The organism is Clostridium cadaveris (assembly GCF_020911725.1).
GTDB classification, from domain to species: Bacteria; Bacillota; Clostridia; order Clostridiales; family Clostridiaceae; genus Clostridium_X; species Clostridium_X cadaveris.
Genome location: NZ_CP076620.1, coordinates 1,485,247 through 2,407,992, shown reverse-complemented (window position 1 = coordinate 2,407,992; position 922,746 = coordinate 1,485,247). Strand labels below are relative to the sequence as shown.

Below are 922,746 nucleotides of genomic sequence, written 5' to 3'. Positions count from 1 at the left end.
GAGTTTGTGTTATGGATTTTGATGATTTTAAACTTGTAAACGATACTTATGGTCATCAGGCAGGAGACAAGCTACTTAAGGAGGCAGCTTGTTTTTGGAAGCAGAACTTTAATTCTCGAAAAAAAGATGAAGAGAGGTTAGTTATACGTTTTGGTGGAGATGAGATGCTTATTATTGTATGCGGAATGAGTTTACATAATTTTAAGATAGAAATTGAAGAATGTTACAGAAAAATGCACAAGATTTGCTACTATAATAATGACATACAAATTCCATTTAACATTTCATTCGGTATCGCATCAAGTGAAGAATTTGGGAATGATTGGACATGGGATAAGCTTTTTTTATATGCTGATAGACGTTTATATGAAGCTAAGGCTAAGAAAAACCTATAATATATAATTAATTTATTGACTATACGAACATGGGAAAATTAATTAGTGATACTATGAGTGGTATAGGAGAAAAAGAAGCTAAAGAGAAGTACCCTGAATTATTTAAAGAAAATTATGCTGTTTTAAAACTTGAATAATAACTAAAAGTTTAAAAGACTAGAATTTCTAGTCTTTATTTTTATGCAAATTATTATTTAGAAAATACCAAATAATATAAACCCAATTGTATTTATGGAAAAGTTAGCACACATATGAACTAACCAAGATGTATATATATTTTCATTTTTATCATTTAGCCAATTAAATAATATTCCAGCAATAAATAATCCAACAACCAGAAGTATAAATAAAAGAGGTGTAAACCAATCAAGCATAAATGCTACATGATATAATGCGAAAGCACTAGAGCTAAATATATATGCCAAATTTTTATTAGAAACCTTTTTTAGATTTAAAAAGGCAAATCCTCGAAAGAAAAACTCCTCTAGCAGTGAGTTTATAAATGAGATATATAAGGCTACAAAAATAAAATTACCTTTATTCACACCTATATTATTTTGTAATGAGGAAGTCACATTAGAAAGGTTAAAATATGGACTGAGTATAAAGTAAGCCGATAATATAAATATATATACGGATACTCCTAAACCTAAGGAAAATAAAAAGCCTTTTTTATTAAAATTGAAAAGAGATTTAAAGGAAACTTGCTTATCTAAAATAGAATAAATAAATGGTATCACAAGAAATAAAATAATTTTAATTAAAGATTTAATATAGTAGGGAGGAGATATTACACCATCTATAAATGCCATAATAGTACATCCTATCACTACTAAAGTGATTATTGATATTGTTTCTTTTTTATTCATAAACAGTTTGTCCCCTTATTTAAATTAATAACTTAAAAGTTTTAACATTGAGGTGTAGAAATTTCAATCATTTTTAGCTTAAAGTTAGGTATAAAAAAAGACAAATAAGATTTAGTCTTATTTGTCTCGTTTTGGTGCCGGTGGCCGGATTTGAACCGGCACGGTATTGCTACCGGAGGATTTTGAGTCCTCTACGTCTGCCAATTCCATCACACCGGCAAGATTACATTCATTATAATAACACATCTTAGCAAAGATTTCAATAAATTTTTTACATAAAATTATTCTTTAAACGAAAAAAATTCTAATGTATTTAGTCTTTAGATTTATAATGCATTAGGATTTTTATATTTAGTTTATTCAAAATATATATCAAAAATGAGACTATATTCTCAAAAATGACACTAGATTTTAAAAATATGTTCTCAAAAATGAGACGAAAATAATATCTTGAAAGCTATATTGGAAAAAATTTCTTTAGTGATATAGGATTTCGATTAATTCTAAAGTTAGAAATTATTTAAAACATTATTAAATTTCATATAAAGTGCAAATATTTTACTGAAAATAAAATTTTAATCATAAAAAATAAATTTAATAAGAATTGGCACAAGATTTGCTTTTATATATTAAAAATAAATGTTAAAAAAATAACATTAAATAATGGAGGGAATCTAATGGAAACTTTAGTGGAAAGCTTAAAAAATCTTAGGGTGGAAGTTAAAGAGAAAGTCTGTATTATTACTATGAACAGACCTAAAGCTTTAAACGCTCTTAACAATGACACTCTTAAGGAATTATCTCAAATCATTGATATAGTATCAGAAAAGGAAGAAATATTAGGAATTATTATTACTGGAGAAGGCAAAGCTTTTGTAGCTGGAGCTGATATACGCCAGATGCAAAACTATAAAAGCGAGGAAGGTAGAAAATATGCAGGTTATGCTCAAAGCGTTTTTAATAAAATTGAAGAGCTTGAGAAACCAGTAATAGCAGCAGTTAACGGATATGCACTAGGTGGTGGATGTGAACTTGCTATGAGTTGTGATATTAGAATTGCATCAGAAAAAGCTGTATTTGGTCAACCTGAAGTTAATTTAGGGGTTATTCCATGTTTTGGCGGGACTCAAAGATTATCAAGACTTGTTGGAACAGGAGTAGCTAAAGAGTTAATTTTCACAGGAAGACAAGTAAAAGCAGAAGAAGCTAAGGAAATTGGTCTTATAAATAAAGTAGTTCTTTGTGATGTGCTTTTAGAAGAGTCATTGAAGATGATGAATGAAATAATTAAGAAGGCACCAATAGCAGTAAGATATGCAAAGGTTGTCATCAATAAAGGAATGGATATGGATTTAAAAAATGCTCTTGAACTTGAAAAAGATATTGCAGGTTTAACTTTTGCCACAAGAGATAAGCAAGAAGGAATGGATGCATTTATAGAAAAAAGAAAACCTATTTTTAAAAATAAATAAACTATCAATTTTGAAAGGGGTCAATTTATGAACACAGAAGTAATTGTAAGTTTAGTAGGTATTATTATAGCATTATCCCTTTTGGTTGTAATGGTAATGAGGGGAGTAAATATTTTTATAATAGCAATTGTATGTTCAGTAATAGTTGCTATAACAGGAAATTTAAATGTATATGATGCACTCAAAGTGGATTATATGGCAGGGTTTGTAGGATTCCTTCAGGCAAATTTCTTTATATTTTTGACTGGTACATTAATGGGGAAAATGATGGAGATTACTGGTGGAGCAAGATCTATTGCTAAGATGATTGTAAGATGGATCGGGAAGGATAAGGCGTTACTATCTATTCCAATAGCTTGTGGAATATTAGCATATGGTGGAGTAAGTGTTTTTGTCGTAAGTTTTGCCGTATTTCCAATAGCTTTAGAAATTTTTAAAGAGGCTGATTTGCCACGAAGATTTATACCAGCAGCATTAACTTTTGGGTGTTCAACATTTGCAATGGTAGCACCTGGAGCACCACAGATTCATAATATTGTTCCATCTACAACATTAGGGACAGATATTATGGCTGGAGCAGTAAATGGGTTTATGTCATGTGCAGTAATGTTTATAATTGGAAGCATTATTTTATATAAGATGGTTTCAAAAGAAAAGGCAAATGGTGGACATTTTATAGCTCATGAATCAGATGTATTTGACGAGGTAGCAGCATCTGATTTTAAGGGAGAGAATGGCCCTAATGGTTTAATGGCATTAATCCCGTTAATAGTATCAATTTTAATAATTAATGTGAAAATTAATGGAAAGCCAATAGTACCAATTGAAGTAGGAGTATTTATTGGAGCTTTATTAGTATATTTGCTGTTAAACAAATATCAAGATAATAAAAAAATAGTTGGACATATTGGAGATACGTGTAAGACCACAGTAGTAGCAATAAGTAATACTTGTGCTGTAGTTGCTTTTGGTTCGGTTGTAAAATCAGCAGTGGGATTTGGATTTATAGTTAATGCAATGACAAATATTCCTGGACCTCCTATTGCGGGGGCAGCACTTGGAACTACAGTTATAGCAGGAATCTGTGGATCGGCTTCAGGGGGACTTGGAATTGCAGCTCCACTTCTTGGACCAGCATTTTTAGCTAAAGGTGTGTCTGCGGCAGCATTAACTAGAACTATGGCAATTTCATCAGCAGCGTTAGATTCACTTCCACACAATGGATATATTGTTACTGTAACAAATGGTTTATGTAAAGAATCACATAAAGATGCTTACATGCCAATATTTTGGGTAACTGTTATAACTCCGCTTATTGGAACTGTGGTTGCAGTTATTCTGTTTACAATGTTCCCAGGATTACCATAATAAAAATAAATTATTTTTTAATACTATATTTAAAATCAAAATTGACAGTATAAGGAGGAAATAAAATGTTGAATAAACCATTAGAAGGAGTTAAAGTTATTGATTTAACGTATTTTGTAGCAGGTCCTGGAACCGCTAAAATATTAGCTGATTGGGGTGCCGATGTTATTAAGGTAGAGCCAAGCTTTGGAGATCCAGGTAGAAAGACAGGGGCAACAATGACAATGCCTATAGAAGATTTTAATAATCCGTTTTATAGTACATATAACTCAAATAAAAGAGGATTATCTATAAATCTTAAGAGTGAAGTTGGAATTGAAATTATGGATAAGCTTTTAAGCGAAGCAAATGTATTTGTTTCAAGCTATAGAACAGGTGCTTTAAAAAGATTAGGACTTGATTATGAAACCTTAAGTAAAAAACACCCACATCTTATTTGGGCTCAAATAAATGGATTTGGTGATTTTGGACCAGCTAAAGATAATGCCGGTTTTGATACAGTTGCCTTTTGGGCAAGAAGTGGAGCCATGCTTGATATTGCAGAGAAAGACACAAATCCTATAAATCCACCAATAGGATTTGGAGATGCTACAACTTCTTGTAGTTTATCTGGAGGTATATGTGCAGCTTTGTATAGACAAGCTAAAACAGGCAAGGGAGAAAAAGTAATGGCATCATTATTTGGACAAGCAATATGGAATGCATCATCATTATTGGCATCTACTCAGTTCAGTGATGAGTATCCTAAAACTAGAAAAAATGCTATTTCTCCAGTTATAAACTCTTATCGTTGCAAGGATGGGAAATGGATATTTTTAAGTATTTTAGAGCATGAAAGATATTTTGAGTCATTATGCAGATTGTTTGGAAGAGAAGATTTGATAAACAACGAGAAGTTTGCTTCTTCAACAGAAAGTAAGAAAAATGCAGCAGAACTTATTTATATTTTAGATAGTGAATTCGCAAAATTCACTCAAGATGAGATGGTTGAAAAACTTACTGCTGCTGATATAGCACATGAAAAGATTCAACATGTTAAGGATGTAGTAACTGATGAACAGGCTATAGCTAATCAATATATCTATGAACATACAAGTAAAAATGGAAATAAGACTATGCTTGCAGCTACTCCAATTAAGTTTGGAAATATTGAAGTTAATATGACTTGTGACGCTCCACTTATAGGAGAACATTCAGATGAAATATTGAGAGAGCTAGGATATAGCGATAGTGATATAGAAGATTTGATTGAATCTGGAATAGTAACGATGAATAAAGAAAAATGTGAAGTATGCTAATAAATAGGAGGAAATTTTATGGATTTTAGATTAACAGAAGCTCAATTAATGCTTCAAAGAGTAGCAAGAGAATTTGCAGAGAATGAAATATTACCAATAGCTGCTGAAACGGATAGAACAGGAATTTTCCCAAAAGAGCTTTTTAATAAAATGGCTAAGATTGGTTTTAATGGTATTGGAACACCTGTGGAATATGGAGGATCTGGTGGATCAGACATAGAAAAGGTAATTGTTGTTAATGAGATTGCTAAAAAGTGTGCGGCATCTGCAGCTATATTATCAATTCATACGATATATGCACAAGCTATTTTAAAGTTTGGTACAGAGGTACAAAAGAAAAAGTATCTGCCAATGATGGCTGAAGGTGGTTGTCTAGGAGCATTTGCTTTAACAGAGCCTAATGCAGGTTCAGATGCTGCAAGAGCTACAACAACTGCAATATTTGATGAAGCAACTGATGAATATGTTTTAAATGGAACAAAGTGTTTTATCTCTGGCGGTGGTCAAGCAGAATCATTAATAATATTTGCTTTAACAGATCCATCAAAGGGAATAAAGGGAATGTCTGCTATCATTGTTGATAAAGGTACTCCGGGTTTCTCAATAGGAAAAATTGAAGAGAAAATGGGTATTCATGGTTCTGAAACTGCAGAATTAATATTTGATAATTGTAGGGTTCCAAAGGCTAATCTATTAGGGAAAGAAGGAAAAGGATTTAATATAGCTATGACTTGTCTAGACGGAGCAAGAATTGGAGTTGGAGCTCAAGCTGTAGGAATTGCTGAGGGAGCTTTAGAAGAGAGTATCAAATATTCAAAAGAAAGAGTACAATTTGGAAAATCAATTTCCTCTTTACAAGGAATCCAGTGGTATATAGCAGATATGGCTACTATGGTTGAATCAGCAAAGCTTTTAGTTTATTATGCTGCAGATTTGAAGGCTAGAGGTGAAAAACACACTAAAGAAGCTGCTATGGCAAAATATAATGCATCACGTACTGCGAGAAAAGTTACAAATTTAGCACTTCAAGTTCACGGTGGATATGGCTATATGAAAGATTATCCATTAGAAAGAATGTATAGAGATGCTAAGATTACAGAAATTTATGAAGGTACTTCAGAAATACACAAAGTTGTTATTTCAAGAGCAGTACTAGGATAGGAGGAAAACAATGAATATAGTTGTTTGCTTAAAGCAAGTTCCAAATACTAATGAGGTTAAAATAAATCAAGAAACAGGTACTCTAATAAGAGATGGTGTGCCAAGTATAATCAATCCAGACGATAGAAATGCTTTAGAAGAAGCTTTAAAAATAAAAAATGAAGTAGGTGCAATAGTTAAGGTTGTAAGCATGGGACCTCCTCAAGCTAAGAATGCTTTAAAAGAAGCTTTGGCAATGGGAGCTGATGAGGCATATCTAATTTCAGACAGAGCTTTTGGCGGTTCAGATACTTGGGCCACATCTACAATTATTGCTTCTGCCATAGAGAAGGTAGGAAATTATGATGTAATATTTTGTGGAAGACAAGCTATAGATGGTGATACAGCGCAGGTTGGGCCAGAGGTTGCAGAATTTTTAGGAGTTCCACAGGTTACTTATGCAAAAGAAGTAAAGATTGAAGGCAATAAATTATTAGTAACTCGTTATACAGAGACTGGAGATTATCTAATAGAAGTAAAGATGCCTGTTTTAATAACTGCTATAAAAGAGTTAAATAACCCTAGATATCCAAATGTTAAAGGGATTTTAGAAAATTATAATAATGGAGATGAAAAGATTACGGTATTGACGCTTGCAGACTTAAATGTTGATACAACTCAAATTGGATTAAAAGGTTCGCCTACAAATGTTTATAAATCTTTTGTTCCAGTTAAAGAAAAGCATAATGAAATAATTGAAGGTATAAGTAAAACTGAAAAAGCTAAGAAGTTAATGGCAATACTATCTGATTTGAAACTAGTATAGGAGTGTTAATGTGATGAGAGCAAAAGTTAATCAAGATATAAATTTGAATGATCATAATGGAGTTTGGGTAATAGGAGAACAAAGAGAGGGAAAAATCAATCCTGTTACTATCGAACTTATTGGAGAGGGGAGAAAGCTTGCCGACCAATTAGGAAAAGAACTTTCAGTTGTAATAGCTGGATATGGTATAGAGAAAGAAGCAAGAGAACTGCTTCATTACGGTGTTGATAAAGCATATTATATTAACGACCATCTTCTTGAAAATTTCTCAACTGATGGATATGCAATTTCAATTGCTAATTTAATTCAAGATAAAAAACCAGAGGTTGTACTAGTTGGAGCGACTTCCATAGGAAGAGATATAGCGCCTAGAATTGCAGGTAAGATTGGAACGGGCTTAACTGCCGATTGTACAAAGCTAGAAATAGATCCAACAGATAATAAATTATTGCAAACAAGACCAGCTTTTGGTGGAAATTTAATGGCGACTATTGTTTGCCCAAAGAATAGACCACAAATGTCAACAGTTCGTCCAGGGGTTATGGAAAAAGCTAAAAGGACTGAAACCTCAACTGGAATTTTAGAGGTTATCAACCCAGTGCTTACCGAAGAGATGATTAGAACTAGATTGATAAAAGTTCTTCCACAGGAAAAAACTTGTAAATTTAATTGATGCTAAAATAATAGTATCAGCAGGAAGAGGATTAAAAAAAGCCGAAGGATTTGAACTTATAAAAAAATTAGCTGATAAATTAGGCGCTGAGATTGGAGCTTCAAGAGCTGCAGTAGATTCAGGATGGATAGAGAGTTCTCACCAAGTAGGTCAAACAGGAACTACTGTTAGACCTGAATTATATATTGCTTGTGGAATATCTGGAGCAATACAGCATTTAGCAGGTATGAGTGATTCTAAATATATAGTTGCTATAAATAAAGATCCAAAGGCTCCTATTTTTAGCATATGTGATTATGGAATTGTAGGGGACTTGTATGAAATTATCCCTGAAATGATAGAATCATTAAGTGAGTAACTTTTAGAAAATATTAAATATACAGAATAGTAAGTCTTATAATATAATATTATAGGACTTATTATTTTACTAAAGGTTATAGTGAGGGGATGAAACAATGAAAGAACAATGGTATAAGGATATCTTTTCAAGAGTATTATCCATGACTGATGATGGTTTTATTGTAGTAAATAAGGAAGGTATAATCATAGATATTAATGATAAATATTGTGATTTTTTGGGGACAGAAAGAGAATATATAATAGGACAACACATACAAAGTATTATACCAAACACAAAAATGTTAGACATTATGAGAGATAAATACTGTGAAGAAGGAGCCATACACCATTACTTAGGAGGAAAAACGAAAGAAAAAAGTGTAATAGTAAGCAGATCTTATGTAGAAAATGATAGTGGTGAAGTAGTTGCAGGAGTAGCTCAAGTTAAATTCAGATTACAATCATTTGATGTAGCTAAAAAGTTAATGTCAGAATATATGGAACTACAGTATTATAAAGAACAGTTTAAAGATAAATGTAGCTTTGATAAGCTTATAGGTGAAAACAGAGCTTTTATTGAACTTAAAAAAACTGGAATGAAAGCTTCTAAAACAAACTTTTCAGTACTTTTAACTGGTGAAACAGGTACAGGAAAAGAAGTTTTTGCTAGAGCAATTCATAATAACAGCAGTAGATCAGATAAACCTATGGTTAGTATAAACTGTGCAGCTATACCAGAAGAACTATTAGAATCAGAATTATTTGGGTATGATGAAGGTGCTTTTACAGGAGCAAAAAAAGGAGGAAAGAAAGGAAAGTTTTTGGTTGCAAATAATGGGACAATCTTTTTAGATGAAATAGGAGATATGCCTTTAACTATGCAGGCAAAACTTTTAAGAGTTCTTCAAGAAAGAGAAATAGAGCCGGTTGGAGGTCTTAAAACTATCAAAATAGATGTAAGAGTGATTTCTGCTACAAGAAAGAATCTAAGTAAAATGGTTGAAGAGGGATTATTTAGAGAGGACTTATATTATAGATTAAATGTAATAAATATTCATATGATAGAATTAAAGGATAGAAAAGATGATATTTTGTTATTAGCAAATTATATATTAAATAAATTAAATGTTGAATATAAAGAGTTAAAAGTTTTAAGTGATGATGTTAAAAACTGTTTTACTAACTATACTTGGCCAGGAAATATAAGAGAGTTGCAGAATGTAATAAAAAGTGCTTATGCCGTAAGTGACGACATGGTTATCAAGATGTGTGATCTTCCATCGAAGATGGATAATATCAGTAGAGTAGCTCAATGCAATAGTGATAGTAATTGCTCAATTCATAAAATGGTTGAGAATTATGAAAAGAGTTTAATCATTGTGATATATTAAAAAAGTATAATTGGAAATGTTCAAAGGCAGCAGAAGTTATGGGAATACATAAAAGTCTTTTATATAAAAAAATTAAAAAATATGAAATTGAATTAAATAATTAATATTACGGTATATGAGATTCATTATTATGTTTTTGGTATTTACTGAAAGAAAAAAACTCTTTAGAAAAACTAAAGAGTTAAATTTTTATATAAAATTATTCTTTAAAGGTTGGAGATGTCATAGAGCTAAAATTTGAAATATCATTTTTATAGGCACCAGGGGCTTTCCCAAAGCGTTTTTTAAACTGTCTCATAAAATTAGAATAATCATTGAAATTTAAAAAAGTGCATATATCTTGAATGGATTTTCCCTCAATAAGCAAATCTTTAGACTTTGACAGCTTCTTTTCAAGTATGTAGCTGTAAAGAGTGTAGCCAGTCTCTACTTTAAATTTGTGCATTAGATAATATCTGCTTATAAAGAATTTTGAAGCTAGTGCATCTATAGACAGCTCCTTATCTAGATTTTCATTTATATATCGAATTACAGACCATATAAATTTGTCATAGCTTACTTCAGAGGGCTCTAAGAAATCTCTCCTTCTGTACATACGATTTATAGTTACTATAAATTGAAGGAATAATGAGCTGCAAAATAAATTACTTCCAAAATCGTTGCTTTTGAATTCATGAATTATTTCCCCTAAAAGCTTCTTCAAGCTGTCAGAATTTCTATCTGGCAACCTTAATAGATGAAGTCCTTCATTAATACAGGTATGAAAAGGTAACAGAAGTTCGCTATCTATTGACTTTATAAAGCTGGAATTAACCCAAAATATCATTCTTTCATAGTCATTAGTTGAAGTAACCTGTGGTTTATGTACCTCATGTGCTGCAACTAAAAGTATGTCATATGGTTTAAGTTTGTAGGATTTACCCTCTATATAGTAAGTTATTTCTCCCCCTAAGAGAACAACTATTTTATTAAAGTCATGATGATGAAAGTCTATATTCATATCAATTTTGTCCTTTAAATGAAAAACTCTAAAATTATCATTGAGATAACCTCTTTTTATAGAATTTTTATTCATGGCACACCTCCATTTTTTATATTATAGCACTTTTTACAATAATATAAGCATTAATAACAATAATTATTGCTAAAGATTTTTAATATAATAGTGTTAATAGATGATAAACATATAAAGAAGATATTGTAGGGCACTAGAGATAGAGTATATAATATGAATTAAATATATTGGAGGAGTTGTATAATATGGAAAAGAAATTGAGGGTTGGAATTTTAGGAGCCACTGGTTTTGTTGGTCAAAAGCTTGTAACTTTGCTTGAAAATCACCCATATTTTGATGTAGCGCTATTAGCTGCCAGTGAAAGATCAAAGGGTATGACATATGAAAAAGCCATAGATGGAAGATGGAAAATGGATATTTCTGTGCCAGAGTACGCAAAAAAGTTTATAGTAGAAGATCTAAAAGACATAGAAGAGATTAAAAAGCATGTTGATTTTGTATTTTGTGCTGTAAATATGAAAAAAGAAGAGATTAAGGAAATAGAAGAAGCTTATGCAAAGGCTGAAATTCCTGTAGTTTCAAATAATTCAGCCCATAGAATGACAGAGGATGTACCTGTTATAATTCCTGAGATTAATTCAAATCATTTAGAGCTTATTGAAAGTCAAAGAAAGAGACTTGGAATTAAAAAAGGTTTCATAGTTGCAAAACCTAATTGTTCAATTCAAAGCTACGTTCCAGCAATAACTCCTCTTATGGATTTTGAACCTAGCCAGCTTGTTGTGAGCACTTATCAAGCAATATCAGGAGCTGGAAAGTTGCCAGAGGATTGGCCTGAGATGACAGACAATGTTATCCCTTATATCGGAGGGGAAGAGGAAAAGAGCGAAGTAGAACCTCTAAAAGTGTGGGGAACAGTAGAAGACGGAAAAGTGCAATTCAATAAAGATATAAAGATAAGCGCTCAATGTATAAGGGTTCCAGTTACAAATGGACACCTAGCTACAGTTAGTGTAAGTTTTAAAAATAAGCCATCTATGGAAGAGATAAAAGAAAGATGGAGAACATTTAAAGGTATTCCTCAAGAACTTGAACTTCCTATGGCACCAAAACAATTTATACACTATTTTGAAGAAGATAACAGACCTCAAACTAAGGTTGACAGGGATTTAGAAAAAGGTATGGCTGTTTCTGTTGGAAGACTAAGAGAAGATAATATCTTCCAATATAAATTTGTGTGTCTTTCTCATAATATATTGAGGGGAGCTGCCGGTGGTGCACTTCTTACAGCTGAGCTTCTTTATAAAAAGGGATATTTAGAGTAAATTAATAAATGTTATTTTAGTTTAAAAGGCGTTCTTTTAAGAGCGCCTTTTTATATTATATTTAATCATTGATATAGATAGAAAAAACTATATAATATAATGTGTAAAGATATATTTAAACTATTATGAAATGGATGTGTAGCTATGGAAAAATTATTGGAAAGTATTATAGAGAGCAACTTAAAATATACAGATGATGGTAAGGTAGCATCTTATATTCCTGAATTATCAAAAGCAAACCCAAAGGACTTAGGGATTTGTGTAATAAGTCTTGATGGAAAGCAATATTCAGCTGGAGACTACAATAAAAAATTTACTTTACAAAGTATAACTAAAGTGGTATCACTTATAATTGCACTATTAGATAATGGTAAGAAAAATGTATTTTCTAAAGTTGGAATGGAGCCTACAGGGGATTCATTTAACAGCATAGTTTCTCTTGAGGTTAAGACGCCTAATAAGCCATTTAATCCAATGATAAATGCTGGTGCTATAGCTACAACAGCTCTTATAACTGGCAATTCAGTAGAAGAAAAGATGGAAAAGATACTTGAATTCACAAGAAAAGTTACAGAAAATCCTGATATAAACTACAATGAAGAAGTATATTTATCTGAAAAAGCTACAGGTGATAGGAACAGGGCATTAGCTTATTTTATGAAAAGCAACAAACTTATAGATGGTGATGTAGAGGAGATTCTAGACCTTTATTTCAGACAATGCTCATTAGAAGGGACATGTGTTGATATTGCAAAGATAGCTGCCATGCTTGCTAATGACGGAATATTACCTTGGAGTGGTGAAAGAATAATTTCAAGAGAAGTTAGTAGAATAGTTAAAACTATAATGGTTACTTGTGGTATGTATGATGAATCTGGAGAGGTAGCTGTACATATTGGAATTCCTGCAAAATCAGGTGTAGGGGGAGGTATTATGGCTGCCGTTCCAAGAAGAATAGGAATAGGAGTTTATGGACCTTCTCTAGATGAAAAAGGCAACTCAGTTGCAGGTATGAGAGTCCTTACGGATTTATCCGATGAACTAGACTTGAGTATCTTTTAGTGGGATAATATTTATGTACATGGGAAAAATACAAAGTATAACTCTTAATTTGGAGGATTAATATGGAAAAATTACTTATACTAGATAGCAACAGTTTGATGAATAGAGCTTTCTATGCCCTTCCACCTTTGACGAATAAAGATGGTATTCATACTAATGCAATTTATGGTTTTACAAACATGCTTCTAAAATTAGAAGATGAACTTAAACCAGACTACGTGGTAGCTGCTTTTGACAGAAAAGCTCCTACTTTTAGACATAAAGAATACGGTGATTATAAAGCTGGAAGAAAGAAAATGCCTCCAGAGCTTGCTGAGCAATTTCCTATTATGAAGGAACTTCTTAATCGCCTTGCCATAAATATATTTGAAATAGATGGTTTTGAGGCTGATGACCTTATTGGAACTTTGGCAAAATACACAGAAAATGAAGGAATGGAAGTTTTTATAGTTACTGGAGATAGAGATGCACTTCAATTAGCATCTAAGAACATAAAAGTAATTATAACTAAAAAAGGAATCACAGAAAAAGAAATTTATGATGAGCAGAGAATGATAGATGATTATGGAGTGACTCCTACTCAATTTATAGATGTAAAGGGACTTATGGGAGACAGTTCTGACAATATTCCAGGAGTTCCTGGTGTAGGAGAAAAAACTGCATATAAGCTTATAAAGCAGTATGGAAGTATTGAAGAAGTTTTAAACCATATAGACGATATAAAAGGGAAAAAAGTAAAAGAAAACCTTATGGAATACAGAGAACAAGCTATGTTTTCTAAAAAGCTTGCAACTATAATAACAGAAGTACCTATAGAAATAGATTTAGAAGATATAAAGTCGAAGAAGAATTACGATGCTGCTGGTGTACGTGATATGTTCTTTGATCTTCAGTTTAAAACTCTTTTAGACAGGGTTAAAGACGAGAATGAGGCACCTGAAGAAGAAGTGGCTTTTGAAATGATTGATTCTTTAGATAAACTTCAAAGTTTTATATCTGAGCTTAAAGAAGATAAAAAAGCTTATATGACTTTTACAATAAATGATGCCTCAAGACAATCAACCATATATATAAGTACTTTAAATGTTATGGTTAAAAACAAAGTTTATATAGTAGATTTAGAAAAACTTAAAACTTACGATAATTCAATTGTTATTTTAAAGGAAGTTCTTGAGGATGAAAGTATAAAGAAGATAACTTTTGATGTTAAGAATGCTTATACTGCATTTAAAAAGATTGGCATAGAGCTAAATGGAGTGTCTGATGATATAAAGATTTCAGCTTATCTTATAGATGCTGCTAAAAGTGAGTATGATATAAAAACTTTAGTAAATGAATATTTACATAAGGATTTTAATGGAGAGGGTTTAGAGCTTACAGCAAAAGAGGTATGGAGTTTGAAACCCTTGTATGAAAAATTAAATTCTATGATAAATGATTACAAAATGGAGGATCTTCTATATAATATAGAGCTTCCATTAACTAAAGTGTTATCATCCATGGAAACTTTGGGATTTAAAGTAAATGGTGATATCTTAGAAACTTTAGGCATAAAGTTTAATGGAGAGCTTGTAAGATTAGAATCTGAGATATATGAGCTTTCAGAGGAGAAATTTAATATAAATTCTCCAAAACAGCTTGGAAAAATATTATTTGAAAAACTTGATTTGCCTGTGATAAAGAAAACTAAGACAGGATATTCCACTAATGCTGAAGTTTTAGAAGCACTTTATGATAAGCATCCTATAATAGAAAAGATTTTATCTTATAGGCAGCTGTCAAAATTATATTCAACTTATATAGAAGGATTAAAAAATGTCATTGATGATGATTCAAAGATACATTCATCTTTTAACCAAACAGTGACTACTACTGGAAGATTATCAAGTACAGAGCCTAATCTTCAAAATATTCCTATAAAGTATGAAATGGGAAGAGAAATAAGAAAAGTATTTATACCTGATAATGAAAACTGTGTTATATTATCAGCAGACTATTCTCAAATAGAGCTTAGAGTTTTGGCACATATAGCAGGAGATGAAAATTTGATAGATGCGTTTAAACATCATAGTGACATACACACTAAAACTGCATCAGAAGTTTTTAAAACAGCTATAGAAGATGTAACTCCACTTATGAGAAGCAGAGCTAAGGCAGTAAACTTTGGAATAGTTTATGGAATAGGTGATTTTAGTCTTGCAAAAGACTTAAAAATATCTAGAAAAGAAGCTAAAGAGTATATAGACACTTATTTTGAGAGATATCCAAAAGTTAAAGATTTTATAGAAAATATAATATCTGAAGGAAAAGAAAATGGATATGTTGAAACTATTGTAAATAGAAGAAGATATATTCCGGAGATTAATTCTTCAAACAAGATAGTAAAATCTTTAGGTGAAAGATTAGCCATGAATACTCCTATACAAGGAAGTGCTGCTGACATAATAAAGCTTGCTATGGTTAAAGTTTATAATGAACTTCAAAAGAGAAATCTTAAGAGCACACTTATACTTCAAGTTCACGACGAACTTATACTGAATGTTTATAAGGATGAGCTTGAAGAAGTTAAAGAATTAGTAAAGACTCAAATGGAAAATGTTATGGACTTAGAAGTACCTTTAGAAGTTAGTATGAGCATAGGAGATAATTGGTACGAAGCAAAGTAGGAGATGAGTTTTAAGATGTTTAAGATAGGATTAACTGGAGGAATAGGTACAGGAAAAAGCACTGTATCTAAGCTTTTTAAAGACTACGGGATTCCTATTATAGATGCAGATATAATTTCCAGAGAGGTTTTAAAGAAATATCCCGAAATTTTAGAGGATATAAAAAATACCTTTAATGATGGATTTTTTGATGAAAATGGGGAACTAAAAAGAAGGGAATTTGGAAATTATATTTTCAAATTCCCTAATGAGAGAATTGCTTATGAAAATATAATAATACCATATATAAAAAAAGACATAGAAGAAACGTTCAAATATTATGAAGATAAAGGAGAGAAAGCTGTAATACTAGATGCTCCTACTCTAATAGAAAATAATCTTCATAGCGAAATGGATTTTAATATATTGGTTTATGCAAATCATGATATTCAAATTTTCAGAGTTATGGAAAGAGACAGTCTGAATAGAGAAGAAGTTTTAAATAGAATAAATGCACAGATGTCAATTGATGAAAAGAAAAGTCTTGTAAATTTCATCATAGATAATGGGGGGAACTTTGAAAATACAGAAGAACAGGTAGAAGAGATAGTTCAGTTTATAAGAGGGATTTAAATAATAATTAATTAAAACAGAGGTAAAACATGAAGCTTATAAAAAGAATAATAATACCCCTAGTTTCATTTTTGCTGATTATATTATTAGCAAAAACTTTCATAACAGCACTATATCCTTTTAAATATAAGGATATCATCATTGAGGAAGCAAAAAAATATGATATAAGTCCTTATTTGGTGGCATCAGTAATTAAAGCTGAGAGTAGCTTTAATTCAGATGCGAGATCACATAAAAATGCAAAGGGTCTTATGCAGATTACGGAAGAAACAGCTTATGATATAGCGACCCAAATGGGAATAGAAGGTTACGATGTATCTATGCTCCATGAACCAGAAGTAAACATAGCTATGGGCTGCTGGTATTTAAATGATTTAAGCAAAGAGTTTAATGGTAATATGGATTTAGTTCTTGCAGCGTATAATGCAGGAAGAGGAAATGTCCAAAAGTGGCTTAAAGACAACAGATACTCTAGTGATGGAGAGACTTTAAGTTATATACCTTTTGCTGAGACTGATAAATACGTAAAAAAAGTAAAAGTTAATTTTGATGTATATAGATTCCTATATTGTAGAAAGAAATAATCTTAGGAGGGAAAAATGAAGAATTTGAAGAGCGTAGAAGTGGCAAAATGTGCTATACAAATGGCCACTTCTGAACGTGAAGAAGAGGAATATCTAATAAAAAAACTTAGAGAAAGCGATATTTATGCTGTTGCGGTAGATATCGGAGGTAACCTCATTTCTTCTATACCAAAAATAATAGAAAGAGCTTTAGTAGCTTCCAAAAGAACTGGTATAATAAAGGATTGCCATGTTCATGATGGAGCTATAGCTGGAGCAACTAGAGATGCTTTAATGCAGATATCTTTAAAAGCAAATGGACTAAATGTTGGCGGTAAAATAGGCATTGCAAGACAAGGTGAGCATATAAGCGTATGCATATTCTTAAGTATAGGTCTTCTTCACCTTAATGAAGTTGTTATAGGACTTGGACATAGAGCAATTCCAAACATAGATTAGGATATTATAATAAGTTCGGATCAAATTTAGAATAACGAATCGTAATAAGATATATTTACAGAATAATCATAAGACAGTCCAACTTTAGGTTGACTTTTTATATGAAATTTTTGTATAATAAATAATGATATTTGTATAAATATTGATCACATTTAAAGATGTGACATATTATAAAATATGCTTGTATCTATTATAAGCGAGTGTGCTGGAATAGGCAGACAGGCACGTTTGAGGGGCGTGTGTCCATGACGTACGGGTTCAAGTCCCGTCACTCGCACCAAATTATAAGCTACATTTTGTTGGTAATAAACTAACAAAAACGTAGCTTTTTTATATAACAGATAATATTTAAATTTTTGGTCTTATATTTTTATAATTAATTACACATACAACTACTTATATAATACGTTAACAATCTTCTTTGAATAATTTCTCGGAGTTTGTATACTTATTTTTTCCTGTATTTTTTGAGTGATATAATGCTATATCAGCTCTCTTCAGTGCCTGCAAATAATCGGTGTCTTCATCATGAAAGTAAGAACTTCCGATTGAAACAGAAACATTAAAAAATTCTTTGTTTCCCTTGAATGATATATCACTTATACATTTCAATATTTTCTGACCAACTTGAAAATGATATTCTCCATTTACATCATTGCACAATAAAATAAATTCTTCTCCTCCCCAGCGAAACAGATAATCCCCTTCTTTAATATTAGACAAAACAACTTGAGAGACTTTCTTCAAAACAATATCTCCTACATCGTGTCCAAATGAATCATTGATTTTTTTAAAGTCATCTATATCGAAAATCATTATAAGTGAGGAAAATGAATTATGCTTTGATGCTTTAAAAGCATCTAGCAAAATAGTTTCTGCGACCTTTCTGCTGAAAGCACCAGTTAATGGATCAAGTTCAGTTTCAGTTCTTATATATTTATCTATTTTTTTACGATATCTCTTATGAACTTTTATTATAATGAGTATACCGATAAAGAAAATTATAATCATAAAGATTAAACAAACAATCATTGTTTTATTAACAACTTGTGAATCATAATTTATTAATTCATTTGTATATCCGAATATATCATTTAATGGTTTTCCTGTAGCAATAACCCAATTAAAGGGCTTGTACAATTTGGCATATGAAATTTTTTCAGTGATGTCATCATTAGTTTTGTTCTTAAAGTAATAAATATGTACAACCTCACCCTTTTGATTTATCCCATTTAGTTCATTTAAATATGAAAGATTTCCTTTAATATCTTCTTTGTTTGTAGATAGGTATGTACCTTCGCTATCTTTAAGGTTTGGATGTATACGGCGAATTGCATAATTATCTCCACCAGAAAAATCTATGATCTCATTGACCCAAATATATTCATTTTCATCATATATTGAGCTATGAATTTCATCATAGATAGATTTTTTCGCTATTGCATCAATATCACTTTGTTCTGCAAATAAATATAACGTAACATCATTAACTACAATTGTTTTATGTAGGATACATGATTCAATATAATCTTTAATTTTTGGGATATTGGATTGATCTGTAATATTCATTACTCTATTATTTTCAAAAAAAGTGGTCTTTTGATTTTGAGAGTTATGAATAATACCCTTAATAGGCTGTCCATATTCCATACCATATAGTTTTTTCATGGAACTTTCAAGTTGTTCATATATTTTGCTCTCGTCAGTTAGGGAAAGAGAGTTAGAAGTAAAATCTATAATATTTTTGGCTTCTTCAACTGCTTTCTTTCTCTTTAAATCAATACGAATAATCGTATTATCAACCATTTCTCTCATGCAATCTTCTGTATTTTTTACTGCTGAAATTTGTAAAATAGTATTGTTATGAGAAGAAATATCCTTTGACAAAAATATTAAAACAGATGCAACAACAATACAAATTAATATCTGCGTAGTTATCAGCATGTAAAGGTACTTTTTGTACTGCTTATCCAAATAAAGTAGCCTCCCCGATTCTAGTTTATATTTTGTGCCTAACACAAAAAATGACTTAACTATCCACGGGGCATCTATATTGATGATTCTAAAAGCCGCAAGAATCTAATAGTATCAAATTAAGTGGATAAACACATTTTGTGATCTTGTAAAGATAAATTGACTCCAAAATATTCCTTTAATTTAGTTACATTATATCTTTCCATTGTAATGAAATCAATAAAAACAAAAATATAAATAGCATAGATATCTTAAAATTTATGAATTACAACAATATATTTATGTATTCAGTTAAATACTAAAGGAAAGGTTGCGCACTCTTTATATGGGTGATAAAATAGGAAAGTAAGTAAACCTAATGATGACGTAGGTTTAAAACTATAAATGGCGTAAAAAAACACTCGCATCTCATATGTGAGTGTTTTTTATTTGGTAAAGTTTATAATTATAATTCTTGTTTCTTAAATATAAAACAGCTTAATAAAAGAAAAAATAAAATCAATAAGACAGTTATAGTAATGGCATAATAAATATTTTTTATATCAGCTTTTCCTACAAGCAGGTTTATATTTTCTTGAGAAAGAAGTGCAGGGGAGTAGTCCTTAAATTTTGGAATATAAGTTGTCAAATTTAGTGAAAGCCAACCTGCAAAACTTCCTATCATGGCCGAATATTGACTATTTGAAAATAAAGTGCTGAAAAATATACTAATAGCTAATATCAAAATTACAAATAGCCACAAAGAACTAAAGGAAAGATATATATTTTCTACATTGTCATAAGGAAATAAATGTTTAGTGTAGTATATAGTTGTGACAACAGAAAGTATATAAGATATTGTCCACAATAATGCCATGGAGAAAAATTTACTAAGTATAAAGGAGCTGCGGGAAAGTCTCTTTGTAAGCATCAATATGCAGGAGCCTTTTATTCTTTCATGGCACACAGAGGTAGAAAATAATAATACTACAGCTATAAGCCCCATTTGAGTAATGTTTTTAAAAAACTGACTGAATGAATCTATATGAGTTGGATCAAGAATAGATATTTCTATTCCAGCTAAATTCATTGAAGATAATAAATCTGGAGTTATCTTTGCAAATATAGGACTCATAATCCCGAGAATCACCATAACTATTATAAGTATAAATACTTTATAAGTACGCATGGATTCTATTAATTCTTTTTTAGTAAAAGTCAAAAAGCTACTCATTTTTTATTACCTCCATAAATACGTCTTCAAGATTGCATTCATAAATTTCAAGATGCTTTAAGGTGAGACCTTTATTATTCAAGAAAGAACATATATTTCTAGAACATAAGGCTATATTATTACTATAAATCATAAGAGTGTCATCTGTTAACCTTATATTCTTTACAGTATCAAAGGCAGAGAAAGCTTTCAATATTTCTTTTAGATGATCCTTTTCCAAAATCTGAACCTTTAGATTTTGAGAGGAATAAATTTGCTTTATATCTTCTATAGAACCCTCAAGAGACAAAGAGCCTTCATTTAGAACTCCAATGGTGTCACAGATTCTTTCTACGTCAGATAGTATATGAGTTGAAAATATAACTGTGTGTTTGTGATTTAAAGAACTTATTATATCAAGTATTTCACGTCTGCCTACAGGATCTAAAGCAGAAGTTGGTTCATCTAACAATATTAATTCAGGATTGTGAATTAGAGCTTGAGCAATTCCCAGCCTTTGTTTCATGCCTTTGGAAAATCCTCCTATTCTTCGATTGCTGTTTACTCCGTCAAGACCTACTAGATTCAATAAATCCTGCGATCTTTCATTTATATGACGGCTATTCATTCCATAAAGTTCTCCTGAAAGTTTAAGGTATTCTCTAGGTGTCATATAACCATAAAATTCAGGCACATCAGGAAGAAAGCCAATGTGACAGTTTGTAGTGCCTCCGCCTAAAATAACCTTTTTATCTTTTATGAAAATATCTCCAGATGTAGGCTTGATAAGTCCTGTTATCATCTTTAAAGTTGTTGTTTTTCCAGCTCCATTTTTACCTAAAAATCCAAAGATGTTTCCTGTCTTCACACTTAGATTTAAATTTTTTATAGGAGTCACTTTGTCAAAAACTTTGGTGAGATTTTTTATTTCTAAGGCATTCATTAATCTTGACTCCTTCCAAAGACAAAATAAAGTATAGGACCGATTATTGCGATGCAGATTATTATGATAGCCCATATAGGAATGTTTAAACACTTAACTCTTTTGGCTTTAAAGAGATTAACTAGTCCAAGAACTATAAGTGATATCTGTAATATTAATAAAGGCAAAATTAAAGCGAAATTCTGTTGTAGAGAATCCATTGTGAAAAACTCCTTTCATTATGGTTTTTTCTTTTTTTTATCTTTCCTTATTACGAATATATAATAAAATATTATTGGCAGTGGTGCTTGAATAAGCCCCCATAATCCCCAAAGCCAAGGAAATATGCCGCGCTTTTGAGCATCTCTAAATATCCATGTGCCTTGAATTAAAACTATAGAAAATAATATTATCAATAGCAGTATATTAGTATTTATGTTTTCTGAAAATGGAGATGACATACTCATTTTATAGTCTCCTTTGAATTCAATAATAGTCTTAAAAGTAAAAATAGCAAAGGAATTGATAAGAAAATAAGATGAAGTTTCATGAATACTTCTGTATAGTATAGAAACATGGATATAGATATAGAAGCAATTACAATAGCGCATATTAAGAACAATGCAAACTGCTTATTATTAACTTTTTCTATTTTTACTTTTTCCTCTCTTACGAGAGATGAGAAGTATTCTAAATTTGGAGTATCTATGTTTAGATCATCTATTTCTGAAAAGCTGTTTGTAAGCTGATTTTTAAAATCTTTATTATTACTCTTCTTCATATTCACAAAGCTCCTTTCTTAAAGCTTTTACACCATTAGATATTCTAGATTTTACAGTGCCTATAGGAATTCTTAAATGCTTTGCAATTTCATCATAGCTATAACCTAAGTTATATTGCATTATTATAGGAATTCTTAATTTGTCACTTAAGTTTTTTAATGCGCTTAAAACTTCTTCACTTTCTATAAAACTGTCTACTTGATTGGTGGAGGTTTCAAACCTATTCTGTGATTTTCTAAAAAACTTTTCTCTCACATTATTTTTTCGGACTGAATCAAGCCATAGATTTTTTGCTATAGTTATGAGCCAAGTTGAAAATGATGCCTTAGAACTATCAAAGGAATTAATGTTTTTTATAGCCTTTACTATGACATCCTGTGTCAAATCCTCGGCATCATGCTCATTTAATGTAAGCTTTATCAAATATTTAAGCACAATAGAATAATTAGCCTGTAAAAGTTGTGATAAAGCATATCTCATCTTCAAATAGTTAATACTAAATTAAAAATTAGTGCAAGGTGAATATGTTTATGAAAAAAAGGAAAATTTTTATTACAGTATTAGTTGTAGCTTTAAGTTTAAGTATATATATAATTTTTAATATGATAAGTGGAGTTGAAAAAGTAAAGTTATCTAAAGATGAAAAATTAATCTTAGCGATACCCGTAATAAGTGATATTCATATAGGTGGTATAGGTGCTGATATGAAATTTGAAGAGGCATTAAGAGATTACGAAGAATTATACGGAAACTATGATGCTATTGCTATAGTTGGAGATGTAGTGGATACATGCAAAAAGGTAAATTATGAAAATTTCAAAAAGATATTAAGGAATGGTACACCTCCAAATGCTGATAAAATAATAGCTATGGGAAATCATGAGTATTATTTTGATGATACTTCTAAAGAGGATTATGAAAAAAGATTTATGGAAGAATTGAAACTTAAAAGTTTGTATTATGATAAATGGATAAAAGGATATCATTTCATAGTTTTAGCTCCTGAGCATGAAGAGAGTGCCAAGCCATCTAAGAAACAACTTTTTTGGCTTGAAACAAAATTAAAAGAAACTAGGGATTCTAAGCCTATATTTATATTTTTGCATCAACCATTTAAAGATACTGTTTTTGGAAGTGAAGACAGTTGTGGCATTGAAAATGATCAAGAGCTTTACGACATACTAAAAAAGTATCCTCAAATAATATTTTTTAGTGGCCATTCTCATTATGATCTTGCAAATGAGAAAACCATTGTAAAAAAGGAGTTTACTATGATAAACACTTCAGCTATTTATTATGTCATGAATTATAATGATTCTAATGAACCTATATATAAAACCCAGGGATTAGCCTTAGAAGTATACGATTCTAAAGTTATCATAAGAAGACGTGAAGTCATTACAAAACAATGGATTGGAGAGCCATATATAATAGAATATAAAGATGATCATTACAAAAGTGTAAGATAACTGTAATGTTAAAACCTAGATTTAAACCTTATAATATAATAAAATAGATATATCAGGGGAGGGAATTTGATGAAGAAGAAATTCACCGTTATTATAATATTACTTCTTATGATATTATTGGGTAATATAACAGCTACAAATTTAATTTCTAAAAAATATAATGTAAATAGTGATATTAAAAATAAAATAGAAAAAAGCATGAAGACTTATGTAAAACTGGATAAAATGCCAAAAGCGCTTACTGAGGGTGTTGTTCATTCGGAAGATAGAAGGTTCTATAACCATGGGGCCTTTGATGTTAAAGCTATATTAAGAGCAACAGTTGAAAATATAAAATTTAGAAGGATTGTGCAAGGTGGAAGTACTATAACCCAGCAGCTTGCCAAAAATCTTTATTTAAGTTTTGACCAAAATCTTTCAAGAAAAATAGAAGAGATTTTTATAGCTCAAAAGTTGGAAAAGCTATTTACCAAAGAAGAAATATTAGAGATGTATCTTAACGTCATATATTATGGAGAAGGTGCTTATGGAGTTCAGGAGGCAAGTAAAAAGTACTTTAATAAGAATGTTTGGGAACTAAATGAAGAGGAATGTTCAGATCTTGTTGTTATTCCTCAAGCACCAAGTTTGAACAACCCTATCAAAAATCCAGAGGGTTTTAAGAATAGTGAAAACAAAAATTTAGTGTTTAATTAAAATATAAAAGGAAGAGCAAATCATAATTATAATGACTAGCTCTTCCTTTTATTAAGTTTGAAAAGGGGAGTGTAAAATAATATTCTCGAAATCTATTTTATTAAACCTTGTTCCTTTAAATAATCATTTGCTACTTTTTCTGGACTTTCATTTAATTTATCCACCTTATAATTTAGCTCCATCATAGTAGTTTCATCTAATTTTCCGCTTAACATATTTATTACATCTTTGACTTCAGGATATTTTTCTAAAGTATCCATTCTTATAACTGGAGCTGCGTGATAAGGAGGAAAGAAATTCTTATCATCTTTTAATACGGTCAAACCAAATGCTTTTAGAAGTCCATCAGTAGAAAATGCATCTATGACCTGACATTCATTATTGTCTATGGCAGTATATCTTAAACTTCCATCCATAGCTTTTATATTTCCAAATTCAAGACCATAAACTTCTTTCATGCCTTTAAGACCATCATCTCTATTTTCAAATTCCATGGTAGGGCTTATAGTAAAGTTTTTACTGAACTTTGTGAGGTCAGAGATTGATTTTATATTATATTTACTAGCTACTTCAGGATTCATTGCTAAAGTATAGGTGTTGTTGAATCCTAGAGGATCAAGCATTGTGAGTCCAAATTTATTTTCTATTGAAGTTTTAACGTGGCTATATGCTTTATCAGCATCATTTATCATAGGTTCGTCCAATACACTTATTAAAAGAGTACCTATATAATCAACGTAAACATCAACTTCTTTAGAATTTATGGCTGAAAGCATTACAGAACTTCCGTTCAAATTAAGCTTTCTATCTACATTAAGGTCAGTATTGGCTTCTAAAAGATCGGCAACCATATTGCCTAATATAAGCTGTTCCGTAAAACTTTTTGAACCAACTACTATAGTATCTTTTTTTGGTGCAAATAATTTTGAAGCACTTGTAATTATCATTGTTGAAGCTAGGATTACAAGTACAACTTTAAAACCTATGGAAACTTTCTTTTTCTTTCCGTCAGGAGAAGCTATTCCTTTAGGAGAAACTAATACTTCTATTTTTCCAAAAATGTAGTCAACCAAAAGTGCTAATATACATGAAGGAATAGCACCTGCTAGTATCATATTATTATTTACAGTTTGTATTCCGGAAAATACAAGGTATCCTAACCCTCCAGCACCTATAAATGCTGCAAGTGTCATAAGACCTACTGCAGTAACAGCTGATATCCTTACACCAGCCATGATTATAGGAAGAGCAAGAGGAATCTGAATTAGCCTTAAAATTTGATTTCTAGTAAGTCCTATGCCTCTAGCAGATTCAATTAATGTAGGATCTATATTTGTTAATCCTGTATATGTGTTTTTTACTATAGGCAATAGGGAATAGATAACAACCATAATTATGGCAGGCTTACTTCCTATACCTAAGAAAGGTATTAAAAGTCCTAAAAGAGCCATTGAAGGTACAGCCTGAATTATATTTATAAAACCTATTATAGGTTTTCTTATAGATTTCACTTTTGTTATAAGTATTCCAAGAGGGACACCTATAAGTATTGCAGCTATTATAGCCCAAAATGTCAACGTTGCATGTTGAAATAAAAGACTTAATATCTGTTCTTTTTTAGATACTATAAATTCTAAAAAACTACTCAAGGAAGGTCACCCCCGTTTCTAAAAATTGTTCACTTAATACTGATATAAGTGAACTTCGTGTAACGAGTCCTACCAATTTCCCAGCATTATCTGTAACTGGGACATATCCTATGGAGTTCTCCTTCATTATTGTAAGGATGTCCAATAAGTTATCATCAGCTTTAACTGACAATACAGTATGTTCCATTATATCTTGAAGCATCAGGTTACGATCAGTCTGTTTAGTTATATCTTTTAAAGTTACCATTCCTATAAGTATATTCTCTTTATCTACAATAAGAAGGCTATCAACCTTAGTGGAACGCATTATATTTATTCCTTGGAATATGGTTCTTTGAGATCTTATAGATATAGGATCTTTTATCATAATATCCATAGCTTTTATAAATTCGGGTTTATCCCAAACTCTATTGTCACCAATGAAATTTTTAACAAATTCATTTGCAGGTTTTCTAAGAATATTTTCAGGTTTGTCTACTTGAGCTATAACTCCATTATGCATTATGCATATTTTGTCTCCAAGTTTTATTGCTTCGTCCATATCATGAGTTACGAAGATAATAGTTTTCTTTAGTTCTTGCTGAAGAGAAAAAAGTTCCTCTTGTAGTGAATTTCTTGTAATTGGATCTAATGCACTGAATGGTTCGTCCATCAGTATTATTTCGGCATCTGTTGCAAAAGCTCTAGCAACACCTACACGTTGCTGCTGACCTCCACTTAATTCTCTTGGATATTTATCCATATATTTTTCAGGATCTAAACCAACTAAATTTAAGAGATCATGAGTTTTTTTAGATATATAGTTCTTGTCCTCTTTTTTTAATTTAGGAATAAGCTCTATATTTTCCTTAATAGTAAGATGTGGAAAAAGACCTGTACTTTGGATTACATATCCTATACGACGTCTGAGACTTATAGTATCCTCCTTTGAGATGTCTTTTCCATCAATGAGGATAGTTCCAGAACTAGATGATATAAGTTTATTTATCATTTTAAGTGTAGTAGTTTTGCCGCAGCCACTAGGGCCTATAAGTACCATTAAAGTACCTCTTTCTATAGTTAAATTAATATTTTTCAATATAACATTAGATCCAATAGTTTTAGATACATTCTTAAATTCTATCAAAGTATCAACTCCTATCTTTACCAAGTGACAACTTAAAAAGAGATGATTAAGTTGTTATTAACCAATATAGCACATGTTTCAAAATATTGCAAATGCATTTGTGGGATTTTACAAAATAGACACATATTAATTGTCATTTTTACAGCCTATGTTTTAAAAAAAAAATAAGTGTTATAATATAAAGTATATTAATAACACTGGGGGGTAAAAAATGAATATATCTATTAATAAAGAATATGTTTTAAAAACTGCAGAAGAAATACTTAAATTCAATAGTCCTACAGGTTTTTGCTTTGAAATAATGGATATTATTAAGGAAAAAGCAGAAGGATTCGGTTATGCTTTTGAAACTAATAATAAAGGATGTGGAATTATAACGGTTCCAGGAAAGAGCAATGATAAGGTTATAGCTCTTTCAGCCCATGTAGATACTTTAGGCGCTATGGTTAGATCTGTGACAGCTGATGGAACATTAAAGTTTACACTACTTGGAGGACCTATAGTTCCAACTTTAGATGCAGAGTACTGCAGTATAAGAACAAGAGAGGGAAAATTATATTCGGGAACGTTTTTAAGCACAAGTCCAGCAGCTCATGTTTTTAAGGATAGTGCTAGTAAAACTCGTGATGCTGAAAACATGGAAATAAGAATAGATGAAGTTGTTCATTCTAAAGAAGATGTAAATAATCTTGGTATATATCCAGGAGATTTCATCTTTATCGATCCTAAGACAACTATAACAGAAAGTGGATTTATAAAATCAAGATTCATTGATGACAAGGGAAGTGTTTCTTGTCTTATGGGATTATTAGAACTTTTAAAGAGAGAAAATATAGTTCCAGAATATACAGTAAAGGTGTTTATATCTGTATATGAAGAAGTAGGTCATGGAGCATCATATATACCAAAGGATGTTACTGAAATGATAGCAGTTGATATGGGATGTATAGGCGATGACCTTACATGTACAGAATATGATGTGTCAATTTGTGCAAAGGACTCCAGCGGACCTTATGATTATAATATGACAACCAAACTTGTAAACCTAGCAAAAGAAGCAGAGCTTAAGTATGCTGTAGATATTTATCCATACTATGGTTCAGATGTAGGGGCTGCACTAAGAGGCGGTAATGACATAAGAGGAGCCCTTATAGGACCTGGTGTTCACGCTTCTCACGGCATGGAAAGATCTCACTATACAGCATTTGAAAATACTATAAAACTTTTATACTTATATATAATGAGCAAATAGTTTTGTATTAAATTTTTGATAACAAAATGCTTTCGTCAAAAATTTCGTCAAAAATAATTTCTAAAAAATTTTTGACTTTCAAAAAGACAGCAGAAGAAATTCTGTTGTCTTTTTGATTGTAACAAATGTTAATAAATTTTACAAAATATTGAAAAATTATAAATTATATGTTAATATCTTATTATAATTTCTATTAAGGGGGAAAGATAATGAAAAGTAAACATTCAAAGGCGCTACTTATAAGTGCTATTTTAGGGGCCTTATATTCAATTTATCTAATTTGTTATTTTACTGGTGCTATAGGTGGCAGTGAAGGAGCAGAACAAGTAGGAGCAGCAATGGCTACAGCATTAGTAACACCTCATATGGTCTTAGTAGTTTTAGCTACTATATTTAACTGGGTCGGATATTTCACAAATAAGAGAGGATTTGCACTAACAGGTGGAATTTTATATAGTGTTAGTGGAGTTATGTTTTTAATTTACATTATGTTTGTGATTCCAAGTATAGTATTAAGCTTCGTTGGATACGCAAATCTTAAAAAGATAAATAATGAAAGTGACAAAGTCTCTAATAACTAACGATATAAATATTAAAACAGAGGTTTAAATCAAATATAGATATAGGATGGTAAGTATAAATTATTAAATCCTATATCTTTTTTTTATATTACAATTTGCAAATATAGTTGTGTAGTTCACAATTGCATTGTAGTGCGAATCATATTTATTGGAGACTAATATAGTTTAGAATTTCTATAAAGTAGATAAAGGTTCAAGTAGTGTTTGTGTAAAATATTGATGACAACTATTATTAATAGAAAAATATTATCAATATTATTGACAAATTAGATGATAAAGGTTATCATTATCATTAAGAAAACCAAAATTCATAGTTTACATATAGAATTAATAAGATAGGAGAAAATAAATATGATTAATAGAAATAAAAAATTAGTTACAGGAATAGTTGCAGCAGTAATGACTATGGGATTATTAGTAGGATGTAGCCCAAAGAGGAATGCTGAGGGGAATGTAGATAATAGTGCTAAAGGTGAAAATGTAGTAAATGTCTATTCAGCAAGACATTATGATGTTGATAAGAAATTATTCCAAAAGTTCGAAGAGGAGACTGGAATAAAAGTTAATTTAGTTGAAGGTAAGGCGGATGAATTAATAGAGAGAATGACAAGAGAAGGAGAAAATTCATCAGCAGATGTATTTTTAACTGTAGGAGCTGAAAATATATATACATTAAAGGAAAAAAATTTAATTAAGAAATACTCTTCAGATGTTATTGACTCAAATATTCCAAAAGATTATAGAGGAGAAGACTGGGTTGGATTAACTTCAAGAGCTAGAGTTATAGCTTATGATAAGACTAGAGTTAAAGCAGAAGAGATAGATAGTTATGATGATTTATTAGATGACAAATATAAAGGAAAAGTTTTGAGTAGAAGTTCAAATTCTTCATATAATGTAGCAATGTTATCTGCATTTATTCAAGAAGAAGGAGAAGATGCAGCTAAAAAATGGGCAGAAGGAATTGTTAAGAATCTTGCAAGAACTCCAGAAGGAAATGATAGAGATCAAGTTAAGGCTATTTCAGCTGGAGTTGGTGATGTTGCTATAATTAACTCATATTATTTAGCTAAGATGGTAACTTCATCAGACCAAGAGGAGGTAAAGGCGGCTGAAAATATAGGATTAATATTCCCAAAAGATACACATGTTAATTTGAGTTTTGCAGCTGTTACAAATAGTTCTAAAAATGAAAAAAATGCAGTTAAATTAATTGAATTCTTAACACAAGAAGAAGCACAAAGTGCTTATGCATCAGAAAATGGCGAATTCCCATTGAATCAAAATGCTAAATTACCAGAATTATTGAAGTCATGGGGAGATTTTGATGGTAAAAATATAGATTTTGAAAAGTTAGGAGCATATAAACAAAAAGCTGTATTAATATTTGACCAAATAGGGTGGAAATAATGAGAAAGCTAAAATTTAATGGATGGGCTATTTTAAGTACAATCATCGCTTTGATGGTTGTACTTCCTAATTTAGATATAATTATTCATTTGTTTCAAAAACCAAATGCAACATGGTTCCATATTAAAGAATATTTATTGAAAGACTATGTTATAACATCAGCTATTATAGTGATATTTACAATAATATTTGCAGTAATAATAGGGGTAACATTAGCTTGGTTAATATCAGCTTATGATTTTCCTCTTAGGAAGTTTTTAAGATGGGCACTAATATTACCATTAGCTATACCACCATACATAGGGGCATATACTTATGCCGGAATGGTAAGTTATACGGGGGTTGTTCAAAGATTTTTTAGAAATGTATTGAACATGCAGGTGGATCAAAAGTACTTTGATATTATGTCTATAGAAGGAACAATATTTATATTTATAATATTTTTGTTTCCATATGTATATATGATAACTAGAACATTTTTAGAAAAACAATCATCTGGATTGATTGAAAGTGCTAGGCTTTTAGGTAGCAATTCTTTAGGAGTATTTTTTAGAGTGATAATGCCAATATGTAGAGGCGTTATAGTATCTGGAGGTACATTAGTTGCTTTAGAGGTTCTAAGTGATTATGGAGTGGTATCATATTTTGGTGTTCAAACATTTAGTACAGCTATATTTAAGAGTTGGATTTCATTAGGTGATGTAGATTCTGCTATAAGATTAGCAGGAATACTTATGGTTGCGGTATTTGCTTTATTATCAGGAGAAAAAGTTTTAAGAGGCAGGAAGAAATTTAGTTTTACTAATACAAAAGTTAGACCAATTAAAAGAAAGAGACTTAAGGGAATTTATGGAGTGTTAGCTTCAGCTTATGCTTTAACAATATTTGCTTTAGGATTTTTAATTCCAGTCATTCAAATGATTTCATGGGGTATTATGAGTTACAAAAATATTTATTATGGTGACTTTTTAACTATGATAATGAACTCAGTATTACTTGCTGGTGGATGTAGTTTATTAATTGTAGTAATGGCTCTTATAATAGCAAACTATTGTAGAATGAATTCAAATATATTATCAAAAATATATTCAAAGGTAACCTTAATAGGATATTCAATACCAGGAGCTGTTATAGCTATAACTATGATACTTTTCTTTGTTGATATAGATAAAAAGATTAAAGGATTAGCTCTTAGTACAAGCATAATAATGTTGGTATTTGCATATATAGTTAGGTTTTTAGCTATTGGATTCCAAAATGTTGAAGGTGGATTTGAAAAGGTAGGTAATAAGTTTACTGAAGCATCAAGAACATTAGGGTATGGAGTTACCAAGACGTTCTTTAAAATTGATATACATATGTTAAAGCCAGCTATACTTGGAGCATTTGCCCTTACTTTTGTAGATATAATAAAAGAGCTGCCATTAGTATTGAATTTAAGACCGTTTAACTTTTATACATTATCAACTAAGGTTTTTGAATATGCTAATGATGAAATGATACCAGAATCAGCAATACCATCATTAGTAATTGTTTTAGTTAGCTTTGTAGCAATATTTATATTATATAAAGTTGCTGATAAGGAGGAAAGTTAATGTTTATTGAAGGAAAAAATATATACTTTAAATATCCAAATAGTAAAGAGGACACAATTAAGGATTTTAATATAGAATTAGAAAAAGGAGAAATACTTGCAATTCTAGGGGAGAGCGGCAGTGGTAAAAGTACTATGCTTAGAATAATTGCAGGACTTGAAGAAGCTTATACGGGAAATATAAAAATTGAAGATAAAACTATATTTTCAAAGAATCAATTTACTGAACCTGAAAATAGAGGAATAGGAATGGTATTTCAAGATTATGCTTTATTTCCTCATATGACTGTTAAGAAAAATATACAGTATGGGTTAAAGAAGAAAAGTAAAGAGGAAAAAGAGAAAATAGCTATGGATATGTTAAGACTTGTAAATTTAGTTGAGCATAAAGACAAATATCCATATGAATTAAGTGGAGGTCAACAGCAAAGAGTTGCTATAGCTAGGGCAATAGCGCCAAAGCCCTCAGTACTACTATTAGATGAGCCGTTTTCAAATTTAGATGCAAATCTTCAAGAAAAGATAAGAGATGAAATTAAAGATATATTAAAGAAGGCAGGAATAACATCTATTTTTGTAACTCATGATAAAAATGATGCTAAAGTTCTTGCAGATAAAGTAATAATACTAAGAGACGGTATAACAATAGAAAAAGGGTCATCAAAAGATATATTATAGCAGTATATCAAGGAATCACATTTAGCTTATATACGAATTAAAATTAAACAATGATCTTACAAGATTCTTGAATAAAAAACTCTTAAAGTTTGACACTTTAAGAGTTTTTTGCTTAGTATTACATAAACTTTTTCCATTTACAAATTATGAGTTCAATAACTATTATTAAGAATATTATAAATGAAAGAATGTAAAAACCATTTTCACTATCTATTAGAGGCATAGCATCAAAGTTCATGCCAAAAGCTCCTGTTATTATTGTGACAGGAAGAGTTATTATAGTTATAATGGTAAAAAGCTCCATCGTCTTATTCATCTTATTAGAATAGATGGAGTTGAATATTTCTATGCATGAGTATATAGAGGATTCAACGTCATCTACCATTTGGAGTGTGTAATTAAAGGAAAAGAAAAGTTTGTTATATAAACTTTCATCTTTAAATGTTTCCTCTAAATAAGTAATCATGGCTTTGTAATAATTAACAAACCGTTTTATTATTGAAGAAGTCTTTTTATCTTTTAATATTCTTTCCATTTGAATTTGATTTTTTGTTACAGCCTCTTCAAATAAATCGTCTACCATTTCATCCATTTTGATGAGTCTTTTATCGTAAATCATGCATAAGTATTCAAATACACTTAAGAGAGCGTATTTACTGCTAATATTTTTTTCTAAAGATAATTTTTCTATGAGAAAGGAAGTAAAGTCTTTATCCTTTATGTAAAGAAGCAATTTATCCTTTTCTAAGATTCCTTGTATTTTATACTTATGAGGTCCTGTAATATAAGGAATATTCATTATTATGGTGTCCTTATCTATTATGTCTATATCCTTATCTACATTTTGATAAGCAGGTCTGTTAGAAAATATATCTTCCATTTTATCAGATATGTATACTAAGGCAGTGCTGTCTTCCATAAATTCTTCTATAGATAAATTATCTTTTACAGTTTTGTCTAAATAAATAGATATAGCCATATACTATGAAACTTCACCTACCTTTCATAGTATAGTGTACATTATTGTATAGAAAAAAATTCGTCAGATATTTTTCCATTTAAGGAAGGTGACAAAGAGTTCAATTTATTTAGAAGCTGAACCTTATTATCTCCAGTCATTGGAGTAGGGGCATAGTCATTTTTATAGTCAACAGAAGATATAGATGCTGGAATAACTTTGTAATTAATTGCATCTAAAGCTCCGTTTAAAGTTTTTATGTTTGTTTGAAGTATAAATGTACGTTTGTCGGATGGATTAAAGTTTCCTCCAAAACTAAAATTACCTAAAGAATATACTATAAGTTTATTGTTATAGTTTTCTAAGGATTGTATTACGTGAGGATGAGATCCGATAACCATATCTGCGCCTTCATCAATTGAAAAATGAGCTAAATTGATTTGGACGTCATAAGGCTGATATTGCTTTTCTATTCCCCAGTGGAAATAAGGGATAACAATAGATCCATTGTTCTTTCCTTCTTTTATATCATTTGAAATTTGATTTTTTAATTCATTATTAAAGGACCAACCTTCATATCCTAAAAATAGAAATTTTGTTCCCTTGATTTCTTTCTCAATTTTATAATTTTTACCGCAAAAATCAACTTTATTAGAAGAAAGTGTTTCTACAGTGTCTGTGAGACCTTGCTTACCATAGTCGTTCATATGATTATTTGCAATACTAACTCCATCTATACTTGAAGACGTAAGTATATTTATATAATCTTTAGGCCCCTTAAAATGATAAACTGTACCTGAACCTTTATCCGCTTTTACAGTGGCATCTGTTAGAGGTGTTTCAAGATTCACCAAGGTATAATCGTCGTTAGAAAAAATATCGTATACATTTTTGAAGAAGTAAGAGTAGTTTTTATTTTGGTTTTCGAACATGGCAGGAAGACTTCCGGCATATCCAAATTTAGTATCAGTACCTAAAGTACAATCTCCTGCAAAGGTTAGAAGGATTTCTTCTCGAACTTCCTTCATTTCAGGTTCCTCTTTTACGGGCTCTTGAGATTCTTTATTTTCATCTACTGCCACTTTAGACTCATCAGAAATTTCTTCGTTTTTAGAGTGATTTGAAGAGAGTTTTAAGGCAGCAAGTGTGCATCCTAAAATAAAACATAAAGCCAGTATTAGAACTGCAATTTTTCTTCTTCGTAATTTTTTGCGTCGAAGTTGTCTTGTATTGTTATTATCTGTTCTTTTACCCATAGTAACCTCCATAGAATATGAAAAATAATTAAAATTTTATTAAACTATATGAAAATTATATTATATATCTGATATTAAAATATTAAATTTTGGTATCAATATATTAATGATTAGAACAATAAAAAAGAGTATGCAGCCGAATCTAAAAAACTTTCGCTGAATACTCATTTTTATAGCATTTTATTTTATATTATTATTTAAATATAAATGCATTCGGCTGCTCCATAAAAAGTAAAGATTTTGGTCATATTCTTTTACGCAGGATAAAAAAAACTCTAGATATCCTTTTTTGTGAAGTCCTTTCATAAGATGGCGCGGATATGGTACTTTCTTTTTATAATTTTGTTTTGGATCTATAACCATTAAAGTCATATCATCCTGTACATATAAATCTTTGCATCGTATATCAAGTTTTTTAAAACCAAGAGTTTTAAACTCTTTTATAAGTAAAATTAGGTTTAAGGCAAGCTCTTTATTTAAAGGGTGATTTTTTAGATATTTATCTAATCTATGTCCGCCGACAAATTCTCTAACTATATAATTATCGCTGTATTGATAAACTTTAGGAAAATGCTTTGATTTTTTACTAGCTTTATTCAGTATATAATATTCGTCATGGCATACTTTGCTTTCGCTAAATACTTTAAGTACTTTATTATCGGGGAGCATGTAAACTATCCCGTTATTGCCTATACCTAAAACTTCACTTGACTGAAGAAGCTTTTCTATATCTTTATCCCACTTAATGAGGTATCCATTGCGTCTAGTCATAAATCCTCTCTATTTATATAGTGATTTAATTTAGTATATTCTAAAGAAGAGAATAGTGTTACAAAATATGGAATATATAATGTTGCAAGGAAGAATAGGTATGATTTTTATTATTGCATTTTGCATTTAATGTGCTATAATCAAATTAAGAAATGAAGCAAGATTTCTGAAATACACGACAAGCTCTTATTTTGAACCTACAGTACTTAAAAGGGAGTCTTATATTTTGATGCTGATTTGTAGACCTGTAAGTCCTAATGAGGCATGGAGAGATTGAAACATTAATGCGGACACCCACCTATCTAATGGATAGGTGTCAAAATCAGGGCAACGGTATTTTGGAGCTAACTTTAAAAGTTAAGGGAGAGCAATCTCCCTTATTTATTTTTTTGAAAACTCCTATAAAAATTTTTAAATAATAATGATTATTATAGAATTTTCTTTATTGACATGGTATAATATAGTCAATAAATATTTCGGAGGATTATAAAAATGGATATAAAAGAAAAAGTATTAGAAGTTTTAAAGAATTCAGGAGAACCAATGAAAGCTGGAGAAATAGCTGAAAATGCAGGAGTTGACAAGAAAGAAGTAGATAAGGCTATAAAAGCTTTAAAAGCAGAAGAAAAGATAGCGTCTCCAAAGAGATGCTTCTACAGTGCAAACTAAAAACATAGGATATAAAAAATAATTTAATGAAGAGTAAACGCCTTGGTACCATTCCGTTAAATCTTAAGTGAGTGGAACTTAGGTGTTTTATTTTTTTTTGTTATTTTTATATAGAAAGCAAAAAGTGCTTAGGATTTAAGGAAAATATAATTGTTATATATTTATTTACAAGATATAATATATTGGTGTGTTATAAAAAAATGAATTATGAATAGTATATTTTATAGAATAGATTAGGAGAAATCATCAGTGAACAATTACAAATTAAAAACAATATTAAAGATTTTGACTCTAATATTAATAATAGCAGTAGCTTCATTTATTTTTTCAAATAGACATATGCTACATAGACTGAAGAATTTGCCTGAACTTATTGAGTTTTTAAGGAGCAAAAATAAAAGCTCTAGCTGTATATTTTTGGTTGCATTTTCGTTGAAGCCATTTTTGCTTGTATTTCCATCAGCTGTTATGTCAGTAGCAGCAGGAATACTATTTGGACCCGTAAAAGGTTTTTTGATAAATATGCTTGGTTTTTTTATATCGGGAACAATAGCATTTTTCTTATCTAGAATTTTGGGGAAAGATGTTGTAGACAAAATTTTAAAGAGCAGAGCTATAAAGCATAAGTTTAATTTAAAGGAAAGAGGATTCCTGATTTTGCTTCTATTAAGACTTCCACCAATACTTCCTTATGACCCATTAAGCTATGCCTGCGGTCTTACGGACATAAAGTATACAAGCTTTATAGCGGCATCTCTTATAGGTGTTGTTCCGGAAACTTTATGTTATTCAATAATGGGAGAAAGTGTATTAAATCCATTGTCACCAAGTTTTATTGTACCTATAATAATACTTGTAATATCTACATCTATCTCAGGGATATTATTTAAGAAAGCAATACATATGGACACGCATTAAAGTTTTTTTATGCAGTGAAGGGATATAGAATTTTTTATAGAATATTTATATGGGGAGATGTTATGCTTCATATTAAATTTTTTAAAAGAAGAATTTTAAGCTTAAAAGCTATTGAAAAAAATTGTTTATATACTTAGGAATAATGGGGGGAAACTATTATGAAACGACTTGTAAAATTTATAGTACCTTTGTGCCTTTTTATAGTACTAGGATATCAGGGAGCAAAGGCAGACACCACGGCAAAAGATGAAAAGGGAGTAGTTATAAGGGCAACAAATTTATCTACCGACAAGGTGATAAAAGTTCCTAAAGCAGAGGATAGAGAAAGTTCTTATAATACTATAGTGGGATCTAAGGTTCTTTCGCGAGGTGGAAGTGGCACAGGAGCTTCAGTTGTAGCTTATTCGAAAAATTTTTTGGGACGTCCTTATGTATGGGGTGGTTCAGGTCCTAGAGTTTTTGATTGCTCAGGTTTTACTGCTTATGTATATGCTAAATTTGGAGTGAGCCTTCCTCATTACACAGGATCTCAGTACTCAATGGGAAAGAGTGTATCAAGAGAAAATTTGAGAGCAGGAGATTTAATATTCTTTAATACCGAGGGACCAATATCTCATGTTGGAATGTATATAGGTGGTGGAGAATTTATTCACGCATCTAGCGGTGGAGGAAGAATAACTATAAGTGATTTATCTCAAAGCTATTATAGCACTAGATATGCAGGTGCTAGAAGATATCTTAATTAGAAAGATTTATTTTAAGCAATTTAAAATTATTTTGAGACCGGCGTAAAAAATGTCGGTCTTTTTTTAGTATAAAAATCAAACTTCTCTAATAAATATTTTATATATAGGTAATTAGATACTTATATGAAATCTTAATATACATTTCTATTAGGATTCAGTATTTTAGAAAGAGAGGGATGGAAAATGAAATACACAAGATATAATAATAAAAAGAAAAACAACTCATTTCTTAATATATTATTTATGGGGATTATAATTATTTTTGCTGCCTTTTTGATAGGAACTATGATGTCAAGGCTTTTATTCAAAGACAAAATGCCTAAAGATGAAGGAAATAATAATGGAAGCAATATTGTAACTGAAGAGAAAGAAAATACAGGTGAGGAAAAGAAGAATGAGGAAAATGTTCAGAAGGGCGTTAAGCTCTATTCAGTTCAATGTGGATTTTTTAAGGAAAAGGCAAACGCTGAACAGCTTAAGAATAAGCTTAATGGAAAATATCCTGTATTTTTATATGGAGAAAATGATGGTTTTAGAGTGGTAGTTGGAATTTACGAAGAAGAAAAGTGTAATGAAGTTGTAAAAAAACTTACAGAGGAAGGGCTTTCGCCTGTAAAGGTAAGTTTTGATTTTGGAAATGATAATTTATATAATGCAGAAATCGGAGAGATTTGCGATGCAAATAGAAAAATATATAATAAATTAGAAGATGAAGGTGTAAAATCAATATCAGCAACAACTATAAAAGAATGGACAAAGGACCTTAAGGAAGCAGAAGGAGATGGAAGTAATAAGGAGCTTTTGCAGGAACTTAAGGATTATACATTAAAACTTCCAGATGAAATATTAAAGTCAGATATTGAAAAATATTATACTGAATTATTTGGAATAATGAAAAAATTTAAGAAATAAAGTGAAACCATAGAAGGAACTTTTTGATAAGTTTTTCTATGGTTTTCTATTTTCGTGTAGAGTATTTTAATAAACTTTAAAATTTCTTAAAAACATCCTAAGATACTTGTTTAAGAAAATATTAAATGGTAAACTATATAAGATGAAGTATAATGAGTTTATATTGCTTGGACCATTACAATGGTATGAGAAGTAAGCTCTGAGTAATAAGCTAGGAAGTGGTCAGGATGAATATAATTTTAGCCTCATCTTCTCCAAGAAGAAGAGAACTTTTAAGTAGGATAACACAAAATTTTGATGTTAAAATTAGTGATTTTGACGAAAATAGTATCAACTTTCAAGGAGATTTTGGAGGGTATGTTAAGGAACTTTCCTATAACAAAGCTATGGATATTGCAAAAAATATTTCAGAGGAAGCTTTGGTTATAGGTGCTGACACAATTGTATCATTAGACCATAAGGTGTTAGGTAAGCCTTCTGACGAAGAAGAAGCTATTAACATGATAAAAGCACTGAGTGGAAGAACTCATGAGGTTTACTCGGGCATTACTGTAATAAAAACTCCAGAACTCACTACTCTAAGTGATTTCGCAATGACGAGCATAAAGTTTTCTCAGCTTAGTGATGAGGAGATTTTAAACTATGTTAAGACAAAGGAACCTTTGGATAAGGCAGGAGCTTATGGTATTCAAGGTCTTGCTGGAGTATTTGTAGAAGAAATACATGGCTGTTACTACAATGTTGTAGGACTTCCGTTAAATAAGCTTAAGAAACTAATAGATACATTAACTTTAAAGTAGTTTTAGCGAATTATATAGGTAATATTGGGATGGGTTATAGAAAAGGAGAATTGTAATGAAATCTAATTTAAAGATTACAGATTTACCTGAGAATGAACGTCCCAGAGAAAGACTATTTAGATATGGACCATCAAGTATATCAAATGCAGAACTTTTAGCCATTATTTTAGGAAGCGGATTCAAAGGTGAAAATGTGTTGGAATTATGTAATGTAATTTTAGACGAGATGGGCGGACTTAATAAGCTTTTTCATGCCTCAAAAGATGAACTTACATCCTTAAATGGCATTAAAGATGCAAAGGCTGCAAAGATTATAGCATTAGGAGAACTTGCAAAACGGTTTGAAACTTTTTCATCAGGAGATGATTACAGAATAACATGTCCTAAGGATGTAGCTGGTTTAATGATGAAAGAGATGATGGTTTTAAAAAAAGAGATTTTAAAACTTATAATGGTAAATACTAAGAATGTAGTTATCGCTATAAAAACTGTATCTATAGGAAGTTTAAACTCTTCTATAGTACATCCGAGAGAGATTTTTAAGGAAGCTATAAGAGAAAGTTCAGCTTCCATTATTATATGTCACAATCATCCATCTGGGGATCCATCACCAAGTAATGAGGACATAAATATAACTTCGAGATTAAAGGAATGCGGTAATATTTTGGGGATAGAGCTTTTAGATCACATAATAATTGGAAATAGGAAATATGTAAGTCTTAAGGAAAAGAACTTACTTTAACTTTGAAAGGAGAAAAAATATGGGATTTTTCGGTATTACTAAAGATATGGGAATAGATTTAGGAACTGCAAACACATTAGTATATGTAAAGGGTAAAGGGATAGTTCTTAGAGAACCATCCGTTGTAGCTATAAATAACACTACAAAAAAGCCTCTAGCTGTTGGAGCAGAAGCTAAGAGAATGATAGGAAGAACTCCAGGAAACATAGTTGCTATAAGACCTATGAAAGATGGGGTTATAGCTGACTTTGATGTAACACAAATAATGCTTAAAAAGTTTATAGATAAAGTAATAACAAAATCAGCCTTTTCAAGCCCAAGAATAATAGTATGTTTCCCATCAGGTGTTACAGAAGTAGAGAGAAGAGCAATACTTGAAGCAACTAAACAGGCTGGAGCAAGAGACGTAGTACTTATGGAAGAACCTATGGCAGCAGCAATCGGAGCAGGACTTCCTGTAGATGAGCCTACTGGAAGTATGATAGTAGATATCGGAGGCGGTACTACAGAAGTTGCTATAATATCATTGGGTGGTATAGTAACAAGCAGATCATTAAGAGTAGCTGGAGATGAACTTGACCACGCTATAATAAACTATATCAAAAAAGAATACAATCTTATGATTGGTGAGAGAACAGCTGAAACTATAAAGATGGAATTAGGTTCTGCATTTAAAGTTGAAGATGAAGAAGAAAAAGTTATGGATATAAAGGGAAGAGACCTTATATCTGGTCTTCCAAAAACTATAGAAATTTCGGAAGAACAAATAAGAGAAGCTTTAAGTGAGCCAGTATCTTCTATTATAGAAGCTATAAAGATAACTTTAGAAAAAACACCACCAGAACTTTCTGCAGATATAATGGATAAAGGAATAATGCTTGCAGGTGGAGGCGCACTTTTAAGAGGCCTTGATCTATTAATAAACCATGAAACTCATATGCCTGTTCATATTGCAGAATCTCCTCTTGACTGCGTAGCTTTAGGTGCAGGAAAAGCTTTGGAAAATATAGACAGTATAATTAAACAACAAAGAGGCTAATTATGAAGTTCTTTAAAAACAAACTGGCAGTTACTGTAGTGGTACTGTCAGTTGCATTTTTAGGATTAATTGGAATTAGTATTAAGAGGGATAGTAGGAGTTTCGTAGAAGATGGAGTTACCGGTGCATTAAATCCGGTGCAGAAAGTTTTTTATAATATAAGCAATTCTATAAAAAATTTTGGTGAGTTTGCCGTTAATTTTTCAGATGTAAAAAAGGAAAATGAAGAACTTAAAAAGAAAAATAATGAACTTGAAAGTATGGCAATAGAATATAGATCTTTAAAAAATGAAAATGAAAGATTAAGAGATTTAGTAAATTTCAAGGATCAAAAGTCAGAGTACGAATATTTGACATGTAACATAATAGGGAATGCTGGAAACAGCTTTTTAGATGGTTATACAATAGACAGAGGAAAAAATGATGGACTAGAAAAAGGTATGGTTGTTGTAGCAGCTAAAGGATTAGTTGGACAGGTAACTTCTGTGGCTTTGAATTGGGCAATAGTACAGTCACTTACCAATGAAAATATAGCAGTTGCTGCCTTAGTAGAGAGCACTAGGGAAACTGTAGGAATAGTTACTGGATACAGAGATTCAAATGGTAGACTTTTAGCAAAAGTATATAACCTCCCTCTAACTTCGGAAGTAAAAGAAGGAGACGTAATACTAACCTCAGGAAGCGGAAATATATATCCTAAAGATATAAAGATTGGAGAGGTTATAGGTGTTACTGAGGATAAGGTTAAGCTTATGAAAGTAGCCATTGTAGAACCATATGTGGACTATAATAAGTTAGAAGAACTTATGGTAATAGTGCCAAAAGATAAGAGAGAAATAAAGTATTAATATGAACTATGCAAAGAAATTAACCCTAATAGCTCTCTGTATTCTATTTTTAATATTAGACAATACTGTTGTGCCATTTTTTAGTATAGGTGGAAATTATGGAAGTTTACTATTTGTATTTGTGTTAAGCTATTCATTTATAAATGATTACAAAGATGCAGTTATAATTGGAGTGTTTTCTGGACTTCTTCAAGACTTATATATGTTTAATGGTATGGGACTAAATGCTCTTACAAACATGCTTTTATGCATTTTAGCTTGCAAAATAGGAGAAAACATCTTCAAGGAAAAAAGACTGATACCAGTTATAGGTACATTTGTTTTGTGCTTATTAAAAGGATTTGCTATTTTTACCATCTTATATGTTTTAAAAATAAAGATGGATATAAGTTCAATCCTTATAAGCAGTGTATATTCCATAGTTCTAAGCTTTTTCATGTATAAAAGAGTATATAGACTTTGTGAAAAACCTTTTATGAAAAAGCAATGGAAATTTTAAAGCATAGGTGATGAGATGAAAAAGAAGAAAAGTTTTAATAGATACAATTTTATGATTGTTGTTATGGTACTTATATTTTCGGCCATAGTCACTAGGCTTATTTATATTCAAATTATAAACCATGAGAATTACAAAGAAGAAGCTAATAGCAGTTCTGTAAGACAAATTGTTGATACAGCACCGAGAGGAATGATACTAGACAAAAATGGGGCTGTTCTTGCAAAATCTGAACAGAGCTATATGGTAGTATTTAATGAAACAGAAGAAAATAATAAGTTTATATTTGACACGCTGAGAGACACATTCAAACTTCTTGATGAGACAGGAGAGACACTTGTAGATGACCTTGCTGTAAAAATAAATCCATATAGGTTTGAATTTAACTCTTCTGATCCAGATACAAGAAAAGCTATGGAAAGAAGATTTAAGATTGACAGAGGTTTGGACGATGTTATAAAGAAAAAACTTTATCCTAATCAAAAGGATGAACTTACTGATGATCAAAAGACAGCCATAAATGAAGCTATGATGGAAATAACTCCAGAGGAAGTATTTGATAAACTCATAATAGATTATGAACTTTATAGAATGGTTGGATTAACATCTGATGATATAAAGAAGCAGAAGATTACTGGAGCAGATGTAAAAGAAATGCTTCTTAAAAAGTATTCTCTAGAAGAAGTTAGAAAGTATATAGTTGTTAGAGATGCTATGAAGATGCAGAGATTTACAGGATATAAGCCTGTTGTTATAGCAAGTGATATAAAAAAAGAATCATCTTTGATTTTCATGCAGAAAGCAAGTGTACTTCCAGGAATAGATGTTGTTATGCAGCCTACAAGAGTTTATCCATATAAGGATTTAGCTTCAGCTGTAATAGGATATTTAGGTTCCATAAGTACAGATCAGAAAGATAAGTATGAGGAAAGAGGCTATGATGTATCTACGGATATGATAGGCAAAAACGGAATAGAATCTGCATTTGAAGATAGACTTCGTGGTAGAAAAGGTGGGAATGTAGTAAAAGTAAACAGTCAAGGTAAGAAAACTGAGGAGCTATTTAGTTTAGCTGCATCACCAGGACAAAATGTACAGCTTACAATAGATAAAGATGTTCAGTATACTGCAGAGCAATCCTTAAAGGAAGTAATGTCAAGCCTTCAAAGTAGAGGGAGACTTGGAGATGGGCTGAATGTAAAAAATGCCAATAGGGGAGCTGTTGTGGTAGAGAATGTTAACACTGGTGAGATTATCTCCATGGTATCACTGCCAAGTTATGATCCTAACCTATTTGCTACTTCAGGAAAGCTTACAACTGAGCAGGTTGAAACTTATTTTAGCCCTAACTTAGAGAAGTTTGGAAAAGAGTATATTAAGAAAATGGGACTTCCTGAAAACACTGTTATTTCAGAGGCTGGTGTAAATGAAAATACTTTAGACTATATCTTCCCTGTGGATGATAACTTTAAAGATGGGAGTGTAAGAAAAGATCCGTTTGACGTGTATCCTAAGTATACATTTAATTACGCTACCCAAGGATTGGTTGCACCAGGATCTACATTTAAGATTTTAACTGCAATAGCAGGTCTTGAAGAAGGTGTAGTTGATGAGAATACAATAGTAAATGACGTGGGTATATTTAATAAATATGATGATATAAAGACTTTTAAGGGTGCAGATGATATATATAATAGTAGTGGACAGACACATGGACCTACAGATATGAGAAAAGCAATAGCTGTTTCTTGTAACTATTATTTCTTTGAAGTTGGTTATAGATTACAACAGCAATTCGGATTAGACATAATAGCTAGGTATGCTTGGAAATTTGGACTTGGAAGTAAGGAAGGAACAGACTCTACAACTGGAATTGAGATTACAGAAAATCCAATGGGGCAGACTTTCAGTTATGACAAGATAAAGAGGGCCGTTGCTGCAACTTCAAAGTATGATGTAGTAAGAATTCTTAATGACGGATATTATGCGGGCTACAGATTTACTTCATTGGATATAGGAAAGAAAGACGGAGACAGCAAAGATATAGCAAATGGGAAAGAAGCTATAAAGTCTGCTGTTAGAGAGAAGCTTTTAAGTGATATAGATGACAAGAGAAAGGGAGAAGAACACAAAGTCTTCACTCAAGACCTTCAAGGTTTAATAAGCAACTATATAAACTTACTTTCAGATGAAGAAAAATCAAAGTATAGCAAAAAGGATATAGAATCTATGAGTTTCGCATTAGGACAATATGTAGTTTTTGATAAACGTACAGAAATAATTACTCCGGCGAATATACTTAATACAGCTATAGGACAGGGTATAAATGAATATACTCCACTTCAAATGGTAAACTTTATGTCTACTGTTGCTAATGGTGGAAAGAGATATGAAACGCATCTTGTAGATAAGATTTTAAACTCTAATGGAGAAGTTGTTGAAGATATAAAGCCAAGACTTATTGAGGACGTTGGGATAAGCCAAAAGACATTACAGATAGTAAAAGATGGTATGTCAGCTACAACTAATGATGGTACAGCAAGATATGCGTTCCAAGGGTTTCCTATGAGAACTGCAGGTAAAACAGGTAGTGCTACCTTCAGAGAAGGTGGAGTACAGGAAGCAGTTGGAAGAACTTCTTACGCTGTATATACTGGTTTTGCACCAGTTGATAACCCGGAAATAGCTATAACAGTAGTTATTTATGATGGTGGTCACGGAGGAGAAGCTGCGAACGTTGCTAGAGCTGTATATGAGTCTTACTTTAAAGAAAGACTTCAAAAAGAATATCCAGGATATACTCCAAGATTTAATTATGAATTGCCAGCAGCACAATAAAAATTTTGATCCAGTAAAGAGCTTGATTAAAAGTTCTTTACTGGATTTTTATATTTAATTAGAATTTTTGAAGGAATTTACTAAATTAATGTTGAAATATATAGATTAGGTTATTTTGTTGGAGGTATTTCTATGAAAGATGACGGAATAATGATAAAAGGAAATAAAGATGGGTTAATTGCTGTGATAAATACAGATAAGTTCCAAGATTTTGATTCTATAGTAGAAGCCTTGGTAGCAAAACTCCAAAGGGGAAAAGGCTTTTATAAGGGCTTTACTATAAAATTAAGTATGGATACAAGCAATGTTACTCATAGAGAGCAATCAAACTTAAAGAATCTTCTTTTTGATGAGTTCAAAATCATGGATTGTATTTTTGAAAATAAGCAGGATAAAAAGGACAAAGTCTTTCAAGGAATATATGAAGGAAGAACTAAATTTATAAGAAAGACAGTTAGAGGGGGACAGTGTATAAAGTACGTAGGAAATGTAGTTATAGTTGGGGATGTAAATGCAGGAGCTGAGATTTACGCTGGTGGAAATATAATGGTTTTAGGAACTATCAGAGGACACGTTCATGCAGGATATACCGGAAACGAAAAATCTATAATAGGGGCTTTTTGTATGCAGCCAGAAATAATACAAATAGGCAGTATAATAACAAGAGCACCTGAGGGAGGAGAAAAGCCACCCTACCCGGAAATAGCGAAGATAAAAGATGGTGCAATAGTAGTTGAACCATATATACTTAATAAATACATATAAATTGAATTTTGGAGGTAAGAAAATGGGAGAGTCAATTGTAATAACATCAGGTAAAGGTGGAGTTGGAAAGACAACAACCACTGCAAATATAGGAACAGCTTTAGCAGCGTTAGGAAAATCTGTTGTTGTTGTAGATGGAGATACAGGGCTAAGAAATTTAGATGTGTTGATGGGATTAGAAAATAGAATAGTTTATACTATCATGGATGTCATGGAAAATAGATGCAGACTTAAACAAGCTCTTATAAAAGATAAGAGACTGCCTAACCTATTTATGCTTCCTACAGCTCAGACTAGGGATAAAAATGATATATCCACATCACAAATGCTATCATTAGTTACAGAACTAAAAAAGGAATTTGATTATGTTATAATTGATTGTCCAGCAGGTATAGAGCAGGGATTTGAAAATGCTATAGTTGGAGCAGATAGAGCTATATTAGTAGTAAATCCAGAAATCACTTCAGTAAGAGATGCTGACAGAGTTATTGGAAAACTTGAAGCAAAAGGCTTAGAAGATTATGAGGTAATAGTAAATAGATTAAATTATGATATGACTAAAAAAGGCGATATGCTGGATGTAAGTGATATCGTAGAAATACTTTCTGTAAAACTTATAGGAGTAGTTCCTGATGATAGAAATATAACAGTATCTACAAATAAAGGAGAGCCTATTGTTTTAGATGATAAAGCTTTAGCTGGAAAGGCCTTCAATAATATAGCCCGTAGGATTTTAGGAGAACAAGTTCAATTATTAGACCTAAAACAAACATCGGAAAGTGGTTTTATGGGAGTATTTAAAAAACTATTTAAGAAATAGATTGGAGGCGTAGAACCGTGGATTTTATGAAAATGTTTGGGAGACAAAAGTCTAAAGATGTAGCAAAAGATAGATTAAAACTTATACTTATAAATGATAAGGGAGATTTGCCTAAAGACGTCCTAGAAAAGATGAAAAATGAGATACTTTTAGTAATATCAAAGTATGTAGAGTTTGATAGTGATGATGTTGAAATATCTCTAAGCAGAATGGATAGTGAGCAAGAGTCCTCACCGGCTTTAGTTGCAAATATACCTATTAAACACCTTAGATAAAGTTAAGATTAATTGCCTATTAAGTTTGTAAAATATCATAGAATTTTAAGATTTATGTGATATACTAAGATATGAAATCTTAAGATTTGGAGGAATTTTGCTATGTTTAATAATTTTAAGCTAGATTCAAAGCTAATCAGAGAGTTAGATTTTGGCATACTTATAGCCTCCATAATGATAATGCTCTATGGTATTTTAAACATATATACTGCAACAGGAGTTAGAGACGCAGAAAAGCAGTTTATATGGCTGATTTTAGGGCTTATAGCTATTTACTTTATTCTTCTTGTGGATTATAAAATAATAGAGAATTACGTTCCTATTATTTATTGGATTTCTGTACTTCTTCTTGTGTATACTGAGTTTAAAGGAGTAACCATAAATGGAGCTACAGGATGGATAAAGTTTGGACCTATAGGTTTTCAGCCTGCAGAGCTTGCAAAGATATCTATAACCCTTATGCTTGCTAAAAAGCTTGATGATATGGACTGTAAAATAAATGATGTACGAAACTTTCTTATATTGTGTGTTTATGCATTAGTCCCAATGCTTCTTATAGTCAAGCAGCCAGACATGGGTATGACCATGGTGTGTTTCTTTACTGTTTTGGGTATAGTATTTTTAGCTGGTCTCAACATAAAAATTATAATTGGAGGACTTATGTCATTAACTATAGTTGTAGCTTTAGTGTGGAATTCTCCTATTATGAAAAATTATTGGAAGAATAGACTTACTCTATTTTTAAATCCAGCAGCAGATCCTCTTGGAGGAGGAAGACAGTTGATTCAATCTATGATAGCTATAGGTTCTGGTGGAGTCCTTGGAAGCGGACTTTCTCACGGAACAAGCTATTCCGCACAGTTTGTGCCTGAAAAACAGACTGACTTCATATTTGCTGTTTTAGGAGAGCAGTGGGGACTTATAGGGGCATTATTATTATTGGTTTTGTATGGCATATTTATATATAAGGCCATCAATATAGGAAAGACTTCTAAGGACATATTTGGAAGAATAGTATGTGGTGGAATAATTGCTTCATGGCTATTTTCTATACTACAGAATATAGGAATGACTATAGGTATTATGCCTATTACAGGAATAACCCTTCCTCTTATGAGCTATGGAGGAAGTTCCGCTCTGATAAATTTCATATCTATAGGACTGATACTGAATATAGGTATGAGACGAAAGAAAATTAATTTTTAGCGGTGAAGGGGGAGAATGTTATGAGAATTGCTCTTATAGCACATGACAAGAAAAAAGATGACATAATAGAATTGGCAAAAAGATACAAAAACCTATTAGAGGAACATGAGCTCTTTGCAACCGGTACTACTGGTAAGCTTATATCAGAGATAGTTGGGCTTGATGTTCAAAGATTTTTATCAGGACCACTTGGAGGCGACCAACAGATAGGGGCAAAGATAGCTGAAGGAGAAATGGATTTGGTAATCTTTTTAAGAGATCCGCTTACAGCTCAGCCTCATGAACCTGATGTATCGGCTTTAATCAGATTATGTGATGTTCATTGCATTCCAGTAGCCACTAATTTGGGAAGTGCAGAGATATTTATGTCAGCACTTAAAAAAACTAGATAATAAGTTTTTAGATATAAGAAATCCTAAGATTTCTTATATTTTTTTGCATAAAAATCTATTTCCTTCAATATATATTATAGTGATTTATTTTACGGATAAAAGAAAAGTTTCGTGAAATCCATTAGTTTATCATTAACACATAGCAATCTATTGATTTGTTAGGGGGAAGAGTAAATGGGAAAATACAATGATGCCTACAAGAGTTATTATAATGAGATAGTATCAAAGGAAGGACGAGGAAGTGTTAGATACAATAATGGCAAAAATACAGGAGGCTTTAGTTATAGAGAAAATGCTAAAAATATAAAAGGTAAAAAAATTACACCTCAGCGTCTTATAAATATCTTAATATTTCAATTGGCAGGCACGGCAGCTTTGTTTGTTGTTATACTATTTTGTAAGACTTTCACTACTGCCCAGACAGAAAAAATATATGACTATGCTAAGGATACAGTAAAAACATCCTTTGACTACAATGGTGCTATAGCTCAAATAAAATCTTTTGATTATAAAGCAGCTTATGACAGTGCAGAAACCTATATAGAAAATATAAAATCAAAATATTTAGGTGGGGATAATGTTATAGAGACAACCAGCAAAAATTTTAAGGCGCCTATAAAAGGGGAGGTAATTGGGAAATATGGAAGTGCTCAAGATTTAGGATGGGTAGGATACAAAAATGGAATAGTAATAAAATCATCAGAAAATTCGAAGGTTACAATTGCGTCGAAAGGCACGGTTAGAGAAGTTGGGAACAGTGAAGCTTTAGGAAACTATATAATAGTTGATCATGGTGAAGGATTAGAAACGGAGTACGGAAATTTAAAAGATGTGAATGTAAAAAGAGGAGATGAACTTGAAGAAAATGCGGAGATAGGCACAAGCGGAGGAAAAGGAAATCTTTCCTCAGAACATTTATACTTTGGTTTGTTATATATGGGAGCGCCTAAAGATCCGGAAAAGTATATCAAGTTCTATGACCAATCTATATAGTGGGAGATATGAATGGTAAAAATAAATAAATTATTTATACCCTATGTAATAATATTAATTTTTGCAGGGTTTGGATATAGTTTTTTGGTGGCCTTTTTTTGGATAGTACTTCATGAAACAGCCCATATTATAGTAGCTAGATATTTAGGAATAGATAATATAAAAATGCACTTTATACCTATGGGCACATATATAGAATCAAAAATGTTTGATGAAACTAAGCCTAAAGAAGATATAATAATATCTTTAGCAGGGCCACTTACTAATATAATTATGGCTGCTTTTTTATATAATGTTTATAAATATTTTCCGAGTAATATAATAAAGGTGAGTTTTGACACAAATCTTGTGTTTGGGATTTTTAATCTGATGCCAGCTTTCCCATTAGATGGAGCTAGAATATTGAGAGCAGTATTAAGCAGAAAGATAATGTATAAGAGGGCAAATAAAATTACTGTAAAATGTAGTTTGATAACAGGATTTTTATTACTTGGATATTTTATTTTTTTGCTAATTTTAGGTAAAGTAAATTTAAGCATAGGACTCATAGCATTTCTTATAATAGCCATATCCTATAAAGAACGAGAAAGGATAATGTATATAATAATGGGAGATATAATAAGGAAGAAAAGAAGATTTCTAAAGGACAGCTATATAGAAAATAAAACTATATCTGTATATTATAAAAAAGATCTTATAACAGTTTTAGGATTAGTGGACAAGAATAAATACAATTTATTCACTCTGCTAGATGAAGAGATGAAAGTTGTAGATATACTTACAGAATACGATGTTTTAGAAGGACTTAAACTCTACGGAAATATCACTATAGAAGAGTTTTTGAAGATAAGGGATGAAAAATAGAGGTGGCACTTTTATATCACAAGTAATGTGTGTGGTGTATCATGTGTCACCTTAATTACTTTACAAGTTAACTATTCATTTTTATAATAATATGATAGAATATAATATATTCGGGAAGCATTAAAATTATGCTTCCTTCTTTAATGAATGGGATTAAAATTTTTCCAAGGAGGAAATCTAATGATTAAAAACTTAGATGACATTTTATTTAGAGTTGAAAAACCTGCTAGATATATAGGAGGAGAAATAAACTCTGTATATAAAGATAAAGAAAAAGTAGATATAAGATTTGCTTTCTGCTTTCCAGATGTATACGAAGTTGGAATGTCTCACTTAGGAAGTAAAATTCTTTATCATACTATAAACGAAAGAGAAGACACTTATTGCGAGAGATCTTATGCTCCATGGCCAGATATGGAAAAACTTATGAGAGAGAATAATATCCCTCTTTATACTTTGGAGACTAAAGATTCTTTAAAAGAATTTGATATTTTAGGATTCAGTCTTCAATATGAAATGAGTTATACAAACATATTGAATATGTTAAATATGAGCGGAATAACAATAAGAGCTTCTGAAAGAGGAGAGGATGAGCCTATAGTAATGGCTGGAGGACCTTGTGCTTACAATCCAGAACCTCTTCATGATGTTATAGACTTCTTTGAACTGGGCGAAGGTGAAGAAGTTATGAATGATGTACTTGATGTGTACAAAGAGTTCAAGGAGCAAAAGAAAAGCAAAAAAGAATTTTTAAGAGAGATATCAAAGATAAGAGGAGTATATGTTCCTTCACTATATGAAGTTACTTACAATGAAGACGGAACTATAAAGGAATTTAAACCTAAATATGATGATGTTCCTAAAACTGTCAAAAAGAGATTCATAACTAATTTTGATAGAGTGAGTTTTCCAGATAAGTTTTTAGTTCCATATACTGAAATAGTTCACGATAGAATAATACTTGAAACTTTCAGGGGATGTACAAACGGATGCAGATTCTGTCAGGCAGGAATGATATATAGACCTATAAGAGAAAAGAGCTGCAATACTTTAATGGAAGATGCAGCAAAGCTTTTAAAAACTACGGGTTATGATGAAATATCTCTTAGCTCTTTAAGTATATGTGACTATTCTGATATACAAAAGCTTATAAACGGCCTAATAGAAAAGTATGCAGAGGAAAAGGTAGGAGTATCACTTCCATCTATAAGAATAGATGCATTTTCGGTAGATCTTATAAAGGAAATACAAAAGGTTAGAAAGACAGGGCTTACCTTTGCTCCAGAGGCAGGAAGTCAGAGAATGAGAGATATCATAAATAAAGGTGTAACAGAAGAGAGAGTTCTCGAAGCATCAAAATCAGCTTTTGAATCAGGATGGTCTGCAATAAAGCTATACTTTATGATAGGACTTCCTTATGAGACAATGGAGGATGTAGCTGGTATAGCTCACCTTTCCGATAAGGTTACTGAGGAATACTTTAAGGTTCCAAAGACAGTTAGGAACAAAGGCCTTAGGGTTACAGCAAGTACATCTATATTTGTACCAAAGCCATTTACTCCATTTCAATGGGCACCACAAGATAAAATGGAAGATGTAGGAGAAAAAATTAAGACAGTAAAGACTTCTATAAAGAGCAGAGCTGTTTCTTACAACTATCATGAATCTATAGTTTCTTACATGGAAGCTGTGGTAGCAAGAGGTGATAGAAGGATTTGTGATGTCATAATCAAAGCTTATGAAAAAGGTGCTAAGTTTGACGGATGGTCTGAATACTTTAACTATGACTACTGGAAAGAAGCTATGGATGAGTGTAATGTTTCAGGAGAATTCTATGCTTATAGAGAGAGAAGCTACGAAGAAATACTTCCTTGGGACTTCATAGATATAGGGGTAAATAAATCTTACCTAGTTAAAGAAAATGAAAAGGCAAAGAATGCAGCACTTACTCAAAACTGCAGATTAGGATGTACAGGATGCGGAGTAAATGTAAACTTTAAAGAAGGGAAGTGTTTTGAAGGTGCGTTACTTGATCAAGTTTTCTAAAGAAGACAGCATAAAATTCATATCACATCTAGATTTGATGAGAACTATACAAAAAATTATAAGAAGGGCAGACCTTCCTGTTGAGTATTCAAAGGGATTTAATCCTCATATGTCATTATCTTTAGCTCAACCGCTATCAGTTGGAATGAGCTCAAAGGGAGAATACATGGACTTAGTACTTGTAGAGGAATTAAACGAGGAATTCATCAAGGAAAAATTAAATGAAAGTGCTCCTATGACAATAAGAATAATTGAGGTTACTAAGGTTATTCAGCTTACAGAGAAAAAAGTTCCACCTTCAATGGCGATTATAGACAGAGCAAATTATAGTATGAAACTTCCTGTGGAAGATGGTAAAGCGGCAGAAAAAGCTCTTACAGCTATTTTAGAAAAACCATCATGGGTTACTATAAAGAAAAGCAAAAAAGGTGAAAGAGAAATAGATATAAGACCTCTTATAAAAGAGATAAAGTATTGGCTTAAAGATGACTATTTAGTTATGAACTGCACTTTAGCTTGCGGAAGCAGAGAGCATTTGTCACCAGATCTTCTAAGCACTTATATAAAAAATAACTGTGAAGGATTTAATGGCGAAAGATTTACTTATATAGAAAGAAATGAATTGTATGCAGATAAAAATGGAAACTTTGTGCCACTATACAAATATGTTTAAAGCTTTAAAGGCGTTAGAAAGGGTACTTCTATGAGAGAAATTTTTATAGAAAAGAATGAGGCGCTAAGGCGTGTAGCTATAAAAGAAAATGGCAGACTCCTAGAATGTCGTATAGAAGAGGAAACTAATGAGCCTTCTGTAGGTGAAATTTACAGAGGAGTAGTAAAAAATATAGTTCCAGCCATAAAAAGTGCCTTTGTTGATATAGGCTATGAAAAAAATGCTTATATGTACTTAGGAGAAGAGATAAATGGATACGTGAAAAAAGGTCAGGAAGTCTTGGTAGAGATTATAAAGGAAGAGCTGAACTCTAAAGGAGCAAAGGTCTTTCCTTTTATAAACATACCAGGGAGATATGTTGTTTTATGCAATAAAGATGCTGAAATAAGTTTTTCTCAAAAGATAAAGAATAAGGAGTTCAAAATCAACACTGCAAAAGAACTTCAGGGGTTAATTCCTATAGGTGTAAAGATTAGGACTCAAGGTGAAAATGTATCTTTAGACCTTGTAAAGCAGGAGATATTAGATTTATATAAAGAATATGAAGCCATAGAAAAAGAGTTTAAATTCTCTATAAAGCCTAAAAAGCTTTACGGTGATAGTTCTATAGTAAGTAAGATACTTAGAGATTGTGTCAATGATAATACTTCAACTATATTTGTTGATAGTGAAGAGGATTATAATACAGTAGAAAAGTACATGAACAGAAAAGAAGATATGAAAGCTAAACTTCAACTTTATGATGGTCATAGAAATTTATTTGATTACTATGGAATAGAAAGAGAGATTTTAGCCTTAAGAAATCCAAATGTTCATCTTCAATGTGGAGGATCACTAGTGATTGAGCATACAGAAGCTATGTATGTGATAGATGTGAACTCTGGAAAGAATACAAAGGCTTCTAATATGGAAAATACGGCTTTCATAACAAATAGCGAGGCGGCTTCTGAGATAGCAAGGCAGATACGTCTTCGAAATTTAAGCGGCATAATTATAATAGACTTTATAGATATGATACATGAAAATCACAAAGAAAAAATTATTGAGCTTTTGGAAAAAGGTTTTAGAGGAGATAAAAATAAGACGGTCATATATAAACTTACGGAGCTTAATCTTGTACAAATAGCTAGAAAGAGAAATGGAAAAACCATATATGAGTATATGGAAGAGCCATGCAAGGTATGCGGTGGCCATGGAAAGAAGCTTAAAATGTCCTATATAACTCTTTTGATCCATAATGAAATATTAAAAAAGGATGCAGAAAGTGTAGTTAAAGACATTTATATAGAGATCAATAGTCTCTATAAGGAAGCTATAGAAGAAGATTTATTTACTTTCTTAAAAGATATTGAAGCTTTAGATAAAAACATATATTTAAACTTCGTGCAGGAAGTAGAGTACTTTAAAGTAGAACCGCTTATATTTCATAGTCAAATAGAAAATCTAAAAGGTTACAAAGTAACCTTAGATAATTTATAAAAAAACTTTACAACACTAGTTAAATGTGTTAAAATGGCTTTTGTAGACCGCACGCGAAGGGTTTTTTATTTAAACATTCCATTAGGGGATGTACCTCAGTTGGCGAGACTGGATTGAGGAGGTGTTTTAGAATGTACGCAGTATTAAAGACAGGTGGAAAGCAATACAGAGTTCAAGAAGGAGACGTAATATTCGTTGAAAAATTGAATGCTGAGGTTGATTCAACAGTTGAATTAACAGAAGTTCTTGCAGTTACTAAGGAAAACGGAGAATTCGTAGTTGGAAACCCAGTTGTAGCTGGAGCTAAGGTTGTAGCAAAGGTTGCTTCTCAAGGTAAGGCTAAGAAGGTTATAGTTTTCAAGTATAAGCCTAAGAAGGACTATAGAAGAAAACAAGGACATAGACAACCATTCACTAAACTAGTAATTGAGAAAATAGAAGCATAATTATGATAAAGATAGTTTTGCAGAAAAAAGGCGATAATATTATTGCTTTTGATATTTCAGGTCATGGTGTGAGTCAAGCGGAATTAGACAGCGCCATAGGCGATGCTTATGATTTAGTTTGCAACACAGTATCTGTACTTTCTCAAAGTATTATAATAGGAATGGAAGAGGTTTTACATATAGAGCCTCAATATTCAATAAAAGATGGTTACTTGAGTTTAAGCCCATTAGAAGGCAAAAGTATTGAGTTATCTCAGGTGCTTTTAAAAACCTTTGAAAAGAGCTTAGAGAGTACCATAAAAAGCTTAGATATAAGTTTTGGATGTAAAAAACGTAAAGAATATATAAACCTTATTGAGAAGGAGGTGTAGTGATATGCTAATAATGAACCTTCAGTTATTCGCTCACAAAAAGGGAGTAGGTAGCTCAAAGAATGGTAGAGACAGTGAATCAAAGAGACTTGGAGTAAAGTGCTCTGATGGACAATTTGTACTTGCTGGACACATATTAGTGAGACAAAGAGGAACAAAAATCCACCCAGGAACAAATGTTGGAATAGGTAAGGATGACACTCTTTTCGCTAAAGTTGATGGACTAGTTAAATACGAAAGAGTTGGAAAAGACAAGAAGAAGGCTAGCGTTTATCCTATAAACGTAGAGGAAGCTTTAGCTGAATAATAAATCAAAAGCACCCTTGTGAGAGGGTGCTTTTTTAAAATTACAAAACTAAAAATTAATATTGAACCATATGAATTTTATATTAAAGAATAAGAGAAATGGTTATATTAAATAATGAAACTAATGTAGAAAAGAAGGTGAATTATATTATGTTTATAGATAGAGCGAAAATATTTGTGAAATCTGGAGATGGTGGTCATGGATCTATATCTTTTAGAAGAGAAAAGTATGTACCTCTAGGAGGTCCAGACGGCGGAGACGGCGGACGAGGCGGAGACGTTATACTAGTTGCGGATAGAAATATGACAACCTTATTAGACTTTACATATAAGAGAAAGTACGTAGCAGAAAAGGGCGGTAATGGAGAAGGCTCTAAGTGTTACGGTAAAGATGGAGAAAAGCTTATAATAAAGGTACCTATGGGAACCATTGTAAAGGACCAAGAAAGCGGAAAAATAATGGCTGACCTTTCTCATGAAGGTGATACTTATGTTGTTTGTAGAGGTGGAAAAGGCGGAAAAGGAAATGCTAAATATGCAACTCCTACAAGACAGGCACCTCAATTTGCAGAGCCTGGAATGCCTGGAGAAGAGAGATTCATAGTACTAGAATTAAAGCTTTTAGCTGACGTAGGATTATTAGGATTCCCTAACGTTGGGAAGTCTACTTTATTATCAATGGTATCTAAAGCTAGACCAAAGATAGCAAACTATCACTTTACAACTTTAAAGCCAAATCTAGGTGTTGTAAGTATGCCAGGAATACAAAACTTTGTAATAGCTGATATACCAGGAATTATAGAGGGAGCAGCAGAAGGTGTAGGACTTGGTCTTGATTTCTTAAGACACGTAGAAAGAACAAGAGTTTTAATCCACGTGGTAGATATATCAGGAGTTGAGGGACGTGACCCAATAGAAGACTTCTTAAAGATAAATGAGGAGCTTAAAAAGTACAGCATAAAACTTTGGGATAGACCACAGATAGTTGCGGCAAATAAGAGCGATATGTTGTTTGATGAAGAAGTATATGAAAACTTCAAGAAAAAAGTAAATGAACTTGGATATGATAAAGTATTTAAGATTTCTGCAGCTACAAATGAAGGTGTATCAGACCTTATGAAGGAAGCAGCAAGACTTCTAAGTGAAATTCCAGTTAAGGATCTAGAGATAGATGAAACTGAAAAGTTCATGCCAGAAGAAAAGAAATTTACTTATGAAATCAATGTAGAAGATGGAGTATACGTGATAACAGGTACCTTTGTTGATAGGCTTTTACTAGCTGTCAATGTAAATGATCCTGATTCATTAAGATATTTCCATAAGGTTCTCAGAAATAAGGGAATAATTGATGAACTTGTTTCAATGGGAATAGAAGACGGCGATTATGTAAGACTTAATGATTTTGAATTTGAATTTTTATTGTAGTTTGTAGGAGGATATATGATAACAAGTAAACAAAGAGCTTATTTAAGAGGGCTTGCACAAGAGATAACTCCAATATTCCAGCTTGGAAAAAACGGAATAGAAGATAGCTTTGTAAAGCAGATAGATGATGCCTTAGAAGCTAGGGAACTTATAAAGCTTACAGTACTTAAAACTAGCGGATATACTGCTAGAGAAGCGTCAGATGCTATATGTGAAGAGCTTAATTGTGAGGGCGTTCAGGCTATCGGAAGCAAAGTTGTTCTTTATAGAAAATCTCAAAAGAAACCTAAAATAGAATTACCAAAGGCACCAAAGAGCGAGTAATGAGAAAGATAGGAATATTAGGCGGAACTTTTAATCCTATCCATAATGGACACATTCATATAGGTAAAGAAGCCTTAAAAGCTTTAGCTTTAGATGAGGTTATATTTGTACCAACAGGAAGACCGCGTCATAAACTTAATGACGCGGCTCTTCTAAATGGAAATTTAAGATATCGTATGGTGAGTCTTGCCATACAGGGACATAATAATTTTGATTTAAGTGATTATGAGATAAATAAAGAAGGATTTTCCTTTACCTATGAAACCTTAAAATATTTCAATGAGATTTATAAAGATAGCCAACTTTATTTTATATCCGGGGCAGACTGCCTTATAAATATATACAAATGGAAAAACGTAGCTGATATATTTAAAAGAGCCACTCTTGTGGTATTTAATAGGCCAGGGTTTTCTAAAGATGATATTATTGCACAGAAAAAAAAGGTGGAAGAAGAGTTTAATACAAAAATTATATTTTTAGATATAAAACCACTAGAGATATCTTCTACAGATATAAGGAAAGCTATAAAGGATCATGATGAAATACAAGATATAATTCCAATGTCGGTTATGAAGTTTATAAAAGAAAATAATCTCTACGAGTCTCAGGAGTGATAATTATGTGGAATGAAGAAATGATAAAAGATTATTTAAAGAAGCATTTGAAAGAATCTAGATATAAGCATGTTTTAGGTGTTGTAGAAACTTCTGAAAAGTTAGCAGAAATTTATGGAGCAGATAAAAATAAAGCAAGGTTTGCTGCGCTTATTCATGATCTGGCTAAAGGAAGAAGTGATGAAGATCTCATAAAAATAACTGGTGAAAACGGTTATGATATATGTTATGAAGAGAGAAGATCACCTCAACTTTTACATGGGCTTGTTGCTGCTATAATAGCTAAAAATGAAATGGGTATAGAAGATAATGAAATTTTAAATGCTGCATCTTTTCATACAACAGGAAAAGCTAATATGACACTGCTTGAAAAGATAGTGTACATAGCCGATTATATAGAGCCAAATAGGGACTTTCCGGGAGTTGAAAAGCTTAGAGAAATAACTTTTCATAATTTAGATAAAGGAGTACTTCAAGGCTTTGACAATACTATAAAGTTTGTAATAGACAGGAAAGAAATACTTCATCTAAAGACTATTGAGGCAAGGAATTATTTATTACAGGAAGTCATTAAAGGAGACACAGGTGAATAAAGTAGTTGAAACAGTACCTAAGGAATATGATGAAAAGAAAATAAGAGAATTTTTAAAAGAAAAACTTCAAATGTCTACTAGATTTATAAGAAAAGCAGCTATAGATAAGAGGATTTTAGTTGACAGACAAAAGGTTAAGCTTGATTATGTTTTAAAGGAAGGACAGACCATAGAGATAATCCTTGATAAGAAGGAAACTCAAGATATTCTTCCTGAGAATATGGACCTTGAAGTTGTATATGAAGATGATAATATATTAGTGGTGAATAAACCTCCTTTTATGGTAGTTCATCCTACTAAAAGTCATCCAACAGGAACTTTAGCCAATGGAGTCATAGGATACTTTCGTGAAAAAGGTGATGATTCTATAGTGAGACTTGTAAGCAGACTTGATATGAATACTTCGGGTCTTATAATAATAGCTAAAAATCAATTTTCTCATATGGCTTTGTCAAGAGATATGAAGGAAGATACTTTCAAGAAAATCTATCTTGCTATAGTTCATGGAAAGATGTCAGAAGAAAGTGGTACTATAGACCTTCCAATATATAGACCTACAGAAGATGCTATAAAAAGAGTAGTAGATGAAAGAGGGCAAGAGAGTATTACTCACTATAAGGTTATAGAAACTTATGATAATGCTCAGCTTCTTCTTCTTGAATTAGAGACTGGAAGAACTCATCAGATAAGAGTTCATTTAAGTCATTTAGGATGTCCTATATTTGGAGATACCTTATATGGTACTGAAGATGAAAATTTCATAGGAAGACAGGCACTTCATGCTCACAAACTTGAGATACCTCATCCTAAGGATGGAAAGGTAATAGGTTTTAAGTGTGATATGCCCGAAGATATGAAAAATCTTATAGAGAAACTAAAGAAAAATTAAAGAGAAATTACATCCCATCAATGTGGATATAACCACAAGATGGGATTATTTTTTTAAAACAAAAAGATATGCTCTATAAATAATTTTACAAAACATATCAATACATTTAAGTTATCTTTTCTTTTTAAATTTTTTCTGTAATTGCCTTAAGCGCTTACGCTTTTTAAAGTTGTGTTTCAATAATATCAAAATTATAGAAATTACTATACATATACCTAGAAGTCCATATATACCAAAACTTAAACTATCTTTCAACTTTGAGGATATAGCTTTTACCTCTTCTCTATCACCGCCGCTTATAACAGCTAAATTTCCGATGTTTTCACCATTTAAACTTATATTAGCTGTGGTAATTTCATCACCACGCTTAAAAGACATAGTAGAAAGTTTTGACTCATCTATATTTATAGAAGGCTTTATAACTTTATCATCCTTAGAAGTAACATAGTAAAAGTCTTCGCTGGCCAAAAGAGGTATACTATTTTTTTCATCGCTAAAGTCCTTTATTTTGTCACCTTTAGAGAAAAGCTTAACTAATTCAAAATTATTAAAACCATATTCAAAGAGACTCTTGGAATCATCAAAGTATCTGTCCTTATTATCAGTATGAAGTATGGAAACAATCAATGTCATGTCGTCTTTTTTGGCTGCTGACACAAAGCTATGCTTTGCTTGAATTGTATACCCAGTCTTACCACTTATAATAGGCTCATAGTATATAGAAGAGTCTTTTAAAAGAGGTCTTATTCTATTATTTACCCATCTTTCTGAAGAAACCTTATCTGTATTTTTTATAACATAATGGGGCTTTTGAGTTATGCTCAGGAATTCAGGATATTTTATTGCTTCAGCCATTATAAGACTCATATCTTTTGCTGATATGTAATGGTCATCTTCATACAATCCACTTGGATTTTTAAAATTTGTATTGGTAGCTCCAAGCTCTTTAGCCCTTTTGTTCATAAGAACTGTAAAGTTTTTAACTGAACCGCTTACATATTCTGCAAGAGCCACAGCTGCATCATTGCAAGAACCAATAAGAAGAGTGTTTAAAAGATCCTCAACAGTCATTGTCTCTCCTTCTATAAGTCCAAGAGCAGTACCATCTGTATTTGGAGGGTTTTTTCCTATAGTAACCTTGTCTGATAAATTCCCATTTTCTAATACAATTAAGGCTGTCATAATCTTTGTAGTAGATGCTGGTGGCAATGGTTTATCCATATTTTTTTCATAAAGTATTTCATGAGTCTTTGCATCCATAAGCACTACACCTTCACCTAATACCTCAGGAGGAGCTGCTTTTGCACTGCATGGAATGTTTATATTAAGTAACATAAATAACGTTAAGATAAAAATACTAAGTTGTCTCATTCTATTCACTCCAAATTAATTTAATTTTAAACCATAGTAAAAGTATACCAAAAATTAAGGAAAACTGCGATAAATTTTTTTGGCTTTTGTCAATAATATTAAGATAGACTTAAGAAAGGGGAAAAGTTATGAAAAAGAAGGACAAATATATAGGAGGCATTGTTATAGCTTCACTAATCGTTATAGGTATAATAATAGGATATTTCAAATCTCAGCCTAAGGTTTACAAAGATGAAGATATATTTGTTGATGTGCCTGTTTCAAATGAAAATAAAAGCACTGCAGTATCTGCATCTAAAGATAAAGTAGTAGTTGAGGTAAAGGGTGAGGTAAAGAATCCTGATGTTTATATAATGGGTACAGATTCCATAGTAAAGGATCTTATTTTAGAAGCTGGAGGAATTACAGAGAAGGGAGATCTGTCTCATGTAAATCAAGCAATGACATTAAAAAAGGGAGATTGTATAACTATACCTTCAAAGGCAGAGGATAATGGAGAAGCATCTGGAACACAAGGTACACCATCTAACAATGTAGCTTCATCTCAAAGTGCTAAAACTCCTAGTGGGAAGATTGATGTGAATAGAGCCTCAAAGGAAGAATTAAAGTCAGTTCCAGGTATAGGTGACGTTACTGCGGGGAAAATAATAGACTATAGGGAAAAGAACGGCCCTTTTGGATCTTTAGATGATCTTAAAAAAGTTGGCAGAATAGGCGACACAACTCTTAAAAAATTTCAGGATTATTTGGAAGTCAGGTAGTAATTTGCCCTTTCACCCGTTCACAAGGATTACAAAATAATATATAATTGTGTATGAGATTAAAAGTAAAGGGGTGCTACTGATGAATAAAAGATTAACAGAACTTACAAAAACCTCTGGATGAGCAGCTAAAATAGGGCCGGAGACCCTTTCAAAGATACTTGACAAATTACCAAAGATGAAAGATGACAATTTAATAGTAGGCATTGAAACTAGTGATGATGCCGCAGTATATAAATTAAGTGACGATATAGCAACAATTCAAACATTAGACTTCTTCACACCTGTTGTTGATGATCCATATACTTTTGGACAGATAGCAGCAGCAAACTCTTTAAGCGATGTATATGCTATGGGAGGAAAACCTATAGTTGCACTTAATATAGTATGTTTTCCGAACTGTTTAAATATAGAAATCCTTGGAGAAATTTTAAAAGGTGGAGCAGATAAAGTTATAGAATCTGGTGCTGTAGTTGTTGGAGGACATACAGTACAAGATGATGAGCCTAAATTTGGTCTATCTGTTACAGGAGTTGTACATCCAAAGAAGGTATTAAAGAATTATGGATGCCAAGAAGGTGATGTTTTAATAATTACAAAACCTCTAGGTGTTGGAATAGTAAATACAGCTATAAAGGGAGAAATAGCTTCAAAAAAGGTATATGACGAAGCTGTAAAATGGATGTCTACTTTAAACAAATATGCGGGAGAAATCATAGTGAATTATGATATTCATGCATGTACGGACATAACAGGCTTTGGGATAATGGGACATGGATATGAAATGGCTGAAGGATCTAATATGACTTTAAAGCTAAACAAATCATCCATACCATATATAGAAGAAGCAAAGGAATATGCTGAGATGGGACTTGTGCCAGAAGGCTCATACAATAATAGAGCTTATCTTGAAGGTAAATATGACCTTAAAGATATAGAGCCTTGGATGGAAGATATAATATTTGACCCACAGACCTCAGGTGGACTTTTAGTGAGTCTTTCCAAAGAGGAAAGTGCAAAGCTTATGAAAGAGTTTGAAGAAAAGAATATTCCAGCATGGATTATAGGAGAAGCTGCAAAGAAAGAAGATAAATATATAGTTGTTCAGTAATTAGGAGGATAATATGAATAAAGGATTACTTAGAAAATTACCGAAGATAGATGAGCTTCTTTTAAATGAAGAGGTAAACAAGAACATAGAAGAGTATGGAAGAAATTTAGTGTTAGATACCTTAAGGGAATCCATAGATGCTGTGAGAAAACAGATATTAAATGGAGAAATAGAGGATTTTCAGCTTGAGGAAGTCGTAAGTCTATACAAGAGTCTTCTAAACAGAAAGTTGAGACCTCACCTTACTAAAGTTATAAATGGAGCAGGAATTGTAATACATACAAACTTAGGTCGTTCACTTTTATGCGAAGATGCAGTAAAGGCTGTAGAGATGGTATCAAAGAGCTACAACAACTTAGAGTATGATTTAGAAAAGGGAGCTAGAGGATCTAGATATAGCCACATAGAGGACTTGTTAAAGAAGATAACAGGGGCTGAAGGTGCCCTTGTAGTAAACAACAATGCTGCAGCCGTAATGCTAGTATTAAATACACTATGTGAAAATAAAGAAGCCATAGTTTCTAGAGGACAGCTTGTAGAAATAGGTGGTTCATTTAGAATACCAGAGGTTATGAAATTTTCAAGAGCTGAGTTGGTAGAAGTGGGAACTACAAATAGAACGCATCTTTATGATTATGAAAATAATATAACAGAAAACACAGGGGTACTTTTAAAGGTTCATACTTCAAACTTTAAGGTTCTTGGATTCACAGAAGAAGTACCTTTAGAGGAATTAGTAGAGCTTGGACATAAAAACTCCATTCCTGTAATAGAAGATATAGGCAGCGGAGTATTGGTGGATTTATCCAAGTATGGATTTATATATGAGCCAACAGTTCAACACAGTATAAAAAAGGGGGCAGATGTTGTTACCTTTAGTGGAGACAAGATGCTTGGAGGCCCACAAGCTGGGATAATAGTAGGTAAAAAAGAATATATAGAAAAGATAAAAAAGAACCAAATCACAAGAGCACTTAGAATAGACAAAATGACACTAGCTGCATTAGAAGCTACTTTGAGATGTTACCTAGATGAAGAAGAAGCAATAAAGAAGGTTCCAACTTTAAATATGATGCTGAAACCATCAGAGGAAATTAAAAGAGATGCTGATAGGCTTAGAAGAAAGCTTCAAAATGCATCAAAGGCTTTCACTTTTAAGGTAGGCGAAGACCGCTCAATGGTAGGAGGGGGATCTATGCCTACAGAAACCATGGGAACTTATGTAGTGAAGGTTACAAGCTCTAAGTACAGTGATAAAGAAATAGAAAATTATCTAAGAGGATATGAAACCCCTATAATAGTTAGAGTTTACAATGGAGAAGTGCTTATAGATGTAAGAACACTTCAAAAGGGTGATGATAGCGTTATAGCTAGTGCATTTAAAAACATGGGAGAGGAATAAATATGAAGCACATAATAATAGGTACAGCAGGACATATAGACCATGGTAAGACTACACTTATAAAAGCACTTACAGGAAGAGAAACTGATACAACAAGAGAGGAAAAGGAAAGAGGAATATCTATAAATTTAGGATTCACCTTTTTTGACCTGCCATCAGGAAGAAGAGCTGGAATAATAGACGTACCAGGCCATGAAAAGTTTATAAAGAACATGCTTGCTGGTGTGTCCAGTGTTGATGTGGTGGTACTTGTTATAGCAGCAGATGAAGGAATAATGCCTCAAACAGAAGAGCATTTAGAGATATTACAGCTTTTAAACGTGAAGAAAGGTATTGTTGCTCTTACAAAGTGTGATTTAGTAGATGAAGAATGGCTTGAGATGATAACAGAAGATATAAAGGAAAAGTTCAAAGGAACTTTCTTAGAAGGAAGCAAAATAATTCCTGTATCATCTAAGACTAAAAAAGGAATAGATGAGCTTATAGCTGAACTTGATAGAGCCACTGAAGAAGTAGAATCTAAAGATACAGAAGGTCATTTTAGACTTCCTATAGATAGAGTATTCTCTATAAGCGGTTTTGGAACAGTAATAACAGGAACAGTCATAAGTGGAAGAATAAAAGAAGGGGATTCTGTATGCATCTATCCATCTATGGTAGAAGGAAAGATAAGAAATATACAGGTTCATGATACTGACGTGGAGATGGCAGAGGCAGGACAAAGATGTGCCTTAAATATAGCTGGCGTAAAGAAAGACCAGATAGACCGAGGAAATGTGGTTTCACTTTCTCATATGATGGAACCTTCTATGATAATAGATTGCAAATTATATCATATAAAGAGTGCAGAAAAACCAATAGAAAATCGTCAAAGAGTAAGACTATATCATGGTACTTCTGAGATATTGTGCAGAGTTATAATCTTAGACAAAGAAGAGATAAAGCCTGGAGAAAGTGCTTATGTACAGCTTAGACTGGAAGAACCTCTTACATGTCAGAGAAACGACAGATATGTAATAAGGTCCTATTCTCCAATGCATACTATAGCAGGAGGCAGTATAATAGAGCCTGTAGCTAAAAAGGCAAAGAGATTTAGCGAATCATATATAGAAGAACTTAAGATAAAAGAAAGTGGAAAAGCAGAAAGTATCATAGAAAAGACTGTTGAAAATCTATCTTCCTCCTATCCTACGGCGGCAGATATAGTAAAAGCTTTAGGAAAGAATGAAGAAAATATAGAGGAAAAACTTGCTGATCTAAAGGAAGATGGCGCTATAATTGAGCTTAATTCTTTAGATAAGGCTGTCTATATACACAAGAATTTCTTTAAGAAAAAGATAGAAGAAATCGAGGCTATGCTTACAAAGTTCCACAAAGAAAATCCTCTAAAAGGTGGTATGTCTAAAGAGGAGATTAAAACTAAGATTTTCTCAAAGAATTTAAAACAGAAAAATTATGATGAGATATTAGATTTATATGAAGATAGAAGATCTATAAAACAGATAAACAATCTTTTAAGCCTTTATGATTTCGAGATCGTCTATTCCGAGCCACAGAAAATAATGAAGGATTTAATTTTAAAATCATTTAAAGAAGGTGCTTTTGCTCCTCCGAAGTTTGAAGATCTTTCAGCAAAAGAAAAAGACAAAAAAGCCTTTAAGATGGTGTTTGATTCATTAATAGATAGCGGAGACCTTGTACGAATCGGAGATGATTTGATTTTCTTAAAAGAGCATTATGAAAATGCAAAGAATTTAGTGAGAGAGCACATCATTAAAAACGGGGGAATAACTCCAGCTGATGGAAGAGAAATACTGAATTCCTCAAGAAAGTATGTGGTAGGTCTTTTAGAACACTTTGATACAATCAAATTAACTAAGAGACTTGAAGATAAGAGAGTGCTTTACTAGATTTAGTGAAGAGTGAATAGATAAAAGTTAAGAGTTAAGAGTTGGGGGCATGGCCCCCTTTTTTATTTGGATAGATAAGATTTAAGAGTGAATAGTTAAAAGTTAAGAGTGAATAGTGAAGAGTTGGGGGGAATTTCTCCATTTTGGGTAGGTAAAAAGACAGGGGTTAATGGAGGCGTGGACAACTTTTGATTAAGGTAAGTTAATGAGGAGGATATTACAACACTGCTTAAATATTCGGAATTTTTAGAAAAGAATAAGAGGAATTAGTTGGAATCATATAGAATATAAATATAAGAATAAAACTAATCTTATATTTAGAATGGGGGAAAAGGTATGGATAAACTTTATTACTGCGTTGATTGTAGAAGAGTTTTTAGAGAGGATATTTGTCCTTATTGTGGAAGCACAAAAATTAAGGAATTAGTTGTTAATGCTCCTGTAAATATCTTAGGAACCAAACTAAAGGGGAAAATCATGAAGATAGGCAAAGACGAAGTGAAGGTCATACATGTGAATGCTGAAACTAAAGAGAAGTATATAAAGAGTTATTCAATAGAAAAATTAAAGAAGGTGCTATAAAAAGCAGCTTGCACTTAAAACCTCTCTATAATATATATTATAAAGGGGTTTTTTTATTGAAAAGGGGAAAAATATTTATAAAGAATAAAAAAACTAAAATTGTTACAAAAAATTTTTTTTATGGCATCTATAACCATATTGTAGGGGATAAAGCTAGCTATTATAATGGTCATAAAATATTATGTATTTGTAAACAAAACCTAATAAAATCAAGGGGTCATTAGGTGTGTTTACATCAAAGTTAAAATATAGTATAGTTATAAAAGTGATGTATAAATAATTTATCATAAAAGTATTTATTTTTATTAATGTTATATCATATAAATTAGGAGGCTTTATAGAATATGAGTGAAAAAGATATGAATAAGGATGAAATCCAAAAAGAAGAGACTAAGGAAACAGAAGAAGTTATTGAAAACGAAAGTGAAGAGATACTTGTAGAGGAAACTTTTGTGTCTGGAGAAGAAATAAAAGAAGAACCTAAAAAGAATAAAAAGGGATTTATGGCAAGATTAGAAGCTATTATAGTGGATGAACTTATTATAGGAGCATCTGCATATATACTACTTTTAATTTTTGATTTAATAATAAGATTTGGATTAGGATACTATGTATCAAATATGGTATCTATGTATCTAGTATTCTTTATACTAGTTTCAATTGTTTACCCATTAATAATGGAATGCAGCAAGTTTGGCAATACTATTGGAAGAAAAATATCAGGTTTCGAAGTAGTAGAAGCTAAGGAAGTAGAAGAAAACAACAATTAAGGAGAAACCAATGAAAAAAGGACAAGAAATTGAAGTATTAATAGACAAAACGGAATTTGGAGCTATAGGCGTAGGCTCTTTAGAAGATAAAACTATCTATGTGAAGGGAGCATTTCCCGGGCAAAGAGTGAAGATGAGAATAAGCAAAAAGAAGAAGGATTATGCTGAAGGAAAGCTTGTAGAAGTTATAGAAAAAGCTCCTTATGAAATAGATGCACCATGTCCACATTTTGGACCATGCGGCGGTTGTGTAAGCCAAAACCTTCCTTATGAAAAGCAGTTAGAGCTTAAAGTTGAGGAAGTAAAAGAGCTTTTCAATAAAGCAGGAGTCTCCTTTGGAGATTTTCAAGGCATAGAAAAAAGCCCAAATGACTTTGGTTACAGAAACAAGATGGAATACTCCTTTGGAGATATGAAAAAGGATGGACCTCTAGAACTTGGAATGCATGCAAAAGGAAGTCCATTCTCAGTAATTACAGTAGATAAATGTCTGCTTGTAGATGAGGACTTTAGAACAATTTTTAGCTATACTCTAAATTACTTTAGAGAGAGAAATCTTCCTCACTACAAGATAAGAAACCACGAAGGTTATCTAAGACATTTTATCATAAGAAAAGGAATCAACACTAATGAATTACTAGTAAACCTAGTTACTTCATCTCAAATAGAAGAGGATCTAACTCCTTATGTGGAAGGACTTAAAAAGCTAGAACTTAAAGGCACCCTAAAGTCTATAATACATACTACAAATGATTCATTATCAGATGCAGTAATTCCAGAAAAGGTAGATATACTTTTTGGAGAAGACCACATAAATGATGAGCTTTTAGGTCTAAAGTTTAAAATATCACCATTTTCTTTCTTCCAAACAAACACTAAAGGAGCAGAGAAGCTTTATTCCATAGTGAAAGATTTCATGGAAGATGCAAAGGATAAGGTAGTATTTGACCTTTACTGCGGTACAGGAACCATAGGCCAAATAGTAGCCGGCAATGCAGAGAAGGTAATAGGTATAGAACTTATAGAAGAAGCAGTAGCTGCAGCTAACGAAAATGCAAAGCTAAACGGTCTAAACAACTGTACCTTCATAGCAGGTGACGTTGCAAAGGTCATCACAGAAGTAAAAGAAAAACCAGACCTAATAATCCTAGACCCACCAAGAAGTGGAGTACACCCAAAAGCCCTAGAATACGTAGTGAAATTCAACGCTAAAGATATCATCTACGTATCCTGCAACCCAAAGACTTTGGTAAGTGATCTGAACTACTTGACTAACCATGGCTATGAAGTGGTGGCGACTAGATTAATGGATATGTTTGCCAATACACCACATGTAGAAACTGTGGTGAAGCTAATCAAGAGATAGCAAGGGTTTAAGATATGAAATAGATGTGAAAATATATGATTTGTTGCCTAATTGTTGCCCTGATTTTTATCTGGGCAACAATTATTTTTTTGCAGCTTTCTCAAATATGTTAACAGATTCGTTAGACATTTGTTCTGTATCATGTGTATAGGTATCTAATGTAGTCTCAATTTTAGCATGGCCCAGTCTAGTCTGAACATCTTTGATGTTAGCACCATTTTCAATTAATATTGTTGCGTGAGTGTGTCGCAATGAGTGAAAGTTAAATACTATTCCTAGTTCATGATGAATAATTCTAGACGCATACTTAAATGATTCAGATGTTATAAATTCACCATTTTCTTTAGTATTAACAAAATTAACTTTTTCAAGAGGCATATTAAGAGAAAGTGGAGATGAATAAATTCTAGTGATCTCAGTATTATCTATTACCTCTGTTTTTTTGTATTGCTGTATAAAATGTTCTCCGTATTTTAATCTGTTTTCTAGTTGCCATTTTTTCTGTAATCTTAAAGCGTTAACCAGTGTTTCACCAATTTTAATTGTTCTTACTGATGAAGAAGTTTTGGTACTACCAAAGCACATAGAAGATTCTCTTTTATATAGAATTTTATTTATATTTACAGTTGAATCTTCGAAATTAATATCATCCCATGTTAGCCCCATAACTTCACCGATTCTGCATCCTGTATAGTATCCTAGCATGAGAGAAATATAAAAAGACGATCCTAGTGGAAATCTATTAAGTATTCTTTTAAAATCATCAGCTGATATAATTTTATGATTAGTTTCTAATTTTGAATATTCATATTTAGGTGGTCTAATATATTGCATTGGATTATCTTTTATAAACTTATAAGGGTGTACTGAATATTTTAATGAACTACTTAAAACATTTATTAAATTTGAAAGATAGTTCTTTGAATATCCATCTTTAAACTTGCTATTTACGAATTCTTGTAATATTGAAGGTGTAAGAGATTTAAGTGCATAAATACCAAGAGTAGGTTTAATATGAGTTTCTATAATCATTTTATAATTTTTTTGAGTATTGTATTTACAGTTAAGTAATACATAATGTTCGTACCAATAATCCATATAATCAGAAACTGATATATTTTTGGGCTCAAAATGTAAACCAGCATTGTTATATTTAGCTAATGCAGCAGTACCAGCTTCTAGTGCCTCTTTCTTAGTTCTAAATCCACTCTTACTTATTCTATTTCGCTTACCTTCGATTTTAGCTCCTTCAAAGCTATATTGCCATTTTGAACCACGTTTTGTAACATTGACAGTAGCCATAAAATCACTCCTTTTTTTTAATAATTATAAAAAATGTAAAATAGTCACATAAAATCACCTCCTTTGTGAACATATGTTCTTTTGGAAGTTAAAAAAATTTATATATTGGTTAATTGTGATAATGGTTCATAAGGAACTTCAATGTAACTAGCAATTTGTTCTAAAGTCATTCCTTCTATTTCAGTTGATATCAAATCAAAGCGTATCCCCTTTAAGGCTAATGCAAAATAGTTAGCCTGTCGCTCTAATTTACCTATATTTATATATTTAGAACTAGGAATACTAGTATGTAAAATAGCATGTCCTAGTTCATGCCGCAACTTAAATTCTTCATCATATCCATATAAATCATTTCGGATAAAGATAACCTCATATCCATAATAATTACGATAATAAATAGAATCATTGCCACTTAGCAAATAAGAATTTTTTTCGAGTTTTTCAATTTTAATGTTGAGATATCTACATAGTTCATATGGACTATTAGTGTTATACATATCTACAATTCCATCTACAATATTATTAATCCATATCATATAATCCCCACCCTTGTTGCTATTTCTTTTGTTTTCTACTGTATTTATACCCCAATAATTCAGCTTGTTCTAGCATTTCATTTGCAAAATTCAATATATCTTCATCACTCATAATATGTGGATTAAATCCCCCATATCCAAAAATTTGATGTTTAGTAACATATGTTCTCGCTTCTTCTGGATTAGTAAACTTTTTAGGAATAGTAGGAAAAGTGTTTTCAACATTTGAAGTAGAAGTTTCATCTTCTAATAATTCACTTATAATTACATTTAAAGCAGTAGCAATTGCTTTTAAAGTATCAACACTAGCATTATATCTATCTTTCTCAATATCTGCTAAGTAAGAACGTGATATATTAGCTTTTTCTGCAAGCTCTTTTTGAGTTAAGCCCCTCAATTTTCTTAAATCTCTAATTTTACTACCAATACTCATTTTAATACCTCCATGTCGAATATACCGACTTGATAAGTATATTATAGTGCATTAAAGTCGGTAATACAATATATAAAATGACGGAAATACAAGTATAAAAGAGCGATATAGAGATTTAACTAGCTAATTTTAATAAATGCTCAATTATGGTTGGAAATACTAGGAATTTCATCTTTACAATATGACGGAAATACAATACAATAAGTTTGAAAGGAGGGGGTGAATATGAAAGCTGAAATATCAAAGTCATTAGGAATTATGATTAAAGAAGCGAGAGAAAAGCTGTCATTAACTCAACAAGATCTGTCAGATAAGACGGATATATCAAGAAATTATATTTCTGATATTGAATGTGGCAGATATGTGCCAAGTGTTGAAAAGTTATTATTATTAGCTTCATGTTTAAATTTAGACTTAAATTCACTCAAAAATGACGGAAATACAATATAAGGAGGAGTAATATGGAGGATATTCTTTACACAGTTCCAGAAGTTGCAAAGCTTATTAAAACAAACACATCATATGTTTATTCTCTTATTAGAGAAGGTTTGCTACCGGTACTCAAACTTGGTAGCTATAAGGTTAGGAAAGTATCATTAACAGAGTTTCTAGCCAAATATGAGGGAAAGGATTTAACAGATCCTAAGGATATTAAAGATTTATAAGGAGGAATAGTATGAAAGAATTAATCAGCATTAAAACTCATGAAGGAGAAATGGTAGTTACAAGCAGAGAAGTAGCAGAGAATTTTGAAAAGAGACATGCAGATGTAATAGAAAAGATTGAGGAATTTATCAAAACGGAAAATTCCGTTATGACAAAAATGTTTATAGAAAGTAGTTATAAGGCTGGTACTGGGAAAAGATATAAAGAATATTTGCTTACCAGGGATGGATTCACATTACTTGCTATGGGGTTCACCGGATCTAAAGCAATAGAGTGGAAGTTAAAGTACATTGATGCATTCAATAAAATGGAACAAGCTTTAAAAGAACAGTCCAAGCCTACATGCATAGAAGATTTAATAATAATGCAGGCACAAAGTTTGAAGAATATAAGACAACAACTTAATCAAGTTACTAACAATGCATTAGAAGCTAAGGCAGAAGCAGAGAAGTCTAGAGAAGAGATACAGGCTATGAGAGATGCAATTACATTAGATAGTAATGGGTGGAGAAAAGAAACTACAGCAATAATAAATAAAATAGCAACTAAGCTAGGTGGATTTTCAGAAGTAAATCTTTTAAAAAGGGAAATTTATAAATTGCTAGACACTAGACTTGGTGTGGATGTGAATAGAAGATTACTTGAAAAGAAAAAGAGAATGGCATTAGAAGGTGTATGCAAAAGCAAGATAGATAAAGTTAATGTTCTAGATGTAATAGCAGAAGATAAAAAGTTAATAGATGGATATGTAAATATAATAAGGCAATATGCTTTAAAGCATAATGTAGCTTAGGAGGGATAAGGATGAATAAAAAGATTAAAACAACAGATACAGATGTAAGAGTAGCTACATCAACTATAGATGTGGTTGAAATAGGCGGTTTAAGCTTTGAACATGATGAAAGATATCCATGGGTAGATGTATATCACATAGGGAATGAAAATAAGGAGTTTGTAGAACAGATTGATGGTGCAGATATGCCGACAATAGTTGATATAGAAGATTTGAAGATATTATCTTCGAATTGGTATTCCAATAATGTTGAGGTAGTGAAAAATATAGAAACTGCTCCAGAAGTACCAGTTCAAGAGCAGTATGTAACTTTGAAAATTGATTCTATAGAGATTGCTAGGGTTGTTATTGATGAAATAAACAGGCAACAAAAGCAATCTCATAGGATATTAATTGTTTAACCAGTTATGATATTTTTCAAGAAGCCTCATTGTAAGAGAAAGGTTAAACGAACGGTTATATTCAATAACATCTAACTGAGGTTCAATTTTATTAAGATTATCAGTTATCTCATTAGAGATCTTTAATAAATCTTCTTGGGATATAGTTGATTTAAAATCAGAGAAATTTTTCATAGAAACACCCCCTTTCAACAATATTTTACTATTTGTTGAGAGAGGAATAAAGAAGGAGGGTTAAAGATGTACACATGGGGGATTAAAGCAGCAAGTTTATATTGCTTGATAGTTGTACTTTATATCATAGCTAGAAACATTTATAAAGCTATAAAAGGTAAGGATGATCTTCACACACTTTTTCAAGTAGCTTTGCTTGTACCAGCGTCAATTTTCTTATTTGATTTGTGGTACATGCTATAGGAGGTGAAGGTATGAAGAAGAGATTAAACATCAATGGAGAGATAGTAGAAAATAGTAAATCCACAGCTACACACAGAAGTGCTAAAGCTATTGGATCACAACAAAGAAGTAAGACATATAAGAGGTGGAATAACCACCCAAAAAAGATATAAAAAAAAGATGGCATAAGCCACCAAAAATTTAATAAAACATTCAAATTTAGTATAACACATGAAAGGGGAAATTCAAATGGTTAATATTAATGAAATAGTTGCAGAGTTAAATGATAACATCAAACAGTTGCAAGAATTAGATATAAAGATATGGGATGATGAAAATCCAGAATGGAGATTGTCAAGTTTTGAATATAATCCTGTTTTAGATAAAGTATTTTTTAAATGTATTGAGGAGGGTGTTAATGAATAATTTAGATTGGCTTAAGGAACGTCAAAAAGGTATTGGGGGTTCAGACGTTGGAGCTATTTTAGGCGTTAACAAGTGGAAAACTCCATTTCAAGTTTATCTTGAAAAAACAGAAGAGATTACAGAAATAAATGACCAAAGCGAAGCAGCTTATTGGGGAGACCAGTTTGAGGAAGTAGTTGCTAAAGAATTTGAGAAGAGAACTGGTAAAAAGGTTAGAAGGGATAGAAGGCATTTTCAACATATAGATTATCCTTTTATGGTAGCCAATATTGATAGAAGAGTAGTGGGAGAGAATGCAATATTAGAGTGTAAAACAGCTAATCAATTTTTGGCTAAAGAATGGGATAGTGAAGAAATACCAGATAGTTATTTATTACAGGTTCAACATTACCTAGCTGTTACAGGTGCAGAAAAAGGCTATATAGCAGTTCTCATAGGTGGGCAAAAGTTTATTTGGAAAGAAATAGAGCGGGATGAAGAGCTCATTGGCATAATGATTGAAAAAGAAAAAGAATTTTGGAATTTGGTACAGAATAAAATTCCACCTGCTTTAGATGGATCTAGTGCGGCTGAGAAATACTTAAATGAAAAATTTGCAAAGGCTGAAAAAGGCAGTGAAAAACCACTTGAGTCTAAATATAAGGAGCTCATTGAAGATTATTTCTCTTATAAAGCTACGGCTAAGACTTTTGAAGAAAAAGCTAATGAAATTGAAAATAATATAAAGTTAGAACTTGGTAAAAGTGAAATAGGAAGTATTGATAAATATCAAGTAAATTGGAAACGAGTAGTTAGCAAAAGAGTGGATAATAAGATTTTAAAGGCTGAGTATCCAGAAATTTATGAGAAGGTATGCAAAGAAAGTATATCAAGAAGGTTTAATATCAAGGAGGTAATTTAATATGGCAACAAATTCAAGTTTAAAAAATCAACTTTCAAAGAAGGAAAATGTAACGATAGGAAATACAATGCAGGGACTTCTTAATAACCCTAAAATGAAAAAGCGTTTTGAAGAAATACTTGACAAGAAAGCTCCTCAATATATGAGTAGCATACTTAATCTTTATAACGGAGATACAAGCTTACAAAAATGCGAGCCAATGAGTGTATTATCTAGCAGTATGATAGCAGCAACTATGGATCTTCCAGTTGATAAAAACTTAGGGTATGCATGGATTGTTCCATATAAGAATAAAGCACAGTTTCAAATGGGATATAAGGGGTATATTCAACTAGCTTTAAGAACAGGTCAATATAAGCACATAAATGCCATCGAAATACATGAAGGGGAACTTGTTAACTGGAATCCATTAACTGAGGAATTAGAGATAGATTTTACAAAGAAAGAAAGCGATAAAATTATAGGTTATGCTGGATATTTTGAATTATTAAATGGATTCAAGAAGTCAACATACTGGACCAAAACTCAAATTGAAAATCATAGGAAGAAATTTAGCAAGAGCGATTATGGATGGAACAAAGATTTTGATGCTATGGCTATTAAGACAGTAATTAGAAATATGCTTAGTAAGTGGGGAATATTAAGTATTGAGATGCAGAATGCTTATACAGCTGATGAAAACATAATGAAGGATAGTTTCATAGATGATTCTGAAAATGTATCAGCAAATATAGAAGATTTAGTTGAAGCTGACTACACAGTAAATCAAGATTCATTAGAATCAAAAGAAGAGTTTGAAGGAACGCCTTTAGAATAGAGGTATAAAAGATGGCAGGAGAAGGAAAAGGCTGGATAAGTCTTTATAGAAGCATACAGGATCATTGGTTATGGCAAGAGAGACCCTTTAGCAAGGGACAGGCATGGCTAGACCTTCTCTTGCTTGCCAACCATAAAGACAATAAATTTCTATTAGGAAATGAACTTATTAAAGTAAAAAAAGGTAGCTTTATAACTTCACAAAAGAAACTAATGGAAAGATGGGGATGGGGTTCTGAAAAAACAAGAACATTTTTGAAACTCTTAGATTCTGATGGAATGATAAGATTTGAAGCAAATAAGAAAAGAACTACCATAACAATAGTACACTATGATAGCTATCAAAATCAGAACGGTTCAAATCCATATAGCTCAAGGGGTAGCGAGGAATGCCAGAATGAAAACAGAACGTCAGCAGAACGTCAGCAGAATGATACCAGAACGTCAGCAGAAACAAACAATAATGATAATAATGTTAATAATGATAATAAATATATAAATAATAATATAACTCCAATAGAAGTATATCAGAATAATATATTTCCTATGCCTGGAGCAATAGAGATTCAAGGTATTAATAATTGGAGTAATGATTTAGGAAATGAGTTAGTTATATATGCAATAGAAATAGCAGCTGAAAATAATGCGAGAAGTTGGAAGTATATAGAGCATACTCTTATGGATTGGAATGATAACAACATTAAAACATTAGACCAAGCAAAAGCATATTCTCAACATAGAAAAAGGAAAGGAGGACAAAAACAAAATGGTGGAGATAGAAAAGATAATTCAAAGAATAAGGGAGAATACAATTTCAATAGACCATACACCGGACCAAGTCACAATGGAGAAATCGACTTCTAAGTGTGAATGTGGTGGAACTGGATGGATAGTTGATAAAGAAACTAATACTTATACAAGATGTAAGTGTTATGAAGTAGAGAGAATGAATAATCTTTGGAAGCAATATGGTGTGGATCCTAAGGAAATAAAAAAATTAAATGAGTATAGGCCTATGGATTATGTACAAGAATCTGCAAGGGACAAAGCTATAAATTATATAACTGGTTTTGAGAAAATTAAAAAGACTAGAGAAAATGGTTTTGGATTGTTTGGCCAACCAGGGGCGGGAAAAACACACATTATAAACTCAATAGGAGCCGCTTTAATTAACAAAGGTATAGAAACTATATACATGCCTTATCTTGAAGCTATGAGAGAGCTTAAGGCTAATGCTATGGATGATGAATACTATATCAAATTGTCCTCAAGATACCAGATGGCAAAAGTCTTAATAATAGATGATTTGTTTAAAGATAAATTTAAAAGCGGTAGATTATTGGGACAACTTACTGAGGCTGATATGAAACATCTTTATCAAATAATTAATTATAGGTATTTAAACTATCTTCCTACGTTAATTAGTACCGAGGCAACACCTGAAAGCTTAGCTAATTTAGATGAAGCATTAGCAGGAAGAATACTAGAAACTTGTGGTGAGAACATAACGGTGTTTGAAGGCAGTAAATACAATTATAGAATGAGAAAATTTTTAAAATAGAACTAGGAAGGAGATAAGGAATGAATAAAGTAGTTTTAATCGGAAGGTTAACAAAAGATCCAGACTTAAAGTATACTCCAGGGAATGGAACAGCAGTTACTACTATAACTTTAGCAGTAGACAAGTATAATCCACAAACTAAGAAGAATGAAGCTGATTTTATATCAGTTGTAATCTGGGGAAAACAAGCTGAGAATACTGCAAGCTATATGAGTAAAGGTAGTCAAATGGCTATCAGTGGCAGAATCCAAACTAGGTCTTATGATGCTAAAGATGGTACTAAAAGATATATTACTGAGGTTGTGGCTCAAGAAGTTTCATTTTTGAGTAAAGGCAAAGATAATAATTTATCAACTCAAAATTTTGGAGAACAAAGCTTTGATGAAGATATAATGCCAGTTGATGATGGGGACATACCTTTTTAATATTAGAAAGGAAGTGACAGGATGAAGCTAAAACATTTAAGTAATATAAAATGGATAGGTGGGAAACATGGAAAGGAAGAAATTTATTTAGATTTAATGCCTAAACATGATATTTTTGTGGATTGTTTCCTTGGATCTGGAGCAGTACCTTTTTATAAAGAAACAGTAAATCCAGCTAAAATAACTGTAGTTAATGATATTAATGATAGACTTGTAAATTACATGATGGTACTTAAAGATAATCCGGAACAACTATATAAAGAATGTTCTTCATTACCCTATAGTGAAAGTTTATATGAAAAGTGGAAATGGGAACCATGGCCGGAGAATAATTTGGAATCAGCAGTTAGATTTTATTACTTAATGAGAGTTTGTTTTGGTGGGGGAGGTCATAAATACCGAAATGGAATTGGATTATCTAAAACTCAAAATAAGGCCAAGCAATTAATAAGTGCAACAGAGCTTATACCCGGAATGGCCGAACTAATTAAAACATGGAATATATTAAATCGAGATTTTGAAGAAGTAATAAAGTTTTATGATACAGAAGATACATTATTCTTTTTAGATCCACCATATCATGATCATGAAAATATGTACTTTGGAGGTTTTGAAGAGAAGGATCATATTAGGTTAAAAGAAAGGCTAGATAGAATAAAAGGGAAAGCTATGGTTTGTTATTATAGTAGTTCACTGATTGATGATTTATACAAGGATTGGTATGTAGTTAAATATAGTACAGCCAGTCAAATTAAAAATAGAGCTGCAGGTGATAAGATGCCAGTTAGAAATGAATTGATTTTAATGAATTATGAACCAATAAATCAACAATTAAAATTAATATAGATAAAAAGTCATATGAGGATACTAATCTATTCACCTATTCTTATATGACTATCAATATCATAAGTGTAAAGGAGGTGAAAAGATGTATATACAAGATATAGATCTGAAGCTCAAAGATTGGGCATTTAGCCAAAGAAAAGGATTGCCTTATAATCTTAAACTTAGATTATCAGAGAAACGTATAAGAGAATGGTATGAATATTATGGTGGTCAAGTATATGTGAGCTTCAGCGGTGGGCTAGATAGCACAGTACTTTTAGACATGGTAAGAAAGATATATCCAGATGTAGAAGCAGTATTTTGTGATACTGGATTAGAATATCCAGAGCTTAGAGAGTTTATTAAAAGCTTTGATAATGTAACTATTATTAAGCCAAATATGAGTTTCAGACAAGTTATTAAGCAGTATGGATATCCACTAGTTAGCAAAGAAACAGCAGCTAAGATAAGAAAGCTTAGACATGGGAATCTATCTGAAAAATATAGGAACTATTTAATGAACGGCGATGAAAGAGGAAAACTTGGTATGTTAGCAAAGAAGTGGAGAATACTTTTAGATGCTCCATTCGATACAAGTGAGAAGTGCTGCGATGTGATGAAAAAGAAACCATTTAGAGATTACCAAAAACAAAGTGAAAAATATCCGTTCATTGGTATTACTCAAGATGAAGGTTTTCAAAGGCAAAGGCAATATGAAAAGACAGGATGTAATGTTTTTGACTCTGATAAACCTAAAAGTCAACCTATGGGATTTTGGACTAAACAAGATGTATTGAGATATGCATATGAGAATAAGCTTGAAATATGTAGCGTATACGGAGAGATACAATGTAAAGATGGTGTTTATAGCAATACTGGTGTAGAGAGAACTGGATGCATGTTCTGTGCTTTTGGATGCCATTTAGAAACTTGCCCTAATAGGTTTCAAAGAATGGAGCATACACATCCACAATTATGGGACTACTGTATGAAAGATTGGGATAAGGGTGGACTTGGAATGGCTAAAGTATTGGACTATATAAATGTTCCGTATTTAGCAGAAGTAGATCCGATTGTTTTAAACGGCAATGAGTGCCAGCAATATAAGATATTATAGCTTGGAGGTATACAATGACTAACAGTAAGCAGAAAGGAGCTAGGGGGGAGCGAGAGCTTTCTTCTAAGCTTAAAGAATATGGATATAACACAAGACGAGGACAGCAGTACTGCGGAGCTAATGGAGATGCAGATGTGATTGGATTGGCAGGTATTCATATAGAGTGCAAGAGAGTTGAGAGACTTAATATTTATGATGCTATAAGCCAAGCTAAGGCAGATGCAAAAGAAGGGGAATTACCTACTGTATTTCATAGGAAAGATAGATGTGAATGGCTAGTAACAATGACTTTTGATGATTGGATGAAGCTATATAAGGAATATGAGGTGCAACTTAAAGGTTGATATGTAGAAATTTAAAGATGTTCTTTGAAAATTGAATAGTAAGGTATTGAAGAAAATGTTATTATATAAATAAATAGATTAATATTGGTTTGAATCTATAAAGTAAAAGGAGATAAATATGAAGTTATTATTTACTAAGGGGATTAAGGGGTGTGTTGATAAATCTAAAATAAAGTTAATTGCTGGAAATAAAGTGATTGAAACTAGCTACTCTTATACAGACAAAGATTTGATAAATTTAGAAAATGAATATAATATAAAATTGCTTGGAGAAATTATTAAAGATAATAGTTTAATACAGATGACAGGTGATTTTAACTTTATGGTATCAAAAAACAATAAAGAAATAATATATATAACATCTTTATTATACAAAATAGATGCGTCATTCGTAGAAATTTATGAATTAATTAAAAAAAAAATTTTTATTAACATAGACGAATATTATAAAATAATTAGTTATGTACCTATATTTATTACTACAGAAGGTCTAGTTACTGAATTGTTTTTTTCACGTAAAGAATTTCAGCAAGCGCTTGTTGAATCAGACGTATTAAAATTAATAGATAATGAGACTAAGAATAAAATAATATATATGAATGATTTGTATGCAATGATAGGAGATATCCAGAATTATGTATTAAATGTTCATAATAATTTAATTGAAGCGCAAAAAGAATTATGCAAAATTCTAGATGGAGTTCAAGAGGAATTTTGCATAAAATGGTACGGAGAAGAAGAAAAGGAGTATAAGCTTTGCGGATATAATTCACAGATTATATCTTCTATGTATATGGATGTTATTGTTAAATTATCTTCTTGTTTAGACATTATTACAAAATTATTTTGTGAAATATTAGATTTTCCTAAGGTATATGATAAACCTATAAGATTTAAAAGCGGAAATATATATTTTAGAAATATAAAAAGATTTAAAGAAAAATTTAAAAATTATAGAAACTATAATCAATCTATTTTAGCTAATTTTAAGGATTATGACGATATAATTTTAAGTAGAAATTTAATTGTTCATAATAGCTTTTTTTCATCTGATCCAGCTGTTTTTTGGGGATTTGGAACACCAGTAGTAAATAAGAAAAGAATTCCTTATGCTTTAATGTATATATGGGATATAGATGAAGATGGCAAACCAGATAGATGGCTGAACAGATGTAAATTTTATGGTCAAAACAGACCTATAGATGAGTATATAATAAATAACCTAATAAAATTTTATGAACAACTTGATAATACATTAGAAATAATAAAAGAGTATCTAGGTAAAGAGGATATATGAAATATATTCTATTTAACTATAGAAAAATACAATAAGTATCTAAAATGCCGTATATTCCATCGAATATATGGTGTTTTTATTTTAAAGAAAGGATGATTAATATAGATAAAGAACTCTTTAGAAAGACAGAAGGAAAGCTATACAGATATTATGGCCATACAAGGCTTATAGAAAAACTTAGAGATAAAGTGATGTTATTAACTCAACAGAAAGAAGCTATTCGCAGAGAAATGCAAGAACTCAAACATATACAGTTAGAGTCGGATCTTAACATGGGAATAGATTATAGTATGGAGAAGATTCAAAGTAGTGGGACCAGTACAAGTGTAGCTGAAAATCAAATGGTCAAGTATATAGAAAGACTAGAAAAAGATTATAAACATACGATAAGGTCCATAGGGAAAATCAACTCAAGGATAAGAGAAATTGAGTTAGAGATGCAGAGCATAGGATATAATATAAGCCTATTGGGTGAAGAAGATAAACGATTTCTAGAGTTAAAGTATGGGGATAAGAAAAACATACTTCAAATATCATTAAAGCTTAATATAGCTCAAGCGACTGCATATAGAAAGCGAGAAGAATTAATACAAGCTATATCAGAATATGATAACATGCTACTAAAGTGATAAAAAAGTGATAAAAAGTTGAGAAAAAACATGATGCAATATATGATAACATGATAGTAGTTAATAAAATATATGAGCTTTCCCCCTTTATATTAAAAAAGCATTTATGGTTTAGGCTGTAGATGCTTTTTTAGAAGGATTTTATAACTGTTTGTAGAATTATGAGGAGGGGGGATGACAAAATGGACATCATAAAGAATGCGATTATATATACAAAAGAAAATATTTCTTGGATAAAAGATATTTTTACTATTATTCTAACTTTTTCAGCTACAATAATATCATATTTTACATATCAGAAGGCGAAGAAGAGTCTACTTCAACCTATGAAATCAGAAGTTATTCATATTCAAACTAACATGATGATTGATTTAATAAACTATATTAATGATGAATTTAATAATAAACTATATAATATTTATTTAGATATAGTATGTATTAATTTGTTTAATACATTAATTGATTGTGGATATATTTTTAACAATCAGGAAAAAATAAAAGCAATAATAAAAGAAAAGAAGGTTGGGGCGATACCAATTGCTGATGAAAATGGGATAATTAAATCGATAGAGGTTATTTCTACTTTTAAAAATGAAAGTGAAACATGTGATGAAGATGTAAAAAAGGAAAATTATGAAAATTTACAAAATGGCAATTTGCATATTGATATGATATTTTTTACTAAGGAATATCTAGAGTGTAATCAAATTATATCAAAATATATTAGTAATCCATTAATGCCACAAAAAATTTCTGATATACTAGAGCAGTTATTAGATATAATAAATAATAATTTAAAATTAATAATAAAGAAGACAATAGAGGAGTCGGTTATAGAATATTATAAATTACAAGAAAAAAAATCAATTTCTCATACTGGGGTTTATAATGAGTTTAATCATAATAGAATTGAGCATGAACATCTAGTTAAAGAAATTAGAAGGGAAATTAGAAAATTTTTAAAAGTAGATGAAGAATGGCAATAAAAGTATATTAGAACTCTAGAAATAGGGTTCTTTTTATTTTACATAAAAGGAAGTGAGAACATGTTAAGTATCTATACAAGTTATAAATGTAATAGTTGTGGTAGAGAGTTTGTATTACTATCAGAAGAAGTAGAAAAGCAGAAAGGATACTTAGTGTGTCCTTATTGCAGCAGTAAAAGAGTTAAGAAAGAAACCATATCGGATAATCTAAAAGAATGTATGCAGGAAAGAAGTTATAAGAGAGTTAAAGGAGCCTTAAGGCAGAGATAGAATTGTCAACATAATTTTTATAACTTAGATGTGTGCTATTTTTTTTAAAGAATTAATAAATTGAATTATGATTATTAGATTGACAATAATCATCGTTAAAGATTCCATGAAATCAAAAAAGTCTTTAATATTCATAATAGCACCTCATATCTTTTGAATTATTTATATTATTAACTAATTGTATTTATAATATACAGAAAGGAAGTGGCATTATGGCCAGAATACAAACAGTAATAAATAAAGTATCTAAGGCATTAAAAGCTAAAGGCTTGATGCCACTTATTAATCATGAACAGTTTTATGGAGATGAAGGTCAGCCTATTACAAAGTATATTATTCATTATGGTAGACCTAGAGGAAAAGAAAATGATGTTTATGATATAGTTTTTAACAAAGTAGACCTGTTAAAAGATTTAATAGAAATATTAAAGGCAGGTGATAACAATGGATAAAAAGCTTACACCTAAACAGAAAGCATTTGCAGATTATTATATAGAAACTGGCAATGCTACAGAAGCAGCAAGGAGAGCAGGATATAAAAAACCTAATGTACAAGGAAGTCAGAACTTAGAAAAACTTAGTATTAAATCATATATAGAAGAAAGAATGAAGGTTTTAGACGAAAAGCGAATAGCAAAGGGTGAAGAAGTTCTCCAATATCTCACTAAGGTAATGCGAGGAGAAGAAAAGGACCAGTTTGGGTTAGATGCTTCACTCCAGGACAGAACAAAAGCAGCTGAACTATTAGGTAAGAGATATAGACTGTTTGTGGAAAAGGTAGAACAGGATGTAAATGCAAATATAAATTCTACCCAAAAGCTTGATTCTATACTTAATCAGTTAGGTAAGAAGAATGAGTAATGAAGAAAATAAAGAGCTTTACCCATTATCAGAAAAATACTTAGACTTTTTAGAACATAATGCACCAGTTGAGTTCTTGGAAGGTACAACAGCGGCAGGAAAGACTACAGTTGGTCTTGTTAAGTTTATGCTTAAAGTTGCCAAGTCAAATAAAAAAATGCATATAATAGCATCTAAGACAACAGGCGTAGCAGAAAAGAACTTAATCCAGAAAGAATATGGTATATGTGATGTATTTGGAGATTTAGTTAAGTATAACGGTAACGGTGATAAAGATAATAAAATACCACATATCAGATATCAAACACCTAATGGTGAAAAAATAATATATGTTTTAGGCTATGATAATAAAGATAAATGGAAAATGGCCCTAGGTTCTCAATTTGGATGCGTACTTATAGATGAAATTAATACAGCAGATATAGATTTTGTACGAGAGATATGTACAAGAAATGATTATCTTATGGCCACACTTAATCCAGATGATCCTAATTTGCCAGTATATAGTGAATTTATAAATTGCAGTAGACCTTTAGAAAAGTATAAAAAAGATGTACCAAGTGAAATACTTGAACAGCTAAATAGTGAAGAGAAGAAGAACTGGACTTACTGGTTCTTTTCTTTTTATGATAACGCATCTTTAAGTGAAGCTGATATTGAGAAGAAAAAGCTATCAGCTCCGAAAGGTACTAAGCTATATAAGAATAAGATATTAGGTTTAAGAGGAAGGGCAACAGGATTAATATTTTGCAATTTTGATAGAACTAGAAACTTAACAACTAAAGCTAAAATAAAGAAACAGATACAAGATAAAAAAATAAGATTTATACAATTTACAGCTGGGTTAGACACTTCTTATTCAAGTCAATCCAATGATACTATAGCAATGACTTTTATGGGAATTACAGCTGATAAAAAGTTATTTTATTTAAGCGAAGAAACCTACAACAATAAGGACAATAAAGAAAAGCCATTAGCTCCAAGTGATACAGCAGTAAAATTTGTTGAGTTTTTAGAGAAGAACAGAAAAGAATGGGGATTTGCTAGAGATGTCTTTGTTGATAGTGCAGACCAAGCAACTATTACTGAACTTAAGAAACTAAAAAGGCAAAAGCCTAATTTATATAACTTTATTAATTCATATAAGAAAGTAGAGATAATAGATAGAATTAACTTCTTATTAAGTTGGATGGGAAGTGATGAAACACAGGTATTCTATTATGTGGTTGATACTTGCAAAGAACATATAAGGGAGTTGGAAACTTATTCATGGAAAGAGGATAAAGATGAGCCAGAAGATGCTAATGACCATACGATTAACTCTTGTCAGTATGCATGGATACCTTTTAGAAAGATGATAGGAGATTATAAGGAGGAGTAAAAGTGGGGTGGTTTAAAGGGATGTTAACTAAAGCAGCAATTAAATATTTAAATGTTCAGCCAGCGATATCTAACCCTATAACTATACAAGAAGCTTACACTTATGAATCTAATTTAGTTAGAAATAAGTTATGGTATAGAGGGGAAGCTTATGAGCTAGAACAATTCTTTAAGAATATAAGCAGTGATCCAGTAAATAAAGCTAGATTTTGGAGTGCGGTACCAAGCGAGGACTTAAATATAAGAAAAATACACAGTGGTATGCCAGCAATGATAGCTGATAGATTAAGCGATATAGTAGTTTCTGATATAGATAGTATAGAAGTTACTGGAGATGAGTTTAATAACATATGGGAAGAAATAAGGAAAGATAATAAGTTTGATGATAATATAGGTGATATGATTGCTAGTACTTTAGTATCTGGTGATGGAGCTTTTAAAATATCTATTGATACAGATATATCTAAATACCCAATCATAGAGTTTTGTGAGGGTGATAAGGTAGAATATGTGACTAAAAGAGGAAGGTTACAGGAAATTAAATTCAATACTTACTATGCCAAGAAAAATAAACAATACAAATTAGTAGAGATTTATGGTATAGGATATGTTAACTATAAATTATATGATGATATGAATAATGAAGTACCCCTAAATACTTTAGAGGAAACAGCAGAGTTACTGGACGTAACCTTTAGTGGTGATTTTATTATGTCAGTTCCTTTGATGTTTTTTAAATCTCCTAAGTGGGAAGGTAGAGGAAAGAGTATATTTGATAGTAAATCAGATTCATTTGATGCACTTGATGAAGTTATAAGTCAATGGATAGATGCAATTCGTGATGGTAGGGTACAAAAGTATATTCCAGAAGATTTAATACCTAAGAATCCTATTACAGGTGAATTGATAAAGCCTAATAGTTTTGACAATAAATTTATTAAGATAGGTTCAAGTCTTGCAGAAGATACAAGTAATCAAATAGATATGAAACAAGCAGATATTAATTATTTGGCTTATGTAGAGAGTTACGCTAATGCAGTTGATATGTGTCTACAAGGTATTATAAGTCCTTCTACATTAGGAATAGACCTTAAGAAAACGGATAATGCAGAAGCACAAAGAGAAAAGGAAAAGACTACTTTATACACTAGGAATAAGATGGTAGATATACTAACGGAGGTTATACCTCAATTAGTCAATATAGTACTCAAGACATATGATACAATGAATAGTAAAACACTAGGAGAATATGAGGTGGCAATAGTATTTGGTGAGTATGCTTCACCTAGCTTTGATGCAGTAGTAGAAACTGTTGGCAAAGCTAAAAGCTACGGAGTAATGTCTATAGAGCAATGTGTAGAAGAGATGTATGGAGATACATGGAGTGATGAAGATAAGGCTATAGAGGTCCAAAGAATAAAAGAACAAAATGGAATGATTGAAGCAGAAGAACCTAAAGTTGTTGACGAAGAAGATTTAAATAATCCGAATGATACAGAAAATGAGGATGATTTAGATGGACAAGAAGAATAAGCCTACTCAAATAGGAGAGATACTTAAAAATGTTACTAAAAAGTATGCACAAGATGAAGCTAAGAAGGAAAGAGATAAGTCTTATGACGTAAGAAAGATATTTGAACAGATGGAACTGGATCTAATATCTTCTATGCATAAGGCTTTTTATTTTCATCAAAGAGAAGAAGAAAAAGAAGGATTCCGTTTTGAGCAATGGCAGTTAGTTAAACTTAGAGAGATGGAGAAGTATAGAAAAAGGAATAAGGATATTCTAGGTGAGTATAAGGTTCCAATCGAGAAAGTAATCCAGGAAACATTGCAACAAAGTTTTGATAAAGGACAACAAAATGTTGAAACACATAAAGGTTATATTACTGGAGAGATAAAGTTTCCACAAGATGAGATAAAAGAAGAAGTTAAAAAATCAAATAATAGTGTATCAGAGCATCAAGAAATAGAGGGTGATGCATATAATAAAGCTACTGATATAGAAGAACTTCCTAAAGCACCAAGGGAAGAAGGTTTCTTTGATGTCAATGAGAAGAAACTTAAGGTTTTAATGGAATCAGTTAATAATGATTTAAATAAGGCTGAATATGCAGTCCTTAGAAAGATGGATGATGTATATAGGCAAACTATATTTAAAACTCATATGTATTTGCAAAATGGTGTTAAGACATTAAATCAAGCTATAGATATGTCTACTAAAGATTTCTTAGATAAGGGTATCAACTCTATACAGTATAAAAATGGTGCTAATGTTAATATAGCAAGTTATGCAGAAATGGCATTAAGAACAGCCAATCATAGAGCCATGCTTTTAGGAGAAGGCAGTAAGAGAGATGAATATGGTATACATTTAGTAGTTGTCAGTGCTCATGCTAATACTTGTCCTAAGTGTGAACCATGGCAAGGGAAAATACTTATAGATGATGTATTTAGTCATCCTAATAAAGAGTATATAGAGAAATATAGAGATAAGTATAAATTGGTAAGTGAAGCTATAGAAAAAGGACTACTACATCCTAATTGTAGACATTCCTTAATTACTTATTTTGAAGGAGTAACAAGAATTCCAACAGTTCCAGATGGCAAGGAAGCCATAAAAGTATACGAGGCAGAACAAAAGCAGAGAGCACTTGAAAGAAAAATTAGAAAGTGGAAAAGGTTTGAAGCTGGAACTTTAGATGAAGAAAACAAATTAATATCAAATAATAAAGTGAAGAAACTACAAAGCTCATTAAGAAAACATTTAAAGAATAATAAAGAACTTAGAAAAAAATATGATAGAGAAAAGGCTAGAGCAGGCTTAAATATTAATGATAGTAGTATAGAAGCAGAAGTATTGAAAGAAAAAGTTTTAAATGCTAAAATTAAAGAAATAAGGGAATATATAAGAAGCAAGCAGCCTTTAAAAATAGAGATAGGAAAACAAGGGAAACATATTTTGGGTCATAATAACTATATTGAAGGTAGAAGTTATTTAACTATATCTCTAGAAGAGGCTCAAGAGCTTATCAATAAATATGCTGGTACTGGTGAAATAAAGTTTACTTTAAAAGGTGAATGGGATAAAAAAGAAACTATTACTATAGATAAAGAAATTGGTGTTAATGTTAGTATGCTAGATGGTCTGGAAACAAAAACTAATAGTTTTAAAATCCATTATTCTAAAAAAGGAACACATATAGTTCCTAATTAAAGAGGTGATTTTATGTTTAATTTAGTAGATACCTTAAGAACTATAATGAAAACTCATAAACTTAATAATGAGCTTAGGTTGAAAGTAACTTCTATTGATGGAACTGTAGTTACCGGTCCTTATGGTGGTTTTACACAAGCGTTAGATAATGAGCCTGAAATAGCTAGTATTTCAATAACAAAACAAGGTTATGGAATAGAGATATATGAAAATGAAATAAAGTCTATAGAAGTAATATAGAGCATTTACTAAGTTAAAGAGTAGGTGCTTTTATATTGCTTAAAATTAAGGAGGAATAAATTATGAGGGAATTAAGTACTATTCAAAAAAGAGAAAAGTTAAATGTAGTAGTAGCTACGGATGAAAAAGGTAATGGAGGTGCTAATCATAGATATGCGGTTATTGCACATCAACCTAATGTTAATGGTGTTGTAAATATGGCAATAATACAATTTCAAGATGGGGCAAGAAAAGAAGAAGGTTCAACTCCAGGGGTTTTAGATACTGACTTATTAGAAATAGTAAGGGATAGATATAAGGCGTTCCAAGATGGACCATTTGCTAGTGAATATAATGCTAAAGCATTAGAGCATATTGAAATTGCTTTGATGTATGCTAACAGAAGAGTTGAAGATAGAATTGAAAGAAATGTTTTAGGAACTAATAATAAGTGATTTAAAGTCTTAGGAAACTAAGGCTTTTTATTATGCCCAAAACATGCTTAAGGCTTAAAACTATGCAAGGAGATAACAGCCGACAGGCTATAAATGGAGGTATTTATGTTTTTAGAAAATTTAAGAATGAGTAGATTAATGGAAGCTGATACAGGAGCCAATGGTGGAGCAGATACCGGTAAGGCAGACACCGCAGAAACTGGAGCAGATACACAAGAAACTACTCAAGAAGAAAAGACTTTTACACAAGCGGAGGTTGATAATCTTTTAAAAGAAAGGGTTGCTAGATTAAAGAAAGAGCAACCAAGCAAAGAGGAATTAAAAGCTTATAACGATTGGAAGGAAAGTCAAAAGACAGAAGAAGAGAAGAAAGATGAAGCTTTAACTAATGCTGAAAAGGCTAAGCTTGCAGCAGAAGAAAGAGCTTTATTAGCAGAAACAAAAGTAACTTGTTTATCTAAAGGAGTTATAGCAACATCTGTAGATGATGTAGTTACACTTGCTAAAGCTATGGTTACTGAGGAGGTGACTATAGAGCAGGCTATTGATAAGGTGCTAGAAAAGTATCCGAATTTCAAAGGAAAACAGCAACAAGAAGAGCAAAAAGGATTCATCAAAATTGGTGCAGAAAATCAAAGACAAAAAGAAAACTCAAATGATGCCCTAGCAAGAGCATTTGGAAATAAATAAAATTTAGGAGATGATTATTAATGGCAGTATATAGTTATGCTGAACAATTTGAAAGAGAATTACAACAAAAATATGCAAGGGAACAAACTTCAAATGATTTAGAAAATTCTAATCCACAAGTTAAGTTTATCAATGCACAAACTATTAAACTACCTAGTATTACAGTTAGTGGTTATAAAGACCATAATAGAGGTAATATGGGCTTTAATACGGGAACAATAACAAATGAATGGGAGCCAAAGAAATTAGCTCATGATAGAGATATAGAATTTGCTTTAGATCCAATGGATATAGATGAAACTAATTTAACTTTAGAGGTAGCAAATGTTCAAAATACATTTGAAACAGAGCAGGCTATTCCAGAAAGGGACTCTTATAGGTATTCTAAATTATATTCAGAGGCTAAGACTTATACTTCAAATGGTGCAGTAGTAGACACTACTACAAAATTAACTACTGCTAACATTTTAGATTGGTTTGATACTCAGATGGAAAAAATGGATGATACAGGAGTACCATCAGAAGGAAGAATACTTTATGTTATTCCATCAGTCCATAAAATGCTTAAGCAAGCAGAAGGGTTAACAAGAAATATTGATGTTAGCAGTAATAATGGCAACATTGATAGAAGAGTTTATTCTTTAGATGATGTAAAAATAAAGAAAGTACCATCTAGCAGAATGAAAACTAAGTATAACTTTACTAATGGATGTGTTGCTGCTGAAGATGCAAAGCAAATATACATGATTCTTATCCATCCTTCTTGCCAAGTTACTAGAAGAAAATATGCTTACATGAAGTTATTTACTCCTGGTACTGATTCAAGAACAGCAGATAAGTATGTATATCAAACTAGAGAGTATGGAGACACGTTCTTAATTAAAAATAAAGCTTGTGGTATTGCAATAAATGCTGAGGCAGAAGCATAGGGGGAGATTTTAATTGAAAGCTACAATGGAAAATAAAGTTTACACAATAGATGAAACTCAAAAAGCTATGTATAAAGCACTAGGATATGATATTACAGAAGATGATGGAACTGTAATAGAGTATGGAGCTAGAAAGTCAGTTTCATATGAGGAATACAAGGCTTTAGAAGAAAAGGCTTTAAAGTTAGAAAAAGAAAATAAGAAATTAAAAGAAGAAATTAAGGAATTGAAGAAGGGTGCTAATTAGTGACCTTCTTTTAGTTTAAGGATGTGATTAAATGTCTTATGTAGACAGCACATATTATAAAGATACCTTTGGAGGGACTATCCTTCCAGAGGATCACATAAAACAAAAACTAGAAAGAGCATCAGATCAAATTGATACACTCACTTATAACAGGATAGTAGGCAAAGGCTTTGAAAATCTTGCTAACTTCCAACAAGATAAAATTAAAAAGGCTGTATGCATCCACGCTGAGTTTATAGAACAGTATGGGGAATATATTAATATGCCTTTAAGTGGCTTTTCTGCAGGTAGTACATCTGTTAGTTTTAATGCTAATAAGGTTAATGGGATTACTACTACACAAGAAGTATTAAATTATCTTAGTCAAACCGGGTTAACTTGTAGGAGGATTTGAGTATGGGATTAAAATTACCGTTTCCTAAATGGTTAGCTAATACTCCAATAGAAGTATGGTTTGAAGGAACTAATACAGATGGAGACTATGAGGAAAAGAAGCTATTCGAAGGTAAATGTATCTATACTGATAAGTCTAGACAGGTTCTTAATGCAGAAAGACAGTTGATTCTATTAAGCGGCAAAGCTGTTATTGAAGGATCTATTTATGATGGTCCATTTGAAGGCTATGTAATAGTAAATAAAATAAAGAAAAAGATTTATTCTATTGAAAGACCTTTAAATCCAGATGGTACTATCTTCAGTACGGAACTGAATTTACAGTAATGAGTGTGAAAGTAACAGTTAAGCTAAACACTAGCAAAATAAACACACTAATTGAGGCTCATAAAAAAGCATTAGAAATGACAGCAGATGCAGTTTTTAGTGATATTAAGACTAGTGCTGTAGTTCCTAAAGATACAAGTACATTAGAAGATAGTGCCTTTGTAGATAAATCCGAATTAATGAACTGCATTATGAAAATAGTCTTTGACACTCCTTATGCACGTAGATTATATTGGCATCCAGAGTATAATTTTAGAAAGGATAAAAATCCTAATGCTCAAGGGAAATGGATGGATAGCTATTTATACGGAGACAATAAGCAATTCATAATAGATACCTATTCTAAATTTCTAAAAATGCTTAGCGAAGGATTGATTAAATAATGTTATTAAGTGAGATAAGAGAATTTTTAAAAAAGAAAATAGAATGTCCTCAATGGTATTTAAATAAGATTGGAGATAAGGAAAAGAGTATAACGATTTATAATACTGTAGGACCTAAACCCATAATAGCTATTGGAGGCTTAGCTAACACAAGTTATACCACTAAGGCTATTTCTATTTTAGTGCATTGGGGAAAAAATTCTGATGAAGCAGAGAAAAAAGCACAAGAGATATATAATGCTTTCTTTGGTCAAGATGGGCTTATAGGGGGTAAGAGAGTAATACAATTTGATATGAAAACAGCTAACCCTATAAGTGTAGGTACTGATAGTGAAGGTATTATTGAATATGTAATTGAAACAATAATTTATTACGAAAGGTAGGTAAGGAAAAATGGCAGGATTTAGTGGAGTATTTCCAGTATATAATATTAAATTTAAAGTTGGAACTAAAGGAAAAGAAAGTACATCACCATCAGATATGGCAGTTATAGCTGATATGGAGTCATTCTCTATCAGCATAGATGGAAAAGTAGAAGAATGGACTCCAATGGATACAGATGGATGGGCCAGAGCTTTAATGACAGGTAAGAAGTTCAGTATAGGTTTAAAAGGGAAAAGAAATGTTGGCGATAAGGGCAATGATTATGTCGCAGCTACAGCTTGGAAAGACGGATTAGGATGCAGTACAAAAGGGGAAATAGAATTTCCGGATGGCGGTAAATTAGCCTTTGATTGTGTAATTAATGTTAAGAATGTAGGCGGTGGAGATTCAACAAATGTTGCACCACTTGAATTCGATATGCAAGGTGATGGTAAACCAACATATACACCAGCAAGTTTACCAGCATAAATTTTAGGTGCTATTAGTAAAACTAGTAGCACTATTTTATTATTGAAAGGATGATATGAATGGCAAGAGTATATGATATTATAAGTAGATTAGAGAATGGTAATCAAAAGCCAGTGATAAAGTTAGATGCAGAACATGAATTTAAAATTAATAATAGCAAAGCTGCAGCTTTTAAAATAATGGCTTTAGCTGATGATGAAAATGTAAAAGAAGATGAAAGACTAGAAAAGATTATTAAAGTAGGATTGGGAGAAGAAGCTTTTAAGTATATAGAAAGCTTAAAGTTAAGTATGCCTAATTATACTTTAGTTATAAATACAATAATGGCAGCAATAGGGGATGTAGAGCTAGAAGAAATTGAGAAAGAGGCAAAAAAGGAAAGAAAAAATCCCAGAAAATAAATGGTATGACATAGTAGAGGACTTTGATTTAATAGAAGCCTCCTTTGCTATGCAATACGGAATTCGCTTAAGAAATGATGATATGACATGGAATGAGTTTTGTACTTTATTAACTGGAATAATGCCAAAGACTCCATTAGGAGAAATAGTAAGCATTAGATGTGAAGAAAATAAAGATGTATTAAAGAATTTTACTCAAGAACAACATAAGATACGTAATGATTGGAGAAATAGAGTAAATCCAATTAGAGACATGTCAGATGAAGAGAAAGAAGAAGAAATAAAGAAAGTACAAGAAATATTTGCAAAAGCCTTTGGATAATAAGAGTGCATAACTATTTTGCACTCTTATTATATTTAAGTAAAAAATCTTTACGAGTAAGTATTACATTATATTTATGAGAATTTTTATCATGAACTAATATTTCTAAATCAACCATTTTAGATATTAAATAGTCTGCATAGTTATATTTAACTCTAAATTTTCGTTGAATATCTGATACTGATATATTCTTTTGATCTAAAGAGTAGTTTATAGCATCTAGTAAATATATGTCGTCACAATCAAATGACAATTCAACTTTAGTTAAAGGATTTACAACAGAAACAGTACTTTCTTTAAAATTCTTGAATTTTCCGGATTGCTTAATTAATTGTTGTAAAACACTCCTATCCCAAAGTTCAACTCCAGTTGCATAAGCTAATTTTTGAGCTGCAGAAGTGAAATAATTATTTGTAATCACTACAGCTTTGTCACAATTGTAATATATTTTGCCACTTACAATTTCTTGAACAGCTTTATTGCCAACTGAAGAAGAATATAGTTTACATTGAATTGCATAAGTTACTCCTGACTTTGAAGCCAATACATCAACTCCATAATCTCCAGAGCCGCTAGTTACTATTACTTTAGAATATCCTATTTTTTTTAGAAGATTTGCTGTGTAATTCTCAAATTGCCAACCATCTGACAAGTTATCGATTAAACTTAATTCTTTTTTTACGTTTTTCTTTCTAAAAGAATTAAATATTTTATATAGATAAGAAAAAAAATTTTTTATCATAATAAATGCCTCCTATAAAATACTAATAACTAAATTATATAAAATATTCCATATTAGTACTAGGTAAAATTTGTATAAAGAGAGGTGAAAAGATGAGTGATAGTGTAGGAAAGATTAGTCTTGATTTAGAAGTTCAATCAGACTTAGGAAATCAGATTGGCAATGTATCTAATCAAATTGGCAAGGATATAGAAGCAACATTTAAAAATAGTACAAAAGGTATATTTGATGTGCTACAAAATAGTATAGATGCAAGTATGAAAGCTATAAATGATACTGTAAAAGCATCTCTTGACGAAATGAAAGCAACAGTTAAATCTACAATAGATTCAATACTTGCAATTACTAAAAATGTTAAAGTTCCTAAGCCTAATATTCCAGAAAATCAAGCTTCACCTAACGGAACAGTTGTTGTACCTACATCAGTTCCGAGAGCTCCACCAATGCCTAGAGTATATCCAATTAAACCATCTATTGATAATGCAAATGTTGATGAGCTAAAAGCTGAAATAGATAATACTGCTGCAGTGCTAGATAATATAAATGCAAAAATAGAACAACAAAAATTAAAATTAAATCAACTTAAAGAAGCTTATAATAATTGCTTTAATCAAAATCAAAGAAATACATTGGAAGACCAAATATTAAAAACTGAGGCTAACATAAATAAATTAATTGGTCAATCAGATAAGTTAGGGTTTAAATTATCTGATTTAGATAATAAGATGGCTAATTTAGGCAATAGCTCAAATAAAGCAAGTGGAGGTGCTAGCAAACTTAAATCAACTTTAAGTAATATCTATGGGGTTTTTAATAAATCTGGTAAAGGAGCAAAGATACTAGGTGATAGTACTAAAACTGCTAATAAAGGCATAGGCAGAATGAACACAGGAATTGGTTTTACACTTAAACAAATGTTTAAATGGATGATAATACTTCCTATGATAGCAAAAGGAATAAACAGCATGGCATTAGGAATGTTAAATAATTTAAAGACTAATGAACAATTTTCTAATTCATTAGCTCAAATTAAGTCTAATTTAATGATTGCATTTACTCCTATTTATAACGCTATACTACCAGCTATGAATGCTTTAATGAGTGCATTGAGTGTAGCAACTCAGTATATAGCTAGTTTTATAAGTGCTATATTTGGTAAAACATTTGAACAAAGTAAACAAGCTACACAAGGACTTATAGATGCAAAAACTGCTATGGGCGTTTATGGAGATAGTGCTAAAAAAGCAGGTAAAGCCGCTAAAGATGCACTAGGTTTAGCAAGTTTTGATGAAATAAATTCTCTTAACGCTAATAAATCTGATGATAGTGGCGGAGGTAGTGGAGGTGCTTCTAAAGTACCAAAACTAGTTACACCAGCACTTGATACAACAAGTGTTGACAGTGCTATGCAAAAGCTTACAGATAAGATTAAGGCTTACTTTGGTACGTTTGACTTTAACCCATTGATACAATCTTTTAATAAAATTAAAGAAGCAGTAGAGCCTATATTAAATAATATAGGTAAAGTTATAAAGTGGTTCTTAACAGAGATATTAGACCCATTAGCACATTGGACTATAGAAGATGCACTTCCAGCTTTTCTGAATGTAGTAGCTGGAGCATTAGAAGTATTAAATCCAATTTTAGAAGTGTTTATGGATGCAGGTAAATGGTTATGGGATAACATTCTACAACCAATAGCAGAATGGACAGGTGGAATAATAGTAGATGTATTAAATGGGCTTGCAGATGTATTAAGCAAAATAGGTGCTTGGATTAATGAGCATAAGGAAACATTATCTAAGATTGCAAAAGTTATAGGAATTATAGGAATTGCTTTAGGAGCTGTTAAAATTGCAATTGCTGGAGTAGCAATTGTTATGGGTATTTTAACTAGTCCAATTACATTAATAATTGGAATTATAGTTGGTTTAATTGCTATCTTTACACAGTTGTATGATTCTTGCGAAGGATTTAGAAACTTTGTGGATACTGTGGTTGAATTCGGAAAGAATTTGATATTCGGGTTGTTTGAAGGAATAAGCAGTGTAATGTCTACTATAGGAAGTTGGCTTAAAGATAATATTGTAGATCCAATTCTTAATGCAATAAAAAGCTTTTTCGGAATACATTCTCCAAGTACGGTTTTCGCTGAAATAGGTACTTATTTAATGCAAGGACTACTTAATGGTATTAAATCTTTAAAAGAAAGCATAATTGATTTCTTTGGTAACTTCTGTACTAATTTAAAAGAGATTTTTACTAATATACCTAAATGGTTTGGAGAAAAGTTTGTTGAAGCTAAGAATGCTATAATTGAAAAATTCAGTCCTATAGGTAGGTTTTTTAGCAATTTATTTGGTAGCATAAAAGATATTTTTACTAACATAGGTGGCGCAGTCAGTGATGCAGTAAGCGGAGCGTTTAGAAAAGCAATAAATGGCGTTTTAAGATTTGCAGCAAATACTATTAATGGATTTATACGTGCTATAAATGGTGCAATAGGATTAATAAACAAAATACCAGGTGTAGATATAGGACGAATTAATTATATGGATGTTCCTCAATTAGCTAAAGGAGGAATTTTAGATAGTCCAACTCTTGCAATGGTAGGTGAAGCAGGTAAAGAGGCAGTAGTACCATTAGAAAATAATACTGGTGGTTTAGATTTACTAGCTAGTAAACTCCTTGAAAGAATGCCACATGGAGGTTCTAATGATAATTCTAATGGGGATTTAGTTCTTATGATAGATGGTAGTGTAATAGGTAAAGTAGCATTAAATCAATTAAGAAAGATGCAAAGACAAGGTGGAATAACCTTAATACCAACATAAAAGGAGTGGTAATATGCTTAAAATTAATGGAGTGGCTATTGCTACTCCTAAAGTCTATGAGGTTACAGTACAGGACCTAGATGGAGAAACAAATAGAAATGCTAATGGTGACATGATAAGAGATAGAATTGCAGTAAAAAGAAAGCTTAATTTAGAATGGCCACCATTAACCCAAGCAGAAATATCAACATTACTTACAGCAGTAAGTGGTGTTTTTTTTACGGTTACTTTTCCAGATCCTCAACTTGGATTAATAACTAAAACTATGTATGTAGGGGATAGGACTTCACCAGCTTATCAATTTAAGAATGGGGAAGTTAAATGGAGTGGTCTTAAAATGAATTTTATTGAGAAATAGAAATCAAGGAGTGATAAAATGTTAGAAAGTAAAGAAAGTATAAGTATTACAGGTGAAAGCAAGATTGAAGGAAAGACAGTAGTTAGTTTAATAGCAAACATAACTACTGAGGAAGGCACTTATCCATCAGTATCTACTACAGTATTGGATAGAGAACTTTATTCAGCAAACTTAGAAGCGTGTCAAGCTGATATAACAGCATTTAACACTAGAGTATTTGAAAAGCAAAAACAAGTATTAGGGGGTATAAAGTAATGGAAGATAAGAAAGAAATAATAGACGTTGAATCTACACCAGTAGAAGAAAATAAGCCAGTCTTAGAGAAAGGTAACTATATCATAGAGGTTATAAGTAATGGCGAGGTTATTAAGAAGTTTGTTGCTGCTAATGCAGAGATTAATATATCAAAACTAGCAGATGGAGGTCTAACTGTAGACCTTAAATAGGTGAGGAGGTTAGGCTATGCAGAATACAAGTGCATTATTCAAGACTAAAATAAAAGAAGCAAGCAGGCAGTTTCAATGCAAGATAACTATAGGCGATAGGATATTTACTAATGAGGATATAGTGGATGTTAAAATAGATGGTAATATACAACCTCAAGATGGATTTATGATAGGTTCTACATCCTCAACTACGCTTGATTTAACGCTTTTAAATAAGGGGGATACCATTTACTCTACTAACCAAATTAAGGTTGAAATAGGTCTTAATATAGGCTCTACAATAGAATATATATTAATGGGATATTACAATATAGATGATATAGTTAAAACCGACTACACTATTAAGTTTACTGCATTTGATAATATGATAAAATTTGAAACTCCATACTTTTCAGACCTTGGAGAAAATGCAACATTACAGCAAATAGTTAACGAATTAGCAAGTAAAACAGGAGTGCAATTCACAGGAAGCCTTCCATCTTACACAGTTAAGAAATTGGAAGGCTTTACTTGTAGAGAAGTACTTGGCTATGTCGCTAGTTTATGTGGAGGGAATGCTTTAATAAATAGAGAAGGTAAGTTTACTATCGTAGTACCAAAGGATATAAACTATTCTATAGATACCAGTAACTATTTTGACTATAAGAGAGAAGAAGTCACATATAAGATAGGTAAAATTAGTTGTACACCTAGAGAAAATGAATTAGTAAAAGGTTCTCTAGGTGTAGATTCTATGGAACTTCAATTTGAAAATCCATGGGTTACAGAGAGCATATTAAACGATATATATAATAAGCTAAATGGTTTTAAGTATCTAGGATATTCTATGAAGTGGCAAGGAGATATATCTTTAGATCTCGGAGATATAGTAACTATTATAGATAAAAAAGGAGTGGTTAGAAAACATCCTATCCTAAGCCAAAAGTTTAATTATACTGGTGGTCTTACTGTAGAAATGGGAGCAAAAGGAGAATCTAAAAACAAGAATTCTTTTAACTCTAGTGGAAGTAATAGCAATAAGGTTAATAGGGTGGTTACAGAACTTCTTATAGTTAATGAAGCTTTAATTAATAAGGCAAATATAAGTGATTTGAAAGCTACTAATGCTGAAATAGCTACATTAAAAGCTCAAGATGCAGAGATACAAAATGCATTAATAGGCAAAGCAACTATAGAACAATTAAATGCAGTGAATGCCAACATTAAAAATCTTGTAGCGGAAGATGCTAAGATAAATAATGCTCTTATAAATAAAGCAGATATAGTTCAATTAAATGCAGTAAGTGCAAAGATTAATGTACTAGAAGCAGATAGTGCAACTATAAAAACTTTAGTAGCAGGAAATATTACAGCTGAAAATATACAATCTAATTTCTTGCAAACTCTTCAAGGTTGGATGTTAGAAGGAAGTATCGGTAATGCACAGATAAGTGATTTGAACGCTAACAAGATTAGAAGCGGTACCGTAGATACTTCTTTAGTAACTGTAGCTGGACCAGGGGGAAGGCTACAGATAAGCGGTAATAAACTCCAGGTATTTGATAGTAAGAGTGGTACTCTTTACGAGAGAATAATGCTTGGTATAGATAGCAATAATAACAGTTCTTTAACTCTTAGAGGTGCAGATGGTACTACTGTTTTATTAACTCAAGATGGACTTACTAAAGCAGGATTTACAGATGGTTATAATAAGATAGATAATGGGAGTCTTGATGGTGTTAAGCTAGATATAAACAGTGTTATTCGTAGTGTTAATGGAGCTACAGAGAAGATAGAGAGTACTGTAGTGAATGTAGGAAATAAAACTCTTAATGTATTACTACAAGAACAAATTAATACTATTACAGAGCATGGGAAGAGTTTAAGTACGCAGGAGGCTAGAATAACCGCAAATGAAAAAGCTATTAATTTAAAAGTAGATACACAGACTTACACTACAGATAAAACTACTATAAATAATAGTATAGCAACTACTCTTAGAGACAGTAAAGCTTATGCAGATACAAAGAAAAGTGAAGCAATATCTACGGCTGCTACAGATGCAACAACTAAGGCAAATGCAGCAAAAGATACAGCTATAGCAGAAGCACAGAAGAAAGCAGATAAAGCTTTAGCAGATAGCAAACTCTATATAAATCAAGAGATTAAAACAGTTAATAGCAACTTAAGCAAAGCTACTTCGGATATAAGTGTACTTAAAGGGCAAATAGCTTTAAAAGTAGAGCAGGCTAACATAGATAAGACAGTTACTACAGTTAAAAATGAATTGGTTACGAAGATAGATGGGATAGAAATTGGTGGTAGGAATTTAATAAAAGATTCAAAAGGAGATTTTGATTTAACAATAAATGCTTCTGGGCTAAAACTATGGGCACTGTGTGATACAAGTATATTTCTAGGTAAAATAATAACATTATCGTTTTACGCTAAGTCTAGTAATGGAAGTAACAAGGTTTATATGTCATTAGCGACAGGAAGTAGCACAAGAACAAATATAACTAACAATATTACTATACCTTCTAATTATAAAAAATTTACTTTTACTTTCACTGCAACAACAGATTCGTCAATCGATAGTTTTATGATAGTATACGGTACTAATTGGCACTCAGGCAATTCAGGTGCAGTATCATTTAAAAATTTCAAGCTTGAACTAGGCAACAAAGCTACAGACTGGACACCCGCACCAGAAGATGTAGACCAAGCAATAGCAGATGTAATAACTACAACAGATACTAAAATATCGAAAGCTAAGTCAGATATAAAAATAGAGACTGATAAAATAGCTTTAAATGTATCTAATCTAACAGCTAAAACTAGTACTATAGAAACACAGTTGGGAGATAAGGCTACTAAAGCAGAAGTTAAGACAGTAAGTGATAAAGCAGCATCTATAGAAGCTAATCTTAATGGGATAACTCAAAGAGTTTCTTCAACTGAAAGTACCGTTAGAAGTCACACTACACAAATAGGTGCAGTAGATGGGAAAATAAATACTGCTAAAACAGATGCTATAAGTACAGCAAGTGCAGATGCCACAACTAAGGCTAATAATGCGTTAAAAGATGGGAAAGCATATACAGACAATGGATTAGCACCAGTAAATAAAACATTAGCTACACATACAATAGAGATAAGTACAACTAAGCAGCAAGTGTCTACTATAGAAACTAATCTCGGCTCTATAACTAGCAGAGTAAGTACTGTAGAGAATAAAACCACTACTATAGATGGTAAGGTTAAAGCACAGGAAACTAGAATAAGTACTGCAGAACAGAAAATAACACCTAGTTCTATTGTAAACAGTGTTTCTAGTGGAATAAGTAATGGAACAACTTTAGACATTACATCAATTAAATTAGAGAAGAATCTATTTACAGTTAAAAATTCTATGTTTAGGTTATATGACACTTATGGGGATTTGGCTTTAAGTTCTGGAGGAGGATGGACATATGCACAAGGCGGATTACAAGCTGCAGTTGCTCCACATAATAAACCAAATGTAAGAGGTATAACTTTATCTAGCGGTAATGCAGGAATAAAGCCATATGGAATCACCCATGAGAGTTTTAATAACCTACCATTTACTATAGGAAGTAATACTCATAAAGTAGAGATACGTAACATGATAGATACTGAATGGGGGAACATAGAAGCTAAATCTATATTTGGTAATGATGTGTACTCTAACCATGCTGAAGGTAACTACTCACAGTTAATCAGAAACGAACTTAACTCAAGAAATGGCGACGGAATATTGTGGCTCAATTATTTAACAGATTCAGTTTCAACTAGCCAAGTAGTTATTGGTGCTGGAGATATGGGTAATTGGGGTAAGATTAGTGCAAACTCCTTATATGTTAAGGGTTCAAAGAACTGTATTCAAGAAACTGAGAACTATGGCTATCGTGCTATTAATGCATATGAGACTGCAAGTTACTACTTCGGAGATATTGGGGAAGGGACTATAGGAGAAGATGGGCTTTGTTATATAAGCATAGATGATGTATTTATGGAAGTTATTAATACTAAGTGCAAATATGAAGTGTTTTTACAGAAGTATGGTCCAGGAGATGTTTGGGTAAAAGAACGTAAAGAAAACTATTTTATAATAGAAGGTACTCCAGGGTTACTTTTTGGATGGGAGCTTAAAGCAAAGAGAAAAGGCTTTGAAACAGATAGACTAGAAACAGTAGAAATTACACCAAAAGTATCTATGGATTTTAGATTGAATAAGGAAGATGAATCAACTCTTAATTTAGATAAGCGTTCAGAGGAAACTCTGGCAATAATGAATAATAGTGTAAAGGAAGATAATAAGGAACAGAGGGCTATACTGCTAAGTATGGATGAGGAAGTCAGACAAAAAGAAATGGAAAGAGAACAAATTTTAGAGGAGTGGTAATATGTTAAGAACTATAACGGGTATAAGTGTTTTAAACGTTGGTGGTGGAAAAAGAATAAATGTGACAAGTGACATCATAGATAACAATGGAATTTTAAAAGAGAATAATCATAAAGACAGCTTTTTTGTAATAGACCAAGACATGAAAACAAAAGTCGAAGAACTTGAAAAATTAGTAAGTGCAAAATTAAATGTTATTAACCCCATAGAGTAGGCCTAGAAGGTCTTTTTTTATTGTATGCTAGATCTAAATTATGATATAACTTAGCATTAATATATATGATATAATCATCTTAAAAGATGGGGGTAAATATGAGTATGCTAAATTATATATTGAAAGAAATTTTTCCGTACATTTATTTATTGATATTTTCATTATTTATAGAATTTAATGTTAAATATACTAAAAATTTAAATATAAAATTCTTTTACACAAGAGGTATAAGAATTGTTATTCTTATAATAGTTACTATGAAGCTCAATTATTACGGAGGCTTATTAACATATTTAAGTTTTATATTAACATATATGATTTGTGTAATATTAGATAATAGATATAGGTTGAAAATTGAAAGTTGTTGGAACAATGGAACAGTAGAAATTAATAGGATTCTTAAAAAATATGGAAGGGTGAAAATGAACGAGTGGTTCAAGATAAGAATAAAGTATTTTAAAAAAAATTATAATGAATCGTATACTATATTAAGAGATAAAATTTATATACTACTAAATTTTATACTATCTATATTACTAATTGGTATTTCAATGTATCAGTTAGTAAAATAAGGGATTAGAGAAATCTAGTCTCTTTTTTATTTTTTATTTTAAGAGAGGTGCTAGATGGATGAACTATTAAAAGCAAGTATAAATCAAGGGTTAGGCTATGGTATGTTTGTGTTTTTATTGCTCTATGTTCTTAAAACCACAGGTGACAGAGAGAAAAGATATCAAGATTTATTAGATAAACTAACCGCTAAATTTAATATAGTAGAAAATGTACAGGATGATGTTAAAGAAATTAAAAGTCATTTGTTTAATAAATAAAATGGAGGGATTTAGATGAAAGAAAGAATTATAACAAAGGTTACAAGTGCAAAATGGCTAATAGCTGTAATACTTACTATAGTATTTAGTTATTGTATCGTTTCTGGGAGAGATGTAAAAGAGTTTCTTCCAATCTATAGCGGAGTAGTTATGTTCTATTTCGGAAATTCAGTTTCAAAGAAAACCAATCAAGGAGCTTAAGGGCTCCTTTTTAATTTTTAAATTTGGAGGGATGAATATGAAGATATTATTAGATATGGGACACACTTTAAGTGGAGCTGACACAGGAGCAGAAGGTTGTGGAAGAAGAGAGCAAGACTGTACAAGAGAAATAGGATATAAGGTTAAGGAAAAGTTAGAAGCATTAGGGCATACAGTTGTAGTATGTAGTAAAGATAGTTGCAGCAGCTTAATGGATTCTTTATCTTATAGAGCTAATACAGCCAATAATGCTGGTGGAGATTTATACCTAGCAATACATCTAAATGCGTTCAATGGTGCTGCATACGGAACTGAGGTTTATACTTATGGAGGGAAAAAATTTGATAAGGCAGAGGCTATACTTAATAATATAGTTGCACTGGGATACTATAATAGAGGAATTAAAGATGGTTCAAGCCTATATGTAATAAGACATACAAATATGAGTGCAATGCTTATAGAATGTTGCTTTATAGACAATGGGTGTGATATGAATATATACAATCCTGAAGCTTTAGCAGATGCTATAGTAAAAGGAATTACAGGAACTACAGTTGAATCATATACCCCATCAGAGGAAATTAAAAATAAACCATATGAATATGGAGTCGTTACAGCAAAGAGTGGCCTAAAAATTAGAAAAGGTCCAGGTACAGGATATGATGAATTAGGAATTTTGAAATACGGAGAAAAGGTTCATATAGACTTTGAAGAGGATGGATGGTTTTCTGTATTTTGGGGTAATCATGGTGGATTCATTAGTTCAGAATTTGTTGAAGAATATAAAGAAGTGGATAACTGGATTGCAAGACTACAAACTGCTTGCAATGAACAAGGTTTTAGTTCGCAAACTGTAGACGGAATACCAGGAAGTAATACTTTAGCAGGATGTCCATTGTTAAGATATGGGGCAGTAGGAGACATAACTAAGCTACTTCAAGAAAAGTTAGGTGTAACAGCAGACGGTATCTTCGGAAATGATACAAGAGCAGCTGTTGTTGCATTTCAAAGAAAACATAATTTATCTGCAGATGGTATTGTTGGAAGAAATACATGGAGAGCACTTTTAGGACTATAAATATAAAAGGGTGCAGTTTCGGCAACTACACCCTAATAAAATAGTATAAAATAGCATGTTTCCATGCATTTTAGATACTATCCAGTTTTATATAATTTATTCAAGGCAGGGAGAGAAAACTTTCTGCCTTTTTTATTTTGCATAAAATATGGTAAAATATTTATATTAAAATTTTAAGGATAGGGGATATTGGAATTGGAAGAAATGTTATATATATATATATTATCATTATCATTTCAAGTAGCAGGAGCCTTGATATTATTAAGAAAGAGCCTAAAAGAAAAAGTTTTAGATAAAGCTAAAGAAATTTATGTTTCAGAATTTAAAGGTCCTTTAATGTGTGAAGATAATAAAATTGTCTTATATAAAGAAAGGATTCAAGAAATTGCTATGGATATTTATATAGATAGAATTGCATTTTTATATTTGACTATAGGATATAGTATTTCTATATTTGGTAAATATGATACAGATACTTCTAAAGGTAAGATAGTGATACTTGAAATATTAGTTTCAATAGCATTAATTGCAGCTGGGACTAAAATTAGTAAGATTATAACTAAAAAGCGCTTTAATAAGAATATTGAAGAGGACATCAATAATTTGAAATTTTCAAAGGGTACGGCAATTATAGGGGGAGTGAATGACGAGACAAAATAATACTAAGTTTTAGTAATTAATTATAGATATACTGCAGAGAAAAATCTTCCTACTTTTTTATTTTAGCTGAGAGGTTGTCCTATAAAAGAGAATAGTTTACAATATAAGTATAAATATGACGAAAAATAAAAAGAAACCACTGAATGATTGGTAGTCAGTGTGGTTTCTTAAACACAAAATATATCTCAAAGAATATACCTCTATTATAGCATAAATTCATTGAGATATAAATAATGGAGGGAGAATTTTATGAGCAACAAAAAATTGTATTGTTATACATTTGATATAATGAAAAACGGTAAAATAGGGGAGAATAAAAGAAATATTATATATTATAAATTCATTGTTTGATTCGGAGAATGATAATGTTGTTACATTTGAAAATGGTAATAAAGCATTAAAAATGGATAATAAAGAAGAAAACTATATTTCTTTAGAACTATTAAAAATAGTATCTAATGAGGTTGTTCCAGATAAATATCTTTTCTTTAGAATAGGTAGACAAAAAGAACTCGAGGGAGCTTTAAAACGAGAAAAATCAACATTTATGGGGAAAGAAATTTTAGATAAAGAACAGCAGGAAAAATATGAATTGGAAATTTGCACATATATATTAATTGATGTAGATGAAGGTATAGTAATAGAACTATATGGTCAGTTTGCACCTGGAGCAAAAGGCTTCTTTAGTATAATAAACACTTATTTATGTAAATCATATAGTAGTGATAATATTTTAATAAGTTCAAATAAAATATTGACTGATAAAATGATTGAAACATATAAAAAAGGTGGAGTATCTTTAAATGAGATATCATATAAATACAATATACCAGATGCATCTAGACTTCTAGAACTAGGATTAGATCCAAAGCAGATTAAGGCGCTTAAAGAACTAGATATGTTCCAAATAAAGATACTAATTAAAAACAAACCTCATGTTCCATTGACTAAAGTATCTGCGAAAATAGGGTATGTAATAAATGCATTTCAAGAATGTACTAAGGATATCAAAGATACTTTGAAATTTAAGGGGAATATTACTGGGGGATCTGCAGCACAAGAGTATAAATTTGATAAAGATGAAGTTACATATACCATTAATTTAAGTAGCTATAAGCAGGAGGATTCCCAAAAAATAAAACTTTCTTTGGAAGAGATGGCAGAACAAGCGTATAATAAAATAAAAGATATATATGAAAAAAATAAAGAAAATATAAAAACATACATTCTCCAAGAGTAACTATAAATTTAAATAGGAGGTGAAGTAATGAAAAAAATAAAAAGAATATTTTTAATACTAATAATATCAGGGATTGTTTCACTAATATGCAACGTAGATTTTGTAAAAGATAATCATTTTAATTTGATAACAATAAATGCAGTATTAATAGGATTTTTATTTACTTCACTGTCTATTATGCTTGGATTTCTCAAAGAGGAAATAATTCAATTATTTGAAAAAGCAGGAGCCTTAAAGAAAGTATATGAGTCTATAGAATATGGTATAGAATATGGTGTATATTCTATAATAGTTTCATTATTTAATATGTTAATGATTGAAAAATATTTACATCAAGGTTATTTACTAAATTATTTATATTCTATAGAAATTGTTTTATTATTAGTATCAATATATAGATTTTTAATTACGTTGAGTAATATAAAAATTGTAGTAGAGAGCATAAGATTTGATAATTTGAATAAAAAAGAGAAAAAGAAAGTAGACGAAGAAATAGAGGATGTTTTTAAATATAGAAATTTAAAATAGGAGGCCTAAGCCTCCTTTTGTTTTGCCGTCAAAAATCAAATTCATATTATTAGAATTTATTATTACTTTAAATAAAAGGGAGGATTATCAATGGATCCAGTTTTGATTACAAGACAAATGTTATCTGAGCGTTGGTGTGTATCTACACAAGCTATAATAAACTATGAACAAGAAGGAATAATAACTAGAAATCCACATATACCAACTCCTAGATATAGTCTAGAGGAAATTATGAAAATAGAGGGTTGTGAATTAAGTCCAATGTCACCATTAGAAAGAAGAAAATTAGAATCTAGGATTAGGGAGCTTGAAGAGATTATTAGATTACAGCAAGAAAAGCTTACAAAAATGATTATTTTAGGCAATGAAAGTATGTTATTAATGCAGCATCTGGATAAGTAAAAAAGGAGGAATGATAAATCCTTTGATTTTTAGTTGGGCAACAATGTTGACTATTTGTTGCCCTTGCAGATATTTTAATAAATTATAATAGATTTTAATAAATTCAGCTATGTTATTTAGGTTCAAACATAGCTGAAATTTTGAATTGTTTTAGGTTACTTTAAAATTTTATAGGCTATCACAAGCATTTCAAATCTTACAAACACCACATGTGGAGACGGTAGTACTGCTTTCCCACAAAAAGCCAGACGGATATATCAACGTAAAAGTTGAGTTTGGCGAGGGTGAGGGAAAAGTTCCGCTTGATAATATTGCTAAAAGAGCGGAAAGCTACAAGCCCAAAGAGCGAGTGACCTACAAAATGATAAAGGAGTATATAGAAGCTAAATACGGCTTCAAAGTACATACCGCATATATCGCAGAGGTGAAGAGAGATTTAGGCTTGCCGATGTACGATGCTCCAAATGCGGTGGAAGAATTGAAACAGCCGAGGAAGCATCCGACAGCGGAGAAAGTGGAAGCGATAAAGGATGCATTGAAGCATTTTGAAATGATTATGATTTAATGCAATTAATTGAAGGCGTCATATTAGGAAAAATGATTATTTATTGAAGGTGACCTTTTTCAAATTTCATAGACGTAATTTTCAAAATGTGCTATATTGAATACATATTAAAGTAGGGAGGAAATGCTATGGGATCATCAGTTAGAAAAACTACCGCAAAAATAAAGAAGTTATTAAAAGATACAGTAGAGTCAAATCCGTCAGTTGAATGTAAGGAAGTAATACCGCAAGTTGCGGTTGAAACATTACGTTCTAAAAAAACAAAGGGATATTTCGCAGATAAAGATTTTGCAGTACTTGCCGGAGGAGGTTTTGCCTGTTTTAAAAAAGTAAAAGAAGTCGGCATTGATGGATTTTTAAAAGAGTATGATATCCAAAGCGAAAAGCTTACGGTTATAGAGGTTCAAAAAATAATAGAGTGCATTCTTGATAAGATTGAAGAGGAAAATGGAGAAATTGATTCAGTATTGATTTTATCAGCATTTCAAAGTGCAATGGCAAATATGCTAATGAATAAGTTGACTGAACCTTCAGAATTTTTAATAGTATTTTGTGAAACGTTTATTACTATGATAATACGAGAGGATGCCAATGAGGCTTTGACAACTTATTTTAAGGATACATCAGCAGAGACTTTTAATAAAAATATTGAGGTATTCGCAAAGAATTATGTTGAAGATAATTTCTCTGAACTGATATCGAGATGTAACAATGGAGAAATAGAAATAAAGGAATTGATACAAAAATTGCAGGATACATTAAATAAAAAGTAAGGAGTGATAAATATGATTATTGCTCATACTGAAAATGGGGATGTTGAACTTAGGTGTAATCAGTTAATATCGGATGGTTCTTATGTTGTAACAGATAACACAAGAGTGATAGATCTGCTGAATATATTTTTAGAGATTTATGTGGCAGATATTTCAGTCAGAAGTAGCGGAACATATCCACGTCACTTGCAAGTAGAGGCATATGTTGATTTAAAAAACATAGAGGTTTGGAAAGAAAACATAAGTTTGATAGAAAAGTTGGCGGAGTTTGTTACTGAAGGAGACGGAGATCAGTGGAAATTAATTTTAAAACCTGCTGAATATGAATTTGAAGCTCAACAGTTATCTTTTGCAGAGGTAAAGGCTGATAATATATCGCTATTGTCTGGAGGACTAGATTCATTTTGTGGAGCATATCGAAATGAAAAAGAAAATAGGAATACTTTATATTGCGGTTATAAAACTAGCAATGTAGATACGTCTGCAATAAATGGTGTCTCGAGTTTTTTAAATGGACGAAGAGGAAACTTAGGTATCCGTACATATTCAAAGGTTATAAAAAAGAAAGAAACCTTGACACAAAGAACAAGATCATTACTTTTCTTTTCGTTAGCAGTTATGACCGCTGTAAGAGAGGGAATTGAAGTTGTTAATATTAATGAAAATGGAATCATGACTTTAAATCCATCATTTCAGTCACGAGGAACTACTAAGACAACTCATCCAAAAACTATATATATGTATCAAACTATATTGGATAATGTTGGAATTAGGGTAAAGTTGAACCATCCTTTTTTGTTTATGACAAAAGGAGAAATGGTTAATGGACTTAGTGTTGAGTATAAAGAGCATATTGCGGATACGCGATCATGTAGTAGATCAATGCATGATAGACGTTATGATGTGAGTACTAGAAAATCATGTGGTACATGTGTTCCATGTTTATTACGAAAGATTTCAATGGCAGCATATGATTTGGAACAGTATGATAATGAATATGATGTACCATATGAGGGGAATATGGAAGATGATGAATATAGATCTGCCTTAAATTATTATACTACTTTTTATCAATATATTAAATCTGGGGAAATATTTTCAGAGTTGGTAATAAAAAGAAGATACTATCATGTAGAAGATTATTATGAAAAGACATTTGAAATGTTGAAAAAATTTTCAGCAGAATTTGAGGTGTTTATTAAAAAGTATGGAGGGTGATGCTGATGATGATAGATGCACATATCCATATTGATTTTTATGACAAACCCACGAAAATTATCAGAGAAGTTATGCGTGAAGATATTTCTGCAATTTTTGTAACACACTTGCCAGAGCTTTACGAAAAACAAAAAGTGGCAATTGAGAGTTTACCACAGGTATTTTTAGCAGTCGGTTTTCATCCGATATTAGTTAGCGAATATGAATTTCAAAAAGAATTATTTGTCAATGCGTTAAAAAGTACTAGATTTGTTGGCGAAGTAGGTTTAGATTTTTCAGTGGCTAGAACTGAAAAAAGTCGGAACAAGCAAAGAAGAATTTTTGAACAGATATGTGCCTCTGTAGATAGCCACATATTATCAGTCCATAGCAGGCAAGCGGAAAAAGAAGTGTTAGATATTTTGTTAAAATATAGAGTGAGGAATGCTATTTTTCACTGGTATACTGGATCGAAAGAACTAATAAATTATATTGTGGAGTCAGGATATTATTTCTCTTTGAATCCAGCGATGTTAAGAACAAGCAAAGGTAGGGGAATATTAAAATCAATACCGCTCAATAGAATATTAATCGAAACTGACGGACCATTTTCAAAATTTAATGGTGAACTTGTCGAGCCAATATATTTGCAACAAATTTATAAGGCGTTTGGAGATTTCTATAGTGTTAATGATATGGAAAGCATTGTTTTTGAAAATATGCTTTCTCTCATAGGATAAGCGTATCATTAGAAATAGTGGTATGCTTATTTTTTTGTTCCTTTTTGCAGATTGTCCTTTCCCCTGCTTTCAAATATAATAAAGCTAAAGAAATGGAGGTGTGCTTATGAGAGAGAATCTTAATCATCTGTATTTGGATAGCCACGAAAGAAAACTTTTGATACATAGCCTTGTAGAGTTAAAAAATCAACTTATTCAGCAAGGCAGATATACGGATTGTATTGACGAGCTTATTTTTAAGGTCATAAATGCACCGACCAAGAGAATGAAAATTGAATATGTCTAAGGCAGATTACAAAGCCGCTTATTCTTATTGATTTTAAGAGTAGGCGGCTTTTTTGCGTTCTCTGGTACTGTTTACATAGCCACCTTGACAAAGTGGCTAAATCTATGTGAAAGGAGGACGCATCTATGTCAAATTGCAAAGTAATTGCTCTGACTAACCAGAAAGGTGGTGTCGGAAAAACAACCACAGCGGTCAATCTGGGTGTAAGTCTGGTGCAGCAGGGTAAAAAAGTCCTGCTGATTGATGCCGATGCACAGGCAAAACTCACGATGGCTCTGGGTTATAACAGACCAGACGATATTCCCATAACGCTCTCTACTGTGATGCAGAACATCATAGACGATAAAACGCTTGATGCTTCACAGGGTATTATCCATCACAGAGAGGGCGTTGACCTGCTTCCGTCAAACATTGAGCTGTCGGGCTTTGAGGTAAGGCTAATCAATGCAATGAGCCGTGAGCGTGTGCTGAAAACCTATGTCAATGAGGTTAAAAAGAATTACGATTATGTGCTTATTGATTGTATGCCGAGCTTAGGCATGATAACCATCAATGCTCTGGCGGCGGCTGACAGCGTGATTATCCCGACACAGCCCCACTATCTCTCGGCTAAAGGTCTGGAGCTTTTGCTTCGCTCCGTATCAATGGTCAAGCGGCAAATCAACCCAAAGCTGCGGATAGACGGTATCTTAATGACTATGGTAATGCCCCGTACCAACATTTCTAAGGAAATTACGGCAACGGTCAAAAGTGCATACGGTAAGAAAATCAAGGTATTTGATACCGAGATACCTCATTCTATCCGTGCGGTGGAAGCTACCGCAGAAGGCAAAAGTATTTTTGCTTACGACAAAAGCGGCAAGGTTGCCGCAGCCTATGAGCAGTTAGGAAAGGAGGTGGCAGAGATTGGCGAGAAGCAGAGAAACCAAAATCGAGCTGACCGCATACGATGACCTTTTTCAGACGGACGAAAGCCGTGAGGAAGCAAAGCTAAGCAAGATACGGGATATTCCCATATCGGAGATTGACGAGTTTCCAGACCACCCGTTCAAGGTTTTGATGGACGAAGATATGGAACAACTTGTTGAGAGTATCAAGCGAAACGGTGTAATGACCCCTGCGACAGTTCGCTTAAAAGAGGACGGACGGTATGAGCTTATCAGTGGTCACAGGCGAAAAAAGGCTTGTGAACTTGCAGGACTTGAAACGCTGAAATGCGAGGTCAAAGAGCTTACCCGTGATGAAGCCATTATTGTTATGGTGGAAAGTAATCTCCAACGCTCTGTTATTTTGCCGAGTGAGAAAGCGTTTGCGTATAAAATGCGGTTGGAAGCTATGAAACGACAGGCAGGCAGACCCCCAAAAGAAAATGCGTCGCCATTGGCGACTAATTTATCAAAAGGGCGTTCTGATGAGGAATTAGGAGAACTTGTTGGAGAAAGCAAAGACCAGATACGCCGCTATATCCGTCTAACGGAGCTTGTTCCCGAAATCCTGCAAATGGTAGATGAAAGGCAGATTGCTTTTCGTCCTGCGGTTGAGGTTTCTTATCTGACCGAGGAACAGCAATACACCCTGCTTGAAGCAATGGAGTACAACGATGCTACCCCGTCATTGGCACAGGCTATCAAAATGAAGAAGTATAACCAAGATGGCAAGCTCACTTCCGAGGTTATCCAGTCCATTATGGAGGAAGAAAAGCCCAATCAGAAGGAAAAACCTGCTTTCCGTGACGAGAGGATAACCAAGCTCATTCCAAAGACTGTTCCCAGAGGGCAGGAAACGGATTTTGTTGTCAAGGCGTTGGAGTTTTATAACCGACACTTGCAGCGGAACAAGGCTCACGAGAGATAGCCACACACCGAGGGCGAGGTCTGCCCATTTGAGTGGATAGCCATTATTTTGGATTCCCCCTCTCCACACCTCACCCCCTAACTACTGCCAGTAACTATCCGAGAAAAGAAATACTTTAAGCTGTCCATAACGGGCAGCTTTTTTCGGTCAGTAAGGCAAAATATTCAATCCAAATTACAGGAGGTAACTATGAAAATCCCTAAATTGTTCAAAAAGGCTGCGGCTTTTGTAATGGCTACGGTCACGGCATTATCTATAATGCCTGCGACAGCGTTTGCTGCGGGTGACATCGGGACAATTTCCTTTTCTCACACCTATGACAGCAAAGGTAATGCGATGAGGTACAATTCCAGTGCGAATATCGGTGGTTATACCGCAGGCGGAACAGGAAATTACAAGTACCGTATGTTTGTGGATGGCGAGAATGCGTTTTGTATTCAGCCGGGAGTACCGCTGAAAACAGGAAACACCTTGAAAAAGGCTTCCTCTGATACTTGGAACGCACTTTCAGCCAACCAGAAAAAGGCGGTTGGGCTTGCCCTGCTCTATGGGTATCAGGGCAACCGAAATAATCTGTCGGGAAGTGATGATGAAAAATGGCTTGCCACGCAGACTCTCGTATGGGAGTTTGTCACAGGCTGCCGTGAAGCCACAGGCTCATATAACCAGACAAGCACCACCGTTTACAGCCTGCACTTCGGTTCAAATTATGCCAACAGCGGAGCAAGGGCAGTGTATGACCAGATTGTTGCAATGCTGCGTGAGCATAACACCATTCCGAGCTTTATGTCGGGCGGTAAGAATGACATCACAAAGGAGCTTGCCTACAAGGACGGAAAGTACAGCATCACATTGACGGACAGCAACGGCGTCCTTTCCGATTACAGCTTTTCAAGCTCTGACAGCAATGTGAGTGTATCGAAGTCTGGAAATAAGCTGACAATCAGCTCCACCGTAGCTATCAGCGGTTCTGTCCGCATTACGGCAAAGAGGAACAATGTGCCGACTGTCAGCAGCAGTGCAAAGCTCATTGCCTATGGCGACCCGAACTTGCAGGATTTGGTAACAGGTGTGGAGAATGCTGATACCGTGTCTGCATATATCAATATCGAAACGCCGACAGGCACGATTGCCCTCAAAAAGACTTCTGAGGACGGAGTTGTGGAGGGCATCTCTTTTACAATCAAAGGTGATAACTTCAATAAAACAGTTAAGACAGGAAAGGACGGCTCTGTCTCCGTGGAGGGATTATTCCCTGGCACTTATACGGTCACAGAACAGTCTATTGACCGTTATGAGCCGCAGAAAACCCAGACCGTCACACTTATCGGAGGAAAAACCTCTACTGTGACCTTCAGCAATACTTTGAAGCGTGGCAGTCTGGAAATCGTCAAGACTTCCGAGGACAATCTGGTGGAGGGAATGAAATTCCACCTTTATGGCACATCTTTAAGCGGCTTGCCTGTTGACGAGTATGCCGTGACTGATAAAAACGGACTGGCTAAGTTTGAAAATGTCCTTATCAGTGGCGATACCCCGTATGTGGTTGAGGAAGTGGATACCGCAGTCCGCTATGTCGTTCCTGCTTCCCAGACAGCTCCGATTGAATGGAACAAGGTCACAAAACGCAGCTTCGACAATGTGTTGAAGAAATTCCAAGTGACTGTGACAAAGACCGATGCAGAAACAGGTTCTCCGCAGGGCGACGCTTCCCTTGCAGGTGCGGTTTACGGCATCTATAAAGGTGAGGAACTGATTGACACCTACACGACTGATGAAAACGGTCAGTTTACGACCAAGTATTATATCTGTGATAATGATTGGACTGTCCGTGAAATCAGCCCGTCCGAGGGGTATCTTCTGGATACCGCAATCCACAAGGTAGGTGCAGAACCAGAGCTATACACGGTAGAGCTGAACAGTACCGCAAACGATGTGAATGAACAGGTCATCAAAGGCAATATCGCACTCATCAAGCATACGGATAACGGGGAAACCCAGATTGAAACACCCGAAGAAGGTGCGGTATTTGAAGTGTTCCTCAAATCCGCAGGCAGCTATGAAAATGCAAAGGAAACCGAGCGTGATGTGCTGACATGTGACGAGAACGGTTTTGCCCAGACAAAGGATATGCCGTATGGCATTTATACCGTCCGCCAGACCTCTGGTTGGGAGGGGCGTGAACTGATGAAAGACTTTGATGTGTTTATCAGCAAGGACGGTCAGACCTACCGCTACCTTATCAACAACGCTAACTTTGAGAGCTATATCAAAATCGTAAAGAAAGATGCAGAAACAGGCAATACAATCCCGTATGCAGGTGCAGGCTTCCAGATTTACGACCCGAATGGAAATCTTGTGACTATGACTTTCACTTATCCCGAAGTGACGACCATTGACACCTTCTATACTACGGCAGACGGCGACCTTATCACACCGCAGACATTGGAATACGGCAAAGGCTATTCCCTTGTGGAAGTACAAGCCCCGTATGGGTATGTCTTAAATTCCGAGCCTGTTTATTTTGATGTGGTGCAGGAAAATTCCGAGGAAGAAAGCGGCATTACCGTTATTGAGGTAGTACGTTCCAATATGGCACAGAAAGGTACAATTACAGTAGAAAAGTCTGGCGAAGTATTCAGCTCCGTGGCAGGCGATAAGGGATTGTATCAGCCGATTTTCTCTGTCAGCGGTCTTGAGGGTGCAGTCTATGAGATTACCGCAGCCGAGGATATTGTCACTCTGGACGGAACGGTCAGAGCAAACAAGGGCGAGGTTGTGGATACCGTTACGACAGGAAAGGACGGTACAGCAAAATCCAAAGAACTGTATCTCGGAAAATATGAGGTTAAGGAAATCACAGCTCCGTATGGAATGGTGCTGAATGAGGAAGTTCGTTCTGTTGAGCTTGTGTATGCAGGACAGAATGTTGATGTAACGGAAACGGCTACTTCTTTCTATAATGAAAGACAGCGTGTTGAAATCGACCTCATCAAGAGCCTTGCCATTGATGAAGCCTACGGCATTGGCAAGAATGGAGAAATCTTTGATGTGACCTTTGGCTTGTATGCGGCGGAGGAACTCACAGCCGCAGATGGAAAGACCATTCCTGCGGACGGTCTGATTGAGGTCATTTCCCTTGATGAAAGCGGTCACGGGAAAGCTATCAGCGACCTGCCGATGGGCAGCTATTATGTGCAGGAAACCTCGACCAACTCCGCATATATTGTCAGCGATGCAAAATACCCTGTTATTTTTGAATACGCAGGACAGGATACCGAAACTGTCCGCATCATAGCCAATGAGGGCGAAGCTATCACAAATGACATTATTTACGGCTCTGTAAGCGGTAAGAAATCTGATGAGGATGGAAAAGCTCTGGGCAGTGCAGTTATCGGTATCTTTAAGACAGGAACTACCGAGTTTACAAAGGAAAATGCGATTGCAGCTACCACATCAAAAGATGATGGTAGTTTTTCTTTTGCCAAAGTACCGTATGGAACTTGGATAATCCGTGAAATCGAAAGCCCGAAGGGATATGTACTCTCCGAGGAAGAAATCGCCGTGACTATCGGCAAGGTGGACGAAGTTGTGGAAATCGAACTTGTCAACTACTTCATTAAGGGCAATATCGCTTTGACAAAGGTTGATGAGGATTATCCCGACAACAAGCTGTCTGGTGCGGTATTTGAGGTTTACTCCGATACCAATGGCGATGGGAAACTGGATAAAGACGATACGTTGCTTGGCGAAATGAAAGAACTTGACGGCGGCGTTTACCAGATGAGTGAACTCCGCTACGGCAAATATCTGGTAAAGGAAACCAAAGCTCCGACAGGCTTTGTGCTTGATGAAAATGTGTATTCCGTATCCGTTGAGGAGAACGGCAAGACCTACACCGTGGAAAATAAGGCGGGTGTAGGATTTATCAATGCAGCACAGAAAGGCTCTCTTAAAATCGTAAAGACTTCCTCTGACGGTAAGGTGGAGGGCTTCTCTTTCCGTGTGACAGGCGTGGACTATGACCAGACCTTTAAGACAGATAAGAACGGAGAAATCGTGATTGAGGGCTTGCGGATTGGCGACTATACCGTATCCGAAGTAAGCGACAAGGCTTCCGCAGGATATATCCTGCCTGCCGATAAACAGGCAACGGTCAAGGTGGACGCTACGGCTATCGTGCAGATGCACAATGAGTTCAGGGATACCCCGAAAACAGGCGATGACTTCAATCTGGGCTTATGGGTAAGCCTTGCAGCTCTGTCTGTTGTCGGTGCGGGCGTTCTCGGATTTGTCGGCTATAAGAACAGAAAGAAGAAAAAGGAGGACTAATTGATGGACGCTAAAACCATTATCGCAATCGTGCTTGTCGTGTTCATTGTGGGTGCGGCGGTATGGCTGAATATCCGTAACAGAAAGAAAAAGTAAGTGGTCTGGGCGGCTGAAAGATGCCGCCCTTTCCTTTATGGAGGTAACAATGAAAAACCTTAAAACCATTGAAAAGAAAGTCAGGGCTGTTCTGGAAAAGAATGAAGATGCCAGAAATGACGATATGGTGCTATATCTTGCACTTTGTAATGCCTGTCTGAAGGATGCAGGGGCAATGCCGCTTGCAGAGATAATGACGCAGCACAAATATCTCGGTCTGCCGAGCTTTGAGAGCGTCAGCAGGACACGCCGCAAGCTGCAGGCACGGTATCCAGAGCTTGCAGGGAGCCGCCCTGTTCAGAAAATGAGAGCCACGGGCGAGAAAGCCTATCGGCGTTATGCCAAAGAATAGAGAGGTGCTTATGGACGAAGAAAAACGCTCCAATCAGAACTATGAAATCATTGAGAGCTGTACTATCGGGAGTACAGAGCTTGTCATCGGTCACAATCCCAACGCACCCAACCCTTATGTGTGTTGGTACTGCAAGGGCGGCTCAAATTATTTCTGGGGTTATTACACGAATGAGCTTGATGATGCACGGCAAAAGCTGAATGAACGATACCAGTCAGAGTGCCGTATGCCCTATAATCAGCCTTCCCAGAAGCAGAAAAACGGTGATGACCGTGAGCGATAAAATAAAATATGACTGCACGACCTGTCCTTATCCCCGATATAAGGATGGGTCAGTTATTTTCTGCGATGTCTGTATTCGCAAGATTTTAGACGAGCAGAAAGAGAAAAAGGAAAGAAAGGAGCAGCCGAATGAGTAAAGAAAAAAGAATGCTCGGTAATTACGAGATTACCCAGAGCATCTATATCGGAGATAAAGAGGTCGTGTTCGGTGTTGATACAAAAGACCCGCATCCCTTTATGGTCTGCTATTGCGACTACAACAACCCTCTGTCAGCAGCGTGGCCGACAGAGGGTGTTGCTTCGGACGATTATCTGGAAGCAATGCAGATTTTTGTTGACCGAGTGCAGTCGCAGATTGACCGCACCAAAGAGGAATTATCCAAGTTCCCCTTTGATAAGACCGTGTTTACAAAAGAGCATTGTATCCCCGATGACGGTATGCGTAACATCGTGGGTAAAGTGGTGGTTATCAATTCCGAGCCGAAGCGGTATGAATATCAGCACCCCGCCTATCAGCTCATATTGGCAGACGGTGGACACGGAGCAACAGGCGGCAGAGGTCAGGCGGTATTCGGAACTTGTCTTGCCACAGGCGAAAGAGCCAGATGGGAAAGGTATGATGTGCTTGGCGAGATTAAGCCCGAATGTATGCCCGATTGGGCAAAGGAAGCTCTTGCAAAAATGAAACAGCATGAAAAAGAGAAAAAGCAACGAAATCGGGAGGAACGCTGATATGGATATACGACCTTTAACCCCGACAGAACAGAAATACACCTATGCCCAAAGTATGCAGCTTGAGGGGCAGACAGGCACTATCGGGCATCTGCGTGGTGACTTTGCCACGACGGGCTATGGCTTTTACACCACTTGGTTTGATACCAGACCACAATGGAAATCTGACGAATTTAAGGCAGACCTTGATACGGTCATCAATGCTTTACGGGAGGATAAAGGGCTTTTGCATAACCGCTATGATATGAGTGCGTTTGCAAGGCATTTTCCCGAAAGTGCTATCAAGGGTAACTATTGTACGGAGTACGGTTTCCGTGTGGATACGGAGAAACACGCTTTTCTGCTTCGGTGCAATCCCACCAAAGGCGACTATAATTTCTACTGCTATTGCTATGTGAAGGAATGGCTTGATAAGCATATCCAGAAAGCAGAACAAGGTATCCGATTTATTGATCCTCAATATAAAGAACTGTTCCGTATCCCCGACGGCGGAAAGGTCATTGTCACGACTTCTTGGGAAGAGAAACGGGAGTATCCCTGCCGCTTCATTGATGAATACCATACCGAAGTCGGCAGCAATCTGTACCACATCTGCGAGTTTGCCGAGCGTATGCAGAAAAACGGGGCGACCTATGAGCCGAAACCTGCGGAACAAACGCCGCAGAAAACACCGAAGCACAAGGATTTAGAACGATAAGGAGGATTTAGAATATGGCTGTTAATCAGAAAGCCGTCAAGGTCTTGAATAAGGTCTTGGAAGCAGGCTTTACCGATGAAAAAGCGATTGCCGCTATGACTATGGACGATATTCTTTCTATGCAGGGCATCACGGTTGGGGATATTACTCTCATCAATGACCTGCAAAAGAGCATTAAATCGAACAAGGTCATTTCTTTTCTTGGCGGTGGTGCTGAGTGAGTAAACAGAAATATTTGAAACAGAAACGATAAGGAGGTGTAGGTTGAATGGCTGCGAAGTATCAGCTAATCACAGAGCTGTATCGGCGTACAGGCGTTGCGGTTGCAAAAAATCCGCAGGCGTGGCAGGGCTTTCTGTCCTCTGCCTGCCGCAACTATAAATGCCGTTTTGACGAACAGCTTTTAATATACGCCCAACGCCCCGATGCTGTCGCCGTTGCGAAGCTCGAAACTTGGAACAGGCAGTTCAAGCGTTGGGTCAATAAGGACAGCAAGGGTATTGCCGTATTTGACCCGAAAGGTCGCAGGAATACGCTGAAATACTATTTTGATGTGTCCGACACCCACGAGGGCTATTATGGCAGCCTCCCTGTTCCGATATGGCAGATGGATGAGCGATACGAGCAGGCTGTTATGGAAAGGCTCTCGGACAGGTTTGGAGATGTGGAAAGCACTGACCTTGCTTCTGCCTTAATGGAAACGGCAAAGAACGCCGTGGAGGACAATCTGCAAGACTATTTTTCTCAGTTAAAGGACTGCACGAAAGACAGCTTTTTGGAAGAACTGGACGACTTTAATATAGAAGTCATTTACAGGCGGCTGGCAGCAAACAGCGTTGCTTTTATGCTGATCAGCCGCTGCGGTCTGGATACGAATGAGTTTTTTGACCGAGAGGATTTTGCGGATATTGTAAATTTCAATACCCCTGCAACGATAAACGCCATCGGCGTTGCCACGAGCGATATTGCGGAAATGGCGTTACGGGAAATCTCACAGTCTATCCGAAATGTGCAAATGGCGGAAAAAGACCAGAATCGCACCTTTGAACAAAGAGCGCAGGCTCAGTATGATAAAGGCAGACAACAACCCGAAAGGAGCGAATACAATGAGCGAAATCACTTACAGCAGACAGAGGGATTATCTTATTCCCGACCTAACATTACCGACAGAGCCAGAGCTTCCGCTTGGCAGGTACGCTTTGATGCACAGGGATTATCTGGAGAAGCACAAGCGAGTGACCTATCTCAACCTGCTGACATCGGGCAGGCTGAACGGGCATCTGCACGAGGTAGAGCAGACAGCACTCCAGAGGTTGGAGCTTCTGACGAAGCAGCTCTCAGCCGAGCAGGGCGTAACAGAGGAACTGAAAGAGAAAGCTCCGATGCAGTGGGTCGGACTGATGAACAACATCCGCAGCCAAGCGGAGGAAGTGATACTGACCGAACTGATTTACAGGTAAGCGTTGCCAAAGATGATGAGGTCAGGGTCAATCTTCCAACCGTAGATGAACAAATCGAAATGATAGCAAAAGCAGAGGACGAAAATGCCTCTGCTTTTGCTATTTCCAAAGAAGATATTGACTCCGTGCTTCAGAAAGGCAGTGGCGTTGCGGACGGAAAATACCGTATCTACCGCCAATTCCAAAAGGGCGAGGACAGACAGAAAAATATTGAGTTCCTTAAAAATGAGTATGGAACGGGCGGCGGTACGCACATCTTCCCCGATGGTTTCAGCGGTCATTCTTGGCATGACAGCAAAGGTCTTGCCATTGACCGAAACGGCACTTATACCAATCACGACCTTGTGTTGAAATGGTCACAGGTTGAAAAGCGTCTGCGTGAGCTGATTAAGGATAACCGCTATCTCAATCCGAAAGAAAAAGACCATTATGCCGATTATCTGGAGAGCGTGTCAGCTCCTCAATATGAGATTGACACCCAGAGGAAAATAGCAAGGCAGCGTTTTATTGACGCCCACCGTGACCTGCCGCCTGCCGACAAACGGGATACCCTTGCTTTGCGGCTATCTGACTTTATCCGTGACTTGGACAGGTACGAAAAAGACCTGTTATCTGTTGTGGGACGAAGCGACCTTGCTGATATTACCGCCGAGCAAATGGAACAGCACCTGTCCGCCCCCTCAACTGTTCAACAGCTCATAGACTTTCTTGCACAGGTACAATGGAAAACGACCTCAGTTTTCAGCCGCAGTAATGGGTGGAAGTTTACCGAGGAATTAAGGGAGCTGCACCCACTCCGCTACCTCTACAATGAGGGCGATGTGGTGTATATCGGTGCGGATAAATATGAGATTGCAACACTTACCGAGGAAAAGGTCTATCTGCAAAATGCCGAGTTCCCTATCTTGGGGCAGGAATACAGCCGAGCCGACTTTGAAGAAAAGCTAACGGAAAATCCTGCAAATGACCATCTGAAAGTGGTCGTAACCGAGAAACAGAGGACAGAAACACCGTCCGAGAAAAAGCAGGACGGAATACAGTTTTCTATCGGTTTTTCCGAACACCCTGCCTTTTATGACAGACAGCTTAATGACCGCTATACGGATTTGAGCTTTGCTCTGGGTAATAAGCTGCTTGGTATTTTGGACGAGAAACAGCACCGTGAGCGTGAGGGCGATAAAAATATCGGGTGGTATCACAAGACAGATTTTGTTATCAAGGCTGTTATCGGCGGCGAGGAATTTAACTATGAAGGGCGGTTTGATATTGGCGATGGTGAGGGCGATTTAATTGCCCACATTAAGAATTTCTACGATTATGCCTTATCGCCAAAGGGTGAACAGCTATATGGAGATGACCGAGAAAGCCTACTCCGTGGCAGAGATGAATTTATCCCATTCTTGGAACAGCACACCGAGCTGACCCAAGAGGACGAAAAGCTCCTTGATGAGATTATGGCTACCGAAAGTGATTGGTACAGGACAGCCGAGGAAGTCGAAGAAAAACCACAGGCGTATGCCGATAAACTGAATGGCTCAGAAGCTCCTGCCATTGAAGTGGAGCAATCCACAGACGACCTCATAGGAAGGGAAATCATCATAGATAACCGTAAATATCTCATTGAGAGCATCGGGGAAATCAGCGGCGATGTGTCCTTGCGTGACATCACATTCCAGAACAATGTGGGTTTTCCGATAAACCGAGTGGAGAAAATCGGTTATATCCAAAAGCTATTGGAACAGGAAAAATCCGAATTACCACCCGAAGAAAAAACGGAAGCTCTTGCCGTTCCTATTAATGACCGTCATAATTTCCGTATTACCGATGACACCATCGGTGTCGGCGGAGCAAAAGAAAAGTTCCGTAACAATATGGCGGCAATCAACCTGCTGCACGAGCTTGAAATCGAAAACCGCCTTGCCACACCCGAAGAACAGGAAGTCCTATCTCGGTATGTCGGTTGGGGCGGTCTTTCTATGGCATTTGATGAACACAATGCGGCGTGGGCGGAGGAATTTAAGGAGCTATATGCCAGCCTATCCCCAGAGGAATACCGTGCCGCTATGGAGTCAACGCTGACCGCTTTTTATACGCCGCCTGTTGTTATCAAGGCGATGTATGACGCACTTGACCGCCTGGGCTTTTCACAGGGAAATATCTTGGAGCCGTCCTGCGGGACAGGCAATTTCTTTGGTCTGCTTCCCGAAAGTATGCAAAACAGCAAGCTCCACGGCGTGGAAATCGACTCTCTCACAGGCAGGATTGCAAAGCAGCTCTACCAAAAAGCGAACATTGCTATTGAGGGCTTTGAGAAAACAAATCTCCCAGACGACCATTTTGATGTAGTCCTCGGCAATGTGCCTTTTGGGGAGATAAGGGTCAATGACAGCCGATACAACGCCCAGAAATTTCTCATACACGACTACTTTTTTGCAAAGGCTCTGGATAAAGTCCGTGCCGGCGGCGTTGTGATGTTCATTACCTCAAAGGGTACGATGGATAAAGCAAGTCCAGAGGTACGCAAGTATATTGCTCAGAGAGCCGAGCTTTTAGGTGCTATCCGTCTGCCAGACAACACCTTTAAGGCAAACGCTGGCACGGAGGTCACGAGCGATATTCTTATCTTGCAAAAGCGTGACCGAGTGATGGATATAGAGCCAGACTGGGTACACCTTGATACGGACGGAAACGGTGTTACGATGAACAGATATTTTGTCGAACACCCCGAAATGGTGTTGGGTGAAATAAAGATGGAAAGCACACGCTTTGGTACTTTTGAGCCTGTTTGTAAAGCACGTAAGGATATACCACTTTCCGAGCTTCTGTCCAATGTAGTTCAGAGGATAAACGGCGAAATCCCAGAGCTTGATAATGGGGTTGATGAAATCTCCGATGAGCAGGAGCTTTCCGTTCCTGCTGACCCGAATGTGCGTAATTTCTCTTTTACTCTGGTGGACGGCAAGGTTTATTTCCGAGAGAACGACCGTATGCAACCTGCTTCTGTGTCGATGACCGCAGAAAACCGTATCAAAGGGCTTATCCAAATCCGTGACTGTGTGCGTAAGCTCATTGAGTATCAGACCGAGGATTACCCAGAGGAAATGATATGCACCGAGCAGGAAAACCTCAACCGTCTGTATGATGCCTATACCGCAAAATACGGTCTAATCAACAGCCGAGGAAATTATCTTGCTTTTGCTTCAGACGAGAGCTACTTCCTTTTATGTTCTCTGGAGGTGCTTGATGATGAGGGCAACTTCAAACGGAAAGCGGATATGTTCACGAAGCGGACTATTAAGCCCCATCGAGAAGTAACTTCGGTTGAAACAGCAAGTGAAGCCCTTGCCCTCTCTATCGGGGAGAAAGCCCGTGTTGATTTGCCTTATATGGAGCTGCTCACAGGCAAAACGCAGGCTGAGCTTGTGCAGGATTTACAAGGTGTTATCTTCAAAGTACCGAACTGTGAGCCTGTTTCCTATGTAGCCGCAGACGAGTATCTGTCGGGAAATGTCCGCAACAAGCTGACGGTTGCGGAGCTTGCTGCGAAGAATGACCCAGAGCTTGCAGTCAATGTGGATGCCTTGAAAAAGGTCATTCCCAAAGACCTCTCGGCGGCGGAAATCTCTGTCCGTCTGGGTGCGACTTGGATACTGCAGGAAGATATACAGCGGTTTGTGATGGAGCTTTTAACTCCGTCAAGCTATGCCGCAGGAAGATTAAAGGTACGATACACCCCGATAAACGGAGACTGGTTCATAGAGAATAAAAGCTCCGATATGGGGAATGTAAAGGCGGACAGCACCTATGGTACGAAAAGGGCTTCCGCCTATCGTATTATTGAGGACACCTTAAACCTGCGTGACACCCGTATCTTTGATTATGTGTATGACGAACACAGCAATAAAAAAGCGGTGTTCAATGCAAAGGAAACCACGGCGGCACAGGCGAAGCAGGAAGTCATCAAGCAGGCGTTTCAGGATTGGATATGGAAAGACCCAGAACGGCGAAACCGCCTTGTCCGTTATTACAACGACACTTTTAACTCTGTGCGACCCCGTGAGTATGACGGAAGCCATATCACTTTTGGAGGTATCAGCCCAGAAATCACACTAAGACCCCATCAAGTCAACGCCATCGCCCATATCCTTTATGGCGGTAATACACTCCTTGCCCATAAGGTGGGAGCAGGAAAAACCTTTGAAATGGTAGCCGCTGCACAGGAAAGCAAACGGCTCGGCTTATGCCAGAAGTCAATGTTTGTTGTGCCAAATCATCTTGTCGGTCAGTGGGCTTCTGAGTATCTGCGGCTTTATCCGAGTGCGAATATCCTTGTCACGACCAAACAGGATTTTGAAACGGGAAACCGCAAGAAGTTCTGCGGCAGGATTGCCACAGGCGACTATGACGCAGTCATTATCGGGCATTCGCAGTTTGAAAAAATCCCGATGAGCATAGAACGCCAGAGGGAGCAGTTGGAAAAGCAGCTTGATGATATTGAGCGTGGCATTGACGATGTGCAGGCTTCCAAAGGCGAGCAGTTCACGGTCAAACAGTTAATGAAAACCCGAAAGGCAATCAAGACAAAACTCGAAAAGCTCAACGACACTAAGCGTAAGGATACGGTCATCGACTTTGAACAGCTCGGCGTTGACAGGCTTTTCATTGATGAGAGCCATTTTTACAAGAATTTGTACCTCTACACCAAGATGCGGAATGTGGGCGGTATCGCCCAGACCGAAGCCCAGAAATCAAGCGACCTCTTTATGAAATGCCGCTATCTGGACGAAATCACGGGCAACCGTGGCACGGTTTTCGCAACGGGTACGCCTGTCAGCAATTCAATGGTTGAGCTGTACTCTGTTCAGAGGTACTTGCAGTATGATACCCTTGCACAGAACGGTTTACAGCATTTTGATAGTTGGGCTTCCACCTTTGGAGAAACGGTTACAGCTCTGGAATTAGCACCCGAAGGCACAAATTACCGAGCCAAGACGAGGTTTGCCAAGTTCTATAACCTGCCAGAGCTGATGCAGATGTTCCGTGAGGTGGCGGATATTCAGACCGCCGATATGCTAAAACTCCCCGTGCCAAAGGTCAATTACCACAATATTAAGACCAAGCCGAGCGAGATACAGACCGAAATGGTAGCTTCCCTTGCGAAGCGGGCTGAGAAAGTCAGGGCAAGGCTTGTCGAGCCGAACATCGACAATATGCTCAAGATAACCAATGACGGGCGGAAACTGGCTCTTGACCAGAGAATGATTGACCCGATGCTGCCAGATGACCCAGACAGTAAAGTCAATGCCTGCGTGGATAATGTGTACCGTATCTGGGAGGAACACGCCGATACCAAAGCGACACAGCTTGTGTTCTGCGACCTGTCCACCCCGAAAAATGACGGTACTTTCAATGTCTATGACGATATGAGGGAGAAACTGATAGCCCGTGGTATCCCTGCGGAGCAGATATGCTTTATTCACGAAGCGACCACCGATGCACAGAAAAAAGAGTTGTTCGGCAAGGTCAGAAGCGGCGAAGTCCGTGTGCTGTTCGGCTCTACTCCTAAGATGGGAGCAGGTACGAATGTGCAGGACAGGCTCATAGCAATCCATAACCTTGATTGTCCGTGGCGTCCTTCCGACCTTGAACAAAGGCAGGGGCGTATTGAAAGGCAGGGCAATATGTTCCCAGAGGTGGAGGTTTACCGCTATGTGACTGAGCAAACTTTTGATGCCTACCTCTATCAGTTGGTGGAGAGCAAGCAGAAATTTATCAGCCAGATAATGACGAGCAAAAGCCCTGTCCGTTCTGCTGAAGATGTGGACGAGGTTGCCCTGTCCTTTGCGGAGGTTAAAATGCTTGCCACAGGCGATGCCCGTTTTAAGGAAAAGATGGATTTGGATATACAGGTATCAAAGCTTCGAGTGTTAAAGCAGAGTTATCTTTCCGAACATTACGACCTTGAGGACAGGGTGCTGAAATACTATCCCCAGACCATTAAGGAGTATGAGGAACGCATTGCAGGCTATGAAAATGATGCAGCTCTTGCCGAGCAGCACAAGCCGCAGGGTGAGGATAAGTTCTGCCCGATGACCCTAAAAGGTATGACCTACACCGAAAAGGCAGACGCAGGCGAGATGCTCCTTGCAATCTGCAAGGATTATCCGATGTCTGCACCCACAGAAATTGGAAGCTACCGAGGTTTCCGAATGGAGATTTATTATGATACGGTCAACGCCCATTATTGTATGAATCTTTGCGGAAAGGCAAAGCACAAGGTTGATTTAGGTGCTGATGCCCTCGGAAATCTGACCCGAATTGAGAACGAGCTGTCAAAGCTCTCTGCCAGACTGGAAGCTGCCAAGACCAAAAAGGCGGAAACTATCGCACAGCTTGAAACCGCAAAGGAGGAAATCAAGAAGCCTTTTGCCTTTGAAGATGAGTTGAAAGAAAAAGCGGAACGGCTGAACGCTCTTAACATTGAGCTGAATCTAAATGAAAAAGATACTTCCGTTATGGATACCGAGCCAGAGCAGACAGAAGAACAGCCCGAAAGAAAATGTGCAAGTCGGGAGAGATAATGCGGTTTGCATATTTGTATTGCTGATTTCTGGGAAGTATAATAGGTGTAGATTAGTAAATGTCGGAGGTGAAAGGTGTGCTTGATAATTTCAGATTTGAAACCTTTGTTGATGTGCATAGCAACATCTTTGCTGAATATCTAAGCTCCGTTATCGCAAAGCTGCCCAAAGAAAATCCAGAATACCGTTCCATAGAGGAAAGGATAGAGGAACTCTACAAGGAGTATCCAAAAGTGATGGAGGCTCTGGATACGGAAAAGCCGAGCGATTTATCCGAGCAGGAGTGTAAGGCTTTGATAAAAGTTTTGGAGCTTCGGAACAGGCTCAGCGATATGCAGCAGGAAGCAATCTATTTCAGAGGGTGCTATGACAGCGTTGGGTATCTCAAAAAGGCAGGAATTTTATAACCGAGAATGGGCGGCATTGGCGTTAAGCTGATGCCGTCTTTTCATATGGGTATTATATGGAGTTTTCCGTAGGAAACTGATATAATTATAAAAACGAGAGGAGATAAAATATGGTCAATAATGTGTTTGTTCAGTGTAATGCTTGTAAAATGAAGATAAATCTTCGTGCTCAAATTGGATTATTTGATATTCCTTTTCATGTCCGTTGCCCCAAGTGTCATTCTACTATATATGGAAAAGTTTTTGTAGAAGATAATAATATCAATGTTGAAAATGCTGATATTGTACAATGTGATGATGAGGAATTTTACTCAGTTGAATTATCAGCCGAATTCCCTACCAGAAAAGCCACCCACAAAAAACTAAATGAAATTGAGCTTTCTCCATATATGCGAAATCTTTTACTTTACGGGAGTAATGAAAAGGCAATAGAGGAAACGCAAAAAACCATATATTTTGCTAATTTTGTTAAGTCTGGATTGAGTGAGATGAAACAAAATTTTGAGTTATTTTGGAATAACCAAGATAGGATACTCTTTGCAAGGGTTACGGACATGATTAAACAGTACCCGTATATTCCTTTTTCAGAAGTAAAAAACAACTTTGATGCGGCAGTAGCTTTACACCAACTTTTGCTCACCACAACAGGCATTTCAATCATTATTGGCAAAGATACTTTAGGAGAGTATACGAAAATAGGACAATTAGTAATTGAGGATAGAAATTATCTTACCCAGATTAGCGAATTTATTGCTAACAGCAAGATTGATTTCAATAGCATTGAAACAAAAGGATTCAAACTAATTGAGTTATTTGCTAAGGTATATGAGCAATTAATTCCCGTAATAGCTCTAAAAAATGGAGATTGTCTTGAAAATGTTGATAAAAATCAATTTGGCATTATGACCGCTAATTTTGATGAGCTGACAGACTTTTATGCCAAAAGTTATGAGTGGATATTTGATAATCTTAAAGTGATTTTGGGACTTAATAACATTTTTGTTCGGAATGATTCAACAAAGTGTGTTAATGGCAAGACCTATCAAGATTTTATTAGGGAATCTAACGGAAATAAAATGAAAAATGGATATGTAGACGAAAAAGAACCATTTGGCAAACCTATTAGTAGTTTGAACAACCGAGTTAGAAACGCCATCCAGCATTTTGATAGTGATATTGATTATGAAACACAATTGATTACTTTCAAAGATAGAAATAAGTCCGTTGATTTGTATTTAATAGATTTTGCGGATTTATGTATAGAAAATTTCCGCATTATATTTTATGTATTAGAGTTAGTATATAACTTGAGAAAAATAGATTTTATACAAAAGGGGATTGCTCCGAGTTTTGTTGCCAGTAAAATAAGAGTGGATAAGCAACAGCAAAAGAAAAAGAAAATCGGAAGAAACGAACCTTGTCCGTGTGGTAGTGGAAAAAAATATAAGCGATGCTGCGGGAAATGATTAGTTTATGTTATAAGTTTAAAAATAGTTAAAAGCACGAATTTTGTGAAAATGACTAATAAAATTGGCAGGAGGATACTACATGCAAGAAAAAGATTTCAAAAAGTTGCTTATTGACACTGTTAAGATTAGCGACCACCCAGACAAAGAAAAAATTATTAATTTACTTAGATTAGTAACGATACACTATGAGCAGACAGGAGAATTTACATATCACCTATGGAATCATTATAAGGAATATATTTACCTTTGCATTATTCCAGATAAACTCATTGAACTTAAATCATATAGCGACTATTTATGTGATATCTGTTATGAAATATATCCGCCCAATGATGATTATGAACTTTTTGGTGTGGAGATAAAGCCAGGAGCATTGCCTAACGATGAAGAAATAAGCCAAGAGATATTATTTGAAGATATACAGCACCAGATAATTGATGAGATTAAGGCGGCAAAATATCTTATTTGGATTGCAATGGCTTGGTTTACCGACCCAGCCATTTTCAATGAGCTTAAGAAGAAAAAACGGCAAGGGCTAAATATCCAGATTGTTATAGATGATAATGATAAAAATAGGAATGCTTCATTTAATTTAGATGAAAATTTTGAAGTATACTGGGTGTCTATTGAATCACTTTACAAAAATATAATGCACGATAAGTTTTGTATTATTGATTTACAAACAGTTATTCATGGGACTTTTAATTGGACACGGGCAGCACAATATAATAAAGAAACAATTAGTATTGATAAGAACCGTGAAACAGCTGAAAAATTTGCAGATGAATTTATGAAGCTCAAGAAGAAAGAAAAATTTAATTGGTAACTTACATAGCCGAGAGGTTTTCATTTAACGAAAGCCCCTCGGCTTTTTCTATTTCTGGAGGTGATTTTATCCATTGAGAACTAACCGACCCTATGTGCAGATTGACCCAGATGTGCTTGAACGGGTACGGCAGATTGATTTGTTATCCTATCTGCGTGAGTTTGAGCCGAGCAATCTCGTTAAGGTCAAAGGCACAAGCAATGTGTACTGTACAGCAGAACACGACAGCTTAAAGATTTCCAACGGCAAATGGTATTGGTGGTCGAGAGGTTTCGGCGGCTATTCTGCCCTCGACTATCTCATCAAGGTCGAGGAATATGACTTCGTAGAAGCCGTGGAAATTCTCACGGGACAGACGATGGCGGAATGGAAGCCACCCCCTGCTCCCAAGAAAGATAAACCGAAAGTCCTGCTCCAGCCGCCAAAAAATAAGGATTGTAACAGAGTGATACAGTATCTTTTCGGGCGTGGTATTGACTATCAGCTCATACAGGAGTGTATCTCAGACGGCACGCTTTATGAGAGTGCCGACTATCACAACGCCGTTTTTATTGGCAAAGATGAAAGCGGAACGCCCAAGTATGCGGCTCTTAGAAGTACGCTCGGCAGCACTTTCAAACAGGACGCATCGGGCAGCGACAAGCGGTATTCGTTCCGACTTCTGGCAAGAGAGCCGACAGATACCGTGCATTTATTTGAAGCCGCCATTGATTTATTGTCCTACGCCACCTACCTCAAGTGCGAGGGGAAGGACTACCGTGCGGAAAACCTGCTCTCCCTGTCGGGCGTGTATCAGCCAAAAAAGGAGATTTCCGAGAGCAAAATCCCTGTTGCCCTCTCCACCTACCTGCGGGAAAACCCGCCAATCAAGACCATTATCCTGCACTTGGACAATGACAAGACAGGCAGGCTATGTACTGCCGCCTTAACAGAATTACTGAAAAAGGACTACCAAATCGTTGACGCCCCGCCGCCTGTCGGAAAAGATGTCAACGATTTTTTAATGTCCTATCTGGGGCTTGCAAGGCAGAAGCCCGCCCGTGAAAGGAGGGATGCCCGTTGATTGTATAGCAGATTTTCAAGAAGAAAGACAGCCAGACCAACAAAAATTTAAGAATGAAAGCGAGGAATTAACCATTGAAAAAGTATGATGTGACGCTCACAGGACACTATGAAAAGACCATTTCCGTCTATGCCGACAGCCCCGAACAGGCGGCGGAGAAAGTCAAAATCGTTCTCTTTGATACCGACCTTATCGAGTTTTCTGATGAGGATTTTGTATGCGGCGAAGCCGATATTCAGGACGCTGACGAGTATGATGAGGACGGTTGTGAAGAAAATGCAGACGAGGATGGAGATATGGAGGACGCCTGCTGTTCGGACTGTCCGTACTACTGCCCGATGTGTGGAGAATGTATGTATGAGGACGAGGATTAAGCAATGTCTTACCAAGCACTGAATTTGGTTAGCCAAATTCGCTTGTTAGGGGGCAGCCCCTAATACCCCGTGAGAACAGAAAGGAGTTCAAGAATGAGTGAGTTCTTATTATTCATTATCGGCACAATGCTCGGCGGTCTGTTCGGCGTTGTGTGTATGTGCTGCTTGCAGATAAACAGACTTTCCGAGAGAAAGGAAGAGGACAATGCGAAAAAGAAATGTGCAGATACTTTTCCGTCTGACTGAGGAGGAAGCCGAACACCTTAATGAGCTTGTGCGGAAATCGGGTCGCTCAAAAGAAGCCTTTTTAAGAGAAATGGTAAGGGGCTATCAGCTCTGCGAAAAGCCCGACCCAGAGTTCTATAAAATGATGCGTGAGCTGTCCGCTATTGGCAACCGTATCAATCAGCTTGCGGTTAAGGCAAACGCCCTCGGCTTTGTGGATACCCCGATGCTCCGTGAGGAAGCAAGGAAGTGGCACGAATTTCAGATTGACATTCGCAAAAGGTATCTGCTTCCACGCAGGTCATCGTAATGGCGGTCTGCGAGATATGGGATGTGCGTGGCAGGCTCGACCATCCAATCGACTATGCCGAAAATCCTGCAAAGACCGCCAATCCCAAATACACCGAAGCCGACCTGCAGGCGATGGTCGATGTAATGGAGTACGCTACTAATAAGAATAAGACCGAGCAGCGTTTCTTTGTCACAGGTGTAAATTGTGACCCGACCACCGCCAGAGATGAAATGATGATTACCAAAGCGGGATGGAGCGACACGAGTGAGATTGTCTGCTATCACGGCTTCCAGAGCTTCAAGCACGGTGAGGTTACGCCAGAGCAGGCACACGAGGTCGGCGTTAAACTTGCCGAGCGAATGTGGGGCGACAGGTTTCAGGTCATTGTCGCCACCCACCTAAATACCGACTGCCTGCATAATCACTTTGTCGTGAACTCTGTTTCTTTTGCGGACGGTATGCACTACCACGACAACAAAGCAAATCTGCGGCTGCTCCGCCAGCGTTCCGATGAGCTTTGCCGTGAGTATGCCTTGTCTGTCATCGAACACCCAAGCGGCAAGAAAAAGCCCTACGCCCTTTACCAAGCCGAAAAGCAGGGGCGACCCACGAGGGATAATGTTGCCAGACAAGCGGTGGATGAAGCTATCAGCAAATCATTTACGCTGAAAGACTTTGACCGCCAGTTGGCAGAAATGGGCTACCGCATAAACTTTGACCCCGACCGCAAGTATTGGACGATTATCGGCAAGGGCTGGCAAAGACCCAAGCGGCTTTATAAGCTTGGAGAGGAATACACCAATGACAGGATTATGGAGCGTATCAGCGAAAATTCCTATGCGGTCAAATTCCAGAGCTTCTCAGAGCCACAGCCGCAGGTCAAGGTCTATCGGGTCAAAGGCTCATTGAAGAATGCCAAGAAAATGGGCGGCTTGCGTGGGCTGTATCTCCATTACTGCTACAAGCTCGGTATCCTGCCAAAAGGCAGAAAACAAAATTATGCACGGCTTCATTATCTCCTAAAGGACGACCTTATGAAGATGGAAGCCATCACACTGGAAACAAGGTTGCTTTGCCGCAATCACATTGATACGGCGGAGCAGCTTTGTTCATATAAAGGCTCTCTGGAAACGGAGATGTCTGCCCTGCTTCAGAAGCGAAAGGAGCTTTACTCCAAATCCCGCAGGATAAGCGGTGAAGAAAAGGAAGCGGTCAAGGCGGAGCTTTCCGATATTTCGGGACGGCTGAAAATTATCCGAAAGGAGGTCAGAATGTGCGAGGGCATCGCCGCCCGTAGTGATACCCTCAAAGAAAAATTGCAGACGATACGGGCAGACGAAAACGAACAGCAAAGAAAGGAGCTGATGAAGAATGAACACAGGCGGCGAAGCGGCAGAACAAATCGTCCGAATCAGCTTGGAGGGCTTTGAGGTCGCTGCCAAAATCACAGGTGCAGGTGCGAAGAACATCGCTATCCTGTTGTATTCCATTCTCAAAGAAGAAAAGAAAACCAAGGGCAAAGCAAGGCTGACGTGCATGCTCCGTTCTGGTAAGGAGTTGAAAGTCTTTACCGTCAAAAGCGGCGACTTAAAGAAGTTCACGCAGGAAGCAAAAAAATACGGTGTGCTTTACTGCGTTCTCACAGACAGGAAAAACAAAGACCCCAATGCGGAGGTCGATGTCATCGCCCGTGCCGAGGACGCATCGAAAATTAGCCGTATCGTGGAACGCTTTAATCTTGCTTCGGTGGATACCGCTTCTATTGTGACGGAAGCCGAGAAATCCAAAGATGCAAAGGACGGTCAGCCAGAGCCAGATATTGGTGTGCAGGAAAAGGCGGAGAAAGATAAGCTGCTTGACGAGCTTCTGGGCAAGCCTGTCCAGAAGGAGGAAAACGCCCCAAACCCCTCGGTGGCAAAGACAGAAAAATCCCCTCAGTCCGAGCCTACCTCAGAGCAGCCAAAGAAGTCCGCAGAGGGGGCTACTATGACTAAGGAGAAACCTTCTGTCAGAGAGGAACTGTGGAAAATCAAGGAGAGCCGCAAGGAGCAGGAAGCAGAGATTGGCACTTCCGCCCTGGACAAAAGCGGAGCTTACGACAGGGCGAAAAGTGCTAACAGGAAAACGGAGCATAAACAGCCCCAGAGAAAGAAAAAGAAACCAAAATCCAAAGAAACGAGGTAAACAGCTATGAGTATTTACGATGTATTCAGCGGCGGCAACAGACCTTTTGATAAAGAGGAATGGGTTGCCGCAAAGCAGGCACAGCGGAAAGAAGCCTATGAGCTGATTGACAATACCTGCTCTGAAATGATGGCAAGCGGCGACAGCTTCCGCCAGTATCTTGATGTGCAGGGTCGCTTTGACCGCTACTCCGTGGCTAACGCTATTCTGGTGTCAGCACAGATGCCCGAAGCAACGCAGCTTAAAGAGTACAGCAAATGGAAAGCGAACCGTGTCTATGTGAACAAGGACGCACAGAAAATCATTATCCTTGAGCCGAGCAAGGAATACACCCGTGAGAACGGGACAAAGGGCGTCTCCTACAATGCCAAAGTGGTTTATGACATTTCTGAAACCTCGGCAAAGGACAGGCGGCAGGAACAGGAGCCGAAATCCATGCGTGAGCTTGTGTCAGCTCTGATTGATGCAAGCCCTGTACCCTGTGTTCCTGTCGATGAGCTTGAACTGCCTGCCTATTATGACAGCTCTCAGCAGACTATTTTTGTCAAGAAAGGGCTTTCCGAGGAAGTGCTGTTCGTGAGTATGGCAAAAGAAGTGTCGGCGGCGGTCTATGACTTTAAGTACAACGAGAGCCGTGATGCTTCCGATTTCAAATCCTTCTGTGTTGCCTATATGGTAAGCTCCCGTTACGGTGTGGATACCAGAGGTTTTGACTTTTCCAGACTTCCCAGGGAGTATGCGGAAATGGATACGCAGGCGTTCAAAGGAGAGCTTGGCACGATGCGTGATGTTCTGGGCGAAATCCAGAGCGATATGTATAAGAGTATGGAGAAGAACAAGCCTGCAAAGAACAAAGAGCAGGAACGCTAATTGGAGGTGCAGACTATGAGAGAGGAACGATACCATATCGCACTTGATAAGTACGATAAGAATATCGTCATCAACGCCTTAAACACCCTGCGTACAAGGCAGTTACAGGAGGAACGCCCCACCGAGCCTGTTGACGAGCTGATAAGCAAGGTGGCACACGCTCCGACAAAAAAGGTTAAGGTCGTGCATTGCAGGTGCAATGAGGAACGATGACCAGAAAATGAGCCTAATCCTTTCTGTCTGCGGCATACTTCCTGTCGTATGGCTTGCCCTGCTGACAGCACCCTATGTCAGCGGTGGTCTTGTAGAGATTATCCGAGGTCTGCCTGTGGCGATGGGCAATCCGTTTGAAATAATGGTATGTGAGGACAGTGCAAAGACTGTCCTTATTTTTTTACTTGCCTACGCTATGGGCATCGGCGTTTATTTCTCTACACGCAGGAATTACCGCAGGCGTGAGGAACACGGCTCTGCGAAATGGGGCAACGCAGGTGCTTTGAATAAGAAGTACCGAGATAAAGACCCGTCAGCCAATAAGCTCTTGACCCAGAATGTCCGTATCGGGTTGGACGGGAAAAAGCACCGCAGGAATCTGAACATTTTAGTATGCGGTGGCTCTGGTGCGGGTAAAACAAGATTTTTCTGCAAGCCAAATGCTATGCAGTGCAACACATCTCTTGTAATACTCGACCCAAAGGGCGAAATCGTCCGTGATATTGGCGGTCTGTTGGAAAATAAAGGCTATGAGGTGCGTGTGCTTGACCTTATCAATATGCACCGCAGCCATTGTTACAATCCCTTTGTCTATCTGCGGAACGATAACGATGTTCAGAGGTTGGTAACAAACTTGTTTAAGGCGACCACGCCGAAAGGCTCACAGTCGCAAGACCCGTTCTGGGATACGGCGGCAAGTATGCTGCTTCTGGCTCTGGTATTTTATCTGAAATATGAAGCACCGCCAGACGAGCAGAATTTCCCGATGGTTATGGAGCTGCTCCGTGCAGGCGAAGCCCGAGAGGACGATGACAGCTATGTAAGCCCTCTGGATGAGCTGTTTGACCGTTTGGAAATGGTAAACCCAGAGCATATCGCCCTAAAGTATTACAGGGATTATCACAGTGGTAGTGCAAAGACCTTAAAGAGTATCCAGATAACCCTTGCCGCAAGGCTTGAAAAATTCAATCTGGAGAGCCTTGCAGGGCTTACCGCCACCGATGAGCTTGACCTGCCAAGTCTGGGAGAAAAGAAGGTCGCTCTGTTCGCTCTGATACCAGACAACGACACAAGCTTTAATTTCCTTGTCAGTATCCTTTATACCCAGCTCTTTCAGCAGCTTTTTTATCTGGCAGACCACAAGTACGGCGGAAGCCTGCCTGTGCATTGCCATTTCATAATGGACGAATTTGCGAATGTTTCATTGCCTGATGACTTTGATAAAATCCTGTCCGTTATGCGTTCCAGAGGGGTATCGGTATCCATTATCCTGCAAAATCTGGCACAGCTCAAAGCTCTTTTTGAAAAGCAATGGGAAAGCATTGTCGGCAACTGCGTGCGCCCAGAAGTCGCCAGCGCATTATAAATTCGGCGGCGTGGTATTTATGGAATACTGCCTTTAGCAAGCAGTAGGTAAAAGTATCAAGTGATGAAAAATCACAGCCTATTATTCTACAACTTATCCGAGAGGGGAAACCCGAAGGGGAGTGTAGCATGTTGTCGCTTTTGTCAATGGATAAAAGCCTGAATGATAAGATACTAATCCTGTGTATCTGAAAATTCAAGAATAAAAATTCGTGTATGAGGTACAAAGCTAAACTGCCTGAACGATAGCCAGAGTGGGGGAATCCGCACTCCGCATACGAAAAGGATTGAAACGTATGCTATTCCATGTTGGTTTCATTTCGCAGTTATGAAAGCAAGCGATACTCATGGAAGGACAACCGCAAGACAGCGGGTAAATGGCGAAAGTCGGTGCCGACAACACGAAACGCTAATTCCATAAATACTAACTGGGGATGACCTAAACCTGGTAACGGGCATGGTCACACAGCTCCCATAGTAGTCTGAGACGTTAATGACGTTCACATGGCGAAGGGGAGCAGCTTATTTACTAATACGATATGAAAGGACGGTGCGAGAGGCATTGAGAAATCCAATCCAAGTATTAAGTAGTTTGACGGAAAAGTCAAAGAATGAATCTTACAGGTTTCAAAGATTATATCGGAATCTGTACAATCCAGAGTTCTATTGGCTTGCATATAAAAACATATATGCAAACACAGGCAGTATGACTGCCGGTGCAGATGGAACTACTATTGATGGCATGAGTGACGAAAGAATCCAAAGGATTATTGAATCCATGCGAGATAAAAGTTACCTGCCAAAACCTGCACGCAGAGAATATATTGCTAAGAAAAACAGTAATAAAAAGCGTCCGTTGGGAATCCAGTCGGGCAATGACAAACTGGTGCAGGAAGTAGTGAAGATGATTTTAGAAAGCATTTATGAGCCTGTGTTTAAGAAAACATCTCATGGGTTCAGACCAAACAAAAGCTGTCAGACAGCATTATACCAGATACAGAAAACCTTTACGGGAACGAACTGGTTTGTTGAGGGCGATATACACGCCTGCTTCGACAGTTTTAATCACCACACAATCATCAGATTGCTGAGAAAACGTATTGATGATGAAATGTTTCTACAACTCATCTGGAAATTTCTAAAAGCAGGCTATATGGAGCAATGGACGTACAATCGGACATACAGCGGAGTACCGCAGGGTTCAGGTGTCAGTCCAGTGCTTGCAAATGTGTACCTTCACGAATTAGATAAATTTATGGAGGAATATGCACAGAAATATAACCGAGGAAAGAAGAAACAAATGAACTCCGACTACAAGAAAGTTGTCAAAAAGGCATCCTATTATAGATGTATGGGCAAAAAGAAGTGGGCGGATTTATCTCCAGAAGAACGCTGGGAACGCAATAAACATTTGAAAATGCTTGAAAAGCAAACACGACAGCTAACTCCGACCGAACCTTTGGATGAGACGTATAAACGGATTCAGTACACCCGATACGCTGATGATTTCATCATTGGAGTAATTGGGAGCAAAGCGGACGCAGAACAGATGAAAGCTGACGTCGGCAGATTTCTCAGGGAAGAACTGGATTTGGAAATGTCCGAAACCAAAACCAAAGTTACGCATACAGGAGACAGAGCCAGATTTTTAGGCTATGACATTACGGTATCCAGAAGTCAGGATTTAAAGAAATCCGCAGGAGGATACAAAATCAGAAGCAATGCAGGAGTGGTGAAATTACTTGTACCCAGAGAAAAATGGGTGGGAAAGTTACTGGAATATCATGCAATCAAAATCAAGATTAACGAAAACGGAAAAGAAAGATTTGTAGCCCTACACAGAGGAAAACTGGTAAATCAAAGCGATATAGAGATTCTGGCAAGATATAATGCGGAAGTTCGTGGACTTTACAACTATTATGCCATAGCAAATGATTCCTTCAAGATAGGAAGATTTGCCAATCTTATGAAGTACAGTATGTACAAGACATTTGCCTGTAAGTATAAAACAAATGTTCACGAAATCAAGCGCAGATATTGTGTTGGAGGTCTGTTTACAATCGCATACGATACCAGAGCAGGAAGGAAAATCACGACCTTTTACAGAGACGGGTTTAAGCGAAAAGAATCAGCTACGAAGTTTGACAATGTGAGCGAGCTTCCGCAGTTCTCAAAATACGCTAAAACCAACACTCTGAAACAGAGAGTGGAACGCCATACCTGTGAACTTTGTGGAAAGGATTGCAGAAATCTGGAAATCCATCAAGTAAAGAAACTAAAAGACTTAAAGGGCAATGCGGAGTGGGTACTCCTTATGCGCAAAAGGAGACGGAAAACTCTTGTGGTATGCCCTGAATGTCATAAACTGATTCATTCTTAATACCGTAAATATAATAAGCGGAAAGCCGTATACATCGAGAGGTGTACGTGCGGTTTGGGAGGGAGGGGACGCAAGTCCTGCAAAGGATGAGCTGAACCTTACCTCATGATGAGTTTCTGTATCTGGGCGGCAACGAGCAAAGCACCCACAAATATGTGTCAGAGCTTTTGGGCAAGGAAACCATTGATACCAACACCTACGGCAAGAGTGAGGGGCGGAGTGGCAGTTACTCTACCAACTATCAAATATCGGGACGTGAGCTGATGACCCCAGACGAAGTGCGTATGCTTGATAACCGTTACGCACTTCTTTTTGTGCGTGGGGAACGCCCCGTTATGGACTTCAAGTATGACATCTTGAAGCACCCGAATGTGAAGCTGACGGCTGACGGAGGGCAACCGCCGTATATCCACGGAGAGCCTACGCAGGCTGTCGCAACTCTTGTGTTTGACAGTGATATTCCAGATAACGCCGTGAGCGTGAAAGCTGTCAGCACTTCCTATGAGCTTCTGTCCGATGAGGACTTGGAAGAAATATTCAATTTATAAGGAGGATTTACCCTATGAAACTTTTTAAGAAGAATGAGAACAAGAAAACCACGAAGCTGCCGATGGCTGGAAAGGTTAAGAAAGGCTTCCGCTATTACTGTATGGCTGTTATGGCAATGACCTTTGTGCTTGGTACTTCCGTAACCGCCTTTGCTGCCAATGACCCTATTCAGGTAGTCAACAATCTGTCCGATTTCATTTTCGGTCTGGTGAGGGCTGTCGGTATGATTATGCTCGGCTTTGGTATCGTGCAGATTGGTCTTTCCCTCAAATCCCACGACCCGTCCCAGAGAGCTAACGGATTTTTGACCCTTGCAGGCGGCGTTGTCATTACCTTCGCAAAGGAAATCTTGACTCTTATCACAGGCTAAGATAACAGACTGACACAAAAAGATAACGGGAGCAGATCCGCCGAGTGCGGAACTCGCTCCCGTTATCTAATATCATCAAGGAGGTGGTCAAATGTCTGATAACTGGGTGGTACAGAATTTAGAGAACGCCCTAAACACTTGGAATGAGAAATTAGCCGAGATATGGCAGCTCATTACCCAATCCCCAGAGAACTTTAAGGGCGGCACGATATGGAATGTCATCGTGGATATTCACGGTGCGATGCAGGCTATCGGACTTGCCCTGCTCGTGCTGTTCTTTGTTGTGGGTGTAATGAGAACCTGTGGAAATTTTGCAGAAGTCAAGCGACCAGAGCAGGCATTAAAATTGTTTATCCGCTTTGCCATTGCCAAAGGTGCAGTGACCTACGGATTAGAACTGATGATGGCTCTGTTTAAGATTGTGCAGGGTATGATTTCCACGATTATGAATGCCGCAGGCTTTGGCTCGGCACAGCAGACAGTGTTGCCGCAGGAAATCGTGACAGCCGTTGAAGATTGCGGATTTTTTGAGAGTATCCCGCTATGGGCGGTCACGCTGATAGGCGGACTGTTTATTACGGTGCTGTCATTCATAATGATTATGTCGGTATACGGCAGGTTTTTCAAGCTGTATATCTATACTGCCATAGCACCCGTACCCCTTTCCGCTTTTGCGGGAGAGCCGAGCCAGAGCGTCGGCAAGAGCTTCATTAAGAGCTATGCCGCTGTATGCCTTGAAGGTGCGGTTATCGTGCTTGCCGGCATTATCTTTTCCCTGTTTGCTTCTTCTCCGCCCGTAGTCAATCCCGATGCGGCTGCGGTATCTATGGTGTGGAGCTATATCGGGGAGCTTGTGTTCAATATGCTCGTCCTTGTCGGTGCGGTCAAAATGGCAGACCGTGTTGTAAGAGAAATGATGGGCTTGTAAGGGAGGTGCTATGATTGGAAGTCAAGATAAATAAGGAAATCCGTAATTATACGGAGAGTATGTTTTTTGGACTGTCCCTCAGACAGTTCATTTTTTCTGTCCTTGCCTGCGGCGTGGCGGTGGGTTTGTATTTCCTTCTCCGTCCACGGTTTGGTACGGAAACCCTCAGTTGGGTTTGTATCTTAGGTGCGTTCCCCTTTGCGGCTATGGGATTTATCAAATACAACGGTATGACCGCAGAGCAGTTTGTCTGGGCGTGGATTAAATCAGAATTTCTGATGCCGAAAAAGCTGATGTTCCTGCCAGATAATCTCTATTATGAAACGATGAAGCCGACCATTGAAGCCCACGAAAAAGGGGTGCCGACAGTACGGAAAAAGCAGAAAGGCAGGACACCGAAACCAAAGAAAACGAAAAAGAAAAATGCGAAACGCAGCAAGGAGGTAAACAATGCTGAGAACTCTTAAAAATCTGTTCAAGCAGGACAGGGAAAAGTTTGTTGTGCCGAAGTCGGTACAGAATGTTATTCCGATTAAGACAATCTGGGAGGACGGCATATTCCTTGTCGGCAGGAACAAGTACGCAAAGACCTTTAAATTTGAGGATATAAACTATGCCGTGGCAAGCCGTGAGGATAAGGAAGCGATGTTTCTTGAATACTCGGAGCTTCTTAATTCCCTCGACAGCGGTGCGACCACGAAAATCACTATCAACAACCGTCGCTTGAACAAAGCTGATTTTGAACAGACCATCTTAATTCCGATGGCTGATGACGGTCTGGATAAGTACCGTAAGGAATACAACAAAATGCTTCTGGATAAGGCGACAGGGGCTAATTCCATTGTGCAGGATAAGTATGTAACCGTATCCGTCTGCAAGAAGAATATCGAGGAAGCCCGAAACTACTTCGCCCGTGTGGGTGCTGACCTTATCGCCCACTTTAACCGTCTGGGGTCGAAGTGTATGGAACTGGACGCAGGCGACAAGCTGCGTATCTTCCACGACTTCTACCGTACAGGAGAAGAAACAGCGTTCCACTTCGATATTACCCAGACGATGCGGAAAGGTCACGATTTCAAGGATTTTATCTGCCCTGATACCTTTGAATTTGAGAGCGACTGCTTCAGAATAGGTGACAGATATGGGCGTGTGATTTTCCTAAGAGAGTATGCAGCATATATCAAGGATAATATGGTGGCGGAGCTTTGTGAGCTGAACAGGAATATGATGCTGTCCGTTGACATTATCCCTGTTCCCACGGATGAAGCCGTGCGGGAGGTGGAAAACCGTCTGCTTGGTGTGGAAACCAATATCACGAATTGGCAGAGGAAGCAGAACCAGAACAACAATTTTTCAGCCGTTATCCCCTATGATTTGGAACAGCAGCGAAAGGAAAGCAAGGAATTTCTGGACGATTTGACGACCCGTGACCAGAGAATGATGTTTGCTGTGCTGACGATGGTGCATACGGCAGATACCAAAGAGCAGCTCGACAATGATACAGAAGCTCTCTTGACTACCGCAAGAAAGCATTTGTGCCAGTTTGCGGTGCTGAAATATCAGCAGATGGACGGATTAAATACAGCCCTGCCATTTGGTGTACGGAAGATAGATGCCCTGCGTACCCTCACAACAGAGAGCCTTGCAGTGTTTATCCCGTTCCGAGTGCAGGAAATCTACCACGAAAATGGTGTGTATTACGGTCAGAATGTCATCAGCAAAAATATGATTATCGCCAACCGCAGGCAGCTCCTTAACGGCAATTCCTTTATTCTCGGTGTGTCGGGTGCAGGAAAATCCTTTACCGCAAAGGAAGAAATGACGAATATCATTCTGACCGACCCTAATGCCGATATAATCATCATTGACCCAGAGCGTGAATATTCCCCGCTTGTGAAAGCAATGCAGGGAGAGGTTATTCATATCTCTGCGACAAGTGAAAATCACATCAATGCTATGGATATAAATTCCGATTACGGTGATGGTGCAAACCCTGTCATTCTGAAATCGGAGTTTATTTTATCCCTTTGCGAACAGCTCATAGGCGGCACGAACTTGGGAGCAAAGCAGAAATCCATTATTGACCGATGTACGGCAAGCGTGTACCGCTACTATCAGCAGGGCAACTATATGGGAACGCCGCCCACCTTGCAGGACTTCCGTGAGGAACTTCTTAAACAGAACGAACCAGAAGCACAGGAAATCGCCCTTGCTATCGAATTATTTACAGATGGCTCTCTCAACACCTTTGCCAAGCACACGAATGTGGATACCCACAGCCGCCTTATCTGCTATGACATTCTGGATTTGGGTAAGCAGTTACAGCCTATCGGTATGCTTGTGGTGCTTGACAGTATCTTAAACCGTATCACTCAGAACAGAGCCAAAGGCAGAAATACCTTTATTTTCATTGACGAAATTTATCTGCTCTTTCAGCACGAATACTCTGCAAACTTTCTCTTTACCCTCTGGAAGCGTGTGCGTAAATACGGTGCGTACTGTACGGGTATTACGCAGAATGTGGACGACCTTTTGCAGAGCCATACGGCAAGGACGATGCTTGCTAACAGCGAATTTATCATTATGCTTAACCAAGCGTCTACGGACAGACTTGAGCTTGCCAAGCTCCTTAATATCTCCGACCTTCAGATGAGTTATATCACGAATGTCGGTGCAGGACAGGGATTACTCAAAGTAGGCAGCTCCCTTGTACCGTTTGTAAACAAGTTCCCACGAAATACCGAGCTTTACAAGTTGATGACGACTAAGTTCGGTGAGGTCTAAGAAAGGAGGTCTTTTATGGCTGATATTAAATTCCGTGATACGGCTCACCGTGATTTCTTTCTGGAAAATATGATGAAATGCAGAGTGAACGACTGTTATCACAGGGCGTTTTTCTATGTGATGGGTATCGCTTCGGAAACGAGGGCGAACATCAACCAGATGTTCAATTTCAAGGAGGACTGCATCGAGCCAGAGGGTATGCACGGCGGCTGGCAGACAAGTGGAACAGTCAAGGTCTGCCATCTTGCTTTTAACCTTTGGAACGGGTATGCAGAGGAAGGGCGGGAACGGTATTTCACGCCAGAGGAGTTGTTCTGCTGTGAGTTTGCTCCCTACTTTATGGAGGGTATCAAGGTCAGATACCCTGAATATTGCAGGGAGCTTCCTGCTCCCAGAAAATAGACGGAAATTTCAAGATAAGAAAGGAAAAGCCTATGAAGAATTATAAATCTATTATCTGTGTTGTAGCCGCCGTGTGCCTGTTAGGTACGGCGGCTTTTTGCGGCTTCCGCATTTATCATTACTATGCAGAGGTGGACGAGCAGACGGAAGCCTTTGAGGAGATTGCCGAGATGGTAGAGCAGGCTCCCACGGATGAAACCGTGCCAGACGATGCCCCTGTCAGCGAGGGAGAAGATGTGCTTGCCAAGTATCAGAAATTGTATTTACAGAATGAGGATATGGTGGGTTGGATTTCCATTGCCGGCACGACAATCAATTATCCTGTGATGCAGAGCAGGAACAATCCGAATTTTTATCTGAAGCACAATTTTGAAAAAGAGTACAGCGACTTAGGTACGCCTTATGTGCAGGAGAATTGTGATATTGCCGAAAGTGACAATCTGGTTATCTACGGTCATCACATCAAGGGTGGCAAGATGTTTGGAGCGTTGGAGGATTACAAGTCCAAGAGCTTCTATGAGGAACACAAGACTATTCAGTTTGATACCCTCACAGAGCAGGCAGAGTATGAAATCGTCGCCGTATTTAAGACTGTGGCGTACAGTTCTGAGGGCTTCCGATACTACGACTTTGTTGATGCGGAGAATGAGGAAGAATTTAATTCCTATGTCGGGAAGTGCAAGGAGCTTGCTTTGTATGATACAGGTGTGACCGCTGAATACGGCGACAGGCTCATTACCCTTTCCACCTGCGAATACTCCGCACAGAACGGCAGACTCGTTGTAGTGGCAAAAAAGGTTGGCTGATTTGAACGCAAATCCTCTGGGAAAGGAGGTTTTCTATGGCTGATATTAAAACCAGAGATGCGGTTAAAGGCACGATAAAGACCATAGATAAAGCCACCATAGCCAGTGAGCGTATGAAATCTGCCTATGTGGGGATAAAGGAAAAAGCGGAACAGGGATATTACGCTGATGAAAGCTCTGCCACAGAATATGCTACGGACAGGATTTCTTTTGCGGCAGACCGTGTAAAGGACGAAGGTATCCACCAGTTCAATAAGCAGGGGCAAAAGGCAGTCAAGACAACGCAGGATAATATCGGTAAGGCAAAAGATAAAATAACCGATTTCAAGCAAAGTCGGGCTGTCAAAGCAGCAGAACAGAAAGCAGCACAGAATATGTCAGAACAACACGGCTTGCAGATCCGTCATGGGGCTGCAAGCCGTTCCGCTGCCCCCGATGTTTCCCAGACAGCAAAATCGCAGTTGATAAAGACCCGACAGCAGGGGCAAAAAATGATTAAGACCACAGCCCGAAATACAGAAAAAGCGGTGAAAGCAACTGCTAAGGGAACGGTCAAGACAACCGAAAAGGGAATTAAAACCGCACAGGCAACTTCTAAGGCGGCAATCAAAACGACGGAAACCTCAGTAAAAACAGCACAGGTAGCGGCAAAGGCTTCTGCGAAAAACTGCCCAAAAGGCGGCACAGGCGGCAAAAGTCACCGCAAAGGCAACCGCCGAAGCAACGAAAGCGACGGTCAGAGCCACCATAGCTGCGGTCAAGGCGATTATTGCAGGAACAAAAGCTCTGATTTCCGCTTTAATTGCAGGTGGTTGGATTGCAGTTGTGATTATTCTCATTGTTGTCCTGCTCGGCTGTGCCGTTTCCCTGTTTGGCGGCGGAAGCGGAAGTAACGCCTATACCCCTGTCAGTGCGGAGGTGGAAGCCTATGAGCCTTTGATACAGAAATATGCCAAACAATACGGCATTCCCGAATATGTGGAGCTTATCAAGGCGGTTATGATGCAGGAGTCTGGCGGGCGTGGACTTGACCCGATGCAGGCGGCGGAAGGCAGCTTTAACACAAGGTATCCACACGAGCCGAATGGGATTAAAGACCCAGAATATTCGATTGAGTGCGGGGTACAGGAATTAAAGGCAGCCCTTATCTCTGCTGAGGTAGAAAACCCGATTGATATGGAGCATATCAAACTTGCCTTACAAGGTTACAATTTCGGTAATGGCTATATCTCGTGGGCTAAGACCAACTATGGCGGCTATTCCTATGCCAATGCGGTAGAGTTCTCCACCATGCAGGCGGCACGGTTAGGTTGGGACAGCTATGGAGACACGCAGTATCCCGCCCATGTGCTGCGGTATTATCCATACGGAAGAGCGTTCACAAGCGGCGGTAACCAGGCGATTGTGGAGGTCGCTTTGACACAGCTCGGCAATGAGGGCGGTCAGCCTTATTGGAGTTGGTATGGCTTTGATGGGCGTGTAGAATGGTGTGCCTGCTTCGTATCGTGGTGTGCCGACCAGTGTGGTTATATCGAAAGCGGGATTATCCCGAAATTCGCAGGCTGCGTGGACGGCTCAAATTGGTTTAAGGGTAACGGACAATGGAAAGACCGAAGCTATGAGCCATCAGCAGGCGATATTATCTTTTTTGATTGGGAAGGCGACGGAGAAACCGCCCATGTAGGCATTGTGGAGAAATGCGAAAACGGTGTCGTTTACACCGTGGAGGGTAACTCTGGCGACGCTTGCAGGCAAAAGCAATATACGGTTGGAAGCAGCTCCATCTATGGTTACGGTGTTCCTGCCTATTAAGAATGGGCAAAAGAAAAACCAGAGGTTTATTCCTCTGGCTCCAGACTGTAGACAATCGCCCTCTTTTTGGAGGCGGTTGTCTATTTTCAGTTTAACCTGGCCTTTCCAGATGGTATAATAGAATCATCAGGAAAGGCAGGTTTTTCTTTATGATGGGGAAAAAAGATAACGCAGAAAGAACACAGATGGAAATCGCAAGTCTGGAGGATCTTGTACCTGGAAACCATCTGGTACGGAAGCTGGATGAAGCAATTGACATGAGTTTTATATATGAGGAAGTGAAAGAGTTATACAGTGATTTTGGACGTGAAAGTATCGATCCGGTTGTATTGATTAAAATTGCCATGATCCAGTACATTTTCGGAATCCCTTCCATGCGCAAAACAATCCGTGAAATTGAAGTAAATTTTGCTTACAGGTGGTATCTGGGCTATGGAATGCATGAGGAAATCCCTCATTTCTCCACCTTTGGCAAAAACTATTCCAGACGTTTCAAAGACACGGATTTGTTTGAGAAAATCTTCTCAAAGATACTGTCCGAGGTTGCAGCAAATGATTTTCTTGATACAGAAAGCCTGTTTATTGACGGCACTCACATCAAAGCCAGTGCCAATTCGCATAAATATCGTAATGAGGTTATCCGAAAAGAAGCACGCAGTTATGAGAAAGAACTGCAGGAAGAAATCAAAAGGGATCGTCAGGAACACGGAAAGAAGCCACTGAAAGAAAAAGAAAAGGAACCGGAAATGATCACACAGAAGGTCAGCACCACGGACCCTGACAGCGGCTGGTTCCATAAAGGTGAGCATAAGCAGGTCTTTGCCTATGCTGCCAACACCTGTTGTGACAAGAATAATTATGTTTTGGATTTTGAAGTGACTGCGGGGAATGTCCATGACAGTGTGTCGTTCTGGCATTTATACCGACGATTAAGGCAGAATTGGAAATATGGGATATACTACATAATGGATGCTGGATATAAGATACCGTCAATCGCCCGCCAGCTGATAAAAGATGGAAAGACTCCGGTCATGCCGTACAAAAGACCTATGACTCAAGCTGGTTTTTTCAAAAAATATGATTTTGTATACGATGAATTCTTTGACTGCTATCTATGCCCGAATCACAAAGAGCTTCATTACACCACAACGAACCGTGAAGGATATCGGGAGTATAAAAGTGACTGGCTAATTTGCCAAAGCTGTCCTCACCGGGATCGTTGCACAAACAGTAAAGATTCCGTAAAAGTAATTACGCGTCATGTATGGGAAAACTACATGGAGCAGGTCGAAGAAATCCGTCATACAATCGGAATGAAAGAACGATACAAACAACGCAAGGAAACCATAGAGAGAGTCTTTGCAGATGCAAAGGAAAAACACGGAATGAGATACACTCAGTACAGAGGTCTGGCTAAGATCAAAATGGAGCTTAACCTCTTATTTGGCTGCATGAATCTAAAGAAACTGGCAATTTGGAAATGGCGGATAAAATGGGGAGCGAAATACCGCTCTTCATCATTGCAATTTTTCTTTTCCAGCATAAAATTTAAATTTGAAAACTGGAAATGGGTAAAAAAACGGTTCGCGGACATGACATCGCGAACCGTTTTGTCTACAGTCTGAAACCAGAGGTTTATTCCTCTGGCTCTTTTGCCTTACATAGTCCGCTGACAGTTGCTTCAACTATGGACAGCTCTTTATCGTTTAGTTTGTCGAGTTCTGCGTCTAAGCGTCTGCGGACGGAACTTCTTTTGACCTCATTATCTGGGAATATGTATTCATCAACCGATACACCGAACATTGTCACAAGTTGAATTAACAATTCCAAACTTGGTTTTTGCCCCTCATTTTCGATTGCTTGTAGGTGTCTTGGGTCATAATCCACAATACGAGAAAGCTCATCTCTGGTCATACCTTTTGCTGTCCTTGCTTTCTTGATTGCCTGTCCTATCGGTGTAAAATCGAAGTCAAAATCATTGTTTCTTTCGTCCATAAACTCACCACCTTGTATCAATATAATATTTCTATTATATTTTACAGAAATGAGAGTTCTTATTGAACGGTCTGAAATCTCTTACAATAAGAGATATAATTTCTATATACAAGAGATAAAAGCTCATATATAAATACCGATGCACCTATAAACAGTGCATCGGCTCTGCTTTTATTCTTGTATTGGCAATGTGACTTTTACTGAAAAACCGCCATAGGAGCTATGCTCGATAATGGTTGTTCCGTCGTGTGCTGATATAATCTGCTTTACGATAAGAAGTCCTAAACCGTGGCGTTGCTCAGCTGTATTTTCGTCACAGACCATATAATGCGGAGCATTATTGAGCTTTTCTATTTGCTCGTCAGTAGCTCCAACGCCGTCATCAGAAACACCTACGGTGCATATGCCGCTGTCAGCCGTAACGCTGACATAGATTTTACAGCCCTGTTCATTATGATTTATGCTGTTTTGAATGAGATTGCTAATCGCTCGCTTTAGTAAGTCCTTATCAGCTTTTACAGGGCATATGGTTAAGGCTTCGTCTGTTTCCCATTCAATCGGATATTTGTCCTCAATATCCATGTTGATAAAATCAACAACTACCTGCCGAACAATAGCAATTAGATTTTGCTTTGCAGGATTTATCGGCTGCATATTGTACTCTAATTTGGACGCAAGATTAAGGTCATTGATTAAGTTCTGTATACGCTTACTTTGTCTTACAATGACTTCTGCCTTTTGTCGTTCTTCAGAAGTCAAAGTTGCATCGTCCTTTAGTTGACCTGCATACCCCATAACCATAGATAACGGAGTTCTGATGTCATGAGAAACTCCTGCAATCCAATTCGCTCTTGCAGTTTCCTTTTTCTTTAACTGTTGCCGCTGTTCCTGCAATATATTAGAAGTCCGATTGATATTGGCAGAAATATCAGAAAGCAGACCTTTTTCTGGAATATGAACAGGCTCACCGATAGACAAATCTTGTATGCCTTTTGTAATTGGTTTTACAGGTTTTAAGAATTTCATATTTGCTACCACATAAATCAGCAGGATAACCGCAATATTAACAGCAAAAACAATGAAAACGATTTGTGGTAAGTGGGCAAAAAAGTTATAGTTCCAACTCGCACTTGTATGTTTCCAAAAGCTGTCTTTAGGATAGCCAAGAACGACAATGCCATTTTCTGTTTCGCCCGTGTAAGTAGGATACCCATCGAGATACCCGACAGATAAATCAGCTATATCAGACAATGAGTAATTAGCAGGTATTGTATCGGGAACATTTTCTGTTTTCCACACGATTTGCAAGGTATCGTTATCAACAACAAAGGCCCATATATTTTGTTCTTTTAGCTGCGTGGAAACATCTTCCTGCAATGTATATCCGCTTTCGGATATTTGAAACGCCTTGCCTGTCTGTGTTGCCACATTATATGGCGAGTCAGCAACAGATGGCGATTGCCAAACCATAAGGGATGCAAATATAGCAAAATTAGCAAATACCAACAGCACGAAGCTCAACAAAAGAATACCCGTAAAACGCCATATAAGTTTAGGTAAATTGTTCATGTTATCTGCCCTCCACAATCAGCTTGTATCCCAATCCTTTTACTGTTATCAGTGAAACAGGTTGTGAAGGATTTTCCTCTATTTTTTCTCGGATACGGCGTATGTGTGCCATTAAAGAGTTTTCATATCCAAATGGATTTTCGCCCCAAGCTGCTTCACACAGAGCATCTATTGTTACAATCCGACCTGCATTGCGGTATAAAACAGCCAAAATGTCGTGCTCTTTTGCCGTTAGAGCGATATGCTCTCCGCCTTTGATTATCTCTGCACGGTCAAAATCAATTACGCTGTTTTGCAATTTTACAAGAGGATTTTCGTCCTTATAGCTTCTTCGTAGAATAGCCATTATACGGAATGTTAGCTCCTTTGGTAAAAATGGTTTGACGACATAGTCATCAGCACCAAGACCAAACCCCTTGAATTTATCCTCGTCCTCTCCACGGGCTGTCAAAAATAATATTGGGTATTCGCCTTTCTGCTTTAACTGTTCCATTAAAGAAAAGCCGTTACCGTCCGGTAGCATTACATCAAGGATAGCAAATTCTGGTTGAAAATTGTCTGCTAAGACAAGTGCTTCTTTGACGGTTTTTGCGGTGGCAATATTGTTAAATCCTTCCTCATTCAGAATAGACACAACCATATCCAAAAGCTCCTGCTCGTCATCTACAAGCAACAGGCGTTTATCTTTCAAATATTCAAAATTCATACAGACACCTTCTTCCTAATTAAATATTATAGCATAGAATTTTGAAATTTCCTAATGTGCGAATGAATGTAAGGTAAATGTAAGGTGGATAGAAGGTTGCCACAAGGTTGGTGTTGTACCATAAGGACAGAAAGGAGATGTTGCTATGAACAACTATATTATCAAAACAGAGCAGTTGACAAAAAAATACAAATCTTTTGTTGCTGTCAATGATGTTTCACTGCATATTCGAAAAGGGAGTATTTACGGCTTTTTAGGTCCGAACGGTGCAGGAAAGTCTACTACAATGAAAATGCTCTTAGGGCTTACCGCCCCGACAACAGGCAGCTTTGAAATTGACGGTAAACAGTTTCCGAATGACCGTCTTTCCATCTTGAAAGAAACAGGTTCTTTCATTGAGTCGCCATCCTTTTATGCAAACTTAACAGGCAGAGAAAACCTGGATATTATAAGGTGTATTTTGGGATTGCCTAAAAGTGCTGTTGAGGACGCATTAGAATTGGTAGGTCTTTCTGAGTTTGGCGACCGCCTTGCTAAAAAATACTCGTTGGGTATGAAGCAGAGATTAGGACTTGCAGGTGCATTGCTTGGCAGACCCCCTATTTTGATTTTGGATGAGCCGACAAACGGACTTGATCCGTCTGGCATACATGAAATCCGAAATCTGATTAAGTCGTTACCCGCCCTTTATGATTGTACCATTCTTATTTCCTCTCATATGCTGTCTGAAATTGAACTGATGGCAGATGATATAGGAATACTTAATCATGGGCGTCTGCTTTTTGAGGGCAGTCTGGATAGTTTACGGCAGAACGCAATGCAGTCTGGATTTGCCGCTGATAATCTGGAAGATATGTTTCTGAGTATGATAGATAAAGATAATGCAAGCAGAAAGCAGAGGGCAATATTATGAGAGCGTTATCTATTGAGCTTCGGAAAGAAAAAAGAACAGGCGTTATTCCGTTAATGCTTGCGGTTGGAATTTTGGGTGCGGCATACGCACTTGTAAACTTTATTGTACGGAAAGATACGCTGCTTAATTTGCCGTTAGCTCCTATGGATGTTCTTCTTACGCAGGTTTATGGCATGATTATGGTGCTAAATATGTTTGGCGTTATCGTTGCTTCCTGTATCATATATAACATGGAATTTAAGGGAAGTGCCGTGAAAAAGATGTATATGCTGCCAATGAGTGTTCCTGCTATGTATTTTTGCAAGTTTTTAATTTTGACGGTCATGCTTTCATTTGCCATAGGCTTGCAGCACTTAGCTCTTGCCAAAATTGGAATGACAGATTTGCCAGAGGGAACATTTGAACTTGGAACATTGTTGTCTTTTGCAGGATATTCTTTTACGACATCAATGCCTGTATTAGCTTTTATGCTTTTCATATCCTCTCGATTTGAAAATATGTGGATACCTCTTGGCATTGGAGTGGCAGGCTTTTTAAGCGGAATGGCGTTAGCGACATCAAATATAAAATGGTTATGCGTCCATCCGTTTGTAGTTATGCTGAAGCCTGCCGTTGCGACGAGTGCAAAGCCAGATATGACTATTGTAATAATAGCATTGATTGAGACAGCCGTCTTGCTTTTTGCAGGATTATGGACAGCAAAAAATCTGCGTTATGAATAGGAGGTGCCGATATGAGTTTTTTAGAATTACTTAAAATTGAATTTATGAAAGTTAAGAGAAGTAAAATTGTTCCTCTGATTTTCATTGCTCCGATATTGGTAGTAGTTTCTGGTGTCGCAAATCTGCAAAGCTATTTTACACCCGAATACACCAATGCCTGGGCGGCAATGTTTATTCAAAGTGCATTAGTATATGCCTATTATTTACTCCCATTTAGTATGATTGTTGTTTGCGTAATGCTTGCTGGACGTGAAACGGGAAACAACGGAATATTAAAAATGTTGGCGTTGCCTGTTAGCCGATATGCACTTTCTGCCGCAAAATTTTGTGTGTTGCTATTCTATTTGTTCATGGAAATGGTTGTGTTTCTTGGTGTATTTGTTGTTGCAGGATTGATTGCAACGAAAAGTGCAGGAATTACGGAAGCATTACCTATCATGTATTTGCTGAAATGGAGCGTTGGCCTGTTTCTTACTATGCTTCCGAGTATAGCAATCATGTGGGCAATTACAGTATTGTTTAGCAAGACGCTACTTTCTGTCGGATTGAATCTATTGTTGGTTATTCCCAGTGTCTTAGTAGCGAATACACCACTTTGGATTGCTTATCCCTATTGTTATAGCGGCTATTTGGTTTCGTGTTCTTTACATGATTTCAGCGTAGGAAGTGAGAGTACAGCTTTTCAGCTATTTCCGTTTTTACCATGTGCGATATTGATTTTTACTTCGGTACTTATAGTGGCGGTAACACGCTTTGGAAAAAAAGAAATGAGGTAATACGATTATGGAAAATAAAAAATTAAAAAAACTGAGTATAGCAGCAATTGTCATTAGTATATTGCCGTTGACAACTTTTATCCCATCCCTGCTGAACATTACATTGTCTGATGGAGTGCGTTCGGTCTGGGCAGGTGCAAATATAGTATCTGTATTGGTTGGGTTTGCACTATCCGTTGTCTGTGTTAAAAATCACGATAGCAGAAGTGTTGTAAACATTATTGGGATGGTTATTAGTAGCCTATGGATATTGCTTATATGCGGTATTCTTGCACTTGCAGTATTCCTTAACTTTATTCAATAGAGAGGTATTCTTATTATGAGAAAAATATTTATCTCTTTAATACTGGTGTTGTGTTTGACTTTTTGTGTTGCAGGGTGTAGCTCCAATCATAATAATGGAAATTTGACAGATAAGCTGATTGATGGTTGGGATAGTTGGATGCAATCATACAGTAAACACGCATTGACAAAAGCAAAAGACCTGCAAGGTGAAAAGACCGAGGGTGATGACGCATATACAGGTACTTATACTGCTACCTATGATGGCTTTAACGGAAAAGAATTTATTTTCGGCGGGACTGCTTTGGAACGAGAAAACGGTAATCAACTGAAAGTGACCTATACATTAAGTATAGATGAAGGTACGGCTGAGTTGTATTGGATTGCAGGTAATGATGAATATACGATTGCGAATGACAATTCAGAGGACACAAAGGAGTACACTATCTCGTCTGGAGATAACTATATCGTCCTTAAAGGGGAAGATTTTAGAGGTACTCTGACGTTGACCGTAGAATGACAGGCTTGTATTTCAGAAAATGCCTATCTTATACCATAACTGGTATCAGCGTGATCCTAATCGGAATACTGCTAATACCAGTTGGCATATTGCTTATGCTTATTTTTATTTTATGGACTTCTACGGATGAAATTTTACGATTGTTGGAGGAAAAAATGAATTATGAAAAATGGGCGTTTCACGACATAACCCCTATTTCCAGACAACTTATCCAGAAGCTGATATATGATATTTTGAGTAATGAGCTTTCCTATGGGGATAGTATTCCGTCTGTTCGTGAAATGGCTGAAATACTACATATCAATCCAAATACCGTTTTGAAATCTTATAAGGCGGTAAAACAAGAACACCTCATTATTTGCTCTAAGGGCGGAAAGTATTCTGTTACGCAAGATTATGATTGCATACAGCAGGTAAAGCAAAATGCCATTAAAGAACTTTGTTGCTCATATTTGAGCAAGATGTTTGCATTGGGATTTAGCAAATCCGAAGCTATTGAACAGTTACAAAATTACTGCGATAAGCTAAGTTGTCATCAATAAAGAACTATTAATAGAAAGGCATCAGCCCACCAAATAAAAAAACGGTGCTTTGGTGGGCGGCTTTGTCACGCCCAAATAAAATTCCAACTGCCCTCTAAACCCGTTTTCGAGTTTGGAGGGATTTTTATGTGTTGGTCAAGCACGACCACCACGCTGCTTATCAGAAGCAGCAGTTATTTACATAGTGTCACGCAGAAGTGAGGATAACTTATTAAAAAAAGCCTTGCTTGCTCGTGGCACTTTTCTACTTTCCAAGTAGAAGTCATATATCCATATCATAGAGATAATTATGCGTATTGCCGTAGAGGTCTTAGCACCTTTGCGGCTTTTTGTGTATGACGGGCATGCCGTCAGTCTGTGGTGAAAGTCCACAAGGGGCGTAGTTGCCGACGAACCCCATAGCGACTCCCAAGGTCTACATCGTGAGGTGCAAGCGAGAAGAAGGGATAGCGAAATCGTAGCCTGACGAACAGAAATCTGATATAAGGCACACATGGCGGATAAGCTGGCGCGAGACAGTGAAGTCCGAAAGGCAACCGTAACCCATGTGTGTAAATCAGGCAGGTAGACGAGGAAAGATTGGCAGGCTTATCCCGTGAGGTCTCACAGGCGGGGAAATACCGTAGTAACAACGAACTGTGAGAAGTCAGCAGAAGCCATAGTAGGTAAAGCCCTGAAATGGGAGTTGCTGAAGGGCTGAACAATGTAACCGTGTAATCAAATGTATGCCCCATGGAATACCTGACAGCAGGAAGGGCAAAACGTAAATGAGCAGGTACTGCACAACTTAGGGCGAATCCATGGGAACGGAAAGGAGAAAGCACACAAGGCAATGTCAGAACTGTTGGAAAAGATACTGTCCAAAGACAACATGAACACTGCATACAAGAGAGTCTGTGCCAATAAAGGCGCAGGAGGAGTAGACGGTGTATCAGTCGAAGAACTTGGCGATCATATCAAAGAGAATTGGGAAAGTATCAGGAATCAGATCAGGAACAGGGAGTACAAGCCCCAGCCAGTCAGGAGGGTGGAGATACCTAAGTCAAACGGCGGAATGAGAAAACTCGGAATCCCTACGGTAATGGACAGGGTAATACAACAAGGCATCGTACAGGTGATAAGTCCAATGTGTGAGCCTTTGTTTTCAGAGTGGAGTTATGGTTTCAGACCGAGCAAGAGCTGTGAAATGGCAATCAGGCAACTGCTCGTATATCTAAACGAGGGATATGAATGGATTGTGGACATCGACTTGGAGAAATTTTTCGATAATGTACCGCAGGACAAGTTGATGAGTCTGGTTCATGACATTATCAACGATGGCGATACAGAATCCTTAATCCGTAAGTATCTGAAAGCAGGAGTCATGACAACGCAAGGATATGAGGAAACAAAACGCGGAACCCCGCAGGGAGGAAATCTGTCGCCATTGCTGTCAAACATCATGTTAAATGAATTGGATAAAGAACTGGAAGCAAGAGGACTGCGGTTCACAAGATACGCAGATGATTGTGTGATAGCGGTCAAAAGCGAATCGAGTGCAAAAAGAGTCATGGGGACGGTACCGGACTGGATACAGAGGAAACTGGGGTTAAAGGTCAACATGACCAAGACCCACATCACAAGACCGATGAAGCTAAAGTATCTAGGTTTTGGGTTCTACAAAGACAGCAAGATGAAGGAATGGAAGTGCAGACCCCATCAGGAATCTGTGAAGAAGTTCAAAGACAGATTGAAAGGATTGACCTGTAGGAAAATGCCGGGAACAGTCACGAGTAAGATTGAGAAAATCAATCAGGTGACAAGAGGGTGGATTAACTACTATGCCCTTGGCTCTATGAAAACAGCAATGACAGAGATAGACGCACATTTAAGAACAAGATTCAGAGTCATCATCTGGAAACAGTGGAAAGTGCGGAAGAAACGCCAATGGGGATTGCAGAAGCTGGGAATCGGAAAAGACCTAGCAAGGCTGACGGCGTATTGTGGAGACCGCTATTACTGGATCGCGACAAAGACATGCGTTGCCAGGGCAATCTCAAAAGACGTATTAACCAGAGCAGGGCTTATAAGCTGTCTTGACTATTACAATGAGCGTCATGCTTTGAAGTTATGTTGAACCGCCGTATGCCGAACGGCATGTACGGTGGTGTGAGAGGGGAGAGAAAATCTCCCCTACTCAATTTGTCGTTTTTTATCGTAACGCAGGAGAAGCCTGCTTCTGGAGTTGGATGTCGTAGCCCACCTCAATCTGAATTTTCTCAAAGGAATTCAGATTGGAGGTACACATTATGGCTTACAACAAAGCCAGAGAAGAAAAGAAATGGCGGCTCTGGAAAGAAGCGGAGGAAAAGCAGTTACGGAGCTTGGGGGTTAATGAGGACGATATAGAAAAGCTCCGTGTTCACGATTGGGCGATTTTTAATTCAGACAGACGGTATTATCAACGAGTGCAGGAAACAGGTACATATCTTGACGAGCTTGCTGAAGATACTACACAGCCCGAAGTCAAAACGATTGAGGATTTTCTGGACAGCATCGAAAATCAGCACCTCTATCAAGTTTTGATTAAGGTGGACAGGCTTACATTGCAGATTGCTTTTATGAAGATACAAGGATATTCAACCCGTGAAATTGCGGTGTATCTGGATATTACTGAAAAAGCTGTTTACAGAAGAATGGATAGGCTCAAAGAAAAATTAAAAAAGTTTTTTGAGTAGAGGGGAAAATTGAATATTACCACGGGCTACAGGGTGAGAGGACAAAAAACTCTTGCCCTGTTTTCCTTTGTGTGGCGAAAACGGGATTGCTCCTTGACAACCGAATACCCATTCGCCAAATACTTTCTCTTTGTGATTGTGATGAGCATAAGCGTGTGCAGCGGTACGCCACGACCTGCCAAGCGGCAGCGAGCGATTGAAAGGTGGTGAGCCTATCTTTACCGACTCAAAATATCGGGCAGCTCCCGATTTCGCCATAACCCACAAAGAGGATAATGATATTCCCGTTCAGTCACAGTCCGAGCGTGAAAAAACCGTCGCAGGCAATGAGGGCGGCTCTGTCAGAACGACAGTTGGGGTGGAACTCCCGTGGCGTCAGTTCGCTGCTGACCGTTTGGCGACTTCCCATAGCATTTCGGGGTGTCGAGGACAAGTTGAAATGCTTCTATCATATCAGCCAAACGAAAGGCGGTCATAAGAACAGAGATTTTGTTAATCTTCTCCAGACCATAAATACTTCCTTTTGTTTGGCTGCCTACATAGGCAGAACATATCTGCCTAAATAAAATTGGGAGGTCAAACATAATGGAAAGAAAAATCAAGCGTGGGGATATTTACTACGCAAACTTAAATCCCGTTATCGGCTCGGAGCAAGGTGGCAGGCGACCTGTACTTATTATTTCAAACGATGTCGGTAATAAGCACAGTCCTACGGTCATTGTCGCACCTATCACAAGCAGAATAAGCACCAAAGCAAAACTGCCGACACACACTCTAATCAATAACTTTGAGGGATTGGATAAGAACTCAATTATTTTGCTTGAACAGGTGCGAACGATTGATAAACAGCGATTAGAACAGTACTTAGGAATGATACCAGATGATATGGTGACAAGGGTTGATAAGGCTCTTGCTATTAGTGTTGCATTGGAGAAAATAAAGGCAACAGATGTGTAAAAAGGGCGAGAAGAATAAATTTGCACATTGGTAAAAATGCGGCTGTATTTCTATAATTAGAGTACAGCCGCTTGTTTTATAGCGGAGGTACTCATTATGGGAAATGAAAAATATATCCAAAATTCCGAATTGCAAAGTAAACAGATGCAAGATGAAAACGAAGTATTCAATTCATTTATCAATATTATGGTACAGATAGTTGAAAAGTACGGAAAGACAGTTTTGCAGGAATTGGATTGTGCTGCGTAAGCTACGCAGCCTTACATATCACATTTCCCTATAAAATTATGGAGGTGGTACGATGAACAGAGAAGGAAAGAAATGTGTCCTGTATCCAAGAGTAAGTACCGAGATGCAGGTGGACGGATATAGCCTTGAAGGACAGAAGAACAGCTTAAAACGCTTTGCTGACCGAGAAGAAATGGAAATTGTCGGTATCTATGAGGATGCAGGTAAATCAGGAAAATCTATTGAAGGACGACCCGCATTTAAGAAAATGCTTTCCGATATAAAAAACGGATTGGAGATAGATTATATTCTGGTTTACAAACTTTCCCGTTTCGGAAGAAATGCAGCGGATATTCTAAATTCATTAGAGTTTGTGCAATCTTATGGAATAAATCTTATTTGTATTGAAGAAGGAATTGACTCGTCACAGACAAGTGGAAAACTTTTAATCTCTGTTTTGTCTGCGGTTGCAGAAATAGAAAGAGAAAATATCATTGAACAGACAATGAATGGACGGAGAGAAAAAGCACGACAAGGTGGGTGGAATGGTGGATTTGCACCATACGGATATTATCTGAAAGACAATCAGCTCTTGATAGAAGAAACGGAAGCTGAAGCAATCAGAATTATATTTGATAAATTTGCTAATTCTGATATAGGACTTGGCGGAGTAGCAAAATATCTTAATCTTCAAGGTATAAAGAAGATACCTCGTCAGAACGGCACATTGGAAACTTGGAGCAGTCATTTTATACGGTTGATATTAGACAATCCTGTTTATTGTGGAAAGATTGCTTATGGCAGAAGAACACGAGAAAAGGTAAAAGGTACAAAAAATGAATATAAGCAGGTTCATGCAGAGGATTACATTCTGGAAGATGGACAACATGAAGGAATTATCAGCGAGGAATTGTGGCAAAAGGTTCACGCAAAGCGTATGGCAACAGGAATTAAACAGCCATCCAAAATCGGTAAGGATAGATCACACCTTTTGACGGGGATATTAAAGTGTCCCCTTTGTGGAAGTTCAATGTATACGAACAAACACGCTTGGACAAATAAAGACGGCACATACAAAGAGGTTTACTATTATATTTGTGGTAGAAATAAGCAGGAGCGAGGACATCATTGTGATTATAAAGCATCGCTAAGAAAAACAGATATTGAGCCACTTGTAATTGAAGCTGTTAAGGAATTGGTAAGCGATAAGTATTTTGCAAAAGAGATTGAAAAGCGTATTGGCGTACAGACCGATACAACAGCTATTGATAAGGAACTTGCCAATTACGAGAGTAAGCTGAAAGAAGTTGATTTGAACAAAGCACGTCTGGAGAGAGAAATTGATAATCTGCCTGTTGATACCCGCTTCAGAGAAAGAAAAATCCACGACATGACTTTAAGACTTGATGCCTTGTATGATACGATTGTAGAGTTGGAAGAACGGATTGAAGATGCAAAGCTGAGAAAAAGTTCTATCGAAATGGAAACAATCACTCTGGATAATATTTACAAGCTTATGCTGAATTTCGGAAAGCTCTATGATATAATAAGTGACGAGGAAAAGAAAAGCCTTATTACTTATCTCATAAAAGAAATTCAGATATATCCAAATGGGGAGTCAGAGCAGCCTTTGAAGTCGATAGAGTTTAATTTCCCAATATATCGGGATGGTCAAGAGGTAAGGCGGCTTTTGTGGGAAAAAGGTAATACTGTTGAGACGGTAGTATTGATGTCAAGAGTTGATAAGTAAGTAAGCAAAAATGCTTGAAATATGGATTTTCCGAGGGTCGGAGTATAAATTCCGGCGCTCGGATTTTTCTTTGTAAGACAAGAACTAAGCATATCCAAGGATAGAAAGCCACAGGGTTGAGTTGACAGGATTGAAATTGGGTAGGTTGTAGAGATAGGATTGTTAAAGTGATACAAAAACTAAAAGAATCTATAAAAAATCCTATAAAAAATCTTACTCAGTGGTTATAAACCAGATATATTGACAAAATCATCTTATTTGTGCCATAATGTTAAATGGATTTGTATATCTACTGAACGGAGGGCAGTTCTATGATAAAAAATAACATCGAAAAAGATATTAAAATAAAATGTGTTGAAGCTGATACAACACAAGCTGCTTTGGCTGAAAAAATAGGAAAAACCGTACAGTATGTGAATCGTATCGTAAAGAAAGATGATGGTGTTATAAATAAAACCTTTATTCAAATGATGGAAGGATTAGGTTATGACATTAGGCTTACCTACGAAAAACGGGAGGAGAATGACGATGAATAAACAACAATTAGCTTCTACAATTTGGCAATCAGCAAATCAAATGCGTTCCAAGATAGAAGCAAATGAATATAAGGATTACATCCTCGGTTTTATGTTTTATAAGTACCTTTCAGAACGTGAAATTCAGTTTTTGAAAGACGAAGGATATAAAGATGTCGACATAAAAAAAATCAGTGAGGAGGATGTTCAACTGGCAAAGCACATTCGCCAGAATATTGGATATTTTATCTCATATAATAATCTGTTCTCTACATGGCTTGAGAAGGGCGATGATTTTAATATCGCCAATGTTCGTGATGCTCTAAATGCATTTGACTTAAACATAGAAGAGACCTATAAGAAGATTTTTGAGAACATCTTTAAGACTCTGCAGTCTGGTCTTTCTAAATTGGGCGATACAGCTCAAAAGCAGACTAAGTCAGTAAAGAGCTTGTTAAAGCTAATTAGACGAATTCCTATGGATGGGAAGCAGGATTATGATATTCTAGGATTTATTTATGAATATCTTATCAGCATGTTTGCAGCCAATGCAGGAAAAAAGGCTGGAGAATTCTACACTCCGCATGAGGTGTCAATTCTGATGTCTGAAATTATAGCTGAAAATTTAAAGCACAAAAAGCACATTAGAATCTATGATCCAACATCTGGCTCTGGATCTCTACTCATTAATATAGGTACATCAATTAGTCGATTTATCTCTGGTGAGAATAAGGTCGATTACTATGCACAGGAGTTGAAGGAAAACACATATAATCTTACTCGTATGAATTTGGTTATGCGTGGCATCAACCCTGGAAACATTAATGTACGAAATGGCGATACCTTAGAGGATGATTGGCCTTTCTTTGAAAATGACCAAAATAGAGAGCAGACTTATCAGCTAGTCAAGGTGGATGCTGTAGTTTCTAATCCACCGTATTCTCAAAAATGGGACCCAAAAGATAAAGAGTATGATCGACGTTTTAAGGAATATGGCGTGGCTCCGAAAGCAAAGGCAGATTATGCCTTTTTGTTGCATGAGTTATATCATTTAGAAGATGATGGTATTATGACTATTGTTTTACCACATGGTGTATTATTCCGTGGTGGTGAAGAAGGTAAAATCAGAGAAACGCTTATCGAAAGAAATCACATAGAGGCCATCATCGGTCTGCCTGGAAACATATTCTTTGGAACATCTATTCCTACGATTGTTATGGTGTTGAGAAAAACACGTAAGGATTCTGATGTGTTGATTATTGACGCTTCAAAAGGATTTGAAAAAGCAGGAAAAAATAACAAACTTCGTGCCTGTGATATTAAAAAGATTGCAGATGCTGTAAGACTCAGACAGCCTATTGAAAAATATGCAGTTCTTGTGACCAAAAATAAAATTCGTGAAAATGAATACAACCTAAACATTCCTAGGTATGTGGATTCTTCTGATGCTCCAGAAACTTGGGATATTCGGTCGACTATGTTTGGTGGCATTCCGTTACACGAAGCCACATTACTTAAGGAGTATTGGGATACATTTCCTGGTATTTTTGATGCGCTATTCAAAGAGATGTCTGAAGGTTATTTAATGATTCCACACGAGGACATCCAAGCTGTCACCCTTGAGGTTCCATCCATCGAAGAATACAGACAGTCTTTTGCTGCTAGTTTTGATGGTTTTTATAAATCCTTACATGATTCTCTCATCGAAGATATTTTGGATGTAAATTCGCAAGGCAAAAAGGATGAAGTGTGTCAAGATATTTTCAATCGCATTTCAAAAGTCAAACTCTTGGATAAATATAAAGCCTACCAAATCTTATCGGAGAATTGGGACGTTATTGCGGCTGATTTAGAAATGATACAGGGTGAAGGGTTTGAAGCGATTTTCCAAGTTGACCCCAATATGGTTATTAAAAAGAAATCAGATGACGACGATGAAGTGCCAGAAGTACAGGAAGGCTGGAAAGGCCGTATTCTTCCTTTTGAATTGGTGCAGAAAGAAATACACACAGGTGAACTGAATGAGATTATCGCGATTGAAAATCGTTTGCATGAAATCACTTCTATCTATACTGAAGTTTTAGAGTCGTTGGAAGATGACGAACTGGAAGGAAGTACAGTGACTGAAGAAAAGGACTCTTTTGTTGCGAAGGAAGTCAAAATTTTTGTAGCAGAGGCATTAAAGGATGTAGATAGTCCGGAAATTGCTGCTCTTCAAAAATATCTACTACTTTCAAAAAAGAACGATAAGTTGGATTATATTGCCACAACCAATATAGTTGCGTGGGATGAGATGAATGCAAATAAGGATGGCACTTATGGCAAACCTGCTATTAACAGTCGTATTGCGCAATTGCAGATGGAATACGATTTTCCTGAGAATTCTTTTGAGGCAAAGATGAAGCAAGTGCTTATGCTAATGGACGAAGAAACACAAATCAAGCGTGAACTTCGAATCAAAAAGGATGAACTCCATCTAAAAACAAAAGATACCATTGAGCATATGGATGAAGATACTGCATTGCGACTTTTGGATTTGAAATGGATTGAACCACTTGTAAGTGGAATATTCGAGTTGCCAGAAGATACGATTAATCAGATGATTTCCAAAATCATCACACTGAACAATAAATATGCTACTACATTTGCAAATATTGAAGAAGGTATAACTGATACTAGCAAAACCTTGTATAAGATGCTTGGTGATCTTACCGGAAGTGTATCTGATATGGAAGGATTGGCAGAGTTTAGAAAGAGTCTGGAGGTTTAAGGATGGATAAAGAAAAGAAAAAACCTGCTGTCAGATTTAAAGGATTTACTGAAGACTGGAAACATTGTATGGTTGGATCAATAATAAATTTTCTTGATGACAAAACTCTTATCGAAGATGAATATCCAGTTCTGTCATCAACAATGAGTGGAATATATCTGCAAAAGGATTATTTCAATCAAGAAGTAACAACTGCTTCTAATCGCGGATATAAAAAAGTCCCATATGGATTTATTACATATAGGGCTATGAGTGATACAAATGAATTCTATTTCAATATTCAAAGGCTGATAAAAATTGGTATTGTGAGTCCGGCATATCCTGTGTTTTCAGTGAAGGAAAATAATATTGCAGATTTTTTGACTTACTATATGAACCACAATAGTAACTTTAAAAATCAAATTGTACAGAGTACAGAGGGTGGAACAAGGTATGCGCTATCAGGGAAAAAATTAGCTAGACTTTTTGTAAAAATAGCAACAGCTGATGAACAAGAAAAGATCACAAAACTGCTATTAGAGTTAGATAACCTAATCACGTCTAAACAACGTGAATATGAAAAATTAGTAATCATGAAAAAAGCAATGCTCAAAAAAATGTTTCCACAAGAAGGTTCGAAAACTCCTGAAATACGATTTGAGGAATTTACTGATGATTGGGAACTTCGTAAGTTAGGGGAACTTGGAACGGTTCAGACTTGCAAGCGTATATTCAAAGAACAAACATCTGAAAATGGAGAAATCCCTTTTTATAAAAATGGAACTTTAGGACTGGAACCAGATTCGTACATTTCTCGTGAAATATATGAAGAATTTAAGAGGATATATCCATATCCAGAAGTTGGAGATATATTGATCTCTGTAGTTGGGAGTATAGGAAGAACTGCTGAATATATGGGAAAAGATGAGTACTTTCAGGATTCCAATGTCGTGTGGCTTAAGACTGATGGTCGCATTAATAAAAAGTTTTTGAAGATTTCATATCAAGTCATTAATTGGCTTATTGAAGGTTCTACGATTAAGCACTTGTACAATGATAATATTTTGCGCAGCGAAATCATGTGCCCAAAATCACAGATTGAACAGCAGAAGATCGGAGACTATTTCCAGAATCTCGACAATCTTATTACCCTTCATCAGCGTAAATTGGATAAATTAAAAATCATTAAAGCCGGTTGCTTAGAAAAAATGTTTGTGTAAATTAGGGGGGGGGAAGTTATATGTCTGAAATTATATATACAGAAGAAAAAGACTTTGAAGATGCTGTCATTAAAACCCTGATTGAATATGGCTGGGAACCTGATGTTATACGATATCCTACTGAAGAAGATTTGATTCAAAACTGGGCAGATATTCTTTTCAATAATAACAAGCAAAATACACGTTTGAATGATTGTCCTTTGACAGCAGGTGAAATGGATCAGATTATAAACCAGGTAAAGGCGCTACAGTCACCACTTCTACTGAATGAATTTATCAACGGTAGAAGTATTTCAATCACTCGCGATAACCCAGAAGATCAACTACATCTTGGAAAAGAAGTTAGTTTGAAAATTTATGACCGTCAAGAAATTGCTTTAGGCCAAAGTCGCTATCAAATAGTACAGCAGCCACAATTCAAAACCAAGTCTCCCATTCTTAACAATAGACGTGGAGATCTGATGCTACTTATTAATGGTATGCCGGTAATCCACCTAGAGTTAAAGCGTAGTGGTATCCCAGTAAGTGAAGCGTATAACCAGATAGAGAAATATTCCCACGAAGGTGTATTCCGTGGAATTTTTTCTATGGTTCAGATTTTTGTGGCAATGCAGCCAAAGGAATCAGTTTATTTTGCCAATCCGGGTGAAGATGGCGTGTTTAATAAGGCGTTTTACTTCCATTGGGCTGACGTTAATAATAATCCCATCAATGATTGGCATACTTTCGTATATAGGTTTTTGTCTATACCTATGGCACATATGTTAATAGGTTTCTATACGATTGCAGATACTGATGATGGAATTCTTAAGGTAATGCGAAGCTATCAGTATTATGCTGCTGTAGGCATTGCTGACATTGTGGCAGATAAGAAAAGTCACTGGGATGACGGTAACCAGTTGGGAGGCCATATTTGGCATACAACGGGCAGTGGTAAGACTATGACCAGCTTTAAGGCGGCGCAGTTGATTGCCAGCAACCATGATGCAGAGAAGGTAGTATTCTTGGTTGACCGTAAAGAACTAGGTATTCAATCCTTAAAAGAATACCGTTCTTTTGCATCTGAAAGTGAATCAGTACAGGCAACTGAAAATACGACGATCCTGACTTCTAAATTGAAAAGTGATGATCTTGATAATACGCTAATTGTTACCTCTATTCAGAAACTCAGTAATATTACTGCTGAGGATTCTGGATTAAATGATGCAGACCTCAAAGCAATACAGCGTAAGCGCATGGTTATCATTATTGATGAATGTCATCGTTCTACATTCGGAGATATGCTGATTCACATCAAGAATACTTTTAAGAATGCTATTATTTTTGGTTTCACCGGAACACCAATACAGGATTTAAATGCAAAGAAAGACAGTACCACACCTACTATTTTTGGAGATGAAATTCATAGATATACTTTAGGAGATGGAATAAGAGACAGGAATGTACTTGGGTTTGATCCATACCTTGTTCGTATATATGATGACAACGATTTGAGGGAACAAATTGCATTAGAAAAAGCAAAAGCATCTTCTCAGCAGGAAGCCATGAGTGACCCAAAAAAGAAGAAAATGTTTCTCAAATATATGGATTCATCACAGGTGAAAATGTACGGAGAGATTGTTAATGGTAAATGGATCAGTGGTATAGAGGATTACATTCCAAACGAGCAGTATCAAACACCTGAATATAAGATGGGAATTATTACTGATATTAAAAAGAAATGGCCCCTTTACAGCCGAGACAGACAATTTCATGCTATTTTTGCAACCAGCAGTATTCCGGAAGCAGTAGAGTACTATCGTCTGATGGTAAAGGAAATGCCGGAACTAACGATTACGGCTATGTTCGATCCGTCTATTGATAACGAGGGTGGTGGCTCTCTTGAAAAGGAAGACGGCATTGTAGAAATGTTGGATGCCTATAACAGTAAGTTTTCTCAATCTTTCTCCATTGCTTCTTACGATAAATTTCGTAAAGATGTTAGTTTGCGCATGTCACATAAAAAGCCTTATGAACGCTTGGGCAAAGATGAGCAAATTGACATTTTGATTGTTGTAAATCAAATGCTAACTGGATTTGATTCTAAGTGGGTTAATACGTTATACCTAGATAAAGTTATGGAATACGAAAATCTTATCCAGGCATTTTCTAGAACCAACCGTCTCTATGATATGGCAGAGAAACCTTTCGGAATCATAAAATACTATCGACGTCCTAATACCATGGAGAAAAACATTGAAGCCGCGGTAAAAGCCTACTCGGGAGATGTTCCCACAGGTCTTTTTGTAGACAAGCTCCCAAATAACCTCAGACATATGAATACTTTGTATTTGGGTATTGAGCAGCTCTTCAAAAATGCTAATATTGACAGTTTTGAAAAACTACCAGAGGATTCAGCTACAGTAGCGAAATTTGCCAAGGATTTCAAACTGTTTGTAACACATCTGGAAGCTGCATTGATTCAGGGATTTGTATGGTCTAGAAAATTTTATCCAGACGAGAATCAGGTTGAGGATGCTATTGAAGTAGCAGTTGACGAGATGACATATTTGACCCTCCTTGCTAGATACAAAGAACTTTCAAGAGGCGGTGGTGGAGGCCGAGGCGGAGATGTTCCTTACGAGGTGGATATTCATATCACTGAATATGATACTGGAAAAATTGATGCTAACTATATGAATTCCAATTTTGATAAGTATGTCACATTGATACAGGGCGATACCGATCCTTCAATTGTGGCTGCGGCATTAAAAGAACTACATAGATCTTTTTCCATGTTATCTCAAGAAGAACAACGCTACGCTGAACGATTTGTGCATGCTGTAGAGAATGGAAAAGCAGATTTAGTTCATGGAAAAACTTTCAGGCAGTATATTGCAGATTACATGAAGGCAGACGAATATGCCAGAATTAATCGTGTTGTTAGGAGACTTGGTTGTAGCTTTAATCTTCTTCGTGAACTGTTGGAGAGAAAAGTTAATAGTAGCACTCTTGATAATTATGGTAAATTTACAGAACTTAAAAATTCGGTAAATAAGATTAAATCTAGAGAGTTTTTTAAGCGTGTTCTCCGAAACGAGTATGTTGAACTTAGATTACCATTATATAGTGAAGAGTATCTCCGTTTCTTCTTGTTAAGTGGAGGACATGATCCATATCTATATGTGAGTGACGAAGAAATGTATACTCAGCCAAATGATAACGGTTCAGTATCAGAAGCACCAAATGTTGGAGTTGTTCTTACAGAAAATGATTATGTTGGAAAAAAGACAGTTTCAACGGTAAAAAGTAAAACGCTGACCAACTGGTACTCTGAAAGTAAAGCAGTAGCAAGCGCAGTAAAAACTGATTGTTTTGCATATGTGGACAATAAGGTTTGTCTGGCATCTTCTCAATATATTCAACGAACTGACGATGGCCACCTTGAATTAACAGAATATGCAAAAGCTCATGAGGAAGAATGTTTCCTTCAATTCATTGTGGGTGAAAATGATGGGAAATTGCACTATGTTAAACTTCCCGCAGCAAAAGCAGATGTGACATTCAATTATTACGATGAGATAAGTGAAGAATTACTTACTCAATATGGACTGGTAAATGAAATGTCTAAAGAAATGCTGAAAGCTATTGGGGAATCAGAGTTTGGAGATGCATTGACAAAGCTTATGGATAAACATATTTGCAATTACTCGGGTAGATTGTTGAAAAGTGTAACCGGCTTGGATATCAGAACCATCAGTAATATGAAAAAAGGCGAAAACCTTACTAAGCTAAATGTTATTTCTGCTTGTCTCGGAATTCATATTCCATATAGGGTAAGTGACCGAATGCTGCAATTAGCAGATCTAAGTTTAAATATGACTTCGCCTGGTAAAATAGGTGCGGATAATGAAACTTATGATATGTTGTTACATCTTAAATGGGCTACTGATTACGGGAACGTGTATGATGAACTTAAAGAACAAAGTTTAGACTATCTTATTCATCAGCCACCATTATAAGTTAAGAGTTTTCCTTTAGGCCGGATTTTTTATCCGGTCTAAAATTTTTTTTGATGAACATTATTCATCGGTGATTATAACGATTTTGTTATTTTCACGAGTCATATAATGAAATAAGGAGCAGCGCATATGAAAATATGTGTAGATTGTCAAGTACCTTTGACCCACATTAACGAGCAAAACTGATCCACCAAATATTAATTTATAACATCAATATCATAACCATTTTCCCGTAATCGTACCAAGTTAATTTCAATAGTTTTGGAACTTTGACTTATTGTAATGTATTTTGATAACTCTATAAGCCTATCTTGAAGGATATCTATATTAAGAGCATCGATAGGATCTTTGTAATGTATTTTTTTAGGTATAGATGCTACAATTTTTGTAGCATCATCATTATCTTTATTAAATAAATCCTCTATACTAATGAATGGAGTCTCAATAGTAGTTGGAAGTTCATATCTTTTAAAAGTTCTATTGTATACATATCCTGTATATTTTTTAAGTAATCTAACAAAATAATCATAATTAATACTTGTGTTAAGAGACACAAATTCTTTAGCTGCTTTCTTACCTTCTGTATTGAAAATATGTATAAATTTTTCAAAATCTAGATCCTTATGATTCTGTTTCATCATTAGATTTCCTCCTTATTTTTCCCTTTACTCTATAGCTATCTCCTGTTATACTTATTAAGTGACAGTGGTGCATCAGTCTATCAAGTATAGCTGTTGCAGCTAGTTTACTTGTGAATATTTTATCCCAATTACCTAGCGGTGTATTGGTAGTTAGTATTAGAGAGCCCTTTTCATATCGTTGGCGGATGATTTGAAAAAATATGCTCTCTTTTTCTTTATCCATTTGAAAGTGGCCTAACTCATCAATAATTAGTAAATCTATCTTTCGTATTGCTTTAAAATTAATTTCTAAAGTACCTTGTAGATAGCTCTTGTATAGTTTGTCCATGAATTCTTGAGCTGTGGTAAATAGAACTTTAAAGCCACTTTTACAAGCTAATACTCCTAATGAGATGCTAATATGACTTTTTCCAACGCCTGGCGGCCCTATCAAAATTACATTTTCTTTATTATTTATAAAAGATAATGTTTCTAAATCTCTTACTTTAGCTTCGTTAATTTTATCAGGAAATGAAAAATCAAATTCTTCTAATCTTTTTATTCCTTCAAATTTTGATGCTTTAATATTACGTTCAGCATTTCTTTCTTTTTTACCTTTCGCCTCTATATCAAGTAATCTTACTAAAAATTCTCTATAACCTATATTATGTTCAATAGCGTAAGCTATTTCCGCTTCATAATTTAATTGGATGTCTAATAATTTGAATTGCTTTAAAAGAGATTTAATATGGTCTGATGATGTATTAATCTTGCTTTTCATACTTAAAATTGATCCTCCTCATAATAAGATAAGTCACGGCTAGTTTCATTTATAGTAAGGAGTTCATTTTCAGAGCTAATACCTTTAACAATATCAAAGTACTTTGTCTTTAATACATCCTTTATACCACTAATTTCATAAATATTTTTCTCAATACAATATTTCAAAACTAAGTCTAACGACTCTATATCATAAAGCTCCTTAAGCTTAATTATTTGACGCAAGTGATAACTAGGCTGTTTCAAGTGAGGAATACACTTTTTATAAAAAATTTGTCCATTAGAAAATATATTTTCAAACTGCCTTATTATCTCAGGAATAGATTTTGGTGCAATATTATTTAAGTCACCATAATGCTCATCAATAGTGATCATTTTCCCCTTATCTTTAATAATTTCATGAGTTGCAATTATTTCTAAACCTGCATTAAAGATTTCTAATTTATAACCTAAGGATATTCTAAATGATACCTTTTTGCCTACATATTCAACGGGAACACTATATTTTACTGCTTCAACAGATATATAGGAATCCAAGCTCACTTTTCTTTCTTTAAGATCACAAATAATAAATGGTTTAGTTCTTATTGGGGTTAAATGTGGTACCTCTTCAGCAAAAAATTCATTTGTTAGTCTTAAGGTTGTACTATGAACAAGATTATTAGATTCTTCTATAAATATATCTGCTGCTTCATTTAATTCAGTCATAGAATTAAATTTACTACCTTTAACAAACTGTTCCTCAATATATTGAAAAGGTTTTTCTACCTTACCTTTAGTGCGGGCCCGATAGGGATTACAAGCATTTAAATGTATGCCTAAGTAATGTGATAATCGTAGTGCATTGGTATTGAAGTCAACTTCATCTCCAGATTTATTTGAATTAACTAGTGCCTTGGGGTTATCAATTAGTAGCTCCTTTGTAACACCTCCAATTTTTTTAAATAGCAAATATATAGAATCGTATATGGCTTCGCCGTCACAAGACTTAGAGAATATGATGGCTTTTTTTCTAGATGCTGATAAAATTAATGAAAAGCAATAGACTGTTATTTTTTCACTTGCTATATTCATTATATAATGTGCCCAATCAAATTGAGCTTGATCTCCTAGAGGAGTTTCTATACGTTTTGTAGCTTTTAATGGAAGATTAGATTTATCTTCTTTTAGTGTGTTTAAATAGCGATATACTGGAGAGATGCTCCCATTATATCCAAGCTTTTTTAATTCTCTATAAATCCTAGTACCTATAAAGTTATACTCTGGATCAAGGTACCATATCTTGATTTTTTCTAGATAATCATCTACCTTTGTTGAATAATCTCTTTTCTTGTATTTTGGTTCTTCTTCAAACTGTATCAACCTTTTAACTGTATTTCTTGATATTTTCAATTCTCTAGCTATCTGCCGAATGGGTATTCCTTTCCTGTGCATTGTCTTAACAGTTATCCAATCCTTCACATCTTTCACCTTGTTTCCTCCTAATCTTTTGTTTCAAGATTAGGATAGTTTATAAGATTTAGATGGGTCAAGTTTATTCGTTAAAGGCGGGTCAAGTTTAAGTATAAATCAACAAAATACTATTAATAAGTTGATTTATATTATAATTTGGTAAGTCTTAAGGTAAGGGGTGAAAGCTGTGGAAGAGGTAAGAGCAGATATAATAAAAAAGTTAAATAGTGAAGAGTTTAAGTCTTACGTTAGCAATTTGGCAGTGAGAGATGTCTTACTTTTTGGAAGCACCATAAATGGAGATTTTACTGAAGAGTCTGATATTGACATTGCAGTTTTAGGTACATCAAAGTTTTCGATAAGTGAAATTTTAAGGTTCGAATTATTTTTAGAAGATCTTCTTCAGCGTAGAATTGATGTTGTGGATTTAAACAGTGAAACCTTAGATATTTTTATAAAAATAAATATACTAAATACAGGGAAGAGTATTTACACCATAGACAATAATCAGTATTTGTATAAATTTATAGATGATGTTGATTGGTATTATAGAGAGAATGAGCATTATTTTCAATGTAGAAGGAGAGATTTGTTGTCATGAATGAAGAGAGGTTATTGAAAGTAATCGAAGACATGAGGGAATCCTTAAATATCTTATTAGAAAATAATACATATTCAAGGTGAGTTAGAGATTGGCAGAGGCAAGTTTTTGCTACGTGAAATTACAGGATGAAGTAACCTATAGGAAAGAAAGCCGGTTGGATTTAAAAGGCGCTTACTTAGCTGAAAGTAGGTGCTTTTATTATGCTTAAAATTAAGGAAATATAGTGTGAATCTCTAACCTTTCACCAATTGTAAGTATTTTATTTTAGGAATTATATTTATAATAATTATAGAACATGAAAAGTTAGGACAAATAAAAATCCGGAGTTTTATTTGTTTGCTATAAGGATATGATGTGAAAGGTGATTATAATGAGTGAAAGAATATTAGAAGTTAAAAATTTAAAGAAATATTATGGCAAGAAAGATTCTGTAACTAAGGCTTTGGATGGAATAAGCTTTCAGGTGATGAATGGTGAATTTATTGGGATTATGGGGAGTAGTGGTTCGGGAAAAACAACTTTACTTAATTGTATCGCAACTACAACTCATCCTACAGAAGGTAATATTTTATTAAATGGAGAGAACGTAGAAAAATTTAAAGGTAATAAATTAGCTCAATATAGAGGTAATAAGATTGGTTATCTATTTCAAAACTTTGAATTGCTAGAAAACCTGACAGCAAGGGAAAATATTTTACTACCAATGGCTATTCATAATAAATTACATGATAATAGTAAGGTAGAAGTAGAAAAATTAGCAGAATATATGGAGATAAAAGATATATTAGATAAATTTCCAAATGAAATTTCAGGAGGACAAAAGCAGCGTGTTGCAGCTGCAAGAGCTTTAATTTTAAATCCACAAATTATTTTGGCTGATGAACCAACAGGAGCATTAGATTCTAAAAATGCAAAAGCATTAATGGGAAAATTATCTGATTTAAATGAAGAACAAAAATCAACTATTTTAATGGTTACTCATGATGCAAATGTAGCTAGCTTTTGTTCAAGAATTTTATTTATACAAGATGGAAAGCTTTTTCATGAGCTAAGACGTAAAAAGCCTGAGGAGTCTAGACAAGATTTTTATGAAAGAATTCTTCTAGTTATGTCACAACTAGGAGGTGGCAGCGCAAATGTTTTATGATTTAGTTAAGAGAAACAGCAAGAGAAACAGAAAAGAAAATGGATTATTTTTTATATCATTAATAGTATCTATAGTTGCGTTTTATATTATTTTATCTCTTGAAAAACAAGATGTTATTATATTTTTAAAGACTATGGAAAGTCAGGCTTTAGATAAGTTATTTTTATTGATTCCAGTTTTATATGGATTGTCTTTATTTATTTTATTTTTTCTTGTGTATTTTGCAGGAAAATATCAATTAGAAAGAAGAAACAGAGAACTTGGAATGTACTTAATGCTTGGAATGAAACGTAGAAAATTATTGTTAATGCTTTTTATGGAAGAGTTAAGGAATAGCATATTATCATTAGCAATTGGTATTCCAATAGCAATTTTTATATCAGAAATTATTAGTTTGGCTACAGCTAAAATAGTAGGGCTAGGTATAATAGGTCATAGCTTTTCATTTTCCATGACAGCTATATTAGGAACAATTGCTGGATATTTTATTATTAGATTTATAGCACTTATTATTTTAAGCGGTAAATTCTCAAAAAAAGAGGTTATAGAATTACTATCAGACTCACAAACAGAAAAGAAAAGGAAAATTAATAAAGTAGCGGTTGCTATTAAATTTTTATTAGGAATTATATTCCTTGCAGTAGCTTTTACTATAGCAATAGCTGGGTTATCGTGGAAAAGTATAAAGTTATTTGCAATAACAGTAATACTAGGACTTAGTGGAATGTTCCTATTATTTCAAGGAATAGGAGTTCTATTTGAAATAATACTTAGAAAGAAACAGAGTAAAGGTGAATTAAAAATGTTTACCTTTAGACAATTACAAGAATCAGTATTTTTAAAACCAAATACTATGGCCATTTCATCCCTATTGATTCTAATGACAATTAGTTGCTTTGCATATGGTATACCGGTAGGGTACTTAAATAATTCAAAGGAAGCACATGTTATGGATTATACCTTTAAAGGCAGTAAGGAAGAGGTACAATCAATAATAAAAGACCTCAATTTAGAACAGTATATTGATGGCATATATGATATGAACTTAGGTATATGTTATAAAAAAGGTATCGACATAAAAGAGTTAGTTGCGGTTATTGAAAAACAACCAAATAGTGAAGATAAAGATATTGCTCTTAATAATATTCAACATATGGATAGACCGTACTTAATATCAGTAAATTCATATAATAAGCTTTTAGAGATACAAGGAAAGGATACTATTGAATTAAAGGATAATGAAGTAGCTCTTTATAATGATCCGCAGTTTAGAACAGGTGATACAATTAAAAGAACTTTAAAGGAAAGACCTACGTTATATATAAATGGAGAGGACTATAGATTAGTTGATAAATACTATTCAGATAGTATAGTAACAGATAGCTTAATTACTATAATGAATGGATTAATAGTGCCAGAAGAAATGTTTGACAAATATACTGATAAAAATAATGTTAGCACTTATTGGAATGTAACTTTAAAAAAAGAATTTGTTGATGAAAAAGGACTAATGCAAGCTATTAGCATGGTTAATGAAAAGTTAAATACTGCAGAAATACGTTATGAAAGTTATCTTCAGAATATAGGAAGAGAGTTATTTTACACTGTATCAGCAAGCTATACTACTATTTATTTAGCAGTTATTTTTCTAATAATAGCAAATACGGTTATGGGAGTGCAATTTTTAATGCATCAACAAAAAACGAGAAAGAGATACGTATCATTAACTTACCTTGGAGCAAACTATGAAATGTTATGTAAATCTTCAAGAAATCAAATTACTTGGTATTTTTCACTGCCAATAATAGTTTCAACTATAAGTAGTATATTTGCAGTAAGATCATTATTTACAGGTATTATGACAACATCAATGAAAGATCATGTTGGTAAACTGATGGTTATTTCAATTCCTGTTATTGCCGTAATATGTGTGATAGAATTATTTTATATGCACTTAGTAAAGAAAAGTAGTGATAAGAATATTTTAAAGCTTATGGATATAAAAAGAGAAGATAATTAGGGAGGATAATGGTGAAGAAGATTGTAATTGTAGAAGATGAGCTTTTTATGAGAGAAGAGCTCAAGTTAATTTTAGAAAAGGAAGGGTATGATACTTTTTGTATAACTAAATTTTCTAATGTGGTAGATGAAATTATAGCTGCTTCACCAGACCTTGTATTATTAGATTTAAATCTACCAGGAATATCTGGATTTGAAATATGCAAGGGACTTAGACATAAAAGTAATGTTCCAATACTTGTTTTAACAGGTCGGGATCAAATGAAGGATGAGTTACATGCACTAGATATTGGTGCAGATGAATATATAAATAAGCCCTGTCATAAGGAGCGTTTATTGGCAAGAATAACTAATTTATTGCGTCGTTTAGACGATAGAAAGCATTTTGCAGAAATAAAGGATATTAGCTTAGATTTACAAACCTATACTATAAATGTGAAAGGGAAAGCTACTATTTTACCTGATAATCAAGGAAAGATAATGGAATTATTACTTGAGAATTATCAAAAGCTTGTTACTAAGGAAATGTTACTAAAGAAGCTTTGGGGTACAACAGAATTTATTGATGAAAATGCTCTTCATGTAAATATGACTAGGCTAAAGAAGTCCTTGCATACTTTAGATACTGACTATAAGATAAGCACCATTAGGGGCAAGGGTTATTCATTAGAGCCTATAGGAGACAATAATAATGATTAAAAGGTTAAGAGAAATATTCATAAAAAATAGACTTTGGATTATTGTTATACTACTATTGAATTTTATATTCGGTGGATTACTATGGTTAAGTAATGAGAAGGCTTTTGTTTATATATTCCCTACTATGATAATTGGTTCTTTAATTTTATATTGTGCTACAGCGTTTATTCTTTATAAAAATGATTTAAAAAGAGAAGAGGCACTTAGTAATTTTTTAAATGATCCTACTATAGATAGAGAAAATGAAATCATAAACTTGTTTCATTATAAAGAGGCTAATGTGCTTAAAAATATAGGTGAAATCTTAAGAGAAAATCAGAACACTATAAATAATTATAAGCAAGAAGTTGAAGAATATGAAGAGTATGTAGAGGCTTGGGCACATGAGATAAAAACTCCACTAGGATTAATGACCTTTGTGCTAGATAATAGAAAAGATGAAATATCAGAAATTGTTTATAAAAGATTACAATATGTAAGAACAAAAATGCAAGAGGATATAGAAAGAATGCTGTACTATGCAAGATTAAAATCTACTTGCAATGATTACTTTTTTAAAGAGCTCCCATTAAAAGAGAGTTGTGCAGAAGTAATTGAAGAATATAAAGTAATATTGCAGGAAAAAGGTATAGCTGTAATATTGGATGTTGGTGAGTGTAAAGTTGTATCTGACAAAAGAGGAATGCAATTTATAATAAGGCAAATAATCAGTAATGCAGTAAAATACAAGAATATGGAAGTGAGTCACCCACAGATAGTTATTACTTCAGATGAAAATGAGCAAAATGTAAGGCTTAATATAAGAGATAATGGAATTGGTGTTAAGGCTTATGATTTGCCATTTATATTCGAAAAAGGCTTTACTGGTGAGGTTGGAGAACAAAGAAAAAATTCTACAGGAATGGGATTATATTTAGCAAAACAAATATCAGAAAGATTAGAAATAAATCTAGAAGTAAATAGCAAATGTGAAGATGGATTTGGAGTTACATTGATCTTTCCTAAGGTTGTTGTTTAATAATTATGCCCAAGAAGTCGCTTATTCTTATTTTAGAATGGGCGACTTTTTCTATTATTATATTTATTGCTTATGGGTTTCTGGTGACTACAAAGGAAAAGGGTATGGGAAATTGTTGATGGAATATTGTTTAGCTGATGCTAAGGGAAGTGGTAAATCTGGAATTTGTATGCTTGGAGCAAAAAAACAAAAATCATGGCTTGCTGATCAATTATTTGCCCAAAAGTTTGGTTTTGAAGTTGTCGATACTACGGATAATGGCTACGAATTGCTTGCACTTTCTTTTGATGGAACAACACCAGAGTTTACACAAAAGGCTAAAAAAGAAGAAATCGAAAGCAAAGAGCTAACAATTTATTATGATATGCAATGTCCTTATATCTATCAAACCATTGAGATGATAAAACAGTATTGTGGAATGAATGGTGTTCCTGTATCTTTTCTTTAGGTGGATACGCTGCAAAAGGTAAAGGAGTTACCTTGTGTTTTCAATAACTGGGGTGTATTTTATAAGGGAAAATTTGAGACAGTAAATCTGTTAGATATCAACTATTTAAAGAGAATACTCAGGAAATGAAGCGGAAAACATTATCATTTTAAAAATATAGGTAAATATTTTGTAAATGCCTATTTTTTAATAAAAACATATATTTGTATTTGAATCAAAAACTGATTTTCATAGGTCTGGAAGCATTAAAATAAAATGTTGTGTAGCTAGTTAATATCATATTGACAAAAGTATAAATAAATGCTAAATTGAAAATGATTTTCAAATTCGCAAGGGAGGAATAATAAAATGTCTAGATTGTCATATCAAACAAAACAAAAAAAGGCAATTTTAGATTTTTTAAAACTTAATTGTGATGAACATATAACTATTTCTCAAATATCAGAATATTTGAGAAAAGTAGGAATACAAGTTGGTACGACTACAATTTATAGAAATATGGATGCACTTGTGGAACAGGGAATAGTAAAAAAATATGCTATGGAAGGAAATGCAGGTGCTTATTTTGAATATATAGGAGATAGAGAATGGCCACAAAGGCAGTTTCATTTTCGATGTAAAGATTGTGGCAAACTTCTTCATTTTCAAAGTGAAAAATTACAGATGTTAGATGCTTATTTTAAGGAAGAAGTACCTATTAAAATTGATTTAGGACAAACTGTATTTTATGGTATATGTGACATATGTTTTAAAAATGAGGTAAAAGAGGTGAATGCAAATAAGGATAAGGCTTGATAATAAGAAAAATAGAATAGTGACTTTTTTGGTATGCATATGTTTCTTTACAATTTTGATTTTGGGCACTATTTATGAGGCAAAAGAGTCTGACCATAGTTGTTCTGGAGATAATTGTCCTATTTGTGCTCATATTCAACAAATAGAAAATACGATACGTCAGTTGTCCACAGCAATTAATGCCGTAGGATCATTTGTAGCATTTTTTATAATATTTGTTGAAATGTTATTATTATACAATAAGGTGATCAAAGTTTTATCACCTGTAGAATTGCGGGTAAGAATGAATAATTGAAGCCTCCAACGGGATTGTAATATCATTTTTAATAGTTATATAATACAATCCTTTGTTTAAATATTGAATATATATTTATGGAGGTTTTTTATGAAACGAATATTATCTTTATTAATAACATGTTTTATGATGATTGGACTTTTAACATCATGTGGGACATCAAATTCTAAGGCTATAGACTCTAATGGGAAATTAAAGATTGTAACTACTATTTTTCCACAATATGACTTTGCACGTCAGGTTGCTGGGGAACATGCTGAAGTAACTATGCTTTTAAAGCCTGGTGCTGAAAGCCATTCTTTTGAACCTACACCACAAGATATCAAGAAGATTCAAGATGCTGATCTTTTTATTTATACAGGTGGCGAAAATGATGTTTGGGTTGACGATATTCTGTCTTCAATGGGAGATAAGAAACCGAAAACTTTGAAATTGTTAGATTGTGTACCTACTGTCAATGAAAAGATCGTAGAGGGAATGGAGCACGAACATGATGAAAAGGAAGAACGTCACCATAATGATGGTGAATTTGAAGATTCTGATGTAAAAGAACGTAAGTTAAGTGATTGGGCAGGTGATTGGCAGTCTGTGTATCCATATCTATTAGACGGGACTTTAGATAAAGTTTTTCATCATAAAGCTGAAGAAAAGCAAGATAAAACAGAAGAAGAGTATAAAGAATATTATACTAAAGGATATAAGACAGATGTAAATCGAATCAAAATTGAAGATAATAAAATAACATTTTCTAAAAATGGAGAGGAATCTACCTCAGAATATACTTATAAAGGTTTTAAAATTCTAACCTATGATTCAGGTAAAAAAGGTGTTAGATATCAGTTTGAAGCAGTTGATAAAAATAGTGGAGCACCTAAGTATGTACAATTTAGTGATCATTTAATTAAACCTACAGATGATGTGGAGCATTTTCACCTTTACTTTGGTGATGATAGTTTCGATACTTTGTCAAATGAAATGGATAATTGGCCTACTTATTATAAGAGTAATTTGACTGGAGAAAAAATTGCAGATGAAATGATTGGACATGACAGTCACTCTCATGAACACGAAGAAGAAATTGATGAACATGTTTGGACTTCACCTAAGAACGCAATTTTAATTATAGAGAAAATTAAAGAAGTTCTTTCTGAAAAAGATGAAAAAAATGCAAAATCATATTCAGAGAATAGCGCAGAATATATAAGCAAATTACAAGCTTTAGATAAAAGCTTTCAAGATGTTGTAAGTTCTGGTAAAAGGAAGACTTTAGTATTTGGAGACCGTTTTCCTTTCCGCTATTTTGCTGATGCCTATGGATTAAATTATTTTGCAGCTTTTTCTGGTTGTTCCACTGAGACTGATGCAAGTGCTGCTACAGTTGCATTTTTGACTGATAAAGTAAAAGAAGAAAAGATTCCAGTTGTTTTCAACATTGAGTTTTCTAATGGTAAAATTGCAGATTCTATTTGTGATGCGACAGGAGCAAAAAAAATGACACTTCATTCTTGTCATAACGTGTCTGCCAACGATTTTGCAAATGGAGTATCTTATCTATCTATTATGGAACAAAATGTAGATAAGATTCGAGAGGCTTTGAATTAAGATGTCATTAATAACATGTAAGAATGTAAGCTTTGCTTATGATGGCAGAATAGTTGCAAAGAATTTAAATTTTTCAGTAGAAAGTGGAGACTATCTTTGTATTGTAGGTGAAAATGGAGCTGGAAAAAGCACATTAATGAAGGGGATTTTACAATTGAAAAGTCCCTCAAGTGGAAATATATATATGGGAGAGGGACTGAAGGCGGATGAAATTGGTTATCTGCCACAACAAACAGAAATTCAGAAGGATTTTCCAGCAGATGTGTTTGAAATTGTTCTTTCTGGATGTTTAAACCGATTAAAAATTCGCCCTTTTTATGGGAAAAGTGAGAAACGTTTAGTAGATGAAAAACTAGAACAACTTGGTATTGCATCATTAAAACATCATTGTTATAGAGAACTGTCTGGAGGTCAGCAGCAGAGAGTCCTTTTGGCCAGAGCTTTATGTGCAACAAAAAAAATATTAATATTAGATGAACCAGCAGCCGGTCTTGACCCTATTGTAACTGGTGAATTATATGATTTGATTGCAAAAATAAATCGAGAACAAAAACTTACGGTTATTATGGTATCTCATGATATTCAAAGTGTTTTGCGTTACTCAAATAAAGTGCTGCATTTAGATAGAGAACAGTTATTTTTTGGGACTGTTGGGGAATATCGAAATACTCCTCTGAGCGTACAATTCTCTAGAGGAGGTGCATCTCATGATTAGTATTGTGCAAGAAATGCTTGCATATCCTTTTATGGTACGTGCATTGATTGTAGGTATACTTGTGGCTTTATGTGCATCTCTATTAGGGGTAAGTATGGTGTTGAAAAGGTACTCTATGATAGGTGATGGACTTTCACATGTTGGATTTGGAGCATTAGCTGTTGCTACAGCTTTTAATATGGCTCCACTTGTTATTTCACTTCCTGTAGTTGTTTTAGCTGCATTCCTTCTTCTTCGTATCAAAGAAAGCAGCAAAATAAAAGGAGATGCGGCTATTGCTCTCATCTCTACAGGATCTCTTGCCATTGGTGTTATGGTAATTTCTATGAGCACAGGCATGAATACAGATGTATGTAATTATTTGTTTGGCTCTATTTTAGGAGTAAAACAAAACGAAGTAGTATTAACTATAGTATTGTCTGCTTTTGTTTTAATACTGTTTGTATTATTTTACAATCGTATCTTTGCAGTTACTTTTGATGAAACTTTTGCAAAAGCTACTGGAACAAATGCAGATTTATATAATATGTTAATTGCATTACTTACTGCATTTACTATTGTTCTAGGGATGCGAACCATGGGAGCACTACTGATTTCTAGTTTAATTATTTTTCCTGCTTTAACATCAATGAGGATATTTAAGCAATTTCGAGCAGTAATAATTTCCTCTGCGATACTTTCAGTGTTTTGTTTTGTAGCAGGACTTATATTATCTTATGTATATGCTACTCCAACAGGTGCTAGTGTAGCAATACTAAATATTGGATGCTTTATGCTTTTTTCAGTGTTTGGATGGCTTAGGGGAAAGAGGTGTAAAGAATGAAGAATATCAAGATTGTAGCTATAGTGGTTGGTATCATGCTATTGTTTGCTGGATGTAAAGTTAATAATCAGCCTAAACCAGTAGAATCGGATATAGGCGCAGATGATAAAGCCAAAAATACAGATAATGTTACTATGCCTTATTTGCCAAGTGATACACAGGTAAATAGGGAGGATGTTTTAGTGATCAGCGAAAAAATGTTCTTAACCCAAATTATCGATATTAATTTTAATTTTGATAATTACAAAAATAAAACTATCGTGGTTGAAGGGATGTTTAAAATGTTTTCTAATCAGGATGGAACGCAAAATATTCCAGCCGTGTATAGGAGAGGGCCTGGCTGCTGTGGAAATGATGGAGGAGGAGGGTTTTTCTTGAAATTTGATGGAGAACTTCCAAAAGATAATGATTGGATCAAAGTAACGGGAAAACCTGAATTAGTTAAGAACGGGGACTTTAATGATCTGTATCTCAATGTTACTAAACTTGAAGTTCTTGAAAAACGAGGAGCAGAATTTGTTCAGCAGTAATACTGATTAAAATTTTATATATGAAGAAAGAGTTTAACTTTATATAAAAATTTTTAAACTATAATAATCGATAGTCATTTAATGACTATCGATTATTTATTTAAGCAATTTTTTCAAAGCGACCAATTCTATTATTCTTTGGGCGAAGTTTAGGAGAAATAAGTGATATAAAAATAGGCGAGAATCTTTTCATAGTATCAGTAAGATTAAAGTCTCCTGTCATTTTATACATAGGGCAAAGCTTTGTGAAATCTTCGGTAGACCCAATGCCCCATTGAAACACAGCTGTAGTTTTTTTTATTGTATCGTGTATTTGTTGATTGTTTACCATCCAGGTACTCATAAGCTCGCATAAAAGAGTACAATTTTTAAAGGATGTAGAGACTTTTTTAAATAGATTTTGAACTTCATTTTCTTTAAGATACATTAATAATCCTTCTGCAATAACTAAAACATTTTCTTTATTTTTTATTTTTTCAATCCATGTAAAGTCTAAAACGGAAGAAGAAATATTAATAACTCTGTCATTTAAAGGTATTATTTTTTCTCTAATTTTCATGACATTCTGGAAATCAATATTATACCATTCAATGGTACCGTTATCTACACGACTAAATCTATCATCAAGTCCACACGCCATATTGACAATACTGCAATTAGGATGCTTTTGGATGTACTCTGAAACTTCTCTATCAAAAATAATAGTTCGAGCAGCGCATCCCCACATATTCATTTTACTTTTACCATGTTTTTTAAAATCATAATCTAGAGAATCTATAACAGCTATAGCAGTTTTGTCGTAGAAAGCATGATTTTTCTTTCTGCTCTCTAAAGCTCTTGCATAGACAGGGACTAACATGGTTTCATTGACTCCTGATAAATTGATTTTTTGTTTCATAATTTTCTCTACTCCTTTCATTATTAGATGGCAATTCCTTGGTTAGTCATAACTAACTAAAGTATAACATTAATTTTTTATAAGTCAATGATGAAAATGTAGATTAAATTTTCTTTAAAGGTTTAGAGGATATAACTTAATATATGTTATATCCTCTTGGTAATTATATACAATCAGGAGAGGGGAATCTCCTTTCTTTATGAATTAAAAAAAACGTATTAGCTATAATATGGGGGAATAGCTAATACAAAAGTTAGAATAAAATGATAGTTCAAATTACTATATTATTTATATAAAAAAGAAGAGAAACACACGGATTGTTATTTCTATTGCATAGAACTCTACTTATATGTTAATATGTAAATATAATGTAAATATTAAATATAATTTCTATGTTTTACATATCACGGTAGTATGTAACTAAGATGGAATTCGGTTAAAGTCCGAAACGGTACCCGCCGCTGTAAGCGAATAGTTGTTTTTATTATGTCACTGAGAGTTATATTATATAACACTTGGGAAGGCGAGAACAATGTTGAAGCGCAAGTCAGAAGACATGCATAGTAAGATAAAAGAAGAGTCATATGTGTTTCGGGAGACACGCATATGTTTTTCTGCATGAAAAAAATCTCAGTGAATACGGACTGTGAACAACAGGCCACTTTTTTTGCGCAAAAATGTGGTAGATATTTAAGGAGGCGTAATAGAATTGAAAAAAAGAAATCAAGCCAGCAAACTACTTTCACTACTTTTAACTATATGTATAGTATTGTCAAGTGTGCCTATTCAAGCATTTGCTGCAAGCGAGACTACAGATTCAGTATTGGACAAGGTAACCCCTCAAGCTATATTTGAGCTAATTAAGGGGAAAAATTTATTAATGGATGATATAACCACTGACTTAGAAGACTATGAAGATATGGTATCCAATAATGAAAAAGTGACTATGAAATTAGATTCAACTGGAAGGTTGGTTCCATATAAGTGGGGCGATACCGAAGAAAAAATCTTTTTAAAGTGGGACACAGAGAAGAACAATGATAAATATAAAGATTATATCAATGTTGCTCCAAACACAAGAGGGTTGAACCTTTTAAAAAGACCATTACTTGGAGAGCCATCAGCTGATGTTGTTTTAACAATGAAAGCTTGGACTCCAACTCAGAATGAAAGACTTGTTGATTTAAAGCTAAAAATACAACCGGGAAAGGCTATACCAACAGAGCTTGAGATAATTAAAAGAGACATTTTTCAAGAAATTAAAGGCAATAATATAGATGCAGGCAATATAACAGAAGACTTGAAATTGCCAAATGCTTATATTAATAAGGAAGCTATAACTATTAAGGCAAACATCAATAAAGAAAACAAACTTGTATTTAAAAGCAAATATTCGTCATCATCTTATTTAATTGAATTTGGACAAAGCACAAATTCTAAAGTAGTTAATGTAACAAAAGATAAAATTGCCGTAACTCGCCAAGCTAAGGATACAAAGGTTGAGATTCCTATTACTATAAAAGAAAACGTTGGCAACAAAAAGGTTCTAGACCAGTTCAACTTATCATTGACTGTAAAAGGAAAAGATTCAGGATCTGGGGATGGAACTGAAACAAATATCTTAGATCAATTGACAGAAGAGATATTATTCACTGCAATTAAGGGTGAAAATATATCTAAAGATTCTATAACTGATGTATTAAGTCTTCCAGCAAATGGGGACAATCCTTTTTATTTTAAAGGATTTAAGCCTGATGGAACAGCTCAGTGGTGGGCATCTAGGTTTGGTGCATTAGCAAAGATTGAGATTACAAAAAGCAGTAACCCTGATATTATTGAAGTAGGTACAGACTGTTTAAAATTAAAATCAAAGCCAGAAAAGGATGAGCTAGTAACTTTAATTTTTGAGCTTACAGATTTGAAAAATCAAGATAATAAAAAGACTGTTGAGTTGAATCTTACTGTAAAAGCATCAAAAAACAAACTTAATGTTGTAGAAAAACAATTATTTGATGCAATAAAAGGTAATAATGTATCAGCAGATAAGATTAAAACAGATATGATAATGCCAGGAGAAGTTAATCCATTTTTTGCAACTGCAACTGGAGAAAACATAACTTGGGATGGGGTAAAGAAAGAGACAAGCAATGTAAAAATTGAATTTACTAATAGTGACAACAAAGAATTAATTGCAATTGAAGGCGGAAAAATTAAAGTTTTAAATTCACCTGAAATAGATACAACTGTTAAGCTAAGTGCTACACTAACAGATTTAACTAAACCAGAGGAAACTAAAAATGTAGAATTAATGTTAACAGTTAAATCTCTAACCAAGATAGAGAAAGAATTAAAGGGATATTTAGATAAATATTTAGTTCCTGAGAATTTTTCATATACAAATATAAAGAAATCAGGAGTTTCTTTTGCAGAAGATTATAAGAATAACAATGTTAGATATTCACTGCAATTACCGAATATTTCTGCATTAGAAAACTTACCGTGGGGAGAAGTAAAAACCTCAGTTTCTACCGAGAATAATGATGGAGTAAAGAAAATTAATAATTATGTATGGGATCCTATTAGAGCTGATGTAGGTGGTAAATCTAAAACTATAACACTTACATATACATTGACAAAAGATAAAGAGTCAGTGTCAAGAGATATAGACTTCACTATTCCAGCCCTTACAAACGAAGAAATTCAGGAAGAAATCAAACTTTTAGATGATATTAAAAAGAATTTCTTTGAAGGAATTAAAGGAGATAACTTTGATGCAAACAACGTATATGACAGCCTTAGGGATATATCAGAAGCTAGATATGAAGATAACAAATTAGTTTTATCAAACAGTGCTAAAGAAAATAAATATTATGGATTTAAGTTTTCTACAGGTCGTGAAAATGGTCGTTGGACTGTAAATTATGAGAATGGCAAAGGTGATCTATTTGATCCAAGCAATATGGTTCTTCAAAAAAGACCCGATATTGACACTAAAGTAAATATTGGACATCAAATTGAGAGTGTGCAGCTACAAAAATATGCGGAATGTTATCCTGACAATAAAGAACTACAAAAATTGAAGAGACAAACTATAACTACTGATATAGTTGTTAAAAAAGTTGATGCAAGCTGTAAAAATATTAAAGTTGGAAACTATGTAGTTACAATCAAAGATGGTGAAAAAGAGTATTCTGTTCTAACTTCTGAAACTTTAGCAAAAATTTCTGTTGAAACAGTTTTATCAAACATGAGTGCAAACCTTGTAATTGCAGGAAATGATTGTACCAATATTCACAAAGCAGAAATAAACTTGAATGATGGATATGCTAGATTTGGTATAAATATAAGTGATTGTGATAATAAGAATGCTGGAACTGAACAAAACTGCGATTATACAATAACTGTAGTTAGTGAGAAATTCTTAGAGGATTCAATTAAAAGATTGCCGTACGATCCTTCAAAAGCAAACGCTGAAGAGATTAAAACAGCTCAATTATTGTACAGACAGTACATGGGATTAGAGGATAGTGACAAAGCTAAGATTGAAGGCAGTAAAAAAATTGAAAAATATAATTCTGGATATGTAGATCCTAAAAATGATGCTAAAAAGGAACTTGATTTAGTTGAAAGCAAACTTTTTGATGGAATTAAAGGAGAAAATAAATCATCAGATTTAGTTTATACCGATTTAGAAGAAGTTAGATATGCAAAGATAGAAGGAGATAAGGTAACCTTCTATAAGGAGCCAGTAGTAGGATGCAGCATTAGAATTGATTGGACTAAAAGTAGTGCTCCAGAATATGTAGATGTTCATAATGGAAATGATTTTGACACTAGATATGTATTAGCATTTAAATTAAATAAAAGACCTAGTAGAAATTCTTCAGCTGCAGACATTAAGTTTGATGCGAAGCTTACACACATGGTGGAAAGTGCAGTTGAACAGTCAGCTTCAACTGAGTTTAAACTTAAGGAATATGATGCAAGGCTAAAAACTTTATCAATAAAAGAATTTCAAAATTTAAAATTTGATAGCGATATTAAGGAATATACTATTTTTAATACATCGGGACTCAAAAAAATTACATTAAATATAGAATCAATAGTTCCAAAATGTGAAATTGAAATAAACAATAAGAAAGTAAAAAGTATAGCAGAAGTTGCTTTAGATAGTGAAGTAAAGACAATAGAAATTAAGGTAAATGACTGGACTAAAAATACTTTAAATGAAAAATGGGATGAAAAGATATATAAAATTACTGTAATGTCGTCTTTAGGAAAGCTTGAAGAGCAAATAAACAAATTACCATCATCTGATGAGATTACAAAAGATAATTATAAGAGCTATATAAATACAGTAAAGACACTAAGTGATGCCTTCAACTCATTAACTTCAGATCAGAAAGATAAAATTTCTAAGATTGCAGTAGAAAAATTGAATCAGGTTACTGAGAAGATTGAATCACTAAAGCTTGCTGATGCAAAGGCTAAGGCTATTGCAGAGATAAATTTATATGGTGGAAATGAGGAAGATTACACAACAAGAAATTGGCTTAAGGTAGCTGCAGCTAGAAAAGCAGGTATAGAGGCTATAAATGCAGCTAAAAATGAAGATGCTGTAATTAATGCTTTGACTGAAACAAAAGCTAAAATCACTATAATTCCTAAAAAAGAAATTGGTGAAGCCGCAGTAAATACTAAGCTTGAGAGTATATTCATCGTACCAGGTGAGATAAAAGCAGTTTGCGGAAATGATGGTATTTATTCAGCCAAAGTTCCTTCAGATGTTGAAAAAATAACAATAAAAGCACTTCCAAGCAACAAGAAAGCTTATGTAAAAGTAAATGGAGAAGAGATCTCCCCTGAAAAGAACTGGACTTCTTCTGAAATTATTAAGGTTCCAGAAAAAGGCTTTGCTGAAGTTACAATTACAGTAATTTCTTCTGACGAAACAAAGACACAGGAATATAAGCTTCGTGTTGAACGTTCAGAAGTTATTCCTCAAGAAAATATTAATGTAACATTTGAACTCATTGGGGATAGCAAGCATGCAGAAGGAATGCATGATTCCTTTGAAAATTGGATTCAAAAAGTTACAGTATCAGTTCCAAAGGGATCAACAGCTAAGTATTTAACAGATAAACTTTTGATTGAAAATAACATACCATTTGTTGTTACTGCTGGAGGAACTTATATTCAATCAATCAATGGTCTTAGTGAATTTGATAATGGACCTAATAGTGGATGGATATATAATGTAAATGGGAAAAATATTAACAAGACATATGATGCATATGTTTTAAGTGAAGGTGATTCTGTAGTTTGGAAGTATACAGATGATTATATAAAAGATGGATACTTTCCTGATGATGATGAATCCATTAAAATTGTTAAGACGCTTATTTCAGAAATTCCGGAAATAGACAAGCTTACTATATCTGATGCTAAAATCGTTGCAAAAGCACGCGATGCATATAATTCTTTAAGTGATCAGGCTAAGATAAAAATAACTGAAGCAGAAAAAGCTAAATTAGATGAGGCCGTTAAGAAAATGGCAGAAATTCAAAAAGATGCTGAAAGTTCATTTATTGATTGCTATAAAGCTATTGGTGCGGCAATGTTAAGTGATGCTGAAAAATATGGACTTACTGTGGGCACAATAGGCGGTGAATGGGCACTTATTAGCCTTTCTAGATCTGGTATTGTAACTGACAAAGTGAAAAGAGAGTATTGTGAAAACCTAGTAAAAGTGATAAAAGAAAATGGTTCAGCAATCCTTAATAATTATAAATCTACTGAAAATTCAAGAGTTATACTTGGACTTACTTCTATTGGTATAGATCCAACTAATGTTGAAGGCTATAATTTGTTAGAACCTCTTGCAGACTTTAATTATGTGAATAATCAAGGTATAAATGGTTCAATTTGGGCATTGATTGCTTTGGATAGTCATGGATATGATATACCAAAGGTAAAAGCAGGCAGAGAGCAAACTACTAGAGAAAAGCTAGTAAATAAAATTCTTGATATGCAGCTAGAAGATGGAGGATGGTCATTAGCTGGTGCTACTAGTGATGTTGATATTACTGCTATAGTGTTACAGTCACTTGCCCCATATTATAGCAGTGATGCAAAGGTAAAGGTCGCTGTAGATAAAGCGTTAGATTACCTTTCAAATATTCAAGAAGAAGATGGCGCATTTTCATCTATATATGGTGATGTCAGCCTTGAGTCAACTGCTCAGGTTATAGTTGCCTTAACTAGCCTTGGAATCAATCCTATGACAGATACACGTTTTATTAAAAATGATAATACCCTTATAAATGTTCTTCATAGATATAGAGTTGGTAATGGATTTGCTCATGTTATTGGCGGAGAGATTAATTCTATTGCTACAGAGCAGGGGTATTATGCATTGACTGCCATGTATAGATTTATTAATGGGCAAAGTGCTCTTTATGATATGAGAAATATTGAGCTTACTTTTATGGAAAATACAATTAAACCAGGTACAGGTGAAACTAATAATCCAGAACATGGTGAAGTTGATAGACCTACACAGGATAATCAGCAAAACACCAATAATATAAATGAAGGAGAGTTAGGAAAGCCAAAGACTGGTGATGAGATTAATATGCTTCCTTGGATTATAACTATGCTTCTAAGTGGTGCAGCAATTATTTTGTATAGAAGAAAGTATAAAGAGATAATATAATAATAGATGATAGATAGAACACTTTATTATTGACAAGCATTTTTAAAAAGAGTATATTAAAAATAGCACAATGTGGTGTTTAGAGAGCAAAGAAGCTCCATAGGAAAATCCTATGGAGCTTCTTATTTTTTATAGTGATATTTGTAGAAAATGTTGAGTTAAAGCTAAGAATAAAAATTTTCTTATAAACCCACAATTAATAAGAAGAGGGGAGCTAGTAATGAAGAGATTTAAGATTAAAACAGAGATACTTTTTGGAGAAGGAGCATTAGATTATTTAAAAGAACTTAAAAACAAAAAAGTTTTTATAGTTACAGATCCTTTTATGGTAAAGTCAGGTGCTATTGAAAAACTGACTAATAAACTAACATCATCTGATGTATTCGTATTTAGTGAAATAGTTCCAGACCCACCAATTGAATTAGTTGTAAGTGGCATAGAAATGCTTAGAGACTTTAATCCAGATGTGGTTATTGCCTTAGGTGGAGGTTCTGCTATAGATGCAACCAAAGCAATAATAGACTTTTCAAAAAAAATAGCTAAATTAAAGGATATTAAGCTTATAGCTATACCAACAACAAGTGGTACAGGCTCAGAAGTAACTTCATTTTCAGTAATAACAGACAAGCAAAAGGGGGTTAAATATCCTTTAGTATCAGATGAATTATTACCAGATATAGCAATTTTAGATCCAGAACTTGTGAAAACAGTTCCGAATTTTATAACTGCAGATACGGGTATGGATGTACTTACCCATGCATTAGAAGCTTATGTTTCTAAGAATGCAACAGATTTTTCAGATGCTTTAGCTGAAAAGGCAGCTACTTTAGTATTTAATTATTTGTTGAGAGCTTATGAAAATGGAAACGATATAGAAGCTAGAGAAAAAATGCATAATGCTTCATGTTTAGCTGGATTAGCGTTTAATGAGGCTTCTTTAGGCATTAATCATAGTATTGCTCATGTTTTAGGAGGTAAACTCCATATTCCTCATGGAAGAACTAATTCAATATTATTACCACACGTAATAGAGTATAATGCAGATATAACGGGATATAGCTCTAGGGAATTTAGTGAAGCAGCAGAAAAATATGCTAGAATAGCTAAAATAGTTGGATTACAAGGATCAAACACTAGAGGATTAGTAAAAAATCTTGTAAATGAAATCAAAAAGATGCAAAAGACCATGAATATGCCTACAACTTTAAGAGAGTGTAAAGTCAATATTGAAGAATTAAAGAATTTAGAAAGTGAAATAGCTCAATTAGCATTAAAAGATGCATGTACAGAAACTAATCCGAAGGTTCCAGATGAAAAAGATATAATATTTATTATAAATAAAATAAAATAGCCTTTTATAGTTTACTTAAAATTAGACAATTTTCTTAGTATATTTACAAGTTATTTTGATATATTACATTTAAATTGATTCTAAAAAATTAATTAGTTAACAAAGAATTAGGAAAAATAGAGTGATTTTATTAATATGATAAACTAATATAAAAAATATATGAATATATTGACAATGAGATAATTAAAATTTATAATAAATATATCACAATGGCGTGATTGATTTTGAGCGATGTGGCTCCTTAAAGGAATTTCATTTACTTAAAGGTATGAATGAAACTTTGAGGAGCTTTTTTATTAAATAAGTTATTAAACGTTTTAGATAGCCAATAATTTAACAGGGAAAGTAAGGTGAGAAACATATGGGAGATGAGTCAAAGCAGAGAATTATACAAGAATATGTACCAGGGAAACAAGTCACACTTGCTCATATAATAGCAAATCCTAATGAAGATATATACAAAAAACTAGGACTTATAGTGGACAAAAAGGATGCTATAGGAATACTGACTATAACACCAAGTGAGGCATCTATTATAGCAGCAGATGTTGCTACAAAGGCTTCAGGAGCTTCGTTAGGTTTTATAGATAGATTTAGTGGATCTTTAGTAATAAATGGCGATATAAGTTCTGTTGAGTCAGCTTTAAATGAAGTTTTAGATGTTTTAAGTAATATTCTAAATTTCTCATCAACTAAGATTACGAGGACCTAATATATGGGAAGAGTAATATTTATGGGTAAGACAGGGTGTGGTAAGACAACCTTGTGTCAAGGATTAAATAACTTAGAGATAAAATATAAGAAAACTCAAGCTATAGAACTTTATGATAATGCTATAGATACTCCTGGAGAATATATGGAAAACAGAGGATACTATACTGCTTTAATAGTTACAGCAGCAGATGCTGATCTTATAGCTTTAGTTTATGATTGTACTTCAGAAGAAAATTATATTGCCCCAGGCTTTGCAAGTATATTTTGTAAGGAAGTTATAGGTATTATCACTAAAATAAATTTAGCTAAAGATGAATCAGAAATAGAAATAGCAGAAGAAAGATTGAATTTAGCTGGAGCAAGCAAAATATTTAAAGTTGATACAGTGGATGATGTGGGAATTAAAGAATTATTTAATTACTTAAACAAATTTTAATTTGAGGTGAACTGTTAATGAAAAGAACTATAGTAATAGTCGATGATGAGCCTATTACAAGGATGGATACAAGGGAAATTTTAGAAGCCAATGGATACGATGTTGTAGGAGAGGCTTCTGATGGTTTTGAGGCAATTGAAGTTTGTAAAAAATATAATCCTAGCTTAGTTTTAATGGATATAGATATGCCTTTATTAGATGGAATAAAAGCTAGCAAGGTATTAAGCAATGAAAATTTAGTTGGTGGCATAATATTAGTAACATCATTTGAAGGTAAAATATATATTGAAATGGCTAAGGAAGTAGGAGCTTTTGGATATATAGTTAAACCTATAAATGAGAAAGTATTTATTCCTACTGTAGAAATGTGCTTATCAAAGACAGAAGAATTTGATAAACTAAAAAAAGACTATGATAAAATAAATAATAAATTAAATGATAGAAAATTAATAGAGAAGGCAAAAGGGATACTTGTTAAGCAATTGAACTTAAATGAAGATGAAGTTTATAACAGAATAAGAAATTTAAGTATGGATAGAAGAACTACCATGGCTGAAATAGCAAAGATAATTATAATTGCTTATGAGGGTAATGATGATAGAAGCATTATGTAGAGAATACACACTTTTAAGTTATGATGATATAAATAAGATAATGGACATTTCAAAATCTCTGCAGCTTATGGCAGACTTTTATGAAAGTGATGTATTTATCGATGTTTTAGATAAAAATGAAACTTTTGCTATTGTAGTAGCCCATGCTATCCCAAAAGACAAGCCTTCCTTATATAAAGAAAAAGCAGTTGGAAAAAAAGCTTTAAAGGAAAATGAGCCAGGTGTTATAGAAACATTAAAAAACGAGACTGCTAATAAGGACATAAAAGCACTAACTCAAGAAAATAAGTTTGTAAAGCAAAGAATACATCCAATTCTTAATGAAGAAAAGGTTGTAGGAGTTGTAATAGTAGAAAATGACATTAGTGATGAGCTTGAAAACAATTTTAAGATAGACATAAGTTCTACAAATGAAAATTCTGAATCAAAAGGATTTTTAAAACTTTTAAAAGCAGGTACCTTAATAACAAACAATCTTCATGATGGAATTCTTGTTTTTGATAAAAGGGGAAAGCTTGTTATAAAAAATACCAAAGCAGATAATATATATGATAGTTTAGGATATAAAAGTATAAACTATGGAGATGACTTTAATAAATTATCATTAGATGATACTAAATTTGAAGATATATCAAATATTATTGGAGAAGACAGTGATTTAAAGCAAAGAATAGAGGTTCAAGTAAAAAATTCTTACTTTGAACTAAATAGAACCTTTATAGATGAAGAAAATTTAAGAATAATTGAGATAATAAAGGATATAAGTGATATTAAAAATAAAGAGGCTAAGTTAGTTCTAAAGTCAGTAGCTTTAAGAGAGGCTCATCATAGAGTAAAGAATAGTTTACAAACAACAGCAGCATTACTTAGAAGTCAAAGTAGACGATGTAAAAGTGAAGAGGCGAAGGAATATTTACAAGAGAGTGTAAACAGAATACTTGCTATTGCTACAACTCACGATTTATTATCCAAATCTCAAGAAAGTAATATAAAGGTTAGAGATGCTATAGAGATGTTAACTGAAAATATAAAGAAAAGTTGGTGTGGATCTAATATAGATATCTACATAACTGGAGATAATTTTTATATAGATGGAGAAAAGTTAACAGGATTACTTTTAATAATGAATGAACTTATACAAAATTGTTTCGATCATGCCTTTTGTAATAGGGATGAAGGTAAAATACAAATTCTTATACAAAGTGATGAAGAACACAAAGCCATAGCTGTTATTGATGATGGTTGTGGATTTGATTTAGATTCAGTTAATAATGGTAATTTAGGTTTATTTATAGTTAATAGTTATCTTAATAATCAACTAAAGGGAAGTATGGATATAGAGTCTAATAAAGAAGGAACTAAGGTACTATTAAATTTTAAAATTGAAGAAAATTAAGAATATAAATAACTATGAACTGCGAAGTAGTGGTTTGAATTGAGCAATGAGGCTTAAGGTTATAGTAAATAAAACTTGGATTTTTGAATCAAGTTTATTTCTGTAACTTTAAGCCTTTTTAGTTCTTTAAAATAAATACTTATCTAAGTTAAAGAATTTAATTAGAATATTATAAGCTTATATAAAAATAATAAATTGTGAAATTTTGGGAAGTATTAAGGAGGGGAAAGGATGAGAGAGGAACTTTTGAGTGTTGGAATAGATATAGGTACGAGTACAACTCAGCTTATATTTTCTAAGTTAATAGTTGAAAATGAAGCATCAGCTTTTACCGTTCCAAGAATAAGCATTGTGGATAAGGAAATTATCTATAGAAGTGAAGTTTATTTTACACCACTTATTTCAAATACTGAAATAGATGGAAAAAAAATAAAAAGAATTATTGAAGAAGAATATGAAAAAGCAGGAATAAATAAAGATGATATTCAAACAGGTGCAGTAATAATAACTGGTGAGACAGCTAGAAAAGAAAATGCAAATGATGTATTACACACACTAAGCGGATTTGCTGGTGACTTTGTTGTGGCAACAGCTGGACCTGATTTAGAAAGTATCATAGCTGGAAAGGGTGCCGGAGCACATATTTATTCTAAGGAACATTCGACCAGTGTTGTAAATATGGACATTGGAGGAGGAACAAGTAATCTTGCACTTTTTTTAAGAGGTGAAGTTAAGGAAACAGGGTGTCTTGATATTGGAGGTAGACTTATAAAGGTTAATCCAAATACACGAGAGATAACATATATTTCACCTAAAATAGAAAGGATAGCAAAAGAAAAGAATTTAGGTTTAGAAGTAGGCGAAAAAGCAACATTAGAAAATATTAAGCCAGTAGTTAATATGATGGTTTCTTGGTTAGAAGAAAGTGTTGGGTTAAAACCTAATGGTGAGTATTTTGATTACATAGTAACAAATAAAAGCATAGACTTAGAAAATGAGATCAGATGTATATCTTTTTCAGGAGGCGTTGCAGATTATATATATTATGAAGGAGAGATCGAAGATTACTTCAAATATGGAGATATTGGAATAATACTAGGACAAGCTATTAGAAATTCAGATTTATGTAAAAAGTTTGAAGTAATAAGATCAATTGAAACTATAAGAGCAACGGTTGTAGGAGCTGGTTCTCATACAACAGAGATAAGTGGAAGTACAATTACTTATACAAAGGATAGTTTTCCAATAAAAAATTTACCAATATTAAAGCTTAGCTTAGAAGAAGAAAGTCAGGGATCTAAAGAGTTAGAAAAGGCTCTTAAGAAAAAAATAGAGTGGTTCAGATTAGAAAATGACTTTCAAAAAATAGCTATAGCTATTAATGGTAAGAAAAATCCATCCTTTATAGAAATTCAAGAATATGCAAAAGGCCTTGTAAATGGAATGAAGGATTCAATTGAAAAAGATGGACAGTTAATAGTAGTTGTTGAAAATGATATGGCTAAAGTTTTAGGACAAGCAATATATTCCCTACTTAATTTTGAAAAAGAAATTATCTGTATTGATGGTATTAAGGTTGAAAATGGAGATTATATAGATCTTGGAGCACCAATTGCAGAGGGAAAAGTATTACCTGTTGTTATAAAAACACTAGTTTTTAACTAATCGGAAGGAGGATAAAAAATGATTTTAAAAACAAAATTATTTGGAAAAGCCTATACTTTTAAAACTTTAAATGAGGTTATGGCTAAGGCAAATGAAGAGAAATCAGGAGATAGATTAGCGGGATTAGCAGCTGAGTCTTCAGAAGAAAGAGTGGCAGCAAAGGTTGTATTATCAAATATAACTTTAGAAGATTTAAGAAATAACCCAGCAGTTCCTTATGAAATAGATGAGGTAACTAGAATTATTCAAGATGATGTAAATGAAAAAATATACAACGAAATAAAAAGTTGGACAGTATCTGAGTTAAGAGAATGGATATTAGATGAAAATACAACAGGTGCTGATATAAGAAGAATTTCAAGAGGTTTAACTTCTGAAATGGTAGCAGCTGTAGCAAAATTAATGTCTAATATGGATTTAATATATGGAGCAAGAAAGATAAAGGTAACAGCTCATTGTAATACAACAATCGGTGAAAAAGGTACTTTATCAGCAAGACTTCAACCAAACCATCCAACAGATGACCCAGATGGAATAATGGCTTCATTATTAGAAGGGTTAACTTTTGGAATTGGAGATGCAGTTTTAGGATTAAACCCAGTTGATGACTCTGTTGAGAGTGTTACAAAAGTATTAAAGAGATTTGATGAAATTAAAAGGAAATTTAAAATTCCAACTCAAACTTGTGTACTAGCTCATGTAACAACTCAAATGGAAGCGATAAGACAAGGGGCTCCAACAGACCTTATATTCCAATCAATAGCAGGTTCTGAAAAAGGAAATGAAGCTTTTGGATTTAATGCAGCAACTATAGAAGAAGCTAGACAATTAGCTTTAAAGCAAGGTACAGCTACAGGTCCAAATGTAATGTACTTTGAAACTGGACAAGGTTCAGAACTTTCATCAGACGCTCACCATGGAGTTGACCAAGTAACTATGGAAGCTAGATGTTATGGATTTGCTAAGAGATTCCAACCATTTTTAGTTAACACAGTTGTTGGATTTATAGGACCAGAATATTTATATGATTCAAAACAAGTTATAAGAGCAGGTCTTGAAGATCATTTCATGGGTAAATTAACTGGAATACCAATGGGATGTGATGCATGCTACACAAATCATATGAAAGCAGATCAAAATGATATAGAAAACTTAGCTGTATTATTAACAACAGCAGGATGCACTTATTTCATGGGAATTCCACATGGTGATGATGTAATGCTTAACTATCAAACTACAGGATATCATGAAACAGCTGCTTTAAGAGAAATGTTTGGATTAACAGCTATTAAAGAGTTCCAAGATTGGTTAGTTGAAATGGGATTCATAGATGAAAATGGAAAGCTTACTGAAAAAGCAGGAGATGCATCTGCACTTTTAGGATAGGAGGGGAAATAGAGTTATGAACGAAAAAGATTTAAAACTAATGGTTGAACAATTAGTTAGCCAAATGGTTGGACAAGTTGATATGCAATCAGTAGAAAAAGTGGTTAAGGAAGTTACTCAAAATCAATCTAAAGTGGAAATTGATGACTTTATACCAGATATTACAGAGATAGACATAAAGAAGCAGCTTCTAGTTGATAATCCAGTGGATAGAGAAGCTTACTTAGAAATGAAGGCTAAAACACCTGCTAGATTAGGTTCAGGAAGAGCAGGAGCTAGATATAAAACTATAACAGCATTAAGAATGAGAGCAGATCATGCTGCAGCTCAAGACTCAGTGTTCTCAGATGTTTCAGAGGAATTTATAAAGAAAAATAATCTAATATTTGTGAAAACTATGTGTAATGATAAGGATGAATATGTAACTCGTCCAGACCTTGGAAGAAAATTTTCACCAGAAACAATAGAAACTATAAAAGATAAATGTGAAAAAAATCCTAAGGTTCAAATAATGGTTGGAGATGGTTTAAGCTCAGCCGCAATAGAAGCTAACTTAGAAGATATTCTTCCATCAATAGAGCAAGGATTAAAAATGTATGGATTAAATGTTGGACCTATAGTATTTGCTAAATATTGTAGAGTTGCGGCTATGGATGCAGTAGGAGAAGCAACTGGGGCAGATGTTGTTTGCTTATTAGTTGGAGAAAGACCAGGTCTTGTAACGGCTGAGTCAATGTCGTCTTACATAGCATATAAACCAAAGGTTGGAATGCCAGAAGCTAAAAGAACAGTTATATCAAATATTCATAAAGGTGGAACAACTGCAGTTGAAGCAGGTGCTCATATTGCCGAACTAATAAAAACAATGTTAGATAAAAAAGCTTCAGGAATAGATCTTAAATAATAAATTTGGAGGAAATTAAGTATGAAAAATGATTTAATACGTCCTAATGTTTTAAGCGTTAAGATAATATCAAATGTTAGTCCAGAAATGGCTAAAAAATTAGAGTTGGAACCACATCATAAGAGTTTAGGATTAATCACAGCTGACTGTGATGATGTAACTTATACAGCTTTAGATGAGGCTACAAAAGCTGCAGAAGTTGATGTAGTTTATGCTAGATCAATGTATGCTGGAGCAGGGAATGCTTCAACAAAATTAGCTGGAGAAGTAATTGGTATTCTTGCTGGACCAAGTCCTGCAGAAGTTAGAAGTGGGTTAAATGCTACTTTAGATTTCATTGATAGTGGAGTTGGGTTTATGAGTGCCAATGATGATGATTCAATTTGTTACTATGCTCAATGTATATCAAGAACTGGATCATATCTTTCAAAAATAGCAGGAGTAAGAGAAGGTGAAGCTTTAGCTTACTTAGTAGCTCCTCCATTAGAAGCAATGTATGCTTTAGATGCAGCATTAAAAGCTGCAGACGTTGAAATGTGTGAATTCTTTGCACCTCCAACAGAAACAAACTTTGCAGGAGCCTTACTTACAGGATCACAATCAGCATGTAAAGCGGCATGCGATGCTTTTACAGAGGCAGTACAATCAGTAGCTAGTAATCCATTAGGATTTTAATAGGCTAAAAATATGGGAAAAGCTTTAGGATTAATAGAATTTATAGGATATGTACCAGCCATATGTGCTGCAGATACGGCCTTAAAAGCTGCAAATGTTGATTTGATTGGAATAGAAAAGGTTACTGGAGGAATTGTAACTGTAAAAATTAGAGGAGATGTTGATGCTGTACAAGCTGCCATAGGAGCTGCTGAAAATTATGCAAGTAGAATTGGAAGCTTAAGAAGTGTTCATGTGATTCCTAGACTTGATGATGAAGTAGAAAATCTTTTAATGAACAGCATTAATACTGAAGAGGAAATTAAAGAGTTAGAAGAAGAGATTGAAGATTTAGAAGAGGTTTGTGAGGATATTTTAGAAGAAACAGAAATTGAAAAAGAAAACTTACAAGAAGTTATTAAAGAATCTGAAGTTTTAGCAATCATAGAAGATAGTGAAGAAGTTTCAGAGGATAAAGTAAATGATAACTTAAATAAAGAATCTTATTTCATAGAAATAGAAGAAATATCTAAAATGAGTGTTAAGGAATTAAGAAAGAAAATAAAATCTTTAAATATTAACATAACTTCTAACAAGCTTAAATCTCTAAAGAAAAAAGAATTAGTAGATATATTACTAAAATACAATGAAGAAGGTGACAGTTAATGGAGTTTTTAGATAAAGACTTAGTTTCTGTACAGGAAACTAGGGGACTTATAAGAAAGGCTAAAGAAGCTCAAAAAAAGCTAGCACTTATGAGTCAGGAAGATATAGATAGAATTGTTAAGGCTATATCTGATGCTGCTTATGAAAATTCTGAAAAACTTGCTAAAATGGCAAATGAGGAAACTGGATTTGGTAAATGGCAAGATAAAGTATTAAAAAATGTTTTTGCTGCAAAAACAGTTTATGATTCAATAAAAGATATAAAGACAGTTGGAATAGTAGAGGAAAATGTTGAAAAGAAATCATTTAAAATAATGGTTCCGGTTGGAGTAGTTGCAGGACTTATTCCTTCAACAAATCCAACTTCAACTACGATATATAAAGCTATGATATCAATAAAATCTAGAAATGCAATTGTAGTATCACCACATCCAAGTGCAAAAAAATGTATTATTGAGACAGCTAAGATAATAGCTGCAGCTGCTGAAAAAGCTGGGTGTCCAGAGGGAGCTATAGGATGCATTACAGTGCCTTCATTGGAAGGAACTAATGAACTAATGAAGAATAAGGATACTTCATTAATTCTTGCTACTGGTGGAGAAGCAATGGTTAGAGCTGCTTACTCATCAGGAACACCAGCTATAGGTGTTGGACCAGGAAATGGACCGGCTTTTATAGATAAGAGTGCAGATGTTAAGCTAGCAGTTAAGAGAATATTAGATTCCAAAACTTTTGATAATGGAACAATATGTGCATCAGAACAATCAATAGTAGTTGAAAAAGCTATGGAAGATGAAGTTGTTAGAGAGCTAAAAGAACAAGGAGCTTATTTATTAACTGAAGAGCAAGCAAATCAATTATCTAAATTTGTAATGAGAGCAAATGGAACTATGAATCCACAGATAGTTGGAAAAACTCCACAAGCTATAGCTAAATTAGCTGGATTAGAAGGAGTACCATCTTGGGCAAGAGTTTTAGTACCAAGAGAATGTCATGTAGGACACAAGTATCCATTCTCAAGAGAAAAGTTAACAACTATTTTAACTTTCTTTGTAGAGGAAAATGTAGATGCTGTATTAAGCAGATGTAAAGAAATATTACTAAATGAAGGGGCTGGACATACGTTCTGTATGCATGCAAATAACGAAGAACTTGTTAAGAGATTTGCATTAGAAATGCCAGTTTCAAGAATGATAGTAAACTCACCAGGAGCTCTTGGTGGAATAGGAGCTACAAACAATTTAGTTCCTGCCTTAACACTAGGCTGTGGTGCAGTTGGAGGAAGTTCTACTTCACATAATATAGGACCATTAGATTTAATGAATACAAAAAATGTGGCTTATGGAGTTAGAGAGCTTGAAGATATTAGAGAGCTAGCTGTAGGTGCTACAAAAGAAGTTGCTACAAGTTTAGACTTAGGTGACAAAGAAGAATTAATAAATTTATTAGTTAAGAAGATTATTCAAGAACTTAAGTAATCTTCATTAGATATAGATTAAAAGATTCAAAGTGATTAATATGTTTTAGCTTTGAGAAATTCAAATCTTAAGGCTAAGGCAATATTAAAAGTCTAAGAAAATTCTTTAGACTTATAGATAAAGATAAAGTTAAAACAATTTAGTTAAAAATTTTAAAAAGGATATTTTTAGGAGGAATTTATTATGGCAAACGCAAACGCATTAGGTATGATTGAAACTAGAGGATTAGTAGGAGCAATAGAAGCTGCTGACGCAATGGTTAAGGCTGCAAATGTTCAATTAGTAGGAAAAGAACAAGTTGGTGGAGGATTAGTAACTGTTATGGTTAGAGGAGATGTTGGAGCTGTTAAAGCAGCAACTGACGCTGGAGCAGCAGCTGCTGAGAGAGTTGGAGATTTAGTATCAGTACATGTAATCCCAAGACCACATTTTGAAGTGGATGCTATACTACCAAAGTCACCAAAAGCTGAATAATAAAAAGTTGTAATTAGGGGTTGCATAAATAGTTTTTTACTAAGGGATAATTTATCCTTTGTAAATTAATCTGCTTTATATAATATTAATAAAGAGTCGATTAAAATAAAACTTTTGTGCACTCCCTTTATACATCTAATAGGGGATGTGATAAAATGGCTGTTTTGACAGAAGGTGAGGTAAGAAAAAGATTAAGCAGAGAAGACTTAAAATCTGTAAAAGAATTTAAGGTAGTTAAAGGAGAAATAATAACTCCATCTGCAAAGTCTTATTTGGCTGAACATAATATAAGCTTAGTTTATATTAATTCTAATGAAGAAAAATTAGATAAAAAAGTAGAAACTAAAGAAATAATTAGAGAAGTTGTTAGAGAAAAAGAATACAAGTATGAAACTGTTTTTGGAGCAAAGTTAGATGAAAAACCAGAACATATGACACATCTAACAGGAAATCTTCTTGTATTTAAAGATCATAAGAGAATAATATTTAGAGGTAAGATAGACTCTCTTGAAGCGAGAATTGTTGAAACTCAAGTTCTCTGTCACAAACAGGGAATGAACAAACTTGTAGAGGATCTTCAAGAAATACTAACTCTTATAGGTAGAATATTAAGATGTGAGGTTTTAAGTGAACCTTTAGAGGATTTTGTTCTTCAAGGAATGACAGAAAAGGATCTTAGAGAAAGATCACATAACCCCAAGAAATACTTTGGTATAGGACATGAAATGCCAACTTATGAGATGGGTGAAATAGTGTCTAAATTAAATGTTTTAAGAACTTTAACTAGAGAAACAGAACTTTCAGCATATGAGGCTTTTAAAGGTGAATATGGACAGGTTGAGAGAGAAGATTTAATTAGAACATTGAATAGGCTATCCTCAGTATTTTGGATTATGATCTTTAAAGTTAGAACAGGAAAGTACGAGAAATAGGAGGAAACTATGGACAATCTATTACATGACATCATAGAGGAAGTAGTTAGAAGAGTTAAGGATGAGGCTTTTATAGAAGTTGAGGCTTCAGGTAGACATGTTCATTTGACTCAAGAACATATAGAGATATTATTTGGAGAGGGATATAAGCTTACTAGAATAAAAGATTTATCTCAACCAGGTCAGTATGCTTGCAAAGAGAGAGTTACTATATCAGGACCTAAAGGTAGAATAGATAATGTTGTGGTTTTAGGACCAGCTAGAAAGGAAACTCAAGTAGAAGTTTCACTTACAGATACTCTAGCAATAGGGTCTAAACCTCCAGTTAAACTAAGTGGAGATTTAGATAATACTGAAGAAATAACAATTTCAACAGATAGAGCTTCTATATCTTTAAATAGAGGATTAATGGTAGCTAAAAGACATATACACATGACACCAGAAGATGCAAGAAAATTTCAAGTTAGTAATAACGAGAGTGTAAAAGTTAAGGTATTAGGAAAAAGACCTTTAATATTCGATGATGTTATTGTGAGAGTTAGCAAGGATTATAGAACATTCATGCATATTGATTACGATGAGGCAAATGCATGTGGATTTTCAAAGGGTACTTTTGCTTTAATAGTTGGAAAAGACGAAAAATAATAATCTAATATAAGTCAAAAGAAACCTCTAAGTGGAAGGGGGTAAAAATAATATGGATTATGAAAAGTTAATTGAATTTTTAGTAGATGAAATTTACAAAAAGATTCAAGCTGAAGACAAAAAGAGTAATTATTTGGAAAAGAAAAAGTCTATTGTTGTAATGGGAGAGAGTGATGTTGATTTTTATAAAAAAGCATTAAAAGAATTTGATATCAATCCATTAACATCAGAATGTAAAGACTGTGATATATTACTTATATCAAAGCTTTGCATTAAGGGACTCAGCAATATATCTCAAGGAACATGTACAACAAAGTCAGAAAAATTTGCCTTAGAAATGCTTTTAAAGGGTAAAAAAGTTTATATTCTTGAGGATGGTATTGAGTACAGAAAGTATAAAAATACAGCTCCAAAGGTTTTATATAATAAATACATTAAATTTGAAGAAAATCTTTTATCTTATGGGATAGAAATTATAAATGATTTAAATAAGATTTCAATAGAAAGCAAGGAACAAAAAATTTCTTTTAATGGAATCAAAGAAGAGAAGGATTTAGAATCTTCCATTGTTGCAGATGAGATAACAATAAATCTTTCAAATAAGAAATTAGTATCAGAAAGTGATTTGAGAAAGCCTCATATAAATGGAGTGAAAACATTAATACTTGATAAGAAGGCTATACTTACTCCACTAGCAAAGGACTATATACGTATAAATAATTTAAATGTTGTACTTTCTTAAAGTGACTAGATTCTTTAAAATATGGATGATTTTTGTTTAAATGGACAATAGGCTGTAAGATTCATCCATATTTTGGTTTTGTTTAAGCGACTCATTATCAACATACCTTCATGGTAATAGGTTAAGTTTATCAAATTAAAGATGTAGAGTTTAATTTAAGAAAGTGAAGAATTAGGAGTGAAAGTATTATGCAAATAGGGAGAGTAGTAGGAAATGTTTGGGCAACTAGAAAAGATGAAAAACTAAATGGCCAAAAGTTTTTAATAGTAAAGATTCTTATAAGTAAAGATAAGGAAAAAGAAGGCTTATTTGTGGCTGCTGATAATGCTGGTGCTGGAATTGGAGATACTGTTCTTATAACTAATGGAAGTGCTGCAAGGCAATCAATTGGTAATAAAGAAATTCCTATAGATGCTACTATAGTTGGTATTGTAGATTCTATAGATATTGAATAGTATTAAATAAAGAGAAATACTTAAACTTTGGAGGTATTAATATGAATAAAAGCATAGGAGCTTTAGAGTTTAGAAGTATCAGCAAAGGTATTGAGGTTTCAAATGAGGTTGTTAAAAAAGCTTTTGTAGAGATTTCTTACCTTAAAAGTATTTGTCCGGGAAAATTCTTTTTAATCGTTAATGGGGATGCTGGAGAGGTCAAGGAAGCTATAGAATTTGGAAAAAGAATTGGAGAGAAATATTTAGTTGGAAGCTTTATTATAAATTCTGTTCATGATGATATAATAAACGCTCTTAAAGGAAAATATTTTCAAAAAAACATAGAAGATAAAGCCATTGGAATAATGGAAACAGGAAAGGTTTCTTCAGGTATATTAGCTTTAGATAAAACATTAAAAAGCAGTGAAGTTAACTTAGTTAAGCTTCAACTGGCTTTTGGAATTGGCGGAAAGCTTGTATACATAGTCACAGGAGATTTAAGTAGTGTAGAAAATGGAATGAGAGAAGGAGAAGCTGTATTGCCTGAAAAGGATATTATAAATGTTTCTATAATTCCTTCCGTACATAGTGAGATAGCAAAAAATTTAATTAAATAAATTTATGAGAAATTATTAAATCTATATTTTGAGAATGAGGGGGAAGAAAATGAATATCAATGAAGTAATTGTATTTATTATGGCTATATGTATGGCTTTAGGAGCCATAGATAAGTGTTTAGGAAACAAATTTGGAATAGGTGAGAAATTTGAAGAAGGTATTATGGCAATGGGATCATTAGCATTAGCAATGATTGGAGTTATATGTTTAGCACCAGTACTTTCTGACGTTTTAGGACCAATAGTAACACCATTATTTAATGCTTTAGGAGCAGATCCAGCAATGTTTGCAGGTTCAATTCTTGCAAATGATATGGGAGGAGCACCTCTTGCAGCTAGTTTAGCACAAGATCCACAAGCTGGAATGTTCAGTGGTTTAATTATAGGAGCTATGATGGGAGCTACTATAGTATTTACAATACCAGTATCATTAGGAATTATAGAAAAGAAAGATCATAAATTTTTAGCAACAGGAATTTTAGCAGGAATAATAACTATACCAGTAGGAGCTCTTGTTGGAGGTTTAGTTGCCGGTTTCCCAATAATGATGGTTATTAAAAATTTAATTCCAATAATATTATTTGCAATTTTAATAGCTATAGGCTTAGCATTTGCAGAAAAAGCAATGATAAAGGGATTTAATATTTTCGGTAAGATAGTTGTTATAATTATAACTTTAGCTTTAGCGTCAGCTATTATAGAAGCCTTAACAGGAAATGTTATAATACCTGGAATGGCACCAATAAATGAGGGAATAGAAATAGTTGGAAATATAGCTATAGTTTTAGCAGGAGCATTCCCATTAGTTTATATAATTACTAAAGTATTTAAGAAACCTTTAATGGGTCTTGGAAAAATATTAGGAATGAATGAAATAGCTGCAGCAGGTATGATTGCTAGTTTGGCAAATAATATTCCAATGTTTGGTATGCTAAAAGATATGGATGATAGGGGAAAAATAATAAATGTTGCATTTGCAGTATCAGCTTCTTTTGTATTAGGAGATCATTTAGGATTTACAGCTGGATTTAATTCAGAAATGATATTTCCTATGATAGCTGCTAAGTTAGTTGGTGGAATTACAGCAGTTATTCTTGCAATGTTTATAGCAAATAAAACTTTAGGAAAAACAGAGGAGGCTAAATAATTATGGAAAACCTAAGTAAAGAATTATTAGAAAAACTAGTAAGGCAAATAATTGAGGAAAAGCTTGCTGGCACATGTAATAATGATTCAGTTGACTTTATAAGAAATAAAGATAAAAGCGGAATAATGTCAATTAAGCTTCCAACAGTTAACGTTGATGAATCAAACAGGTTAGACACTGGAAAATCAGGAGATGTTGTTTACACTAAGGACGTATTTACATTAGAAGAAAGTCCAAGATTAGGTGCTGGAATAATGGTAATGAAAGAAACCACTTTTGATTGGACTTTAAATTATGACGAAATTGACTATATCATAGAAGGTCATCTAGATATTATAATAGATGGAAGAAAGGTTTCAGCAGATGCTGGGGAAATTATTTTAATACCTAAAGGATCAAAGATTCAATTCTCAGTTCCGAATTATGCTAGATTTATGTATGTAACTTATCCAGCTGATTGGGCAAGCCAAGCATAATAGATTTAAAGTTTTAAAAATAGAGTTTGCTTTTCAATAAAAGTAAGCTCTATTTTTATACTATGACAGTTAAACTTTAATTAAATCGAATAATTTGGTATTAATTAAAGTTGAATTTTCATATGTTTATACTATAGAGAAATGAGAGAGTCTCTTTGTAGGATACCGATACTATGGATACCTATAATAAGCCTGTACAGTTTGCATCTGGATATGGATTATCATGTACAACTTTTGAATACTCAGATATAAAGTTAAGCACATATAATTTTATCAGTGGCACCATGGAGGTCATTTTTAAGATAAAGAATGTAGGCTCAAGAAGAGGAAAGGAAGTTGTCCAAATTTATGTTCAAAATCCTGAAGGCAACTATCTAAGACCTTTAAAAGAGCTACATGGCTTTGCAAAAGTTTTAATAGAGCCTGGAGAGCAGAAAGAGATTACAATCAATCTTGATGAGCGCAGTTTCAGTATTTATGACGAGCTAGAAAAGAATTTATAATGCCAACAGGTAATTATAAAGCGTAAATATAGGATTGATGAAAATGAATATGATAGGATGATAAATGAGATAGAAGAAAAAAGTAAAGTAAAACTTAGATAGAGAATCTTACAAAAGAGGATATAACTCAATATATGTTATATCCTCTTAGCAATTATATAATCAGGAGAGGGGAATCTCCCTTTCTGTTATTAGCATATTTTATGAATTAAAAAAACGTATTAGCTATAATATGGGGTAATAGCTAATACAAAGGTTAGAATTAAATGATATTTCAAATTACTATATTATACTATAATTATAAATTAAAAAAGATTTATAGTAAAATTAATTTTTTTAAAACTAATTGTTAATTAATGTTAAAATAATAGATGAAATTTATATAAAAAAGAAGAAGATAAATTTTCCATATTGCTGAAGTGCGAGATAAAAATCTCCCTGAAACTAGATAATATAGTATTTACAAAATGTGATATAATTTATAAGTAATATTGTTTTATATAACATTACTTAACAAATGATAGTAGGATGTATAGGAGAAAGAAAATAGGAATAAGAAAGTAAAAAATTCTATAAGTAAATATTATGAGAGCTTAGAATCTGATGATAATTTAAAAAATAAGTTTAATGAATGGATGACATTAAGTTTTCAGGGTGAAGCACTATAAAAAGGTGGATTTTTGTTATTGGATAATGAAAGATGATAAAAATAGAAAAGTATCTTACAACAGTAGAGTTTGAATAGTTGCTATATCTCTAGAAAGCCTTGATTTATAAGGTTTTCTAGAGGTTTTTCTTTTTATTGGCTACAAATTGGCTACATCTGCCATTTGGCTACTATCTGGGACTGTTGTTCCGTTGATAATATTTTCAAGCTGTTGTGCGACTTCGACTTGTTTGTTTGGATACAGATGACTGTAAGTATTTAAGGTTGTCTGTATTTTTTCATGCCCTAAACGGTCTGCAATCAGAAGGGGCTGAATCTCATAACACTTATCCATATAAGTTTTTAAACAATCAGCAAGTGTTTGCGGTATCGTGATAACTCGGTTGCTTTTTGGTGTTTTAGGTGCCCAGACAACATCTTTACCATTGATTCTCTGGAAAGTTTTGTTAATGGTGATGGTATTGTTTTCTAAGTCCACATCAGCCGGTGTTAAAGCACATAATTCGCCTACCCGCATTCCAGTATAGTACATGGTCATGAAGGCAGTATAAGAAGCTGGTTTATCCTGTACGGCTGCTATAAATTGTTCAAATTCAGCCTTTGTCCAGAATTGCATTTCTTCCGCATTGCTTTTTCCCATGCTACCGGCTTTTGTGCATGGATTTTCCCGCAGGTCATAATATTTTACTGCATAGTTGAACATAGCTGTAATCTGATTGTTGATTGCTCTAAGGTAGGTTTGTGCATAAGGCTTGCCTTTTCCATCACGATATGCGGTTAAGCCATTCTGCCATTTACGAATATCTTTCGGAGTAATTTCATTGATTGGGATTTTTCTAAACATCGGAAGAATTTTTTTATCTACCATATAATGCTTGCTAATGATGGTGGATTCTTTCAAACGGTGTTTCATATCCTCAAAATATAGATTAACAAAATCCTGAAACAGCATACCCATATCTGCATTGGCTTTGTTGAGAAAGTCTCTTTCCCACTCCAGAGCCTCTTTTTTGTGGCAAAACCACGTTTTTTCTTATGGATGGTTTTTCCTATGTAGTTTTTGACACGCACCTGTGACATCCATTTCCCTGTTGTATCTTTTGTTAATGACAAATTACATCATTCCTTTCATAAGAGTTTTTGACTCATCTTATGTAGGTTTACTTGCCAGAAAAAAGTGCATTTCTTCTTTTTAACCGTTCCTTAGTATCGAGATTTTCTGGTTCTTTTATCTCTACTCCCTGTGAAGCATAGTAGGCAAGGGTTTTGTCTTTCCAATCTTCATAGACATCTTTTGCTATGCAATAATGCTGAAAAGACTCTCTGTTGTTTTCCCATTCCTCGAGGAACAGACACATATCTGCATTCTGCTCGGCGGATTTATCTTTTCCATCAAAAGTAATGGAACATTGCCAGCCATCATGGTGGGGCGGCCTTTTTGTTTCTATGGAAAAATGCAGTCCGTTGATTTTTTTCAGTTGAAACAGACATTCCATAACATCAGAGAGACAGTCAAATTTGAAATCCCCTGTCTGGTGTCCGAGAAGATAGGTAGAGGTAGTATCAAGCACTTTAGCCAGTTCATTGACCATTGCGATTGACACTTCAATTTCCCCGCTTTCATATTTTTGAACAGTACGGAGAGCTTTTCCAAGAAGGGTTGCTAAATCTTTCTGGTTGTACCCTCTTTTTTTCGTAGTGTTTTAATTCGTTCTCCTATTGTTGAAACTTCCATTTCGTTCATTTTTTATTCACCTCATGGATAATATAACACGAAATAAAACGAATTGAAAGTGCATATTAAAAACGCATTAAATAGCAAATATGAAATAAAAGCGCGCTGTAATGGCACTTTGGATAGATAGAAAGTAGAAAAAGGAGGAGAGTGTATGCAGATCAATGTATCTTATATTATCGCAAATGACATTATGAAGATTCTCGGGGTAGGAAGAAGCAAAGCCTATGAAATCGTGAGGGTAATGAATGAGGAGCTGGAAAATGCCGGATATAACATCATTAAGGGGAAAGTTCTGGTCAGATATTTCCAGAAAAAATATTATGGCTGTGAGATGAAAATAGAATGAATATCTTTCAGATAGTAAAAGAAAACGTAACTGCAAGGCAGGCTGCCGAACAGTACGGATTGAAAGTAAGTAAAAATGGGATGGTCTGTTGCCACTTTCATGATGACAGGCATCCCAGTATGAAAGTAGATAAAGGCTTTTGCTGTTTTGCCTGTGGTGCGAAAGGGGAGGTGATCACATTTGTGGCAGATTTCCTTCACCTTGCACCATTGGAAGCAGCAAAGAAACTGGCAGAAGATTTTCGGATACCGATTATTACGGATAGCTCAAAGAAAAGGAATATCAGTAAGAAAAAAGAAAAACCGAAAAGAACTCTGTACTAGACCGAAAAGAAATTTGAAGAATGGAAAGCAGAATTTATAGAAGCCTGTCAGCAGACAGAAAAGATAAATTATTATCTTGATTTACTGGTGTTTGGAGAGTTACAGGATAGAATTGAATTTTTATTGGATAGTGGGAAGGATGTGAAAAGAATTGAAGAACGAATGGAAGAATATAGACTAAACAACAAGGAACAGACTGGAAGAAGCATTGGATCAGAGGGAAATGAACTCTAAACAGTACTCTCAGGAATGGTTTGAGGATGGGCAGATTGATGAGGTGGCATTTTGTGAAAATTTTCTGCAAAGAATGCCATTGAAGTGTATCAACGGTATCTTTTTAAGTTATGATGGAATGCTGCCGGACAGCGAAGTGGAAAAAGAAATTTACAGAATGGTAAAACCGGTTCTTACGAAAGGGATTTCCAAGAAAGTAAAACAGCTTTTGGAGGTTCTTAAACTGGAAGACTATTCAGAAGAACTTCCGGTGCAGATGGATCGCATTCACGTGAATAATGGAACTTACTTTTTGAGTGGCAGTTTTACAGAGAAGAAAGAGTTTTGCCTGAACCGCTTGCCTGTAAATTATGAAATGAAAGAAGCAAAGCCGGAAAATTGGTTGAAATTTCTTTCAGAACTGTTGGAGGAAGATGATATTCCTACTTTGCAGGAATATATGGGATATTGATTAATCCCATCCAACAAGGCACAGAAGTTATTGATTATCTTAGGAAAAGGAGGAGAGGGAAAGTCACGTATCGGTCTGATTATGAGAAAAATCCTCGGAACGAATATGAATGTAAGCAATATTCAAAAGGTAGAGCATAATCGTTTTGCAAGGGCAGATTTGGAATACAGGCTTTTTATGGTGGATGATGATATGAAACTGGAAGCCTTGAAAGACACCAACTACATTAAAACCATAGTCACTCTGGAGGATAAGATGGATTTGGAACGAAAGTCAAAGCAGAGTGTGCAGGGGAATTTATATGTCAGTTTTCTCTGCTTCGGAAACGGAAGTCTGAGTGCCTTACATGACCGTTCCTATGGATTTTATCGCAGGCAGATGATACTGACAGTCAAAGATGTGCAGCCAGACAGAGTAGATGATCCTTATCTGATTGAGAAACTGCAAAGAGAAGCGGATGATATTTTTCTCTGGTGTCTAGAGGGATTGAAACGATTATTGAAAAATAATTACCGCTTTACCATCAGCGAACGTGCAAAGAAAAATCTACATGAAGCTATGGAATCCGGGAATAACATTATTGCTTTTATGCAATCATCCGGGTATATCCGGCTGGAAGAAAATACAACAGCAACTTCTAAAAATTTATATCAGGCATACTGACGCTGGTGTGAAGATAATACGGAAAAACCTATGAGTGCAAAAAGTTTTTCGGGGTACTTAAAAGAAAATGAAAAGAAGTATCACATTCATTATTCTACGAATATTCTCTCAGATAATGGGAAAAATGCCAGAGGATTTCAGGGAATCCATACTCAGATACGCATAGACTGCTATCGTTGATACGGATGAAACACAGATAAAAAAGAATTTTCCAAAGAAGCGTATATGCATATATCTTCAGAAAAATCAAGGGATTACGTGTTTCTGAAAAGTATGGAAGATACGTTTATACCCTTATACGTGTATTTTTTGGATTTATTTTATTTTTTGCAGAAGGGAGTGTTGGAGATGCTAAAGCAACCGGAGAGGGAAAGCAGAAATGTGAATGATTTCTTTTATGAGATGGAGGGCAGACAGATACAAAAAATGAACAAGGTACTGGAAGGTGTGGAACTGACAAAAGCAGATGAAAGAACTTTGATATGGCTTGCCGGATGGGAAGAAAGTACCGTAGATAATCTGCTGTCAGTCATAAAAAAAGCAGCCCGGATACGGGAAAATAAAAAGGGCGGATACGCCCATAAATCTAAGTGTAAGTCCGAGAAGTAATCGGATTGTGTTAAACAAAAATAGCCCTAGGCGTTTGATAGCGAAATACACCCATCGCACAAACCTACGGTTTATACTCTGTGTATTTCGCTCTACGAGGCTTATGCCGGATACGGCAATAAGTTCGTAAACAGGTGCCTATGCACCTACTCACAATAAAGTCGGCGAGAGGCGAGGAAGGAGGATGCTTATAGGCAGACATTCATTTATCAGACAAAGCAAGTTATCTGATGTGGCAGGAAGAATTGACTATATCTCTAATCCGAAACGACAGGAATATCTCTATGCGACCTATCAGACAGAAGGAGCAACATCAGAGTTTTGGAAAAATCTTGCAAGAGAAAACCAGTTAGACTTTAAGGCGAGTGGTTCAGCAGGGAAATGTATTGAAGGGCGTGAGTTTATCATAGCACTTCCCGAAAGTTTTGTTCAGTACAGCGCAGATGATGTGGTAAGGCTTTTTACAGAAACTTTTCATAGAAGATATGATGTGGAGTGCAGCGCGGCCCTTCATCACAACAAGACAAAGACGAATTATCATATTCATCTGGTATTCAGTGAACGGAAAATGTTACAACAACCCGAAGTAAAGATTGCTACCCGAAATATGTTTTATGATGGGCAGGGGAATCATAGACGCACAAAGAAAGAAATTTTAGACGAGCAGGGCAATCTTCGGGCAGGGTGCAGTATTATCTCCAAAGGGGAAGTTTATGAAAGTCATATCTTCACGAAAAAAGAAGAATGGTTTAAGAACAAAGCATTTACCAAAGAAGTTAAGGAACTGTTTATCCATACGATCAACTGCTATGTAAAAGAAGACGCAGAAAAACTTTCTGTATTTCAACAAGGCGGTGTTTATCTGGCAACTAAAAAAATCGGAAAGAACAATCCGAAAGCAGAGGAGATAAAAGTGGACAATGCGGCAAGGCAGGAATGGAATCGGACAGTTGATGTGGCATTAGTCGAGGGCGTTCCTGAAGAAGATATTTTGAAGATCAAGCAGGAAAAAATCACAGACAAAACGCTGCAATCTATTAGGACATACGGTTGGCTGCCGGATATGTTCTGTCAGATTATCCGAGGTGCGAAAGAGTTTTTACAGGAAATGATTTTCAAATTTAAGCTACTGCCAAAACCAGTACCCAAGATTGACTTGCAGGAGTGGAAAGATATGCAGAAGGTCATGGAAAAACTTCAGAAACAGTCACAGGAGGTAAAAAACATACAGCAGGAGATTTCTTTCCAGAAGAAACAGCTTTCCGAAATAAGAGGATTTTTCAAAGGAAAAGAACGGAAATCCTTAGAAAGAAAAATTGAGCAGGCAGAAAAGTCAGAAAAGCGTATGCATACAAATATGGCACAGATAGCAAAGGAGGCGGGATATCCAGATGTTTAGTCTTTTGTAAAAGTGTATCATAAGTCGGAAAAACTCATTCAGGAATATAACGAGGAACTAAGAGAATGGAAAAATCAGACAGAACAGAAACAAGAGCAACCGTTAGCACAGCTTCTATTGGTATCAAAAAGTAATTGAAACAAATGGAGCTTCTTGCCTTTAAGATAATATTATTTATTCTTAGAAATAGAATTATGTCATAAGATAAGGCAACAGATGTATCTTTTCAAGATTATCTGTTGCCTTGATTTGATTCAAATTATTTCAAAAATTCTAAGGCTGTTTTTGTGATTCCTGCTGCATCCATGCCATAATATGGATAAATTTCTTCTGGATATCCAAATTCAACAAATGTATCTGGAATACCAATTTTTTTCAGTTTTGCAAATACACCTGCCTCCATCAGAACATCGGCAACGATGCTTCCTAGACCGCCAAGAATATTATGATCTTCAACGGTAATGATTCGTCCGCTCTTTTTTGCAGCATTGATAATAGCATCTTTATCAATTGGCTTAATTGTATGCATATCAATTACACCAACGCTGTACCCTTTTTCTTCTAATTGTCTTGCAGCCTGAACAGCATTGTATACACCTATGCCTGTCGCGATAATATTTAAGTCAGTACCTTCCTGAATTACGATTGCTTTTCCGATTTCGTAATCATAGTCATAGTCTTTGGTGTAAACAAGAGGCTCTTCACCACGAGGAATACGGATATATACAGGTTTCGGATAGTCCAATGTTTTCCTAAGAACTTTTTTACATTGCTCAGCATCACATGGAGCAATCATAGTCATATTTGGTAGGGAATTCATAACAGCAAATTCAATGATTGTGTTATGAGTAGGGCCATATCCAGAAGATACACCTGCATGAGTACCGATCAAACGTACAGGGTAGTCATTGTAAGCTACGTCATTGTGAATCTGATCAAAAGCACGAACACATAAGAAAGGACCAAATGTCTGCACATAAGGAAGATATCCTTGTTTTGCTAAACCAGCTGCCATTGTAACCATATTCATTTCCTGAATGCCACTGTCTAGAACGCGATCTGGATATTTTTCTTGCATTTGTTGTACACGCCCGCCAAAACTTGTGCCATCAGCATTTACATAACATACACGAGGATCGTCCTCAATCATCTCTAAAATCTCGTTGGTAACAGTACCTTTTGCTTCCATTGCAGGTCCCATATCACCACAACAAAATGTAAATCCACTCATTTTTTACACCTCCGCCAATCTTTCGGCAGTATATGCCTTGATGTCTTCTACAGCTTCCTTCAACTTATCATCGTCAAAGCCACCGATATGCCATGCACAAGGACGCTCCATCATGAAAGAAACTCCCTGTCCTTTTGTCGTGCTACAGATAATCGCATTCGGTTTTCCATTTAATGTTACCTCAGGAAGAGCAGAAAGTGTTTTGTCGATATCTGCCATATTTGTACCATCGATGACAACTGCATTCCATCCGAATGCACGGAAGCAGTCAGCCATACCTTCTGGTCCGCCTTTTTCACCCCAACGCTGATTCTGACCTGTTTCAAAAGCAGCGGATGCATGGTTGAAGTCAACAACTGCGACAATATTGTCCAAATTATGAGATGCTGCATAAAGAATTGCTTCCCAATTGGAGCCTTCTTCCATTTCTCCGTCTCCAAGTAGAGTCCAAATTCGGGACTTTATATTCTTTGCACGATTTGCATGTGCAATACCGCAACACCAGGAAAGTCCATGTCCAAGAGAACCACTGGAAACTTCAATACCTTTTACACGTTTGTGGTTAGGGTGAGCACCAAATGGATGTCCAATAGTATTATATGTATCCAAAAGGAGATCCCAATCATACATACCCATATCACAAAAGATTGTGAAAAGAAGAATACCATTGTGACCTTTGCTTAGGATAAAAATATCTCTATTTGGATCATCTAAGTTATCAGGATCAAATCCCATATACTTATAATAAATTGCTGTTGTCACATCAGTTGCAGACATTGGACCACCGATATGAACATTTCCAATACGCCTTGTAGCTAGCGCAAGTTTTTCACGGATCTCACCAGCTTTTACGATCAGATCCTTTACATCATTAATGTAAACTTTAGCCATTATAAATTTCCGCCCTTTCTTTAAAAAATTGAATATCCGCCGTCAATCGGGATATTAATACCGGTAATGTAGGAAGAGGCATCACTAGCAAGGAATAGTAGTGCACCCTGTAGATCTTCTGTTGTTCCAAAACGTTTAATCGGAACAACCTCAAGGCAAGCATCATGACCTGCTTTGTCCATCACACCTTCATGAATACCAGACCAAATATAACCTGGTGAAATCGTATTTACACGAATTCCGTAAGGCGCAAGACCAGCAGCCATGTAACGAGCCATTTGAGAAATACCTGCTTTTGCGGTACCATAAGCACATACTGGAGAAGGACCACCACCAATGAAGTTTGCATTATAAGCAGATAAAGAAGAGGTCATAATGATGGATCCTCCATGATTATGTTTGCGCATAATGTGCTGTGCAACCTGTGCTGTTAAGAAAGCTCCATTTAAGTCGATATCAATTACCTTCTTCCATGTATCATAAGGAACATCTACATCATCTCCTGAAAGGCAAACACCAGCATTAATATGGGCGATATCTACGGTTCTAAGTTCACGAACTAAATCCTCTTCTAATTGGTCGACTTGCTCTTTGTTAGAAATATCACAATACAGCGGTACAATTTTAACACCGTATCGATTTGACATTTCTTTTGCAAGAGGTTCCAGTCTTTCTTTGGAAGAAGGAATGTCAACTAATGCAACATCAGCTCCGGCTTCTGCCCATGCGGCAGCAATGTTACGTCCAATACCGCCTGCACCGCCTGTGACAAATCCTTTTTTTCCTTTCAGGGAAAACTTGTCCATTACTTTGTACTCTGAGTCTTTCCATCTGTCTTTTGGATAAATGTCGTAAAATTCAGACATTTTCAATCAACCTCCTTAAAATATGGTACGAATCATTCTGAAACACTTGATTTAATGATAATATATCACTATACTTCTATAATGACAAATATTAATAAATTATGGCCTGTATATAAAAAATGTGAATATCACTATATTTATTCTGATTTATAATTTGAAATTGGTTGTTTTATACAAATACATGTATATTGTAACTGATAATTATAGCCATGACGAATTTTGTTTTTCCTAAAAAATGGAATACCCGCCGTCAATCGGAATATCGATACCAGTGATGTAGGATGAGGCATCACTAGCAAGGAACAAAAGTGCACCTTGTAATTCTTCTGTTGTTCCAAAACGTTTGATTGGGACAACTTTAAGGCAAGCGTCGTGCCCAGTTTTGTCCATCACACCTTCATGAATACCAGACCAGACATAACTTGGCGAAATTGTATTTACACGAATTCTGTAAGGAGCAAGACTGGCAGCCATATAACGTGCCATCTGGGAAACACCTGCTTTTGCGGTACCATAAGCAAATGCGGGAGAAGGATTTCCACCGATAAGTTTTACATTATAACCAGATGATGAAGAGGTTATAATGATGGAACCTCCGTGGTTGTGTTTGCGCATAATGCGTTGTGCTGTTTGAGCTGTCAAAAAAGCTCCGTTTAAGTCGATATCAATGACTTTTTTCCATGTTTCATAAGAAACATCCACATCGTCTCCTGAAAGGCATGCACCAGCATTAATATGGGCGATATCTACGGTTCCAAGTTCACGAATTAAATCTTTTTCCAATTGGTCAACCTGCTCTTTATCAGAAACATCGCAGTAAAGTGGTATTATCTTTACCCCATACCGTTTAGACATTTCTTCTGCAAGAGGGGCTAGCCTTTCTTGGGAAGTAGGAGTACCAACTAAAGCAACATCAGCTCCTGCTTCTGCCCATGCAGTAGCAATATTACGTCCGATACCACCTGCACCGCCGGTAACGAATCCCTTTTTACCTTTTAGAGAAAACTTGTCCATTACCTTATATTCTGGACTTCGCCATTTGTCTTTGGGATAAATGTTGTAAAATTCTGACATAAAATAATATCCTCCTTAATTAAAATACGAATCGCTTTGTATTGCTTGATTTAATGACAATATATCGCTATAATAAAGTGATGACAAATACCAATAAACTATATCCGTGATATAGAGAGTGGGAATATTGCTGTATTTGAATGGCTTTTATATAAATCGGTTATTTTGCACAATGTCATGCAAATTTACAGGAGGTAGATAATAGTGAAAATCAAACAACTAGAATATCTTCTTGAGGTAGTAGAATGCGGCTCCATTTCAAAAGCCGCACAGCAACTTTTTGTCAGTCAGCCAAGCCTTACGAAATCCATTATGGGATTGGAAGAGGAATATGGCATTCAGATTCTTATCAGAAACCCAAGAGGTATTGAGCTAACGGAGGAAGGGAAAAGATTTGTTCATTACGCACAAGGAGTATTGACAGCGGCTCGATCTTTAAAGAGTAATTTTAACCTTGAAAACAGGGAAGAGAGTTCACGGCTTTTTATTGCCGCACAGCAACTTGATTTTATATATGATTTAATCTATAAGACGTATTTGGATAATAAGATGTCATGTATTCATTACAATTTAGTGGAAACTGATCGAAATACTGTTACCAAAATGGTGTTGGAACGTAAAGTTGATTTGGGATTTCTAGTACGTAGCAACACAGATGCAAAAACGTACTTATGGTCTTCTAATGCCAAAAGATTGAAGTTATATCCTCTGGATAGTGCGGAGGCTTATGTTTGCATTGGACCAAAATCTCCTTATTATGACTGTAAAAGTTTAACATATGAACAGTGTGAACAAAATCTTCATGTGGCATTGGATATGGAGGAGGCTGCTAGTCAGAATTTATATGTCGATAATTCCAATAATCATTTCAATATGAAGCGAATCATTTTTTTAAATTCTATAAGTGCTTGTGAGCATTTTTTACTTCAGACGGATGCACTGATGTATGTAGCTAAATGGGCAGTGGGATGTTTTAAAAATCCCCAAATACGTGCTATCCCGGTTAGTGATTCTACACCTCATACTCTAGAACTTTTATGGATTAAACGAGCAGGAGAGCCTCTTTCTCAGACGGAAAAACAATTTGTTCAACATCTGTATCAGCAATTTAATTTAAAAATGCCTGATGAGCTTCTTCATTCGGATATAAGTGACACGGTAATATAGCCAAATGGGATTTTATTAGGGATAATTGGTAAAACTCATTTTGTGTTGTGAAAATTTCGGTATCAAATAATAGAGTGCATTGAGGTGAATAAAAACAGTGGCTACATTTTGGCTACAAAAACATTACGGACGAAGCGGATTGTGCGGATAATCAATCATAAAATATATATAAAGCGAATTGATAATACACTTTATAAGCGTTCGTATGAATGTAAAAGACGAGTATGATTATGAAAAATTTCATCTTACAATGCATTGCTTCTTATCAGAAGTGACAGATGGACATTTAAAGTTAAATACTCATAATGATGCAAAATGGATAGAGTTAGATGAATTGAACAACCCTAGATGGGTTCCGGCAGATATTCTAGTTGTAAAAGCTATAAAAAACATGTAAAAAGATGTGATAATTATTCATATAAGCAGTGAATGGTTATCACATTTTTTTTAATTTTATGATTTTATAGGAGGTTTTCTAGTTTCCAATGATATAATTAATTTATAATAATGCTAATCAAAATTATGTTTAATGGGGTGAGAATTTGAAAAGTGCAATATTAGATAAGGGGGAAGAATATTACACTAATCTTTTTAGTGTTTTTGAAGCAATAGAAAATGAGCAGTTAAAATACAATTGGCTCATTACAGATTGCGTTTGTTATCCTAACGATGAAAAATTAGAGGAATTATTCTCAAAAGAATATATTTGGCTTTCAGGTGAAGAGCTTACAAAAATTGTTTACGAAGAAGAGTTTCAATTTATTTGGGGAGTTTTTTCTGGATTTTCTAAAGAGGTTAAGATCGAAGAAATTTTAAAATATGAGCTACCTCTCGCTGAGGAATATAATGGGTTTTGGGTAGATGATGTAGGTATACAGCACCCATTAGCTAGTATTGAAATTGTTGCTTGGGATAGTACCCATACAATATTTATTAGTAAGGATGATAAACTGGTTGATAAATTTAGATTTAGTTTTCCTTTATCAGAAGATTTATCAGCAAAAAATACAAGAGATAATTCTGAAATTGCGTATATAGAAGAATTATTGATAAGTGAATTGACTAAACGAAATATTGATATAAATGAAAAAATATTATATGAAAAGTATTCTATTTGGAGGGAACTTTACAGGGAAAGGAAAATTTTAGTTAAAGATGAAGACGTTTTGAAGTGCATAATGAAAAGGTTACCTAATATTCTATAGTTGAATATATATAGTACAAACCTTTTGGAGGATAGAATATAAACACAGAAATTTTTAAATATCAAAGAGGTACATTCCTATGAAGAGCCGATGATAAATGTAATTAAGCTTTATGGAACAGATATTTAAAAAAGTATAAAGGGAGGCATTTATATGATAGAAGTAAACATTCCCGGAAGGAGAAAGTACCAAATAGAGAATATAGTTTTTGATTACAATGGAACTATTGCACTAGATGGAGAGATGAGCATTGAAACTATTAATAATATAAAGGAACTGAGCAAATTAGTTAAAATCTATATACTTACAGCTGATACTTATGGAACTGTAACTGCAAAATGCCATGGACTTCCTGTAAAGCTGATTACTTTTCCATCTGATAATGCAGCAGTATACAAAAGAAACTTAGTAGAATCTCTTAAAGGGGATACAATATGCTTTGGCAATGGTTTTAATGATATAGAAATGTTTAAGGTCTCTACCATTTCAGTATGCATAATGGGTGAGGAAGGCTGCTCAGGAAAGCTTATTACTCTAAGTGATATAGTAGTTTCATCTATACATGATGGCTTTGAACTTTTGTTTAAGACGGATAGGATAAAAGCTACTCTCAGAGGATAAAATTATATTTAAAATCATAGACAAGGAGTCATAGTTATTATTTTCTATGACTCCTTGCATTTTATTTAATAGAGGTCTTATTCTTGCTATTAATGATAGATGTAAGATCTTCTTGACGAAGAGCCTTTACTAAGGACACACAGGCGAACAGCATTACAAATATAAATGGAAATGCCGCTGCCACCGAGGCCGTTTGAAGAGCTTTCAAGCCACCTGCAAATAGTAGAGAGATAGCTAATAAAGCTTGTACTAAACCCCATAGAATTTTTTTGCTATTACTTGGGTTTAAATCTCCATTAGATGAAAACATGCCTAGTACAAATGTTGCTGAGTTTGCAGAAGTAATGAAGAAAGTACAAAGAAGCACTATAGTAATAACTGAAATTATAGTTCCTAAAGGGTAGTTTTCTATTACTGCAAAAAGTGTGAGTTCAGGTTTTGCAGCTATAGATTGAAGTGCAGAAGTAGTCATTTTCCCAGTGATACCAAGGTTTATACCTAAAGCACCAAATATAGCAAACCATAGTAGTGATGCTAAAGCTGGAGCTAAAATTACTCCTCCAACGAATTCTCTTATAGTTCTTCCCTTAGATATACGGGCTATAAAGGTTCCTACAAATGGAGCCCATGCAATCCACCAAGCCCAGTAAAAGATAGTCCATGCATTTGTCCAAGTATTATCTCCAAATGGACTTATATTCAAACTATCTTGGAAAAAGGCTCCGATATAATCACCTAATCCAGTAGTAAATGTATTGATCATTTTTATTGATGGACCAACTAAAAATGTTAATAGAATCAAGCCAAAAGCAAGCCAAAGGTTTAAGTCTGAGATGGCTTTTATACCTTTTTCTATTCCGCTGACAGCCGTCCAAATAAATATAAAAGTTATTGTTAATATAATTATTAATTGAACCATTTTAGTCTCAGGAATATTAAAAACATAATTTAATCCGCTGTTTATTTGAAGCGTCCCTAGACCTAATGAAGTGGCTACACCAGCTACTGTTGCAAATATAGCTAAAATATCTATTGTTTTGCCTATAGGACCTTTAACTCTTTCTTCGCCTAATAAAGGAATAAAAATACTGCTTATTAGACCTGGTTTGTTTTTCCTAAACTGGAAATAAGCTAAAGCAAGTCCTATTATGCTATAATTTGCCCAAGGGTGAAAACCCCAATGTTTAAATGAAGCTCTTATTGCAAAGGCAGCAGCTTCAGGGCTGCCAGGAGTAAGTCCGGTTATGTCAGAAGTGAAGTGGGAGAGCGGTTCAGCAACTCCCCAGAATACAAGTCCTATTCCCATACCAGCTCCAAACAACATTGCGAACCATGAAACTGTACTAAATTCAGGCTTTGAATCATCAGCTCCAAGTTTTATGTTTCCATATTTACTGAAAGCTAGTATAAGAGCAAATATTACAAAGACCAACATAGATATTAAATAGGACCAGCCAAAATTATTTGCTAAAAATCCATATACGTTATTTGCTACATCATTAAATTTATCTGGAAATACGACACCTAGTATGACTATTATGAAAGTAATTATTAGAGAAATAGAATACACACTGTTTTTACTATTTTTAGAGACTTTCATAATTAACACCTCATTTTAAAATTTAACCTTAAATACAGTTTGCTCCTTTATATCTGAAGTAAGAGCATCTAGAGCAATACCAACTCTATGATATCTTAACTTCCATTGCTCTTCCTTAGTCGTAGATGGATCACCTAGAGGATAAGGTATTGATATTGTTGGAACTATCCTATTAGAACCAACAGTTTTTGCTACAGGTACTAGATTTGCCATTTGAACTATTGGAAAACCAGCTTTTTCTATTTCTTTTACCATTGTTGCACCGCAACGAGTACAAGTTCCTCATGTAGAAACTAAGATAACACCATCTACGTGGGCATCTTTCAAGTAAACTGTCATCTCATTTGCCATTCTGGCAGCTTCAGCTTGAGTTGTACCAGTACCAACTGTTGAATAGAAATATTCGTGAAGCTTTCCGATTTTTCCTTCCTTTTCATAAGCACGCAATGCATCGATTGGAGTTATAACGTCTGGGTCTGCATCAGCGGCAGCAGGGTCAAAACCAGCATGGATAGTTTTATATACTCCACCCTTTAAATCATCGGTATATGATATATCGTACCTTCCCCATCTAGTTGCAGAAGCTGATTGAATTCTATCAGGATTATCTACAGGAACTATTCCACCAGTTGTAACTAAAGCGATAGTAGCTTTGCTTAAATCTTTAATAGGATTTGCAATAGGTACTCTATCAAGCTTTGGAATAGGGAGCTCTGTTTTAAAAGGTTCATTATTTAGTTTCTTTATAAGCATATCAACAACTCTATCACTAGCTGGAACAGCTGTGTCTAGCCAAACTTGATGGCGTATTCCACGACCGTAGTAGCCTTCTTCATCAGCACTTAATAAAGATTCATTATTTAGTAGCTTGTTTCCGAAACTTGCCATAGCTTCTATATCAGCTCTCATTTTTGCTGCACTATGACCACCTTTGAATATATAAATATCATTTTTAAACATTTCTACACCAGGGTTTTCTATATGCATAGAGGATATAGTAGGAACATTAAATTTTTCCTTAACAGCTTTGCATATATTTCCACATGCAGATCCATATCTACCAGCTTGAAATGCAGGGCCTGCAAAGAAAATATCAAAATCTATATTTTCAATATCTTTAAGAATTCTTGAAATGGCTTCTTCTTCATGAGAGCCCATAAAATTATCTCCACATATTATTGTGTGAGTAACTTCTGCATCCAGAACTTTGTTTAGATGCATAGCAGGACCTACTAAACCTTCTATAACAATAGGTTCAAAATCAGCCTTTTCTTCACCACCTATTTGCCCAAAGAATTGATTTATATACAATAAAGCTTTTTTCAATTCACACACCTCCTAGAATTCTTTCATAGTTTTAGGAGACCATCCTATAACTTGGTCACCACAGAACATAGCGTTATTTTCCATTATTATAGAGCCATCCTCTCTAACTGATGGTCCTAAGATTTCATCACCAGCCCATCCTCCTGAAAGTCCATCTCTTCCTAGGGATTCGAGTTCACCTAAAACTATTTCCATAGGCGGAAGTTCGATAAGCTCGGAAACGTTACCACAGGAAACTATGGCATTAGCTTTTTCATCTAAAGTAACTAGAGGCTGAGACTTTCCATCTCTTCCAGTACATTCGTTAGTTATACCAACAGTCTTTACACCGGCATCTTCTAATGCAACTATGCAAGCTATGAAGTCAGCATCAGGATTTCCGTAACCTTCTTCAGCAACAATAGCACCATCAGCACCTAAGGATTTAGCCATTTGAGCTACAAATAAAGCGGCTCTTTCTTTTTGTTCAAGAGCAACATTAAGATTTGACATTATTACTCCTAAGAAGTTTATTGTTTTTCCATGCTCTTTATATAATTTTTTGATAGTAGGGCAATTTTGGAAGTCATAGGTTGACCATTTTGAAGAGCAAGGCATGAAACTTCCGGATATTATAGCTCCATCAAGAACTTCATTTGGATGCATAAGGGTAGGAAGCATTCTATTACTGTCCCATCCATATACTAAGTCGTTATATCCAAGTTCCTCCATTTGAGATTGAGGTTGCATAACATAAACCATAGAAGGTAAATCGTTTTCTTTTTTGCTGCGTTTAGTTATAGGAGGTAATTCATAAGTTTCAACTTCTTCAGGTTCTAAATCCTTTACTATGCTACCTATATATTCTGCTAGTTTATGACCAGCTTGTCTTAAAACTTTGTTCTTTTTTTGTTGTTCTCCTTTTTCAAAATCTTCATCTGTATCTGCTACGAGAACTATATTTTTTAATTGAGAGAAATAAGTATATTTTGCGCCTTCGCCTCCCATGTCAATAAGTCCATCTTGAAATCCTCCAAAGTGACGTCCTACTACTAATACAGAAGTGCCTTTAAGTGCATGAGTTTTTCCATTTCCAGCTTGCTTTAAATCTCCTGTATATCCAGGGAAAACAGGATCTCCATTGACTTTTACTCTAGGTTCAATAGCTTCTTTTACTGGTACTAGACGAACCATATCACCAGGTTTTACAATGTATAGCTCAGCTTCAGTAATATGCTCATCCTCTCTTATAAACCTTAGAGTCTCTTCCTTATTAATGGTAAGCAGTCCTTTGTCATAGGAATTTTTTTCTCCAAAGCAAATATCTTTGACATAAAAATTACCGATTTCTAACTTCATATTATACGCTCCTTTCACTATTTAAATAATATAGGTCGTTTCTAAAATTGATGGATAGAAATTAGAAAATAAAAAATTGTCTGACTATATATTAGCACAATCGTGTTTATAAATAAAATAGGATTATATAATAATCATGATTATATTTTCTGATAATTTAAAATTGTTATCCTAATTATAGAGAGAAATATGATATAATATGTAGGACATGATTAGATGAATAGGTGGGAAAACGTGTATGGACAAAAAGACAATTCAAAAAAGAAGATTAATGGGGTATTTTATAGATGCTACTATTAAGATTATGGAAGAAGAAGGCATAGAGAATGTTACCATAAGAAAGGTAGCAGATGAAGCAGGATATAATAGTGCAACTTTATATAATTATTTTAGTAATCTTGACCATTTGATTTTATTTGCTTCTATGAAATATTTAAAAGAATATACAGAGGCATTGACTTCTTATGTAAGTACTGCAAAATCAAATAAAGAAAAATTCTTTCTTATTTGGGAGTGCTTTTGTAAATATTCTTTTAGCAATCCTAAGATATATAATCTTATATTTTTTTCAGAGTTCAGCAATTGTTTAACAGACATAATAAAAGAATATTACTCTATATTTCCAGATGAACTGGGAAGCTCGGAAGAGTTAAACTTTATGCTTTTGGGAGATAATATTTATTCTAGAAGTTACTCTATAATAAAAGTATATTTGGGTAATTACAACTTATCCGATGAGGAAATATACAAGATTAATGAAATGACAGTATTAATTCATGAAGGAATGCTTAGAAAATTTCTTAGAAAAGATCCGATATATTCGGTTGAAGAAAGTGTAGATAGAACAATGGATTATATAAGATATATAGTTGATTCTTATTTAAAATAAAGGATGCCATTAGGCATCCTTTATTTCGTATTGCGTTAAAAATCATTTATCTTTTTCTTATATAGTTTAATTGATATTTTGGAGAGTTTAAAAATAATTCGGTGTAGTCTAATACATCTCCAGTTTTTGAATAAGTTGTATTTCCTATTCTTATTATTGGAGTACAATTATCTATAGAAAATAGTTTACATAAGTTATCAGTAGGAAGCATAGGAGAAGTTTGATGATAACTATAATCAATACTTATTCCTTTAACCTTTTCAAAATACTCGTATTTTGAGCCTTCTAAAATTTTTATGGAAATATCGGAATGTTTTTTTACTGACATATAAGAGTGTTCAATAACAAGAAGTTCTCCATTACCATATCTATATCTTTCTATATAGTAGACCATATCATTTTCAGCTATGCCTAATATATTAGCAATAGCTGGAGTAGCTTCTTTTACCGTGAAGGAGTTGACTTTTGTTGAAGGGGTCAATCCTAGTTCTTTCATTTCTTCTGTAAAACTTCGCAATACAGCTATTTTTTGGGTGGCTGTGTTACCTGTAACGAAAGTTCCTACACCAGGGGTTCTGTAAAGCAGCCCCTTAGCAACTAAATTATCAGTTGCTCTTCTTACAGTGACTCTAGAAACATTGTAATTTCTTGCAAGTTCTAATTCCGTTGGAATCATATCATTTTTTTTATAAAAACATGTTGAGATTTTATCTAAAATATCATTTTCAATTTGTTTATATTGAGCCATCTTATTACTCATATTTAATGCTAATCACCTCATTTTAATAGAATCATGATTATAGTATATTATAACAGTATATATTTAAAAAGTATACATTTAAATGGGTAAAACAAATATGTCTCTCTTAAATGTATTTACATTTGCATTTAATATATTTATTTAAAAAAATAAAAGATACACTTTTTATACTGCAAAAGAAGAAGTTATTATTTTGTATCAGGTTAAAACTAAAGATTTTCATTAAGTTGAAGACTTTGCTCTTCATATGGGAGAAACGCCGGAATAGTATGATTAGAAGCTTAATATAAGATGCTTTAAAGTATGCAAAAAATAAGAAAGAAGTTTGTAATATTGAGATAGAAAAAAAATATAAATACATTTAAATAAATGTATTGACATTTGTTTAGAAAATGTTTACAATCAATTTAAAGAGAGAACATAGGAGGGCAAAATGAAGTATAAATATTTATTTTCAGATTTACATAGCAATATTCATCATGAGCAGATGGGTCAATTAGAACAGTGGTATGAGCAGGCAAAAGAGATGTTAGATTTTTGGCCTATTGCATATTATCCTTATCATGTCAGAAAAGACAAAACTGGCATTAGTCTTGAAGATATACATCCAATTGAAAAGGTGAAAGAAGATTGGGATAATATAACTCAGTTTGTAAAAGAAAAGAACAAATTGAATCCTAAGTTCCCTGTGTTAGCAGGATATGAATGGCAAGGAGCAGGGCTGGATGGAGATCATAATGTATTTTTTAAAGATGAAGGACCTTTAGTAAACCCATTAAGATATGTAGATTTATACAATGAACTTTCCCAGTATTCTGTAATAGCTATACCTCACCATTTAGCCTATAGCCTATATCATAGAGGAAAGAATTGGGGCACTCATATAGATGAATTTTCTCCTTTTGCAGAGATATATTCGTCACATGGAAGTTCAGAAAGTGGAGATACTGATATACCTATGACTAGACATATTCATATGGGACCGAGAACTGGCGGGACATCAGTATTTGATGGATTAAAAATGGGGCATAAAGTAGGAATAATAGCATCTGGGGATAATCATCTAGTGGCAGCTCAATATGGACATGGATTTGCAGGAGTGCTAGCAGAGGATAACACTGTAGATAGTATATGGAATGCACTTACTCACAGAAGAGTATATGGAATGACTAAAGGAAAGGTCAAATTACTTTATGAAATAGACGGAAATATAATGGGTTCAGAGTTTTCAACAGATAAGGATAGACTAAGTCATCACATATCCGTGGAGACACAAGATGCTATAGATAGAGTAGTAATATATAAAAATGGAAATCCATACTTCACATATAATCATAGTGAAAATTGGATGGAAGAAAAAATAGAAAATACAGTAAGATTTAAATTTAAAATAGAATTTGGATGGGGACCAGATTTGAAAATTTATCCAGATATTCAAGAGAAAAAATGGACAGGCTCTTTAAAAACAACAGGAACAATTAAATCTATAGAAAAATGTTGGGCTTCAAAGGGTCAAAGTTTAAAAGTAATAGATGATAAAGCTTGTGAATTTCAGCTTACTACAAGAAAAACTACACAATCTGGAAAGTGGATGGGACCATCTCCTGTGACTACAGAAGGGTTTGTTTTTGAAATAGAGGCAGACAAAAATTCAGATATCATTTTAGAGGTAGATGGAAAGACTTATATAAAAAAAGTAGCATCTATATTAGCGAATACAGATGTTATAGCGTTTGTAGAGGAAGCAAAGGCTTTGGCAAAAGAAAGATTTGGATTTGAAGATTATTATAGAAGTGATCCTTTCTATCATAATGCTTATAAGGTAAGAATCATGAAGGGGAAACCTGAAATTGCATACAAAATAAATAAAACTTTCGATTTAGAGAATAAAGGGGATAATTTTTACCTAGCAAAGGTATATGAAACTGATGGATCAGTGGCTTGGTCTTCACCAATTTGGGTAAATAAAAAATAATAAATTTATTTATATATAATTAAGGAGGTCTAAAATGAGTATTAAGGAAAACAAAGTGGCCAATGGAACCTTTGGCATAGCACAGAAGCTAGGGAAAGCTATATTACTTCCCATAGCCATTCTACCAGTTGCAGGATTGTTTTTAGGACTAGCAGCTGCTCTTACAAATAAAGCAGTTATAGAGGCATATCCTATGCTTGGATCCCAAGGATTACAAGCATTCCTTCAAATTTTAAATGCTATTGGAAAGAGCGTATTTGATGCTTTACCACTTATATTTGCAGTAGGTATATCAGTTGGACTTGCTAAAGCTGATAAAGGAACTGCAGGATTGTCGGCAGTTGTAGGATATTTCGTACTTATAACAACTATTAATGCTTTATTAAAAGTAACAAATCAATTACCAGGACAAGGAGTGGATCCTAAATCATTAGGACAAGGAGCTCAATTCGGAATAATGACTTTACAGATGGGGGTATTCGGAGGAGTTTTAGCAGGTTTATATACATCTTGGGTACATAATAAATTTTATAAATTAAAACTTCCTGAAGTATTAGCTTTCTTTGGAGGCTCAAGAAGTGTTCCTATTATAACAACAGTAGTAGGTTGCATATTTGGAGTCATAATGTTCTTTGTATGGCCAGCAATAGGTAATGCTATTGCATCCTTTGGAGTATTAGCTTCTAGGCTAGGTGTTTTTGGAGCATTTTTGTATGGACTTATTTTAAGAACTTTATATATATTTGGATTGCATCACGTATTCTATTTGCCATTCTGGACAACTGCAGCAGGCGGAGTAGCAGAGGTTGGCGGTGTAGTTATAGAAGGATGGCAAAATATATTTTTAGCACAATTAGCAGATCCAAATACTACACATTTCTTTGGTAATATAGCGTTATATAACAGTGGTAGATACATACATATGTTATTTACATTACCAGCTGTATGTTTAGCTATGTATCGATCTATACCAGATAAGCAAAAGCGTAAGAGAGCATTTGGATTTATACTATCTATTGCATTAACATGTTTTATTACAGGAGTAACAGAACCGATATCATTTGCATTATTATTTGCTAATCCTATTTTATTTATAGCTGAAGCTATTATATTCGCATTCGGTTTTGTAGCGTGTGCCTTTGCAGGTGTAACAATAGGTTCAACATTCTCAGCAGGACTTATAGAATTCTTATTATTTGGAGTATTCCAAGGCAATGCAAAGACTGGATATGTATGGATTATAATTTTAGGAATTCCTTTTGCCATAGCTACATACGTTATATTTAGATTTTTAATAACTAAACTAAATGCTAAAACTCCAGGAAGAGAAGATGATGAGGAAGAGGAAATGAAAATCAGTACCTCATATCAAAGTGGACAAGCAAAGGAGATAATTAATGCTTTAGGAGGAATGCAAAATATTGCAGACCTTGACAACTGTGCTACTAGATTAAGAGTTAATGTAAAGAAATTGGATGTAATAGATCAAGAGGCACTTAAAAAGACTGGTGCTCACAATACCTTATTGAGAGGCAAAAATGTACAAGTAGTATATGGTCCAAAGGTTAATATAATAAAATTAGAAATTGATGAGTATATAGAATCTATTTCACAATAAAAATAAAAATTGATGAAAGGTGGAGCTTTCTTTGCTCCACCTAAAAATTAGATTTCATAATTCAAATATAGAATAAAAAGAGGAGGAAATATGAAAGAGAAAGTTAGAAATGAAAATAAAAAAGAAAAACTAACTAGATTAGGAGCGTATATATCAGACTATTTAATAATTTTAATGGTTACTAGCGTAATAGCCTATTATTCTATCAATATTAAACTGAAAATTAATTATATAGTTTTAGATAAGCTACCCTTCGAATATAGAGTGTTATATGATGAGATAGCAATAATCATAGCTTTTATATTTCTTATAATAATACCTCTTTTTAATCAAGGAAAAACCTTAGGAAAAACCATATTCAAACTTAAAGTTTATGAAAAATATGGCAACATTATTTCGAAAAAGACACTATTAATGAGACAAGGATTAATTATATTTTTATTAGGGGGGATATTGAACCCTAATTATATTTATTTAGTAGATATACTGATGCTTAAATTAGGTAATAATTTTAGTTATTTACAAATTATTGCTAATGCTTTTAGTATATTCTGTATATGTTCTTTCTTTTTCACTAAGAGAAAACAAACAATATATGATAAATTCTTAAATGTAAAAGTGAACTTAGTATAGAAGCAGTGAAGGGAGCAAGATATATGAATATTATATATATACATACCCATGATTCAGGAAGAATATTATCGCCTTATGGCTATAATGTACCAACACCAAATTTAAACAAGTTTGCTGAGGATGCAGCTATATTTACAGAAAGTTTCTGCGTTTCACCTACATGTTCACCTTCAAGAGCTGCATTACTTACTGGAACTTATCCGCATCAAAATGGGATGTTAGGACTAGCACAAAGAGGGTTTTCTATAGATTACAATAAGCATTTGGTGAATTACTTGAATAAAAATAATTATCATACTATTTTATGTGGTATTCAACACGAAGCAGGATGGTATTTAGACCATGATTTAGGAGCTAAAACTATAGGTTACAATGAAAATATAACTAATGATAATAAAGAATATAGACAAGAGGACTTAACGTTATGGGATCAAAAAAATGCTGAAAGTTTAAGTGAATGGATAGAAAATTATCATGGAGAAAAGCCGTTTTTTATTTCATATGGAATGTACTCTACTCATCGAAGATATCCTGATTGCATAGATGAAGAGATAGATGAAAATATGATAAGACCACCTTATCCAATTCCTAATAATGCAATGACTAGAAGAGATCATGCAAGATATATGACAAGTGCTAAGAGTGCAGATAATTGTTTTGGGAAGGTTATAGAAACGTTAAAAAAAGAAAATAAATATAATAATACAATAATTATATTTACTACAGATCATGGACTAGCAAATCCTTTTAGCAAATGTACTTTATTTGATAGTGGAATAGGAGTAAGTCTTATCATGAGAGTTCCTAATTCTAGTGCTAATGGTAAAGTTATAGATAATTTGGTTTCTCATATTGATGTATTTCCAACTTTATGTGATTTGTTAGAGTTAGATAAACCTGAATATTTAGAAGGAAAGTCTTTTGCAGAATCCTTTATAAATGTTGAAGCACCAACGAGAGAAGAAATTTTTGCAGAGGTTACTTTTCATACATCTTATGAACCTATTAGATGTGTAAGAACCAAAAGATATAAGTATATAAGATACTATGATAAAGAATATTTAAATATTAATAGATCAAACATAGATTCATCTTTATCCAAAGAGTTTTATATGAAAAACGATTTAAGCAGTCAAGTAAAGTATGAAGAAGCATTATTTGACTTATACTATGATATTGGAGAGAGAAATAATTTGATAGATGATCTTAGGTATGAAAATATAAGAATTCATCTGAGAGATAAACTTGAAAAACATTTAAAGGATACAAATGATATGATTTTGCAAGGTGAAATCCCTGTGAAAAAGGAATGGAAAGTCAATAAGAAAGAATGTGTAGAGGCTAGTTCAAAAAATAAGAATGATTATGTAAGCCTAGGATTAAAATAGAGGTACTATAAGGGCCCCTTTTATAATAAAAAATAATTCAGCATGATTAAAGAGGAATATAAAAATGACAATTATTTATTTTTTCATAGCTTTATTTGCAACTACGGCTGGATCTATGGCAGGACTTGGCGGAGGAGTTATCATAAAGCCTTTATTAGATGTGTTAGGGGACTTTAATGTGGCAACCATAAGTGTTCTATCATCTATGACGGTATTTTCAATGGCGATAGTTTCTATAATAAAGCAAATAAGATATAGATTTAAAATTCAATACAAGAAGACTATTTTAATTGGTATAGGATCTATCGTTGGTGGAGTTATTGGAGAAAAAGTGCTTAAATACGTATTAAACTTAAGTGATGGAAGTAGCATAACTACGATTCAAAATAGCATTCTTTTAATTTTATTGATATCAGTATACATATTTATGAATAATAGAAATAAATTTAAGACTTATAATGTATCTGGGATTTTTTCATGCATATTAATAGGAATAGGCTTAGGATCAATAGCATCTTTTTTAAGCATAGGAGGAGGACCTATAAATGTATGCGTATTAACATTGTTTTTTTCTATGAATACTAAGGAGGCAGCAGTAAACTCAATAGTTACAATACTTTTTTCTCAAGGATCCAAACTTATAAGTATAGCAACAACCACAGGATTTGAAACCTTTGATTTATCAGTTATGCCTTTTATGATAGTTGGAGGAATTTTAGGAGGAATATTAGGATCTAGATATAATAAATCAATTAAAGAGTTATATGTTTTAAAGGTATTCAACTTTGTAGTTATTAGTCTTATTATAGTGAATTTTTACAATATAACTTCGGCTTAACAAGTATCATAGAATGACTAGAAGATTTTTTACAATATAACTCAATATATGAATAAACACTAACTTAATTAATCTATAAAAAAGCCCAATAAACATCTTTAACAATAGCAGTTTATTGGGCTAGCTTTGTATAAAATGAAATACGAAGCGATTTTTAATTGCTTTTAAATTTATTGCTGAGCTTTTAGGCTTAATTTATTTTGAAGCCAATTTTTGCCTTCTACAAAACGAGAAATTATCATTGCTATGCCTACATCACCTGTTACATTGATTGCTGTAGCTGGAGCATCTGTAATTGTTCCTATTAGAACCATTATTGGAATGGATACTTGAGGAAATCCAAATGCTGAAACTATGAATATTTCTCCTACATAGCCACCAGCAGGAATTGCACCCATTACTGTTGAGGCCACTACAGAAACTACTACAGCTGTTATAATATTTTGCACTGTTAAAAATGGAATATTAAATACAGAGCACATAAAGGCTATTTTTAGTATTGTGATTATACAGGCTCCGTCTTTATGCAAATTAGCACCCATAGGAATTGAGATGTCTGCTATATCATCTGATACTCCAATTTCTTTTGCTGCAATTAGGTTAACTGGTATGGAAGCTGCACTAGAGCATGTCCCAAGTGCAGTTATAGTTGGGGTAATGCAGTGTTTCCAATATCGCCTAACTCCTTCTCTACCTGCACCAATATATGCAAATAGTGTATTAGATAATGCATAGTAAATAATTACTGCAACAAGATAAACTATAATAGCTCTTGATAAAGGTCCTATTAACTCTTTTCCATTTTGACCCATTAATATTGCAAAGTAACATCCTAGACCTAGTGGAGCTAGTTTCATTATTATACCAATAAGTTTTAATATTACGTCTGAAAGTGCATCCATAAAATCAGTTATTACTTTTCCTTTTTCTCCTATACTAACTAAAGAAATAGCGAATATAATTGTAAATACCATAAGAGCCATTAAATTCTTTCTAGATAAAAGACCAGGAAAATCATTTACAGTGAACATTGACAAGAAATTTGTGCTTCCTGTAAATTCTTCAGTTGTCTTATCAAATGCAATAGTAGTTCCTTTAGCAGGGTCGAATACACCAGTAACAAATACCATATAGAGACTGGCTATGATACCAGTTATTATAAAAGATACTAACATTATAAGTAAAACTTTTCTAAGTTTAGCTAAATCTTTCATTTTTCCTATAGATGAAACTAAAGAAACGAAGATTAGTGGTACAATACTACAATATAGCAAATTTAAAAATATGTCTGCTATTGGTTGAAGGACTGAAGCTCCCTCTCCCCAAAAATAACCTGAAACTGCACCGATTATCATGCAAGCAAGTAATAGTATGGAAGATTTATATGTCTGAAATAATTTTTTCATAGAATTAATCTCCTTTATTTAATTATTTATTTGCAATATTGAGTTTTTAGAGCAAGTTTGATATTTTCTACAGCTTTCTTTACGATGTCAGGATGTGTTCCCATGTTAAGTCTAATGAAACCTTTCCAATTTTCTCCGAACCATTCACCATAGTCTACAGCTAATCTGCATTTGTTTTGAGTGAAATCCTTTATGTTTTCTAAAGGCACATAAGCTCTTAAATCCATAAATACTAAATAAGTTCCTTCTAATGGAGCTATATAAACTTCAGGGAATTCTTTCATCTGCTCTTTTACATAATTGTAGTTGCTGTAAATAACATCAAGAACTTCACCTCTCCATTCTGAGCCATAGCGGTATGCTGCTTCTGCAGCAGTTATTCCAAAAACATTTACTTCAACTTGAGCTACCTTTTTTATGTATTCATCATATATTGCCCTCTTTTCAGGACAAGAGATTATAATATTGGAAGTAAGACAAGTAGCAAGGTTAAATGTCTTAGATGGTGCATTACATGTAATAATATCGTCCATATATTTTCCATTAGCTATAGTAGCACTAGGAATATGTTTGCATCCTGGTGCAGTTATATCTTGATGAATTTCATCGGAAACAACTAATACATTATGCTTTTTACAGATAGCTAGCATCCTTTCAAGCTCTTCGCTTGTCCAAACTCTTCCTGCAGGATTATGAGGAGAACATAATATAAACATTTTAACATCATTTTCAATTATTTTTGTTTCAAATTTTTCATAATTAACTGTGAATTGTCCCTTAGAGTAATTTAAATCACAAGTAACAAGTTTGCGGTTGTTATCCTTTACGCAGTTGTGGAAAGGATAATATACTGGTGTTAGAATTATTACTGAATCGTTTTCTTTGGTAAACATATTTACAAACCAGTATAATGCTGCAACTATACCTGGTGTAATACGAATCCATTCTTTTTTTGGTTGAAAGCCATGATGCTCATTTTCCCAGTTGATAAAGGATTCATAGTAAGAATCAGGAACATATGAGTATCCATAAATTCCATGTTGAACACGATGGATTAACGCATCAATAATAGGTTGAGCTGTTTTGAATTCCATATCTGCTACCCACATAGATATTAGATCAGGATCTCCAAAACGAGCGTCTAAGGCATCCCATTTTAATGAGTTAGTTCCTTTCCTACTAATATAATATTTTTCGCAAAATTCTTTTACTGACATTTTCAAAACCCCTTTTTTAAAAAAATATAGTTTAACCGCTAAACAATTTACAATATTAATCTACAATAAATTCATAAATATGTCAATGAATTTATAAAAATAATTTAGATACTAAACAATAAATGACGTAAATACTTTTGTTTGAAAATAATCTATTTATATGACATAATTAACATTGACGAAATGAGGGATAAGAATGGATATAAAAGATCAAAACAATTTAAATGAGAAATTTCATGAATTAAATGATAGACATAATAATATTTACCAATTTGTTATGCTATATAATGATTATATTGTTTCTACCCATGATTATGGAATTGGTCAAGTAGTTTCTATGACTGAAGCACATATTCTTACATATATAGAAGAAAATCCAGGAACTACAATAACGAATTTAGCAAAGTACTGGAATAAAACTAAGGGAGCTTTGTCCCAGACTGTAAGTAAGCTTGTAGATAAGGGGTTAGTATATAGGCACAAAACTGAAAATAATGCAAAAACCGTATTACTATTTGTAACAGAAGATGGATTAAAATTAAGTAAGGCACATAAACTTTACGATACAATAGACATTGCGAAAACTTTAGATGATTTGCTTAAAGAATGTACTATAGAGGAAATAGAATCATTTTATAAGGTTATTGAAGTATACATTAAGCTTTTAAAGAATGGGTTTAAATAAATAATCCTGTGATGTTTTAAAAAGGATATTAAATAAATTAATATTGCTTCTATAATTTAACAGATATAATTATAGAAGTCTTTTGATTTCAAAATTAATTTTTAATAAAATTAAAAATTTTATAGTATCTATAGATAGTGCAAAAGTATTATTATAAATTTGAGGATGTTTTTTTTGGATTATTATCAGAAAAATCCCTATTCAGTTGACAAAATATTTATGCGTTATTATAATTAATAAAAAAGAATTTTAAGAAGATTTTTTTAGTTGGGAGAGTATTCACTTTGGATTAAAGTTCTGAATATTTGTGCAACGTTTTTTTAGTAAGATTAATTAGTTATGTAAGTCTCAAAACATTAAAAAATAAATATTGGTGGTGATTGCAATTAATATTATAAATCAAGTAAAAATGATTATAAAAGATTATGCGACTATAGAGGAAAAGAAACTAGCCGTTGAATTGGCAGGACTTATAGGATTCCATTCTGTATCCATAGAGTTTCCTGTAACGACTGATTGTTATGACATACATAAAAAAGATACGATATATTTTATTTTAGGAAAATGTGAAGAAAAGAAAAATATAGTTGTAGATAATAATGATTTCTATATTTATAGTGAAGATAACACATATTGGACAAGTATAAAAAACAGTAATGGAATAGAAGCTGCATTTAAGTTTATAAGTGATAATTTTAATGGTCTTACAAAAGACTTCTCTCAAAATTCTCGAGAAATAGAAATTAAGGATTTTGTTTCATCTACGAAATCAGCTCTTCCAATGAAGCCTCTTTATGATACAGCTAAAAAAGGCCTTGAGTATCTTTTTGAAAAAGATTTTCTTATGAAGGATTGCGACAATGATGGATTGCCAGATAGATTTGATGCCGCTATTACTTTAGATAGTTATGATATTTCTGTGGTAAGAGCAGCCTGTGAATTAAACTGTCGTTTTGGACTTGAGATGGTTACTTCGAATTATCCTGTTCTTTCAGATGATATAGATCTTGATAGAAATACAATTAATTTTACAGCTGAAGGAAGCTGCTCTATTGAGATGGAGGATAGTGTTAGCTTAAATATAAAAGTAAATGGGTCCGGCGATGATTTAATAAGGTTTATTACAAATATATGTTCACATTACCCTATAGCAGGCAACGATGAAAATCACATTGTTGATTTTGTTGATGTAATGAGAGAAAGCTTCGCGATGAAAAACTTAGATGGACAGTTATGTTATCTAGAAGCTAATAAAAAGAAGATAAATAATAATACAACATGCTATTTTTCACCAGATGTTCAAAAAAAATATGAAAAATTAAAAGCCGCTTATCCTGAGGTGGAATTTAAAAAATATATAGATTTTGAAAGCGTTTATGAAAAAGAATTTGATATTCCATGGGAAGTTGATGTGGCAAAGGATATACTTATAGAAAAGCTTTTTCCTGTACTAAATAGTGGCGATATTGTAGAGATATATGGAGCTCTTAGTGAGGATATTGATGCTCGTGTTAAGGTTAAAGAGTTTATCGAAAAAGAAGCGTACAAGAAAGGTGCAAATGTAAGTAATTGTGAAATCATATGTGCCTATAAGCAGGGATTTTCATGGCTTGAGGAGGTAGTAACTCCTAAATTAGCAGATAAAGATATAAAGTCAATGACTGTATATTTTAAACCTTTCATGAAACCAGGGGAAAAGGATTGGGGAGATGTTGATGGACGTTCACCAAGCTATAAAACAGATGGAGATCCTGAAAAATGGTTTGATTTACCACTTAGATATCTTCAAGAATTATATCCTGTAGATGATATAATCTGTGCAAAACTTGGTATAAGTCGAGATGACATACACATGGAGATTTATGAGGGCGATGAAGACATAACATATCTTGTGGAAGCGATTTCTCAAGAGGATAAAAAAGTTTTTTCAGATACTTACAAAGCGGCATACATCGAAAGGCCATATTTAGATATTTTCCCTAATATGGGACTTGTGCACCCATCAACAGGATATATAAAAGCTGTTGTTAATGGAAAAACCATTGTTAATGAAAGAGTAGCAACAGACCTTGAAAGTGTATGGGATATCTATCAAACACGAGTTTTAGGATATTGCAAAGAATTTATAGATAAGCAGTGTGATGGAAAGCCTACAGAAGATATGCAACCTTTCTTTGCACAGATGAAGATGGAAATTGGTCTAAGTGAAACAGAACGTGAACTTGGAACTAGACAGGATTTATTTTCTCCATTAAATGCATTACATGAAGACATTTATTTTGCTGGACTTGATTTCTTCAAGACTTATGGTATGACTACTACAGGTGCAAATTTGGAAGCTCCTGGCCTTATGCTTCCGATAATAGAGCAGAAGGAAGGAAAACCTTATTTTAAATTTACACACTATAAATCACATTCAAATGATCCGTTTATAGATTTTGATGGAAGTATAGTAGAAAGTTCAGTAAAAAAGCAAGATGTGACTATTTATATTGATAAACTCTATGATATTGATAATAAAGTAGGTATGTCTTTTGTTGTTGATTCTAAGGGTAATACAGATAGTTTAGCAGAGTCTATGTCAAATTTAATACACAAATCAATGCTTCAAATAGGTGAGGAACTTTCTGCTTATGGTGAAATTTCAATTAAAACATCAGAAAACCGCAAGGGATTTTCTGCTAAGCTTCCTAAATATACTGAAGAAAGAAAACAGTATATAGATATAGAAGACATTGATATATTGGAAAATCAGCTTATAGGATATGAACAATATATAGAGATAATGGAGCAACTAAAACATGTAAAAGGAATTAAGGTGTTTAAATCTGGACAGACATATCAAGGCAGAGATATTTATACAATAAGAATTTTGCCAGATTTTAAAGGATATGTATCCACTAATAAGCTTATAAACTTAAATCCAACTGAGCTTATTAATTCACGTCACCATGCTAATGAGGTTTCAGCAACTAATGCGGCGTTTATGGTTTTAAAAGAAATTTTGACAAATGAAAAATATAAAGGCCTAGGAAATCGCATGAATTTACTTATAACACCTATGGAAAATGCGGATGGAGCAGCTATACACTATGAACTTCAAAAACAGCATCCTACATGGATATTTCATATAGCTAGATATAATTCTTTAGGAAAAGAGTTTTATCGTGATTATTATGATATTGAAACAATACACACTGAAGCATATGCTGTTAGAAGGCTTTATTATAGATGGCTTCCTGACGTTTTTGTAGATAATCATGGAGTTCCATCTCATGAGTGGGAACAGCAATTTGCTGGATATACTTCACCTTGGTTTAAGGGATTCTGGCTTCCACGTGCATTGCTATATGGATATTATTGGTATAATACCGATGAATGCTATAAAAACAACAAGAAACTTAATGAGCAGCTTGCCGATGCAATTGCAGATTCTTTAATAGATGACAATGAAATTCAAGAGTGGAATATGGATTGGAAGAATCGTCATGAAAAATATGCTCATAGGTGGATGCCAAAGCTTTTTCCGGCAGATTACTATAAAAATATGATAAATTATTGGGTGCCTTCATCCTATAATCCTAAGCATGGATATATGGCAGTGAGATTTCCGTGGATTACAGCTATTTCTTTTACATCTGAAGTAGCTGATGAAACAGCACAAGATGAGTACCTTTATCTTTGTGCAAGAACTCATAAAATGCATACTCTTGCAGGTATTGATATGATTCTTAACTCAAGGTGTGTTTATGAAAAATCTTCCCTTAAATATATACGTAATCGTCCCCCTGTCCTAGAGTAAGTTATCTAATTTATAATTTTATATAAAAAAAATTAAAAGGAGTGAAAGAAATGATAAAACTTTTAGGTGTCTTAATTGTTATTATTGGTTTTGCAATCAAAATGAACCCAATATCAATCATTATGGCAGCGGCACTTGTTACATCAATTACTGGAGGTCTTGGAATAGCAGGACTACTTGAGAATTTAGGTAATGCTTTTATAGCAAATAGAAGCATGTGTATTTTCATAATTGTAATGATAGCAACAGGTACTCTTGAGCGTAATGGATTAAAAGAGGCGGCAGCAAATCTTATTTCAAAGGCTAAAAATGCTACATCAGGTCTTGTAATAGCATTTTATGGACTAATGAGAGTTGTATTTGCAGCATTTAATGTAGGTTTTGGAGGAGTTGCAGGTTTTGTTCGTCCTGTAATCATGCCTATGACAATAGGTGCAATAGAAGCGACAGGTAATGAGCCTAATGAAGAACACGTTGATGCAATCAAAGGTATGAGTGCAGGTATGGAAAATATCACATGGTTCTTTGGACAAGTATTGTTCGTAGGTGGTTCTGGAGCAATTTTAGTGCAATCAACTTTAGCAGAACTAGGTTATAATGTAGAACTTATTGATCTTGCAAAAGTACAAATTCCAGTAGCCGTATTTGCAACAGTTTTAGCTTCAATTTACTATTATCTAGAAGATAAAAAATTATTTAAGAAATACTACGGATCTAAGGAAACTCTTAGTGTAAAGGGGGGTAAATAATGTTTAGTTATTTTGGACAATTATCACTTAGTAATAAACTTTTAGAAATACTTTATATAATCATGGGTTTTATAGCTCTTTACACAGGAATCAAAAATGCTAAAGATAAAGGTAACCCTCATAGACTAGGCACAGCAGTATTTTGGTGTTCACTAGCTATTATATTTATTATTGGTAAACCTATCTCAACAATTGTTGTAGACAAAGTTAATGTAGGAAAGATGATAATTGGAGGACTTGTTGTTATTATGGCCGCTCCAGCTATGCTTAATAAAGTTAGCAAAGGTACTTGGAATGTTCCTACAGCTGAAGAATCAAAACAGAATTATAATAAAATAGGAATGAAAATATTTATACCTGCTCTTGCAATAGGATGTTGTGCCCTTGCATTTGCATTATTTACAAAGATCAGTGCTCTTGTAGGAGTGGGAGTAGGAGTTTTGGTTTCTGTTGTTCTTATGATGATTTTTTCAAAAGACAATACACCAAAAGTCTTTATTGATGATTCAAGAAGACTTCTTGATACTGTTGGAGCGTTCAGTATGCTTCCTATGCTTTTAGGAGCATTAGGTGCTATATTTACTTCAGCAGGTGTAGGACAAGTTATCGCTGATCTAGTAGGAAAGGTAGTACCATCAGGAAATATGACAGTAGGTATCATAATATATGCTATTGCAATGGCTTTATTCACAATGATCATGGGTAATGCTTTTGCAGCTATCACAGTTATTACAGTAGGAATAGGTGCTCCATTTGTTCTTGCATTAGGTGCAGATCCTGTTATAGTTGGATCTCTTGCACTTACATGTGGTTATTGTGGAACATTATGTACACCTATGGCTGCAAACTTTAACCTTACATCTGTTGCAATTCTTGAAATGAAGGATGATTATGGAGTAATTAAAAAGCAACTATTACCTGCAATTTGTATTTTAATATTCCAAATAGTATATATGTTAATTGCAGCTTAATGAATAAAATACGTATTTCAAATTTACCATACTTTATATAAAATATTGATTAGGTTTATTTAAATCTCTGTGGCAATTATGCCATGGAGATTTTTTTATAATATTTAGAGAACAAGGAAATAAACATAAAGAAAATCTTATTATAATCTAATTTTTATTAAATAATAGAAATTATCCGTTGCATAAAATATAGTTAATATAGTATTATTTATATATGAAAAATAACATTTTTATATGTTTCAAATAATAAACTTTAGATATAAATATGGAGGAAAAGTAATGTTAAATATAGGATGTCACTTATCAACTACAAAAGGATTTGAGAATATGGGTAAAGAAGCACTTCAAATAAATGCAAACACCTTTCAATTCTTCACACGTAATCCAAGAGGAGGAAAAGCAAAGGATATAGATGAGTCTGATATAGAAGCTCTTAAAGAAATTATGAAAGAAAATAAATTTGCTAAGCTTTTAGCCCATGCTCCTTATACGTTAAATGCATGTTCAGCAGATGAAAGAACTAGGGAATTTGCTGTGGAAACCATGGCTGATGATTTAGCTAGAATGGAATACCTGCCAAATAATCTCTATAATTTTCATCCAGGAAGCCATGTAAAGCAGGGAGTAGACATAGGAATAAACTATATTGTAGATATGCTAAATATTGTTATAAAGCCAGAGCAAACTACAAAAGTGCTTTTAGAAACAATGGCTGGAAAGGGCTCAGAGGTTGGAAGAAGTTTTGAAGAGATTGCTGAAATCATAGATAGAGTAAATCTTAAGGATCATATGGGTGTATGTCTTGACACATGCCACGTTTATGATGCAGGCTATGACATAGTAAATGATTTAGATGGAGTTTTAGAAGAGTTTGATAGAATTATAGGTCTATCTAGACTTCAGGCTATTCACTTAAATGATAGCAAAAATCCTTTTGAAAGCCATAAGGATAGACATGAAAAAATAGGGGAAGGTTCATTAGGACTTGAAGCAATAACAAGGATTATAAATCATCCAAAACTAAAACATCTTCCATTCTTTTTAGAGACACCAAATGAGCTTGAGGGTTATGGAAAAGAGATAGAAATATTAAGAAATGTGTATAAGGATTAAAATTTATAATGGTTTTAGGAGGAGAAATTAAGATGAACATTAGAAATGCAGCAACTGAAGATATAAATCAGTTATTAGAAATATATTCATATGCAAAGCGTGTTCAATGTGAAACTGGGAATCCTAATCAATGGCTAAATGGATATCCAAAGAGGGAACTTATAGAAGAAGATATTCTAAATAATATATGCTATGTAATAGAAGAAGATAAGAATATAGTAGGAGTCTTTGTTTTTATTGTGGGAGAGGATCCAACCTATAAGGTTATTACCTGCGGAAAATGGATAAATGATAAACCTTATGGAACAATTCATAGAATTGCAAGCAGCGGTGAGAAAAAAGGTATTTTTGATGAATGTGTTAAATGGTGCTTTAAAAAATGCGGAAATCTTAGAATAGATACTCACGAAGATAACAAGATAATGCAGAATATTTTATGTAAAAATGGTTTTGAATATTGTGGTCAGATTACCGTTGAAGACGGAAGTCCACGAAGGGCTTATCAGAAAATAAAATAGCTAAAAAATACCTCATTGATTTAATTCGATGAGGTATTCTATTTTATAAAATTATCATGTATAGGTAATTACATATTATTATCATAATATATTTATATAGGTTTCTGACAAATATATGATATATAATAGGGTTGGAAATATTAAGAGGTGATATAATGAATAGAAAATTTAGTAATGAAGAAAAATTAAGCTTAAAGAAAAAAGGTATAATAAATCAAAAACAGGAAGATTTTTATGTTTTTAGATTTTTAAGTGATGTAGGGTATTTTAAAGCTAGTGAGATGAGAGATCTAGCAAAAATAGCCGAAACTTATGGAAATGGCGAGATAAGTCTTACGAGCAGACTTACTATTGAAATACCTTTTATAAAAGAAGAAGATATAGAAGAAGTTATTAAATTTGCCAAGGAGAGAAATCTTAGAATAGGCGGAGCCGGCAATACTGTAAGGGCAATCATTTCATGTAAAGGTACTGTATGCAAACATGGACTTATAGATACTAGAGCATTAGCAAAATCAATAGAAAATGACTTTTTAGGTATGAAGGTTCCAGGAAAATTTAAGATAGGAGTATTTGGATGTATAAATAGCTACGGAAAAGCTCAAAGTAATGATTTTTCTGTTATGCCATCTTATAATGCAGAAAAAAATGAAATGGAATTTATGATTTTCTTAGGAGGACGTTCTGGTAGAAAAGCTAGAAAAGCTAATCCAATGGATAGAAAATTTAAAGAAGAAGATATAAAAAAACTTATAAAAATAGCCATTGAATACTACAATGAAAAGGCAGAGGGTAAAGAAAGATTTGCAGAAATCATAGAGAGACTAGGAGAGCAAAAGGTAGAAAATGACATAATACATAAGTTGCATAATATATAATATAATTTATTAAAAATTAATTTATATGATTTTTATATCATATCTTTTAAGATTTTAAGTCTATTTTAAATTTAACAAAGCCGTAAGATTTTTTAATAAATCTTACGACTCCATCTTATGTTAAGTAAATTAATCTTGAGACAATTGAAGCTTAACTGTAGCAATTTCTTCAGAAGTCGCTTGTTGAGCAGGAATATAATATGTTTTATTCTTTGCTTATTTGAATAAAGCATATTGACGAATTTCGTCTTGATTTCTCATTCCCTGAATTGTTTGACGAAGTTGCTCATTTTCAGTTTGAGCAATTATGCTACCATAAGCAGATATACTAGAATTTATTTCAGCCATGTAATCATTAATCATTTCTTTTTCATTCATAATATATTCCTCCTAATTTAGAAATCCCATTAAGGTATCTTTACTTCTTTTAGCACCCTGAGCATCTTTTTCTAGCATTTGTTTAAGGTTAGAATCAGTGCATTGTTGGGAATAGAAAGTTAGTTTCTTTTCAATATTAGAATGAGCACTTATTAAATGACGTAAGTTTTGTAACTCTAATTCATTTAAGTTAGACATATAATCATCTTCCTAATTAAATTTTAATATTAGTCACAATATTTGAAATAAACATATAAATTATACGTGGATTTTATATTTATATAGTGCATATTAATTCTAATAATATGAAATAATAGACTTAAAATTATGTTTATTAACAAGGAGGAAAGAGTATGTTTGAACACAAAAAGCAGTTATTGCATGAAGTAAAAGTAGAAAAACCTAATCCCCAATATGCTGTGTTAATGCAAGAGCAATTAGGTGGAGGTAATGGAGAATTAAAGGCAGCAATGCAATATATTTCTCAAAGCTTTAGAATTAAAGATCCAGAAATAAAGGATTTATTTTTAGATATTGGTGCGGAAGAATTAAGTCATATGGAAATGGTTGCACAAACAATAAATTTGTTAAATGGTCATGATGTAAATAATAATGATGTTAAAAATGGAGAAATTCAAACTCATGTACAATGTGGATTATCTCCAGTATTAATTAATTCATCAGGAGCTCCATGGACTGCAGATTATGTAACAGTAACAGGTGATCTAGTTGCTGACTTATTATCGAATATAGCATCAGAACAAAGAGCAAAAGTTGTATATGAATATTTATATAGACAGATTGAAGACAAGGAAGTACGAGCAACTATAGATTTTTTGCTCAATAGGGAAGAAGCTCATAATGCTTTATTTAGAGAAGCACTTAATAAGATTCAAAAGAGTGGTTCAAATAAAGATTTTGGAGTTACAGAGGACTCTAAACTTTATTTCAATTTATCAAATCCAGGACCTTCTCATGAAGCTCCTAATCCAACACCCCCTTCATTTGAAAATCCAAGAAGATAAAATTGGTCAATTTTTATATATTATTAGATTAAAAAAACACTTTATATTCAGAAAGAATTGATGTGGTTTCCAAAAGTTAGACTTGATAGGCGAGACAGTTTAGGCTGCCTCGTTTGATTCCTTTCTTACACATATCCATAAATTGAAGATTGAACATTTGCATGATTCTAATAATTAGCAAATATAAATTTTTTAAGTTTACAAATGGGAAATTTGGAGTCTTAAGAGTTCGAATTTGTGATATAATTAATTATTAAAAAAATAGATATATACATAAAAATTATAATGGGAAAGCTAGAAAGGAGAAATCATGGCTAGTATACTTCTTGAAATCCAGGAAACTGTAATGAAATATGCTGATATAATGTCAAAAATAGCTCAAGTTGAGGTAGAGGTTGTTGATAAAAATCTATTTCGTGTAGCTGGAACAGGTATTTTTCAAAAGCATATAAACGAAGATATGTCAGCTGAAGGATATGTGTACAAGCATCTTATGATTACAGGAAATACAGAGATAATATACAATCCTGGTAAGGAAGCTCTTTGTCAGAAATGTCCTAAGCGTGATACATGTAAAGAAGAAATAGAAATTTCAATGCCATTGAGACTAGGTGGAGAGATTATAGGAGCTATAGGCCTTGTAGGAAGTACAAAAGAACAAAAGGAACTTATTCTATCAAAAGAATCTATGTATTTGGAACTTTTATCACAGATTGCAGATTTCATTGCGGTAAAGGCTGCCGAAGTTACGGAGATGAAGAAAAGAGCTGTTATTCTTAATGCCCTTGATTGTGTCATAAATCATATTGAGCGTGGAATAATAATCTTTGGTAATGATAATGTAATAACTATGGCTAATGATTCTGCTAAACGTCAGCTTGCAATGGATAAACTTGAAGGAAGTATAGCAACAGTAACTCCTACTGGGGATAATCTTAATCGTCAAAATGAGTACATAATGCTGCTTAAAGAAAAAGAATATTACATAATGGGACACTTATATGACCTTAATAAAGAGCCTCAGAGATATTCAAAAGTCCTTATATTTGATAGTATAAGAGATCTTCAAGAAAAATATTATGAAATAACTAGTACAATAAATCCAATGAGCTCTTTTAATATAATAGGTGTCAGTCCGCAGACAATACATATGCAGAAGGAAATAAAAAAAGTCGCTAAAAGTACGTCTACAGTTTTGATAACAGGAGAAAGCGGTACGGGAAAAGAAATGGTTGCAACTGCTATATGGAAAGCAAGCAGTAGAAAAGATAATAGGTTTGTCGCCATAAACTGTGGTGCTATACCAGAGCCTCTTTTAGAATCTGAGCTTTTTGGATATGTAAAAGGGGCATTCTCAGGAGCTGATCCTAATGGTCGTATGGGGAAATTTGAACTTGCCAACAAAGGAGTAATCTTCCTTGATGAAATAGGGGATATGCCGCTGTATCTTCAAGTTAAACTTTTAAGAGTATTGCAAGAAAGAAAAATTATACGTATAGGCTCCAATCAAGTAATACCTATAGATGTACGTGTAATTGCGGCAACAAACAAAGATTTAAAGGAAATGATGGCTGCAAATAAATTTAGAGAGGATTTGTATTATAGATTAAATGTAATTCCTCTTAAAATAGCACCTCTCCGTGAAAGACGAGAGGACATAAAAGAACTCGTTTATTTCTTTGCTAAACGTTATGCAAAACTTTTCGGGAAGAATTTGAGAAGAATATCTGAAGAAACTATGGATTATCTCTATAATTATCCATGGTATGGAAATGTTAGAGAGCTAGAAAATACCATGGAATTTATGATAAATATGATGGAAAATGAAGGAATATTAGATACAAAAACTCTCCCTGACAATTTCTTTGAAGAGGCTAGGGAGGAAACTAAAGAATCTATAGATGTATCCTATGAAACAGTTAGAAGCCTAAAGGAACTGGAAAAGGAAGAAATACTTAAAGCTATAAGACTTTATGGAAGTGATACTGAAGGGAAAAAGAAAGCGGCAAAGTCTCTTGGAATAGGACTTGCAACTTTGTATCGCAAACTAGAAGAATATTCTCAAAATGATAAAAAAGCATTCTCAAAATGATAATTTTTCTCAAAATGATAATAGATAAAAGTATTGAAATTTAAAGGTAAAGAATTCAATACTTTTATTTTTTTATAAAAAATCCTTTATGAATCTATTGAAATTAAGGTCTTTGCCATGATAGAAATAAACAACTTCTAATTTAAATGATTTTGGCACAACAATTGCTATTAATATAAGCGTAAACAAATTCACTAAGGAAAGGAAATTGAAATGAAAGAAGAATTTAAACTTGTTCAATTCGAACGAAAAAAAGGAAGCAAATATAACTTAGATTTTTTAAGCCTTGAACATGCTAAGAAAGTTCAAAATTTTCATGCAAGCTTCCCAGTATATGAATTTACACCGCTTGCAGAAATGAAAAATACAGCAAAGGATATGGGTCTTGGAAACGTTTATATAAAAGATGAATCTTATCGTTTTGGGCTTAATGCTTTTAAAGTCTTAGGAGGAAGTTATTCAATAGGAAATTACCTTGCAAATAAGCTTGGAGAAAATATTTCAGATCTTCCATATGAAAAGTTAATCTCTGATGAAATAAGAGAAAGACTTGGAGAAATAACATTTATTACAGCTACAGATGGAAATCATGGTAGAGGTGTTGCGTGGACAGCAAAACAGCTTAGACAAAAATCAGTTGTCTATATGCCAAAAGGAAGTTCCAAAGAGAGACTTAAAAATATACAAGCAGAAGGAGCTGAAGCCTCTATAACAGATCTTAATTATGATGAAGCAGTTCGACTTGCATTTAGTGAAGCACAAAAGAAAGGATGGGTTATGGTACAGGATACAGCCTGGGAAGGTTATGAGGATATTCCAACTTGGATAATCCAAGGCTATGGAACTATGGGTTATGAAGCTTATACACAGCTTAATGAAAAGCCAACTCATATATTCCTTCAAGCAGGAGTTGGTTCTTTTGCAGGAGCTATAACAGGATTTTTTTCATCTATTTATGGAGAAGAAAGACCTATTATAACTATAGTTGAACCAAATAAGGCAGACTGCGTTTTCCGTACAGCAGATGCTAATGATGGAAAACTTCACTTTGTAACAGGTGATATGGATACATTAATGGCAGGACTTGCTTGTGGAGAGCCTTGTAGCATAGGTTGGGAGATTTTAAGAGACTATGCAGACAACTTTATTTCATGTCCTGATTATGCAGCAGCACAAGGAATGAGAATCCTTGGAAATCCATCACATGGAGATAGCAAGGTTATTTCAGGAGAAAGTGGTGCATCAGCTTTTGGATGTGTTGCTGAAATCATGAGAAATCCAGAACTTAAAGAAATAAAAGAAAAACTTAAATTAGATGAAAACTCAAAGGTGTTATTATTCAGCACTGAAGGCGACACAGATGGAGAAAGCTATAAATCAATTGTATGGGATGGAAAATACCAAAGAAAATAATTAATTTAGGAGGTAATAAAAATGGAAAGATCAAGAGAGGAACAAGTAATAGAGTTATGTCAAAAGCTTATAAATGAAAAGAGCTATTCAGGACATGAAGATGGAGTGGTTAGAGTTCTTTCAGAAAGAATGAAGGTCATGGGATTTGATGAAGTTACTGTTGATAAATATGGAAATTTAATAGGATGTATCCGTGGAAATAGACCTGGTAAGAAGATATTATTTGATGGACATATGGACACAGTTCCAGTTACAGAAGAAAATGAATGGATGTATCCTCCTTTTGCAGCAGAAATTCATGATGGAAAGATATATGGAAGAGGCACAACCGATATGAAAGGCTCTCTTTCAGCAATGATTTGCGCAGCATCAGATTTTGCTAATGACAGAAATAAAGATTTTTCAGGTGAAATTTATGTGGCTGGAGTTGTTCATGAAGAATGTTTTGAAGGTGTTGCAGCAAGAGAAATCAGTAAAGCTGTAAATCCTGATTATGTTGTAATTGGGGAAGCATCAACTCTTAATTTAAAAATAGGACAAAGAGGAAGAGCGGAAATTGTAATAGAAACTATCGGAAAACCTTGCCACTCTGCAAATCCTGAGAAAGGAATAAATGCAGTTTATAAGATGGCAAAAGTTATTGAAGCTATACGTACATTAAAACCAACACATCATCCTGTTTTGGGGGACGGTATTTTGGAATTGACAGACATCAAATCAGCTCCATATCCAGGAGCATCAGTAGTTCCAGAATATTGCAGAGCAACTTATGACAGAAGACTTCTTGTAGGAGAGACAAAAGAAAGTGTTCTTGCTCCTATAAATGAACTTCTTAAAAAATTGATGTCTGAAGATCCAGAACTTAAAGTAAAAGCTTATTATGCAGTAGGAAAAGAAGAGTGTCATACAGGAAATGTTATAGAAGGTGAGAGATTCTTCCCAGGTTGGTTATTTGATAAGGATGAGGAATTTGTACAAGCTGTATATGAAAAGCTTAAGGAAAAAGGATTTAGTCCAGAAATAACTCAATATAACTTCTGTACAAATGGAAGCCACTATGCAGGAGAAGCTGGAATTAAGACAATTGGTCTTGGACCATCAAGAGAAAATCTTGCCCATACGTTAAACGAATACATTGAAATAGACCAATTAACTAAAGTGACAGAATGTTACTACGGAGTAATAGAAGCTTTACTTAAATAAAGTAAATTTTTAACTTTAGATGGAGTATTAACTCCATCTAAAAGTTAGAAGTCGTTAATACTCATCTAGAAAGAGGAGGGTATTATAACGGCTAACCATAAGATGAAAATTAATAATTATTTTGGAGGTAGTGTATTATGAGCAGTACACAAATTACAGCACTAGTAATCATTTTATTATATATGGCAGCTACAGTTGCACTTGGTCTTTTTGTATCAAAACGTAAAAAATCTAAAGAGGCTGTAGAAAGCAATGATGATTTTCTTATGGCAGGAAAATCTTTAGGACCTCTAGTACTTGCAGGTACTTTGTTTGCAGCTAATACAGGAGGAGCTAGTACAACAGGTATAGCAACTAATGTTTACAGCTATGGCTTATCTGCATGCTGGTATGTTATTGCATCAGGTATAGGATTCATTTTAGTTTCATTTATAGCTCCATATTTTAGAAAAGCACAGGCTAATACAGTGCCTGAAATTATAAATAAAAGATATGGAAAAGCATCACATATATTTACAGCGTTTACATCTATCGCAGCTCTTTTTATGGCTACTGGAGCTCAGATAATAGCAACTGCTTCTATAATCAATGTTGTTACAGGATTAGAATTTAAAGTTGCCGCTATAATAACTACTGTGGTTGTTATCGTTTATACGATGGTAGGGGGATTTAAGTCTGTTACTGCAGCAAATCTTATGCACGTTTTATTTATTACAGTTGGTATGACAGTAGCTATGTTCATAATGGTAAATAATGATGCTGTTGGAGGGTTTGGAGCTCTATTTGAGAGAGCAAAGGCCATAACAGGAAATGCAGACGGAAATCTTGATCTTTTAAGTATGACTAAAATTGGAATTCCAACTATATTTGGATATATAGCTATGTATTTTATGACTTTCCCTACAGGACAAGAAATAGTTCAAACTTATTGCTCTGCAAAAGACGGAAAATCAGCAAAGCTTGGATCGGTAATTGCTGGTGTTGTATCAGCTGCATATGCTATAGTTCCAGCTATAATCGGTCTTCTAGCATATGTATGTATTGATGGATATGCACTAGGTGGAGCTCAAAAGAATGCTTTAGCAGAAGCTACTATAAGATTTGCACCTCCTGTTGTTGCAGGGATTGTTTTAGCGGCAATAGTTGCAGCAACTATGAGTAGTGCATCAGGTAATATGATAGGTACAGCTACAATGTTTACAAATGACGTATTTAGACCTTATATAAATAAAGGTGTGCATGATGATAAAAAAGAAGTATGGATATCTCGTGTAACAATGGTTGTTGTTGGATTAGTAGGACTTGGAGTTGCATTAAGCGCTCAAAATATAATAAACGTTATGATGGGTGCTTTTGCCCTTAGAAGTGCAGGTCCTTTCGCAGCATTTATTTGCGGTATATTCTATAGGAATGTAACTCAAAGAGCAGGCTTTATTTCAATAGTTACAGGTACAATAGTAGCAGCTATATGGATTTATGGATTTAATACACCTTGGGGACTTAGCGCAATGGTACCTGGTGGTATAGCAGCATTTGCAGTAATCTTTGCTGTGTCAGCTATTGACAGGAAAAACGGAGTTAAGCCAGCACCTGAAATTGAATTTAGTGAGCAAGTGTAATAATGAATTGAATTCTTAACTTCAAGTGGAGTTTTAACTAAATAATTATAATTTGACGGAGGAAAAGAATATGAAAAAATTAATTAAAAATGGACTTGTTGTAGACGGAAGTGGACACAAGGGATTTAAAGCTGATGTATTGATAGACGGAGATAAAATTGAGAAAATCGGAGATATATGTGAGTGCAGTGACATGGAGATTATTGATGCTAAAGGTTTAGTTGTAGCACCTGGTTTTATAGATACACATAGTCACAGTGACCTTCAAATTCTTGTTGATCCAAAGGTAATGCCAAAGGTAATGCAAGGAATCACTACAGAAGTTCTTGGACAAGATGGAATATCTATGGCACCGCTTCCAAAGGAATTTGTAAGCCCATGGAGAAAGAACCTTGCAGGTCTTGATGGTGATACTGATAATATTGATTGGAATTATGAAACAACAGAAAACTATTTGAAGATGATAGAAAATGTAAAGCCAGGTCTAAATGAATGCTATTTAGTACCTCATGGAAATATAAGAATGGAAGCTATGGGTCTTGAAAATCGCCTTCCAAATGAAGAAGACCTAGAAAAAATGCGTCAGATAACACGTAGAGAGATGGAAGCAGGAGCTGTTGGTCTTTCTACAGGATTAATATATATGCCTTGTGCTTATTCAGAATCAAAAGAAATAATTGAAATGTGCAAGATAGTAGCAGAGTATGATGGTATATTTGTAATACATCAAAGAAGTGAAGCTGATACAATACTTGACTCTATGGAAGAGGTTATAAAAATAGGACGTGAATCAGGAGTGAAAATTCACTATTCTCACTTTAAAGTATGTGGTAAAAAGAACTGGGATAAGATAGATAAAGTAGTGGAACTTCTTGAAAAAGCTGAGGCAGAAGGAATTAAGGTATCTTTTGACCAATATCCATACGTTGCAGGAAGTACAATGCTTGGAGTTATACTACCACCATGGGTGCATGATGGAGGTACAAATAAGGTTTTAGAACGTTTAGCAGATAAAGAGCTTAGACGTAAGATGGTTTATGATATTGAACATGGTATTCATGGATGGGATAATTTTGTTGAGTTTGCAGGACTTGATCAAATATTTGTTACAAGTGTAAAGACTGAAAAGAATAAGGATGCTATAGGATTAAGTCTTACAGAGCTTGGAAAGTTGAGAGGAAAAGACCCATATGAAGCTACTTTTGATCTTCTTTATGAAGAGGAAAATGCTGTAGGAATGGTAGATTTTTATGGCACAGAAGAGCACGTTCAACTTTTCATGAAGCGCCCTGAAATGAATGCATGTACAGATGGTCTTTTAGGCGGAAAGCCTCATCCTCGTGTATTTGGTGCATTCCCTAGAATCTTAGGAAAATATGTGAGAGAAGATAAGGCACTTTCATTAGAGGAAGCAGTATATAAGATGACTAAAAAGCCAGCTACTACATTTAATATGACAGGTAGAGGAGAGATTAAAGAAGGAAATTATGCTGATATCTGCATCTTCAATCCTGAAACTGTAATCGACAAGGGAACCTTTACTAAGCCTATACAATATCCTGAAGGAATTGAATATGTAATAATAAATGGTAAGGTAACTGTTGAAAACGGTAAACATACAGAAAATAGAAGTGGTGTTGTACTAAGAAAAAAAGGAAAAGAGGTAATTAAATAATGGCAAAAGAAATAATATTTACAGAAAAAGCACCTAAGGCAGTAGGTCCATATGTACAAGCAATAAAATCTAATGGAATGGTATATTGTTCAGGACAGCTTGGTATAAATCCGGCAGAAGGAAAACTTGTAGATGGAGTAGAGAATCAAGCTCATTTTTCAATGAAAAATCTTGGAGCAATTCTTGAAGCAGCAGGTAGCAGCTATAAAAATATCGTTAAAACTACTATATTTTTAGCTGATATGAATGATTTTGCAGTTGTAAACAAAATTTATGAGTCATACTTTAATGGGGATTTCCCAGCACGTTCATGCTTTCAAGTAGCAAAGCTTCCTTTAGGCGGACTTGTTGAAGTTGAGTGTATTGCAGAGATATAGCTAGTAATAAAAGTGTAATGGGAGAAAGTTTGATAGAACTCTCTCCCGTTACACTTTTTATATGGATTAAATTTCTCTATTAAGTAATGTGGAGTTGGTTAGACTAGTTATGGTATGATATACCATTTCAACACGAGGCTTTATACTGTCTATCCAAATCATTTCTTTAACTCCATGAGCACCATCGCCTACTGGACCTACAGCGTCCATAACAGGACATCCTTCAAAGGCCATAAAGTTACCATCAGAACCACCACCGGTTCTAACCCATTTCATATCTATTCCACAAGCTTTACCTTCTTCAGTCATTACCGCTATTAATTTCCTAGAAAGTTCTGTAGATGACATTGGTGGTCTGAAACCTACTCGAGTAACTTCTGCAGTTACACCATTAATGGAAGGATTTCTACGCAAATTTTCTATTTCGGCTTCAATTTTATGGCATTCTTCAATTGTCATAAAACGAATATCAATTTCGCATTTGGCTTTATCGGCAATAGTGTTTGCACCCATTCCGCCAGATACAATTCCTACATTTAGGCTTGTACCAATAGAATAGTTGTTTAAAGGAACTAACTTTGTAATCCAATATGCCATTTCATGAATAGCACTAGCTCCATCTTGTGGATTTACACCAGCATGTGAATACTTACCTTTAAAATCTATTGAATAACGAGCAAGACCTTTTCTATCACTTACTAAAGCACCGCTGCTTCTAGCTGGCTCAAATACTAATCCACATCTGCTCTTTTTTGCAAGACGGCTTATCCATGGATTAGAGTATCTAGACGATATTTCCTCATCACTATTTAGAGCAAGACATAGTTTTAGAGGGTTATTATCAGCCAAAAGTTCTTTAATTATATAGTACATACTTACAAGTCCGGATTTCATATCTATTACTCCAGGACCATACGCTGCTTTTTCATCACGATGATATGGTCGTTCTGCAACTGAACCTGTAGGAAGAACTGTATCCATATGTCCTACCATAAGTACATCTATATCTTCATCTTTTGGATGAGTACGAACTTCTAAACAATAACCAGCTCTATTATCAAAACGATGTTTTACAACATGCAGTCCAAGCTCTTCATATTTTTCAGCCATAATAGAAGCTACATTATCTATGCCATCTGGATCAAAACTATTACTTTCTGTATTTACTAACCTCTCTAGTAGGTCAAGATATTCATCCAAATTAAAATGTTTCATATTTTACTTCACTCCTCATTTGATAGATATTTGATAAATTTTATTTCTGTTATATAAAGAAAATTACATCAGCTAATATTAAAGCAGCTGTACCAAGAAGCATAGGTATTATTGTACGTTTAGCTACGTCAACTGGTGATACTCCAGAACCACCGCAGGCTGCAACAACACAGGATGCTATAGGGGACATATTTCTACCAAGACCTGTAGCTAATTGCATTGCCATAATCATAACAACAGGTTGAATTCCAAAAGCTTCAGCAACGCTTGGAGCAAGAGCTATGAAGGCATAAAAAGGAGCAGCCCCAGATCCCATTACTATGCTGGAAATAATAATTATGGCTACCATTATAATAGTCATAGGGATAGCACCAAATCCGATAGATTTACATCCTTCAATAATCATATCTATAACTCCCATGTGCTTAAGACCTTCTGCGAAAATCTCACCTGCCATAATAAGAGTAACAATGGTTGCAAATTGTTTTCCCATACCATCAAAGAAAACTTGCATTGATTTAAATATATTAGATATATTCTTACGATTACGTATACATTCAAAAATCATTGTTAGAAAAAGTCCCATGATCATGGCAGAAACAACATTAACTTTAATAGATGATATTACTAAATCATTAAATAGTAATAATAGTATCAATGGAAAAATTGGCAATATGAGCTGACCCCCAAAAGTTAGACCTAAAAATCTAACTTATGGGAGGTCAGTTTTTTATGGCAAAATATAGTTTTGAATTTAAGTTACAGGTTGTTCAAGCATATTTAAATGGTGAAGGTAGTTATAACTATCTTTCAAAAAAATATGAAATTCCTTTTGGAAGGGATATTAGAAAATGGGTAAATGCATATAAAGCGTTTGGCAAAGATGGTTTGACACGAGCAAGAAAAAATGAAAGTTACTCTTTCGAATTTAAGCTTCATGTAGTAAAGTTATATTTAACAACAGAAGTTTCATATCAGGAGTTAGCTTTATCTGTGGGTATAAATAACCCACCTCTAATTACTAGATGGGTAAATGACTATCGAATTGCTGGTCCTGATGCTTTAAAAACTAAGCGTAAAGGACGGAGACGAAAAGTGGATAAAACTAAAGCTATAACTACTGATGCATCAAATGATAATCGGGAGTATCTTAAACAATTAGAGGAAGAAAACTTAAAACTCAGAATAGAGAATGCCTATTTAAAAGAATTGAGGAGGTTGCGTTTAGAGGACGAAGCTCGTCTGAGAGAACAGCAAGAGTCATCCACAGCCTCCGAAGAGAATTCAAACTGAAAGATATTCTCTCATTTACAGGATTTCCAAAGGCTACATATATGTATTGGCAAAAACGGTTTGACAGAGAAAACCCTGATCAAGAATTAGAAAACATTATTCTTGAAATTCGTAAGAATAATAAGGATTTTGGATATCGAAGAATTTATGGTGAACTTCGAAAACGCGGAATGTTTGTCAACAAAAAGAAAGTTCAGCGCATTATTCAAAAGCTTGGAATTCAGGTTATATCCTTTACCAGAAAAAGCAGAAAATACAGTTCCTATAAAGGAAAGGTTGGAAAGGTTGCTCCAAACCGTATTCATCGACGCTTTAATACATGTATTCAACATCAGAAAATAACAACTGATACATCTGAATTTAAGTACTATGAAGTTGATAATAAAGGGCATATGACGATCCATAAACTATATCTTGATCCATTTATGGATATGTATAATTCAGAAATACTTAGTTATTGTATATCAAAGAAACCATCGGCACATAACATAATGGTAGCTTTGAATCAGGCTATAGATATCACATCCAATTGCTTTTATAGAAGGACATTTCATTCTGATCAAGGGTGGGCTTATCAAATGAAAGCCTATAGATATACACTTAAAGAGAACAGAATATTTCAGAGTATGTCTCGAAAAGGTAACTGTTATGACAACTCTGTAATGGAGAATTTCTTTGGCATTATGAAACAGGAAATGTACTATGGCTGTGTTTATTATAGTTATGAAGAATTAAAGTCAGCAATAGAAAAATATATAGAGTATTATAATAATCAAAGAATCAAACAGAAACTTGCTTGGATGAGTCCTGTTGAATATCGTCTTAACCAGGCTGCATAAAGAATAGCGTAGCAGTTAAAAACTACTACGCTATAAAGTCTAACTTATTGGGGTCACATCAATATAGCGTAGATTGAGGGAACGTTTTCTTTTTTCTCATTATTGTCTAACTTTTGAGGTTCAGGTACAAATCCTATACGTTTGTCATAAGCTTTTTGAACAAAGTAGTGGTTAAGAGCTACAACTGGGACAACAACTAATGCAACTGGAATTTGATATTGCATAAAATATGTAGTGGCATCTATACCTGACATTTCTGCAGCAAAATTCGATGCTCCAGAAGCTGGACCTAAATCTAGACAAGCCGCTGATGCGATAACAGCGGTGGCGGAAATAGGACTAACACCAAGAGATACAAGTATAGGATAGACCGTAGCCATTAATAAAACTGAAAGTCCAGCAGCACTTGGTACAAATATATTTATTATTTGGCCTACAACATAACTAATAGCTAAAACTATATAAGGTGATCCTAGATGGCGAAGAGGTTTAATACAAAGATTAACCATTGCAGTACTTGCACCAACATGATTCATGTATACAGCATATCCCCCTGCAGCCATTATAACCATTCCTAATGAACCTGCATCCTTTGTTAATGTAGTACGAATAAGATCGAAAACATCAAACAACCAAAAACCAGTGCTTTTTTCAATTTCAACAATTGTATTAATACCTAAAAATTGAGCTGCTATTAAAAGAGTTATTCCTGCTATTAATAAAACAGCATGAGGCTTGTACCTTTTTAGTATTAGAGTAGCAACTATAATAACTATTATTAGCGTCAAAATAATACTGACAAAATTCATTCGTATTCCTCCTATATATATATATGAATTAAAATTTATTTTAGGATATTTAAAGACGTCTTTATATTAGAATAGTATATTATAAATTAACAAGTGTCAATATTATTTTTAATAAGAATTTTCGGAAATGTCTTTTTATATCCTAAAATGTTATTATTGAGATAAGATATTTCGAGCAGAAATTGGATAAGATAGACAATAAATATTCGTTATGTTATAATTATAAAAAATTGTTGAAATGAAGGAAATGATATGAAGATTGCATTACTTACAACTCCATATTTAGAGGATTTTTATAAAAAAGCTATTAATGAACTTGAACTAAAATGTGAAGCAGATGTTTATGTTTATTATAATTATAAACATGTAATTGAGCTATATAGACAGCTCCAAGATTCTTATGATGGTTTTGTTACAGCAGGATCTGCTCCTATGGCTATTATTAAAGAGGAGATTTCTAATTCAAAGCCTATTAATAATATTGTCTGCAGTGCAAGTAATTTTTATCGTGAGCTTTTTAAAATTATTTATCAGTATGAGGATTATAAATTTGAGTATGGATATTTTGATTTTTGTGATTATCTTTGTCCTGATGAAGAAAATCGTTTAATTGATTGGCTTCGTGAAGGGAAACTTGAAAAATGGGTTTCTGATAATAATGAATACATTAATCACATGACACCAGAAGATATGAGAATTACATTGAATAGAACAAGAGAAAAGCATATTTCTTTGTGGAAAAGCGGCAAAATAAAATATTCTCTTTCACGTAGAAGTCTTATTGTGCCAGATGTATTAGAGGCAGATGTAAATTGTCATTTTATATACTGTAGCTATGAGGATATATATAACTGTTTTGAAAGTTTAATACGGACCATTACAATACAAAAATTGGAGAAAAATAGGCCAGCTGTTATTAAAGTATCATTTGCAATTACACTAGAAGAATCAGATAAGTTATCATTTAAAAATAATCAAGAAAATTTGCTTTATAGAGGAATTTCTGCATTTAATCGTAAGTTTCTTTATAATTTCATAATTGAAAACAGTGATGAATGTATTACTATTTATACAAATTACTCTTCTGTAAAAGATATAACTTCTTCGTTTACTACATGTAAACTACGAAGCTTTTTACATAATAGACATTTAGAAAAGGTTGCTATTGGATATGGTCTTGGAGATGACTTAAAAGAAGCTATGATTAATGCCACGAATGCTCTTAAAGAATCTCAAGTATCATGTGAAAATAATAGTTATATCATAAATGAAGAAAAAGATAAAATTGGATTGTTTGGCTATGGTAAATCATTAAAAGTTATAAATAAAGTCACTGATTATGAAAAAGAACTTGCTGAATATACGTCACTTTCGACATTGACGATACAAAAGATTATTGCAGCACAAAGTATGATTGGAGATAATGATTTCACATCTCAAGATTTAGCGCAAATTTTAAATGTTTCTGCAAGAAGTGCTAATAGGATATTAAATACCTTAGTCCAATTTAATTTAGCAAAAATTTTATATACTAAGCAAAGTGGAACTAAGGGTAGACCTCATAAAGTTTATCGATTACTATTAGGATTACCAAAATTTTAAATATAAAATTATATAAAAAATATAATAACAACTTAAAAATTAATTTTTAAAAGAGCAAAAATCCATTTTTATCATTGGATTTCTATGCTCTTTTTTTAGTTTGAAATGTAGTAACTATAGATAAATTAAAGAAAATATTAATGTATCATAATACCATTTAAGTCTTTTTTAGTTTTTTTCCTTCATACATACGTTGATCTGCACGGTATAAAAGTTCATCCCATGTCCATCTGCTCCCAAATTCTTCACTTGAGGCAGTTCCAAATGTAATATTAAATGGAATTTGTATTTTTTCAGTATAGTAACAAAGTTTACGCATTTGATTATAGTATTGTTCAATCTCATCGTTGAAAGTTTTTAAATTAATACCGCAAGTGACAATGAGAATTTCATCTCCTCCAAAACGGATGACTAATCGCTCAAATCCATTTTTTCTTGAGTTAAAGTTTTGTTTCCAAAAACCTGCTACGTCCTTCAATAAAGCATCACCAGCTTGATGCCCATATGTATCATTAACAAACTTAAAATCATCAACATCCATGATTGCAACGTTGATAGTTATTCTTCTATCATGACAGCAGTTAAACGAAGGTAGAAAAGCTTCATCTAAGAAATGTCTATTATAAACTCCTGTTAATGAATCCGTTATCAGCATATGGTTATAATTGTTAATTATTTTTCCTATTTCATTACGTTGATTGCTGTCCATTAAAAGATTATCACTTACATCATTTACAATTTCCATAACATAAGGACGATTTTCAACCTTTAAATATCGTGAGAAAACCCAATAGGTATGATTATTCATTATTTCCATTTTATAAGCTCGCCCTTGAGACTGAAGTGCACGAAGAGAAGTGCAGTTTTCACATCTTTCACAACGCCCCCATAATTTACTGCATATGTCTGAACTATTTGTTTTACTATCATAATCATGTACTTGTTGTGTCAGTGGATCAACAAGCCTTACAATATCATTTTCACTCTTCATAAATCGAATGAAATCTTTGGCTTCTTGATGTGTAAAATCAATCTTCATTTTTTAATAGTCCTCCTTATGTAAACTATCATCAGGATATTATCCATAAGATGATATATACAATTAAAATCATTATAACAGGCATGGGACATAGCTTCAATAAACTGTATAAAAAAACATAAATGTGAACTATATGATAACTCTATTCTGTAGCACTACAGAATAGAGTTTTTTATGAAGGAATTTTGAATTTTTAGTTATATATTATAAGGTATATGATTTGTATGAGAATAGGAGTGAGTATATGAACAAGGAAAAAGAAAAAGTCCTAAATGAATTCAAAGATCATGTAAGAAAAATGTCTCTACTTGGTGGTACTATAGCACTTTTGGATTGGGATTCAAGAGTGTATATGCCTGAAAAAGGAGTTGCAAACAGAGGTGAATCATTAGGGTATTTAGCAGGTGAATTTCACAAATTAAATGTTTCACCAAAGGTAAAGGAATTTGTAGATGCTTTTTCTAAAGAAAATGATTTAGACAATGTAACATCCGCAATGTTAAGAGGTGCAAAGAAACAATATGAAATATCTCTTAAGATACCTGCAGCTTGGGAAGAAGAGTATTCAATTTTATGTACTAATTCAAGCTCTGCATGGAGAAAAGCAAAGTCCACAGGTGATTTTGAGGTGTTTAGACCACATCTAGAAAAAATTGTTGACATGAAGTTCCAGTACCTTAAACTTTTAGGCTGTAATGAAAAAGGATATGATGTACTTTTAGATGATTTTGAAAGCGGTATAACTGTAGAGAAATTAGATGAATTATTTGGAGAGCTTAGAGACGGAATAGTAGATCTTTTAAACAAGATAAAGAATAGCAAAACCCAAATAAACGACAGCATATTAAATGTAACTGTACCAAAAGAAACACAGATTAAGTTGTGTAATTTTATCTTAGAAAAAATGGGTTTTGACTTTGAAGCTGGAAGAATGGATGAAACAGAACATCCTTTTACCACAAGTTTTAGTAATAAAGATGTCAGAATAACTAATCATTATTATGAAAATGACTTTACTAACGCTTTATTCTCAGCAATACATGAAGGTGGTCATGCTATTTATGAACAGGACATACCGGATTCTTTAGAAAACACAGGAGTAAACTCAGCTGCATCATTAGGTGTTCATGAATCACAATCAAGATTTTATGAGAACATTATAGGTAGAAGCTATGAATTTTGGGAGTATTTTTATCCTGAAATCCAAAAGGAAATCCCAGAATTTAAAAATGTATCTTTGGAAGAATTCTATAAAACTATAAATAAAGTTCAGCCTTCCCTTATAAGAACCTCTTCAGATGAACTTACTTATAGTCTTCATATAATAATAAGATATGAAATAGAGAAAGCTTTGATTGAAGGAAAGATTCAAGTGAAAGATCTTCCAATTGTATGGAATACAAAATATAAAGAGTATTTAGGAATAGAACCAAAGAATAATTCAGAGGGAGTTCTCCAAGATACTCACTGGGCAGATGGAACTATAGGGTATTTTCCAAGCTATGCACTAGGAAACCTTTATGGAGCTCAGTTCTTAAATACTATGTTAAAGGATATTCCAAATGTGTACGAGGAGCTATCAAAAGGTAATTTAGATTCTATCCATAAGTGGCTTAGAGAAAATGTTCATGAATATGGGGCAATTTACACTCCATCAGAACTTATTAAAAAAGTTACAGGAGAGGAGCTAACTGCTAAATATTTCTTGCAATATTTAAATAAAAAATACAGCAATATTTATAATCTATAATTTTAGTGCCAATTTAATAATTAAATTCCTATTCTCATATTTTTATATATCCTAAAATACAATAATACTGTGAAGGGGGAGATATTATGGCAAAATACATTGCTGAACCATTTAAAATAAAGATGATAGAGCCAATAAAAATGACCACAAGGGAAGAGAGACAGCAGTATTTAAAAGAGGCTAATTATAATTTATTTTCTCTAAAAAGTGATTATGTCTATATTGACTGTTTAACTGACAGTGGAACAGGATCTATGAGCGATTCTCAATGGGCCGGAATCATGAAAGGTGACGAGAGTTATGCTGGGGCTAGATCTTATTATAAACTTATAGATGCTGTAAAAGATATCTTTGGGTATGAATATGCTCAGCCTGTACACCAAGGAAGAGCAGCAGAGAAAGTTCTATTTCCATGTTTATTAAAAGAAGGTCAGTATTCAATATCAAATATGCATTTTGACACAACCCGAGGACATGTAACATTGTGTAAAGCTATTCCTAAAGACATAGTAGTTAAAGAAGCGACAGATACTGAAAATTTTGCTCCATTCAAAGGAAATATGGACGTTGAAAGAATGGAAGCTTTTATAAATGAGGTTGGCTGTGACAAGGTTGGGGTAATAATAATGACTATAACCAATAACAGTGCCGGTGGACAACCAGTATCCATGGAAAATATAAAAGAAACTAGCAGGATAGCAAAAAAATATGGAATCCCATTCGTTATTGATGCTGCTAGATTTGCAGAAAATGCATACTTCATAAAGACAAGAGAATCTGGGTATGAAGATAAATCTATAAAGGACATAACAAGAGAAACATTTTCTTATGCTGATGCCTTTACAATGTCTGCTAAGAAGGATGCTATAGTAAATATGGGAGGGCTTATAGGTATCAAGGACAATGAAGCCATGTATAATGCAGTTAAAGGGTTTACAGTGCCTTTTGAAGGCTTTGTAACTTATGGAGGACTTGCAGGAAGAGACCTAGAAGCTCTAGCAATAGGATTATATGAAGGAATAGATTATGATTTTTTAAGATATAGAATTGGTCAAGTACAGTATTTAGGTGAATTATTAAAAGAAGGCGAAGTGCCATTTCAATATCCAACAGGAGGACATGCTATCTTTATAGATGCAAAAAAACTTCTTCCACATATTCCTTATTATCAATTTCCAGCACAAGCTTTAGCTTGCGAACTTTACCTTGAGGCTGGTATAAGAGGATGTGATATTGGATCATATATGTTAGATCCAGTTGATGGAGTACAGCCTGAATCAGAAATGGAATTTACTAGATTATGTATTCCAAGAAGGGTATATACAAAGGCTCACTTGGATTTAATTGCAGAGGCTCTTATAAATATAAAAGAAAATGCATCAAAAATAAAGGGCTATGAGATAGTATGGCAGCCACAGGTTTTGAGACATTTCACTGCAAAGCTTAAACCTATAGAATAAAAATTAAATAATACTTATCAAGCCCCAGAAATAATAATTTTTGGGGCTTGATTGTTTTATTTTAAATCTAACGGGCAGTAGTTATCTTTTAGACATTCTATAAGTTTTAAAACTCTTTCGTCTTTTATGCTATACACTGTGTTTAGTCCATTTTTGTTTGATTCTACAATTTTATGGGCTTTTAATATAGATAAATGCTGTGATAATGCTGATTGAGTTAAATGATCCAATTTTTTATTTAGCTCTGTGACGTTCATTGGTTCTTTAATAAGATAACATACTATTAATAATCTATTTTCATTTGATAATACTTTAAGCAAGTCGCCTACTTCTTTAGCTTCTCTTAACATTTTACACTCCTATTACAAATATAATTTTTAATTTTATATTATTATTATACCACCAAAATATAAAGTTCTTTTAAATAAGAAAATTTTAAGGGTATATAAAGACATGTGAGAATTATTTTAAAATAATATTGACTAAATTATATTACTATATTAGAATATTCTTATATAGTAATAATAAATGAAAAGTATTTTTAAGTCAATATATAAAAATAGAAAGATATTTATTTAGGAGGACTAAAATATATGAGTAAAAAAGTTGTTATAGTGGGTGGAGTTGCAGGTGGAGCTTCTACAGCTGCTAGACTTAGAAGAATTGATGAAAAATGTGAAATAGTAATGTTTGAAAAAGGAGAATATATATCTTTTGCAAACTGTGGACTTCCTTATTATATAGGTGAAACTATAAAGGAAAGAGATAATTTGATTGTTCAGACCGTTGAAGCTATGGAAAAAAAGTTTAATATGAAAATAAAGAACTTTAGTGAAGTAACAAAAATAAATAGAGATAAAAAGACTGTAGAAGTTACTAATATAAAAACTAAGGAAAAATATGAAGAGAATTATGATGTTTTAGTACTTTCTCCTGGAGCAAAGCCAATAAAGCCTCCTATAGAAGGTATTAAAGAATGTGATAATTTGTTTACCTTAAGAAACATTCCTGATACTGATAAAATTAAAGGCTACGTTGACAACAACCATCCAAAAGAAGCTGTTATTGTTGGTGGAGGTTTTATAGGACTTGAAATGGCTGAAAACTTAGTAGAACGTGGAGTACATGTTAACTTAGTTGAAATGGCAAATCAAGTTATGGCTCCAATAGACTTTGAAATGGCAGCTATAGTACATGAACATTTAAAAGATAAAGGGATAAATCTTATATTAGAAGACGGAGTAAACTCATTCTTAAATGAAGGGAAAACTGTTAAGCTTAATAGTGGTAGAAAAATAGATACGGATTTAATTATACTTTCTATAGGTGTTTCTCCTGAAAGTAAAATCGCTAGAGATGCAGAACTTGTATTAAATAAAAGAGGGGCAATTGTGGTTGATGATCATATGAAAACTTCTGATGAAAACATATATGCTTTAGGTGATGCTGTAGAAGTTAAAGATTATGTTACTGAAACACCTGTTATGATACCTCTAGCTTGGCCAGCTAATAGACAAGGAAGAATAGTAGCTGACAATATATCTGGAAGAGATGTTAAGTATAAAGGAACATTAGGTTCTAGTGTTGCTAAAATCTTTGATTTGACTGTTGCTGCAACAGGAAACAATGAGAAAGTGCTTAAGGCTAAAAATATAGATTATAAAGTTATTCATATTCATCCAGGCTCTCATGCTGGATACTATCCAGGAGCGTTTCCAATAAGCTTAAAGCTTATATTTTCACCTGAGAATGGAAAGATTCTAGGAGCTCAAGCTGTAGGGATAGATGGTGTTGAGAAGCGTATAGATGTTTTAGCTACTGCTATTAAAGGTAACTTGACTGTGTTTGACCTTCAAGATGTTGAAACATGCTATGCACCTCCATATTCATCAGCAAAGGACCCTGTAAACATGGCTGGATATTATGCTTCTAATATATTAGAAGGATTGGTAGACAATATTCAATGGAATAAAGTTGATGATTTGATTGAAAATGGAGAATATATTCTTGACGTAAGGGAAGAACTTGAAACTGATATGGGCGCTATAGAAACCTCAATAAATATACCTTTAGGTCAAATAAGAAGCAGAGTAAATGAAATTCCAAAGGATAAACCAATTTATGTTTATTGTCAAGTTGGACTAAGAGGATATATTGCATGTAGAATTTTAAACCAATTAGGATTTAATGCCATAAATATAGATGGTGGATATAAGACTTATTCAGTAGTGAAAGATTCATCTAAAAATCAAGGAATAAACGAAATAAATGTACCTAAATCAGAAACAAAAAGTGAAGATGTGGAGTATAATATATCTAAAGTTGATCTAACTCTGGATGCTTGCGGACTTCAATGTCCTGGACCTATAAGAAGAGTATTTGAAGAAATGCAGAAATTGAATATTGGAGATGTTTTAGAAGTTAGAGCTACTGATCCGGGATTTTCCAAGGATGTAGTATCTTGGTGCAAGAATACAGGAAACACTATGTTAAAGAGTGAATTTGATAAAGAAAAAAAGGCTTTTGTTGCATATATAGCTAAGGGAAAAATTGGGTGCCCTGTCTCTTATGAAACTGCTAACAATTCTTCAGTGACATTTGATAATAAAAATGGATCTACTATGGTAGTATTTAGCGGAGATTTAGACAAGGCAATAGCATCCTTCATAATAGCTACAGGCTCTGCATCAATGGGCAAGGAAGTTACTATGTTCTTTACATTCTGGGGATTAAATATATTAAAGAAAAAGAATAAGCCAAAGGTAGCAAAAGGAGCTCTTGAAAAAATGTTTGGCTTCATGCTTCCAAAGGATCCTAGTAGACTTCCACTATCCAAAATGAATATGGCAGGCATGGGACCTAAGATGATTAAATATATAATGAAGAAGAATAATGTAGATACATTGGAAACACTAATAGAAAATGCCCTTAAAATGAATGTAAAAATAGTTGCATGTGCTATGTCCATGGATCTAATGGGAATTAAGAAAGAAGAACTAATAGATGGGATAGAAGTTGCAGGGGTTGCGTCTTATTTAGGGGCAACAGAGGAAGCTGGACTTAATCTATTCATTTAATAAGATATGTATAAAATAAAAAAATAGACTTACCATTTCATTGAAAATGGCAAGTCTATTTTTTAGGATTAAAGAAGTTTTTTACATTATTTATGAAATTATGAGAAAATATGTTTGTGCAAATATTTGAAATTTGATAATATATATGTAAAGGTTATTTTAAGGGGGAATAAAAATGAGTAAATCTAAGAAATCAATATTTAAAAGATGGTGGTTCTGGTTAATAGTAATAATCATTATAGGAGGTATAGTAGGACAAACTGGTGGAAAGAAAGACGCAAAGGATTCTGAAGGAACAAAACAAGAAGTTAGTAAAAATGAAAAAGAAAAAGAAAAAGAAGAAACAAAAATTACTTATGAAAATTTCTTAGCAATTAAGCTTGGAGAGCCATACAGTGAAGTTGTAAAATTATTAGGTGAAGGTAAAGAAGATACATCTTCTGAGGTGGCTGGTATTAAAACAGCTATTTATTCATGGAAGGGAGAAGGTCTTAGCAACATGAATGTTACAGTTCAAAAGGATGTTGTTACAGGAAAAGCTCAACTTGGATTAAAGGCTGAAAGAACTAATATAACATTAGAAAAATATAATAGCGTTAAAGAAGGAATGACATATGATGAAGTGAAAGACATCTTAGGTGAAGGAGAAGTCCTTTCTGAGAGCAAAATAATGGATTCACAATCTATTATTTATAGCTATAGCAACAAAGACGGATCAAATGCTAACTTTACTTTTAATGGAAATAAATTACAAGTGAAATCTCAATTTCAATTAAAATAAATTAAAGCCATGTTCAATTGAATATGGCTTTAAATTTTATCAATAATGTGTTTTAGATATTTCTAATCCATTTTCAATAAGATTTTTGTTGTAGGAGTTAAGGTGTGTATAAATTTCTTGTTTAAATGGGTTGCATCTGTACTTTTTAAGTTGTGCAATAAGGAGATAGATATACTTGTGGAAGAAGAACTGTCAGAATTTTTTAGTGATGAAAGTAGAAAAGCTATACTTATGTATTTGAAGAACTATAATAATGGTTAGTGAAAATAAAATCTATTGACAACATTTTATTCCTTAAGTATATTATAGATAATAAGATAGATTTCAGATGAAAGAGGTATGTTTGTGAGTGTTTAGTATCTAAAATAGGTAATTTAATATTAATTCTGAAAGACAAGGTGGAGATACCTTTTGTTTCTTGTGGAATTAATTAATACTATTGAGGATACAAGTCCACGAATTTACTTTAAGGTCAGGCTCATTATGACTGGCTGTATTAAACGTTGAATTTAAGCTGTGGAGTTGTCTGCAGCTTTTTTATTATGCAAAAAAAGAAATCTATCAGGATTTCGTGGCTTGTAATGTAATGGAGAAAGGATTTTAAAGATGAAAGAAATAACATTAGAAAAATTACATTACTATGAATTAAAAGAAATAGTCAAGAGTTATTGCGTAAGCGGTCTTGGAAAGGCTTTGCTTGATAAGCTTAAGCCAAGTGAAAATATTAAGGTGGTTGAAAAAAGACTTAATGAAACCTCTGAGGGAAGAAGACTTATGGATGCTTCTTATCATATGCCATTGGAAGGGATATTCAATGTTATGCCTATGATTGAAAAGGTAGATAAGGGATTGTCTCTTGACCCCGATGAACTTAACATGATGTCTGATTTTCTAAGAGGATGTAGAAAAGTTAAAACATTTATAAAAGACAAAGAGGGATATGCTCCTACATTAAGTGCTTATGGTGAAAATATATCAGATTTGAGTTATATTGAAGATGAAATTAATATTTCAATTAAAGGAAATATGGTGGATTCTAATGCAAGCAAAGAATTAAAAAAGATAAGAAAGCACATTGATATATGTGAAGGGAAGATAAGAGAGCGACTTGACAAGTTCTTGAGAAACGGAGAAAACAAAGAATATATACAGGAATTTTTCATAAGTCAAAGGAATGGAAAGTTCACAATACCAATTAAAGCTGCTTATAAGAATCAAGTACTTGGAAACATTGTTGAGGCTTCATCTAAAGGAACCACTGTTTTTATGGAGCCTAATGTAATATCAAAATATACAACAGAACTTTCCATATTAAAGGCGGAAGAAAGTGTTGAAGAGTATAGGATTCTAGCAACTCTTACTGAGCTGATTTATGAAAGGATTAGAGACATAAAGATGAATATAGAAGTCATATCAGAATATGATATGATTTGGGCTAAAGCTAAGTATAGCGATGCTATAAATGGAATAAAACCTAAACTTAATGAAAGAGGTTATATAAAGATAGTACAAGGAAGATATCCTTTAATCAAAAATAGCGTGCCTTTAAATTTTGAAATAGGAAAAGATTATAGAAGTCTCATAATAACAGGGCCTAATGCTGGAGGAAAAACAGTAGTCTTAAAGTCTATAGGAATGATGATTCTTGCAGTGCAATCAGGATTTCATATAGAGGCAAAAGAAGGAACAGAAATTTCTGTATTTAGAAATATATTTGTAGACATAGGAGATGATCAAAGTATTGAAAATTCTTTAAGCACATTTTCTTCTCATGTAAAAAATCTGGCGTCTATAATAAAGGAAAGTACAAAATCAAGTTTATTGTTATTTGATGAGATAGGTAGTGGTACAGAACCTAATGAGGGGGCTGCTTTAGCTATTGCTATTCTAGAAGAATTATATAAAAAGGGGTGTATAACTGTAGCTACTACTCATTATGGAGAGATAAAGAATTTTTCAAGGCAGCATCCAGATTTTGAAAATGCAGCTATGGAGTTTAAAAAGGATACTTTAGAACCTTTATACAAGCTTCATATTGGGAAGAGCGGAGACAGCAATGCTTTATACATCTCTAAGAAGATGGGAATTCCTGATTTAATAATAGAAAAAACAAAGCAATATATAGAAGATAAAAATTATAATTATGATTTAGTAAAGGAAAGTAAAATTGTAAAAGAAAGAATAGACGTAAGAAAGGAAAATGAGTATGAATATAAATATAAGGTAGGTGATAGAGTTATATTTTTGGAAAAAAATGAAGCAGCCATAGTATATAAGGAAAAGGATAAACTCAATAATATAACACTTTTATATGATGGAAAGTTCATTGAAGTTAATATTAGGAGAATTAAGCTTGATGTAAAAGCAGATGATCTTTATCCAGAAGGTTATGATATGAATCAGCTATTTGTAAGTTTTAAAGATAGAAAGCTTGAGCATGACATTGAAAGAGGATCTAAAAAAGCTATAAAAAAACTTCTTAAACAAAATTAATATTTTAACTTTAAATCACTAAAGGGCATTAAGATAAATTTCTTAGTGCCCTTAATAAATTATTAATGATTAACAGCGGAATTAAATGTTAAAATATATATAAATGTAATTTAGAAAATTTTGAAAACAATATAGAGAATTGCATTTATATATTTTATAAAAGGGGGAAACAACATGTTTAAATTTCCGAAAGACTTATATTGTGATGTAAGAATCGAAAGGATATTTAAGACAAATATATCTTATTTTAAGGGGGAATTAGAGCAGAATAATGAAGAAAATTATTGTGGTGCTTTTATAAGAGTTTTTGATGGAGACAGATGGTACTATTCTTCTATATCTGATGAAGGGAATATTCAAAATGAGATAGAAAAGCTTGCATCAATGGCCAAGAAGAATTCGGATATATATGAAAATCCAATAGTAAAAAAGTTTAGTGTTAATAATGATGAAGTTATAAGATACGCATCTGAATCAGTTGAAAACGTTCCTAATGATAGAAAAGATAATTATTTAAAGAAATACTTTGATGTCATAGAAGAATATAAAGAAGTATCTTCGTGGTCTGCTAAATATATAGATAGATATGTGGTGAGAGAATTTTATTCAAGCAAAGGTTCTTCTGTGAAGTATGATAACAATGTTTTCGGCATAGCTGTAAGACTTACTTTAACTTATGGAGAAGAAGTATTTAATCACAGCTGGCAGAAGGCTTTAAAGACTTTTGAAAATTTAGATGAAAATAAAAAAGAATTAAAGAATGTCATAGAAGAAGGAGTCAATTTTGTAAAAAATGCAAAGCCTATAGAACCTGGAAATTATGTAGCAGTTTTAGCACCTGTTGTAGCAGGTGTATTTGCCCATGAAAGTTTTGGTCATAAGAGTGAAGCTGATTTTATGATTGGTGATGAGAGCATGAAAGCAGAATGGCAGATTGGGAAACAAGTGGGAAGCAAAATACTTTCAATTGTTGATTATGGAGACGTAGAAGGTTCAGGATATACTCCTTTTGATGATGAAGGTAATAAGTGCTCAAAGACTTATTTAATAAAAGAAGGAAAGCTTTCAGGAAGATTACACGATTCTTCAACTGCAGCTATTTTAGAAGATGAAGTTACTGGTAATGGACGAGCTGTTAATTTTCAATTTGAGCCTATACCAAGAATGACAAATACCTATATTGAAAAAGGTGATAAGACGGTTGAAGAACTTATCAGTGAAATAAAGGATGGTATATATATAAAGGACATAAACCACGGTTCAGGGATGTCTACATTTACATTAGCTCCTAGTATTTCTTATAAAATAAGAGATGGTAAAATAGCAGAACCATTAAAAATAGCTGTTGTTACTGGAACGGTATTTGAAACTTTGAATCTTATAGATGGGTTAAGCGATGAAATAGAGATTTTTGCTTTTTTAACTGGAGGATGTGGAAAAATGGAACAATGGCCTCTTCCAGTGGGATTTGGCGGACCTTATGTAAGAGTTAAAAAGTTATTTGCTCAGTAGGAGGGAAAGGTTATGAATAAAGAATTATTAAGAATAAATAATAAAGAGACAGCAGTGCAGATTTCTAACAATTCTATAAAAGCTATTAGAAATAAAGATATAGTGAAAGTTGGAGCAAGAATATATGATAAAGGACTTATAGGTGTTTCTGGGCAGTATGGTGATGATAATGTAGAGGATATTTTAAAAAAGGCAGAAAACAATCTTAGATTAAATATAAAATATCCTTGCGATATTTCAAAAAATATTAATATAAATGTAAAAGACGAAACTGTGAAATTAGATGATGCAATTATTCATCAAACAGAAGAGTTTGTAGATGAACTTAGTAGTCTAGTTAAAGAACTTGGATTTGTAGCTAGTGGTACTATAAATATTTCAGAGGAAGAAGTTAAAATTACAAACGACGAAAATTTGAGTTGTAGCATGATGAGAAAGAGTTTAGATATTCTTATAATATTAAAAGAAATAGGAAGTGCAAATATTTTTGATACTGGATATTCTTTATCTGCAAAGAGATTTGATAAGGATCTAATGCTTAAAGAAATAGGAAATATGTGCAGAGCTCATAAAAACCCTGTAGAGGTTCCAGTAAATGAAGAGGGAAAAGTAAGATGCATTTTCACTGAAGACTCAGATATTTTAAAATTCTTTATAAATGAACTTAGAGGCGAAAGGATAGGAACAAAATCTTCATTCTTTAATAATAAATTTGGATAAAAACTATTTGGAGAAAATGTTACACTTTATCTAGAAAATAATTTAGAAGAAAGGGGACTTCCATTTGATTATGAGGGAACTTTAATAAAAGGAGAGGATGAACCTCTTATAAAGAATGGTGTTCTTGAAATAGGTTATGCTGATAAGAGAACTGCTGAAAAGTACGATCTAAAAAATACTGGAAGTGGTTTTGGAGATTTCAATGGAGTTCCAGAACTTATGGCTCCAAATATAACGTTAAAAAGAGGGGAAAAAACTTTATCAGAATTACTAGATGGAAAACCATCAATATTAGTAGTAGAATGCGGCGGAGGAGACTTTACTAGTGATGGAGGATATGGAACTCCAGTTCAAGTGGCATACGTTTTTGATGGAGAGAAGTTAATAGGAAGAATTCCAGAGATATCAATTAAGTCCAACATATATGACATGTATGGAAAAGACTTTGTTGGAGTACCAAAGGATAATCTAAATTCTATATCTTTATCTAAGCTTGTGGTAATAGATATGAAAGTAAACTAACTAAATCAATTTATGTAAAAATCCGATTACTTATATTTAACTTAAGTAATCGGATTTTAATGTATCTTATTTTTACCTTAATAGGTTGAGGCTTATAAAGAATATGGATATAATTATTAATGGATAAAGAAAAAATTATAAGGATATAGAAGGGAATGAGCACATGATTCCATATGTAGCAGCAGGAATTTCTGTAGTTATAATATCAATATTCATATATATAAATCTTAAAATAACTCCAAAACAGAGAACTATTACAAAAGCTATTGCAAGTTTGAGTTTTTTAGTAGTGGGTATAATTTCATTTATTTATGTAAACGATGATAAAATGTATGGATATATGATTCTTTTAGGACTTACACTAGGCGTTATGGGAGATATAGGATTAGGCTTGAAAAGGGTATATAAAAAGACAGCGCATATCTGCTTTATATTAGGTACTATAGCCTTTTTATTTGGGCACGTAGCTTATATAAGCTTATTTGTAATGATGGCACCTGTAACTGTAGGTGATGTACTTATGGCAGCAGCTCTTGCATTGGGCTTTATGATAATAGGAAATAAGGCTCATATAAATTATAGATATATGAGACCTATAGCACATATGTATATGGCAACTATTGCCTTCATGGTAATCAAAGCTGTATCCTTATTACCTCTTTGTGGCATGACAACATCAAATATCATGGTAGCACTTGGAGCAGTACTTTTCGTTATTTCAGATATGATATTAGCATTTCTTTATTTTGGAGACAAAAAGCAGACTTGCTTAAAAACTATAAATTTAATAACTTACTACAGTGGACAATTACTAATAGCTTTAAGCATATTATATAAATAGAAAAACCTGCCTTTAATTTAGGCAGGTTTTTTATTATATAGTAAGTGATGAGCGCTTTAAAGAAATAGTAATTATCTTAAACAAAGCTATTCCTGCAAAAAGGTTAATTAAAGTGGCTGGTAGTACTGTAGTTACAAATAGAAGGCCAAAAGATCCAGGAAGACCTACTATTATGCTGGCGCAATATAAAAATATAAGTCCGCTTATTAAGGTTCCTATAGGAAGTATTATTGCAGATTCTATAAGACGTTGGGTCTTTAAATTCTTAGATTTCATCACTTTAAGACTTCTTAGTAAAAATAGTATTGCATAAACTATATTTGCTGTTATAACCTTGTCTAAGAAATTAGGAAGCTGTCCACCTGGAAATTTTGTTGTCATAGCAGTGAAGATTCCAGTTACAATTCCAGATATTAAACAGGTTTTATAATCTTTTTTATTTAAAATTATTATAATAAATAACATTGCTAAAGAAAAATCAGGTTGCATTGGAAGACCTAAGGCTGGGGTGAACTGATGAAGCATAGCTCCTATGCCAAGTAAAAGTGCATTTGTAGTTAAATTTTTTATATTTTTGTTTGTATTCATTAAAATCTCTCCTTTAAAATAAAACTTTTTGTAATATTGCCAGGGACCTGTAATATCTGAACTTCACAACATCTTGTTCACCTCCTTAAAATAAAAAAATCCGTCCTATGATAAAACATAGGACGGATGAAACTTCCGCGTTGCCACCTAAATTGTGCTTAAATAAAAAAGCACCTCTCAATTTCAAGTACTAACATACTCTATCCCCTATAAGGCTGGGATTGCCATAACTGCTACTCTCTAAAAAATAGATTTCGTTTTATTCCTTCAAGGTCCATTCATTAAATTTCTTCTTGCTAGGATCTCACCACCCCTAAGCTCTCTTTGTTGAAGCTGAATTTAACTACTCTTCCTTGTTATAACGGATTAGCTATATTAAACTGTATGTTTTATATAATATCAGATAAATTAAAATTTTTCAACATATTTTTAAATTTACTTTTAAGGGATAAAGGGTTTAAAATTCACGTCCAACTGGGTATAATTTTAAATAGGGCAATAGTTGTGGATATTTTAAAAGTAAAGAATGGTGAAGAGATGAATGATAAAATTATTACTACATTAAATAATATATTTGATAGATATTGCGCTGCCTATATGAGAGCTAAGGGAGAAAAATGTTTAGAAAATAAGCAGGTTAGAAATATAAGGGCAGGAGTAAAAGGTCATAACTTGGCTATAGTTGGAAAGGTACAATCTGATAGTATCCCTAAAGAATACAATACTTTTATTGATATAAATCTTCATGAAAAATTGATAAATCATACGAAATGCAGTTGTAATGATTACAGAGCAAATGCTGGATTCAATGACAAATATATATGCAAACATATAGCTGCTACATTTTCTAAGTATGTTAATGCAGTAGAAGCTAAAAATGGAAAGAATGCTGCAAAAAAGGAAGATGACGCAGGAGAATGGCTTCTTCAATACATCACTAGTGAAATGGATAAGGCAAGAGAAATAGTGAGTTTAGAGGTTTATATAAATCTTATTGAAGATCAAGAAGAGCCTTTTTATGATGTAACTTTCAAAATTGGAACAGAAAAGATGTATGTACTGAAAAGTATTGAAGATTTTATAAAGTATAGAAACTTACAGAAACCTTTAGAGTATGGGAAAGAGTTTACCTACGATCCTTCTATACATTACTTTTCAAAAGAAGATAGACATATAATTGATTTTATAGAAGAGTATTGGGAATTGACTAGAGTTGTAAATAACTTCCCAGTAGGAGAGGAAGGGGAAAGACTTCTTGGAGCATCTAAGATTCTTAAAGGAAAATCTCTCATAGTAGTAGATTCTGCATTTAAAAGATTTTTAAGAGTTTTAGGTCATAAGAATTTTTATTTAAAACTTAATGATGAAGACTATAAAATAGTTAAAGTATCAGAAGAAGAAATACCTTTTAAAGTTGATTTGATTGAAGATGATGAGAAAAACATAATCCTTAAAAGTCATGATGATATACCAATATGTCTTACTACGGCTGGAGATGTTATATTATATGAGGATATAATATATATACCTCCTAAGAGCCAAAGAGTTGGATTAAAGCCTCTTCTTTCAGCTTTTGTGGAAGACAATAATATAACTTTTAAAAGGGAAAGGGCAAATGAAGTTATAAATAGGCTAGTTCCAGTAATAAAAGATGTATGTGAAAAAGTGTATATAGATAAGTCTATAGAAGATAGAATAGAGAAAAAGGAAGCTACTTTAGAAATTTACTTTGACAGAGATCAGAAATACGTGTGGAGTAAAGTAGTAGTGAATTATGGAGAGACTGCTTTTGAACTTGCACAAGGATATAGCGGGAAAAAACTTATACTTAGGGATTTAAAGAAAGAAAATGAAGTATTAAATATGCTTGAGAACTTTAAATTTCTAAAACATAGGGATAGGTTTTTATTTAGAGGACGCGAAGAGGAATTATATGATTTTTTAGATTCAGATATCCAAAGCTTTAACAAACTTGGGGAAGTTTATTATTCCGATAGGTTTAAAGAACAAAAAGTCTATAAGGCTCCAATAATCAAGGGAGAAATAAAGGAAAAATCAAACTACTTAGAGTTTTCTTTTGACATGGAAGAAATAGATAACAATGAAATACTAAAGATATTAAAAGCTTTCCAAGACAATCGAAGATATTATAAACTTAAGAATAATAGTTTCCTAGACCTTCAAAGCAATGATGTTCAAACTTTTTTAAAACTGCTAGATGATATAAATATTGAAGAAACTTTCAGCAAAGATGATGATGAAAACATTATAAAGGTATCAAAAAATAGAGCAGTTTACTTAAAAGAGAGTTTAGATAACGAAAATTTTAAGTATATACGAGGGAAAGACATATTAGATGATATATCAAATAAACTAATGACATTGTCAAATGTTGATTATGAAGTTCCTAAGGAAATAAATGCTACATTAAGAGAATATCAGGTAATTGGGTTTAAGTGGCTTAAGACTTTGAGTCATTATGGATTTGGTGGAATACTTGCAGATGAGATGGGACTTGGAAAAACTGTTCAAACAATAACCTTTTTGTTATCAGAGAAAGGCAAAAAAACACTTATAGTTACACCGACATCTCTTATATACAATTGGGAAAAAGAATTCAAAAAGTTCGCTCCTTCCATGAAGATTTTAATACTTCATGGATTAAAAGAAGAAAGAATAGAACTTATGAAATCCATGGATAATTATGATGTTATACTTACTACTTATGGAATACTTAGAAATGATTTTGAAGAATATAAAAAAATAAATTTTAACCATTGTATAATCGATGAGGGACAAAATATAAAAAACCCTCTTTCTCAAAATAGTGAATCTGTTAAGGATATAAATGCCGAAGTTAAATTTGCTCTTACAGGTACACCTTTAGAAAATAATTTGTTAGAACTTTGGTCTATATTTGATTTTATAATGCCAGGATATCTTTATGGTAATGCTGTTTTCCAAAAGAAGTTTATGGGAAAATCTCGAGAAGGTGATATGGATGATTTAAGAAGTCTTATAAAGCCATTTATTCTTAGAAGATTAAAGAGAGATGTTATGAAGGAACTTCCAGATAAAATAGAAAAGAAATTTTATGTAGAGATGACACCAGAACAGAAGAAAGTTTATATGACATATGTTGGAGAAATAAGAAGGCTTATGAAGGAAAAGGATTTTGGAGAAAATAAGATAACCATTTTTTCTTACTTAACTAAGCTTAGAGAATTATGTCTTGATCCTTCAGTGCTTGTAAATGGATATAATGGCGGTAGCGGAAAGATGGATGTATCTCTTGATATCATAAGAGAGAACATAGGAGAGAACAGAAAGGTTCTTTTATTTTCACAATTCACATCTGTACTTAAGAATATAGGAAAGATGCTAACTAAAAATGGAATTGAATATTATTATCTCGATGGATCTACAAAACCAGAGGAAAGAATAGAATTAGTAAATAAATTTAATAATGGAGAAGATAAAAAGGTATTTTTAATTTCTTTAAAGGCAGGAGGAACAGGTTTAAATCTTACTAGTGCTAATGTGGTTGTACATTTTGACCCGTGGTGGAATCCTGCAGTAGAAGACCAAGCTACAGATAGAGCTCATAGATTTGGACAGAAGAATGTGGTGCAGGTTATAAAACTTATAGCAGAAGGTTCTGTAGAGGATAAGATAATAACTCTTCAAGAGGACAAGAAAGAGCTTATAAATAAAGTTATAACAGGAGACTTCAAAGAAGGTGGTTTCTTAAAGGGACTTTCAAAAGAAGACTTAGAAGAATTATTTTCATGATAAAAAAGGCGGACATAAAAGAATTTGTCCGCCTTTTAATGCGATTTTTAATATAAATACATATATTTAGCTTCTTAGGTTAAATATATGTTAAAATTATAAATATTGGATATTATCCTGTTTACATAGTAATAATTTGGGTATAATATTGTTTTACAAATAAGAATACATATTCAGGAGGATAACCGCTATGAAGGGGTTAATTAATTTTTTTAAAGGCATTGCTGTAGGAATAGCAACTTTAGTTCCAGGAGTTAGTGGTGGTACTATGTCTATAATCCTTGGGATTTATGATAATCTTATACATTCTATAAGCTCATTTTTTCAAGACTGGAAGAAAAATTTATTGTTTTTAGGTGAAGTAGCATTAGGTGGTCTTTTAGGAATGGCTTGTTTTAGCAGCTTATTAGAAAACGCTCTTATAAGATATCCTTATGTTATGAAGTTTTTCTTTATGGGAGTTATCTTTGGAGGACTTCCTATACTTTATAAAAAAGCTGAAACATCAAAGGATAATGGCAGTGGGATAGTGTATTTTGTTATTGGGGCAGTTTTAGTTCTAGCTATGTCATCGCAGCCTACAGCTGTTACTACTTTAGCGACATCAACAGGTATTTTAAGTATCATATTTTTATTTATAGCAGGAATCATAATTGCAGTTGCTCTTATACTTCCAGGAATAAGTGGATCATTTATGTTATTTGCTTTAGGACTTTATGATGTTACTTTAAATGCGATAAATACTTTTAATGTTCCTTTTCTAATTCCACTTGCTTTAGGAGTTTTTGTAGGTACCGTTGCGACTACAAAAACTATAGAGAAATTACTTCAGAAGCATCCTAGAAAGACATATATGCTTATATTAGGATTCATTTTAGGATCTTTAGTGGAAGTATATCCTGGTATACCAGCTTATGGTGAAGTAGTTGCATCAATAGTAGCCGCTATTGTAGGTTTTATACTTATATTTTGGATGTCTAAGAAAGAGTTTCAAAGCGAAAACTAGAATTTTGATGATTTAATTTAATGAATAGAAAATGAATAAAAATTTATGAGTCTACTGATATTATAATCAGTGGACTTTTTTATGTTCATAATTTTTTAAAATAAAATAATTATTTTCATAAAAATATACTTGAAGAAAATAATTTTATATGATAATATAAATATGTACCTGGAAATGGTTTTCATAATGCAATTATAAAAGAAAAAAATTTAAATTAATCACAAGGGGGATTAGCAATGTTTAAAAACCTTCAAAAAATCGGTAAAGCATTTATGCTTCCAATAGCAATTTTACCAGCAGCAGGTTTACTGTTAGGAATCGGAGGAGCTCTTTCAAATCCAAATACTATACAAGCATATCCATTCTTAAATGTATTCTGGTTGCAAGCAATATTTAAAATAATGAATGCTGCCGGAAGCGTAATTTTCGGTAACTTAGCACTTATAATGTGTATAGGCTTGGCAGTTGGTTTAGCTAAGAAGGATAAAGGAACAGCAGCTTTAGCAGCTGGCGTGGCTTTCTTAGTAATGAACGGATCTATTGCGTCAATGATAGCAGTATTTAATCCAGCAGTAAAATCAATAGATACTGGTGTTGTTGGATCAATAGTTATAGGAACATTAGTAACATATCTTCATAACAAATATCATAACATTCAATTACCAGCAGTTTTGGGATTCTTTGGTGGATCAAGATTCGTACCTATAGTATCATCTTTTGCAGCTATTATAGTTGGTGGAATCTTCTTTTTAATATGGCCAACATTCCAAGGATGGCTTACTACAGCAGGTACAGCTATAGCTGGACTTGGACCAATAGGAACTTTCTTATATGGATTCTTATTAAGACTTACAGGGGCAGTAGGATTACACCATATGATTTATCCATTATTCTGGTATACAGAACTTGGTGGAGTAGCTACAGTTGCAGGTCAGACAGTAGTAGGAGCACAAAATATATTCTTTGCTCAACTTGCTGATCCAAATCATGTAGGTTTATTTACAGAAGGAACTAGATTCTTTGCAGGACGTTTTGCAACAATGATGTTTGGACTTCCAGCAGCATGTTTAGCAATGTACCATTGTGTACCAAAAGAAAAGAGAAAGCTTGTAGGAGGATTATTCCTAGGAGCAGCACTTACATCATTTATAACAGGTATAACTGAACCAATAGAGTTCATGTTCTTATTCGTAGCACCATGGTTATATGTAGTTCATGCTTTATTTGATGGTTTATCATTCTTAGTGGCTGACTTATTAAGCATAAGAATAGGAAACACATTCTCAGGTGGAGCAATAGACTTTACATTATTTGGAGTACTTCAAGGTAATGATAAAACTCACTGGATTATGGTTCTTTTAGTTGGAGCAATATGGGCAGTTTTATATTACTTTACATTTAGATTCTTAATAACTAAGTTTAATGTTAAAACTCCAGGACGTGAAGATGAAGGTGAAGAAGTAAAAGTTGTAACTAAGGATTCTTTAAAGGATACTGCAGCAGAAGTTTTAGAAGCATTAGGTGGAAAAGAGAATATTGAAGACGTTGACGCCTGCATAACAAGACTTAGAGTTTCTGTTAAAGATGTAGCTAAAGTTGATAAGGCTCGTATAAAGGCTTTAGGAGCTACAGCTGTTTTAGAGGTTAAAGGTGGAATTCAAGCTATCTTTGGAGCTAAGGCAGATCCACTAAAACAAAGAATAAATGAAATATTAGGCGTAGATTAATAGATTTTAGTTCCTTTAAAGAGTTTATACTTTTTAAAGGAACTAACTTGTTAAATAAATAGTAGAAAGTTTGGAGGCAGCATATGAATAAAGGATTAATAGTATCGTGTCAGGCACTACCAGAGGAACCTTTACACAGCTCTTTTATAATGAGCAAAATGGCTTTAGCAGCTAAAGAAGGCGGAGCAGTAGGGATTAGAGCAAATGGAGTAGAAGATATAAAGGCTATAAAGGGAGAAGTAGATTTACCTGTAATAGGTATAATTAAGATTAATTATGATGGAATGAAACCATATATAACTCCAACAATGAAGGAAGTAGATGCTCTTATAGAATCAAAGGTAGATGTTGTAGCTGTGGATGCTACTATAGATCAAACAGAGGAGTTTCTAAAGTCTCTAAAGGAAAAGTATCCAAATCAAAAATTTATGGCAGATATATCAACTATAGAAGAAGGTCTTAGAGCAGAAGCTCTTGGTTTTGATTATATAGGAACTACTTTAGTAGGATATACAGAACAATCAAAAGGATTAAACAATTTTGATGTATTAAAAGGACTTATAGAAAAATGTAATGCACCTATCGTAGCAGAAGGTAACTTTGACACACCAGAAAAAGCTAGAAAAGCCCTTGAAGCTGGAGCGTATACTGTGGTTGTTGGAGGAGCTATTACAAGACCTCAACTTATAACTAAGAAATTTGCAGAAGAAGTAAATAAAGCTTTATAAGAGTATAATAAGGGTTATAGATGCTGTTTTAATAGGCATCTATAGCCCTTATTTCTTGACTTTGATAATTATATTACCCATAATATAATTATCAAAGTATATATGAAAATTTCACTGAAATTTGGAAGGGATTGTTACAATTTGAACGTGTTATGCGAGATACAGAAAAATTATACGCTTTTTTCTGAAAAAGAAAGAGATATAGCAGATTACATATTACAAAGCAATGATCAGATAAAAAATATAAATATAACAGATTTAAGCAAAGCTATAGGTGTTTCAAATGCTACTATAACAAGGTTTTCTAAAAAGATAGGATGTAAGAGTTTTGTTGACATGAAAATACAACTTAGTGCTGCTTCGACTAGAGTTGAAGACTTAAAGGATGAAGGGGTTTTTTCAGACATATATTCTTTTTATAAAAGCACTATAGATATGACTAATCATTTGATAGACAAAGAGATGATATTTAAATTTGTAAAAGAGATAAAAAATGCAAAACGTATATATATATGTGGTGTTGGAAGTTCTGGATTTACAGCATCAGAGTTTGCTTTAAGGCTTCTTAGAATGGGATTTAATGTTTCAAGCATTACTGATTCTCATATGATGATAATAAATAGTTCAATACTATCAAAAGAGGATCTTATAGTGGGAATATCTTTATCTGGAGAAACTAATGAGGTAGTTCAATCTCTTAGAATAGGCAAAGCTAATGGTGCCACTAGTGTAGCCATGACGAGTTTTGAAAATAGCAGCATAGCCATGTATTCTGACATGAATTTTATATTATATAATTCAGGATTTATAGATAAAGAAAGATTCGTTAATAGTCAGTTTTCAGCTATGTATGTAGTAGATTTAATATGTTCTGTTCTTTTAAGGGACAAAGAACTTAAAGATAAGATGCAGCTTACTGTAGATACTATAATAGGTATGGAATATAATAAAGGAAAAAATGAATAAGGTTAATATAAGTAGTATATGAATTAAAAATGACATATAATAAATACATAAAAGTATTTATAAATTAGTTTTAAGGAGTTTTATTATTATGAAAAAACCGATAAAAAGGATTGCTGTGGTACATGACTTGTGTGGTGTAGGGAAAGCAGCACTTAGTAATATAATACCTATATTAAGTGTAATGTCTGTTGAACCTTGTGCTATTCCTACTATAATCTTATCCACTCATACTGGAGGATTTGGAAAGCCTGTGATAAAAGTTAATGAGGATTATATAAAAAGGGCCATGGAACATTACAAAAATATAGGTATAAGCTTTGACGGTATATTTGTAGGGTATTTAGGAAGTATAAAAAACATCAAAGATATGGAAGAGTGCATGAAAAAGTCTAAGTATAAAGGTCATACAATAGTTGACCCTATTTTTGCGGATAATGGAAGGATTTATTCTAATTTTGATGAGGATTATGTAGAAGCCATGAAGTCTATGGTAGGATATGCTGATGTTATAACACCTAATCTTACTGAAGCATGTTATCTTTCAGGAGTGCCATATAAAGAAGAATTAGAAGAAAATGAGATAAGACATATAGCAGAAATATTAGGAAATATGGGAGCAAAGAACGTTGTTATAACAAGCGTTTGTAATGGTACAAATATAGGCTCTGCTATATATTGCACAAGGGATAATGATTTCAAAATTTATTATACTGAAAAGGAAGAAAAAAAATATCCAGGCACTGGAGACATATTTGCCTCAGTTATAGCTGGATCTATAATGAATGGTTTTTCCCTTCATGAATCATGTAGAAGAGCTGCTGATTTTACAAAAGAATGTATCAATGTCAGTTCGCAGTATGATTATGATACAAAAGAAGGAGTAATTTTAGAAAAAAATCTATGTATGCTTATGGATTAAAATATAAATCCTCTAGGAGCTGATTTTCCTAGAGGATTTTGACGTTTAGAAGAATAAATTTTCTAGTGTAGTTAGATATTCTTTTAATTTGTTTTTATTTAAAGTGTAAAAGACTTTATTATTGTCTTTATCAACTAAAATCAGCTGTAAGTTTGCTAGTGCAGACATATGGTAAGACACTGTAGCATTTGTCAAATTAAGCATTTCAGCAATTTGGCTTCCATAGAGTTTTTGTGAAGTCAAGGTCTTTAATATTTCAAATTTACTCTTGTCAGAAAGAACTTTTAGCACATCTAAAATTCGAGATTCGTCTATTTTATATTTTTTTAAAAGTTCTAAAATTTTTAGATAATTTACACCTATAGCTATTTTTTCATTTTTTTCAATGCCATAAACTCTAACTTGATTAAAATAAAATACATTTGGATGGATATTAAAAATATCAGTATTTTTTATTGATATTTGATAATTCTTTTTTAGATATCCACTAATATCGCCATCTGAATCTATGAAGAATTTATTCATAAAAGACTCTAGTATATCTTTTAAAATATATTCCTTTTCTTTTATAAGTTCAGTTACATGGGATATCATAGATGAAATTTCATAAAATAATTTTTCATAGTTGTAATAAATATATACTAATGTATATTTTATCTCATCTGTTAAGTCTTGAGAGCTTATATAGTTAAATATTTCTTTATCATTATTTAATGATTTTACTATGGAATCTAAATTATTTTCTTCATCAATAAAACTTACTATAGATGTGACAGCAAGCTGTTGCTTTTCTTGCTCGGAAAGAGCTGCAAAATCTAAGGTTACATCTATATCATTAAAAAAAATAACATCTGCCAAAGAAGTATCAGTATAGTTACTAAAATTTTTGAATAGATATTCTAATCTATCTTTGGGAATAGAAATTTTTGATTTTATATAGTCATGAGCTTCTATTATAGGTAAGAAAGCAGGGTCTAACTCATCTAGGGGGACACCATATTTTTGATGGAAAGTATCTAAGGTATGATGAATATCATTACCGTTTGCTATATTTCGTAGTATGTTTAAACTTTCGAATGTATAGTTTAGATTGTTATTAAAAATAAATTTCAATATATTTCACCTCTTAAATTTACTTTATCAGCATGCAAATTATTTTTCAATAATAAGTTAAAGCTCTTTTATGTTTTTATTGAAGCTTAGAGACATAAATAAAATTATGCAAAAAGCACCGCTTATGAGTATTAAAACATTGAGGGAGAAAAAACTCATTATTCCTGCTATAGCAAAGGAGGTAATTGGATTCATTGATGATGCCATAGCGTTAAAAATAGAACCTACCCTTGCCATATAATTTTCTTCTACGTTATACATAAATGATATATTTATAGATAAATTTAAAAAAGCAAAGCCTATACCAAATAAAAACATTACTATGCTGAATACAGGAATGAGAATTATTAATGTTTTTAATAGTGTAAGAAAGTATAATGAAAAATAGCTTAAACCTAGTATAATTCCGCCAATGACAAATAAATTTGATCTAGATAGTTTTTTGTTTATCATTGGAAATATATATGAACCAAAAGAAAGTCCAAGAGTAAGGGCAATACTGAAAATGGATAAACCTTCGGGACCAAGTCCTAGGCTTTCTTTAACATATACAGTACTCATAGTATTAATTGGAACCATAAATATTCCAAGAAGACTTCCGACTAAGCATATTGTAAATATAATTTTTCTTTCTTTCAAATATAAAAAGCCACTTTTGAGAGTTTCACCATATGACTTTATAGAAAAATTGAAACCTTCCTTAATACTATCTTTCAAAGATAAAAAGCTTAAGATAAATGCAGAAGCTAAAAACGTTATAGCATCTATAAAGAGAGCTCCAGAAGTTCCTATAAAACTAACTATTATTCCCGCAGAGGCTAGTCCTAGTAATTCTGAAATTCTAGAAGCTGAAGAACTAAGACTTTTAGCATGAGTATATTTTTCCTTTGATATTATTTTAGGAAATACAGCAATTCCTGCAGGCAACCTAAATGCTTCAAAACTTGAATTAATAAAAGTAAATATTAAGATAAGCCAAGGAGTTAAATGTCCTAAAAATAATAGAAGAGCTGTAAGAGAAACTACTATACCTCTTGCTAAATCACATATAATCATAGTTTTCTTTTTGTTTAATGTCTCAACTAAGGCTCCTGCAAAAGGCTGAAGTAATATTGAGGGAATAAAATTCACTCCAAATATTACAGCAAGCCAAGAAGGAGAACCTGTGATTTCGTATACCATCCAGCTGAAGGCAAGAGAATCTATAGAATCCCCAAATCGGCTTATTATATCAGCAATAAGAAGCTTCATATATTGCTTTTCATGAAAGAGATTTTTATAAGAAAAGGAATTTTTCATAAATATCTAACCACCTTTATCATATATATCTAATAAAAGTATAAATTTATATTAGATATATGTCAATATGAATCTTAGATTAATATCTAATTAATATATTATTTATATATTGTAATTTTATAGAACTCGTTTTAATATAATAAATTTAAAGGGGGGAATACTTTTATGAAAATGATAGTAGTAATAAGAAAGAAGGTAATTAGAGATATTCTTATAGTACTAGGTGCTGTAATTGCTGCCGCTATATTAATCATGGTTGGTGGAAAAGCCATATTTACATCATCTAGTAGTGAAAAAACTTACATGGTTATAGTGATTGATGATTTTGGAGAAGGTGGTAAGGGAACAAAAGACATGCTGGAACTTGATATTCCGCTTACGGCAGCCATAATGCCATTTGGAGAAACTGCAGTGAGGGATGCAAAGATGGCAGAGGAGAAGGGAAAAGAAATAATAATACATATGCCAATGGAACCGGAAGTTGGAAGGGCGAGTTGGCTTGGATCTACTCCTATTACTTCGGATTTATCAGATTCTGAAGTGAAAAAGAGAACTGAAAATGCTATGAGTATTTTATCTGCTGCTAAAGGAATGAATAATCATATGGGTTCAAGAATAATGCAAAATGAGAGGATAGTTGGAGTTGTTTTTCAATGCTTAAAAGATAAAGAAATGTTCTTTTTAGATAGCAAAACTACTCAAAATTCTGTGGCAGATAAGGTAGCTTCTGAAAAGGGATTGGAACTTTATTCAAGAGATATATTTTTAGACCATGTAAGCACTGAAGCTAACGTGGAGAAATCTATGGAGGAAGCCATAAAAGTATCAAAGAAGAAAGGCTATGCTATTGTTATAGGTCATGTTGGAGCTCAAGGTGGGGATATTACCGTTAGAGGAATAAAAAATAAGATTCCTAGATTAAAAGAAGAAAACATAGAGCTTATAACTATGTCTGAACTTAGAGAAAAGCTTAAACAAAAAAATAAGTAAAAAAATAGAGGGACGTATGTCCCTCGTTATTTTTTTACTGAAGTTTTCTTTGAAGATTTCTTTTTTGAATCAGGTTTCCTTACTGAATATCCAAAGGAACCTAGAGGCGAGGAATTAACCTCAAAATATTCGCCGTGGCTGTAGCAAATAAGCTTTGCTTTATCAAAATGAATCTTTCCTTTGTCATCTATAAGATTTTCATCAACTTTTACATTAGTCACTTGAAGAAGAAATAGGTCATGAGTTCCAAGTGGTGTTATAGACTTTAGTTTGCACTCTAAGGCAATAGGGCTATCATCTAAGGAAGGTGTCTTTACCGTAACACCTTCATCAAGCTTTAAATTAAAGTGATTTATCTTGTCTTCAGTTCTTCCTGATCTCACACCACAATAATCTACTATCTTAACCATAGATTTTGTAGGAAGGTTTATTACACACTCCTCACTTTCCTTTATATAATCATAAGAAAGCCTTTCAGGTCTTATGCCCACAGCTATTATAGGATCTTTTGTGCATACAGTGCTAACCCAGGCTACAGTAAATACATTTACTTTCCCATCTTTATTTTGAGATGTTATAAGCACTACAGGAGCAGGATTCAGCATTACACTGCCTTTAAAATTACGTTTACTCATTACTTTGTCATCCTTTAAATTACATATTAACGATATCTTCTGTTATATCTTTTTCTTGATCTTTTTTTGAAACTTGCAATTATAAAAATAACAAGAGCTAAAACAGCTATTATGCCAGCAACTAATAGTATATAACTTAGTATATTCGCCTTTATAAGGTCGCTAGATTTTACAGTGCTGTATAAATCATAAGTTGTTGAACTGTTTCTTTGCTTTACAGTAACTGTTGCTACTTTATCTTTTCCATTAAGTTTCCAAGGATTGATTTCTTCTGTATTAAATACTAATTCAGTTTCTTTAGCGTTTATATCATTATCATAATATTTTATGTCATTATTTAAAACTAGAGGTACATCTATAGTTTTTTCTTTTCCAAAGAATCTAAAAGTTTTGTAAGGAACAGAAATAGTTTCTAAAGTAGAGCCGCTTTTATAGAAAGTTGTCTTTTCAGCAGCATAGCTCCAGTCTATGATTGATTTCATATCATTAAAAGCAGCTGTATCCTGAGCGTCATAAGCAGACTTTAGTACAACTCCCACAAGTGTACGCCCATCTCTTTCATATAAAGCTAAAAGGCATCTTCCTGCTGCAGCAGTATATCCTGTTTTTCCACCTATGCAGCCATCTAGTCCAAGATTTTTATTTCTATTTTCTATTATAGCTATAGTACCAGTAGAAGTTTGAACTGAATCTTTCTTCAAAGCCATAGTTTCTCTAGTCCATGGATTGTCGTAAACAGCTTTTCCAAGAATAGATAAATCATAAGCTGTAGTATAGTGATTGTCATCGTGAAGACCATTTGGTGTTACATAATTTGTATTTTTCATTCCTAAAGCTTTAGCTTTTTCGTTCATCATATTTGCAAAGCCAGAAGCACTTCCAGCTATTGTATCAGCTATAGCATAAGCTTCGTCATTAGCTGAGTACAGAAGAAGAGTCTTCATAGAGTTAGAAGCTGTCATAGAATCACCAACAGTTCTAGGTTTTATATTAAGGTTAAAAGAGTATTCAGGCTGTTTTTTAGCATCTTCAGAATAAGTTATTATGTCACTCTTATCTTTATTTTCAGCAAGTAAAAGTCCGGTCATAAGCTTTGTTATACTTGCTGGATATCTCTGACTGTCAGCATCTTTTGAATATATAATTTCACCAGTCTCGATGTCCATTGTTATAGCAGATTTAGCAATTATATTAGGAGTACTAGTTTCTGCCTTGGCAACGGTGCCAAGTGGTGATAGAATAGTTAAAGCTAATGTTACGGCAATTGATGTTATAAATCGTTTCTTCAAAGTTCATCTCTCCATTTAATATAAAATTTTTGTACATTTATGCTGTTAATTTAATATAAATAAGTATATCATTATTAAATAACAATAACAAGATTTTAGCACAGGAGACTGATTATGAATAAAGAAAAAATAGTGAAAATTTTCAATGGGAAAATAGGAAATAAAATAGGAAAATATAAGATTTATGGAATAATGATACTGATTTATGAAAATCAAGGACAAAGCTATTTGATTTTAGAAAAGAGAGCATTATCCTTAAGAAGTCAGCCTGGTGATATATGCCTTCCAGGTGGAAAGCTGGAACAGGGGGAGACACCTAAAGAAGCAGCATTAAGGGAAACTATGGAGGAACTCAATTTGAAAAGGGAAGAGATAAATTATGTTGGTGAGATGGATTATTTCATAACTCCATATGGCTCTATTTTGTATCCATTTGTAAGTACTATAGATAATTTTCCTAGTGATCCTAGTAAAGATGAGGTTGATGAGCTTATAATGCTTCCAATAGATTTTTTAATCAGTGAAAAACCTTATGAATATAAGATGAATATAGGACCTAGAAATTATGACGACTTCCCATTTGATCTTATAAATGGAGGAAAGGACTATAAATTTTCACAAGGAACCATGCCTCAGTATTTTTATAAGTATGAGAATTATGTCATATGGGGCTTTACTGCTAGAGTTATTAAAGAATTTGCAGACATAATAAAGGAAGAGGTATACTAAGTACAGCTCTTCCTTTTCTTTAAAAACTCTAATTTCGTTTCACTTACTATTATTCCTATGAATACCAATATTGATCCTATGATCATGGAAATAGTGAAGGTTTCTTTCAAAATTAAAACAGACAATAGACTACCGAATACTGATTCGGTACATAGTATTATAGCGGTATGGCTTGAAGATGTATGTTTTTGAGCCATTGTCTGCAAGAGAAATGCTATAAGAGTACTGAAAAGACCTAAGTAAATTAATGAGAAACCACCTCTAAATGTGATATTGATAGGGAATGGTTCATTGAAAACAGCCAAAACAATAGAAAATACTGCTGCAACTCCGAATTGAAGTATAGTAAGTATTATAGGATCTTTCTTTTGAGCAAAGTATCCTACTGCAACTATATGACAGGCAAAGAAAAATGCACATACAAGAGTTAAGGCATCACCAATATTTAAAGTGAAACCGCCTTGAACTGTTAAAAGAGCTATTCCTATAAGAGAAAGTATAGCAGAAGACACTGAGTATATGTCAGGTTTCTTTTTCGAAATAGCCCAATATAAAAATGGGACCATAACTACATTTGTGCCTGTTAAAAATGCTTGAGTAGATGCTTGAGTATATTGAAGACCTATAGTTTGAGTTGCAAAAGCTAAAAATAAAATACTTCCAATTATTAAACCAGCTTTAAGATCATCTTTATTAATCTTTTTTAAATGCTTAAAAAAGATTATAGACATCAATATAAAAGATAATGAAAATCTGATTGCAAGTATATATAGAGGTTTTGCCACCTCTAAAGCTTCCTTTGAAGCTACAAAACCAGCACCCCATACTATTGCAACTATTAGAAGGGCAATGTCTGCGTAAAGTGATTTTTTCTTCAAGTTAAAATTCCCCCTTAGTAAAAAATATACCTTATCTATTTTAAAGGCATTAGAATAGATTTTCAATTGTAGAATTTTAAAAATGTGATAAATAATTATATTTAAAACGTCTACAAATATAAAAGACTAAGTATTTCTTTAAAATTGCAAAAGATGCAAAAATGTAGACGTTTTAAAGACGAGAAAAACATATAATTATTCTAATGACTGTAAGAGTTTAAGCTTTAAATACATTAAGGGTAAGGGGGATGTTCTATGATAGATAACTTTAATATTTCAGATGCAATGACCATAAAATTAGATGATTATTTGCCAGAAATGCCTAAGTTTCAAAAAGGAATAAGAAGAGCTCCAGATAGGGGATTTCATTTGACAAAGGAACAAACTGAAATTGCTTTGAAGAATGCTTTAAGGTATATACCAGAAAAGTATCATGAAGAGATTATACCAGAGTTTCTAGAGGAGCTTACTACAAGAGGAAGAATTTATGGCTATAGATTTAGACCAGAAGGAAGAATTTATGGAAAGCCAATCGATGAATATAAAGGAAACTGTATAGAAGGAAAGGCTTTTCAGGTTATGATAGATAATAACCTAGACTTTGAAGTTGCACTATATCCATATGAACTTGTTACTTATGGAGAAACAGGAAGCGTATGTCAAAATTGGATGCAATACAGGCTTATTAAGAAGTACCTAGAGGTTATGACTAATGATCAAACTTTAGTCCTTGAATCAGGTCATCCACTAGGATTGTTTAAATCAAAACCAGAAGCTCCAAGAGTAATAATAACAAATGCTCTTATGATAGGAATGTTTGACAACATAAGAGATTGGGAGATAGCTGAGGAAATGGGAGTTGCAAACTATGGACAGATGACAGCTGGGGGATGGATGTATATAGGACCTCAAGGTATAGTTCATGGAACTTTCAACACAATTTTAAATGCAGGAAGATTAAAACTTGGCATACCTAATGACGAAGATTTAAAGGGAAGACTATTTGTGACATCAGGTCTTGGCGGAATGAGCGGAGCTCAAGGAAAGGCATGTGAAATAGCCAACGGTGTAGGAATAATAGCAGAAGTAGATAAGTCTAGAATAGATACAAGACTTGAACAAGGATGGATAAGAAAGTGGTCTTCAGATGTAAAAGAGATATTTGAAATTGCAAAGGAATATCTTGAAAAGAAGGAGCCTATGTCAATTGCTTATCACGGAAATATAGTAGATGTTCTTCAATATGCAGTAGACAATAATATCCATATAGATTTACTTTCAGACCAAACTTCATGTCATAATGCATATCAAGGGGGGTATTGTCCGGAAGGCATAAGCTTTAATGAAAGAACAAGACTTTTGGCAGAAGAACCAGAAAAGTTTGTAGAGCTTGTAAATAAGACACTAAGACATCACTTTGACCTTATAAAAACTCTAACATCAAGAGGCGTTTACTTCTTTGATTATGGAAACTCATTTATGAAAGCCATATATGATGCAGGAGTTAAGGAAATTTCAAAGAATGGGGTAGACGAAAAAGACGGATTCATATGGCCATCTTATGTAGAGGACATAATGGGACCACAATTGTTTGACTATGGATATGGACCTTTCAGATGGGTTTGCTTAAGTGGAAAACATGAAGATTTAGTAAGGACAGACCATGCTGCTATGGAATGTATAGACCCGGATAGAAGATATCAAGATAGAGATAATTACAACTGGATAAGGGACGCTGAGAAGAATTCATTAGTAGTTGGAACAGAAGCTAGAATACTTTATCAAGATGCTATAGGAAGAATAAATATAGCACTTAAGTTTAATGAGCTTGTCAGAAAAGGAGAAGTAGGCCCAATTATGATAGGAAGAGACCACCATGATGTATCTGGAACTGATTCTCCATTTAGAGAAACATCAAATATTAAAGATGGAAGTAATGTAATGGCAGATATGGCTGTTCAATGTTATGCTGGAAATGCAGCTAGAGGCATGAGCCTTGTTGCTCTTCATAACGGCGGAGGAGTTGGTATAGGAAAGTCAATAAACGGAGGCTTTGGATTGGTGCTTGATGGAAGCCATAGAATTGATGAAATAATCAAATCAGCTATGTCTTGGGATGTTATGAGTGGAGTTGCCAGACGTTCTTGGGCTAGAAATGAACACTCAATTGAAACAGTAATTGAATTTAACAAAAATAACAAGGGAACAGATCATATAACAATTCCATACGTTGCTGATAATGATGTGGTAAGAAACGCAGTAGAAAAGGTGTTTAAGAAATTTTAAAAGAGTAATAAGTAATGAACTCAAGGGGGAACGTAATGGTAAAAGGGAATATGATAATTAAAAATGCTTCGGAAATAGTAACTTCTATTGGTAAAACAGCAAAATTTGGAGCTGAAATGCAAGAATTAAAGAGGATAGAAAATGGAGCTGTAGTAGTAGAAGAAGGTGTTATAAAAGAAGTTAATAATACTTCTGAGATACTTAAAAAATATGACGAATCAAAGTATGAAGTTATTGATGCTGGGGGAAAATCAATACTTCCAGGCTTTGTTGATTCACACACTCACTTTATATTTGGGGGGTATAGAGAAGAAGAATTTTCATGGAGGCTTCGCGGAGATAGTTACATGGACATAATGAATCGTGGTGGCGGAATAGTAAATACTGTGAGGGATACCAGAAATGCTTCTAAAGAGTGTTTGTTTGAATTAGGGAAAAAGCGACTTGATTCTATGCTTGAATTTGGGGTTACTACCGTAGAGGGAAAGAGCGGATATGGACTGGATTACAGAACTGAGCTTAAACAATTGGAGGTTATGAAAGAGCTTGATTGTGAACATGCTATCGATATAGTAAGGACATTTTTGGGCGCACATGCTGTGCCAAATGAGTATAAAGGTAGCACAGACATGTATATAGAATTCTTAATTAATGAAGTTCTTCCAGTTGTAGCAAAGAAGAATTTGGCAGAGTTTTGCGATGTATTCTGTGAAGAAGGGGTATTTTCTATAGAAGAATCAAGAAAACTATTGCTAAAAGCAAAGGAATTTGGAATGAAGCTTAAACTTCATGCTGATGAGATTGTAGAACTTGGAGGATCAGAGCTTGCATCAGAACTTAAGGCTGTATCAGCAGATCATCTTCTACATGCTTCGGATAAAGGGATAGAGGATATGGCTAAGAATAGAGTAGTAAGTACACTGCTTCCAACAACTGCATTTTGTCTTAAAGAACCATTTGCTCGTGCTAGGTACATGATTGACAATGGCTGTGCTGTAGCATTGGCAACGGATTTTAATCCTGGAAGTGGATTTACAAATTCAATACCATTAATGTTTGCATTAGCATCAATTTATATGAATATGACTATAGAAGAAACAATAGTAGCTATGACATTGAATGGAGCAGCTGCTGTAGGAAGAGCCGATAGTATAGGAACTATAGAGCCAGGCAAAAAAGGTGATATGATCATATTAGATTATAATTCATATAAATTTCTTCCATATCATACAGGTGTTAATATTGTTGGGAAAGTCATAAAGAATGGGGTATTAGTTCATCAAAAACAAAATTTTTAGGCTTTGTTAGACCTAATTATTGATTTATGACTTTATAATAAGGAGAGTTCAGTATGAACTCTCCTTATTGTTTACAAAGGTATGAGTAATTTAATAGCTGTTCTAACTTAATTTGTATGGATTTTTCTTTTTTATGAAGCAATAAAACATAAATATGTCTCAAGTGATTATACAATAACTTTCCATGATTTATAAAATTAAGTTATATAGTGAGAGTATTGACAAAACCTATATCATTTAATTATATATTATTATAAGATATATTATTAAATGATATAGGAGAATTATTATGGCACGAAAGAAATCTTTAGAGGAAGATCAATTAACTGATACGAATTACTATATTTTATTGTCCTTAACAGAACCAATTCATGGTTATGGAATAATGCATAAAGTAAAAGAAATATCAGAAGGAACATTTGATATAGGTCCTGCTAGTCTCTATACTTCGCTAAAAAAAATGCTTGATGCAGGGCTTATAGTATTGCAGATTAATGAGAATAAGGATAAAAAAATATATGGACTTACAGAGAAAGGAAAAGCATTTTTGCTTAAGGATTTTGAAAGACGTAAACAAATTGTTTATCATGGGAAGTTAATTTTGGAGGGGAAAAATTATGGGAAAGTATAAAACTATGCTTAATGAAGGATGGGACATTTCTAAAAATAAAATGCTTAGAAAACTTTCTAACTATGCAAAAGAAGGATGGATCTTGGAATCTATGTCCACATTAAAATTTAATCTTATAAAGGGGGAACCTAAGGATTTAATATATTCAATGGATTATCAACCAGAAGTGGAGGATATTAATGAATATTTAGAAATTTTTAAAATGGAAGGTTGGGCCTTTGTCTGTGAGGACCAGGGATTTAGAATCTTTTCAGCTGCACCAGGAAGCAAACCTATTTATACGGACACAACTGCTTTAGATGAAAGCAGAAAAATTAGAATGAAATATGCAGCTATAATTTTAGCTATAAGTTTAATAACTATAGGTGTGTTGATTATCATTACTAAGAATTTTTCAGGAAGCTTTATTAAGAGTATATGTTTTCTGATACTTTTAGTGGCTTCAGCTACATTAGGATGGTCTTCTGTATGGATTTTTGGTCTTTTATTTAGGAAAAACAAATAAAAATATTTAGATAAAAAAAGAATTTAGATTAAAAAAGCTATATAATAATATTATAGTTAATTATGAAATTCTATAATAAGAATTAGATTTATTAGGAGGTTAACATTTGAACAAAAGTGTAACATCTAAAGAGGAATTGCTTAAGGCAGCTAAAGACATAGCCTATAATGAAGGAATTGATAAGATTAACATAAGGAATGTAGCGAAAAGGTGTAATGTATCTATAGGAGCTATATATAATTATTTTCCTACAAAAGCTGATTTAGTTTTATCTGTTGTTGAAGATTTTTGGAACTACACATGGATTCAAAAAGATTCTTATGCTAAGGATGATGAAAAGTTTACTGTATTTTTTGAAAGATATTTTAAAACTTTATTAAAAAGGCTTTTCCAATTTGAAAATGATTGGCTTGCTAAGATTTCTATGTTAAGTGTTCAGGAAAAGGAAAAGGGAAGACAGCTTGAAGCGAAATGCTTTGAACATATAAAGCATCATCTTTTCGACGGTATAGAAAAAGATAGATTTATACACAATGATTTATGGAATGATGATTTTACCAAAGATGATTTTGTAGATTTTGTATTTCTTAATATGATGTCTATGCTTAGATATGGCAAAAAAGAATGCAAATTTTTTCTTGCAATTTTAGAAAAAATTTTGTATTATTAAAATAATCCGTAGACAGCGGATTATTTTTAAAAACCAAAGTGAACGATGTTCATTTTGATTTTTAAAGAAGGAAGGGATAGAAAAATCAGTAGATATTAGATAAATTATTTTAGGAGGTTTTATTATGAGAATTGGAGAAAGTATTTTTGACATTTTGTATCTTATTACAGTTATTTATCTTGGAATAACTATGATTAAAAAATCAAATGGAAATAGTCAGTTTAAACTTTTTGGAGTTATGGCAGTAGTCTTAGGATGTGGTGATGCTTTCCATTTAGTACCTCGTGTTTATGCTATGTGGACTACAGGAATGGAAGCTAATGCAGCTGCACTGGGCTTTGGACAAGCGGTTACATCTATAACTATGACAATATTCTATGTAATTTTATATCATGTTTGGAAAAAGCGTTATAATGTGAAAGAAAGTAAAGGTCTTTCTTATACAGTATATGGACTTGCAGCACTAAGAATAATCCTTTGCTTATTCCCACAAAATGATTGGCTTAGTTATGATGCACCTTTATCATGGGGTATATATAGAAACATTCCATTTGCATTACTTGGACTTTTAATAATAGTTCTATTTTATAAAAAGGCAAGAGAATTTAAAGATTCAGAATTTCGCTTTATGTGGCTTGCAATAGTAATCAGTTTTGCATGTTATGCACCAGTAGTTGTATTTGCAAAAACAATACCACCAGTAGGAGCGCTTATGATTCCTAAAACCTGTGCTTATGTATGGGTTGTATGGATGGGATATGTAGCAATGAAGAATAAACTTAATTCTTAGATAAGAAGTCACCTACTTTCTTTACAGAAAGTTTGGTGATTTTTTATTTTGTATATTAACAATAAATAAGAGGAGTGTGCTTAAACAGAAAGAATATATTATATATACGTAGAAAGTTGGAAAGGGGTAAATTTAAATTAGGTGGGATAGTATGAAGAAAATTTTAATGTCTAGGGGAGCAAAAAAGATTGTAGATGTATGTGTTGGAGTAAAACCTTGTGAGACAGTATCAATAATAACAGAACCATTAAAGATTACTATTGCAGAAACAATAGCATCAGCAGTATATGAGGCAGGAGCTGAGCCAGTAATAACTGTTATGATGCCAAGAGAGATAGATAGTACGGAACCACCCAAATGTATTGCAGAAATGATGAAAGCAAGTGATGCATTTATATCCGTTGTTGGTAAATCAATAACCCATACTAACGCTGTAAAAGATGCAATAAAAAATGGATCAAGAGGGGTGGTTTTAACACAGTTTAGCGAAGAAATGCTTATTCATGGAGGATTAGAAGCAGATTTTAAATCTATAGCTCCAGTATGTAAAACTATGGCTGATAAGCTTGCAAATTCAAATGAAGTAGTGCTTACTACAGCTAATGGAACCAACTTAAGATATTCTGCTTTGGGCAGGAGAGGAAATGCTTTATATTGTATGGTTGAAAAAGGGCAATTTTCAACGGTTCCAACAGTAGAAGCAAATGTTTCACCTCTAGAAGGTACGGCTAATGGGATAGTAATAGCAAATGGTAGCATACCTTACCTTGGAATAGGAGTGCTGGATGAACCAGTTAAATTAACAATAGAGAATGGATTTATAACTTCAATTTTAGGAGGAAAACAAGCAAAAATTCTTGAGGAAGATTTGAAAAGCAAGAATGATCCTAATGTATACAATATTGCAGAAATGGGTGTTGGACTAAACCCATGTTGCAAATTTGTGGGTTTTATGCTAGAAGATGAAGGTGTTTATGGATCAGTCCATATAGGAATAGGAACGAGCATAACTTTAGGAGGAACAGTTAAAGCTTCATGCCACTATGATTTGATAATGAGAGATGCAACTATAGTAGCGGATGGAGAATTATTAATGGAGTCTGGAAAAGTAAAATTCTAAAATTACTTAAAAGTGAGAAAGCCCTGAGCAGTAAAAAGTTTACTCAGGGCTTTTATAATTTTATTTTACCTGTTCTTCAATGCTAGATTTATTCTTAAATATGCGTATAATACTTCTTATAAACATTATTATAAGAAGACCAACTCCAACATATCCGTTGATTACATAAACTATATTTATAAGTTTTGCAAATGGAAGTAATAAACCTATTATTGTACCAATTACTACTAAAACTGCTGTTAATATTTTAAAGTTTTTGCTTTCATCTTTGGTAAACCTTGAAGAAACATTCCAAAGTAGTGGTACAGAAGTTGTATATATACCTGCCATAATTATTATAGCAAAAACCGTTGCTAGAACTGGATGTATATTTCTAGCTAAATGAAGCATAGGTATTTGACTTCCTGCTACAGTATTTATACAAGAAAGAAGTCCTAAAGCCACAACAATTACTGCTATTGAGAATGAAGTTGCGCCAAGTGCTCCGCCTATAGCAGCTTCTTTTTTATTTTGTGCTTGAGTTCCCATGGCAGCTAAGAAACCAGCAAGCCATAGCATGCAGAATCCAACGTAAGAGAAGGCTGCAAATATCCAATTAGTAGAAGCTTTTATTAAAGTGCCTTGAGAGTCGAGAGATTTTAAAGAGTTGTCTACTATAGAAGGAGATAAATTACTGAAATTTTGAAATATTGCGACTAATCCAAGTAGTATAGAGATTATTACGATGACAGGACCGATTTTGCCTATTATATCTACAATTTTATTTAACCCCATAATAACAGTAATTAGGGCTAAAACAGCCATCAAAATCCCGCCTATATATACAGATAGACCATAATGTTGATTTAAGGTAGCACCTGCACCAGAAATCATTACAGTAAAGGATAAAAAGCAAAAGAAAGTAGAGAAATAATCAAAGAAGGTTCCAAGCTTGTTGCCACAGTAATATCTATAGATATCACTGCCTTTATCAAAGTTTTCTCTTTGACCTACAGTTAAAAAGCTAACACCTACGTAAGTTAAAAGAAGCAAGGTCAGAATGGCGCCTAAAACGCCTAAGTATCCATAAGACGCGAAATACTGAAGAACTTCTTGACCAGTAGCAAAACCTGAGCCTATCAAAAAGGCGGTAAATGCTCCAGCAAATTTAATGACAGTTTTTAAACTAACATCATGTTTACTCATAAATAGCTCCTTTCAAAATTGATAGTATCTCTATCAATTCGCTTAATACATTACGATTCTATGAGGGTGAATCTCTGTATTAAAAGAGTATTTATATAACTAATGTAACAACGTTTACAGTTAATGTCAATAAAATCTTTTAGACATTTATCGTCGTATATTATATAGATTAATCTTATTAAATAGCTGCCTAGAACTTATTTGTAGTTCCTTGGAGGCTTTTGTTACGTTCCAGCCGCATTTTTCTAGTACCCATATTAAATAATCTTTTTCACAAAGTCTTTGATATTCTTTGAAAGGTATTATCTTTGAAAATTTTTCTTTGGAAGGTGAGTATTTTGTATCATCGCTATCTATTAAAGGTCGTTTTATGGATTTTATTATAGGTATTCCATCTTTTGTTATAACACCATCTTCAGATAATACTACCATTCTATCGATTATACTTTTTAATTCTCTAATATTCCCTGGATAATCATATTCATATAAAAAGTTATGAGCTTCTTTGGAAATACTTTTTATTGTTATATTATTTTCTTCTTGAGATGATTTTAAAAAGAAATTTATAAGGTCCTCTAAGTCCTCTGATCTTTCTCTGAGAGGTGGAACTTCTATTACGATAGTACTAACTCTATAGAGAAAGTCTTCTCTGTACTCTTTGTCCTGAACGGCTTGTATCAAATTTCTGTTTGTAGCACTTAAAAGACGAAAGTCAACTAGATTTTCGATATTACTTCCTATCCTTGAAATGCTTTTGCTTTCTAGGACTCTAAGAAGTTTAATCTGAGTTGGAAGATCAATATCACCAATTTCATCTAAAAATAGGGTTCCCTGATTAGAAGTTTCAATCTTACCGGCTTTTGACTTATTAGCACCAGTGAAAGCTCCTGGCTCATATCCGAAAAGTTCAGATTCTAAAAGACTAGATACATATGAACTACAATTTATTGCAACAAATTTTTTATTTTTTCTATTGCTACAGGCATGGATATATTTTGCTGCAATTTCTTTCCCGGAACCTGACTCGCCAAGAAGAAGGATATTAGCCTTTGATTTTGCTACCTTTTCGCAGGCATTTAGCATTTTAATATATTTAGGACTTTTACTGTTTAATTTATATTTTTCTAAAAAAGATGATTTGAAAGTCATGAAGCACCCTCCTTGAATATCTATATATTTCCAATATATATGAAATAAATTTCATTGTAAAGAAGTTTATTTCATAGTTTTTAATAAGTTTTCTTAAAATAGAAAAATAAAAAAAGTATATTCATCAATAGAACATAGATGTACTATAGGAATTTTTGATAAATACATATTTTGGCACGAATATTGCTAAGTTTATTTATATACGAAATATGAGGGTGAATTTAGAAAATGTTTTAGAAAAATCATAAGTACACATGAAAATCTAAATTACTATAAGGAGGTGCTAGAAATAGAACATATAGAAAAACTTTGTCTTATAACAAATAACTATGATGCATATGAAAAATACAAAGATATGATAAATGTTGAATTTAAAGATGACAGCTATATAAACACAATGTATGCAATAAGAGATAAGATTCATTTAGGATATGTATTATTAACTCATCCTATGGCAGGAAGTTTAAAACCAAATCAAACCCCTTATAAATCAGTACTGCTTGTGAAAGCAGAGAAGATAGATTATGAAAGTATAGCATTAATAGAAAATGCTATAGAAAGTAGTTTGAAATTTTTAAAGCAAAGAAAACTTCCTAATTGGTCAGAAAAATGTCTTAAGGATTTTAGAACTTTAGATTTATCGTTTATAGACGGCGCTTTTTTAAGACAGCACTCAATTATTTTTTAATTATTAATATAAAAAAATCATTACTATATCAAAAGGAGAGATGATTATGAAGTTAGAGTTAGGTAAAATTAAGATCTCTGATGTTCAATTTGGAGCAGAGACAAAGGTTGAAAATGGCACGCTTTTTGTAAATAAGCAGAAAATTATTGATCTTGTTTTAGAAGATGAAAGGCTTATAAAAGCTGATGTTGAGCTTGCTAGACCTGGTGAATCTGTACGTATTGCTCCTGTTAAAGATGTAATAGAGCCAAGAGTAAAGGTGTCAGGAGATGGTGGAATCTTCCCAGGAATATTAGACAAAGTTAAGACTGTTGGTTCAGGAAGAACTCACGCATTAGTTGGGGCTACAGTAATAACCTGTGGAAAGATAGTTGGCTTTCAAGAGGGACTTATAGATATGAGTGGGCCTACTGCAAAATATACACCTTTTTCTCAAACTAATAATGTATGCGTGGTTATAGAAGGAAGAGCAGATTTAGATACACATGCTTATGAAGAAGCAGGCAGAATGGCAGGATTAAAAGTAGCAAAATATGTAGGAGAAGCAGGAAGAAATGTTGAACCGGATGAAATCGTTACCTATGAAACAAAGCCTCTATTAGACCAAATTAAGGAGTATCCTGATCTTCCAAAGATAGGATATGTTCATATGCTTCAATCTCAAGGTTTATTACATGATACTTACTATTATGGTGTAGATGCAAAGGTTATGCTTCCTACATTTATGTATCCAACAGAAATAATGGATGGAGCTATAGTAAGCGGTAACTGCGTTGCCCCTTGTGATAAGGTTACAACCTTCCATCACTTCAATAATCCAGTTATTGAAGATTTATATAAGAGACATGGAAAGGATCTTAACTTCATAGGAGTCATACTTACAAATGAAAACGTTTGGCTTATGGACAAGGAACGTTCTTCAGATATGACTGCTAAACTTTGCAGACATTTAGGATTGGATGGAGTTATAGTTACTGAAGAGGGCTATGGAAATCCAGATACAGATTTAATGATGAATTGTAAAAAGGTTTCTAGGGAAGGTGTTAATGTAGTCCTTATAACTGATGAATTCCCAGGAAGAGATGGTAAATCTCAATCTGTAGCAGATACTGTAGAAGAAGCAGATGCAGTGGTTTCTTGTGGAAATGGTAATATTATAGAGTATTTTCCACCAATGGACAAGATTATAGGTACTCTTGATTATATTGAAACTATGATAGGTGGTTATGAAGGAAGTCTTAAGGAAGATGGAAGTATAGAGGCTGAAATTCAAATAATCATAGCTTCAACAATAGCAAACGGATACAATAAACTTGCAGCGCAAGGGTTTTAATAGGAGGTTATTATGAGTAAATATAAGGTAGTTCAATATATTAATCAATTCTTTGCTCAAATAGGTGGAGAGGAAAAAGCAGATGTCCCTCCACAAGTTGTTAAAGGAATAGTTGGTCCAGGAAATTTATTGGCAGCTAACTTAGGACCTGACTATGAAATAGTTGCAACTGTAATATGTGGAGACTCATATTTTGGAGATAATTTAGAAAAAGCAAAAGCTGAATTAATAGAAATGATAAAAGATAATAATCCTGATTTATTTGTAGCTGGACCTGCATTTAATGCTGGAAGATATGGTGTTGCTTGTGGAACTATGGCTAAGATGGTTTTAGATGAACTTAACATCCCTGTTATAACTGGAATGTATAAAGAAAATCCTGGTGTTGATATGTTCAAGAAGGATTTGTATATAGTAGAAACAGAAATATCAGCCGCAAAGATGAAAAATGCTATGGAAAAGATAGCTGTTCTTGCAAAGAAGATGATAAACAAAGAAGAAATAGGATCTCCAGCTGCTGAAGGTTATATTGAAAGAGATATAAGAGTTAACTATTTCAATGAAAGAAGAGGTTCTGAGCGTGCAGTTGAAATGCTTCTTAAGAAAATTAAAAAGGAAGAATTTAAGACAGAGTATCCAATGCCTGTATTTGATAGGGTTGATCCACTTCCAGCAATAAAAGATATATCAAAAGTTAAAGTTGCTGTAGTTACATCTGGAGGAATAGTACCTCAAGGAAACCCAGATAGAATAGAATCTTCAAGTGCAACAAAGTATGGCATTTATGATATCACAGGAATGAATTCCATGAGCAAAAAAGATTTCATGACAATCCATGGGGGGTATGATAGAGCTTTTGTTACAGAAAATCCTAATCTTGTAATTCCTCTTGATGTATTAAGAGATCTTGAACGTGAAGGCGTCATAGGAGAACTATGCAATTACTTTGTATCAACTACTGGTACTGGAACTTCTGTAGGAAATGCTAAGGGATTTGGAGAAGAATTCAGTAAAAAATTAGTAGCAGATGGGGTAGGAGCTGTATTATTGGTTTCTACATGAGGAACTTGTACACGTTGCGGTGCAACAATGGTAAAAGAAGTTGAAAGAGCAGGAATACCTGTAGTTCATATGGCTACTATAGTTCCTATTTCATTAACAATTGGAGCAAATAGAATAGTTCCAGGTATAAGTATACCTCATCCTCTTGGAAATCCTAATCTTCCAGAGGAAGGAAGCAAGAAACTAAGAAGACAATTAGTTGAAAGAGCACTTAAAGCATTACAAACTGACATAACAGAACAAACAGTTTTTGAAAAGTAGTATAACAGTATTCCATAATCAATAGGAGTTCTGTGGAGGCTGCCAGAAATGCTTATCATTGAATAAGAGATTTCTGGTAACCTTTCAGAACTCTATTTTATTTATCCTTTAAAGGCATCCTATATTCTTCTCTTTGAGGCCAAAATAGTTTGAAAGCAAGCTTTTCCATATCTCTCTTTTGTTTATAGCTCACTCTAAGGGTTATATTTGAAGGTATATCTATCATTTCAGGCACATCTTTTAAAAGAGTATTTATCTTTACATTATCTTTTAGATTTCCTGCCATACTTATTAAATCTGAAAGAAGAATTTCACACTGGCCTGTAGAATCCTCTAGAATTTCAAATTTTTCTTCTTTATTTGCGTATTCATAAGAATCTCCAGATGAAATCCAATTCATGAGAGCAGTTTTGCTAAATCTCCACTCTCTGCCTATCTTTCTAGCAGGTATATGTTCTTCACGTAATAATTTTATAAGAGTTCTCTCGCTAACGCTTAAGAAATCACAAGCTTGCTCTAAGTTTAAAATATCACTATTCATAAGGAACCTCCAATTTATCTAATTAAAAAAATCTTCTGATGATATAAGTAAAATTATATATTAATTAATAGAGGTGGTCAATTTTAAAATGTAAAACTTTGATGTTTAACATTAATTAATTGTATTTTAATATATTAATAATTGAATATAGTGTAAAAAAGCAGTAATATTGATTTTAAGGATTAGCTTAAAAATAATATAAGGAGGAAAGAAATTATAATGTCAGCTTTAAAGGTAGAGCCTATGAAAAATTCTGATAATATAATAAATTACTGGAAGAAGGAAAAGCTTGCAGTAGCATGCATAGTTATTTTTGGATTATCTTTTAATACATCAATTGTATTAGGACCAATATATCAAGGAAAGCTTATAGACTCCATTGTAGGAGGAAAAGATTTAAAATCTGTCCTAAATGTTGCGGCAGTCTATGTGGCGATTATTGGAACTATTCAATTATTGAGGTATTTTAAAAGATTTTACATAAGAAGGTTTGCAAATAGTACAAGTGCCACCATGCGACTTATGATATACAATAATATAATTCACAAGTCGTCAAAAGAATTAGATGATGAAAATTTAGGAAATCTTATGACTAGGTCTATATCAGATGTAGACCTTTGTGTAGAAGGTATGAGAAAGTTTACTACAGAAGTTTTTGACACAGGTATACTTATGATATCTTATTTGGTGTCCATGCTATTTTACGATGTAAGGATAACAATTAGGGCAGTTATTTTTATACCCATAGCAATGTTTTTAGCTGAAAAACTAAAGGGAATCATATATAAATATTCAGCAGATTTTCGTAAAAAGAGTAGTGAAATTACTGATCTTACTTATGACATAATTGAAAATTCAATGTTATATCGTGTAAGCGGCATGGAAGTAAAAAATAGAGGAAAATACTGTGATGAACTTCAAGATTTACAAATAAAAGCCGTAAAGGCAAATATCCTAGAGAATTCTATGCAGCCTATATATAATATCATAGCCATGATAGGGGTAGTTATAGTTATATATCTTGGTGGAATAAAAGTTATAGAAGGCGGATGGACTGTAGGGGAATTTTCTACTTATATAGCTATGTTTACAGCTATGGGAGTCAAAGCAAGCAAGGCAGCAAAGCTTTTTAACTCAGTTCAGAAGTCTCAGGTTTCATGGAAGAGAATTAAACCTTATTTAAATGAGTATAAAAAGAAAGATATGATAGATCACATAAGAGAGGAAAACATAATACTTAAAGTAGAAAAATTAAGTTTTAGATATAGTAAAGAAAAAGAAGCCATAGTAAGAGATATTAGTTTTGAGGGAAAATCTGGAGAAATAATAGGTATTACAGGACCCATAGGATCTGGAAAGTCTACTCTTATATCAGCTTTGCTTGGATTATATCCTTATTCAGGTAGCATAAAGATAAATGACAAAGAGCTTAATGATTATTCAGAATATGAGAGAAGCGAGATGATATCTTATTTAGGACATAATCCACAGCTTCTTTCTGATAGTATATATAACAACATAACTTTAGGAGAAGACAAAATTATAACAGATGTTCTTGAGGATGTATGCTTTCATAAAGATTTGTCATTAATGATTCATGGAAAAGATACTTTGGTTGGAAATAGTGGTGTAAGGCTTAGTGGAGGACAGCAATCTAGAATAGCTCTTGCTAGAGCCCTTTTAAAGAAGAATAAGATTATTATTTTAGATGATCCATTTTCTGCCGTTGATATGAAGACAGAGGATGAAATTATTAATAACCTAAAGAATAACTATAAAGATAGTTTAATAATCTTAGCATCTCATAGGCTAGCAGTATTTAATAAAATCGATAAGATAATATTATTAAATAGTGACAAGACTGCGGAGTACGGAACTCACGAAGAAATGTTAGGGAAATCACGTGTTTATGAGACTATTTATAATTTGCAATGTATGGAGGAGGGAAGGAAAGATGAAAGCTAGTTTGATAAAATCATCAGCAATTAAAGTGTTCAAGGATAATGTTGGATTAACTATAATATTAGCATTTGCTATACTTGCTGTAGTAATAGCATCACTTATTCCTCCTCAAATTTTAAAATATATAATAGATTATAATCTTGTTCCTAAAAATAGAGAAAAACTTTTAATAATGGCTATGTCATATATTCTTGTGCTTCTACTTATTGGAGTATTTGATTTTTTGAAGGAAGCTTTTATTACTATATTAGGACAAAAAATTACCAAGGAAATAAGAATTGAAATGATATATAAACTTGAAAGGCTGAACTTCTCTTTTTTTTCTAGTAATGGCTCTGGTGCAGTAGTTTCAAGGTTTACAAATGATATTGAAGCAATCAATTCTCTATTTACAAGTGGAATAATAAGCATGATAGTAGATTGTTTTAAAATTATAGGGATAATCGCATCAATATGTATGTTTAGTATAAAACTTGGCATTTTAACGTTGATATTATTACCTATAATTTATGGTATAACAAGAATCTTTCAGAAAAAAATGCTTAAAGCTCAAATTGAGAATCGAGTGTTAGTAGGGAAAGTAAACAATCATATTTCAGAGAGTTTGAAAAACATTCAGATGATTAAAGTATATAACAAGGAAGATTACATGGAAAAGAATTATACTGAATATCTTCTTGATAATTATAAAACCATTGAAAAGGTAAACTTCTATGATTCCGTATTTTCACCAATAATACAGATAACAAGAGCAATAGTTATTGCATTAATTGTGATTTTATCCTCTAAGCAGCTTAATTATTTAGGTATATCTTTGGGTATGGTTGCGGCATCTATTGAATTAATATCTAATTTGTTTTCACCCATAGAAAACTTAGGAATGGAACTTCAAAACATACAACAGGCAGTGTCTGGAATTAAAAGAGTAGACGAGTTTTACAATGAGCCGGAAGATGATGGTAAGAAAGATGAACTTCAATCAGAGAGCATAATTCCAAATAGAGGTGATATTAAAATAAGTTTTAATAATGTAACATTCAAATATGATGAAGATACAGAAGTATTAGAAAATGTAAATCTAACTATCGATACAAATGAAAAGGTCACTTTTGTAGGGAGAACTGGTGTTGGAAAATCTACATTATTTAAGCTTATCATGGGAATTTTAAAACCATCTGAAGGCAGTATAACTATAAATGATATTGATGTCTATGATATACCAAATGTAGAAAAACGAAAAATATTTGGGTATGTGGATCAAAGTTTTCACATGATAAAGGGTACTGTAATGGATCAAATCACTATTCAGGATGATAATATCACCCAAGAACAAGTGATGCATGCTTTAGATTTCGTTGGTATTAAGGAATATGTAGATTCATTAGAAAATGGAGTTTATACCGAAATTGTTGGTGACAATATTTTTTCTCAAGGACAGAAACAGCTTCTATCAATAGCAAGGGCAATAGTAATGAATCCTCCAATTCTTCTTTTAGATGAAATTACAGCAAATCTAGATTCGTTAACTGAAAAGAACGTAGTAAATGTTCTATCTAAAGCTAGTAAAGATCATACAATATTATCTATATCTCATAGATTATCATCTATTGTTGCAAGTGATATTATTGTGATTTTAGATAATGGAAAAATTAAAAATTCTGGTTCTCCCGAGATGCTTTTACAAAATGATGATTGGTATCGCAGTCATATTGCATTAGAAAGATTAACTTGGAGTTAAAAGATTAAAAAACTTCTGCTGTTTCATGTGACCTCCATAAGTTAGAACCAAAAATCTAACTTATGGAGGTCAGTTCAGTTTTAAATAACAGCAGAAGTTTTTATCATATTAAACAAAAAAACTTGACTCTATAGTAGGTATAGAGTTTATTATAAAAAATAGCGTAAAAAAATCATTGCAGGAGGTAAATATGATAAAAGAATTTTTCAAATATGCAGTACCATCGGCACTTGCTATGTTTATTTCATCACTTTATACGGTAATAGATGGAATATTTGTGGGACAAGGAGTAGGAGATACAGCTTTAGCATCAGTAAATATAGTACTACCATTTACAGTTATGTTATTTGGACTAGCTTCCATGTTTGCAATTGGAGGAGGAGCATTAGTTTCTAAAAATATAGGAGCTAAAAATATAGATAGAGCGGTAAACATTTTTAGACAGGTGTTTAAATTTCTTTTGATAATCAGTGGAATAATAAGTATCATATGTATAGTGTTTACAGAACAGATAGTGACAGTGCTTGGAGCGACAGAAACTTTAAAAGAATTATCAGTTCAGTATTTGAGATTCTACGCTATATTCTGTATTCCAAACTTAATTGGTATAGTTTTAAGCAGCTTTGTTAGAAATGATGGAAGACCAAAGCTTGCAATGGTATCGACTATAGCGGGAGCAATAACAAATATAATATTAGATTATGTATTTATATTTAACTTAGGACTAGGAATAAAGGGAGCAGCTATAGCTACAGGACTAGGACAAATAATAACAGTTGGAATATTATTACCTCATTTCATAATGAAAAAAGGATATTTAACATTCGGAAATGTAAAGATAAATAGAAATGATCTTAAAGAGTTTTCATTAATAGGGTTTCCTTCTTTCTTTGCACAAGCAAGCTATTCTTTGATGGTGCTTATACACAATATAGTGTTAGTTAAGTTTATCGGGGAAATGGGAATTTCAGCTTATAGTATAATAAATTATATAACAACTAATACTTATATGGTTCTATATGGATTAACTTTAGGGGTACAGCCTCTTATAAGTTATAACTACGGTAGAAAAGATGGACATAAGATGCTTAAATTCTTTAATATAACATGTGTCTCTTCTTTGACAGTAAGTGTAGCCTTTATACTTATAAGTTTCTTATTTGGAAAGAGCCTTATAGGGATATTCACACAGGACCCTGTAATCTTAAATCTTGCATATACAGCACTTAGAATAGCAAGTGTAAGCTATATTGTAGTTGGATTAAACTTAAATACTTTAGTTTATTTTCAAGCTATAGAAAGACCAAAGTACTCTAATTTAAGCTGTCTTTTAAGATCCGCTATATATCTTCCAATATGTCTTCTTGTCCTTTATAAGATATTTGGAAATAACGGAATATGGGCAGGTACAATAGCATCAGAAAGCCTTACGTTTATAACAATAAGCATAATATCAAATATAAAAACTTCTACTAAAGAGGCAATCGCTGCCTAGAGGTAAAGAGCTATGTCTGCAACACAGACATGGCTTTTTTTTATACTATATTTAGGTTAAAATAACTATCATGGAGGTGAGAAAAATGAATACTAAATTTTCCATTGGGGAAGTTGCAAAGCTTCATAATATTTCAGTCCAAACTTTAAGACATTATGACAAGATAGGTCTTTTAAAACCAGCATATGTAAATGAAAGCAGCAATTATAGATATTATTCGGTAAAACATTTCATAATGATTGACTTTATAAAGCAGTGTAAAGCTATGGGCTTGTCGTTAGATGAAATAAAAATTCTTATAGATAATTATACTTCTATAGATTCGATTTTAGATGTAATAACAAAGCAGAAAGAGATGATAGAGGAAAAGATATCAGAACTTCAAAATATAAAAAGCAATATATTTTTTCTAGAGGATAGAATTCAAACTATTATGAAAGAGGGGACTAATAAAGTTTTTATTAAGCATATTCAAGAAAAGAAATTCATAAAATACGACAATACAAAACGGTATACAGAAGAATTTGAAATTAATTTAAGTAGAATCTTATCATCAATAGAGCAAAAAAGAGGATGTTATAATAAAGAACTTGCATTTTTAACTTCTTATGAAGATTTTAGAAAAAATAATAATCTTGAATACCATACTATGATGATAAATATAAATGATACATCCATTGTTGGGGATAATGAAATCATCACATTTAAAGAAGGAGAATATTTAACCATAAATTTTGATGATGATTACAAAGATACAAGTAAGTATTATAAAAAAATACTACAATACATTGATGAACATAATATTAATGTTACAGAAGACTTTTATGAGATATATGTAATGACAAGAGTAGGTACAGAAGGCAAAGAAAAATCTCTGGGACAAATACAGATAAGGATAGATCAATAATACAATAGTTGAACGTAACATAAATCTTAATAAAATCATATAATAATTACAAAAAATACTTAAACAAAATATATATAAGTAATGTTTTGGATAGTATTATAAAGTTTTAAGAGGTTATTATAATGAGTACAGGTTCAAAGCTATCTCCAGAACAAATAAGGAAATTAGAAGATCAGTTAAATACTATAATTGAATCTCAGAAATATTTGCTATATCTTACAGCCTCTACACTGATATCTTACAATAATTTAGAAATACAAAAACAGCAGATTATTGATAGTTTAAATAATGTAAATACTACAGGAAATAGTTCTGACATAGAAGATTATATATTTCAGATGAGAATGATATCAAGTGCTTTAGTTATTGAAGCTCTGACATTTTATTTTAATTTATCAAAACAAATTAGTGAAACTGATACAGATAATGCTATAGAAAATAATTCAAATAAAGTGAATCATTTTTTAGATGGACTTGCATTATTCATAATTTATGAAAGGGCAATAGACAATATCATTACTTATAAGAATAGGGTTATAAACCCTGAAGATATAGACTTAACTTAATATATTTATTTAAGCTGGTTAATGATTTATTATGCATTAACCAGCTTTTTATTTTAGAACTAAATATTAAAAATGCTAAAGAAATAAAGAATAAGTAAAAATATTTACAAGAATTGGGAAAGATGAAATTATTTATGGGAAATACGCTTTACTTTCATCTCCATCTCTTCTTGCACTTTTACCACTATTAGTATATTTAATTATGGTATTTAGAAACAAATCAAATTTAGCAGGACTAATGGTAGGAGTAATAGTTGCAGCAATTTTAATCGGACAGGGACTTGCAGGTTTATCAAAAATAATTGATAATTCATTAGGTTCATTCCTAGTAATTATTGGAATAATAATAATGTTTGGAAGTGGACTTGGATATTTAATGAACAAAACTAAAGTAAGCCATACTATGGTTTATTGGATAGTAAAAGGTATAGGAGTAAATAGGTGTTGAAGTTTATGAAATAACCGAAGATATGATAGATATAAATAAAATAATCATAACACCAGAGCAAAAATGTACAACTATATTATTTTTAATAGCTTTTGTACTTTTAGTAGGATTTGGTGTTGTAACAAAACAAGAACAAATTATGCTATAATAGTAATGCTTATATTATCTATAATACTTACTATAAGCAGCTGCTGTTGCAGAGATAACAATAGTTCACAAGATGTTTATCGATTTAGTTACATCTGTTGGGCTTCCAATGGTAGTATGGGCAATCGCAATCTTAGCAGCTACAAGAATCACCGGATCACTATATCCAACAGCAAATTTAGCAGGTCAGCTAGGAATTGCCAGATGCAATAATATGAAAGAAGTTTTGAAGGCATGCTGGATAGGTACTGGTGTACTTTGGATATGGGTTATGATTTGGGCATTTATTGGACCTGTGATTGCATAATAATAAAATATAAAATCATGCTAATAATATATGATATATATTGTTAGCTAACAAAGGAAATGGAGGAACGAAATATGCAGATATACACAAAAACTGGTGACAAAGGGCAAACATCCTTATTTGATGGTACAAGAGTAGATAAGGATTCTGACAGAGTAGAGGCTTATGGAACTATAGATGAACTAAGTTCATTTATAGGTTTAGCTGACACTTTTGTAGAAGATAAAGAGATAAATGAAATACTGCTTAGAATTCAGAAGAAGCTGTTCTTTGTAGCAGGACAAATTGCAACTATAGACAAAGAAAAATTCAAATATAAAATTAAGGAAGGAGATATAAAAGAGCTTGAAGATATAATAGACAAATATATAGCAAAGACTCCTAAAGTAGATGCATTTATAGTGCCAGGAACATCTAAAGCATCTGCATCCCTTCATGTAGCTAGAACTGTTTGCAGAAGAGCGGAAAGAAGAGTCATTCATTTAAGAAGAATAGAAGATGTGGAAATACTAGTTAAATATATAAATAGACTTTCAGATACACTTTACGCATTAGCTAGATATTTAGAAAAAGAAATAATACCTATGAATTTTGAAGACGCCTATAATGAATAATAAATTCAGTAAAACTTTAATAACTGAACTTAACTATTAAAATATTAAGGAAAATTAGTAACCCCAGCATGATTTAATAATATTATGATGGGGTTAATTTTTTTATATAAGATGGGGATAGAAAATATTTTAAATCAATATGTATTGACATAATAAAGAAAAAGTGGTATATAAAAGTTATGTGTTAGCACTCAAATGCAATGAGTGCTAATAGAAATTAAAACATAGAAATAAGGAAGTGTTTGGATTGGAAAAAAGACAGTTTAAGGCAGAATCAAAAAGATTATTAGACCTTATGATTAATTCAATTTATACTCATAGGGAGATTTTTTTAAGAGAACTTATATCAAATGCAAGTGATGCTATTGATAAGATTTACTACAAAGCTCTTACTGATGACTCTTTGAAATTCGAAAAATCTGATTATTATATAAAGATTGAGGCAGACAAAGAGAATAGAACTATAAAAATAATAGATAGCGGTATAGGAATGACTAAGGAAGAGCTTGATGAAAATCTTGGAGTTATTGCTAAGAGTGGTTCATTACAGTTTAAGAAAGAAAATGAATCAAAAGAAGGATATGATATAATAGGACAGTTTGGAGTTGGATTTTATTCTTCATTTTTAGTAGCAGATGAAGTTACCGTTATTAGTAAAGCATTAGGTAGCGATGAAGCTTATAAATGGCAGTCTTCAGGAGTAGATGGATATAGCATAGAGCCATGTGAAAAAGAAACTGTAGGTACAGAAATTATACTAAAGATCAAGGAAAATAGTGAAGAAGAAAATTATGATGAATATTTAGAAGAGTATAAGTTAAGATCACTTATAAAGAAATATTCTGATTTTGTAAGATATCCAATAAAGATGGAAGTTACATCTTCAAAACTTAAAGAAGGTAGTGAAGATGAATATGAAGAGTTCAAAGAAGAACAGACTATAAACAGCATGGTACCTATTTGGAGAAAAAATAAGAGCGAGCTTACAAAGGAAGATTATGAAAACTTCTATCATGAAAAACACTATGGCTTTGATAAACCTTTATCTCATGTTCATATAAGTGTAGATGGAATGGTAAGCTACAATGCTATTTTATATATTCCAGAAAATATGCCTTATGATTTTTATACAAAAGAGTATGAAAAAGGGTTAGAACTATATTCTAGCGGAGTTATGATAATGAATAAATGCTCTGATTTGCTACCTGATTACTTTGGTTTTGTAAAAGGAATAGTTGATTCAGAAGATTTATCTCTTAACATTTCTAGGGAAATGTTACAGCATGACAGGCAATTAAAGCTTATAGCCAAAAACATAAAGAATAAAATAAAAGGTGAACTTGAAACCATGTTAAAGAATGACAGAGAAAAGTATGAAAAGTTCTTTGAAACTTTCGGACGTCAATTAAAATATGGTGTATATAGTGACTTTGGAGCAAACAAAGATGTACTTCAAGATTTACTCATGTTCTATTCATCAAATGAAAAGAAGCTTGTAACTTTAGCTGAGTACGTATCTAGAATGCCAGAAGATCAAAAATATATCTACTATGCATCAGGAGAATCTATAGATAGAATTGAAAAGCTTCCTCAAACAGAACTTGTATTAGAAAAAGGATATGAGATACTTTACTTCATTGAGGACGTGGATGAATTCGCTATAAAGATGCTTATGAATTATAAAGAAAAGGACTTTAAGTCAGTTTCAGACAGTGATTTAGGAATAGAATCAGATAAGGAAGAAAGTGAAGATAAGGCTGTTGAAGAGGAAAATAAAGATTTATTCTCTTCAATGAAGGAAATATTATCTGACAAAGTTAAAGCAGTAAGAGTATCAAAAAGGCTTAAGAATCATCCAGTATGCCTAGCTACAGATGGTGAAATAACAATTGAAATGGAAAAAGTTCTAAATTCTATGCCTAATAATCAAAAAATAAAAGCAGAAAAGATTTTAGAATTAAATGTCCATCATGATGTATTTAAAGCCTTAAAAGAAGCTTATGAAAATGACAAGGATAAATTTACACTATACACTAATCTTCTATATAATCAAGCTATATTAATAGAAGGTCTTTCATTAGATGACCCATTAGAGTTTACAAATAATATATGTAAGATAATGAAATAAAAATATATAATTGACTACTTTAAAATACCATGATAAACTTATAAAAGTATTGGGAATGAAGTTCTCCCATAGTATTCTTTTATGCTAAAACCGCTGAATTTAGGCTGATGACTTCTGTGATTATCAATCACAGGGTTATCAGCTTTTTGTTTTGCAAATATCGCATAGATTAGAAAAAATATAAAAAATAAAGAGGAGGGATGGTATGCTTACGAGCTTAGCACTTATATTTTTATTAGGACTGATTTTGGCGGATATATTCAATAAACTTAGACTTCCGAGATTATTAGGAATGATTGCTACAGGAATATTACTAGGACCACATGTATTTAATGTTTTAGATGGAACAATACTTGGTATCTCAGCAGATCTAAGAAAAATATCTCTTATAATAATTTTAATTAGAGCAGGATTAGCCTTAGATATAAAGGAATTAAGAAAAGTAGGAAGACCAGCAATGTTTATGTGCTTTGTACCAGCAACTTTTGAAATTCTAGGTATAGTTTTCATAGCACCTAAAATTTTAGGCGTAACAATAGCAGAAGCAGCTGTTATAGGAGCAGTAACGGCAGCAGTATCACCAGCTGTTATTGTCCCTACTATGATAAAACTTATGGATGAAAAATATGGAACATCTAAGAGTATACCTCAACTAATAATGGCTGGAGCATCAGTTGATGATGTGTTTGTCATTGTACTATTTACATCTTTCACATCCTTGGTAGATGGAGGAGAAATTTCAATTTTAAATTTAATTCAAGTACCAATATCTATAATACTTGGCATAATATTAGGAGCATTAATTGGATATTTTGTTACGATAATATTTAAAAAAATACATATGAGAGATTCTATTAAGGTTTTAATAATTATAAGTATCTCATTTTTACTTATTGCATTGGAAAATGGTTTTAAAAATATTGTGCCATTTTCTGGACTTTTATCAATAATGACTATGGGAATTTCATTACTAAAAAATTATGCTATTTTAGCGAAAAGACTTTCTCAAAAATTTAATAAGCTATGGGTAGGAGCTGAGATAATATTATTTGTTCTTGTAGGAGCTACTGTAGACCCTAAATATATAGTATTGTCAGGAATTGGTGTAGCAATAGTTATATTAGGAGGTCTTGTATTTAGAGCTATAGGAGTATTAATTTCACTAATAGGTACAAATCTTAATGCAAAGGAAAGGATATTTTGTATATTTGCATATTCACCTAAAGCAACAGTCCAGGCAGCAATAGGGGGAATTCCTTTAGCTATGGGATTATCATATGGAAATACAGTACTTACTGTTGCAGTACTTGCAATTATTATAACAGCACCTTTGGGAGCTATAAGTATAGATTTAAGCTATAAAAAACTTCTTGAAAAAGAAAAAAATAATGAATATGTAGCTTAAAAAATATCTGTATATTGCTTACAATGGCTATATTCCTAAATTAAATAGCAATAATCTTTAAAGGAATTTATAGATTTTTGCCTAATTATATATTATAACAATTTAGGAGGGGACAGTATGTCATATCAAGAAAAGATGAAGGAAATAAATTTCGTCAATATAGACATAAATTATGAGATAAATAGACTTCTTCAATATGGGATTCGTGAAAATCTTATAGAAGAAGAAGATATAATTTATATAGCCAATAAAATAATATCAATTTTGAATTTAAAAGAATTTGTGATGCTTGAAGATTTGAACATAGGAGATACAAGGCTATGCGAAATATTAGATAATATTTTAGATTTTGCTTATGAATGCGGTGTGCTGAAAAACAATGATGTCACCTATAGGGATCTTTTAGATACTGAAATAATGGATTGTTTTATAAGTCATCCATCAGTTATTAATAAAAGGTTTAAGGAATTATACAATGAGAATAAGAGAAAAGCTACAGATTATTATTATGGCTTATCTATAGCTTCTAATTATATAAGAGAAGACAGGATAAAGAAAAATTTAAAGTGGAAAAGCAAGACAAAATATGGTGACTTGGATATCACAATAAATTTATCAAAACCAGAAAAGGATCCTAAGCTTATAGCTTTAGCAAAGAATATGCCGCAAAATAGCTATCCTAAATGTGCTTTGTGTTATGAAAATGTAGGATTTGAAGGCAGTATAAACCAGGCTGCAAGACAAAATCATAGAATTATTCCACTTGTATTAAGTGATGAAAAATGGTGTTTACAGTATTCGCCTTATGTGTACTATAATGAGCATTGCATCGTATTTAAAAAGGAACATACACCTATGAAGATAGTGCCGATTACATTTGAAAGATTATTAGACTTTATAGAACAGTTTCCACATTATTTTTTAGGATCTAATGCAGATCTTCCAATAGTGGGAGGTTCTATACTTTCTCATGACCATTTTCAAGGAGGAAATTACGAATTTCCTATGGCAAAGGCAGAAAAAGTATGTGAGGCTTCTATATATGGGTATGAAGATGTGAATGTTCAATATATCAATTGGCCTTTGGATGTTATAAGAATAACAGGAAGCAACAAGGGTGAATTATCTGAATTAGCCTATAAGATTTTTAGTGTATGGAAAAAATATTCTGATGAAGAAATAGGAATTAAAGCCTTTTCAGGAGAGACTCCTCACAATACTATAACTCCTATAGCCAGAAGAAGGGACGAAAAGTTCCAGCTAGATTTGGTGCTTAGAAATAATAGAACTGATGAAAAGCATCCTTATGGCATATATCATCCAGATGAATCTCTACACCATATCAAAAAAGAGAACATAGGTCTTATAGAGGTTATGGGACTTGCGGTGCTTCCAGCTAGACTTAAAGAAGAACTTAAACTTTTAGAAAATGTAATGTTAAAAAGTGAAGATATAGATGTTTTGGATACAGAGTCTTTGATTAAGCACAAAGACTGGTGTTTAAAAATTATGAAACAATATGATAATATAAATGAATCTAATGTAGAAGAAATACTTCATAAGGAAGTTGGTATGAAGTTTATGTCAGTATTAGAGTGCTGTGGTGTATTTAGAATGGGTAATAGAAAAGAGGCTTTTTATAGATTTATAAATGAGATAAATGGCAAAAATTAATTTATGAAATAAACTGAAAAGGAATGACGATATGTTTAATATAAATGAACTAATTGATGGAGATATCTCAAAATATGATGAAGAAACTAGGCTTTATATTGATACATTAAGAGAAAAACTGAGAGAAAATATAAAGGAAGCTCTAGTGGATGACATGGCTGAGAAAATGATAGATGCATTAAACAGTGACAAAGAAGAATTTCGATCTATCCTTGAAACACTTTTAGAAAACAAGAATAAAGGATTAAATAATCTTCCTTTAAGAACTCTTTTAGATATGTATATCACAAAGAAGGGGCAAGAAAATTTCGTAAAGCTTATTGAAAAAACAAGTGAAGAACTTTAATTTTAAAACAGAGGTAGGAGCTTAAAGCTTAATATCTCTGTTTTTATTTTTGTTTAATATCAAGATGAAAACTTGGAAATACTAGAGAGATGAAGGTTATAAACTTATAGACATTTGAGGAAAAAGGTGAATATATGGAAAGCTTAAAAGAAGCCAACGAATACATAAAAGAAGTTGAGAATACTTTTTCTAAACCGCAGCTTGTAGATAAAGATAGAAAGCTTAAAATAGGAGTGGATCTTGGTACTTCTAACATAGTTATTGTAGTTTTAGATGAACAGAATAAACCTGTAGCAGGAGAACTTTACAAGGCATCTGTAGTTAGAGATGGTATAGTAGTAGATTATTTAAATGCCGTTAACATAGTCAAAAAATTAAAAGTTAATTTAGAAAAAAAGTTAAATAGATCGCTTAATTATGCAGCCACTGCAATACCGCCAGGCATAGGTGGAGGTAATACTAAAGTTATAAGAAATGTGGTAGAGGCAGCAGGGTTTGAAGTTACAAATATAATTGATGAGCCCACAGCAGCATCCTTAGTTTTAAACATTAAAAATGGGGCAGTGGTTGATATTGGAGGAGGAACTACAGGCATATCAATATTGAAAAATGGGGAGGTTATATATTCTGGTGATGAACCTACAGGAGGTCATCATCTCACTTTAGTGATTTCAGGAAACTTTGGTCTTGAATATGAAAAAGCTGATACTTTTAAAGTTAAAGACGAAAATTATAACATGGTGTTTAATTTAGTTAGACCTGTCATAGAGAAGATGGCTGATATAGTTTCACACCATATAATAGGATATGATGTAGATACAATTTATCTTGTTGGAGGAACTTGCTGTTTAAAAAACATAGAATCAATAGTAGAAAAGTATACTAAAGTAAAAACTATAAAAACATATAATCCGCTTTTAGTAACTCCTATCGGAATAGCTATGAGTAGTGAGGCTAAAGATTGAGATTTTATTGATACTAAATATAAGTATTAAACTAAATAGCAGGATTAAAATCTTAAGGAGGACATACAAATGAGAAGACCTTATGAAATGACAAAAGAAGAAATTATGAACTATCTAGAAGTAAAACCTAATGGTCTGTCAAAAAATGAAGTAGAGAGTAGAAGAGAAAAGTATGGAGATAATGAATTACAAGAAGGAAAAAAGAAAAGCATATTTCAAGTATTTCTTGAGCAATTTAAAGATGTTCTTGTTGTCATACTTTTAATAGCAGCAACAATATCCATGTTTTTAGGCAATGTTGAAAGTGCAATAGTTATATTTGTTGTTGTAATTATAAATGCTTTATTAGGAACTGTACAACATGTAAAGGCAGAGCAGTCTTTAAATAGTTTAAAGGCGTTATCATCACCAGTTGCAAGAGTTCTTAGGGATGGAGAAAAGATAGAAATACCATCAAAGGAAGTTGTAGTTGGAGATATATTATATCTTGAGGCTGGAGATTTCGTAAGTGCAGATGGAAGAATAATCGAAAATTATAGTCTGCAAGTTAATGAAAGCTCTTTAACAGGAGAATCAGAAAGTGTAATAAAAACTGATGAAATTATAAATGAAAAAGATATACCTGTGGGAGATAGAAAAAATATGGTTTTTTCAGGCAGTCTTGTTACATATGGAAGAGCTACACTTGTAGTTACTGCAGTAGGTATGGAAACAGAAATAGGAAAGGTAGCGGAACTTCTAAATACAACAAAAGAGAAGAAAACACCTCTTCAAATCAATTTAGATAACTTTGGTAAAAAACTTGCCATAGTTATCCTTATAATAAGTATCATAGTATTTGGGTTAAACATGATAAGAGGTCAAGCGCTTGTTGATTCATTTATGTTTGCGGTAGCCCTTGCGGTAGCAGCAATACCTGAAGCATTAAGCTCAATAGTTACAATAGTATTATCTCTTGGAACTCAAAAGATGGCAAAGGAAAATGCTATAATAAGAAAGCTTCAAGCTGTAGAGGGACTTGGAAGTGTATCCATAATATGTTCTGATAAGACAGGGACTCTTACTCAAAACAAAATGACTGTGAAAAAAGTTTTTATAAATAATCAGATAAAGGAAGCAGATGATATTAGTTTAGATGATGAATTAGAAAAGAATTTATTAACTATGGGGCTTCTTTGCAGTGATGCTATAACAGATGGACACAAAGAAATAGGAGATCCTACAGAGGTTGCTTTAGTAAACTTTGCTGATATGTATGGTATTGATGAAATAAAGATGAGAGACCATTATGAGAGACTAAGTGAAATACCTTTTGATTCTGATAGAAAACTTATGAGCACTGTATGCAGAATGGATAAAAAAAATGTGATGATAACTAAGGGTGCATTGGATGTAATACTTAACAGGACAAAAGATATAATAACAGCTGATGGTATAAGTAAAATAACAGATGACCATATAAAAAATATTGAAAAGGTAAATAGAGAGTTTTCAAAAACAGGACTTAGAGTATTGGCTTTTGCCTTTAAAGAACTTAAGGACAAAACGGATATAAAACTAGGAGATGAAAATGATTTAACATTTATAGGGCTTATTTCTATGATGGATCCTCCAAGAGAGGAGTCAAAACAGGCTGTTGAGGAATGTATAAATGCTGGAATAAAACCTGTTATGATTACAGGAGACCATAAGATAACAGCAGCTGCCATTGCCAAGCAAATAGGAATTTTAAAAGATGAATCAGAAGCTGTTGAAGGCTCAGAACTTGATAATTTAAGTGATGAAGAATTAAAAAGCTTTGTTGAAAAAATATCAGTTTATGCTAGAGTATCTCCAGAGCATAAGATAAGGATAGTAAGAGCTTGGCAGGAAAAAGGAAATGTGGTTGCTATGACTGGAGATGGCGTTAATGATGCTCCGGCGCTAAAACAGGCTGATATAGGTGTTGCTATGGGGATTACAGGATCAGAAGTTGCAAAAGATGCAGCCTCTATGATACTTACTGATGATAATTTTGCAACTATAGTGAAAGCTATTTCTAATGGAAGAAATATTTATGGGAACATTAAAAACTCCATAAAATTTTTGCTATCAGGAAATACTGCAGGAATACTAGCTGTTTTATATGCATCCTTATTTGCATTACCAGTGCCATTTGCAGCAGTTCACCTATTATTTATAAATCTTCTTACAGATAGCTTGCCAGCTATAGCTTTAGGATTAGAGCCACACAGTAATAATGTTATGAAAGAAAAGCCTAGAGATATTAATGAATCCATATTAACAAAGAATTTTGCTTTAGAAATAATATTAGAAGGTATAGTGATAGCAGCAGCTACCATAACTGGCTTTCATATTGGATTAAACGCTGGTGGCCCTGCTTTAGCTAGTACAATGGCATTTGCTATCTTGTGCTTAGCTAGATTAATTCATGGATTTACAAGCAAATCAAAAAAACATGTGTTATCCGGGAAAGCATTGTTTTCAAATAGATATTTATGGGCGGCTTTTGGAGTAGGCTTTGTACTTTTAAATTTAGTAATATTAGTTCCATTTTTACAGCCTATATTTGAGGTGGATTCTATGACTATGAATCAATTATTAACAGTTTATGGATTATCATTACTTCCATTTATAATAATACAGCTTGTTAAGTTGGCATTTGATAAAAAATCTAAGGAAGATTAGAATAAATTAAAAGTTTTTAAAAATCTTTATAGGAATTTCAATAAATCAGCAAACAGTGTAGTTCTTTTTATTATTACACTGTTTGCTATATGAATTTAATTTTTTTGAGGCCTAATTAAATGTACTAGTTTATTGACAAAATACGGTATTTTAATTATAATATATGATTGTTAGCCTTGACTAATTATATTTTTTATTGAAAGTTAGTTTAAACTAACTGAATTGTATAGTCATAAATATAAAACTAAGTTCTAAAAAGGATGTGTATACAAAATGAATGCAACACAAAGGGAAAAAAATATTTATGGGAGTGATGTGGAGATCATTTACCGTGATTTTGATTGTACTATATATAGACTTAGTGATGAAACGGGTAATATAGAAATGAAAAGCTACACAGTTTTTCCTGGAATAGAGTTGATTTATAATGATGTCCACAAGCAAGAATGTTTGCTTGAAAATTCAAAACCAGAAAATATTTTTGAAATCAATCATTGCCGTGAGGGGCGTATTGAGTGTGAATTCAAAGATGAGTTTTGCTATCTTACACCGGGGGATCTATCTATTGCATACAAGTCTAATATGGAACATGGTTCATATTTTCCTCTTGGGCACTATCAAGGCATATCTATTATAATAGATATGGAAAAGGTACCTCAATGCTTTTCTTGTTTTCTTGATGATGTGAATGTCAGTCCTAGTATTCTTATAAAAAAGTTTTGTCAAGATAATAAAGGTTTTATTGCTCGTTCTGAACCAAGTATCGAGCATATATTTTCAGAGCTTTACTTTGTTCCTGACAGAATTAAAAAGGGGTATTTTAAGGTTAAAATCTTAGAACTATTTCTTTTCTTAAGCAATATGGAAGTAAATACAAAGGAGAACGAAAAACAATGTGTTTCTAAATCACAGGTGAGCCTTGCAAAGAATATTTGTAAGTATCTTACTGAACACATGGAAAGTCATGTCACATTGGATCAGCTCTCAGAGATTTTTCATATTTCTGGAACACAGATTAAAAACAGTTTCAAAGCTGTTTATGGTGTTTCTATGTATTCATATATTCGAACACAAAAAATGCAATCAGCAGCATTACTGCTAAAAAAGAATAATTGTAAAGTTATCGAAATTGCTGGGCGATTCGGGTACGATAATGGAAGTAAGTTTGCCAAAGCTTTTAAAGATATAATGGGAGTAACGCCTAATGAATATAGAATGTCAAAATAAGTATGTCTTTTTGGAGCCTTATTCTTTCCTTTTGGAGCGGAATAGGCTTTAATTTTATATTAAGATAATTAAGTAAGATGCTGGAAGGCATTTATTTTTTTAAAGATGAGTTAGTTCTAGCTAACTCGTTTAAAGAATTCAATGAGAAATCTTATCTTACAATTATAAGAGAATTGAAGATTTTTAAAAGGGGGAATGAAAGATGGATAAAAAATCAGATATGTCAAAATTATTTGACTATGCTGGAAAGTTTAAAATCCTGACGGTTTCATCATGGATTCTGTCAGTGGTCAGTGCATTTATGGCACTTGCACCCTTCGTATATATTTGGAAAATCATCAAAGAAGTTCTTGATGTTTCTCCAAACTATAGTAATGCTCAAAGTCTTGTTCATAATGGTTGGATGGCTGTTATATTTTCAGTGTTATCCATGCTGATTTATATTGGTGCCTTGATGTGTTCACATATAGCAGCATTTCGTGTACAGGCAAATATTCGATCTTATGCTATGCATCATATCGCAACATTACCACTTGGTTTCATGGATAATATAGGTAGCGGTAAAATGAGAAAAATTGTTAATGAATCTAGTGAGGCTACTGAAACCTACCTTGCCCATCAACTTCCTGATATGGCTGCAGCTTGCGCTACACCAGTTGGACTTTTAATATTGATGATGGTATTCGATTGGAAGCTAGGTCTGCTTTCTTTGATTCCAGTATTTGCTGCGTTTGCAATTATGTCAACTATGACAGGTGCAAAAATGAAAGAAAAAATGTCAGAATATCAAAATGCTCTCGATTCTATGTCTAATGAAGCAGTGGAGTATGTGAGAGGTATTCCAGTAGTAAAAACCTTTGGACAATCTGTATTTTCATTCAAGCGCTTCAAGGCATCCATTGATAATTATAGCAAATGGGTGATAGCATACACTAAAGACTTGCGTATGCCTATGATGTGTTATACCACAATCATAAACTCTATTTTTACAATACTTATTGCAGTAGCACTTTTTGTAACCAAAGATGGTGTAACAAATAAATTCCTGCTTAATTTACTATTTTACATCATAATAACTCCAATAATTACGGTTACGCTAAATAAAATCATGTTTGCTAGCGAAAATAAAATGATTGTTGCTGATGCTGTGAGTCGTATAGAAAGCATTATGAAAATGAAACCATTAATGGATTCTAAAACTCTTGGTCATCCTAAAGATAACTCTATAGAACTAAGAGATGTTTATTTTCGTTATCATGATGCAAAGACAAAGGCACTTGATGGTATTAGTTTGAGCATTAGTGCTGGTGAGCATATTGCTTTTGTTGGTCCTTCTGGTGGTGGGAAAACAACACTTGCTAGTGTGATCGCGAGATTTTGGGATGTAGATAGTGGTGAAATAAAAATTGGAGGTATAGACGTTCGAAATATTGCCAAAAGAGAACTCATGAATACTGTGTCTTTTGTATTTCAGGATTCCAAACTTCTCAAAGATTCTATTCTTGAAAATGTACGTATAGCAAAGCCTGAAGCTAGAAGAGAAGAGGTTCTTGCAGCACTTCATAAGGCGCAATGTGATGATATTATCGAAAAAATGCCAAAAGGTATTGATACAATAATTGGTACAAAAGATATATATCTTTCAGGTGGTGAACAGCAACGTATATCTATTGCCCGTGTCATGCTAAAAAATACGCCTATTCTTATTCTTGATGAAGCTACAGCTTTTGCTGATCCTGACAATGAAGCGAAAGTGCAGAAGGCATTCTCTGAATTGTCAAAGGGCAAAACTGTTATTATGATCGCACATAGATTGTCAACTATAACGAATGCCAATCGCATCTTTGTTTTAAAAGATGGTAAGATTGTAGAATTTGGTAATAATATGGAACTTATCGAAAAAGGCGGTTTGTATGCTCATATGTGGAAACAGTATAATGTTTCTTCTAATTGGAAAGTGGGTGGAATAAATGATTAGATATTTGAGACATAAATATGCACTTTCTGAAAAAGGTGCAAGAGATATGATAAAAGCGTTTATAGCATGTACGTTATCTAATATTGCACTAATGGCTCCAGTGTCTCTGCTATATTTTTTAATATCCGATATTATGGGAAGGGGACTGACAGATAGAACAATATTTTATATCATTGGTATTATTATTTGTCTTGCAGCGATTTTTATTACCACTTATTTTCAGTACAATGCAACATTCTTTGCAACATATGAGGAAAGTGGCATCCGACGTATTACGCTTGCAGAAAGACTTCGCAAACTTCCGCTTTCATTCTTTGGAAGAAAGGATTTGTCTGATCTTACTAGCACTATTATGGCAGATTGCGCAAGACTAGAAACAGCATCTTCACATTGGATACCTGAATTGGTTGCTTCATTGATTTCAACAAGTATTATAGCTATAAGTTTATTCTTTTTTGATTGGCGTATGGCTTTGGCAGCACTTTGGGTATTACCTGTGTATTTCTGTATTGTATGCTTTTCTGCAAAAGTTCAGAAGGCACTTAGCAGACGTCAGATGGCTGCAAAAATGGATTGTGCAGATGGAATTCAGGAGTGCTTAGAGTCAGTACGTGATCTGAAGGCAAATAATGCAGAAGATAAATATCTTGAGGGATTGGACAGAAAAATTAAAGCTGTTGAGAAAAGGGCAATTTTATCAGAACTTGGGGCGGCTATATTTGTGGCTTCTTCAGAAATGTTTCTAAAGATTGGTATTGCTACAACAGCACTAGTAGGAGGTATACTTCTTGCAAACGGAACTCTTGATGTTTTAACATTTTTTATGTTTCTTTTGCTTGTATCAAGACTTTATGATCCAATGCAGATATCATTGCAGAATCTTGCAGCAATTATTGCAACTAATATTCAATGTGAACGTATGAATGAAATACTTGAACATCCAACACAGATGGGTTCTGAAAATTTAAGTAATAAAGGATATGACATTGTATTTGATCATGTTGGATTTGCCTATAATAAAAATGAGCAAGTTTTAAGAGACGTTTCATTTACTGCAAAACAAGGTGAGGCTACGGCTTTAATTGGACCATCTGGTGGTGGCAAAACAACTGTTTCTCGTCTTGCTGCACGTTTTTGGGATGTGACTAAAGGAAAAATTACGGTAGGAGGTATGGATATATCACAGGTAGATCCTGAAACTTTGATGTCTTTGTATTCTATCGTGTTTCAAGATGTAACTTTATTCAATAATTCTGTTATGGAGAATATACGTATTGGGTGTAAGGATGCTACTGACGAAGAAGTTATAAAGGCCGCAAAGCTAGCACATGTAGATGAATTTGCTAAAAAGATGCCTAATGGTTATCATACTTTTATCGGGGAAAACGGTTCAGAACTTTCAGGAGGGGAAAGACAGCGTATTTCTATTGCCAGAGCTTTCCTAAAGGATGCACCAATTATTCTTATGGATGAGGCTACCGCTTCTTTAGATGTTGAAAATGAAACTATGATACATGAATCATTGTCTCGACTTATGAAAAACAAGACTGTACTAGTTATTGCTCATCGAATGAGAACTATTTTTGGTTCAGATAAAATTGTTGTTCTTGATAATGGTTATGTTGTACAGCAAGGATCACATGCTAAGCTTATCAAACAGGATGGTATTTATAGTCATATGGTGAAAATTCAGCAGCAGGCCAGTGGATGGAAAATATAATTTTGATATCTTATGAATATAGGTTTAATACAAAATGGAGCTTGAGTCATATCTCAAGCTCCATTTTTATATTACATGTGTTTATGGAATGTTCTGTTTATAACGTCTAATTGTTGTTCTCTAGTTAGCTTTATAAAGTTAACTGCATATCCAGAAACTCTGATTGTTAATTGAGGATATAATTCTGGATGATCCATAGCATCTAATAAAGTTTCTCTATCAAACACGTTAACATTTAAGTGATGAGCGTTTTGTCCGAAATATCCGTCCATCATTTTGCCTAGGTTATCTATTCTTTGCTCTGAAGTCTTTCCTAAAGCATCTGGTATTATAGAGAATGTGTTTGAGATTCCGTCTTGAGAATCTTCATAAGGAAGTTTAGCTACTGAGTTTAATGAAGCTAAAGAACCACTGTTATCTCTTCCGTGCATTGGATTAGCTCCTGGTGCAAAAGGTTGTCCAAGCTTTCTTCCACATGGAGTAGTACCTGTCTTTTTACCGTAAACAACATTTGAAGTTATAGTTAATACTGATTGAGTGTGATAAGCATTTCTGTAAGTTTTGTTTTGTCTTATCTTGTTCATCATGTTTCTTACTAAGAATACAGCTATATCATCAACTCTATCATCATCATTTCCGTATTTAGGGAAATCTCCTTCAACTTCGAAGTCGATAGCAATTCCTTCTTCATTTCTTATTGGCTTAACTTTGGCATATTTGATTGCTGATAATGAGTCTGCACAAACAGATAGTCCAGCTATACCGCAAGCCATTGTTCTAAATACATCTCTATCATGTAAAGCCATTTGTAATTTTTCATAAGAATATTTATCGTGCATGTAGTGGATAACATTTAATGTATTAACATAAAGGTTAGCTAACCATTCTGTCATTATATCAAATCTTTCCATTATTTCATTGTAATCTAGATATTCGCTAGTTATTGGAGCTATTTTTGGTCCAACTTGAACTCCAGATTTCTCGTCCTTACCACCGTTTATAGCGTAAAGTAGAGTCTTAGCTAAGTTAACTCTTGCGCCAAAGAACTGCATTTGTTTACCAACTCTCATTGCAGATACACAACAAGCTATAGCATAATCATCTCCCCAATATGGAGTCATTAAATCATCGTTTTCGTATTGAACTGAGCTTGTATCAATAGAAACCTTAGAACAGAAGTTCTTGAATCCTTGAGGTAATCTAGTTGACCATAAAACAGTTAGGTTTGGCTCTGGTGATGGTCCTAAAGTGTAAAGAGTGTTAAGTACTCTAAATGAGTTCTTAGTAACTAAAGTTCTTCCATCAAGGCCCATACCTCCGATTGATTCAGTTACCCAAGTTGGGTCTCCAGAGAATAAATCGTTGTATTCAGGAGTTCTTAAGAATTTAACAAGTCTTAATTTCATTACAAAGTGATCCATTAATTCTTGAGCTTCTTCTTCTGTTATAACGCCATTCTTTAAATCTCTTTCTATATAGATATCTAAGAAAGTAGAAGTTCTTCCTAATGACATTGCTGCACCATTTTGATCTTTTATAGCTCCTAAGAATCCAAAGTATAACCATTGGATAGCTTCCTTTGCATTTGTAGCAGGGGCAGATATATCTAGTCCATAAGTAGCAGCTAACCCTTTTAATTCTTTTAATGCACTTATTTGATCAGATATTTCTTCTCTTAATCTTATAATATCTTCATCTATACATTTAACTTCTAAGCTCTTTTTTTGAGCAATTTTATCTTCTATTAGTCTGTCAACTCCGTATAGAGCAACTCTTCTGTAGTCACCTATGATTCTTCCTCTACCATAAGCATCTGGAAGTCCAGTTATAACTCCTGATTTTCTTGCAAGTCTCATCTCATCAGTGTAAGCATCGAATACACCTTGATTGTGGCTCTTTCTATATTTATTGAATATCTCACTTATTTTAGGATTAACTTCATATCCATAAGCTTTAGCGGCATTTTCTGCCATTCTAATACCACCAAAAGGCATTACAGCTCTTTTTAAAGGTGCATCAGTTTGAACTCCAACAATTTTTTCAAAAGCTTGATCTATGTATCCAGCTTTGTATTCATTAATTCCAGAGATAGTATCTGTATCAACATCTAAAACTCCGTTTTCTCTTTCTTTCTTAAATAGTTCACTTACTTCTTCCCAAAGTTTTTCTGTAGCTTCTGTAGCCCCAGTTAGGAAACTGTCATCTCCTTCATATGGAGTATAGTTGTTTTGAATAAAGTTTCTTACGTCTATACTAGTTGTCCAAGATCCTTTGTTAAAATTTAACCATTCTTGCCTCATATTCCATTACTCCTTTGTTATATAAAACTGAAAATTTGATTAATTCACAATATTATTTTAATAATGTGTTCTACTTAATAATTATTATCTTTATGTACTCATAGTAACATCATCAAGAATAAAATGCAAGCAAAAAATTAAAAACAGATTAAAAAAATTTTGAAACAGATAAAAATAAAAGAGAAAAGTTTTGCGGGTAAAATCTATGAAAATAGTGTATAATAAAGGTATAAGAACTAAAAAATATAATGAAAAATACTGTACTAATGTTTATTATTGGAATAATAAACAGGTTTGGAGATAGCTATGAAAAAGTTTAAAAGAATATACGTAGAGATAACTAACGTTTGCAATATGAATTGCAATTTTTGCCCTAAAACAAATAGAAAATCGAAATTCATGAATGTGGAGGAATTCTTGCATATTGCAAAAGAAATAAAGCCATACACTGATTACATTTGTCTACATCTTATGGGAGAGCCTCTTTTAAATCCTAATTTGAAAAGTTTTTTGGATATTTCAGAGGAATATGGATTCCAAGTGAATCTAACAACTAACGGAACTCTTATTAAAAAGAATGAAGAGACTTTACTTTCATCAAAATCATTAAGAAAAATAAGCATATCTCTTCACAGCTTTGAAGCTAATGATCAAGAAGTAGATCTAAAAGACTACGTTAATGATATAGTGAATTTTGTAAAGAAAGCTCATGATGATAATGGTGTTATATGTGAGCTTAGACTTTGGAATGGAGACAGTGATTTGTTGAAAGGTTGCAACAACCTTAATGATGATATAGCTGATTTATTAAAAGAAACTCTAAATTCGGATATAGATATAAAAGGGATGCTTCATAACCAAGACAGCATTAAAATTTCAGACAAAATATTTTTGGAAGCAGCAGAAAAGTTTCAATGGCCAGATGTAAATGGTGAAAAAATAGGGGATAATGCTTTTTGCTATGGCCTTAGACAGCACATAGGAATATTAGTAGATGGAACTGTAGTACCTTGTTGTCTTGACTCTGAAGGAAACATACCATTAGGAAATATATTTAAAAACAGTTTGGAAGATATCTTAAAAAGCAAGAGAGCTGAATCCATATACAATGGATTTTCAGGTAGAAAAGCAGTGGAACACTTATGCAAAACTTGTGGATATGCAAGAAGATTTGAAAAATAAATTTTCAGAGCATATAATGTTAAGAAAAGGAGTGATATCAAAATCTTTATGAATTTGATATCACTCCTTTTAAGTTATAAATCAATATTAAAAGGCCCAGTTGCCATCTTTAAATATTTGAATTTTTTCTCCAGAATAAGTCTCACCTATGATGTCTAAATCAGATGAACCAACCATGAAATCTACATGATTGAAAGAAGAATTAGCTCCAGCTTCTTTAAGTTCTTCCTCAGTCATATTTTCTCCGCCTTTTATACATGTTGGATAAGCTTCCCCAAAGGCTAAGTGACAAGAAGCATTTTCATCAAATAAAGTGTTATAGAAGATTATATTTGAATTTGAAATAGGTGAATCATAAGGAACTAAAGCAACTTCACCTAAATGTTTAGAACCTTCATCAGTCTCTAAAAGTTTCTTTAGGGCATCATAGCCTTCTTCAGCAGTAAAATCTACAACAGCACCATCCTTAAAAGTTAGAGAGAAGTTGTTTATAAGATTTCCATTGTAGTTTAAAGGTTTTGTACTCCAAACTATACCGTTAACTCCTGTTCTTGATGGAGCAGTAAACACTTCTTCTGTTGGCATATTAGCGACGAAGTAAACTTTCTTTTCGTTATACTCTCCTCCACCTGCCCATAAATGTTTCTCTGGAAGGTCTATTACTAAATCAGTTTTTGATGATTTAAAATGAAGACTCTTGAAAGAATGTTCATTAAGAAAATTCATTTTGTTAGTTAAATTTTTAATATGTTCATTCCAAGCTCCTAGAGTATCATCTCTATCAATTCTTACTATTTTAAAGATAGCATCCCAAAGTTTTGAAATGGCTTCTTCTCTTGAAAGATCAGGGAATACCTTCATTGACCATGCAGCAGTTGGAATTGAAATCACACACCATGCATTGGCACTGCTCATAAGTCTTTCTCTGTAAGCTTTAAGAGCAACAGAACTTGCTTTTACTGCCTCTTGAATTCTATTAGGATCTACATTTTTGAAGATCTCAGGATCAGAAGCAGAGATTGATAAAAAGGCTGCACCATTATTTGCAAGCTCTTCAAGCTCTTTGGCTTCCCAGGGAGAAAACTCCTTAAAAACTTCAAAAGGAGCTTTTAGATATTTAATCAAAGTAAGTTTTTCGTCATTCCATCTAACTTTAACATTTCTAGCACCATGCTCATAAGCAGTGTCGGCTATAAGTCTTACAAACTCAGCAGCTTCTATTGGAGCATTTACAACAAGGGTTTGATTCTTTTGGATATTTATACCCGTAACTACAGCTAATTCAGCATACTTTTTTAAACATTCATCCATGTTTAACATATATATCACTCCCTACATCAATTTATGAATTAAAGCATATAATTTAATCATATGTAAAAATTATATAAAAATTCAGAATGAAAGTATATACCTTAGAAAATATAGTTGCAGAAAAAATAATTTGATAAAATTTATCTAAACCTATTGCATAAAAATTAAAATAGGTGTATAAATAATATGAAAAGTGAATATTCCTTGAGGTAGAGGAGCGATAATCAAGAGTAGTGTTGCTGAGCAAAGCAGCTTTGAAGTTACATGAAAGGGATTATTGCCGAAGCTTACAATAAATGCTTTAATATTGTACAGCTGGGATTACGCAAAATATGTGTAATACTGTCACAAAGTCAGTTTGTGGAGAGCTATCATCGTATGATCTTATATGTATTTTTAGAAATTACAAATGTTTTTTATATTCTATCGATATGTAAGGCCATGGGTGAAAACTCATGGTTTTTTTTATTAAAATGATTTTTTTAATGCCTCTTAGGATTTTCACAAGAAAAATTTTAGGAGGTATTTTTATGAATAAAAAAAGAGTAAACATATTTGTTTCAACTTTAGTTATGATTTTATTATTTTCATTTACTGTAGCTTTTGCAGCAGAAGGAAATGGAGAAGCAGCAAAAGCGTCTTTTGGAATTTGGAGCATACTGCCCCCACTTGTTGCAATAGCACTTGCATTTATAACAAAAAACGTAATAGTATCTTTATTTTTAGGAACTATGACAGGTTGCGTCATGATGCAACTTAATGGTATGAATATTTTCAGTAGTATAATTCAAGGGTTTTTAGACTTTACGCAAAGAGCTTTAAATTCTATTGCAGATCCATGGAATGCAGGTATAATCCTTCAAGTTCTTGCAATTGGAGGAGTTATAAGTTTAGTTGGGAAAATGGGTGGATCAAGAGCTGTTGCAGAAGCTCTTGCTAAAAAAGCTAAGACACCTAGAAGTACTCAGATGATAACATGGTTACTTGGAGTTTGTGTATTCTTTGATGACTATGCGAACTCTTTAATAGTAGGACCTATAATGAGACCGGTAAGTGACAAAATGAGAGTATCAAGAGAAAAGCTATCTTTTATTATAGATGCTACTGCAGCACCAATTGCTGGACTAGCTATAATATCAACATGGATAGGTCTTGAGGTTGGATTAATAAAAGACGCTTTTGCTAATGGAATTGGACAAGAGGTAGATGCTTTTGGCGTGTTTTTACAAACTATACCATATAGATTCTACAATATATTAATATTAGCCTTTGTTGTGATATTAGCAGTGTCTTTAAGAGAATTTGGACCTATGCTTAAAGCTGAAAGAAGAGCAAGAAAAGGAATAATAGAAAATTCCAATAATGAGGTGGCTGAAAGTTCAGAACTTGAGCCAAAAGAGGGAATAAAGATAAGTATATGGAATGCTATAATTCCAATAGGAACTCTAGTAATAGGCGCGTTAATTGGTTTCTACTACAGTGGATGGACAGCTGTTATGGGTGGACAAGATGCAGCACTTATAGAATCAATGAAAGCATCACCTTTAGCTTTTTCATCTGTAAGAGAAGCTTTTTCAAATGCTGATGCATCAATAGTATTATTCCAAGCGGCATTAATTGCGAGTATAGTTGCGATAGCAATGGGAGTTATAAAGAAGATATTTACAGTATCAGAAGCTTTAGAGGTTTGGGTAGATGGAATGAAAGGACTTATAGTAACAGGAGTTATCCTCATACTTGCATGGTCTTTAAGTTCAACAATAAAGGATTTAGGAACAGCAAGCTATCTTGTAAGCATATTGTCAGGATCAATACCTAAGTTCTTATTGCCATCAATAATTTTTGTTTTAGGAGCGGTTATAAGCTTTGCTACAGGAACAGCATATGGAACAATGGGAATACTTATGCCACTTGCAATTCCTCTAGCATATTCTATATCACCAGAAATGGGATATGTAGTAGTAAGCACATCAGCTGTACTTACAGGTGCTATATTTGGAGATCATTGCTCACCAATTTCAGATACAACAATACTTTCATCTATGGGAGCTGGATGTCATCATATAGATCATGTAAATACTCAAATGGTTTATTCGTTATTTGTAGCAGGAGTTACAATAGTATTTGGATATATACCAGCTGGATTTGGAGTGCCTATATATATAGTTCTGCCTTTAGCAATAGCTGCACTTACAGTAATAACTTATATTATATCTAAACCAGTAGAAGAAAATGCTCAAGTGATTCAAGAGAGAAAATCAGCTTAATTATAAATTAGCCTCAGCAAAGTTTGATTTTGCTGAGGTAATTTTACGCAATAATAGGCATTATAAAAAAGAAAATCATATGATAAAATTTAAAGGATTACAGTGTTTGACTATAAGAAATATACTATGTTACACTAATAAGTGGTCTATTAAATTCCATCATAATTATACTTTAATTAGACAATAAACCCTTAAAAGGGTACAACGATAAAATTAATACTAGAAAGGACAAATAACAAAATGGGAAAACAAAACAAAATGGGAACAACCCCTATATTCAAACTTATAGTAACAATGTCTCTGCCGGCCATGTTTTCTATGCTTATACAGTCACTTTACAATATAGTTGACAGTATGTTTGTTGCTCAAATTGGAGAAGAAGCACTTACAGCTGTATCTCTAGCTTTCCCAATACAAATGCTTATAATAGCTGTTGCTGTTGGAACAGGAATAGGTATAAACTCACTTGTATCAAGAAAACTTGGAGAAAGAAGAAAAGACGAAGCCAGTAAAGCAGCTACTCACGGGATACTTTTAGGAGTTTTTAGCTGGATGGTATTTGCTCTTTTTGGAGTGTTTTTTTCAAAGACATTTTTCAGTATGTTTACTACAAATCCAATAGTGTATGAAATGGGATATAATTACTTATCTATAGTTACTATTTTTTCTTTTGGAATATTTGTGGAAATAAATTTAGAAAAAACTTTGCAAGCTACAGGAAATATGATTTATCCAATGGTATTTCAACTTATAGGAGCTGTGATTAATATAATACTGGACCCTATATTTATCTTCGGATTATTTGGAGTGCCAGCCTTTGGAGTTAAAGGAGCAGCTATAGCTACTGTGCTTGGACAAATAATATCCATGATATTTGCAATGTATATTGTATTTACTAAAAGTCATGATGTGCACATAAGCTTTAAAAACTTTAAGTTTTCAGGAAGAACTGTTAAGAACATATACTCTGTAGGATTTCCTTCTATAGTAATGCAATCTATATCTTCGGTGCTAGTTATAGGACTAAATTCTATACTTATATCATTTTCAGAATCAGCAGTATCTGTACTAGGTGTATATTATAAGCTTCAATCCTTTGTATTTATGCCTGTATTTGGACTTACACAAGGGATAATGCCTATAATGGGTTATAATTTTGGAGCAAGAGATAAGAATCGTATTATAGATGCTCTTAAGATAGGACTTTATATAGCGCTTATAATAATGATGTGCGGAACGGCTTTATTCTCACTAATTCCGAATAAACTTCTTATGATATTTAATGCATCACCTGAAATGCTTTCAATAGGGGTACCAGCTTTAAGAATAATCAGTATATGTTTTATACCAGCAGCAGTAGGTATTTTGCTTTCTACATTATTCCAAGCAGTAGGAAGCGGAATGAACAGTCTTATAGTTTCTGTTTTAAGACAACTTGTAATAATACTTCCAAGTGCATACATTCTTTCCAAAATAGGATTGACTTATGTATGGCTTGCATTTCCTATAGCTGAGGTGGCGGCATCTATTGTCAGTGCGTGTATGTTTATTAAACTTTATAAAGAGCAGTTAAGGGATTTAAAGCCTGTTTCTTATAAAGACGAAGCAGCAAATTAAAATTAAAAGAATGATTTATGGGGTGTGCTGCGAAATGTGTAAATCATTTTGGGTGCACTCTTTTATTTTAGACCCAGCACATTTATAATTGTAATGTAAAAGTAATTTTAAAAAAATCAAAGAAAATATTGACAATAAGAAATTTTATGATAAAATTGACAATAAGTATTAGAAGAAATTAACTTATTATCAAGGATGAAGAGGATTTGTTATGAGAAATATTATTGGTAAGGATATAAACGCAAAATTTAACTTTTACTTTAGCTGGGGCTATTTTTATTTTAGCGCTGGTTTATTTTGCTTTAAAAAAATATCAAGTCTTATCAATGAGTTTAATAAATTCCATAGTTATACTATAAGTTATTTGCTATAGTTATAATTAAGAATAAAGTGGATTATTTATAAGGCTCATTAGAGCCTTATTTTTTTTAATCAAATATCTTATAGACATTAAATAAGGGGCTACATAAGTAAAAAATTTAATGGAAAAATAAAAAAATAGGGGAGGATATAAAATGATAGTTATAATGAAGGTAGGTACGCCCATGAAGGAGATACTAAGAATAAAGGACAGGATAGAAAAAGAAAACTGCAGGGCCAGTATAATAGAAGGTGAGAATTGTACTATACTTGGTTTGATTGGAGATACTACAAAGGTTGATTCTAGCAAACTTTTGGCTAATGAATATGTGGAAAGAGTAACAAAGGTCCAGCAGCCATACAAATTATCAAATAGAATTTTTCATCCAGATAATACTGTAGTAAAGGTAGGAAGCGAAGAAATAGGAGGAAATAAAATTTCTCTTATAGCAGGTCCATGTTCTGTTGAAAGTGAAGATCAGATAATAGCAATAGCTAAAAGTGTGAAAAAAGCAGGGGCGAGATTTTTAAGAGGAGGAGCTTTCAAACCAAGAACCTCACCATATAGCTTCCAAGGTATGGGGCTAGATGGTCTTGAACTTTTAAAACTTGCAAGAAAGGAAACAGGACTTCCTATAGTTACAGAAATAATGTCAACCAGTATGATTGATAAATTTGTTGAGGACGTGGATATAATTCAAGTTGGAGCTAGAAATATGCAGAATTTTGACCTTTTAAAAGAGCTAGGTAAAACTGATAAGCCAATACTTCTCAAAAGAGGAATATCAGCAACAATAGAAGAGCTTATAATGTCTGCAGAGTACATAATGTCTGAGGGAAATAACAATGTGATACTTTGTGAAAGAGGAATAAGGACTTATGAGAATCTTACAAGGAATACTTTAGATCTAAGTGCTATACCAATGTTGAAAAAGCTTACTCACCTTCCGGTAATTGTTGACCCTAGTCATGCGTCAGGTCTTTGGTGGATGGTAGAACCATTATCAAAAGCAGCTATCGCTGCAGGAGCAGATGGACTTATAATAGAAGTTCACAACGATCCTGAAAATGCAAAGTGTGACGGACAGCAATCAATAACACCAGAAAGATTTGAAAACTTAAAGGTAAAACTTGAGAAACTTGCAGCAATTGAAGAAAGAGGTATATAAGTTTTAGGAGGATAGACTATGAAAAAGTTAAGAGTGAATCTTAAAGAGAATAGTTATGATATCTTTATAGAAAAAGGACTTTTTCAAAAGTTAGGAAAGCTTTTAAAAGAAAGAATATCATCAAAAAAAGTGGCTGTTGTTACAGATGAAAATTTAAATTCTATTTATGGAAAAGAAATTAAAGAAATTTTAGAAAAATCAGGATATGAAGTAGAGCTTATAGTAGTAGAACCGGGAGAAAAAAGCAAAAGCTTAAGTACCTTAGAAATGGTATACGGAAGATTATGCACTTTTCAAATGACAAGAAGTGACCTTATTATAGCCTTTGGTGGAGGAGTCGTAGGTGATTTAGGTGGATTTGCAGCAGCAACTTACCTTAGAGGAATTCCATATGTACAGGTTCCAACTTCTCTTTTATCACAGATAGACAGCAGTGTTGGGGGAAAGGTAGCGGTGGATTTACCCTATGGAAAAAATTTAGTAGGAAACTTTTATCAGCCTAAAGCTGTTTTTATAGATCCTGAAGTTCTTAAAACTTTGAAACATAAATTTTTAGTGGACGGCATGGGAGAAGTAATAAAAACAGGATGTATAAAGAGCAGTTCCCTTGTAGATGAACTTATAAGTTATGATGATTATAACGAACTTTTAGAGAATATAGAGGATATAATTTATCAATGTTGTGATATAAAAAGGTCTGTGGTTGAAGTTGACGAGAGGGATACTGGAGAGAGAATGAAACTTAACTTTGGACATACAATAGGTCATGCTATAGAAAAGTATTTTAATTATGAAAGTTATACTCACGGTGAAGCTGTAGCTATGGGGTTAGTAGAGATAACAAGAAGAAGTGAAGCTATGAGTATAACTAAAAAAGGTACTGTAGAAAATTTAGAAAAATTGCTTTCAAAATATGAACTTCCTTATAAAATGCCAGAAATGAATAGAAAAGAAATGATTAAAGCTGTCACTTTAGATAAAAAAAACATTAAAGAAAACTTGAACTTAATCTTGATTAAAGAATTTGGGCAAAGCATCATTAAGAAAGTTAAGCTAGAAGACATAGGAGACTACATATAAAAAAGGGGGAATCTGAAGATGAGAATAAAAATAAACCCTGAAATTTTAAAAGGACAGGTTATGGTGCCTGCATCTAAAAGCATATGCCATAGGGCTATAATATGTGCAGGGTTATCGGAGGGAGAAAGCATCATATCAAATATTATGTTTTCAAAGGATATAGAAGCCACCTGCAATGCTATGAAGACTCTTGGAGTAAGGATTAAAAAATATGATGACAAGATAAAAATTTTAGGAAGATCATCACTAGTAGCAGAGGAAAAAAATATAAAATGTAACGAATCAGGGTCTACTTTAAGATTTATGATACCTATAGCAGTAACATTAGGTCAAATGATAACATTTAGTGGAAAAGGAAAGCTTATAGAAAGACCGTTAGATGATTACTACAAAATTTTTGATGAGAAAAATATAGCTTATAGAAATAATGAAGGAAAACTTCCTTTAACTATAAGGGGGAAACTTACGCCCTCAGAATATAAAATAAGAGGAGATGTGAGCTCTCAGTTTATAACTGGACTTTTATTTGCCCTTCCTTTGCTAGATGGGGATTCAAAGATAATAGTAACAACTGAGTTAGAATCCAAAGGATATGTGGATTTAACTATAGATATGTTAAATAGATTTTCAGTTAATGTAGAAAATAGAAACTACAAAGAATTTATAATCAAAGGAAATCAAAAATATAAAGCTATAAATTATGAAGTAGAAGGAGATTTCTCTCAAGTGTCATTTTGGCTTGTGGCTGGACTTTTAGGTTGTGATATTTCATGTAAGGGGATGAATATATCATCAATACAAGGTGACAAAGCTATATTAGATACAATAATGGCTATGAGAGGTGAGATAGAAATTTCTAATTCATATATTAAAGCCATTTCTAAAGAGACAAAAGGCATAGTAATAGACGCAAAAGACATTCCTGATTTAGTTCCCATATTAGCGGTATTAGCTTCTTTAAGTAAGGGAAAGACGGAAATAATAAATGCATCACGCCTTAGATTTAAAGAGTCGGATAGATTAAAAGCTATATCAGAAGAATTATCAAAAATAGGGGCGGATATAAAGGAAACGGAAGACGGCTTAGTGATAAATGGAGTAGATAGCCTCAAAGGAGGAGAAGTTTACAGTTGGAATGATCATCGTATTGCTATGGCATTAGCTGTAGCATCTGTGAGGTGCAAAGAGCCTCTAACTATAGATGGGGCAGAGTGTGTATCAAAATCTTATCCTGATTTTTGGGAGCATTTTGAGAAATTGGGAGGTGATATATGTGAGTGGAACATGGGGTAAAAATATAGAGTTATCTTTATTTGGAGAATCTCATGGTGATGCCATAGGAATCACAATAAATGGATTAGAGCCAGGGATAAAGCTTGACTTAGATTATATAAAAGAAGAGATGGCAAGAAGAGCACCGGGACAAAATGATTTATCAACACCTAGAAAAGAAAAGGATGAATTTCATATATTAAGTGGTTATTTTAATGGAAGAACCACTGGAACACCACTAACCATGATAATATACAATACTAATCAGCACTCAAGAGATTATGAGAAAACAAAAAATATTATGAGACCAAGTCACGGAGACTTTACTGGTTATATAAAATATAAAGGTTTTAATGATTATAGAGGTGGAGGACATTTCTCGGGAAGAATAACAGCACCATTAGTTTTTGCTGGGGCTATATGTAAACAGATATTGATGGAAAAAGGAATAATTATAGGAAGCCACATAAAATCTATAAAAAATATCAAAGATGAAGATTTTACTCACGAAAATTTAAATGAAAGCACCTTAAAATTTCTCAGAAAAGAAGAATTCCCTGTATTAAATATTCCTTCTGGAGATGAAATGAAAAAGCTCATAAAAGATGCTAGAGTTATGAAAGACTCTGTTGGGGGGATAGTAGAATGCACGGCTATAAATCTTCCTGCTGGATTAGGAGATCCATTCTTTGATTCAGTTGAAAGTACATTATCCAGTTTATTATTTTCTATACCTGGAGTAAAAGGTGTTGAGTTTGGAATAGGATTTGGAATAACGGAACTTTATGGTTCAGAAGCTAATGATCAATATGTTATGGATAATGAAAAAATTAAAACTATAACAAATAATAATGGTGGCATATTAGGGGGAATAACAAGTGGAATGCCCCTTGTATTTAGGGCAGCTATGAAGCCGACTCCATCCATAGGGAAGAGGCAGAAAACTATAGACATAAGCACTATGGAAGAGTGCACTGTAGAAATTGCTGGAAGACATGATCCTTGTATAGTTGTAAGAGCACTTCCAGTTGTAGAAGCTGCTGCAGCTATAGCAATTTTAGAATTGTTAAAAGAAATGAAATAGAAAATGATTTGAAAAGGGATTTTATAAAAGCAAGGGGATTATATATGAATAAAGATTTAAATGGGATAAAGAATCATAAATATAAATCTTGTATTATAGGCTTTCAAGGGGTTGAAGGTTCTTTCAGTCATCAGGCACTTATAGAATATTTTGGAGAAGAAAGAGATACCTTGGCTTTCGGAAAGTTTCAAGATGTTTTTGAAGCTATAGAAAATAATAAAATAAACTACGGAGTGCTGCCTATAGAAAACTCTTCTACAGGAGGAATTGCAGAGGTTTATGATTTATTATATAAATATGGATTTTATATAGTTGGAGAAAAGTGCGTAAAAGTTGACCATAACCTTATAGGGATAAAAGGTTCGTCTATACATGACTTAGAGGAAGTATATTCTCATGAACAAGGTTTTTTACAATGCAGAGAATATTTAGATAAACATGAAAAGTGGACTTTGATACCATACTTTAATACTGCTAGAAGTGCAAAGTTTATTCATGATGAAAATGTAAAGCATAAAGGCTGTATAGCTAGCAAGAAAGCAGCAGAACTTTATGGATTGGAAATATTAGAGTCTCATATACATTACAACAAAAATAATATAACTAGGTTTATAATAATATCCAAGCTGAAAGAAGTTACAAGAAACTGTGATAAGATAAGCGTTATTCTTTCTTTGCCTCATAAAGCAGGAAGTTTATATAAAGCTCTCAGACATTTTGAGGAAAACAATTGTAATATGCTGAAGATAGAATCTAGGCCTATAGTAGGAAAGTCATGGGAGTACCTATTTTACATAGATTTTCATGGAAACTTGAATGAAAAAAGCATCATAAAATTGATAAATGATATAGAACAAGAAAGCTTATACTTTAAACTTTTAGGAAATTATAAAGGGGAGATGAGCTGATTATGGTAGGTGTTTATGGATTAATAGGAGAAAAATTAGGACATAGTCATTCGCCACAAATACATGACCTCATATTAAAACATATGGGTCTTAATGGAACGTACAATTTATTCCAAGTGAAAAAGGAAAATTTAAAGTTTGCTATAAATGGACTAAAAGCTTTAAATGTTAAAGGTGTCAATGTGACAATACCATACAAGGTAGATATTATTAGATATCTAGATGAGATATCTAATGAAGCAGGCAATATAGGCGCTGTAAACACAATAGATTTTAACCAGGGAATTTTAAAAGGATATAATACTGATTACTATGGCTTTGGGGCAACCTTAAAGAATTTCAATGTTCCTGTTAAAGGGGAAAAAGCGGTGATTTTAGGTACTGGCGGTGCTTCTAAAGCTGTCAGACAGTATTTAATTGATAATGGAATTAAAGAAATCATCTATGTAAGCAGAAACAAAGAAAAGAAACTTGGCGACTTTAGAGTTATAGAATACAGTGAAATTAAAGATGTAACGGATTCAAGAGTCCTTATAAATTGCACTCCATGTGGTATGTATCCAAATATCAAGGAATGCCCTATAAAAAAGGAGGAGATTAAAAACTTCTCTTATGTGGTTGATCTTATCTACAATCCAGAAGAAACTTTGCTATTAAGATATGCAAAGGAAGAAGGATTAGTGGCAGTAAATGGCTTGTATATGCTAGTTTCTCAAGCAGTGAAAGCTCAAGAAATATGGCAGAAAAGAAAACTTAGCTTAGAGGATGAATACAGGATATATGAAGAAATTAGGAAAACTTTATTAGGAGCAAGAAATCATGAGTAAAAGTAAAAAAAACATAGTGCTCATAGGAATGCCTGGCTGTGGCAAAAGTACCATAGGGAAAATTCTTGCGGATAAATTGAACTATAAATATATAGACAGTGATAATTTTATAGAAAAAAAGTCTGGGAGATCTATAGAGGAGCTTTTTGACATAGGAGAGGACTATTTTAGAAAAATAGAAAGCCAAATTATAAAAGAAGCTTGTCATGAAGAAAGATCAGTGATATCCACTGGTGGAGGAGTTATAAAAAACTCTAACAATGTAGAGCTTTTAAAAGAAAATGGAATAGTAATCTTTATAGATAGACCTATTGAAAATATAGTTTCAGATATAAATATATCACAGCGACCTCTTTTAAAAGAAGATGCTATAAGACTTTATGATTTGTATAAAGAAAGATATGATTTGTACAAGAAAAGCTGCCATGTAAAAATTATAAATGATTCATCTATAGAAAAAGTTATTGATGATATAAAAAACTATGTATTAAAAAATAATATTGCTATTATTTTGTAGTATATTTATATAAAATTGAATATCAAAAAAGGGGGAGTTTGCGTAATGAAGCATAAATTTTTATCTAAGAAATATTGGGTGGAAGAAGAAAATACTCTAGGTGGGAGTGGAGAACTGGCTAAAGGATATGATGACGTAATAAATTTGAGCATTGGAGATCCAGATTTAAACACAAACCCTAAAATCATAAAAAATGCTTTAGAGGATGCATTAAATGGGCATACTCATTATACAGCACCAGGTGGGTATAATGAATTAAGAGAAGAAATTTGCAAATTCTATAAAGAAGAATATAGTTATGATTTGAAAGTGTCAGAATGTATGGTGACTACCAGTGGCTGTCATGCTATGTGGCTGGTACTTCAAACTGTTATAGATGAAGGTGATGAAGTTATAGTATTTGAACCATATTTTACGCCTTACATAAAACAAATTGAAATGGCTGGAGGAAAAGCTGTCAAAGTTAAATTAAGCGAAGAAGATGGTTTCCAAATCAATATGGAAAGACTTAGAGATGCAATAACAGACAGTACAAAAGCTATTATAATAAACACTCCTAATAATCCTACAGGTATATGCCTTACAAAGGAGACTTTAGAGAATTTAAGTGGAATCGCAAAACAAAAGGATCTTTTAGTCATAGCCGATGACATATATACAGCATATACTTATGAGGAACCATTCCTTCCGATAACAACTATAGATGGTATGAAGGAAAGAACTATAACAGTAAAAAGTTTTTCAAAAGACTACTGTATGACAGGATGGAGAGTTGGTTATGTACTTGCTCCAAGTTTTATAATAGAAACTATGATAAATATAAATGAAAACAATGTTTACTCTGCACCTTCTGTGTCTCAAAGAGCAGCTCTTTATGCCTTAAGGATGAGATGTGAGATACAAAAAGACATAGTAGAGGAATTTAGAAATAGAGCATTTTATACTTATGAAAGAATACAAGGCACTCCAAAGATGAGTTGCATAAGACCTACAGGAAGTATATATTTGTTCGTAAATATAAAAGAAACAGGTCTTACATCAAAAGAATTTACAGAAAGACTTCTAAAAGAGGCACATGTACTTGTGATTCCAGGAAATGCTTTCGGAGAATCAGGAGAAGGATATGTGAGAATAGCCCTTACTGTAAATGTAGAAAAACTAAAAGAAGCCTTTGATAGAATAGAAAAATTTATGAAAGAGCTTTAAAATAAAATGACTTGCAGGTGAAATATGATAGATTTTCGATTTAAGACTTTTTTAACCTTATGTAAAACTAAAAGTTACACAAAAGCAGCACAAAAATTAAATATAACTCAGCCAGCTGTAACGCAGCATATAAAGTATTTGGAAGAGAAATATGACACAAAACTATTTCAATATTCAGGAAAAATTTTAGATTTAACTCCTGAAGGTGAAACTCTTAAGGATATAGCTAAAAGTATTCAGGTAGATAGTGAAAAAGTATATAGAATATTGAAAGACAAGAAAGAAAGTATAAAAAGGATTAAATTTGGAGCTACACTTACCATCGGAGAATATATGATGCCTGAACTAATAGAAAAATATATGGCAGATTTTCCTGATGCAAAAGTTACTATGATAGTGGAAAATACAGATAGACTTTTACATATGCTTAGAGAAGGAGACATAGACTTTGCCTTTATCGAAGGATATTTTAATAAACTTGACTATAATTATAAAATTTTTTCAAAAGAAGAATTTGTTGTTGTATGTTCTACTAAAAACCACCTTGCAGGTAAAAGTGTAATATTAGAAGATATATTAAAGGAAAATATAATAATAAGGGAACAAGGTTCTGGAACGCGTAATATATTCGAAACTGCATTATATGAGCATAATATGCAGGTAGAAGGATTTAAAAATGTTACTGAAATAGGAAATATAAATGTAATAAAAAAACTTGTACAAAAGAATTTAGGGTTAACTTTTATATATAAGAAAGCTGTTCAAAAAGAACTTAAAAAAGGTACACTTTCACAAATATATGTAGAGGACTTTAAAGCATTGAGACAATTTAATTTTGTAACACTAAAAAATAGTATGTGCTCAAACGAATATGAAAAGTTTTTGAATTATTATAATATGATAATCAATACAAAATAGATAGAGTTTAAGTTGATAAAAGAATAAAAAATAAAATTTAAAAGATGCACAAAAATATGAAGATAGTCTTTAAAGGATCCTTCATATTTTAGGTGCATCTTTTTTATGGTCTTAATCTATTATTGAAAGACAAAGAAAGAAGATTTTCTTAAACGTGCCGTAACAATAGATGCAACTATTATTTTAAATATATCTCCAGGAATAAAAGGAATTATGCATGCAGTCAAGGCTTTTCCTAAAGAGGCTTTTGTTAGATACATGAACCACACAGTACCAAAAGCATAGCATACCATAAGTCCTATAGCCATTGAAACTATGTAGTAGGAAAACTTCTTTGGAAGTTTGTCTGTAAGAAGTCCGGTACATAGAGCTACAAAAACATATCCTATTATATATCCTCCTGTAGGTCCTATTAGGATGCCGGCTCCTGAACTGAATCCAGAGAATACTGGAAGCCCAATAAGACCAAGAAGAACATATACTATCTGGCTTAAAGCACCATATTTAGCACCTAAAATAGAACCACATAAAAATACACCTAAAGTAGCTAAATTTATAGGCACTGGTGTAAAAGGAATAGGCAGAGCTATTTGAGATAGAACTGCTGTAATAGCTGCAAGTAATGAGATATTAACTAAAGTTTTCGTTTTCAAATTCATAAATATCCTCCTAAAACATTGTAAACTGATATAAATATACATGTTGACAATATTTTAGTAAGAAAAATTAAAATTGTCAACTATAAAAATTAAAACGATTAACAATAAAAATTAAAAAAGAGCTGGTTTCTTTTCCAGCTCTTTAAGATTAAGAATTATAGATTTCTTCATTTAATGACCCTTCAGATTTAGCTACTACTACTGCTGTAGCAGAGTCACCAACTACATTTAGAGAAGTAACAAGCATTTCTACTGGACGATTAATGGCAAGTATTAATGAGTATGCAAGAACAGCAGCATCATTTTGATATCCCATACCTGTAAGAACTGTGAATAATATTATTGCACCCGCTCCAGGAGCTGCTGGAGTTCCTACTGAAGCTATAAGTGCTAACAATGCTATTATAACGATACTTCCTACAGTTACTTCATAACCTGCAGAGGATGCTATAAATATAGCAGCTATAACCTGCATTATAGCAGTTCCGTTCATGTTTATAGTCATACCTAATGGAAGTACGAAAGACGCTATTTCTTCATTAACCCCCATTTCTTCAACTGTAGTTTTTGTATTTAGCGGAAGAGTTGCAGCTGAAGAGGAAGTTGAAAATCCAAATAAAGCAACTTTAGAGATTTTTTTTACAAAATTAATAGGATTTATTCTAGCAGCTATGAATACGAATATTGCATATCCAAAAATAAGGAAGGTTAAAAGTCCTATAACTGTAGTCATTACATAAGCAAAAGCTGGCTTTAGATGTTCAACTCCATATATGGCAAAAGTTCTTGTTATTAATATAAAGATAGCAAAAGGTCCGAATTTAGTTATTATAAAACTTAGGAATAAGGTGATTATCTTGTTTACGTCTTCTAATAATTTCTTTAATACTGTTATTTGGTCGTTAAGCTTGTTTATTGAAAATCCAGTTACAACAGCTAGGAAAACTATTGAAAGTATACGTCCGTTCTCTGAGAACACTGAAGTTATATTGTTTGGAATAGCTTGAACTAAAACAAGTAGTGGGTTACTTCCTGCTCCACCTTGCTTTGCAGCAATATTGTCTATAGTTACATTGAATAATCCCATTTTGTGAGCTGAGAAACCAAGTATTCCAGCAAGCAACAATGCAAATATAGACGTAGCAGCAAAACCTAATATGGTCTTATAAGAAATACGTCCAAGTTTTTTTGTATCTGATATATGGCACATTGCTAAAGCTATAGATGTAAATACCATTGGAATTATTACCAATTGAAGAGAATTGATAAATAGTTGACCTAAAATATAGAATATACCAATGGCGTTTCTACCTTGTTCTGCAGTTATGTCTTGGAATAATAAATTATTTATTGTTAACCAAAGATCACCTTTGCCATTTCCGTTTAAGTATTCTCTTAAAAATATAAATGATGTACCTGCTATAAGTCCTAGTATAAGTGCTACCACCATTTTAATGGCTAATTCATTTGGATTTTTCTTTAAATTGTTCTTTTTCATCATATAAGTATCCTCCTTAAAAATTTTATGCTAGGATACCATATAAAAAAGCCCTAATATCCTTTAAGATATTAGGGCGCAATAGACAAATAAACTATATACTCCTTTTTAGTCTCTCTGGACTATCTTAAAGGTATCCTACAAACATCATTATATATAGCAAAAGATTTTATGTCAATTTTTAAAAAAATTAAATTTATAGGGAATTTTTTTAATATAAGGAGTATAGCAAGAATTTTGCAGGTATAACTAAAAGTTAATATGGAAATCTTAAAAATGTAGATTCATTTAAAGGAGGTATATATATGGACTATAAAGTAGCAGCAAATAATTATATAGTAGTTACGCCCAAAGGTACCATCAAAGGATTTTTAGAAGCAGAAGATGCACATATGTATGTACTTGGATATTATGAAAAGAAGGTAAATAAGCTTTCTGACGACACTGATATTATATATGATGATTATGCTACAGAACCTTTGGAATCTACTATAGATATATGTATAGACCTAGGAGTTAAAGAAGGAGATTGCACTATTTATGACCTTGATGACTTCATAGAAAAAATCCAAGAATCTCCTATGCTTGAAGAAGAAAAAGAGGAAATTATATCAAAACTAATGGAAAAAGATATAAAGCTTAATGCAATAGACTATCAACTTATGGATATACTGAAGGATGTAACTGTTATTCCTCATAGATGATAGTAATATCTTAAATTATAGAATTAATAAAAAATAGAGTGAATGCTTTTAATTGTTCAAAGCATTCCTCTATTTTTAGTATATAGTTATTTTTGTAACAATGCACTAAAGGAATGAAAAACATTTTATGAAAAATATGTCTATAAATTAATGAAAACATTTAAAACATAATAGAAAAATTCAGAAAAATCAACTTTGATTTTAAAAAAATTAAAAATAATAAAAAAACGGAAAAATAATATAAAAAATGATTGACAAAAAATAAACAAACCTGTACAATAAAAATATAGACAGTGTTAAAAAAATAACAAAAGAAAAATAAAGATTAGAATAAGAAATTATTTAGGAGGAATCACAATGAGAGTGACAAATGCCAAAGAATTAACACAAAGAATAGAAGAATTAAGAAAGGCTCAAAAACAGTTTGCCACTTATACTCAAGAACAAGTCGATGAAATATTTAGACAAGCCGCTATAGCAGCTAATAATAATAGAATAAAGTTAGCAAAAATGGCAGTAGCAGAAACTGGAATGGGAATAGTAGAAGATAAGGTTGTAAAAAATCATTTTGCAGCAGAATATATATATAATCAATATAAAGATATGAAAACTTGTGGAGTTCTAGAAGAGGACACAACTTATGGAATCACAAAGATAGCTGCTCCAATAGGGGTTATAGCTGCTATAGTTCCAACAACAAATCCAACTTCAACAGCAATTTTTAAAATTTTAATAGCATTAAAAACTAGAAATGCTATAATAATCTCTCCACATCCAAGAGCAAAAAATTCAACAATAGAAGCAGCTAAGATAGTTTTAGAAGCAGCTGTTAAAGCAGGTGCTCCAGAAGGAATAATCGGATGGATAGATGAGCCATCAGTAGAATTATCACAAAATGTAATGAAAGAGTCAGACATAATATTAGCAACTGGTGGTCCAGCAATGGTTAAGGCAGCCTACTCATCAGGAAAACCAGCCATAGGAGTTGGAGCAGGAAACACTCCAGCTATAATAGATGAAACAGCTCATATAAAAATGGCTGTAAACTCAATTCTTCTTTCTAAAACTTTTGACAACGGTGTTATATGCGCATCAGAACAATCAATAATAGTTTTAGATGAAGTTTACAATGAAGTTAAGAAAGAACTTGATGAAAGAGGAGCTTATATACTTAAGGGAGAAGAAATAAACAAGGTAAGAAATATAATACTAAATGAAAAAGGCGGATTAAATGCTGATATGGTAGGTCAATCTGCATACAAGATAGCAGAAATGGCAGGAGTAAAAGTTCCGGAAAATGCTAAAGTTTTAGTTGGAGAAGTAGACTCTGTTGAATTAGAAGAGCCATTCTCTCATGAAAAATTATCTCCAGTACTTGCAATGTACAGAGCAAAGAGTTTTGAAGAAGCATTAGAAAAAGCGGATAGATTAATAATATTAGGTGGAATGGGACACACTTCAATACTTTACACTAACGAGATAAAGTCAAAAGATAGAATAGCAGCTTTTGGAGCAAAAATGAAGACTGCTAGAACATTAATAAATATGCCGGCATCTCAAGGAGCTATAGGAGATTTATACAACTTCAAATTAGCACCATCTTTAACACTTGGATGCGGATCATGGGGCGGAAACTCAATTTCTGAAAATGTAGGTCCTAAACATTTAATAAACGTAAAGACTGTAGCTAAAAGGAGAGAAAATATGCTTTGGTTTAGAGTTCCAGAAAAGACTTACTTCAAATATGGATGTCTTCCAATAGCTCTTGAAGAGTTAAAGGATATGGGAAAGAAAAAGGCATTTATAGTAACAGACAAAGTATTATTTAACTTAGGATATACTGATAAAATAACACAAATACTAGAAAAGAATGGAATACAATATAAGATTTTCCCTGAGGTTGAACCAGATCCAACTTTAAGATGTGCAAAAGCTGGGGCAAAAGAAATGTTAAGCTTCAATCCAGATGTAGTAATATCTCTTGGTGGTGGATCAGCTATGGATGCTGCAAAGATAATGTGGGTTATGTATGAGCACCCAGAAGTTAGATTCGAAGATTTAGCTATGAGATTCATGGATATAAGAAAAAGAGTATACAAATTCCCAACTATGGGTCAAAAGGCTATGATGGTGGCAATAGCTACATCAGCAGGAACAGGATCAGAGGTTACTCCATTTGCTGTTATAACTGATGAAGAAACAGGAGTAAAGTATCCATTAGCTGATTATGAATTAACTCCAGATATGGCTATAGTAGATGCAGAACTTATGATGACATCACCAAAGGGATTAACTGCTTGTGCAGGTATAGACGTATTAGTTCACGCTATAGAGGCTTATGTTTCAATAATGGCATCAGAATATACTAATGGTTTAGCATTAGAAGCTATAAGATTAGTATTTAAATATCTACCAGATGCATACAATGATGGATTAACTGATGTTAAGGCTAGAGAGAAAATGGCTCATGCTTCATGTATGGCTGGAATGGCATTCTCAAATGCATTCTTAGGAATTTGTCACTCAATGGCTCACAAATTAGGAGCATTCCATCACCTACCACACGGTATGGCAAACTCTTTATTATTAAAAGAAGTTATAAAGTTTAATGCAACTGATGCTCCAACTAAGCAAGCAGCATTTGCACAATACAAATATCCAAATGCAGCATATAGATATGCAAGAATTGCTGACTACTTAAACTTAGGTGGAAACACTGAAGCTGAAAAGGTTGAAGCATTACTTAAAGCTATAGAAGAGCTTCAAAGAAAAGTTAATATGCCAATGACTATAAAAGAAGCCGGTGTAACTGAAGAGAAGTTCAATGCAACATTAGAAGAAATGGTTGAGCAGGCATTTGATGACCAATGCACAGGAGCAAATCCAAGATACCCACTTATGAGTGAATTAAGACAGCTTTACTTAAACGCTTATGAGGCACCAAAGGTTGAAGCTCCAACTAAAAAGAAAAAATAGTTTTAATATAGAAAAGATCACTACAGGTTAATCTAATATTATAGAATAGCATCTGCTAAATGCAGATGCTATTTTTTATAGTATTACAATAAAAAATATGGATTTTATGATAAAATTGAATTATTAAATTATTAATGGAAGGTGAAAGAAATGAGTTTTATTGATGATATAAAAAAATACATTCCATATTGTGAACAGGAGACTATGGATAAAGAGCTTATAGTAAAGGCTGTTGATTCTTACGACGATATTTTAACAAGGGAAAATATTGCAATGCATATAACAAGCTCAGGATACATAATAAATAAGAATAGGGATAAAGTTTTAATGATATACCATAAGATATATGATTCATGGGCATGGACTGGAGGACATGCAGATGGAGACGATGATTTGTTACATGTTGCAATAAAAGAAGCTCAAGAGGAAACAGGATTGAAAAATGTAAAAGCTCTAGATGAGGATATTTTTTCTTTGGATGTGCTTACGGTAGACGGTCATATAAAGAGAGGAAAATATGTGTCTTCTCATCTTCATCTAAATGTGACATACCTATTAGAAGCTGATGAAAAAGAAGAACTAAAAGTTAATGAAGATGAAACAAAAGGCGTAAAATGGTTGCCTATTAATGAGCTAGGAACATATTGCAGCGAGCCTTATATGGTAAGAATGGTTTATAATAAATTAAATGAAAAGATAGCAATTAAATAAATATATTTAAGGAGGCTTCTATGGAAATTTGGGATATATACGATAAAGACAGAAATAATACTGGTAGGACTGTAGTAAGGGGAGAAAAACTTAAAGAAGGTGACTATCATCTCGTAATTCATGCATGGATTGTGAATAGTGATGGGAAACTTCTTATCCAAAAAAGAGCGAAAACTGTAAAGGCATGGCCTAATATGTGGGCTATGACAGGAGGATCTGCTATTAAAGGAGAAAACAGTTACGAAGCATGCTTACGAGAAGTTAGTGAAGAACTTGGTATAAAACCTGATATGGAAAATGCAAAAGTTGCATTTACAAGCCTTAGACAAGATAAGATAACTGATGTATGGATTATAAGACAGAATTTTTCTGTAAATCAATGTCGCCTTCAAAAAGAAGAGGTAAGTGATGTAAAATGGGTCTCAAAAGGTGAGATTAAAAAACTTATAGAGCAGAAAAAATTTATAAACTATATGTACATAGATAAGTTATTTAAATTATATATGTCTTTTTGACTATCTTTTTATATCTTCTTAAATGTCCGCAAAGCCTTATTTTATAGGATCTACGGGCATTTTGCTTTTGTGGTAAACCTCACATATCTAGGTCTATCTTCTTATATTTTCTCTATCAAACGTGGTTAAAATCGTGGTAAATACTTCTATGCGATTAGATGCTGAACCTCTGATTTTGCGGTATCTATGGACGCATGAGCGTACCAGTTCATTGTGATACTGATGTTTGAATGTCCCATGATATACTGTAAATCTTTCGGGTTTATGTTCTTGCTTGCCAACCTTGTGCAGAACGTATGGCGTAGCGTATGCGGTGTGATATGTGGCAAGGGATTGTTTTTGTGGTGTTTGTTGTATTTCTTTACCATTCGGACAAATAAGGCGTTATAATCAATGGCAACTTTCGGCTTGCCTTTGTGATTGACAAATAAGAAGTTGCTCCGTCCGTCTATCACAAATGGTTCTGCCTTTGGGTGTTTCTTCATAATCCGTTGAAATGTCTGTATCGTTTCTGTGCTTAATGGCACTTGCCTTATTCCGCTTTTCGTCTTAGGTATTTCAATGTAATAGCCTTGTTCCTTGCTCTTTAGTAACTGGTGGTCGATAATCACCACTTCATTCTTGAAATCAATATCGGCTACTGTCAGTCCGCACAGTTCCGAGATACGAAGTCCTGTCTTTAACAGTATCAGCACATCATCATAATACTTATGATACACGTTGTCCGTCTTGATGAATGATAATAAGGATTGTTCCTGTTCCTCTGTCAATGCGACTTTTTCTTTGGTATCATTTTCTAGGACTTCACTCAATTTGAAATCAAAAGGGTTTTTCCTTACGCAATCGTCTTGTATGGCGATATAGAATGACGCTTTTAACGAGCGTTTATGGTTGTTAATGGTATTGTAGGAAAAGCCTTTTTCTTTCATGCGTAACGCCAATTCGTTAGCGTCAGAGGGTTTTATTGTATCAATGCTCCTAGCACCTAACCTCTTTCAATAACCGCATGAGTTGTTCCCGTTGTTTCTGTTTGCTTTTCTTCACATTTGCCCTCTGTGCGTTCTGTTTGGCGTAGAGTTGGCAAAGAGTCATTTTCTTTCCTGTGCTGTCGATACCATCCTCAATATCCCGTCTTATCTGCTGTTCCAGTTCTCGAAGTGGGGGTTTTTCCCGTTTTCCCTTTGGTGGCGGGTCTGTGGGTGTTAATCTCCAAGCATACACATATTTTGTTTTTCCAAATTCGTCTACATATTTATATAAGTATTTTCCGTCTGTTCGTTGGCTCTCTCCAGTATGCAGGATACGTCCTTTGCTATCCCGTCTTTTTTCTTTCATGGTGTCTGCTCCTTTCCTTGCTGGAAAGAGCCTTGATATGACTTGTGTTCATCATAACACATACAAGGCTCGTTTGCATTAGATTGCGTCCAACTTGTCAATGACCTTTTCAAACTGTCAGCGTTTAATCTGTATGCGGTTGCCATTCATAATGAGCCAGCCAGCGTCCTTGTTTTCCTCTGCCAAGCGTCTTAACTTGTTTTCTCCGATACGGAAATACTTAGACGCTTCTTCAATGGTAAGGGTGTATTTTTCCCATACAGGAATATCGGTGTTATTCATAAGATACCCCCTTTCCCATGTTTCGTATCATTATTGGATATACGGAATAAGGTCGGTGCGGTTTATCCTCTGTAAATGGGCGGTTAGTTTACTGGAAAGGGAAGTGCTGTATCTCGCCTTGCCAAGCATAGTTCCTACTTTTTCTAGTCCACCTAATGCGTCATGTTCTTCCAAGAAGTAAAAACTTTTGACAGCGGAAATCACGCCACCCTCTGTGAGCCATTGCTGTGTTTCCTCAAGGGAATTATGTAGTTTTGGTACTTGCAGTTTCAAGACTTCCACAGCCCCTAAAAAGCGTTCCCAAAACCGACACGTTTTCCACCTGCTCTTATTGCTTTCATTTTTGTTTGGCACGACAAAGCGTAGGTTGTTTGCCAATAGCTCGAAAGCTAGTTCTCCAAGTTCCAGCGGTCTGTCTTTGAATGTCATGGCAAAAGCATGAGCTTTATCATCACGCAGTTGCATTTCTGTCCGTTTCCAACTGCCGACTTCCTCAAGTGTCTTATTATGTTTTGAACAGACTTCCTTATCCTTGTCATAAAAGCGGTAGGATAATCCCGATTTTCCAGCACCGATATAAACGGTCTTTGCGGTGTCGAAATTATCAAACTTGCTTTCATCAAAGTGGTAGCCCTCACTATTGGAAATAAATTCCTATTTTTCACATTTCTTCTTTATCTGCTCTATGGTAAAGAATGGCTTTTCGTTCTTATCATCAATGGCAATATCAAGCCTTGTAAAGTGAAAGTTATCCAGTCCGTATCTTCGCTCACAATGTTTGAACATATCCCCAAAGGTATAATTCCTACTGTCGAGAATACGGAAAATATCATCACAACCTCTGCCAGTCATAACAAGATAACAGCCTAACCCTTGTGGGTTGTCCTCTGTCTTTCTTGCGTCGCCCGATACATAAATATCTCCAATCTGCCAGCGTGCCTGATAGGTCTTGAATTTAACGCTTGCCGGATAGACATTGAAAATGTCAGTCGGTAAACCTAAAATGTGCATGATAACATCTTCAGCAGTTGCAGTATCAAATACAATGCTGATGTAATCAATCTTAACGGATAAATTTTTGTGTGTAGTTATAGTGCATTACTCCTTTCGTATGCCCCGTTTTTTGCGGGGTAAAAATAGCGTTTTGTCCTTTATTTATCACAGTTTCTAGGTACTATGACATGTATGCGCAGGGCGGTGTTACATTAATAAGATATGAGAATTTTATAGTTAATGAAATTAATAATAGGTTGCATCAATATATTTTGATACAACCCATAGTTTGAGCTTAAATATACTAATTTATTTACTATAAAGCTTTAGTACCTTTATAAAATTAATCAGGTACTTTAATTTCATACATTTTTGATGGTCTGCCCTTATTAAAGCTAGATTGCATAGAAGCTACAACAGCAAGGTTGCTTTCCTCCATATTTTTTAATATCCTATTTGCGTTTCTTAAGGTTCCTCCAAAATAATTTACAAAATCTCGAGCTGAAATAACTGTAGTATTTCTATCCTTTAAAATATGAAGAATTCTTTGAATTGTTAATTCAGATAGATTAGCCTTTTGTGCCATTTCTCTAATGGAAGCATCGTCTCTAGTTGAACAAGTAATTATGTGTTCACCATCTAGAGGACCGATTAAGCTTTCATCTTTATTAAGAAGAAAGACACCTCCATTAATATTTCCATGACGCATTGCAATAACAGCATTACTTCTTGCATTAAGCATATCAATCCCAAGTCCATAACCGATGTCAAACTTAAATTTAAGTTTCTTTGTATTAAGATAGTTACTTAAATTACAACAACTATAATTACAAGTAATTTGTTCAACAACTGCACGACAAGTATAAACCTCCAAGGTGCTAGGACTCTTCTTAATTAAAAAGTCATATAGGTTTTCCTTGCTGTAATCCATAATGAGTTTCTGTAAAACCGCTATTTCCCAATCGGATTCCATTTCACTTTTTGCGCTATGAGAGCTGATGGCAATTGTAGCAGGTTGCTGTGATTGCAGGTAGTTTACAGTTATAATTGAAATTATTTCATTTAGAATATCCTTTATTTGACTAGGCAATGGAAAAACATATGTACAAGGAATATTGTGTTTTTTCATTAAAGGGATAATACTACTGAAGAAACAGATGACAAAATCCATTTCCCCTTTTTCCCATAATGAAACGATAGTTTCTCCTATAGATTCATCACAAGCCTTTAACTCTTCTAAACTCATTCTATTAAGGGCTTCGTCTTTAATAATTTGTGCATTGTAAATTTCATCCCGGTCCAAAAGTTGAGCACAAGAAAAATTACTTTTAACCATACAGTAAAAGTCCATATATACGCGATTTAAATCAACATTTTTATCCTTATATATCATGTTAAGTAGCATATGATATAAGCTACTTAAGTCAGCCTCTATGGAAAGAACAGGTATTGCTAAATTGGGCTCCGTTTTATTTATTACAGTTTGTGCAACAGCACCACTAACAATTACACCGTCAATATTGGAATTTCCCAAGTCTATTGCTATAGCTGATAAATGTCCGAAGTTTTTGTATTCTTGTATATCCCATTGAAAATCCAAATTCATTTTATTTAGAGTTTCTTCGAGAAAAGGATGCAAATACTTAGTTACAATAAATCGTATTTTAATATTCATATTATTCACACTCCAATGATTTTATTATAGAAGAGAAAATAACCTAAATCAACAAAATATAAATTAGAAATTACAATAGAACGAAAGAATATATTCAGAAAATTAATATAATTTATTGACATGGAGATGTATTAAGCTTTAATATATATATAAGGAATATTCCTTAAATGTTCTTTAAATTATTTTAAGGAGATGAAATTATGGATTATTTAAAAAAAGCTAATGAAATGGCATATGAATTTACTGAAATAAGGAGAAGAATTCATAAAAATGCAGAGGTAGGAATGAACCTACCACAAACTGTAAATTTAGTTGTAGATAAACTAAAGGAAATTGGTTGCAAGCCACAATTAATTGGCGAATCTGGGGTAGTAACAACAATTGGTACAGGAGAAAAGGTGCTACTACTACGCGCAGATATGGATGCATTACCTATGAAAGAGGAAAGTGGAGAAGAGTTTGCTTGTACAACTGGAAACTCACATTCATGTGGACATGATATTCATGCAACAATGCTATTAGCTGCAGCAAAAATGTTGAAGGAAAATGAGAAAGATTTAAAGGGTACAGTTAAATTAGTATTTCAACCAGGGGAAGAAGTATTTAAGGGCGCAAAGGATATTATTAAAGCAGGCGTATTAGAAAATCCTAAGGTTGATGCTGCTTTTGCAATTCATACAGCTCCAGGTGCACTGCCACAGGGTATATTTATGTACAATGATAACGGTACAATGATGTGCTCTGCAGATACGTTTAAAATTACAGTTAGAGGGAGGGGGGCACATGGTTCTTATCCACAGAACTCGGTGGACCCAATCAATATTGCAGCACATATTGTTATTGCACTACAAGAAATTATTGCAAGAGAAACTGTTCCCTCAAATTTATGTGTATTGACAATTGGAAGTATTCATTCAGGTTCAATGGCTAACTCAATTCCTGAATCAGCAGAATTAATGGGTTCTATTAGAGCAAATAGTAAAGAAATGCGAGAATTTATTTTAAAGAGAACTGAAGAAATTATAGATCAAACTGCAAAAATGTTTAGGGGTACTGCAAGTCTTGAGATGATTTCTGGAACTCCGCCTCTTGTTTGCAATCCTGTGATGACAAAGAAATTTGTAGGTTATATTAAGGAGCTTGACTTTAAGGGTAAGGCTCCGTATCCAGGTCTACAGGCTAATGCGTCAGAAGATTTTGCTGAAATTGCAGACATTGTTCCAAGCGTATATATAATGCTGTCAGCTGGCTTTGGTGAGACTGGCAATGTACCTACTTCACATAATCCAGGGGTTAGGTTTAATGAAGAAACTATCCCAGTTGGAGCGGCTATACTAGCACATTGTGCAACAAGATGGCTTGAGGAAAATAGCAATCTTTAATTTTAAACATATATCAAGGGGGATAAATATGTCAAATATAAAAACTACATCAGGAGTAGCTATTCCACTTACTCCTAAAAAACGTATTTTGGTACAAACGGGTTGTGTTTGCTTAATGCTTTCAATTGCAATGCTTGGATTAAGCTTAAGCGTACTGCAAGGGCCAATTCTTACTGAAATGAATGCTATGCAATACTTTTCGCTACTAACTATTTTTGCAAGCTTAGGGCTAGTTATAATGACACCCATTGGTGGAAAATTAGGAGATATTTTTGGCCGAAGAAATGTGGTTATTGTAGCAGGAACAATAGCTACAATTTGCGGAATAGGAATGTGTCTTGTTAAAACTGTAGTACCATTTATGGTTCTACGTCTAATTATTGGAGCAGCGCAAGGAGCATTTACAGCAGCACCTTACATCATTGCTCGTGAAATTAATGAAGCAAAAGATGTTCCAAAGGCAATGGGCATCCTTGCTAGTTCTGTAGCAATTGGTGGGTTTGTAGGAAGCATTATTGCTGGAGCTTTGACAGATGCAGGTTTGCTTGGATTTGCCATTGCTTTTCCAGTTATTCCTCTTATTATAGGGGTTATACTTATAGCACTTAATCTTCCAAATAAAAAGCAAGAAGTTAAGGTTAAAATTGATGTTTTAGGAATAGTAGTTCTAACCATTACTATCAGTACATTTGTACTTCCATTAAACTTTGGTACTATGATAGGATGGACAAATCCTTGGATTATATGTGGATTTATTCTTATGATTGTGTTTGGAATGATATTGGTGAAAGTTGAAAATAAAGCTACTGATCCTATAATACCAATGAGACTTTTCAAAAACAAGCAATATACTTCCTTACTATTAGTTGGATTTTTAGCATATTTCTATATGAATGCAATGAATGTGTATGCACCTCTTGCAGTTCAGCAGGTATTAAATGGTTCTACAACTATTTCAGGAATACTCCAAATGCCACGAACAATTATTACAATGATCCTGCCTGCTCTAGTTGGTGTTTGGGTTGGTAAAAAACGAGATAATTTTTGGAAGGGTATGGCTATATCAGCTGCTCTTGTTACAGTAAGCTTAATACCATTATGTTTTATTGGTTCATCCACTTCAGTAATTATGATGATTGCTTTAATTTCAGTAACAGGTATTGCTGAGAGTTTACGTGGCGTTACAGTAACTGCAGCTGCACAAAGTACTTTAGACCCAAAAGATATGGGGGTGGGTACTTCTCTTGTTAACTTCTGTAATTCTGCTAGTGGGCTTGTAGCTGCTGCATTGGGTGGTGCTTTTTTCAATGTGGCTGGTAGTAATATTGCATTAGGAGTAAATTATAACTTCATGATTTCTGTAGTATCCGCTATTTTAGAATTCTTAATTGTAGCTTTCATAGTGCGACGTTTCATGAGGTCTTCAAGACAAGATAAAGAAGTAGTAGATACTATATAAGAATGCTAAGGAATTTAGTGAAGAGGTAAGAGCGAAAAGTTAAGAGTGATGGGGGAAATTCCTACTGAATTCCTTTGATTGTATGAAGAGTTAGTGTAAAAACTAGCTCTTTTTATTAAATTTATAAGAAAAGTTAAAAAATAGGGATATTAATTTCACCAATATATGTTTTAAAGAATATTCTAATACGAAGGAAAAATAATATTAAGGAGATAAAATGGGGTATTATATAAAAAATGAAGAAAACATAAAGTTTTACATTGAAGATCTTAATGAACATGGTAAGAAAACTATAGTATTTTTACATGGGTGGCCAGGAGAGCATAACTTATTTGAGTATCAATTTAACTATTTATCAGAAATGGGTTATAGATGAATTGGAATAGATCAGAGGGGTTTTGGTAACTCAGATAAACCTAAAGACGGATATGATTATGATATATTAAGTGATGATGTTATGTGTATAGTAAATCAATTAAGCTTAAAGGATTTTATTTTGTTAGGGCACTCTACAGGGGGAGCTATAGCTATTAGATATATGGCTAGGCATAAAGGCTATGGAGTAAATAAGCTTATTCTTTGTGGAGCAGCAGCACCAAGCTTAATAAAGCGTCCCTACTTTCCATATGGTATTGAAAAAGAAGTAGTTGATAATATTATTGAGGGAACATATAATGATAGACCAAAGATGTTAAGTGATTTTGGTAAAATATTTTTTTATAGCAATGTGAGCAAACCTTTAATGGAATAGTTCTTTCAATTGGGGCTTAGAGCAGCTGGATGGTCTACAGCTGAAATTGCTAAAACATGGCTTGATGAAGAGAGACTATTTGAGGATGTAAAAGAAATTCAGGCAGAAACACTAATTATACATGGAATTCATGATAAAGTTTGCTTGTTCTCATTTGCAGAACAGCAAAATAAAATGATTAAAAATAGTAAGTTAGTTAAGTTTATGAAAAGTGATCATGGAACATTCTATGATGAAAGAGATAAATTTAATAAAGAGGTAATTAGTTTTATTCAGGAGTAAAATATTTGTGGTTAAAATAATATAGAAAAAATGAAAGAGTTAGTGCAAAGGCTAACTCTTTCATTAAAAATAAATATGGCTGGTATTAGCAAGGGTAGAGATGTATTAGGACAAGCTTACACCAAATTTTATTTAAAAATAGAACCGATAAAATAGTAGTTCATGGTATATATTTATCAAATCAATATCTCTTTCATAGTTTAGATGATAAAATAATAGTAAAATGTGTATTATTATATATATGATGGAATATTAGAGGCACAAGGAAATTAAGGGTAAAGAACAAATTGACTAACGAGAGGAGAATTAATATGGAGAATGTATATGAAAAATGTCCTTCCTTTGAGGGGGATAAGTACTTATTACGGTTAGTAACTATAGATGATGCCAAGGACTTGTTGGAGGTTTATTCAGATAAAAATGCAGTGCCATTTTTCAATTCCGATAATTGTAATGGGGATGATTTTCATTATGATACCTTAGAAAGAATGAAGGAGACCATAAACTTTTGGATAACCTCCTATGAGGGAAGATGGTTTGTAAGGTGGTCTATTATTGACAAAGCAATTAATAAAGCAATAGGAACCATTGAATTATTCCATAGAAACGCCACCGATTATTTTAATAATGTGGGACTTCTTAGATTAGATTTAAGAAGTGATTATGAAAAAGAAGCAGAAATCATAGAGATTTTAGACCTAATTAAAAAGGATACTTATGAATTATTTAACTGTGATAGAATTGCTACAAAAGCAATTGTGGGTGCAGATGAAAGAGTTAAAGCACTTATTAAATTAGGGTTTAAACCTAGTAATAGGGTATTAATTGGACATGATGGTAGTGAATATAATTCTTATTTTGAAATAAATAAAGGATATATTTAATTTAAGGTAAAATTGGTGATTGTATTTGTATAATAAAATAGAAACACAAAAACAAAAACCTAAGGGTATATTATGATTTATTTATGGGTGTCTTGGCTATTATAGTCGTAAGTGTTTTGATAATAGAAATGACAGTAGAAGTGTCCAAATCAGTATTAAAGATATTCTATATAACAGACAGGATAATATGGATAGTTTTTTGTATAGACTATTTTGGAAGGTTTCTTATAAGTAAAGATAAAAAGAAATTTGTTAAAAGTAATGTTATAGATTTACTTTCTATCATTCCATTTAACTCATTATTTAAGGCTTTAAGAATAATAAAGATTACTAAAATGACAAAGTTGGCTAGGCTATCAAAAGTAACTAAAACTACAAAGATTTTGAAAGCTACAGTATTAGTAGCAAAGTTTAAAGTTAAAGTTGACAAATTTTTAAAGACGAATAATTTTAATTATGTTCTATATATGACAGGTATAACGGTTATTTTAGGAGCAATTGGAATATCATTAGTTGAAAAAATGAGCCTTTCAAATGCTTTATGGTGGAGTTTTGTGACAACCACTACTGTAGGATATGGTGATATATCACCAACTACTATACTAGGGAGAATAATAGCAGTAGTACTAATGCTAGTGGGAATAGGATTCATAGGGATGCTTACAGGAACTATAGCAACCTTTTTCATAAAACAAGAAGAAAATCCTTCATATAAGAAAAGCGTTGTGCAAAGAATTAAAAATAGACTAGATGACTTTGATTTATTATCTAAAGAAGAGTTAGACGAAATGTTTAAAGTATTACAATCCTTTAAGAATTAAAAATTAGAGATTATTATATGTATTTTAGTTTGGAAGTGTTCTGAGGAACAGTGGAAAATGATGTCTCATTAACATGCATTAAATTAAAAATTTTAAAGGCATGTATATGAATATAAAAATTATTATAAGTGTGGGGCTTACTTATGAAAGCAGTAGAATTATATTATCAATTAAGCAAGGATTTTATTATTGATGGGGTATCAGACACTTGGGCGGTATTCATGGGAGATATTGAAGAGTATCTTACAGAAAGCTTTAAGAAAACCAGTATGGGGCTAGTATGTGATTTTACAGAGGATATAAATAGGGCTTATACTGCGGTATTTCCTACAGAAGCTGTAATGCAGAAAATTTTAACGGAAAATATAACAGATGCTCTTTTATTTTTACATCATCCCTCTATTTGGGATATTAGAGGGAAAAAGTCATTTTATCAAATGAATAAAGAGCTATTGAAAGAATTTAAAAAGAGAAGAATTGCTATATATATTTTACATGTACATCTTGATAATTACGGAGAATATTCAACAAGTAAAACTCTAGCAGCAGCTTTAAATATAGTTGTTGAAAAACCCTTTAAATCATATTGCGGCGCACTAAGTGGAGTAATTGGAATAACAAAATGTAAAACCATAGAGGAATTAAATAAGGATTTTTCTCATGCAATGGGACATAATACAAAGCTCTACTCTTATGGCGATGAATCTATAATAGATGGAAGAGTTGCTATTGTTGCTGGTGGAGGTAATAGTAGAGATACTGTGAAGGAAATCCTTGAAGAAGGTATTAATGTTTTTATAACTGGAGTTTGAGCTAATAGTGCTAAATTTAAAGATGTGCATGAGCTAGAGAAATTAAATCATATCAATGTTTTAGGTGGAACTCATTATTCTACTGAAAAATTTGCATGTAAAAAGAGGTGTACTTATTTTGAAAATTTAGGATTGAAGTCAGCTTTTATTGAAGGTGAACCAATTTATGAGGATATGTATATTATTAAATAAGTTTAATATGAATTTAATTGAGAATCCACATGAGGAGCTTTTAAGGTTAGAGAATTAAGTGATAGGGACATAAAAAACTATCTGTCCTTCATTTTTAATTTTCCATTTTCAATTATTAACAAAAATATCTACTTAAAGAATTAATAAAAAAATATGATTCCTTATAGGTATGATGAATGAAACCCAATAATTCAATTAGAACTAATAGATCCTCAATATTACATTTAAATTCTTGCAATAAAATAAATTTTTTAAATATATTTATTTATCAAAATAAAAAACAAGACTCAAGGCTAGTGTTTTCAAGGTCTGAGATCTGCTACAATATATATTTATATATTGTGTTATTAATTTATTGCGAAATTGTACTATTAAACTAAGATTGCTAAAATAAAAATTAAAATCTAAAGTAAAAGTTATGAAAATTTTAAAATAAATACTATAATTTTTAAAAAGTATAGATTAAAGATAAATAATCTATACAAAAATAATTAAAAATCATGATGATGAAAGAAGAGGAAAAGGGGAATACATGTATGATAACGATAATGTCTCCAACGAAGACGTTTAATGATAATATATGTCCGCTGAAATTTGATATAGAGGCTATGGCATTTAAGGATGAGATTAAGGAGCTTATCGCTATATTAAAGAAATATGATGTTTCTGAAATAATGAGAATCATGAAAGTTTCAAAAGTATTAGGCGAAGCTACATATAAGAAATATAAGACTTTTGATGATGACATAAAAGGATATGAAGCTATAAAATACTTTTATGGAGAAGCTTTTAAGGGGTTAGATGCGGCAACTTTAGATGAGGAAGATATAGTTTTTGGGCATAATCATCTTGTGATATTGTCAGGCCTTTATGGCTTAATTAAACCACTAGATATAATTAAGCCTTATAGATTAGAGATGGGAACTAAGCTAAAAACAGCTAATGAAAAAGACTTGTATGGTTATTGGAAGGATAAGCTTACAACTTATATGATGAAATCTATAGAAGACACCTCTGGAGAAAAAGTGCTTTTAAATTTAGCTTCTGATGAATACAGCAAAGCCTTAGATTTAAAGAGTATAGATGAAAAATACAAAGTTGTAACTATATCATTTAAAGAAAATCGAGATGGCAAGTATAAAACCATTGGAACTTATGCTAAGAAAGCCAGAGGGCTTATGGCTAGATATATACTGAAAAATAAGATCGACATCCTAGAGGATATAAAATACTTTAATGAAGATGGATACAGTTTTAATGAAGAACAAAGCGATGATAATAATTTTATTTTTATCAGATAGTTTGAAGGAGTATTTATGAAAAAAACTATTTTAGCAGCTTATGTTATTATAAATCTTATTATGTTTTATATGATGTATAGAGATAAAAAATTAGCAAAGACTCATCAGTGGAGGATAAGTGAAAAAACTCTTATAGCTGGAGCGTTAGCCTTTGGTGGCTTGGGAGTATTTATGGGTATGAAGATGTTTCATCACAAGACAAAACATACTTTGTTTAGGATAGTAGCACCTTTGACAGCTATTATTCAGATACCAGTGTTAATTTACTATAATATGTAAGTTGGTAGTAAAGAAATTGGGTTGTATCAAATGCTTTAAAAATTGCTTTTGATACAACCCATGATTTATTTCTCCAAAAAATCTTTTTCTGCTTGCAGAACTTCTTTTAAAGCATCTATAGTTTTAATGACATCGTCTTTTATATCTAAAGCATGATTTGCATTTTCTATGAAAAGGAGATTAGAACCATTAGTTTCTTTTATATTAGTTAGATTGTTTGAATTTAAAAGAGGATCGGCACTACCTGTTATTATTAAAGAATTTGTAGTTATACCAAGAGATACTGTTTTATCTATAGGACTTATATAGATATTTTTTGTGATTTTATCTCTAAAATGTTTGTTAACCATGATTTGTACACAAGTTCCTATGCTCTTTCCTATTATAATAATATTGTCATAATCTTTGATAATAGATCTTTCTATGACATTTATAGTTTCACTTACAAGAATATCAAATTCTTTAGAGGGATCAAATTTAGCTCTGGTTATATGAAATCCATACTCTATCTCTAAAACATCATATCCCATCTGAAGACACAACTGTTTAGAATAATCAAGATAAGACCTATCTAAAAGATAGCCTATTCCGGGGAGTATTATAGACAGAGTTTTACTGTTGTTATCTGTAAACTTCCCATTTGATTCTACACCCCAATAAGATTTGGTTAATTTATTATTCATGATTTAAGCCTCCTACAAATATATAATTAGTATTAGTGTTATAAAGATAATTATAATATATTCTTAAAAAATGGCTAGTCAATATGAATTGATAAAAAAGTCACATTATGATATAATTATTGATTATTCTAATAAAATGGAGGGATTTTATGACTAAAAAAGTGGTATCAAATACTCTTTTATTCATAGGTATCTTAACTTTTGTAATAGTATTTAAAACATTTTTCGGAGAATCAAATACGTTGGTTGGAGTAACTTTAATTATGTCAATCCTAGTACTTATGAGCGAAGACTTGACAAGAAAACCTGGGATTAATTTTATTAAATTATTATTTTTAAATGTAATTTTAGGATTTTTTTCTTATATAGCTAATACGAATATATGGTTAGGATTAGTTTTAAATTTTGTAGTTTTAGGCGGAATAGGATATTTCTTAAGCTACAATTTAAATAAAAATATAATAGTACCATTTGGATTACAGTATTTATTTATGCTATATACTCCAGTAAGTGGTATAGATTTTTATAAAAGAATTGCAGGACTTATATTTAGTGCTATTTTAATAATGGCAATTCAGCTTATAATACATAGAAAAAAGAAAGATGATAATAATTTAAATGAGACTTTAGAGAAAGATGACGTATATAAAGAAATAAAAGTATTTGGAAAAATGGTTGAAATACATACAATAAGAGCAAGATATGCAGTAAGAGTTGGTGTAGTTGCTGCAATAGCTGCCTTTATAGTGGGATATTTTGAATTAGAGCAGGGAAGATGGATTGTTTACACAATATTTTCTTTAACAGAATTTTACTCAGAACATTGCAAAGAAAGATCAAAGCAAAGATTAGAAGGTACAATAATAGGATCGTTAATAGTAGTAGTATTATTTCTTATTATAAATGATAACAGCTTAAGAGCATTAATAGTTTTAGTAGCTGGATATATGGATACATATACGAATAACTACCGAGATAAGATGATTTGTGTCACAGCTTCAGTTGTAGCGTCGGTATCATTAGTAAATGGAACATTAACAACTATTTTTGAAAGAATATCATATGTATGTTTGGGTATAGTTCTAGCATTATTTATTAATAAATTTGTACTTGAAACAACATTAGAACAAAGAGAACTTACATCTTAATAAAACTTATATAAAAATGATAGCCAATACTGGAGAAACTAGTATTGGCTGTTATTTTTATAGGCAAGATTAATAAAATCATTAGCACTTTGAGTAAGATATTTATTTTTGTGATAAATAATAGAAAATTTTCTTGTCAAAGAAACCCCTTCTATGTTAACAGCATAGATTTCATTTCTTTTTAAACTATCTTTTATTAAAAGATAAGGTAGAACGGATATGCCGATATTATGGCTTACAGCCCTTACAATAGCTTGAGTACTAGAGCTCTGCCAAAGTATAGAGGCTTTAACTCCGTGTAAATCTAAGATATCATCAAATATTTCTCTACCAGCGCTGCCCTTTTCTCGCATTATAAAATCTACATTTTTCAAATCATTTATATTGATTGTTTTTCTTTTAGCAAAAGGGTGGTCAGGGGAGCAGATAAGCACTAAGTTATCATCCATGAAGTGTCTGCTCTCAATAAATGGGTTATGAGCAAATCCTTCTATAAAACCTATATCAATTTCATTTTTTAAAACTGCATTTTCAATAGTTTCAGAATTATCAATTAGTGCATTGATTTTTATCTTAGGATGAGTAATCTTAAATTCATCTACAAAGTTAGGCAAGAGATAATTTCCAATGGTTATACTTGTCCCTATACGAAGGGTACCAATTGCATCCCAATTTCTCATGGTATTTTCCATTTCATCAAATAGGGCGATTATATGAGTTGCATATTGCAAAAATTGTTTTCCAATTTCAGTAATATGAAGTCTTTTTGAAATTCTATCAAACAGTTTCACCCCATAGTAATTTTCTAGTTCTGATATAGCAAGGCTTATAGATGGTTGTGCAATAAATAGTTTTTCACCTGCCAAAGTTACACTGCCAGTTTCACATACGGTTATAAAAATTTTTAGATGTCGTAAAGTCATAAATACCCTCCATAGAAAATACATAATAAAAATGTTATAAACTTTATATAATTATACTATTTCCATTATTTCAGTACAAGTTATATATTGAAGTAAAGGGGGAACTTTCCATGAATGAAAAAAGAAAAATATATTTAAAACTTTTTATATCAACATTTTATTTAAGTGCATTTACATTTGGAGGAGGCTTTGTAATTATACCTTTAATGAAAAAGAAATTTGTGGATGATTTAAAATGGATAGACGAGAAGGAAATGCTTAATCTTGCTGCTATAGCACAATCGTCACCGGGAGCAGTTGCTGTAAATGCTTCAATTCTTTTGGGATATAATGTAGCAGGAAGGATAGGGGCTATTGTCTCAATACTTGGCACTGTGATGCCGCCTTTAATTATACTATCTATAATTTCTATGTTTTACACAATATTTCGCTACAATATAATAGTAAACTATGTCTTGAAGGGAATGCAGGCTGGTATAGCGGCAGTCATTACTGATGTTGTTATAAATTTAGGAAGCAATATAATAAAAGATAGAAATATTATATCAATCTTAGTTATGATAGGAGCATTTATAGCTACTTTTTTCTTAAAGATAAATGTAATGTATATTATATTAGTTTGTGGAATTATAGGAGCATTAAGAGTTATACAGATCGAAAGAAAGGAAAGGAGTAGTATTAAAGCATGATATATATAGAATTATTTTGGAGTTTTTTTCAAGTAGGTCTGTTTAGTATAGGTGGAGGATTAGCTGCCTTGCCGTTAATTCAAAATCAAGTTGTTGATGTGCATCAATGGTTAGACATTACAGAGTTTACTGATTTAATTACAATTTCTGAAATGACTCCTGGACCTATTGCTATTAACTCTTCCACATTTGTAGGAACTAGAATTGCAGGACTTTCAGGAGCTTTAATTGCCACCATTGGATGTGTGATTCCATCTTGTATTATTGTAATGACTCTTGCATGGTTATATAAAAAATATAAGAACTTATCCATTATTCAAGGGGTACTTGATGGATTGAGACCTGCAGTTGTAGCACTTATTGCATCAGCAGGACTATCAATTTTGATTTTAGCTTTTTGGGGGGAGAGTGGATTTTCTATAGATATAGGAACGTTAAACCCTGTGTCTGTTATTCTATTTTTATTATCACTATTTGTACTAAGAAAATGGAAACCTAGTCCAATTGCTGTGATGTTTGGCTGTGGAATAATAGGATGCATTACTTATATACTAATATAATATACAAAAACAAAGATGATGCAAAAATCTTAGTGATTATGCATCATCTTTTTTATCATAGTATAATACTGTTTTTTAAAAGAAAAAGTAATTTAATTAGATGAAGCCTGCTTGTAAGCATCTTTTACTATTTCGCATATGTAGTATAATTCGTTTGTTGGCACTGTTATATTCAAAGTGTTAGTCAATGTTTCAAGAGCTTTATTGGTGGCAGCTATATATTTTTCATTTACAACTACATAGGTTGACATCTCTTCTTGAGGAGTTAAGACAAAGTCTTTAAGAAGGATTCTTTCTACAGCACAAGACAGATGAATAAATATTTTTGTTATGCTTGAGTTTGTCATAGTTATTTTTAAACTGTCTTCAATTACGTTGATAAAATTAAAGATAATAGATTTAATTTTATAGGCTGAGAAAATCGTAAGATATTTATCTACAGCATCACAAGTGATATTTATTGTTATATCTTTAGTGAGACTTTTTACAAGTTTATTATCAAAAGATGTCTCTTTTATACCTATTAATGACAAAAGTTTATTAACACCATTATGCAATACAATCTCTTCTAATGATATAAAAGGAATGTCATCAGTACCAGGATCAACACTTCCTACAACTGCTAAGGTTTTCTTATCTAATGACGTTTGATGTATTATTTCTCTAAGCTGAGTTTTGCTTTCTAGATTTAGAGGAATGATGTCAATATCATATATATTATTATTTTTTAATATGTCAGTAAGATTTTCGTGGAGATAATGGGCAACCCCTTCACCTGAATTACACACAGTATAAATAACTCTTTTTTTGTTTATAGAGAGATGAGTTTCTATCTTTTTATTAAAATTATATGCAAGTTTATTGTTTAGTGATATTAAATCATGAAGTATATCATCTATGTCATTTTTTAAGAATATAGATTTTCTAATAGCTTCAATGACTAATAATATGTTTGTTGAATTAACTGTAACAACATTTATGCCGGTTTTGTCTTTTATAAATTCATCAAGATTTGTTAATGAACCCATATCTGCAAAGAGAATTAGACCCCTTTTAAAGGTGCCAGGTTTTAATTTTTCTAAAAATACAGGTAATATTTTACCTGCATCTTCAGTAAGAGGCATGTCTACAGCTAACGCAAAATTGATGCTTAAAAGTTCGTTAGCAACAGCTGCTATATTGCTAGCCAAAGATTCACCATGGGCAGCTATCATAATTCCAACAGAGTCAAAGGTTTCCTTTGATTTCAACGAATCTATTATAATCATAAGATTATTAAGTTCCTGAGATGGACAGTATATATTAAATTTAACCTCAAGTGTTTTTATTACTTTTTTACATACTGATTGTATCTCTAAAGGTATGTCCAATAAATCTGTAGTTTTACTAACTTTCCTGTTATCCGAAGTATAATCTTTTAAGTTTTTCAGGTACAAAGCTAGTGCTGTATATGAACTCCTGTCAATTATAAGGTTTAAATCTTCATATAACATATCAGATAAAGTAGATATTATTTCTGAAGTCTCATCATCTAAAAAATCTGGATACATCTTCTGCATTGTAAAGTTTTTGGCAATTAATTGAGTATAATCTGAGAAAACTTTTTTAATATCTATGTTATCCTCGCCTAATATATTAAGCTGATTATTATAAAATTTTACGAAATCATAAGTGTCTATAGAAGGAGTTTTAATCACTTGACTTCCAGGCAAAAACTTGTATTCATCTTTATCTAAAAGAAGCTCAACCTTCTGTCTAGTGGATATATCAATATTAGATAGGGTGTTATTTGTATAAGGAGGTAGAGCATCTTTTGTTATGGTTACTTTATCTAAATTATTAATCCTGCTATCTAAATAAGAGCGTGCAACTGACAATTGAATATCACTTGCTAACTGACCTATATTCCCATGAGGATTATACAGCATTAAATCAGATAAACAATCTTTATCAACGTGGATAGGCATATTAATTTTCTTTGATTCCATACTGTATAAGTTTGTTACAAGCATAAGTCTTTCGCTAAGAGTACGTTCTCCTAAGCTTGGAATCCTTATAGATGATGGTATTCTTCTTAAAAATGTAGTGAGCAGCATGGAACTAGGATTTTCTGTTGTAGCTGCGATTATAAGAACCTTAGCTGTTCTTTCAGAACTGGTTTCACCAAGCCTTCTAAACTTCTTTTTATCAATATATAAGAAAAGCATTTCTTGACCTTCTGGTGGAAGACGATGAATTTCATCTAAAAATAAAACACCTCCATCGGCTTCTTCTATAAGGCCCTTTTTATCACTATCAGCTCCTGTATAGGCACCTTTTACTGAACCAAAGAGCTGAGAAACAAGAAGATTTGAGTTATTTGCATAATCAGCGCAGTTGAAAACAACAAAAGAAGAATTCTTACTAAAAACATTATTTTGAACGCCATACTCGTACATGATTTCAGCGAATAGGCTTTTACCAACACCTGACTCACCGAGAAGTATTGTATGAAGACCATTAGGATAAAGGATTGATGATTTTGCTAGTTTTACTATTCCAGAAAGACTATGGTTAAAACCTATCAATTTATTAAAAGGGTCTAAGTTGTTTATGGTGATAACTTCTTCAACATCATTTGAGGAGTTTGTCCTAGGGATTAAATCCTCTAGAGAATAACATTCAATAGATTCATCGCCTAAAAACACATGAAATAATTCTTCAAAATAATCCTTATCAAAATACTTTGTAGGTTTTCCTTTAATTTTAATAAGAAAGCCATTTTTGTAAAGTTTATTCAAATCTGCAGAAGCATTGTTTCTAAGTATGTTAAGGTTTTCAACTATGTCCAAGGAAGATACACCTATGGATGGATTTCTTTGAATTTGAGTAACGGATAAGTTTTTACAAAAATTTTTTATGTAATTTTTCACAAGGTCAATTCTTAACAATTCCATCTACCTCCCTAAAAAAGAGTTTTGTGTAATAATTGCAAGATGTCTAAATTTATCAAGTGAATATGAGTAAAAGTCATAGTAAGATTCACAGAAATAATTAAGACTATTTTCTTGATTTTCACGATGACGTCTACAGCCACCTCTGCAAATTGAAAAATATCTACAGGAGATACATTTAGAATTTGCATTTTTTGAAGATTCTAAGAAGGTAATGGTATTTGGATTCTTGTGAATGTCCTCAAAAGAGTCTTTAAGTATATTTCCAACTTTATATGTTTCATAGGTATAGAAATCACATGGATATATTGAGCCATCACTTTCAATAATATGTTGACAAGAGCATACTCCTTTCATATCACAAGCTTCATACTCATGATTAAAAAATAAACCTAGAATATTATCAAATAATCTTATACTTACATAATCATTGTTCAGTGCATCCCTATACCATAAATCAAAAAGTTTAATAAGAAATTTTCCGTATTCTTCTGGAGTGATGGAATACTTTTTTAATGTCATAGATGTATTTTCCAAAGGTTCGAGACAAGGAATAAACTGAAGATATCTATAATCATTTTTCTTATAAAACTTATAAACACTTTCGATTTTTTTACACAATGTAGATGTTACAACTGTAAGTATATTAAATTCAACCTTATGCTTTTTTAATATATCAATACCTTTAGTGACTTTATTAAAGGTTCCATCATTTTTCAGATCAACTCTGTTCAAATTATGTATATCTTTATTTCCGTCGAGAGATATTCCTACAAGAAAGTTATTCTCTTTTAAAAATTCTCCCCATTCATCATCAAGAGTAGTACCGTTGGTTTGTATTGAAAATGAGAATATTGTGCCATTTTCAAGATTTTGAGTATATTTTACAAGTTCTCTATAGAAGTTTAAGCCAATCAGAGTGGATTCACCACCTTGAAAACCTATAGAACAATATCCGCCATTACAGTAATCATCTGATTTAATAATTATTTCTTTTAGAGTAGAAAGCGGCATAAAACCATAATCCTTTATATCTCTTGCATCAGCAATAGAGTGATAAAAACAGTATGTACATTTTAAATTACATTTGCTTGATGATGGTTTTATCATGAGACTTAAATTTTTTTTCATTTGATTCCCCCCAATTTTAATAAAGCGATTTCATAATCTATGATAAGTTTATTTTCTATATTTTACAAGGGAAATTAATATATAGACAGAATTTACAAAATACTCTTTCAAATGAAGAGTATTAATTTAATAGTATCATAGAATTTAAAAGAGTATCAAAGAGTATTAGGACTTTATGAAAACGTTATAAATACTGATGATACTGATTTTGGCACAACAATTGCTCTTAAAATAAGTATGTAAGGAGGGAATGGACAGATGAAAGAAATAGGAATCATATTGATAAGTCATGGACATTTTGCAGAATATGCCATGAAAAGCGCAGAAATGATTGTGGGAAAGCAGGAAAATTATAAAATAATCTCAGTGACGGATGATAAGGATCTAGAAAATGTTTTGTCAGAGATTAGAGATGCTTATAAAAAATTAAAAGATGAAAGAGAAGTAATTGTTTTGGCAGATATATTTGGAGGTACCCCATGTAATGCTGGATCAAGAATGATATTAGATGGATGTGATATAACGGTTTATACAGGATTTAATCTTCCAGTATTATTAGAACTATTACTAAACAGGGAGCTGCCAACAGAAGAAATTAAAGATAAATTAGAGGAAGTTTATAAAAATGCCTTTATAAACATAAATGATAAACTATCATCACAAAAAACAGAGGAAGAATTAAGCTTATAAAATTTTAGGAGGTTATAAATATGGGGATTAAATTAGTAAGAATCGATGACAGATTAATTCATGGACAAGTTTGCTCAACTTGGATTGGTGATTATGGGGTGGAGCAAGTTTTAATAATTAATGACAAGGTAAGCAAGGATCCAGTGCAAAAATCAGTTGTAGGACTTGCAGCACCAGCAGGTGTCAGAGTTTTAGTTTTTGGGGTAGAGCAATTTATAGAAGTTATAAAGAAAAATCCAATAAAGAAGGATACATTACTTTTATTTACTACATCAACAGATGTATTAAGAGTAGTAAATGGAGGATTGCATATAGACAAGGTAAACGCAGGAGGCATGAGATATAACGAAAGTAGAAAGAGGCTTACAAAATCAATTTCAGTAACAGCAGAGGAAGAAAAAGCATTTAAAGAACTTATAAATAAAGGCATTGAAGTCTTTATTCAAATGGTACCTAAAGATGACGTAATATACATGAAAGATATAATTTAAAGGATTAATAAATTTTATAAAAAGGAGAGGTTATTATGTTAATCAAAGCATTATTAGTTGCTGCTTGGGCTGGCATATGTGCATGGGATCAGTATGGACCACATTTAGGCTTTAGAAAACCATTACTTGCAGGTGTAGTAACAGGACTTATTTTAGGTGATTTAACACAAGGACTTATAATTGGAGCTACATTGGAACTTATGTGGCTTGGAGTTAATAATGTTGGTTCCTATGTACCACCAGATGTAATTTCAGGATCAGTTGTAGGCGTAGCAATAGGTATTTTGTCAGGTGGCGGAGTAGCAACAGGAGTAGCAGTGGCAATTCCAGTTTCTTTATTAGTACAACAATTAGATATGCTATGCAAGACTATAAGTATTTCTTTAGTTCATAAGGCTGATAAGATTGCTGAAACCGGTGACTTTGACAAAATAGATAAACTTCAATATATAGGAGCATTTTTAATCTTTTTAAGCAGAGCACTACCAACATTCATAGCTGTATTTTTAGGGGCAAGTGTAATCGATTCGATTATGGCTGCAATACCTGCCAGCGTAATGACTGGGTTAACAGTAGCTTCAAAGGCTATTCCAGCTGTAGGTATAGCAATGCTCTTAACTATGATGCTCAAGAAAAATATGTGGATGTTCTTAATACTAGGTTTTACATTAACAACATACCTAAATCTTCCTACATTAGCATTAGCCTTAATTGGTGCTTGTTTCGCAGGAATTTACGATTTAATAATGACTAATAAGAAGAAGGAAGGACATGTAGAACCAGCAGCGGTAGGTGCTGATTCTAATGAAAATATAGAAGGAGGCTGGGATTTATAATGGCTAATTTAATCGATAAAAAAGATTTGAAAAAAGTTTTTTGGAGATCTCAGTTATGTCAAATGTCACATAATTATGAGAGAATGCAAAGCTTAAGTACAGTGTATATATTAAAACCTATATTTAAAAAGCTTTATAAAAATAAGCCAAAAGAAGAAAGAGTAAATGCTATGAAAAGGCATTTAGAATATTTCAATACTCATCCAGTTTTAATGCCTTTTATTTTAGGTGTAACGTCAGCTATGGAAGAGACAACAGACGAAGACCAAAAAGAATCTGTAATTGCAATGAAGACAAGTTTGATGGGACCTTTAGCTGGAATTGGAGATAGTATGCTTAATTTTACATGGATGCCTATAGCAGGATCTATAGGTGCAGCTTTTGCTATAGATGGAAACATACTAGGTGCCATAATAATGTTTTTAATGATTAACTGTCTATATTTCCCTGTGAAATACTATGGAGTAATGAAAGGTTATTCCAAGGGGATGGAGATATTAGGGGATGCAGACAATGGTAAAGATATTTTTGATAGATTAGCAAATATGGCAAATGTATTAGGAGTTATAGTTGTTGGCGGATTAATTGCAACAACTGTAAAAGTAAAACTTGATGTATCAATAGCGGCAGGAGAAAATCCTTTAATGCTTCAAGATATGCTTGATAAAGTAATGCCAAGTTTAATACCTCTAGCTCTAACTTTCCTTTGCTACTATTTATTAAAGAAATCTAATGGTAAAAATGCTGTATGGGTAATATTTGGAGTATTAATTATAGCTGTATTATTATCAATGGCAGGAATCATAGCATAAGAAAAAAGATGTGAACTTTGAATGCTTGAAGTTCACATCTAACTTTTAGTAAAAGAAGCAAGTTTATAGAGATTAAATAAATTTTTGTATTAATATATAAATTTGAGTTATTGGGAGGAGAGTTTATATGAGAACAGTTGTAGTTTTAATGGATACATTAAAGAGAAATATGATGGAAGTCTATAATGAAAATACTTGGGTTAAGACTCCTAATATAACAAAATTTTCTAAAGAAGCAGCTACATTCGACAACCATTGGGTAGGCTCAGCACCATGCATGCCAGCAAGAAGAGATATACTTACTGGACGCTTAAATTTTTTAGAAAGATCATGGGGACCCATAGAACCATTTGATATAACACTTCCTAAAGTTCTATCAGAAAATAATGTATTCAGTCACATAGTAACAGATCATCCTCATTATTTTAGACTTGGGGGAGAGGATTATGTTCAGCAATTTTCTACTTGGGATTTTTATAGAGGACAAGAAGGGGATCCATGGATATCCAAAATAGATGATCCATCTTTTATGCCTGATAATTATTATGGAAAGCTAAGAAAGCAATATCAGTGGAACAGAACTAAATGGGAGAGACATGAAGATGAATATCCAACTCCCAAAACATTTAACGCAGCTTGCCAGTGGTTAGAGGATAACAAGGATCATGATGATTTCTTCCTAATGGTAGAGACTTTTGACCCTCATGAACCTTTTGATGTACCAGAAGAATATATGGAAATGTATGACTGCACATATGAAGGGCCGTATTTTGAGACGCCTAACTATAAAGAGGTAGATGTGCCAAGTGAAGCTTTAGATTATATAAACAAAAGATATGCTGCATTACTTACAATGACAGATAAACATTTTGGAAAGCTTATAGATAGACTAAAATCACTTAATATGTATGAAGATACATTAATAATAGTTACAACAGATCATGGATATTTCTTAGGTGAGAGAAATTATTTTGGAAAGAATTATATGCACATGTACAATGAACTTTCTCATATTCCTTTAATGGTACGTTTCCCTAAAGGAGAAATGTCAGGAAAAAGAATTGATGTACTTACTCAAAATATAGATATTATGCCTACAATTTTAGACTATTCAGGTGTGGAGATTCCAAAAGATGTACAAGGGATGTCATGGAAGCCAATAGCAAAAGAAAGAGCATTTAAAAGGGAATATGCACTATATGGTTATCACGGAATAGCTATGAATGTAACTGATGGTAAGTACACATATTTCAGAGCACCAAACAAAGAAAATAAACCATGCTTTGAATATACATGCATACCAACAACAATTAGAAAGTATTTAGGAAAGGGAAGAGAGTCAGAAATAGAAGTTGGCAGATTCTTAAAGAGGACTGATTATCCTGTATATAAGATACCAATAGAGAATCCTTCAATACTTGACAATGTTGATGATGCTTTAAAATATACAGCTGAAAGTAAACTTTTTAATATAATTGAAGACTATGAGCAAGTCAATCCCATAAAGGATGATGATTTAGAAAGACAATATATAGAACTTTTAAAGAGAGGCTTGGAGGAGATGGATGCTCCAAAAGATCAGTTTGAAAGACTAAATTTGAAATAATAGGAGGATTTTCGATGAAGGTAATAATTGCATCAGATAGCAAAAGCGTAGAGTTTAAAAATGGAATAAAGGAAGATTTAATTAAAAAAGGTCATGAAGTCATAGATAAGACTGAAGGAAAAGATGTAGATTTTTATGATGCATCAAATTTAGTATGTGATTCAATTCTTAATAATGAAGTCGCTAGAGGAATTGTAATAGATGAGTATGGTACAGGCTCTTTTAATATATGTGCAAAGCATAAATATATAGTTTGTGCTCAAGTGGCAGATGAACACTCAGCTAAAATGACTAGAGATCATAATAATACTTCGATTATAGCAATGGGGTCTAAGGTTACAAGCTTAGAGATTGGAAAGAGAATTGCAGAAAAGTTTGTTTCATCTGAGTATTCAGGCGGAAGACATCAAATAAGAGTAGATATGTTAAACAAAATGGCATAGGAGGAAAGTAAGATGATAATATCAGTTGGATGTGACCATATAGTTACAAATATAAAAAATAGCGTTGTAGATTATTTAGAGTCAAAGGGACATGAAGTAATAGACAATGGAACTTATGATAATGTAAGAACTCACTATCCTATATATGGCAAAGCTGCTGCAGAAAAAGTGGTTAATGGAGAAGCTGACCTTGGAATAATAATTTGCGGCACAGGAGTGGGCATAACAAATTCAGCAGCAAAAATTAAGGGTGCAAGAGTGGCACTAGTAAGAGATGTTGAAACAGCAAGATACTCAAAAGAAGAGCTTAATATAAATATCCTTGGCTTTGGTGGCAGAATCACAGGTATAGGACTTATGGAAAATATTATTGATGTATTTTTAGAAACAGAATACAAACCAACAGAGGAAAATAAAAGACTGATTGAAAAAATTGACAATATGATTGAAAAAGATTATGCAAATGGTGATGAACACTTCTTTGATGAGTTTAACGAGAAATGGGAAAGAGGAGAATATCACGACTAGAATTCAAGGAGGGGTTAAGATGAAGATATTATCGACAAGACAAATGCTTTTAAATGCACAAAAGGATGGATATGCAGTACCTGCATTTAACATACACAATTTAGAGACTTTTCAAGTGGTTGTAGATACAGCTAAAGAAATGAGATCACCAGTAATAATAGCAGGAACACCTTCAACTATAGAATATGCAGATGGAGAATATATAAATGCTATGGCAGAGGTTGCTGCTAATAAATATGATATTCCAATAGCTATTCATTTGGATCACTTTGAAGATGTAGAAGCTATAAAGAAAAATATAGATATAGGTTTTAGATCTTGCATGATAGATGGATCTAAACTAGAATTTGAGAAGAATATAGATATTGTAAAATCTGTAGTAGAGTATGCACATAAGTTTGATGCTACAGTAGAAGCAGAGCTTGGCAAATTAGGAGGACAGGAAGATGACTTGGTGGTAGATGAAAAAGATGCTATGTACACCAATCCTAATGATGCTGCAGAGTTTGTAAGAAGAACAGGAATAGATTCTTTGGCAGTGGCTATAGGAACTGCCCACGGTCTTTACAAAGGTGAGCCTAAACTTGACTTTGAAAGACTTAAGGAAATAAGAGAAAAAGTTGATATTCCATTAGTATTGCATGGAGCTTCAGATGTACCTGACGATTTAGTTATGAAAGCAATATCTCTTGGAATATGCAAAGTGAATGTGGCTACAGATTTAAAAATACCTTTTTCAGATGCATTGAAAGAATACTTCAATGAGCATCCAGATGCAAATGACCCAAGAAAATATATGACTCCAGGTAAGAAAGCTATGAGGGAAATAGTTAAGCATAAAATTTCAGTTTGCGGTAGTGCAAATAGATATTAAAAATTAAGGTAAGAGAATGATATTAGTAATAAATCTTAATGCATCTGTAGATAAAAGGTATGAAATGAAAGAACTTCTAAAGGGAAGTGTTATGAGAACTTTTAAAGTCGAAAATACGCCTGGAGGCAAGGGTGTGCACGTTGCGAATGTGTCTACAATTTTAGGGGAACAGTGCATTGCAACAGGATTCTTAGGGGGTAAAACTGGGGAGTTTATAGAGGAAAAGCTGGCAGAATATAAAATAAAAAATGATTTTGTAAAGATAAAAGGTGAAACAAGAGAATGCTTAGCCATTATTACAGAGGATTTGGTGCAAACCGAAATACTAGAGCCAGGACCTGAAGTTTCAATAGAAGAGCAGATGGAGTTTATAGAAAAGTATAAAGAACTACTTGAAAATAGTGATATTATAGTAGCATCTGGCAGTGTCCCAAGAAATGTTCCAAAAGATTTTTATAGCCATCTTATTTTTATAGCGAAGAATAGAGGAAAGAAGTTTTTGCTTGACACGAGCGGTGAACTTTTAAGTAATGGAATAAATGCAAAGCCATTTTTTATAAAACCAAATAGAGATGAAATAGAAGCTTTGACAGGAAGAAAAATAGAAAGTGATGAGGATGCTGTAGAGGAAATAAAGAGATTTCAAGAAAATGGAGTAGAACTTGTAGTGATTTCCCTTGGCAGCAAGGGAGCCATAGCTGGCTACAAAGATGAGTTTTACAAGGTAACAGTTCCAAAAGTTCGGGCTGTAAATCCTGTAGGATCTGGAGATTCCTATGTGGCAGGAATTGCTGTATCCTTAGAGAGAGGGTATTCTATAGAAGATATGTTAAAGTATGCTTCAGCTTGTGGAACGGCTAATGCCATGGAAGAAGAGACAGGCTCTGTAAAAGAAAGCATAGTAAATGAATTGTTAGAAAAAATAAAAGTAGAAAAATTATAAGATAAGCATAAATTTTTAGGGTATCGGCAAAGTCCGATACCTTTTCTATTCTTTGACCTAAAACAAGAAAGCCTAAAAGTATAAAAAGGTGAGTTAAAGCTTTTTATCTTATGATAGTAGCTATAGAACTTCACCGAAGTTAAGAATTCATTTTATACAGAAATATGGTAAAATAAAATTATAAAACTTTTGGGGGAAGAAGGATGAAAGATTGTTTATTTTGTAATTACGATAAAAAAGAATATATAGCAGAAAATGAGATGGGCTTTGCCATTTTTGATCACTTTCCAGTGAATGAAGGACACGCTCTTATAATTCCGAAGAGACATTTTCAAAACTTTTTTGATGCTACTGAGGAAGAGATAAAAGGGCTTTATTCTCTGCTTCATGAGGTGAAGGAAATAGTAGATGAGAAATATAGTCCAACAGGATATAACGTAGGGGTAAACGTAGGATATGATGGTGGACAAACCATAATGCATCTACATATTCATCTTATTCCAAGATACAAAGGGGATGTAGAAAATCCCAGGGGAGGAATAAGAAAGTTTAAGAAAGAGTTGGTGCCTTATAATGGGTAGATAATTCTTAGATAAAGATTAAATCAAATAAAAGCATATGAAATTATAAAAAGAGACAATCCCTAATTTCTACAGAAACAGGGATTGTCTCTTCTTTTATTTACGCTTGATAAAATAATATACAGGTAATCCAATCAATGTGATGATAATTCCTACAAGTGATTGTGTTGGATTAGATATCACTGTGCTGATTAGAATATATAGTCCACCTAGAATTCCTACAATTGGGGTGATAGGGTAGAAGGGAACACGATAAAGTCCTTCTTTTTTAGGCATATGCTTTCTAAGACGAAATACACCAAAGACTCCCATGGTAAAGAAAATCCAAAGTACAAATACCAAAAGATCTGTTAATGTATTAAATGTTCCAGTCAAAATATAGACTACTGCAAGAACACTTTCTAAAATTAGAGCATTGGCAGGTGTATGGAATTTCTTGCTGACTTTTGATAAGAAGCTTGAGCCTGGAAGCATTTTCTCTTCGCCCATGGCGAATGGAATTCTGGCACCAGTCATTAGGAATCCATTTAATGCACCGAATACAGATACCATAATACCAGCAGTGATAAACATAGCACCGTTCTTACCAAATAAGGCAATTGCAGCATCTGCAGCAGGTACAGAGGAAGTTACTACTTCATTAATTGGAATTGCTCTGAATATGGCAAGATTAAAAATTGCATATACAACAACAACAAATAGTACACCAAGAGAAATAACTCTAGGCAAGTCTCTAGTAGGTTTTTTTAATTCGCCAGCCATATTGGTGACACTAATCCAACCTTCATATGCCCATAGAGTTCCAAGAATAGCAACACCAAATCCGTTTCCGCCAGAAATAGTATCGGTACCTGTTATTTGGAAGGAACTGCTGTTGATTATACCAAATAGAATAATTGCGACAATTGGAACTAATTTTCCTATAGTAGCCACTACCTGAATAATTCCACCATACTTAGTAGCAAGAACATTCATTAGCAAAATAAAACCTAGAACACAAATAGCGACTATTTTTTGTTGAGCTGCGCTGATTGGCCAGAAGAAACTGGTATAGGTGGCAAAAGCAATTGCCTGAGCTGCCACAGAAGCAGGATAAGAAATAATAGTTTGTACCCATCCAAGTAGGAAACCAAATACGTCACCGTAGAGATCTTTTAAATAAGTATATAAGCCACCAGATTTTGGTATAGCAGCAGCAATTTCTGCAATGGTTAGTGCAGATGCAAGGGTAATTATACCACCTGCAACCCATGCAGTAATAGCTAATGCTGGTGTACCTGCATTTTGAAGAACAATACCTGGCTTTAGAAATACACCAGAGCCAATGATCATTCCAACGACAATAGCCATAGCTTCTAAAAATGATATATTTTTCTTGAGTTTAGATTCACTCATAATTAAATCTCCTTATGAATTCTTTTCTTTATTATAAAATTTTATATATTTATTGATTGTCTAAGTTTATCGTTATAATCTTATGATATATTTTAGTAGTTTTACAGAATTGTTTAAATTTAATAGAAGTGAATTACGGTACGTTATTGATTCTTAGAATTAATTTTTAAGTTTGCCTCGTTTTTTCTACGTCTATTGGAATACTCTATATCACTTAATATTAGCTACTTCATACCTAACACCGCCTTTCATTTTCGTAATTTTATTTTACCACGAAGATTATATGTCGGATAGTAAAAGTTTAATTAGTTTTAATTAGAAATTATTGTATAAAAATTTGGGTTTTTGTAGTTTGATAAGAATATATGGAGAAAAATTTTGAAATAAACTAAAACGTCTAGGGTTTATTATTAATATAAGAAAAATTAACATATATATTAAAAGTACATATAATGGAAATGAACATTTATTTTTTTATAAATTTTTAGGTGTAGGCTAAAGAAAGTATCTTTATATCCGTATATTTAAAATAATTAACGTTTTGAGGTGGTTAAATGTTAAATAGGATACAAGGTTTCAATAATGATATGAGAATGTCTAATTTTAATAATATGAATAGTCGAAACTGTAATTTTAATTCAGGAGCATTTGAGATTATGCTTATAACTCTTTTAACTGCTTTAAAGGAGCAAAATAAAGTGACGAGGAATGAGCAGGAAAAAACATTAAATAGAAGTGTCAATACTTTAAATAGGATGAACTTCACTTCACAAAAGCTTGGTGTCAGTATAGATGAAAGAATAGAAAATGCTATATCGATTTCAGCAAAAAAATATGGGGTAGATGAAAAACTTGTAAAAGCAATAATAAAAATTGAATCAAATTTTGACCCTAAAGTTGTATCTCCAGCAGGGGCGAAAGGGCTTATGCAGCTTATGCCTGAAAATTGCAGGGATTTAGGGATTAGTGATCCTTTTAATATAGAGCAGAATATAGATGGCGGAGTAAGACATATAAAAGAATATTTAGATAGATATAATGGAAACATGGAGATGGCTCTTATGGCTTACAATGGAGGTCCTACAAGGATGGTGAATAGGGGCGTGCGATCTATGAATGATATCTATAAGATGCCTAAGGAAACTCAAAATTATGTGCCAAAAGTTATGAGTTATTACAGAGGATTATAATATGAAGATTCAAGGTGTAAATTCTAACAGAATGGTGGGAATGAAAGATAATAGGATTCAAACCAAAAATGATTTTTCGGATAATCTTATGAAATCTTATCAATCTGCTACAAAAGAAGAATTAGAAAATTATATAAAAGAAATTAAAAAAAAGGGGAGCCGGCTAGCAGCTACAAAAAGTTATGTTGATGTTAAAAACTATAAAGAAACTATAAAGAAGTATCTTAAAACTGTGGTGGAGTATACTTATAGTCTAAATAAAAATTTAGGATTTTGGGAAAATCAGTATTATTCTACGGTGGATACAATAAATGAAAAGCTTGAAGAACTTACAAAAGAGATATTAAAAGAGGAAAAGGAAAAATTAAAAATATCATCAGCTATAGACAACATTCAAGGACTGCTAGTTGATATATATAAGTAAAGGAGAATAAAATGGAAACTAGACTTAAGGAAAAGGTTTATGAAGTTGAATTCGAGTCTTTAAATATAAAAGAAGTAGAGAAATTTGAGAATAACAAGGCTGTACTTAATGCAAAGGTAGATGTAAGTGTAACTATAGGAAGCTATAGGGGAACTATAAAAGATGTTCTCGACTTAAAAGAGGGAGATATAATTTATTTAAATAAAACTGTAGATGAAGATTTGGATATAAATATCAATGGAAAAAATGTTGCCTTGGGAGAAAGTCTTAAAGTGGACGATAAAATGTCAGTAAGGATATTGGATTTTAAAAAATAAATAAGATTATAATACGGGTGCAGAGCTTTAAATAAAGCCTGCACCTATTAAATTTAAAAAAATAACTACATATATCTAAATAAAATAGTTATGATGTCGATAATTATAATAGGGATACAATGGAAAGTATATGGAGGGAAATGATGAAAATAAATTCTATACAGACCAATAATGTTATAAATGCTTATGGCAGACAAAAGCAATATGCTAAAGGAGAATCTGAAAGCAAACAGGTTAAGGATAAGGTCACTATATCTGAGGATGCAAAATATCTTAGCAAAATTACCTCTGATACAGATAATATTGACATAAAAAAGATAACTGAAATAAAGAAAAAACTGAAGAGTGGTACTTATAGCATAAATTCAAGAGAAATAGCAAAAAAGATGGTGGAATCTTTAAAAGGAGAAGAGAAGGAATGAAGCCAGAATTAAAGGTTGTACTATTTGAAGAGAAAAAAATTCTTCAAGAGCTTCTTAGATTGTTAGATGATCAGCACGGAGTCATATTAGCTAAAGATGTCATGAGTTTAGAGAAGCTTACAGAGAAATTAGATCATGTGGGAAGAAATCTTGCTTCTGTAGAAATCAAAAGAAGAAATCTCTTAGAAGATGATGATTTCAAGACTCTTATGGATAATAGTGATGATGAGCATATGAAATCCGTATATGAAGAGATAAAAGAAATCTTAAAGAATCTTGAGATTCAGAAAAAAGTTAATGACACTCTTATAAAGCAGCAGCTATTTTTCACAAGCAAGATGATAAATGTTATAAGACCATCTAAAAATATTGGGACATATAATTCCTATGGGAAGATAGGAAGATGATTAAGGAGGAATTATGGCAAATTTATTAGGAACTCTTCACTCAGCTTCATCAGGCATGAGTGCAAGTCAAGCAGCTATACAGACAACATCTCATAATATAAATAATTTAAACACCCCTGGATTTTCAAGGCAGAGAGTGGATCAGACGGCATCAAGACCTTTCAGTCAACCTGGTCTTAGCAGCAGCTATTTGGGAGCAGGACAGCTTGGAACTGGAGTAGAGGTCAACAATATAAGCAGAATAAGAAACACTTTTTATGATTTTCAGTTTAGAAATGAAAGCCATATTTATGGTGATATAAGTGTTAAATATGATTACTACAAAAATATGGAGAATATTTTTAATGAGCCTTCAGACAATGCAATATCATCATCTTTAAACAAGTTTTTCAATGGCTGGCATGAGGTTTCAAAAGACCCAAACAATGTAGGCGCTAAAAATATAGTTATAGAAAATGCGAAATTTCTAGCTAATAATATAAGCCAGTCTTATAGCAAATTAGAGAAGCTAAAAGAAAATATAGATAAGCAAACTTCTGATATGGTAAATGATATAAATTCTATGCTTAGTTCATTAAAAGATTTGGATACTAACATAAAGGCTATAGAAGGTAATGGTAAAACTCCAAATGACTTGTTAGATGCCAGAGACAAAATTCTAGATGAACTTAGCTTCAAAATTAATATAAATGATGAAGCTGTAAAGAATGCATTAAGTGATGGATCTGTAACTATTGATGAACTAAAAAAAATAGATGTATCAGGTGAATTAAGCGGTGCTTTGAAAATGGGCAAGGAACTTGATTCATATATGAAGGAACTAAAGGATTTATCAAAAGGGATAGCAGATAGTGTGAATGATATTTATAATGACGGTTTGGAAGCAGGGGATATAAAAGACTTATTTATATTTGATGATAAAAGTAAACCTATATTAAAGATCAATGAGGAATTTTTGAAGGATTCTAATAAGTTAAAGATGACTACAGAAAAAAGTTTAAAGCTGTTCAATCTTAAAAATGAAAAAATAAATGTAAACGGACAGGACATAAGTATAAACAATTATTATAATTCTATAATTGAAAAATTAGGACATGCAACTCAAACAATAGTAAGAGAAGAGAAAAATCAAAGTCAACTTATGAAAAGTATAGACAATTCAAGACTTAGTGTGTCTGGAGTTTCTTTGGATGAAGAAATGATAAGTTTGATACAGTTTCAGCATGCTTATAATGCAAGTGCAAAAGTTGTTTCTACTATAGATTCACTTTTAGATGTTGTTATAAATGGACTCGTAAGGTAAGGGAGATGATGAGATGAGAGTAACAAATAGAAGTATGAGCAATACTTACTTAACAGATGTGCAAACAAATCTTCAAAGTATAGATAAGCTAAACAAGCAATTAAATACAGGAAAACAAATAAATAGAGTATCTGATAATCCATATGAAGCTATAAAAATACTTAATATGCAAAATGAAATAAATGATGTTGAAAGATACAATTATAACTGTGATGAAATATCTGGCTGGCTTAATTCTACTGATGATGCTTTAGATAAAGTAGGAAATATAACAAGTGAAATAAAAGTGCTTTTAAAATCTATAAGTGGAGCTTATGGTAATGATGAAATAGGTGCAATAAAAAACGAAGTAAATGAAAAAATAAAGCAGATAGGGGAAGCTCTTAATACAACCTATGCAGGAAGATTTATTTTTGGAGGAAGTAATACAGATGAAGCTCCTATAGAGATATTTCAAAATCCTGATGGTATGGTCCAGTTGAAAGTAAAGTCTAATGTAAATGATGAACAATTAAAATCAGAAATATCAGATGGAATATGTATAAACTATAATTTGACATTATCAGATGTAACAAATAAATCAGCTGGTTTAGACACAATAAACAATATCGTGAAGGAACTTTCAAAATCTCCAGCTGACCTTGAAAACTTATCTCAGCTTGATGATGATCTTAGTAAATATCTCACCCATATATTAGACAATAGGTCTACAATTGGGGCAAGAAGCAACACTGTAGAAAATGTAAAATCAAGCAATGAGGAGGGTATACTTACTCTTAAAGGATTCTATTCAAACATGCAGGATGTGAATTTTACCGAAAAATATATAGAGTTAAAATCAGCAGAACTTATATACAATTCATGTATGCAGGTTGGGGCAAAGCTCATACAGCCAACATTGCTAGATTACTTGAGGTAGGAGTGATACTTATGGAAGTGCTTTTTAAAAGAGGAATACCGGGATTAGACCATCTTAGAAGATTTAAAATAGAAGAAATAAAAGATAATGAAAAATTTAAACTTATATCTTCTCTAGAAGAAGAAGTAAGCTTTGCAGCCGTATCTCCTTTTGACTTTTATAATGACTATGAACTAAACTTAGATGATGAAACTATAAAAGAGCTAAGTATAGAGAGTCCAAGAGATGTTTTTGTATTAAATATTTTAACTTTAGGAGATACAATTGATAGTTCCACAATAAATTTGAAAGCTCCTATTATAATAAACGTTAAAAACAATTTAGGTAGACAGTATATAATGCAAAGTGATACCTATGATACAAAGCATCCTTTAATAAGGAGAGAGAAAGATGTTAGTAATTACTAGAAAAAAAGATGAATCTATATTAATAGGAGAGGATATAGAAATAACGGTTATAAAGCTTGATGATGGAAGTGTTAAACTTGGTATATCTGCACCTAAGGATAAAACAATACTTAGAAAAGAAGTTTATGAAAAGGTGAAAGATGAAAATATGAAGGCTGTACGCAGCAATTTGGATATAAGTAAATTATTAAAATAATCATTAGGGGGAAAGGCAGATGCAATGTGCGAATCCATATAATGTATACAAACAAAATTCTATAAATATGGCATCAAAGGAAAGTCTACTTATTATGCTTGCAGATGCAACCGTAAGATGTACAAAGATTGCTAGAAAAGCTATAGAGGATAGGAACATTCAATTGGCCCATAAAGAACTTACTAGAGTTCAAGATATATATATAGAGCTTATGGCAACCTTAAATATGGACGGAGGAGATTTCACAAAGGATTTATATAAGTTATATGAATTTGTAAAGGATAAACTTTATGAAGCTAATATAAAAAAGGATGTAGTTATAATAGATGAAGTTATGCCTATCATAGAAGAGATAAGAAATATGTGGCATGAAGCTATCAAGCTAGCTGATGCTAAATAGGAGGGGATAAATATGTCTTCGATAAATTCTGTTAGGATACCAGGATTAGCAACTGGTATGGATACTGATCAAATGATAAAAGATATGCTTACTGTAGAACAAAAGAAAATTGATAAAGTTATGCAAAATAAGCAAATGGTAAAATGGAAACAGGAAACTTATAGGGACATAACTAAAAACACAAAGGAATTCTATGACAAGTATTTCAGAGCAACATCTAAAGACTACATACTAGGAAGTAAAAGCTTTAATACACTTAATATATCAAGTTCTAATGATAATGTGATAACAGCTTCTGGAACTTCATCAGCAAATAGTATAAATTATAAATTTGAAGTTAGCCAGATGGCAACAGGAGCGTCAATGAATTCTGGGATTGCATCTAATGGTACTATTATAAAAAAAGATAGTAAGCTCAAAGAACTAGGAATTACTGCAGAAATAAGCTTTAAATTAAATGCAGGTACAGGAAGTGATTCAAAGGTAATAATAATAAATCAAGATGATACTGTAACTGATTTAGTGAATAAGATCAATGACAGCTTTTCTGGAGAAATTAAAGCTTATTTTAGTGATATGACAGGGAAACTTACAATTCAATCAACCACTACAGGGAAAGATTCTGTAATAAAGGTAGTAGATGTAGAGAAAAATGCAGATGGTAAATTTATTGATAAAGGTACATCTGATGCTTTATCCTTTTTAAATATGACTACAACTAATGGAAAAAGTGCAAATATAACAGTAAAAGATTCAAGTGGAAATATCATAAAAGAATTAAGTGAAAGTAAAAATAATTTTTATATAGATGGAATCATATATAACGTTAAAAATATAGGAGAGACTACGTTAACGTCTACTCAAGATTGTTCAACTGTGGTTGATAACATAGAAGGATTCGTAAATGACTACAATAAAATAATTGAAAAAATCTATGATTTAGTCATAGAGAAAAAGACCAATGGATATCCGCCACTTACAGAAGCTCAGAAAAAAGAAATGACTGAAGATGAAATTAAAAATTGGGAGAAAAAATCAAAAGAAGGTATCCTAAGAAATGATAGTGAACTTAGATCATTTATTGATGATATGAAAAAAGCATTATTTTCTCCAATTCTGGGATCAGGGAAAACATTAGCTGACATAGGCATAACCTCTGCAAATGATTACAACAAACAAGGTCAGCTTGGAGTTAATAAAGAAAAGCTTACAAAGTCTCTTCAGGAAAATGGAAATTTAGTAGAAAGAGTGGCTTTGGGTGTATTTGGAAAAGCTAAGGAAACGATTTACAAATATGTAGGTACATCTAATAGTGTATTTGCCAAAAAAGCTGGAATTGAAAATACTTCGTCTACAATAAATAATCTTTATTCTGAGCAGATAAAAAAACAGGAAGAACAAATAAAAATACTAACAAAGAAAATGAAAACAAAAGAGCAGCAGTTGTATTCAAGGTTTGCAAGATTAGAATCTACTATGAACAAATTAAATTCGCAAATGAAATATTTTATGAATTAATAGGCAGTGTGAACCATGAATAAGGAAATGGAGCGATACAAAGAAGTATCCAAATCAATGCTAGATGCTCTAGAAAAAGAAGATTACGATGAATTTGATTCGCTGCTATACAAAAGACAAGAAATTATAGATTCCTTTACTGAAAATAATGACTTTGATTGTTTTAAATCTTTATATGATGAATATGATATAAAATCTATAGATATGAAAATGAAACAACTTTTAAGTGAATATATCGAAAATACCAAGATAGAAATAAAAGAGTATAAATTGAAGATGCAGAGCAATGAATTATACATGAGTGTAAAAAAAGAGAATATAAATATATTTTCAAAAAGGGTATAAAGTATTTTTTTATTTTACCGATATATATAATATAGGGTTCTTCAAGATGAAGTTATAGCCTTATAAAATATAAAAAGACAAGGATGTCGTTAAAAAAACTAGGGAGGGTTTTACAATGAGAGTAAACACTAATATGAATGCGTTAATAGCAAATAATGCTATGGCAAAAAACACTGCGTTAGCAGGAAATTCAATGGAGAAAATATCTTCAGGATTAAGAATAACTAAGGCTGGAGATGACGCTGCTGGACTAGCTATTTCTGAAAAGATGAGAGCTCAAATTAGAGGACTTGATCAAGCAGGAAGAAATGTTCAAGATGGTATTTCTTTAATCCAAACTGCTGAAGGTGGTATGGAAGAAGCAACTAATATCCTTCAAAGAATGAGAGTTCTTACAATTCAAGGAGCAAACGGAACTAACACAGCTGAAGACGTTGCAAACATTGAAAAGGAATTGTCAGAATTAGGATCAGAAGTTGAGAGAATTAGCAAAACTACTTCATTTAATGGTAAGAATGTATTAGATGGAAAAACTGCAACAGTTGATATTCAAGCAGGAGCTAATAAAGGTGAAAAGCTTACAATAAGTCTTACAGATGTAAGTACAATAGCAAAAAGTGTAAAGGATTTAAAAGTAGGTGATTTAACAGCTGCTAATAAGTCTACAAGTATTTTAGATGCTAAGTTAAAGGCAATAAATACAGGAAGAGCAACATTAGGAGCTCAACAAAATAGACTAGAGTATACTCAAAATAACTTAACTACTTCAAGTGAAAATTTGACAGCTGCTGAAAGCAGAATAAGAGACGTTGATGTTGCTAAAGAAATGGTAACATTATCTAAATTAAATATCTTAGGACAAGCAGCACAGGCTATGGTAGCTCAAGCTAACCAACAACCACAAGCTGTATTACAATTACTAAGATAATTTATAAAGAAATAATAAAGAGTAAAGTATATGCTTTACTCTTTATTAATATATAAATAATGTTTTTAATATATTGAAGATATTATTTATATATTAATAAGGGAGCTGAAGATATGATACTCAGTATAGTTATGATAGTGAAAGATGAAGAAAAAAATATAAGAAGAACTTTAAGTTCTCTAAAATCAATAAACAACTTTATAAGCACAGAACTTATTATACTTGATACTGGATCAAAAGATAATACGGTGAAAATAGCACGAGATTTTACTGAGCATGTTTATTTCAGTAAGTGGAATCAAAATTTTGGTGATATGAGAAATAAATCTATAAGATATGCAAAGGGAGAATGGATTCTTATACTTGATGCGGATGAAGAATTAGTAGATGGTACAGAATTGATTGATTTCTTTAAAAGTAATAGATATAAAAAATATAAGAGTGGATATATTATGCTTAGAAATTTGACATCCAACGAAGATATGAGTAAATATACTCCATCAAAGGTATTGAGGTTGTTTAAAAATGATAAGGACTTTAAATACATAAATACAATACATGAGCAGCCTCTTTATAAAGAACCTACATACGAAAAGTCCTTAGGAGAATTTAATCATTATGGATATTTATTTGATGATGAGGAATTAAAGCAGAAAAAAATGAAAAGAAATGAGGAACTTCTTTTAAAAGAGTTGAATGAAAATCAAACAGATCCATATGTGAATTATCAGCTTGGTAAAAATTATTTTATTTTGGGAGAAATAATAGAAGCATGCAAATATTTTGAATCCTCATTAAGGTTATATAAAGGAATGAACTTAAACCCTGATTATGTGTATGAGAATTTGGCGCATATTTATTGTTTAAATGGTAATTATGAAAAATGTATAAAGATATGTGAAGAATATATAAAAGATGTAAATCAAAGCAATATAGATATATATTATTTTTTAGGAAAAGCTGAGCAAGGATTAGAAAAAAATGAAGAAAGCAAAAAAAGTTATGAAAAATATATCTATCTTATAGATAATTATGAAATAACAAGACAAAGTGAAAGTGTTTATTGTGAATGTACTACTTTAGGATTAAAAAAAGATGCTTATATAGAAATAATAAGGTTATGTCATAATCTTGAAAGATATGAAGAAGTTATACTTAATTATAATAAACTTAATGAAAATGGAGAAGAGACCAGCAAGGTAAACTATTTTCTAATAAATGCTTTATATAAAACTGAAAATTTAGATAAGGTTAAAGAATATTATGATGGTTGCAAAACTAAAAGTGATAAAAATATGTTTATTATTGATATAGAAAATTTCATTTTAACTGTAATTGAAGAAGATAAGAAGAAAATATATGAAGCTGTAAAGAAGATTTCTGGTAATTATGGAACGCTTAATGAAATAAGACTTGGCACTGAAAAAGATATGGAGGTATTTAAAAAGGTTTTAAAAGAAGAAAGACATAGCTATTATGGAGATATAGTATATAAATGCATAAAGTATTCTAAAGATATAACTGAATTATTAAAGGATATAGAGGATATATATATACAAGAATATATAAATTACATAGTAAATTATAAAAGAGATGTGATAATGGACTTATATGATTATTTAATGTCTAAACCTATAACTTTAAATATTAAAAATATAAAAATCTATAAACAAATTTCAAAATCATTGCTTTTAAATGGAGGGATGGTTAAAGAGAAATATAAAAATATGTTCTTTACTTATAATACTTATACATATTATTTCTTAAAAAACCTATATAATCCTAATTTAAATGATAATGAATTATTAGAGATGATAATGGATTCTGACCATAGATTTGTATTGAAATTAAATATTATGGAGAGCATTAAGAAAAATGATAGACTAAAGTATATAAAATCTTTAAGAGAATTAGTCTTAGAGTATTCTGGTTATAAAAAGGGTATTCAAATTTTTATAGATAGATTTCATAAAGAAATAGAAATGGGAAAAGAATTTCAAGAACTTAAGATTCAGTATAAATCAATAATTGAAAATAATATTAATAGCGGTAAAACAGATGATGCATTAAAACTTATAAGAGAATATGAAAAAGTCTATGATGATGAACCAGATATATTAAATATGAAGTTTATAATAGGACTTTTAAATAATGATTTAACTGAAGGAGAATCTATATTAAAAAAATCATTATTTTTAGATATGAATAATTTTAACACTATGTTTAATATAGCTTATTTAAAAGAGATGAACGGAGAATTTGAAGAAGCTATTATGTTTTATGAAAAAATTCTTAAAGAATGTACTGAAGAAGAAATAGTTATAGAAGCTCAGGAGAAGATAATGATGATTAGAAATAAGGTAAAGCTAAATCAAAATTAGTATAGAGAGGAGGATTATATGAACACATTAAAAATTATAGAAGATTTCATAATAAATAATGATATAGAGAATGCATACGATACTATAATGCAGAATGAAAAGGATTATATAAAAAGTGCTGAATATTGGAATTTAAGAGGTATGCTTTGCTTTAAGATTCAAGAGTACAATGTAGCAATAGGATGCTATAAAACATCCATAGCATTAAAAAATAATTATACTGACGCATACTTTAACTTGATTTTTGCCTATATGGTTATTGGCGAAAAATTAAAGTCAGCTTTATATGGTGGAATATCATTAAGGTATATTGATGACGAAGATTATGGAAAGGATATAGAAAATCTTTATATCAATGAAAAATGCAGTGATAAATATTATGAATTCGTGCAAGAAGTGAATGTAAATACTCTTATATATGGCAATGAGTTGGATTTTGCAAAATACATAGGGAGCCAATTTCATAATGTAAATAAAGGTTATATTGATACCTTATCTAAAAATAAAATTTTTGACAACTGGTCATATGTGAAGAAAGACACAATAATAACAATGAAAGAAATATCAAGTATAGACGAATTCATAAATCGTAAAGATATAGATTTATTTAATGTCATAGTCCCTTATGATGTCAACTATGTAGAGGTTACAAGGAATCTAGCTTTCAATGGATTTCGCAAATGCTTTGTGTTAGCGGAAACAGGAAATGAATTTGAACTTATTGACATAAATGAAGACATCATGAGTTCATTGAGAAAAGAAGAGTATAAAAGAACTGTATCTATGAATAAATTCAACGCTGCGGACTCTAATATAACAGCACTTATAAAATATATGCCTGAAAAATACAAGGATAAATATAAGATTAATGTGATAGATGGAAGAGATGTGTTTGAAACATCAAATATAGTTAAGGTTCCTTTAATATCTTCTGTAACAGTTTCAGGGTTTAATACCTTTGTAAACTATCCTAAATTTACATATAACATAGATGTTGGACATGGTGAAGTAGCATTTAAAGCTTGCGGTCTTATGGATAAGAAAGATAAAAATTTTGCATATACACCTGAAGAATATGAAAATATAGACAAAGTATGCGCATCATCTAAGATGTCTACTGTGATAAAAAGTGCTTTTTCAGCTATACCAGAAGACAAATATGAGATTACAGGAAGTCCTAGGACAGATTCTTTATGTCTTACAGATGGAAGAAAGAATTTAGAAAAGCTTTTAGATATAAAATTACAAGAAAAGAAAATAATATTTAATATGCCTACTTTCCATACACATGAAAATTCTGGATTGGTGAATGGATCAAAAGAATTAAACGATAGCATAAAGATAAAAGACTTTGATTATAATGATTTTGATAAATTCTTAGGTGAAAACAATCTCCTTTGCATATCAAAGGTGCATCATGCGGAAGAGAGAACTGTAACAAACAGAACAAAAGACAGAAAGCTTAAAAATATGATATTTATATCAAACTATGACTTGGACAGATATGAACTTGATTTATATGAAATTTTGAATGGAGCTGATCTTTTATTAACCGATTATTCCAGCGTATATGGAGATTTCTTATTTATGGACAAGCCAACTTTGTTTATAGATACGGATTTAGAGGAGTATAGGAATGAAAGAGGAATAATGTTAGAACCATATGACTTTTGGGCTGCTGGTCCTAAGGTACAGTGTGAAGAAAAATTAAAATCAGAGATATTAAAGTGCCTAAATGATGAAAACTATTACAAGAAAGAAAGAGAAACTATAAAGGATATATTTTATTATTACAAAGACAATAAAGCTTCTCTTAGAGTGTGGGACATTATAGCTGACATATTAAGATAAGAGGGAGATGACATTATGCGGAATTATAGATACATAGGAGATAGATACAATATTCAGAGACATATGGATAATTTTAAAGCCATAGGAAAGTTCTATGATTCTTTAAATAAGAAGTATGTTCCAGTAAATGATATTATATCTGCAATAAACTCTCTAGCTGATTTTATTCAAGAGAACTCTTCTTTATATAAGGAGCAACATTTTTTCAATGAATTAGTTGAGGAAACAGTAAAAATTATTGAAGCTTTTAACAATGGCGATAAAGATTGTATTTCTATAAATACATTAGTTTTAATTTTGAAAAGTTTTTATGAAGAATTGGATAGAGTACCTGTTAATGTATTTTTCTATGGAAAAGACAAATATCATCTTTTAAAAAATTCCTCAAAAGTAAAAATTAAAACCATAAACAATATAGATACATACATAAACTCTTATGAAAAAAAGCATGATATGAAAATTGATATATTGATAGTAAGTGAGGAAACTTCAAAAGAAGAGATAGATTTCAGATGTAATTTCAGCGATGTTATATACTATGACAAGCTTATGAATCTTCTTTTCAGTATTAGTGAGAAGATATATTACAGCAACTATGATTATAACTATTTGATGGAATCTCTTCAGCAGTCAAGTTCATCAGAGATAGAAACTATTATAGTTGGGAATTCATATCCTTTAACAGGAATAGATGTGAATGTCTTGAACAGTAAGTCCGTGAATCTTGCTTTGTCTAGTCAGGATTTATATTATTCTTATAAATTGGCTGAAACTGCTATAAAGAATAATTTTAATATAAAAAAATGCATTATAGGTGCTGGATACTATCTTGTAAATCATGATTTATCAAAGTCTAAAAATGAAGATGCTGTATATAGAGTGAAAAATGTATACTATCCGATTTTAAGAGATAAGCATAATTCAGAAAATGTAGAAGAAGTTGAAAAAACAAATATATCTGAAGTACTAAATGATGAAATTATAAGTTTTATTTTTGACTTGAACTTTTTAGAAGAATATTTTAAGAATTTAATTTATAGAAGCAATGATGGGTATTTTAATGAAAATTTTACAAGAGAAATGAACAGCATTATGAAAAATATTACACTTAGTGATATTGATGAAGAAGAAAAATGGAAGTTTGGCAAGATTAGAGCAAACCAGCATAATAAATTATCCAAATATACTGAAACATCAAAAGAATACTCTTCTATATTCAATAAATTTATGAATTTCCTTAGAGAGAACGATGTAGAACCTATAGTAGTTGTATTTCCTAATACTAAATATTACAGTGAATATTTAAATGAAATTTATGAAAAAGAATTTTATAAAATAATCTCCAATAAAAAAGAATACAGAGGTTTAAAATTAATTGATTTTTCAAAGCAAGATCTATTCTCGGAAGAAGACTTCATAGATTTTGATCACATGAGTAAGAATGGAGCAGTAAAGCTTACTAGGGAGTTGAACAAATTAATATAGAAGAAAATCAATATTTAAGGAAACATGGAGGAAAGATATGTAAATGAATATTGAAGAAAAAATAGCTGATTATGTAGATAAAAAATCTCAATATTTGAAGGCCTCTAAAGTTGATATAAGATCAATAAAATTAGAAGAGAGAGTGAGACTTCAGTGTTTTCATTGCGAAAAGTATGAACAAAAATGGACATGTCCTCCAAGAGTGAACAGAATTAATTTTGAAAAAGTTTTTAGTGAATATAGTAATGCAATGATAATATATTGCAAAATTCCATATAGAAATAAGACAGAATACGTTATGGTTAGAGAAGACTCTACAAACCTTGTACATAAGACATTGCTTGAATTAGAAAAGATTTTATATAAGAATAATCAAGTTTTTGCTATGTCATTTATAGGTGGGTCCTGCAAGTTGTGTAAAGATGGATGCTCTAAGAAAAGGTGCAGGTTTCCTAACTTAGCTAGAATACCATTAGAAGCAACGGGAGTTAATGTTATGGATTTCGTAAAGAGGGAATTAGGCATAGAAATTAAGTTTCCATTGGATGGCTATATGTATAGATTTGGTTTGCTTTTGTGGTAAAGAATAGAATTATATTAGGAGGGAAAGTATGAAAATAATTATTTTGGCAGCAGGAATAGGAAGCAGATTAAAACCGCTTACCGAAAATACACCCAAAAGTCTATTGTATATTGATAATAATGTTACAGCTTTAGAGAGAACTATAAAGATGATAAATAGAAATTGCAAGGCTGATATAGTGATTGTTACAGGATATTATAGAAAGAAAGTGGAAGAATGTGTATCAAAGTTTCCAAATTGTAAAACTATAAATAATCCATTCTATAGAATAACAAATAGCATAGCATCTTTATGGTTTGCAAAAGAAGAGCTCAATGATGATACAATAATAATTAATGGAGATATAATACTTGAAGAAAATTTATTTAAGCATATTCTTACAATAAATTATCCTGCATTTGTATTGTATGATTCATCTATAGGCAATGAAGCTGATTACAAGGTGGCAGAAAGAGATGGCAATGTTATAGTGATGAGTAAAGAGCTAAATTGTTTTTCTGGTGAATATGTAGGGGTTACATGTTTGCATAAAAGTGAATCAGAAAAAATACTATGCAAAGTAGAAAAAATGGTTGATGATGGATTATTTAATGAATGGTATGAAACAGCATTAGTAAATATGATCTTCAATGATATGTTTAATTTAAAGGCTATAGATGTTTGCGATTACAGATGGACTGAAATTGATAATGTAAATGATCTTATAAAAGCAAAAGAGATAATATCTTATGAAAAACTACAATAAGGAGTATAGTTAAGATATGAAAGCTGTATTGATAACTGGTGGAACAAAGGGAATAGGAAGAGAAATTGCAGAAAATTATTTAAAAAAGGGTTATTTAGTAATTGTAAACTATGCAAATTCAGATAAAGATGCTGAAGAATTTAAAGATGATATGATAGGTTACAGTGGTAAACTATTTATTGTTAAGGCCGACCTTTCAAAGATAGAAGGTATGGAATTATTGGTAGAGGAGTTCTCTAGGCTTAATGTAAATTTGGATATATTGATTTTAAATGCAGGTTTTACAAAAAGAGAAAGCTTTGAGGATATATCTTATGAGAGCTGGAGCAGAGTGATAGATGGAAACTTCAACATTCCATTTTTCCTAGTTCAAAAATTAAGTAATAACATAAATGAAAATGGAAGAATAATATTTATAAGCTCTGTTTTAGGTATAAAGGCAGATGCTTCGTCAATACAGTATGGCGTATCAAAAGGTGCTTTAATGACATTAACTAAATATCTAGCAAAGTATTTTGCTTCAAAAAAAATAACGGTAAACTGCATTGCGCCTGGTTTCGTAGATACATCTTGGCAGAAAAATAAACCTATAGAACAAAGAGAGAGGATTAAAAATAAAACCTTAATTAAAAGGTTTGCTTATGTTAGTGAAATTGCGTCTGTGTGTATTACTTTAGAAGAAAATGAATATATAACAGGACAGACCATAGTCATTGATGGAGGATATTCCTTAAACTGATAAATAAACAAAAGAAACGACTTTAATTTTAAATTTAAAATTACACAAAAAAATAAAAAAATACATAGAAATATTGTAAAATATATAGAAAAAAATCTATTAAAGGTATATAATAGAATTATAAAAATTAAATAGGGCAAAATTAGGGAAACCTAGTGACGCAAAGCTATAGGGGCTAAGATGAAAATTATGCCAGCCAGCTGCCAAAGAGTCAGTGTACTTTTTGTTCTTTAAGACTATGTTTTATTAATGATATTAGGAATTATTATGTACTAGTTTGTTATAAAACTCTATGTATTTTTATTTAGAGTTTTACGGGCTTGTATAAAAAAGATTAATATAGGGTGAAACAAAGCCTTTTTAATGATGCTACTCTCTTTGGAGGGAGCATTTTTTTATTGTCTACTATCAAAGAGTATAAGACTTAATATATTTTAAATTATTATTACTAAATATGGGGAGGGAAAATTGTGAAAGTATATGACCTTATAAAAAGCAGTTTAAATGCTACAGAACTCAGGGGGAGGACTATTGCAAACAATATTGCAAATATAAATACTCCAGGATACAAGAGAAAATATGTTACTTTTGAAGAAACTCTAAAGGATGAAGAGATGCAGCATAAAATAGAAGTTAAAGAAGATAAATCAAATTCGATGAGAATCGATGGAAATAATATTGATTTGGAAAATGAGAAAGTAAATCAAGCTGCTAACTCTCTTATGTATAACGGTTTAGTAAGTATAACTAACACAAAGCTGGCCATAGCTAAAAGTGTTATAACAGGAAGGTAATTATTATGAGTATATTTGGTGGAATGAGAATAAGTGCAAGTGGATTATCTGCTGAAAGATTAAGACTTGATGTGATATCATCAAACATTGCAAATGTAAGAACAACTAGAACAGAAAAAGGCGGGGCATATGTACGTAAAACTGCTGTGTTTTCTGAAAATTATGATAGGAATATGGGGATGCTTGGAGTAAAGGCAGTAAAAGTAGAAAAAGACAACTCTCCATTGAAGAAAGAATATAATCCAACACATCCAGATGCTAATGCAGAAGGGTATGTGGAATATCCTAACGTGGATTTGTTAGTAGAGATGTCAGATTTAATATCAGCTTCTAGGTCATATGAGTCCAATGTTGATACATTAAATGCTCAAAAAAATATGATTTCAAAAGCATTAGAAATAGGAAGGTAAGAGGTGAAATCTATGAATGTACAATCCATTGGAACAAGCTCTCTATTAAATAATATAGAAACTAAAAAAACATCTATTGAGCCTGAAAACGAAAACAATTTTTCTAAAATGATAAATGATGCTATAGGAAAGGTAAATGATTCTCAAATAAATGCAGACAACAAAATAGAAAGCTTTGTAAAAGGCGAAGATGTCAACATGCATGAGGTTATGCTTTCTATGCAGGAAGCTCAGATTTCAATGCAGCTTTTAATAGAAGTTAGAAATAAGGTAGTTGAAGCTTATCAAGAAGTAAATAAGATACAGCTTTAAAGATATCTGTTAAGAGGTAAGAAAGAATGCAGAAAAATTTTATACAGAGTCTCAAAGATTTTAAAACGAAAGTAATTACAGGATTTAAAAATTTAGATAAGAGAAAAAAATATGCTATAGGAATAGGATCAGTAGCAATAATATTAGCGATAGTATTTACTATAAGTTATAGTACAAAAAATAAATATGGTGTCTTATTTTCAGGGCTTGATGCCAGTGATGCAGCTAATATATCAAAAGCATTAGAAGATAAAAAAGTTGAAACAAAGATAAAAGGTGATACCATATATGTTCCTAAGAAAGATGTAGACAAGCTTCGACTAGAACTATCACCAAGTATAAGTAATGGATCGAAGGGGTTTGAACTAATGGATGAGGGTTCTAATATATCCATGACTGATGAAGAGTTTGAAATAAAAAAACTCAGAATGCTTCAAGGGGAATTAGAAAAAACCATAAAGACTTTCCCACAAGTAGAAGATGCAAGAGTGCATATAACTCAAGGTGAAGAGTCTGTATTTAGTAAGAATACAAAGCAAGGTAAGGCGGCGGTTTATGTATCTCTTAAAGCTGGAAGAAACTTAGAAGAAAGTCAGATCAAATCAATTATTTCATTAGTTTCAGCTAGCAGTAGAAATATACCAAAGCAAAATATAGAAGTTATAGATCAAAATATGACTCTACTTTCAGAAGGGATATATGATGAAAACGGAAATGTTATAAAAGGTGGAAGTGGAGGACTAGCTACTTCCAGAGATGCCGAAAAACAGCTTGGAAAAGATCTTCAAAAGTCGGTGATATCCATGTTGGAGCCTATATTTGGTAAAGATAAAGTTAAAGCATCGGTAAATGCAAGTTTAAATTTTGATACTGTAGAAAAAAATGAGGTAAAAATAGATCCAGATAAGGTTATAAAATCTGAATCTAAAAGTGAAAATTCATCTACCGATAAAATTCAGACAGGATCACCTGTGGATAATAATATGACTAATACAGCACAAGGTAATGACACCAATATTAAGTCAAAAGAAGAAAAAATCGAATATGAGGTTGGTAAGACAGAAACAAAGACAATAACAACTTCAGGAAATGTAAAACGTATAACTGCTTCAGTAGCCATAGATGGAAATCTTATACCGGAACAGATAGGAAATGTTGAAAAAATGGTATATGCTGCTATAGGCATGGATAATAACAGGGGGGATCAGCTATCTGTAGTATCTATGAGATTTAATAGTACAGAAGATAATGTGTTTGACAAAGAGAAAAATGCTGCAGAAGCTTTAAAACAAAGAAAAATGACATATGGTATAGGTGTAATCATAGTATTAATAGCAATTATTGTAGGGATTATTCTTTATAGAAGAAGAAAGGCAAGAAATGAGGAAGAAGATGAACTTGAAGATTCTAATGATTATCTTGCAAATATTATAAAAGAAAAAGAAATTGAGTCAGAAAAAGATAAATATAAGGAGCCAACCTTAGAAGATCAAGTTAAGAGTATAGTTTCTAAGAATCCTGATGAAGTGACAAAATTAATAAAGACATGGCTAAATGATTAAAGGCAGGTGATAGGAATGTACAGTGAAGTTTTAAAAAGTGGAAATGCTTATGATTTAGGAGAAATTAATAAAAATACTATAAGCGGTGCCAAAAAGTCAGCAGTGCTTTTAATGACAATAGGACCTGAACTTTCATCAAATATACTTAAGGAACTTACAGACAAGCAGGTCCAGAAAATTGGTGTTGAGATAGCTAATCTTCATAAGGTTACAGCTAAAGAAAGAAGAGAAATACTTAATGAGTTTCTTGATATAAGAAGTAGAAATGATTTTTCAATAGAAGGTGGAATGGATTACGCCAAAAGTTTGTTAAAGGGTGCATTTGATGATTCAAAAGCAAATAAACTTATGGAAGGAATAGAATATGAAACCTACACAAAAGTTTTTACTTCAGCTAGAAAAGCAGATGCAAATCAGATACTATCTTGCATCCAAGGAGAAAGTTCTCAAACTATAGCTATAGTACTTTCCCATATACAGCCGGAAAAGGCAGCTCAAATAGTATGTAAATTAGATGAAAACCTTCAAAGAGAGGTTGCCTTGAAGATGGGAACTATATCAAATGTTTCATTGGTAGTAATAAAAGCAGTTGACAGCATTTTAGAAAGGAAACTTTCTAGTATAGGAGATGAAAAACTTAACTCATCAAATGGATTTGACAGTCTTTTAGACATATTAAATAAGGTAGATGGAAAAACAGAAAAAAATATAATAAGTTTTTTAGAGAATAAAAACAGTATTCTTGCAGATAAAGTTAAGTCTAGCATGTTTGCTTTTGAAGACATTGTTACTCTTGATAGTATTTCAATTCAAAGAATATTAAAAGAGGTGAATTTAAAAGATATAGCTATAGCTCTTAAAGGCGGAGATGATAAAATACTACAAATTATATTAAATAACCAATCTAATAGAGCATCTGAGGTATTAAAAGAAGAAATCAATCTTCTTGGACCGTTGAAATTATCTCAAATAGATGAGTCAAAGAGAAATATAGTAAAGATTGTAAGAAAATTAGAGCAAGAAGGTTTGATAAGTCTAGAAAACGAACCGGAGGATGAGCTTATTGTCTAGAAATAAAAGCATACTTAAAAATAAAGATATAGAAGTAAGTGGGAAAATAAGTCTTAATATATCTTCATCTGAAGAAACTTTAAATATAGCAGAAAGTCTAATTAAAGAAAAACATGATATAGAAAAAAAGATTCTAGAAGCATCTAAAGAGTACGAAAAAATAATTGAAGAAACAGAAAATAAAAGAAAAGACATAATAAGTGATGCTAAAGAAAAGGCAAAATCTATAGAGAAAAAAGCTTATGAACAAGGTTACGGAGAAGGACAAAAAAATGGGTATGAAGATGGATTTAAAGAAGCATATGAAAAGAATATAGAAAAAGCTAGAGAAGAAAGCGAAAAAATAAAAGAAGAAGGATACAAAACCCTATTAGAAATAAAAAATGAAGCAGCTAACTATATGAAAGAAAATAAGGCAAACATTTTGAAGATATCAATAAAAATAGCAGAACAAGTCTTGAGAGATAGATTAGAAGATGAATCGGTTATGAATGATCTTCTTGAAAATGTGATAAAGGAATATGACTTGAAAAGAGATTTGATTATAAAAATAAATCCTATCTATGAAGAAAAAGTAAAACAAAGTTTATGTGAAATGATCGGAAAGTTTAATTCATCTCAAAAAATTTTTGTAATGTCTGATTCTAATATAGCAAAAGGAAATGCTGAAATTGAAACTAAAAGTGGAAAGCTTATAGTAGGGATAGACAGCGTATTAGCTAAGGTCAGAGAAGAACTGCTGTAATGGAGGAAATATGATTTCTATTGATTTTGATAAAACTTTAAAAAAGATTACAAATATAACACCATATATATCAGAGGGAAAAGTAAAAAAGGTAATAGGTCTTACAATTGAAGTTGAGGGGCTTAAGACTTTTGTAGGTGAGTTATGTACTATATATAATCAAAATAATAATCCGGTAAATTGTGAAGTTGTAGGTTTTAGAGAAAATGAAATAATACTTATGCCTTTAGGAGAATTAGTAGGAATAGGACCTGGATGTAGAGTTGTATCTAGCGGTCATCCATGCAGTGTCATATGCAGTAATGAACTTTTGGGAAAGGTTATAGATCCTATAGGAACTCCCATAGATGGTAGCAGAATATATGATGGTGAGAGATACAGTTTATTTAATAAACCACCTGATCCTATGAAAAGAAAGAGAATAAAAACGGTTATGCCTACAGGAATAAAAGCTATAGATGGATTTTTAACATGTGGGGAAGGACAGAGAATAGGTATCTTTGCAGGAAGTGGTGTTGGAAAAAGTACTACTTTAGGTATGATTGCCAAAGCTGCAGAGGCAGATGTTAATGTCATAGCCCTCATAGGAGAAAGAGGAAGAGAGGTTATGGATTTTATAGAGAGGGATTTGGGTTCTGAAGGAATGAAAAAATCAGTAGTTGTATGTGCTACATCAGATAATTCACCACTTTTAAGACTTAAAGGAGCTCTTACAGCTACATCTATTGCAGAATACTTTAGAGATCAAGGTAAAAAAGTAATTCTTATGATGGATTCAGTAACAAGATTTGCAATGGCACAAAGAGAAGTTGGACTTGCTATTGGAGAACCACCAGCTCAAAAAGGATATACACCTTCGGTATTTGCAGAACTTCCAAAGCTAATGGAAAGAACAGGGTTATCTGATAGAGGATCTATAACAGCATTTTATACAGTGCTTGTAGATGGAGATGATTTTAATGAACCTATTGCTGATGCTGTTAGAGGAATACTTGACGGACATATAGTTTTATCAAGAGAATTAGCTCACAAAAATCATTACCCAGCTATAGATATTTCAAATAGTATAAGCCGTTTAATGAATGATATATGTGAAGAAGAACATAAAATGGCTGCATCTCATGGAAGAGATATAATTGCAACCTATAAAGAGTCAGAAGATCTTATAAATATAGGAGCTTATGAACAGGGTTCAAATCCTAAAATAGATGAAGCAATAGAGTATATAAGTAAAATTAACAACTTCTTAAAACAAAAAACTACTATAAAGAGTTCTTTTCAAGAAAGCATAAAAGATTTAAAAGACATATTTAATTAAGGAGGAGAAGTATGGAGAACTTCAAATTTAGACTTCAAAATGTTCTAGATTTTAAGCTGAAAAATGAAGACCAGTGCAAAATAAAGTATTCTAAAGCACAGAATGAGAAAAAAGTCGTTGAAGAAGAACTAAAAACTTTGAAATCAAATTATGAAAAATATGCTTTAGAAATAGATGTTGAGGATACAATTGAAAGAAGGATAACCTCTAATTATTTAACGTTTATATCTAATATGATAGATAAAACAAATTTGGAATTAAATGAGAAGAAACTTCTTGAAAATGAAGCACGATTAGATTTGCTTAACAAACAAATAGAAAGAAAATCTTTAGAGAAGTTAAAAGAAGATAAGTATAGTTCTTATAAAAAAATAGTTGCTCAAAAGGAACAATCTATAAATGATGAGTTTGGAATATATTCTTATTTTAGAAATGCAGCTCAAGAGATTTAGGAGTTTGATAAATATGAAAATAGATGTTTTAACAACAAATCTCAATATTAATAAAGAATCAGAAATTAAAACAAATGGAAGCTCAGGAGATTTCTTATCACTTTTAGATAACTGTATAGAAGGTGTAAATATAGAGGAGGATTTAAAGAATTCTAATGAAAAAGAAGAAAATTTAAATGCTTTAACTGAGGCTATATTAAGATATCTAAATATATATATTACTCAACCAAATGAAGAAATGTCGTTTATATCCAATTTTAATAAAATACAAGAAGAAACACCTTATAGTAAACCAAATTCTTTAGATATGGTAAATTCGTTTTATGAAAAAGATGATCTTTTATCTTTATTAAAAAACTTTATATCAAAAGAAGAGGCTGTTCAATTAGATGGACTTTTAGAAAAAATCATATCAAAGAATTTTGAAAAAGTAGATCTAAAAGATTTGTTTTTTGGATATAGAAAAGCAGATACAAAAAAAATACAAGAATTAAACATTAAAAATGAAGATATGTTTTTTAGAAATAATAGTATGAAAAATAATGTCATATCTGATTTGGAGTTGTTTAAAGAAAAAATAAGTTTCATAAATTATAATGGTAGTTCTTTTAAAGAAGATGAAGTAGATATATTAAATTCAACCAAAAAGATTGATAGTAAGGAAATATTTAATGAGAGAGAAATACATCACTATAGCAGTGAATTTGGAATACTAAAAGAAATAGCATATTCAAATTTAGATAGGGATAAAAATATAAAAAACTTTCAGCCTCTATTAGTAAGACAGCAATATATAATTGAAGATATTTTTAAAGCGACACAATATATAGTAAAGAAAAATATAAAAGAACTTAATGTGAAAATGAGTCCTAAGGATTTAGGGGATATGAATATAAGGTTTATAAAGAGTGATGAGGAAAATAAGTTTATAATTACACTAAATAAAAAGGACGTTTTAGGATTATTGAAAGAAAATTTAAATGATATAAAGACCTATTTGACTGAATTAAATGGCAGCACAAAACAGGTGTCAGTTGAGATAAGAAGTGAAAATCAAAGTGAATTTTCACAAAATCTAAACCAGCAATTTCACGAAGAAAATCCTAAAAAGCGAAGGGAAGAGAAAGTTTCAAATTTAGGTGCAAATGGTGAAGAAAAAGTTTTGGGATTAGATGAAGAAATCAATTTACTCATATAAGGAGAAGGGCTATGAAAATAAATAATAATATAAACACTGCTTATAAAAATTTAACTGAAAACGGAACTCCAATAATAGAAGCAGGAAAAGAAGTTGATAAAAATATTTTTCTTAAAATGTTAGTGGGTCAGATGACAAATCAAAACCCATTTAATCCTCAAGATCCAACACAGTATGTAACTCAGCTTGCTCAGTTTTCAATGCTTGAGCAAACTATGAAGCTAAATTCAAGTATACAGTCACTTCTTGAAGTGAACAATGGAGTTTTAGCAAATAGTTCTTTACAAACTTCGGCATTTTTAATAGGAAATCATGTTGAAGTTTCACTTAAAAATGAAAATGCTGACTTGAAAAAATATTCGGGTATTGTTAAAGGTGCAACTATAAAAGATGGTATTGTGCATTTAGAAATAAAATTGGATGGAAGTGAGGAAGTTAAAGAATTTCCATATTCATCATTAATAAAAGTAAATAAAATTAAGGAAATAGTTTAGATATTAAAGTAAAGGAGAGAAATATAGAATGCTAAAGTCAATGTACTCTGGAATAAGTGGTATGAAATCCAACCAAACAAAAATGGATGTTATAGGTAATAATGTTGCTAACGTCGGAACTACAGGGTTTAAAAAATCTGGTGTAAGATTTACAGATGCTTTAAATCAAACACTAATACACGCTAGCTCACCATCAAACGGAATAGGTGGAACCAATCCTGGTCAAGTAGGTATTGGATCTAAAGTTTCAGGTATATTTAAATATATGAAACAGGGATCATTACAGCCAACAGGAAGAGTAACAGATATGGCAATAGATGGAGATGGATTTTTTGTAGTTGAGAGAAATGGTCAAATAGCATATACAAGAGATGGATCATTTTCTTTAGATAAAAATGGAGATTTATTAACTAATGATGGTTTTAGAGTTCTAAATGATAAGGGAGAGCATATAAAAATTCCTACTAAAATAAAAAATGGAGGAGGAGATAAAAGTGTGACCTCTGTTACTGTTTCCAAGGATGGAACCATATCCTTAGGTTTAGAGGATGGATCAAAAGTTGAAAATCATGCAAAACTTAGAATTGCAGTATTTCAAAATCCAGAAGGATTAAGTGCATTATCAGGTAATTTATATTCTGAATCGGCTAACTCAGGAGCAGCAGTTTATGATGCAAAGTATGGTTCTATAATTCAAGGAGCTATAGAAATGGCAAATGTAGACTTGTCAGAAGAATTTACAGATATGATAGTTACTACTAGAGCGTTTCAAGCTTCAAGCAAAGTAATAACAACAAGTGATGAGCTATTACAAGAAATAATAAATTTAAAAAGATAAATAAGAGGATAATTATGAAAAGAAAAGATATATTGACACCTATAGGATTAATATTGGGAATAGGATTTATCGTGATAGGTATATCCAATGGAGATGTTGGATTAAATGGATTTTATGATCTTATGTCTATATTTATAACAATTGGAGGATCTTTTGCTGCTTTGCTTATAACATATCCATTAGATGAAATTATGTTACTAATCAAAATGACTAAAAAATTATTTGAGACTCCAAATATATCTAAGATTTCTATGATAGAGACATTTAAAGATCTATCTATAAAATCTAGAAAATATGGAATGCTTTCAATAGAAAATGATATTGCAAAATTAGATGATGATTTTTTTAGAACTGGAATGGAACTAGTTGTAGATGATGTTGATGCTGATTTAATAGTAGAGATTTTAAATAATAAAATATCAGAAGTTGAAAATAGGTATGAAAAAGGAGCAAAAATATATAAAACATGGGGATCATATGCACCTGCTTTTGGTATGATAGGAACATTGATAGGTCTTATACAAATGTTGGCTATGCTTGATAATCCTGATGTTATAGCAAATGGTATGGCAAAAGCTCTTATAACTACATTTTATGGAGCAATACTTGCCAATTTAGTATTAAATCCAATGGGATATAATCTTCAAAGTAAAGCAGAAAGGGAAGTTGGAAACAGAGAAATGATGTTAGTAGGTATCTTAAGTATAAAAAATGGCGAATCTACAAGAGTGCTAGAAGAAAAAATTATGAGTTTCTTTAGTGAAAAGGAAAAATCTAAATATTTAAAAAATAGAAGTGTGGATAAGAGGATAGAAAGAAATGTATCGTAAAAAAAGAAAAAAAGATGATATAAATTCAAACTCATGGATGGATACATATGCAGACACAATTACATTACTTTTAACATTTTTTATACTTCTATATTCTTTTTCAACCATTGATAATGAAAAATTAAAAGCTGTAGCATATTCTTTAAAAAGCCAAGTAAGTGGAGAAGAACCTATTACAATAGACGAGACAGATAAAAATATAGATAATATTACTCCAGGAATTGGAGCAAAGAGTGAGTATGATATTTTGGTAGAAAAAATAACAAAGCTTTTACAGCAAAATGGACTAACTGATTTAGTGAAGATACGTGAAGAGGATGCAGGGGTAATACTTCAAATTGGAGATAATATAATGTTTGATACAGCAGATGCAAGATTAAAAGGTGAAAGTAAAAAAGTTCTCGATGTTGTAAGCAGTTTAATTCCTAAGATTAATAATGAAATCATGATTCAAGGGCATACAGATAATAGACCTATAAAATCATCACAATATGAATCAAATTGGGAATTATCTACTGCAAGAGCATTTGCCGTATTAAAATATTTTATTAATGACAAACATTTAGATCCAAAGAGATTTTCTGCCACAGGTTATGGTGAATATAGACCTATAGTAGAAAATTCATCTGAAGAAAATATGGAAATTAATAGAAGAGTTGATATTTTAATAGTTCAAGAAAGAGAGAAGGCACAATAAAATATGGATAAAACACTTATAGAGTATTTAATTAATATTATTGTATTAGTACCTGTGGTGTTAATTTTGATTGTGATATCACTAAAGCTTAGTAAAAGTAGCGTAGATAAATTAAATTCTGGATCTTATGTGAATATTATTGAAAAAATTAACATATCTAAGGACACGAGTATCTATGTAATAAAAATGGGATCAACAGGATGTGTAGCTGTAGTTTCACCAGGCAACACAGAAATAATAAAAGAACTGAATGAAGAAGAATTAGAAGAAATAGTGGACAATAAAAAGAAAAAATATAAAGCCATAAGTATAGGAAAGCTGTCCTTGTGGAATAAAAACAATATTTTAAGAAATAAACTTGTAGGGGAAAAGCATAATGGATATGATAAGTAATTTTTTAGCTAACAATGCAAATGTAACCCCATCTATGCAGATGCTGTTTCTAATGACAGCCCTAATATTCTTACCAACAATAATATTTATGATGACAAGCTTTGTAAGAATAATAATAACTTTCTCTTTTATTAAGTCGGCATTAGGTGCTCAGCAGACAATTCCAAATCAAATATTAATTGGACTTGCCTTATGCTTAACTTTATTCATTATGACTCCTGTAGTTGACAAAATATCAGAGAACTCTATAGAGCCATATATAAAGGAAGAGATAACTTTAGAAAATGCTTATTTGGAAGCAAAAAAACCTTTGGTAGAGTTTCTATTAAGTCAGACTAGAGAAAGCGACTTGAAGCTGTTTATAGAAAATTCTAATAAGAATTTTGAAGACACTCCAACTGAAGAACTTCCTCTTAGTATAATAGTACCTTCTTTTGCAATAAGTGAGCTTAAAACAGCTTTTCAAATAGGATTCCTTATATATATACCATTTCTTGTAATAGACTTAATCGTGTCAAGCACACTTATGTCTATGGGAATGTTTATGCTTCCACCAGCTATGATTTCTTTGCCTTTTAAACTTTTATTATTTGTAATGGTTGACGGATGGAATCTATTGGTGAAGTCTTTAATACAAAGCTTTGCAGGATAGGAGATGTATATATGAGTGAAATGGTAATAATGACAGTAATAAAAAAGGCATTAATAGCAGGGATTATGGTGGCAGGTCCAATTCTAATAGTTTCATTATTAGTCGGTCTTATAATAAGTGTATTTCAAGCAACAACTCAAATACAAGAGCAGACTTTGACTTTTGTGCCAAAGCTTATAGTAATAATATTAGTTCTTGTTATTGGAGGCCCTTGGATGTTAAACAAATTAGTTATTCTTACTACTGAATTATTTAATATGGTTTCAACCATAACTAAGTAAAGATAATGATATATGTTTTTTTTAGAATAACTGCATTTTTTTTAGCGGCTAATGTAATTTTTCCAAAAGCCACACCAAGAGTTTTCAAAGTGAGTTTTTCAATATTATTAGCTCTTTTAATAGGAATTAATGTAGAGTTGGACATATCTATAGCGAATTCCTACGAACTTATAAAATACGCAGCAACCGAAACAATCAATGGACTTATTTTAGGATATATAGTTAGCATATGTTTTTATAGCCTTAAGATAGCTGGAAAATTAATAGATAACCAAATAGGATTATCTATGGCAAGCACTTACGATCCTAATACTGAAAGCCAAGCTACCTTTATGGAAAATCTAATATATTTTATTGGAGTAACTGTATTTTTTTCCTTAAATGCTCACCACATATTAATAAACTCAATACAACAAAGCTTTGAAATTATACCTATGGGCTATTCTATAATAAGCTACAACATGTCTTATATACTCAAAGTATTTATAGAATATTTTATTATAGGTATGAAAGTAGCAAGTCCAATAGTTCTTATACTTGTTATAACGGATTTGATGACTGGAATAATATCAAGAAGTATATCAGGTCTTAATGTAATGATAATAGGTATGCCGCTTAAAATGCTTATAGGAATCTTGTTTTTTATAGGTACATTGCCTTTTATGATAAACCAAATACATGATATATTTAGAAGTTTAAAAGATGTTTTAGGTGGAACTTTGGTATTCAATGATAGTTTTATAGTGCTTTTAAATATATTTTTCAAAATCAAATGATTGAAAATTTTATTGATGTGAAACTAAGGGAGAGAGAAGAGCTTTGGCAAATTCAGATAAAACAGAACAACCTACCCAGAAAAAGAAAAACGATGAACGGAAAAAAGGAAATGTAGTAAAGAGCCGTGAACTATCAAATGCATTTACTCTTGCTGGAGCAGTTTTATGTATCTACATAATGTCAGACAGCGCTATAAAAAGTCTAAAGATATTTATAGCTTCATTTTTAAATAGAGATTTTAAAAATCAACTTAGCGGAAATATAGTAGGAGAAATATTTAAGAGCGGTATTCATACATTTTTAAAAGTTTTTTTACCTCTTGGAATGGTAATTTTAGTATTGGGAGTTGTATCTCATGTGGTACAAAGCGGATTACTGTTTAGTAAAGAAGCTATTAAGCCTAAATTTGCCAAGCTTAATCCTATTAATGGATTAAAAAATATGTTTTCACAACAGGCAGTAGTTAGTTTATTTAAGAATACAATACTTTTAGTAGTTTTGTCTTATATAGGATATTCATTTGTGAAAAATAATTATTTCAATATATTAAAGATAGAAGATGTATATTTTCCATATCTTATCTATTCAGCAATAGATATAATAAAAAAATTATTCAACATAGCTTTAATCATTGCAGTGGTATTAGGAGCAGCAGATTTTGCATATCAAATTTATGCCCATAGGCAGAAATTAAAAATGACTAAACAGGAAGTAAAAGAAGAGTTTAAACAAATGGAGGGAGATCCTCTTATAAAATCTCAAATAAGGCAAAAGCAAAGACAGCTTTCAGGAAAGAGAATGATTCAAAATGCAAAAGAAGCAACAGTTATAATAACAAACCCTACCCATTTATCTATTGCAATAAAATATGAAAGAAATATGGATTCAGCACCCATAGTTGTGGCAAAGGGAGCTGACATACTGGCTATGAAGATAAGAGAAATAGCAAAGGAAAATGATATTCCAATAATTGAAAATAAACCTTTAGCTAGGATGATATATAAAGAAGTAGAGGTAGATGAAGAAGTTCCAAGAGATATGTATGAAGCAGTAGCACAAGTGCTTGTTGCTGTATACAAAATAAAAAATAGATATAAAAAGAACAGGTAGGAGAAAAGGAATGAAAAAACTAGGCATAAAAAATAGATTTGACATATTAATAGGTTTTGGTGTTATAGGAATAGTTCTTATGATAATAATACCACTGCCTCCATTTATTCTTGATGCATTATTAGTTTTAAATATAAGTTTATCAGTTCTTATACTACTCATGACAATTTTTTCAACTAATGTGCTTCAACTTTCAATTTTTCCTACAATACTGCTGATAACTACGCTCTTTAGGTTAGGACTAAATATATCTTCAACAAGGCTAATACTTAGTGAAGGCTATGCAGGCAATGTAATTGAAGCTTTTGGAAGTTTTGTTGTAAGAGGAAATTATGTAGTTGGAATAATTATATTTCTTATAATAATTATAATTCAGTTTGTAGTAATAACTAATGGTTCTGGAAGAGTATCGGAAGTTTCGGCAAGATTTACACTAGATGCAATGCCTGGAAAACAGATGAGTATAGATGCTGATCTTAACGCAGGAATGATTGATGAAAATACAGCTAAAAAGAGAAGAAAAGATCTTCAAGAAGAAGCTGATTTTTATGGTTCTATGGATGGTGCATCTAAGTTCGTAAAAGGAGATGCTATAGCAGGAATAATAGTAACCCTTATAAACATAATAGGCGGAATCATAATAGGTGTTGTAATGATGAAAATGACTTTTTCAGAAGCAGCACAGAATTTTATAAGGCTTACCATTGGTGATGGTCTTGTAAGCCAGATTCCAGCTCTTCTTATATCAACTTCAGCAGGTATTTTAGTAACTAAGGCAGCTAGCGATGACAGCTTCGCTAATCTAGCTGGAAAACAGCTTACATCAATTCCAAAAGCCATAATGATGACAGGAGCCGTTCTGTTTGTATTAGGAATTATACCAGGACTTCCTAAAATGGCCTTCTTTACTCTTGGAGTTGGAGCAATGCTTATAGGAAAAACCTTAATAAATGAAGAGAAAAAAATGGAGAACAAAGATGAAAATACCGTTACATCTACCCCAGAAACAAATTCTATAAATGAGGTTGAAGATGTATCTGAACTTTTGAATGTGGAGCCTCTTGAAGTTGAGATAGGATATGGACTTATACCTTTAGCAGATGAAAGTGATGGTGGAGATCTTCTTCAAAGAATAGCTTCTATAAGAAGACAATGTGCTATAAACATGGGAATAATAGTTCAGCCTATAAGAATACGGGATAATCTTCAGCTTAATCCAAATCAATATTGCATAAAGATAAGAGGGAATAAAGTAAGTACTTATGATTTAATGCCAACAATGCTTTTATGTATGGATCCTATGGGATTAGGTCTTGAGATGGAAGGAATAAAGGCCATAGAGCCAAGTTTCGGATTGGAAGCAGTTTGGATAAATAAAGACAATGCAGAAGAAGCAGAACTAAGAGGGTATACTATTGTAGACCCATCTACAATATTGGTTACGCATTTATTAGAAATAATAAAAGAAAAGTCTCATGAACTTATGGGAAGAGAAGAAGTAAAACAGATCATAGATGCAACCAAAGAAAAGTACAGCGTTATTGTGGATGAGCTTATACCTGATCTAATGACATTAGGTGAGGTACAAAAGGTATTTCAAAATCTTCTTAGAGAAAAAGTTTCTATTAAAGACAGAGTGACAATACTAGAGACTTTGGCTGATAATGCAGTTAATACTAAAGATATAGAGCTTTTGACTGAATATGTAAGGATGGCTTTAAGCAAAAGCATATGTTCAGAATTAGTAGATGAGACTAATTATATCACAGTATCTACATTATCAAACGAAGTAGAAAGGATTATTTCAAATAACCTTCAAAAATCTACGAATGGCACTTATCCAGCGGTGGATCCTGAAAGTACAAACAAGATATTCAGAAGTATAAAAGAAATAACTGAAAGAGTAGATTTTTATAATAACAGACCAATAATATTAGTATCTCCAAAGATAAGAGCTCCATTTAGAAAGTTAGTGGAAATGGTGTTCCCAAGCATCACCATACTATCTTTAAATGAAATACCAAATGATGTGCAGATAAGAGCACAGGCAGTAGTTAATATATAGCAGGAGGTAGTCAAAATTGATTGAAAAGGATAGAGAGAAATATATATTAGATAACCTTAAGTTAGTAAAATACATAGCATCAAAATACTATACTGATAATTTTGGAATAGACTTTGATGATTTAGTAAGCTACGGAAATATGGGACTTATAGATGCTGCCAATAAATATGATGAAACAAGAAATTGTAAATTTTCAACATATGCATCATTGAAAATACGTTCTTATATAATAGATGAAATAAGAAGAAACTCTCCGATTTCAAGAAATTCTATGGCTAATATAAATAAATATAACAGTGCAGTTAAAGAACTTCAGGTAAGTTTATTGAGAGAACCTAATGAAAGAGAAATATCAAAATATCTAAAGATACCGCTAGATGATGTACGAAAAATAGAAAGTGATATTTACTCAATGACTATCACATCTCTTGATACTGTTATTTTTCAAGGAAATAATGATATCAGTTTGATGGATACAATAAAAGATACTGAAGAAATGTCTCCTACTAACATAGTAGAGGAATCGGAGAAGATAGAGATACTTACAAAAGCTATAGATATGCTGAAGGAAAAAGATAAACTAGTATTATCACTTTATTATTATGAAGAACTTTCTTTAAAAGAAATAGGTAAAGTTTTAGAAGTATCTGAATCTAGAGTATGTCAAATCCACAGTAGAGCCATAGTAAATTTAAGAAATGTAATAAAGAAATTAAATTACAATATAGCTTAAGGAGGAAATGTAATGCTAAGAGGTATGTATTCATCAATATCAGCTATGATAAGTTTAGAGGCAAATCAAAAAGTAATAACCAACAACATAGCAAATATAAATACAACAGGATATAAATCAGAGACTATGATGTATAAGAGTTTTGATGAACTTTTACTTAATAATAATGAAATGTACATAAATGGAGAGGGAAGGACACAGGTACTAGGAATAATGAATCCTGGGGTGTCTATAGATGAAGTAGTTACAAATCATACTCAAGGGATTATAAAAAGTACTGAAAATGATAGTGATTTTGCTATAAATGGAAAAGGATTTTTTACTATAAGAGATAATGAAGGCAATATTCGATACACACGAGATGGAATCTTTAAAGTAAACAGTAATGGTTACTTGGTAAATACATCGGGATACAATGTATTAGGAATAAATCAAAGAACAAATAATTTAGAGCCGATTTATGTAGGAAATCAAAAAATTTCTATGGATAACAACAATAATTTGCTCTTAGACTCTAATGCAACTTACAAATTCAATATAGTTGATTTTGAGAATTACGGCAACTTAAAGAAAATAGGAGAAAATTTATTTCAAGGAAATGATGCTATACCGGCAAAAAATTATTATATACAAAATAGAGCAAAAGAGACATCAAACGTGGATATTATAGATGTCACTACAGCTTTAATGTCAAATTTGAGGGCTTTTGAAGCTAATCAAAAGGTCGTTCAAATTATGGATTCAACGTTAAGTAAAATTGCCAGTGAAATAGGGGCAGTTAGATAGGGGGAATCAGTATGTATGGCATATTAAATATAAGCAAATCAGGTATGAGTTCAAAACAAAATAAAATGGATACTATATCAAATAACATTGTAAATGCTAATACAACAGGATACAAGAAATTGGAAACAGAATTCCAAGATTTAATAAGAGAAACTCTTAGCAGACAGTCTTATCCTACAAATTCATTTGATATAAACAACGGCACAGGAGTTAAATCTACAAATGCAATAAGAAATTTTAGTCAAGGAAGCTTGAAATCTACTGGGATTATGAGCAATCTTGCTATAGATGGAGAGGGGTTTTTTAGGGTTTTAAAGCCAGATAACACCTATGTTTATACAAGAAATGGAGAATTCAATATAGATGCAATGGGTAAAATTGTAGATGATAAAGGAAACATGCTTGATATACAATTTTATGGCGGAAACAGTTATGATAATCTATCAATAACAAAAGATAATCTCACTGTAAATAAACAAGGAGAGGTATTTGTGAATGACAATCTTGTAGGTAAAGTAAACTTGTATAATTCTAATGGAAATAATGATTTTATATCTATAGGTGATAGTTTATTTCAAATAAGACCTGAGTCAGAACTATTTGTACAAACTGACTCAAATATAATACAAGGATATAGTGAAATGTCAAATGTGAATATAGGTGAAGAATTTACTGAACTTATATCAATACAAAGGTCATTTCAACTTAATAGCAAAGGAATAACTGTTGCTGATGATATGTGGTCAATGATAAATAATCTACAATCAAGATAATAGGAGATAAAAATTATGGAAGATATAAAATTATATGACTTCAAGAAAAGGGAGAAGTTTTCCATAGAAAATATAAGATATCTGATGCTCATGAGTGAGGAATTCTGCAAAACTTCAAATATGCAAATAGGATATGAAACAAAAAGCGAAAACTTCAAATTTGTAGTTGATAAATCTAGACAAAAAACTTATAGTGAATTCATCGAAGAATTAGATAATGATAATGTAGTAATAGAATATAATGTAAATCCTTTAGTAGAAAATTTGACTTTATTTATAAACAAAAGCATAGTTTTAACTATCGTTGACCTTTTACTTGGAGGTGACGGTAAAGTAGATAATAAAGAAAGGGAGCTTACTAATATTGACTTAGAATTATTTAAGTATTTGGCTGATAGTCTTTTAAAAAGACTATATATACCTTATAAATATGACAGTATAAATCTTATAAAAATATATACTAGTGCTGTAAAATATCAGCGATTAAAGAATAAAGATATAATATTTGAATCTAAAATAAATGCATTATTAGGAACTGAAAAACTTGGAGATATAAGATTTTGTATACCTTATCAAAGTATGGAGCCTGTAGTAGGTGACTTGGTGAATTCTTATAAATATAGAAATGTAAATCCAGCATCAGATGATGATAAAAATATTTTTTCTAAAGAAGTATTTGATTCTGTAAAGAATGTTTATATTGATGTATGTGCAAAGCTTGGAAGTGTAAAAGTAAACATAAATGATCTTCTTAATTTGGAAAAAGGCGATGTAATACTTTTGGATCAACGAATTGGAGAAGATATAAAAATAAGCCTAGGTGATGCAGGAATTTATAAAGGAAAGCCGGGACTTTTAGGATTAAAAAAAGCAGTTGAAATAACTGATATAATTGATGGGGAGAGATAAGATGAGTGATAAAATAGCTAGAATACTAGATATACCTATAGAAATCACAGTAGTTTTAGGAAGAACTAAAATGACTTTGAACGATATCTTAGATTTAGGAAAAGGCTCAATAATAGAGCTAGATACACTAGATAATCAAGAAGTTGAAATATTAGTAAATGATAAGAAAATAGCTTATGGACAAGTTATTGTAGCAGAACAGAATTTTGGAATAAAAATAACTCATGTGATAGAACAAGATGAATTAGCTAAAACTTTGAAATAGATATAAAAAGGCTATATAGATGTAGAATCTATGTAGCCTTTTTTATATCTATTCTTCTATTTCATTTAGTTCTAAATTATGTCTTCTGTTATCTAATGGATTAAGATTTATATGATGAACCTTTTGATTTTCAGCAGGATTCATTAAAATTTTGTCTAAATGAATTCTACCACTTGGAGTATTTGCTACAACGCAGATTTCATTGTTTACTTTATGACTAACCCAAGTATATCCAGGTACTATAACCTCACTTAAATCTTCAGCAGAAATCAAAGCCTTTGAAGTAACATTGCCGTGCTTATCCATAAGTAGTATAGCAATGGTATCTTCATTGATTTTTTCTGTTTTATTTACTGCATCTCTTTTAAAGACCTCTAAATTACATCTTCTATTATCTAAAGTATCATTGTTGATATGTCTAATTGGTGCAGAAGGAGCAGTATCCATGATTACTGTTTGAAGACTTTGTTTTAAAGGCTTAGATTTCTTGTTAAGCTTTGAAGAACTTATATTTTGAACTAAGTAGCTATTAAAGTCTTTATGCCATTCTGCAAACCAAGTTCCAGCACTTTGTACTTTTTCTAGGTCAGCTTCATCTATCTTAGCAATAAGCTCAGTTCCATCCTTTTTTAATATGGTCATTAGAGCAACGCCATTTTTAATTTCAAATGTATTCTTTGTATTTTTATAATTATTATTTATATCGGGCACCTCTTTCTCTTAACTAGAGTGTTATTTATATCATTTAATCATTATAACAAAATAATAAAATAAATGATAGTATTAATGTATTTATAAAGTTTTCTTTTAGGATATGACAGAATTATATTATTTTTTGAAGCTATCTTTTAAAGACACAGTTCTGTTGAATACTAAATTATCACTAGTTGTTTCCTTTCTATCCACACAAAAGTATCCATGACGCATGAACTGAAATTTATCCTCTGGTTTTGCATTTTTGACAAATGGCTCTATAAAGCATTTATCTAAAGTTATCTTAGATTCAGGATTAAGCTTTTCTTCCCAAGATTTTGAGCTATCACGTAAAAGTTCTTCATCAAGTATAAGTTTGTCGTAAAGATTAACAGTAGCTTCAACCTTATCATAATCACATACCCAGTGTATAGTGCCTTTTACCTTTCTACCAGTAAAACCTGAACCACTCTTTGTTTCAGGATCATAGGTGCACAAAAGTTCTATTATTTCTCCATTTTCATCTTTTACTATTTCATTGCACTTTATAAAATATGCTCCTTTAAGTCTGACTTCTCCACTAGGCGTTAATCTATGGAAACCTTTTATTGGATTTTCCATAAAATCGGATTTTTCTATGAAGATGTTTCTTGAGAACGGAACTTTTCTAGAACTTAAAGTTTCATTTTCGGGGTTATTTGTAATATTAAGATACTCTATTTCTCCTTTGGGATAATTTGTTATAGTGACTTTAATTGGATCTAAAACTGCCATTATTGAAGGAACTTTAGATTTTAAGTCGTTTCTAACATAGTGATCAAGCATTGAAATATCTATTGTAAAGTCAGTTTTTCCTATACCCATTTGAGTTAGAAAGTTCTTTATGCTTTCGGGAGTAATTCCTCTTCTTCTAAAAGCTTTTATAGTAGGAAGCCTAGGGTCATCCCAGCCATCAACATATCCTCCAAAAACTAATTCCTTTAAATATCTTTTACTTGTTACAACACCGCTCAAGTTCATTCTTCCAAATTCTCTTTGACAAGGTGGATTTGAAAAATCAAGTTCATTTAAGAACCATTCATAAAGAGGACGATGATTTTTGAATTCATTAGAACAAAGAGAGTGAGTTATGCCCTCTATAGCATCTTGAAGAGGGTGTGCAAAATCATACATAGGATATATACACCAGTCATTTCCTGTCTTGTAATGGGATACGTGTTGAATTCTATATATTACAGGGTCTCTCATGTTTATATTTGGTGACGACATATCAATTTTTGCACGGAGCACCTTTTCACCGGCAGCATACTTTCCAACTTTCATCTCTTCAAATAATTTTAGATTTTCGTCTACAGTCCTATCTCTATACGGACTATTTATTCCAGCACTGGTAAGAGTTCCTCTGTATTCTCTTATTTCATCAGGATTCAAATCACATACATAAGCCTTACCTTTTTTTATAAGCTTTATAGCCATTTCATAATAAATGTTAGAGTAATCGGAGCCATAGAAAATCCGTTCATTAGGATCAAAACCAAGCCATTTCATGTCTTCAATTATAGCTCTTACATATTCCATATCTTCCTTTGCAGGATTAGTATCGTCGAATCTAAGATTGAAAGTACCGTTATATTTTTGAGAAACATTATAGCTTATATTTATAGCATAAGCGCTTCCTATATGAAGATAACCGTTAGGCTCTGGCGGGAATCTAGTTGCTATAGGCCTTGAAAATGCTTTGTTTTTAACGTCGTCTTCCACTATAGATTCAATAAAATTAGCAGCTTCAGCTATATTATTTTCTTTTAAACTCTCCATAAGAATTCCTCCTAAATTAATGTGAAATTTTGTGTAAATATAAAAAATAAAAAAGCTCCCATCTCCAAGACTTATTAAAGTCTTGGGGACGAGAGCATAACTTCGTGGTGCCACCCCAGTTCATTGAAACTTAAAGTTTCAATCTTTAAGGTACGGTAAAATAATTACTTATACCCGAGCTCGTTATCAGGAGCATCTGTCATAGTCTCCCCTTAAGTGTATTAAGGATCGGTATGAGGCTCAGAGCCTTGGTTCAATAAGACCTTCTTTATCCTCTTTCAGCAATTGAGGACTCTCTGTAAAAGAAAATACATATTTACTCTTCTCATCATAGCCTTAATATTAATATTTAAAATGATTTTACAATTATATATATGGTATGTCAAGAAAATTTTTGTGTGAATAAAAATAATTTTATAAAAATTATTTAATTACTCATGTTGATAAAGCACTTGCAAGAGAATATAATTGTAAAAAATAAAGAAAATTCTGAGAAGGGAAGAGTAAGTACTGGGTAGTATCCAAAGCGAGTGAAGGATGGTGGAAGCTTCATGAGAAAGTCAATACTGAAGGACATCCTGGAGAAGTCTGCTTGAAATTTAGTAGAGCAGAACGGGTTTTCCTCCGTTAAAGGGACCTAAGATAACATATTATAAAATTTATGTAAGTAGGATGGTACCGCGAAATCAGTCTTTCGCTCCTATAAGGAGTGGAAGGCTTTTTAGTTTGAAAGTAGAGATATTATGAAAAGAATTATGATAAATGAATTAGAGTCCTGTTTAGAAAGCAAAGTTCTTTTTTAGTTGAAAATATGAAATATAAAGGCTTGAATTCAGAAAATTACGGCACTTACAATGGAATTTTCAAGATAGGGATGCCGCCTCATGGTGGGCTTGCAATAGGTCTTGAGAGGATAACATCACAGCTTTTAAATCTTTCAAATGTAAGAGAAGCAGCATTATTTCCAAGAGATAGAACAAGACTAACACATTAAAATATGATAAGCTTTATAAGGGGAGTGGTGAAATATGGATAAGATTATAGGATTATTGATTAAAAAGAAAAGATTAGAAATGAATATGAGTCAAGAAACACTATGTCAGGGTATTTGTGTTATATCATATTTAAGTAAGATTGAAAGAGGAACTGTAGATGCAAACCATGAAATCATCACTGAACTATGTAAGGCTTTAGGAATTCAGTATTATGGTGATATAGAAAAAATCTTTATAGAAGAATTTTATGATTCTCTTGAAAGAGCTCTTATATGGAATAATGGCTTAGAAACTCTTAAAGAACTAAAGAATAAATATTCTTATATGAAATATTCAAAAGAAGCTTTGGCATATATTATGGGAGATTTCATATGTAAAATAGAAGATATAAAAACTGTAGATATTAATGAATTTAAAGAGTATGAAATTTATTGTGATATGAATCAGCTGTATTACTTTTATATATGTCTAGGATATATGCATATATTGAAAAATAAAGACTATAATAGTTCATATGAATATTTTAAAAAGGCTCGTATGATAAGACCGGATAAAAAAGGATGGTATTTTTTGGGGTTCTCATGTTATTTAGACGGAAATTATCATATGGCTATAGATTATTTTCAAAAAGACTTAAACTTAGAATTTGATCAGGGTGATATAGATGGGGTAGTTAATAGCTGTATATACTTAGCTAACAGTTACTCCAATTTAGGGTCTATTCCTCTTATGATGAGGTATTATAATCAGGCATTAAAGTTAAATAAATATTTGAATAAAGAAATAGAATATAGCATTTATTACAACATAGGAGCATCTTATATAAATATTGATGGGGAGAAAGCAATAGATTATTTAAAGAAAGCAGAAGAAATTAAAGCAGATAAAGATGACTTTGTACTATATCAAAAGCTTATATTAGGATATATAAAAAATGAAAATTTTTGTGAAGCTAAAAAATACTATGAAAAAGCATCTAAATGTAGTGAGGAAAACTTAGAAGCTGAAGAAGATAAAGTTTATAGAAAAGATTCATTAAGGATGCTTCAAATAATAATTGAGGACGAAAATTATCTTACAAATGAAGAGTATGGGAAAATATTATATAGGCTATATAATAAGGGAAAAGATATGGTTCATTATGGTGTTAAGCTTTTCTTTGGAAAGTATTATATAAAGTGGCTTAAGGCTAATAGAAGATATAAAGAGGCACTAGAAGTTTCAGAATCACTTACTTTTCCTATAAGTAATAAAAAATGATGCTTTAAATACATTTAATTAAGAAAATTTTCTCAAAACAACCTTATTGTTGTGGGTTTAACTTCTTTGATATCATATAGTTAAGGTATGAAAAGGAGTTGAAAAATCATGAATAAGGGAAAAAATAAATTAAGACTTTGGGACAGAAACTTTACGATTATAACTTTAGGAACCATAATATCTGCCATAGGGGGAGTGGCATTAAATTTTGCTCTTAATATAGTTATATATAATGAAACAAATTCTACTATTCTTACAGGAATATATAGTGCTATCACGGCTATACCTCAAATAATTTTACCGGTATTTGCAGCTCCATATATAGATAGATTGCCTAGGAAAAAGTTAATCGTTTTATTAGATTACCTATTAGGAATCATATATATATCATTTGGAATATATTTATTTACTATATCATTTAATTATTATGCATATGTAGTTTTAGGAATGCTATCAAGTATTATAGGATCAGTTTATGGATTAACCTATAATTCATTATTTCCAGATTTAATACCGGAAGGTTGTGCTCAAAAGGGATATTCAGTGAGTGTATTAATATATCCGTCTATAGCAGCAGTATTTACTCCAATTGCAGCCTTTGTATATCAGAGGTGGGGGATAGAGATAATCTTTGTAATAGAAGGGATTTTACTTTTTATAGCAGCAACTTTTGAGGTGTTTATAAAGTATAAGGAACGCAATAGAGTTAATAGAAGTTTTAATTTCAAAGAATATGTTAATGACATAAAAGAAGGCTTTGTTTATTTGAGAAAAGAAAAAGGAATTTTTTTTATTTATCTATACATGACATTCGCAAGTTTTGCATCAGAAGGTATAAGCCTCTTATTAATTCCATTTTTCCAAACTCATGCTATATATACTACAACTAATTATTCTTTATTATTATCAGCTGAAACATTTGGGAGAATGATTGGAGGATTGCTTCATTACATGTTTAAAATACCAGAAAATAAGCGATACACCATTGCATCTAAAGTTTATATAATATATGAAATTTTAGATGGAGTCCTTATGTTTTTAGCTTATCCTTTGATGATAGTTATAAGATTTATTTTGGGATTTTTAGGAGTAAACTCGGCAAATATAAGAGAAAGCTCAGTTCAAAATTATATACCAAGAGAAAAGAGAGCGCGTGTGAATTCTTTCTTTCAAATCATGGCTTTTGGAGGTATACTTAGTGCAAAGCTTATAGCTGGGGCATTAGGAGAATTTATGAACTATAAATTTGGAGGACTTATCTTTGGAACAGTTGGATTCATTGCTGCTGTACTATGCATATTTAAACATGATAAAGAGATAAAAGTAATTTATAACAAAAATTTATAATAAGAAAACCTCAATTGATTTTTATCAATTGAGGTTTTTAGTTGAGTTGAAAATCACTGACAATGCTAATGGATAAAATTACAAATTCTGAATCTATTATAGAAAATATTAATACATCAACCAATATGTATTTAAATTATAAATTAGTATAAAGATTAATAAAATATGACGTATATGATATATTGAAGATGTTGATATGATTGTTAACAATAAAGGTTAAATATTAAATAAATTAAGGGAAAGGTAAAAGTTATGTGCAAAAAAAATACATTTATCGCAACATTATTATCATTTATGATGTTGCTATCAATTGGAGCCCAAAATGAAGTTAAGGCATATGCCTTAAATAAAGACGAAATTGAGACAGAGATTAATTCAGATGATAAAACATTGCAAATTAATGAAGAGTATGTAAATATACCAGATAAACTATTTTTAAAAGTAGTAAATAAGAATATTGATAAAAATAGAGCTGATGATCAAAAAGTTACTAAAGAAGATATGCTTAAATTAAAGCAGCTAAGCTTTTATGGATCAGACGTAGATATAACTAAAGAAGATAAAAATTCAAAGGCAGAAAGTATTTTGCCTCTATATAAATTAGATACAAAATGGATGGTTACTAGAAAAATGAAGAGTATAGAGGGTATACAGTATGCTAAGAATCTTGAAGCTATTGATTTATCAGAATGTGAGATTTCAGATATAACACAATTAAAGGATCTTAAAAAACTAAAATATATAGAAGTGGATAGAAATAGGATTACTGATGTTTCACCTTTAGCTAATTTGACAGAATTAGAACATTTAAAGCTATATAATAATTTAATAAGAGATATTAGCCCATTAAAGACTCTTACAAAACTTAATTATTTAGATGTTCATTTCAATGTTGACAATGATGGAAGCAATGGTATAACTAATGCTGATGTTATTAGAAATATGCCTGAACTGGATACACTAGATTTATCAGCAAATCATATAACAAATGTAGACGCTATACTTGAATTAAATAAGCTTAGAGTTTTAGATTTTAGTGGAAATAATGTTAATGATTATACAAAGATAAAAGACAAAGTTTTTACGATGTTCTCAAAACAACTTGATGAATATAATAATCTCGAAGGAGTAAGTTGTGGCTTTTTTGGACAGAAATTAAATGTAAATGAAAATGTTGTAATACCAGCTACAGGAGGAGAGTTTACAATAAATAGTCCTTATTTAGGATTGGACGAACTATCGGAAATGTTTGAATTAAATACTTTCTTTTTAATGTGCAATCCTTCACAGGTTGGAGAGTTAAGCGAAGGTGGGCAAACAATAGAAGAAATGATAGAAAGCATAGAATATAATTCAGAAAATAAAACTTTTACTGTTAAAGTTAAGCCTAACACTACAACTAAAAATAAAAATTTAAAAATAAATATTAATGCAACAACAGGAGAGTTAGGTTTTATTCTTACAGGTATAGAGATAAACCAAGAAACACAAGCAAAAGAAGCAATAGATAAGACAAAGCTTGAAAATGCAATAAAAGATGCAGAGAGCAGAGATGCTAATAGATATACAGAAGAAAGTTATAAACAATTAACTGATGCATTAGTTCCAGCTAAAGCTATATTGGAAAAGTCAGATGCGACACAAGAAGAAGTTGATAAAAATACTGCTGAGGTATTAAATGCAATAGATAAATTAGTAGAAAAGAGTATAACTTCAGAAGTTGCTCAAGAAAAACAAAATGTAAACGATGAAGAAATTAATATATTACCCAAAACAGGGGGAGTATTAGGAGGTATGACTGTTCTTTTTGGAGGATTAATATCTACAATAGGAGCTATAATACTTTTATTAAAAAAATAAGCTAGTAAGTAGAATAAATATGTGGCTGCTACATTAATAAATTTATATAAGATATAACTGTGTGAAATTTAATAATGAACATAATATGTTAAAGTAAATTTATTATTAGTAGACAGTCACATTCTAAAAAATTATTAAATAAAACGTAATTTATAATGATTTAGTAAGATAAACGTATGTTTCTATTATGAAAAATCTTACTGTATAGGGGCTGTGAAGAACAGACCACTTTTTTTGGGCAAAATGCGGTAGATATTTAATGAAAAATGTAAGAGAAAAGTAAATTAAGTCAGAAAAATTTTTTAATAGCAAAATAATTATAGAAAATATCAATATAACAATCAATATGTATTTAAATTACAAATTAGTGTAAATGTTAACAAAATATTACTTATATGATATATTAAATATGTTGATGTAATTATTAATAATAATGTTAAATATTAAATTAAGAGAAAGGTGAGAAGTCATGGGTAAAAAAAACAAATTTATTACAGCATTATTATCATTTATTATGTTGCTGTCAATAGGAGCTCCAAATGAAGTTAAGGCTTACGTATTAAATAGAAACGAGATTGAAGTAGAAATTGCTCCAGATGATATAATACAAGATCAAATGCTTAACTGGGTTATAAGAACTTCAATACATAAGACACCAGATAGGAGTTATGCAAAATTAACAAAAGAAGATTTAGAAAAAGATTTACCTGAAATTTATTATTCTGAATCTGATCACTATGATTTATATGAATTTAATGTATTTGTTAAAAGCATTGAAGGACTTCAATATGCAACCAATACGGAAAGAATTTTATTACCTTACAATAAAATATCAGATTTAAAACCTATATCTAATTTAACTAAATTAACTAAGATTGTTATGAATGATAATCCAGTATCAGACCTTACACCATTATCCAATTTAGTAAACCTTGAAATTCTTAACTTAGGAGATAATAAGATTACAAATATAGAACCTCTTGCTAATCTTACTAAACTTGAAAGATTAAATTTAGAATTAAATTTTAATATAAATGATATAGATGTAGTTAAAAATTTTACTAAATTGAAATATTTGAATTTAGGATATAATAGTATATCAGATCTTACGCCATTAAAAGAATTAACATACTTAGAAGATGGGTTAATATTAGGAAATAATAAAATACAGGATATAAGTCCTCTTGCTGATATTACAAAATTAAAAGAATTAGATATCTCATCTAATAATATATCAGATATTAGCGTTTTAAAAAATCTTAGAAATCTTAAATTTTTAAGGTTGAGTAATAATAGTGCTATAAATGATATTGCTCCGCTTACAAACTTAACTAAATTAGATAAAAATGGCTTATGGCTTACAGGAACAGGAATAGAAGATAAAAAAGATGATTTATTTAAAGTAATCAATGTAAATAAACTAATTAATAAGTTTAAGGCAAATTATATTACTCTTGAAGATAAAGAATATGTAGAAGCTGCGAGAGAAGCTTATAATGCTCTTGCACCAGAGCTTAAAAAATACATTCCAGAGCTAAGAATTATTGCTGCAGAAGAGAATATAGCTAGAATTGAAAAAGGTGAACAAAGAAAACAATATTCTGAATTAAGTGAATTTGATAAGCAGCCAATAGAATTAGGTGATTTTAAAACACTACAATTTAAAATAGAAGATAAAAATGGACAGCCACTATCTGGAGTGAAATTTAATCTTCAGACTAGCTATGGTTATACTGAAAAAGAATTAATTTCAGATGAAAATGGTATTGTTAGCCATACAATTTTTGATGCATATAGATATATGGATTATCAAATTGTTTTAGTTGATAAAGATAAGTATACTTCTAATATAGAAAAAATTACATTTAAAACAGATGGAACGCCAAAAATAGTAGAGGTAAATGGAAAGCCTGCTACAGGAACCGAAAAACTTAAATTTGTACTTGAAGTTATAGACCAAGATGAGAAACCTTCAGTAGATAGTAGTACACTGCAATTTAAAGTAGTAGACAAAAATGAGAATCCTATATCTGGAGTGAAATTTAATATAAATGATCAAAATGATGAAGCAGTGGCTTCTTTAACTTCAGATGAAAATGGTATTGCAAGATATAAAATTACAAGCAATATGACTTATATGGATTTTACAGTTGATATAGCTGATAAGAATAAATACACTGCAGAAACAGAAAAAATAACATTTAAGGTAGGGGCAAAACCTGAAATTGTAAAGATAAATAGAAAAGCATTTACAGGAAAAGAAGATCTTAAGTTTGTAATTGCAGTTAATGGTAAAGTGGATAAGACAAGCTTAAAAAAAGTTATAAAGGAAGCAGAAAGTAAGGATGTAAATAAATATACTGAAGAAAGTTACAAACAATTAACTGATGCATTAGTTTATGCTAAAACTATATTAACAAAGACAGATGCAACTCAAGAGGAAGTTGATACAATCACTAAAAATATTCAAGAAGCAATAGCAAAATTAGTAGAAGAGATCACAATTCCAGAAGGAGTAGATGATAAAACATTAAAATTTAGAGTAGTAAATAAAAATGCTCAACTACTTAGTGGAGTTAAGTTTAAAATCAGTAATAATTACAATAAAAACGTGGTAGAAGTAATTTCCGATGAAAATGGTATTGTAAAATATACAGTTCCAGATTGGATGATTTACATGAATTTTAAAGTGGAATTAGCTGATAATGATAAATATACTTCAGAAACAAATAATATTATATTTACAACAGGCAGCAAAAATAACGCATTGTATATCAAGGAAGTAAATGGTAAGCCTTTTACGAGCAAAGAAAATTTTGATTTTATACTTAAAGTTGCTGATGAAGATATTAAGCCTGAAGTAGATAAGACAAAGCTTGAAAATGCAATAAAAGATGCAGAGAGCAGAGATGCTAATAGATATACAGAAGAAAGTTATAAACAATTAACTGATGCATTAGTTTATGCAAAAACTATATTGGAAAAGTCAGATGCGACTCAAGAAGAAGTTGATAAAAATACTGCTGAGGTAGTAAATGCAATAGATAAATTAGTAGAAAAGAGTATAACTTCAGAAGTTGCTCAAGAAAAACAAAATGTAAATAATGAAGAAATTAATACATTGCCAAAAACAGGTGGGGTATCAACAGGTATGAGTGTTCTTTTTGGAAGCTTATTATCCACTATAGGAGCTATAATAGTGCTATCTAAAAAAACGAATTAATATGAAAAAAAGGACTGTCACATTAGCGATTTAAAATTGCCAGTGTGACAGTCTCTTTTAGTTTAAGACTAATGAAAACTAAACTGTTTTCATTAGTCTATTCAATTACATCCAAGATAAAGAGGGATATTATTGCTCTTGAGCCATTCAGTCCAAGAAGTTTTAAAATCATCTTTATTTTCTTTAGCGTACTTATAAAAATTATTTAAAAATGTTTCTCTTCCTGTTGGAGTGGTAAAGGGACGTTGTAGAAGATTTTCATCTCCTAATAAAAACTGTCTAAAAATTATATCATCAAAAGATACATCTTTAGAATTTCTCATCATATCATACATAGAAAGAAATGTAGTAGTTCTCCCTTTACCTTCTTTACAATGAAAGTGAAGCCAAGCATCTTTAGGCAATGACATTATGTATTTTACAAAGTCATCAACCACATCATCAGTGGGTCTTTCACCATCTGTTACTGAAAATCTTACATAATCCAAACCTTTGCTTTTTACAAGAGTTTCCTCATTGGATACAGAACTTGGCACAATATTGCCAGGACTGTTAAATGGCTTAACAGGAGAATTTATTTTTATGCTGGATAATAAGGCATCCTCTTTCTTTGTAACCTCAGCTTGAGATAATCCTTTATTTAAATCATTTTTTAAACTTAGCCAGCTTATAGCTGAACCATTAAGAAAACCATGAGGTTCTTGACGTAAGTCTGCAACTATAAATTTTTTCCCTATAGCAGACTTTATTATGTCTAGTGAATTACTGGTGAATTCAGCACTGCCGGAAGCATTTAACTTGTCAAGTCCTTTTGTACTTGGAACATTATTTGTAGGGTATATCTTATCTGACATTTTTCTGAAATTATTTGGAAACTCTCCATTATTATTAGAGTCTATCATCAAGCGTGGAGCTAAGGTTCCAGTATCAGCTTTGGCTATTATAGGAGTAAAAAGAAACAAGGTCAAAAATAAACATAACACTCTATATAATTTTATTCTTGTGTTATAAAGTTTTCTCTTCATTAAAATATCCCTCCTTAAATTATATAAATAGGTTTAGTTTTTAGGAGGGTATTTATTCACTTTTTAAAAGAATAAGTAATATGGTTTAGCAGTCTATACCTTTTCTTGATAATACACCTTTGCTGTAATAATGCTTTATTTCTTTCATTTCTGTTACCAAGTCAGCCATTTCTATTAATTCTTTAGGAGCATAACGTCCTGTAATTATGACTTCTATATTATCTCGTCTATTTTTTATAATATCTATAACCTCATCTAAATCTAGCAATTTAAGATATAAAGCTATAGTAAGTTCATCTAATATGACTAAATCATAATCAGAACATGTGAGAATTTCTTTAACTCTATTTAATCCATTTTTAGCCAACCTTTTATCTTCTTCATTAGCTTCTCTATTTATTATACATCCACATCCAAGCTGCTCTATTGTAATATTATCAAAGTGCTTTGTAAGCTCAGTTTCACTATATTTCATATCTTTTATAAATTGAGCTACATAAACTTTTTTTCCAGAAAATATGCTTCTTAAAGCAACACCAAAAGCGGATGTTGTTTTTCCCTTTCCATTGCCAGTATAAACATGTAAATAACCTTTCATAAAACAATCACCAACCTTAATATTTGTTAAGTATAATTATAGCAGATATGATATAATATAGGAACATAATCAAATGGATGGAGGGATTTTATGGATTTAAAATGGAGCTTAAAAGAACTATATGATTCTTTTAAATGTGAAAAATTTCAAAATGACATTAAGGGATTGGACTGTCATATAGAAAAATTAAATAAACTTGCTGATGATGTTTGTGAAAGCCATGATGGAGAGAAAGAAAAACTTGAACGTTATGTAAGAGAGCTTCAAGACTTTTCAGCATATATGGAAAAGCTTATAAGCTTTGTAAGTCTTACACTAAGTGTAGAATCAAAAAATACTGAAGCACTTAAATACTCTGATATATTAGACCAAAAACGTAGTCTTTTAGCAGTATTTAATACAAGAATGAATAAATGGATAAGTGAAATAGAAAACATAGACAGTATTATTGATAGCTCTCAACTATTGAAGGAGCATGAATTCTTTATAAAAGATATAGTTAGAAAGAGTAACCATATTCTTAGTGAAAATGAAGAATCAATAATAGCTCAAATGAAAAATAACGGATCTACTGCTTGGTCTAAATACAAGGATCTTTTGATCTCTAACCATAAAGTTGAGATAGAAATTGATGGTGAGGTAAAGAAACTTCCACTTACAGTAGTACTTAATATGGCTTATAGCAGTAATAAAGAAGAGAGAAGAAAAGCATATTATGCAGAGATAGAATCTTACAAATCTGTTGAAGATGGAGTGGCAGCAGCTTTAAATGCTATAAAAGGAGAGGTAATAACAGTATGCAAATTAAGGGGTTATGAATCTCCACTTAATATGACTCTTGAAAATTCAAGAATGGACAAGGAATCTTTAGATGCTATGCTAAGTGCTATGAAAGAAAGCCTTCCTGTTTTTAGAAAGTATCTAAGAAGAAAAGCAGAACTTTTAGGATATAAAAATGGACTTCCTTTTTATGAACTTTATGCACCAGTAGTAGAAGCTAATATGGAGTATGACTATGAACAAGGAAAAGCTTTTGTTGAAAAGAATTTTAGAAGTTTTAGTGAGCATTTAGGTGATTTTGCTAAAAGGGCATGTGATAATAGTTGGATAGACGTATATCCTAGGGAGGGTAAAGTAGGAGGCGCATTCTGTGCAGGTCTTCATAGTCTTGGAGAAAGCAGAGTTATGCTTAATTATGGAAACAACCTAGGGGATGCTATAACTATGGCTCACGAACTTGGACACGGATTCCATGGAGAATGCTTAAAGAATGAAAGTATACTTAATGCAGAGTACCCAATGCCAATTGCTGAAACAGCATCAACTTTCTGTGAAACTATAGTAAAAAAGGCTGCTATAAAAGAAGCAACACCTGATGAGGCATTTGCAATATTAGAAAATGAGATATGTGATTGTTCTCAAGTTATAGTTGACATTTATTCAAGATTCTTATTTGAAAGCGAACTTTTTGAGAGAAGAAAGGAAAGTTCATTAACAGCAGATGAACTTAAGGAAATAATGCTACAAGCTCAAAAAGATGCTTATGGTGATGGATTAGATGAAAACTATCTTCATCCATATATGTGGACTTGGAAACCTCATTACTATGATGCAGACTTTAATTTTTACAACTTCCCATATGCATTTGGACTTTTATTTGCAAAGGGATTATACGCTGAGTATTTAAAACGTGGAGATAAGTTCCCTAAGCAGTATGAAGAACTTCTTTCTGTAACAGGCAAGAATATGATAGCAGATGTGACAAGAATAATGGGAATAGACATACATGATATAAACTTCTGGAGAGGTTCTTTAAAGACTATTGAAGAAGATATAAATACTTTCTTAAAGCTAAGTTATGAAAGATAAATAGATTAAAATAAAAATTGCTCACATTATTAAAACTATTAAGTTTAATAATATGAGCTTTTTTATTTTATCAAATCAGTACTGGTTTTCTTAAATCTGTATGGTATTTATAATATATATAATTAATATTTATGCTATAATTTCCTTGGGAATTATGAACTTTGGGGGGATTTAAATGGATACTAAGGTGAGGAGAAATTTAATTTTAAATGGTGATATATACAAAGTAATAATAACATTATCAATACCTATAATTATCAACAATCTCATACAAACTTTATATAACTTAGCAGATGGCATGTATGTAAGTGAAATTAGTTCAACTCATTTTGCTGCTACCGCATTTGTATGGCCTGTAAATTTTTTGTTTATATCTATAGGAATAGGACTTTCTATAGCAGGTACATCTATACTATCGCAGTTTGTTGGGGCATCAAAGTATGAGGAATGCAGCAAATATACAAGTCAAATTGTGGCAATATCTGCCATTGCATCAATAATATTTTCTATTCTCGGATTTTTTCTTACTCCGTTTATGGTAAAAGCTATGGGGGCCACAGGAGATTTAGCAAAGTATAGCATAGAGTATTTAAGAATAACTTTTTTAGATCTTCCATTTATGTTCTTGTTCAATAATTTTAATTCAGTAATGGTAGCTCAAGGAAATACAGCTACTCCAACAGCTTTAAGCGCTGTAAGTGCAATTATTAATATAGTTTTAGATCCTATTTTTATATTTGTTTTTGATTTAGGAATAGCAGGAGCTGCATGGGCAACGTTACTAGCAAAAGCATTTCTTACTGTAGCTGGCTATTTTGTATTAAAAAAATCTTCTAAGAATTTAATAAAGCTTAATTTTAAAAATTTTAAGTTTAATAAAGAAATTTTATCCAAAATTATAAAGATTGCACTGCCATCTTCTATAGGACAATCAGGATCTGCATTAGGCTTCATGATACTGAATGGATTTATAGCATCTTATGGTAATGCTACAATGGCAGCCTTTGGTATGGTAAACAGGATAACATCACTTATAATGCAGCCAGCATCGGGGGTAGGAGCTGCTCTTACATCTGTAGTAGGGCAAAATCTTGGATATAATCAGCCTAATAGAGTAAAGGAATCTTTCACTAAAGCTATGAAGCTGACTTTGAGTTTTTCAATTTTAGGGTGTATAGTGCTTATATGGAAGAATGAAGCTATAATAAATTTCTTTATGAGATCTAAAGATGATATGGAAGTTATAAATCAAGGAATGACTTATTTAAAATATATCTCAGTATCTATGCCGCTTATGGGTATGTTTAGTATATTTCAAGGAATATTTCAAGGATCAGGACATACCAAGTATTCTATGAATATGGAAATAGGAAGGCTTTGGTTTGTTAGACTGCCTATGATATTATTGTTTAAGTACATAACAGACATAGGTTCTGTTGGAATTTGGTTTTCTATGAGTTTTAGTAATCTTATAATATGTATTTATGGATATATGGTTTACAGAGGCGGGAAATGGAAACAAAGAATCGTAAAAGTATAAATATAAATAAGAAGAACTCCCATATTGCAGTATGAAAGTTCTTCTTATTTCGTGATATAATAGATTAAAAAAATAAATGGAGATTTAAAAAACTATGGATTATGTTTATATTGTTCAGTGCAGTGATAATACATTATATACTGGATGGACAAATAATTTAGAGAAAAGAATAAAAGCGCATAATGAAGGAAAAGGGGCAAAATATACCATGGGACGTAGACCAATAGAGCTTAAATATTTTGAAACCTTTGAAACAAAAACAGAAGCTTTAAAGAGAGAATATGCTATAAAGCGATTATCTAAAACAGAAAAATTAAAACTTATTGAAAATGGAAGTTAAATTACATATATTTCCTAGGAAATATATGTAATTTATTTTCTCATAAAAAAACTAAATGGGTCCTTTGTAAGACCGTTAAAATTAGATACTGAAGCCACATTTCTAAGATGATATATCTTACCATTATAATCTTTAGCTTGATTATCAACTATATAAGCTTCATTATAAGAACTGTCTTTTTTCCATTTCATAAAAAAGTAGGCGTGAGATGGAGCACCAGTATTTTGAGAAGTTCCATCTGTAGTGAAGCATATGTCACCAGGTCTCAGCTTAGTGTAATCAAAGTCTTTTTTCCAACCTAGATTTTCTAGCTTTGAAATTAACTGTGCTGTATTGCATGTATCTTTTTCAATATATATGTCATTTTGCCTTAGAGCTTCTGAAATAAAATAAACACAGGTATTTTCGCTAGAACCTCCATTAAGATCTATGGCTTTTTCATAAATCTTTTTTTGATTTCTAGATGATGATAAATAATTGAACATTTGTTCTTGAACAGGTCCGTTATTTTTTTGTGTTTTAGCTTCATCTATCTGACCTATGATAGCAAAAGAAAGACAAAGCATTAAAATGCTCAGTAAAAGAAGCCTTATTTTACAATTTCCATATGCAGATTTCTTATGTTTTCTATTCCGTCTCATAAGATACCACCTTCCTATACTCTTTCTTTTATTCTAAATAAGAAAAGTTAAAAAAGAATAGAGAAAATTATTAAGAATTTACTAAAAATTTAATACTAATTTAAAGAATAGAATATATAATATAATTATATATCATAAGGAGGAAGGATTATGGATGGAATAATAAATTTTGATGAAATAAAAAATAAAGCTAAAGATAAGGATGTAGATAAGCTTGAGCAATACATATATTCCTTATACTATTCTTTAGCTCAAGGTGAAATAACTATGGGAGATCTTTCTAAAAGTATCTCGGAATATATGGAAAAGAACAATATTTCTCAAGAAAAGTTTTTAAATATTCAGCAAAAGCTTATGGAAAGATATGGAGTGAATTCTGAAGATATTGCAAATCAAATGAAGAATATGGGAATAGATATACCTAATATAGATCAAATAACTGATTATGAAAAAATTCGAAAAACTTTAAGCTTTAAGGATAAATATGGTTCAAAGTTAACTACAAAATCAGTAAACTCATATTTCATAAAAAATGATATAAATGAATTAGAGATAATAATGAATGAGGAAAAAATAACCATAAAGAGTCCTAAAAATGTTGATTTAAATGATAATGAACTTAATGAGTTTTTATGTTCATACAAAAAACTTATGGAAGAAAAACTTTTAAATATTGATATATGTGAAAACATGAAGAACTATAATTATTAATATAAAAATATCAGGCAGATAAAAATTTATTCTGCCTGATATTTTTTTAAAGAAAAACTTTGATTATTAACCACAAATAATTAAAATAGAATATGAACACTTATTAATGGAGGAGCAGTTTATGGAAAATAAAAATTATCTTTTTGATAATTATATGAATATAGCTAGAAATTGTAGGCAGGAAAATAATCCACTGAAAGCCTTAAAATTTTATAAAAAAGCTTATGGTCTTCCTAATGGGAAAAGCGATGAGGACCTTCTTATAGATATGGCTCTTTTATATGATGAACTAGGGTTTAAAGATTATGCAGAAGAAAAATATACAGAAGTGTTAAAGTTAAATAAAAATAATTCCAGTGCGTATTATGGGTTGGCTGTGATATATGATGAGAGTGAGCAGTATGAAAAGGCAATGGAATTTTATAAAAAGTCTATTGAGATAGATTCAAATTATGATAAGGCTTATTTTTTCTTAGCAAATATATTAGACGAACTAGGGGAGAAAGATAAGGCTATTGAAAATTATAAATGCGTTATAAAAATAAACCCTAATGACCTTTGGGCTTATGCTAACATAGGATGTATTTTAGAAGAGCAAGATAAAAATGAAGAAGCCTTAAAGTACCTTAGAAAGGCTTTAGATATAGATAGAAATCAATTTAGAGTTCTATTTAATATGGGAGTTGTACTAAATAAATTAGGTAATGTAGAATCTGCAAGAGAGTATTATGAGAAATCTATAAAAAATAATCACTTTTATCCATACAGCTATCTTAATTATGCCGTAACATATAAAGAAGAAGGGGATTTTAAGAGAGCAGCAGAAATTTTAAGTGAAGGTATAGATTATAATGATGAAGAGGGATTTTTGTATTATAATAGAGCTTGCTGTTTATGCAATTTAAAGAAATATGATGAAGCTTTAGATGATGTTTTAAAGAGCGTTGAATGCAATAATTTTTTTGAAGGTTATTCAAAAGAAGATATTGAATTAAAAGACATCTGGAATAGGATTTAATTAAAATATAAAAATAATAAAAAGCCAATGATATTAAGTCTTTGATGTGACCCCCAAAAGTTAGACTTTATTAGCGAGACAGTTTCGGCTGCCTCGCTATTTTTATGCAGCCAAGAGTTTGAGTCTGTATTGCACAGGACTCATCCATCCTAGTTTCTCTTTAATCCTTTGTTCATTGTAGTACTTTATATATCTTTCTATTTCAGATTTCAATTTCTCATAACTGTAATAAACAACACCATAGTATATTTCCTGTTTCAAGAGTCCAAAGAAGTTTTCCATTACAGAATTATCGTGACAGTTTCCCTTGCGGGACATGCTCTGAAAAATCCGCTCTTCTTTAAGACGATGTGAGTATGACTTCATCTGGTAAGCCCAGCCTTGGTCAGAATGAAATGTTCTTCGATATGGGCAATCAGATGTTATTTCAATGGCTTCATTTAGAGCATTTATCACATTGGTGGCAGAAGGCCGCCTATCAATACCGTAACTTAAAATCTCACTGTTACACATATCCATAAACGGATCCAAGTATAGTTTGTGCATCGTCATATGTCCCTTAGAATCTACCTCATAGTATTTAAACTCAGTAGTATCTGTTGTGATTTTCTGATGAGGGATATTGGTATTAAAACGTCTTCTGATTCTGTTGGGCGCAACTGTTCCGACCTTGCCTTTGTAAGAACTATATTTACGACTTTTTCTAGTAAAGGAAGCAACTTGGAGATTTAGTTTCTGCATGATTCTCTGTACTTTCTTTTTATTAACAATAAAGCCCTGATTTCGAAGTTCACCATATATTCTACGATAGCCATAATCCTTGTTTGTGTTATGTATTTCTAAGATTTTATCCTCAATTGCCTGGTCAGGATTTTCCCTATCAAATCTTTTCTGCCAGTACATATATGTTGCCTTCGGAAAGCTAACAATTGCGAGAATATCTTTTAGTTTGAAGTCTCCTCGGAGGCTGTGAATGATTCTCGCTGTTTTTTCAGAAGAGTTTCCTCCTCTAAACGCAGCCTCCTCAGTTCTTTTAAATAGGCATTCTCAATTTTAAGTTTTAAAAGTTCATCTTCAAGTTGTCTCAAATGTTCAGCACTTGTGTCTACTGGAGTAATTTCTGAAGATAACTGTACTTTTTCTTTCTTATTATTTGACACCAATGACTTCTTACGACCTTTCTTCTTCGGTCTCAATGCATCAACACCTGCAATATTAAAATCATTGACCCATTTACATATCTGTACTGGGTTGTTGATTTTCTCTTGGAGAGCTAAATCCTGATACGAAACCTCACTTGATAAATATAACTCTACCACATGAAGTTTATATTCAAAAGAATAATTATTTTTTTTTTCTTGAGCGCTTTAATCCTTCATCACCCATTTTGGAATAAGATAATACCCACTTCTTAATGTTACTCCACGCAGGAATACCATAAGTCTTGGCAAGATACGGATATCCGCCTTCACCATTTAAATATGCATCAACAACCTTTTTCTTAAATTCATAACTGTATTTTGCCATAAAAAATCGACCTCCAATTCGTTAGATTTTTGGTCTAACTTTTGGGGGTCGGTTCACTTAGACTTAATATCATTGGTTTAATTTTATTGATTAGCTGCATCCTGTAGTTGAACCACAGTCAAGGCATACTTTACAAGTACCATTTCGAACCATTCTTGTACTTGAACAGGTAGGACATGTGCTTCCATAAACTCTTTCACCAGTTACATGATGAGATTCATTTAGTTTAACAGGCGCTTTAGTTATTGTGGCTTCTTTTGATAAGTCAGATATGGCAACTTTAGAAGTTTCTTCTGATGGTTTTACTTGACATCTTGTAAAATCACCAAGTTCAATATCTATTATTTTACTTATTAAATCAGAAATTGAAGAAACATACTTTATATATGGATGCTTTTGTACAAAACCATAAGGCTCATACTTTTGACCTCTAAGCATAGCGGCTATATCAGCAGCAGGAACATGATATTGAAGCATAACTGAAATTGCCTTTGATAGGGAATTTAAAAGGCCCATTATTATAGTTCCTTCTCTATCAGTAGTTATATATATCTCGCAAATTTCACCATCATCGTTTCTATTTACAGTAGTATATATTTTTACGTCTTCTATTTGAGCAGGATGTGTTGTTCCACATCTTATTCCAAATGGTTTTTGACGTTTTGTTACCTGATACTGAATGTTCTGCATTTCTTTAGCTTTTTCTAATAATTCAGCATAAGACAAATCTTCAAGGTTAGTCTTGTTATCTACAGATAAAGAGGTATTAAGGGGTTGACAAAATTTAGAGCCATCTCTATATAAAGAAATACCTTTTACTCCAAGTTTCCAAGATTCTATAATTATATTTTTAAAGTCATCTATAGTTGCAGTGCTTGGAAGGTTAACAGTTTTTGATATTGCTCCAGATATTAAAGGAGTGATTGCAGCAACCATTTTTACATGACCTTCTGGACTTATATATCTTTTACCACTTCCACATGTGTTTGCAGTATCAAATATAGGAAGATGATCTTCTTTAAGATGAGGGGCGCCCTCTATTTTACCATCTATTATTTTTTCATACTCAAACCCATCTTCTTTAACTAATTCTTTTCTTGTTATATATTCAATTATTTCACTTGTTTCTGAATCATTATATCCTAAAGCTCTTAGAGAGTCTTCTATTACAGGATTACTTAAAGTCATAAAACCGCCACCAGCAAGCTTTTTATAAACCATATGACTAAAAAATGGTTCTATGGATGTAGCACCACAATCCATTGCAAAGGATATAGTTCCCGTAGGAGCTATTACAGAAACTTGAGCATTTCTATATCCATATTTTTCTCCTGAATCAATAGCACAACACCATACATCCTTTAAAGTAGCACTTAATTCCTGCATATTTAGGTCCATTAAAATTTCATGATTCACTTCTAAAGGAGTGTAATTAAGTCCCTCATAGTTGGAATCTATTGCACCAGCAACTCTGGCATGGTTTCTTATAACTTTTAGCATGTATTCCTTATTTAAAGGATATTTTTCAAAAGCACCTATTGCTTCGGACATCAAAGATGACACATAGTAAGAGTATCCTGTAAGTATTCCAGTAAGCGAAGCAGCAAGTGTTCTAGCTTCTTCAGAGTCATAAGGAAGTCCCATAATCATAAATAATGAAGCTATATTAGCAAGGCCCAGTCCAGTAGTCCTAAACATGTATGTTTTTCTTGCTATATCTTCAGTTGGAAATTGACCCCAGTTTATAGAAGCTTCAAGCATTAATTGGTTTAATCCAATTACATGAAGGTAACCATTAATATCAAAATTCTTTGTGTTTTTATCATAAAATTTAAATATATTTATTGAGCTAAGGTTGCAAGAGGTGTCGTCTAAAAATGCATATTCTCCGCAAGGATTAGTTGAATTAAGCTTATTATGATGAGCATTTAAATCTCCATCTTCTCCAGCAGGGCATGTATGCCAAGCATTGAAGGTATCTGAAAATTGTGGAGCCGGGTCGGCACATTTCCATGCAGATTCGTTTATATCATCCCAAAGTTTTTGTACAGATACTTCTCGATTAACAGATGAATCTATTCTTCCTTTTAGTTCTATTGTATTAAGAGGGTCTTCCGATAGGTTATCAACCTTAGTCATAAATTCATCAGAAATTCTTAAGGAGTTATTACTGTTTTGACCTGATACGGTAGCATAAGCTTCTCCATTAAAATCTCCATCATAGCCCATTTTTGCAAGAGCTCTTACTTTATCTTCTTCTTTAGCTTTCCAAGTTATAAAGTCTTCTATTTCAGGATGATCTATATCAAGGCATACCATTTTTGCAGCTCTTCTAGTAGTTCCACCAGATTTTATAGCTCCTGCATTTCTATCAAAGCCTTTTAAAAAGCTCATAAGACCAGAAGAAATTCCACCTCCTGAAAGCTTTTCTCCTTCAGCTCTTATTGAAGAAAAGTTTGTTCCTGTACCAGAGCCGCCTTTGAAAAGTCTAGTTTCAGTGACATATTGTTCTGATAAAGAATGTTTGCCTAAAAGCTTATCCTCTATAGAAAGTATAAAGCAGGCAGAAGCTTGAGTTCTGCTATAAGAGTCTAGGCTTTCTTTAACTACACCATCTTTTGGATCATAGTAATAGCTGCCTTGAGGATCTCCGCTTATTCCGTAAGAAAGCTTTAGTCCTGTGTTAAACCATTGAGGTGAATTTGGTGCATACATTTGATTCAATAATGCATATACCATTTCATCATAAAAGATTTCAGCTTCTTCTTCTGAACTTATAAGTTTTTCATCTATAAGTGATTCCTTCCAAAAGTTAACCATCCTGTGAGCAACTTGTTTCATGCTGTTTTCATAGCCTAATTCATTTGGAATACCGGCTTTTCTAAAATATTTAGATGCAATAATGTCACAAGCATTTTGAGAATAATGAGAAGGAAATTCCAAATCTTTCATATCAACTAAGATTTTACCGCTTTTATGATCTATTAAAGATACGTCAACTTTTTTCCAATCAAATAAATCATATACGGTTTTATTTTTATTTTTTGCTAATTCCTTCGTGTAATATCTGATTAATAATTTTTTTATAAGTGTCATGAACACACCCCCGTAAAATCATATAATAACAATAAATATTGACTACTAAAACAATATATAGTAGTCGAATTTAAAACAAATACAATATGTAGTTGACTAAAACTATTATATAAGAATTTTAATAGGAAATCAATGGGGTACAAACTATTAATATTTTCACTTTATTTTGCAAATTTAAGTTTATTTTAGAATAAAACAAGATATATCATATATAAAAAATTTTTATGTATAATAGTTGGTTTTATGATAAACTTATAAATGTTAATAGTAAAAAAAGGAGATGTTGGATATGATATATGAGTTTGATCATAAGGTACCAGTGATACCTACAAGTGCTTTTGTGGCAAAAAGTGCAGATGTAATAGGAGATGTTACTTTAGGAGAAAATGTTAATATATGGTTTGGTGCTGTTTTAAGAAGTGACGGGATGCCAATAGAAATAGGATATAATACAAACGTTCAAGATAATTGTGTAATACATATAACTGATAGGGATTTTCCAGTTGAAATAGGAAATAATGTTACTATAGGGCATGGGGCTATAATACATGCGTGCAAAATAGGCAATTATTCTCTTATAGGTATGGGAGCTATAATACTAGACGGAGCAGAGATTGGAGATTATACTCTTATAGGTGCAGGGGCAGTGGTGACACCTGGCAAAAAAATACCTTCTGGAGTATTGTGCGTAGGCTCCCCAGCTAGAGTTATTAGGGAACTTAGTGAAGAAGAAAAAAGAGATTTAGAAAAATCAGCTGACAATTATATAAAGTTAGCTAAAAAGTATAAATAGGAGGAACTATGATAAAAATAGGAGATTTTAATACACTTAAAGTTGTAAGAAAGGCAGATTTTGGATATTACCTTCATGGTGGAACTGATAATACCAGTGATGATATACTTCTTCCAAATAATAATACATTAGGAGAGAGTATAGAAATAGATGATATGGTAACAGCTTTCATATATAGAGATTCAGAGGACAGACTTGTAGCTACCCTTAAAAAACCTTTGGCAAAGGTTGGGGATTTGGCTTATCTTGAAGTTGTAGCTGTTACTAAGATAGGAGCTTTTGTAAATTTCGGGCTTGAAAGAGATTTATTTGTTCCACAAAGAGAGCAGCTTTATAAACTTCATGAAGGTAGAAAATATTTATTTTATGTATATTTAGATATGACAGGAAGACTTGCAGCGACTACAGATGTTGATGATAAACTTTCTTATGTTGAAAATCCAGTTATAGGAGAGGAAGTCAATGCAGTTGTTTATGGACTGCAAACAAATAACACTTTAGAAGTTGCAATAGACAACAAATACAAAGGAATAGTACTAAAAAATGAGTATTTTACTTTTGTACATATAGGCGAAGAACTTCATCTTAGAATAAAGAGAACTTATGAAGATGGAAGAGTAGGACTTACCCCTAGAGGAAAGAAACTAGACGAGAAGGAAATACTTCAAGAAAAAATACTTGAATATCTAAAAAAGAATGATGGATATATGGTTTATAATGACAAGAGCAATTCAGAAGATATAAGAAAGGTGTTTAATGCATCTAAAAATTATTTTAAGATGGCTCTAGGAGGTCTTATGAAAGAAGGTCTTATAACTCAGAGCAAAGAAGGTACGAGATTGAAATAATCTTTAAAAATTGCATAAAATCAGCTCTAATGAAGGAAGCTAAATAAAAATATATGGGGTGATTTTATGAAAAAACTGATTAGCATAATTATGGCAGTATTTCTTTTTAGTACTCCTGTTAAGGCCTATTGCAAAGGAAATGAATCAAAAGTACATTTTTTAAATACTATTCAAAGTGACGCTATTATAATTGAAGGTGATAGTGCTAATTATCTTATTGACTGTGGATGGTCCTATTGTAGGGGATATATATTATCTTATCTCAAAAATAATAATATAGACAGCATAGATGCTATAGTACTCACACATTATCACGATGATCATAGAGGCGATGTAGTAGGAATATGCAAAGCCCTTGATGTAAAAAGAGTTTATATGTCACCACATGAAAATAAATATAAGTACAAACTTCAAAAAGAACTTAAAAATATAGGAGTAGAAGTAGACTTTATAAAAAGAGGTTGGAATATAAAATGTGGAAATGTACTGCTTACAGCAATAGGCCCAATCAAATCTCATGGCACAATAGAAAATAATAATTCCATAGTACTTAGTGGGCAAATAGACGGGATAAGTTATTTGTTTGCAGGAGATATGGAGGCTGATGAAGAATACGACATATTAAAAAATACTATTATTGAAAAATATGATGTTCTAAAGACACCTCACCACGGTCTTGATACCAGTAGTACTGAAGAGTTTATAGAAACTGTAAAACCAGCAGTAGCTGTGGTAACTTCTGATGGATATGAAAGCCCAGAGGGGAAAGCTATAAAAAACATAGAAAACAGTGGAGCAAAAATATATAGAAGTGACAAAAATGGGAACATAGTAATTAAAAGAAGTTTAGATCCTTCTATAAGAATTCAAATAAGCACTGAATTTAAATAGAATTAATATTATATTTAGAGAAATAAGTTATTTTGGGGGAAATATGATAAAAGTAGATTTTATAAAAAATTTATCTAAAGAAGACAGACTAAAGTACATGGTTATTATGGCAGAAGGCCAGCTAAGTTCCGAAAATGACTTTATAGCTAATTTGTCTAATATCTCAGCTATAATAAATGTGGCCGTAGATGACTGCAATTGGGTAGGATTCTATATTATGCAAGATGAGACTTTGGTTTTAGGACCTTTTCAAGGGCTTCCGGCTTGCAATAGAATAGAGTTAGGAAAAGGTGTTTGTGGAACTGCAGCTTTTAAAAAGCAGGTTATGAGGATAGAAAATGTTCATGAATTCAAAGGACATATAGCTTGTGACAATGCCTCAAATTCAGAAATAGTTATTCCAATAGTAAAAGATGATAAAGTAATAGGTGTTTTAGATATGGATAGTCCTAGCTTTAGCAGATTTAGTGAATTGGAAGAAATGTATTTAGTTAAGTTGGTTAAAAAAATAGAAAATTACATATAAAATAGTAATAAAAGACCTTACTGTAAGCGGTCTCTTTGATAAAGATGTTTATGATTTACCCATTTCAGAGTAAATAACAAACTTATTCTGAAATGGGTAAATTTTAAATTAATCTATCAAAGGGATCGCTTATTTATGATTTAAATTATAGTAAAGATGATTTATTAACAGATAATATCTTAAATCCTTGAGTGTGAGGTCACTCAAGCACATATTTACATTAAAAATAAAATATGGTATAATTTTCTAAATAATGAGGATTTTGTGTTAGATTTGAAGTAGCGGTCAATTGCTTAGATTGCTAAAAATCGAACTAGAAATGCCGCAACTAAAGTTATTCTCAAAGGAACAGGATTAGCTATATTTGCTGTCTCATTAATTATAGTAGGATTATTTTTCTCAGAAGTAGCTCTTCACTATATAGATGCTAGTGTTTAAATTAAATATCATTATAATTATTATCTTAATAACGCCGTCTATCGAGGAAATACGAGGACGATAAAAAGCGCTTATAAAAGAAAGGAGAATTTACTCGGCAAATATCCAAAACAAAAGATGTAATGCCTATCTTTGAGATATTTGTTTAACAAATTTATTAATGAACTGTTGAAAAATAATTCTGATTATCTTGTGATTGAAGATTTAAATCAAATCATCTAATTTGATTTCCAAAATTTTGTTGGATATGTATTATGTGTACGAATTTAGATGATACTCTGAAAAAACTTAATTTAATAAAATACAAATAAACAAACAAAAACTAGTATTGATATTTGCCCATATTTTGAGTAGTAGTAATAATGATTAGAGAAGTAGTAGATTGTATTGATGTAGGAAGTGAATTTTGCCCTTGTAATTTAGCTGAAATGGGAGAGTGTATACTTTGTTCTCAAATGCAAGGAAAATACTTGTGTGACTGTCTAAATTGGAAGGGAGTATGTATATACCAAGAGTTTTTAAACAATGGGATGAAAGCTAAAGAAGGTAGAAAAAGATATAGTTCAAAAATAGTAAACTACTATAATTTTAATGATGAATTTGTGCTTGTTAAGTTAAGTGTAACTCATAAACTTGCAGTGGACCTTATCAATCCAGGTGGATATGTATTTTTATGCCCTGATTCAGAAAAATACTTTGATATTCCGATATCAGTTATGGAGTCTGATACAGAAAACGATATATTAACAGTAGCAGTTTCAATAAAGGGAATTAAAACCAAAAAATTACTTGAACTAAAAACGGGTGATACTTTAGATATAAGAGGGCCTTATTGGAATGGAATATTTGGACTCAAGAATATAGAAAAACAAAAAGGAACAGATTGCTTAATACTAGCCAGGGGAATAGGTATTGCACCTTCAATTCCACTTATAAGAAAGTTATCATTGAACGAGTGTAATATAGATATGGTCGTTGATAATGGAGATTTTAAGGAGAAGTTATTTAAAGAATATTTAGGGAATTATAAGATGAATGTTGAAGAAGGGATTCTTCTGGAAAATGGTGAATTATCAGCGTTTTGTAAAAAAGTAATAGATAAAAGTATTAATTCGGGTACTAAATATATTCATATTTCTGGAGCTGATATATTAACTTTTAAAGTTATAAGATATTTAGATAGTTTGGGAAAGAAAGAAGTTCTTTTATCTTGTTGTAATAATTTTAAAATCTGCTGTGGAGAAGGTATATGTGGAGCGTGTACAGCTAAGGATAATAAATTTAAAGTAAAGAGGTATTGCAAAGTACAAACGGAGCCAAGAGGCATATTTGAAGAAGGAGTGATAATATGAAGGTAGTAATTATTGGTGCAGGATGGTCAGGATGTGCAGCAGCTATTACAGCTAAAAAAGCTGGGGCAGATGTACTTCTATTTGAAAAAACAGATTTATTACTAGGTCTTGGTAATGTTGGTGGAATTATGAGAAACAATGGAAGATTTACAGCGGCAGAAGAACTGATTGCTTTAGGAGCTGGAGACTTAATTAATTTAACGGATAAGAATTCTAGGCATAAGAATGTAGATTTTCCAGGACATAAACATGCAAGTCTGTATGATGTGAATATAATCGAAGCTGAAGTTAGAAAATATTTAGATAACTTAGGTGTGAAAATATTTACGGAAAAAAGAGTCAATGATGTTGATATAGAGGAAAATAAAATAAAAGGTATAATATTAGCAGATGGTTCTTATGTAGATGGGGATATATATATAGAAACAACAGGATCTACAGGTCCTATGGGAAACTGTTTAAGATATGGGAATGGATGCTCAATGTGTATTTTAAGATGTCCTTCATTTGGACCAAGAATAAGTATAAGTGGAAGATGTAATATAGAGGATATACAAGGAGAAAGAAAAGAAGACGAACTTGGTGCGTTTTCAGGTTCATGTAAATTAGCTAAAGAAAGTTTATCAGATGAAATAAGAGAAAAATTAGATAATGAAGGAGTAGTAATATTAAATGTCCCAAAAGAAGATATAAATTATGATAAATTAAAGGGGAAAGTATGTCAGCAATATGCTTTGAAAGAATTTGCGGAAAATATAATTCTTTTAGATACTGGGCATGCAAAATTAATGACAAGCTATTATCCATTAGAAAAACTAAGAAGAATTAAAGGATTGGAAAGAGCCAAATATATCGATCCATATGCAGGTAGTAAAGGGAATTCAATAAGATATCTATCAGTTGCTCCAAGAGGTAATGATATGAAAGTAAAGGGTATATATAATTTATTTTGTGGTGGAGAAAAGTCAGGATTATTTGTTGGGCATACTGAAGCTATATGTACTGGATCATTGGCTGGACACAATGCAGTAAGGCAAGCTATGGGATTACCTTTGATGATATTGCCTAGAAGCCTTGCCATAGGTGATATTATTGCATATGCAAATGAAAAATTAGAAGATGAATTAGATAGAAAGACTAGATATACATTTGCAGGAGCATCATATTTTAAGAGAATGCAAGAGAAAGGACTTTATACAACAAATGTAGATGAGATTAGAGATAGGGTATTAAGATTAAGATTAGATAATGTGTTCAATCAAGTATTAAGGTAGATAAATGTGTTAAAAGTAGATGTAGCTCTGTATTCTATACAGGGCTATATTTATTTTTAATAGTTTTTATCTAATAATCAGTATTAGCTCTAAGAAACTTGTATTATGCACTATATCAAAGAAAAATTAAAGACTGTAAAATCCAAGCAAAGTATTATGCGTATAAGTCAATAAGCCCATAAAACGAAGAAAATCGGAATAGCATAACACTACACCGATTTTCCAGTAAATTGTTTTCTTAAGTCACTGCTTCCCATTAAGGGTGTTATTTTAGTCTTTAAGCGTCTTTTCTTCTCTTAAATATTTTTGCAATTTCATTTAGTACAAGAGGTGATATTGCAAATAATGAAACTATCATCCAATCGTTTATAGTTAAGTCGAATACATCAAATACTGTTCTTAAGAAAGGAACAGTTATGATTATATCTTGTAAGAATACACCAATTATAATTGAGAATATTAAATACTTATTAGTGAATAATCCAACTTGGAATATTGACTTTTTAGGGTGTCTTAAGTTTAGTGCATGGAACAATTGAGAAACACTTAAAACAACGAAAGCCATTGTTTGAGCATGTACTACACTGCCATATTTCTGTAATCCAATTTGATAAGCAATTAGTGTTAAAGCACCTATAAATATACCATTAATAACCATAAATACGCCATCATGCTTGAATAAACTTTCCTTTGGATCTCTAGGCTTATTATCCATTACATTTTTATCACCAGGGTCAACTCCAAGAGATAATGCAGGTAGTGTATCTGTTATAAGATTTACCCATAATATATGGATTGGTCTAAGTGGAGCATCCCATCCTAGTAGTATAGCAATAAATAATGCAAATATTTCTCCAAGGTTACAAGAAAGAAGGAAGATAATTGACTTCTTGATATTGTTAAAAATATTTCTACCTTCTTCTATAGCAGATACTATAGTAGAGAAATTATCATCAGTAAGAACCATGTCAGCAGCGCCTTTAGCAACGTCTGTTCCAGTGATACCCATTGCTACACCTATATCAGCTGTTTTTAATGATGGAGCATCATTTACACCATCACCAGTCATGGATACTATATTTCCTTTTGATTTAAAAGCTTTTACTATTTTAACTTTATGTTCAGGTGAAACTCTAGCGAATACTCTTAAATCATCTATTTTAGTGGATAATTCGTCATCGCTAAGCTTGTCTAGCTCAGCTCCGGAAATAGTTTGAGATTCATTTTCTGCTATATTAAGTTCTTTTGCTATTGCAAATGCAGTCTTTTTATGGTCTCCAGTTATCATTATAGTTTTTATTCCAGCATGTTTACATACTCCTATAGAGTCTTTAACTTCTAATCTTGGAGGGTCTATCATTCCAACAAGACCTACAAATATAAGATCTTTTTCAAAATCATCTACAGTTCCAGAATATGAGGAAATTTCTTTGTAAGCAGCTCCTAAAACTCTTAAAGCTTCATCAGACATTGAATTTGAGGCTTTCATTATTTCTTCCTCAAGATCTTCTGTCATAGGAACTATTTCGCCATTTATATAAGCTCCCTTACATATTTTTAATATATTATCTATAGCACCCTTAGTGTATACTCTGTAAGAATTATCGCCATAGTAGTTTACTGTAGACATAAGCTTTCTATCTGAGTCAAAAGGTGCTTCATTGCATCTCGCATGGTTTGATTGAAGAGATTCTTTAATAAGATCATATTTTGCGCCAGCTACTAATAAAGCTATTTCAGTAGGATCACCTGTTTGAGAAGCTTCAGAATAAGTAGCATCATTACATAAAACTAAGTTTTCAAGAAGCATTTTTTCAGATGGATCATTTATATCTAAATCATCAATAGATTTTAAGTTTGAATTACTATAAAATTTAGTAACTGTCATTTTGTTTTGAGTAAGTGTTCCAGTTTTATCTGAACATACTACATTAACAGCACCTAAAGTTTCTACAGCTGGAAGTTTTCTTACTATAGCATTTTCTTTAATCATTCTTTGAACTCCCATAGCAAGAACGATAGCAACTATAGCTGCTAGACCTTCAGGAATTGCAGCAACTGCAAGACTTATAGCTGTTAATAGCATATCAAATATATCTTGTCCTTGAATTATACCAACTATAAACATTATTACACATATTGCTATAGCACCTATTCCTAAATACTTACCTAGTTCAGCTAACTTCTTTTGAAGAGGTGTCATTTCATTTTCTGTGTCATCAAGCATTTTTGCAATTTTACCTATTTGAGTGTTCATTCCAGTTTCTACAGCAATACCAATACCTCTTCCATAAGTTGCAAGGGTAGATGAGAAGGCCATATTGATTTGATCACCTAGAGGTACTTCTTCATCAGGGAAAGCTTTGCTTCCATCTTTTTCAGAAGGTACCGATTCACCAGTTAAGGCAGATTCCTCGATTTTTAAATTAGCAGTTTCAATAAGTCTAAGGTCTGCTGGAACATATCTACCAGCGTCTAAAATTATTATGTCTCCAGGAACCACTTCTTCAGAAGGTATTTCCTTTAATTCTCCATCTCTTTTAACTACTGCTTTAGGAGTGGATAGTTTCTTTAATGCCTCTAATGCTTTTTCGGCTTTAGATTCTTGAACTACTCCAACCACAGCATTTATAAGTACTACTATAAGAATTATGATTGCTTCATTATAATCTTTCATAATAGCAGAAAGCACTGCGGCTCCTAGAAGAATATAAATCAATATATCATTTATTTGAGCAAAGAAAAGCTGTAATATTGTTTTTTTAGGCTTTGCTTTCAATTTATTAGCACCAAATTCATTTAAGCGTTTTGCTGCTTCTTCTGATGAGAGTCCTTCATTAAGATCTGTGTTTAATTGTTGAATAATTTCATTGGATGTTTTTGAAAACCACATAGTTAAACTCCTTTCGTAACTTTCATAGGCTAAAATATTATGTATATATAAATAAAAGACTTACGTATAACTTGAACTTGTCCTTGTTATACATAAGTCTTACTATTTCATACAAAACCAGATGAATATAATACATCGTGTGTTGGCAATGTAACAGAATACAATTCTGTAAGTTACTCCCTTATGAAAAAAATATTCACTTATTAATATTAGTATATTTATATTAGCAACAAATGTCAAGAAAAATTATACACTATAAAGTAAAATGCCACAGACAGCTGCAATACAAATAATAAGAATAGGGTGAATTTTACTCTTTAAACTTAAAAGCAATATAAAAGCTCCAATTATAACGGATTTAACATCTAAATAGGAATCTTTAGCTAGGGATAAAAATGCGCTTATTATAAGTCCTATAAGAGCTGGCCTCATGCCTAACAGTGCTGATTTCAGCAATTCAGAATTTTTAAATTTAATTATATATTTTGTGGCTATGGAAACGAGAATGAATGAAAAGAAAATAACACCTAAGGTTGCAAATATACTTCCTAAAACTCCATTTATTTTGTATCCTACGAAAGTTGCTGAATTTATAGCAATAGGACCAGGATTCATTTGAGAGATTCCTATAATATCTATAAATTCTGAGCTGTTTATCCAATTATTATTATTAACTATTTCACGCTCTATAAGTGGAAGCATAGCATAACCGCCACCAAAACTAAAAGCACCTATCTTTAAAAAGGCTAAAAAAAGTTCTATAAGCTGTTTCATTACTCAACCACCTTTCTAAAAGATATTATTCCATATACTGCTGAAACTAAGATAACTATTATGGGATGAATATTAAATAAAGATATTGCAATAACAGAAGCAATTACTATAATTATGTTTCGAGTGTTTTTTTCTACTGATTTAGATAAGCTTTGTACGGCTATAAGTACAAGGACAGGAACAGCTGCTCCTATTCCAAGAAAGGCTTTGTTTATTATTTCATAATCTCTAAACTGCATGAAGAATGCAGCTATTATAAGTATTATAAAGAAAGAAGGCAGTATAGTGCCAAGAAGGGCAACCACAGCTCCTTTAAATCCGCTTATTTTATAACCAATAAAGATAGACGTGTTTACTGCCATAGCGCCAGGAAAGCTTTGAGAAATTACGATTATATCGGTGAATTCATCTTTTCCTATCCAATGTTTCGATGATACCACTTCTCTTTCGATAAGAGGAATCATCGCATATCCACCACCAAAAGTAAATGCACCTATTTTAAAAAATGTAAAAAACATTTCAATAAGATTTTTCATTATTAACACTCCTTATATAATTTCATCAATATCAATAAAAATCTGCCTCTTGATCAATTAAGAAAATGGAGGCAGATTTTTATAAATTTATTTTAAGAAACTTTCATAACTTGCATCTGATGGCATTCTCCAGTCTCCACGTGGGGAAAGGCTTATAGAACCAACCTTTGGACCATCAGGAAGGGTAGAACGCTTAAACTGCTGAGTGAAAAATCTCTTTATAAATTTAATAAGCCACTTTTCAATGGTTTCTTCATCATATATATCTTTAAATGCCACTTTAGCTAAAAATAAAAGTTTATCATAAGAAGCACCTTCTTTTATAAAATGATATAGGAAGAAATCATGTAGCTCATAAGGTCCAACTATATCCTCAGTTTTTTGAGCTATATTTCCATTTTCATCTTTAGGGAGAAGCTCAGGACTTACTGGTGTATCTAATATATCTTTTAAAATATACGAAATTTCAGATGATACTTCATGATCAGCAACATAATCTACTAAATATCTAACCAAAGTTTTAGGAATAGAGCAATTTACAGAGTACATAGACATATGATCTCCATTGAAAGTAGCCCATCCAAGAGCAAGTTCTGATAAATCACCAGTTCCTATTGTTAAACCGCCTATTTTGTTAGATATATCCATTAAAATTTGAGTTCTTTCTCTAGCCTGAACATTTTCGTACGTAACATCATGAATTGATGGATCATGACCTATATCTTGGAAGTGCTTTAAGGCTGCTTCAACTATATTTATTTCTCTAAAAGAACATCCAAATTCTTTGCATAAATTTACAGCATTATGATATGTCCTATCAGTAGTACCGAAACCAGGAAGAGTTATTGTTGTTATATTTTTTCTTGGAATATTTAATAAATCAAAAGTTTTTATAACTACTAATAGGGCAAGAGTGGAGTCTAAGCCTCCAGAAATTCCAATTACTGCTTTATCTATATGAGTATGTGTAAGTCGCTTTGCTAAAGCGTTGCATTGAATACTGAATATTTCTTTGCATCTCTCTTCACGTTCTTCTTCGTTTGATGGAACAAATGGAAGAGGATCTACATATCTGTCAAATTCACCATAAGAGTCATTAGAAAAATTAAAGTTTATGATTTTTGCTGAGAAGTCTTTTATCAACTTAGCACTATCTCTAAAGGTAACATTTTTTACTCTTTCCATCTCTAGTTTTTCTAGGTCTATTACAGAACATATGACTTCATTTTCTCTTTGAAATCTTTTATTTTCCTTAATTATAGAACCATTTTCTAATACCGACAAATAGCCGCTAAATAGTACATCGGTTGTTGATTCAAACACTCCAGCAGAAGCATATATGTATGCGCTTATGGTTTTAGCACTCTGGCTTTTTAACAGGCTTTTCCTATAACCTTGCTTACTTACAAGTTCATTTGAAGCAGATAAATTTCCAATAACGTTAGCACCGCTTAAAGTCAAATAAGAACTTGGCGATATAGGAGCCCATAAATCTTCGCAAGTTTCAAAAGATAACTTTAATGCTCCATCTGAGAAAATTAAATTGGTTCCAAAAGGTATGTCGTTTTGAAAGCCTAAATTTAAGTAAGAATTTTTTATATTTATTCCTTCAGTAAACCACCTTTTTTCATAGAATTCTGAGTAGTTAGGAAGATAAGATTTTGGCATTATTCCTAATATAGAGCCGTTAAATATTATAACTGCACAATTGTACATAGTATAATCATCAATTATAGGACAACCTACTGCTATTACCATATCTAAATTCTCAGAGTAATGGCATAAATCTTTTAAACCATTTAGAGATTTAGATATAAGAGTAGTTTGATTGAAAAGATCGCCACAACTATAAGAAGTTATAGAAAGTTCAGGAAACACTAAGACTTTACAACTTTCTTTCTTTGCTTCATTAATGCAATGCTTTATATTTTTTATATTTTCATCGATATTTGCTATTGTAGTTACAGGACATGCTGCTCCAACTTTTACGTATTTCATAAAATCACCTCAACTATTAATAAATGTCTACTTTAGTTTGTGTATATAATCTTATTTTATTATATAATTAACTGTATAAAAAGTGAAACATAGTTAATATAAAATATAATATTCAATAAACTAGAAAATTAATTTTATAGTACATTTTATAAGAAAGGAATAAATCTCTATATATGAGGATAAAATAATAATAGCCTTAATGGCTACGTAGGGATATTTATTTTATTCTTTGCTGCTATAATTTAATTAGCAGCGTTTTTTTGTACAAATTACGAAGTAATGAAAGAAATTTAAAACATATAATTCGTATATGTACGAATTATATGTTAAAAAAACGAAATAATGTTGACAAATATTCTGCAGAATGGTATTTTGAAGATAAAGAAATTAATATCTATATAATTCTCATAATAAGGTTGAGAAGTTTCTACGAGGGAACCGTAAATTTCCTATCTATGGATATTCTATGGGGTAAGTTTGATGTGCTTTAACCAAGGGATACCATATCTCTTGGTTATTTTTTATGAATTTTATAAGTTGGGAAGGTAGGTAAGTATGAATAATAAGGTTTTATTTGTTGAAAAGAAAAATGGATTTGATGTAGAGAGTCATGGACTTTTAAACGAATTTAAAGAAGTTTTAAATATAAAAGGATTAGAAAAAGTAAGGATAATTAATAAATATATAATTCAAGGCATGAGAGATGAAAAATTGTATGAAAGCTTCAAAAATGCTATATTTTCAGAAAAAAATGTGGACATGGTATATGAAGACAATATAGATTTAGATGGATTTAAAGCTTTTGCTGTTGAATTTGTTCCAGGACAATTTGATCAAAGAGCTAATGCTGCTGAGCAGTGTATGGAGCTTTTATCAGAGGGAGAAAAATCAAAAGTTAAATGTGCTAAAGTTGTAGCTGTTTTAGGAAATATAGATGAAGATGATTTAAATAAGATAAAGAAATTTTACATAAATCCTGTTGATTCAAGAGAGACAGATATATTCAGCAGTGAAGTAGATGATTCAATGAATGAACCTCAAGATGTAGAGATTATAGAAGGATTAATAGATATGGATTTGTCAGAATTAAAAAAAGTTTATGACACTATGTCTCTTTCAATGACTTTTGAAGATTTTAAATTGTGTCAAGAGTACTTTATAAACGAAAAAAGAAATCCTACAAAGACAGAAATTTTAGTTTTAGATACTTACTGGTCTGATCACTGCAGACATACAACATTCTCAACGATAATAGAAAATGTCGAAATAGAAGACGAATCAAGCACAAAAGATTTGATAGATACTTTTAATAAATATAAAGATATAAGAAAAGATTTGGGACGTGAACATAAAGATGTTACATTAATGGACATAGCGACTATTGGAGTTAAAGAACTTAAAGCTAAAGGATATCTAAAAGATTTAGATGAATCCGAAGAGATAAATGCATGTACGATAAAAGCAAAAATTGAAAGCAGCGAAGAGATAGAAGACAGTTTAATATTATTTAAAAATGAAACACATAACCATCCTACAGAAATAGAACCATTTGGAGGAGCAGCTACTTGTCTTGGAGGAGCTATAAGAGATCCGTTATCAGGAAGAGCTTATGTATATGGAGCCATGAGAGTTACAGGAAGCGCAGATCCAAGAAAAGCTATTTCTGAAACTTTAGATGGAAAGCTTCCGCAAAGAGTTATAACTAAGGGAGCAGCTAAAGGATATTCTTCCTATGGAAATCAAATTGGTTTAACAACAGGCGAAGTATCTGAGATATATCATGAAGACTATGTAGCAAAGAGAATGGAAGTAGGAGCAGTTATTGGAGTAGCACCTAGAGAAAACGTGAGACGTGAAGAACCTGTAGAGGGAGATGTAGTACTTTTATTAGGTGGAAGAACTGGAAGAGACGGCTGCGGTGGAGCTACAGGATCCTCTAAGGAACATAGCACTGAATCTATAAATTTATGTGGTGCAGAAGTTCAAAAGGGAAATCCAGTTGAAGAAAGAAAGATACAAAGATTTTTCAAAAATAAAGAAGCTTCATTAATGATAAAAAGATGTAATGACTTTGGAGCAGGTGGCGTATCAGTAGCCGTTGGGGAACTTTGTGATGGACTTGTAATAAACCTAGATGCAGTTCCTAAAAAATATGAGGGCCTTGATGGAACAGAACTTGCTATATCAGAATCACAAGAAAGAATGGCTGTGGTTGTTGAAGGAAAAGATGCTGAGAGATTTATAAACTTAGCATTAGAAGAAAATCTTGAATGTACAAAAATAGCAGATGTTACTAGCGATAATACTCTTACTATGACATGGAGAGGAAAAACTATAGTAAGTTTAAATAGAAATTTTTTAAATACAAATGGAGCAAAATCATATACAAAGGTTAAGGTTAAAGCTCCTTCTCAAATAAGGTTTTTCAATAAGGAATCAGAAAAACTTTCTATTAAAGAAAGATGGACAAACCTTTTAGAGGATTTAAATGTATGCAGTCAAAAGGGATTGGTTGAAAATTTTGACTCAACTATAGGAGCAAGAACAGTGCTTATGCCATTTGGAGGAAAGCATAGATTAACTCCATCACAAGGACTTGCAATAAAAGTGCCAGTAACTAGAGGTGAAAGCCATACAGCATCTATTATGACTTATGGATTTAATCCATATATATCTAAATGGAGTCCATATCATGGAGCACTTTACAGTGTAGTTGAAAGTGTATGTAAAATAGCAGCTTTAGGAGGAGACTACAAGAAAGCATATTTGAGTTTTCAAGAGTACTTTGAAAGATTAGGTAGTGATGAAACTAGATGGGGCAAGCCTTTTGCGGCATTACTTGGTGCATTAAAAGCTCAATTAGAGCTTGGTCTTGGAGCTATTGGAGGAAAGGATAGTATGTCAGGAACTTTTGAAGATATAGATGTTCCACCAACTTTAATATCTTTTGCAGTAGCTTTAGAAAATGTAGATAATGTAGTTTCTCAAGAACTAAAAAGTACAAATTCAAAGATTGCCCTAATAAAGACTAAAAAAGACTCAGAAGGAATAATAGATTTCCAAGAACTTAGAAAGAACTTAGAACTTCTTAAAAAGCTTATAGATAACAAAACTGTCATAAGTGCTATGACCTTAAAAGAAGGTGGAATTGCAGAGGGTCTTTCTAAGATGGCTTTTGGAAATAAAATTGGCGTTTCAATCCATAGTAATTTAGATGAAAAAGAATTATTTAAAGAGGCATATGGATGTTTCTTAGTAGAATTAGAGAATAATAAGGATGAAGGTCTAGAATTAGAAATAATCGCAGAAACTACACATAAAGCAGAAATAACATATAAAGATTTAAAATTAACATTAGATGAACTTATAGCTTGTTGGGAAAAACCTCTAAATAGTATCTTCCCAGCAAAGGATAATGTAAAAGTTGAAGCCAAAGAAATAAAAAGTCAAATTGGTCAAAAGAAAACTTATCTAGGATTAAAGAAAGCTTCACCAAAAATAATAATACCAGCATTCCCAGGAACAAACTGTGAAGAGGACAGTAAAAGAGCTTTTGAAAAGGTTGGTGGAGAAGCAGAAATACTAATATTTAAAAATATAAAAGAAAATCAATGGCAGGAATCTATAGAAGCTTTAAGAAAAGCTATTAAAAACAGTCAAATACTTATGCTTCCTGGTGGATTTAGTGCTGGAGATGAACCAGATGGTTCGGGGAAATTTATAGCAAATGTTCTTAAAAATCCAGCTATAAAAGAGGAAATATTAGATTTGATTAATAATAGAGATGGATTAATCCTTGGGATATGCAATGGATTCCAAGCACTTATAAAAGTTGGACTTTTACCTTATGGAGATATAAGAGATATTGATGAAAGTGCACCAACATTAACATTTAATAATATAGGAAGACATATGAGTTCTATAGTTAATACTAAAGTGGTCTCTAAGGTTTCTCCTTGGTTTAATGAAGTAGAACTAGGTCACATAAATTCTGTAGCAATATCTCATGGAGAGGGAAGATTTGTAGCTTCAGAAGAAATGCTTAATGAATTAATAAAAAATGGACAAGTAGCTACTCAATATGTGGATTTAAATGGTAATGTAGCACAAGAGATGCCATACAATCCTAATGGTTCGATTTATGCAATTGAAGGCATAACAAGTTTAGATGGAAGAATCCTTGGAAAAATGGGACATAATGAGAGATCTGGTTATGGATTATACAAAAACATTCCAGGAGACTATGAATCAAAGATATTCTTATCAGGAGTAAATTACTTTACTAAATAGATTTAGGAGGTCAATTATGAAGGTTGCAATAATTTTTGGTAGTAAGTCAGATACAGAAAAAATGAATGGGGCTGCAAAAGCTTTAAAAGAATTCGGGGTGGAATATAAGGCCTTTGTATTGTCAGCACATAGAGTGCCAGAAGCATTAACAGCTACTTTGAATACTTTAGAAAAAGATGGATTTGAAGTTATAATCGCAGGAGCAGGACTCGCAGCTCATCTTCCAGGTGTTATAGCATCTCAAACAATACTTCCGGTTATAGGAGTTCCTATAAACGGAGCATTAGAAGGAGTAGATTCTTTATATTCAATTGTACAAATGCCTAAATCAATACCAGTAGCAACAGTTGGAATTGATAACAGTTATAATGCGGGAGTTCTAGCAGTAGAAATGCTTGCTATAAAATATTCAGAATTAAAAGAAAGACTAGTAACTTTTAGAACAGAAATGAAGAAAACTTTTTTAGAAAACAATGGGGAAATAGAATTATAAATTTTGGAGGTATTAAATATGAAAAAAGAAATGTTATATGAAGGAAAAGCAAAGAAAGTTTATGCTACAGATAAGGCTGATGAAGTTATAGTTTACTACAAAGATGATGCTACAGCATTCAATGGCGAAAAGAAAGGCCAAATATCTAATAAGGGTGTTCTAAATAACAGTATAACATCAATAATATTTGAAATGTTAAAAGAAAATGGAATAAGAACTCACTTTATAGAAAAATTGAATGACAGAGAACAGTTATGTAAGAGAGTTGAAATAGTTCCACTAGAAGTTATAGTTAGAAATATAGCAGCAGGATCAATGTCAAAGAGATTGGGTGTTCCAGAAGGTACAGCTTTAAAGACTACCGTTTTTGAAACAAGCTATAAGAATGATGAGTTAGGAGATCCACTAATAAATGATTATCATGCAGTTGCATTAGGACTTACAACTTTTGAAGAGCTAAAAGAAATATATTTTATGACTGACAAAATCAATAATCTTTTAAAAGAATTCTTTGCAGCGCAAGGAGTTACATTAGTTGACTTTAAGATTGAATTTGGTAGACTAAAGGGTGAAATATATTTGGCAGATGAGATATCTCCAGATACATGTAGATTGTGGGACTCTGAAACAGGAGAAAAGTTAGATAAGGACAGATTTAGAAGAGACTTAGGAAATGTAGAGGAAGCTTATAAGGAAATATTCAGTAGAATACAAAAATAAAGGTAGGGTTAATATATGACATGGGAGTTAATAAATTTAGAAGAGGATAAGTTAAAGGAAGAGTGTGGGGTATTTGGAGTGCTATCCAATGATGATCTTCCAGTATCTAAGATGACTTATTATGGACTTTATGCTCTTCAACACAGAGGACAAGAAAGTGCTGGTATTGCTGTAGCTAGAGATGGAGAAATACATTCTTATAAAGATATGGGACTTGTAACAGAAGTATTTGATGAAGAGATACTCGATGAATTAACAGGTAGTGCTGCTATAGGACATGTAAGATATTCTACAGCTGGTGACAGTCTTAAGTGTAATGCACAACCGCTTTTAACTCATGGTAAACTTGGCTCAATGGCCATAGCACATAATGGGAATTTAACTAATGCAGACACATTAAGAGATCTTCTACAAGAATGCGGATTTATTTTTCAAAGCACAACTGATTCAGAAGTTATCTTAGGACTTATAGCTAGATATGCTAATAAAGGGATAGATAAAGCTATATTTAATGCAATGCAGGTTGTAAAAGGCTCCTTTGCCATAGTTATTTTAACAAAGGATAAGCTTATAGGGGTTAGAGACACTAATGGAATAAGACCTCTTTGCATAGGAAAAGTTAAAAATAGTTATATTTTGTCATCAGAAAGCTGTGCTTTAGATGCAATTGGTGGTGAATTTGTACGAGATGTAAATCCAGGGGAAATAGTAATCATTGATAAGAATGGTATAAAGAGTATTAATCCGGTAGAAAAGGCACCTTGTGGAACTTGTGCATTTGAATACATTTATTTTGCAAGACCTGACAGCATAATAGATGGAATAAATGTATATGAATCAAGGGTAAGAGCTGGAGCAATTTTATATGAGGAGTCTCCAATAGATGCAGATATAGTTGTTGGTGTTCCGGATTCAGGAATACCAGCTGCAGTAGGTTATGCAAAGGCTGCAAATATACCTTATGAAACTGCTTTTGTAAAAAATAAGTATGTTGGACGAACATTTATTGCACCAACTCAAGAAATGAGAGAAATGGCAGTAGCTTTAAAGCTTAATCCATTAAAGTCAGTAGTACAGGGTAAAAGAGTAGTTTTAATTGATGATTCTATAGTTAGAGGTACAACATCTAAAAAACTAGTTCAGCTTCTTAGAAAAGCCGGAGCTAAAGAAGTTCATTTTAGAATTTCATCTCCAGTAGTTAAGTATCCATGTTACTTTGGAATTGATACTCCTTATAGAAGTCAGCTTATAGGAGCAAATAATTCAATAAATGAAATTGCAGAAATAATTGGAGCAGATACAGTAGGATATTTAAGTATAGAAGGAATTCTAAAGGCATTTAATAAGGAATCAGGATTCTGCTTAGGATGTTTTGATGGAGAATACCCTGTGGCACCACCTTTTGAAGCTAGTATAGATTAATAAGTAAGGAGTTTTATTATGATAACATATAAAGACGCTGGAGTTAATATAGAAGAAGGTTACAGAGCTGTTGATTTGATAAAAGGATATGCAAAAAGTACAATGAATCCTTTAGTATTAAATCATATAGGTTCTTTTGGAGCTATGATGGAGCTTCCAGAAGGATATAAAAAACCTGTTCTTATATCAGGAACTGATGGTGTTGGAACTAAGCTGGAAATAGCATTTAAAATGAATAAATACGATACAGTTGGAATAGATTGTGTTGCTATGTGTGTAAATGATATATTATGTCATGGTGCACAGCCTCTATTCTTTCTAGACTATATAGCTTGCGGAAAACTTGAAGCTAATGTAGCATCCGATATTGTTAAAGGGGTAGCTGATGGATGTCTTCAAAGTGGCTCAGCTTTAGTTGGGGGAGAGACCGCAGAAATGCCAGGATTTTATCCAGAGGGAGAATATGATATTGCAGGTTTTTCAGTAGGGATAGTTGACAAAGATAAAATAATAGATGGTCATGAGGTAGAAGAGGGAGATGTAATAATAGGACTCCCATCTTCAGGAGTACACTCCAATGGATATTCATTAGTTAGAAAGATTGTAACTGATTTAGATGAAAAGCTTGGTGATAAAACATTAGGAGAAATCCTTCTTACACCAACTAGAATATATGTAAAACCAATTCAAAAGCTTATGGAAAAATTTAAAATTAAAGCTATGTGTCATATAACTGGAGGCGGATTTATAGAAAATGTTCCAAGAATGCTTCCAAAGAATAAGACAGCAGTGATCTTAAAAGATTCATATGAAATACCAGAAATATTCAAATACATGATGAACTTGGGTGTTGAAAAAGATCATATGTACAATACTTTCAATATGGGTATAGGATTTATGGTATGTATTGATAAGAGCATAAAAGACGAAGTTTTAGCTGAGCTACAAGCCATGGGAGAAAAAGCTTACGAAATCGGATATATAACCTGTGGTGAGGAGGGCGTATGTTTAAAATAGCAGTATTAGTTTCGGGAGGTGGGACAAACCTTCAATCTATAATAGATGCTATAAATTCAAAATATATAGATGCCCGTATAGAAATGGTTATAGGAAGCAAAGAAGGAATTTATGCCTTAGAAAGAGCTGAAAAAAACGGTATAAAGACATATGTTGTAAGTAAAAAAGATTATAAAGACGATTTTTCATATAAAATCTTAGAATTGACTAGAGGAAAAGTAGATTTAATAGTACTTGCTGGATTTCTTTCCATATTAGATGGAGAAATATTAGATGAATTTAAAAATAAAATAATAAATATTCATCCATCACTTATTCCAGCATTTTGTGGACCAGGAATGTACGGCATAAAAGTTCATGAAGCTGTAATAAAAAGCGGAGTTAAGGTTTCAGGCTGTACGGTTCACTTTGTAAATTCTGAAGTAGATGGAGGAGCTATACTTACTCAAGAAACAGTTCCTGTTTATTTCAGTGATGATTCTCAAAAGCTTCAAAAGAGAGTGCTAGAAAAAGAACATATGATTCTTAGTAAGTCTATAAAGCTTATAAGCGAAGGAAAAGTAAAAATAATTGACGGAAGAGTAAATATAGAAGAATAAAAGGAGGATTCCTTATGAAAAAAAGAGCATTAATAAGTGTGTTTGACAAAGAAGGAATATTGGATTTTGCTAAATTTTTGGTATCTAAAGATGTAGAGATAGTATCGACAGGTGGAACTTATAGATATTTAAAAGAAAATGGATTAAATGTTATAGAAATAAATGAAGTTACTAAATTTCCAGAAATGCTAGATGGAAGAGTAAAGACTCTTCATCCACTTGTTCATGCTGGAATACTTGCAATAAGAGATAATGAAGAGCATATGAATACTTTAAAAGAAAGAGATATACATACAATAGATTATGTTGTAGTAAATCTATATCCTTTCTTTGAAAAAGTTAAAGAGGATTTGTCTTTTGAAGAAAAGGTTGAATTCATAGATATCGGTGGCCCTACCATGCTTAGAGCAGCTGCCAAGAATTTTCAAGACGTAGTTGTAATCTCTAATAAAAATGATTATTCAGTAGTGAGGAATGAATTAGAATCAGAGGGGGAAGTTTCTTTCGGAACTAAAAAGAAACTAGCAGGTAAGGTATTCAATCTTATGAGTGCTTATGATGGAGCTATTGCTAATTTCTTATTAGAAGATGAAGAGTACCCAGAATATCTTTCAGTATCTTATAAAAAGATGCAAAGTTTAAGATATGGTGAAAATTCACATCAAAGTGCTGCTGTTTATGGTTTAGCAACTTGTGATGGAGCCATGAATACATTTGAAACTTTAAATGGTAAGGAACTATCTTATAATAATTTTAAAGACGTAGATATAGCTTGGAAATGTGTTAATGAGTTTGAAGAAACAGCATGTTGTGCTCTAAAACATAACACACCATGTGGTGTTGCAACAGGTGAAACTTCTTATGATGCATATATGAAAGCATATACTGTAGACCCAACTTCTATCTTTGGAGGCATAGTTGCTTTTAATAAAAAGGTAGATAAGAAAACAGCAGAGGAAATGGTTAAGATATTTTTAGAAGTTATAGCAGCACCAGAATATGATGAGGATGCTTTAGAAGTTTTAAAGACTAAAAAGAATTTAAGAGTGCTTAAGTTTAATAATGTACCAAAAGCAGAACAATATATGGTTACTGTTGATGGAGCAATGTTAGTTCAAGATGAAGATAATAAGCTTATAGATGAAATAAAAGTAGTAACTGAGAAACAGCCTACTGAAGAAGAAATGAAAGATTTGATTTTTGGAATGAAAGTAGTTAAGTATGTGAAATCAAATGCAATAGTAGTTGCTCATGATGGTGTTGCACTAGGTATTGGAGGGGGACAAGTTAATAGAATTTGGCCTACTGAAGATGCTTTAAAACGTGGAAAAGGAGCAACAATTCTTGCATCAGATGCCTTCTTCCCATTTAGAGATGTAGTAGATGAAGCTGCTAAATATGGAATTAAGGCAATAATTCAACCTGGTGGATCGCTAAGAGATCAAGAATCTATAGATGCATGCAATGAGCATGGAATATCTATGGTATTTACAGGATTCAGACATTTCAAACACTAGTATAGAGAGGGAGTATAGATGATGAACTTACTTTTAATAGGATCAGGAGGAAGAGAACATGCTATAGCTTGGAAATTAGCTCAAAATCCAAAGGTTAATACTATATACTGTGCTCCAGGTAATGGAGGGACTTCTAGAGAAAATAAATGCAAAAATGTAAATATAACAGAAATGGACGAATTAGTTAAATTTGCAAAGGAAAACAGCATTGACCTTACTGTAGTTGGACCAGAAGAACCATTAACTAAAGGTATTGTAAATATATTTAAAGAAAATGGACTGAGAATATTTGGACCGAGCAAAGAAGGGGCTATATTAGAAGGCAGTAAAGCTTTTTCAAAAGAGTTTATGAAAAAGTATGGGGTGAAAACTGCTGAATATGAAGTGTTTTCAGATGAAAATAAGGCTCTAGAATATATAGATGGCAGGGAATTTCCTCTTGTAATAAAGGCAGATGGGCTAGCAGCGGGAAAAGGAGTTATAATCTGCAATACTTTGGAGGAAGGAAGAGCAGCAATAGAAGAACTTATGACTTCAGATAATTTTAAAGAAGCAGGTAAAACTATTGTTGTAGAAGAGTTCCTAGAAGGAGTAGAAGCATCTATATTGTCTATAACAGATGGGGAAACTATAATTCCATTTATATCTGCAAAGGATCATAAACAAATACTTGATGATAATAAGGGACCTAATACAGGTGGAATGGGCGTAATATGTCCTAATCCTTATGTAAATGACGATATAATGAAGATTTTCGAAAAGGACATAATGAATCCTACATTAAATGGAATTAAAAAAGAGAAGATGGATTTTGTGGGGATAATCTTCTTCGGTCTTATGATAACCAAAAGGGGCGTGTATCTATTAGAATATAATGTTAGAATGGGAGATCCAGAAACTCAAGGCGTACTTTCTTTAATGAAAAGTGATCTTTTGGAACTTATAGAAAAGGCTTTAGAGAAAGATTTAAAAAACGCAGAAGTTCAATGGGAAAATAAATCTGCCTGTGTAGTAATAGGAGCATCTTTGGGATATCCAGGAAGCTATGAAAAGAACAAGGAAATTTCCATAGGGGACATTGGTGAAAGTAAGGTATTTATGGCTGGAGTTAAGGACGAAGGTAATAGACTTTTAACTAGTGGTGGAAGAGTACTTGCATTAGTATCAAAGGCAGAAACTTTAGATTTGGCAAGAAAAATGTGCTATAACAATATTCAAAATGTAAAATTTGAGAACATATATTATAGAAGAGATATAGGAATTGCAAAATAAATATATTAAGCGATAAAATAGGCTGATTTTTTAATCAGCCTATTTTAATTGAGTTAGTTTTCATTAGAATCATCTTTATTTTCATGACCACCATTTTTGTGAATGAACATTCCTATAAAGAATAGAGATATTAAATCCAACAATACAGATATAAATATGAAAAGAGCTAGTCCGTCTCTAAAGAAAACAAAATCTGTAAGTCCGAATGATCTTATTAAAGAATATCCTACTGTCAAAGTAAATACTGAAACAGCTGTCTCAAAAGCTATGGACGTAAATTTTTTTTCTATCATAAGATTTATTCTTCTGTCAGAGTTGAAACCTATAAGGCTTAAAACTGCATCTACTGCTAATGAGAATAGGAAGATCTTTAAACTTAAGGTAAATAAAGAGGTACTTCCATAATAAACAACCTCATGTGGCAGTGTATTTGCAGATATAAGTATTCCCAAATATATATTTAATATAGGAAGAATCAATGGTAAAATGGTTAAAATTAATAATATAAACTTCAAAGGTTTATTTGAATTATTCATAAGTTCCTCCATTGTACAATTTATAATATCTCTAGAATTATATACTAAATTAATGAATTTTTCAATGCAATGGTAAAGGGAATGTGCTAATATATATAGATAATTAAGAAGAGAATTAAAAATAAAAAAGCGATCTATGAAAAAATCATAAAGGAGAATGAATATGGAAAAAAATGATTTTATAAAAATGGATAGTTATATGGCTTTAAGCATTATAAATATGAAGCTTAGAGATGAATTTTCTACATTAGAGGATTATTGCAGCTATATGGATTTAGAATTGGATAAAGTCAATGAAAAATTTAGTCAGATAGGATATAAATATGATGAAAAGTCCAATCAGTTTGTGGCTATATAGTAGAAAATAAGGATAAATTATGGTATATTTAAATGTAGATGCATGAATGTATAACTTATATATAGATATATAATACATATTATGATAAATGATAATTTACTTAGAAAAGGGATGAGAATATGTCAGAGGAATATAATTCATCAAATTTTATAAAAAATATCGTAAAACAGGATTTAGAAAATGGCAAACGTAATGAGATAATAACTCGTTTTCCACCTGAGCCTAATGGATATTTACATATAGGTCATGCAAAATCCATAGTTTTAAACTTTGAACTTGCAGACGAATTTAAAGGAAAGACTAATTTAAGATTTGATGACACAAATCCAGTTAAGGAAGATACAGAATATGTAGAATCCATAGAAAATGATGTTAGATGGCTTGGTTACGATTGGGAAAACTTATATTTTGCCTCTAATTATTTTGATACCATGTATGAGAAAGCTGTACTTCTTATAAAGAAGGGCAAGGCATATGTGTGCGATTTAACAGGAGATGAAATAAAAGAGTACAGAGGTACACTTACAGAGCCAGGAAAAGAAAGTCCATACAGAAATAGAACAGTTGAAGAAAACTTAAGTTTATTTGATCAGATGAAAAATGGTGATTTTAAAGATGGAGAAAAAGTTTTAAGAGCTAAGATAGATATGACATCACCAAATATAAATATGAGGGACCCTATAATTTATAGAATAGCCCATTCAGAGCATCACAATACAGGAAATAAATGGTGTATATACCCTATGTATGATTTTGCACATCCACTAGAGGATGCAATAGAAGGTATAACTCACTCTATATGTACTCTTGAGTTTGAAGATCACAGACCTCTTTACGATTGGGTTGTAAGAGAGTGTGAGATGGAAAATGTTCCTCAACAGATAGAATTTGCAAGATTAAACATGACAAATACTGTTATGAGCAAGAGAAAACTTAAGCTTCTTGTAGATGAAAATGTAGTTGATGGATGGGATGATCCAAGAATGCCTACTATAGCAGGTCTTAGAAGAAAAGGATGTCCAGCAGTTGCTATAAGAAACTTCTGCAAAGAAATAGGAGTAGCAAAGGCTGCATCTGTAGTTGATAGTTCAATGCTTGATTATTTTATAAGAGAAGAGCTAAATAAAGAAGCGCCTAGAACTATGGCAGTTTTAAATCCTCTAAAGGTTGTTATAACTAACTATCCAGAGGGAGAAACTGAAATGTTAGAAATAGAAAACAATCCAGATAAGCCTGAAGAAGGAAAGAGACTGGTACCATTTTCTAGAGAAATATATATAGAGCAAGAAGATTTTATGGAGGAACCTCCTAAGAAGTATTTCAGATTGTTCCCAGGAAATGAAGTAAGACTTAAAGGAGCATATTTTGTAAAGTGTAATGATTTTATAAAAGATGAAAATGGAAAGGTAATGGAAATACATTGTACTTATGACCCTGAAACTAAGAGTGGTTCAGGATTTACAGGAAGAAAGGTAAAGAGTACAATTCACTGGATAAATGCGGCTACTGCTGTAGAGGCAGAATTTAGATTATATGAGCCTCTTCTTTTAGATGAAAATGAAGATGCAAACAAAAATTTCTTAGAAAATATAAATCCAAATTCCTTAAATGTACTTCATGGATATGTAGAGCCTTTAATGAAAGATGCTAAAAAGGGAGATGCATTCCAGTTCTTTAGACATGGATATTTTAATGTAGATTCCAAATATACAACTGAAGACAAATTAGTATTTAATAGAATAGTATCATTAAAGAGTTCATTTAAATTAAATAAATAGAATTTTTAGTTTTAGCTAGAATATTATAGATGTTATACATAAGATAAATAATTTTGAATCGCCTTGAATAATCAAGGCGATTTTTTGTGTTTAGAAAATTAATTGATATACTTTCTGCATAAAATAAAAATCAAATGTTGAAAATTGATGAAATAATAGAATTGACTGTATTTCAACTAAAAGAATAATCAAATTGAAAAATTTGTACGGTTAAAAAAATGTGATTCTGCATCATCATATTCATATAATGATAAATATAGCTATGAACATGATGAAGAAAAAGGCATACCTATTGTTACCATGCGTAGAATGCATGATGTTGACTCAAAGGATAAATCAATAGAATTATTTTCAAAATCTGCAATAGAATTAAAAAATATTGATTACGATAAACTCACTACAGAATTAAAAGATGAATATAATAAAGAATTGAAACGCTCAAATAGCAATAGTAACAAATGGTATATTTCTAAAACTGAAGAAAAGAGGCATAAGAATGATACAAAAATCTTTGTGATTGTAGATGATAAAGTTGCATCTACTGGAGAAGAATTTATAAGTTATTTAAAAACATTAGAAAATATTGTAGTGGTTGGGACAAATACTTCAGGTAGCCTACTTTCAAATATATATATCAGAAGTCAACTACCTAATTCACATATAAATATTAGTTTTGGAAATATCATTACGGCTAATAAAGATTTTGAAGAAGGTAAGGGATTTCAACCGGATGTTTGGATTGGTAATGGAGATTCATTGGATAGAGTTTTAAAGTTAATTCTTAAAGCTCCAAAAATTTAAAAAAAGAGCGAAAAAAGAAGAGAAAATTAAAAGGCGGATTTAGGCAGAGAATAATCTTAAATTATGTAGATAAATCATATAAAGGTAAAACAAAGGATATACCAAATTAAGGTATATCCTTTGTTTTTATTGCATTGAAAACTACTGGTTATGCTAGTACATAAGAAGGCTTTAGATATAAAGAAAAAGAACTAATATCTAAATTTACACAAATCAATGAATAGTCTTGTCTTAATTAAGTCATAAGCTTAGATAGTGGTATATGACTATGTAGATTTGCAGTGAGAGATTTTTTCTAAATTATTATTTTGACATACATGTATGGTATTGCTGTTTACAGAACTTAGTTTTTTAACTTCACGAGGATATATGCCCTTATACTTTTTAAAAAGAGTAGTAAATCTACTATGTGAGGTATATCCAACAGATTTGGCAATATCTTTTATTTCGAGCTCTGTTGTTGATAATAAAGTTTCTGCAATATTCATTCTTTTTCTTTGAGCATATTCTGTAATACTCATTTGATATTTTTGTTTAAATACATTTTTTAATTTTGTCCCGCTCATCATAGCAATTTTCTCTAGGAGTTCTTGAGAAATATCCAAAGCATAATGATCATTAATATAATTTGCTACATTCTCAATTGCTTTTTCATCTGATTTTGTTATTTGCTTTGATTTTGCTTTATTCAAATAAGCATCAAGGGTAACACTTAACCATTCCTTAGCTTTTGCTTCAAGAAATATTTCTGCGGCAGGAGAACTCATATTGCAATTTAGAATAGAATTTGCAAGCTTTTCCATAGGTTTTGTTACAAGCTCTCTAGTATCAAAGAAAACATCGGAAACGGTCATGTGGGATGTTTTTAGGTGGCAGGAAATATAGTCTTTAATCATTTTATCTTTGAAGTTAACTCCTACACTTAAATAGGGGAAATTTGCGTGTAAAAGAAATCGGAAATTTGTTTTATCCATATTTGTAACAAACATGGTATTTGCAGTTAGTGTTTGATAAGGGTTAAAGCACTCCCCATTAGCTGACTTAATGTATGACGAACTGAATGACATAAAGTGACTCATATCGGGAAAGGAATAAGTCATCCTTTCTTTTTTTATAAAGAAATCGTGAATATCAATAATAAATTGATCAGTTTCATAATACCAATACAATCCATTAAATTCTTCATTTTGTATGCAAACAGTCTTACCAACCTTGCAATATTTACAGCAATTAGGACAAGATTTCCATCCCATTTCTTCTAAAAAATCTTGAAATGTATTCATGAATTAACCTCCAAATATCTCGATTAGACAATAATGCGATTAGACATAATTACCTGTATTTTATTGTATCTTATTTTAGCGGATGATACAATAATTTAAACAAATGTTATTAAAAAAAGGATAAATATAGAGGTGATATTATCAAATGATTTTTTAAAAATTAATAACAGTGTCTAAATGAGATAATATAAGGGAGGTATTTTATGTTAAAGGTCTACAAAAAATTACTCTATTATGTACCCAAAAAAAAGTGGTTAGCGTATATGGCAATCGCACTTACAGCTGTTTCTACCGTGGTAACAGTATCAGCATATTATTATATGTATGAATTTCTTAAAGAGCTTGTAATTATGAATAAATCAGGGGATGCATTTCATTATGCAGTTATAATAGCGGGTCTCTTAGTGGTAGGATCTATTATTTATATGATATCTGTACTGTTAACTCATATTCTTGGTTTTAGATTAGAAACAAACTTAAGAAAAAAGGGTATTGATGGACTTATGAATGCCAGTTTTAAATTTTTTGATTTGAATTCATCGGGAAGAACAAGGCAGTTGATTGATGACAATGCAGCGCAAACACATAGTATTGTTGCACACCTTATACCGGATAATGCAGGTGCAGTACTTACACCAATATTGGTGCTTGCTGTTGGGTTTATGATTGATGTAAAAGTAGGAATAACTTTAGTTTTATTTACCATAGCAGGAGCAGGGCAAATTATTTTGATGTCAGGAGATAAAAACTTCATGGCTATTTATCAAGCAGCACTAGAAAAAATGAATAGTGAAACAGTTGAGTATGTACGTGGTATACAAGTTGTTAAGATTTTTGGTGCTAGTGTTAATTCATTTAAGGCTTTACACAAAGCTATTATGGATTATTCGAAATATGCTCTTGATTATTCTATGAGCTGTAGAAAACCATATGTAAGATTTCAAATTATTTTTCTAGGAGCCATTACTATTCTTATACCATTTGTAGTTTTATTTATGGATATTCACTCAAGCCCTAAAGTAATAGCTGTGTATTTGATTATGGTTTTATTCCTCGGTGGGGTATTATTTAGTGGATTTATGAAAATCATGTATGTCTCTATGTATGCCTATATGGGAACATCTGCTGTAGAAAAATTAGAGCAAATTTTTGTAGATATGCAGAAAGATAAATTAGAATTTGGGACGTTAGAAAAATTTGAAAATTTCGATATAGAATTTGAAAATGTTAGTTTTGGATACAGCGATGAAATGATTTTAGATAATCTTAGCTTCAAACTTGAAGCAAATAAGAGTTATGCATTGGTTGGGGCCTCAGGAAGCGGAAAGTCGACTATAGCAAAATTAATATCAGGATTTTATAAGATTAATAGTGGGTATATAAAAATTGGGGGTAAAAGCCTTTCAAGTTATAGTGAAGATGCTATAACTAAAAGTATTGCTTTTGTATTCCAAGATAGCAAGTTATTTAAAATGAGTATTTTAGATAATGTTCAAATAGCGAATCCTAATGCAACAAAAGAGCAAGTAATTGAAGCACTTCACCTTGCAGGTTGTGATGAGCTTATTAAAAAATTTCCTTTAAAAGAGCAGACAGTGATAGGTACAAAAGGGGTGTTTTTATCAGGAGGAGAAAAACAAAGAATTGCTATTGCAAGAGCCATTTTAAAAAATGCAAATATCATCATAATGGATGAAGCTAGTGCAGCAGTTGATCCCGAAAATGAACATGAATTACAAAAAGCATTTAAAAACCTTATTAAGGGGAAGACCGTGATTATGATTGCGCATAGACTTAGTAGCATTAGGGCAGTTGATGAAATACTGGTAATGGAGAAAGGAAAAATTATAGAGATAGGTAATGATGCTGAATTAATGAAAAAAGATAGCAAATATAAATATTTTCAAGAACTTTATACAGAAGCGAACGATTGGAGGGTGTGTTATGAAGAATTTGTTTAAGAGATATTTTGCACTAACGGATAAAGGTGCAAGTGATTTAGTGAAAGCGAGTTTTGCATCCTTTTCTGTATATATAGTAAATATGATTCCAGCAATACTTCTTATGATTTTATTTGATGAACTTGTTTTGGGAAATGTAAAAAGCAATGTCTTTTATATAAGTTTTTCCATTATAATTCTTGTTCTTATGTATTTACTTTTAAGGATAGAATATAATACTCTTTATAATGCTACCTATAAAGAGAGTGCTAATTTAAGAATGGATATTGCAGATACTTTGAGCAAGCTTCCGCTTTCTTATTTTTCTAAGCATAATTTATCTGATCTATCCCAGACAATTATGGCTGATGTTACAGCTATTGAACACGCTATGAGTCATGCAATAGCAAAGACAATTGGTTTCTTTATGTTTTTTCCGCTTGTATCTATTCTTTTATTAAAAGGAAATTTAAAGTTAGGCTTGTCTGTTGTTTTACCAATTATAATAGGATTTTTATTGATTGTTTGGTCTAAAAAAATTCAATTAAGAGAAAACGTTAAATATTATACGAAGCTTAGAGATAATTCGGATAGTTTCCAAGAAGCAATTGAATTGCATCAAGAGATAAAGAGTTTTGGTTTAACAAAAAATATAAAAAATAGTCTATATAAAAAAATGGAAGAGGGTGAAAAAATTCATTTAAAAGCTGAGTTTACAGCTGCTGTTCCTCTACTTTTATCTGGGCTTGTTGTTCAAGTGGCTTTTGCAATTGTAATATTGGTTGGAATGGGATTGCTTTTAAAAGGAGAAATAAATATTTTATATCTTATTGGATACATTTTAGCATCTATAAAAATTAAAGAAGGTGTAGATGGAGTAAGCCAAAATATCGCAGAGCTTTATTATATTGATTCTATGATTAATCGCATTAAAGAAATAAGAAGTACAGAGATTCAAAAAGGAGAAGATAAAGAAATTATGGATTATGATATAGAACTAAAAAATGTATCTTTTACTTATAATGATGATACAAAAGTTCTTAAAGATATAAGCTTTACTGCGAATCAAAATGAGGTAACTGCTCTTGTAGGCATGTCAGGGTGTGGTAAAACAAGTATTCTTCGTTTAATTTCTAGACTTTACGATTATGATGGTGGGAAAATAACAATTGGTGGAGTAGATATCAAAGATATTTCTACAAAATCATTATTTAAAAAAATATCTATAGTCTTTCAGGATGTAACACTTTTTAATACATCAATAAAGGAAAATATCAGGATAGGAAATAAAAAAGCTACAGATAAAGAAGTGAAAGAAGCAGCGCGTTTAGCAAATTGCGAAGAGTTTATTAATAGGCTTCCAAATGGATATGATACAGTAATTGGGGAAAATGGGGCAACTTTATCTGGGGGAGAAAGACAAAGAATATCCATAGCTAGAGCTTTTTTAAAGAATGCTCCTATTATCATTTTAGATGAAATTGCTGCTTCTTTAGATGTGGATAATGAGAAAAAAATACAAGAAAGTTTAAATGAATTAACAAAAAACAAAACTGTAATTATTATTTCACATAGACTTAAATCTATTGAAAATGTAGACAAAATAGTCGTTATTGATAACGGAGAAGTTGAAGCGTTTGGAAATCACAAAGAATTAATATCTATATCAAAAACTTATAATAATTTGGTAGAAAAAGCAAAGTTAGCAGAAGTATTTAAATACTAGGGGAGGGAAATAATGAATAAAAAATTAAATGTAAAAGATTTAATTAATATAGGATTGTTTACAATTTTAATATTTATATTTACCTTTATTGGAGGTATGATTGGTTTCGTTCCTATTCTGATGCCAATTGTTCCGTTTATTACAGGATTATTTGCAGGACCTGTGAGTATGTTGTTTTCAACAAAGATAAAAAAGCCTGGAATGCTGTTTATTGAGCAGATGATTATTGCAATTATATTTGTAGTAACGGGTCATGGACCATGGATGTTAGTAACAGCTATCTTTGGAAGCATTTTTGGTGAGATTGTACTTAAAAAAGGAGGGTACAGCAGTACGAATCATGCAAGACTTGCATTTGTAGTTGCATCTCTTTCTGGACTCGGAAACTGGATTCCCATTTTCTTTGCAAGAGAAAAATATATTGAACAAATGTTGCAGATGGGATATGGTCAGGACTATGCAAATAAAATGATGAGCGTTCTACCAAATTGGTCTTTAGTACCTATAACTATCTTTGGAATGCTTGGGGTATATATTGGGTGCACTATTGGAATTTCGATTCTTAAGAAACACTTTGTTAAAGCTGGTATGATCAAGGAGGTATAGAATACGTGATAGCTATATGGAGGCAGAGATTAGACTTTAGAACAAAGCTATTTATGACTATTGTTATATCATACACCTTACTGCTTGGAAATTTACAGCAAAAATATCTTGCTGTAGCTGTAGCAGCATCACTATTGCCTTATGTACTTTTAATCTCTGAAAGAAGATACAAGGAAGCATTAAAAGGAGGAATTTTTATTATTGTAGCAAGCATTATTCAAAAGTATTTCTTGTATAATGCAACAGGTATACTGACATCTCTATTTCTTTTTATATCAATGTTGTTTTTAAGAATGCTTCCAGGTCTTATGATGGGTAAATATACTTTGGTGTCAACAGATATGAGTGAACTTGTTTGTTCTTTAAAAAAAATGAAAATACCTGATCAAATTGTTATTCCTATAACTGTAATGGCAAGATTCTTTTATACTTTTAGAGAGGATTACAGCCAAATCAAGGATGCAATGTATTTGCACGGACTTACAACAAAAAGGTTAATCTTGAATCCATTGAAATTATTTGAATATAGAACAGTCCCTTTACTGATGTGTTTGACACGTACTGCTGATGAGGTTGCAATTTCTGCTCTTACAAGGGGCATGGAGATAGGCGTTAAAAGAAGCAGTATTTCTACATCAAAGATAAAGGAGATAGATTATATATTTTTCTTGATTATGTTCTTATTAATTGGATTTTATATAAGGGGGAAATATGCTTAAGATAAAGGATTTTGGAATAAGATACAAAGAAGCAACTATCTTTGAAAAAGCTAATTTGGAAGTTCAAAGAGGAGAAATTGCTGTCATTAGTGGAAAATCTGGATGTGGGAAAAGTAGTTTATTAAAGTCGATAAATGGAATCTTATTTGAAACTGATGGTGTTCAAATAAGTGGAGACATAGAATTTGATGGTGAATCGATACTTGAAAAAAATATATCAAATAGAAGCCGCTTTGTGTCTACTGTGTTTCAAAATCCTAAGACACAGTTTTACTGTATCAATACTACAGATGAACTTGCATTTGCTTTAGAAAATAGAAATATAAAAAAGGATAAAATCTTAGAAACTATAGATGAATATACAACAAAGCTTAATACAGTTCATTTACTTGATAAAAATATATTTACTCTTTCAGGAGGAGAGAAACAGCTTGTTGCAATTACAGCTGTAGCATGTATGGATAATAATATATATCTTTTTGATGAGCCATCAGCTTCTTTAGATAAACAATCTATTGAACTGTTAAAAAATACGTTGCTCAAATTAAAATCTATGGGAAAAATAATCATTATTGCTGAACATAGATTATATTATCTCACAGATATCATGAGTAAATTTGTGGTTTTGCATAATAATAATATGAATGTTTTTAATGTGGTTGATTCAAAAAAGTCTTTGTTAGAAGATATTTCTGATAAATATGAGTTGAGGACACTTAAAGAAATTGTGAAGAAAGATTTGAGCAATTTAGAGTTCAATACAATAAGGCTAGACCATGGTGATGAGGAGAAAGATAAATCTGGATTATTGAAATGTGAAAAGTTTTTAGCGTATTATGATAAAAACAAGATTCTTGATATGAGCATATCTTTTCAGGCTGGAATTAATTTTATCATAGGTGAAAACGGAGTTGGAAAAACTACATTTATAAAAAAATTATCTGGGCTTTTAAATGGAAAGGGAAGAAGTTTTTTTGCAGGTAAAAAAATAGAGAAAAACTATGAATATATTTCTATGGTAATGCAAGATGTAAATTATCAGCTTTTTACAGAGTCGGTTTGGCAAGAGATATCAATTGCAAGTTCTAATGATGATTTAAAGAAAAGGGTTTTAGAGGAGTTAGAATTATATGATAAAAAAGATTTCCATCCTCAGATTTTATCGGGAGGAGAAAAGCAAAGACTTCTAATTGGACTTGCAAAGGTATCAAATAAGCCTATAATAATTTTAGATGAGCCAACCAGTGGTCTTTGTAGAGGAAAGATGATGAAAATTATTGACTATCTTTATGAGATGAAATCTTTAGGAAAAGTTATTATAGTTATTACACATGACTATGAATTGATTCATAAATGTGGAGGAAAAGTATATGAGTTTGTTAGATGATAAGTGTACTATTGTAATGAATAGAATATGGTTTAAGTGAGAAACTATAAGTAATAAATATTTATAGTAAAGGCGTGGTTACTATGAAACCATATAATAAGATGGTTAGAGATGCAGTACCAAACATCATAGAAGAATCAGGATTTAGATATGAAGCTGAAAAAATAAGCAGAACTGGCTATTTTAGAGCTCTCAAAGAAAAGCTTAAAGAAGAAATAAATGAATTTATAGAAACAGAATCCTTAGAAGAACTAGCAGATATTATGGAAGTATTATTTGCTATAGCAAAAGCAAAAGGATATAGTGAGGAAGATTTGAAAAAAGAGCGAGAAAAGAAGAGAGAATTAAAAGGCGGCTTTGAACAAGGAATAATCTTAAAAGCTGTAGATAAGTCCTATGAAGATAAAACAAAGGATATACCAAATTAGGCATATCCTTTGTTTTTATTGAGGTTTTAGAATTCTAAGAGAATTTGGATAGAATTCAAAGGTCATATCATTACAGGTTGTCAATTCACCATCAGCTTGAACAATAAATTCATAATTACTTTGAACGTGTATGTTATTACCTTTATAAAAAGATACTTCTTCTATATTGGTATGATTTGCTGATAATGCTTTTGGAAGGCAACGCAGCAGCCTGAATAAACGGCAGGATTTTACCATACATATGTCTAAAATACCATCATTCATAGAAGAATGAGGGCTTATAGGTATTCCGCCTCCGTAATATGAACCGTTGCATACAGCAAATAAAAGATTATTGCTTTTTATTGTTATATTATCAATGGTTATATTCATTGGAATACTTTTAAATTTAAAAGGAGTATAGAATAAACTCAATAAATAAGACATACTTGATGGTATGAATTTTTTCTTTTTAAATAGTCTGGCATTATAAACTACATTTGAATCGAATCCTATAGATGCAATATTTACGAAATATCTATTATTTGCTTTAGCGGTATCTATAACTTCTATCTTTCCATTTACTGTTCTTTCAAGAATATTTTTGTAGTTTTTAGAATGTATAAAACTTCTTATAAAATCATTACCTGTACCACAAGGAATAACTCCTAAAGCATTATTAGTATTGACCAAGATGTTAGCTATTTCATTTAAAGTTCCATCTCCTCCTACAGCATAGACAAAAAAATCTTCATCTTTAATGTACTGTCCAACTATTTCGCTAGCATGTCCTGGATATTTCGTTATTTCTATTACATATTGATCTTTTTTATCATCAAATAGTTCATGTATAAGTGGGATATATGATAAACTTTTACCTTTTCCCGATGAAGGGTTTATAATAAATAGATGTCTCATAATACTACTCTCTTTCGCTGCAATATATAGATTAATATAATAATATGTAATACAATAATTATATAATAATTGCAAAAAAATATAAAGAAATACATGTATTAAATGGAGGAAATATGAAATTAAAAGGAAATGTGGCATTAGTTACCGGAGCGTCAAAAGGTATAGGAAGAGCCATAGCTATAGAACTTGCTAAAGAAGGAGCTATGGTAGCTGTGAATTATAATAAAGATAGAGAGGGATGTGAAGAAACAATAAGGATTATAGAATCTTTTGGTGGATATGCTATAGGCGTTAAAGGTGATGTTTCTAAATATACAGATGTAAAAAGCTTAGTTTCTAAGGTTATTGATAACTATGGCAAGATAGACATCTTGGTTAATAATGCAGGAATAAGCATAAGAAATTTATTTATGGATATAAAATTAGAGGAGATAGACAATCTAATTAATGTAAATTTAAAAGGTGTAATGTATACATGTCATTGTGTGCTTCCATGTATGGTTACAAAAAAATACGGAAGAATAGTTAATATATCTTCCATATGGGGAAATGTAGGTGGGTCATGTGAAGCAGTTTATTCGGCATCTAAAGGAGCTATAAATAGTTTCACAAAGGCATTAGGAAAGGAAATGGCTTTAAATGGAATAAGAGTAAATGCTATATCCCCTGGTGTGATAGAAACAGGAATGAATAACTGGCTTAGTGAAGAAGAAAAAAATGAATTAAAGGAAGGAATCTCTGTAGGTGAGTTTGGAAAAGGAGAGGACATAGGAAAAGCAGTGGCTTTTTTATGCTCAAAAGACGCAGAATACATAAATTCTCAAGTTATAACAGTTGATGGCGGAATGTATTAAAAAGGAGAAAATCTAAAGATTTTCTCCTTTTGAAGATTTATTTAAGGTGAAGAAAAAACAAATCTTATCTGATATGTTTTTTACTCCAAATCTGCTTTTGTGTAGCACAAGTATATTTTTTACTATGGCAAGACCAAGACCTGTGCCTCCTAAAATTCTATTTCTTGATTTGTCAATTTTATAGAATTTGTCCCAAATATTTTTCATCTCTTCTTTTGGAATGGAATTCCCATAATTTATTATATTTACTTTGACAGTATCTTTTAAATCATCAATAACTATATCTATTGAAGAATTATCTTTAGAATGTTCTATTGCATTGGTTAAAAGGTTAGTTATCACTTCGTTAATTCTAAATTCATCACCAACAACTAAAAAGTCGTCTTTAAGATAATTTATTTTTAAATTTTTCTTTGCTACAAAATGATCTAAATTTTTGCAGCATTTATTTATAAGAGATATTATAGAAAAATCTGTTAAGTTAAGTTTGAAATTAGGAGATTCCAGCTTACTAAGTTCAAGCATATCCATAACTAAGGAATTCATTTTATGAGACTCATCTATTATTACATCTAGATAATCATCGATTTCTCCTTCTTCCACAATTCCATCTTTGATACCTTCTGCATAACCTTCAATTAAGGCTATAGGAGTTTTTAATTCATGGGAAACATTTGCTACGAACTCTTTACGCATAGCTTCTAATTTCTTTTCATTTTCTATGTCTTTCTTTAAATTTGAGTTAGCTGTATTTAAATCTTTCAAAGCATTATTAAGATTTAAAGATAAGAAATTTAAAGTTTTAGCTAGATTTCCTATTTCATCTTCACTTTCTATAGGACACGTTTCAGAAAAATCAAGGTTACTTAATTTCAATGCAACTTGATTGATTTTTACTAAAGGCTTTGAGATTATATTGGTATATATTATAGAAAGTACTATTATAACGACTAGAGCAAATAAGGCTAAATAGATATAAAAGCTTTTTATAATAGAGCTGGCTTCCTCTATAGGTTGAAAAGGTGAATATGCTATTATGATGGCATCATTTTTTTCCTTTAAAGATATAGCACTTATACAAACTATATTTTTTGAATTCAAGTTATAATCGTTTATCAGTGTAGTTACGGTTTCTTTTTTGCCAGTTAGAACATCAGAAAATGTACCATTATCTATGAGATCTTTTAATATGTTATGTAATGTACTTTTTCTAGTATCATCTAATTGGTTTTTAGGGTTAGGAAGATATACAATTTCACCTACATTAGATAAAACAGCAATCTTAGCATTGTTCATAGCCTCAAAACTCTGCATACTTGAATAGAGTTTATAGTCGTCTGTTATATTATAGGAATAATTGAGTTTAAATTTTACAACATCTTCTTTAAGATTGTTAGTTTTTCTTTTTAAATAAAAATCTCCAAAGAACATACTTTGAAAAGCTAAGGAAAAGATAAGAAAAACTAGCAGAACTAAAGATGTTATAAAGAATAGTTTATTGGTTATATTCTTTTTAATCTTTATATTCAAGTTTATATCCACTTCCTCTGACTGTAATTATTAAACTACTATATTCTCTCAGCTTTTCTCTCAGTCTTTTTATATGAGTATCTACAGTCCGTATATCACCATCAAAATCATATCCCCAAACTTTATCTAAAAGAGTATCTCTAGAAAACACAGAATTTTTGTTTTCTGCTAAAAAGATTAGGAGATCATATTCTTTTGGAGATAATGATAAGATTTCTCCATTTATTGTAACTTCATGAGAAGTTTTATTTATTGAGAGACTGTTTATATTTATGAAGGCATTAGTGATATTAAGGTCATCAAGTCTTCTAAGAAGTGCCTTTACCTTAGCTACAAGGATTTTGGGAGAAAATGGCTTAGTTATATAGTCATCTGCTCCTAAATCATAACCCATTACTTCATCGTCATCATCAGCACGTGCAGTTAAGATTATGATAGGGATGTTTGAGATTTCTCTTATGGCTTTGCAAAGGTCAAAACCGTTTAAAAGAGGCATCATTATATCTAAAATTAATAAATCAAATTTATGATTTTGAAATAGATCTAAAGCTTCCTTTCCGTTAGAAGCCTCAACAATTGAAAAATCTTCTTTTGATAGATAATCTTTTATTAACCTTCTCATTCTAGGTTCGTCTTCTGCTATTAAAATTTGTTTATTCATAATACCACCTAACATAATTATTTATATAATTTACAATTCAATCATACTGTTTGCTTTATTACGGCGCATGCGCAATAATTCATTAACTTGCCTTAAAAAGACTTCTGCTCCTTCTATAACATTTTCATCGTTTATGTTTGAAACGCTTAGTCTAGCAGAATTTGTAATTGTATCTTCATTTAAGGTAAAATACTTCATATTTCTTATTTCTATATTTTGAAGACTTAGCGCATTATAAAGTTCAGAAAAAGATATGGTTGATGGAAGATTGACATAAGAAAAAAATCCGTTTAGAGGTATATTATAGGATAGACCGTTTATAGGATTTTTATCAAATACTTGTTTCAATAATTTTAGCTTTTGAGCATAATATTTTTTAATTTGAGCAACGTATATGTCGTATTGACCACTTTCTATAAACTCTGTAAGTGCTCCTTGAAATAACTGAGGACATCTGAAATTTAGATGTATTTTATAACTAAAAAAAGCATCTTTTAAAGAATCAGGAAGAATGATTGCGCCTAGTCTCATGCTAGGAAGAAGTGTTTTAGAAAAACTCTTCATGTGAACAACTCGATCTTCCGTATCATAAGCCTTTAATGACATATCTTCTTTGTTCCATAGATTATATAAATAGTCATCCTCTGCAATATATACATCATATTTATTTGCCAATTCTATTATCTTTTTCTTTTCTTCTTCAGTGTAAGATGTACCTAAAGGATTGTGCAGTCTAGGCATAGTGTAGAAGAACTTTATATCATTATTTTTAAAGTTTTCTTCCAATTCATCTAATGATATACCAGAAAAATTTCTGGAAATAGAGTATACAGAAAAATTATTGTTTTTAATCCAACCCAAAAATAAATTGTAGGTTGGGTCTTCGATTAATATGCTTTGTTTTCCATTAGGAAATTTCATAGAAGACAAGATTGATAATGCTTCTTGCACTCCATTTGTAAAACAAATTTTGTTTTCTGACACATCAATGCCTTCAGTTTTAAACTTTTTATTTAAAACACTTTTTAGTGGTAAAAAACCATCTGCAGCCCCGTAGCTAAAAAGTTCATTACCGTACTTGTCTATTGCTTTATTTATGCACTTTTGAAAGTCCTTTGCAGGAAATATAGAACAAGATGGTTCACCAGAAGCAAAATTTATTGTTTTTTCATCATCTATATCTGAAAATATCAAGCTGTTTTTAGATACAAAGTATCCACTTTTGGGCATGGCATATATTAAGTTGTTTTTTTCAAGTTCTGAATAAGCCCTTATAACTGTAGAGTTACTACAGCTGAATTTTATAGCCAAGGCTCGTATAGATGGCAGCTTTGTTTTAAAATTTCCATTTTGAATTTCAGATTTTATATAACTCATTATAAGTTCATATTTAGTATCCATAAAAGATTTTCCCCCAATCAAATCTATAAATACAATTTTGAATGGTTTAAAAATTATTATACCATATCAATTAATTTAAATTATATCATATTTTTAGACTGTAGTAATACAGATAATTAATAAGGATATTATAAAATTATTTATCATATTAGAATAATAAAATTCTTATTGTATTAGAGTATGATATAATATAGACTACAATAAGATTATATCAGTAGAATTTAGGAGGGAAATGATGAGTAACAGTATGTTTGATAGTAGAAAATATACCATGTCAAATGGATTAAATATAGTAACTATAAAAAAAGACACTCAAATAGCATGTGTTCACTTTGGTGTTAAAATTGGAGCTATGTACGAAAGCGTAAATGAAAAAGGTATAAGCCACTTTTTAGAACATATGATGTTTAAGGGGACAACCACAAGAAATAATGAAAAGATAAATGAAGAATTAGAGATGCTTGGAGGCGAATACAATGCCTATACAGATTATGGTTGTACTGTATATAGTGTAACTTGCATCGAGGAAGAACTATTAAATGCAATGAATCTTTTAGGTGATATGATAATGAATTCTGTATTTCCAAAAGAAGAGATTGAAAAGGAAAGAGGGGTAATATTATCAGAGATAAGGGCTTCTAAAGATGATATCGAAGATTTAAGCTTTAAGATAGCTTCAGAAAAAGCTTATGAAAATAGTCCATTAAAATATGATATAAGTGGATCTGAGGAGAATGTTAAAAAGTTTAATAAAAGAGACATAGATAGTTTTTATAGTAGATTTTACGTTCCAAACAATAGTTATATGGTAGTTGTATCTTCTTTGGATCACGAAGATGTTATAAAATGCATTGAAAATATATTTGAAAAGTGGGAACAAAAAGAAGTTGTATTACCTAAAGTAGAGGTAGAGGATAATAATCCTGGTATGTTTGTATCATGTAAAAAAGATCTTGAGCAGAGTACAATAGTTTATTTATATGGGGTAAATTCTATATCAAAAGATATGGAACTACCTTTTAAGATATTGAGTCATAGGTTAGGGGAGAGTGCCAACTCAATTCTCTTTAGAGAACTTAGGGAAAATAGAGGACTTGCATATGATATATATACCCATCTAGATTTAAGCGATAATATAAAGACGTTAGCTATTTATACTGCAGTTGATAAGGAAAATACAGAAGAAACAATAGACATAATAAATACTGCTATAGATAACATAAAAAATGAAGTTGTAAAATTTGATGACAGAACTATGGAATTAATGAAAAAGGTTCATAAAACGGCAGTTCTTTCAACTCTTGAAGATTCAACAGACCTATGCAATTATGCAGTTCACCAGTGCTTAGATGGAGAAAGTATATATGAATTTATAAATGATATGGATGATTTAAATAATATAAATAAGGAAAGTATTTATAAGGTAGCAAGAAAATTTTTAAACAATCCTACTATTCATATATTAAAAGAGGGTAATTAGATCAATGGAAAGTAGAAACGGAAAAATAACATCTATAGAGGTGCAAAAAAGAAATAAAGATAGAGTAAATGTGTTTGTAAACTATGAATTTGCATTTGCATGCAATATGGAACTTGTTTATAAAGAAGGACTCTCAAAAGGCTGTATCATAGATGAAAGAAGATTAAAAGAGATAGTATATAAAGAGGAAAAAATTAAAGCTAAAAGTACAGCTCTGAAAATATTGGAGAGAACCCTGAAAACAGAAAAAGAAGTAAGAGAAAAACTTATAGACAAGGGATATGATGGAAATATAGCAGATGAGACTATAGAGTTTTTGAAAGGGTATAATTTTATAAATGATGAAACATATGCGAAATTATTTGTAAAAGAAAAATTAAAATCTAAAGGAAAAAATAAAATAAGATTTGACCTTCAGCAAAAGGGCATAGATTCAGAGCTTATATCTAAAATCTTTTATGAGATTGATGATGATGTAGAGAATAATATAGCAAAGGAATTGTGTATAAAAAAATACAATATATTAAAGAAAAGTACAGATGATGAAAGAAAGATAAAGGAAAAGTTATTTAGATATCTTGTAAGCAGAGGATATGATTTTTCCTTAAGTAATGGGATAATAAAAGAAACTATTAATGAATTTAAGGAGTATTAGCATGAAATACATGTCTTTTGATATTATAACTGTTGTACTTTACACAGTGTTTTTTGTGCCTTTAATAAAAGCTTTTTTCTTTAAAAAAGGAACAGAAGCTTTAGAAGAAGATATATGGAGTATAGAAAAAAATGTAGCTTTTATAGTAGAGTTTTTTATAGCCTTAATACTGACTAAAAACATTGTAATTTTAAGAAATTTTGGATTTATGGAAAAGTATGTCCCAATTGGATTTACAGACTTTTTAGATGGAAATCCTAGGCTTAGCTATATTTTGATTCTTCCTATACTTTTATGTATAGTTTATTATATAGGTCTGCTCATGATAAAAGTAATAAATTATTTTACATTAAGTCCGTTAGTATCACTTCTTCATAGATTTTACAGTAGAAGAGGAGAGGCTGCAAAACGGATACTTAGCAGCATATTTGCACTTCCTAGAGCATTATGCTATATAATATTAGTTTCTTTTTTCTTGAATTGGTCTACATTATTTGTTTTTAATGAAAAACTCAATACTTATTTGAATGAGTCTAATCTTTATATAGTTATTGTAGACTCTGTTATAAATCCAATAACTAAATCCTCATTTGCTCAAAGCATACCAAATATTTTAAATGATTCTTTCAAAATAGTAGAGATTGATGAGTCTAAAAATAGCAGTGCTCCTAATGTATCTAGTGACTATAAAAACAGAAATGTAATTGTATATTATAATGGTGTCACTTTAGATGAGGGAGTAAAATCTAATAAATATATAAAGGAAGAAGCTTCAAATATAGTAAGTGGAATGAGTAAAGATAAAGAGAAGGCTAAGGCACTATACAACTGGATAGGAAGGAACGTAGATTATGATTATGAGAAGGCAAATCTTATAATGAATGGAAATTACTCAATACCATCAGGGGCTATTTCCACTTATGAAAGCAGAAAGGGAATTTGCTTTGACTATTCAGCACTTTATGTGGCTATGGCAAGAGCCGCTAACCTTAAGGTAAGACTTGTGACTGGTGAAGGATTTAATGGAACAACATGGGTAAGCCATGCATGGAATGAGGTATATATAAAAGAAGATAAGAAATGGATTAACATAGATACAACTTTTTACAATGGAGGGAATTATTTTAACTCCAAAAATTTTAATTTTGATCATAGAGGAACCCAAATAGCAGGAGAATGGTAAAAGGAGCATTTATTTCAATGCTCCTTTTTTTAAGTTCTTAACTATTAAATTCAAAGCTTTTTCACAATCCTTATCATTGTTATCTAAGGCCCAAGATGTATTAAAATAAAGTAAGGCTTTTTGAGTGTCGTTTAACATTGCATAGCAGTAAGCTAGATTAAAAAAATATTTGCTTTCCTGCTTTAAAGAAAGAGCAGATTTTATAAGTTCTAAAGCTTTTTCATATTCTTTAAGTTTTATAAAACACACAGCGGCATTGTAATAAGAACATGCTTCATTTTCTCGACTTTCTATAGATTTTTTATAAAAGTTTATAGCTTTTTTATAATCCTTCACATTATAAAGATCATTTGCTTTTTCAAAATAACTCACTCTAAATCCTCCTAAAGTTAATTTGCTGTACATCATATACTTTAAATTTTTAACTATAAGTGTATAATTTATACATGATAGATATCATAAAATTTTATTAAGCTAATAATTGGATTTTTTATGGAATACATTATATAATATGAGTGTTAAATATAAATATTCAAAAATTTTCTTTAGATTACCTTATATTCCATAATACTAAGTAAAGGGTTATATAAATAGAATTCTTTAATTAAGGGGATGTAAACATGAAAGGCATTTTAAATTTAGGAGTAGACATAGGATCAACTACAGTAAAATTAGTACTAGTAAGCAGAGAGAATAAAGTAGTATACAGTAAATATCAGAGACATTTAGCTGACATAGAAAATACAGTTATATCCTTAATTAAGGATTGTAGCAATGTTTTTGATGGAGGAGTAACAGTAACAATAACAGGATCAGGTGGACTTGGGGTATCTAAAAGACTTAATTTACCGTTTATTCAGGAGGTAATAGCATGCACAGCAGCTATTGAATACATGATTCCAGAAACTGACGTTGCCATAGAACTTGGTGGAGAGGATGCTAAAATAACTTATTTTAAAGGCGGTATAGAACAAAGAATGAATGGAACATGTGCAGGAGGAACTGGAGCATTTATAGATCAAATGTCAGTGCTTCTAGAAACTGATGCATCAGGACTAAATAATTTAGCAAAGAATTATGAAAACATATATCCTATAGCAGCTAGGTGCGGAGTCTTTGCTAAGACAGATATTCAGCCATTGATTAACGAGGGAGCAAGGAAGGAAGATATAGCTGTTTCTATATTTCAAGCAGTTGTAAATCAAACCATAAGTGGACTTGCTTGTGGAAAACCTATAAGAGGAAAAGTAGCCTTCCTAGGGGGGCCTTTATATTTTTTAAGCGAACTTAGGAAGAGATTTAAAGAAACTTTAGAATTAAGAGATGAGGATGTAATCTTTCCTGAAAATTCTCAACTATTTGTAGCAATAGGAGCAGCTATTAAATCTAGAGAAAACAGTCCTATATATATGAAACAACTTTTAGAACTTCTTCTAAACTTAAAAAGTGAGAAGCATTTAATAAGAGGCTTAAAACCGCTCTTTGAAGATAAAGAGGACTATGTGAAATTTAAAGAATATCATAGCAAAGATGTAGCAAAGAAAAAATCATTTGATTTATGCAGTGGAAATGGATTTTTAGGAATAGATGCAGGGTCTACTACAACAAAGGCTGTAGTTATAGATGATGACTGTAATATAGTATACAGCCATTACGAAAATAATAAAGGAAATCCTCTAAATGTAGTTATAAGTATATTAAAAGATATATATAATAAAAAACCTCAGGATTTTAATATAGTTAATTCTGCAGTTACAGGATATGGTGAAAACTTAATAAAGACAGCATTAGGTGTAGATATAGGGGAAATTGAGACAATAGCTCACTATAAAGGAGCTAATTACTTTTTGCCTGGAGTAGATTTTATACTTGATATTGGTGGACAAGATATGAAATGCTTGAAGATAAAAGATGGAGTTATTGATAGTATACTTCTTAATGAAGCGTGTTCATCTGGATGTGGATCATTTATTGAGGGATTTGCAAAATCTTTAGATTTATCTTTAGATAAGTTTGTAGATGAAGCTATAAATTCACAAATACCTATTGATTTAGGTTCAAGATGTACCGTATTTATGAACTCCAAGGTTAAGGAAGCACAGAAAGAAGGTGCAAAAGTAGGTGATATTGCAGCAGGTCTTTGTTATTCTGTGGTAAAAAATGCATTATATAAAGTGATTAGAATTAGACGACCTGAGGAAATGGGAGAAAAAATAGTAGTTCAGGGAGGGACTTTTTATAATGATGCCATATTAAGAGCCTTTGAGCTTATAAGTGGAGTTAAAGCCATAAGGCCAGACATAGCAGGAATAATGGGTGCTTTTGGGGCAGCCATAATATCAAAAGAAAGATATGAAGAAGGATATATATCTACTTTATGTAAAGTAGAAAATTTAGATAAGATACATGCTAAAACAACATTAAGACGATGTGGAGGGTGTACTAATAATTGTCTTCTTACAATAAATGATTTTGGAAATAAGAAGAAATTTATTTCTGGTAATAGATGTGAAAAAGGAGAAGGAAAGAATAACAAAAATAAAGATATACCTAATTTGTATGAATATAAATATGATAGGTTGTTCAGCTATGAGCCATTAAAAGAACAGGAAGCAAAACGAGGCGTTGTTGGAATACCTAGAGCACTGAATTTATATGAAAACTATCCATTTTGGTTCACATTTTTAACAGAGCTTGGCTATAGGGTGGTACTTTCAGATAGAACAAATAAGAAGACCTACGAAAGTGGAATGGAAACAATTCCTTCTGAGTCTGTATGCTATCCGGGAAAGCTTGTTCATGGACACATAATGAATCTGATAAAGAAAAATATAAAGTTTATTTTTTATCCGTGTATTCCTTATGAGAGAAAAGAGGATGAGACGGCAAATAACAGCTATAATTGTCCAATTGTAACTTCTTATCCTGAGGTCATAAAAAATAATATGGATATATTAAAAGAAAATAATATAAAGTTTTTAAATCCTTTTTTAGCACTAAATAATGAGAATAAACTTTGTGACAGACTATACTCAATATTTAAAGAAGAGGGGATATTAAAAAATGAAATAAATACTGCTCTTTTAAAAGCGCTTAAGGAGCAGGAAAATTTCAAAAGAGACATAGAGAAAAAAGGAGAAGAAACTCTAAAATATTTAGATGAAAAAGGCTTAAAAGGCATAGTACTAAGTGGAAGACCTTACCACATAGATCCAGAAGTTAACCACGGAATTGACAGCCTTATAACTTCTTATGGTATTGGGGTACTAACTGAGGACAGCATATGCCATTTACAGAATATTGACAGACCTCTGCGAGTTGTGGATCAATGGACATACCACAACAGGCTTTATAGAGCTGCAACATTTGTATCCACTAGTGAAAATTTAGAGCTTATACAATTAAATTCTTTTGGATGTGGATTAGATGCAGTAACTACAGATGAAGTTAAAAGTATATTAAATAGAAATGGAAAGATATACACAGTAATAAAAATAGATGAAGGAAACAATTTAGGTGCTGTAAGAATAAGACTGAGATCGTTAAAAGCATCTATGGATGAAAGAGAAAAAAATAATTTTAAAATTACTGTAGGGGAAAATCCCAATAAAAGAGTAGTTTTTACAAAAGAAATGAGAAAAAAACATACCATACTATCACCACAAATGTCTCCGATACATTTTCAATTTTTGGAGGAAGCTTTTAAAGCTTGTGATTACAACTTAGTAGTACTTAATAATGTAGATTCTAACATAATTGAGGAAGGATTGAAGTATGTAAATAACGATGCATGTTATCCATCTATAATCGTTGTTGGACAACTTATAAGCGCTTTGAAAAGTGGAAAGTATGATTTAGATAATACATCTGTTATCATAAGTCAAACAGGTGGAGGATGTAGGGCAACTAATTATATAGGATTTTTAAGAAAAGCCCTTAGAGAGTGTAATTTAGAGAAAATACCGGTAATATCATTAAATGCCGTAGGATTAGAAAAAAATCCAGGATTTAAGGTAACGCCAAAACTTTTAAATAAAGCATTAATGTCTATTTGTTATGGTGATGTCCTTATGAGAGTTTTATATAGAGTTAGGCCATATGAAAAAGTGAAAGATTCTGCTAATGAACTATATAAAAAATGGACTGAAAAATGTAAAAAAACTATAAGAGAAGGCGGATATAAAGAATTTAAAGATGATATTTTAAATATAATACGGGAATTTGATACTTTACCAATAGATAATGTTATAAAACCTAGAGTTGGATTGGTTGGAGAAATTCTAGTGAAATTCCATCCTACTGCAAATAATAATGTGGTATCCATAGTAGAGGAAGAAGGTGGAGAAGCCGTAATGCCAGACCTTATGGGGTTCTTCCTATATGTAACTTATGATACTGATTATAAATACAAATATTTATCAGGGAAAAGGTCCACATACCTTTTTAGTAAAATTGGAATAAAAGCATTTAATCTCTATATAGGATTTATAAAGAAAGCTCTTAAAGAAAGCGAAAGATTTTCATATCCAAAGACAATATATGAGCTTGCTGATATGGCTAATAAAGTTGTATCTATAGGAAATCAGACTGGAGAAGGATGGTTCCTTACAGGAGAAATGCTAGAACTTATAGACGATAATGTTAATAATATAATATGTATGCAGCCTTTTGCATGTTTACCTAACCATGTTACTGGAAAGGGTATGATAAAGGCTTTAAAGGAAAAGAATCCTGAAGTTAATATTGTAGCAATAGATTATGATCCAGGTGCCAGTGAAGTAAATCAGCTTAATAGGATTAAACTTATGATGTCAGTGGCATTTAAAAATCTAAACAAACACACGAACAAAGCTGTAGAACGTGATGTGCCAATAGAGAAGAAAATTGGAAGAGGAATCTTCTTAAATTCTTAAAATATCCTTGACATAGACTCTTATAATATTATAATATATGTATAAATTAATAAGTAATTAGCTAAGAAAAAGAGGAGTAGGAATCTGTATCTTTTTAGAGAGAGAAACTCATGGGCTGAAAGGTTTCTTAAAGAGATGATTTTGAAGGTAGCTTTGGAGCTTCTTTGCTGAGAGTGATTGTAGGCAAAGACGGTGTTCTTACCGTTAAATTTTAAGAGCCCATTGTATGATGGGAAAAAAGGTGGTACCGCGAGCTTTCGTCCTTTTAAGGATGAAGGCTCTTTTTATTTTTTTAAAACAAAAGGAGGATACAAATGAGCGAAAATAAGAATATATCAACGACTTATAATCCAAAAGAATTTGAAAAAAGAATTTATGAAACTTGGGAAGAAAAGAAATATTTCACACCAAAAGTAGATAAGAATAAAAAGCCATACACTATAATAATGCCACCTCCAAATATAACAGGACAGCTTCATCTAGGCCATGCTTTAGATAATACTCTTCAAGATATCCTTATAAGGTTCAAGAGAATGGAAGGTTATGAAACTTTATGGCTTCCAGGAGAGGATCATGCAAGTATAGCTACAGAAGTAAAGGTAGAAAATGAGCTTTTAAAACAAGGCTTAAAGAAAAAGGAAATGGGAAGAGAAGCATTCCTAGAAAAAGTATGGGAATGGACAGATGAATACAGAGCTAGAATAAGAGGACAAATAAAGCAGCTTGGATGTTCTGCTGATTTTACTCGTGAAGCATTTACTATGGATGAAAATTTAAATAGAGCAGTAAGACATGTATTTGTTAAATTATACAATGAAGGTCTTATATATCAAGGGCATAGAATTACTAATTGGTGTCCAAAATGCCAAACTGCATTATCTGATGCAGAAATTGAGTATTCAGAACATGAAGGAAACTTCTGGCATATAAAATATCCTGTAATAGATAGTGATGAATATTTAGAGATAGCAACAACAAGACCTGAAACTCTATTAGGTGATACTGCAGTTGCTGTTAACCCAAAAGATGAAAGATACTGCCACTTAGTAGGCAAGAAACTATTACTTCCTCTTGTAAATAGAGAGATACCAATAGTTGCTGATGACTATGTAGATATGGAATTTGGAACAGGTGCTGTTAAAATAACACCAGCTCATGACCCTAATGACTATGAAGTAGGAAAGAGACATAATTTAGATCAAATAAGAGTTATGGATGACAAAGGATATATAAATGAACTTGGTGGAAAGTATAAAGGTCTTGAAAGATATGAAGCTAGACGTGAAATTGTTAAAGATTTAGAAGAACAAGGATTCTTAGTTAAGATAAAACCTCATATTCACAACGTTGGATGTCACGATAGATGCGGAACAGTAGTTGAACCTATAATATCAAAACAATGGTATGTAAAGATGGAATCTTTAGCAAAACCTGCATTAGAAGCAGTAAAAAATAAAGACACAAAATTTGTGCCTGAGAGATTTGAAAAGACATACTTTAACTGGATGGAAAATATTCAAGATTGGTGTATATCAAGACAGCTATGGTGGGGACACAGAATTCCAGTTTGGTATTGTTCTTGTGGAGAAATTATATGTCAAGAAGAAGCTCCAACAGTATGTCCAAAGTGTGGAGAAACTCATTTAGTTCAAGATAATGATGTATTAGATACTTGGTTTAGTTCAGCATTATGGCCATTTTCTACTTTAGGCTGGCCAAACAAAACTGAGGATTTAGAGTACTTCTATCCAACTAATGTTTTAGTTACAGGATATGATATCATATTCTTCTGGGTTGCAAGAATGGTATTTTCAGGTCTTCATAACATGGGAGAAACTCCATTTGAAACAGTATTTATCCACGGAATAGTAAGAGATTCTGAGGGTAGAAAGATGTCTAAGTCTTTAGGAAATGGTATAGACCCATTAGAAGTAATCGATAGCTATGGTGCTGATGCCCTTAGGTTTATGCTAGTTACAGGAAATGCTCCAGGAAATGATATAAGATTCTATCCTGAAAGAGTAGAAGCAGCAAGAAACTTTGCTAATAAGATTTGGAATGCATCAAGATTTATCATGATGAATCTTGACAGAGATCTTATGAATAAATATAAAGACTGCAAAGAATATACACTAGCTGATAAGTGGATACTTTCAAGAATGAATACCGTTATAAAAGAAGTTACAGATAATCTAGATAAATATGAAATAGGAATGGCACTTCAAAAGATTTATGACTTTATGTGGACTGAGCTTTGTGACTGGTATATAGAACTTGTAAAACCTGTATTCTATGGAGATGACGAAAAACAAAAGGGAATAGCATATAATGTGCTTTATACAGTACTCACTTCAGGATTAAAACTTTTACACCCTGTTATGCCATTTATAACAGAAGAGATATTCACTCATCTAGTAATAGATGAAGAATCTATAACAATTTCTGCATGGCCTGAGTATAAAGATGAGTTAAATGATATAGAAGCAGAACATGACATGGATTTAGTTATAGAAGCCATAAAGTCTTTAAGAAACTTAAGAGCAGAAATGAATGTTCCACCATCTAGAAAGGCTAAAGTTATAGCATACTCTAATGAAGAAGGAAAGAAAGCATTTGAAGAAGGAAAACCTTATTTCGAAAAACTTGCATCTGCTTCAGAAGTTGAATTTATAGATACTAAAGAGGGATTGGCTTCAAATGTTGTATCTCTAGTAGTTAAAGGCGGGGAGTTATTCATGCCTCTTTTAGATCTAGTAGATAGAGAAAAAGAGCTTGATAGATTAGCAAAAGAAAAAGATAAACTTTTAAAGGAAATAGATAGAGTTGAAAAGAAACTATCAAATGAAAACTTTACTAAAAAGGCACCAGAAGCTGTTGTAAATGAAGAAAGAGCAAAAGGTGAAAAATACAAAGAAATGCTTAAAGCTGTTGAGGAAAGAATATCAAGCTTAGGTTAGGTGATAGTTTATGAATTATGCTGAATCCATGGAGTATATAAATAAAGCAGGACATTTTGGAAGAAGTTACGGCCTTAAGAGGATTGAACGAATATTAAGTCATTTGGGAAATCCTCATGAAAATATAAAAGCTATTCATATAGCAGGTACAAATGGAAAAGGTTCAACTACAGCCATGATCTCAAGCATTTTAGTTGAAAGTGGATTTAAAGTGGGGATGTATACATCCCCTTATCTAGAAAATTTTGAAGAAAGAATTCAAATAAATAATAAAAATATACCTAAAGATAGGCTTGCACAGGTTATGACAAAGGTTAAGGCTTCTATAGAGAAAGTTGAAAATGAAGGATACGAAGTTCCTAACCAATTTGAAATTATAACTTGTGCTATGTTTAAGTATTTTGATGAAGAAGATATTGATTATGCTGTAATAGAGGTAGGCTTAGGGGGAAGGTTAGATGCCACCAATGTTCTAACTCCACTGATATCTGTTATAGCCTCAATAAGTTATGATCATATGTCGATATTAGGAAACACATTAAATGAGATTGCTTTTGAAAAGTGTGGGATAATAAAACAGGGAGTACCTGTAGTTACTTATAGACAAACTAATGAGGTCTATAATGTTATAAAAGATTCTGCTAAAGCAAAAGGAAGTAAGCTTTTCACTGTGAATAAAGAAGGAAAGTTTATAGATACAATTTCAACTACATCTGTTTATCAAAGAGCGATTTTTGATATTAATGGAGTTGATGAAATAATTGAACTATCTCTTTTAGGCAATTATCAACTTTTGAATTGCAGTCTTGCTCTAAAAACTATAGAAGTTCTAGAAAATATAGAAAAGATTAATATACCTGTTAGCCATAAAAAAGCAGCATTAAAAAATGTAAAATGGCCAGGAAGATTAGAGGTAATGAATTTATCTCCATTAGTAGTTATAGATGGTGCTCATAATATAGATGGAATCACAAAACTCAGTGAAAGCATAAAATCATATTTTAAGTATGAAAGATTGATACTTATAATAGGCATCCTTGTAGATAAGCAGGTTGAAAACATGATAAATGTAATATGTCCTATGGCAGATAGAATTATTGCAGTGGCCCCTCACAATGATAGGGCAGAAAGCTCTCAAAATTTAAGATGCAAGATTGCTGGAGTTAATAAAAATGTATCGGCCGTAGAAAGCTATGATGAAGCTTTTTCTGAAGCTATGAATTATTCTACATCGAAAGATATGATATCAATTTGTGGTTCACTATATATGATAGGTGACATGAGAGGCATAATTACAAGAACATTAAAAAATAGAAAATAACAATAAAGCGGTATAAGACTAAACTAATATTTAGTCTTATACCGCTTTTGATATATGAAAAAATTTTATATGGTATATTCCTCTGTAAAATGAAGAAAATAAATTATAGTGTTACAAATACTAAAGTTATTCTGTTTATGGGAGGAAAATATGGAATTATATAAAAATCTTGAAGAAAACGTACATGAAATAAGAAAATTATTAGATTTAGGGCACAGCTTTGATGTCATAGAAAGGATAATAGATGTACATGACAGCAAGTTTTATATGTACTATTTAGATGGATTCATTAAAGATACAAACTTAGAATATGTGAGAAGGGATCTGTACAATCTAAAACCTGAAGACTTTAAAAAGATAAATACGGCAGATGATTTAATTCAAAAAGGTTTAAGTTCAATAGAATGCAGTACAGAAAAAGATTTTGAAAAAATAGTAACTGGTATTTTGTCAGGACAGACAGCACTATTTGGTGAGAATTGGAATAAGGCTGTAATGCTTGATTTTAGAACATATCCTGCTAGAGGAGTAGAGGAACCTGAAAAAGAAAAAGTTTTGCACGGGTCTCATGATGGCTTTGTAGAAACCATAGTGTTTAATACGGCTCTTATAAGAAGGCGTATAAGAGATCCACATTTAGTATTTGAAATGCACTCCATAGGAAGTATTAGCAGAACTGATTTAGCTGTAGGATATATGACAAACAAAGTACATAAAAAGGCGTTAGAATATATAAATAAAGTTATAGATGAATTAGACATAAAATCTTTAACTTTGGGCGATCAAAGTTTTATAGAAGCTATAAATCATAAATCATGGATGAATCCTTTCCCAAAAGCTAGATATACAGAGAGGCCAGACGTAGCATCGTGTCAAATAATGGAGGGAAGTATAGTTGTTCTTATAGATAATACATCTTCTATATTGATTTTCCCTTCAGGTATATTTGATTTTCTACAATCTGCTGATGATTATTATATGCCTGTATTCACTGGAAATTACTTAAAGATCGTTAGATATTTAGTGCTTTTAGGAAATATATTTATTCCGCCAGTATATGTATTGCTGACAGATAATCCTGAATGGCTTACAGATTATTTAAGCTTTTTACTGCCCAAAGAATCTTACAATATTCCAATATTTCTTCAATTTCTTATTGCTGAACTGGCAATTGATGGCTTAAAATTAGCATCACTAAATACTCCAAGTTCTCTTGGAACATCTTTATCGGTAATAGGTGGATTGATTTTAGGGGATTATACAGTTAAAACGGGCTGGTTTACAGAGCAGACTATACTGTATATGGCAATTGTAGCTTTATCAAGTTTTACGCAGCCAAGTATTGAGTTAAGTTTTGCCTTCAAGTTTTCAAGAATGTTACTGGTGGCATTAACAGGCATATTTGGAACTTGGGGATTTATAATAGGTATTATAATAAATATATCTGTATTAGCATCTACAAAAACAATAATTGGAGAATCATATTTATATCCTTTAATACCTTTTAACTGGAAGGCAATAAAGCATCTTATATTTAGATGGAAAAAAGAATTAAGGACAAAATAAAAGAAGGACTTTTGGTCCTTCTTTTATTTATAGTGATTCTAATGCAATAGCAAGCTGATCAGGGCAAGATGTTTTCTTAGAACCACATTTAATTCCTTTTAATCTATCAATAACTTCATTTATTTCCATTCCTTCAACAAGCTTTGAAATTCCTTGAAGATTACCATTACATCCTCCTTCAAAAGAAACGGATGTTACTCTATTATCAACTACTTCAAAGTTAATATTTCTAGCGCAAACGCCTTGAGTTTTAAATGTTATCATCTATATATCCCCCTTAATGAAATGTTATGCTTTTTAATTATAGAATAGAAGAAAAATAATGTCTATATGTTTTTTTATGTATATAGAGAAATATTTAAATATAAAAACCATATCCGATTATAGGATATGGTTTTTACTAATCACCTATTAAAAGATGAACAATTTTATTGTATATTTCAGCTGAATTAGTTTTCCATTTGGTGCATAGATCCATTGCTTGTTTATTAGAAGCAACACTTAGTTTTAAATCCATAAGTAAAGTTTCATTTTCAAGAGCCTGAAGTGAAACTATAAAACTGCTATCTTCACTTACAGTGTAACTAGCACTAAGTGTAAGCTCCTTCTTTATTTGTTCTAATTTGTTTTTTAAATATTCTTCAATAGATGATATTTTGTTTTCTGGAATCCTATCCTTGAAGAAGGAAAGGACGTTTGATCCTTTTTCTGTTATAGAAAGAAGCTTTTTGTCATTAATATCTTTATAAGTTAAAAACCTAGAAGATATAAGCTCAGATATATATTGCTGAAGTACAAAATAATTTATAAATCCGTTTTCTAAGACTATATCTGTAAGCTGACTATTAGAAATAGGAACTTTTACAGTTTTAATTATAAATAGAACCAGCAGCTTATTTTCAGCTAATTCTGTAGTACTTTCATACATGCGAATCCCACCCTCCAACGTAAAGTGAAAGTATATAACATCATTATATATTCTAATTATATAATATTTATGAAAAAAATATAAGATAAAAGTAAATATATAAAGTAAATAAAAAATGAATAGGTTTATTTTTTTTGAATATATATAAAATATATTAAGATTTAAGATAATAAATCAAGGGAGGAATAGATATTGGGAAGATAAGAAAAAAAATAAACATAATGTTAGCATTGCTAATAGCGACAATAACATTATCTTTAATTAATATGAATCCTTCAATAGGAGTATCAGCAAATAATGATGTACACCCTATATATTCTGTAGATACATCGGAGAAAAAAATTAGTATAACTTTTGATGTCAATTGGGGAACAGATCACACAAAAGAAATATTAGATATTTTGGACAAGTATGATGTAAAAGCAACTTTCTTTGTCATTGGAAAATGGATAAATTATAGTGAAGATAATGCTAAGATTTTATCAGAGATAAAGAGTAGAGGACATGAAATAGGAAATCATTCTAATAGTCATGCTGATTTTACTAAAATCAATAAAGAAAAAATAAAAGAAGAAATCAATTTGACTAATGAAAAAATAAATAAAATAACAGGAGAAGATGTAAAATTATTTAGATTTCCAAGTGGAGCTTATAATAGCAATGCGGTTAATATGGTAAATGAATGTAGAGTTTTTCCTATACAGTGGAGTGCAGACAGCGTAGATTGGAAAGAGAAAGGAGCTGATATAGAATATAATAGAATTATGAAGAAAGCAGAGCCTGGAGCCATACTTCTTTTTCATAACAATGCTAAATATACTCCTGAAAATCTTGAACGATTAATACCTAAACTTCAAGAAGAGGGATATGAATTTGTAAAAGTTTCAGACTTAATCTACAAAGAAAATTTTTACATTAATAGTAATGGAAAACAAATTAAAAAATGACATATTGAAATCTATAGTCAAAATGTATTATAATGGAAGTGTGATAGAATTTATTATATAAATAAAAAAGTAATATTTTTTTATGTTAAAGAATACTTTATTGGTGTAACAAATAAAAACTAAGGGAGAGAGGGGTTAAGATGGAGAATTTACTTTTAAACAACAAAATTTATTTAGAGGGAACTGTATCTTCAGAATTGAAATTTAGTCATGAAATGTATGGGGAGGGATTCTATACTTTTTCTTTAGACGTTATGAGGTTAAGTGATACAAAGGATAGTCTTTGTATTACAGTATCAGAAAGAATAATAACCAATATAGATTTGAGCATAGGTAGAGATGTAATAGTTGATGGACAATTAAGATCATATAATAAATTTGTTGATGGGTCTAATAGACTTATACTTACTGTTTTTGCAAGAAATATTGAGCCTTGTGAAGAAAGAAGCAAAAATCCAAATGAAATTTTCTTAGATGGATATATATGCAAAGCTCCAGTATATAGAACAACACCATTTGGAAGGGAAATAGCAGATGTTCTTTTGGCTGTAAACAGAGCCTACAATAAATCTGACTACATACCAACCATAGCTTGGGGTAGAAATTCAAGATTCTGTCAAACCTTAGAAGTTGGTGAAAATATAAGAGTATGGGGAAGATTACAAAGCAGAGAGTATCAAAAGAAAGTTGGAGAAAATGAAACGGTTAAGAAGGTAGCATATGAAGTTTCAATTTCTAAAATGGAAAGAGTTAATAAAGAAGGCACCTCTTCTTCAGAAGAACAGGGTGCTGTATAAAAATAAGGGGTATGGATTTTAATCCATACCTTATTTTCTTAAATCATCAACAAGTTGAGTTTTATCTTTAGTTTTATCGTCAACAGATTTTATTATTTTAGCAGGGGTACCAGCTACAACAACTCCGTTAGGCACATCTTCTACTACAACAGAACCTGCAGCTACAACAGAGCCTTTTCCAACTCTTACTCCTTCAAGGATTACAGCATTTGCACCAATTAGAACATCATCTTCAATTATACAAGGAGTTTTGCTTGGTGGTTCAAGCACTCCAGCGACTACAGCACCTGCGCCTAGATGCACTCTTTTTCCTAATTGGCCTCTAGCGCCTACTACAGCATTCATATCTACCATAGTTCCTTCGCCAATTTCGGCACCTATGTTTATGACAGCTCCCATCATTATAACAGCATTTTTACCTATAGATACTTTGTCTCTTATGATTGAACCTGGCTCTATTCTTGCTTCAATATTTAATATATCTAATAGAGGAATAGCTGAGTTTCTACGATCATTTTCAAGTCTGAAGTTTTGAATTTTATCTTTATTATTTAATAATAAAGAAGAAACATCCTGGCTCTCTCCAAATAGAACTCCAAATTTATCATTGCCGTAAAAATCTACATCATCCATATTTATATCAGCTAAATTTCCTTTTATATAAACTTTAACTGGAGTAGATTTTTCTGATTCTTTTATAAAACGTGCGATTTCATAAGGGTCTGTAAAATTATAATTCATATTTATCAATCCTTTCAAAAGTGTACATATTACGACATATTACCTATTATAATAAATTTCAAGATCTATTAAAAGGGAGTATTTTAAAAAAATTTTATTAAATTAGAACGAATTTAAAAACATAAGGTTTACTTAATATTTATATTATAAGCCTACTGTGATAAAATATAATAAATATTTTTAAGTAGTGGTTAGGAGAGGTTATATGAATGATAAAGTGAAAAAAATAGAAACTTCAGGTATAAGAAAATTTCATAATAAGGTTTCTGAAGTACCAGGTGCAATATCCTTAACTTTGGGTCAGCCTGACTTTAAAACTCCAAATGCTATAAATGAAGCTATGATAAAGGCTATAAACGAAAATAAGAATGGATATACTTCCAATGAAGGAATTGAACCTCTTAGAGAAGAAATTTCAAATTATTTAAAGAGTAAAAAAATAGACTTTAATAAAGATGAGATATGTATAACTGCTGGTGGGAGCGAAGCTTTGTATGTTACATTTCAAGGTCTTTTCAATATCGGTGATAAGATTTTAATCCCTAATCCTGCATTTCCGGCTTATAAAGCTATAGCAGATATATTGGGCTTAGAGGTTATAGAATACGACTTAAACGAAGAGTTCATGATAGATATAAACAAATTGAAGGAATTGATAAAGACAAATGATATAAAAGGCTTAATGCTGTCTTATCCTTCGAACCCTACTGGAGCTATACTTAATGAAAAACTTAAAGAAGATTTGTATGAAATCTTAAAAGCTGAGGATATCTATATAATAAGTGACGAGATTTATGCTGAATTAATTTATGAAAATGAATATTTGTCATTAGCTCAATATGAAGATATGCTAGAAAAAATCATATATATAAGTGGATTTTCAAAAATGTTCGCTATGACAGGTCTAAGGCTTGGATATGTTTGTGCTAAGAAAAACATACTAGACTCTATTTCAAAGGTTCATCAATATAATGTATCCTGTGCACCATCAATAGTTCAATGGGGAGCTTTAGAGGGACTTAAGAGTTCAATGGATGATGTTAAGATTATGAGAGAAAGCTTTAAAGAAAGAAGAAACTATTGTTACAATAGGCTTAAAGCGATGGGATTCAGCTGCAGTTTGCCTTCAGGAGCTTTTTACATCTTTCCATCCATAGAAAAGTTTAACCTTTCCAGCGAAGAATTCTGCACTGATTTATTAAATAAAGAAAAAATTGCTTGTGTTCCTGGAAGTGCTTTTGGAAGTAGAGGAGATAATAATATAAGAATCTCATATTGCTATAGCATGAAAGAACTTGAAATGGCGTTAGATGGAATTGAAAGATGGATAGAAGATAAGAAATAGAAATATAAGGGAGCTTAAGCTCCCTTATATTTTTTAGATGTTATTTAAGTTTATCATGTCATCCATGTTGTATAGTCCGATTTTTTTATCCTTCATAAATACAGCAGCTTTTAAGGCTCCTTGAGCAAAAACCTCTCTAGAAATAGCCTTATGATTGAACTCTAAAACTTCACCGGCACCAGCAAAAATTACCTCGTGATCTCCAACTATATTTCCGCCACGTATAGCATGAATACCTATTTCTCCTTTAGAACGCTTAGAAGACCCCTCTCTTCCATATATATATGGAGGTTCGCTTTCCAAAGAATCCTTTATCACATCAGCAAGAAGAATTGCAGTTCCACTAGGGGCATCTACTTTTTGGTTATGATGTTTTTCTACTATCTCTATATCAAAATCATTATAAAGGTAAGGTGATACCTTCTTTAAGACAGCACTTAATACATTTATCCCTATGCTCATATTGGCAGATCTAAATATAGGAATTTCTTTTGCAGATTCATTTATAAATTTTAGTTGTTCTTCTGAAAATCCGGTACTGCACACTATAAGTGAAGAATTATTTCCTTTGCAGTAATCAACTAAGTCATATATGGCGTCAGCACGTGAAAAATCAATTATTACATCTACAGGAACTGTGCAATCTTTAATAGATTGAAATACTGGATAATTATCAAGTTGATCTCCAGATTTGTCTACTCCTGCAACTATTTCAATATCAGAAAAACTTTTGACTGAGGAAGTTACTACTTTTCCCATTTTTCCATTACAACCATTTAATAAAACTTTTATCATTTTAATCCTCCTATAATAAGTTTAGTTTTTGAAGCTCATTTTTTAGTACATTTAAATTATCATTACTCATATCACAAAGAGGAAGTCTTAAATTTCCTACCTTCATATCAAGAAGATTTAAAGCAGTTTTTACTGGAATAGGATTAGTTTCAATAAATAAAGCTTCGCATAAAGGAAGAAGCTTTATTTGAAGATCTAAAGATTCTTTAGTTTTTCCTTCTAAATATAAAGAAACTATATCATGAGTTTCTTTAGGGCATACATTTGCAAGAACAGAAATTACACCGATTCCTCCTACGGATAATATAGGAACGATTTGATCATCATTTCCTGAATAAATATCTATTTTATCATTGCAAAGAGCTTTCATCTTAAGGATTTGAGATAAATCACCAGAAGCTTCTTTTATTGCTTTTATATTTGAAAGCTTACATAACTCAACAAGGGTTTTGGGAGCAATGTTCATACCTGTTCTAGCGGGAACATTATAAAGTATTATAGGGATATTTACAGCGTCATTTATTGCTTTGAAATGTGCGATAAGACCTTTTTGAGTTGTTTTGTTATAGTATGGAGTTATTACAAGCAAAGCATCAACTCCAATACTTTCAGCCCATATGCTCATCTCTATAGAAGCTTTAGTATTATTACTTCCAGTACCAGCGATTACGGGTATTCTCTTATTTACCTTTTTAACTGTATACTCTATAGTCTCTTTTCTTTCGGCTTCACTCATAGTAGAAGCTTCTCCTGTAGTTCCGCATATTATTATAGCGTCAGTTTTATTTTCAATGTGCCATTCTAATAGCTCATCAAGTTTATCAAAGTCTACACCGAACTCATTAAATGGAGTTATAAGTGCTACACCAGATCCTTTAAATATTGACATAAGAATACCTCCTAAAGTTTTTATTATATTATATATTTTATATTATTATATAATTCATGGAGATAAAAATATATATGTAAATACAAAATATTCTTATTGAAGTGAATAAATTTTACTTGAAAGCTAAAACTATTAAAAACTTAATTTTTAAATCAGGGGGCGTAATTTATGGGAAAGACTCCATTAAAAAAGGTTATAAAAGCAAAGATAAAATCAAATAAAGAACTCACACCTGATGAGGTTTTGAGGGAAAAATTAAAATACGAAATAGCTGGAGAACTGGGACTTAGTGAAAAGGTAGATGAACTTGGATGGGGAGGTCTTACAGCAGAAGAAACAGGGCGTATAGGTGGACTTATGACTAAGAGAAAGAAAGCACTTCATCTTCCAAGCAATAATGAAATTTTAAAGAATATGGGCAAGCGCAGTTGACGTGAAAGCTAAAAGTATATAAGATAAATTAGTAGAATAAAGAGTTTTGTTTGATGGATAATAAAGGGGGATAAGATGGATAGTTACAAAAGGTTATCCAAGATATATGATACTCTCATATATGAAGATATAGATTATGCTAAAATTAGCAATAAAATAATAAGCTTATGTAAGGAATTTGATATAGATTATAACAATTATTTAGATTTGGCCTGTGGCACAGGAACTTTGTCTGCTAAAATAGGTAAGGCATTCAAAAAATCTTTTTTAGTTGATATGTCTGAGGATATGCTTATGGAAGCCTATGAAAAGTTAAAGATCAATAGAATAAATGCTACAATAATATGTCAGGATATGAGTGAACTGAATATAAATAGCAAATTTAATTTAATTACATGTTCTTTAGATTCAACTAATTATATTGTAGATGAAGAAAATCTTAAAAATTATTTTAAAGGAGTTTCTTCTCTTTTAGAAACTGACGGAATCTTTATATTTGATATAAATTCTTATTATAAGCTTAGCGAGATATTAGGTAATAATACATATAGTTATGATGAAGAAGATATATTTTATTCTTGGGATAATTACTTTGAAGAGGAAACTTTATATATGAACTTAGTTTTCTTTGTTAAGAGTGGAAATCTATACGAAAGATTTGATGAGGAACATATAGAGAAAGCCTATAAGACAGAGTATCTAGATAAGGTGCTTAATGAATGCGGTCTTCAAGTTATTAAAAAAGTTGATAATTATGGAGAAGAGGATATAACAGATTTAACAGAAAGAATAACTTATGTAGTTAAGAAAAAGTAGGGAGGAATTAAAGTGAAAGATATACTTATTAAAGCAACTGCCTTAGAGGGAATGGTAAGAATAATTGGAGTTAGCAGTACAAATCTTGTGAATATAGGAGCAAAAAAGCACAACTGTAGTCCTACTGCGAGTGCAGCACTTGGACGTTCATTAACTGCTGGGGCTATTTTGGGCTCAATGCTTAAAGGTTCAAAAGATACTGTTACTCTTCAAATTAATGGAGGGGGCGAAGCAAAGGGAGTAGTAGTAACTGCATATAGTGATGGAAGAGTTAAAGGGTATATAGGTAATCCTAATGTTGACCTTCCTTTAAACGATAAAGGTAAACTAGATGTAGGAGGAGCCATAGGAAAAAATGGATCTCTATATGTAATTAGAGACATGGGACTTAAAGAACCATATGTAGGACAAGTACCTATATTTACTGGTGAAATAGCAGAAGACTTAGCCTATTATTTTACTGTATCTGAGCAGACACCATCAGCAGTAGCATTAGGAGTCTTGGTTGATAAAGATTTATCCATTAAAGCGTCAGGAGGATTTGTTATTCAAATGCTTCCAGGAGCGGATGAACTTTTGGCAGATACTATAATGTATAGACTTGAAGAAATACCATCCGTTACTGAAATGATGGTAAAGGGAATGAATATAAAAGATATTTTAGAATATATATTTGAAGATATGGATTTAAAGATATTAGAGGAAGATGAACCTTTTTATCAATGTGACTGTTCAAAGGAAAAAGTTGAAAAAGCTCTTATCAGCATAGGTGAAAAAGATTTACAAGAATTATATGATGATAATAAGAGTGAAGAACTTGTATGCAATTTCTGTAATGAAAAGTATATTTTTACCCATGAAGATATAGGAAATATATTAAAATCAAAACAAAATAGTAAAAATAATATTGACAATGAATAAAATGCATTATATAATTTAAAAGGAAGTGGCCTAGTGGCTCAGTTGGTTAGAGTGCCGGCCTGTCACGCCGGAGGTCGAGGGTTCGAGTCCCTTCTAGGTCGCCACTTTTGGCTGGATAGCTCAGTCGGTAGAGCAGAGGACTGAAAATCCTCGTGTCCCTGGTTCGATTCCTGGTCCAGCCACCAGTTTTATGCGGGAGTGGCTCAGTGGTAGAGCGTCACCTTGCCAAGGTGAACGTCGCGAGTTCGAATCTCGTCTTCCGCTCCAAAAGCATCGATTATATCGATGCTTTTTTATATTCTATTAAAAAATAAATCCTCAATATAAATCATAGATTGAAAAGCTTAATTTATATTGAGATTTTATGAATAAATTTTAATATGAGAAAAATAGAAATTAGTATAAAAAATAGGTTATAATCCCCGCCGTAAAATTTTACGACGGGGATTATAAAGTTTAAAATATAGATAATATACTTCCTCTGTCAATTAAAGGTCCTTTTCGAAGATACAATGGATTCACATTATGCTTTTTTAAAAAACTTAATACTTCTTTTCCATATTTATAGTAAGAAAGATCTCCCAAAAAAGCTAAGGTAGATTTGTCTATGAGACCGCAAGTGCCTCCGATAAAGCCGTAATCAAGTCCTGGCAGAAGTATATCTCCAGGTGGAAGCAATAAAACATCTATATTAGTAGAAGATAGAGCGTTTTTTATTGAAATATCACTGGTAATAATAGCATTATCACTTACAATGGCAGCTGAACACTTAGTATAACCTTGATTTGTATTTATTAATTTTTTTGATTTTACAAGATTTAAAAGATTTTTATCTGTACAATTTAACTTGTGTATAAAATAATCGTTTAAATTTAAAGCGTTAAGTATTATATCATATGGATAATTCTTTTGAAGATATTCCGAAGATCTAAATACATTAATATTTAAAATTTTTAAATCACATATTAAATTTTCGGGAAAATCCCTATGAACAATTATGGTGTTTTTATCAATTATATGCAACTGTATATCTGGATGACAACTTATAGCTTCATATAAATTTTTGGCTTTTGGACAATAAATAAGATGTATCTTTCTTTTTTTTAATTCGTTTAATTCTTCAAGTTCAATTCTAGAGTCTACAAAAGATATAGTCAAAACAGACACTCCTTTCTCTATTAATTTTATAATTATAAGTTTTATTTATCAAGGTATTAGATGGAAAGTAGCTATGTGTTGTCGAGAATTGTTATTATTTTTTTGTATATCCATCTCATTAAAACACATACTATGATTAAGAAGGGAGTGAGAAAAAATGCTTCTTCTAAAGATCATATACGAAGGGGACTCTATAATTGTAGATGAGTTGCAAGAGCTTAAAGGTTATTACAAAGACAAGAATATAGTGTTAGGGATATGTGAAAGCATAGATGAAAATACTCACTTCATAAAAATACTTTGTGATGATGATGTATACAACGAAAAATTAAAATCTGCTATCCAATTAAGGGTAAGCACTATTTTATATAAAATAGTAGTAAGTATATTTAAAGACAAAGAATTATATGAAATTTTGACAGATAGCTATTTCTTTCTAAGAAGTGACGAAATTCCTGAATTGAGTGACAAAATTATAAAAGGGTTAAACGGGGATGAAAATATAAAGGATGAAACCTCTATATATTGTTTAAATAGACAGAATAACATAATAGAGAAGATTAAAGAATGTATAGAAGAAAAAGATGAGATAAATGTAGAAGGATTTATAAGATTTAGAATGAAAGAACTTTTAGGAGATTTTCAAAGTATAGTAGATAAGATTGTGGAGACTTATCTAGTTGAAAAAGAATACAATGAATTTGTGAAACTATTAAAATATTTTGTTGAAGTTCAAGAAAGCAAAATAGATGAACTTCATATAATAATTGACTCAAGTGGTTCTTACCATCTTGAAAATAGAGAAGGAAAAGATATAATGGATGAGTTTGTAAATGAATTATTAGATTGCAAAATGGGATCTACAATAAATGTGGAGGATATGATAATAAGTGGACTTATAACTAATGCTCCACAAAAGATAATAATTCATGGAGCTGAGAACTCATCTAATAAAGAATTAATTGAAACTATAAAAAATGTTTTTTTAGATAGAGTTATAATCTGCAGTGGATGCAGTAGATGTGTAAAAACTAAAATAAAAATATAATATAGTATTGACAGTAAAAAATTGAAGTGTTATAATTATTTTTGTCAAGTAGAGACTATCGTTTCTCACCTTACGGCGTGCTTAGTAAGGTACCTAGCTTTAAAGATTAATTTTGTTAGGATAATGAGGGCGGTATTATACCGCCCTTTTTATATATGTAAAACATTAATTTTATATATTATGCGGAGGTGAAAAAATATTAATAATAAAGGTTATACCATTAATGATGATATAAGAGAAAGAGAAGTTAGAGTTATAGCCAATGACAATGAACAATTAGGCGTTTTACCAACTAAAGAAGCTTTAAGATTGGCAGAAGAAAAAGAGCTTGATCTAGTAATGATATCTCCAGGTGCAAAGCCACCAGTTTGCAAAATCATGGATTATGGAAAATTCATATATGAGCAATCTAAGAGAGAAAAAGAAGCAAGAAAAAAGCAGAAAGTTGTAAGCATTAAGGAAATAAGATTTAGTCCAACTATAGAAGAACACGACGTTGCTATAAAGGCTAATAATGCTAAGAAATTCTTGCAAGATGGAGATAAAGTTAAAGTAACAGTGAGATTTAGAGGTAGAGAAGCCGATTATTCACATGTTGGAATAAAAATTCTAGATAATTTTGTTTCAAAGTTAGATGGAGCTGGAGTGGTTGAAAAGTCAGCTAAATTAGAAGGAAGAAATATGATACTAATTTTAGCTCCAAAGAAATAACAGAGCTTGGGAGGAGGATTTTAATTATGCCAAAAATGAAAACTCATAGAGGTGCAGCAAAAAGATTTAAGAAAACAGGAACAGGAAAGTTAAAGAGAGCAAAGGCTTTTAAGAGCCACATCTTAACTAAGAAGACTTCTAAGAGAAAGAGAAATCTTAGAAAGACTGGATATGTTTCAGTATCACAAGAAAAAGTATACAAGAAGTTATTACCATATATTTAAGAGTAATACTAAAATAGGAGGTTAACGAAATGGCAAGAGTTAAGAGAGCGTTGAATGCACGTAAGAATCATAAAAAGGTTTTAAAACTTGCAAAAGGATACTATGGTGGAAAAAGCAAGTTATTCAAGACTGCTAATGAAAGTGTTATAAGAGCGTTAAGAAATGCTTATGTAGGAAGAAAGTTAAAGAAGAGAGATTTCAGAAAGCTTTGGATAGCAAGAATAAATGCTGGTGCAAGAATGAATGGATTATCTTATTCAAAGTTCATGAATGGAATAAAATTAGCTGGAATAGATATGAATAGAAAGATGTTATCTGAGATAGCTATAAATGATCCAAAAGCATTTACAGAATTAGTTGAAATCGCAAAAAAGCAAATAGAAGCTTAATATAAGAAAATGCGGCTTATGTCGCATTTTTTGCATTAGTACGGATAATATAATGTATACTATATTAAGTTATAAAAATTATCACTAAATTTATGGGGTGATTATAATGCAAGTGAGGTTAAATAAAAAATTTAAACTTAATGCAGTTCAGGTATTGGTAATTGGATTTGCAATAGTAATCTTAACTGGAGCATTATTACTTACATTACCAATTTCATCAGCTGATGGAACGCCTACAAGTTTTATAGACAGTTTGTTTACTTCAACATCAGCTACATGCATTACTGGATTGATAACTTTAGATACTGCTACGCATTGGAGCACTTTTGGAAAAGTTGTTATAATAACGCTTATCCAAGTAGGTGGGTTAGGCTTCATGGCTTTTACAACTTTGTTTGCCTTGATTTTAGGAAAAAAAATTACTCTAAAACAAAGACTTATAATGCAGGAAGCTATGAATACTTTCAGTATTCAAGGTTTAGTAAGTATGATGAGATATATACTCATTTTCACATTTTCAGTTGAATTTATAGGAGCAATGCTTTTATCCACCCAGTTTATACCTATGTTTGGAGTGAGTAAAGGAATAGCATTTAGCTTTTTTCATTCAATATCAGCATTTTGTAATGCTGGATTTGACTTAATGGGGAATTTTTCTAGTTTGACTGGAGTGTATGATAATTCTGTTATAATTTTAACTATAGGTTCTCTTATAATTGTAGGTGGTATAGGTTTTTCAGTATGGGTAGATATCTATAAAAATAAAGACCTTAAAAAATTATCACTACATTCAAAGTTAGTTCTCTCTATGACTGCTATTTTAATAGTAGGAGGAGCTATTTTAATGTTTATTTTTGAGTTTAACAATCCTAACACTATGGGGCCTATGGGAGCTAAAGATAAGATACTATCATCTGTGTTTGCAGCTGTAACTCCAAGAACCGCAGGATTTAACTCTATTTCTACTTCTGATATGACTTTGGCTGGAAGAAGTTTAACTATAATTCTTATGTTTGTTGGAGCATCACCAGGATCAACCGGGGGTGGAATTAAAACATCTACAGCAGGCATATTGCTTATGACTGTTATTTGTGTTATAAGAGGAAGAGAAGATACTGAAATCTTTAAAAAGAGAATAAATAAAGATTTAGTATACAAAGCTTTTACTATAGTTACATTGAGCCTTGGAATAGTAATAGGTGTCACTATGATATTATCTATAACTGAAGTTGGAGCCTCTTTGGAATATTTAATATATGAGGTTGTATCAGCTTTTGGTACTGTTGGATTAACTTTAGGCTTAACACCTAATCTTACAACAATAGGAAAAGTTATGGTAGCATTAACTATGTATTGTGGAAGAGTTGGACCTATGACTTTGTTTTTAGCTTTGACAAATAGAAAGAAAAATAAGGGAATAAGGTACCCTGAAGATAAAATATTAGTGGGATAGGAGTGCTTAGTTATGAATAATAAGCAATTTGTTGTTATTGGATTAGGTAGATTTGGGTCATCTGTAGCAAAGACACTTTATGAATCAGGTCATGATGTTTTGGCAATAGATAAGGATGAAGATCTTGTTCAAGAGATTTCTGATAGTGTTACTCATGCTGTGCAAATGGATGCTACTGATGAAAATGCTTTAAGAACATTAGGAATAAGAAATTTTGATGTAGCTGTTATTACTATAGGTTCTAGCATTCAAGCAAGTGTTATGGTTACTCTTATAGTAAAAGAACTTGGAGTAAAGCATATAATTGCAAAGGGAAATAGTGAAATACATGCAAAAGTATTATACAAGATAGGGGCAGATAGAGTAGTTCTTCCTGAAAAGGATATGGGGGTAAGAGTTGCTCACAACTTAGTATCTTCTAATATATTAGACTATATAGAACTTTCACCTGATTATAGCATAATAGAAATAGAGGTTCCCAATACTTGGGTAGGCAAGACTTTAAGAGAACTAAAAGTAAGAGCGACTTTTGGCATAAATATAATGGCAATAAGGAAAGCTGATGATGTGGTAAATATATCACCTAATGCAGATGATGTAATAGAAGAATCGGATATATTAATAGCTATAGGTGCAAGTGATGAATTAAGCAAGCTTGAAAATATGATATCTAGATAGAGGTGGACCTTTGTTTAAAGAAATTCAAAGCAAAGATAACGGATTGATAAAAAGTATAAAGAAATATAAAGAAAAAAAATATAGAAACAATGATGGTAAGTTTATAGTTGAAGGATGGAAACTTATAGAGGAAGCTGTAAGAGCTAATTGGAAAGTAGAGTGTGTTTTTTTTGATGAAAGAGAAAATGAAAAAGCAGAAATTTTAAAAAATATTTTTGGAACTAAGGTAGAAATACTAAAAGTATCAAAAGATATAATTAAAATTCTTTCATCAACTGAGCATCCTCAAGGCATTTTAGCTGTAGTTGAAAAGAAAGCTCCTAAAGCTGATATTAATGACGGTTTTTATATCCTTATAGACAAGGTACAAGATCCTGGTAATATGGGAACAATTATAAGATCGGCCCACGGTAGTGGTGCAAGTGGTATAATATTAACTAAAGGAACTGTTGACATATACAATGATAAAGTCTTAAGAAGTACTATGGGATCTATATTTCATATACCTATATTTGAAGATGCAGAAAATATAATAGATGTTCTAAAAAATAAAAATTATAGGTTTGTGGTGAGTTCTCTTCAAACGGATAAGAACTTTTATGATGAGAATCTTAAGGGAAACATAGTTATATGTGTAGGAAACGAAGGTAATGGAGTCAGTGAAGATATTTATAAGTTAGCTGACATAAAAGTCAAGATTCCAATGCCAGGAGGAGCAGAATCATTGAATGTTTCGGTAGCTTCATCTATAATGATGTTTGAGATAGTAAGGCAAAATTTATCATAGCTATTGAATTTTTATATAAACCTATGTATAATGTCTTTAAATGAATAATTATAACAACAGTGATGAAGAGAGTAGATAAATTTGTCTTTTTCAGGGAGAAAAAATCATAGACTGAAAATTTTTTCATAAGATATTTTATTGAAGTTCACTTCGGAGTTCTAAGAATGAAATTAATAGTAGTTCTTAGCGGTTTATACCGTTATTTATATCTAGAGAGAATTTTGTGAAATTAACTAGGGTGGTACCGCGGAGTAAGTTCGTCCCTTTATGGGATGGACTTTTTTTATTTGCAAAAAGTTTCACTTTACAGTATGAAAGGAGTAGTAAAAATGAAACAACAATTAGAAAATATAAAAATCAATGCGCTAAAAGCCGTTGAAGAAGTAAAAAACAGCAGTGAATTAGAAAATATTAGAGTTAAATATTTAGGAAAAAAAGGCGAATTAACTGCAATATTAAGAGGTATGGGTGCTTTATCAAAGGAAGAAAGACCTGTTATAGGTAAAGTGGCAAATGATGTAAGAGAAGCTATTGAATCATCTATTGAAAAAAGCCTATCTGATATAAAAAATAAAGAAAAGGCATTTAAACTTCAAAATGAAATAATAGATATTTCTCTTCCAGGAAAGAAGCCGTTAGTAGGTAAGAGACATCCATTAGAAATTACTTTAAATAGAATGAAAGAAATATTTATAGAAATGGGATTCTCTATTGAAGAGGGACCAGAGGTTGAACTTGATCATTATAACTTTGAAGCTTTAAATATCCCTAAAAACCACCCAGCTAGAAGTGAACAAGATACTTTCTATATAAACGATGATGTAGTTTTAAGAACTCAAACTTCTCCAGTACAGGCAAGAGTTATGGAAAAACAGACTCCACCTATAAAGATGATATCACCAGGAAAAGTTTATAGAAGTGACGATCTTGATGCTACACACTCTCCTATATTTTATCAAATGGAAGGTCTTGTAATAGACAAAGGTGTAACTTTTGCTGATCTTAAAGGTACTTTAGAATTATTTGCTAAAAAAATGTTTGGAGATCATGTTAAGACTAAATTCAGACCTCATCACTTCCCATTTACAGAGCCTTCTGCAGAAATGGATGCTACATGTTTTGTGTGTAATGGTGAAGGATGCAGAGTATGTAAAGGAAGCGGATGGATAGAATTTATAGGTTGTGGAATGGTACACCCACAGGTACTTAGAAATTGTGGAATTGATCCAGAAGTATACTCAGGATTTGCATTTGGTTTCGGAGTTGATAGAATAACAATGCTAAATTATGAAATAGATGATATAAGACAATTATATGAAAGTGATATGAGATTTTTAAATCAATTCTAGGAGGTAAAGAGATATGAAAATACCAGTTCAATGGTTGAAAGACTATGTAGATATTAATATAGATTCAAAAGAATTAGCAGATAGACTTACTCTTTCTGGCTCTAACATGGAAGAAATAATAACTTCAGGAGATGATATACAAAATGTTGTTACTGGAAGACTAGAAAGTATTGAGCAGCACCCAGATGCTGATAAGCTTGTTATATGTCAGCTTAATGTAGGAAAAGAAGAAAAAGTTCAAATAGTTACCGGTGCAAACAACATGAAGGTAAATGATGTGGTACCAGTAGCATTACATGGTGCTATACTTCCAAACGGATTAAAAATAAAAAAAGGTAAATTAAGAGGAATAGTTTCTAATGGAATGATGTGTTCTGAAGAAGAACTTGGAATAGCTACAGAAGAAGTTCATGGACTTATGATATTACCTAAGGATACTCCTTTAGGAAAGGATATAAAAGAAGTTTTAGGCTTAAACAAATCTACTATAGACTTTGATATCACATCAAATAGACCAGATTGTCTATGCATGGTGGGTATGGCAAGAGAAACTGCAGCTACATTAGGAACTGCTTATAGAATGCCTAAAATGACTTTTACTGCTAAAACTGAAGAAAATATAAATGATTTATTAAAAGTAGAAGTTAAAGACGAGCTTTGTAAGAGATATATGGCAAGAGGAGTTAAAAATGTAAAAGTAGCTCCATCGCCAGCTTGGATGCAAGAAAGACTTTTAGATGCAGGAGTTCGTCCAATAAATAATATAGTAGATATAACTAACTTTGTAATGCTTGAACTAGGTCAGCCTATGCATGCTTTTGACAAAAGAGAAATAAGTTCTAACACTATAATTGTTGACAGAGCTAAAGATGGTGAAAAGTTCACCACTTTGGATGAAGTTGAAAGAGTATTAGACAGCGAAATCTTGACTATAAGAGATGGAGAAAAAGCTATTGCTTTAGCTGGACTAATGGGTGGATTAAACTCAGAAATTCAAGAAGATACAACAGAAGTTATTTTTGAAAGTGCCAATTTTGAAGGTGTTAACATAAGAGTAAATTCTAAGAGATTAGGAATTAGAACTGAGTCTTCAGCAAGATTTGAAAAAGAAATAGATCCTAATTTAGCTGCTCTAGCTATAGATAGAGCTTGTGCTTTAGTTGAAGAGCTAAATGTAGGAGAAGTTCTAAATGGAACTATAGATATCTACAATGATAAAAAAGAAGAAGGACATATGGAAGTAGACTCTAAATGGGTAAATAAGTTCTTAGGAACTAATATATCTGCAGATGATATGAAAGTCTATTTAGATAGATTAGATTTAAAAACAGTTGTAGATAATGATACTTTAAAAATAACTATACCTACTTTTAGAATAGATATAGCTATAAAAGAAGATATAGCAGAAGAAATAGCAAGAATATACGGATATGATAATATACCTACTACAATATCTACTGCTATAGGAATAAGAGATGGAAAAAACCAAAAACAAAAGTTAGAAGATAAAGTTATAGAAGCTCTTTTAGGACTTGGAATTAACCAATCAATAAGCTATTCATTTGTAAGTCCAAAAGTATTTGATAAATTAAATATTCCATCAGACAGCTCTTTAAGAAATGTTGTAACTATAAAAAATCCATTAGGAGAAGATTACAGCATAATGAGAACTACGACAATAGGTTCTATGATGGAAAACTTGGCAAGAAACTATTCAAGAAGTAATGACATGGCAAGACTTTTTGAAATAGGTAAAGTATATATTCCAAGAGAAGGTAAAAAACTTCCCGATGAAATAAATACTTTGACTATTGGTATGTATGGTAATGTTGATTACTTAGATATAAAAGGTGTTGTAGAAAGAGTAATTGAAATTTTAGGAGTAGAAAATTCTCTATACTCAAGACAACAAGAATTTGTTACTTATCATCCAGGAAAGACAGCAGATTTATATATAAAAAATACTCATGCAGGAATTTTAGGAGAAATACATCCAGAAGTATCTGAAAAATATGAAGTAGATGTTCCTTGTTATATTGCTGAACTTAATCTAGATGTATTATTCGAAAGAGCTGTTCTAAAGAAATCAGCAAAACCTCTTCCTAAATTCCCAGCTGTAACTAGAGATATTGCTGTATTAGTTGATGATGAAGTGTTAGTTCAAACAATAGAAAATACAATAAGAAAACAAGGTGGAAGATTGGTTGAAAATGTAAACCTATTTGACGTATATAAAGGAAAGCAGGTTCCAGCAGGTAAAAAGAGTGTTGCATATGCTATAGTTTATAGAGATGATGCTAAAACACTAACAGATAAAGATGTAAATAAGGTTCATGATAAAATTTTAAGAGCTTTAGAGCATACTCTTGGAGCAGAGTTAAGATAATCTCTTTTAATATTCGTGTTTCATAAGTAGAAAATATATGCTAAAATATAATTAACTTTAGCATATATTTTTCTAAATTAGGATATTAAGAGGGTGTTTTCATGAATGTGGTAACAGTTAAGATAAATGGCATGGAATACAATTTAAAAGGTGAAGAATCCATAGAGTATTTAACTGAGATTGCAAACTATGTAGATAGAAAAGTTAACTCTATCATAGATAACAATAAAAAGTTAAGTACTTCATCAGCAGCTATGCTTGCAGCTATGAACGCTGTTGATGATATGTATAAAGCAAAAGAAGAGCTTAATCAAGTAAAAAAACAATTAGAATTAATCAAGGGACAAGCCTCTCACTTAGAGAGCTATAATGAAAATCTTAAAAAAACAGTGAGCAGTTTGGAAAAAGATTTAGAAGAAAAAACTAATGAAAATGAAAAGTTGAGAAAAGAAAATGAAGGACTTACAGAAAAATTTTCAATATGTTCTGTAGAAGAATTTGAAAAAAAACTAGAAAGATCTGAGCAGCAGGTAAGTGTGTTAAAAGATCAATGTAAAGAATATATGACTAAAAATAAAGAGCTTCTAAAAGAAAATAAAGAGATAAGATTTGATTTGCAGAGCTATAAGTATAAGCTTATCGATACTAAAAATAAACTTTTAGATAGCGAAATAAACAATTTGAAAATTAAAAAAAGCAAAAATGCTTTAGTCAACAATAAAAGACCTTAAGAATTTATCTTAGGGTCTTTTATCATAGAGAAAAATCAACTATATTTATAACGGTTAATGAATTTTATGTTAGTTTAAGGTATAATATTATAGATAAAATGAAACTTTCACATATTAGGAGAGATAAACGATGAAGAATATAGAATTATTAGCACCAGCAGGAACTGTGGAAAGTTTATATGCTGCTATAAATAGCGGAGCAGACGCTATTTATATGGGAGGAACAAAGTTTTCAGCAAGAGCCTATGCTTCTAACTTTACAAACGAAGACTTAGAATATGTAGTTAGATATGCGCATTTATATGGCGTAAAAATATTTATAGCTGTAAACACTTTGATAAAAGAAAATGAGCTGAGTGAGGCTGTTGAATATATCGATTTTCTTTACTCTATAGGAGTAGATGCTTTAATAGTTCAAGATTTTGGAATAGCGAAAATTCTAAGAGATAGATACAAAGACTTTGAAGTTCATAGCTCAACTCAAATGACAATTCATAATGGTGAAGGAGCAAAATTTCTAAAATCTCAGGGATTTCATAGAATTGTTCTAGCAAGAGAGCTTAATTTAAAAGAAATAAAGTATATATCCTCAGATTTAGATATAGAAACTGAAATGTTTGTTCATGGAGCACTTTGCGTATGTTATTCTGGGCAATGTTTAATGAGTTCTATGATTGGAGGAAGAAGCGGAAATAGAGGAAGGTGTGCTCAGCCTTGCAGACTTCCTTATGATATAATAAATACAAAAGATGGAACAAATAAAAAAGCCTATATATTAAGTCCTAAAGATATGTGTAATATAGACAATGTAGAGGATTTAATCAAAACTGGAACGTCTTCTCTTAAAATAGAAGGACGTATGAAAAGACCTGAGTATGTTGCAGGGGTAGTTAAGAGTTATAGAAAGGCTATAGATTCTTACAATAATAAAGAAACTTTTAACTCAAGAAATGATGAGAAAGTTCTACTTCAACTGTTTAATCGAGAAGGATTTTCTAAAGCTTATCTTTATGGAAATAAAGGCAAGGATATGATGTCTTATAATTTTCCTAAAAATACAGGAGTGTATTTAGGGAAGGTAGGAAGTGATGGAAGTGTAATTATAGATTCAGATATAAGTTTAGGTGATGGCATAAGGTTTGGTGATAAGGGATTTACATTATCTAAAATACTATTAAATAATAAAGAAGTTAAAAATGCCAACAATGGAGATAAGGTAATACTATATCCTAAAACTTATAAAAAAGGTGATGTTTTATATAAAACATTAGATAACGACCTTATGAAAAGTTATGAGCCGTTTTGCAGGCCTTTTGAAAAAAAGATTTCATTAAAATGCTATATAACATTTAAAGTGAATAAAGATATAGAACTAAAATTTCAACATGTAAATAAAGAGTTTGTAGTAAAAGGACCTAAAGTTGAAATGCCTAAAACTAAGCCTATAAGCAAAGACAGGATTGAAGAATCATTAGGAAAGTGTAATGACACACCATTTAAATTTGAAGAGTTCAATTTTGAATGCTATGAGGAGGGGTTTGTTCCTATATCCTCATTGAATAATCTCAGAAGAATGGCTATAGAAATGTTGGAAGATTATATAATCAAAATTTCTGCGAAAAGAGAAATACAATATTGTGAAGAATTACCTTATAAAGTAACGAAAACGGATATTTCTAAATATATAGCGGTTACATGTACAAAGGATCAGTTAAAAGCGGCTTTAGATGAGAATATAGGGGCGGTTGCTCTTGATATATTTTCAAGGGTAGAAAAATCTCTTACTGAAAAAGATATTAAAAAAATAGAAGGAACTAAGATTTATATAAAAGTACCCAATATAATAAAGGAAGAATTTCAAGATGTCGTAAATATTGTAAATAGAAATTTAGATAATATAGATGGAATCTTAACGGCTAACTTAGGTATTATTAATATGTTTAATGGTAAGACAGAAATAATAGGCGATTATAAACTTAACATATACAATAGTGAAGCTGTTAGCTTCTTTGAAAATATATTAAGTACTATTCCTCTAAGCATAGAACTTAACAAAAAAGAGATAGAAGAGGTTATGAAGAAAGTTTCTAATTATAATATAGGATATATGGTCTATGGAAAGCCAGAACTTATGATAAGTGAATACTGTCCTGTTGGATCAGTTATGGGAGGAAAGGATAGTACTAAGGAATGCAATGGACAATGCTTAAAAGGAAGATATATATTGAAAGATAGAAAAAATGAAGAGTTTTTAATAAAGAATGATATCTTCTGCAGAACTGGAATTTATAATGGTGCAAGTATTAATCTTATTGACAATATTAAAGAACTTGAGTTTATGGGGGTAAAAAATTTCAGATTAGATTTTATAGATGAAGGATATGATGAAACTAAAAAAGTTATAAGATATTTATTGAGCGGAAAAGGAAATATGGGGAAAGGTAACTACACTAGAGGACATTATAAAAGAGGTGTAGAGTAAGAGGTGATATGATGAATAAAAAATCATTAAAAGTTTTAGAATTCGAAAAGATAAAAGAAACCTTGAAAAAATATACAGCAAGCAGTGCTGGAAAGGCTCTCATAGAAGAATTAGAGCCATATGAATCATCTTATGAAGTTAGAAGGGCTCTTAGAGAAACAGAAGAGGCTTTAAAGCTTTTAGGGAAGAAAGGAAACCCTCCTTTTGAAGGATTATATGATGTACGTGATGCTATTGAAAGAGCTGGCAAAGGCGGAACTTTGATGGCTGGATCAATTCTTAAGATAGGTAATATGCTCCGTTGTGCAAGAAACCTAAAAGATTATATAGGAAGAAAAGAACAGGAAGAAGCATATCCTCTTTTAGAAAACATATGTGAAGGGATAGTCCCGTTAAAATCCCTAGAGAATAGCATATTTAATATAATAATAAGCGAAGAAGAGATAGCTGATAGTGCTAGTACAACTCTTTATAATATAAGAAAATCTCTTAGAGAAAAGAATTCATCTATAAGAGATAAAGTTAATGATTTTATAAGAAGCAACTCAAAGTATCTTCAAGAAAATTTATATACTATGAGAGGCGAACGTTATGTAGTACCAGTAAAAGCAGAATTTAAGGGATCAGTTAATGGCTTAGTTCATGATCAAAGTTCTTCGGGTGCCACACTATTTATGGAACCTATAACTTTAGTTAAACTAAACAATGACATAAAAGAACTTATGCTTAAGGAAAAGGCAGAAATTGAAAGGCTTCTTGCAGAATTATCAGCTAAGATATATGAAAATATAAATGCAGTAAATATAGATAGCAAAATAGTATGGGAAATGGATTTTATATTTGCCAAAGCTAAATATGCTAGCGATATAAATGGAATATGTCCAGAAGTAAATGATGATGGAAGTTTTGATATAGTAGAGGGAAGACATCCTTTGATTGACAGAAATATAGTTGTTCCTTCAAGTATGGAGCTAGGAAAAGAATTTACTTCTGTAGTTATAACTGGACCTAATACAGGGGGTAAAACTGTAACTTTAAAAACAATAGGACTTATGCATATAATGGCATTAAGTGGAATACTTATACCTGCTAGAGAAAATTCTTCAATAGCATTTTATAAAGAAATATTTGCGGATATAGGAGATGAGCAAAGCATAGAGCAGAGTTTATCTACATTTTCATCCCACATGACTAATATAGTAAATATAATTGAAAAAGCAGATAAGGAATCATTAGTGCTATTTGATGAACTTGGAGCAGGAACAGATCCTACAGAAGGTGCAGCACTTGCTATATCTATTTTAGAATATCTAAAAAATAGGAGAGTAAAGATTATAGCAACTACACACTATAGTGAACTTAAAGTTTATGGTCTTAAAACTGATGGAGTAGAAAATGCATCGGTAGAATTTGATGTAGAAACTTTAAAACCAACCTATAGGCTATTGCTAGGTATACCAGGAAAGTCAAATGCCTTTGAAATATCAAAACGACTTGGTCTTATAGATAATATCATAGATGATGCAAGGACGCTAATATCAACTGATTCTTTAAAGTTTGAAGATGTAATCGAAAATCTTCAAAGCAAAAGCATTAAAGCTGAAAGAGACGCAATGCTTGCAAGCAGTCTAAAAGAACAGTCTATGACTTTAAAAGAGGAATATGAAAAGAAACTTAAATCTCTAGAAAAAGTTAGAGAAAGAGAGATAAATGAAGCTAAAAGAGAAGCAAGAAATCTCTTAAGAGCTGCAAAAGAAGATGCTGATAAAATATTAAAAGATATGAGAGATCTAGAGAAGCTCGGATACAGCTCAGAGGCAAGAGGATTATTAGAAATAGAGAGAAAGAAATTAAAAGATAAGCTTGAAAAGCATGAGGAAAAGATTGATTTATCATCAAAAACTAAGGGAAAAGGTATTAAGGAAGTCAAACTTGGAATGGATGTTATGCTTCCATCTTTAAATCAAAAGGTAACAATTATTTCTATGCCTGATAGCAAAGGGGAAGTTCAAGTTCAAGCTGGAATAATGAAAATAAATGTTAAAGTTAAGGACTTAACTGAAATTTCTTCTACAGAAGATATTAAACAAAATAAGATTAAATCAAAGAGAGAAGTTAAGCTTAATATGAGAACTACATCATCTTCAGTTGATTTAAGAGGTATGGATGGTCAGGAGGCCGAGTATACTGTAGATAAATATTTAGATGAAGCCTATTTAGCTGGGCTTCCAGAAGTTTCTATAATCCACGGAAAAGGTACTGGAATCTTAAGGAAGGTTATAAATGACCTATTAAAAGCTCATCCGCATGTAAAAAATTATAGATTGGGTGAGTACGGAGAAGGTGGAAGCGGAGTTACCATAGTACAATTAAAGTAGTTATAGGAGAGAGTTTAATGATATTAGTTAGCGCATGCTTATGTGGAGTAAACTGTAAATATAGCGGTGGCAATAATTTTAATGATAAAGTGCATGAACTTTTTAAAGATGGAAAAGCAATGCCTATATGTCCGGAAGTTTTAGGTGGTCTAGATACTCCAAGACCTCCACATGAGATAATAGATGGGGACGGTAGAGGTGTGTTAGATGGAATATGTAAAGTTAAATCAAAAAATAATATTGACTCAACTGAGGCTTTTCTAAAAGGTGCTTATGAAACTTTAAATATTGCAAAAACAATTGATCCAGAATATATAATTTTAAAAGCTAATAGTCCGTCTTGTGGATTCAAAAATATATACAACGGAAAATTTGATGGAAGTAAGATTCATGGAAATGGTGTAACTGCAGAACTTCTTTTTCAACATGGATATAAGATTCTTACAGAAGAAGATTTATAAACCGAATTCTTAAATTTCATGTGGAGCTTTAACTTCATCTAAAGGTTAGAAGTCGGTATCTAAGGACGTTGATTAAAAATAGGTGTGAGTGTTACAACAGTTATCTATCAGATAAAAAGAGAAGATAAAAAAAGGTTGTATCAAAACGATTTTCAGAATCGTATTTGATACAACCTTTTTTATTTCACAACTTTTATATTTTCTACGCTAGGATCTTCTGTACCTTGAACATATAGACCTACTCTTTTTAAATCTTCAACATAATCTATGATTTCTTTTGTAATTATCTCACCAGGACATAGTACTGGTATTCCTGGAGGATAAGCCATTAAAAATTCACTGCTGATATGATTTATGCTTTCCTTTAAAGGTAGTGAGATCTTATCACTATTAAAAGCAGCACGAGGGATTAATTTTAATTCAGGAATGTTTGGAATATCTAAAAAGTCTGGTTTTGAATCGCTCTTTCCTAAAAATTCATCACTAATTTCTTTTAAAGCATTAAGCAATTTATCCATTGCATCTTTAGTATCTCCGAAAGATCCAACTGCAAGTACACTATATAAATCAGAAAGTTCCATTTGTATATGATATTTGTTTGATAAAATCATATCTAAGTCATACCCGGTTATACCTAAGTCCCTGCAAGTTATAGTTATTTTTGTGGGATCCAAAGCAAATACTCCTGGAGTATTTAAGATTTCATCTCCAAAACAATAAAATCCAGGAATTTTATTTATTTCTTTTCTAACATAATTAGAAAGTTCTATGGCTTTATCTAATAATTCAGTTCCATTTAAAGCGATTTGACGTCTCGCACAATCTAAAGAAGCCATAAGTATATAAGAAGGTGAAGTTGTCTGCAAAAGGCTTAAAATTTGATGAACTCTATTTATATCTATATATTTAGATTTAACCTGTAAAAGTGAGCATTGAGTTAAAGCTCCTATAATTTTATGAGTACTTTGAGCACAGATATCTGCACCAGCCTCCATAGCAGATATAGGCAAATTTTGATTAAATCCTAAGTGAGGACCGTGAGCCTCATCTACGATAAGAGGTATGTTGTGACTATGAACTATATCAGCAATACTTTTTATATCAGTAGCTACACCATAATAAGTAGGGTTTATAATAAGAACTGCTTTTGCTTCTGGATGTTCTTTTAAAGTATTTCTAACGGTATCAGGTGTTACACCATGAGCTATACCTAGTTTTTTATCGAGCTCTGGCTGCATATATACTGGTTTAGCACCGCTTAATATTATTCCGGCAGTTACAGATTTGTGTACATTTCTAGGTATTATTATAGTATCTCCTTCATTGACTACTGACATTATCATAGCCTGTATGGCACCAGAAGTTCCATGTATTGAAAAGAAAGCTGCATCAGAGCCATAAGCATCAGCTGCTAATTCTTGAGCTTTTTTTATAGGACCAGTTGGATGATGCAAGCTGTCCACAAGTTTGAAAACAGTAACATCAATTTTAAATGGATTTAAGCCCATAAATTTTTTGAACTCTTCATCTATACCAATTCCCTTTTTATGGCCAGGAACATGAAAAGGAATGGTCTCCCTGTTTACATATTCCATTAGTGCATCGAATAAAGGAGTTTCATTTTGATTTAATTTATACACTTTGATAAACACCTACTTTCATATAATTAAAATTCTGTCGAATTTAAAACCCAATAAAATCAATAATATTATATGTTATAGCATATGAAATTGCAATATACAATAAAATTTTTAAAATTGAGGAATAATAATTTATGATATGGCAATAATAAGGAAAAGGAGGGATAAATTATGGAATGTTTAAATTTAAAAAAGAGAACAGTAAATTCAGGGCATAGTGCTAAAAAATTAAGAAGACAGGGGTTAGTACCTGGAATATTATATGGAGGAAATAGACAAAATTTCTTGTTTGAAATAGGAGAAATGGATCTTAATAGAGAAATTTTGAATAATGGTGAATTTGGGTTGGTAAACATAAATATAGATGGACATGATGAAAAAGCTCTTATAAAGGAAGTACAAAAAAATCCTGTAACTCATGAAATAATTCATATAGATTTAGAAAGTGTAGATAACTCTAAGATAGTTAATGCTGAAGTTCCGATAAAATATTATAATGAAAGCTTACTTAAGAAAAATGGAGCTATAGTTCAAAAAGAAAAAGGAACTATAATGGTAAAGTGTAGTTCAGAAAATATACCTAAATATATAGAGATAGATTTAAAGGACAGACATTCTAGAGCTATAAGAGTAAATGATGTTGAGTTTGGTGAAACAATTGATTTCTTAGAATCACCAGAAACTATATTAGCAAGCATAACATATACTAAGAGAGATGAATCAGCTGATGATTAATAAATGATTATAATATGAGAACTTAAGCTTATTAAAAGCTTAAGTTTTTTTATATTATCAATTTGTGAATATAATAAATATAATATATTACAATATTAAAGATATTTGTATAATAGTAAAAAAAACTTGGTTAATTCAGTAAATTTGTAGTATAATGAAGATACTATTAGTAGTAAATAGGAGGAGTAATAATGGCTTATTTGGAGAAATATAACAGCTGGATGAAATCTGCTTTTATAGATGAAATGACTAAAAAAGAATTGCAAGCAATAAAAGATGAAAAAGAAATTGAGGATAGATTTTATAAAGAGTTAGAATTTGGGACTGGTGGCTTAAGAGGTATAATAGGAGCTGGCACAAATAGAATGAATATATATACTGTTAGCAAGGCATCTCAAGGATTTGCTAATTTTTTAAATTCTAATTATAATAAGCCATCAGTAGCTATAGCTTATGATTCTAGAAATATGTCTATAGAGTTTGCAATGGCTACCGCATTAACTCTATGCGCTAACGGTGTAAAAGTATATTTATATGAATCTTTAAGACCAACGCCTATGTTATCATTTGCAGTAAGAGAGCTTAAATGTAGTGGAGGAGTTGTAATAACGGCTTCTCATAATCCTAAAGAGTATAATGGGTATAAGGTATATGGCCCTGATGGGGGACAAGTAACAGATAATGATGCTAAATCAATTTTAAGTTTTATAAATAAAGTAGCTGATTTTAAAGATGTAAAGTCTATTTCTGAAGAAAAAGCATTAGCAGAAGGATTATTAGAAATAATAGGTGAAGATATTGATAAAAGATATATAGAAAATGTAAAAGCTTTATCTATACAAAAGAATCTTATAAGAGATAAAGCATCTGAACTAAAAGTTATCTACACTCCTATACACGGAACAGGAAACATTCCAGTGAGAAGAGTGCTTAAAGAACTAGGATACACTAATGTAGAAGTTGTGAAAGAACAGGAACTTCCTGATGGAAATTTCCCAAGTGCTCCATATCCTAATCCTGAGGACCCTAAAGTATTTGCTATAGCTTTAGATATGGCTAAAACTTATAATCCTGACATAATATTCGGAACTGACCCAGATTGTGACAGGATAGGAGTAGTAGTAAAAGATAGAGCAGGAGAATTTAAAGTATTAACAGGAAATCAAACGGGAATACTTCTTACTAATTATATATTAAAATCACTAAAGGAAACTAATTCTTTGCCGGAAAATGGAGTAGTGATAAAAACTATAGTAACATCCGAAGGAGCGAAGAAGATAGCAGAAAAGTTTAATGTGGAGCTTCAAGATGTCCTTACAGGTTTTAAATATATAGGTGAAAAGATTAAAGAATTTGAAGAAAATAGCGACAAGAAATATATCTTTGGATTTGAGGAAAGCTATGGATATCTTTATGGAACATATGCTAGGGATAAGGATGCAGTTGTCGCAGCAGCTATGATATGCGAAATGGCTCTTTACTACAAGACAAAAGGTATGAGCCTATATGAAGCCTTACTTGATCTTTATGAAGAATATGGATGCTTTAAGGAAACTTTAGTGTCTATAGAGCTTAAAGGTAAAGATGGTCAGGAAAAAATAGCTTCTTGTATAGAGTATTTAAGACATTCTATGAAAGCCGCTATAGGAGATTGTAGAATAGTAAGTAAATTAGATTATAAGCTAGGAATAGAAAAAAATCTTATAACATTTGAAGAACATACTATAAATCTACCAAAATCAAATGTTTTAAAGTTCATACTAGAAGATGGATCATGGTTTGTAGTGAGACCATCAGGGACAGAACCTAAGATGAAAATTTATATAGCTGTAGTAGGAAAAGATATAGAAGATAGCGAAGATAAAATGAATAAATTTAAGGAAAAGATCACAAAAATAATAGATGAATCATTAAAATAATAATTTTGTTCATCCTTGCTCTATCTTTAGTAGCAAGGATGAACTTTGAAAGGATGTTTTTATGAATTTAAAAGAAAAGCTTTCAGAATTAATTTTTTTAGAGGTAAAGACTAAGGAATTAGAAAAGCTTTTGAATGTAAGCATTGATTGGAATGAGGAAGCTTTGTTTATGCCAATTAGCGCAAGTTATCTTTCTAAAAATATTAACGATAATAACAAAATAGATAACATACCTGTTTCTGAATTTATATTTGGAATGGCGCTAACAATTGGATGTGACAAAGAATTCAGATTTAATAATATATATAAGACTCTTATCAAAGAAATACCTGATGCAGTGTTTTATATTAAAAGTGTTGTTGCAGATTTTGTAAAAAATGAGAAGCTGGTATCTGCTTATGCTGTAGTGAAAGGCCTTATTGAAATAGAGGTAAATGAGGATAATTATGAAAAAGCATTGATAATAGCTGAAGCTTTAAGACAGAAAAACAGTGAATATAGAGATGAAGAACTTGTTATAATTGAGTCTATGAAAGATAAAGTTGAAAGTCCATTACCATACTTTTATGAATCTCTTATATATAAAGATGATGAAAGATATGATATGGCTATAATATCTTTGGATACATATTTTAAAAAGGGCGGAAAAAGAGAAATTCAAATTTTAGAGTTTGAAGAATGGCTTAGAAAATCTTCTAATTATGAAAAAGCTAAAGAAATTTTATATGAAGATCCATCTAAGGCATTAGAATTATTTTTGCCATTATTAGATGAAAATAGCGATAATCCTCTTATCTATTATCATATAGCTATTGCTTATAGATTGATTAATAATTATGAAAAGGCAATTTACTATCTAAATGAATCTGTAAATTTAGATGATAATATATTAGAAGTTGTAAATGAATTGGGACTTAATTATGCATCTTTGGGGGATTATGAAAGTGCATTAACTTACTTTAAAAAAGCATTTGAAGTTACAGGAAACATAGAATTCTGTACAAATATAATAATGTGTTATTTAAATTTAAATAACATGAAAGAGGCAAAAAAATATTTTGAGAAGGGAGAACAAATAGATAAAGAGGATGAGATTTTAAAAGACATTAAGAGATATTTCTAAGGGGGAAATCAAACATGGATTTAAAGCAATGCTTTAATACTATAGTAAAAAGAAAATATTTAATCATTATAATAACTTTAGCAGCAACTTTAATAAGTGCTATTTTTAGTTATTTTTTAATTAAACCAGTTTATAAAGCTGATATTTCTGTAATAATAGGTCAAGCTCAAACAGACGGAGCAAAAACTAATCAAAATTATAATGACATGCTTATGTACCAAAAGATGGTTAAAACTTATGGAGAATTTGCTAAATCAAGAACTGTAGCCAGCGATGTTATAGAAAAATTAGATTTAGATAAATCTGTAGACCAATTATTAGCTATGATTACTGTGGCACCGAAAGGAGATACGGATTTTTTAACTATTACAGTTGAATCTAAGGACAAGGGAGAAGCAGTATTAATAGCCAATCAAATGGCGAAATCTTTAAAAGAAGTTAGTAAAGAAGTTAGACAAGCAGACAATGTACAGCTTTTAGATGAAGCGCTTCCACCTAAAGGCCCAGCTAGTCCAAAACCTATTTTAAATATGGCTATAGCGTTCTTTTTGGGTCTTATGGTTTCAGTTGGAATAACATTTTTGCTTGAATATCTTGATAACACTATAAAGGATGAAGATGAATTAGAAGAACTTGTTGGACTACCTGTAATAGGTAATATACCATTTATAAAGGAGGCGGAGTAATATAATGAAAAATATTATTGTTTCTCAAAATCCTAAATCACCTGTTTCTGAGGCTTTTAGGACCCTTAGAACAAATTTACAGTTTTCTACTATAGATGATTCTATAAAATCATTAGTAGTTACATCACCAGGTCCCGGAGAAGGGAAAAGTACGGTGATAGCTAATTTAGCAGTTACAATGGCTCAAAGTGGTAAAAAGGTACTTTTAATAGACTGTGACTTAAGAAAGCCAAGTATACATAAAAAATTAGGAATTCCTAATAGCGGTGGAATGACAAACCTTTTAATACAAAAAAAACAGATAGATGAATGTATAATGGAGACCGAAATTCAGAATTTATATGTTATAACTAGTGGTCCAATACCTCCAAATCCAGCAGAGCTTTTAGGAAGCAAGAGAATGAAATCATTAATAAAAGAATTTGAAAATGTTTTTGATATAACATTAATAGATGCACCTCCAGTTTTAGCTGTTACTGATGCACAGATTTTATCAACTATTTGCAGCGGTATAATCTTGACAACAGCGCATGGAGAAAGTGAAAAAGAGGCTGTTATAAAAGCTAAAGAGTTACTTGATAAAACTGGCAGCAAAATTTTGGGTGTAGTTCTTAATAAAATACCTATGAAGAACTCTCGTAAATATGGAAAGTATTACGGAAAGTATTACGGAGCATATTATGAGCAGGATAAGTAATAAGGTGGATTTTCATAGTCATATAATACCAGGAGTTGATGATGGCTCAAGGAGTTTTGAAATGACTAGCTCCATGTTAGAAACTTCTAAAAGTGAAGGAGTAAAATATATAGCAGCCACATCACATTTTATATTGGGTGAAGTAGAGTACTCTAGAGCTGACTATGATTTAAGATTAAAAAATGTACAAGAAAATATTGAAGAAATAAATGTTGTTCCAGGTATGGAAGTGTATATTAATCCAGAATTGAAAAAGCTGTATAAAGAAAAGCGAATATGGACGATAAATAATTCTAGATATATGCTTATAGAATTGCCAATGAATGATTTTCCTGTTTATACAGAAGAGGTTTTTTATGAGTTAAGACTTGAAGGAGTAGTGCCAATTTTGGCTCATCCAGAGAGAAATAGAGCAATTATAAAAAACGAAGCACTGTTGGAATCTTTGATAGAGCAAGGAGCTATGGCGCAAATGAATGTAGGAAGCCTAACTGGTGCATTTGGAAAAACGGTTAAAGAGCTTGCAGAAAAATTAGTGAAGAGAAATTTGATACAAATTATAGGTAGTGATGCTCATAATGACAGGCATAGAACTACATCTGTAAATGAAGGAAGACATATCATAGAAAAAATTAACCCGGATTTATTTGAATGGATTGAAGATAATGAAGAGAAAATAATTCTTAATGAAGAAATTCAATGCTTAAATATATGTAATTATAAAGAAAAAAAGTTTTTTGACTTTTTTAAGAGAAAAGAAAGGAGATAATTGCATGATAGTAAAAAAAGCAATTATACCTGCAGCGGGGTTAGGAACTAGATTTTTACCAGCAACAAAAGCGCAACCAAAAGAAATGCTTCCAATAGTTGATAAACCAACTATACAATACATAATAGAAGAAGCTGTAGCTTCAGGAATAGAAGAAATTCTTATAATAACTGGACGTAATAAAAGAGCTATAGAAGATCATTTTGATAAGTCAGTGGAATTAGAACAAGAGCTAGAGCATAGTGGCAAGCAAGAACTTTTAGACATGGTTAGAGATATAAGCAACATGGTTAATATTCACTATATAAGACAAAAAGAACCTAAAGGTTTAGGCCATGCAATCCATTGTGCAAAAACTTTTGTAGGAAATGAGCCTTTTGCAGTAATGCTTGGTGATGATGTAGTAGATAGTAAAGTGCCTTGTTTAAAGCAGTTAATTGATTGTTTTGATGAATTTAAAACTTCAATTTTAGGAGTACAAACTGTTGCTGAAAGCGAAGTAGATAAATACGGTATTGTAAAAGGGCTTCATATAGAAGATAGAGTTTACAAGGTAAAAGACCTAGTAGAGAAACCTAAAGCTGAAGAAGCACCGTCTAATATTGCTATTCTGGGAAGATATATTATAACTCCAAAGATTTTTGAGATACTAGAAAATACTCCTCCAGGAAAAAATGGAGAAATTCAATTGACAGATGCATTAAAGCAGCTTATAAAGCATGAAGCTATGTATGCATATAATTTCGAAGGTAGAAGATATGATGTAGGCGACAAGATGGGATTTTTAGAAGCAAGTATTGAACAGGCATTAAAGAGAGCAGATCTTCAAGAAAGTCTGATGAAATATATAATCAGTCTTAAGGATAATAAACAATTCAAGGATCTTTACGAAAGGGTTATAAAAAATCAATAAGAATAAATGCTGAATTTTATTAAAGCTAGTAACGACTTAGTTGCTAGCTTTAATTGAAGATAAAAAAATGTTATGGTATAATCCTATAGAATATAATATGAGAAAATTGGATTTAAAGGTGATAATATGGCAAGAGAAAGAATGAAATTTTTAAATATTGAAGTTGACAATGTTAATATGGAAGAAACTATAGATGAAGTGAAAAATTTAATAAATGCTCCAGGATACCACTACGTTGTTACTCCAAATGCGGCTCACATAGTAATGTTGGAAGAAGATTTAGAGTTTAAAAAGGTCTATGATGATGCTGATTTAATACTCACAGACGGTATGCCTCTTATATGGATATCTAAGGTATATGGAACACCAATAAAAGAAAAGGTATCTGGTTCTGATGCTTTTCCTCTTATATGTAAGATGGCTGCGGAAAATGGCTATAAGATATTTATATTAGGAGCTGCAGAGGGGGTTGCGGCAAAGGCAGCGGAAAAACTTAAAGGAAAGTATCCTGATCTTCAAGTGGCAGGTACATATTCTCCTATTTACGGGTTTGAAAAAGATGAAAAAGAAATAAAGAAAGTTATAGATATAGTAAATGATGCGAAGCCTGATATACTTTTTGTAGGTGTTGGAGCTCCTAAGCAGGAGAAATTCATACACAAGTATAAAAATGAACTTAAAGTGCCAATATCATTAGGAATAGGAGCTGCTATAGACTTTGAAGCTGGAAATATAAAGAGAGCTCCAAAATGGATGCAAAAATCAGGTCTCGAGGGATTTTATAGATTTTTCAAGGAACCTAGAAGACTATTTAAAAGAGTGTTTATAGAAGACTTTAAGATATTTGGTTTAGCATTTAAATATAGAAAAAACAAATAGACCTTGTAAAGTTGATAAAACACTGAATTTATTAAAGGGTGATTGTATGAATTATTGTATGCAGTATTTAAAAACTGAAAATGTAAATCTGGTAAAAGATATGGGCATGATCCCATATAAGTTATATGAACTATATGGATTTAATTCGTGGGTATCCACTTTTGAAAATGGGGAGTATCCCTATTTAGAGAAAGAAGTTAAAGGATTGAAAATAGATTTTGTAAAAAGATATTTTAATAATTATACTTTAGATGGTACCATACATTTATGGAGAAATGCTAAAAACATAGATATACTTCAGATATTTCATGTTACTTTAAGTTCTGTTATGTATACTTATATGTACAAACTTAGAAACAAAGAAGGTAAAATATATCTAAAACTAGATTGCAGTTATAAACTTCCTGAAAGAATAAAATCTTTAAGTGGGATAGGAAAATCTATATTAAAAAAATTCTTTAATAAGATAGATTTAATAAGTGTGGAACAAGAGAAACTTTATGACGATTTAATAGAAGTAGCACCTTATTTAAATGGAAAACTCGTAAATATACCTAATGGATTAGACTTTAAGTATATGAAAAGTATAGATGCAAACTATGATTATGATAAAAAAGAAAATATAATACTTACTGTAGCAAGAATTGGAGCAGAAGAAAAGAGAATAGATATGCTTTTGGAGGCTTTTGCCTCCATAGACAATGTAGAGAATCTAGGATGGAAGCTGCACTTGATAGGACCTATAGAAGAAGATTTTAAAAAGAATATAGAGGAATTCTATATTAAATATCCAGCCTTAAAAGATTTAGTTGTCTTTAAGGGAAATATAGAAAATAGAGAAGAGCTTTATAAAGAATATGCAAAAGCTAAAATTTTTACATTGACATCAGAGTTTGAGAGCTTTGCATTTGTGTTTATTGAAGCTGCTGCATTAGGAGATGTTATTGTTTCAACAGATGTTGGTATCGCTAGAGAGCTTATAGATGGTGATAATGGTAAGGTTGTTGATATAAACGATAAAGATGGTTTTAGAGATTCATTACTTAAATACATGACATGTATGGATCTAAAAGAATGCAGTGAAAAAACTCGAGATTTGTGCTTAGAGAAGTTCGACTGGGATAATATAATAAAAAAATTACATGGATATTTATCCGATTTATAAAGCTCTTTTTTAGGAGCTTTATAAAATTATATATATTTAAAAAGGAGATTTCAAGCAATAATAGAATATATACGTATATAAATTTATAAATGCAAAGGGGAATGATTTATGTTAAGTACTATGAATCTAAGAGATTTTACAAATGACCTAGCATCTAACTCTCCAGCACCAGGAGGCGGAAGTGTTGCAGCATTAAGCGCGGCACTAGCAAGCTCATTAACTAGTATGGTGTTTAATTTGACAATAGGGAAGAAAGTTTATAATAACTACGATGAAGAAATAAAAACAAAGATAAAAGAAAACTTAGAATGTGTAACTAAATTAAAGGATGATTTTATAGCATCTATGGAAGAGGATGCTAAAGTATTTATGGAATTAATGTCTGCCTTTAAACTTCCTAAAGAAACTGAAGAGGAAAAGGCGTTTAGAAAAAAAGAAATAGATAAAGCTTATAAAGTAGCTTTAGATGTACCATATAGTCTTGCTAAATCATCTTTTGGTCTTTATGATAGCATATTAGTTGCTGCAAACTATGGAAATATAAACGCTATATCTGATGCAGGAGTTGCTGCCTTAATGCTTCAAAGTGCTATTGAAAGTGCGGTTTTGAATGTAAATATTAATCTTTCTTCAATGGAAGATGGGGAAGAAAAAGAAAAGATAAGAATTTGTTGTAGAGAATTAGTTGAAGAGGGAAGAGTTAAGAGAGATAAAATTCTTGATATAACAAATTCAAAAATAGGATAAAAATAAAAAACCAGCTCATGCTGGTTTTTATTTTTGAGGTAAATCATTTAAAGTTTTAAATTCAAATCCTTCATTTTCCCAGTGAGTTAAAACTTCATCTAAGATTTCTGTGTTTGTCTTAGAAACAGCGTGAAGTAATATTATTCCACCGTTATGTGTTCTTTTATAAATTGTATTTTTAGCCTTTTCATGAGAAGGTTGATTCTTAGGATCCCAGTCATGATAAGCAAAGCTCCAAAATATAGTCTTATATCCTAAGTCATCAGTATACTTTAAAGAACGCTCGCTATATTTGCCCATAGGAGGCCTAAAAAATTTTGGCATAGTAGCCCCATTAGAAATTTTAGCGAATTCCTCTTCTACAGCTGAAAATTCTTTTTGAAATTTATCTTTATCTGTTATAGAAGCCATAGATGGGTGTGTATCACTGTGATTGCAAACCAAATGACCTTCATCTACCATTCTTTTTACTATATCAGGATTTTGCTTTATGTATGGTTTTACTACAAAAAAAGCTGCTTTTGCATTATGTTTTTGTAGTACATCTAATATTTGAGGAGTATAGCCGTTTTCATATCCCTCATCAAAGGTTATATATAGAACTTTTTTTGATGTATCGCCTAAATGATAAGCGTTGTAGTTATTGATAAAACTTTGGCACTCCTTTGGACCTTCAGGTGGAAGACCATCGTTACGAACTTGAAAATACCAGTTAAGTTCTTTTGTTGATAGTGATGCTTCAGCGACCTCAGTAATATTTTCTTTACTATTTAAAGTTGGAACACAAGATTTGTTTACATATCCGCTGTTGCAACATAGGTTTGATAAGATTAGTAAGCTTAATAAAGCTGTTTTCATATTAATCACCTCACATTAAATTAAAATGCTGGTTACTACAAGACTCTCCTTTTAGTATTAGTAAAAATAAAAAAATAATTAATAAGAAACATGGAAATAATGTAATTTAAGTGCAGATTGTAAATGAAACATATTGATTATTAAAGTTAAGAGCAATGTACAGTTGAAAAGAGAGCTTATGTAAGGTATAATTTTATGAGGTCAGAAAGTTAGAATTAGAAAGGGATGTACATAGATGAAACTTGGAATAGTAGGATTACCTAATGTAGGGAAAAGTACTTTATTTAATGCAATAACTAAAGCAGGAGCTGAATCAGCTAATTATCCATTCTGCACAATAGAACCTAATGTAGGAGTAGTTAGCGTGCCTGATCATAGATTAGATGAACTTCAAAAATTATACGATTCAAAAAAGAAAATTTACACAGCAATTGAGTTTTATGATATTGCAGGTTTAGTTAGAGGTGCAAGTAAAGGCGAAGGTCTTGGAAATAAATTTTTATCTCATATAAGAGAAGTTGAAGCTATAGTTCATGTAGTTAGATGTTTTAATGATGAAAATGTAGTTCACGTGGATGGAAATGTTAATCCTATAAGAGATATTGAAACTATAAATCTAGAATTGATATTATCAGATTTGGAAGTTTTAGATAGAAGAATGGAAAAAGCATTGAAACTTGTAAGATCAGGAGATAAAAAGGCAAAGGAAGAGTATGCTTTAATGGAGAAAATAAAAGCTCATCTAGAAAGCGAAAAGCCTGTTAGAACTTTGGAAGTAACTGAAGAAGAGGATGAATTTATAAAGAGTCTTTTCCTTATAACGTCTAAGTCTGTATTGTATGCCGCAAATATATCAGAAGATGATCTTGTAAGCGGAAATTTAGAAAATGAATATGTAAAAATAGTTAAAGAATATGCAGCAAAAGAAAACTCAGAAGTTATAGTTGTATGTGCAAAGCTTGAAGAAGAAATGTCAACATTAGATGACGAAGAAAAAAGAGAGCTTTTAGAAGAATATGGACTAGAAGAAACTGGACTAGATAAGCTTGTAAAGTCAAGCTACAAACTTCTAGGACTTATGAGTTTCTTAACAGCAGGTCCTCAAGAAATAAGAGCATGGACAATAGTTAACGGAACTAAAGCTCCACAAGCTGCTGGAAAGATACACTCTGATATAGAAAGAGGATTTATAAGAGCAGAAGTAATTTCTTATGATAAGCTTATTGAGTGTGGTTCAGAAGCAAATGCAAAAGAAAAGGGATACTTTAGACTTGAAGGTAAAGATTATGTTATGGAAGATGGAGATGTAGTACATTTTAGATTTAATGTATAGCAGAACTTTACAAAGAATGAGGAGTGGCTTTTAAAGAAGCTAACTCCTTATTTTTATGTCAAAAAATAAAAATAAATCTCTAGATATACTAGAGATTTAAATACTGGCGGGAATATGTGGGAATCGAACCCACCCATGATGTTATTAGCACCACAACACGGTGTTGAAGACCGGCGAGCACACCAGCACTCATCTACTCCCATGTAAATTAACTGCAAATATATAATATGATTTTTTTGATACTTTGTCAAGAGATAATAAGGTGTAAAAGTTTTTATATGAAAATTTATATATTTTTCATATAAATTACTAATAAAAAGAAGGGTTTTTAAAATTCACATAGAATATTTAAAATGTGGATTAAAGTGGTGAGAAGTGGAGGAAAATAGAGGGATGTTTATAGGCGAATATTATCATGCTATAGACACTAAAAATAGAATGATAGTTCCTTCTAAGTTTAGAGATGACCTAAATGGCAAATTTGTTTTGACCAAGGGGTTAGATGGATGCCTTTATGGATATCCTATAGAAGAGTGGAAAACTCTTTCAGACAAGCTAAAAACATTGCCTCTCACAAATAAGAATGCAAGGGCTTTTGTAAGATTTTTCTTTTCAGGAGCTCATGAAATAGAAATAGATAAGCAAGGAAGAGCTTTAATTCCTCAAAACCTTATTGAATATGCCCATATAGAAAAGGACATAGTAAGTATAGGAGTATTGACTAGAATTGAAATATGGAGTAAAGAAGATTGGAATAATTATAATGATAGCAACGTAGATTTTGATGAGATTGCAGAAAAGATGCAGGAATTAGGCATATAAGAAGGAGATAATTATGGAATTTAAACACGTATCAGTATTACTAGAAGAATGTATGAAGGGTCTTAATATAAAAGAAGATGGAATTTATGTGGACTGTACTATGGGTGGAGCTGGACACTCGAGCGAAATTTTAAAGCACTTATCATCTGAAGGAAGACTTATAGGAATAGACCAAGATACTGAAGCTTTAAAAGCATCAAAAGAAAGACTTAAGGATTATGAAAATGTGACGTATGTTCATAATAACTTCTATAATATATATGATATACTTGAAAGTCTTAACATAGAAAAAGTAGATGGAATACTCATGGACTTAGGGGTGTCTTCATATCAGCTTGACAATGGCGAAAGAGGTTTTAGTTATATGAAAGATGCACCTCTTGATATGAGAATGGATAGAGACAATGGACTTTCTGCTTATGAGGTGGTAAATACATACTCTTTAGATGATTTATATAGAATCATAAAAGATTATGGTGAAGAAAGATTTGCAAAAAGAATTGCTCAATTTATAGTATCAAGAAGAGAGGATAAGGCCATTGAAACTACTTTTGAATTGGTAGATGTAATAAAAGCAGCAATTCCTGCTAAGGCTAGACGTGAAGGACCACATCCAGCAAAAAGAACTTTCCAAGCTATCAGAATAGAGGTTAATTCAGAACTAGCAATATTAAATAAAGCTATAGAAGATAGCATTGAAAAATTAAACGAAGGTGGAAGATTAGCAATAATAACATTCCATTCATTGGAGGATAGAATTGTTAAAACTAAATTTAAAGAATTAGAAAATCCATGTACATGTCCTAGGGAATTCCCTATATGTATTTGCGGAAAAAAACCAAAGGTTAAAGTAATTACGAGAAAGCCAATAGATCCATCAGATGAAGAGCTTGAAATTAATCCTAGAAGCAGAAGTGCAAAGCTTAGGGTAGCAGAAAAAATTTGTTCTAAATAAAATGGGGGTTGAATAATATGTTAACAGAGAAGGAATATGTAAATGGCAACAATGTAATATTGCCTAACAGAGAAGATGAAACCCGGGTAAATAGAGAGAACTTAAGAGTAAAAAAGAAAAATACTGCTAACAAAAATAAATTAAATGAAAAAAGGAAGAAGCAACATATAAATACTATAAAAGTTATAGCATTGGTATTTATATGCGGAATAATAGTAGTATGGAGGTATGGAGTAGCTTATAATGTTCAAAAACAATTGACAAGCATAAAATCTGAACAAAGCAATTTAATTAGAGCAAATGATAATCTAAAATTAGAGCTTAAGAAAGTCAACAATTTTAAGTACATAGAAGAAAATGCAGAATCGAAATTTGGAATGGTTAAACCAGACAATAACAATGTAATTATTGCTGACTTATCAAAAGACAATTTTAAAAATCAACAAGAAGAAAAGAAAAAGAGCGTAACTTTTATAAATAAAATTAAACAATTATTTGCAAATAATTAGCCCTTAGTAAATACTATGGGCTTAGCTTTTTCATCAATTATATGGAGGTATTATAGTGGCAAAAAGGGACTATAGAGATAAAGTTATTATAAAAAAAAGGATGACTGTAGTTTTACTTGGTATATTGTTGATGTTTTTACTTTTGACGGTAAGATTATTTTATTTAATGATTGTTCAAGGAAACTTCCTTTCTGATAAAGCAACTGAACAGTGGACAAGCGAAGTAAAGATTGCTGCGAAACGTGGCAGAATCTTGGATAGAAACGGAAATGAACTTGCTTTAAGTGCCAATGTTTATAGAGTGGATTTAGATTTAAATGCTATAAGAAAGTATAATAAAGACACTGGTACATCTATGGAGAGTTTAGCCGAGCAATTGTCACAAGCAGTTGATATGGAAAAAGATAAAGTGTTAAAAAAATTAATTCAAACTTTGCCAAACGGCGAACCTATGGGGTCTGCAAACCTTATTAGAAGAATAGAAAAAGTTGAAGCAGATAAAGTTGAAGCTTTAAAGCTTAAAGGTGTTATGATATCTCCAGATACAAAGAGGTATTATCCTAACGATAATTTCTTGGCCCACGTATTAGGTACCACTAATAGTGATGGAGAGGGACTTACAGGTGTTGAACTTACTTATAATAAGTATTTAGCAGGAACACCAGGTATGAGAATAACAGAATTGGACAGACATAGCTCTGAAGTACCTAGCATAATATCCGAATACACTAAACCAATAGAAGGAAAAGATGTTGCTCTTACAATAGATGAAAACATACAAATGTTTTTAGAGAAGGCTGCTAATCAAGCTATGAATGACACTAAGGCAAAAGCTGTAACTATAATTGCAGCAAACCCAGAAACTGGTGAAATCTATGGAATGGTAAATAAGCCGGACTTTAACCCTAACGATCCTAGAGGCAGTTCTAAGAGCAATGAAGATCTTCAAAGAATATGGAGAAATAGGGCCGTTAATGACACTTATGAACCAGGTTCTATATTCAAGATAATAACTGCAACTGCTGCTATGGAAGAAAAAATTGTCACCCCTGAAGATACTTTCAGCTGTGGAGGAAGTATTAAAGTTGGAAGCAATACAATAAAGTGCTGGAAGGCAGGTGGACATGGCACTCAACCATTCCCAGACATAATTAAAAATTCTTGCAACGTAGGATTCGTTCAATTAGGACAAAAAATAGGAAAAGAAACACTTCAAAAATATATAGAGTTATTTGGTTTTGGAAAAGTAAGTGGAATAGATCTTCCTGGTGAAGCTAAGGGTATAATTAAGTCAGTAGATAAAATGAGTGACGTAGACCTTGCAACAATATCCTTTGGTCAAACAAATACAGCTAATCCAATACAGTTTTTAGCGGCAATAAATGCTGTGGCAAACGATGGAGTTTGGATAAGACCTCATGTTATGAAAGAAATCTCTTACACAGATGAAAATGGAGAAAAACATGAAGAGCCTTATGATAATCAAGGTACCAAAAGATTAGTAAGTGCAGAAACTACACAAACCCTTAGAAAATATTTGGAAAGAGTTGTAACAGAAGGTAGTGGTAAGAATACTTATATTGAAGGATATCATATAGGTGGTAAGACTGGAACAGCTCAAAAGGTTATAGATGGAAGATATGCTCCAGGAAAGTATATATCATCTTTTGTAGGAATGGCTCCGGTGGATGATCCTAAGATAACTGTTTTAGTTTCTATTGATGAACCAAGCAATGGTGAATACTATGCAGGTCAAGTTGCTGCACCTATTGCTAAGATAGTGTTTAATGATATATTTAATTACATGAAATTTAAAGTTGATGCAAGTCAAGAAAGTGTTCAACAAAGTCTTAAGAATGATGTTATGATTCCAGAAGTTAGAGGAATGTCAAAGGATGAGGCTATAAAAATCTTAAATAAGGTAAAATTAAAAGTTGATATCAATGGAAGCGGAAGTTTCATAAGCGATATGAATCCGAAGCCAGGATATACTATAAAAGAAGGACAACAAATTATACTTTACACTGGAACATCATCAAACTATAATAAAGAGGTAGCAATGCCTGATTTAATAGGATGCACTCAGGAGAAGGCTGAAGAAATTCTAAAATCTTTAGGATTAAAGGCTGAATTCAAAGGAGAAGGATTAGTTACAGAGCAGGGAATAGACCCTGGGGAGATAGTAACAAAAGATTCTTCTATAACATTGATTTTAAGTCATGATGGACTAGAATAAGTGGATTTTTAAAGAATTATTTTAGGCATGTGGTATTTAAACTTTAAAGATTAAATGCTACATGCCAATATTATGTTTAAAGTTTATTTAAGGAGATGAATATATTGAAAGTTAAAGATCTTTTAAAGGATATAGACTACAAGATATTACAGGGTGAAGATAATATAAATATTGAAGGATTAAATTATAATTCTAAAGAGATAAAAGCTGGAGATGTGTTTTTTTGCATAAAAGGATTAAAATCAGATGGACATAAGTATGCAGAAAGTGCTATTAAAAATGGAGCTAAAGCGATAGTATGTGAAGAAAATATATCAAATAAAGATAACGAAGTGGTTATTATAAAAGTAGAGGATACCAGAAAAGCTTTGGCAATAGCGTCATCTAATTATTATGATAATCCAAGCAAAAAGATGAAGATTATAGGAATTACAGGCACTAACGGAAAAACTACAACTGCTTTTATGATGAAAAATGTTTTAGAGAAAGCAGGTTTTAAGGTTGGACTTATAGGAACTGTAGCTAATTATATTGGAGACAAAAAGCTTAAAGCTGAAAGAACAACACCTGAATCATTAGAGCTACATAAGTTGTTTAATGATATGGTAGAAGCTGGTGTGGACTATTGTGTTATGGAAGTTTCTTCTCACTCTTTGTACCTTCATAGAGTATATGGGATAAACTTTTCTGATTCCATCTTTACTAATTTAACTCAAGATCATTTGGATTTTCATAAAACTATGGAAAATTATTTTGAAGCTAAATGTATTTTGTTTAATAATGCTATAAATAAAGTAATAAATATAGATGATGACTATGGTAGGAGAATCACTTCTTTATTTGAAGGATGTAATACTTATTCTATTAATGAAGAAAGCAACCTTAAAGCTTTTGATATAGTAAATACATCTAAAGGGATAAGCTTTGATATTTTATTAGATGGGAAAACAGAAAATATAAAACTTATGATTCCAGGTATTCATAATGTATATAACAGTTTATCAGTTATAATGGTAGCACTATTAAATAATATAGATTTTAATAGTATAAAAGAGGGATTAAAGGCGGCTAGAGTTCCGGGAAGATGCGAACTAATAGAACATAATGATAAGCTTGATTTTGATATAATAATAGACTATGCTCATACACCAGATGCTCTTGAAAAAATTCTTAAAAGTGCTAGAGAGTTTACTAAAGGAAGGCTTTTATGTGTTTTCGGATGCGGTGGAGACAGAGATGTTACTAAAAGACCTATCATGGGTGAAACAGCATCGAATTTAAGCGATTTAATCTTTGTGACTTCAGATAATCCAAGAACTGAAGACCCTATAAAGATAATAGATGATATACTTAAAGGAATTTCAAAGAGTAATTATGTAGTTGAGGAAAATAGAAGAGAGGCTATATTTAAAGCTATTAAAGAAGGAAAACGTGACGATGTAATAGTAATAGCTGGAAAAGGACATGAAGATTATCAAATACTAAAAGACAAAGTTATAGACTTTGATGAGAGACAGGTAATAAAAGAGTTGTTAGAAAGATTATAGGAGGGATAAAAGTGATTAAATTATCCATAGATGAGATATTAGAAGCTGTAAATGGTAGCATTTATGTAGATGGTAAAGAATATAATTATAATAGCATTGAAACAGATACTAGAAATCTAAAGAATAACTGTATATTTGTAGCACTAAAAGGCTATAATTTTAACGGGAATGAGTTCGTTATAGATGCAATAAAAAAGGGAAGTATAATTTGTATCGTTGATGAATTAAAATTTTCTGAATCAGATATTCCTAAAGGAGCTACTGTAATTAAAGTTGAAGATACAAAAATAGCATTGCTTAACTTAGCAGAGGCTTATAGAAAAAAACTCAATATAAAAATCATAGGAATTACAGGATCTACTGGAAAGACATCAACAAAGGATGTAACAGCGGCGTTTCTAAGCTCTAAATTCAAAGTATTTAAAACCAAGGGGAATTTTAATAATGAAATAGGTCTTCCACTTATGATGTTTAAAATTGATGAGAGTTATGACTTAGCAGTATTAGAACTTGGTATGAGCAATTTTGGAGAAATACACAACTTAGCTAAAGCATGCAGACCTGATATTGCTCTTATAACAAACATAGGAATATCACATATTGAAAACTTAAAAACTAGGGAAAACATTTTAAAAGCTAAAATGGAGATTACAGATTTCTTCTCTCAAGACAATACACTTATAGTGAACGCAGACAATGATATGCTTTCTACTTTAAATGATGATTCATACGAAATATTAACTACATCTATAGAAAACAATGATTGTAATATAAAAGCTGATATTATAGAAGAAAATTTAAATAATATAGTATTTACAGTTATTGATGATGGTGAAGATAAAGGAACTATTACACTTCCATTAATGGGAATCCATAATGTAGAAAATTCTCTTTTGGCATATGGAGCGGCTAAGATATTAGGACTTACAATTGATGATATGCAAAAGGGATTAGAAAATTTAGAATGTACATCTATGAGATTAGACGTAATAGAAGCTCATGGAAAAACTATAATAGATGACAGTTATAATGCTAGTCCAGATTCAATGAAAGCTGCATTAAATGTTTTAAAGCAGTTTAATGGAAGGAAAATAGCTGTTTTAGGAACAATGAAAGAATTAGGTGATGAAAGCAAGAATTCACATAAAGAAGTCGGAGAATATACTAAGAAAAATGGAGTAGAGAAATTAATAGTCATAAGTGAATTTGAAAATGACTTTAAAGAAGGTTTTGGTGAAGATGGATTTTATGCTTATGCTTCAATTGCAGAGGCAAGATGTGGATTAGATGAAATTTTAAAAGATGGAGATATAATTTTAATTAAGGCTTCAAGATCTATGCATTTTGAAGAATTGGTTAAATATCTGAAGTAATAAGCTAAAGAGGGGAGGAATGCTCCGATATAAAGGAGTATAGTGGTAATTATGAGTGAAACGTTAGTAAATGTATTTAATTTTAGAACATTAATAGCTATTTTGTTAGGATTTGGGGTAGCATCATTGCTAGGACCTCTAATTATACCGATATTACATAAGCTGAAATTTGGTCAATATATAAGAAAGGATGGTCCTCAAAGTCATTTGAAAAAGGCTGGAACTCCTACTATTGGAGGAATAATATTTATTTTTGCTACATTAATAGGGACTATAATAATGACAAAAGGTATTGGCGATGAAGCTATGATTGCTCTTTATTCATTTATAGGATTTGGATTTGTAGGATTTTTAGATGATATTTTAAAAATTATTCACAAAGACAATCTTGGACTTAAAGCTGGTCAGAAAATGATTTTGTTACTTATAATCTCATTAGCACTAAGTTATTATGGATATAAATCCGGAGCTATAGGAAGCAAAATTTTGATACCTTTTATCAATATAAATTTTGATCTTGGAGTCTTTTATATTCCATTTGTAGTCTTTTATTTCTTAGCATACACAAATGCTGTTAATTTAACAGATGGGCTAGACGGACTTTCAACATCAGTGACTATTTTAGTTTTAACATTTTTTGCTCTAATAAGCTATGGAATGGCTCATTATAGCCTTTCTATATTCTGCTTTATATTAGTAGGTGCACTATTAGGATTCTTAAGATATAATGCATTCCCTGCCAGAGTGTTTATGGGGGATACAGGATCATTAGCTCTAGGTGGAGCAGTAGCTGCTGTAGCGATGATACTTAAGCTTGAACTATTGTCAGCAATAGTAGGCGGTATTTATGTTATGGAAACTATCTCTGTAATTTTACAGGTTTCATCTTTCAAGCTTACAGGAAAAAGAATATTTAAAATGGCTCCAATTCATCACCACTTTGAAAAGTGTGGATGGAGCGAAACAAAAATTGTAACGATATTTTCAATAACAACAGTTGTACTTTGCATAATTTCCTTTTTTAGCTTTTAGTAATTTTGAGGAGGATATAGAATGGAGTTTTTTAAGGATAAAAAAAAGCAAGAGGTGGACTTTGTATTATTCACCATCGTTATGCTTTTGCTAGCAATTGGGATAATAATGGTATATAGTGCTAGCTCCTATTCTGCCTTATATAAGGATAAAGATAGTATGCTTTATTTGAAGAAACAGCTTATATTTGGAACTTTAGGCGTTATATCAATGATGATTGTAATGAAAATAGATTATCATAAATATAAAAAATGGTCTCCATGGATATTGCTAGGGTGTATACCACTATTACTTTTGGTTTTTGTATTTCCTGATAGAAATGGAGCACAAAGATGGATTGAAATAGGTCCTCTTACATTTCAGCCTTCAGAGCTCACAAAATATGCCATAGTATTATTTTTATCATCTAGTGTTGCTAATAAAGGGGAGCGTATAAAGGATCTTAAACAAGGTCTATTTCCTTACTTATTAGTATCAGGTTTTTATGCTGGACTTATATTAGCAGAAAAAAATCTTAGTATAGCAACAGTTATAATGATGGTTACATTGATAATACTGTTTGTAGCAGGTGCGAAAGCAAAGCATATTTTTGGGCTTGTTGTGCCAGCACTTGGGGCTGCAGTCCTTGCATTAGCTTTTTCAGCTGACTATAGAAGAGCTAGAATGCTTAACTTTTTAAATCCATGGAAAGATGCAGCAGGAGACGGTTATCAGCTTGTTCAATCTTTCTATGCATTAGGATCAGGTAAGTTATTAGGATTAGGGCTGGGAAATTCAAGACAGAAGTGTTTTTATATGCCTGAACCACATAATGACTTCATATTTTCCATCATAGGAGAGGAACTTGGCTTTGTTGGAGCTGTATTTGTAATCTCTTTATTTATATTATTCATATGGAGAGGAATACTTATAGCTCAAAGAGCAAAGGATACTTATGGAACATTGCTTGCTATAGGAATAACATCTATAATAGCTGTTCAGGCAATAATAAATATAGCAGTTGTTACTGGTTCTATGCCTGTAACTGGAGTGCCATTACCATTCATCAGTTATGGAGGAACATCCTTAGTAATAACTATGACAGCCATGGGAATCCTACTTAATATATCAAAAGATGTGAAATAGCATTAAAAGTGTGCTTAATATTAATTGTTTTAAAAGGAACATTAATAATTTTTAAGCACACTTTATTTTTTATGGTTAACAAATAGTAAATAGATTGTAATTGTTTTTTAATTATTTTTTTAATGAAATTATTTATGGTAAATGTTATTATATTAATATGGAAGAAATTATAAGGAGGAAATATGGAAACACATAAAAAGTCATATTCAAAAGAAGAACTAAAAAAAAGAGTAGCAAAAAAAAGAAGACGAAAAGCGATATTCATCTGTTTGTTTTTATTGGCAGTGCTTGTCACAGTGTGTTTTAATATTCCGTATTTTAACATACAAACTATTGATATAAGTAAAAATAATATTTTAACTGAATCTGAAGTTTCTTGGCTTAATCAGAAGTATTTAGGACAAAATATATTTACTGCATCTAAAGAGGGAATAAGAAATGATTTGAAGGCTCAGCCTTATATAAAAAATGCTGTGATATCAAAAAAATTCCCTAATAAGCTTGTAATAACTTTAGAACAAAAACAAGGGAAATTTTTTGTAGAGCATGAGAAAAAGTATTACATATTTGATGAGGAATTAAATTTGTTAGAAGTAAAAGATGATATTTCAGATTTAAACCTTGTATCCTTAATAGGAATAGACATTAATTCTGTAAATGTGGGAGAAAAAGTTAATGGCTATGAGAAGATTGATAAGATTTTAAATGAAATAAGTAGTCTTATAGATGATAATCTTACAGATATAGTAATATCATCTGTAAATGTAGAAGACATAAGCAATATAAAAATATACTGTGGAAAATTAGAAGTGAAAATTGGAACAGGTGATGAGCTTAAAGATAAACTTAATAAAGCTTTTAACATAATACTTCAAGACAAGGCACTGCTTGAAAATAACGGATATATAGATGTAAGCTTTAAAGGCAATCCAGTTGTTTATAGACAGGATTAGGAGGGATAGTCATGAAAAAATATTCATCTCAAATAGCGGTTGCAACGGTATGTGCATTATTAGGATTTTTATTAAGCTATCAATTTAAGCTTTTAAATAGCGAAGAGAGGAAACTTGTAAATAATCCTAATGTTCAGCAAGACATAACAAAAGAAATAAGTCAACTTACTAAAGAAAAAGAAGAATATGAAAAGAAAAACAATGAGCTTATGAATCAGATAAAAGTTTATGAAGAATCAGCTACAAATGAAAATGCTGTGGCAAAGGAATTGAAAAACCAGTTAGATAATACAAGATTATTAATTGGAAGTGTGGACGTTACTGGTCCTGGAATTATACTTTATTTAAATCCTAAGACTAACGTGTTTTCCAGCAACATGGTAGCATCCTATATTACAGACAGAGAGCTAACTTATTTAGTGAATGAATTGTTTTTTGCTGGAGCAGAAGCGGTTTCTATAAATAATAAGAGAATAACTCTTCAAACAGGAATAAAGAGTAGTAGCGGAGGAAGTCAAATTTTAATAAATGATGAGAGAATATCTCCTAAAGAAACTATTATAATAAAAGCTATAGGAAATAAAAGTGCACTTATGGGAGGACTAAATTTTCACGGAGTTCTTGACTATGAATCTCTAACTTACTATGAAAAGAAGCTTGAAGAATCTGATAGTATTGAAATTCCTAAATATAACAAGTTATATAAATATGAATATATAAAACCTGTACAGTAATTGAGGTGAAGTTTTAATGATAGCATTTGTAGGTCTTTTAATTGGTATAATAGTTGGTATGTTGTGGGAAGTAAATATTCCTGATAAATTCTCTCCATACATGTCTGTAGCAATACTTGCATGTTTGGATTCAGTCTTTGGAGCAATAAGATCTTCTTTATCAAAAAATTTTCAAGCTGATATATTTATTTCTGGATTTTTTGGTAATGCAGCATTAGCTGCTGGCCTTGCTTATTTAGGAGATAAATTAGGTATTCCTATATACATGGCAGCGGTTATAGTATTTGGAGGAAGAATTTTTGATAATTTTGCAATAATAAGAAGGTTAATATTAGAAAAGACTAAATCTCATGATTAATGAGGTGATTTAATGAAAAAAAATGAAGGTAGTATATTTGTATTTATAGCATCAATAGTTATTGGTCTTTTAATATCTCTTAACATACATTTTGGAACTCAAACTGAAACTGTTATTTTAAATACAAAACAATATCAAGATGCTTATATGAAGAAAAGAAATTTGTATCAAGAAGTAGCTAATTTAAAAGATACTTATCATGATCTTAATAAAAAATTGCAACAATACGAAAGCAAAGATAAAGATAATACTAAAGTAATGGATACTTTAAATGATGAACTAAATAAAAATCTAATGATACTAGGCTATTCTAAAGTTAAAGGGCAAGGAATTGAGATGACTTTAACTGATGGATTAGATGACTTTAATAATTCATTAGATGATAATTTTTATAGTACACAAAGAATAATCCATAACACAGATGTATTAAATATAGTAAATGAATTAAAAGGTTTAGGTGTAGAAGCAATAGCTATAAATGGTGAAAGAATTGTTAATAGTTCAGAGATAAACTGTTCTGGTGGATTTATAAGTATAAACAGCGTTAAATATCCGATGCCTTTTTATATTTATGCTATAGGAGATAAGGATGTCTTAAAAGATTATCTTTTAAATAATAACGAGAGCTATATAAGACTTTTAATAAATCGAGGAATAAAGGTTAGTATAGAAGCCAAAGATGAAATTACTATGCCTAAATATTTAGGAGATATAAAAATAAAATATTTAATCCAAAATTATAAATAAATTTAAAAGTATGAAGGAAATTTTTATTTTATGAAGAATAATATTATATAGCAAGAAGTTTATGTAATATATTTTACTTATAAAAGGGGAGTCCTATATTGGATAGCTATGAAAGATATCTAAAAATAAAAAATTCAGTTCCTGATGATGTAGAAGTGATTGCGGTAAGCAAAACACGAAGCATTGAGGAAATGGATGGAGCTTACAAAGCAGGAGCACGTATTTTTGGTGAAAATAAGGTGCAAGAGCTAATAGCTAAATATGATTCTTTTTACAAAGATGTTCAGTGGCATTTAATAGGACATTTACAAAGGAATAAGGTAAAATACCTAGTTGGTAAAGTTACTCTTATACAATCCTTAGATAGTGTCAGTTTATTAAATGAAATTGAAAAACAGTTTGGGAAAAAAGGAGCTATAGCAGATACTTTAATAGAAATTAACATAGGCAATGAAGAAAGCAAAACAGGAATTTTAGTTGAAGATTTAGAGTCACTACTGATAGAAGTTGAAAAATGTAGCCATGTTAAGGTAAAGGGCTTAATGACTATAATTCCTAAAGGTGACAAAGAAAACAACAGATATTATTTTAAAAAAGTAAAAGAATTATATGAAAAACTTCAAAAAAAAGATTTTAAAAATATAACTATGAGTACGTTATCTATGGGAATGTCTGGAGACTATGATATTGCAATAAGCGAAGGGGCTAATATGATAAGAATAGGGGAAGGCATTTTCGGGAAGCGTAATTATAAATAAATAGGAGGGATTAAATATGCCTAACGTAATAAATAAAGTAAGAGATTTTTTTGGACTAGATGATGAGTATGATGATGAATATGATGAGGATATAGAAGAGTCTGAAGAAGAGGAAGAGATAGTTGAACCAACTATCACAAGCAGAAGACAAAATAAAGTGGTAAATTTACATACAACAACAGTTAAAAATTCATCAACTAAGATATTAATAATAAAGCCTACTGATTTTGACGAGGCTGTTAATATTTGTGATTGTTTAAAGGATAAGAAAATAGTTGTAGTAAATACAAATTCATTAGATCCTAAGGTGGCACAAAGGCTTTTAGACTTTATGGGTGGAGCAAGTTATGCATTAGGAGGAGAGCTTCAAGAAGCCGATAGAGGGGTGTATGTATTATCACCAGCTAATATTGAAGTTACAAATGAATTTAAAAATGAATTATCCTCAAAGGGCATTTTTGGTTGGAAATAATATAATATGAACAAAAATGATTTCATAAATATATTTAACATAGAAGACAAGGCTTATATATCAACACTTTATGATAAGTATATTTTATCCCCAAAAATAGGGGCATGTATATATACTAATGATTTTTATCCTCCAAATATTTGGTCTAAATTAGATTCTAGAGAAGGCTTCTTAGAAATGAAAATTAAATCTTTAGGTGGATTTAATGACAGCGAAAGGCGTGTTATTATATTTAATTATGATGATTCCATGGAATTACCATATACTATTTTAAAGATAAAATGTAAAACCAAATTTTATAAACCCACACATAAGGATTACTTAGGAGCTATAATGGGATTAGGGATAAAGAGAGAAAAATTTGGAGATTTAATCGTAGTGGATGACACTGGATATATAGTTACATTTAATGAAATTGCTAAATTTATAAGTTGTAATTTAAACCTTATAGGGAAAGCGCCTTGTATTGTAGAAAATGTTTTAAAGGAAGAAGATATGCCTTGTATCTCTTTTGAAAAACAGCAGAAACTAACAACTTCTATGAGAATTGATTGTGTTGTGAGCTCTCTCACTGGTTTATCAAGGGGAGAGTCTGAAAAGTATATTAAAGAAGGATTAGTATTACTTAATTATTCTGTTTTGAGAGAAAAGAGTAAAGTAATTGATAAAGATGATGTTATCACAATAAGAAGATATGGAAAATTTAAAATAGGGGATGTCATTGGTAAAAGTTCTAAAGGCAGAATTAAATTTTTATCAATGAAATATACATAGAGGAGTGGGTTTCTATGAAGTTGACACCAATGGATATAAACAATAAAGAGTTTAAGAAAATTATTAGAGGGTATAATCCAGAGGAAGTAGATGAATTTTTAGATAAAATAGTTGAAGACTATGAAGCATTATATAAGGAAAATGCTAATTTAAAAGAAAAAGTTGCTGCGATGAATGAAAGATTAGAGCATTATTCTAAAATTGAAGCTACAATTCAAAATACTTTGGTTTTAGCACAAAATGCAGCAGAGCAGGCAAAAGGATCAGCAAAAAAAGAAGCTGAAATAATAATAAAAAATGCAAATGATACTGCACAAAAAGTTTTAGATAAATCTCATAATGATGTCATGAGAATCAATGATGAATATGATAGAGTAAAGCAGGAATTTGTAAAGTTTAGAGCAAAATTTAGGAGCTTTATGCAAGTTCAATTAGAGACTTTTGATGATCTAGAAAAAGATTTTGAAAAGAATTATAGTGTAGGAACTACAGTAGAGGATGTAGTAGAGGAAAAGCCTATAGAAAACTCTATAGATAAATCTCCTGCTGATAGTTCAAATGATGATGATAGATTTAAGACTGATGAACTTGAAGCTATAAAGAATTTCTTTATAAAAGAAAAGGAAGTTTAAAAAATTCACTCTTTTGAGTGAGTTTTTTTCTTGATTAAATTTGTGCATATGAATTATTATAGAAGAGAAACATAATAAATAGGAGGAAATCATGGAAATTGTTATAATAATCTTAGGAATTATATTAGACAGAGTGACTAAACTTTGGGCATTAAAAATATTAAAACCTGATAATGACATCATAATTATAAAAAATTATTTTCAATTAGCATATTTAGAAAATAGAGGAGCTGCTTTTGGTATATTTCAAAATAAAATAGTGTTTTTAAGTTTGTTTACTATTATATTGATAATAGGGCTTAGTGTATATTTATATAAAAACAGAAAAAAATCTAAACTTTTATCTGTAAGTCTTAGTCTTATTATATCAGGAGCTTTAGGAAATTTTTATGACAGAGTAGTATACAAATATGTAGTTGATTTTATATGTGTTCACTATAAGAACACATACTATTTTCCAACATTTAATGTAGCAGATGTTTTTGTGGTTTGTGGTACTATACTATTGGCAATATATATATTAAGGATGGAATCAGATGGAGAACTTTAAATTTGAAATTTTAGAAGAAGATAATGGTAAAAGAATAGATAAATACTTATCATCATTGTTAGATGGAAAGTCTAGATCATATATTCAAAGGGTAATAGATGATGGCAAAGTTAATGTTAATGGGAAAATAGTAAAAAGTAATTATAAATTAAAAATTAAAGATATAATAAATCTAGAAATACCTGAACCAACAGAATTGGAAGTCATTCCAGAAAATATACCATTAGATATTCTTTACGAAGACAAAGATGTGATTGTAGTAAATAAGTCGCAGGGAATGGTAGTTCATCCAGCACCAGGATCTTATAATGGAACTATGGTAAATGCGCTACTATATCATTGCAAAGATTTGTCTGGTATAAATGGTGTTATACGTCCTGGAATTGTACATAGAATAGATAAAGATACTTCTGGGATATTAGTGGTAGCCAAAAACGATAATTCTCATAATATATTGGCTGAACAATTAAAAGATCATTCAATGACTAGAGAATATTATGCCTTAGTTGAAGGCATAATTAAAGAGGATGAAGGTACAATAAATGAACCCTTAGCAAGACATCCTAAAGAACGTATAAAAATTTCTGTTGTAAAAGGTGGACGTGAAGCTATAACTCATTTTAAGGTTATTGAAAGATTTAAAGAGTACACTTTGGTGAAGTGCATACTAGAAACTGGAAGAACTCATCAAATAAGAGTTCATATGGCATATATAGGACATCCTTTAGTTGGTGATCCAGTTTATGGTTATAAGAAGCAAAAATTTAAATTGCAAGGACAAATGCTTCACGCGAAAGTATTAGGTTTTATTCATCCATCAACTAAAGAGTATATGCAATTTGAAAGTCCTCTTCCAGATTATTTTACTGAGATTATAAATAAACTAAAATCATCTTCATTGTAGCTGAAATTTTATATGAGATTATAATTGAAGTTGATAAATGAATATATGTATGATACAATTAAATAAATTAAAAACCTTTAAACGACTCTGAGAGGTCGTAAGGATAAAATTGTATTTTAATTAGGTTGAGTTTTATCCTTAGGATAGAACTTTTTATTTTGGAAAAAACTATATTAAGAAAGGAGGATTAAGATGAATTTAAAAGCTAATTTATTAGACAAAGATTCTATAAGAAGAAGTTTAATAAGAATTTCTCATGAAATTATCGAAAAGAACAAAGGTGTAGACGGAATTGTTTTAATAGGTATAAAAAGAAGAGGATATCCTTTAGCTAAAAGAATAGCTGAAAATATACGCAAGTTTGAAGGTACAGATGTGCCAGTAGGAACTGTGGATATATCTTTATATAGAGATGATTTAGAAAACTTAAATGATAAAGCTACAATAAATGATAAAAATTTAGGTGTAGAGGTAAAGGGAAAAAAAGTTATTCTAATCGATGACGTTTTATATACTGGAAGGACTGTAAGAGCTGCAATTGATGCAATTATGGATCAAGGAAGACCAAGCATAATACAACTTGCAGTATTAATAGATAGAGGACATAGAGAACTTCCTATAAGAGCGGACTATGTGGGTAAAAACATACCGACATCTAAAGAAGAAATAGTATGTGTATCTATCGAAGAAATCGATGAAGAAGATTCAGTTAAAATTTATGAACGCTAATTTATATAAATACATATAAATTAACTTTTAAAATAACCCCGAGAGGTTATAAAAGGAGGAAAATAATGAAAAATTATGTTGATGTAGATGAGAGAATGCCTTTATTAAAAACAATACCATTAAGCCTTCAGCATCTTTTTGCTATGGTAGGAGCTACAATTCTAGTTCCTATGCTTACAAATACTAGTCCATCCCTTGCTTTGTTTTGTAGTGGAATTGGGACTTTATTGTATATTTTATGTACAAAAGGAAGGCTGCCTGCTTATATCGGTTCATCTTTTGCATTTATTGCACCTATAACAGTAGCAACTGCGCAATACGGCAAAAGTGCTATGCTTTCAGGAGTTATTGGAGCAGGAGTTATTTATGTAATTACGGCTGCTATAATAAAGGTTGTAGGAACAAAATGGATTGATAAAATACTTCCACCAGTATTAGTTGGAGCTGTTGTAATAGTAATAGGACTAGGACTTGCAGGAACTGCGGTAAATTGGGCAGGCCTTAATCCAAACTTTACATCAGATGCTATGGTAAATGTTTCAAGAAGTACATGGATATTAGTATCTCTAGTTACTTTAGGAGTTGGAGTATTTGGAAGTATGTACTTTAAAGGTTTCTTAGGAGTTATACCAATACTTATAGCAATGGTAGTTGGATATATATTGTCATTATTTTTAGGAGTTATACCAAAAGAAACTATAGATTTGGTTTTATCGTCAAACATCATACAAGCTCCACAATTTACTTTCCCTACATTTCATATGGGATCGATAATGCTTATGGCACCAGTAGCAGTTGTTACATTAGCAGAACATATAGGTCATGTTTATGTAACTAATAATGTATGTGGAAGGGATTTCACAGTGGATCCAGGACTGCATAGGTCAATATTAGGAGATGGAATTGCTACTATGTTTGCAGGACTTGTAGGAGGTCCTCCAAATACAACTTATGGTGAGAATATAGGTGTTATGGCTATAACAAGAGTTTACAGCGTATGGGTTATTGGAATTGCTGCTGTTATTGCAATATTACTTTCTTTTATAGGACCAGTAGCAACTATAATAAGCAACATACCATTACCTGTAATGGGTGGAGTAAGCGTATTGTTATTTGGAATAATAGCTTCATCTGGATTCAGAATATTTGTTGAGAACAAAATTGATTTCAGTAAAAAGAAGAATTTAATAATATCTTCAGTTGTTATAGTTCTTGGAATAGGAGGAGCTATAATAAAAGTTGGAAATACTGAACTTTCTGGTGTTGCTTTGGCTACATTAGTAGGTATAATACTAAATTTAGTTTTACCTGAAGTAAGTAAGTCAGAAGAGTAATAGTAAAACTATATATTAATTAAATTTTAAGGTATAATAATAGGTGAGGTTTCTTACCTATTATTTTTACTTTATTAAGGAGAGTACATATGAATTATGAATTAATTGCAACTACTACATTTGGTATAGAATCTGTAACAGCTAGGGAGCTTAAAGATTTAGGATATGAAGATTTAAAAGTTGAAAACGGAAAAGTTACTTTTAGTGGTGATGAAATGGATATAGCTATATGCAATATATGGCTTAGAAGTGCAGATAGAATTCTTATAAAGATGAAAGAATTTAAAGCGACAACTTTTGAAGAACTTTTTCAAGGTACAAAAGATGTTCCTTGGGCAAAGATTATCCCATACAATGGAGAAATGCATGTAGTTGGAAAATCAATAAAATCGACTTTATTTAGTGTTCCTGATTGCCAAAGTATAGTTAAAAAAGCTATCATAGAATCTATGAAGATTACATATAAAAGAGATAGATTCCCTGAAGATGGTCCTAAATACAAAATAGAAATAGCTCTTTTAAAGGATATAGCTACTTTAACAATAGATACTTCAGGGCCAGGACTACATAAGAGAGGATATAGAGAAATAGCTGGAGCAGCACCACTTAAAGAGACAATGGCAGCTGCCTTAGTACTTATTTCTAAGTGGAAGGGAAATGAAATTTTAATAGATCCTTTCTGTGGATCAGGCACAATTCCAATTGAAGCTGCACTTATTGCCAAAAACATAGCTCCAGGTATCAACAGAACCTTTGTATGTGAAGAGTGGCCTACAATGAGTCCTCTTTTATTCAAACAAGTTAGAGAAGGAGCCTTAAAGTCAGTAAACAAGAAAGATATACAAATTAAAGCTAGTGATATAGACACAAAAGTTTTAAGCATAGCAAGAGAAAATGCAAGAAAAGCAGGAGTATCTAATTATATTACTTTTGAGAGAAAAGATTTTAGAGAAATTTCATTAAAAGAAAAGGAAGGCTTCATAATTAGTAATCCACCTTATGGCGAGAGAATAGGTGAAGAAGAAATCATAAGAAAACTTTATAGAAAGTTAGGTCAAGATTTTAGAAAGAGTGACAAATGGAAATTTTTCGTACTTACTTCTTATGAAGATTTCGAAAAATGTTTTGGGTTAAAAGCTAATAAAAATAGAAAATTATTTAATGGAAGACTTAAATGTTATTATTATCAATATAGTAAAGAGTAAAGGCAATGCCTTTACTCTATTCTTTTTAAATTTAATTCCTTTGGAGTTACATATAAAGTTTTATTGGTGTAGTAAATAACCATTCCAGGTTTAGAATGAGAAGGCTTCTTTACATTTCTTACTTCCGTATAATCTATAGGAACATTAGTGGAGTTTTGAGCCTTGCTATAATATGCAGCTAATGTAGCTCCCTCCATTAAAGTTGCTTCATCTATATACTTTGCTCTTATTATAACGTGAGAACCTGGAATATTCTTTGTATGCATCCATGTATCAATTTTGTCAGCGAATTTTAAAGTTAGATAATCATTTTGAATATTATTTTTACCAACATAAATGTCTATGCCAGCAGATGATAAAAAGTGCATAGGTTTTGATGGTTTAACTTTTTGCTTGTTAAGCTTTCCGTGACGTATATACCCGCTGTCAGCAAGCTCTTTTCTAATATCATTTATCTCATCATAATTTTCAAGATTATTTATAGAAGTTAAAACTGAATTAAGGTAGTCCAGCTCTTCATTGGCTTTTTCAATTTGATCAATAGCTGCCGCTTCTGTCTTTTTTAATTTTCCGTATTTATTAAAGTATCTTTGAGCGTTTTCAGATGGACTTTTATTTTCATCTAATGCAATAGAAATAGTTTCTCCATCTGGACTATAATAATTTAGAACATCAATAGATTTCATGCCTTGCTTTATAGAATATATATTTGCTGTCAAAAGCTCTCCTTTTATTTTAAAATCTTCTTTAGTTGAACATTCATCTAAGGAATCCTTTAGTATAACAAGTTTTTTCGAAATTCTATCTATATTGGTATGAATAAGTTTCTGCAAATCTAAAGTTCTGCTATGAAGTCTGTCTTGCTTATCCTTTTTTGAATAATATTCATCTAGCAGTAAAGAAGGACTATCAAATAGAATCTTTTCATTGTAACTTGTAAGAGGAATGCAGTGAAAATCTTTAAAAGTACCTTTATCTTCATATATGGCAAAAGAAAAATTATGATTTACAAATATATCTTTAAAGTAAGAGTTCAAAGCCTGAAACAGATCGTTTGAATCTTTAACTTTGTAAAATAATGCTGAAGAAGTGCTCTTGCTTACACCAGTAAAAATTTTAGCAAAACTATTCTCGTTAATATCCAAATTTAAAACAGCATTTTTAAATTCTGCTTCGGAAAAACTTGTAGGGTTTAATTTGTCAGAAGCAGGTGGATAAACATAAGTTAATCCAGGGAGAAGGGTTCTATAACTATTTATATCTGGAGTTATATGTTTTATAGAATCCATCAGCTTATTATCTCTAGCTCTCACTAAACTTATATTACTATGTCGACCCATTATTTCGCAAATTAAATAGTATATACTATTAAAACCTAATTCATCTGTGCTTTCAAATTTTAATTTTACAATTCTATCTGTTGAAACTTGCTCTATTTCTAAAAGTCTTGCACCAATTAAATACTTTCTAAGCAGCATGCAGAATGAAGGAGCTTTGTTTGGATTAGGCTTTGAAAAGGCTGTCATATGAATACGCGGATATGAGGAGCTTGCTGTTAGGAGCAGCTTTCTATTACCTCTAAAAGTTAATATAATTTCGTCTTTTTCTGGTTGATTAATTTTATCTATTTTAGAATTAACAATGGTTTCTTTAAGCTCTTCAATTACACTATAAAGAAAAATACCATCATAAGCCATAATATCAAATCCTTTCAGTATTAAACTACATAACTACAATTAGTATATCATTAAGAATTAATATGTAGCAAGAATATAACAGGGAGAGCATAGTTTTTAATTTTTAGTAGTTTCCCAATATATAATTTCTACCTTAGTTTTATGAAGAAAAATATATTTTTTATTTGACCTTTTAAAATTTTCGTTTATATAATCTTCAATGATGTTCTCATTTGGAATATAGCCAATCTCTTCTTTAATTTTATAATATATACTTTCCCTGTTATTAAATTCTATTTCGTATTGAACATTCATATATTTTATATCAGCACATATATTTAAAGAATGAAGTATATTTGGTAAGTATATATAATCCAAGCATGTTTTATCTTCTAAACCTAATTTTAAATATAAATTATTAAATATAGGTTTCTGAATAGTTCTAACTATAATTACTTTTTCTTTAGCAACTATATTCATCTTTTTTAAAGCAGCTTTTATATCAAATATTCTATAAAGTGAATTAACAGATAGAATATAATCAGTTTCATTTATCGCCACATCTTCCCATTTTCCTTCTATAGGCAAGATATTATTAATTCCTAAAATTTTAGATTTCTCCATTAATACATTTAACATATGTCTTGAAAAATCTATAGCAGTTATATCACTGCATTTTTCAGATAAAGGAATAGTAAATTTGCCTGTACCTGGTCCGATTTCAATTAAGGATTTGTTTGTATCAATTAAACTTTTTACAAAGTTGTATACTTCTTTAGAGTAATCATAAAGTGTAGGTTGATTATCATATATTCGAGACAATCCTTTCCAAAACTCTCGTTCAACGTTATCATTGAAAGCTCGTTCTTTTGCATATCCTTTTCTACACTTCAAGGAATCCTGCCAAATTTTTTCGTAGTCTATATCTTTATAAGTTAATATCATAATTTCCTCCTTAGCAACTCTCAAGGATTAAAATTCCTCAAAATCTTTTATAAGTTTCTTAGTATAATTGTGTTTTGCATCTATATACAATTTATCTGATTTAATAATTTCAACGATTTTACCATTTAACATTATGGCTATTTCATCACTTACCGCTTTTACCAAATCTAAGTCATGAGATATAAACAAATATGTTATATTAAATTGATTCTGTATACTTTTTAATAATTGGATAATCTGAGCTTGAACAGATACATCTAACATGGAAGTTGGCTCATCAAGAATAACAAATGTCGGTTGTAATAGCAATGCTCTTGCAATTACAACCCTTTGTATTTGACCACCGCTTACCTGATGAGGATATCTTGACAATATTTCCTCACTAAGACCAACAATATTAAGATATTGTTTAATTAAATCTTCACTATGTCCTTTTTTATAAAGTCCATGAATTTTTAATGGCTCAATAAGACTTTTGTAAATTGTTTTCTTTGGACTAAGGGAGGAATCAGGGTGTTGAAATATTATTTGCATTTTAGACCTTAATTTTCTCATGGATGTAAAGTTATAATCACTTATGTCTAATCCATTTAAAAATATTTTGCCTTCATCAGCTTTTATTAATTTTAATATCAACCTAGATAATGTTGATTTTCCGCATCCGCTTTCTCCAACTAATCCTAGTGTCTTGCCCTCCTTAATTTCAAAAGATACATCATCTACTGCTTTTACTATTTGTTTATTAATAATGCCGTTTTTAAACTCCTTCTTTAATCCTATTACTTTTATCATAAAGAAAACACCTCACTTCTGAACCATTTACATTATACATTTCTGATTCTTCAAATTTACAGATATCTTTGGCATATTTACATCTAGGATGAAATCTGCAACCAGTAGGCAAATTAGTTAAGTTTGGTGCAATTCCTTCTAAAGGAATTAACTTTTTACTTGGTTGTGCATCTATTAATCCCATTGTATATGGATGTAAAGGACTATTAAAGATAGTATAACTTGAACCTTTTTCTAATATCTTTCCGGCATACATTACTATAATTTCATCACATAATCTATTTGCAAGCATTAAATCATGAGTAATTAACACCATGCTAACACATTGCTCTTCTTTTAAATTTTTAAAAACTTTAAATACTTGGTTTCTTATAGTTGCATCTAATCCTTTTGTTGGCTCATCTGCAATTATCCATTTTGGATTTAAAGCTGATCCCATAGCTGTAAGAGCCCTTTGACTCATACCTCCACTTAGTTGAAAATTGTATGAATTATAAACTCTCTCTTCTTTATTAAAGAAAAATTTTTTTAAGTGATCTAATGATCTAATCTTACACATTTTTTTGGTTTCAATTTCATGATAATAATATAATTCATTTATTTGATTCCCAATTTTTAAAATTGGATTAAATGCAGTAGCTGGATTTTGAGGAATAAGAGAAATTTCACGACCTCGTATTTTTCTTATATTTTCATTATCTAAAGATAATAAATCATTGCCTTTATATAAAATACTGCCTGATTTTTTAGCATTGTCAGCTAAGAGGTTTAAAATGGAGAGACCAAGAACTGATTTTCCACTTCCTGTTTCACCAACTATTCCAATAATTTTTCTAGTTTTAAGCAATAAATCTATACCATCTACGGCTTTCACAAATCCTTCTTTTGTATAAAAATGAATCATTAAATCTTTTATTTCAATATCAGTATTCATGTCCTATAAATCCCTTCTATAGGTATTGACTAAAAAAGTCTCTTTTTTCATCAAATAAATCTCTTAATGCATCTCCAATTAGATTTATGCTAGAGCAGAGTAATAGAATACTAATTCCGGGAGCTAAAAGTAAATGTGGATATGATCTAAAGTAGGTTTTTGCATCGTTTATCATTACTCCCCAGTCAGCTTGAGGAGGCTGTATCCCAAGACCTAAGAAACTTAAAGAAGCCATAGATAAGACTACCTTTCCAATTCTTGTTGTAAAAAGTACAATAAACGGAGCGAAAATATTCGGAAGTATATAATGAAATATTATATGTAAATTAGTTGCTCCTAATGCTCTAGCACCTTCTATATACTTTTCTTCTTTTACTTTTAGAACTTCACCTCTTACTATTCTTGAAAATCCTGACCATGATGTTACCGTAATAGAGATTAATAAACTTTTTACTCCAGGACCGAGCACTCCAGCTAAAGCTATCATAAAACTTAATCCTGGTAAACCTTGAAATATAGTTACTATCATCTGAATAATATTATCTATAATACCACCACAGTAACCAGAAATTAGTCCAATTATTGTACCTAGAAACATAGTGAATATAGTTGCTATAAAAGATAAGAATATTGAGACTCTAGCACCATAAATGATTCTACTTAAAACATCCCGTCCTAGAGCATCTGTTCCCAGAAGATGCTCTTTAGATATTCCCATTAAACGTTTAGACATATCAACTTTATTAGGATCATAGGGAGATAAAAAATTTGCCAATAATCCAACAAGTATTAATAATCCAAGGATAATGAATGAAACTTTATAAATTAGTTGTATATTATTAAACTTTTTCAACTTATTCTCCTCCTAATCTCATACGTGGATTTAGAAGTAAATAGCATAAATCAATTAATAAATTGAATGCTAAGAAAATTATGCCGGTAAAGACCACATAACCTTGTATAACTGGATAGTCTCTACTCATTATACCTTTTATAACATAACTTCCCATTCCTGGTATTCCAAAGATAACTTCAACAACTGTTGAACCACCTAATATTGCTCCAAAGTAATTTCCAAGTAAGGTTACTATAGGCATTAAAGAATTAGTAAATGCATATTTAAAAATTATAATCTTCTCTTTTAATCCTTTTGATTTGGCTGTAATTATATAATTTTGAGATAATGCTTCAATAAGAGTTGCTCTATGAAGTCTCATAATTGTTCCAATTGTACCAGCAGACAACACAAAACCTGGCATTATTAAATGTTTAAAAGTTCCATATCCACTGGTTGGCAACCATTTTAGTCTTTCACAAAATATACTTAGCATAATAATTGCGATCCAAAATCCAGGCATTGAAGCTAGAATTAGTGACAATATTCTTCCTGATTTATCAATATTTGAATCCTTATTCAAGGCCATGATTATTGATAAAGGTATAGAAATAGTTATTACAAAAAATATTGCCATTAGAGAAATAGAGAAGGTTATAGGAAGCCTTCTCTGTATTTCTTCTCTTATAGATGTTTTTGTTATATATGATTTACCTAAATCACCTTTAAGAACCTTAATAGTCCACTTTTCATATTGTATAAATATATTTTCGTTTAATCCGAGTTCTTCTCTTGTTTTAGCTATTTCTTCTTCTGTAGGTGCAGATACTCCATCCATACTTAAATATTCAACAGCTGGATCACCTGGTGCGATGACACCTAAAATAAAAGCTAAAAATGTTATACCTATTAAAACAGGGATGGTCATTAATAATCTTTTAATTAGATATTTAAATGAAAATTTCACTAATTAATCCACTCCATATTTGCTAATGTTGTTCCATAAATTGTTGCTTCATATCCAGTTATTTTTTTGTTATATGCAATTAAATTTACATCTTCAAATAAAGGAATATCTGAAGGATGTGATGCGGATATATCTTGAAGTTCATCATATATTTTTCCTCTCTCATTTAAATCCATAGTAACTTTCAATTTTTCGATAAGTTCATCAGCTCTTTTATCAACATATCCTAGAGAGTATGCTATATTACTAGATCCTTTACTACTCATATATCCACTAAATATAGTAAATGGTTCTGCATTTGGAAGACCTTGAGTATGTAAAGCTATATTGTAATTACCATTTTTTTGAGCTTCCTTAAAGGCAGCACCATCAAGAATAGTAATATTAGAAGTTAATCCTACTTCACTTAAAACTGATTGAATGTATTCAGCTACTGTTTTATATGGATAACGATCTACTCCATAAGATGGAATTATGAAATCTAATTCCATAGTTTCACCCTTTAATTCTTCTTTAATAATTTTTTTAGCTTTTTCAGGGTCATATACTGGTTTTATTTTTTTAGCAAATGGCGATGCTTGATTTAAAATATTAATTGTTGGGGTACCATGTCCGCCATAGAACTCATTTACTATAGTATCTCTGTCAAGTAATAAACTTAGTGCTTCTTTAATTTTTTCATTGTTAAATGGTGCTTTAGTTCCATTAACAGCTATAAATTGTGTTATAGTTGAGTTTGATGTAGAAGTTGCAAATTTATCATCTTTTAATAATTCTGCAGCAAGTTCTGGGGTAATAGCACCTAAATCCATAACTCCCATGATTTCTTCTGACTTTAATGCTGTGTAACGAGTTTGAGAATCAGGTATAACTTTGACTCTAACATTTTTAACCTTGCTTTTTTCACCATAATAATTTTCGTTTCTTTCAAGTAGTACATATTGATTTTTTTCACGTTCTATAATTTTAAAAGGGCCTGTACCTTGTGCAAAAGTAGTAAAATCACCAGTGTTTACATCAAAACACTTAGGACTATAAATAGCACTACCAAATCTAGCCATATTAAATATTAAAGTTGAAATAGGCTCATTAAATGTTAACTTAATTTCATAATCTGAAACCTTTTCAAAGTTCTTTAAATTTGGATAAGTTTTATCTACATTAAAAGAATAAAAAGGAGAACCTTTCTTTTTCATGTTGGTGTATCTCTCAAAATTCTTTATAACTGCATCAGCATTTAAATCAACTCCATCATGAAATTTTACTCCCTCTTTAATTTTAAAATTCCATTCTTTATAATCATCGGAATGAGTCCATTTTTCTGCTAATTGTGGAGTTGGAGCACCATCATCACCTAAACCAATTAAAGGTTCCCACACATATAAAATTGAACTTGTATAATATGCATCAGTTTCTCCAGGTGACAAATCTCTAGCTGCTGCTAGTACGATTTCTTTTTCCTCATTTAAAGAATTTAATTCTTGTTTTTTTGAAGATGATCCATTATTAGTTGTACATCCTGTTAGTATGGTTGCAAACACAATAATAGACATAGCAATTGTCATTAATTTGCTTTTGATTAGTTTTTTCATCTTTTTCTCTCCTTTTGTAATTTAGAGCAATAAAAAAGCTTTAGCAATATGCTAAAGCTACCCATTTTTCGCTTTGTTTTCACAAAAAATAATGAAAATATATTAAATCAGCTGCTCCCCCTAATTTAATATTTATATATTTATGATTGGTATTCTGACTAACACTTCTTTCGCCTCCTACCCTTCCCAGATTGACTCCAGTGGTTTTGTAGGAATTGTCCATGATTACAGTGATGGGTTCGTGCCGGAATTGCACCGTGCTTCCCTTAATCATAAATAATTTATGTACTTTTCATATTTAATACTACATATCATAGATTAAATTGTCAATATTATAATTAATATAGAATAAATGTAATACTATAACATAAAATGAGTTAGGTTTTTATACAATGGCATAATCATAAAACACCAAAAAACCGAGCCAACCTACACGAAAACGTCGCTATTTCTTTGTGAAAAGCGACGTTTTTTTATGGCTCGGAGAGAGAAAGGAGTGGTGCCGATTATATATTTTGAAAAGGAAAGGGGGAAATCTTTTTAAGGTGGCCGGGCCGTGTGGTCTGACCTTTTTTCATTTCAAAAAAGGAGGTTTTGTGAATGGCGGATGACAAGCTGAAAACGGGCCTGGAGGAACAGCAGGTCCCGGAGTCCCCCGGCCCTGCCGAGCCGGGCGGCTCTCCCACACCAGAACAGCCCGCGCCGGAACATCCCGGCCCGGAGGCTCCACAGGAAGAAAATACACCCGCTGCCCCGTCTGGAAAGGTCATTGATCTGACGGAGGCGCGGGCCGCCGGGGAAAAAACAGCGGAAGGCCCGGCTGTCGAGGAGGGCTCCCCCAAACATGGGGATGAGGCGTTCCGTGACTTGTTCGGGAACGAGGAAAAACCACCCTGGGAAAAATCCCTGGATGAAATCAAGGAGGAGGAAAACGCACAAAAGCGCCGGGGCCGTCCCAAAAAGGCAAAGGATAAGGTGGAGCCCAACAAGCCGGAAAAGGGGCCGGGCACCCGCAAGGGCCGCCCAGCTAAGGCTGACAAGGCGGCCCTTGACAAGTCCCCGGCCCCCGGCGTTCTGGACAAAGTGTCCAGAGGTGGAAAAAAAGATAAGGACAAGGAAACGGGCTCCGGGGGGATTGGGCCCGGCGTGAAAGCTCCAAAAGGCAAGGCCGCCCCTGTCAAGGAGGCGGAGGCGCCGCCCCCGGAGATCAAGCTGCCGCCTATGCCGGAAGTCCCGCCCCGCCCGGTGGAAGAGGGAAAAATCGTCTATCTGAAAATGGCGGAGCTTCACCCGTTCCATACATTCCGGGAGCACCCCTACAAGGTACAGGACGATAAGGCCATGGACGATCTGGTGGGGACGATCAAGGAGCATGGCATTATGACACCTGCTACCGTCCGCCCGGAAAAGGACGGCAAGGGCTATGAGATCATCGCCGGACACCGCCGACACCATGGCGGCACACGGGCCGGGCTCGAGGAAATGCCCTGTATTGTCCGGGAGATGACCGACCTGGAAGCTGTCCGGGAAATGCGCAACAGCAACAAGCAGCGGGGTGAACCGCTCCCCAGCGAGCTTGCAAAGCTCCTGGATTTGGAACTGGAGGCCATTAAGCGCCAGGGGGCCCGCCCCAAAAACGAGAAAGAGGCGGAAGCCCTGGGTAAGCTCTCGGTGGAGATTGTGGGCAAGGAGCATGACATGAACTATAAAAAGGTGCTCCGTTATGTCCGGCTCAACCATCTTGTCCCGGAGCTTCTGGAAAAGGTGGACGCAAAAAGCATGGGCTTTATGCCCTCCGTGGAGCTGTCGTACATCAAGCCGGAAAACCAGCGGCTGATTGCCGTGTCGATTGATGGGGAGGTGGCGTCCCCCACCGTCAAGCAGGCAAAGCGGCTCCGGGAGCTGGATCAGGAGGGCTTGCTCAATGGTGACGTGATCGATGGTATTTTAAGCGAGGAAAAAAGGGAGGTTGATAACGTGATCATCAGTACCGACGAACTCAACAAATATTTTGGCAAGGAAGTGACCCCGGCCAAAATGAAAGCGCAGATTTTGGCCTTGCTGGACGAGTGGAAAGAAAAGCAGCCGCCCGAACTGGCAAAGCCGGAGAAAAAGAACGAACTGGACAAGTAACCGCCCCCGCTTCTGGACACTTTGTCCAGAGGCAGACGCTCCCCGTTTGGGATGGGCTCTGCGGTGATATATCCCCCGTCGCCGGGTATCTTCCAGCACAGCCGGGTACAGGCAGTCAAGGGTGCAGCGCACCGCCGCATAGCGGCGGCCATGCCCTTGACGGCCTGGCCCGGCTGTGCTATTTCCGGCGAAGCGACGGGGGTATATCCTCCAGAGCCGCCCCCTTTCCCATGAATGGGAAAGGGCGGGGAGATAGGGTTGACGCTATCTACTATATATAAGGAAAGAAATGGAGGTTTTGACTATGAAACGACCCCTTGCGTATGTGACCGCCGCATGGCGCGGCGACGAGTGCGAGATTACGGAACAGGCGGCTAAATACTGCCGTATTGTCTATGACGCGGGCTATTCCCCCATCTGCCCTATGCTTTTCCTGCCGCTGTTCCTCAATGACGCGGTGCCGGAGGAACATAAGAACGGCATCGACATGGGGCGCGACCTGCTCCGGCGCTCCCGCGTGTTGGTGGTGTGCGGGAACTATGTCAACGAGGCGGTAAAGAATGACATCGCCGTTGCTGTAGGTTGTACAATGATGTGTTACAGGGGCAGATAAAATGAAATAGACAGCAAGGTGCCGATTTTATATTATCAGCGGAAAAAAGATAGCGAATAGGAAAGACCTGTGGTATGGTTGAGTTGTCAAGACAAAACCGAAAGGCAGGTCACCTATCCGCTATGAAGACAATAACACAAACCATGCGGTTTCGGCAAGCAGTAATGGAATATTCATATCAACACGGTGTAACAAAGGCTGCGATTCACTACAGGCTCAATCGTCAATACATTTACCGGTGGCGCAAACGCTATGATGGAACACTGGAATCGTTGGCAGACCTTTCTCACAGACCGCACAGCCATCCGAACCAGCATACTCCCGAAGAGATAAAACTCATCCTGGATATGCGGCGCAGAAACCCCAATACCGGTTTGGTTGTCTTTTGGGTTAAACTCAGACAACGAGGATACACCAGATCCATCTCTGGTCTATATCGCTTCTTACGTAAGCATGGACAGATGGCTGTCAAGCTGCTAAACCCCAAGTATATTCCGAAGCCTTATGAACAGATGCAATATCCCGGTCAGCGCGGGCAAATCGATGTCAAATTCGTGCCTTCAGTCTGCATGGTTGGTCAAGAGAAGGAAACGAAGTGGTTTCAGTACACCTTCCTCGATGAGTACAGCCGTTTTAGGTATCTTGAGGCATTTGAAGAGCACAGCACCTATTCCTCCACTGTGTTCCTCAGGCACGTGGTTGAGCGATTTCCCTACGCCATTGAATGCATTCAAACAGACAACGGCACAGAATTTACAAAGCGCCTTCTGCCAAAGGGAGGGAATACACCCACGCTGTTTGAGGAGGAGCTGGCGCGTCTCGGGATTCGCCACAAGCTGATTCGCCCTTATACGCCCAGACATAATGGCAAGGTGGAACGCAGTCACCGCAAGGATAACGAGGAGTTCTACGCCTCTCATCGCTTCTTTTCCTTTGACGATTTCAGAAAACAACTCGCCATTCGCGAGCGCGCTTACAACAATTTCCCTATGCGTCCTCTCAACTGGCGCTCTCCCAAGCAGGTCTTATTCGCTTTCCCTAATGTGTAACACATCTTTGACAAACCAACAGCGGTAAAGAATGACATCGCCGTTGCCCAGCGGCTGGGGATCACAGCCACCACCCTGGAGGGCATTTTGACCGTCAAGGGCCAGGGGCGGCGCTGATATGCCTGCACTGTTTGAAGCCTACATTACCAACCTGGGAAAATACAACGAGGGTGAGCTGGTTGGAGAAACGCTGAAATTCCCCACCACCAAAGAGGAGGTGCAAGGTCTGCTGAAACGCATCGGCGTGGATGGGGTGCGTTACGAGGAGTTTTTCATTACCAGCTTTGACGGTGATGTGCTGGGGCTCTATGACTATCTGACCGAATATGAAAATCTGGACGAGCTTAACCATCTGGCCTGCCTGCTCTCCGAGCTGGATCAAAGTGATTTGGAGAAATTCGAGGCGGTGATCGACAGCGGCGAGCATACTTCTAGCGTGGCCGACCTCATCAACCTGACGCAAAACCTGGATTGTTTTGAATTTTATCCCGACATTGAAAGCGAGGAAGATTTAGGCCGCTACTCTGCGGAGGACTTGCCAATCCCGGAAGAACTGAAAGACTATTTCGATTATGAGGCATACGGGCGGGACATCCGGCTCAACGAGGACGGCCACTTTGCCCCAGGCGGCTATGTACTGAACAACGGCGGCAAATTTATTGAGCACTACCACGGGATCGAGGACATTCCCGCCGAACACAGGGTTTTCTCCTATCCGCAACTTTCCATCCGGGAACAGATGGCCGCCTATAAGGAAATTATTGACGGTTCCTCTCTGGATGGCTATCGCAAGATGACCGCAAAAGAACATGATGACCGATAGCGGCACTTCTGGACACATTGTCCAGAGGAGCCGCTTTTTGTATGAAAGGGGGTGATCCGCCTGGTTGACGAGGATGTTTCCAGACGCACCATAGCGGTATCGATCAAGGCAAGCAAGCTGACGGCAAAAGGGCTTGCCTATGTATTGGGAACGATTGCCCGGAAGATTGCCAAACACCACCGGGCCAAGCAAACGCCCCACGGCAGGCAGACGGTGGGCCAGCTTATGGGCCAGGGTGCTTCTGCCAACAGCATTGAGGTGGAGGCTCCCGCCCTCTTTGACCGGGTGGCCCGGAAATGGAATGTGGACTATGCCTTTTACAAGGTAGCGCCGGACAGACACCTGCTTTTCTTCAAGGCTGGGCAGGCCGACGCCATTACCGCCTGTTTCGCAGAGTATTCCAAACGGCTGCTCAAGCGTTCAAAGTCCAGGCGTGTTCCCATCCGGGAACAGCTCAAACGGGCCGCCGCTGAACTGGCCCGCCAGCCGTCCCACAAGAAAGAACGGGTAAAGGAGGCGGCGCATGAGGACAGATAGCGTAAAAAAATATGTGATACCCAATATTCCTTATCTGTTTATCCTGTGGGCCTGCCTAAAGCTGGGGACGGCCTACCGGCTGGCCGCTGGCGCAGACTTCGCCCACAAGCTCCTGGGGCTGGGCCAGACTATCGGCCCGGCCTTTGCCGACTTTGCGCCGGGGCTTGCTCCCTTTGACTGGCTGGTTGGCATTGTGGGCGCGGCTGCCTTTCGCCTGCTGATCTATGTGAAAAGCAAAAACGCGAAAAAGTACAGGCGGGATGAAGAGTACGGTTCCTCCCGTTGGGGAACGGCAAAAGACATCCAGCCCTTTGTCGATCCAAAGTTTGAAAACAATATCATTCTCACCGGGACGGAGTTTCTTACCATGAATACCCGCCCCAAAAACCCGGCCAACGCCCGCAACCTTAACGCCTGCGTCATCGGCTCGTCCGGCTCCGGCAAAACCCGGTTCTGGCTTACCCCGCAGATCTTGCAGGCCAGCGCGGATAAAAAGGCCGGATGCAGCTATGTGGTGGTCGATCCCAAAGGAGGTGTTCTCGGACAGGTAGGCCGCTTTCTGCAACGGCGGGGGTATAAAATCAAAGTTTTTAACAGCATAGATTTTTCCAAGTCCATGCACTATAACCCGCTGGCGTATATCCGAAACGAGGCCGATATTCTGAAATTTGTGGATGCTTTGATCAGCAACACAAAGGGCGAGGGCAAAGAGGGCGATCCATTTTGGCAAAAGGCGGAAACGCTTTTATACTGCGCCCTGATCGCCTATATCATTTTTGAGGGCCCCGCTGAGGATCGGAATATGAATACATTGGTAGATATGATTTCCGGCATGGAGGTCAAGGAGGACGATGAAAATTTCCAAAATGCCGTGGACTATATGTTTAAGGGGCTGGAAAAGCGAAAGCCGGATTGCTTTGCTGTGAAGCAGTACAAGAAATACAAACTTGCAAGCGGCAAGACGGCCAAAAGCATTTTGATTTCCTGCGGCTCCCGTTTGGCCCCTTTTGACATCCCCCAGCTCCGGGAGATCATGGCCTATGACGAGCTGGAGCTTGACCGCATCGGGGATCGGAAAACGGCGGTGTTTTTCACCATTTCCGACACCACGCCCACCTATAACTTTCTGGTTGCCCTGGCCTTTTCGCAGATGTTCAATCTGCTGTGTGAACGGGCGGACAGTGTTCACGGGGGCCGCCTGCCCCATCATGTGCGGGTGCTGTGGGACGAGGCGGCCAACACGGGCCAGGTTCCCCAGCTTGAAAAGCTGGTAGCCGTCATCCGTTCCCGTGAGGTGTCGCTGACGCTCTTTTATCAGCAGATGGCCCAATGCAAGGCCATTTACAAAGACCATGCGGAAACGATACTCGGCAACATGGACAGCGTGATCTTCCTGGGCGGGCGGGAAAGCTCCACCATCAAGGAGATTTCCGAGAACTGGCTGGGAAAAGCGACCATCTATATGCAGACGGACGGGCGCTCAAAGGGGCAGTCGGAAAGCTACAATCTCAATACCCAGCGATTGGGCCGGGAGCTGATGACACCCAGCGAACTCGCCACGATGCCCGGCGACAAGTGCATTTTGCAGCTTCGGGGCCTGCCCCCGTTCTATTCCCCCAAATATGACTTGAAAAAGCACCCGAACTACAAGTACACGGCGGAAGCCGATAAACAGAAAAACGCCTTTGACCTGGACAAGCTCATCAACCGCCGCAGGCGGCCAGGGCTTTCCGAGGTTTGTGAGGTGTACGAGGCGGACGCGCCGGACACAGCGCCCATAGGCGAGGACGAGGACATCCTCAACTATGACGATGTGGACGACCCGGACGCTTTTGTATAAAGGGCTTCTGGACAAAGTGTCCAGAGGTTGTGACCTGCCGCCAGAAATGGCGGCTTTTTTCATAGCCGGGGAACCCCGGAGAAATGGAGGTTTTATGGAGTTCTTTTCTTCTGCTGTCGATACTTTGCAGACCCTTGTTGTGGCCCTGGGCGCTGGCCTTGGCGTGTGGGGTGTTGTGAACCTGCTGGAAGGTTATGGTTCCGACAACCCCGGCTCCAAAAGCCAGGGCATGAAGCAGCTCATGGCGGGCGGTGGTATCATCCTGCTGGGCACCACCCTGATCCCTCTGCTGTCCGGCCTGTTTTAAGGTAGGGGCCTATGGATTTTCTCACCGACTGGCTTACGGATTGGCTCAAAGAGCTGCTCATCAGCGGGATCATGAGCAACCTGGAAGGGCTTACCGATTATGTCAATGCCCAGGTCGGAGAGATCGCGGTACAGGTGGGGACGACCCCGGCGGCATGGAACGCCGGGGTTTTCTCCCTCATACGCCAGCTTTCCGAAACGGTGATTTTACCGATTGCCGGGATGGTGCTGACTTTCGTTGCCACCTATGAGCTTATCCAGATGCTTTTGGAAAAAAACAATATGCACGAGTTTGACGTGGCGAATATCTACAAGTGGATATTCAAAACCGCTTGCGCCATCTTCATTCTCTCCAACACATTCAATATCGTGATGGCGGTGTTCGATGTGTCCCAAAGTGTGATCGCCCAGGCGGGCGGTCTGATCCAGGGCTCCACGGACATCACGCCGGATATGCTGGCAGAACTGGAAACCACCCTGGAGGGGATGGATGTTGGGCCCCTTATTGGCCTATGGCTCCAGTCCTCCATTATCGGTGTTACGATGTGGGTGCTGGGCATCGTCATTTTTGTTTTAGTCTATGGCCGTATGCTGGAAATTTATATCCTGACCAGTTTGGCCCCCATCCCCATGGCGACCATCTCCCACCGGGAGGTGGGGCAAATGGGCCAGAATTATCTGCGCTCCCTGTTTGCCGTGGGCTTTCAAGGGCTGCTTATTCTGGTATGCGTCGCCATTTATGCGGTGCTGATCCAGGGGATCGCCACAGGCGGCGATCCCATCGGCGCGATCTGGGGCATTGTGGGATATACCGTCCTGCTCTGCTTCATGCTGTTCAAAACGGGCTCGATTGCCCGCAGTATCTTTAACGCACATTAAAAGAAAGGAGTTTGTCTATGGCAAAAATGCAGGCAGCGGCCCAGGGCGGCCCTGTTGTGGACGAGGCGGCGATGGAAGAAATGCGCCGCTTGATTTTTGAAGCCCCCATCGCGGAACTGGCAGAGTCCCAGGGGATTTCCATTGACGAGGCGGTACAGCTTCGCGTGGAGAAAAACCTGGAGGCCGCCGAGGTGCCGATTGAGGTGACGGTGCGCCCCATTGAAAAGCAGGGCAAGACGATGGGTTTTGCCAGCGTGAATATCGGCGGTATGGTGGTGGATGATTTCCGGGTGATAGACGGAAAAAACGGCGTCTTTCTTGGGGCACCCAGCAAACCCGATCCCACCAGCAGGACAGGCTACCGCTCCACGGCGCGGGTGATGGATCGCCACTTGCAGGAACGGCTGGACGCGGCGGCGGCCCAGGGCTATACCCAGGCCGTGGAAAAGCTGATTGCCCGCGCCGAGGCGTTGCGGCCCGCCCCAATCAAGGAGCAAATGGCAAAAGCGGCAAAGGAGGCCGGAAAGGAAAACGCCGCCCGGCCCACCCCGGCAAAGGGCAAGGAGGCCAGGGATGACCGATAAGGCAACCTCTGGACAAAGTGTCCAGAAGTCCCCGGAGGGGCTGTTCCTGCAAGACGGCATTGAGGGCCTGCACTCCCTGCCCCGTCATTCCGTGGATATGCTCTTGACCGATCCGCCCTATGGCACCACCCGGAACTTTTGGGATGTGCCCCTGCCGCTCCCTGAACTGTGGGAGGCGGTAAAATGGGCGGTCAAGCCGGAGGGCGCGGTGCTGTTCTTTGCCCAATGTCCCTATGACAAGGTGCTGGGGGCATCCAACCTGTCCATGCTCCGCTATGAGTGGGTATGGTACAAAAGCCGCTGCACCGGATTTCTCAACGCAAGGCGGGCTCCGCTAAAAAAGACGGAGAATATTCTGGTGTTCTATCAGAAACTTCCGCTTTACAATCCGCAGTTTGAGCAGGGCAAGCCCTACAAGAAAATTGCGGGCAACCGTGGGAACAGCACCAACTACGGGAAATTTACCCGTTCCGGCAGCGGCTCGGAGGACGGCCTGCGCTATCCCGGAAATGTGCTGACCTTTCCAGCCGTCCAACGCACCGTCCACCCCACGCAAAAGCCGGTAGAGCTGTGCGAGTATTTCATCAAGACCTATACCCGGCCCGGCGAGGTGGTGGCGGACATCTGCGCGGGCTCTGCTACAACGGCGGTGGCCGCCCTCAACACAGGCCGCCGCTTTATTTGTTTTGAAACCGTCCCGGCCTACTATGCCGCCGCTACGGAGCGCATCCGTCTGGCGCGGGCGGCGGTGGAGGCCGGGGAGAAAGGAGTGTAACCATCGAGAAGTATTCTATCATTTACGCCGACCCGCCCTGGCGGTATTCCGCAAAAAAGGTACAGGGAGCGGCGGAAAACCATTATCCCACCATGGGGATCAACGAGCTATGCGCGTTGCCTGTGGCCGATCTTGCGGCCCCGGACAGCGCGCTTTTTTTGTGGGCTACCTTTCCCCAGCTCCCGGAGGCCCTGCGGCTGATCCAGGCGTGGGGCTTTACTTACAAGAGCGTTGCTTTCGTCTGGCTCAAACAAAACCGCAAGTCCCCCGGCTGGTTTTACGGCCTGGGCTTCTGGACACGGGGCAACGCAGAGGTGTGCCTGCTGGCAACACGGGGACACCCGAAACGGCAGGCGGCCAATGTCCACCAGTTTATCATTTCCCCCATTGAAGCCCACAGCAAAAAGCCGGACGAGGCCCGTGATAAGATCGTGGCCCTGATGGGCGACCTGCCCAGGGTGGAGCTGTTCGCAAGGCAGACGCCGCCCGGCTGGGATGTGTGGGGAAATGAGGTGGAAAGTACCCTGCCGGACTTCTGGACAAAGTGTCCAGAGGTGGCCGGGCCGGAAAGGAAGTGATTGAAATTCCCTATGTAAATGTTCCAAACGATTTGTCAAAGGTCAAGACGAAACTTGCCTTTAACCTGACGAAACGCCAGCTTGTATGCTTCGGGATTGCGGCGGCGGTGGGCGTCCCCACCTATCTGCTGGCCCGGAGCACCATCGGCAATACCGGGGCCATGTTCCTGATGATGGCCGTGGCGCTCCCGGCGTTTCTGCTGGCGATGTATGAAAAAGACGGGCTCCCGCTGGAAAAGGTGGTGAAAAACATCATCCGGGCCCGTTTCCTGCGGCCTGGGATCAGGCCCTATCAGACGCAGAATATTTACGCCCCGTTTACCCAGCGGGGCGCTGCGGGAAAGGAGGATGCGATTGAAAACAGCAAAAAACCAAAAGCGCGGCCCCGGAAAGGGCGCTAAACGGAAAGCTGCGTTGTCTGCCCAGCAGACGATCCCCTATCTGGTGATGCACCCGGACGGGGTGTGCCAGCTCCCCGGCGGGCTCTACACAAAAACCGTGGAATATGAAGACATCAATTATTCGGTGGCAAGCACCGAGGATCAGACGGCCATTTTCGGCGGCTGGAGCTCATTCCTCAACTACTTTGATACCTCGTTGCCGTTCCAGCTTTCCTTTATCAACCGCCGTTCCCACTCCCGGAGCAAGTACCGGGTGAACATTCCCCCGGCCCAGGACAGCTTTAACAGCGTCCGGGCCGAGTTTACCGGGATGTTAAAAAACCAGATCGCCAAAAGCAACAACGGCATCGAGCGGTCTAAATACATTACATTCGGCCTGCCAGCCGGGAGCATCGGGGAGGCCCGGCCCCGCCTGGAACGTGTGGAGGCCGATGTGACGGGCAATCTGAAACGGCTGGGCGTGCCCTCGGAGGCTCTCGATGGGCGGGAGCGGCTGGCCCTGCTCCATGGGCAGATGCACCCCGGCAGCCGGGAGGCCTTTTGTTTCTCCTGGCAGGACATCCCCAAAACAGGCATGGGCACAAAGGACTATATCGCCCCGGACAGCTTCGACTTCCGGCAGTCCCGGACGTTCCGGGTGGGCCAGTATTGGGGCGCGGCGTCCTACTTGCAGATTTTGGCCTCCGAGCTCTCGGACAAGCTGCTGTCGGAGATTTTGGAGCTGGATGCGGAGCTGACTGTCACCATGCACGTTCAGACGGTGGATCAGCTCAAAGCCATTAAGACCGTCAAAGGCAAGCTCTCCGACATCGGCAAAATGAAAGTGGAAGAACAGCGCAAGGCGGTGCGGGCCGGGTATGATCCCGACATCCTCCCGCCTGACCTTATCACGTTCAGCAAGGACGCGGCGGAGCTGCTGGCCGATCTGCAATCCCGCAACGAGCGGATGTTCCTCTTGACGTTCACGGTGGTAAACCTTGCCCCCACCCGCCAGCGGTTGGAAAACGATGTGTTTACGGTGGGCGGTATCGCGCAGAAATACAACTGCGCCCTAAAGCGGCTGGACTGGCAGCAGGAGCAGGGGTTCGTTTCTTCCCTGGCCCTGGGCTACAACGAGGTGGAGATCCAGCGGGGTATGACCACCAGCTCCACGGCGATCTTCATTCCCTTTATGACAAGGGAGCTGCGTATGGCCGGGCCGTCCCTCTACTACGGCATGAACGCCCTTTCCCACAATGTCATCATGGCTGACCGCAAAAAGCTGAAATCGGCCAACGGCCTGTACCTTGGCTCCACGGGATCGGGAAAATCTTTCGCCGCAAAACGGGAGCTCTTAAACGTGTTCCTCACCATCCCAAAGGATCGGATTCTGATTGTCGATCCCATGGGCGAATATGCGCCGCTGGTGCGGCGGCTGGGCGGGCAGGTGATCGAGATCGCTCCCGGTTCTCCCAGCCATATCAACCCTATGGACATCCAGCTTGACCTGGACGATGACGAAAGCCCGCTTTCCATGAAAGCGGACTTTTTGTTGTCCCTGTGCGAGCTGGTGGTGGGCGGCAAGGACGGCTTGCAGCCCATTGAGAAAACCGTGATTGACCGCTGTGTGCGGCTCATTTACCGGGATATGGCCCTGGGGATCGGGGACGGCAAGCCGCCCTTGCTCCAGGACTTGTACGAGGAGCTTTTGAAGCAGCCGGAGCCGGAGGCCCGCCGTGTGGCAACGGCCCTGGAACTCTACTGCACCGGCTCCCTCAATCTCTTTAACCACCCGACCAACGTGGACTTGACCGCCCGCGTGGTGTGTATCGTGCTGAAAGGGCTGGGGGAAAACCTGCGCAAGATCGCCATGCACATCACCAACGACTTTGTGACCTCTGCTGTCAATGTGAACTTTCACAGCGGTATTTCTACCTGGTGCTACTTCGATGAATTTCATATCCTTTTGCGGGACGCGCTCACCGCCAGCTATTTTGTGGCCGTCTGGAAGATGCTCCGCAAAAAAGGCTGTGTGCCGTCAGCTTTAACGCAGAACGTCAAAGACCTATTAGCCAGCCGGGAGATCGAGGCCATTTTAGACAACACCGACTTTATGATCCTGCTGGCCCAGGCGCAAAGTGACCGGGCGATTCTGGCAAAGCAGCTCGGCATTTCCGAGCACCAGCTTTCCTATATCACCCATTCTAACGCGGGCGAGGGGCTGCTGTTCTATGGGGATGTGACCATCCCGTTTGTGGATCGGTTCCCCAAAGGGGAGATCTATAACCTGCTCACTACCCGCCCGGAGGACTTGAAGCATGAAGCAGGAAACGAATAAAGCGGCGGGCCCGGAGGCCGGGGGCACCTCTGGACAAAGTGTCCATAAGTCGAAATTCCGCCAGAAAAGCAAACAGGAACAGGCCGCCGCATCTAAGCTCCGCATGGAACAGCGCGGGGAAAAGCTGGAAAAGGCCAAGGACAAGCTGGCAAAACAGAAGCCGCCCAAAAAGCCCGGCCCGGTGAAACGTGTGGGCCGGACGGCGGGCCGGGGCGTCCACGGCTTTGTGCATGGGAAACTGTTTGAAGTGGAACAGGAAAATGTGGGCACCGAGGGGGCTCACCGCTCCGAGCTGGTGGGCGAGTCCGCCCTGCGGCATGGCTCCCGGTTCATTAAAAAGAAAGTGCGGGAGCACCCGGCAAAGGCTGTCCACAAGGCGGAGTCCAAATATATCAAGGCAACGGCGGATTATCATTTCCGCATGGCCGCCCAGGAGCACCCGGAAATGTCCGGCAATTCCGTTTCCCGGATGTGGCGCAAGCACCGCCTAAAAAAGCAGTATCAAAAAAAGGCGCGGGAGGCTGCAAAGACCGGGGCGGCAAGCGCGGCCAAAAAGACAGCCGCCGCCACAGAAAAAGCCGGGGCAAAAATCGCAGGCTTTGTGAAGCGTCATCCCGTGGGGGTGCTGCTGGCCCTGGCCTGCCTGCTCCTGCTCTTTGTGATGCAGTCCTGTTCTTCCTCCCTGGTGATGCTGGGGAACTCCGGCGCGGGGGCCGTGGGCGCGACCACTTACCCCTCAAAGGACGAGGATATTCTGGCGGCGGAGGCCAGCTATTCCGGCATGGAGGCGGAGCTGCGACACTACCTGGACACCTACGAAAGCACCCACAGCTATGATGAGTACCATTTTGACCTGGACGGGATCGAGCACGACCCTTATGTGCTCATTTCCATTTTGTCTGTGCTCCACGAGGGGGAATGGACGGCGGACGAGGTGCAGGGCACCCTGGAAACCCTCTTTGACCGTCAGTATATCCTGACGGAGCGCGTGGTGCGGGAAACCCGGTATGACAGCGAGGGCGATCCCTACTCCTGGTATATCTGCTATGTTACGCTGGAAAACCGTAACCTGTCCCATCTGCCCCTGGAACTTATGAGCGAGGAACAGATGGCCCGGTATTCCCTCTACCTGTCCACCCTGGGCAACCGCCCCGACCTGTTTCCCGGTTCGGAGTATGTGGACAAATACACAAAACCGCCCGCCGACTATGACGTGCCGGGGGAATATCTGGACGATGAAGCCTTTGCGGCCATTCTCTCCGAGGCGGAGAAATACCTGGGCTATCCCTATGTGTGGGGCGGCAGCTCCCCGGCCACGTCCTTTGACTGCTCCGGCTTTGTGTCCTGGGTGATCAATCACTCCGGCTGGAATGTGGGCCGCCTGGGGGCCCAGGGGCTTTATAACATCTGCACCCCTACCAGCAACCCGAAACCCGGCGATCTGGTGTTCTTTGTGGGCACCTATGACACGGCGGGCGTGTCCCATTGCGGCATCTATGTGGGGGACAATATGATGATCCATTGCGGAGATCCCATCAGTTACGCAAATCTGAACACAAGCTACTGGCAATCTCATTTCTACGCCTACGGGCGTTTACCATGACGAGGAGGTTATGTATGGCAGCAAGTAAAAGCCAGAAAATCCAGGCCGAGATTGAAAAGGTCAAGGCCAAAATAGCCGAACAGCAGGCCCGGCTGAAAGAGCTGGAGAAAAACAAGCTGGAGGCCGAAAACACGGAGATCGTGGACATTGTGCGGGGCATGAGCGTGTCCCTGGAGGAGCTGCCTCTGGTGCTCCAGCGGCTTCGGGACGGCGGCACCTCTGGACAAAGTGTCCAGAAGTCCGAGGACGGCGGAAAGGAGGAAAATTGAAGATGAAACGCTTTCGATTGATGGCGGCGGCGCTCTGCGCCGCCGTTCTTTTATGCGCCTTTGGTGCCCCGGCCTATGCCTATGCCAGCGGCGGCGAGGGTGAGGACTACGGCGATCCCACCATGGAAACCCCGGCCCCGGAGCCGGAGCCCACCATTGAGCCCGGTGAGGGCTTTGAGGAAGAGGGCAACCTCGTCACCCGCGATCTGCTCTATGACGAGCACACCAACAAGCAGTTTATCACGGTACAGACGGCGGGCGGCAGCACCTTTTACATCGTTATCGACTATGACAAGCCCGTGGACGAGGAGGGCGAGCAATACGAAACCTATTTCTTAAACATGGTGGACGAGGCCGACCTGCTGGCGGCGGCGGAGGCCGCGGGCGTGGAGCAGGCGGTTTGTTCCTGCTCGGAAAAATGCGCGGCGGGGGCTGTCAACACGGATTGCCCGGTCTGCTCCCTCAAGATAGCCGAGTGCGTGGGCGTGGAGCCGGAGCCGGAACCAGCGGAAACCGAGGAACCCGCCCCGGAGGAGGCCGAACCGGAAACGGACGGCAATATGGGGACGCTTCTGCTCATTCTGGCGGTGGCGGTGATCGGCGGCGCGGCGGTCTATTTCAAGGTGATCCGCCCCAAACGGCAGAAAGACAGCGAACCGGAGGACGATGATGCCGAGCCGGAGGACTATGAGGACGACGGCCCGCCCTGGGACGAGGACGAGCCTGACGAAAACAGCGAGGAGGAGGAACAATGAATTTTACCAATAACCGTTATGAAAAAATGATGAAGCAGCGCCCCCAGCCCATGGCCCCGTCTGTCCCGAAAGCGCCCAGGGGCTCCCGGTGCGCCGGGTGCCCCTACTGGCGCGGCATCCGCTGTATGGCTTGTTACCGGGAGCTTTTGAGAACCCCTGACGGGAGGTGAGGCCGTGTCCCGTGAACTGACACGCGAGGAAAAACGGAAAATCCGCGCCCTGGTGACAAAGTGGTGCGCCAACTATGACAAGGAATATGGCTGCCTGCCCCTGGAGTGCGAATGTTATATGTTCGGCAAGTGCTGGACGGGTGCCTATTGCCGCTATTTCCGGGAGGCCGTCCTGCCCCTTGATCCGGCGCTGGAGGCCGCCCTTATGAGCGAGGGGCCGCCCCCGGAGTTTAAGCCCTGCCCGGTCTGCGGGGGGCCCGTCCCCCTGGATGGGCGGCTGGCCTACTGCTCGGCGGCTTGTGCAAAGAAAGCCCACCGCCGCCAGCAACGGGAATATATGCAGAAGAAACGGAGCTGTGATGTTGACAATTAGGCCCTCAAAAACCCGCTTGTATCAAGGCTTTCCGGGGCCGCTTTTGGGGCAGGCCGTGTGTTTCTATGGCCTGCCCCTGTTTTGCCGAAATGCTGTCAACATCTGCCCCGCCGCTTCTGGACACTTTGTCCAGAGGTGGCGGGCACATTCAAGGAGGTGTTATTCTGGAAGAAAATCAAGGCTATGTGATCCGCCGCACGATCCTGTTTGACAACAAATGCGGCTTTGTGCTGGGGGAAAACCCCAAGGCCCCGAACCCCTATGTGACATGGCAATTCAACGAGCAGGACGGGCACCGGGACTACTTTTGGGGCCACTACCACAACGAGCCGGACATGGCCGAGCGTGACCTGCACAACCGGGCCGAGGACTATCAGCGGCGCTATTATGTGTTTGAAGTGGAGCAGGCCCCGGACAAGGAAACCTACAAATACTACTCCACCCAGCGGCCCATCGACATCGGCACCTATCCCAAAAGCGATTTCAACCGCCCTGTCCACATGGACATATACCCCACCCGCCAGCAGGTGCCGGGCGAGGCGTTCCAGGCGTGGGGAGCGATCACCTATGCCCAGCCGTTGACGGAACAGGAAATGCGGGATTATGAGCTGCGGCCCGCCCGCGACAATCTGGACATCCGGCGGCAGATGGACGCCCAGGCCCAGGTGGTGGGCAAATGGGAGGACGCTCACCACGTCCCGGAGCAAAGGCGGCTAACCTGGTTTTATCACGACTTCGGTTGCTATGTGGCGAAAGAATATGTTACCCCGGAGCAGCTCACCACCCGCGTCCGCAGCGTGGAGCGTCAAGCGGCGGCCAGGGCTCACAAGCAGGAAAAGGGCAAACAGCCGATTGCCGAACAACTGAAAGCGGCCCAGCGGGAGGCCCAGGCTGGCCGGGGCCAGGACACGCTCAAACGGAGCGCCCCCGACCGGGGCGAACGATAGGACAAGGAGGATTTTATGGAAGAAAAATATAACCCCATGAAAAGCGCGGAGATTGCCACCGAGCACAACTACAATATGCTGGATGGCGTACTCAACAACCAGGCCCCGCCCCCGGAGCAGGAAAAGCCGCTGGACAAGGTAAAGGAACCGCCCCACCGCCGCCGGAGCCTGGATCGGGAGGATCGGTGAGCCAGAAGAAACGCCGCCGCCCCATCCACCTGCACGTCATGGTATCCGAGGAGGAACTGGCGCTGATCCGGGAACGCATGGACGAGGCGGGCGTCCGCAACCTGGGGGCCTATGTGCGGAAAATGGCCCTCAATGGCTATGTGCTCCATGTTGACCTTTCCGACGTGCGGGAGCTGGTGTCCCTCCAGCGGCGGTGCTCCAACAATCTAAACCAGGTGGCGATCCAGGCCAACACCTACGGCGGCATTTACCCGGAGGAGATCAAGGCGTTGCAGCGGGACTATGAAACCCTGTGGGGGCCGCTGTCCGATCTGCTCAAAAAGCTGTCGGCGGTGGTGGAGCTTTAACCCTTGCCGGGGAGCGTGACGCTCCCCGGCTGCCCCGGCTTCTGGACACTTTGTCCAGAGGTGGGGGCAGCCGGAGTCATCCTTGTTGTCCCCCTCCTACGGAGTTATAATATACATATAGAGGCAAAGATCAAATTTTTGTAGGAGGTATGAACCATGCGGACAATCTTAAAAATTATCGCGGCTCCCTTTGTCCTGGCGCTGATGCTCATTGTGGCGGTGCTCTCGTTCCTTGCCTGCATCGCGGGCGCGTGCTGCGGCCTTGCGTGTACGGTATTTGTCCTGCTGGCGGCCTGCGCCTTTTTCGCGGGGCTGCATACGGGCTGTATTGCTGCTCTGGTGCTGGCGTTCCTTGTTTCCCCCTTTGGGCTCCCGGCCATTGGAGAGTGGCTGCTGGATCGTCTGTATGGGGTGAAATATGCCTTGCAGTATTTTATGACAAGCTGATGACCTCTGGACACTTTGTCCAGAAGCGGCAGGCGGCGGATTATCCCGCCGCCTGTTTTCATCTGTGGGAAGGAGGTGAGCATACGGCCACAACGCGCTTGATTACCCATCATATCAGTAAGGGGGAAACTGTTGCCCAATCGCTGAAAGACCGTTTTGACTACGGCCAGAACCCGGAGAAAACCCAGGGCGGCGAGCTCATTTCCGCCTATGAGTGCGACCACCGCACCGCCGACGCGGAGTTTCTTCTGGCAAAGGCAAAGTACAAGGCTGTCACGGGCCGGGAACAAAAACGGGATGCGGATGTGCTCTGCTATCAGATCCGGCAGTCCTTTCGCCCTGGGGAGATCACCCCGGAGGAGGCAAACCGGGTGGGCTATGAAACGGCCATGCGCTGGACAAAGGGCAAGCACGCCTTTTTCGTTGCCACCCATACAGACCGCCAGCACATTCACAATCACATTTATTACAATTCCACCACCCTGGACTATACCGGGAAATTCCGGGACTTTTTCAGATCGGCGGCGGCCCTGCGGAAACTCTCTGACCGGGTGTGCCTGGAGCATGACCTGTCCGTGATCCAAAACCCGAAGCTCCACAGCAAGGGGCGCTTTCTCCACTATGGACAATGGATCGGGGAGCGCCCGCCCTCGGCCAAACAGCGGGTGCGGCTGGCCGTCGTGGGGGCCCTGGGCAGGATAAGCCCACCCGCCTGCGCTCGTCCACCCTGGGCCCCGGCTTTGACCCGGAGGACATCCGGGCGGTGATCGCCGGGGAGCGCCCGATCCCGGAGCTGCCGAAAGAGGGCCTACCCTCGCCCCGGCGTGTCGATCTTATCATCGACATTCAAAACCGTTTGGCCCAAGGCAAAGGCCCGGCCTATGAGCGGTGGGCCAAAGTCTATAACATAAAGCAGATGGCCGCCGCGCTCCTGTATCTCCGGGAGCATGGGCTTGCCGATTACGAGGCGCTTGCAGCCAGCACCGAGGCGGCGGTGGATCGCTTTCACACGCTGGCCGGGGAGCTACGGGACACCGAAGCGACCCTTTCCCACACGTCCCAGCTCATGGGCGCGGTGGTGCAGTACGCAAAGACGCGGCCCGTGTTCGACGGCTACAAGGCGGCCCGGTATTCTAAAAAATATCTGGCCCAGCACGAGACGGAGCTTTCTGACTACCGGGCGGCAAAGGCCGCTATGAATGAGCTGTTAGACGGGGCGAAGCTCCCCAAAATGGACGCGCTGAAAAAGAAGCGGCGGGAACTGGCGGAAAAGAAAAAAGCCCTTTACGCGGAATACCGCAAGGCCCAGGCGGATATGCGGGAGGCCGTGGCCGTCAAGGGGAACATCGACCATCTGCTCGGACATACGGACGAGCGGGATAAGGCCCAGGAGCGATAGCGCCGGGCCGCAGACAACAAGGACTTCTGGACAAAGTGTCCAGAAGTCCGGCGGGTTTGGGGAGCTCCCCAACAAGCATTTTTGCGGGGCTCCCGGCCACGCAAAAATAGCAGGTGTGGGCACACCTGCCCTGCTTGCCGTTTCGTGCAGGCCCGGAAATGGGTGCAAAAAACGGAGGCGCGTGCTCTTTACGCATCCTCCGTCTCCTTAGCCGCTTTCATCGCTTGGATGGTGGCTTCTACAATTTTTAATTCTTTTTCGTCCAGGGAACCCAGCATGGCGTCAATCCGCTTTCTGCACTCGCTCCCTTTATTTTTGGACGGATAGAAGTATTGATCTACCGATATATCAAACATTGTTACCATCTGATAAAAGGTGTTGAGGCTGGGGTGTTGGCCGTCATTCTCATTATACATGATAGTGCGTGGAGCCCGGTCAACAATATAAGCCAGTTGCTCCTGCGTCATCCCGGCGGCTTCCCGTGCCCGCTTGATGGCGAGCCCTATATCGCGAAAATCAAATCGTCGTTCATCTCTCTCAATCTTCATAATATCACCTAATGTAATTTTACATTTCAGGTATCGTTATTTGAACGAGTGTATATTTCATAATACCGACTATTTAATTTCACTTTCCGATATTGAGCTTTGGACCGATGTAAAGTAGAATATATATTAAAGTTCCGATTTCTTTCCGCAAGTAAAATTGATAAATAATTGAAAGTTGAGTGCTACACTCAATTATTAGGAGGTGCGTAAAGTGGAATCAAAAATACTGATTGCTGATGATGAAAGCGACATTGTTTCTATGCTCGGCAGCTTTTTTGAAAGCAAGGGCTTTCGTGTCCTGCCCGCTTTCAATGGTGCAGAAGCACTAAAGCAAGTGGAAAAACAACCGGATATTATTTTGCTTGACATCAATATGCCCGGAACAGACGGGTTAGAAGTTTGCAAGCGTATCCGCGATCACATATCCTGCCCAATCCTTTTTTTGACTGCTCGAATCGAAGATACAGATAAGGTAAAAGGCTTTACTGTTGGTGGCGATGATTACATTGTGAAGCCCTTTTCACTTGTGGAACTTGAAGCGCGGGTGCGTGCTCATCTGCGCCGGGAGGCACGACACAATTTTGAAGCACAAGTCAAGTTTTCCGGTGATTTGACGATTGACTATTCAGAACGTTGCTTGTTCTTTGGTGATAAGCGTATCGGTCTTGCAAAAAAGGAATTTGATATTGTGGAACTGCTTTCTCAAAGTCCAGGGCAGGTCTTTGATAAAGAACGGATTTATGAGCGTATTTGGGGTTATGACAGCGAGGGCGACAGCAGCGTTGTGGCAGAGCATATCCGCAGGATACGGACTAAAATTGCTGCATATACCGACCATATGTATGTTGAAACGGTTTGGGGGTGTGGATACAAATGGGTCAAGTAAATTGCCGCAAGCACTATTTATCTCTCCGAAAAAGCCTTGTTCTCTATGTAATTGCCTTTGTTGTACTCGCAGTCTTTCTATCCGTAACGACTTTTTCGATCTGTGGTAGTGCTGCCGAAGGTATCAGAGCATCTTATCCCCCGTCCGGCGAAAAATATTATTTGACGAATGAGCAGGGGGAACAGTTGGGTGACGGCGCTTACATCGGAATAGTGCCCGTCCCGATGTCTAAAGAGGACGAGCGTACCATTGCGCTACTGGAGAAACTTCCCATTGTTGCAACTCCTATCTATTCTGCATTCTGTATTATCGCTGCTGCGCTGCTGTTTTACAGAAACAGGCTGAAAAAGCCGCTTGCGGAACTGCGGACTGCTTCTGAAAAAATAGCGAACAATGACTTGGACTTTTCAATCGACTATGATAACAACGATGAATTGGGACAGCTTTGCGCGTCCTTTGAAATCATGCGGACAACCCTTGCGGACAATTTCTCTAAAATGTGGCGGCAAGTTGAAGAACGAAAAGCACTCAACGCCGCTTTTGCTCACGATTTGCGTACCCCTCTAACAGTACTAAAAGGCTATAACGAAATGCTGCAAACCAGCGACAATTCCCAAACGATGGAAACCGCCGCCACAATGGGAAAGCATATTTCCCGTATGGAAAACTATGTAAGCAGTATGAGCAACATTAGGCGTATGGAAGATACGCAGCCAGAGTACAAGTTGATTGACTTACAACCGTTGGTATCTTCTTTGTATGACAGTGCAAAAATCATTTGTACGAAAAACGGAAAAGAGTTGATTTTACAAAATGACATATCTGTTTTGCAACTTTCTCTTGACAGTGCATTTATCTCACAGGTATGCAACAACTTGATTTCTAACGCTGTGCGGTATGCCCGGACTTTAGTAACAATATCTTTCACCTTGCATGACAACGGTTTGCTGCTTTCCGTATCGGACGATGGGAATGGTTTTGATAAAGACAGCCTACAAAAAGCTGCAAATCCGTACTTCACAGGGGAAAGCAACCATTCTGAGCATTTCGGACTTGGGTTATATATTTGCAAGCTGCTTTGTGAACACCATAACGGCTATTTGCAAATTCGGAATACCGTCAACGGAGCGAATGTATCTGCCTATTTCAAATCTCCCACTTTGTAGATAAAAAGTAGATATTTCCCCTTTATACTCTCCATGAAAACACATGGAGAGTATTTTTATTGCTCCCTATGGAGAAAGGAGCGTTTTTTATGGAATTAAAGACAATCGGTCTGACAAAAAAGTTCGGCTCTAAAACGGCTGTGAACGCCTTGAACATCACCTTGACAAATGGCGTTTACGGTTTGCTGGGCGCAAATGGCGCAGGAAAAACAACGCTTATGCGGCTACTCTGCAATATTCAAACGCCTACTTCCGGCAAAATCCTGCTGAATGGCAGGAACATTGTTGAACTGGGTGAGAAATATCGAAACCTCTTAGGCTACTTGCCGCAGCACTTCGGGTATTACCCCGACTTTTCGGCGTATGACTTTTTGATCTACGTTTCGGCTCTGAAAGGATTGGACGAAAAGGCGGCGCGTAAGAAGTCAAAAGAGTTGCTGGAAGCAGTAGACTTATCGAGGGAAAGTAAGCACAAAATCAAAACTTTTTCGGGAGGCATGAAACAGCGTTTAGGAATTGCACAAGCCATGCTCAATGACCCCCGCATTTTGATTTTAGACGAGCCAACGGCAGGGCTTGACCCGAAAGAGCGCGTCCGTTTCCGCAATTTGATCAGCGCCTTTTCCAAAGACCGCATTGTAATTCTGTCTACGCATATTGTTTCCGATGTGGAGTTTATTGCAGAGGAAATCATTATGATGAAATCCGGTCAGATCATTCATTTTGGAAATCCGCAGGAGATTACTTCTGAAATCGACGGTCAAGTATGGGAATGTACGGTTCCGACTGCCTATGCGGAAAAATACGCGGCTGCCTACAATACAAGCAATCTGCGTAACATCAGCGGAAATCAGACAATCTTACGGATTATTGGAGATCGTCCGCCTATGGAAAATGTGGTAAGGGTGCAGCCTACTTTGGAAGATTTGTACCTGTTCTATTTCAAAGGGGGTTGTGAAGAATGAAAAAACTAATTCTTTTTGAACTGCGAAAAGTATTTTCAAAGCGTTTATCTTTGATTGTTCTGGTTGGAATACTTCTGTTTTCTGTCTTGATTTCCTTTTCTACCTATCAAAACAAATATGCTTTTGACGGTGTAAGTGCGGAAGGTTCAGGTAAAACGGCAGTAGAAATCGACAAGGAAATTGCCGCGAAATACGAGGGAATATTGACCGACGAAAAAGTACAGCAAATGATGAATGACTTTGCGCCGACCCATGATCTGCATGGTCTCAATGCGATGTACCTGTATCAAAACGCTACACAATCCGCCGCCTTTTCCCGATTTTCTGATAAAGAGGGAAATTGGAACGGATTAAGTGTTTCGGATGTGTTCGGTAATGAAGAAATCAAAATTGGCTATGTAGATGGTTGGCTTTCAACAAGTAAAAACATGGTGCGGGTTTTTATCGTGCTTGCTCTTGCGGTTATCATCATGCTTGCTCCGATTTTCTCCGGAGAGTATGAAGGCGTTGACAATATCATATTGACAAGCAAATACGGCAAAACCAAATGCGCTACTGCAAAGGTAGCAGCAGGTATTCTTACCGCCATTCTCACTACCGCGCTGGTTGCGGCTTTTAACTTGCTTCTTGCTCTTATCTTTTACGGAACGGAAGGGCTGGATTGTAGTATTCTATTCGCTCCCAGCGACTATGCAGAGGGGTTCATTCCTTTCAATATCACTTGTGGAACGTTGCTAAAATATCAAATCCTTTTGGCGTTTACCTGTACTCTCAGCGTAACGGGAATTACGCTGCTTATATCTGCAATCAGTAAAAATCAGATTGTAGCTTTCGTTGCGTCTATGGCAATTTTTCTTTTTCCGGTTTTGCTGCCAATCACAGAAGCAAATCCGTTGTTCCGCTTGATTGGGCTTTTACCTTTGTATCATGTGCAAGCCGTTTCGCTCTTATCAGTGGAACAAATGAGTAACGGTATGTTGTATGCGGTGTGGGCAATCCCAACAGCACTGCTCTTTTTAGGAATTGGCGCAGTTATATCTCGCCGCGTATTTGCAAAACACCAAGTTTCATAAATCATTCGCACAGAGCCGCTAATAGCAGATTTGCGCGAAGTTAGAGAACAGCGGCCTTGAAATATCAAAATCAAAGCCGCCGTTTTCTTTTTTGAAATATTAAGAATACGGGGGGTGTGTTAAAGTCGCCCTTTTTTAAGGATACGGCGGTGTCCAGGAGGTATCGTCGTGGCCTTTTTCCATCCCCCTAACCTGTCAAAAAAAGCTCATCCACCGAACAGGAGCAGTTCGGCGGTGGATGCGAAATTTGGCAGTATATAAGTGAATTTGTCGTTTCACGCGCTTGCGTGGCCTTGTGCTACGCAGGCGCATTTTGTTTGTCCGGCTTCTGGACACTTTGTCCAGAGGTGCGGGGCGGCTCCCCTGGGTGCCGCTCTCCGCCAGCTTCCCATTTTGTTTCCGCTCAACCCATCAACCGAAACAAAATGGAGGACAAGCTATGACAACGATCAATCTGAAAGATTTTTATTATTGGTACTTAACGGACGAGCTGGTGGAGGTGCCTGACGAGGTAGCGGAGGAACTCATGGCCAGCAAGCGGCGCGAGGCCGCCCATGCGGAACGGGTACGCTACAACAAGGCTTATTATTCCCTGGATTGTGACGACGGGATCGAATACTCCGCCTGCCTGCACGAGCCCAGCCCCCAGGAGCTCATGGATCGCAAGGAGCTGTTTTTCCGGCTGTGGAACGCCCTTAACTCTCTGCCGGAGATCCAGGGCCGCCGGGTGGACGCTCATTTGATCCTTGGAAAGAGCTACCGTCAGATCGCCCGCGAGGAGGGCGTGGACAAGAGTGCCGTCCGCTGCTCCGTGAAATGCGGGATTGAGGGCATGAAAAAATATTTGCAGGAAAATTTCTAAGTTACCATCTCCATTCACCCCTCTTTTTCTGGTGGTATGTGAGAGGAGGTTTTCTCTCCGCAAAGGAGGCGCGGGGGCCGCAGGCCACCGCCCCCCCTTTGTGGGGGAGCGCCGTTGCCGAGTATGGCTGTCTTATGACGGGGCAAGAAAATGAGCGCGGCGCTCCCCGCCATTTATGAAAGTGAGGGAGAACAGAATGGACTATGATCCTATGTTGGTTGCTATGCTGTCCCAGCCGTGGAGCAACAATGCCTGCCGTGGCTACGTCATCTACGCGATGGAGAACTGCGGGTTTTCTCCCAACGACATCCGGCGCGTGGTGGCGGAGCTCTATGAGGTTTTCGATATCCGCAGTCTGGAAGAGGCCCAGCAGCACTTTGAGGAAAGCCCTTACTGACTTCTGGACAAAGTGTCCAGAGGTACATATCCGGCCAAAGGCCAGCACTTCGCGGTGCTGGCCTTTGCTATGTTTCAACACATTTTATCATTGTATGGGAGGGATTTTATGCAGGCGCAGGTCAAATATGAAAGTGAAATCAAAACGGCTGTTCTCGGAGATCGGACGATCACCGTTAAGAATGTTACCCCCATTTACCCGCCGCAGGAACGGGACAAGCGAAACCGCGAAATTGAGCGGCGGCTGTTCGATGTGTTCGTAAAGTACGCCGGACAGCGGAGGTAATTCAGAGTCATCCTTGTTGTAAGGGGGCACCAGAGGTATAATATAATTGTAGGTTGGCTCCCGTTTAACCGAAGGGAGCTAATTATGGATAATAGAATAGATGCGATTTATGGGCGGCAGTCGATTGACAAAAAGGACAGTATCAGCATTGAAAGTCAGTTTGAATTTTGCCGTTACGAATTGAAAGGCGGTGAGGGCCGGGAGTACAAAGATAAAGGTTACTCCGGCAAGAACATTGAACGCCCGGACTTCCAGCGGCTTTTGCAGGACATCAAGCTGGGACTTATCAAGCGGGTGATTGTTTACAAGCTGGATCGGATCAGCCGTTCCATTGTGGACTTCGCAAAGCTCATGGAATTGTTCAAGCAGTACGATGTGGAGTTTGTGTCCTGTACGGAAAAATTTGATACCTCTACCCCAATGGGCCGGGCGATGCTCAATATCTGTATTGTGTTCGCCCAGCTTGAACGGGAAAGCATCCAGATGCGTGTGCAGGACGCTTTTTATTCCCGGTGTACCAAAGGCTACTATATGCGGGGCCGGACGCCATACGGTTTTGACACGGAGCCCATCGTCATGGACGGGATCAAGACAAAAAAGCTGGTGGAAACCCCGGAAATGGATTTTGCCGAGCTGATGTTCCAAATGTACGCGGAGCCGGGCAATTCCTACGGCGACATAACCCGGTACTTTGTCAAGAACTCTATCAAGGTCTATGACAAAGCGTTGCAACGGGCCTTTATTTCAAAATTGCTGAGAAATCCCGTCTATGTCCAGGCAGATATGGACATCTACGAATATTTCAAGGCCCAGGGCGTAAAAATCGAAAGCCCCCCGGAAATGTTCACGGGGGACAATAGCTGCTATCTTTACCAGGGCCGGGAGGGTGAAGAACAGATCCTTGTGATTGCGCCCCACCAGGGGCGCATCCCATCCCAGCTCTGGCTGGCTGTTCAGCGTAAGCTCTCGCAAAACACGACATTCCAGAATGGTCGCAAATGCCATCATACCTGGCTGGCCGGGAAAATCAAGTGCGGACGCTGTGGCTATGCGCTGACTGCCTTAAAAGCTCAAAACGGCGTTGTTTACCTGCGGTGCAAACAGCGGGCGGATAACGGGAGCTGTGAGGGGGCCGGTACGCTGACGGCGCAAAGTATGGAGTCCTTTGTGTACGGCGAGATGGTGGCGAAAATGCGGAAGTATCACACGCTGAAAGGCGGTAAGGAACAAAGCTATAACCCCAAACTGACCGCCGCCCGCGTTGCCCTTGCAAAGACGGAAAGTGAGATTGAGAAACTTCTGGACACTTTGTCCGGCGCAAACCCGCTGCTCCTGCAATACGCAAACAATAAGATCGAGGAGCTGGACGCGGAACGGCAAAAGCAGTTAAAGCTGGTGGCCGATCTCACCGCTAATTCCGTTTCAGACACGCAAATTGACAGTATCACGAATTACCTCAACGATTGGGAGTCCGTGAGTTTTGACGATAAGCGCAAGGTGGTTGATATTCTCATATCCCACATTGACGCAACCAGTGAGAGCGTTGCTATCCACTGGAAAATCTAAAATCTACTTCACTTGGCATTATGCCTTTGTAAAAAATAGTTTGATAAAAGTATATAGATTAAATATAATTAATAATAAATGTATTATAAAGAAAGTAGGAGAAAAAGTATGAATTTTACTAAGATGCATGGAATAGGTAATGATTTCATTATTATAGATGACATAGATAATAAATATTTAGGAAATGAAGGAGATATGGCTAAAAAATTGTGTCATAGACATTTCTCAATAGGGGCTGATGGTGTTATTTTCGTTAGAAAGAGCGAGATTGCTGACATAAAAATGCTGATAATAAATTCGGATGGATCTTATGCAGCTATGTGTGGAAATGGTTTAAGATGTTTTGCTAAATATGTTTATGATAGATCTATAGTAAAAAAACAATTTATAAATGTAGAAACTGGAGATGGCATTAAAAAGGTAAAGATAAATGATTACCATGGCAAAGCAGATACTATAGAAGTTAATATGGGGCGTGGGTCATTTATGCCTTATGACATACCAGCTAAAAGTGATGAACCTATAATAAATAAAACTATATCAGAAAATAATAAGATATACTCTATAATATCTCTACGCATGGGAGTGCCACATACGGTTATACTAGGAAACCTTGAGAATTTTGACATACATGAAGGAATGAAAATTGAAAACAATGAGTTGTTTTTGGAAGGAACTAATGTTGATTTTTGTGAGATTGAAAGCAAAACATCAATAAAGGTGAAGACATGGGAACGTGGAGCTGGACCAACATTAGCCTGTGGAACAGGATGCTGTGCCTCTTTTTTAGCAGCACATAAAGTAGGATTAATAGATAATGAAGTAATCGTTCATGTAGACGGAGGGAAATTAAATATTAAGCTTATAGATGATGATGTATACATGATAGGTGAATCTGTTGAAGCTTTTACAGGAAGTATTTGTATAAATGAAAAATAGAATAATTATGTTAATGATAATAATTTTCCCTATAATTATATTTAATGGATGCAGCAATAAAGAAAATAAACAGCCAGAAGATAATTCAAATAAAAATTCGATTAAAATAGATGATGCAATTCTCGCAGAAGAAAAAGAGAAGAGTTTTTATGAGTTATTTTCTCTTTCAAAAGGTAAGAAGCATTCTTTGGAGAAAATTGAGGGTTTAATAGATTTTAAATATGATATTTTTTCGCAAGTTAAGCTTCAATTGATTTTTGTAGATAAGGGTAATAACCTAATAAAAAATAAACTTGTAGTAGACACGCTAAAGGGAAAAAACTCAATAGAAGACTTATACTCAATTATAGATTTTAAGTTATCACCACATGGAAAATATATAGCTTATAGAGGTTATAAGAAGGATAATATGGAGTCCATAGACGACTTAAAGTTCTATAACGTAGAAAAAGGAGACAGTATTTCAATAAATTCAAATGTTGTAATATCAGGTGATATGTATGAGTTTAAGGATGAGAGTACTTTGATTTATTATGGAGTAAATCCAAAGGATCGTATTCAAGGAATATATGAATATGATATTGAGGATAAAAGTGAACGTGTAGTGTATGAGGTGAAAAATGAATATTTAACCCATCTCTCCTATATTAAAAAGGATTTGTATTTAGTACTTCAAGATGATTTGAAGGAATTAAAACTGAGTTTAATTGATTTAAATACCAAAACTAACACTATTATAAGTTCAGAAGTAGAAAAAATATTTGATTCTCATGTCATAGAAGATACATTATATTTTATAGGTAAATTTAAAAGTGAAGAATTAGCAGTATACAAATATAAAGATGGAGTGCTAAAAAGACTTACTTATGGTTTTCCTAATGTAGTGTATGAAAAATCATATCTTTCATCAGATAAGGATGGAAATTTATATTTTATAGGATATGAAGATCATGAAGATGTAAGAGATGTGTATTCCATAAAAAAAGATGATTCTGTAAATTTGATTTCTAATAGGTCGGCTAAATACTTAATATATAAAAATACCAGTTATTTAGAATAACTGGTATTTTTTATGTTTAAAAAAATATATATTGTCCACAATTAAAATAGGAGGTAGTTAATATGAAAGAATTAAAAGTTGATCCAAAGATAGTAAGAATAATGAAAAAGGACTATGCATACAAGCATAATATTCTGCCCTTATATTATGATGAAGATTATGTTCATATAGCTGCTTCAGAAGAAAAATCAAATGATGTTTATGGATTTTGCAGACTTATATTTAAAAAGGATGTGAAATTTCATAAAGAAAGTGAAAAAGATTTATATGAATTATTACGATTATATTATGGCGATGAGAATTTAAAGGCAACGAATAAAGAGAACTTAGAGGAAGATATATCAAGTAATATTATTGTAGAAAATGGACCTAATATAGAGTTAGCAGAGTATATATTAAATGCTGCTATAAGAGCGTATGTTAGTGACATTCATGTTGAGCCGAGAAAAAAAGATGTATATATAAGATTTAGAAAAGATGGTATCTTAGAAAGATTTATGAATATACCCTTTGAATCATACCGAGGTTTGCTTGGAAGGATTAAAGTAATGTCAAATTTAGAGCTTACTGAAAAAAGATCCTTTCAAGATGGAAAACTTTTTTATGAGTTGGATAACAGGGAATATGATATACGATTATCTTTAGCTCCCACAATATATGGTGAAAAACTTGTGATGAGAATCTTATATAAAGATGAATCCATTAGAACTCTTGAAAAAATTAATTACAATGAAAGAAATTTAAAAACATTTAAAAAGCTTTTAGACATGAATAGCGGAATGATTTTAGTAACTGGTCCCACAGGCAGTGGTAAAAGTACTACGCTTTATGCGGCACTGAACTATTTAAATAAAAATGGAGTTAATATAATTACTTTGGAAGATCCTGTGGAATATGTTATAGAAGGCATAAATCAAATTGATATAAATGAATGCAATAGTAGCGTAGATTTTATCAGCGGTCTTCGAAATCTTTTGAGACAAGACCCAGATATAATGATGATTGGTGAAATAAGAGATGAAGAAACAGCAAAAATAGCTGTAAGATCAGCAATTACAGGTCATAAAGTCTTATCAACTATACATACTAACAATGCATTAGGTGTTATAAACAGACTTGTTGATATGGGAATAGAAGAATATCTTCTTAAAGATGCTTTAAAAGGAATTATAGGTCAAAGATTAGTTAGAAAGTTGTGTAATCACTGTAAATGCAAGCATATAACAGATGAAGAAGAAATGCACTTTTTAGGTATTAAAGAAAGAAAGTATATTTATAGAAGCAATCCGCTAGGTTGTGAAAAGTGTAGAAATACGGGATATAATGGAAGAATCTGCATAAATGAAATTGTAGAAACGGATAAATTTTTTTTTGATAATGAAAGGAAAAATTATATGAAATTGAACTATAAAACTATGAAAGATGACTTGATTAATAAAATTCTATGTGGATTTACTAGTATAGAGGAGGGTAGGCGAAATTTAGATTAGTGATAAAAGAAGAATTGAAATATAAAATGATTACTAAAGAAGGCAAAATAATAAAAGGTGTGTTTAAAGGTAATTCTGATGAATTAAAGAAATCTATAGCTCAAACAGAAGGATATTTAATCTTTCTAAAAGAGGAATCAATTAAGAAAGAAAGTTTGAATTTTAAAGACTATTCAATAAACTCCAAACAAATGAAAAACATATGTAGTATTTTATATTTATATATAAATGCAGGAATTTCAATAAATGAAGCTATAAAAAGCATCTACATAAAAATAAAAAATAAGAAGCTTAGACAAATATTCCAAGAAATATATAGAGATATAGTAATGGGGAATGGCGTATACAATAGCTTTTTAAAATTTAAAAATAACTTTCCAAGTATTTTCTTGATCCTATTAAAAGCTGGAGAAAAAAGTGGGGATTTTGAAAAGATATTTAAAGAACTAGAAATGTATTTCTATAATAAATGCATTTTTATAAGGAAGCTTCAATCTAATCTCTCATATCCAATAATGCTTATAATCTGTATGAAAATAGTATTTTTATTTATCTTAGGTAAAGTTCTACCTCAATTCAATAGGCTAATCAATACTTCGGAAATGAACTTTACGTGGAATATAGCTTTCATTCAAAAAATAAGTATGTTTGTAGGTAAAAATTTTATTTTTATCATTATGATTGATTTTGTGATTCATATGATATTAATTTTATATTTAAAAAGGACAAAGGTATATGTGAATTTTCCAATCATAAAAGAATACTACAAAAATATGGAATTAATATACTTTTTTAAAAGTTTCAATATTTTATATAAAAGTGGAATAACAGTAGAAGAAACTTTAAGTATATTGGTTAAAACAATTTTAAATAATGAGCTTAGAAAAAAGGTATATGAAGTAAAAAGATATATATGCAAAGGATATGGTATTTATGAAAGCTTTAAGCTGGTAGATATGATAGATGATTTCTCGGAAGATATGATTTATTTTGGGGAAAAGACTGGAGATCTGGAAAAAAGTTTGACTCTGATAGAAGAGAATATGAGAAATTCTATGGAGAAGAGTTTAGCAAGAATGCTGAGATTTGCTGAACCTATCATAATTTCTGTAATGGGGATTTTTATAATAGCCTTTATTATTTTTTTTATGATGCCAACTTTAAGTGGATTATATTATATGGAGTAAAATTATGAAAAAGGGATTTACGTTAATTGAAACTTTAATTGTCATAGGAATTTTGGGAATGATTAGTGGAGTAACAGTGACATTTTATTTAGGAGCTTTAAAAATTTATGATAATAAAAAATGTGATTTTGTAGCATTAGAAACAGCATCATTTATATCAAAGTCTATCAATACATGTCTAGAAAATAAAGAGAATGGATGCATATATATTGATGTAGAAAGAAATTGTATAAAATTTAAAAATGGTGACGGATATTTAAAAGGCACTTATTTTTTACCATCAGGATTTAAAGTTTGGGGGAGCAGTCTGAGGTTCTACGTATATTGCAACAAAGATAAATTAATAGATAGCGGAACTATAAAAATAAAGTATAAAAATGATTTCTATAGGGATATAACTATGTCGGTCCCCATAGGGCTTCCTTATGTAAAGGCGGATGAATGATATGAAGAAAAAAGGAATGTCATTAGTAGAACCTCTTATAACTATAGCTGTATTTTCAATATTGGTGTATTGTATATATTCTTTATTTAGTTTTAATATTATATGGAATAAAAGAAAAGATGATAAAATAACTGAAATCTTTTGGCTAGAATCAGTTAAAAACGAATTGCTTTATAATTGTAGTGAAAGTGAACTTAAAAGAAATGATAATGAAAAACTTTATATAAATGAAACATATATGGATATAAAAGATATAGAACAAGAAGAAAAGATCATAAATTTATTTTCTACTACAAAACAAGGAAATAAGTATTTAGAAATAAACGTAGAGAATTACGAAACAGATGGATATATTAAAATAATTTATAAGATGAAGGGAAATGCAATTGAAAAACAAGGACAATGGATCAAAGAAATATAAAAATGGATACACTTTAGTCGAAGTAATAGTTTATCTTGCAATAACATCTATAATTTTAGTGGTTATTTCTAATTTCATATTAAGTTCCTTAAAAGTATTGGGAGTAATGGAGAAGAAGCTAAAAAATGAATTGTATGTTTATCAGGGGATTACTTACATAGATGAAATAATAGATATAAGAAAACCAAACAAGATAAGTAAAATATCAGAAAATGAAATTAGCTTTATAAATGAGAATAATCAAGACAATAATTTTAAGCTAATATATTCAAAATCTAGTAAGAGTTTAAGAATAAAACTTAATGTTAAAAGCTATACGAACAATAACATAATAAGAGAAAGTGTTGAAGATATGGACTTTAAACTTAAAGGTAATGTTTTATATATGAAAATTATAACTACTACAGGAAAGGAGATTGAAAAAAGTTGTGCTGTAAAAGAAAGGTAAAAAGAGGATATGCACTGCCTGCAGTAGTTGTATTGATGATGATGGTATTTACAGTATTTTTAATATTAAGCAATATAACAGTTAATCTTTATAATCAGTATAAATATTGCTATAAGAGTTTAGATAATATTTGTGAAAGACCCATAGAGGAATATGATCTCCAAACTGTAATAAAAAGTAATCTGTCTAATCTTTTGGAGGAAAAAGGCATAAAGATACGAGGAATTAAAGATTTGAGATCGTTTCTAGAAAAAGAAAATTTTAAAATGCTCTACGAAGGATTTGAAATCACATATAGTTACACAAGTATAAGCCAGAAATTTGTTGCAGAAAAAAAGTCAACGGGAAAGAGGTATGATTTTTATATAATGTATGAAAATAAAGATATTGAAATTATATACAAAGAAAATGGAGGTAGATAAGTGAAAGTAATAATAGATAGAAATAGAATAAGTACAAAAAGAAATCATTATCTTCACGAAGAAATTCTTGAAGCAAAAAAAGAACTTCAAAAAAAGAACTTAAATGTAGTTTTATTAGAAGAGGAGTTTTACATTGAATGTTTGACAATACCTAAGTGCAGAAAAAAATACATAGATGCTGTAGTTCAATCAGAGGTTAACAATAAATTTAAAGAAAAGGACGATATTTTATATAATTATTCCATTGTCTACAAAGGGAAAGAAAACATTAAAATATTGATAAACTATATAGACAGCAAAAATATAAATTGCTTAAAACATTTAAAGAAAGTATTAAAGATAAGTTCGGTATATCCTGTACAAATACTTGAGAGCAAGAAAATAAAAAGAAAACTTAGAAAGAATATATTCGTTGCTATATTTCCTTATGAAGATGTGCTATATGGATTTACTTATTATAAAAAATTGATATTAGGAACTATTATTATAAGAAAGGATGATTCATTTGAAAAAACAAAAGATAAAATTATTGAATTGATGACACTTTCAAATGACATCATAAAGCAATTAAATAAAGAGATCCCAAATGAAATATATTTTTTTAAAGATAGTATTAATTTTATAAAGATTAACGTCAATAGTATAGACAATGAACTAAAAAAAATTTGGAGTGAGTGCTATGAATTACAGGTATAGAAATGGTTTTGAACCACAATGGTATAAAGAAGAAAATTTAAAAAATAAAGTTATTTTGCTAGAAAAATATTTTTTACTTTTGATGATAGTAAATGTAATCTTTGTACCTTTGACAATAGATAAAGTAAAGTCACATCAAGATAGACATTATATAGATACTATGGAAAAAGAAAAGAAAGAGAAAAAGTTCGTTGAGTGTAGCGAAATTAAATTTATTAGATTTCTAATGAAAAGCGACCTTTATGATAAATCTTCATATAAATATAAGGACAATAAAGGTACAGCATCTTTTTCTGCTGAAAATATAGAGGAAGCAGAAGAAATTTTATTAAAGTTTAAAGAAAACGATATAAAAATAAATGATGGCACTTGGACACCAATAAATGAAAATCAATGGAAAATAGAGTTTAAGATGTAATTGGAGGATAAGATGAAGAAAAAAATTATCTTTACAATACTTATTTTGACAGCTGCTTCTCTTTTTATGACGCAGGCTTATATTTTAAATTTTTATAATGGAAGTAAAAATGATGTAGAAAGTCAAGATGTAGAGGAATATATCACAGATAATGAAAATGAATTAAAAAATATATATGAGAATTCAAATGCATTGATTTCAAATATATCTTTAAAAGATAATAGCTATATAGTAAACTATGAATTTAAAGGAGAAAAAGAGGATTTTTTAAAAATTTTAGATGAAGTAAAGAGTAGGGATGAGAGATTTTCTATAAGCAAAATTGATAAAGAAATGGGGAATTCAGCCATAGAAATATGGTTTACTATAGCGTACAAAGTGCCATAAAAGTCTATGAATATTATATAAAACACAATTTGTAATTGCAAATATGCTTTTATTTTGATAAAATATCATTGTTAAATATACTATTAAATAGCAATTTATATATTAGTATATTTATTACATAAGTATATGTAACTATAAGAAGTAAGAAAACTTCATATAGCTAGTCCTTTTACTTGTATTAAATCTACAATAAAAGGTTATAATATAAATGAATTAATTGTTTTGGAGGGATACTTAATGATATCAGCAGGAGATTTAAGAAAAGGCACTACTTTTGAATTTGATGGACAAGTGTTTACTGTTGCAGAATTTTTACACGTTAAGCCAGGAAAAGGAGCTGCTTTTGTTAGAACAAAGCTTAGAAACGTAATTTCTGGTGGAGTTACAGATAGAACTTTTAACCCAACTGAAAAATTACAAGAAGCAGTAATAGAAAGAAAGGAAATGCAATACCTTTATTCTGATGGAGAACTTTACTACTTCATGGATCAAGAAACTTTTGAGCAAATACCTTTAAACTTCGAAAAAGTTGAAGAGGCTATAAAGTTCTTAAAGGAAAATATGTTTGCTGTAATTAAATTTTATAAAGGAGAGGCTTTCTCAGTTGAAGCACCTAACTTTGTAGAACTTCAAATTATAGAAACAGAACCAGGTGTTAAGGGTAATACAGCAACTAACACATTAAAACCAGCTACAGTTGAAACAGGAGCAGTTGTTCCAGTACCTCTATTTGTAAATGAAGGAGATACTATAAGAATAGACACAAGAACTGGAGAATACATGGAAAGAGTTTAATACTAAATTCTTAATTACATATATGTAACTTCGAAAGTTTATAAAGTTTTTTTAGGTATGCTAAGTTCTTAAGGAACTTAGCATATTTATTAAAAGAAAGCAGGTAAAGATATGAAAAAAGATTTCCAAAATGACATAGCTTTATTAAAGGAAATGATTTCTGGACTGGAAAAAGAGTCTAAAGAAAAAGCAATTTTAGCATCTATGATAGATGTTATGGAAAAGCTTAATGACAAAGTAGATTCATATTATAAGGATTTAGAGGAATATGTAGATTCAGTAGATAGAGATTTATCAGAAGTTAAGCTAGATATGTACGGGTTAGAAGAAGATTTTAAAGAAGAACTAGATGAAGAATTAAATATAGAAGATGATAAGGAAACTAGATATATAGAAATACCTTGTAAAAACTGCAATGAAATTATATACATGGATGAAGATTTAGTAAAAGCTCACGTTAAAATAGAGTGTCCAGTATGTCATGGAACTCTGAATGAATAAAAATAGCTCTTAGAGAAATTCTAAGGGCTATTTTTTTTATATATTTAAGTTATATTTTTTATGTTTCATAAATAAAGATTAGATATATAGAAGGAGGTGAAACATTAATCTGGAGTTTTCTCTAGATGATAAAAAATATGAGAACAAAGGATCTTATTAAACTATTACCTGTTACCATAGCTAAAGAAATAGAAACATCAGAAATTAATTTTAAAACAATACAAGAGATAAGGGTAAAAATTGAAAAGCCCATAATAATAGAAGATGATATGGGAGAGCATATGCTTTCATATAATGTTACTAGAGATGATATGAAAGTATTAACTCAAAGAATAAGTAATTATTCTATTTATGCTTTTGAGGAAGAATTAAAGCAAGGATATATAACTATTGAAGGTGGACATCGTATTGGAATATCAGGAGATTGTGTCATAAAGGATGGCAGTGTAAAAACTATTAAAAATATATACTCATTAAATATGAGGATAAGTAGAGAAATAATAGGATGTGGACTGAAATACATTCCATATATCATATCAAAAGGAAAAATATTAAATACAATAATAATATCTCCACCTAAGTGTGGAAAGACAACTATATTGAGAGACTTAGCCAGAATAATATCCAATGGAGATAAAAACTTAAATTTGAATGGTAAAAAAGTTTCTATCATAGATGAAAGAAGCGAAATTGCGGGATGTTACAAAGGTGTTCCTCAGCTTGATGTGGGCTTAAGAACAGATATATATGATAACTGTATAAAAAGTGAAGGAATAATAATGGCTATAAGAGCTCTTTCACCAGAAGTAGTGATTTGTGATGAAATAGGAAAAAGTGTAGATATAGAAAGCTTAGTGCAAGCTTTAAACTCAGGAGTAAACGTAATAACTACTATTCATGGATTTAGTCTTCAAGATTTGTTTAATAGGCCTGTTTTTAAAGAGCTTATTGACAATAATGTTTTTAAAAGAGCCCTGATATTAAGCAATAGGACTGGGGTAGGAACTATAGAATCTATTTGGAATTTAGAGACTATGAAAGACCTATGGAAGGGGGAAAGCCATGATTAAATTAGTTGGATTACTTATGATATTAATCTCTTGTTCTTTAGGAGGGATATTGTATGGAAGTATTTTTAAAAGAAGAGAAGATGAACTTAGAAAGGTTTATAGGAAAGTTATAGATTTAGAAAATAAGATTTTATACTCCAGAGAGCCTCTTCCTTATGCTTTGACGGAAATAAGTGAGGGAGATTCTACGGAAGTAGGAGCAATATTTTTCAATTGTTCCCAAAAACTTTTAAACAATGAAGTGGATGATGTATATAGTGCTTTTTTAGAAAGTATCAATATGAGCAGAGATAAATTAACTCTTAAAGATGAGGATTTTAGAATTATTTTAGATATGTCAAAATCTCTAGGAAAACTTGACGAAGATGGACATAAAAAAATATTTCAATCATCATTAGCTTTATTAAAGAGAAACATGGAGGAAGCTCATGAATTAACTTTAAAAAATGGAAAGCTTTATAGATGTTTAGGCATTTCAGTAGGGCTTGTGATAGTAATAATATTCATTTAAAGAGATGTGAGGTGGGATTAAAATGTTGGATGTAGGATTATTGTTCAAATTAGGTGGAGTAGGAATACTTATAGTAATTTTAGATAAGGTATTAAAAAGCAGTGGTAAAGATGACATAGCAGTTATAACTAATATAGCTGGCGTGGTTATAATACTCCTTATGGTAGTATCCTTAATTGCAAGATTATTTGACTCAGTAAGGACTATGTTTCAGTTATAGGAGGAATTATGGATATAGTAAAAATATGCCTTTTTGCATTAGTAGCTCTCTTTGTATATCTGATTTTTAAAGGACGAAGGAATGATGTGGCAGTATTTATACCTATCGTGGCGGGAGCACTTATATTTATTGCACTGATTCCTCAAATTTCAAGTGTAATTTCATTTATGCAAAACTTAGCATCAAAAGCAAATATAGACACTATGTATATAGGAACTGTAATGAAGATAATAGCCATAGCATATATAGCATCATTTTGCAGTGAATTATGTAAAGATGCCGGCTCAGGTAGTCTAGCATCTAAGATAGAATTTTCAGGTAAAATATTGATATTGGTTTTAGCCGTGCCTATTTTAATGGCAGTGCTAGATTCAATACTTAAGATTATGTAGGTGAGATATGAAAAAAAAGATTCTTATATTTAGTTTCATTTTTATCGTTCTTATTGGAGTTAGAGCAGGAGCATCTACAGAAGGCACTATAGATAGTGATACACAGAATAAAATTAGTAATCTATATAACTACATAACAAATTTAAAACTAGAGGAAGAGCTCTTTAACGATATGACTCCAAAGGAATTTGTGGAATATATAGTTAAAAATGGTGAAGCTCCATATACCATGAAAGACTATGTAAGCATAATAACAAAGTACTTTTTCAAAGAATTAAGTGCTACCATGAAAATAATGATTTCAATTATAATAGTTGGACTTTTATGCGGACTACTTAAAAATTTACAAGGTGCATTCAGCAGTGAAAAACTGTGCGATATAGCATATTTTGCATGCTATGGCGTATTGATAGTGCTTCTATCAAAAGGCTTTTTAATGGCTATAGGAATAGCAAAGGATGCCATAGGAAATATAACTAATTTAATGGCGGCACTTATTCCAGTTCTTTTCAGCCTTATAATAGGCGTTGGCGGAGTAAGTCAGGTAGCAACATTAGATCCATTAGTCTTAGTTGTGGTCAATATAGTTCCAAGAATATATGTGACCTTTATAATACCTCTAATACTTATGGGATTTGTACTAAGCTTTGTAAACAATATATCGAAGGACTACAAGATATCTAAATTGACTAAGTTATGTAAACAAGCTGTGCTGTGGGCTCAAGGAATAATAATGACAATATTTATTGGTATTGTGACAGTGAGAGGAATTACATCTAGCACATTAGATGCAGTGACAGCAAAGACAGCTAAATTTGCTGTAGATAATTTTATTCCTGTAGTTGGGAAGGCTCTTTCTGATGCTGTGGCTACAGTTGCAGGATATTCATTAATACTCAAAAATGCAATAAGTACATTAGGGCTTATTTTGATTATATTTATAATTTTAGTACCTATAATAAAATTGTTTTTAACATCAATAATATACAAATTGACTGCTTCTCTTTTAGAGCCGGTTAGTGAGAATAGAATAACGGATTGCATAACATCAGCAGGAGACTCATTAATTTTAATAATGTCATGTCTTATCTGTATATCGGTTATGTTTTTTATAATGATATCAATAATGGCATCAGCAGGTCAGTTCTTACTCGGTACTTAAAAAGGAGGAAACTATGGAAGGATTAAAAACTTGGATAACCACTATATGTGCTGGAGTCTTTTTTATAACTGCTGTAGAAATGATACTTCCAGACAACTCTTTGAAGAAATATGCAAAATTTGTTCTTGGCTTAATATTAATGATTATAATAATAAATCCTTTAATAAAAATTTTAAATGGAACAGATATAAATGTATCCTCATATTTGAATGAGTATGAGAATATACTTGAGAATGAAGAGGAAAAATCCATGAAACAAAAGTCAAATAGCATTAAAAACACTCAAGCTGTCTTTGAAAAAAACATAGAGAGGATAACCTTAAAAACTTTAAAAGAAAATTATCCTAAGGATAACTTTGAAATAACTGTAAAGACAAAATATGATAAAGAAGAAAATATATTTTCTATAGAATCAATCAATATACTATTTGATGAAGGTGGAGTTAAACCTGTTAAAAAGGTTGAAATAAACAAAAATACTGATGAAAATGGCGGCAATAAAGAGATAGACAATAAAAAGATGAAAGAGCTTATAGAAAAGACATTAAATATAGAGGAAAAAGCTATTCACATTTATAGCACAGATAAATAAGGGGGGTGCCTTATGAATATTAAAAAAATTATACAAAATTTAGAGAGTAAAAGTTTAAAGAAAAATTTTTATAATCTATTAATAGTTTTACTTATAGGTGTTTTAATAATTCTAGTAAGTAGCTTCTTCACCAATGACAAGAAAAGTGCTGCTGCAATAGCAAAAAAAGAAACATCTAAAGAAGAAAATGTTATTAAAGAACAAGAAGTTAATGATGTTTTAAGTAGTTATGAAGCTAGTCAAAAAGATCAACTTAAAACTATATTATCATCTATAGAGGGTGTAGGAAAGGTAGAGGTAATGCTTACATTAGAAAGTACTTCGGAAAAGGTTCCAGCTGTGGACGTCACAAAGTCTACAACTAATACTAATGAAAAAGATAATTCTGGTGGTACAAGAGAAAATGTTCAGCAAAACGATGGTACAAAAATAGTTATGTCAAATACAGGAGATACCAATACACCTTTAATATTAAAGGTTTTAAATCCTAAGATAAATGGAGTTGTTATAGTTGCAGAAGGTGGAGAAAATAAAACTTTACAATATAACATCATAAAAACTGTATCAACCCTATATAATATTCCAGAACATAAAGTAAGCGTATTTTCTATGAAGAAGTAGAATATAATTTAGTATCAATATAAATAAGTGGGAGGAGATCATATGAATAAAAAACAAGCTGGCATAATATTAGCTTTACTTGCATTAATAGTGATAGCAGGAGTTGCAGCTACAAAGGTTAATGGGCCTATGGGGGATGTGGCTGACTCTGATTGGAACTTTGGTCAAACTACAGCATCTGTAGAAGAGAACAAAGAAGAAAATTATTTTGATGAGCAAAGAACTCAAAAGATAACCAAGGATTCTGAATCAGTAGAAGCTTTAAAGACAATAATGAACAATGAAAAGGTTCCAAGTGAAGAAAGAGCTAGTGCAGCTAAAAAGCAAGAAGTTTTAATAACTAAATCTAATAATGAAAACAGAATAGAAACTACTTTAAAAACTAAGGGTTTCAAAGATGTGCTTTGTATAATCGAAGAAGATAAGGTTAGAGTTATAGTTAAAAGTTCTGAAGAGTTAACAGCACAGCAAAGACAACAAATTCAAGAAGTTGCAACAAGCATATCAAAACTACCAATGGTAGAAATAGAACAAAAAAAATAAGTATATATTTATAGATAAGTGGTAAGACTAAAATCTTACCACTTATTTATGTTCTTAAACAACATAAATAATTAATTGTAAAAACATAATCTATTTGATATAATAAGTTTATGATTAACAAGTTTTGCTATGCAAAAGTAGGAGGGTTGTTCTATGAATGAAGTAAAAAAGGAAGACTCCAACATAGGCATTGTTAAAATATCAGATGATGTTGTTAGTGTGATAGCCTCCATTGCAACATCAGAGATAACTGGTGTGGCTAGTACTGATGCAGGAATGGTAGGTAGTATTGCTCACATGGTAACAGGTAAGAAGAGCAATACAAAGGGTGTTAAAGTAGCAGTTGGAGAAAAAGATGCTTCTATAGATATTGCTATTGCAGTTGAATATGGAATTAAAATTCCAGAGATAGTAAGCCAAGTTCAGGATAATGTAAAGAAAACTGTTGAAACCATGACTGGTCTTTCGGTAGCTGCTGTTAATGTTTATGTTCAGAGCATTATTTTAAAAAAACCATCACAAAATAATCCAGAAACAAAATAATCATGGGCACCCTCTGAAATCAGAGGGTGCTAATTATTTGATAATGTATGAATTTTTAGGAAACAAAGTGTATTTTTAAAATAAATACGTTGATAATAATAATAATATAGTATAATTTATAATAGAGTATATCACTAGGAGGACACTATGAGTAGAAAAAGATCAAGAGAAGTAGCAATGGAGTTATTATTTGAAAATAGCATAAAAAAAGAGAAACCAGAAGAAATAATTGAAAACTTCTTAGAAAATACTGAGTATGATATAGAAAACTTAGACATGACATACATAAGAGATATATTATCAGGAATAGAAAGCAATATATCGCAAATAGATGAGACTATAGAAAAGTATCTAGTAAAATGGAAGCTTTCTAGAATATCAAAAGTAAATCTTTCTATTTTAAGACTTGCAACCTATGAGATATTATTTGATGATAAAATTCCATTTAGAGTTTCAATTAACGAAGCATTAGACTTGACAAGAAGATATTCCGATGAAAGTTCAGTTGCTTTTGTAAATGGAGTTTTAGATAAAATTTCAAAAAATAAATAGGGGGAGATTCAATTGGCACAGACTATTGATGGAAGGGCTTATGCTAAAAACTTAAAGTCATCTATGAAAGATCAGATTACTAAGGCCATAAAAAGAGGGGTTAGACCGCCTTGCTTAGCAACTGTATTAATATCAAATGATGGGGGTTCAGTATACTACGTAAACAACCAAAGAAAAGTCTGTGAAGAAATGGGAATTAACTTTAAACTTTTGAAATTAGATGAAAATACAAATGAAGAAGAAGTTTTAAAGGTTATAGACAATTTGAATCAAGACGAAAATGTAGATGGTATTATGCTCCAGGTTCCACTTCCTAAAGGGCTTAATGAAAATTTTATAACTAATAGAATAAGTCCAGAAAAGGACGTTGATGGACTTACTGATTTAAACACCGGAAAGTTTTATAGAGGTGAAAAGGCATTTGTCCCTTGTACTCCTAGAAGTGCATTAGAACTTATTAAAAGCACCAATTGTGATATCAAGGGAAAGAAAGCTGTTGTACTTGGCAGAAGCAATATAGTTGGAAAGCCTATGTTTCAGCTTTTGTTAAATGAAAATGCCACTGTGACTGTATGTCATTCAAAAACTGTAAACATTAAAGAAATCTGTAGTGAAGCAGATATATTAGTAGTGGCTATTGGTAAACCTAAATTTGTAGATAATTCTTTTGTGAAAGAAGGGGCTATTGTAATTGATGTAGGAACATCATCATTAGATGGAAAGATATGTGGAGATGTTGACTTTGATAAAGTATACGATAAGGCATCATATATAACCCCAGTTCCAGGAGGCGTTGGAGCTTTAACTACAACTTTGTTGGTAAAAAATACATGTGAGGCATGGGAAAGAAATGTTTGTAAAAACTTTAACAGTATCAGCATTAAATAATTATATCAAAAGAATTATTGATGGAGATGTTATATTAAACAATGTTTCATTAAAGGGAGAAATATCAAACTTTAAACTTCATAGCAGCGGACATATATATTTTTCTTTAAAAGATAATCTATCAAAAATAAATTGCATAATGTTTAAAGATAAAGCTAAGAACATAGATTTTGATTTTAAGGAAGGTATGCAGGTAGAGGTATTAGGAAGAGTGAAGGTATATGATAGGGAAGGCGTATATCAGATGTATTGCGATAGCATAAAGATGTCTGGTATGGGCGATATATACTTGGCTTTTTTAGAGACGAAGAAAAAGCTTGAAGAAAAAGGTGTTTTTAGAGAAGAACATAAAAAGGCACTTCCTAAATTTCCTAAAAGAGTAGGAATAATAACTTCACCTACAGGCGCGGCTATAAACGATATAATAAATGTGGCTAGACGTAGAAATAAGAGTACTGACCTTATAATATATCCAGCGTTGGTTCAAGGCAATGGAGCTATAGAAGAAATAAAAAAAGGTATAGAAGTACTAAACTCAAAGCCAGATATAGATGTTATAATAATAGCACGTGGTGGAGGTGCTATTGAGGATTTAAAGGCATTTAATGATGAAAGTCTTGCTATGTCTATATATAAATCTAAAAAGCCTATAGTTACAGGTATAGGACATGAGATAGACTTTACCATAGCTGATTTTGTTGCAGACAGAAGGGCTTCAACACCTTCTGCTGCAGCAGAAATAACAATTCCTTCCTTTGAAACTTTAGAAAATGAGATAAAGACATTAGAAGTATCATTAAAAAATACAATTAATTTTATGATAGATAAAAAGGTATCAGAGGTTAAAATTTTAGAAAATGAAATTATGAAATACAGCCCTGAAACATTTATAGTAAATCAGTACTATTTATTGGATACATTAAAAGAAAAATTAAATCATATGATTAAGAATAATTTATCCATTAAAAATTTAGAAATATCAAATATGTACGATAAACTTTCAAATAATAATCCGTTAAATATATTAAATAAAGGATATTCTATTGTAAAAAACGAAGAAGATCATGTATTGAATAGCAAAAACGATTTGAATGAAAATACATATATAAATATTATTTTTAAAGACGGAGATGTAAAAGGTGAATTTTCTCCAATTAAGGAGTGATGAATTATTATGGCGAAAAAGGCTGAAAAGTATGAAGATAATCTTGAAAAATTACGTGACATTGTAAACATCATGGACAAAAACGAATTACCTTTAGAAGAGGCCATGAAAAAATATGAAGAAGGTATAAAGCTTTGTAATAAGCTTTATGCAACTTTAAAGAACTATGAAGAAAAAATACTCATATTAAACAATGAGGATAAAGAAGAGGAATTTAAAGAGATATGAGTACTATGAATAATTATAAAAAATACATTGAGCAGCATTTAAATGATTATTTTAAAGGTGCAGATGGGTATGATAAACTTATCTATGATTCTATGAAGTATAGCTTAAATCTTGGAGGAAAGAGATTAAGGCCTACTCTTATGATGATGACTTATAAGCTATATAAAAATGATTTTGAAAAAATTCTGCCATTAGCAGTTGCTTTAGAAATGATTCACACATATTCTTTAATTCATGATGATCTACCATGTATGGATAACGATGATTTAAGAAGAGGAAAACCTACTAATCATAAAGTATATGGTGATGGTATTGCAACACTTGCAGGAGATGGACTCTTAAATGAGGCTATGAATATAATGTTTGATTTTTCTTTAAATAATGGAAAAAAAGCTTTAGAGGCATCTGCACTAATAAGCCATGCATCAAGCTGTGAAGGAATGATTGGCGGTCAGGTAGTTGATATAATAAGTGAGGATAAAGAAATAACTATAGATGAACTTATATATATGCACAGCAAAAAAACAGGAGCTCTTATAAAAGTTGCCATATTATCTGGAGCTGTTATGGGAGAAGCTTCTTGTGATGACATAAAGCTTTTAGAAAGTTATGGAGAAAAACTTGGCTTGGCATTTCAAATTATAGATGATATTCTTGATGTAGTAGGAGATGAAAATGTATTAGGCAAGTCTCAAAGTGATGGTAACAATAACAAGAGTAATTTTATAAAATTTTATGGCTTGAATAAGTGTAAAAAATTAAGCCAAAACTTAACTTATGAATGTATAGATATTTTAAAGAAGTTAAATAGGAATACAAAAGAGCTTGAGACCTTAACATTAGAACTTTTAAACAGGAATTTTTAAGAGAATAGGAGAAATATACCAAATGTTAGAAAAATATAAAGAACCAAAAGATATAAAAAACATGTCTTTGGTTGAACTAGGTGTATTATCAGATGACATTAGAAAATTTTTAATAGACAATATATCTAAAACCGGAGGTCATTTAGCATCAAATCTAGGGGTAGTTGAATTAACTATAAGCTTATTTAATGTATTTAATATAGAGCGCGATAAAGTGATTTGGGATGTAGGACATCAAAGTTATGTATATAAGATGCTCACAGGAAGAAAAGATGAATTTAATACATTAAGACAATTTCAAGGCTTAAGTGGTTTTCCAAAACGAAATGAAAGCATATATGATGCTTTTGATACAGGGCATAGCAGTACATCAATATCTGCAGCTCTTGGTATAGCTAGAGCAAGAGATATATTTGAAAAGGATTTTAATGTTATAGCTGTTATTGGAGATGGAGCGCTTACAGGTGGAATGGCTCTTGAAGCCCTAAATGATTTAGGATTTAATAAAACAAAACTTATAATAATACTAAATGATAATCAAATGTCAATTTCGCAAAATGTCGGAGGATTATCTACATATTTAAGTACTATGAGAATGGACCCAGGATATAATAGGTTTAAAAAAGAATTTAATAACACAATGAGAAAAACGTCATTTGGGAAAAGCATAGTAAGTTCTATTAATAAAGTAAAAGACGGAATAAAGCAGATTATAGTTCCAGGAATGCTGTTTGAAGATATGGGAATAAAATATTTAGGACCTATAGACGGACACAACATTAAGGAATTAAGCAGGGTTCTAAAATTGGCCAAAGATTTAAATGAGCCTGTAATAATACACACTATAACTAAAAAAGGAAAAGGATACGAATATGCAGAAAAGTATCCGGACAAATTTCATGGAGTAGGACCATTCAATCCATGTAATGGAGAAAATAAAAAATCATCTTCAGAAACCTATTCTAGCGTATTTGGAGATGAGATGATACAGATTGCAGCTTCTAATAAAAAAGTTGTTGCTATAACTGCCGCTATGCCAGATGGAACTGGACTTAGGGATTTTGCAAAAAAATATCCAAACAGATTTTTTGATGTTGGTATAGCCGAACAACATGCAGTAACACTTGCAGCAGGACTTGCCACTCAAGGAATAAAGCCTGTTTTTGCAGTATATTCAACATTTTTACAAAGAGGTTACGATCAAGTTTTACATGATGTATGTATACAAAATTTGCCTGTAGTCTTTGCTATAGATAGAGCTGGCATAGTTGGAGAAGACGGAGAAACTCATCAAGGTATCTTTGACCTTTCTTATTTAACTCCACTTCCTAATATGACTATAATGGCTCCAAAATGTCTAAAAGATCTAAGGCTCATGTTAAATTGGGCAACTAAATATAAAGACGGTCCAGTGGCAATTAGATATCCACGTGGAGGAGAAGATAAGAACCTAGAATTTACTCCTCTTGAAAATATTGATTTTGGCAAGTGGAACATATTAAGCCATGGAGAAAAGGTTGCTATAATTGCTACAGGTAAAATGGTGACTCAGGTACTGAAAGTAAAAGATGATTTGAAAGAAAAGGGAATCAATCCTTTAATCATAGATGCATATTTTATAAAACCTATAGATAAGGATCTTATAAAATATTTAGTAGATAATAATTATAAAATTTTGACTATAGAAGACAACATTGTGGCAAGTGGACTTGGATCTCAAACGCTAGCTTATGCAAATTCATTAAAGAAACCATTTATAATGAAGAATTTAGGCTACAGAGATAGATTTGTACCACATGGAGATATAGAAAGTTTATACAAATTATCAAAATTAGATGTAGAGTCAATTAAAAAAGAAGTTATAGAACTTTAAGTAAAAAAATTGAGGAGTTAACAATGGGAGAAGCAAAAGAAAGACTTGATATTTTATTGGTAAATAAGGGCTTTTTTCAATCTAGGGAAAGAGCTAAAGCTAGTATAATGGCTGGAGATATTTTTGTAGATGGTATGAGAGTAGATAAAGCTGGTGAACGTGTAAAGGTCATAAGTAATATTGAAGTAAGAGGAGCAGAACTTCCATATGTAAGCAGAGGTGGCCTTAAACTTGAAAAGGCTATAGCGGAGTTCGGTATAGATTTAAACGAAAAAGTTTCAATGGACGTAGGTGCATCCACTGGTGGATTTACGGATTGTATGCTTCAAAATGGGGCAGTAAAGGTATTTTCAATTGATGTTGGGTACGGTCAATTCGCATGGAAATTAAGAATAGATCCTAGAGTTGTATGCATGGAACGTACAAACATAAGATATGTGGAAAAAGACTCTATAGGAATGGATATAGACTTTTCCAGTATAGATGTGTCATTCATATCCTTGAAAAAGGTAATTCCTAAAGTGATAGAACTCTTAGGTGAAAAAGGAGAAGTAGTGGCACTTATAAAACCACAATTTGAAGCAGGACGAGAAAAAGTTGGTAAAAAAGGTGTAGTAAGAGAAGCCTCAACCCATAAAGAAGTTATAGAGGGCATAGTTAACTATTTAAAAGAAATGAACATGAATATATTAAATTTAAGCTTCTCTCCAATTAAAGGACCAGAAGGAAATATAGAGTATTTAGTATATTTTTCAAAGAATTCTAAAAAGACTTCAAATTTTTATGAAGGGCTTATAGATGAAATAGTAAATAAATCTCATGAAAACTTATAGATATTTGGTTGGTGAAAGTATGAGGACAATAGGTATTAACGTCAATACTACAAAGGATAAAGACGGAAATGTTGTAAAGACGATAAAAGATATTATCAGTTCTAAGCTAGGTTCAGAAATATTAGTATTTAAAGATTCTAAAGGATTGACAAAAGAGAAATGTTCTAAATTAGACTTTATTATTGCATTAGGTGGAGATGGGACTATATTAAGTACAGCTAGAAAAGTATCAAAATATGAGATACCTATATTAGGAGTTAATATAGGTACCTTAGGATTTTTAGCTGCCGTTGAAATGTCTCAATTTGAAGATGCAATTATGGAAATTAGAGATGGAAGTTACGCTATAGAAGATAGAGTAATGATAGGGTGTGAAATCAACGGAAAGAAATTCTCTGCCCTTAATGACATTTTTATACAAAAAGGAACTTTGTCTAGTATAATAGATTTTTATATAGAAGTTGATGGGAAATTTTATGCGTCGTTTATAGCAGATGGAGTAATTTTTTCTACTCCAACAGGATCGACAGCATATTCATTATCAGCAGGAGGACCTGTGTTATTTCCTACTTTAGATGTATTAGAAATAACACCTATATGTCCACATACTCAAGGAATAAAAACTTTAATAATACCATGTGATTTAAATATAAAAATAAGGATAAAATCTAAAGATGACAATGTTTTTTTAAGTATTGATGGACAAGAATCTGTAATTTTAAATAAAATTTCATCAGTATCTTTAACTAAAAACAATTTTAAATGTAAAGTTATAAGATTAAATGACTATGATTATTTTGATATACTAAGAAATAAAATTCTTTGGAGAACTATGGAATGTGCAGGTGATAATTATGAAGATAAATAGACATGAAAAAATATTGGAACTCATAAAACTTAAGGACATAGAAACTCAAGAAGAACTTGCTCATGAACTTCGTGAAAATGGATTTAATGTAACTCAAGCTACAGTTTCAAGAGATATAAAAAATCTTCAACTTCTAAAGGTATTAACAAGAAAAGGAACTTATAAGTATGTTAGTCCACAAAAAAATAGCATGACTGATTTTTCTGACAAGCTAGTCAGTGTGTTTTCTCATACTGTGATTAGTGTTGAGCAGATAGATAATTTTGTAATAGTAAAAACTTTATCAGGTTCTGCGCCAGCAGCTGCAGAAGCGCTTGACGTATTAGGTCTTAATGAAGTGGCAGGAACTATAGCAGGGGATAACACTATATTCATTCTTGCAAGAAGTAAGGATATGGCAGAAACTATAGTAGAGAGAATTAATGAAATAACTGAGTAATTTAATAAGGTGGGAAATAGATGCTTCTTCAATTAAATATAAATAACTTTGCATTAATTGAAAAATTGTCGTTATGCTTTGATAAAGGATTCAATGTTCTTACCGGAGAAACAGGTGCAGGAAAATCTATTTTGATAGATGCTATAAATTATGTACTAGGAAGCAAATTTAATAGGGATCTCATAAGAACGGGTGAAAATAAAACCTATGTAGAAGCAGTATTTACTATTGAAACAAGCAAAGTTAAAAAATTTTTAGAAAATCAAAACATAGAATACGATGATCTCATAATAATAAGCAGGGAATCATTTCAAAATGGTAAGACTATTGCTAAAATTAATAATAAATCTGTTATACTTTCCACATTAAAGGAATTGTCGTCAGTGCTTTTAGATATACATGGGCAGCATGAAAACCAAAATTTATTGGATGTAGAAAAGCACATCTTTTATTTAGATTCTTATGGAGAGTTAGATTTAATAAAATCTTTACAAGAATATACTGCTAAATATAATGATCTTAGGGAGCTAAAGAATAAGATTAATTATTTAAATGGGAATGGTGATAGAGAAAATATAATAAATTATCTTGAATATCAAATCAAGGATATAGAGGAAGCTAAATTTATATCTAATGAGGAGATAGAACTAAGAGAGAGATTTAATATATTAAACAATGCCGAAAAAATAAACTACTCCATTAATAGCAGCTATTCTATATTATACAATAGCACTGATGAAGCTATGTCAGTTTATGATGCTTTAGGAGTTGCTATAAAGGAATTAAAGCCTATTGAGAAGCATTTAGATAGGATTAAATCCATTGCAGAAAGCTTAGAGAATTTTTACTTTAATTTAGAAGATATAATATCCGCATTAAGGGATATAAAAGATTCTGTTGTATATGATGAAAACGAACTTGAGAGAACTAATAGAAGAATTTATACTATAGATGCATATAAAAAGAGATATGGTAAAGAATCAGTTGAAGAACTAATAAAATTTAAAGAGTCTTTAATTAAAGAATATAATGAGATAGTTAATAGAGAAGAGATCATAGAAAAACTCAAAATTGAGCAAGGAGTACTTGAAGAAAAACTTCAGGTAATAGCAGATAAACTCCATGAAAAAAGAGTGAAAATTAGTGAGACTTTAACAAAAAGCATTCAAAATGAGTTAAATTACATAGGTCTTGAGAAAAGTCGATTTTTTATAGATATATCTGTAGAAAATGAGTTTAGAGAAAATGGAAAAGATAAAGTTCAGTTTTTAATTTCTACAAATCCTGGCGAGCCATTAAAACCATTGGAGCGTATAGTATCTGGTGGTGAACTTTCTAGAATAATGTTAGCTCTAAAGACTGTTTTTGTAGATAAGGATGAAATTCCTACAGTAATTTTTGATGAGATTGATACTGGAATAAGTGGAAGAGTAGCACAAAGTGTAGCTGAAAAAATGTATGTAATTTCTGATGATCACCAAGTATTTTGTGTAACGCATCTTCCACAAATAGCATCTATGTCTGATTATCATTTCAAAGTTGCAAAAGATGTAATAGATAATAAAACTTATACTAATGTTATTCAATTATCTCATAAAGAAAAAGAAGAAGAGATCGCAAGAATGATAGGTGGAGTAGAGATTACAAAAATAACCTTAGAAAATTCAAAAGAACTTATAAAGTTAGCACAAAATAAAAAAAATAAATTAAAAAAACACACATAAATTAAATAAATTAAGGGAAAAATAACCATGGGTATTTTAGCTATGGTTATTTATTTTTTGATAAACAATATTTAAATGAAGAGGTAGTTTTTTTGAAAAGATAAATTTCATTTACTTTTATAACACATAAAACACAACATAATAATTTTTTAATGAGGGCAATTTAAGAGTAAACTAAAAAGGAGGAGATAGTGTGAGAAATAAGAAAGTTATAAAGATATCCTCATTATTAGCTCCAATTTTTCTATGCGTTTGCTCTTTAGTAAGTGGAGTAAGAACTTTACCAGACACAGTATATGTAAAGGCAAATGAAAAGAATATTGAGAGTCATGTTCTTTCTTCGTATAGCAACACTTGTGCTACAAACAGCACTATTAACATTAATGATGAAAGCAATATGGCCGAGGTAAAGTTATTAGGTGTTCTTCCTGTAAAGTCAATTAAAGTAAAAAATATGCCTGATTTAGAGCTTTATCCCGGAGGAACACCAGTAGGTATAAAAATTAGCACAGAAGGATTATTGGTAGTAGCTTTTTCTGATATAGAAAATGAGAATGGAAAGATAGTAAGTCCAGCCCAAGAATGTGGAATAAATATAGGGGACATAATATTGGAAGCTGATGGTATAAAAGTAAAAAGCTCAGAAGAGCTAATAAAAATAATTAATAAAGAAAAAGATAAAACTATAGATCTTTTGATAATGAGAAAAAATGAAAAAATTGAAAAAAAGTTAGTTCCAATAAAATGTGATAAGGATGACAAATATAAAATAGGTCTTTGGCTTAGAGATTCTACGGCTGGTGTTGGAACCTTGACCTTTTATGATAAAAATACAAAAAAATTTGCTGCATTAGGTCACCCTATTACTGATGTTGATACAAATACCTTAATAAATATAGGAAAAGGAAATATAGTTCAATCTTCTATAATAAATGTAAGAAAAGGTGTTAGAGGAAATCCAGGAGAATTAAAAGGGATTTTTGTAGATGAAGATATGAGCATGGGAGATATTATAGATAACACCCAATGTGGAATATTTGGAAAAACTAAAAAAGACTTAATAAATCCTATTTTCAATAAACCTTTAAAAATAGGATTAAGAAATGAAATAAAAGAAGGTCCAGCACAAATAATAACTACTATTGATGAAAATGGACCTCAACTTTATGATATATCTATAGAAAAGTTGCTAGTACAAGATAAACCAGGACCTAAAAGTATGATAATAAAAGTAACCGACAAGACATTATTAGAAAAAACTGGTGGTATTATCCAAGGAATGAGTGGTAGTCCTATAATCCAAAATGACAAAATTGTAGGAGCAGTGACTCATGTCCTTATCAATAAACCCGATACAGGATACGGTATATATATTGAATGGATGATACAAGATTCTGGTATTTTAGCGAAATAACTAGCATTTATCTAAATTTAATAGTAAAATGAAAGCAAGAATAGCAAATAAAATTTTATAAAATGCTATTCTTGCTTTTTAAGCGTATATAGAGTAAATAAAAATAAAATAATAAATAAATTTATTATTTTTTCACAAAAAAGAATAATTTAGAAGGAATTTAGGTTTTTTTATAGAATATTTTAATTGTTAAGAAATGGAATTTAATATTGGAGGAGAGAATAACTATGGATCAAAACAAAATCACAGTTCTTATAGCAGATGATAATAAGGAATTTTGCAATATTTTAAACGATTACTTACTTAATCAAATGGATATACAAGTTATCGGTACAGCAAAAGATGGCTTGGAAGCATTAAGCTTAATCGAAGAAAGAAAACCTGATTTAGTAGTACTAGATATTATAATGCCTCATTTAGATGGATTAGGAGTGCTAGAAAAGTTAAATACTATGAATTTAAATCCTATGCCAAGAATAATAGTTCTTTCAGCAGTTGGACAAGACAAAATAACACAAAGAGCAATTACTCTAGGTGCAGATTATTATGTAATAAAACCTTTTGACATGGAAGTATTTACTCAAAGAATAAGACAAATGTTTAACAATACAATAAGTAGTGAGGAGTCTAAAAAGTCTGTTTCTATAGGAACTGTACAAGACACAAAAGTTAATTCAAAGAAAGAGCCAATGGATTTGGAAGCAGAAATAACAAATATAATTCATGAAATTGGAGTTCCAGCTCACATAAAAGGATATATGTATTTAAGAGAAGCTATAACAATGGTTGTAGAAGATATGGAACTATTATCAGCTGTAACTAAAGAATTATACCCTTCTATAGCTAAGAAATACAATACAACAGCTTCTAGAGTAGAAAGAGCAATAAGGCATGCAATAGAAGTAGCGTGGGGCAGAGGTCAAGTAGAGGCTATAAACAAGCTATTTGGATATACTGTTCATAATGATAAAGGCAAGCCAACTAATAGTGAATTTATTGCAATGGTAGCAGACAAGCTTAGACTTAAAAATAAGGTAAGCTAATTGGAGAATAAAGTAAGTAAAATGAACGGTGGACAAATAATTTAAAAAGTTAAATCTATTTTGTTCATAATAGCAAAGTGTATTTGATGCTAATAAATATTAAAGTAGAAAATAAGACACTTTTTATCAATTTGAAAAATTTTTTAATTGGTAGAAAGTGTTTTTTTATTAATTAATAAAATTTATATTAAATAATTTAATATGTTTACTTTCTAAAGTAATAGGCAAGATATTGATATTAGTGCAATGATATAATTTAAATTCTACAGTATAATTAACCATACTATTTTTATTGATTAATCTTAAATTTATTTTATAGAATAAAAACTTTCATAGCTCACTAAGTTGTGTCATAAATATAAGTATAGTGAGGAGGGATTTTATATGAAAATAAATTTTCTTGAAGGTTGTAGAAAACATATAAATGAAAATTACATTCTTTATATAGTTTCTTTTATGTTTGTTCTTATAGGTGTTGTAATGGGTATGTATGTGGTAAGATATATGGGTGATACATATAAAAACGATTTATCAAATTATTTATTAAGCTTTGTAAATGAAATTGGAGGTACTGAGATAAACAATAAATATATGCTTTTTCAAGGTATAAAAAATAATGTTTTAATATTGGGAGCTATATATATACTAGGTTTTACTATAGTAGGAATACCTTTTATCTTTGTTATAGACTTAATAAAAGGATTTACATTAGGATTTAGTTCGGCAGTTATAATAAACTCCTTAGGAACTAAAGGAATGATTTTTTCACTGTTAACGCTAGTTCCACAAAATCTTATATACGTGCCATGTATAATGTTTGCTTCTGTATTTTCTATAAATGTGGCATGGGGGAAAATAAAAGGCAAACTAAATAAATCCTATCCAGATGCTAAAGTAAATTCATCTTTTTGTACTTATGTAATGCTTGCAAGCATATTAGTAATCACTTTAGGAGCCATAGTGGAAGGCTATTTTTCTCCTTTCTTATTGAGCATAATATATAAATAATAAGTTATAAATTTATTATTTATTACAAAGGAATAAAGGGATTTTATGATAAATGTCGAATTATTTAGGATACAGCATTAATAATAATTAAGTAGGAGAGAGTTTATGGAGGATATAGTATTAGGTTATATTACTTACCTTAAAAAGAAAAAGCTTTCCGAGAGTACCATAGAATCTTATAAAAGAGATTTGAATAAGTATGTTTCTTTTATCAAAGAGAAAGATGAAGATTTAAAAGAAGCAGATGATATAACTATTATGGCATTTATTCAAAATTTATTAAGAGAAAAAATCTCAAATTCTTCTATAAATAGAAATATAGTTACTATAAGGGGGTTTTATAAGTACCTTTATAAAAAGGGAATTATTGATAGTTCGCCTGTAATAAGCTATGACTTACCAAAGGTTGAGAGAAACCTTCCAGAAACTCTTACTATAGAAGAAGTAGAGAAGCTTTTATCCATGCCTGATCTAGATACTGAAAAGGGTATCAGAGATAAGGCTATGCTAGAGCTTATGTATGCTACCGGAATGAAAGTTACAGAACTTATAAATTTAACTATATTTGATATCAATTTAAAAATGAATTATATAAAGTGCAAGGGCACTAAAGACAAAGAACGAGTGATTCCTTTAGGATCAGTAGCAGTAAGATGTATTGAAAAATATTTAGAATCTAGAAATTTATATGTAGTACCAGATAACAATCTATTATTTTTTAATTCTAGAGGACATAAAATGACTAGGCAGGGTTTTTGGAAGATAGTAAAGGAATATGTTGAGGAAGCACATTTAGATAAACATGTAAATTTATATACCTTAAGACATTCTTTCGCAGTCCATCTTTTAGAGAATGGAGCTGACATTAAATCTGTTCAGGAATTGCTAGGTCATGTGGATTTATCAGCTACTCAAATATATTCTAGTATCACTAAAAAGAATAAATTAGCTGAGGTATACAAAAATGCTCATCCTCGTGCGTAAAAACTATCTATGTGAAAGTTATATAAACTTCGCATAAAGTTAAAAATACATTTATAAATTTTACTATATTAATAGAACTTTAATGAGGAGATGTTTACTTATGAGAATGTATGATTTAATTTTGAAAAAGAGAAATGGAGAAGAACTTTCCAAGGAAGAGATAAATTTCTTTGTTGATGGATATACCAAGGGAGAAATTCCAGATTACCAGGTGTCATCACTTTTAATGGCTATATATTTTCAAAAAATGAATAGTAGAGAAACTGCAGACCTTACTATGGCTATGGTGAACTCTGGAGACATATTAAGCTTAAAGGATATAGAAGGAATAAAAGTTGATAAGCATAGTACAGGTGGTGTAGGTGATACAACAACTTTAGTACTTGGACCAATGGTAGCATCATTAGGAATTCCAGTTGCAAAAATGTCTGGAAGAGGTCTTGGCCATACTGGAGGAACTATTGATAAGCTTGAGTCATTTAAAGGATTTTCAGTAGAAATGCCTGAAGAAAAATTTATAAGAAATGTAAACAATATAAAACTTGCAGTAGGAGGTCAAACAGGTGATTTAGCTCCTGCAGATAAAAAGTTATATGCACTAAGAGACGTTACAGGAACAGTAGATAATATTTCTCTTATTGCTTCAAGTATAATGAGCAAGAAGATAGCAGCTGGTGCAGATGCAATAGTTTTAGATGTAAAAGTTGGAGAAGGAGCTTTTATGAAAACTAAAGAGGATGCTCTTCATTTAGCAAAAGAAATGGTTTCAATAGGACGCAATTTAAAGAGAAACACAGTTGCTGTTATTTCTGATATGGATCAGCCTTTAGGAAAAGCTATTGGAAACGCTTTAGAGGTTGAAGAAGCCATAGAAACTTTAAAAGGAAATGGACCAAAAGATCTATTAGAACTATGCATGACTTTAGGAAGTGAAATGGTTGTATTAGCTGAAAAAGCTAAAGATAAAAATGAAGCTAGACAGATGCTAATGGAAACTATAGAATCTGGTAAAGCATTAAATAAGCTAAAAGAATTTGTTGTAGCTCAAGGAGGAGACATAAGCCCTATAGATGATACATCATTATTCCCACATGCTAAATATGTAATACCTGTTGAAAGTGACAGAGACGGTGTTGTATGCAAAATACATTCTCAAAATATAGGTATTATAGCTATGGAATTAGGAGCAGGAAGAGCTACCAAAGAAAGTACTATAGATTTAGCAGTAGGGTTAGTTCTTAATAAAAAAAGAGGAGAAAAAGTATCAAAGGGTGATGTAATAGCATACATACATGCTAATGATATGGAAAAGGCAGAAAAAGCGAAAGCTAAAATACTTGAGAGCTACGTTATAGAGAAGGACTATGAAGATAATATTCCATTAATATATGAAGTAGTTACAAAATAATAAAAATAAAAATCCTGATAGAATATAATACTATTCTGTCAGGATTTTATTTTTTTAGTGATAATTTAAATGAAATGGGAAAAGATATATTTGAAAGGAGGGTATGTATGAATACAAAAAATAAAAAAATAATATCATCTATACTAGCTGGAATATTATCTTTTTCTATTATAGGATCAGCTGGAAATGTTATAGCGAAAGCAGAGGAAAGTAAAGGACTAGATGTAGAGGCTAAGTCTGCTATACTCTTAGAACCTACAAGTGGTGAGGTTCTTTACGAAAAAAATTCTAAAGAAAAGTTTGCACCTGCTTCAGTTACAAAAGTTATGACAATGCTTTTAACTATGGAGGCTGTTGATAGCGGTAAAATTAAGCTTTCAGATAAAGTTACCTGCAGTGAAAATGCAAAAAAGATGGGTGGAAGCACAATGCTTCTTGATACTGGAGAAGTAAGAACTGTAGAAGAACTATTAAAAGGTGTTGGTATAGCATCAGGAAATGATGCTGCTGTTGCATTAGCAGAATACTTAGGGGGTAGTGAAGATGCCTTCGTTGTAATGATGAACACTAGAGCTAAAGAGCTAGGTATGAATGATACAACATTTAAAAATTGTAATGGACTTCCTGCAGAAGGACACGTATCAACTGCAAATGATATATCTATAATGTCAAGGGAACTTTTAAAGCATCCTACTATATTAAAATACACAGGTACATATATGGAGACAATATCAGAAGGAAGAAAGAGTCCTATAGAGCTTGTAAATCATAATAAACTTGTTAGATTCTTTAAGGGATGTGATGGTTTAAAAACAGGCTATACAGAAGAAGCTAAATATTGTATATCAGCTACATCAGTTAGAGAAGGGGTTAGAGTTCTAGCTGTAATTATGGGAGCTCCTAGCTATAAGATAAGAAATAGAGATGCCAGCATGCTTATGAACTATGGATTTTCTAAATTCTACAGTAAAAAGATAGTATCTAAAGATGATGATGTAGAAAAAATATTCTTAGACAGATATAAAGATAAATTTTTCATAGCTAAAGCTGCGGAAGATTTAAGTGTAACATTATCAAAAGGCAAAGAAGTAGAAATAACTCCTCAGTTAATATTAGATGAAAATAAAAAGTCATTTAAAGAAGGAGAAATTATAGGTACTTGCAAATATTACTCTGGAGAAAATTTAATTGGAGAAGTTAAAATATACAGTGACAGAGATGTCAAAAAGGGAACTTTCTTTGATAATATGAAGTACAATATAAAGAACCTTTTAAAAGGTGCAATTTAAAATAATGAGTCCTGTTATTATAGCAGGACTCATTATTGCGTCTTTATGATATAATTGATATTATATCTATGAGATTTAATGTTAATAAAGTAGGTGAACGAAAACAGTGTCAAATTTAAATATAAAACTTCAAAACTTTGAAGGACCTTTTGACTTATTGCTTCATCTTATTAAGAAAAATAAGATGAATATTTATGATATTAAAATTTATGATATCACTAACCAATATATAGAGTATTTAAAAAGCATGAAGGAAATGGATCTAGAACTTACCTCGGAATTTATAGTTATGGCAGCTACACTTTTGGAAATAAAGTCAAAGATGCTCTTACCCAAGCCTAAAATTGAAGAAGAGGAAGAAGACCCAAGAAAATTCCTTATGGAAAAGCTTATAGAGTATAAAAAATATAAGAGTTTATCAAACTTATTATTAGAAAGACGTGGAGATGATGGATATGTTTTCTGTAAAAAGCCAGAAATCATTGAAGATACTCTTCCAAAAGATAATAGCGAATTATTGAAGAATTTGACAATGCTTGAACTATATAATATATTTAATAATCTTATGAACATATATACAAATAAAATAAACAAGACTAATGTTATAGAAAGACAAATTCCTATTGATAAGTTTAAACTTGAAGATAAGTTAATTGAAGTTAGAAATATTCTTATGAAAAAAAGAAAGTTAAAATTCTCAGATCTAGAATCTATATGTAGCTGTAAAATGGAAGTAATAGTGACATTTTTAGCAGTTCTAGAACTTATGAAGGAAAAAGAAGTAACAGTACTACAACCACTTAATTTTGACAAGATATATATAGAAGGAGTTGCCAAGAATGAATATGATGTCACAGTGTGAAATAAGACAAGTTTACGATAGAAAAAGATATATATCTATAATAGAATCTCTGCTTTTTGCTAGTGGAGACCCTATGAAAGCGAAGGATATAGCTAGTATTTTAGAATGCTCGGAAAGCTATACTAAGGAAATTCTAGAAGAACTAAGAATTGAGTATAATAAAGAAGAAAGAGGAATAAAACTAGTATGTATAAATAAGATGTATCAGTTAGTTACAAAACCTGAAAACAGTGATTATATTCAAAAAATATTAAAGACTAATTCTAGACAATCTCTATCTCAAGCCGCTATAGAATCTCTAGCAATAATTGCTTACAAGCAGCCAATAACAAGAGTAGAAATAGATGAGATAAGGGGCGTAAAAAGTGAAAGTGCCATACAAAGGCTTCTAGAGAGAAATCTCATAAAAGAGTGCGGAAGAAAAGAAGTAATAGGAAGACCTATCCTTTATGGAACTACAGATGAATTTTTGCGTCAGTTTCAATTAGAAAACCTAAAAGAACTTCCAACCATAGATGAATTATCAGAAAAAGAAATCGCATTAGAAAATATAGATGAAGAAGAAGAGTAAAGAATGTCTTTACTCTTCATTGTTTTTATCTTTACAAAATGCATCTTTAAACATATCGATTACTTGAGGAATTGTGTCTACAATCTTATCATAAGTATTATCTGCATCCACTGGAAGCAATCTTACAGTTTCATTATGAATTACTAGAAATGCCACAGGTTTTACTGAAACTCCAGCACCAGAACCACCACCAAATGGGTTATTAGATGGCACAGGTGTAGTGTTAGCCTTTAAAGGAAATTCTGAACCACCAGAAGCAAAACCAAAACTAACTTTTGATATAGGCACTATGGTTGTAGTACCATCTTTAGTCTGAACAGCTTCTCCTACAATTGTATCTACGTCTATCATATCACGTAGATTTTCCATTGTAGATTTCATCAAATTTTCTATTGGATGATTTTCCATAAACAATAGCTAAGCGTGGCTTAGCTGCACCTCCTTTTCAAAATCTTTTCTGTGAAAATAATAAAATTTAATAGTAGCAAATGCTATATATATAAGTTTTGCTAAAGTTACATAAATTATACTCTCTGATTTAAAAGAAAAAATTGTATTATTAAAATGCGGTACTATATTAAACTTAAAATCTGATATGTTGAATACTATAGCTATAAGTCTATACACAGGATAATTAAGAGAATTTAGAATGCCATAAAGTATAGCTAAATTTGCAGTATCCTCAATTCCTATGTCTATATTAATATTTGTTTTAATGTTCAATTTTATAGAAGACTTATCTAAAAAATTTATAAAATCTTTGATGAAATGAATTTTCATTTTCTTTTTAGTTTTTCTTTTTTCTTTTTTAGATTCACCTTTTGGTGCTTTAAACTTCAATTTTTTATTATAAAAAAACAGCTGAATTTTTTTGTCAACATAATTAATCTTTACTTTTAAAGGGATTGGTATAAATAAAATTAATACTATAATGAATACCCAAACCATGAAAAAAATACCTCCATTAATAGTAGTATTGACTTAAAAATAGTAAAATAAACCACAAAAATAATTATTTAAAAAATGGATAAAATAATATGGAGTTATTTCATGAGAGGATGATAAAAATGAAAAAGTCTATAAAAATAATAAGCATTTTACTTATATTTAATATACTTTTTTTAGGCGCTGCTCCTAAAAACAGCAGTGATAACAAAGTAAAAAATATTAAAGTTGATGCTAGAAGTGCTATTGCAGTTGATGCAAATAGTAAAAGAGTTTTATACGATAAGGGTTCTCATAATATAATGCCCATGGCGAGTACAACAAAAATCATAACTTCATTAGTAGCAATAAAATATGGCAATCTAGATGAAGAATTTGAGATAAGCGGAAATGCATCATCTATAAGAGGCTCTAAAGTGGGATATAAAAAAGGAGAAAAAATAAAATTAAGAGAACTTCTATATGGACTTATGTATAAGTCAGGAAATGATGCTGCTATAGCTATTGCAGAAGGAGTAAGCGGATCTGTTGAGGAATTTGTGAAGGTCATGAATGAGTATGCTAAAGAAATAGGACTTATGGATTCCTCCTTTGAATCACCTCACGGTCTAGATAGCAACAAACACTATTCTAGTGCTTATGATTTAGCAATGGCCACAATAAAAGCACATGAAGAACCTTTTTTTAATGAAATAACCTCTACTAAATCTGTTGATGGAAACGAAAAAGGATTTTCTAGAAGCTATCAAAACATAAACAAAATTCTTTGGCAGATTCCAGGTGCCAATGGAGTTAAAACAGGATACACAGGAAATGCAGGAAAATGTCTAGTTTCTTCTGTAAATAATGGAACAAGTGATATAATAATAGTTGTTTTAAATTGTCCTGGGAGATGGAAAGAAACAGAAAAAATATACAACTATACAAAAGAAAAATATGAATATAAAACACCATTAATTAATGAGAATCTTCCAAAAGACATAAAAGAAAAGAAACTTCCATTTATGAAAGACAGCAACATAACCTACACAATAAATGTAAATGAAGAAGTCCTAGAAGAAAATAAACTTAAAGGTACAGTTAGGGTATATGAAAATGAAAAAGAAATATATCTAATATATGTATACTAAAGATTCAAATGCTAGATTGATATTAGTAATTCAATCTAGCGTTTATCTTTTACTCTTGAATTTATAAGGTGTATTATAGTAGTATAAAGATAAATCAAATAGTTTAAGGGGGAACAGCAATGATTAATGACAGAATATCAAAATTAAGAGAAATCTTAATAAAAAAATCAATAGACGCTTATATAATTCCAAGCAGTGATGACCACCAAAGTGAGTATGTTGGTGAGTATTTTAAATCAAGACAATGGATATCAGGCTTTACAGGATCGGCAGGAACAGTAGTTGTTACACGTGATAGTTCAGAATTATGGGCTGATGGCAGATATCATATACAAGCTGCAAATCAAATAAAAGGAACAGAGATAAATCTGCATAAATTAGGACTTCAAGGGGTTAAAAATCATGTTGAATGGTTAAAGGATACTTTGAAAGATGGAAGCAAAGTTTCATTTAATAGTAAAGTTATTTCAGTAAGTGCTTTTAAAGATATGCAAAATAAGTTTAAATCTAAAAATATAGAACTTATTCCAGCAGAAGATTTTATTGAAAAAATATGGCTAGACAGGCCTAATAAACCATTCAGTAAAGTGTTTATATTAGAAGAAAAATACGCTGGTGAAACAAGAGTAGATAAAATAAAAAGAGTAAGAGAAGAAATGAAGAAAAATGGGTCATCTTCTTATGTAATATCATGCCTTGATGATATAGCATGGTTACTAAATATTAGAGCTCATGACGTTTCAAATTATCCAGTTGTTATAAGCTATTTTATGATTAAAGAGGATAGTAATATTCTATATATAGACAGAAATAAACTTACTAAAGAAATAGAAGAGGAACTTTTAAGAGATGGAATAATAGTTAAGGATTATGAAGAAGTTTTAGATGATGTAAAAACTATAAAAAATCAAACTGTTTTTATAGATCCTGCTAAAACAAATGTATGGATTTATAATGCCATAGATTCAAGCAATAATATAGTTGAAAAAAGAAATATTACAACATATATGAAAGCTGTTAAGAACGAAGTTGAATTGCAAAATTATGAGAACTGCCAATTAAAAGATGGCGTTGCTATGGTAAAATTCATGAAATGGCTGAAAGATAATATAGGCAAAGAGTATATTGATGAGCTTTCAGCAGCTGAAAAATTAGAAAATTTTAGAAAAGAACAAGATTTATTTATAGAGACAAGTTTTACAAGTATAAGTGCATACAAGGCTAATGCTGCAATGATGCATTATGCGCCTACAAAAGAGAATAAAGCAGTACTTGAGCCAAGAGGTATGTATTTAATAGATTCTGGTGGACAGTATTTTGATGGTACTACAGATATAACAAGAACTATAGCTTTGGGAAGTCTATCACAAGAAGAGAGAAAAGACTTTACATTAGTTTTAAAGGGACATATAGGCTTATCCCAAGCTAAATTTTTATATGGAACTACAGGAAGTAATTTAGACATATTAGCACGTAAACCTATGTGGGATAATGGTATAGATTATAAATGTGGAACTGGACATGGAGTAGGATTTCTTTTAAGCGTTCATGAAGGACCTCACAGCATTAGCACAGTGCCTAATACAGTTAAACTTGAAGAAGGCATGGTAGTAACTAACGAACCAGGTATCTATAAAGAAGGTAAACATGGAATAAGAACAGAAAATGTTTTAGTAGTAAAAGAATTCATGACAACAGAGCATGGAAGGTTTATGAAGTTTGAGCCTATAACTTATTGTCCTATAGATATAGATGCAATTGATAAAGAGTTTTTAACTGATACAGAGAAGACATGGCTTAATGAATATCACAAATTAGTTTATGATAAATTATCATCTAATTTAGACGACGAAACTAGAGAATGGCTACAAAAATATACAAAAGAAATATAAAGGATTAACAAACTCCACCATACTATAACATTTTTACTATAGCATGGTGGAGTTTTATTAATTTTAAATAGTAACCAAAAACCAACTACAACAATATAATATTATATACTTAAGATAAAAAGGAGGTATTTTATGAGTAAACGTAAAGATAGATGTTGTAGTGTATTTGTTACTGCCCCTCCATGTGGATATTATCCTCAATCTTGTTGCAATTATCCAGCACCTTATTCAAATTGTGGGTGTAATAATTGGAATAACTCCAATTGTTGTAATAGCTGTAATAACAATGGATGCGCAGATGGATTCGGTAATAACGCATGGTGGCTCATCATTCTCCTTCTCTTTGGAGGATTCGGAGGATGTGGATGCGGACTCTAAAATTAAAGTAGGGGTATTCCCCTGCTTTTTTTATTATGTATTAAGCAAGATAAAATTTATAGCACAAAACTCAATACATATATTTCCAAGGAAATTATTTTATTAATCTTGTTTACAGAATAATTATTATGTGTTTTAAATTTTCAAATGTAAACTTAAGGTTTGATTTGAATTTATACATTTTTTCATATAATATAGGGAGTAGCAAATAAAATGTATTTATATTGGAGTGAGTTCAATGGAAGAAAGATTACAAAAGGTTATGGCAAAATGCGGAATAGCTTCTAGAAGAAAATGTGAAGAGATTATTTTAGAAGGAAGAGTAAAAGTTAATGGTTTTGTAGTAAAAGAACTTGGAACAAAAGTTATTGCAGGCAAAGATATAATTTTAGTTGACAATAAAGCCATAACTTTAGAAAAAAACAAAGTGTATATTATGCTTAATAAACCTGAAGGTTATGTAACTACAGTGAAAGATGAAAAAGGAAGAATGACCATTCTTGATTTAGTAGATGTAGATGAACGTATTTATCCTATAGGAAGACTAGATTATGATAGTTCAGGGCTTTTAATCCTTACTAATGATGGAGATATTTATAATAATTTAATTCATCCAAGCAGCACAATAGATAAAGTTTATATTGCTAAAGTATCAGGAGTTTTTACATCTTTAGAAATGAATAAATTCAAAAAAGGAGTAGACATAGGTGGATATATTACTGCTCCGAGTGATATTGAACTTATACATAAAGGGGAAGATTCGTGTAAAGTTAAAATAATTATTCATGAAGGAAAAAACAGACAAGTTAGAAGAATGTGCTCTGCTTTAGGTCATGATGTACTTACTCTTAAAAGAGTAGCTATAGGAAAACTTAATTTAGGTGATTTAGAAAAAGGGAAATGGAGACACCTTAGCAAAGAAGAAATAGATTATATAAAGTCACTTTAGAAAGGAGTAGAATAGGAGCATGTTTAGATACGTAGGAGATGTGAGTAATCTTAGTCACGATATAATAAAAAATTATGGAATTAAATTTAACGTTGCTTTAGATGGAACCCTTGGAAATGGAAACGATACAAAATTTTTAGAAAACCTGTTTAAAAAAACTTATTCATTTGACATTCAAAAAGAATGTATAGATAAATATGAAAAAGAGAATCCTTGCAATAAAGTGATACTTATTAATGATTCTCATGAAAAAGTAAAAGAATATATAGCATCTGAAAAAATTGATGCAGCTATGTTTAATTTAGGTTTTCTTCCTGGAGGAAATAAAAGTATAACAACTGAAGGTAGTAGTTCATTAAAAGCTATTAAGGACTCTTTGGAATTATTAATAGAAGGTGGAATAATGACTATTGCCTGTTATATAGGTCATGAAAAAGGGAAAGAAGAATATGAAATAATAAAAGATTATTTATGCAGTATAGATAAATTTAAATTTGGTGTTATGGAGCATAGTTTTTTGAATAGATCTCAAGTAGCTCCTAGGCTTATAGTTGTTGAAAAGAAGATATGTTAAGTGATAAAAGCCTAGATTTGTTAAGGAATTTCAAGCTTGAATAAAACCTTAACAAATGTTAAAATGAAATAAATATTGCATTTTAGTCAATATACTAACATCTTTGGGTTGAAAAGAGGGTGCTATTTTTATGGAAAATACAAGTCAAGATTTAATGAGAAATATTCAAACTAAATTTCCACGACTAAGCAAAGGTCAGAAATTAATTGCAGAATACATATTAAAACATTATGATAAAGCGGCTTTTATGACAGCAGCAAAATTAGGTACAAGTGTAGGCGTTAGTGAATCTACAGTTGTTAGATTTGCTAATGAATTAGGGTTTTCTGGATATCCTAAGCTTCAAAAAGCGTTGCAAGAGCTTATAAAGAACAAATTAACTACAGCACAAAGAATTGAGCTTTCAAATGATTTTATAACTGAAGAAAATGCGTTAAAAGGTGTTTTAAAAGCTGATATGGAAAATATAAGATCTACTCTTGAAAAAATTAACCATAAGACTTTTGAAGATGTAGTAGAACTTATATTTAAAGCTAAAAGAATTTATATAATAGGACTTAGAAGTTCTACAGCTTTATCAGACTTTTTAGGCTTTTATCTAAATGTAATTTTAGATAATGTAAAGGTTGTTAATTATGGTGTCAGCGATATATTTGAACAAATGTTTACTGTATCTGAAGGAGATCTTGTAATAGGTATCGGTTTCCCAAGATATGCAAAGAGAACTATTGAAGCTTTAACTTTTGCTCAAAGCAGAAATGCCAAAGTAGTTGCTATAACGGATAGCTTATTATCTCCATTAGCAGCTCAAGCTGATTACTCGCTAATAGCGCAAAGTAATATGGCATCTTTTGTAGATTCATTAGTTGCACCATTAAGTGTAATAAATGCTCTTATTATTGCTGTAGGACTTAGAGAAAAAGAAAAAATTTCATCTACCTATTCAAGCTTAGAATCTATTTGGGAAGAATATCAAGTTTATTCCTACAAAAATTCTATATAAAATTTAAATTTGATGAAGTTAAAAGGAGTCTACAGACTCCTTTTTTATATGCAGCTAAATTATTGACAGTACCTTTTCTAAGCTATACTATAGATATGTTACACGAGTAATCATGGGAGTTGAAGAAATATGAGCAAAGTTATAGTAATTGGAGCAGGTCCCGCTGGAATGATGGCGGCTCTAGAAGCTTCAAAAAATCATGAAGTCACATTAATAGAAAAAAATGAGAAAATCGGAAAGAAATTATATATAACAGGTAAAGGTAGATGTAATGTAACAAATGCAAAGGATATAGGAGAATTTTTTGATAACATACCTGGAAACCCTTATTTTTTGTATAGTGCATTGTACTCATTTACGAATCAAGATACAATTAGCCTTTTAGAAAATTTAGGAGTTTCTTTAAAAGTAGAAAGGGGAGACAGAGTATTTCCAAAATCAGATAAGTCATCTGATATAATAAATGCTTTTCAAAAAGCTTTAATAGATAGTGGTGTTAATATAAAATTAAATAGTAAAGTAACTAACGTACATTATTCTAATAATAAAATTCAATATATAGAAGTAAATAATAATACAAAAGTATATGCAGATTATTTTATAATGTGTACTGGAGGTATATCTTATCCTCAAACTGGTTCTACAGGAGATGGGCTTAAGTATAGCAAACTTATGGGACATAAGATTATAGAAACTAAAGGTTCTCTAGTTCCAATTCAGCTCAAAGAATCTTTTGTAAAAGAACTACAAGGTCTTTCTTTAAAAAATATTGAGATAAAAATTTTTGAAGGTAAAAATTTAGTGTATAAAAATTTTGGAGAAATGCTATTTACTCATTTTGGAGTGTCCGGTCCTATAGTACTTACTGGAAGTAGATATATTGAAGAAGGTAGAAAGTACAGTATTAAGATAAATCTTAAGCCAGCTCTTAATGAAAAGGAACTTGATGAAAGAATTCAAAGAGACTTTACAAAGAATATAAATAAGGATTTTAAAAATGCCCTTGATGAATTACTTCCTCAAAAGATTATACCTACAATAATAAGATTAAGCGAAATTGATGAGAATAAGAAAATAAACTCAATAACAAGAGCAGAAAGAAAAAAATTGGTAAACTTAATACATGAGCTTACATTTAATGTAGAAAAATTACGACCTGTCGCTGAAGCAATAGTCACTGCTGGAGGTGTTAATGTTGATGAAATAGATCCCTCTACAATGAAATCTAAAATAGTAGATAATCTATATTTTGCAGGAGAAGTCATGGATGTTGATGCTTTTACTGGAGGATATAACGTTCAAATTGCTTTTTCTACAGGCTACTTAGCAGGAAATAAGCTTGGAAAATAAAAATTAAATTATAAAAGCAAAAGAACTTATAGTATATTTGTGATATAATGTTTATGTGAAAAAGCGATATAGAAAGGCGGAAAAGATATGAATTTGTCAGTTGCTATTGATGGACCAGCTGGTGCTGGCAAAAGTACTATAGCTAAATTATTAGGAGAAAAATTCAACCTAATGTATATAAACACAGGTTCTATGTATAGAGCTGTTACATTAAAAGCTTTAGAAAACCATATTAAAGCTGAAAACTTAAATGAATTAAACTCTTTAATGGATGATTTATCTATGCATTTTGAAAATGACAGACTTATATTAAACGGAGTAGACGTTAATGACGAATTAACTGTTCCAAAGATAAGCAATAATGTATCAGCATATGCTTCCATAAAAGAAGTAAGAGAAAAGCTAGTTAAGCTTCAGCAAAATATAGCTAAAAATTTCAATGTTATTATGGACGGACGAGATATAGGTACAGTTGTTTTAAAAAATGCTACATTCAAATTCTTTTTAACAGCAACTCCAGAAGAGAGAGCTGATAGAAGATATAAGGAACTAATTTCAAAGGGAATTAACAGTAATTATGATGAAATTCTTCAAGATATAAAAAGACGTGATTACATAGATTCTCATAGAGATATAGATCCATTAAAAAAGGCAGATGATGCTATAGAGATTGATACAACTGGATTAGGTATATTCGAGGTAGTAGACAAAATGGCATGCATTATGGAAGAAACTTTAAAGGAGATTAATTAACATTGATGAATAAGCAAGTAATTTTAGCATCAAATGCAGGATTTTGTTTTGGAGTTAAAAGAGCAGTTGATGAGGCTTTAGAAGTAAAGGAGCAGCATCCTGGTATTACTGTTTATACTTTAGGACCGTTAATACATAACTCACACGCGGTAAATTTTTTAAAAGACAAAAATATTGAGCCTATAGAATTAGAGAATATTGAAACTTTAAAACCAAATGATTTTATAATAATAAGATCTCATGGTATACCAAAAGACATATATGAGTATTTGAAAGAAAAAAAGCTCAATATAATAGATGCTACATGTCCTTTTGTAACAAAAATTCAGAAAAAAGCTGAAGAGTATTATAAAAAGGGTTACAAAATAATTATAGTTGGTGATGGAAATCATCCGGAAGTTATAGGAATCAACGGATGGTGTAACAATTCATCAATATTCTATAAGAATGGTGAATTTAGTGAAGAGCTGACTAATAAAGTATGTGTTTTATCTCAAACTACGGAAAAACAGGAGAACTTTGAGAAGGCTATAGAATATGTATCAAAACACTGCAAAGAATTTGTAGCGTTTAATACAATATGCTCTGCAACAAATGAAAGACAGACAAGTGCAACTGAATTATCAAGTAAAGTTGATGCCATGATAGTACTTGGTGGAAAAAATAGTTCTAATACTACTAAGTTGTATGAAATATGTCTTAATAATTGCATAAGCACTATTCATGTAGAATCTGCACAGGATATTCCTGAAAATTTTCTTAACGGAGAGAAGTTCAAAAAAATTGGTATCACAGCTGGTGCATCTACACCAGATTGGATTATAAAGGAGGCTATAAATAAAATGAATAATGAAAATGTTATGGATATGAACGATGTTATGAATTATATGGACGAAAATGAAAGAAAAATCTATGTTGGCCAAAAAATTAATGGAGTTATTGTGTCCATAAATAATGAAGGTGTATACGTAGACATAAACTATAAGGTTGAAGGTATAATTCCAACAGCTGAAATCTCCATTGCAGAAGTTAATAGTTTCAAAATGGGTGATGAAATAGAAGCAAAAGTAATACAAAGAGTTAACGAAAATGGAAATGTAGTTTTATCAAGAATAGAAGTAGAGAAAGAAGTTTCTTTATCTGAGTTAAAAGCTCATTTTGAAAACAAAGAGAATATAAATGTTACTATAAAAGAAGAAATTAAGGGCGGTCTTATAACAACTTATAAAGGAATAAACTTGTTCTTACCTGCATCTTTAGTAGATTTATATCACGTAGATAAGCTAAGCGATTATATTGGAAAAGAACTTGAAGTAAGTATAATAGAATTTGTAGAAGGTAAGAGAGAAAATAAGATGGTAGTTTCAAGAAAAGCTATCTTAGTAAAGGAAAAAGAAGAAGTAGAAGCAAAAGCATGGGAAAACTTTGAATTAGATGAAACTTACGAAGGTACTGTAAAGAGAATTACAAACTTTGGTGCTTTTGTAGAAGTAAATGGAGTAGACGGACTTTTACACCTTTCAGAAATGAGCTGGGGTAAAATAGATAATCCTAAGAGCATTTTAAAAATCAATGAAAAAATTAATGTTAAAATTATAGCTTTAGATAAAGAAAATAAAAAGCTTTCTTTAAGTGTTAAGGCATTATTAGAAAACCCTTGGAATGATATATGTGACAAATACCCTGAAGGTAATATAGCTCTTGGTAAAGTGGTTAGATTTGCAAGTTTTGGAGCTTTCATTGAATTAGAACCAGGAGTAGATGGACTAGTTCACTTATCAGAAATAAGCCATAAGAGAATTGAAAAAGCAGATGAAATGCTTTCTATTGGAGAAAATGTTAAAGTAAAAATATTAAAAGTTGACAAAGAAAATAAGAAGATCTCTTTAAGCATTAAAGCTACAGAATAATTTATTTCATAATATACGTGTTATAATTTACTTTATACACGTATATTATTTTGTAATAATTTAATTAATAAACAGTATATTTATATTGTCACTTTAAAATTTATTTATTTTATAAATATTTCATGGGGTATATTATGATTAAATTAAAAAAAGTCAAAAGAAATCAGATATCAATTTTAAGAGAATTAAGTTCTAAATCCAATAGTTTTAATATATTAAATCAAGATTTTTTCTATATATATGACTCTTTAAACTTTATAGAAAAGTTTGTATTTAAAAGGTATGTACGATTTATATTTAAAGATGATATTTTAAGCGGATATATATGGTATGATAGTATTGAAAATGGAACATTTTACATAAAGTCATTTTATTTAAATGATGATTTTATAAATAGCTTCAAGAAAACTGACTTTGATCTATTTCTTTTAAAAAATGAAATAGATACTATACTATGTTCAAGTGATGGCAAAAATGTATTGAAGGAATTTTTAAATTTTCTAGACTTTAAACCTTATGATGAGTCTATAGAATTAATATATAATTTAGATAAGTATTCATCTATGAATTATGATAGTACTCTTAAAACCGAGAGTTTTAAAGAAAATACCCATGAAGAAATTAGATGCAATATACAAAATAGTGTATTTCATAATGAAAATAGAACTCCTCTAACTTTAAAAGACATATATATGGAAGAAGAACAGGACTATTATATACCTGAAGCTAGTATCTTTGTAAAGAAAGATGAAAAATATATAGGTTATGGACAAATAATTGAAGATAATGAAAGTGGTATGATAGTAAATGTAGGTATATTAGAAGAGTATAGAGGAAATGGATATAGTAAATTTCTAATAGATAATCTTTTACTCAAAAGCAAAGAACTTGGTTTTGAATCAATAAAGATTAAAACTCATAAAGATAATACTGTAGCACTAAATCTCTATAAATCCATGGGATTTATAGAAGAGCGTGAAATAATTTTATGGCGCTATAATAAAAGGGATCATTGCAAAATAGCTAAATTATAGCCATAGATTAAATATACTTTTGCTTAACATAAAAGGAACTTTCAACTCTCTAGGCATAAATTAGCCCTAGAGAGCAGAAGTTCCTTTATTCATATAATTCTTTATAGGTATTCAACGCTTTATTAAGTATATATCCAGCTTCTTTTAGCTCATCACTTTTAATACAGTATGAGATTCTAACTTGGTCTTTTCCTAATCCCTCGGTAATGTAAAAATCTTGAGCCGGTGTTAAAAATATTGTTTTATTTTCATAAGAATAGTCTGTAAGGAGCCATTTTGCAAAATGCTCACAATTTTTAATAGGAAGCTTCGCAACTATATAGAAAGCACCTGCAGGCTTTTCACATACAACTCCAGGTATAGTTTTTAATGCAGAATACAGTATGTCCCTTCTTTTTGCATACTCTTCATTAACTTTTGTAAAATAACTTTTCGGAGTATTAATTAAATTAGCAGCACCAATTTGATCAACACTGGATACCGATAATCGTGCTTGACAAAGTTTAGTACATTGAGTTATTACTTCCTTATTTTTAGAAGCTAAAACCCCTATACGAGCACCACAGGCACTATATCTTTTAGATATGCTATCTATAAGGATTATGTTGTTCCATGCATGTTTAATTGTCATCATAGGAGTATACTTACAATCATCATATACGAATTCCCTATAAACTTCGTCTGTAATTATAAAAATATCATTTTCAACAGCTATATCAGCAAGAATTTTTATTTCTTCAGGAGTATAAACTACACCCGTAGGATTACTTGGATTAGACATTAAAATTGCTTTAGTTCTTGGATTTATCCTTTTCTCTATCTCTTCTTTAGAAGGAAGATGAAATCCATCCTCAGGCCTTGTCAATATAGAGGATATTGTAACACCTGAAATATCAGCAAAAGTGTTATAGTTTGTATAGAAAGGTTCTGGGATTAAAACCTCATCTCCTATATCACAGATAGTCATTAATGCAAACAGTAAAGCTTCACTACCTCCACATGTTATAAGAATCTCATCCTTTTCTAAATGTATATCCCATTCTTTATAATAATCAATAAAACTATTTATAAGTTTTTTGTCCCCTAAAGAATCGGAGTATTTTAAAACTTTTTTCTCATAAGTTTGTATTCCTTTAAAGAATTCTCTAGGTGTTTCTATATCAGGTTGCCCTATATTTAATGGATAAACTTTTTTTCCATGTTTTTTTGCTTCCTCTGCAAAAGGTACCAATTTACGTATTGGAGAAAACTGCATACTATTACTTCGGTTTGATAAATTCATTTTTCCCTCTCCCCTTAAAACTTAACTTTAAAATCAGTATTATTCTAAACCATTGTTGATTTCAGTTATAATATTTTCTTTTGGAATATAACAAGTTTTGTTGTAAACTAAATTATACGAAGTTCCATTATAAAAACCACGATCAATTATAGAATTAAACTTATTAATTGTATTTAAGTTGTCCTTTGGATCTTTTTTTGCATCATACATACTTATCACTCCTTTAGCACTAGTTTTGCCTAAAAGAGGATATTTTATTAAGAAATATTGATATTTTCTATAAATATATCAATACATGTATAAGCTTATAAAGAGTTTATCAATAAAGTACAATATTTGTTTAGAGCCACAATATATAAATAAATTATTTATAGTGGTTCTCAAATATATATGACTATAAATTACAAAAAAACCCTAGTCTTTATTTTATATAGCTTATTATGTTATAATACTAAAGAAATTAAAAGAATTTTGGAGGAAGTTATGATAGATAATAATGAAATAATTACTGATAATTTAAATAAAAAAGAAAGCTTTTTCATTTCTACTTTTGGATGCCAGATGAATGAAGAAGATTCAGAGAAAATGTCAGGTATGCTTAAGTCAATGGGATATGAAAAGGCAGAAAATAAAGAAGAAGCTTCTATAATCATATTCAATACTTGTTGTGTAAGAGAAAATGCAGAACTTAAAGTCTTCGGAAACTTAGGAGCTTTAAAAGGATTAAAGAAAAAGAGACCTGACCTTATAATAGGAATATGCGGATGTATGATGCAGCAAAAGGGAATGGCTGAAGAAATAATGGAAAAGTTCCCATTTGTAGATATGATTTTTGGTACTCATAACGCTTATAAATTCCCAGAGTATTTAAATAGAGTTAAACAAGAAGGAAAAGCTGTATGTGAAATCTATAATGAAGAGACAGAAATAGTTGAAGGACTTCCTTTAGATAGAGAAAGTTCTATAAAAGCATTTGTAACTATAATGTATGGATGTAACAACTTCTGTACATACTGTATAGTTCCTTATGTTAGAGGAAGAGAAAGAAGCAGAAAGCCTGAAGATATAGAAAATGAGATAAAGGATCTTGTAGCTAATGGATATAAGGAAATAACTCTTTTAGGACAAAACGTAAATTCCTACGGAAAGGGCTTAGATGAGGAAATTGACTTTGCAAAGCTTCTAAGAAGGATAAATGAAATTGACGGTCTTGAGAGAATAAGATTCATGACATCTCATCCTAAGGATCTATCTGATGATGTTATCTACGCTATAAGAGACTGCGAAAAGATATGCGAACAAATCCATCTTCCAGTACAAAGCGGCTCAGATGATATCTTAAAGAAGATGAATAGACATTATGATAGAGAAAGATATTTATCAATAATAGAGAAAATTAAAAAAGAAATACCTGGAGTTGCTATAACTACAGATATAATAGTTGGATTCCCAGGAGAAAGCGAAGAAGACTTTGAAGAAACTTTAGATATGATAAAAGAAGTTGAATATGATTCAGCATTTACTTTTATCTATTCAAGAAGAAAATATACTCCTGCAGATATGATGCTTAATCAAGTAGATGATTCTGTTAAACATGAACGCTTCAATAGACTTGTAGAAGTTGTTAATGAAATATGTGCTAAAAAGAACTTAGAGTATGAAGGAAAATGTGTAGAGGTACTAGTTGAAGGACCAAGTAAAAATGATGATAATAAGCTTATGGGAAGAACTAGAACCGGTAAGCTAGTAAACTTTACAGGTTCTAAAGACAGCATAGGAAAGCTTGTAAATGTAAAGATAACAAAAGCCTCTTCATTTTCTTTAAAGGGAGAAGAAGTATTATAAGAAAATCAGCTCTTAATTTTTTTAAGAGCTTTTTCTACATCAATGATGTAAGGAGGGAAAGATGATGAAATTGACTCCAATGATGGAGCAGTATATGCAGATAAAAGCCAGACATGAAGATTGTATTTTATTTTTCAGACTTGGTGACTTTTATGAAATGTTCTTTAAAGATGCGGAGATATCATCTAAAGAATTAGAGCTGGTGCTAACAGGCAAAGACTGCGGCATGGAAGAAAGAGCTCCTATGTGTGGAATTCCTCATCATGCAGCTAAAGGATATATAGGTCGCCTTATTTCAAAAGGATATAAGGTTGCTATTTGTGAACAAGTTGAAGACCCAGCGCTTGCCAAGGGAATAGTTAAAAGAGATGTAATAAAGATAATAACCCCTGGAACTTTTAGCGATGATAGTTTTATAGATGAAAATAAAAATAATTTTATAATGACTATTTATGATGAAGATGGATTCTTATCTTTAAGTTTCGTTGATATATCAACAGGAGAATTCTACAATACATGCTTTAGAGATGAAATATCAATAATAAGTGACGAAATCTCTAAATTTAAACCAACAGAAATATTATGCCCGCCATCATCAAAATCTATAATAGAATCCTTAGAATTAGATGGTAGTGCAGTTATCACAGAAAGGCCTTTAGATTATTTTGAAGAGATAGATGAAGCTATGATAAAAGAGCGATTTGGAAATGACACATCTAGCACCCATCCTGTATCTTTAAAATGTATAAATGGAATTCTTAAATATATATTTGAAACTCAAAAGGTATCTCTTACTAATATAAATGCTATAGAATTTTATAGTATCAAAGATACAATGACTATAGATATAAACTCTAGAAGAAATTTAGAGCTTACAGAAAATATAAGAGATAAAGGAAAAAGAGGAAGTCTTCTTTGGGTTCTAGATAAATGCTCCACAGCTATGGGAAGCAGAACTTTAAGAAGATGGATAGATCAGCCTTTAATAACTAAAAACGAAATTGAAAAAAGACTAGAGGGCGTAGAGGAAATATTGAAAAACCTTAATCAGTGCGAGCTCTTAGAAGATGCATTAAAAAGAATTTATGATATAGAAAGGCTTGTAGGAAAGATATCTTCTAAAAATGTTAATGCAAAAGAACTATTGACATTGAAAAACTCCATAGAAAACATCCCTCCTATAAAAGATATTTTAAAGGAATTTAATTCACCAATACTTAAAGATATGTATGATAATCTTGATGAATTAAAAGATATTGCAGCTCTTATTGATGAATCCATATGTTCTAACCCAGCTATAACTTTAAAAGAAGGAAACATAATAAAAGAAGGATTCAACAAATATGTAGATGAGTATAGAGATGCAAAATTTCATGGTAAGCAATGGATAGCTTCTTTAGAAAATACAGAAAGAGAAGTTACTGGCATTAAGTCTTTAAAGGTAGGTTATAATAAAGTATTCGGATACTATATAGAAATAAGCAAAGCGAACTATAGTTCTATTCCCGAAGGACGTTACATAAGAAAACAAACCTTGGCTAATGCAGAAAGATTTATTACTGAAGATTTAAAAGAGATGGAAAATAAAATTCTAGGTGCAGAAGAAAAATTATGCTCATTAGAATATGAACTATTCCTTTCTATAAGAGACAGCATAGAAAAGCAAATAGGAAGGATGCAGATTAGTGCTAAAATATTAGGTGAGCTTGATACTTTAGCTAATTTCAGCAGAATAGCATTAGAAAATAATTTTGTAAAACCATCAATAAATGATAGTGATGAACTTACAATTGTAGAAGGTCGTCATCCTGTAGTAGAAAAAGTAATTGATAGCGGAACTTTTGTAAGTAATAATACTAAACTAAACTGCAGTGACAATGAGCTTTTAATAATTACAGGACCTAATATGGCAGGAAAATCTACCTATATGCGTCAAGTAGCCTTAATAACTATAATGGCTCAAATAGGATCTTTCGTACCTGCAAAAGAAGCAAACATATCTATATGTGACAAGATATTTACTAGAATAGGAGCTTCTGATGATCTATCTGGCGGTAAGAGTACATTCATGGTGGAAATGTGGGAAGTTTCTAATATATTAAAAAATGCAACTAATAAAAGCTTAGTACTATTAGATGAGGTAGGACGTGGAACAAGTACTTACGATGGTTTAAGTATTGCTTGGTCAGTTATAGAGTATATATGCAACAACAAAAATCTTAGATGTAAAACTCTTTTTGCAACACATTATCATGAACTCACTGCTCTAGAAGGAAAAATTCAAGGAGTTAAGAATTATTCTGTTGCAGTAAAGGAGCTTAACAACAATATCATATTTTTAAGAAAAATAGTAGAGGGGGGAGCGGATCAGTCTTATGGTATAGAAGTTGCTAAACTTGCTGGTCTGCCTAAAGAAGTAGTAGAAAGAGCCAAAACAATTTTAAAATCCCTAGAAGATGAAAAATCCTCTAATCATTCTACAAAAATATCTAATTCTTATGAAAACAATGCTGCAGCCGTTACTTTAGATGAAGTAAAAGAAGAAGCTAAAAAAGAGATAAAAGCTTCTTCTACTAAAAAGCACAAGAATAAAAATAATGAACTTCAAATATCCTTTAATGATCTTGAAAAAGATACATTTATTCAAGATTTAGGAGAAATAGATATAATGTCTATGACTCCACTGGAAGCTATGAATTCATTTTATGAGGTCATAAGGAAAGCCAAAAAATTACGTTAGGGTGTGATGTATTTTGAAACGAATAAATCTTCTTGATATTGACACATCAAATAAAATAGCAGCAGGAGAAGTGGTTGAAAGACCTTCTTCTGTTGTAAAAGAACTTCTAGAAAACAGCATAGATGCTGATGCTAAAAATATAACTATAGAAATCAAAGATGGAGGAGAGTCTCTTATACGTATTATCGATGATGGTATAGGTATACATCCTCAAGATATAGATAAGGCGTTTTTGCCCCATGCTACAAGCAAAATAAAAGGAGCAGATGATTTATTTAATATAACAACTATGGGTTTTAGAGGAGAAGCCTTAGCTAGTATTGCAGCAGTTTCTCACACTAAGCTTACAAGCAGAACAGAAGAATTCGAATATGGAAGAGAAATCATAGTAGATGGAGGGACTATATCAGAAATCAATGATACTGGCTCTAACAAAGGAACTATTATAGAGGTAAAAGACTTATTCTTTAATGTACCTGCACGTAAGAAATTTTTAAAAAGTACTTCAAGAGAGAGTGCTATAATAAGCGATATTGTAAACAAAATTGCTCTTGCAAACAAAGATATAGCAATAACATTTTATAATAACGGCAAAAAATCTCTAAGGACATACGGAACAGGGAATTTAGCTGACTGCATTAGAGCGGTTTATGATAAAAATATAATGGATAACCTCAATTATTTTGAAGGACATATAGATGAAGCGTCAGTATACGGATATATAGGTAATGAATCTATAAGCAGAGGAAGTCGAAGCCATCAAAGTATATTTGTAAATAAAAGATTTATCAAAAATAGATTTATTATAACAGCTGTAGAAAATGCTTTTAAATCATTTTTACCAATAAACAAATTTCCATTCTTCCTATTGTTTTTAGATATATATCCTGAACTTATAGATGTAAATATACATCCTACAAAATCAGAAATTAAATTTTCAGATGAAAGAAAAATCTTCAAGCTCATATTTGATGCTGTTCACAGTGCTCTTCGCAGATCTTTAGAAGACTCTTTCATGCTTCCAGAGGAAAAAGAAGCTTCAAACAAAGACCAAAGCTATGAGAATTTATCCTATTTATCAAAAGATATTTTAATAAATGAGCCTGTAATATCTAATGAAAGAAAGCTTTATGAGAATACTTCAAAAGATGAAAATGCACTAATCACAGATAATAAGGATACAGAACTTTTGAAAGAAAATAATATCATAAATCATGGTTCTTTCAAAGAAAAGAACGTAAGTTCTGAAAACTTTAAACCTTATACTGATGAGATTCAAAATGAGCCTTTAAAAGTAGAAATACCGGTGGACCTTAAATCTAATAGCACTTGCATTGCTGATACTAAAATAACTCCAAAACTTCCTCCTATAAGGATAATAGGCCAGTTTAATAAGACTTATATAATAGGAGAATATAATAGTGATTTGTATCTAATAGATCAGCATGCAGCTCACGAAAAAATGCTGTTTGAAAGATATAAAAGAGAGATTAAAACTAGAAATATAATAAGCCAGCCTCTTTTAATGCCTCTTGTATTTGAATTAAGTGATGAAGATTTCGCTTTTTATTTAGAAAATCAGGATGTTTTCAAAAACTCAGGTTTTAATATTGAAATATTTGGAGATAATACATTAAATATAAAAGAATGTCCTTATATCTTAGGTAAAGCAGATTTAAAGGAATTCTTTATAGCTACGCTTAATGATATAAAGAATTTAGGAAGCGGCAGCGTAGAGGATGTTAAGTACAATAAAATAGCACAGATGGCATGCAAAAAAGCGGTGAAAGCTAATGAAGAGCTTACATTAGATGAAATGAAACATCTTATAGATGAGGTGAAATATATGGAAGATCCATACACTTGCCCCCATGGAAGACCTACCATTATAAAATTCACTTTATATGAACTGGAAAAAAGATTTAAAAGGATTCAATAGGAGGATATATGACAGATAATAAAATTTTGGTTTTGAGCGGTCCTACTGCAGTGGGGAAAACAAGTTTATCTATAGAACTCGCTCATAAACTCAATGGGGAAATAATCTCTTGTGACTCTATGCAGATATACAAATATATGGATATAGGTTCTGCTAAGATTACAAGTGAGGAAATGGACGGAATTCCTCATCACATGATAGACATAATAGAGCCTAATGGAAGTTTCACTGTAGCGGATTTTAAAGAACGAGCTTCAAAATTAATAAATGATATTAAGTCAAGAGGAAAGCTTCCAATGCTAGTAGGAGGCACTGGATTATATATAGATTCTATAATATGCAATCTTTCCTTTACTGATGGAAATAAAGATGATGAATACAGAATATATTTAGAATCTCTTGCTAAAGAAAAGGGAAAAGAATACGTTCATAAACTTTTAGAAGAAGTTGATAGCATAAGTGCTAAGAATATTCATTATAACAACTTAAAGCGTGTTATACGAGCTCTAGAGGTGTTTAAAATCACAGGTAAACCATTTAGCGAATATAATATAGGCGAAAAAAAGTATGACGTTCCTTATGATGTATATTATTATGTGCTTACCATGAATAGAGGCGAGCTTTACGAAAGAATAAATAAAAGAGTAGACATAATGTTTGATGATGGACTTTTAGAAGAAGTTCAAAAATTAAAAGATTTAGGTTACAATTCTGAGATGCAATCTATGAATGGAATAGGTTATAAAGAACTTTTACATTACTTAGATGGAAATATATCTTTAGAAGAGGCTAAAGATATGATAAAGCAGGGAAGTAGAAATTATGCTAAAAGGCAGCTAACATGGTTTAGAAAAGACAACCGGGTTAAATATTTAGATAAAGACATAATATCTCAGAATGATATAGTAAATAAAATATTAAGTGACATAAGTAGTATATAGCGTTATAATATAATAAAGTAGTTGTGTGTGGAGGGATATTTATGAATAAGTCAGCCAATAATTTACAAGATATATTTTTAAATGGTGCTAGAAAAAACAGAATACCTGTTATTATATATTTAACTAACGGTTTTCAATTAAAGGGTTTTGTAAAAGGATTTGATAGTTACATAGTTGTATTAGAAACAGATGGAAAACAAATGTTAGTATATAAGCACGCTATAAGTACAATAACCCCTGGAAAGCCGATACTATTCAATAATAACAATCATGAAAATGAAAAATAATATTTAATAGAATAGGTGCAATATACCTATTCTTTTTTATGCAATATCTTTTAAATGGAGGTTTTAAGACAATATGTTAGATGTTACTAAAGAGTTATTTTTAAAAAAGTACAATATAAATCAAAAAGTTTTTGATTTATATAAAGAGGCTATAAAAGATGTAGAGACTCAATTTGCAATTTATGATGAAATAAGAGAATATAACCAAGCTAAGGTTCTTACTGCATTTCAAGAAGAACGTATAAGCGATATGCATTTCACTAATTCATCCGGATACGGATATGATGATATAGGTCGTGAATCATTAGATAAGGTATATGCTAGAATATTTAACTGTGAAAGCGCCCTTGTTAGACCCCACTTCGTAAATGGTACTCACGCTATAGGAGCAGCTTTATTTGGCAATTTAAGACCTGATGATACTATGCTTTCTATAGGAGGGCTTCCTTATGATACATTACATAGTATTATAGGCATCAGCGGAGAAAAGAACATAGGTTCGCTTATGGAATATGGAGTGAAATACAAAAAAGTAGATCTTATAAATGATGGATTTGATTTTGATGCAATAAAAGAGACTCTTTCTTCTGATGAAACTATAAAGTTAGTTCATATACAGCGTTCCACAGGATACGGATGGAGAAAATCTTTTACAATAGAAAATCTTTGTGAAGTCATATCTTTTGTAAAGAACTTGAGAAGCGATGTAATAGTGTTTGTAGACAATTGCTATGGTGAATTTATAGATACAAAAGAACCTACAGATGTTGGAGCAGATTTAGTTGCAGGATCGCTTATAAAGAATATCGGAGGCGGTATAGCTCCAACAGGCGGATATATAGCTGGAAAGAAAGAATATGTAGATCAAGCTGCTTATAGATTAACTATACCTGGCATAGGAGGGGAGTGCGGTTCTACTTTTGGAGTTATGAGAACTCTTTTCCAAGGTCTATTCTTAGCTCCTCATGTAGCTATGGAGGCTGTAAAAGGTGCAATACTATGTTCTAGAATAATGGAACTTGCAGGATTTGAAGTTCTTCCAAAATATACAGATAAGAGAAGCGATATAATTCAAGCTATAAAGTTCGGAAACAAAGAAAATTTAATTAATTTCTGTAAGGGTATACAAAAAGGTTCTCCTGTAGATTCATTTGTTGAGTGTGAGCCATGGGCTATGCCAGGATATGCTGACGAGGTAATAATGGCTGCAGGAGCATTTATTCAAGGTTCATCCATAGAGTTATCTGCTGATGCTCCTATAAGAGAACCATTTATAGCTTACCTTCAGGGCGGACTTACATTTGATCATGCTAAGATAGGAATACTTATAGCTTTATCTAAAATTCTTAAATAACATAAAAACACAAATCCCCATGACTATGTTTTAGTCATGGGGATTTATTAAAAATTAGTATTTTCTATAGATAGCAACTAGCTTTCCTAAGATGGAGCACGTATCAACTATTATAGGTGACATAGTTGAATTTTCAGGCTGTAACCTTATATGGTCTGATTCTTTGAAAAATCTTTTTATAGTAGCCTCATTATCAATTAAAGCAACTACGATTTCTCCGTTATTTGCACTTGAAGCTTTTTCAATAATGGCAAAATCCCCATCTTGAATACCAGCTTCAATCATACTTTCTCCCATTACTTTTAACATAAACAATTCTCTATCATGCTTTACAAAGTTAGCTGGAAGTGCAAAAGTATCTTCTATGTTTTCAAAGGCTAATACAGGCATTCCTGCAGTGACTCTACCTATTACAGGTATATGAATAAATTCTTTATTACCATGGTTGAGTTCTAATATTTCTAAAGCTCTAGGTTTTGTAGGATCCCTTTTTATAAGACCTTTCTTTTCTAGTCTCTTAAGATGTCCATGTACTGTAGATGTAGATCTTAAAGAAACAGCTTCGCATATTTCTCTTACTGATGGGGGATATCCCTTTTCCTCTGTGTACTTTTTTAGAAATTCATATATTTCGGATTGTTTTTGATTTTTGCATTCAGCCATATTTTCCACCTCTCAATTCTACTCACATTATAACATATTTATAATACCATATCAAACTTATGTTCTTAAAGTTTGATTTAAATAAACAGTTTTGATATAATGAATAAGTTAAGTAGGAGGGATGTCATTTATGAAAAAATGTTTATTTGATGAATCTAAAATATGTACCGAAGATTGTGATGAATGCTTTAAATGCGAATATGATCCTAACAAGACATGCGATAACTGTGGAAAATGCTTAGGAATAGACGGAGTAGATATAAGAGGTATAAAAGTAGAAGAAATTGCAGAAAACGAAGATGAAAGCAAAGAGTATACAAATGATATAATAGAGGATACTTACATATCTCATGAACCTATATATGACGATTACAAAGAAGGGGAAGATACTTGGGATTTCATAGATGACATAAAGGATTTAAAGGACCTTATAGAGAATCCAAAAAATCTGTCAGAAGAGTTCATAGAAGAGTTCCCAGGGCTTATAAGATTAAAAAACAAGGATAAATAATTAAAGAGAGTATTATAGATATAGGATATTTAGTATAAATTACTACTAATTCCTATATCTTTTTTATATATGTATATTACTAAATATAGTTAATATTTTGGAAAATTATGTTATAATAAAACATGTAAGTTAATTCCTAATTGTAACTTATTATGAATTAAATAAGGATTTTGGTTAAGAAGAATAAAAGGGGTTTTTATGAAAAATAATTATGATAAATCTGTATTTAAGGGTTTACTGATTCAAGGAAAGTTACACGAGGCTGTTACATATCTCGAAAGATTTGAAGAGAAAGCCGCAGATGTAAAGAAGTATTATGAAAGGTTTAATACGAACTAAAGTCCAGCAATATTTGCTGGACTTTTTGATTAAACATAATACACATAGTTTTTTATTTAAACCATAATTATAAATAGAGTAGAGCGTAACACCTTATTCATCACTTAACGGATTTGATTTTACTGCTTCTCTTAGAGTTTCGTTGTCTACATGAGTATAAATCTGAGTGGTAGAAATATTTTCGTGACCTAAAATTTGCTGCAGACTTCTAATATCTACATTGCCATGCTTGTACATTAATGTCGCAGCAGTATGACGTAATTTGTGAGGAGTATATTTATTTTTTGTAAGGCCAGCTTCTTGAGTGTATTTTTTAACTAGCCTTTCTACACTGCGAACACTTATCTGTCTATTCTTATTACTTATAAATAAAGAATTCTTTTCAGCTTCAGGGAGCTTCGAACCATCTCTTACAGCTAAATAATCAGATATAGCTTTTAAGCAGGCTTTATTTAGGTAAACCGTACGTTCCTTATTACCTTTTCCGATTATAGTCAAAGTATCTTCCTTTATTTTTGTCACATCAATACTGCATAGTTCCGACACCCGGAGACCGCAGTTTAAAAACAGCGTAAGTATACAATAATCCCTTTCATAATTCTTACTAGTATCATCTAAGGAGCGCAAAAGCGTCTGGCTTTCGCTCAAAGTAAGATAAATAGGGTTCCTTTTGCTTATTTTAGGCGATTCTAGCTCTGTAGCTGGGTTTTCATCTATGATTTTGCTTTTACCATTAAGATATTTAAAGAATGATTTCAATGTGGCAACTTTTCTAGCACGAGCATAAGAACCATTATTCCTATATTTTTCAGTAAAAGATAAAAAAGCATACAAATCGCTTAGCTTTATGGAACGTATAACTTTATTTCCTATATCATCAATTGGAATTTCTTCAAACTCACAATCTTCTTCATTTAAACCTTTATATATTTTTATAAATCTAAAAAACATTATAAGATCTGCTTTATATGCAGCTATTGTGTTAGGAGATTTTCCTTTGATTACATCTAAATAATTTAGAAATTCTATTAAGGTTTGAGGCAGCGAGTTAATTTCTTTTAAATCATCTATATTATATTTCATATCTTTTTAAAGCCTCCAAATAAAAATTAAAGCTGTCAATTTTTCTATGTACATTATATATTTTAAGCCACCAAGGGTTATTTAACAAGTTTTATGATAAAAATACATGTTTTATCTTCTAATCAATAAAAATCTTTCCAATAACGTCGTGAAATGTATATTTCACGACGTTATTGGAGTGTATTTTTCTATACAAAGTCGTTCGATAGTTATATACATTTATTTACATCATATCCATTTTGGTAAATTTCTAGATTGTTTTATATTTTTATTGTAGATTTATGTTATCTAAGAAATACTTTTTTCTGAAATTACGTCAAAATCTACGTTCTAAATTTATTTTGTTTAAATTTGAATTTTTTTAGAAAATCCCTAAAGGAATTTCGAGTTTTTCCATTACATAATATTTTTTTGAGTTTTTTGTGACTTATTTATAAATTCATCTTTGGTAACATTTATATAAACATATCCACAAATATTAAATCTAAAATAAAAAAAGATGGATTCATTCACGAATCCATCTTTTTTTCCTTTTAAACATTTATCTCTGCAGTTTTTCCTAAACAATCTTTATTTGCATCTAATATAGGCTTTATATATTCATTTATAAATACTTCAACTTGACCAGGAGCTCTACCTATAAAATTCTTCGGATCAACAACTGAAAGAATTTCTTCTTTTGATAATCCAAAACTCGAATCATTTATTATTCTATCTAAAAGATCATTGCTTAATCCTTCTTCTTTTACACGTCTAGCAGCTTCCATAGAATGCACTCTTATTTTTTCATGAAGTTCCTGTCTATCCCCTCCTCTTTTTACAGCTTCCATCATTATATTTTCTGTAGCCATAAAAGGAAGTTCACTGTTAACACGTGAAGATATCACTTTTTTATATACAACTAAATTTTCTACTATATTTGAATAAAGATTTAAAACTCCATCTAAAGCCAAGAAACCTTCTGCTATAGATATTCTCTTGTTTGCAGAATCATCTAGTGTTCTTTCAAACCATTGAGTTGAAGCTGTAATAGCTGGATTTAATGCATCTACTATTACATATCTAGCAAGAGAGCCTAATCTTTCAGAACGCATAGGATTTCTCTTGTATGCCATAGCTGAAGATCCTATTTGATGCTTCTCAAATGGCTCTTCTATTTCTTTTAAGTGTTGAAGTATTCTCATATCATTGCTAAATTTATAAGCGCTTTGAGCTACTTCCGAAAGAGTATTTAAAACTATAGAATCAACTTTTCTAGAATAAGTTTGACCTGTTACATAATAACTTTCTTTAAAGTCAAATTTATTAGCAACCATCTTATCCAGCTTTATTACTAGATCTTCATCATTATCGAAAAGATTCATAAAGCTCGCTTGTGTTCCTGTAGTACCTTTTACTCCCCTCATTCTTAAAGTTGATAAAACATGATCTATATTCTCTAAGTCCAAAGCCAAATCTTGAAGCCATAAAGTGGCTCTCTTTCCCACTGTAGTAAGCTGTGCAGGTTGAAGATGTGTAAATCCTAATGTAGGAAGACTCTTGTACTCAAGAGCAAACTTAGATAATGAGTCCATAACATTTAAAATTTTAGTTCTTATAACTTTTAACGCTTCTCTCATTATTATTATATCTGTGTTATCTCCAACATAGCAACTTGTTGCTCCAAGATGTATTATCCCTTTTGCACTTGGGCATTGAAGGCCATAAGCATAAACGTGACTCATAACATCATGTCTAACTTCACGTTCTCTCTTTTCTGCATCTTCATAATTTATATTATGTATATTAGCTTTTAATTCATTTATTTGTTCATCCGTTATATTTAATCCGAGTTCCTTTTCACATTCAGCTAAAGCAACCCAAAGTTTTCTCCAAGTTGTAAATTTCATTTCATCCGAAAACAAGTAGCTCATCTCGTGGGATGCATACCTAGTGTTTAATGGTGTACTATATTCATTTCTCATATTCAGCCTCCGTACGAATATTATTTTTTGAAATTTTATTTTCATTCGTATTATACCATAAATTCATAATTTTTTTTAGTTATATTTTAAAATATTTATAATATAATTTACTAGAATTAATTATTTGGAGGTATAATTATGTTCAAACTTAATATTTTAGATAAGACAGCTATACTATTAACATTAATAGGCTCTATTAACTGGGCGCTTATAGGGTTATTTAAATTTGATGTAGTTAGAGCTATTTTCAGTTTTTCTCCATTAGTTCAGCGTATTGTATACTTGATCATAGGATTTTCAGCAATATATGTATCTCTATTAATTATAAGAGAAAAGACTAATTTGTCAAAAAATAATTAAGAGCCACTATATAGTGACTCTTAATTTTTATGTTAAATTACTCTTCGATTGACTCGATTAATTTAACGATTTCTTCAACAGCTAAAGTTTCATCGTCTCCAGATGCTATAACAGTAACATTTGCATCTTTAGTAACTCCTAGAGATAAAACTCCTATTAAGCTTTTTATGTTAGCTTTCTTTCCATTGAACTCCATGCTTACATCTGATTTGAATGATGAAGCCTTTTTTACAAGTAGTGTTGCTGGTCTAGCATGAAGACCTGTTGCATTTTTTACTACTACCTCTTTAGATACCATAATTACCACCTCTTTAAATTTTTAATTAACTACTATATTATATCATTTTTTTCGTACAATTCAACGCTAAACAATAATCTTTTGTTAAATATTCAAAGAAATCTTGTACATTTTAATAATTTATTTAAAATTTTATATAAAATAAAGAGTTTGATTTTACTCAAACTCTTTATGTATACATTTACTATCTTGGTTGAACTATTAGCTTAATAGCTGTTCTTTCTTCTCCATCAATCTCTATATCAGTGAATGCTGGAACGCAAACGATATCTTTCCCCGCCGGTGCAACAAAACCCCTTGCAATAGCTACTGCCTTTACAGCTTGATTGATAGCCCCTGCTCCTATTGCTTGAATCTCCACGATATTTTTTTCTTTTAAGATTGCTGCTAAAGCTCCTGCTACCGAATTTGGATTTGATTTTGTTGAAACTTTTAGTACTTCCATTAAAATTTTCCCCCCTATGTATATAGTCTGAAATATAATTGCTCTTTTATATTATTCTACATATATAGCCCAAACCCTTTTATGAATTTTCACAAAAATAAAATACATTTTGTTAAACAAAATGTATTTTATAATAATTATTATTTTGCATAGTCAACTGCACGGGTTTCTCTTATAACATTTATCTTTATTTGACCAGGATATTCTAATTCATCTTCTATCCTCTTAACTATATTTCTTGCCATATCTACAGCCCCTGCATCATCAATTTGTTCTGGTTTCACCATAATTCTGATTTCTCTTCCTGCTTGAATGGCATATGATTTTTCTACACCTTCATAAGAATTTGCTATATCTTCTAATTTTTCTAATCTCTTGATGTAAGTTTCTAAAGTTTCTCTTCTTGCACCAGGTCTAGCTGCAGAAATAGCATCTGCTGCTTGAACTAATACAGCTTCTAGAGATAACATTTCAATGTCGCCATGATGAGCACCTATTGCATTAACTATTATTGGTGACTCATGATACTTTTTAGCTACATCTGCGCCTATTAAGGCATGAGGTCCTTCAATTTCATGATCTAAAGCTTTACCGATGTCATGTAACAATCCAGCACGTTTAGCCAAAGTAACATCTAAACCTAATTCAGCTGCCATAAGTGATGCTAAATGAGCAACTTCCATAGAGTGTTTTAAAACGTTTTGACCATAACTTGTTCTATACTTTAATCTTCCAAGAAGCTTTATAAGCTCTCCATGAAGTCCGTGAACACCAGTTTCAAATGTCGCTTGTTCACCTTCTTCTTTAATATCATTTTCGATATCTTTCTTAGCTCTTTCAACCATCTCTTCAATCCTAGCTGGATGAATTCTTCCATCTACTATTAACTTCTCTAAAGCAATTCTTGCAATTTCTCTTCTTATCGGATCAAAACTTGAAAGTATTACAGCTTCTGGAGTATCATCTATAATTAAATCAACCCCTGTTAAGGTTTCCAAAGTTCGTATGTTTCTACCTTCTCTACCTATTATTCTGCCTTTCATTTCATCATTTGGCAAAGCTACTACGTGTACTGTAGATTCTGAGACGTGATCTGCTGCACATCTTTGTATAGCACCAGTTATTATTTCCTTTGCCCTTTTTTCAGCTTCATCTTTAGCCTTGCTTTCAATGTCTTTAATCATAAGAGCTGCTTCATGCTTTACTTCTTTATTAACTTCCCTCAAAAGCAAATCTTTTGCTTCTTCAGTAGTTAATCCTGAAATTCTTTCTAGCTCTTCTCTCTCTTTAGCATAAAGTTCCTTTACATTTGCCTCAACCTGTTCAACATCTTGAAACTTTTTAGCAATAACTTCTTCCTTTTTTTCGAGCAAATCATTCTTTTTATCGAGTGATTCCTCTCTTTGAATTAATCTTCTTTCTAATCTTTGAATTTCATTTCTTCTTTCACGTGATTCTTTTTCAAAATCACTTCTTAATCTGTGAACCTCTTCTTTAGCTTCAAGAATAGATTCTTTCTTTAAAGACTCAGCTTCTCTTTTTGTATTCTCAAGCATAGCTTGAGCTTCTTGCTCTGCCTTTAATATGTTACTCTCAGATTCTTTAGCTTTTTTATTTAGTCTAAAATACAACACACCACAAAGTATGAATAATAATACAAGTATTATAGTAAATACATATTGTAATTGCATTTGTAACACCTCCTTGGCTTTCTTGGAATTTAATACTTTAGTCAAAACGAAAGTCCAAAAAAGTGTAATATATCCTAACTTTATGTGAATATGATAAACCAGTATTTGTATTTATTTTATATTAATTTTAAATATATGTCAAGACAATAAGAGGCAAGATTTTCTCTTACCTCTTACTTTAATAAACTATTTTTTTGTCTCTTTTACATCTTTTGAATTTTCTTTTTCTGCAGCTACTTCTGATTTTAAGTTAGCTACAGGAAGATTGTGTTTGTTTCTTATTATCTCATCAATTTCATTTAGTACTTCAGGGTTTTCTTTTAAGTATTGTTTAGCATTTTCTCTACCCTGTCCTAGTCTTATATCTTTATAAGAGAACCAAGCACCGCTTTTTTGAACTATTTCTTCTTTTACTCCTACATCTAATACATTACCTTCTCTTGATATTCCGCCATTATACATTATATCAAATTCAGCTTGCCTAAATGGAGGTGCTACCTTATTTTTTATAACCTTTATACGAGTTCTATTTCCTATTATTTCATCACCTTGCTTAATAGAATCTATTCTTCTTATATCCATTCTTACAGAAGCATAAAATTTAAGAGCTCTTCCACCTGGTGTAGTTTCAGGATTTCCAAACATAATTCCTACTTTTTCTCTTAGCTGGTTAATGAAAACAACACAGCAATTAGATTTATTTATAGTACCTGCAAGCTTTCTTAAAGCTTGAGACATAAGTCTTGCTTGTAGTCCAACGTGAGAATCTCCCATTTCACCATCTATTTCTGCTTTAGGCACTAAGGCAGCAACAGAGTCTACTACAACTATATCTATAGCTCCTGAACGAACTAAGGCTTCTGCTATCTCTAAAGCCTGTTCTCCTGTGTCTGGTTGAGAAACAATTAAGTTATCTACATCTACACCTAATACTTTAGCATAAGCAGGATCTAATGCATGTTCTGCGTCTATAAAGGCAGCCGCTCCCCCTGCTTTCTGTGCTTCAGCTATCATATGTAAAGTCACAGTAGTCTTACCAGAAGATTCTGGTCCATATATCTCTATGATTCTTCCCTTAGGAACTCCGCCTATTCCTAAAGCTATATCTAAGTCTAAACATCCTGTTGAAATTGCATCTAAAGTTAAAACGCTATTTTCTCCAAGTTTCATAACTGATCCTTTACCAAACTGCTTTTCTATTTGACCCATAGCAGCTTCAATAGCTTTCATTTTTTCAATATCTAAATTTGCCATAAAGACACCACCTTCCGAACATTTGTTCTATATATATGAATTATACATCATATTTTAATTATAGTCAATAATATAAAAGCTCCTATATATAGGAACTTTTATAAATTTATCTTAGATTATATCCATGGACATAAAACTTATACTTATTTTTCAACATTTAAAACGTGTTTGTTTTTAACAAAATAGTCTACTCCAGATATTATAGTTATAATAACCGCTGCAGCTAATGCTATGTTAGGTACATAATTGAAGAAATCTCTAAAGAAAGCACTGTTATTTAAAGCATTTGTTAAAGTTATTGATGTAGATATATTTATCTTTAGAAGTAATATAACTATAGTTACTATCTGGATAACTGTCTTAAGTTTACCCCAATAGCTAGCCGCTATAACTATACCTTCAGAAGCTGCTATAGTTCTTAGTCCACTTACTGCAAACTCTCTAGCGATTATTATAATTGCAGCCCAGCTTGGTATAACCTGAAACTCTACTAAAGAGATTAAAGCCGATGTAACCAAAAGTTTATCTGCTAATGGATCCATGAATTTTCCGAAGCGAGTTATTTGATTTCTGCTTCTTGCGATATATCCATCTAGCTTATCAGTGAGAGATGCTATAATAAATATTCCTGTAGCTATAAAAGTTCCATAAGGAATACCTTTAAATGCAATAAACACTAAGAACACAGGAACTAAAAATATTCTAAGTATTGTTAATTTGTTAGCTAAATTCATGTTTAACAACTCCTATTAAATCATATTCTAAAGATTCTGTTATAGATACAGGAACTATATCTCCTTTTTGTAAGATGTCATCATTCTTTATTATATAAACTAATCCATCAATTTCAGGAGCCATGTGTTGAGTTCTCCCTATATAATATTTATCATTTTCACTTTCTATCAATGTATCTAATACACGTCCAACCTTATCTGCATTCATATATTTTGAAATTTTCTGTTGGATTTTCATAAGTTCTTTCTCTCTAACTGATTTTGTTTCTTCTTCTATTTGATCTTTCATTATGGCAGCTGGAGTTCCCTCTTCTTGTGAATAGCAAAAAACTCCCACATTATCTAATTTATATACATTTAAAAAATCCTCTAGTTCTTCAAAGTCTTCTTTTGTTTCCCCTGGGAAACCTACAATTAAAGAAGTTCTTAAAGTTATATCTGGTATTCTCTTTCTAAGATATTCTATTGTCTTTAATATAGATTCCTTAGTAGTCTTCCTTCCCATTTTCTTTAGAATGTTGTTACTTATGTGCTGAATAGGAATATCTAAATAATTGCACACCTTATTATTTGAAGCTATTTCATCTATAAGATCTTCTGTTATCTCTTCAGGGTAACAATAAAGAACTCTTATCCACTGAATACCTTCAATTAAAGATAGTTCTTTTAACAAAGATGATAGCATCTTTTTACCATATAAATCAATACCATATCTAGTGGTATCTTGTGCAACTAATATTATTTCTTTTACTCCATTTGAAGCAAGAAGTTTAGCTTCCTCTAGCACGGATTCAATCTTTCTGCTTCTATATTTACCTCTTATCTTCGGTATGATACAGTAGGTGCAAAAATTATCACATCCCTCTGCAATTCTTATGTACGCACTTTCTTTATCTGTAGTAAGAATTCTTGATCCTTCATTTATTATAAGGTTGTTTTCATTACAGTTTATTATTTTCTTACCTGTTGATATAAATTCATCTATAGACTTTAATAATACATTATAGTCATTTACTCCTAAGATTATATCTATTTCTGGCATAAGTTCTAAAAGTTCTTTCCCATATCTTTGAGTTAAACAGCCTGTAGCTACTAATATTTTGCAGTTATGCTTTTCTTTATACTCTGCCATTTCTAATATGGTATCTATTGATTCCTGTTTGGATTTTTCTATAAATCCACATGTGTTAACTATTATTATATCAGCTACATTAGGATTATTAGTTATCTCATATTTTGATGAGAGAGTTCCAAGTATTATTTCAGTATCAATTCTATTTTTATCACAGCCTAAACTTATAATTCCTACTTTATATTTAGTCAAAGTTTTTCCTCCTAAGTTAATAAAATATACACATTAATTTTATATCTCTTTTAAATATTAAACAAGTTTTTTTTATATAATTTCTAAATCTCCTCTTTCGTTTTAAGAATCTGTCTCGGCTTACTTCCATCTCTTTCTGAAATTATCCTCTTCTCTTCAAGCTCTTCCATAATCCTTGCAGCTCTATTATACCCTATTCTAAGACGTCTTTGTAAGAAAGATGCCGATGCTTGCCCTGATTCTATTACAATTCTTACAGCTTCCTCAAACAGTTCATCTGATTCCTCATTTGATCCACCTTCGTCTGTGGTTCCATTTTCTATATGATTCAATATTTCTTCTGAGTACTCTGTACAATCATTAGCCTCTCCATTGTTCTTTATAAAATTAGTTACTTTTTCTACTTCTTCTTCAGTTATAAAAGCTCCTTGAATTCTTACAGGCTTAGACTCTCCTACAGGATAGAAAAGCATGTCTCCTTTTCCTAGTAGCTTTTCAGCACCAGAAGAATCCAGTATAGTTCGTGAATCAACTTGAGAAGAAACAGCAAATGATATTCTAGATGGAATATTAGCTTTAATTACTCCAGTTATTACATCTACAGAAGGTCTTTGAGTTGCTATGACAAGATGCATTCCAGCAGCTCTTGCCATCTGAGCAAGTCTTGCTATATATTCTTCTACGTCATGAGGAGATGCCATCATAAGGTCTGCAAGCTCATCTACTATTATAACTATCAGAGGAAGTTTCTCTGGAATTTTGCCTTTGTTATATAATTCATTGTAGCCCTCTAAATTTCTAACGCTGTTATCAGCAAATAGCTTATATCTTCTATTCATTTCATTAACAGCCCAATTTAAAGCCGCTGCTGCCTTTTTAGGGTCTGTAACAACAGGAATTAGTAAGTGTGGTATTCCATTATAAACATTTAATTCTACAACCTTTGGATCTACCATAAGAATCTTAACTTCACTAGGAGAATATTTGTATAAAATACTTATTACTAATGTATTTATACATACACTTTTACCTGATCCTGTTGCGCCTGCAATAAGCAGATGGGGCATTTTGCTTAAATCTGCCACTATGCACTTACCAGCAATGTCTTTCCCCAAAGCAAAAGCTAAATTACTCTTAGACTTTTTAAATTCTTCTGATTCTATAACTTCTCTTAAGAAAACAGGTGTTAAATCTCTATTTGGTATTTCTATACCTATAGCTGACTTTCCAGGTATAGGAGCTTCTATTCTAACTCCCTTAGCAGCTAAACTCAAAGCTATATCATCAGACAAATTAACTATTTTACTTACCTTTACACCAGGACTAGGTTGAAGTTCAAATCTAGTTACAGATGGTCCTTTAGTGACTTGTAGTACTTTTGCATCTACCCCAAAACAATTTAATGTCTCTTCTAGTTTTGTTGCGCTTGTAAGGAGTTCTTTTTTATCTTCCTTATTCATCTTCGATAAAGAATTCTGATTTAAAAAATCTACGCTTGGCATAGAATAGATTATAAGACTATCATTTTTTTGAATAATTGTTGAGTTAAGTTCATCATTGATTTCATTTTTTAAAGATTCATCAATAGTTTTAGATTTTTTATCTTTAGAATCAATAATCTCTATGTTTTCTTTTGTTACGGCTGCTTCAAGACTTTCTTTATCGCCAGTATCAATTTGAGAGTTTTTCATGAAGTCAAGAATCTTTATTTTATTGTTTATTCCTTTTATGAAATCCTCTTTTTCTCTATCTGAGCCACTCTCTAGAGAAGGTGATTTTGTTTCAATCACTGGTGTATATCCTCGAGATTCTGAATTAACTTTTTCTTTTTTATTCTTTTTAACTCTATCTCTAGCCTGACTTCCAAAATCATAAATAGAAATATTAAAAATACTTATTATACTTATTAGATATACAGCTATATAAACCACTAATGATCCCATAAATCCTAAAAGCTTATATATTGGAAGTGCTAGACTTAACCCTAAAATTCCACCATGGATGATATCACCTGAATTAACTATAGCGATGATTGCATCTATATAGCTATTGTTATAATAATTATCCATAACTACAAGTTGAATTAAAAGCAAAGTATTTAATATTAAAATCCCTGTTATTAAATACTCCTTATTTAGGCCTGTCTGTTTATTTCTAATAAAAATTATACCTATAAAAGACATTAAAAAAGGAACAAGGTATGCTCCTATACCAACCATATTAAAGAGAGAATTTTTTATGATGGTAAGCAGTAGTCCCTTAGACCCGCCAAATACAGCTATAAAATTTATAATTCCTAGAGCTATTATCAATATACCCTCTATCTCTCTCTTTTTACGTACATTTGAGGATACTTTATTACTTTTACTATTTTTTTTCTTTCTACCCATTACAACTATCACCTCCATAAAATATTTCTACAATAATGAGCTAATATCCTCTATTTAATCTTTTGACTTCAAATAAAAAGTCATAGGTTTACCTATGACTTTCCTCACCATCAATTAAACTATTTAATTTACCCAAAGCATCATGAATTCCACCTACTTCATCTATGAGACCATATTCTACAGCTTCTTTTCCTATTAAAATAGTGCCCATATCATTCAAAAGAACATCTGTTTGTGCAAGCAGTTTATTTAAAGTCTCTTTATCAATTTTAGAAGTTCTAACTATAAAGTCATTTATTCTTTCTTGCATTTTATTAAAATATTCAAAGGTTTGAGGTACGCCTATTACGAGTCCTGTCATCCTCACCGGATGTACTATCATAGTTGCTGAAGGTGAAATAAAAGAATAATTCGCAGCAGTCGCAAGAGGAACACCAATTGAATGCCCTCCACCTATGACTAAAGAAACTGTAGGCTTACCTATGCTTCGTATCATTTCTGCAATGGCTAAACCCGCTTCTATATCTCCTCCAACAGTATTTAGTACTATAAGTACTCCTTTTACATCATCATTTTGCTCTATAGCTATAAGCTGTGGTATTAAATGTTCATATTTTGTGGATTTACTTTGAGGTGGTAATACCATATGCCCCTCTACTTGCCCGATTATAGGAAGAACTTGAATCCTTTCAGAATTATTAGGAACTACCTTAGTTCCTAGTTCCTTTATCTCCTCCAGCTCTTCATCTTTTTCATCATCATCTCTTAAATCTTTTTCATCATTCATAACTTCCCCTCCTCTATAAATTAGTTTGTTCATAGAAGGGTCTAGTTATACAAACTTTAGTTCACCATAAAAGTATCATGAATGATATTCAATGCTTTTTTTGCATCAGAACTATGTACAAGACACCATATGGTTGTATGAGAGTCAGACGTCTGTAATACTTCTATATTATTATTCTTTAAAACCTTAATTATTTTAGCCATTACTCCTGGTACACCTTTTATACCATTTCCTATAAGTGCTACTTTAGTACACCTATCACTGTAAGTGCAGTTTAGATTTAATGCTTCAACAATTTCTTTAAGCTTTGCTATACAAATTTCGTCGATAGTAAATATCTGTTCATTTGGAAATATATTTATTAAATCTATACTTATATTATTCTCAGCTAAAATATCTAATATATTATAATAATTATCATTATTTCTATTATCATCAGATTTAAATCTAACTTGGATTCTATTATTCATATAAGTAAGACCAGTAAACAGCTTTTTACTGCTTCCTGTTCCATAATTGTCAATTAAAGTTCCCTTGGCATCAGTCATAGTGTTCTTTATAACTAATGGTATATTGCCTTTCATAGCCATTTCTACTGCTCTTGGATGTATTACCTTAGCACCCTGATCTGCAAATTGAAACACTTCATTATATGTTATTTTATCTATAATATAAGCTTCTTCAACCAGTCTTGGGTCTGCAGTCATTATTCCATCTACATCAGTATAAATTTGTATTTCTTCTGCTTTTAAAGCAACCCCTAATAAAGATGCAGAAAAGTCACTAGCACCTCTTCCAAGAGTGGTAAAGTATCCATCTTCAGTAAGACCTTGAAATCCAGTTACAACAGGAACAACGCCTTCTTTTAAAATACTAATTATATTTTTAGTATCAACATTTAATACTTCAGCATCATTAAAATTATTATCTGTTATTATGCCTGCTTGTCCTCCTGTTAAGGGACATGATTCTATACCATTATCATATAAATCATTAGCCATAACTACGGAACTTATTATTTCTCCACAGCTTAAAAGCATATCAGCAGCTTTAAGATTGCTATTTTTAAAATCAGAATTAATTAGGGATAATAATGTATCTGTAGCATAGGAATCACCTTTACGTCCCATAGCTGAAACTACAACCACTGGTGAAAAACCTTGCTCTTTTGCACTTTTAACCTTTTGTACCACCATTGCTCTTCTTTCTTTAGTAGCAACAGAGGTTCCTCCAAACTTTTGAATTAAAATTTTCACAGGAAATTCCTCCTTAAAGCTTATTTCTTTTTATTAAACTTTCTTCAATATCTACTATTATAGTTTTAACTCCAATTTTTTTTACATATTCCCATGGCATTTCTAAAAATTCAGTATTATTAAAGAGACTTAATTTGCTTTGACTATTTGTTACAACTAACATCTTGAAAAAGCCCTCATCATCTATAACCACATCATTATTACCTAGTAAATTGTATTTTTCTCCATCATTAATATTAATGATCTCATATCTTTCTAATTGACTGTATAGCTTAATATTTTCACCCATAATATATTCCTCCATAAATTACTTTAATTTATTATTATGATAAAATATGAAGGGATATTACAGCTATATAATAAGATATATTTTATATTAGCTCATTAATTTTATTCATGTCAATACCATTACCTACAAATGCAGAATTGTAAACGCCTTTTTTAAAAGTTTTGTTTATGACAGCTTCTATGTCTTCTTTTGTGATATCATCTATCTCATTTATTATATCTTCCGGTGTTTTAACCTTATTTAAAATTAAAACTGATTTTCCATTAGAAAACATTCTACTGCTTATACTCTCAGAACCTAAGATGTAAGTTCCCTTTAATTGCTCTTTTGCAATGTCTAATTTGATATCCTGTGCTCCTCTATCAGAGAATTTCTTTAATTCCTCTAATATAGCTTCTACAGCTAGATAAATATATTTAGGTGATACTCCTGTATATATGGTTAAAGTACCTGTGTTATTAAATGATGAATTAAAAGAATAAACTGTATAGCATAATCCTAATTCTTCTCTTATTTTTTGAAAAAGATTTGAGGATACGCCTCCGCCAAATGCATTGTTTGCTAAAAGCATTGGATATAAATCAGATGCCCCTACTTCTAGTCCTTTTAATCCAAGGCTTAAGTGTATCTGCTCAATTTTTTTCTCTCTCATGAGATTATTTCTTAAAATAGAGGGAGAAGAGTAATTTGTTATCAATGATTTTTCACTGCTCCAATTGCCAAAGTATTTTTCTATAATCATTTTAGCTTCAGATATATTAATTTTTCCGCAAATAGAAAGTACGGAGTTTTCTGGCACATAATAATTTTCCATGTAATTTTTTATCATATCTCTAGTAAAGGAATTTACATTATTTATCGTCCCAAGTACTGGATATGATATTGGGTCATCCCCCCATATGGCTCTGCTGTGGAGATCATTTAATACATCTTCTGGTGAATCTTCACACATATTTATCTCTTCTATAACAACACTTTTTTCTCTTTCAATTTCTTCACAATCAAGCCTGCTGTTTAATATCATATCTGATAATACATCTAAGCTTAGGTCTAAATGATTATATAAAGTTTTAGTGTAAAAACAAGTTGTTTCCTTGCCAGTAAATGCATTCATCTGTCCGCCTACATTTTCTATTGATTCAGCAATTTCTTTTGATGTTCTTTTATATGTACCTTTAAACATCATATGTTCAATGAAGTGAGAAATCCCATTGTTTATATGGTTCTCATTTCTAGACCCATTCTCAATCCATAAGCCGACGCTTACTGAATTTACATACTCTATATCTTCTATAACTACTCTTAACCCATTATTTAGTTTAAATATATTATACATAAATTATCCTCCGTATAAAAAAATAAAAAGGCATATCTGCCCTTCTATTTTTTTAATTAGTAGTTTCTTCTGTTTCTGAATCCTTAATAGCATCTTTTCTAGAAAGATTTATTCTTCCTTGATTATCAATTTCTGTAACCTTTACAAGAATTTCATCACCTACAGAAACAATATCTTCAACTTTATTTACTCTGTTTACATCTAGTTTAGAAATGTGAACTAATCCTTCTTTATTTGGTAGTATTTCAACAAAAGCTCCGAATGTTGCAATTTTAGTAACTTTTCCTAGATAGATTTCTCCTGCCTGAACCTCTTTAGTTAAATCATCTATCATCTTAAGAGCTGCTTTTCCGCCTTCTGAATCAACAGCAGTTACAAAAACTTTTCCATCTTCTTTTATATCTATTTTAACACCAGTTTCAGCTATTATCTTATTAATTGTCTTTCCACCAGCTCCTATAACATCTCTTATCTTATCTGGGTTTATTGACATACTATAAGTCTTTGGTGCATATTTTGAAACTTCAGTTCTTGCAGCTGGTATACATTCTTTGATTTTATCTAGTATAAATAGTCTAGCTTCTCTAGCATCGTAAATAGCTTGATGTATACATTGGCTAGAAAGTCCTTTAATTTTAGTATCTACTTGAATAGAAGTTATTCCCTTCTCAGTACCTGCTACCTTAAAGTCCATATCTCCAAAGAAGTCTTCTATTCCTTGAATATCAGTTAAAATCTTCTCTTTTGATAAATCTTCTGAAGTTACAAGTCCCATAGCTATTCCTGCTGCTGGTCTCTTTATAGGAACACCTGCATCAAGTAATGCTAATGTACTTCCACATACACTTGCTTGAGATGTAGATCCATTAGAACTTAAAACTTCTGAAACTAATCTTATAGTATATGGGAATTCTTCTTCTGATGGAATAAGAGGCTCTAAAGCTCTTTCAGCAAGAGCACCATGACCTATTTCTCTTCTACCTGGTCCTCTAAGCGGTCTAACTTCTCCAACACTATATGATGGGAAATTGTAGTGATGCATGTATCTCTTTGATTCTTCTTCACTAATTCCATCAAGGATTTGAATATCTCCTAAAGATCCTAATGTAGCTACTGTAAGAACTTGAGTAAGTCCTCTAGTGAATAAACCTGTACCATGAGTTCTTGGAAGAAGTGATGTTTCACAGCTTATAGGTCTTATTTGATGAAATCCTCTTCCATCTGGACGCCTATCTTCATTAAGAATCATATTTCTTACAGTTTCTTTTTGGCTTCTATAAACTATATCAGCTATGTCAGCTGAATCATCTGGATATTTTTCATTAAACGCTTCAGAAATCTTTTCTTTAACTTTATCTATAGCTGCATTTCTTTCGTCTTTATCTGTTATATACATAGCAGCTTTTATATCTTCAAATGCAAAATCTCTGATTTCTTTTTCTAATGCTTCATCTATAGTATGTATTTCTGGTTGAATCTTTTCTTTTCCAAACTTAGCCATAGCTTCTTCTTGGAATGCAACTATCTTTTGGCATTCATCAAATCCGAATTTAATAGCATCAATCATAACATCTTCAGGTATTTCATCTGCACCTGCTTCAATCATCATTACTCTTTCTTTAGTTGCACATACAGTTAAACGTAGCGTACTTGCTTCTCTTTCCTTGGAATTTGGATTAGCAATGAATTTTCCGTCAATTAAACCTACATCTACAGTACCAACAGGAGTTGTAAAAGGTATGCTTGATAGACATAACGCCATAGAAGCCGCGTTCATAGCTAATATTTCTGGAAGATTATCGTTTTCTACTGATATTACAGTACAAACCACCTGTACATCATTTCTATATCCCTTTGGAAATAAAGGTCTTAAAGGTCTATCTATAGCTCTTGCATGTAAGATAGCTTTTTCAGAAGGCCTTCCTTCTCTCTTTATAAATCCTCCTGGAATTTTGCCAACGGAATATAATCTCTCTTCATACTCTATACTTAGAGGAAAGAAATCTACTCCTTCTCTTGGTTTTTCAGATGCATTAGCATTAACTAAAATAACTGTATCACCATAACTCATAAGAATAGCAGCATTAGACAGCATTCCTATTTTTCCATATTCAACTTTCAAATTTCTACCTGCAAACGTAGTTTCAAGTATATGGTTCATATAAAACCCTCCCTTCGATAGGTCATTAATAGTATTAACATTTTTTGCTTAATTATTAATAGTTTAAAATAATAGAGCGGTTGCCCGCTCTTAATTATCTTCTTAATCCTAGTTTTTTGATTAAGTCTCTGTATCTTTCAATGTCTTGGCCCATTAAGTAGTTAAGAAGACCTCTTCTTTGTCCGATCATAAGGAATAATCCTCTTCTTGAGTGATGGTCTTTCTTATGAGTCTTTAAATGCTCAGTTAAGTCATTGATTCTTTCAGTTAATATAGCAACTTGAACTTCTGGAGAACCAGTATCTCCTTCATGTCTTGCATATGTGTTGATTATTTCTTGTTTTCTTGCCTTATCCATTGTGTAAAACACCTCCATGTATTTATCCCCAGCTTCCAAGAGTTAAGTCGGCAGTCTTAATTCTTAGAAACAGGTTCTCAACCGTTATTATAGCAAACAAATATATTATTGTAAATTATTTTCTCTTATTTTATATATATTTTTTTGAGACTTGCTTCCTTTTCATCAAGTCTTAACTGACTTATAAGTTCATTAAGATTTGAGAACTTAGATTCATTCCTTGTTTTTTCTATAAAATAAACAGATATTTCTTCTCCATATATATCTTTGTCAAAATCTAATATATATGTCTCTATAGTTAAATTATTCCCATTTACTGTGGGATTAAACCCAATATTCGTTATACCTTTATATATTTTTTCTTTATATTTCACATTAGTATAATAAACACCCTTTTGCGGAATTACGAAATTTTTATTGTAATCTAAATTTGCTGTTGGATATCCAAGAGTACGACCAATTCCTTTTCCAGATATAATTTTTCCATTTATCATAAAAGGCTCTAATAGATATTCATTAGCTTCTATTATTTCTCCCGATGCAATAAGCTTTCTTATAAAAGTACTACTTATCACGTGATCTTTATCCTTAAAAGGAGGCATTATAGTTAAATCAAATTTGTATTTAGCACTAAGAACTTTTAAAAGTTCCACATCGCCTAAATTTTTATATCCAAATCTATAATTAAAACCTACTACAATACCTTTCACATTAAATTCATTGCATATCTTTGAAATAAACTCCTCTGGCGAAAGTTGCATAAATTTTTCATCAAAATCTTCAAGAACCAAAAAATCTATACCTTTGTCAGCTAATAAATTTATTTTTGTGTCATTATCCATAAGTAGCTTTGGTGCTTTATCTGGAGCTATAGTTGTTAATGGATGATTTGAAAAAGTATATACCATACTTTTTCCACCATTAACAGCTGCATATTCTTTCACCTTCTCTATAAGGCTCATATGACCTTGGTGGAGTCCATCAAAACTTCCTAATGCAAGATAAATGTTGTGATTATATTTTTTATCAACTTCTCCACTTAATACTATCATAGCTACAACCCCTAAAATAACAACTTTATTATTTTAAAGCCATTACTAGTTTTTTCTCCTAAACCTAATAGCTCGTCTTTCTCTGAATAAACTCTATAAAGTTTTTCATAATCAATATTATCATTAAAAATAGCTTTATCCTTTATTGAAACACCATTTAATAAAAGTTTAAAAAACTTTTCATTAACTAAAATCTTTTCATAAATCTTTTCATAAGATTTTAATGCATCTTCTAAAGAAATTAGATAGTCATTAAAGTTTTCTTTTGTAAGTGAATCAAGTTCAACGGAGTTTTCGCTATTAAAAACACCGCTTCCCTCTCTCACTAGCTCAGTCATAACAGCGCCACACTTTAAACTATCTCCTATATCTTTGCACAAGCTTCTGATATAAGTTCCTTTTGAGCATGTTACTCTAATAGTTATAAAAGGTTTAGAGTATTCTAGAAGCTCGATATTATATATTATGATCTTCCTTGCTTCTCTCTCTACCTCTATACCTTTTCTAGCTAGTTCATAAAGTCTTTTTCCATCTACTTTTAATGCTGAATACATAGGTGGAACTTGCATTATTTCTCCTATGTAGGATTGTAAAACTTTTTTAACTTCACTTAAAGGTATTTCTCCAACCTCTTTAGTGCAGATTACATTTCCTTCTAAGTCATAAGTATCTGTCTCTTCTCCCAGTTTCAAAGTAGCTTTATATACTTTTTGATTTTCCATTATATATTCAATTATCTTAGTACCTTTTCCAAGACAAATAGGTAGTACCCCAGAAGCAAGAGGATCTAGGGTACCAGTATGACCTACTTTTTTTTCACCACTTATGAAACGTACTGCTCTCACAACTTGAAAAGAAGAAATTCCTTTAGGTTTAAAAATGTTTATTATTCCATCCATTTATAATTGCTCCTCAAGTTTAACCAATACTAGTTTTTTTGCTTCTGATATGGCAGTTTTCTTGATCATACATCCTGATGCCTTAGTATGTCCACCACCGCCAAAAACTTCAGCTACTTTTCTTACATCTACATCTTTTTTTGATCTTAAACTTACTTTAGTTCCTTCAGGTCCTTCTTTTAATAAAACAGCAACTTCAACGGTATCTATTTGAGTACCAAAAGATATTATATCAGATGTATCTCCATCTTCTAATCCTAAACTAGCAAGCATTTCTGTGGTCAATTCCATAAAACAAATTTTATTATGGTGATACATACTTAAAGTTTCAAAAACTTTTCCGTAAAGTTTTAATTTTTCTACAGGTTTGTTATCAAAAATTTCTCTATGAATAGATGAAAAATCGATACCTGTATCTATAAGTTCTCCAGCTATCTTATGTGTTCTATTTGAAGTTCCAGAATGTCTAAAAGAACCAGTATCAGTTACTAATGATGTGTATATACATGATGCTATATCTTTATCAATTTCAATATTCATCTTCTTTATAAATTCATAGACTATTTCAGCAGTTGCTGCTGCAGATGTGTCTACATAATTAATATCTCCATACATATCGTTAGATAAATGATGGTCTATATTGATAACTCTATAGTTTCTATTATCGAAATCAAATTCCCCTGATAATCTTTCAATATTACCGCAGTCCAATGCTATTAAACAATCAGTGTTATCTAAAACTTTGATGCATTCTCCATTGATTATATCCGCAGCATTTAAGTATGAAAAATTATATGGTATGACATCTTTAGAGATAATATATGCTTTTTTATTTAATTTATTTAATGCTTTATAGAGGGCTATAGTACTTCCTAAAGCATCTCCATCAGGAGAAGTATGATAGGTTATCCCTATCATACTACTTTCTTTAATTAAATTAATTAAATTCTCCATACTACTTTTCATCCTTTATCTTCTCAATAAGAGAATCTATATACATTCCATGCTCTATAGCATTATCTTCTTCAATTATTAATTCTGGAGTATATCTTAAATTCACTCTATGAGCCAATTCTTTTCTCATGAATCCACGAGAAGATTTAAGTATTTCTAATGAATTGTTTTTAGATTCTTCATCTCCAAAAATACTTACATACACTTTAGCATATCTTAAATCCCTAGTTACATTAACATCTGTTATACTAATCATTGAGGTCATACGTGGATCCTTAATAGAATTTCTTATGATGTCACTAAGTTCTTTTTTAAGTTCCTCATTGATTCTTCCACTTCTATATTTGGCCACTAAAAATCCCTCCTTTTATAGTTCTTTTCTTTTTACCTCTTCCATAGCAAATGCTTCTACTATGTCGCCTTCTTTTATGTCATTGAATTTTTCTATACTCAATCCACATTCATATCCTGAATTTACTTCTTTTACATCATCTTTAAATCTCTTTAATGATGCAAGCTTTGATTCAAATATAACTATTCCATCTCTTATTATTCTTACGTCACTATTTCTAACAAGTTTTCCGTTTAATACATAACATCCTGCTATAGTTCCTACATTAGAAATCTTATAAGTAGTTCTTATTTCAGCACTTCCTAATACTACTTCTTTGTAGTCTGGCTCAAGCATTCCTATCATAGCTGATTTTATATCTTCTATAGCATCATATATTATTCTATAAGTCTTAATATCAACCTTTTCTCTTTCAGCAGCAGTTACTGCATTATTATCAGGTCTTACATTAAATCCTATTATTATAGCATTAGATGCTGTTGCAAGAGTTATATCTGTTTCAGTTATAGCACCCACTGCTTGGTGGATTACTCTTACCTTTACATCATCAGTAGATAATTTTTCTAAGGATTGCTTTAATGCTTCTACAGAGCCTTGAACATCTGCTTTTACTATTAACGCTAATTCTTTAACTTTTCCTTCTTGAATTTGGCTATATAGATCTTCTAGAGAAACTCTATGAGAGTTCATCAATGATTCGGCTTTTTCTTTTTGTTTTCTGGATTCAGCCATATTTCTAGCAGTCTTTTCATCTTTTACAACATTGAATTTGTCGCCAGCTGCTGGAACTTCTGATAATCCTAAAATCTCTACTGGTATTGATGGGCCTGCTTTCTTTATTTTCTTTCCTTTATCATCAAACATGGCTCTTATTCTACCATATGTAGATCCTACAAGTAGAGAATCTCCAGTTCTTAAAGTTCCATTTTGAACTAATAAAGTAGCAACTGCTCCTCTTCCTTTATCAAGCTTAGCTTCTATTACTGTACCCTTAGCTTTTCTTTCAGGGTCAGCTTTTAATTCTTCCATTTCAGAAGTTATTATTACCATTTCTAAAAGAGAATCTAATCCTTCACCACTCTTAGCTGATACAGGAACACATATAGTATCTCCACCCCAGTCTTCAGATATTAAACCAAATTCTGAAAGTTCTTGCTTAACTTTATCTATGTTTGCTCCTGGTTTATCAATTTTATTTATAGCAACTATCATTGGCACTTCTGCTGCCTTACAGTGGCTTATAGCTTCTTTTGTTTGAGGCATTATTCCGTCATCTGCTGCAACAACTAGTATTACTATGTCTGTAATTTGTGCTCCTCTTGCTCTCATTGATGTAAAAGCTTCATGTCCAGGAGTATCTAAGAATGTTATCTTTTCACCATTTATAGTTACAGTATAAGCTCCTATATGCTGTGTTATTCCACCGGCTTCAGTTGATGTAACTTTTGCCTTTCTAATAGCATCAAGAAGAGATGTCTTACCATGGTCAACGTGTCCCATAACTGTTACTATAGGAGGTCTCTTAACTAGCTCTTCACCATCTTCAAAGATTTCTTCTTCTTTCTCTATGTGAATAGCATTTTCTTCTTTCTTTACAGCTTCTCCGCCAAAACTCTTAACAACTTTCTCAGCTGTTTCAAAGTTTATTTCTTGGTTTACTGCTGCCATAACTCCATTAAGAATTAAAGCTTTTATAACTTCTACATTAGATTTCTCCAATTTTTCAGAAAGCTCTTTTACAGTTATAAATTCTTCAAGTTCTACAATTAATTCTTCATCTTTGTTATCATTTGAAGATTTATCGTTTCCCTTTTCATTTCTGTTCTTTTTATTGTTTTTAAATTTATTCTTGTTCTTTACTACTGGTTTATTAACTTCTTCAGAAACTATTTCTTCATATTCATCTACTATACTTTTAGCAGATTCCTTTTTCTCACCATTTTCATCTAAAAGGAGTTCTTTTATTAATTCAGCATCTTCTTCTTCTATAACGCTCATATGGTTTTTAACCTCTATGCTAAATTCATCCATTAAAAGTTTAATAAGATCCTTACTTGTTATTTCCAGTTCCTTTGCTAATTCATATACTCTTATTTTTGACAAATTATTCACCCCCGGTTAATTTGTATATTCACTTTCGCATTTTTCTTCTTTCCATAGGTTTAAAAGTTTATCAGCCATCTTTTTATCTTTTACAATTATAACACTGATTTCTTCTCGACCTAATGCCATTCCTAATGAATATTTATCTATGTTTTCAATGAAAGGGATTTGCTTTTCTTCACAATACTTACTAAATTTTTTTCTCGTATTTTGAGAAATTTCTTTTGAAAGAATTAATAAAGACGGTTTGCTTTTCTTTATATATTCTTCGCATTTATTGTATCCCTCTACTAAATTGCCTGATTTTTTTGTAAGTCCTAAAAATCCAAAGAATTTATTCATTTATTATCTCATTCCTTAGAGCCTCAAATATTTCTTCACTTATAGGAGTTTCAAGACTTCTACTTAATTTTTTTGTTTTAAAAGCTTTTTCTAAGCACTCTACATTTTTACATATATAAGCGCCTCTTCCTGGTTTCTTTCCAGTAAGATCTACTGTTACTTCACCTTCAGGACTTTTTACAATTCTTATCAATTCTTTTTTAGGCTTCATTTCCATGCAACCATTGCACATTCTTTGAGGTATCTTCCTCATCTTCATAAGACTCACCTCTCACCTAATTATTCTTCTACAACTTGAGATTTACTTTTTATGTCTATTTTCCATCCAGTAAGCTTAGCTGCCAGTCTTACGTTTTGACCTTCTTTTCCTATAGCTAGGGAAAGCTGACTGTCATCTACAACTACTTTAGCACATTTGCTTTCTTCGTCTATCTCTACATCTAAAACTTTTGCAGGGCTTAAAGAGTTAGCAATGTATTCTTCTGGAAGTTTAGACCATTTTATAATGTCTATTTTCTCATTCTTTAATTCATTTACTATGTTTTGTACTCTTACACCCTTAGGTCCAACACATGATCCCATAGGATCTACAGACTCGTCATTAGAACTTACTGCAATTTTAGTTCTAGAACCCGCTTCTCTTGCTATACTTTTGATTTCAACTATTCCATCAAATATTTCTGGAACTTCTAGCTCAAATAATCTCTTTACAAGTCCTGGATGTGTTCTTGATACTATAACTTGAGCACCTTTAGTGGTATTTTTAACCTCAACTATATATAGCTTTAGCTTATCATTAAAATTATAGCTTTCTCCTGGCATTTGCTCATTAGGTCCTAAGATTGCTTCAACTTTTCCTAAATCAACAAAGATATTATTTTTATCTTTTCTAGCAACTATTCCTGTAATTATATCATATTCTTTTTCTACAAATTCATTATATATGATATTTCTTTCAGCTTCTTTAATTCTTTGAACAACTACTTGTTTTGCAAGTTGTGCTGCAACTCTTCCGAAGCTTCTAGGAGTAACTTCAACTTCTAATACATCTCCTACTTCATATCTTGGGCTCATCTCTTTAGCTTTTTCTATGCTGATTTCTGTAGTGTCATCATAAACTTCATCTACAACATCCTTTTGAGCAAAAACGTGTATTTCTCCCGTCTCTCTACTCATAGATATTCTTACATTTTGAGCTAAGCTGTTAGCATAATTTTTCTTATATGCTGCTACAAGCGCATCTTCTATTGTTGTAAAGATTAAATCTTCACTAACACCTTTTTCTTTTACTATTTCTTTTAATGCGCCTATAAATTCTTCATTCATTTTAGAACCTCCTTTATCTCCCCTCTAAAATTCTTCCACATTTATGGACTTTACTTTTTCTCTATCAATTTTAATTGAATCTTCTTCTGATGAAATAGTTACACTAAGATTATCAAAAGATTCTAGAACTCCTTTTATAGCCTTTTTACCATTTAAAGATTTAATAAGCTTAACTAAAACTGTCTTGCCTATATTATCTTCTAAGTGTTTATCTGTATGTAAAAATCTATTAATTCCTGGTGAGGATATCTCTAAATAATAAAAATCTTTTATTGGATCTACTTCATCTAGTTTATCACTTATAACAGTACTTACTTTCGCACAATCATCTAAAGATATGCCTACTTCATTATCTATATAAATTCTAAGATAATTTTCACCATCTTCTTTTGTATACTCTACATGATATAATTCATATCCTAAATTTTCTATTATATCCTTAGCTATGTCTCTAACTTCACTAATCAATGCATCCTTTTTCATATTATCCCCTCCTTTGTAAGTCCGTATTTACTTTACTTATAAATATGTTATACATATTTTAATTTAAATATTATACATTTCATTGTGGTAATCAAAAACGCAACTTATAGTTGCGTTTACAAACAGAAAGAGCGGGCTTTGACCCACTCCTTTCATACAGCTTAAATTCAAATGTAAAAGTTTATATATTTATATTATCATAATAATAATTCAATTACAAGAGAATTTGTATAATTAGACAATATATTACCATGTTACATTAAAACGGTGAACGTAAAATATTATTAATAAAATTTATTTTTATAGATTTTATGTTTATTTAACAAAAAAATATGTAGGAAATCCCTACATATTTTCAATTTCTTTTAATAGCTCTTGAACAAGATTTTCTTCTTTAACCTTTTTTACAATTATACCTTTTTTAAATATAAGACCTTCTCCATTACCACCAGCAATTCCTATATCTGCTTCTTTTGCTTCTCCAGGTCCATTTACAACGCATCCCATTACAGCAACTTTTATGTTTTTATTTACATCTGCAAGCTTATCTTCTACTTCTTTTGCTATTTTAATCAAATTAATTTGAGTTCTACCACATGTAGGGCATGAAATAAACTCTATACCTTCTTTTAAGTTACCAGTTGCCTTTAATATTTCTTTTCCTACCTTAACTTCATCTGTAGGGTCTCCAGTAAGAGAAACTCTTATAGTATCACCTATTCCTTCGCTAAGTAAAGTTCCAATGCCTATGCTTGATTTTATAGTTCCTCTCCAAATTGTGCCTGCCTCTGTAACCCCTAAGTGAAGAGGGTAATTACACTTTGAAGATACTAATCTATAGCTCTCTATCATCTTATTTACATTTGATGATTTTATAGAAATTACTATATCATTAAAATCACATTCATTAAGGATTTCCACATGTCTTAATGCACTTTCACAAAGAGCTTCAGAAGTTGGACTTCCATACTTATTTAAAATGTCTTTTTCTAAAGAACCACTGTTTACTCCAATTCTTATTGGAATCCCTCTGTCTTTAGCGTAATTTGCGACTATTTTAACTCTTTCTTTACTTCCTATATTACCTGGATTTATCCTCAGTGCTGATACTCCATTTTTCATACTTTCTAAAGCAAGATTATAATCGAAATGAATATCTGCAACTAATGGAATTGATATTCCTTTCACTATATCTTTTATAGCTTCTGCTGCACGTAAATCTGGAACCGCACATCGTATTATATCACAACCTGCTTTTTCTAAATCTTTAATTTGGTTTATAGTAGCAGCCACATCTCTTGTATCTGTATTGGTCATAGACTGCACTGATATAGGTGCATCTCCTCCCAAAAATATGTTTCCTACTTTTATTTTTCTTGTTTCTTTTCTTTTCATATATATCAACCTCTAAATTTTTATTGGGAACAAAATATCTTTTATAGTAACTAATATCATAAGCAATATTAATATAGAAAATCCTATATAGTTTAATGTTCCTACTATCTTGTCGTTAACTTTCCTTCTTGAAATTAATTCAATTAATAATATTACTGTCCATCCTCCATCTAAAGCTGGGAAAGGCAATAAATTTAAAACAGCTAGCTGTAAGCTTAAATAAGCTACAAAATTTAAAAAGTTCCACATACCCGCTTTTGCTACAGCACCTGATATCCTAACAATGGATACTGGTCCACCCAGGTCTTGAATAGACCCCTTTCCTGTTACCAGTGATTTTATAGCTGAATAAGTTTGAATTACTAAAGCTTTTATTTCTTTACAACTTTGTTTTATACTTTCAAGAAAAGTTGGATCAGTAACTGTCTTTGGTTGCACTCCAACTAAATATCTCTGTTCTTCTTCATTAAAATATGGCTTTACATCAAATGTTTTTTCTTCGCCATTTCTATCTATAATGATAGATAAGTCCTCGCCATTTGATAAATACACTTGTGTAGTTAAGTCTTCCCATGTAGAAATCTTTTTACCATTTATATTTACTATTTTATCTCCTACATTAATACCAATTTCTTCTGCAGGAGAATTGGGTATTAATCCATTTACAATATTAGTTACATAACCCTTATTCATTGTTATCACTGCAAATACTATTAATGCAAATAGGAAATTCATAAGTGGACCTGCTATTATTATGCTTATCCTTTTAAGAGGAGATTTATTACAGAAAGCTCTTTTATCGCCTTCAACAGACTCATCTTCACCAAGCATCTTTACATAGCCACCTATAGGAAATGCTTTTAATGTATATTCTGTTTCCTTTCCTTTAAAACCAAAAATCTTTGGTCCCATTCCTAATGAAAATTCTTCTACATAAACACCATTCACCTTTGCCATAATAAAATGTCCAAATTCATGGACAATTACAAGCACTCCTAAAGCCAATAAAGCAATTATTATATACAAATTAGATACCTCCTTAATAGAACTTTTCTTCTATGTACTTACGAGTTTTTAAATCCATTTCCAAAATATTTTCTAGTGTTACTTTCTTTTCAGTATAAAGTCTATCCATAGTTTCTTCTATAATATCAGCAATTTGTAAAAAAGTTATTTTTTCTTTCAAGAACAAATCTACACATACTTCATTAGCACCATTTAATATAGTTGGCATAAGCCCTCCTATATTGCCTGCTTCATATGCAAGCTTTAAGGCCTTAAAAGTTTTCGTGTCAGGCTCTTCGAAAGTCAAATTTTTTATTTTGAAAAAGTCTAAAGAATCAACTATCTGAGCTTTTCTCTCAGGATAATTAAGAGCATATTGTATTGGAAGACGCATATCTGCTGTACCAAGCTGAGCTATTATACTTCCATCATTATATTCAACCATAGAATGAATTATACTTTCTGGATGAACAATAACCTTTATATCACTATAATTAACATCAAATAACCATTTAGCTTCTATTACTTCTAGCCCTTTATTCATCAAAGTTGCAGAATCTATAGATATCTTTCTCCCCATAGACCAGTTTGGATGCTTCAAAGCTTCTTTTGGAGTTATAGATGTAAGTTCATCTGTTTTTTTACCTCTAAAAGGTCCGCCTGATGCAGTCAAAAGTATATTTTTTATGGATTTATATTTTGAACCTTGAAGGCTTTGAAATATAGCACTATGTTCTGAATCCACCGGAAGTATTTTAACTCCATTCTTCTTAGCGGCCTCCATAACAATTTCTCCACCAACTACTAAGGTTTCTTTATTTGCCAGAGCTATGGTCTTCTTTGCTTCAATAGCTTTTAATGTAGGTTCTAAACCAACCATACCAACGATAGATGTAATAACAATATCAACTTCGTCTAATGATGCTATAAAATTAAGACCATCCATTCCGTATATAACCTTGCCATTATAGCCTATATTTTTTGCTTCTGCTGAAAACAATTCATATGAAGGTTTATCTGTTATAACTACATATGGAGGGTTAAATTCTTTAACTATACTAATGACCTCTTTTATATTTTTATTGGCAGATATAGCTACAAGCTTAAAATCATCACTTTCTTTTCTTATTACGTCTATGGTTTGAGTTCCTATGGATCCCGTAACCCCTAATATTGCAATCTTTGTCATAGTGACCTCCTCATTCATTTATCAAAATTTCTTTTGTAATTATCACATATAAAGGCCCAGTTATAATTCCTACTAAGCCAAAAACTTTTATACCTATATAAACAGCTACCAATACAGCCAACGGATGTATCGCTAATTTATTGCTTATAAATTTAGTTTCTAATATCTGTCTTACTATCTCTACAAAAACGTATAAAGCCAATAATCCTATAACTACAAAATATCTTTTTATTAATATATTATACAGCAATAAAGGAATAAATACTATTATCGTTCCAACATAAGGTAATATGTCTAATGCACCACAAATTATACCCAAAGTAAAAGCTCTAGGTATTCCTAATATATAAAAACCAAGGGTTGTCATTATTGTAGAAATTAAAACAAGTCGGATCTCTATATGAAGAACTTTTTTAAACTGCTCTATTTTATTTTTAAATTTTGTGTAAATATCACCTCCTAGGACCTGTTTTACAAAATTCAATATATCATATTTATCACTTATTATAAAGTAAGTGGCCATATTGGCTATAAAATAAGCCACCACTCCATCTGTAGTATATAGAGCCCCTTTCTTTAAGTAAGATGTATCTATTACAGATCGACTTAAAGTGTCTAAATTAAAAAACTGAAATGTCTCACTATAATAATTAATCAAGTCAATTACTAAACGTCTAACATACTCATAATTTTTTGTTATAAAACTATAAAGATATTCATAAATATGATTGCCCACCGAAAATATCATAAGTCCTAACAGTATATTAGCTACCACAAGAGAAATAAAAGCTCCTGCTTTTCTATTTTTTATTATTTTGCATATAAAGTTCGTAATAGGAGAACATATTATGACTAAGAATAATATAAGTAAAAAAGGAGTAAAATATTTTTTTATTACTACGGATATTAAAACAAATATAGCAAGTATGAAAATACACTCTAAAATTTTTTTATATAATTTGTTCAATAGATAAACACCTCAAATTAACCTTATTTAATTAATATATATTCTTTAAATTTATAAATTATCTCTGGTTTACATTTTAACTTTACTTTACGTAATATTTATTCTGTAATATAATTACTTATAATTTTATTAATTACAATATTTACATTAAATTTGAGAAAAAAATAGACTATCATATTAACTATGATAGTCTATAATAAACTTATTACATTCCTAATATTAATCTTAGATAGAAAAACACTACTACTGATGAAAATAATATGCTATCAAATCTGTCTAAAATTCCACCGTGGCCAGGTATAAGATTGCTATAATCTTTAACACCTGCATATCTCTTAATAGACGATGCTACAAGATCTCCAAATTGACAGAACACTCCACATATAAGTCCAATGATTATATAGTGAATTAAAGAAATATTTACTCCATAAGAAGCTATAGCAAAGCCAAATATCCCACAAGATATAGCACTTCCTAATAGTCCTCCTATAGAACCTTCTACAGTTTTCTTTGGACTCACTTCAGGACATAACTTTGTTTTTCCAAACATTCTTCCGGTATAATAAGCTGTTGTATCGCATAACCATGAAGATATAAATACAAGCCATACTAAGTATTTACCATACTCCATAGAATTTATAAGAGGTATGAAGCTGAAAAATACCCCTACATATACAAAACCTAATATAGTAACACTTACATCTGAAAAATTATAGTTTAAATTTATAATTGGAATTATCAATGATATAAATGCTAAAATTCCAAGTATATATACAAGATAATCTACATTATTATTTAACAAGAAATATATTATTATAGCTATGTATCCTAAAACAGCCATTGGCTTAAAACCTTTTTTGCTGATTACATTATAGAATTCATACATTCCAAACAAAGACAAAACAAGTGTTACACCTTTTAAATATATTCCTCCTAAAAATAAGAATATAATAAATGGAGAAAGTATTAGTGCCCCTAAATATCTTTTATTAAAACTCATTTAATACACACCTTCCTTATTATTTAAGGCCTCCAAAACGCCTAGATCTTTTTTGATAATCAATAATAGCTTTTCTCAAGTTTTCAGGTTTAAAATCCGGCCAACATATATCAGAATACCAAAACTCTGAATATGCACATTGCCACAATAAGAAATTGCTAATCCTAAGTTCTCCACTAGGTCTGATTATTAAATCTGGATCAGGCATAGATGCAGTATAAAGATATCTTTCAAAAATCTCCTCAGTTATAGTGCTGTCTTTAAGTTTATTAAGCTTTAAATCTTCTACTAGGGAATTTATAGCATGGATTATTTCATCTCTTCCACCATAATTTAGAGCTAAGTTTAAAACAACACCTTTATTATTCTTAGTCTTTTCATGAGCTAATATCAACTCATTTTTACATATTTCAGGAAGTCCATCTATATTTCCTATATAATTTATAACCACATCATTTTTATTTAATTCTTCAAACTCACTTTTTAAATACTCCACTAACAATTTCATAAGTGCATTTACTTCATCAACTGGCCTTTTCCAATTCTCTGTAGAAAATGCATATAAAGTTAAGTATTTCACTTTTAGTCTAGAGCATTCCTTAACTATATTTCTTATAGTTTCTACTCCAGCTTTATGTCCAAGAGTTCTAGGAAGTCCCTTCTTTTTAGCCCATCTTCCATTACCATCCATTATTATAGCTATATGTTCTGGTATATTGTCAATGTCTATATTTTCAACTACATCTACTGTTTTCTCTTTGAAGAACTTCACTCTTTTTCCTCCTAACTATGATGATCTATAAAATTTAATTTTCTATAAATATAAAACCTGCTTAAGCAGGTTTTATATTTATATAGACATAATTTCCTTTTCTTTAGCTAAAACTACATTTTCAACTTCTTTTATATAAGAATCAGTTTTCTTTTGGACATTATCTTCTGATTTTTTTATCTCATCTTCTGATAAGTCCCCATCCTTCTTAAGAGCTTTTATCTTTTCGTTAGCATCTCTTCTTATAGCTCTTATAGCAACCTTAGTTTCTTCTCCTGCCTTCTTAACACTTTTAACTAAATTTTTTCTAGTTTCTTCTGTTAATTCTGGAACTACTAATCTTATAACAGCACCATCATTTGCTGGATTAATTCCTAGGTCAGATTTTAGTATAGCCTTTTCTATGTCCTTTAATGTACTTTTTTCCCATGGCTGAATTAATAATATTCTTGGTTCTGGCGCTGATATATTAGCTACTTGGTTTATTGGGCACATACTTCCATAGTACTCAACTTCTATTCTGTCAAGCATTGTTGGATTGGCTCTTCCTGCCTTCATAGTTGCTAAATCAGATTTTAATACAGCTATGCTTTTTTTCATTTTTTCTTCAGCTTTAGAGATAATATCTTTTATCATCCTTAAACCCTCCATATAAAATTTTACTTACAAACTAAAGTGCCTATTTTTTCTCCTCTAATTGCTCTTTGAATGTTTCCTTCTTCATCAAGTCCAAATACAAGAATAGGAATATCATTATCCATGCATAGAGAAGTTGCTGTTGAATCCATAACTTGTAATCCTTGATCCAATACCTCTATATAACTTAGTCTATCATATTTTTTAGCATCTGGGAACTTTTTAGGATCTTTATTGTAAACTCCATCAACTTTTTTTGCTAAAAGTATGACATCTGCTTCTATTTCTGCTGCTCTTAATGCTGCAGTTGTATCAGTTGAGAAATAAGGATTTCCTGTTCCTGCAGCAAATATTACTACTCTTCCCTTTTCAAGGTGTCTCATAGCTTTTCTTCTTATAAAAGGCTCTGCCACTTCTTTCATCTCAATAGCTGTTTGAACTCTAGTAACAACCCCTAGTCCTTCAAGAGAATCTTGAAGAGCTAATGCATTAATGCATGTAGCTAACATTCCCATATAGTCAGCAGTGGTTCTATCCATGCCTTCACCACTTCTTCCTCTCCAAATGTTTCCGCCACCTACAACAGCACCTACTTCTACACCCATTTCTACAAGCTGCTTTATTTCTTTTGCAATTCTTTGAGCTACCTCAAAATCAATTCCAAATCCATTTTCGCCAGCTAAAGCTTCACCCGAAAGCTTAAGAATTACTCTTTTATATTTACAACCTTCCATAAAAAACCTCCAAAATTATTGACCTACGACTAAGTCATATTTTAAAAAAGAGAACACCTAGTGTTCTCTTTTTTACTTTTACCTAGCATCAACTAGATTGTATTTATAATAAACTCAAATTTTTAGGAACACCTAAAGAGCAAGATTGTATTTATTTTCCTTGTTGCATTTGCTTTGCAACTTCTTCAGCAAAGTTTTCTTCTTTCTTCTCGATTCCTTCACCTTTTTCGAATCTAACGAATCTTACTACTTCTACTGGTACGCCTAATTCCTTTGATTTCTCTGCAACAAGTTTAGAGATTGTTAAATCTGGATTTTTAACCCAAACTTGATCAACTAAGCATACTTCTTTATAGTACTTCTTGATTCTTCCTTCAACCATTTTATCAACTATTTTTTCTGGTTTTCCTTCATTTAAAGCTTGAACTCTGTAGATTTCTCTTTCTTTTTCTATAGCATCTTGATCTACAGAAGCTTCATTTAAGTATAATGGGTTAGCAGCTGCAACTTGCATTGCTAAATCTTTTGCAAGTACGTCTATAACTTCGCTATCCTTTTCACAAGATACTTGTGCAAGAACACCGATTCTTCCGCCTCCATGTATGTAACTTCCTATAGAACCATTTTCGCTAGTGAATTTTTCAAATCTTCTAACGTTCATGTTTTCACCAATTGTTGCTATTAAATTAGTTAAAACTTCAGAAACAGTCTTTGTTTCATCTGCTATGTATTTGCTTGCAACAAATTCTTCTACAGTCTTAGCATCTGTTGATGAAGCCATTTTTGCTAAGTTCTTAGCAAACTCTTGGAAATCTGCATTTATAGCAACGAAGTCTGTTTCACAGTTTACTTCAACTATACCAGCACTTCTCTTATCTTCAGAAATATAAGTTTCAACTAAACCTTCTGCTGCTATTCTTCCAGCTTTCTTAGCTGCTGCAGCTAATCCTTTTTCTCTTAAAAACTCAACAGCCTTTTCCATATCTCCATCAGTTTTAGTAAGAGCCTTTTTGCAGTCCATCATCCCTGCTCCAGTTCTCTCTCTTAATTCTTTAACAGCTTGTGCAGTTATCATGATTATTCCTCCCTTTTAATTAATTGAAAAGGTAAATGAAACAGTTAGCTTCATCTACCTTTCTATAAATTATTCAGCTAATTGCTCGCCTTGTCTTCCTTCTATTATAGCATCGCTCATCTTTGCAGTTATTAGCTTAACAGCTCTTATAGCATCATCATTTCCTGGTATTACATAATCAACTTCATCTGGGTCACAATTAGTATCTACTATAGCTACTACTGGTATTCCTAATATTTTAGCTTCTGTTACAGCATTCTTTTCTTTTCTTGGGTCAACTACGAACATAGCTCCAATGTTTGATGCATCTAAATTCTTTATTCCACCTAAGTTTTGCTCAAGTTTTTCTTTTTCATTCTTTAACTTGATAACTTCTTTCTTTGGAAGAACATCAAAAGTTCCATCTTGCTCCATAGCTTCTAATGATTCTAATCTAGCTATTCTAGTCTTTATAGTATTGAAGTTAGTAAGCATTCCACCTAACCATCTGTTGTTAACAAAATGCATGTTTGATCTTACTGCTTCTTCTGATATAGCTTCTTGAGCTTGCTTCTTAGTTCCAACAAAAAGGATATCCTTTCCTTCTTCTGAAACGCTCTTTACGAAATCATAAGCTTGCTCTACTTTCTTTACAGTCTTTTGAAGGTCTATAATATAGATACCATTTCTCTCTGTAAAAATGTAAGGAGCCATTTTAGGGTTCCATCTTCTTGTTTGATGTCCAAAATGAACACCAGCTTCTAATAATTGTTTCATTGATATAACTGACATTTTCATACCTCCTGGTTTTTTCCTCCATCATCTTCATATTTATAAAGAACCTTTCTTCAAGGCACCTTTTTTATAAATTGGATGATGTGTGTATTTTATCCTCATACAGTATATCACAACACTTTGATGCTAGCAATAATTATTTTTATTTAATGCACAAATTTATTTTTAAGTAAAGATTATTTTTAACTTATATGAAAAGAGCACTCATGAAACATGAGTACTCTTTAGAGTTTTATTTTATTTTCTTTAATTCTTCTATAAGTTTTTCGTTTAAAATCTTTATGTGTGTTCCCTTCATACCTAAAGATCTTGATTCTATTACTCCAGCACTTTCGAACTTTCTTAAAGCATTAACTATAACTGATCTTGTTATACCAACCTTGTCAGCTATCTTAGATGCTACTAATAATCCTTCACTTCCATCTAATTCATTAAATATATGTTCTACTGCTTCTAATTCTGAATATGATAAAGTTCCTATTGCAAGTTGAACTACAGCTTTCTTTCTTGCTTCTTCTTCTATTTCATCTTGTTTAGATCTTAAAATTTCTAACCCTACTATTGTAGCACTATATTCTGCTAGTACTAAATCTTCATCAGTAAACTTTGTTTCAAATCTAGCTAAAAGTAAAGTTCCAAGTCTTTCTCTGTTTCCTACTATAGGTACTAAAGTTGTTAACTTACCTTCATTTTCGCAAGATGCTTCATGATCAAATACACATACATCTTTATTGGTTAAATTAGCTACTGTATCATGAATGTTTAAAAGCTTTGAATTATACTCTTCTGGAAATCTTCCTTCAGATAGAACAGTATCTTTTACTACTTCACATTCAAATCCATTTGAAAAATTATGACCAAGAATCTTTCCTTTTCTACTTACTATATATACGTTACACATAAGCACATCGCTTAATAAAGTACAAATGTCATCAAATACCACAGGCTCAGTTCCCGATTTTTGTAAAATTTTATTTAGCATTCTTGTCTTGTTTAATAATGTGGACATACTTCTTCCTCCTTTTTATGCTTTAGCTACTTATCCTTTATTTATAGTTTATATAAAACTCAATTTTTCTGAATATTTTAAATTTATAAACTGTTTAGAATTGTGCCATTGCCATTTAATATATTATCATAATACACGTAGGAATTCAACCACATTTTTTATATTTTCGACATTCGCTTTATGAAATTGAATGTCATTTAACAGTTTGCTAAAATTTTTTATTATAATTTAACTATTCTTAATCATTATCTTTTTCAAGAGTTTCTTGGTTTTTGCATTCTTTGTTAGAACATTCTAAATAGTTTCCTTGACTCTTGCTATATTTTTTCACCATATAGCTTCCACATTTTTTGCATTTTTTTGTCGAAGGTTCTTGCCAGCTTACAAAATCACATTCTGGATAATTGGAGCATCCATAGAATTTATTACCCTTTTTACTTCTCTTTAGTAATATATCCCCTCCACATTTTGGACAAGGAGCTTCTATTTTTTCCACTATAGGTTTAGTGTTCTTACAATCAGGATATCCAGGACAAGCTAAAAATTCACCGAATCTTCCTTGTTTTATTACCATCATTCTTCCGCATTTGTCACAAGGAACATCACTTATCTTATCCTCTATAGTTATTTTAGCCATTTCTTTTTCTGCTAATTCAAGTTTTTCCTTTAGAGGTTTAAAAAATACATCTACGACTTCTCTCCAGCCTTCTTTTCCCTCTTCAATATAATCCAGCTTCATCTCCATATCTGCAGTAAATTCTAAGTCTACTATTTCATTAAAATATTGTTCCATTACGCTATTTACTATCTTACCAAGCTCAGTAGGTATTAGACTCTTCTTTTCTCTATCTACATATTTTCTACTAAGTATAGTAGTAATTGTTGGAACATAGGTACTAGGTCTCCCTATTCCTTTTTCCTCCATAGTTTTAACAAAACTAGCTTCTGTGAACCTTGCTGGCGGCTGAGTAAAATGCTGCTTTCCTGCAACATTTGATGATTCAAGAACTTCGCTTTCTTCTAATTCTGGAAGCTTAGTATTTTCCTCATCCTCATCTACAACATACTCATATACTTTCATAAAGCCATTAAATTTTATTGATGATCCGCTTGCTTTTAATTTATATTCTCCATTTAATATATCTACGCTATAAGCATTTAGCTGTGCTGAAGACATCTGACTTGCCATAAATCTATTCCATATTAGAGAATATAATTTGTACTGTTCTCCCTTTAGACTATCCTTAACCATTTCTGGAGTAATTTCTATATAGGTAGGTCTGATAGCTTCGTGGGCATCTTGTATATTCTTCTTTCCTTTATAATTTCTAAAGCTTTCTGGCGCGTATTTTTCACCAAATCTTTCTTTTATAAATTCAGCTGCTGCTTCTTGAGCTTCTTGAGATATTCTTACTGAATCCGTTCTCATATAAGTTATAAGGCCTAATGTTCCATGTCCTTTAACATCAATTCCTTCATAAAGCTGCTGTGCTATAGACATAGTTCTTTTAGTTTGAAAGTTTAATTTTCTGTAAGCATCTTGTTGCAGTGTGCTTGTAGTAAATGGTGGAAGCGGATTCTTAGTCTTTATATATTTTTTAACTTTATCTACTTTAAATTCGTTAGCTTTTAGTTCACCTATTATTTTGTTAGTTTCCTCTTCATTTGATATTTCTATCTTGGTTCCTTTTTTGTGAGACAATTTTACTATAAACTTTTGTTTATCCTTTTTTAGTTCACAATCAATAGTCCAATACTCTTTTGGAATAAATTTCTCTATCTCTTCTTCTCTATCACAAATGAGCTTAAGAGCTGCTGACTGTACTCTTCCTGCACTTAATCCCCATTTTATATTTTTCCAAAGAATTGGACTTATTTCATATCCAACAAGTCTGTCTAAGACACGCCTAGCCTGCTGGGCATCAACTAAGTTTTCATTTATAGTCCTTGGATTTTTTATAGAGCTTTTTATCGCATTTTTTGTTATCTCATTAAATTCAATTCTACATTTTTCTTTATTATCTATTTTTAATACATTTGCTAAATGCCAAGAAATAGCTTCACCTTCTCTATCAGGGTCAGTTGCAAGATAAATCTTATCACTTTTTTTTGCTAATCTTCTTAGTTTATCTAGAAGTTCTCCTTTTCCCCTGATTGTTATATATTTAGGATTATAATTATTTTCTATGTCAACGCCTAATTGGCTCTTAGGCAAATCTCTCACATGGCCCATGGAAGCTTCCACAACAAAATTTTTCCCTAAATATTTTCCAATAGTCTTAGCTTTAGCTGGTGATTCAACAATTACTAAATTATGTCCCATATTAAAACTCCGATATAAAATTCTATGTTTCAAATGTACATCGGAGATTTCACCCCCTACATCATATTTATTTATATTATTATCTATATATTTCGAACATAATAATTCCCACTTAGACAAAGAATGGAATTGTCAAGTTGCAACTCAAATAATAACTCATATAGCATAGTTATGTCAATATTGGCTAATCTTATTAACTCATCAATGCTTATTGGATTATCTGATATTATATTAAATATTTTATTTCTATTTTTGTCTCTTATGCTTTTTATATTCTTCTTTTTTTCTAATCCTAATTCTAAAGCAATATCCTCCATGGATACTATAGGAATAGCTCCCTCCTTGATTATTTTATTGCATCCTATACTATTTTTAGAAAAAAATGACCCAGGAAGAGCAAACACAGTTTTACCTTGACTCAAAGCTTCTTTAGCCGTTATTATTGTTCCACTTTTTTCTCCTCCCTCTACAGCTATGACACCACTACTTAAACCGCTTATTATCCTGTTTCTTATTGGAAAATTATAACTGAAAGGCTTTGTCCTCGGATGAAATTCCGATAAGATAACTCCTTTTTTCGCTATGTCCTGAAAAAGTCTATAATTGATTTTGGGATAAATCACGTCTATTCCACAACCAAAAACAGCAGTGGTCTTCAATCCATACTTTAGTGCATATTTATGACTTAAGCTGTCAATACCTATAGCTCCTCCGCTTATTATATTAATTTCGAAGTTTGACAAATAATTCATAAGTGCCTTTGTAAAATCTTCTCCATATGTAGTACAGTTTCGTGCACCTACTATAGCTATAGTTTTCATTTCATCTAAAATACTGATTTCTCCCTTATAAAACATCACTGGAGGCGCATTATTTATTTCGCATAATTTTCTAGGATAATTTTCACCTTTATATATTGATACACTTATGTCATTGTCATCCAAATATTTTTTAGTTTCTTTTATGTAATCATCATAATAGTATTCTTTAAGCTTTTCTAATCTTTTATTCTTTTCATTGCTATAAATATTATTCCATATTCCCTCTACAGTTTCGTATTGATTAATTAATTCCCATTTTGCCTGATTTGACATAGGACACAGAGCAAAGGTTAATTCCTCTTTATTCATAATAAGTCTCCCTCCTAAATCACTTCATTATTAATAAATTTTCTATACTGCATAGCTTCACATATATGCTCTTTTTTTATTTCTTTTTCCTCTTTAAGATCTGCTATAGTTCTTGATAACTTTATTAATTTGTCATAGGATCTAGTAGTTAAGCTATATTTATCATATATAATCTGAAGCATATCTCGTACGTCACTGCTTAAATAAATAAGTTCTAATATTTCAGCATGATTTAAATCACTATTATATCTCAAATTTAGTCCTTTATATCTTTCTGCTTGTATAAATCTAGCTATCTCCACTCTACTTTTTATAGCTTTAGAACTTTCATTATTTTCTTTTGATGAATTTAATTCATATGATTTTAAAGGTGGTACATAAGAAAAGATATCTATTCTATCTAAGATTGGTCCTGATAATTTGCTTAAATAATTCTTTCTTTCCTTATATGTACATGTGCACTGCTTATTTCTATCTGATGATAAATAATATCCACATTTGCACGGATTCATACTGGCCAGTAGTAGAAATTTTGATGGGTATTTTATATTTCCATTAGCCCTACTTAGAGTTATAAATTTATCTTCTAATGGCTGCCTTAATACTTCAAGAACATCTTTTTTAAACTCTAGTATTTCATCTAAATATAATACTCCGTTGTGAGCAAGTGTTATTTCTCCCATATTGAGATCCTTACCACCTCCAATTATTGCAGATGTAGTGGCTGTGTGGTGGGGATTTCTAAAAGGCCTGTCATATATAAGCTTATTGCTTTTCAAATGCCCTGATACACTATATATTTTTGTAGTTTCTAATGCCTCCTCATAAGTTAATGTGGGAAGTATACTGCACATCCTATTAGCAAGCATAGTTTTTCCTGTTCCTGGTTCTCCGAACAATACAGTATGATGATTTCCTGCTGCAGCTATTTCTAAAGCTCTCTTGTTACTTTCATGACCTGCTACCTCATTGAAGTCAAGGTCTCTTTCATAAGAATTTTCTATATTGGGATTATATTTACCATTAGGTTCAACTGCCATCATATCATTAAATATAAGCAAACTTATTACTTCTTTTAAATTGCTCAAAGGATACACCTTTATTCCTTTAAGTAATGTACACTCATTCAAATTCTCATAAGGTATTATGAAATCATCTATACCATTTTTTTGAGCTTCTATAATTATAGGTAAAATACCATTAACTGCTCTTATATCTCCATTTAATGCCAGTTCACCTAAAATCAAAAATTTTTCTAATCTTTCTACTGGTATTACGTCTTCTAAAGCTAATATAGATATTGCAATAGGCAAGTCTAATAAAGTACCTTCTTTTTTTATATTGCTAGGTGCTAAATTGATTATTATTTTCCCCAAAGGAAATTTATAGCCACTATTTATGATTGCGCTTCTAACTCTTTCTTTTGCTTCCTTAATAGATGCATCTGGAAGTCCAACTATATGTATTTACATCTACATAGTCAATATTTTTTTCAACAAAAATAAAAGTTAAAATATATTTAAATTTTTAATAGCATCATTTATTTTTATAGCTTTAACTAGTGGGTTATTTTCATCATTATTAAACATTTCTAGTATAGTATTTCTTACATTACTATACTCCCCTGATTCCCCCGCTAATTCCATACCAATCATTTGAATTAAATGAGCTTTTGTTATTGTTGTTACTTTACCATCTTTACTTATCTCAAATCTAACTAGATATTTTTCTATAAAATCTTTTCTACTTATTTCATTTGGTATTTCTCCGCCTATGTTTTGAATTATATATTCAGTTCTCGTATAAAAATCTAATATTGCTTCTAGATTCTTTTTAGGGATATTTATATTATCTATTTCTTTTTTTAATCTATTTATATCTTCTTCTATTTGTTCTTTTTTCTTATTAAATATATCTTTAGTTAATCCTTCATCTAAATATATATCTAATAATCTACTTAACTTATTATTCAGAATATCTATTTGTTTATTTTTTTCTTCTACATCTATATTTTTACTTAAAGTATTGACCTTTTCTTTTAAAATATTCTTCTTATTTTCTAGAATTTCTATTACACTTTCTTTAAAATTATCCGTAATTTCCTTTAATTGTCCATATTTACAGAAGAATTCTATTATATTATCTAATTTTTCTTTTCTTATATTAGGATTCTGACAAGAACCTTTTCCTCTTAGCTTTTTAGTAGCACATGTATAATAATCTATTTTCTTTCTTTCTCCATTTAAAAGTTTTCTATATTCAACATTCTTATTATAATATTTACCACAACTGCAACAATATATTTTACGTGCTAATTCTGTTCTAGATAGATATTTGCCTTTTTTTATATTATCACTGGTATTTTCTTTGATGATTTTCTGAACTTTATCAAAAGTTTCTATATCTATTATTTGGTCAACTCGGTCTGATTCTTGTACTATCCATTCCTCAACGGGTTTTAGTTTTCTACTTCTTCCGTTATCATGAGTTGTTTCCCATCTGTTACGTGCTACTCTACCCGTATAGTATGGATTTTGTAGGATTCTCATAACTACATTTTCTTTAAAATCAACTCCTGCACGTGTTTTAATATTATTTTCTCTAAGGTATTTACATATCCTTCTACTACCTTCACCTTGTAATCTAAGATTATATATTAACTTAACTATCTCTGCTTCTTCTTTAATGATTCTAAGAGTATTCTCTTCTTTATTAAATGTATAACCGTACAATTCTTTGCCAACTCTTATTTTACCCGCTTTTGCACTTTCTTTAGCACCAAATGCAACCTTCTTAGACTTGTCTATACTTTCTCTTGCATCCATCGAAAACATAAACTCTAATAGCATCATTTCTTCAGGAGATTCTGTACTTTTATTTAAATCTAGGAAAAAAATATATACACCATTCGCTCTTAATGCTTTAACTATTTTACTTACATCCGTATTCCTTGCAAACCTGCTAGTGTTTTTTACATATATATATTTAAATTTTGGCTTTCGTTTTGGATTAATGACATAGTCTGTGCTTATATATTTATTTCTTATTTCTCCACTATTGGCTCTATTTTCAACTTTATCTAGTCCCGCATCTTGTAACATTTTATTAAATTCCGTTCTATGTCTAAACTCCATTCCTGTTAAACCCTTATCCGCATAAATATTAGTAAGTTCAAAACCCTTTTCTTTATTTAATTCTCTATTAAAATAAATTTGCTGATTTTCGAAACTTTCTTCTTGTTCTTTTTTATCTGTACTAACTCTACAGTAAGCACATACTTTTATTAATTCTCTTTCCATTTTATTCTCCTCCGTACCAACTATCTATTTATTATACCATATCTGATATTGAAAAAAATTAGGGTAGCCGTATAAAAACAGTTACCCTTGTCTATAATTTTTATTGAGGTGTTTATTATGTATTTTAAAAAATCCAAACATGAATTTGCAAAAATCTCTACATTAATATATATGTCTATTTTGTTTATATTTTTATTAACAATTTTCACTGTCATCAATGTATAAATGCTAGATTAAACTAAAACTTTTTTCTTAAATTTTAACAGAAACGATGTTTTAAAAAGTCAAACTATCTATAAAACTTTTTTCTATAGGTTTTATTTCTAGCTTTTTTGCTTCTTCAATGGTTCGTTTTAAATCTTCTAAAATAATAGATGCATTTCCCACTGTAGCCAATGCATCTATTGCTTTATAACCACTATCTATTAAATCTTCTAAAATTATAGGTGTTCCATTTATAGCATCTCTATAATATATCATATTACAATTTATTATAGTTTTACCCATACCTTTATAGGAAACTTCTACTAATTTACCTATTAAGTTAGTAGAACAATATATCATATTATTTTCACCTATGTAATAAGCATTTAAATTAGACGTTATTTCATCAAGTTTGTAAACTCTTTTTAGATTTATTCCATCCTTAGATTTTAATTTAATTCCATAGTATTTATCAGGAATTTCAGTTAGTTGTACTGCTGAATTTATAGGACTTATGGTATGAGTTTCAGTTCTATCAACAACTATAGGGATTCCCTTTTCATTTTTATAAGCTTGTTCTATCCAACCTTTATCTTCATTTAAATAGGTTGATGTAGGATAATTACCATTTAATATATTTTCTTTTACTTCTTCAACAGTTTCAGGAATAAAAAACATTACATCTACTGCTTCAGCCTTGTCATAAGTGAAAGTAACTTTTCCTGTGTGTTCTATTTTTACACCAACATTAATATTATTCCCTGTTTCATCATAACAATGAACACCTACATTACTACTATATACATTTAAACTTTTTATAAATACATAAGTATTATCACTTCTTTTAGTCCAATCAGCACTTTTAATATTTAACAAAAAAGTCTTAACCATATAATCACCTCCTTATGCTGTTACATTAACATGTATAGTAATTTCTAACTTTATACTTTCTTGCTTTAAGATATATGCTAATTGCAATTCTTCTCCTACACCAGCTAGATTTTTATAATAAACCCCATTAGCATATAGTTGTCCACGAACATTAAATGTTCCATCTAAGATATTTTTATCTTTATAATAAACAACTTGATTGTGTGTTATAAAGATAGGATTATCTGTCGCAGAACTTATATTTTTAAAATTTAAATTTATTTGGAAATCCTTGCCTTTAAACTCATCAGGTAATTTAACACTTGTTTCAAACATGCTTCTTTCGTCAGTATAAGCCGTTATATCGGTATCATAGCTTAAATGATGATACTCTCTTTTACTTCCACCGAATTTATTGTAAAATCCATCTTTAGGACTTATTATAACCATAGAACCGTCAGGTTGTTTACTTTTAAATTCACCGTTGTTCATATTTATGGTTGTACTGCCATCTTTACTACTAAACAAATTACCAACTATCTTATCTGCAATAATTCCCTCGGCTGTAAAGGCACTTGTAAAATCCCAATCTCTACCGTCTGGGGTACGTTGTTGGCTTATTTGTATACCTGCACTTCCCCCAACCATACAACCATAAGAAAGACTATTAGGGTCTAAATCTTCCCATATAAATGCTCGTTGGTCTTGCAATTGTCCTATTTGTCTTTGTGCTTTAAGTTTGGTCTTAGCTGCATCTAAGAATCCCTTAACTTTTTCAGCTAATAGATTTCCATCTTTGTCTGAAATATTATCAAACTTACCATCTACATCATTTAAAATGTTATCTATTCTATTATTCATATTATTCCACTTATCATTTTCATTTTTGAAATAATCGTATGTAGCTTGTCCTAGTTTTAAACTGTTATAAGATTCTGTTACAACATTGTAATCATAACCGATACATCTTATATTCGTATCTACGCCTAGTTTACTATGTCTTGCTCTAACTATGTCACCTTGATGAATTTCTTCTAATATAGGTACATCTTTATATTCTAATGTTTTAGATAAGTCTACAAATTCTATGTTTAGTGCAACTAAAGGAACGTCTATATGTTCTTCTGTAAACATTAATTTAGCACGTCTTATTAATTCTGCTCTTGCTTCTTCTATTGTATTAAATCCTTCTTCATCATTTTCATCCTTAACTTTAATATCTTCGAATACAATTTCTTTTTCAAAAATATCATAATATTTATTTATATTCTCAGAATCTATCCAAGGAGTTTTACCCTCTAATCTTAATCCGTTAAACCCAATAGGTATAATTCTTGTTACGACACCACTCATGTCCACTTCTTCATGCAAGCCAGTTAGATTCTTAGCGTACTCTATAGTAACACCGTTGTCATGTCCAATGCTTTCATTAATATATATATCATAATTATTAAGGTAGATTTCTCCTCCCCAAACTCTAGTAAAAGAGTTGTCTATATCCCCATTTAATGCTTGTACAATATTCTTCTTATCGTATCTTGCCCTTCTTACTTTAGATATATTAGAATGTCCCTTATATTTAGTATTAGCTAAAATCTTATCTAGTGCTTGTTGACCGTTACAATCTCCTGTGTCAACTATCATTACATCTTCGTTTTTCATATCTTTTACATAAGTTTTTACAGAATCGAAGAAAATTGGATAAGCTGTCGCAATAATACTATCTAAATCTTTTTCTATTTTACTTATTCTAAATAATTGTTTTTCTTTAGACCATGGTGCTTTACATTTAATTACTGCCATTTCTTCAACATATGCACTTTTATATTCTGTAGAATCATCCACTAACGCTTCTAAAGTCAACACAGGAATAGAATTTATATCTTCACATGTTATTTTACATTCTTCCACAATACTATCTATTGTAATATCACCATTCCAATCGTAGTTTGTATTTCCTACATCATATATTTCTATCATTATAAAACCTCCTATTAAAAAAGGAGCAGAATAAATCTGCCCCTTAACATACTATTTCATCATCTTGAATATCTAATTCTTTTATATTTCCGTTCCATGTAATTATGTTTTCGCCATTTTTAAAATATAAATTTTCATAATCACCTTTCATTTTCGTGTTTCTAAATGTTCCATCGTTTTTATAACAAATCCTTCTTTTAGTATCTATTATGCAAGATTGCCCCACATCCACTACAACTTCTTTTTCGTTTACAGTTAATGTTATAAGTCCTTCACCTTTAATTTTAAAAAGCGGTGTTGAAGGTATAACATTAGTACTATTCCACGTATAGCTTTTCCCATTTATATGAGCCATGTCTAGACTTATACCTGTACTTATGTACTGAAATGGTTCGCATACAAAAGTTGCACCAAATTTAAATAGTCTTTTATTAATCTTATTTGCTCTCTCTAAATTTTCTATTTTAACATATTTAACTCTAAAATAAACACCTACATTTTCCTTAGTCCCTTGAGGTAACAATAACTTATTATCTTCTATATTAGTAAGCCAATTTCTTATAGTGTTTGAATTTTTAGCTATAATTTCATCACCATATATATAAAATTTAATATGTATTTCTACATCTTCATAAGTATTGTCATCTATAGTAAGATTACCATTTCTACCAATGACAGGAACCGACTTTATCTTTTTTTGTGCAAATGGAATGGAGATTTTTTCAGCAACAAATATATTTTTAAATTTAGAATCTATACCGTTAAATCTTATCGTAGAAAATTTAGTTTCATTAAATTTAAGCAATTGCTACACCCCTTCCTATCAAATTGTTTTGTTGTTCTTTATTTATTCCTTGCTTTATTTTACTTAATGTTTCTTTACTTAAGGCTTTTATCGCTTTCCCATTTATGTCTATTGTATTATCTACTAATACATATATAACTTGTTGTGATTGTTTAACTCTTTTATTAACAATTGCATCTATATTTCTATACATAGAATCTAATGGGACTATTGCTTCAGCATTTCTTCCCATTCCTTCAAATTTATCACCAACTCCAATATTGCCTAATATCGTAGGTTCATCTATAATACCACCCCTCCAATACCAATCTACAGCAACTTTGGGTATACTAGGAGGATTTAAGCTAAAACTACCAGTTATATTAAAGTGTGGTAACTTAAATTTGCTTTTAACCCACTCCCACGCACTTGAAATTTTCTCCATAACATAATCCCATTTATCTTTAAGACTTTGCATTGAATTTTTTATTTTTTGCATAGAGTTGTCTACCTTTTCTCTAAACCAATCGCATTTATTATAAGCCGTAACAAAAGCTGCTGCTAAAGCACCTATTATTATTACTACTTTAGCTATGGGATTTAAGCTCATAACAAAATTAAGTGCTACTTGTGCTAACTCCATCGCTTTAGTCGCTATTGTACTAGCTATTGTTGCCGCCTTATGTGCCGTCCAAACAATAACATTCTTTCCTATTTCTATAGTGCTTTTTATAAATTCTATAGTCATTTTCCCTAAACTTAAAGTCATATTCCCTATAGCTTTTGCTCCACCTACAACCCCATTAACAAGTGTTTTACCACACGTTAATGCAAATTTACCTACATGTTTAGCTCCATCTATAGCTTTGCTTCCTAAATCTCCAATTGTTGTAATTGCTTTTCCACCAATTTCTTTAAATTTAGTAAATCCATCTATAGTTGTACTTATGCCTTTGCTTAATTTACTTATTCCACTTAAGCCAATTGTAGTTCCTACAACAAGACCTCCTGCCCCAACTATAAACTTTTTCTGCGAGTCACTTAATCCATTAAATGCATCAGTAACTTTAGAGATTGCATCAAATCCCATAGCAGCAATTGGCAAGAGTATATCACCTAAACCCCTAACAGCATTTGTCCCTTTATTAAAAGCAACTTTCATTTTATTGCCTGTTGTGTCATTTACTATATCAAATGCAGTTGTAGTTGCTCCTGCTGATTTATTCATTTGCTCTAACATTCCATTAAAATCTTTCCCACCATTTTCAGCTAAAATTAAAGCAGCTTTTCCTGCTTCAGCACTTCCAAACATGTCTGCTAAAGACTTACCATTTTTCTTAGCTGCACCACTCATGGTGTTTAAAATATCTCCAAGTGTTTTACCTTCTTTTGTAAGTTGTTGAAATGTCTTTCCTGTAGCATTTTTTAAAGCTTTACTTGCTACTGTTCCACTTTTACTCATTTCATTTAGCATGGAACTCATGTACGTTGTAGTTTCAGCTGATTTTATACCGTTTGACGTCATTAACGCATAACCCGATGCAACTTGTTCTAACGATACTGAAGAAACGTCAGCTGTTTTAATTATCTTACCCATAGACTCAGATAATTCTCCAACTGTTACCTTACCTAGATTTTGAGTTGTTATTAAAATATCACTTACTTTTGTAGCATCTTCTGCTTTTAATTTATATCCATTTAAAATTGTGGTCAATAAGTCTAATGATTGTCCCGCTTCTGCAAATCCCGCTTTTGCTAATTTAGTTGAATCTGTAACAAAATTAACTGCATCACCAGTCTTTTGACCCGCACTAATAGCATCATAGACGTTATTAGCTATATCTTTAGCACTAATTCCAGTTTGATTCGATAAATCCATAATAGCTTTTTTCATATCGTCATAACTTACTTCTGTCTTATCTGCAATAGTAAATACTTTTGCCATAGAGTCCTCAAAATCCATCGCCATTTTACCACTTGCAACTCCTGCTCCTGCTATTCCAATAGCAAATGGTTTTAATTTACTTACAATATTATCTGTTTTTTTAGCAAATTCATCTAGTTTAACTGTGCTTAATGCTTTATTTACATCTTTAAGAGCTTTCTCATTTTCCATTAATGCAGTTTTCATATTATTAAGTTTAGTTTTATTAGTATCTAGTTTATTATTAGTTGTATCAAATTGTTTTTCATTCCCATTTAATTGTTTTTTAAGTCCGTCTAATTCTTTCTCTAAAGCTTTAGTTTCATCAGAATTCTTACCTGTAGTCTTTATAGATTCTTGTAATTTAGAATTAACTTTATCTATAGAGTCATGAAGTTCCATATTTTTACTTCTATTCTTAACTAAATCATCTGTTAATTTTTTTGTATAATTACTTTGCAGTTTAATCTGTTCATTTTGTAATTTAACTTTAGAAGTCAATTCTTGCTGTTTAATTTTTAATTTATCTTGTTCACTACCGTAAAGTTTAGCTTTAGTTGCACTAAGAGTAAACTCAGAGTTAACTTCTTTTAGTTGTGTAACCATTGCTTTCATTTGCTTTTGAAAATCACCAGTATTAGCTCCAACTTTAATATTTGCCATTAAAATTTCTCCTTTCTATTATTAATTTACATAGAAAAACAAGCTAAAAAAAATGGTTGATTAACTTGCTTTTCTACACAAATTAATCAACCTCAATATTTTCTTTATTGTCTTTATGTTCTTCATTATACTTTATATCAAAACTTATATATTCTACTAAGTCAGTTATATTCATATCTAGACATTCTTTTATAGAAGTCTTACAAGAAGTTACTGCATACTTAAATATGTAATTTAAAGATTCTAAATAATATGTATACCTATTTTCTTCTTCTATTTCTCTATCAAATTCATCTTCATTTTCTCTATCGTCTTCATCGAATATACTGCCTTTATACTCTACCTTTTCAACTTGTTCATTTTCTTTATTTCCTAGTTCATTAATATTTTTATTAATATCTTCTATATATAAAGCAATAGTATAATATATTTCATATATCTTACTTACTTCAATTTTATCTAAAGCTTTAACACTAATATTAAAGAAAATAGTAAGTATTTTATATATATAATCTATATATTCTATAGTAAGTATTCTATTTAATTTCTCATGTACTTTCAAATAGTCTTTATATCTTTTACAAGTTATATCATTCATATATATTTTTTTATTAGAGCAAGTAACAAATAAATCTATTGCTTGCTCTTTTGAAAAGCCTTTTGTGCTTTCTCAATCTTTTTGTTTAATTCTAATAGTTCATTTTCTTGTAACATCATGAAATTGTAAACTATCTCATAAACGGACAACTCATTATTTATATCGTCTTCTGTGAAATTATTATCGTATAATTTTACTAGAATTTTAATCATCAAATCCAAGTCGTCATCCTCATACATCTCTTTATTTTCTAGCTGCTTAAATGCTTCCATATAAATTTTATAATATTTTCTTGTCATTTTTACACTCTTATATTCTTTATTATTTATAGTTATTTTCATTTATTATCATCCTTTCTTTTCTTTTTTGAGAAGGGGAACATGTCCCCTGTTATTATATAGTAGCCGTTAATGGTTCTGGAACTGCAGTAAACCATTTTATAATTTGTGTAGATTGGTCTTTTTCTAGTAATGCTTTAGCTTTAGTGTTACCACCTGTTAAGGCACTTTCATCTATATCGACACCAATATTACCGTCTGGTCTTGCAAGTATTTCCCCTTTTAATTTTATAGTTTGCTTTTTAGATTTCTCTGCAATAGTTTCAAAATCTAATTCTTCGTCCCCATTAAAATTAACAAGGTAATACCAAAAAAAATGATATGTTCCATCTGAATTTTTACTTCTAAAGCCTACAGCTACATATTTGACTGGGTCATCTTCTCTTGTAATACTCATCCCTTCTACAACCTTATGTCCATAAATCAATTCTAATTTTTCAGGAGTTATGTTTACCCCTTCAATTTCAATTTCTCCATTCTGAAATTCCTTATCTCTAGAAATTAATTTATCATCTGCGTATTCGTCAGATATTTGATATTTTATTTTAGTCTTTCCACTTTTTGCGTTAAAAAGCATAACTGGTTTTTTAGCTGTATAAGTGTCTGTCAATGGATTATAATCTACCTCTGCTACATATACATCTTTAAATCCTTTTCTTTGTGCCATATTATTCATCTCTCCTTTTCTATTTTATATATTCGGTATAATTAACTCTTAAAGCTTTTCTATAAATTCTTGTATCAGCTTCATTTAATGTTGCTCCATCTTCAAATTCAAATTCATTTTCTTTAAGAATTTTATATACTTCTTTGCTTATTCTTTTTACTTCTTCATTGTCTTTACCCCAAACGTCGATTTGGTAATTATGTTCTACACTAGAATTTTCATCATCTGCATAATCTGTATCTCTCCAATTCATTTCGTTTATAGTTACTATAGTCTTGTTAGCATAACTATCGTTATACCACTCATCTATGTATGTATTGTAACCTTCTAAAATCTTATAAATAAAGTCTTCCAAATAGTTACACCTCCTCCAACTCTTTAAGTAATTTTTCAAACTCTTCTTTAAAAATATCATCATAATTATTACGTTGCTTTTTATATGTGTTAAAAAACATATGTCTAGCATCTATTTTAGAAGTACCCCATTCCAAAAATTTATTATAAAAATATGGACTTGTATCTCCTTTTTCCCAACCAATAATTGCGATATATTTACCATTCTGTTTTTTAATTTTGGATGGAATATTATCTGCTGAATGTTGCCCAGTTCGACTTCCTGCTCGTCCACTTTTATTAGGATTATCAGAACGTGGGTAATTTTTCTTACTTTCAACTTCTGCAAGTGGCAATATCTTCTTTAGTGCTTTTCTAGTTGCTACATTTATTTCTTCTTCACTTGCTACTTTTTCTACAGCCTTTATCAAGTCTTGAAGCCCTTCAAATTCCATAGTTATAGCCATTTTTATCGACTTCCTTTACACTTTAAATATACATATTTGTATGGCTCTTTAGAAAAATCAGCATAATACAAATTATAAGTAGAATTATTATAAGTAATCTTCCAATCACTGGTTCTTAACAATTCTTCTAATTTTCTGCTATATCTAATTTTAAATATTAACATGTTTTGCATATCTACATTTAAAGCACTATAAAGTTCATTTCCATATAAATTCAGAACTTCTGCATAACAATTATTAACTAAGATTTCTTTATCTTTACTTGGTTTACCATTTATTCTTTTTTCTATAGTGTGCCAAATTTCTATAATTCCACTTATATTTTTAGACATTTATATCACCACAACTATCTAAAACTTGGTTTATAGTAGCAACCATTTTATCTTGTTTTGTATTATTGCTTATTTCTGTACTGCGATTATCATATAAGTCTTCTATATATTTTAACTTTAGTATTTTTGCTAATTTCACAAGCTTGACATTATTTAAATAATTACTACCTACTGTTTTTTCTACATATATATCCACTATTTCTATAAGACTATTTATAAAAATATCGTCATAATCGTCATAAACATGTAAGTAATTTTTAACTTCATTTAATGTTGGTGTCATTGTTATACCTCCTTTTATATAAAATAAGGGGTAGGAGATATACCCCCTTACCCTTTAATATGTATACTACATTTGTTTAACGTTATATTGTGCTAACTTTTGGTCTTCTACTATCTTAGAGTCACATTCTACAAAACTTAAAACTCCTAGTTGATGTGCAGAAGCATACTTTTCTCTTAGAATTGCAGTATCTACTTTAGTAGTAAATTTAACGTATAAACCACTTACATCTCCATAGAACATTTTGTTTTCAGGCATTTGGTCGGATAAAAAAACTGGCTTGCCTAAGAGAGTATAACCAAATCCGTCAACCATATTCCCACACAAATATTGTCCGTCTGTACCCTTTAACTTTCTAATTTCCTTAAAATTAGTAGGGTTTATAATCCATTCACATCCACCTTGTAGGCTAGTAGGAATTAACGCTTGTGTATCTATTAATTCATCAGCCTTTATCTTTTTAGCTTCTGCAGATTCTACTTTATTTGTAGTTGCTAATACACCCTCCATTTTAGAAGAAGTGCCCACGATTAATTCTTTTTCTAAAAATTTTACTAAGCTCTTAGCTAAAGCTTGTATTATATAATTTAATACATCTACATCTGTGCCGTTTATTAAAGACTTGGAAATTACGCATTCGCAACTTGCTAAATGTGATTTTAGAACAACTGTAGTAAATGTTGCATCTGTCTTAGCAGAGTCTTCTCCCTCTGTCACATAAGCAAAAGTAGGTATTGTACTTTCTTTTATAAACTTCATGTCTGCTCCGTTTATAAATCTAGTTACTTTTGCAACTATCGGAGATAACTCCGTTGCTTTTTCTATTATCTTTGTAGAGATTTCCTCTGGAATTAATGCACCACTTCCACTCTTTAATATAGCGTTTGTTATTACACCATCTCTTATATAGTCTACAAATGCCTTTTCTTTTTCATTTAAAACTTTCTTATTCATATTTTCAACATCTCCCTTTTCTATTTTATTTTCTATTTCTTGTTTTTCTTCATTTTCTAAAGCCTTTTCAATTTCTATTTGCTTCTTTAAACCATCTATTACAGATAATTTATCGTAAGCTTCATTTGTCTTATTTTCTTTTTGTAAAGATTTCATCTCATTCTTTACACCTTCTAATTCTTGTAATAATTCTTCTACCTTTGTCATTATTAAAACACCATCCTTTTTATTAATTTTGTGTATAAAAAAAGAGCTATCTATTAAGCTCTAAGTACACTTCTAAATCTTTTATTTTATTTTCTACTTCTTGCAATTTCTCATTATCAATTACATTTTCTTTTTCAGGCTCTTCTTTTACTTGTAAACTGTCAGGAACATTCTTGTAATTCTTAAATATATCCTTGTCTATACAAGCTGCTATTTTCTTTTCAGATTCAATTAATTCTACATTAAAATATTCTTGTATCTCATTAGCACTAAGCCATGTTTCTTCGCTTAACATATTTCTTATTTGCTCTTCTGTTACTTCATCTTTAGCTTTAGCAAGATACATTTTTATCATAGAGTTTTCTATTTTATCTAGTACTTCAATTTCTTTTTTCATCTCACTAGCATTACCCCAAACCATTGACATAGGCTTGTGTAACATTAAAACAGATTGAGAATAAATATAAATGCTATCTGCAACCATAGGTAACCAACTAGCACAAGAAGCACCTAAACCATCTATATAACAATTTATAGTTATATTTTTCTTCTTTTTACATCTGTCTAACATAGCGATAATACTGTCTGTAACGAATACTTCACCTCCTGGGGAATTTACATAGATATTTAGTGTTTCATTATCTTTAATTTCATCTAAAGCATTTTTAAAATCACTAAAATTAACATCTGTTTCGTCCCATTTGTCGCTAACTATTGCACCGTACAAGTATAGTTCTTTAGTTTCATTTTCATTATAAAAATTATAGAATTTATTCATTTATTCACCTCCTTTCACAGATTTATTCAATTGATATTCGTCAACTTTTTCTATGTTAACATGATTTAAATCTACTCGGCACTTATCTCCACCTACTACAGGGTTAAGATTTTCTAAAGCCCTACATTCGTTAACACACATTATTCCACTTTCTAGCATACTTTTATAATAGTCTGCCCTTGCCTTATCGTCGGCTCTCAACGCTGAAGCTTGATTAAATTTCCAGTACATCGTTTCTCTTTGAGTACTTGTTAATAGTTTATAATTCATCTCTTGCTCCATCTTTTTTAAAAATGGCATTAAAGATTGTATAAAACTATTATTCATTTGTTGCATATTACTATTCGTAGCTTGTTCACTTGCACCTACTAAAGCTGGGTTAACAGCATAAATACTACATATCTCTTCTTTTGTAAGCTTCATATTGTCTATAAATTGAGTATCTGCAATACTTTGGGTAGAAATTGGTTTATAAACTAATCCATTATCTAATATTCCTATACCACTTTGACCGTTTGAAAGTACGGACATTACAGTATCTTTAAGTATAAATTTAGCTTCTTTAGAAAGTTTAGTAGGCGTTTCTAAGAATCCTTTGATTCCACCACCATTTTTATAGAAATCTTTTACCATTTTCTCGCCTTGTAGTTGTGAATTTAATTTATTTCTTATGGCGTGAATCCTGCTAATACCATTAACACCATCTAAATTCAAATCTCTAAAGTGTAATACTCTGTTATAGTCTAGTGTCATTGGTTTATCGTCTACTGTAGTCAATACTACATACTTATTGCCTATCTTATGTAAACTAGTGCTTTGTGGAAGTATAATTAATTCACTAGGAATTCCTTTTTTAGTTTCAATCAAAGCAAATGCTTGTCCCTCAATTAGCATTAGAGCAACCATCGCCTGTATAAATTCAGCTGAACTATAATATTTGTAAGGTCTATTACTAACCATATATGATAAAGAATTGTGTATTTTATGTATTCCATTTTCTTTATATTCAAACAAGTCTATTCCCATCTTACTTATAGTAGAAGAAATAAGATTTATACAACTATAAACGATACTACTATTCTTTAAAACATTATTTTTAGTTATCTCATCTATGTTATAAGTTCCTTTTAATTCTTGTGCTAATTGTTCTAAACTTATTCTTGTAGTTTCATTTAGAATTTTTCCTATCATCGGCTTTCCTCCTTTCATTGTTTTTTATTTTCTTCTTTCTATTTTCAGCTTTTGTATGTTCTTTTGTATCTTTTATATTTATATAATTAATCTTTAACTCTAAATTCATAAGGTCTATTTTCTCTTCTAAAGTTAATTTATAATATATAGATTTTTTTCTTTTGTACTCTTTTACTAATCTATAATAATTATTCATCTATCTTTTCACCTTGCTTTTATAAAATGTTACATATAAAGCAATAATAAATATTATTATACTTAATGTTATAAGTCCAACTTTTATACTTATAAATAAAAACATAGTCAAATTGAAAATAAAAAAAGACATTAAAAATAATATCTCTTCTAAATACTCACATATGTATTTTTTAATTTTATTCAAATCATATCTTCCTTTCTTACACTATAAAATCGTCACTTAATATTTCCGCATTTAAATCATATGGCTCTACTAATAATTGAGTAAATGCAAATATTAATACTGCAACCATATCTATTCTTTGCTTATTTTTATTCTCTTTGGATAACATTTCATCATCCGATTTGCCCTTAACAGTTACAGCATTAGTCATATTCCAATCAAGCAATTTATTTTTCTCATAAAAGACTTCGCTATCATATACTTTTTTTCTAAATTCTTTAGTGGCGGGACTTAAATTTGCAAAAGTTTGTTTTAATAAAATAACATCATAATCTTCTGCTAATCTTTCCATCATTTCTTTAGCGTTCATGGGGTCACTTACAATATATTTAATAGTACAATTATATTTAGATTCTATACCCCTTATATACTCTTCTACTTTACTGTAATTAACCGTCATTCCCTCGTGTATATCACAATATCCTTTACGTTGCATTGCTTTATAGTCTATATCTTCTCTTCTATTTTTATTATCTATAGAAGGTTTAAACCCATGTGACTTACAATATATATTATTTCCTTCTCTAAACATAATAGATACTGCTGTTAAGTCTGTTGTGACAGATAAATCTACACCTACCACTACTTCTCTTCCGCTAAAATCAATACTATCTACTCTACATTTCTTCCAAAATTCCATGTTTATATATTTATTTTCCTCATTACTTTCAAGCATTACATTCATGCTTTTGGTTAAATATTCTTCCTGTTCGTTTTCTATTATTTTAGCTTTTTCTCTATCCTCACGAATTGTATTGTAATTTTCTTCGATTCGAAGTGGATTAGCTTGTAATATTCCTATATCATCCCACAAATGTTCCTTCTCTGCATAATAAACTAAAGCTAATTGTCTATCATTATTAATATCACCATTCAAAACACTTCTAATATAACTTAATTCATCAATTATTATAGAATTGCTTTCTGCATAAGCTGTTGTAGTTCTAAAAACAAGTGGATTTAATACATTTTTTTGACCACTTTTCATAGCGTTAAAATTTGATTTATCTGAAAAAATAGCGTGTTCATCACTCACAAAAGCACTAGGACGAATACTGTTATTCTTATTTGCTTCTGCTACCCTTGGTTGAAAAAACGAATGTGTTAATTTACATTCTATCTTACCAGTGAATGTTTTACTTATTTTAAAATGGTCTAATATTAATGGACTTGCTTCTAATATTTGCACTATACTTTTTCTAATCTCACTTGCTAATTCCTTACTTAAACATATTGAATAAAACTCACTATATTTTTGTTCTGTTAACATTAATAATATAAAAATAACAGCCACTAAAGCTGTCTTTGCATTCTTACGAGCTATATATAGTGTTATATCATTAAATTTAAATTTGTATGGTTTGTCTTTATATCTCCAACCAAAAAGATTACAAATCAAAAAAGCTTGAAAGTTAGATAAACTATCTAATACTCTTTTGCCTGCTACAAACCCAGTGGCAAAATTCAATAATTTCAATAAATTATTTATCTTGCTAACTTGCTTTTCATCAAAATAAAAATCTTTATCTTGTTGGTTAATTAAATCATCTTTTATAATTTCGCATTGTTTCTTTACTTCCCACGTAGTGATTTCTTTATTATTTAACACATCATCTACATATTTAAAAGACTTATCTAATAATATATTGTTACTCAATTTCATCACCTCTTAAGACTTTAAGAAGTGTATCGTTTTCCATATTCTTAGTTTGTATATTTAAATTACCCAATTTAGCTCTGCTCTGTGGAGATAGTGACAATTCATTTGTACACCTAAATAAATCTTTTGTATATTTATCTTTACTAGCCATTAAATTTTTATCATACAAATTTTTTATGTCTTTATTAATCTCAGTTTCTATTGCTTGTAATCTATCTATAGCAATAGCACAAGTTGATAATATGTATATGTCTAAATTACTAAGTATTTCTGCAGCTTCTAATTCTTGCACTATATATTTAAAAATCTTCTTTTGGTCTTTACTTAAATAAGTCGGAGGTTTAATCTTATTAGACAAACCTTTTAATTTTTCTTCTTGTTCTAATCTTGATTTTATTTCTTTTTCGTTTTGATGTCCTACTGTTGTTTTTATACTTTTACATGGTCTTGCCATAATTAAGACCTCCCTTCTAATTAATAATAATTATCATGTAAACTTTCATTCTTGGATATTTTTTTAAGTGTGAGGGTAATACGGACAATTTTCCTTACCACGTCTAGGATTTTCAGGCGGGGTATTGTTCAATTAAACATTTTTATATTACTATATATAAACTTTTAGTATAGTATAACTAAACTTTGTAGGTATTATTAAACCATTCTAAAGCTTTTAATAACTCTTCCTGCATCTCTATCTTATCCTTATCACTTCTTCTATACTTAGCTTCAACTAACATGTGGTTAGCATGGCTAAGACCAATTATATTATCTACATCTAGTCTTTTATTCCAGTTATCTTTTATAGAAATAATGTGATGATAGTCTTCAGCCACCACCACATTCCCCTTATATAGCTCTAATATATCTAAGCAATATTGATTAGCACTTATATAATCTCTTAGCTTAATCCATGTCTTGCTATTATAAAAACTCTGTCTATCTCTCTCGTCTTTATCTTTTAATCTATTAGACTTATATTCTTTATATTTTTCTTTATCTGTGTTACTATGTTTGTCACAATACTTCTGTGTATATTTAACCAATTGGTTACAACCAACATAGCTACATAATTTTAATATTGCCATCAAATATTATCCCACCTTGAGCATACATTTACTGTCTATCAAATTCATTTCTTTCAAATATTTTATCTAAATATTCTACAGAATAAGCGTTCGCTCTTCCATTTTTAATTCTAAAATGTATTATAAAATTATGACCTTTAGAACGTTCTCCCCACCTTTTTATAGCTGTTTTATAAGAATATCCTCTACCTATCATATCTTTAACAAAATCATCATATGTCCAAATTTCTATATTATTCATTATTCATTCTCCTTTTCTATTTTTAATAATTGATATTCTAACCCATCTTTAACTATATGTATTGTATTTAAATCTCCTGTAAAATGATATATGTGATTACCTAGTAAATGATATCTCTTATCTTCATTTAGAATTACATAATATTTCTTATCACTCTCACCGCATAACTTTAATGCTACTTCTTTGCATTTACATCCTAGAATATCAACACCTTTCTTATTAATCATTTTGATTCCCCCTTATTTTTTTATAAATATTAAATATATACTAATCTTTTATAATCGTTTTTAATTTTATCTATATACCAGTTATATAATTCCTTTTCAGTTTTGTACTTAATTTCTGCTTTATGATATTCTATAAGTTCTTCTAAAGTTATATTATCTTTATCTTTTAATCTTAAAAGAATATGAATATAATTTTTACATGCTTCCATTAATTTTTCTTTTATCTCATAACCACATATATTAATCTTTAATACTACTAAAGCCATTTAAATGATTGCTTATCCTATTATCTATATCTATCGTACTGCCCACATAAATTACTACATTATTATGATTGCAAATTAAATATATGTAATTACCTAGTTTTTCTTCTCTTCTCTTTTTAAATAGCTCTTGCATATGTTCTTTATTTTCTCTATAGTAATTCTTATAATATTCTTTTATATCTATATCCATGTTTACCTACTCTCCTTCTATCTTATTAACTAAAACAATATCGTTAATTTCCATATGATTCTTTTTAATAAGTTCTGCTATTTCTTCCAGCAAGTCCTCATTGTCACCTACATACAATCTCATTCTCTTACCATTCGCTTTTACTACATATTCCATTTACTCTTCTTCTCCTTCAAATTCAATATTATTTTCTTTCAATAGTTTTTCTAATTCTTTTATTCTATCTGCATATTTTCCTTCAGCTTTCCAATAAAGTTCGCTTGTTTCTTCATTATCTTCCTGTAATCTCTCTACTAAATTTCTAAGATATTTGACTTGAAACTCATAGTCTACTAATTTTTTAGTAGTTTCCTTATCTATAGCAGCATAATCAAAACACTTATTTAGAAACGTATCTTTACAGTATTTAAAAAATAAGTTATACCAATTACTTTCCCTATTAGTTTTACGAACTTGCTTATTTATATTTAGTATACATTTTTCTATTATTTGGTCGCACTCTATAATAATTTTCTTATATGTACTAATCTCTTCATAACTATTTAAATTAACATACATTCTTTTTAATAGTTCTAACATATTATCTTCCATTCTTGTCTTGTTTACCTCCATATAAAAAAGACACTCTAGTGAGTGCCTTAAATTAATCTTTAATAAAATAATAGTATCCATCTTTTAATTTAACTTTACCTATATCAATTAAATGATTCAAATTATCATCAAGTTGCCAAGTTAAATTAATCCATTCTGTCTTAGGGAATTTCCTATCTATTTCTTCTTTTGTGACTTTTTTATTATGCTTAATAAAATATAGTAAATCAGGGTCATAATCCTCAGTAATTTCAAACATAAACTAATCCACCTCTCTATAATTTATTATCATGATTATATTCTACATACTAGATAAATTTCCTTTAATTTCATCTAACACTTCATATAGAATATGTGTTGCATCTTTACATTCATCCCAATTATATTTAGCACTATTCTTCTCTTTATAAAGATTAATTAATTCAACATTTATTTTTCTTATTTTATTTTCATCATTATCATTTTTTGCATTGCTTAATTGCTTTAATTTTCTATCTAACTTGCCTTTGTAAGATTTTATAGTCTTTTTATCTTTGTCATGTTGCCTATATAAATTATCTATTAAAAATCTTAACGCTTCTTCTTCGTTAGTTGCTTCAGATATCTCGCATTTACACGAAAATAAATCACATACATCTCTTACATATACTGTTAGATTTAATTGTCTTTTGTTTTGTTCTAAACATGCAGCATAGTCGTACTCAAAATACCTATCGTCTAATAATTTGTTAATTTTCTTTTCTAGTTCTTTAATATTTATCATAATTTTTCTCTCCTTTTTGCTTTTCAAGGTAAAGCTTAACCGTTATTTTTTTAGTGCATTTAAATACACATATAAATCTTACAGATATAAGACTTGTATCTGTATTTAAATAAAATAGATGTACTAGAAAAAACTAATACATCTTTATTTAAAAAATCATTACAACAATTTATAATTTCCTCAACGTCTTCTTTTAAAAAATCACTAATTAAATTTTCTAATTCTTTTATAAAATTACTTCCTTTCATATATTTTTTAATTAGAAAAAGGGAAAGCTTAGCAGAAACTCTCCCTTCCCTTGGTGATGATTTTCCTACTAAATAGGTTTTAAAATAGGAAATGGAAAGAAGCTTTTTAGTGCGAACAGATTAACTTCTTAGAACTGTTTTTAATGTCAACATAGCTTTCACTATGCAGGTAGTATTGTCTACCTTATACCTTGTAATGGACTGGCATCAGTATATTTTCATTTTGCACAGGAGGTGGTAGGGTTCTAACCTACATAAAATATACAAAATTTGCAATAAGATTATTACATGCATTAACTTTAGCTGTCATGTTAATAGATTTAACAAAAAATTATCTCTCTATATATAAATGCTTTAAGCATCTATAATCAAATAAAAATGAGCAAGTTACAAAATATAACCTACTCTTCTAAAAGATAAAATGAAAAAGAATTAATTATTTATTTTTTTCTCTTTCACTGCTAGGGACATGGAATGTCCCTTATATTATTTACTCTCTAATTTATCTAGTCTTTTATCTATATCATTTAGATTCTTAGACATATTTTCTATATTAATAGATATTTCTGCAATCTTATCTATTGTACGATTTAAGAGATTATTACTTCTCTCTATTATTATTTCTAATTTTATCTCTTGTCTTCTTGCATCTATTTTTATATAAAATAGTAAAACTGTAAAATATATTAGTTGTATTATGCTTGTTATCAAAAACCGATTCATTTTATCACCTTCTTTCTATGTATGTTTTGTTACTATGCCGCAGCATAGTGAGTTAAAAAGATACTTTCACTACTATCATTTGTTAATACTAATTAATATCAAAAATACATTAAAACTGACAGAAAGATACTTTCTTTCGTATTTATTTAAACTAAAAAAGGAACCTCAATTAAGAGATTCCTTTTTAATCGTTATGTTATTTGGTTCTAAATGTATCTATTTCCGCTTCTACTTTATCAGGATATACTCCAGATGGTGCATATTTTGATAAGGTTTGTTGTGCATTTGGTTTAATTATACTATTATCATTTGTCCAATCACTACCAATGATTTTCCCATCTTTATCTTTATAATATATATTAACTTTGGTGTATACTATATCCTTACTTCCTGTATTTTTAACTGTTATATTCACTTTATTAATATATTTTTTATCAATTTGATGAGTAAAAGATTTTTCTTCTGTGGATATCCTTGATATCGTCAACGCATTTACCCTATCCTTAAGGTCATTATACTTTTTAGAAAACTCTTCAACACTTGAACTTCCTGATATCTCACATAAATCTATTATATTTAATAATACTTTTTTAAGTGTTTTTTCTTCTTCATCATTATCATTAAAAAATTGATTTGTTCTTTTCTTAGCTTTATCATAATCTTTAGTTGATATTAATTCTTTTATTTTTTTACCTTTAGTTTCATCGCTCATACCTATACCAAATTGATTATACGCAATTGCCCATCCAGTTAAACATATAATAATTATAATTCCTATACAAATTATGCTCTTTTGCTTTTTGTTCATATTTTTAATATTAAATTTTTTTTCTTTAGTATTAGTTTTTTTATTTTCTTCACTCAATATTAACATCCCCTTTCCATATATTAACTTCTACAAAAGAAAGGTAAATCCTCCTAAATTATATCTTTTAATGCAAAATACGAACTACGATTACTGAAATACTTATGAGCATCCCATTTAGTATTAATATTCTTTTTACAACTATATTTCTGTTTTTCTGTAGCTTCTTCATACTTCCACATAGCACTCTTAGAAATAAAACTACATCCCTTCATAATTGCCTTAGTATCCAAATCTTCAATAAGCTCCTGTAAATTATCACTCTCATCTATCTCAGATAAAACATAATCATATCCAAAATCAGCTTGTCTATATTTATAAGCTTTGAATACTTCACCTTTCTTAAACACATAATAACTTACTTTACTATTTAAACTTAATATAGCAACAGTAGAATTATTTATCATATTGAAATACCAATCTAAATTGCTACACTCTGTAACATTAAATATATTTTTATTAAATAAACTTATTTCTTCTAATTTTATTTTTTCTTGTTCTTCTTCTATTCTACGTTGCTCTTCTAAATATTTCTCATGTTCTTCTTTCTCATATTGTTTTCTTTCCTTAGCTTCTTCCAAAGTTTCTCCATCTTTAGTATCAAATATATTTTTAGAATTAAGTAAATTATGTCTTGCTACATTGTCAACTATATCTAATATAAGACAATCATCTTTACCTTCAGCTATTCTTAATCCCCTACCAATACATTGTGTATATAAAATTTTAGATTTAGTAGGTCTAGCCATTATAATACAATCTAGGTCTTCCATATCAAATCCAGTAGTCAGAATGGCAACATTAACAAGCACTTTAAATTTACCATTTTTAAAATCATTTAATGTTTTCTCTCTTTCTACAGCATCGCATGTACTATCTACACTTTTAGCACTTATACCATTTATGTTAAAGGCTGTCGCTAAGTTATCCGCATGTTCAATACTCGTTGCAAATACAATACAATGTTTTCTATCAATTGCATAATCTAAATATGTTTTAATTACTAAAGAATTTCTTTCTACAGTGTCTACTGCATTAGCTAATTGAGATTGAACAAATTCACCCCCAACCGTCTTTACTTCACTTAAATCTGTGTTACTGTTGATTCTATAGCACCTAGGTTGACATAAATATTTTTCTTCTATTAAAGATAAAGTATCTTTTTCATATATAAAACCATCAAACACTGTTTTTAATTCCTGATTCCAAGGGGTGGCAGTAAAGCCAATAATCTTGTTATTAATACCAAATATATTAGCTATTTTCTTAACTTGTCTAACAGCTCTATGCACCTCATCCATCATTACTATTTCAAAGTCACCATAAGCTTTTATATCTTCTATACGATGACTCTTGGGATGAGTTAAACTTTGCCTAGTTGCTATTATTATTCTCTTATCTACATCATTTAAAGTACCTTGTACACATCCTATTTCAGATTCTATATCATTTCCACATACTATTTTTATCTTATCTATAGTTTGTTTTCTTAATTCGCTTTGGTCTACTACTATTAATACTCTTCCTTTGACTTCTTTTATTATACTAGCCATAATTATAGTTTTACCTGCTCCTGTAGCTAAGAAAGCAATCTTGCGACCTTTATCCATTTCTTTAATTTTATTTAAACATTCTTCTTGATATTTTCTTAATTTCATTATCTTCACAATCCTTTTCATTAATTTTTTACATAAAAAAAGAACACCTTTTAAGATGCTCTGTATTGTATTCTCTATTTTTAGGGGTAAATCTTATATATAATATATATATGAAAAATACCCCCAAAATCATTTTATTTACTATAGTACCCCTTTTTAGGAGAATATAAAGTTGCTATAATATCTTTAACAGCTTCATTTTTCTGCAATGTTTTAAATTGTTCATTATCAATATTGCATATCTCTTTAATTTTACCAGCTTTAATTTCTTCACCATTCCAAGTATCAAACCATTTCATAAATTCATCATATCCCTTGGCTCTATTTTTCCTATTATCACTTTTTTTTCTTTTAAATTCTTTTAGTTTATCTTTTCTATATGACAAGTTACATTTAGGGAACATTTGTTGAATCATTTGATAAATTATATATTTATTTTGAAATAGTATAACTTTAATTTCTCCATCATAAGAATATTCTCTTAATCTTGTTCTATGTATTTCTTGATAAAATTTAGCTACTATATCCTGCATTTTAAAATTATTTAAAGATGTAATTCCAAAAGAATAATCATTATTAAAGCTTTTATATGTACCGCTAGAACATTCTAATAAGCTTCTATCTTTTACTTCTAGTTTTTCACTAAAATAGATAGCTTTATTTAAATCTAAACAACTTTTTAGCCAAAGATTCCAGTCAATACAAGTACATAAAAATTGTATTGCGTACTCATAATCGGGCATAGTGTCCCAGCCAACTTGAAACATTCTAGTACACTTACTCATTTTATTGCTACCTTTAGTTGCTCCAAAATAGAAGCACCTTCCATCATCATTTTTTACAACTGTTTTCTTTAAAGTATCATTTAATAAATTTGAAAGTTGTAAAGCTTGCTCTTGAGGACACACAACATAATTAATATATAAACCTTCCTTTAATCTATTATTTATAAATTTAGCTACTGCTTTTATTAAATATTTTTTATTTGTAAATTCTGTTTTAGTTAATTTATGAGCAGTAAATATAAATAAATTTAAATTTTCATATGTTCTAGTATTTTCTATATCTAAATATTTAGCTTGTCCCGTTCTTATAAGTGATATGTATTGTGGGTCAATTAAAGATGAACCATCAAATATTATAGTCTTAAAATCATTGCAATATTGTTGTTGTAAATTTTTATTACCAATTCTAGCTATAAATTCAGTATTCTTTTCACATACATATAAACCACCTTGAGTTAAAATATCATGTATATGGTCAAGTTCTCTTTTATATTCATATTTAACATGTTTATTCCATAGTTTCATAAAGTTATAATTATCCTTACATACACCAATATTGCTATTATTAGATATAATAAATCTCTTATATTTACCTCTTAAACTTGACATATTATTCAAAATCAAATCTGTAATTTCTCTCCAATATTTTAATAACATTGTTTTATCCGTCAAATCTTCATATTTTAAATTACTTATATAACTATCTATATCATTTAATAGTTTTCTATCTATTTTTGTTGTATCTAATATTGCGGGTCGTTCATCTATTAACAATAAATTTCTTTTACCATCCTTATATTCCTTATATCTATTTATAGATTCACCACAATCTTTTAATCTTGCATTAGTTACTAATAATATAGGATATTCCGATTGTTCATAAGTTTGTTTTTTTACTTTACATTGATTAGTACATTTTTTACACATACCAATTTCTAGTTTTTTACTAAAAGTACAGATTTCCTCATTCCATCCTTCAAGTAAATATGTATATTTTTTACCCAATTCTTTTTGAATTTCTTTTAAATCTTCTAATCTATCAGCTGTTATTATTACGCCATTAGAATTAATATTATTTTCATATTGATATATCATAGCTTTAAGTATTTCAGTTTTAATTGTACTTTTTCCGAATCCGGGTGGTGCGGGTATAATAGTTATAATATTTTCTTTTAACTCGTTGAATATTATAGAAGCAGTTTCTTTCGCAAAATGTATTTGTTCTTCTGTAGCTTCTATATTTCTTTTCTTAAATGTCTTTATAAAATTATCAACTACAATATTTATATCTATATTTGAAGTGCCTTGATTAATTAATTCATCAGCACTATAGACTTCTTTTTTTACTATTAAATTATCATTTATAAAATTATCTCCATCTAAATATTTATTTTTTAAAACATCTTCTTTCACAATAAATTTAGTATTATAATCTATATCTATTAATTTTATTTCTCTCAAATACTATCTCCATCCTTTCTACTCTAATTTTCTTTATTAAAATAATCATTGTATTTTCTTCTAGTGTCATATGTAATTTTTAATACTTCTCTAAAACTATTGTCATCAACAAAACTATAAACTTTTTTCCTTTCATTAAATCTATCATCAAATATCATATATCTTCTTCCTAGCAAATAGCTAATAGCATCTGCCATGTATTTATTATCTAAAACATAATATTTTTGCTTTTCCATAATTTAATAATCTCCTTTTATTTTTATAATTGAAAGAATTATTATTTCACTTCTTTCACTGCTAGGGGGTAGGATACCCCCATATTACAATTGAATTATGTTTTATAATGGTATACAGGGGTATATGGTAGTATTAAGACAATAAAAACTATATAAATTTATAAAATCATAGTGGTATGTACCACTATATACTGGTACATGATGGTACACTTGTCCTATTTTGTCCAACTGTTAGTTCGAACACATTTTCTAAACTGGATAACGAAAGGTTATTGAGTTTATTAAAATTGATGTCTTGGTTTCTACATAATGCAGACACCAATCCGAATTCTAAAATTAAGAAGTCAAAGATATTGACATCCGAAAAGTCAATAAGTTATCCTACAACGTCCCCCTTTTTGGTGTCCACAATTTTGTGGATAACTTTCCTAAATATCAACCATGGACTGATATGACCGAGCTGAACTAAACTTTTATAAGAAGTTCTGTTATTTTTACAAATTTCCCTTGAGTATACTTGCTCTTCTTGTGGCATTTTTGCCCATATTTTATATCCTACTGTAGCTTTCATTTGATTACTTTCTATTAAATCTTGTAGTTCAGGAATAAGATTAGTTAGTTTTTTATAATCTTGAAGTTGTTGTTGTGATATTTTTAAATCACTTGCTAAATTCTTTTGTGTTGGCAGATTAAGATTATCTTTATCTGCCAATTTATATTGATTACCTCTGTCACCACCATTCTGAACTCCTTTAATTCTCTCTAATTCTTGTATACATCTAGCCATCTTCATAGGATTTATATGATAGTATCAATATAATTCTATGAAAGTACTAAGATAATTCTAATATAGTACTATGAAGTTCCTATAATAGTTCTAACATACTTCTAAGATAGTACTGAGATAGTTCTAAGAAAACACTATAAAGTCCCTATATTGTTCCTTTACTATCTCTATACTATCCCTATAAAGTCACTATACTGTTCTTATACTGTCACTTAAAAGTTTATACACATTAACTAACTTTAGATTTATAATTTAGCAATATATCTGCACTCTTTTCTGTTTCTTTTTCTACTATTACATTTATAAATGAATATAGATAATTTTTTAAATTTACAGTTTCTAAATCTTTACTACTGTCTAAATAAATATCTGCTATCTTGCTGCTATCTTTGTAAAGAGAAAACTCACTTTCTAAACTTCTTTCTTTATCATTAAAATTAAGTTGATACACGCCATTTTCTAATTTAGTATATTTTTTTACTCTTACTCTTATATTATTTAAGTCTTTTATTTTGTGCTTTTTCTCTTTAGCTTCTAATTTATCTACTACTCTGCCTGTATTCATATTTAAATTAGTTACGTGTTTTTTATACTTATGCCACATAAACTCTATGTCATAACTTTCTTCATCGTCTGCATCTGTATAAGTGTGGTTGGTTAAATTAGCTGTAGTTTCTTCTAAAATCTTTTTTACAGTATTAAAGAAATTTGAGAATATAAAAGATTCTGTGCAGTTATGAGATAATACATGTGATAATAATCTATAGTTATACTTATCTTCTAAGCTGCTGCATAAACGTGCCATATATAAGTCTCTCATTTTATAAGCTTCTTTTTTCTGTTCTACTACTAAATTAATATCGTAATCACTTTCAACTTTAGAAAGTAAATTATCATAGTGACTGTAAATATATTTATTTTTATCTTTATAGATGTCAAATATAGCTAGTACATCATTTTTACATTGTTCATATTCTTCGTTATCTTCTACATCTTCCCAACTTAGATATTTTAAAATTAATTCTTTATTATCTTTTATGTCTTCAATATCTTTTTTCTTTATCATTAATTCTTGATTTATTCTTCTTGCATTAATATTGATAGCATTGTTAACCCAGTTAAATCGTTGGTCTTTAGATTCTTCGTAATCTAATTTATATCTATAGAAATAACTATTTTTACTGTATTTTTTAGAAAGGTCTTTATACATATCCTTAGTAACTGGTATACCCGTCTTTGGGGCATCTATAGCCATCATCCCATATTGCCTACATCTGTAACTATCTTGTTTATATAAGTGCTTGTAAGCGTGTGTCATGAGTCTTTTAGGCTCTGTAAAGATATTAATAAATACTAAATTAAGTGCTTTTTTAAAGTTATCTTCTTTAAATTCTATATTCTCTTTACTACAGTGTTTTATATAACTTTCTCTAGCCATTTCTAATGTATAAAACTTATTCTTTTTAATAGAATAATAAACATCTTCTGTGAGTTTTTTATAGTTAGCTAAATAGTAATCTATAAATTTATTTATTTTATCATTATCGTCAGTTTCACTTTTAGCCATCTTATAAAGCTCTCTTCTTAAATCTTGCTCTTTATGTAAATTACCTTCACTATCTTGATACATGCAAGTAAAGATTTCTTGACATTCATTATTAATTTTTTGGTTTAGATTTGCTAACTTACCTATTAAATTTCCTCTACTTCTAATAGTTTCTTTTATTTCATTTTCTCTGTTATATATAGTTTTATTCTTATTACCTTCAGAAGCACTTATAAATGGTAAATCTTCTATTACATTGTTATAAATTATTTCATTATTAATAACCGAACATATGTCTCCATCTTGGTCGCATCCCGACATTTTCTCTTTACTAAGGTCTAAACAATTACTAACGAATAAATCTTTACTAAGATGACCTAGCCACTTATTAAGATAACTATTTTTAACAAACTGACCTTTTACTACCTCAGAGTAAGTAGCAAGTGGATTTCTGCTTATAGTTCTATGTTCTCCGTTTTCTATATCACTACAATAAAATTCTCCTTCTTTAAGACTATTTTGATTAACTATGAATATATCTTTTTCATTTCTATTTAATATCCAATTTAAATAACTTAATGGGTCTTGAGTAATAGTCTTGTAATAATTTTCTAAGTAAAAACGACCAAAACACATCTCTTTTATTTTCTTCTTTAACATTTTCTTAGTACGCTTTCTTAGAAATCCAGTATCTTTTAACTCTTCCGCGGCTGCTATTAAACAATTACACATTTCTGTTACTTTTATAGTAGCTGTAGGTATTTCCTCACCTTCCTCGTCATATTCTACTTTGTTTTTATTAAATGTCTTATACCATAATTTAAGAGCATCTACATCTTTTAAATCTAAGACTCGTTTATAATATTGTTCTGTTTCTTTAGAAAGCTCCGCCAGTTCTTCAGGTGTTAAAGAAAGAACTTGTAACAATTGATAATTGATTAAATTGTATTTTTCTATTTTCTTAGGGTCTTTATTATATTTAGCAATCCATAAAGAAGTATTTAAATCCTCATATTCTTTTATACTATCTTCTTTTATAGCTTGTCCTTGCTCTTTCATAGATTTAAAGCTATCCCACAACTTAACTTGAGATTCATTGAGTATTAAATCTACATCATTTATATTGACCCAATTTTTATAAATATCTTTTATATAATATGTATCATTTTCATTTTTAAAATAGGATGTATCAGCTTTATAATTGATTTTAAAGTATTCTCTAAAGTCTATAGAAGTAATTAACCCCTTTACTCCTAGACCTCCATATTGCCTTATTAGACACCAACTAATAGAATAATCTAGTCCTAAGTCTTTTCTTATTGCATCTGCAAATTGCATAGACATTACCCCACAACCGTCAAATTGAGTAACTTCAATATTCTTATTGTCAGGCTTGTATATCTTATTAGTTGCTAAATCTATGGTTTCATACTCGTGGTTGATAATGTGCTTACATTCAGGAACTATACAAATTCTAGGTCTTAAATTAGTTTTAATTGCATTAGATAATCCTAGACCTAGCCTTGCTGTGTATTTATTAATGCATAGTGTGGTATTAATCTTATCTTTTATCTTATTGGCGGTAATACAATTATTATAAAAATCTATAAATTCCTTATTATTTTCTCTTATAAAAATGGCGTAACCTTTGCCACTTATTTTCGTTCCATCATTCAATATATGTTCTTCTTCTTTTTTCAAATAACTTACTGTACTTATGAAATATGTATAATTTATATTGTATAGCTCTATACCTTGTTTAAGCTGTTTAGTAGCTTCCTCGTCATCTTCTAAAAGCTCTACTAATATTATCTTGTCCAATATCATATCGACCTCATAAGGCTCTTTAAAGTACCTTAAATAGGTTTCTAAGAAATAAGAATCATTTAGTGTTATATATCTTTCTTCTATCTCTTCATCTGTTAAAATTCTAGTTTTATTTGTATCTTTCATGTCCGTTACATTAATTCTTAATAATTTTACCCTTTTCATCTCTATCCATCTCTCCCTTTTAACTCATTTAAACGCTCTATAAGCTAATTTATTTTTATATGTGTATTTATTCTAGTTATGCCTTATGATGTCTTAAAATTGATTTAAATGCCCTACACAACTATTTTAAGTTGCATTTGTCAGTTAATCCCTCCTTTCTTCTATCCAAATTTTAATTTTGAGCATTGTGTTATAGCTTAATGCAGATGTTAACTTATTATTTATAAGTCGATTAATTAAGCTTGTATCTACTCCAATATCTCTAGATATAGATGCACATGAAGTATGATATTTATTTTGTATCCTTTTTAATTCTTCTCTTAATTGTTCTTCGTTCATTCTTCTCACCTCCTTTCATAATTCATTGATTTGTGATAAAAAATATATAATGCCCTTCCATAACACCTATTTCATTAAAATTCGCAAACCATTGATACCATTAGCTTTGAGCTATGTTTAAAATATTAAAAAGTCACCTTTTTAACTGATTTTTGAAATATTTTCATCTCCTTTCTTAATATTTTTATTAAAATTAGCTGAAATAGGTGTTGACATACTTCCGTTGACCCTTTATACTAACAGTATATAATAAATATTATACACCGTATAAGAGTTAACTAATACCATATAGAGTAATGTTATATAAATATGTATGCCACTTCTAAGTATAGCATACTTTTTGTTGCGTTCAAAAGTTGATATAAGACTGTAAATGGTTATATAAGGAAACTATATCCATATATCTTCTAGTTGCTTATATTTACTTATTGTAGATATGATTTATTAATTTTAATATAGAAAATAAAAGAGTAATTTCAAGGGTAGAATTAACTACCCTATTTTTATTTAAAAACTCTCTATTAATATGTTACCTGCATCTGTTAAAACAAATAACTTATCTATAGCTCCATCTTGAATCTTCACTTTATCCCAGTCAACCTGCACATTTAATGCTTTATATTTCCCGTTTCCAATAACTAACTTATTATCTACAGTTTCATAATCCTTTATATCATTAAATCTAGTTATATACTGTTTTGTCTCTAAACCTGCAACAAATGTATTGATGCATAAATTCTTAGCTCCTTCTAAAAATAACCTAGTTTCTAATTCCTTGTTTATCATTTTTATAATCCCCTTTACCCCTCATTTTTTTAATTTAAATAGTTAACTAAAAAATTCTCATAAGTCGTTATATTATCTTCAAGTTTATTTTTTTCTAGCCATCTTCCATATGATAGTAAACATTGTCTAACTTCTAAATAATCTTTAAATTCATTTTGTGTAACTTCTTTTCTTCTCGTTATTAGTTTTATTATTTTTCCTCTTAACACGTTTTCCATCTCCTTTTCAACTCTATGGTTTAAGTATATGCTTTTAAGTTTAAACTGTCAACACTATTTTTCAACTTTATAGTTTAATTTTATTCTTATTTGATTAATATTAAACCCTATGATATAATGTATATGAGGTGATTATATGGGATTAAAAGAAGATATGAAGGCTTATATAATAAAATCAGGATGGAGCTTAACAAAATTACAAGAAGAGATTAATAAACGTAATAATACTAATTACAGTGTTCAAAATTTATCTAAAAAAATAAACAATGAAACTCTTAAATATTCTGAAGTATTAGAGATTGCAGCGATAATAGGATATAAAATCGAATGGATTAAAAAAGACTAGGCTTAATTGCTTAGTCTTTTTGATATGGTCGGTATTTTATCTATTTTAAAACTCCTATTTTTCTCGTAAGTCACTCCTATTTTTCTCGTACATTGGTGCTTGTAAATACTTATATATAACTTGATTTTCCCAAAAATCTATAGAAATATTACTACGTTTATAATATTTTAGAAGAAGCAATACGTTGATATATAATGGTTCCAGCTACCTATCTACGAGAAAAATAGGAGTTTATCACTGGACACCATCAATAATATCATCAGACACCATCGAGATAAATTACCGACAATTACTCACCTATATATAAATTCAACCGACATTAATACGTAATTCCTATATGTATAAAAAGAAAAAGGATAGGCAATAATACACCTATCCAAGTAAATTAATTTTCAATATTCTATTTTTGTGTAAAGTCCCTCATAACTGTTTGCAGATACTGGTAATCTACATTTGTTAAGAGTGGACTTTTTAACATGGAATAAATACCATGAGCATTATTATTAAACTTACGTTTATCATTCAACTGTTTTCTTAAGTATGTTTCTATATAATATATTTGTTCATGTGTGAATCTTTTTTTCTTCATATTTGCATTGAATTCTGCTCTAACAAGTGGATATAAACTTCCATCCATTTCATCTTGAGTATAGATATACTTATAATGTTCTGTACTTGCCACCTGCTTCTTAGCAAGTTTTTTCTCTTTGTGCATCCTTTCTGCCTTACCCATAAAAAATAAGATTCTAGCACCTACAATAAGTAAGACATAAAATACTACTAATCTAAATAGTTTTTCTAGTAACATAATGTTACCTCCTTAAAGTTTTTTATTTACACACATTTTTCTGAAAAGTTTATTATAAAAAAATAATCAGAAGTTTGGTTTGAAAAAAATAATAGTGTGTATGTAGGATATACTGTTATATAAAGAGTTGTAATAACTGTTGTATGTACTGTAGGGTCTTAAAATGATACCCTACAAAGTGATGTATCTTAGACGTTAGTATTATTAGATTGTTGTATCTCAACAGTAATGAGTAATTTGTAATTGTTTTTTTAGTTTTTTTTAAAAAAACTTAATAATATATTTTTATAATAATAAAATAATAAGTGGTAATAATTGTATTATTTATTATTAGAATATTTTAGAGTTAAAGTTATTAAGTGTAAAGTCTAAATATATAACTTCAAAATTCTTACTCTTATATGTGATATCTATATTATTTTTTAAAATTACTATAGTTGGAAATACACCATAACATTTTTCTTGTAAAGTCCTTTCTCTGCATAACTTTTCATAGAGTTGCATCTTTGAATTACTGGTAAAGTGGTTTAAATCTACTTCAAGGATGATAAAATATAGATTATCCTGATATTGAAATTCTATAAAAGCATCCGCTCTTACTAAGTCATTCAAATATCTAGGTTCTAGTTTGAATTTAGTTATTTTAGCACCATTTTTAATAAGTTCCGCATAGAAATCCATAACATAAAGCCTGTGAGCTGATACTTTATCTTCTATATAATAAACCTTCTCTTTAGTTAACGTATTAATGTAACTCTTTAATATCTTTTGTTCTTCTAGTTGTTTTAACCTACGTCTAACGCTCTCATAAGGTCTATTTGTTATCTTAGCAGCTTGATTAATACTTATAGCCTTATACAATTCTATATGTCTTAAAATCTCTCTATCCTTCTTTATCAACATTTCTTAATACCTCCAAAGATACTTTTCCCTTTTTGTTATTATTAGTTATTGTAGGTTTTATAGATTCTTTTTGTTTACGCTTTTGGGACAAGTCTATTACCTGAATTTTACCTTCTTTTATTAGTCGTTGTTCTTCAAGTTTTTTATAGTCTGTTGCATCTATAACTTCTTGAATGTCAGGTATTTTTATCTCATGAACATATTCATGTAGAATATTGAAATCTTCATCTAGGTGTGGAGCTGTAAAATATACATAACCCTCGTTACTGTATGCTATAAATTCTCGTTCTCTTAAATCTACTGCATCTCCTATATCTATTGCATTCCTACTGTCTAAATCTGAACGTTGTCGTGCTGTTATCACTGTAGTTTGACTTTTTAACTCTCCATCTCCACCAAGGTTCGCAACTGTAGTTCTCTGTGTAAGTGCCACCAAATGTATTCCAACACTTCTTCCTGCCTTAACTAAATTATTGAATATCTTAAAAGCATTAGAATCTTCATCATTCATAAAAAAACTTATCTCTTCTACACATACTATAATTCTTTTCATTCTCTTATTTTTAAAGTGTTTATTCCACTGTCCTATATTCTTTATCCCGCTATTACTAAATATCTTAGAACGTAGATTAATAGTGTTATTAAGCTTTTCTAAGATAGCTTCTATCTCTTTTAGATTATTACTTGTAAAGCGTACATTCTTGCACTTACTAAATATATCTATTTCAGCTTTAGTAATCTGTAAAAGATATAATTCTACTGAATTAGGATGATTATAAATAAGATTAGTTAGAATACTTGCTAAAAGAAAGCTCTTCCCAGTACCTGTTTGTCCTGAAATTATGATATGTGGATTAGTATTTAAATCTATCTTATAGTAATCTCCATCTATCTTTTTACCCAAGTAAAGTTGGTTAGGATAAGTCTTTATAGGTTCAAATTCAAACTTCTCAACTGGTTTAGTAATGATTTTAACTTTTACATAGTCTTTAAAATTCTCTTTCTCTACTTCTATAAGACAATTTAAACTGTCTTGAATAATATCTTTTGCACTCTCTAAATTTTCAACTTTTAATCCACTTGGTATACTTACAAGTCCTAAATATCCATAAGGTTTTTCAAATACTTTAAACATCTCAAATGTATCACCTTTCATATTCCTTATTCCATCTGCTCTAGCATTTTCTAAAGTATTCTTCCAGTTTTCTTTTAACTGATAGACTTTTCTATTTTGAAATCTTCTATACAAGTAAACACATCCTGCTCCTATAGCAAACTCTGTTATCATTTTTTAATTACCTTCTTTCTATCTGCGATTATAATTGGTGAAAGTAATGTAAGATACATTAAAAGACCTTCTAAAGCACCAAATTCGAATATAGAACCTAGTGTTAGGCATTGATTATATACCCAGTTAAAAACAGCTATATCTAGTTTAAACATATAAATTAACCTCCTATATCTTGTTAATATATAGTATTCACTATATACAAGAAATGTTCTTAAATTTAGTGATATTTTCATATAAAAAAAGATATATAGATTAATTTAATACCATATATCTTCTATCTTTCTATTTAATTTTTTAGATATTTCCATAGCTTTTTCTAAACTAGGAATGTTTTGTCCTCGTTCCCAGTTATTATATACTTTCATATTTATATCTAACATCTTTGCAAAGTCTATTTGATTCATCATATACTCTTTCATCCGTATTTCTTTTAATCTGTTGTTAATACTCATATGCACATCTCCACCTTTAATGTATATATTATCATTATAACAAATTTTTCTAAAAGTGTGAGTATCTATTATTACTCTTTTAGTTATTAAGTTTTAATTATTAGTATTGAGTCTAAGATGATGTCTAGAAATGTATTAAGTTTCTCTTTAGATACGACACTAAAATCTTATCTGAGAATAAAAAAGAAAAAAATTAGCTATTACCTTTATTAAATTCACTATAATTAAAAATAAAATAATGAACATAATAAAAACAATAGCTTAAATTTGAAAATTTTAAATTTTTTAACACGACAAATAAGCATACTTGACTATTTATTTTAAAATGAGTATACTTTAATTAATTTGATATAATATTTAGTTTTAATAAAACATTGTGTTTTTCTCTTAGTTAAGGAGTCGTGACCTTAATTAAGAGTTTTTTCTTTTTCGTTAATCCCACCCTAGCAATTTCCTTTCTAAATCATTTAAATCTTCTTTTGTATATTCCCTTTGACTACAATTGTTAAAAGTTGAAAACTTATTTTTATATGATGACCTAACTTTCTCTACTGTTGCTCTAGCTTTAGCGACCGCTTTAGTTTTAACTTTATTAATTATTCTATAAATATTGGTCAGGGTTAATCCCCTTCTTTTAACTTCGATAAACCCTGCTTGTACTAATTCTTTTAAACGCCTTTGAATTGTTCTTACAGTTACTCTTAAATCATTAGCTAAAGTTGTTTGTGCAGGAAAACACGTATCTTTATCACCATAACAATATGAACATAATAAACTATATAATGTTTTAGCTCCATCAGTCACATTAGATTTTATTATTTTTTTATCAACATTTACAAATTCCACTTTTCATAAACCTCCATACTTCAATGCTTTTTATAGCCTTGACTATGTCTATAAGTATATGAAAAGCCGGAAGGGATTTCCTTACATCAGCTTCTACTTCTATCATAATTCCATCTATACCTCTAAAGGTAGCCGATTTAATCTTTACTGGCATATCTTATCACCTCTATAGGAGAGTATAGACAGCTATCATAAAATATAATCTTTATTTTTTCATAATTATACTAAAATGTTTTTTTATAAAAGCAAAAGGCTAAAGACATAGCTTGTCCTTAACCTTTTAATACTTACTGTAACATATAACTCAATTAATTATTAACTTTTACTGAATTACCTTCTGAGCTCTTTCTTGTGTAGTTTAAAAATAATCCAAATAATATTAATGCAAATACAACTCCGCATATATTAGATATAGGTGCTGCAAGTCTGAATCCTTCTGGAGCTTGCAAAATGTAAGCAGAAGTTACAGCTGACATAAATACTGCTGGGATTGTACAAATCCAGTGGTTCTTTTTAGATTTAACCATATAAGATGATGCTGCCCAAAGCATTATCATAGCTAAAGTTTGATTTGCCCAAGAGAAATATCTCCAAATTATAGTAAAATCTATAAATGTAAGCGCAATACCTACAGCAAACATTGGAATAGCTATCTTATATCTGTTCATTATATTTTCTTGTTTCATGTGTATTGAGTCTGCAATAACTAGCCTAGCACTTCTAAATGCTGTATCTCCTGAAGTTATAGGACATGCTACTACACCTAATATGGCTAATATTGCACCTATCTTACCCATTAATGTGTTTGATATAGTATTTACAACACCTGCTGGTCCACCATTTGATATAGCTGCTTGAAGTCCTTCACTTCCACCAAAGAAAGACATAGCTGCTGCTGCCCATATAAGTGCTATAACTCCCTCTGCTATCATTGCTCCATAGAATACTTTTCTAGCTTCTGATTCCTTTTTCACACATCTAGCCATAATTGGTGATTGAGTTGCATGAAAGCCTGAAATTGCTCCACAAGCTATTGTTATAAATAAATATGGAAATATTGGAGTTCCTGCTGGATGGAAATTTACAAACTGAATTTCTGGAATCGCATAGCCATTAGTACATATACCAATTCCAATTCCAAAGGCCATAATTAAAAGACATGCTCCAAATAATGGGTATATCTTTCCTATTATCTTATCAACAGGTAATATAGTTGCTAAAATATAATAAATTACAATCAATACTATAAATAGATTTCTGCTTTGCCCTGTTAAAGTCTGCAATAAATCTGCTGGTCCTGTTAAAAACACTACTCCTACTAATATTAGAAGTACTACTGAAAATACTACCATTATTTTTCTAGGGGTTTCGCCTAAATACTTACCTACTATATCAGGTACATTTGCTCCATTATTTCTTATAGATAATATCCCCGTAAAGAAATCATGTACCGCTCCTGCAAATATACATCCAAAAACTATCCATAAAAATGCTGCTGGTCCCCATAAAGCTCCTGATATGGCACCAAATATTGGTCCAAGACCTGCTATATTTAAAAACTGAATCAAAAATATTTTTGGCCAGCTCATAGGTACATAGTCTATACCATCTTGCATTGTTTCAGCTGGAGTCTTAATTTTGTCATCAACTACAAATGTCTTTTCTACAAATTTACCATAGATTATATAACCTACTATAAGTGCTACTAATGATACCAAAAATGAAATCATAAAATCATCTCCTATAAAATTATTTATTACATTTTAATTATAAAATGTAGACATTTTCACAGAAATATTATCAGCTTTAAAAGCCGATATAGTGTCATGAAATGCGTTATATGTACATGAAAAGTTCTTAAAAAGTTTAAATTATTTATTATATATCTTAAAACTTATCAGTAATAATATATATTTAAATTATTTATTATATATATGTTTATTTTATTAAGCATTTATTGTAACGCATAATAAGTTAATTATTATCATATATTTTGTATAAAATAAGGCTGAGGACTATTAACTCCTCAGCCTTATTTAAAAATTAGTTTATTAAACTCTATTTATTAAACTCTAATGAGTCTTCTTTTTGGCTTTTTCTAGTGTAATTCAAAAATACTCCAAATAAAACTAACGCAAATATTATTCCAACTATATTTGATACTGATGCAGAAATTCTAAATCCTTCTGGAGCTTGTAATATATACGCTGAAGTTACTGCTGACATAAATACTGCTGGTATACTACAAATCCAATGATTCTTATTTACCTTTACCATATATGAAGCGGCAGCCCAAAGCATTATCATAGCTAAAGTTTGATTTGCCCAAGAGAAGTATCTCCATATTACAGTAAAGTCTATAAATGTAAGTGCTATACCTACGGCGAACATTGGAATTGCTATCTTGTATCTATTTCCTATTTGTTCTTGCTTAAGATTTATATGATCAGCTATTATGAGTCTAGCGCTTCTAAATGCTGTATCACCTGAAGTTATAGGACATGCTACTACTCCTAAAATTGCAAGCACTGCGCCTATTTTTCCCATAACTGTATTAGATATTGTATTTACAACACCTGCTGGTCCACCATTTGATATTGCAGCTTGAAGACCTTCGCTGCCTCCAAAGAAAGCCATAGCTGCCGCTGCCCATATAAGAGCTATAACCCCTTCAGTAATCATAGCTCCATAGAATATTTTTCTAGCTTCTGATTCCTTTTTTACACATCTAGCCATAATTGGTGATTGTGTTGCATGAAAGCCTGAAATAGCTCCACATGCTATTGTTATAAACAGATATGGAAATATAGGGACTCCATTTGGATGAAAATTAAAAAATTGAATTTCTGGTATGGTATAACCTTGAGTTGTTATTCCAAATCCAATTCCTATAGCCATTATCAAAAGGCAACAACCAAATAGAGGATAAATTTTTCCTATTATCTTATCTATAGGAAGTATTGTAGCTAAAATATAATATATAGTTATAATAACAATAAATGTGTTTCTGCTTAGTCCTGTTAGCGTATGAAGCAAATCTGCTGGTCCTGTTAAAAATACAACTCCCACTAATATTAAAAGAATTACTGAAAATACAACCATTATCTTTTTTACTTTTTCTCCAAGGTACTTACCAACTAGTTCTGGTACATTTGCTCCTTTGTTTCTCATTGATAATATTCCGGTAAAAAAATCATGTACTGCTCCTGCAAATATACAGCCAAAAACTATCCATAAAAATGCTGCAGGTCCCCATAAAGCTCCTGATATGGCACCAAAGATAGGCCCTAATCCAGCTATATTTAAAAACTGTATTAAAAATATCTTCGGCCAACTCATAGGTACAAAATCCACACCATCTTGCATTGTTTCAGCTGGTGTTTTAATATTATCGTCTACCCCAAAAGTCTTTTCTACAAATTTACCATAAATAATATAGCCTGCTACTAACGCTAGTAATGATAGTAAAAATGAAATCATATACATCCATCTCCCCATAATATTATTTATCTATAACAACATTATAGAATGTATACATTTTCACAGAAATGGTATTGTATTTAAATGACGATATCTAAGCACGAAATGCACTATAAAGGTATTTCATGCTTATTTTTCCTTTTTTCTACAGTTCATTTCATTAGATTCTATTTCTACAGCTTAAAAAGCTTAGTTTTACATACAAATTATTATTACATTAAAAGATATATGTAACTTCATTAAAAATATATTCTAACTTCATTTAATACTATTATATACTCATTTTCATCTATTTAATTATAACAATTACGGTTATTCAGTACTACACTATATACTTATTTAAAACTCAGTATTTCTCTAAATCTTTTTATATTGTTTCTACTTACAGGTATTTCCTTATCTATGTCTTTTAATTTTAAAACATAAGTATCATTAAACCAAGGTTGGACTTCTTTTACCTTTCCCAAGTTTACTATAAACGACCTATGAGATTTATAAAACTCCTTTGTTGGCAGCTTTTTCTCCATATCTGATATTTTATTTCTTGATGTATATTCGCAATCTTTAGTAAAGATTGCAACTCCTCTTCCAGAAGCTTGAATATAATATATATCTTTTATATTTATGACGTATATCTTGTTGTTCTTCAAAACAGATATTTTATCACTAGAAATGGCTGAATTCTCTTCAAATGAAGATTCCAACCTTTCAAGAGCAGATACTATTCTGTCTTTTGAATAGGGCTTAACCAAATAGTCAAAAGCATGTATTTCAAAAGCATCTAGTGCATATTCTTTATATGCAGTTATAAATATCACTTTTATATCTGGATTTATTTCATGTAAAATCTTTGCCAAGTTCATACCATCTAAATTAGGCATATTTATATCTAGAAATATCACATCAATAGGATTATTTTGAACATATTTTAATACGCTTACTCCATCATCAAATTGATTCATAATTTTTATGTTGCTAAAGGTTTTTATAAAATATTCTAGTTCCTGTCTTGATGGAAGTTCATCATCTACTATTATTGCCCTCATATCCATCCCCCTTATTAATATTAAATGATATTCTTGTGCCATTATTTAATCTTTCAATTATCGGCGCCTTTCCATAAATGAGTTTTACTCTTGAATAAACATTGTATAAGCCAATTTTGTTATCACTTATCGTCTCTTCATATATCTGGTTGATTATATTCTCATCTATTCCACATCCATCATCCTCTATAATTATCTTACAAGATTCTGATTCATCAATACACCTTATCCATACATTCCTGCCAACTCTATTTTTTAAAATACCATGCTTTATAGCATTTTCAACAAGAGGTTCTATAGTTAAAGGCGGGATTTTAATATTCATACATTCTTTCGGAATGTCATAATTAATTTGAATTTTATCACCAAATCTAGCTTTTTCTATAGCTACGTAAGCTTTAACTTGTTCTAATTCTTTTTGAAGTTCAATAAGATTATCTTTAACTTCTAAATTAAACCTCAAATAATCTGACAGATTAACTATAAGCTCCCTAGCCATATCCGGATTAATTCTCACGAAAGAAGTTATAGTATGAAGAGCATTAAATAAAAAATGTGGATGTATTTGAGTCTGTAGTGCTCTTATCTCTGCTTTATGTGCCATCTCTTCAAGCTTTTTAATTTTTCCAAGCTGTAATTGTGTAGAAATAAGAGTTGATAATCCTTCTGCTAAAGATCTGTTTCGTTCTGTTATGTAAGAACTATTATTAAATGAAATTTTCAATGTACCTATAACTTTTTCATAATATATGAGCGGTGTTATTATTGAAGACTTTATAGAGTTTTCCATTAAGTCTGTCTTTGCATTTTCTCTTTTATTATTCAATGTAATAGCATGTCCAGTTTCTATAACGCGTTTAGTATAATCATTTACTATTATCTTGTGCATTATTTTTATATTTTTGTTTTTAGCTGAATAAGCTAAAATCTCTTTATCATCTGTAAGTACCACAAATTCAGAACCCAAACTGCTCCTTATTATTTCACAGACTCTGCTCAAAGATTCCTCATTTACTTCCTTAAAATAAGGCAGCGTTTTATTTGCTATATCCAAAGTTATCCTTGCCTGCTCTCCAGCAAGCTTTTCTTTTTCATCTAAAATACTATTCACTATAGTTATTATTATGATTATACCTATAGAGTTTATTATAACCATAGGTATAAATATATCATTTACTATGATTACGCCATCATCATTAGTAAGACAAATCAATATCATACTTATACTTTCGGTGACTACTACAGAAAAAACACTGTAAATATATTCATTGCTTGATTGTTTATTTTTACATAAAAATCCCGAAGCTATTCCTGAAAATATAGTACTTATAGCACATGCTAGTGCCGTTGATTGTCCCATATTATATATAAGTCTGTGAATTCCTGCTATAGTACCAGCAATTCCTCCGACTATAGGTCCAAATGTTATAGATGAAACTATGATAGGGATATTACGTATATTTACCACAGACCCTTTATAATCAATCCCCATAATAGTTCCAAAAATTCCATAGATACCAAAAATTATCCCTAAGGTAATTATATCTTTATTTGATTTTTTATCTGTATCTACAATCTTTTGAAGTGTTCTACTTTTAGACATGGTAAAAGCAATTAAAATTGAATACCCTAAATTACCTATTAATCCTCTTGTTAATTCCCACATAATTTATGACCTTCTAACCTTAATATTATATAAATCATTATTTAATTATCTAGATTTGAATATATACATGAATTTATGAACATACTTTTATAATGTCCAATTTATCTATTTTAATAATAGCATAAATCCCTTATTTACCCTATTAATTTCTTAAAATTTCTATATTTTATATAAAGGAAGAGTTTAATATTATGAAAAAATTTAACAAATCCATTGGTACTCATGGTGAACGTTTAGCCGGAAAATTTCTAGAAAGATCTAATTATAAAATAATTCAATATAATTTCTCATGCCGTTATGGAGAAGTAGATATAATCGCCTTAGATAAAGATGTTTTGTGTTTTATAGAAGTAAAAAGCAGGTTTTCGCTTCTATATGGATCACCAAGGGAAGCTGTAACCTGCTTTAAATTAAAAAAGTTATATAAATGCGCTGAATTCTTTATCTTAAAGCACAATATTTCAAATATCAATTGTAGAATTGATGTCATCGAAGTTTATTTTAATTACAACAATAACTTAAGCAAAATAAATCACTTAAAGAATGTTATTTAAAAAACTTCTTCTATGAATCTTACACATACCATATTTTTTTATACCTTCTATATGCTTTTTAGTTCCATACCCGGCATTATGTCCAAAATCATAATTAGGATATATTTCATTATAATCTTTCATAAGATTGTCTCTATAAACTTTAGCTATAATTGAAGCAGCAGCAATGCAAGCACTGTGTCTGTCACCTTTTATTATAGCTTTGTTTGGCATATCAAAATCTTTTATGAGATACCCATCAGATAAAACTAAATCAGGTTTAACACTTAACCCATGAACTGCATCCTTAAAAACCTTATTGTTGCAGTACGCTATTCCTTTTTCGTCTATTTCTTCACTTTCACATTGAGCGATTGAATAAGAAATAGCTTTATTCTTTATAATTTCAGATAGTTTTTCTCTTTTTTCTTCAGTTAAAACTTTGGAATCATTTACGCCTAATATCATTTCTGCTTCATCAACATTGAGCTTTAATATTACAGAAGCAGCAACAATTGGACCGGCTAAAGGACCACGTCCAACCTCATCTACTCCCGCTACCATTATTTCTTCTCCATAGCTTTTATCATTATCGTAAAGACCTTTTACTCTAATTCTTTCTTTATTTAATGCATCTAAGTTTTTTTGAAGCCTTTGCCCTAATGCATTTATATTTTTTCTTTTATCCTCATTAAGAGAAGCTATAATTAATAAAATCTTCTCTTCTGTTTCATTATTTAAATCCAGCTTATCTATCTCTTCTTTTACTTCTTTATATTTAAGACCTTTGTATAACATATGAATCCCCCTATATTATGGTCTTTCTAAGGAAATGCAGCCCAGCTTTCCTCCTCTAAATTCATCTAATAACAGAACTGAAAGCCTATTGTAATCAACAACACCTCCTGATGCTATTGTTCCTCTTTTCTTAGCTATATCATTTAGTATATCTAAGGTATCTTCTTTAATCTCAGTAAGTTTATAACGCTCCATAAGTCTTTCAGGATAATTTACCTTAAGTCTAGATACTAAATTATATGCAAGTTCTTCTATATCCATAATTTCATCTTTTATTGCCCCAGTGAAAGCTAGGTTTAATGCAACCTCTTCATCTTCAAATTTAGGCCATAGTATTCCTGGTGTGTCCATCAGCTCTATACCTATTTTAGTCTTTATCCATTGTTTACTCTTAGTTACTCCAGGTCTATCCCCTGTCTTAGCTATATTGTTCTTTGCCATCTTATTTATAAATGAAGATTTCCCTACATTAGGTATACCTACTACCATAGCTCTCATAACTATATTTTTTAAACCCTTAGCTCTAAGCCTGTCATGCTTTTCTTTCAGTAATTCCTCCATAAGAGGTTTTATTTCTTTGAGTCCTGCTCCTGTTAAGCAATTTACTTCTAAAACCCTTACGCTGTCATTAGTTAATTTGTTAATCCATGCTTTAGTTATTGATTTTTCTGACAAGTCACTTTTATTTAATAGGATTATTCTAGGCTTTCCTTTACATAATTCTTCTATTTCAGGATTAGCACTAGTACTAACTATTCTAGCATCTCTTATCTCTATAACAGCATCAACCAGCTTTAAATTTTCCTTTATCTCTCTTCTGGTTTTAACCATATGTCCTGGGAACCAATTTATATTTGCCATATTTTCGCCATCCTTTCTATTATGTGTATTTTAAAGTTATTTATATAGAAAAAAGGGGTAACAACACCCCTTTTAAACTTGCAAATATGTTATATTCTTTCTTTAACCTTTGCAGCCTTACCAACTCTGCCTCTTAGGTAGAATAGCTTAGCTCTTCTTACTTTACCTCTTCTAGTAACTTCAACTTTTTCAACTATTGGAGAGTTAACTGGGAATGTTCTTTCAACACCAACACCGTAAGCAAGTCTTCTTACTGTGAAGTTTTCTCTAGCTCCTCCATTTTGTATCTTTATAACAGTTCCTTCAAACATCTGAATTCTTTCTCTGTTACCTTCTTTGATTCTTACGTGAACTTTAACATTGTCTCCTACGTTAAATTCAGGTAATTTTTCACTTCTTAATTGTTCTGCTTCTATAGCTCTTATTAATTCGTTCATTGTGCATTCCCTCCTTATAATATAATTGACGTTCATACCAAATAAAATCTTGATAGAGGACCGCCCGTACTAGCACAAACTTAATTTTATCACAAATTTTTTTACACATCAATGTTTTTTTGTGTGTTTTTAAGTGTTTTTTTATCTTCTTCTGAAAGTTTTACACTTTTAAGAAGATCTGGCCTCTTCTTATATGTGAGGATGATAGACTGCTGTCTTCTCCATTTTTTTATATTTTCATGATGCCCTGAAAGCAACACCTCAGGAACTCTCTTACCTTCATATACTTCAGGCCTTGTATATTGAGGATATTCCAAAAGTCCATTATAAAATGACTCTTCTTGAAAACTCTCTTCTTTACCTAAAACTCCAGGGATAAGTCTACATATGCTATCTACTATTGGTATGCACGCCATTTCTCCACCAGTTAAAATAAAATCACCTATGGATATTTCCTCATCTATATAGTCATATATTCTTTCATCTATACCTTCATAATGGCCACATAAAAAAATAAGTTCTTTTTCATTACTTAACTCCTTAGAAATCGAATGATTAAATTTTTTCCCTCTTGGTCCTAAAAAAATCACTTTTCCTGAATTTTTAGTTTTCATAAATTTTATAGAATCAATTATAGGTTGTGGTGCCATAACCATGCCTGCACCGCCCCCATAAGGGTAATCATCAACCTTTTTATGTTTGTTATTAGAAAAATCTCTTATATTTATAGCTTCTATCTCTATTATTCCATTTTCCCTGGCTCTCTTAATTATGCTGTGATTAAATATATCAAACATTTCAGGAAACAATGTTAATATGCTAATCTTCATCTTGCCATTCTCCTACAGGCTTTATAATTATCTTTTTTTCTTCTACATCTACTGAGTATACTATTTCTTTTAAAGCTGGTATAAGAATTTCTTTTTCACCTTTTACTTCATATACATCATTACTTCCAGTCTTTATAACATCTATAAGTTCTCCTATGTATCTTTCTTCTGAATCATATACTTTGCATCCTATAAGATCAATTATAAAATAAGAGTTTCTTGGAAGCTTTACAGCATCCTTTCTTTCTACTTTAATATATTTATTTCTCATTCGTTCCGCATCTTCTACTGTGTCTACACCTTGAAGTTTAAGAATAACTCTATCTGCTTGAAGCTTGCACCATGTTATTTCAACTACTTTATCATCTATTATACAAGACTTAAGCTTTCTAAATCTTCTAACGTCATCAGTCAGTGGATAAACCTTTACCTCTCCGCGTACACCGTGAGGCTTAGTAATTTGCCCAACAGTCATATATTCTTTCATATTTTCACCACCGAAAATTATTTATTTTAATTTAAGTAAAAAGAGCTAGGAAAAAAACCTAACTCTAATTAATAATTTCAACGACTACTCGTTTATCTTCTTTTATTGCTGCAGCCTTGACAACAGTTCTAATAGCTTTTGCTATTCTTCCCTGCTTTCCTATGACTTTTCCCATGTCTTCTGGAGCAACTTTCAATTCAAGAATTATAGATTGTTCACCTATAACTTCATTGACTTGAACTTCTTCTGGGTTATCTACAAGTGATTTAGCTAAAATTTCAACTAATTCTTTCATTTACCTTCTGATAGCTAGACAATACAACTATCAGAATTCACCTCCCCAAAAATTACTCGTTCATACCAGCTTTTTCTAAAAGCTTCTTAACGACGTCAGTTGGTTGAGCTCCATTCTTTATCCAAGTGTTAGCTTTTTCAGCATCTATTTTAATTATTGCTGGTTCTGCAACTGGATTGTAATATCCGATTTCTTCGATAAATCTACCATCTCTTGGGCTTCTTGAATCTGCTACAACTACTCTGTAAAAAGGAGCTTTCTTAGCACCCATTCTTCTTAGTCTAATCTTTACTGCCATTATTTTCACCTCCTTTAAAGGATAAATCTCTATAATAATAAGTTTAAACTTCTCAAAGTTAAAACTATTTATATGACTTTATTTTTCAAAGTTTTTTTACATGAAAGGAAGTTTTCCCATAAAGCCTTTTTTAGCTTTTTTCTGCATTCCATTCATCTGCTTCATCATCTTTTTCATTTGTTCAAAGCTCTTGATAAGTTTATTTACATCTTGTATTGATGTTCCTGAACCTTGTGCAACTCTTTTTCTTCTTGAAGCTGATGAAGAAATAATATTTGGGTTTTTTCTTTCTTTTATAGTCATAGAATTAATTATGGCTTCTGTTTTTTTCATTTCTTTTTCGCTTTGGCTTAAATCCAATCCCTTAAGCTCTTTGGAATTTACACCAGGCATCATCTCTAATACCTTTCCAAGAGGTCCTAGCTTTTTCATTTGAGCCATTGCATCTTTAAAGTCCTCATAATTGAATTCTTGATTCATCATTCTATTTCCAAGCTCTAAAGCCTCTTTTTCATCAATAGCAGCTTGAGCTTTTTCTATAAGAGACATTACGTCTCCCATACCTAAAATTCTAGAAGCCATTCTATCTGGGTGAAAGACTTCTAAATCATTCATCTTCTCTCCCATACCTGCAAATTTTATTGGTTTGCCGGTAACTTCTCTTATAGATAATGCGGCTCCACCTCTAGTATCACCATCTAATTTTGTTAAAATTACTCCTGATATATCTAGTAAACTATTAAAACTGTCAGCCACATTTACAGCATCCTGACCTGCCATAGCATCAACTACTAGTAATATTTCATTTGGATCTACAGAAGCTTTTATATCTTTTAATTCCTGCATAAGATCTTCATCAATGTGAAGTCTTCCTGCGGTATCTAATATCACTACATTTAAACCATCATTTTTTGCATGTTCAATAGCTGCTTTAGCTATATCTACAGGGCTCACTTTATCACCCATGGCAAATACTGGAACATCTATTTGGCGGCCAACTGTTTGAAGCTGTTTTATAGCTGCTGGCCTATATATATCCCCTGCTACAAGCAAAGGTTTTTTATTCTTTTTTCTTAAGTGCAATGCTAGCTTACCAGCCATAGTAGTTTTACCAGCACCTTGAAGACCAACTAACATTATTACGGTTAGTCCTTTATCATCATAATTTATTTTGCTTTCGCTATTCCCCATGAGCATTGTTAATTCATCATTAACAATCTTTATGACCTGCTGTCCCGGAGTTAAACTCTCCAATACTTCTTTTCCAACGCACTTTTCACTCACAGCTGAAACAAATTTCTTTACTACTTTGTAGTTAACGTCAGCTTCTAAAAGTGCCAGCTTAACTTCTCTCATGACTTCTTTTATATCTTTTTCGTTTAACTTTCCTTTGCCCTTAAGCTTTTTTAATGCATCTTGCAATTTTGAACCTAATCCTTCGAAAGCCATGTAATCCCTCCTACTTTATATTGCCTCATCAATAAGTTTTATTATACTGTCTATACTATCTTTTTCTTCCATGTGTTTATCCATTAACTTATTTAGCTGATAAATTATTTCTTCCTTCTTTTTAGCAGCTTTGAGGCTATTTTTCAAAAGGTGAATCCTTTCTTCATAGCTCAATAATTGCTTGTGACATCTTTTAATTAAGTCATGTATCGCTTGCCTGCTAGTATGGTTAAGTTCAGCTATTTCTGACAAAGAAAAATCATCATTATAATACATAAACATGATATTTTTTTGTTTTTCTGTCAGAAGTTCTCCATACAAATCAAGCAGCAGAGATATTTCTACTCTCTCTTCCATAATCAATCACCTAACTCACAAAAGAAATAATATCAGATACAGAATATGTTGTCAAGTACTTTTACTTAACACATTTAAAAAAGTGCTTCCGCAAATGATTTTGCATCAAATTTTTGAAGATCATCAATGCCTTCTCCTACACCTATATACTTAACAGGTATATGAAGCTCCTGCTTAATGGATATAACAACTCCACCTTTAGCTGTTCCATCTAACTTTGTAAGAACTATACCGTCAATAGGGCATACTTCCATAAATTGTTTAGCCTGTATAACCGCATTTTGTCCTGTAGTTCCATCTAGCACTAGAAGAGTCTCCTTTTTAACGCCTTGTAATTCTCTATCTATTATCTTGTTAATTTTTCCAAGCTCATTCATTAAATTCTTTTTGTTATGAAGTCTTCCTGCAGTATCACATATAAGTACATCACCCTTCTTGGCCTTAAAAGAACTTATTGCATCAAAAACAACTGCTCCTGGATCTGCTCCCTCATTATGTTTAATTATATCAACTCCAGACCTGTTAGCCCAAACTTCAAGCTGATCTATCGCCCCTGCTCTAAAAGTATCTGCAGCTGCAAGTATTACGTGTTTTCCATGATTTTTATATTGGGAAGCTATTTTTCCTATAGAAGTTGTTTTTCCAACACCATTTACCCCTATTATAAGCATAGCTTTTGGATAGGTCTCTTCTCCCTCTTCCTCTACACCTTCGTTAATCATATCAACAATAACTCTCTTTAAGCATGGTTTAACTTCTTTAGGATCATTAACCTTTTCATCTCTTATAACTTTTCGTAGTCTCTCTATTATTTCTACAGAAGTGTCTACTCCAATATCTGATGTTATAAGTATTTCCTCTAGTTCTTCATATAAATCCTCGTCAATTGTAACAGCTAAATTAAACACTTCATTCATTTTATCTGTTAATGTGTCTCTTGTTTTACTTAATCCTGATTTTAATTTATCAAAAAATCCTCCAAACATTATTCTTCCTCCTGAATTTAATTTATGCACTTAAGTCTACTGAAATAATTTTTGAAACCCCTTTTTCCTCCATAGTCACTCCATACAATACATCACTAGCTTCCATAGTACCTTTTCTATGAGTTATTACTATGAACTGGATATTGCTTGAAAATTCCTTTAAAAATGAGGCATATCTAAATACATTAGCATCATCTAAAGCAGCTTCTATTTCATCTAATATACAGAAAGGCGTAGGCTTCATCTTTAAAATAGCAAATAATAGAGCTATAGCTGACAACACCTTTTCTCCTCCAGACATAAGATTTATATTTTGAAGCTTTTTACCTGGCGGCTCAACATTTATTTCTATATTAGCACTGAGTTCATCGCCTTCACCCAATATAAGGTCAGCTCTTCCTCCTTTGAAAAGTTCTTTAAATGTTTCACTAAAATATTCTCTAAGCTTTTGAAAATTTTCATTGAACATTTCTTTCATCTTAGATGTCATTTCATCAATAACATTTAATAGTTCTTTCTTAGATTTTTCTAAATCCTCTCTTTGGATGCACATGAACTCATATTTAGCACTCACTTCTTTATACTCTTCAATGGCTCCTAAATTTACATTACCTAATGAGGATATTTTACCTTTTAATGTTGATATTCTACTTTTAGTCACTTGAACATCAATATCTTTTTCAGCTAAATCTTCTGCTTCTGCTAAGGTAAGATTCATATCTTCATTAAGCTTCGTTAAATACCCCTGCATTTCTATTTCATATTTAGCCTTGTTTATCCCAAGTTTATTGATTTCCTCTTCATTTTTTCTAATTAAAGAGTTTATATCTTCAAGCTGGGAATTAAACTTAGTTATGTTTTCTTTTAAAACAATTCTTTTCTTTTCATAAGTTTCAAAGTCAGCCTCTAATTCTTTAATTTTATCCTCATACCCTACTATCTCAGCTTTCTTCTTATCTATCAAACTCAAAGATTCAGATTTTATAGAATTTCCCTCTGACATTTCCTTTTGAAGTTCTCTAGATTTGTTTACAGCCTCTTTTAAGTCTCTTGAGTTTCTTTGAGTATTAGCTTCTTTAGACAATATAACTTCATCTAACTGAGCTTTTTCTATTTTTAATTTTGTAAATGTTTCCTTTTGACTTTCTAAGTTTTTAGTCAGTTCTTCTCGCTTAAGTTCAGAAACTTTTATATTTTCCTTATTTTTTTCTTCACTTTCCTCTAAATCTTGAAGTTCTTTATTTTTTTCTTCCAACTTAAACTTTAAGTCTAATATTTTCTTCTCTATAAGACCTGTTTCTCTTTCTGATGTTATTATGTTATCTTCTAGTTTTTTATTTTCACTATTTAAGGCTAACATTCTCTCTTGAATCTTAGTTACTTCAATATTCTTGTGATGTATTTCATCTCTTAAATTTAAAAATTCATCGTCTAATGATTTAAACTGTAACTTTTTATTATTAAGTGATTTTTCTAAGCTATCCTGCTCCTTAAAAAGAGCTTGTATTTTTTCTTCTAGTTCTTTTATTTCTCGTTTTCTTCCTATAACATTAGTAGCTTTCTTGTATATGCTACCGCCAGTCATAGATCCGCCTGGATTTATCACTTCTCCATCTAAAGTTACAATCTTATATGAGTGATTTGTATATTTTGCTATGTTTAAAGCATTAGTCATAGTATCACATATTATAGTTCTTCCCAATATGCTAGTTACCGCTTTTTCATATTTTTTATCATACATTATAATATCGCTAGCTATTCCTAGGAACCCTTTTGAAGAAGTTATGTTTGTATTTAAATTTAATTTTTTACCTTGTATTATTGATAGTGGTAAAAAAGTAGCACGACCAAGATTCTTTTCTTTTAAGTAAGTTATAAGATTTTTAGCCATAACTTCATCTGAAGTTATTATATTGGAGACAGCAGCTCCTAAAGCTATATCTATAGCTACTTCAAATTTTTTTTCTACTTCTATAATTTCTCCTAAAACAAAAACCTTTCCTTTTGCATAATTTATTTTATTTTCATCTATATGATGCATAAGACTTTTTACTGATTTGTTATATCCCTCATAGTCTTTTTCTAAATTCATGAGCATATTGTGATTTGCTTCAAATTTATTTATTTGGGCACTTTGAATTTTTAGACTTGCTTCCATTTTATTTATTTCGTTCAACAAAATGTTTTTTGTTTTCTTGTTTTCCTTTATTTTCTCATTCATAAGGTTTATGTCACAATAAGCTTTATGATTTTCTTCTTCTAATAAAAGTGCGGTGGTTTTATTGATGTTTATATTGTTTTTGTAATTACTGCTCTGTTCATTTAATGAAAAAACTTTCCCCTCTAGGTTGTCTATATCACTTTTTAAGCTTGTTTTTTCATTATTACACGTAGCGATATTTCTTAAAATTTCAATGCTTAATGCTCTAAAATTTTTATTATTTTCTTCAATAACTAAATTTTCGCTGTTAAAATCATAGATTTTCTTTTCTAAATCATAGATTTGACTTTCATACTCTTTCTTTTCCTTAATGAGAGATTCAAGTTCTAATATTTCGGCATCTTTTATCTCTTTAATATCATTAATTTTTTTATTTATAATACCTATTTCAATTTCATTTTTTGCTAGGGAGTTCTCTGCATTATTTATTCTCTCCTCTAAAACCACTATTTCACCTTGAAGTTTTTGAATAATCTCTTTATAATTATAAAATCTATTTTTTTCTTCACTAAAACTATTTTCTTCTTCTTCAAGCTGAGAGTTTATTTCTTGTAGAGATTTTTTTAAATCTTCTCTCTCCCTTGCGAGGTCATTTTTTATACCATCGCTTTTATGTAATTCATTTTCATACTCTCTTATTTTTTCGTTTAACTTAGCTATAGAGTGTATTATTAAAGAAATTTCTAGTCCTTTCTGCTCATTAGACAATTCTAGGAATTCTTTTGCCTTTATGCTATCTATCTCTAAAGGTTCTATTCTTTCTTCCATGCCAACAAGAATATCATTTAATCTGACTAAATTTTGTTCAGTGCTTTGAAGCTTCTTTTCACTTTCTAGTTTTCTAGTCTTAAATTTAACTATACCAGCTGCTTCCTCTAAAAGAGCTCTTCTTTCATCAGGTTTACCGCTTAGTATAGCATCTATTTTACCCTGACCAATTATAGAATATCCTTCTTTTCCTATTCCTGTATCCATAAATAGCTCTTGCACATCTTTAAGCCTGCAAGAATTGTTGTTAATTAGATATTCACTATCACCATTTCTGTATAACCTTCTTGATATAGTAACATCAGAATAATCTATAGGTAGTTCCCCTTCAGAATTATCTAAAGTAAGACTTACCTGAGCAAGTCCCACAGGCTTTCTAAATTGAGTTCCAGCAAAAATGACATCTTCCATTTTGCCTCCTCTTAAAGTCTTTACACTTTGTTCTCCCAAAACCCATCTTATAGCATCAGAAATATTACTTTTCCCACTGCCATTAGGACCAACAACTGCAGTAACACCTTTTTTAAAGGAGAGTTCTGTTTTATCGGCAAAGGATTTAAATCCTCTTATTTCAATTGATTTTAAAAACATACATCTGCTCCTTTAAAGAAATATAGATGGTAATAACCCTAAAACTAAGGCTGCTAATGTTACATATACTAAAACTTTTGTAAGCTTATCTCTAGTGTTTTTTTTCATTATAACACCCTCCAAATCCATATAATATTGTCTTATACTAGTTTAATTGAAATATATTAAAATTTCAAGAATATAAAATTTAAAGGCCTTAGGATACCTAAGACCTTTAAATTAAATTATATCTATCTCGGTTCAACAATAAACTTTATTGCTGTTCGTCCTTCACCTTCAATGGTTATTTCTGAAAAAGCAGGGACAACAACTATATCTATACCATTAGGAGCTACAAAGCCTCTTGCAATGGCAATTGCTTTAACTGCTTGATTTACAGCTCCTGCACCTACTGCTTGAATTTCTGCAGATGATTTTTCTCTTAATACAGCTGCTAATGCGCCAGCAACTGATTTTGGCTGTGATTGCGATGATACCTTTAATACTTCCATTTAATAATCCCCCCTAGCTACATGTAAATCTATCCATACAAGCGCTTTTAAGGTATTATTCTATATAAGTTAATTTTTTCCTTCTTTAACTTTTTCTTTTATAATCTCATTTATCGACAACTTATCGCAAGTATTATCATAACTAATTGTAAAGAATCCTCTATTAAGGTCATTATCTATGGTAACGTGTATTTTTTTAGGGGATATTTCCCTTATCATATCATTAAAAAATTCTTTCTTATTAGCATAAAGCTTTGATAAATCTCTTTCATTTAATGACAATACAGCATCTTTATCTATTTTTTTTATTTTATCTTTTATAAGATCATTAAATACTGCTCCCTCTACAAGTTCTCTAATTGAAGGATGGAAAGGTCCAGCTACTATATCGCCATTAAGATTTATGTTTTCTGTTGGCTGAAGCCCTATTCTTATGACATTTATATCATTTGCAATATAAAGGCTATATATTTCCTTACAGATCTCTATGGCTTCTTCTAATGTGTAAGGAACATATTCTCCTCTCTCATATAGAGTCTCCATAGGCGTATCCTTTATCACTAAAGATGGATAAATTCTACATATGTCCGGTTTCATAGTTATACTTTCTTTTGCGGTATTTATATCTTTATAAGCATTCGATCCTGGAAGCCCCGGCATTATCTGATGACCTAATGTAAAGCCATATTCTTTAATAAGTTTAGATGCTCTTCGCACATCTTCAGCACTGTGACCTCTTCCTGCTTTAATTAAAACTTCATCGTCTAAAGATTGTACTCCAAGTTCAATTATGTCAGAATCAAATTCCTTTAAATGTTCTAAGATTTTATCATCTATATAATCCGGTCTCGTAGACATTCTTATATAATCTATTTTTTTGTTGTCTTTATATTCTTTTGCAACAGCTAAAAGTTCCCTCTGCTTATTTATATCTATAGCAGTGAAAGTACCTCCAAAGAAAGACACCTCAATAGTTGCATCTTTATTTTCTATAGTTTTCAAGTATTCTTCTATAGTATTTCTTACAAATTCAGCGTTAACCTTCTGACTCTCATTACTTTTAGCTATTTTAAGACTCTCTCCAGTTATCCTACTTTGATTACAGAAAACACAATTATGCGGACATCCCTCATGAGGAACAAATATAGGTATTATGTAGTGTTTTCTACCCATTTTTAACCTCCAAAAATCTCAAAGCTTCTTTAGCAGAATTTTGCTCTGCCTCTTTTTTACTGAAGCCCTCTCCTCTTCCAAATTCCTTATTATCAATTAAAACTTTTGTATAGAATTTTCTTCTATGAGGAGGTCCTTCAAATTTAATCAATTCATAGTTTATTTCCACTTCTCCATTTTTCTGCATAGTTTCTTGAAGCTTAGTCTTATAATCAAGAACTATTTCATTGTTTACAGCCATATTAATAGTATCACTTAAATGATAAAGTATAAAATTCTTAGCAAATTCCATTCCTTTATCTAGATACAACGCTGCAAATATAGCTTCAACACAATCAGCCTGAATAGAAGTACGTTCCCTTCCTCCAGTCATCTCTTCACCTTTACTCATTCTTATATATTTTCCAAGATCCCACTTTTTAGCTAAGATAAAAAGTGAGTTTTCGCATACTATAAGAGCTCTATACTTGGTAAGCTCACCTTCTTTTTTCTCTTTATAATGATTATATAAATATTCCGTTACAGAAAGCTGAAGAACAGAATCTCCAAGGAACTCTAATCTTTCATTAAAATTTATATTTTTATGTTGATTTGCATATGAACTATGAGTTAATGCAGTCTCTAAATATTCTTTATTTAAAAAATTCACGTTAAGAACTTTTTCAAATTTATCTACGTTATTGTAAGTACACATGGTTCCAACTCCTAAGAAGTTTATTCTTCAACTTGCTTACATCTTATAACAAATTCAAGAATAAACTTTATTTTAATTTGTACTATATATGAGCTATTATAGTGTATTCAACATACCTATATTAAATATACTATAATAGTCATATAATTAAAGCCCCGATATTCGGGACTTTTTATTCTTCTACATGAGCTTTAATATATTCTACTAAATCTCCAACTGTAGAAATATTTTCAGCAACCTCATCAGAGATTTCTATATCAAACTCATCTTCTAATGCCATTATAACCTCAACGACATCAAGAGAATCCGCACCTAAATCTTCCAATGTTGTATCCATAGTAATATCGTCAGCATTAATGCTTAACTTATCTGCAACTATTGATTTTATTTTATCTAGTACCATTAATATTCACCTCCCTAAAAGTCTACAATTAGATAATATTACATAACCTTAATATGGTCAATAATTTTATTGCTCTTTTTTTTGTATTTCTTTTTCTATTTGCTCTTTTATGGTTTCTATAACCTTATTATCATGAAATATCTTCGCTTGTCTTATGGCATTTTTGAAAGCTTTTCCATCAGAGCTTCCATGAGCCTTTATGCATACTCCATCAACACCTAGAAAAGGAGCTCCTCCTACTTCTTTGTAGTCAAATTTCTTCTTTAGTCCTTTGAATGTAGGTTTTAAAATAAGACCTCCCATTTTACCTCTAGTTGTAGCCATAATTTCATCTTTAATCATATTAAGAAGTGTACTTGCCGCTCCTTCATAAAGTTTTAACACAGTATTTCCAACAAATCCATCACACACTAATACATTAGTGTCTCCTTCTGGTATGTCCCTTGGTTCAACGTTTCCTATAAAGTTAACTGGTGCATCCTTTAATAATTTATGAGCTGCTTTAGTAAGTTCATTTCCCTTTTCCTCTTCAGCACCTATATTGATAAGTCCTACGGATGGATTGGATACGTTCATAACCTTCTCATAGTATGTTTTGCCCATCATAGCAAACTGAACAAGATAATTTGGTTTACAATCCGCATTTGCTCCACAGTCTATTATCATAAAATGCCCATTCTTCCCTGGCATTATAGGGGCTAAAGCTGGTCTATCTATACCCTTTATTCTTCCTACTATAAATGTTGCTCCTGCCATGAAAGCTCCAGTACTTCCTGCCGAAATCATAGCATCAGCTTTTTTCTCTTTCACAAGTTGAAGCGCAACAGCTAAGCTAGAATCCTTTTTTCTTCTAATAGCTTTAACAGGTTCTTCATTGCAGTCTATTACTTCGCTGCAGCCTATTACTTCAATCCTATTTTTATCATATGTATGCTTTTTCAATTCTTCTTCTATGGCATCTTTTTTTCCTGTTATAATTATGTCTACATCTAATTCGCTTAGAGCCTCTATACACCCCGCTATAACTGCTGAAGGCGCAAAATCTCCACCCATTCCATCTATTGCAATCTTCATAAATTTCTCATCTCCTTATACACCATAAAATAATCTATATAAAGAAAAGAAAGTCATAAGACTTTCTTTTTTTTATTCTTCAGACGCAACTACTTCTTTACCCTTATATGAACCACAGAATTTACATACTCTATGAGCAAGTTTCATTTCGTGACATTGTGGACACTCAACCATTCCTGGCATACTTAATTTGAAAGTTTGTGCTCTTCTTGAAGCTCTCTTTGCTTTAGAACCTTTTCTTGCTGGATTTCCCATTGTAACACCTCCTATTCAGTGAAAAACAAGTCTTTTAAATTTGAAAATCTTATATCTACATCGTAATTGTTGCAAGTACAAGATGTATCATTAAGATTTGCACCACACTGTTGACAAAGCCCCTTACAATCCTCTTTACAAAGAATCTTAGTAGGCAACGTCATAATAATGCTGTTCTCCAATATTTCGGTAACATTAATGTTGTCACCTTCAATTACACTTATTTCATCATCCTCGGCATCCACTGTTGAGAGTTTTTCATTAACCTCAAACTCCAGAGGATAATTGAAAAGTTCAAGACAACGTGAACAAGGAAGTATTAATTCAGTAGAAACTTTAAGCTTTACTTCGACTATTTTATCAATCAAGCTTATAGTACCATCTGCATTAATAGGCTTTGAGAACTGAATCTTATCGCCATCAAAATAAATGGGACTTCTCTCATAACACATATGAACTTCTTTTTTGAAATTTTTACATTTAGTTATTTCTGATAAATTTACTATCATATGCTCTCTAAGTAATAACTTAGAATTTTCACTCCCTTGTAGTTATTGTTCTTATAAGTAACCACAATTTATTATATAAACTTGGAATTTAAAAGTCAAGTTTCTTTTATAAATTATTTAATAAGACTCATTGTGTCTCTTGCTATCATAAGCTCTTCGTTAGTTGGGATTACGTATACCTTAACTTTTGAGTCATCAGTGCTTATTTCAGCAACTTTTCCTCTTACATTGTTCTTTTCTGTATCTATCTTAAATCCTAAGAATTCTAATCCCTTACAGATTTCTTCTCTGGTTTCCTTAGCATTTTCTCCAAGACCAGCTGTAAATACTACACAATCAACTCCGCCCATAGCAGCAGCATATGCCCCTATAAACTCTTTTACTCTGTGATGGAATACATCTAAAGCAAGTTGAGCTCTCTTACTTCCTTCTGCAGCAGCATTTTCTATATCTCTGAAGTCAGAAGAAACTCCTGAAATTCCAAATACTCCTGATTGCTTATTCATAAGGTTATTAACTTCTTTTGCGCTCATTCCTAAATCAGTTTCAAGATATGTTGCTATAGCAGGATCTATATCTCCACATCTTGTTCCCATAACTAATCCTGCAAGTGGAGTGAATCCCATTGATGTTTCTACTGATTTACCATTCTTAACAGCACATAAACTTGCTCCATTTCCTAAATGGCAAGTAACTATCTTTAAATCCTCTATGTTTTTGCCCATAGTTTCAGCAGCTACTCTTGAAACATATTTGTGTGATGTTCCGTGGAATCCATATTTTCTGATTCCATGCTTTTCATAAAGCTCATATGGTAAAGCATATATGTATGCTTCTTCTGGCATTGTTTGGTGGAATGCTGTATCAAATACTGCTACCATTGGAGTGTTTGGCATCAATGCTTGACACGCTTCTATTCCTATTATGTTTGGTGGGTTATGAAGTGGAGCAAGCTTAGCACACTCATCTAACTCTTTCATAACTTTTTCAGTTATAAGAACTGATTCAGCGTATTTTTCTCCCCCATGAACAACTCTGTGTCCAACTGCAGAAATTTCGCTCATGTCCTTTATAACGCCGTTCTTTTCATCAACTAATGCTCCTAAAACTAATTTAATAGCATCTTTATGGTCTTTCATTGGAGTTTCTATTATATACTTATCTCTTCCTTCTACTTTTTGAGTAAGTATAGAACCCTCTATTCCTATTCTTTCAACTAAGCCTTGTGCTAAAGATTTTTCATTTGACATATCAATTAATTGATATTTTAATGAAGAACTTCCGCAGTTAATTACTAAAACTTTCATTTAAAAAAATCCCCTTTCAAATTTAAAATAAATTATAAACAAATATATATTAAACTATTTTTATTTTTTACTTTAAAGCTTGTGCTTGAACAGCAGTTATAGCTACAACTTTAACTATATCTTCTGAACTACATCCTCTAGATAAATCATTTATTGGCTTTGCAAATCCTTGACATATTGGCCCAATAGCTTCTGCTCTTGAGAATCTTTGAACTAATTTGTATCCAATATTTCCTGACTGTAGATCTGGGAATATTAATACATTAGCTTTTCCAGCAACCTCTGAGTTTGGAGCTTTTTGATTAGCAACCTTTTCTACTATAGCAGCATCTAATTGAAGCTCACCATCTATAGATATGTCTGATCTTAATTCTTTTGCTAAAGCTGTTGCTTTTCTTACTTTTTCAACAGATTCATGATCTGCACTTCCCATAGTAGAGAATGATAGCATTGCTACCTTTGGATCAATTTTACATAAGTTTTTAGCTGTTTCCGCTGTAGATATAGCTATTGATGCTAACTGTTCTGCTGTAGGGTTAGGGTTAACCGCACAGTCTGAGAATAATAGCATTCCATTTTCACCATATTCACAGTTTGGTACTAACATTATAAAGAAGCTTGATACAACAGATGCATTCTTAGCAGTTTTAACTATTTGAAGACCTGGTCTTAGTAAGTCTCCAGTTGTATGAATTGCACCAGATACCATTCCTTCTGCATCTCCTAGCTTAACCATCATAGTACCATAATAAAGAGGATCTCTAACTATTTTAGCTGCTTTTTCCATAGTCATCCCTTTACTTTTTCTAAGTTCGAAGAATTCTTCAGTGTACTTATCAATATTGGCTGCTGTATTTGGGTCTATTATCTCTATCCCCTCTATATCTGCTCCTAAAGAAGACGCCTTAGTTTTTATGTTCTCTTCATTTCCTATAAGAACTACTTCAGCTATGTTCTCCTTTTTTATTTGTGCAGAAGCCACTAAAGTCCTTTCTTCTTCACCTTCTGGAAGCACTATTTTTCTTTTATCTCTTTTTGCTGCTTCCATGATTTTTTCCATAAGTTCCATGTTCATTACTCCCTTCAATGACAATTAGGCTGTCTAATTATAATAATACTCCTTAATTAGTATGCATTTCAAGAAAAAATAACAAATTCCTTACATAATTAATATTTTTCATCTTTTCTAATTTTACTAAATATTCTTATTATTACCCTTATATATTTTCATTATCCTGTAAAAGATTTATACTATATGATATATTTATAAAAAATAGGAGGTCATAATGAAAATCTGCGGAATAATATGTGAATATAATCCTTTTCATAAAGGGCATGAATATCATGTTTTAAAAACAAAAAAAGATACAAATTGTGATGTTGTCATAGGAATCATGAGCGGCAATTTTGCACAAAGAGGAATACCTACTATAATCGATAAGTGGGAGCGTACAAAAATGGCCTTATCAAGCGGTGTAGATCTAATAATAGAACTACCAGCAATTTTTGCATTGTCATCTGCTGAAATCTTCGCAAAAGGCTCTATAGAGCTTTTAGACAAATTAAATGTTGTAGATTATGTTTCCTTCGGCTCTGAATGTGGTGATTTAAATATAATAAATGTGATTGCAGAAGCTTTGGCTTATGAACCTTTTGAGTTTAAGATATATTTGAAAAAATATTTAGATACAGGTCTTCCCTTTCCAAGGGCCAGAGCTTTAGCTTTATCTGATTACTTTAAAGAAAAAAACATTTCATATGATGATTTTGATAAGATTTTAAATTCACCTAATAATCTTTTAGCTATAGAATACTGCAAAACTTTATTAAAGATAAATTCATCAATTACACCTTTTACAATTAAACGCCAAGGCAATGGATATAACGATATAGAGCTAAAAAATGCATTTGCTAGTGCATCTGCCATAAGGGAACATTTAAAATCTTCAAATACAAATATAAAATTTTTGGAAACCTATATGACTGAAAAGTCTATAGATTTAATGCAAAATCTAATAGCCAAAGAATATAAATTTATTTTCCCAGAAGCTATTTTCCCATTTTTGAAATACAAAATTCTAACATCAGAAAATAATATATATAAAATTCCTGAAGCTTCTGAAGGGCTTGATAGAAAGATTTTAAAAGAAATATCTAACTCCGTTTCTTTAAAAGAACTTATTGAAAAAGTAAAAAGTAAACGCTATACCTATACAAGGATAAGCAGAATTTTATGCCAGTATTTCGTTGGTTTTGAAGAGTATGATATATACTCTTTACGAAAGTCAACCCCTGAGTATGCTAGAATTTTAGGGTTTAACTCTAAAGGTGCTGCCATATTGAAGGAAATAAAGAAAAGCAGCTCTATAAAATTAATAACGAAAGTTCCAAAAGAATGTAGTGATATGCTCTCGTTAGATTTAAAGGCTACTAGATCATATAGTGTACTTAATCCATTTATAGATCCATATGCCGATTTTAAAACATCACCTATAATAACAAAATAATATAAGTCACCATAGTTTCTCTGCATATTATAAGAATTCTTAAATATAATTTCTATATAATACTTTCTGGAGGTTTATGGTGATTTATTTATTATACTTATCATTATTAGGAATAATAGTACTAGTTTTTACCCTGGCTAAAGAAAAAAAATTCAATATTATATCAACAATACTGCTTACTCTTATAATAATATTTTTTATATTCAATCCTAAGGGAATAATGTCATCAGCAGTAGATGGAGCCATATTATTTTTCAACTCCGTCTTTCCAACTTTATTTCCTTTTTTAGTTGTTACCGGAATACTTATTCAATGTGGAGGTGTACATATATATTCTAAGATATTAGGTCCATTCCTATGCAAACCTCTTAGGCTTCCAAAGGAAAGTAGCTTAACTTTAGTTGTAAGCATATTGTGTGGGTATCCTCTAGGAGCCAAATACTCCTGTGATTTATATAACGAAAATCATATTTCTCTTACGCAGCTTCAAAGACTTTTAAACATAGCTTCAAACGTAGGACCTCTATTTATTTTAGGTACTATATGTACTGCTATGCTAAAAATTGAAGGTATTGCACCATATCTTTTGCTTATATCAAACTATGCTTCGTGCCTAATAATGTCTTTTTTGCTGCCAAAAGCATCAACTATAGGCATTCATGCCCCTTCTTATAAAAGTGATAAAAAAAATATCGGTGCTATACTTAAAGAAGCTTTAGATCAAGCTCTTGCAACATCTTTATCTGTAGGAAGCTTTATAGTAATATTTTCTGTATTTAATTTTGTAATAGGAAAGCTTGAAATATTTAATTTACTTTTTTCTAAAGTTAGCACTCTTTTTAATATCCCTTTAGACGCCATAAGGGGAGTATTTTTTGGACTTATAGAGATAACTAATGGCTGCAATATTTTATCTACCTGCAATATAGGATTCCCATTGAAATTGTCTCTTATAAGTTTTCTTTGCAGTTTCAGCGGATTGTGCATAATATTTCAAGTGTATTCTTTTACTTATAAAATAAAAGATATATCTATGAAAAGATATATCTCTAGAAAATTCCTTCAAGGAATCATCAGTTTTATATTAACTTATGTACTATCCTCAATAGTAACTTTGGATGTTTCAACTATTGCCATATCCAAAAGTTATAATTTTGCATTCATGATTCCACTTGCAGTGTTGATGACTTTAACATTTTTAGCTTATAAAATCAAAAACTTACTTCATATCTCTTAACTCTTTGATATTGCTTCTAATGTCATCAGTTGAATCTGCCAGCTTTTCAGATATGGATGATAAATACTCATCCATATCTTTTTTCATAGATAGAATAAGTTCTTTTCCTCTTGCTTCTATTTCATTATCCAACTGGCATAACATCTCATCTGCATAATCCCTAGAACCAAGTCTTATTATTTTGGCTTCTCTTTGAGCTAAAGCTATTATTTCCTGCCCCTTCATTCTAGCTTCTTTAACTATATCATGATTATCTATCTGTTTTCTGATAAGTTCCTCGGTCTCTTTTTTGGTAGTTTCATATCTTACATTGGCCTCATCTAATATTCTGTCCTTTTCATTCAATACCCACTGAGCTTTCTTTAAGGCGTCTGGCAAATATGAGACCAAATCTTCCAAAATCTCATTCATTTCTTTCTTGTCAAGTATGACTTTCCCAGACATAGGCACTTTAGGTGCTGTATCTACAAGTTCTTGTAAATACTCTATTAACTCCATAACCTCCATAATATCCCCCCTAACTATTTGAGCTTTTCAAATACCAACGGTATAATGCTGTCTGGAACCAGCTCTTTTATGCATCCTCCAAATTTAGCAACTTGCTTTATGGCAGAAGAACTTAAATATGAATATTTAGCATTAGTCATCATAAATAAAGTTTCTATATCCGGGTCAAGCTTATTATTCATTAAAGCCATTTGAAATTCGTATTCAAAATCAGAAACAGCTCTAAGTCCCTTTATTATAACCTTTGCGTCTTCCTTCTTCATTAAATCTATAAGCAGACCATCAAAACTTTTAACTTTTACATTTTTATAAGGTTTAACTACACTTTCTATCATTTTAACTCTTTCGTCTATTGTAAATAAACCTTTTTTGTCCACGTTAACTAAAACTCCAACTATTACTTCATCAAATACTTTAGACGATCTTTCAATTATGTCTAAATGTCCATTAGTAATAGGATCAAAGCTACCTGGATATATAGCTTTTTTCATATTAATCCTCCTTGTACTTGTAAAGACAGACAGTAGTATTTCCATACTTTCTGTGATCATATAGCTTTATCTTTGAAGAACCTTCGTAGATTTCCTCAATAGTATCTATCTTTGTCATTATAATTCCATCTTTTTGAAGAAGTTCATCTTCTTCTATTTTTTGCATTGCTTCTGGAATCATTTCTTTTCTATAAGGCGGATCTATAAAAATAACGTCAAATATTATTCCTTTTCTTTTAAAATCCTTTAATGCTGCATAAGAATTCATATTCAAGCATGTGCATTCCTCTTGAAACTTAAGATTTTCAACATTTTGTTTAAGCATAGGAAAAGTTGTAGGACTTTTGTCTATTAAATAACAAGTTTTTGCTCCTCTGCTCACCGCTTCTAATCCTAAGCTGCCACTACCAGCAAACATATCTAATACAACGGCATCTCTAACTTTGAATTGCAGTATATTAAACATTGCTTCCTTTACTCTGTCTAATGTTGGGCGCGTATCATAGGTTGGTGGCGATAAAAGCTTCCTTCCTCTAGCGCGTCCTGAGATAATTCTCATTATGTCTCCTCCTTTTTTTGCTTTACTTCACTTTATATAACATATTACCATATTAATTTTAAATATAAAAGATTCTAATCAATTAAAACATATATATTTAGTAGATTTTTCTAGAGAATTTATTATTTTTTTACAAAAATCGTAGTAATCATCATTGTTTAAAATATTTTGCGCTTCCATATTAGCAACTTTCAATATAGATGAATCTTCAATAATACTGCTTAACACAAGTCCATCTTCTCCATGTTGATTTACGCCAAATAAATCTCCACTACCACGTATTTTAAGATCTTGCTCAGCAATAAAGAATCCATCATTACTCATAGTCATGATTTCCATCCTTTTTTTAGTAACGTTGTTATTGGCCTTAGCCACAAGTATGCAATATGATTTATACTTTCCTCTTCCAACTCTTCCTCTTAGCTGATGAAGCTGAGATAATCCAAACCTCTCTGCATTTTCTATAATCATCACACTTGCATTTGGAACATTAACTCCTACTTCAATTACAGTGGTAGAAATCAAAACCCTTATTTCGCCAGATTTAAATCTCGTCATAATTTCATCTTTTTCTTTTCCCTTCATTTTACCATGAAGTATTCCCACTTCTACATTTTTAAAGTACTTAGTTTTAAGTTCATCATGTAAAGTCATCACATCTTTTAGCTTAAGTTCCTCATTTTCTTCTATAAGAGGTGATACCACATAAACCTGTCTCCCCTTATTTACCTCGTTTAATGCTAATTCATATGCCATATTTCTATTTTCATTATTATAATATAGAGTATCTATTTTCTGCCTTCCTGGAGGAAGTTCATCTATTATAGATATGTCCAAATCACTATATACATAAAGACTCAAAGTCCTAGGAATAGGTGTTGCCGTCATAACAAGAACATGAGCTGCTTCATTTTTATTCACAAGTTTACTTCTTTGATGTACCCCAAACCTATGTTGTTCATCAGTTATTATCATACCAAGTTTCCGAAACTCTACATCATCTTCTAAAAGAGCATGAGTACCAACTACGATCATAGGCTCTCCACTTTTTATTTTTTCCTTAATTCGCAATTTCTCTTTCTTTGAAGTACTTCCTACTAAAAGCTCTATACGAATATCAAACTCTTTAAGAACTGTATTAAATTCATTGTAGTGCTGTGTAGCCAAAATTTCTGTAGGTGCCATCATAACGCCCTGATAACCATTTTTCACCACATTAAATATAGCAATAATTGCTACAATAGTCTTCCCACTTCCTACATCTCCTTGAACTAGTCTATTCATAGGTACAGGTTTCTTCTCATCCAGCAATATTTCCCTTACAACTCTTGTTTGTGCATTAGTAAGACTGAATGGAAGAGAACTTTTTAAAGAAGTCAGTTCTTCACTCATTTTTAAAGGTATTCCACACCTATTACTCTTTATATGTTTCTTAAGAAGCAATATTTTCATGGAATATGTTAAAAGCTCTTGAAATTTCAATCTTCTTTTTGCTTCTTTTAATCCTTCTGGAGTTTTAGGAAAGTGTATGTTCCTTATAGCATCATTTAAGCTTATAAATTTATACTTCTCAACTATGTATTGAGGCATAGTCTCAATTATGTCTACTTTATCAATCAAACTATGAATAAGTTTAGATATAAGCTTATTGTTAATTGCACTATTCAAACTATATTTAGGGCATATATTAGTTTCTTTTATATCTTTTGATGCCATAATGGGATTAATTATCTCTAAATGATTTCCAATTCGTTTAACTTTTCCTATAAGCCTATACTCGCCTCCGATGAGAAAAGAATTTTTTATATAAGGTTGATTGAAATACTTTACTTGAAGTACACTCCCTTTATATTCAAATAGCAAAGTGGTGAGATTTTTCCCAGTTCTAGTTCTTATAGTTCCATTAAAGCTCTTATATGTACATTGTAAAATTACCTTTTCATCACCAGCTTCATTTATATCTATGTTAGAATTCAAATTTTCATAATCTCTAGGAAAGTATAAAAGTAGATCTAACAAAGTAAATATACCTAATTTATTTAAAGCTTCACAGGTCTTATCACCTACACCTTTAAGTTCCTTAACAGATGCATAAATATTCAAAACCTTTTCACCTCCTTTAAATTTAAAAGCCACTAATATCAATGATATTAGTGGCAATAATATTTTATTCAACTGATAATATAAAGTAATAAAGTGGTTGCTTTCCTGAGTAGCATTGAATGTCTAAGTCTTCATACTTTTCTTCAAGCTTTTCTGCAAATTCCTCAGCTTTTTCCTTCTCAACATCACTGCCATAGAAAATAGTTACAAGTTCACTATCCTCATCTACCATAGCTTCTAGGATTTTTTCAGTAGTTGAATAAACTTCCTCTCCTACTTCCTTTATTTTACCTTCTACAAGCCCTAAGATATTTCCCTCTTTAATTTTTAATCCATCCATTTCAGTATCTCTTACTGCATAAGTTATGCTTCCTGTTTTAACAGTTTCTATACATTCTTTCATAACTTCTTCATTTTCTTCAACATCAGCTTCAGGATTAAACATTGTAACACAAGTTATCCCTTGTGGAATACTTGTTGTTGGTATTACTACTACATTTTTATTTTCTACTAAATCAACTACTTGATTTGCAGCCATTATTATATTTTTGTTGTTTGGCAAAACAAAAATATTTTCAGCATTTATAAGCTCCACTGCTTTTATTATATCTTCAGTACTTGGATTCATAGTCTGACCACCTTCAATTATGTGATCTACTCCTAAGTCCTTAAATATATTTTCTATTCCTTCTCCCATAGCTACAGAAACAAAAGCATATTTCTTTGCTTCTTCGCTCTCTAGAGAAGTCGCCTCTTCAACATATCCATTTTCCTTGTTTTCAACTAAAAGGCTTCTATGTTCTTCTCTCATATTATCAATTTTAATCTTTGATAATTCACCATACTTTAAGGCATGAGATAAAACCTTACCTGGATCATCTGTATGGATGTGCACTTTTATAACATCTTCATACCCCACTACAATCATGGAATCTCCAAGATTCGCTATATCACTTCTCAATGATTCGCTTCCGCTTACATCTCCTAAGACTATAAACTCTGTGCAATATCCAAAAGTTATTTCATGTTCCTCTAAATTATTTGCAGCTGAAACACCTTCTTTAGGTGCTGCATATTCTATGATGCTGGCTTCAATATTGTCTCTTAAAGCTTCATGTAATCCCTTTAATATTATAAGAAGACCCATTCCACCAGAGTCAACAACTTTTGCGCTCTTTAAAACAGGAAGCATATCTGGAGTTTTGTTAAGCATCTCTTGACTCTTAACACAAACCTCATCCAAAAGTTCAACAATATCAGTCTTATTAGATGATACTGCCGCTTCTGCTGCGCTTCTTATTATTGTTAAAATAGTTCCCTCTGTAGGTCTCATTACAGCCTTATAGGCTGATTTGCTTCCTTCCATCAAAGCTTCTGAAAATTCTTTAGCATCAACTTCAACTTTATCAGCTAATCCCTTTGAAAGTCCTCTTAATATTTGAGATAAGATAACACCAGAGTTTCCTCTAGCTCCCATTAAGGCACCTTTCGCTAGTTTTTTAGAAATCTCTCCTATAGTTGCTGAACTCATATTTTCGATTTCTTTTGCCGCTGACTTAAATGTCATTGACATATTAGTTCCTGTATCTCCATCTGGAACCGGGAATACATTTAAAGAATTAACAAAGTCCTTTTGTTCGTCTAATTTATTGGAGGCATTAACTATCATGTTGTAAAACTGCCTACCATTAATTTTTGTATACTCCATTTTACGTAACCTCCTAGACTCTTACACCCTGCACATTAACTGTTACTGAATTAACCTTTATGCCAGTATAATTTTCTACATTGTATCTTACCTTTTGAATTATATTGTTAGCAATTACAGAAATTTTTGTTCCATACTCTACAATAACATATAAATCTATAGTTAATTCATCATTTTTATGACTTATCTTAACACCTTTGCTTAAGTTTTCAGCTCTTATTAACTCCCAAAATCCATCACTTGCATTTTTAGAAGCCATTCCAACCACACCATAACATTCCATTGTAGATAGTCCAACTATGTTTGCAATAACATCCTCTGCATAACCTACAAAACCTTTTTCATTGGAAAAACCTATCATATTAACGCCTCCTTGAAAAATTCCATATAGTATATTCTATATTAATTATACCATTTATTCAAGGAATTTAATTAATAATTACTTAAATTTAGTATTAATATTATATTTTACTTGCTACTATTAAGGTTGTATGATAAAATAATATTTGTTCAAATTTGCGGCAAGTTGTTGCATGGTTAGAGGAGGTGTTTTTAGTATGTCAAGAAAGTGCGAATACTGTGATAAGGGTGTAATCTCAGGAGTACAATACAGTCACTCACATCGTCAATCAAAGAGAAAATGGGCTCCAAACATAAAGAGAGTTAAAGCAATCGTTAATGGAACACCTAAAACTGTTCATGTATGTACAAGATGCTTACGTTCAGGTAAGGTTCAACGTGCGATATAAAAAATAAAAAAATGCAGTTGTTTATACAATTGCATTTTTTTATTTTATGATTTATGTTTTTATAATTCATTTTACTTTTTCCGTTTAAAAATTTTAACAATCCTTGATAGACATTTTGGAAGCTTAAAAGCTACAATTCTCATTTTATTTCCCCCTTCATTTTTATCTCCTACCTACGCCATTTTTCTGATAAGCACCATCCAACGTAAACTAAGGCACCTCCACCCAGTAGTAGCCATCCCCAAACGGGCATTATAACAGCTATGAGCATACCTGCGCCTATGGACATTATCGCAATTCCAATTATATTTTTACCGCAACATTTTCTGGACAAAAAAATCACCAAACCTTTGTGCTTTAATACTATTATATGCACTTACCAAGATTTGGTGACCATTTTTTTGAAATTAATCTCTTGAATATATAACCATAACTTTTCCCTTTGGAAAACTCACTTTCATATATTCATCTACAAATTCATTGGATACAGTAAGAGGATCTCCAAATAAAAGATTGTGAGAAGTAAGACCGTACTTTGCTCCTTCTATATTAAAGTCAGATACATCTTCTCTAAATCCTTGAAAGGAAATATACTTTCCAAAAATATTTTTAAGTTTTGTACTTTTATCAATTAAAAATATATAGTTATTGTTATCCCTTATGTAGGCCTTTATACCTTTATCTAGCGCTTTATTTAAAAGTCCCATATTCCCTATAACATGGTCCATTCTAGTTCCAGTACACCCTAACAAGCATATAGTATCTGTGCCAGACTTATTCATTGCTTTTTCAAATGCAATCTCACTATCTGTATAATTCTTCTCAGGCGGATATATTACAATGTCCGAACCTTTTTCTTTATAATAAGATAAAACTTCTTGATTTATAGAATCAAAATCACCTACAAGCATATTGGGTGTCAATCCGTTTTTATAAAGCACTTCTATTCCTCTGTCAGCGCAAATTACAAAATCAGCATCCTTAAGCTCTTCCATTAAAATTTCCTTACTTGGTTCGGCTCCTCCGGCTATCATTACAGATTTCACTTATTTTAAAGCCTCTCTTAATTTTTGTACATTTTCTTCTATTGCATCATTTTTAAACACTGCTGATCCTGCTACTATTACATTTGCTCCACATTCCACCACATATTTAATATTTGAAGCATCTATTCCTCCATCGACCTGTATCATTAATTCTTTATTTCTCTTTTCGCTTAAGGCTTTAACTTCCTTTACCTTTTCTGAACAGTATTCTATGTATTTTTGTCCTCCAAAGCCAGGATTAACAGTCATTATAAGTACCATATCAACAGAATTAATTATGTTTTCCAAAACACTAACTGGTGTTCCTGGATTTAAAGCAACTCCTGCTTTCACTCCAAAGCTCTTTATATAGTTAACTGTCCTATCTATATGTCTGTCAGCTTCATAATGTACAGTTATAATGTCTGCTCCAGCTTTTACAAAGTCCTCTATATATCTAGCTGGTTCCTCTATCATTAAATGAACGTCGAAAATTTTATCTGTATATTTTCTTATACATTTCATAACAGGTGCACCAAAGGTAATGTTAGGAACAAAACTTCCGTCCATAACGTCTATATGTACCATTTCTACATCACTTGAATTTAATCTTTCTATTTGTTCTCCTAACTTTGCAAAGTCAGCTGATAATATTGATGGTGATATTTTTATCATCTTCTTTTTCTTCCCCCTCTTATTTCTTCTAAAGTTCGTATATAAAATTTATATCTTAATGAGTTTATCTTTCCTGCCTCAACAGCATCCTTTATTGCACACTTAGGCTCTTTGTTGTGACTGCAGGTTGAAAACTTACATCTTCCTTCATACTCATGGAACTCTGGAAAACAATTTTTCAGTTCATCTTCCTCTATGAAAGATATATCTATATTAGAGAACCCTGGAGTATCTACTAAGAATCCTTCTTCCATATCTATAAGTTCGCTATGCCTTGTAGTATGCTTTCCTCTTTTTAACTTTTCGCTTATCTCTCCAGTTTCCATTAAAGTTCTTCCACTTAATGAATTCATTAAAGTTGATTTTCCAGCTCCTGAAGGTCCGCATAAAACTGTTACATTATCTTTTAACATTTCTTTAAGAACATCAACGTTATATCCTTCTTTAGCTTTTATATCTATAACTTCATATCCTATATTCTCAAATGTATTCTTTATATCTCTGAATTCTTCTTTGCTGCATAAATCTATCTTGTTTATACATATCACTGCTTTTACATGATTGTATTCACACAAAGCTAAAAAATTATTTAGCAAATCAAAATTTATATCTGGAGATTTAGCTGCAAATACTACGAAAGCTTGAGTTACATTAGCTACAGTTGGTCTTATAAGATAAGATTTTCTCTCATGAATTTTTTCTATGACTCCTTTGTCATTACTCACTTCAATATCAACCTTATCTCCGACTACAGGGGCAAGTTCCTTATATCTAAACTTGCCCCTTGCCTTACATTCTATAACTTTGTCATCAATCTTTACATAGTAGAAACCGCCTATTCCTTTAATAATAGTTCCTGTCATAGTTCCTCCTATGAAATCTTTAGATTTTTAAATTTATTGGTTTCCATTTCCTTCACCTGGTTTTGTAGGTTTATCCGGCATTTTACCATACACAGTAATATTAATTACTTGTTGTGGCTTAACTTTAGTACCTGGTTGTGGATCTTGAGATTTAACCTTGCCTTCATCTTCTTTATTGGTTGGCGTAACTATAGTAACCTTTCCTAGTTGAAGTTTGTATTTACCTAAAGTTATAGCCGCTTCTTGCTGAGTCATTCCAGCTAAATCAGGCAATATAATTTCTTCCTCTTTATAAACATATATAACTACAGAAACTGCGCTTCCTTCCTTAACTTCTATATCAACTCCTGGGTTTTGACTCCTTATCTTTCCATCTAAGTTCTTATCACTAGTTATTTCTTGATCCACAGTTCCAAGTGTAAGTTTATTAGCTCTTAATAAATTTTCTGCTTCATCTCTACTTCTACCCTTTAGATTTGGTACTTTAGATAATGAAATCTTAGGTCCGTTACTTAATACTATATCAACTTTATCACCTTTTTTAACTTCTGTATCAGGTGATGGGTTTTGTCTAATAACATTTCCTTTTGTAACATCATCGCTATAATCATAAGATATCGCTCCAAGAACTAAGCCTGCATTCTTTAAATATTCTTCAGCTTTACTCTTATCTAAATCTTTTAAATCTGGTGCTGTAAGTTTATTTGCTCCACCACTTATAGTTACTCTAACCTTTTCTTGAGCCTTTTCGCCTTCTCCTGGATATACCTTTATAACAGTGCCTTCTGGCTCATCACTTGGTTCACTGCCACCTATAACCATCTTAAGACCTTTTGACTCTAAAACTTTTTTAGCTTCTTCCTGTGATAATCCTATTATCTTTGGAACCACTATTTCCTCACTCTTATTCTTCTCACTAGGTTTCAATACCAATGCTGCTACAATTACACCTAAAGCTATTACTAAAACTCCAACAAGAGAAAAGATTAAATATTTTTTCTTTTTGCTCTTTCTGTCTTCGTCATCTTCTTCATAATAGTCATCTTCATCATCATCATCTTCATCTGTTTTAGCTGCCAGCTTCTTCTTGTTTTCTTCATTCTTTAGATCTTTTTCTGTTATAGGTTTCATTACTCTTGTAAAGTCTTCATCAATATCATTTGATACGATATTTACCTCTGCATTTTTTTGAATCTTTAAAAGATCATTTAGTATCTCTTTTACACTTTGATACCTCTTTATAGGCTCTTTTTCCATAGCTTTTAGTATAAGCTTATTTAAATTTTCTGGAATCTTTTCATCAATTATAATAGGAGGTACTACCGGTTCTTGTATATGTTTTAATGCTACTGATACAGGACTTTCTGCATCAAATGGAAGTCTTCCAGTAATCATCTCGTAAAGAACCACTCCAAAGGAATATATATCACTTCTATAATCTACATAATTACCTTTAGCTTGTTCTGGAGAAAAGTAATGAGCTGATCCCATAACTCTACTTGTATTAGTTATAGTTTCAGAATTAGGTGATTTAGCTATTCCGAAATCTGTTACTTTTACAACTCCGTCATTAGTCACCAATATATTTTGTGGCTTTACATCTCTATGTATTATGTTATTGCGATGAGCACAATCTAAAGCCTTAGCTATTTGGATACCATAATCAAGCACCTTTTCGTAGGATAACTTTCCTTCTTCTCTTATAATTTGTTTTAATGTTTTTCCATTTACATATTCCATAACAATATAGTGTATATCACCTTGTGTTCCCACATCTAGAACATTAACAATATTGTTATCTGAAAGATTTGCAATGGCAGTTGCTTCTTTGGTAAACTTTTCAACTAAAGTATTGTCATTAATGAATTCCTTTTTTAATATCTTTACAGCATCATATCTGTTTAATTTTTGGCATTTAGCCTTATAAACGTCGGCCATTCCGCCTTCACCAATTTTTTCAATTATCTCATATCTATTACCTAGAATAGTTCCAATCATAATAATCTCCTCCAAATATCATAAAAGATATATTATCCCTAGCACTTCTTTGTTTTGCTAAATCAATTAATTTTTCACATATGACCATATAGTCCTTATGCTCTTTTACAGTGTTATAAATTTCTTCTTTTGACACTTCATTTGTAAGCCCGTCTGTGCAAAGGATTATGTGTTCTATTCCTTCTGTCAGATCTAATTCATAAAGATCAGCCTCAACTTCACTATAAGTACCAACTGCTCTTGTTATTATATTTTTGTTAGGATGATTAAGTGCTTCTCTTTCAGTTATAGATCCATCATCTACAAGTTCCTGAACTAAAGAGTGGTCTTTAGTAATCTTATATATGTTATCCCTTTTTATAATATAACAACTGCTATCACCTACATTAGCTATCCATGCTTTGTTATCATCTATAAGGCATGCAGTAACCGTAGTACCCATCCCCCTTAAATTACTTGATGATAAGCTATAGTGATAAACCCTTTCATTTGCTTTATTTATAGCATCTATTAAATCTTCTTTTGTAGCTTTAACATCCTTATTTTTTATTGATTCTATTATGGTTTCAACTGTCATTTTGCTAGCAACTTCACCTGCATTATGTCCACCCATTCCATCTGCTATGACATATATGGCATTATTGCCTTCTAGACTATAAGAAAGATAATCTTCATTAATCTTTCTTACATTGCCAACATCCGTAATCATCCCCACCATAAAAACACCCCTTCTCATTTTTTTGGGTACTTAAATAACTTCTTCTTAGCTGTCCGCAAGCGGCATTTATATCCGCTCCCATTTCTCTTCTAATAGTTGTTTCTATATTACGACTATTAAGTACATTAGCAAATTCTTTAACCCTAGTCATATCAGACCTTTTAAAAGTATTTTCTTTTATTTCATTGACAGGTATTAAATTAACATGACATATCATACCCTTTAAGAGTTCTGCTAAGCACCTAGCTTCTTCTTTATTATCATTTACATCCTTTATAAGAGCATATTCAAATGTAATTCTTCGTCCTGTTTTTTCAATATATTCTCTACATACATCTAAAAGTTCATTTAAACTATACTTATTTGCAATAGGCATAACTTCTTTTCTTTTTTCATTATTATATGCATGCAATGAAATTGCAAGGGTTATCTGCATATTTAAATCTGCTAATTCTTTTATTTTAGGCACAATTCCACAGGTTGATAATGTAATATGTCTTTGCCCTATATTAAGCCCATAGTCGCTATTGGCTAGATTTAAAAATTTTATAACATTATCAAAATTATCTAAAGGTTCTCCACTTCCCATAAGAACTACATTAGAAATTCTTTCTTTCATTAGATTTTGAGCAGCAAGTATCTCACCTATCATCTCTCCCGCTTCAAGATTTCTAACCCTTCCATCAATTGTTGAAGCACAAAATTTACATCCCATTCTACATCCAACTTGAGTTGATATACATATAGAAAGCCCATGATGATATCTCATTATTACACATTCTATTATATTATCATCCTCTAAGGAAAGTAAAAGTTTTCTCGTGCTATCATCATTTGACTTATACTCATCAATAACTTTAGGTATACCTATTACAAAATGATTTTGTAATTTTTCCTTAACAGATTTTGGTATATTTTTCATATCATCAAACACTAGTATACCTTTATAAATCCAATCTATTACTTGCTTAGCTCTAAAAGCACTTTCTCCATTTTTTGTCATCCATTTTTTCAGTTCATCCAAAGATAAATTAAGTATGTTTTCCATTGTTAACTCCTTTTATCTTTTTTTAGTTTAGCTACAAAGAACCCATCCATATATTTGTTTGGAAGTAAAGTCACATATCCTTCTTCACTATATATTATATTTTCAGCATTACCAAAAAATATTTTTTCTAGTTTAAAATTCTTGTGTTTCTGTAAAAACCACTTTATATTTTCTTCATTTTCACCTTTATTTAATGTGCAGGTAGAATATATAAGTGTACCTCCATCTTTTAAATACTCTGCTCCATTATCCATTATAGCTCTTTGTATCTTTATTAAGTCTTTTAAGCTTTTTAATGATTTACTCCACTTTATTTCTGGTTTTTTTCTTATTATTCCAAGACCAGAACATGGTACATCTAAAAGAACACCATCTGCACTATTTATATAATTTACATTTAGTTTTGTAGAATCCATTTCATTTAAAGCTATATTTTTAAGTCCAAGCCTTTCAGAATTGTCTTTTATAAGTTTCAACTTGTGATTATGTATATCAAAAGCATATACTTTCCCAGTATTATTAAGAAGCTCTCCTAAATGCGTTGTTTTTCCTCCTGGAGCACTACATAAATCAAAGAAAACTTGCCTTTCTTCTGGCTCCATAAGTGGACTTACAATCATAGCACTTTCATCCTGCACTGTGATATATCCTTTATTAAAAAGCTCATTATTTTCTATAGAACTTCCTTTATGTATGCATATAGCTTCTGGGCATATGTATCCTTCTTCTAACTCATATCCTTTTTCCTCTAATAAGTTGAAGGCCTCATCATAAGATATCTTTAGAGGATTGACTCTTACAGTCATCATAGGAGTAGAATTAAGTCCCTTCAGTATATCTTCTGTTTTTTCCTTACCATACTGCTTTGTAAAAAGTTCCACCATCCATTTAGGATATGAATAATCAAAGCATAACTTTTCAATATAATTATTCGTTTCAAGTTCACTAAATGGATTTCTTAAATAACTTCTAAGAATTCCGTTTACAAACTTTGATGCTTTTATAGATATTTTTTTAGCCAAAGATACAGACTCATTGACTACGGCATAGTCTGGAACTTTATCTAAGTATCTAAATTGATAGATAGATATTCTTAATATATTTAATATTTCCGGCTGAACTTTCGATAGATCTCTATCTACATATTTTGAAAGTATCTTATCTATAGTATATCTATATTTTATAGTTCCATATACTATCTCTGTCACAAGTCCTTTATCCTTATCATTTAAAGGATATTTGTTTAATGCTTTGTTAAGGGCTATATTAGAATAGCCCTCTTTATCAAAAACTTCAATTAAAACATTTATTGCTACTAATCTACTGTTCATATATTCTCCTTAATTTTAGTCATCTCTTCTACTTATCGCAATAAGCCTTATAAGCTGAGAAATAGCCATAATAGCTGCTGCTATATATGTCATAGCTGCGGCATCTAATACTTTTTTTGCTCCCACTAATTCATCGTCATAGAGAATGCCTGTATTTCTCACCTGCTGCAAAGCTCTTGCAGAGGCATCAAACTCAACTGGAAGAGTTATAAGCTGGAATATAACTACAGCTGCAAATAACACTATTCCTGCTGTTACTAATTGCTTAATTGAAAAAACTAAACCCAGCAAAAATATTATCCATGAAAGGTTAGATCCTATATTAGCCAAAGGTACTGATGCACTTCTTAGCTTTAAAGGAGCATATTCTACCTTATGCTGAATTGCGTGGCCGCATTCATGAGCAGCTACTCCTATAGACGCTAATGATGTACCATAATATACATCGTTAGAGAGTCTAAGCACTCTTTGAGATGGGTCATAATGATCTGAAAGTTTCCCTCTTGTAAGTTCAATAGCTACATTGTTAAGTCCGTTACTATCTAATATTATCCTTGCTGCCTCAGCTCCACTGTATCCTCTATGACTTGCTCCTCTTACATATTTATTAAATGTTGAGTTCACTTTTGTTTGGGCCCACATAGAAATTATAATTGCTGGTATAAGAAGTAAATAGGTGCTATCAAAATAAAACATTTTATCTCCTCCTCTACTCTAAAATTATTCCCTCTTCTATAGTATTGCCATTCATATAATCTTTAACTTTCATAGGCTTACCATTAGGAAATTGTACCTCTTCAATTAAAAGAGCATCACTTCCCGTTTTAACTAGAATACCACTTTTATCTGCCTTTAATATAGTTCCTGCCTCTTTAAGACTATTATTAGATACAACTACTGATTTATATATTTTCATCATTTTATCTTTATATGTTGTATATGCAACAGGAAATGGATTCATTCCCCTTATTTGATTGTGTATATCTAAAGAAGATTTCGTCCAATCTATTTTTGCCATAGTCTTATCTAGTTTGGAAGCATATGTAGATTCATCATCATTCTGGGCTATAGGTTTTATAGTACCATTATACAATCCTTCCAATGTTCTAACTAAAAGATCTCCTCCACGTGACATCAATTCATCATAAAGTTCTCCAGCTGTCATGTCTTCTTTTATTTCAACTTCATCCTTTAGAAGCATATCACCTGTATCTAATCCAATATCCATAAGCATAGTAGTATTTCCACTAACTTTTTCACCATTCATTATTGAGAAATTTATAGGTGCTGCACCTCTGTATTTTGGAAGAAGTGAACCATGTAGATTTATACAGCCATATTTCGGTATATCAAGTATCTCTTTTGTTAAAAGCTGGCCAAAGGCTACTACTACTATAAAGTCAGGTTCAATGCTTTTTATAATATTTATACACTCTTCATCATTTTTTAATCTTATTGGCTGATATATAGGTAGTTCATATTTTAGTGCACATTCCTTAACAGCTGACATTGAAAGCTTCTTTCCTCTTCCCTTTGGTCTGTCTGGTTGAGTAAATACAGCTTTTACATCAAATTTATTTATAAGAGTTTCTAATGATGGAACTGCAAAATCAGGAGTTCCCATAAAAACTATCTTCATATTTTATTGCTCCTTTTTTATAATTTTATCTACGAATAATACTCCATCCAAATGGTCAAGTTCGTGGCATACTGCTCTTGCAAAAAGATCTTCTGCTTCATAAGTCACTTCTTCTCCATTTTCATTTAAAGCTCTAACTGTAAGTTTTTCTGGACGTTCTACCTCGCCTTGTTCTCCTGGAACGCTTAAACATCCTTCAACATCTACATAACGTCCTTCCATAGACAATATTTCTGGATTTATTAAAACAACAGGACCTTCTCCTATATCTATAACTACAAGTCTTTTTAATATACCAACTTGTGGTGCTGCAAGTCCTACACCATCAGCAGCATACATAGTTTCTATCATATCTTTTATTAAGACTCTTAGTCTATCGTTTACCGCATCAACCTTTCTACATTTCTTTCTTAAAACATCGTCTCCATATGTTCTTATATTTCTTAACGCCATTTCTAATTAAACCTCCAAATAAATATTATTATGCCTCTAATTATTATATTAGACTATTAGGATTTATATCAATACTTATCCTTATATCATTATAGCATTCCCCAAGCTCATTATAAGTAAAATTTTTAATAAAATTGGCTAAATCTACTGATATATAACCTTTAATTATTATCTGCCACCTATACATTTCTTTAATTTTTGAAACCATACAGGGGCATGGTCCTAATATTTCTATGTTTTCTTGTATTTTTAATCTATTTTTCAAATTTATTCCGATATTTTGTATATTTTTTATTAACATTCCTTCATTTTTAGAACTAAAATTTAATACCATTATTTTTACAAACGGTGGGTATTTCATCATTGCTCTAAGAGATATTTCATCTCTATAGAAACCTTCATAGTCATAATTCTTGGAATGTGTTATAGCATAATTCCCAGGAAGATAACTTTGAACAATTACTTTTCCTTTTTTCTTTCCTCTTCCTGCTCTTCCTGCAACCTGAGTTAAAAGCTGATATGTTCTTTCTCCAGCTTTATAATCAGGCATATTCAAGGATAAATCTGCAGCCAAAACTCCTACCACTGTGACATCTGGGAAATCAAGTCCCTTGGCTACCATTTGAGTTCCTATAAGTATACTTGCTTTTTTTTCTTTGAAATCAGTATATATTCTTTCATAAGCATCCTTGGTTCTTGTAGTATCAAAATCCATACGTATTATAGACACATCCGGATATTCTACATGAAGAGCTCTTTCAACCTTCTCTGTACCAACTCCAAATTGCTTTACGTATGTACTTCCACAACTAGGACATGTTTTTCTTATAGGTTCTCTGCTACCGCAATAATGACAGGATAAATAACCTCCCATATGATAAGTCATGGATATATCACAGTTTTTGCATTTAAATACATATCCGCATTTTCTACAAGATACAAAACTAGAAAATCCTCTTCTATTCAAAAATAATATTATCTGTTCATCCCTCTTTAAAGCTTCATCCATAGCTTTTTTCAAGGAAGAACTAAACATGGATTTATTTCCGTTTTTTAATTCCTCTCTCATATCAACTATTTCTATAGGAGGCATTTCAGCTCCATCAGCCCTTTTATGTAGTGTCAAAAGTTTTATTTCTTTATTAAATGTTTTGTGATATGTCTCCACACATGGTGTTGCAGAGCCTAAAATGACCTTACATCCGCAAATGTTGCTTTTAAATTCTGCTATATCTTTAGCATTATATTTAGGATTACTTTCAGATTTATAGCTGCTTTCATGTTCTTCATCTATTATAATTACTCCTAAATCTTTAAATGGGAGAAAAATAGCCGATCTTGCTCCTACTGCAATTTTTACTTCTCCATTTTTTACCCTATACCACTCATCAAATCGCTCACCATCTGAAAGTTTACTATGGAATACAGCAACATCTTTTCCAAAACGCCCTTTAAAACGTTCAACCATTTGAGGTGTCAAGGCTATTTCTGGAACAAGCATAATTGCATTCTTTCCCATTCTCATGTAATGCTCTATTATTTTCATATATACTTCTGTTTTTCCACTTCCTGTAACTCCTTTTAAAAGAAATATATTTTCTTCAGAAGTTACAACCTCTCGAAACACTTCATATTGTTCATGATTTAAGATTTTAGCCTTATAAGCTTCATAATCTCTATCATTATATCTATATACAGTCTGAGTAGACTTCAATAATACATCATTCTTTATTAAAGTATTTATTGAGCTTAAAGAGAATTTAAAAACCTTGCTAAGTTCTCTAGCACTATATTTCCCCTGATTGGCTTTCACTGCCTCAATTATTGACTTATAGGGTTCCTTGTTATATTTAGCTGGTATTTCTTCATTGCCACAACTTACTACATCTTTTTCCTTATGGGTAAGTCCCTTTAAAATTCCTCTTGGAATAAATACTCTTATAGCTTCCAGGTAAGTGCAAAGATACATTTCTCTCATGTATTTTATGAGTTTTAAATCATCCTCTGTAAAAAGCTCTATATTTTCTCCTAAAGTTTTTATTTCTTTTATTCTAAAGCCCTTATCTTCAATTTCATCATAAAGTTCTACTACAAATGCATCGATAATTTTACTTCCCTTCCCAAAAGGTACTTTTACCCACATCCCTATAGCTATGTTTTCTTTAAATTTTTCAGGAATTTTATAAGTAAATATCCTATCCAACTGAATTGATTCACTGTTTATTATAACACCTGCATAATTTTTCATAAAATCACCTTAATTTAAATTAATAAAAAAAGCGCAATTTAGCGCCTTTCATTTATGAGATCAAAAAGTTCCCTTGCAACTTCTCTTTTAGTCATTTTATCTAGACCTTTTGTATTACCTTCGGCATCTATGATGTAAACCTTATTAAAGTCTGATGCAAAACCAGTATCCCTAGCAGTTATATCGTTAGCCACTATATAATCTAGATTTTTCTTTCTAAGCTTTTCCGCTGCATTATCTAAGAGATTATTACTTTCTGCTGCAAACCCTACTAGAATCTGCTCCTTTTTTCTCTCACCTAAATTTTTTAATATATCATTATCACGGATAAACTCTAAGTTTAAACCGCCATCACCTTTTTTTATCTTCTCGGTGCTATAATTTTTAGCCTTATAATCTGCTACAGCTGCTGATTTAACCACTATGTCTGAATCATTAAATTTTGATAAAACTGCTTTGAACATCTCTTCATTAGTCTTAACTCTAATGAAATTAATTCCAATAGGTGCTTCTAAAGAAGATGGTCCTGATATCAAGGTAACTTCCGCTCCTCTATCTCTGGCCTCTTTTGCAATAGCGTAACCCATTTTCCCACTTGAATTATTAGTGATATATCTTACAGGATCTATAGGCGAAATAGTAGGTCCTGCTGTTATTAAAACTTTTTTTCCTACTAAATCTTTCTTCTCATAAAGCCTGCTTAAAATTTCTTCACATATTATATCAACTTTTTCAAGCTTACCTTTTCCTATATCCCCACACGCTAGTCTTCCACTAGCTGGTTCTATGAACTCATATCCAAAATTTTTAAGTTTATCAATATTATTTTGAACAATTTTATTTTCGTACATGTTGGTATTCATTGCTAATGCAAAAACTACAGGTGCCTTTGTAGCCATAATAGTTGTAGATAGCATATCATCTGCTATACCATTTGCAACTTTACCTATAACATTAGCGGTGGCTGGAGCTATAAGCATTAAATCCGCCCTTTGAGCTAAAGAAATATGCTGAATTTCCCACGATTTAGGCTCCTCAAACATATCAACTATAACCTGATTTTTACTTAAGGATTGAAAACTAAGCGGCGTAACAAACTCTGTTGCTGCCTTAGTCATTATTACTCTTACATCTATATCTTGCTTTACCAGAGTACTAACTATATCTAAAGACTTATAAGCCGCTATTCCTCCAGTTACTCCAAGTACCACACACTTATTACTCATGTTTCCTATAAACCTTCCTTCACTGACTCATATTGAATAGCATCATCATTAACTTCATTGATAGCTATTGTTAATGCTTTCTTCGAACCACATTCAGTTCTAGGTGCATCACCATCGATTATTTGTCTTGCTCTCTTTGAGCTTACTATAACTAATGAATATCTATTATCCACTTTCTTTAATAAATCCACGATTGATGGATTAATCATAGAGTTGTTCATGAATTAAACCCTCCTTAGAATCTAATATTTTTTCTTTTATTCTGTCAACTCTGCATTTCTCAGCTATAAGTATACCTTCAATCTTTTTCACTGCATTATCTACAGTGTCATTAACTACAGCATAATTATATTTAGAAATATAGTTTATTTCCTTATATGCAGATTTGAATCTAAGCATTAAAGACTCTTCAGTCTCGCTTCCTCTTTTAATTATTCTTTGCTTTAGTTCTTCCATTGATGGTGGAAGTATAAATATAAAAACACCATCTTGAACATTTTCTTTAACTTTTAAGGCACCTTGAATATCTATCTCCAATATTACATTATGCCCCATATTTAATTTTTCTTCAACTGATGATTTTGGCGTACCATAGTAATTTCCATACACCTCTGCATACTCTAAAAAGTCTTTTTCTTCAACTTTCTTTAAAAATTCATCTTTAGATAAGAAAAAATAATTTTCTCCATGAACTTCTCCAGCTCTTGGAGATCTAGTAGTTGCAGATACTGATAAATAACAATCATTTCTTTTTAATAATTCTTTGCATATAGTCCCTTTACCTGCACCAGAAGGCCCAGAGATTACTATTAATATACCCCTTTTAGTCATTATTCATCAACCTCATCTATACTATCATCATCTTTTGAAGATAATCTATGAGCAACTGTTTCTGGTTGCACTGCTGATAAGATTACATGATCACTATCAGTAATTATAACTGCTCTAGTTCTTCTTCCATAAGTTGCATCAATAAGCATTCCTCTATCTCTTGCTTCTTGAATAATTCTCTTTATTGGAGCTGATTCCGGACTTACAATAGCTACCAATCTATTAGCAGACACTATGTTTCCAAATCCTATGTTAATTAATTTTATACTCATTGTGTTCCTCCTACAACTTTTATTCGATGTTCTGCACCTGTTCTCTTATTTTTTCTATTTCATTTTTTATATTTAATACTATGTTAGTTATCTCTATATTCTGAGATTTAGATGCAATAGTATTAGCTTCTCTATTCATTTCCTGCACAATGAAATCTAATTTTCTGCCTATAGATTCATTTAGATTTAAAGTTTCAGTTAATTGATTTATATGAGAGTAAAGTCTTGTTATTTCTTCATCTATACTAGCTTTATCTGCAAAAATGGCTACTTCCATAGCTATTCTGCTTTCATCTACAGGTATATTTTCACTTAACTCTGTAAGTCTATCTGAAAGCTTTACTCTATACTGCTTGACAACTTCTGGGGAAAGAATAGCTATTTTCTTAACCATTTCTTTTATATATCTGCATTTTGAGATTATATCTTCTTTAAGTTTCTCTCCCTCCCTTGTTCTCATAGCTACTAAAAGGTCTAATGCACTATTTAGTGCATTACTTAAACCATTCCATATAGTCTCAAGGTCTTCTTCTTTCTCTTCTAATCTTATAACTTCTGGGAATTTTGAAATTAAAGAAAGAGGAATATCATTTTTTATATCATATCTACTAGATATTTCTTGAAGACACTTTATATAACTGTCCGCTAATGCAGTATTCAAAACCGCTTCACTATTACTGCATTCATAATTTTTGTAGTTTATAAAGATGTCTACCTTGCCCCTTGATAGGCGTTCTCCAACTGCCGCTCTTATTTTCTCCTCTAGAGAAATTATACTCTTTGGCATTCTGATATTTAAATCTAAATATCTATGGTTTACGCTTCTCATTTCTATAGAAAAGCTATGATGACCTTCATCAACTATATTAGCTCTTCCAAATCCTGTCATGCTCTTTGTCATGAAATCCCTCCTTGCTACTCCCAATTCATATTAACTATTATACATAATGGTCTACGGTTATTTCAAGTTATAATTCAAAAAATATTAATTTTTTCATGTTTTCTCCTTAAAACTCTTTAATTCTTTGAAATGCTATTCTTAAATGATGAATGATTTTTTTATCTATGCAAAAATAAAGACCTTACCTGCAAAGGTAAAGCCTCCATTTTAATATTTTGCCGTATTTTTATTTTATTCCTGTCATTACTAGCTTCACTATAAATACTATTCCTAAAACAACCATGACAGGAGATATCTTTTTCTTTTCTTTTGAAACTAAATTAACTAAAAGATTTATTACTACGTATGCTATAACTCCAATAGTTAAACCATCACCAATACTATATGTTAAAGGCATTAAAGCTATAGTTAAGAACGCTGGAATACCTTCAGTGAAATCTGTGAAATCAACTTTAGCTATATTTTCTATCATAAAGAATCCAACTACTATTAATGCTGGTGCTGTAGCACATGCTGGGATAGCTACGAACAATGGTGAAAAGAACATTGCTACTAAGAACAATATACCTGCTGTAACAGCAGTAAGACCTGTTCTACCTCCTTGAGCAACTCCTGCTGAACTCTCAACATAAGTAGTTACTGTAGAAACCCCTGCAACTGCTCCTGCTGTTGTAGCAATTGCATCTACTAATAAAGCTTTTCCTGCTCCTGGAAGCTTACCATCCTTATCCAACATATTAGCTTTTGAAGCAACTCCAACTAATGTTCCAACTGTATCAAAAAAGTCTACAAATAAGAATGTGAATACTACCGTTATAAAACTCCAAACTTTTGTTGAATCTGTTAAGTAAGAAAAATCTAACTTTCCTGCTATTGGAGCCATGCTTTCAAATTTAAATATTCCTGTTGGTAATGATATGTTGTAATAAGCTGCTGCTTCTGGAGCTATCAATGCATATCCCCATGCTAAAAGTGAACTTACAACTATCCCCCATAGTATAGCACCTTTAACATTTTTTTTATAAAGTATTGTTATTATTATAACTCCGATAAATGTTATTATTGCAGTAGGTGCTGTTAAATTACCCATTCCTACTAAAGTTGCATCATTGTTTACTACTACTCCTGCTCCTATAAATCCCAAAAATGCTATAAACAATCCTATTCCTGCTGTTACTGCATATTTTAAATTCATTGGTATAGAGTTTACAACTGCTTCTCTTACATTAGTTAAACTTAATATAATAAATATGATTCCTTCTACAAAAACTGCTGCTAAGGCTACCTGCCAAGGTTCTCCCATACCTAAAACTACTGTATATGCAAAGAAAGCATTTAATCCCATTCCTGATGCTAATGCAAATGGTAAATTGGCATACACCCCCATAAAGATAGTAGAAAGTCCTGCAACTAAACAAGTTGCTGTAACTAATGCCCCCGCATCCATACCTGTTGCACTTAGTATTGATGGATTAACCGCTATTATATAAGCCATAGTTAAAAATGTAGTGATACCTGCAAGAACTTCTTTCTTCATATCACTATTATGTTCATTTACTTTAAAAAACTTTTCCATACTTGTCCTCCTTAAAATCATAAATGAGTAAGCCGCTATAGTTTCACTAAGTGAATCTATAGCGGCTTACTCATCAACAAACACGATTTATGATATCCTAAATCCATACGAATGTTCAGTAATATCCGCAAGAATTCACTCATAGCGTGGATATTTACGGTATCCAGTAGAAACTTTTGACCAATCTCAAAATTATACGAGTTATCTTACGAATATTATGTTAACATATTTTTTATAATTCGTCAATAATACTATCATTATTTTTCATAGTTAGTAGATCATTCGTATTAGCAATATTTTCCCTTTTCAAAAAAGCTCTTTATTTCATCATAATTATCGAACCTACTTAATGCAACCATAAGTTTTATTCGCGCTTTCTGTCCAGGAAGTGTATCCCCAAATATTACGCCAAGTTCTCTAAGTTCTTTTCCACCACCATGATATCCATAAGAGTCAAATACTCTTCCTTCAAAGCATCTAGACACAACTACTACAGGTATGTTCTTTTCTATAGCACGCTTTATGCCGTCTACCATAAGAGGCGGTATGTTTCCTCGTCCCATAGCTTCTATTACAATTCCCTTATCTCCCTCACTTATACAAAAATCTATAAATCTTGAATCCATTCCAGAAACACATTTTATAAGAGATACTCTTGATTCTATATTTTCTATGTTTAGTGATACTTTATTATTATTATTTCTATAAAACAGCACTTTATTGTTATCTACCATACCTATTGGTCCAAAGTTAGGTGTTCTGAAAGCATTTAAGCTCATTGAATTAGCTTTCGTAACCTCAAAAGCACAATTTAATTCCCCGTTTAAACATACAAGAACGCCTCTTCCTCTTGATTCTTCTGCTATAGCTGTACAAATAGATGCTGCTAAATTTGATGGACCATCATATCCAAGCTCCGAGCTGCTTCTCATTGATCCTGTAAATATTATCGGTTTCTTTGTACAAGAGGTTAAATCTACAAAGAAAGCTGTTTCCTCCAATGAGTCAGTTCCATGAGTTACTACAACTCCGTCTATATCTTCTCTATCTGTAAATGTTTTTATATATTTTGAAAGTTCAAGCATTATTTCAGGAGTAACGTGTGGACTTGGAAGGCTAGAGAAATTATATGATTCTATTTCTGCAAAGCTCTCTATACCAGTTACCATTGACATTATTTCCTCTCCAGTTAAACTTGGAACCGCCGCTTTTAGCTTAGGATCTACTTTCATAGAAATTGTACCACCATTAAAAATTATAGCTATTTTTTTCATTTTTACCCCCACAACTCATTAATTTATTTTACATGATTATTATATTATATTCTTAAAATTACATCAAATTTTTACCTATTGTTTTATATTATTTTCGTCTTCTATATAACACTTCTTTTTTTTCCAATTACTCATCTTTAAAATCTCACTTATGCTTTTTCCTGAATCAAGCATATCCTTTAAGTTATCTGCTATTAATTTATATTCTTTTTCATTTTTCATAATCAGTCCTCCATTACTATATATTAAAGAACTTATCATTTTTATTTTGTACCCTCCAAAGAAAACTATGCTAGAAAAACCTCCTATAGTATCCATAAAAAAAAGGATGAAATTTAAATAAAATTTCATCCTCTTTTTTTAATAGCATATAAATTCATCTATTTTGTTTAAGTCTATTCCAAAGTATGCCCATCCTCTTCCAGTCCATCTAAAACCTGCTAATGTGTATCTGTCTATATAAGTAGGCCAAATCCAAAATTCTCTTCCATTTTTTAGCCAAACATAAGTATATCTAAATTTGCATGGCTGAATACTATTCGGCGACACCATTTTCGCCTCTGCACCCTTTGTCATTTTCTGAGCAGATTTTGATGGTGTTTTTGATGGTGGCGGTCCCATAGGATAAGCTTTGTTTTGTCTAGCCGCACAACCTTCTAATTCATCACCAGGCACCAACACTAAGTTAGCTTTTCTCTCATAGACAACCGAAGGAATCAACGGAACAAATTCCATTTCATCATCTAACTCTCTATAATAATCCATTTGACACTCCTTTGAGTTTAACATTAATCTATAATATTATATGTAATTTTACCCAAAAGTGTTAAACTTTTATATTATTATATTTTTATTTTATGGTCTTTCTACTATAATATCATTATTTCCTGCACCTGGTTTTTCACCAGTATTACCACCATGATTAGATGGATCAGTTGGCTTTTCTGGCTCCACTGGTTTTTCTGGCTCTACAGGCTTTTCTGGCTCCACTGGTTTTTCCGGCTCTACAGGATTTTCTGGCTCTGTTGGCTGAGTTGGGGTTGATGGTTTTTCTGGTTCTACTGGTTTTTGTTGAGGTTTTTCTCCTGGAGTAGTAATGTTCTCCTTTTCTTTATCCTCATCAGTAGCATGGTCTTCTGGATTAATTCCATGTTCTGCATTATATCTATTTTCATCAGTCTTAAAATCAGCTAATACTGATTTTAAGGTGCTATAATCTACATCATTTAAAGTTGGTGTTTTTCCTTCATAAATAAATTGTTTTAAAAGATTTCCCATCTGAGGAAGGTCAGTTAATATAACCCATCCTAAATTCTTATACAATCTTCCTTCAAACGCCGATACTCCTGTTTTTTCATCCATTAATGGCATAGCCAATTGTCTTATATTAAGCTCTGGAAACTTATAAATTGTATACCCCATACTGAACATTAAATCAGGTGTGATATTTGTTTTTATTTCATTCTTCATAGCATTTAATAAAAATGGATATTTTATAGGGTTTACATCCTTAAACTTTTCCGCTAATTTAAACAATACTGTTCTTTGCCTAGAATCTCTATTATACGCTGTATCATTTTTTCTTATCCTTGCATAGGAAAGCGCCTGCTGTCCATCAAGCTTTTGAACTCCAGGTTCTGTAACCTTTGGTGATGTAGCACCTCCAGTAGATTCTCCAATAAATTTATTTAATTCATTAATTTCACTTTGCTTAATATCTAATTCTATTCCTCCAATTTGATCAATAACTTTCTCAAATCCCCAGAAATTTATAGCAACGTATTTATCTAGTTTAATGCCAAAGTTAGTTTCTATAGTTTTCATCAAAAGTTCGTGTCCACCATAAGCATACGCAGCATTAAGCTTAGCTTCTCCATGGCCTGGTATCTTCACCAAAGTATCTCTAAACAATGAAGTAAGTCTTATTTCTTGTTTATTTGCGTCTAGTGTTGCTATTATCATAGAATCAGATCTAGAATTTTCCTCAAGATTCCTTTCGTCTGTTCCTATAAGTAAAATATTAGTTATGCCATCTACTACATCATATGTAATTTCTTTTGTTTCATCCAATTTCTCTTCTGAAATAGGCGAGTAAACATTTCTCCATATATTCCATGCCCACAAACCTACTGATAATATTATAATTCCTACAATAGATAGGACTGTAATTACAATTTTCTTCTTTTTAGAAAACTTCTTTTTGTTTCTTGCCATTTATGTACCTCCTTTTTTCCTTATAAGATATTATATATCCAATTCTCACTGCATGTAAACGAAATAAGCTATCTATATACAATTTTTTATTTATTTTTTGTCTTTTTTCTTAAAATATAAGTTTATATTTTGAAACATATAAAAAAATACACATAATTTTGCAACTCCTTAAAGAAAAAGTTACTAAATTATGTGTATATATTAATTTTTATTTAAACTATTTTATAATTTCAAGCATGCTTAGTTTTTCTTCTTTGTGAGCTTGTTTTAATATAGCATTATATATTTCTTTCCATTCTTCTGGTGAAGTAATTCCTATACGATTTTCTTCTTTTGTGTTGTCATTGTAATAAACCTTAGAATTTATGAATTCACTTCTTATTGCTGTTAACACATTTAAAATTTGAGATTCCTCTAAATTTATGTTCATAATACAATAATCACCTCTCACATTTTTTATACATTACTACTTCTATATCATATAAAGAAATCCTTTTTTATGTGATATTTCTATAAAATTAAATTTTAATTTTTATTAATCTTTATATGTACTATAGGAAAACAGTAAAACCCTCAAGATTTACTCTTAAGGGTTTATACTTTATAAAATTATGCAAATTAATCCGCCATTACCTTCATTTATAATCTTTTGAAGAGTTCTTTGAATCTTTGTTTGTACATCTTCAGGCATTTTATATAGCTTGTTTTGAAGCCCTTCTTTTACTAACATTTCAAGGGATTTTCCAAACATATTGCTTTGCCACATCTTTGATGGGTCACTTTCGAACTGATCTAAAAGATTTCTGACAAATTCTTCAGTTTCTTTTTCACTTCCCATTATTGGAGCTATCTCAGTTTGAATATCAGCTTTTATAAAATGTAACGAAGGAGCAGATGCTTTAAGTTTTAACCCATATCCATTTCCTCTATTTACAATCTCAGGCTTTTCAAATTTCATTTCAGATAGCTGAGGAGCTACAAGACCATATCCGGTTTCTTTTACATCTCTTAAGGCTTCAGATACTTTATCATACTCAATTTTAGCACTATGAAGATCCTGAATTATATCTAGAAGTTCATTCTCTCCTCTTACATTACAGTCGCATATTTCACTCAATATTTGATAGAAAATGCCACTCTTAGGATTCATGTTTATTCTGGCTATTCCTTCGCCCATATTCATATCTTTTATTACGCTGTCGCCTAAAAAGTCTTCTTCTTTAAATCCTTCTAAAGATTTTTTAATATCTCTTACCTTAAATACATCTTTGCACATCTTTTTTATTAAATCTACAAAGCTTACTTTCAACCAATGATCCGGTTCTAATTTTTCTATCCATTCAGGCATATCGATATTTATTTCTTTTATAGGGAACTCCTTTAATACCTTTTGGAATAAATTTTCAACGTCCCCCTCATTCATGTTAAGTACATCCATAACTTGAACGCTTACGTCATATTTTTCTTCTAATTCACGTTTTAAAGCTTGTGTTTCAGGAGCATATACGTGTGCACTATTTAATACTACCAAGAAAGGCTTTTTAATATCCTTTAACTCATTTATAACCCTTTCTTCAGCCTCTAAGTATTCCTCTCTAGGAATGTCAGTGATAGATCCGTCAGTAGTTATTACAAGGCCTATTGTAGAATGTTCAGTAATAACTTTTTTAGTTCCTATCTCTGCTGCTTCTTCAAATGGAATTTCGTAGTCATACCAAGGTGTCGTTACCATCTTAGAATTATCTCCTTCAGTATATCCTAATGCACCTTTAACTATATATCCAACACAGTCTACCATTCTTACACTAAATTTAATTCCATCTTCTAGAGTAATTTCTATGGCTTCATTTGGAACAAATTTAGGTTCTGTCGTATGGATACTTTTCCCCGATCCACTTTGAGGAAGTTCATCTTTTGCTCTTTGTTTTTTATATCCATTTTCTATCTTAGGTATTACCATCATGTCCATGAATCTCTTTATGAAGGTTGACTTCCCTGTTCTAACAGGTCCAACTACACCTACATAAATATCCCCTTGGGTTCTTTCTGCTATATCTTTATATATGTTAAAATTATCCAAGTCCGACCCTCCCAAACATACATATTAACATTATATATATATTGGTTTTATATTTGTTTTATTACTTTTTAAGAAAAAATATTATAAAAAAATAAACCATGAAAATCATGGTTTATTTGAAATGTTCACTTTTTTTATCTCTCATCATAAGTTCTCTAACGGCATCATTAGGGTCTTTTCCACTAAAAATCACATGATATAATGCGTGAGTTATAGGCATGGAAATATGTTTTTTTTCACTTAGCATATAAAAAGCCTTACATGCCTTTACACCTTCAACTACCATGCCTACTTCTTTAGTAGCCTCTTCAATGGACATGCCTTTTCCTACTAATATTCCAGCTCTTCTATTCCTACTGTGCATAGATGTACATGTAACTATAAGGTCTCCCATTCCTGTAAGTCCAAAAAAAGTCTCTGCGTCTCCACCCAAAGCTTTTCCAGCCCTTACTATTTCGCTCATCCCTCTAGTCATTAAAGCTGCTTTTGCATTATCACCATAACCTATACCATCACTCACTCCTGCTGCAAATGCTATTATATTTTTTACAGCTCCTCCAATTTCTACACCAACCAAATCATCGTTAGTATATACTCTAAAATATGGAGTCATAAATAATTCCTGTATATCTCTTGCTAAAACTCTATCCTCTGATGCTGCTACTACAGTAGTTGGAATTTCTGCTCCCACTTCTTCAGCATGACTAGGACCAGATAAAACTCCAACCTTATTATGAGGAAGTTCTTCAGATATTACATCAGTTAATAATTTATAGGTACCCTCTTCTATTCCTTTAGCCACATTAATAATTCTTGCATCAGGCTCTATAAATGGCTTTGCTTTTTTGCATACTTCACGAATAGCATGAGAAGCTACAGCTATAACCACATAATCTGCATCTTTTAAAGCTTTTTTTATATCATCAGTAGCATTTACATTGTGATTTAGTTCAACATCCTTCAAGTATTTAGAATTTTTTCTTTCGTTATTTATCTCATTGACTACATCTTTATTTCTTGCCCAAATTGTAGACTCAAATCCTTTTTTACCTATTAGATTGCTTAGGGATGTGGCAAAACTTCCCCCACCTAAAAATGCCACTTTCATAACTTTTATTCCTTCCTTTCTCTGAACTCCATCTTTATACCTGTTCCTTTGAAGTCAAAGCTGCTTCTCAATTGATTTTCCAAGTATCTTTGGTAAGAAAAGTGAATAGTATTTTTGTCATTTACAAAGAACACGAAAGTTGGAGGTTCTGTTCCTATTTGAGTAACGTAATAAATCTTTAGTCTCTTAAGAGCTACTATAGGAGGCTCTTTCATAAGCACTGCCTTACTTATTACATCATTTAATATTCCTGTAGAAATTCTCTTTCTATAGTTATCATAACATTCTTTAGCAAGCTCTAAAACCTTATGAGCTCTTTGTCCGGTTTTAGCTGATATAAATAAATACGGTGCATAGCTTAAGAAATTAAGATTCATTTGAAGATCTTTTTTGTATCTATCTAAAGTTTTATCATCTTTTTCTATAAGATCCCATTTATTGACTAAGACCATTATGGCTTTATTTAATTCATGAGCATAACCAATAATCTTTTCATCTTGATCTGTAACACCTTCTTCAGCATCTATCATAAGTATACATACTTGACTTCTTTCTATAGCTGCTAAAGTTCTAACTACACTATATCTCTCTATTTCTTCTTTTATTTTGCTCTTTCTTCTAAGACCTGCTGTATCAATTAATGTAAATTTTCCAAAATCGGTTTCTATAGTACTGTCAATGGCGTCTCTTGTAGTACCTGGAATATTAGATACTATAGCTCTTTCCTCTCCAGCTAATTTATTGATAAGAGAGGATTTCCCTACATTTGGTTTACCAACTAAAGCTATCTTTATGTTTTCTTCATCCTCATCTTCTTCTGGAATATTTTTAAATTCTCCAACTACTACATCAAGCATATCTCCAAGACCTAATCCTTGAGATGCAGAAATAGTGACTGGATCACCAATGCCTAAGTTATAAAACTCATAAGCATTATCTTCTTCTTTTAAAGAATCTATTTTGTTTACAACAAGGACTATTGGCTTTTTGCTCTTTCTAAGCATATGAGCTACTTCATGATCAGCTGCTGTAAGCCCTTCTTTTCCATCAACTATAAATACTATTACATCTGATGTCTCTATAGCTATTTGTGCCTGTCTTCTCATTTGAGCAACTATTACATCACTGCTTTCCGGCTCTATTCCGCCAGTGTCTATCATTGTAAACTTGTTATTAAGCCACTCGCCTTCTGCATACACTCTGTCTCTAGTAACACCAGGTGTATCTTCTACTATTGAGATTCTTTTTCCTGCTATTTTATTGAATAAAGTTGATTTTCCTACATTTGGCCTTCCTACAAAAGCCACTATTGGTTTAGACATTCTTATTCTTCCTCCCCGATACCGTTTATAGCTTCAATTAAGTCATCTCCAGTATACTCACATAAGATAACTTTAATTTTTAATGCTTCTTCTAATTCTTCTACTGTAATATCATCTAAAAATACCCTTTCATTTGCTCTTAGCATATTTTTAGGTATCACTAAATAGTCTCCTAGATTTTTATCTTTTAGTTGATCTATTATGTCGCTAGCCGTTATAAGACCTGCTACAGTTATAGTCTCTCCAAAAAAGTTGTTTTTAATTTTTTCCACTTGAACATTTAAGTTAGAATTTTTATTTTCTATCTTTGATGCTACATTCTTTATTTCATCATATGCAGAAGTTCCTGTTACAAAAGTTATTTTGCCTTTTAAAGAATCCTTTAAGGAATCTATGGTTCCATCAATAACTCTTCTGAGGTATCTGATCATACCTATTCCATCTTCAATCTGCTCATAATCACCATAAAATTCGTCTTCTGGCACATCAATTCCTGCCATAACGTAGAATTCATCAGCAAGCCTTACAAAAGGCGTCCCAATTTCTTTTATGTATTTATTTTGGACATCTTCGAGATTTTTAATCTCCCAAAGTGCCATTTCTTTTTCATAAGTTTTAAGAGGATATAATCCTTCTCTGTACTTAGTCACTCCTACAGGGACAGCTGCTATATTATTTATATAGGGATATAACTTATATAAATCATTTACAGTTCTTATAAGTTCTTCTCCATTGTTGAGACCCGGACATACTACTATTTGAGTATTCATATGTATACCAGCTTCAGCTAGTTTTTTAAGCCTCTCATAAACATTCCCAGCAAATCTGTTATTGAGCATCTTTTTTCTAAGCTCGCTATTAGTTGTATGAACAGAAACATTTATAGGACTTATTCTATACTTGATTATTCTATCTATGTCTTCATCCTTCATATTTGTAAGGGTAACAAAATTACCTTGAAGAAATGAAAGTCTTGAATCATCATCTTTAAAATATAAAGTATTTCTCATTCCTTTTGGGAGCTGATCTATAAAGCAAAACACACATTTATTGCTACAGCTCTTTGCCTTATCCATTATTCCACTTTCAAAATCTATTCCCAAATCTTCATCATAATCTTTTTCTATTTCATAAACCCAAACTTCACCATTGGATTTTTCTACCTCTATCTCTAGATAATCATCTGAAGTTAAAAATCTATAATCTATTATATCAGTAATTTTATTATCATTGATTGATAAAATCACATCTCCTACTTCTAAACCTACTTCATCACCTATTGATCCAGGGCTTATACTTCTTATTTTTGCACTCATATTATCACCCCTTAAAGTTATATTCCATCATTATGATATCATACATTAATTGATATATTTAGTCAAATAAAAAAAGCATACAGCTTATGCCATATGCTAATTATTAGTCATTTAGATCTGCTACCTCTCCTGTTACAAGATATATGGTAGCTTCACAGATATTTGTTGCATGATCTGCTATTCTTTCTAAGAACTTGCATACGAATAGAAATTGACTGCATTGATGTATCAAACTTTGATCCTTTGTCATTAACTTTATAAGTTCTGTAAATATGGAACTATATAATTCGTCAATTTCATCATCAAGCTTACAAGTTTCATAAGCCATAGTTTCACTGGTTTCTATATATGCATCTATAGATTTTCTAATCATATTTAAAGTAAGCTTTGCCATTTTAGGTAGGTCTATAAGCTGCTTTGCATAAACTTCTCCGCTTACTCTCTTTACGATTTTAGCAATGTCTACAGCATGATCCGACATTCTTTCAAGGTCTGTAACTATCTTTGTGGCTGTAAAAATGTTTCTCAAATCCTTTGCTAGTGGCTGCTCTCTTCCTATAAGCATTATACATTTAGTGTCTATCTCTACTTCAAGTTTATCAACTAAATCGTCATCCTTTATTACCATATCAGCTAAGTTGTCATCATGATTAACTAAAGCTTCAATTGATGAATAAATTTGTTTTTCCACTATACTGCTCATTCTTAATAAATCATTGTGTAAGTTTTGTAATTCAATATCAAAAGATCCTCTAGTCATAAAAATGCCCCTTTCTTTTTAACCAAATCTACCTGTTATATAGTCTTCAGTTCTCTTATCTCTAGGGTTGTAGAAAATATCTTCTGTTTTTCCGCTTTCTATTATATTTCCATTTAGGAAAAATACTGTGTCATCAGATATTCTTCCTGCCTGCTGCATATTATGAGTCACAATAACTACTGTGTACTTTTTCTTTAAAGTATCCATAAGTTCCTCTATTTTTAGAGTTGATATAGGGTCTAAGGCTGAAGTTGGTTCATCCATTAAAAGAACCTCTGGTTCAACAGCTAAAACTCTCGCTATGCATAATCTTTGTTGCTGTCCTCCTGATAATCCATAGGCATTCTTTTTAAGTTTATCCTTGACTTCATCCCATAATGCCGCACCTTTTAAGCTCTTTTCTACTATTTCATCTAATTTACTTTTATTTTTTATTCCGTGAATTCTAGGTCCATAAGCTATATTATCATAAATAGACATTTGAAATGGATTTGGTCTTTGGAAAACCATACCCACATTTTTTCTAAGTTCTATTACATCATAATCCTTATCATATATATTGTTATTTTCATATAGCACTGCACCTTCAATTCTTACATTTTCTATAAGATCATTCATTCTGTTTAAACTTCTTAAAAAAGTAGACTTTCCACATCCTGAAGGTCCTATAAGTGCAGTGACTTTTTCTTTCTCTATATTTAAATTTATATCCTTAAGTGCTTGATTCTTTCCATAAAATAAGTTTAAGTTATTAGTTTTTATGATATCCATATTAAAAATCCCTCCTACTTGGCCCCTCTATATTTTTCGTATATCTTATTGCTTAAAATTCTTGATATTACATTAAATAATAAAACCATTATTATAAGTACTGCTGCAGATTTATTTGCTATAGCTGCTGCATCTGGAAGATTAGCTTCAGAATTCAATTTCCAGATATATACTGATAATGTTTCTGCCGGTCTAAAAATATTAAAGGGATTTGCTTTGCTTGTTATTGAAGCCGCAAAATTTAAGCTAGGAGCACTCATTCCTGCTGTATATAACAAGGCCGCTGCTTCTCCAAATATTCTTCCTGCTGCTAGTATTATTCCAGTTAAAATTTGCGGAAATGCCGCTGGAAGTAAAACCTTAACTATAGTCTGCCATTTAGTTGCTCCCATACCAAGGCTCGCTTCACTGTATTTTGAAGCTACATCCCTTATAGCATTTTCGCTTACTCTTGTTAAAGATGGCAGATTTAATATTGTTATAGCTAAAGCTCCTCCTATAATCGTAAATCCCCATCCTGTTGCATTTACGAATATAAGCAATCCAAACAAACCTACTACTATAGAAGGCAGTGATGCCATTGTTTCTATACTTAACCTTATTATATTTAGGAATTTACCCTCTTTAGCATATTGGGATAAATATATTCCTGCACCTATACCTAAAGGAATGCTTATTACAAGGGTAAGTATGAGAATATAGAAAGAGTTGAATAGTTGAATTCCTATCCCTCCTCCAGCTTCCCCAAGTTTAGGTTTACCAAAAAGAAACTGTGGTTCCCAGAATCCTACTCCTCTATAGAGTATTATTCCTATAAGCAATACTAATAATGCAACTACTAAAAAGGAAATGATATAAAGAACTGAAGTCCAAATCCTATCTATTTTCTTTGCGTTCATTATTTTACCTCACTCCTTTTCCCAATATACTTTATAATTATTATAAATATGAAAGATATTAAAAGTAACAAGGCAGCTAAAGACCATAAAGCATTATTCCAAAGGCTTCCTGAAGCTGTATTTGCCATCTCCATAGTTAAGATACCAGTAAGAGTTGAAGTTGTATCTAATATACTTCCTGGAAACTTTACTGAATTACCTATAACCATTTGAACAGCTAAAGCTTCCCCAAAAGCTCTAGCTATACCAAGTACAATTCCAGTAAATATTCCACTTTTAGCTGCTGGAAGAACTACTTTACTTATAGTCTGCCATCTAGTAGCCCCTAGTCCATAAGAAGCTTCTAAATAATCTTTAGAAACTACTGCTAGAGCATCAGATGCAAGAGTAGCTATAGTTGGAAGTATCATTATGCTAAGAACTATAATACCTGCTAAAAGACTGAATCCTAATCCTCCTGACGTATGTTTTATTATAGGCACTAAAAAACTTATTCCTATCCAACCATAAACTACTGACGGTATACCTACAAATAGTTCTAATGCCGGCTTGATAAATCTATTTCCAAGCTTGGGCGAAATAAAGTTAGTGAACAAAGCAAGAGCTATTGCTATAGGTGCACTTACTACTATAGCTCCAAGAGAAACCAGCGTTGATCCTACTATGAAGACAAGTGCTCCAAATCTTGGTGTATCTGCATCTGGGCTCCAGCTTGAAGAGAATAGAAAATCTTTAAGGCTTATTGATCCATCTAAAAAAATTGTAATTCCTTTTGAAAATACAAATCCTAGTATTGCCAGTGTAAGTACAACTATTAATATTCCACAGCTCTTTGCATAAATCATCCCTAGATATTCATTTTTAAATTTTGAGATTTTATTATTCTTTTTCATATTCTCAACCTCTATATTTTCATATTAACTTATATTTAAAAAATAGTGGTTAGTCCAAAGACTAACCATTAAAACTTATTTAAATTCGCTCATTGGTATATATCCTTCTTTTATGATAGTATCCTTAGTTTCATCACTTGTTATATAATCGATATATGCCTTAACAGCACCTTTTGGCTCTCCCTTTGTTATCATATACTCATATGCCCAGAATGGATATTTGTTTGATGATATGTTTTCTGTTGTTGGATCAACTCCGTTGATTTTTAAAAGCTTTAGGCCTTCTTTTTCCGAGTCATTTCTTAAGTTTGATAATGCTACATAAGATATTGCTCCACTTGTATCCTTAACTGTTTTCTTTGCTGCTGATGTTGAATCCTGAGTTAATCCTAAACCCTCTTTTTCATCTTTATCTTTCAATATAGTATCTTTAAAAGTTGCTCTTGTTCCTGATGACTTAGATCTATTTACTACGTTTATGGGAAGATCTGATCCTCCAACTTCTTTCCAGTTAGTAACTTTTCCAGTGAAAATATCTTGTATCTGTTCAGTTGTCAAATTTTCTACTGCTACATCTTTATTTACCACTAAAGCAAAACCTATTGCACAAACCTTATTGTTTACTAATTCCTTCAATACATTCTCATCACTTATTTTCTTCTTTGCTTCTACATCTGAATTTCCAATTTGTACGCTTCCTTCTGATACTTGAGTTATACCTACACCACTTCCTCCACCTTGAACGCTTATTGTTACATCCGGATATTTTTCAGTGAACATCTTTCCAGTCTTTTCTGCTAGAGGCTGAAGTGCTGTTGAACCAACTGCAAGTATATCCCCAGATATCTTATCACTGCCATCTGCTCCTTCATTTTTAGATCCACAAGCCGCAAAACTTGTTCCTAATGCAGCTACCGCTAATACCATACACAATCTTTTCACTCTTTTATTCATATATAACCCCTCCGTGCTTTCTATCTATTTTTATTAGTTTTCTTCTTTACAAGATTTATTATGCACCATTAGAGTTAACTGAATATTATTCTAAGGTTAATTAAAATTAACATAGTTTAATACTGGGTAAAAAAGTTTATAATAAAAAAACACCAGCTTAGATGCTGGTGTTCATTTCAGGAAGCATTATTATAAATTCACTTCCTTTACCTAATTCACTTTTTATTTCTATATTGCCCTTAAATTCTAATACTATATGTTTAACAATTGCAAGACCAAGTCCCGTTCCTCCTGCTGCCCTAGATCTCGTTTTATCAACTCTATAGAATCTCTCGAAAAGTCTAGGTATATGATCACTTGGTATTCCTACCCCCTGATCTTTTATGCTTATATTTACAAATCCATTTTCAGTTGAAGCTGAAACCCAAACTTTTGATCCTTTATCAGAATACTTTATAGCATTATCTATAAGATTTATCATCATCTGCTTAAATCTATCTTTACTTCCAAATATATGATTAACTTCGTCACAATTGTAGATTATATCTATATTTTTAGTTTTAGAACTATTTCTCATTATATAGCATATAGATGAAAGTTCTTCTTTAACATTGATTTCTTCAACAACTTCATCCTTATGCTGTTCTATATTAGAAAGTGTTAAAATATCTTCTATAAGCCTTGTAAGCCTCTCTGCTTCGTCGTTTATTATTCCTAAAAACTTTTCTTTGTTTTTTTCATCATTTACATATTTTAATGTTTCTGCAAATCCTTTTATTGATGTGAGTGGAGTCTTTAATTCATGAGAAACATTGGCTACAAATTCAGATCTCATATTTTCAAGCCTCTTTACATCAGTTACATCTTGAACCGCAGCAACGGTACCAATTAACCCACCATCACTTATTATATCTGTAGTTCTTACTCTTAATATTCTTTCCTTAGGCCAGAGAATTTTTATTTCCCTATATCCATCATGCTCGTTTGTAAATACACCTTCAAGTTCAAAATCTCTTATGTGATCCATAAGATTTTCTCCAATTATGTTACGTTCTATTCCAAATACCTCTTTAGCATAGGGATTCATAATTATTATTTTATGGTTTTTATCAATAGCAACAACACCACTATCCATACTTTTAAGTATTGCCTCTAGTTTATTTTGTCTATCAGTTGCTTCTCCTAAAGATATCTCAAGCTTATCAGCCATATTATTAAATGTATTGGCAAGTTTCCCTATTTCATCGTTAGATTGTATGTTTGCTCTTCTTTTAAGATCTCCCTTTGCAATTCTAGATGTTACAAATTGAAGTTCATTTAAAGGTTCAACTATAGCATGAGTAAGTTTTGTTGTAAATACTATAGCAAGCAATATTACAACTACTATAGCTCCTATGTAATATTGTGTATAGTCACTTTTTAATATATATACATTATCAACGGCTATTGAAGACCTTATTATATCTCCATTTTTCATAAGGGTCGCATAGTAAATCATATTTTTATTTAAAGTATCACTAAATCTAGTACTGCTTCCCTCACCATTTTTTATTGCCTTTTCTACTTCTTCTCTTGAAAGGTGGTTATTTGCCCTTTCAAAATCGCCATCACTATCAAAAATAACTGTTCCATCTGATTTTATATATGTTATTCTAATTGGTGAATCTTCGTATATACTTCTTAAAAACTGGATAACACTTTCATCATCTTGAGCTTCTATACTTTTTACAACCACTGAATTTGCAAGTTTTAAATCTTGTTTAGTATTTTCCATATGCTGATAATTAAAAATCACCATAAAAAGCCCACCTACTATAAGCAGACTTATTATTATTGTAGCTAATATAGATATAAGTACTTTTTTACGCATATTATTCACCACTGTTAAAACGGTATCCTATACCTCTCACTGTCTCTATATATTTAGGACTCTTGTCATCATCTTCTACCTTTTGTCTCAAGTGTCTTATATGAACGTCTACAGTTCTTGTTTCTCCTATATATTCATATCCCCATATCTTATCTAATAAGAAATCCCTAGTCATAACTCTCCCCTTGTTTTTTATCAGAATTTCTAGAAGTTCGAATTCTTTTAAAGTAAGGTCTATCTTTGTATCATCTTTTAGAATTTCATGTTTGTTAAAATCAATAGATATATTCGAGAATTTGTAAATGTGATCAGGCATACTACTGCTAGTTCTTCTTATTAAAGCTTTAACTCTTGCTATTAATTCTCTTATGGAAAATGGTTTCGTTATATAATCGTCTGCTCCAAGTTCAAGTCCAAGTATCTTGTCTACCTCTTCTCCTTTAGCTGTTATCATGATAACAGGAATATTAGCTATGACACTATCTTTTCTTATCTCTTTACAGATATCATATCCATCCATGCCTGGAAGCATTATATCTAGAAGTATGAGTCTAGGGCTTTCCTCTCTTATTATTCTTAAAGCATCTATTCCATTAGTAGCTGTAAGTGTTTCATAACCTGAATTTTCTAAATTAAATTTAATAAGCTCAATTATATGTTCCTCATCATCTACTATTAAGATTTTGTCATCCTTCATAAATTTATCCTCCAATCAAATAATGGATATTATTTCATATATATAAAAGAAAACATTCTTCCGCTTTGTTCTCTGTCCCTTCTATAAGAGTGAAACTTTACATCACTGCTGCAAAAAGTACAGTATTCCATAGTTATTATGTTCTCCTTTAAAACTCCCTCATTAAGAGCTTGTAATATAATAGCTTTTTCCATATCTAAATTTCGTCCTTTAAATATAGAGACTCCTTTAAATATATCCTTCTCGTTAAACTTTTCAACAACATCATTACCTATTTCATAACAACAGCTTTTATTATGCGGACCTATAACAATCTTCATAGTCTTTGGATTACCGCCTTTTTGTATTAAGAATTTTATACCCTCTTTTAAAATGTTATCCACTGTTCCCTTCCAACCACTATGTAGAGCTGCAATAAGATTATTTTCATAATCATAAACAAGTATAGGCACACAATCAGCAGTAAATACAGCTATTCCAAGATTCATTTTCTCAGTATATAATCCATCACCTATATCTTCTTTTGAGTTAGCATCATATACATAAGTACTGTGTATTTGCTTTAGATATGCTATGTCGTTAAGTTTATAGTAGTCCTTAAGGCAATTTAAATTCTTTTGAAAATCTATTCCCTCTCTGTTTAAGTCAAGACCATTATGAGATGTAGTAAAGATACAATTAGCACCTTCCAAATCTATTTCTATTACTTTATATCCATTTACTATGTTTTTTATCATAACTCTTCTCCCTTATTTTATCATCCTTCAACAGCTTATCCATAGCTTTAATCGTATTTTAACTTGCTTTTAACATAATTTTAAAGCCAAACTATATTAGAGTTTGGCTTCTATTTCTTTGACATTAAATTTTCAATTTCTTCCATGAAGGTATTTATATCCTTAAACTGCCTATATACAGATGCAAATCTTACATAAGCCACTTCATCTATAATCTTAAGTCGTTCCATTATCATATTGCCTATTTCTTCTGACTTAATTTCTGTAACCATATTGTTGCTCAAAACCTTTTCTATATCATTAGCTATAGTTTCTATTTGATTGCGAGAAACTGGTCTCTTTTGACAAGCTTTTATAAGACCATTAACTATTTTATTTTTATCAAAATTTTCTCTTGTAGAATCCTTTTTAATTATCAATATAGGAATATCTTCTATCTTCTCATAAGTGGTATACCTTTTACCACATTTTAAGCATTCCCTTCTTCTTCTAATGGCCATATCATCATCTGTTGATCTTGAATCTATTACCTTGCTTTCCTCGTGTGTGCAATATGGACATCTCATACCTTCACGCCCTTTTCTTAAATATAGTTTGCTAACATTATTAATTATATTAAATATATATTTTTTTATCAACTCATTATTAGAATTAGTTTTTCTATTATTAAAATTATATTAACAATATAATTTTCTACAGCCATATAAAAAAATTTTTCAACTAAAATAAGGTGCCACATTCAATGACACCTTTATATATTTAAGTTTTTCAAAATTTTTATTTTTTACTGTTAATATTCACTTTTAATCCACCTTTTAAATTATCATCATATATTTTTACATCAAACTCTTTCTTCCACTTTTCCATTTCATCTTTTAAAACTTTTGATTTTTTTTGGTTATTTAGTATCTGATTTATTTGTGATTTAACATCATTAAATTGCATCTGATCTCCTTTTTTAAAAGTAGCTCCAGCTTGAATTATATGATATCCAAATTTAGTTTTTACAGGTTTAGATATTTCACCTTCTTTTAATGGTTTCAGTCCATCTAAAAACTCTTTAATTAACTTTGAATTTTTCTCAGAAACCACTCCTATATTTTCTGCAATAGGTTTTTTATTTTCATATTTGTTATTCTCATATTTTGTATATACATCGTTAAATGTTGTTTCTTTTGATTGTATCTGATCATATAATTTTTGAGCATCTAATTCATTATCAAACAACAAATGCTTAACAAGAATTCCTTCATCATTTGCTATGAATTTTTTCTTATTTTCTTCATAATATTTTTCTTGTTCTTCTTCATTTACTTTTATATCTTTAGTTAAATTGTTTATTGTTGTTTCTCCTATAATTTTATTCTTTAAATATTCTTTAAAAGATTCATCAGTAAATCCCATCTTTTCTAATGTTTTTTTATAATCATCATCCTTGTATTTATTCTTATAGCCTTCTATTTGATTATCAACTTTTTTTGTTAATTCTTCTTGACTTGGAACTATTTTTTCTTTTTCTGCTATAGCAACCAAAATCTTTTCATTAATCATTTTATTTAATATTTTTTCTCTTTGATTTAAAATTTGTTGAGCAATTTTAGGATTATCCATATATTTTTCTCCATATTTACTTTTAAATGTATCAAGTAATTCTTTTAAATTTAAATCAACTTCTTCTAATGTAATATTTTTGCCATTAACTTTAGCTACAGCACTCTTCTTAATAGATTCTGGAGTTCTCTCTATCATGTTGCATCCTACTAAAGTAAGGATTAATCCCCCTGCTAATATAACTGCCCCTGCTTTTATTTTTTTCATTTAAAGTACCTCGTCTTTCCTTTTTTCTTTAAGCTTAATGTACTTATGTTACAGCTATGTTACATTCAAGGAAGCAACTCTTAAATGGTACTTAAATAACGCTTAAATATTTCTTATAAATATAAATGAGCATATTAAATAAATATTTTAATAATAAAAGCCTAGTTTTCAATCACATAACTTTTAAATTTTCACTATATTTCTAGAGTTCTTCTGTAATATTTTTATCATAATTAACTAAAATCACATCAACCCCTATTTTCACTACATTCTCCCATGGTATTTCTCTCATAGTTGATTTTCCAAACCAAGAAACTTTTTCTTCAGGCATCAATATTGATATTATTTGGCACTTATCACAATCAACTTTCAAATCCTTTATGTAACCTAGCTTAGCTCCCATATTTACATCTATAACTTCCATAGATCTTATATGATTTAACGAATGCATACTACTTATATCCATAACACTTCCCCCTTTACTCCTATAAAAAATATATGATTCATACTTAAAATAAATTACTAATTAATTATTATACACAAAAAAAGGACCTTGGATAACCAAGGTCACTATATGTATTTTCTCATATGTTTTAAAGCCGTTTTTTCAAGCCTAGAAACCTGAGCCTGAGAAATTCCTATTTCATCTGCCACCTCCATTTGAGTTTTACCGCTGAAAAATCGTAGATTTAATATTAATTTTTCTCTTTGATTTAATTTTTTCATTGCTTCCTTTATTGAGATATTTTCTAGCCAGCTATCATCTAAATTCTTATTATCACTTATTTGATCCATTACAAATATAGCATCTCCGCCGTCATGGTATATTGGTTCAAATAATGATACTGGATCCTGAATGGCATCTAAAGCAAAAACAACTTCTTCTCTTGGAATATTGAGTTCTTTTGCTATTTCAGATACTGTAGGTTCTTTATTGTTCTCATTTATAAACTTATCTCTTACAAGGAGAGCCCTATAAGCAATATCTCTCAAAGACCTGCTCACTCTTATAGAATTATTGTCTCTAAGATATCGTCTTATTTCTCCAATTATCATAGGAACTGCATAAGTTGAAAACCTAACATTTTGACTTAAATCAAAATTGTCTATAGCCTTCATAAGACCTATACATCCTACTTGAAATAAATCATCTACGTTTTCTCCTCTATTGTTAAATCTCTGTATAACACTTAAAACTAATCTTAAATTGCCCTTAATAAAAGTCTCTCTGGCATTAGGATCACCGTTGTGCATAGCTAGTAACAGTGACTTCATTTCTTTTTCTTTTAACACAGGTAATTTCGAGGTATTTACTCCACATATTTCCACTTTGCTAATCATCATAAGTAACCATCCCTTCAGAGTAATTCCATTAAAAATTATCTCCTTACAAGAAGGATTTTATACTAATGACAAGCTTATAACATTTTATTTATTTCTTTTCGTAGTCTACTTATTATTCTTTTTTCTAGTCTAGAAATGTAGGATTGAGATATACCAAGCATATCAGCCACTTCTTTTTGTGTCCTCTCTTTAACACCAGAAAGTCCAAATCTTAATCTTACAATTTCTTTTTCTCTTTCACTTAACTTGTCTAAGGCAACACATAAAAGCTGCTTATCAACTTCATCTTCTATTGAATTATACACAGTATCGCTTTCCGTTCCTAAAATATCTGATAACAATAATTCATTTCCATCCCAATCAGTATTTAAAGGTTCGTAAAATGATATTTCTGATTTTATTTTACTATTTCTCCTTAAATACATTAAAATTTCATTTTCAATACATCTAGATGCATAAGTGGCCAATTTTATTTTTTTCTGCGGATCAAATGTAGAAACAGCTTTTATAAGCCCTATAGTTCCAACAGAGGTTAAATCTTCTACAGCTACACCTGTATTTTCAAATTTTCTTGCTATATACACTACAAGCCTTAAATTTCTCTCTATAAGTGTACTCTTAACTTCATTATCCCCACTTACTAACTGTCCTACTAAATCCTCTTCTTCTTCTTTGGTTAAAGGTGGTGGTAATACATCATTGCTGCCCTTTATTCCTATGTAATATATCTTATTGAAAAATATTTTAAATTTAGAAAGTACTCTGTTTAAAAGTACAGATAGTTTAATCATTCTTTATTCCTCCTATATTAACCCTCGTGAAAGAAGTCCACTATATTCATTTCCTATGCTTAACTTATTTTTACAAATACATATTATCCCTTGTGTTTCTTTTACATTATTTTCATCAAAATATATTTTTATATTTTTTATTTTGTATCCAACCATATTCCCACCTTGTCCATCTACTACAGCATAGGGCACATAAAAACAGTTTTTCTTATCTAAAGGTACATCATTTACAACGCTTTCTTCTATAACCAATACGGGCAAGTTAGTAGCAGGCTCTCTAAGTTCATTGCCTGTGTCTAAAAATGCATTGAATGTCTTTGACCACCCCTCCCCTTCTACTTCAACTTTATATATAAGCTTTTTCATTATCTTCCTATCTTTTATGTAACATAATAGCCGTTTAAATAAAATATATATAAACATGATAGAAAGCATTATACGCTTATAAGAGAAATTTATAACATTTAGTTCTATAGAAAATCTATTATTTAACTCCATATCTATAAAGATACATAATCCAGCTAAAATCATCGAATACATAATATATACTATAGAGCTCTTGACTATAAATCTCCAATCTTTAATTTTAAAATATAAATATAAAAATACTGCTACAATCCCAATTTTAAAAAATACAGAGTTTAAAAATTTTTCATTTTTTAAAAATACAACTAATGTGTAAGATGCTGCAATGATGGATGGAAATATCATCTTTTTTATTTTTGGAGTGATACTCATAGTTTCACTTGTTATATACATTAAAAATAAATTCACTAAAAAATTTTCAAAAAGCAAAACATCTATATAAATCTTCATTCTTACATCACCCTCTTATTTATTATATAACCACAGCCAGTAAAATTTTGTCATTTTAAAAGGGTTAATTCTTTTTTTGTTTTACCATTTTTTTACACTATTCTTCTTGTAATTTTATCTTTATATGTGCTTTAAACAAAGGTTGATTTCATTGTTATATATTTATATTGGTATTTTAGCTAAAGCTATAGAAGGTAAAATTGTAGGAATTATTATCATTGTTAAAGAAAATTTACATAACATCGAATGATGATATGTTTATTTCAATAACTTATAGAAGATTAAGGATAAGTAAGAATTTAATGCTTGTTTCTATAAATGAATTAATAAATTTAAAATTGGACAACTTGATTGTTCATTTTTTAAACCATTTTCTATGATACTAAAAAAAGTCATGATTACATTAAATGTAATCATGACTTTCTCATATGTTTTTAATTATATTTTTATCTTCTTTGCTTTCTTAAAAAAGCTGGTATCTCCAAATCATTATCATTGAATTCACGAGTAGCTGCTGCTTCCTCATGAATTAGCTCATGTTGTACAGGAGTTTGATATGCAGGCTTTTCTTCCTGCTTAGTAGCATATGTAGTTCTTATAGGATCCATAGCTTCTTTTTCATTTTCAAATCCAGTAGCAATTACTGTAATTCTTATTTCATCTTTAAGATTTTCATCTATAACTGCTCCAAAAATTATATTAGCGTCTGGATCTGCAGCTTCTTGAACTATTTCTGCAGCTTCATTTATTTCTAAAAGACCTAAATCGCATCCACCTGTTACATTCAAAAGAACGCCTGTAGCACCTACTATAGAAGTTTCAAGTAGTGGACTTGAAATAGCCTGTTTTGCCGCATCTTGAGCTCTATTATCTCCTGTTCCCATACCAACACCCATATGAGCTAATCCTTTATCTAACATAACAGTTCTTACATCAGCAAAGTCTAGATTAACAAGTCCTGGTATTGTTATAAGATCTGATATACCTTGAACACCTTGTCTTAATATATCATCCGCTTTTTTGAATGATTCCATAAGAGTAGTCTTTTTATCAACCATAGTTAATAATCTTTCATTAGGTATAGTAACTAATGTATCAACTCTTTGTTTTAAATTTTCTATTCCCATTTCTGCATGAAGCATTCTCTTTCTTCCTTCAAATGGGAAAGGTTTTGTAACTACACCAACAGTCAAAATCCCCATTGATTTTGCTATTTCAGCAACTACTGGAGCTGCTCCCGTTCCTGTTCCTCCACCCATTCCTGCAGTTATAAATACCATATCTGCACCTTTAATTGCTTGAGATATTTCCTCTTTGCTCTCTTCAGCAGCTTTTTGTCCTACTTCTGGATTCGCTCCAGCTCCTAGTCCTTTTGTAAGCTTGTCTCCTATTTGAATCTTTTGAGTAGCATGAGAAAGCATAAGAGCCTGCTTATCAGTATTTATAGCTATAAATTCTACGTTTTTTAAACCTTCAATTATCATTCTATTGACAGCGTTATTTCCTCCGCCACCACATCCAATTACTTTTATATTTGCAAACTGCTGTACATCAACATCAAAATCTAACAACGTAATTCCTCCTCTTTAGAAATATTCCCTAAAAAACTTTCTTATTTTTAATATAGCACTTTCTCTAACATCCTCATTAGATTTATTCAAAATATCATTTTCTAAAATTAAATCTTTACTATTTAATTTTAACTCATTATACATATGTTTAACAATACCCAAAGCGTTAATTGTTAAAGGATTTTCTAAATTAATACTTTTACTATCTATTATAAAAACAGGTTTGGGGCACATACGTTTCCATATTTCCTCAGTAAATTTAAAATTACTTATACCTCCACCATAAAGTATTACATTATCAATATCATCGTATAATTTTGTTTTCTTAAGGTCATTGATAATAAATGAAATAATTTCTTCAGTTCTTGCATAAATTATTTCATCTATCATTTTCATGTCAACTTTAGTTTTCTCATCATATTGAGTAGTAAATTCTAGAACTTTATTCTCAGAATCAAACTCCGAGCTCTTTATTTTTATTTTTTCAGAATCCATTAGTGGGATATTTGTACAATATTCTATATCACTAGTTATGTTCGTTCCACCCAAAAGTATTTGAGATGAACTTAATATACACCCTTTATCATATATAGATATATTAGTTGAATCTGCACCTACATCTACTAATGCTATTGTCTCTTCTAAATCTTCTTCTCTAAGTAAAAGTTTAGATGTTCCTTCAGATTGAACTACAGATTTTATTATATTTACACTACATTTTTCTACAGCTTTATATATGTCCTTTATATAATTATAATCTGACACCGCAACCTTTACATCAACTTCCAATCTGCTTCCCCTCATTCCTAAAGGGTCATGGATATTATCCTTCTCATCTATTTTATAGCTTTGAGGTATAACATCTACAATGGTTTTGTCTCTTGACAATTTTATATCAGAAGCATTTTTTAAAACTCTTTTTATATCATCTTCAAGCACCTCATAATCGTCATTTGAAAGAGCGATTACTCCTGTTGAAGATATAAAATTGCACTTACCCGTTGGAATTCCTATATAAACCTCATCTATATATATATTAACTAAAGCTTCCATTTTAGCAATACAGGATCTTATAGAATCTGAAAGCGCATCTATTCCTGTCACAATACTCCTTTTTATTCCATAAGATTTAACAGAACAACTTGCTAAAATTTTTAGCTTACCATGCTTATCAGCTTTTCCTATAGTTCCATAAATATTTGAGGCTCCTATATCAATTCCAACAATATAACCTTTTTCCATACTTTGTATCTACCCTCCTTGCATATAGCATTAGCCTCTCCTAATATATTCAACAGAAAAATGATTTTTCCTCTAGAGATTTAAATTTATTATATGCCTTTAATAATAAACTCACCTATTATTTATTACAGTAAAATGATTATTTTGAAAATATATGTAAAATTAAGAACTTCCCCATACTTTTTTGAGGAAGTTCCTGTAAAAAAACATTTTTTAATTTACTTTTTCTAATTCTTCTATATTTACACTTCTTGTATGTTTTGTATGAGACCATTCTTTATTTTCTTTATTCATTACACCTTGTATACATATTGGAAGCCATGTTATCAAATATACTGGATATATTAAATAATATAGAATAATTTTAAGATCCAGTTTCTTCTCTAAAAATAGAATAAAAGGTGTGTATAAAAATTGTAATACCATTGCTAATAGCAAGCATGCAGCAGCAATTGTAATACCTGTTGTATTCATCATATTTATAACTTTAGTTATGGTTTCTGGTGCTGCAAATAACTGCTGAATACAATTTAATATTGTTGAAATACCTAATAGTATTGTTACGATAGGCTGAATTGAATATAAAGCACAATCAAACTTTGTAAAACTTCTTTCTTTTATGCTCATCTTCATAAGTTTAAAGAAATACCTGCTTGAAACATCTGCAAAACCTTGCATCCATCTTCTACGCTGAGCCCAAGATTGCGCCAGGCTTAAAGGTTTCTCATCATAAATTACAGCGTCGTGAGCCCATCCAACTTTATATCCATTTAAAACAAGCTTGCAAGTAAACTCTAAATCTTCAGTAAGACATGTTGCTCCCCATCCAAGTTCTTTTAATATTTGTGTGTCCATGCAAAAGCCTGTCCCACCTAATTGACTGGAAAGTCCTAGATTGTTTCTAGCTAACTGGAACATCCTATTAGTGCTCCAAAATGATATTGAATAACAAGCAGTAATCCATGTATCTTTAGGATTTTTACTATCAAGATATCCCTGAACAACTTTATATCCTTCACATAATTTATTGTTCATTGCCTTTAAAAAATTTCTAGACACTAAATTATCAGCATCTAAAATAACGATAGAATCATATTGTTTCTCTAAGCTAAATAACTTTTTAAACATCCACTCTAATGCATAGCCTTTTCCTCTAAGGTCTTTGTTAAATCTTTCGTATACGATAGCTCCTGCATTTTTAGATATAGCCGCTGTGGCATCGCTACAATTATCTGCAATTACATAAATATCATATAATTCTTTGGGATAGTCCAACTTTAGTAAACTATTTATAATTCCTTCTATTACGGCTTCTTCATTGTGAGCTGCTACTACCAAAGCAAAGCTCTTTTGTGGCTCGAAAGTATTGTTGTCTCTCTTTTTTACAAGTCCAAATAGTGATAGTATCAAATAATACATTGTTATAATGAGTACTACATTGGTAAATATAGATAACATAAACTGCATAACAGTTTTAAATGGTATCATTAACAATCCCCCCTAATTCAAAACTTATTTTATCACAAACGATTTTTAAATTCTACTAATTTAAAGGGAATGTAAGACTTAATTAAGATAAATTATAAGTAAATTGATAACTATTCTAAAAAAATCCCATTAATTCTCACTAAAAATAACACATCCTAAATTTAACTCAATATAATAGCTGCCTTAAAGTTTGAGTTTTAGACAGCTATTTTTATATGTTATATAATTTTCCCAACTTTATAAATATCATAAAATTATTTATAACAATACTAATCTTGATACCATATCTTTATCTACTGCATATGTATATAAAGTTTCTTCTGAAATTGTATTATTCTTATACAGTTCAACTAAAGCCATATCCATGGTTTTCATTCCATACTTCGAACCAGTCTGTATAAGGGATTCTATTTGATGAGTTTTTCCTTCCCTTATTAAGGACTGTATGGCTGGTGTAGCTACCATTATTTCTAAAGCTGATATTCTTCCATTTTCATCTTTCCTCGGAAGAAGCTGTTGAGATACTATTCCCTGCATAACTGCTGAAAGCTGAAGACGTATTTGCTGCTGTTGATGCTGAGGAAATACATCTATTATTCTATCTATAGTCTTTGCGGCTCCTATAGTATGTAATGTTGATAAAACTAAATGTCCTGTTTCTGCTGCGGTAATTGCAATAGATATAGTTTCTAAATCTCTCATTTCTCCTATTAAAATTACATCTGGATCTTCCCTTAAAGCTGATTTTAAAGCTGTTCTATAATTTTTAGTATCTTTGCCTATTTCTCTTTGATTGATGATTGATTTATTATGTTTGTGAAGATATTCTATAGGCTCTTCTAATGTTACAATATGTGAGCTTCTAGTAGCGTTTATTTCATTTATCATAGCAGCTAAAGTAGTGCTCTTTCCACTTCCTGTAGGACCTGTTACAACTACAAGTCCTCTTTTCTTTTCAACTAAACTCTTTAATACTTTAGGATGATTTAATTCATCTAAAGTTGAAACTTTAAGAGGTATTACTCTTATTGCAATAGCAGTACTATTTCTCTGCGTAAATATATTAACTCTAAATCTTCCAATTCCTCCTATAGAGTAAGAAGTATCTATCTCACCTTCCTCTTTATATTTATCATAACTTTCACCCAAAATTTCCTTTGCATATCTTTCTGTATCTTCAGCTGAAAGTTTATTATAATCTAATACACTTAATTCTCCATTAACTCTTATAACTGGCGGTGTACCTACTGTTAAATGTAAATCAGATGCTTTTTTATTAATAGTTATATCTAATAATTCCTTTAATAACATAATAAACTACCCCTTTATCAATAAAATGCGACTTTATTTCGTTTATATTTTGTATACTATAAATATTATTCTACAAAGTATGCTAAAATCCTTTTAAATTCTTAAAGATTCAAAGAACTTTAGCATACTTAAGTACTTTTTCAATTTTTATTTTTTCCATTTAATTCTTTGCACAACTTTTTTAAAGCCCTTTTTTCAATCCTTGATACATAGGACCTAGATATACCTAATATTACTGCTATCTCTCTCTGAGTTTTGGTCTTCCCATCTGAAAGCCCATACCTCATTTCTACTATGGCTCTTTCTCTTTCTGTTAAGCATGAATTTATGTTTTTATATAATTTTTTTATTTGAATTTTATTCTCTACAACTTCAACTATAGGATCATCATCAGTACTTAGAACATCCATTAAAGAAATTTCGTTTCCTTCTTTATCAATACCTATAGGATCTTGCAGAAAAACTTCTCCCCTGTTTTTCTTATTATTCCTTATAAGCATAAGTATTTCATTTTCAATGCATCTAGCAGCATAAGTTGCAAGCCTTGTTCCTTTATCATAATTAAATGAATCTATCGCTTTAATAAGCCCTACGGTTCCTATAGATATTAAGTCATCAACATCTCTCCCTGGATATGAATATTTTTTTACTATATGAGCTACTAGTCTTAAATTTTTCTCTATGAGAACACTCTTTGCTGCTGGATCACCTTCTTTTAGCTTAAGCAAATAATACGCTTCTTCCTTCTCATCTAATGGCTTAGGGAAAGAATTTGTGCCGCTTACATAACCTGCTAGTATATTTATGCCGCTCACCACATCTAGAAAATATTGTATAATAAACACAGTTGTTCCTCCTAATAGTGCTTATTATATAATATGTTAGATATAGCGAAAGTTTACTTATTTTTCTATTTTAAATTATTTTATATCAGTAACTTTTTCTACAATTTCTTTAAAAATAGGGGCAGCTATGGTTCCTCCACTTTCTTCGTTGGCAATATTTTCAACAAATACTACCATGGAATAGTTCTTTCCTTTGTATTTATAATATCCTGCAAACCATCCATCATAACGTTTTTCCATAACGCTGTTTCCCTTATCATCCTTCAAGTATCCGCCATTGTCATCTTTTTTAGGCTCCATCCTAGTCGCAGTTCCTGTCTTTCCTCCTAACTCAACATTTTTCACATAAGCAGCTTTCCCTGTACCATTTTCATCTCTAACTACCCTTAAAAGTTCATTTTTCATAATAGTTGCCACAGAGGTTTTAATAACTTGCTGCTTCTCTGATGTTTGAAACTCTTTAACTGTGTTAAAATCGTTGTCTTCAAGACTTCCCATGATGTAAGGTTTCACATACACGCCATTATTGACTACGGTATTTATCATCCCTAAGGCTTGAAGAGGTTCTATTCTAATGTTTTGTCCTATTGATATATTGGTAGCTCCTCCCTCATCAACCTCTGATATTACATAGTCCCCTTGAGCCTCATTATCTCCATATAAATTAAGAACTTTTGAGAAAAGTCCCTGGGCTTTAGCATATTCTATTATTTTTTTACTTCCAAGTTTATTTCCTATCTCAGCAAAAATATTATTACATGACTTTGTAAAGGCTTCTTCTACTGTTAATGTTCCGTGAGAAGTTTTACAAGGAAGATTGGGTTTGCATTCACAAGTAAATTTATCATCTAATGACACTATCCCTTCATTTAAAGCTGCTCCCAATACGATAGTTTTAAAAATAGAACCAGGACTATATCCATTTTCTGTGGCAGAAGCAAGCATTATATTAGGTTTACTGTTATCTTTCTGAGTAAGTACTCTTATTTTACCAGTATCACTATCGCAAAGAGCAACTCCTATTTGACTGTATTTCTTATATTTCTCTTGCTCTAGAACCTCTTTCACTTTTTCTTCCATAGAATCGTTTATAGTGAGTTTTAGATTGACATTATCTTTTGGAATGTTATATATACCCTCTTGAACTTTTCCTTGAGAATCTGTAGCAAAAACTATGGTAGAACTTTTATTTGCAGAAGTATACTCCGCAATTGTATTTTCGAGGCAATCTCCCTCTTTATCTTTACCATCTCTAGTTTTACTGCTTGTTAACATATTGCATATATTCCAACTACTTTTTCTATCAATAGAATTATACTTATAGCTATATACTCCATTGATATTATTTAATGAATTTATCTTATCATAGGTTTCTTTATCTACATCATAATATCTTTTTCCCTCTTTATCGCTATTCAAATCAACTGCAATATCATAATTTTTATTATAATTTTTTAAAGTGTATCTAAAAGCATATAGTTCTTCCATGGGTGTTGAACTATTATTTCTTTTAAAATCAACGGTATCAATTACAATTTTATATTTATCATCTGTTTTTAAAAGACTTTTTCCCTTGTCATCTAATACCATATAATTAATTTCACTTATATTACCTGTATGGCTATGTTGCGCTTCAGCCATGACACTTAAATTTTCACCTTTTATAATTTGAATATATAAAAGCTTGCCTATAAGAACTAAAAATATAGTTCCAAAACATATGCCTAATTTTTTTATACCTTTTTTATCTATCATAAAAAAACCCCTTTCTTTGCTAATTCTAGCCAAAGAATGGGGTTTTTATTCTCTATCTACTTTGTAATATTTGATTAATATTCGCTACAAGTAAGTCTATTGCAACTTGATTATGTCCGCCTTCTGGAATTATTATATCTGCATATTTTTTAGTAGGTTCTACAAATTGCATATGCATAGGTCTAACTACATTAAGATACTGTTCAATTACCGATTCAACAGTCCTTCCTCTTTCATTTATGTCTCTTACAAGCCTTCTTATTATTCTAACATCAGCATCTGTGTCAACATAAATCTTTATATCAAGCATATCCCTTATTCTCTTATCTTCTAAAATCATTATTCCTTCTACTATTATTATGTTTTTAGAATTTACTAAGACAGTTTCTTCTCTACGAGTATGCTTCTCAAAATCATAAATAGGTTTTTCGATACTTTTACCATCTATTAAATCCTTCAAATGACTAAGCATCAAATCTGTATCAAATGCAGATGGATGATCATAATTCGTCTTCATTCTCTCTTCAAATGGAATTCCACCTTGATTTTTATAATAAGAATCATGTTCTATCATAGCTATACAATCTTCATTAAATTTGCTGTAAATTGCTTTTGCTATAGTACTTTTACCAGATCCAGTTCCTCCGGTTATTCCTATTAAGACAGGTCTTTTCATAACTTAGTTAGCCTCCTTACTTTTGATAAGCATATCTTTAGGATTTAATTTTGTAGGGCATTTAATCTTAAAGATCATTTGAGCCCTTGGAGCTACATTTATCTTATTATCTTTTCCATCCTTCATGTCATCTAACGTAATAGTAAACATATCTCCTTCTACTCTTAAGACTTCAACTTCGTCTCCTTCAAAGACCCTATTTCTCTGTTCTATAACAGCTTCATTTGTTTCTTCATCATAAGATTTTACTACACCAACTATATCATAATCTCTTACATAAGCAGAAGTTTCATAGATCTGCATTGAACTATGACCATAATAAAAGCCTGTATAGTAACTTCTATGACTAACTTTAAAAAGGTATTCCATCCACTTAGGATTATACTTATAATTTTCAGGATTTTCCATATATGTATCTACAGCTTCTCTATAGGCCTTTACTACAGATGCTACATAAAATGCGCTCTTCATTCTTCCTTCTATCTTTAAAGAATATACTCCGGCTTCTATAACTTCATCAATATGCTCTATCATACATAGATCCTTGGAATTCATTATATAAGTTCCCTTGTCATCTTCTGATACAGGGAAATACTCTCCCGGTCTCTTTTCTTCAACTAAATAATATTTATATCTGCACGCTTGAGCACAAGCACCCCTATTAGCATCTCTGCCTGTCATGTAGTTAGAAATTAAACATCGTCCAGAATAAGCCATACACATTGATCCATGAACAAAAGCTTCTAAATCACAAGTTTCAGGAAGCCTTTCTCTTATTTCTTTTATTTCTTTCAAAGTAAGTTCTCTTGCAAGAACTATTCTCTTTACGCCTAAATTATGCCAGAATAAAGCTGACTTCCAATTTACATTATTAGCTTGAGTACTTAAATGAATTTCTAAGTCTTCTGCAACTTCCTTTATAGTCATGATTATAGAAGGATCTGACACTATTACAGCATCTATCCCTGCATTTTTCAAATCTATTATGTATTGCTCCAATCCATCTAAATCTGAATTATGAGGAAAAACATTTAAAGTTACATAAACTTTTCTTCCTCTAGAGTGAGCATACTCAACTGCTTCCTGCATATCCTCATTGGTAAAATTATCAGCAAATGCTCTTAAGTTAAGTTTGCTTCCCCCTAAATATACGGCATCTGCACCGTAGTCTATAGCTGTTTTCAGCTTTTCAAGATTACCAGCTGGAGCTAAAATTTCAGGCTTTCTCACTTAGTTTTTCCTCCTTTTTGTCACGGAAATACCATCTCCCATAGGTATTACAGAAGTTATTAAGTTATCATCTTCAGAAACCATTTCAAGATAACTTTTCATTCTTTTTACTATAGTAATTTTTCTTCTTTTAACCAAATCCTTAGAGGCAACCATACCTCTAAAAAGAACATTATCTGCAACTATTATACCATCATCAGAAAGAAGACTCATACAATGTGGATGAAAGTGATTATAATGTCCCTTTCCTGCATCCATAAATATAAAATCATATTTACCATTAAGACTTTGCAAAACCTCTAAACAATCACCAGAAAGTACTGTTATATTATCCTTAAAACCATACTTTTCAATGTTTTTTTTCGCCTGTTCTATCATATTTTCATCTCTCTCGATAGTATCTATATGAACATTACCATCTAAGGCTTCTGCCATCATTATAGATGAATACCCTATAGCTGTACCTAATTCAAGGATTCTCTTAGGCTTAGTAATAGATACCATAAGTTCTAAAAACTTTCCACTTTCCTTTTGTATTATAGGTACAGCATTTTTTTCTGCATATTCCTCTAGTTCTTTTAGTATTCCTTCTCTATCTGGTATTAGCTGTCTTAAGTATTGTTCCATATAATCATGCATTACTCCGCTCATAGGTTCCTCCAATACTTACTTTTTATTTTTATTGTCTCTAATTTCTTTTAATCTCATAAATTCTTTATCATTATCTGTAAAAGTATGTGTACCATCATCATTAGATATGAAGAATAAATAATTTGTTTTCTCAGGATTTATTGCTGCATTAAGTGACGCTTTACCTGGACATGCTATTGGTCCTATTGGAAGACCATCAACTTTATAGGTATTATAAGGTGAATTAACCTTTATGTCTTCATTTGAAACTTCTGCTTTATGATATCCTAAAGCATACAAAACAGTAGCACAAGATTGAAACTTTGTATGTTGTTCTATCCTGTTGTAAAATACTGATGCTACTTTTCCTCTTTCATCATCTCTCTCTGCTTCTTTTTCTACAATTGATGCCATAGTCACTATATCATCAAGATTGTTTTTATCTATCTTTTTTCCTGTAGCTTGTTCAATTTCACTTATTACTTCTTCAAATCTTAAAAGCATTCTTTCTATTATTTCTTCCCCAGAAATATCTTTTTCAAACTCATATGTATCTGGGAATAAAAAACCTTCTAATTGATATTTTCTTTCGCTATTCTTTTTGATATAAGATGGCGCATTGTATTCTTTAACAGCTTTTAGAAATTCTTCTTTAGAAATCACCTGTGACTTTTCCAAAGAAGCAGCAATTTCTTCTATATTATAACCTTCAGGTATAGTGACCTTATTAAGTCCTGCGGTCACCTTTCCTAAAGATAAATTAGAAAGAAAAGTATCTAAAGTCATATTTTTTTCAATTAAATATCTTCCCTTTTTTATATTAGTATCTAAATCATTACTTTTCACATAATACTTTATGAGATAGGTATTTCCTATTATATTTTGTTTAGAAAGTTTTTTTAGAACGTCATTTAACGACTGTCCCTCTTTCACTTCTAATTCAACACTATCTACAGTCAACTTAAAAGGATGATTTACAAGCCTGTTATAGTAAAATTTAAAGCCTACCGCCCCAACGACAAGAACTATAACAATTATAATAAGAATTTTCTTAAGTTTATTGTCTTTCATAAGCTCCCCCGCTCCTCAAATAACTATTTTCTAATAGCTGCTCTCTTTCTTTCAGTTGGATCTAATAATGTTTTTCTTAGTCTTATGCTCTTAGGTGTTACTTCAACTAATTCATCAGCTCTAACAAATTCTAAGCTTTGTTCTAGAGACATAACAGTTACTGGTGTTAGTTTTAAAGCATCATCTGCACCTGATGATCTTGTATTACTTAAGTGCTTCTTCTTACAAATATTTACTTCTATATCATCAGCTCTTGAACATTCTCCTGCTACCATTCCTGCATAAACTTCAGTTCCTGGTTCTATAAATAATGTTCCTCTTTCTTGAGCATTAAATAAACCATAAGTTATAGCAGTTCCTGATTCAAATACTACTAATGATCCTCTTGATCTTTCAGGAATTTCTCCTTTAAATGGCTCATAATCGCAGAATACATGATTCATTATACCATTTCCCTTTGTATCAGTTAAAAATTCATTTCTAAATCCAATAAGTCCTCTTGCTGGTATCTTGAATTCTAATCTAGTATATCCATTGTTAGCAGAAGTCATATTAACCATCTCTGCTTTTCTAGGTCCAAGCTTTTCCATAACAGGTCCCATGAATTCTTCAGGTACATCTATAGTTAAGTACTCAATTGGTTCTAATCTCTTTCCATTTTCTTCTTTGTATATTACGCTTGCTTTTGATACTTGGAACTCATATCCTTCTCTTCTCATAGTTTCTATTAAAACTGATAAGTGAAGTTCTCCTCTTCCACTTACTTTAAAGCAATCTGGAGAAAGTTCATCAACTTTTAAACTTACGTTAGTTTCTAACTCTTTTAATAATCTATCTCTTAAGTGTCTTGATGTAACAAAATCACCTTCGCGTCCTGCAAATGGAGAGTTATTAACCATAAAATTCATGCTTAAAGTAGGTTCATCTATTTCTACAAATGGAAGTGCTTCTGGATTTAATGCATCTGCTATAGTATCTCCAATGTTTATTTCACCAATACCACTTACTGCTACTATATCTCCTAATGAAGCTTCATCTGTTTCAACTCTCTTAAGTCCATCATACACATATAAGTTAGAAATCTTAGCAGGCTTGTTACCATCTTTTGACATTATAACAACCTGTTGATTCTTCTTTATAGTTCCTCTTTCAATCTTACCTACAGCAATTCTTCCTACATACTCTGTAGAATCTAAAGTTGTAGCAAGCATTTGTAGAGGCTCATTCATATATCCCTTTGGTGGGTCAACCTTTTCTATTATTGTCTTGAATAGAGGATCCATATTTATGTTTTCATCCTCAAGTTCAAGCTTTGCAAATCCTTCTCTAGCTGAAGCATAGACTATAGGGAAGTCCAACTGCTCATCATCAGCTCCAAGCTCTAAGAATAAATCAAAGATTTCATCTATAACTTCTTCTGGTCTTCCATCTTTTCTATCTACTTTATTGATTACTACTATTGGCTTTAATCCAAGTTCTAAAGCTTTCTTTAAAACAAATTTTGTCTGTGGCATAGCCCCTTCATAAGCATCTACAACTAAAAGAACACTATCAACCATTTTAAGTACACGTTCTACTTCTCCACCAAAGTCAGCGTGGCCTGGTGTATCTATTATATTAATCTTTACTCCATTATGCATTACTGCAGTATTCTTAGAAAGTATTGTTATACCTCTTTCTTTTTCAAGATCATTAGAGTCCATTACTCTTTCTTGTACCTTTTCATTGCTTCTAAATATATGACTTTGTTTAAGCATAGCATCAACTAATGTAGTCTTACCATGGTCAACGTGTGCAATTATTGCTATATTTCTTATATTTTCTCTTACGTCTAAACTCATCTTATTCCTCCAATGTTTATAAGTTATTATTACATAAAAATTCAAAATAAAATTGGATACGCAAGTATCCAATTCTATCTTTCGGTCATTACTATACTTTATTGTAAACTTTCATAATAAAAAAGTCAACTTAAGTATTTTTAAGTCTATTTCTCTAAGATTCTGTCCTTAGTAATAATTTCAATAATAAATTCAACTTTTTAATGAAACAATTTCTACTTCTTCCATAAAAATTTTTTTAAATTTATATCTCCATTATTATAGGAAGTATCATTGGTTTTCGCTTAGTTTTTTCATATAAGAAAATTCTAAGGTCTTCTTTTATAAGTGATTTCATTGTAGACCAATCAGTTATTTTCTTATTTTCACATTCTCTTAAAGCCTCTTTAACTACTTCTCTAGCTTCTCCCATAAGATCTTCTGATTCTCTTACGTATACAAAGCCTCTAGATATTATATCCGGTCCAGCTATTACAGAACCGCTTTCTCTCTCTATAGTAACAACTACTGTAAGTATTCCGTCTTGGGAAAGATGCTTTCTATCTCTAAGAACTATATTTCCTACATCTCCAACACCTAAACCATCTACAAATACTTGACCTGCTACTACGGAGCCATTTTTTCTTATGCTATTTCTTGAAAGCTCAACTACATCACCATTATCCATTATTACAATGTTTTTAGGATCCATACCAAGTCTTACAGCGAGTTCGCCATGTTGCTTTAAATGTCTATACTCTCCGTGAACTGGGATGAAGAATTTAGGTTTGACAAGAGAATGCATAAGTTTTAATTCTTCTTGACATGCATGACCTGAAACGTGTACATCAGCTAATGCTGAATATATTACATCTGCACCTTTTTTGAAAAGCTGGTTTATTACCTTTGATATAAGCTTCTCATTTCCTTGAATAGGACTTGCTGATATTATAACTGTATCTCCTTCATTTATAGAGACTTTTCTGTGCTCTGATGCAGCCATTCTTGAAAGGGCTGACATCGGTTCTCCCTGGCTTCCTGTAGTTATTATAATCATGTGCTCTGGATTGTACTTATTTATAGAGTCTATATTTATAAGTGTATCCTTCTCTGCAGTTAAATAACCAAGTTCCAAGGCAACATTTACGTTATTCTCCATGCTTCTTCCAGATACCGCAACTTTTCTTCCATATTTCTCAGCTGCAGTTATTACTTGTTGAATTCTGTGAACATTTGATGCAAAGGTAGCAACTATTATTCTACCTTTGGATTTTCCAAATATATTTTCAAAGGTTTCGCCTACTGTTCTCTCAGACATTGTATATCCTGGTCTTTCAACGTTAGTACTATCTGCCATCATTACAAGAACGCCTTTTTTACCTAGTTCTGCAAATCTAGCAAAATCAGCTCTCTCTCCATCAATTGGTGTATAGTCTACCTTAAAATCTCCGGTGTGTAGTATAACTCCTAATGGAGTGTGTACAGCAATAGCTACTGAATCCGCTATACTGTGATTAGTTTTTATAAACTCGACAGACATGGATGTAAGTTTTATTATATCTCTTGGTTTAACAAGATGTGACTCTGTAGTAGTCAATAATCCATGCTCCTTAAGTTTTGTTTCAATTAACCCTAAAGTCAATTTCGTTCCATAAATTGGTACATTGATTTGTTTTAGTATATATGGAAGGGCTCCTATATGGTCTTCGTGTCCATGTGTGAAAAATATCCCTTTAACCTTTTCTTTATTTTTTATAAGATAAGATACATCAGGTATTACTATATCTATTCCGAACATATCTTCATCAGGGAACTTTAATCCGCAGTCTATTACTATTATTTCCTCTTTATATTCAATGGCTGTCATGTTTTTGCCAATTTCATTTAAACCACCTAGAGGGATAATCTTTATCTTTTCTTTTTCCTTCTTCATATACTACCCTCCTTATATATAGTGCTTTAACTAAGTTTTCCTATAATGATACTCTTATGGCTCATTCCTCTCATCTTGAATGGTCTATATTGCTTTTTAATTGCTTAAGCTATTATTCAAGTGTAATAATCGCTATCAATTTATTTACAATTCTCACAAATCCCAAAAAACTTAACACTATGATCATTAATTTTAAAATTGTATTGTTTTTCTATTTTAGCTTCCAGATTCTCTAAAAGATCTCCTTCAACCTCAATCACCTTTCCACACTTTGTACAAATCAAATGATGATGCCTATGCAACTCATCTTCGTGAACCAATTCATATCTACTACACCCATCGTCTAAATCTAACTTGTATACTATACCCATTTCCTCTAATAGCATAACAGTCCTATAAACAGTTGCGAGTCCTATTTCTGGACATTGTATTTTAACCTTATCATAGATTTCCTCTACAGTAAGGTGACTTCCTTCATTTTCTATTATTGTATCCACAATAGATCTTCTTTGAGGGGTAAGCTTATATCCTTTATTTTTTAAATCCTCTTTTAATTTATTTATATTTACTAAAGAAGATGCCTTTCTCATGGATTAAACAACTCCATTCTATAATAAACTAATTCATATATCCTTCTTCAAAAAGAGCTTCGTAAGCTTCACTTACTAAAGCGAATTCTCCTTCATCGTCAACTGGTATTAAAAGGTCATTTCCTTCTTCATCTTCTGTTATCTTTAAAGCAACAGCGTCTTCTTCACCTTCTGCTACTACTATAACATATTCATTTCCTTCTATGTCAAATTTTGCTTCTACAGTAAATTCCACCTCATTACCATCTTCATCTAATAAAACAATTGTGTCAACGTTATTTTCCATCTTTTTCTCTCCTTCTATTTTTCTATTTTGAAATTCTATCAAGATATCCTTGTAAAATATAAGTTGCTGCCATCTTATCAACAATCTTTTTTCTCTTAGCTCTAGACATATCCGCTTCTAACATAGCTCTCGTAGCTGCAACAGTTGTTAGTCTTTCATCCCACATCTCTATAGGGAGTCCTAAAAATTCTTTTAATTTTTCACAAAATTCAAGAACTTTTTCTCCTTGAGGCCCTATAGTTCCATTCATATTCTTAGGTAATCCTAATAATATTACTTCTACTGAATATTCATCACATATTTTTTTCAATTCATCTAAATCATATTGAAGACTTTTTCTTCTTATTGTAGTTATTCCCTGTGCTGTAAATCCTAATGGGTCGCTTATTGCAACACCTATGGTTCTGTCACCTACATCTAGTCCTAAAATCCGCATTAAATATACTCCTTTAAAATTTATTAGCTATTCACATATCGTATATTTCTATTGTACCTATATTATGTATTTTTATTATAAAAGTTTTCACTATATTTTCTATGTTAAATAAAAAGGTGCCCAAATAGGGCACCTTTTACTTTATTCCTAAATAAGATTTTAAAACTTCTTCAAGAATTTCATCTCTTTCAAGCTTTCTAACTAAGGCCCTCGCACCATTGTAGTTAGTAATGTATGTTGGATCGCCTGAAATCAAATAACCAACTAATTGATTTACAGGATTATATCCTTTTTCTATTAAAGATTCGTATACATCTGTTAAGATAGTTTTTGTCAAATCCTTTTTATCTCTACTAAAATCAAATTGCATTGTATTGTCATTATTCATAAGCGTGGCTGCAATAGCAGCTTCACCCCCTTGCACAATATTTTAGCATTTAAGTAGTCATCCCTTTATAGTATAACCTATATGTCAGAACTTATTCTAGTGTTTTAATTGTTTCTTTGTATTTATTATAAATCATAAATACAAAATTGTATATATCTACTTTAATAAAGTTTCTAATACTTCTGGGACTTTCTTTAATGCTTCTTGAATTTTCTCAGGTAATTTTCCACCAGCTTGAGCCATATCTGGTCTTCCGCCACCGCCGCCGCCAGCTACTTTGGCAACCTCTTTTATTATCTTTCCAGCATGAGCTCCATTAGCTACAGCATTTTTAGTAGCCATTGCTACAAAGTTAACTTTTCCGTCTTTAGTTGAAGCAAGAACTATAACACCTTCTCCAAGCTTATCTTTAACTTTATCTCCTATATCCCTTAATGCGTTTCCATCTATATTTTCTAAAGAGTAAGTAACACATTTTGTTCCTTTTATATCTTTAGCTTCTTTTAAGATTTCATCTTCTACGCCTTTTATAAGCTTAGATTTAAGAGTATTTATTTCTTTATCTTTCTCTTTTAATTCGTTTAAGTTTGCTGAAACCTTTGTTAGTATATCTTTTTCTGTACACTTTAATGCTTTTGCAGCTTCCTTTAAAAGCTCATTCTTTGATTCCATTTCACGTATAGCATTTATTCCTGTTACAGCTTCTATTCTTCTTATGCCAGCAGCTACTCCAGTTTCAGATAATATCTTAAATAATCCTATTTGTCCTGAATTTCTAACGTGAGTACCTCCACAAAGCTCTTTGCTGAAACTTCCTATTGATACAACCCTAACTTCATCTTTATATTTATCATCAAATAATGCTATTGCTCCAGATGATTTAGCTTCTTCTATTGACATTACATCTGTATTTACATTATATGCTTCCATTATTTTATCATTTACTAAAATTTCTATTTTTTCTATTTCAGAAGCAGTAACTGGTGAAAAATGAGTAAAGTCAAATCTCAATCTTTCTTCGTTAACATAAGAACCACTTTGGTTTACGTGAGAGCCTAAAACTTCCTTTAGTGCTTCGTGAAGCATGTGAGTTGCACTATGGTTTTTGCATATTGAATTTCTTCTTTTAGAGTTTACAGTTAAAGTGACTTCTTCATCTAAGTTTAAAGTTCCTTCTAAGACTCTTACAAAATGCATTATCTTTCCATTTATATTCTTTTTGCAGTCTACGACTTCTGCTTTAAATCCATCTCTAAAAATCATACCAGTATCACCTATCTGACCTCCCATTTCTGCGTAGAAAGGAGTTTTATCAGTGACTACTATGGCTTCCCCCTCATTTACTGAGTTTACAAAGGAATCTTCGCTTATTATAGCTTTCACTATTCCTTTTGATTCTGTTTCGCTATAACCAGTAAATACTGTCTTTATATCCTCTGAAATCTTATTTGCAATGGAATCTTCTCCACCCATATAGGTATTTTCTTCTCTAGCTTCTCTAGCTCTCTTCTTTTGAAGTTCCATCTCTTTCTTAAATCCGTCTAAATCAACTTTTATATTTTCCTCTTTTGCTATCTCTTCTGTAAGTTCTAGAGGAAATCCATAAGTGTCATAAAGTTTAAATGCCTTTTCTCCTGATAGGACATTTTCCTTATTTTCTTTAAGCTCTTCTATATACCCCTTTAATATATCCATACCGCCGTCTATTGTTTCGTTAAATCTTTCTTCTTCAAGACCTATTATTTTCTTTATATAGTCAGTTTTTTCTTTAAGTTCTGGATAAGCATTTCCGTAGTTTTCTATTACCTTATCTACTAAATCTTTAAGGAATATTCCCTTTATTCCCAAAAGTCTTCCATGTCTAGCAGCTCTTCTTAGAAGTCTTCTTAAAACATAACCTCTTCCTTCATTTGAAGGCAGTACATCATCTCCTATTAGGAATGCTACAGCTTTTATATGGTCTGCTATTATTCTTATAGAGATATCACTAGTCTTATCTTTGCCATAAGGGATCTTTGCAACATCTGTAACACCTTCAACTATGCTCTTAACAGTATCTATATCAAAGATTGATTCAACACCTTGCATTATTGTTGCGATTCTTTCAAGACCCATTCCTGTATCTATGTTTGGATGTGCTAGCTTATTATAGTTTCCCTCTTCGTCCTTATCAAATTGAGTAAATACTAAATTCCAGAACTCAACTATCTTATCTGCATCCGAAGCTTTTTCAAACTCCTCTGATGTTGTTATCTTTCCAGCACCCTTATCATAATGAATCTCTGAACAAGGTCCACAAGGTCCAACTCCGATTTCCCAGAAGTTATCTGCTCCTAATCTAAATATTCTCTTAGGATCAACATCAGTCTTCGTTGTCCATATCTCATAAGCTTCATCATCGTTTAAATGAATAGTCACATATAATTTATCCTTTGGAATTTGCAAAACCTCTGTTACAAACTCCCAAGCCCATGGAATTATTTCTTTTTTGAAGTAATCTCCAAAAGAGAAGTTTCCTAACATTTCAAATAAAGTAGCATGTCTTGAAGTATATCCTACATTATCTATGTCTATAGTTCTTACACACTTTTGACATGTAGTAACCCTCTTGCTTGGTGGTGTTTTTAGTCCAGTAAAATAAGGCTTTAATGGTGCCATACCTGCGTTTATTAAAAGAAGACCTTTGTCATCCTTAGGCACTAAAGAAAAACTAGGCATTCTAAGATGTTGCTTTGATTCAAAAAAACTTAAGTATGCTTCTCTTAACTCATTTAATCCCATTGTTTTCATGTTTATTCCTCCTAATTGCACATTTGAATTCATATAAAATTCTAATAAAATATAAAAAAGCCCTCATCCCTAGCACAAGGGACGAAAGCATTATTCCGTGGTACCACCCTAATTCATGAATATAAAATATCCATCTCTTAAGTTAACAGTTCAAAGATAGCCTTCAAATCACATTCTTAGAAGCTCACACCAACCGCTTCCTCTCTGAAAATGAATAATGACTTTACTCCTTCTCATCATCACTGAATATTAAATTCTCATAGGCAAATTATATGGTATTATTAAACTTATGTCAAGGAATTAGATAAATAATAATTTTTAATTTCTCTAAAAAATTTAAAACAAATAATAATTTACATCCTCATATATTATCTTTATAACTACTCCCAAAGGCACTGCCAAAACCATTCCTGTAAATCCTCCTATTTTTCCTCCAAGGATTAAAAGAATTATTACAATTATAGGATGCATAGAAATGCTGTCTCCTATTATTTTAGGTGATAATATGTTACCTTCAATCTGCTGTATTATTAAAAGAAGTACTGTTACCCATAATGCCTTTGATGGAGATATAAGTAATGCCATAAGAATAGGCGGAACAGCACCTATTATAGGTCCAAAGTATGGAATTATATTTGCTATGCCATTTATTACTGATAATATTATAGGAAAATCTACTTTTAATGATATAAGAACTATGAAAGTAAGTCCCCCTATGAGTATACTCAGTAAAAATTGACTGGCTACATATCTAGATAATATTTTGTCTATATCATTAAAAATATTTCTCGTAGCCGTTCTTTTAGTTCTAGGTATTAGAAGCATGAACTTGTTATAAAAAAATTCTCCTTCTCCTAAGAAATAATAAGAAAGTACAGGTACTACAGCAAAGGATAATACATTTTCTCCAAAACTCACTACTCCATCTAAAACCTTCAGCAAAAGAGAATTTGTAAAACTTCTTACTCTATACTCCAACTCCCCATTTAAATACATGAAAAACTTATTTTTTTCCATAATCGTAGAATACATATAGCTCATGCTATTTTTTATATCTTCTAATGACTCATAAAAATGTTCTCCTTCTTTAAGTACAATTGGAACAAAATAAATTACGAATCCTGCTATTATTCCAATTATGCTTAAAATTAAAATTATAGCTGATGCCTTTTTGTTGATACCCTTTTTATATAAAAATTCTTGTATTGGTTTTAAAACATATGAAAGCAGAAATGATATAAAAATCATAGATACTACATCTTTTATTATCCTTATATTCATAAGTCTATAAATAATAAAAATTAATGCTGCAATTAAAAAAGCTTTTAATGCAAACTTAATCCACGGTTTTTTCATCATTATGTTCTCCTAACTCTTTAGTGCTTAAGGAAACCAGTTTAACTTTATTTCTATCTCCAAAATAAGCTATGCTGTAATCTCCTAATATAGTTTCAGTTATTAAAATTATCTCTTTTCCTCTCATCATCTTAATTAATATACCTGGATTTGCTACTATCCCTTTGATGGAGTAATCTCCAAGATCTATTATCAAATCTTCCAGCACTCCTACAATCCCACCAGATGAGTCTATTATATCTAAAGATTTTATATCACTGAAACATAGAAATTTGTCTTTTATAGACTTAGTGACTATGACTTTTTCGTTCATCGCAATTATATCTTCCGATAATATATATCTTTCTTTTGAAAAAATACCTTTTGAACTTAGTTTAAAACCAATTACTCTGCTTTTATGATAATTTATTGCTATATCCTTTATAAAACCAAGATACTTTCCTTTATTATCATATACATTCATGTACTGAAAATATTTTACACGAAACATAATATCCCACCCTCATTAAACACTCCTTTTAATTTTTCCCTAAAATATTAAAAGAATACCTATATAATGGGTAAAAAAATAAAGCTAAGAAAAGATTTTATTCTCTTCTTAGCTTTTTATTATGTTAATTAGTGATGATCATGTACATGAGGATTTTTTTCTTCCCATGGCTCTAAGCCTTGGTTTATTCTGTAGTCATTTATAGCTTTATGAATTGCTTCTTCTGCTAAAACTGAACAGTGCATCTTTACTGGTGGAAGTCCATCTAAAGCTTCTGCAACCGCCTTGTTTGTAAGCTCCCATGCATCTTCTAAAGATTTTCCCTTTATTAATTCTGTTGCCATGCTTGATGAAGCTATAGCAGATCCACAGCCGTAAGTCATAAACTTAACATCCTGTACTATGTTATCCTCTACCTTTAAGAAGATTTTCATTATATCTCCGCACTTTGCATTTCCAACTTCACCTATTCCATTGGCATTCTCTATTTCTCCTACGTTTCTAGGATTCTTAAAATGATCCATTACCTTATCACTATACATCATAATTTATTTCTCTCCCTTCTTTAAAAAGTCATGCCATAGTGGTGACATTGACCTAAGTCTTTCAATTATTGGTGGTATTTGCTCCAAAGCATAATCCACTTCTTCTTCTGTTGTTCCATCGCCTATAGTTAATCTTAATGAACCATGAGCTACTTCATGAGGTAATCCTATTGATAAAAGTACATGGGATGGATCTAAAGATCCAGATGTACAAGCACTTCCGCTTGATGCACATATTCCAGCTTCATCTAACCATAGAAGTATTCCTTCCCCCTCTATAAAATTGAAACATATATTTACATTATTATTTAATCTTCCTTCATAACGAGGTCCGTTTAATCTTGTATAAGGAACCTTTTCAAGAAGTCCATCTATAAGCTTATCTCTTAAAGCATTTAATCTCTTAGTTTTTCCTTCTATATCAGTAGTTGCCATCTCTATGGCTTTTCCAAGACCAACTATGCTTGCTATATTTTCTGTACCTGCTCTTCTATTACGCTCTTGAGCTCCACCGTGAATTAAATTATCTATCCTAACTCCACGTCTTATATATAGTGCACCTATTCCTTTTGGACCATAGAACTTATGAGCTGCTAAAGATAATAAATCTATGTTCATTTCCTTTACATCTATTTCAACATGACCTATTGCTTGAACAGCATCTGTATGGAATAGCACTCCATTTTCTTTACAGACCTTTCCGATTTCCTTTATAGGTTCTATAGTTCCGATTTCATTGTTAGCAAACATAACTGAAACTAATATTGTATCTTTTCTTATAGCTTTCTTTAGTTCCTCTACATCTATAAATCCTTCTTTGTCAACATCTAAATATGTTATTTCAAATCCTAACTTTTGAAGGTATTCACAAGTATGTAATACAGCATGATGCTCTATTCTTGTAGTTATTATATGCTTTCCTTTCTTTACATTAGCGAAAGCAACACCCTTTAAAGCCCAGTTGTCTGCTTCTGAACCGCCGCCTGTAAAATAAACTTCACTTCTATCACAGTTTAAAGCTTTTGCAACTCTTTCTCTTGCAGTATCTATTGCCTTTGTTGTTTCTCTAGCTAGTCCGTATGTAGAAGAAGGGTTTCCAAAGTGCTGTGTAAAATAAGGAAGCATTTCCTTTAGTACCTCATCCTTTGTATATGTAGTAGCTGAATAATCCATATAAACTACTTTATCCATAATCTCACTCCTATTTTTTTGTAATTTCTATACTTTTTAAATTTTTATCCTTTATAGCATAGTAATCATCTACTATATCTTGTAGAGTCACAGACTCCATGACACTGTCGATGCTATGTTTTATTTTTTCCCATAAAAGTCTTGTAGCGCAGCAATCTATATTATTGCAACTCGATCCATCAACACAGTCAGATATCTCAATAGGTCCTTCAAGAACATACATTATTTCTGAAATTTTTATATCCTTAGGATCCCTGTTAAGTACATATCCGCCCTGAGCACCTCTTATACTTTTTATTAAGCCAGACTTTCTAAGAGGACTGAATAACTGCTCTAAATAATATTCAGATACGTTCTGTCTTTGGGATATGGCTTTTATTGAAATAGGCTCCTTGCCATAATTTATTGCTAAATCTACCATGGCTTTTACACCATAACGTCCTTTAGTAGACAACTTCACATTTATCACTCCTTAAAGTTGAGTGTTTTACTATGATTTCAAAATTATTTTATCAAATCAGAGTAACTTTGTCAACAATACTTTTTTTATTCTTTTACTTTTTTCCAGTACTCCTTTGATGCACTCTCTAGCTTGTTTTCTCCAAATTCATAATAGCTCCTACCATCAAGCCCTTCAGGCATATATTCCTGTTTTACATAATGATTTTTATAGTTATGAGGGTATTTGTATCCTTGCATTCTTCCTAATGATTTTGCTCCTGAATAATGTCCATCTTTTAAATATTTTGGTATATCTCCTATGTTTAAACTATCTAAATCTGCCATAGCTTTATCTATAGCCACGCAGGAACTATTAGATTTAGGTGATGTTGCTAGTAGAATAGCAGCCTCTGCAAGTGGAATTCTTGCTTCTGGAAAACCTAGCTGCATAGCAGAATCTACACAACTTTTTACTATAGTTACAGCTTGAGGATATGCAAGACCGATATCTTCTGATGATATTACAAGAAGTCTTCTACAGATTGATATTAAATCCCCACCTTTTATGAGCATAGCTAAATAAACTATTGCTGCATCAGGGTCGCTTCCTCTTATGGATTTTTGAAGAGCACTTAACAAATCATAATGACTGTCTCCATCCCTATCAAAATTTAATATTTTTTCTCCTTTTACACCCTCTAAATCTTCTAATGTTATTATGTCTTTACTCCTAGTATCTATTAGTACTTCTAAAAGATTAAGACCTCTTCTTAAGTCTCCATTACAATATTCTCTAAGAACTCTAAATACATCATCTTCAAATCCTATAGATTTCTTTTCTATATTATTCAGCCTTTCTACAGCTCTCTTTAATCCAGTTTCTATTTCTTCATTAGAAAGTGGCTTGAATTCAACTACAAGTGCCCTACTTAATATAGCTTTAAACACATAAAAATAAGGATTTTCCGTGGTACTTCCTATAAGGGTTATCTGTCCATTTTCCATAAACTCTAAAAGCACTTGCTGAGTTCTTTTTGGAAAGTGATGTATCTCATCTATGTAAACCACTACCCCATCATAGCCTAAAAATGTATCAAGATCTCCTATTATATCCTTTATATCTTTTAAACTATCTGTAGTTGCATTTAACTTATAAAGCCTTTTACCAGCATTTTTTGCTATTATATTTGCAACAGTAGTCTTTCCTACACCTGGAGGTCCATAAAATATCATGTTTGGTACATTTTTAGATTTTGATACCCTGTTTAATAATCCTCCATTTCCTAATATATGCTGCTGCCCTATTACATCTTCTAAAGTATCAGGTCTGAGATAATGAGCTAACGGTTCTCTCATATATTTCATCCTTTCTTGATTTTAAACTTACAGTTTATATTATATCTCTTTTTCATAGATATAAAAATAAAACTACCGAATTTTATCAGTAGTTTTATAGAAATTTCTTATTCACTTTATACTCCAATTTTTCTAAACTTTTCATATCTCTTATTTAACATGACTTCAGTGTCCATTTTCATCACATCTGCAAGTTCTTTTATCAGTGCTTCTTTCACATTTTTTATTGTTATTTCATTATTTATATTAGTGCCATTATTAGCTTCATTTATTATATCATCAATAATTCCTATTTGTTTTAAATCTAAAGCTGTAAGTTTCATAACTTCAGCTGCTTCAGCCGCTCTTTTTGAATCTTTCCACAATATAGATGAAAACCCTTCTGGTGATAATATTGAGTAAATTGAGTTCTCAAGCATTAAAATCCTGTCGCTTACTCCAAGAGCTAGAGCCCCTCCACTTCCTCCTTCTCCTATTACCAGTGAGATTATAGGAACTTTTAGCGACATCATTTGAAATAAATTTTGTGCTATAGCCTCTCCCTGTCCTCTCTTTTCTGCTTCCATTCCACAGAAAGCACCTGGTGTATCGATAAAGCATATTATAGGTCTTTTAAACTTTTCAGCGCTTTTCATAAGTCTTAAAGCTTTTCTATATCCTGATGGATGAGGCATTCCAAAATTTCTTTCCATATTTTCTTTTGTATCACGACCTTTGGCTTCACCAATGACAGTAACTGGTATACCATCTAAAAGAGCAATTCCTCCTATTATAGCCTTATCATCTCCACTTACTCTATCTCCATGAAATTCTAAAAAATCTTCAAATACATTCTCTATATAATCTCCAGCTTTAGGTCTGTCTTTATGCCTAGCCATAAGAACTCTATTCCAAGCTCTAGTCATTTCTAACACCTCCATGAAGCATCAAAATCTTTGATAATGTGCTCTTTAATTCCGCTCTTTTACATATCATATCTACAAATCCATTTTCCAGTAAAAATTCAGCACTTTGAAAATCATCAGGAAGCTTTTCGCCAATAGTTTTTTCAATAACTCTTCTTCCTGCAAATCCTATTAGTGCTCTAGGCTCACTTATTATTATATCGCCAAGCATTGCAAAGGAAGCTGTTACTCCGCCAGTGGTAGGGTCTGTAAGAACTGTTATATAAAGTCCTCCTGCATCATGAAATCTACTAAGGGCTCCGCTTACTTTTGCCATTTGCATTAGAGAAAGTATTCCTTCCTGCATTCTTGCTCCTCCAGAGGCCGTAAATATTATAAGAGGCGTTTTGTAAACTGTTGCCTCTTCTATAAGCTTTGTAAGTTTTTCTCCAACCACAGTTCCCATACTTCCCATTAAAAACTCACTATTCATAACTCCTATAAATACTTTATTTCCATTTATGCGCCCTTCTCCACACACAACAGCCTCATCTTCATTGAGCTTTTCTCTTAGACTTTTCTTTTTTTCGTCATAACTTGGAAAATTTAAAGGATTACCTCCAAGAATATCTGTATAGAATTCTTTAAAGCTGCCTTCATCAAGTATCATTGCAAGTCTTTCTCTTGGATTTAACCTAAAGTTGTATCCGCAGTAGCTACATATCTTCCCATCTTTTTCTATATCCTCTTTGTAAAGTATTTTAAAGCAGTGAGGGCACTTAGTCCACATACCGTCTGGTATGGATGGTTTCACTTCTGTTTTTTCTTCGTGATAACTATCTAAAGGTTTTGAGCTTACAACTATATAATTATTTTTTCTAAATATATTTTTAAGCATTATTCTTCACCAACTTATTTTCTAAAAATGAAGTGTCATAATTTCCATGTTCAAAATCCTCATGATTTAATATGTCAAAATGAAAATTTATATTAGTTTCAACTCCCTCTATGACCATTTCAAAGAGAGATCTTTTCATTTTGTTTATAGCATCAATCCTATTTTTGTCATGGACTATGACCTTACATATCATTGAGTCATAAAAGGGTGGAATCTTATATCCACTATAGACTCCTGTGTCAATTCTCACACCAAAACCTCCTGGAAGAATCATATTCTCTATTGTTCCAGCACATGGCATAAAGTTCTTATATGGATCTTCCGCATTTATTCTGCATTCTATAGCGTGGCCTTTTATTTTAATATCTTCTTGACGCATATTTAAAGCTTCACCATAACTTATTTTTATTTGTTCTTTTACTATATCTATGTCTGTTATCATTTCAGTTATTGGATGCTCAACTTGTATTCTGGTATTCATCTCCATAAAGTAAAAATTCTTGTCTTTGTCAACTAAAAATTCTATTGTCCCTGCTCCTTCATAATTAACAGCCTTTGCTGCTTTTACTGCAATTTCTCCCATTTTCTTTCTGAGAGAATCATCAATAAAACTTGAAGGCGCTTCTTCTAAAACTTTTTGATTTCTTCTCTGCATGGAACAATCTCTTTCTCCTAAGTGCACAACATTCCCTTTGCTGTCTGCTAGTATTTGAAATTCTATGTGATGAGGTTTTTGTATATACTTTTCTAAGTAAACTCTATCATCATTAAATGATGCTTTTGCTTCGGCTTTTGCTACGTTAAAACTTTTTAAAAGCTCTTCTTTCGAATTTACAATTCTTATACCTTTTCCGCCTCCACCAGAAACAGCTTTTATCATAAGTGGATATCCAATGCTCTCTCCGATTTCATAAAGCTTACCCTTATCTTCTATGATACCTTCATAACCAGGAGTAACTGGAATACCTGAATCTTTCATAACCTCTCTTGCCTTTGCTTTATCTCCCATAAGGCTCATAGCTTCCTTAGAAGGACCTATAAGCTTTATATTGCAGCTTTCACATATAGCTGCAAACTTTGGGTTTTCAGATAAAAAACCAAAACCTGGATGTATAGCTTCTGCACCTGTAAGTATGGTGGCACTTATTATGTTTTCGATGTTTAAATAACTATCTTTAGCACTATTTGGCCCTATACATATTGCTTCATCGGCTAGGTTAGCGTGAAGAGATTCTCTATCTATTTCAGAGTATACAGCAACAGTTTGAATTCCCATCTCTCTACAGGCTCTTATCACTCTTACAGCGATTTCGCCTCTATTTGCAATTAGTATCTTACTAAACATAATCTATCTCCCATCTTTATTTATGGCAAAAATTAATTGACCTTCACAAGCAAGTTCATCACCTACAAATGCCTTTCCTTCTCCTATTCCAATGGATCCTCTCATTTTTGTAATTTCAACTTTTAGTATAAGAGTGTCTCCTGGAACAACCTTTCTTCTAAACCTAACTTTTTCTATACCTGCAAAGTAAGCTGTCTTTCCCTTATTCTCTTCAATGCTAAGAATTGATATAGCTCCTGCTTGAGCTAAAGCCTCAACTATTAAAACTCCAGGCATAACAGGCTCATTTGGAAAATGTCCTTGAAAGAACCCTTCATTATAACTAAGATTTTTCATAGCAGTTATACTCTTTCCAGGTTCCATCTCATAAACTCTATCAACTAATAAAAAAGGATATCTATGTGGTATTATTGATTTTATTTCATTTATATCCATTCTATTTCACCTTCCTTATCTTAAATAATGGCTGACCGTATTCAACTAAATCACCATCTTTGCAGAGAATCTCTATTACCTCTCCATCCTCTTCACATTCTATCTCGTTCATAAGCTTCATAGCCTCTATTATACAGACTACATCTCCTTTTTTTACTTTACTTCCTAATACAGCATAGGGCTCATCCTCAGGAGATGGAGCTTTGTAAAAGCTTCCTACCATAGGAGACTTTATTATAAAAGTGCCTTCTTCATTTACTGTTTCTGATTTAGATTGTGAAACTTCTATATTTTCCTGCTTTTCATTATTACTACCAGCCTTTTGATTTATAGGTTTTATGCTACTTTCAGTTTCTGAAGATAAAATATCATTCTTAAAATTATCTTCTTTTTCTCTGCACAAGGATTTATCAAGCTTCACATAGTATTCATCTGTCTTAAATTCTAAAAATGATACTGAAGATTTATCTAACACTTCTATAAGTTCTTTTAAATCCATTATATCCATAACTATTCCTCCCATTTCTTAAATAAAAGGGTTCCGTTATGTCCACCAAATCCTAAGGAATTGGACATAGCATATCTAACTTCTTTATTTCTTCCTACATTTGGCACATAATCAAGGTCACAGTCTTCACTAGTCTCTGTCAAATTTATTGTAGGCGGTATAAAGCTTTCTTCCATAGCCTTGATGCATGCTATAGCTTCTACGGCACCCGCTGCCCCTAAAAGATGTCCTGTCATAGATTTTGTAGAGCTCACTGGAATTTCATAAGCTCTTTCTTTAAATAAGCCTTTTATTGCTTCAGTTTCAAACTTATCATTATATAAAGTTCCAGTTCCATGGGCATTGATGTATGAAACATCATACAATGAGACTTCTCCTTCTTTTATAGCTAGTGCCATAGCTCTCCTTGCACCTTCTCCATCTGGTGCTGGTGAAGTCATATGGTATGCATCACAAGTTGTTCCATATCCTATTACTTCGCCATAAATCTTTGCTCCTCTTTGTCTTGCATGTTCAAGTTCCTCTAAAAGAAGAATTCCTGCACCTTCTCCCATGACAAATCCTCCTCTGTCTTTATGAAAAGGTATGGATGCTTTGTTTTTATCTTCTGATGTACTAAGTGCTGTAAGAGCCTGAAATCCTGCCACTGCTAAAGGAGTGATAGAACCTTCCGTTCCTCCAGCTAAAGCCAAATCCATATGACCATACTTTATACTTCTAAAAGCTTCTCCTATTGCATGAGTTCCAGTAGCACAAGCTGTTGATATAGATATACATGATGCTTTTGCTCCATATTTTATAGCTACATTTCCTGCTGCCATATTTCCAATCATCATAGGTATCAGAAGTGGAGACACCCTTCTTGGTCCTTTATCCTTTAAGTTGTTATACTCCTTCTCAAAAGTATGAAGTCCTCCTATTCCTGATCCTATAATAACTCCAAATCGCTCTTTATCTATTTCATCTAAATTTATACCAGATTTATTCATGGTCTCATTACTTGCTGCTAAAGCAAGCTGACAAAATCTATCCATTCTTTTTGCTTCTCTTTTATCCATATAATTTTCTGGCAAAAAATCTTTAACTTCTGCTGCCATCTTCACACTGAAACCTTCTGTATCAAATGATTTTAATAAATCTATTCCATTTACTCCACTTTTTAATCCATCCCAAAATTCTTCTACATTATTTCCAATAGGTGTTATTGCTCCCATTGAAGTTACAACTACTCTTCTCATAACTATCCTCCATAACATAACGTGTTGTTAATCAAAATTACTTTATAAAATTATTTTAAATAGCCATTCCACCATCTACTGATATAACTTGACCTGTTATATATCCACTTCTTTTTGAACATAAAAAGGCTGCTGTTTCTGCGATATCTTCTGGCTCACCAAACTTCTTTAAAGCAGTAGCTTTTCTTATGCTTTCTTTAACTTCATCTGATAAAACTTTTGTCATATCTGTATTTATAAAACCTGGAGCTATAGCATTTATTCTTATATTTTTGCCTCCAAGTTCTTTAGCTAAAGATTTCGTAAGCCCTATTATTCCAGCTTTAGAAGCAGAGTAATTACACTGTCCAACATTCCCCATAACTCCTGATACAGAAGAGATGTTTAATATAATACCTTCCTTCTTTTTTAGCATTACAGGCACAGCGTGCTTTATACAGTTGAAAGTTCCTTTTAAATTAACTTCAATAACTTTGTCAAAGTCCTCCTCTTTCATTCTAAGAATCAGTCCATCCTTAGTTATGCCCGCATTATTTACAAGTATATCTACACCATTGAATTTTTCTTTTGAATAATTTATAAGCTCCAAAGCTTCATTAAATTTACTTACATCAGCTTTAAATATATGTGCTTTCCCGCCAAGTTCTTCAATCATTCTTAAAGTTTCCAAGGCTCCTTCTTCGTCACTTCTATAATTTATTATTAACCTCGCACCTTCTTTAGCAAGTTTAATTGCAATGGCTCTTCCTATTCCTCTATTTCCTCCAGTTACAACAGCACATTTATCTTTCACTACAGTTCCTCCTTCGTATCTTTTAAATTTTCAATCAATTCTTCCAAAGCTTTTACACTATCTATGTTAAAAGTATTTAAACCTCTATCTATCTTCTTTATAAAACTCGTTAAAGTCTTTCCTGGTCCTATCTCTATAAATGTAGTTACTCCAAACTTTTTCATAGCTTCTACACACTGCTGAAAATGCACAGGAGATTTTATTCCTTCTACAAGAGCATTTCTTATATATTCCTTATCATTTGATATGGTGCCATCAAAATTAAGCGCCATTGGAATAAGGCTATCCTTCATTGAAAGATTATGAAATTCTTTATTAAGTCCTGTTGATGCATCTTCCATAAGTATACTATGAAAGGCTCCACTTACATTAAGCTTTATTCCCTTTATTCCTTTATAAGTCCTTATATTATCCACTGCCCACTGAACAGCTTCCTCTTCTCCAGTAACAACTATTTGCCCTGGACAATTATAATTTGCTACAGATATAATTCCATGTTTTTTTCCTTCTTCTATAAGCTCTTGTAATTTCTCATCTTTAAGTCCTATAAGTGCAGCCATATAACCTTTATATTTTTCACCACAACTGCTCATAAGATCCCCTCTAAGTTTTATAAGTTTCATAATATCCATAAAGTCTAAATATCCACTGGCATTTAAAGCTGAATACTCACCTAAACTAAGCCCGCAAGTAATATCTGGAACTATCCCATGGCTTTTTATAGCTTCAATCATCATTATAGAAACTAAAACCATAGCAGGTTGAGTATATCTGGTATCATTTAATCTTATATCTTCGCTAAATATTAGATTTTTAAGATCTATACCTAATCCTTTCTCAGCTTCATGGAAAATCTTTCTGCATACATCATAATTCTCATAAAAATCTTTTCCCATAAACGGGATTTGAGCACCTTGACCTGGAAATACAAATGCTATCTTTCCCATAACTAAATCCTTTCTTGAATAGATTTTATACATTTTTCTGCTTCTTCAAACATTTCTTCTATTATCTCTTTTGCTGGTTGTTCTTTTTTTATAAGACCAGCAATTTGACCTGCCATAAGAGAACCATAATCAGCTTCTCCTTCTATTACAGCCTTTGCCAAAGCTCCACTTCCAAGCTTTTCAAATTCTTCTTTTAAACCTCCTTGTTTTTCTAAACTAATGAAGGCTCTTGAAAGTTTATTTTTTATTACCCTTATTGGATGACCCGTTACTCTTCCAGTAACTACTGTATCTATATCATTGGCCTTAATAACTCTATCCTTATAATTTTGATGTATTGTGCATTCCTCTGCAACTAAGAATCTAGTTCCAACCTGAACTCCTTCTGCACCTAAAGCTAAAGCTGCTGCCACTCCTCTTCCATCGCCTATTCCACCTGCGGCAATGACAGGAATATTTAATGCATCTACAACTTGAGGCACAAGAGCCATAGTCGTAAGCTCTCCTATATGTCCTCCAGCTTCACAACCTTCTGCTATAACTGCATCTGCTCCAGCCCTTTCCATTCTTCTAGCAAGAGCTACAGAAGCTACTACCGGAATAACCTTTATGCCATTAGCCTTCCACATTTCTATATACTTCCCCGGGTTTCCTGCTCCCGTTGTAACTACCTTTACTCCTTCTTCACATACCATATGTGCTAACTCTTCTGCATTATCACTTAAAAGCATTATATTAACTCCAAAAGGTTTGCCTGTAAGCCTCTTAGTCTTTCTTATCTCATCCCTTAAATAGTCTATAGGTGCATTAGCTCCTGCTATGATTCCAAGACCTCCACCATTACTTACTGCTGCTGCAAGGCTGCTATTTGCAACCCAAGCCATTCCACCTTGGATTATTGGATATTCTATGCCAAGTATTTCACACAACTTAAAATTTTTCATAAAAGCCTCCTATTTAATAAGTCAGATATTTTTTCAATATCTGACTTAAAAATTTATTATGCTATTTTACTTTCAATATACTTAACTGCATCTTTAACAGTCTTCATTTCTTCTGCATTTTCAATTTGAATATTAAATGCCTCTTCTATTTCAATTATTATTTGGAATAAATCTAAAGAATCTACTCCTAAACTATCAAAAGATGTTTCCTCTGTTATTTCATTTCCTTCTAAACCTAATTGTTCCACAACTATTTCCTTAACCTTTTCAAATACCATTTATATTTCCTCCTCATATTTTAAAATTCTACTAATACAGCTCCAGCAGTAAGTCCACCGCCAAATCCTGTCAATATAACTTTTTGTCCTTTTTTTATAATATTTTTCTCCATAGCCTCATCCAAGGCTATAGCAACACTAGCACTAGATGTATTTCCAAACCTATCCATATTCATATAAAATTTTTCTATAGGCTGCTTCATCCTTTTGCTTGCATACTCTATTATCCTTTTATTTGCTTGATGTGGTATTATTAAATCTATATCATCTATAGACAGCTGCCCTTTATCAAGTACATTTTCTATGGCGTCTATCATTGCAAAAGACGCAAATTTGAATACTTCTTTTCCATTCATCGATATATAGGGATGCTTTTCTCTAAGAAGTTTTCCAGTAAATATCTCTCTTATAGGAGCTCCTCCAACCTCTATGTTGCATCCTAAATCACCATAGGACTTTGTATAAAAAGACCTAATTCCGCCTTGATTTCCTGTAGTCAAAACAGCTGCGCCTGCTCCATCTCCAAATAATACAGAAGTGGTTCTATCCTGCCAATTTATATACTTTGATAAGGTATCAACTCCTACCACCAAAGCATTCGAAGCTTTTCCTGAGCTTATAAAGCTTTCTCCTACTGATAATGCGAATATAAATCCTGTGCACGCAGCATTGATGTCAAAAGCTGTTGCCTTTGAAGCACCTATTTCTTTTTGAACCATACATGCCATAGATGGAGTTGCCATATCAGCAGTCATTGTAGCGACTATTATCATATCAATATCATCTGCATTTATACTACTGCTTTTTAATGCTTTTCTAGCTGATTCTACAGCTAAATCTATAGCCTCTTCTTCTTGGCATATCCTTCTCTCACTTATTCCTGTTCTAGATACAATCCACTCATCATTAGTATCAACATATTTTGAAATTTCCTCATTGGTTATGCAAAGTCTCGGAATAGATCTCCCAGTGCCGCTTATTATCACCTTTTTCATAATATTATTCCTTCCTAAATATCAGCCTCTCTTATGTAGATGCCATAGAAATATGTGATATCTTTAAAGAAATTTACTATTTCTTTATCAGTCCATATTTATCTTTAAAAAATTTATTAAGCTTTTCTAAAGACATTATGAGCACCTCTTCTTCATCTTCACTTAAGCCGTCTATAGTTTCTACAATCATATCTTTATGAAATTTCTCATGAATTCTATAGGCAAGCTTTCCTTTCTTTGTAAGTTGTATTAAAACAACTCTCCTATCCTCTTCTATTCTCTTTCTCTCAACATACTCTTTCTTTATAAGCTTATTTATAGCAGTTGTCAGTGTTCCAACAGTTATATTTAAATCTTGTGCAACCTCTGACATAGATCTTGGCTCATACATTCCTATAGCTTCAATTGTATGTATTTCTGTCACAGAAAGATCATTTAAAGGACCATTTTTCAAGGCATTTTGTTCAATTTGCAAAATATCATTGAATAAATCAACTAATAAATAATTTAAAATTTCTATAGATTTACTCATACTTTTTCACTCCTACTTTCTTATTAAGTAATTTAATTGTAGCATCAAATAATTTGAGTGTCAAAGTATTTATTTTGATAATCAAAGTATATTATAGTCACCTTTATCTGTCAATATATTTTTTTATATATTCACGTTCTTTTAAAAAATAAAAGGATGGTGAACCCCACCATCCTAATCTTCATAATCAAGTATCTGACCTTTATAAAGAACCTTTTCAGTTATCTTTACATTAAAGATTTTTTCATATTTTTCTATTAACGATAGTTCTTTTGGAACTACTAAGGATATGCATTTACCTGTATTTTCTCCTCTAGCAACTCTCCCTGCTCTATGGACATAATCTTTTTCTGATTTTGGCATATCTAAGTTAACTACATGAGTTATGCCTTTTATATCAAGTCCTCTAGCTCCTACGTCTGAAGCTATAAGCAGATTTACCTTCCCTCTTCTAAATCCTTCTATGGCATTTTTTCTATCTTCTTTGGATATGTTTCCACATATAGAGTCGCAATTTATGTTATGATATTTAAGTTTATCTAATGTAAGCTCAACATCATAATTATTATTTACAAACACAAGAGTTTTCTTAGCTCTTTCCCAATGAACAACTTTTCTTAAAAACTCAACCTTTTTTCTAGGGTCACACAAGAAAAATTCATGAGTTATATTTGAATTTATGGTTAAGTCACTGCTGCTTACTTTTATAATTTCAGCTTCACTCATAAGACTCTTCGCCATATCAAGTGTCTTTTCATCAGTTGTGGCTGAAACCATTATGATTTGAACTTTATTGTCTAAAGATTTTATTATAAACTTTATATCATTTATATTGTCTTTATCTAAAAGCTTATCAAATTCGTCTATAACAAGAAATTTCACATTGTGGACTTTAAGCTTTTTTCTCTTTATAAGGTCTACAACTCTTCCAGATGATCCTGTAGCTATCTGTGGTTTGCTCTTTAGCTTTTCAATCTGTCTTGTTATATTTCCACTTCCCACAAGAGAAGCTGCATTACAACTTATATTAGCATCTTTTTTTAAGTCCAATATAGTGTTGTGAATCTGCATAGTAAGCTCATGAGTAGGAGCAAGAACAAGTCCCTGAAGCTCCTTGTTATCATAATTTATTTTTTCCATCATAGGAAGCACATACGCAAGAGTTTTTCCTGTTCCTGTTTGAGATTGTGCTATTATATTTTTCCCTTCTAAAGCAGGTACAATAGTTTTTTCTTGAACCTCTGTAGGTTTAACTATACCCCTAATATCTAATGCTTTACAAATATTTTCCTTTATTCCTAGTTCTTTAAAATTTTTATCCATATCTCAATTCCTTCTATATATTTTTGATTATTATTCTTATATTTTAATCTTTCCTGATATTTAAAGCTTTAAAATCCTATCAAAGAATGATTTTTTATATCTTATTAAATAAAGTTTGAGCAATTCTTACACTTTCTTTTGCATCTTTAGCATAAAAATCTGCCCCTATGGCCATGGCATAATCCTCTGTGAGTACAGCTCCCCCAACCATAATTTTGCACTGAGGTACTGTTTTTCTAAGAAGTTTTATAGTCTCTTCCATACTCTTAACTGTAGTTGTCATAAGAGCACTAAGTCCAACTAATGGCGCTTTACTATTACGGACTGCTTCAGCTACCTCTTCATAAGGTACATTCTTCCCTAAGTCTATAACTTTAAACCCGTAATTTTCAAGAAGAGTCTTCACTATATTTTTACCTATATCATGAATATCTCCCTTTACTGTAGCCAAAACTATAGTGCCATTACATATAGTTTCACTGCCTTCTCTTGAAAGCTTCTCTTTTATTATATCAAATGCTTCCTTAACTGTCTCTGCACATTGTATAAGTTGAGGAAGAAAAATTTCTCCTTTTTCATATTTGCATCCTACATAGTCAAGAGCCGGTATTATATCCTCCTCTACTATAGTTAAAGGAGATTTAGTTTTCAAAAGCTCTAAGGAAGCGCTCTTTGCTTCTAATCTAAGACCATTTATTATTATTTTAAATAAATTTTCATCTTTATGTTTTCTTGAATCCTCTAATTTTTCTATAGAATTCCTTTTAGGTATATTTGAGTAATGAGCCACGTAATCTTTTGATTCTACGTCTTCCATAGCTAATACCTTGTATGCCTTTATTGTATCCATAATTTCTTCATCTAACGGATTAATTATAGGAAGAGTAAGCCCATTCATAAGACATCCGCTTAAAAAAGTTTTGTTTAAGAGAGGTCTATTGGGAAGTCCAAAAGAAACGTTAGAAACTCCAAGCACAGTGTTGACCTTTAGTTTTTCTCTTATAATACCCAATGCTTTTACAGTATACATTACATCTTTCTGCTGAGCTGCTGCAGTAAGAGTAAGACAATCTATATATACATCTTCTTTTGCTATCCCATATTCAAGAGCTCTTTCTAAAATTCTCTCTGCAATTTTAATTCTTTCTTCAACTGTCTTTGGAAGCCCATTGTGATCTAAGGTAAGCCCTATAACTGCTGCTCCATATTTCTTTACTAAAGGTAAAATAGCCTTCATAGAGTCTTCATCACCATTTACAGAGTTCACTATAGCTTTTCCATTATAGGCTCTAAGAGCCCTTTCTATAACTTTAGGTTTATTTGAATCTATTTGAAGAGGAGTGTCTATTATACTTTGAATCTCACGAACTGCCTTTTCCATAATAAAAGCTTCATCTATTCCCGGAAGGCCTACATTTACATCTAATATATCTGCTCCAGCTTCCACCTGATTTATAGCTTCTTTAAGCACATGATCCAGCTTACCTTGAAGCAGAGATTCCTTTAAAAATTTCTTTCCAGTAGGATTAATCCTTTCTCCTATGATTTTAACTCCATTTACCTCTACACTCTTAGTAGCACTGCATACTATACTTTTATTTATACTAGGTTTCACGGCTCTAAAGATTATGCCCTCTAGCGACTCTTTTAGTGCTTTAATATGAATGTCTGTAGTACCACAGCATCCTCCAATTATTCTGACTCCTTCATCTATAAACTTTTTACCGTATTCCACGAAGTCAGTTATAGGGACATCAAATTCGGTATTTCCCTCTATAAACTTTGGAAGTCCTAAATTAGGCTGCACCATAACAGGAACTTTAGAATATCTTAACACTTCTTTTATTAAAGGGTAAATATCTTTTGGTCCTAAAGAGCAGTTTATTCCAAGAGCATCTACTCCTAATCCTTGAAATACCGTGGTCATTGTAATAGGACTACAGCCTGTAAATGTACGTCCATCCTTTTCAAAACTCATAGTGCAAAATATAGGAAGACTACTGTTTTCCTTTGCTGCAAGGATAGCTGCCTTTGCCTCATATAAATCGGTCATAGTTTCAATAAGAATGCAATCAACTCCACTTCTAGCTGCCACTTCTACTTGATCCTTGAAAATATTATAGGCTTCATCGAACCTAAGAGTTCCCATAGGTTCTATTAGTTCTCCTAAAGGCCCCATGTCATAAGCTATATAACAAAACTTATCTTCTCTTGCTGCCTCAGCATTCTTGATAGCTCTCTCTGCAATCAATTTAGTGTCATATCCGCTGCCATTCATTTTTAAACTGTTAGCACCAAAAGTGTTTGTAGTTATTATATTACATCCAGCATTTATATAAGCTCTATGTATGTCTATTATGAGATCTGGATTCTCTATATTTAAAACCTCTGGCAGTTCCCCAAGCTTTAGGCCTCTATTTTGAAGCATGGTTCCCATAGCTCCATCAAATATTAAAATATTATCCTTTAAAAAGCTTCTAAGATCCACATCTATCACTTTCCTTTCTATAAGCGCACTTAGAGTAGTTAGGACATGATTTACACTTTTCAAAAGTTTTGTAATCTAACTTTTCATCTATTACTCCAACTACAGCTGTTACAGATTTTCTAGGAATCAATATATTATTCCTAGTGATTGTAAGCCCTATTAATTTTTCAGCATCAACAAGATTCAAAATTTCTCTCTGAATATTAATGTCAAAATCACCATAGCCAGGACTGTATCTTCTAGTAATGGTAAGTCCGACTTTTTTCAAATCATTTTTTATAATGCTGCAAACAATATCACAGGCACTTTCCACTGCAGTAGTAGCACAGGCATCTAAAATCATAGCTTTAGTAAGACTAGAATGTTCATAATATCTTATTTTTTTATCTATTTCAACTCCCAATGTAACTGCCATAAGATAACATTCCTTGCTGCCATTTAAATGGACACTTATATCTTTTCCCTTCATATATACATTTGTATCTTTAAGCTCTAAATAATTGATATCTTTTGATAAAATCTCAAAATACCTATAGACATATCTGGGTTTTACAAGTTTATAAGCTTCATCAATAGTTATATCTATTAAATTTTCCATATCATGAGAAAGAATTTGATTTCTATATCCTAAATATCTTAATACTTCCTTTTTTGAAATCTTTATATCCATATATTCTAATTATGCCTTTCAATAATCACTTCTTTTAGAATAACCTTATTCTTTTATTATACATAAAAATATCCCATAAGCTATATGATTTTTACATCTTATAGCTTATGGGATAATATAATTTTTATTTTATTATTAATCTACAGATTTAAGTGATTCAACCATTTTTACAGCCTTAAGTTTGTAGTACATAGCCCAATTTACTAGTGCTGAGAAAAGCATAGTTATTCCAAAAGCATAAATGTAACTAAACACACCTATAGTACGCCCAAACATTATCTCATTTGGCTCAGCAGTTACCATTATAAATCTATGAAGGAACACTCCAAGGATTAAACCTACTAATATTCCTATTATAGTTAATAGTACATTTTCTTTGTATACATAAGCTGAAACTTCCTTATCATAAAAACCTAGAACTTTTATAGTGGCTATTTCCCTAAGTCTTTCACTTATATTTACATTAGTTAAATTGTATAGAACTACAAATGCCAAAGCTCCTGCTGCCAGTATCATAACTATTACCACGTAGTTAAGACTCTTTATTGTATCACTGTACGTTTCTTTTACTCCTGAGTTAAAGTAAACTCCAGCAACATCTTTTTTCTCAAGAAGTTCTTTTGATATACTATCTTCAACAGATTTTGTTGTATCTTTTATCTTTGCAACTATTTGATTGCCTTTAAAATCTCTTTCATATAGGCTTTCATAAGTTGACCTACTCATAAATGCATAATGAGATACATAGTTTTCTACTATACCCGTGACAGGAACGGAAATTCTTTTATTGTTCTCATCGTTTATATTTATAGTATCTCCCTTCTTAACACCAAGCTCTTTAGCAAGCTTTTCTGCAAGAACTATGCCGCCTTCATCTAGAGATACTTCTTTCTGTGATGTACGAACTCTTAAAATATGAAACTCCTTAAACTTTTCTACATCTTCAGGAATTACTAGTGAAGCTTCTTTGCTTTTATCGTGAAAGCTTATGTCTGTATTTTTTGTTTTATACATCATACTATCTTTTATTCTGTCATCATCATTTAAATACTCTCTTAAAGCATTTTCATCCTCTGTTTTAATATTAGAATCTAGAGAAACTGACATATCATAAGTTATTATTTTTCCATACTCTATATCAATTATAGCTCGTATAGAATCCTTTATACCAAATCCAGCCAATATAAGAGCTGTACAGCCTGATATACCTAATACGGTCATAAGGAATCTCTTCTTATATCTAAATATATTTCTTGCTGTAACTTTTTCAGTAAATTTTAGTCTCTTCCAAATGAAATTGCATCTTTCTAAAAGTATCTTCTTACCAACCTTGGGTGCTTTAGGTATCATAAGAAGAGCAGGTGTTTCTTTTAATTCTTTGTAGCATGCACCTAGAGCTGCTAAAGTAGTTGTTAAAACTGCTGCTAAAGTAGCAATTATAGCATAAAACATATTAAATTGAAGTATCAAATCTGATACGGTAAACATTATTCCATAAGCATCAAAAATTACTGTTGGGAACAATATAAATCCTATAGCAAGACCAAGTATACTTCCTCCTATACTTGCAAGAGCTGCATATAATATATACTTTGATGCAATATCTCTTTTTTCATAGCCTAAAGCCTTTAATGTACCTATGTCAACTCTTTGCTCATCTACCATTCTTGTCATTGTTGTAAGACATACTAGGGCTGCTACTAAGAAAAAGAATACTGGAAACACTTGAGCTATAGCCTTTACTCTGTTAGCTGCATCTTCATAAGACACATATCCATAATTCATATCTCTATTAAGCACATACCAGCTTGGTTCTTCTATGCCTTTTATTTTATCTTCGGCATCTAAAATCCTATCTTTGCCATCCTTTAGTGTAGCTTCAACAGAAACTTTATTCTTTTCATATTCTTCTTTTCCTTTGGCTAATTCTATTCTACCATTTTCAATATCTCCTCTAGCCTTTTTAAATTCAGCTTTGCTTTTAGATTCACCTTCTAAAAGATTAGCTTTTTCTGCATTTAGCTGTTTTTCTGCTGCATCTAATGATGCTTTTGCTGCATTAAGCTTAGCTTCTCCTTCTTTTAGCTCCGCTTCTTTAGATGCCAGCTCTATTTTTGCCTTTTCTAAAGCTGGTTTTGCATAAGATAATGCACTCTCTATAGTCTCAATTTGAATCTTTATCCTTTCTTTTTCTATCTCAGGAATTGAAGGATCTTCAAGCTTTTCTTTTAAATCTAAAAGCTCTCTTTCTTGTTTTTCTATTAAGGCCTCACCTTGAGAAATGGCTTTTTTTGCATCTTCAAGCTGAGTTTCTGCCTCTGCTTTCTTTTCATTAAAAGTTTGAAGCTGAGCTTCATATTGTGCTTTTCCTATTTTTAAATCCACTTCTGCATCTTTAATTTTTTCTTTTCCTAATTCTAAACTTTCGTTTACTTGCCGCTCCTTTAAGTTTAGCTCTTTTTCACCTTTATCTAGGTTCTTATTTCCTTCTTCAATCTTATCTAAAGCATTCTTGAGTTCTGATTCTGCTTTTAATTTTCCTTCTTCATATTCTTTTTTCTTTTCATCTAAGGTTTTGGTTGCTTCTTTTATAATTTCATCATATCTAAGCTCTGCTCTTTTTTCACCTATGGACTCAATCTTCTTTGTAACATCATCTCTGAGCTTTTCGTATTCATCTCCATAAGTAAAGAGCTCCTTAGCTCCTTTTAAAATCACATTGGCCTCAGTGTATACAGGAAGCTTAAAATCTTCTTCTGGTATCATTATATACTGAGATACCTTTCCACTTCCAATCTTGCTGTTTCCTTTTTCATAAGTTACATAATATGGGCTGTTCACTACTCCTACAACTTTGTATTCATCAGTGTTCAAACTTTCTTTTATATCACCACTATTACCAAGAGACAATTTTATAATATCTCCAAGCTTTATAAATTCTTTACCAAAAGCATCTTCTTCAACTACACATTCTCCTGACTTTTCTGGAAGTCTTCCCTTCATAAGTCTAGGTCTATTTATGTAGCTGTCATCCTCTAAAGACTTGCTAATAGGAATACTGTGAACTCTAAGGACAGATTGGCTGCTACTTCTTACCGCAATAGCATCAAGAGAATAGCCTGGCATTACTGCTTTTACTTCATCCAAATCTTCTATAGACTTTATATCATCTTTATCTAGTCCTAATGTAGACATTATTTGAAGATCCATAAAATTATATTTATCAAAATACCTATCTGCTGTTGCTTTCATGTCTGGCGCAGAAGCATTTATTCCTGCAAAAAATGACACTCCTAAAGTTACTATAAAAAATATAGATAAGAATCTTCCCAAAGACCCCTTTATTTCTCTCAGAGTGCTCTTAAATAATGGACTTTTCATTCTACCACTCAATCCTTTCCACTGGTGTTGGATTTTCATTTATGGTTATGCTATGAACTTTTCCGTTTTTTACCCTTATGACTTTATCACCCATAGGTGTCAAAGCAAGGTTGTGAGTTATAACTACTACAGTCATACCCATTTCCTTATTCATATCTTGAAGAAGCTTAAGTATAGACTTTCCTGTATTGTAATCTAACGCTCCTGTCGGTTCATCGCAAAGTAAAAGCTTTGGATTTTTTGCTAAAGCTCGGGCTATAGCAACTCTCTGCTGTTCTCCACCTGAAAGCTGTGCTGGAAAATTCCCTTTTCTGTGTTCAAGCCCTACTGCCTCCAGCATCTCCTCAGCATCTAAAGGATTTTTGCAAATTTCCGTTGCCAATTCTACATTTTCTACAGCTGTAAGGTTTTGAACTAAATTATAAAATTGAAATACAAAACCTATATCATATCTTCTATAAGTAGTAAGTTCTACCGAATTAAATTTACTCACTTCATTTCCGTCTACAAACACTTTTCCAGAACTGACACTATCCATTCCCCCCAAAATATTTAAAATTGTACTTTTCCCTGCGCCGCTGGCTCCTGCAACTATTACAAATTCTCCTTTGTCTATAGAAAAGTCAACCCCGTTTAAAGCTTTAATTTCAACTTCTCCCATCTTATAAATTTTTTCCACATCGGAAAATTCTATATACTTGCTCATACAATTCAATCCTCCATATATCTCTTTTAATGCTAACTTTTCTTAGTTTTATTATACATAATATGATTATATCATCCATATAAAATTAATAGTTATGTTCAGAAAAAATTAATACATATAGAAATAACTGTCTAAAAATAGATTTTTAATCTCTACTTATAGACAGTTATATTACTACAATAAATCCAAACAGTTTATATTCATTTTATAGGTAACATCTTTTCTCTCAACTATAACATTTATTTTTTTCTTTATATCATCATCTTCCATTATTCTAGTAAGAAGTTCTCTTGTTGGATTTATAGCATAAGGTATTCCAACATTTTGGAACATAGTAAAATCTCCTGATGTATCTCCATAAGCATAACTATTTTCTAAGTCTACATTATACTTTTGTGACATCTCAATAATAGCTTTTTGTTTGCTTTCAGAATCCCACATAGGTATTATATTTGAATTATAGGTGTTGTCTTCATTAAGTCCATATATAGTTCCTCTAAAATCATCCATATTGTACTTTTTGCTCATTTCTCTTACAAGTTCTATAGGTGATCCTGATATGGCTATAACCACATGTCCCTGCTCTTTATGCCACTTTATTCTTTCTCTTGTAAATGTATAAACCCTATCTCCTTTTTGTTCTATTACCTTCTTTGCAATATAGTCTATATGATATTTATTTATTCCGCTTATAGCTTCTTTGTATATATCAACCATTTTCAAAAGATAGTCGTCATAATCTCCTTGTCTTTTGTCCCATTTTATAAAAGACGGACGAACGTCTCTGTACCATTTATTTTCATCAACTAATTCATATTTTATTATTTTTTTGAAAACCTCAGTTATAAGTCCCTCCCTATATATAGTTCCATCAATATCAAAAAATGCAGCTATTTTTTTCATAATCAATTTCCTCCATTTCTACTTTAAAAAAATATTATGTTTCTTTAGTACATACTTGAAAATTTATACTTACTATATCATAATTTATATAAAGGAGACAAATATATGAAAAATAATAATAAAATCAAAAAATTTTTTATAATATTACTTTCCGTTATTGTAATATTATCATCTATATTAATGTTTTGTTACTATAATTATTTTTATCCTAAAACTGAAACAAAATCCATAAATTCTAAAATCAACTTATCAACTTCAGATATAGCTTTAAAGTTTATTCCAAAGGACTTTAAATTTTCGCTTAGTGAAATATCTGTAGAGTCTCGAACAAAATTTACGGAAGAAGAACTTACAGATATTTTTATAACCACTATTAATGAGCTTCCTGAAGCTAAAGAATATCTAAATGGTATTTCAGTTAAAATATCAGATGACCATATAACAATATATCTTAATGGAAAGTATCATAATCTTCCTATAGGAGGAAAACTCTCATTTACTGCTTACAATAAAGGTGAAAAAGGTATTTTTCATTATGAAGAAGGGAAAATAGGATTTTTTAACATTCCTAAAGAAGTTTTATTTGAAAATCTAGAAGATAATTTATTTTTTCAATTTAATAAAGACAGCGGTGATATAATCTTATCTTTTCCTGCTTTAAATCAACTACAAGTAACAAAAGTTAAAACAGTGAATAAAGCTCTTGAAATTGATTTTAAAGGAATTTTATCCTTAAAAAAGTAGTCTGTACTTTAAAAGTGCAGACTACTTTTTTAATCAAGGTGCTACATAAATCCAGCATCTGAAATGGAATCATAATATTAATTATATAGCAAGTCATATAGCCTTGATATCTTTTCATCTAAGAGTTCTAAGCTAATATTTCTAGCTTCTCTTAACACCTCTTTGCCATTTATGTATATAGCTATTGCTGGCAAAGTGAATATACTTAGTTGAGAAGTGATTTCTGGATGTTCATCTCCATCAATCTCAACTGCTTTCATCTTAGGATATTTATGCATCATAATCTTAACCTTGCCTTTCAGCACAGTACATACGCTGCACATTCCTCCACTACTGTATACCAGTAACATGGGGTTTTCTAGGACCTCTTTGTCTAGTTCCTCCATGGAAGTCAAACATTGCATAACATCACCCACCCTAAGCATATTTTCACTACATACTTTTTGTAATATTTATTTATATTATACATATATTTTTTAATTTTATTATATGTTGTGTATATAGTGCTTTGTTTAATTATACAGTAAAATCAAAGTAATTCAAACATTTTCTATTCATTATTTATCTTTTGAATAAATCCCCTATGATATTATAACAAATTCATAGAGGATTCTTTCTTACTTAAAACATTTATATTCATTTATTAAATGTAACTTGTTTCGGAATTTCCTTCCCTGACTCTACATACGCCATTAACGCTGCTCCATTCCATGGTTCAAGTTTTGGTGGTGATAAAATACAATTAATGTTTTCCTTTTCTATAAGCTTTCTCATTGGCTCCAATATAAAATCTCCAGCTTTAAATACACTTCCTGTATAGGACACTATAAAATCATCCTTAAAGTCTAATTCCTGAGATAAAGATTTTATATGCCTGAATAACTCTCCGGCTGCTTCCTCATATATTTTTATGCATTCTTCTACTCCTTCTAAAGCTCCTAAATATGTGGTTTTAGCAACAGATGCTATGTCAGTTCTAGAAAGATTATATTTATTATAAACCATATCAACTATTCCAAAATATTTATCGATTCCATATTCGTTATCTACTATATCTACAAGTTTAGTTCTTGGTTTTCTTCCATCTTTCTCTTTAGTATATTCATTTAAAAGCTTTATAGCAATCCAATAAGCTCCTCCATCATCACCTATTGAATATCCCCAGCCACCACATCTTGCAGTCTTTCCAAATCTATTTTTCCCGAAAGCTATACTTCCTGTGCCTGCAACTATATTTATGCCTTCTTTGCAGCCTGTACCTGCCGCCCATCCAGCAACGCAGTCATTATCTGCTCTATAATTAACTCCTTTTAGTATTTCTTTAAGAGCATCATCTATAATCTTCTTATCATTTTCGCTTTCACCATATCCAGGAATAGCAAGAAAAATATTTTCTATTTCACTCAAGGAAATTTTTGCTCTGTCACATATATCATGAACTGCAGTGGTAATTTCTCTTTTAAGTCCTTCTATGCCAATCTGGTGTATATGAATGGTTCCTCTTTCTATATCTACTTTTGTATTAAAATTTTCATCAATCAAAATATATCTAGTTTTTGTTCCTCCACCATCAACACCTAAGTAATACATAACATCCCTCCTTAAAAGATTGTTACTTGATCCTCTTCATTAAATACATGTAATTTTTCTATATTCATAACGAAAGATACGCTTTCCTTATTTTCTAATCCATCTTCTTCAGGTCTCTTTATAGTTATATTTCTATCCATTATCTTTGTATAAAGAAATACTTCAGCTCCTAAATTTTCAGAGACTTCTACCTGTGCTTTAAATACTGGACTTTCTCCCTTAAAATCATCATTTACGCAAACTATATTTTCAGGTCTTATTCCTACTAGTACATTTTTGCCTATATTATTTGAGGCTTTTAAAAGTCCTGTTCTTTCAGATGACATTTCTATTTCTTTTCCTAATGTCTCAAGGTAAACATTGCCATCTCTTTCAATTATCTTTCCATACATAAAATTCATTTGTGGACTTCCTATAAATCCAGCTACAAATTGATTTGCTGGATGATTATAAATTTCTTTTGGAGTTGCAACCTGCTGAACCACTCCATCTTTCATAACAACAATTCTAGTTCCTAAAGTCATAGCTTCTGTCTGGTCATGGGTTACATATATGAATGTACTATCGAGTTTCTTTGAAAGTTTTGATATCTCAGTTCTCATTTGAACTCTTAGTTTTGCATCAAGATTTGATAAAGGTTCATCCATTAAGAATACTTTAGGATTTCTAACTATAGCTCTTCCCATAGCTACCCTCTGTCTTTGTCCTCCAGATAATGCTTTTGGTTTTCTCTCTAATAAATGCTCTATATCTAATATTTTTGCCGCTGCCTTTACCTTTTGATCTATGTCTTTTTTGTCTACCTTCCTTATTTGAAGTCCAAAAGCCATATTGTCATAAACAGTCATATGTGGGTATAATGCATAGTTTTGAAACACCATGGCAATATCTCTATCCTTTGGCTCAACATCATTAACAAGCGTATCACCTATATATAATTCTCCTTTAGTTATATCTTCTAAGCCTGCTATCATTCTTAATGTTGTTGATTTACCACAACCTGAAGGTCCAACAAAAACTATAAATTCCTTATCCGCTATTTCTAAGTTGAAATTTTGGACTGCTTTAAATCCATTGTCATAAATCTTTTCTATATTTTTTAATGATAAACTTGCCATATCTATACACTCTACCTTTCACATGAAATTCAAATATCTTTATAATTATGGGGATGTCCATTTTATAAACACCCCCATATCTGTTAAATTACTTAATTATTGCTGATCTAAGCTTGTCACTAGCTTCAACAAGAGATTTTTGCCAATCTGAAACTGTCTTCTTTCCTGTCATTATTGAGTCTATTGTTCCAACATATACATCTGAGTAGTTTAATCCTTCTACTGGTGTTGTTGCTACAAAGTTCTCTATAACTGGTAGTGCTCCCTTGTCATATACTTGGAATAATTCAACTTGTGTTGGATCTAAATAAGATTTTGCTAAATCTATAGCACCCTTAACTGGTACAACACCCTTAGCATTTTCAGCTATTATCTTAACAGCTTCATCGCTATACATATAAGCCATAAATTCCATTGCTAAATCAGCATTCTTAGCGTCTTTTGGTACATACATTTGTTCTATAAAGTTAACGGAGTATTGCTTTCCACCATCCTTAGTTGCTGGGTAAGCCATGAATCCCCACTCAAAACCGTCTGCTCTTGGAGCATCTTTCATTTCGCCTGGTAACCAACTACCATTTGGTATAAATAAAGCTTTGTTATCTAAAACTAATTGTTGATTCTTCTTAAAGTTCTGATTATTTGCATTTGCAACTACTGATGGCTCTAAATAATCCTTCATCTTTGCAATTGTTTCTAATCCCTTTTTAGCTGCTTCTGTATTCCAGAAACCTTCACCATAACTATATAGTGCTTTTACAGCATCTTGTCCGCCTTCACTTGCTATGATAGGTGGAAGTGCACAGTCGAAATATCCTGCTGTTGCATATGAGAATAATGAAATTCCATCTTTCTTTGCTTTATCTCCTAATGCGAACATTTCATCCCAAGTCTTTGGAACTTCATATCCTTTTTCTTTAAATAATGCTTTGTTGTAGAATAGCCCTGTTGGTCCGTAGAATAATGGTGCTAAATATGTTTTTCCATCTCCATATGGGCTTGTTACTGAGTTTCCTACAAAGCCTGGTAATAGCTTGTCCTTAACTTTTACACTTTCTCCTGGCACTGTCATATCTAATAAAGCTGATATGTCAGTTAAAGACTGTTCTTTTATAAAAGTTTCAGTTAGCGCATCTGGTCTTCCAGTTGCTAAATAGATTAAATCTGGCACATTACCTGCTTGAATCTGAGGTCGTATAGTTTCTTCTAAGTTAGAAGCTACTGTAAGCTCTACAGTTACACCTTCATGAGACTTTTCAAAGTTTTCTTTTAACTTTTCCCAATAAACTTTTCCATATCCTCCCTCAAATGCTGCAATCTTAAGAACTTTTTTATCTGCTGCTGCATCTTTATCTGCCTTTTCACCACAGCCTGCAAAAACTGATACAGTCATTAAGGCACTTAGTAAAAGAGCAATACTTTTCTTTTTCATATAAATTTCCCCCTTTAAATATGGTTCTTTTTACTATTGGTTATATTTTTATTATATTGCTGTGAAAACGTTATTACTATAATTATATTGCTTGGTTTTATCCACATATTGCTATTGATACTTTTTATTGTATAAGTATAGTTCAAACAATATTAATGCTAAACCAAGGAGCATTATAAAAAGTCCAGTATATCCATCTATAAGCTTTCCTTTTGTAACCATGATTAATGACATTATGAATATAACTGCATAGATTATCTTCTTTGCCATATCTCTTCCCCCTTAAAAGGTTAAATAATATCAAGCCATTTTATCTCACAAGGTTTAAGTATTATCTTTTGAATATTTCCACATCCATCATAAACTGTAGTTTCCTGCTCTTCATTTGAGTTATTTATAATAGCATATTTCTTGCTTTCTAAATAAGCAGATACTTCACAATTGATATTATCAGCATACCACTTCTTTAAGTCATTTTCTTTGTTAGCAGCATAGTATAAACTTCTCATAAGTATACGGCTGTTTTGAATTGAATATGGAAGTCCTGCTATATATACGCATCTGCCTTTACCATAGCTATTAGCACTCATAAGAAGGTCCCCACCAACATAAGATATTATCTCTGTGTTTTTGCTTAAAGCATATACATTCTGCTTTCCTTCGCCAAAATCTAAAGGATCAGTAACATCTTCAGTTATAAAGTGATGCTCTAATTCTTTTGTAAAGTATTTATCCGAGCTCAATGAGAATCCAAGTTCTTTATCTACACCTAAAGCATCTGCTAGCTGGAAGTAATGGCCTTCATTTAATTCTGCAGTTGGTTCTCCTACTCCTACAAAGCCTCCGCCATTATAAATCCATTCTCTTATTTTAGTTATAACCTTTTCATCAAGCCATTCACGTCCTCCGCTAAATGAAGTTCCCGCATCTCCTGCATTAATAACTACATCTATGTCATCTAAAACGTTGCTGCTTCTAATATCATCAAAGCTTATAAAACTTACATCTACACTCATTCCGCTTAATGATTCTAATATTCCAAGATAAGAATAAATTTGCTTATACCATAGAGCATGTGCAACCATGTGAGTCTGCCAGCTTCTAAGTTTACCCCAAGAATTTAATATAGCTACTTTTAAACCACAATACGGTTTCTTACCATCTATATTATCATAAATTTCTCTAAATTCCTCGCATACATTGCTAATATACTCAACAAATTTAGGGAATTTATACGCTAATGATAAATATCCACCATATCCTATTCTGTCAACTGGTTTTCTCATTATAGCTCTACGTGCGGTTAACCAGTTTTCTCTTGCCTCTATAGTGGGATCATTTCCTTCATAAAATGTATCTGGGAAAAAGTATGGAAGAAATCTCCCTTCAGTATATTTGACTCCTGGTATTTCTGAAATCATTCTCAAAGTAGCACCGCCACCTACGGATCCTACAACTGCATCAAGACCTATATTTTCAAAATACTTTCCATAAGGCTCAGTTCCAATCCAGTTATCACCAAGGAACATCATAGCTTCTCTTCCTTTTTCATGAACTATATCAACTAATTTTTTAACATTTTCAGCTACAAACTGTTGCTGGAAATCCATGTAATCCAAATATTTTTTACTTGGAACTCTAAAAGAGCTATTGTAATATCCTTGATCTATTATGTCTTCTGCTCTAAGCTTATATCCCTTTTTCTTTTCAAAGGCTTTTAGAGCTTCTGCACTTACGCTTGAACTATATCCAAACCAATCAACATACTTTTCTTTTGCAAGATTATTAAATACTAAAGTAAAATGATAAAAGAAAGTTGTGAATCTAACTACATTAGTTTCTGGGTGCTCATCAAGCCATCTGTGCATAGCTTCAAAAATATGAGCATTAGTCTTTGGATTTCTTATATCAAAAGGCATTTCGTGAGGCTTATCTCCCCAGTTATTTGTTATGTGATTGTACATTTGTGTTGAATCCCATATGCAGTAAGCTAAAAATGAAACAGTGTATTCATGCCATTTAGCTACATTTTTTATTATAACCTGCTCATTTTCCTCTTGATACTCCCAATTTTTAGCATCAACCACTTCTCCAGTAGTTCTATCTATTACTTCCCAAAATTCCTTTATATCATGAATAGTATCTGGTTTTATTTCTTCTTTAAAATAATCTTCCATTATATTTATCTTTAAAATATCTTCATGAGCTACTTTATGCTTTGTCATAAGATAAGTTTGTTGTAATTCGTCCATATGAGCCTTAGCCCATTCATTGTCTCCACGTGCTACAAAATATGTTGAGTAAATTTTTTCTGCAAGACCACTTATTTCTTTAGGCAGCTTAAACCCGTCGCAATCACGTATTGCGTCTGCTCCCCACTTTTCAACTATTTCTATCGTTTCTTTTATGAAATCATTATCTGTAGGGATAGTTACTCTTCCTTTTTTTGCGTTATTTTCTTTTATCATTCCTTTATTCCCCCTATTGTCATACCTTCAGTTAATTTCTTTTGAACTAAAATGTAGAGTATTATTGTTGGTATCATTACAATTACAAGCCCTGCATACATTGCTCCATAGTCAGTAGCAGTTTTTTGTACCTGCATAAGATTTATAAGTCCAAGTGGCAAAGTTTTTGAGCCATTTGGAAGAAGGGTAAGTGCTATTATATATTCATTCCAAAAGGCTAAAAAGTTAAATAATATCACTGTTATTATGCTTGGTTTAGCCATTGGAATTATTATTTTTATAAGCGTTTTAAAGTATCCACATCCATCAATATAAGCAGCTTCTTCATATGCTTTTGGTATGGATTTTAGATAACTTGATAGTAAATAAATTGTGAAAGGAAGAGCTGTTGCCGCATAAATTATAGCAATTACTATTCTGCTATCTAAAAATAATGTCATACTGGCTGGCAGTGAAAAAATCTGCCTTACAATCTTTTCTCCACCTACAACTAATAAAAATATAGGAACTACTATATAATTAACGTTTATAAATAATCCTGCAGTAAATAAAGTGTTTATAACTTTTTTGCTTTTGAACTCAAATCTGGATAGAGTATATGCAGCAGGAATCGATACAACTAAAAGTATTGCCAAAGCTAGTCCAGTTATTATGATTGAATTTAAGAAGTACTCTCCCATGTGAGCTTCCACAAATGCCTTTTTAAAATTTTCAAAATAGAAACCTTCAGGCAGTGCCCATGGATTTCCATAGAATTCAGATTTATGTTTAAAAGATGCAAGGATTGACCATCCTAGTGGTACTATTATGCTTAAGGCAAATAGTATCAAACAAAAATATATAAAAAATTTGTAGAGCTTTTTCCCCGATACATCTTTTAGTTTTTTCTTCATATCTTATCCCCCCTTAAAACTCTATTACATCTCTCTTAGTTGCTTTGTTTATTACAAAGGATAGTCCAAAAGAGAATAAGAAGATTACTACGCCTATTGCCATTCCATATCCATAAGCTGAATTAGAGTAAGCTTGCTTGTACATATAGCTTAGGAAAACCTCAGATGCTCCATCTGGACCTCCGCCAGTCATTACTTTTACAAATAAGAAACTTAAATTTATAGTACTTATAATAAAGAATGTTAAGGTTGTCCTTATTACATTCCATATTAAAGGTAATGTTATCTTAAAGAACTGTGTTATCTTAGAAGCACCTTCAAGTTCTGCTGCTTCATAAAGACTTTCTGGTATACTGCACATACTTGACATATACATTACCATATAATATCCTACTGCCTGCCAAATCATTGCAAAAATTATGCACCATATAACAACTTCATGATCTCCTAGCCACATTCTTTTTAATGATTCTAAACTCAGAAAATCTAAAGTGGCATTTATAATTCCTTCGTTAGGATCTAATATAGCTGAAAAAATAGCTGATATAACAACAACTGAAAGTATGTTAGGCAGATAAAAAATTACTCTGAAGAAGTTCTTAAATTTAACATTTTCCCTAGACAATACAGCTGCAATTATTATAGCTAGTACCAATGTAATTAAGGTTACTACAACTAAGATAAGCAAAGTATTTTTGAAAGATGATAGAAAATTTTGATCCTCCAAAAGTATCTTAAAATTATCAAAGCCTACAAAGGTTTTTTTGCTTGTAAGTCCTCCCCACTTAAATAAGGACATCCAGAAGACATTGATTGTTGGAATAACCATAAATACAACAAATAGTATTATTGCAGGAATTATAGAACATCCAATAAAAAGTTTTTTTGATGATACTTTTCTTTTCATTACCACTCTCTCCTTTATTTAGTTCTCATCCTTTTCTGTCTATTTATATTTTACAATCAATGTAATCTTTTACACAATAACTTTCTTGCTAATATTTATAGTATTATTGTCATAAAAAGCAATATACTAATAGGCAATAATATGATAAACTATAAGAGAAACTTGTATTATTTTGTTAGAGGAGGTATGAGATTACAAAATGGGAATAACAAGATATGATGTAGAGGAGAATGCTAATTTTAATGTGGACTTTGAACTTCTTTACATATCCAAATCAAAATTTGAAAACGACTGGCATAGTACTGCTCACTTTCATCCTTTTACAGAAATATTTTTTATAACTAATGGTTCTGGAAATTTTCATTTAGACGACAATACTGTAAACGTTTCTAAGGGTGACCTTATCATAATTAATCCAAACTGTCTTCATACAGAAAAATCAAATACAGGCAAAGATCCTTTAGAATATATAGTTCTTGGCATAGATAATCTTTCACTGGTTCATCATGATTCTCCTACACTTGTAAATAGTGAGGATGATAATAAAAATGACTTATACAAAGTTATTCATCCAGATAATTTAGGCATATACTTAAATCTTATAGATCCACTTTTAATTAGCGAAATTGAAAATAAGCCTTTAAATTATGAACTTGTGTGCAAAAGTCTTATTACTCTTATTATTGTTTTTATATCTAGAGGAGAATCTGAGGATGTTGACCTAAAAGAAAATTCAAAAGAACATCTTAATTTAGAATGCATGAAAATAAAGAACTATCTAGATTCACATTACTCTGAAAACATAACATTAGATAAGCTTGCTTCTATATCTCATGTAAATAAATATTATGTGGTTCATAGTTTTACTAAACAAATAGGAGTTTCTCCTATAAATTATGTAATAAACAAAAGAATATCTGAAGCTAAAAATCTTTTAAAAACTACTAATTATTCAATAAGAGATATTTCATCTATAGTTGGCTTTTCAACTTCATCTTATTTTAGTCAGATGTTTAAAAAAGTCACTGGCTTATCTCCGAAAGAGTACAAGTTGCAGCTAAAGTAATAAAAATATCATATGACTTATAAAATTATATTTACATAATAATTATAAAATACTTTAAGGCCAGCACTTAATTTTAAATGCCGGCCTTAAAATTTTTTAAGTTAAATTGTTTTATTAAAATCTCACAAACAATTATTAATGAAACTTGAGTATAAAAGATAATTTGTACATAAAAACCTATAATGCACATCCCAATAACTCGGTATAACTAATTCCCTAGGAAGTTTTGTTGAAGCATTACCCTTTGCACTATTCACCTGCTGCTGTGTAAGAAATATGCTATATTCAAGATCAGCTCCCCTAAGGTCTGTATCTCTTAAATCTGCACCAATAAATTTCGCTCCTAATCTAAAATTTTGCCTTTCAACTCATTATATATAAATTTAAATTCATCCTCTACTTTGTCAAAACCTTCAAATTCAAAGTTATGATCCATGCTTATAAAAGGCTCTTCACTAAAAAGTTTAGTTCCCATAAGATCAACAAATTCATAATAAAGCATAGAGTCATCTATGGATTTCACTTTAACTTTCTCTTCATCCGTAAGTTCATTTAGTCCTATCTTCTCAAAAATAGCCTTTTGAAGTCTGTCTTCCCAAACAAAATATTTACTCATATTCTTTTTAACTGGTCTAGTTATATCAGCAAGATAAGCTTCACTGGCATCATGAAGTAAACATCCCATTTGAACTCTGTAAGAATAATTTCTATTCTTTGCCTCTTTATAACAATTAATAGAGTGTTGCCCAACTGAATAGAAATGTTTAAAATGTCCATTTGCTCTAGTCATAAGTGATAATGCATGTGCTATATCATCTATTTTTATATCATCTTTATTTGGATTTAATGGATAGAAACTTACACCGCTATAAGTTAATATATTGTCTTTTATTTCCTCATCATAATCTTTTTCTAAAATTTCTTTAGTAATTATGTCATTAGTCATACTGCCATCCCTTTCCCCCTGTTAATTCTACTTTATAACTTTATCACTACATATTCCAAATATCAAATTTTACAAAGCAAGTTCATCTTAACTTCTTGTCCTTTAGAATCAACCATATTTATTCCTTGAAACTTTTCGTAATTATGCCTAATTCCATCATCTAAATTTATAATTATCTTTTTGCCATCAACATAGGCTGCTATATTATTGTATTTTTTTAGCTCTTCTATTTGATTATAAATCCTATAAGTTTTCTTTTTAGCAAAACTTCTATGTTTTTTATTTATAACTTCTGAATTTATCATAAGAGAAAGCCTCTCAGCTTCTTCTTCGTATTTTTTTATTAATAGCTTAAGATAATTTTCTCTAATTTTAGAAATCATATCCGGTTCATATCTATGCATATATATAAGAGCTTTAAACCCATCATTTTTGCCAGAATCAAACATCCAATAAATAGGCTTTTTTTCATAAGTTTTCACATGATCTTTATAAAACTCTTTAATAAAATACCTTCTTATAACTTGCCTAGACGTCTCTCCCTCTTTCTTTTTTAATGAAGATGCTATAAACTCAAGGTTCTCCTCTAAATTTTCTTCTCCATAAAATTCCTTAATAAATTCTACAAATATATAAACTATATCATCTTCAAAATATTCATCCTCAGTAATTGGAATGATATTATTTTTAGCAAACCATTTAGATTTTGTACCTTGCTCTTCAACTTCTCCACTTTTAATTCTATAATTATTTACCGCCTCAGCATCATATCTTCCAAATATACATCCTATAATATATGATATTAAAGATTTTACTTCCCTTTTAACATCAGCTTTTCTAAAAGTTATATCCTCATCATTCATAGATTCTGAAAGTTCATCTTGAAGTCCATATAACTCTATAAAAATCTTGTTCAGCATTTCCTCATTTCTCTTAATCTTATTAAAATCTATTTTCATTTTTTCTTCCCATATTTTAAATGCCTCTGACAATTTCATACCTCTCTTTGCAAGAGGATGAGAATGGAAGTCCCATGAAATCTCGAAAGAATCCCATTCTCTTTTGGAAATTTCTATATTTTCTCTAACCAGATTATCTATTTTTTCTTTTATATCTATACATGTATACATTTCTTCTTTTATAGGTATGTTTTTTAAATCGCCAACCTGTATGTTGTAAGTTGGGTTCATTGTATCTAAAAACATCTTTGCAACTTTGCTGCATAAAAATCCTAATATTACATTTATCTTTTCATTATCTTCAAAAAATACCGATGAACCTGCCACATCAAATATAAATCCATTGGGACAGTATCTCACTCCCATATCTTCTGATATAAATGTATATGTAAGACATTTTCTAAAGAAAAAATCTTCATTTTTAATAGTTCTACTATAGGATTTGTATAGCTTTGATGCATACTCTTTAACTTCTTTCCCATCCTTTTCCCAATTTATGACATACTCGTTATTTCCGTACCATTTTCTATAGTCTCCGCCCTTATTGTAAGGAAACCACTTTTTTTCTGAAATCATAGCATCTTCTTTACTTAATGCATCAAATTTAATTTTATCTCTTTCAACTTCAAACCAGTTTTTTAAAAATCGTTTATTATCTGAAGTAGCAATCCCTTGTCTTGGTTTTGTTATACTGCTTAATGGAGGAAGTTCACTAAAAAGCTTTATTACATTATCGCTTATCCAATAAGCTATAGATTTTGTCTGAGTTTCCATTAGAATTTTAAGGTCACCAATATAAACATTACTACTAGTTTTATCTTTTTTTATAGAAATAAGCTTCTTTTCTTTTTCCCTGCTATTTTCTTCTTTTGTTAAATCTATTATTTTAGTTTTATATGATGAAACATTTCCATTTCTAAATATAAAAGCTACATTCTGTACGATGGTTCCCACATTTTCTTCAAAAGCTCTAGCACCAAGATGTATCATATTTATAAAGTTTCCTTCCTTTATAAGCTTTTCTCTAAGAGCTGTAAAGCTACTTAAAAACATCCATGAATGAGGAGTTATCATGGAATAAAAGCTATTTTCTTTAGCAAGTCTCTGACAAACTTCCATATAAACAGAAAACATATCATACTTTGAAACAGGATAATTTTCGCAAAGATATGATGAAAGCTTATCATTAAGCCCTCTTATCCCCATATATGGAGGATTTGTTATTACAGCATCATATTTTCCACTTAAAATCTCTCCTTGATTAATAAGCTTTAGAATCTTTTCAAACAGTATATGCTTAGATAGTTGAAATGAAGGTATGATTTTATTTTTCATAGTGTTAATGCTTTCTTTTAAGGTCACAAAGTTCAAATTTTTAACATCTAAAATTGAGCCATATTCCTTGGCATCTTTAAAAATTTCAACTAAATACTCAATATCTTTTCTAAACTTTTCATTTTTGACTTCATCACTATAATTTTTACTTTCTATATAAGCATTCACAAAGTAATTAACTTCCTCTTTAGATATATCATTACTTTCTTCTATAGTGCACATATTAATATTTACATATTCATATTCAACTTCCGTGAAAAAATCATCATTGTATTCTCTGCATTTCATGAAAAGAGCAAATGTTCCAAGCTGCACAGCTCTATAATCTATATCTAATCCATACAAGTTATTTTCTAATATAAGTCTCGGTATTTTTTTTCCCTCATATCCTGCTTTCTTATAAATTTCATATAGAAAATCAAAAGCATAAACTAATATATGCCCAGATCCCATGCAAGGATCTATTATTTTTATATTTTCAATATTACCTACTTCTGTACGGTGCCTTATAGATTTTGTGTCACCTAAAATTTCACTTTCTTCTTTATAATCATCTAAATAATAACTACATTCTTCTTTAAGTTCAGAGATATTAATTCTATTTATTCCATAGCCTTTTACAACTCTTACAAGTGAGTTCTCAACCATATACTGAACAATCCATTTAGGCGTGAACAATTGAGTAGCTGCTGGTATATTTTCTTTTGTTATCTTTATGTTTTCTTTTAGTCCATTAAATACATCGTCTTTTTTATCTGACATATAATATTGATAGAGCCATCCAATTATCTCTACTCCTCGCTTAAAATCTTTTTCATCTATATCTGTAATTAGTCTTTTCAAAATTGATTCTTCATCAAAGATTTTATCTGGAATAAGAAGCTCCATATATCTATTTTTATTATAAAAAATATCAGGAAGTATATTTGCAAACTTCCTACACCTTAAAATAAGTATTGTTTTGTATAAGTTCTCTAAATCATTACTAAAATTCTTTTTTAAATTCAATTTCTCATCATTGTTTAAGTTTAATTCCATTGATATTTCAGATATAAACTCTATATGAGAAATATTAAAAGATTCTTCCGAATCAAAAAAGCATTTGCTTGTATCCGTAATAAAGTGATTTATCTCCATATATCTAAAAGCTATTATCCTTATGAACCATACATATGCAGCCTCTTCTACAACTTCCTCAAATCCCCTCTTCATCACTTCCTTTGCAAGCTCATCTCTATAACTTTTAGGTATTTTATGATTATATTCTTTTAATATGCTGTCCTTAAAAATCCCAAGAATCTCTAATTGATTCTTTATATCATATATAAGTTTTCTTCTCGCCCATAAGGCAAAAGTTCTTATATTATTTTTGTTCATTACTTTTCCTCCACACTCAAAATGATAAGTAAAAAATTTTCAAATTAAATAACTATTATCACTATTCATTATAACATAAGGCATAAACTTGCTGATATTTTCTTATACTCATATTTATTTTTGAATTTTTTATGAATATTTTTTCTAACAATGGGATGCAGTATTCTGTAAACATGATATAATATAGTAAGGTGTACTACATTATGCATATCATTTTTTTATTATAAAGGAGGACAATAAACTCATGTCTTTTGACTTAGATCATTTACGAAATATCATTCACAGCATTAAAATATTTTTTAAATGGGTATTTTTTTCGATTATAATCGGTTTAATAGTTGGGATTTTTGGAACCCTATTTCATTACAGTATTGAAATTGCAACTAAAGTAAGAATGGATAATCCTTGGATTTTTTGGTTTCTTCCTGTTGGCGGTATTTTAATAGTATTTTTTTATAGCATAAGCAATATGCTAGATGATAAAGGAACAAATCTATTGTTCCTTTCCGTACGTTCTGACGAAAAACCATCAATAAAAACCGCACCATTAATATTTGTGGCAACCACATTAACTCACCTTTTTGGTGGTTCTTCTGGCAGAGAAGGTGCTGCCCTTCAACTTGGAGGAAGTATAGCCTGTGGTATAGGACAAAAGCTAAAACTTGATGACAAAGATTTAAATCTTGTTATAATGTGTGGAATGAGTGCTGGCTTTTCAGCTTTATTTAGAACTCCACTTACAGCAGCTTTATTTTCTATAGAAGTTATAAGTATTGGCGTCATGCATTACTCAGCCCTTGTTCCATGTGCTTTGGCCTCTATAATAGGATATTCTATATCTGGATTTTTCAAGGTTTCTGCACCTTTTTTCAAGATAACAGGTATTCCAGTTTTAGATATTCTACCTGTTATAAAAGTAATCTTTCTAGCAAGTATATGTGCTTTGGTAAGCATATTATTTTGTCACGCAATGCATGTATGTAATAAATCTTATAAAAAATATATAAAAAATCCTTATTTAAGAATAGTTGCAGGTGGATTTATAGTGATTGTACTTACTCTTATTGTTGACTCTAACGATTATCTTGGTGCAGGTATGGACATAATCGAAAATGCCATAAATGGAGATGCTTCCACTTGGGCGTGGCTTTTAAAAATAATTTTTACAGCTTTAACATTAGGTGCTGGTTTTAAAGGTGGAGAAATAGTACCAGCATTTTTCGTTGGTGCAACTTTAGGAAATGTAGTAAGCGGCTTAATAGGTCTTAATCCTTCATTTGGAGCTGCAATAGGCCTAATTGCTTTATTCTGTGGTGTTACTAATTGTCCCATAACTGCATTTATTCTTGGTATAGAGATATTTGGTGCTCATGGTGCATTATTCTTTATGGTAGCTTCTGCGGTAAGCTACATGCTTTCAGGTTACTACGGTCTATATAGTGAACAGAAGATAGTATACTCTAAGCTTAAGCCAGAATTTATAGACAAACGTAGCATTTAGCATTTGTAGATATCTACTTGTTTTTCCATGAAAAACTTTCAACTTCTAATATGCTTTTCATGGAAAAACAATTTAAAATGCTTGTTCTAATTATTGATGACTTAATATATTTTAGAAACTTTATACATTTCCCTGGAAATAATTACTATTTTAAAGGAATCAAAAAGAGTTCAACATATTTGAATATGCTGAACTCTTAACTTTTCACTACGTAGCTTTTATCTTTTTAATATAATGGATATTTATCACAAAGAGCAATAACTTCTTGTCTTATCTTTGATAAATCTTCATCTTTGTGTTCTATTACATAGTTTATAAATCTTGCAACTTCTCTAAAATCATCCTCATTAAATCCTCTTGTAGTTGCTGCTGCTGTTCCTATTCTAATACCAGAAGTTACAAATGGGCTTCTAGTTTCAGATGGGATTGTATTTTTGTTTACTGTTATTCCTACACTATCAAGAAGCTTTTCTGCATCTTTTCCTGATATATCTTTATTTGTTAAATCTACTAAAAGCAAGTGATTGTCTGTTCCTCCAGATACCATTCTAAATCCATACTTTGTAAGCTCTTCACCTAAAACTTTGGTGTTCTTTAAAACTCTTTCCATGTATGATTTGAATTCAGGCTCTAAAGCTTCTTTAAAACAAACAGCTTTTGCAGCAATTACATGCATAAGAGGTCCTCCCTGCATTCCTGGAAATATAGCTTTATCTAAGTCCTTTCCATATTTCTCTTTACATAATATAGCTCCACCTCTTGGTCCTCTCAAAGTTTTATGAGTAGTTGTCGTAACAAAGTCTGCATATGGAACTGGTGAAGGATGATATCCAGCAGCAACAAGACCAGCTATATGAGCCATATCAACCATCAAATATGCCCCTACTTCATCAGCAATTTCTCTAAATTTTTTAAAATCAATTATTCTAGGGTAAGCGCTCGCACCAGCCACAATTAATTTTGGTTTATGTTTTAAAGCAAGTCTTCTAACTTCTTCATAATCTATAGTTTCTGTATCTTTTGTAACTCCATAGGATACAAAATTAAATAATTTCCCTGAAAAATTAACAGGACTTCCGTGAGTTAAATGTCCTCCATGGCTTAAATTCATTCCAAGTACAGTATCTCCTGGTTTTAATACTGTGAAATATACAGCCATATTTGCCTGTGATCCTGAGTGCGGTTGAACATTAGCATATTCAGCATTAAATAATTCTTTCATCCTATCTCTAGCTAAATCCTCTACTTTATCTACTACTTCACAACCACCATAATATCTTTTCCCAGGATATCCTTCTGCATATTTATTAGTCATTGGAGACCCCATTGCTTCCATAACTGCCTTGCTAGTAAAGTTTTCTGATGCTATAAGCTCTATATTGTGCTGTTGTCTAGCTATCTCTTCTTCAATTATGCTATAAACCTCAGTATCAGTCGCTTTTACATTATTAAAATTCATTTTTCCCACCCCTTAAACTTTATTAATAATTTATATCTATATATACATTATAATTTTCAGAATATTTTTTATCAACATCCCTTCAGAAAATTTAATTATTTGTAGGTATGCACTGAATTTCTGTGATATAATACTAGAGGTTAAATATAAATTATATTAATTTTCCAATTTATTTCATATTTATTTTATTTTATTTATGTAGAGGTATGTTATGGATATAAACAAAGTTATTTATGTTGCCTCCGAAGCTGGAAGAATAATACTAGAAAATGGAGGAGAAACATACAGAGTTGAGGAAACTATGTCAAGAATATGTTCAAATTTTAACGTTTATGACGCTGAAAGTTTCGTAACTCCTACTGGAATTATGATTTCCGTTATGGACAAAGATGGACATATAAATTCTCTTATAAGAAGAGTTAAAAATAGAACAGTAAATTTAGAAAAAGTAAATTTGGTCAATGCTCTTTCTCGTAATATTCAAATACAAAATCTATCTTGTAATGATATCGAGCTTGAACTAAAAAATATAGAATCCAATAAATGTTATAGCCTAAAATGCACTATTATAGCTTCTGCAATAAGTGCTGCATTTTTTACTTTACTTTTTGGAGGTTCCTATAGAGATGCTTTTGTATCCTTTTTTATAGGAGGATTAATAAAATTTGTTTCAAACTTTCTATCAAAGAATAAGCTCAATGATTTCTTTGTAAATGTAGTTGGTGGAGCATTAACCGGTATTTTAGCTCTTATTTCTACCTATCTTTCTATTGGGCAAGACTACAACATTATAATAATAGGTTCTATAATGCTTCTTGTTCCTGGATTAGCTATAACTAATGCCGTAAGAGATACTATTGGTGGAGATCTTTTAGCCGCCCTTGCAAGGGGTCTTGAGGCTATTCTTACAGCTGTAGCTATTGCCGTAGGAACTGGTATAGCACTAAAAATTTGGTTTTCACTAATGGGAGGAATGTAAAATGGTTCTAAATTCTATCTATTCTCTTATAGCCTCCTTAAGTTTTGGTGTACTTTTCAATATAAAAGGTAAAAAGCTTATATTTGCAGGTATCGGAGGCGGTATAGCTTGGTTTGTATACGAACTTTGCATTTTAGCTGGTTTTTCAGACATTACATCACTATTCATAGGTTCTGTTGCTTTAAGCATATATGGAGAATTTGCTGCTAGAATCTTAAAAAGTCCTGTAACTATTTTTGTAATATGTGCCCTTATTCCTCTTGTACCTGGAAAAGGCATGTATAATACTCTTTTAGCTTCTGTTCAAGGTGATGTATATCTTTCTCTTGAAATAGGACTTCACACAATTTTAAGTGCTGGTGCTATTGCTATCGGGATTATGCTTGTTTCAACAATATCAAAATTCTTAAGTCATTTAATACAAAAAAATAAAGCTCGTAACTCTAAATCTTTAAAAAAATCATCTAAATAAAAAAAGTCATGAAACACAAAATGTTTCATGACTTTTATCATAATTACTTTAAAAATCTTACCATAGTGTCTATAAGTTGCTTTACATTCTCATCTTCCTCATCTAAATTCATGCAGTTTAGTGCATAATCCTCTAACATGAGTCCCCCTACTTTATTTATAGCAGCTCTTACCGCTGCAATTTGGACAAGTATGTCTTTACAGCAACTTCCACTATCAACCATTTTCTGAATTCCTTTTACTTGACCTTCTATCTTTCTAAGCCTTAAAGAAATATCCTTCTTTAAGTTAGATTTATTATCATCCATTTTTTCACCCCATACTATTTTAGCTGAGTTTCATAAAAGTATAGCCCCTAAGTTATTCTTAGAGGCTATTTATTAAAAATCTTACTTTTCTAGCTCTAATTTGCTTATGCCAAGCTCTCTAAGCTGTTTATCATCAACATTATTAGGTGCTTCAGTTAATGGACAAAATGCATTTTGGTTCTTAGGGAATGCTATTACATCTTTAATGTTTTCAGTTCCTGCTAAGAACATTATCATTCTGTCAAATCCAAATGCTAATCCTCCGTGTGGTGGTGGTCCAAATTTGAATGCTTCTAATAAGAATCCAAATCTTTCCCATGCTGATTCTTTTGTAAATCCTAATTCAGCAAACATTTTTTCTTGAAGATCAGTATCATGTATTCTTATACTTCCTCCTCCAAGCTCTTCTCCATTTAAAACTAAGTCATAAGCTTTTGCTCTAACCCTTCCTGGATCGCTTTCTAAATATTGAATATCCTCATCCATAGGCATTGTAAATGGATGATGAGCTGCAGTATATCTTTCTTCTTCTTCATCATACTCAAGAAGAGGGAATTCTGTAACCCAAGTGAACTTAAATTCACCCTTATCCTTTATTAAATCAAGCTTCTTAGCAAGTTCTAATCTTAATGCTCCAAGACTTTGGAATACTACAGAGTTCTTGTCAGCAACTATTAAGATTAAATCTCCAGTTTTAGCATTAACTTTTTCAATTATAGCTTGAAGCTCTTCTTCTTTTAAGAATTTAGCTATAGGAGATTTTACGCCTTCTTCTTTTAGCTGAATCCATGCTAATCCTTTAGCTTTATAAGTCTTTACAAACTCTCCTAAACGGTCTATATCTTTTCTACCCATAGAAGCTCCGCCTTCTACACATAAAGCTCTTACAGAACCTCCATTAGATATAGCATCATTAAATACTTTAAATTCTGCAGTTTTAACTGCTTCTGTTATATCTTGAATTTCAAGACCAAATCTTAAATCTGGCTTGTCACTTCCGTACTTTTCCATAGCTTCTTTATATGGCATTCTATTTATAGGAAGTTTTACATCTACTCCTGCTACTTCCTTAAATACATGTTGTATAAGTCTTTCATTTAATGACATGACATCATCCTGCTCAACAAAAGACATCTCTAAGTCTACTTGAGTAAATTCAGGCTGTCTATTTGCCCTTAGATCCTCATCTCTGAAACATTTTACTATTTGGAAATACTTATCAAAACCTGATACCATAAGTAATTGTTTGAAAAGCTGAGGAGACTGAGGAAGTGCATAAAACATTCCTGGATAATTTCTGCTTGGTACCAAATAGTCTCTAGCTCCTTCAGGTGTGCTCTTAGTAAGCATTGGAGTTTCAACTTCCAAGAACTCTTCCTTGTCTAGAAAATCTCTTATAGACTTTGCAGTTTTATGTCTAATTTTAAATATTCTCTGCATATCAGGTCTTCTAAGATCAAGATATCTATATTTTAATCTTATAGCTTCTCCAGCATCTAAGTTTTCCTTTATATATATAGGTGGAGTTTCTGACTCAGATAATATCTTTATTTCAGTTCCTTTTAATTCGACCATACCTGTTGGCATATTAGGGTTTTTAGATTCTCTCTCTGCTAATACGCCTGTTACAGCTATACAATATTCTGGCTTTATGCCATTTGCCTTTTCAAAAGCATCCTTATTTATTTCTTCTCCAAAAACAACTTGAAGTATCCCCTCTCTGTCTCTTAAATCAACAAAGATAAGTCCTCCTAAATTACGTTTTCTTTGAACCCATCCCATTACGGTAAAGGTATTGCCTACATGGCTTTCTCTAAGCTCGCCACACATTATGCTTCTTTTAAGACCATTTAGTGCTTCACCCATTGTTATTTCCTCCTAATCATTAATTATATCTTTAATATTCTCTAGTTCATCTAAGTTGACTTCAAATGTTTCTCCATCAGACATTCTCTTTAAAGTAGCCTTTGAAGTCTTTAACTCATCTTCTCCTAGGATCATTGTAAATCTAGCACCCATTTTGTTTGCATATTTCATTTGAGCTTTTACGCTTCTCTGCATGTGGTCACACTCTCCACATACTCCAAATTCTCTTAATTTATTTACAATTGCAAGAGCAGCTTTTTTGCTATCATCACCTATAGCACCTACATATAACTCCATATAAGCAGGTACAGGTATCTCTATGCCTTCTTTTTCTAAAGTCATTATAAGTCTTTCTAATCCCATTCCAAAACCTACTGCAGGCATATCAGGACCGCCTATAGATTTTATAAGAGCATCATAACGTCCCCCACCACAGACTGTTATTTCACTATTCACAATTTCAAACACAGTCTTAGTATAGTAATCCAAGCCTCTAACTATGTATGGATCTACCTCAAAGTCTATATTTAATGCAGTAAGGTATGATTTTAAATCTTCAAAATGATTTTTGCAGTCGTCACAGATATAATCTATTATAAGAGGAGCATCCTTTGTGATTTCTTTACATTTCTTTTCCTTACAGTCAAGAATTCTCATTGGATTTTTCTCATATCTAGTCTTACATGTAGCACATAGGCTATCATAGTTTTCCTTTAAAAACGACATTAATGCATCATTATATTTTTTTCTGCATGTTGGACATCCTATGCTGTTTATCTTAAGTTTTAGTCCTTGAATTCCAAACTCTTTAAAAGCTCTCATCGCAAGGCTTATAACTTCTGCATCTATTGATGCAGCTGCCCCTCCAAATACTTCAACACCAAACTGATGATGTTGTCTAAGTCTTCCATGCTGTACATTTTCATATCTAAATACTGGTGTGAAATAATACATTTTTGTTGGCTGCGCATCAGCATATATGCTTTTTTCTATAAAAGCTCTTACTGATGGTGCTGTTCCTTCGGCTTTAAGAGTTATGCTTCTTCCACCTTTGTCATCAAAAGTGTACATCTCCTTTTGAACTACATCTGTAGTTTCTCCAACTCCTCTTATGAAAAGTTCAGTATTTTCAAAAATAGGAGTTCTTATTTCTCTGAAACCATAAGTTTTTGCAATGCCTTTTAATTTATTCTCAACAAAGTGCCATTTATACGCCTCTTGCGGAAGCATATCTTTTGTTCCCTTTGGTGCTTGTATTGCCAATAAAATCCTCTCCTAACTGTACAAAGTATTTAAAAGTTCTATTTTTTTCTCTACCATTTCTGGCAGCCTTTTAACATATTCTCTCACATCTTTAACATCAGCAAATCTTTCAAGTCTGTTTTCATCTAAAAAGACTACTTTAGTTACTGCATCTGCTCCTGCAGCTAGTATTGTCTGTTTTTCTTCTATTATTTGAATGTTGTATATGCTTTCTTTACCCTCTATAGAGTATCCTATATTCTCCATATTACCAACCATATTTTTCTGTCTATACATATAATAAGGCTTCATTCCAAGCTCCTTAGCTGCTATAGTCGTCGCCTCATACATTTTATTAAGTTCTTCTTGTTCTGCTATTTTTACTGTATTTTTTAAAACTATTTCTTCATGAAGCTTTGAGGCCCTCTTTATAGACATTCCATGAACTGTAAGGTTATCTGGGCTAAGCTTTTTTATAATATCTAATGTATGATTAATTTCTCTTAAACCTTCACCTGGAAGTCCAACTATTATATCCATGTTAATGTTGTCAAAACCTAAGCTTCTAGCCAAGTTAAACTTTTCTATCACTTCTTTAGAATCATGGTTTCTTCCTATGGATTTTAAAGTATTATCATTCATAGTTTGAGGGTTTATGCTTATCCTATTGACCTTAAAGTCTTTCATAGTTTTAAGCTTTTCTTCAGTTATGCTATCAGGTCTTCCACACTCAACTGTAAATTCTTCAGGATTAAATTGTGATATTATATCATCATAGATTTCTTTCATGACTCCATGAAATGTCTTTTCGTCTACAGATGTTGGGGTTCCCCCTCCAAAATAAACGCATTGAACTTTTAAATTCTTATCTTTTATATATTCAGCAATCGCTGAGATTTCCTGCTTCAAACACTCCACATATGGTTCAACTAATTTCTTATTTCCTCCTATAGGATTAGATGCAAAAGAACAATATACGCATCTAGTTGGACAAAATGCCATTCCTACATATACACTGACTAAATTCTTATCATGGTTTACAAAACTCTCTTCTCTGGCGGCAACATCTATACAAAGCTGTGCTTTTTTTTCACTGGCAAGATAGTTGTCCCTAAAATACTTTATTATGTCATCATTACTATATCCCGCTTTTACCATATCCAAAGCTATCTTGCTTGGTCTTATTCCAACTAAAGTTCCCCATGGAAGTTCCTTATGAGTTAAGCTTTTTAAGAACTTAAATATCTCTCTTTTTAAATGTTGTTTAGTGACTTCTTCTTCAAAAGTCTTTTCTAAATTTTTTCCTGCTGTCTTTAATATTATACAATGATTTTCAACTATAACTTCAAAAGTTGATTCTTCTTCTCCAAATTCTATTGCATCATAAGGATAAAATAAATTGAAAATCTGATATATGTCATATCTATATTTTAAGTTATTAAGATTAATTTTAACTTTCATTTTTTTCTCCTCTTATAAAAAAGGATTTAGTACCCTTTCATTACCAATAGTGGTTCCTTGACCGTGCCCACACCATACTTTTATATTGTCATCAAATTTCATAAGCTTACTATGGATAGAATTTATAAGAACCTCATGGCTTCCTCCTGGTCCATCAGATCTTCCAACAGATCTAAGGAATAAAGTATCCCCTGTGAACATATCTTTTTCTATTAAATAGCACATTCCACCTGGAGTATGACCTGGTGTAGCTATGGCCTTAACAGTTATGCTTCCTGCCTTTATTATATCTCCATCATTTACATAATGATCAGCTTTGTCTCCCTCAAAACTTCCAAACATATATGCTTCCTTTTCCATAAGTTCTTCATCTTCTCTATTTATATATACCGGTGCATTGTATACCTTTTTAAATCCAATGACACCATCCACATGATCTAAATGACCGTGAGTCAATAATATAGCCTTAACATTAGCTGATAACGCTTCTACAGCCTTTATTATATCATCTTCATCTCCACCGATATCTATAACTACAGCATCTTTTGTAGTTTCATCCATAATTATATAACAGTTTGCAGCATAAATTCCTGCTGGTATTCTCTTTATAACCATCTTTAACCCCTCCGATTTATTTCTTGCTTTCTACTATCAAAGTTACAGGTCCATCATTCTCTATGGATACATCCATATGAGCTCCAAATATTCCTGTTTCAACTTTAATTCCAGTTCCCTTTAAACTTTTTACAAACTCATCATAAATTTTATTTGCCTCTTCTCCCCCTAAAGCTTCCATAAAATTAGGCCTTCTTCCTTTTCTACAATCTCCATATAGGGTGAATTGAGAAATCAAAAGAATTTCTCCACCTACATCTAAAAGAGATTTATTCATCTTTCCTTCTTCATCCTCAAAGATTCTCAGGTTTATTATCTTGTCTTTTAAATAAGGTATATCTTCTATGGTATCTTCTTTAGATATGCCTAAAAGCACATTAAGACCCTTTTCTATACTTCCTACGATTTCTCCATCAACCACTACTTTGGAGCTTGTAACTCTCTGCAATACTGCTCTCATATGCTCACATCCATATTATTAATTTTCTATTCTTGCAACTTCCATTATGCCTTTTATTCTCTTAAGTCTTTTTATTACATTATTTAACTCAGCCACATCTGTAATTCTAAGCTTAGTATTTGATACAAATAAACCATCATCTGTTGTACGCGCATTTATAGCATCTATTTGTATTTTAAGTTCACTTATAACTACTGTAACTTCAGACAACATTCCTGGTCTATCTTCAGCTATAATTTGAATTTCTGCAGTATATCCGCTCTTTTCTGCTTCTGTCCATACAACTTCCACTAATTTATCCTTCTCACTTGCAGGTATACTATATATATTCTTACAGTCTTTTCTGTGAACTGATACGCCTTTTCCTCTTGTTATATAGCCAATTATGCCATCTCCCGGAAGAGGATTGCAGCACCTTGCAAATCTTATAAGTACGTTGGATAACCCTTTTACTGTAACACCACCGTTGCTGTTTTTAGATATTTTCTTAGCTTTCTTTTTATTGTTATTTAAAAGCTCTTTCATATTTTTTTCAGCTTCAGCTTTAGACAGTATAGGTTCTTTAAGTTTACTTGATATAACAGAAGCCATTATAACACCGGCTCCTACATCAGCATAAAGATCATCTATATTATTCAAGTTATATCTTCTTAATAATTTCTCAAATGACTCACCTTTTGCGAACTCGGTAAAGTTAAAACCTTGTTTCTTACACTCTTTCTCCAAAGCATCCTTACCTTTTGATATGTTTTCTTCTCTTTTTTGCTTTTTAAACCATGATCTTATCTTGCTTTTAGCTTGATTAGATTTTGCTATATTAAGCCAATCTATATTTGGCCCTTTTGCTGTAGGTGAAGTAAGAATCTCTACTATTTCTCCTGTTTTTAGATGATAGTCAAGGGTAACCATTTTTTCATTTACCTTGGCACCTATGCATCTATTTCCTATATCCGTATGTATCCTATATGCAAAGTCTATAGGAGTAGAATCCTGAGGAAGATTTATTACTACACCTTTTGGTGTAAAGACAAAAACTTCATCGGAAAATAAATCTATCTTAAAGCCTTCCATAAACTCTTCTGCATCAGATGCTTCATTCTGCCAATCAAGCATCTCTCTTATCCATGAAAGCTTCATATCAAAGTTTTTACTCTCTCCATTTGCAGCTCCTTCTTTATACTTCCAGTGAGCTGCTATACCATATTCAGCTGTCTTATGCATTTCAAAAGTTCTTATCTGTATCTCAAAGGTTTTCCCTTGAGGCCCTATAACCGTAGTATGAAGAGACTGATACATATTAGGTTTTGGCATAGCTATATAATCTTTAAATCTTCCTGGTATAGGTCTATATATAGTATGAACTATTCCTAAAACTGCATAGCAGTCTTTTATATTGGAAACCAATACTCTTATAGCTGTAAGGTCAAAAATTTGATCTATAGTTTTATTTTTATTGACCATCTTTCTATAAATACTGTAAAAATGTTTTGGTCTTCCATCTATCTCCGCTTCAATAGATGATTTTAAAAGTCTCTCTTTTAAATCATCCATTACTTTTACTATGTACGCTTCTCTCTCTGCTCTTTTTTCTGCAACCTGATGCACCAATTCATAGTATTCTTCTGGATTCATATATCTAAAGGCTAAGTCTTCCAATTCCCACTTGACCTTTGACATACCTAATCTATGAGCTAATGGTGCATAAATATCAAAAGTTTCTTTCGACTTCAGTTTCTGTTTATCTGGCGATGTATATTTTAACGTTCTCATATTGTGAAGTCTATCTGCCAGTTTTATAAGAATAACTCTTATGTCCTTTGTCATGGCAAGAAGCATTTTCCTTACATTGTCAGCTTGCCTTTCTTCTTTTGATTTATACTGAATCTTTTCTAATTTTGTAACTCCATCTACTAAATTAGCAACTTCTTCATTAAATAATTCTTTTATATCATCATACACATATTCGGTATCTTCAATGACATCATGTAAAATCCCTGCAACTACAGTGCTTGTATCCAAGCCCATATCGATTAGTATGCAAGCAACCTCCTCAGGATGAATTATGTAAGGTTCACCTGACTCTCTTTTCTGATTTATATGAGCCTTCTCAGCTATATGATAAGCTTTTTCTACCATAGCTTTATCTATATTACTATTATTTTTATCTATTCTATCTAATAGTTTATCGAGCATTTAACTCTCTCCTCTTACTCACACAACTTCATAATATCAAAGGCTGGTTGTAAACCAGCCTGTTTAAGTAAATTATATAATAATGTGTAGAAGTTTGCAATTTTAATTTTTTCTGGTTAACCACCATAAAATCAAAAATTTTTATAAGTCATATTGAACTAAACTGCTTACTTCGTAATTTTTTAGCTTATCTCTTCCATTTAGCTCTGTAAGCTCTATTACAAAATTAAAAGAAACCACTTCTCCGCCTGCTTCTTCGACAAGTTTTGCAACTGTAGAAATAGTACCTCCTGTAGCAAGTAAATCATCAACTACAGCAACTCTTTGCCCTCTTTTTATAGAATCTTTGTGTATTTCAAGAGTATCACATCCATATTCTAAGTCATATGATATGCTTAAAGTTTCGCATGGAAGCTTTCCTGGTTTTCTTACTGGAACAAATCCAGCTCCTAATGCATAGGCTACTGGAACACCAAATATGAATCCCCTTGCTTCTGGTCCTACTATTATATCTATATTTTTATCTCTTAATTCATCAACTATTGCATCTATTGTTTCCTTTAATCCTTCACCATCACCAATTAAAGTTGTTATATCTTTAAAACTAATACCTTCTTTTGGAAAACCTTCAATTATTCTTATCTTATCTTTTATACTCATCTTTAATCCCTCCACATATAATATTCTCTGATTAAGACAGCTCATTTCCAAATTCTTTGTATAAATACTTAGAAATCTGTGCCGCTCTGTATTCATTAGAAGTCACAAGAAGTTCCAACACAATTCTAGCATTATCACTTTCTCCTACAGCATTTCCGCTGGGAGTTATTGCATTTATTATTTTCTCTAATTGTTCTTCTCTTCCTTCACACACATTATGCAACTTCATTAAAGCTCTTAATCCTTTATTGTTGCTTTTAGGAAGATATTTAAGACCTTCTTTATAAAAAATTTGATTTTCGCCACTTAGTTTTTTGTTAGACGAAGCAATTCCTAGCATAACCAAATCTATATATCTATTAACATTTTTTATGTTGTAGTAAACTCCGATAGCTTGAGTAAATTTAAAAGTTAGAGAGCTTAGGGATAATTTATTGCTACTTAAAGATATAGATTTTAAATTTCTTAATTCCTCATAATCTATAATTTCTATAACGTCTATACCCATATCATTAAATATTGATTCTTGAAATTTAGACTCAATATTTGGACCTATAGATACAATAAGAGAAGTTCCTAAAATCTTTATATGACTATTAACATCTTCAGTACATATAAATGTTTTGTTTTCCTTCTCAGATATAAAGTAATCTACATCAGCGTTTAAATATTTTAGTAAAATTATAAGCAAAGCACATCCACATATGCTATCCACGCTGCTCGAACCATATACAATTATTTTTTCCCGCTCATTCACAGCTTTTGCTATCCTGTTCATAGCCCCATCCATCTTGTCAATTAAAAACGGATTATAGCCTAAAACAGTGTTTGGACGGCATATATTGTCCCATATTTTTTGCATATCTAACTCCTCCACTTTTATGAAAACATATATATTATATAAGAAAATATGCAGTTTGACAAATGTTTTAGGATAAAATAGTATAAATCCTCTAAATTTTAGAGGATTTATACTATAAAAGCTATTAATGCTTACTTTTTTAGATTAATGCTTGCCTTTTTTAATTTTATTCTTCAGCAATACCCATATAGGACTTGCTATGAAAATCGATGAATACGCTCCACATGCAATTCCAATTATAAGAGGAAGTGCAAATTCTCTTACTGAAGGTATGAAAATATATACACAAACTATAGTCATAAGAGTTGTTAAAACCGTATTTATAGATCTCGTCATAGTTTGAGATATACTTATATCTGCAACCTCACTGCTATTCACTCTTCTCATAGTCTTTGAATTTTCTCTTATTCTATCAAAGATTACTATTGTATCATTTATAGAATATCCTACTATTGTAAGGATAGCTGCTATAAATGATGAATTTACGGGTATTTGGAATATAGCATAAATTCCTATAGTTATGAGCAGGTCATGGATTAATGCTATAACTGCTGCCACTCCAAATTTAAATTCAAATCTTATTGCAACATATATAAGCATAGCTGCTGTTGCAACTAAAAGAGCTAGTGCAGCTTTATTTCTAAGTTCTGCTCCTATTGATGCTCCTATCTGATCTTCAGATAGAAGAGCTGAATCTTCTAAAGAATATTTTTCTTTTAATTCAGAGAACATATCTTTAACTTTACTGCTTTCAAGACCATTACTCTTTATTTCTATTTGAGTATCATCTACTTTGTTAGATGTTATATCATTTGCATATTTACTTGCAATTTTTTCAACTTCAGCTTTATCAAAGTCTTTTCCAAAATCTATAACAACTTGGGTACCACCTTTAAAGTCTATTCCAAAGTTAAATCCATTAACTGTCAAGCATCCAATTCCAATAGTAATAACTACAAGAGATACTGCAAACCATATTTTTGTCTTTCCTATTATCTTGAAAATCTTAGTTTCTTTGCTCTTTTTGATTCCGAATAATGATGGCTTACTTAGTAGTCCCATTCCAACAGCTAATTTTGTAAATAATCTAGTTACTATTATAGCTGTAAACATACTTAGGATTATCCCTATCATAAGTGTTAAAGCAAATCCTTTTACAGAACCCGATCCTAAGAAATACAATACAACAGCTGCTATTATTGTAGTTATATTAGAATCAAGTATTGATGAAAGAGCTCTATTAAATCCAGAATCTATTGATGTTTTTATAGACTTCCCTGTTGAAAGTTCTTCTCTTATCCTTTCAAATATAAGGACATTGGCATCTACTGCCATACCTATTGTAAGTAAAAGTCCAGCAATGCCTGGCAATGTAAGTACTACACCAACTGCTGAGAATGTATACATAACTAAAAGTATATACACAACTAATGCTAAATCAGCAATAATTCCTGGTATTCTATAATATAAAATCATGAATAAGAATATTAAACTTACACCCACTACACCAGCTTTTACAGCATTTGGCATAGCATTAGCACCTAAAGTTGGTCCTACAGTTTTTACAGATGCAGTTTTTAGTGTAACAGGTAATGCTCCAGATTGTATTATTCCAGCAGTCTGCTTAGCTTCTTCTATACTAGAACTTCCTGTTATTATGGCTTTACCATCTCTTATAACAGCACTTACCTGTGGATTAGAAATTTGATCAGCATCCATATTTATTGATATATTTTTTCCATAATACTTTTCAGTTGCTTGTGCAAATTTTTCTGTTCCTTCATCAGTAAGTTCTAAGTCTATGATAGGTGTATTCTTATCATCTACTCTAGCTTGAGAATTCTTTACATCCTTACCAGTCAAAATCACTTCTCCATCAGGTGATTTAAAAGTAAGTTCTCCTGTTTTTGTCAAAGTTTCAATTATACCAGAAGAGTCATAACTTCCTGGTATATCTACCCTTATTCTATTATCTCCCTCAACTGTTATTACAGTTTCTCCAACACCTAATTTATTTACTCTTAAGTTTATTAGTTCCTTTGTTCTTTCTATAACCTTTGTATCAACTGGTTCATCAGATACAATCTCTTCAACTACAGTAACTCCGCCTTGAAGGTCCAAACCTCTTGATATAAGTTCCCCGAAAGGCTTAATTCTGTAATTCCCTAGATCAACTCCATAAATGCCGCTATAAGCTGCAAAGCATACTATAGCTAAGACAACTAAGAATAGTGCCCAGCTTTTTCCCTTTGAGCCCTTTCTTCCTGTAGTTTTCATTTTTTTCCCCCTCTGCTCTTTAGGATGTTACACCAACATAATAAACTAATATCAGCACAATCATCTTTATTTTTTCATGTCTAATGCAATAAAATTTGTTTAAATATTCTATAGTGTAATTATATAACTCAATATTTTCATAGTCAATATTTACCTTTACTCTTGTTCCATTTCCATAATTTTTGACTTAAGTGCAATTGCACACTCTATTCTCTTCTTTTGCATTTTGCATCCTATTTCATAAGGTATGTTCATATCTCCATTAAAATTAAAGTTATTTGCTTGACATCCCCCACTACAATAGAACTTAGCCCAGCATTTATCACATTTCGGTTTATTGTATATATGAGCTTTCTTAAATTTATTAGATAATTCCTTATTTATTTCTCCACCATCAAATATATTGCCCAATAGAAAATCTTCATTTCCAACAAATTGATGACATGGATATATATCTCCATCTGGTGTTATAGCAACATATTCATGTCCAGCTCCACATCCAGATATTCTCTTATATACACAAGGCCCTCCTTGTAAATCTACGTTGAAATGATAAAACTTAAAAGGAGTTCCATCCTTATGACGCTTTAGCATTTCTTTATATAATAAATCATACTGTTCATATATAGTAGAAAGATCTTCTTCTCTTAAAGATAATTCATGATCATCTGGAAGAACTACTGGTTCTATAGATATTTCATCAAATCCCTCATTTGCTAATGATAATACATCTTGAAAGAAATCTGTATTTTCTCTAGTGAAGGTTCCTCTAGCATAATATTGTTTAGATTTGTCTCTTCTTTCTACCATAGCTTTAATCTTTGGTAATATTGCATCATAGCTTCCAGAACCATCTACTCTGACTCTAACTTTATCATTTACAGATTTTCTTCCATCTATGGATAATACTATATTGCCCATATTTTTATCAAGATATTCCATTTTTTCATCATTTAATAATGTAGCATTAGTAGTCATTGTAAACCTTATATTTTTATTGTAGATTTTTTCTTGCTCTTTAGCATAATCCACTATTTCTTTTATAGCATCAAAAGCCATAAGAGGTTCTCCACCAAAAAGGTCAACTTCTATATTCTTTCTCGGACCAGATTTTTCGATTACAAAATCTATAGCTTTTTTTCCAACTTCTACAGACATAGGTTTTCTTTTACCATGATACTCTCCTTCATCTGCAAAGCAGTACTTGCATCTTAAATTACAGTCATGGATTATATTTAAACATAGTGCTTTTATGTATGAATCTCCTTCATGATTTCTAGCTATATCTTCATATAAATCCATCGAGTATAATAGGCCTTCTCTCCTAAGCTCTTTTATATCCTCTAATGCTTCCTTTATTTCTTCTTCTGAGTACTTATCTTTAAAATCTTTTATAAGTTCCTCATCTTTTCTCAAACTTTCCTCATCAAGTAAATCATAAACTAGGTTGTCCACTATATGGACACTTCCTGAATTTACATCTATTACATAAAAATCTCCGTCTTGTACAAACTTATGAATTAAGCCCACTTTTTCTTCCTCCTAGATTAGAATAAATATAAGGCAGTAACACAAATATGTTACTGCCAAAATATTTTGTGTAATTAGTTTTCACATGCTAAATTTGCAACTGTACATGATGTTTTACATGCAGATTGGCAAGAATTAGCACATTCCTTACAACCAGGCTTCTTTAAACTATCCTTAATGTTGCTCTTGTTGATCGTTCTGATATGTTTCATTGCTACATTCCTCCATTCAAGTAATTTCTCAACCATTATATCATATAATACCATGAGAATAAAGTGCAAGTTATATATTAATTCCTAGCATTCCACTTAATGTTCCAACTCCAAGAGCAAGCATAATTTGAACTACCATAACACTACTAAATCCAAGTCCGCCATTTATAAGTGCAGTTATTATAAGTAATATTAGCATATAAAGTGCAGATACTGATAAACCTGATATCCACCCCTTATGTCCATTAGTTTTAGATGCATAAATAGCCCCATAAACAATGCTGACACAAGTAATCACCATATAAACAACGGATACAGTTTTCATTGAAAAATCAACAAAATTCATAAGGATAGAATATATGGCAAGCAGTATAGTTGTTACAATGACAGATCTCAAAACACCTTTGCTTATGTTAAAAAAGAATTCACTTTTTTCCATAAAAAACACCCCCTTCTACCTAATAGATATGAAGAGGAGTGCTCAATTATTCTTAGTTTTCTTTAGCTGGTTCTTCTTTTTTAGTTAAGACATCACCTATAGCTGTTCTAGTGAATTTTAATCTCACTCTATCTGGGCCAGATTCAATTATAACATACTCATCACTTATGTTTATAACTTTTCCCAAAATTCCGCCTCTAGTCATAATTTCATCATTAACACTTAGACTATCTAACATTGATTGGTATTGTTTCTTTCTCTTATTTTCTGGTCTAAATACCATAAGGTACATTAAACCAATCATAAGTACGAAAGGAAATAATAATGATATCATATTATTCATGTGTGCACCTCCTTATTTTTTAAGATCTACTACTCCATTGATCAAGCTTCTCTTTTTTGAACTCTTTGAAGCGATCTTCGTCTATAGCATTTCTTATATCACTGAATAGTGTATTATAAAAATATAAATTATGCAATACACAAAGCCTCATTGCCAGCATTTCTTTTGCTTTAAATAAGTGTCTTATATATGCTCTTGTATAATGTTTACATGCAGGGCACTGACATCCTTCATCTATAGGTTTTTTATCAAGTTCATATTTTGCATTGAATAGATTTATCTTACCATTCTTTGTAAACACATGACCATGTCTTCCATTTCTTGCCGGAAGAACACAATCAAAGAAGTCTACACCTCTTGACACTGCTTCTAAAATATTTTCTGGAGTTCCTACTCCCATAAGATATATAGGCTTATCTTCTGGAAGATATGGAACAACCGCATCTATTATTCTATACATCTCCTCATGAGTTTCTCCAACAGCCAACCCTCCAATAGCATATCCATCTAAATCCATCTTAGCTATTGTCTTAGCGTGTTCTATTCTTATATCTTCATAAACACCGCCTTGGTTTATTCCAAAAAGCATCTGCTGTTTATTTATTGTGTCCGGAAGATCATTCAGTCTATCCATCTCTGTTTTACATCTTTCAAGCCATCTAGTAGTTCTTGCTACTGATCTTTCAACATAATCTCTGCTGGATGGATTAGGTATACATTCATCAAAAGCCATAGCAATGGTAGATGCTAAATTGCTTTGAATCTGCATGCTTTCTTCTGGTCCCATAAAAATTCTTCTTCCATCAATGTGAGAATTAAAATATACTCCTTCTTCTTTTATGCTTCTCATACTAGCAAGGGAAAACACCTGAAATCCACCTGAATCTGTAAGTATTGGCCTATCCCAGTTCATAAACTGATGTAAGCCTCCCAATTCCTTAACTACCTTATCTCCTGGACGAAGATGAAGGTGATATGTATTAGATAATTCAACCTGACATCCTATTTCTTTCAAATCCATAGTAGAAACAGCACCCTTTATAGCTGCTAAAGTCCCTACATTCATAAACACGGGAGTTTGTATTACTCCATGAGGAGTATGAAATTCTCCTCTTCTAACTTTTCCGCTTTTTTTAAGTAGCTTATACAATGTAATGTTCCACCCTTTCCTTTATTAAGCTGTCAATATATCCTAGTGTAAAAACATAGCATCTCCAAAACTGAAGAATCTATATTTTTCCTCCACTGCTGTGTTGTAAGCACGAAGTATATTTTCTCTTCCTGCTAAAGCACTTACAAGCATTATTAATGTAGATTCCGGCAAGTGAAAATTCGTTATAAGATTATCTACAACTTTAAATTTATATCCAGGATATATGAATATATCTGTCCACCCGCTGCTTTCCCTAACTGTTCCATCTTCATCTGCTATAGTCTCTAATGTTCTAGTTGAAGTAGTTCCTACTGCAATTACTTTTTTGCCAGATTTTTTAGTGTTATTTATTATATCTGCACTCTCTTTAGATAGCATATAAAATTCAGAGTGCATATTATGACTTTCTATATTCTCTACTTTTACAGGTCTAAAAGTTCCAAGTCCCACATGAAGAGTTAAATAAACTATATTTACTCCCTTATCTTTGATTTCTTTTAATAATTCATTTGTAAAGTGAAGACCTGCTGTTGGTGCGGCTGCCGAACCACTTTCTTTAGAGTACACTGTCTGATATCTTTCTTTGTCATCTAAAGTCTCTTTTATATATGGAGGAAGAGGCATTTGTCCCAATCTGTCCAATATTTCTTCAAATATACCTTCATATTTAAATTCAATTATTCTGTTTCCATCTTCCTTAACTTCTACAACTTCTGCTTCTAAAAGTCCATCTCCAAAAACAAATTCTGCTCCAACTCTTGCTCTTTTTCCTGGCTTTGATAAAGCTTCCCATCTATTATCTGAAAGTCTCTTTAAAAGTAGAAATTCAATCTTTCCTGTAGAACCTTTTTTGTGTCCTATAAGTCTTGCAGGCAATACTCTTGTGTTATTCAAAACCAATGTATCCCCTGGATTAAAATATTCTACTACATTATAGAAATGCTTATGCTGTAATTCTCCTGTATTTTTATCTACAACCATGAGTCTTGATTGCTCCCTATTTTCTAATGGATGCTGCGCAATAAGTTCCTCTGGTAAAACAAAATCAAAATCTGTCACTTTCATCTTTAACGCCACCTTCTAATCTTTAAACATTGAAAATTGTTTTGTACTTTTTGTATTTTTAGGTCTCTTAAGGTGCGAATAAGCTCTATCCGTAGCCATTCTCCCTCTAGCTGTTCTAACTATAAATCCTCTTTGAAGAAGATAAGGTTCATAGACATCTTGTATTGTATCAAGCTCTTCTCCAATAAAGTAAGCCAATGTTTCTATTCCCACAGGCCCACCATTAAAATTATCTATTATAGCTTCTAAGATTTTGTTGTCTATTCTGTCAAAACCTTCACCATCCACCTCTAAAAGCTCTAATGCTTCTCTAGCAGATGATTTCCCTATAAATTCTTCTTCTTTTACTTCTGAATAATCCCTCACCCTTTTCAAGAGTCTGTTTGCTATTCTAGGAGTTCCTCTAGACCTTTTTGCAACCTCCAAGGCTCCTTCTTCATCTATGTCACATCCTAAAATATGCGAAGATCTTATGATAATTTCTTTAAGTTCCTCATTTGTATAATATTCCATAGAACACAAAACTCCAAATCTATCTCTAAGCGGAGAAGTTAAAAGTCCAACCCTAGTAGTAGCTCCTATGAGCGTAAACTCTGGAAGGTCAAGCCTTATTGATTTGGCTGCTGCCCCTTTACCAATTACTATATCAAGAGCATAATCCTCCATAGCAGGATAAAGTATTTCTTCAACATTTCTATTTAATCTGTGTATCTCATCTATAAATAGTACATCTTTAGGCTGTAATGAAGTTAAAATAGCTGCTAAATCTCCAGCTCGTTCTATAGCAGGTCCTGATGTTATCTTAAGGTTTCCGCCCATTTCTCTTGCAATTATATTTGCTAAAGTAGTTTTTCCAAGTCCTGGAGGTCCATACAAAAGAGCATGATCCAATGCTTCATTCCTCTTCTGAGCTGCCTTTATGAATATATCAAGTCTTTTCTTAACTTTTTCCTGACCTATATACTCTTTAAGTTTTTGAGGTCTTAAGCTATACTCGCTGTTATCTTCTGTCAAATTAGAAGAACTTATTATTCTATCCTCCATAGCTCATACCTCCTAACTCATCAATTCTTTTAAGCACTCTTTTATCATATCTTCTACTGTAAGCTCTATATTTACTTTCTTTATAGCCTTTTGTCCTTCTTTTTCTGTATATCCTAGAGCCATAAGAGCCTCTACAACATCTCTCTCCTTTGATTCTTTCAAAACTACATTTTCTAGAGAATCGTCTCCTATGTCATCTAATGATATATCTTTTATATCAACCTTATCTTTAAGCTCTAAAATTATTCTCTGAGCCATTTTCTTTCCAACTCCAGGTGCTTTAATCAAAATCTTCTCTTCTGAAGAAGCTATGGAAAGTTTAAGCTTATCAACTGTGAGAATAGATAAAAGAGAAAGTGCTGCTTTTGCACCTACTCCATTTATAGTCAAGAGAAGGTTAAACATATCAAGCTCTTCCTTTGTTATAAAGCCATAAAGTCCAATAAAGTCTTCTCTTACTATTTGGTGAACAAAAATCTTCACCATTTCACCTTTTGAAACCATAGATGCCATAGTGTTACCTGATGTAAACACCTTATATCCTATACCGTTATTTTCTATTATTATATAATCCTTATTAATTCCCTCAAAGGTACCTTTTAAATATTCATACATAAGACTTTAATCTACCTACTTTCCATCTTAAGTCTATATATTACTTTATCATTTACATAACAATAATTCAAGAGAAAAGGTCTTTGTACAAAACTCACTTATATATAAATTTTATGTAAAAATAAATATCCAGACACATAAACAATCTGTGTCTGGATATAAAAAAGTATTTAAGACAAGCATCAATACTTTTAATAAGTAAAACGCATGTGCATTTTATAATATGTTATTAAAGTTATCTATAAATTTTGAAGGGATTACTTTTGAAACTTTACTTTATATTGAAGCTTGTCAAAAGCTCTACGGCATCCTCTCTAGTTGCAAAGCCGTTTCCATCCTCTCCAGCATATATATTTCTATACAAGTTTTTCTCATCTTCATTTGGTATATTGTCTAAAGAAAAGTTAACTATATCTGTCTTTTCATTTTCTATAAATAGTTTTCCTTCTTTATCAGCTTTGTATATAGTTAAATATTCTTTTCCTTCTTTTGATGTAACTCCTATATAATATTTATTTGGAGAATACATTTTTCTTACAAAAACCAAACTTCCATCTTCTGTAGGTCTTAAATAATAGTTTTCCTTTTGCAAATATGTCTGCAATGCTTCACTAGTATTATTTCCATTAAGTTCGCCTGCTATATCTTTAAAATATAATACCTTTTCATCAGCCTCATCACCCTTGCCATCCTTCACCTTTAAAACAATCTTTGTATTATCATCAATGTTGCCATCATATTTATTTCCACTGACAGCCACATCATTTTGCTCTTCTTTTGATATGGGATTTTCAAGTTTCTTTAAAGTAAATATAAAACTAGCAACAAAAATAACTACAAGTGCAAGTGTGCCTATAGCGAAAAGTACATTTTCTTTCTTTTTCATCATACTATCACCTCTAGCTAGAATTATAGACACATTGCAAGAAATTTATACATGCTATTTTCTATTTTTGTGTAATTTTAGCTATTAATGATTAATTCCTCATATCTTAAACATGAAATTCAAATTATAATTATTATAATTTGAATTTAGCTTTCCTAAGCTCCTGTAGTCCCAAATCCACCTCTATCTTCATTATTAAAGCATTTTACTTCTTCAAACTCAATCTCCGGCATAACTTCCATTATTCTAAATTGTCCTATTTTATTTCCTTTTCTTATCCATGTTCCCTTCTGTTGAGCTCCCTCTATAATTTCATTATCCTTAGGCTGAAGACAATAAACAGGCATATGCCACTGATCATTGTCTCCTATATATGTATCATCCACTACTCCTATACCATTAGTTTGAATTATTCCCCAAGTTTTAAATGTGGAGCTTCTTGGCGCTATGTGACCTTCCCACCCTTGAGGAAGCTCTAAAGCAAATCCTAAAGGTATCATTGCTCTTTCATTTACTTTTACAAATACGTCATCATTTGCATATACATCTATCCAATTTCCTTTTTTTATCTTGTTTAACTTAGTTGCTCCTTCAAAATATTTAATTCTAATCTTCATAATCTTCACCTCTTATTTGGATTTTGCTACTCTTATAATATCAACAGATAATGTATTTTACAATAAACTTAATTCTTAGCTTCAATATAAAAAGCTCTCGCTTATATAGCGAAAGCTTTTTATATTTAAACTGCTTCTTCTGATCTTTCAAACTGTGAATTATATAACTTAGCGTAAAAACCGCCTTTAGCCAATAATTCTTCATGATTACCTTGCTCAACTATATCTCCTTCGTTCATAACTAAAATTAAATCTGCGTCTCTAATAGTAGATAATCTGTGAGCAATTATAAAACTGGTTCTGCCTTTCATTAAGTTATCCATTGCCTTTTGTATTAAAACTTCTGTTCTTGTATCAACAGAACTTGTAGCTTCATCAAGTATTAATATTTTAGGATCAGCAAGTATGGCTCTTGCAATAGTTAAAAGCTGCTTTTGACCTTGAGATACATTTGTCCCTTCTTCATTAAGTTCCATCTTGTATCCATCTGGAAGAGTTTTTACAAAATGATGAACATGTGCTGCCTTTGCAGCCTCTATAACTTCTTCATCAGTAGCATTTAATCTTCCATATCTTATATTATCCATTATAGTTCCATTAAATAACCAAGTATCTTGAAGAACCATTCCAAACATCTCTCTAAGCTCTGTTCTATTAAAGTCCTTAACATTATGGCCGTCTATCAATATCTCACCGCTATTTACATCGTAAAATCTCATAAGAAGCTTAATCATTGTGGTCTTTCCTGCTCCTGTTGGTCCAACTATTGCTATCTTTTGCCCTGGTTTAACATGAGCTGTAAAGTCATTTATTATAGTTTTATTTTCATCATATCCAAAATGAACATCATTAAAGTCTACTCTTCCATCCAAGCCTTCAACTGATACAGGATTTGGAACTGTTTGGTCTTCTTCATCTTCTTCTAAAAATTCAAAAACTCTTTCTGCAGCCGCCGCTGTAGATTGTAAAAGGTTAGTTACTTGTGCAACTTGAGTTATAGGCTGAGTAAAACTTCTTACATATTGTATAAAAGATTGAATATCTCCAACTTCTATGGTGTTTTTTATAACAAGCCATCCACCCATTATAGAAACTGCAACATATCCTAAATTCCCTATAAACATCATTATAGGCTGCATCATTCCTGATAAAAATTGAGATTTCCAAGCTGAACCATATAATTTCTCATTAGTTTTATTGAATTCTTCAATTGATTTCTCCTCACCATTAAAGGCCTTTACTATAACGTGTCCTCCATATAGTTCTTCTACTTGACCATTGACATTTCCTAAGAACTTCTGTTGATCTTTAAAGTATTTTTGTGATTTTTTAACTATAGTCATTATAAGCCCCAAAGATATAGGAAGCATTAAAAGCGCTACTAAAGTCATTGGAATACTTATAGAAAGCATCATTATAAGAACTCCTATAATCATGGTTATAGATGTTATAAGCTGTGTCATACTTTGATTTAAACTCTGTCCTAAAGTATCTATATCATTAGTAAATCTTGATAAAACTTCACCGTGAGTTTTTGTGTCAAAATATTTCATAGGCATTCTATTTATCTTTTCAGATAAATCTCTTCTAAGATTATAAGCTATCTTTTGAGAAATACCGCTCATTATTATTCCTTGTATAAATGAGAATATAGCACTTATGATGTAAAGTCCTAATAGAAATAATAATATTTTTCCTATTTTATCGAAATCTATTCCATTTCCTGATCCCGAAACTTTTGAAACTAAACCATTAAATATCTCAGTAGTTGCCTTACCTAAAATTTTAGGTCCTATTATTGAAAATGCCGCGCTTCCTATAGCAAATAGTATAACTCCAAAAATAGCAATTTTAAAACTACTTATATATTTGAAAAGTTTTTTCATAGTTCCTTTAAAATCTTTTGCTTTTTCCCCTGGGCCTCTCATTCCTCTGCCCATAGGTCCTCCAAATTCTTTTTTACTCATTGCCTAGCTCCTCCTTTGAAAGTTGTGATAAAGCTATCTGCTTATATACCTCACAGTTCTTTAGAAGCTCCTTATGAGTTCCCATTCCAACTACATTTCCTTCATCTAATACTATAATTTGCTCTGCATGAAGTATTGTACTTATTCGTTGCGCAACAATTAAAATAGTACTATCATTTATTTCTTCTTTAAGAGCCTTTCTTAATGTTGAATCTGTCTTAAAGTCAAGTGCAGAAAAGCTATCATCAAAGATATATATTTCTGGATCTTTAGCTATAGCTCTTGCTATAGAAAGTCTTTGTTTTTGTCCTCCAGATACATTGGTTCCGCCTTGAGCTATCTCTGAATCAAATCCTTCTTCTTTAGCACTTATGAAATCTGTAGCTTGAGCAATTCTCGCTGCTTTTATAACTTCTTCTTCTGTGGCATCTTCTTTTCCATATTTTAAGTTTGAATTTATAGTTCCTGAAAATAATACTCCTTTTTGAGGTACATATCCTATCTTTTCTCTTAAATCATGCTGAGAAACATTTCTTATATCAACACCATCAATAAGGATTTCACCCTCTGTCACATCAAAGAAACGAGGTATTAGGTTAATAAGGGTTGATTTACCGCTTCCTGTACTTCCAATAAATGCAGTAGTTTCTCCTGGTTTTGCTGTAAATGTTATGTGGGATAATACATCCTCATCAGCATTAGGATATCTAAAAGAAACGTCTTTAAACTCTAAAATCCCCTTTTTGTCATCATGGAATTTTTCAGCTTTCTTAGGATCTTTTATGATAAGCTCTGTAGTTATAACTTCATCTATACGATCTAAAGATACAGCTGCTCTTGGAAGCATTATTGAAATCATAGAAATCATTAAAAATGACATTATAATCTGCATTGTATATTGAATAAATGCCATCATGTCTCCAACCTGCATTGTTCCGTTATTTATACTCTGTGCACCATTCCAAACTATTAAAATAGCTATGGCATTCATTATAAACATCATTGTAGGCATCATACAAGACATTACCCTATTAACAAATATATTTGTCTTTGTTAATTCTCTATTAGCTTTATCAAATCTTTCTTCCTCATATCTCTGAGTACTAAATGCACGAATTACAGGAATACCTGTTAATATTTCTCGAGTTACTAAGTTCACTCTATCTATTAGCTTTTGGACAGTTTTGAATTTAGGCATAACAACTGCAAATAAGAGTCCTACAATAAACAATATTATAATAACTACCACTGCTATAATCCAAGTCATAGAGGTATTTGTTTTTACTACTTTTAAAACACCACCGACACCCATTAAAGGGGCATAGAACACTATTCTTAAAAGCATTACTATAAGCATTTGAACCTGTTGTATATCATTAGTACTACGTGTTATTAATGATGCTGTAGAGAATTTATCCATTTCGGCATTTGAAAAGGACATTACTTTATTAAATACACTTCCTCTAAGTTCTTTTCCTACAGATGCTGCAACTCTAGATGCTAAAAATGTAACTATTATCATAGCTGTTACACTTATTAAAGCTATGCCAAGCATTTTAATTCCTGCTAAAACTATATAATTGCTTTGTAATTTGTCAGTATCAATTCCAATAGACTTATATTCGATCTTTACATAAGAAATTGCTGCTTGAGATGTCATCATTTCTGGAAAAGTATTAAATTTCTCATCTATATCATCTTTCACATTACTAAATTCACTTTCTGGCATCATGGAAAATACTTTGAAAATATCTACATCTCCACTTTCTTTTATTTGAGGAGGCATATTTTTAATCATATTATCTTTTATTGTCTTTGCCTCATCACTATCTTTTTCTAAGCCAGAAACTATTATCATAGGCTTAGATAGTATATCTTTTAGTTCATCAACTTTTGCATCTTCTTTCAATTCATATAAAGGTTCATCACCTTCAATATTTTCTTTTGAAAGAGATGCCTTTTCTAAATAATTATAATTTCCCAAAACTTTATCCTTATCATCTTTACTCATGAATAAAAAAAGCTTATCCATTTCAGATGCTCTTATAACTTTTGGAACAGGAGATTCTATTCCTCCCTGCTGAATACCAACATCAACAATTTTTGAAGTATACTCTGGAAGTGTCAAATCACTTAATGCTTGAATTAATAAAAGTATTATTATCAATAATATCGTCCCAGAATACTTCTTTAAATATTTAAATATTTTTGTCATATATTCCTCTCCATTCTATTTATGATGTCTACAAAATTCTTCTATTCCTTTTATATCTGCATTTTTACAAACTTCTGTCAAATTATCTCTAATCTGCATAAGTAATCTTCTAAAAATCACCTTTTCGTCTGTAGTAAGCCCTTTAAAACATTCATCTGTTATTTGAGAATGTATACGCTCTAACTCTTGGCAAAGTTCCTTTCCCTTATCAGTCAAAAAAATTCTAGATTTCCTTTGATCATTTTCATCTTGTCGTCTTTCTACAATTCCGTTTTTTTCTAATCGTTGTGCCATAACAGTAATTGTGGATGGTTTTACCCCTAGAGATTCTCCTAATTCCTTTTGACTTTGCCCATCTTTCTTTTTTAAAGCAAAAATAAAAGGCGGCTGTCCAGGATACATTCCTGTATTTTCAAGTAACGAATGACTTCTTAAAAACTGAAGTCTTATAACCTGCATAAAAACATGTCTAAGTGAATCATCATTTATTTCTTCCATAATAACCTCCTTTAGTTAGCCAGCTAATTAATATTTTATGCTCATTTTTTATAAATCGCAATCTTTTTCTTTGTAAAAAATGATTCCTTAACAAAAATTTAATTAGACGCCTAACCTTTGAAAATGATTTCACAGCACATTTCATCTATGTTCTTCCAAAATACCAATAATTTTAATTGTTTCGTTTATATGTACAGCTCCTTTTATGTATGAAATTTTCCACCACATAAATCGTTTATTCTTAAATTTATTATTAGAGATTTTTTTATTTATATACCCATATGAAATTTTAATCTTATTCTAATTTATGCTTATTTCATATAACATCGAAATTTTTATTCTTCTACTTTATAAAAGTCATGTACCAACAGCTAAGCTGGTGGCTTGATTAAGCCCTATAAGGGCATGGTACTGGCAGCGCTACTCGCGCTCTGAAAAACCACCAATCGCAAAACTACTACAGCGGCATCCTCATCGGATGGCTCTTTTATTTGCTACCTTTTGCCGGCTGTCCCGTAAACAGGTCAATGTATTCTTTCATACTTATCTGTCTTCTGTATTTTGGTACAAAAACTATATGATATTGACATCTCCATTTTGAATGTGTTAATCTGTCTATGTCGTTTACCATACGACACCTCCTATGATTTATTTATTTTGCGATTGTCAGTCGCTTTCGTTTTATAATAGGAGTTCTTTTTTCTTCAGAGCTAAAGCCTTTTTATCCACTGGCATAGCCAGTGGTTTTCAACGCAATAAAAAATCGCATTCCTCATCTAAAATCTAGACTGAGAATGCGATTTGATTCACTTAATTATTTACTTTTTTATTCTTCCCATCCTTCTGGGAGGGGTAATGAGTATTTATTATATTCTAAACCCTTTATAAAATGGCTTAAATACTACATTTATAATCTATTTTTCATTATCGAAAAATATAGTATATTATTCTATAAGGGGCAAAAAAGAGGGCAAAATTAAATTCCCCTGCCCTCTTGCTTTTTATTACCCTTTTAATTCTCATATAAAACTATCAATTACTTTTAGCCGTTTATTTCTCTTTTGTTATCACTTCTACATAAAAAACATCTGCTCAATTATTTATTTTAATAGTTTATAAAAATCATCAACAAATTCAGAAACAGTTAAATTGTTAAATTCGCCCTTATTATTATAATTAATTATTAATTCTTTAGCTGCTTCAACATTAATTTCAATTGTGGATTTAAGCAAATTAATACACTTTTCCAAATCCCCAATATTATTTCTCTTATCCAAAGCAATTGCTAACTCTAATGTACTATCCAAATCAGCATAATTCTCTTCAATAATTTTTTCTAAATAGAATATCTCCTTATCTAATCCTTTATTTAAAATACGATTTAACTTTAATAAAGCTCTATAAGCTTCTGATTGCTTAATAGGATTACAAGTCATATCTATAGCTTTATTTAATATTTCATTTATATATTCATAATCACTAAATTCATTATAAGTAAATATATAGAAAGAAGAAAATTTAATATATATTTCTGACAAAAATTCATTATTCTTTATAAGACTTTCAAATTCCTTTTATATTTACAAATTTATATAAAAAAAGAGAACATATTATTTAAATACATCCTCTATCAATAAATCTATTTTCTTATCTATATAACTATAAATGCTGTCATTATACAATGATACACGAGAAGAACTCTCTTTTATATACATCTCTTTACCATATCTTCTAACCCATTTATTACTTCGTAGTCTTCTCATAGCTCTAGATTCAAGGGCTCTTACCTTATACCTAGTAGGAATATTCAATATATTGCCTACTTCATCCAGTGTCATACGCTTAGCGTTCCAACCATAACGAAACTTTAATATTTCCTTTTCTTGAAGTGTATTTGATTCATCCATAGCATTCTCTAGACTTTTCCTAAGGTACTCATGATATAGTTTATCCTCTATAGCTACAATATCATCAGAATTGCTCTCAATCATTTCTATAAGTTCTGTGTCATTATCATCACCAATAAACTGATTAAGGCTAGTACAACTATTATTTAGCTTTGCATTTTCTACGTCCCTGGAGCTACGTCCATTAACTTCAATATTTATATATCTATCTATCCAAAACACCGCATAGGTAATAAACTGAGCTGCATTCTCTAAATTAGGATCATATCTATTTACTGCTTTCATTAATCCTACATTACCTGCTTGTGTTAGGTCCTCAAATTCAAGCTTTTTATTAATACCATAATACTTATTAGCTATCTTATTAATTATGCCTTGATTGACTGCTACAAGCTCATCCAGTGCCTTTTTATTACCTTCTCTATATGATATTATCAATTCTTCATTAGTCATACATTGCCTCCTTTTTAACTAGCATATACACCTATTCGTCGTTTCGTTAATGCACTCTATTAATTACGTAAATGTCAAGTTTTGTTAAGTTTATAGCTTTTTATCTTTCGGAACGTTCCTTATTTTTACGGAGCGTTTCTTTAAATATTCCAATCAATTATTAAAGTTGATTTCATGTTCATTATCTGATCTCTTTAATAAGTGCACTTATTCTCATTCACTAATCTTCTAGGGGTATCATGTGTTACTATTCCATAAGCTTCTTTCTTAAGCACTATATCACCATTATGCAGTGTTTTATATATACTTCTATTTTTCAAGATGAAGGCTCTATCTGACATGTATTTATTAGATTCATGATTTAAAGACCTGGCTACATCTCTTTTCTCAGCTTTACTCTTAAGATGTTCTTTTTTTAGATTACTAAAGTTTCTTTGAATGCATTTCCTTACTGATTCCGTACTTACATTTAGTTCCTTAGCTATTTCTACAGCATTATAACCTTCTAAATATAGGTCTTTAACCTTTCTTTTATTTAGCACATTCTCACTCCTTTGTATGCATTGTATGTTTTGTAAGCTACCTTTTTAGGGCGTTCAGAAAGTTCATATTTTTAAATACTCTCTAACTATCTATTTATCTGTATGGTCAATTAATTGTAGTAGCACATCAACCAATAACCAAAACTCTGAACAACTAACTATTTCTTTGTTTCTTATTGCTCTTGTAAATTCGGTTTCTTCTGGCAATTGTACAAGAGCTTCAAGTATTGTAGTTCCCATAAATTTCAATTCACTACCATCAGCAAATTTAATAACTGCCATTTTTCCTATATCCTTTATTAACTCTTTTTTAATTCTTGATAATCTCTTCTTATTTATCATTAACCATGTCCTCCAGCTCTTGAACTTGCTTTTCAAGTTCATCAGTTCTTATGCTATTAAGTATTGCATTACATGAATATATAATCGTATTAGCCTTTTTAGTATCTATCTCATTATTAGCTATCATATTTGTTATCCTTGCTAAGGTCTTTCTTATTTCACTAGGGGTACTTAGCCTTAGCCGTATTTTTTTATCACTCATGGGGGTATACCCCTCCTTTCATTCTCTGTAATATCAACGCTTTAAACAGATTTTTAATAGCCAAAAAGGGGCTTTTTCAACCCCTTAACACTTTACTAACTATTATTTTCTCTTTCTATATGAAGTTATAAGTCTCTCACTTCTTCCCATGGAATTACTGAAAAATCATCTCTTAATCTAGTATCAATAAACTGGATCATGCTATCTAAAGGCATAGATATTGAAGCTTTTATGTTAAACGGATTTATATAATTCTCTATATTATTTCTTAAATCATTTAATATTTTTTTGTTGTATTCTCTATTATCCTTAGGTATTAGCATTAACAATTCTAACGCATTACCATTGTTAGCTAGTAATTCTCTTATTATTGATAATGCATTATAATCATCTTTATATACATCAATAATATTTATGAAATCTTCTTTACTTGTAATTGCTCCTGCTTCAATAATTTTTATTATATTAGATAATCCTATTTGATAACTTGAATCTAATAGCTTACCTGTAGTATTAGCTCTCCACCTATCCTCTAATGCTTTTATAGCACTATCTAATATTCCTATTGCTTTATCATGTACATTTTGTGCCACTGCTTCAAATGGTTCTATAAGATTATTTATTCTTTGCTCTACGCCTATTGGTGTAAGCTCTTTATTATTATTTAATTCTAAAATTTTATTACTCAAAGCTTCCTGTTTTTCTTTATAAGCTTTTATTGTATTTATTAATTCACTTTTTTTACTCATTTATATATCTGCTCCTTTTATATTTATAGCAACTTCTCTATTTGATTTATCCTGCGATATATCAAACTCGACCTTGTCTCCTATTTCTAATTGCTTAAACTTATCTGGATCTACCATATTACTAAAGTGGAAGAAATAATCATTCTCCTGGTCTTTAATAAAACCAAATCCTCTTTCTGATACTATTTTCTTTACTGTTCCTGTTCTTTTTTCCATTTTTCATTCTCCTTTATTTTTTAATAAAACAAAAAGACCACAGGATAATATTCAGCTTAAAACTGATATATTTCCCGTGGCCTTTTTAATGCCTTCCACTTCTTAGAGTGGGGTACTTATGTTATATTTATCTTTGTATTTATTATATCACAAATACCTTTGTAAAGCTAGTAATATCAATAGTTTACGTGGTTACTATTAGTATTCACAAAGTACCTACTATATGCCCCATTCCTCTTTCAGCTTATTTACTAATTTCATCATATTACCATCATCCTTACATACATCTGGATGAAACTTTAAAGCTAGTGTTTTATATATTTGTTTTAGTTTTTTCTTTTCTTCATCTGTGTAGTTACTATGAATTGATTCTTGATAACCACTATATGAATCATAATTGTAGTTACTTTGATAGCTTTCATAGTAGCTACGTTGATAATCTTTACTTGCTTCATATTGCCTCTTTATATTATCCAACATTTCTTTATTTCTAAGTTCTCCAAATACATCATAACAATAATCATAAGTATCATTACCGTATATATCCTCAAAATCACGCTTAGCCTGTAGATACTTATCTATTATTGCTCTATGCTGCTGAGACACCTTATATTCTTCTGTTTCTTGGAACTCTTTTTCTATCTGCTCTGTTAATGGATCCAGCTTAGACCAAACCATGTTATATATTTCATCCTCTGTAAGCTTTAACTCCTCTGACAATGCTTTTATTTTATTGCCTGCATAATCATACAAACTAAACTCAATTATGTCATAATAATTCATGGTGCATAATGACCACTGTTTCTTTTTTACCTTACCATTTTCCCTATAACTTTGATGAATAGATATCTTATAAGCCTTTTTAATAGGTCTTTCAAATCTTTCATCCGAATAAGTATATTCATATTTACAATGTTCAACACCATCAGAGAACCATTTTAGCTCTGACACCTTTAACTCTTTACTAGCTCCATAAGAATTAGCTTTTTTAACTTTTATTTCTTGGATAACACAATACATTTATTCACCTTCTTATGACTCTAAATCAACGTATACGCTCTTAAAAAGTGCATTAGGCTTTCCATACTCTTTAGATACTTTATACACCTTACATTCCTTGCTAAGCTTATTTATAAGCCTTTCCTTTTCTTCATTGTTTCTATATTTAACAGTTATCTTTATCAAACTAGTTCCTCCTATTCTATATACTCCATCATATTGGTATCTTTGAGGAAGTTTAAATTTGTGGTACCTGATATAACTCCTTTTTTAAAATAGAACTTGCAGAGATTAACCCACTCTTGATAAACTGCACTTGAGTATTCATCTACTAACATTCTAAACTCTTCCGGTACGCTCTTATTTAACTTCTCAAGTATCTCATCTGCTTTAGTCTCTAACTCATTTTGCTCCTTATCAGTATCACCAAAGTCCTTTTCCTCATAGTACTGTATATGGTGAAACTCATTTTCTATAACGTTATTTATTAACTTTCTTAAATCTTCGTATTTCATTCCCTTATTTCTCCTTTTTATTTGATTATTTGGAGCATAATAGGATATACTTAAGTTAAGTTAGTTTTTGGGTATATCCTATTAGGATTTACTCCTGGTGGTCAAGTTGCTGCTTGGCCACCTTTTCCTATATACCTTGACAAATCTAAACATATATTCACATGTTAGCAATTGTTAGCATTTTCATTAAGATATCTATTAATCTTTTTAGATAATTTTCTCTCTAACTTTCTTCTTTGTTTTCTTGATATAGGTTGTTGTCTTGATTTTAATGTATCTACTTGCATTTCTCTTTTTCTCTCAGTTGTATAAAAATATAAATTCGTACCATTAGGCATTTGTGTTATAGCCATATTTATCTCCTCTCTTATTCTATAAATGGAATAAATTTTATACCTCTCTTTGATATGCGATAATAATCACTAGCTAAAAGTCCCTTATAAGCATAAGCTACTTTTCTGCTATATACTTTCTATTTAAAAATGTATCTGTAGCAAATTACACCTCTAAACCCTGATATATCAAGGTATAAGAGCTATTTTTAAAAGTGTAACTAACTTTTCTACATATAGGGGGGCACATATATTTTTTTTATTTAAACTTTTCTTATATAAAATATTTTATATAAATATATATATATATATATATCTACTATTAATTATTATTAGTTACATAGTTACATAATAGATATAAATATAGTAATATCAAGGCTTTAGATGTATAACTAACTATATAACCAAATAATAACTAACTTGTAACTGGAATTATTTTTTTCTTATATAAGCTTTTTGCACTCCATATAATTTAAATCTAACAGACTTGTTTAATCTCTCCCAGCCTTCTATATTGTTCATAATAGATGCTAATTGGTTTGAATCACTTCTTTTCAAATCACTTCTATTCTTTTCAAAACATTCAACCCATATTTCAAGAATACATACTTTATCTCTTAAAATATTACCTGATTCTTTTGCTCCAAAATCATTATCGTGTATAAAATTCCTTCTAGCGTATATATCACACTTGTCCCAATTTTCAGGTAATCTCATTTCTAGGTATTCCTCAATTAAACCTTGTCTATCATCTTTAATAATATGCTTGACTTGTTGTTGCTCTGCTAGTTTCTCTTGTTCTCTATTTAAGAATAGAGGTTCTTTTAGCTCTTTCCATCTATATACTGCCTCTGCCCATATTTGATCTATTGAATTTTCAAAATTATCATTATCAAGTAGTTTTCTAATCTTTTTCCCTTTAAAATTTACTGGCCAAAATCTTCTATTACCAGTATCATCTTTTAGAAACTCATCATTGTTGGTCGTTCCTGCAAATACACATTGCCTCTTAAAATACCCTGTACTTCTTTCAAATGCTAATCTAGTCTTATCCTCTGTTGCTGAAATAAATCTTTTAATTGCATTTGATTCAGCTTTACTAAAAGCTTGTAATTCACCAAATTCTATAATCCAAGAACCTATAGTCTTTTCTATTGCCTGATTCCCTTCTACATCTTGTATAGAATCAGTAAACCATGATTTTCCTAGCTTTTTAAAAAATGTACTCTTTCCAACTCCTTGATCGCCTATTAATACAAGCATATAATCAAACTTTATCCCTGGTATAAATATTCTTGCTACTGCTCCACATAACCATTTACGAGTTACAACTCTTGTATACTCAGTATCCTCCGCACCGAAGTAATCAATTAATAGCGTATCTATTCTATTAACTCCATCCCATGATAAAGAATTTAAGTATTCCTTAGGTGGATTAATAGCTTTACTTTGGATATTGGCTATTAGTATTTTTCTTAATCGTTCGTCGCTTACAGTAACCTTATAAGTTTCTTCTATATAGATACACATATTCATATAATCCGAGTCCTCCAAAGAAGATTTTATGTTAGATCTTGCCCAAGGTAATTTTCCTATAACCTTAGATTTATTAGAAAACTCATCATAGACAATTTTACCTTTTAAATTCATGTCATTTTCTATTATCATTTTTATATTAGAATAGTTATTCTTGATTGCACCTTTTGAAGTTAATTCTAGCTCTCCAAGCCAATCTAAATCAGCATTTTTAAAATCCTCTTGAGCTTCTAAGACTTTTTCTTTTATAAGTTCTCCTTTTGTTTTAGTATCTGCTCTTGCGAACTCTTCCATGGCTTTGAAACTAGGAAGTTTACTTCCTGTTTCTGTACTATCCTCGTCCAAGTGTCCAAATTTATGAATTCTTACTAGGTCAAAGGCATTACATAAAATATTTGAAGCTGGATCCGTACCATGATGGGAATAGCTAAATTTATCATCATATATAACTACACCGCCTGTGGTACTACCTTCTGCGTATGTGTACCTTGTTTCATCTGCACCAGGTACATAAATCTCATTTAAGAATTCTGATATAGCTTCAGTGATTGTGTAGGCTCTGCAGAAAGCTCCTATAATACCCTTCTTAGTTAAAGGATCTTCTTGCTTCTTTATTGATTTTTTGATAATTTCTTTTTCTTGACTACTTATTGGCCATGAACTCATATCTTGCCATCCAAATGTATATTCATTTAAAATATCATCAGCTTTTAAGAATTTTGTATCGTCAGATGAACATTTAAATATATAGTCTCCATCAATCGGAGTTGATGGCCAATACATAAGTCTTTCGGGTTCATAAGTAGTAGGGTCAAATATTTCTATATTAAATTTACTTGCTACCTTTCTTCCTATGGCTTTATATTCATCTGTTGATACGTCTCTATCTAATGGTATAATTAGCCTATATCTTTGATTATCTGCCGTGTGTGAATGAGTTGAGTATAAGCAGAAGGCATAATCTATATTACTAACTAAGTCCTCTATATCCTCTGAATAATAATCTATGTCTAAAGATAGTAAGGATCTATTGACTACGGTATTCTTTAGCCTTCTGCCATTTTTAAGAGTACCGCCTACAAACCCACCAACGTCTTTAATCTTTCCCTTTTCAGCCTTAGAAAGTTTTTTATATTCTGCAACTGTCTCTGGGGTTCTAGTTGTATGCGATAACTTTTCTACAAGTTCTGACCATTGCATGGTCTTGTTCTTCCATGTCTTTGTTTTGCTACTTGCTCCAACTGCTATGTTAAAAAGTCTTTCTTTTGTCATATCTTATATCACCTACCTATAAATGACATTTTAAAAAGCTTTAATCCTTCTAAGGAAGGTGTGCAATGAAATTCTGCACATAGCTGCATATATTTATTTAATAATCTTATGTTCATTTAATCCCTCCAAACTTATAAACATTCTTTTATTCTTCTACTTCTACAACACCTTTGTACAAGTCATAACCAAATACCATTGATGATCCCTGGAAGTCAGTAACCTTTATTTGGTCAAGGCCTGTTAAGATTTCAACCTCCATATGATCCATATTAAAATTTTTCTTTATATAGTCTAAAATAATAAATTCTCTTACTGTATTAGCTTTCATAATATATTCACTCCTTTTATTGATTTAGCCTTATTCCTTTGCGTTTACGCACTTATAATAATTCAAAGGTGTAATTGCATTACTTGATGGTTCAGTACCTTTGTAATCTTAGCGTATGTTGTTTATACGACTTTAGATTTAATTTTGGTCATATCTGAATATGTCCCCTCTTAAAAATTTTGTAATTTCATTTGTTGGAACGTTAAAAGTCATTGAACATATTTCGCCATGCAGTTTATCAATTTTATAAGGTTTATATCCTTTACGTAAAATCCTGTTTATTACTGTTGCCTTACTGCTATAAATTCTTATTATCTTATCTTGATAATCAATGTTTATATTTGTTTCTGTACTTTCAGAATCCATAACTTGCTTTACGATTGTTATATTATCCATCATTTTACCTCCTAGTGTTAGTACGCTTGTATAATTAAGTATTCAAATTACTTTCCAGTGTATTTATACCTTTAAGAGCGTTGCACTCTCTTATGCCTTCCTAGCGTTGTCTATAGAACTTTTAGAAATGTGTCCATTAAGGACAAGGCTTTTCGCCGCTACCTATTTCTATTTACAGATTTGTTTTTCTACCCAATCTTCTAATCCTTTTTTGGATATAAAATACTTTTCACCTATCATAAACCCAGGAAAGTCTTCTTCTTTCAGTAGAGTGTATATAGCGTTATTACCTATGCCTAGAACCTTAGCAGCCTCTTTAGGTGTGTATGATAACTTTTGGTCTTCTTCTATTGGTTTAAACTCCTTAATTCTTTCTCTAACTTCTGACGCTATAAAGTCAACTGTTAGATTAATAAACTTTTCAAAGTAAGGATCTCTTTGAATATTCTCCATTTAACTCCCTCCAATTCAATAGGGTTTAGCTTGTCCTATTTGATAATTTTTTAAGTGTTACTGTTCATCTGAGATAATTTCTGTTACATCTACTTTTAAAGTTCTTGCTAATAAACCTAAACTTTTAGTAGATGGTTTTTGTTTTCCGTTGATAATTTTTGATACTGTAGTTCTTCCAAGTTTTGATTTTTCAGCTAAATCATTAACTGATAAACATTCTTTCGCCATAGCTATTTTTATTTTGCACAAATCTAAATTCAAATATATTCGCCCCCTTTCAAAAACTCATTTTGTTTCGTCTATAGCTATAATATAAACTCATTTTGTTTCGTTGTCAATATGTTTTATTATTTTTTTAATCTTTTTTACTCATTTTGTTTCTTTTTATTAATTTCAATTGTATAATATACATGAGGTGATAATTTTTGAATATAGGTCAGAGTATAAGAAAAATACGTAAAGATAAAAAACTAACTCTTAAACAAGTGGGAAATAAACTTGGTATGTCAGAACAAGCCATAGGACAGTATGAGCGAGGCGAAAGACAAGTCGCCGCTGGTATGTTAAATAAAATAGCTGATGCTCTTGATGTTCCCGTTAGCAAGTTATTAGAAGATGATACAATAAACTTAACTAATTCTGAAAATGCTAATACCTATATAGATTTAGTTATAGGAATGCCAGAGCTTATACCATTAGTAAATATCTTCAAGAATAATGGTTATGAATTGAATCAAGAGATAAAAGGTGGTGATATCTTTCTTATTAAGGGCGGAAAAGCAATAGCTCAAATACCTGAGAAAGATTTTATTGAAGATGGCAAGAAAATGCTTGATTTTATTAATGAATTTACTGATTTTGAATTTAGTAAACTACTTGATACATTTACGTTTTTATATTAAAAGGAGTGATTATTATGTTAGCAAAATCTAATAAGATCTATGCTTATAAAGACTACCTTACTTATGATGAAAACGAGCGTATAGAGATTATAGGAGGACAAATATATAATATGAGTCCTGCACCATCAAGAATACACCAACAATTAATATCAGACATATCATATGAGTTGCAGCACTATATAAGAAGTAATAAAGGTACTTGCAAGGTCTATGTAGCTCCATTTGATGTAATATTAATTAATGAAGATGAAGAGGTTGAAAATAGTAAGAATGTAGTTCAACCTGATATATCAGTAATATGTGATAAGTCTAAATTGACTGATAAAGGTTGCACTGGCTCACCAGATATGATTGTAGAGGTTGTGTCACCTTATAACCCAAGTAATGACTTTGTAAGAAAATTAAACTTATATCAAGAATTTAAAGTTAAAGAGTATTGGATAGTTAACCCTATAGATAAACGCATATTAGTTTATGTGTTATCTGATAATGGCTATAATGCTCCTATTCACTACACATTTAATGATGTAGTAAAAGTAAATATATTCAATAATCTAAATATAGATTTTTCTAGCTTTGATTTATAGACACTAATAAAATAGCCTATATTAAGCCTTATAAAGCTTTAAATATATTCGCCCCTTATAGAATATGATTTAAACTTAAGGAGGTCTAACAATGGCTAAAACAATATATAAGAAAAAAATTAAAGGTAATAAAGAATATTATTTCTATAGATTAAGACATGAGAATTTAAAATCACCTAAGGATATCTATGGATCCACAGTAAAAGAATTAGAAAATAAGATAAGAAAAATCAAATACGACCTAGACCATGGAATTATTGATAATAAAGAATACTTTGAACCATTCTTTACTGATTGGCTCTTTGAGGTGCATTTTGCACACCTTAAGGCTTCGACAAAAGAAAACTATGAAGGTGTTTATAGGTTATATATAAAGAATAGTTCTCTTTCTAAAATTAAAGTAAGAGATTTAAAATTAATTGATGTGCAAAAGTATTACAATAACTTAGTGAATAACAACTGCACTATTACCAGGATAAAAAACATTCATAAGATAATACGTCCTTTTATTAGATATCTTTATGATAACAATATAATTATCAAGGACTTTTCTTCAGCTATAGTTCTGCCAAAAGAGGATGAAAAAATAAAATTAGCTAAACAAAATAAGATCATCCCTCTTACGTTGGATGAACAAAAAATATTTATTGAAGCAATTAAGGGCCATCACTTAGAAATGCTATTTCTTACAGCTCTTTATACTGGTTTAAGACAAGGTGAGTTATTCGCTCTTACCTGGGATGATATAAATTTTGAAGAAAACTATATTGATGTAAATAAAACATATAAATATATAGCTGATGTGTCAAAGGATGGTCGTTCCAGTGGATATAGTTCTATTCAAACTCCTAAAACATCAAAAAGTGTTAGAAAAGTACCTATACCACAATTTCTCATAAAGCCTTTAATTCAATATAGGAATGAGCAAAGACTAGAAAAAATAAGATATGCTAATTTATACAAGGATAATAATCTAGTGTTTTGTAATAAGCTTGGTGCTTATCTAGTAGATAGTACTGTAGGTCGTCAATACAAAATTATATTGATAAAAAATAATATAACTGATAGAAAGTTTCATGATCTTAGGCATACCTATGCAACTAGATTATTTGAACTTGGAGAGGATCCTAAAACAGTCCAGGAGCTATTAGGTCATAGTACTGTTTCAATTACATTAAATACTTACACTCATGTATTAGAATCAGTTAAGGAAAAAGCCGTTTCAAAGTTGGATAAACTTCAATCAATCTTAAAATAATAAATCCCTCTTTCTTGTCCCTTTAACTCTTCAAAAATCAATAAGGGGCAAAAAAGAGGGCAATGTATAAATATATAAAAAATTATATACTCACAAAGTTAGCATTTAAGCCTATTACAGCTTAAATTTATTTTTATTCTTCCCAACCTTCTGGAAACTCTGCATTATGGTAAACTTCTTGAACGTCGTCATCATCTTCAAGTAAGTCTAACATCTTTTGGAACTTCTTAGCGTCATCTTCATTAATTGAAGTATATGTATCTGGAATCATCTTTACTCCAGCTTCTAAGAATTCTAATCCTTCTGCTTCTAAGGCTTCTCTAACTGTTCCAAAATCTTCTGGAGATGTTGTAACTATGAATACTTCCTCTTCTGCTGCGAAATCCTCTGCTCCAGCATCTAAAGCCATCATCATAACTTCATCTTCATCTAAATCAGCTTTTTCTATTATTATTTCTCCCTTTTCTTGGAACATGAAACCTACACAACCTGAATTACCCATATTTCCGCCGCCCTTTGTGAAGGCATTTCTAACATTACCTGCTGATCTATTCTTGTTGTCTGTAAGAACATCAACAATTACAGCGACTCCACTTGGACCATATCCTTCATAAACTATATTTTCGTAGTTTACTGAATTTGCTTCTCCAGCAGCCTTTTTTATAGCTCTTGATATGTTGTCATTAGGCATGTTTGCAGCTTTTGCTTTTGCAACTACGTCTCTTAATTTACTGTTAGTGTCTAGGTTTGGTCCTCCATTTTTAACTGCAACAACAATTTCCTTACCTATCTTAGTAAATATCTTACCTCTTTTTGCATCTGTCTTACCTTTTTTCGCTTGAATATTATGCCATTTTGAATGTCCTGACATTATAATCGTCCTCCTATCACATCTAAATATATAAACTTTAAATAATATTTTAATTACAATGGCTTAGATTATTAAGCCTTGTGAAAACAAAAATTCCAAATTATTATATCACATAATATACCATGGTTTCAACTTTCTATATATTCTTAAAGAGTCTCGTACCATCTTTAAAATATATATCTTCTTCGGATTTTTCTATGGATATCTTTCCATTAGTAGCTTCTATAAATTCTTTTTCTACTGTATCTACGAAAGTTGTTTCACATAAGAGTCTTATCTTCACCTTATCTGTATATTCCGTATCTTCTATATGCCAGCTGTTTTGACCACATATATATTGTATTTTACCTAATAAATCATAATCAAGAGTAAGACTAACTTCAAGTCCTTTTACTTTTTCAACTATTCCTGCTGCTTTTATGGCAACACTGGCTCCCTTTGTATAGGCTCTAGTAAGTCCTCCAGTTCCTAGAAGCACTCCTCCAAAATATCTAGTCACAACTACAGCACAATCTGTTATCCCGCTCTTTTTTATAACTTCTAAAGCTGGTATTCCTGCAGTTCCTTGAGGTTCACCGTCATCTGTATACCTCTGAATCCCCATATTTTCACCTATTACATAGGCATATACATTATGAGTCGCTTGTTTATGCTTACTTTTTATCTCATCTATAAAAGCTCTGGCTTCTGCTTCATTCTCAACTCTCTTTACGTTTCCTATAAACAAAGATTTTTTTTCTTCAAATTCGTCAGTGGCTCTCAGTTCTTTTATGGTTTTATAACTCATATTATTCCTCCATTAAATCATATAAAATATCTAAACCTTCTTTTATTTTTTCTATTGAAGTTTGAGAATACCCTATTCTGAAATATCTAAGACCGTCTCTAAAATTCTTATAGAATATTACCCCTGGTGTGATTAAAACCTTTTTATCACGGGCCCTGTAAAAGAGTTCCGTAGAATCCATTCTAACACTGTCATTTAAATGTATAAAAAAGTTAAGACCGCCTCCTGGGCTTAAAAAATCTACTTTATCCTTGAACTTTTCTTTTAAGTATTGTTCCATATAATTATATCTCTCACTATACTCTTTGTTCAAGAAATCTATATGCTTTTTCCAAAACCCTTCTTCTATATAAAGAGACAATGCCCTCTGCATAAGGCTGGAAGTGGCTATATCCGTGTTTACCTTACAATTTTGAATAGACTCTCTAAAATTTCTAGGACTTATCATATATCCTATTCTTATTCCAGGTAGAAATATCTTTGAAAAACTCTTTATATATATTACTCTGTCATTTTTATCTAGAGATTTAAAACTCTTGTACGTTATGTCTTTATCAAATATAAGCTCTGATAAGTAATCATCTTCTACTATATAAAAATCATATATCTTAGCAAGTTCTAATATTCTAAGCTTTTTTTCAAGAGAATAAGTACCGCCTGTAGGATTTTGAAAATAGCTCATTGTATAAAGAACCTTCACATTATTTTTCATCAAAATTTTTTCTAATTCCCATAGGTCAATTCCGTCTTTTTCCATGGGTATTTCATAGATATTTGCTCTTCTTCCGTTGAATACGCTCAATGCCCCTCCATAGGTAGGCTTTTCTACTATTACATCATCATTAATATTTACAAGGGCTTTAGATACTATATCTATACCTTGCTGTGCTCCTGAAACTATTAATATATCATTGAAGTCTATGTTCTCATCCCAAAAGCTTTCATAAATAATATTTCTAAGTCCCTCATTCCCTAAAGCCTCTTGGTATGTAAGAGCTTCAGCTCCATCTCTATCTATAACATCATTTAAAACTTTTTTAAAATCCTCCACCGGAAAATAACTACTGCTTGCAGTTTCTCCTGCAAAATCTATTATTTCTTTCATAGTTTTTGAATTTAATCTTTTAAATGTATGCGAATATTCACGTTTAAATGATAATGTATTTTCCTTCTTTTTAGCATAGGTTCCGCTGCCCATTTTCTGTCTTGCATAGCCTTCATCTTGAAGCTTTTTATATGCGTTAACTATAGTCACATTGTTTACTTCCAATGCTTTAGCAAAGTTCCTTATTGGAGGAAGTTTTTCTTCATTTAATATTTTTCCTTTATCTATAAGCCTTTTTATATGCTTTGCTATTTGTACATATTTAGGTTCATCTTCTTTAAACTTTATTAAATACTTCTCCATTCCTATATCCTCCCCCCTTTAATATGGAAAAGCTCCTCTCAAAATAAGAGGAGTCTTTTATTACACATAGTATACATTTTCCTTAACTAAAAGACTACCATCATCAGTGTTATAGTCTCTTCTCATTTTTCGAACAAAACCTTTTTTACATAGAAGTTTAAGTATCTCTTCCATGTCTATGTCAAAATCTTTAAATATAGGATGATTCTTCACTTCATCTACACTTAAAGCCTTGTTTTCATCTCTTATAAATTCTAAAATGAATTCAGTGCTTTCTTTTAAGAGTTCTTCAACTCTTTTTTCTATATAGTTTAGAGTCTCACATATAAGCTCACAATCATCAAATTTTCCATTTAAAACATTTTCCACAACATTTTTAAAATTATCATCTAAATTAGTGGCCATTATTAATGCATCAACGCTTATATTATATCCTGATAAATTAACATAGAATTTCGCAAACTCATCTAATGCTCTTATAGTTACGCTATAAGCAGTATAAAAACCTCTATTATATAAATATTTTCTTGCAACTCCCATAGTTTTTAAAAGTATTCCCAAATAGTACATGGACCATCTTTCTCTATAAGAATCTGGGCAATATCTACCACTGTTATATATATTTGTTATGATATCGTCTTTAGAAAACATAAGTCGGCTAACTGATAAATTTCTATGAAATTTGCTACCCTTAACACTGTTTTCATAAGCTCTTATAAATTGATTTTTTTCCATAACCTTTATATGTACAGGTATTTCTTCTTCTTCTGAATACAAATTTTTAATACTTTTTTTATCAGCACTACATATTATCATTATATCTATATCTGATTCGTCCCATAAATCTCCATTTACAATACTTCCGGACACTAATATAGCTAGGACTTTAGGGTTTTGTTTTAAAGTATTCATTATTATGCCAAAGGTTTTTTGGTACTGAGCTATTGACTTTTCCATGATCCTCCCCCTCTTAATATACATATTTTAATTATATACTGTGAACCTTAAGTATTGCAACTTTCTTATCATAAAACTTGATATATTATAGCATTTTTGCAAGTTTTTATTTTATTTTTCATTTATGTGAATGTTTTCATACATATTTTTATTTTTTATATCTTTAGTAAAAATATATAAGAAAAGCAGCCATAGGACTGCTTTTCAAAATTAATTCTATTTATTTAATAAAAATTCTTTGCATTTATTAAATGCCTCTTCCTCTATTGTTGCTTTAATATAAGTTCCATCTTCTCTATATTCCTCTTCTTCTATTTTGCCGTTTCTATGAAGAAATGCAACCATAGCCTGATCAGTATATGGAATTAGAAATTCTTCTTCTCTCAAGGTATTTGGAATCATATTGCCTATAAGCACTAATAACTCCTCAAGATTTACTCCTTGTTTTGCAGAAATTTCTATAATCTCATATTCTTTAAATTCATCTTTAATTTCTTGAATTTTAAGAGGATCTGCTAAATCTATTTTGTTTAAAGCTAGTATTTGTTTCTTATCCTTTGCACCAAGTTCTCCTAAAACATTCTCGACAGCTATAATTTGCTCTTTAGCTTCTTCGGAAGAAACATCTACAACATGAACTAAAAGATCTGAGTAAATAACTTCTTCCAAGGTAGACTTGAAGGCTTCTACCAAGTCATGAGGAAGCTTTCTTACAAATCCAACTGTATCTGTAAGTGTTATAACTCTGTTGTCTCTTAAAGTTAGAGCTCTTGTTGTTATATCTAAAGTTGCAAAAAGCATATCTGCTTCAAAAACTTTTTCCTTTATTATCATTTCTTTTGATGTAGCTATATCACAAAGGTTATTTCTTAAAGTTGATTTTCCCGCATTAGTATATCCTACTAAAGAAACTTGAGGTATGCTTTGTTTCATTCTTCTATCTCTTTGAGTTTCTCTGTTCCTTTTCACCTTACTTAATTCTTCATTTAAGTCATAAATTCTCTCTCTTATATGTCTTCTATCTATTTCAAGTTTTTTCTCTCCAGGTCCTCTAGTCCCAATACCTCCACCTGTTCTTGATAATACAAGACCAAGCCCTCCTAGTCGTGTCTGTCTATACTTTAATTGAGCAAGCTCTACTTGTATTTTGGACTCACGAGACTTTGCACGTCTAGCGAAAATATCAAGTATCAAAGTAGTCCTGTCAATTACCTTAACTCCTAAGGCTTCTTCTAGATTTCTAACTTGAGATCCTGAAAGTTCATCATCAAAAATAACTATGTTAGCTCTAGTTCCTTGAATTAAATAACCTATTTCCTCAACTTTTCCTCTTCCTATATAAAGAGCTGTATCAATTTTAGTTCTTCTTTGAGAAATTCTTTCTACTGAAGGAATATTGCAAGCTTTTGCAAGTTCCTCTAATTCATCTAGACTCTCTTCACCTTCACAACCAACTAAAATTGCCCTTTCTCCATCATCTTCATAAACTTCATTGTTTCTTATGAGTTCCTCACTATAATTTATTTTATCTGTTATGTTAAAGTTTAAAGCTTTATCTAATGTCATAGGACCATAGCTTTCAACTTGAAGAACATTATCCTGTACAAAGCAGAATCCCATAGTAACTTCCTTTATTATGTCTTCTTGCACTCCTAATGCAATTATAGCGTCAAGCTTCATTCTTATAAGAGCCGAATTGTCTAACGCTGATAGTCTAGAAGTTCCATTTGGATGAGTATGAATAACCCTAACTCCTGACAACTTTCTTTCCCTTATGTCCAACATAGGTACTTCAACAGATGTGCTATCACCTATTGCTACACTTACAACTCTTCCTCGTCTGTCTACAGCAACACTAACCTCTCTTTCAAGAGCTACAGTTGTTTTGAGCATTTTATCTAGTACTTCTTCATTAATAAATGTATTTTTATCTATCTTAATATCATATATATCTTCTAGCCCTTCAAGTAGACTATTCCTAACTCCATCTATATTTCCATATATCATAATTTCACCTCTTATACCTTATGTTTACAACTTGAACTTAATTTTATACCATAATAATTGTCTTGTAAATACAAAGTTACGAGGCTATAATTATACAATATAGTTATTTTATAAAATTTAAAATATGGAGGATGACAATGGAAGAAAAAAAAGTAAATGTACTTATAAACGAAGATCAAATTGCAACTAGAATAAAAGAGCTTGGATCTGAAGTTGCAAAAGAATATGAAGGTAAAAATCTATATGTTCTTTCTCTTTTAAGGGGAAGTTTTGTTTTTGCTGCTGATTTAGTTAGAGCTGTTGATTGCAAAATGAAGATCGGATTCATGACAACTTCCAGCTATGGAGATGGCGAAGAAACTTCTGGCGTAGTTAAAATAATAAACGACATCCCTGATGACATAAAAGATTTCGATGTACTTATAGTTGATGACATAATTGACTCTGGAATAACTATGAACTTCGTTGTAAATCACGTAAAATCTTTAGGAGCAAATTCAGTAAAAACTTGTGTTTTACTAGATAAGCCATCTAGAAGAAAAGTTGATATAAAACCTGATTTCTGTTGTTTTGAGATTGATGACGTATTCGTTGTAGGTTACGGTCTAAATTATGGCGACTTCTATAGAAATGTTCCATACATATTTAACTGGGAAAACTAAGAAAACTATCCCCTTCCTTTTAGGAATGAGGGATAGTTTTTTCTTAATCACATTTAATATTTTATTTCCCATCTATATTTATTGATGTTTCTGGAACCTTACCTACTATTATATTTTCTAAAATAGGTATTTCCGTTCTTATCGCTTCATCCCTACTTAATAATGGTGTGTTTAACATTATCTTTGTCTCAGCTATTAAATATATCTTATGTCTTGTTTGATTTATACCTGCACTCTCGAACTCAGATGAATAAGATATTTTGATATCCTCTATAGGTCTCATATTTATAGTAATTTTAGGCCCATAATGAGCAATTATATTGTTATTAACCACATATCCAATGGGTATTTTAAATCCTAAAGCTCCAAATTCTCTTAAATCATCTTGAGTGTTTAGTGCTATTTCTGATGCTAAAGTATTCATCTTTACCGTGTTTGTCTGCATCATTATTATATTGCCATCTTTATCTCTATCAATTTTCACCATATCTTCGTACTTTATATTATCATCTTTAAATAATTTTTGGACATTACTATTTATTATATATATAGCTTTTGCCCTCATGTCAGCACTACCTAACTCCATAGCTCTTGGCATAACATTTTTATCAAATACATATAAAAAAACGTTAAAAGCTACTACAATGGTCAATATAATAGATATGGCTAAGTATTTGGAGTTTATGCTGCCTCTTATTTTTTTCAAAATATCACTCCTTAGAAATATTAGTGTAATCAATTTAATAATATGCTATAATAGGTTATAATATTTTACTATTGTTTTTAATTAACAATTTAATATTTTTATTTTTGGAGGAAAATATGGGAAAGAAAAATAAAAGTAAAAAAGCTAAATCCTCTTCCTCGAAGATTGCAAAGAGAATACTTATAGGATTGCTTATAGTAATTTTAATAGGAATATTTGCAGCTGGAGGGATTGCTTTAGCAATGATAAAGAGTGCGCCTCCTTTAGATGTAGATGCAATTCATAATTTAAACGAAGACTCGATGATATTTGATAATAAGGATGAATTCATGGATTACGTCCCTACTGTTGAAAAACGTTCGATAGTTTCTTTAAATGAAATGTCTCAATATTTAAAAGATGCCGCAGTCAGCATTGAAGATGAAAGATTCTATAATCACAAAGGTATAGATATTCAAAGAATAATGGGAGCTATGTATACTAATATTAAAAATAAATTCACTGGTTCTCAAGGAATCCACGGTGCTTCTACAATAACTCAACAACTTCTAAAAAACACATTATTAACTAATGAAGTTAATGTAACTAGAAAAGTTCAAGAAATGTATATGGCTATACAGCTTGAAAAAGAATTATCTAAAGATGATATTCTAGAAGCTTACTTAAATACAATTCCTCTAGGTGGAAGAGCTTATGGCGTTGAAGCTGCCGCTATTCAATATTTTGGAAAACGAGCTAAGGATTTAAATCTTGTTGAAAGTGCTTACATAATCGGTGTTACCCAAAACCCTTCAAGATTTTATGCTTTTTCTCCTGCCGCAAAGAAGGATCCTAGTCCTTACATCAATAAAACAAAGACTGTCATTGGAAAAATGCTAGAGAATGGGTATATATCTCAAGAAGACCATGATAAAGCCATTGCAGATATTGATGCAAACGGCATTGCTTTTAATCCTCAGACTACAAATGCAAACAAGCTAAATTATGAATGGTTCTCCGTTCCAGTAATTAATAAGGTTAAAGATGATTTAAAGCTTAAATACAATTACACTGATGATGAGGTTGAAAAGCTCATTACTTATGGCGGTTTAAAAATTTATACTACCATGGATAGAGAACTTCAAGATTATACAACTAATGAAATATTAAATAAAGCTCATACTTTCTTCAGAAGCGTTCCTGCACCTACTAGCGATGGCAACATAGTTCAGCCTCAAATGGGAGCTTCAGTTATGGACTATAGAACTGGTGAAGTAAAAGTTCTTGTAGGAGGACGTGGAGATCATCCACCTATGTCTTATAACAGAGCAACTTCTACAAAATATTTAAGAAACCCAGGTTCAACTATAAAGCCTCTTACAGTATATGCTCCTTTAATAGATTTAAAGATGGCAACTGCTGGAACTGCTATAGATGACTCATCTTCATCGGGTGATTTTTCAGCTAAATATGGTCACAAATTCAACAATGTAACTAACTCTCATTTAGGGTATATAACATTGCGTGAAGCTGTAAGACAATCAGTCAATGTTGCTGCTGTTCAAGCTGAAGATATGCTTGGTCTTTCGAATGGTGTAGCATATGGTGAAAAATTTGGAATAAGATTTAATAGTGCTTCTAAGACTAGTATTTCTGCTCTTGCTTTAGGAGAATTTGATAACAATCCTAAAGATATGGATGGAGTAAATCCATTAACTATGGCTGCTGCTTATGGAACATTTGGAAATGGTGGAACATATACAGATCCTATATTATATACAAAGGTTTTAGATAGAAATGGTCAGGTTATCTTAGAATCAAAACTTGAACAAAAACAGGTTATTTCTCCACAAGCTGCATATATAATGTATGATGTTTTAAAAGGGCCGGTATCTTACACGGGAACTAATGCTAAGTTTGGTTCAATGCCAGTGGCAGGTAAGACAGGATCATCTACTGAATTTAGAAATCTTTGGTTTTCAGGTCTTACTCCTTACTACTCTGCAGCTGTATGGATGGGATCAGATGTTCCAGAGAATTTAAACTCTAAGTATGGACTAAACAGTAACAGTGCTGCCCTTATATGGGGTAAAATAATGTCCAAAGTTCATAATGGATTAGATTATAGAGAAATTGAAATGCCAACAGGCATAGTAAAAGAACAAATATGTTCAGTATCTGGTAAACTTGCTACTGATTTATGTGCTAAAGACCCTAGGGGTTCTAAGGTTTATACTGAATTATTTATAGATGGAACAGCTCCTACAAGTCTTTGTGATGCTCATGTAAGCGCAAAAGTAAACAAAACTAATAATAAGCTTGCTACAGATAAGACTTTATCAGAGCTTATAGAGGAAAGAGTTTTCTTAAGTGATAAATATGTTTCAACTTCAGATGACGCTCAATACAAGGTTCCTACAGAACAAGATGATAGTGTTCCTACAGTGGAAGAACCTATAACCCCACCAAAAGATGATGATAAAGACAAAGAAGATGATAAAAAACCTGTTGATCCATCAAAACCTGGTGGAAATGGTAACAACAATGGAAACAAACCTGGTGGAAATGGAAATAGCAATAAACCAGGCAATTAATTAAAAAATTAAAGGTAGTCTAATTATTAGACTACCTTTTTGTTTCATTTGTATATGTATTATAATAAAAATATTATTTCAAATAATGGAGGAATGAGTATTGAGAATTGACACACATATCCATATAACACCACCTGATATTATCAGAGATTATAAAAAAATTGAAGATAAAGAGCCCTACTTTAAGATGCTTTGTGAGGCTCCACATAATAAATTTGCTACAGCTGATGATGTAGTAAATCACTTAAAATACAGCAATTTTGATAAAGGAATAGTTTTTGGTTTTTCATTTCAAGATATGGGTCTTTGTAGATATGTAAATGACTATACAATGGACTCAATAAAAAGATATCCTAACGAACTTATAGGTTTTATGGCAATCCCTGCAAACCATAAAGAAATAACAAAAGAAATAGATAGATGTTATAAAGGTGGATTAAAAGGTGTAGGTGAATTGTTTCCCGAAGGTCAACAACTAGATATAGCTAATCTGCATAAAACAGATTTAAAAGCATGCTGTTTAGAATACAATTTACCACTACTAATTCATACAAATGAATTAGTTGGACATTATTATGCAGGTAAAACAAGCGTACCCCTTGAGCATATTGAAGCCTTTATCAACAATCATAAAGAAATTCCTATCATATTAGCCCATTTTGGCGGAGGACTATTATTTTATGAACTAATGAATGAAATTAAAAGTAATTTTTCAAATGTGTATTACGATACTGCAGCATCATTATTTTTATATAATAAAAAAATATATAACGTAATTCGAGAAATAGGTGTCATGGACAAAATTTTATTTGGTTCTGATTATCCCCTTCTTCCAATAGAAAGGTATGAAGCCAGTTTAAATGAACTCTCAGAAGAAGAAAAGTCGAAAATTATGGGTGATAATGCCTTGAAATTATTAAAAAAATGTAGAGCTTTATAAAAAGCTCTACATTTTTATTTTCTATCTATTTGCTGAATAAAGATTTAATCCAAGCTACAAAACCTTTTTTCTCTTGCTTTTCTTCTACCTTCTTAGTTTCTTCCTTCTTTTCAGCTTTTATTTCTTCTGTCTTCATTATGAATTTAACTTTTCCGCTCATATCCTCACTTATACCTGAGTAGCTGTTATATTCCTTCGATAACTTTACAAGCTCATCTTTTACATCTATTAAGTTATCTATATCTGATATCTTTTCAGTACCTACTTCATGAAGTTTTCCTATACCTTCATTTTGTAAAGTATCCATGCCTGTCTTTAAATCGCCTGTACCTTGTAATAGCTTATTAGACCCTTCTAAAAGCTGTCCAGAACTATTAGCTAATGTGCCAATTCCTTTATTTAATTCATCTGCTCCATTCATCAATGTATTTACACTTGATGATATCTTATTCATGTTATCTCCACCTAGGGCATTAACACCATCGGCTAATTTTTGTGATCCAGCTTGAAGAGGAAGACTTCCTTCTTTTTTAAGCTGATTTCCTGCTCCATTCAAGCCATTTAAGCCTGAATTTAAAGCAGCCACACCATTTAACAATGATTCATTTCCTTCATATAAAGCTCCATATAGCTGATTCAAGCCTCCAGTAATCATGTCATCAGATGTCTTTAATTTTTCCAATGCTGGCTCTAATGATTTTAATCCATCGATTAAACCATTAAGCTGTTGCTTTTGAGGTGCTTCATCTGGTAATGTTCCATATATGCCCTCTAATACTGGTACTGCTGCTGATAATTGTTTAGCAGTTTCATAAAGATTATTTATGCCTTTATTTTCATCATTTTTGCCAGCAATCAAAGTCTTAGCAGATACTTGAGATTTTTTAATACCCTCTAAAACTTTAGCTGATCCCTGTGATGCTTCATCAAGCTTACTCAAGAACAAATCAAATTTACTATTGTAAGCTTTTAATCCATTGTTTAGATCATTTACTCCACCTACTAATTGTTGTCCTTGTTTTACTATTGCTGGATACTTATCTCCTATAAGCTTTAATCCACCATAAAGCTTACCAAACCCAGCATCAACTTTACCTACTCCATCATTAAACATTGCAAAATTATCATTAAATGTCTTTTGACCATCAGCAAGTTGAATAGAGCCATCTAGCAGAGCCTTTCCTCCGTCATTTAACTTATTTAAAGCATCCTTAAGCTCGTCTACATTTTCTACTCCATCAATTTTATCTATATCAGGTATTTCAGGTGTAGCTACAAACATCATAGAACTTAATTCAAAATCCTTAACATCTGCTTCAACAATCATAGTATCCTTCAATGCATCAAAATCCTCTAACTTTAAGCTTTCTTTTAAACCTGGCAATGCAGCAAAAGTTAATACTTGCTTATCTCCATCATCTATCATTGATGCACCATCTACTTTTACATTAGAGAACTTATCTGTTGGAATTATAACAGTTCCTGCTACTGTAAACGGAACATATACTTCTCTCTCAGCTCCATCAACATTTATAGTTCTCTTTTCATTGTTCTTTACAGAAATAGTGATTTTTACTTTTCCGTCTTTTCCTACAAGATCTGATGGTTTTATAGATTTTCCATTTAATTCATAATTAACTACTACATCTAAAGGAAGCCTCTTATCACATTTTCCATTGTAATATAAATCTTTTTTATCACTGTTCCACACCATATAATCATTTTCTAAAACAGGTTTTTCGTCACCTTTTACATTTTTCACGTCTCTTAAAGATGATTTATCCTTTAAATTCTTAATAGCCTCATCGCTGCTTATCCAGTTAGAAACTGTATTGCTTACATCTTTTCCTTCACTGTCTAAGTTAACATAGACAGTTTCATCCTTGCTTATTGTTGCTGCATAAGCAGGCATTGCACTAGTCATCATAGTTCCAACCATTACTAATGCTAAAACTTTTTTAGACATTGCCTTATATTGCATCTTTCATCGCCCTTTCTTCTACGTTCTTTCCAAAACCCTTACTTGTTTTTTCTATTATTCCATCACAAACTAAAAGGATGGATGGTAAAATAAAGATTATTACAAACATACTTATTAATGCTCCTCTAGACATTAAATTGCATAGAGAGCTTATCATCTCAAGTTTAGATATAAGTCCTACCCCTGCTGTTGCTGCAAAGAATGTTAACGCACTTGTTACTATAGATTTAGCTGAGCTTTGTACTGCAACTTCAACAGCTTCGAATTTATCTAATCCAGCATTTCTTTCATCTTTAAATCTTGAAGTAAGAAGTATCGCATAATCTACAGTTGCTCCAAGCTGTATAGTACCTATTACTATGGATGCTATAAATGGTATTACTGTTCCTGTATAGAAAGGTATTCCCATATTTATGAATATAGCCAGTTCTATTGCTAGTACTAATAATATTGGTATAGTTAAAGATTTAAATACAAGTGCTATTATTGCAAAAATAGCTACTATTGAAACTACATTAACTTTCTTAAAATCGCTGTCTGCTATTCTTATTAGATCTTTAGTTAATGGTGCTTCTCCTCCAATTAGTCCTTCGCTGTCATACTTTTTAACTATTTTTTCTATATCATCAAGCTGATTGTTTACTTCATCACTAGCTGCGGCATATTTAGAGTTTATAATTAGTCTTTCATAACCATCACTTTTAACCATCTTCATCAAATCTTGTGGAAGAAAATCTATTGGAACTCTTGGTCCTAAAACTTTTTCTAATGCTATAACAGAACTTATTCCATCCAAATTTTCAATTTCATCAATCATCTGCTTTTTATTATAACCATCTAAATCTTCACGAACTAATATCATATTTGTAGAAGTCATGTTATAATCATTCTTCATTTTATTAGTTGCAACTATGGATGGTAGATCTTGAGGTAAAGACCTGTCCAAATTATAGTAAACTTTAGCATGGCTGTTTCCATAAATAGCTGGTATAAATAAAACTATAAATACAGCTATGAAAGCTTTATAATGCTTGGTCACAAATTTTGCAGTTCCTTTGAATTCTGGAAGAAGTTGTTTATGGTTATATTTATGAATTACTCTATCAAAAGTAAGAATCAATGCTGGAAGTATTGTTAGAGTACATAGAACTCCTAGTAACACTCCTTTTGCCATTACAATTCCTATATCTTTACCTAAAGTAAGTTCCATAACTATAAGAGCCATAAAGCCTGCTATAGTTGTAAGAGAGCTTCCTGTTATAGATGCGAAAGTCTTTTCAATAGCACTAGCCATCGCTTCTGTTCTATCTTCAGTGACTGCTCTTTCTTCATCATATCTGTGAAGAAGGAATATAGAGTAATCCATGGTAACTCCTAATTGAAGTACAGCTGCTAATGCCTTTGTTACATAAGATATTTGTCCTAAAAATACGTTAGTTCCAAAATTATATATTATTGCTATTCCTATGCTAGTAAGAAAAATAATTGGTGTTACATAGGATGTCATGGTTAATGATAAAACAAGAACTGATAGTGCTACTGCTAGTAAAACATAAAATGGTGTTTCCTTATCTGCTAAATCTTTTGTATCTTTTACAATTCCAGCGGTTCCTCCTAAAAAGATTTCTTTATCTGTTAGATGCCTTATTTCTTCTATGGCCTCTTGTGTTTCTTCTGCTGATGAACCCTCAGACATTGTTATAAGTATCATTGTTGAATTTTCGCCGCTATAGAATAAGTTTTTTACCTCTTCTGGGTATATATCTTGTGGTACAGTAGTATCAGCAAGATCATCTATCCATATAGCCTCTTCAACACTTGGTACCTTTGCTATCTTATTTTTTAAATCTACTACATCTTTGCTATCCATATTTTCAACAATCAGCATCGATATAGTTCCTGTATTAAAGTTATCCTTTAATATCTCTTGTGCCTTCATGGTATCTAATTCTTCTGGTAGATAGCTTAGTAAATCGTAATTTATCTTAGTTTTTAGTGAACCAAATACACTAGGAATTAAAAGCACTATGGCTATCACCAAGATAAACTTTCTGCTTTCTGCTATCTTCTTACACAACTTTTGCATAATACCTCCCCTTTTCTTGAATGTCTCCCTTTTTATTTTTGTACTCAGTAGTCAGTTTTGTCTCATATATAGATATTATGACTTTTGTACTGACTAGTCAATATATGTGTGTATCTTTTTACTTTTTGTACATATTACTAAATTGTATTTAAAGTTATAATAATTGTATTATTACCATACAAACTATTCACTTTATTATTTTGTAAATGATTTCAATGACTTTTTAATTATTTTTTTAAATAAAAAAGGATATTAAAATTCATTTCATTTTAATATCCTAAGATTATTTATTATAAAAGTTATTTTTTTGTTTTTATTTTATTCATATTTTAAATTTCTATTAGTTACTTCTTGCTTCCTTCATAGCTGCTTCACCTTTTTCTTGAGCTGATTTCAAAGCATCATCCACTGATTTTTGTCCTTTGAATACTTGTTCAAGTTCTCCTCCTAAAGTGTCAAGAGCAGGAATAACACCTATATTTCTAGCTCCTTGCCATCCTTTATCTAAAGTCTCTAAAGGAACTTTTTTTACTGGATTTTCGCTTAAGAATTTTTTATAGTTCTCTGATTCAAAAGCCGACTTTCTAACAGGAATATAACCTGTGTTTTCAGAGAAGTAAGCTGTATTTTCAGTATCTGTTAAATACTTAATATATAACCAGCTTGCAAGTTTTTGTTCATCACTGCCACCATTAAATACAGCTACATTAGTTCCATAATATAATTGTACATCTTCTTTATAGGTTGGAAGTGCTGCTGAAAACCATTTTGCTTTCATTCCTTTTTGTATGTAAGGAATTGCTGAGGTTGAGCAAATTGCCATTGCTGCTTTTTCTTGATTAAATGTAGTGTTTGCGTTCTTATCTTCTCCTGCAAGTCTTGCAGTTTTATCATTTATCATTGAAGCTATAAACTCAACTGCTGCTTTAGTTTCTGGTGTATTAAAGTTTATTTTATCTGCTTTTTCATCTATAACTTCTCCACCAGCTTGTTTAACCCATATTCCTATATCAGTAGATATATTATTTTCTAAAGCTAATCCATACACTTCTGGAGTTCCATCATTATTATTATCTACAGTAAGCTTTTTAGCTGCTTCTTTTAATTCATCCCAAGTCTTAGGAACTTCTACGTTCTTTGCTTTTAACATATCTTCATTATAATATAACACCATTTGACTCTTATTTAATGGAAATGCATATTGTTTTCCATCCCATTCTCCATCTTTTAAGAACATCTCTGGTACATCCTTAATGCTTTCATCACTAAGTCCAACTTCTTTATTTGTCATATATGGTTTTAAGTCTTCTGCTAAGCCTTTTTCAACATACCATGACAACCTATTGGAATAGATTTGAGTCATGTTAGGAAGTGTATTAGATTTCGCTGCTCCCATAAGTTTGTCAAATAAGTCTCTATAAGAACCTTGATATACTAAATTTACTTTTATGTTCTCATTTTTCTTCTCGAAGTCATCAGTAAGCTTCTTTAGTGCTTCCTCATTTGCGCCCTTCATCGCATGCCAAAAAGAAATTTCTACAGGTTTTTCAATTTTAGTTGCTATACCCTTTTCTTCTTTTTTTTCTGTTGCCTTATCCTTGCCACATGCTGCAAGGCTCACTGTCATTGCAGCAAGAAGCACCATTGATATTAGTCTTTTTTTCATCTTGTCATCCCTCCATTTATTAACCTTTTATTCCGCTCCCCTTGACTCCATCAAAAACATACTTCTTAAGCATAAGAAAAACTATTATCATAGGTAGTATTATCATAGCTGATAATGCCATAAGTAGATGGTAGTCCGCCCCTACTTCAGTTGTAAATTTGCTTAAAGCCGTAGGAAGAGTTCTCATTTCATCAGAATTCGTCATGACCATAGGCCACATAAATGAATTCCAACTATTTATTACCTTTAAAATAGCCACAGTTATTATAGCTGGTTTGGCTATTGGTAAAACTACATTAATTAAAAATTTAAAATCTGAGCATCCATCAACTTTACTGGAATAGTATAATTCTTTTGGAATACCTATAAAGTGCTGCCTTAAAAAAAATATAGCAAATACACTTGTACACCAAGGAAGTATCAATGCTTTATATGTATCTATCCATCCAAGCTTACTTAATATCACAAAATTAGGAATCACTAAAACTTCCCCTGGCACCATCATAGTCCCCATAAGTATGGCAAATAAAATTCCTTTACCTTTGAAGTCTAGTTTTGCAAAAGCAAAAGCTGATAATATACATGTTATAAGCTCTCCAATAGTTATGCATATGGTGACAAATGTACTATTAAAAAAGTATCTTGGTAAATTTCCATAAGTTAATACCTCTTTGAAATTCTCTATAGAAAATTCTTCCGGAAAAAATGTTGGAGGTATTCTTAAAATTTCTTCTGGTGTTTTCATTGACGAGAGCACCATCCATATAAATGGAAATGTTATAAGCAATGCTCCTAAACTAAGAAAAATATATATAGCAAAATTTTTCTTCTTATTCATAATAATTAAACCTTCTTCCAACTCTAAATTGAATAATAGAAAGTATGGCAATTATCATAAATAAAAGAAATGCTGCGGCAGAAGCTGAAGCAAATTGCCATTTCATATAAAATTTATCAAAAACATAATAAACTATAGTAAGTGCACTTTTAAGAGGACCTGGCTTTTTATCGTATAACACAAAAATTTCATCAAAGATTTTTATACTGCCTATGGTTGATGTTATGACTAAAAAAACCAATGTAGGTGCAAGCATTGGAATAGTTATATTCCTAAAAATCACAAATTTTCCTGCTCCATCTATCCTCGCTGCATTATAATATCTTTCATCTATAGTTTGAAGTCCTGCAAGTATTATAAGGGTTTTATAACCAAGACCTTTCCATATGTTTAAAAAAACGAGCATAGGCATGGTCCATTTTTCATCTAATAAAAAGCCTTGACTTTGATATCCTAAAAAATTTATTATCATATTTAAAAATCCATATTCACTATGAAAGATCCATCTCCATACTACAGAAATAGCAACAGATGCAGTTACAAATGGTATAAAATACACGCTAGTAAAAAAACCCTTTAGTCTTTTTATCTTATTTATATTGATAGCAACTATCAATGCTAAGGCAATTGATAAAGGAACTGACAAAGCAACATAAGTAAATGTATTTTTAATAGCAATATAAAAGTTTTCATCTGTAAGTACGTTAATGAAGTTGTCAAGTCCTACTTCATATACTTCATCTGTCACATAATTAAACTTTGTATAAAATCCCATAGCAAAAACCTTAAACAAAGGGATAAGCTGAAAAACTACTATTATTAGCATGCTTGGAATTAGATACAAATAATTCTTATACCACTTATTCCTCATCTTCATAGAACACATCCCCTATAAGTTTATTGTCTTTATATATATGAAAGGATTTCACCTTAAATTTGCCATCGCCATCCATACAATGAATATGATTACCATAAACTAAGGATAATCTTCTTTCACTGCATTCGATTACACTTATTACATCTTTACCTAAAACTTTTTCTTCTATAAGTTGTCCATTAATATTTCCATTCTTGTCTGGAACTATATTTTCAGGTCTTATTCCTATTTCAACATCATCCATATTCTCTATTGAAGGCACATTAAACTTTAACCCTTCACCCTGAAAAACATTATTTATAATCTTACCTTTTACTAAATTTATTTTTGGTCTTCCTATGAAAGAGGCTGCAAATATAGATTCAGGTTTTCTATATAATTCCTCTCCATTACAATACTGCATTACCTGTCCGTCTTTCATTAGCAATATTTTATCCGATATAGACATAGCTTCTTCTTGATCATGAGTTACAAATAATGTAGTTATTCCAACTTTTCTTTGTATAGCTTTTATCTCTTCTCTCATTTCTACTCTTAACTTCTCATCTAAATTACTAAAAGGCTCATCCATTAAAAGTATACTAGGTTTCTTTATAAGGGCTCGTCCTATAGCAACTCTCTGCTGTTGTCCACCTGAAAGCTGATTTGGTTTTCTATTTAATAAATTTTCAAGCTTTAGCAATGATACTATCGGCTTTAAAACCTCTTCCTTATCTTTTTTTTTCATTTTTTTAACTTTTAAAGGAAAAAGTATATTTTCTTTTACGGTCATATGAGGATATAAAGAATAGTTTTGAAATACCATTCCTATACCTCTCTCTTCTGTAGGTATATCTTTTACATTTAAATTATCAAAAAATATCTCTCCGCCACTCTCTTCTATTAATCCACTTATCATAAATAAAAGAGTGCTTTTACCACAGCCACTTGGACCTAATATAGATATAAATTCTCCATTCTCAACGATTACATTAACATCATTAACAGCAGTAATTTCATCAAATTTTTTATATAAATTTTTTAAAACTATCTTCATTTAATTCACCACTTTTATTAATATAAATTTTACATTCACCAATCTATAACTTATCATCTTATTCTTTTTTTATCAAATAGCCCTTTATAATAGATGCTTTACCATCTATAGAAATATTAAATAAATTATAATTTTCTTTATTTTAATGTTATAATTTTTAAAGTATTATCTTTACTTAAAAGTTTGAGGGGGAAAATCATTATGCATAGAAATAAAAAGCTTATTATTGTATGTCACTGCATATTGAATCAAAATTCAGTTGTTAAACCTCTAGCTAGAGCTAAGGGAGCTTTCCCTATTGCATCCATGCTTTTAAAAGACGGTATAGGTTTTATCCAACTTCCATGTCCAGAATTTAAATTTTTAGGTATAGACAGGCCTTCTATGACAAAATCTGATTATGATTGTCCTGAATACAGAACCTTATGTAGAAATCTCTTCCTTCCATTTGTTGATGATATAAAAGCATATATTAGTAATGGTTACGAAATAGTTGGAATTTTGGGAATTAAACATAGTCCTACCTGTAGTGTGCGAGGACGTCAAGGAATATTTATTGAAGAAATAAATTCTTTATTAAAAAGCAATGATATAACCCTAAAATCTTATGATATACCTGAATCTTATAATGAAGATAGTGAATCATTAGAACTATATCATGAGATAAAGTCCGCTTTTAACCTTTAAATAATGTGTAAAATTTTAATTTGTATAAAAAAAACCATAAGAAAGGAGCAATTCGCTGATTTCTTATGTTTTTTTTTTGCGTAATATGCTTTTATAAACATTTGTTTTATAAAATCCATTACTATTTTGTGATAAAATATATCTGCAAACGACATTTTATACGAAAAGGAGTCCTTAATTTATGAAAATTCTTACACAAATAGGAATTGTACTTGGTATATGCTTTCTAGGTGAAATGATTGCATCAGCATTACCTTTTTCTTTTCCTTCAAGTGTTATAAGTATGATAATTCTATTTATTCTTCTTATAACTAAAGTTATTAAAACCGAACATATAAAGGAAAAATCAGACTTTCTTTTAAAAAACATGGCTTTTTTCTTTATCCCTGCTGGAGTGGGCATAATGTCTAATTTCGAATTTATAAAAAGCAGTATAATTCAGATACTTATAATATGTCTTATAACTACTATACTTACCTTTGTAGCTACATCATTTACTGTACAAGCAGTCTTAAAGCTTCAAAGAAAAATAAGGGGGAATGCATAACATGGACTTTATTTGTAAATCTCCATTGTTTGGAATAGTACTTTCAATACTTGCTTTTGAAATAGGTCTTTATATAAATAAAAAATTAAAATCCCCTATTTTTAACCCACTACTAATTTCTATAGCACTTATAATATTGTTTTTGTGTATTTTTAATATTCCATTAGAAAACTTTAATGTAGGTGGAAATATGATTTCATTATTCCTTGCACCTGCTACATCAGTATTAGCTATCTCAATATATAATCAAATAGATATGCTTAAGAAAAACTTTCTTCCTGTAATATCTGGAGCATTTGTGGGATCTTTAGTATCTATGGGTAGTGTATTTTTACTTTCTAAAGCATTTGGGCTAGATAAGGCTTTAACTGCTTCATTGATACCTAAATCAGTTACTACTCCTATAGCTATAGAGATATCTTCACAATTAAGTGGTATCGTTCCAGTAACTGTAGCAGCTGTTATAATAACAGGTATATTAGGTTCAATACTTTCTCCTGTATTAATAAAAATATTTAGGGTGAAAGATCCAATGGCAGCTGGTATTGCAATAGGAACCTGCAGCCATGCTGTAGGAACTTCAAAAGCTATAGAATTAGGCGAAGTTGAAGGCTCTATGAGCGGCGTTGCCATATGTATAGCTGGAATAATGACAGTTATAATTTCCTTATTTTTATAATTTAAAAGCATTGAAATAAAAGATAAAGGTTATATCTTTTGTTTCAATGCTTTTATTGTATTACTCAAAATATTTTTCTACTATTTCCTCTGCTAAGTTTCTATATAAATTTGATAAGTTTATAAGAGATAAAATATGTAATATTAATTCTTCATTCTCATCTTTCAAATTTTCAATTTGAGATTTTTCATTTTCTAAAAACTTTTCTAGATTTCCTTTGGATTTTTCTAAGTATTTTGAATACAGGTCTGTAAGCTCTTTTTCATCATTATTTTCTATAAGTGTACTTAAAACATTTTTTATAGAATTTATAGGTATACCTTGTTTTAGATTATATATAAGTATTAATAATATTATATGATTCATGGAATACTTCTTATTATGGATTGGAGGCAGTAGTTTATCTTTAGCATAATTATTTATCATAGTCTTTGTCAGATGTTTATTTTTATCCGATTTTTCTCCTTGGTCTAAAATGTTGTCAAATAGAGTTATAACTTGATCCATATACAAATCCAATTTGGGAATATCTTGAATTTCTATTGTTTTATTATTCTTTATTTCATCTAATATACTTAATAATTCCTTATTCATATTATCTCCTCCTTGTAACATAGTTTCTATAACTATGTATAATTGCCTCTATATATTATAGTAATAAAGATTATAAAAAAAGTCAAAATTTTTCACCTATATCTCTTGTTTATTTCCAACTTATGTTGTATCATATTAATATAACCTCATATAGTTTTCAAAACCATATGTTGTGACTAAGGAGTTGATTTAATGAAAAACACATACAGAGAGCCTATAAATGGTTTTACTCATTTATTTGGTGCATTAATTTCTTGTGTAGGTCTTGTATTTATGCTGGTAAAGGTATTATCTCAAGGAGGAAATTATGCTGCTTTAAGCGGTGCATTAATCTTTGGTATTAGCCTTATATGTCTTTACACCGCCTCTTCTATTTATCATTTAGTAAATGGTACAGATAAGGTTTTAGCATTTTTAAGAAAACTTGATCACTCCATGATTTTTGTTTTAATAGCAGGTACTTATACTCCTATATGTCTTCTTTGTCTTGATGGCACTCTACGTATAGTACTTCTTTCAGTAATATGGAGTCTCGCTTTAGCAGGAGTGGTATTCAAAATGTTTTGGTTTAATGCTCCAAGGTGGATATCCACAATTGCTTATATTGGAATGGGATGGATTGCACTATTTATATTCTCTCCACTCTCAAAAGCTTTACCTTTCATGGGATTCTTTTGGCTTATTCTTGGTGGTGTTATGTATACTGTTGGTGGCATTATGTATGGATTAAAAAGACCTAATATATCCGATAAATTTGGCTTTCACGAACTATTTCATGTCTTCATACTTTTAGGTAGTTTAAGCCATTTTATATTGATCTTTAATTATATATTGTAAAATAATACAAAAATAAGAGCTTATAATAAAGAAAGTTATAGCTCTTATTTTTTTATATAATTTTACCTAAAAACTTGTCGCTTCTTTTTCTTAACATATATTATATTTCTACATTTTTATTATAGAATATATGATATTCTATCTTTGTAGAGATTTCTAATAATCAATATTTAAGGAGTGTATTATATGAAAGGTTTACTCCAAAAATTAAAAATTTCAAAAATAGAGTTTTTTCTTATCTTAGGTTTCTTCATATCAGCCTATTCTTTCAGTATAACTATAAGCTCTTGTTACAGATATTATAGAATAGCCGTAGAAAGCAATAAATTTTATGATGATTATTTATTGACAACTCTAATATCTAAAGACTCAGCTTTAAACCTATCAGATTATATCAAATCTTTCACGGATAATGATATAAATGACTTTTCTCTAAATCCTATAGCTTCCCATGGAGAGCAAAAGAATGTAATGACTTTTAATAAAGTTTTTTTAGCTGGTGATGGATTCGATATCACAAAATATGCAGATATATCAGGTCGCTATCTAAATAAAGACGAATTAAAAAGCAATAAAAAACTTGCAGTTATAGGAGAAGCTTCAAATCAATATTCAATTAGGCATGATGATAAATCCTATGTCCAATTGTTTAATGATTTGTATGAAATAACTGGTGTCATTAGAAATTCTAATTTCTTTATAGATACCTCCATAATCCCTATAATGTCATTAGGCTTTGAAGCTTCTACTTATGAATCTTTGAGTTTTCTAGTAAATAAAACTCACTTTAATTCTTTAAAAAACTTAGAAAACTCCTCTTTACATATATCTTTCAAGGAAATACCTCAAAAATCAATTGTAAAATATATAGTAGATAATGTGCCTAATTTTAAAGAAATTAGTTATGAAATCTATCTTGGTCTTATTAATTTAGTCTTATTTTCATTTTTCTTTGCCAATAGTATAAAATCAAAAATTGCTATTATGAAAGTCTTAGGGGCAAAGAATACAGATATATTTAAAGAACTTTTAAGTAGTATCTTAAAGCTGTCTACTACAGGAATAGTTTTGGGGCTCTTATCTTCATATATAACTATTCATTTTATGAGTACAGCATTCCCTAGAACCTACTCCCCATTAGGCATAACTAACATTTCTATAACATTTTTAATTGTATATCTTATATCCATACTAGTGTCTATTGGTATTTTATTTAATGTTATGAAATTTAAATTGATGAAAGATATAAGGTGATGATATGAGAGATAAATTTTTATTTTTTGATTTTAAAAGAAGTAAATTTTTAAATTTATTAATAATCATGCAAGTATGTCTTTGGCTATTTTATATAGCATCCTTGATATCACTATTTAGATTTGATAGTTCCTATCACTCTAGATTTGAACGCTCTATTGACACTTCTAATTCAGCAATGATGGTGTTTTATAAGATGATTCCTAAAGCTACCACTGAGGAAATAAAAACTGATTATATAGATAAAATACAAAAAACTTTAACCTTATTACATAACAATGGATATGAGCATGGTACTGTTAAGCGAGATCCATATACTGAAATACCTTTAGATGTATTAAAATCAACGAATAAAGATGTAAAGAATAACTTTTCTTTAGGTCAATCCAGCGATAATATGGTTATAAAATTTAATCCTTCTGCTATAAGTCACTACAATAATAATATAATAGGTGAAATTTCAACAAAAGACTGGATTACAAAGAATGATTATATCCCTACTGTTCTTGGATTTAATTATTCTAAAAAATTCAATATTGGAGAATCATTTAGTTATGATAACAAAACTTACTTAATTAAGGGATTCTTTAAAAAAGATTCTCTTACCTTTGATTATAGCGATGCCGTAAATAGTTCATTTCTATTAAATTCATCTATTGTCATTCCTGGTGAAGATAAAGATTTTTTTGAAAATTTTAGCTATGAGCCTATAGTCATCTATCCTTCAGCAAATAATACTTTAAATCTGAAGGACATAGAAAAAATTTCTTCTTCAATTTCTTCTGATATAGTTGTAAAAGATTTGAATGAGGATTTAAATATTTTTCTAACTGAAATAAAATCTAGGAAACTTTTTGAAACCATCAGAATTTTAATTATTACTTTAATAGCTACTGCTTCTATTGTTGCAACAATTTCTTATAAAATTACCAGTGATAAAGATAGGATAGGTTTGCTTTTCTGTTTAGGTATAAAAAAAATAGAAATATTCACCATATTTTCAACAGAATTTATGATTAATATCTTAATAGGTATATTATTAGGAAGCATGTTTTATATAAAAAATTGTAAAAAAGTATATTCATTTTTTATAAACGAAAACTTGCTTTCAAATTTATATATGTCTATAGGTATCTTATTAATAATTGTATTAGCTATTATTATATTACAATTTAGTGAGGTCAATAAATTAAGTCCTAAAGAAATGGTAGGTGGATTTGTAGAATGAGTATTTTAAAATTAAATAACATCTCAAAAATATATGGTAAGGGAAACAATGCTGTAAATGCACTTAATAATTTAAGTTTAGAGATATCACAAGGAGAACTCATTGCAATTATGGGCCCTTCAGGATGTGGAAAAAGCACTCTTTTAAATATACTAGGTTGTATTGATTACCCCTCTAGCGGACAGTATTTTCTCTTCGATACTCCTATAGACTTTAAAAAATTAAACACTCTATCAGACATTCGTAACGAAAAAATTTCGTTTATATTTCAAAACTTTGCACTTATTAAAGATTTAACTGTTATAGAAAATGTTATATTACCTTTGAAATTTAGACGTATTCCCCTTAAATCAAGAAGAATAGTTGGTGAAAAATATCTAAAAGAGCTTGGTATTGAAAGCTTAGCTAAAGCCTCTATAAGAGAGCTTTCTGGAGGTCAACAGCAAAGAGTTGCTATTGCAAGAGCACTTGCTCAAGAAACTGATATTATTTTAGCTGATGAACCAACTGGTGCTCTTGATGAAGAAAATAGCATTAAAATAATGAACTTATTAGTATCTCTAAACAGAAAATATAATAAAACCATTATAATAGTAACTCATGATAATGTAGTTGCAAGTTTTTGTGATAAAACTCTATATATGAAGGATGGTTCTTGGACCACTTCTCATAATATTACCTCTAAATTTTCCAAATAATTCTAATCACAAATATCTCTTTCTTTCTATAGAGACTATTCAGATCTCTATTTTTGAATCTTTTTAAAATTTAAAATATAAAAAAACTCTATTTTTTAATATATAATAGAGTTGTACCAATAATGGTACTTATAAATACAAATGAAAGAAAAGAGGACAATTCTATGATAAAATTAATAGCTAGTGATATGGATGGTACTCTTCTTGATGGAAATGGAAAACTAAATGAAGAATTTTTCCATGTATTTAAAAAGCTTAAAAAAAATAATATAATTTTTGCAGCTGCCAGCGGAAGACAATATTTTAATCTTGCTGAGAATTTTAAACCAGTAAAAGATGATATGCTATTCATCTGTGAAAATGGTACCTATGTACTTCATAAAGATAAAGAACTTTACTCTAACGTTTTAGATAAAAGTTATGTTGATGCTCTTATAGAACATGGACGAACTATTGAGGGTTGCGAACTTGTACTTTGTGGCAAAAAATCTGCATACATTGAAAAGAGTTATGAAAAATTTATAACAGAAGTGGAAAAGTATTACTTTAAATATACTATTGTAGATGACCTTACAACTGTTGATGATGATATTTTAAAGGTTACTCTATGTGATTTTCTAGGTGCTAAAGAAAATAGTAATAATATAATTTCTCCAACGTGGGGGTCTAAACTTCATGTTGCGGTATCTGGTCAAATATGGCTTGATATAACTAATAAAGGTGCTAATAAAGGTGTTGCCTTAGAACATGTCCAAGAGAAACTTAATGTGTCTTATGACGAAACCATGGTATTTGGAGATTATTATAATGACTTAGAAATGCTAAAAAAAGCTCATTATAGTTTTGCTATGGAAAATGCTCCTGAAGAAGTTAAGGAATCATCTAACTTTGTAGCTAAAAGTAATATAAATAATGGCGTTTTAGAAGAGATAAAAAATAGAATTCTTTAATGATTAAATACAGCAAGTTTTCCTTGCTGTATTTTCTTTTATTTCCATTTATATGCTATAATATTATTGGTCATATGACAATTTAATTTGGGGGAGA

The 922,746-nt window shown here is 32.3% G+C and carries 911 protein-coding genes, 6 tRNA genes, 1 other RNA gene, 14 pseudogenes, 7 riboswitches and 6 other annotated features (1 of these 945 only partly in view); of the genes and pseudogenes, 560 read left to right on the top strand and 372 right to left on the bottom strand.

The genetic code is table 11. From position 1 onward, the window contains the following. Positions 1 to 395 carry the final stretch of a GGDEF domain-containing protein gene (locus tag KQH81_RS11490; protein ID WP_027638539.1) on the top strand. It extends 496 nt beyond the left edge of the window, so the window shows 395 of its 891 coding nt (coding positions 497-891); the start codon falls outside the window, past its left edge; the stop codon is at positions 393 to 395. 194 nt (positions 396 to 589) lie between these two features. Here KQH81_RS11490 and KQH81_RS11485 read toward each other — a convergent pair whose 3' ends face one another. After that, complete coding sequence (locus KQH81_RS11485) at positions 590 to 1,264, bottom strand: CPBP family intramembrane glutamic endopeptidase (RefSeq protein WP_035770634.1); 675 nt, start codon at positions 1,262 to 1,264, stop codon at positions 590 to 592. Between the two features lie 132 nt (positions 1,265 to 1,396). Further along, a tRNA-Leu gene (locus KQH81_RS11480) sits at positions 1,397 to 1,483 on the bottom strand. Between the two features lie 470 nt (positions 1,484 to 1,953). Here KQH81_RS11480 and KQH81_RS11475 point away from each other — a divergent pair. The 8 genes and pseudogenes from KQH81_RS11475 to KQH81_RS11440 all read left to right on the top strand — a co-directional run bounded on the left by KQH81_RS11475 (position 1,954) and on the right by KQH81_RS11440 (position 9,875). Continuing rightward, entirely contained in the window at positions 1,954 to 2,736 is a 783-nt protein-coding gene (locus KQH81_RS11475) for an enoyl-CoA hydratase-related protein (protein ID WP_143081310.1), read from the top strand. A 27-nt stretch (positions 2,737 to 2,763) separates the two neighbouring features. Further along, positions 2,764 to 4,104, top strand: coding sequence for a GntP family permease (locus KQH81_RS11470; protein ID WP_027638567.1), 1,341 nt, complete (start codon positions 2,764 to 2,766; stop codon positions 4,102 to 4,104). Between the two features lie 65 nt (positions 4,105 to 4,169). Beyond that, complete coding sequence (locus KQH81_RS11465) at positions 4,170 to 5,402, top strand: CaiB/BaiF CoA transferase family protein (RefSeq protein ID WP_027638568.1); 1,233 nt, start codon at positions 4,170 to 4,172, stop codon at positions 5,400 to 5,402. An 18-nt stretch (positions 5,403 to 5,420) separates the two neighbouring features. Further along, on the top strand, positions 5,421 to 6,563 hold the full coding sequence (gene acrC, locus KQH81_RS11460; RefSeq protein WP_027638569.1) for an acryloyl-CoA reductase: 1,143 nt from the start codon (positions 5,421 to 5,423) through the stop codon (positions 6,561 to 6,563). Between the two features lie 10 nt (positions 6,564 to 6,573). Next, positions 6,574 to 7,368, top strand: coding sequence for an electron transfer flavoprotein subunit beta/FixA family protein (locus tag KQH81_RS11455; protein WP_230028320.1), 795 nt, complete (start codon positions 6,574 to 6,576; stop codon positions 7,366 to 7,368). 13 nt (positions 7,369 to 7,381) lie between these two features. Next, positions 7,382 to 8,399: pseudogene (locus KQH81_RS11450) on the top strand (electron transfer flavoprotein subunit alpha/FixB family protein). 97 nt (positions 8,400 to 8,496) lie between these two features. Further along, on the top strand, positions 8,497 to 9,771 hold the full coding sequence (locus tag KQH81_RS11445; RefSeq protein WP_230028319.1) for a sigma-54 interaction domain-containing protein: 1,275 nt from the start codon (positions 8,497 to 8,499) through the stop codon (positions 9,769 to 9,771). Then, positions 9,765 to 9,875: a helix-turn-helix domain-containing protein gene (locus tag KQH81_RS11440; protein ID WP_230029277.1), complete on the top strand. Its 111-nt coding sequence runs from the start codon at positions 9,765 to 9,767 to the stop codon at positions 9,873 to 9,875. The genes KQH81_RS11445 and KQH81_RS11440 overlap by 7 nt, the downstream gene beginning before the upstream one ends. 95 nt (positions 9,876 to 9,970) lie before the next feature. On the opposite strand, the gene KQH81_RS11435 is transcribed toward KQH81_RS11440, so the two are convergent. After that, a complete protein-coding gene (locus KQH81_RS11435) occupies positions 9,971 to 10,846 on the bottom strand; it encodes an AraC family transcriptional regulator (RefSeq protein ID WP_027638570.1) in 876 nt (291 codons plus the stop codon). 185 nt (positions 10,847 to 11,031) lie between these two features. Between KQH81_RS11435 and asd the strand changes: the two genes are divergently transcribed. The 7 genes from asd to KQH81_RS11400 all read left to right on the top strand — a co-directional run bounded on the left by asd (position 11,032) and on the right by KQH81_RS11400 (position 17,753). Beyond that, the gene (gene asd, locus KQH81_RS11430; protein ID WP_027638571.1) at positions 11,032 to 12,111 is read left to right on the top strand and encodes an aspartate-semialdehyde dehydrogenase; all 1,080 of its coding nucleotides are present in this window, start codon (positions 11,032 to 11,034) and stop codon (positions 12,109 to 12,111) included. A 144-nt stretch (positions 12,112 to 12,255) separates the two neighbouring features. Then, positions 12,256 to 13,173 (top strand): glutaminase A, encoded by a 918-nt coding sequence (glsA, locus tag KQH81_RS11425; protein ID WP_027638572.1) that lies wholly within the window; start codon positions 12,256 to 12,258, stop codon positions 13,171 to 13,173. 56 nt (positions 13,174 to 13,229) lie between these two features. Next, positions 13,230 to 15,839 (top strand): DNA polymerase I, encoded by a 2,610-nt coding sequence (gene polA, locus KQH81_RS11420; protein ID WP_027638573.1) that lies wholly within the window; start codon positions 13,230 to 13,232, stop codon positions 15,837 to 15,839. Positions 15,840 to 15,854: 15 nt separating this feature from the next. Continuing rightward, positions 15,855 to 16,451 carry a dephospho-CoA kinase gene (coaE, locus tag KQH81_RS11415; protein WP_027638574.1) on the top strand — a complete coding sequence of 199 codons (597 nt, stop codon included), beginning with the start codon at positions 15,855 to 15,857 and terminating at the stop codon, positions 16,449 to 16,451. A 29-nt stretch (positions 16,452 to 16,480) separates the two neighbouring features. Next, positions 16,481 to 17,035: a lytic transglycosylase domain-containing protein gene (locus KQH81_RS11410; protein WP_027638575.1), complete on the top strand. Its 555-nt coding sequence runs from the start codon at positions 16,481 to 16,483 to the stop codon at positions 17,033 to 17,035. A 15-nt stretch (positions 17,036 to 17,050) separates the two neighbouring features. Continuing rightward, complete coding sequence (locus KQH81_RS11405; RefSeq protein ID WP_027638576.1) at positions 17,051 to 17,473, top strand: HutP family protein; 423 nt, start codon at positions 17,051 to 17,053, stop codon at positions 17,471 to 17,473. A gap of 196 nt (positions 17,474 to 17,669) precedes the next feature. Continuing rightward, a tRNA-Leu gene (locus KQH81_RS11400) sits at positions 17,670 to 17,753 on the top strand. Positions 17,754 to 17,881: 128 nt separating this feature from the next. On the opposite strand, the gene KQH81_RS11395 is transcribed toward KQH81_RS11400, so the two are convergent. The 7 genes from KQH81_RS11395 to KQH81_RS11370 form a co-directional block, all read right to left on the bottom strand. Beyond that, positions 17,882 to 19,447, bottom strand: coding sequence for a sensor domain-containing diguanylate cyclase (locus tag KQH81_RS11395; RefSeq protein ID WP_051196228.1), 1,566 nt, complete (start codon positions 19,445 to 19,447; stop codon positions 17,882 to 17,884). 445 nt (positions 19,448 to 19,892) lie between these two features. Beyond that, a complete protein-coding gene (locus KQH81_RS11390; RefSeq protein ID WP_027638577.1) occupies positions 19,893 to 20,660 on the bottom strand; it encodes an ABC transporter permease in 768 nt (255 codons plus the stop codon). Then, a complete protein-coding gene (locus KQH81_RS11385) occupies positions 20,653 to 21,582 on the bottom strand; it encodes an ABC transporter ATP-binding protein (protein WP_168972256.1) in 930 nt (309 codons plus the stop codon). The genes KQH81_RS11390 and KQH81_RS11385 overlap by 8 nt, the downstream gene beginning before the upstream one ends. Next, complete coding sequence (locus tag KQH81_RS17770) at positions 21,582 to 21,782, bottom strand: PLDc N-terminal domain-containing protein (protein ID WP_027638579.1); 201 nt, start codon at positions 21,780 to 21,782, stop codon at positions 21,582 to 21,584. The genes KQH81_RS11385 and KQH81_RS17770 overlap by 1 nt, the downstream gene beginning before the upstream one ends. Positions 21,783 to 21,800: 18 nt before the next feature. After that, the gene (locus KQH81_RS11380) at positions 21,801 to 22,028 is read right to left on the bottom strand and encodes a hypothetical protein (protein ID WP_230028318.1); all 228 of its coding nucleotides are present in this window, start codon (positions 22,026 to 22,028) and stop codon (positions 21,801 to 21,803) included. Next, positions 22,025 to 22,342 (bottom strand): DUF5345 family protein, encoded by a 318-nt coding sequence (locus tag KQH81_RS11375; protein WP_027638580.1) that lies wholly within the window; start codon positions 22,340 to 22,342, stop codon positions 22,025 to 22,027. The genes KQH81_RS11380 and KQH81_RS11375 overlap by 4 nt, the downstream gene beginning before the upstream one ends. Next, entirely contained in the window at positions 22,329 to 22,823 is a 495-nt protein-coding gene (locus tag KQH81_RS11370; protein WP_051196229.1) for a sigma-70 family RNA polymerase sigma factor, read from the bottom strand. The genes KQH81_RS11375 and KQH81_RS11370 overlap by 14 nt, the downstream gene beginning before the upstream one ends. Before the next feature lie 50 nt (positions 22,824 to 22,873). Here KQH81_RS11370 and KQH81_RS11365 point away from each other — a divergent pair, with 50 nt between their 5' ends. Together KQH81_RS11365 and KQH81_RS11360 are read left to right on the top strand one after the other, a co-directional pair. Further along, positions 22,874 to 23,812 (top strand): metallophosphoesterase family protein, encoded by a 939-nt coding sequence (locus tag KQH81_RS11365; protein ID WP_027638582.1) that lies wholly within the window; start codon positions 22,874 to 22,876, stop codon positions 23,810 to 23,812. A 69-nt stretch (positions 23,813 to 23,881) separates the two neighbouring features. Continuing rightward, entirely contained in the window at positions 23,882 to 24,508 is a 627-nt protein-coding gene (locus KQH81_RS11360) for a biosynthetic peptidoglycan transglycosylase (RefSeq protein WP_051196230.1), read from the top strand. A gap of 92 nt (positions 24,509 to 24,600) precedes the next feature. Here the strand turns inward: KQH81_RS11360 and KQH81_RS11355 are convergent, their stop codons facing one another. Beyond that, positions 24,601 to 26,157: an ABC transporter permease/substrate-binding protein gene (locus tag KQH81_RS11355; RefSeq protein ID WP_027638583.1), complete on the bottom strand. Its 1,557-nt coding sequence runs from the start codon at positions 26,155 to 26,157 to the stop codon at positions 24,601 to 24,603. Continuing rightward, complete coding sequence (locus KQH81_RS11350) at positions 26,150 to 27,283, bottom strand: betaine/proline/choline family ABC transporter ATP-binding protein (protein WP_027638584.1); 1,134 nt, start codon at positions 27,281 to 27,283, stop codon at positions 26,150 to 26,152. The genes KQH81_RS11355 and KQH81_RS11350 overlap by 8 nt, the downstream gene beginning before the upstream one ends. 211 nt (positions 27,284 to 27,494) lie before the next feature. On the opposite strand from KQH81_RS11350, the gene KQH81_RS11345 reads away from it, so the two are divergent. The 5 genes from KQH81_RS11345 (at position 27,495) to KQH81_RS11325 (ending at position 32,798) form a co-directional block, all read left to right on the top strand. Further along, positions 27,495 to 28,535 carry a M42 family metallopeptidase gene (locus KQH81_RS11345; protein WP_099336339.1) on the top strand — a complete coding sequence of 347 codons (1,041 nt, stop codon included), beginning with the start codon at positions 27,495 to 27,497 and terminating at the stop codon, positions 28,533 to 28,535. Between the two features lie 209 nt (positions 28,536 to 28,744). Next, positions 28,745 to 29,116, top strand: a complete 372-nt coding sequence (locus KQH81_RS11340) for a hypothetical protein (RefSeq protein ID WP_035770647.1) — start codon at positions 28,745 to 28,747, stop codon at positions 29,114 to 29,116. Positions 29,117 to 29,467: 351 nt separating this feature from the next. Then, on the top strand, positions 29,468 to 30,526 hold the full coding sequence (locus KQH81_RS11335) for a Fe(3+) ABC transporter substrate-binding protein (RefSeq protein WP_027638586.1): 1,059 nt from the start codon (positions 29,468 to 29,470) through the stop codon (positions 30,524 to 30,526). After that, entirely contained in the window at positions 30,526 to 32,121 is a 1,596-nt protein-coding gene (locus KQH81_RS11330; protein ID WP_027638587.1) for an ABC transporter permease, read from the top strand. Before KQH81_RS11335 ends, KQH81_RS11330 begins: the two co-directional genes overlap by 1 nt. Further along, positions 32,121 to 32,798 carry an ABC transporter ATP-binding protein gene (locus tag KQH81_RS11325; protein WP_027638588.1) on the top strand — a complete coding sequence of 226 codons (678 nt, stop codon included), beginning with the start codon at positions 32,121 to 32,123 and terminating at the stop codon, positions 32,796 to 32,798. Before KQH81_RS11330 ends, KQH81_RS11325 begins: the two co-directional genes overlap by 1 nt. A gap of 118 nt (positions 32,799 to 32,916) precedes the next feature. Here KQH81_RS11325 and KQH81_RS11320 read toward each other — a convergent pair whose 3' ends face one another. From KQH81_RS11320 to KQH81_RS11310, 3 genes are all read right to left on the bottom strand, one after another. After that, on the bottom strand, positions 32,917 to 33,777 hold the full coding sequence (locus tag KQH81_RS11320) for a CorA family divalent cation transporter (protein ID WP_027638589.1): 861 nt from the start codon (positions 33,775 to 33,777) through the stop codon (positions 32,917 to 32,919). A 41-nt stretch (positions 33,778 to 33,818) separates the two neighbouring features. After that, positions 33,819 to 35,012, bottom strand: coding sequence for a CapA family protein (locus KQH81_RS11315; protein WP_027638590.1), 1,194 nt, complete (start codon positions 35,010 to 35,012; stop codon positions 33,819 to 33,821). Between the two features lie 180 nt (positions 35,013 to 35,192). Then, on the bottom strand, positions 35,193 to 35,783 hold the full coding sequence (locus tag KQH81_RS11310) for a hypothetical protein (RefSeq protein WP_027638591.1): 591 nt from the start codon (positions 35,781 to 35,783) through the stop codon (positions 35,193 to 35,195). A 160-nt stretch (positions 35,784 to 35,943) separates the two neighbouring features. Here KQH81_RS11310 and ssrS point away from each other — a divergent pair. From ssrS to KQH81_RS11165, 29 genes are all read left to right on the top strand, one after another. Beyond that, positions 35,944 to 36,132: non-coding RNA, 6S RNA (ssrS, locus tag KQH81_RS11305), on the top strand. A gap of 143 nt (positions 36,133 to 36,275) precedes the next feature. Further along, entirely contained in the window at positions 36,276 to 36,452 is a 177-nt protein-coding gene (locus KQH81_RS11300; protein ID WP_027638592.1) for an HTH domain-containing protein, read from the top strand. Between the two features lie 249 nt (positions 36,453 to 36,701). Then, positions 36,702 to 37,370 carry a TVP38/TMEM64 family protein gene (locus KQH81_RS11295; protein WP_027638593.1) on the top strand — a complete coding sequence of 223 codons (669 nt, stop codon included), beginning with the start codon at positions 36,702 to 36,704 and terminating at the stop codon, positions 37,368 to 37,370. Between the two features lie 158 nt (positions 37,371 to 37,528). Beyond that, on the top strand, positions 37,529 to 38,116 hold the full coding sequence (locus KQH81_RS11290) for a C40 family peptidase (RefSeq protein ID WP_027638594.1): 588 nt from the start codon (positions 37,529 to 37,531) through the stop codon (positions 38,114 to 38,116). 183 nt (positions 38,117 to 38,299) lie between these two features. Continuing rightward, a complete protein-coding gene (locus tag KQH81_RS11285; protein ID WP_027638595.1) occupies positions 38,300 to 39,028 on the top strand; it encodes an SPOR domain-containing protein in 729 nt (242 codons plus the stop codon). A gap of 227 nt (positions 39,029 to 39,255) precedes the next feature. Next, positions 39,256 to 39,828 carry a Maf-like protein gene (locus tag KQH81_RS11280; protein WP_027638596.1) on the top strand — a complete coding sequence of 191 codons (573 nt, stop codon included), beginning with the start codon at positions 39,256 to 39,258 and terminating at the stop codon, positions 39,826 to 39,828. A gap of 55 nt (positions 39,829 to 39,883) precedes the next feature. Beyond that, positions 39,884 to 40,570 (top strand): RadC family protein, encoded by a 687-nt coding sequence (radC, locus tag KQH81_RS11275; RefSeq protein ID WP_022788080.1) that lies wholly within the window; start codon positions 39,884 to 39,886, stop codon positions 40,568 to 40,570. A gap of 19 nt (positions 40,571 to 40,589) precedes the next feature. Continuing rightward, positions 40,590 to 41,609, top strand: coding sequence for a rod shape-determining protein (locus KQH81_RS11270; RefSeq protein WP_027638597.1), 1,020 nt, complete (start codon positions 40,590 to 40,592; stop codon positions 41,607 to 41,609). 2 nt (positions 41,610 to 41,611) lie between these two features. Beyond that, positions 41,612 to 42,457 carry a rod shape-determining protein MreC gene (gene mreC, locus KQH81_RS11265; RefSeq protein WP_230028316.1) on the top strand — a complete coding sequence of 282 codons (846 nt, stop codon included), beginning with the start codon at positions 41,612 to 41,614 and terminating at the stop codon, positions 42,455 to 42,457. 1 nt (position 42,458) lies between these two features. Beyond that, a complete protein-coding gene (mreD, locus tag KQH81_RS11260) occupies positions 42,459 to 42,956 on the top strand; it encodes a rod shape-determining protein MreD (protein ID WP_027638599.1) in 498 nt (165 codons plus the stop codon). A gap of 15 nt (positions 42,957 to 42,971) precedes the next feature. After that, complete coding sequence (locus tag KQH81_RS11255; protein ID WP_051196231.1) at positions 42,972 to 45,791, top strand: penicillin-binding transpeptidase domain-containing protein; 2,820 nt, start codon at positions 42,972 to 42,974, stop codon at positions 45,789 to 45,791. Positions 45,792 to 45,923: 132 nt separating this feature from the next. Further along, positions 45,924 to 46,556: a septum site-determining protein MinC gene (minC, locus tag KQH81_RS11250; protein ID WP_027638600.1), complete on the top strand. Its 633-nt coding sequence runs from the start codon at positions 45,924 to 45,926 to the stop codon at positions 46,554 to 46,556. A 22-nt stretch (positions 46,557 to 46,578) separates the two neighbouring features. Further along, positions 46,579 to 47,376, top strand: coding sequence for a septum site-determining protein MinD (gene minD / locus KQH81_RS11245; RefSeq protein WP_027638601.1), 798 nt, complete (start codon positions 46,579 to 46,581; stop codon positions 47,374 to 47,376). Between the two features lie 17 nt (positions 47,377 to 47,393). Next, positions 47,394 to 47,651 carry a cell division topological specificity factor MinE gene (minE, locus tag KQH81_RS11240; protein WP_027638602.1) on the top strand — a complete coding sequence of 86 codons (258 nt, stop codon included), beginning with the start codon at positions 47,394 to 47,396 and terminating at the stop codon, positions 47,649 to 47,651. Positions 47,652 to 47,753: 102 nt separating this feature from the next. Then, positions 47,754 to 48,857, top strand: a complete 1,104-nt coding sequence (gene rodA, locus KQH81_RS11235; protein WP_027638603.1) for a rod shape-determining protein RodA — start codon at positions 47,754 to 47,756, stop codon at positions 48,855 to 48,857. A gap of 20 nt (positions 48,858 to 48,877) precedes the next feature. Next, positions 48,878 to 49,249, top strand: a complete 372-nt coding sequence (mgsA, locus tag KQH81_RS11230) for a methylglyoxal synthase (RefSeq protein ID WP_027638604.1) — start codon at positions 48,878 to 48,880, stop codon at positions 49,247 to 49,249. 174 nt (positions 49,250 to 49,423) lie between these two features. Then, entirely contained in the window at positions 49,424 to 50,242 is an 819-nt protein-coding gene (locus KQH81_RS11225) for a murein hydrolase activator EnvC family protein (RefSeq protein WP_027638605.1), read from the top strand. A gap of 12 nt (positions 50,243 to 50,254) precedes the next feature. After that, on the top strand, positions 50,255 to 51,106 hold the full coding sequence (locus KQH81_RS11220; RefSeq protein ID WP_027638606.1) for a M50 family metallopeptidase: 852 nt from the start codon (positions 50,255 to 50,257) through the stop codon (positions 51,104 to 51,106). 180 nt (positions 51,107 to 51,286) lie between these two features. Next, positions 51,287 to 53,152, top strand: coding sequence for a TIGR03960 family B12-binding radical SAM protein (locus KQH81_RS11215; protein WP_027638607.1), 1,866 nt, complete (start codon positions 51,287 to 51,289; stop codon positions 53,150 to 53,152). Continuing rightward, positions 53,127 to 53,825, top strand: coding sequence for a TIGR03936 family radical SAM-associated protein (locus KQH81_RS11210; protein ID WP_027638608.1), 699 nt, complete (start codon positions 53,127 to 53,129; stop codon positions 53,823 to 53,825). The genes KQH81_RS11215 and KQH81_RS11210 overlap by 26 nt, the downstream gene beginning before the upstream one ends. Positions 53,826 to 53,855: 30 nt before the next feature. After that, positions 53,856 to 55,304, top strand: coding sequence for an Rne/Rng family ribonuclease (locus KQH81_RS11205; protein WP_230028315.1), 1,449 nt, complete (start codon positions 53,856 to 53,858; stop codon positions 55,302 to 55,304). A 131-nt stretch (positions 55,305 to 55,435) separates the two neighbouring features. Then, the gene (gene rplU, locus KQH81_RS11200; protein ID WP_022788074.1) at positions 55,436 to 55,750 is read left to right on the top strand and encodes a 50S ribosomal protein L21; all 315 of its coding nucleotides are present in this window, start codon (positions 55,436 to 55,438) and stop codon (positions 55,748 to 55,750) included. Between the two features lie 2 nt (positions 55,751 to 55,752). Beyond that, positions 55,753 to 56,121 (top strand): ribosomal-processing cysteine protease Prp, encoded by a 369-nt coding sequence (locus tag KQH81_RS11195; RefSeq protein WP_027638610.1) that lies wholly within the window; start codon positions 55,753 to 55,755, stop codon positions 56,119 to 56,121. A 4-nt stretch (positions 56,122 to 56,125) separates the two neighbouring features. Beyond that, positions 56,126 to 56,428, top strand: a complete 303-nt coding sequence (rpmA, locus tag KQH81_RS11190; RefSeq protein ID WP_027638611.1) for a 50S ribosomal protein L27 — start codon at positions 56,126 to 56,128, stop codon at positions 56,426 to 56,428. Between the two features lie 149 nt (positions 56,429 to 56,577). Further along, complete coding sequence (gene obgE, locus KQH81_RS11185) at positions 56,578 to 57,852, top strand: GTPase ObgE (RefSeq protein WP_027638612.1); 1,275 nt, start codon at positions 56,578 to 56,580, stop codon at positions 57,850 to 57,852. Positions 57,853 to 57,867: 15 nt separating this feature from the next. Beyond that, positions 57,868 to 58,176 carry a ribosome assembly RNA-binding protein YhbY gene (yhbY, locus tag KQH81_RS11180; RefSeq protein ID WP_027638613.1) on the top strand — a complete coding sequence of 103 codons (309 nt, stop codon included), beginning with the start codon at positions 57,868 to 57,870 and terminating at the stop codon, positions 58,174 to 58,176. Beyond that, on the top strand, positions 58,176 to 58,790 hold the full coding sequence (nadD, locus tag KQH81_RS11175; RefSeq protein ID WP_027638614.1) for a nicotinate-nucleotide adenylyltransferase: 615 nt from the start codon (positions 58,176 to 58,178) through the stop codon (positions 58,788 to 58,790). The genes yhbY and nadD overlap by 1 nt, the downstream gene beginning before the upstream one ends. Before the next feature lie 5 nt (positions 58,791 to 58,795). Then, on the top strand, positions 58,796 to 59,383 hold the full coding sequence (gene yqeK, locus KQH81_RS11170) for a bis(5'-nucleosyl)-tetraphosphatase (symmetrical) YqeK (RefSeq protein WP_027638615.1): 588 nt from the start codon (positions 58,796 to 58,798) through the stop codon (positions 59,381 to 59,383). Further along, positions 59,376 to 60,272 (top strand): RluA family pseudouridine synthase, encoded by an 897-nt coding sequence (locus tag KQH81_RS11165; protein ID WP_027638616.1) that lies wholly within the window; start codon positions 59,376 to 59,378, stop codon positions 60,270 to 60,272. The genes yqeK and KQH81_RS11165 overlap by 8 nt, the downstream gene beginning before the upstream one ends. A 111-nt stretch (positions 60,273 to 60,383) precedes the next feature. On the opposite strand, the gene KQH81_RS11160 is transcribed toward KQH81_RS11165, so the two are convergent. Continuing rightward, positions 60,384 to 61,607 carry a D-alanyl-D-alanine carboxypeptidase family protein gene (locus KQH81_RS11160; RefSeq protein WP_207637081.1) on the bottom strand — a complete coding sequence of 408 codons (1,224 nt, stop codon included), beginning with the start codon at positions 61,605 to 61,607 and terminating at the stop codon, positions 60,384 to 60,386. Positions 61,608 to 61,771: 164 nt separating this feature from the next. Here KQH81_RS11160 and KQH81_RS11155 point away from each other — a divergent pair, with 164 nt between their 5' ends. The 7 genes from KQH81_RS11155 to rlmD all read left to right on the top strand — a co-directional run bounded on the left by KQH81_RS11155 (position 61,772) and on the right by rlmD (position 69,545). After that, positions 61,772 to 62,404, top strand: a complete 633-nt coding sequence (locus tag KQH81_RS11155; RefSeq protein WP_027638618.1) for a ComEA family DNA-binding protein — start codon at positions 61,772 to 61,774, stop codon at positions 62,402 to 62,404. A gap of 82 nt (positions 62,405 to 62,486) precedes the next feature. Next, complete coding sequence (gene selD / locus KQH81_RS11150; protein WP_407647290.1) at positions 62,487 to 63,515, top strand: selenide, water dikinase SelD; 1,029 nt, start codon at positions 62,487 to 62,489, stop codon at positions 63,513 to 63,515. Between the two features lie 13 nt (positions 63,516 to 63,528). After that, positions 63,529 to 64,917: an L-seryl-tRNA(Sec) selenium transferase gene (selA, locus tag KQH81_RS11145; protein ID WP_027638620.1), complete on the top strand. Its 1,389-nt coding sequence runs from the start codon at positions 63,529 to 63,531 to the stop codon at positions 64,915 to 64,917. Positions 64,918 to 64,919: 2 nt separating this feature from the next. Further along, the gene (gene selB, locus KQH81_RS11140) at positions 64,920 to 66,827 is read left to right on the top strand and encodes a selenocysteine-specific translation elongation factor (RefSeq protein ID WP_074844529.1); all 1,908 of its coding nucleotides are present in this window, start codon (positions 64,920 to 64,922) and stop codon (positions 66,825 to 66,827) included. Between the two features lie 336 nt (positions 66,828 to 67,163). Then, positions 67,164 to 67,409: an Asp-tRNA(Asn)/Glu-tRNA(Gln) amidotransferase subunit GatC gene (locus KQH81_RS11135; protein ID WP_027638622.1), complete on the top strand. Its 246-nt coding sequence runs from the start codon at positions 67,164 to 67,166 to the stop codon at positions 67,407 to 67,409. Positions 67,410 to 67,753: 344 nt separating this feature from the next. Further along, positions 67,754 to 68,179, top strand: a complete 426-nt coding sequence (locus KQH81_RS11130) for an RDD family protein (RefSeq protein WP_027638623.1) — start codon at positions 67,754 to 67,756, stop codon at positions 68,177 to 68,179. A gap of 10 nt (positions 68,180 to 68,189) precedes the next feature. Next, on the top strand, positions 68,190 to 69,545 hold the full coding sequence (gene rlmD, locus KQH81_RS11125) for a 23S rRNA (uracil(1939)-C(5))-methyltransferase RlmD (protein WP_027638624.1): 1,356 nt from the start codon (positions 68,190 to 68,192) through the stop codon (positions 69,543 to 69,545). Between the two features lie 81 nt (positions 69,546 to 69,626). On the opposite strand, the gene KQH81_RS11120 is transcribed toward rlmD, so the two are convergent. The 3 genes from KQH81_RS11120 to KQH81_RS11110 all read right to left on the bottom strand — a co-directional run bounded on the left by KQH81_RS11120 (position 69,627) and on the right by KQH81_RS11110 (position 71,816). Beyond that, positions 69,627 to 70,847 carry a site-specific integrase gene (locus KQH81_RS11120; RefSeq protein WP_230028314.1) on the bottom strand — a complete coding sequence of 407 codons (1,221 nt, stop codon included), beginning with the start codon at positions 70,845 to 70,847 and terminating at the stop codon, positions 69,627 to 69,629. 98 nt (positions 70,848 to 70,945) lie between these two features. Next, on the bottom strand, positions 70,946 to 71,383 hold the full coding sequence (locus KQH81_RS11115) for an ImmA/IrrE family metallo-endopeptidase (RefSeq protein WP_230028313.1): 438 nt from the start codon (positions 71,381 to 71,383) through the stop codon (positions 70,946 to 70,948). 19 nt (positions 71,384 to 71,402) lie between these two features. Continuing rightward, positions 71,403 to 71,816: a helix-turn-helix domain-containing protein gene (locus tag KQH81_RS11110; RefSeq protein ID WP_230028312.1), complete on the bottom strand. Its 414-nt coding sequence runs from the start codon at positions 71,814 to 71,816 to the stop codon at positions 71,403 to 71,405. Between the two features lie 225 nt (positions 71,817 to 72,041). Here KQH81_RS11110 and KQH81_RS11105 point away from each other — a divergent pair, with 225 nt between their 5' ends. The 4 genes from KQH81_RS11105 to KQH81_RS11090 are packed head-to-tail and all read left to right on the top strand — an operon-like array spanning position 72,042 to position 73,676. Further along, positions 72,042 to 72,266 (top strand): helix-turn-helix transcriptional regulator, encoded by a 225-nt coding sequence (locus KQH81_RS11105; protein ID WP_230028310.1) that lies wholly within the window; start codon positions 72,042 to 72,044, stop codon positions 72,264 to 72,266. An 11-nt stretch (positions 72,267 to 72,277) separates the two neighbouring features. Further along, entirely contained in the window at positions 72,278 to 72,481 is a 204-nt protein-coding gene (locus KQH81_RS11100; protein ID WP_027638632.1) for a helix-turn-helix domain-containing protein, read from the top strand. Positions 72,482 to 72,492: 11 nt separating this feature from the next. Beyond that, a complete protein-coding gene (locus tag KQH81_RS11095) occupies positions 72,493 to 73,275 on the top strand; it encodes a Rha family transcriptional regulator (RefSeq protein ID WP_230028309.1) in 783 nt (260 codons plus the stop codon). Between the two features lie 11 nt (positions 73,276 to 73,286). Continuing rightward, the gene (locus KQH81_RS11090) at positions 73,287 to 73,676 is read left to right on the top strand and encodes a hypothetical protein (protein WP_051196287.1); all 390 of its coding nucleotides are present in this window, start codon (positions 73,287 to 73,289) and stop codon (positions 73,674 to 73,676) included. Here the strand turns inward: KQH81_RS11090 and KQH81_RS11085 are convergent. Next, the gene (locus KQH81_RS11085) at positions 73,665 to 73,850 is read right to left on the bottom strand and encodes a hypothetical protein (RefSeq protein WP_027639272.1); all 186 of its coding nucleotides are present in this window, start codon (positions 73,848 to 73,850) and stop codon (positions 73,665 to 73,667) included. The two genes, KQH81_RS11090 and KQH81_RS11085, sit on opposite strands and share 12 nt — an antisense overlap. A gap of 66 nt (positions 73,851 to 73,916) precedes the next feature. Between KQH81_RS11085 and KQH81_RS11080 the strand changes: the two genes are divergently transcribed. The 32 genes from KQH81_RS11080 (at position 73,917) to KQH81_RS10925 (ending at position 94,345) form a co-directional block, all read left to right on the top strand. Further along, entirely contained in the window at positions 73,917 to 74,093 is a 177-nt protein-coding gene (locus KQH81_RS11080; protein ID WP_178312395.1) for a hypothetical protein, read from the top strand. Positions 74,094 to 74,171: 78 nt separating this feature from the next. Further along, on the top strand, positions 74,172 to 74,261 hold the full coding sequence (locus KQH81_RS17765) for a sporulation transcriptional regulator SpoIIID (RefSeq protein ID WP_178312394.1): 90 nt from the start codon (positions 74,172 to 74,174) through the stop codon (positions 74,259 to 74,261). A 60-nt stretch (positions 74,262 to 74,321) separates the two neighbouring features. Beyond that, entirely contained in the window at positions 74,322 to 74,498 is a 177-nt protein-coding gene (locus tag KQH81_RS11070) for a hypothetical protein (RefSeq protein WP_155850308.1), read from the top strand. Then, complete coding sequence (locus tag KQH81_RS11065) at positions 74,491 to 75,399, top strand: YqaJ viral recombinase family nuclease (protein ID WP_074846742.1); 909 nt, start codon at positions 74,491 to 74,493, stop codon at positions 75,397 to 75,399. Before KQH81_RS11070 ends, KQH81_RS11065 begins: the two co-directional genes overlap by 8 nt. A 1-nt stretch (position 75,400) precedes the next feature. Continuing rightward, positions 75,401 to 76,216, top strand: coding sequence for a recombinase RecT (locus KQH81_RS11060; RefSeq protein WP_178312393.1), 816 nt, complete (start codon positions 75,401 to 75,403; stop codon positions 76,214 to 76,216). A gap of 11 nt (positions 76,217 to 76,227) precedes the next feature. Further along, positions 76,228 to 77,079 carry a DnaD domain-containing protein gene (locus KQH81_RS11055; RefSeq protein ID WP_022788077.1) on the top strand — a complete coding sequence of 284 codons (852 nt, stop codon included), beginning with the start codon at positions 76,228 to 76,230 and terminating at the stop codon, positions 77,077 to 77,079. Continuing rightward, a complete protein-coding gene (locus KQH81_RS11050) occupies positions 77,060 to 77,776 on the top strand; it encodes an ATP-binding protein (protein WP_178312392.1) in 717 nt (238 codons plus the stop codon). The genes KQH81_RS11055 and KQH81_RS11050 overlap by 20 nt, the downstream gene beginning before the upstream one ends. A 20-nt stretch (positions 77,777 to 77,796) precedes the next feature. Continuing rightward, positions 77,797 to 78,201, top strand: coding sequence for a single-stranded DNA-binding protein (locus KQH81_RS11045; RefSeq protein ID WP_230028307.1), 405 nt, complete (start codon positions 77,797 to 77,799; stop codon positions 78,199 to 78,201). Between the two features lie 21 nt (positions 78,202 to 78,222). Further along, positions 78,223 to 79,047, top strand: a complete 825-nt coding sequence (locus KQH81_RS11040; RefSeq protein ID WP_230028306.1) for a DNA adenine methylase — start codon at positions 78,223 to 78,225, stop codon at positions 79,045 to 79,047. Between the two features lie 82 nt (positions 79,048 to 79,129). Beyond that, positions 79,130 to 80,143 (top strand): phosphoadenosine phosphosulfate reductase family protein, encoded by a 1,014-nt coding sequence (locus KQH81_RS11035; RefSeq protein WP_230028305.1) that lies wholly within the window; start codon positions 79,130 to 79,132, stop codon positions 80,141 to 80,143. A gap of 14 nt (positions 80,144 to 80,157) precedes the next feature. After that, positions 80,158 to 80,487, top strand: coding sequence for a PDDEXK family nuclease (locus KQH81_RS11030; RefSeq protein WP_230028303.1), 330 nt, complete (start codon positions 80,158 to 80,160; stop codon positions 80,485 to 80,487). Between the two features lie 118 nt (positions 80,488 to 80,605). Beyond that, entirely contained in the window at positions 80,606 to 81,784 is a 1,179-nt protein-coding gene (locus KQH81_RS11025) for a hypothetical protein (RefSeq protein ID WP_230028302.1), read from the top strand. Between the two features lie 92 nt (positions 81,785 to 81,876). Beyond that, a complete protein-coding gene (locus KQH81_RS11020) occupies positions 81,877 to 82,413 on the top strand; it encodes a transcriptional regulator (protein ID WP_230028301.1) in 537 nt (178 codons plus the stop codon). A gap of 182 nt (positions 82,414 to 82,595) precedes the next feature. Beyond that, the gene (locus KQH81_RS11015; RefSeq protein WP_230028300.1) at positions 82,596 to 83,399 is read left to right on the top strand and encodes a hypothetical protein; all 804 of its coding nucleotides are present in this window, start codon (positions 82,596 to 82,598) and stop codon (positions 83,397 to 83,399) included. Positions 83,400 to 83,459: 60 nt separating this feature from the next. Beyond that, a complete protein-coding gene (locus tag KQH81_RS11010; RefSeq protein ID WP_074845078.1) occupies positions 83,460 to 83,669 on the top strand; it encodes a hypothetical protein in 210 nt (69 codons plus the stop codon). Positions 83,670 to 83,881: 212 nt separating this feature from the next. Beyond that, positions 83,882 to 84,121: a hypothetical protein gene (locus tag KQH81_RS11005; protein WP_099335814.1), complete on the top strand. Its 240-nt coding sequence runs from the start codon at positions 83,882 to 83,884 to the stop codon at positions 84,119 to 84,121. After that, positions 84,114 to 84,530: a terminase small subunit gene (locus KQH81_RS11000; protein ID WP_230028299.1), complete on the top strand. Its 417-nt coding sequence runs from the start codon at positions 84,114 to 84,116 to the stop codon at positions 84,528 to 84,530. The genes KQH81_RS11005 and KQH81_RS11000 overlap by 8 nt, the downstream gene beginning before the upstream one ends. Then, positions 84,523 to 85,911 (top strand): terminase large subunit domain-containing protein, encoded by a 1,389-nt coding sequence (locus KQH81_RS10995; protein WP_230028297.1) that lies wholly within the window; start codon positions 84,523 to 84,525, stop codon positions 85,909 to 85,911. The genes KQH81_RS11000 and KQH81_RS10995 overlap by 8 nt, the downstream gene beginning before the upstream one ends. A gap of 2 nt (positions 85,912 to 85,913) precedes the next feature. Continuing rightward, on the top strand, positions 85,914 to 87,443 hold the full coding sequence (locus KQH81_RS10990; protein WP_074845067.1) for a capsid protein: 1,530 nt from the start codon (positions 85,914 to 85,916) through the stop codon (positions 87,441 to 87,443). After that, complete coding sequence (locus KQH81_RS10985) at positions 87,427 to 89,127, top strand: phage minor capsid protein (protein WP_083405176.1); 1,701 nt, start codon at positions 87,427 to 87,429, stop codon at positions 89,125 to 89,127. Before KQH81_RS10990 ends, KQH81_RS10985 begins: the two co-directional genes overlap by 17 nt. Before the next feature lie 12 nt (positions 89,128 to 89,139). Further along, positions 89,140 to 89,367, top strand: coding sequence for a hypothetical protein (locus KQH81_RS10980; RefSeq protein WP_230028296.1), 228 nt, complete (start codon positions 89,140 to 89,142; stop codon positions 89,365 to 89,367). 62 nt (positions 89,368 to 89,429) lie between these two features. Then, complete coding sequence (locus KQH81_RS10975) at positions 89,430 to 89,801, top strand: ABC transporter ATPase (protein WP_074845064.1); 372 nt, start codon at positions 89,430 to 89,432, stop codon at positions 89,799 to 89,801. A gap of 105 nt (positions 89,802 to 89,906) precedes the next feature. Beyond that, positions 89,907 to 90,491, top strand: a complete 585-nt coding sequence (locus KQH81_RS10970; protein ID WP_230028295.1) for a hypothetical protein — start codon at positions 89,907 to 89,909, stop codon at positions 90,489 to 90,491. Between the two features lie 20 nt (positions 90,492 to 90,511). After that, positions 90,512 to 91,420: a capsid protein gene (locus tag KQH81_RS10965; RefSeq protein WP_074845058.1), complete on the top strand. Its 909-nt coding sequence runs from the start codon at positions 90,512 to 90,514 to the stop codon at positions 91,418 to 91,420. Between the two features lie 13 nt (positions 91,421 to 91,433). Next, positions 91,434 to 91,667, top strand: a complete 234-nt coding sequence (locus KQH81_RS10960; protein ID WP_074845055.1) for a hypothetical protein — start codon at positions 91,434 to 91,436, stop codon at positions 91,665 to 91,667. A gap of 31 nt (positions 91,668 to 91,698) precedes the next feature. Further along, positions 91,699 to 92,061: a head-tail connector protein gene (locus KQH81_RS10955; protein WP_074845052.1), complete on the top strand. Its 363-nt coding sequence runs from the start codon at positions 91,699 to 91,701 to the stop codon at positions 92,059 to 92,061. Between the two features lie 2 nt (positions 92,062 to 92,063). Continuing rightward, positions 92,064 to 92,387, top strand: coding sequence for a hypothetical protein (locus tag KQH81_RS10950; RefSeq protein ID WP_074845049.1), 324 nt, complete (start codon positions 92,064 to 92,066; stop codon positions 92,385 to 92,387). Beyond that, positions 92,387 to 92,770 carry a minor capsid protein gene (locus KQH81_RS10945; protein WP_074845047.1) on the top strand — a complete coding sequence of 128 codons (384 nt, stop codon included), beginning with the start codon at positions 92,387 to 92,389 and terminating at the stop codon, positions 92,768 to 92,770. Before KQH81_RS10950 ends, KQH81_RS10945 begins: the two co-directional genes overlap by 1 nt. Continuing rightward, a complete protein-coding gene (locus tag KQH81_RS10940) occupies positions 92,770 to 93,153 on the top strand; it encodes a phage tail terminator protein (RefSeq protein WP_074845043.1) in 384 nt (127 codons plus the stop codon). Before KQH81_RS10945 ends, KQH81_RS10940 begins: the two co-directional genes overlap by 1 nt. Before the next feature lie 10 nt (positions 93,154 to 93,163). Continuing rightward, complete coding sequence (locus KQH81_RS10935; protein WP_074845040.1) at positions 93,164 to 93,622, top strand: phage tail tube protein; 459 nt, start codon at positions 93,164 to 93,166, stop codon at positions 93,620 to 93,622. A 59-nt stretch (positions 93,623 to 93,681) separates the two neighbouring features. Then, positions 93,682 to 94,023: a hypothetical protein gene (locus KQH81_RS10930; protein ID WP_074845037.1), complete on the top strand. Its 342-nt coding sequence runs from the start codon at positions 93,682 to 93,684 to the stop codon at positions 94,021 to 94,023. Beyond that, positions 93,980 to 94,345 carry a Gp15 family bacteriophage protein gene (locus tag KQH81_RS10925; RefSeq protein ID WP_027639501.1) on the top strand — a complete coding sequence of 122 codons (366 nt, stop codon included), beginning with the start codon at positions 93,980 to 93,982 and terminating at the stop codon, positions 94,343 to 94,345. The genes KQH81_RS10930 and KQH81_RS10925 overlap by 44 nt, the downstream gene beginning before the upstream one ends. Positions 94,346 to 94,358: 13 nt before the next feature. Here the strand turns inward: KQH81_RS10925 and KQH81_RS10920 are convergent, their stop codons facing one another. After that, positions 94,359 to 95,087 carry a restriction endonuclease gene (locus KQH81_RS10920; protein WP_051196321.1) on the bottom strand — a complete coding sequence of 243 codons (729 nt, stop codon included), beginning with the start codon at positions 95,085 to 95,087 and terminating at the stop codon, positions 94,359 to 94,361. Positions 95,088 to 95,179: 92 nt separating this feature from the next. Here KQH81_RS10920 and KQH81_RS10915 point away from each other — a divergent pair, with 92 nt between their 5' ends. From KQH81_RS10915 to KQH81_RS10665, 52 genes and pseudogenes are all read left to right on the top strand, one after another. Continuing rightward, the gene (locus KQH81_RS10915; RefSeq protein ID WP_230028294.1) at positions 95,180 to 97,921 is read left to right on the top strand and encodes a hypothetical protein; all 2,742 of its coding nucleotides are present in this window, start codon (positions 95,180 to 95,182) and stop codon (positions 97,919 to 97,921) included. Between the two features lie 13 nt (positions 97,922 to 97,934). Continuing rightward, positions 97,935 to 98,279, top strand: a complete 345-nt coding sequence (locus tag KQH81_RS10910) for a DUF6711 family protein (protein ID WP_230028293.1) — start codon at positions 97,935 to 97,937, stop codon at positions 98,277 to 98,279. An 18-nt stretch (positions 98,280 to 98,297) separates the two neighbouring features. Continuing rightward, on the top strand, positions 98,298 to 98,534 hold the full coding sequence (locus KQH81_RS10905) for a hypothetical protein (protein WP_230028292.1): 237 nt from the start codon (positions 98,298 to 98,300) through the stop codon (positions 98,532 to 98,534). Continuing rightward, positions 98,534 to 98,725 (top strand): hypothetical protein, encoded by a 192-nt coding sequence (locus KQH81_RS10900; RefSeq protein WP_230028290.1) that lies wholly within the window; start codon positions 98,534 to 98,536, stop codon positions 98,723 to 98,725. The genes KQH81_RS10905 and KQH81_RS10900 overlap by 1 nt, the downstream gene beginning before the upstream one ends. Before the next feature lie 16 nt (positions 98,726 to 98,741). After that, positions 98,742 to 103,130, top strand: coding sequence for a hypothetical protein (locus tag KQH81_RS10895; RefSeq protein WP_230028289.1), 4,389 nt, complete (start codon positions 98,742 to 98,744; stop codon positions 103,128 to 103,130). Between the two features lies 1 nt (position 103,131). Beyond that, positions 103,132 to 103,344 (top strand): hypothetical protein, encoded by a 213-nt coding sequence (locus KQH81_RS10890; protein ID WP_230028288.1) that lies wholly within the window; start codon positions 103,132 to 103,134, stop codon positions 103,342 to 103,344. Positions 103,345 to 103,442: 98 nt separating this feature from the next. Continuing rightward, the gene (locus tag KQH81_RS10885) at positions 103,443 to 103,916 is read left to right on the top strand and encodes a hypothetical protein (RefSeq protein ID WP_230028287.1); all 474 of its coding nucleotides are present in this window, start codon (positions 103,443 to 103,445) and stop codon (positions 103,914 to 103,916) included. A gap of 54 nt (positions 103,917 to 103,970) precedes the next feature. Continuing rightward, a complete protein-coding gene (locus tag KQH81_RS10880; protein ID WP_230028286.1) occupies positions 103,971 to 104,174 on the top strand; it encodes a BhlA/UviB family holin-like peptide in 204 nt (67 codons plus the stop codon). A gap of 15 nt (positions 104,175 to 104,189) precedes the next feature. Further along, on the top strand, positions 104,190 to 104,375 hold the full coding sequence (locus KQH81_RS10875) for a hypothetical protein (RefSeq protein ID WP_230028285.1): 186 nt from the start codon (positions 104,190 to 104,192) through the stop codon (positions 104,373 to 104,375). Between the two features lie 37 nt (positions 104,376 to 104,412). Further along, a pseudogene (locus tag KQH81_RS10870) lies at positions 104,413 to 105,153 on the top strand (N-acetylmuramoyl-L-alanine amidase); the annotation flags it as partial. A gap of 12 nt (positions 105,154 to 105,165) precedes the next feature. Then, a complete protein-coding gene (locus KQH81_RS10865) occupies positions 105,166 to 105,453 on the top strand; it encodes a peptidoglycan-binding domain-containing protein (protein WP_230029275.1) in 288 nt (95 codons plus the stop codon). 195 nt (positions 105,454 to 105,648) lie between these two features. Then, positions 105,649 to 106,113 carry a hypothetical protein gene (locus KQH81_RS10860; protein ID WP_230028284.1) on the top strand — a complete coding sequence of 155 codons (465 nt, stop codon included), beginning with the start codon at positions 105,649 to 105,651 and terminating at the stop codon, positions 106,111 to 106,113. Positions 106,114 to 106,456: 343 nt separating this feature from the next. Further along, entirely contained in the window at positions 106,457 to 107,353 is an 897-nt protein-coding gene (locus KQH81_RS10855) for a hypothetical protein (RefSeq protein ID WP_230028282.1), read from the top strand. Between the two features lie 27 nt (positions 107,354 to 107,380). Beyond that, positions 107,381 to 107,881: a hypothetical protein gene (locus KQH81_RS10850; RefSeq protein ID WP_230028281.1), complete on the top strand. Its 501-nt coding sequence runs from the start codon at positions 107,381 to 107,383 to the stop codon at positions 107,879 to 107,881. Positions 107,882 to 107,971: 90 nt separating this feature from the next. After that, positions 107,972 to 108,283: a hypothetical protein gene (locus KQH81_RS10845; RefSeq protein WP_027640093.1), complete on the top strand. Its 312-nt coding sequence runs from the start codon at positions 107,972 to 107,974 to the stop codon at positions 108,281 to 108,283. A 211-nt stretch (positions 108,284 to 108,494) separates the two neighbouring features. Next, positions 108,495 to 108,848: an RNA methyltransferase gene (locus KQH81_RS10840; RefSeq protein ID WP_230028280.1), complete on the top strand. Its 354-nt coding sequence runs from the start codon at positions 108,495 to 108,497 to the stop codon at positions 108,846 to 108,848. Positions 108,849 to 108,976: 128 nt separating this feature from the next. Continuing rightward, entirely contained in the window at positions 108,977 to 109,621 is a 645-nt protein-coding gene (locus tag KQH81_RS10835) for a hypothetical protein (protein ID WP_230028279.1), read from the top strand. A 12-nt stretch (positions 109,622 to 109,633) separates the two neighbouring features. Next, complete coding sequence (locus KQH81_RS10830; protein WP_230028278.1) at positions 109,634 to 110,839, top strand: adenine nucleotide alpha hydrolase family protein; 1,206 nt, start codon at positions 109,634 to 109,636, stop codon at positions 110,837 to 110,839. A 5-nt stretch (positions 110,840 to 110,844) separates the two neighbouring features. Continuing rightward, positions 110,845 to 111,558 (top strand): TatD family hydrolase, encoded by a 714-nt coding sequence (locus tag KQH81_RS10825; RefSeq protein ID WP_230028277.1) that lies wholly within the window; start codon positions 110,845 to 110,847, stop codon positions 111,556 to 111,558. A 106-nt stretch (positions 111,559 to 111,664) separates the two neighbouring features. Continuing rightward, positions 111,665 to 111,844 carry a hypothetical protein gene (locus KQH81_RS10820; RefSeq protein ID WP_230028275.1) on the top strand — a complete coding sequence of 60 codons (180 nt, stop codon included), beginning with the start codon at positions 111,665 to 111,667 and terminating at the stop codon, positions 111,842 to 111,844. A 125-nt stretch (positions 111,845 to 111,969) separates the two neighbouring features. Then, positions 111,970 to 112,797 (top strand): ParA family protein, encoded by an 828-nt coding sequence (locus KQH81_RS10815; RefSeq protein WP_230028273.1) that lies wholly within the window; start codon positions 111,970 to 111,972, stop codon positions 112,795 to 112,797. Beyond that, a complete protein-coding gene (locus KQH81_RS10810) occupies positions 112,751 to 113,698 on the top strand; it encodes a ParB/RepB/Spo0J family partition protein (protein ID WP_038671851.1) in 948 nt (315 codons plus the stop codon). The genes KQH81_RS10815 and KQH81_RS10810 overlap by 47 nt, the downstream gene beginning before the upstream one ends. A gap of 189 nt (positions 113,699 to 113,887) precedes the next feature. Then, positions 113,888 to 118,030, top strand: a complete 4,143-nt coding sequence (locus KQH81_RS10805) for a SpaA isopeptide-forming pilin-related protein (RefSeq protein ID WP_230028271.1) — start codon at positions 113,888 to 113,890, stop codon at positions 118,028 to 118,030. Positions 118,031 to 118,163: 133 nt separating this feature from the next. Continuing rightward, positions 118,164 to 118,478, top strand: coding sequence for a hypothetical protein (locus KQH81_RS10800; protein ID WP_456151765.1), 315 nt, complete (start codon positions 118,164 to 118,166; stop codon positions 118,476 to 118,478). A gap of 10 nt (positions 118,479 to 118,488) precedes the next feature. Continuing rightward, on the top strand, positions 118,489 to 118,761 hold the full coding sequence (locus KQH81_RS10795) for a hypothetical protein (protein ID WP_230028269.1): 273 nt from the start codon (positions 118,489 to 118,491) through the stop codon (positions 118,759 to 118,761). 128 nt (positions 118,762 to 118,889) lie between these two features. Then, the gene (locus tag KQH81_RS10790; RefSeq protein ID WP_173848393.1) at positions 118,890 to 119,492 is read left to right on the top strand and encodes a hypothetical protein; all 603 of its coding nucleotides are present in this window, start codon (positions 118,890 to 118,892) and stop codon (positions 119,490 to 119,492) included. A gap of 1 nt (position 119,493) precedes the next feature. Continuing rightward, a complete protein-coding gene (locus tag KQH81_RS10785) occupies positions 119,494 to 120,189 on the top strand; it encodes a hypothetical protein (RefSeq protein ID WP_230028267.1) in 696 nt (231 codons plus the stop codon). Between the two features lie 14 nt (positions 120,190 to 120,203). Continuing rightward, complete coding sequence (locus KQH81_RS10780) at positions 120,204 to 120,410, top strand: hypothetical protein (protein WP_025577652.1); 207 nt, start codon at positions 120,204 to 120,206, stop codon at positions 120,408 to 120,410. Between the two features lie 786 nt (positions 120,411 to 121,196). Then, complete coding sequence (locus KQH81_RS10775) at positions 121,197 to 121,649, top strand: TnpV protein (RefSeq protein ID WP_326839242.1); 453 nt, start codon at positions 121,197 to 121,199, stop codon at positions 121,647 to 121,649. Between the two features lie 59 nt (positions 121,650 to 121,708). Next, complete coding sequence (locus KQH81_RS10770; RefSeq protein ID WP_326839241.1) at positions 121,709 to 128,230, top strand: LPD25 domain-containing protein; 6,522 nt, start codon at positions 121,709 to 121,711, stop codon at positions 128,228 to 128,230. A 77-nt stretch (positions 128,231 to 128,307) separates the two neighbouring features. Beyond that, on the top strand, positions 128,308 to 128,637 hold the full coding sequence (locus KQH81_RS10765) for a DUF6664 family protein (protein ID WP_230028263.1): 330 nt from the start codon (positions 128,308 to 128,310) through the stop codon (positions 128,635 to 128,637). Positions 128,638 to 128,747: 110 nt separating this feature from the next. After that, positions 128,748 to 130,103, top strand: coding sequence for an SEC-C metal-binding domain-containing protein (locus tag KQH81_RS10760; RefSeq protein ID WP_230028261.1), 1,356 nt, complete (start codon positions 128,748 to 128,750; stop codon positions 130,101 to 130,103). An 82-nt stretch (positions 130,104 to 130,185) separates the two neighbouring features. Next, positions 130,186 to 130,932, top strand: coding sequence for a phospholipase D-like domain-containing protein (locus KQH81_RS10755; protein ID WP_226854303.1), 747 nt, complete (start codon positions 130,186 to 130,188; stop codon positions 130,930 to 130,932). Positions 130,933 to 131,005: 73 nt separating this feature from the next. After that, positions 131,006 to 131,995, top strand: a complete 990-nt coding sequence (locus KQH81_RS10750) for a DUF3991 and TOPRIM domain-containing protein (RefSeq protein ID WP_230028258.1) — start codon at positions 131,006 to 131,008, stop codon at positions 131,993 to 131,995. Positions 131,996 to 132,069: 74 nt separating this feature from the next. Continuing rightward, positions 132,070 to 132,369 carry a hypothetical protein gene (locus tag KQH81_RS10745; RefSeq protein ID WP_230028256.1) on the top strand — a complete coding sequence of 100 codons (300 nt, stop codon included), beginning with the start codon at positions 132,070 to 132,072 and terminating at the stop codon, positions 132,367 to 132,369. A gap of 93 nt (positions 132,370 to 132,462) precedes the next feature. After that, the gene (locus KQH81_RS17615; protein ID WP_268254206.1) at positions 132,463 to 132,615 is read left to right on the top strand and encodes a DUF3789 domain-containing protein; all 153 of its coding nucleotides are present in this window, start codon (positions 132,463 to 132,465) and stop codon (positions 132,613 to 132,615) included. After that, positions 132,575 to 132,904 (top strand): plasmid mobilization protein, encoded by a 330-nt coding sequence (locus KQH81_RS10740; protein ID WP_008703437.1) that lies wholly within the window; start codon positions 132,575 to 132,577, stop codon positions 132,902 to 132,904. Before KQH81_RS17615 ends, KQH81_RS10740 begins: the two co-directional genes overlap by 41 nt. Beyond that, positions 132,904 to 134,316 (top strand): relaxase/mobilization nuclease domain-containing protein, encoded by a 1,413-nt coding sequence (locus KQH81_RS10735; protein WP_230028254.1) that lies wholly within the window; start codon positions 132,904 to 132,906, stop codon positions 134,314 to 134,316. The genes KQH81_RS10740 and KQH81_RS10735 overlap by 1 nt, the downstream gene beginning before the upstream one ends. Further along, complete coding sequence (locus KQH81_RS10730) at positions 134,258 to 135,070, top strand: PcfB family protein (RefSeq protein ID WP_230028252.1); 813 nt, start codon at positions 134,258 to 134,260, stop codon at positions 135,068 to 135,070. Before KQH81_RS10735 ends, KQH81_RS10730 begins: the two co-directional genes overlap by 59 nt. Positions 135,071 to 135,076: 6 nt before the next feature. After that, a complete protein-coding gene (locus tag KQH81_RS10725; RefSeq protein ID WP_230028250.1) occupies positions 135,077 to 135,940 on the top strand; it encodes a hypothetical protein in 864 nt (287 codons plus the stop codon). Between the two features lie 15 nt (positions 135,941 to 135,955). After that, positions 135,956 to 136,153: a hypothetical protein gene (locus tag KQH81_RS10720; RefSeq protein WP_006857246.1), complete on the top strand. Its 198-nt coding sequence runs from the start codon at positions 135,956 to 135,958 to the stop codon at positions 136,151 to 136,153. Next, positions 136,140 to 137,489, top strand: a pseudogene (locus KQH81_RS10715) (VirD4-like conjugal transfer protein, CD1115 family); the annotation flags it as partial. The gene KQH81_RS10720 and the pseudogene KQH81_RS10715, both read left to right, overlap by 14 nt. A gap of 591 nt (positions 137,490 to 138,080) precedes the next feature. Beyond that, complete coding sequence (locus KQH81_RS10710; RefSeq protein ID WP_055057444.1) at positions 138,081 to 139,898, top strand: reverse transcriptase/maturase family protein; 1,818 nt, start codon at positions 138,081 to 138,083, stop codon at positions 139,896 to 139,898. A 107-nt stretch (positions 139,899 to 140,005) separates the two neighbouring features. Beyond that, positions 140,006 to 140,446 (top strand): annotated as a pseudogene (locus KQH81_RS10705) (type IV secretory system conjugative DNA transfer family protein); the annotation flags it as partial. A gap of 14 nt (positions 140,447 to 140,460) precedes the next feature. Next, a complete protein-coding gene (locus KQH81_RS10700; RefSeq protein ID WP_230028248.1) occupies positions 140,461 to 140,817 on the top strand; it encodes a glutamyl-tRNA amidotransferase in 357 nt (118 codons plus the stop codon). A gap of 91 nt (positions 140,818 to 140,908) precedes the next feature. Continuing rightward, positions 140,909 to 141,745, top strand: a complete 837-nt coding sequence (locus tag KQH81_RS10695) for a hypothetical protein (RefSeq protein ID WP_230028246.1) — start codon at positions 140,909 to 140,911, stop codon at positions 141,743 to 141,745. A gap of 14 nt (positions 141,746 to 141,759) precedes the next feature. Then, entirely contained in the window at positions 141,760 to 142,212 is a 453-nt protein-coding gene (locus KQH81_RS10690; protein ID WP_055156382.1) for a PrgI family protein, read from the top strand. Further along, positions 142,196 to 144,529 carry a VirB4-like conjugal transfer ATPase, CD1110 family gene (locus KQH81_RS10685; protein ID WP_230028244.1) on the top strand — a complete coding sequence of 778 codons (2,334 nt, stop codon included), beginning with the start codon at positions 142,196 to 142,198 and terminating at the stop codon, positions 144,527 to 144,529. Before KQH81_RS10690 ends, KQH81_RS10685 begins: the two co-directional genes overlap by 17 nt. A gap of 15 nt (positions 144,530 to 144,544) precedes the next feature. Next, a complete protein-coding gene (locus KQH81_RS10680) occupies positions 144,545 to 144,931 on the top strand; it encodes a DUF6075 family protein (protein ID WP_230028242.1) in 387 nt (128 codons plus the stop codon). Between the two features lie 32 nt (positions 144,932 to 144,963). Further along, positions 144,964 to 145,737 carry a class B sortase gene (gene srtB / locus KQH81_RS10675; RefSeq protein ID WP_230028240.1) on the top strand — a complete coding sequence of 258 codons (774 nt, stop codon included), beginning with the start codon at positions 144,964 to 144,966 and terminating at the stop codon, positions 145,735 to 145,737. Positions 145,738 to 145,772: 35 nt separating this feature from the next. Continuing rightward, positions 145,773 to 147,549, top strand: a pseudogene (locus KQH81_RS10670) (lysozyme family protein). A 149-nt stretch (positions 147,550 to 147,698) separates the two neighbouring features. Next, on the top strand, positions 147,699 to 149,174 hold the full coding sequence (locus tag KQH81_RS10665) for an IS1182 family transposase (protein WP_230028238.1): 1,476 nt from the start codon (positions 147,699 to 147,701) through the stop codon (positions 149,172 to 149,174). A 10-nt stretch (positions 149,175 to 149,184) separates the two neighbouring features. Here KQH81_RS10665 and KQH81_RS10660 read toward each other — a convergent pair whose 3' ends face one another. From KQH81_RS10660 to KQH81_RS10650, 3 genes are all read right to left on the bottom strand, one after another. Beyond that, positions 149,185 to 149,544: a helix-turn-helix transcriptional regulator gene (locus tag KQH81_RS10660; RefSeq protein ID WP_230028236.1), complete on the bottom strand. Its 360-nt coding sequence runs from the start codon at positions 149,542 to 149,544 to the stop codon at positions 149,185 to 149,187. Positions 149,545 to 149,715: 171 nt separating this feature from the next. Next, complete coding sequence (locus KQH81_RS10655; RefSeq protein ID WP_230028234.1) at positions 149,716 to 151,113, bottom strand: sensor histidine kinase; 1,398 nt, start codon at positions 151,111 to 151,113, stop codon at positions 149,716 to 149,718. 1 nt (position 151,114) lies between these two features. Next, positions 151,115 to 151,819, bottom strand: a complete 705-nt coding sequence (locus KQH81_RS10650) for a response regulator transcription factor (protein WP_230028232.1) — start codon at positions 151,817 to 151,819, stop codon at positions 151,115 to 151,117. Between the two features lie 145 nt (positions 151,820 to 151,964). Here KQH81_RS10650 and KQH81_RS10645 point away from each other — a divergent pair, with 145 nt between their 5' ends. From KQH81_RS10645 to KQH81_RS10580, 14 genes are all read left to right on the top strand, one after another. Beyond that, positions 151,965 to 152,732 (top strand): ABC transporter ATP-binding protein, encoded by a 768-nt coding sequence (locus tag KQH81_RS10645; protein WP_230028230.1) that lies wholly within the window; start codon positions 151,965 to 151,967, stop codon positions 152,730 to 152,732. Continuing rightward, positions 152,729 to 153,454 (top strand): ABC transporter permease, encoded by a 726-nt coding sequence (locus KQH81_RS10640; protein ID WP_002844376.1) that lies wholly within the window; start codon positions 152,729 to 152,731, stop codon positions 153,452 to 153,454. Before KQH81_RS10645 ends, KQH81_RS10640 begins: the two co-directional genes overlap by 4 nt. 11 nt (positions 153,455 to 153,465) lie before the next feature. After that, the gene (locus KQH81_RS10635; RefSeq protein WP_230028228.1) at positions 153,466 to 154,230 is read left to right on the top strand and encodes an ABC transporter permease; all 765 of its coding nucleotides are present in this window, start codon (positions 153,466 to 153,468) and stop codon (positions 154,228 to 154,230) included. A 7-nt stretch (positions 154,231 to 154,237) separates the two neighbouring features. Continuing rightward, positions 154,238 to 154,534, top strand: coding sequence for a hypothetical protein (locus KQH81_RS10630; RefSeq protein ID WP_230028226.1), 297 nt, complete (start codon positions 154,238 to 154,240; stop codon positions 154,532 to 154,534). 15 nt (positions 154,535 to 154,549) lie between these two features. Further along, entirely contained in the window at positions 154,550 to 155,032 is a 483-nt protein-coding gene (locus KQH81_RS10625) for a hypothetical protein (RefSeq protein ID WP_230028225.1), read from the top strand. Between the two features lie 155 nt (positions 155,033 to 155,187). After that, positions 155,188 to 155,574 (top strand): GntR family transcriptional regulator, encoded by a 387-nt coding sequence (locus tag KQH81_RS10620; protein WP_230028223.1) that lies wholly within the window; start codon positions 155,188 to 155,190, stop codon positions 155,572 to 155,574. 832 nt (positions 155,575 to 156,406) lie between these two features. Further along, entirely contained in the window at positions 156,407 to 157,690 is a 1,284-nt protein-coding gene (gene ltrA / locus KQH81_RS10615) for a group II intron reverse transcriptase/maturase (RefSeq protein ID WP_230028222.1), read from the top strand. 172 nt (positions 157,691 to 157,862) lie between these two features. Continuing rightward, positions 157,863 to 158,291, top strand: coding sequence for an ECF-type sigma factor (locus tag KQH81_RS10610; RefSeq protein WP_230028221.1), 429 nt, complete (start codon positions 157,863 to 157,865; stop codon positions 158,289 to 158,291). 585 nt (positions 158,292 to 158,876) lie between these two features. After that, positions 158,877 to 159,248: a type II toxin-antitoxin system PemK/MazF family toxin gene (locus tag KQH81_RS10605; RefSeq protein ID WP_230028220.1), complete on the top strand. Its 372-nt coding sequence runs from the start codon at positions 158,877 to 158,879 to the stop codon at positions 159,246 to 159,248. Between the two features lie 301 nt (positions 159,249 to 159,549). Then, entirely contained in the window at positions 159,550 to 161,226 is a 1,677-nt protein-coding gene (locus tag KQH81_RS10600) for a recombinase family protein (protein ID WP_230028219.1), read from the top strand. Between the two features lie 311 nt (positions 161,227 to 161,537). Continuing rightward, positions 161,538 to 161,762, top strand: a complete 225-nt coding sequence (locus KQH81_RS10595; RefSeq protein WP_027640092.1) for a helix-turn-helix domain-containing protein — start codon at positions 161,538 to 161,540, stop codon at positions 161,760 to 161,762. Continuing rightward, positions 161,755 to 164,511, top strand: a complete 2,757-nt coding sequence (locus KQH81_RS10590; protein ID WP_027640091.1) for a type I restriction-modification system subunit M — start codon at positions 161,755 to 161,757, stop codon at positions 164,509 to 164,511. The genes KQH81_RS10595 and KQH81_RS10590 overlap by 8 nt, the downstream gene beginning before the upstream one ends. Positions 164,512 to 164,513: 2 nt before the next feature. Then, the gene (locus tag KQH81_RS10585; RefSeq protein ID WP_027640090.1) at positions 164,514 to 165,710 is read left to right on the top strand and encodes a restriction endonuclease subunit S; all 1,197 of its coding nucleotides are present in this window, start codon (positions 164,514 to 164,516) and stop codon (positions 165,708 to 165,710) included. Between the two features lie 20 nt (positions 165,711 to 165,730). Next, a complete protein-coding gene (locus KQH81_RS10580; protein WP_230028218.1) occupies positions 165,731 to 169,711 on the top strand; it encodes a type I restriction endonuclease subunit R, EcoR124 family in 3,981 nt (1,326 codons plus the stop codon). Positions 169,712 to 169,908: 197 nt separating this feature from the next. On the opposite strand, the gene KQH81_RS10575 is transcribed toward KQH81_RS10580, so the two are convergent. The 3 genes from KQH81_RS10575 to istA are packed head-to-tail and all read right to left on the bottom strand — an operon-like array spanning position 169,909 to position 172,581. Next, positions 169,909 to 170,352, bottom strand: a complete 444-nt coding sequence (locus KQH81_RS10575) for a hypothetical protein (protein ID WP_027640088.1) — start codon at positions 170,350 to 170,352, stop codon at positions 169,909 to 169,911. Further along, entirely contained in the window at positions 170,333 to 171,112 is a 780-nt protein-coding gene (gene istB / locus KQH81_RS10570) for an IS21-like element helper ATPase IstB (RefSeq protein ID WP_230028216.1), read from the bottom strand. The genes KQH81_RS10575 and istB overlap by 20 nt, the downstream gene beginning before the upstream one ends. A gap of 2 nt (positions 171,113 to 171,114) precedes the next feature. Beyond that, positions 171,115 to 172,581: an IS21 family transposase gene (gene istA, locus KQH81_RS10565; RefSeq protein WP_027640086.1), complete on the bottom strand. Its 1,467-nt coding sequence runs from the start codon at positions 172,579 to 172,581 to the stop codon at positions 171,115 to 171,117. 169 nt (positions 172,582 to 172,750) lie between these two features. On the opposite strand from istA, the gene mntA reads away from it, so the two are divergent. The 12 genes and pseudogenes from mntA (at position 172,751) to KQH81_RS10505 (ending at position 183,258) form a co-directional block, all read left to right on the top strand. Next, the gene (gene mntA / locus KQH81_RS10560) at positions 172,751 to 173,164 is read left to right on the top strand and encodes a type VII toxin-antitoxin system MntA family adenylyltransferase antitoxin (RefSeq protein ID WP_230028215.1); all 414 of its coding nucleotides are present in this window, start codon (positions 172,751 to 172,753) and stop codon (positions 173,162 to 173,164) included. Between the two features lie 373 nt (positions 173,165 to 173,537). Continuing rightward, positions 173,538 to 174,314, top strand: coding sequence for an ABC transporter ATP-binding protein (locus tag KQH81_RS10555; RefSeq protein WP_230028214.1), 777 nt, complete (start codon positions 173,538 to 173,540; stop codon positions 174,312 to 174,314). After that, positions 174,304 to 176,334 (top strand): ABC transporter permease, encoded by a 2,031-nt coding sequence (locus KQH81_RS10550; RefSeq protein ID WP_074844535.1) that lies wholly within the window; start codon positions 174,304 to 174,306, stop codon positions 176,332 to 176,334. Before KQH81_RS10555 ends, KQH81_RS10550 begins: the two co-directional genes overlap by 11 nt. A gap of 11 nt (positions 176,335 to 176,345) precedes the next feature. Continuing rightward, on the top strand, positions 176,346 to 177,032 hold the full coding sequence (locus KQH81_RS10545; protein WP_027640082.1) for a response regulator transcription factor: 687 nt from the start codon (positions 176,346 to 176,348) through the stop codon (positions 177,030 to 177,032). Beyond that, positions 177,025 to 178,050 (top strand): sensor histidine kinase, encoded by a 1,026-nt coding sequence (locus tag KQH81_RS10540; protein WP_035771329.1) that lies wholly within the window; start codon positions 177,025 to 177,027, stop codon positions 178,048 to 178,050. Before KQH81_RS10545 ends, KQH81_RS10540 begins: the two co-directional genes overlap by 8 nt. Further along, a pseudogene (locus tag KQH81_RS10535) lies at positions 178,043 to 178,627 on the top strand (GNAT family N-acetyltransferase). Before KQH81_RS10540 ends, KQH81_RS10535 begins: the two are co-directional and overlap by 8 nt. A 219-nt stretch (positions 178,628 to 178,846) precedes the next feature. Then, entirely contained in the window at positions 178,847 to 179,293 is a 447-nt protein-coding gene (locus KQH81_RS10530; RefSeq protein ID WP_051196375.1) for a Fur family transcriptional regulator, read from the top strand. After that, positions 179,271 to 179,588, top strand: coding sequence for a hypothetical protein (locus KQH81_RS10525; protein WP_035771328.1), 318 nt, complete (start codon positions 179,271 to 179,273; stop codon positions 179,586 to 179,588). Before KQH81_RS10530 ends, KQH81_RS10525 begins: the two co-directional genes overlap by 23 nt. 90 nt (positions 179,589 to 179,678) lie before the next feature. Further along, complete coding sequence (locus tag KQH81_RS10520; protein WP_035771327.1) at positions 179,679 to 181,190, top strand: metal ABC transporter solute-binding protein, Zn/Mn family; 1,512 nt, start codon at positions 179,679 to 179,681, stop codon at positions 181,188 to 181,190. Between the two features lies 1 nt (position 181,191). After that, positions 181,192 to 181,905, top strand: coding sequence for a metal ABC transporter ATP-binding protein (locus tag KQH81_RS10515; RefSeq protein WP_027640080.1), 714 nt, complete (start codon positions 181,192 to 181,194; stop codon positions 181,903 to 181,905). Then, complete coding sequence (locus KQH81_RS10510; RefSeq protein WP_027640079.1) at positions 181,898 to 182,728, top strand: metal ABC transporter permease; 831 nt, start codon at positions 181,898 to 181,900, stop codon at positions 182,726 to 182,728. The genes KQH81_RS10515 and KQH81_RS10510 overlap by 8 nt, the downstream gene beginning before the upstream one ends. Beyond that, positions 182,725 to 183,258, top strand: a complete 534-nt coding sequence (locus KQH81_RS10505; RefSeq protein WP_027640078.1) for a TIGR03943 family putative permease subunit — start codon at positions 182,725 to 182,727, stop codon at positions 183,256 to 183,258. The genes KQH81_RS10510 and KQH81_RS10505 overlap by 4 nt, the downstream gene beginning before the upstream one ends. A 100-nt stretch (positions 183,259 to 183,358) precedes the next feature. Here KQH81_RS10505 and KQH81_RS10500 read toward each other — a convergent pair whose 3' ends face one another. Next, positions 183,359 to 184,156 (bottom strand): class I SAM-dependent methyltransferase, encoded by a 798-nt coding sequence (locus KQH81_RS10500; protein ID WP_027640077.1) that lies wholly within the window; start codon positions 184,154 to 184,156, stop codon positions 183,359 to 183,361. 375 nt (positions 184,157 to 184,531) lie between these two features. Next, a riboswitch (cobalamin riboswitch) is annotated at positions 184,532 to 184,734 on the top strand. Between the two features lie 131 nt (positions 184,735 to 184,865). On the opposite strand from KQH81_RS10500, the gene KQH81_RS10495 reads away from it, so the two are divergent. The 21 genes from KQH81_RS10495 (at position 184,866) to KQH81_RS10395 (ending at position 208,105) form a co-directional block, all read left to right on the top strand. Further along, entirely contained in the window at positions 184,866 to 190,871 is a 6,006-nt protein-coding gene (locus tag KQH81_RS10495; RefSeq protein WP_027640076.1) for a DUF4430 domain-containing protein, read from the top strand. A gap of 220 nt (positions 190,872 to 191,091) precedes the next feature. Continuing rightward, on the top strand, positions 191,092 to 192,222 hold the full coding sequence (locus tag KQH81_RS10490; RefSeq protein WP_027640075.1) for a 1-propanol dehydrogenase PduQ: 1,131 nt from the start codon (positions 191,092 to 191,094) through the stop codon (positions 192,220 to 192,222). Positions 192,223 to 192,583: 361 nt separating this feature from the next. After that, on the top strand, positions 192,584 to 192,934 hold the full coding sequence (locus KQH81_RS10485; RefSeq protein ID WP_027640074.1) for a BMC domain-containing protein: 351 nt from the start codon (positions 192,584 to 192,586) through the stop codon (positions 192,932 to 192,934). 3 nt (positions 192,935 to 192,937) lie between these two features. Beyond that, positions 192,938 to 193,372, top strand: a complete 435-nt coding sequence (locus KQH81_RS10480; protein ID WP_027640073.1) for a EutP/PduV family microcompartment system protein — start codon at positions 192,938 to 192,940, stop codon at positions 193,370 to 193,372. A gap of 17 nt (positions 193,373 to 193,389) precedes the next feature. After that, the gene (locus KQH81_RS10475; protein ID WP_027640072.1) at positions 193,390 to 193,986 is read left to right on the top strand and encodes an ANTAR domain-containing response regulator; all 597 of its coding nucleotides are present in this window, start codon (positions 193,390 to 193,392) and stop codon (positions 193,984 to 193,986) included. Further along, positions 193,955 to 195,382: a sensor histidine kinase gene (locus KQH81_RS10470; protein ID WP_230028213.1), complete on the top strand. Its 1,428-nt coding sequence runs from the start codon at positions 193,955 to 193,957 to the stop codon at positions 195,380 to 195,382. Before KQH81_RS10475 ends, KQH81_RS10470 begins: the two co-directional genes overlap by 32 nt. Positions 195,383 to 195,613: 231 nt before the next feature. Next, positions 195,614 to 197,047 carry an ethanolamine ammonia-lyase reactivating factor EutA gene (gene eutA / locus KQH81_RS10465; RefSeq protein WP_027640070.1) on the top strand — a complete coding sequence of 478 codons (1,434 nt, stop codon included), beginning with the start codon at positions 195,614 to 195,616 and terminating at the stop codon, positions 197,045 to 197,047. Positions 197,048 to 197,065: 18 nt separating this feature from the next. Then, on the top strand, positions 197,066 to 198,433 hold the full coding sequence (locus KQH81_RS10460; RefSeq protein WP_027640069.1) for an ethanolamine ammonia-lyase subunit EutB: 1,368 nt from the start codon (positions 197,066 to 197,068) through the stop codon (positions 198,431 to 198,433). A gap of 16 nt (positions 198,434 to 198,449) precedes the next feature. Then, positions 198,450 to 199,337 carry an ethanolamine ammonia-lyase subunit EutC gene (eutC, locus tag KQH81_RS10455; protein ID WP_230028212.1) on the top strand — a complete coding sequence of 296 codons (888 nt, stop codon included), beginning with the start codon at positions 198,450 to 198,452 and terminating at the stop codon, positions 199,335 to 199,337. 21 nt (positions 199,338 to 199,358) lie between these two features. Then, a complete protein-coding gene (gene eutL, locus KQH81_RS10450; protein WP_027640067.1) occupies positions 199,359 to 200,012 on the top strand; it encodes an ethanolamine utilization microcompartment protein EutL in 654 nt (217 codons plus the stop codon). Between the two features lie 12 nt (positions 200,013 to 200,024). Then, positions 200,025 to 200,657: a BMC domain-containing protein gene (locus KQH81_RS10445; protein WP_178311159.1), complete on the top strand. Its 633-nt coding sequence runs from the start codon at positions 200,025 to 200,027 to the stop codon at positions 200,655 to 200,657. After that, the gene (locus KQH81_RS10440) at positions 200,657 to 202,135 is read left to right on the top strand and encodes an acetaldehyde dehydrogenase (acetylating) (RefSeq protein ID WP_074844538.1); all 1,479 of its coding nucleotides are present in this window, start codon (positions 200,657 to 200,659) and stop codon (positions 202,133 to 202,135) included. Before KQH81_RS10445 ends, KQH81_RS10440 begins: the two co-directional genes overlap by 1 nt. 183 nt (positions 202,136 to 202,318) lie before the next feature. After that, the gene (gene eutM / locus KQH81_RS10435; RefSeq protein ID WP_027640064.1) at positions 202,319 to 202,609 is read left to right on the top strand and encodes an ethanolamine utilization microcompartment protein EutM; all 291 of its coding nucleotides are present in this window, start codon (positions 202,319 to 202,321) and stop codon (positions 202,607 to 202,609) included. A 155-nt stretch (positions 202,610 to 202,764) separates the two neighbouring features. Next, positions 202,765 to 203,541 (top strand): RQC domain-containing protein, encoded by a 777-nt coding sequence (locus KQH81_RS10430; RefSeq protein ID WP_074844541.1) that lies wholly within the window; start codon positions 202,765 to 202,767, stop codon positions 203,539 to 203,541. Positions 203,542 to 203,550: 9 nt separating this feature from the next. Further along, entirely contained in the window at positions 203,551 to 204,186 is a 636-nt protein-coding gene (gene eutD / locus KQH81_RS10425; protein ID WP_027640062.1) for an ethanolamine utilization phosphate acetyltransferase EutD, read from the top strand. Between the two features lie 52 nt (positions 204,187 to 204,238). Continuing rightward, the gene (locus KQH81_RS10420; protein ID WP_027640061.1) at positions 204,239 to 204,928 is read left to right on the top strand and encodes a TIGR02536 family ethanolamine utilization protein; all 690 of its coding nucleotides are present in this window, start codon (positions 204,239 to 204,241) and stop codon (positions 204,926 to 204,928) included. Between the two features lie 188 nt (positions 204,929 to 205,116). Then, positions 205,117 to 205,383, top strand: coding sequence for a EutN/CcmL family microcompartment protein (locus KQH81_RS10415; protein ID WP_027640060.1), 267 nt, complete (start codon positions 205,117 to 205,119; stop codon positions 205,381 to 205,383). 41 nt (positions 205,384 to 205,424) lie between these two features. Then, complete coding sequence (locus KQH81_RS10410) at positions 205,425 to 205,979, top strand: ethanolamine utilization microcompartment shell protein (RefSeq protein WP_027640059.1); 555 nt, start codon at positions 205,425 to 205,427, stop codon at positions 205,977 to 205,979. A gap of 49 nt (positions 205,980 to 206,028) precedes the next feature. Continuing rightward, positions 206,029 to 207,126, top strand: a complete 1,098-nt coding sequence (gene eutH, locus KQH81_RS10405; RefSeq protein WP_027640058.1) for an ethanolamine utilization protein EutH — start codon at positions 206,029 to 206,031, stop codon at positions 207,124 to 207,126. Between the two features lie 2 nt (positions 207,127 to 207,128). Further along, positions 207,129 to 207,602 (top strand): cupin domain-containing protein, encoded by a 474-nt coding sequence (locus tag KQH81_RS10400; protein ID WP_027640057.1) that lies wholly within the window; start codon positions 207,129 to 207,131, stop codon positions 207,600 to 207,602. A 173-nt stretch (positions 207,603 to 207,775) separates the two neighbouring features. Further along, positions 207,776 to 208,105, top strand: coding sequence for a fibronectin type III-like domain-contianing protein (locus tag KQH81_RS10395; protein WP_027640056.1), 330 nt, complete (start codon positions 207,776 to 207,778; stop codon positions 208,103 to 208,105). A gap of 806 nt (positions 208,106 to 208,911) precedes the next feature. Here KQH81_RS10395 and KQH81_RS10390 read toward each other — a convergent pair. The 3 genes from KQH81_RS10390 to KQH81_RS10385 all read right to left on the bottom strand — a co-directional run bounded on the left by KQH81_RS10390 (position 208,912) and on the right by KQH81_RS10385 (position 210,376). Then, a complete protein-coding gene (locus KQH81_RS10390) occupies positions 208,912 to 209,730 on the bottom strand; it encodes a site-specific integrase (protein WP_341349891.1) in 819 nt (272 codons plus the stop codon). Continuing rightward, positions 209,682 to 209,852: an Arm DNA-binding domain-containing protein gene (locus KQH81_RS17760; protein WP_341349892.1), complete on the bottom strand. Its 171-nt coding sequence runs from the start codon at positions 209,850 to 209,852 to the stop codon at positions 209,682 to 209,684. Before KQH81_RS17760 ends, KQH81_RS10390 begins: the two co-directional genes overlap by 49 nt. An 80-nt stretch (positions 209,853 to 209,932) precedes the next feature. Further along, entirely contained in the window at positions 209,933 to 210,376 is a 444-nt protein-coding gene (locus tag KQH81_RS10385) for an XRE family transcriptional regulator (protein ID WP_230028211.1), read from the bottom strand. Positions 210,377 to 210,661: 285 nt separating this feature from the next. Here KQH81_RS10385 and KQH81_RS10375 point away from each other — a divergent pair, with 285 nt between their 5' ends. The 6 genes from KQH81_RS10375 to KQH81_RS10355 all read left to right on the top strand — a co-directional run bounded on the left by KQH81_RS10375 (position 210,662) and on the right by KQH81_RS10355 (position 214,535). Continuing rightward, positions 210,662 to 210,856, top strand: a complete 195-nt coding sequence (locus tag KQH81_RS10375; RefSeq protein ID WP_027640055.1) for a hypothetical protein — start codon at positions 210,662 to 210,664, stop codon at positions 210,854 to 210,856. After that, positions 210,853 to 211,179 carry a CHC2 zinc finger domain-containing protein gene (locus KQH81_RS10370; protein ID WP_230028209.1) on the top strand — a complete coding sequence of 109 codons (327 nt, stop codon included), beginning with the start codon at positions 210,853 to 210,855 and terminating at the stop codon, positions 211,177 to 211,179. Before KQH81_RS10375 ends, KQH81_RS10370 begins: the two co-directional genes overlap by 4 nt. A gap of 223 nt (positions 211,180 to 211,402) precedes the next feature. Next, positions 211,403 to 211,864, top strand: coding sequence for a hypothetical protein (locus KQH81_RS17755; protein ID WP_341349890.1), 462 nt, complete (start codon positions 211,403 to 211,405; stop codon positions 211,862 to 211,864). Between the two features lie 30 nt (positions 211,865 to 211,894). Next, complete coding sequence (locus KQH81_RS17750; RefSeq protein ID WP_341349889.1) at positions 211,895 to 212,527, top strand: DUF5906 domain-containing protein; 633 nt, start codon at positions 211,895 to 211,897, stop codon at positions 212,525 to 212,527. A gap of 273 nt (positions 212,528 to 212,800) precedes the next feature. Next, a complete protein-coding gene (locus KQH81_RS10360; protein ID WP_230028208.1) occupies positions 212,801 to 213,136 on the top strand; it encodes a hypothetical protein in 336 nt (111 codons plus the stop codon). Between the two features lie 184 nt (positions 213,137 to 213,320). Continuing rightward, entirely contained in the window at positions 213,321 to 214,535 is a 1,215-nt protein-coding gene (locus KQH81_RS10355; protein ID WP_230028207.1) for a MobA/MobL family protein, read from the top strand. Positions 214,536 to 214,794: 259 nt separating this feature from the next. Here KQH81_RS10355 and KQH81_RS10350 read toward each other — a convergent pair whose 3' ends face one another. The 4 genes from KQH81_RS10350 to KQH81_RS10335 all read right to left on the bottom strand — a co-directional run bounded on the left by KQH81_RS10350 (position 214,795) and on the right by KQH81_RS10335 (position 218,597). Beyond that, positions 214,795 to 215,766: a transketolase family protein gene (locus tag KQH81_RS10350; RefSeq protein ID WP_027640053.1), complete on the bottom strand. Its 972-nt coding sequence runs from the start codon at positions 215,764 to 215,766 to the stop codon at positions 214,795 to 214,797. 3 nt (positions 215,767 to 215,769) lie between these two features. Continuing rightward, positions 215,770 to 216,657, bottom strand: a complete 888-nt coding sequence (locus KQH81_RS10345) for a transketolase (protein ID WP_027640052.1) — start codon at positions 216,655 to 216,657, stop codon at positions 215,770 to 215,772. A 20-nt stretch (positions 216,658 to 216,677) separates the two neighbouring features. Then, positions 216,678 to 217,523 carry an SDR family oxidoreductase gene (locus tag KQH81_RS10340; protein ID WP_051196374.1) on the bottom strand — a complete coding sequence of 282 codons (846 nt, stop codon included), beginning with the start codon at positions 217,521 to 217,523 and terminating at the stop codon, positions 216,678 to 216,680. Between the two features lie 228 nt (positions 217,524 to 217,751). After that, positions 217,752 to 218,597, bottom strand: a complete 846-nt coding sequence (locus KQH81_RS10335; protein WP_099335628.1) for an SDR family oxidoreductase — start codon at positions 218,595 to 218,597, stop codon at positions 217,752 to 217,754. A 204-nt stretch (positions 218,598 to 218,801) separates the two neighbouring features. Between KQH81_RS10335 and KQH81_RS10330 the strand changes: the two genes are divergently transcribed. The 4 genes from KQH81_RS10330 (at position 218,802) to KQH81_RS10315 (ending at position 221,590) form a co-directional block, all read left to right on the top strand. Further along, positions 218,802 to 219,764 carry a LysR family transcriptional regulator gene (locus tag KQH81_RS10330; protein ID WP_027640049.1) on the top strand — a complete coding sequence of 321 codons (963 nt, stop codon included), beginning with the start codon at positions 218,802 to 218,804 and terminating at the stop codon, positions 219,762 to 219,764. A gap of 205 nt (positions 219,765 to 219,969) precedes the next feature. Continuing rightward, positions 219,970 to 220,161 (top strand): NUDIX hydrolase, encoded by a 192-nt coding sequence (locus KQH81_RS10325; RefSeq protein ID WP_051196373.1) that lies wholly within the window; start codon positions 219,970 to 219,972, stop codon positions 220,159 to 220,161. A 145-nt stretch (positions 220,162 to 220,306) separates the two neighbouring features. Next, complete coding sequence (locus KQH81_RS10320; RefSeq protein WP_074844544.1) at positions 220,307 to 220,969, top strand: hypothetical protein; 663 nt, start codon at positions 220,307 to 220,309, stop codon at positions 220,967 to 220,969. A 153-nt stretch (positions 220,970 to 221,122) separates the two neighbouring features. Beyond that, the gene (locus KQH81_RS10315; protein WP_027640048.1) at positions 221,123 to 221,590 is read left to right on the top strand and encodes an HAD family hydrolase; all 468 of its coding nucleotides are present in this window, start codon (positions 221,123 to 221,125) and stop codon (positions 221,588 to 221,590) included. 61 nt (positions 221,591 to 221,651) lie between these two features. Here the strand turns inward: KQH81_RS10315 and KQH81_RS10310 are convergent, their stop codons facing one another. Genes KQH81_RS10310 through KQH81_RS10300 form a run of 3 tightly spaced genes read right to left on the bottom strand, consistent with a single transcriptional unit; the run spans position 221,652 to position 225,854 of the window. Then, positions 221,652 to 223,190, bottom strand: a complete 1,539-nt coding sequence (locus KQH81_RS10310) for a glycine betaine uptake BCCT transporter (RefSeq protein ID WP_027640047.1) — start codon at positions 223,188 to 223,190, stop codon at positions 221,652 to 221,654. A 15-nt stretch (positions 223,191 to 223,205) separates the two neighbouring features. Further along, entirely contained in the window at positions 223,206 to 224,516 is a 1,311-nt protein-coding gene (grdH, locus tag KQH81_RS10305; protein ID WP_099335627.1) for a betaine reductase selenoprotein B, read from the bottom strand. Between the two features lie 12 nt (positions 224,517 to 224,528). Further along, positions 224,529 to 225,854, bottom strand: a complete 1,326-nt coding sequence (locus KQH81_RS10300; RefSeq protein WP_099335626.1) for a glycine/sarcosine/betaine reductase component B subunit — start codon at positions 225,852 to 225,854, stop codon at positions 224,529 to 224,531. A 238-nt stretch (positions 225,855 to 226,092) separates the two neighbouring features. Between KQH81_RS10300 and KQH81_RS10295 the strand changes: the two genes are divergently transcribed. Next, positions 226,093 to 226,743 carry a TetR/AcrR family transcriptional regulator gene (locus tag KQH81_RS10295; RefSeq protein ID WP_099335625.1) on the top strand — a complete coding sequence of 217 codons (651 nt, stop codon included), beginning with the start codon at positions 226,093 to 226,095 and terminating at the stop codon, positions 226,741 to 226,743. Positions 226,744 to 226,789: 46 nt separating this feature from the next. Here the strand turns inward: KQH81_RS10295 and KQH81_RS10290 are convergent, their stop codons facing one another. Next, complete coding sequence (locus KQH81_RS10290) at positions 226,790 to 227,503, bottom strand: GntR family transcriptional regulator (RefSeq protein WP_027640042.1); 714 nt, start codon at positions 227,501 to 227,503, stop codon at positions 226,790 to 226,792. Between the two features lie 433 nt (positions 227,504 to 227,936). Between KQH81_RS10290 and KQH81_RS10285 the strand changes: the two genes are divergently transcribed. The 5 genes from KQH81_RS10285 (at position 227,937) to KQH81_RS10265 (ending at position 233,955) form a co-directional block, all read left to right on the top strand. Then, the gene (locus KQH81_RS10285; RefSeq protein ID WP_027640041.1) at positions 227,937 to 229,478 is read left to right on the top strand and encodes a hypothetical protein; all 1,542 of its coding nucleotides are present in this window, start codon (positions 227,937 to 227,939) and stop codon (positions 229,476 to 229,478) included. Between the two features lie 34 nt (positions 229,479 to 229,512). Further along, positions 229,513 to 231,096, top strand: coding sequence for a PTS transporter subunit EIIC (locus KQH81_RS10280; protein ID WP_035771323.1), 1,584 nt, complete (start codon positions 229,513 to 229,515; stop codon positions 231,094 to 231,096). Positions 231,097 to 231,186: 90 nt separating this feature from the next. Further along, positions 231,187 to 231,729, top strand: coding sequence for an RDD family protein (locus KQH81_RS10275; RefSeq protein WP_027640039.1), 543 nt, complete (start codon positions 231,187 to 231,189; stop codon positions 231,727 to 231,729). Positions 231,730 to 231,752: 23 nt separating this feature from the next. Further along, entirely contained in the window at positions 231,753 to 233,117 is a 1,365-nt protein-coding gene (locus KQH81_RS10270; protein ID WP_027640038.1) for a sulfatase family protein, read from the top strand. Between the two features lie 64 nt (positions 233,118 to 233,181). Then, positions 233,182 to 233,955, top strand: coding sequence for a sulfite exporter TauE/SafE family protein (locus KQH81_RS10265; protein WP_027640037.1), 774 nt, complete (start codon positions 233,182 to 233,184; stop codon positions 233,953 to 233,955). 170 nt (positions 233,956 to 234,125) lie between these two features. On the opposite strand, the gene KQH81_RS10260 is transcribed toward KQH81_RS10265, so the two are convergent. Beyond that, on the bottom strand, positions 234,126 to 235,361 hold the full coding sequence (locus KQH81_RS10260; RefSeq protein ID WP_027640036.1) for a dicarboxylate/amino acid:cation symporter: 1,236 nt from the start codon (positions 235,359 to 235,361) through the stop codon (positions 234,126 to 234,128). Positions 235,362 to 235,387: 26 nt separating this feature from the next. Further along, on the bottom strand, positions 235,388 to 236,578 hold the full coding sequence (locus tag KQH81_RS10255) for a MalY/PatB family protein (protein ID WP_027640035.1): 1,191 nt from the start codon (positions 236,576 to 236,578) through the stop codon (positions 235,388 to 235,390). A gap of 196 nt (positions 236,579 to 236,774) precedes the next feature. Here KQH81_RS10255 and KQH81_RS10250 point away from each other — a divergent pair, with 196 nt between their 5' ends. The 7 genes from KQH81_RS10250 to KQH81_RS10220 all read left to right on the top strand — a co-directional run bounded on the left by KQH81_RS10250 (position 236,775) and on the right by KQH81_RS10220 (position 245,294). After that, complete coding sequence (locus tag KQH81_RS10250; RefSeq protein ID WP_027640034.1) at positions 236,775 to 237,263, top strand: MarR family winged helix-turn-helix transcriptional regulator; 489 nt, start codon at positions 236,775 to 236,777, stop codon at positions 237,261 to 237,263. Between the two features lie 409 nt (positions 237,264 to 237,672). Next, entirely contained in the window at positions 237,673 to 241,065 is a 3,393-nt protein-coding gene (locus tag KQH81_RS10245; RefSeq protein ID WP_168972335.1) for a M14 family metallopeptidase, read from the top strand. A 50-nt stretch (positions 241,066 to 241,115) separates the two neighbouring features. Beyond that, positions 241,116 to 241,814: a DUF969 domain-containing protein gene (locus KQH81_RS10240; protein ID WP_027640033.1), complete on the top strand. Its 699-nt coding sequence runs from the start codon at positions 241,116 to 241,118 to the stop codon at positions 241,812 to 241,814. Next, positions 241,814 to 242,785, top strand: coding sequence for a DUF979 domain-containing protein (locus tag KQH81_RS10235; protein ID WP_035771321.1), 972 nt, complete (start codon positions 241,814 to 241,816; stop codon positions 242,783 to 242,785). The genes KQH81_RS10240 and KQH81_RS10235 overlap by 1 nt, the downstream gene beginning before the upstream one ends. Positions 242,786 to 243,064: 279 nt before the next feature. Continuing rightward, complete coding sequence (locus tag KQH81_RS10230) at positions 243,065 to 243,898, top strand: deoxyribonuclease IV (protein WP_027640031.1); 834 nt, start codon at positions 243,065 to 243,067, stop codon at positions 243,896 to 243,898. A gap of 32 nt (positions 243,899 to 243,930) precedes the next feature. Further along, entirely contained in the window at positions 243,931 to 244,416 is a 486-nt protein-coding gene (locus KQH81_RS10225) for an acetyltransferase (protein WP_035771320.1), read from the top strand. A 155-nt stretch (positions 244,417 to 244,571) separates the two neighbouring features. Beyond that, positions 244,572 to 245,294, top strand: coding sequence for a nitrite reductase (locus KQH81_RS10220; protein ID WP_099335620.1), 723 nt, complete (start codon positions 244,572 to 244,574; stop codon positions 245,292 to 245,294). A 216-nt stretch (positions 245,295 to 245,510) separates the two neighbouring features. Here KQH81_RS10220 and KQH81_RS10215 read toward each other — a convergent pair whose 3' ends face one another. Together KQH81_RS10215 and KQH81_RS10210 are read right to left on the bottom strand one after the other, a co-directional pair. Beyond that, positions 245,511 to 245,672 carry a spore coat protein gene (locus tag KQH81_RS10215; protein WP_230028206.1) on the bottom strand — a complete coding sequence of 54 codons (162 nt, stop codon included), beginning with the start codon at positions 245,670 to 245,672 and terminating at the stop codon, positions 245,511 to 245,513. Positions 245,673 to 245,684: 12 nt separating this feature from the next. Continuing rightward, a complete protein-coding gene (locus KQH81_RS10210) occupies positions 245,685 to 245,870 on the bottom strand; it encodes a hypothetical protein (RefSeq protein ID WP_027640028.1) in 186 nt (61 codons plus the stop codon). A gap of 155 nt (positions 245,871 to 246,025) precedes the next feature. Between KQH81_RS10210 and KQH81_RS10205 the strand changes: the two genes are divergently transcribed. The 7 genes from KQH81_RS10205 to KQH81_RS10175 all read left to right on the top strand — a co-directional run bounded on the left by KQH81_RS10205 (position 246,026) and on the right by KQH81_RS10175 (position 255,076). Further along, the gene (locus KQH81_RS10205; RefSeq protein WP_099335619.1) at positions 246,026 to 246,697 is read left to right on the top strand and encodes a manganese catalase family protein; all 672 of its coding nucleotides are present in this window, start codon (positions 246,026 to 246,028) and stop codon (positions 246,695 to 246,697) included. Between the two features lie 310 nt (positions 246,698 to 247,007). Then, positions 247,008 to 248,789: a sigma-54 interaction domain-containing protein gene (locus tag KQH81_RS10200; RefSeq protein WP_027640026.1), complete on the top strand. Its 1,782-nt coding sequence runs from the start codon at positions 247,008 to 247,010 to the stop codon at positions 248,787 to 248,789. A gap of 213 nt (positions 248,790 to 249,002) precedes the next feature. Then, a complete protein-coding gene (gene dpaL, locus KQH81_RS10195) occupies positions 249,003 to 250,202 on the top strand; it encodes a diaminopropionate ammonia-lyase (protein ID WP_230028205.1) in 1,200 nt (399 codons plus the stop codon). 21 nt (positions 250,203 to 250,223) lie between these two features. Further along, the gene (locus KQH81_RS10190) at positions 250,224 to 251,405 is read left to right on the top strand and encodes a YgeY family selenium metabolism-linked hydrolase (RefSeq protein WP_027640024.1); all 1,182 of its coding nucleotides are present in this window, start codon (positions 250,224 to 250,226) and stop codon (positions 251,403 to 251,405) included. A gap of 137 nt (positions 251,406 to 251,542) precedes the next feature. Beyond that, positions 251,543 to 253,024, top strand: coding sequence for a sodium:solute symporter family protein (locus tag KQH81_RS10185; protein WP_027640023.1), 1,482 nt, complete (start codon positions 251,543 to 251,545; stop codon positions 253,022 to 253,024). 70 nt (positions 253,025 to 253,094) lie between these two features. Next, the gene (locus tag KQH81_RS10180; RefSeq protein WP_230028203.1) at positions 253,095 to 254,699 is read left to right on the top strand and encodes an N-acyl-D-amino-acid deacylase family protein; all 1,605 of its coding nucleotides are present in this window, start codon (positions 253,095 to 253,097) and stop codon (positions 254,697 to 254,699) included. Continuing rightward, a complete protein-coding gene (locus tag KQH81_RS10175) occupies positions 254,699 to 255,076 on the top strand; it encodes a RidA family protein (RefSeq protein ID WP_027640021.1) in 378 nt (125 codons plus the stop codon). The genes KQH81_RS10180 and KQH81_RS10175 overlap by 1 nt, the downstream gene beginning before the upstream one ends. 66 nt (positions 255,077 to 255,142) lie before the next feature. Here KQH81_RS10175 and KQH81_RS10170 read toward each other — a convergent pair whose 3' ends face one another. After that, positions 255,143 to 256,291, bottom strand: a complete 1,149-nt coding sequence (locus KQH81_RS10170) for a M20 family metallopeptidase (protein ID WP_230028202.1) — start codon at positions 256,289 to 256,291, stop codon at positions 255,143 to 255,145. 49 nt (positions 256,292 to 256,340) lie between these two features. Further along, entirely contained in the window at positions 256,341 to 256,964 is a 624-nt protein-coding gene (gene dcuC / locus KQH81_RS10165) for a C4-dicarboxylate transporter DcuC (RefSeq protein WP_230028201.1), read from the bottom strand. Positions 256,965 to 257,023: 59 nt separating this feature from the next. Here dcuC (KQH81_RS10165) and KQH81_RS10160 point away from each other — a divergent pair. After that, a protein-coding gene (locus KQH81_RS10160) for an IS3 family transposase (protein ID WP_407647283.1) occupies positions 257,024 to 258,423 on the top strand; the annotation gives its coding sequence in 2 pieces (ribosomal slippage) (positions 257,024 to 257,492 and positions 257,492 to 258,423; 1,401 coding nt in all). Positions 258,424 to 258,476: 53 nt separating this feature from the next. Here KQH81_RS10160 and dcuC (KQH81_RS10155) read toward each other — a convergent pair. Next, complete coding sequence (dcuC, locus tag KQH81_RS10155; RefSeq protein ID WP_230028200.1) at positions 258,477 to 259,232, bottom strand: C4-dicarboxylate transporter DcuC; 756 nt, start codon at positions 259,230 to 259,232, stop codon at positions 258,477 to 258,479. 252 nt (positions 259,233 to 259,484) lie between these two features. Here dcuC (KQH81_RS10155) and KQH81_RS10150 point away from each other — a divergent pair, with 252 nt between their 5' ends. Then, complete coding sequence (locus KQH81_RS10150; protein WP_230028199.1) at positions 259,485 to 260,834, top strand: hypothetical protein; 1,350 nt, start codon at positions 259,485 to 259,487, stop codon at positions 260,832 to 260,834. Positions 260,835 to 260,991: 157 nt separating this feature from the next. Here the strand turns inward: KQH81_RS10150 and KQH81_RS10145 are convergent, their stop codons facing one another. Next, positions 260,992 to 261,873: a GGDEF domain-containing protein gene (locus KQH81_RS10145; RefSeq protein WP_027640019.1), complete on the bottom strand. Its 882-nt coding sequence runs from the start codon at positions 261,871 to 261,873 to the stop codon at positions 260,992 to 260,994. A 244-nt stretch (positions 261,874 to 262,117) separates the two neighbouring features. On the opposite strand from KQH81_RS10145, the gene KQH81_RS10140 reads away from it, so the two are divergent. Both KQH81_RS10140 and KQH81_RS10135 read left to right on the top strand, forming a co-directional pair. Then, complete coding sequence (locus KQH81_RS10140) at positions 262,118 to 263,623, top strand: carboxypeptidase M32 (RefSeq protein ID WP_230028198.1); 1,506 nt, start codon at positions 262,118 to 262,120, stop codon at positions 263,621 to 263,623. A gap of 86 nt (positions 263,624 to 263,709) precedes the next feature. Next, the gene (locus KQH81_RS10135) at positions 263,710 to 265,083 is read left to right on the top strand and encodes a tryptophanase (RefSeq protein WP_168972330.1); all 1,374 of its coding nucleotides are present in this window, start codon (positions 263,710 to 263,712) and stop codon (positions 265,081 to 265,083) included. A gap of 56 nt (positions 265,084 to 265,139) precedes the next feature. On the opposite strand, the gene KQH81_RS10130 is transcribed toward KQH81_RS10135, so the two are convergent. After that, on the bottom strand, positions 265,140 to 265,433 hold the full coding sequence (locus KQH81_RS10130; protein ID WP_027640016.1) for an ArsR/SmtB family transcription factor: 294 nt from the start codon (positions 265,431 to 265,433) through the stop codon (positions 265,140 to 265,142). 243 nt (positions 265,434 to 265,676) lie between these two features. Between KQH81_RS10130 and KQH81_RS10125 the strand changes: the two genes are divergently transcribed. The 8 genes and pseudogenes from KQH81_RS10125 to KQH81_RS10090 all read left to right on the top strand — a co-directional run bounded on the left by KQH81_RS10125 (position 265,677) and on the right by KQH81_RS10090 (position 275,029). Beyond that, a complete protein-coding gene (locus KQH81_RS10125; protein WP_027640015.1) occupies positions 265,677 to 268,160 on the top strand; it encodes a CoA-disulfide reductase in 2,484 nt (827 codons plus the stop codon). 175 nt (positions 268,161 to 268,335) lie between these two features. Next, positions 268,336 to 268,941, top strand: coding sequence for a DUF3862 domain-containing protein (locus KQH81_RS10120; RefSeq protein ID WP_230028196.1), 606 nt, complete (start codon positions 268,336 to 268,338; stop codon positions 268,939 to 268,941). Between the two features lie 102 nt (positions 268,942 to 269,043). Continuing rightward, a complete protein-coding gene (locus KQH81_RS10115) occupies positions 269,044 to 269,202 on the top strand; it encodes a hypothetical protein (RefSeq protein WP_230028195.1) in 159 nt (52 codons plus the stop codon). Positions 269,203 to 269,547: 345 nt separating this feature from the next. Next, positions 269,548 to 271,434 (top strand): endonuclease MutS2, encoded by a 1,887-nt coding sequence (locus tag KQH81_RS10110; RefSeq protein WP_230028194.1) that lies wholly within the window; start codon positions 269,548 to 269,550, stop codon positions 271,432 to 271,434. Between the two features lie 174 nt (positions 271,435 to 271,608). Further along, positions 271,609 to 272,946, top strand: coding sequence for a TldD/PmbA family protein (locus KQH81_RS10105; protein WP_027640012.1), 1,338 nt, complete (start codon positions 271,609 to 271,611; stop codon positions 272,944 to 272,946). Between the two features lie 12 nt (positions 272,947 to 272,958). Then, complete coding sequence (locus KQH81_RS10100) at positions 272,959 to 273,666, top strand: hypothetical protein (RefSeq protein WP_230028193.1); 708 nt, start codon at positions 272,959 to 272,961, stop codon at positions 273,664 to 273,666. 15 nt (positions 273,667 to 273,681) lie between these two features. After that, positions 273,682 to 274,188, top strand: a pseudogene (locus tag KQH81_RS10095) (metallopeptidase TldD-related protein); the annotation flags it as partial. A gap of 163 nt (positions 274,189 to 274,351) precedes the next feature. After that, the gene (locus KQH81_RS10090) at positions 274,352 to 275,029 is read left to right on the top strand and encodes a lysoplasmalogenase (RefSeq protein ID WP_230028192.1); all 678 of its coding nucleotides are present in this window, start codon (positions 274,352 to 274,354) and stop codon (positions 275,027 to 275,029) included. Between the two features lie 33 nt (positions 275,030 to 275,062). Here KQH81_RS10090 and KQH81_RS10085 read toward each other — a convergent pair whose 3' ends face one another. Next, entirely contained in the window at positions 275,063 to 275,617 is a 555-nt protein-coding gene (locus tag KQH81_RS10085) for a tryptophan transporter (RefSeq protein WP_027640009.1), read from the bottom strand. 115 nt (positions 275,618 to 275,732) lie between these two features. Then, positions 275,733 to 275,988: a binding site (T-box leader), on the bottom strand. Positions 275,989 to 276,121: 133 nt separating this feature from the next. Here KQH81_RS10085 and KQH81_RS10080 point away from each other — a divergent pair. From KQH81_RS10080 to KQH81_RS10055, 6 genes are all read left to right on the top strand, one after another. After that, positions 276,122 to 279,409: a DEAD/DEAH box helicase gene (locus KQH81_RS10080; protein ID WP_230028191.1), complete on the top strand. Its 3,288-nt coding sequence runs from the start codon at positions 276,122 to 276,124 to the stop codon at positions 279,407 to 279,409. A gap of 190 nt (positions 279,410 to 279,599) precedes the next feature. Continuing rightward, positions 279,600 to 280,415, top strand: coding sequence for a DUF368 domain-containing protein (locus KQH81_RS10075; protein ID WP_230028189.1), 816 nt, complete (start codon positions 279,600 to 279,602; stop codon positions 280,413 to 280,415). A gap of 236 nt (positions 280,416 to 280,651) precedes the next feature. Continuing rightward, positions 280,652 to 282,142 carry a PTS transporter subunit EIIC gene (locus KQH81_RS10070; RefSeq protein ID WP_027640006.1) on the top strand — a complete coding sequence of 497 codons (1,491 nt, stop codon included), beginning with the start codon at positions 280,652 to 280,654 and terminating at the stop codon, positions 282,140 to 282,142. 83 nt (positions 282,143 to 282,225) lie between these two features. Further along, positions 282,226 to 282,870: an N-acetylmannosamine-6-phosphate 2-epimerase gene (locus KQH81_RS10065; protein ID WP_027640005.1), complete on the top strand. Its 645-nt coding sequence runs from the start codon at positions 282,226 to 282,228 to the stop codon at positions 282,868 to 282,870. 147 nt (positions 282,871 to 283,017) lie between these two features. Beyond that, positions 283,018 to 283,836, top strand: coding sequence for a MurR/RpiR family transcriptional regulator (locus KQH81_RS10060; RefSeq protein ID WP_230029272.1), 819 nt, complete (start codon positions 283,018 to 283,020; stop codon positions 283,834 to 283,836). An 88-nt stretch (positions 283,837 to 283,924) separates the two neighbouring features. After that, on the top strand, positions 283,925 to 284,755 hold the full coding sequence (locus tag KQH81_RS10055) for a pyridoxamine kinase (RefSeq protein WP_230028188.1): 831 nt from the start codon (positions 283,925 to 283,927) through the stop codon (positions 284,753 to 284,755). Between the two features lie 45 nt (positions 284,756 to 284,800). On the opposite strand, the gene KQH81_RS10050 is transcribed toward KQH81_RS10055, so the two are convergent. Together KQH81_RS10050 and KQH81_RS10045 are read right to left on the bottom strand one after the other, a co-directional pair. Next, entirely contained in the window at positions 284,801 to 285,868 is a 1,068-nt protein-coding gene (locus KQH81_RS10050) for an ArsR/SmtB family transcription factor (protein ID WP_230028187.1), read from the bottom strand. A 57-nt stretch (positions 285,869 to 285,925) separates the two neighbouring features. Continuing rightward, positions 285,926 to 287,167, bottom strand: a complete 1,242-nt coding sequence (locus KQH81_RS10045) for an MFS transporter (protein ID WP_035771316.1) — start codon at positions 287,165 to 287,167, stop codon at positions 285,926 to 285,928. A 165-nt stretch (positions 287,168 to 287,332) separates the two neighbouring features. On the opposite strand from KQH81_RS10045, the gene KQH81_RS10040 reads away from it, so the two are divergent. Beyond that, entirely contained in the window at positions 287,333 to 288,157 is an 825-nt protein-coding gene (locus tag KQH81_RS10040; protein ID WP_083405213.1) for a divergent polysaccharide deacetylase family protein, read from the top strand. A gap of 26 nt (positions 288,158 to 288,183) precedes the next feature. Here KQH81_RS10040 and KQH81_RS10035 read toward each other — a convergent pair whose 3' ends face one another. Together KQH81_RS10035 and KQH81_RS10030 are read right to left on the bottom strand one after the other, a co-directional pair. Further along, entirely contained in the window at positions 288,184 to 288,792 is a 609-nt protein-coding gene (locus KQH81_RS10035) for a flavin reductase family protein (protein WP_074846316.1), read from the bottom strand. Between the two features lie 26 nt (positions 288,793 to 288,818). Next, positions 288,819 to 290,081: a D-alanyl-D-alanine carboxypeptidase family protein gene (locus tag KQH81_RS10030; RefSeq protein ID WP_027639999.1), complete on the bottom strand. Its 1,263-nt coding sequence runs from the start codon at positions 290,079 to 290,081 to the stop codon at positions 288,819 to 288,821. Between the two features lie 114 nt (positions 290,082 to 290,195). Between KQH81_RS10030 and KQH81_RS10025 the strand changes: the two genes are divergently transcribed. Then, positions 290,196 to 290,810 carry an NUDIX hydrolase gene (locus KQH81_RS10025; protein WP_074846313.1) on the top strand — a complete coding sequence of 205 codons (615 nt, stop codon included), beginning with the start codon at positions 290,196 to 290,198 and terminating at the stop codon, positions 290,808 to 290,810. Here the strand turns inward: KQH81_RS10025 and KQH81_RS10020 are convergent. Then, the gene (locus KQH81_RS10020; protein WP_027639997.1) at positions 290,807 to 291,688 is read right to left on the bottom strand and encodes a DMT family transporter; all 882 of its coding nucleotides are present in this window, start codon (positions 291,686 to 291,688) and stop codon (positions 290,807 to 290,809) included. The two genes, KQH81_RS10025 and KQH81_RS10020, sit on opposite strands and share 4 nt — an antisense overlap. Positions 291,689 to 291,943: 255 nt before the next feature. On the opposite strand from KQH81_RS10020, the gene KQH81_RS10015 reads away from it, so the two are divergent. The 7 genes from KQH81_RS10015 to KQH81_RS09985 all read left to right on the top strand — a co-directional run bounded on the left by KQH81_RS10015 (position 291,944) and on the right by KQH81_RS09985 (position 298,988). After that, positions 291,944 to 293,974: a urocanate hydratase gene (locus KQH81_RS10015; protein WP_099335608.1), complete on the top strand. Its 2,031-nt coding sequence runs from the start codon at positions 291,944 to 291,946 to the stop codon at positions 293,972 to 293,974. A 35-nt stretch (positions 293,975 to 294,009) separates the two neighbouring features. Further along, positions 294,010 to 295,272, top strand: a complete 1,263-nt coding sequence (gene hutI, locus KQH81_RS10010; protein ID WP_074846307.1) for an imidazolonepropionase — start codon at positions 294,010 to 294,012, stop codon at positions 295,270 to 295,272. Between the two features lie 289 nt (positions 295,273 to 295,561). Beyond that, a complete protein-coding gene (locus KQH81_RS10005; RefSeq protein ID WP_027639994.1) occupies positions 295,562 to 295,903 on the top strand; it encodes a PadR family transcriptional regulator in 342 nt (113 codons plus the stop codon). Continuing rightward, a complete protein-coding gene (locus KQH81_RS10000) occupies positions 295,890 to 296,408 on the top strand; it encodes a DUF2812 domain-containing protein (protein WP_178312279.1) in 519 nt (172 codons plus the stop codon). Before KQH81_RS10005 ends, KQH81_RS10000 begins: the two co-directional genes overlap by 14 nt. Positions 296,409 to 296,514: 106 nt before the next feature. Continuing rightward, entirely contained in the window at positions 296,515 to 297,078 is a 564-nt protein-coding gene (locus KQH81_RS09995; RefSeq protein WP_027639993.1) for a TetR/AcrR family transcriptional regulator, read from the top strand. A 121-nt stretch (positions 297,079 to 297,199) separates the two neighbouring features. Next, positions 297,200 to 297,868 carry a hypothetical protein gene (locus tag KQH81_RS09990; protein WP_099335607.1) on the top strand — a complete coding sequence of 223 codons (669 nt, stop codon included), beginning with the start codon at positions 297,200 to 297,202 and terminating at the stop codon, positions 297,866 to 297,868. 151 nt (positions 297,869 to 298,019) lie between these two features. Beyond that, entirely contained in the window at positions 298,020 to 298,988 is a 969-nt protein-coding gene (locus KQH81_RS09985; RefSeq protein ID WP_230028186.1) for an aminopeptidase, read from the top strand. A 60-nt stretch (positions 298,989 to 299,048) separates the two neighbouring features. Here KQH81_RS09985 and KQH81_RS09980 read toward each other — a convergent pair whose 3' ends face one another. Both KQH81_RS09980 and KQH81_RS09975 read right to left on the bottom strand, forming a co-directional pair. Beyond that, positions 299,049 to 300,173 (bottom strand): YkvI family membrane protein, encoded by a 1,125-nt coding sequence (locus KQH81_RS09980; RefSeq protein WP_027639990.1) that lies wholly within the window; start codon positions 300,171 to 300,173, stop codon positions 299,049 to 299,051. 147 nt (positions 300,174 to 300,320) lie between these two features. Then, positions 300,321 to 301,322, bottom strand: a complete 1,002-nt coding sequence (locus tag KQH81_RS09975; RefSeq protein WP_074846297.1) for a sigma-54 interaction domain-containing protein — start codon at positions 301,320 to 301,322, stop codon at positions 300,321 to 300,323. Positions 301,323 to 301,602: 280 nt separating this feature from the next. Between KQH81_RS09975 and KQH81_RS09970 the strand changes: the two genes are divergently transcribed. The 3 genes from KQH81_RS09970 to grdF are packed head-to-tail and all read left to right on the top strand — an operon-like array spanning position 301,603 to position 304,666. Beyond that, positions 301,603 to 302,010, top strand: coding sequence for a GrdX family protein (locus KQH81_RS09970; protein ID WP_099335605.1), 408 nt, complete (start codon positions 301,603 to 301,605; stop codon positions 302,008 to 302,010). Positions 302,011 to 302,056: 46 nt separating this feature from the next. Continuing rightward, positions 302,057 to 303,343 carry a sarcosine reductase complex component B subunit alpha gene (gene grdG, locus KQH81_RS09965; RefSeq protein WP_027639988.1) on the top strand — a complete coding sequence of 429 codons (1,287 nt, stop codon included), beginning with the start codon at positions 302,057 to 302,059 and terminating at the stop codon, positions 303,341 to 303,343. Positions 303,344 to 303,355: 12 nt separating this feature from the next. Then, positions 303,356 to 304,666, top strand: a complete 1,311-nt coding sequence (gene grdF, locus KQH81_RS09960; RefSeq protein ID WP_081670394.1) for a sarcosine reductase complex component B subunit beta — start codon at positions 303,356 to 303,358, stop codon at positions 304,664 to 304,666. Positions 304,667 to 304,763: 97 nt separating this feature from the next. Here the strand turns inward: grdF and KQH81_RS09955 are convergent, their stop codons facing one another. Continuing rightward, a complete protein-coding gene (locus tag KQH81_RS09955; protein WP_022788134.1) occupies positions 304,764 to 305,207 on the bottom strand; it encodes a helix-turn-helix domain-containing protein in 444 nt (147 codons plus the stop codon). Positions 305,208 to 305,426: 219 nt separating this feature from the next. Here KQH81_RS09955 and KQH81_RS09950 point away from each other — a divergent pair, with 219 nt between their 5' ends. From KQH81_RS09950 to KQH81_RS09870, 18 genes are all read left to right on the top strand, one after another. Further along, the gene (locus KQH81_RS09950; RefSeq protein WP_027639985.1) at positions 305,427 to 307,172 is read left to right on the top strand and encodes an ABC transporter ATP-binding protein; all 1,746 of its coding nucleotides are present in this window, start codon (positions 305,427 to 305,429) and stop codon (positions 307,170 to 307,172) included. Further along, the gene (locus KQH81_RS09945) at positions 307,162 to 308,907 is read left to right on the top strand and encodes an ABC transporter ATP-binding protein (RefSeq protein WP_027639984.1); all 1,746 of its coding nucleotides are present in this window, start codon (positions 307,162 to 307,164) and stop codon (positions 308,905 to 308,907) included. Before KQH81_RS09950 ends, KQH81_RS09945 begins: the two co-directional genes overlap by 11 nt. Before the next feature lie 190 nt (positions 308,908 to 309,097). Continuing rightward, complete coding sequence (locus KQH81_RS09940) at positions 309,098 to 310,402, top strand: MATE family efflux transporter (RefSeq protein WP_027639983.1); 1,305 nt, start codon at positions 309,098 to 309,100, stop codon at positions 310,400 to 310,402. 85 nt (positions 310,403 to 310,487) lie between these two features. Continuing rightward, entirely contained in the window at positions 310,488 to 311,309 is an 822-nt protein-coding gene (locus KQH81_RS09935; RefSeq protein ID WP_027639982.1) for a MerR family transcriptional regulator, read from the top strand. 122 nt (positions 311,310 to 311,431) lie between these two features. Continuing rightward, positions 311,432 to 311,875: a hypothetical protein gene (locus KQH81_RS09930; protein ID WP_027639981.1), complete on the top strand. Its 444-nt coding sequence runs from the start codon at positions 311,432 to 311,434 to the stop codon at positions 311,873 to 311,875. Between the two features lie 202 nt (positions 311,876 to 312,077). Further along, positions 312,078 to 312,323 (top strand): hypothetical protein, encoded by a 246-nt coding sequence (locus KQH81_RS09925; protein ID WP_206152991.1) that lies wholly within the window; start codon positions 312,078 to 312,080, stop codon positions 312,321 to 312,323. Between the two features lie 22 nt (positions 312,324 to 312,345). Beyond that, entirely contained in the window at positions 312,346 to 312,471 is a 126-nt protein-coding gene (locus KQH81_RS17610) for a hypothetical protein (RefSeq protein ID WP_267890554.1), read from the top strand. A gap of 72 nt (positions 312,472 to 312,543) precedes the next feature. Then, complete coding sequence (locus tag KQH81_RS09920) at positions 312,544 to 312,777, top strand: hypothetical protein (protein WP_027639979.1); 234 nt, start codon at positions 312,544 to 312,546, stop codon at positions 312,775 to 312,777. Between the two features lie 74 nt (positions 312,778 to 312,851). Further along, positions 312,852 to 313,391, top strand: coding sequence for a cob(I)yrinic acid a,c-diamide adenosyltransferase (locus KQH81_RS09915; RefSeq protein ID WP_027639978.1), 540 nt, complete (start codon positions 312,852 to 312,854; stop codon positions 313,389 to 313,391). A 247-nt stretch (positions 313,392 to 313,638) separates the two neighbouring features. Continuing rightward, the gene (gene htpG, locus KQH81_RS09910; RefSeq protein ID WP_027639977.1) at positions 313,639 to 315,519 is read left to right on the top strand and encodes a molecular chaperone HtpG; all 1,881 of its coding nucleotides are present in this window, start codon (positions 313,639 to 313,641) and stop codon (positions 315,517 to 315,519) included. 42 nt (positions 315,520 to 315,561) lie between these two features. Then, a riboswitch (Fluoride riboswitch) is annotated at positions 315,562 to 315,643 on the top strand. A gap of 81 nt (positions 315,644 to 315,724) precedes the next feature. Next, on the top strand, positions 315,725 to 316,924 hold the full coding sequence (locus KQH81_RS09905; RefSeq protein ID WP_230028185.1) for a cation:proton antiporter: 1,200 nt from the start codon (positions 315,725 to 315,727) through the stop codon (positions 316,922 to 316,924). A gap of 117 nt (positions 316,925 to 317,041) precedes the next feature. Beyond that, the gene (locus tag KQH81_RS09900) at positions 317,042 to 318,598 is read left to right on the top strand and encodes a UDP-glucose--hexose-1-phosphate uridylyltransferase (protein ID WP_230028183.1); all 1,557 of its coding nucleotides are present in this window, start codon (positions 317,042 to 317,044) and stop codon (positions 318,596 to 318,598) included. Positions 318,599 to 318,629: 31 nt separating this feature from the next. After that, the gene (locus KQH81_RS09895; RefSeq protein WP_027639974.1) at positions 318,630 to 318,944 is read left to right on the top strand and encodes a hypothetical protein; all 315 of its coding nucleotides are present in this window, start codon (positions 318,630 to 318,632) and stop codon (positions 318,942 to 318,944) included. A gap of 134 nt (positions 318,945 to 319,078) precedes the next feature. After that, positions 319,079 to 319,909, top strand: a complete 831-nt coding sequence (gene eutJ, locus KQH81_RS09890) for an ethanolamine utilization protein EutJ (RefSeq protein WP_027639973.1) — start codon at positions 319,079 to 319,081, stop codon at positions 319,907 to 319,909. Positions 319,910 to 319,978: 69 nt separating this feature from the next. Next, complete coding sequence (locus tag KQH81_RS09885; RefSeq protein WP_230028182.1) at positions 319,979 to 322,597, top strand: calcium-translocating P-type ATPase, PMCA-type; 2,619 nt, start codon at positions 319,979 to 319,981, stop codon at positions 322,595 to 322,597. A gap of 273 nt (positions 322,598 to 322,870) precedes the next feature. Then, positions 322,871 to 323,824: a helix-turn-helix domain-containing protein gene (locus tag KQH81_RS09880; RefSeq protein WP_027639971.1), complete on the top strand. Its 954-nt coding sequence runs from the start codon at positions 322,871 to 322,873 to the stop codon at positions 323,822 to 323,824. A gap of 202 nt (positions 323,825 to 324,026) precedes the next feature. After that, positions 324,027 to 325,802 (top strand): ABC transporter ATP-binding protein, encoded by a 1,776-nt coding sequence (locus KQH81_RS09875; RefSeq protein ID WP_027639970.1) that lies wholly within the window; start codon positions 324,027 to 324,029, stop codon positions 325,800 to 325,802. Continuing rightward, positions 325,795 to 327,522 carry an ABC transporter ATP-binding protein gene (locus KQH81_RS09870; RefSeq protein ID WP_027639969.1) on the top strand — a complete coding sequence of 576 codons (1,728 nt, stop codon included), beginning with the start codon at positions 325,795 to 325,797 and terminating at the stop codon, positions 327,520 to 327,522. Before KQH81_RS09875 ends, KQH81_RS09870 begins: the two co-directional genes overlap by 8 nt. 71 nt (positions 327,523 to 327,593) lie before the next feature. Here KQH81_RS09870 and pflB read toward each other — a convergent pair whose 3' ends face one another. Then, complete coding sequence (gene pflB / locus KQH81_RS09865) at positions 327,594 to 329,822, bottom strand: formate C-acetyltransferase (RefSeq protein WP_230028181.1); 2,229 nt, start codon at positions 329,820 to 329,822, stop codon at positions 327,594 to 327,596. Positions 329,823 to 330,128: 306 nt separating this feature from the next. On the opposite strand from pflB, the gene KQH81_RS09860 reads away from it, so the two are divergent. Continuing rightward, positions 330,129 to 331,004 (top strand): radical SAM/SPASM domain-containing protein, encoded by an 876-nt coding sequence (locus KQH81_RS09860; protein ID WP_027639967.1) that lies wholly within the window; start codon positions 330,129 to 330,131, stop codon positions 331,002 to 331,004. Positions 331,005 to 331,091: 87 nt separating this feature from the next. Here the strand turns inward: KQH81_RS09860 and KQH81_RS09855 are convergent, their stop codons facing one another. Then, positions 331,092 to 332,324: an aminopeptidase gene (locus KQH81_RS09855; protein WP_027639966.1), complete on the bottom strand. Its 1,233-nt coding sequence runs from the start codon at positions 332,322 to 332,324 to the stop codon at positions 331,092 to 331,094. A gap of 193 nt (positions 332,325 to 332,517) precedes the next feature. After that, a riboswitch (Lysine riboswitch) is annotated at positions 332,518 to 332,694 on the top strand. A gap of 151 nt (positions 332,695 to 332,845) precedes the next feature. On the opposite strand from KQH81_RS09855, the gene KQH81_RS09850 reads away from it, so the two are divergent. From KQH81_RS09850 to KQH81_RS09800, 11 genes are all read left to right on the top strand, one after another. After that, positions 332,846 to 334,582, top strand: a complete 1,737-nt coding sequence (locus KQH81_RS09850) for a Na+/H+ antiporter NhaC family protein (RefSeq protein ID WP_230028180.1) — start codon at positions 332,846 to 332,848, stop codon at positions 334,580 to 334,582. Positions 334,583 to 334,822: 240 nt separating this feature from the next. Further along, entirely contained in the window at positions 334,823 to 336,199 is a 1,377-nt protein-coding gene (locus KQH81_RS09845; RefSeq protein ID WP_099335596.1) for an MATE family efflux transporter, read from the top strand. Positions 336,200 to 336,714: 515 nt separating this feature from the next. Then, positions 336,715 to 337,728, top strand: a complete 1,014-nt coding sequence (gene aroF / locus KQH81_RS09840; protein ID WP_099335595.1) for a 3-deoxy-7-phosphoheptulonate synthase — start codon at positions 336,715 to 336,717, stop codon at positions 337,726 to 337,728. A gap of 18 nt (positions 337,729 to 337,746) precedes the next feature. Beyond that, positions 337,747 to 338,808, top strand: a complete 1,062-nt coding sequence (gene aroB, locus KQH81_RS09835) for a 3-dehydroquinate synthase (protein ID WP_099335594.1) — start codon at positions 337,747 to 337,749, stop codon at positions 338,806 to 338,808. An 18-nt stretch (positions 338,809 to 338,826) separates the two neighbouring features. Continuing rightward, complete coding sequence (aroA, locus tag KQH81_RS09830; protein ID WP_230028179.1) at positions 338,827 to 340,101, top strand: 3-phosphoshikimate 1-carboxyvinyltransferase; 1,275 nt, start codon at positions 338,827 to 338,829, stop codon at positions 340,099 to 340,101. Next, positions 340,082 to 341,164 (top strand): chorismate synthase, encoded by a 1,083-nt coding sequence (gene aroC, locus KQH81_RS09825; protein WP_027639960.1) that lies wholly within the window; start codon positions 340,082 to 340,084, stop codon positions 341,162 to 341,164. The genes aroA and aroC overlap by 20 nt, the downstream gene beginning before the upstream one ends. A gap of 44 nt (positions 341,165 to 341,208) precedes the next feature. Then, positions 341,209 to 342,072 (top strand): prephenate dehydratase, encoded by an 864-nt coding sequence (locus tag KQH81_RS09820; RefSeq protein WP_230028177.1) that lies wholly within the window; start codon positions 341,209 to 341,211, stop codon positions 342,070 to 342,072. Positions 342,073 to 342,074: 2 nt separating this feature from the next. Next, positions 342,075 to 342,899, top strand: a complete 825-nt coding sequence (gene aroE / locus KQH81_RS09815; RefSeq protein WP_027639958.1) for a shikimate dehydrogenase — start codon at positions 342,075 to 342,077, stop codon at positions 342,897 to 342,899. Next, a complete protein-coding gene (locus KQH81_RS09810) occupies positions 342,892 to 343,416 on the top strand; it encodes a shikimate kinase (RefSeq protein ID WP_230028176.1) in 525 nt (174 codons plus the stop codon). The genes aroE and KQH81_RS09810 overlap by 8 nt, the downstream gene beginning before the upstream one ends. A 45-nt stretch (positions 343,417 to 343,461) precedes the next feature. After that, positions 343,462 to 344,622 carry a pyridoxal phosphate-dependent aminotransferase gene (locus tag KQH81_RS09805; RefSeq protein ID WP_178312294.1) on the top strand — a complete coding sequence of 387 codons (1,161 nt, stop codon included), beginning with the start codon at positions 343,462 to 343,464 and terminating at the stop codon, positions 344,620 to 344,622. 24 nt (positions 344,623 to 344,646) lie between these two features. Further along, positions 344,647 to 345,540, top strand: coding sequence for a LysR family transcriptional regulator (locus tag KQH81_RS09800; protein ID WP_230028175.1), 894 nt, complete (start codon positions 344,647 to 344,649; stop codon positions 345,538 to 345,540). A gap of 119 nt (positions 345,541 to 345,659) precedes the next feature. On the opposite strand, the gene KQH81_RS09795 is transcribed toward KQH81_RS09800, so the two are convergent. Together KQH81_RS09795 and KQH81_RS09790 are read right to left on the bottom strand one after the other, a co-directional pair. Further along, on the bottom strand, positions 345,660 to 346,199 hold the full coding sequence (locus KQH81_RS09795) for a biotin transporter BioY (RefSeq protein ID WP_178312292.1): 540 nt from the start codon (positions 346,197 to 346,199) through the stop codon (positions 345,660 to 345,662). Between the two features lie 148 nt (positions 346,200 to 346,347). Then, the gene (locus KQH81_RS09790; RefSeq protein ID WP_143081331.1) at positions 346,348 to 347,700 is read right to left on the bottom strand and encodes a dicarboxylate/amino acid:cation symporter; all 1,353 of its coding nucleotides are present in this window, start codon (positions 347,698 to 347,700) and stop codon (positions 346,348 to 346,350) included. Positions 347,701 to 348,002: 302 nt separating this feature from the next. On the opposite strand from KQH81_RS09790, the gene KQH81_RS09785 reads away from it, so the two are divergent. The 4 genes from KQH81_RS09785 (at position 348,003) to KQH81_RS09770 (ending at position 352,603) form a co-directional block, all read left to right on the top strand. Beyond that, a complete protein-coding gene (locus KQH81_RS09785) occupies positions 348,003 to 348,401 on the top strand; it encodes a hypothetical protein (protein ID WP_230028174.1) in 399 nt (132 codons plus the stop codon). A gap of 357 nt (positions 348,402 to 348,758) precedes the next feature. Then, complete coding sequence (gene adhE / locus KQH81_RS09780) at positions 348,759 to 351,377, top strand: bifunctional acetaldehyde-CoA/alcohol dehydrogenase (RefSeq protein WP_099335587.1); 2,619 nt, start codon at positions 348,759 to 348,761, stop codon at positions 351,375 to 351,377. 150 nt (positions 351,378 to 351,527) lie between these two features. Further along, the gene (locus tag KQH81_RS09775) at positions 351,528 to 352,088 is read left to right on the top strand and encodes an NUDIX hydrolase (RefSeq protein ID WP_099335586.1); all 561 of its coding nucleotides are present in this window, start codon (positions 351,528 to 351,530) and stop codon (positions 352,086 to 352,088) included. Between the two features lie 20 nt (positions 352,089 to 352,108). Further along, positions 352,109 to 352,603, top strand: a complete 495-nt coding sequence (locus KQH81_RS09770) for an NUDIX hydrolase (protein WP_099335585.1) — start codon at positions 352,109 to 352,111, stop codon at positions 352,601 to 352,603. A gap of 146 nt (positions 352,604 to 352,749) precedes the next feature. On the opposite strand, the pseudogene KQH81_RS09765 reads toward KQH81_RS09770, so the two are convergent. From KQH81_RS09765 to KQH81_RS09750, 4 genes and pseudogenes are all read right to left on the bottom strand, one after another. After that, a pseudogene (locus tag KQH81_RS09765) lies at positions 352,750 to 353,938 on the bottom strand (tyrosine-type recombinase/integrase). 117 nt (positions 353,939 to 354,055) lie between these two features. After that, positions 354,056 to 354,220, bottom strand: a complete 165-nt coding sequence (locus KQH81_RS09760) for an excisionase (RefSeq protein ID WP_099335584.1) — start codon at positions 354,218 to 354,220, stop codon at positions 354,056 to 354,058. Then, positions 354,217 to 355,231 (bottom strand): annotated as a pseudogene (locus tag KQH81_RS09755) (replication initiation factor domain-containing protein). Before KQH81_RS09755 ends, KQH81_RS09760 begins: the two are co-directional and overlap by 4 nt. A 325-nt stretch (positions 355,232 to 355,556) precedes the next feature. Beyond that, positions 355,557 to 356,888 (bottom strand): hypothetical protein, encoded by a 1,332-nt coding sequence (locus KQH81_RS09750; protein WP_230028173.1) that lies wholly within the window; start codon positions 356,886 to 356,888, stop codon positions 355,557 to 355,559. Between the two features lie 200 nt (positions 356,889 to 357,088). Here KQH81_RS09750 and KQH81_RS09745 point away from each other — a divergent pair, with 200 nt between their 5' ends. From KQH81_RS09745 to KQH81_RS09710, 9 genes and pseudogenes are all read left to right on the top strand, one after another. Beyond that, positions 357,089 to 358,270 carry a M20 family metallopeptidase gene (locus KQH81_RS09745; protein ID WP_099335582.1) on the top strand — a complete coding sequence of 394 codons (1,182 nt, stop codon included), beginning with the start codon at positions 357,089 to 357,091 and terminating at the stop codon, positions 358,268 to 358,270. A 28-nt stretch (positions 358,271 to 358,298) separates the two neighbouring features. Further along, complete coding sequence (locus tag KQH81_RS09740; RefSeq protein ID WP_230028172.1) at positions 358,299 to 359,729, top strand: MFS transporter; 1,431 nt, start codon at positions 358,299 to 358,301, stop codon at positions 359,727 to 359,729. A 217-nt stretch (positions 359,730 to 359,946) separates the two neighbouring features. Beyond that, positions 359,947 to 360,762 (top strand): annotated as a pseudogene (locus KQH81_RS09735) (alpha/beta fold hydrolase). A 30-nt stretch (positions 360,763 to 360,792) separates the two neighbouring features. Next, positions 360,793 to 360,918, top strand: a complete 126-nt coding sequence (locus KQH81_RS17605) for a hypothetical protein (RefSeq protein ID WP_268254202.1) — start codon at positions 360,793 to 360,795, stop codon at positions 360,916 to 360,918. A gap of 155 nt (positions 360,919 to 361,073) precedes the next feature. Continuing rightward, a complete protein-coding gene (locus KQH81_RS09730) occupies positions 361,074 to 361,646 on the top strand; it encodes a GNAT family N-acetyltransferase (protein ID WP_099335580.1) in 573 nt (190 codons plus the stop codon). Between the two features lie 80 nt (positions 361,647 to 361,726). Next, positions 361,727 to 362,467 (top strand): annotated as a pseudogene (locus KQH81_RS09725) (potassium channel family protein); the annotation flags it as partial. Positions 362,468 to 362,610: 143 nt separating this feature from the next. Further along, positions 362,611 to 363,279, top strand: coding sequence for a Nif3-like dinuclear metal center hexameric protein (locus KQH81_RS09720; RefSeq protein ID WP_230028169.1), 669 nt, complete (start codon positions 362,611 to 362,613; stop codon positions 363,277 to 363,279). 728 nt (positions 363,280 to 364,007) lie between these two features. Then, positions 364,008 to 364,772, top strand: a complete 765-nt coding sequence (locus tag KQH81_RS09715) for a YaaA family protein (protein ID WP_178312128.1) — start codon at positions 364,008 to 364,010, stop codon at positions 364,770 to 364,772. 15 nt (positions 364,773 to 364,787) lie between these two features. Next, positions 364,788 to 365,051 carry a DUF1294 domain-containing protein gene (locus KQH81_RS09710; RefSeq protein WP_178312126.1) on the top strand — a complete coding sequence of 88 codons (264 nt, stop codon included), beginning with the start codon at positions 364,788 to 364,790 and terminating at the stop codon, positions 365,049 to 365,051. 65 nt (positions 365,052 to 365,116) lie between these two features. On the opposite strand, the gene KQH81_RS09705 is transcribed toward KQH81_RS09710, so the two are convergent. Then, positions 365,117 to 365,734: an alpha/beta family hydrolase gene (locus KQH81_RS09705; RefSeq protein WP_099335576.1), complete on the bottom strand. Its 618-nt coding sequence runs from the start codon at positions 365,732 to 365,734 to the stop codon at positions 365,117 to 365,119. A gap of 149 nt (positions 365,735 to 365,883) precedes the next feature. Between KQH81_RS09705 and KQH81_RS09700 the strand changes: the two genes are divergently transcribed. Beyond that, a complete protein-coding gene (locus KQH81_RS09700) occupies positions 365,884 to 366,882 on the top strand; it encodes an FUSC family protein (protein WP_027639945.1) in 999 nt (332 codons plus the stop codon). Positions 366,883 to 366,920: 38 nt separating this feature from the next. Here the strand turns inward: KQH81_RS09700 and KQH81_RS09695 are convergent, their stop codons facing one another. Beyond that, positions 366,921 to 367,805, bottom strand: a complete 885-nt coding sequence (locus tag KQH81_RS09695; RefSeq protein ID WP_099335575.1) for a LysR family transcriptional regulator — start codon at positions 367,803 to 367,805, stop codon at positions 366,921 to 366,923. Between the two features lie 110 nt (positions 367,806 to 367,915). On the opposite strand from KQH81_RS09695, the gene KQH81_RS09690 reads away from it, so the two are divergent. Continuing rightward, positions 367,916 to 368,494 carry a chromate transporter gene (locus tag KQH81_RS09690; RefSeq protein WP_099335574.1) on the top strand — a complete coding sequence of 193 codons (579 nt, stop codon included), beginning with the start codon at positions 367,916 to 367,918 and terminating at the stop codon, positions 368,492 to 368,494. Next, positions 368,491 to 369,054: a chromate transporter gene (locus KQH81_RS09685; protein ID WP_027639942.1), complete on the top strand. Its 564-nt coding sequence runs from the start codon at positions 368,491 to 368,493 to the stop codon at positions 369,052 to 369,054. Before KQH81_RS09690 ends, KQH81_RS09685 begins: the two co-directional genes overlap by 4 nt. Positions 369,055 to 369,146: 92 nt before the next feature. Here KQH81_RS09685 and KQH81_RS09680 read toward each other — a convergent pair whose 3' ends face one another. Together KQH81_RS09680 and KQH81_RS09675 are read right to left on the bottom strand one after the other, a co-directional pair. Then, positions 369,147 to 371,984, bottom strand: coding sequence for a sigma 54-interacting transcriptional regulator (locus KQH81_RS09680; RefSeq protein ID WP_180269191.1), 2,838 nt, complete (start codon positions 371,982 to 371,984; stop codon positions 369,147 to 369,149). A 6-nt stretch (positions 371,985 to 371,990) separates the two neighbouring features. Further along, positions 371,991 to 373,118, bottom strand: a complete 1,128-nt coding sequence (locus KQH81_RS09675; RefSeq protein WP_099335572.1) for an anaerobic sulfatase maturase — start codon at positions 373,116 to 373,118, stop codon at positions 371,991 to 371,993. Between the two features lie 258 nt (positions 373,119 to 373,376). Between KQH81_RS09675 and KQH81_RS09670 the strand changes: the two genes are divergently transcribed. The 10 genes from KQH81_RS09670 (at position 373,377) to KQH81_RS09625 (ending at position 380,922) form a co-directional block, all read left to right on the top strand. Continuing rightward, positions 373,377 to 373,808 (top strand): PTS sugar transporter subunit IIA, encoded by a 432-nt coding sequence (locus tag KQH81_RS09670; protein ID WP_027639939.1) that lies wholly within the window; start codon positions 373,377 to 373,379, stop codon positions 373,806 to 373,808. Positions 373,809 to 373,828: 20 nt separating this feature from the next. Continuing rightward, positions 373,829 to 374,299, top strand: a complete 471-nt coding sequence (locus tag KQH81_RS09665) for a PTS system mannose/fructose/N-acetylgalactosamine-transporter subunit IIB (protein WP_099335571.1) — start codon at positions 373,829 to 373,831, stop codon at positions 374,297 to 374,299. Between the two features lie 35 nt (positions 374,300 to 374,334). Continuing rightward, entirely contained in the window at positions 374,335 to 375,135 is an 801-nt protein-coding gene (locus tag KQH81_RS09660; protein WP_099335570.1) for a PTS mannose/fructose/sorbose/N-acetylgalactosamine transporter subunit IIC, read from the top strand. Continuing rightward, a complete protein-coding gene (locus KQH81_RS09655; protein ID WP_099335569.1) occupies positions 375,135 to 375,947 on the top strand; it encodes a PTS system mannose/fructose/sorbose family transporter subunit IID in 813 nt (270 codons plus the stop codon). The genes KQH81_RS09660 and KQH81_RS09655 overlap by 1 nt, the downstream gene beginning before the upstream one ends. 127 nt (positions 375,948 to 376,074) lie before the next feature. Next, positions 376,075 to 377,553: a sulfatase gene (locus KQH81_RS09650; RefSeq protein WP_099335568.1), complete on the top strand. Its 1,479-nt coding sequence runs from the start codon at positions 376,075 to 376,077 to the stop codon at positions 377,551 to 377,553. 14 nt (positions 377,554 to 377,567) lie between these two features. Then, positions 377,568 to 377,996 (top strand): galactose-6-phosphate isomerase subunit LacA, encoded by a 429-nt coding sequence (lacA, locus tag KQH81_RS09645; RefSeq protein ID WP_099335567.1) that lies wholly within the window; start codon positions 377,568 to 377,570, stop codon positions 377,994 to 377,996. A 12-nt stretch (positions 377,997 to 378,008) separates the two neighbouring features. Next, positions 378,009 to 378,524, top strand: coding sequence for a galactose-6-phosphate isomerase subunit LacB (gene lacB / locus KQH81_RS09640; protein ID WP_230028168.1), 516 nt, complete (start codon positions 378,009 to 378,011; stop codon positions 378,522 to 378,524). A gap of 19 nt (positions 378,525 to 378,543) precedes the next feature. Further along, positions 378,544 to 379,398 (top strand): tagatose bisphosphate family class II aldolase, encoded by an 855-nt coding sequence (locus KQH81_RS09635; protein ID WP_099335565.1) that lies wholly within the window; start codon positions 378,544 to 378,546, stop codon positions 379,396 to 379,398. Positions 379,399 to 379,414: 16 nt separating this feature from the next. Beyond that, the gene (gene pfkB, locus KQH81_RS09630; protein WP_099335564.1) at positions 379,415 to 380,341 is read left to right on the top strand and encodes a 1-phosphofructokinase; all 927 of its coding nucleotides are present in this window, start codon (positions 379,415 to 379,417) and stop codon (positions 380,339 to 380,341) included. A gap of 203 nt (positions 380,342 to 380,544) precedes the next feature. After that, a complete protein-coding gene (locus tag KQH81_RS09625; RefSeq protein ID WP_099335563.1) occupies positions 380,545 to 380,922 on the top strand; it encodes an HIT family protein in 378 nt (125 codons plus the stop codon). A gap of 96 nt (positions 380,923 to 381,018) precedes the next feature. On the opposite strand, the gene KQH81_RS09620 is transcribed toward KQH81_RS09625, so the two are convergent. After that, a complete protein-coding gene (locus KQH81_RS09620) occupies positions 381,019 to 382,317 on the bottom strand; it encodes an APC family permease (protein WP_099335562.1) in 1,299 nt (432 codons plus the stop codon). A 554-nt stretch (positions 382,318 to 382,871) separates the two neighbouring features. Between KQH81_RS09620 and KQH81_RS09615 the strand changes: the two genes are divergently transcribed. The 43 genes from KQH81_RS09615 (at position 382,872) to fliN (ending at position 418,342) form a co-directional block, all read left to right on the top strand. Further along, a complete protein-coding gene (locus tag KQH81_RS09615) occupies positions 382,872 to 383,507 on the top strand; it encodes a lytic transglycosylase domain-containing protein (protein ID WP_230028167.1) in 636 nt (211 codons plus the stop codon). A 1-nt stretch (position 383,508) separates the two neighbouring features. Next, the gene (locus KQH81_RS09610) at positions 383,509 to 383,931 is read left to right on the top strand and encodes a YaaR family protein (protein ID WP_230028166.1); all 423 of its coding nucleotides are present in this window, start codon (positions 383,509 to 383,511) and stop codon (positions 383,929 to 383,931) included. An 11-nt stretch (positions 383,932 to 383,942) separates the two neighbouring features. Beyond that, positions 383,943 to 384,248, top strand: coding sequence for a FliM/FliN family flagellar motor switch protein (locus tag KQH81_RS09605; protein ID WP_230028165.1), 306 nt, complete (start codon positions 383,943 to 383,945; stop codon positions 384,246 to 384,248). Between the two features lie 143 nt (positions 384,249 to 384,391). Then, positions 384,392 to 384,670, top strand: a complete 279-nt coding sequence (flgM, locus tag KQH81_RS09600; protein ID WP_178312218.1) for a flagellar biosynthesis anti-sigma factor FlgM — start codon at positions 384,392 to 384,394, stop codon at positions 384,668 to 384,670. Beyond that, a complete protein-coding gene (locus tag KQH81_RS09595) occupies positions 384,667 to 385,077 on the top strand; it encodes a flagellar protein FlgN (RefSeq protein WP_230028164.1) in 411 nt (136 codons plus the stop codon). Before flgM ends, KQH81_RS09595 begins: the two co-directional genes overlap by 4 nt. 13 nt (positions 385,078 to 385,090) lie before the next feature. Continuing rightward, positions 385,091 to 386,380 carry a flagellar hook-associated protein FlgK gene (flgK, locus tag KQH81_RS09590; protein ID WP_230028163.1) on the top strand — a complete coding sequence of 430 codons (1,290 nt, stop codon included), beginning with the start codon at positions 385,091 to 385,093 and terminating at the stop codon, positions 386,378 to 386,380. Positions 386,381 to 386,393: 13 nt separating this feature from the next. Continuing rightward, a complete protein-coding gene (locus tag KQH81_RS09585) occupies positions 386,394 to 387,299 on the top strand; it encodes a flagellin N-terminal helical domain-containing protein (protein ID WP_230028162.1) in 906 nt (301 codons plus the stop codon). Positions 387,300 to 387,310: 11 nt separating this feature from the next. Further along, the gene (gene fliW, locus KQH81_RS09580) at positions 387,311 to 387,706 is read left to right on the top strand and encodes a flagellar assembly protein FliW (RefSeq protein ID WP_230028161.1); all 396 of its coding nucleotides are present in this window, start codon (positions 387,311 to 387,313) and stop codon (positions 387,704 to 387,706) included. Then, positions 387,690 to 387,902 (top strand): carbon storage regulator CsrA, encoded by a 213-nt coding sequence (gene csrA, locus KQH81_RS09575; RefSeq protein WP_230028160.1) that lies wholly within the window; start codon positions 387,690 to 387,692, stop codon positions 387,900 to 387,902. The genes fliW and csrA overlap by 17 nt, the downstream gene beginning before the upstream one ends. 19 nt (positions 387,903 to 387,921) lie before the next feature. Then, positions 387,922 to 388,302, top strand: coding sequence for a flagellar export chaperone FliS (fliS, locus tag KQH81_RS09570; RefSeq protein ID WP_230028159.1), 381 nt, complete (start codon positions 387,922 to 387,924; stop codon positions 388,300 to 388,302). 12 nt (positions 388,303 to 388,314) lie between these two features. Then, complete coding sequence (gene fliD, locus KQH81_RS09565) at positions 388,315 to 389,820, top strand: flagellar filament capping protein FliD (protein ID WP_230028158.1); 1,506 nt, start codon at positions 388,315 to 388,317, stop codon at positions 389,818 to 389,820. Positions 389,821 to 389,835: 15 nt separating this feature from the next. Next, positions 389,836 to 390,165 (top strand): hypothetical protein, encoded by a 330-nt coding sequence (locus KQH81_RS09560; RefSeq protein ID WP_178312228.1) that lies wholly within the window; start codon positions 389,836 to 389,838, stop codon positions 390,163 to 390,165. 115 nt (positions 390,166 to 390,280) lie between these two features. Further along, positions 390,281 to 391,093 (top strand): flagellin N-terminal helical domain-containing protein, encoded by an 813-nt coding sequence (locus tag KQH81_RS09555; RefSeq protein WP_178312230.1) that lies wholly within the window; start codon positions 390,281 to 390,283, stop codon positions 391,091 to 391,093. Positions 391,094 to 391,224: 131 nt separating this feature from the next. After that, positions 391,225 to 393,474 carry a glycosyltransferase gene (locus KQH81_RS09550; protein ID WP_230028157.1) on the top strand — a complete coding sequence of 750 codons (2,250 nt, stop codon included), beginning with the start codon at positions 391,225 to 391,227 and terminating at the stop codon, positions 393,472 to 393,474. Positions 393,475 to 393,492: 18 nt separating this feature from the next. Further along, entirely contained in the window at positions 393,493 to 395,325 is a 1,833-nt protein-coding gene (locus KQH81_RS09545; RefSeq protein ID WP_230028156.1) for a CDP-glycerol glycerophosphotransferase family protein, read from the top strand. A 15-nt stretch (positions 395,326 to 395,340) separates the two neighbouring features. Beyond that, positions 395,341 to 396,810, top strand: coding sequence for a D-alanyl-lipoteichoic acid biosynthesis protein DltD (locus KQH81_RS09540; protein WP_230028155.1), 1,470 nt, complete (start codon positions 395,341 to 395,343; stop codon positions 396,808 to 396,810). A gap of 43 nt (positions 396,811 to 396,853) precedes the next feature. Beyond that, positions 396,854 to 397,393, top strand: coding sequence for a DUF2284 domain-containing protein (locus tag KQH81_RS09535; RefSeq protein WP_027639900.1), 540 nt, complete (start codon positions 396,854 to 396,856; stop codon positions 397,391 to 397,393). A gap of 28 nt (positions 397,394 to 397,421) precedes the next feature. Further along, positions 397,422 to 398,138: a phosphocholine cytidylyltransferase family protein gene (locus KQH81_RS09530; RefSeq protein ID WP_027639899.1), complete on the top strand. Its 717-nt coding sequence runs from the start codon at positions 397,422 to 397,424 to the stop codon at positions 398,136 to 398,138. Between the two features lie 16 nt (positions 398,139 to 398,154). Next, positions 398,155 to 398,877: an SDR family NAD(P)-dependent oxidoreductase gene (locus tag KQH81_RS09525; protein ID WP_178312241.1), complete on the top strand. Its 723-nt coding sequence runs from the start codon at positions 398,155 to 398,157 to the stop codon at positions 398,875 to 398,877. A 125-nt stretch (positions 398,878 to 399,002) separates the two neighbouring features. After that, a riboswitch (cyclic di-GMP riboswitch) is annotated at positions 399,003 to 399,085 on the top strand. Positions 399,086 to 399,347: 262 nt separating this feature from the next. Then, the gene (locus tag KQH81_RS09520) at positions 399,348 to 399,671 is read left to right on the top strand and encodes a flagellar basal body protein (protein WP_027639897.1); all 324 of its coding nucleotides are present in this window, start codon (positions 399,348 to 399,350) and stop codon (positions 399,669 to 399,671) included. A gap of 5 nt (positions 399,672 to 399,676) precedes the next feature. Then, positions 399,677 to 400,081, top strand: coding sequence for a flagellar basal body rod protein FlgC (flgC, locus tag KQH81_RS09515; protein ID WP_178312243.1), 405 nt, complete (start codon positions 399,677 to 399,679; stop codon positions 400,079 to 400,081). Between the two features lie 12 nt (positions 400,082 to 400,093). Next, entirely contained in the window at positions 400,094 to 400,393 is a 300-nt protein-coding gene (gene fliE, locus KQH81_RS09510) for a flagellar hook-basal body complex protein FliE (RefSeq protein WP_027639895.1), read from the top strand. A gap of 26 nt (positions 400,394 to 400,419) precedes the next feature. Continuing rightward, complete coding sequence (fliF, locus tag KQH81_RS09505) at positions 400,420 to 401,955, top strand: flagellar basal-body MS-ring/collar protein FliF (protein WP_230028154.1); 1,536 nt, start codon at positions 400,420 to 400,422, stop codon at positions 401,953 to 401,955. 15 nt (positions 401,956 to 401,970) lie between these two features. Continuing rightward, positions 401,971 to 403,026 (top strand): flagellar motor switch protein FliG, encoded by a 1,056-nt coding sequence (gene fliG, locus KQH81_RS09500; RefSeq protein WP_178312247.1) that lies wholly within the window; start codon positions 401,971 to 401,973, stop codon positions 403,024 to 403,026. Next, a complete protein-coding gene (locus KQH81_RS09495) occupies positions 403,019 to 403,771 on the top strand; it encodes a FliH/SctL family protein (RefSeq protein ID WP_230028152.1) in 753 nt (250 codons plus the stop codon). The genes fliG and KQH81_RS09495 overlap by 8 nt, the downstream gene beginning before the upstream one ends. A gap of 10 nt (positions 403,772 to 403,781) precedes the next feature. Further along, on the top strand, positions 403,782 to 405,089 hold the full coding sequence (gene fliI / locus KQH81_RS09490) for a flagellar protein export ATPase FliI (protein ID WP_230028151.1): 1,308 nt from the start codon (positions 403,782 to 403,784) through the stop codon (positions 405,087 to 405,089). Positions 405,090 to 405,100: 11 nt separating this feature from the next. Further along, the gene (gene fliJ, locus KQH81_RS09485) at positions 405,101 to 405,541 is read left to right on the top strand and encodes a flagellar export protein FliJ (protein ID WP_230028150.1); all 441 of its coding nucleotides are present in this window, start codon (positions 405,101 to 405,103) and stop codon (positions 405,539 to 405,541) included. Between the two features lie 13 nt (positions 405,542 to 405,554). After that, a complete protein-coding gene (locus KQH81_RS09480) occupies positions 405,555 to 406,739 on the top strand; it encodes a hypothetical protein (protein ID WP_230028149.1) in 1,185 nt (394 codons plus the stop codon). Between the two features lie 11 nt (positions 406,740 to 406,750). Then, positions 406,751 to 407,233, top strand: a complete 483-nt coding sequence (locus KQH81_RS09475; RefSeq protein ID WP_178312256.1) for a flagellar hook assembly protein FlgD — start codon at positions 406,751 to 406,753, stop codon at positions 407,231 to 407,233. Positions 407,234 to 407,261: 28 nt separating this feature from the next. Continuing rightward, on the top strand, positions 407,262 to 408,071 hold the full coding sequence (flgF, locus tag KQH81_RS09470; protein WP_178312257.1) for a flagellar basal-body rod protein FlgF: 810 nt from the start codon (positions 407,262 to 407,264) through the stop codon (positions 408,069 to 408,071). A 14-nt stretch (positions 408,072 to 408,085) separates the two neighbouring features. After that, on the top strand, positions 408,086 to 408,901 hold the full coding sequence (locus KQH81_RS09465) for a motility protein A (RefSeq protein ID WP_230028148.1): 816 nt from the start codon (positions 408,086 to 408,088) through the stop codon (positions 408,899 to 408,901). Continuing rightward, a complete protein-coding gene (locus tag KQH81_RS09460; RefSeq protein WP_178312259.1) occupies positions 408,891 to 409,598 on the top strand; it encodes an OmpA/MotB family protein in 708 nt (235 codons plus the stop codon). The genes KQH81_RS09465 and KQH81_RS09460 overlap by 11 nt, the downstream gene beginning before the upstream one ends. A gap of 3 nt (positions 409,599 to 409,601) precedes the next feature. Then, the gene (locus KQH81_RS09455) at positions 409,602 to 409,991 is read left to right on the top strand and encodes a flagellar biosynthetic protein FliO (RefSeq protein WP_178312260.1); all 390 of its coding nucleotides are present in this window, start codon (positions 409,602 to 409,604) and stop codon (positions 409,989 to 409,991) included. Next, entirely contained in the window at positions 409,975 to 410,643 is a 669-nt protein-coding gene (gene fliP / locus KQH81_RS09450; protein WP_027639885.1) for a flagellar type III secretion system pore protein FliP, read from the top strand. The genes KQH81_RS09455 and fliP overlap by 17 nt, the downstream gene beginning before the upstream one ends. Positions 410,644 to 410,654: 11 nt before the next feature. Then, positions 410,655 to 410,924 (top strand): flagellar biosynthesis protein FliQ, encoded by a 270-nt coding sequence (fliQ, locus tag KQH81_RS09445; protein WP_099335558.1) that lies wholly within the window; start codon positions 410,655 to 410,657, stop codon positions 410,922 to 410,924. A 5-nt stretch (positions 410,925 to 410,929) separates the two neighbouring features. Continuing rightward, positions 410,930 to 411,700 (top strand): flagellar biosynthetic protein FliR, encoded by a 771-nt coding sequence (locus tag KQH81_RS09440; protein WP_230028147.1) that lies wholly within the window; start codon positions 410,930 to 410,932, stop codon positions 411,698 to 411,700. A 43-nt stretch (positions 411,701 to 411,743) separates the two neighbouring features. Beyond that, on the top strand, positions 411,744 to 412,811 hold the full coding sequence (flhB, locus tag KQH81_RS09435; protein ID WP_230028144.1) for a flagellar biosynthesis protein FlhB: 1,068 nt from the start codon (positions 411,744 to 411,746) through the stop codon (positions 412,809 to 412,811). Between the two features lie 10 nt (positions 412,812 to 412,821). Beyond that, a complete protein-coding gene (flhA, locus tag KQH81_RS09430) occupies positions 412,822 to 414,876 on the top strand; it encodes a flagellar biosynthesis protein FlhA (RefSeq protein WP_178312261.1) in 2,055 nt (684 codons plus the stop codon). A gap of 16 nt (positions 414,877 to 414,892) precedes the next feature. Further along, positions 414,893 to 415,609, top strand: a complete 717-nt coding sequence (locus tag KQH81_RS09425; RefSeq protein WP_099335555.1) for a sigma-70 family RNA polymerase sigma factor — start codon at positions 414,893 to 414,895, stop codon at positions 415,607 to 415,609. A gap of 12 nt (positions 415,610 to 415,621) precedes the next feature. Beyond that, the gene (locus KQH81_RS09420; RefSeq protein WP_230028143.1) at positions 415,622 to 416,395 is read left to right on the top strand and encodes a flagellar hook-basal body complex protein; all 774 of its coding nucleotides are present in this window, start codon (positions 415,622 to 415,624) and stop codon (positions 416,393 to 416,395) included. A gap of 11 nt (positions 416,396 to 416,406) precedes the next feature. Continuing rightward, positions 416,407 to 417,168, top strand: coding sequence for a flagellar hook-basal body complex protein (locus KQH81_RS09415; RefSeq protein ID WP_027639880.1), 762 nt, complete (start codon positions 416,407 to 416,409; stop codon positions 417,166 to 417,168). Positions 417,169 to 417,183: 15 nt separating this feature from the next. Then, positions 417,184 to 418,077 (top strand): FliM/FliN family flagellar motor switch protein, encoded by an 894-nt coding sequence (locus KQH81_RS09410; RefSeq protein ID WP_230028141.1) that lies wholly within the window; start codon positions 417,184 to 417,186, stop codon positions 418,075 to 418,077. A 1-nt stretch (position 418,078) separates the two neighbouring features. Beyond that, positions 418,079 to 418,342: a flagellar motor switch protein FliN gene (fliN, locus tag KQH81_RS09405; protein ID WP_051196357.1), complete on the top strand. Its 264-nt coding sequence runs from the start codon at positions 418,079 to 418,081 to the stop codon at positions 418,340 to 418,342. Between the two features lie 48 nt (positions 418,343 to 418,390). Here fliN and KQH81_RS09400 read toward each other — a convergent pair whose 3' ends face one another. Further along, positions 418,391 to 418,984: a hypothetical protein gene (locus KQH81_RS09400; protein WP_051196210.1), complete on the bottom strand. Its 594-nt coding sequence runs from the start codon at positions 418,982 to 418,984 to the stop codon at positions 418,391 to 418,393. Between the two features lie 186 nt (positions 418,985 to 419,170). Next, complete coding sequence (locus KQH81_RS09395; RefSeq protein WP_027638228.1) at positions 419,171 to 420,853, bottom strand: glutamine--tRNA ligase/YqeY domain fusion protein; 1,683 nt, start codon at positions 420,851 to 420,853, stop codon at positions 419,171 to 419,173. Positions 420,854 to 420,934: 81 nt separating this feature from the next. Next, positions 420,935 to 421,194, bottom strand: a binding site (T-box leader). 141 nt (positions 421,195 to 421,335) lie between these two features. Further along, positions 421,336 to 421,558, top strand: a binding site (T-box leader). Between the two features lie 94 nt (positions 421,559 to 421,652). Here KQH81_RS09395 and KQH81_RS09390 point away from each other — a divergent pair. The 5 genes and pseudogenes from KQH81_RS09390 to KQH81_RS09370 all read left to right on the top strand — a co-directional run. Then, a pseudogene (locus tag KQH81_RS09390) lies at positions 421,653 to 421,847 on the top strand (amino acid--tRNA ligase-related protein); the annotation flags it as partial. Between the two features lie 34 nt (positions 421,848 to 421,881). Then, positions 421,882 to 423,108 (top strand): helix-turn-helix domain-containing protein, encoded by a 1,227-nt coding sequence (locus tag KQH81_RS09385; RefSeq protein WP_230028140.1) that lies wholly within the window; start codon positions 421,882 to 421,884, stop codon positions 423,106 to 423,108. Between the two features lie 108 nt (positions 423,109 to 423,216). Continuing rightward, entirely contained in the window at positions 423,217 to 424,455 is a 1,239-nt protein-coding gene (locus KQH81_RS09380) for an MFS transporter (RefSeq protein WP_035770536.1), read from the top strand. A 252-nt stretch (positions 424,456 to 424,707) separates the two neighbouring features. Continuing rightward, positions 424,708 to 426,315 (top strand): leucine-rich repeat domain-containing protein, encoded by a 1,608-nt coding sequence (locus tag KQH81_RS09375; RefSeq protein WP_230028138.1) that lies wholly within the window; start codon positions 424,708 to 424,710, stop codon positions 426,313 to 426,315. Between the two features lie 469 nt (positions 426,316 to 426,784). Beyond that, positions 426,785 to 429,538 carry a leucine-rich repeat domain-containing protein gene (locus KQH81_RS09370; protein ID WP_230028135.1) on the top strand — a complete coding sequence of 918 codons (2,754 nt, stop codon included), beginning with the start codon at positions 426,785 to 426,787 and terminating at the stop codon, positions 429,536 to 429,538. Between the two features lie 101 nt (positions 429,539 to 429,639). On the opposite strand, the gene KQH81_RS09365 is transcribed toward KQH81_RS09370, so the two are convergent. Both KQH81_RS09365 and cobO read right to left on the bottom strand, forming a co-directional pair. Beyond that, positions 429,640 to 430,563, bottom strand: a complete 924-nt coding sequence (locus KQH81_RS09365; protein WP_027638232.1) for a fused DSP-PTPase phosphatase/NAD kinase-like protein — start codon at positions 430,561 to 430,563, stop codon at positions 429,640 to 429,642. 85 nt (positions 430,564 to 430,648) lie between these two features. Further along, positions 430,649 to 431,161 (bottom strand): cob(I)yrinic acid a,c-diamide adenosyltransferase, encoded by a 513-nt coding sequence (cobO, locus tag KQH81_RS09360; RefSeq protein ID WP_099335549.1) that lies wholly within the window; start codon positions 431,159 to 431,161, stop codon positions 430,649 to 430,651. 90 nt (positions 431,162 to 431,251) lie between these two features. Here cobO and KQH81_RS09355 point away from each other — a divergent pair, with 90 nt between their 5' ends. From KQH81_RS09355 to KQH81_RS09345, 3 genes are all read left to right on the top strand, one after another. Then, the gene (locus tag KQH81_RS09355; protein ID WP_027638234.1) at positions 431,252 to 433,030 is read left to right on the top strand and encodes a M3 family oligoendopeptidase; all 1,779 of its coding nucleotides are present in this window, start codon (positions 431,252 to 431,254) and stop codon (positions 433,028 to 433,030) included. A gap of 175 nt (positions 433,031 to 433,205) precedes the next feature. After that, positions 433,206 to 434,570, top strand: coding sequence for an MATE family efflux transporter (locus KQH81_RS09350; RefSeq protein ID WP_027638235.1), 1,365 nt, complete (start codon positions 433,206 to 433,208; stop codon positions 434,568 to 434,570). A gap of 94 nt (positions 434,571 to 434,664) precedes the next feature. Beyond that, positions 434,665 to 434,910 (top strand): GIY-YIG nuclease family protein, encoded by a 246-nt coding sequence (locus tag KQH81_RS09345; protein WP_027638236.1) that lies wholly within the window; start codon positions 434,665 to 434,667, stop codon positions 434,908 to 434,910. Between the two features lie 32 nt (positions 434,911 to 434,942). On the opposite strand, the gene KQH81_RS09340 is transcribed toward KQH81_RS09345, so the two are convergent. Beyond that, positions 434,943 to 435,551, bottom strand: a complete 609-nt coding sequence (locus tag KQH81_RS09340) for a hypothetical protein (RefSeq protein WP_051196201.1) — start codon at positions 435,549 to 435,551, stop codon at positions 434,943 to 434,945. 147 nt (positions 435,552 to 435,698) lie between these two features. On the opposite strand from KQH81_RS09340, the gene KQH81_RS09335 reads away from it, so the two are divergent. Next, entirely contained in the window at positions 435,699 to 436,262 is a 564-nt protein-coding gene (locus tag KQH81_RS09335; protein ID WP_027638238.1) for a DUF3867 domain-containing protein, read from the top strand. Positions 436,263 to 436,383: 121 nt separating this feature from the next. Then, complete coding sequence (locus KQH81_RS09330) at positions 436,384 to 437,280, top strand: tetratricopeptide repeat protein (RefSeq protein ID WP_178312324.1); 897 nt, start codon at positions 436,384 to 436,386, stop codon at positions 437,278 to 437,280. Between the two features lie 102 nt (positions 437,281 to 437,382). On the opposite strand, the gene KQH81_RS17745 is transcribed toward KQH81_RS09330, so the two are convergent. The 4 genes from KQH81_RS17745 to KQH81_RS09320 form a co-directional block, all read right to left on the bottom strand. Next, complete coding sequence (locus tag KQH81_RS17745) at positions 437,383 to 438,255, bottom strand: IS3 family transposase (protein ID WP_289614339.1); 873 nt, start codon at positions 438,253 to 438,255, stop codon at positions 437,383 to 437,385. Next, positions 438,225 to 438,599, bottom strand: coding sequence for a helix-turn-helix domain-containing protein (locus tag KQH81_RS17740; protein ID WP_407647277.1), 375 nt, complete (start codon positions 438,597 to 438,599; stop codon positions 438,225 to 438,227). Before KQH81_RS17740 ends, KQH81_RS17745 begins: the two co-directional genes overlap by 31 nt. A 25-nt stretch (positions 438,600 to 438,624) precedes the next feature. Further along, the gene (locus tag KQH81_RS17735) at positions 438,625 to 438,807 is read right to left on the bottom strand and encodes a hypothetical protein (protein WP_407647276.1); all 183 of its coding nucleotides are present in this window, start codon (positions 438,805 to 438,807) and stop codon (positions 438,625 to 438,627) included. A gap of 90 nt (positions 438,808 to 438,897) precedes the next feature. Continuing rightward, a complete protein-coding gene (locus KQH81_RS09320) occupies positions 438,898 to 441,903 on the bottom strand; it encodes a vitamin B12-dependent ribonucleotide reductase (protein ID WP_027638240.1) in 3,006 nt (1,001 codons plus the stop codon). A 289-nt stretch (positions 441,904 to 442,192) separates the two neighbouring features. On the opposite strand from KQH81_RS09320, the gene KQH81_RS09315 reads away from it, so the two are divergent. The 6 genes from KQH81_RS09315 (at position 442,193) to KQH81_RS09290 (ending at position 448,025) form a co-directional block, all read left to right on the top strand. After that, positions 442,193 to 442,696, top strand: coding sequence for a gamma carbonic anhydrase family protein (locus KQH81_RS09315; protein ID WP_027638241.1), 504 nt, complete (start codon positions 442,193 to 442,195; stop codon positions 442,694 to 442,696). A gap of 8 nt (positions 442,697 to 442,704) precedes the next feature. Beyond that, entirely contained in the window at positions 442,705 to 443,544 is an 840-nt protein-coding gene (locus tag KQH81_RS09310) for a CvfB family protein (RefSeq protein WP_027638242.1), read from the top strand. Positions 443,545 to 443,610: 66 nt separating this feature from the next. Then, complete coding sequence (locus KQH81_RS09305) at positions 443,611 to 444,435, top strand: ComEC/Rec2 family competence protein (protein ID WP_051196202.1); 825 nt, start codon at positions 443,611 to 443,613, stop codon at positions 444,433 to 444,435. A gap of 43 nt (positions 444,436 to 444,478) precedes the next feature. Next, a complete protein-coding gene (locus tag KQH81_RS09300; protein ID WP_027638243.1) occupies positions 444,479 to 444,961 on the top strand; it encodes a GAF domain-containing protein in 483 nt (160 codons plus the stop codon). 800 nt (positions 444,962 to 445,761) lie between these two features. After that, a complete protein-coding gene (locus tag KQH81_RS09295) occupies positions 445,762 to 446,751 on the top strand; it encodes a sulfide/dihydroorotate dehydrogenase-like FAD/NAD-binding protein (RefSeq protein ID WP_027638244.1) in 990 nt (329 codons plus the stop codon). Beyond that, a complete protein-coding gene (locus tag KQH81_RS09290) occupies positions 446,748 to 448,025 on the top strand; it encodes an FAD-dependent oxidoreductase (RefSeq protein ID WP_027638245.1) in 1,278 nt (425 codons plus the stop codon). Before KQH81_RS09295 ends, KQH81_RS09290 begins: the two co-directional genes overlap by 4 nt. Positions 448,026 to 448,302: 277 nt before the next feature. On the opposite strand, the gene KQH81_RS09285 is transcribed toward KQH81_RS09290, so the two are convergent. From KQH81_RS09285 to KQH81_RS09270, 4 genes are all read right to left on the bottom strand, one after another. Then, positions 448,303 to 450,918, bottom strand: a complete 2,616-nt coding sequence (locus KQH81_RS09285) for a calcium-translocating P-type ATPase, PMCA-type (RefSeq protein ID WP_027638246.1) — start codon at positions 450,916 to 450,918, stop codon at positions 448,303 to 448,305. Between the two features lie 246 nt (positions 450,919 to 451,164). Then, positions 451,165 to 451,692, bottom strand: a complete 528-nt coding sequence (locus KQH81_RS09280) for a chromate transporter (RefSeq protein ID WP_230028132.1) — start codon at positions 451,690 to 451,692, stop codon at positions 451,165 to 451,167. After that, positions 451,692 to 452,228: a chromate transporter gene (locus KQH81_RS09275; RefSeq protein ID WP_074844131.1), complete on the bottom strand. Its 537-nt coding sequence runs from the start codon at positions 452,226 to 452,228 to the stop codon at positions 451,692 to 451,694. Before KQH81_RS09275 ends, KQH81_RS09280 begins: the two co-directional genes overlap by 1 nt. An 87-nt stretch (positions 452,229 to 452,315) precedes the next feature. Further along, a complete protein-coding gene (locus KQH81_RS09270) occupies positions 452,316 to 454,226 on the bottom strand; it encodes an NAD(+) synthase (RefSeq protein WP_027638249.1) in 1,911 nt (636 codons plus the stop codon). A gap of 374 nt (positions 454,227 to 454,600) precedes the next feature. Next, a riboswitch (purine riboswitch) is annotated at positions 454,601 to 454,702 on the top strand. 79 nt (positions 454,703 to 454,781) lie between these two features. Here KQH81_RS09270 and KQH81_RS09265 point away from each other — a divergent pair. The 8 genes from KQH81_RS09265 to purD are packed head-to-tail and all read left to right on the top strand — an operon-like array spanning position 454,782 to position 465,556. Further along, a complete protein-coding gene (locus tag KQH81_RS09265) occupies positions 454,782 to 458,516 on the top strand; it encodes a phosphoribosylformylglycinamidine synthase (protein ID WP_027638250.1) in 3,735 nt (1,244 codons plus the stop codon). Positions 458,517 to 458,532: 16 nt separating this feature from the next. Beyond that, positions 458,533 to 459,009, top strand: a complete 477-nt coding sequence (gene purE / locus KQH81_RS09260) for a 5-(carboxyamino)imidazole ribonucleotide mutase (protein WP_027638251.1) — start codon at positions 458,533 to 458,535, stop codon at positions 459,007 to 459,009. Positions 459,010 to 459,027: 18 nt separating this feature from the next. Continuing rightward, the gene (gene purC / locus KQH81_RS09255) at positions 459,028 to 459,729 is read left to right on the top strand and encodes a phosphoribosylaminoimidazolesuccinocarboxamide synthase (protein WP_027638252.1); all 702 of its coding nucleotides are present in this window, start codon (positions 459,028 to 459,030) and stop codon (positions 459,727 to 459,729) included. Between the two features lie 15 nt (positions 459,730 to 459,744). Continuing rightward, complete coding sequence (purF, locus tag KQH81_RS09250) at positions 459,745 to 461,151, top strand: amidophosphoribosyltransferase (RefSeq protein WP_027638253.1); 1,407 nt, start codon at positions 459,745 to 459,747, stop codon at positions 461,149 to 461,151. 18 nt (positions 461,152 to 461,169) lie between these two features. After that, positions 461,170 to 462,168 carry a phosphoribosylformylglycinamidine cyclo-ligase gene (gene purM / locus KQH81_RS09245; RefSeq protein ID WP_027638254.1) on the top strand — a complete coding sequence of 333 codons (999 nt, stop codon included), beginning with the start codon at positions 461,170 to 461,172 and terminating at the stop codon, positions 462,166 to 462,168. After that, on the top strand, positions 462,156 to 462,767 hold the full coding sequence (gene purN, locus KQH81_RS09240; protein ID WP_027638255.1) for a phosphoribosylglycinamide formyltransferase: 612 nt from the start codon (positions 462,156 to 462,158) through the stop codon (positions 462,765 to 462,767). Before purM ends, purN begins: the two co-directional genes overlap by 13 nt. Positions 462,768 to 462,781: 14 nt before the next feature. Then, positions 462,782 to 464,284 (top strand): bifunctional phosphoribosylaminoimidazolecarboxamide formyltransferase/IMP cyclohydrolase, encoded by a 1,503-nt coding sequence (gene purH, locus KQH81_RS09235; RefSeq protein WP_027638256.1) that lies wholly within the window; start codon positions 462,782 to 462,784, stop codon positions 464,282 to 464,284. Between the two features lie 21 nt (positions 464,285 to 464,305). Then, complete coding sequence (gene purD / locus KQH81_RS09230) at positions 464,306 to 465,556, top strand: phosphoribosylamine--glycine ligase (RefSeq protein ID WP_027638257.1); 1,251 nt, start codon at positions 464,306 to 464,308, stop codon at positions 465,554 to 465,556. Positions 465,557 to 465,609: 53 nt separating this feature from the next. Here purD and KQH81_RS09225 read toward each other — a convergent pair whose 3' ends face one another. Continuing rightward, complete coding sequence (locus tag KQH81_RS09225; RefSeq protein ID WP_027638258.1) at positions 465,610 to 466,092, bottom strand: hypothetical protein; 483 nt, start codon at positions 466,090 to 466,092, stop codon at positions 465,610 to 465,612. A 163-nt stretch (positions 466,093 to 466,255) separates the two neighbouring features. On the opposite strand from KQH81_RS09225, the gene KQH81_RS09220 reads away from it, so the two are divergent. The 3 genes from KQH81_RS09220 (at position 466,256) to KQH81_RS09210 (ending at position 469,029) form a co-directional block, all read left to right on the top strand. Then, complete coding sequence (locus KQH81_RS09220) at positions 466,256 to 466,450, top strand: DUF4250 domain-containing protein (RefSeq protein WP_081670224.1); 195 nt, start codon at positions 466,256 to 466,258, stop codon at positions 466,448 to 466,450. 119 nt (positions 466,451 to 466,569) lie between these two features. Continuing rightward, positions 466,570 to 468,228: a glutamine--tRNA ligase/YqeY domain fusion protein gene (locus KQH81_RS09215; protein ID WP_027638260.1), complete on the top strand. Its 1,659-nt coding sequence runs from the start codon at positions 466,570 to 466,572 to the stop codon at positions 468,226 to 468,228. Positions 468,229 to 468,528: 300 nt separating this feature from the next. Further along, entirely contained in the window at positions 468,529 to 469,029 is a 501-nt protein-coding gene (locus KQH81_RS09210; protein ID WP_081670226.1) for a S41 family peptidase, read from the top strand. Between the two features lie 266 nt (positions 469,030 to 469,295). Here KQH81_RS09210 and KQH81_RS09205 read toward each other — a convergent pair whose 3' ends face one another. Then, a complete protein-coding gene (locus KQH81_RS09205) occupies positions 469,296 to 470,312 on the bottom strand; it encodes a helix-turn-helix domain-containing protein (protein WP_027638262.1) in 1,017 nt (338 codons plus the stop codon). 203 nt (positions 470,313 to 470,515) lie between these two features. Here KQH81_RS09205 and KQH81_RS09200 point away from each other — a divergent pair, with 203 nt between their 5' ends. The 6 genes from KQH81_RS09200 to KQH81_RS09175 all read left to right on the top strand — a co-directional run bounded on the left by KQH81_RS09200 (position 470,516) and on the right by KQH81_RS09175 (position 477,118). Continuing rightward, entirely contained in the window at positions 470,516 to 472,273 is a 1,758-nt protein-coding gene (locus tag KQH81_RS09200) for an ABC transporter ATP-binding protein (RefSeq protein WP_027638263.1), read from the top strand. After that, positions 472,257 to 473,978, top strand: a complete 1,722-nt coding sequence (locus KQH81_RS09195) for an ABC transporter ATP-binding protein (protein WP_027638264.1) — start codon at positions 472,257 to 472,259, stop codon at positions 473,976 to 473,978. The genes KQH81_RS09200 and KQH81_RS09195 overlap by 17 nt, the downstream gene beginning before the upstream one ends. Before the next feature lie 12 nt (positions 473,979 to 473,990). After that, positions 473,991 to 474,584: an MptD family putative ECF transporter S component gene (locus tag KQH81_RS09190; protein ID WP_099335543.1), complete on the top strand. Its 594-nt coding sequence runs from the start codon at positions 473,991 to 473,993 to the stop codon at positions 474,582 to 474,584. A gap of 5 nt (positions 474,585 to 474,589) precedes the next feature. Next, on the top strand, positions 474,590 to 475,303 hold the full coding sequence (locus KQH81_RS09185; protein ID WP_230028130.1) for an energy-coupling factor transporter transmembrane component T: 714 nt from the start codon (positions 474,590 to 474,592) through the stop codon (positions 475,301 to 475,303). Next, complete coding sequence (locus KQH81_RS09180) at positions 475,296 to 476,690, top strand: ATP-binding cassette domain-containing protein (RefSeq protein ID WP_027638267.1); 1,395 nt, start codon at positions 475,296 to 475,298, stop codon at positions 476,688 to 476,690. Before KQH81_RS09185 ends, KQH81_RS09180 begins: the two co-directional genes overlap by 8 nt. An 83-nt stretch (positions 476,691 to 476,773) precedes the next feature. Continuing rightward, positions 476,774 to 477,118: a nucleoside triphosphate pyrophosphohydrolase gene (locus KQH81_RS09175; RefSeq protein ID WP_051196203.1), complete on the top strand. Its 345-nt coding sequence runs from the start codon at positions 476,774 to 476,776 to the stop codon at positions 477,116 to 477,118. A gap of 15 nt (positions 477,119 to 477,133) precedes the next feature. Here the strand turns inward: KQH81_RS09175 and KQH81_RS09170 are convergent, their stop codons facing one another. Next, positions 477,134 to 478,015 (bottom strand): diacylglycerol/lipid kinase family protein, encoded by an 882-nt coding sequence (locus KQH81_RS09170; RefSeq protein ID WP_180269190.1) that lies wholly within the window; start codon positions 478,013 to 478,015, stop codon positions 477,134 to 477,136. 113 nt (positions 478,016 to 478,128) lie between these two features. On the opposite strand from KQH81_RS09170, the gene ymfI reads away from it, so the two are divergent. Further along, positions 478,129 to 478,869, top strand: coding sequence for an elongation factor P 5-aminopentanone reductase (gene ymfI, locus KQH81_RS09165; protein ID WP_099335541.1), 741 nt, complete (start codon positions 478,129 to 478,131; stop codon positions 478,867 to 478,869). A 12-nt stretch (positions 478,870 to 478,881) separates the two neighbouring features. On the opposite strand, the gene KQH81_RS09160 is transcribed toward ymfI, so the two are convergent. From KQH81_RS09160 to KQH81_RS09150, 3 genes are read right to left on the bottom strand one after another with little or no spacing between them, the layout of a single operon-like run. Further along, complete coding sequence (locus KQH81_RS09160) at positions 478,882 to 480,399, bottom strand: sensor histidine kinase (RefSeq protein WP_230028127.1); 1,518 nt, start codon at positions 480,397 to 480,399, stop codon at positions 478,882 to 478,884. Further along, positions 480,383 to 481,060, bottom strand: a complete 678-nt coding sequence (locus tag KQH81_RS09155; protein WP_027638271.1) for a response regulator transcription factor — start codon at positions 481,058 to 481,060, stop codon at positions 480,383 to 480,385. The genes KQH81_RS09160 and KQH81_RS09155 overlap by 17 nt, the downstream gene beginning before the upstream one ends. 30 nt (positions 481,061 to 481,090) lie before the next feature. After that, positions 481,091 to 482,461 (bottom strand): aminotransferase-like domain-containing protein, encoded by a 1,371-nt coding sequence (locus tag KQH81_RS09150; RefSeq protein ID WP_027638272.1) that lies wholly within the window; start codon positions 482,459 to 482,461, stop codon positions 481,091 to 481,093. Positions 482,462 to 482,696: 235 nt separating this feature from the next. Between KQH81_RS09150 and KQH81_RS09145 the strand changes: the two genes are divergently transcribed. From KQH81_RS09145 to KQH81_RS09135, 3 genes are read left to right on the top strand one after another with little or no spacing between them, the layout of a single operon-like run. Continuing rightward, positions 482,697 to 483,941: a M16 family metallopeptidase gene (locus KQH81_RS09145; protein WP_027638273.1), complete on the top strand. Its 1,245-nt coding sequence runs from the start codon at positions 482,697 to 482,699 to the stop codon at positions 483,939 to 483,941. Between the two features lie 4 nt (positions 483,942 to 483,945). After that, the gene (gene recX, locus KQH81_RS09140) at positions 483,946 to 484,596 is read left to right on the top strand and encodes a recombination regulator RecX (RefSeq protein ID WP_027638274.1); all 651 of its coding nucleotides are present in this window, start codon (positions 483,946 to 483,948) and stop codon (positions 484,594 to 484,596) included. Position 484,597: 1 nt separating this feature from the next. Beyond that, a complete protein-coding gene (locus tag KQH81_RS09135) occupies positions 484,598 to 485,779 on the top strand; it encodes a transglutaminase-like domain-containing protein (RefSeq protein WP_051196204.1) in 1,182 nt (393 codons plus the stop codon). Between the two features lie 9 nt (positions 485,780 to 485,788). Here the strand turns inward: KQH81_RS09135 and KQH81_RS09130 are convergent, their stop codons facing one another. Continuing rightward, positions 485,789 to 486,151 carry a tetratricopeptide repeat protein gene (locus tag KQH81_RS09130; RefSeq protein WP_027638276.1) on the bottom strand — a complete coding sequence of 121 codons (363 nt, stop codon included), beginning with the start codon at positions 486,149 to 486,151 and terminating at the stop codon, positions 485,789 to 485,791. Positions 486,152 to 486,399: 248 nt separating this feature from the next. Here KQH81_RS09130 and KQH81_RS09125 point away from each other — a divergent pair, with 248 nt between their 5' ends. The 4 genes from KQH81_RS09125 to KQH81_RS09110 all read left to right on the top strand — a co-directional run bounded on the left by KQH81_RS09125 (position 486,400) and on the right by KQH81_RS09110 (position 496,536). Continuing rightward, positions 486,400 to 490,692 (top strand): 2-hydroxyacyl-CoA dehydratase, encoded by a 4,293-nt coding sequence (locus KQH81_RS09125; RefSeq protein WP_027638277.1) that lies wholly within the window; start codon positions 486,400 to 486,402, stop codon positions 490,690 to 490,692. Positions 490,693 to 490,746: 54 nt separating this feature from the next. Then, positions 490,747 to 490,960, top strand: a binding site (T-box leader). A gap of 46 nt (positions 490,961 to 491,006) precedes the next feature. Continuing rightward, positions 491,007 to 493,649 (top strand): valine--tRNA ligase, encoded by a 2,643-nt coding sequence (locus tag KQH81_RS09120; protein ID WP_027638278.1) that lies wholly within the window; start codon positions 491,007 to 491,009, stop codon positions 493,647 to 493,649. Positions 493,650 to 493,659: 10 nt separating this feature from the next. After that, positions 493,660 to 494,970, top strand: a complete 1,311-nt coding sequence (locus KQH81_RS09115; RefSeq protein WP_027638279.1) for a bifunctional folylpolyglutamate synthase/dihydrofolate synthase — start codon at positions 493,660 to 493,662, stop codon at positions 494,968 to 494,970. Positions 494,971 to 495,120: 150 nt separating this feature from the next. Then, positions 495,121 to 496,536 carry a spore germination protein gene (locus KQH81_RS09110; protein WP_027638280.1) on the top strand — a complete coding sequence of 472 codons (1,416 nt, stop codon included), beginning with the start codon at positions 495,121 to 495,123 and terminating at the stop codon, positions 496,534 to 496,536. 27 nt (positions 496,537 to 496,563) lie between these two features. Here the strand turns inward: KQH81_RS09110 and KQH81_RS09105 are convergent, their stop codons facing one another. Both KQH81_RS09105 and KQH81_RS09100 read right to left on the bottom strand, forming a co-directional pair. After that, a complete protein-coding gene (locus tag KQH81_RS09105; protein WP_407647351.1) occupies positions 496,564 to 496,797 on the bottom strand; it encodes a TIGR03905 family TSCPD domain-containing protein in 234 nt (77 codons plus the stop codon). A gap of 139 nt (positions 496,798 to 496,936) precedes the next feature. After that, positions 496,937 to 497,464 (bottom strand): DUF4364 family protein, encoded by a 528-nt coding sequence (locus KQH81_RS09100; protein ID WP_230028124.1) that lies wholly within the window; start codon positions 497,462 to 497,464, stop codon positions 496,937 to 496,939. A gap of 221 nt (positions 497,465 to 497,685) precedes the next feature. Between KQH81_RS09100 and pdaB the strand changes: the two genes are divergently transcribed. Together pdaB and KQH81_RS09090 are read left to right on the top strand one after the other, a co-directional pair. Continuing rightward, on the top strand, positions 497,686 to 498,411 hold the full coding sequence (gene pdaB / locus KQH81_RS09095) for a polysaccharide deacetylase family sporulation protein PdaB (protein ID WP_035770538.1): 726 nt from the start codon (positions 497,686 to 497,688) through the stop codon (positions 498,409 to 498,411). 140 nt (positions 498,412 to 498,551) lie between these two features. Beyond that, complete coding sequence (locus KQH81_RS09090; RefSeq protein ID WP_027638284.1) at positions 498,552 to 499,208, top strand: single-stranded DNA-binding protein; 657 nt, start codon at positions 498,552 to 498,554, stop codon at positions 499,206 to 499,208. Between the two features lie 30 nt (positions 499,209 to 499,238). Here the strand turns inward: KQH81_RS09090 and dapD are convergent, their stop codons facing one another. Continuing rightward, positions 499,239 to 499,949, bottom strand: a complete 711-nt coding sequence (gene dapD / locus KQH81_RS09085; RefSeq protein WP_027638285.1) for a 2,3,4,5-tetrahydropyridine-2,6-dicarboxylate N-acetyltransferase — start codon at positions 499,947 to 499,949, stop codon at positions 499,239 to 499,241. A gap of 205 nt (positions 499,950 to 500,154) precedes the next feature. On the opposite strand from dapD, the gene KQH81_RS09080 reads away from it, so the two are divergent. Further along, positions 500,155 to 501,294, top strand: coding sequence for a pyridoxal phosphate-dependent aminotransferase (locus tag KQH81_RS09080; protein WP_027638286.1), 1,140 nt, complete (start codon positions 500,155 to 500,157; stop codon positions 501,292 to 501,294). Between the two features lie 33 nt (positions 501,295 to 501,327). Here the strand turns inward: KQH81_RS09080 and dapB are convergent, their stop codons facing one another. Together dapB and dapA are read right to left on the bottom strand one after the other, a co-directional pair. Further along, positions 501,328 to 502,089, bottom strand: coding sequence for a 4-hydroxy-tetrahydrodipicolinate reductase (dapB, locus tag KQH81_RS09075; RefSeq protein WP_027638287.1), 762 nt, complete (start codon positions 502,087 to 502,089; stop codon positions 501,328 to 501,330). 10 nt (positions 502,090 to 502,099) lie between these two features. Then, positions 502,100 to 502,978, bottom strand: a complete 879-nt coding sequence (dapA, locus tag KQH81_RS09070; protein ID WP_099335534.1) for a 4-hydroxy-tetrahydrodipicolinate synthase — start codon at positions 502,976 to 502,978, stop codon at positions 502,100 to 502,102. Between the two features lie 168 nt (positions 502,979 to 503,146). Between dapA and KQH81_RS09065 the strand changes: the two genes are divergently transcribed. The 6 genes from KQH81_RS09065 to KQH81_RS09040 all read left to right on the top strand — a co-directional run bounded on the left by KQH81_RS09065 (position 503,147) and on the right by KQH81_RS09040 (position 505,414). After that, on the top strand, positions 503,147 to 503,410 hold the full coding sequence (locus KQH81_RS09065; protein ID WP_027638289.1) for a small, acid-soluble spore protein, alpha/beta type: 264 nt from the start codon (positions 503,147 to 503,149) through the stop codon (positions 503,408 to 503,410). Between the two features lie 75 nt (positions 503,411 to 503,485). Next, entirely contained in the window at positions 503,486 to 504,226 is a 741-nt protein-coding gene (locus KQH81_RS09060; protein ID WP_230028121.1) for a class I SAM-dependent DNA methyltransferase, read from the top strand. A gap of 12 nt (positions 504,227 to 504,238) precedes the next feature. Next, complete coding sequence (hslO, locus tag KQH81_RS09055) at positions 504,239 to 505,147, top strand: Hsp33 family molecular chaperone HslO (protein WP_027638291.1); 909 nt, start codon at positions 504,239 to 504,241, stop codon at positions 505,145 to 505,147. Between the two features lie 27 nt (positions 505,148 to 505,174). Further along, positions 505,175 to 505,251, top strand: a tRNA-Asp gene (locus KQH81_RS09050). A gap of 5 nt (positions 505,252 to 505,256) precedes the next feature. After that, positions 505,257 to 505,332, top strand: a tRNA-Phe gene (locus KQH81_RS09045). A gap of 7 nt (positions 505,333 to 505,339) precedes the next feature. Further along, a tRNA-Gly gene (locus tag KQH81_RS09040) sits at positions 505,340 to 505,414 on the top strand. Positions 505,415 to 505,603: 189 nt separating this feature from the next. On the opposite strand, the gene KQH81_RS09035 is transcribed toward KQH81_RS09040, so the two are convergent. Beyond that, a complete protein-coding gene (locus KQH81_RS09035; protein ID WP_099335533.1) occupies positions 505,604 to 506,305 on the bottom strand; it encodes a DUF6873 family GME fold protein in 702 nt (233 codons plus the stop codon). Positions 506,306 to 506,462: 157 nt separating this feature from the next. Between KQH81_RS09035 and ytxC the strand changes: the two genes are divergently transcribed. The 13 genes from ytxC (at position 506,463) to KQH81_RS08970 (ending at position 521,382) form a co-directional block, all read left to right on the top strand. Then, positions 506,463 to 507,353, top strand: a complete 891-nt coding sequence (gene ytxC, locus KQH81_RS09030) for a putative sporulation protein YtxC (protein WP_099335532.1) — start codon at positions 506,463 to 506,465, stop codon at positions 507,351 to 507,353. A gap of 198 nt (positions 507,354 to 507,551) precedes the next feature. Then, positions 507,552 to 508,064, top strand: a complete 513-nt coding sequence (gene infC, locus KQH81_RS09025; protein ID WP_099335531.1) for a translation initiation factor IF-3 — start codon at positions 507,552 to 507,554, stop codon at positions 508,062 to 508,064. Between the two features lie 26 nt (positions 508,065 to 508,090). Then, entirely contained in the window at positions 508,091 to 508,288 is a 198-nt protein-coding gene (rpmI, locus tag KQH81_RS09020; protein ID WP_027638295.1) for a 50S ribosomal protein L35, read from the top strand. Positions 508,289 to 508,317: 29 nt separating this feature from the next. Continuing rightward, positions 508,318 to 508,677, top strand: coding sequence for a 50S ribosomal protein L20 (rplT, locus tag KQH81_RS09015; protein WP_027638296.1), 360 nt, complete (start codon positions 508,318 to 508,320; stop codon positions 508,675 to 508,677). A gap of 106 nt (positions 508,678 to 508,783) precedes the next feature. Next, positions 508,784 to 510,130 carry a TrkH family potassium uptake protein gene (locus KQH81_RS09010; protein ID WP_027638297.1) on the top strand — a complete coding sequence of 449 codons (1,347 nt, stop codon included), beginning with the start codon at positions 508,784 to 508,786 and terminating at the stop codon, positions 510,128 to 510,130. Positions 510,131 to 510,142: 12 nt separating this feature from the next. Next, on the top strand, positions 510,143 to 510,808 hold the full coding sequence (locus KQH81_RS09005; protein WP_027638298.1) for a potassium channel family protein: 666 nt from the start codon (positions 510,143 to 510,145) through the stop codon (positions 510,806 to 510,808). Positions 510,809 to 510,818: 10 nt separating this feature from the next. Further along, positions 510,819 to 511,595: a TrmH family RNA methyltransferase gene (locus KQH81_RS09000; protein ID WP_099335530.1), complete on the top strand. Its 777-nt coding sequence runs from the start codon at positions 510,819 to 510,821 to the stop codon at positions 511,593 to 511,595. 50 nt (positions 511,596 to 511,645) lie between these two features. Next, positions 511,646 to 511,863 (top strand) — a binding site (T-box leader). Positions 511,864 to 511,924: 61 nt separating this feature from the next. Further along, positions 511,925 to 512,944, top strand: a complete 1,020-nt coding sequence (pheS, locus tag KQH81_RS08995) for a phenylalanine--tRNA ligase subunit alpha (protein WP_099335529.1) — start codon at positions 511,925 to 511,927, stop codon at positions 512,942 to 512,944. Between the two features lie 13 nt (positions 512,945 to 512,957). Further along, entirely contained in the window at positions 512,958 to 515,330 is a 2,373-nt protein-coding gene (gene pheT / locus KQH81_RS08990) for a phenylalanine--tRNA ligase subunit beta (protein ID WP_230028119.1), read from the top strand. Positions 515,331 to 515,431: 101 nt separating this feature from the next. Beyond that, positions 515,432 to 516,061 (top strand): cell division protein ZapA, encoded by a 630-nt coding sequence (zapA, locus tag KQH81_RS08985; protein WP_027638302.1) that lies wholly within the window; start codon positions 515,432 to 515,434, stop codon positions 516,059 to 516,061. Positions 516,062 to 516,191: 130 nt separating this feature from the next. Next, positions 516,192 to 518,543, top strand: a complete 2,352-nt coding sequence (locus KQH81_RS08980; protein ID WP_230028117.1) for a DUF3656 domain-containing U32 family peptidase — start codon at positions 516,192 to 516,194, stop codon at positions 518,541 to 518,543. An 11-nt stretch (positions 518,544 to 518,554) separates the two neighbouring features. Next, complete coding sequence (locus tag KQH81_RS08975; protein WP_230028114.1) at positions 518,555 to 520,921, top strand: endonuclease MutS2; 2,367 nt, start codon at positions 518,555 to 518,557, stop codon at positions 520,919 to 520,921. A 17-nt stretch (positions 520,922 to 520,938) separates the two neighbouring features. Continuing rightward, entirely contained in the window at positions 520,939 to 521,382 is a 444-nt protein-coding gene (locus tag KQH81_RS08970) for a DUF523 domain-containing protein (protein WP_027638305.1), read from the top strand. 179 nt (positions 521,383 to 521,561) lie between these two features. Here KQH81_RS08970 and KQH81_RS08965 read toward each other — a convergent pair whose 3' ends face one another. Further along, entirely contained in the window at positions 521,562 to 523,022 is a 1,461-nt protein-coding gene (locus tag KQH81_RS08965) for an aminotransferase class I/II-fold pyridoxal phosphate-dependent enzyme (protein ID WP_027638306.1), read from the bottom strand. A gap of 171 nt (positions 523,023 to 523,193) precedes the next feature. On the opposite strand from KQH81_RS08965, the gene KQH81_RS08960 reads away from it, so the two are divergent. From KQH81_RS08960 to KQH81_RS08915, 10 genes are all read left to right on the top strand, one after another. Continuing rightward, positions 523,194 to 523,757, top strand: coding sequence for a 50S ribosomal protein L25 (locus tag KQH81_RS08960; RefSeq protein ID WP_027638307.1), 564 nt, complete (start codon positions 523,194 to 523,196; stop codon positions 523,755 to 523,757). Positions 523,758 to 523,948: 191 nt separating this feature from the next. Continuing rightward, complete coding sequence (locus KQH81_RS08955) at positions 523,949 to 525,676, top strand: phospho-sugar mutase (protein WP_230028111.1); 1,728 nt, start codon at positions 523,949 to 523,951, stop codon at positions 525,674 to 525,676. Between the two features lie 61 nt (positions 525,677 to 525,737). Further along, entirely contained in the window at positions 525,738 to 526,799 is a 1,062-nt protein-coding gene (locus tag KQH81_RS08950) for a tetratricopeptide repeat protein (RefSeq protein WP_027638309.1), read from the top strand. Between the two features lie 14 nt (positions 526,800 to 526,813). Next, entirely contained in the window at positions 526,814 to 527,485 is a 672-nt protein-coding gene (locus KQH81_RS08945) for a YveK family protein (RefSeq protein WP_027638310.1), read from the top strand. Between the two features lie 4 nt (positions 527,486 to 527,489). Then, positions 527,490 to 528,182: a CpsD/CapB family tyrosine-protein kinase gene (locus KQH81_RS08940; protein ID WP_180269189.1), complete on the top strand. Its 693-nt coding sequence runs from the start codon at positions 527,490 to 527,492 to the stop codon at positions 528,180 to 528,182. Continuing rightward, positions 528,166 to 528,951 (top strand): tyrosine-protein phosphatase, encoded by a 786-nt coding sequence (locus KQH81_RS08935; protein WP_099335522.1) that lies wholly within the window; start codon positions 528,166 to 528,168, stop codon positions 528,949 to 528,951. Before KQH81_RS08940 ends, KQH81_RS08935 begins: the two co-directional genes overlap by 17 nt. Positions 528,952 to 528,955: 4 nt before the next feature. Beyond that, entirely contained in the window at positions 528,956 to 529,864 is a 909-nt protein-coding gene (galU, locus tag KQH81_RS08930; RefSeq protein ID WP_027638313.1) for a UTP--glucose-1-phosphate uridylyltransferase GalU, read from the top strand. A 126-nt stretch (positions 529,865 to 529,990) separates the two neighbouring features. Next, complete coding sequence (locus KQH81_RS08925) at positions 529,991 to 530,743, top strand: WecB/TagA/CpsF family glycosyltransferase (RefSeq protein ID WP_230028108.1); 753 nt, start codon at positions 529,991 to 529,993, stop codon at positions 530,741 to 530,743. 46 nt (positions 530,744 to 530,789) lie between these two features. Further along, a complete protein-coding gene (locus KQH81_RS08920; RefSeq protein ID WP_027638315.1) occupies positions 530,790 to 531,908 on the top strand; it encodes a glycosyltransferase family 4 protein in 1,119 nt (372 codons plus the stop codon). 108 nt (positions 531,909 to 532,016) lie between these two features. After that, a complete protein-coding gene (locus KQH81_RS08915; RefSeq protein WP_027638316.1) occupies positions 532,017 to 532,655 on the top strand; it encodes a cyclodeaminase/cyclohydrolase family protein in 639 nt (212 codons plus the stop codon). A 27-nt stretch (positions 532,656 to 532,682) separates the two neighbouring features. Here KQH81_RS08915 and pdaA read toward each other — a convergent pair whose 3' ends face one another. Further along, on the bottom strand, positions 532,683 to 533,513 hold the full coding sequence (gene pdaA / locus KQH81_RS08910; RefSeq protein WP_027638317.1) for a delta-lactam-biosynthetic de-N-acetylase: 831 nt from the start codon (positions 533,511 to 533,513) through the stop codon (positions 532,683 to 532,685). Positions 533,514 to 533,748: 235 nt separating this feature from the next. Between pdaA and ychF the strand changes: the two genes are divergently transcribed. Further along, positions 533,749 to 534,846 (top strand): redox-regulated ATPase YchF, encoded by a 1,098-nt coding sequence (ychF, locus tag KQH81_RS08905; RefSeq protein ID WP_027638318.1) that lies wholly within the window; start codon positions 533,749 to 533,751, stop codon positions 534,844 to 534,846. A gap of 104 nt (positions 534,847 to 534,950) precedes the next feature. Here the strand turns inward: ychF and KQH81_RS08900 are convergent. Beyond that, positions 534,951 to 535,047: transfer RNA gene (locus tag KQH81_RS08900), tRNA-Sec, on the bottom strand. Between the two features lie 192 nt (positions 535,048 to 535,239). On the opposite strand from KQH81_RS08900, the gene mraZ reads away from it, so the two are divergent. The 21 genes from mraZ (at position 535,240) to KQH81_RS08795 (ending at position 554,595) form a co-directional block, all read left to right on the top strand. Next, positions 535,240 to 535,668, top strand: coding sequence for a division/cell wall cluster transcriptional repressor MraZ (gene mraZ, locus KQH81_RS08895; protein ID WP_027638319.1), 429 nt, complete (start codon positions 535,240 to 535,242; stop codon positions 535,666 to 535,668). A 13-nt stretch (positions 535,669 to 535,681) separates the two neighbouring features. Beyond that, positions 535,682 to 536,623, top strand: coding sequence for a 16S rRNA (cytosine(1402)-N(4))-methyltransferase RsmH (gene rsmH, locus KQH81_RS08890; protein WP_027638320.1), 942 nt, complete (start codon positions 535,682 to 535,684; stop codon positions 536,621 to 536,623). 17 nt (positions 536,624 to 536,640) lie between these two features. Next, a complete protein-coding gene (locus tag KQH81_RS08885) occupies positions 536,641 to 537,132 on the top strand; it encodes a septum formation initiator family protein (RefSeq protein WP_051196205.1) in 492 nt (163 codons plus the stop codon). A 55-nt stretch (positions 537,133 to 537,187) separates the two neighbouring features. Beyond that, positions 537,188 to 539,368: a stage V sporulation protein D gene (locus KQH81_RS08880; RefSeq protein ID WP_099335521.1), complete on the top strand. Its 2,181-nt coding sequence runs from the start codon at positions 537,188 to 537,190 to the stop codon at positions 539,366 to 539,368. A gap of 104 nt (positions 539,369 to 539,472) precedes the next feature. After that, the gene (locus KQH81_RS08875) at positions 539,473 to 540,915 is read left to right on the top strand and encodes a UDP-N-acetylmuramoyl-L-alanyl-D-glutamate--2,6-diaminopimelate ligase (RefSeq protein ID WP_027638322.1); all 1,443 of its coding nucleotides are present in this window, start codon (positions 539,473 to 539,475) and stop codon (positions 540,913 to 540,915) included. Positions 540,916 to 540,926: 11 nt separating this feature from the next. Further along, entirely contained in the window at positions 540,927 to 542,288 is a 1,362-nt protein-coding gene (locus tag KQH81_RS08870) for a UDP-N-acetylmuramoyl-tripeptide--D-alanyl-D-alanine ligase (RefSeq protein WP_099335520.1), read from the top strand. A 51-nt stretch (positions 542,289 to 542,339) separates the two neighbouring features. Beyond that, positions 542,340 to 543,320 carry a phospho-N-acetylmuramoyl-pentapeptide-transferase gene (gene mraY / locus KQH81_RS08865; protein WP_027638324.1) on the top strand — a complete coding sequence of 327 codons (981 nt, stop codon included), beginning with the start codon at positions 542,340 to 542,342 and terminating at the stop codon, positions 543,318 to 543,320. A gap of 21 nt (positions 543,321 to 543,341) precedes the next feature. Continuing rightward, positions 543,342 to 544,445: a stage V sporulation protein E gene (gene spoVE / locus KQH81_RS08860; protein WP_027638325.1), complete on the top strand. Its 1,104-nt coding sequence runs from the start codon at positions 543,342 to 543,344 to the stop codon at positions 544,443 to 544,445. A 182-nt stretch (positions 544,446 to 544,627) separates the two neighbouring features. Further along, on the top strand, positions 544,628 to 545,398 hold the full coding sequence (locus KQH81_RS08855) for a cell division protein FtsQ/DivIB (RefSeq protein ID WP_099335519.1): 771 nt from the start codon (positions 544,628 to 544,630) through the stop codon (positions 545,396 to 545,398). 11 nt (positions 545,399 to 545,409) lie between these two features. Further along, positions 545,410 to 546,132, top strand: a complete 723-nt coding sequence (locus tag KQH81_RS08850) for a DUF881 domain-containing protein (protein WP_099335518.1) — start codon at positions 545,410 to 545,412, stop codon at positions 546,130 to 546,132. Positions 546,133 to 546,148: 16 nt separating this feature from the next. Further along, on the top strand, positions 546,149 to 546,490 hold the full coding sequence (locus KQH81_RS08845) for a small basic family protein (protein WP_027638328.1): 342 nt from the start codon (positions 546,149 to 546,151) through the stop codon (positions 546,488 to 546,490). Positions 546,491 to 546,502: 12 nt separating this feature from the next. Beyond that, positions 546,503 to 547,237 (top strand): DUF881 domain-containing protein, encoded by a 735-nt coding sequence (locus tag KQH81_RS08840; RefSeq protein WP_027638329.1) that lies wholly within the window; start codon positions 546,503 to 546,505, stop codon positions 547,235 to 547,237. A 98-nt stretch (positions 547,238 to 547,335) separates the two neighbouring features. After that, on the top strand, positions 547,336 to 547,995 hold the full coding sequence (locus tag KQH81_RS08835) for a YggS family pyridoxal phosphate-dependent enzyme (protein WP_099335517.1): 660 nt from the start codon (positions 547,336 to 547,338) through the stop codon (positions 547,993 to 547,995). 16 nt (positions 547,996 to 548,011) lie between these two features. Further along, entirely contained in the window at positions 548,012 to 548,467 is a 456-nt protein-coding gene (locus tag KQH81_RS08830) for a cell division protein SepF (RefSeq protein ID WP_027638331.1), read from the top strand. Positions 548,468 to 548,473: 6 nt separating this feature from the next. Next, positions 548,474 to 549,241: a YlmH/Sll1252 family protein gene (locus KQH81_RS08825; protein WP_230028106.1), complete on the top strand. Its 768-nt coding sequence runs from the start codon at positions 548,474 to 548,476 to the stop codon at positions 549,239 to 549,241. Between the two features lie 14 nt (positions 549,242 to 549,255). Next, complete coding sequence (locus tag KQH81_RS08820; RefSeq protein ID WP_099335516.1) at positions 549,256 to 549,873, top strand: DivIVA domain-containing protein; 618 nt, start codon at positions 549,256 to 549,258, stop codon at positions 549,871 to 549,873. Between the two features lie 91 nt (positions 549,874 to 549,964). After that, complete coding sequence (lspA, locus tag KQH81_RS08815; protein ID WP_099335515.1) at positions 549,965 to 550,423, top strand: signal peptidase II; 459 nt, start codon at positions 549,965 to 549,967, stop codon at positions 550,421 to 550,423. Beyond that, positions 550,410 to 551,327: an RluA family pseudouridine synthase gene (locus tag KQH81_RS08810; protein WP_027638335.1), complete on the top strand. Its 918-nt coding sequence runs from the start codon at positions 550,410 to 550,412 to the stop codon at positions 551,325 to 551,327. Before lspA ends, KQH81_RS08810 begins: the two co-directional genes overlap by 14 nt. Positions 551,328 to 551,519: 192 nt before the next feature. After that, complete coding sequence (gene pyrR / locus KQH81_RS08805; RefSeq protein ID WP_027638336.1) at positions 551,520 to 552,056, top strand: bifunctional pyr operon transcriptional regulator/uracil phosphoribosyltransferase PyrR; 537 nt, start codon at positions 551,520 to 551,522, stop codon at positions 552,054 to 552,056. A gap of 65 nt (positions 552,057 to 552,121) precedes the next feature. After that, positions 552,122 to 553,390 (top strand): uracil permease, encoded by a 1,269-nt coding sequence (uraA, locus tag KQH81_RS08800; RefSeq protein WP_027638337.1) that lies wholly within the window; start codon positions 552,122 to 552,124, stop codon positions 553,388 to 553,390. A gap of 89 nt (positions 553,391 to 553,479) precedes the next feature. Continuing rightward, positions 553,480 to 554,595 carry a THUMP domain-containing class I SAM-dependent RNA methyltransferase gene (locus tag KQH81_RS08795; protein ID WP_027638338.1) on the top strand — a complete coding sequence of 372 codons (1,116 nt, stop codon included), beginning with the start codon at positions 553,480 to 553,482 and terminating at the stop codon, positions 554,593 to 554,595. Between the two features lie 11 nt (positions 554,596 to 554,606). Here KQH81_RS08795 and KQH81_RS08790 read toward each other — a convergent pair whose 3' ends face one another. The 7 genes from KQH81_RS08790 to KQH81_RS08760 all read right to left on the bottom strand — a co-directional run bounded on the left by KQH81_RS08790 (position 554,607) and on the right by KQH81_RS08760 (position 562,336). Next, on the bottom strand, positions 554,607 to 556,292 hold the full coding sequence (locus KQH81_RS08790; protein WP_230028104.1) for an Rqc2 family fibronectin-binding protein: 1,686 nt from the start codon (positions 556,290 to 556,292) through the stop codon (positions 554,607 to 554,609). A 96-nt stretch (positions 556,293 to 556,388) separates the two neighbouring features. Continuing rightward, positions 556,389 to 557,216 (bottom strand): class I SAM-dependent methyltransferase, encoded by an 828-nt coding sequence (locus KQH81_RS08785; RefSeq protein WP_027638340.1) that lies wholly within the window; start codon positions 557,214 to 557,216, stop codon positions 556,389 to 556,391. Positions 557,217 to 557,243: 27 nt separating this feature from the next. Next, positions 557,244 to 558,008, bottom strand: a complete 765-nt coding sequence (locus KQH81_RS08780) for an ATP-binding cassette domain-containing protein (protein ID WP_027638341.1) — start codon at positions 558,006 to 558,008, stop codon at positions 557,244 to 557,246. Beyond that, positions 557,974 to 558,942 (bottom strand): ABC transporter ATP-binding protein, encoded by a 969-nt coding sequence (locus KQH81_RS08775; RefSeq protein WP_027638342.1) that lies wholly within the window; start codon positions 558,940 to 558,942, stop codon positions 557,974 to 557,976. Before KQH81_RS08775 ends, KQH81_RS08780 begins: the two co-directional genes overlap by 35 nt. Positions 558,943 to 558,958: 16 nt before the next feature. Next, the gene (locus tag KQH81_RS08770) at positions 558,959 to 559,795 is read right to left on the bottom strand and encodes an ABC transporter permease (protein WP_027638343.1); all 837 of its coding nucleotides are present in this window, start codon (positions 559,793 to 559,795) and stop codon (positions 558,959 to 558,961) included. 1 nt (position 559,796) lies between these two features. Further along, positions 559,797 to 560,744: an ABC transporter permease gene (locus KQH81_RS08765; RefSeq protein WP_027638344.1), complete on the bottom strand. Its 948-nt coding sequence runs from the start codon at positions 560,742 to 560,744 to the stop codon at positions 559,797 to 559,799. Beyond that, complete coding sequence (locus tag KQH81_RS08760; RefSeq protein ID WP_051196207.1) at positions 560,744 to 562,336, bottom strand: ABC transporter substrate-binding protein; 1,593 nt, start codon at positions 562,334 to 562,336, stop codon at positions 560,744 to 560,746. The genes KQH81_RS08765 and KQH81_RS08760 overlap by 1 nt, the downstream gene beginning before the upstream one ends. A gap of 127 nt (positions 562,337 to 562,463) precedes the next feature. Then, positions 562,464 to 562,626, bottom strand: a riboswitch (cobalamin riboswitch). Between the two features lie 310 nt (positions 562,627 to 562,936). On the opposite strand from KQH81_RS08760, the gene KQH81_RS08755 reads away from it, so the two are divergent. From KQH81_RS08755 to KQH81_RS08650, 22 genes and pseudogenes are all read left to right on the top strand, one after another. Continuing rightward, positions 562,937 to 564,469 (top strand): ParB/RepB/Spo0J family partition protein, encoded by a 1,533-nt coding sequence (locus KQH81_RS08755; RefSeq protein ID WP_230028101.1) that lies wholly within the window; start codon positions 562,937 to 562,939, stop codon positions 564,467 to 564,469. A 304-nt stretch (positions 564,470 to 564,773) separates the two neighbouring features. Further along, complete coding sequence (locus KQH81_RS08750; protein ID WP_230028098.1) at positions 564,774 to 565,082, top strand: DUF7768 domain-containing protein; 309 nt, start codon at positions 564,774 to 564,776, stop codon at positions 565,080 to 565,082. Positions 565,083 to 565,204: 122 nt separating this feature from the next. Beyond that, complete coding sequence (locus KQH81_RS08745; RefSeq protein WP_230028096.1) at positions 565,205 to 566,131, top strand: DDE-type integrase/transposase/recombinase; 927 nt, start codon at positions 565,205 to 565,207, stop codon at positions 566,129 to 566,131. A 118-nt stretch (positions 566,132 to 566,249) separates the two neighbouring features. Beyond that, positions 566,250 to 566,954: an antirestriction protein ArdA gene (locus KQH81_RS08740; RefSeq protein WP_230028093.1), complete on the top strand. Its 705-nt coding sequence runs from the start codon at positions 566,250 to 566,252 to the stop codon at positions 566,952 to 566,954. A gap of 51 nt (positions 566,955 to 567,005) precedes the next feature. Further along, complete coding sequence (locus KQH81_RS08735; protein WP_456151764.1) at positions 567,006 to 567,491, top strand: PcfB family protein; 486 nt, start codon at positions 567,006 to 567,008, stop codon at positions 567,489 to 567,491. Then, positions 567,478 to 569,331 (top strand): VirD4-like conjugal transfer protein, CD1115 family, encoded by a 1,854-nt coding sequence (locus tag KQH81_RS08730; protein ID WP_230028091.1) that lies wholly within the window; start codon positions 567,478 to 567,480, stop codon positions 569,329 to 569,331. Before KQH81_RS08735 ends, KQH81_RS08730 begins: the two co-directional genes overlap by 14 nt. Positions 569,332 to 569,425: 94 nt before the next feature. Then, entirely contained in the window at positions 569,426 to 569,638 is a 213-nt protein-coding gene (locus KQH81_RS08725; RefSeq protein ID WP_007488149.1) for a Maff2 family protein, read from the top strand. 11 nt (positions 569,639 to 569,649) lie between these two features. Continuing rightward, positions 569,650 to 570,516 (top strand): VirB6/TrbL-like conjugal transfer protein, CD1112 family, encoded by an 867-nt coding sequence (locus tag KQH81_RS08720; RefSeq protein WP_230028089.1) that lies wholly within the window; start codon positions 569,650 to 569,652, stop codon positions 570,514 to 570,516. A 17-nt stretch (positions 570,517 to 570,533) separates the two neighbouring features. Beyond that, positions 570,534 to 571,100, top strand: coding sequence for a septation protein SpoVG family protein (locus KQH81_RS08715; protein WP_230028086.1), 567 nt, complete (start codon positions 570,534 to 570,536; stop codon positions 571,098 to 571,100). After that, complete coding sequence (locus KQH81_RS08710) at positions 571,090 to 571,875, top strand: DNA-methyltransferase (protein WP_230028084.1); 786 nt, start codon at positions 571,090 to 571,092, stop codon at positions 571,873 to 571,875. The genes KQH81_RS08715 and KQH81_RS08710 overlap by 11 nt, the downstream gene beginning before the upstream one ends. 17 nt (positions 571,876 to 571,892) lie before the next feature. Next, positions 571,893 to 572,453 carry an MT-A70 family methyltransferase gene (locus KQH81_RS08705; protein WP_444028132.1) on the top strand — a complete coding sequence of 187 codons (561 nt, stop codon included), beginning with the start codon at positions 571,893 to 571,895 and terminating at the stop codon, positions 572,451 to 572,453. Between the two features lie 5 nt (positions 572,454 to 572,458). Then, positions 572,459 to 572,854 carry a PrgI family protein gene (locus tag KQH81_RS08700; protein WP_230029268.1) on the top strand — a complete coding sequence of 132 codons (396 nt, stop codon included), beginning with the start codon at positions 572,459 to 572,461 and terminating at the stop codon, positions 572,852 to 572,854. Continuing rightward, positions 572,802 to 575,171, top strand: coding sequence for a VirB4-like conjugal transfer ATPase, CD1110 family (locus tag KQH81_RS08695; protein WP_407647272.1), 2,370 nt, complete (start codon positions 572,802 to 572,804; stop codon positions 575,169 to 575,171). The genes KQH81_RS08700 and KQH81_RS08695 overlap by 53 nt, the downstream gene beginning before the upstream one ends. Continuing rightward, positions 575,152 to 576,774 (top strand): C40 family peptidase, encoded by a 1,623-nt coding sequence (locus KQH81_RS08690; RefSeq protein WP_230028081.1) that lies wholly within the window; start codon positions 575,152 to 575,154, stop codon positions 576,772 to 576,774. Before KQH81_RS08695 ends, KQH81_RS08690 begins: the two co-directional genes overlap by 20 nt. 14 nt (positions 576,775 to 576,788) lie before the next feature. Beyond that, a complete protein-coding gene (locus tag KQH81_RS08685; protein WP_230028078.1) occupies positions 576,789 to 577,043 on the top strand; it encodes a DUF4315 family protein in 255 nt (84 codons plus the stop codon). A gap of 2 nt (positions 577,044 to 577,045) precedes the next feature. Continuing rightward, on the top strand, positions 577,046 to 577,798 hold the full coding sequence (locus KQH81_RS08680) for a DUF4366 domain-containing protein (protein WP_230028076.1): 753 nt from the start codon (positions 577,046 to 577,048) through the stop codon (positions 577,796 to 577,798). 174 nt (positions 577,799 to 577,972) lie between these two features. Then, entirely contained in the window at positions 577,973 to 578,341 is a 369-nt protein-coding gene (locus KQH81_RS08675) for a cysteine-rich VLP domain-containing protein (RefSeq protein WP_230028074.1), read from the top strand. Positions 578,342 to 578,466: 125 nt separating this feature from the next. Then, complete coding sequence (locus KQH81_RS08670; RefSeq protein ID WP_230028071.1) at positions 578,467 to 579,288, top strand: defense against restriction DarA-related protein; 822 nt, start codon at positions 578,467 to 578,469, stop codon at positions 579,286 to 579,288. A 15-nt stretch (positions 579,289 to 579,303) separates the two neighbouring features. Then, positions 579,304 to 579,477 carry a DUF4316 domain-containing protein gene (locus KQH81_RS08665; protein WP_230028068.1) on the top strand — a complete coding sequence of 58 codons (174 nt, stop codon included), beginning with the start codon at positions 579,304 to 579,306 and terminating at the stop codon, positions 579,475 to 579,477. After that, complete coding sequence (locus tag KQH81_RS08660; RefSeq protein WP_407647271.1) at positions 579,474 to 579,824, top strand: plasmid mobilization protein; 351 nt, start codon at positions 579,474 to 579,476, stop codon at positions 579,822 to 579,824. Before KQH81_RS08665 ends, KQH81_RS08660 begins: the two co-directional genes overlap by 4 nt. A 156-nt stretch (positions 579,825 to 579,980) precedes the next feature. Further along, positions 579,981 to 580,271: a CD1845 family protein gene (locus KQH81_RS08655; protein WP_230028064.1), complete on the top strand. Its 291-nt coding sequence runs from the start codon at positions 579,981 to 579,983 to the stop codon at positions 580,269 to 580,271. Positions 580,272 to 580,414: 143 nt separating this feature from the next. Beyond that, positions 580,415 to 581,670, top strand: a pseudogene (locus KQH81_RS08650) (relaxase/mobilization nuclease domain-containing protein). 188 nt (positions 581,671 to 581,858) lie between these two features. Here KQH81_RS08650 and KQH81_RS08645 read toward each other — a convergent pair. Further along, the gene (locus KQH81_RS08645; protein ID WP_022474436.1) at positions 581,859 to 582,218 is read right to left on the bottom strand and encodes a helix-turn-helix transcriptional regulator; all 360 of its coding nucleotides are present in this window, start codon (positions 582,216 to 582,218) and stop codon (positions 581,859 to 581,861) included. Positions 582,219 to 582,429: 211 nt separating this feature from the next. Here KQH81_RS08645 and KQH81_RS08640 point away from each other — a divergent pair, with 211 nt between their 5' ends. The 48 genes from KQH81_RS08640 to scpB all read left to right on the top strand — a co-directional run bounded on the left by KQH81_RS08640 (position 582,430) and on the right by scpB (position 622,296). After that, positions 582,430 to 583,104, top strand: coding sequence for a response regulator transcription factor (locus KQH81_RS08640; protein ID WP_195250326.1), 675 nt, complete (start codon positions 582,430 to 582,432; stop codon positions 583,102 to 583,104). Beyond that, positions 583,092 to 584,270 carry a HAMP domain-containing sensor histidine kinase gene (locus KQH81_RS08635; RefSeq protein WP_230028061.1) on the top strand — a complete coding sequence of 393 codons (1,179 nt, stop codon included), beginning with the start codon at positions 583,092 to 583,094 and terminating at the stop codon, positions 584,268 to 584,270. Before KQH81_RS08640 ends, KQH81_RS08635 begins: the two co-directional genes overlap by 13 nt. Before the next feature lie 89 nt (positions 584,271 to 584,359). Beyond that, positions 584,360 to 585,235: an ABC transporter ATP-binding protein gene (locus KQH81_RS08630; RefSeq protein WP_195998850.1), complete on the top strand. Its 876-nt coding sequence runs from the start codon at positions 584,360 to 584,362 to the stop codon at positions 585,233 to 585,235. Further along, positions 585,232 to 586,308, top strand: a complete 1,077-nt coding sequence (locus KQH81_RS08625) for an ABC transporter permease (protein WP_195250329.1) — start codon at positions 585,232 to 585,234, stop codon at positions 586,306 to 586,308. Before KQH81_RS08630 ends, KQH81_RS08625 begins: the two co-directional genes overlap by 4 nt. 439 nt (positions 586,309 to 586,747) lie before the next feature. Then, a complete protein-coding gene (locus KQH81_RS08620) occupies positions 586,748 to 587,170 on the top strand; it encodes an RNA polymerase sigma factor (protein WP_227594378.1) in 423 nt (140 codons plus the stop codon). Positions 587,171 to 587,345: 175 nt separating this feature from the next. After that, positions 587,346 to 587,567: a hypothetical protein gene (locus tag KQH81_RS08615; protein WP_456151763.1), complete on the top strand. Its 222-nt coding sequence runs from the start codon at positions 587,346 to 587,348 to the stop codon at positions 587,565 to 587,567. A 108-nt stretch (positions 587,568 to 587,675) separates the two neighbouring features. Beyond that, a complete protein-coding gene (locus KQH81_RS08610) occupies positions 587,676 to 587,852 on the top strand; it encodes a hypothetical protein (protein ID WP_227594376.1) in 177 nt (58 codons plus the stop codon). Positions 587,853 to 587,936: 84 nt separating this feature from the next. Further along, positions 587,937 to 589,418: a recombinase family protein gene (locus tag KQH81_RS08605; RefSeq protein ID WP_227594375.1), complete on the top strand. Its 1,482-nt coding sequence runs from the start codon at positions 587,937 to 587,939 to the stop codon at positions 589,416 to 589,418. 108 nt (positions 589,419 to 589,526) lie between these two features. Beyond that, a complete protein-coding gene (dapF, locus tag KQH81_RS08600) occupies positions 589,527 to 590,357 on the top strand; it encodes a diaminopimelate epimerase (protein ID WP_027638346.1) in 831 nt (276 codons plus the stop codon). Next, positions 590,347 to 591,417 (top strand): hypothetical protein, encoded by a 1,071-nt coding sequence (locus KQH81_RS08595; RefSeq protein WP_027638347.1) that lies wholly within the window; start codon positions 590,347 to 590,349, stop codon positions 591,415 to 591,417. Before dapF ends, KQH81_RS08595 begins: the two co-directional genes overlap by 11 nt. 62 nt (positions 591,418 to 591,479) lie before the next feature. Next, positions 591,480 to 592,907 carry a GspE/PulE family protein gene (locus tag KQH81_RS08590; RefSeq protein ID WP_051196208.1) on the top strand — a complete coding sequence of 476 codons (1,428 nt, stop codon included), beginning with the start codon at positions 591,480 to 591,482 and terminating at the stop codon, positions 592,905 to 592,907. Positions 592,908 to 592,933: 26 nt separating this feature from the next. Continuing rightward, entirely contained in the window at positions 592,934 to 594,094 is a 1,161-nt protein-coding gene (locus KQH81_RS08585) for a type II secretion system F family protein (RefSeq protein WP_206152950.1), read from the top strand. 4 nt (positions 594,095 to 594,098) lie between these two features. Beyond that, positions 594,099 to 594,539 carry a type II secretion system protein gene (locus KQH81_RS08580; protein WP_027638349.1) on the top strand — a complete coding sequence of 147 codons (441 nt, stop codon included), beginning with the start codon at positions 594,099 to 594,101 and terminating at the stop codon, positions 594,537 to 594,539. A 1-nt stretch (position 594,540) separates the two neighbouring features. Further along, positions 594,541 to 594,960 (top strand): hypothetical protein, encoded by a 420-nt coding sequence (locus KQH81_RS08575; protein ID WP_027638350.1) that lies wholly within the window; start codon positions 594,541 to 594,543, stop codon positions 594,958 to 594,960. Next, positions 594,926 to 595,408: a prepilin-type N-terminal cleavage/methylation domain-containing protein gene (locus KQH81_RS08570; protein ID WP_027638351.1), complete on the top strand. Its 483-nt coding sequence runs from the start codon at positions 594,926 to 594,928 to the stop codon at positions 595,406 to 595,408. The genes KQH81_RS08575 and KQH81_RS08570 overlap by 35 nt, the downstream gene beginning before the upstream one ends. Continuing rightward, positions 595,387 to 595,830: a hypothetical protein gene (locus KQH81_RS08565; protein WP_230028059.1), complete on the top strand. Its 444-nt coding sequence runs from the start codon at positions 595,387 to 595,389 to the stop codon at positions 595,828 to 595,830. The genes KQH81_RS08570 and KQH81_RS08565 overlap by 22 nt, the downstream gene beginning before the upstream one ends. Further along, entirely contained in the window at positions 595,831 to 596,526 is a 696-nt protein-coding gene (locus tag KQH81_RS08560; protein ID WP_027638353.1) for a hypothetical protein, read from the top strand. After that, complete coding sequence (locus KQH81_RS08555; RefSeq protein WP_230028058.1) at positions 596,510 to 596,944, top strand: hypothetical protein; 435 nt, start codon at positions 596,510 to 596,512, stop codon at positions 596,942 to 596,944. The genes KQH81_RS08560 and KQH81_RS08555 overlap by 17 nt, the downstream gene beginning before the upstream one ends. Positions 596,945 to 596,956: 12 nt before the next feature. Further along, the gene (locus tag KQH81_RS08550; protein ID WP_027638355.1) at positions 596,957 to 597,331 is read left to right on the top strand and encodes a hypothetical protein; all 375 of its coding nucleotides are present in this window, start codon (positions 596,957 to 596,959) and stop codon (positions 597,329 to 597,331) included. A gap of 237 nt (positions 597,332 to 597,568) precedes the next feature. Continuing rightward, entirely contained in the window at positions 597,569 to 598,126 is a 558-nt protein-coding gene (efp, locus tag KQH81_RS08545; protein WP_027638356.1) for an elongation factor P, read from the top strand. A 111-nt stretch (positions 598,127 to 598,237) separates the two neighbouring features. Beyond that, positions 598,238 to 598,627, top strand: coding sequence for a CD1247 N-terminal domain-containing protein (locus KQH81_RS08540; RefSeq protein ID WP_027638357.1), 390 nt, complete (start codon positions 598,238 to 598,240; stop codon positions 598,625 to 598,627). A 137-nt stretch (positions 598,628 to 598,764) separates the two neighbouring features. Next, positions 598,765 to 599,697, top strand: coding sequence for a stage III sporulation protein AA (spoIIIAA, locus tag KQH81_RS08535; RefSeq protein WP_035770561.1), 933 nt, complete (start codon positions 598,765 to 598,767; stop codon positions 599,695 to 599,697). Then, positions 599,690 to 600,208, top strand: a complete 519-nt coding sequence (locus KQH81_RS08530; protein WP_051196209.1) for a hypothetical protein — start codon at positions 599,690 to 599,692, stop codon at positions 600,206 to 600,208. Before spoIIIAA ends, KQH81_RS08530 begins: the two co-directional genes overlap by 8 nt. Positions 600,209 to 600,230: 22 nt before the next feature. After that, a complete protein-coding gene (gene spoIIIAC, locus KQH81_RS08525; RefSeq protein ID WP_027638360.1) occupies positions 600,231 to 600,428 on the top strand; it encodes a stage III sporulation protein AC in 198 nt (65 codons plus the stop codon). Between the two features lie 8 nt (positions 600,429 to 600,436). Then, the gene (spoIIIAD, locus tag KQH81_RS08520) at positions 600,437 to 600,820 is read left to right on the top strand and encodes a stage III sporulation protein AD (protein ID WP_178310962.1); all 384 of its coding nucleotides are present in this window, start codon (positions 600,437 to 600,439) and stop codon (positions 600,818 to 600,820) included. A 7-nt stretch (positions 600,821 to 600,827) separates the two neighbouring features. After that, complete coding sequence (gene spoIIIAE / locus KQH81_RS08515) at positions 600,828 to 601,982, top strand: stage III sporulation protein AE (protein ID WP_027638362.1); 1,155 nt, start codon at positions 600,828 to 600,830, stop codon at positions 601,980 to 601,982. 13 nt (positions 601,983 to 601,995) lie between these two features. Next, positions 601,996 to 602,574, top strand: coding sequence for a stage III sporulation protein AF (gene spoIIIAF / locus KQH81_RS08510; protein ID WP_027638363.1), 579 nt, complete (start codon positions 601,996 to 601,998; stop codon positions 602,572 to 602,574). A gap of 12 nt (positions 602,575 to 602,586) precedes the next feature. Next, a complete protein-coding gene (gene spoIIIAG, locus KQH81_RS08505) occupies positions 602,587 to 603,195 on the top strand; it encodes a stage III sporulation protein AG (protein ID WP_027638364.1) in 609 nt (202 codons plus the stop codon). Positions 603,196 to 603,237: 42 nt separating this feature from the next. Continuing rightward, on the top strand, positions 603,238 to 603,738 hold the full coding sequence (locus tag KQH81_RS08500; protein ID WP_027638365.1) for a SpoIIIAH-like family protein: 501 nt from the start codon (positions 603,238 to 603,240) through the stop codon (positions 603,736 to 603,738). 153 nt (positions 603,739 to 603,891) lie between these two features. Beyond that, positions 603,892 to 604,281: an Asp23/Gls24 family envelope stress response protein gene (locus KQH81_RS08495; RefSeq protein ID WP_027638366.1), complete on the top strand. Its 390-nt coding sequence runs from the start codon at positions 603,892 to 603,894 to the stop codon at positions 604,279 to 604,281. A 147-nt stretch (positions 604,282 to 604,428) separates the two neighbouring features. Continuing rightward, positions 604,429 to 604,833 (top strand): transcription antitermination factor NusB, encoded by a 405-nt coding sequence (gene nusB / locus KQH81_RS08490; protein ID WP_027638367.1) that lies wholly within the window; start codon positions 604,429 to 604,431, stop codon positions 604,831 to 604,833. A gap of 12 nt (positions 604,834 to 604,845) precedes the next feature. Continuing rightward, positions 604,846 to 605,721 carry a bifunctional 5,10-methylenetetrahydrofolate dehydrogenase/5,10-methenyltetrahydrofolate cyclohydrolase gene (locus KQH81_RS08485; RefSeq protein ID WP_027638368.1) on the top strand — a complete coding sequence of 292 codons (876 nt, stop codon included), beginning with the start codon at positions 604,846 to 604,848 and terminating at the stop codon, positions 605,719 to 605,721. Further along, on the top strand, positions 605,684 to 606,886 hold the full coding sequence (xseA, locus tag KQH81_RS08480) for an exodeoxyribonuclease VII large subunit (protein ID WP_230029239.1): 1,203 nt from the start codon (positions 605,684 to 605,686) through the stop codon (positions 606,884 to 606,886). The genes KQH81_RS08485 and xseA overlap by 38 nt, the downstream gene beginning before the upstream one ends. A gap of 9 nt (positions 606,887 to 606,895) precedes the next feature. Further along, complete coding sequence (gene xseB / locus KQH81_RS08475) at positions 606,896 to 607,114, top strand: exodeoxyribonuclease VII small subunit (RefSeq protein ID WP_027638370.1); 219 nt, start codon at positions 606,896 to 606,898, stop codon at positions 607,112 to 607,114. After that, a complete protein-coding gene (locus KQH81_RS08470) occupies positions 607,111 to 607,980 on the top strand; it encodes a polyprenyl synthetase family protein (RefSeq protein WP_407647347.1) in 870 nt (289 codons plus the stop codon). Before xseB ends, KQH81_RS08470 begins: the two co-directional genes overlap by 4 nt. A gap of 13 nt (positions 607,981 to 607,993) precedes the next feature. Next, on the top strand, positions 607,994 to 609,853 hold the full coding sequence (gene dxs, locus KQH81_RS08465; protein WP_230029265.1) for a 1-deoxy-D-xylulose-5-phosphate synthase: 1,860 nt from the start codon (positions 607,994 to 607,996) through the stop codon (positions 609,851 to 609,853). Between the two features lie 23 nt (positions 609,854 to 609,876). Next, positions 609,877 to 610,686 carry a TlyA family RNA methyltransferase gene (locus KQH81_RS08460; RefSeq protein WP_027638373.1) on the top strand — a complete coding sequence of 270 codons (810 nt, stop codon included), beginning with the start codon at positions 609,877 to 609,879 and terminating at the stop codon, positions 610,684 to 610,686. Further along, positions 610,673 to 611,554: an NAD(+)/NADH kinase gene (locus KQH81_RS08455; protein ID WP_230029237.1), complete on the top strand. Its 882-nt coding sequence runs from the start codon at positions 610,673 to 610,675 to the stop codon at positions 611,552 to 611,554. The genes KQH81_RS08460 and KQH81_RS08455 overlap by 14 nt, the downstream gene beginning before the upstream one ends. Next, positions 611,541 to 611,993, top strand: a complete 453-nt coding sequence (locus tag KQH81_RS08450) for an arginine repressor (RefSeq protein WP_027638375.1) — start codon at positions 611,541 to 611,543, stop codon at positions 611,991 to 611,993. The genes KQH81_RS08455 and KQH81_RS08450 overlap by 14 nt, the downstream gene beginning before the upstream one ends. 20 nt (positions 611,994 to 612,013) lie before the next feature. Then, positions 612,014 to 613,717: a DNA repair protein RecN gene (gene recN, locus KQH81_RS08445; protein WP_178310964.1), complete on the top strand. Its 1,704-nt coding sequence runs from the start codon at positions 612,014 to 612,016 to the stop codon at positions 613,715 to 613,717. Between the two features lie 193 nt (positions 613,718 to 613,910). Then, entirely contained in the window at positions 613,911 to 615,131 is a 1,221-nt protein-coding gene (spoIVB, locus tag KQH81_RS08440; RefSeq protein ID WP_178310966.1) for a SpoIVB peptidase, read from the top strand. A gap of 227 nt (positions 615,132 to 615,358) precedes the next feature. Further along, entirely contained in the window at positions 615,359 to 616,174 is an 816-nt protein-coding gene (spo0A, locus tag KQH81_RS08435; RefSeq protein ID WP_027638378.1) for a sporulation transcription factor Spo0A, read from the top strand. 384 nt (positions 616,175 to 616,558) lie between these two features. Next, on the top strand, positions 616,559 to 617,182 hold the full coding sequence (gene spoIIM, locus KQH81_RS08430; protein ID WP_027638053.1) for a stage II sporulation protein M: 624 nt from the start codon (positions 616,559 to 616,561) through the stop codon (positions 617,180 to 617,182). A gap of 105 nt (positions 617,183 to 617,287) precedes the next feature. After that, the gene (gene xerD / locus KQH81_RS08425; RefSeq protein ID WP_099335497.1) at positions 617,288 to 618,166 is read left to right on the top strand and encodes a site-specific tyrosine recombinase XerD; all 879 of its coding nucleotides are present in this window, start codon (positions 617,288 to 617,290) and stop codon (positions 618,164 to 618,166) included. A 100-nt stretch (positions 618,167 to 618,266) separates the two neighbouring features. Then, a complete protein-coding gene (locus KQH81_RS08420) occupies positions 618,267 to 619,574 on the top strand; it encodes a pyrimidine-nucleoside phosphorylase (RefSeq protein ID WP_230029236.1) in 1,308 nt (435 codons plus the stop codon). A gap of 107 nt (positions 619,575 to 619,681) precedes the next feature. Then, positions 619,682 to 620,863, top strand: coding sequence for a D-alanyl-D-alanine carboxypeptidase family protein (locus KQH81_RS08415; RefSeq protein WP_230029234.1), 1,182 nt, complete (start codon positions 619,682 to 619,684; stop codon positions 620,861 to 620,863). Between the two features lie 106 nt (positions 620,864 to 620,969). Continuing rightward, positions 620,970 to 621,725 carry a segregation/condensation protein A gene (locus KQH81_RS08410; RefSeq protein ID WP_230029232.1) on the top strand — a complete coding sequence of 252 codons (756 nt, stop codon included), beginning with the start codon at positions 620,970 to 620,972 and terminating at the stop codon, positions 621,723 to 621,725. Then, positions 621,709 to 622,296, top strand: a complete 588-nt coding sequence (scpB, locus tag KQH81_RS08405; protein ID WP_230029264.1) for an SMC-Scp complex subunit ScpB — start codon at positions 621,709 to 621,711, stop codon at positions 622,294 to 622,296. Before KQH81_RS08410 ends, scpB begins: the two co-directional genes overlap by 17 nt. 9 nt (positions 622,297 to 622,305) lie before the next feature. Here scpB and ytfJ read toward each other — a convergent pair whose 3' ends face one another. Both ytfJ and KQH81_RS08395 read right to left on the bottom strand, forming a co-directional pair. Next, a complete protein-coding gene (ytfJ, locus tag KQH81_RS08400) occupies positions 622,306 to 622,704 on the bottom strand; it encodes a GerW family sporulation protein (RefSeq protein ID WP_099335494.1) in 399 nt (132 codons plus the stop codon). Between the two features lie 9 nt (positions 622,705 to 622,713). Then, positions 622,714 to 623,244 (bottom strand): DUF2953 domain-containing protein, encoded by a 531-nt coding sequence (locus KQH81_RS08395; RefSeq protein ID WP_230029230.1) that lies wholly within the window; start codon positions 623,242 to 623,244, stop codon positions 622,714 to 622,716. A gap of 119 nt (positions 623,245 to 623,363) precedes the next feature. Between KQH81_RS08395 and KQH81_RS08390 the strand changes: the two genes are divergently transcribed. The 10 genes from KQH81_RS08390 (at position 623,364) to KQH81_RS08345 (ending at position 634,214) form a co-directional block, all read left to right on the top strand. Further along, positions 623,364 to 624,371 (top strand): D-alanyl-D-alanine carboxypeptidase family protein, encoded by a 1,008-nt coding sequence (locus KQH81_RS08390; RefSeq protein ID WP_027638061.1) that lies wholly within the window; start codon positions 623,364 to 623,366, stop codon positions 624,369 to 624,371. A gap of 119 nt (positions 624,372 to 624,490) precedes the next feature. Beyond that, positions 624,491 to 626,263 carry an aminopeptidase P family protein gene (locus KQH81_RS08385; RefSeq protein WP_027638062.1) on the top strand — a complete coding sequence of 591 codons (1,773 nt, stop codon included), beginning with the start codon at positions 624,491 to 624,493 and terminating at the stop codon, positions 626,261 to 626,263. Between the two features lie 132 nt (positions 626,264 to 626,395). Beyond that, entirely contained in the window at positions 626,396 to 626,641 is a 246-nt protein-coding gene (locus KQH81_RS08380; protein WP_099335492.1) for a ground-like protein, read from the top strand. Between the two features lie 238 nt (positions 626,642 to 626,879). Next, positions 626,880 to 627,590 carry a pseudouridine synthase gene (locus KQH81_RS08375; RefSeq protein ID WP_178310975.1) on the top strand — a complete coding sequence of 237 codons (711 nt, stop codon included), beginning with the start codon at positions 626,880 to 626,882 and terminating at the stop codon, positions 627,588 to 627,590. Between the two features lie 19 nt (positions 627,591 to 627,609). Then, on the top strand, positions 627,610 to 628,164 hold the full coding sequence (locus tag KQH81_RS08370) for a tRNA (mnm(5)s(2)U34)-methyltransferase (protein ID WP_099335490.1): 555 nt from the start codon (positions 627,610 to 627,612) through the stop codon (positions 628,162 to 628,164). A gap of 130 nt (positions 628,165 to 628,294) precedes the next feature. Continuing rightward, a complete protein-coding gene (locus KQH81_RS08365) occupies positions 628,295 to 629,167 on the top strand; it encodes a MurR/RpiR family transcriptional regulator (RefSeq protein WP_027638066.1) in 873 nt (290 codons plus the stop codon). 129 nt (positions 629,168 to 629,296) lie between these two features. Next, positions 629,297 to 630,517 (top strand): BaiN/RdsA family NAD(P)/FAD-dependent oxidoreductase, encoded by a 1,221-nt coding sequence (locus tag KQH81_RS08360; RefSeq protein ID WP_230029228.1) that lies wholly within the window; start codon positions 629,297 to 629,299, stop codon positions 630,515 to 630,517. A gap of 87 nt (positions 630,518 to 630,604) precedes the next feature. Beyond that, the gene (gene cmk, locus KQH81_RS08355; RefSeq protein ID WP_230029226.1) at positions 630,605 to 631,270 is read left to right on the top strand and encodes a (d)CMP kinase; all 666 of its coding nucleotides are present in this window, start codon (positions 630,605 to 630,607) and stop codon (positions 631,268 to 631,270) included. Positions 631,271 to 631,275: 5 nt separating this feature from the next. Next, complete coding sequence (locus KQH81_RS08350; protein ID WP_230029224.1) at positions 631,276 to 633,180, top strand: bifunctional 4-hydroxy-3-methylbut-2-enyl diphosphate reductase/30S ribosomal protein S1; 1,905 nt, start codon at positions 631,276 to 631,278, stop codon at positions 633,178 to 633,180. A 134-nt stretch (positions 633,181 to 633,314) separates the two neighbouring features. Then, positions 633,315 to 634,214 (top strand): GNAT family N-acetyltransferase, encoded by a 900-nt coding sequence (locus KQH81_RS08345; RefSeq protein WP_178310981.1) that lies wholly within the window; start codon positions 633,315 to 633,317, stop codon positions 634,212 to 634,214. Between the two features lie 85 nt (positions 634,215 to 634,299). Here the strand turns inward: KQH81_RS08345 and KQH81_RS08340 are convergent, their stop codons facing one another. Together KQH81_RS08340 and KQH81_RS08335 are read right to left on the bottom strand one after the other, a co-directional pair. Continuing rightward, positions 634,300 to 635,496, bottom strand: coding sequence for a pyridoxal phosphate-dependent aminotransferase (locus tag KQH81_RS08340; protein ID WP_178310983.1), 1,197 nt, complete (start codon positions 635,494 to 635,496; stop codon positions 634,300 to 634,302). A gap of 39 nt (positions 635,497 to 635,535) precedes the next feature. Continuing rightward, positions 635,536 to 635,715 (bottom strand): hypothetical protein, encoded by a 180-nt coding sequence (locus KQH81_RS08335; RefSeq protein ID WP_230029222.1) that lies wholly within the window; start codon positions 635,713 to 635,715, stop codon positions 635,536 to 635,538. A 252-nt stretch (positions 635,716 to 635,967) separates the two neighbouring features. Between KQH81_RS08335 and miaB the strand changes: the two genes are divergently transcribed. The 6 genes from miaB to KQH81_RS08305 all read left to right on the top strand — a co-directional run bounded on the left by miaB (position 635,968) and on the right by KQH81_RS08305 (position 644,602). Then, entirely contained in the window at positions 635,968 to 637,341 is a 1,374-nt protein-coding gene (gene miaB / locus KQH81_RS08330) for a tRNA (N6-isopentenyl adenosine(37)-C2)-methylthiotransferase MiaB (protein WP_180269187.1), read from the top strand. A 64-nt stretch (positions 637,342 to 637,405) separates the two neighbouring features. After that, positions 637,406 to 640,081 (top strand): DNA mismatch repair protein MutS, encoded by a 2,676-nt coding sequence (gene mutS / locus KQH81_RS08325; protein WP_178311083.1) that lies wholly within the window; start codon positions 637,406 to 637,408, stop codon positions 640,079 to 640,081. 13 nt (positions 640,082 to 640,094) lie between these two features. Continuing rightward, positions 640,095 to 642,020, top strand: coding sequence for a DNA mismatch repair endonuclease MutL (gene mutL / locus KQH81_RS08320; protein WP_178310987.1), 1,926 nt, complete (start codon positions 640,095 to 640,097; stop codon positions 642,018 to 642,020). An 8-nt stretch (positions 642,021 to 642,028) separates the two neighbouring features. Next, positions 642,029 to 642,961 (top strand): tRNA (adenosine(37)-N6)-dimethylallyltransferase MiaA, encoded by a 933-nt coding sequence (gene miaA, locus KQH81_RS08315; protein WP_230029220.1) that lies wholly within the window; start codon positions 642,029 to 642,031, stop codon positions 642,959 to 642,961. 41 nt (positions 642,962 to 643,002) lie between these two features. Beyond that, a complete protein-coding gene (gene hfq / locus KQH81_RS08310; RefSeq protein ID WP_027638076.1) occupies positions 643,003 to 643,248 on the top strand; it encodes an RNA chaperone Hfq in 246 nt (81 codons plus the stop codon). 73 nt (positions 643,249 to 643,321) lie between these two features. Continuing rightward, positions 643,322 to 644,602 carry a methionine gamma-lyase family protein gene (locus KQH81_RS08305; RefSeq protein ID WP_230029218.1) on the top strand — a complete coding sequence of 427 codons (1,281 nt, stop codon included), beginning with the start codon at positions 643,322 to 643,324 and terminating at the stop codon, positions 644,600 to 644,602. Between the two features lie 54 nt (positions 644,603 to 644,656). Here KQH81_RS08305 and lexA read toward each other — a convergent pair whose 3' ends face one another. Further along, complete coding sequence (gene lexA, locus KQH81_RS08300) at positions 644,657 to 645,265, bottom strand: transcriptional repressor LexA (protein ID WP_027638078.1); 609 nt, start codon at positions 645,263 to 645,265, stop codon at positions 644,657 to 644,659. A 130-nt stretch (positions 645,266 to 645,395) separates the two neighbouring features. Here lexA and KQH81_RS08295 point away from each other — a divergent pair, with 130 nt between their 5' ends. Then, complete coding sequence (locus KQH81_RS08295; RefSeq protein WP_035770486.1) at positions 645,396 to 645,776, top strand: hypothetical protein; 381 nt, start codon at positions 645,396 to 645,398, stop codon at positions 645,774 to 645,776. 432 nt (positions 645,777 to 646,208) lie between these two features. Here the strand turns inward: KQH81_RS08295 and KQH81_RS08290 are convergent, their stop codons facing one another. Together KQH81_RS08290 and purB are read right to left on the bottom strand one after the other, a co-directional pair. Further along, positions 646,209 to 647,198, bottom strand: coding sequence for a tyrosine recombinase XerC (locus KQH81_RS08290; protein ID WP_027638081.1), 990 nt, complete (start codon positions 647,196 to 647,198; stop codon positions 646,209 to 646,211). A 533-nt stretch (positions 647,199 to 647,731) separates the two neighbouring features. Next, on the bottom strand, positions 647,732 to 649,162 hold the full coding sequence (gene purB, locus KQH81_RS08285; protein WP_027638082.1) for an adenylosuccinate lyase: 1,431 nt from the start codon (positions 649,160 to 649,162) through the stop codon (positions 647,732 to 647,734). A 138-nt stretch (positions 649,163 to 649,300) separates the two neighbouring features. Between purB and KQH81_RS08280 the strand changes: the two genes are divergently transcribed. After that, positions 649,301 to 649,522, top strand: a complete 222-nt coding sequence (locus KQH81_RS08280) for a DUF378 domain-containing protein (RefSeq protein ID WP_027638083.1) — start codon at positions 649,301 to 649,303, stop codon at positions 649,520 to 649,522. Between the two features lie 37 nt (positions 649,523 to 649,559). Here the strand turns inward: KQH81_RS08280 and KQH81_RS08275 are convergent, their stop codons facing one another. The 74 genes from KQH81_RS08275 to KQH81_RS07910 form a co-directional block, all read right to left on the bottom strand. Then, positions 649,560 to 649,820 carry an HPr family phosphocarrier protein gene (locus KQH81_RS08275; protein WP_027638084.1) on the bottom strand — a complete coding sequence of 87 codons (261 nt, stop codon included), beginning with the start codon at positions 649,818 to 649,820 and terminating at the stop codon, positions 649,560 to 649,562. A gap of 184 nt (positions 649,821 to 650,004) precedes the next feature. Beyond that, a complete protein-coding gene (locus KQH81_RS08270; protein ID WP_027638085.1) occupies positions 650,005 to 650,265 on the bottom strand; it encodes a stage V sporulation protein S in 261 nt (86 codons plus the stop codon). A 140-nt stretch (positions 650,266 to 650,405) separates the two neighbouring features. Further along, the gene (gene rny / locus KQH81_RS08265; protein ID WP_027638086.1) at positions 650,406 to 651,956 is read right to left on the bottom strand and encodes a ribonuclease Y; all 1,551 of its coding nucleotides are present in this window, start codon (positions 651,954 to 651,956) and stop codon (positions 650,406 to 650,408) included. A 186-nt stretch (positions 651,957 to 652,142) separates the two neighbouring features. Continuing rightward, on the bottom strand, positions 652,143 to 653,210 hold the full coding sequence (gene recA, locus KQH81_RS08260) for a recombinase RecA (protein WP_027638087.1): 1,068 nt from the start codon (positions 653,208 to 653,210) through the stop codon (positions 652,143 to 652,145). Positions 653,211 to 653,353: 143 nt separating this feature from the next. Next, positions 653,354 to 653,944, bottom strand: a complete 591-nt coding sequence (gene pgsA / locus KQH81_RS08255; RefSeq protein ID WP_027638088.1) for a CDP-diacylglycerol--glycerol-3-phosphate 3-phosphatidyltransferase — start codon at positions 653,942 to 653,944, stop codon at positions 653,354 to 653,356. Then, the gene (gene rimO / locus KQH81_RS08250) at positions 653,931 to 655,268 is read right to left on the bottom strand and encodes a 30S ribosomal protein S12 methylthiotransferase RimO (RefSeq protein WP_027638089.1); all 1,338 of its coding nucleotides are present in this window, start codon (positions 655,266 to 655,268) and stop codon (positions 653,931 to 653,933) included. The genes pgsA and rimO overlap by 14 nt, the downstream gene beginning before the upstream one ends. Before the next feature lie 83 nt (positions 655,269 to 655,351). After that, positions 655,352 to 657,658, bottom strand: a complete 2,307-nt coding sequence (locus KQH81_RS08245; RefSeq protein WP_027638090.1) for a DNA translocase FtsK — start codon at positions 657,656 to 657,658, stop codon at positions 655,352 to 655,354. An 88-nt stretch (positions 657,659 to 657,746) separates the two neighbouring features. After that, entirely contained in the window at positions 657,747 to 658,445 is a 699-nt protein-coding gene (locus KQH81_RS08240; RefSeq protein ID WP_027638091.1) for a ClpP family protease, read from the bottom strand. A 56-nt stretch (positions 658,446 to 658,501) separates the two neighbouring features. After that, positions 658,502 to 659,701 (bottom strand): aspartate kinase, encoded by a 1,200-nt coding sequence (gene dapG / locus KQH81_RS08235; RefSeq protein ID WP_027638092.1) that lies wholly within the window; start codon positions 659,699 to 659,701, stop codon positions 658,502 to 658,504. Between the two features lie 13 nt (positions 659,702 to 659,714). After that, positions 659,715 to 659,990: a YlmC/YmxH family sporulation protein gene (locus tag KQH81_RS08230; RefSeq protein WP_027638093.1), complete on the bottom strand. Its 276-nt coding sequence runs from the start codon at positions 659,988 to 659,990 to the stop codon at positions 659,715 to 659,717. A gap of 82 nt (positions 659,991 to 660,072) precedes the next feature. After that, complete coding sequence (locus KQH81_RS08225) at positions 660,073 to 661,326, bottom strand: M16 family metallopeptidase (RefSeq protein WP_027638094.1); 1,254 nt, start codon at positions 661,324 to 661,326, stop codon at positions 660,073 to 660,075. Between the two features lie 52 nt (positions 661,327 to 661,378). Further along, positions 661,379 to 663,487: a polyribonucleotide nucleotidyltransferase gene (locus KQH81_RS08220; RefSeq protein ID WP_027638095.1), complete on the bottom strand. Its 2,109-nt coding sequence runs from the start codon at positions 663,485 to 663,487 to the stop codon at positions 661,379 to 661,381. A gap of 94 nt (positions 663,488 to 663,581) precedes the next feature. After that, positions 663,582 to 663,845, bottom strand: a complete 264-nt coding sequence (gene rpsO / locus KQH81_RS08215) for a 30S ribosomal protein S15 (RefSeq protein ID WP_027638096.1) — start codon at positions 663,843 to 663,845, stop codon at positions 663,582 to 663,584. A 125-nt stretch (positions 663,846 to 663,970) separates the two neighbouring features. Next, the gene (locus KQH81_RS08210; protein ID WP_027638097.1) at positions 663,971 to 664,897 is read right to left on the bottom strand and encodes a bifunctional riboflavin kinase/FAD synthetase; all 927 of its coding nucleotides are present in this window, start codon (positions 664,895 to 664,897) and stop codon (positions 663,971 to 663,973) included. A gap of 11 nt (positions 664,898 to 664,908) precedes the next feature. Next, positions 664,909 to 665,796, bottom strand: coding sequence for a tRNA pseudouridine(55) synthase TruB (gene truB / locus KQH81_RS08205; RefSeq protein ID WP_230029213.1), 888 nt, complete (start codon positions 665,794 to 665,796; stop codon positions 664,909 to 664,911). After that, entirely contained in the window at positions 665,797 to 666,750 is a 954-nt protein-coding gene (locus tag KQH81_RS08200; protein ID WP_035770490.1) for a DHH family phosphoesterase, read from the bottom strand. It abuts the gene before it with no gap. Position 666,751: 1 nt separating this feature from the next. Then, entirely contained in the window at positions 666,752 to 667,102 is a 351-nt protein-coding gene (gene rbfA / locus KQH81_RS08195; RefSeq protein ID WP_027638100.1) for a 30S ribosome-binding factor RbfA, read from the bottom strand. A gap of 15 nt (positions 667,103 to 667,117) precedes the next feature. Then, positions 667,118 to 669,205, bottom strand: coding sequence for a translation initiation factor IF-2 (infB, locus tag KQH81_RS08190; RefSeq protein WP_027638101.1), 2,088 nt, complete (start codon positions 669,203 to 669,205; stop codon positions 667,118 to 667,120). Between the two features lie 15 nt (positions 669,206 to 669,220). Then, complete coding sequence (locus KQH81_RS08185) at positions 669,221 to 669,547, bottom strand: ribosomal L7Ae/L30e/S12e/Gadd45 family protein (protein WP_027638102.1); 327 nt, start codon at positions 669,545 to 669,547, stop codon at positions 669,221 to 669,223. Beyond that, positions 669,540 to 669,806 (bottom strand): RNase P modulator RnpM, encoded by a 267-nt coding sequence (rnpM, locus tag KQH81_RS08180; RefSeq protein WP_027638103.1) that lies wholly within the window; start codon positions 669,804 to 669,806, stop codon positions 669,540 to 669,542. The genes KQH81_RS08185 and rnpM overlap by 8 nt, the downstream gene beginning before the upstream one ends. Positions 669,807 to 669,826: 20 nt before the next feature. After that, positions 669,827 to 670,873, bottom strand: coding sequence for a transcription termination factor NusA (nusA, locus tag KQH81_RS08175; protein ID WP_027638104.1), 1,047 nt, complete (start codon positions 670,871 to 670,873; stop codon positions 669,827 to 669,829). Positions 670,874 to 670,897: 24 nt separating this feature from the next. After that, positions 670,898 to 671,356 carry a ribosome maturation factor RimP gene (gene rimP, locus KQH81_RS08170; protein WP_027638105.1) on the bottom strand — a complete coding sequence of 153 codons (459 nt, stop codon included), beginning with the start codon at positions 671,354 to 671,356 and terminating at the stop codon, positions 670,898 to 670,900. Positions 671,357 to 671,701: 345 nt separating this feature from the next. After that, positions 671,702 to 672,751 carry a flavodoxin-dependent (E)-4-hydroxy-3-methylbut-2-enyl-diphosphate synthase gene (gene ispG / locus KQH81_RS08165; RefSeq protein WP_027638106.1) on the bottom strand — a complete coding sequence of 350 codons (1,050 nt, stop codon included), beginning with the start codon at positions 672,749 to 672,751 and terminating at the stop codon, positions 671,702 to 671,704. A 12-nt stretch (positions 672,752 to 672,763) separates the two neighbouring features. Further along, entirely contained in the window at positions 672,764 to 673,777 is a 1,014-nt protein-coding gene (rseP, locus tag KQH81_RS08160; RefSeq protein ID WP_027638107.1) for an RIP metalloprotease RseP, read from the bottom strand. A 13-nt stretch (positions 673,778 to 673,790) separates the two neighbouring features. Continuing rightward, entirely contained in the window at positions 673,791 to 674,945 is a 1,155-nt protein-coding gene (dxr, locus tag KQH81_RS08155) for a 1-deoxy-D-xylulose-5-phosphate reductoisomerase (protein ID WP_027638108.1), read from the bottom strand. A gap of 10 nt (positions 674,946 to 674,955) precedes the next feature. Then, positions 674,956 to 675,912 (bottom strand): AI-2E family transporter, encoded by a 957-nt coding sequence (locus tag KQH81_RS08150; RefSeq protein WP_027638109.1) that lies wholly within the window; start codon positions 675,910 to 675,912, stop codon positions 674,956 to 674,958. A gap of 205 nt (positions 675,913 to 676,117) precedes the next feature. Further along, entirely contained in the window at positions 676,118 to 676,912 is a 795-nt protein-coding gene (locus KQH81_RS08145; protein ID WP_027638110.1) for a phosphatidate cytidylyltransferase, read from the bottom strand. A 19-nt stretch (positions 676,913 to 676,931) separates the two neighbouring features. Continuing rightward, positions 676,932 to 677,684 carry an isoprenyl transferase gene (locus KQH81_RS08140; RefSeq protein ID WP_027638111.1) on the bottom strand — a complete coding sequence of 251 codons (753 nt, stop codon included), beginning with the start codon at positions 677,682 to 677,684 and terminating at the stop codon, positions 676,932 to 676,934. Positions 677,685 to 677,762: 78 nt separating this feature from the next. After that, entirely contained in the window at positions 677,763 to 678,320 is a 558-nt protein-coding gene (gene frr / locus KQH81_RS08135; protein WP_027638112.1) for a ribosome recycling factor, read from the bottom strand. 23 nt (positions 678,321 to 678,343) lie between these two features. Beyond that, positions 678,344 to 679,054, bottom strand: coding sequence for a UMP kinase (gene pyrH / locus KQH81_RS08130; RefSeq protein WP_027638113.1), 711 nt, complete (start codon positions 679,052 to 679,054; stop codon positions 678,344 to 678,346). 151 nt (positions 679,055 to 679,205) lie between these two features. Further along, complete coding sequence (tsf, locus tag KQH81_RS08125) at positions 679,206 to 680,129, bottom strand: translation elongation factor Ts (RefSeq protein WP_027638114.1); 924 nt, start codon at positions 680,127 to 680,129, stop codon at positions 679,206 to 679,208. 69 nt (positions 680,130 to 680,198) lie between these two features. Next, a complete protein-coding gene (gene rpsB / locus KQH81_RS08120; protein ID WP_027638115.1) occupies positions 680,199 to 680,900 on the bottom strand; it encodes a 30S ribosomal protein S2 in 702 nt (233 codons plus the stop codon). Between the two features lie 235 nt (positions 680,901 to 681,135). Then, a complete protein-coding gene (gene codY / locus KQH81_RS08115) occupies positions 681,136 to 681,912 on the bottom strand; it encodes a GTP-sensing pleiotropic transcriptional regulator CodY (protein WP_027638116.1) in 777 nt (258 codons plus the stop codon). Positions 681,913 to 682,150: 238 nt separating this feature from the next. Continuing rightward, on the bottom strand, positions 682,151 to 684,235 hold the full coding sequence (gene topA / locus KQH81_RS08110) for a type I DNA topoisomerase (RefSeq protein ID WP_027638117.1): 2,085 nt from the start codon (positions 684,233 to 684,235) through the stop codon (positions 682,151 to 682,153). Between the two features lie 83 nt (positions 684,236 to 684,318). After that, positions 684,319 to 685,365, bottom strand: a complete 1,047-nt coding sequence (gene dprA, locus KQH81_RS08105; RefSeq protein ID WP_027638118.1) for a DNA-processing protein DprA — start codon at positions 685,363 to 685,365, stop codon at positions 684,319 to 684,321. A gap of 14 nt (positions 685,366 to 685,379) precedes the next feature. Continuing rightward, positions 685,380 to 686,825, bottom strand: coding sequence for a YifB family Mg chelatase-like AAA ATPase (locus KQH81_RS08100; RefSeq protein WP_268254234.1), 1,446 nt, complete (start codon positions 686,823 to 686,825; stop codon positions 685,380 to 685,382). A gap of 48 nt (positions 686,826 to 686,873) precedes the next feature. Further along, entirely contained in the window at positions 686,874 to 688,664 is a 1,791-nt protein-coding gene (locus KQH81_RS08095) for a recombinase family protein (RefSeq protein WP_230029211.1), read from the bottom strand. Positions 688,665 to 688,940: 276 nt separating this feature from the next. After that, the gene (locus KQH81_RS08090; protein WP_230029209.1) at positions 688,941 to 689,759 is read right to left on the bottom strand and encodes a hypothetical protein; all 819 of its coding nucleotides are present in this window, start codon (positions 689,757 to 689,759) and stop codon (positions 688,941 to 688,943) included. A gap of 12 nt (positions 689,760 to 689,771) precedes the next feature. Next, positions 689,772 to 691,718 carry a phage tail spike protein gene (locus KQH81_RS08085; RefSeq protein WP_230029208.1) on the bottom strand — a complete coding sequence of 649 codons (1,947 nt, stop codon included), beginning with the start codon at positions 691,716 to 691,718 and terminating at the stop codon, positions 689,772 to 689,774. Between the two features lie 43 nt (positions 691,719 to 691,761). Beyond that, positions 691,762 to 692,523, bottom strand: a complete 762-nt coding sequence (locus KQH81_RS08080) for a hypothetical protein (RefSeq protein ID WP_230029207.1) — start codon at positions 692,521 to 692,523, stop codon at positions 691,762 to 691,764. Beyond that, positions 692,516 to 695,089: a phage tail tape measure protein gene (locus tag KQH81_RS08075; RefSeq protein WP_230029206.1), complete on the bottom strand. Its 2,574-nt coding sequence runs from the start codon at positions 695,087 to 695,089 to the stop codon at positions 692,516 to 692,518. Before KQH81_RS08075 ends, KQH81_RS08080 begins: the two co-directional genes overlap by 8 nt. Before the next feature lie 82 nt (positions 695,090 to 695,171). Next, on the bottom strand, positions 695,172 to 695,687 hold the full coding sequence (locus tag KQH81_RS08070) for a hypothetical protein (protein WP_230029205.1): 516 nt from the start codon (positions 695,685 to 695,687) through the stop codon (positions 695,172 to 695,174). Between the two features lie 35 nt (positions 695,688 to 695,722). Continuing rightward, positions 695,723 to 696,028, bottom strand: a complete 306-nt coding sequence (gene gpG / locus KQH81_RS08065) for a phage tail assembly chaperone G (RefSeq protein WP_230029204.1) — start codon at positions 696,026 to 696,028, stop codon at positions 695,723 to 695,725. Positions 696,029 to 696,080: 52 nt separating this feature from the next. Then, complete coding sequence (locus KQH81_RS08060) at positions 696,081 to 696,692, bottom strand: major tail protein (RefSeq protein ID WP_230029202.1); 612 nt, start codon at positions 696,690 to 696,692, stop codon at positions 696,081 to 696,083. Positions 696,693 to 696,711: 19 nt separating this feature from the next. Beyond that, positions 696,712 to 697,047, bottom strand: coding sequence for a DUF3168 domain-containing protein (locus tag KQH81_RS08055; protein WP_230029201.1), 336 nt, complete (start codon positions 697,045 to 697,047; stop codon positions 696,712 to 696,714). Between the two features lie 4 nt (positions 697,048 to 697,051). Continuing rightward, on the bottom strand, positions 697,052 to 697,492 hold the full coding sequence (locus tag KQH81_RS08050; protein WP_230029200.1) for an HK97-gp10 family putative phage morphogenesis protein: 441 nt from the start codon (positions 697,490 to 697,492) through the stop codon (positions 697,052 to 697,054). A gap of 2 nt (positions 697,493 to 697,494) precedes the next feature. After that, the gene (locus KQH81_RS08045) at positions 697,495 to 697,824 is read right to left on the bottom strand and encodes a phage head closure protein (protein WP_230029199.1); all 330 of its coding nucleotides are present in this window, start codon (positions 697,822 to 697,824) and stop codon (positions 697,495 to 697,497) included. Further along, positions 697,817 to 698,107: a head-tail connector protein gene (locus KQH81_RS08040; protein ID WP_230029198.1), complete on the bottom strand. Its 291-nt coding sequence runs from the start codon at positions 698,105 to 698,107 to the stop codon at positions 697,817 to 697,819. The genes KQH81_RS08045 and KQH81_RS08040 overlap by 8 nt, the downstream gene beginning before the upstream one ends. Positions 698,108 to 698,173: 66 nt before the next feature. Beyond that, positions 698,174 to 699,268: a phage major capsid protein gene (locus tag KQH81_RS08035; RefSeq protein ID WP_230029197.1), complete on the bottom strand. Its 1,095-nt coding sequence runs from the start codon at positions 699,266 to 699,268 to the stop codon at positions 698,174 to 698,176. 46 nt (positions 699,269 to 699,314) lie between these two features. After that, positions 699,315 to 700,046, bottom strand: a complete 732-nt coding sequence (locus tag KQH81_RS08030) for a head maturation protease, ClpP-related (RefSeq protein ID WP_230029195.1) — start codon at positions 700,044 to 700,046, stop codon at positions 699,315 to 699,317. Next, a complete protein-coding gene (locus tag KQH81_RS08025; RefSeq protein ID WP_230029194.1) occupies positions 700,047 to 701,237 on the bottom strand; it encodes a phage portal protein in 1,191 nt (396 codons plus the stop codon). Continuing rightward, a complete protein-coding gene (locus KQH81_RS08020; protein ID WP_230029193.1) occupies positions 701,215 to 701,433 on the bottom strand; it encodes a hypothetical protein in 219 nt (72 codons plus the stop codon). The genes KQH81_RS08025 and KQH81_RS08020 overlap by 23 nt, the downstream gene beginning before the upstream one ends. Then, the gene (locus tag KQH81_RS08015) at positions 701,434 to 701,619 is read right to left on the bottom strand and encodes a hypothetical protein (protein WP_230029192.1); all 186 of its coding nucleotides are present in this window, start codon (positions 701,617 to 701,619) and stop codon (positions 701,434 to 701,436) included. Positions 701,620 to 701,635: 16 nt separating this feature from the next. Next, positions 701,636 to 703,315 carry a terminase large subunit gene (locus KQH81_RS08010; RefSeq protein WP_230029191.1) on the bottom strand — a complete coding sequence of 560 codons (1,680 nt, stop codon included), beginning with the start codon at positions 703,313 to 703,315 and terminating at the stop codon, positions 701,636 to 701,638. Further along, a complete protein-coding gene (locus KQH81_RS08005) occupies positions 703,308 to 703,772 on the bottom strand; it encodes a phage terminase small subunit P27 family (RefSeq protein WP_230029190.1) in 465 nt (154 codons plus the stop codon). Before KQH81_RS08005 ends, KQH81_RS08010 begins: the two co-directional genes overlap by 8 nt. A gap of 178 nt (positions 703,773 to 703,950) precedes the next feature. Then, positions 703,951 to 704,403: a hypothetical protein gene (locus KQH81_RS08000; protein ID WP_230029188.1), complete on the bottom strand. Its 453-nt coding sequence runs from the start codon at positions 704,401 to 704,403 to the stop codon at positions 703,951 to 703,953. A gap of 28 nt (positions 704,404 to 704,431) precedes the next feature. Next, the gene (locus KQH81_RS07995) at positions 704,432 to 704,644 is read right to left on the bottom strand and encodes a hypothetical protein (RefSeq protein ID WP_230029187.1); all 213 of its coding nucleotides are present in this window, start codon (positions 704,642 to 704,644) and stop codon (positions 704,432 to 704,434) included. Beyond that, on the bottom strand, positions 704,644 to 704,871 hold the full coding sequence (locus KQH81_RS07990; protein ID WP_230029186.1) for a hypothetical protein: 228 nt from the start codon (positions 704,869 to 704,871) through the stop codon (positions 704,644 to 704,646). Before KQH81_RS07990 ends, KQH81_RS07995 begins: the two co-directional genes overlap by 1 nt. A 29-nt stretch (positions 704,872 to 704,900) precedes the next feature. Then, positions 704,901 to 705,137: a hypothetical protein gene (locus KQH81_RS07985; protein WP_230029185.1), complete on the bottom strand. Its 237-nt coding sequence runs from the start codon at positions 705,135 to 705,137 to the stop codon at positions 704,901 to 704,903. Beyond that, positions 705,112 to 705,327 carry a GIY-YIG nuclease family protein gene (locus KQH81_RS07980; protein ID WP_230029184.1) on the bottom strand — a complete coding sequence of 72 codons (216 nt, stop codon included), beginning with the start codon at positions 705,325 to 705,327 and terminating at the stop codon, positions 705,112 to 705,114. The genes KQH81_RS07985 and KQH81_RS07980 overlap by 26 nt, the downstream gene beginning before the upstream one ends. A gap of 6 nt (positions 705,328 to 705,333) precedes the next feature. Then, entirely contained in the window at positions 705,334 to 705,483 is a 150-nt protein-coding gene (locus tag KQH81_RS07975) for a hypothetical protein (protein ID WP_230029183.1), read from the bottom strand. Continuing rightward, positions 705,484 to 705,918 (bottom strand): hypothetical protein, encoded by a 435-nt coding sequence (locus KQH81_RS07970; RefSeq protein ID WP_230029181.1) that lies wholly within the window; start codon positions 705,916 to 705,918, stop codon positions 705,484 to 705,486. A 52-nt stretch (positions 705,919 to 705,970) separates the two neighbouring features. Beyond that, positions 705,971 to 706,177 (bottom strand): hypothetical protein, encoded by a 207-nt coding sequence (locus KQH81_RS07965; RefSeq protein WP_230029180.1) that lies wholly within the window; start codon positions 706,175 to 706,177, stop codon positions 705,971 to 705,973. A 42-nt stretch (positions 706,178 to 706,219) separates the two neighbouring features. Next, positions 706,220 to 706,681: a hypothetical protein gene (locus KQH81_RS07960; protein ID WP_230029179.1), complete on the bottom strand. Its 462-nt coding sequence runs from the start codon at positions 706,679 to 706,681 to the stop codon at positions 706,220 to 706,222. A gap of 734 nt (positions 706,682 to 707,415) precedes the next feature. Next, entirely contained in the window at positions 707,416 to 707,652 is a 237-nt protein-coding gene (locus KQH81_RS07955) for a hypothetical protein (protein ID WP_230029178.1), read from the bottom strand. Positions 707,653 to 707,848: 196 nt separating this feature from the next. Continuing rightward, positions 707,849 to 708,517: a hypothetical protein gene (locus tag KQH81_RS07950; protein ID WP_230029177.1), complete on the bottom strand. Its 669-nt coding sequence runs from the start codon at positions 708,515 to 708,517 to the stop codon at positions 707,849 to 707,851. 53 nt (positions 708,518 to 708,570) lie between these two features. Continuing rightward, the gene (locus tag KQH81_RS07945; protein ID WP_230029176.1) at positions 708,571 to 710,175 is read right to left on the bottom strand and encodes a DEAD/DEAH box helicase; all 1,605 of its coding nucleotides are present in this window, start codon (positions 710,173 to 710,175) and stop codon (positions 708,571 to 708,573) included. A gap of 134 nt (positions 710,176 to 710,309) precedes the next feature. Beyond that, the gene (locus KQH81_RS07940; RefSeq protein WP_230029174.1) at positions 710,310 to 712,421 is read right to left on the bottom strand and encodes a hypothetical protein; all 2,112 of its coding nucleotides are present in this window, start codon (positions 712,419 to 712,421) and stop codon (positions 710,310 to 710,312) included. A 23-nt stretch (positions 712,422 to 712,444) separates the two neighbouring features. Continuing rightward, positions 712,445 to 712,657 (bottom strand): hypothetical protein, encoded by a 213-nt coding sequence (locus tag KQH81_RS07935; RefSeq protein WP_230029173.1) that lies wholly within the window; start codon positions 712,655 to 712,657, stop codon positions 712,445 to 712,447. 376 nt (positions 712,658 to 713,033) lie between these two features. Continuing rightward, the gene (locus tag KQH81_RS07930; protein ID WP_230029172.1) at positions 713,034 to 713,444 is read right to left on the bottom strand and encodes a hypothetical protein; all 411 of its coding nucleotides are present in this window, start codon (positions 713,442 to 713,444) and stop codon (positions 713,034 to 713,036) included. Between the two features lie 229 nt (positions 713,445 to 713,673). Beyond that, the gene (locus tag KQH81_RS07925; RefSeq protein ID WP_230029171.1) at positions 713,674 to 716,982 is read right to left on the bottom strand and encodes a hypothetical protein; all 3,309 of its coding nucleotides are present in this window, start codon (positions 716,980 to 716,982) and stop codon (positions 713,674 to 713,676) included. A gap of 144 nt (positions 716,983 to 717,126) precedes the next feature. Next, positions 717,127 to 717,321 carry a hypothetical protein gene (locus tag KQH81_RS07920; protein WP_230029170.1) on the bottom strand — a complete coding sequence of 65 codons (195 nt, stop codon included), beginning with the start codon at positions 717,319 to 717,321 and terminating at the stop codon, positions 717,127 to 717,129. Positions 717,322 to 717,828: 507 nt separating this feature from the next. Next, positions 717,829 to 718,107 (bottom strand): hypothetical protein, encoded by a 279-nt coding sequence (locus KQH81_RS07915; RefSeq protein ID WP_230029169.1) that lies wholly within the window; start codon positions 718,105 to 718,107, stop codon positions 717,829 to 717,831. Between the two features lie 29 nt (positions 718,108 to 718,136). Further along, positions 718,137 to 718,316, bottom strand: coding sequence for a hypothetical protein (locus KQH81_RS07910; protein ID WP_230029167.1), 180 nt, complete (start codon positions 718,314 to 718,316; stop codon positions 718,137 to 718,139). Between the two features lie 145 nt (positions 718,317 to 718,461). Between KQH81_RS07910 and KQH81_RS07905 the strand changes: the two genes are divergently transcribed. Further along, complete coding sequence (locus KQH81_RS07905; RefSeq protein ID WP_230029166.1) at positions 718,462 to 718,671, top strand: LLM class flavin-dependent oxidoreductase; 210 nt, start codon at positions 718,462 to 718,464, stop codon at positions 718,669 to 718,671. A gap of 400 nt (positions 718,672 to 719,071) precedes the next feature. Here the strand turns inward: KQH81_RS07905 and KQH81_RS07900 are convergent, their stop codons facing one another. The 11 genes from KQH81_RS07900 to KQH81_RS07850 all read right to left on the bottom strand — a co-directional run bounded on the left by KQH81_RS07900 (position 719,072) and on the right by KQH81_RS07850 (position 729,163). Beyond that, positions 719,072 to 719,479, bottom strand: coding sequence for a hypothetical protein (locus KQH81_RS07900; RefSeq protein ID WP_230029165.1), 408 nt, complete (start codon positions 719,477 to 719,479; stop codon positions 719,072 to 719,074). A 330-nt stretch (positions 719,480 to 719,809) separates the two neighbouring features. Further along, positions 719,810 to 720,382, bottom strand: coding sequence for a hypothetical protein (locus KQH81_RS07895; RefSeq protein ID WP_230029164.1), 573 nt, complete (start codon positions 720,380 to 720,382; stop codon positions 719,810 to 719,812). Next, the gene (locus KQH81_RS07890; protein ID WP_230029163.1) at positions 720,363 to 721,670 is read right to left on the bottom strand and encodes an FtsK/SpoIIIE domain-containing protein; all 1,308 of its coding nucleotides are present in this window, start codon (positions 721,668 to 721,670) and stop codon (positions 720,363 to 720,365) included. Before KQH81_RS07890 ends, KQH81_RS07895 begins: the two co-directional genes overlap by 20 nt. Beyond that, positions 721,667 to 721,825 carry a hypothetical protein gene (locus KQH81_RS07885; RefSeq protein WP_230029162.1) on the bottom strand — a complete coding sequence of 53 codons (159 nt, stop codon included), beginning with the start codon at positions 721,823 to 721,825 and terminating at the stop codon, positions 721,667 to 721,669. The genes KQH81_RS07890 and KQH81_RS07885 overlap by 4 nt, the downstream gene beginning before the upstream one ends. 105 nt (positions 721,826 to 721,930) lie before the next feature. Continuing rightward, positions 721,931 to 722,125: a helix-turn-helix transcriptional regulator gene (locus KQH81_RS07880; protein WP_230029160.1), complete on the bottom strand. Its 195-nt coding sequence runs from the start codon at positions 722,123 to 722,125 to the stop codon at positions 721,931 to 721,933. 432 nt (positions 722,126 to 722,557) lie between these two features. Further along, positions 722,558 to 722,971: a helix-turn-helix domain-containing protein gene (locus KQH81_RS07875; protein WP_230029159.1), complete on the bottom strand. Its 414-nt coding sequence runs from the start codon at positions 722,969 to 722,971 to the stop codon at positions 722,558 to 722,560. Further along, positions 722,952 to 723,125 carry a hypothetical protein gene (locus KQH81_RS07870; protein WP_230029158.1) on the bottom strand — a complete coding sequence of 58 codons (174 nt, stop codon included), beginning with the start codon at positions 723,123 to 723,125 and terminating at the stop codon, positions 722,952 to 722,954. Before KQH81_RS07870 ends, KQH81_RS07875 begins: the two co-directional genes overlap by 20 nt. A 154-nt stretch (positions 723,126 to 723,279) precedes the next feature. After that, entirely contained in the window at positions 723,280 to 724,701 is a 1,422-nt protein-coding gene (locus KQH81_RS07865; RefSeq protein WP_027638120.1) for a carbon starvation CstA family protein, read from the bottom strand. Between the two features lie 328 nt (positions 724,702 to 725,029). Beyond that, positions 725,030 to 726,451, bottom strand: a complete 1,422-nt coding sequence (locus KQH81_RS07860; protein ID WP_027638121.1) for a carbon starvation CstA family protein — start codon at positions 726,449 to 726,451, stop codon at positions 725,030 to 725,032. A gap of 335 nt (positions 726,452 to 726,786) precedes the next feature. Beyond that, complete coding sequence (locus KQH81_RS07855) at positions 726,787 to 727,497, bottom strand: LytR/AlgR family response regulator transcription factor (protein ID WP_027638122.1); 711 nt, start codon at positions 727,495 to 727,497, stop codon at positions 726,787 to 726,789. Continuing rightward, entirely contained in the window at positions 727,475 to 729,163 is a 1,689-nt protein-coding gene (locus tag KQH81_RS07850; RefSeq protein WP_027638123.1) for a LytS/YhcK type 5TM receptor domain-containing protein, read from the bottom strand. Before KQH81_RS07850 ends, KQH81_RS07855 begins: the two co-directional genes overlap by 23 nt. 191 nt (positions 729,164 to 729,354) lie before the next feature. Between KQH81_RS07850 and KQH81_RS07845 the strand changes: the two genes are divergently transcribed. Continuing rightward, entirely contained in the window at positions 729,355 to 729,717 is a 363-nt protein-coding gene (locus KQH81_RS07845) for a YraN family protein (RefSeq protein WP_027638124.1), read from the top strand. Here the strand turns inward: KQH81_RS07845 and KQH81_RS07840 are convergent. The 21 genes from KQH81_RS07840 to pta all read right to left on the bottom strand — a co-directional run bounded on the left by KQH81_RS07840 (position 729,700) and on the right by pta (position 747,049). Then, entirely contained in the window at positions 729,700 to 730,494 is a 795-nt protein-coding gene (locus KQH81_RS07840) for a ribonuclease HII (RefSeq protein ID WP_027638125.1), read from the bottom strand. The two genes, KQH81_RS07845 and KQH81_RS07840, sit on opposite strands and share 18 nt — an antisense overlap. 15 nt (positions 730,495 to 730,509) lie before the next feature. Then, a complete protein-coding gene (gene ylqF, locus KQH81_RS07835) occupies positions 730,510 to 731,355 on the bottom strand; it encodes a ribosome biogenesis GTPase YlqF (protein ID WP_027638126.1) in 846 nt (281 codons plus the stop codon). An 89-nt stretch (positions 731,356 to 731,444) separates the two neighbouring features. After that, positions 731,445 to 731,792, bottom strand: a complete 348-nt coding sequence (rplS, locus tag KQH81_RS07830) for a 50S ribosomal protein L19 (RefSeq protein ID WP_027638127.1) — start codon at positions 731,790 to 731,792, stop codon at positions 731,445 to 731,447. Between the two features lie 101 nt (positions 731,793 to 731,893). Then, positions 731,894 to 732,622 (bottom strand): tRNA (guanosine(37)-N1)-methyltransferase TrmD, encoded by a 729-nt coding sequence (gene trmD / locus KQH81_RS07825; protein ID WP_027638128.1) that lies wholly within the window; start codon positions 732,620 to 732,622, stop codon positions 731,894 to 731,896. After that, on the bottom strand, positions 732,612 to 733,109 hold the full coding sequence (gene rimM, locus KQH81_RS07820; RefSeq protein ID WP_027638129.1) for a ribosome maturation factor RimM: 498 nt from the start codon (positions 733,107 to 733,109) through the stop codon (positions 732,612 to 732,614). Before rimM ends, trmD begins: the two co-directional genes overlap by 11 nt. A 64-nt stretch (positions 733,110 to 733,173) precedes the next feature. Then, complete coding sequence (locus KQH81_RS07815; protein WP_027638130.1) at positions 733,174 to 733,404, bottom strand: KH domain-containing protein; 231 nt, start codon at positions 733,402 to 733,404, stop codon at positions 733,174 to 733,176. Positions 733,405 to 733,456: 52 nt separating this feature from the next. Further along, a complete protein-coding gene (gene rpsP, locus KQH81_RS07810) occupies positions 733,457 to 733,702 on the bottom strand; it encodes a 30S ribosomal protein S16 (RefSeq protein WP_027638131.1) in 246 nt (81 codons plus the stop codon). A gap of 96 nt (positions 733,703 to 733,798) precedes the next feature. Next, positions 733,799 to 735,151: a signal recognition particle protein gene (ffh, locus tag KQH81_RS07805; RefSeq protein ID WP_230029157.1), complete on the bottom strand. Its 1,353-nt coding sequence runs from the start codon at positions 735,149 to 735,151 to the stop codon at positions 733,799 to 733,801. Between the two features lie 15 nt (positions 735,152 to 735,166). Beyond that, positions 735,167 to 735,508, bottom strand: coding sequence for a putative DNA-binding protein (locus KQH81_RS07800; protein WP_027638133.1), 342 nt, complete (start codon positions 735,506 to 735,508; stop codon positions 735,167 to 735,169). Positions 735,509 to 735,582: 74 nt separating this feature from the next. Beyond that, complete coding sequence (ftsY, locus tag KQH81_RS07795; RefSeq protein WP_027638134.1) at positions 735,583 to 736,494, bottom strand: signal recognition particle-docking protein FtsY; 912 nt, start codon at positions 736,492 to 736,494, stop codon at positions 735,583 to 735,585. A gap of 22 nt (positions 736,495 to 736,516) precedes the next feature. Then, entirely contained in the window at positions 736,517 to 740,074 is a 3,558-nt protein-coding gene (gene smc / locus KQH81_RS07790) for a chromosome segregation protein SMC (RefSeq protein WP_027638135.1), read from the bottom strand. A 12-nt stretch (positions 740,075 to 740,086) separates the two neighbouring features. Continuing rightward, positions 740,087 to 740,182 carry a DUF4044 domain-containing protein gene (locus KQH81_RS07785; protein ID WP_099335469.1) on the bottom strand — a complete coding sequence of 32 codons (96 nt, stop codon included), beginning with the start codon at positions 740,180 to 740,182 and terminating at the stop codon, positions 740,087 to 740,089. Between the two features lie 122 nt (positions 740,183 to 740,304). Further along, a complete protein-coding gene (locus tag KQH81_RS07780; protein WP_027638136.1) occupies positions 740,305 to 740,565 on the bottom strand; it encodes a stage V sporulation protein S in 261 nt (86 codons plus the stop codon). Between the two features lie 69 nt (positions 740,566 to 740,634). Then, positions 740,635 to 741,738 carry an elongator complex protein 3 gene (locus KQH81_RS07775; protein ID WP_027638137.1) on the bottom strand — a complete coding sequence of 368 codons (1,104 nt, stop codon included), beginning with the start codon at positions 741,736 to 741,738 and terminating at the stop codon, positions 740,635 to 740,637. After that, a complete protein-coding gene (gene rnc / locus KQH81_RS07770; RefSeq protein ID WP_027638138.1) occupies positions 741,731 to 742,432 on the bottom strand; it encodes a ribonuclease III in 702 nt (233 codons plus the stop codon). Before rnc ends, KQH81_RS07775 begins: the two co-directional genes overlap by 8 nt. A 172-nt stretch (positions 742,433 to 742,604) precedes the next feature. Continuing rightward, positions 742,605 to 742,835 carry an acyl carrier protein gene (acpP, locus tag KQH81_RS07765; RefSeq protein WP_027638139.1) on the bottom strand — a complete coding sequence of 77 codons (231 nt, stop codon included), beginning with the start codon at positions 742,833 to 742,835 and terminating at the stop codon, positions 742,605 to 742,607. 66 nt (positions 742,836 to 742,901) lie between these two features. Beyond that, positions 742,902 to 743,909, bottom strand: a complete 1,008-nt coding sequence (gene plsX, locus KQH81_RS07760) for a phosphate acyltransferase PlsX (protein WP_027638140.1) — start codon at positions 743,907 to 743,909, stop codon at positions 742,902 to 742,904. Between the two features lie 72 nt (positions 743,910 to 743,981). Continuing rightward, a complete protein-coding gene (rpmF, locus tag KQH81_RS07755; protein ID WP_027638141.1) occupies positions 743,982 to 744,164 on the bottom strand; it encodes a 50S ribosomal protein L32 in 183 nt (60 codons plus the stop codon). An 11-nt stretch (positions 744,165 to 744,175) separates the two neighbouring features. Continuing rightward, complete coding sequence (locus KQH81_RS07750; protein WP_027638142.1) at positions 744,176 to 744,673, bottom strand: YceD family protein; 498 nt, start codon at positions 744,671 to 744,673, stop codon at positions 744,176 to 744,178. Positions 744,674 to 744,786: 113 nt separating this feature from the next. Beyond that, positions 744,787 to 745,980, bottom strand: coding sequence for an acetate kinase (locus KQH81_RS07745; RefSeq protein WP_027638143.1), 1,194 nt, complete (start codon positions 745,978 to 745,980; stop codon positions 744,787 to 744,789). A 67-nt stretch (positions 745,981 to 746,047) separates the two neighbouring features. Then, entirely contained in the window at positions 746,048 to 747,049 is a 1,002-nt protein-coding gene (pta, locus tag KQH81_RS07740; protein WP_027638144.1) for a phosphate acetyltransferase, read from the bottom strand. 217 nt (positions 747,050 to 747,266) lie between these two features. On the opposite strand from pta, the gene KQH81_RS07735 reads away from it, so the two are divergent. Together KQH81_RS07735 and ylbJ are read left to right on the top strand one after the other, a co-directional pair. Continuing rightward, a complete protein-coding gene (locus KQH81_RS07735; protein WP_074844162.1) occupies positions 747,267 to 748,487 on the top strand; it encodes a nucleotidyltransferase in 1,221 nt (406 codons plus the stop codon). A 79-nt stretch (positions 748,488 to 748,566) separates the two neighbouring features. Next, positions 748,567 to 749,724 (top strand): sporulation integral membrane protein YlbJ, encoded by a 1,158-nt coding sequence (gene ylbJ / locus KQH81_RS07730; RefSeq protein ID WP_051196196.1) that lies wholly within the window; start codon positions 748,567 to 748,569, stop codon positions 749,722 to 749,724. On the opposite strand, the gene KQH81_RS07725 is transcribed toward ylbJ, so the two are convergent. The 6 genes from KQH81_RS07725 to KQH81_RS07700 all read right to left on the bottom strand — a co-directional run bounded on the left by KQH81_RS07725 (position 749,707) and on the right by KQH81_RS07700 (position 755,453). After that, the gene (locus tag KQH81_RS07725; RefSeq protein ID WP_035770500.1) at positions 749,707 to 750,231 is read right to left on the bottom strand and encodes a hypothetical protein; all 525 of its coding nucleotides are present in this window, start codon (positions 750,229 to 750,231) and stop codon (positions 749,707 to 749,709) included. The two genes, ylbJ and KQH81_RS07725, sit on opposite strands and share 18 nt — an antisense overlap. 14 nt (positions 750,232 to 750,245) lie before the next feature. Beyond that, a complete protein-coding gene (gene coaD / locus KQH81_RS07720; protein ID WP_027638148.1) occupies positions 750,246 to 750,722 on the bottom strand; it encodes a pantetheine-phosphate adenylyltransferase in 477 nt (158 codons plus the stop codon). Between the two features lies 1 nt (position 750,723). Continuing rightward, entirely contained in the window at positions 750,724 to 751,281 is a 558-nt protein-coding gene (rsmD, locus tag KQH81_RS07715) for a 16S rRNA (guanine(966)-N(2))-methyltransferase RsmD (RefSeq protein WP_027638149.1), read from the bottom strand. Positions 751,282 to 751,359: 78 nt separating this feature from the next. Further along, on the bottom strand, positions 751,360 to 753,384 hold the full coding sequence (recG, locus tag KQH81_RS07710; protein WP_027638150.1) for an ATP-dependent DNA helicase RecG: 2,025 nt from the start codon (positions 753,382 to 753,384) through the stop codon (positions 751,360 to 751,362). Between the two features lie 64 nt (positions 753,385 to 753,448). Further along, complete coding sequence (locus tag KQH81_RS07705; RefSeq protein WP_027638151.1) at positions 753,449 to 755,092, bottom strand: DAK2 domain-containing protein; 1,644 nt, start codon at positions 755,090 to 755,092, stop codon at positions 753,449 to 753,451. Positions 755,093 to 755,105: 13 nt separating this feature from the next. After that, on the bottom strand, positions 755,106 to 755,453 hold the full coding sequence (locus KQH81_RS07700; RefSeq protein ID WP_027638152.1) for an Asp23/Gls24 family envelope stress response protein: 348 nt from the start codon (positions 755,451 to 755,453) through the stop codon (positions 755,106 to 755,108). A 196-nt stretch (positions 755,454 to 755,649) separates the two neighbouring features. On the opposite strand from KQH81_RS07700, the gene rpmB reads away from it, so the two are divergent. After that, entirely contained in the window at positions 755,650 to 755,841 is a 192-nt protein-coding gene (gene rpmB / locus KQH81_RS07695; RefSeq protein ID WP_027638153.1) for a 50S ribosomal protein L28, read from the top strand. Positions 755,842 to 756,248: 407 nt separating this feature from the next. On the opposite strand, the gene KQH81_RS07690 is transcribed toward rpmB, so the two are convergent. The 81 genes from KQH81_RS07690 to KQH81_RS07290 form a co-directional block, all read right to left on the bottom strand. Further along, on the bottom strand, positions 756,249 to 756,887 hold the full coding sequence (locus KQH81_RS07690) for a thiamine diphosphokinase (RefSeq protein WP_027638154.1): 639 nt from the start codon (positions 756,885 to 756,887) through the stop codon (positions 756,249 to 756,251). After that, a complete protein-coding gene (gene rpe, locus KQH81_RS07685) occupies positions 756,888 to 757,541 on the bottom strand; it encodes a ribulose-phosphate 3-epimerase (protein ID WP_027638155.1) in 654 nt (217 codons plus the stop codon). It abuts the gene before it with no gap. Continuing rightward, positions 757,538 to 758,404, bottom strand: coding sequence for a ribosome small subunit-dependent GTPase A (rsgA, locus tag KQH81_RS07680; protein ID WP_027638156.1), 867 nt, complete (start codon positions 758,402 to 758,404; stop codon positions 757,538 to 757,540). Before rsgA ends, rpe begins: the two co-directional genes overlap by 4 nt. Positions 758,405 to 758,437: 33 nt before the next feature. Continuing rightward, positions 758,438 to 760,402 carry a Stk1 family PASTA domain-containing Ser/Thr kinase gene (gene pknB / locus KQH81_RS07675; RefSeq protein WP_027638157.1) on the bottom strand — a complete coding sequence of 655 codons (1,965 nt, stop codon included), beginning with the start codon at positions 760,400 to 760,402 and terminating at the stop codon, positions 758,438 to 758,440. Next, the gene (locus KQH81_RS07670) at positions 760,380 to 761,120 is read right to left on the bottom strand and encodes a Stp1/IreP family PP2C-type Ser/Thr phosphatase (RefSeq protein WP_027638158.1); all 741 of its coding nucleotides are present in this window, start codon (positions 761,118 to 761,120) and stop codon (positions 760,380 to 760,382) included. Before KQH81_RS07670 ends, pknB begins: the two co-directional genes overlap by 23 nt. Continuing rightward, positions 761,077 to 762,168, bottom strand: a complete 1,092-nt coding sequence (rlmN, locus tag KQH81_RS07665) for a 23S rRNA (adenine(2503)-C(2))-methyltransferase RlmN (RefSeq protein WP_051196197.1) — start codon at positions 762,166 to 762,168, stop codon at positions 761,077 to 761,079. Before rlmN ends, KQH81_RS07670 begins: the two co-directional genes overlap by 44 nt. A 2-nt stretch (positions 762,169 to 762,170) precedes the next feature. Next, positions 762,171 to 763,499 carry a 16S rRNA (cytosine(967)-C(5))-methyltransferase RsmB gene (gene rsmB / locus KQH81_RS07660; protein ID WP_027638159.1) on the bottom strand — a complete coding sequence of 443 codons (1,329 nt, stop codon included), beginning with the start codon at positions 763,497 to 763,499 and terminating at the stop codon, positions 762,171 to 762,173. Positions 763,500 to 763,514: 15 nt separating this feature from the next. Next, positions 763,515 to 764,195, bottom strand: coding sequence for a zinc metallopeptidase (locus KQH81_RS07655; RefSeq protein ID WP_230029156.1), 681 nt, complete (start codon positions 764,193 to 764,195; stop codon positions 763,515 to 763,517). Between the two features lie 13 nt (positions 764,196 to 764,208). Then, on the bottom strand, positions 764,209 to 765,138 hold the full coding sequence (fmt, locus tag KQH81_RS07650) for a methionyl-tRNA formyltransferase (protein WP_074844165.1): 930 nt from the start codon (positions 765,136 to 765,138) through the stop codon (positions 764,209 to 764,211). 3 nt (positions 765,139 to 765,141) lie between these two features. Continuing rightward, positions 765,142 to 765,591 (bottom strand): peptide deformylase, encoded by a 450-nt coding sequence (gene def, locus KQH81_RS07645; protein ID WP_027638162.1) that lies wholly within the window; start codon positions 765,589 to 765,591, stop codon positions 765,142 to 765,144. A gap of 43 nt (positions 765,592 to 765,634) precedes the next feature. Next, positions 765,635 to 767,839, bottom strand: a complete 2,205-nt coding sequence (gene priA / locus KQH81_RS07640) for a primosomal protein N' (RefSeq protein WP_027638163.1) — start codon at positions 767,837 to 767,839, stop codon at positions 765,635 to 765,637. Between the two features lie 38 nt (positions 767,840 to 767,877). Continuing rightward, the gene (coaBC, locus tag KQH81_RS07635) at positions 767,878 to 769,065 is read right to left on the bottom strand and encodes a bifunctional phosphopantothenoylcysteine decarboxylase/phosphopantothenate--cysteine ligase CoaBC (RefSeq protein WP_027638164.1); all 1,188 of its coding nucleotides are present in this window, start codon (positions 769,063 to 769,065) and stop codon (positions 767,878 to 767,880) included. 5 nt (positions 769,066 to 769,070) lie between these two features. Next, positions 769,071 to 769,286, bottom strand: coding sequence for a DNA-directed RNA polymerase subunit omega (rpoZ, locus tag KQH81_RS07630; protein ID WP_027638165.1), 216 nt, complete (start codon positions 769,284 to 769,286; stop codon positions 769,071 to 769,073). Beyond that, positions 769,267 to 769,896: a guanylate kinase gene (gmk, locus tag KQH81_RS07625; RefSeq protein WP_027638166.1), complete on the bottom strand. Its 630-nt coding sequence runs from the start codon at positions 769,894 to 769,896 to the stop codon at positions 769,267 to 769,269. The genes rpoZ and gmk overlap by 20 nt, the downstream gene beginning before the upstream one ends. Further along, a complete protein-coding gene (gene remA, locus KQH81_RS07620; RefSeq protein WP_027638167.1) occupies positions 769,896 to 770,168 on the bottom strand; it encodes an extracellular matrix/biofilm regulator RemA in 273 nt (90 codons plus the stop codon). The genes gmk and remA overlap by 1 nt, the downstream gene beginning before the upstream one ends. 19 nt (positions 770,169 to 770,187) lie before the next feature. After that, on the bottom strand, positions 770,188 to 771,069 hold the full coding sequence (locus KQH81_RS07615) for a YicC/YloC family endoribonuclease (RefSeq protein ID WP_027638168.1): 882 nt from the start codon (positions 771,067 to 771,069) through the stop codon (positions 770,188 to 770,190). Positions 771,070 to 771,295: 226 nt separating this feature from the next. Continuing rightward, positions 771,296 to 772,645, bottom strand: coding sequence for an NCS2 family permease (locus tag KQH81_RS07610; protein ID WP_099335461.1), 1,350 nt, complete (start codon positions 772,643 to 772,645; stop codon positions 771,296 to 771,298). 122 nt (positions 772,646 to 772,767) lie between these two features. Then, positions 772,768 to 772,865: riboswitch (purine riboswitch) on the bottom strand. 67 nt (positions 772,866 to 772,932) lie between these two features. Continuing rightward, positions 772,933 to 773,919 (bottom strand): asparaginase, encoded by a 987-nt coding sequence (locus tag KQH81_RS07605; protein ID WP_027638170.1) that lies wholly within the window; start codon positions 773,917 to 773,919, stop codon positions 772,933 to 772,935. A 75-nt stretch (positions 773,920 to 773,994) separates the two neighbouring features. Next, positions 773,995 to 774,237, bottom strand: coding sequence for a hypothetical protein (locus KQH81_RS07600; RefSeq protein WP_027638171.1), 243 nt, complete (start codon positions 774,235 to 774,237; stop codon positions 773,995 to 773,997). A gap of 42 nt (positions 774,238 to 774,279) precedes the next feature. Further along, the gene (locus KQH81_RS07595) at positions 774,280 to 774,684 is read right to left on the bottom strand and encodes a hypothetical protein (protein ID WP_099335460.1); all 405 of its coding nucleotides are present in this window, start codon (positions 774,682 to 774,684) and stop codon (positions 774,280 to 774,282) included. 90 nt (positions 774,685 to 774,774) lie between these two features. Continuing rightward, the gene (locus tag KQH81_RS07590; RefSeq protein ID WP_051196198.1) at positions 774,775 to 776,133 is read right to left on the bottom strand and encodes an LCP family protein; all 1,359 of its coding nucleotides are present in this window, start codon (positions 776,131 to 776,133) and stop codon (positions 774,775 to 774,777) included. A gap of 217 nt (positions 776,134 to 776,350) precedes the next feature. Beyond that, entirely contained in the window at positions 776,351 to 776,563 is a 213-nt protein-coding gene (locus KQH81_RS07585) for a hypothetical protein (RefSeq protein WP_035770505.1), read from the bottom strand. 171 nt (positions 776,564 to 776,734) lie between these two features. After that, positions 776,735 to 778,213 (bottom strand): stage IV sporulation protein A, encoded by a 1,479-nt coding sequence (gene spoIVA, locus KQH81_RS07580; RefSeq protein WP_027638174.1) that lies wholly within the window; start codon positions 778,211 to 778,213, stop codon positions 776,735 to 776,737. Between the two features lie 112 nt (positions 778,214 to 778,325). Continuing rightward, positions 778,326 to 779,321 (bottom strand): NAD(P)H-dependent glycerol-3-phosphate dehydrogenase, encoded by a 996-nt coding sequence (locus KQH81_RS07575; RefSeq protein WP_035770510.1) that lies wholly within the window; start codon positions 779,319 to 779,321, stop codon positions 778,326 to 778,328. Between the two features lie 5 nt (positions 779,322 to 779,326). Then, positions 779,327 to 780,643, bottom strand: coding sequence for a ribosome biogenesis GTPase Der (gene der, locus KQH81_RS07570; protein ID WP_027638176.1), 1,317 nt, complete (start codon positions 780,641 to 780,643; stop codon positions 779,327 to 779,329). Positions 780,644 to 780,645: 2 nt separating this feature from the next. Continuing rightward, the gene (locus KQH81_RS07565; protein ID WP_324783008.1) at positions 780,646 to 781,980 is read right to left on the bottom strand and encodes a DUF512 domain-containing protein; all 1,335 of its coding nucleotides are present in this window, start codon (positions 781,978 to 781,980) and stop codon (positions 780,646 to 780,648) included. An 82-nt stretch (positions 781,981 to 782,062) separates the two neighbouring features. Then, a complete protein-coding gene (phoU, locus tag KQH81_RS07560) occupies positions 782,063 to 782,719 on the bottom strand; it encodes a phosphate signaling complex protein PhoU (protein WP_027638178.1) in 657 nt (218 codons plus the stop codon). Between the two features lie 18 nt (positions 782,720 to 782,737). Then, positions 782,738 to 783,490, bottom strand: a complete 753-nt coding sequence (gene pstB, locus KQH81_RS07555) for a phosphate ABC transporter ATP-binding protein PstB (RefSeq protein ID WP_027638179.1) — start codon at positions 783,488 to 783,490, stop codon at positions 782,738 to 782,740. A 14-nt stretch (positions 783,491 to 783,504) separates the two neighbouring features. Then, positions 783,505 to 784,389: a phosphate ABC transporter permease PstA gene (gene pstA, locus KQH81_RS07550; RefSeq protein ID WP_027638180.1), complete on the bottom strand. Its 885-nt coding sequence runs from the start codon at positions 784,387 to 784,389 to the stop codon at positions 783,505 to 783,507. Further along, positions 784,389 to 785,282: a phosphate ABC transporter permease subunit PstC gene (pstC, locus tag KQH81_RS07545; protein WP_027638181.1), complete on the bottom strand. Its 894-nt coding sequence runs from the start codon at positions 785,280 to 785,282 to the stop codon at positions 784,389 to 784,391. The genes pstA and pstC overlap by 1 nt, the downstream gene beginning before the upstream one ends. Before the next feature lie 75 nt (positions 785,283 to 785,357). Then, positions 785,358 to 786,236: a phosphate ABC transporter substrate-binding protein gene (locus KQH81_RS07540; protein WP_035770514.1), complete on the bottom strand. Its 879-nt coding sequence runs from the start codon at positions 786,234 to 786,236 to the stop codon at positions 785,358 to 785,360. Positions 786,237 to 786,393: 157 nt separating this feature from the next. Further along, positions 786,394 to 788,106: a two-component system histidine kinase PnpS gene (pnpS, locus tag KQH81_RS07535; protein ID WP_027638183.1), complete on the bottom strand. Its 1,713-nt coding sequence runs from the start codon at positions 788,104 to 788,106 to the stop codon at positions 786,394 to 786,396. Between the two features lies 1 nt (position 788,107). After that, positions 788,108 to 788,803, bottom strand: a complete 696-nt coding sequence (locus tag KQH81_RS07530) for a response regulator transcription factor (protein WP_027638184.1) — start codon at positions 788,801 to 788,803, stop codon at positions 788,108 to 788,110. Positions 788,804 to 788,832: 29 nt separating this feature from the next. Continuing rightward, on the bottom strand, positions 788,833 to 789,540 hold the full coding sequence (gene pgeF / locus KQH81_RS07525; RefSeq protein WP_027638185.1) for a peptidoglycan editing factor PgeF: 708 nt from the start codon (positions 789,538 to 789,540) through the stop codon (positions 788,833 to 788,835). A 110-nt stretch (positions 789,541 to 789,650) separates the two neighbouring features. Continuing rightward, a complete protein-coding gene (gene nrdR, locus KQH81_RS07520; protein WP_027638186.1) occupies positions 789,651 to 790,106 on the bottom strand; it encodes a transcriptional regulator NrdR in 456 nt (151 codons plus the stop codon). A 211-nt stretch (positions 790,107 to 790,317) separates the two neighbouring features. Next, on the bottom strand, positions 790,318 to 791,358 hold the full coding sequence (locus tag KQH81_RS07515; protein ID WP_074844171.1) for a peptidylprolyl isomerase: 1,041 nt from the start codon (positions 791,356 to 791,358) through the stop codon (positions 790,318 to 790,320). Between the two features lie 202 nt (positions 791,359 to 791,560). After that, entirely contained in the window at positions 791,561 to 791,824 is a 264-nt protein-coding gene (locus KQH81_RS07510) for a YlmC/YmxH family sporulation protein (RefSeq protein ID WP_027638188.1), read from the bottom strand. Between the two features lie 104 nt (positions 791,825 to 791,928). Next, positions 791,929 to 792,702: an RNA polymerase sporulation sigma factor SigG gene (sigG, locus tag KQH81_RS07505; RefSeq protein WP_027638189.1), complete on the bottom strand. Its 774-nt coding sequence runs from the start codon at positions 792,700 to 792,702 to the stop codon at positions 791,929 to 791,931. A gap of 74 nt (positions 792,703 to 792,776) precedes the next feature. Next, the gene (gene sigE, locus KQH81_RS07500; RefSeq protein WP_027638190.1) at positions 792,777 to 793,493 is read right to left on the bottom strand and encodes an RNA polymerase sporulation sigma factor SigE; all 717 of its coding nucleotides are present in this window, start codon (positions 793,491 to 793,493) and stop codon (positions 792,777 to 792,779) included. 12 nt (positions 793,494 to 793,505) lie between these two features. Then, the gene (locus KQH81_RS07495) at positions 793,506 to 794,309 is read right to left on the bottom strand and encodes a sigma-E processing peptidase SpoIIGA (protein ID WP_027638191.1); all 804 of its coding nucleotides are present in this window, start codon (positions 794,307 to 794,309) and stop codon (positions 793,506 to 793,508) included. A 446-nt stretch (positions 794,310 to 794,755) separates the two neighbouring features. Continuing rightward, positions 794,756 to 795,880: a cell division protein FtsZ gene (ftsZ, locus tag KQH81_RS07490; protein ID WP_027638192.1), complete on the bottom strand. Its 1,125-nt coding sequence runs from the start codon at positions 795,878 to 795,880 to the stop codon at positions 794,756 to 794,758. Between the two features lie 15 nt (positions 795,881 to 795,895). Continuing rightward, positions 795,896 to 797,122: a cell division protein FtsA gene (ftsA, locus tag KQH81_RS07485; RefSeq protein ID WP_027638193.1), complete on the bottom strand. Its 1,227-nt coding sequence runs from the start codon at positions 797,120 to 797,122 to the stop codon at positions 795,896 to 795,898. 213 nt (positions 797,123 to 797,335) lie between these two features. Continuing rightward, positions 797,336 to 798,610 carry a glycosyltransferase family 2 protein gene (locus KQH81_RS07480; protein WP_035770516.1) on the bottom strand — a complete coding sequence of 425 codons (1,275 nt, stop codon included), beginning with the start codon at positions 798,608 to 798,610 and terminating at the stop codon, positions 797,336 to 797,338. Between the two features lie 258 nt (positions 798,611 to 798,868). Then, a complete protein-coding gene (locus KQH81_RS07475; RefSeq protein ID WP_027638195.1) occupies positions 798,869 to 799,924 on the bottom strand; it encodes a type IV pilus twitching motility protein PilT in 1,056 nt (351 codons plus the stop codon). Positions 799,925 to 800,061: 137 nt separating this feature from the next. Beyond that, entirely contained in the window at positions 800,062 to 800,766 is a 705-nt protein-coding gene (gene sigK, locus KQH81_RS07470) for an RNA polymerase sporulation sigma factor SigK (protein WP_027638196.1), read from the bottom strand. 75 nt (positions 800,767 to 800,841) lie between these two features. Next, positions 800,842 to 802,521 (bottom strand): penicillin-binding transpeptidase domain-containing protein, encoded by a 1,680-nt coding sequence (locus KQH81_RS07465; protein WP_027638197.1) that lies wholly within the window; start codon positions 802,519 to 802,521, stop codon positions 800,842 to 800,844. A 52-nt stretch (positions 802,522 to 802,573) separates the two neighbouring features. Continuing rightward, positions 802,574 to 803,197: a uridine kinase gene (gene udk, locus KQH81_RS07460; RefSeq protein ID WP_027638198.1), complete on the bottom strand. Its 624-nt coding sequence runs from the start codon at positions 803,195 to 803,197 to the stop codon at positions 802,574 to 802,576. 3 nt (positions 803,198 to 803,200) lie between these two features. Then, positions 803,201 to 804,427 carry a peptidase U32 family protein gene (locus tag KQH81_RS07455; RefSeq protein ID WP_027638199.1) on the bottom strand — a complete coding sequence of 409 codons (1,227 nt, stop codon included), beginning with the start codon at positions 804,425 to 804,427 and terminating at the stop codon, positions 803,201 to 803,203. After that, the gene (locus KQH81_RS07450; RefSeq protein WP_027638200.1) at positions 804,428 to 805,078 is read right to left on the bottom strand and encodes an O-methyltransferase; all 651 of its coding nucleotides are present in this window, start codon (positions 805,076 to 805,078) and stop codon (positions 804,428 to 804,430) included. Positions 805,079 to 805,093: 15 nt separating this feature from the next. Further along, entirely contained in the window at positions 805,094 to 806,128 is a 1,035-nt protein-coding gene (gene mltG / locus KQH81_RS07445) for an endolytic transglycosylase MltG (protein WP_027638201.1), read from the bottom strand. 23 nt (positions 806,129 to 806,151) lie between these two features. Continuing rightward, complete coding sequence (gene typA / locus KQH81_RS07440) at positions 806,152 to 807,969, bottom strand: translational GTPase TypA (RefSeq protein ID WP_027638202.1); 1,818 nt, start codon at positions 807,967 to 807,969, stop codon at positions 806,152 to 806,154. Between the two features lie 244 nt (positions 807,970 to 808,213). Beyond that, positions 808,214 to 809,881, bottom strand: coding sequence for a ribonuclease J (locus KQH81_RS07435; RefSeq protein WP_027638203.1), 1,668 nt, complete (start codon positions 809,879 to 809,881; stop codon positions 808,214 to 808,216). 140 nt (positions 809,882 to 810,021) lie between these two features. Further along, a complete protein-coding gene (locus KQH81_RS07430; protein ID WP_027638204.1) occupies positions 810,022 to 810,471 on the bottom strand; it encodes a Fur family transcriptional regulator in 450 nt (149 codons plus the stop codon). A 28-nt stretch (positions 810,472 to 810,499) separates the two neighbouring features. After that, a complete protein-coding gene (locus KQH81_RS07425; protein WP_027638205.1) occupies positions 810,500 to 810,757 on the bottom strand; it encodes a DUF1292 domain-containing protein in 258 nt (85 codons plus the stop codon). A gap of 22 nt (positions 810,758 to 810,779) precedes the next feature. Continuing rightward, positions 810,780 to 811,193, bottom strand: a complete 414-nt coding sequence (ruvX, locus tag KQH81_RS07420; protein ID WP_027638206.1) for a Holliday junction resolvase RuvX — start codon at positions 811,191 to 811,193, stop codon at positions 810,780 to 810,782. 136 nt (positions 811,194 to 811,329) lie between these two features. Continuing rightward, a complete protein-coding gene (locus KQH81_RS07415; protein WP_027638207.1) occupies positions 811,330 to 811,581 on the bottom strand; it encodes an IreB family regulatory phosphoprotein in 252 nt (83 codons plus the stop codon). Between the two features lie 156 nt (positions 811,582 to 811,737). Continuing rightward, on the bottom strand, positions 811,738 to 814,371 hold the full coding sequence (gene alaS / locus KQH81_RS07410) for an alanine--tRNA ligase (protein ID WP_027638208.1): 2,634 nt from the start codon (positions 814,369 to 814,371) through the stop codon (positions 811,738 to 811,740). A 74-nt stretch (positions 814,372 to 814,445) separates the two neighbouring features. After that, positions 814,446 to 814,620 (bottom strand) — a binding site (T-box leader). 87 nt (positions 814,621 to 814,707) lie between these two features. Beyond that, positions 814,708 to 815,727: an AI-2E family transporter gene (locus KQH81_RS07405; RefSeq protein WP_027638209.1), complete on the bottom strand. Its 1,020-nt coding sequence runs from the start codon at positions 815,725 to 815,727 to the stop codon at positions 814,708 to 814,710. After that, positions 815,708 to 816,217, bottom strand: coding sequence for a PRC-barrel domain-containing protein (locus KQH81_RS07400; protein WP_027638210.1), 510 nt, complete (start codon positions 816,215 to 816,217; stop codon positions 815,708 to 815,710). Before KQH81_RS07400 ends, KQH81_RS07405 begins: the two co-directional genes overlap by 20 nt. A 128-nt stretch (positions 816,218 to 816,345) precedes the next feature. Then, a complete protein-coding gene (gene nifU, locus KQH81_RS07395; RefSeq protein ID WP_099336381.1) occupies positions 816,346 to 816,759 on the bottom strand; it encodes a Fe-S cluster assembly scaffold protein NifU in 414 nt (137 codons plus the stop codon). A 6-nt stretch (positions 816,760 to 816,765) separates the two neighbouring features. After that, positions 816,766 to 817,953 carry a cysteine desulfurase NifS gene (gene nifS, locus KQH81_RS07390; protein WP_027638212.1) on the bottom strand — a complete coding sequence of 396 codons (1,188 nt, stop codon included), beginning with the start codon at positions 817,951 to 817,953 and terminating at the stop codon, positions 816,766 to 816,768. Between the two features lie 10 nt (positions 817,954 to 817,963). Next, positions 817,964 to 818,413: an RrF2 family transcriptional regulator gene (locus KQH81_RS07385; RefSeq protein ID WP_027638213.1), complete on the bottom strand. Its 450-nt coding sequence runs from the start codon at positions 818,411 to 818,413 to the stop codon at positions 817,964 to 817,966. Between the two features lie 86 nt (positions 818,414 to 818,499). Continuing rightward, on the bottom strand, positions 818,500 to 819,750 hold the full coding sequence (locus KQH81_RS07380; protein WP_027638214.1) for a replication-associated recombination protein A: 1,251 nt from the start codon (positions 819,748 to 819,750) through the stop codon (positions 818,500 to 818,502). Positions 819,751 to 819,866: 116 nt separating this feature from the next. After that, positions 819,867 to 820,670, bottom strand: coding sequence for an acetyl-CoA carboxylase carboxyltransferase subunit alpha (locus KQH81_RS07375; RefSeq protein ID WP_027638215.1), 804 nt, complete (start codon positions 820,668 to 820,670; stop codon positions 819,867 to 819,869). Then, positions 820,648 to 821,532, bottom strand: coding sequence for an acetyl-CoA carboxylase, carboxyltransferase subunit beta (gene accD / locus KQH81_RS07370; RefSeq protein ID WP_027638216.1), 885 nt, complete (start codon positions 821,530 to 821,532; stop codon positions 820,648 to 820,650). The genes KQH81_RS07375 and accD overlap by 23 nt, the downstream gene beginning before the upstream one ends. Then, positions 821,525 to 822,877: an acetyl-CoA carboxylase biotin carboxylase subunit gene (locus KQH81_RS07365; protein ID WP_027638217.1), complete on the bottom strand. Its 1,353-nt coding sequence runs from the start codon at positions 822,875 to 822,877 to the stop codon at positions 821,525 to 821,527. The genes accD and KQH81_RS07365 overlap by 8 nt, the downstream gene beginning before the upstream one ends. A 3-nt stretch (positions 822,878 to 822,880) precedes the next feature. Then, positions 822,881 to 823,312 (bottom strand): 3-hydroxyacyl-ACP dehydratase FabZ, encoded by a 432-nt coding sequence (gene fabZ, locus KQH81_RS07360; RefSeq protein WP_027638218.1) that lies wholly within the window; start codon positions 823,310 to 823,312, stop codon positions 822,881 to 822,883. A 1-nt stretch (position 823,313) separates the two neighbouring features. Next, the gene (gene accB / locus KQH81_RS07355; protein WP_027638219.1) at positions 823,314 to 823,820 is read right to left on the bottom strand and encodes an acetyl-CoA carboxylase biotin carboxyl carrier protein; all 507 of its coding nucleotides are present in this window, start codon (positions 823,818 to 823,820) and stop codon (positions 823,314 to 823,316) included. 2 nt (positions 823,821 to 823,822) lie between these two features. Further along, entirely contained in the window at positions 823,823 to 825,058 is a 1,236-nt protein-coding gene (gene fabF / locus KQH81_RS07350; RefSeq protein WP_230029154.1) for a beta-ketoacyl-ACP synthase II, read from the bottom strand. A 55-nt stretch (positions 825,059 to 825,113) separates the two neighbouring features. Then, positions 825,114 to 825,851, bottom strand: coding sequence for a 3-oxoacyl-[acyl-carrier-protein] reductase (gene fabG / locus KQH81_RS07345; protein ID WP_027638221.1), 738 nt, complete (start codon positions 825,849 to 825,851; stop codon positions 825,114 to 825,116). Continuing rightward, the gene (gene fabD, locus KQH81_RS07340) at positions 825,851 to 826,831 is read right to left on the bottom strand and encodes an ACP S-malonyltransferase (RefSeq protein WP_051196199.1); all 981 of its coding nucleotides are present in this window, start codon (positions 826,829 to 826,831) and stop codon (positions 825,851 to 825,853) included. The genes fabG and fabD overlap by 1 nt, the downstream gene beginning before the upstream one ends. Continuing rightward, positions 826,801 to 827,742 carry an enoyl-[acyl-carrier-protein] reductase FabK gene (fabK, locus tag KQH81_RS07335; protein WP_027638223.1) on the bottom strand — a complete coding sequence of 314 codons (942 nt, stop codon included), beginning with the start codon at positions 827,740 to 827,742 and terminating at the stop codon, positions 826,801 to 826,803. The genes fabD and fabK overlap by 31 nt, the downstream gene beginning before the upstream one ends. A 56-nt stretch (positions 827,743 to 827,798) precedes the next feature. Beyond that, positions 827,799 to 828,020, bottom strand: a complete 222-nt coding sequence (locus KQH81_RS07330) for an acyl carrier protein (RefSeq protein ID WP_027638224.1) — start codon at positions 828,018 to 828,020, stop codon at positions 827,799 to 827,801. A 20-nt stretch (positions 828,021 to 828,040) separates the two neighbouring features. Beyond that, positions 828,041 to 829,015: a beta-ketoacyl-ACP synthase III gene (locus tag KQH81_RS07325; protein ID WP_027638225.1), complete on the bottom strand. Its 975-nt coding sequence runs from the start codon at positions 829,013 to 829,015 to the stop codon at positions 828,041 to 828,043. Positions 829,016 to 829,091: 76 nt separating this feature from the next. Further along, positions 829,092 to 829,547: a MarR family winged helix-turn-helix transcriptional regulator gene (locus tag KQH81_RS07320; protein ID WP_027638226.1), complete on the bottom strand. Its 456-nt coding sequence runs from the start codon at positions 829,545 to 829,547 to the stop codon at positions 829,092 to 829,094. A gap of 174 nt (positions 829,548 to 829,721) precedes the next feature. Next, positions 829,722 to 830,870: a DEAD/DEAH box helicase gene (locus KQH81_RS07315; RefSeq protein WP_230029153.1), complete on the bottom strand. Its 1,149-nt coding sequence runs from the start codon at positions 830,868 to 830,870 to the stop codon at positions 829,722 to 829,724. Between the two features lie 94 nt (positions 830,871 to 830,964). After that, entirely contained in the window at positions 830,965 to 833,358 is a 2,394-nt protein-coding gene (locus KQH81_RS07310; RefSeq protein ID WP_027638050.1) for a homocysteine S-methyltransferase family protein, read from the bottom strand. Beyond that, positions 833,348 to 834,028 (bottom strand): vitamin B12 dependent-methionine synthase activation domain-containing protein, encoded by a 681-nt coding sequence (locus tag KQH81_RS07305; RefSeq protein WP_027638049.1) that lies wholly within the window; start codon positions 834,026 to 834,028, stop codon positions 833,348 to 833,350. The genes KQH81_RS07310 and KQH81_RS07305 overlap by 11 nt, the downstream gene beginning before the upstream one ends. Positions 834,029 to 834,163: 135 nt before the next feature. Continuing rightward, a complete protein-coding gene (locus tag KQH81_RS07300; RefSeq protein ID WP_027638048.1) occupies positions 834,164 to 837,409 on the bottom strand; it encodes an ABC transporter permease in 3,246 nt (1,081 codons plus the stop codon). Position 837,410: 1 nt separating this feature from the next. Further along, positions 837,411 to 838,115, bottom strand: a complete 705-nt coding sequence (locus KQH81_RS07295) for an ABC transporter ATP-binding protein (RefSeq protein WP_027638047.1) — start codon at positions 838,113 to 838,115, stop codon at positions 837,411 to 837,413. A 174-nt stretch (positions 838,116 to 838,289) separates the two neighbouring features. After that, positions 838,290 to 839,018, bottom strand: a complete 729-nt coding sequence (locus KQH81_RS07290; protein ID WP_027638046.1) for an HAD-IB family hydrolase — start codon at positions 839,016 to 839,018, stop codon at positions 838,290 to 838,292. 105 nt (positions 839,019 to 839,123) lie between these two features. Between KQH81_RS07290 and KQH81_RS07285 the strand changes: the two genes are divergently transcribed. Then, positions 839,124 to 839,762, top strand: a complete 639-nt coding sequence (locus KQH81_RS07285; protein WP_027638045.1) for a hypothetical protein — start codon at positions 839,124 to 839,126, stop codon at positions 839,760 to 839,762. Between the two features lie 77 nt (positions 839,763 to 839,839). Here KQH81_RS07285 and KQH81_RS07280 read toward each other — a convergent pair whose 3' ends face one another. The 8 genes from KQH81_RS07280 to KQH81_RS07245 form a co-directional block, all read right to left on the bottom strand. Further along, the gene (locus KQH81_RS07280; protein ID WP_027638044.1) at positions 839,840 to 840,166 is read right to left on the bottom strand and encodes a thioredoxin family protein; all 327 of its coding nucleotides are present in this window, start codon (positions 840,164 to 840,166) and stop codon (positions 839,840 to 839,842) included. Between the two features lie 232 nt (positions 840,167 to 840,398). Further along, a complete protein-coding gene (locus KQH81_RS07275) occupies positions 840,399 to 841,352 on the bottom strand; it encodes an N-acetylglucosamine kinase (protein WP_027638043.1) in 954 nt (317 codons plus the stop codon). Between the two features lie 11 nt (positions 841,353 to 841,363). Then, entirely contained in the window at positions 841,364 to 842,470 is a 1,107-nt protein-coding gene (locus KQH81_RS07270; protein ID WP_027638042.1) for an ABC transporter ATP-binding protein, read from the bottom strand. An 88-nt stretch (positions 842,471 to 842,558) separates the two neighbouring features. Then, positions 842,559 to 843,902, bottom strand: a complete 1,344-nt coding sequence (locus tag KQH81_RS07265) for a carbohydrate ABC transporter substrate-binding protein (RefSeq protein ID WP_027638041.1) — start codon at positions 843,900 to 843,902, stop codon at positions 842,559 to 842,561. 111 nt (positions 843,903 to 844,013) lie between these two features. After that, entirely contained in the window at positions 844,014 to 844,172 is a 159-nt protein-coding gene (locus KQH81_RS07260) for a DUF6903 family protein (protein WP_168972401.1), read from the bottom strand. Between the two features lie 20 nt (positions 844,173 to 844,192). Beyond that, on the bottom strand, positions 844,193 to 846,370 hold the full coding sequence (gene gnpA, locus KQH81_RS07255) for a 1,3-beta-galactosyl-N-acetylhexosamine phosphorylase (protein WP_027638040.1): 2,178 nt from the start codon (positions 846,368 to 846,370) through the stop codon (positions 844,193 to 844,195). Next, the gene (locus KQH81_RS07250) at positions 846,367 to 847,263 is read right to left on the bottom strand and encodes a carbohydrate ABC transporter permease (protein ID WP_027638039.1); all 897 of its coding nucleotides are present in this window, start codon (positions 847,261 to 847,263) and stop codon (positions 846,367 to 846,369) included. The genes gnpA and KQH81_RS07250 overlap by 4 nt, the downstream gene beginning before the upstream one ends. 13 nt (positions 847,264 to 847,276) lie before the next feature. Beyond that, a complete protein-coding gene (locus tag KQH81_RS07245; RefSeq protein WP_027638038.1) occupies positions 847,277 to 848,170 on the bottom strand; it encodes a carbohydrate ABC transporter permease in 894 nt (297 codons plus the stop codon). A gap of 199 nt (positions 848,171 to 848,369) precedes the next feature. Here KQH81_RS07245 and KQH81_RS07240 point away from each other — a divergent pair, with 199 nt between their 5' ends. After that, positions 848,370 to 849,236, top strand: coding sequence for an AraC family transcriptional regulator (locus KQH81_RS07240; protein WP_027638037.1), 867 nt, complete (start codon positions 848,370 to 848,372; stop codon positions 849,234 to 849,236). 122 nt (positions 849,237 to 849,358) lie between these two features. Here KQH81_RS07240 and KQH81_RS07235 read toward each other — a convergent pair. The 3 genes and pseudogenes from KQH81_RS07235 to pglX form a co-directional block, all read right to left on the bottom strand. Further along, positions 849,359 to 849,577 (bottom strand): annotated as a pseudogene (locus tag KQH81_RS07235) (pentapeptide repeat-containing protein); the annotation flags it as partial. A 2-nt stretch (positions 849,578 to 849,579) separates the two neighbouring features. Next, on the bottom strand, positions 849,580 to 850,182 hold the full coding sequence (locus KQH81_RS07230; protein ID WP_230029152.1) for a phosphohydrolase: 603 nt from the start codon (positions 850,180 to 850,182) through the stop codon (positions 849,580 to 849,582). A 62-nt stretch (positions 850,183 to 850,244) separates the two neighbouring features. Continuing rightward, positions 850,245 to 853,853 (bottom strand): BREX-1 system adenine-specific DNA-methyltransferase PglX, encoded by a 3,609-nt coding sequence (gene pglX, locus KQH81_RS07225; RefSeq protein ID WP_027638035.1) that lies wholly within the window; start codon positions 853,851 to 853,853, stop codon positions 850,245 to 850,247. Between the two features lie 244 nt (positions 853,854 to 854,097). Between pglX and KQH81_RS07220 the strand changes: the two genes are divergently transcribed. Then, positions 854,098 to 855,354 (top strand): chloride channel protein, encoded by a 1,257-nt coding sequence (locus tag KQH81_RS07220; protein WP_027638034.1) that lies wholly within the window; start codon positions 854,098 to 854,100, stop codon positions 855,352 to 855,354. Positions 855,355 to 855,580: 226 nt separating this feature from the next. On the opposite strand, the gene glyA is transcribed toward KQH81_RS07220, so the two are convergent. After that, positions 855,581 to 856,813, bottom strand: coding sequence for a serine hydroxymethyltransferase (gene glyA, locus KQH81_RS07215; RefSeq protein ID WP_027638033.1), 1,233 nt, complete (start codon positions 856,811 to 856,813; stop codon positions 855,581 to 855,583). Between the two features lie 211 nt (positions 856,814 to 857,024). On the opposite strand from glyA, the gene KQH81_RS07210 reads away from it, so the two are divergent. Together KQH81_RS07210 and KQH81_RS07205 are read left to right on the top strand one after the other, a co-directional pair. Beyond that, positions 857,025 to 857,792: a threonine/serine exporter family protein gene (locus tag KQH81_RS07210; RefSeq protein WP_027638032.1), complete on the top strand. Its 768-nt coding sequence runs from the start codon at positions 857,025 to 857,027 to the stop codon at positions 857,790 to 857,792. Position 857,793: 1 nt separating this feature from the next. After that, complete coding sequence (locus KQH81_RS07205) at positions 857,794 to 858,264, top strand: threonine/serine exporter family protein (protein ID WP_027638031.1); 471 nt, start codon at positions 857,794 to 857,796, stop codon at positions 858,262 to 858,264. Between the two features lie 43 nt (positions 858,265 to 858,307). On the opposite strand, the gene KQH81_RS07200 is transcribed toward KQH81_RS07205, so the two are convergent. From KQH81_RS07200 to KQH81_RS07005, 40 genes are all read right to left on the bottom strand, one after another. Continuing rightward, positions 858,308 to 858,571 carry a metal-sensitive transcriptional regulator gene (locus tag KQH81_RS07200; protein WP_027638030.1) on the bottom strand — a complete coding sequence of 88 codons (264 nt, stop codon included), beginning with the start codon at positions 858,569 to 858,571 and terminating at the stop codon, positions 858,308 to 858,310. 81 nt (positions 858,572 to 858,652) lie between these two features. Further along, on the bottom strand, positions 858,653 to 860,437 hold the full coding sequence (aspS, locus tag KQH81_RS07195; RefSeq protein ID WP_027638029.1) for an aspartate--tRNA ligase: 1,785 nt from the start codon (positions 860,435 to 860,437) through the stop codon (positions 858,653 to 858,655). Positions 860,438 to 860,449: 12 nt separating this feature from the next. Continuing rightward, a complete protein-coding gene (gene hisS, locus KQH81_RS07190; RefSeq protein ID WP_027638028.1) occupies positions 860,450 to 861,700 on the bottom strand; it encodes a histidine--tRNA ligase in 1,251 nt (416 codons plus the stop codon). Between the two features lie 12 nt (positions 861,701 to 861,712). Then, the gene (locus tag KQH81_RS07185) at positions 861,713 to 863,140 is read right to left on the bottom strand and encodes a coproporphyrinogen III oxidase (RefSeq protein ID WP_027638027.1); all 1,428 of its coding nucleotides are present in this window, start codon (positions 863,138 to 863,140) and stop codon (positions 861,713 to 861,715) included. Between the two features lie 12 nt (positions 863,141 to 863,152). Then, positions 863,153 to 863,755 (bottom strand): MBL fold metallo-hydrolase, encoded by a 603-nt coding sequence (locus tag KQH81_RS07180; protein ID WP_027638026.1) that lies wholly within the window; start codon positions 863,753 to 863,755, stop codon positions 863,153 to 863,155. A 16-nt stretch (positions 863,756 to 863,771) separates the two neighbouring features. Continuing rightward, positions 863,772 to 864,215, bottom strand: coding sequence for a D-aminoacyl-tRNA deacylase (gene dtd / locus KQH81_RS07175; RefSeq protein WP_027638025.1), 444 nt, complete (start codon positions 864,213 to 864,215; stop codon positions 863,772 to 863,774). Between the two features lie 18 nt (positions 864,216 to 864,233). Then, a complete protein-coding gene (locus tag KQH81_RS07170; RefSeq protein WP_027638024.1) occupies positions 864,234 to 866,408 on the bottom strand; it encodes a RelA/SpoT family protein in 2,175 nt (724 codons plus the stop codon). A 141-nt stretch (positions 866,409 to 866,549) separates the two neighbouring features. Beyond that, on the bottom strand, positions 866,550 to 867,068 hold the full coding sequence (locus tag KQH81_RS07165; RefSeq protein ID WP_027638023.1) for an adenine phosphoribosyltransferase: 519 nt from the start codon (positions 867,066 to 867,068) through the stop codon (positions 866,550 to 866,552). Positions 867,069 to 867,099: 31 nt separating this feature from the next. Beyond that, positions 867,100 to 867,930 (bottom strand): DHH family phosphoesterase, encoded by an 831-nt coding sequence (locus KQH81_RS07160; protein WP_027638022.1) that lies wholly within the window; start codon positions 867,928 to 867,930, stop codon positions 867,100 to 867,102. A 144-nt stretch (positions 867,931 to 868,074) separates the two neighbouring features. Beyond that, on the bottom strand, positions 868,075 to 870,207 hold the full coding sequence (locus KQH81_RS07155; protein WP_027638021.1) for a protein translocase subunit SecDF: 2,133 nt from the start codon (positions 870,205 to 870,207) through the stop codon (positions 868,075 to 868,077). Positions 870,208 to 870,363: 156 nt separating this feature from the next. Next, entirely contained in the window at positions 870,364 to 871,737 is a 1,374-nt protein-coding gene (gene scfB, locus KQH81_RS07150; RefSeq protein WP_027638020.1) for a thioether cross-link-forming SCIFF peptide maturase, read from the bottom strand. A gap of 74 nt (positions 871,738 to 871,811) precedes the next feature. After that, positions 871,812 to 871,949: a six-cysteine ranthipeptide SCIFF gene (scfA, locus tag KQH81_RS07145; protein ID WP_035770427.1), complete on the bottom strand. Its 138-nt coding sequence runs from the start codon at positions 871,947 to 871,949 to the stop codon at positions 871,812 to 871,814. Positions 871,950 to 872,019: 70 nt separating this feature from the next. Further along, complete coding sequence (locus KQH81_RS07140; RefSeq protein ID WP_027638019.1) at positions 872,020 to 872,388, bottom strand: TIGR04086 family membrane protein; 369 nt, start codon at positions 872,386 to 872,388, stop codon at positions 872,020 to 872,022. Positions 872,389 to 872,440: 52 nt separating this feature from the next. Then, the gene (gene yajC / locus KQH81_RS07135; RefSeq protein WP_027638018.1) at positions 872,441 to 872,731 is read right to left on the bottom strand and encodes a preprotein translocase subunit YajC; all 291 of its coding nucleotides are present in this window, start codon (positions 872,729 to 872,731) and stop codon (positions 872,441 to 872,443) included. A gap of 19 nt (positions 872,732 to 872,750) precedes the next feature. After that, positions 872,751 to 873,881, bottom strand: coding sequence for a tRNA guanosine(34) transglycosylase Tgt (gene tgt, locus KQH81_RS07130; RefSeq protein ID WP_230029151.1), 1,131 nt, complete (start codon positions 873,879 to 873,881; stop codon positions 872,751 to 872,753). Between the two features lie 42 nt (positions 873,882 to 873,923). Next, a complete protein-coding gene (gene queA / locus KQH81_RS07125) occupies positions 873,924 to 874,949 on the bottom strand; it encodes a tRNA preQ1(34) S-adenosylmethionine ribosyltransferase-isomerase QueA (RefSeq protein ID WP_027638016.1) in 1,026 nt (341 codons plus the stop codon). 15 nt (positions 874,950 to 874,964) lie between these two features. Then, a complete protein-coding gene (ruvB, locus tag KQH81_RS07120; RefSeq protein ID WP_027638015.1) occupies positions 874,965 to 875,993 on the bottom strand; it encodes a Holliday junction branch migration DNA helicase RuvB in 1,029 nt (342 codons plus the stop codon). A gap of 12 nt (positions 875,994 to 876,005) precedes the next feature. Next, positions 876,006 to 876,608 (bottom strand): Holliday junction branch migration protein RuvA, encoded by a 603-nt coding sequence (gene ruvA / locus KQH81_RS07115; protein WP_027638014.1) that lies wholly within the window; start codon positions 876,606 to 876,608, stop codon positions 876,006 to 876,008. Between the two features lie 271 nt (positions 876,609 to 876,879). Continuing rightward, on the bottom strand, positions 876,880 to 877,494 hold the full coding sequence (locus KQH81_RS07110; RefSeq protein WP_143750466.1) for a hypothetical protein: 615 nt from the start codon (positions 877,492 to 877,494) through the stop codon (positions 876,880 to 876,882). Between the two features lie 155 nt (positions 877,495 to 877,649). Further along, positions 877,650 to 878,111 carry a dUTP diphosphatase gene (locus tag KQH81_RS07105; protein WP_027638012.1) on the bottom strand — a complete coding sequence of 154 codons (462 nt, stop codon included), beginning with the start codon at positions 878,109 to 878,111 and terminating at the stop codon, positions 877,650 to 877,652. Between the two features lie 125 nt (positions 878,112 to 878,236). Continuing rightward, entirely contained in the window at positions 878,237 to 880,078 is a 1,842-nt protein-coding gene (locus tag KQH81_RS07100) for an ABC transporter ATP-binding protein (RefSeq protein ID WP_027638011.1), read from the bottom strand. Beyond that, a complete protein-coding gene (locus tag KQH81_RS07095; protein WP_027638010.1) occupies positions 880,071 to 882,293 on the bottom strand; it encodes an ABC transporter ATP-binding protein in 2,223 nt (740 codons plus the stop codon). The genes KQH81_RS07100 and KQH81_RS07095 overlap by 8 nt, the downstream gene beginning before the upstream one ends. Before the next feature lie 15 nt (positions 882,294 to 882,308). Next, positions 882,309 to 882,791 carry a MarR family winged helix-turn-helix transcriptional regulator gene (locus tag KQH81_RS07090; protein WP_027638009.1) on the bottom strand — a complete coding sequence of 161 codons (483 nt, stop codon included), beginning with the start codon at positions 882,789 to 882,791 and terminating at the stop codon, positions 882,309 to 882,311. A gap of 487 nt (positions 882,792 to 883,278) precedes the next feature. Beyond that, positions 883,279 to 883,422 (bottom strand): transposase, encoded by a 144-nt coding sequence (locus KQH81_RS07085; RefSeq protein WP_230029150.1) that lies wholly within the window; start codon positions 883,420 to 883,422, stop codon positions 883,279 to 883,281. Positions 883,423 to 883,891: 469 nt separating this feature from the next. Continuing rightward, positions 883,892 to 884,329, bottom strand: coding sequence for a hypothetical protein (locus tag KQH81_RS07080; protein WP_230029149.1), 438 nt, complete (start codon positions 884,327 to 884,329; stop codon positions 883,892 to 883,894). A 72-nt stretch (positions 884,330 to 884,401) separates the two neighbouring features. Continuing rightward, positions 884,402 to 885,151 (bottom strand): sigma-70 family RNA polymerase sigma factor, encoded by a 750-nt coding sequence (locus KQH81_RS07075; protein ID WP_230029147.1) that lies wholly within the window; start codon positions 885,149 to 885,151, stop codon positions 884,402 to 884,404. A 194-nt stretch (positions 885,152 to 885,345) separates the two neighbouring features. Beyond that, entirely contained in the window at positions 885,346 to 885,693 is a 348-nt protein-coding gene (locus KQH81_RS07070) for a DNA-binding response regulator (protein WP_230028640.1), read from the bottom strand. Positions 885,694 to 885,783: 90 nt separating this feature from the next. Then, positions 885,784 to 886,035 (bottom strand): hypothetical protein, encoded by a 252-nt coding sequence (locus KQH81_RS07065; protein ID WP_230028638.1) that lies wholly within the window; start codon positions 886,033 to 886,035, stop codon positions 885,784 to 885,786. Further along, complete coding sequence (locus KQH81_RS07060) at positions 886,025 to 886,237, bottom strand: hypothetical protein (protein WP_230028637.1); 213 nt, start codon at positions 886,235 to 886,237, stop codon at positions 886,025 to 886,027. The genes KQH81_RS07065 and KQH81_RS07060 overlap by 11 nt, the downstream gene beginning before the upstream one ends. Before the next feature lie 125 nt (positions 886,238 to 886,362). Beyond that, entirely contained in the window at positions 886,363 to 886,986 is a 624-nt protein-coding gene (locus KQH81_RS07055) for a hypothetical protein (RefSeq protein WP_230028634.1), read from the bottom strand. Continuing rightward, positions 886,987 to 887,202 carry a cold-shock protein gene (locus KQH81_RS07050; protein WP_230028632.1) on the bottom strand — a complete coding sequence of 72 codons (216 nt, stop codon included), beginning with the start codon at positions 887,200 to 887,202 and terminating at the stop codon, positions 886,987 to 886,989. It lies immediately after the preceding gene. 219 nt (positions 887,203 to 887,421) lie between these two features. Next, positions 887,422 to 888,222 carry a hypothetical protein gene (locus KQH81_RS07045; RefSeq protein WP_230028630.1) on the bottom strand — a complete coding sequence of 267 codons (801 nt, stop codon included), beginning with the start codon at positions 888,220 to 888,222 and terminating at the stop codon, positions 887,422 to 887,424. 12 nt (positions 888,223 to 888,234) lie between these two features. Further along, positions 888,235 to 888,387, bottom strand: a complete 153-nt coding sequence (locus tag KQH81_RS07040; RefSeq protein ID WP_230029146.1) for a hypothetical protein — start codon at positions 888,385 to 888,387, stop codon at positions 888,235 to 888,237. Positions 888,388 to 888,398: 11 nt separating this feature from the next. Beyond that, positions 888,399 to 888,716 carry a hypothetical protein gene (locus KQH81_RS07035; protein ID WP_230029145.1) on the bottom strand — a complete coding sequence of 106 codons (318 nt, stop codon included), beginning with the start codon at positions 888,714 to 888,716 and terminating at the stop codon, positions 888,399 to 888,401. Between the two features lie 164 nt (positions 888,717 to 888,880). Then, positions 888,881 to 889,069 carry a hypothetical protein gene (locus tag KQH81_RS07030; protein WP_230029144.1) on the bottom strand — a complete coding sequence of 63 codons (189 nt, stop codon included), beginning with the start codon at positions 889,067 to 889,069 and terminating at the stop codon, positions 888,881 to 888,883. Between the two features lie 411 nt (positions 889,070 to 889,480). Next, positions 889,481 to 891,856, bottom strand: a complete 2,376-nt coding sequence (locus KQH81_RS07025; protein ID WP_230029143.1) for a virulence-associated E family protein — start codon at positions 891,854 to 891,856, stop codon at positions 889,481 to 889,483. A 145-nt stretch (positions 891,857 to 892,001) separates the two neighbouring features. Next, on the bottom strand, positions 892,002 to 892,184 hold the full coding sequence (locus tag KQH81_RS07020) for a hypothetical protein (protein WP_230029142.1): 183 nt from the start codon (positions 892,182 to 892,184) through the stop codon (positions 892,002 to 892,004). A 138-nt stretch (positions 892,185 to 892,322) separates the two neighbouring features. Further along, positions 892,323 to 892,580 carry a hypothetical protein gene (locus tag KQH81_RS07015; RefSeq protein ID WP_230028620.1) on the bottom strand — a complete coding sequence of 86 codons (258 nt, stop codon included), beginning with the start codon at positions 892,578 to 892,580 and terminating at the stop codon, positions 892,323 to 892,325. Between the two features lie 168 nt (positions 892,581 to 892,748). Continuing rightward, positions 892,749 to 893,033: a helix-turn-helix domain-containing protein gene (locus KQH81_RS07010; protein ID WP_230029140.1), complete on the bottom strand. Its 285-nt coding sequence runs from the start codon at positions 893,031 to 893,033 to the stop codon at positions 892,749 to 892,751. Positions 893,034 to 893,090: 57 nt separating this feature from the next. Beyond that, the gene (locus KQH81_RS07005) at positions 893,091 to 893,294 is read right to left on the bottom strand and encodes a helix-turn-helix transcriptional regulator (RefSeq protein WP_230029139.1); all 204 of its coding nucleotides are present in this window, start codon (positions 893,292 to 893,294) and stop codon (positions 893,091 to 893,093) included. Positions 893,295 to 893,458: 164 nt separating this feature from the next. Between KQH81_RS07005 and KQH81_RS07000 the strand changes: the two genes are divergently transcribed. The 3 genes from KQH81_RS07000 (at position 893,459) to KQH81_RS06990 (ending at position 895,780) form a co-directional block, all read left to right on the top strand. Further along, the gene (locus tag KQH81_RS07000) at positions 893,459 to 893,935 is read left to right on the top strand and encodes a helix-turn-helix domain-containing protein (RefSeq protein ID WP_230029138.1); all 477 of its coding nucleotides are present in this window, start codon (positions 893,459 to 893,461) and stop codon (positions 893,933 to 893,935) included. 14 nt (positions 893,936 to 893,949) lie between these two features. After that, positions 893,950 to 894,522: a Uma2 family endonuclease gene (locus KQH81_RS06995; RefSeq protein WP_230029137.1), complete on the top strand. Its 573-nt coding sequence runs from the start codon at positions 893,950 to 893,952 to the stop codon at positions 894,520 to 894,522. 91 nt (positions 894,523 to 894,613) lie between these two features. Beyond that, positions 894,614 to 895,780, top strand: a complete 1,167-nt coding sequence (locus KQH81_RS06990) for a tyrosine-type recombinase/integrase (protein ID WP_230029136.1) — start codon at positions 894,614 to 894,616, stop codon at positions 895,778 to 895,780. 133 nt (positions 895,781 to 895,913) lie between these two features. On the opposite strand, the gene KQH81_RS06985 is transcribed toward KQH81_RS06990, so the two are convergent. From KQH81_RS06985 to hflX, 5 genes are all read right to left on the bottom strand, one after another. Then, the gene (locus tag KQH81_RS06985; protein ID WP_027638008.1) at positions 895,914 to 896,651 is read right to left on the bottom strand and encodes a YebC/PmpR family DNA-binding transcriptional regulator; all 738 of its coding nucleotides are present in this window, start codon (positions 896,649 to 896,651) and stop codon (positions 895,914 to 895,916) included. Between the two features lie 136 nt (positions 896,652 to 896,787). After that, entirely contained in the window at positions 896,788 to 897,438 is a 651-nt protein-coding gene (locus KQH81_RS06980; protein ID WP_027638007.1) for a YigZ family protein, read from the bottom strand. Between the two features lies 1 nt (position 897,439). Continuing rightward, positions 897,440 to 898,846: a MocR-like pyridoxine biosynthesis transcription factor PdxR gene (gene pdxR, locus KQH81_RS06975; protein ID WP_027638006.1), complete on the bottom strand. Its 1,407-nt coding sequence runs from the start codon at positions 898,844 to 898,846 to the stop codon at positions 897,440 to 897,442. A 60-nt stretch (positions 898,847 to 898,906) separates the two neighbouring features. After that, complete coding sequence (locus KQH81_RS06970; protein ID WP_027638005.1) at positions 898,907 to 899,803, bottom strand: nucleotidyltransferase domain-containing protein; 897 nt, start codon at positions 899,801 to 899,803, stop codon at positions 898,907 to 898,909. Between the two features lie 216 nt (positions 899,804 to 900,019). Then, the gene (hflX, locus tag KQH81_RS06965; protein ID WP_027638004.1) at positions 900,020 to 901,810 is read right to left on the bottom strand and encodes a GTPase HflX; all 1,791 of its coding nucleotides are present in this window, start codon (positions 901,808 to 901,810) and stop codon (positions 900,020 to 900,022) included. A gap of 137 nt (positions 901,811 to 901,947) precedes the next feature. Here hflX and hpt point away from each other — a divergent pair, with 137 nt between their 5' ends. Beyond that, entirely contained in the window at positions 901,948 to 902,472 is a 525-nt protein-coding gene (hpt, locus tag KQH81_RS06960; protein ID WP_027638003.1) for a hypoxanthine phosphoribosyltransferase, read from the top strand. 61 nt (positions 902,473 to 902,533) lie between these two features. Here the strand turns inward: hpt and yunB are convergent, their stop codons facing one another. Next, positions 902,534 to 903,178 (bottom strand): sporulation protein YunB, encoded by a 645-nt coding sequence (gene yunB / locus KQH81_RS06955; protein ID WP_051196192.1) that lies wholly within the window; start codon positions 903,176 to 903,178, stop codon positions 902,534 to 902,536. Positions 903,179 to 903,294: 116 nt separating this feature from the next. Between yunB and KQH81_RS06950 the strand changes: the two genes are divergently transcribed. Both KQH81_RS06950 and KQH81_RS06945 read left to right on the top strand, forming a co-directional pair. After that, positions 903,295 to 905,751 carry a transglycosylase domain-containing protein gene (locus KQH81_RS06950; protein ID WP_051196191.1) on the top strand — a complete coding sequence of 819 codons (2,457 nt, stop codon included), beginning with the start codon at positions 903,295 to 903,297 and terminating at the stop codon, positions 905,749 to 905,751. A 100-nt stretch (positions 905,752 to 905,851) separates the two neighbouring features. Further along, positions 905,852 to 906,691: an amidohydrolase family protein gene (locus KQH81_RS06945; RefSeq protein ID WP_027638001.1), complete on the top strand. Its 840-nt coding sequence runs from the start codon at positions 905,852 to 905,854 to the stop codon at positions 906,689 to 906,691. A gap of 25 nt (positions 906,692 to 906,716) precedes the next feature. Here KQH81_RS06945 and KQH81_RS06940 read toward each other — a convergent pair whose 3' ends face one another. From KQH81_RS06940 to KQH81_RS06915, 6 genes are all read right to left on the bottom strand, one after another. Next, entirely contained in the window at positions 906,717 to 908,672 is a 1,956-nt protein-coding gene (locus KQH81_RS06940) for a hypothetical protein (RefSeq protein ID WP_230029134.1), read from the bottom strand. Next, entirely contained in the window at positions 908,662 to 910,758 is a 2,097-nt protein-coding gene (locus KQH81_RS06935) for an efflux RND transporter permease subunit (RefSeq protein WP_027637999.1), read from the bottom strand. Before KQH81_RS06935 ends, KQH81_RS06940 begins: the two co-directional genes overlap by 11 nt. 340 nt (positions 910,759 to 911,098) lie before the next feature. Then, positions 911,099 to 912,424 carry an ABC transporter substrate-binding protein gene (locus KQH81_RS06930; RefSeq protein ID WP_027637998.1) on the bottom strand — a complete coding sequence of 442 codons (1,326 nt, stop codon included), beginning with the start codon at positions 912,422 to 912,424 and terminating at the stop codon, positions 911,099 to 911,101. A 19-nt stretch (positions 912,425 to 912,443) separates the two neighbouring features. After that, positions 912,444 to 913,262: a carbohydrate ABC transporter permease gene (locus KQH81_RS06925; protein ID WP_027637997.1), complete on the bottom strand. Its 819-nt coding sequence runs from the start codon at positions 913,260 to 913,262 to the stop codon at positions 912,444 to 912,446. Continuing rightward, positions 913,255 to 914,139 carry a carbohydrate ABC transporter permease gene (locus KQH81_RS06920; RefSeq protein WP_230029133.1) on the bottom strand — a complete coding sequence of 295 codons (885 nt, stop codon included), beginning with the start codon at positions 914,137 to 914,139 and terminating at the stop codon, positions 913,255 to 913,257. The genes KQH81_RS06925 and KQH81_RS06920 overlap by 8 nt, the downstream gene beginning before the upstream one ends. Then, positions 914,123 to 915,175 (bottom strand): ABC transporter ATP-binding protein, encoded by a 1,053-nt coding sequence (locus KQH81_RS06915; RefSeq protein WP_051196190.1) that lies wholly within the window; start codon positions 915,173 to 915,175, stop codon positions 914,123 to 914,125. Before KQH81_RS06915 ends, KQH81_RS06920 begins: the two co-directional genes overlap by 17 nt. Positions 915,176 to 915,376: 201 nt before the next feature. On the opposite strand from KQH81_RS06915, the gene KQH81_RS06910 reads away from it, so the two are divergent. From KQH81_RS06910 to KQH81_RS06900, 3 genes are all read left to right on the top strand, one after another. After that, positions 915,377 to 915,862 (top strand): CD3072 family TudS-related putative desulfidase, encoded by a 486-nt coding sequence (locus tag KQH81_RS06910; RefSeq protein WP_027637995.1) that lies wholly within the window; start codon positions 915,377 to 915,379, stop codon positions 915,860 to 915,862. 181 nt (positions 915,863 to 916,043) lie between these two features. Next, the gene (locus KQH81_RS06905; RefSeq protein WP_027637994.1) at positions 916,044 to 916,409 is read left to right on the top strand and encodes a CidA/LrgA family protein; all 366 of its coding nucleotides are present in this window, start codon (positions 916,044 to 916,046) and stop codon (positions 916,407 to 916,409) included. A gap of 1 nt (position 916,410) precedes the next feature. Next, a complete protein-coding gene (locus KQH81_RS06900) occupies positions 916,411 to 917,088 on the top strand; it encodes an LrgB family protein (protein ID WP_027637993.1) in 678 nt (225 codons plus the stop codon). A 60-nt stretch (positions 917,089 to 917,148) separates the two neighbouring features. Here the strand turns inward: KQH81_RS06900 and KQH81_RS06895 are convergent, their stop codons facing one another. Further along, the gene (locus KQH81_RS06895; RefSeq protein ID WP_027637992.1) at positions 917,149 to 917,682 is read right to left on the bottom strand and encodes a DUF1836 domain-containing protein; all 534 of its coding nucleotides are present in this window, start codon (positions 917,680 to 917,682) and stop codon (positions 917,149 to 917,151) included. A 192-nt stretch (positions 917,683 to 917,874) separates the two neighbouring features. Here KQH81_RS06895 and trhA point away from each other — a divergent pair, with 192 nt between their 5' ends. The 5 genes from trhA (at position 917,875) to KQH81_RS06870 (ending at position 922,649) form a co-directional block, all read left to right on the top strand. Further along, entirely contained in the window at positions 917,875 to 918,519 is a 645-nt protein-coding gene (trhA, locus tag KQH81_RS06890; RefSeq protein WP_027637991.1) for a PAQR family membrane homeostasis protein TrhA, read from the top strand. Between the two features lie 186 nt (positions 918,520 to 918,705). Beyond that, positions 918,706 to 919,773, top strand: coding sequence for an FtsX-like permease family protein (locus KQH81_RS06885; RefSeq protein WP_027637990.1), 1,068 nt, complete (start codon positions 918,706 to 918,708; stop codon positions 919,771 to 919,773). A 4-nt stretch (positions 919,774 to 919,777) separates the two neighbouring features. Continuing rightward, entirely contained in the window at positions 919,778 to 921,001 is a 1,224-nt protein-coding gene (locus KQH81_RS06880; protein WP_230029132.1) for an ABC transporter permease family protein, read from the top strand. Further along, positions 920,998 to 921,699 carry an ABC transporter ATP-binding protein gene (locus tag KQH81_RS06875; protein ID WP_035770422.1) on the top strand — a complete coding sequence of 234 codons (702 nt, stop codon included), beginning with the start codon at positions 920,998 to 921,000 and terminating at the stop codon, positions 921,697 to 921,699. Before KQH81_RS06880 ends, KQH81_RS06875 begins: the two co-directional genes overlap by 4 nt. Before the next feature lie 164 nt (positions 921,700 to 921,863). After that, complete coding sequence (locus KQH81_RS06870; protein WP_027637988.1) at positions 921,864 to 922,649, top strand: Cof-type HAD-IIB family hydrolase; 786 nt, start codon at positions 921,864 to 921,866, stop codon at positions 922,647 to 922,649. Positions 922,650 to 922,746 lie beyond the last annotated feature (97 nt).

Coding starts and splice junctions, on each gene's coding strand:
- KQH81_RS11445 (WP_230028319.1), top strand. CDS start 8,497: ATGAAAGAACAATGGTATAAGGATATCTTTTCAAGAGTATTATCCATG.
- KQH81_RS07430 (WP_027638204.1), bottom strand. CDS start 810,471: ATGAGAAAGGCATCTTCTTTAGTAAATATAAATAAATTAAAAGAGGAT.
- KQH81_RS10720 (WP_006857246.1), top strand. CDS start 135,956: ATGAGAGAGGAACGATACCATATCGCACTTGATAAGTACGATAAGAAT.
- KQH81_RS11130 (WP_027638623.1), top strand. CDS start 67,754: ATGAGTGAAAAAGATATGAATAAGGATGAAATCCAAAAAGAAGAGACT.
- flhA (WP_178312261.1), top strand. CDS start 412,822: ATGAAAAAACTAGGCATAAAAAATAGATTTGACATATTAATAGGTTTT.
- lexA (WP_027638078.1), bottom strand. CDS start 645,265: ATGGCTGAATGCAAAAATCAAAAACAATCCGAAATATATGAATTTCTA.
- KQH81_RS10970 (WP_230028295.1), top strand. CDS start 89,907: ATGTTTTTAGAAAATTTAAGAATGAGTAGATTAATGGAAGCTGATACA.
- KQH81_RS08280 (WP_027638083.1), top strand. CDS start 649,301: ATGTTCAAACTTAATATTTTAGATAAGACAGCTATACTATTAACATTA.
- KQH81_RS07365 (WP_027638217.1), bottom strand. CDS start 822,877: ATGTTTAGTAAGATACTAATTGCAAATAGAGGCGAAATCGCTGTAAGA.
- KQH81_RS10415 (WP_027640060.1), top strand. CDS start 205,117: ATGCAAATAGGGAGAGTAGTAGGAAATGTTTGGGCAACTAGAAAAGAT.
- KQH81_RS11335 (WP_027638586.1), top strand. CDS start 29,468: ATGATTAATAGAAATAAAAAATTAGTTACAGGAATAGTTGCAGCAGTA.
- KQH81_RS08200 (WP_035770490.1), bottom strand. CDS start 666,750: ATGGAGAATTTAATTAATTTAATTAAAGAAAGTAGTATGATAGGGATA.
- KQH81_RS07415 (WP_027638207.1), bottom strand. CDS start 811,581: ATGAATAATGACAATACAATGCAATTTGATTTTAGTAGAGATAAAAAG.
- KQH81_RS09275 (WP_074844131.1), bottom strand. CDS start 452,228: ATGAAAAATCTTATTGAAATGTTTTTTACATTTTTTAAAATAGGTGCA.
- yajC (WP_027638018.1), bottom strand. CDS start 872,731: ATGAATAATATGATATCATTATTATTTCCTTTCGTACTTATGATTGGT.
- truB (WP_230029213.1), bottom strand. CDS start 665,796: ATGGATGGAATAATAAACATTTTTAAACCTAAAGGAATTTCTTCTTTT.
- KQH81_RS07450 (WP_027638200.1), bottom strand. CDS start 805,078: ATGAGCGGAGTAATGCATGATTATATGGAACAATACTTAAGACAGCTA.
- ytfJ (WP_099335494.1), bottom strand. CDS start 622,704: ATGGAAAATCATCCAATAGAAAATTTGATGAAATCTACAATGGAAAAT.
- KQH81_RS09090 (WP_027638284.1), top strand. CDS start 498,552: ATGGAGAATTTACTTTTAAACAACAAAATTTATTTAGAGGGAACTGTA.
- KQH81_RS08680 (WP_230028076.1), top strand. CDS start 577,046: ATGAAACGCTTTCGATTGATGGCGGCGGCGCTCTGCGCCGCCGTTCTT.
- KQH81_RS09145 (WP_027638273.1), top strand. CDS start 482,697: ATGAGTAACAGTATGTTTGATAGTAGAAAATATACCATGTCAAATGGA.
- KQH81_RS10770 (WP_326839241.1), top strand. CDS start 121,709: ATGATAGCAAAAGCAGAGGACGAAAATGCCTCTGCTTTTGCTATTTCC.
- KQH81_RS09785 (WP_230028174.1), top strand. CDS start 348,003: ATGGACTATAAAGTAGCAGCAAATAATTATATAGTAGTTACGCCCAAA.
- KQH81_RS11010 (WP_074845078.1), top strand. CDS start 83,460: ATGTTAAGTATCTATACAAGTTATAAATGTAATAGTTGTGGTAGAGAG.
- KQH81_RS11280 (WP_027638596.1), top strand. CDS start 39,256: ATGAATATAATTTTAGCCTCATCTTCTCCAAGAAGAAGAGAACTTTTA.
- KQH81_RS08690 (WP_230028081.1), top strand. CDS start 575,152: ATGAAGCAGGAAACGAATAAAGCGGCGGGCCCGGAGGCCGGGGGCACC.
- KQH81_RS09215 (WP_027638260.1), top strand. CDS start 466,570: ATGTCAGAGGAATATAATTCATCAAATTTTATAAAAAATATCGTAAAA.
- KQH81_RS10370 (WP_230028209.1), top strand. CDS start 210,853: ATGAATATCTTTCAGATAGTAAAAGAAAACGTAACTGCAAGGCAGGCT.
- fabF (WP_230029154.1), bottom strand. CDS start 825,058: ATGAGAAGAGTAGTTGTAACTTCAATGGGAGCAATAACACCTATTGGA.
- KQH81_RS08460 (WP_027638373.1), top strand. CDS start 609,877: ATGGGAGAAGCAAAAGAAAGACTTGATATTTTATTGGTAAATAAGGGC.
- KQH81_RS10890 (WP_230028288.1), top strand. CDS start 103,132: ATGTTAAGAACTATAACGGGTATAAGTGTTTTAAACGTTGGTGGTGGA.
- KQH81_RS10480 (WP_027640073.1), top strand. CDS start 192,938: ATGGGAAGAGTAATATTTATGGGTAAGACAGGGTGTGGTAAGACAACC.
- KQH81_RS08975 (WP_230028114.1), top strand. CDS start 518,555: ATGAATAAAAAATCATTAAAAGTTTTAGAATTCGAAAAGATAAAAGAA.
- KQH81_RS07380 (WP_027638214.1), bottom strand. CDS start 819,750: ATGAGAGAACCGTTAGCTCATTATCTCAGACCTGATACTTTAGAAGAT.
- KQH81_RS10175 (WP_027640021.1), top strand. CDS start 254,699: ATGGCAAAAGAAATAATATTTACAGAAAAAGCACCTAAGGCAGTAGGT.
- pdxR (WP_027638006.1), bottom strand. CDS start 898,846: ATGGAGAAGTATTTAATAAAGTTTAAAGAAGATGAACCTAAATATGTA.
- KQH81_RS10965 (WP_074845058.1), top strand. CDS start 90,512: ATGGCAGTATATAGTTATGCTGAACAATTTGAAAGAGAATTACAACAA.
- KQH81_RS11160 (WP_207637081.1), bottom strand. CDS start 61,607: ATGTTACTTAATATAAACATTCCATGCAGTGCAAAAGCAGCTCCTCCT.
- KQH81_RS07435 (WP_027638203.1), bottom strand. CDS start 809,881: ATGAAGAAGGAAAAAGAAAAGATAAAGATTATCCCTCTAGGTGGTTTA.
- KQH81_RS09410 (WP_230028141.1), top strand. CDS start 417,184: ATGGAAGATATAAAATTATATGACTTCAAGAAAAGGGAGAAGTTTTCC.
- KQH81_RS10505 (WP_027640078.1), top strand. CDS start 182,725: ATGAAGAATATCAAGATTGTAGCTATAGTGGTTGGTATCATGCTATTG.
- KQH81_RS09915 (WP_027639978.1), top strand. CDS start 312,852: ATGCAGATATACACAAAAACTGGTGACAAAGGGCAAACATCCTTATTT.
- uraA (WP_027638337.1), top strand. CDS start 552,122: ATGAAAAATTATGTTGATGTAGATGAGAGAATGCCTTTATTAAAAACA.
- typA (WP_027638202.1), bottom strand. CDS start 807,969: ATGAGTTTAGACGTAAGAGAAAATATAAGAAATATAGCAATAATTGCA.
- KQH81_RS09065 (WP_027638289.1), top strand. CDS start 503,147: ATGGGAAAGACTCCATTAAAAAAGGTTATAAAAGCAAAGATAAAATCA.
- purH (WP_027638256.1), top strand. CDS start 462,782: ATGAAAAAAAGAGCATTAATAAGTGTGTTTGACAAAGAAGGAATATTG.
- KQH81_RS11320 (WP_027638589.1), bottom strand. CDS start 33,777: ATGGCTATATCTATTTATTTAGACAAAACTGTAAAAGATAATTTATCT.
- fliQ (WP_099335558.1), top strand. CDS start 410,655: ATGAGTGAAATGGTAATAATGACAGTAATAAAAAAGGCATTAATAGCA.
- KQH81_RS07045 (WP_230028630.1), bottom strand. CDS start 888,222: ATGTATTGTGTTATCCAAGAAATAAAAGTTAAAAAAGCTAATTCTTAT.
- KQH81_RS07015 (WP_230028620.1), bottom strand. CDS start 892,580: ATGGATAATATAACAATCGTAAAGCAAGTTATGGATTCTGAAAGTACA.
- asd (WP_027638571.1), top strand. CDS start 11,032: ATGGAAAAGAAATTGAGGGTTGGAATTTTAGGAGCCACTGGTTTTGTT.
- KQH81_RS07085 (WP_230029150.1), bottom strand. CDS start 883,422: ATGGTAAACGACATAGACAGATTAACACATTCAAAATGGAGATGTCAA.
- KQH81_RS10065 (WP_027640005.1), top strand. CDS start 282,226: ATGAATAAAGGATTAATAGTATCGTGTCAGGCACTACCAGAGGAACCT.
- KQH81_RS10845 (WP_027640093.1), top strand. CDS start 107,972: ATGGATCCAGTTTTGATTACAAGACAAATGTTATCTGAGCGTTGGTGT.
- fliF (WP_230028154.1), top strand. CDS start 400,420: ATGCAGAAAAATTTTATACAGAGTCTCAAAGATTTTAAAACGAAAGTA.
- KQH81_RS07800 (WP_027638133.1), bottom strand. CDS start 735,508: ATGGAAGAGAGAGTAGAAATATCTCTGCTGCTTGATTTGTATGGAGAA.
- KQH81_RS07205 (WP_027638031.1), top strand. CDS start 857,794: ATGGTTCTAAATTCTATCTATTCTCTTATAGCCTCCTTAAGTTTTGGT.
- KQH81_RS08635 (WP_230028061.1), top strand. CDS start 583,092: ATGGGTCAAGTAAATTGCCGCAAGCACTATTTATCTCTCCGAAAAAGC.
- KQH81_RS10910 (WP_230028293.1), top strand. CDS start 97,935: ATGCTTAAAATTAATGGAGTGGCTATTGCTACTCCTAAAGTCTATGAG.
- KQH81_RS11135 (WP_027638622.1), top strand. CDS start 67,164: ATGGATAAACTTTATTACTGCGTTGATTGTAGAAGAGTTTTTAGAGAG.
- KQH81_RS10295 (WP_099335625.1), top strand. CDS start 226,093: ATGGACAAAAAGACAATTCAAAAAAGAAGATTAATGGGGTATTTTATA.
- KQH81_RS07725 (WP_035770500.1), bottom strand. CDS start 750,231: ATGGAGGTTATGGAGTTAATAGAGTATTTACAAGAACTTGTAGATACA.
- KQH81_RS09750 (WP_230028173.1), bottom strand. CDS start 356,888: ATGAATATTAAAATACGATTTATTGTAACTAAGTATTTGCATCCTTTT.
- KQH81_RS07065 (WP_230028638.1), bottom strand. CDS start 886,035: ATGATAAATAAGAAGAGATTATCAAGAATTAAAAAAGAGTTAATAAAG.
- KQH81_RS08380 (WP_099335492.1), top strand. CDS start 626,396: ATGAGTAAACGTAAAGATAGATGTTGTAGTGTATTTGTTACTGCCCCT.
- acrC (WP_027638569.1), top strand. CDS start 5,421: ATGGATTTTAGATTAACAGAAGCTCAATTAATGCTTCAAAGAGTAGCA.
- KQH81_RS08035 (WP_230029197.1), bottom strand. CDS start 699,268: ATGACAAAGGTAGAAGAATTATTACAAGAATTAGAAGGTGTAAAGAAT.
- rnpM (WP_027638103.1), bottom strand. CDS start 669,806: ATGAAGATGAGGAAGATACCTCAAAGAATGTGCAATGGTTGCATGGAA.
- gnpA (WP_027638040.1), bottom strand. CDS start 846,370: ATGATAAAAGAAAATAACGCAAAAAAAGGAAGAGTAACTATCCCTACA.
- KQH81_RS10410 (WP_027640059.1), top strand. CDS start 205,425: ATGAATAAAAGCATAGGAGCTTTAGAGTTTAGAAGTATCAGCAAAGGT.
- KQH81_RS07840 (WP_027638125.1), bottom strand. CDS start 730,494: ATGTTATACAAAGGTCTTAAATATAAAGAAGTAAAAGAAGAGATAGAT.
- KQH81_RS08775 (WP_027638342.1), bottom strand. CDS start 558,942: ATGAATACTGATATTGAAATAAAAGATTTAATGATTCATTTTTATACA.
- KQH81_RS08550 (WP_027638355.1), top strand. CDS start 596,957: ATGAAGAAAAAAATTATCTTTACAATACTTATTTTGACAGCTGCTTCT.
- KQH81_RS08225 (WP_027638094.1), bottom strand. CDS start 661,326: ATGTATAATATATTTAAACTAAATAATGGGTTAAGAGTAGTTATAGAA.
- KQH81_RS10850 (WP_230028281.1), top strand. CDS start 107,381: ATGAAAAAAATAAAAAGAATATTTTTAATACTAATAATATCAGGGATT.
- KQH81_RS17770 (WP_027638579.1), bottom strand. CDS start 21,782: ATGGATTCTCTACAACAGAATTTCGCTTTAATTTTGCCTTTATTAATA.
- KQH81_RS09665 (WP_099335571.1), top strand. CDS start 373,829: ATGGGGATTAAATTAGTAAGAATCGATGACAGATTAATTCATGGACAA.
- KQH81_RS08270 (WP_027638085.1), bottom strand. CDS start 650,265: ATGGAAGTACTAAAAGTTTCAACAAAATCAAATCCAAATTCGGTAGCA.
- dcuC (WP_230028200.1), bottom strand. CDS start 259,232: ATGAATTTTGTCAGTATTATTTTGACGCTAATAATAGTTATTATAGTT.
- KQH81_RS08275 (WP_027638084.1), bottom strand. CDS start 649,820: ATGGTATCTAAAGAGGTAGTAGTAAAAAATGCAACAGGTCTTCATGCT.
- KQH81_RS08370 (WP_099335490.1), top strand. CDS start 627,610: ATGTTTAGATACGTAGGAGATGTGAGTAATCTTAGTCACGATATAATA.
- lspA (WP_099335515.1), top strand. CDS start 549,965: ATGGAAATTGTTATAATAATCTTAGGAATTATATTAGACAGAGTGACT.
- trhA (WP_027637991.1), top strand. CDS start 917,875: ATGAAAAACACATACAGAGAGCCTATAAATGGTTTTACTCATTTATTT.
- smc (WP_027638135.1), bottom strand. CDS start 740,074: ATGTTTTTAAAATCAATTGAAATAAGAGGATTTAAATCCTTTGCCGAT.
- KQH81_RS07900 (WP_230029165.1), bottom strand. CDS start 719,479: ATGTTACTAGAAAAACTATTTAGATTAGTAGTATTTTATGTCTTACTT.
- KQH81_RS08745 (WP_230028096.1), top strand. CDS start 565,205: ATGAAGACAATAACACAAACCATGCGGTTTCGGCAAGCAGTAATGGAA.
- KQH81_RS10055 (WP_230028188.1), top strand. CDS start 283,925: ATGAAAAAACCGATAAAAAGGATTGCTGTGGTACATGACTTGTGTGGT.
- KQH81_RS10355 (WP_230028207.1), top strand. CDS start 213,321: ATGCTTATAGGCAGACATTCATTTATCAGACAAAGCAAGTTATCTGAT.
- acpP (WP_027638139.1), bottom strand. CDS start 742,835: ATGGTACTAGATAAAATAAAATCAATAGTTGCAGATAAGTTAAGCATT.
- KQH81_RS06885 (WP_027637990.1), top strand. CDS start 918,706: ATGAAAGGTTTACTCCAAAAATTAAAAATTTCAAAAATAGAGTTTTTT.
- rnc (WP_027638138.1), bottom strand. CDS start 742,432: ATGTGTACTTACAATAACGTAGATAAATTTGAAAAAGTTCTTAACGTG.
- adhE (WP_099335587.1), top strand. CDS start 348,759: ATGAGAGTGACAAATGCCAAAGAATTAACACAAAGAATAGAAGAATTA.
- pheS (WP_099335529.1), top strand. CDS start 511,925: ATGAAACAACAATTAGAAAATATAAAAATCAATGCGCTAAAAGCCGTT.
- KQH81_RS09720 (WP_230028169.1), top strand. CDS start 362,611: ATGAAAGCAGTAGAATTATATTATCAATTAAGCAAGGATTTTATTATT.
- KQH81_RS10235 (WP_035771321.1), top strand. CDS start 241,814: ATGTTTAGTTATTTTGGACAATTATCACTTAGTAATAAACTTTTAGAA.
- lacB (WP_230028168.1), top strand. CDS start 378,009: ATGATAATATCAGTTGGATGTGACCATATAGTTACAAATATAAAAAAT.
- KQH81_RS07915 (WP_230029169.1), bottom strand. CDS start 718,107: ATGATAAACAAGGAATTAGAAACTAGGTTATTTTTAGAAGGAGCTAAG.
- purF (WP_027638253.1), top strand. CDS start 459,745: ATGACATGGGAGTTAATAAATTTAGAAGAGGATAAGTTAAAGGAAGAG.
- KQH81_RS07845 (WP_027638124.1), top strand. CDS start 729,355: ATGAAAAAATTTAACAAATCCATTGGTACTCATGGTGAACGTTTAGCC.
- KQH81_RS10520 (WP_035771327.1), top strand. CDS start 179,679: ATGAAACGAATATTATCTTTATTAATAACATGTTTTATGATGATTGGA.
- KQH81_RS09110 (WP_027638280.1), top strand. CDS start 495,121: ATGGAATTATATAAAAATCTTGAAGAAAACGTACATGAAATAAGAAAA.
- xseA (WP_230029239.1), top strand. CDS start 605,684: ATGTTTGTAAAAACTTTAACAGTATCAGCATTAAATAATTATATCAAA.
- mltG (WP_027638201.1), bottom strand. CDS start 806,128: ATGAAAGACAATAAACTTAAGAAAATTCTTATTATAATTGTTATAGTT.
- dpaL (WP_230028205.1), top strand. CDS start 249,003: ATGAAAGAAGAATTTAAACTTGTTCAATTCGAACGAAAAAAAGGAAGC.
- KQH81_RS07870 (WP_230029158.1), bottom strand. CDS start 723,125: ATGCCAGTAAAGATTAAATCGGCTACCTTTAGAGGTATAGATGGAATT.
- KQH81_RS09620 (WP_099335562.1), bottom strand. CDS start 382,317: ATGAGTGAATCTAAACTCAAGAAAAATATATCATTTTTAGAAGCTATG.
- KQH81_RS07530 (WP_027638184.1), bottom strand. CDS start 788,803: ATGAAGGATGACAAAATCTTAATAGTAGATGATGAGGAACATATAATT.
- KQH81_RS08840 (WP_027638329.1), top strand. CDS start 546,503: ATGAAAAAAAATGAAGGTAGTATATTTGTATTTATAGCATCAATAGTT.
- KQH81_RS09460 (WP_178312259.1), top strand. CDS start 408,891: ATGTATCGTAAAAAAAGAAAAAAAGATGATATAAATTCAAACTCATGG.
- KQH81_RS10875 (WP_230028285.1), top strand. CDS start 104,190: ATGAAAGAAAGAATTATAACAAAGGTTACAAGTGCAAAATGGCTAATA.
- KQH81_RS07890 (WP_230029163.1), bottom strand. CDS start 721,670: ATGATAACAGAGTTTGCTATAGGAGCAGGATGTGTTTACTTGTATAGA.
- mutS (WP_178311083.1), top strand. CDS start 637,406: ATGAAATTGACTCCAATGATGGAGCAGTATATGCAGATAAAAGCCAGA.
- KQH81_RS10985 (WP_083405176.1), top strand. CDS start 87,427: ATGGACAAGAAGAATAAGCCTACTCAAATAGGAGAGATACTTAAAAAT.
- KQH81_RS10635 (WP_230028228.1), top strand. CDS start 153,466: ATGAGTTTTTTAGAATTACTTAAAATTGAATTTATGAAAGTTAAGAGA.
- KQH81_RS07935 (WP_230029173.1), bottom strand. CDS start 712,657: ATGGAAAAGCAAAAATATTATGTTTTAGATAATAAATACATGGCAGAT.
- KQH81_RS07960 (WP_230029179.1), bottom strand. CDS start 706,681: ATGATAAATATTAAAGAACTAGAAAAGAAAATTAACAAATTATTAGAC.
- rpmB (WP_027638153.1), top strand. CDS start 755,650: ATGTCAAGAAAGTGCGAATACTGTGATAAGGGTGTAATCTCAGGAGTA.
- mreC (WP_230028316.1), top strand. CDS start 41,612: ATGAAGTTCTTTAAAAACAAACTGGCAGTTACTGTAGTGGTACTGTCA.
- KQH81_RS07920 (WP_230029170.1), bottom strand. CDS start 717,321: ATGAACGAAGAACAATTAAGAGAAGAATTAAAAAGGATACAAAATAAA.
- KQH81_RS08580 (WP_027638349.1), top strand. CDS start 594,099: ATGAAAAAGGGATTTACGTTAATTGAAACTTTAATTGTCATAGGAATT.
- KQH81_RS09285 (WP_027638246.1), bottom strand. CDS start 450,918: ATGTGGTTTTCAAAAACATCCAATGAAATTATTCAACAATTAAACACA.
- KQH81_RS07315 (WP_230029153.1), bottom strand. CDS start 830,870: ATGGATAAAAATTTTAAAGAACTAGGAATAAAGGAAAATATTTGTAAA.
- KQH81_RS08955 (WP_230028111.1), top strand. CDS start 523,949: ATGGCTTATTTGGAGAAATATAACAGCTGGATGAAATCTGCTTTTATA.
- KQH81_RS07375 (WP_027638215.1), bottom strand. CDS start 820,670: ATGGAGGTGTTAGAAATGACTAGAGCTTGGAATAGAGTTCTTATGGCT.
- KQH81_RS09115 (WP_027638279.1), top strand. CDS start 493,660: ATGAATTATGCTGAATCCATGGAGTATATAAATAAAGCAGGACATTTT.
- KQH81_RS06990 (WP_230029136.1), top strand. CDS start 894,614: ATGGCTAAAACAATATATAAGAAAAAAATTAAAGGTAATAAAGAATAT.
- KQH81_RS09305 (WP_051196202.1), top strand. CDS start 443,611: ATGAAAAAACTGATTAGCATAATTATGGCAGTATTTCTTTTTAGTACT.
- KQH81_RS08630 (WP_195998850.1), top strand. CDS start 584,360: ATGGAATTAAAGACAATCGGTCTGACAAAAAAGTTCGGCTCTAAAACG.
- KQH81_RS07035 (WP_230029145.1), bottom strand. CDS start 888,716: ATGAAATACGAAGATTTAAGAAAGTTAATAAATAACGTTATAGAAAAT.
- KQH81_RS07105 (WP_027638012.1), bottom strand. CDS start 878,111: ATGAAGATTAGAATTAAATATTTTGAAGGAGCAACTAAGTTAAACAAG.
- KQH81_RS10035 (WP_074846316.1), bottom strand. CDS start 288,792: ATGAGTAAACGTAATTTTAAAGGCAGTGTAATGCTGAATCCTGCTCCT.
- hutI (WP_074846307.1), top strand. CDS start 294,010: ATGGTAAAAGGGAATATGATAATTAAAAATGCTTCGGAAATAGTAACT.
- KQH81_RS08060 (WP_230029202.1), bottom strand. CDS start 696,692: ATGGCACAAAGAAAAGGATTTAAAGATGTATATGTAGCAGAGGTAGAT.
- KQH81_RS09930 (WP_027639981.1), top strand. CDS start 311,432: ATGAGTACAGGTTCAAAGCTATCTCCAGAACAAATAAGGAAATTAGAA.
- flgF (WP_178312257.1), top strand. CDS start 407,262: ATGCTAAAGTCAATGTACTCTGGAATAAGTGGTATGAAATCCAACCAA.
- KQH81_RS08415 (WP_230029234.1), top strand. CDS start 619,682: ATGAATACAAAAAATAAAAAAATAATATCATCTATACTAGCTGGAATA.
- aspS (WP_027638029.1), bottom strand. CDS start 860,437: ATGGGTGAAGCACTAAATGGTCTTAAAAGAAGCATAATGTGTGGCGAG.
- fliP (WP_027639885.1), top strand. CDS start 409,975: ATGGATATGATAAGTAATTTTTTAGCTAACAATGCAAATGTAACCCCA.
- KQH81_RS09415 (WP_027639880.1), top strand. CDS start 416,407: ATGTATGGCATATTAAATATAAGCAAATCAGGTATGAGTTCAAAACAA.
- pknB (WP_027638157.1), bottom strand. CDS start 760,402: ATGATTGGAACTATTCTAGGTAATAGATATGAGATAATTGAAAAAATT.
- KQH81_RS09270 (WP_027638249.1), bottom strand. CDS start 454,226: ATGAAATACGTAAAAGTTGGAGCAGCATGTCCTGTAACTACAATAGCA.
- KQH81_RS09655 (WP_099335569.1), top strand. CDS start 375,135: ATGGCTAATTTAATCGATAAAAAAGATTTGAAAAAAGTTTTTTGGAGA.
- KQH81_RS08665 (WP_230028068.1), top strand. CDS start 579,304: ATGGAAGAAAAATATAACCCCATGAAAAGCGCGGAGATTGCCACCGAG.
- KQH81_RS11205 (WP_230028315.1), top strand. CDS start 53,856: ATGAGAGAAATTTTTATAGAAAAGAATGAGGCGCTAAGGCGTGTAGCT.
- remA (WP_027638167.1), bottom strand. CDS start 770,168: ATGAGTATAAAATTAATTAACATAGGATTTGGAAACATAGTGTCTGCT.
- KQH81_RS07775 (WP_027638137.1), bottom strand. CDS start 741,738: ATGGGTAGAAAACACTACATAATACCTATATTTGTTCCTCATGAGGGA.
- KQH81_RS10350 (WP_027640053.1), bottom strand. CDS start 215,766: ATGAGTGGATTTACATTTTGTTGTGGTGATATGGGACCTGCAATGGAA.
- spoIIIAC (WP_027638360.1), top strand. CDS start 600,231: ATGTTGGATGTAGGATTATTGTTCAAATTAGGTGGAGTAGGAATACTT.
- KQH81_RS08655 (WP_230028064.1), top strand. CDS start 579,981: ATGCGGACAATCTTAAAAATTATCGCGGCTCCCTTTGTCCTGGCGCTG.
- KQH81_RS10655 (WP_230028234.1), bottom strand. CDS start 151,113: ATGAACAATTTACCTAAACTTATATGGCGTTTTACGGGTATTCTTTTG.
- rlmD (WP_027638624.1), top strand. CDS start 68,190: ATGAAAAAAGGACAAGAAATTGAAGTATTAATAGACAAAACGGAATTT.
- KQH81_RS08750 (WP_230028098.1), top strand. CDS start 564,774: ATGAAACGACCCCTTGCGTATGTGACCGCCGCATGGCGCGGCGACGAG.
- KQH81_RS17605 (WP_268254202.1), top strand. CDS start 360,793: ATGAAAGAGTTAGTGCAAAGGCTAACTCTTTCATTAAAAATAAATATG.
- KQH81_RS10315 (WP_027640048.1), top strand. CDS start 221,123: ATGATAGAAGTAAACATTCCCGGAAGGAGAAAGTACCAAATAGAGAAT.
- KQH81_RS08050 (WP_230029200.1), bottom strand. CDS start 697,492: ATGGCTATAACTATGGAATTTGAAGGGCTTCAAGACTTGATAAAGGCT.
- KQH81_RS11405 (WP_027638576.1), top strand. CDS start 17,051: ATGAAGAATTTGAAGAGCGTAGAAGTGGCAAAATGTGCTATACAAATG.
- KQH81_RS09300 (WP_027638243.1), top strand. CDS start 444,479: ATGATAAAAGTAGATTTTATAAAAAATTTATCTAAAGAAGACAGACTA.
- KQH81_RS08790 (WP_230028104.1), bottom strand. CDS start 556,292: ATGGCTTATGATGGTATTTTTCTTTATAGTGTAATTGAAGAGCTTAAA.
- KQH81_RS09675 (WP_099335572.1), bottom strand. CDS start 373,118: ATGAAAAAAAATTTAAGTCTCATGATAAAACCATCATCAAGCAAATGT.
- KQH81_RS11215 (WP_027638607.1), top strand. CDS start 51,287: ATGATTAAAAACTTAGATGACATTTTATTTAGAGTTGAAAAACCTGCT.
- spoIIIAD (WP_178310962.1), top strand. CDS start 600,437: ATGGATATAGTAAAAATATGCCTTTTTGCATTAGTAGCTCTCTTTGTA.
- KQH81_RS10255 (WP_027640035.1), bottom strand. CDS start 236,578: ATGTCAGTAAAAGAATTTTGCGAAAAATATTATATTAGTAGGAAAGGA.
- KQH81_RS07850 (WP_027638123.1), bottom strand. CDS start 729,163: ATGTGGGAATTAACAAGAGGATTAATAGGTAATTTAGGGTATTCAATT.
- KQH81_RS11380 (WP_230028318.1), bottom strand. CDS start 22,028: ATGAGTATGTCATCTCCATTTTCAGAAAACATAAATACTAATATACTG.
- csrA (WP_230028160.1), top strand. CDS start 387,690: ATGTTAGTAATTACTAGAAAAAAAGATGAATCTATATTAATAGGAGAG.
- KQH81_RS09455 (WP_178312260.1), top strand. CDS start 409,602: ATGGATAAAACACTTATAGAGTATTTAATTAATATTATTGTATTAGTA.
- zapA (WP_027638302.1), top strand. CDS start 515,432: ATGAATGTGGTAACAGTTAAGATAAATGGCATGGAATACAATTTAAAA.
- radC (WP_022788080.1), top strand. CDS start 39,884: ATGAAATCTAATTTAAAGATTACAGATTTACCTGAGAATGAACGTCCC.
- KQH81_RS11045 (WP_230028307.1), top strand. CDS start 77,797: ATGAATAAAGTAGTTTTAATCGGAAGGTTAACAAAAGATCCAGACTTA.
- KQH81_RS11055 (WP_022788077.1), top strand. CDS start 76,228: ATGGCAGGAGAAGGAAAAGGCTGGATAAGTCTTTATAGAAGCATACAG.
- KQH81_RS09265 (WP_027638250.1), top strand. CDS start 454,782: ATGAATAATAAGGTTTTATTTGTTGAAAAGAAAAATGGATTTGATGTA.
- KQH81_RS08420 (WP_230029236.1), top strand. CDS start 618,267: ATGAGAATGTATGATTTAATTTTGAAAAAGAGAAATGGAGAAGAACTT.
- KQH81_RS10530 (WP_051196375.1), top strand. CDS start 178,847: ATGTCTAGATTGTCATATCAAACAAAACAAAAAAAGGCAATTTTAGAT.
- KQH81_RS07295 (WP_027638047.1), bottom strand. CDS start 838,115: ATGAGCAAGTATATAGAATTTTCCGATGTGGAAAAAATTTATAAGATG.
- KQH81_RS09700 (WP_027639945.1), top strand. CDS start 365,884: ATGACTAAAAAAGTGGTATCAAATACTCTTTTATTCATAGGTATCTTA.
- eutM (WP_027640064.1), top strand. CDS start 202,319: ATGGCAAACGCAAACGCATTAGGTATGATTGAAACTAGAGGATTAGTA.
- KQH81_RS07055 (WP_230028634.1), bottom strand. CDS start 886,986: ATGAGTAAAAAAAGTGAATTAATAAATACAATAAAAGCTTATAAAGAA.
- KQH81_RS09530 (WP_027639899.1), top strand. CDS start 397,422: ATGAAAATAATTATTTTGGCAGCAGGAATAGGAAGCAGATTAAAACCG.
- KQH81_RS09290 (WP_027638245.1), top strand. CDS start 446,748: ATGAAGGTAGTAATTATTGGTGCAGGATGGTCAGGATGTGCAGCAGCT.
- KQH81_RS07655 (WP_230029156.1), bottom strand. CDS start 764,195: ATGTTTTATTTTGATAGCACCTATTTACTTCTTATACCAGCAATTATA.
- KQH81_RS07575 (WP_035770510.1), bottom strand. CDS start 779,321: ATGAAAGTGGCATTTTTAGGTGGGGGAAGTTTTGCCACATCCCTAAGC.
- KQH81_RS08940 (WP_180269189.1), top strand. CDS start 527,490: ATGAAAAATATTATTGTTTCTCAAAATCCTAAATCACCTGTTTCTGAG.
- KQH81_RS09400 (WP_051196210.1), bottom strand. CDS start 418,984: ATGACCATATTAAAAAAGGATGGAACTGAGCTTATTGCTAAGATAGAT.
- KQH81_RS07320 (WP_027638226.1), bottom strand. CDS start 829,547: ATGAGTAAATCTATAGAAATTTTAAATTATTTATTAGTTGATTTATTC.
- mgsA (WP_027638604.1), top strand. CDS start 48,878: ATGAGAATTGCTCTTATAGCACATGACAAGAAAAAAGATGACATAATA.
- KQH81_RS10000 (WP_178312279.1), top strand. CDS start 295,890: ATGGGAAAGTATAAAACTATGCTTAATGAAGGATGGGACATTTCTAAA.
- KQH81_RS10830 (WP_230028278.1), top strand. CDS start 109,634: ATGATTATTGCTCATACTGAAAATGGGGATGTTGAACTTAGGTGTAAT.
- KQH81_RS09200 (WP_027638263.1), top strand. CDS start 470,516: ATGTTAAAGGTCTACAAAAAATTACTCTATTATGTACCCAAAAAAAAG.
- KQH81_RS08455 (WP_230029237.1), top strand. CDS start 610,673: ATGAAAACTTATAGATATTTGGTTGGTGAAAGTATGAGGACAATAGGT.
- KQH81_RS09955 (WP_022788134.1), bottom strand. CDS start 305,207: ATGAATAGTGATATTTTAAACTTAGAGCAAGCTTGTGATTTCTTAAGC.
- KQH81_RS06915 (WP_051196190.1), bottom strand. CDS start 915,175: ATGAAGATAGTTTTAAAAAATTTATATAAAAAATTTGATGAAATTACT.
- KQH81_RS10950 (WP_074845049.1), top strand. CDS start 92,064: ATGGGATTAAAATTACCGTTTCCTAAATGGTTAGCTAATACTCCAATA.
- KQH81_RS08610 (WP_227594376.1), top strand. CDS start 587,676: ATGCAGGCGCAGGTCAAATATGAAAGTGAAATCAAAACGGCTGTTCTC.
- frr (WP_027638112.1), bottom strand. CDS start 678,320: ATGATAAAAGATATTATCTCTAAAGCTGAAGAAAAAATGAAAAAAAGC.
- KQH81_RS10885 (WP_230028287.1), top strand. CDS start 103,443: ATGAGTATGCTAAATTATATATTGAAAGAAATTTTTCCGTACATTTAT.
- KQH81_RS10120 (WP_230028196.1), top strand. CDS start 268,336: ATGAGTAAATCTAAGAAATCAATATTTAAAAGATGGTGGTTCTGGTTA.
- KQH81_RS10895 (WP_230028289.1), top strand. CDS start 98,742: ATGCAGAATACAAGTGCATTATTCAAGACTAAAATAAAAGAAGCAAGC.
- dxr (WP_027638108.1), bottom strand. CDS start 674,945: ATGACAAAGATTGCAATATTAGGGGTTACGGGATCCATAGGAACTCAA.
- plsX (WP_027638140.1), bottom strand. CDS start 743,909: ATGAAGATTGCAATAGATGGAATGGGTGGAGATTTTGCGCCTTCAGCA.
- KQH81_RS08920 (WP_027638315.1), top strand. CDS start 530,790: ATGAATTATTGTATGCAGTATTTAAAAACTGAAAATGTAAATCTGGTA.
- KQH81_RS10755 (WP_226854303.1), top strand. CDS start 130,186: ATGCAAGAAAAAGATTTCAAAAAGTTGCTTATTGACACTGTTAAGATT.
- KQH81_RS11015 (WP_230028300.1), top strand. CDS start 82,596: ATGGACATCATAAAGAATGCGATTATATATACAAAAGAAAATATTTCT.
- minC (WP_027638600.1), top strand. CDS start 45,924: ATGAAAGATGACGGAATAATGATAAAAGGAAATAAAGATGGGTTAATT.
- KQH81_RS11310 (WP_027638591.1), bottom strand. CDS start 35,783: ATGACTAGACGCAATGGATACCTCATTAAGTGGGATAAAGATATAGAA.
- ychF (WP_027638318.1), top strand. CDS start 533,749: ATGAAACTTGGAATAGTAGGATTACCTAATGTAGGGAAAAGTACTTTA.
- KQH81_RS07785 (WP_099335469.1), bottom strand. CDS start 740,182: ATGAAAAAAAACACTAGAGATAAGCTTACAAAAGTTTTAGTATATGTA.
- KQH81_RS07165 (WP_027638023.1), bottom strand. CDS start 867,068: ATGAGTATAAAAGATAAGATAAGAATAATTGAAGGTTTTCCAAAAGAA.
- KQH81_RS07330 (WP_027638224.1), bottom strand. CDS start 828,020: ATGGTATTTGAAAAGGTTAAGGAAATAGTTGTGGAACAATTAGGTTTA.
- KQH81_RS06905 (WP_027637994.1), top strand. CDS start 916,044: ATGAAAATTCTTACACAAATAGGAATTGTACTTGGTATATGCTTTCTA.
- rsmD (WP_027638149.1), bottom strand. CDS start 751,281: ATGAGAATTATCTCAGGACGCGCTAGAGGAAGGAAGCTTTTATCGCCA.
- aroB (WP_099335594.1), top strand. CDS start 337,747: ATGAAAAAGTTAAGAGTGAATCTTAAAGAGAATAGTTATGATATCTTT.
- rpsB (WP_027638115.1), bottom strand. CDS start 680,900: ATGTCAGTTATATCAATGAAACAATTATTAGAAGCTGGTGTTCATTTT.
- queA (WP_027638016.1), bottom strand. CDS start 874,949: ATGAAAGTGACAGATTTTGATTTTGTTTTACCAGAGGAACTTATTGCG.
- KQH81_RS07615 (WP_027638168.1), bottom strand. CDS start 771,069: ATGACAAAGAGCATGACAGGATTTGGAAGAGCTAATATAGTTGATGAA.
- KQH81_RS10620 (WP_230028223.1), top strand. CDS start 155,188: ATGAATTATGAAAAATGGGCGTTTCACGACATAACCCCTATTTCCAGA.
- KQH81_RS09180 (WP_027638267.1), top strand. CDS start 475,296: ATGCTTAAGATAAAGGATTTTGGAATAAGATACAAAGAAGCAACTATC.
- pheT (WP_230028119.1), top strand. CDS start 512,958: ATGAAAATACCAGTTCAATGGTTGAAAGACTATGTAGATATTAATATA.
- KQH81_RS10470 (WP_230028213.1), top strand. CDS start 193,955: ATGAGGGTAATGATGATAGAAGCATTATGTAGAGAATACACACTTTTA.
- KQH81_RS06940 (WP_230029134.1), bottom strand. CDS start 908,672: ATGCAATATAAGGCAATGTCTAAAAAAGTTTTAGCATTAGTAATGGTT.
- KQH81_RS08740 (WP_230028093.1), top strand. CDS start 566,250: ATGCCTGCACTGTTTGAAGCCTACATTACCAACCTGGGAAAATACAAC.
- KQH81_RS09975 (WP_074846297.1), bottom strand. CDS start 301,322: ATGACTTTCAAATCATCTTTTTTAGAAAAATATAAATTAAACAGTAAA.
- KQH81_RS07495 (WP_027638191.1), bottom strand. CDS start 794,309: ATGAAGATTTATATAGATGTTTTGCTTTTTGAAAATTTTTTAGTGAAT.
- KQH81_RS09175 (WP_051196203.1), top strand. CDS start 476,774: ATGAAACCATATAATAAGATGGTTAGAGATGCAGTACCAAACATCATA.
- KQH81_RS09905 (WP_230028185.1), top strand. CDS start 315,725: ATGCTTACGAGCTTAGCACTTATATTTTTATTAGGACTGATTTTGGCG.
- ruvX (WP_027638206.1), bottom strand. CDS start 811,193: ATGCGGATTTTAGGACTAGATGTAGGTGACAGAACCATAGGTGTTGCA.
- KQH81_RS09320 (WP_027638240.1), bottom strand. CDS start 441,903: ATGACACTTATAAAAAAATTATTAATCAGATATTACACGAAGGAATTA.
- fliD (WP_230028158.1), top strand. CDS start 388,315: ATGTCTTCGATAAATTCTGTTAGGATACCAGGATTAGCAACTGGTATG.
- ylqF (WP_027638126.1), bottom strand. CDS start 731,355: ATGGCAAATATAAATTGGTTCCCAGGACATATGGTTAAAACCAGAAGA.
- KQH81_RS10905 (WP_230028292.1), top strand. CDS start 98,298: ATGTTAGAAAGTAAAGAAAGTATAAGTATTACAGGTGAAAGCAAGATT.
- eutH (WP_027640058.1), top strand. CDS start 206,029: ATGAATATCAATGAAGTAATTGTATTTATTATGGCTATATGTATGGCT.
- KQH81_RS07605 (WP_027638170.1), bottom strand. CDS start 773,919: ATGAAAAAAATAGCTATAATTTTTAATGGTGGTACAATTTCTATGAAA.
- gpG (WP_230029204.1), bottom strand. CDS start 696,028: ATGAAAATAACTATAAATAATAAAGAATATAAGAGTGTAAAAATGACA.
- KQH81_RS10995 (WP_230028297.1), top strand. CDS start 84,523: ATGAGTAATGAAGAAAATAAAGAGCTTTACCCATTATCAGAAAAATAC.
- KQH81_RS10625 (WP_230028225.1), top strand. CDS start 154,550: ATGAGAAAAATATTTATCTCTTTAATACTGGTGTTGTGTTTGACTTTT.
- purD (WP_027638257.1), top strand. CDS start 464,306: ATGAACTTACTTTTAATAGGATCAGGAGGAAGAGAACATGCTATAGCT.
- KQH81_RS11105 (WP_230028310.1), top strand. CDS start 72,042: ATGAAAGCTGAAATATCAAAGTCATTAGGAATTATGATTAAAGAAGCG.
- KQH81_RS07270 (WP_027638042.1), bottom strand. CDS start 842,470: ATGGCAAGTTTATCATTAAAAAATATAGAAAAGATTTATGACAATGGA.
- KQH81_RS08845 (WP_027638328.1), top strand. CDS start 546,149: ATGATAGCATTTGTAGGTCTTTTAATTGGTATAATAGTTGGTATGTTG.
- KQH81_RS11290 (WP_027638594.1), top strand. CDS start 37,529: ATGAAACGACTTGTAAAATTTATAGTACCTTTGTGCCTTTTTATAGTA.
- KQH81_RS10045 (WP_035771316.1), bottom strand. CDS start 287,167: ATGAAAAATTCCTTTTCTTATAAAAATCTCTTTCATGAAAAGCAATAT.
- spoIIIAE (WP_027638362.1), top strand. CDS start 600,828: ATGAAAAAAAAGATTCTTATATTTAGTTTCATTTTTATCGTTCTTATT.
- KQH81_RS07735 (WP_074844162.1), top strand. CDS start 747,267: ATGAAAATCTGCGGAATAATATGTGAATATAATCCTTTTCATAAAGGG.
- KQH81_RS10245 (WP_168972335.1), top strand. CDS start 237,673: ATGATTATAAAAGATTATGCGACTATAGAGGAAAAGAAACTAGCCGTT.
- aroF (WP_099335595.1), top strand. CDS start 336,715: ATGATAGTTATAATGAAGGTAGGTACGCCCATGAAGGAGATACTAAGA.
- KQH81_RS10980 (WP_230028296.1), top strand. CDS start 89,140: ATGTTTAATTTAGTAGATACCTTAAGAACTATAATGAAAACTCATAAA.
- KQH81_RS10640 (WP_002844376.1), top strand. CDS start 152,729: ATGAGAGCGTTATCTATTGAGCTTCGGAAAGAAAAAAGAACAGGCGTT.
- KQH81_RS08245 (WP_027638090.1), bottom strand. CDS start 657,658: ATGGGTAGAAAGAAAAAAAATAGTAAAAGTAATAAAGTATCCTCAAAT.
- KQH81_RS09610 (WP_230028166.1), top strand. CDS start 383,509: ATGAAGATTCAAGGTGTAAATTCTAACAGAATGGTGGGAATGAAAGAT.
- KQH81_RS10815 (WP_230028273.1), top strand. CDS start 111,970: ATGTCAAATTGCAAAGTAATTGCTCTGACTAACCAGAAAGGTGGTGTC.
- KQH81_RS07855 (WP_027638122.1), bottom strand. CDS start 727,497: ATGAGGGCAATAATAGTAGATGATGAACTTCCATCAAGACAGGAACTA.
- KQH81_RS07220 (WP_027638034.1), top strand. CDS start 854,098: ATGTCTTTTGACTTAGATCATTTACGAAATATCATTCACAGCATTAAA.
- glsA (WP_027638572.1), top strand. CDS start 12,256: ATGGAAAAATTATTGGAAAGTATTATAGAGAGCAACTTAAAATATACA.
- fliW (WP_230028161.1), top strand. CDS start 387,311: ATGGAAGTGCTTTTTAAAAGAGGAATACCGGGATTAGACCATCTTAGA.
- KQH81_RS07905 (WP_230029166.1), top strand. CDS start 718,462: ATGGGATTAAAAGAAGATATGAAGGCTTATATAATAAAATCAGGATGG.
- KQH81_RS17735 (WP_407647276.1), bottom strand. CDS start 438,807: ATGGCAAAATACAGTTATGAATTTAAGAAAAAGGTTGTTGATGCATAT.
- KQH81_RS10695 (WP_230028246.1), top strand. CDS start 140,909: ATGTCTGATAACTGGGTGGTACAGAATTTAGAGAACGCCCTAAACACT.
- KQH81_RS07030 (WP_230029144.1), bottom strand. CDS start 889,069: ATGGCTATAACACAAATGCCTAATGGTACGAATTTATATTTTTATACA.
- KQH81_RS07300 (WP_027638048.1), bottom strand. CDS start 837,409: ATGAAAAGTCCATTATTTAAGAGCACTCTGAGAGAAATAAAGGGGTCT.
- KQH81_RS10945 (WP_074845047.1), top strand. CDS start 92,387: ATGAGTGTGAAAGTAACAGTTAAGCTAAACACTAGCAAAATAAACACA.
- KQH81_RS08850 (WP_099335518.1), top strand. CDS start 545,410: ATGAAAAAATATTCATCTCAAATAGCGGTTGCAACGGTATGTGCATTA.
- KQH81_RS09380 (WP_035770536.1), top strand. CDS start 423,217: ATGAATAAGGGAAAAAATAAATTAAGACTTTGGGACAGAAACTTTACG.
- KQH81_RS10145 (WP_027640019.1), bottom strand. CDS start 261,873: ATGAAGATTGATTTTACACATCAAGAAGCCAAAGATTTCATTCGATTT.
- KQH81_RS09280 (WP_230028132.1), bottom strand. CDS start 451,692: ATGAAACAGCTTATAGAACTTTTTTTAGCCTTTTTAAAGATAGGTGCT.
- KQH81_RS09220 (WP_081670224.1), top strand. CDS start 466,256: ATGGAAAAAAATGATTTTATAAAAATGGATAGTTATATGGCTTTAAGC.
- KQH81_RS10610 (WP_230028221.1), top strand. CDS start 157,863: ATGGCTTACAACAAAGCCAGAGAAGAAAAGAAATGGCGGCTCTGGAAA.
- ispG (WP_027638106.1), bottom strand. CDS start 672,751: ATGAAAAGAAAAGAAACAAGAAAAATAAAAGTAGGAAACATATTTTTG.
- rpe (WP_027638155.1), bottom strand. CDS start 757,541: ATGATAAAAATATCACCATCAATATTATCAGCTGACTTTGCAAAGTTA.
- KQH81_RS10915 (WP_230028294.1), top strand. CDS start 95,180: ATGAGTGATAGTGTAGGAAAGATTAGTCTTGATTTAGAAGTTCAATCA.
- KQH81_RS09770 (WP_099335585.1), top strand. CDS start 352,109: ATGGAAATTTGGGATATATACGATAAAGACAGAAATAATACTGGTAGG.
- KQH81_RS10310 (WP_027640047.1), bottom strand. CDS start 223,190: ATGAAAGTCTCTAAAAATAGTAAAAACAGTGTGTATTCTATTTCTCTA.
- KQH81_RS07610 (WP_099335461.1), bottom strand. CDS start 772,645: ATGGAAAAGTTTTTTAAAGTAAATGAACATAATAGTGATATGAAGAAA.
- KQH81_RS09945 (WP_027639984.1), top strand. CDS start 307,162: ATGAAAGCTAGTTTGATAAAATCATCAGCAATTAAAGTGTTCAAGGAT.
- KQH81_RS09800 (WP_230028175.1), top strand. CDS start 344,647: ATGATAGATTTTCGATTTAAGACTTTTTTAACCTTATGTAAAACTAAA.
- KQH81_RS11100 (WP_027638632.1), top strand. CDS start 72,278: ATGGAGGATATTCTTTACACAGTTCCAGAAGTTGCAAAGCTTATTAAA.
- KQH81_RS08825 (WP_230028106.1), top strand. CDS start 548,474: ATGAACAAAAATGATTTCATAAATATATTTAACATAGAAGACAAGGCT.
- KQH81_RS09715 (WP_178312128.1), top strand. CDS start 364,008: ATGATAACGATAATGTCTCCAACGAAGACGTTTAATGATAATATATGT.
- gmk (WP_027638166.1), bottom strand. CDS start 769,896: ATGACTAAAAGGGGTATATTAATAGTAATCTCTGGGCCTTCTGGTGCA.
- KQH81_RS09585 (WP_230028162.1), top strand. CDS start 386,394: ATGAGAGTAACAAATAGAAGTATGAGCAATACTTACTTAACAGATGTG.
- KQH81_RS10880 (WP_230028286.1), top strand. CDS start 103,971: ATGGATGAACTATTAAAAGCAAGTATAAATCAAGGGTTAGGCTATGGT.
- KQH81_RS06910 (WP_027637995.1), top strand. CDS start 915,377: ATGCATAGAAATAAAAAGCTTATTATTGTATGTCACTGCATATTGAAT.
- pyrR (WP_027638336.1), top strand. CDS start 551,520: ATGAATTTAAAAGCTAATTTATTAGACAAAGATTCTATAAGAAGAAGT.
- pstB (WP_027638179.1), bottom strand. CDS start 783,490: ATGGATATCATAAAAACTAATAACTTAAACTTATTTTATGGAAAGAAT.
- KQH81_RS09345 (WP_027638236.1), top strand. CDS start 434,665: ATGGATTATGTTTATATTGTTCAGTGCAGTGATAATACATTATATACT.
- KQH81_RS10335 (WP_099335628.1), bottom strand. CDS start 218,597: ATGTCAGAATTTTACAACATTTATCCCAAAGACAAATGGCGAAGTCCA.
- KQH81_RS09420 (WP_230028143.1), top strand. CDS start 415,622: ATGCTAAGAGGTATGTATTCATCAATATCAGCTATGATAAGTTTAGAG.
- KQH81_RS10605 (WP_230028220.1), top strand. CDS start 158,877: ATGGAAAGAAAAATCAAGCGTGGGGATATTTACTACGCAAACTTAAAT.
- KQH81_RS10280 (WP_035771323.1), top strand. CDS start 229,513: ATGAGTATTAAGGAAAACAAAGTGGCCAATGGAACCTTTGGCATAGCA.
- KQH81_RS07540 (WP_035770514.1), bottom strand. CDS start 786,236: ATGAATAAAAGAGTGAAAAGATTGTGTATGGTATTAGCGGTAGCTGCA.
- accD (WP_027638216.1), bottom strand. CDS start 821,532: ATGCTTAAAAATATATTTAGAAAAAATAATTATATAGTTGTAAGCTCA.
- KQH81_RS09385 (WP_230028140.1), top strand. CDS start 421,882: ATGGATAAGATTATAGGATTATTGATTAAAAAGAAAAGATTAGAAATG.
- fliI (WP_230028151.1), top strand. CDS start 403,782: ATGATTTCTATTGATTTTGATAAAACTTTAAAAAAGATTACAAATATA.
- KQH81_RS11000 (WP_230028299.1), top strand. CDS start 84,114: ATGGATAAAAAGCTTACACCTAAACAGAAAGCATTTGCAGATTATTAT.
- dtd (WP_027638025.1), bottom strand. CDS start 864,215: ATGAGAGCAGTATTGCAGAGAGTTACAAGCTCCAAAGTAGTGGTTGAT.
- KQH81_RS07245 (WP_027638038.1), bottom strand. CDS start 848,170: ATGAAAAGAAAAGTATCATCAAAAAAACTTTTTATTGGATGTTCTATA.
- KQH81_RS11385 (WP_168972256.1), bottom strand. CDS start 21,582: ATGAATGCCTTAGAAATAAAAAATCTCACCAAAGTTTTTGACAAAGTG.
- KQH81_RS06875 (WP_035770422.1), top strand. CDS start 920,998: ATGAGTATTTTAAAATTAAATAACATCTCAAAAATATATGGTAAGGGA.
- KQH81_RS08915 (WP_027638316.1), top strand. CDS start 532,017: ATGTTAAGTACTATGAATCTAAGAGATTTTACAAATGACCTAGCATCT.
- KQH81_RS07275 (WP_027638043.1), bottom strand. CDS start 841,352: ATGTATTACTTAGGTGTTGATGGTGGAGGAACAAAAACTAGATATATT.
- KQH81_RS07985 (WP_230029185.1), bottom strand. CDS start 705,137: ATGGCTTTAGTAGTATTAAAGATTAATATATGTGGTTATGAGATAAAA.
- KQH81_RS10590 (WP_027640091.1), top strand. CDS start 161,755: ATGAATAAACAACAATTAGCTTCTACAATTTGGCAATCAGCAAATCAA.
- efp (WP_027638356.1), top strand. CDS start 597,569: ATGATATCAGCAGGAGATTTAAGAAAAGGCACTACTTTTGAATTTGAT.
- KQH81_RS10420 (WP_027640061.1), top strand. CDS start 204,239: ATGGATTATGAAAAGTTAATTGAATTTTTAGTAGATGAAATTTACAAA.
- KQH81_RS08540 (WP_027638357.1), top strand. CDS start 598,238: ATGAAAAAAGATTTCCAAAATGACATAGCTTTATTAAAGGAAATGATT.
- yhbY (WP_027638613.1), top strand. CDS start 57,868: ATGATAACAAGTAAACAAAGAGCTTATTTAAGAGGGCTTGCACAAGAG.
- KQH81_RS08950 (WP_027638309.1), top strand. CDS start 525,738: ATGAATTTAAAAGAAAAGCTTTCAGAATTAATTTTTTTAGAGGTAAAG.
- KQH81_RS08070 (WP_230029205.1), bottom strand. CDS start 695,687: ATGAATGATATAACTTGTAAAAGATATAAAGACTATTTGAAAGTACAT.
- KQH81_RS10490 (WP_027640075.1), top strand. CDS start 191,092: ATGAAGAGATTTAAGATTAAAACAGAGATACTTTTTGGAGAAGGAGCA.
- mraY (WP_027638324.1), top strand. CDS start 542,340: ATGAGTGAAACGTTAGTAAATGTATTTAATTTTAGAACATTAATAGCT.
- KQH81_RS11340 (WP_035770647.1), top strand. CDS start 28,745: ATGAAAAGTAAACATTCAAAGGCGCTACTTATAAGTGCTATTTTAGGG.
- KQH81_RS10225 (WP_035771320.1), top strand. CDS start 243,931: ATGAACATTAGAAATGCAGCAACTGAAGATATAAATCAGTTATTAGAA.
- KQH81_RS06870 (WP_027637988.1), top strand. CDS start 921,864: ATGATAAAATTAATAGCTAGTGATATGGATGGTACTCTTCTTGATGGA.
- KQH81_RS09730 (WP_099335580.1), top strand. CDS start 361,074: ATGGAGAATGTATATGAAAAATGTCCTTCCTTTGAGGGGGATAAGTAC.
- rpmF (WP_027638141.1), bottom strand. CDS start 744,164: ATGGGAAATCCAGCAAGAAAAGGTTCTAAAGCAAAGAGAGCTTCAAGA.
- KQH81_RS07590 (WP_051196198.1), bottom strand. CDS start 776,133: ATGGCAAGAAACAAAAAGAAGTTTTCTAAAAAGAAGAAAATTGTAATT.
- KQH81_RS07930 (WP_230029172.1), bottom strand. CDS start 713,444: ATGGCTAGATGTATACAAGAATTAGAGAGAATTAAAGGAGTTCAGAAT.
- KQH81_RS07990 (WP_230029186.1), bottom strand. CDS start 704,871: ATGATTAATAAGAAAGGTGTTGATATTCTAGGATGTAAATGCAAAGAA.
- ftsY (WP_027638134.1), bottom strand. CDS start 736,494: ATGTTTGGAGGATTTTTTGATAAATTAAAATCAGGATTAAGTAAAACA.
- rpoZ (WP_027638165.1), bottom strand. CDS start 769,286: ATGAACAACTCTATGATTAATCCATCAATCGTGGATTTATTAAAGAAA.
- rplT (WP_027638296.1), top strand. CDS start 508,318: ATGGCAAGAGTTAAGAGAGCGTTGAATGCACGTAAGAATCATAAAAAG.
- rimM (WP_027638129.1), bottom strand. CDS start 733,109: ATGAAAGAATATATGACTGTTGGGCAAATTACTAAGCCTCACGGTGTA.
- pyrH (WP_027638113.1), bottom strand. CDS start 679,054: ATGGAAGGTTGTAAATATAAAAGAGTAATTCTTAAGCTTTCGGGTGAA.
- KQH81_RS10240 (WP_027640033.1), top strand. CDS start 241,116: ATGATAAAACTTTTAGGTGTCTTAATTGTTATTATTGGTTTTGCAATC.
- xseB (WP_027638370.1), top strand. CDS start 606,896: ATGGCGAAAAAGGCTGAAAAGTATGAAGATAATCTTGAAAAATTACGT.
- KQH81_RS10525 (WP_035771328.1), top strand. CDS start 179,271: ATGCAAATAAGGATAAGGCTTGATAATAAGAAAAATAGAATAGTGACT.
- KQH81_RS09625 (WP_099335563.1), top strand. CDS start 380,545: ATGAAAGATTGTTTATTTTGTAATTACGATAAAAAAGAATATATAGCA.
- rlmN (WP_051196197.1), bottom strand. CDS start 762,168: ATGGAAAACATACTTAATTTATCTTTGGATGAACTGAAAAAATGGATG.
- KQH81_RS07325 (WP_027638225.1), bottom strand. CDS start 829,015: ATGAAAAAGGTGATAATAAGCGGCACTGGGAGATCTATTCCGAGACTT.
- rny (WP_027638086.1), bottom strand. CDS start 651,956: ATGCAATTACAATATGTATTTACTATAATACTTGTATTATTATTCATA.
- pta (WP_027638144.1), bottom strand. CDS start 747,049: ATGGAACTTATGGAAAAAATCATGGAAGCAGCAAAAAGAGATAAAAGA.
- KQH81_RS08185 (WP_027638102.1), bottom strand. CDS start 669,547: ATGAATAAATTCTTTGGATTTTTAGGACTTACAAAAAAATCAGGCAAT.
- KQH81_RS09135 (WP_051196204.1), top strand. CDS start 484,598: ATGAAATACATGTCTTTTGATATTATAACTGTTGTACTTTACACAGTG.
- KQH81_RS10205 (WP_099335619.1), top strand. CDS start 246,026: ATGTTTGAACACAAAAAGCAGTTATTGCATGAAGTAAAAGTAGAAAAA.
- KQH81_RS10510 (WP_027640079.1), top strand. CDS start 181,898: ATGATTAGTATTGTGCAAGAAATGCTTGCATATCCTTTTATGGTACGT.
- KQH81_RS09225 (WP_027638258.1), bottom strand. CDS start 466,092: ATGAATAATTCAAATAAACCTTTGAAGTTTATATTATTAATTTTAACC.
- KQH81_RS07975 (WP_230029183.1), bottom strand. CDS start 705,483: ATGGAATATGTAGTAAAAGCGAATGGTAAGAGAATGAGATTGTATGTA.
- KQH81_RS07250 (WP_027638039.1), bottom strand. CDS start 847,263: ATGAAGAAAAAACTAAAAGATGTATCGGGGAAAAAGCTCTACAAATTT.
- KQH81_RS07210 (WP_027638032.1), top strand. CDS start 857,025: ATGGATATAAACAAAGTTATTTATGTTGCCTCCGAAGCTGGAAGAATA.
- recA (WP_027638087.1), bottom strand. CDS start 653,210: ATGGCAAATTTAGATATTGAAAAAATGAAAGCTATTGAAGCTGCTATG.
- pgsA (WP_027638088.1), bottom strand. CDS start 653,944: ATGAATTTAGCTAACAAATTAACAATACTTAGAATATTTTTAGTTCCT.
- KQH81_RS08220 (WP_027638095.1), bottom strand. CDS start 663,487: ATGAACCATATACTTGAAACTACGTTTGCAGGTAGAAATTTGAAAGTT.
- KQH81_RS08645 (WP_022474436.1), bottom strand. CDS start 582,218: ATGAAGATTGAGAGAGATGAACGACGATTTGATTTTCGCGATATAGGG.
- KQH81_RS10500 (WP_027640077.1), bottom strand. CDS start 184,156: ATGAAACAAAAAATCAATTTATCAGGAGTCAATGAAACCATGTTAGTC.
- phoU (WP_027638178.1), bottom strand. CDS start 782,719: ATGACTAGAGGATCTTTTGATATTGAATTACAAAACTTACACAATGAT.
- KQH81_RS07700 (WP_027638152.1), bottom strand. CDS start 755,453: ATGATAGGTTTTTCCAATGAAAAAGGTTTTGTAGGTTATGCAGAGGAT.
- KQH81_RS09560 (WP_178312228.1), top strand. CDS start 389,836: ATGAATAAGGAAATGGAGCGATACAAAGAAGTATCCAAATCAATGCTA.
- KQH81_RS06925 (WP_027637997.1), bottom strand. CDS start 913,262: ATGAATAAGAAGAAAAATTTTGCTATATATATTTTTCTTAGTTTAGGA.
- KQH81_RS07290 (WP_027638046.1), bottom strand. CDS start 839,018: ATGAAAAAAATAGCTGCATTTTTTGATATTGATGGAACTATATATAGG.
- KQH81_RS09195 (WP_027638264.1), top strand. CDS start 472,257: ATGAAGAATTTGTTTAAGAGATATTTTGCACTAACGGATAAAGGTGCA.
- KQH81_RS11375 (WP_027638580.1), bottom strand. CDS start 22,342: ATGAAGAAGAGTAATAATAAAGATTTTAAAAATCAGCTTACAAACAGC.
- minD (WP_027638601.1), top strand. CDS start 46,579: ATGGGAGAGTCAATTGTAATAACATCAGGTAAAGGTGGAGTTGGAAAG.
- pdaB (WP_035770538.1), top strand. CDS start 497,686: ATGTTAGCATTGCTAATAGCGACAATAACATTATCTTTAATTAATATG.
- KQH81_RS10390 (WP_341349891.1), bottom strand. CDS start 209,730: ATGGGTATGCTGTTTCAGGATTTTGTTAATCTATATTTTGAGGATATG.
- accB (WP_027638219.1), bottom strand. CDS start 823,820: ATGGATATAATGGATTTAAAAGAACTTATAGAAGTGTTAGATAAATCT.
- KQH81_RS09660 (WP_099335570.1), top strand. CDS start 374,335: ATGTTAATCAAAGCATTATTAGTTGCTGCTTGGGCTGGCATATGTGCA.
- KQH81_RS09340 (WP_051196201.1), bottom strand. CDS start 435,551: ATGAGACGGAATAGAAAACATAAGAAATCTGCATATGGAAATTGTAAA.
- KQH81_RS11070 (WP_155850308.1), top strand. CDS start 74,322: ATGGTTAATATTAATGAAATAGTTGCAGAGTTAAATGATAACATCAAA.
- hflX (WP_027638004.1), bottom strand. CDS start 901,810: ATGATATATGGAAATATAGATGGAGTTAGGAATAGTCTACTTGAAGGG.
- KQH81_RS09670 (WP_027639939.1), top strand. CDS start 373,377: ATGAAAGAAATAGGAATCATATTGATAAGTCATGGACATTTTGCAGAA.
- rsgA (WP_027638156.1), bottom strand. CDS start 758,404: ATGACAGGAACTATTATTAAAGGAATAGGCGGTTTCTACTATGTAAAG.
- pstA (WP_027638180.1), bottom strand. CDS start 784,389: ATGAACGCAAAGAAAATAGATAGGATTTGGACTTCAGTTCTTTATATC.
- KQH81_RS09545 (WP_230028156.1), top strand. CDS start 393,493: ATGAACACATTAAAAATTATAGAAGATTTCATAATAAATAATGATATA.
- KQH81_RS10580 (WP_230028218.1), top strand. CDS start 165,731: ATGTCTGAAATTATATATACAGAAGAAAAAGACTTTGAAGATGCTGTC.
- sigE (WP_027638190.1), bottom strand. CDS start 793,493: ATGATTAAACTATCTGTACTTTTAAACAGAGTACTTTCTAAATTTAAA.
- KQH81_RS10785 (WP_230028267.1), top strand. CDS start 119,494: ATGGATATACGACCTTTAACCCCGACAGAACAGAAATACACCTATGCC.
- coaD (WP_027638148.1), bottom strand. CDS start 750,722: ATGAAAAAAGCTATATATCCAGGTAGCTTTGATCCTATTACTAATGGA.
- KQH81_RS09775 (WP_099335586.1), top strand. CDS start 351,528: ATGAGTTTTATTGATGATATAAAAAAATACATTCCATATTGTGAACAG.
- spo0A (WP_027638378.1), top strand. CDS start 615,359: ATGGATCAAAACAAAATCACAGTTCTTATAGCAGATGATAATAAGGAA.
- pstC (WP_027638181.1), bottom strand. CDS start 785,282: ATGAAAAAGAATAATAAAATCTCAAAATTTAAAAATGAATATCTAGGG.
- KQH81_RS09900 (WP_230028183.1), top strand. CDS start 317,042: ATGTCATATCAAGAAAAGATGAAGGAAATAAATTTCGTCAATATAGAC.
- KQH81_RS09850 (WP_230028180.1), top strand. CDS start 332,846: ATGAATAAAAAAAGAGTAAACATATTTGTTTCAACTTTAGTTATGATT.
- KQH81_RS08755 (WP_230028101.1), top strand. CDS start 562,937: ATGGCGGATGACAAGCTGAAAACGGGCCTGGAGGAACAGCAGGTCCCG.
- KQH81_RS10075 (WP_230028189.1), top strand. CDS start 279,600: ATGAAGGGGTTAATTAATTTTTTTAAAGGCATTGCTGTAGGAATAGCA.
- KQH81_RS07285 (WP_027638045.1), top strand. CDS start 839,124: ATGAAAAATAATAATAAAATCAAAAAATTTTTTATAATATTACTTTCC.
- KQH81_RS07515 (WP_074844171.1), bottom strand. CDS start 791,358: ATGAAAAAAATAAAAGCAGGGGCAGTTATATTAGCAGGGGGATTAATC.
- KQH81_RS11285 (WP_027638595.1), top strand. CDS start 38,300: ATGAAATACACAAGATATAATAATAAAAAGAAAAACAACTCATTTCTT.
- KQH81_RS08075 (WP_230029206.1), bottom strand. CDS start 695,089: ATGGCAAATATTAAAGTTGGAGCTAATACTGGTGATTTTCAAAAGCAA.
- KQH81_RS09330 (WP_178312324.1), top strand. CDS start 436,384: ATGGAAAATAAAAATTATCTTTTTGATAATTATATGAATATAGCTAGA.
- KQH81_RS08495 (WP_027638366.1), top strand. CDS start 603,892: ATGAATGAAGTAAAAAAGGAAGACTCCAACATAGGCATTGTTAAAATA.
- xerD (WP_099335497.1), top strand. CDS start 617,288: ATGGAGGATATAGTATTAGGTTATATTACTTACCTTAAAAAGAAAAAG.
- KQH81_RS11225 (WP_027638605.1), top strand. CDS start 49,424: ATGGGAAAATACAATGATGCCTACAAGAGTTATTATAATGAGATAGTA.
- pdaA (WP_027638317.1), bottom strand. CDS start 533,513: ATGAAAACAGCTTTATTAAGCTTACTAATCTTATCAAACCTATGTTGC.
- KQH81_RS11435 (WP_027638570.1), bottom strand. CDS start 10,846: ATGAATAAAAATTCTATAAAAAGAGGTTATCTCAATGATAATTTTAGA.
- KQH81_RS09310 (WP_027638242.1), top strand. CDS start 442,705: ATGATAAAAATAGGAGATTTTAATACACTTAAAGTTGTAAGAAAGGCA.
- KQH81_RS06970 (WP_027638005.1), bottom strand. CDS start 899,803: ATGGAAAAGTCAATAGCTCAGTACCAAAAAACCTTTGGCATAATAATG.
- KQH81_RS09365 (WP_027638232.1), bottom strand. CDS start 430,563: ATGAAGAGAAAACTTTATAACACAAGAATAAAATTATATAGAGTGTTA.
- ymfI (WP_099335541.1), top strand. CDS start 478,129: ATGAAATTAAAAGGAAATGTGGCATTAGTTACCGGAGCGTCAAAAGGT.
- cobO (WP_099335549.1), bottom strand. CDS start 431,161: ATGAAAGGTTATTTACATGTTTATACTGGCAATGGAAAGGGAAAAACA.
- dapA (WP_099335534.1), bottom strand. CDS start 502,978: ATGTCAATATTTAAAGGATCTGGTGTAGCACTTATAACTCCATTTAAT.
- KQH81_RS11485 (WP_035770634.1), bottom strand. CDS start 1,264: ATGAATAAAAAAGAAACAATATCAATAATCACTTTAGTAGTGATAGGA.
- KQH81_RS08395 (WP_230029230.1), bottom strand. CDS start 623,244: ATGGTTTGGGTATTCATTATAGTATTAATTTTATTTATACCAATCCCT.
- KQH81_RS11155 (WP_027638618.1), top strand. CDS start 61,772: ATGAAAAAGAAGGACAAATATATAGGAGGCATTGTTATAGCTTCACTA.
- nrdR (WP_027638186.1), bottom strand. CDS start 790,106: ATGAGATGTCCATATTGCACACACGAGGAAAGCAAGGTAATAGATTCA.
- KQH81_RS11030 (WP_230028303.1), top strand. CDS start 80,158: ATGACTAACAGTAAGCAGAAAGGAGCTAGGGGGGAGCGAGAGCTTTCT.
- eutL (WP_027640067.1), top strand. CDS start 199,359: ATGAAAAATGATTTAATACGTCCTAATGTTTTAAGCGTTAAGATAATA.
- eutA (WP_027640070.1), top strand. CDS start 195,614: ATGAGAGAGGAACTTTTGAGTGTTGGAATAGATATAGGTACGAGTACA.
- KQH81_RS07995 (WP_230029187.1), bottom strand. CDS start 704,644: ATGAATAATATAGAAATTTGGACATATGATGATTTTGTTAAAGATATG.
- KQH81_RS10665 (WP_230028238.1), top strand. CDS start 147,699: ATGATGGGGAAAAAAGATAACGCAGAAAGAACACAGATGGAAATCGCA.
- flgM (WP_178312218.1), top strand. CDS start 384,392: ATGAAAATAAATTCTATACAGACCAATAATGTTATAAATGCTTATGGC.
- KQH81_RS09745 (WP_099335582.1), top strand. CDS start 357,089: ATGGATTATTTAAAAAAAGCTAATGAAATGGCATATGAATTTACTGAA.
- KQH81_RS10900 (WP_230028290.1), top strand. CDS start 98,534: ATGGAAGATAAGAAAGAAATAATAGACGTTGAATCTACACCAGTAGAA.
- KQH81_RS09880 (WP_027639971.1), top strand. CDS start 322,871: ATGAATGCAACACAAAGGGAAAAAAATATTTATGGGAGTGATGTGGAG.
- KQH81_RS10935 (WP_074845040.1), top strand. CDS start 93,164: ATGGCAGGATTTAGTGGAGTATTTCCAGTATATAATATTAAATTTAAA.
- KQH81_RS10920 (WP_051196321.1), bottom strand. CDS start 95,087: ATGATAAAAAATTTTTTTTCTTATCTATATAAAATATTTAATTCTTTT.
- KQH81_RS09315 (WP_027638241.1), top strand. CDS start 442,193: ATGATATATGAGTTTGATCATAAGGTACCAGTGATACCTACAAGTGCT.
- KQH81_RS11035 (WP_230028305.1), top strand. CDS start 79,130: ATGTATATACAAGATATAGATCTGAAGCTCAAAGATTGGGCATTTAGC.
- rsmH (WP_027638320.1), top strand. CDS start 535,682: ATGGAATTTAAACACGTATCAGTATTACTAGAAGAATGTATGAAGGGT.
- KQH81_RS07010 (WP_230029140.1), bottom strand. CDS start 893,033: ATGGAGAATATTCAAAGAGATCCTTACTTTGAAAAGTTTATTAATCTA.
- KQH81_RS08785 (WP_027638340.1), bottom strand. CDS start 557,216: ATGATATTAACTTATAAAGATATAGACTACGAAAAAATTTGGCAGGAT.
- KQH81_RS11330 (WP_027638587.1), top strand. CDS start 30,526: ATGAGAAAGCTAAAATTTAATGGATGGGCTATTTTAAGTACAATCATC.
- KQH81_RS09980 (WP_027639990.1), bottom strand. CDS start 300,173: ATGAGTAAACATGATGTTAGTTTAAAAACTGTCATTAAATTTGCTGGA.
- KQH81_RS07480 (WP_035770516.1), bottom strand. CDS start 798,610: ATGATACCATTTAAAACTGTTATGCAGTTTATGTTATCTATATTTACC.
- scpB (WP_230029264.1), top strand. CDS start 621,709: ATGATGTCACAGTGTGAAATAAGACAAGTTTACGATAGAAAAAGATAT.
- KQH81_RS10100 (WP_230028193.1), top strand. CDS start 272,959: ATGAATAAAGAATTATTAAGAATAAATAATAAAGAGACAGCAGTGCAG.
- KQH81_RS10740 (WP_008703437.1), top strand. CDS start 132,575: ATGCGAAAAAGAAATGTGCAGATACTTTTCCGTCTGACTGAGGAGGAA.
- KQH81_RS09795 (WP_178312292.1), bottom strand. CDS start 346,199: ATGAATTTGAAAACGAAAACTTTAGTTAATATCTCATTACTTGCAGCT.
- KQH81_RS10170 (WP_230028202.1), bottom strand. CDS start 256,291: ATGAAACATTTTAATTTGGATGAATATCTTGACCTACTAGAGAGGTTA.
- KQH81_RS07980 (WP_230029184.1), bottom strand. CDS start 705,327: ATGGATATAGATATAAAAGAATATTATAAGAATTACTATAGAGAAAAT.
- KQH81_RS09860 (WP_027639967.1), top strand. CDS start 330,129: ATGAAAAAGTTTAAAAGAATATACGTAGAGATAACTAACGTTTGCAAT.
- KQH81_RS08830 (WP_027638331.1), top strand. CDS start 548,012: ATGCCTAACGTAATAAATAAAGTAAGAGATTTTTTTGGACTAGATGAT.
- KQH81_RS11470 (WP_027638567.1), top strand. CDS start 2,764: ATGAACACAGAAGTAATTGTAAGTTTAGTAGGTATTATTATAGCATTA.
- KQH81_RS10150 (WP_230028199.1), top strand. CDS start 259,485: ATGAAGATTGCATTACTTACAACTCCATATTTAGAGGATTTTTATAAA.
- dprA (WP_027638118.1), bottom strand. CDS start 685,365: ATGAATAAAGAGGAATTAACCTTTGCTCTGTGTCCTATGTCAAATCAG.
- KQH81_RS08730 (WP_230028091.1), top strand. CDS start 567,478: ATGAGGACAGATAGCGTAAAAAAATATGTGATACCCAATATTCCTTAT.
- KQH81_RS07230 (WP_230029152.1), bottom strand. CDS start 850,182: ATGACTAATGACATAATTACTAAAGAAATTTTAGAAAAAGATTATGAT.
- KQH81_RS10265 (WP_027640037.1), top strand. CDS start 233,182: ATGACAATTATTTATTTTTTCATAGCTTTATTTGCAACTACGGCTGGA.
- KQH81_RS08625 (WP_195250329.1), top strand. CDS start 585,232: ATGAAAAAACTAATTCTTTTTGAACTGCGAAAAGTATTTTCAAAGCGT.
- yqeK (WP_027638615.1), top strand. CDS start 58,796: ATGTGGAATGAAGAAATGATAAAAGATTATTTAAAGAAGCATTTGAAA.
- KQH81_RS09100 (WP_230028124.1), bottom strand. CDS start 497,464: ATGTATGAAAGTACTACAGAATTAGCTGAAAATAAGCTGCTGGTTCTA.
- KQH81_RS08295 (WP_035770486.1), top strand. CDS start 645,396: ATGAAAAAATGTTTATTTGATGAATCTAAAATATGTACCGAAGATTGT.
- spoIIIAG (WP_027638364.1), top strand. CDS start 602,587: ATGAATATTAAAAAAATTATACAAAATTTAGAGAGTAAAAGTTTAAAG.
- KQH81_RS06920 (WP_230029133.1), bottom strand. CDS start 914,139: ATGAAGATGAGGAATAAGTGGTATAAGAATTATTTGTATCTAATTCCA.
- KQH81_RS09525 (WP_178312241.1), top strand. CDS start 398,155: ATGAAAGCTGTATTGATAACTGGTGGAACAAAGGGAATAGGAAGAGAA.
- nifU (WP_099336381.1), bottom strand. CDS start 816,759: ATGTATAGTGATAAGGTAATGGATCATTTTAAGAATCCTAGAAACGTA.
- KQH81_RS08715 (WP_230028086.1), top strand. CDS start 570,534: ATGGCAAAAATGCAGGCAGCGGCCCAGGGCGGCCCTGTTGTGGACGAG.
- KQH81_RS10660 (WP_230028236.1), bottom strand. CDS start 149,544: ATGGACGAAAGAAACAATGATTTTGACTTCGATTTTACACCGATAGGA.
- KQH81_RS08470 (WP_407647347.1), top strand. CDS start 607,111: ATGAGTACTATGAATAATTATAAAAAATACATTGAGCAGCATTTAAAT.
- KQH81_RS06995 (WP_230029137.1), top strand. CDS start 893,950: ATGTTAGCAAAATCTAATAAGATCTATGCTTATAAAGACTACCTTACT.
- KQH81_RS11120 (WP_230028314.1), bottom strand. CDS start 70,847: ATGGCTACTGTCAATGTTACAAAACGTGGTTCAAAATGGCAATATAGC.
- hpt (WP_027638003.1), top strand. CDS start 901,948: ATGGAAGAAAAAAAAGTAAATGTACTTATAAACGAAGATCAAATTGCA.
- KQH81_RS10360 (WP_230028208.1), top strand. CDS start 212,801: ATGGAAGATACGTTTATACCCTTATACGTGTATTTTTTGGATTTATTT.
- KQH81_RS10275 (WP_027640039.1), top strand. CDS start 231,187: ATGAAAGAGAAAGTTAGAAATGAAAATAAAAAAGAAAAACTAACTAGA.
- KQH81_RS07180 (WP_027638026.1), bottom strand. CDS start 863,755: ATGGTTATAAAGAGAATACCAGCAGGAATTTATGCTGCAAACTGTTAT.
- KQH81_RS08760 (WP_051196207.1), bottom strand. CDS start 562,336: ATGAAAAAACTAATCAAAAGCAAATTAATGACAATTGCTATGTCTATT.
- KQH81_RS10285 (WP_027640041.1), top strand. CDS start 227,937: ATGAAGTATAAATATTTATTTTCAGATTTACATAGCAATATTCATCAT.
- rimP (WP_027638105.1), bottom strand. CDS start 671,356: ATGAAAAAGGATGCATTGATTAGTGAAGTTAGAGACATAGCTAAGGAT.
- pglX (WP_027638035.1), bottom strand. CDS start 853,853: ATGAACAAAAATAATATAAGAACTTTTGCCTTATGGGCGAGAAGAAAA.
- KQH81_RS08620 (WP_227594378.1), top strand. CDS start 586,748: ATGACAACGATCAATCTGAAAGATTTTTATTATTGGTACTTAACGGAC.
- KQH81_RS09820 (WP_230028177.1), top strand. CDS start 341,209: ATGAATAAAGATTTAAATGGGATAAAGAATCATAAATATAAATCTTGT.
- KQH81_RS07140 (WP_027638019.1), bottom strand. CDS start 872,388: ATGGAAAAAAGTGAATTCTTTTTTAACATAAGCAAAGGTGTTTTGAGA.
- KQH81_RS09845 (WP_099335596.1), top strand. CDS start 334,823: ATGGGAAAACAAAACAAAATGGGAACAACCCCTATATTCAAACTTATA.
- KQH81_RS11345 (WP_099336339.1), top strand. CDS start 27,495: ATGAATATATCTATTAATAAAGAATATGTTTTAAAAACTGCAGAAGAA.
- KQH81_RS09355 (WP_027638234.1), top strand. CDS start 431,252: ATGGATTTAAAATGGAGCTTAAAAGAACTATATGATTCTTTTAAATGT.
- miaA (WP_230029220.1), top strand. CDS start 642,029: ATGACAGATAATAAAATTTTGGTTTTGAGCGGTCCTACTGCAGTGGGG.
- KQH81_RS10040 (WP_083405213.1), top strand. CDS start 287,333: ATGAAAATGATAGTAGTAATAAGAAAGAAGGTAATTAGAGATATTCTT.
- KQH81_RS09920 (WP_027639979.1), top strand. CDS start 312,544: ATGTTTATCGATTTAGTTACATCTGTTGGGCTTCCAATGGTAGTATGG.
- KQH81_RS08935 (WP_099335522.1), top strand. CDS start 528,166: ATGAGCAGGATAAGTAATAAGGTGGATTTTCATAGTCATATAATACCA.
- KQH81_RS07185 (WP_027638027.1), bottom strand. CDS start 863,140: ATGAAAGTTAAAATTAATCTTAATAACTTAAAATATAGATATGACATA.
- KQH81_RS09985 (WP_230028186.1), top strand. CDS start 298,020: ATGAAGAAAATTTTAATGTCTAGGGGAGCAAAAAAGATTGTAGATGTA.
- KQH81_RS07090 (WP_027638009.1), bottom strand. CDS start 882,791: ATGGAAGAAATAAATGATGATTCACTTAGACATGTTTTTATGCAGGTT.
- KQH81_RS11270 (WP_027638597.1), top strand. CDS start 40,590: ATGGGATTTTTCGGTATTACTAAAGATATGGGAATAGATTTAGGAACT.
- KQH81_RS09685 (WP_027639942.1), top strand. CDS start 368,491: ATGATATATATAGAATTATTTTGGAGTTTTTTTCAAGTAGGTCTGTTT.
- KQH81_RS07705 (WP_027638151.1), bottom strand. CDS start 755,092: ATGGAGTATACAAAAATTAATGGTAGGCAGTTTTACAACATGATAGTT.
- KQH81_RS10445 (WP_178311159.1), top strand. CDS start 200,025: ATGGGAAAAGCTTTAGGATTAATAGAATTTATAGGATATGTACCAGCC.
- fliE (WP_027639895.1), top strand. CDS start 400,094: ATGAATGTACAATCCATTGGAACAAGCTCTCTATTAAATAATATAGAA.
- rpmA (WP_027638611.1), top strand. CDS start 56,126: ATGCTAATAATGAACCTTCAGTTATTCGCTCACAAAAAGGGAGTAGGT.
- KQH81_RS09395 (WP_027638228.1), bottom strand. CDS start 420,853: ATGGAGAGTTTAAAAGAAAATAATATAGCTGAAGCTGCTAATTTTATT.
- KQH81_RS11195 (WP_027638610.1), top strand. CDS start 55,753: ATGATAAAGATAGTTTTGCAGAAAAAAGGCGATAATATTATTGCTTTT.
- KQH81_RS11220 (WP_027638606.1), top strand. CDS start 50,255: ATGGTAAAAATAAATAAATTATTTATACCCTATGTAATAATATTAATT.
- KQH81_RS07050 (WP_230028632.1), bottom strand. CDS start 887,202: ATGGAAAAAAGAACAGGAACAGTAAAGAAAATAGTATCAGAAAGAGGA.
- nusB (WP_027638367.1), top strand. CDS start 604,429: ATGAGTAGAAAAAGATCAAGAGAAGTAGCAATGGAGTTATTATTTGAA.
- KQH81_RS10105 (WP_027640012.1), top strand. CDS start 271,609: ATGTTTAAATTTCCGAAAGACTTATATTGTGATGTAAGAATCGAAAGG.
- KQH81_RS07240 (WP_027638037.1), top strand. CDS start 848,370: ATGGGAATAACAAGATATGATGTAGAGGAGAATGCTAATTTTAATGTG.
- purB (WP_027638082.1), bottom strand. CDS start 649,162: ATGAGAAATGAATATAGTACACCATTAAACACTAGGTATGCATCCCAC.
- KQH81_RS10005 (WP_027639994.1), top strand. CDS start 295,562: ATGGCACGAAAGAAATCTTTAGAGGAAGATCAATTAACTGATACGAAT.
- KQH81_RS08340 (WP_178310983.1), bottom strand. CDS start 635,496: ATGAATTTATCAAACCGAAGTAATAGTATGCAGTTTTCTCCAATACGT.
- KQH81_RS08945 (WP_027638310.1), top strand. CDS start 526,814: ATGGATTTAAAGCAATGCTTTAATACTATAGTAAAAAGAAAATATTTA.
- KQH81_RS11050 (WP_178312392.1), top strand. CDS start 77,060: ATGGAGAAATCGACTTCTAAGTGTGAATGTGGTGGAACTGGATGGATA.
- fliN (WP_051196357.1), top strand. CDS start 418,079: ATGAGTGATAAAATAGCTAGAATACTAGATATACCTATAGAAATCACA.
- dapB (WP_027638287.1), bottom strand. CDS start 502,089: ATGATAAAAGTTTTATTAAATGGTTGTAATGGAAAAATGGGAAAAGTA.
- rplU (WP_022788074.1), top strand. CDS start 55,436: ATGTACGCAGTATTAAAGACAGGTGGAAAGCAATACAGAGTTCAAGAA.
- KQH81_RS10090 (WP_230028192.1), top strand. CDS start 274,352: ATGATTCCATATGTAGCAGCAGGAATTTCTGTAGTTATAATATCAATA.
- KQH81_RS07965 (WP_230029180.1), bottom strand. CDS start 706,177: ATGTTTGAAATTACTGAGGATTATGACCCTGATTTACTATATTTTATT.
- KQH81_RS10780 (WP_025577652.1), top strand. CDS start 120,204: ATGGCTGTTAATCAGAAAGCCGTCAAGGTCTTGAATAAGGTCTTGGAA.
- KQH81_RS08030 (WP_230029195.1), bottom strand. CDS start 700,046: ATGAATAAATTCTATAATTTTTATAATGAAAATGAAACTAAAGAACTA.
- KQH81_RS09925 (WP_206152991.1), top strand. CDS start 312,078: ATGGTATTTAGAAACAAATCAAATTTAGCAGGACTAATGGTAGGAGTA.
- KQH81_RS09210 (WP_081670226.1), top strand. CDS start 468,529: ATGCGTAGAATGCATGATGTTGACTCAAAGGATAAATCAATAGAATTA.
- KQH81_RS11390 (WP_027638577.1), bottom strand. CDS start 20,660: ATGAGTAGCTTTTTGACTTTTACTAAAAAAGAATTAATAGAATCCATG.
- pflB (WP_230028181.1), bottom strand. CDS start 329,822: ATGAGGCAAGAATGGTTAAATTTTAACAAAGGATCTTGGACAACTAGT.
- KQH81_RS09475 (WP_178312256.1), top strand. CDS start 406,751: ATGAAAATAAATAATAATATAAACACTGCTTATAAAAATTTAACTGAA.
- KQH81_RS07815 (WP_027638130.1), bottom strand. CDS start 733,404: ATGAAAGAATTAGTTGAAATTTTAGCTAAATCACTTGTAGATAACCCA.
- KQH81_RS09650 (WP_099335568.1), top strand. CDS start 376,075: ATGAGAACAGTTGTAGTTTTAATGGATACATTAAAGAGAAATATGATG.
- KQH81_RS10800 (WP_456151765.1), top strand. CDS start 118,164: ATGGAGGTAACAATGAAAAACCTTAAAACCATTGAAAAGAAAGTCAGG.
- aroE (WP_027639958.1), top strand. CDS start 342,075: ATGGTAGGTGTTTATGGATTAATAGGAGAAAAATTAGGACATAGTCAT.
- KQH81_RS11060 (WP_178312393.1), top strand. CDS start 75,401: ATGGCAACAAATTCAAGTTTAAAAAATCAACTTTCAAAGAAGGAAAAT.
- KQH81_RS10190 (WP_027640024.1), top strand. CDS start 250,224: ATGGAAAGATCAAGAGAGGAACAAGTAATAGAGTTATGTCAAAAGCTT.
- KQH81_RS07780 (WP_027638136.1), bottom strand. CDS start 740,565: ATGGAAGTATTAAAGGTATCATCGCAATCACAGCCAAAATCAGTTGCT.
- KQH81_RS10130 (WP_027640016.1), bottom strand. CDS start 265,433: ATGTTAAGAGAAGCTAAAGAAGTAGGCGACTTGCTTAAAGTATTATCA.
- KQH81_RS07110 (WP_143750466.1), bottom strand. CDS start 877,494: ATGAAAAAGAAAGAAAATGTACTTTTCGCTATAGGCACACTTGCACTT.
- fabZ (WP_027638218.1), bottom strand. CDS start 823,312: ATGGATATAAATGAAATAAAATCAATAATACCACATAGATATCCTTTT.
- KQH81_RS07020 (WP_230029142.1), bottom strand. CDS start 892,184: ATGAAAGCTAATACAGTAAGAGAATTTATTATTTTAGACTATATAAAG.
- KQH81_RS08345 (WP_178310981.1), top strand. CDS start 633,315: ATGATTAAATTAAAAAAAGTCAAAAGAAATCAGATATCAATTTTAAGA.
- KQH81_RS10200 (WP_027640026.1), top strand. CDS start 247,008: ATGGCTAGTATACTTCTTGAAATCCAGGAAACTGTAATGAAATATGCT.
- nusA (WP_027638104.1), bottom strand. CDS start 670,873: ATGAATGAAGAATTTATAGGCGCATTAAAAGAAATAGTAAAAGAAAAA.
- KQH81_RS10015 (WP_099335608.1), top strand. CDS start 291,944: ATGATAGATAACTTTAATATTTCAGATGCAATGACCATAAAATTAGAT.
- KQH81_RS08685 (WP_230028078.1), top strand. CDS start 576,789: ATGGCAGCAAGTAAAAGCCAGAAAATCCAGGCCGAGATTGAAAAGGTC.
- KQH81_RS08970 (WP_027638305.1), top strand. CDS start 520,939: ATGATATTAGTTAGCGCATGCTTATGTGGAGTAAACTGTAAATATAGC.
- spoIIIAF (WP_027638363.1), top strand. CDS start 601,996: ATGGAAGGATTAAAAACTTGGATAACCACTATATGTGCTGGAGTCTTT.
- KQH81_RS10430 (WP_074844541.1), top strand. CDS start 202,765: ATGGCTGTTTTGACAGAAGGTGAGGTAAGAAAAAGATTAAGCAGAGAA.
- KQH81_RS11020 (WP_230028301.1), top strand. CDS start 81,877: ATGATTAATATAGATAAAGAACTCTTTAGAAAGACAGAAGGAAAGCTA.
- KQH81_RS08885 (WP_051196205.1), top strand. CDS start 536,641: ATGTTAACAGAGAAGGAATATGTAAATGGCAACAATGTAATATTGCCT.
- KQH81_RS09710 (WP_178312126.1), top strand. CDS start 364,788: ATGAAAAAAACTATTTTAGCAGCTTATGTTATTATAAATCTTATTATG.
- mraZ (WP_027638319.1), top strand. CDS start 535,240: ATGTTTATAGGCGAATATTATCATGCTATAGACACTAAAAATAGAATG.
- ffh (WP_230029157.1), bottom strand. CDS start 735,151: ATGGCTTTCGAAGGATTAGGTTCAAAATTGCAAGATGCATTAAAAAAG.
- aroA (WP_230028179.1), top strand. CDS start 338,827: ATGAGAATAAAAATAAACCCTGAAATTTTAAAAGGACAGGTTATGGTG.
- KQH81_RS07510 (WP_027638188.1), bottom strand. CDS start 791,824: ATGGATATAAGTAGTATGCATTCGTTAAATCATATAAGATCTATGGAA.
- KQH81_RS07075 (WP_230029147.1), bottom strand. CDS start 885,151: ATGACTAATGAAGAATTGATAATATCATATAGAGAAGGTAATAAAAAG.
- KQH81_RS08450 (WP_027638375.1), top strand. CDS start 611,541: ATGAAGATAAATAGACATGAAAAAATATTGGAACTCATAAAACTTAAG.
- KQH81_RS11410 (WP_027638575.1), top strand. CDS start 16,481: ATGAAGCTTATAAAAAGAATAATAATACCCCTAGTTTCATTTTTGCTG.
- ltrA (WP_230028222.1), top strand. CDS start 156,407: ATGTCAGAACTGTTGGAAAAGATACTGTCCAAAGACAACATGAACACT.
- KQH81_RS07745 (WP_027638143.1), bottom strand. CDS start 745,980: ATGAAAGTTTTAGTAATTAACTGCGGAAGTTCTTCATTAAAATATCAA.
- istB (WP_230028216.1), bottom strand. CDS start 171,112: ATGAAAAGCAAGATTAATACATCATCAGACCATATTAAATCTCTTTTA.
- KQH81_RS11095 (WP_230028309.1), top strand. CDS start 72,493: ATGAAAGAATTAATCAGCATTAAAACTCATGAAGGAGAAATGGTAGTT.
- KQH81_RS11110 (WP_230028312.1), bottom strand. CDS start 71,816: ATGAGTATTGGTAGTAAAATTAGAGATTTAAGAAAATTGAGGGGCTTA.
- KQH81_RS09350 (WP_027638235.1), top strand. CDS start 433,206: ATGGATACTAAGGTGAGGAGAAATTTAATTTTAAATGGTGATATATAC.
- KQH81_RS09605 (WP_230028165.1), top strand. CDS start 383,943: ATGGAAACTAGACTTAAGGAAAAGGTTTATGAAGTTGAATTCGAGTCT.
- KQH81_RS07025 (WP_230029143.1), bottom strand. CDS start 891,856: ATGACAAAAGAAAGACTTTTTAACATAGCAGTTGGAGCAAGTAGCAAA.
- KQH81_RS10220 (WP_099335620.1), top strand. CDS start 244,572: ATGAATAGAAAATTTAGTAATGAAGAAAAATTAAGCTTAAAGAAAAAA.
- purN (WP_027638255.1), top strand. CDS start 462,156: ATGTTTAAAATAGCAGTATTAGTTTCGGGAGGTGGGACAAACCTTCAA.
- KQH81_RS07405 (WP_027638209.1), bottom strand. CDS start 815,727: ATGAAAAAACCGTGGATTAAGTTTGCATTAAAAGCTTTTTTAATTGCA.
- KQH81_RS10185 (WP_027640023.1), top strand. CDS start 251,543: ATGAGCAGTACACAAATTACAGCACTAGTAATCATTTTATTATATATG.
- fmt (WP_074844165.1), bottom strand. CDS start 765,138: ATGAAGATAGTTTTTATGGGAACTCCTGATTTTGCAGTTCCATCATTA.
- KQH81_RS06900 (WP_027637993.1), top strand. CDS start 916,411: ATGGACTTTATTTGTAAATCTCCATTGTTTGGAATAGTACTTTCAATA.
- KQH81_RS10375 (WP_027640055.1), top strand. CDS start 210,662: ATGCAGATCAATGTATCTTATATTATCGCAAATGACATTATGAAGATT.
- KQH81_RS10585 (WP_027640090.1), top strand. CDS start 164,514: ATGGATAAAGAAAAGAAAAAACCTGCTGTCAGATTTAAAGGATTTACT.
- KQH81_RS10475 (WP_027640072.1), top strand. CDS start 193,390: ATGAAAAGAACTATAGTAATAGTCGATGATGAGCCTATTACAAGGATG.
- KQH81_RS10725 (WP_230028250.1), top strand. CDS start 135,077: ATGAGTATTTACGATGTATTCAGCGGCGGCAACAGACCTTTTGATAAA.
- KQH81_RS11315 (WP_027638590.1), bottom strand. CDS start 35,012: ATGGGTAAAAGAACAGATAATAACAATACAAGACAACTTCGACGCAAA.
- KQH81_RS11040 (WP_230028306.1), top strand. CDS start 78,223: ATGAAGCTAAAACATTTAAGTAATATAAAATGGATAGGTGGGAAACAT.
- KQH81_RS10085 (WP_027640009.1), bottom strand. CDS start 275,617: ATGAATACAAACAAAAATATAAAAAATTTAACTACAAATGCACTTTTA.
- KQH81_RS11115 (WP_230028313.1), bottom strand. CDS start 71,383: ATGATATGGATTAATAATATTGTAGATGGAATTGTAGATATGTATAAC.
- nifS (WP_027638212.1), bottom strand. CDS start 817,953: ATGGATAAAGTAGTTTATATGGATTATTCAGCTACTACATATACAAAG.
- KQH81_RS09550 (WP_230028157.1), top strand. CDS start 391,225: ATGATAGTGAAAGATGAAGAAAAAAATATAAGAAGAACTTTAAGTTCT.
- KQH81_RS07880 (WP_230029160.1), bottom strand. CDS start 722,125: ATGAGTATTAACAACAGATTAAAAGAAATACGGATGAAAGAGTATATG.
- KQH81_RS09150 (WP_027638272.1), bottom strand. CDS start 482,461: ATGGATACTAAATATGAACTTATAATGAGTTATATAAAATCTGAAATT.
- KQH81_RS09855 (WP_027639966.1), bottom strand. CDS start 332,324: ATGTTAAACATGGATGAATGTTTAAAAAAGTATGCTGAATTAGCTGTA.
- recN (WP_178310964.1), top strand. CDS start 612,014: ATGCTTCTTCAATTAAATATAAATAACTTTGCATTAATTGAAAAATTG.
- fabD (WP_051196199.1), bottom strand. CDS start 826,831: ATGTATAAAATCTATTCAAGAAAGGATTTAGTTATGGGAAAGATAGCA.
- KQH81_RS10140 (WP_230028198.1), top strand. CDS start 262,118: ATGAACAAGGAAAAAGAAAAAGTCCTAAATGAATTCAAAGATCATGTA.
- KQH81_RS10395 (WP_027640056.1), top strand. CDS start 207,776: ATGGATACCTATAATAAGCCTGTACAGTTTGCATCTGGATATGGATTA.
- KQH81_RS11325 (WP_027638588.1), top strand. CDS start 32,121: ATGTTTATTGAAGGAAAAAATATATACTTTAAATATCCAAATAGTAAA.
- KQH81_RS11370 (WP_051196229.1), bottom strand. CDS start 22,823: ATGAGATATGCTTTATCACAACTTTTACAGGCTAATTATTCTATTGTG.
- KQH81_RS07425 (WP_027638205.1), bottom strand. CDS start 810,757: ATGGAAAATAACGTTGACACAATTGTTTTATTAGATGAAGATGGTAAT.
- KQH81_RS10955 (WP_074845052.1), top strand. CDS start 91,699: ATGTCTTATGTAGACAGCACATATTATAAAGATACCTTTGGAGGGACT.
- KQH81_RS08085 (WP_230029208.1), bottom strand. CDS start 691,718: ATGATAGAAATATATGATGTAGGAAATACAAACTACGATTGGAATGGT.
- glyA (WP_027638033.1), bottom strand. CDS start 856,813: ATGAATTTTAATAATGTAAAAGCGACTGATACTGAGGTTTATAGCATA.
- KQH81_RS09080 (WP_027638286.1), top strand. CDS start 500,155: ATGAATGATAAAGTGAAAAAAATAGAAACTTCAGGTATAAGAAAATTT.
- KQH81_RS10125 (WP_027640015.1), top strand. CDS start 265,677: ATGAGTAAAAAAGTTGTTATAGTGGGTGGAGTTGCAGGTGGAGCTTCT.
- KQH81_RS09480 (WP_230028149.1), top strand. CDS start 405,555: ATGAAAATAGATGTTTTAACAACAAATCTCAATATTAATAAAGAATCA.
- KQH81_RS09540 (WP_230028155.1), top strand. CDS start 395,341: ATGCGGAATTATAGATACATAGGAGATAGATACAATATTCAGAGACAT.
- KQH81_RS06950 (WP_051196191.1), top strand. CDS start 903,295: ATGGGAAAGAAAAATAAAAGTAAAAAAGCTAAATCCTCTTCCTCGAAG.
- KQH81_RS09465 (WP_230028148.1), top strand. CDS start 408,086: ATGAAAAGAAAAGATATATTGACACCTATAGGATTAATATTGGGAATA.
- KQH81_RS08710 (WP_230028084.1), top strand. CDS start 571,090: ATGACCGATAAGGCAACCTCTGGACAAAGTGTCCAGAAGTCCCCGGAG.
- obgE (WP_027638612.1), top strand. CDS start 56,578: ATGTTTATAGATAGAGCGAAAATATTTGTGAAATCTGGAGATGGTGGT.
- KQH81_RS08695 (WP_407647272.1), top strand. CDS start 572,802: ATGCGATTGAAAACAGCAAAAAACCAAAAGCGCGGCCCCGGAAAGGGC.
- KQH81_RS07100 (WP_027638011.1), bottom strand. CDS start 880,078: ATGAGTAAAAAAGAATTTGGAGGACCTATGGGCAGAGGAATGAGAGGC.
- flgC (WP_178312243.1), top strand. CDS start 399,677: ATGAGTATATTTGGTGGAATGAGAATAAGTGCAAGTGGATTATCTGCT.
- KQH81_RS10180 (WP_230028203.1), top strand. CDS start 253,095: ATGAAAAAATTAATTAAAAATGGACTTGTTGTAGACGGAAGTGGACAC.
- KQH81_RS10215 (WP_230028206.1), bottom strand. CDS start 245,672: ATGAATGAAAAAGAAATGATTAATGATTACATGGCTGAAATAAATTCT.
- rodA (WP_027638603.1), top strand. CDS start 47,754: ATGTTTAATAATTTTAAGCTAGATTCAAAGCTAATCAGAGAGTTAGAT.
- KQH81_RS11065 (WP_074846742.1), top strand. CDS start 74,491: ATGAATAATTTAGATTGGCTTAAGGAACGTCAAAAAGGTATTGGGGGT.
- KQH81_RS07200 (WP_027638030.1), bottom strand. CDS start 858,571: ATGGATGATAATAAATCTAACTTAAAGAAGGATATTTCTTTAAGGCTT.
- KQH81_RS09440 (WP_230028147.1), top strand. CDS start 410,930: ATGATATATGTTTTTTTTAGAATAACTGCATTTTTTTTAGCGGCTAAT.
- trmD (WP_027638128.1), bottom strand. CDS start 732,622: ATGAAGATTAGCATATTAACATTGTTTCCTGAAATGTTTGATATATTT.
- KQH81_RS10820 (WP_230028275.1), top strand. CDS start 111,665: ATGAGAGAGAATCTTAATCATCTGTATTTGGATAGCCACGAAAGAAAA.
- KQH81_RS08290 (WP_027638081.1), bottom strand. CDS start 647,198: ATGAAATATAATATAGATGATTTAAAAGAAATTAACTCGCTGCCTCAA.
- KQH81_RS10835 (WP_230028279.1), top strand. CDS start 108,977: ATGGGATCATCAGTTAGAAAAACTACCGCAAAAATAAAGAAGTTATTA.
- KQH81_RS09935 (WP_027639982.1), top strand. CDS start 310,488: ATGAATACTAAATTTTCCATTGGGGAAGTTGCAAAGCTTCATAATATT.
- KQH81_RS09125 (WP_027638277.1), top strand. CDS start 486,400: ATGAAAGGCATTTTAAATTTAGGAGTAGACATAGGATCAACTACAGTA.
- KQH81_RS09120 (WP_027638278.1), top strand. CDS start 491,007: ATGAGCGAAAATAAGAATATATCAACGACTTATAATCCAAAAGAATTT.
- KQH81_RS08555 (WP_230028058.1), top strand. CDS start 596,510: ATGAATTACAGGTATAGAAATGGTTTTGAACCACAATGGTATAAAGAA.
- fliJ (WP_230028150.1), top strand. CDS start 405,101: ATGGAGAACTTCAAATTTAGACTTCAAAATGTTCTAGATTTTAAGCTG.
- KQH81_RS07600 (WP_027638171.1), bottom strand. CDS start 774,237: ATGGATACTATAGGAGGTTTTTCTAGCATAGTTTTCTTTGGAGGGTAC.
- dapF (WP_027638346.1), top strand. CDS start 589,527: ATGAATTTTACTAAGATGCATGGAATAGGTAATGATTTCATTATTATA.
- KQH81_RS09555 (WP_178312230.1), top strand. CDS start 390,281: ATGAGAGTAAACACTAATATGAATGCGTTAATAGCAAATAATGCTATG.
- fliG (WP_178312247.1), top strand. CDS start 401,971: ATGTACAGTGAAGTTTTAAAAAGTGGAAATGCTTATGATTTAGGAGAA.
- KQH81_RS07265 (WP_027638041.1), bottom strand. CDS start 843,902: ATGAAAAAGAAAAGTATTGCTCTTTTACTAAGTGCCTTAATGACTGTA.
- KQH81_RS11360 (WP_051196230.1), top strand. CDS start 23,882: ATGAAGAAGAAATTCACCGTTATTATAATATTACTTCTTATGATATTA.
- KQH81_RS09595 (WP_230028164.1), top strand. CDS start 384,667: ATGAAGCCAGAATTAAAGGTTGTACTATTTGAAGAGAAAAAAATTCTT.
- KQH81_RS11365 (WP_027638582.1), top strand. CDS start 22,874: ATGAAAAAAAGGAAAATTTTTATTACAGTATTAGTTGTAGCTTTAAGT.
- KQH81_RS08390 (WP_027638061.1), top strand. CDS start 623,364: ATGAAAAAGTCTATAAAAATAATAAGCATTTTACTTATATTTAATATA.
- KQH81_RS06985 (WP_027638008.1), bottom strand. CDS start 896,651: ATGTCAGGACATTCAAAATGGCATAATATTCAAGCGAAAAAAGGTAAG.
- KQH81_RS09810 (WP_230028176.1), top strand. CDS start 342,892: ATGAGTAAAAGTAAAAAAAACATAGTGCTCATAGGAATGCCTGGCTGT.
- KQH81_RS08375 (WP_178310975.1), top strand. CDS start 626,880: ATGGAAGAAAGATTACAAAAGGTTATGGCAAAATGCGGAATAGCTTCT.
- KQH81_RS08810 (WP_027638335.1), top strand. CDS start 550,410: ATGGAGAACTTTAAATTTGAAATTTTAGAAGAAGATAATGGTAAAAGA.
- KQH81_RS11255 (WP_051196231.1), top strand. CDS start 42,972: ATGAAAAAGAAGAAAAGTTTTAATAGATACAATTTTATGATTGTTGTT.
- coaBC (WP_027638164.1), bottom strand. CDS start 769,065: ATGAGTAATAAGTGTGTGGTACTTGGAGTAACTGGAGGAATAGCGGCT.
- KQH81_RS10250 (WP_027640034.1), top strand. CDS start 236,775: ATGGATATAAAAGATCAAAACAATTTAAATGAGAAATTTCATGAATTA.
- KQH81_RS08005 (WP_230029190.1), bottom strand. CDS start 703,772: ATGGCAAGACCATGTAAAAGTATAAAAACAACAGTAGGACATCAAAAC.
- selB (WP_074844529.1), top strand. CDS start 64,920: ATGAAGCACATAATAATAGGTACAGCAGGACATATAGACCATGGTAAG.
- codY (WP_027638116.1), bottom strand. CDS start 681,912: ATGTCCACATTATTAAACAAGACAAGAATGCTAAATAAAATTTTACAA.
- KQH81_RS08595 (WP_027638347.1), top strand. CDS start 590,347: ATGAAAAATAGAATAATTATGTTAATGATAATAATTTTCCCTATAATT.
- udk (WP_027638198.1), bottom strand. CDS start 803,197: ATGAAAAGACCTGTCTTAATAGGAATAACCGGAGGAACTGGATCTGGT.
- rpsO (WP_027638096.1), bottom strand. CDS start 663,845: ATGGATAAGGCAAGAAAACAAGAAATAATCAACACATATGCAAGACAT.
- KQH81_RS08305 (WP_230029218.1), top strand. CDS start 643,322: ATGTTAGATGTTACTAAAGAGTTATTTTTAAAAAAGTACAATATAAAT.
- KQH81_RS09870 (WP_027639969.1), top strand. CDS start 325,795: ATGATTAGATATTTGAGACATAAATATGCACTTTCTGAAAAAGGTGCA.
- purE (WP_027638251.1), top strand. CDS start 458,533: ATGAAGGTTGCAATAATTTTTGGTAGTAAGTCAGATACAGAAAAAATG.
- KQH81_RS10730 (WP_230028252.1), top strand. CDS start 134,258: ATGAACACAGGCGGCGAAGCGGCAGAACAAATCGTCCGAATCAGCTTG.
- KQH81_RS08960 (WP_027638307.1), top strand. CDS start 523,194: ATGGAATGTTTAAATTTAAAAAAGAGAACAGTAAATTCAGGGCATAGT.
- KQH81_RS08040 (WP_230029198.1), bottom strand. CDS start 698,107: ATGACACCAACATTAAATGAAGTTAAAAATTACTTACATGTTTATGAC.
- KQH81_RS07865 (WP_027638120.1), bottom strand. CDS start 724,701: ATGATTTCATTTTTGGTATCATTAGTAGCACTTATAGTAGGTTATATA.
- KQH81_RS08025 (WP_230029194.1), bottom strand. CDS start 701,237: ATGATAGGAAAAATTCTAAATGAAACTACAAGAATAAGTTTAGAACAA.
- KQH81_RS10805 (WP_230028271.1), top strand. CDS start 113,888: ATGAAAATCCCTAAATTGTTCAAAAAGGCTGCGGCTTTTGTAATGGCT.
- ytxC (WP_099335532.1), top strand. CDS start 506,463: ATGCTTCTTCTAAAGATCATATACGAAGGGGACTCTATAATTGTAGAT.
- rpsP (WP_027638131.1), bottom strand. CDS start 733,702: ATGGCAGTAAAGATTAGACTAAGAAGAATGGGTGCTAAGAAAGCTCCT.
- ftsA (WP_027638193.1), bottom strand. CDS start 797,122: ATGGAAAAAGGTTATATTGTTGGAATTGATATAGGAGCCTCAAATATT.
- KQH81_RS10790 (WP_173848393.1), top strand. CDS start 118,890: ATGAGTAAAGAAAAAAGAATGCTCGGTAATTACGAGATTACCCAGAGC.
- KQH81_RS10645 (WP_230028230.1), top strand. CDS start 151,965: ATGAACAACTATATTATCAAAACAGAGCAGTTGACAAAAAAATACAAA.
- tsf (WP_027638114.1), bottom strand. CDS start 680,129: ATGATAACTGCACAAGCTGTTAAAGAATTAAGAGAGAGAACTGGAGCA.
- KQH81_RS07465 (WP_027638197.1), bottom strand. CDS start 802,521: ATGATAGATAAAAAAGGTATAAAAAAATTAGGCATATGTTTTGGAACT.
- KQH81_RS10210 (WP_027640028.1), bottom strand. CDS start 245,870: ATGTCTAACTTAAATGAATTAGAGTTACAAAACTTACGTCATTTAATA.
- KQH81_RS07885 (WP_230029162.1), bottom strand. CDS start 721,825: ATGTTTAAACTAGATATAGCTGTTTTTAACTGGGTATATAATCAATGC.
- KQH81_RS09375 (WP_230028138.1), top strand. CDS start 424,708: ATGTGCAAAAAAAATACATTTATCGCAACATTATTATCATTTATGATG.
- KQH81_RS07305 (WP_027638049.1), bottom strand. CDS start 834,028: ATGGATATAAAGATTTCAAAAAAGGAAGTATTAAGATATTTAGGATAT.
- KQH81_RS08795 (WP_027638338.1), top strand. CDS start 553,480: ATGAATTATGAATTAATTGCAACTACTACATTTGGTATAGAATCTGTA.
- KQH81_RS08145 (WP_027638110.1), bottom strand. CDS start 676,912: ATGAGTTTTAATAAAAGATATTTAGGGGCACTAATACTTTCTCCATTT.
- KQH81_RS09615 (WP_230028167.1), top strand. CDS start 382,872: ATGTTAAATAGGATACAAGGTTTCAATAATGATATGAGAATGTCTAAT.
- KQH81_RS06895 (WP_027637992.1), bottom strand. CDS start 917,682: ATGAATAAGGAATTATTAAGTATATTAGATGAAATAAAGAATAATAAA.
- KQH81_RS10400 (WP_027640057.1), top strand. CDS start 207,129: ATGGAAAACCTAAGTAAAGAATTATTAGAAAAACTAGTAAGGCAAATA.
- pfkB (WP_099335564.1), top strand. CDS start 379,415: ATGATATTAGTAATAAATCTTAATGCATCTGTAGATAAAAGGTATGAA.
- rplS (WP_027638127.1), bottom strand. CDS start 731,792: ATGAACGAATTAATAAGAGCTATAGAAGCAGAACAATTAAGAAGTGAA.
- KQH81_RS09760 (WP_099335584.1), bottom strand. CDS start 354,220: ATGAATAACACCGATATTCCTGTATGGGAAAAATACACCCTTACCATT.
- KQH81_RS09885 (WP_230028182.1), top strand. CDS start 319,979: ATGAGAAGACCTTATGAAATGACAAAAGAAGAAATTATGAACTATCTA.
- galU (WP_027638313.1), top strand. CDS start 528,956: ATGATAGTAAAAAAAGCAATTATACCTGCAGCGGGGTTAGGAACTAGA.
- KQH81_RS10600 (WP_230028219.1), top strand. CDS start 159,550: ATGAACAGAGAAGGAAAGAAATGTGTCCTGTATCCAAGAGTAAGTACC.
- scfA (WP_035770427.1), bottom strand. CDS start 871,949: ATGAAACATATCAGAACGATCAACAAGAGCAACATTAAGGATAGTTTA.
- KQH81_RS17760 (WP_341349892.1), bottom strand. CDS start 209,852: ATGTCACAGGTGCGTGTCAAAAACTACATAGGAAAAACCATCCATAAG.
- KQH81_RS08780 (WP_027638341.1), bottom strand. CDS start 558,008: ATGATAAAAGTAATAGGATTAAAGAAGGAGTTTAAAAACGGCATTATT.
- KQH81_RS08240 (WP_027638091.1), bottom strand. CDS start 658,445: ATGAATGATGAAAAAGATTTAAGAGATGATGATGAAAAAGATGAAGAG.
- purM (WP_027638254.1), top strand. CDS start 461,170: ATGATAACATATAAAGACGCTGGAGTTAATATAGAAGAAGGTTACAGA.
- KQH81_RS07945 (WP_230029176.1), bottom strand. CDS start 710,175: ATGAAATTAAGAAAATATCAAGAAGAATGTTTAAATAAAATTAAAGAA.
- KQH81_RS17615 (WP_268254206.1), top strand. CDS start 132,463: ATGAGTGAGTTCTTATTATTCATTATCGGCACAATGCTCGGCGGTCTG.
- KQH81_RS08045 (WP_230029199.1), bottom strand. CDS start 697,824: ATGTCTAAAAATATAAGTGGAATTATAGAAATTTGGCACACTATAGAA.
- ruvB (WP_027638015.1), bottom strand. CDS start 875,993: ATGGAGGATAGAATAATAAGTTCTTCTAATTTGACAGAAGATAACAGC.
- KQH81_RS10230 (WP_027640031.1), top strand. CDS start 243,065: ATGTTAAATATAGGATGTCACTTATCAACTACAAAAGGATTTGAGAAT.
- KQH81_RS10025 (WP_074846313.1), top strand. CDS start 290,196: ATGAATAAAGAAAAAATAGTGAAAATTTTCAATGGGAAAATAGGAAAT.
- spoVE (WP_027638325.1), top strand. CDS start 543,342: ATGGAGTTTTTTAAGGATAAAAAAAAGCAAGAGGTGGACTTTGTATTA.
- eutD (WP_027640062.1), top strand. CDS start 203,551: ATGGACAATCTATTACATGACATCATAGAGGAAGTAGTTAGAAGAGTT.
- KQH81_RS08210 (WP_027638097.1), bottom strand. CDS start 664,897: ATGATAGTATTAAGTGGAGAAGTTGATAAAAAATATAATCACAACATT.
- KQH81_RS07400 (WP_027638210.1), bottom strand. CDS start 816,217: ATGTTTCGTGTAAAATATTTTCAGTACATGAATGTATATGATAATAAA.
- KQH81_RS09950 (WP_027639985.1), top strand. CDS start 305,427: ATGTCAGCTTTAAAGGTAGAGCCTATGAAAAATTCTGATAATATAATA.
- ruvA (WP_027638014.1), bottom strand. CDS start 876,608: ATGTATGAATATTTAAAAGGTACCTTTGAGGGAATTAATAAGGATTAT.
- KQH81_RS09060 (WP_230028121.1), top strand. CDS start 503,486: ATGGATAGTTACAAAAGGTTATCCAAGATATATGATACTCTCATATAT.
- def (WP_027638162.1), bottom strand. CDS start 765,591: ATGGCGTTAAGAAATATAAGAACATATGGAGACGATGTTTTAAGAAAG.
- KQH81_RS10440 (WP_074844538.1), top strand. CDS start 200,657: ATGGAGTTTTTAGATAAAGACTTAGTTTCTGTACAGGAAACTAGGGGA.
- KQH81_RS10270 (WP_027640038.1), top strand. CDS start 231,753: ATGAATATTATATATATACATACCCATGATTCAGGAAGAATATTATCG.
- KQH81_RS09010 (WP_027638297.1), top strand. CDS start 508,784: ATGCAAGTGAGGTTAAATAAAAAATTTAAACTTAATGCAGTTCAGGTA.
- KQH81_RS07595 (WP_099335460.1), bottom strand. CDS start 774,684: ATGGATTATTATAGAGAGTTAGATGATGAAATGGAATTTGTTCCGTTG.
- KQH81_RS10735 (WP_230028254.1), top strand. CDS start 132,904: ATGGCGGTCTGCGAGATATGGGATGTGCGTGGCAGGCTCGACCATCCA.
- KQH81_RS10760 (WP_230028261.1), top strand. CDS start 128,748: ATGGTCAATAATGTGTTTGTTCAGTGTAATGCTTGTAAAATGAAGATA.
- KQH81_RS09005 (WP_027638298.1), top strand. CDS start 510,143: ATGAATAATAAGCAATTTGTTGTTATTGGATTAGGTAGATTTGGGTCA.
- KQH81_RS09940 (WP_027639983.1), top strand. CDS start 309,098: ATGATAAAAGAATTTTTCAAATATGCAGTACCATCGGCACTTGCTATG.
- KQH81_RS10300 (WP_099335626.1), bottom strand. CDS start 225,854: ATGAAGTTAGAAATCGGTAATTTTTATGTCAAAGATATTTGCTTTGGA.
- mreD (WP_027638599.1), top strand. CDS start 42,459: ATGAACTATGCAAAGAAATTAACCCTAATAGCTCTCTGTATTCTATTT.
- KQH81_RS10325 (WP_051196373.1), top strand. CDS start 219,970: ATGAATGTAAAAGACGAGTATGATTATGAAAAATTTCATCTTACAATG.
- KQH81_RS10540 (WP_035771329.1), top strand. CDS start 177,025: ATGATTAAAAGGTTAAGAGAAATATTCATAAAAAATAGACTTTGGATT.
- KQH81_RS10110 (WP_230028194.1), top strand. CDS start 269,548: ATGAAAGAAATAACATTAGAAAAATTACATTACTATGAATTAAAAGAA.
- lacA (WP_099335567.1), top strand. CDS start 377,568: ATGAAGGTAATAATTGCATCAGATAGCAAAAGCGTAGAGTTTAAAAAT.
- KQH81_RS08095 (WP_230029211.1), bottom strand. CDS start 688,664: ATGGAAAGAGAATTAATAAAAGTATGTGCTTACTGTAGAGTTAGTACA.
- KQH81_RS10515 (WP_027640080.1), top strand. CDS start 181,192: ATGTCATTAATAACATGTAAGAATGTAAGCTTTGCTTATGATGGCAGA.
- KQH81_RS10290 (WP_027640042.1), bottom strand. CDS start 227,503: ATGAGTAATAAGATGGCTCAATATAAACAAATTGAAAATGATATTTTA.
- KQH81_RS10460 (WP_027640069.1), top strand. CDS start 197,066: ATGATTTTAAAAACAAAATTATTTGGAAAAGCCTATACTTTTAAAACT.
- KQH81_RS06930 (WP_027637998.1), bottom strand. CDS start 912,424: ATGAAAAAAAGACTAATATCAATGGTGCTTCTTGCTGCAATGACAGTG.
- recX (WP_027638274.1), top strand. CDS start 483,946: ATGGAAAGTAGAAACGGAAAAATAACATCTATAGAGGTGCAAAAAAGA.
- KQH81_RS08585 (WP_206152950.1), top strand. CDS start 592,934: ATGATTACTAAAGAAGGCAAAATAATAAAAGGTGTGTTTAAAGGTAAT.
- KQH81_RS09875 (WP_027639970.1), top strand. CDS start 324,027: ATGGATAAAAAATCAGATATGTCAAAATTATTTGACTATGCTGGAAAG.
- sigG (WP_027638189.1), bottom strand. CDS start 792,702: ATGATGATTAGCAAAGTGGAAATATGTGGAGTAAATACCTCGAAATTA.
- KQH81_RS10795 (WP_230028269.1), top strand. CDS start 118,489: ATGGACGAAGAAAAACGCTCCAATCAGAACTATGAAATCATTGAGAGC.
- KQH81_RS10340 (WP_051196374.1), bottom strand. CDS start 217,523: ATGTCTGAATTTTACGACATTTATCCAAAAGACAGATGGAAAGACTCA.
- KQH81_RS08530 (WP_051196209.1), top strand. CDS start 599,690: ATGATTAAATTAGTTGGATTACTTATGATATTAATCTCTTGTTCTTTA.
- KQH81_RS07585 (WP_035770505.1), bottom strand. CDS start 776,563: ATGAACATAAATTTAGAGGAATCTCAAATTTTAAATGTGTTAACAGCA.
- KQH81_RS09740 (WP_230028172.1), top strand. CDS start 358,299: ATGTCAAATATAAAAACTACATCAGGAGTAGCTATTCCACTTACTCCT.
- pnpS (WP_027638183.1), bottom strand. CDS start 788,106: ATGCGTAAAAAAGTACTTATATCTATATTAGCTACAATAATAATAAGT.
- KQH81_RS10070 (WP_027640006.1), top strand. CDS start 280,652: ATGTTTAAAAACCTTCAAAAAATCGGTAAAGCATTTATGCTTCCAATA.
- KQH81_RS09370 (WP_230028135.1), top strand. CDS start 426,785: ATGGGTAAAAAAAACAAATTTATTACAGCATTATTATCATTTATTATG.
- eutC (WP_230028212.1), top strand. CDS start 198,450: ATGAACGAAAAAGATTTAAAACTAATGGTTGAACAATTAGTTAGCCAA.
- KQH81_RS08500 (WP_027638365.1), top strand. CDS start 603,238: ATGAATAAAAAACAAGCTGGCATAATATTAGCTTTACTTGCATTAATA.
- KQH81_RS07280 (WP_027638044.1), bottom strand. CDS start 840,166: ATGCAATGTTTGACTTCCATGGAGGAACTAGACAAAGAGGTCCTAGAA.
- KQH81_RS06935 (WP_027637999.1), bottom strand. CDS start 910,758: ATGCAAAAGTTGTGTAAGAAGATAGCAGAAAGCAGAAAGTTTATCTTG.
- KQH81_RS07955 (WP_230029178.1), bottom strand. CDS start 707,652: ATGAATCGGTTTTTGATAACAAGCATAATACAACTAATATATTTTACA.
- KQH81_RS09535 (WP_027639900.1), top strand. CDS start 396,854: ATGAATATTGAAGAAAAAATAGCTGATTATGTAGATAAAAAATCTCAA.
- KQH81_RS08575 (WP_027638350.1), top strand. CDS start 594,541: ATGAAGAAAAAAGGAATGTCATTAGTAGAACCTCTTATAACTATAGCT.
- KQH81_RS10575 (WP_027640088.1), bottom strand. CDS start 170,352: ATGATGAAACAGAATCATAAGGATCTAGATTTTGAAAAATTTATACAT.
- KQH81_RS08020 (WP_230029193.1), bottom strand. CDS start 701,433: ATGAATAATTATTATAGATTAGTAAAAGAGTACAAAAGAAAAAAATCT.
- selA (WP_027638620.1), top strand. CDS start 63,529: ATGAATAAAGGATTACTTAGAAAATTACCGAAGATAGATGAGCTTCTT.
- KQH81_RS11025 (WP_230028302.1), top strand. CDS start 80,606: ATGAAGTTATTATTTACTAAGGGGATTAAGGGGTGTGTTGATAAATCT.
- KQH81_RS07095 (WP_027638010.1), bottom strand. CDS start 882,293: ATGACAAAAATATTTAAATATTTAAAGAAGTATTCTGGGACGATATTA.
- KQH81_RS10825 (WP_230028277.1), top strand. CDS start 110,845: ATGATGATAGATGCACATATCCATATTGATTTTTATGACAAACCCACG.
- KQH81_RS07160 (WP_027638022.1), bottom strand. CDS start 867,930: ATGCAAAAAATATGGGACAATATATGCCGTCCAAACACTGTTTTAGGC.
- KQH81_RS10700 (WP_230028248.1), top strand. CDS start 140,461: ATGAAACTTTTTAAGAAGAATGAGAACAAGAAAACCACGAAGCTGCCG.
- KQH81_RS11090 (WP_051196287.1), top strand. CDS start 73,287: ATGAATAAAAAGATTAAAACAACAGATACAGATGTAAGAGTAGCTACA.
- KQH81_RS07060 (WP_230028637.1), bottom strand. CDS start 886,237: ATGAGTGATAAAAAAATACGGCTAAGGCTAAGTACCCCTAGTGAAATA.
- KQH81_RS09170 (WP_180269190.1), bottom strand. CDS start 478,015: ATGAGACATCTATTTATTATAAACCCTTCATCGGGAAAAGGTAAAAGT.
- priA (WP_027638163.1), bottom strand. CDS start 767,839: ATGAAAAATTATGCAGGTGTTATAATAAACAGTGAATCAATTCAGTTG.
- KQH81_RS10595 (WP_027640092.1), top strand. CDS start 161,538: ATGATAAAAAATAACATCGAAAAAGATATTAAAATAAAATGTGTTGAA.
- KQH81_RS08365 (WP_027638066.1), top strand. CDS start 628,295: ATGGAAAATACAAGTCAAGATTTAATGAGAAATATTCAAACTAAATTT.
- rsmB (WP_027638159.1), bottom strand. CDS start 763,499: ATGAACAGTAGATTAGTAGCAATAAATGTTTTAATTGAAGTTTTTGAT.
- rpmI (WP_027638295.1), top strand. CDS start 508,091: ATGCCAAAAATGAAAACTCATAGAGGTGCAGCAAAAAGATTTAAGAAA.
- KQH81_RS07750 (WP_027638142.1), bottom strand. CDS start 744,673: ATGATAGTAAATTTATCAGAAATAACTAAATGTAAAAATTTCAAAAAA.
- KQH81_RS08230 (WP_027638093.1), bottom strand. CDS start 659,990: ATGGGTGAAAATATTAAGCTATACAGTCAATTAGAAAGATATGAGATC.
- KQH81_RS11005 (WP_099335814.1), top strand. CDS start 83,882: ATGGCCAGAATACAAACAGTAATAAATAAAGTATCTAAGGCATTAAAA.
- spoIIIAA (WP_035770561.1), top strand. CDS start 598,765: ATGAGAACAAAGGATCTTATTAAACTATTACCTGTTACCATAGCTAAA.
- pgeF (WP_027638185.1), bottom strand. CDS start 789,540: ATGATAAAAAACATAGTAAATGGATATAAAGTAATAGAAATAGATTTG.
- coaE (WP_027638574.1), top strand. CDS start 15,855: ATGTTTAAGATAGGATTAACTGGAGGAATAGGTACAGGAAAAAGCACT.
- KQH81_RS17755 (WP_341349890.1), top strand. CDS start 211,403: ATGAACTCTAAACAGTACTCTCAGGAATGGTTTGAGGATGGGCAGATT.
- cmk (WP_230029226.1), top strand. CDS start 630,605: ATGAATTTGTCAGTTGCTATTGATGGACCAGCTGGTGCTGGCAAAAGT.
- KQH81_RS09895 (WP_027639974.1), top strand. CDS start 318,630: ATGTTTAATATAAATGAACTAATTGATGGAGATATCTCAAAATATGAT.
- KQH81_RS09295 (WP_027638244.1), top strand. CDS start 445,762: ATGATTAGAGAAGTAGTAGATTGTATTGATGTAGGAAGTGAATTTTGC.
- alaS (WP_027638208.1), bottom strand. CDS start 814,371: ATGAAAACAATGGGATTAAATGAGTTAAGAGAAGCATACTTAAGTTTT.
- KQH81_RS07155 (WP_027638021.1), bottom strand. CDS start 870,207: ATGAAAACTACAGGAAGAAAGGGCTCAAAGGGAAAAAGCTGGGCACTA.
- KQH81_RS08720 (WP_230028089.1), top strand. CDS start 569,650: ATGGATTTTCTCACCGACTGGCTTACGGATTGGCTCAAAGAGCTGCTC.
- spoIIM (WP_027638053.1), top strand. CDS start 616,559: ATGAAAATAAATTTTCTTGAAGGTTGTAGAAAACATATAAATGAAAAT.
- KQH81_RS07670 (WP_027638158.1), bottom strand. CDS start 761,120: ATGGTGGGGATGATTACGGATGTTGGCAATGTAAGAAAGATTAATGAA.
- hfq (WP_027638076.1), top strand. CDS start 643,003: ATGAATAAGTCAGCCAATAATTTACAAGATATATTTTTAAATGGTGCT.
- KQH81_RS11085 (WP_027639272.1), bottom strand. CDS start 73,850: ATGAAAAATTTCTCTGATTTTAAATCAACTATATCCCAAGAAGATTTA.
- KQH81_RS07260 (WP_168972401.1), bottom strand. CDS start 844,172: ATGGCAAAGAAGATAATCTATGCAGTTATATTCATAATGTCATTAATC.
- fabK (WP_027638223.1), bottom strand. CDS start 827,742: ATGAAAAATTTTAAGTTGTGTGAAATACTTGGCATAGAATATCCAATA.
- KQH81_RS09205 (WP_027638262.1), bottom strand. CDS start 470,312: ATGAATACATTTCAAGATTTTTTAGAAGAAATGGGATGGAAATCTTGT.
- KQH81_RS08725 (WP_007488149.1), top strand. CDS start 569,426: ATGGAGTTCTTTTCTTCTGCTGTCGATACTTTGCAGACCCTTGTTGTG.
- KQH81_RS10630 (WP_230028226.1), top strand. CDS start 154,238: ATGGAAAATAAAAAATTAAAAAAACTGAGTATAGCAGCAATTGTCATT.
- KQH81_RS09635 (WP_099335565.1), top strand. CDS start 378,544: ATGAAGATATTATCGACAAGACAAATGCTTTTAAATGCACAAAAGGAT.
- KQH81_RS07925 (WP_230029171.1), bottom strand. CDS start 716,982: ATGAAAAGGGTAAAATTATTAAGAATTAATGTAACGGACATGAAAGAT.
- purC (WP_027638252.1), top strand. CDS start 459,028: ATGAAAAAAGAAATGTTATATGAAGGAAAAGCAAAGAAAGTTTATGCT.
- KQH81_RS08615 (WP_456151763.1), top strand. CDS start 587,346: ATGAAAGTGAGGGAGAACAGAATGGACTATGATCCTATGTTGGTTGCT.
- KQH81_RS08855 (WP_099335519.1), top strand. CDS start 544,628: ATGGAAACACATAAAAAGTCATATTCAAAAGAAGAACTAAAAAAAAGA.
- KQH81_RS10975 (WP_074845064.1), top strand. CDS start 89,430: ATGAGGGAATTAAGTACTATTCAAAAAAGAGAAAAGTTAAATGTAGTA.
- KQH81_RS10685 (WP_230028244.1), top strand. CDS start 142,196: ATGCTGAGAACTCTTAAAAATCTGTTCAAGCAGGACAGGGAAAAGTTT.
- KQH81_RS10550 (WP_074844535.1), top strand. CDS start 174,304: ATGTTTTATGATTTAGTTAAGAGAAACAGCAAGAGAAACAGAAAAGAA.
- KQH81_RS09695 (WP_099335575.1), bottom strand. CDS start 367,805: ATGACTTTACGACATCTAAAAATTTTTATAACCGTATGTGAAACTGGC.
- dapD (WP_027638285.1), bottom strand. CDS start 499,949: ATGAATTATAATTTTACAGACCCTTATGAAATCGCACGTTTTATAAAA.
- nadD (WP_027638614.1), top strand. CDS start 58,176: ATGAGAAAGATAGGAATATTAGGCGGAACTTTTAATCCTATCCATAAT.
- KQH81_RS10485 (WP_027640074.1), top strand. CDS start 192,584: ATGGGAGATGAGTCAAAGCAGAGAATTATACAAGAATATGTACCAGGG.
- KQH81_RS11455 (WP_230028320.1), top strand. CDS start 6,574: ATGAATATAGTTGTTTGCTTAAAGCAAGTTCCAAATACTAATGAGGTT.
- KQH81_RS07895 (WP_230029164.1), bottom strand. CDS start 720,382: ATGTTGATAAAGAAGGATAGAGAGATTTTAAGACATATAGAATTGTAT.
- KQH81_RS10345 (WP_027640052.1), bottom strand. CDS start 216,657: ATGGCTAAAGTTTACATTAATGATGTAAAGGATCTGATCGTAAAAGCT.
- KQH81_RS07860 (WP_027638121.1), bottom strand. CDS start 726,451: ATGATTTCATTTTTACTATCATTACTAGCGTTAGTAGCAGGCTATATT.
- KQH81_RS08360 (WP_230029228.1), top strand. CDS start 629,297: ATGAGCAAAGTTATAGTAATTGGAGCAGGTCCCGCTGGAATGATGGCG.
- KQH81_RS08820 (WP_099335516.1), top strand. CDS start 549,256: ATGAAGTTGACACCAATGGATATAAACAATAAAGAGTTTAAGAAAATT.
- KQH81_RS09190 (WP_099335543.1), top strand. CDS start 473,991: ATGAATAAAAAATTAAATGTAAAAGATTTAATTAATATAGGATTGTTT.
- KQH81_RS07970 (WP_230029181.1), bottom strand. CDS start 705,918: ATGGAAGATAATATGTTAGAACTATTAAAAAGAATGTATGTTAATTTA.
- KQH81_RS09790 (WP_143081331.1), bottom strand. CDS start 347,700: ATGATGAAAAAGAACAATTTAAAGAAAAATCCAAATGAATTAGCCATT.
- KQH81_RS10940 (WP_074845043.1), top strand. CDS start 92,770: ATGTTATTAAGTGAGATAAGAGAATTTTTAAAAAAGAAAATAGAATGT.
- KQH81_RS07170 (WP_027638024.1), bottom strand. CDS start 866,408: ATGCTCGATAAACTATTAGATAGAATAGATAAAAATAATAGTAATATA.
- srtB (WP_230028240.1), top strand. CDS start 144,964: ATGAAGAATTATAAATCTATTATCTGTGTTGTAGCCGCCGTGTGCCTG.
- KQH81_RS08605 (WP_227594375.1), top strand. CDS start 587,937: ATGGATAATAGAATAGATGCGATTTATGGGCGGCAGTCGATTGACAAA.
- KQH81_RS08090 (WP_230029209.1), bottom strand. CDS start 689,759: ATGGTTAAGACTTTTTTGTTAAATATTAAAAGTGCTGATTGGACTAAA.
- KQH81_RS06880 (WP_230029132.1), top strand. CDS start 919,778: ATGAGAGATAAATTTTTATTTTTTGATTTTAAAAGAAGTAAATTTTTA.
- KQH81_RS08385 (WP_027638062.1), top strand. CDS start 624,491: ATGATTAATGACAGAATATCAAAATTAAGAGAAATCTTAATAAAAAAA.
- KQH81_RS06980 (WP_027638007.1), bottom strand. CDS start 897,438: ATGAGTTATAAAACCATAAAAGAACTGAGAGCCACTGACGAATTTGAA.
- KQH81_RS09155 (WP_027638271.1), bottom strand. CDS start 481,060: ATGAATAAACAAATTTTAATAGCAGAAGACGAACCTAGAATGAGAAGG.
- KQH81_RS09705 (WP_099335576.1), bottom strand. CDS start 365,734: ATGAATAATAAATTAACCAAATCTTATTGGGGTGTAGAATCAAATGGG.
- KQH81_RS10555 (WP_230028214.1), top strand. CDS start 173,538: ATGAGTGAAAGAATATTAGAAGTTAAAAATTTAAAGAAATATTATGGC.
- fliS (WP_230028159.1), top strand. CDS start 387,922: ATGCAATGTGCGAATCCATATAATGTATACAAACAAAATTCTATAAAT.
- KQH81_RS08590 (WP_051196208.1), top strand. CDS start 591,480: ATGAAAGAATTAAAAGTTGATCCAAAGATAGTAAGAATAATGAAAAAG.
- grdG (WP_027639988.1), top strand. CDS start 302,057: ATGAAGTTAGAGTTAGGTAAAATTAAGATCTCTGATGTTCAATTTGGA.
- KQH81_RS09805 (WP_178312294.1), top strand. CDS start 343,462: ATGAAGCATAAATTTTTATCTAAGAAATATTGGGTGGAAGAAGAAAAT.
- KQH81_RS10260 (WP_027640036.1), bottom strand. CDS start 235,361: ATGAAAAAATTATTTCAGACATATAAATCTTCCATACTATTACTTGCT.
- KQH81_RS17610 (WP_267890554.1), top strand. CDS start 312,346: ATGATAGATATAAATAAAATAATCATAACACCAGAGCAAAAATGTACA.
- KQH81_RS11080 (WP_178312395.1), top strand. CDS start 73,917: ATGTACACATGGGGGATTAAAGCAGCAAGTTTATATTGCTTGATAGTT.
- KQH81_RS11465 (WP_027638568.1), top strand. CDS start 4,170: ATGTTGAATAAACCATTAGAAGGAGTTAAAGTTATTGATTTAACGTAT.
- eutJ (WP_027639973.1), top strand. CDS start 319,079: ATGGAAAGCTTAAAAGAAGCCAACGAATACATAAAAGAAGTTGAGAAT.
- KQH81_RS08000 (WP_230029188.1), bottom strand. CDS start 704,403: ATGGCAATATTAAAATTATGTAGCTATGTTGGTTGTAACCAATTGGTT.
- KQH81_RS10930 (WP_074845037.1), top strand. CDS start 93,682: ATGGCAAGAGTATATGATATTATAAGTAGATTAGAGAATGGTAATCAA.
- KQH81_RS10775 (WP_326839242.1), top strand. CDS start 121,197: ATGTGCAAATGGCGGAAAAAGACCAGAATCGCACCTTTGAACAAAGAG.
- topA (WP_027638117.1), bottom strand. CDS start 684,235: ATGGGACATAATTTAGTAATTGTTGAATCACCAGCTAAAGCTAAGACT.
- KQH81_RS11300 (WP_027638592.1), top strand. CDS start 36,276: ATGGATATAAAAGAAAAAGTATTAGAAGTTTTAAAGAATTCAGGAGAA.
- KQH81_RS08925 (WP_230028108.1), top strand. CDS start 529,991: ATGGCAAGAGAAAGAATGAAATTTTTAAATATTGAAGTTGACAATGTT.
- KQH81_RS10135 (WP_168972330.1), top strand. CDS start 263,710: ATGGCAAAATACATTGCTGAACCATTTAAAATAAAGATGATAGAGCCA.
- KQH81_RS10680 (WP_230028242.1), top strand. CDS start 144,545: ATGGCTGATATTAAATTCCGTGATACGGCTCACCGTGATTTCTTTCTG.
- KQH81_RS09690 (WP_099335574.1), top strand. CDS start 367,916: ATGAATGAAAAAAGAAAAATATATTTAAAACTTTTTATATCAACATTT.
- KQH81_RS08980 (WP_230028117.1), top strand. CDS start 516,192: ATGAAGAATATAGAATTATTAGCACCAGCAGGAACTGTGGAAAGTTTA.
- KQH81_RS10650 (WP_230028232.1), bottom strand. CDS start 151,819: ATGAATTTTGAATATTTGAAAGATAAACGCCTGTTGCTTGTAGATGAC.
- KQH81_RS08350 (WP_230029224.1), top strand. CDS start 631,276: ATGAATAAGCAAGTAATTTTAGCATCAAATGCAGGATTTTGTTTTGGA.
- flgK (WP_230028163.1), top strand. CDS start 385,091: ATGGCAAATTTATTAGGAACTCTTCACTCAGCTTCATCAGGCATGAGT.
- der (WP_027638176.1), bottom strand. CDS start 780,643: ATGTCTAAACCAATAGTGGCTTTTGTAGGAAGGCCAAATGTAGGAAAA.